The organism is Paracoccus sanguinis (assembly GCF_900106665.1).
GTDB lineage: Bacteria > Pseudomonadota > Alphaproteobacteria > Rhodobacterales > Rhodobacteraceae > Paracoccus > Paracoccus panacisoli.
Genome location: NZ_FNNA01000001.1, coordinates 388,982 through 1,279,717 on the forward strand (window position 1 = coordinate 388,982; position 890,736 = coordinate 1,279,717).

An 890,736-nucleotide genomic window follows, 5' to 3' on the forward strand; every position below is an offset into this window, starting at 1 on the left:
CGCCCAGGACAAGGGCTTTTTCGCCGACGCCGGGCTCGAGGTCGAGATCGTGGCCCCCGCCGACCCCGCCGACCCGCCCAAGCTGGTCGCCGCCGGCCGCGCCGATCTGGCGGTGAGCTATCAGCCGCAGCTGCATCTGCAGGTCCACGAGGGCCTGCCGCTGGTGCGCGTCGGCACGCTGGTCGGCACGCCGCTCAACTGCCTGATGGTGCGCGAGGACGGCCCGGTGAAGACGCTCGCCGACCTCAAGGGGCGCAAGATCGGCTATTCGGTCTCGGGGGTCGAGCAGGCGGTGGTGGCGGCGCTGCTCAAGACCGCGGGGCTGACGATGGACGACGTCGAGATGGTCAACGTCAACTGGTCGCTCACCCCGGCGCTGATGTCGGGGCAGGTGGACGCCACCATCGGCGCCTATCGCAACTTCGAGCTGACGCAGATGCGGATCGCGGGCGGCACCGGCAAGTGCTTCTTCGTCGAGGAGAACGGCCTGCCCGCCTATGACGAGCTGATCTTCGTCGCCAACCGCGACAAGCTGGACCGCGCGCGGGTGAACCGCTTCCTCGGCGCGGTCGAGCGGGCGACGCAGTTCATGCTGAACCACCCCGACGAGGCGCGCGAGGTGTTTGCCGCCCACGCCCCCGACCTCAAGGACGAGCTGAACACCAAAGCCTGGGACGACACCTTCGGGCGCTTCGCCATCTCGCCCGCGGCGCTCGACCACGGCCGCTACGCGCGGTTCGAGGCGTTCCTGCACGACGCGGGCCTCGTCCCCGATGTGCTGCCGGTCGACCGGCTCGCCGTCGACCCGGGGGCCGCGGAATGAGCGCCCTGCCCGAGGCCCCCGCCTATGGCCGCGCCTTCGCGGCCTGGCGCGGGGCCTGCGCCGCGGACTGGCACGCCTATACCCACCACCCCTTCGTCGAGGGGATGCGCGACGGCACCCTGCCCCGGGCGGCGTTCCTGACCTATCTCGCGCAGGACTACCGCTTCCTGATCCACTTCAGCCGCGCCTGGGCGCTGGGGGTGGTCAAGGCCGGCACGCTGGACGAGATGCGCGCCTGCTCGGCCACCGTGCACGCGCTGGTCGATGGCGAGATGGCGCTGCACGTCGGCATCTGCGCCGCAGCAGGGATCGACGCCGCCGCGCTCGAGGCGACGGTCGAGGCGCCCGAAAACCTCGCCTACACGCGCTATGTGCTCGAGGCGGGGTATTCGGGCGACTTCCTCGACCTGCTGGCAGCGCTTGCGCCCTGCGTGCTGGGCTATGGCGAGATCGGGCTGCGGCTCGCCGCGACGGCCGCGCCCGACACGCCCTATCGGGACTGGATCGAGACCTACGCCGGCGCCGACTATCAGCAGACCTGCCGCGAGGTGGGGGCGCTGCTCGACGCCGCGCTGGCGCGACGGCTGGGCGCCGCGCCCGAGGCGCTGCCGCGCTGGGGCGAACTCGCCGACCGTTTCGCCACCGCCACACGGCTTGAAGTCGCGTTCTGGGGCCTGGGCCGCGCATGACGGCGGCGGCCGGCACCCCCGGCGAAGATGCGCGCGCCCGGCCGATCCGGGTCGCGGGCGAGGTGCCGGGGTTGTTCGCGCCGCTGACGCTCGACCTCGTGCCGGGGCGGGTCACCTGCCTGCTCGGCGCCTCGGGGGTGGGCAAGTCCACGCTCTTGCGGCTGCTGGCCGGGCTGCCCACCGGCGTCGATTTCCGGGGCACGGTCGAGACGGCGCCGGCGGCGCTGATGGGGCAGGATGCGGGGCTGTTCCCGTGGCTGACCCTGCGCGAGAACGTGGGCCTCGGGGCGCGGCTCAGGGGCGAGCGGGCGGACCCGGCCCGGATCGCGGCGCTGATCGCGGCCGTGGGGCTGGAAGGGTTCGAGGCGCGGCTGCCCGCCAACCTCTCGGGCGGGCAGCGCCAGCGCGTGGCGCTCGCGCGGACGCTGGCCGAGGACCGGCCGCTGGTGCTGCTGGACGAGCCGTTCTCGGCGCTCGACGCGCGGCTGCGGCTCGACATCGGGGCGATGGCGGTGCGGCTGCTCGCGGGCCGCACCGTGCTGATCGTGACCCATGACCCGGCCGAGGCGGCCCGGCTGGGCGACCGCATCCTCGTGCTGACGCCCGCGGGCCTGACCGCCCACCCGGCTCCCGCGGGGCCGGTGCCGCGGCCCCATGACGCGCCCGGCGTGCTCGCCGCGCAGGCGGCGCTGACCGACCGGCTGATCGCATGAGGGCGCTGGCGGGCATCGGGGTGGCGCTGCTGCTCTGGCAGGCGGCGGTCTGGCTGACCGGGCTGCCGCCCTACCTGCTGCCCGGCCCCGCGCGGGTCGCCGAGGCGCTGTGGGCCGGGCGCGCCGAGTTGTGGACCGCCGCCGGCTATACCGCCCGCGCGACGCTGGCGGGGCTCGCGCTCGGGACCGCGATCGGGGTCGCGGTGGCGCTGGCGATGGCCGCATGGCGGCCGGTGGGGCGGGCGCTCTCGCCGGTGCTGATCGTGAGCCAGGTCATCCCGGTCTTCGCGCTGGCCCCGATCCTGACCCTGTGGCTCGGCTTCGGACTGGCCCCCAAGGTCGCCATGGTGGTGCTGATCGTGTTCGTGCCGGTGGCGCAGGCGCTCTATGACGGGCTGATGGCGCCGCCGGCCGCGCAGATGGACGTGGCTCGCGTGATGGGCGCCGGTCGCTTCGCCATGCTGCGGCACCTGCGGCTGCCGGCGGCGCTGCCGCGGCTCGCCTCGGGGCTGCGGCTGGGGGCGATCTATGCGCCGGTCGGCGCGGTGATCGGCGAGTGGGTGGGCGGCGCCCGCGGCCTCGGGGCGCTGATGATCCAGGCCAACGGGCGGATGAAGACCGACCTGATGTTCGCCGCGCTGATCGTGGTCGTGGCGCTGTCGCTGGTGCTTTACACCGTGATCGACCGCGGGCTGGCGCGGGCTCTGGCGCGGCGCGGGTTCTAGGCCCGTCCCAGCGCCGCGGCGATCAGCGAGGGGATCGCGTCGGTGGTGCCGATGGCGGCGGTCAGGGGCCCGCGGTCGCCCCAGTCGGCGGGGATGTCGTCGGTGGTGTGGCTGCCATTGGTGGCAAAGAACGGCAGGCAGACCGCCGGGCCGTCCGGCGCCACGTCGGCGAGATGCGGCGGCTCTTCCAGAAACACCGTCAGCACCTGCGCGAAGCCGGGCGGCAGCGCGGCGGCAAAGGCGCGGGTGGCGTCGGCGGAGGCGCTCGACTTCGACGAGCCGTGGCCGACCACGACCAGCGTGGTCTCGGCCGGGTCCAGCCCGGCCGCCGCGGCGGCCGCGCGCGCGAGGTCGGCGCCCAGCGCCGGCAGCGCCGGGTCGAAGCCGAGCGGGGGCAGGACGGCGTAGCCCTCGACCCCCGCCGCGGTCAGGCGGCGCGGCATCTCGGAGTTGACGAACCAGCCGCCGGCCATGAACAGCGGATAGATCGCCCGCACCCCCCTGAGCGCCGCGAGGCTGCGCGGGCAGGCGAGCGTCGCGCCCGCGACCGGGGCGCCGAGCCGCGCCGTCACCCGCGCGGCCAGCGCCTCGAGCTCGGGTTGGAGGACGCCGGGGTTGCCGGGCTGGCCGTGCGCCACCACCGCGAACTGCGGGTCGGTCACCGCGGGCGCCTCGCAGGTGCAGCCGGCGCAGCGGGGCGGCAGCGCGGTCATGCCGCGTCCTCGCGGAAGGCCGCGGCGAAGGCCTCGGGCATCGGGAACTCGGCCAGCGCACGTTCGCGGGCCGCGGGGGACATCTTGCGGGCGGTCTTCTGGACGATCCGCAACAACTGGTCGGGGTCCTGCGTGGTGGCAAAATCGCCGAGGTAGTGGCGGATGAAGGTGAAGCAGGCCACGTCCTCGAGCGCCTGCACCTCGGCGTCGCGCTTGATCCCCTCTTTCCGCAGCATCCGCCCGGCGGCCTCGACCTCGGGCTCGGGGTAGCCCGCGTCGCGCATCAGGCCCATGACCCGCTCGGCGTGGCGGCGGCCCTGCTCGCGCCGCCAGGTCAGATAGCCCTCGCGCCCCTCGGGGTAATCCTGCCGCGGCAGCGTCCAGCGCTCGATGTGCTGGCCGCGGCAGGCGATGGCGAGCGGGTCGGACGCCTCGGGGTAGAGCAGCGCCTGCTCGGCGGTCATCCGCTGGCCGTAGAGCAGCTCGACCGGGGCGCCGTCCTCACGCCGCGGATCGGCGGCGTTGGCGGCGTCGATGGCGGCGAAGACCGCGGCGCGGCGGGGGGAGGGCGAGGTCATGGGCAGGTCCGGGTTGGGGTCGTCAGGCCCAAGGGATGCCACGGGCCCGGCCCGGGGTCCACCGCCCTGCCGCGCCCTGCCCTTGCCAACGCGCGTGCTGGCGCACATACCCTGCGCCATGCTCGGTTTCGTCGCCCCCCGCCTCGTCCTGCTGTCGGTCCCCAAGACCGGCACCACGGCGCTCGAGGAGGCGCTGGCCCCCCATGCCCAGCTCGCGCTGCGCGGGCGGGCCGAGATCAAGCACCTGACGCTGGCGCAGTATCACGCCCGGATCGCGCCGATCCTGCGGGCCATCCCGGGTCCTCCGTTCCGCACCGTCGCGGTGATCCGCGAGCCGCAGTCGTGGCTCGACAGCTGGTATCGCTACCGGACCCGGCCGCAGATTGCGGGGCGGCCGCGCTCGACCGCCGGGATCGGGTTCGACCAGTTCGTCGAGGAATACCTCGCCCCCGACCCGCGCCCGGCCCGCGCGGCGCTGGGACGGCAGTCGGGGTTTCTCGACCCCGGCAAGGGCGCGGGAGTGGACCTGCTCTTCCGCTACGAAGCGCTCGACGCGCTGGTGGCGTTCCTCGAGGGGGCGCTGAAGACCCGGCTTGCCCTGCCGCGGCGCAATGTCTCGCCCCCCGGGGACACGGCACTGCCGCCGGCGCTGGCCGCCCGGCTGCGGGCGGAGCTGGCCGAGGATTACGCGCTGTGGGACGGCGCGCTGGTCGCGCCGCCAGCCCCGTCAGCCCCGTAAAGCGCACGCGCCCGGTCCTCGAAGGCGCGGACGATGCGCGACATCGCCTCGCCGAAGACGACGCCGATCACCCGGCGCAGGATGGCGTTGCGGAACTCGAAATCGACGAAGAAGCGCACCTCGCAGCCGCCCTCGGGGCGGTCGGTGAACTGCCAGCCCGAATGCAGGTGGCTGAACGGGCCGTCGAGATAGCGCGTGTCGATGCGCTTTTCGGCCGGAAACAGCGTGACGCGGCTGCCGAAGCGTTCGCGGAAGACCTTGAAGCTGATGACGAGGTCGGCCTCGATGACCTCGGACCCGTCCGGCCCGGGGCTGCGCAAGCGGATGCGGGCGGCGCTGTTCCACGGCAGGAACTGCGGATAGCTTTCCACATCGGCCACGAGGTCATACATCTGCTGCGCCGACCACGGCAGGATTCGGGTTTCGGCGTGTTGCGGCACGGGCAGTCCTTCGCAGTCCGTCACGGGCGACGACGGGGGCTGTCTAGCAGACCAGAAAGGCGGACGACAACATGATGTGGCTGCTCAGGGCGGTTCAGTGGGTCCGCAACCCGCCTTCGGGCGCGCAGGTGCGGGTGGTGGTGGCGATCGTGGCGGCGGTGATCCTGCTCGGCACGGTCGAGTGGATGGGCTGGTGGCCCGAGTGGGCGACGCTCGACGCCCGCAGCCACCGGATGCTGCGCCCCTGAGGCCGGTCAGCCGCCCAGCGGCACGCGGCAGATCAGGTGAAAGCGGCCCTCGGCGTCCTCGCCCATCAGCGCCAGCGCGGTCAGCGGATGCGGGTCGGGCAGCAGCGGGGCGAGGCGGGGGCCGAGGGTGTCAATGACCCCGGCGGCGGCCTCGGGCGAAAGCGGACCGGTGAGCGTCATGTGATGGCGGAAGCGGTCGAGCACCTGCGGATAGCCCCAGCGGTCGAGATAGGCGCGCCCGGTCGCGTCCAAGCTGGCCGGGTCGCGGCGGGCGATCTCGGCCGGCGAGAGGGGCGCGCGGAAGCGGTCGAGGTCGGTCACGACACGGGCCGCGAGTGCGGTCAGCGCGGGGGGCTGCGGGTCGGGGATCAGCGCCACGAAGCGTGTGTCCCCCTCGCCCAGCGCCGCCAGCGTCAGGCGCGGCAGCGCGACCGAACCGAGGGTGGCGCAGAGGGCGGCGAAGGCTTCGGCGAGCGCGGCGGGGGTGGAGCCGTCGGCGAGCCGGAACGGCGCCTTGATCGTGGCGTGGAACCCGTAGCGGCGGGGGACCGCGGTAACCGCTTCACCGCCGGCGGGGGGCAGCGGGGCGCCCGCGATGGCGTCCCAGCCGAGCCACGCCGCGCCGAACCGCGCCAACGGATCAGGGCCGAGGTCGTAGATGGCGTAGCGTCGAAACTCCTGCATCATCCCCTCGCCGGCAGCCGATGGTCACTCCGTGTCAGCGCATCCATCGTCAGCATACGAAAAGGGGCGCCCCGCCGGACGCCCCCTCATGTCGATCGCCTGGCGATCAGCCGTGGCGACGGAAGAAGTCGTTCATCTTCTCGTCAACCTCGGTCTTGGTCCAGCCATACTTCTCCTGAAGCTTGCCGGCCATCTTGTCGCGGTTGCCCTCGATCTGGGTGATCTCGTCGTCGGTGAGGTCGCCCCACTGCTCTTTCACCGAGCCTTTGAGCTGGTCCCACTTGCCCTGGATGATGTCCCAGTTCATGTCGCACACTCCATGTTGATGCGTCTGGGCTAACAACGTCGCGGGAGGGGGTTGGTTCCCGCCTCACGCCACCCGGTCGCGCGGATCGGCGCCGTCCCGCACGGCTGTCAGATTGGCCAGCGCCCGCAGCGCCATGTCGGTGCGGACGGCCTCGGCGGCGGTGCCGAGATGGGGCAGCAGCACCACGTCCTCGCGCCGGATGAGCGCCTCGGGCACCTCGGGCTCGCGTTCGTAGACGTCGAGCCCGGCGCCACCGATCCGCCCCGCCTCGAGCGCCGCGATCAGCGCCGCCTCGTCCACCACGTCGCCGCGGGCGATGTTGACCAGGATCGCGCCGGGGCGCATCGCGGCCAGCTCGGGCGCGCCGATCAGGTGGTGGGTGGCCGCCCCGCCCGGCACGGCCAGCACCACGATGTCGGCGGCGCCCAGCAGCTCGGCCAGCGGCACCTGCCGCGCGGGGAACGGCAGGCCCTCGACGGTCGAGCGGTTGTGAAACAGCACCTCCATCCCGAAACCCGCGTGGCAGCGCTGGGCGATGGCCTGGCCGATGCGGCCCATGCCGACGATGCCGACGGTGCGGCCGGTGACGTGCATCCCCAGCATCTGCGTCGGGTGCCAGCCGGTCCAGCGTCCGGCGCGGACCAGCCGCTCGCCCTCGCCCGCGCGGCGCGCGGTCATCAGGATCAGCGTGAGGGCGAGGTCGGCGGTCGCCTCGGTCACCACGCCGGGGGTGTTGGTGACGATCACGCCGGCGGCGCGGGCGGCGTCCACGTCGATGTGGTTGTAGCCGGCACCAAAGTTCGCCAGCACCCGGGCCCGCGGCGGGGCGGCGGCCAAGGCCGCGGCGGTGAAGCGGTCGCCCAGCGTCGGCATGATCGCGTCATGGGCCGAGAGCGCCGCGGCGGCCTCGGCCTCGGTCAGCGGCACGGTCGAGTCGCGGAAGGCGGCGTCGAAGGCCGCGGCGATGGCGGCCTCGGCCGCGGCGGTCATGCGGCGGGTGACGAGCAGGCGCATCAGAACATCCGCCCGCCGTTCGGGACCGGCTGACCGGGGCCGATCAGCACCACCTCGCCCTCGGCGTCGGGCAGGCCGAGGACCAGCACCTCGGACAGGAACTTGCCGATCTGCCGGGGCGGGAAGTTGACCACCCCCAGCACCTGCCGCCCGACCAGCGCGGCGGGGTCGTAGTGGCGTGTGATCTGGGCCGAGCTGCGCCGCTCGCCCACGCCGGGGCCGAAATCGACCCACAGCTTGATCGCGGGCTTGCGGGCCTCGGGGAAGGGCTCGGCGCGCAGGATGGTCCCGGCGCGGATGTCGACCCGGGCGAAATCTTCCCACGCGATCGGGGCGGCGGGGCCGGAGCCGGGCGCGCCGCTCATGCGCCGAGCTCGCGGCCGCGGGCGGCGGCGGCGGCGACGGTGCGCCGCATCAGCGGCGGCAGGCCGTCGGCTTCGTCCATCAGATGCGCGAGGCCCGCGGCGGTGGTGCCGCCGGGCGAGGTCACCGCCTCGCGCAGCCGCGCCGGGTCCTCGTCCTCGGCCACGGCCAGCGCCCCGGCCCCGGCGACGGTCGCGCGGGCGAGTTCCAGCGCCAGCGCGGGCGGCAGCCCCTCGGCCGCACCGGCGGCGGCGAGCGCCTCGATCAGGTGGAAGACATAGGCGGGACCGGAGCCTGAAACGGCGGTGACGGCATCCATCTGCGCCTCGTCGTCCAGCCGCACGACCCGGCCCACGGCCGCCATCAGCGTCTCGGCCAGCGCCATCTCGGCCGCCCCGGCGCGGGCGTTCCCGACGATGGCGCTGATCCCCTGGCCGATGGCGGCGGGGGTGTTCGGCATGGCCCGCACGATGGCGGCGTCGGGGAAGGCCCGCTCATAGGCCGCAAGCGTCACGCCCGCGGCGACCGAGAGCACCAGCGTGTCCCCCTCCCCCGCCGCCGCGCGCTCGCTCAGCACCCCGCTCATCATCTGCGGCTTGACGGCCAGCACCAGCACCGCGGGGTCGTCGGGCAGCGGCCCCTCGGTCGCCACCCCGCGCTCGGCCAGCCACGCGGGCGCGTTCGGGTCGATCACCCGCACCGCCCCGGGCGCCAGCCCGCGCGCGAGCCAGCCCTTGAGCAGCGCCCCGCCCATCCGGCCGCAACCGACGAGCACCAGCCCCCTGTCGTTGAGTTCCGCCAGTTCCATCCGCGCCCCCATCCTGTTGTGCGGGCAGGGAAGCGGATCGCGCCTTGGGTGTCCAGAGGCCGGGGTTGGCTCATCTTGCCGGGGGAACCGCCTGGACCCCAAGCGCCCGGCGTTCACTTGCCCCCACGGCCCCGCGCTTACGCCCGGCCGTAGGCCTCGGCCAGCGCCACCTCCATCGCCGCCTGCGGGGTGGCGTCGCCCCAGCAGGCGAGCTGGAAGGCCGGGTAGAACCGCTCGCAGCCATCCAGCGCGCTGCGGATCATGTGGTCGATCTGCTCGGGCGAGGCGACCATCTCGCCCGCCAGCACCAGCCCGTAGCGCCAGACCATCAGCCGCTGCGGCGCCCAGAAGGTGAAGCCGCCGTCCCACACCGCGTCGTTGGCCAGGTTCAGCACCTCGTAGAGCGCGCCGAGCCGCGCCTCGGGCGGGTCCATGTCGAAGCTGCAGACGAGGCGCAGCACCTCCTCGCGCGGGGACCAGGCGAGCGTCAGCGAATAGCTGCGCCACTGGCCCTCGACCGTCAGGGCGATCTGGTCGTCGGCCATGCGGTCGAAGTCCCACGCATGATGGGTGGCGACCGTCTCGGCGATGTCGATCGGGTGGATCTCCTCGCTGTGGATATACGTCTCCAGCTGCGCCATCTGCCTGTCCCTTGCCTCAGGTGGCGGGGTTTATCCCCAGCCCTTGGTTGCTGGCACCATACCGGGCGGTCTGGGGCCGGACTGCTACAAGATGTTGGTCAGGCCGAATCGCAGGATTTGTAAAGTGAATTCTGCATGACGGGCGCCCGCGCGGCCCCCGCTTTCGCCCGGCGGCGGTTGCATCGGCGGCCCGCGCTTGCCACATCCTTGGGCACGAGCAGTCAGGATGGCCAATGCAGCGCGTGACACTTCCCGAACGGCCCGGCTGGCGCGACCGCGCGGCCGAGCTGGGCTTCACCTTCGCGGACATGGGCGGCGAGCCCTACTGGGACGAGACGTCGGCCTATCGCCTGACCCTGCGCCAGGTCGAGGATGACATCGAGGACCCCGCCACCGCGCTCCACGCCATGTGCCGCGAGGCGGTGGCCCATGCGGTCACCTCGGAGGAGTGGCTCACCCGGCTCGCCATCCCCCGCCCGCACTGGGATTTCGTCGAGCGATCCTGGGCGAATGGCGAGCCCGAGCTCTACGGCCGCTTCGACCTTGCCTATGACGGCCGGGGTCCGGCGAAGCTGCTGGAATACAACGCCGACACGCCGACCTCGCTTTACGAGAGCGCGTCGTTCCAGTGGCTCTGGTTTGAGGAGAGCCGCGACGCCGGCGTGCTGCCCCCGCAGAGCGACCAGTTCAACCGCATCCACGAGGCGCTGGTCGAACGCTGGGCCGAGATCTGCGCCCCGGGCGAGGACGTGCATTTCGCCGCCGACCGCGACAACCCCGAGGATTATGCCACCGTCGAGGCGCTGGCCTGGGCCGCGCGCGAGGCGGGGCTGGGGGCGCACTTCACCGCGCTGACCGGCATCGGCATCACCGACGAGGGGCAGCTGGCCGACGAGGACGACCGGGTGATCGGCACGCTCTTCAAGCTCTACCCGTGGGAGGACATGCTGCGCGACGACTTCGCCGCGCATCTGCAACCCTCGCAGACCCGCTTCATCGAGCCGCCGTGGAAGGCGGTGCTGTCGAACAAGGCGCTGCTGCCGCTGCTGTGGCACCTGTTCCCGGGCCACCCGAACCTGCTGCCCGCGTTCATGGCCGAGGATGTCGAGGCCGCACGGCGCGGCGCGCCCACCCCCTTCGCCGCCGCCATCGCCGAGGCCGAGCCGCAACTGGCGCGAGGCTTCGTCACCAAGCCGATCTTCTCGCGCGAGGGGTCCGGGGTTGTCATCACCGAGGCCGGGCGCGAGACCGGCCGCGCCCCCGACGACGCCTATTCGCACCACCCGCAGGTCGTGCAGGCGCTCGCGCCGCTGCCGGTCTTCGACGGGTTCCACCCGGTGCTCGGCGCGTGGATCGTGGGCGAGAGCTGCGCCGGGCTCGGCATCCGCGAGGACCGCGACCGGATCACCCACAACCTCTCGCGCTTCAAGCCGCATTTCATTCAAGGATGACGCCCATGCAAGTTCCGCCGTCCGCCCGCCCCGTGCCTGCCCCTGCCCCCGCGCCCGCCCCCGAAGCCACGCCGCGCCGGTCCAAGCGCTCGCGCCACGTGGCGCTGGTGCTCGCCGGCACGGCGGTGATGGCGCTGGCCGCCTGCGAGGATGACAAGGTGGACGCGCAGGCCTTCCCCGACGTGGAAAGCTGCATCGCCGCGGCCGAGCGGGACGGGCTTTGGTTCACCGCCGACGACTGCCGCACCCAGTTCGCCGCCGCCCAGAAGGAGCTGATCGAGACCGCGCCGCGCTACGAGTCGCGCGAGCTCTGCGAGCAGGAGCACGGCGCCGGCGCCTGCGGCCCTGACCCTGCGGCCGGCGGCCAGGCCGCGGGGGGCGAGGCGGCGGCCCAGCAGCAGCAGGGCGGCGGGTTCAGCTTCATGCCGCTGCTGGTGGGCTACATGATGGGCTCGATGCTCAGCCGCGGCGGCGGGGTGTTCAGCCAGCCGATGGTGCGCACGCCGGGCGGGTTCTCGACGCCCTCGGGCAACCAGACCTTCGCCAGCAACAGCGGCGCGGGCAAGGTGCCGGCGACGACGTTCAACCGCGCGCCCTCGACCATCGGCAAGGCGCCGATGACCCGCGCCCAGGTCGCCCAGCGCGGCGGCTTCGGCGCCGCCGCCACGGCCCGGACCCCGACCGGCGGCACGAGCACCCGCAGCGTCGGGGGTTAAGCGAGGGGCTCGGGGGGATCGCCCAGCGCGGCGGCTTCGGCGCCACCGTCATGGCGCTCACCCCGACCGGCGGCACCGGCACCGGCACCGGCAGCGTCAGCGGCTGAGCATGGGCCTCACGCGCCTATCGGCGGGACCTCGGGCCGCTGACCCCGTTGGGCTTGGCGCCTCATGCCCCACGCTGGCATCGAGCCCCTCACCCCGGCGGGCTTGGGACGTCATATTCGGGGCTATGAGCCTGATCCCCAATGACTCGCTCGGCGCGCCCACGGGAGGCGTTAGGCCGTGCCCCCGGCAAGCTTCTGGCTCGGCAGCACGGCGGGCCGTCGCCCCACCTCGGGGCACACACCCCAGTAGCCGTCGAGCTCGATGTCCGGCGGACCTCCGACCGCCCAGCCGGCGATCTCAAGAGCACGCACCCCTTCGGTCCTCGGGCCGCGCACCCATCTGTCGTCGTGTCGCGCACCCCGACGCGGGATCCCCCGCCCCGACCCCGCCCAAACCCTCACCGCCCCCCACACCCGTCCCGCGCCCGCACCCCCCTCCCTGCCCGGGTCTTGCACCCGCCGCGCCCGCGGCGCAGGGTCGCGGCGGCCCCTTGAGCGGGCCGCCTGTCGGAGAGCTGACCCATGACCCCGGACCGCCAGTCCGCCCGGATGCGCGAGATCTGCGCGCTCGCCCCCGTCGTCCCGGTCATCGTGATCCACGATGCCGCCCATGCCGCCCCGCTGGCGCGGGCGCTGGTCGCGGGCGGGCTGCCGGTGCTCGAGGTGACGCTGCGCACGCCGGCGGCGCTCGACGCGATCCGGGCCATGGCGCAGGTCGAGGGGGCGGTGGTCGGCGCGGGCACGGTGCTCAGCCCCGATGACATCCACCGCGCGCGCAGCGCCGGGGCGACCTTCGCCGTCTCGCCGGGGCTGACCGACACGCTGATCGCGCCCTGCGAAAGCTGCGCCCTGCCGCTGCTGCCGGGCGCGGCCACCGCCTCGGAAGCGATGCAGGCGCTTGAGGCGGGCTACCACATGCTCAAGTTCTTTCCCGCCGGTCCGGCGGGCGGGCCGGCCTATCTCAAGGCACTGGGCGGGCCGCTGCCCGGCATCGCCTTCTGCCCGACCGGCGGGGTCTCGGCCGAGAACGGACGGGACTATCTGTCGCTGCCGAACGTGGCCTGCGTCGGCGGCAGCTGGGTCGCGCCCGAGGCGATGATGCGGGCCGGCGACTGGGCCGGGATCGAGGCGCTGGCGCGGGCCGCGGCGGGGCTCGCGCGGTGACGGCCGAGGTCGCGGACACGCCCGCCAACCGCAGCCGCGCCTGGCGCAACGTCTGGGTGCTGATGGGCGCGCAGGCGCTGGTCGGGGCGCAGATGTCGATGGTGTTCATCACCGCCGGGCTGGCGGGCGCCATGATCGCGCCGAACCGCTGCCTCGCCACCCTGCCGGTCTCGATGGTGATGCTGGGCTCGGCGCTGTCGGCGCGGCCGCTGTCGGGCTTCATGGCCCGGCACGGGCGGCGCGCGGGCTTCACCGTCGCCTGCACGATCGCCGCCGTGGGCGCGGCCATCGCCTTTGCCGGGCTCGAGACGGGCAGCTTCGTCGTCTTCACCCTCGGCTGCACGCTGATCGGCGTCTACATGTCAGCTCAGGGCTTCTATCGCTTCGCCGCCGCCGACGTGGCGCCTGCGGCGCTGCAACCGCGGATGATCTCGCTGGTGCAGGCCGGCGGCCTCGCCTCGGCACTGATCGGGCCGCAGCTCGCCAAGGCCACGGCCGAGATGGGCGGCATCCCCTTTGCCATGACCTTCGCGGCCATCGTGGCGCTGAACATGGTCGGGCCGCTGATCTTCGCGCTGCTGCGCATCCCGTTACTGCCCCGCCACGCGGCGCAGGCCGCGGGCGGGCGGAGCCTCGGTGAGATGCTGCGCACGCCCGAGATCGCCGTGGCGATGATCTGCGCGATGGTCTCCTATGCGCTGATGAACCTGGTGATGACCTCGACGCCGCTGGCGATGGTCGGCTGCGGCTATCAGACGGCGGATGCGGCCAACGTCGTCTCGGTCCACATCGTCGCCATGTTCGCGCCGGCGTTCTTCACCGGGCACCTGATCACCCGCTTCGGGGCGCGGACCATCGTCGCGGTCGGGCTGCTGATCCTCGCCGCCGCCGGTGCGGTGGCGCTCACGGGGGTCGAGATCGACCGCTTCTACCTCGCGCTGGCGCTGCTGGGGCTCGGCTGGAACTTCGGCTTCATCGGCGCGACGGCGATGCTGACCGCGGCCCATACGCCGGCCGAGCGGGGCCGCATCCAGGGGGTCAACGACGCGGTGGTGTTCGGGGGCGTGTTCCTTGCCTCGCTGTCGTCGGGCGGGCTGATGGGCTGCGCCGGCGGGACCGCGCAGGCCGGCTGGTCGGCGGTCAACATGGCGATGCTGCCGTTCCTGATCCTCGCCGGCGGGGCGCTGATCTGGCTGACCCTGCGCCCGCGCGAGACGCGGTGACGCCGGCGGGGCGCTGCCCCGGACCACGGGTTAAGTGCGAGACGCCGGGCGGCGCCGCTCAGCCCGTCGCGGCGTCGATGATGGCGCCCGCGGCCTCGATGGTGGCGTCAAGCCGGGCGGCGAGCGCCTCGAGGCTGTCGGTGCCGGTCTCGCGCAGCAGGAACTCCTGCCCGCCGCGGCCGATCTGGTCCATGTCGAGCGGCCGGTCGGTGAGCAGTCGCCCCCCGGACTGAAGCGCCCAGAGGAACCGCCGCGCGTCGCCGAGCGTCCGCGCGTCCGCGGCCGAGACGAGCCCCGCACGCTGGCCCGCGCGCAGCTGCCCCACCGCGCCGCGGGCCGGGGCGGCGGTCCTGAGCGCGAGCGACTGGGCGAAGAGCTCGATGTCCTGCAGCCGGCCGCGGCCGACCTTCGCCTCCCACCGGCCGTCGGGCTGCTTGGCGGCAAAGACGCGCCGGCGCATGTCCGCGAGGTCCGGCACCACCGCATCGCGGGTGCCGCGCGCGGCCAGCACCTCGACCCGCAGCGCCTCGAGCCGGGCGGCGAGCGCGGGGGCCGTGCCGGGCGGCAGCGCGCCGGGGATCACCCCCACCACGCGGGCGCGGGTGAGGGCTAGATGCTCCCACGTCCAGGCCTCGTCCATCTGGTAGGCGCGGAACGACTCGATCGAGGTCGCGACCGGCCCCTGCCGCCCCGAGGGGCGCAGCCGCATGTCGACCTCGTACAGCCGCCCCGCCGCGGTCGGCGCCGACAGCGCGGTCAGCAGCGCCTGGGTCAGGCGGGCGTAATAGGGCCGGGTGGCGAGCGGGCGCGGCCCCTCGCTGCCCTCGGCCCCGGCGGGGTCGTAGATCACGATCAGGTCGAGGTCCGAGGCCGCGTTGAGCTGGCGCGCCCCGAGCGAGCCCATGCCCAGCACCGCCGCCCCGTGCCCCGGCGCCGGGCCGTGGCGGCGGGCGAACTCGGCCGCGACGATTGGGGCGAGGGACGCCACCGCCGCATCGGCAATGTCGGCGTAGTGCTGGCCCGCCTCCTCGGCCTCGATCAGCCCGCGCAGGTGGTGGACGCCGACCCGGAACTGCCACTCATGCGCCCAGCGGCGGGCGGCGTCGAGCGCCCGTTCATAGCCCCCCTGCGGCGCGGCGAGCGTCTGGTCGAGCAGCACGGCCAGCGCCTCGCGCAGCGCCTCGGCCCCCGGCCAGGGGGCGAAGAAGCTGCCGGCGAGGACCGCGTCCAGCACCTCGGGGTGGCGGGCGAGATGCGCGGCCAGCGCCGGCGAGGTGGCGCAGATGTCGCCCAGCAGGTCGATCAGCGAGGGGTTTGAATCGAACATCGAGAAGATCTGAACACCGGCCGGCAACCCCTTGAGGAAGCGGTCGAACCGGTCGAGCGCCTCGCCCGGGTGCCCGGCCCGGAACAGCGCGGTCAGGATGCGCGGCTCGATGCGCGAGAAGATCTGCTGGGCGCGGGCCGAGCGGAGCGCGGGATAGGATCGCCACCCCTCGACCACCTCGGCCTGCGGGCCGGTCAGCTCGGGGCGCGGCTCGGACGCGGTGCCGCTGCCGGGGGTGAAGAAATCACCGGTGAGGGTCTCAACCCGCGCCAGCCGCGCCTCGAGCCGGTCGGACCAGGCGTCGAGGTCGGTCTCGGCGTCGAGGTGGACGACCGGGGCCAGCCCCTCGCGGGTCGCGGGCAGGATGTGGGTCTGGGCGTCGTTCACCATCTGGATGCGATGCTCGATGCGCCGGTGCTGGGCGTAGTGGTCGGTCAGCTCGGCGGCGACCTCGGCCGGGATCCAGCCCTTGGCGGCCAGCGCCGCCAGCGCGTCCACGGTGCGGCGCGGGCGCAGGTCGGGGTAGCGGCCGCCGGCGATGAGCTGGCGGGTCTGGGCAAAGAACTCGATCTCGCGGATGCCGCCGCGGCCCAGCTTCATGTTCTGGCCCAAGGCCCGGATCTCGCCGTGCAGGCCCTTGTGGTCGCGGATCCGGCGGCGCATCTCGTGGGTGTCCTCGACGGTGGCGAAGTCGAGGTGGCGGCGCCAGACGAAGGGCCTGAGCGCGGTCAGGAAGCGCTCGCCCGCGCCGAGGTCGCCGGCGCAGGGGCGAGCCTTGATGTAGGCCGCGCGTTCCCAGCTTCGCCCCTCGGCCTCGTAATAGCTGAGCGCCGCCGAGGCCGAGATGCAGACCGGGGTCACCGAGGCATCGGGGCGCAGCCGCAGGTCGGTGCGAAAGACATAGCCATGCGCGGTCGGGTCCGAGAGCGTCGCCGCCGCCTTGCGGGTGGCGCGGATGAGGCTGGCGCGGACCTCGTGCTGGTCCTCGGGCGCATAGGCCGCGTCGTCGTAGAGCACGATCAGGTCGATGTCGGACGAATAGTTCAGCTCGCGCGCGCCCATCTTGCCCATCGCCAGCGCGAAGATGCCGCCCGCAACCGGCGCTGCGCCGTCGCGGGGCTTCGGCAGCTTGCCGCGCCGGGCCTCGTCGGCGACATGGGCGGCGAGCGCGAGGTCGGTGGCGCGGTCGGCGAGGTCGGTCAGCGCCCCGGTCACCGCGTCGAGATCCCAGACCCCGCCGAGATCGGCGAGCGCCGCAAACAGCGCGACACGCCGCTTCGCCTGCCTGAGCGCCGGGCCGAGGTCGGCGGCGGCCAGCGCCTCCATCCCCGCCGTCTCGGCCTGCACCAGCGCCGCCGGGGCGGGGTCGGTGCCGAGCGTCGTGGCGAGCCACGCGGCCTCGCGCTCGATCAGCCCCGAGAGATAGGGCGAGGCCCCCGCCGCGCCGGTCACGAGGGCGCCGAGCGGCGGGGCGAGGCCGGGCAGCAGCGCCGCGGCCCTTGCGCCGCGGGCGGGATCGGTCGGATGGGGCGTGCGGGTGATGCGGGCGGCGAAATCCATGCGCGCGACCCTAAGCGCCCGCGGCCTGCCGTCAACGGGATGCAAGGGCGCAGGCGGGCGCCCGAGGGGGCATTCCAGCGCAGCGTCCGGGCGCGCGTCCGCGGTGCCTTCGCAATTCCCCGCTTGGCCTGCGATATTTCTGTTGCTAGGGTTCGCCAAGACGCCGATCGCAGGGCCCAGTATTGCCTCGCGCCCTACCCGCTCCGACAGCCCGAACCCGACGCCGCATGAACTGCCAGAACGTCGCCCCGCATGGTCCGTCGCCGGTTCCGGCCACCTGTCAGCCGGTGCGCTGATGCGTCACAGCCTGCCCTCGGCGCCGCAGTTTTACGTCACCGCCCCGCAGCCCTGCCCCTATCTGCATGGCCGGGCCGAGCGGAAGCTGTTCACCGCCCTGACCGGAGACCGGGCGCGCGAGCTGAACAACGCGCTGTCGCGGCAGGGCTTCCGCCGCTCGCAGAACGTGGTCTACCGGCCGAGCTGCGAAAGCTGCGTGGCCTGCATGTCGGCGCGCATCCGGGTGCGCGACTTCACCCCCTCGCGCAGCCAGCGCCGGGTGCTGCGGCGCAATGCCACGCTGCGCCGGGCCGCCACCAGCGCCTGGGCCACCGACGAGCAGTTCGAGCTGTTCCGCCGCTATCTCGACCACCGCCATGCCGACGGCGGCATGGCCGACATGGACATCTTCGAATTCGCGGCGATGATCGAGGAAACCCCGGTCCGCACCCGCGTCTTCGAGTATCGCGCCCCGCCCCCGCCGGGTGCGGCGCCGCGCGACGGCGACCTCGCGGCGGTGTGCCTGACCGACGTTCTCGATGACGGGCTGAGCCTCGTCTACAGCTTCTACGACCCGGCGCGCTCGTCCGACAGCCTCGGCGCGTGGATGATCCTCGACCACGTGGCGATGGCGCGCGAGGCCGGGCTTCCCTACGTCTACCTCGGCTACTGGGTGCCGGGCAGCCGCAAGATGGCCTACAAGGCCGGGTTCGACGCGCTCGAGATCTACAAGGGCGGGGTCTGGCAGGACATCGGCCACCCCGGCGACCACGAGGGCGAGACACACCCGCTGGCCATCGACCCGATCGTCGAGCAGGTCGCGCGCATCCACCTGCCGAGCGACTGAGGCGGCCCCCCTCTTCTTTCTTGCCGAAATATCCTCCGGGGGTCCGGGGGTGGAAAACCCCCGGTCCGGCCGTGCCACCCGCGCGCTGCGGAAAAATCGCCCCGTTGCGAAATAATGTTGCGCGGCGACGGGGTGCGCGCGTCATTTTCCGCGCCGAGTCGCATTGACCCTCCCTGCCGGCGCCTCTAGTTTGCGGCGGCGCAGCAGGGGCCTTGCCGCTCTGCCGCAAATCCCTTGGTTGGAGTGCAGGATATGTCCCGAAGCATGACGGGTGCGAGAATGGTGGTCGAGGCGCTGAGGGATCAGGGCGTCGATACCGTATTCGGCTATCCCGGCGGCGCGGTCCTGCCGATCTACGACGAGATCTTCCAGCAGAACGACATCCAGCACATCCTCGTGCGCCACGAACAGGGCGCCGTGCACATGGCCGAGGGCTATGCCCGCTCGACCGGCAAGCCGGGGGTGGTGCTGGTGACCTCGGGGCCCGGCGCGACAAACGCCGTCACCGGACTGACCGACGCGCTGCTCGATTCCATCCCGCTGGTGGTGCTGTCGGGCCAGGTGCCGACCTTCATGATCGGCACCGACGGCTTCCAGGAGGCCGACACCGTCGGCATCACCCGCCCCTGCACCAAGCACAACTGGCTGGTGAAAGAGACCGACGCGCTGGCCGAGACGATCCACAAGGCCTTCCACGTCGCCACCTCGGGCCGCCCCGGCCCGGTGCTCGTCGACATCCCCAAGGACGTGCAGTTCGCCGAAGGCCGCTACGTCGGGCCGAAGCAGGTCGAGGTGCCGCGCTACGCCCCGCCGCGCAAGGGCGACACCGCCGCGATCACCCGGCTGGTCGAGCTGATCGAGCGCGCCGAGCGCCCGGTCTTCTACACCGGCGGCGGCGTCATCAACTCGGGCGCTGCGGCGAGCCAGCTTCTGACCGAGCTGGTGGACGCGACCGGCTTCCCCTGCACCTCGACGCTGATGGGGCTGGGCGCCTATCCGGCCTCGGGCAAGTCGTGGCTCGGGATGCTCGGGATGCACGGGCTTTACGAGGCCAACATGGCCATGCACGACTGCGACCTGATGATCTGCGTCGGCGCCCGCTTCGACGACCGCATCACCGGCCGGGTGGCGGATTTCAGCCCCGGCTCGGTCAAGGCGCAGATCGACATCGACCCCTCGTCGATCAACAAGGTGATCCGCGTGGACGTGCCGATCGTCGGCGACGTGGGCCACGTGCTCGAGGATCTGTTGAAGATCTGGAAGTCGCGCGGCCGCAAGACCAACCCCGCCGTCCAGCAGTGGTGGGCGCAGATCGAGCAGTGGCGGGCGAAGAACTGCCTCGGCTACCGGCCCTCGGACAGCGTCATCAAGCCGCAGCACGCGATGGAGCGGCTGGAGGCGCTGACCGCCGGACACGACCGCTACATCACCACCGAGGTCGGCCAGCACCAGATGTGGGCCGCGCAATACCTGCATTTCGAGGGGCCGAACCGCTGGATGACCTCGGGCGGACTGGGGACGATGGGCTACGGCCTGCCGGCCTCGATCGGGGTGCAGGTCGCGCACCCCGAGGCGCTGGTCATCAACGTGGCGGGCGACGCCTCGTGGCTGATGAACATGCAGGAGATGGGGACCGCGGTGCAATTCCGCGCCCCCGTCAAGCAGTTCATCCTGAACAACGAGCGGCTGGGCATGGTGCGCCAGTGGCAGCAGCTTCTGCATGGCGAGCGCTACAGCCAGTCGTGGTCGGAAAGCCTGCCCGATTTCGTCAAGCTGGCCGAGGCCTTCGGCTGCAAGGGCCGGCAGGTCAGCGACCCCGCGGAACTCGACGACGCGATCCGCGAGATGATCGCCTATGACGGGCCGTTCATCCTCGACGTGCTGGTCGAAAAGCACGAGAACTGCTTCCCGATGATCCCGTCGGGCAAGCCGCACAACGAGATGCTGCTGGGCGACATGGAGGCGGCCGAGGACATCGGCACCGCCATCCAGTCCGACGGCGCGGTTCTGGTCTGAGGGGGCGGTCATGTCGGCATTGAAGATCGAGCGCGGCGCATCCAGCCATTCGGCCTATGACCTGCGCGACTATCACGCGGCGGGCGAGGAGCGGCACACGCTCGCGGTGGTGGTGGACAACGAAAGCGGTGTCCTCGCCCGGGTCATCGGGCTCTTCTCGGGGCGCGGCTACAACATCGACAGCCTGACCGTGGCCGAGGTGGACCACACCGGCCACCGCTCGCGGATCACGCTGGTCACCCGCGGCACCCCCGCGGTGATCGAGCAGATCAAGGCACAGCTCGGCCGGATCATCCCGGTTCACGAGGTCCACGACCTGACCGTCGAGGGCGCCTCGGTCGAGCGCGAGCTGGGGCTCTTCAAGGTCGCGGGCACCGGCGAGAAGCGGGTCGAGGCACTCAGGATCGGCGACATCTTCCGCGCCAACGTGGTCGATTCGACGCTCGAGAGCTTCGTCTTCGAGATCACCGGCACGTCGGAGAAGCTCGACGCCTTTGCCGAGCTGATGCGCCCGCTCGGACTGGCCGAGGTCGCCCGCACCGGCATCGCGGCGCTGGCGCGCGGGCGCTAAGTCACACCGACAGGCTGCTTTCCGGCCCTCCGGGCCGGTCGAGCAGTGCGGTCAGCCGACCGCGGCGAGCATGGGACGCCCCCTCGCGGGACGGGTCCGGGCCGTGAGACGTTCGGCGAGCCGCGTTTCTCCGCCCAGCATCCGCAGCGTCAGGATGCGGCGCAATTCGCCGTCGCAGGCCGTCGTGACCTCGACCGTTGCGCCCTGGTGGGGCCAGGGACCCGCGAGATCAAGCGCCGCCGGACCGGCCAGGTAGGCCAGCGCCCCGTGGTCCTCGCACCACACTACGGCCTGTCGACGACACGCCGAGCTCCACAGCACGATACCGAACAAAGCCTTATCCTTTCGCTGACGCGAGAAAATCTCTGAAATCCAATCTGGACGTGAAAACCGACAAACCGGCCGCAGAAAAAGCTGACGTCCCGGGACAGGGTGACCTTACGTCAACCCGTCACGACTAGAGGAACGGTTCCATCACGGTTCTGTCAAGAATGATCTGCGCGACTTACCGCCACGCGGTAGAAATTGTCGCCAGAATGTGGTCCCGCGAACGTCAGCGCGGCGACTTTGACCGCCGCGAGGGCCGCGCGGTTGCACAAAAATGAAGCGCCATGGGCCGCCGAAGGGCGAGCCCAGCGCAGCCCTCCGCGGTTACCCGCTCAGCGCGCCGCGCCCGAGGCCACGTCCGCCACCGCCTGCGCGACCCGCGCCTGGCGCTGCGCCCGCGAGGGGTGCGAGCCGAGGATCTTGTCGCCGGGATCGGGGATCCGGGCGAAGAACTGCGCCCCGCGGACCGGGTCATAGCCCGCGTTCAAGGCCACGATGGCGCCGAGGTAGTCGGCCTCGAGCTCCCACTCCTTCGAGTAGTAGCGCGCGCCGAACTGCGCCCCCATCTGCTGGGCCGCGCGGATCGAGGCCGGGTCGGCGCCCGAGGCGGCGGCGATGCCCGACAGGATCACCGCGCCCGCCGTGGCCGCCCCGCTTTTCTGGTCGATGTGGTTGAGGATGTGGTGCGACGCCTCGTGGCCAACCACGAACGCCAGCTCGTCGGTGTTCCGTGTCGCGGCGATCAGCGACAGGGTGAAGCCGATCACCGGGCGGCCGTTGCGGTCGAGGGTCTGGAAGGCGTTCGGCTCCATCCCCGGGCGGTCGTCCACGACGAACTGGAAGTCGCAGTTGATGGGCGCCCGGCGGCGCTGGACGCATTCGCGCTCGACCGCAGGCTCCATCGCGCGGATGACGCTGACAAAGGCCATCGCCGCGCCGCGCGCGGTGGGCGGCGTGTCGGTCCGGGTCGGCGCGGGCGCGGTGACGGGGGTGGGCGCCGGGGTGGGGGCCGGGCCGGGCGGCAGCGGCGCCCCCGCCGGGGTCACGGCGCAGCCCGCGAGCAGCGCCACGCCGGCCAGCGCCGGGACGAGACCCCGCCAGCCGCGGGACAGGGCCCCGGCAGCGGCCGTCGCCCGCCGATTCGTCTCGCCCCGCGGGGTCATCGCTGCCGTCATCGCCTGCACCTGTCCGTTCATGCGTCCGCACCGGCCCCGCCGCCTGACGGGCCGGCAGCCCCGACCCGCAGGCCGCCTGCCTGCCGTTCGCGCCAAGCTACAGCCCCGGCGAGGGGCCGCAAGTCCGCGGCTCTTGCCCCGGCCGCCGCCTCACGCGATTGTTGCCGGGGCGCATCGCTCCGGTCGTCCGCGTCCGGCGTTCGGCCCCTGCCCCGACCCCCAAGCCCGACCCTGAAGCCCGACCCTGAAGACCCGACCCGAAAGGACCCGTTCCCATGTTCACCATCGAGCACGAGTTCGACGCGACCGTCATCACCCTCGTCGATGAGGCCGACCCGGGCACGCGGCCGCTGAACGAGGACGTGGTGATCCTGACCTTCGACGACCGCGTGGTGGTCGAGCAGATGGAGCCGGGCGGCGACGGCGTGGCGCGCGTGGTCCTGACGCTGCGCCAACTTGACGAGTTGCGCGCGGCGCTGGACCTGCCCGAGGGGAACTATCGCCTGCAGCGCCAGCGCTGAGGGCGCCTCGGGTCAGTCGAGCCGGAACAGCTTGTCCCGTGACCCCGCCCCGCCCGCCAGCACCAGCCGGGTGGGCGCGACCCCCAGCGCCCCGGCCAGCAGGCGGCGCACGGCGTCGTTGGCCTTGCCGTCCGCGGGCGGCGCGGTGGTCCGCACCTGCACCCGCCCGCCCTCGTCCAGCGCCACCGCGTCGCGGCCGGCGCGCGGCGTCACCCGCACGGCGATGCGGGCGCCGCTGACGGCGAGATGCGAGAGATCGGGCAGGTCGCGGGCCATCGGCGCTCCGGTCTGATCCGACAGGCGATGCGGGGGCGGGGCCGGTCGTCAAGCCCCGCGCGCCCGCTTTCCCCCGCCCCGCTGTTTCGCTAGGACAGGCGCGACGCCCGCGCGACGCCCGCGCCGGGCCCCGATTGCGGAGAGCGCCCATGCAGCACATCGACCCCCAGACGCTGTATTTCATGCGCCACCGCCGGTCGCACCCGCCGCGCACGCTGCTGGCCCCCGGCCCCGACCGGCACGAGTTGATGAACCTGCTGACGCTCGCGGCGCGCGTCCCGGACCACGGCAAGCTCGGCCCGTGGCGCTTCGTCGTGCTCGAGCGCGCGGCGCTCGACCGGCTCGCGCCCGCGCTGGCCGACCATGTCGCGGCGGCGGGCGGCGACGCGGCGGCGGTCGAAAAGGCGCGCTCGGCCTTCGATTCGCCGCTGATCGTCGCGGTCGTCTCGTCCCCCGTCGATCACCCCAAGGTGCCGGAGTGGGAGCAGTTCCTCTCCGCCGGCGCGGTCTGCCTGTCGCTGCTGAACGCGGCGCTCGCCGCGGGCTATGGGGCGGCGTGGCTCAGCGGCCCGGCGACCGACCCGGCCTTCGCCACCGCCCACCTCGGCCTTTCGCCGCGCGAGCGGGTGGCGGGCCTCGTCCACATCGGCCGCCGCGGCCCGGCCGACGTCCCCGAGCGGCCCCGCCCGGACGTGGACGAGCGGACCAGCTTCCTGTGACCGCCGCGATCCAGGCCCTCGTCCTCGGCTGGCTGGACCTGCTCAGGCCGCGGGTCTTCGGCGTGCTGGCGGCGGGCGTCGCCCTGACGCTGGCGCTGTTCGTGGCGCTGCAGGCGGCGGCGTTCTGGGGGCTGCGCGTCTGGGGCCCCGAGGCGATCACCCTGCCCTGGATCGGCCGCGTCCCGATCGGCGAGGCGCTGTCCTGGGGCTCGCTCGCGCTCTTCCCGGTGATGAGCCTGTTTCTGGCTGCGCCGGTGGCTGCGGGCTTCGCGGGGCTCTTTTCCGAGCGGGTGTCGAGCACCGTCGAGGCCGCACATGGCTATCCCGCCGGGCGCGAGCTCGACTTTCTCGACGGGCTGATGGACAGCCTCGTGGTGCTGGGCGCGGTGGTCTTGGTCAGCGTCGGGCTGCTGCTGCTGACCCCGCTGGTCGGGCCGCTGGCGCCGGTGCTCTTCTACGGCGCCAACGGCTGGCTGCTGGGGCGCGAGTTCTTCCGCATGGCCGCCCGCCGCCACCTCGACGCCGACAGCGCCGAGACCCTGCGCCGCCGCCGGGCGGGCGCGGTGACGGCGCTTGGCATGGGGGTGGCGCTGCTGCTGACGATCCCGGTGCTGAACATCGTCATTCCGGTGCTGGCGGCAGCGGCGTTCACCCACCTTTTCCATTTGCTCGCGCGGGCCGAGATCGCCCGCCCGCGCTGACGGCCCCCGCCCGACCGCTCGCAATCAGCGGCGGTTGAAGTCCATCATCGCGGCGCGGGTGATCCAGCCCTGCTGGATGACCCACCAGACCAGCGCCACCAGCAGCGCCGCGATGAGCGCAGCGATCAGCCCTTTCTTGCGCAGCATCGGCCGGTCCGGCGCGCCCGCGGGCGTGCCGGGGACCACGGCGCCGGCCTCCTCCTGGCTGCGGTGGCCCCAGGGGAGGAGCAGGAATAGCACCAGAAAGAACAGCGTCGCGAACAGGACCAGCGCGCCGGTGATGGACATCAGACCTGCTCCAGCTCGATCAGCGTGCCGTTGAAGTCCTTGGGATGCAGGAACAGCACCGGCTTGCCATGCGCGCCGATCTTCGGCTCGCCGGTGCCGAGCACGCGGGCGCCCTGCGCTTTCAGCGTGTCGCGGGCGGCGAGGATGTCCTCGACCTCGAAGCACATGTGATGGATGCCGCCCGAGGGGTTCTTGTCGAGGAAGCCCTTGATCGGGCTGTCCTCGCCCAGCGGGTAGAGCAGCTCGATCTTGGTGTTCGGCAACTCGATGAAGACGACCGTGACGCCGTGATCGGGCTCGTCCTGCGGCGCGCCGACCTTGGCACCCAACGTGTCGCGGTATTGCGCGCTGGCCGCCGCGAGGTCGGGGACGGCGATGGCGACATGGTTCAGGCGTCCGATCATGGGGTTCCTCCGGGGCGCGTGGCGGTGTGGGGCCTCATTAGAACGGGGCGGGGGCGGGGAAAAGCCCGTTAACCGACCGTTCACCCCGGCAGGGTAGCGTCGAGGGAGACAGCGATTCGAGGGGACCGCGCCATGACCGGAACAACGACTGCGACGGACGACGACGCCATCCCGCTGTGGCGGGCCGCCCTGCCCGGCCGCCCCCTGACCGGGCTGACGGTGCTGGTGGTCGAGGATTCGCGCTTCGCCTCCGAGGCGGTGCGGATGCTCTGCCTGCGCTCGGGGGCGCGGATCCGGCGGGCGGACTGCCTGCGGACCGCGGGGCGGCACCTGCAGACCTACCGCCCGACGGTGATGATCGTGGACATGGGGCTGCCCGACGGGAACGGGGCCGAGCTGATCGCCCGCATGGCGCGGCAGAGCCCGCGGGTGCCGGTGCTGCTCGGCATGTCGGGCGATCCCGACGCCGAGGTGATGGCGCGGGCGGCGGGTGCGGACGGGTTCCTCGCCAAGCCGGTCGAGAGCCTCGGGCAGTTCCAGCAGCTCATCCTGGCGGCGCTGCCCCGCGACGCGCAGCCGCAGGGGCTGCGGGTGGTGAGCGGCGAGATCGTCCACCCCGACCGCGGCGCGCTGCGCGACGACCTTGCCCACGTGGCCGAGGTGCTCGCGGCGGCGGCGGACACGACGGCGATCGACTACATCGCCCGGTTCCTGGCCGGCGTGGCCCGCTCGGCCCGCGACGAGCCGCTCGAGAAGGCCGCCTCGGCGCTGGCCCGCGACCACTCGGCGGGGCGGGCGCTGGCGGCCGACCTCGCACGGATCAGCGGGCTGGTGCAGGACCGGCTGGCCGCGGCGGGTTAGCAGTCGGGTCGCGCGGGCGGAACCGACTGAGGCGGGTCCATGTGATTGAGTGGGCGGCGGCCTCGGGGTGCGGGCTCGGGTGTCTGAGTGCGGGTGCGTGCGTCGTGCGGCGCCGGACAGGAGCTTTGAGCGTTCGGCTGTGGCCGCTGGCCCTCTTGCCAAAGGACGACGAATGGGCAGGCTGGATGCGTAGTGCGGCTGGCGGGTCCACGCGAGGGCGATGCGCACCGTACCTTCGCGACCCGCTCACTCGCTCGGCCACGGCCGACCCGCCCGCTCACGGGCCCGATCCCGCCACGTGAAAGGAGACGCCTTGCCGAACCCGCTTGGAGCCCCCGTCCCCGGCTTCACCCCGCCCCCGGCCCCGCCCGCTGTGCCGATCGAGGGCCGCTGGGTCACCCTCGAGCCGCTCGACGCGGACCGCCATGCGGCCGAGTTGTTTGAGGCCAACGCGGGGGCGGACGCGGTCTGGGACTATCTCGGCTACGGGCCCTTCCCCGACCTCGCCGCCTACACCGACTGGCAACGCCGCATGGCCGGCGGGGCGGACCCGGTGTTCTACGCCCTGCGCGACCACGCCTCGGGCCGGATCGGCGGGGTCGCCGCGTACCTGCGGATCGACCGCACGCATGGCGTGATCGAGATCGGCCACATCCAGATCTCTCCCGCCCTGCAGCGGCAGACAGCCACCTCCGAGGCGATCCTCCTGATGATCCGCTGGGCCTTCGGCGCCGGCTATCGGCGGGTCGAGTGGAAATGCGATGCGTTGAACGCCCCCTCGATGCGCGCCGCCGCCCGCTACGGGTTCCGCTACGAGGGGACCTTCCGCCAGCACATGATCGTCAAGGGCCGAAACCGCGACACCGCGTGGTGGGCGATCACCGATGCCGAATTCCCCGCGCTCGACCGCGCCTACGCAGCATGGCTGACGCCCGGGAACATGGACGCGGCGGGTCGCCAGCGGACCGCGCTCGGGGATCTCATTGCGCGCGAGCGCGATGCGGGCGGGTCGCCTGACTAAGGGGAGCGGGCGATTGGACGTCGAGACGAGCGCGAGCAGCCCGCTATGCGCGCGAAGGGGGGGTAATATCTGGGGGGGTGCGGCTTATGCCCCGAGCCGTTACAGCGGCACGGGAAGAGTCCGGCGAATATTGCCATGGCGTAAGTCTTTAGCCGTGACGCCGGCCTATCAATCAGGCTTTTACTTTTGTGGCGTGCTCGTGGTGCAGTTCGAGAAAGGACGCCCGTGAGTAGTACCGTCCGCCCCACCTCGCTGCCCTTTACGCCTCTTCGCCTGCTTCACGCCTCTTTGCCTGACTGCCCGTCCTTCGTCGGCTGACTGTCCGTCGAGCCAGTCCGGTTCATGCCGCGGCGGGCGAAAGGAGAGATCGGACTCGGTCAGACAGCCGATGTGGCGTCGCGCCGCGTACGTCAGCTCGGCAGGCTATCGATCAAGCCACGCCGGCCGATCCCGGCGGTGGATTGGCAAACTCGGTCGGCTCTGGGTTGCCAGCTGAAAAGCAACGTCGAGCGGGGAACGTTGCTTCATCGCGTTGTCCATCAAACCAAGCCGGATTGGACCTGGCGGAAAGGCTGAAGGCCCGGTCGGGCTCGGTCTGACAGCCGACCCAATGCGTCACGCCCGGGCATGCTACCTCCACTGGCTGTATTTAAAGCCACGCCTGTTGACGCCTGCGGTGGGCCGTAGGGCACGGGCAGACTCGACTGAGAGTCCATGCAAAGCGCCACGCCGGACTCCCTTCGTCACCCCCTACGTAAACTGACTGTTCCTAGCCTCGCCGGTTGATGCGAGGGTTGGAGCGGAACGCAACATACGCCCCGCTCTGACAGCTCACCCAAAGTATCATACCAGGCGCGCTACTTAAGCTGACTATCCTTCGAACCGCGGCGGTTGATCCCCGCCGTGGGGCGGAAGGCGCGGTCCGCCTCGGTCTGGCAGCCGATGCAAAGCGTCACGCCCGGCACGGCGCGGCGCCGGGCTTCGGGGATGGGCTCGCCGCAGTCGGCGCACTCGGTCAGGCTCTCGCCGCCGCCGCGCTGGCGCAGGCGCATCCGGGCGAGCGCCTCGGCGGTGCTCACCTCGATCTGCTCGTTCACTGCCCCGTCGGTCGCCCAGCCCCCGGCCATCGCGCGCTCCTGCTGCCATCTTACGCCTCCAATCTGGGAACCCGGGACGGCCGCTGCAAGCGTCGGACGCGCTCGTCCGACCGCTTCGGCCCTGTTTTCGCGGCCTTAACCGGAACCGGGGCGGCGCGGTGCGGTTGACTTCGGTGCTGGCCCGCCGCACTCTTCTCTGCAAGGAAAGGCCCCTCATGAGCGAAAAGACCCTGACCCGGATGGACCTCGCCGAGGCCGTGTTCCGCGAAGTCGGACTCTCGCGCCACGAAAGCGCGCAGCTCGTCGAGAGCGTGCTCGGCCATGTCTCGGACGCCCTCGTGCGCGGCGAACAGGTCAAGCTGTCGTCGTTCGGCACCTTCTCGGTCCGCGACAAGAGCGAGCGTGTCGGCCGCAATCCCAAGACCGGCGAGGAGGTGCCCATCACCCCGCGCCGGGTGCTGTCGTTCCGCCCCTCGCACCTGATGAAGGAGCGGGTGGCGGCGGGCAACCGCTAGCCGGCCGCGGAGATGGCCGCCGCCGCGACCAAGGCAGCTGATGCTTAGATCGGTTGATATACCGCTGGCGGGCGTCGGCTGGCTGGGTCTAGGCCGCGGCCCCACCCCGCCCGGCCCGTGGCGCCGGTCATGACCAAGTCGCCCCAGGCCTTTCGCAGCATCGGCGAGGTCGCACGGCTGGTCGAGGTCGCCCCCCACGTCCTGCGCTATTGGGAGACGCAGTTTCCGGCCCTCTCGCCGGTGAAGCGGGCGGATGGGCGGCGATATTACCGGCTCGATGACGTGCTGCTGGCGGCGGGGATCTGCGAGGCGCTGCGCGAGGATGGTCTGACGATCCGAGGCGCGCGTCGGCTCATCTCGCAGGACCGGGGGGCGGGACTGCGGGCGCGCGGGCGGGTGCGGTTGGCCGATCGGTTGGGTCTGGAGGCTGACGCCGACGCAGCAGTCGCTCCAACCTCTGTCACGTCAGACCCTCCGGTGGAGCAAATCCCGGCGGGTCCGGCACCTCAGCCGTCCTCCGCAGTCGGCGGACAAGGCGCGGGGCCAGTCGCCGCGCCACCCGTCCCCCGTCGCAAGACATCACAGCCCCCCGCGCCCGATGCGCTCCCGCTGTTCCCCGACCTGCCGGACGCAGAGGCCGCCGCTCACGAAGGGTGTGCCGATGCCGCAGGCCGCTGGCTCGCACGGCTGACGGCGACGGCCGCGGCGCTGCGCCGGCACCCCTCCCCCTTGCCACCCGCTGCACGGCCCCTGGCCGACGCCCTGCGGGCCGCCGCACGCAAACTGACCGACGCGGAAACCTGAGCGGGAAAGCCGCGAGGCCTCGACCACGCGCCCCACACATCCGGCGCGGCGAAAACCTCGCCGTCCGCCACCACCGCCCCTTGTGCTGCCCGACGGCTTCGCTCTATATGGCCGGCGTCGGGCCGTGGCGCAGTCTGGTTAGCGCGTCCGTCTGGGGGGCGGAAGGCCGCGAGTTCGAATCTCGCCGGCCCGACCATCACGAACCGCCCACCCTTCGGGGTGGGCGTTCGCATATCCGGGGGGCCGGAAAAATCTCGGGAGGACTCAAGATGAACGGCGTGCTTCCCGACACCGCCCTGCGCCGGATGATCGCCGAGGGCGCAATCGCTGCCGAGACCCCCATCGGCGAGGGCCAGATCCAGCCCGCGAGTCTCGATCTGCGGCTGGGCGGCCACGCCTGGCGCCTCAGGGCCTCGTTCCTCGCCGGCCGCGGGCAGAGCGTCGCCGGGCGGCTCGCCGATTTCGAGATGCACCGGATGGACCTCTCGCAGGGTGCGGTGCTTGAGAAGGGCTGCGTCTACCTCGTCCCGCTGATGGAGCGGGTGGCGCTGCCGCCCGGCGTCGAGGCGGTGGCGAACGCCAAGTCCTCGACCGGGCGGCTCGACCTGCTGACGCGGCTGGTGACCGACGACGGGACCGAGTTCGACCGCCTGCCCGAGGGCTATGACGGCCCGCTTTACGCCGAGATCTGCCCGCGCAGCTTCTCGGTGCTGGTCCGGCCGGGGATGCGGCTCAGCCAGATGCGGTTGCGGCAGGGTCAGGCGGTGCTGGACGATGCGGGTCTCACGGCGCTGCACGCGACCGACCCGCTGGTCGATGGCACGCCGCTGATCGACGCGGGGCTGGGGTTCTCGGTCGATCTGCGCCCGGCCGAGGGCGACCTCGTCGGCTATCGCGCCCGGCCGCACAGCGGGGTGATCGACCTCGACCGGATCGGCGCCTATGACGCGCGGGATTTCTGGGACGAGCTGCGCACGACCGAGGGGCGGTTGATCCTCGACCCCGGCGCCTTCTATATCCTCGTCAGCCGCGAGGCGGTGGCTATCCCCCCCGACTACGCCGCCGAGATGTCGCCCTATCTGGCGATGGTGGGCGAGTTCCGGGTGCATTACGCCGGGTTCTTCGACCCCGGCTTCGGGCATGGCGCGGCGGGGCGCGGGGCGCGCGGGGTGCTCGAGGTGCGCTGCCACGAGGCGCCGTTCGCGCTCGAGCACGGGCAGGTGGTGGGGCGGCTGGTCTATGAGCGGATGGCGGCGCGGCCCGCGCGGCTCTATGGCGCGGGCATCGCCTCGAACTATCAGGGCCAGGGGCTGAAGCTCGCCAAGCAGTTCCGCTGACCCGGCGCCGCGCAGGCTGCGCCGCCGGGCCGTGTTTGTTGGGGCCAGTAAAAAGCCGGTCGCGCCGAGGCTCAGCGGCTCATGCGGCGGGCGATCTGGGCCGCCTTGCGGGCGCGCTTGACCGCCTCGCGCGTGGCATGGGCCTGCTGGCGGCCCTTGGCGGTCAGCTTGCCCTTGGCGTCCTCGCCGCCGTTGCGGCGCGCCATCACGTCCACGCCCTTCTTGATCCCCCAACCCATCAGCGCGCCGGTCAGGACGCGGCCGAAGCGGCCTACGATGCCGTTCATGTTCATGGTGCAGTCCTCAATCGCCGAAGAGGTCGTCGTCCGGTCCGCCCGCGGCCGGCCCGTCATCGGCGTGACTATCCTCCTCGTCCCGCGCCGCCGCAAGGGGGCCCGAGGGCGGGGTCGCATCCAGCAGCCCCGCGGCGCGCAGCTCGGCCAGCCCCGGCAGGTCGCGGGTCGAGGCGAGGCCGAAGTGGTCGAGAAACGCCTCGGTCACGACGAAGGTCACCGGGCGGCCCGGCGACTGGCGGCGGCGCCCGAGGCGGACCCAACCGATCTCGATCAGCTGGTCGAGCGTGCCGCGGCTGACGGCGACGCCGCGGATCTCCTCGATCTCGGCGCGGGTGACGGGCTGGTGATAGGCGACGATGGCCAGCGTCTCGGTCGCCGCGCGCGACAGGCGCCGGGTCTCGGTCACCTCATCCTGCATCAGGAACCCGAGGTCGGCAGCGGTGCGGAAGGCCCAGCCTTCGCCAAGCCGGGCCAGCTCCACCCCCCGGCCGGCGTAGCGCGCCCGCAGGCGGCGCAGCGCCTCGGCCGGGTCGGCGCCGGCGGGCATCCGCGCGGCCATCTCGGCCAGCGTCAAGGGCGTCGGGCTGGCGAAGAGCAGCGCCTCGACCATCCGCTCCTGCGCGTCGAGCGGGGGCGGCGGGAAGGGGATCGGGTCAGTCATGAGTGGGCCGGGCGCGCAGCGTGATCGGGCCGAAGACGCCGCTCTGGCGCAGCTCGACCCGACCCTGGCGGGCGAGCTCGAGCGAGGCGGCAAAGGTCGCGGCGGTGGCCGAGCGGCGGCGCGCCGGGTTGCCCGCCCAGCCGTCGGGCAGGAACTGCATGAGATCGGTCCACTCGCCCGCGTAGCCGATCATCCGCCGCATCCGGTCGAGCGCCTGTTCGAGCGTCCATGTGTCGCGGCGGTCGAAGGCGAAGGGGCGGAACTCGTCGCGGGTCCTGAGCCGCGCGTAGGCCTGCATCAGGTCGATCAGCCCCGCCTGCCAGCGCACATGGCGGGTGCGCTGCACCGTCTCGGGCGCGCCGCGGGCAAAGCGATCCTGCCCCAGCCGGGGCCGCCCCATCAGCCGCGCCGCCGCCTCGCGCATGGCGTTGAGCCGTTCGAGCTGGAAGGCGAGATGGGCCGCCATCTCGTCGGTCGAGGGCCCCTCGGCGTCGGGATCGGGCGGCAGCAGCAGCCGCGACTTGAGATAGGCGAGCCACGCGGCCATCACGAGGTAGTCGGCGGCAAGCTCGATCCTGAGGCTGCGGGCCTCGTCGACGAAGGCGAGATACTGCTCGGCCAGCGCCAGCACGCTGATCTGCATCAGGTCGACCTTCTGCGTCCGCGCCAGCGTCAGCAGCAGGTCGAGCGGCCCGTCATAGCCCGGCACGTCGACGACCAGCGCCTCGTCAGGGCGCGGGTGGGCGGGCTGTGGCGCGGGATCGAAGGGCAGCGGCTCGGTCATCGTCCCAAGCCATGCGAAGCGGGCGGGCGGCTGTCAACCGTGGGGTGAGGGACGGGTGGCCGCGCACGAAAAAGGCCGCCCCTCGCGGGACGGCCCATCCGACGATCCGGGATAAGGATCAGTTCTTGGCGTAGTATTCGACGACCAGGTTCGGCTCCATCTGCACGGCGTAGGGCACGTCGCCCAGCGCCGGGGTGCGCACGAAGGTGGCGGTCAGCTTGCCCATGTCCACGTCGAGGTAGTCGGGCACGTCACGCTCGGCCAGGCCCACGGACTCGAGCACGATGGCGAGCTGCTTGGACTTGTCGCGGACCGCGATCACGTCGCCTTCCTTGACGCGGTAGGACGCGATGTTCACGCGCTGGCCGTTCACGGTCACATGGCCGTGGTTCACGAACTGGCGGGCGGCGAAGATGGTCGGGACGAACTTGGCGCGATAGACCACGGCGTCCAGGCGACGCTCGAGCAGGCCGATCAGCATCTCGCCGGTGTCGCCGCGCAGGCGCTCAGCCTCGGCATAGATGCGGCGGAACTGCTTTTCGGTCAGGTCGCCGTAGTAGCCCTTGAGCTTCTGCTTGGCGCGCAGCTGGGTGCCGAAGTCCGACAGCTTGTTCTTGCGGCGCTGGCCGTGCTGGCCGGGGCCGTATTCGCGCTTGTTGACCGGCGACTTGGCGCGGCCCCAGATGTTCTCGCCCATGCGGCGGTCGATCTTGTACTTGGCAGACGTGCGTTTGGTCACGGCTGATCTCCTTTTGTGCGTTTCAAAAGGGCGTTGTCCTTTGGGCTTGCGCCCCGACAGGCTTCCCCTTGCGGGGTCCACCAACACCAATGGAAGCGGCGCTTATAGGCGGCCCGCGGGCAGAGTCAACCCGCCGACGCGGGCGCCCGCGGCGCCGGCGGCGCGCCCGAGAGCCAGTGCATGATGACCCAGGCCAGCGCCGAGCAGACCAGCGTCGCCACCGCGACTGGCTCGGCCGTGCCATCATAGGCGAGGCCCACCGGCGCCGCGATCAGCACCGCCGCCAGCGTCGAGACCGAGGCCGTGACCGACGCCGTCATCCCGGCCAGGTGGCCCATCCACTGCATCGCGAGCGCGTTGAGGTTGCCGAAGGTCAGCCCGGCCATGGTGAAGACGCTGACCGCCCAGAGGAAGAACGCCGGAAACCGCAGCGCCTCGGGCAGAACCCCGGTCCAGAGCGTCAGCAGGAACAATCCCGACATCCCGACCTGCATCGCATAGGCGCCGCGCGCGATGCGCCGCATCCCCAGCCGCATCACCAGCCTCGCGTTGAACACCGTCCCCGAGGCGGCGAGCAGCGCCAGTGCCGCGAACCACAGCGGGAACTGTGCGCCCTTGCCGTAGGTCTCTCCGAAGAGCTGCTGGGCGGAGCTGAGCAGCGCGAACATCTGCCCGAAGCCCAGCGACATGACGAGGGTGCAGAGCAGCACCTGCCGGTCCGACAGCACCTCGCGCGCGCCCTGGGCGAGCGCCCGCGGGCGCAGCGGGCGGCGCGCCTCGGGCGGCAGCGTCTCGGGCTGGCGCAGCGAGAACCACAGCCAGCCGATCAGGGCGAAGAGCACGAAGCCGCCGAAGACGGCGTGCCAGCCGCCAAGCCAGATGAACCCCTGCCCGATCGAGGGCGCGAGCGCGGGCACGATCATGAACACCGTCATGATGAAGCTGGTGATCCGCGCCATCTCGCGCCCCTGATAGAGGTCGCGGACAAGCGCCGTGCCGACGATCCGCGGCCCGGCCGCACCGAGCCCCTGGACGAAGCGCGCGACGAGCAGCGGGGTGAGCGAGTTGACGAACAGCGCCGCGATCGCGCCGACGAGGTAGACCGAGAAGCCGATCCCCATCGCCCGCTTGCGCCCCAGCGCGTCCGAGATCGGACCGGCGAAGAGCGTGCCCACCCCCATCCCGGCGACGAAGCTGGTGAGGATGAGCTGCGCCCGGTTCACGTCGTCGGGCGTCAGCTCGGTGGCGATTTGCGGCAGGGCCGGCAGCATGGCGTCGATGGAAAACGCCACCGTAGCGAAGAGAAAGGCGAGCATGGCGATGAGCTCGCCCTGCGGCAGCCGGCGCGCCGCCTGAGTGGAGTGGGGCATGATCGTGATCCTCGCGCCCGCAGGCTGACGCGGCGTTATGGGCGACGCGCGGGGCGGGTGCAATGCGGTCGGACGGGACCGCGTCAGCAAAGCTTCAAGGGGGGGGATGGTGCCCGGAGGCGGATTCGAACCACCGACACGCGGATTTTCAATCCGCTGCTCTACCAACTGAGCTATCCGGGCGCCCTGCGGGGCGTTGCCGCCCGTGGGTGGAGCGTTCCTAGACAGTCGCGGCGGGGCTGTCCAGAGGCAAAACGCGGCTCAATCGTCGTCGCGGCGGTCGCGCGTGTCGCCCTCGGGCGGGACGGACGCCGGGTCCACCGGCTCGCCCGGGATGGCATAGTCGCCGCGCAGCCAGCGGGCGAGGTCCACGTCGGCGCAGCGCCGTGAGCAGAACGGGCGATAGGCCGGGTCGGCGGGGCGCTGGCAGATCGGGCAGCTCACTCCGGCTCTCCGGCGGTGGCGGCGACGGCGGCCAGCGGCACGCGGTCGCGCTTGCGGTTCAGCTCGTAAAGCCCCATCGCCGTCCAGCCGATCAGCACCGTCTCGGTCCCGTCGGCCTTGAAGGCGGCGCGCAGCACCTGCTCGATCGTGCCGCGGTCGCGCTTGGGGCTGGGGGCGAAGTCGATCACCACCTGCCCGCCCAGGCCCCGCAGCCGAAGCTGGCGCGGCAGGTCGCGGGCCAGCGCGATGTTGGCCTTGAGCGCGGCCGCGGGCGTGGTGTCGCGGCCGGTGTTCACATCCACGGCGACCAGCGCGCGGGTCGCCTCGATGACGGCGAAGCCCCCGCCGGGCAGGTCGAGCTCGTCATCGAGCAGCGCGTCGATGGCGGCGGCGACGCCATGGGTGTCGAAGCTGTCGTCGCCCTCGTCCACCGCGTCGGGGGCGGGGTCGGCCCAGTCGGTCCAGGCCGCGCGCCACGGCAGGTCGGCATCGACCAGAAGCTCGGGCCGGCCCGAGACGTCGCCCATCACCTCGACCGCGAGGCCGGCGAGGCTGCCCGCCTCCTCCGCCACCTCGGCATCCTGCGCGGCGGCGGCGGCGCTGCGAATCACCAGGCCGAGCGTTTCGGGCGCGCCGGCGGCGGCCAGCGCCGCCTCGCCCAGGGCGGTCAGGCGGGCGCGCACGCCCTCGTCGCGGATGCGGCGTGAGACGTTGACGCCGGGCGCGCCGGGGGTGGCGAGCGCCGTCTGGCCGCGGAAGATCACCCGCTGGGTGCAGGGGATGGCCTTGCCGTCATCGGCCACGCCCGAGACCTGGACGATCAGCGTCTGCCCCTCGCTCAGCCCCTTGGCGTCGCGCAGGAAGCCGCGCTCGCCCTCGGGCAGGCGCAGGAAGACGCCGCCCTGCCCCTTCACCAGCCGGTCGACCACCGCCCGGCAGACGCTGCCCGGCGGCAGCGGGGTCAGGCCCGACAGGTCGAACAGCAGGTCCTGCAACTGCCCGTCCACCATCAGCGCGGCGGCCTCGCCCCCGAAATGGCGGCCCAGAACGACCTGACGACCCTTCATCCGAATTCTCCTGTCACGGGCGCGGCGAGGGGCTCAGCGCCCGGCGCAGCGGTGATCCCGGCGGCGGCCAGCAGCACCGCGGTCTCGGCCAGCGGCAGGCCGACCACGGCGGTGAACGACCCCTGCAGCCACGGCACGAAGGCCGCGGCGGGCCCCTGGATGGCGTAGCCCCCGGCCTTGCCGCGCCAGTCGCCCGAGGCGACGTAGGCGGCGATCTCGGCGGGGGTGAGCGGGCGGAAGCGGACGGTCGTCTCGACCAGCCGGTGCCGCGCGCGACCCTCGGCGGCGACCGTCACGGCGGTCAGCACCCGGTGGCGGCGACCCGAGAGCAGGCGCAGGAACGCGGTCGCCTCGGCCGCGTCGGCGGGCTTGCCGAGGATGCGGCGGCCGGCGACCACGGTGGTGTCGGCGGCCAGCACGACGCCCGGTTCGACCGCCGCCACCGCGGCGGCCTTTTCGGCGGCCATGCGCGCGACATAGGCGCGCGGCGGCTCGGCCTTGCCGGGGGTCTCGTCGATGTCGGCGGGGATGATCGCGTCGGGCACGATCCCGATCTGGGCCAGCAGTTCCAGCCGTCGCGGGCTGGCCGAGGCGAGCACCAGGCGCGGCCGCGCGCCCTGCGCGGGCCCCGCTGGCGCCTTACTTGAAGCGGTAATTGATCCGACCCTTGCTGAGGTCGTAGGTGTTCATCTCGACCTGCACCTTGTCGCCGGCCAGAACCCGGATGCGGTTCTTGCGCATCTTGCCCGCCATATGCGCGATGATCTCATGGCCGTTCTCGAGCTCGACCCTGAATGTCGCGTTGGGCAGAAGTTCCTTCACGACGCCGGGGAATTCGAGCATCTCTTCCTTGGCCATGATCTCTCCTGTAGGGAATCCGCCTGTCGCGGACCTGCGCCATATGCGGCGAAACCCCGGCTTTTTCAAGAGGGGCGTGCGGTGGGCCGTGCGCGCCCGCCGCCGGCGTGACGAATTGCCGCCCGAAGCGGGTGTTCACGGCCCGGTCACGGGTCTTTGCCGGCCGTTCACGACAATTTCGGGGAACGTCCTCGCGGGAATGAGGTTTGATGCGCACATCGCCCGCGTTGCGGGCACGAGCACGCAGCCTTGCGCCCGACGCGGCGCCCGAGACAAGGAAACGCCATGCGCCGGATCTTTCGTGACACGACCGCCATCGCCCTGGGGCTGGGGCTGACCCTGCCCGCGCTCGCCTCGGCGCAGACGCTCAGCGCCGCAGATGCGGCGCGGGTGGGCGCCGAGCGCGCGGCCAACATGCCCGAGCTGGCCCGGATGCTGGACGAGGAGATCGGCGACGGGCTGACCGCCGACAAGCTGGTCTGCGTGATGAATGCGCCCAAGCCCTGCCCCGAGGCAGCGCCGCAGTTCACGCCCGAGGGGATCGCGGTGCAGCTGGTCGAGGACGGCAGCTTCATCCTCGCCCCCGCCCCGCAGCAGACGATGCGGGTGAAGGATGGCGAGCTGGTCCCGGTCGAGGGCAGCAAGATCTACGGCAAGCCGCTGGCAGCCGCACCGGCCGCCGAGCCGGTGGTGACCGCGGCTGCGGCCCCGGTCGAGGCGCCGGTGGTGGTGCCGGCCGAACCCGTGGCAGAGGCGCCGGCCGCCGAGGCCCCGGCCGCCGAACCGGCGGCCGAGCCTGACGCCGTGGGCGAGGCCGCGCGCGCCGCCGCCAAGGAGGCGGCCGACGCGGCGAAGGACGCCGCCAAGGACGCCAAGGAGGCTGCGAAGGACGAGATCAAGGCCGCGAAGGACGAGGCCAAGGACGTCGCCAAGGCGGCGAAGGATGAGGCCAAGGCGGCGAAGGACGCCGCGAAGGATGCAGCCGCCGAGGCGCGCGACGCAGCCAAGGCCGAGGCGGCGCCCTCGGACGACGAACTGGCCCGGGCGCTGGCCGAGCGTGCCGCCTCGGCCGAAGCGGCGGCCACGCCGCCCGCCCCGGCGACCCCGGCCGAGGCGGCGACGGCCGCGCCCGTCGTGACCCCGGCCGCGCCGCCCGCGACCCCGGCCGAGACCGTCTCGGCCGCCCCGGCCCCCGCGGCCCCGAGCGCAGCCCCGGTCGTCACCCCGGCCCCGCAGGCCGCCGCCACGCCGGCCACCCCGCCCAGCGCCGGCGCCGCCCCGGTCGTGACCCCGGCGGTCCCCGAGGCGCAGGCGTCGGCCACCCCGGCCGCCCCGGCGCCGTCGGCCGCCGAGCAGGATGCGCTGGCCGAGGCGCTCGCCGCCGCCAAGGCGATCCCCGAGGCGACCGCCAAGGAAACCGACGCGGCGCGCGAGGCCGCTGCCGCCGCCGAGGCGCCCGCCGTCGCGGCGCTGGCCGAGAGCGCGGCCCCGGTCGTGACCACCGACAAGACCACGGTGACCGAAGCCACGAGCCGTGCCGCCACCGAGGATTTCTCGACCGACCTGCGCGGCGCCGCACGTGACGCGGTCGCCGCGGCGGCCGCTGCCGCCGCCGCGGGCGGCCAGCCGGTGGTGACGCCTGCGCCCGAAGGCGCGACCACGACCCCCGCCCCCGCGCAGACCGCGTCGGGCGACCGCGACAGCGACCTCGAGAGCGCGCTCAAGAACATCGTCCTGCCGGCGCTGGCGGGGATGGCGGTCGGCTCGGTCCTCTCGAACAACCGCGAGGTGGCGCTCAACACCGGCGACCGCGTGGTCGTGACCCGCGCCGACGGCAGCCAGGAGGTGATCAAGGACGACAACGCCCTGATGCTGCGCCCCGGCTCGACCGTGCAGACCGAGGAGTTCGCGGACGGCTCGTCGCGCACCATCGTCACGCGCGAGGATGGCAGCCAGGTCGTCACCATCCGCGACGCCGACCTGCGGGTGCTGCGCCGCACCGTGGTCCACCCCGACGGCACCACCACCGCGCTGATCGACGAGACGCAGGCGGTGCAGCCGGTGGACATCGCGAGCCTCCCCCGCCCGGCCGAGCCGATCATCGTGATGCCCGGCCAGACCGTCTCGGACGAGGCGCTGCGCGAGGCGCTGCGGCGCGAGACGACGGTGGACCGCAGCTTCACCCTGGGCCAGATCCGCAACATCCCCGAGGTACGGGCGCTGGTCGCGCCGGTGGACATCCAGGCGATCACCTTCGACACCGGCTCAGCGGCGATCAAACCTGACCAGGCGCAGGCGCTGGCGAGCCTTGGCCGCGTCATCGCCGAGCAGATCCGCCAGAACCCCGGCGAGATGTTCCTGATCGAAGGCCACACCGACACGGTGGGCGCCGACGCCATGAACCTCGCGCTGTCGGACCGGCGGGCGGAGTCGGTGGCGCTGGCGCTGACCGAGTTCTTCCGCGTCCCGCCGGAGAACATGGTGGTACAGGGCTACGGCGAGCAGTTCCTCAAGGTCGCGCGCGAGGGCGACGTGCGGGCCAACCGCCGCGCCGCGGTGCGCCGGATCACCGACCTGCTGGCCCGGAACTGACCGGCCGAGATGAAATGGGGGGCCGCGGGATGACCGCGGCCCCTTTTGCGTGCGCGGGCCTCAGCGCCGCCGCCAGACCGTGGTAACCGTCTCGCGTCCCGCCAGCGCCGCCGCAGCCGCGCCAAGGTCGAAGCCCGGCAACGTCTCGAAGGCATCGGCCAGCGCCGCCGCCCCGGCCGCCTCGACCGGGATCAGCAGCGCCTCGCCGTCGCGGGTCCTGAGCCGCCAGTGCGGGTGGCCGTTCAGCCTGAGCAGCCGGATCTCGGCCAGCTCGCGCAGCGGCACCTCGCCGCCGAGCAGCCTTGCGCCGAAATAGCGCACCGCGCCCTCCTCGACCTCGACGAGGCCGGGGGCGGCGATCTCGGCCCGAAAGCGCATCCGCCGGCACGCGCCGACGCCCCAGACCGCGGCCACGGCGAGGATGGCGAGGCCAAGCGGCTGGAAGAACAGCCCGCCCCACGACGCGATCCACGCCCCGCCGAGGCCCACCGCGACGGCGGCCAGCACCTCGCGCCAGGGCCGCAGCCGGGCGGCGAGTTCGGGGCGGATCAGCCCCCCGCTCACAGCCTGAGCGTCATGTCGCGGTGCGGGATGCCGGCGTCGTCATACTCCGGCCCCTCGGCGGCAAACCCGAACTTTTCGTAGAAGGCGATCGCGTGGGTCTGCGACCCGAGCCGCGCCTCGGCCACCCCGCGGTGGCGCAGCTCGGCGAGCGCCGCCCGCATCAGCGCCAGCCCCGCACCCGTGCCGCGCGCCTCGGCCAGCACCGCGACCCGGCCGATCTTGGCGGCCGCCCCGTCGATCAGCAGCCGCGCGGTGCCGACCGCGCGCCCCTCGGCATCGCGGGCCAGCAGATGCACGGCGGTCGCGTCGTACTCGTCGTGCTCCAGCTCGGGCGGGACGTTCTGTTCCTCGACGAAGACCCGCTGGCGGATGGCCATGCAGGTGTCGAAATCCTCGGTCACCGCGACGATCATGCGAAATACCGCGCGAGGATCGCCTGATAGATGTCCTTGAGCTGGCGCACCTGCGCGGCCGGGACGCGCTCGTCCACCTGGTGCATGAAACTGCCGACCAGCCCGAACTCGAGCACCGGGCAGTGGTCCTTGATGAACCGCGCGTCCGAGGTGCCGCCGGTGGTGGACAGCACCGGGGTCACCCCCGTCGCCTCGGCCACGACCTCGCGCACGAGGCTCACGAAGGGGCCCGGCTCGGTCAGGAAGCTCTCGCCCGAGACCGCCACGTCGACCCCGAAGCGCACCCCCGTCTCGGCCTCGACGGCGGCGGCGCGCTCGCGCAGCATCGCGGTCAGGCTGTCGCCCGAGTGGCGGTCGTTGAAGCGGATGTTGACCACCGCCGTAGCCTTTTCCGGGATCACGTTCGAGGCCGGGTTGCCGCAGTCGATGGTGGTGACCTGCAACCCCGAGGGGTCGAAATGCGCCGTCCCCTCGTCCAGCGGCGCGGCCGTCAGCCCCGCGAGCAGCCGCACCAGCGCGTGCAGCGGGTTCAGGGCGCGGTGCGGATAGGCGGCGTGGCCCTGCTTGCCGGTCGCGGTGAAGGTCGCGGTCAGGCTGCCGCGGCGGCCGATCTTGATCATCTCGCCCATGACCTCGGGGTTCGACGGCTCGCCGACGATGCAGGCGTCCATGCGCTCGCCCTCGGCCTCCATCCAGTCCACGAGCGCGATGGTGCCGTCGCGCGACACCCCCTCTTCGTCGCCGGTGATGGTCAGGATCACCGCGCCGTCGGCGGGCGGGGTCTCGCGGACGAAATCCATCGCCGCGGCGACGAAGGCCGCGACCCCGGACTTCATGTCGGTCGCGCCGCGGCCCCAGATCACGCCGTCGACCTCGACCCCCGAGAAGGGCGGATGGGTCCAGCTCGCCGGGTCGCCGGGCGGCACCACGTCCGTGTGGCCGTTGAACCCGAAGCTGCGCGCCGCCCCCCTGGCGCCCCAGCGGGCGAAGAGGTTCGGGGTGCCGTTGCGGTCCACCCGGCGGGTCTCGAACCCCGCGTCGGTCAGAAGCCCCTCGAGCAGGACCAGCGCGCCCCCCTCTTCGGGCGTGACCGAGGGGCAGCGGATCAGGCGGGCGGTCAACTCGGCGGCGTCGGTGCTCATGGGGGGCGGCCTTTCAGTCCATCGTGAGGGCGCGGCGCACGAGGTTCAGGCCCGTCAGCACCAGCAGGATCAGTGTCCAGCGCCGAAACTGCACCACGTCCATGCGGTCCTGCAAGGCAAAGCCCAGCCGCATCCCCACGAAGGCCGGCACCGCCATCAGCGCCGAGAGCGGCAGGGTCTGGGCGTTGAGCACGCCCGAACCGAGATGCGCGACCGTCAGCGCCACCGCGCCGATCAGGAACACCACCCCCTGCACGCGGATCTGTTCCAGCTTCGGCGCCCCGATGGAGAGCAGATAGACGATCAGCGGCGGCCCCCAGATGCCCGAGATCCCGCCGTAGAGCCCGCCGATGATGCCGCTGACGATCTCGGCCCGTCGCCGGCGGTGGATCGGCAGCGCCAGCGGGCGGCCCGAAAGCTGCCAGAGCGCGAAACCCGTGATCGGCGCCCCGAGGGCCAGATACATGGCCCAGGCCGGCAGGACCCGGGCGAAAGGCGCCGAGACGAAGATGAACAGCACCACCATGGCGATGTGCCAGCGCACGTGGCCCGCGCTCTCCCACGCCGCGCGCAGGCCCTGGCGCGTCGCCTGCTGGATGTTGGTCATCAGCGTCGGCACGATCAGCAGCGCGAGCGCGGTGGGCGCCGGCAGGAACGAGCCGAAGGCCGACATCATGATCATCGGCATGGCAAAGCCGATGGCGCCCTTGACGAAGCCCGCGACGAAGGTGACGGCCACCGCGAGCAGCAGCAGGTGAGGGTCGAGCCCGAACATGGGCGCGACCTTAGCCTGCGCCGGGGCGGCGGCAAGGGGCCAGCGTTCGTGCGGGCGACGCAACAATGCTGCGCGCCGCTACGTTGCAGCGCAGCATCGTTGCGCTGCGCCTGCGAAGGTTCTAGAGGTCGGGCAATCTCACAGCCCGCCTGCCCGAAGGGAATCGCCCATGCTCGACACCGCGTCCGTCCCCGCCCTGACCCAGGCCAGCGCCGCCGCCCTGCTGCCCGAGATCGAGGCCCTGCAGGCCCGTGCCACCGCCGCGCTGCGCGAACGCGTCGGCGGCGGCAAGATCGACTCCGAGGCGCTCGAGGTCGAACAGCACGCGGCCCACGCGCTGTCGTGGCTCGCGACCTATGTCGAGGCGCTGCGCCAGATGTCGGCCTGGGCCGAGCGGCTGGGCGACGGCTTCGGCGAGATCGAGGGGCTGATCCTGACCATCGCGTTCGGCGAATACCTGACCCAGATCGCCGGCGGCATCCCGATGAGCCAGACCGAGTTCGCCCGGCTCTCGGACCTCGGCGTGGACTGGCAGCCCTCGGACGCGGCCCGCGCCGCGATGGCGGGCAACACCCCCGCCGCCCGCGCCCGCCTCGTCGCGTTGATGCAGGAGAACCACGGCCGCGCGACCTTCGGTGCTACCGGGCTCGACGAAGACCTCGAGATGATCCGCGACCAGTTCCGCCGCTACGCCGACGAGCGGGTGATCCCCGAGGCCCACGGCTGGCACCTCAGGGACGAGCTGATCCCGATGGAGATCATCGCCGAGCTGGCCGAGCTGGGCGTGTTCGGCCTGACCATCCCCGAGGAGTTCGGCGGGCTCGGCCTTTCCAAGGCCAGCATGGTGGTGGTCAGCGAAGAGCTGTCGCGCGGCTATATCGGGGTCGGCTCGCTCGGCACCCGGTCCGAGATCGCGGCCGAGCTGATTCTCGTCGGTGGCACCGAAGAGCAGAAGGCGAAATGGCTGCCGGCGCTCGCCTCGGGCGAGATCCTGCCCACGGCGGTGTTCACCGAGCCCAACACCGGCTCGGACCTCGGCAGCCTGCGCACCCGCGCGGTGCGCACCGAGGACGGGTGGCAGGTCACCGGCAACAAGACCTGGATCACCCACGCCGCCCGCACCCACGTCATGACGCTGCTCGCCCGCACCGACCCCGAGACGACCGACTGGCGCGGGCTGTCGATGTTCCTCGCCGAAAAGACCCCCGGCACGGACGAGGCCCCCTTCCCCACCCCCGGCATGACCGGCGGCGAGATCGAGGTGCTCGGCTACCGCGGCATGAAGGAATACGAGCTCGGCTTCGACGGCTTCAAGGTCGCGGCCGACAACCTGCTGGGCGGACAGCCGGGCCAGGGGTTCAAGCAGCTCATGCAGACGTTTGAATCGGCCCGCATCCAGACCGCGGCGCGCGCGATCGGCGTGGCGCAGTCGGCGCTTGAGCTGGGGATGCAGTATGCGCTGGACCGCAAGCAGTTCGGCAAGGCGCTGATTGCCTTCCCGCGGGTGGCCGACAAGCTGGCGCTGACCGCGGTCGAGATCATGATCGCGCGGCAGCTGACCTACCACTCGGCGTGGCAGAAGGACCACGACAAGCGCTGCGACCTCGAGGCGGGGATGGCCAAGCTCTTGGGCGCCCGCGTCGCCTGGGCGGCGGCGGACAACGCGCTGCAGATCCACGGCGGCAACGGCTTCGCGCTGGAATACGCGATCAGCCGGGTGCTCTGCGACGCGCGCATCCTCAACATTTTCGAGGGCGCGGCCGAGATCCAGGCGCAGGTGATCGCGCGGCGGCTGCTGGGCTGAACTGACGGCGGCCCGCCCGGCAGGCCCGCCCGGTATCTGAGCCAGAAAGATGTCGGCCCCGCGACCCGGTTGGCCGCTTCTTTCTGGCCCAAATACCCCCCGGCGCCGGTCGCCCGCGGCGCGCCGGGCAGCCGGCGCGATCCGGCGTTGCGCGAATGGCACGGCACTGTGGCACGACGGCCGATCTGACGCGGCTGTGCATGGACTTTCGGGCCTGCGGGTGGCAGGGCGTCACGATCCACCTCATCACGCTGCCCCTGAGGAATTTATCACGATGAAACGTCTTGTCTGCCTCTCGGCCTCTGCGCTCGCCCTCGCCGCGCTGGCCGCCTGCGGCCCCGCCGCCCCTGCCCCGGGCACCGAGGGCATGGGCTTCGAGGGGGGCATCCCCTTCGGCACCTACACCGTCGTCGGCTTCGGCAAAGAGGCCGTGCCGACCCGCAGCGCCACCATCCGCCTGACCAAGAACGCGTTCTCCGGCAACGGCCCGTGCAACACCTTCACCGGGGTGAACGCCGCGACGCTGCCCGCGATCCAGGTCGCGACGATGAACTGGACCGACAACCCCTGCGGCCACAAGGGCTTCGAGGGGCGGTTCATCAACGCCATCACCCAAGCCAACGAGGCCGTGTGGGAAGGCGGCGTGCTGAAGATCAAGAGCCCGCTGGGCTGGATCACCGCCGAGCGCTCGGGGAACTGAGGCCGGTTTCACGGCAAGGGGGAAGGCCGTCCCGGCGCGGGGGCGGCCTTTTCGCGTTCAGGGGCTGGTGAGGCGCTGCACCAGCCGCCCCCGCGCGGCGGGCAGCGGGCGGCCAACATGGGCCTCGGCCATGCGGGCGAGGAAATGCCCGCTGAGCGCCAGCCCCGCGGCCAGCCCCTCGCGCCCCGCAGGGCCCGTGCCGCCCAGCAGCGCCGGCAGCGGCATCAGCCGGTCGGCCCACGCCCCCGCGCCGTCCGCCGTCACCGCGTGCCCGGTCCGCGGCGAGACATAGGCGAGCCCGTCGCGCGCCCCCGTCACCGCGCAGCGGTCGAGCGCGAGGCCGAAGCCCAGCTCGTCGAGCAGCGACAGCTCCCACCCCAGATACTGTGCGGCCCAGTCGCCGCCCACGTCCATAAGGTCCAGCAGCGCCTCGGTCGCGTCCGTCAGCCGCGGGTGGGGGTCGCGCTCGGGCAGGGCCCAGCCGACCAGCGCCGCCACCGCGTTGAGCCCGGCGAGCGCACCCGCGTCGGCCATCAGCCCGGACCGGGCGCGCGCCGGTTCGGCGATCAGGCTGCCCAGCTGGTCGTCGAGCCGCGCCCGCCAGCGCAGCGCGACCCGGTTGCCGGGCTGCAGCATCGCCGCCCGCTTGACCGACCCGCCCCCCGGCACGAGGCCGCGCAGCAACCCCGCCTCGCGCGTCAGCATGGTGACGATGGCCGCGTGCTCGCCGTGCCGTCGCCGCGCGATGACGGTCGCCTCGCCTGCCCATTCCATCGCGCCTTCCTTTCGCCGCCACGCTGCCGCAATCTCGGGGCGGCGAACAGGGGGACGTGATGCTCAAGACGTGGATCGAGGCGCAGCCGCGGCTGGTCGAGGTGGCCGCCGGCCGCGCCCCCGCCGACATGGTGATCCGCGGCGGCATCTGGGTCGCGGTCCACTCGGGCGAGGCGCTGCCGGGGCACGACATCGCCATCGCGGACGGGCGGATCGCCTGCGTGGTGACGGATGCCTCGGCCAACATCGGCCCCGCGACGCAGGTGATCGAGGCGGCCGGCCGCTACATGATCCCCGGGCTGATCGACGCGCACATGCACATCGAATCGGGGATGCTGACGCCCGCGCGCTTCGCCGAGGCGGTGATCCCGCACGGCACCACGGCGCTGTTTCACGACCCGCACGAGATCGCCAACGTCATGGGCCTCGACGGCGTGCGGCTGATGCGGGACGAGAGCCTGATTCAGCCGATCACCATGCTGACGCAGATGCCCTCCTGCGCGCCCTCGGCGCCGGGGCTCGAGACGACGGGGCACCCCATCTCGGCCGGCGAGGTCGCCCAGGCGATGGGGTGGGAGGGGATCGTGGGCCTGGGAGAGATGATGAACTTTCCCGCCGTGGCGGCGGGCGATCCCGCGATGCTCGAGGAGATCGCGGCCACCCGCGCCGCGGGCAAGACGGTCGGCGGGCACTATGCCTCGCCCGACCTCGGCCGGCCCTTCGCCGCCTACGCCGCGGGCGGGGCCGAGGACGACCACGAGACGACCGCCGAGGCGCAGGCCATCGCCCGCGTCCGGCAGGGGATGGGGGCGATGCTGCGCTACGGCTCGGCCTGGCATGACGTGGCGGCCCAGATCACCGCGATCACCGTGCGCGGGATGGACCCCGCGGGCTTCATGCTCTGCACCGACGATTGCCACGCGGGCACGCTGGTCCACGACGGGCACATGGACCGGGTGGTGCGCCACGCCATCGCCTGCGGCTGCGACCCGCTGGTGGCGATCCGCCTCGCCACGCTCAACACCGCGCGGCACTTCGGCATGGCGCGCGAACTGGGCAGCCTGACGCCGGGGCGGCGGGCGGATGTGATCCTGACCTCGGACTTGACCGCGCTGCCGATCGAGCTGGTGGTGGCGCAGGGCCGCGTGGTGGCCGAAGCGGGGCGGCTGACGGTCGACTGCCCGCGCATCGACTGGCCCGCCGCGGCGCGCGGGTCGGTGCATCTCGGCCGGCGGCTCGCGGCCGAGGATTTCACCGTCCCGGCCACCGGCACTCGCGCCACGGTGCGGGTGATCGGGGTGGTCGAGAACCAGGCGCCGACCCGGGCACTGACCGCTGATCTGCCGGTGGAGGACGGCTTCGTGGTGCCCGAGGGCGAGGCGGCCCGCATCGCGCTGGTCGAGCGGCACAGGGGCACCGGCGGGGTGGTCAACGGGTTCGTCTCGGGCTTCGGCTATCAGGGCCGGGTCGCCGTCGCCTCGACCATCGCGCATGACAGCCACCACATGATCGTGGTCGGCACCTGCGCCGAGAACATGGCCGCCGCGGTGGCACGGCTGGGCGCGTTGCAGGGCGGCATCACCGTCTTCCGCGACGGGGCCGAGCTCGCCCATGTCGCGCTACCCATCGCCGGCCTCATCTCGGACGCCCCCGCCGCCGAGGTCGCCGCCGCCGCCGAGGCGGTCAACGCCGCCATCCGCGCCTGCGGCTGCACGATGAACAACGCCATCATGCAGCACGTCCTGCTGGCGCTGGTGGTGATCCCCGAGCTCAGGATCTCGGACCTCGGGCTGGTGGACGTGACCCGCTTCGCCCTGACCGAGGTGGTCGCGGGCTGAGCCCGCGGGCGGGATGTCAGTCCAGTTCGCTGGCCGTCGAGCCATCCCCGTCGCGGGCCACCGCGAGGCGGCGCGCGCGGGGGCCGAAGGCGTCGAAGAGCTCGTGCCCGGTGCCGGTCAGCACCGCCTGCGCCGGCAGCGCCGCGATCTCGTCATAAAGCGCCGCGCGGCGGTCGGCGTCGAGATGCGCCGCGACCTCGTCGAGCAGCAGCACCGGGCGCTCGGCGACGAGCGCGCGGGCGTTGGCGAGGATCAGCGAAAGCAGCAGCGCCTTCTGCTCGCCCGTGGAACTTAGGCCCGCGGGTTGGTCGGACGGTCCCCACCACGCACCGAGATCGGCGCGGTGCGGGCCGCTGAGCGTGCGCCCCGCGGCGGCCTCGCGCGGACGCTGGTGGGCGAGGCGCTCGGCGATGCGGGCCGGGTCGGTGTCGTCGGCGAAGCCCTCGCCCGGCAGCAGCGCGAGGCGGGCGGCCGGAAAACTCGTCGCCGCCCCCGCCTGCGCCGCGGCGATCCGGTCGAGCGCGGCGAGGCGGTTCAGGGTCAGCGCCGCGCCCGCCTCGGCCATCTGCGCCTCGAGCGCGCGGAACCAGCCGGGGTCGCGGATCTCGTCCCGAAACAGCCGGTTGCGGTCGCGCATCGCCTTCTCATAGGCCAGCGCCACGCCCGCATGACCGGGCAGAAAGCTCAGCGTCAGCCGGTCGAGAAACCGCCGCCGCCCCTCGGGCGTGTCGGTCCACAGCCGGTCCATCGCCGGCGTCAGCCAGATCATCCGGGTCAGCGCGCCGAGCGCGAGCTGCGGCTCGGCCTTGTCGTCGATGCGGGTGCTGCGCGGCTCACCCGGGGCGGCGCCCGTCTCGACCGGGCGGCCGTCGATCACCGCGCGGATGCGCCAGCCCGCGCCGACGCCCTGCCGCGCCTGCTCGGCGGGTGCCGCGCCGCGCAACCCGCGGCCCGGCGACAGCATCGACAGCGCCTCGAGGATGTTGGTCTTGCCGGCCCCGTTCGGGCCGAAGATCGCCAGCGGCCGGTCGTCGAAGCCGAGGTCGAGCCGCGGCCAGGACCGGAACTGCGCCAGCGAAAGCTGCGTCAGCGTCACACGCGCATCGGCATGACGACATAGACGGCCGAATCGTCGCCGCCCTCGCGGATCAGCGCCGCATCGCCCGAGCCGTTGAACAGGAACACCGCGTTCTCGCGGTCGATCTGCGCGGCGATTTCCTGCAGATACTTGGCGTTGAAGCCGATCTCGAGCGGCTCGTCGGCATAGGCGACCGCCAGCTCCTCGTCGGCCGCGCCCGCGTCGGGGGCGTTCACCGACAGAACCAGCCGGTCCTCGTCAAGCGCCAGCTTGACGGCGCGCGAGCGTTCGCTGCTGACGGTGGCCACCCGGTCCACGGCGCGGGCGAAATCGGCGGCGTCGACCTCGAGCCGGCGGGCGTTGGCGCGCGGGATGACGCGGGTGTAGTCGGGGAACGTGCCGTCGATGACCTTCGAGGTGAGCGTGATGGTGGGCGTGGCGAAGCGCACCTTGGTCTCGCCCACCGACACGGCGATCTCGGTCTCGTCGTCGTCGAGCAGCTTCTTCAGCTCGGCCACGGTCTTGCGCGGGACGATCACGCCCGGCATCTCGGCCGCGCCCTCGGGCAGCGGCGCATCGACGCGCGCCAGCCGGTGCCCGTCGGTCGCCACGCAGCGCAGGCTGGGGCCGCCCTCGCCCTCGGCCACGTGCATATAGACGCCGTTGAGGTAATAGCGTGTCTCTTCGGTCGAGATTGCAAAGCGCGACTTGTCGAAGAGCCGGCGCAGCACCGCCGCGGGGGCGGCGAAATTGGCGGCGTATTCGGTTGAGGCCATCGCCGGGAAATCCTCGCGCGGCAGCGTGGCGAGCGAAAAGTTCGAGCGCCCGGCCTGCACGGTCAGCCGGTTCGTGGCGGCATCCGCGGCGATCTGGACCAGCGCCCCGTCGGGCAGCTTGCGGGCGATCTCGTTCAGCAGCGCGGCGCTGACGGTGGTGGCGCCGGGACGCTCGACCATCGCCGGGGCGCGGTCCACCACCTCGGTGTCGAGGTCGGTGGCGCGGAAGCTCACGCCGTCGGCCGTCGTCTCGATCAGCACGTTGGCGAGGATCGGGATGGTGTTGCGGCGTTCCACGACCGACTGGGCCTGCGCGACAGCCTTGCCCAGCGCCGCCTTTTCGATCGAGAACTTCATGGCTTTGGCCCTTTGGCTGTCAGGTGCGCGGCCCGCCGCCGCGCGCACAGTTTCGTCATCGTTCGGGTGGGGTCAAGCCGCCGCTTACGCCTCGAGCGCGCGGCGCAGCAGGTCGATGTCCTCGCTGAGGCTGCGGTCCTCGCCGCGCAATTCCTCGATCTTGCGCACGCCGTGCATGATCGTGGTGTGGTCGCGGCCGCCGAAGCGCCGCCCGATCTCGGGCAGCGAACGCGAGGTCATCTGCTTGGCCAGATACATGGCGATCTGCCGCGGCCGGGCCAGCGTGCGGACCCGCTTGGGCCCCACGAGGTCCGACAGGCGGATGTTGTAGTGCTCGGCCACCTTGCGCTGGATCTCCTCGACCGAGACCTTGCGGTCCGAGGCGCGCAGGATGTCGGCGAGACACTCCTGCGTCATGTCGAGGTCGATCTCGCGCCCCATCAGGCTGGCGAAGGCGAAGAGCCGCTGCAGCGCGCCCTCGAGCACCCGCACGTTCGAGGTGATGCGGTGGGCGAGGAACTCGAGCACGCCGTTCCCGAGCACGAGGCCGGGGTAGGTCTGGCGGAACTGCTCGGTCTTGGATTGCAGGATCGACAGCCGCAGCTCGTAGTCGGTGGGGTGCAGATCGACGATCAGCCCGCAGGAGAGGCGCGACTTGATCCGCTCCTCAAGATCCTTGATCTCGCCCGGCGCGCGGTCGGCCGAGATGACGATCTGCTTGCCCTGATCGACCAGCGCGTTGAACGTGTGGAAGAATTCTTCCTGCGTCGAGTCCTTGCCGGCGATGAACTGGACGTCATCGACCATCAGCACGTCGACGGTGCGGAACAGTTCCTTGAAGTCCATGACGGTGCGCTCGCGCAGCGCCTGGACGAAGCGGTACATGAATTGCTCGGCCGAGAGATAGAGGATGCGCGCGCCCTCGTCGCGGACCCGGCGCTCGGCGGCGATGGCGTGCATGAGGTGGGTCTTGCCGAGCCCGACGCCGCCATAGAGGAACAGCGGGTTGAAGGTCACGGGGCCGCCCTCGGCCACCCGGCGGGCGGCGGCGTGGGCGAGCTCGTTCGGCTTGCCGACGACGAAGTTGTCGAAGGTGAAACGGGTGTCGAGCGGCGCCGACATCTCGTCCTCGCGCAGCGGGCCGCGGGCGCGGACGGGCGCGGCAGCGGGGGCCGTTGCAGCGGCGGGCGCGGCGTTGGCCGCCGGCGCGGCGCGGCGCGCGGGGGCGGGGGCGGCGGCGACGGTGAAGGTCACGCGTTCGACCGGGGCACCCTGCCGGACAAGCGCCTCGACGATCGGGCGAGCATAGTGGCGCGACACCCAGTCCGAGAGGAACCGGGTCGGGCAGACGATGTCGGCTGCACCGGAATCGATGGCCCGCAGGCTCAGCGGGGCCAGCCAGGTCATGTAGTTGTTGGCCCCGACCTGCGCCTCGAGTTCGGGCCGCGCCCCCGCCCACAGCTTGTCCATTCGTCCGTCCCTCGTGTCCCCATCCCCGCCGGGAACGCCGGCGGGCCAGTGCAACAGCGCCATGACAGGAAACGGCAACAGATCGGACGTCCGCCGCAATCAAGCGGCGACAGAGGCCCGGGGGCCCCGACCGATCTGTCCCGGGTCGTCCGCGGCCGGTGGCAGCCGGCGCGGACAGCCGCGGCGCCGCGAAACCCTGCGTTGGGCAGGCTTCGGGCCGCGCGCTGCGTCCGGGCGGGGCGGCGGCAGCTGGCCTCTCCCGGACGGTTCTTCCCTGTCACGACGTGAATCGCTTCCGAGACGCTAGCGCCAAGCGCGACGGCCCCGCAACCGAACTATGAACTTGACAGCACCTTTGTGGGGCGAATCTGCCACTATGCCGCAGTAGGCATAATACACATAAAATACAGCAGCTTGCCCGAACGGGCGATGCTGCGGATGCGAAAGGGCGCGGCCGCCGGATGCGGTCCGCGCCCCTGTGCGGCGGGCGATGCCGGGCGGCCCGAGGGGCGCCGCGGCGGCGCCGGATCAGGCCTGCGAAAGGGCTTTCACCCGCGACGCCAGGCGCGAGATCTTGCGCGAGGCGGTGTTCTTGTGGATCACGCCCTTGGTCACGCCGCGCATCAGCTCGGGCTGGGCCGCGGTCAGCGCCTCGGCCGCGACCTTCGCGTCGCCGCCGGCGATCGCTTCCTCGACCTTGCGGATGAAGGTGCGGATGCGCGAGCGGCGCGCCTTGTTCACGGCGGTGCGGCGTTCGGTCTGGCGGGCGCGTTTCTTGGACTGGGGCGTGTTGGCCATGAGGATCAGCTTTCGGGTCTGTTGCGTTCAAATCTCGTCGTCATCGCGCAAACCGCGACCTGCCGCCCGGTCCCCGAAGGGACAGGCGGTCATGGTTCATGCCTTAAGCGGGCCCACGCGCATGTCAGGGGGCGCCTATAGACGAGACGCCCCGCCAAGGGAAGCCCGAATCGCCCCCCGCCCTGCCCGGCCCGGCCCCGGCCTCAGCGGTCGCGGAACTGCGCCTCGCGCTTTTCGGCGAAGGCGCTCATCCCCTCGGCCTGGTCCTCGGTGGCGAAGAGCGCGTGGAAGGCCCGGCGCTCGAACAGAAGCCCCTCGCGCAGGGTCGTCTCGAAGGCGCGGTTCACCGTCTCCTTGGCGACCTGGGTGGCGATGGCGGACTTGGCGGCAATCTTGCGGGCCGCGCCCATCGCCTCGTCCATCAGCTTGTCGGCGGGCACCACGCGGCTGACCAGTCCCGAGCGCTCGGCCTCGGCCGCGTCCATGAAGCGGCCGGTCAGGTTCATGTCCATCGCCTTCGACTTGCCGACGAAGCGGGTCAGGCGCTGGGTGCCGCCGATCCCGGCGATGACGCCGAGGTTGATCTCGGGCTGGCCAAACTTGGCGGTCTCGGAGGCGATGATGAAGTCGCACATCATGGCGAGCTCGCATCCCCCGCCCAGCGCATAGCCCGAGACGGCGGCGATGATCGGCTTGCGGATGCGGTTGATCTGGTCGATCTCGCCCCCGAAGAGGTCGCCCATCAGCACGTCCACATAGGACTTGTCGGCCATCTCCTTGATGTCGGCGCCGGCGGCAAAGGCCTTTTCGCTGCCGGTCAGCACGATGCAGCGCACGGCCGGATCGGCGTCCGCGGCCGTCAGCGCCGCCGCCAGCTCACCGATGAGCGGGGCGTTGAGCGCGTTGAGCGCCTCGGGACGGTTCAGCCGGACCAGCGCGACACGGTCGGCGATCTCGACGAGGATGGTCTGGTAGGCCATGCGGGTTCCCCCCTTGCTGTGCTTGAGCCGGTGCTAGCAAAGCCCGGGCAAGGGGGGAAGTGGGCGGCGCGGGGCGCGGCGATGGCGGGGGTCAGTGCTGGCAGGTGGGGCAGTACCAGGTCGAGCGCCCGGACTGGACGATCCGCCGCACCGTGCCCGCGCAGCCCGGCCGCGCGCACGGCTGCCCCTCGCGGTCATAGACGCGGAAGCTGTGCTGGAAATACCCCAGCTCACCCGACGCCTGCCGGTGGTCGCGCAGGCTCGACCCGCCGGCGGCGATCGCCTCGACCAGCACCGCGCGGATGGCCGCGTGCAGGGCCACAAGCCGCGCCGGGCCGATCCGGCCCGCGGCCCTGAGCGGGTGGATGCCGGCCCGGAACAGCGCCTCGCACACATAGATGTTGCCCAGCCCCGCGACGATCCGCTGGTCGAGAAGCGCCGCCTTGACCGGCATCCGCCGGCCCCGGAACGCCGCCGCGAGCACCGCCGGGGTGAAATCGTCGGAGAGCGGCTCGGGGCCGAGGCTGGCCAGCAGCGGATGTGCCTCGCCCGGCCTCACGAGATCGACCGCGCCGAACCGCCGGGCGTCGTTCAGCGTGACGGTCACCCCGGCTTCGGTCGTCAGGATCAGGTGGTCGTGCTGGGGCAGGATCGCCGGGTCGTAGTGAAAGCTGCCGAGCGCCGCGCCCTCGACCCGCACCCGCCCCGACATCCCGAGGTGGACGAGCAGGCTCGGCCCCCGGTCGAGATCGGCCAGCAGGTACTTCGAGCGCCGGCGCAGATCGGTCACCCGCGCCCCGGTCAGCACCTGCACCAGATCCTCGGGCATCTTCCAGCGCAGGTCGGGGCGGCGCTGCTCGACCCGCGCGATGCGCTGGCCGGTCAGATGCGGCGCGAGGCCGCGCCGGACGGTTTCCACCTCTGGCAGTTCTGGCATTTCCCCCCCATCCGCTGCATGGTGCCGCCCGACCCGCAGGGCCGCGCCCTTCGCGCCCCGCCGCATGGACCGAGAGCTATGACCGACGACCGCCCGACACAATCCGCCGCGCCCGCGACGCCTCCCTCCGGCGACGGGGCGGACGACGCGCGCGCGCGGCAGACCCATTTCGGCTTCCGCGACGTCCCCGAGGGCGACAAGGCGGGGCTCGTTCACGGGGTGTTCTCGCGCGTCGCCTCGAAATACGACGTGATGAACGACCTGATGAGCGTCGGCGTCCACCGGCTGTGGAAGCAGGCGATGATGGACTGGCTCGCGCCCCGCGACGGGCAGGCGCTGCTCGACGTGGCCGGCGGGACCGGCGACATCGCGTTCCGGTTTCTCGACCGCGCGCCGGGGGCACGGGTAACCGTCTGCGACATGACCGAATCGATGCTGGTCGAGGGGCGCAAGCGCGCCGAGGCGGGCCGCCTGGCCGACCGGCTGGCCTGGGTCACGGGCGACGCGATGGCGCTGCCCTTCGCGGATGCGGGCTTCGACCGCTACACGATCAGCTTCGGCATCCGCAACGTCACCCGGATCGAGGCGGCGCTGGCCGAGGCCTACCGGGTGCTGCGGCCCGGCGGGCGGCTGATGGTGCTCGAGTTCAGCCAGCTGCCGGTGCCGGCGCTGCAATGGGCCTATGACCGCTACTCCTTCAACGTGATCCCGCCGCTGGGGCAGCTGGTGGCGAGCGACCGCGACTCCTATCAGTATCTCGTCGAGTCGATCCGCCGGTTCCCGGATCAGGAGCGCTTTGCCCAGATGATCCGCGACGCAGGCTTCGGGCAGGTCGCCTATCGCAACCTCTCGATGGGGATCGCGGCGCTGCATTCGGGGTGGAAGCTGTGAGCGCCGTGCCGGCCGGGGGCGCCCCGGACCACGGCCGAGCGGGGGTTTTCCACCCCCGCACCCCCGGAGGATATTTGCGTCCAGCCCGAGGCGGCTGCCGGGCGCGGGGCCTGCGGGCACGGGGCCGCGGCTGATGCGCGGGCCCCACAACATCTGGCGGCTGATCCGCACCGGCGCCACCTTCCAGCGCACCGGCGCGATGGGCGCGGCGCTCGACGCGCTCAGCGCGCCGCCGCGGGTGCGGGCCGCCGCGCGGATCATGGGCTGGCCCTTCGCCTGGCTCGGCTATGCGGGCGACCCCGCCCTGCCCCCGGTGACCCGCGCGATCACGGCGCTGGGGCCGGCCTACATCAAGTTTGGGCAGATCCTCTCGACCCGCCCCGACGTGGTCGGGACCGGCATGGCCGAGCAGCTCAGGATGCTGCAGGACCGTCTGCCGCCCTTCCCGACCGCCGAGGCCCGCGCGCTGGTCCAGTCCGAGCTGGGCGCGCCGGTCGAGACGCTGTTCAGCGCGTTTTCCGAACCGGTCGCGGCGGCCTCGATCGCCCAGGTCCACGAGGCGCGGCGCGCCGACGACGGGGCGCGGGTCGCGGTCAAGGTGCTGCGCCCGGGGATCGAGGCGGCCTTCCGGCGCGACATCGACGCCTTCCACCTCGCCGCGGGGATGATCGAGCGGCTGTCGCCCGGCAGCCGCCGGCTGAGGCCCCGCGACGTGGTGGCGCATTTCGAATCGGTGGTGTTGGGCGAGCTGGACCTGCGGCTCGAGGCCGCTTCGGCCTCGGAGTTCGCCGAGAACACGCGCGGCGACGCGGGGCTGTCGGTGCCGCTGCCGCACTGGACGCTGAGCGCGCGGCGGGTGATGACCAGCGACTGGGCCGACGGCATCCCGATGGCCGAGGTCGACGCCATCGCCGCCGCCGGCCACGACCGCCATGCCCTGGCCGAGCGGCTGATCCAACTGTTCCTGAACCACGCGCTGCGCGACGGGTTCTTTCACGCCGACATGCATCAGGGGAACCTGCGGGTGGCGCCGAACGGCGACATCGTGGCCTTCGATTTCGGGATCATGGGCGAGATCGACGAATACACCCGCCGGGTCTATGCCGAGATCATCTACGGCTTCATCCAGCGTGATTATCACCGCGTCGCGCGGGTGCATTTCGAGGCCGGCTACGTCCCCCCCGACCGCGACATGGCCCAGTTCGCGCGCGCACTGCGCTCGGTCGGCGAGCCAATCTTCGGCGCGGACGCTTCGCGCATCTCGATGGCGAACCTGCTCGCGTATCTCTTCGAGGTCACCGAGCGGTTCGGGATGGCGACGCGCACCGAGCTGATCCTGCTGCAGCGCACGATGGTGGTGGTGGAGGGCGTCGCTCGAAGCCTCGATCCGCAGATCAACATGTGGGCGGCGGCTCGCCCGGTGGTCGAGCGCTACATCCGCGACAACCTCGGCCCCCGCGCGGCGGCCCGCGACGGCCTGCGGGCGCTGCAGGCGCTGGGGCGGCACGGGCCGCTGCTGCCGGAACTCGTGGACCGCCAGATCGACCGCCTGTCTCGCCCCGCCCCCCCCGCGGTGGTTGTCGAGCGCTCCCGCCCGGGCGAGGCGGTCTGGGCAGTCGTATTGCTTGGGCTGGGTGTGCTGGTCGGGCTGGCGCTGGGGTAGCGCCGGGACTGGCGCGCGCGTTCTCTTAGGCCGGCCCGGTTCGCCAGGGGGTCAACGGATGTCGAGCCCCCCAAAGACGACGACAGCTAAACCCAGACATAAACTGGCGAGCGTTGCCCGACTGCAGCTCGCCGATCGCGTTTCTCAGTCATTGCGCTAGCTCTCTCACCAGCGCAGTGCGCGGCTCCGCCCGCGTCTATTCGGCCGTCTTTTACTTGAGCTGCGTAAGCTTACGCCCCCATGAAAGCGCCCGCGACCTCACCCAAGCAACGCCAGCGCGGCGTTATATGACGACTGGGTTCCTGTCGCACCACCCGCGCGGACCAAGAATCGCGTCAGCAGTTTCTCCACGCTGGCCGAATCTGAGAAAGCGCTGACCGACGAACTGCCGGTCACCCGCTGAGTTCGCTCGGCGAGTTCGTCCGCCTGCCGGTCGATCGGCAGCTTGCCGAACTCCTTGCCCAGCCCCAACGCGCCTTCGAACACCTTGCGCAGTGGCATCGAACCCAGAATGCTGAACCACTTCCCGCGGTCCGTCGCTCCAGACGCCGCAAGCAACGGCAACTCCCGCTGAGCATTCATAGCCAGCCGCAGATTGCCGTCGGCAGTGCCGACCCGCCGCTCCAACTCAGCCGCCACGTGGCGCTCGGTGACCGTCGCAACCAGCCCGGTCGCCCGCTTGCCGCCGGCGCCGAAGCCAAACGCCTCCGCCATCGTCCGATATCGTTTGTCGCCGAGCCGGTTCGCCAAGCTCCGCGGATCGGACAGATCCGATTCGAGCACCTTGCGGATAAAGAACCGCTTGCTCGCGTCCGCCTCGAGGCCGTAGGCGCTCAGCGCGGTGCGCAACAGCCGAGTGTCGCCGACCAGCTGCTCCGCCGACGTCACGCTGGCCATCCGCTTGCGGAAATGCTCGTTGTCGCGTGCGATCGCCGGGTCGCGGGCGATGATCCCGCGCTGGAGCGTTGCGGTCCGGGACAGGATCTTCCACCCCGCGTAACCGCCTGCACCGACGACCGGCTGATAGCTCATGAGAGCTGCGCGAACAGTCGCGCCTCTCGGCCGAGAAGACCACGCAGTCGGCGCAGCGCCTGGTAGACGTTCCCGGCAGCCACATCCGCCGTCGCACCGTCAAGCGCGGCCCGGCTGTCCCGGTCGTCGAAGACCTGCGAGAGCTGCTCGATCCCCCGCATGAGGTCGCGCCGGCCGGGTTCGGCCTCCGCGTCCCCCGACAGGATCATCTGGGCCGCAAAGCAGACCCGGGCCACCGGGGTGGCAACGTCGTCGGGGTGAATCGCCTCCTTCAGTCGCAGGATGTTGGCGTTAGGGGTACGGATCGCGATCCGTGCCCGCCGATCACCGTTCTCGATCACGGCGCCGTTGATCAGGACCCGCTCACCCGGAGCGAGCTTGAGGATGAGGCCGCTCATGCCGCAACCTCTCCGCGCAGACCCTTCATGATCGCCAGGTTGACGTCGATCATCGCGGCGGGCTCGGCGTGGCCGGCAATGGCCCGGTGCGACTGGCGGATGGAAAAGATGGCGAGCGACAGGAGCCGCGCCTTCAGGTCATCGGGCAGATCGTTGCCGTCGTCCGCCAGATCCGCGGCGAGGGTCGACCACAGGTCGGCATTCACGGCGGCGGCGCGGGCGAGCGACATCTCGCCCCGGCTGGCGCGCTGAAGATCGCGCGTCACTCTTGAGAAGGCGTCGTATTCCACGTCTCGGTGCGAACGTACGGTGTTGAAACCGGCGCCGCGGGCAAAGTTGCCTGGGGCTTGCATGGTCAAGGGGGCGCTCCCTTCAAGCTGCGTGGGGGAAGGCCGGGGCGACTATGCCGCCCCGGCCGGTGTCATCAGCCGCGGAACAGCGCGAGGATGTTCTGCGGCGCCTTGTTGGCGATCGACAGCGACTGGATCCCCAGCTGCTGCTGGGTCTGCAGCGCCTGCAGGCGGGCAGAGGTTTCTTCCATGTCGGCATCGACCAGCGCACCGATGCCGGTCTTCAGCGAGTCCCCGAGCTTCGACAGGAACTCGGTCTGCATCTCGATCCTGCGGCCCACCGAGCCAAAGGAGGCCGCGGAGGTCGCCGCGGTCGAGATCATCGCGTCGATCGCGCCGAGCGCCGCCCGGGCGTTGACCTCGGTGCTCACCGACAGCGTCGCCAGTCCACCGAGGGCACCGGCCCCCGCGTTGGAGAACTGTGCTGTCACCCGCAGGTCAGTGGTGCCCGTGTTGGTGATGTTCAGCTCACCCGGGGCGCCCTGGTCGTAATCCACGCCGACCCCGGCGATCCCAAGCTTCTCGATCGCCGACTTCAGACCGACGGCGACGATGTCGGCGGGCGAGGAGGCGGCGGCATCCTCGGTCGTCAGCGTATAGCTGGCGACCTTGTCACCGATCGTCACCGAGATCCGGTCACCCGCGGCGAGCGTCGCGGCACCGTCGATCGTGATGGCCTTGCCCGCGGTGTCGCCCGCATTGAGGAAGAACGCCGCGGTATCGCCAGCGCCCGATGCCCCTTCGGACCCCGCCAGCGCTGCCTTGCTGACATAGCCGCCGGTCGAAAGGTTCGACCCCGCGACGGTGATGCTGGACGAGGTCGACCCACTGGCCGAGCGGTCGATCGCCGAGAGGAAGTCGACCGTGGCGGTCGACCCATCGAGCAGGTTCATGCCGTTGACCTGCGACGATTTCACGACGCCGTCGATCTGCTTCTTCAGGTTGGTGACGTCGTCCTGCAGCTTGCCGCGATCGGCCGAGGTCTGCGCGGTGATGATCGTGTCGCGCATCTTCTTGAGCAGGGCGGTAACCTGCTCGGCGCCCTCGCGGGCAGTGCCGACGGCCGCGCCCCCCATCGACAGGCTCGACGAGATGGCCTTGAAGCCGCTGACATCGGCCTCCATGACCTGCGAGATCGCCCAGACGGCCGCGTTGTCCTTCGCCGTCGCGACCGACTTGCCGGTCGAGATCTCGTCCTGGGTCTTCGCCATGGCCGAGTTGATGCCCTTGAGGGTCTGCAGCGCGACCATTGCGCCGTTGTTGGTCAGAATGCTGGACATTGTGTCCTCCTGCAATTCGGGCGTCGTTCCGGCGCCCGGGTTTCACGAAAGGCGGCCATTCTGACCAGCGGGTTTTCCCCGGCATCGTCTGATGCAGTTCCCGGTTTAACCGGCAACAGCTAACGAATACTGAATCGCGCCATTGAAACCAGAGCTGCAATAGACCGGATTTTCATCAAAACTTCTGGCTCGCTTCGACGAGTGAGGTGGAGACGCGCTGGCGCCCCCCGCGATCATAGACGTCGAGACCCCCGTGGCCCTGCGCCAGCTCCTCAAGCCAGCCGCGCGCCGCGTCGATGCCGCTCAAGGCTGCCTGGGCCAGCCGGGACAGGCGCTCGAGTGCGCGCGTGCACTCCCCTTGCTCGGCCGGCTCCAACGGTCGCCGCTCGACCGACCGATGAAATCTGGTCAGCAGAGCCTCGGCCTCGGACGGATCACCCTCTATCATGGCCATGCAGGCCGCCTCGATCAGTCCTACCCGGTCAACCATCCGTGCGTGCCCCCCTTGCGCCCAGCCCGAGTTCCAGCCGTTCCGCCATGGCATCGGCATATTGATCGATCAGGAAGGACGCGAATTGCGATTCGCCGACTCCGCCTGAGAAGGCACCGCGGCGTTCGGCCGGCATTGCAATCTTGAGCATCTCGGACAGGAAAGCCGCCTCGAGCTTGTCAGCGAATTTCGTCGGCGCTGGCCGCACTGTCGGACTATTCATCGGAAATTCGATCATCGACACGCTCCGTTAAGAATGGATATTTTTACATCCTAAACGGTGGCGGTAAATATTTGGTAACCCGAAGCCGGTAATGATCGAGACATCGATTCGTTCGGGGTGGTTGCCGTGACACCGATTGCGTTAATGACGACGCTGCCCTCTGCTCCTGCAGCCGCCCCATTCCGCGCTGCGCCGAAAGCAGCCGAGGCTGGCTTTTCAGCGGTGCTTGCCGCGCTCGAGGGCGTCTTTGCCGCGAGCGTGGGTGATCAGCGTTCCGGCGATCAGCAGGTGGAGCGGGAAGCTGAGGACGCAAACGCTGGAGAACCATCCGCGGTGCTGGGCGAGGATGATGTCCCCGCGGAGTTTCAGAACGACGCGGACGTCGAAGATTGCCTCGGGCTTCAGGCCGACGCGGTGCCTGCGGGTTGTGTCACGTTGCTGGCCGCAGTTGGTCCGCTAGGCCCAGCCCTGCCTGTGCTTCGACCGCCGTTGGGCGGCGTCCCCACTCCGGAGGAGGCAAGTTTTGCCCGGACGTCCGAGATGCAAGAAAGGGACGCCAAGACGTTACCCCCCTTCTCGGGAGCGACCGGAAACTCCAAAGTTCGTGTCGGAGACATCGACGAAAAAGTAGCGATGTCGTCTGCGCGTCACGGCGTTGCCCGGGCGGATTCTCCCCCTCAACCCGACACTATCTCGTCTGCCGCCGATGCTCTTCCGCCCCGCGGGGGAGCATCGCGTCCCGGAAAACAGGCATTATCGCCTCCAAGCGATGTCACGAAGCCGCATGCGGCGGAGGGTCAAATTTCACCCGACCAATTGGAATGCCCGAGTCCTAGGCATTTGATACTTCCAGTCGTCGCCTCCCACGACAGCGGTCCGACGCACCGCGTACGATCGGAAAGTGCTATCGGAGCGATCGCCCAATGTCCCCCCGGGGCGCTCAAGCCTCTCTTTGCGGAGGCCGCTCCCATAGAACGCCCGACTGAGCAAGTCCTACCTCGGTCGTCGGACGACGCAGTCTCGGTATCCGCGCAGCAGGCACCGGTGTCCGACCGGTCGTCGCCACCGGGAGTGCAGACTGTCTCGGTACCCCATCTAAAAGGGTCCGCCACCCCCTCCCTTGAGGTATCATCGGCGGCCAACAGGATCGCCCCATTGGCAAAGGGGGCGCGGTCGCCCTTGGCCGACTCACCCGTTCGCGCTGGGGAGTCGCGCACGCTTGAGCCTGTCCCCCTCACACACCTGAACTCTCCCGCTGCAGCGTCGACTCCCACCTCAACGCCACTTGCAGTGTCTGCGCCTCCCACGCGGCTCGCGACGGAGACCGAGAGGGCGCCGATCAAAGCGGCTATGTCACAGGTGTATGACGCTCCTGCTCCCATACGCTCGCATACAGTGACGACCGCTAACCAGCCGCCGCCCGTCCAACGCTCGGACGGCGAACATTCGGTTTCGACCGCTAGCGACCGCGACGAGCCGTCTGGCGGCAGCGAGCTTGCAATGCAGGACCGGAGCAGTGTTGCCGCTCTGCTGAGGGGGCTGCCAGCCACGACGCCCACGGTTGCGGCGATCCCCGTTACTGGCGATTTCGCCGGGCCGAAAAGCGTTCCGCTGGCCGAGCCGATTCGCCAGATTGCCGATGCCATTGTTCGGACCCGCGAAGGAGTCGTTGAGATCACGCTCGATCCGATCGAACTGGGCCGCGTAACAGTAACCCTCGCGATGGACCGCCATCAGTCATTGGGGATCGTTGCCGAGCGCCCTGCAACGCTCGAGCTGATCCGCGGCCACACCGACCAACTCCTGCGCGACCTGCGCGATCACGGGATGCCGGACGCGCGTCTCGACTTCCTCCGCGGTCCCGATGGCCCCTCCGCGGAGCGCCACCTCCCCCCGCCCGCGCGGGCGGGCATCGACGACGGGCGGACGGGATCGAACCTCGCGGGCGGGCAGGGCTCCGGCAATCAGCCCTCGGGCGGGTCGAGCGACCATAACCAGTCGCAGCGACCGCCGGTCTACGACCGATCTCGGACGGAATCACTGGACACCGTAGCGCAAACCGGGCCCGCGAGCGCCGACACCACCCCGGCGCTGCGTGCCCGGGGCAGCGGGCGCCTCGACCTGCGATTATGATCGGATCGAAGAAGCTCGTCAGCGAAAGCTGAAACTTCCGCCGGCACCGGACCCACTTGCCGGTCTTCCCCCATCCACGCAACCCGCCGGACACCGCATGACCCAACTGCTCTCAGGCCTGCCGACCGTCTCCACCACAACCGCGGCGCGGCCGCTTCTTCCCGGCCCCGCCACGGGCTACCCCGCGGCGTCTGAATTTGCGGCCGCTCTTGACCAAAGCCCCCTCGCCGCCAATGCCACTTCGACGTTCGACCCTTACGGGAGCGGGGACATCATGCCTAAAGCCACCCCCGCCCGGCGTCTGATGAGCGCGAATGCGCCGAGTTCAGCCACAGGCACAGCGGCCGCTGCGCCCGACATCGCCGAGCCGGCGCCGGACGCCGGGGTCACGGGGTCGGGGTTCGCTGGCGGGGATTTCCAGACCTTTCTCAAGATGCTGACCACGCAGATCAAGAACCAGGACCCTCTCAACCCGATGGAGGGCTCGGATTTCGCCGTCCAGCTGGCGACCTTCTCGGGGGTTGAGCAGCAAGCGCGCACCAACCAGTTGCTCGAACAGATGACGGCGGCGCGGGCGGAGGGGCTGGGCAGCGTCGCAGGCTGGATCGGTAAGGAGGTCCGCACGACGGCCCCCGTCTGGCACGGCGGCGATCCGCTGCGGCTGGACGTCCGCCCGGCAGAGGACGCCACCTCGGTCCAAATCGTGGCGCTCGACCGATATGGACGCGAGGCCGCGCGCGAGACGCTTCCCGCCCAGCCGGGCGAGATCACCTGGTCCGGCCGCGCGGCGGATGGAACGGCACTGCCCCCCGGACCCTACAGCTTCAAGCTGGTCAGCCTGCGCGGGGCTGACATCGTGAAGACGGCGCCAGTCGGGGCCTACGCGCGGGTCACGGGCGCCGAGCTGACCTCGCAGGGGCTGCGGCTGACGCTGCCCGGTGGCGCGAGCGCGCTCGAAAGCGAGGTGACGGCGCTGCGTGATCCAGCGTGACGCGCGAGTACGTTGCGGGAGAAGGCGTAAAGCAGCGAAGCTGGAAACGCGCCCGGCGGTGATGTGGGTGCGACTTCTACAGGGCGGCGAGAGAGTGTCGAGGCTGTTAAGCCGTCGTCTCGGTGCAGCGAGACCACGACGTCGGCGGAATCACTGCGCTGCAATGGGATCGCTGGGCAGGTCGCTGATCGGGCCATGCATTAAGTCGCCACGTATGCCGCGCTGCTACTCGACGCATGGAAGCTTCGCTCGCCCCCGCAGCGAGCGAGTTGGCTGCTTTTGAAGCGGCCGAGCGCCGCGCTTGCATCGCTCCGATCCAAGGCCCCTTGTTGGCGCTAGCCAAGCAGCAGTCCATCGGGTCAACTGCTCGCTTGCGACCGAAAAGGCTGTACGCTTGATTGGATTAATATCGGTGTCCCAACCAGCGATCTCTTCCTGCCAGCGCCAACCAATTCGCCACGCTATGGGTGCTGCTGGTCCGATCAGGATGAGCCGATATGCCGGCGTCCTACGAAAGTTGTGGGCCGTCTTCGATCAGTGCGCCACGTGCCTCTCGCAATGTGTGCTGGGTGTCCGGACAAGGGTATTCCTCAAAGTTCACCGCGGATTGCAGCCGCTCTCAGGCTACCCAAGCCCGCGCGGGGAGCCGGTCTAGGAGACTAGACTGCCGTGTCGCTGGCGGAGGCAAGGCGCAAGGCGGGAGCGATCCGGGCTGACGAAAAACGCGCAGTCTGCACAGTGACCCGTGCGTCGTGACCGTGACCAATCGGTCGTCCGCGTCATCCTGGAGTTCAGGCGCGACACGCGCTCCTCCACCAAACACCCGCTCGCGACACCACGCCACGGCACCCCTCGCCCGGCCGCGCCGCCCAGACTCACGAAAGATCCCCTGCCCACCCCGCCCCGCCCACCCCACCCTTGCGCCCGAACCCGCGCCGACTATAACCCCGGACGATTTGCACACCGACGATCCGAGGGGCCGCCATGCCGAAACGTACAGACATCTCCTCGATCCTGATCATCGGCGCAGGGCCCATTGTCATCGGCCAGGCCTGCGAGTTCGACTACTCCGGCGCCCAGGCCTGCAAGGCGCTGCGCGAAGAGGGGTACCGCGTCATCCTCGTCAACTCGAACCCGGCCACCATCATGACCGACCCCGAGATGGCCGACGCGACCTACATCGAGCCGATCACCCCCGAGATCGTCGAAAAGATCATCGCCGCCGAGCGGCCGGATGCGCTGCTGCCCACGATGGGCGGGCAGACCGCGCTCAACACCGCGCTGGCGCTGGCCGATGCGGGGGTGCTGCACAAGTATGATGTCGAGCTGATCGGCGCCCAGCGGGCCGCCATCGAGATGGCCGAGGACCGCAAGCTCTTCCGCGAGGCGATGGACCGGATCGGGCTGGAAAACCCGCGCGCCACCATCGTCAGCGCGCCGAAGCGGCCCGACGGTAAATACGACATCGCCGCCGGCGTGGCCGAGGCGATGACGGCGCTGGACGAGATCGGCCTGCCCGCGATCATTCGCCCCGCCTTCACGCTCGGCGGCACCGGCGGCGGGGTCGCCTACAACCGCGACGACTATGAGGCGATCGTCCGCTCGGGTCTCGACGCGAGCCCCGTCGCGCAGGTGCTCGTCGACGAAAGCCTGCTCGGCTGGAAGGAATACGAGTTCGAGGTCGTGCGCGACCGTGCCGACAATGCCATCATCGTCTGCTCGATCGAGAACGTCGACCCGATGGGCGTCCACACCGGCGATTCGATCACCGTGGCCCCGGCCCTGACGCTGACCGACCGCGAGTATCAGCGGATGCGGAACGGCTCGATCGCGGTCCTGCGCGAGATCGGGGTCGAGACCGGCGGATCGAACGTGCAGTGGGCGGTGAACCCCGCCGACGGTCGCATGGTGGTGATCGAGATGAACCCGCGGGTCAGCCGCTCTTCGGCGCTCGCCTCCAAGGCCACCGGCTTCCCGATCGCCAAGATCGCCGCCAAGCTCGCCGTCGGCTACACGCTCGACGAACTCGACAACGACATCACCCGCGTGACGCCGGCCAGCTTCGAGCCGTCCATCGACTACGTCGTGACCAAGATCCCCCGCTTCGCCTTCGAGAAGTTTCCCGGCTCGAAGCCCGAGCTGACCACCGCGATGAAGTCGGTGGGCGAGGTCATGGCCATCGGCCGCACCTTCCACGAATCTCTGCAAAAGGCGCTCGCGTCGATGGAGAACGGGCTGACCGGCCTCGACGAGATCGCGATCCCCGGCGCCACCGAAGAGGGCAAGCCCGCCTTCATCCGCGCCCTGAGCCAGGCCACCCCCGACCGCATCCGCGTCATCGCCGAGGCGATGCGCGCCGACCTCACCGACGACGAGATCGCCCGCGTCACCCGCTTCGACCCGTGGTTCCTCGCCCGCATCCGCGAGATCGTGGACGCCGAGCACGAGGTCCGCCACCGGGGCCTGCCCGACGCCGACGGCCTGCGCCGCCTCAAGATGATGGGCTTCACCGACGCCCGCCTCGCCCATCTTGCGGGGCAGGACGAAACCCAGATCCGCCGCGCCCGCCGCGGCGCCGGCGTGACCCCGGTTTTCAAGCGCATCGACACCTGCGCCGCCGAGTTCGAGGCCCAGACCCCCTATATGTATTCCACCTACGAAGCCCCGGCGATGGGCGACGTGGAATGCGAGGCCCGCCCCTCGGACCGCAAGAAGGTCGTCATCCTCGGCGGCGGCCCGAACCGCATCGGCCAGGGGATCGAGTTCGACTATTGCTGCTGCCACGCCTGCTTTGCCCTGACCGCGGCGGGGTATGAGACGATCATGGTCAACTGCAACCCCGAGACCGTCTCGACCGACTATGACACCTCGGACCGCCTCTATTTCGAGCCGCTGACCCTCGAGCACGTGCTCGAGATCCTGCGCGTCGAGCAGGAGAACGGCACGCTGCACGGCGTCATCGTCCAGTTCGGCGGCCAGACCCCCCTCAAGCTCGCCAACGCGCTCGAGGCCGAGGGCATCCCGATCCTCGGCACCACCCCCGACGCCATCGACCTCGCCGAGGACCGCGAGCGCTTCCAGCGCCTCCTCAACGACCTCGGCCTCAAGCAGCCCGTCAACGGCATCGCCCACTCCCCCGACGAGGCGCGCGAGATCGCCGCCCGCGTCGGCTTCCCCCTCGTGATCCGCCCGAGCTACGTCCTCGGCGGCCGCGCGATGGAGATTGTGCGCGACATGGACCACCTCGACCGCTACATCACCCACGCGGTCCAGGTCTCGGGCAAGAACCCCGTGCTGCTCGACAGTTACCTCTCGGGCGCGATCGAGGTCGACGTCGACGCCCTCTCGGACGGCGAAACCGTCCACGTCTGCGGGATCATGGAACATATCGAGGAAGCCGGCGTCCACTCGGGCGACAGCGCCTGCTCGCTGCCGCCGCACACGCTTGACGCCGCCACCATCGCCGAGCTGAAGCGCCAGACCGAGGCGATGGCCCGCGCGCTCAACGTCGTCGGGCTGATGAACGTGCAGTTCGCGATCAAGGACGGCGCGATCTACGTGCTCGAGGTCAACCCGCGCGCCTCGCGCACGGTGCCCTTCGTCGCCAAGGCCACCGATTCGGCCATCGCCTCGATCGCCGCCCGGCTGATGGCGGGTGAGCCGCTGTCGGCCTTCCCCCACCGCGCCCCCTACCCCGCGGGCGTCGGCCCCGACACGCCGCTGCCCTACGCCGACCCGCTGACGCTGGCCGACCCGATCACGCCGTGGTTCTCGGTCAAGGAGGTCGTGCTGCCCTTCGCCCGCTTCCCCGGCGTCGACACGCTGCTGGGCCCCGAGATGCGCTCGACCGGCGAGGTGATGGGCTGGGACCGCAACTTCCCGCGCGCCTTCCTCAAGGCCCAGATGGGGGCGGGGACGCATCTGCCCGAGGGCGGCCGCGTCTTCGTCTCGGTCCGCGACACCGACAAGACGTCCGAGATGGCCGCCGCGATGCGCGACCTCGCCGCGATGGGATTCGCGCTGGTGGCGACCGCCGGGACGGCGGATTTCCTGTCCGCGCAAGGGGTTGCGGCCGAGCGCGTGAACAAGGTCTACGAGGGCCGCCCGAACATCGTCGACCGGCTGAAGAACGGCGACGTTGCGATGGTGCTGAACACCACCGAAGGCACCCAGGCCATCGCCGATTCCCGCGACATCCGCTCGGTGGCGCTGTACGACAAGATTCCCTACTTCACCACGGCCGCCGGAGCGATCGCCGCCGTGGCCGCGATCCGCTCACGCGAGGAGGGGGACGTGGGGGTCAGGACGTTGCAGGGGTGAGGGGGTTCTAAATGGGAGCCAGAGCCTCAGAAGGCTCTACCATCGCCGCGAAAGTGTCATCCATTGCCCTAATAAAATGCACCATCACCATCGAGTGGACTTTTGCAACCTTCACTCTCACACGCAAAAGTTGGCCCGGTGAAATTTCAAAAGCCCGCTCAGTGCCAAACAGGTCTCTTTGTACAGCACTAAAGTGGTTTGTTGCTTCAATCGACTTATGAGCAATCCTATTCCTGATCTTCTCCGCATTGGTTAGCATTTGCTCTCGAGACGCAAGCATCGGGGCTAGCGGCCAACCGTCACGAAGATAATTTGTCGACGTCGTCCGAACCTCCGACGGCTTCGCCCAGCTTAAAAATTTGTAGCCTGCCTTGGTCAGCAGCCTCGCTTTCCCTTCGTCGGTCAAATTTAAATAAGAGTGAGCCCCGTGACCATTTAGTGATAATCCACCAGTCACGTAATGCAAAAAACATTTTTCAATGGCGGATTCGTACTCAGTAAATATTCGCAGAAATTGCGCTTCCGCAATCGTATCGCTAAGGCAATCATCGGAAGATACGTCCTCCCGTGCCGCTGGCAATCCTTCCGCCGCCTCTTTAGCGGCAGCAAAGGTCATGCGCACGCTCTCCGAAAAACTTATAAAGTTATCGCCCTGCATCGTTAATGCTCGCCAGCACGTACTTTGCTCTTTCAATTCTGGCTTCCGTATCGGTCGTTCTTCTTTGAGCGTAATTGATAAACTTGGCTACTGAGGCGGGCACGTCCTCCTGCGGGTCTTCTGTGTACTTATCATACAGAGCACTGATTTCTCCGAGCGCTTCACGCCATGCGATAATTCCCGCATTATTCAATGGCGGCTCAGGAGACGGCGCTGGCTCATCAGGCTCAACCATACCGACGAGACCGTATTTAGAATGGGCAAGAGCGGTAAAGAGAGTATAGAACCAGTGAGGGCGAGACCAGTTCGTCGACGCCAGCGTCTTAGCAGGGTAGATGGCCCCCACCTGAGCCATCACTTCGTGAAACCGCTCTTTCGCCTCCTCTATTTCAGGAACCGGCTGATCAAAAACCTCATATTTCCGGTATATTTTTTCGACATTCTTGTTGGTCTGCACGCCATCAACCAAAGAAACAAGCAAATCTGACGCCAACTGCGCCTCTCCCATTCGCGAAACAGCTTTTTCGGTCAATACCTTCCCATCGAGCCAGTACTTAGCATATGCATGACCTAGTTCGTAGGCGCACGTCTTGAACTGCCCCAGAAATTTTGCGTTCAGCTTTTCTTGCGCATTGAGAGTGACCGAATAGGTGTTAATCCGAGCGAATATATCCAATATGTCCGCGAGCGAAAGATTAAACAGGAGATCAACGCCAACTTCATATTGCAAAAAGGCAGTCTGAGCATCCTCGGAAAGTTCGGAAAACTTCATGCCCCCGAACTCCTTGTTGTGCGTCGGAAGAACTGAGAACGAATCGCTCAAGAACTCCAGAATAGTTCGTATGCGCTGCTGGCCGTCAACAACCGTTCTAACGTTTTTCTTATCCACCAAGTCCTGCATTAATATTACTTTCGGCATAGGCTTGCCGCGCAGGATTGTATCCACCAAGAAGGACTTGGCCTTTCGCGTCCAGACACTACGCCTTTGAAATTTTGGCGACAAATCAAGGAGCGAATTCGCATGCCACTCCGCGAAATCTGCTATGCTGTAAGCTCGCGCGTCAAACTGCTTCATCGTGGGCCCCATTTATCCTTTGGTATTCTATGCAGTTCCTCACCACGTGCAACAGCGATAAGTTGGTCAGCATCGGCGTCATCTCGCCCTGCGCGAAACCAAATTTAGCTTAGCACCTCACTCCCTCGCCCTCAACCAAGCCATCCGATCCGCCCGCTTCCCCGCCTTCTCCTCCCCCATCGGCACCCCCGGATCGTCGCTCATCCACTCCGCCATCTGGGGGTCGATCTCGTCCATCGGCTTCTGGGTGTCGCCCCAGCCGGGTTTCGGGCCGTTCAGCCCCTCGCTGTCGCGGCGGCGCAGATAGTCCATCGTCTCGCCCCCTTCGAGCACGCCGGCCAGCCGCGCGTGCATGAACCCCGCCAGCACCCGGTTCATCCGCGGCCCGTAGCCCTCGCCCAGGCTGCGGAAGAACCGCAGCACATCCTCCTCGATCATCAGCGTCACCCGCACCTTCTTGCCCGAGCCCCGCTCGCGCGCCAGCTCGTGCCAGGCGTCGGGCACCCGCCCCTCGGTCAGGATCTTCTGGTGCAGGTCCCATTCCAGCCGCCGCATCACGTCGGCCATGTAGTGATAGTTGACCCGCCGCGCCGCCTCGGCCTTGCTCTGCGCCATCGCCCGCCCTCCCCGGTTGAGGCGCCCATCCTCGCCCCCGCGGGTTAACCGGGCATTAACCACCCGGGCGGTGGCGTTCGCATGAACTGTGCATGAACGCTGCATGAACGTTGCACGAACGGCAGACGGGATGTGCATCCCCCTTTCGGGACCGGAGTCCCAAATGCGCGCCCCGCCTTCCCCTTCCCGCGCGCCTTGCGTATGTCCCCTGAAAACGGGGGTCTCATGAGCGTCAACAGCTTCGGCCGCATCTTCGTCGTCACCACCTGGGGCGAGAGCCACGGCCCCGCCCTCGGCGCCACCGTGGACGGCTGCCCGCCCGGAATTTCCCTTGCGGAATCAATGATCCAGCCGTGGCTCGACCGTCGCGCGCCGGGCCGCTCGAAGCTCACCACCCAGCGGCAGGAGGCCGACCAGGTCCGCATCCTCTCCGGCGTATTCGAGGGCAGGACGACCGGCACACCGATCCAGCTGATGATTGAAAACACCGACCAGCGCTCGCGCGACTACGGCGACATCGCCGAGCGATTCCGCCCCGGTCACGCCGACATAACCTATTGGCAGAAATACGGAATCCGCGACTACCGCGGCGGCGGCCGCTCGTCGGCGCGCGAGACCGCCGCCCGCGTCGCCGCCGGCGGCGTGGCCCGCGCGGTCCTCGCCCAGCTCGCGCAACCCCTCCGCATCACCGGTTATATGGTGCAGATGGGCGAAAAGATCGCCGACCGCAGCCGCTTCGACCTGGCCGAGATCGACCGCAACGACTTCTTCCTGCCCGACGCCGCCGCGGTCCCCGAATGGACCGACTACCTGACCGGCATCCGCAAGGACCAGGACAGCGTCGGCGCGATGGTCGAGGTGCTGATCGAGGGCGCGCCCGTCGGGCTCGGCGCCCCGGTCTATGCCAAGCTCGACACCGACCTCGCCGCGGCGATGATGTCGATCAACGCCGTGAAGGGCGTCGAGATCGGCGAGGGCATGGCCGCCGCCGGCCTCAAGGGCACTGAAAACGCGGATGAAATTCGCATGGGCCCGGACGGGCCGGTGTATCTGTCGAACCACGCCGGCGGCATCCTCGGCGGCATCTCGACCGGGCAGGACATCACCCTGCGCCTCGCCGTCAAGCCGACCTCGTCGATCCTCACCCCCCGCCGCTCGATCACCACGCGCGGCGAGGAGGTCGATGTGATCACGAAAGGCCGCCACGACCCCTGCGTCGGAATCCGCGCGGTGCCGGTCGCCGAGGCCATGGCGGCCTGCGTCATGCTCGACCACCTGCTGCTGGACCGCGCCCAGACCGGCGGGGTCCGCGGTCGGATCGGTTAGGCGGCGGCCGCCAGCTCGTCCCAGATCGCGAGCGCCTTCGAGCCGTACATCAGCGACGGCCCGCCGCCCATGGTCACCGCCATGGCGCAGATGTCGCCCAGCTCTTCGCGCGTGCCGCCATGCTTCATCAGCGCCTGCAGGTGGAACGCAATGCACGGCTCGCAGCGGGTGGCGATGGCGATACCGAGGGCGATGAACTCCTTCTCCTTCGCGCCCAGCACGCCGTTCTTCGTCGCGCCATGCTCGAGCGCCATGAACCCCTTGAGCGTCTCGGGGACGAGCTTGCTCAGCTCCTTGTTCATGGCGCGCTGCTCGGCCATCTTCTCGGTCGCAGACATTCGATTGCTCCTATATGAGACGCCCCGGCTTACCGCCCGGCACGGCGGCTCGGCAAGTCCCCGCACACTAAAGGCTCAGGCGGCTGAGCGCTCCACCTCGATCCGGAACGGCGTGACCGTCACGCGCTCGCCTTCGAAGACGCAGAACGAGCCCTGCGGGATCTCGAGCCAGCCGGTCTCGTCGCTCTCGAGCGGTTCGGACACGACAGCCCGCCCGCCCCGCGTCTCGGACCAGCGGTGAAACAGCGTCGGCGCCTGGTCGTCGGACGCATAGCGCACCGCATAGAGACGTTCGCCGTCCGACAGCGCGCAGGTGAGCCGCACATGCGGCGCCGTCCCCCGGGCGCGGGCCAGCCCCTCGAACCGCGCGGTGGCGCGGGCGAGCGCGCCGCAGGGGTCGCTGTCCAGCCCCTCGCCCAGGGCGCAAAGGAACAGCGCCTCGCTGTCGGTCGCGCCCTTGCGGTGCGCGTAGAGGTCGTCGGGGATCAGCACCTCGGCCGACCGGCGCCACAGGTCATAGCCGCCGAACTGGCCGTTGTGCATGAAGCTCCATCGGCCGACGGTGAAGGGGTGGCAGTTGTTGCGGCTGGTCGCGGTGCCAGTCGAGGCGCGAACATGGGCCATGAAGAGATGCGAGCGCACCGTCGCCGTCAGGCTGCGCAGGTTCGGGTCCGACCAGGCCGGCATGACGTCGCGGTAGAGGCCGGGTTCGGGCCGGTCGCCATACCAGGCGATGCCGAAGCCGTCGGCATTGACCGGGGTGTGGCAGCGCGTGGCCCCGTGGCTCTGGCGGACCAGCGAGTGGCCCGGCCGGCTCACGATGTCTTCCAGATAGATCGGCTCGCCCAGATAGGCCGCCCAGCGGCACATGCCCGTCCCCTCGCGGTTTCTCGTGATTTGCCCGCAACGTAACAGGCAAATCTCAAGAAATCACTACGTTTCAGCCGGCGCCGTTTTCCTCGACGATCACAAGGTCGCGCTCGGACGCGCCGCGGGCATTGTCCAGCGCCGCCTGATATTCCGGCGAGCGATAGCAGGCCTCGGCCGCCGCGAGGCTCGGGAAGCGGGCCACCACGTTGCGGGCCCGATCGTTCCCCTCGAGCTGCACGTAAGCGCCCGAGCGCGAGAGGAACACGCCGCCATGCGCGGCAATCGCCGGACCCGCGGCCTTGGCGTAGCGGCCGTAGGCCTCGGGATCGGTCACCTTGACGTGGGCGATCCACAACGCGGTGCGGGTCTCGGTCATGCGCGCTCTCCGATCAGGGTTTCGACGGCGGCGATGGCGGCGTCAGCCTCGGCCAGCGAGGGCGCGCCGCCCTGGGCGCGGTCGGGCCGCCCGCCGCCGCCCTTGCCCCCGAGTGCCGCCACGGCGGTCTGGACGATCTCGACGGCGCTGAGCCGGTCGGCGAGATCCGGGGTCACGGTTGCCGCGACCGTCGCCTTGCCAGCGTCCTCGCCCATCACCAGCACCGCGCCGGTCCCCAGCGCGCCCCGCATCTGGTCGGCCAGCGCGCCGAGCTCCTTGCCCGAAACACCCTCGACCCGCCGGGCGATCAGCTTGATTCCGTTGATCTCTTTCGGCGCCGCCTCGCCCTGCGCGCCGCCCATGGCGAGCTGCCGCTTGAGCTGGGCGATCTCGTTCTGCATTGCCTTGCGGTCGTCGGCCATCGCCTTGACCCGCGCCACGACGTCGCCCGCCTGGGCCTTGAGGAGGCCGGCGATGTCCGACAGCTGCCGTTCGGCGTCGCGCAGATGCGCGAGCGCGGCCTGCCCGGTCAGCGCCTCGATCCGGCGGACCCCGGCGCTCGAGGCACTGTCGCCCAGCAGCACAAAGGCGCCGATGTCACCGGTGCGCGAGACGTGGGTGCCGCCGCAGAGCTCGATCGAGTAGGTGTCGCGGTTCGCTCCCTTGGCCGACCCCTCGCGGCGGCCCATCGAGACGACGCGCACCTCGTCGCCGTATTTCTCGCCGAAGAGCGCCTGCGCCCCCATCTCGCGGGCGTCGTCGGGCGCCATCAGCCGGGTCTCGACCGGGGTGTTCTGGCGGATGATCGCGTTCACCTCGGCCTCGATGCGGGCCAGCTCGTCCGTGGTCAGCGCCTTCCCGTGCGAGAAATCGAAGCGCAGCCGGTCGTCGGAGTTGAGCGAGCCCTTCTGCGCGACGTGATCGCCCAGCGCCTCGCGCAGCGCCTCGTTCAGCAGGTGGGTGGCCGAGTGGTTCGCCCGGATCGCGCCGCGCCGGTCGTGGTCGACCGACAGCGCCGCGCCCTGCCCGCGGGTGATCTGGCCCTGGGTCACCTCGGCCTGGTGGATCACGAGGCTGCCGGACTTGCGGGTGTCGGTCACGCGGGCGGCGCCGGTGTCCGTCTTGATCAGCCCGGTGTCGCCGACCTGCCCGCCGCTCTCGGCATAGAACGGCGACTGGTTGACGACGATGGCGACCTGCGCGCCCTCGCCCGCCGTCTCGGTCTCGGTGCCGCCCTCGACCAGCGCGAGGATCTGGCCCTCGGCCTCTTCGGTGTCGTAGCCGAGGAACTCGGTCGCCCCGAAGCGGTCGGCGAGCTCGAACCAGATCGCCGCGTCCTTCGCCTCACCCGAGCCGGACCAGGCGGCCCGCGCCTTGGCCTTCTGCTCGGCCATCGCGGCGTCGAACCCCGCGACCTCGACCGCGCGCCCCTGCTCGCGAAGCGCGTCCTGCGTCAGGTCGAGCGGGAAGCCGTAGGTGTCGTAGAGCTTGAACGCCGTCTCACCGGGCAGATCCGCCCCTTCGGGCAACCGCGCGAGCTCGTCGCCGAGCAGCCGCAGGCCGCGATCGAGGGTCTGGCGGAAGCGCGTCTCCTCGCCCTTCAGCGTCTCTTCGATCATCGCCTGGCCGCGGGCGAGCTCGGGGTAGGCGGCGCCCATCTGCCGGACCAGTGCCGGGACGAGCTTGTGCATCACCGGGTCCTGCGCGCCCAGCATATGCGCGTGGCGCATGGCGCGGCGCATGATCCTGCGCAGCACATAGCCGCGGCCCTCGTTCGACGGCATCACCCCGTCCGCGATCAGGAAGCTGGTCGAGCGGAGGTGGTCGGCGATGACGCGGTGGTGGACCTTGCCCGGCCCGTCCGGGTCGCTGCTGGTGGCGTGGGCCGAGGCCTCGATCAACGCCCGCATCAGGTCGGTGTCGTAGTTGTCGTGCTTGCCCTGCAGCAGCGCGCCGATCCGCTCGAGCCCCATGCCGGTGTCGATCGAGGGGTTCGGCAGCGGCTTCATCGAGCCGTCCTCGAACTGCTCGAACTGCATGAAGACGAGGTTCCAGATCTCGATGAAACGGTCGCCGTCCTCTTCGGCCGAGCCGGGCGGGCCGCCCCAGACCTGCGGGCCGTGATCGTAGAAGATCTCGGTGCAGGGGCCGCAGGGGCCGGTCGGGCCCATGCGCCAGAAGTTGTCGTCGGTCGGGATGCGGATGATCCGGTCGTCGCCGAGCCCCGCGACCTTCTTCCAGATCGTCGCGGCCTCGTCGTCGGTGTGGTAGACGGTGACCAGCAGCTTGTCGCCGGGGATGCCGAAGTCGCGGGTCAGAAGCTCCCACGCGTAGGGGATCGCCTCTTCCTTGAAATAGTCGCCGAAGCTGAAATTACCCAGCATTTCGAAGAAGGTGTGGTGCCGCGCGGTGTAGCCCACGTTGTCGAGGTCGTTGTGCTTGCCCCCGGCGCGGACGCATTTCTGCGCCGTGGTGGCGCGGGTGTAGTCGCGGTGCTCGAGGCCGGTGAACAGGTTCTTGAACTGCACCATGCCCGAGTTGGCGAACATCAGCGTCGGGTCGTTGCGCGGCACGAGCGGCGAGCTGTCGACGCGGCGGTGGCCGTTCCGTTCGAAGAAGTCGAGATAGGTCGAGCGGATGTCGTTCAGACTGGCCATGAGCGGATTCCTGCGGCGGGATGCGGCGGCCACATCTAATCCCGCGCCCGCGCGCTGTCCAGAACGGGTGGGCGGTGGTCAGGGGCGGGAGGTGGCGGTGGGGTGGAGTGATCCAAGCCCTGACTTCCCCGGTAAGGTCCAAACGTTGGCGTCGACCGGACCAAGCATTGCACCGATCCACGCTGGCCATCTGCCTGCCTCGGCGCCACTCCTGCGCGAGTTGATCGCGAGGCTGACACCCGTGTTCGGGCCCCGGCACCAACGCAATCACTTCGTCCGGAACTTCAGCACCTTACCCAAAAGCCGCCAACCCCACGCCGCACCAGCCGCGCGGGGCTGCTGACGCCCTACTCCTCGGTCAGCGCCTCGTCATCCCCTTCGGGTCCGGCGCCGAAATCGAGTCCGTGGCTCGCCCGAATACGGTCCTCGATGGCAAAGGCCACGTCGGGATTGTCGCGCAGGAACTGCTTGGCGTTCTCGCGCCCCTGCCCGATCCGCTCGTCGCCATAGGAATACCAGGCGCCGGATTTCTCGACCACGCCGGCCTTGACGCCCAGGTCGATCAGCTCACCGACCTTCGAGATCCCCTCGCCGTACATGATGTCGAACTCGACCTGCCTAAACGGCGGCGCCACCTTGTTCTTGACCACCTTCACCTTGGTGGCGTTGCCCACCACCTCGTCGCGGTCCTTGATCGCGCCGGTGCGACGGATGTCCAGCCGCACCGAAGCATAGAACTTGAGTGCGTTGCCGCCGGTCGTCGTCTCGGGGTTGCCGAACATCACCCCGATCTTCATGCGGATCTGGTTGATGAAGATCACCATGCAGTTCGACCGTCCGATCGAGGCGGTCAGCTTGCGCATCGCCTGGCTCATCAGGCGGGCCTGGCTGCCCATCTGCATGTCGCCCATGTCGCCCTCGATCTCGGACTTGGGGGTCAGCGCTGCCACCGAATCGACTACGACCAGGCTCACCGCGCCCGACCGCACGAGCGTATCGACGATCTCGAGCGCCTGCTCACCGGTGTCGGGCTGCGAAATCAGCAGCTCGTCGAGGTTCACGCCCAGCTTGCGCGCATACTGCGGATCGAGCGCGTGCTCGGCGTCCACGAAGGCGCAGACCCCGCCCTTCTTCTGCTCTTCGGCCACCACATGCAGTGTCAGCGTCGTCTTGCCCGAGCTTTCCGGCCCGAAGATCTCGATGATCCGCCCCTTCGGCAGACCGCCGATCCCCAGCGCGATGTCGAGCCCGAGCGAGCCGGTCGAGGTCGCCTCGATCTCGGCCACCGGGTTGTCGGCGCCGAGCCGCATGATCGAGCCCTTGCCGAATTGCCGCTCGATCTGCGCCAGCGCGCTGTCGAGCGCCTTCTGCCGGTCCGCACTACGCTTGTCGTCCATCTTCAGGATGCTCGCCCCAGACATTCTTGCCCACCCTCTAATCCAATGCCCGGTTGCGCACAACGCGCCCGGTTTGTTCACTTCCTGTTCTTGTTCCCTGTTTGCCCCAATATCCGTGCCGACGCAACGCCTTTGGTCCCGCTGATTCGAGAGCTTCGGTGAAAGAAGTTAAGAAACGATTGACCGGCTTTCGGCTTGCCGCGGGCGCCTGGGCGTCCCAATTAGGTCCGATGCGTTGTCCTGCCCCACGCCGCCCATGACCCCCGCCGCCCGCGCCAGCGCCGCGATCGAGATTCTCGACGACATCCTCGCCGGGTCGCCTGCCGAGCCGCGGCTGATCCGCTGGGCGCGATCCAGCCGATATGCCGGATCGGGTGACCGGGCCGCGGTGCGGGACCTCGTCTTCGACGCGCTGCGCCGGCGCCGCTCGCATGCGGCGCTCGGCGGCGCCGATACGGGCCGCGGACTGATCCTCGGCGCGCTGCGCGAGGCGGGCCACGACCCGGACACGATCTTCGCCGCCGCGCCCTACGCCTCACCGCCCCTCACCCCGGCGGAGCGCGACGCCGGGCGCCCACCCTCGCGCGCCGAGGCCACCGACCTTCCCGACTGGATCGCGGACCGGCTGGCGGCCGATCTCGGCAACAACTTTCCCGCGGTGGCAAGCGCCCTGCGCGAGCGGGCGCCGGTGTGGCTGCGCGTCAACCTCGCGCGCGGCACGCGCGAAAACGCGCGCGCGGAACTGACGGCCGCGGGTGTCGAGACCTCCGCCGATCCGCGCTGTGACACCGCGCTTCTGGTGACTAGCGGCGCCCGGAGCGTGCAGGGCTCGGCGGCTTATCGTGAGGGGCTGGTCGAGTTGCAGGACCTCTCGCCGCAGATGGCCTGCGCCGCTCTTAACGTCGGGCCCAAGGTGCGTGTCCTCGACCTCTGCGCCGGCGGAGGCGGAAAGTCCCTCGCGCTCGCCGCCCGGGGCGCCAAGGTGACCGCCTGGGACGCCACGCCGGCCCGGATGCGCGACCTGCCGGCCCGCGCCGCGCGGGCGGGGGCGGCGATCGACATCGCGCCGGCGCTTCCGTCAGGGCCGTTCGATCTGGTCGTGGCCGACGTGCCCTGCTCGGGTTCGGGCACCTGGCGACGGACGCCGGATGCGAAGTGGCGGCTGACCACGGCCGATCTGGAGCAGTTCGTCGCCGTCCAGGCCGGGATTCTCGACACCGCGGCCGCGCGGGTCGCGCCGGGGGGGCGGCTCGCCTACATGACCTGCTCGCTGTTTGCGGCCGAAAATGCCGGGCAGATCGATGCCTTCCTGCGGCGGAATCCAAGCTTTGCGCTGAATGGCCAGCGCACCCTGACACCGCTCGACGCGAGCGACGGTTTTTTCGTCGCCGAACTCAGTTCATTAATGCCTGCTTAACTTGCCGCCCCTATCGTCAGAGCGATCCTGATGACGAGGGTGGCATGAAGCTAATTGCCAGCGCGCGCGCGGCCACGATCCTTCCCCTGCTGATGCTGCCGCTCGCGGTCGCCTCGCTGTGGCTGCTGGTTGCACCGCACGTGGTCGAGCCGCGGGTGCTCGTCATCGTCGGCGCGGTGGTGGTGGCGTGGTATCTGCTCGGCGGCTGGATTGCCGTGCAGCGCCTGTCGCAGGGGGTGACCCTCGCGCGCCAGGCACGGGCGGCGCGCGGGGCGCTTGCGGCCGATCCGGGCTGCGCCTGGCTTGTGGATCCTGACGGGTTGGTGCGCGGGCAGTCGCCGCAGGCCGAGCGGTCCCGCGACCTTCTGGGCGCGCCGATCGCGGCGTTGCTGCAGCGGGGGCGCGCCGATCCGGGGGCGGTTGCGGCGCGGCTGCTCTCACGGGCCGCCGAGGGGCGAGGGGCCGAGGTCGCGCTGCCAGACGGGCAGAGGGTGACGGCGGCACGCCTGCCCGGATCGCGGCTGCAGGTCTGGCGGATCGCCGTGCCCGAGCCGGCCGACGACGCCCCTGAACCCGGCTCCGAGGCCGCGCAGGTCATGCCACTGGATCTGGCAGGAATGCCCGTGGCGATGCTCGACATGGACGCGATGGGACAGGTCAGGGCCGTGAACCCTGCTGCCGAGGCGTTGCTGGGACGGGTGCCGCCCGGGGCGTCGATGGGCGACCTCCTCGACGGGCTGGGCCGGCCGCTCTCCGACTGGATCGCCGAGGTCCGCGAGGGTCGCAGCCTCGGGCGCGGCGAGGTGATGCGCACCCGTTGCGAGGGGCAGGAGCGCGACGTGCAGGTGACGCTCGCCGCAGCGCCCGGGGTGGACCGCATCGTCGCCGTTCTGACCGACGCCAGCGCATTGCGCACGCTCGAGGACCAGTTTGTCCAGAGCCAGAAGATGCAGGCGATCGGCCAACTTGCAGGCGGAATCGCGCATGATTTCAATAACCTGCTCACGGCCATCAGCGGCCATTGCGACCTGCTGATGGTTCGGCGCGACACCGCCGACCCGGACTACGACGACCTCCACCAGATTTCGCAGAACGCCAACCGCGCCGCGGCGCTGGTGCGCCAATTGCTGGCGTTCTCGCGCAAGCAGACCCTGAAGTCCGAGATCGTCGACCTGCGCGACACGCTGTCGGACCTGACCCACCTGCTCAACCGCCTGGTGGGCGAGCGGATCGTGCTGACGATCACCCACGACCCCGCGCTGCGCCCGATCCGCGGCGACGCGCGGCAGCTCGAGCAGGTGCTGATGAACCTGGTGGTGAATGCCCGCGATGCGATGCCGTCGGGCGGCGAGATCGCCATCCACACAGAGAACCTGCGCCTCGGGACGGGCCGCACGATGGAGGGGGCCAACCTGCCCCGCGGCGACTACGTGCGCATCACCGTGACCGATCAGGGCTGCGGGATGCCGCCGGAGGTGGTCGAGAAGATTTTCGAGCCGTTCTTCACCACCAAACGCGTCGGTGAGGGCACCGGCCTCGGGCTTTCGACGGCCTACGGGATCGTGAAGCAGACCGGCGGCTACATCTTCTGCCGCAGCACACCGGGTGAGGGGACGGTGTTCTCGCTCTATTTCCCCGCCCGAAAAGCCGGCAAGCCACCGCCCCCGCCTGTTGAAGCGTCCGCGCCGGCAACGCTGCCCGGCGGCGCGGCCGAGCGGCGCCGCGTCGTGCTGCTGGTCGAAGACGAGGCGCCGGTCCGCTCGTTCGCGCGGCGGGCGCTGAACCTGCGCGGCTTCGACGTCATCGAGGCCGACAGCGGCGAGGCGGCGCTGACCATCCTGCGCGACGAGGCGCTGACGGTCGATCTTCTGGTGAGCGACGTCGTGATGCCCGGGCTTGACGGCCCGAGCTGGGTCCGCGAGGCTTTGGTCAAGCGGTCCGGCACGCCGGTGATCTTCATGTCCGGCTACACCGACGTGCCGCTGACCGAAGGGCAGGACCCGGTGCCCAACGCGTTGTTCCTGGCCAAGCCGTTCTCGCTCAGCGAGCTTGCCGCCAGCGTCGAGCGGCACCTCAGCGACAGCGGCGGTATCGGGCCGGATGCGGGCCAGGCCGCCTCGTCGCCGCCTCGCCCGGCCGGGGCTGCCGCTCCGGCTGTGCGTAACTGAACGATGCGCCGCGCGACCGCTGGACCCGACCCGATTGGCGCTTTACGAGGGCGCATGGTCCAGACCCGCCCGAGCGCCGCATGACCCCCTCCGAGCCCCAGGTCCTGTCCAGGGCTGCGGACAGCTTGTCGGCAGCAAGGACGGCTGGCTCGGCGCACTCCTCCTCCGATGCTCCTGTCGCGCCTTCGTCCGCGCGCGTGTCGGGCTGGCCCATGATCGCATCGCTGGCCGCGACGCTGCTGCTCGGCGCGGCCCTGACCTTCGCCACGTCCCGGCTTGAGGACCGGGCGGCGGCCGCGCGCTTCGACCGGCTCGCCGATCTCGTCATCGGCAGCTTCCAGCAGCGCATGGCGCAGCATATTGCCCTTCTGCGGGCCACCCGCAGCTACCTCGAGGCCGAGCATGGCGCCGTCGAGGCGGAGGAGTTCGCGAGCTACGTCGCCGACCTGCGGCTGGCCGAGAACTCGCCCGGCATCCAGGGAATCGGCTACGCGCCGCTGGTCGATGCCGCGAGCCGTACGGCCGTCGGCGCGCAGCTCTCGGCGCGCGCCGGGCGGCAGGTCGCCGTCGCGCCCCCGACTTCGGAGCAACCGGTCCTCGCCCCCATCGCCGCGCTCGAGCCGCAGGATGATCGCAACCGGCGGGCGCTCGGGTTCGACATGTATTCCGAACCGGTCCGACGCGCCGCGATCACGGACGCGCTGCGGCAAGGCGAGGCGCGCGCGACGGGCCCCGTCCAGCTGGTTCAGGAAATCACCGCAGACAAGCAGACCGGGTTCCTGATCTATCTGCCGACCCGGCAGACGCTGGCCGGCCTGCCCTCGGCGCGACCGGAGGCGGTGGTCTATGCCCCCTTCCGCGCGGGCGACCTGACCCGAGCCGTGCTCGCCGGCCTGCCCGACCTGCCGCTCACGCTGCGCGTCGTCGACCTTGGCGCGCCTGAGCCTGCGCTTTTCGACGATACCCCGGGGTCCGTGCCGCGGCAGCTGGCCGCGCGGACCGCGATCCGTGAGATCGATGTTTCGGGCCGACGCTGGCAGTTCACCCTGACGCCCACGGCCGAGTTCCGCACCGTCCGCGATCGCTCGGCCAGCATCACCGTCGGGGCCCTGTCAATTCTGCTGCTGGGCGCGGTGGGCGTCGCCATGCTGAGCCTGCGGCGCGCGCTGGATGCAGCGCGGCGCACCGCGGAACTGGCCGAGCGGCAAGCGGCTGACCGCGCGCTGCTGCTGCGCGAGATGCAGCACCGGATCAAGAACCACATTGCCCGGATCCAGGCGATCGCACGGCAAAGCGCACGGGGCGCTCGCGATCTCGCCGATTTCGAACGCATCTTCGGCGGGCGCCTTGCGGCGATGGCCAAGGCGCAGGACGCGCTAGGGCGGGACGGCGCCGGCCGGGCCGACCTGCGGACGCTCTTGAGGGACGAGTTGGCCCAGGTGCTCGACCCTGCCGTCGTCGAGGCGACGCTCGACGGCCCCGCTGTGACCCTGGGGGCCCGCGAGGGCCAGGCGGTCGGGCTGGTGGCGCATGAGCTGGTCACCAACGCCATGAAATACAGCCGCCATGGGCAGAGAGGCGGCGACGCGGGCGACGGCCTCTCCATCTCCTGGACGGAGGAGATGGTTGAGGGCGCGAGGTGGCTTGAAATCACTTGGCGAGAGCGTCCCGTCGTCGGGACGACAGCTTCTGGCAACGACGCGCCGACAGCGACGGGTGCTGCAATCGCGAGCGGGACAGCCGGCGCTGACGGCTTGGGTAAAGCTAACGCCGCAGCCTCGGCCTTCTTCGAACGCTCTGGAGTCGAGAGCAAAATTCGGTCGGGGGGTCGCGAGCGGGTCGGAACGGAAGACCGCGACAGCCACGGAGCCGTTCGACCAACTCAACCCAGCGCGGATGTTCCGCCGCAGCTGCCGGAACGGCGGTCGGCCGTGCCCCCGGCGTCCGATCGCGCGGGGAGTCTGCCAGCCGACGGCGGGTTCGGAACGCAATTGATTGAAGCTCTCATTGAAGGCGACCTTGGTGGACGCTTTAACCGCAGCTTCGAGGCGACGGGCATGATTGTGAAAATCAGTTTCCCGCTCAAGGGCGAGTAAGCCTCACAAAGGTTTAAGTGCCGCACAACCGAGATCGATCCGAAATAAATCAGGTCTCCGGTCTGAAGGACACGACCGGGGGTCAATACCAGCAACGGCGTCTGCGGCTGATCGGGGAGCGTGTCGGCCGAAGCGACTCGATAGCGGTCGTCCCATGAAGGTTGTTTCCTTTGAGCAGACACGTCCTGCCATCACGGCGAAGCGAACCGACAAAAACCGCCGGGCCGCGACAATTGCGCGTTGTCTGCGCATGCGAATCCGATCGCGACGCTGCGTGGGCTGGCTGAGCCCAGTGACCCGGCTTGAGAACGCGGCTTGGATATACCGGCCAAGATACTTGGCAGGACCAAGAACACGTTGCACTCAACGTGTCGAAAGTCTCCTGCCCCTTTAGAGCGAGGTCGGGAGATGGCAAGCCGCGCTCTGCAGGTGGCGGGTCAGGGGTTGGCACCACACCGGCTGCCAAGCTGTACCTGCTAGGTTGCGTGGTAGGACGACCCCGGAGTGGTATAGGATCGTCAGGCCGCGAGGGTCGGCCTTTAAAACCGGGTCAACCACCGAACCAACTCCGGCGCCAGTAGAGATCGCCGTCCGCCGGTTCGCAATTGCGGGATTTGTGCTTGAGCACGCGAGCATAACCGCCCTGACTGACACGGCAAATCCTGATCCAGCTGCTGCACGGAAAACCGGCGGCCGTAGCGGGTCGTTGGTTAGCCACAATGTTTTGTGGCATGGGTTTGAGTCCCTCGATTTCGGAGGAACCTAAGCCAGCATTCCTTATTCTCACGACCGCTCTTGAAGCGAGCCTCGTCCATGACCGCCGCGACCACCTCATCAAAAAGTTAAACAACTAGAGCCACTTGCCTCGCTCACTAACCGCCCGCACAAACCCGTTGTCGGGGGCCGCACCCAACGCCCCCTAAAGCGCATCCCCCTCCCCCTCACCTGGCGGCGTCTCGACCAGCCCCGGGACCGGCGCCCCCTCCTCGACCCGCGCCGCGCGGTTCCGGGCAGCGAACAGCGCCCCGCGCGTCGCCCCGATCAGCGCCCCGCGGCTGGCCGCCACCACCGCCAGCGACCCCGGTGTCCCGGTCCGCGGCGCACCGAGCGGGGCGCCGAGCAGCGTCAGGCGCTCGCGGGCGCGGGCGACCTTGCCGGGGTCCACGGGACCGGCGAGGGCAAAGCGGTTGTAGGTCTCGGCCGTCCCCACCATGCCGTCGAACCCGCGCTGCAGGAACGCCGCCCGCAGCTCGTCGAACCGCGCGAGATACTTCGTGGCGTTCACCGCCGTGCGCGAGTGGAACGCACCCGCCGCGCGGCGCCAGTCGCCCGTCTCGGCGTAGAGGTCGCGCACGAAGCGCGCGGCATAGCGGGCGTTCTCGAGCGGGTCGAACATCTCGACCACCGAGGGGAAGTTCTCGCCGTGCCAGCGGTAGTTGAGCTGGAAACACCCGATGTCGAGGTTCAGGCGGCCCTGGTCGATGCGGTCCTGGGCGAAGGCCAGCGCCTCGGCCGGGTCGTCGAACCAGCTGCCGGCGCCCTCGGCATTGACGCTCCACGCCCAGGGGCGGACGATGCCGGCGCGGCGGCGGCCGGTCTCGGTCAGGGTCAGGGTGGCCAGGATGTCCGGGGGCACCCCGACCTCGGCGGCCGCGGTCAGTGCCGCCCATTCGCAGACGGCCGCCGGCTGGTCGGCCGGATCGACCGCCGCCCGCGCCGCCCACGGCGCCAGCACCAGCATCAGGATCACCATCACCCGCGCCATGCTGCCCCCTGCGTCACGCCCGTTACGAGAGGCCTAGCACCGAAGGCTTAAGACGAGGTTGACGTCAGCCGAAAAGCTCGCGGCAGAAGCTCAGCCCCTCGACCAGCGCGTCGACCTCGGCGCGGGTGTTGTAGAGCGCAAAGCTCGCCCGCGCCGAGGCGGGGATGCCGTAGAACTGCATCAGCGGCATCGCGCAATGCGTCCCCGCCCGCACCGCGATCCCGCGCTTGTCGAGGATCGTGGCGATGTCGTGGGCGTGCGCGCCCTCCATCGTCATCGAGAAGATCGCGCCCTTCTGAGCCGCATTTCCCTGCACTGACAACCAGTTGAGCGCCCCGAGCCGCTCGCGCGCATAAGCCCCGATCTCGGCCTCGTGCGCGGCGATCCGCGCCATCCCGAGCCCCATGAGATACTCGAGCGCGACGCCGAGGCCGATCTGGTTCACGATCCCCGGGGTCCCCGCCTCGAACCGCAGCGGGGGGTCGGCGTAGCTGACCGCCTCGCGCGTGACCTCGCGGATCATGTCGCCGCCGCCGAGGAAGGGGCGCATCTCGGCCTGCCGCTCGCGGCGGATCCAGATCGCGCCCGAGCCCGAGGGGCCGTAGAGCTTGTGGCCGGTGATGCAGTAGAAGTCGCAGCCGAGCGCGGCCACGTCGACCGGCATGTGCACCGCCGCCTGGCTGCCGTCGACGAGCACCGGCACGTCGGTCCCCCGCGCGATCGCGCCCACGTCCACGATGGTGCCGGTGACGTTCGACATATGGGTGACGGCGATCAGCCGGGTGCGCGGGCCGACGGCGGCCAGCACCTTGTCGGCGGGCAGGCTGCCGTCCGGCTCGGGTTCGACCCAGCGCAGCACGACGCCCTGCCGCTCGCGCAGGAAATGCCACGGCACGATGTTGGCGTGATGCTCGAGCACCGAGAGCAGGATCTCGTCCCCCGGCTGCAGCCGCGGCGCGGCCCAGGCGTAGCTGACGAGGTTGATCGCCTCGGTCGAGCCCGAGGTGAAGATCACCTCGTCCTCGTGCGGCGCGCCGAGGAAGCGGGCGATGATCCCGCGCACCCGCTCGTAATTCTCGGTGGCGAGGTTCGACAGGTGATGCAGCCCGCGGTGGACGTTGGCGTATTCACCCGCATAGGCGCGGCTGATCGCGTCGATCACGACCTGCGGCTTCTGCGCGCTCGCGCCGTTGTCGAGATAGACCAGCGGCCGCCCGTTCACCTGCGTCGAGAGGATCGGGAAATCGGCGCGGATGGCGTCGAGGTCGAGGCTCATGTGGGCACCCCCGGGATCAGGCCGAGCGTCGCGGCGAGCATCGACATCAGCAGGCTGGTGAGCATCACGGTCCCGAAGATCCCCAGCACCACGAAGAACGGGTTGCGGAAGCCGTGCACCGCCATCGTCATCGCAACGATCAGATAGGCCGCGATCAGCAGCGTGGCGAGGCCGACGAGCGCGCCGAGCGGCGGCAGCACCACGGTCAGCACCAGCTGCAGCGCCTGCAGCGTGATCAGCACCGCTTCGACCCAGCCGATCGCCAGCAGCGCGTCGCCGAACTTGCCGGTGCCGCCGAAGATGCGCCCGACCTCGGCCAGCAGGAACGCGGCCAGCGTCGCCGAGGCGACCTGCACGCCGGCCATCGCCATCGGCTCGCGGGCGAGCGCGGCCAGAACGCCAGCCCCCTCGGCCGAGCCGGGCAGCAGCTGCGCGCCGAGCCAGCTCAGCACCGCCGAGAGCGCCGCGGTGGCGAGCACCAGCGACCAGGCGTCGCCGGTCGTCAGCGGCAGGCGGCGCAGCTGTTGCCAGGCGATCAGCGGGTTGCGCAAGGTCAGTTTGATCAGCGGGATCATGCCGGCTCTCTTTGCAGGGTCAGGGCGCGCAGCCCGGCGATCCAGAACAGCAGGAAGGCGGCGCCGGCCACGGCGTGAACCAGCGTGAGCCCCGGCCCCGGCCCGACCAGCCCGGCCACCAGCCCGCCCAGCAGCATCACCGGCGCGGTCGCCGCCAGCGCCCAGGTCAGCGCCAGCCGCGCGAGCCGCCCCTCGATCCGCCCCCCGGCCGCGCGGATCAGCGCGCCTGACAGGGTTCCCACGGCCATCACGATCAGCGGCATCAGGAACAGCGTCGCCAGCAGTGCCCCGCCCAGATGCGCCTGCAACGGCACCGAGGGGTCGAGCATTGCGGCGCGCGCATGGCCGGGCCACTGGGCGACGAAATAGACGGCCATCGTGCCGAACAGCAGCGCCAGCATCGCCGGCTCAGGCATCGCGGCCATCCCCCGGACCGCCCGGCCCGGCGCCCGCCAGGTCGAGAGGATACGCGGGATCAGGCCCATGCCGCGCGGCGGACGGCGTGTCATGGCGTGCTCAGGCCCCCGCCCCGCCCGGTCCCGGCAGCGCCGTGGCCCGCGCGGTCAGCCAGTCCTCGAGCCGTTCGCCGATCTGGGTCCGCAGCGCCTCGTCCTCGACCTCGTCCAACGCGTCGGCGAGGAAGGACAGCACCAGCAGCACGATCGCCCGCTCACGCGGCACCCCGCGCGAACGCAGGTAGAAGAGGGCGGTCTCGTCCAGCGCCCCGGTGGTCGAGCCGTGGCTGCACTTCACGTCGTCGGCGTAGATTTCCAGCTCGGGCTTGGCCAGGAACTGGCTCGCCTCGTCCAGCAGCAGCGCCTGGCTGATCTGGTAGCCGTCGGTCTTCTGCGCCCCGGGCTTGACGAGGATCTTGCCCTGGAACACCCCGGTGGCGCCGTTCTTCAGCACCTTCTTGAACACCTGCCGGCTTTCACCGCGCAGGCCGCCGTGGGTGACGAACACCGTGTCGTCCTGGTGGAAGCCGTCGCCGTCGCCCAGCACCGCCGCCGCGACATGGGCGAGCGCGTCGTCGCCCGCGATGTCGATCCAGCTTTCCTGACGCATATGCGCGCCGTCCACCGACAGCGCAAAGCTCTTCAGCGCGGCGCCCTCGGCCAGCCGGGCGAAGAGATGCGAGACCGAGACCCGCGGCTGCCCGGCCCGATGCGCGGCGACATGGTTCAGCCGTGCGCCGGCGCCGAGATCGGCCTCGATCACCACGTTGCCGCGGGCGCCCACGATGCCGTTCTCGAGCAGCGTGAGCGCCGCCCCGGGCTCGAGCCGCAGGACGTGGTGGCAGAGCACGTCGGCCGCGTCGTCGCTGCGGCGGTAGAGGATCTGGACCGGCCGCGCGACCGAGCCGGTCACCCGGATCACCGCCCCGTCCCGGGCGGCGGCGGTGTTCAGCGCCGCGAAGGGGCGGCGCACCGGCACCTGCCCGGCGGCCTCGAGCACGCCGTAGGCGGCCCCGACCCAGTGGCCCGGCTCGGCGTCGGCGCGGCTGAGCGGGGCGATCTCGATCCCTTCGGCCTCCAGCGGGTCCGAGGCCGCGGCGTCGAAGGCCCCGTCCACGAACACCAGGCGCAGCCGGTCGATGTCGGCAAAGAGCGGCGGATCGCCGAGCGCCGGGTCCACGGCCACCGGCCGCGGCGCCTCGGCGTTGAACGGCGCGGGGTCGGTGTAGCGCCAGTATTCATCGCGCGGACGCGGCAGGCCCATGGCCCGCAGGCGCGCGGCCGCCTCGGACCGCGCGGGGGCCAGCGTGCCGTCGCGCGCGATCCCCACGGTCAGCCCGTCGAGCCGCGCGGCCAGCGCGTCGCGCGGCGCGGGCGTGCCGCCCTCGACGGTCGGGGTCTGCTGGGTGAGGGTCGCGGCGTCAGCCATCGACGGCCTCGCTCAGGATGTCGGCATAGCCGTTCTGCTCGACCTCGAGCGCCAGCTCGGGCCCGCCGGTCTTCACGATCCGGCCGTCGTGCATGATGTGCACCACGTCCGGGCGGATATGGTCCAGCAGGCGCTGGTAGTGGGTGATGACGAGGAACGCCCGCTCGGGCGAGCGCAGCGCGTTCACCCCTTCCGCCACCAGCCGCATCGCGTCCACGTCGAGGCCCGAGTCGGTCTCGTCCAGGATGCACATCCGCGGCTCGAGCATCGCCATCTGCAGGATCTCGTTGCGCTTCTTCTCGCCGCCCGAGAAGCCCACGTTGACCGGGCGCTTCAGCATCTCGGCGTCGATGTCGAGGCCCTTGGCCTTCTCGCGCACCACCTTGAGGAACTCGCCGGCGGTCAGCTCGGCCTCGCCCCGCGCCTTGCGCTGCGCGTTCACCGCCGTCCGCAGGAAGGTCATGTTGCCCACGCCCGGGATCTCGACCGGATACTGGAACGCCAGGAACAGCCCCGCCGCGGCGCGTTCCTCGGGCTCCATCTCCAGCAGGTCGGCGCCCTCGAGCGTCGCGGTCCCCTGCGTGACCTCATAGCCGTCGCGGCCCGACAGCACATAGGAGAGCGTCGACTTGCCCGACCCGTTCGGCCCCATGATCGCGTGGACCTCGCCCGCCGGGACGGTCAGGTCGACCCCCTTGAGGATCTGCCGCGAGCCGTCCTCGAGCTCGGCGTGGAGATTGGTGATGTTCAGCATTCCTGACCCCTCGGGCGCCGGCTCAGCCGACGCTTCCTTCCAGTGAGATGGCCACGAGGCTCTGGGCCTCCATGGCGAATTCCATCGGCAGCGCCTGCAGCACCTCGCGGCAGAAGCCGTTGACGACCAGCGCCACCGCCTCTTCCTCGCCCACGCCGCGGGCGCGGCAGTAGAAGAGCTGGTCGTCATCGACCTTCGAGGTGGTGGCCTCGTGCTCGACCCGGCTCGAGGTGTTCTTGACCTCGATGTAGGGCACGGTGTGCGCCCCGCACTGGTCGCCGATCAGCAGGCTGTCGCATTGGGTATAGTTGCGGCTGTTCGTCGCCCGCGGGTGCATCGACACGAGCCCGCGATAGGTGTTCTGCGCCCGTCCCGCGGAAATCCCTTTAGAAACAATGCGCGAGCGGGTGTTCTTGCCAAGATGGATCATCTTGGTCCCGGTGTCGGCCTGCTGGGCATTGTTGGCGATGGCGATCGAGTAGAACTCGCCCTGGCTCGCCTCGCCGCGCAGGATGCACGAGGGGTATTTCCAGGTGATCGCGCTGCCGGTCTCGACCTGGGTCCACATGACCTTGGCGCGCGCCTCGCGGCAGTCGGCCCGCTTGGTGACGAAGTTGTAGATGCCGCCCTTGCCCTCTTCGTCGCCCGGAAACCAGTTCTGGACGGTCGAGTACTTCACCTCGGCATCCTCGAGCACCACGATCTCGACCACCGCGGCGTGCAGTTGGGCGGTGTCGCGCTTGGGCGCCGTGCAGCCTTCAAGGTAGCTGACGTGGCTGCCCTTGTCGGCGATGATCAGGGTGCGCTCGAACTGGCCGGTGTTCTCGGCATTGATGCGGAAATAGGTCGACAGCTCCATCGGGCAGCGGACGCCCGGCGGGATGTAGACGAACGAGCCGTCCGAAAAGACCGCGCTGTTCAGCGTGGCGAAGAAATTGTCGGACTGCGGCACGACCGAGCCAAGGTACTTGCGCACCAGCTCGGGGTGGTTGCGGATCGCCTCGGAGATCGAGCAGAAGATCACCCCCGCCTTGGCCAGCTCGTCCTTGAAGGTCGTGCCCACCGAGACGCTGTCGAAGACCGCGTCGACCGCCACCCGCCGCGCCTCGGCCGGGGCGCCCTCGGCACCCTCGATCCCGGCGAGGATCGCCTGCTCCTTGAGCGGAATCCCCAGCTTTTCATAGGTGGCGAGCAGCTTCGGATCGACCTCGTCCAGCGACTTCGGCTTGACCGCCATGCTCTTCGGGCGGGCGTAGTAATACTGGTCCTGATAGTCGATCTCGGGATAGTTGAGCATCGCCCAGCGCGGCTCCTCCATCCCCTGCCAGCGGCGGAACGCGGCCAGCCGCCACTCGGTCATCCACTCGGGTTCATCGTTGCGCTGCGAGATCAGCCGGACGATGTCCTCGCTCAGCCCCTTGGGGGCGTATTCCATCTCGATGTCGGTGTCCCAGCCGTATTTGTAGGACCCCATGCTGGCCACGGTCTCGACCGTCTCGCGGTCCACGCCCTCGCGGACGTCCAGTTCCTGCGGGCCCGTCTCCGCCATCATGGTTTCAGCCATCGGCCTCACCTTCCCTGCTTGCTCTGCCAGCGGGCGCGGGCGGAAAGCCACGCGGCGGCAAAGCGGTCCAATTCCTCTGGCGTCGTCGTCGCCCCGAACGACACCCTGAGCGCGCACCCGGCATCCGCCTCAGGCACGCCCATCGCCCGCAACACCCCGCTGGATCGGACCTTGCCCGACGAGCAGGCCGACCCCGCCGAGACGGCGAAACCGGCGAGGTCCATCTGCATCACCTGCGTCTCTCCGCGCCAGCCGGGCGTCAGGATCGACAGCGTCTGCGGCAGCCGGGGGGAATCGCGTCCCGGCAACATAGTGTTTCCGTCATGATCTTCCAGCCTCATCGCCAGCCGGTCGCGCATTTCGGCCAGTTTTTCCGCCATTCCCGCCGCGAGGTCGCGCTGCGCCGCCACCGCCGCGGCCGCGAAACCGGCGATTCCGGCAAGGTTTTCGGTGCCGGCGCGGCGCCCGCTCTCTTGCCCGCCGCCGCGCAGCCGGGCCGGACGGTCGGCGCCCGCGCGCAGGATCAGCGCGCCCACGCCGCGCGGGCCGCCGAGCTTGTGGGCGCTGACGAACCCCGCCTCGACGCCGAGCCAGTCGAAGGCAAAGGGGATCTTGCCGAACGCCTGGGTCAGGTCGCTGACCGCGAGCCCATGCGGCAGGTCCTGGATCACCCCGGTCTCGCTGTTGGCGAGCTGCAGCGCGGCGCCCGCCGGGTCCGCGACCGTCACCCGCCCGCTCGCCTCGACCAGCAGCGTCTCGGCGCACCAGGCGCGGACCGCGTCATGCTCGATCCCGGCGCAGGTGAGCCCCTGCCCCTCGAGCGCCAGCGCCGCCGCCTCGGTCGCGCACGAGGTAAAGACGATGTCGGCCTGCGCCGCGCCGAGCGCCTCGGCCAGCGTCTCGCGCGACCGCTCGAGCAGCATCTTGGCCGCCCTCCCCTCGGCATGGACGCTCGAGGGGTTGCCGGTCACGTCCAGCGCCTCAGCCATCGCCGCCCGCGCCTCGGGCCGCAGGGGCGCGGTGGCGTTCCAGTCGAGATAGACGCGGCTCACGGCGCCTCGTCCGGCGCGGCCGCCCCCTCGCCCAGCGCCGCGGCGATGCGCCCGGCGAGGCGGCGCGCGACCTCGGTCTTGGGCAGCCGCGGCCACGGCTCGGCGCCGTCCGCGGTGACGAGCACCACGGCGTTCTCGGCGCCGCCCATGATCCCGGTGACGGGGCGGACGTCGTTGGCGACGATCCAGTCGCAGCCCTTCCGCGCCCGCTTGGCGGTGGCGTTGGCCACCACATCGTCGGTCTCGGCCGCAAACCCCACCACCAGCGCGGGGCGCCGGTCCGAGCGGCTGATCCAGGCGAGGATGTCCGGGTTTTCCGCCATCTCGAGCGCCGGGGGCCGACCCGAGCCGTCCTTCTTCAGCTTGCGGTCGGCGGCGTTCACCACGCGCCAGTCGGCCACCGCGGCGGCCATGACCGCGGCGTCGGCCGGCAGCGCGCCTTCCACCGCGTCGCGCATCTCGCGCGCCGTCTCGACCGCGATCACCTCGACGCCCGCGGGCGGCGGCACTTCGGCCGGGCCGGTGACGAAGCTGACCCGCGCGCCCAGATCGCGCAGCGCCGCGGCGATCGCGGTCCCCTGCGCGCCCGACGAGCGGTTGGCAATGTAGCGCACCGGGTCGATCGGCTCATGCGTCGGGCCAGAGGTGACGATGACGTGGCGACCTGCGAGCGGACCGGGCGCGGTGGGACACGCGGCGCCGGGGTTGGGGCGGTTTGCGCTGGTCGGACCGGCGGATTCCGGTTGGGCCTGCACCGGGCCAGCGGCGCCTGTCGCCGTATGGTCCTCTGCGGCAAGACCCGATCCATCAGTCGTGTTGCTCGGCTCCACATTGGTCCCGCCGGCATCAAGCGGCGCATCCTCGCCCATCCCCGCGAGCGGCGCCACCGTCTCGCCACGCCCAGTTGCCCCCGCCGCCGCGCGGACGGCAGAATCCGGCGTGAGCCGCAGGATGGCGTCGGTCAGCCGCAGCGGCGCCTCTGCCCCGCGGCCCGTCTCTTCGGCCAAGCCGCCACCCGAACCTGGGCCAGCCGCACCGCCACCCAAGGCCTCGCGGATCGCCGCGACGATTGCCGCAGGCTCGGCCATCCGCCCCTCGCCCCACTCGCCGCAGGCCATCGCCCCGACATCGGGTCCGACCGTCAGGATCCCGTCGCCGCGCAGGGTCTCCAGATTGCGGCGCGTGGCCGGATGCTCCCACATCCGCACATTCATCGCCGGGGCGATCAGCACCGGCTTGTCGGTCGCCATGAGCAGGGTCGAGGCGAGGTCGCCCGCCAGCCCCGCCGCCATCTTCGCCATGAGGTCCGCCGTCGCCGGCGCAACCACGACCAGATCGGCCGCGCGTGACAGCTGGATATGCCCCATCTCGGCCTCGCGCGTGAGGTCCCAGAGCGCGGTGTGGCACGCCTCGCCCGACAGCGAGGCGAGGGTCAGCGGGGTGACGAACTGCGCGCCCCCCTCGGTCAGGACGGTGGTGATCCTGACGCCCGCCCCGGAGAGCAGCCGGATCAGCTCGGGCGTCTTGTAGGCCGCGATCCCGCCCCCGACGATCAGCAGAACCCGCCGCCCCTGCATCCCAGCCTCCGCCTCTCGCCCATGCGCCCTTCGGCGCCTCGACGGGCGCCGGTCACGCCAGTCCTAGGCGACCCGTGGCGGCGGGGCAAGGAATGGGCGGGGCGGCGCGGGAACCTAGCGGCCAGCGGCCAGCGGCCAGCGGCCAGCGGCCAGCGGCCAGCGGCCAGCGGCCAGCGGCCAGCGGCCAGCGGCCAGCGGCCAGCGGCCAGCGGCCAGCGGCCAGCGGCCAGCGGCCAGCGGCCAGCGAGGGGGTGGCTTTCCGAGCCAACGTGCAAGCGGAAATCCGCCTCGCCCGCAAAAATGTTTCGTCAGCTTCTCGTTGTTCCCCCCTCCTTCACGCCGCCGCGGCAAACGGCAACCGGTAGCTGATCGCCTCGGCCAGATGAGGCGCGCGCACCCGTTCGCTGCCGTCGAGGTCGGCGATGGTCCGGGCCGTCCGCAGCACCCGGTGATACCCGCGCGCGCTCAACCCCAGCCGCTCGGCCGCGCGCAGGATCAGGCTGCGGCCCTCGGCATCCGGGGCCGCGATCTCCTCGAGCACCCCGCCCGAGGCATCCGCGTTCACCCGCAGCGTCGGGTGCGCGGCAAAGCGGTCGGCCTGCACCGCCCGCGCCGCGGCGATCCGGGCGGCGATCCCGGCGCTGGCCTCGCCCGCCGCGGGCTGCTCGAGATCGCCGATCGCCACCGGCGGCACCTCGATCCTCAGGTCGAAGCGGTCCATCAGCGGCCCCGACAGCTTGCCGAGATAATCCGCCCCGCACTGCGGCGCGCGGGCACAGGCGCGCGCGGCATCGGCGAGATGCCCGCAGCGGCACGGGTTCGCCGCCGCCACCAGCAGGAAGCGGCAGGGATAGCGCACGTGTGCGTTGGCCCGCGCCACCACCACCTCACCGATCTCGAGCGGCTGGCGCAGCGTTTCGAGCACCTGGCGCGGGAACTCGGGCAGTTCGTCCATGAACAGCACGCCATTGTGGGCAAGACTGATCTCTCCCGGCCGCGCCCCCCGCCCGCCCCCGACCATGGCCGCCATCGAGGCGGTGTGATGCGGGTCGCGATAGGGCGCCGCCCGTGAGATCGCGCCCTCGCTCAGCATCCCCGCGAGCGACTGGATCATCGACGTCTCGAGCGCCTCGGCCGGCGTCAGCTCGGGCATCAACCCCGGCAGGCGGGCGGCGAGCATCGACTTGCCCGACCCCGGCGGCCCCACCATCAGCAGGTGATGGCGGCCCGCCGCGGCGATCTCGATGGCGCGCTTGGCGCGCTCCTGCCCGCGGACGTCGGCCATGTCGGGTCCCGGCGCGGGGGGCCGCACATCCCCGGCCCGCGCCTGCGCCACCGGCGCGCGGCCGGTCAGGTGGTCGACCACCTGCCGCAGGCCCTGCGGCGCCACGACGGGCACCGCCCCGACCCATGCCGCCTCGGCCCCGCAGGCGGGAGGGCAGATCAGCGTGCGCTGCTCGTCGGCCGCCGCCACCGCGGCCGGCAGCGCCCCGGCCACCGGCACCAGCCGCCCGTCAAGCGCCAGTTCGCCGAGCGAAACCACCGTCGCCAGCTCGTCGGCGGGCACGAGATCGAGCGCGGCGAGGATGGCGAGCGCGATGGGAAGGTCGAAATGCGAGCCCTCCTTCGGCAGGTCGGCGGGCGAGAGGTTCACCGTGACCCGCTTCGACGGCATGGCAATGGCCATCGCGGCGAACGCCGCCCGGACCCGCTCGCGCGCCTCGCTCACCGCCTTGTCGGGCAGGCCTACGACGGTGAAGGACGGCAGCCCGGGCGACACCGCCGCCTGAACCTCGACCAGCCGCGCCTCGATCCCGTCAAAGGCGACGCTGTAGGCGATTGCGACCATCCGGTGCTCCCTCGTTTCGAGGGGACGTTAGCTGCGAGCGGTTGAGAAAGAGTTAACAGCGACCGCGCGAAGGGGAATGCTGTGTGCTGGCGCGTTCCCGACGCATACTTTTAAGGGTGTAGCCAGATACATCGCCGCGAACGCTTCCGTCAGCGACCTTACGCCGCCCGCCGGCGCTCGATCGCCTCCCAGATCAGCGCGGCAGCGTTGACCCCATCGAACCGCTCGAGCTCCTGGATGCCGGTCGGCGAGGTCACGTTGATCTCGGTCAGCCAACCGTCGATCACGTCGATCCCGACGAAGATCTGCCCCTTCTCGCGCAGGACCGGCCCGATGCGGGCACAGATCTCGCGCTCACGATCGGTCAGGCCGACCTTCTCGGGCCGTCCGCCAACGTGCATGTTGGACCGGGCCTCGCCCTGCGCCGGGACGCGGTTGATCGCGCCCACGGGTTCACCGTCCACGAGGATGATGCGCTTGTCGCCCTTGACCACGGCGGGCAGGTATTTCTGCACGATCACCGGCTCGCGGTTCATGCCGCCGAATAACTCGAGCAACGCCGACAGATTGGCGTCGGCCTGCGGCAAGTGAAAGACGCCCGCGCCGCCATTGCCATAGAGCGGCTTGAGGATGATTTCGCCGTGACGCTGGCGGAAGCCGCGGATGGCCCGCACGTCGCGGGCGATCATGGTCGGCGGGGTGAGGTCGGGGAAATCGAGAACCATCAGTTTCTCGGGCGAATTCCGCACCCAGAACGGGTCGTTCACGACCAGCGTGGCCGGATGGATGCGGTCGAGCAGGTGGGTCGAGGTGACGTAGGCCATGTCGAACGGGGGGTCCTGCCGCAGCCAGACGACATCGAATCCGGACAGGTCGACGGTCTGCCACTCACCGAAATCGACGTGGTTTCCCGCCTCGCGGCGCAAGGTGACGTCGCGCCCGTGCGCGAGCAGCCGCCCCTCGTCGAAGATCAGCCGATCGGCCGTGTACTGGAACAGGCTGTGGCCCCGGGTCTGGGCCTCGAGCCCCAGTCGAAAGGTCGAATCCCCGTCGATCGAGACCGCCTCGATCGGGTCCATCTGCAACGCGACCTTGAGGCTCATCCCGGCTCTCCGCTCACCATCAATCGGTGCCGGTTGTCGCGCGACCGGCTCGGCGATGCAAGGCGCGGTCAGTTCAGGCCGAACGCGTTCTCGATGACCTCGACCCGGCCGGTCGCGTCCACCAGCGCGGCGTCGAAGCGGATGTCGGTCAGCGCGCCACCCGGAAGCTTGTCGGCATAGATGAGCGCTGCCGTGCAGATGCGGTCCATCTGCCGACGCGACAGCCGGGCGGCGGCCGCGTCATGGGTATCGGCCTTTTTCACCTCGACGAAAACCACGGCCTCGCCGTCGCGGACGATCAGGTCCACCTCGCCGGCTGGGCTGCGCCAGCACCGCTCGAGAACCTCGGCCCCGCGGTCCCGGTAGTGATCGGCCACGCGGGCTTCGGCCGAATGGCCGCTGGCGTGGGCAGCCAGTCCCCGGGCGGCGCGCACCCCGGCGGGGGCGGTTCGGGGGCGGGTCTGGGTGACCCAGGGCATTGCGGTCTGCATCACTCACCCTCCTGCATGGCCAGAGCCATGCGATACACATCCTTGCGCGCCCGGCCCGTCTCGGCCGCCACGGCCGCGGCGGCGTCGCGCACCGTCATCGTCGCCAGCCGCCCGGCGAGGGCGGCCCGGACACCATCATCGTCCGCCAGTTCCGCCGGGCGTGGACCCAGCACCACCACGACCTCGCCGCGAAGCCCCTCGTCGGGGATGCCCGCCGCGATTTCGGCGACCGTGCCTTGCCGGACTTCCTCGAACTTCTTCGTCAGTTCCCTGCACACACAGATAGCGCGATTCGGGTCAAGTTCGCACAACTCTTCCAACATTTCCTTAACGCGCCTCGGACTCTCGAAGATTACCGCCGTCGTGCCGACCCCGGCGACCTCGGCGAGCCACCGGCGGCGGGCGCCCTGCGCCGAGGGGGCGAAGCCCGCGAAGAGGAACCGGTCGGTGGGCTGACCCGCGACGCTCAGGGCCGCGAGCAGCGCCGAGGCGCCGGGCACGGCGTGGACGCGGCCGCCGGCGGCGGTGACCTCGCGCGCCAGGGTGAAGCCGGGGTCGGCCACCAGCGGCGTTCCCGCGTCCGAGGCATAGGCGACCGCCTCGCCGCGGCCGATGGCGGAGAGGATTGCCGGGGTCGAGCGGGCGGCGTTGTGATCGTGGTGGGCCACGATGCGGCGCCCGCGCAGCGGGATGCCGTGGATGGCGAGCAGGTGGCGGAGGGTGCGGGTGTCCTCGGCCGCCAGAAGATCGGCGGCGTTGAGCACGTCGAGCGCCCGCAGGGTGATGTCGCGCGCCGTGCCGATCGGGGTCGCGACGAGGTGCAGCCCCGGCTCGAGCCGTGCGGCCAGCACGCCCGCCGGTACCGGCTGCGGGGCCGCGTGTGCGGCGCCGCCGCTGCCGTCGTCGTCTGATCCCGCCATGTTAAACCTCCGCTGCGAGCGCCCCGTCCGCGGGGCCGTGTCGCGCCGCCCCGGCGCGCCCTCGGGGCCCCGCGCGCACCGGCCGGTGCGCCCCTGACCTGCCGGGTCGGTCAGGTTGCCACGCGGCACGGAACAAGACTACCCTGCCCCGCATCCGGCACCCCAGAAAGAGGGAATCACCCGCATGTCCGCCACTCTCACGGCCCGCCCGGCTGCGCTCTGGCGCCGCCCCCTGCTGCGGGTCGCGGCCCTCGTCTCGGCGGCGGCGCTCGCCGCCTGCGCGCCCACCGAACCCACCGCAACCGGCGCGCAGACCGGCCCGATGATCGATCCGTCCCAGCCGGTCCAGGTGGCGCTGCTCGTGCCCGGCGGCTCGGGCGATCCGAACTACGACTACATGTCCCGCTCGATGGCCAACGCCGCGCGGATGGCAGTGGCCGACGCGCAGGGCGCGCGGATCGACCTGCGGGTCTACGAATTGGGCGACGACGCGGGCCAGGCCGTCGCCATGGCCAACAAGGCCGTGGCCGAGGGCGCCAAGGTCATCGTCGGCCCGCTGCATGGCGAATCGGCCAACGCGGTCGGCAACGCCGTCCGCGGCCGGGTCAACGTGCTGTCCTTCTCGAACAACGCCGACATCGCCGGCGGCAACCTCTTCGTGCTCGGCAACACCTTCGGCAACACCGCCGACCGGCTCGTCTCCTACGGCGTCAAGCAAGGCCTGCGCCGCTTCCTGATCGTCCACGAGAACGACGTCGCCGGTCAGCTCGGCGGCGCCGCGATCGAGGGCGCCATCGCCCGCAACCGCGGCACGATGGTCGGCAAGACCGGCCACGGCCTCAGCCGGGCCGAGATGGACGCCATCGCCCCGACCATCGCCCGCGCGGCGGCCCAGAACCAGGCCCAGGCGCTGTTCGTGACCGGCAATCACGCCGAGGCCCTGCCCGAGATCACCGCGGCGCTCGCCAGCGCCGGCGTGTCCTCGCGCTCGATCCAGCTCATGGGCCTGACCCGCTGGGACGTCCCGGCAAGCCGCGCCGGCCTGCCGCAGCTGCAGAACGGCTGGTTCGCGGTCCCGGACCTCGGCCGCATGGCCGCGTTCAACGCCCGCTACCGCGCCGCCTACGGCGAGAACCCCCACGACTTCGCCACGCTTGCCTATGACGGCGTCTCGGCGATCGCCGCCAACGTCCGTGCCGGGCGCGCCAACGCCGTCACCACAGCGGGCCTGACCCGGGGGGCGGGCTTCGCGGGCATCCAGGGGCCGTTCCGGCTGCGGCCCGACGGGTCGAACCAGCGCCAGCTGTCCGTCGCCACGCTACAAGGGGGCAAGCTGGTCGTGATCGACCCGGCGCGGTCCAGCTTCGGCGGTTTCGGGTTCTGAACTTGGCCCACCCCGATCCGGGCGCCGCGCCCGGCCGCGACGCGGTGACCGCCATCCAGAGCGCCCCGGCCCTGCCCGGGGCGCACCCGCTCTTCGACCCGGCCACCGCCCAGGTGGCCATCGATGCGGCGCTCGTCGGCGCGACCGACGCCCGCGACATCCGCGCCCGCACCGTCGCCCTGCTGACCACCGCCCGGGCCGAGGCGATGGCCGACATCGTCGCCGGCCTCGCCACGCACCCCCGCAAGGGGCGCGAGACGGTCCGCGCCATCGCCGCGCTGACCGACGCCACGGTGCAGGCGATCCACCACGTCGCCACCGTGCACCTGCACCCCAACCTCGCGCCGACCGAGGCCGAGCGCCTCGCCGTCATGGCCGTCGGCGGCTACGGCCGCGGCGAGATGGCGCCCCATTCGGACGTGGACCTGCTGTTCGTCCACCCGTGGAAACCCGCCGGCTGGATCGAGAGCGTCGTCGAGTCGATGCTCTACATGCTCTGGGACCTCAAGCTGAAGGTCGGCCAGGCCACCCGCTCGGTCGACGAATGCCTGCGGCTGGCCGAGGGCGACATGACCATCCGCACCAGCCTGCTCGAGCACCGGCTGATCTGCGGCGACGCCGTGATCGCGCAGGAGCTGCGCGACCGGCTGTGGCCCGAGCTCTTCAGCCGCACCGTCCCCGAGTTCATCGAGGCCAAGCTCGCCGAGCGCAGCGCCCGCCACCAGCGCCAGGGCGGGCAGCGCTACGTGCTCGAGCCGAACGTCAAGGAGGGCAAGGGGGGCTTGCGCGACCTCCAGACCCTCTACTGGATCGGCAAGTACATCCACCAGGTCGACCGGGCGATCGAGCTGGTCGATCTGGGCCTCTTCACCCGCGAGGAGCACACGACCTTCTGGGCGGCCGAGGACTTCCTCTGGGCGGTGCGCTGCCAGCTGCATCTCGCCGCCGGTCGGGCGGCCGACAAGCTCAGCTTTGACATGCAGCTCGAGGTGGCCGAGCGCATGGGCTACCGCGATGCGGGCGGCCGGCGGGGCGTGGAAATCTTCATGCAGGAGTATTTCCGCCACGCCACACGAGTGGGTGAGCTGACCCGCGTGTTCCTGACCGCGCTCGAGCAACGCCACCTCTACCGCGCGCCCCTGCTCGAGCGGTTCCGCCGCCGCCGCGTCCGGCCGGGCTTTCAGGTCGAGACCGGCCGCCTGACCGTCGCCGACCCCGAGCATTTCTTCGACGACCCGCTGAACATCCTGCGCCTGTTCGAGGAGGCGCTGCGCACCGAGATCCTGCTGCACCCCGACGCCATGCGCCGGGTGGCGCGCAACCTGCGCCGCTTCGACGACAGCGTGCGCACCGACCCCGAGGCGGCGCGCATCTTCCTTGACCTGCTGCTGCGCCACGGCAACCCCGAACGCGCGCTCCGGCGGATGAACGAGCTGGGCGTGCTCGGCGCCTATATCCCCGAGTTCGAGCGCATCGTCGCCATGATGCAGTTCAACGTCTATCACCACTTCACCGTGGACGAGCACCTGATCCAGTGCGTGGCCGAGCTGGCCCGGATCGAGCGCGGCGAGGTGGTCGAGGACCTGCCGATCGTCAGCCGGATCATGGGAGGCCCGATCGACCGGACGGTAATCTATCTCGCCACGCTGTTGCACGACATTGGCAAGGGCCGCCCCGAGGATCACTCGATCATCGGCGCCCAGCTCGCCCGCCGCATCTGCCAGCGGCTGGGGCTCTCGGCCGAGCGGACCGAGCTGGTCGAATGGCTGGTCCGCAACCACCTGCTCATGTCCGACGTGGCGCAGAAGCGCGACATCGCCGACCCGCGCACGCTGCGCGACTTTGCCAAGGCGGTGCGCTCGCGCCGCCGGCTCGACCTGCTGCTGGTGCTGACGGTCTGCGACATCCGCGGCGTGGGGCCAGGGACGTGGAACAACTGGAAGGCCGAGCTGCTGCGCAAGCTGCACCGGCTGACGGCGGACGCGCTGGAAAACGGCCTCGAGGACGTGAACCGCGAGCAGCGGGTGGACGAGGCGCGCCGCTCGCTCAGGCATCTGCTGACCGCGCAGGGCTGGGCGCCGGCCGACATCCGGGCCGAGACGGGGCGGCATTACGACAGCTACTGGCAGGGCCTGCCGACCGACAGCCAGCAGGTGTTCGCGCGGCTGCTCAAGGGCATCTCGGCCGAAGAGATCCGCATGGACCTCGACCCCGACCTGCGCCGCGACGCGACCCGGGCGGCGTTCGTCATGGCCGACCACCCAGGCCTCTTCTCGCGCCTCGCCGGGGCGCTGGCGCTGGTGGGCGCGAACGTGGTGGACGCGCGCACCTATACGACCCGCGACGGCTATGCGACCGCGGTCTTCTGGGTGCAGGACGCAGAGGGGCGGCCCTATTCCTCGGAACGGCTGCCGCAGCTGCGCCGGATGATCGAGCGCACGCTGGCGGGCGAGGTCGTCCCGCGCGAGGCCTTCGCCGACCGCGACAAGGTCAAGCGGCGCGAGCGCGCGTTCCGCTTTCCGACCCACGTCACCTTCGACAACGAAGGGTCCGAGATCCACACGATCATCCAGGTCGATACCCGCGACCGGCCGGGGCTGCTTTATGACCTGACCCGGACGCTGGCCGCCAACCACATCCAGATCGTGAGCGCCGTGATCGCCACCTATGGGGCGCAGGTGGTCGACAGCTTCTACGTCAAGGACATGTTCGGGCTGAAGATGCACCAGCAGTCCCGCCGCGACGCGCTGGAGCGCAAGCTGCGGCAGGCGATCCGCGAGGGGGCCGAACGGGCGGCGGGGTAGGCAGGGGTTGCCGCTGGTCCCGGGCGACGGCGGCCGATGGGTGTTTGCGCCAGAAAGAAGCGGAGCGCGCGGCGCAAGGGCTGGTGGCGTCGCGCGGCCCCTTGCGGCGGGCGGGTCCGCGGGGCTAGGGCGGCGCGCGAAGGGCAGGACCGGAAGGGACGAGAATGCGCGGCGGCTTGGTGCGGGGCTTTGTCTCGGTCGGATTGTGGACGTTCCTGTCGCGCCTCTCGGGCTTCGTGCGCGACATCCTGATGGCCGCCTGGCTCGGGACAGGGCCGGTGGCCGAGGCGTTCCTCGTCGCGCTGTCGCTGCCCAACATGTTCCGGCGCTTCTTCGCCGAGGGCGCCTTCAACACCGCCTTCGTGCCGCTGTTCTCCAAGAAGCTCGAGGGGGGCGACGACCCCCAGCGCTTTGCCCAGGACGCGTTCTCGGGGCTGGCCTTCGTGGTCGCGGTATTCTCGGCGGTGGCGATGATCGCCATGCCGGGGCTCGTGTGGCTGATGGCGGCGGGGTTCGCGGGCGACGCGCGCTTCGACCTCGCGGTCGAATACGGGCGGATCACTTTCCCCTATATCCTGCTGATCTCGCTCGCCTCGATGGTGTCGGGGGTGCTGAACGCCAACGGCCGCTTCACCGCGGCGGCGGCGGCGCCGGTGCTCTTGAACCTGCTCTTCATCGTCGGGATGCTGCTCGGGCGCGCGCTCGGCTGGGATCTCGGGCTGACGCTCGCCTGGGCGACGCCGCTGACCGGGGTGGCGCAGCTCGCGCTGGTCTGGTGGGACGCGAGCCGCACCGGCTGGCGCTTCACCCCGCGCCGGCCGCGGCTGACGCCGGACATGAAGCGGCTCTTGACCATCGCCCTGCCCGCGATCTTTGCCGGCGGCGTGGTGCAGGTGAACCTGCTCGTCGGCCGCCAGGTCGGCTCGTTCTTCGAGGGCGCGATCGGCTGGCTCAGCTACTCGGACCGGCTCTACCAGCTGCCGCTCGGGGTGGTGGGGGCCGCGGTCGCGGTGGTGCTGCTGCCCGAGCTGGCGCGCCGGCTCAGGGCGGGCGACGAGGCGGGCGGACAGTCGGCCTATTCGCGGGCGACCGAGTTCGGGATGTTCCTCACTCTGCCCGCCGCCTGCGCCATCGCGGTGATCGCCGTGCCGATGGTGGCGACGCTGTTCGAGCGCGGCGCCTTCGACGCCAACGACACCCAGCAGACGGCCCGCGCGCTGATCGTCTACGCCCTCGGACTGCCCGCCTTCGTCATGCAGAAGATCCTGCAGCCGCTCTATTTCGCGCGCGAGGATACCCGCACGCCCTTTCGCTTCGCGCTGGTGTCGATGGTGGTCAACGCGGCGGTGGCGTTCGGGCTGATGGGCACGGTCGGGTTCCTCGCCGCGGCGCTCGGAACGACGATGGCCGCGTGGTTCATGGTCGCCCAGCTCTGGTGGGGAACGCGCGGGATGGGCACGGCCGCCCGGGCCGATGCGCGGCTCATCCGCAGCCTGCCGCGCATCCTGATCTCGTCGCTGCTGATGGCGGCGGGGCTCTGGGTCCTGCGCCGCTGGCTCGCCGCCGACGGCGAGGGCGACCCGCTGGGCCTCGCCATCCTCGTCTTCGGCGGCGCCGCGCTCTATTTCGCGCTGAGCTTCGCCACCGGCGCGATCCGCCCCGCCGACCTCAAGGCTGCGGTGCGCCGCAAGCGCTGACCGCGCGTCTTTCTTCCCTGCGCAAATATCCTCCGGGGGTCCGGGGGTGGAAAACCCCCGGTCCGGTGGGGCCGCTCAGCGGTGCCGGATGCGCCCCCGCAGCCGCGCCAGGCCGCCCGGGACCAGCACGAAGGACATCAGGAACCCGATCACGAACCCCGCCACCTCGGCGATCCAGTTCTTCCCCGCGCCGCCGAACAGCACCCCGAAGATCAGCTGGAACGCGAGCAGGAAGCCGATCAGCGTGAAGGCGCGGAACTGGTTGGCGTGCTCCTCGCCCAACCGCGCCCAGAGCAGAAAGGTGAACGCGCCCAGCAGCCCGTAGACCGCCGGATACCCGCCCACCAGCGGATCGAACCGCATCTGCGGCAGCGCCGCCGCGATCGCGGCATAGACCGCCGCCCCGCCGACCGCGGCGCCGGCAAAGACCACCGCCACCGCCCAGGGCCGCATCGCCCGCGCCACCATGTTGCCGAGCGCCAGCAGGAACACGAGCACGAAGAGCGCGTGGGTCATCGAGTAATGCACGAAGGGATAGGTCAGCATCCGCCACAGCTGGCCGCCGGCGACGCTGTGGCGGTCCCAGGCGCGGATCAGGAACTCGGGCGCGAAGGCCGTCCGCTCGACCATGATCTGCCGCGCCGCCTGCCCCGCGCCGCTGCCGCCCGACAGGAACCCCAGCCGCCCGAGGCCGAAGTAGAGTTCGGACGCGAGGATCGGCAGCGCCAGCAGCCAGATGACCGCGGGCACGGGGTTCACGGGGCTTTCGTCGTATCCGGCTCGCATCTGTCGTCCTCTCGCGTGGCGCAGCAAGCGCCCGTCCGGGGGCAGGGAGTTGCGCCCGTTCGGACCAAGGGGTAATCCGGCGCCGATCCTTTTTCCAGCAGGCAGGCCGATGGCGCGCGTTCACTCTCCCCGCATCTTTTCCGGCATCCAGCCGTCCGGGGGGCTGACGCTCGGCAACTACCTCGGCGCGCTCAAGCGCTTCGCCGAAGGCCAGGGCAAGGTCGAGACGGTGTTCTGCCTCGTCGACCTGCACGCCATCACCGTGTGGCAGGACCCCGAGGCGCTGCGCCGCCAGACGCGCGAGCTGGCGGCGGGCTTCATCGCCGCGGGCGTCGATCCCGCGCAGTCGATCCTCTTTGCGCAGAGCCACGTCCCGGCCCATGCCGAGCTCGGCTGGATGCTGAGCTGCGTGGCGCGGATGGGCTGGATGAACCGCATGACCCAGTGGAAGGACAAGGCCGGCAAGAACGCCGAGGCGCAGTCGCTGGGCCTCTTCGCCTATCCGGCGCTGATGGCGGCCGACATCCTCGCCTATCAGGCGACCCACGTCCCGGTGGGCGAGGACCAGAAGCAGCACGTCGAACTGACCCGCGACATCGCCGCCAAGTTCAACCACGACTACGACACCGACTTCTTCCCCCTGCCCGAGCCGGTGATCGAGGGCGCCGCGACCCGCGTGATGTCCCTGCGTGATGGCACCAAGAAGATGTCCAAGTCCGACCCCTCGGACGCCAGCCGCATCAACCTGACCGACGACGCCGACACCATCGCCCAGAAGATCCGCAAGGCCCGCACCGACGCCGACCCCCTGCCCGGCAGCATGGAGGGGTTGAAGGACCGCCCCGAGGCCCGCAACCTCGTCAACATCTACGCCGCACTGTCGGGCGAGGCGCAGGACGCGGTGCTGGCGCGGTTCGAGGGGCAGGGCTTCGGCGCCTTCAAGCCGGCGCTCGCCGATGTGGCGGTGGCGGCGCTCTCGCCCATCACCGCGCGGATGAGCGAGCTGGTGGCCGACCCCGACGCCATCGACCGCATCCTGCAGGACGGCGCGGCCCGGGCTGACGCCATCGCGGCGCCGATCGTGGCCGAGGCGCGCGAGATCATGGGGATGATCCCCGCCCGCCGCTGAGGCAGGCGCACGGCGAGCCTGACCGGGTTACGGGCGCGGCGTCACGCCCGCGCTCCGCGCACGGATCAGGGCCCGGCCCTTCGGGTCCATCCCGCCGCGGCACAACCCGCCGCCACGCTGCCCAATCCTCGGGCAAACTGCGCGCCGGGCGACCGGGGACGTAACGGCGCCCGCCCCGGCCCCTTCCGACGGCGGCCCCCGCCGCGCAGCCTCGGGCCATGCTCGATGCCCAGGTCCTGACCCCTCTGCCGACCGCCCCCCGCCCCGTGCGCCACCAGCGCAGCCACGGGCGCGCGCGCGTGGCGCTGGAGGGCGGGCGCATTGCGGCGCTCGCGCAGTCCGGGTCGGCCAAGGCGATGCTGCACCTGCCGCCCGCGACCGAGACGCCGCAGGTCGTGTTCCTCAACACCTCGGGCGGGCTGACGGCGGGGGACCGCCTCGCCTTTGCGCTCGACCTCGCCGACGGCCGCGCCACCGCCACCACCCAGACCGCCGAGCGCGCCTATCGCGCCGAGGGCGGCCGCGCCGCGGTCGAGGTGACGCTCAGCGCCGGTCCCGGCGCCCGCCTCGACTGGCTGCCGCAAGAGACGATCCTGTTCGACGGCGCGGCGCTCGACCGGCACACGCGCGTCGACCTCGCCCGCGACGCGCGTTTCCTCGGGATCGAGACCATCGTCCTCGGCCGGGCGGCGATGGGCGAGACGGTCGCCACCCTCTCGCTGACCGACCGGCGCGAGATCCGCCGCGGCGGCGCGCCGCTGCTCATCGACCCGCTGCGGCTCGACAGCGCCGCGCTGGCGCGGGGCGGCCAGCCGGCGCTGCTGGCCGGCGCACGGGCCTTCGCCACGCTGATCCTCGCCGCGCCGGGGGCCGAGGACGCGCTCGCCCCCGTCCGCGCGGCGCTGACCGAACCCGGCGTCACCGCCGCCGCGACCGGCTGGGACGGGCGGCTGATCCTGCGCGCCCACGCCCCCGACGCCTGGCCGCTGCGCCACCAGCTCGCCCGGATCGTCGCGCTGCTGCGCCCCGAACCCCTGCCCCGCTGCTGGCAATTCACCCCCGAGAGGGCCGCATGAACCTGACCCCCCGCGAAAAGGACAAGCTGCTCGTCGCCATGGCGGCGATGGTGGCGCGCAACCGCCTTGCCCGCGGCGTCCGGCTGAACCACCCCGAGGCCATCGCGCTGATCGCCGATTTCGTCGTCGAGGGCGCCCGCGACGGCCGCAGCGTCGCCGAGCTGATGGAGGCCGGCGCCCAGGTCGTCCGCGCCGAGGACTGCATGGAGGGCATCCCCGCGATGATCGAGACCGTGCAGGTCGAGGCCACATTCCCCGACGGCACCAAGCTCGTCACCGTCCACCACCCGATCCGCTAGGAGCCGCCGATGCGCCTGCCCCCTCTCGCCGCCCTCTCGCTCGCTGCGCTGACCCTGCCCGGCGCCGCGCTCGCCCATCCCGGCCACCCGCTCGGCGGGCTGGCCGGGGGGGTCGCGCATCCGATTGGCGGGGCCGACCACGTGCTCGCCATGGTCGCGCTGGGTGCGCTGGCGGCGCAGACCGGCGGGCGGGCGGTCTGGGCGCTGCCTGCCGGGTTCGTCGCGGCGATGCTGGCGGGCGGGGCGGCGGGGGCGGCGGGGCTGCCGTTTCCGGCGGTCGAGCCGCTGATCCTCGCCTCGGTCATCGTGCTGGCCGCGCTGGTCGCGCTTGCGGTGCGGCTGCCGCGCGCCGCGCTCATCGCCATGAGCGCGGTCTTCGGCGCCGCCCACGGCTGGGCGCACGGGGCCGAGGGGCCGGCGACCGGCCTCGCCGCCTATGCCGCCGGGTTCGCGGCGGCGACGGCGGCGCTGCACCTCGCGGGCATCCTCGCCGCGCGGCTGCTGCCGCGGCTCTCGACCCGGATCGTGGGCGGGGCGACCGCGCTCGCCGGCGTCGCGCTGGCGGTGGCCTGACATGATCCCCGGCGAGATCCTCCCCGCGCCCGGCACGCTGACGCTGAACGCCGACCGCCCGGCGCTGACGCTGATGGTCGCCAACACCGGCGACCGCCCGGTGCAGGTCGGCAGCCACTACCACTTCGCCGAGACGAACCCCGGCCTCGACTTCGACCGCGCCGCAGCGCGGGGGATGCGCCTCGACATCCCCGCCGGCACCGCCATCCGGTTCGAGCCGGGGCAGCGCCGCGAGGTGCAGCTCGTGCCGTTCGGCGGCGCGCGGCAGGTCTGGGGCTTCAACGGCCAGATCATGGGGGCGCTCTAGATGTCGGTCGAGATCGCCCGCCGCGACTATGCCGCGATGTTCGGCCCGACCACCGGCGACCGGGTGCGGCTGGGCGACACCGCGCTGGTGATCGAGGTCGAGCGCGACCTGACCCTCTACGGCGAAGAGGTGAAGTTCGGCGGCGGCAAGGTCATCCGCGACGGCATGGGCCAGTCGCAGGCGACGCGCGCCGAGGGCGCGGTCGACACGGTCATCACCAACGCGCTGATCCTCGACTGGACCGGCGTCACCAAGGCCGACATCGGCCTGCGCGACGGCCGCATCGCCGCCATCGGCAAGGCCGGCAACCCCGACACCCAGCCGGGCGTCACCATCGTCATCGGCCCCGGCACCGAGGTCATCGCCGCCGAGGGCCGCATCGTCACCGCCGGCGGCATCGACTGCCACATCCATTTCATCTGCCCCCAGCAGGTGGACGAGGCGCTGGCCTCGGGCGTCACCACGCTGATCGGCGGCGGCACGGGCCCCGCGCACGGCACGCTCGCCACCACCTGCACGCCGGGGCCGTGGCACATCCGCCGGATGCTCGAGGCCGCCGACAGCCTGCCCGTCAACATCGGCCTCGCCGGCAAGGGCAACGCCAGCCGCCCCGCGGCGCTGGTCGAGATGGTCCGGGCCGGGGTCTGCGCGCTCAAGCTGCACGAGGACTGGGGCACCACCCCCGCCGCCATCGACTGCTGCCTGACGGTGGCCGAGCGTCACGACGTGCAGGTGATGATCCACACCGACACGCTGAACGAAAGCGGCTTCGTCGAAAACACCCTCGCCGCCATCGCCGGGCGCACCATCCACGCCTATCACACCGAGGGCGCGGGCGGCGGCCATGCCCCCGACATCATCCGCGTGGTCGGCGCGCAGAACGTCATCCCGTCCTCGACCAACCCGACCCGGCCCTACACCGTCAACACCATCGAGGAACACCTCGACATGCTGATGGTCTGCCACCACCTCGACCGCCGCATCCCCGAGGACGTGGCCTTCGCCGAAAGCCGCATCCGGCGCGAGACGATCGCCGCCGAGGACATTTTGCACGACCTCGGTGCCTTCTCGATCATCTCGTCGGACAGCCAGGCGATGGGCCGGGTGGGCGAGGTGGTGACCCGGACCTGGCAGACGGCGCACAAGATGCGCGTTCAGCGCGGCCGGCTCGACGGCGAGACGGGCGAGAACGACAACCTGCGCGCCCGCCGCTACGTGGCGAAATACACCATCAACCCGGCGGTCGCGCACGGGATCAGCGCCCACGCCGGCAGCGTCGAGCCGGGCAAGCGCGCCGACCTGGTGATCTGGCACCCCGCCTTCTTCGGCGCCAAGCCCGAGATGGTGCTGGTCGGCGGCCAGATCGCCGCGGCGCAGATGGGGGATGCCAACGCCTCGATCCCGACCCCGCAGCCGATGGCGATGCGGCCGATGTTCGGGGCGCTCGGCCGGGCCCGCCACGCCGCCGCGGTCAGCTTTGTCAGCCGCGCCGGGCTCGAGGCCGGCGCCTGCGACGGGCTGGGCAAGGCCGCGGTCGCGGTCGAGGGCACCCGCGGCATCGGCAAGCGCGACATGCGCCTGAACGACGCGACGCCAGTGATCGAGGTGGACCCCGAGACCTACGAGGTCCGCGCAGACGGCGTCCTGCTGACCTGCGAGCCGGCGGCCGAACTGCCGCTCGCGCAACGCTATTTCCTGTTCTGACCGAGAAGGAGAGACCCATGCTCATGGCCGATGGAGACACGCTCGGCACCGCCTGCGCCACCACCGCCGAGACCGCCGGCCGGCGCGTCGTCGGGCGGGTCGTCATGGACTACGAGGCCCGCTGCCTGCGCCGCCGCCGCCTGATGACCGAGGGCGGGGCGGCGTTCATGGTCGATCTGCCGCGCACCGTCAGCCTCGACGCGGGCGCGGCCTTCGTGCTCGAGGACGGCTCGGCCGTCGAGGTGGTCCCGGCGCGCGAGCCGGTGCTGCGGGTCGAGGGCGACCTCACGCGGCTCGCCTGGCACATCGGCAACCGCCATTGCCCGTGCGAGATCCACGCGGACCACCTGGTGATCCGCGCCGACCCGGTGCTGGAGCAGATGCTGGCGCAGCTTGGGGCGCGGGTGACGCGTACCCTCGCCCCCTTCCGCCCCGAGGGGGGCGCCTACGGGCATGGCCGGACCTTTGGCCACAGCCACTGAGGGTGCCGCGGCCGACGCCTTCGCCGACGCCTTGGCCAACGACGACGCCGCGGCCCGGCTGGTCGCGGTGCAGCTGCTCTCGCCCGCCTTCCCCACCGGGGGCTTCGCCTATGCGCAGGGGCTCGAATGGGCGATGGACGCGGGGATCGTCACCGACGCCGCAACGCTCGGGGACTGGATCGGGGCGGTGCTCGCGCATGGGGCGCTCTGGTCCGACGCCGTGCTGCTGGCGCTGGCGCTGCGGCCGGGCGCGGACCCCGCGCGGCTCGACGCGCTGGCCCGCGCGCTCTGCCTCTCGCCCGAGCGGCTGACCGAAACGCTGGAACAGGGCGCGGCCTTTGCCCGCACCGCCGCCGCGCTGGGGCTGGGCGCCCCCAGCCCCGCCGCCCTACCCGTCGCCGTGGGGCGGGCGCTGGCGCCGCTGGGCCTGCCCGCGCCCGAGGTGCTGGCGCTCTACCTGCACGGTCAAGCGCTCAACCTGACGCTGGCGGCGGTGCGCTTCCTGCCGCTCGGGCAGACCGAGGGGCAGCGCCTGCTCGCCGCGCTCGGCCCCGCGATCCGCGCCACCGCGGCCCGCGCGGCGGCCGCCGACGAGGCCGCGCTCGGCACCTGCGCGCTTGGCGCCGAGATCGCCCAGATGCGCCACGAAACCATGCCCACGAGGATCTTCCGCTCATGACCGAGTTCTCCGATGCCCATCATCCGCCCGCCCACGGTCCCCTGCGAGTCGGCATTGGCGGCCCGGTCGGCGCGGGCAAGACGACGCTCACCATCGAGCTCGCCCGCGCCCTCGCCCCGCGCCTGTCGATGGCGGTGATCACCAACGACATCTACACCCGCGAGGACGCCGAGGCGCTGATGCGCGCGCAGGTGCTGCCGTCCGAGCGCATCCGCGGGGTCGAGACGGGCGGTTGCCCGCACACCGCGATCCGCGAGGACGCCTCGATCAACCTCGCCGCCGTCGCGGACCTCTCGGCGGCCTTCCCGGACCTCGAGCTGGTGCTGATCGAGTCGGGCGGCGACAACCTCGCCGCGACCTTCTCGCCGGAGCTGGCGGACCTGACGATCTATGTGATCGACACGGCGGCCGGGCAGGACATCCCGCGCAAGAAGGGGCCGGGGCTGGCGCGCTCGGACCTGCTGGTGGTCAACAAGACCGACCTCGCGCCCCATGTGGGGGTGGATGCGGGGCGGCTGGAAACCGACGCCCGCGCCGCGCGCGGCACCCGTCCGGTGGTGATGGCGGCGCTGCGGCACGGCACGGGCGTCGATCAGGTGGTGCGCTTCATCGTCGAGGCGGGGGGCCTCGCCCCGCGCTGACCCCGGCGCGACCCTCGGGGCACGCAGATCGGCGCGCGGGTGGGCACCTCTGGGGGCTGGCGGCGATAACGGGCCGGAAGGTGCGGAACAGCGCGCCTTGGGCGCCTCGGGTCGCGGGCAACCGCCACGGCCCGACGCTCGCCCGGAGGCGGTCATGCCCGGCTCAGAACAGCGCCAGCTGATCTCCCGCCCGCGGCGGCGGGCCGAAGCGCGCGGCGTCAAGCGGCGGGCTGTCGGTGTCATACCCCAGCCGTTTGCGGGCAAGGCGGAAGCGCTGGTGCAAAAGCTCGGCCTCGACCCCCTCGCCCCGCATCCGGCTGCCGAACCGCGGGTCGTTGTCGCGCCCGCCGCGCACCGCCTGGATCCGGGACATCACATGGGCCGCCTTGCCGGGGTGGTGCCGGTCCAGCCAGTCGCGGAACAGCGGCGCCACCTCGAGCGGCAGGCGGATCGGGATCATGCTCGCCGTCGCCGCCCCCGCCTCGCGCGCCGCGGCCAGCAGCGCCTCGATCTCGTGGTCGGTCAGGCCCGGGATCATCGGCGCGCACATCACCCGCACCCGCACCCCCGCCCCGGCCAGCGCCCGGATCATCCCGAGCCGCGTGGCAGGCGCCGGGGCCCGCGGCTCCATTTGCCGGGCGAGCGTCGCATCGAGCGTCGTCAGCGAGACGCCGACGAACACCTGCCCCCGTTCCGCCATCGCCCCGATCAGGTCGAGGTCGCGCAGGATCGTCCGGCCGCGGGTCACGATGCTGACCGGATGGTTCCAGGCCGCCAGCACCTCGAGGCAGCCGCGCATGATCCCCAGCCGCGCCTCGACCGGCTGATAGGGGTCGGTGTTGGTGCCGAAGGCGAGCGGGGCGACCGCATAGCCGGGCCGGGCGATCTCCTCGGCCAGGCGGGCCGGCGCCTCGGGCTTGGCGGTGATCCTTGTCTCGAAATCCAGCCCCGGCGAGAGGCCGAGATAGGCGTGGGTCGGGCGCGCGAAGCAGTAGATGCAGCCGTGCTCGCAGCCCCGATAGGGGTTCACCGAGCGGTCGAAGGGCACGTCGGGCGACTGGTTGCGGGTGATGATCCGGCGCGGCCGCTCGGTCGTGATCTCGGTCCTGAGCAGCCGCTCGTCGGGCGGGGTGTCCCAGCCGTCGTCCTCGGGCACGGACTGATAGGGCTCGAACCGCGCCGCCGGGCGGTGGGCGGCGCCGCGGGCCTTCAGCGTCTCGTCGGGGTTGCGGGGCGGCAGCATTCCTCGAGATTAGAACATTGCGCGAACATCGGCAATCCCGCCGGTCCCTCGCCCCGCCTGAGCGCGCAAGCCCGCCGCGCCTGCCTCCAATCGGCGGGAAACCCCGCGGGCGCCTTTTCAATCCCCGCCCGCTTCCCCATATTCACAAGGAATCGGAGGTCCGAATGCCCCTGCCCCACTTCCTCGCCCTCGTCGCGGCCGTCACCGTGGCCGCCGCGCTGTCGGTCGTTGCCGCGCTCATGGTGGGGGTGCCGCTCACGGTGCTGGCGCTTGGCGCGGCGCTCGCGGCGCTGGTCGCGCATCTGGCGGTGCGGCTCGGGCATGGCTTCGACGGCGGCCCGCCGCATTCGCCGCAGGCCTGAGGCGTTAGGGGCGCCTCAGCACTCTAGCTCGGCGTCCCAGTACAGGTAATCCATCCAGCTGACATGCAGGTGGTTCGGCGGGAAGCGCCGGCCGGCGGCGAGCATCTCTTCCGACGAGGGCCGGCGCGGCGCCCGCCGCAGCTTGAGGCCCGAGGACCGCAGGCTCTTGTTCGCCTTCTTCAGGTTGCAGGGCGAGCAGGCGGCGACCACGTTCTCCCAACTCGTGAGCCCGCCCTTCGAGCGCGGCACGACGTGGTCGAAGGTCAGGTCGCCGCGCGAGCCGCAGTACTGGCAGCAGAACTCGTCCCGCAGAAAAAGATTGAAGCGCGTGAAGGCCACGCGCTTCCTGGGTTTCACATAGTCCTTGAGCACCACGACCGAGGGGATGCGTATCGCCTCGCGCTGGCTTCGCACGACCTCGTCGTACTCGGCGAGGATCGCCACGCGGTCGAGGAACACCGCCTTGATCGTCTCTTGCCAGGGCCAGAGCGACAGCGGGTAGTAGCTGAGCGGACGGTGATCGGCGTTGAGCACCAGCGCCGGATTGCGCCTGAGTGCGGCCGGGTCGCGCACGAACTGGGTGCGGAAATCCGTATCCAACCGTCGATCGTCCAGCATCCGCGCGCGCCCCTTTCCGACCGCCTGCCCCTTGGACTTCTGACGCCGACTATATCCTGCGTCAGACGGCTGGCAAGCCTCTGCATATGGCCGTGTTGACGCAGCAATGCCCCGCCCACGCGACAGGCGCATGACGGTGTCGCGACAGGGCCGTGACAGGTAACTGCCGCCCCTGCCGCGTCTTTCCGGCGCAGATACCCTCGCCTCAGGCGAACCGCGCCGCGGACGGCGCGCGCGGGGTCAGCGCGGCGGGGCCTCGCCCAGCACGCGGGTGATGAACCCGAGCGCCGCGCCTAAGCCATCGGGCGAGATGCCGTGCCCGGTGCCCGGCATGGTGTGGGTGGCGACCTCGAACCCCGCGCCCTTCAGCGCCCGCTCGGCCAGCCCGAGGTCGGCATAGGGCACCATCGGGTCCTGGTCGCCGTGGATCAGCATGACCGGCGGGCGGACCCTGACCTCGCCCAGCATCTCGGGCGCAAGCAGCCGGCCCGAGAACCCGACGATCCCCGCCACCGGCGTCTCGCGCCGCGGCAGGACGTGCAGGGCCATCATCGTCCCCTGCGAGAACCCGACCACCACCAGCCGGGCCGGCGTCAGCCCCTCGGCCGCCAGCACCGTGTCGAGGAAGGCGTCGATGTCAGCCACCGACTTCGCCATCGAGGCCTTCGCGTCGGCCTCGCTCGACCCGTCGAGCCAGGGGATCGGAAACCACTGGTAGCCCATCGGATTGTTGACGCAGCGCTCGGGCGCGTCGGGGGCGTAGAAGGCGGTGCGCGGCAGGTAGCGCCCCAGCGGCTCGGCCAGCCCCAGCAGGTCGGCCCCGTCGGCGCCATAGCCGTGCAGGAACACCACGACCGACGAGGGTTTCTCCGGGCCCCGGCGTCCCGATTGCAGCGTGCGCGTCATGTCGTCCCCTCGCGTCCCTTGGCGAGCCGGTAATAGGCCCAGAGCCCCCGCGCCGCAACCGACCGCCACGGCCGCCACGGCTCGGCCAGCGCCGCCAACGCCCGGCCCCGCGGGCGCTCGGGCAGGCCATAGAGCAGCCGCGCGGCCTCTTGCAGGGCGAGGTCGTCGGGGGCGAAGGCGTCGGCCCGGCCGAGCGCGAACATCAGGTAGATCTCGGCCGTCCAGCGCCCGATGCCGGGCAGCGCCACCAGCGTCTCGATCACCGCCTCGTCGGGGGCGCGGGCCAGCGCCGCATAGTCGATCCCCGCAGCGGCGATCCCGCGCAGGTAGCGGATCTTCTGCGCCGAGAGCCCGCAGGCCCGCAGCACGTCATCCCCCGCCGCGAGGATCGGCGCCGGTGCGTCCAGCCCCGCCGCCGCAAGCCGCCCCGAGATCGCCCGCGCCGAGGCCACCGACAGCTGCTGCGAGACGACCGCATCGAGCAGCGCGCCAAACCCGTCCGCGCGGCGCCGCAAGGGCAGCGGCCCGAGGTCGGGCAGTACCCGCGCCCAGACCGGGCAGACTGCCGCCAGATGCGCCGCCCCCTCGGCCAGGTCGGCGTCGGCGGCGATCTGCCTCACCGCCGGTCCTGCTCGATGGTGTTGGCCCAGGCGCGGGCGGATTCCTTGAGGCGGGTCTCGAAGGCGGTCGAGATATGGGTGCGCAGCGCCGCCTCGGCAGCCTCGGCATCGCCGGCGGCGATGGCATCGACGATGGTCTGGTGCTCGGCCAGCGATTTCTCGCCCCGGCCCTCGGCGGCCAGCGAGGTGCGCGCCATCAGCGCCATGGTGCGGTGCACGATGTCGAGCTGCTGGACGAGATAGCGGTTGTGCGACGCGAGGTGGATCTGGTGGTGGAAGCGCCGGTTGGCGCGGCTCAGTGCCTGCGGATCGTCGATGATCCGGCGGTCCTCGATCACCATCTGGCCCAGCACCCGCGCCTCCTCCCGCGTCGCGTGGCGGGCGGCGAGGCGGGCGGCGAGCGCCTCGAGCTCGGTGCGCACGGTGTAGAGTTCGGCGAGCTGGTTGTGGTCGAGCGTCGCCACGATCAGGCTGCGCCCGTCGCGGGTCAGCATCGACTGGGTTTCGAGCCGCTGCAGCGCCTCGCGCACCGGCGTGCGGCTGACGCCGAAGCGCTCGGCCAGCTCGGATTCGACCAGCCGGTCGCCGGGGCGATAAGTGCCGTTGTCGATCGCCGACAGGATCAGGGAATAGGCGTCCTTCATGGGCGGGCAGGTTCGGCGCGGCGCGGCCGAAATGCAAGGCGGCAGACGATGGCCGGCCCGGTGGTGCCGTCGCGCGGCAACCTGCCACGCGATGACGGCTGTCACATCAGGCCCGGCCACCCCGGCGGCGAGCGGGGCGCAGCAGATGGCGAGCACATCCGAACCGGACCTGCGCCGGCAGGTGACGATCGCGGGGCAGCCGCACGCGGTGCTGTGGGCCACGGAAAGGCTGGGACCGGCCAACCCGGATGCCTTCCCCCCCGGTCCGTCGGATCAACTGCTCCGGGCGGTGCTTGACTATGGCTCGGCCGACGCGGTGGCCGCGCTGGTCGGCGGCGGTCCCACCGAGGCGCTTCGGATCGACGCGCCGGCGTGGTTTCCGGCCGCGCTCTCGCCCGGCCAGCCCCTCGATGTCATCCGCCACCACGGCACGCAGGTGTTCATGGATGCGGACGTCATGAGCGTGCCCGCGGCGCCCGGCCTCATCCTGCCCGAGCGCCGGTCGTCCTGACCGCCGCCCGCGTCCCGTGCCTTGCCGGCGCGGCGGGGCTGCGTTAGCCGGCCGTCGAGGACGCGGCGCGGAGGGGGTGAGCGATGACAGCCGAACACCGAGCGAACGGCGGCGCGGCCGCCACAAGCGCCGCGCTGGCTGCGGATTTCGCCCACGTCGATGTCTGGATCTTCGATCTCGACAACACGCTCTACCCGCCCGAGGCGCGGCTCTTCGACCAGATCGAGCGGAGGATGACGGCGTATGTCGAGCGCCTGCTGGGCGTCGCGCCGGCCGAGGCCGACCGGCTCAGGGCCCATTACTGGCGCGAGCACGGCACGACGCTGGCCGGGCTGATGGCCGAGCACGGCATCGACCCGGTGGCCTACCTCGACGAGGTGCACGCCATCGACATGGCCGCGCTGACCCCCGACCCCGACCTTGCCGCGGCGATCCGGGCGCTGCCGGGGCAGAAGATCGTCCACACCAACGCCGACGCCGCCTATGCGGGCCGCGTCCTCGCCCATCGCGGGCTCGGCGTCTTCGACGCGATCTACGGCATCGGCGAGGTCGGCTATCACCCCAAGCCCGACCCGCGCGCATTTGCCGCGGTGCTCGAGGCGCACGGCATCGACCCGGCCCACGCGGCCATGTTCGAGGATGACCCGAGGAACCTCGAAGTGCCGTTTTCGCTGGGAATGCGTACGGTTCTGGTCGGCCCCGGCCGGCACGGACCGGACCCGCTGGCTGCCGACCACCGGCACGGCGACCATGTGCTGTGGCGGACAGCGGCCCTCGGCGACTTCGTCGCGGCGCTTGCCGCAGCCCTGCCCGGCGTGGCAATGTCGCGCTGATCCGATCACACGACCCGACCACGAGGCTTATCATGGCGCACCCCAACACCTCCTCGGCCACCACCGCCGAAGCGATGACCCATGCCGTCAGCGGCGACGAGGCGATGCAAACCAAGCGCGAGCGCCAGATCGCCGGCCGGCTGCTGATCGGCGTGGTGCTGGCTGCGGTGCTGGTGGCGGTGCTGGTGGTGCTGTTCGGCCTGCCGGCGCTGACCATGGTCGGGCTGGTCGCCACCGTGCTCGTCTTCGTGGTGCTGATCGCCTACGCCACAGGGTACTGACCGTGGCCGCGCCGGGGGCCACCGCCCCCGCGGGGACGGCCGGCAGCACCGACACGGTCGACGTGCTCGTCTCGGGCGGCGGCGTCGCGGGACTGGCCGCGGCCGCGGCCTTCGGCGCGCAGGGTCTGTCGGTCGTCTGCGTCGACCCCGCCCCGCCGGTGACCGAGGAATCCGCCGCCGGTGCAGATCTGCGCACCACCGCCTTCCTGCAACCCTCGGTCGCGCTGCTCAGGCGCATCGGGCTGTGGGACCGTCTGGCCCCGCACGCTGCCCCCCTGCAGGTCATGCGGATCGTCGATGCCGGCGGGGCCGAACCCGTCGCCCGTCTGACGCGCGAGTTCGACGCGTCCGAGATCTCGGGCGAGCCGTTCGGCTACAACCTGCCCAACTGGCTGCTCAGGCGCGAGATGACCGCGCGGCTGGCCGAGCTGCCGGGCGTCAGCTTCCGCCCCGGCACCGGGACCGCGGGGCTGGCGGTGCGCGAGGATGCGGCGCTGGTCGATCTGTCGGACGGCGCCCGCGTCCGGGCGCGGCTGGTGGTCGCCGCCGACGGGCGCAACTCGGCCGTGCGGCAGGCGCTGGGAATCGGCGTGCGCACCCTGCGCTACGGGCAGAAGGCGCTGGCCTTTGCCGTCACCCATGAGCGCCCGCACGACAATATCTCGACCGAGATCCACCGCTCGGGCGGCCCCTTCACGCTGGTCCCGCTGCCCGACCGCGAGGGGCGCCCCTCGTCGGCGGTGGTCTGGATGGAACGTGGCCCCGAGGTCGCGCGGCTGCGCGCCCTGCCGCGCGCGGCCTTCGAGGCGGCGCTGAACGACCGCTCGGCGGGGGTACTGGGGCGGCTCACGCTCGCCACCGGGCTGACCGAGTGGCCGATCATCAGCCAGATCGCGGATGCCTACACCGGCCCCCGCACCGCGCTGATCGCCGAGGCCGCCCATGTCGTCCCGCCGATCGGGGCGCAGGGGCTGAACATGAGCCTCGCCGACCTGACGGCGCTTCTGGACCTGATGGGGCCGGATCCCGGCGATGCCGCGGCGCTGGACGCCTATGCCCGCGCGCGGCGCCCCGAGGCGCTGGCGCGGCTGATCGGCATCGACGCGCTGAACCGGGCCAGCATGATGCGGCTGCGCCCGCTGCGCGACCTGCGGGCGGCGGCGCTGGGGGGGCTTTACGCGCTCGCCCCGGTGCGGCGGACGATGATGCGGGCGGGGCTGGGGCTGCGCTGAACCGGCGACGGAGGTCCCCGCCGGGGCCGTCGCCGGGTATTTGGGCCAGACAGACGCCTAGAGGTCGCGCAGCAGCGCGTCGAGCTGGCGCCGCCGGGCGCCGTCGACCTGCGGCAAGGGCGCATCGCCGCGCAGCATCGCCAGCCGGCCGATCACCGTGTCGTCCGAGGTCAGGCGCTGGACGATCTCGGCCACGAAGGGGGTGACGGCCAGCGCTGCGGCCTCGGGGTCGTCCAGCAGGTCGCCGATCCGGCCCAGCAGGTTGTCCACCATGTCGCCGCGCCCGGGCCAGAAGGCCTTGAGCCCGTCGAACATCTCGTGCCCGGTGGCAAAGCGCTGGCGCGGCGGCCAGGGGCGCGGCGGGTGATAGATGCGGCGCTCCGTCTCGGCCAGCTTGACGAGGTTGGCGAGCCCCGACCCCATCATGGCGAGCGTGCGCTCGGCCAGCGCCCGGCCCGGCAGGTCGGCCACCGTGTCGCAGACCGAGATCAGCCAGCGCAGGCTGAGATCGGCGGCGAGGGGGGCGCCGAGTTCGGCCGTCACCCGCCCAAACAGCGTGGCCGCATGGGCGTCGCCCGGGTCGCGGCGCAGGATCACGATGGTGCGGGCCAGCAGATACGCCGCCTCGGAGCGGTCGCCGAACTCGGGCCGCAGCCGGTCGAGATGGACGGAAAGGTCCCGCTCGCGCCCCGGCCAGCCCTTGGCCCGCGGCCCCGGCAGCCGGCGGGCAATGAGCGCCGCAAGGTCGCAGTCGGGGGGCGGCAGATGGGGATGGGTCATCGGCGGATCGGGCTCTCAACGGCGGCGCGGGCGCGGCGCGGGGGCCGTGAAACCCGGCATTTTGCATCCATTGCCGGGCCGGGCGTTCTGGACACCGAAAGTTGCGCGGTGTAGGCGCTCTGCCGACACATCCGAAACCGAAGGGGCGAGATAAGACCATGCGCGTGTATTATGACCGGGATTGCGACGTCAACCTCATCAAGGACAAGAAGATCGCGATCCTCGGCTATGGCTCGCAGGGCCACGCCCATGCGCTGAACCTGCGCGACTCGGGCGCCAAGAACGTCGTGGTGGCGCTGCGCGAGGGCTCGCCCTCGAAGGCCAAGGCCGAGGGCGAGGGCCTGCAGGTCATGGACATCGCCGAGGCGGCGAAATGGGCCGACCTGATCATGTTCACCATGCCCGACGAGCTGCAGGCCGAGACCTACAAGAAATACGTCCATGACAACCTGCGCGAGGGCGCGGCGATCGCCTTCGCCCACGGGCTGAACGTGCACTTCGGCCTGATCGAGCCGAAGAAGGGCGTGGACGTCATCATGATGGCGCCGAAGGGCCCGGGCCACACGGTGCGCGGCGAATACGTCAAGGGCGGCGGCGTGCCCTGCCTCGTCGCGGTCCACAACGACGCCTCGGGCAAGGCCATGGACCTCGCGCTCAGCTACTGCTCGGCGATCGGCGGCGGCCGCTCGGGGATCATCGAGACGAACTTCCGCGAAGAGTGCGAGACCGACCTCTTCGGCGAGCAGGCGGTGCTCTGCGGCGGCCTGGTCGAGCTGATCCGCATGGGCTTCGAAACGCTGGTCGAGGCGGGCTATGAGCCCGAGATGGCCTATTTCGAGTGCCTGCACGAGGTGAAGCTGATCGTGGACCTGATCTACGAGGGCGGCATCGCCAACATGAACTACTCGATCTCGAACACCGCCGAATACGGCGAGTATGTCTCGGGCCCGCGCATCCTGCCCTACGACGAGACGAAGGCGCGGATGAAAGAGGTGCTGCGCGACATCCAGACCGGCAAGTTCGTCCGCGACTTCATGCAGGAGAACGCGGTCGGCCAGCCGTCCTTCAAGGCGACCCGCCGGATCAACGACGAACACCAGATCGAGCAGGTCGGCGCCAAGCTGCGCGAGATGATGCCGTGGATCTCGAAGGGCAAGATGGTGGACCGCGCCCGGAACTGATCCGGCGGGACCAAGGGGGCCTCGCGCCCCCGGCCGGTCACGCCCGGCCGCGAACGAGAGGGGCGCCCGCCGTGGCGCCCCTTTGCCTTGCCGGGCGGGCGAAGGGGCGGCAAGCTGACCGGGCGAGCGCAGCCGAGGACCGCCATGACCCTGACCCAGCCCCCTCACCCCGGCATCTTCGACGAACCGCCGGTCGCGGCCGACACCCTGTCCCACCTCGGCCCGCTGCGCGGTCTGGCGGGGCGGTGGCAGGCGGCGAAGGGGGTGGACACCAGCCCCAAGGCCGACGGGCCCGAGACGAAGCCCTATGTCGAGCACGCCAGCTTCGAGGTGATCGACGGGCAGACGAACGGCCCGCAGCTCTTCTACGGGCTGCGCTACCATATGCACATCAACACGCCCGACGAGAAGATCACCTTCCACGACCAGATCGGCTACTGGCTGTGGGAGCCGGCGACCGGGCTGCTGCTGCAAAGCGTGACCATCCCCCGAGGGCAGGCGCTGCTGGCGCAGGGGCACGCCGGCGCAGACGACCGCAGCTTTACGGTCGAGGCGGTGCGCGGCGCCACGACCAACGGCATCGCGTCGAATCCGTTTCTGGACCAGAACTTCCGCACCGACCGCAATCGCTGCGCGATCACGCTGCACGACGACGACAGCTGGTCCTATCGGCTGGACACGACGCTGATGGTCGAGGGCAAGGCGTTCGACCACTACGACACCAACCGCCTGCGCCGGGTCGGGCCGCCGCAGCCGAACCCGCTCGCCGCGGGGTGAGGCGTCACAGGTCGTTGTGGCTGTTGAGCAGCTCGGCGGCCGATACAGTGCGCCCGTCGCTCATCCGGCACAGATCGGCGCGGCGGCCGCCCGAGGTGCGGTGGATGACCGTCCCGCCCGTCCCCTGACAATAGAGCGCCGCCGGATCGACGATGGCCGACGAGGTCACGCTGCGCTGGGTCGTGGTGGGGGCCGGTGCGCCGCAGGCGGCGAGCGTCAGGACCGCAAGCGCGGTGACGAGGGAAGCGGGGGCGCGCATCGGGTTCCTCCTCCAAGATATCCCTGTCCCAACCGCGCGAGAGGGGAAAGGTTCATTCCTCGGTGACGTCGATCACACCCTCGACCGCGCGCAGCGTCTGGCGCATCCGCGGCGTCACCGGCACGTCGTCGCCCACGGCGATGTCGTAGACCCGGTGCCCCTCGCGCACCCGCAGCAGCAGCGGCCCGCGGCCCTTGGCCGAGACGGCGATCTCGGCCGAGGCCGCGCGCAGCCGGTCGAGCACCGCGACGGCGGTGGGCGCGTCCGCAACCTCGACGGCCAGCTTGCCCGAGCCCGCATCCGCCACCGCATCCTCGAGACGCTGCACCCCGCGGGCCAGCATCTTGACCTGATCGCCCGAGGGCTCGGCATTGACCGTCAGCAGCACGTTCTGCCCCGGCTCCAGCAGATCGCGGTGGGCGTCGAGCGTGTCCGAGAACACCGTCGCCTCGTAAAGCCCGGTCGGGTCCGAGAGCGTGACGAAGGCATAGCGCGTGCCCTTGGCGGATTTCTTCTCGGCCCGCGCCGCCACCGTCCCGGCGATCTGGGCCGCCAGCGGCCCGTCGAGCGACGCCGCCTGCACCTCGGCCAGCGTCATCGCCCCCTTGCGCCTGAGCGCCGGCAGATAGTCGTCAAGCGGGTGGCCCGAGAGGTAGAACCCGACCGCCAGCCGCTCTTCGGCCAGCTTCTCGGCCGGCATCCAGACCTTGGCGAGCGCCGGGCGGGGGGGCGGCAGGTCCTCGCCCCCGCCGAAGAGCGAGGACTGGTTCGAGACCTCGGCCGCCTGCACCGCCGCCGACCACGCCATCAGCCCGTCGAGCGAGGCGAGCACCCGCGCCCGGTTCGCGTCGAGCGCATCGAAGGCGCCGGCGCGGGCCAGCATCTCGAGCGCGCGCTTGCCGATCTGCTTCATCGGCACGCGGCGGGCGAAATCGTTGAGGTCGCGGAAGGGCGTGTCGCCGCGCGCCGCGACGAGGACGCGCATCGCCTCGACCCCCACGTTCTTCAGCGCGCCGAGCGCATAGACGATCCGCCCCTCGCTGACCGAGAACGTCGGCTGCGAGACGTTGACCGAGGGGGCCACGATCTCGATCCCCATCCGGTCCACCTCGCGGCGATAAACGGCGAGCTTGTCGGTCAGGTGGATGTCGCAGTTCATCACCGCGGCCATGAACTCGACCGGGTGGTTGGCCTTGAGCCAGGCGGTCTGGTAGCTGACCACCGCATAGGCGGCGGCGTGCGACTTGTTGAAGCCGTAGTTGGCGAACTTTTCCAGCAGGTCGAAGACCTCGCCGGCCTTCTTCGCATCCACCCCCTGCGCCACGCAGCCGTCGACGAACTTCGGCCGTTCCTTGGCCATCTCTTCGGCGATCTTCTTGCCCATCGCGCGACGCAAGAGGTCCGCGCCGCCGAGCGAATAGCCCGCCATGACCTGCGCGATCTGCATCACCTGTTCCTGATAGACGATGATTCCCTGCGTCTCGGCCAGGATGTGGTCGATGGTCGGATGGATCGATTCGAGCGGCCGGACCCCGTTCTTGACGTCGCAATAGGTGGGGATGTTCTCCATCGGGCCGGGACGGTAGAGGGCCACCAGCGCGACGATATCCTCGATGCAGGTGGGCTTCATGCGCCGCAGCGCATCCATCATCCCCGAGGATTCCACCTGGAACACCGCCACGGTGCGGGCGCTGGCGAACAGGCGATAGGAGGCCTCGTCGTCCAGCGGGATCAGGTTGATCTCGTCCACCGCCCCCTCGGGCGGGTCGTAGAGCCGGCGCCCGTCCGCCGCGATGTGCAGGTGCCGCCCGCCCGCGCGGATCAGGTCGACGGCGTTCTGGATCACCGTCAGGGTCTTGAGGCCGAGGAAGTCGAACTTGACCAGCCCAGCCTGCTCGACCCACTTCATGTTGAACTGCGTGGCCGGCATGTCCGACCCGGGGTCGCGGTAGAGCGGCACGAGCTGGTCGAGCGGCCGGTCCCCGATCACCACCCCCGCGGCGTGGGTCGAGGCGTTCCGCAAGAGCCCCTCGACCTGGCCTGCATAATCGAGCATCCGGCGGACGTTCTCCTCGGCGGCCGCGGCCTCGCGCAGGCGCGGCTCGTCGGCCAGCGCCTTGGCGATCGAGACGGGCTTGACGCCCTCGACCGGGATCATCTTCGACAGCTTGTCGCGCTGCGGGAACCCCATCCCCAGCACGCGGCCCACGTCGTGCACGGCCGCCTTGGACAGCAGCGCGCCGAAGGTGATGATCTGCCCCACCTTCTCGCGGCCGTATTTCTGGCAGACGTAGTCGATCACCTCTTCCCGGCGGTCCATGCAGAAGTCGATGTCGAAGTCCGGCATCGACACCCGCTCGGGGTTCAGGAAGCGCTCGAACAGCAGCGAATAGCGCAGCGGGTCGAGGTCGGTGATGGTCAGCGCATAGGCGACCAGCGACCCGGCCCCCGAGCCGCGGCCCGGACCCACGGGGATGCCCTGCGCCTTGGCCCACTTGATGAAGTCGGCGACGATCAGGAAATAGCCGGGGAAGCCCATCTGCTCGATGATCCCCAGCTCGAAGTCGAGCCGCGCCTCGTACTCGGCCACGCTGACCGAATGCTCGATCACGGCCAGCCGGGCAGCGAGCCCCTCGCGCGCCTGCCTGCGCAGCTCGTCCACCTCGTCCTCGGCGAAGCGCGGCAGGATCGGCTTGTGCTTGGCGACCGCAAAGGCGCAGCGGCGGGCGATCTCGACGGTATTCTCCAGCGCCTCGGGCAGGTCGGCGAACAGCGCGGCCATCTCGGATTCGGACTTGAAGTCGTGGTTGGCGGTCAGCCGCCGCCGGGGCGCGGCCTGATCGACCAGCGCCCGCTCGCGGATGCAGATCAGCGCGTCATGGGCGCCGAACATCGCCGGATCGGGGAAATGCACGTCGTTGGTGGCGACCAGCGGCAGCCCCAGCGCATAGGCCAGCTCGATCATCCCCGCCTCGGATGCGACCTCGGCCGGCATCATCTGGCCGTTGTCCATCATGTGCCGCTGCAACTCGACGTAAAGCCGGTCGCCGAAGGCGGCGGTCAGGTCGCGCAGATGCGCCTCGGCGTCCGCGCGGTGGCCGGCCGCCACCATCTGGCCCAGGGGGCCGCCCGCACCGCCGGTCAGGCAGATCAGCCCGCCCGCGTGGGCCGCAAGCTCGGCCATCGTCACATGGGGAAAGTCGCGCGGCGGGGTGACGTAGAGGCAGGTCGACAGCGCCATCAGGTTCGCCCAGCCCGCCGCATCCTGCGCCAGCAGCACCACCGGCCCGCAGGCGGGGCCTGCGTCGAGCGTCATCTGGCAGCCGACGATCGGCTGTACCCCCTCGTCCATCGCCTTGACCGAGAACTCGAGCGCGGCGAACAGCGCGTTGGTGTCGGTCAGCGCGACCGCGGGCATCCCCTTCTTGGCGGCCAGCCCGGCCAGCTTCTTGACCGGGATCGCCCCCTCGAGCAGCGAGTGTTCCGAGTGGCAGCGCAGGTGGATGAATCGGGGGGTGTCGGTCGGCATGGGGGATGACTAGCACCCCGGCCCCCGGGGCAGAAGGGGCGGGCGCGCGGCGCCTGACCCGCCCGCGCCACGTAAACTCTTTACGCCGCGGCAGAGGCTTGGCAGGACCGCGAGGATGATTGTGCCGCAACGTTTTCGGGCTAACGTGGGCGGGTTCGACGGCGGGGCTCTCGTGACGACAGACGTGCTTTTCCGGGCCGAGGGCCTGACCAAGACCTATCCGGGCGTGCGCGCCAACGACGCCGTGTCGTTCGACGCGCGCCCGGGCGAGATCCACGCGCTTCTGGGCGAGAACGGCGCGGGCAAGTCCACGCTGGTCAAGATGATCTACGGCCTCGTGCGACCCGACGCGGGCACCATGACGCTCGGTGGCCAGCCCTATTCCCCGGCCGATCCGCGGGCCGCGCGGGCGGCGGGCGTGGGGATGGTGTTCCAGCATTTCAGCCTGTTCGACGCGCTGACCGTGGCCGAGAACGTGGCCCTCGGCATGGACGCCCCGCCGCCGCGCGCGGCGCTGGCGCGGCGGATCGCGGATGTCTCGGCCGCCTACGGCCTGCCGCTGAACCCCGCGCGGCGCATCGCCTCGCTCTCGGCCGGGGAACGCCAGCGGGTCGAGATCGTGCGCTGCCTCCTGGGCGGGCCGCGGCTGTTGATCATGGACGAGCCGACCAGCGTGCTGACCCCGCAGGAGGCCGAGATCCTGTTCGCCACGCTGCGCCAGTTGGCCGCGCAGGGGACCGCGATCCTCTATATCTCGCACAAGCTCGAGGAAATCCGCGCCCATTGCGACCGCGCCACGATCCTGCGGCACGGGCGCGTCGTGGGCACCGTCGATCCGCGCGCCCATTCGGCCCGCGACCTCGCGGCGATGATGGTCGGGGCCGAGATGCGGATCGTGGACCGCTCGGGGCGGCAGGCGGGGGCTGAGCTGCTGGCGGTCAGGGGCCTGACCTCGGCGGCGGGGATCGACGGGACGCCCTTGCGCGACGTGGGGTTCGCGGTCCGCGCGGGCGAGATCCTCGGGATCGGCGGCGTCGCCGGCAACGGGCAGGAGGAGCTGATCGCCGCCCTTTCGGGCGAGACGACCGGCCGGCCCGGCACGGTGACGCTGGCGGGCGCGGATGTGTCGGCGCTCGGCCCCGAGGCGCGCCGGCGGGCGGGGCTTCTGGCGGCGCCCGAGGACCGGCTGGGCCACGCCGCGGTCCCCGAGATGAGCCTGACCGAGAATGCCATCCTGACCGCCGCGACGCGGCAGGGGCTGGCGAAGGGCGGGATGATCGACCATGCCGCCGCGCGCCGCTTTGCCGAAGGCGTCATCGCGGGCTTCGACGTGCGGACCCCGGGGGCGTCAACCGCCGCGGGGGCGCTCTCGGGCGGCAATCTGCAGAAATTCGTCATCGGCCGCGAGATCATGCAGGAACCCCGCGCGCTGATCGTGAACCAGCCGACCTGGGGCGTGGACGCTAGCGCCGCCGCGGCGATCCGGCAGGCGCTCCTGGACCTCGCCGCGCGCGGGGCGGCGGTGGTGGTGATCAGCCAGGACCTCGACGAGCTTCTGGAACTCAGCGACCGCTTCGCGGCACTGAACGAGGGGCGGCTGTCGGCCCCCGTGCCGACCGAGGGGCTGACGCTGGAACAGGTGGGCCTGATGCTCGGCGGCGCGCATGGGATGGAGGTCGCCCATGTTGCGGCTTGAGCCTCGGACCAACGCGCCCTGGTGGCTGGGCATCGCCACGCCGGTCATGGCGGTGCTGGCGACGATGATCGCGGGCGGCCTGCTGTTCGCGCTGATGGGCTTCGACCCGGTGGCGGCGATCCGCACGATCTTCTGGGACCCGCTGTTCGGGCAGGCGGCGGCCTATTCGCGGCCGCAACTGCTGGTCAAGGCCGGGCCGCTGATCCTGATCGCCTGCGGCCTCGCCATCGGCTTTCGCGCCGGGATCTGGAACATCGGCGCCGAGGGCCAGTACATCGTCGGCGGCATCTGCGGGGCGGCCGTGGCGCTGGCCGCCTATCCCGCCGAGGGGGCCTGGATCTTCCCGGCGATGGTGATGGCCGGCGCGGCCGGCGGCTGGGCCTGGGGGATGATCCCGGCGGTGCTCAGGAACTGGTTCGGCGCCTCCGAGATCCTCGTGTCGCTGATGCTGGTCTATGTCGCGCAGCGGCTGGCGGCGTGGATGGCCTTCGGCCCGATGCGCAACCCCGAAGGGTTCGGGATGCCCGGCTCGCGCAACCTTCAGCAATACCCGCCCGCCGCCAACCCCGAGCTGATCGCCGGGACCGGCATCCACTGGGGCGTGATCGCGGCCGCGGTGGCGGTCGTCGTGACCTGGGTGCTGATGACCCGCCACATCCGCGGCTTTCACATCCGCGTCGCGGGCTTCGCCCCCCGCGCCGCCCGCTTCGCGGGCGTGCGGCCCGAGGCGCTGGTCGCCTTCTGCCTCGGGCTGTCGGGCGCGCTCGCCGGGATGGCGGGGCTGTTCGAGGCCGCCGGGCCGGGCGGGCAGATCACCGACAGCTTCGGCTCGGGCTACGGCTTCACCGCGATCATCGTGGCCTTCCTCGGGCGGCTGCACCCCTTGGGCATCCTGCTCGCCGGGCTGCTGCTCGCGCTGACCTACATCGGCGGCGAACTCGCGCAGCTCATGCTGTCGCTGCCCGCTGCGACCGTGCAGGTGTTCCAGGGGATGCTGCTCTTCTTCCTCCTGGCCTTCGACACGCTGGGCCGGTTCCGCATCCGCTGGGGACGACCGGGGGAGGCACGGGCATGATCCTCGACTGGACCACATTGCTGCTGCTGATGTCGGCGGCGACCCCGATCCTGCTCGCCGCCCTGGGCGAGGCGGTGGTCGAGCGCGCGGGCGTCCTCAACCTCGGGGTCGAGGGGATGATGATCACCGGCGCGCTGGCCGGGTTCGCGCTGGCGCACGCCACCGGCTCGCCCGCGCTGGGGTTTCTGGGCGGGGCGCTGGCCGGGGCGGCGCTGTCGATGATCTTCGCGGTGCTGACCCAGTATCTGCTGACCAACCAGGTGGCGACGGGGCTGGCACTGACGCTCTTCGGCCTCGGCCTCACGGCGATGTTCGGCAAGCCCTACGAGGGGGTCAAGGCGCCCACCATGCCGGGCGGCCCGCTGGGGATCAACTGGGTGATCTGGGCGGGGCTCGCCCTCGTGCCGCTGATCTGGCTGGCGCTGAACCGCACCCGACCCGGCCTGATCCTGCGCGCGGTGGGCGAGAACCACGACGCCGCCCACGCGCTCGGCTACAAGGTCCGCGCGGTGCGCGTGGCGGCGATTGCCCTGGGCGGGGCGCTGGCGGGGCTCGGCGGGGCCTATGTCTCGATCGCCACGGTGCTGCAATGGACCGAGGGGATGACCGCGGGCGCGGGCTGGATCGCGCTTGCCATCGTCGTCTTCGCGGGGTGGAGCCCGTGGGGCGTTCTCGCCGGTGCCTGGCTTTTCGGCGGCGTGACCGTGATGCAGCTTCGCCTGCAGGCCGCGGGCGTCGCGGTGCCGGTGCAGCTGCTCTCGATGGCGCCTTATCTTGCCACGATCCTCGTCCTCGTGGTCATATCGGCGCGGCAGAAATACGCGCGCTCGGCCAGCGGCGCGGCCCCGGGATCGCTGGGCCGCAGCTTCCACGCGACGCGATAAGCACCCGACAGAGGAGATCACGATGACCCGCAGACAACTTCTGGCCTCGGCCGCCGCGCTGGCTGTGGTGGCCATGCTGCCCGCCCTGCCCCACGGCGCCGCCGCCGCGACCCCGATCCCCGAGGGCGAGAAGCTCAAGGTCGGCTTCATCTACGTGGGCCCGGTGGGCGACGGCGGCTGGTCCTTCCAGCACGACCAGGGCCGGCAGGCGATCGAGAAGGAATACGGCGACCGGGTCGAGACGACCTTCATCGAAAGCGTGCCCGAGGGCGCCGACGCCGAGCGCGCGCTGACCCAGCTCGCGCTTGCCGGCAACAAGCTGATCTTCGCCACCTCGTTCGGGTTCATGGACGCGGTCATCAACGTGGCCAAGAAGTTCCCGGACGTGAAGTTCGAGCACGCGACCGGCTACAAGCGGGCCGACAACGTGGCGACCTATGACGCGCGCTTCTACGAAGGCCGCGCGGTGATGGGCACCATCGCGGGTCGGATGACCAAGTCGAACAAGATCGGCTACATCGGCTCGTTCCCGATCCCCGAGGTGGTGCAGGGCATCAACTCGTCCTTCATCCACGCCCGGAAGGTGAACCCGGCGGTCGAGATGAAGGTGGTCTGGGCCTACACCTGGTTCGACCCCGCGAAAGAGGCCGACGCCGCATCGGCCCTGATCGCCGAGGGGGTGGACGTGATCCTGCAGCACACCGACTCGACCGCGCCGATGGGCAAGCTGCAAGAGGCGGGCGGGATCGGCTTCGGCCAGGCGTCCGACATGGCGGCGTTCAAGCCGACGCCGCGGGTCAGCGCCATCATCGACAACTGGGCGCCCTACTACGTCAAGCGCGTGGGCGAGGTGCTGGACGGGACCTGGACCAGCTCGGCCACCTGGGCCGGCATCGGCGAGGGCGAGGTCGAGATCGGCGAGATCACCGACGCGGTCCCCGCCGAGGTCAAGGCCGAGGCCGAGGCGCTGCGCGACAGGATCGGCAAGAAGGAATATCACCCCTTCACCGGCCCGCTGAAGAAGGCGGACGGCAGCGACTGGCTGGCCGAGGGGAAGGTGGCGACCGACGAAGAGCTGTCGCAGATGAACTTCTTCGTCGAGGGCATCACCGCCCAGATGCCGAAGTAGGCGCGGGCGGCGCCGTCGGACCGGGGCTCTGCCCCGGACCCCGGGATATTTAGGGCAAAAGAGAAAGGGGGGTCGGCGAACCGGCCCCCCTTTTGCTGCGCCCGGTAGCGGGCGCATGACGCAGTCTCGGCGTTATTCGAGGTGGCTCTCAATGAACCACAGGTCCTTGTCGGCCTGCTGCGAAGCGGCGGTCAGGATGTCGGCGGTGTCGGCGTCGCCCGCCTCGTCGGTGGTATCGATCGCCTCGCGCACCCGCGCGCCGTACTCGCGCAGCCGGGCCGAGATCTCGCGAATATGGTCGGCCGACTTGGTGAGGTCGGTCGGATAGGGCTTGAGCTTGGTCGCCTTGGCGACCTCCTCCACGGTGCCGACGGCCACGCCGTCGAGCTGCTGGACGCGCTCGGCCATCGCGTCGATCTGCGGGTCGAGCCGCGCCTTCACGGCGTCGAACAGCTCGTGAATGGCGATGAAGTTCGGACCCTTGACGTTCCAGTGCGCCTGCTTGAGCGCCATCGACAGCGACGCCGCATCGTTCATGCAGCTCTGCAGTTCGGTGATCGCGGTCTTGCGGGCGTTGTCCTTGAGACCCTGAAGATTGACGGCCATGTCATGCCTCCTTGAATTGGGACTGTCCCCCAATCAACGGCCCCCCGGCGCAGGGGTTCCGGGCGCATGGCGGCCATGCAGGGCCGGCCCGGCGTGCCCCACCCCCGCAACGCGAACGGCGCCCCCCTTGAGGGAGGCGCCGTCGAAAGCATCGCCGAGGCCGAGGATCAGGCCGTGGCGGTCTGGATGAACTTCACCGCGTCGCCGAAGGTCTGGATGGTCTCGGCGGCGTCGTCGGGGATCTCGATCCCGAACTCTTCCTCGAAGGCCATGACCAGCTCGACCGTGTCGAGCGAGTCGGCGCCCAGATCGTCGATGAAGGAAGCGGTCTCGGTGACCTTCTCTTCCTCGACGCCCAGGTGCTCGACGACGATCTTCTTCACGCGATCAGCGATATCGCTCATGTCTCGTTCCTCAGTTGCGGGCGCTCCGCCCGGATGTTGCCGATCCCTGAACCGGCGACAGCCGCGGGCGGTTCCGCGCGGCCTTGGCCTCGGGATATAGCACCGCTCGTCCCCTCTGCAACTGGTTTCACGACGGCGCGATGCGGGCGGCCGGACGGCCGATCAGAGCATCGCCATGCCGCCGTTCACGTGCAGCGTGGCACCGGTGACATAGCCCGCCGCGGGGCTGGCGAGATAGACGACGGCGGCCGCGATGTCGTCGGCCGACCCCATCCGCCCGGCGGGAATCTGGGTCAGGATGCGGGCCTTCTGCTCGCCGTTCAGCTTGTCGGTCATCGCCGTCTCGATGAAGCCGGGGGCCACGCAGTTGACGGTGATCCCGCGGCTGGCGACCTCATAGGCCAGCGACTTCGACATCCCCACAAGCCCGGCCTTGGCGGCGGCATAGTTGCCCTGCCCCGGGTTTCCGGTGGCGCCCACGACCGAGGTGATCGAGACGATCCGCCCCCAGCGCGCCTTCATCATCCCGCGCAGCACGCCACGCGCCAGACGGAAGGACGAGGTGAGGTTCACGTCCAGCACCTCGGCCCATTCCGCGTCCGACATCCGCATGAACAGGTTGTCGCGGGTGACGCCGGCGTTGTTGACCAGGATGTCGACCGCGCCCATCGCCTCGGCTGCCTTCTTCGGCAGCGCCTCGACCTCGGCCGTGTCGCCCAGATTGGCGGTGACGACATGGGCGCGATCGCCCAGCCGCTCGGCCAGTTCGCGCAGCGGCGCCTCGCGGGTGCCCGAGAGCGTCACCTGCGCCCCCGCCTTGTGCAGCGCGGCCGCGACGGCGCCGCCGATGCCGCCCGAGGCGCCGGTGATCAGCGCCGATTTTCCGGTCAGGTCGAACATCGCGGGTCCCTTTCTTCCTTGTTCAAATATCCCGGGGTCCGGGGCAGAGCCCCGGTCCGGCCTCAGCCCCTGAGGGCTGCCAGATCCGCGGGCGTGCCGAAGTTGCGCGTCACCGCGCCCGGCACGATGCGCTTGATCATCCCCGACAGCGCCTTGCCGGCCCCGATCTCCCAGAACTCGGTCACGCCCTGCTCGGCCATGAACGCGACCGACTCGCGCCAGCGCACGGCGCCCGTCACCTGCTCGACCAGCAGCTGCCGGATCGCGCCGGGTTGCAGCACCGCCTCGGCCCGCACGTTGGCGACCAGCGGCACGGCGGGTTCGTGAATGTCCACGCCGGCCAGCGCATCGGCCATCACCGTCGCCGCCGGCTGCATCAGTGCCGAGTGGAAGGGCGCCGACACCGGCAGCATCAGTGCCCGCTTGGCGCCGCGCTCCTTCGCCAGCGCGGCGGCGCGTTCCACGGCGGCCTTGTGGCCCGAGATCACCACCTGCGCGGGATCGTTGTCGTTCGCGGCCTGGCAGACCTCGTCCCCGGCGGCCTCGCGGGCGATCTCGTCCACGGTGGCGAAGTCGAGCCCCAAGATCGCGGCCATCGCCCCCTGCCCCACCGGCACCGCCTCCTGCATGGCCGTCCCGCGGATCTGCAGCAGCCGCGCCGTGTCGCTGAGGCTGATCGCGCCGGCCGCGCAGAGCGCCGAGTATTCGCCGAGCGAGTGGCCCGCGACGAAGGCCGCATCGGTGATCGCAAATCCCTCGGCCTCGAGCACGCGCATCGCCGCGACCGAGGTCGCCATCAGCGCCGGCTGGGCGTTGCGGGTGAGCGTCAGGGTCTCGATGTCGCCCTCCCAGATCAGCGCCGAGAGGTTTTCGCCCAGCGCCTCGTCCACCTCGTCGAAGACCGTGCGGGCGGCGGGATAGGCCTCGGCCAGCTCGCGGCCCATGCCGATGGTCTGGGCCCCCTGGCCCGGAAAGACGTATGCGCGCATCTGTGGCTCCATTGGATTTGCCCCGGGCATAGCTTTTGCGCGCCCGGCAGGCAACGTCCGCGCGCGGCAGCCAGGGTCGCAGGGGGGCGTCGCCCCCGTCCCTGCGGGACGCCCCGCAAGGGTATTTCGGCCACGAAAAAGGCCGCCCTCGGAAAAGGGCGGCCGCAGCGTCTCACGGTTTGGGCGGGGTCAGCCGACCAGTTCGAGGCCCGAGAAGAAGAAGGCGATTTCCTCTTTCGCGGTCTCGGCGGCGTCCGAGCCGTGGACCGAGTTCTCGCCGACCGAAAGCGCGTATTCCTTGCGGATGGTGCCCGCGTCGGCGTTGGCCGGGTTGGTCGCGCCCATCACTTCGCGGTTCTTGGCGATGGCGTTCTCGCCCTCGAGCACCTGCACGACGACCGGCTCCGAGGCCATGAACTCGACCAGCTCGCCGTAGAAGGGGCGATCCTTGTGGACCTCGTAGAACTTGCCGGCCTGGGCGGGCGACAGGTGGATGCGCTTCTGCGCGACGATGCGCAGGCCGGCATCCTCGAATTTCTGGTTGATCTTGCCGGTCAGGTTGCGACGCGTCGCGTCGGGCTTGATGATCGAGAGGGTGCGTTCGACAGCCATGATGTCCTCCGGAAAATGTCGGGGTTGCGATTGCGCGGCGCGGTATCACGCGCGCCGGGGGATGGAAACCCCGCGGGGAGGCGCCACGCCGCCGCCCGCGGGGCGCGCCTTTGTCGCCACAACCGCGCGGTGAAAGCCGCCGCGACGTTACGGTGCAGGTTGAACCGGAGCGGTGACGGACCGTTACTCTCGAAGGACCGACCGTTCACAACCGGAACTGGAGTGACCTCATGAGAAACTGGGGACTTTGGCTGGCCGCGGGCATCATTTCGTTGCTCGGCGGCATCTTTGCCTTGGCCAACCCGCTGGCGGCGACACTGACCGCCACGCTGCTGGCCGCCTGGGCGTTCATCGTCGTGGGCATCCTGACCATCGCCTCGGCCTTCGCGGATCAGGGCTGGGGCGGGCGCATCGCCGCCATCCTGCTGGGCATCCTCATGGTGCTGCTGGGCGTCAACCTTGCCGGCGACCCGCTGGCCGGGACGCTGTCGCTGACCATGGCCACCGCCATCCTGCTGGTGGTGCTGGGGATCGTGCGGATCTCGCTGGGCTTCAGCTTCCGCACGCCGGGCGTGCGGTTTCTGCTGATCATGTCGGGGGCGCTGTCGCTGCTGCTCGCCTTCATGATCTACAGCAACTGGCCGCAGTCGGCGGCGCTGGTGCTGGGCCTGTTCCTCGCCATCGAGCTGATCTCGAACGGCATCTCGCTGATCGTGCTGGCGATGGACCGCAAGGGCCACATCGCCTGACCTGCACCATTCGGGGCCGAGGCGTGCGTCGCCCGGCCCCGAACCCTCCGGCCCCGCGCCGGGGGCCGCCCGTCAGGAAGCCGTCACAGCAATGACGTCGATCCGTCATGCTGGCCCGTTAGTGCCTCGAACATCCCAACATGACGAGGCGACTTCCAATGATCTCTCCCCTCTTCCGCTCGGCCGCGCTGGCGGCGTTGATCCCGGCCGCGGGCCTGGCCCAGACGGCGCCGGCCCCGGCCACGCCCGCGGCGACTGACGCCCCGGCCGCGACCGCCACGCCCGCCTATGACTTCGCGGCGGCCAAGCGGGACGCGCTGACCTATGGGCCGCGCCCGTTCTATCTGATCGACCGGCTGCCGGCGGGGGCGCTCAAGGACAAGCTCAACGCCTGCCGCGGGCAAGCGCCAAAAGTCTCGTCCTTCTCGATCGGCCACCGCGGCGCGCCGATGATGTTCCCCGAGCACACCGTGGAATCGAACCTCGCCGCCGCGGCGATGGGGGCGGGCGTGCTGGAATGCGACGTGACCTTCACCAAGGACAAGACGCTCGTCTGCCGCCATGCGCAGAACGACCTGCACACGACGACGAACATCCTGGCCACGCCGCTCGCGGCGAAATGCGTGACCCCCTTCGCCCCGGCGGCCGAGGTCACCGACGCCAAGGCCGAGTGCCGCACCGCCGAGCTGACGCTGGACGAGTTCCGCAGCCTTTCCCCCAAGATGGACAGCGCCGACAAGACCGCCACCACGGTCGAGGCCTACATGAAGGGCAACCCGGGCTGGCGCACCGACCTCTATTCGGACGGCGCGCATCTGATGACCCACGCCGAGTCGATCCAGCTCTTCAAGGCCCTGGGCGCCAAGTTCACGCCCGAGCTGAAAGAGGCGATCGTCGAAATGCCGTTCGACGGCTGGACGAACGAGGATTACGCCCAGGCCATCGTGGACGAGTACAAGGCCGCCGGCATCCCGCCCGCGGACGTGCACCTGCAGACCTTCGAGATGGTCCACATGGACCACTGGCTGAAGGCCGAGCCCGAGTTCGCCAAGACCGCCGTCTATCTGGTCGATCCCGACCGCGTGGACGGGTTCGATCCCGAAAAGCCCGAAAGCTGGGGCGAGTACGCGCCGCAGCCGCTGGCCGACAAGGGCATCCGCACGCTGGCCCCGCCGCTCTTCGCGCTGGTCGCGCCGGGCGAGGGGCACGACATGGTGCCCTCGGCCTATGCCAAGGCGATCAAGGCGGCGGGGATGGACATCATCACCTGGTCGCTCGAGCGGTCGGGCCCCATCGCGCGCGGCAACGGCGGCTGGTATTACGGCAGCGTCAAGAGCGTGGCGACGGACGACGGCGCGATCTACGAGATGGTCGACACGCTGGCGCAGGAAGTCGGCGTCAAGGGCATCTTCTCGGACTGGCCGGCGACCGTGACCTATTACGCCAACTGCATGGGCATCGAGTGATCCGATAGGGGACAGGGCAGCCTCCGGGCTGCCCGACCTCAAACGAAAACGGGCAGCCCCGCAGGGCTGCCCGTCGATCGTTCCACCGAGCCCTCAGGCTCGCAGCGGCTCAGGCTCAGACGAACGCGAGGTTGATCGCCGATTCGCGGCCGTCGCGGCCACGCTCGAGGTCATAGGTGACCTTCTGGCCGTCGGCCGGGGCCGAGAGGCCCGCGCGCTCGAGTGCCGAGACGTGCAGGAACACGTCGCGGTTGCCGTCCTGCGGCTGGATGAAGCCGAAGCCTTTGGTGGGGTTGAACCATTTCACGGTGCCGTTGGCCATCGTGAGATCTCCTGTCGTGATGCCGCCCGCGGAATGCGGCGGCCCGGCGCAGTCAGGTCGTAAAAGCAGCCTGCAGCCGGGTAACGGAGACAGAAGGCAGATAGTCGGTAACGTTGCCCGACCCACATGGACCCGTTCGGGTCGGATTACAAGGGGCGTCGCGTTCGCCGACCCCTCCCCCCCCCCCGGCCCGTTGACGCGGCCCCGCGCGTGCGGCAAGGCGCAGCCATGCTGCGGATCGACGACATCTCCTATTCCATCGCCGGCCGGCCGCTGTTCGAGCAGGCGAGCGCGGTCATCCCGGACGGCCACAAGGTCGGCCTCGTCGGCCCCAACGGCGCCGGCAAGACGACGCTGTTCCGGCTGATCCGGGGCGAGTTGGGGCTGGACGGCGGTGCGATCACCCTGCCCGCCCGCGCCCGCATCGGCGGGGTGGCGCAGGAAAGCCCGGCCACCGACGTCACCGTGCTGGACACAGTGCTGGCCGCCGACACCGAGCGTCACGCGCTGATGGCCGAGGCCGAGACCGCCACCGACCCCCACCGGATCGCCGAGATCCAGACCCGGCTGGCCGACATCGACGCCTGGTCGGCCGAGGGGCGGGCGGCGGCGATCCTGCAGGGGCTCGGCTTCTCGACCGAGGATCAGGCCCGGCCGACCGGCGACTTCTCGGGCGGCTGGCGAATGCGGATGGCGCTGGCGGGGGTGCTGTTCGCGCAGCCCGACCTGCTGCTGCTGGACGAGCCGACCAACTACCTTGACCTCGAAGGGGCGCTGTGGCTGGAAGGCTATCTGGCGAAATACCCCCACACGGTCATCGTCATCAGCCACGACCGCGGGCTTCTGAATCGCGCCGTAGGGTCGATCCTGCATCTCGAGGATCGCAAGCTCACGCTCTATTCCGGCGGCTATGACAGCTTTGCCCGCATCCGGGCCGAGCGCCGCGCGCTGCAAGCCGCCGAGGCCAAGAAGCAGGAGGCCCGCCGCGCCCATCTGCAAAGCTTCGTCAACCGTTTCCGCGCCAAGGCGACCAAGGCCGCGCAGGCGCAGTCGCGCCTCAAGGCGCTGGCGAAGATGGAGCCGATCGCCTCGCCCGAAGAGGCGAAGTTCCACCGCTTCACCTTCCCGCAGCCCGACCAGCTCTCGCCGCCGATCCTGTCGCTCGACGGCGTGTCGGTCGGCTACGGCGACCGCGCGGTGCTGAAGCGCCTGAACCTGCGGCTGGATCAGGACGACCGCATCGCGCTGCTGGGCCGCAACGGGCAGGGGAAATCGACGCTGGCCAAGCTGCTCGCCGGGCGGCTCGAGCCGATGGAGGGGCGGCTGGTCCGCTCCGGCAAGCTCAGGGTCGGGTATTTCGCCCAGCATCAGGTCGACGAGCTGCGTCTGGACGAAACCCCGCTCGACCACGTGCGCAGCCTGCGCCCGGACGAGGCGCCGGCACGGCTGCGCGCCCGGCTCGCGGGCTTCGGGCTGATGGAGGCGCAGGCCGAGACGCGCGTCGCCTCACTCTCGGGCGGGCAGAAGGCGCGGCTGTCGCTGCTGCTCGCCACCATCGACGCACCGCACCTCTTGATCCTCGACGAGCCGACCAACCACCTCGACATCGAAAGCCGCGAGGCGCTGACCGAGGCGCTGAACGACTATACCGGCGCGGTTGTGCTGGTCAGCCACGACATGCATCTGCTGGAGCTGGTGGCGGACCGGCTGTGGCTCGTCTCGGGCGGGGCGGTGACGCCCTATGCCGAGGATCTGGAAACCTATCGCCGCAGCCTGCTGACCGCCGACGAGCCCGAGCGCCCGCGCGAGGCGGCGAAGCCCGCCCCGCGCCGCCCAAGCCGCGACACCGTGCTGGAATTGCGCGCCGAGGCGCGGCGCTGCGAAGAGCGGGTCGAAAAGCTGACCGACATGCTCGACCGGATCGCCGCGAAGATGGCCGACCCGGCGCTTTACGACGACCCGGCCGAGGCCGAGAAATGGGGCCGCAAGCACGCCGAGGCGACCGAGGCGCTGCCGCGCGCCGAGGCGCTGTGGATGGACGCGCTGGAACGGCTCGAGGCGGCCGAGCGGGGCTGAGGCGGGGCGGGGGCTCGGCTGGAATGAGCCGATGCCGTCGCCCCACCCCGCACCATCGCTGGACAGGCGGCCCGGCAGCCGTCAGATTCCGCGCCAAAACCTGACCGAGGGACAGCCCATGCCAAACCATCTCGCCGCGCTCGCGGCTCTCGCCGTGCTCGCGGCCTCGCCCGCCCTCGCGCAGGAAGGTTGGGGCGTCGCGGCCGACATCGGCCTTGGCGCCGAGGTCGAGCCGGACTGGCTCGGCGCCAAGGACATGAGCACCGGGCCGTGGGTGATCTTCCGCAACTTCGACGTGACCGCACCGGGCGAGACGGCGGGGGACGAGGGGACCGCGGACGGGTTCCGGGTCGGCCCGACGCTCAACTGGCGCGGCGGCCGCAAGGCGGACGATTCGGACGCGCTCGCCGGCCTCGATGACATCGACGGCACGGTCGAGGCCGGGCTGCGCTTCCGCTATACGCAAGGGCCGGCCAGCGCCTATGTCGTCGTCCGCAAGGGCTTCGGCGGGCACGAGGGGATCGCCGGGGCGGTCGGGGCCAAGCTGCGGATGACGCCGCGCGAGCGGCTGACCCTCTGGCCGGGGATCGAGGCCAAGTTCGGCAACGACCAGTTCGCCCGGACCTGGTTCGGCGTCACCGCCGACGAGGCGCAGCGCAGCGGCTATGCCGAGTACTCGCCCCAGGGCGGCATCTATGCGGCCGGCGTCAAGCTTGAGGCGCGCTATACGCTGACCGACAGCCTCGCGCTGGTGGGTGAGGCCGAATACGCCCGCCTCGTCGGCGATGCCGCCGACGCGCCCTTCATCGAGGAAAAGTCCCAGCCCTCGCTGCGACTGGGCGTCGTCCACCGCTTCGACCTGCGGTTCTGACCGCGCCTGCCATGCAGCGGCCGGGGGTTTCCCCGGCCCGGCCGGTCCCCTATATAATCCCTCAGCTATTCGAGGGGAGCCGTCCCGCATGACCCAGCAGGCCCAGAAACAGGTCGAACCGATGATCGAAGGCGCGCCGCTGATCGCGCCCTCGACGACCGACCATCCGCTTTACGACAGCGTGGTCGAGGCCTGCCGGTCCGTCTACGACCCGGAGATCCCGGTCAACATCTTCGATCTCGGGCTGGTCTACACGATCACCATCGACGACACCGACGCGGTGCGGGTCATCATGACGCTGACCGCGCCCGGCTGCCCGGTCGCGGGCGAGATGCCGGGCTGGGTCGCCGATGCGGTCAACGCCTTGCCCGGCGTGCGGCAGGTGGATGTCGAGATGACCTTCCAGCCGCCCTGGGGGATGGAGATGATGTCCGACGAGGCCCGCCTGGAACTGGGGTTCATGTGACCCCTGCCCCGCCCGGCCCCGCCCGCCGGGCGATGCTCGCGGGCGATCCCTATGACGCCGCCGACCCCGAACTCGTCGCGCTGCGCCAGCGCGCCCAGCGCCTGACCGCCGCGCGAAAGGGGGTCGAGAGCGACCCCGACGATGCGGCAATCCTGTCCGAGCTGCTCGGGACGTGGAACGGGGCGGTGATCCGCGCGCCCTTCGCGGTCGATTATGGGCTGCACATCCACTTCGGCCCCGGCTGCTTCGTCAACTACAACTGCGTGTTCCTCGACGTGGCCGAGATCCGGCTCGGCGCGCGGGTGCAGGTCGGGCCGGGGGTGCAGCTTCTGACCGCCGTCCACCCCCGCGACGCGGCGCGCCGCGCGACGGGGGAAGAGAGCGGCCGTCCGATCCGCATCGGCGATGACGTCTGGATCGGCGCCGGGGTGCTGGTCCTGCCGGGGGTAACGGTGGGGGACGGCGCGATCCTTGGCGCGGGCGCCGTCGTCACCCGCGACGTGGCGCCGGGCGCGACGGTCGCGGGGAACCCGGCCCGCCCGGTCGGGACGCCTTAACGGCTGCGCGGCCCGCGCCAGCTGTCCACCCAGTTCCGCATCCGGCCAGCGGCCTTGCGGGTGTTCGCCACCACCTCGGCCTGCGCGGCATCGGCGCGGGCGTCGATATGCTCGATCACCCGGCCCGCGCGGCGGGTCCGCGGCTCGATGCTGCGCTCGTGGAACTGGTTCCACATCCGCCACAGCAGCAGCAGCAGCGCCCCCATCACCCCCAGGATCACCAGCGCCGGCCAGTTCAGCGGCCGGTCACCCGGCCCTGCCACCTGCCGCATCGAGATCGCGTTCGGATAGATCGTGGCCCACGACACCCGCCACCCGTACGAGGTGACGTTCATCCACCGCGGCGCGTCGGCGGTCGAGACGCTGTCGGCGGCGATCGCGTGCAGGTTCGAGCTGTCGTATTTGAAATACGGCGGCCAGATCCAGCCGGTGTCCTCGTTGCGATAGACATAGGGCCGCCCGTTCGGCTGCACCGTGGCGATGTAGCGGATGTCGCGCCGCCCGTCGGCCGTCTGCACCGTCCCGGTATCGGGCGAGGCATAGAAGATCCCGTTCCAGCCCAGGTCGGTGATCTGGTTGTAGACGTTCGTCACCCGCACCGTGTGGCGCGAGGGCAGCGCGTAGTCGAGGAACAGGAACACCAGAACCCCGAAGATGACGCCGAGGGCGACCTGAAGATTGCGCACCAGAGGGGCTCCTTACCGATGGTAGTTCACGAAATAGATGATGACCATCAACGCCACGGTGGGCAACACGAACACCAGCGCAACGAGGCGGGCACGCAGCGTCCGCTCGAATCCCACCATCGAACGCCGCACGAAGACCCGGCGTTCCGGGCTGTCGCCGGCGCGGTCGGGGTGGCGGGCGTCCCACGTCTCCTCGAGCCGCTCGCGCTGCAGCGAGCGCAGGTAGAGCGAGATCAGCACGTAGAACAGCGCCTCGATGGCGATGAGGATGGCGGCAAGCCGGATGATGGCCATCAGCGTGCCGCCCCCCACGGCCCGGGCGCGGCGGCCCGCTCGGTCAGGTTCACGCGCGCGGGGCCTGCCGCACGGCCCCACGGGCCGGCTGGGGGCACCGCCGGGGCGCGGCGGTCGGGCGCGCCCGGCTCACCCATCCCCGGCTCGGGGCCGAACAGGGCCTCGCGCGTGCCCTCCTTGTCGATCTGGTATTCGCGGGCCAGCTGGTCGGCGACATAGCGCTGCTTGGCGGCGTCCCACGACTGGTAGCGGCGGTAGAACACCGGCTTGTTGAGGATGAAGAGCGCCCGCACGTCATGGGGCGCGAGTTCCGCGAGCAGCTGGTTCACCGCATCCCGCCACGGCCCGGCGGTGGCGCGCAGCGCGTAGAAATAGGCGGCGTTGCCCGAGTCGATCACCGGCCAGTCGCCCCCCGCCTCAACATAGCGCAGGATCGCCGAGAGGCCGCGCAGCTCGGCCGGCATCTCGGCCGGGTCGAGCCGCGCCGCCGCGCGCCGCAGCGCCGCCCGGCTGCCGTCGCCGGGGTCGATCCCCGCCCGCGTCGCGGCATCGACGAGGATGAAGTCGATCTTCTGGCGCAGCACCGCCGCGGTGTCTGCCCCCGGCGCCGAGGCGATCGGCTCGGCGAGGCTCGCGCGGGCGAGCCAGGCCGCGATCTCGTTGCGGTCGTCGAGCGTCATGCTGCGCACGCCCGGCAGCGCGACCCGCTGCGCGGGATCGGTGAACACCACCCCCGGCTCGCGCCCCGAGCGGATCACGTAGACGCCGCCGAACGCCGGGGTCCAGAAATCCGGCACGTCGAAGCTGGTGTGCGCCAGCCGCACCGGGTTGCGGGTCACGTCGCCGGATTTCTTCGCCTGCTCGATCATCTCGGCGATCAGCACGTCGTCCCACCAGGCGTCGGGCTGGCTGCGGAACCGCTCGATCATCGCAGTCAGGCGGTCGGCCTCGGCGACGTGGTTGCCGGTCGTGTCGGCGCTGATCCGCACCTTGCGGATGTCGAGAAGATCGGCCGGCGCCGCAACCTGCCAGACCTCGTCGTCGATCTCGCCCACCACGGCGTCGCGGGCGGTGAGGCTGAAGAGCTGGCTTTCGTTGTCGGCGATGAAGCGGCGCAGGATCGCGCGATAGACCGAGAGGTCCGCCGACAGCATCGGCGCGGTCTTCTGCTCGGTCGTGAGCAGGATGAACTGCCGGTTGCCGCCCTTGGGGTTGAGGTAGTCCAGATCGTCCAGCTCGTCCCCGATTTCGGGAGAGAGGCCGGTGAGGTCGATGTGGAATTCGGTCAGCTCGGTGGTCTTGCCGGTCAGCTTCTCCAGCGCGCGGTTGTAGAGCGCGACCCAGGCGGGGGAGTCTACCCGCAGGAGGTTTCCGAACATCAGGCCGCGTTCGATGAGGAGGTTCATGTCCGTGTCCTCGACAGGATCACGGCATTCCCGAGCGCACACGCCATGAGGATGCCTACCATGACAAATCCGCCCGCGAAGCTGGCGGCAGCCACGTCGTTCCCAAGGCAATGGCCCGGAGTGAAGGGCTCCTGCCAATACGCGCCGTGGCGCTCAAGGCTCGTGGCATACATCGTGAGCAACCCGGCGAACGCGATCGAGCCGGAGATAACCACGGACCAGCCGGCGCCGCGCGGCCGCACGAGGGTGGAGCCGGCGACGACCGCGAAGAGGATGGCAATCAAAATGGCGCGGCCCATCAGTGCCCCGCCCCCTCATACCGTCTCTTCGCCTCGGCCATCCGCTCCATCCCGCGCACCGTCTCGGCGATGGCGCTTTCGTCGGCCGTCTCGGCATAGCGCCATTCGCTGTCGGCGTAGCGGTTGATTTCCTGCACCACCATGGACGGGGTGATCGGCTGGCGCAGGGCGGCGATCATGTCGAGCTTCCGGTCATAGGGCTGGTGCAGAAACGGCTCGGGCGAGGTGAACCACTCGTCCGGCATCTCGAAATCCATCGCGCGGGTCTTGATCGCGTCGGTGATGTTCTTGACGGCGCGGCCGGTGAAGCGCGGCTCGGCCTCGGCGATGGCGTGCAGGTAGGTGCCGATCTCGGCCAGCGTGTCCACCGGGCCCAGCCGCGCCGACACCTTATCCCAGATCGCGGCCAGCGAGGCCTCGGCCGGGCGGACGTGGCCGGCATAGCCCTCGCGCACCGCGGTGCGGATTTCCTGCGCCTTCATCAGGTCGTGCTCGCCCACCGGGATGTTGTGGCGCTTGCCCAGCAGCAGGGCGAAAATGTCGATGTAGTCCTCGCGCGTCTTCGGGCCGTCGATCAGGAAGCGGGCGCCGGCGCGCTGGCGCAGGGCGTCGTCGATCGACTCGGCGTGGTTCGAGAACATCCCGAAGGTCGCGTTGCCGCGCACCACCGTCCCCGCGCCGGCGAAGGCATCCATGAGCACGGCGGTGATCTCCTGCTGGCCCGAGGAGGACTGCCGGTCTCCCCGCCGCCCCGCCACCTGGTCGATGTCGTCGATGGTGCCGAAGCCGATCACCGCGGGGTCGATCACGCTGTCGATGAACGCCCGCGCGTTCTGCCCCGACTTGCCCTGATAGCTGTCCACGTTGTCGATGCCGAGATTGGCATAGCGGAACGGGTAGCCCGCGACGGTGCAGTAGTTGTTGATCAGACCCGCCATCATCTGGATCAGCGTGGTCTTGCCGGTCCCCGGCCGCCCGTCGCCGAGGAAGGTGAAGATGAAGCCGCCGAGTTCCACGAACGGATTGAGCCGCCGCTCGAAATCGTAAGCGACCAGCATCCGGGACAGCCGCATCGCCTGATGCTTGGCGATGGCGTTGCCGACGACCTCTTCGGGACGCTTGAAGGCCATCTGCACGGGCTTGCCGCGGGCGCGGGTGGCCGGCGCGAAGCCCGCGATGGGCAGGTCGTCGGCCGCCACCCGCCAGCGGGCACCGGTGAAGGCCTGGGTGCGCGGCGCGGTCTCGGCGCGGGCGCGGACGGCGGCGGCGAGCGCCTCGGCGAAGGCGAGCGTGATCGCGGCCACCGCCTTGTCGTCGGGGGCAGCGGCCAGCTTCTGGTCCAGCTCCCACAGCGCGCCCTGCAGGGCGAGGTGGGGGGCGTCGGTCAGGATTTCCGAAACGCCGCCGATGTCGGGGCTCTCGGCGCCCGCGTGCTCGGCCAGCAGGAAGCCGGTGGCGTTCGCCAGCACCGACAGCACCGCGAGCGACTCGGCGGCCAGCATCTCCTTGAAGGCGCCGGCCTGCTCGGGCGGCAGGCGGTTTTCGAGGTTGGCGCGTTTCAACTCGGCCGCGCCCGAGCGGGCCGACACCTCGTCCCCCACGGCAAGCGCGATGGCGAGCGCCCGGCGCAGGGCACGCAGCACCGTTGCCGACAGCGCCGAGGGCAGGTCGTCGCCCCCCGCCCGCTCGATCCGCTCGACCAGCCGCACCGCGCCCGGGCGCTGCGTGGACAGCCCCGCCAGCCCCGGCGTGGTGGACCGGAAGCGCGAGGTCCGCGGGATGCCGGGCGAGCGTTCCGCCTCGGCCACCGGCACGGCCGTGGCGAGCCGGGGGGCATGGTCAAAGCCGGTCAGCAGGGAAAGTGCCTGCGGGTAGTGGGCGCGGACCTTCGCCTCGGGCAGCTCCATCTCGTCGCGGGTTTCCATCAGTTCACCCCCATCACCCGCCCGTCGGGCATCGGCACGTATTTGCGGATGCCCCGAAAGCCCGGCGGGTCGAGCCGCGCCAGCGCCTGATAGGGCCGCTGCGGGATGACCAGCAGCCGCTGCGCCGCGGTCAGCCCCTGCCCCATGCCATGCGTCTCGGCCGTGTCGATCCTGTAGACCTGCTTTTCGACGACGCTGAACAGCCCCGCGTTCTGCATTTCGACGCGGGCCGATTGCAGATCCTCGACCGCCATCGCCAGCGCCCAGTCCTCGCCGGCGCTCGCATGGGCATCCTCGAGCACCGACTTGATCGGCCCTTCCTGCACGGTGAACTCGCGCGAGTGGATCGGCCCCAGCGTCACCCGGCGCAGCCGCCACGGGTGCAGCGTGTCGAAATCCGCGTCGAACCCCTGCGCGATGGTCAGAAGCTGCAATGCCCCGACCGACTGCGCCAGCAGATGCGCCTGCGCCTCGGGCCAGCGCTTGGCGTCGTCGGGCAGCGGCCGGCGGCCGGTGTCGTCGCAGTCCATCAGATAGACGACCGGCAAGTTCTGGCGGCTGTCATAGACGCCCCAGTGGATCAGCCAGCGCCGCCGGTGCCCCTCTTGCCCCAGCCCCAGCGCCATCGGGTGCATCTGCGGCCAGAAGAGGCCCCCCGCCGCCAGCGCCTCGTAATACATCCGCTGCGAGAGCGCATATTGCAGCTTGTTCGGGTGCCGCAGGTCCGAGACGATCTCGCGGATCATGTCGTCCTTGATCGCCTCGGCGGTGGGGGTGCGGGCCAGTTGCTCGCCCGCCTGCGCGGCATCGGCGGCGGTCTGGGCGACCTCCTGCCAAATGGGGAAGCCCGAGTCGTGGATGTCGATCACCAGCCGGCGCGACAGCGGCCCCTCGACGCGCGAGGCGACGAGATACTTCATCGACAGCGCATCGACGCTAGCGAGCAGCGCCCGCAGGTAGCCCTGGATCACCTGCGTGTCGGTCGGGCCGAACACCCGGTCGCGCACCATCTCGGCCAGCGCCGGGGGCAGCGCCGCCGCCACCCGCCGCAGCTGCAGGAAATAGCCGCGCGCGATCAGGTCGTCCGCGATCTCGCGGTGGTCGGCAGAGAGGCCGGCGGCGGGATTGCTCACTTACGAGCCCGAATACAGGTTCTTGTCGTGCTTCTCGACGATCTCGCTGAACCGGCGGGCGAAGCGCTCGTCGGCCTTGGCCTTTTCCTCGAGCACCTTGCGGGCGAACACCATGTGCTCGCCGTGGGCTTCCAGCATGTCGGCCATCTTCTCGTTCGTCGCCGCCCCGATGCCGGCCATCGCGGTGGCGGCCTCCTGATCCGTCCTGACGCCGATCTCGTTGATGCGGTGGGCGATGTCCTGCTGCTGGGCGGTCTTCAGCGACTTGGTGAGCGCGTCATAAAGGACCACCCGCTGCTTGGTGTCGGTCTGCAGCTTGTTGATCAGCACCATCTGGGTCGCGGCCTGGTTCTGGAGGCTGTCCACCCAGGTCTTGCCCGACTCGATGTAGCGTTCGAGCGTCTGGCTGCGGGCGAGCGCCACCTGCTCGGCCTGAACCAGCTCGTTGTGGTCCTTGTTGGCGTTCGCCAGCTCGGTTTCCAGCTTGGTGCGGTCGCTCGGATCGACCGTGCTCGCCACCTTGTTCTCCAACTCGATCAGGCGCGGGTCCATCGCCTTGATCCGCTCGCGCAGGCTTTCGAGTTCCGCCACCGCCGCCTCGCGGTCGGCGAGCGTCTGGGTCAGGTTGCCCTCGACCTTCACCTGCTGGTCCTTGAGCAGCGCCAGCTGGTCCTGCAGCAGCCGGGTGATGACGTCGGACTTGGAAATGAGGTCCTGCAGCTTGTCGTCGATCGAGGCGTGGCGCAGCCGCTCCTGCCGCATCGACTCGGACTTGCCGCGGGCGAAGATGCCGACGAAGCTCTCCCACCCGGTCTTCGAGCGCATCTGCTCGAAATCCTTGGAAAACCCCGCCGTCACGTCGTCCAGACCCATGATCAGTTCGGCGATGTTGGCGTTCATCGCCTCGGTGTGCTTGTGCACGTCGGCCAGCGTCGCATTGGCGATGTCGAGCGAGGGGGCGTTCACCGCAGTATCCGTGCGCACCATCCGATCCAGCGTGGTGCCGATCTCGGTGATCTTCGATTGGGTGGCAGCCACCTCGCGCTGGCTGTCGATGATCTGCTGGTCGAGGCTGGCCATGCGGGAAGACTCCGTTCACTGGGGCGGCGCAAGTAACGCGCGGAAAACACGCGCATGGCAAGGGTGGTTCCGGGGACGGGCGCGGTCATTGCGCGCGCCCCGCCCCGCGCCTAGGGTCGGCGCATGGACCCGCTGCACCACGCCATCGCCGCCCGCCGCGACGCGCTGATCGCGCTGACGCAACAGCTCATCCGCATCCCCACGCTGAACCCGCCGGGGCGCCACTACCGCGACATCTGCGAGGCGATCGCCGCGCGGATGGAACCGCAGGGCTGGCGGTGCGAGATGATCCGCGCCCACGGCTCGCCCGGCGACAGCGAGGCCTATCCGCGCTGGAACGTGGTCTGCACCCATGACGCCGGGCGGCCCGGCGACACGGTGCATTTCAACAGCCATCACGACGTGGTCGAGGTCGGCCACGGCTGGACCCGGGACCCGTTCGGCGCCGAGTTCGTCGAAGACGAGGACCGCATCTACGGCCGCGGCGCCTGCGACATGAAGGGCGGCCTCGCCGCCAGCATCATCGCCGCCGAGGCCTACGTGGCGCTCAATCCCGACCACGCCGGGCGCATCCAGATCAGCGCCACCGCGGACGAGGAATCGGGCGGCTACGGGGGCGTCGCCTATCTGGCCGAGCACGGGCATTTCGCCGACGTCCAGCACGTCATCATCCCCGAGCCGCTGCACAAGGACCGCATCTGCCTCGGCCACCGCGGCGTCTGGTGGGCCGAGATCGAGACCCGCGGCCGCATCGCCCACGGCTCGATGCCGTTCCTCGGCGACTGCGCGGTGCGCCACATGGGCGCGGTGATCGACGAGATGGAGCGCACACTCTACCCCCTCCTCGCCGGCAAGCACACGGCGATGCCGGTGATCCCCGAGGGGGCGCGGTCCTCGACGCTGAACATCAACTCGATCCACGGCGGCGCGCGCGAGCCCGAGGACGGCTACACCGGCCTGCCGGCGCCTTGCGTCCCCGACCGGTGCCGGATCGTCATCGACCGCCGCTTCCTGATCGAGGAACAGCTGACCGAGGTGAAGGCCGAGGTCCGCCGCCTGCTGGAAAAGGTCAGGGCCGAGCGACCGAGCTTCTCCTACGAGATCCGCGACCTCTTCGAGGTGATCCCGTCGATGACCGACAAGGATGCGCCCGTGGTCCGCACCACCGCCGCGGCGATCGAGCGGGTGCTGGGCATCGAGGCGGGCTATGTCGTCAGCCCCGGCACCTACGACCAGAAGCACATCGACCGGATCGGCAAGCTGAAGAACTGCATCGCCTATGGACCGGGCGTGCTCGACCTCGCCCACCAGCCCGACGAGTGGATCGGGGTCGGCGACATGATGGACAGCGCCCGGGTGATGGCGCTGGTGCTGTCGGACCTGCTGGGGACGGATTCCCATTCCCCCGCGCCCGTGGCATGATCGCGGCGCAACCACCCCGAGGCGCCCCGATGGCCCGTCCGACGCAGAACCTGACCCAGTCCGCCGCGCGCCCTGCCGCGCGGGCCGGGCTGCCGGTCGGGTCGGTGGTGTTCTTCCTGCTCGCGCTGCTGCTCGGGCTCTACTTCGCCTTTGCCGCTGTGCAGGGGCCGTCCGGCATCCTGCGCCGGGTGCAGCTCGAAGCCGAGACCGCCGACCTCGTGGCCGAACGCGACCGGCTGACCGCGCAGGTGGCCGAGATGCGCAACCTGACCCGCCGGCTGTCGGACGACTACCTCGACCTCGACCTGCTGGACGAGCGCGCCCGCGACGTGCTGGGGCTGGTCCGGGCCGACGAGCTGATCGTCCGCTAGGCAGACGCGGGCCCGTGCGGACCCCGCGCCTGACCCCGCGTCACAAAACACCTTGCACCTGCCACGGGCCCGCGTCAGGAATGGTTCAACGTTGAACCACCTTGCCCGCACGGTCCTTTCCAGTTCCCCGGAGGAAACGCATGGCCCGAAAACCGCACCCGACCCCCGCCGCTGACACCCCCGCCCCGGACAGCGACAAGGCCCCCGCCGAGGCGCGGACCGACACCCCGGCCAACGTCTCACGCGACGATCTGCTCAAGTACTACCGCGAGATGCTGCTGATCCGCCGGTTCGAGGAAAAGGCCGGCCAGCTTTACGGCATGGGCCACATCGGCGGCTTCTGCCACCTCTACATCGGACAGGAAGCGGTGGTCGTCGGCCTCGAGGCGGCGGCGAAAGAGGGCGACAAGCGCATCACCTCGTACCGCGACCACGGCCACATGCTCGCCGCGGGCATGAGCGCGCGGGGGGTCATGGCCGAGCTGACGGGCCGCGAGGGGGGCTACTCGAAGGGCAAGGGCGGCTCGATGCACATGTTCTCGAAAGAGAAGCATTTCTACGGCGGCCACGGGATCGTCGGCGCGCAGGTGCCGCTGGGCGCGGGGCTTGCCTTCTCGGACAAGTACAAGGGCAACGACAACGTCACCTTCGTCTACTTCGGCGACGGCGCCTCGAACCAGGGGCAGGTCTACGAGACCTACAACATGGCCGAGCTGTGGGACCTGCCGGTCGTCTTCGTGATCGAGAACAACCAGTACGCCATGGGGACCAGCATGAAGCGGTCCACCAAGTCCACCACGCTCTATGGCCGCGGCGAGGCGTTCGGCATCCCGGGCGAGCAGGTGGACGGGATGGACGTGCTGGCCGTCAAGGCGGCGGGCGAAAAGGCGGTGGCGCACTGCCGGGCCGGCAAGGGACCCTATATCCTCGAGGTGATGACCTACCGCTACCGCGGCCACTCGATGTCGGACCCGGCGAAATACCGCACCCGCGAAGAGGTGCAGAAGATGCGCGACGAGCGCGACGCCATCGAGCACGTCCGCCAGCTTCTCTTGCAGGGCAAGCACGCGACTGAGGACGACCTCAAGGCGATCGACAAGGAAATCAAGGACATCGTGAACGACTCGGCCGAATTCGCCAAGGAGTCGCCCGAGCCGGCCGAGGCCGAGCTCTGGACCGACATCTACGCCGACGCCGACGTGTGAGGGGGAGAGACATGGCAACCGAGATCCTGATGCCCGCACTGTCCCCGACCATGGAGGAGGGGACGCTGGCCAAGTGGCTGGTGAAAGAGGGCGACACGGTGAAATCCGGCGACATCCTCGCCGAGATCGAGACCGACAAGGCCACGATGGAGTTCGAGGCCGTCGACGAGGGCACCATCGGCAAGCTGATGGTGGCCGAGGGCACCCAAGGGGTGAAGGTCAACACCCCCATCGCCCTGCTTCTGGACGAGGGCGAGGACGCCAGCACCGCCGCGGCGTCCGGCGGTTCTTCGGATAAGGCCTCCGCCAAGGCCTCCGACGCCGAACCGCCCGCCCGCGCGGGCGAGGGTGAGAACAGCCGCGACGAGGCGGGCGAGGCCCCCGACACCGCCCCCGCCGCGGCGAAATCCGCCGTCGAGGCGGTGGACACCCCCGAACCCGACGCCGAGCCCGACTGGCCCGAGGGCACCGAGGTCCGCCAGATGACCGTGCGCGAGGCGCTGCGCGAGGCGATGGCCGAAGAGATGGAGCGCGACGAGACCGTGTTCCTGATGGGCGAGGAGGTCGGCGAGTATCAGGGCGCCTACAAGATCAGCCAGGGCCTGCTCGAGCGGTTCGGCCCGCGCCGGATCGTGGACACCCCGATCAGCGAGATGGGCTTCGCCGGCATCGGCGTCGGCGCGGCCTTCGGCGGGCTGCGCCCCATCGTCGAGTTCATGACCTTCAACTTCGCCATGCAGGCGATCGACCACATCATCAACTCGGCGGCCAAGACGCTCTACATGTCCGGCGGCCAGATGGGCGCGCCGATGGTGTTCCGCGGCCCAAACGGCGCCGCCGCCCGCGTCGCGGCCCAGCACAGCCAGGACTTCGCCGCCTGGTATGCGGCCATCCCCGGCCTCAAGGTCGTCCAGCCCTACTCGGCCTCGGACGCCAAGGGCCTGCTCAAGACCGCGATCCGCGACCCGAACCCGGTGATCTTCCTCGAGAACGAGATCCTCTACGGCCGCAGCTTCGACGTGCCGGTGATGGACGACTTCACCATCCCCTTCGGCAAGGCCCGGATCGCCCGCAAGGGATCGGACGTGACCATCGTCAGCTTCGGCATCGGCATGGCCCACGCGCTCGAGGCCGCCGAGACGCTGGCCCAGGACGGGATCGAGGCCGAGGTGATCGACCTGCGCACGCTGCGCCCGCTCGACTACCCCACGGTCCTCAAGTCGGTGCAGAAGACCAACCGCTGCGTGACCGTCGAAGAGGGTTTCCCGGTCGGCTCGATCGGCAACCACCTGTCGGCCTGGCTGATGGAGAACGCCTTCGACTGGCTCGACGCGCCGGTGATCAACTGCACCGGCAAGGACGTGCCGATGCCCTACGCCGCGAACCTCGAACGCCTCGCCCTCGTGACCGCCGCCGAGGTGGTCGAGGCGGTGCGCAAAGTCACCCACCGGTAAGGAGCGCGCGACATGGCCACCGAGATCCTGATGCCCGCGCTGTCCCCGACGATGGAGGAGGGGACGCTCGCCAAATGGCTGGTGAAAGAGGGCGACACGGTCAAGTCCGGCGACATCCTCGCCGAGATCGAGACCGACAAGGCCACGATGGAGTTCGAGGCCGTGGACGAGGGCACCATCGGCAAGCTGATGGTGGCAGAGGGCACGCAAGGGGTGAAGGTCAACACCCCCATCGCGCTGCTGCTGGAGGAAGGCGAGGACGCCAGCGCCGCCGAGGCCGCCCCGTCGAAGCCCGCGGCCGCCAAGGCGGAGGCGCCGAAGGACGAGGCCAAGCCTGAGACGAAATCCGAGACCGCGAAACCCGACGCCGGCGCGGCGAAGCCCGCCGAGGCCCCGGCCCGCGGCAAGGGCGAGCGCATCTTCGCCTCGCCCCTCGCCCGCCGGATCGCCGCCGAGAAGGGCATCGACCTCGCCGGGCTGACCGGCTCGGGCCCCAAGGGCCGGATCGTCAAGGCCGACGTCGAGGGGGCCAAGCCCGGCGCGGCCCAGCCGGCCGCCCAGCCAGCCGCCGCGAGCCAACCCGCCGCAGCCAACGAGGCGCCGAAACCCGCCGCCGCACCGCAGGCCGCCCCCGCGGCCGCCCCGCAGGGGATGTCCTACGCCACCGTCGCCAAGATGCTCGAGGGCCGCGAGACCGAAGAGGTCGCGCTCGACGGGATGCGCCGCACCATCGCCGCGCGCCTGTCCGAGGCCAAGCAGACCATCCCGCATTTCTACCTGCGGCGGTCCGCCAAGCTCGACGCGCTGATGGAATTCCGCGGCACGCTCAACACCCAGCTCGAGGCGCGCAAGGTCAAGCTGTCGGTCAACGACTTCATCATCAAGGCCTGCGCGCTGGCCCTCCAGCAGGTGCCGGACGCCAACGCCGTCTGGGCCGGCGACCGGATCATCAAGCTGAAACCCTCGGACGTGGCGGTGGCCGTGGCGGTCGAGGGCGGGCTCTTCACCCCGGTCCTCAAGGACGCCGACAAGAAGACCCTCTCGGCCCTCTCGACCGAGATGAAGGACCTTGCCGCCCGCGCCAAGACCAAGAAGCTGGCCCCGCACGAGTATCAGGGCGGCAGCTTCGCCATCTCGAACCTCGGGATGTTCGGGATCGAGAACTTCGACGCGGTCATCAACCCGCCGCATGGCGCGATCCTCGCGGTCGGCGCCGGCATCCCGACCCCGGTGGTCGAGGACGGGCAGGTGGTCATCCGCAACATGATGTCGATGACGCTTTCGGTCGATCACCGCGTCATCGACGGCGCGCTCGGCGCGCAACTGCTCGAGGCGATCGTAACCCATCTCGAGAACCCGGTCGGGATGCTGGCCTGACCTCCCCCCACCGCAAACCCGAAGGGCTGCCCGCACCGGCAGCCCTTCTTTCTTGCCCAAATATCCTGGGGTGAGCGCCGCAGGCGCGAGGGGCGAAGCCCCTACTCGGCCGCCTCGCCCTTCGGCGCCCGGTTCAGCCCCACCATCCGCTGCGCGAAGCGCCCGAGCCGCCCCTGCCCGCCGTGCAGCAGCGAGAACAGCGACGGCACGAAGAGCAGCGACAGCAGCGTCGAGAGCAGCAGCCCGCCGATCACAGCAATCGCCATCGGGGCCCGGAACTCGGACCCCTCGGCGGTCGAGATGGCCGAGGGCACCATCCCCGCCGCCATGGCGATGGTCGTCATCACGATCGGCCGCGCCCGCTTGTGCACCGCGTCGAGGATCGCGTCGCGCTTGGCCGCGCCCGCGTCCATCGCGGCCAGCGCGAACTCGACCAGCATGATCGCGTTCTTGGTCACGATCCCCATCAGCATCAGGAAGCCGATCACCACCGGCATCCCGATCGCATAGCCGGTCAGGTACAGCGCGAACATCGCCCCGCCGATGGCCAGCGGCAGCGACAGCAGGATGGCGATCGGGGTGACGAAATTGTGGAAGAGCAGCACCAGCACGACATAGACGAGCAGGATCCCCGACCCCATCGCCGCCGCAAAGGCCGAGAACACCTCGCCCATGATCTCGGCGTCGCCGGCGGTCTGGAACTCGGTCCCCGGCGGCAGGGCAATCTTCCCCTGCAACGCCTTCACCTCGGCCGCCACCGGCCCGAGGATCGCCCCGTCCACCAGGTTCGCATCCACCGTCGTCCGGTAGCGGCGGTCATAGCGCGAGATCTCCGTCGCCCCGGCCGAGAAGCTGACGTCCGCCACCGCCGCCAGCGGCACCTGCCCCGCCTGCGAGGGCACGCGCAGGTTCCGCAGCTCCATCAGGTCGTTCCTCGCCTCGGCGTTCAGCCGCACGAGGATCGGGATCTGCTCGTCGCCGGCGTTGAACTTGGCAAGGTTCGCCTCGCTGTCGCCCAGCGTCGCCACCAGCAGCGTCTGCGCCATCGCGCTGGCCGAGACGCCGAGCTGGGCGGCCAGCTGGGTCTTGGGCGCGATCTGGATTTCCGGGCGCTGCAGGTTCGCCGACGAGGTCACGCTTTCCAGCGACGCCATCTTGCGCATCTCGGCCACCAGCAGGTTGGCGGCCTCGGCCGCGCCGTCCTCGGTGTCGCCCAGCACGCTGATGGTCAGGTCGTTGCCGCCCTGCTCGTTCTGGAAGTTCAGCCGCACGTCCGGGGTGCCGGCCAGCTCGTCCTTGAGCTGCGCCTCGATCTCGAACTGGCTGCGGTCGCGGTCCTCCTTGCGGCCGTAGTTGATCATCAGCCGCGACTTGGTCACCGAGTCGGTGCCGCCCATGACGAAGACCGACTGCACCTCGGGGATCTCGGCCACCCGCGCCGAGAGGCTGCGCGAGATCGCCTCGTTCGCGTCGATGGTGGCGCCGGGCGGCAGCTCGACCTGCACCTGGCTGCGGCCAACGTCACCCGCGGCGATGAACTCGGTCGGCAGCAGCGTGGCCGAGTAGATCGAGCCCGCGAACACCCCGAAGCCCATCAGCATGGTCAGGAAGCGGTGCCGCATGGTCCAGCGCAGCGTGCCCATCAGCCCGCGCATCACCCGCCCGTCCTCGGGCTCGTGCGCGCCGCCCGCGCCCCGCATGAAATACGCGGCGAGCATCGGGGTGATGATCCGCGCCACCAGCAGCGAGAACAGCACCGCCACCGCGACCGTCAGGCCGAACTGCTTGAAATACTGCCCGGCGATCCCGCCCATGAAGCTGACCGGCGCGAAGACGGCGACGATCGACATCGAGATGGCGATGACCGTGGTGCCGATCTCGGTCGCGGCATCCTCGGCGGCCTGATAGGGGTCGACGCCCATGTGGATGTGGCGGACCACGTTCTCGATCTCGACGATGGCATCGTCGACGAGGATGCCAGTGACCAGCGTGATCCCCAGCAGGCTGATGCCGTTGAGCGTGAACCCCAGCATGTCCATCACGAAGAACGTGGGGATCACCGACAGCGGCAGAGAGATCGCGGCGATCAGCGTCGCGCGCCAGTTGCGCAGGAACAGCATGACGACGATCACCGCGAGCGCCGCGCCCTCGTAGAGCGTCTCCATCGCGTTGTGATAGGACTGCGAGGTGTAGGTCGTGGCGTCGTCGATGAGCGTGATGCGCAGGTTCGGATGCTGGGCGCCGATCTCGGCGAGCCGCGCCTTGGCGCCGTCGCCCGCCACCAGGTCGGACTTGCCGGTGGCGCGATAGACCCCGAAGGCCACCACCGGCCGCCCGTCCAAGAGCGCGAAGCTGCGCTCTTCGCTCGGCCCGTCGATCACCGTGCCGAGCTGGTCCAGCCGCACCGTCCGCCCGCCCGCGCCCAGCGAGATCGGGGTTGCCGAAAGCTGCGCCACCGTGTCGGCCGAACCCAGCGTGCGGATCGAGTATTCCGTCCCGGCAAGGTCGCCGCGCCCGCCGCCCATGTTGATGTTCTTGGCCCGCAGCTCCTGGCTGACACCGGCGGCGGTCAGGCCCAGGGCCAGCAGCCGGTCGGGGTCCAGCGCCACCTCGATCTGCCGGTCGGCGCCGCCGATGCGGCTGACCTGCCCCACCCCGTCCACGGTCGAAAGCTGGCGGCCGATCACGTCCTCGACGAACTTCGACAGCTCCTCGATCGAGCGAGTCGGGTCGCTGACCGCATAGGTCAGGATCGGCATCCCGGTCACGTCGAGCCGCCGCACCAGCGGCTCGGTGATCCCCTCGGGCAGGTCCGAGCGGACGCTCGCCACCGCGTCCTTGATGTCGTTCAGCGCCCGGTCGCTGTCGGTCTCGAGCGTGAACTCGACGGTCACGCTGGCTGCCGAATCGCCGGCGGTCGAAGTCATGTGCCGCACGCCGGTGACGTTGGCGATGGCGTCCTCGATCGGCTTGACGACCTGGCTCGTCAGCTCGGACGGCGCGGCGCCGGGCTGGCCGACGCTGACCGAGATGATCGGCAGGTCGATGTTCGGCATCGCCGTGACCGGCAGGTTCAGGAAGCTGTAGATGCCGACGATGATGAGGACGAGGAAGATCGCGATCGGCGGGACGGGATGGCGGATGGACCAGGTCGAGAGGTTCATGGCCGCGCCTCGCCCGAGGTCGGGGGCGTGCCCGCGGCGACCGCCGGGGTGACCGCCTGCGCTGCTGCGGCGGGTGCCGGGGCCGCGGGGTCGGCCGGCGCGGGGGTTGGGGCCGCCGGGGCCGCGGGCGCCGCCTCGGCCGGCGTCTCGACCAGGGACACCGCGTCGCCGGTGGCGAAGAACGCCCCGGCCCGCGCGATCACCGTCTCGCCCACAGAGAGCCCCTCGAGCACCTCGCGCCGCCCCTGCCACAAGAGCCCGGCGTTCACGGGGCGGGATTCCACCACGCCGCCCGCGACCACCTGCACCCGGTCGCCGCGGTCGTCCGACAGCACCGCCGTTGCGGGCACGGTCAGTGAGCGGCGGCGCAGCGTCACGATGTCGCCGCTGGCAAAGAGCCCGGTCAGCAGCCGGTCGTCGTCGGGCAGCGCCACCCGGACGAGGCCGAGGCGCGTGACCGGATCGACGGCGGCAGGCAGCTGCCGCACCTCGCCACCGACCGGGCCGACGCCCGCCACGTTCAACTGCGTCTCCTGCCCGATCTTCAGCTCGGGCAGCGCGGCCTCGATCACCTCGCCCTCGAACTCGACACTGCCATCGGCGATCAGCGTGAACATCGGCTCGCCCGCCGGGCTAGCGATGCCGCCGAGCTGCGCGGCCCGCGCCGTCACCCGCCCGTCCACCGGGGCCACGATCCGCGTCCGGTCGAGGTTCAACTGCGCGAGGTCCAGCGCCGCCTGCGCCTGCGCGCGGCTCGCCTCGGCCACCGCCAGCCCGTCGCGGGCCGAGGCCGCCGCCGCCTGCGCCGCCGCCTCGGCGGCCTCGGCCTGGTCGAGCGCCGCCTGCGTGCCCGAGCCCGAGCGGCGCAGCGACCGGGCGCGGTCGCCCGCGGCCACGGCCTGGCGCTGCGCGGCCTCGGTGCTGGCGATCTGGCTTTGGGCCTGGCTGACGCCCGCCACGGCGCGCTGCAGCTCGGCCTGCGCCTGCGCGAGCTGCGCCGACAGCGTGGCATCGGCCAGCCGCGCGAGTTCCTGCCCCTTCTCGACCCGGTCGCCGGCCTCCGCCCCGAGCGCCACGATCTCGAACCCCGAGACCTGCGGATAGACCTGCACGATCTGCCGCGCGACGAGCGTCCCGCTGAGCGGCACCCGCGCCTCGACGTCGGCCATCTCGGCCACCGCGGCGGTCACCGTGGGGGCAGTGGCGGCGCCCTGCGGGGCGGCGGGGGCGTCGGCGGCCCGCGCGGGAACGGCCCCCGTCATCGCGGCGGCGGCCACCATCAGCGCGGTCAGGATCGGCGGCAGGCGCATCGGACGGCATCCCCGGTCTTCTGCCCGGATGGCCCATGCCCCCGGGGTCGGACCGTCACGACGGCCCTGCCGGCCCCGCGGCGGGGCCGGATCAGGCTTCTCACATAGCTTTCCTTGGCCTCGACAACAATGCACCAGCCCGTGCGCGGCCCGCTTACAGCCGGATGCTCGTCACCCCCGGCAGCCGCAGCTCACCCAGCAGGTCGCGCAGCTCTTGCCGGGCCGCGACGTTCGAGAGCGACAGCGCCTGCGTGCCCACGTCGCGCAGGTCCAGCAGCGTCAGCCCGCGCGGGAAGAGCTCGCGGAACACCACCCGCTCGGCAAACCCCGCGGCGACCCGGAAGCCGATCCGCCGCGACAGCCGGTCCAGCGCCTCGCCGACCTTGCGCTTGTTGTGCATCTCGGTCGTGCCGAGCCGGTTCCTGAGCACGATCCAGTCGATCGGCCCCGCGCCCGCCTGGCCGCGCAACTGCCGCGCTGACCAGACCATCTCGGCATAGATCGAGGGGCCCAGCACCTCGCCCTCGGGCGACATCCGCGCCAGCAGGTCGAAGTCGATGAAGCTGTCATTGAGCGGCGTCACCAGCGTGTCGGCCAGCGTGTGGGCCATCTGGCTCAGCTTGGTGTGCGAGCCGGGGCAGTCGATGACGATGAAATCCTGCCGCGCGTCCATCTCGCCCAGCACGTCGGACAGGGGATCGGCGCTGTCGCGGGGCAGCTCGGCCAGCGCCGGCGTCGGCAGCGCCAGCCCCTCGCGCGCCATGAACGCGGCGCGGTTCTCGAGGTACCGCCCGAAGCTGCGCTGCCGCACGTCGAGATCGAGCGCGCCGACCCGGTGCCCCATCCGCGCCAGCGCGGTGGCGACGTGCATCGAGGTCGTGGACTTGCCCGAGCCGCCCTTTTCGTTGCCCACGACGATGATATGCGTCACGAATCGCCCCTGATGCCTCTCGGCCGCAGGCTAACCGCCCCGTCCGGCGGTGTCAGGCCGCGGCCGGCAATCAGTTGTGGACAAAGAGCCCGTTGACCAACCTCGCGGCCCGACACATATTCCCCGCGAAGAATATGAACAGGAGGCACCCATGCCCCCCTCTGCCCCCCGCACGCCCATCGTCAAGCCGTTCTTCGACCGCCCGACCGGCAGTCTGCAGTACGTCTTCCACGATCCCGAGACGATGCACGGTGCGATCGTCGATCCGGTCTGGAACTTCTGCCCCCGCGCGGCCCGGACCTGGACCGCGGACGCCGACCGCATCCTCGCCTATGTCCGCGAGATGGGGATCACGGTGGACTGGGTGCTCGACACCCACCCCCATGCGGATCACCTGTCGGCGGCCGTCTATCTCTCCGAGCAGCTCGGCGGGGTGCCGCGCGGCATCGGCGCCAAGGTGACCGAGATCCAGGCGCTGTGGCGCGAGATCTACAACGACGACACGCTGCCGCAAGACACGAGCCCCTGGGACCGGGTGTTCGAGGACGGCGACGAGTTCATGGTCGGGTCGATCCCGGTGCGGGTGATGCTGTCGCCCGGCCACACGCTCGCCTCGGTCACCTATGTCGCGGGCGACGCGGCCTTCGTGCACGACACGCTGATGATGCCCCCCTCGGGCAGCAGCCGCGCCGATTTCCCGGGCGGCAGCGCCGAGGTGCTGTGGCGCTCGATCCGCGCGATCCTCGACCTGCCGGCCGAGACGCGGCTCTTCATCGGCCACGACTACCCCGAGGGCGGCGACGCGCCGCGCTACATGGCGACGGTGGCCGAGCACCGGCTGACCAACCAGCACGTCAAGGACGGGGTGCAGGCGGCCGAGTTCATCGCCCTGCGCGAGGCCCGCGACCGGACCCTGTCGCTGCCCGTCCAGATCCTGCACGCGCTGCAGGTGAACCTGCGCGGCGGCCGCCTGCCCCCGGCCGAGGACGACGGGCGGTCGTATTTCAAGATCCCCGCGAACTACTTCGACCGCCCCAAGGGCTGAGGCCGGAAACGCAGAACGCCGCCCCGAGGGGCGGCGTTCGCAATCGGTGCGAGGGGGAAAGGGCTCAGAAGCCCAGGCCCGCGTATTTGTTCTTGAAGCGCGAGACGCGCCCCCCGGTGTCCATCAGCTTCGCCGAGCCGCCGGTCCAGGCCGGGTGCGACGTGGGGTCGATGTCGAGCGACATGGTGTCGCCCTCTTTGCCCCAGGTCGAGCGGGTCTGATAGGTGGTGCCATCCGTCATCTTGACGGTGATCATGTGGTATTCGGGATGGGTTTCGGCTTTCATCGCGGCACCTCAGGCGTTCGGGTTGGCGTCGGCCTTGGGGGCCTTCGGCTTGTAGTTCTGCACTTCGGCGATCCGGGCCGATTTGCCGCGGCGATCACGCAGGTAGTACAGCTTGGCACGGCGCACGCGGCCGCGGCGGACGACCTCGATCGACTCGATGTTGGTCGAGTAGAGCGGGAAGACGCGCTCGACGCCCTCGCCGAACGAGATCTTGCGCACGGTGAACGAGGCGCCCAGCGTCTCGCCGCCCTTGCGGCTGATGCACACGCCCTCATAGTTCTGGACGCGGCTCCGGGTGCCCTCGGTCACCTTGAAGCCGACGCGCACGGTGTCGCCGGCCTTGAAATCCGGGATGGTCTTGCCGAGGGCCGCGATCTGTTCGGCCTCGATTTCAGCGATCAGGTTCATCGCCCTGGTCCTTTCGTTGCTCGCGGCGGTCCCGCGATTGGTGTGATGCGCCCGAGAGCTGCCGGTCCTTAGCCGAGTCCCCACCGTCGAGATGGGCCCGCCACAGATCGGGGCGACGTTCCTTGGTCAGCCTTGCGGCCTCGTCCGCCCGCCATTGCGAAATGGCCGCGTGATGGCCGGAGAGCAGAATCTCCGGTATCCTGCGGCCTTCCCATTCGGCGGGCTTCGTGTACTGCGGATGTTCAAGCAGGCCGGAGGAAAAGGATTCCTCGGCCAGGGACGCCTGATTCCCCAGCACGCGCGGTATAAGGCGGACGGTCGCATCGATCAAGACCTGCGCGGCCAGCTCTCCGCCGGTCAGGACATAGTCGCCGATGCTGATCTCCTCGATCCCGCGGGCGTCGAGGATGCGCTGGTCCACCCCCTCGAAGCGCCCGCAGATCAGCGTGACGCCGGGGCCTTCGGCCAGCGCCCGGGCCCGCGCCTGCGTCAGCGGCGCCCCGCGCGGCGAGAGATAGACCACCGGCAGCCCCGGCGGGGTCCGGTCGAGCGCCGCGGCCAGCACGTCGGCGCGGATCACCATGCCCGCCCCGCCGCCCGCGGGGGTGTCGTCCACGTTGCGGTGCCGGCCGATGCCGTGCTCGCGCAGGGCGACGGTCTCGAGCCGCCACAGCCCCTCGGACAGCGCCTTGCCGGTCAGCGAGAGGCCGAGGACGCCGGGGAACGCCTCGGGGAACAGCGTCACGACATGGGCGGTCCAGGCGCCGGCGACCTCGGGCGGTTCCATCAGGTCGCGCGGGCGGACGCTGGCGCGGATGGCCACGCGGCCGTGCGAGCGGGGGGTGGCGGGCGCCTCGGCGGTCACGGCCGCGGCCCCTCGTCATCGTCGCGGGTCAGGCGGCCCGCGTCGTCCAGCATCCCGTTCACCGCCGCGTCGCGGCGCGCGGACCAGAGCTGCACCGAGAGCCCCGTCCCCGCCAGCGCCAGCAGCACCGGCGGCAGCGCCCCCCAGCGCGGGGTCCAGCCGGTCGCGCGGGACACCCAGAGGCCGAGGCCCCAGAGCGCGCCCGCGACGACCGCGTTGACCGCGACGCCCAGCGCCGGGATCGCCGGGTGGGACCAGCGCGCGGGGTCGGTGGTCAGCATATAGCGGGCGGCAAAGATCGCCGCGAAGAGGCCCACGCTGTAGCCCCCGGCCCCGCCCAGCCCGGCAAGGAAAGGCGTCGCCAGCACCACGAAGCCGGCCAGCATCAGCAGCCGCAGGCGGGTGGCGAGGGGGGCGAGCGGGTCGCTCATTCGTCGCTCTCGGGCGGGTCGGCGACGATGCGGCGGGCGCTCAGGTCCACGGTCGGCACCGCCGCGCGGGTGAAGGGCACCAGCAGCGTGCCGGATTGTCCATGAATCTCAAGGATGTCACCCGCGCCGTGGTCGTGGATCGCCCGCACCCGGCCGAGGCTCGCGCCGCCGGTATCGACCACCTCGAGCCCGATCAGGTCGGCGTGGTAGAACTCGTCATCGCCCAACGCCGGCAGGGCCGCGCGGTCGGCCCAGAGGGTCACGCCCCGCAGCGCATCGGCCTGTTCCTTGGTCTCGACGCCCGAGAGCCGCGCCCCGAGCCCGCCGTTCACCGGCCGGGTCAGGGTCACGGCAAAGCGCCGGGCGCCGTCCTCGGTGGTCAGCGTCCCGTAGGTGGCGATGTCCTCGGCGGTCGTGCAGAAGCTCTTGAGCCGCACCTCGCCGCGGACGCCGAAGGCCCCGGCGATGGCGCCCACGCAGGTCTTGTCGGTCATGGCGAACGCCCCTCGTGCTCAGGGAAAGCTCTGGAAAAGCAAATCGTTGCGGCCCCTTGGACCGCAGCGGCGCAGGGCGGGCGGCAGGCCTGTGCGCGCCCCGCGCCGTTGCTGTGCGGCCCGCGCTCGGGGGTGGTCCCCCGGCGCGGGCCGGACGGATCACTCGTCGGCCTTGGCGGCGTCGGCGGCAGCCTCGTCGGCAACCTCGACCGAGGTTTCCTCGGCGGCGGCGGCGGGGGCGTTCTTCGCCTCTTCCGCGGCGGCGCGGGCGGCTTCCTCGCGGTCGGCGCGCTTCTTCGCGCGCTCTTGCGCGGCCTTGCCGGGCTCACCCTTCTTGGGGTTGGCGCGGTCGGATTTCTCTTTCACGCCAGCGGCTTCGAGGAAGCGGGCCACGCGGTCGGTGGGCTGGGCGCCCTGCGACAGCCAGTGCTGCACACGCTCCATGTCCATCTTGATGCGGTCCTCGCTGTCCTTGGGCAGCAGCGGGTTGTAGGTGCCCAGCTTCTCGAGGAAGCGGCCGTCGCGCGGCATCCGGCTGTCCGAGGCGACGATCGAGTAGTGGGGGCGTTTCTTGGACCCGCCGCGGGCGAGCCGGATCTTCATAGCCATGAGGTATCTCCTTGGTATGGCTTGGTTATTTTTGCAGTTGCTCGTGATGCCGGATCACTTCCGAGATCACGAAGTTCAGGAACTTGCGCGCGAAGGCCGGGTCGAGGTCGGCCTCACGCGCGAGCCGTTCGAGCCGCTCGATCTGGGCCGCCTCGCGCGCCGGGTCCGAGGGCGGCAGCGCGTGTTCGGCCTTGAGCCGGCCCACGCCCTGGGTGTGCTTGAACCGCTCGGCGAGGGTGAAGACGAGCACCGCGTCGAGCCGGTCGATCGAGGCGCGGTGCTCGGCGAGGATCGCCGCCGCCCGCACCGCCGGATCGGCCGAGGTGGCGTCTGCATCGGGGGCGATGTTCGTCTGAGGTTCATGCATCGTTCGTGCACCGTTCATGCGAATGCCGTTCATACGAGTCCGCCGTGGACGCCGCCGCAGCGACCGCGCCCATCGGATGCCGCCAGACCCCCAGCGCGCCACCGTCGGGGTGGGCGGGGGGCACCGCGGCGTCCGGGTCGCGGACCGCGCCCAGCCGCTCGGCCAGCGCGATCGAGCGGGCGTTCTCGAGGTCGATGTAACTGACCGAGGTCGCCCAGCCGAGATGGGTGCGGGCGTGGTCGCGGACCGCCGCCGCGGCCTCGGCCGCGAGCCCCTGCCCCTCATGGGCGTCGTCCCACAGCATCCAGCCGATCTCGTGCTCGGGCCAGGTGTCGGGGAACCACGGGCCGGCCATGCCGATGGCGCGCTCGGCGCCGGTGCGGCTGTCGCCCCGGACGATGGTGAAGGGGCCGAAGCCGCGCAGCACCCAGTGCCCGAGGATCGTGCCGAAGGCCCGCCACGCGCGCCCCGGCTCGGTCGTGCCGCCGACGAAGCGGGCCCGGTCCGAGCCGAGGAAGGCGCAGAACGGCGCCGCGTCCCACGGCTCGGGCGCGCGCAGGATCAGGCGCCTGGTGTGGATCACGGGGGTGCCGGTCAGGGTGACGGTCATGCCGTGCCCTCCGCGGGGTGGCGCCAGATGGTGCAGGGGGCGCCGCGCAGGGTGATCTCGCGCTCAGGCACCGCGCCCAGCCGCTCGGCCAGGCGGATCGAGCGGGTGTTGCCGGGGTCGATCAGCGAGATCGGCGCCGGGTGCCCCTGCCCGCGCCACCAGCGGCGGACGGCGAGCGCGGCCTCATGCGCCAGCCCGCGGCCCTCGAACCCGTCGAAGATGTGCCAGCCGAGTTCCGGCTCGGGCCAGTCGATGTGGTGGCCGATGCCGAGCCGCCCGGCGGTCGCGCCGGTCGCGCGGTCCTCGGCCGTCCACCAGCCGAAGCCGCGCAGCAGCCAGTGGCCGAGCATCCCGCGCAAGCCGTCCCACGCCGCGTAGGGCGCCGGGTTCGCCCCGCCGACGAAGCGCGCCCGGTCCGAGGCCGCGAAGGCGGCAAAGGCCGGCAGGTCGGCCATGCGCGGCTCGCGCAGGACCAGCCGCTCGGTCTCGATCACCGGAATCTCGACGGACAGCACCGGCATCACTTCTTCCCGAACAGCCCCGAAAGCCCGCCGGGCAGGTTCAGCCCGCCGAGCTGGCCGCCCAGACCCTTCTGGTCCTGCAGCATCTTCGTCGCCTCGGCCATCTTGGCCGGATCGACATCGGCCAGATCCGGCAGCCCGCCGCCCTTGCCGGACATGGCGCGCATCGCCTGCTTCAGCATCGCGCCCTTGCCCATCTTGGACACTTTCTTCATCGTGTCCGCCATCTGGCGCTGCATCTTCAGCAGCTTGTTCAGCTCGGCCACGTCCATCCCGGCACCCGCGGCGATCCGCTTCTTGCGCGACGCCTGCAGCAGGTCGGGGTTGGCACGCTCCTTCTTGGTCATCGAGTTGATGAGCGCGATCTGGCGGCGGATCATGGTGTCGTCGATGCCGGCGGCCTCGGCCTGCTTGGCCATCTTGCCCATGCCGGGCATCATGCCCATGATCGACTGCATCCCGCCCATCTTCTGCATCTGCTCAAGCTGCCCGCGCAGGTCGTTCATGTTGAACAGACCCTTGGCGAAGCGCTTCATCATCCGCTCGGCCTGCTCGATCTCGAGCGTCGCCTGGGCCTTTTCGACCAGCGCCACGATGTCGCCCATGCCGAGGATGCGGCCGGCCACGCGCTCGGCGTCGAACGCCTCGAGCGCGTCCATCTTCTCGCCCAGACCCACGAAGCGGATCGGCTTGCCGGTCACCGCGCGCATCGAGAGCGCCGCCCCGCCCCGCCCGTCGCCGTCCATCCGGGTCAGCACGACGCCCGAGACGCCGACCTTGGCGTCGAACTCGGTCGCCACGTTGACGGCGTCCTGGCCGGTCAGGCCGTCCACGACCAGCAGCGTCTCGCGCGGGGAGGTCACGTCGCGGACCTGCTGGACCTCGTCCATCAGCGCCTGGTCGATGTGCAGCCGGCCGGCTGTGTCGAGCATGTAGACGTCATAGCCGCCGAGCGAGGCCTGCTGCTTCGCGCGCCGGGCGATCTGGACCGCGCTCTCACCCTTGACGATGGGCAGGGTGTCGACGCCGATCTGGGTGCCGAGGATCGCGAGCTGCTCCATCGCCGCCGGGCGGTTGGTGTCGAGGCTGGCCATCAGCACGCGCTTCTTCTCACGCTCCTTCAGGCGGCGAGCGAGTTTCGCGGTGGTGGTGGTCTTGCCCGAGCCCTGCAGGCCGACCATCAGGATCGGCGCCGGGGGGTTGTCGATCCTGAGCGCGTCGGCCTCGCCCTCGCCCGAGAGCATGGCGATCAGCTCGTCGTGGACGATCTTGACGACCTGCTGGCCGGGGGTGATCGACTTGGTGACGGCCGAGCCGGTGGCCTTGGCGGTGACGGCGCGCACGAAGCTGCGCACCACGGGCAGCGAGACGTCGGCGTCGAGCAGCGCCTGGCGCACCTCGCGCATGGCGGCGGTGACGTCATCCTCGGTCAGCGCGCCCTGCTTGGTCAGGCGGTCGAAGACCCCGCCAAGGCGGTCGGACAGGTTCTCGAACATCGCGGGCCTCCGCAGCAAAACGACAGGACCCCCGTGGGCGCAACCGCGCTGACGGGGGGCGATCCCCGACCGGCGGGGACCGGAAGGACGTCCTTCCGGGAATCCGGGTGGACATTCCATCCCGGGCGGCGAGAGTCAAGCGCGCAAAGGAGACCGCCCCATGAGCCAGAACCCCGGCCTGAACCCCGCCCCGCCCGTCAGCCGCTTCACCGTCCCGAACCTGCGCGCCCTGCCCCCCGACATTCAGGAGATGATCCGCGCGGTGCAGGAAAAGTCGGGGTTCGTCCCCAACATCTTCCTGGCCCTCGCCCATCGCCCGGCCGAGTTCCGCGCCTTCTTCGCCTATCACGACGCGCTGATGGAGAAGGACGAGGGGCTCACGAAGGCCGAGCGCGAGATGATCGTGGTCGCCACGAGCGGGCTGAACCGCTGCCAGTATTGCGTCGTGGCGCACGGGGCGATCCTGCGGATCCGGGCCAAGGATCCGCTGATCGCCGACCAGCTGGCGATCAACTGGCGCAAGGCGAACCTGTCGGACCGGCACTGGGCGATGCTGCAATTCGCCGAGCTGGTGGCGATGGACGCCGATTCGATCACCGAGGACGACCATCTGGACATGGCCGAGGCGGGGTTCTCGGCCGACGAAATCTGGGACATCGGCGCGATCGCGGCGTTCTTCGGGATGTCGAACCGGCTGGTGAACATGGCCGAGATCCCGCCGAACGAAGAGTTCTACCTGATGGGCCGGGTGCCGAAGGGCGTTTGAGCCGCGGGCCGGGTGGGTTAACATTTCCGTGTTCAGGCTTTGGAGGAAGGAGCCGCGGAGATGAACGGGTGGAAACCTCTGGCCGTCGCGCTGGTGCTGGCCGTTGCCGCCGGCACCGGGGCGCCGGGCCCGGCGGCGGCGCAGGACAGGTCGGTGTTCGACGTGCTGCTGTCCTCGCCGCGCTACCGCAATTTCGTCAAGCTGGCGCAGGTGTCGGGCATGGACGTCACGCTGATGTCCAGGGACGACATCACCGTGCTGGTGCCCGCCGACCGGGCGCTGGCCGCGATGGGCGAAGGCAACCTGCGGGCGCTGATGCAGAGCCCGACGGCCGCGCGGCGGCTCGTCGGGTGCCACGTGATCGGGCAGGAGCTGCGGGCCGGCGACCTCTACAACCGCGCGGTCAAGAAGCGCGCCCCGGTGCAGGTGCGGACGCTCGGCGGCTGCCGGCTGAGCGTCACCGGCAAGGACGGCAAGCTGTTCGTGAACGGCCGGTCGGTCGTCAAGACGAACATCCCGGCCAGCAACGGGCTGGTGCAGGAACTGAACGGCGTCCTGCGCTGATCAGCCGCCGCGGGCGGTGTCGCGCAGCGCCCGCGCCTGCGCCGCCGCGCCCCGGATGGCGCTGGCGTAGGTCAGCACATCGATGGCGGTGGCGACGAAGCGCGCGCCCTCGGCGATGGCGCGGGCCGCGACGGCGGGCTCGGTCCAGATGATCCCCGGCGCCTTTCCCGCCGCGGCGATGCGGCCCAGCGCGTCGCGGATCGCCGCCCGCACCTCGGGGTGGTCCATCTCGCCCGGGTGGCCCATGTCGGCCGAGAGGTCCGCCGGGCCGATGAACACCCCGTCCACGCCCGGGGTCGCGGCGATCTCGTCCAGCGCCGCCAGCCCGGCGCGCGTCTCGACCTGCACCCCGAGCCAGATCTGGGCGTCCGCGGTCGCCATGTAGTCGGGGATCGCCGAAAACCCCGAGGCCCGGGCCAGCGCCGCCCCCACCCCGCGGTGGCCGTGCGGGGCGTAGCGGGTGGCGCGCACGAGGCGGGCGGCCTCGGCCGCGCTCTCGACGAAGGGGATCAGCAGCGACTGCACCCCGATGTCGAGCGCCTGCTTGATCGCCCAGTCCTCGCCCATCGGCAGTCGGACCACGGCGGGGGTGCCGGAGGCCTCGATCACCCTAAGTTGGGCCATGATCGAGCGGAGGTCGTTCGGCCCGTGCTCGCCATCGATGAGCAGCCAGTCGAACCCGGCGCTCGCGGTGATCTCGGCCGCGTAAGCGTCGGCAAAGGCGACCCACGCCCCGACCAGCACCTCGCCCGCGGCGAGGCGCGACTTGAAGCGGTTCTCGGGTGCGGGCATCGGCCTCTCCTCTCGCGGCGCGCCCCTTGGTGCCAAGGGCCGGGACGGGGCACAAGCGCCCGCCTCGGGCTGGACCCAAATATCCCCGCCGGAGGCTCCGGCAGCGCCCACAGGCACCGCCGGCTGGGTATCCGGGCCAGAAAGAAGCCGGGGGCGCGCGCCTCAGGCGGCGCGGTCGGCCGGATCGACGAGGGCCACGAGGTCCATCATGATCCGGTTCAGCTCGAAATCCTTGGGGGTATAGACGCGCGCGACGCCCATCGCGGTCAGGCGCTTGGCGTCTTCGTCGGGGATGATCCCGCCGACGGTCACCGGGATGTGCCCCAGCCCCGCCGCCCGCATCCGCGCCAGCACGTCCTCGACCAACGGCAGGTGGCTGCCCGAGAGGATCGAGAGGCCGACGACATGGGCCTCCTGCTCCTGCGCGGCGGCGACGATCTCGGCCGGGGTCAGGCGGATGCCGTCATAGGTGATGTCGATGCCGCAGTCCCGCGCGCGGAAGGCGATCTGCTCGGCGCCGTTGGAATGCCCGTCGAGCCCCGGCTTGCCGACCACGAACTTGAGCCGCCGCCCCAGCCGGGCACTGACCGCATCGACGGCCTCGCGGATCGGCTCGAGCCCCTCGGTGCGGTTGCTGGGCGAGGGCGAGACGCCCGTCGGCCCGCGGTATTCCCCGTGCACCTGCCGCATCACCCCCGCCCATTCGCCGGTGGTGGCCCCGGCGCGGGCCGCGGCGATCGAGGCCGGCATCACGTTGCGCCCGGCCGCGGCGTCGGCGCGCAGTTGCGCCAGCGCCGCCTCGACCGCGGCGGTGTCGCGGGAGGCGCGCCAGTCGTTCAGCCGGGCGATCTGGTCGGCCTCGACCGCCGGATCGACGACCATGATCCCGCCGTCGCCCGCGGTCAGCGGCGAGGGCTCGCCCTGCTGCCAGCGGTTGACGCCGACGACGACCGTCTCGCCGGCCTCGACCCGGTTCAGCCGGGCGGCGTTCGATTCGACCAGCCGCGCCTTCATGTAGTCGATGGCCGCGATCGCGCCGCCCATCTCATCCAGCAGCTTCAGCTCGGCCCGCGCGCCGTCCTTGAGCGCCTCGACCTTCTCGGCCACCGCCGGGTTGCCGTCGAAGAGGTCGCCGAACTCCAAGAGGTCGGTCTCGTAGGCCATGATCTGCTGCATCCGAAGCGACCACTGCTGGTCCCAGGGCCGCGGCAGCCCAAGCGCCTCGTTCCACGCCGGCAACTGCACGGCGCGGGCGCGGGCGTTCTTGCTGAGCGTCACCGCCAGCATCTCGATCAGGATGCGGTAGACGTTGTTTTCCGGCTGCTGCTCGGTCAGGCCGAGGCTGTTGACCTGCACCCCGTAGCGGAAGCGGCGGTATTTCTCGTCCTCGATGCCGTAGCGGTCGCGGGTGATCTCGTCCCAGAGCTCGGTGAAGGCGCGCATCTTGCAGAGCTCGGTGACGAAGCGGATGCCGGCGTTCACGAAGAAGCTGATCCGCCCGACCATCGCCGGGAAGTCCTCGGGCGCGACCTTGCCCTTGAGGTCGTCGAGCACCGCGATGCCGGTGGCAAGCGCGTAAGCGAGCTCCTGCTCGGGCGTCGCGCCGGCCTCCTGCAGGTGATAGGAACACACGTTCATCGGGTTCCATTTCGGCAGATGCGCCTGGGTGTAGGCGGCCACATCCGTGATCATGGCGAGGCTGGGCTTCGGCGGGCAGATATAGGTGCCGCGGCTCAGGTATTCCTTGACCAGGTCGTTCTGCACCGTGCCCTGCAGCGCCGCGATCTCGGCCCCCTGCTCTTCGGCCACCGCGATGTAGAGCGCAAGCAGCCACGGCGCGGTGGCGTTGATCGTCATCGAGGTGTTCATCTGCTCGAGCGGGATGGCGTCGAACAGCGCCCGCATGTCGCCCAAGTGACAGATCGGCACGCCGACCTTGCCGACCTCGCCGCGGGCCAGCACGTGGTCGCTGTCATAGCCGGTCTGGGTCGGCAGGTCGAAGGCGACCGAAAGGCCCGTCTGCCCCTTGGCGAGGTTCGTGCGGTAGAGGGCGTTCGACTTTTCCGCCGTCGAGTGGCCGGCATAGGTGCGGAACAGCCAGGGTTTGTCCTTGGTGGCCATGACGGGCGCCCTTCGCAAGATTCTTTCGGTTGGAGCCAGATAACGGTCAGATTGCTGCGCCGTCAATTCGCCGCAGCGCGGCGAAACGCAGCGGCGTCAACCTGACCTTAACCTGTGCTGGGCTAGAGAGGCATAGGCAGGCGAATCGGCGCGGTGACGGCACGGCGGATCGGACATATTGTTGCGTGACCCTACGGCGGTCCTATTGCAATGTTGCGCGGCGGCGAATACCGCTGGGCGCCAAGACCGCGGCGATTCTGCACTGCGGCACGACATGAGGAGATGCCCATGGCCCTGGACGCCCCCAGCCCGATCGCGCCCTATGATGCGCCGCAAAAGGATCTCTACGAGATCGGCGAGATGCCGCCGCTCGGCCATGTTCCGAAGCAGATGTACGCCTGGGCCATCCGCCGCGAGCGTCACGGCGAGCCCGACAAGTCCTTCCAGGTCGAGGTCGTGGACACGCCCGCGATCGACAGCCACGAGGTGCTCGTCCTCGTGATGGCGGCGGGCGTCAACTACAACGGCATCTGGGCCGGTCTCGGCCAGCCGATCAGCCCCTTCGACGGCCACAAGCAGCCCTATCACATCGCCGGCTCGGACGCCTCGGGGGTGATCTGGGCGGTGGGCGACAAGGTCCGCAACTGGAAGGTGGGCGACGAGGTCGTGATCCACTGCAACCAGGACGACGGCGACGACGAGGAGTGCAACGGCGGCGACCCGATGTATTCGCCGACCCAGCGGATCTGGGGCTACGAGACGCCCGACGGCTCGTTCGCGCAGTTCACCCGGGTGCAGGCCCAGCAGCTCATGCCGCGCCCGCGCCACCTGACGTGGGAGGAGAGCGCCTGCTACACGCTGACGCTCGCCACCGCCTACCGGATGCTCTTCGGGCACGAGCCGCATGAGCTGAAGCCGGGCATGAACGTGCTGGTGTGGGGCGCCTCGGGCGGGCTTGGGTCGTTCGCGATCCAGCTGATCAACGCGGCCGGCGCCAACGCCATCGGCGTGATCTCGGAAGAGGACAAGCGCGAGTTCGTCATGGGCCTTGGCGCCAAGGGCGTCATCAACCGCAAGGACTTCAACTGCTGGGGCGCGCTGCCCAAGGTCGGCAGCGAAGAGTACAAGCAGTGGTTCAACGAGGTCCGCAAGTTCGGCAAGGCGATCTGGGACATCACCGGCAAGGGCAACAACGTCGACATCGTGTTCGAGCACCCGGGCGAGGCGACCTTCCCGGTCTCGACCTTCGTCTGCAAGAAGGGCGGCATGGTGGTGATCTGCGCCGGCACCACCGGCTTCAACTGCACCTTCGACGTGCGCTACATGTGGATGCACCAGAAGCGCCTGCAGGGCTCGCACTTCGCGCATCTCAAGCAGGCGAGCGCGGCCAACAAGCTGATGCTCGAGCGCCGGATCGACCCCTGCATGAGCGAGGTCTTCCCCTGGGCCGAGATCCCCGACGCGCACACCAAGATGCTGCGCAACCAGCACAAGCCCGGCAACATGGCGGTGCTGGTGCAGGCGCCGGTGACCGGGCTCAGGACCGTCGAGGACGTGCTCGAGGCCGGGCCGACGAAGGGCTGAGCGGCGGTTTTCGGTGAAATGGGGAGAGGCCGGCGGTTCGCCGGCCTTTTCCATTTGGTAACGGTGGGCCTGGGTAACGCCGGTCAGGCGCGCCCTGCACGGCAAGCCGTTGGGGTAGCCGCCGCGCGGAGTCGGCTGAGCGCGCGGCGCGGCGCGTGCCTGCGCGAAGGACGGGCGGCGGGCGGCAGGGCTGAGCCTCGCGTGCGCCGTAATTCCCGGCAAGGGTTGGCGCGGCGCCAGCCTCCCTCCCGCCGCACCGCCTCGCGCGCGGCCCGGGGCTGCAGCTCAGAGGGTCTCGCCTGAGGGGGTCTCGCCCGAGGGGGCCTCGCCGGGGGGCTCACCGGCGGAAAGCCGATCGGGGTGACTAGCGGCGTGAACTGCTGGTCTGGGCGGCGCAGCTCGCCCCCCGGGCACGGCGTACACGGCGTGATGAGAGCCATTCCTCCGGCGTGGCGCCGGCGCGGCGCCAGTCTGCCGGCGAGGGAGGGACGCAGGCCGGGCGACGGCCGTATGAACCGCGCGGGCGCCGGGCCTCCCACCCGCCGCAAGCCATGGCGCCCCCAAGCCCCTGGCAGCTCCGCCGGACAGGCGCGGGGGCAGGGAAACGGTCGTCCTCTGCCCCCTCATAAGCCTGGCCGCGCCGTGCGTGGGCCGAACACAGGTAACGGGGTGGCAGAATCTTTGTGCGGGCTGCACAGGACCGAGCGGTACGACCGACAGACGGCGGGCACGCCGGGACGGGGGGCACATCTCGTGGCAGCAATCTGCGGCAGTCCCCGGGCAACACTAGACCCGTGAACCCGCGCGAACCACGAGGCGCAGGCCTAGGTCCGCCTCCCGGCCAGCCCCTCCGGCTCACACCACACGCGCACCCCCCGACCCGCTCACTCCCCCACTTTGTAGCTCTGCGGCGGCTGCGCGGTGTCCTTGAGCTGGCTCACATCCACCCCCGCCGTCTCCAGTGCCTTGACCGCCTCGGCGCGGGTCGCGGCATCAAGCTCTGGCGTGCGGGCCAGGATCCAGCCGATGTTCTCCTCGGGCGAGCGGACCGCCGCCCACTGGTACTTCCCGTCCACCACGTCACTCGCCGCGGCGACGGTGTAGTTCACCCCCTGGCTCATGTCCCCGACCGGGAACTGAACGTCGAGGGTGTTGAAGTTGCCGCCCACGACCGTGGCGGTGCCCTCGATCGTCGCCACCGCGCCGCCGGGGCCGTCGCAGCGGTTCGTCACCGTCACCTTCTCTCCCGCGAGCGCATAGGTGGCGGTCACACCGCCTGTGCACATCTCCTGGAACTTGGCCGGGGTGCGGGCGATCTCGTACCACGTGCCGACATAGGCCTCGGGGTCGATCTCGGTCTTCGCCACGGTGCCGGCATCCTGCGCAAACGCAGGCGTCAGGGTCAGCAGCGACACGGCGAGGGCTTGGGCGATCTTCATGACGGTCTCCTGTTCCGGGTTCGTGGCCCAACGCCCCCCTGCCCCCGACGTTCCCCTCTCGCCGCCCTAGCCGGGTTGCCGCGGCGGCCGGGCGGGCTAGAAGGGGACATGACCCCGCCCCCCGACCCGGACCCCGCCCCGGCCGCCACGCTGCCGGTTGCGCCCACCCTCTCACCCGATCAGGCGGACGCCTGGGACGCGCTGGCCGAGACGCTGGCCGCGGCGGGCGTGGACCTCGTGATCGAAGAGGTCAGGCCCGCGACCGAGGGCAAGGGCCGGGTGATGGCGGTGCTGGGCAAGGCCGGCTCGGGCAAGACGCTGCTGCTGGCCGAGCTGACGCGGGCGCTGGCGGCGGCGGGTGTGCAGGTGGTCAGCGGCGACTATGAGGGGCGCCGGCGCAAGGACGCGCGGACCGTCGCCGTGCTGGCCCCGACCAACAAGGCGGCCTTCGTGCTGCGCACCCGCGGCGTCCCCGCGACCACCATCCACCGCATCCTCTATACCCCCGTCTACGACCCGCAATACGAACGCCTCGCCGACTGGCTGGCCGGGACCGGTGAGCGCCCGGTGATCGAGGGGCTGAGCGAGCCGGCGCTCGACCGGGCGCTGGCGTTCTACCAGCAGCACGGCTCGATCCCCGGGGCGCTGGCGGCGGCGGGGCTGCGGGGGTCGGACTTCATCCAGGGGTGGAAGCGGCGCGAGGATGCGCTCGACATCGGGCTGATCGACGAATCCTCGATGCTCGACGAGCGCCAGTTCGACGACCTGCGCGAGATCTTTCCGGTGCTGGTGCTGTTCGGCGACCCCGCGCAGCTCGCCCCCGTCGGGCAGTCGGGCGAGATGGTCTTCGACCGCCTCGCCGCGCCGCAGAAGCTGATCCTGCACCGCATCCACCGGCAGGCCGACGACAGCCCGATCCTCGACCTCGCCCATGCGCTCGGCGACCCCGAGGTGGATTTTCCCGCCTTCGAGCGGCTGGTGCGCGAGGCCGCCGCCGGCGACCCGAGGGTGATCTGGGCCGAGCGGGTGGAAAGCGACCTGATGGCGCGCAGCCCGGTGCTGGTCTGGCGCAACGCCACGCGGGTGCGGCTGATCTCGGCCTTCCGCGCCGCCCACGGGGCGCCGGGGGACGCGCTGTTGCCGGGTGAGCCCTTGATCTGCGACGGGATCGAGCTGCCGCTGAAGCACCGCAAGAAGCGCATCGACCTCGAGGCGCGGGGGCTCATCAAGGGCGCGCAGGTGGTCTATCTCGGCCCCGGCCGCAAGCCCGGCTTCTCGCGGCTGCACGTGATCGGTGCGCCCGAGCCGCGGCTGTCGGCGGCCAGCATCGTCAAGATCGAGACGCCGGACGTCGAGGAACCCTTCATCCCCTTCGCCGCCCGGATGGGGGCGGCGTTCCTGCACGGGGCGGCGGTGACGATCCACAAGGCGCAGGGCTCGCAATGGCCCGATGTGCAGGTCTTCGCCCCCGATATCTCGGCTGCCGCCTGGTCGAACCGGACCGAGGCCGGGCTGCCCTTGTGGAAGCGCCTCGCCTATGTGGCGATCACCCGCGCGCAGGAGCGGCTCTACTGGGTGACGCGGGCGCGGCTCGCACGGCCGCAGACGGGGCTGTCGGTGGACGATCTCGCCGCCGAAACCGCGCCGCTGTCGCTCGAGGCCGAGGCCGAGGCGGACTGAGTTCTTCCTTGCCCAAATATCCCGGGGGACGCGCCAACGGCGCGGGGGGCAGCGCCCCCAGCCTCACTGCCCCCAGCGTCAGCGCCCCGAGGCGCGGCGGGCGTGCCGGACGATGTCGGCGTCCTGCAACTGCTCGATCCGCAGCCGCAGCGCCTCGGTCAGCGCTTCGCGCGGTAGCCGCGTCTCACGCGCCAGCCGCAGCACGCCGAAATGGACCCGCGCGATCTCCTGATAATAGCGCGTGAAGGTATAGTTGATCGACGCCCCGGCGAGCGCCCCGAAGACCGGCGTCGCCTGCGCCGCGAGCTTCTGACCCAGCACCGCGGCAAAGCGGGGCGCGATGCGGGCGATCAGCGTCTGCACCGTCTGGCCGGTGACCGACAGCCGCGCGGCCAGCAGCCCGAGGTCGGTGCCGTCGTCGTCCGACATCGGCCCCGCGGCGGCAAAGACCCGCAGCGCCTCGGACCGGACCTCTTCGCTGGAGGTGTCGAAGCCGTGCTCTTCGGCGATGTCGAGGATGGCGCGCAGCAGCATCGTCACCGTCACCGGCAGCTCGACCATCGCCCCCGGCAGCCCCGCGACCCCGCCCGCTGCGCCCGAGACGGTCGAGGCGAGGCGGTTGAACCAGTCGCCGCGGTCGCGGACGTAGTTGCGCGACCGGCTGGCCGCCCCGAAGGCTCCGTTCAGCGCCCCCAGCGCGATGTCGTCCAGCCGCCCGCGCACGAAGCCCGGCAGCCGCTCGATCAGCCCCTGGGCGCTACCGCCGATGCGGGCGAGGATGTCCATGCCCATCCCGCCGGCATCGACGTAGCGCCGCGCCAGCTTGTCGATCTGGACGTGGACCGACGGGTCGTCGATCGGCGGCAGGACGGCCTGGCGGCGGGATACGGAGCTTGCGGGCATTGTGTCTCTCTCCTCGGGCGGTCGGTCTGGCGGTGGTGTCAGGCTGAGCGGGCAGAGCGCGCGGCCCCCGCCGGGGTGGCGTGGGAGGCCTCGGGGGCCTCGACCTCGACGCAGGACGAACGCATCTCGGGTGTGTCCTCGATCTCGGCCAGCCCGGCCAGCACGTCGGGCCGGGTTTCGCGCGTCACCGCGCCCGCGACCCCAACCCAGGCGCCGGGGCGAAGTTCCAGACCCAGCACCCGGTCGGGGTTGGTGGGCGGCGGCATCTCCACCCCGGTGAGCTTGGCAAAGCCGAAGCGCTGGTAATAGGGCGCGTCGCCCACGAGCATCACCCGCCCCCAGCCCATCGCGCGGGCGCGGGCGAGGCTCTCGCGCATCAGAAGCCCGCCCAGCCCCTCGCCCTGCGCGGTCGGGTGCACCGCCACCGGGCCGAGCAGCAGGACCGAGCGCCCGCCGACCCGCACCGGCCAATAGCGGATCGCCGCCACCAGCGTGTCGTCGCTGCGCAGGGTGAGGCAGAGTTCGGGCACCGGCGGCACCCCGTCGCGCAGGCGATAGGAGGAGAGCGCCGTGCGCCCCGGCGCGAAACACAGGTCGAGCAGCGCTTCGACCTCGGGCGCGTCGGCATCGGTTTCGGGGCAGAGGTCATACATCGGCAACGGCCCTCGGCAGGGAGGAGGGGACGGCAGGCGCCGCACCGCCGCGGGTTAACATCCACAGCCGCGGCTTTGAACGGCAAAACTGCGTGTGCGGGATGAGGGGGCGCGGTGCGGCGGGTTGGGGGCGCGCGGTGCGGCGCTGTCGGCTGGAGCGCTCGGCGGGTTGCCATGCGATGAGGGCGAGAGTGCCCTGGGGGTTGGGCGCAGGGGCGGGGTCAGGCGGATGGCGAGCTGACGCGCGGCGGTTGGGGGCGGTGCGAACGGCGGCGCGGGGCGGGTTGCGACAGCGTGGCCGCGGGTTCCAACGCACTCCGGCTTGCGGCGCGGGGGCGGGCCGGGCAGGATGCCGCCGGCCGGGCTGACCCAAGGGCCGGGCTGGACGCGGGCGGCCGGTGCACGGCCCCCTGCCCCCACGCACCGCCCTGCCGCCGACCCCGCCCCACCACCCGAACCGAGGAGGCCCTGCCGATGTTCGACCGCCCCGAGGCCGGCCACGGCCTGCCCCACAACCCGTGGAACGCCATCGTCGCCCCGCGCCCGATCGGCTGGATTTCGTCCCGCGGGCGGCTGGGCGACAACCTCGCGCCCTATTCCTTCTTCAACGCCACCGCCTATGTGCCGCCGCAGGTGATGTTCGCCTCGACCGGGGCGAAGCCCGACCGGCCGGGGACCAAGGACACCGTGGCGCAGGTCGCGGAATCGCGGGTCTTCTGCATCAACATCGCCGATGGGGCGCTGGCGCAGGCGATGAACGCCTCGACCTCGGCGCAGCCGGCGGGGGTCAGCGAGTTCGACCTCGCCGGGGTCACGGCGCTGCCGTGCGAGACGATCGACTGCGCGCGGGTGGCCGAGGCGGCGGCCTCGATCGAGTGCCGCGCGACGCGGATCATCCGCCAGGCCGGCGAGGCCAACCACGTCGTGCTGGGGGTGGTGACCGGGGTCCACATCCGCCCCGATTGCCTGAGGAACGGGATCTTCCGTCCGGCGACAGGGTGGCTCGCGCGGCTGGGCCACAACGATTATTGCGTGGTCACCGACACCTTCTCGATGGACCGCCCCGCATGACCTCTCTGCGCCCGCAAAAGACCGTCAAGGACTACATCCGCAGCATCGTCGATTTCCCGGTCGAGGGGATCGTGTTCCGCGACGTGACCACGCTGTTCGCCGACGCGCGCGGGTTCCGCATGGCGGTGGACCAGCTGCTCTCGCCCTATGCGGGGGTGCCGATCGACAAGGTCGTGGGGCTCGAGGCGCGGGGCTTCATCCTCGGCGGCGCGGTGGCGCATCAGCTCACCACCGGCTTCGTGCCGATCCGCAAGAAGGGCAAGCTGCCCGGCACGGTGATCAGCCAGGCCTATCAGCTCGAATACGGCGAGGCGGTGATGGAGATCCACGACGACGCGCTCAAGCCCGGCGAGCGGGTGCTGATCGTCGACGACCTGCTGGCGACCGGCGGCACGGCGCAGGCCGCGATCGACCTCTGCCGCCGGCTCGGGGCCGAGGTGGTGGGCGCGGCCTTCGTGATCGACCTGCCCGAGCTCGGCGGTCGCGCGGTGGTCGAGGCGGCGGGGGTCGAGGTCCACGCCCTGACCGAGTTCGACGGCCACTAGCCCGCGGCGGCGTGGCCGGGCATCCCGGGCAGCGGGAAGATGCGGTCGTAGGCCCAGTTGAACAGGTAGCCGTAGACCACGTAGAAGCCCGCCACCCCGAGGTCGAAGAGGAAGGCGTGCCACAGGCTGATGCCGAGCACCCAGGCCACGAAGGGCAGCAGGATCACCAGAAGCCCCGCCTCGAACAGCACCGCGTGCAGCGCGCGGACCGGGTGCGTCTTGACCACGCTGCCGCGCAGGCGCCGCAGCGCGTGGTCGAAGCCGAGGTTGTAGAGATAGTTCCAGATCGTCGCCACGACCGACGAAACGACCCCCACCACGCCGAGCGCGCCGAGGTCGAACCCGGTGATCAGCCAGCCGCCGCCGATCAGGAACACCAGCCCGACGATCTCGAACAGCACCGCGTGGCGGATGCGGTCGGGGGTGGTGCGCATGACGGGCGCGGGGGCGGTGGCGGGGGACACGGGGGAATCGAGGCTGGGCACGGCAGGCGCTCCGTCTGTCAGGCGGGTCGTCCCGGCAATCGCGGCCCGGTTCGGGCAACAGGTCGTCCTGTCGCGGCCCGGATACCGGCCCCTGCGCCCCGGTTCAACCCAGCACCGCGCCGGGGTTCATGATCCCCGGCGGGTCGAGCGCCGCCTTGATCGCCCGCATCGCGGCCAGCCGCGCCGGATCGCCCCAGCGCGCCAGATCGGCGGTCTTGAGGCGGCCCACCCCGTGCTCGGCCGAGAACGAGCCCTCGCGCGCGACGACCATCGCGTGCACGGCCTCCTGAATGCGGGGGCGCAGCGCGTCGTAGTCGTCGCGCCGGCGGCCGGGGGCGGGAAAGACGTTGTAATGCAGGTTGCCGTCGCCGAGATGGCCGAAGGCGTTGATCCGCATGTCGCCCATCGCGGCCAGCATGGCGCCGGCATCGTCGAGGAACCGCGGGATCTCGGACAGCGGCAGGCTGATGTCGTGCGACGAGATCGAACCGATCCGCCGGTTGGCCTCGGGCAGATGCTCGCGCAGGGACCAGAACTCGGCCGCCTGCGCGCCGGTCTGGGCGAGCGCGCCGTCGGTGACGAGCCCGGCCTCCATCGCGTCCGCGAGCAGCCCCTCGAGCGCCGCGTCGGGGTCGAGGCCCTGCGGCAGCGACAGTTCCAGCAGCACCGACCACGGGGCGCCGGGCAGCGGCTGGCGGATGGCGGGCAGCACCTCGGCCAAGAAGGCGAGCCCCTGCCCCGCGATCAGCTCGAACGCGGTGACGCAGCCGCTGAGCCGGCCCTGCGCCAGCGCGAGCAACTGCAGCGCCTCGGCCGGGCCGGGCACGGCGAGCATCGCCGTCGCCACGCCGGCGGGCACCGGCGCCAGCCGCAGGCTCGCGGCGGTGATGATGCCCAGCGTGCCCTCGGCCCCGATCAAAAGGTCGCGCAGGGCGTAGCCGGTGTTGTCCTTCCTGAGCCGCTTGAGGTCGTGCAGGATCGACCCGTCCGGCAGCACCGCCTCGATCCCGAGGCAGAGCGCGCGGGCGTTGCCCCAGCGCAAGACGGCCGTGCCGCCGGCGTTGGCGGCCAGCACGCCGCCCAGTTGCGCCGTCCCCTGGCTCGCCAGCGCCAGCGGGAACATCCGCCCGGCGGCGCGGGCGGCCTCCTGCACCGCGGCGAGGGTCAGGCCGGCCTCGGCCACCAGCACATCCTCGGCGGGCCAGACGGCGCGGACGGCGGCCATGCGCTCGAGCGACAGGATCAGGGGCGCGGGGCCGTCCGGCATGACCGAGCCGCCCACGAGCCCGGTCCCGCCGCCGCGCGGCACGATGCCGACGCGGGCGGCGGCGCAGGCGCGCACCACGGCCGCGACCTCCTCGACCGTGCGGGGGGCGGCGACCAGCCCGCCGCGGCCGAGATAGCGCCCGCGCGGGTCGTCGAGATAGCGGTCCTCGACCGGGCGCAGCACCCCGGGGGGCAGGGTCGCGGCCAGGCGGTCGTCGGCGGGCTCTCGCGTCATGTCATCCTGCCCAAATCTCCCGGCAACCGTCCGGGGCAGCGCCCACGGCCCCCTACCGGACCTCGGTCCGGCCGCGCCGGTCGCCGCGCAGGTTGGCGTAGAGGACGTGATTCCGCCAGCGCCCGTTGATCTGCAGATAGGACTGCGCGACGCCCTCGTACTTGAAGCCCGAGTGCTCGAGCAGCCCGCGGCTCGCGGCGTTCTCGGGCAGGCAGGCGGCCTCGATCCGGCTCAGGTCCAGCGTGCCGAAGGCGTGGCCCACGACCGCCGCCAGCGCCTCGCGCATGTAGCCCTGGCGCGCGAACGGGGCGCCGACCCAGTAGCCGAGCGTCCCCATCTGCGCCGGGCCGCGGCGGATGTTGTCGAGCGTCACGGCGCCCACCAGCACCCCGTCGTGGCGGACGAGGAACAGCGGCAGCGCGGTGCCGCCGCGGCTCGCGCGCGCGGCCCAGTAGACGCGGTTGACGAAGGCGCGGCGCGACAGGTGGCCCTCGTGCCACGCCGGCTCCCACGGGGTCAGGAAGCTGCGGCTTTCGGCCCGCAGCCGCGACCACGCCGGGAAATCGCCATGCGCGGGCAGGCGCAGCACCAGCCGTTCGGTCTCGAGCCGCGGCGCGGGGCTGCGGCGCAGGAACATCAGGCGGCGAGCCGCTCGGCCAGCGCCTCGCGCGAGGGGCCGCGGCGCACGGGGCCATAGAGCGCCAGCGCCGGGCGGGCCGCGGCGATCAGCCCGGCCGCGTGGTCGCGGACCTCGGCGGCGGTCACCGCGTCAATGCGCTGCGCCACCTCTTCGGCATCCGGCACCCGGCCCCAGATCGCCAGCGCCCGGGCGATGCGCTCGGCCTGCCCCGAGGGGCTTTCCAGCCCCATCAGCAGCCCGGCCTTGAGCTGGGCCTTGGCGCGCGCGACCTCGGCCTCGGTCATCTCATCAGCCGAGCGGCGGATCTCGTCGATGGTCAGATGCGCGAGGTCGGCCAACTGCTCACCCGAGGTGCCGGCGTAGACGGTCACCATGCCGGTGTCGTCGTGGAAGCCGGACTGGGCGAAGATCGTGTAGCAGAGCCCGCGTTCCTCGCGGATGCGCTGGAAGAGGCGCGAGGACATCCCGCCCCCGAGCGCCGAGGTCCAGATCTGCGCCGCGTAGAAATCGGGGGCAAGGTAGCCCGGCCCCTCGAACGCCAGCGCGAAATGCGCCTGCTCAAGCCGCTTGACGCGCCGCGCCTCGGTGCCCTGCCAGCGGGCCGGCTCGCGCCCCGGATCGGTGACGGGGGCGAGGTGGCCGAAGATCACCTCGGCCTGCCGGGCCAGCGTGTCGTGATCGACGGCGCCCGCGGCGGCCACGATCATCTGGCCGGGACCGTAATGCTCGCGCACGAAGCCCGCGAGGTCGTCGCGCGAGAAGCCCGAGACCCGCTCGGCCGGGCCGAGGATGGTCCGGCCCATCGCCTGCCCGGGATAGGCGGCCTCTTGCAGCCAGTCGAAGATCACGTCGTCGGGCGTGTCGAGGCTCTGGCCGATCTCTTGCAGGATCACCCCGCGCTCGACCTCGATCTCGCGCCCGTCGAAGGCGGGGTTCAGCACGATGTCGCCCAGCACGTCGAGCGCCAGCGGCACGTCGCCCGCCAGCACGCGGGCGTAATAGGCGGTGGTGTCGCGCGAGGTATAGGCGTTGATGTAGCCGCCCACGTCCTCGATCGCCTCGGCGATCTGCAGGGCCGAGCGCCGGGCCGTGCCCTTGAAGGCCATGTGCTCGAGGAAATGGGCGATGCCGTTCTGCTCGGCGCGCTCGTCGCGCCCGCCGGCGGTGACCCAGACGCCGACCGAGGCCGAGTGCAGCCCCTCCATCCGGCGGGTGGCGATGCGAAGACCGTTGGTCAGGGTGGTGATGCGAATGTCGCTCAAGCCGTTCTCCGTTCAAGGATCAGCGACTTAAGCGCGGCGTTGTCGTTTTCAACCCGGGTGACCCGCTCGGGCAGGTCCATCAGCCGCGCCATGTGCGGCGGCAGCGGGGGCCTGAGGCCGATCGCCTGCTCGACGGCGTCGGGGAACTTGGCCGGGTGGGCGGTGGCGAGCGTGATCATGGGCGTGCCGGCCACGCGGTGATCGTCGGCGACCTTGATGCCCACGGCCGTGTGGGGGCAGACGATCTCGCCCGTCTCGGCCCGGACGCGGGCGATGGTGGCGAGCGTCTCGGGCTCGGACACCCGGCCCGAGTCGTAGATCTCGGCCAGATGCTCGCGCGCGCCCTGGCTGATGGCGAAGCCGCCCTGCCCGGACAGCTCGGCCATGAGCTGCGCCACCGCCGCCCCGTCGCCGTCATAGGCGCCGAAGAGCGCGCGCTCGAAGTTGGAACTGACCTGGATGTCCATCGAGGGCGAGATCGACGGCTCGACCCGGCCCACGCGATAGTCGCCCGAGGTCAGCGCGCGGTTGAGGATGTCGTTCTGGTTCGTGGCCACCACCAGCCGCTCGACCGGCAGCCCCATCGCGCGGGCGATCGAGCCCGCGTAGATGTCGCCGAAATTGCCGGTCGGCACGGTGAAGCTGACCTTGCGGTGCGGCGCGCCGAGGCTGACTGCGGCGGTGAAGTAATAGACGACCTGCGCCAGCACCCGCGCCCAGTTGATCGAGTTGACGCCGGCGAGCCCCACGCCGTCGCGGAAATCATGGTCGTTGAACAGGTCCTTTAGCCGCGCCTGCGCGTCGTCGAAGGTGCCGTCGATGGCGAGCGCATGGACGTTGGCATCGTCGGGCGTGGTCATCTGCCGGCGCTGCACCGCGCTGACGCGACCGTGCGGGTAGAGGATGAACACGTCCACGTTGGGCAGGCCGCGGAACGCCTCGATCGCGGCCGAGCCGGTGTCTCCGCTCGTCGCGCCGACGATGGTGATCCGCCGCCCCTCGCGCGCCAGCGCGATCTGGAACAGCTGCCCGATCAGCTGCATGGCGAAGTCCTTGAAGGCCAGCGTCGGCCCGTGGAACAGCTCGAGCAGGTGATGGCCGGGGGCGAGTTGCACCAAGGGCGCGCGGGCGGCGTGGCCGAAGCCCTGATAGGCGCGGCGGATCGCCTCGCGCAGTTCGGTTTCGGAAAAGCTTTCCGCGACGAAGGGCTGGACGATGCGGAAGGCGGCCTCCTCGTAGCTGACCCCCTCGAGCGCGGCGATGGCGGCGGCGTCCATCTGGGGCACCGTCTCGGGGACATACAGGCCGCCGTCGCGGGCGAGCCCGGTCAGCATCGTCTCGGCAAAGGGCAAGGCGGGGGCCTGCCCGCGGGTGGAGATATAGCGCATCAGTCCCCTCGGGTTATCGGGCGCCGGATACGCCAGACCAGCGCGATTGTCATCCCGAGACAGATCGCCGCAAAGGAAAACCACTGGATCGCGTAGCTCAGGTGGTTGTTCGGAATCTCGGTGATGTCGAGCGGCATGGGCATCACCCCCTGCGCGTCGCCGCGCACGGCTGCGGCCACGATCAGCACCGGCTCGGTCCCCAGATGCGCGGCCATGCGCGGCACCTCGCGCGCGAACCAGATCCCGGCCTTGAGGTCCGGCTCGGGCGTGGCCGAGCCCTTTTCGTCCGGCCAGTGCAGGTTGCCCGCCACCGTCAGCGCCACCGGCGGGCGGGGCTTTCGGCGGTCGTCCTGCGGGATGAAGCCGCGGTCCACCATGATCCGCCGCCCGTCCGCGGTCTGGAACGCCGAGACGACGTTGTAGCCGCCGCCGAGGTCGCGGGTGCCCGAGAGCACGAGGATTTCATCGCCCGTAGTGGTGCCGTCCACATAGACGGGGCGGTATTTCATCGACGGGTCCACGGCGGCCGGCAGCGGCACCGGCGTCTGCTCGATCCCCCGCTGGATGGTGGCGAGCTGGTCGTTCTTCCACGCCATGCGCTGCATCTGCCAGACCCCGAGGCTGGCGAGCACGCCGGTCACGATCAGACCGAGGATCAGGGGCAGCAGCCAGCGGCGCATGGGCTCAGGGTCCGGGTGGCGGCAAAGGCAACGGCGCGCGAGGTTGGGGCCCGCGCGCCGTGGGGTCTTGCGGATGCGGGCTCAGCGGCCCCAGACGTAGATCGAGGCGAACAGGAACAGCCAGACCACGTCAACGAAGTGCCAGTACCAGGCGGCGGCCTCGAACCCGATGTGGTTTTCCGAGTCCATCTCGCCGCGGGCAAAGCGGATCGCGCAGACGGCGAGGAAGATCGTCCCGATGATGACGTGGAAGCCGTGGAAGCCGGTCGCCATGAAGAACACGCCGCCATAGACGTTGTCGGCGAGGCCGAACTGCGCGTGGCTGTACTCATAGGCCTGCAGCAGGGTGAAGCAGATCCCCAGGATCACCGCGACGACGGTGCCGCGCAGCGCGGTCTTGCGGTCGTTCTCGTGCACGAGGGCATGGTGCGCCCAGGTCACGGCGACGCCCGAGAGCAGCAGGATCAGGGTGTTGATCAGCGGCAGGTGCCACGGGTCGAAGGTCACGACGCCCTCGGGCGGCCAGACGCCGTCCTTGATCGGGCTCATCTCGCCCATCGGGTAGAGCGCGTTCTTGAAGAACGCCCAGAACCAGGCGGCGAAGAACATCACCTCGGAGATGATGAACAGGATCACGCCGTAGCGCAGGCCGATCTGGACCACCGGGGTGTGGTCGCCGGTGTTGCCCTCGTGCGCCACGTCCGCCCACCAGCCGTACATGGTGTAGAGCACCATGAGCAGGCCGATGGCGAACTGCGTCCAGGCGGGCAGGCCCAGGTGGGTCATGCCCTTCATCCAGAACACCGCCCCCGACAGCATGACGAAGGCACCGATGGCGCCGAAGAACGGCCAGACCGAGGGCGGCAGGATGTGGTAGTCGTGGTTCTTGGCGTGGGCCATGTCGTCGGCTCTCCCCGGGGTGTCGTTCAGATCAGGCGTGGTTCAGGCGAAGGCGGGTCAGTTCTGGGCAGGTCAGTTCTGGGCGGTTCAGTTCTGGGCGGTGGCCGGAGGCGCGGCGACGTCGGCCCTGGCCGATTTCTGCGCGTCCGAGCGGAAGAAAGTGTAGCTGAGCGTGATGTCGCGGATGCGGCCCGCGTCGCGGTCGTCGACCATGTCGGGGCTGACGAAGAAGGTCAGCGGCATCTCGATCCGCTCGCCGGGCGCCAGCGTCTGCTCGGTGAAGCAGAAGCAGGCGATCTTTTCGAAGAAATAGCCGGCGGCGTCGGGGCTGACGTTGTAGCTCGCCGTGCCGGTGACGGTCTCGTCCGAGGTGTTCACGGCCTCGTAGAAGGCCATCGAGGTTTCGCCGATGCGGACCTTCATCTCGGTCTGCATGGGCCGGAAGGTCCAGCCGAGGTTCGGCATCACGTTGGCATCGAAGCGGACGGTCACCATGTCGTCGAGCACCCGGTCGGCGCCCTTGGTGGCGACCTGGGTGGTGCCGGCGAAGCCCGTCACCTGGCAGAACCAGGAGTAGAACGGCACCGCCGCCCAGGACAGCGCGCCCATCACCACGACGACCGCCACCAGCCGGCGGACCAGCCGGGCGTTGTCGGGCTTGCGGGGGGATTCGGGCGCGGTCACGGCTTCACCTCGGGCGTTGCGGCGGGGGCGGCGGGCACGCGGGCGTTCGACAGCGCGGCGGCCGGGGTGCCCGGCGCGGCCACGGGATTGGCGGCCGGGCCGCCGCCGGTGAACCCCGGCTCGGCCGGCAGTGCGGTGGCACGCGGGCGGTGGTCGAAGGCCTGCATCAGGTCGCCCTGCTTGATCTTGGCGATCGACAGCCCGAACACCAGCGCCACGAACGCCACCAGCACGAGGGCGAGCCCGACGTTCCGGCCGCTGCGGCGGCGGTGCAGCTCGTGTTCGGGATGCAGCGCCATCACCATGTCCCCACGATCGCCTGCACGGCGAGCGCCGCGAAATGCGCGAACAGGTAGATGAGCGACAGGCGGAAGAACGACTTCTCGGCGCGATAGTGGTCCGCGGTCGCCTGCGCTTCGCTGCGGCGCAGGATGACCCAGCCGCCCCGGATGAAGAGCGCGTTCAGCACCAGCGCGGTGGCGAGGTAGATCGGCCCGCCGATCGAGGTCAGCCCCAGCGCCAACGCAAACCCGGCCAGCACCAGCGTATAGCCGAAGATGTGGCGCCGGGTCGCCTGCCGGCCGTGGGTCACGGTCAGCATCGGCACGCCCGCGGCGTGATAATCTTCCTTCATGAACAGCGCGAGCGCCCAGAAATGCGGCGGGGTCCAGAAGAACACCAGCGCGAACATCAGCAGCGATTCGATCCCGATGCCGCCGGTCGCACAGGCCCAGCCGATCATCGGCGGGAACGCCCCCGCGGCACCGCCGATGACGATGTTCTGCGGCGTGGAGCGCTTGAGCCACATCGTGTAGAGGACGGCATAGAAGAAGATGGTGAAGGCGAGGAACGCCGCCGCGAACCAGTTCGCGGCCAGCCCGAGCATCACCACGGCGAGGCCCGACAGGAACAGCCCGACGCCCAGCGCCTCGTCGCGCCCGACCCGCCCGGCCGGGATCGGCCGCTTGCGGGTGCGGTGCATCACCGCGTCGATGTCGGCGTCATACCACATGTTGAGCGCACCCGACGCCCCGCCGCCCAGCGCGATGAACAGCACCGCGCAGAAACCGATGAACGGATCGACGTGGACGGGGGCCACGAACAGCCCCACGAAGGCGGTGAACACCACCAGCGACATGACCCGCGGCTTGAGCAGGGCGACATAGTCGCCGAACTCGGCCTCGGGCGCGCCGGAGGCGGCCGTGGCGGGCGCCGCGGCGCCCTCGTATGCCCGAACGTCGGTCACCGGCTCAGTCGGCCTGCGCCACGCGGACCGGCTGCGGGGGCAGCACGGCGCCGGCGTCGGCGGCCATGGTGGTCTTGGCCTCGGCCATCCAGGCGTCATACTTCTCCTGGCTGACGGCCTTCACCACGATCGGCATGTAGGCGTGGTTGATGCCGCAGAGCTCCGAGCACTGGCCGAAGTAGATGCCTTCCTTGTCGGCCGAGAACCACAGCTGGGCGATCCGGCCCGGCACGGCGTCCTGCTTGACCGCGAAGGCGGGGACCGTCCACGAGTGGATCACGTCGGTCGCCGTCACCTGCATCAGCACCGTCTTGCCGACCGGCACCACCACCGCGTTGTCGGTGGCGAGCAGGTATTCGTCCTCGGCGTAGCCGTGGTCGGCGAGTTCCTCGCGCGCCAGCATCAGCGCGTCGAAGGCGATGGCGTCGTTGGGGTATTCATAGGACCAGTACCACTGGTGCCCGATCGCCTTGATGACGAGATCGGGGTTGGCCGGCATCTCTTGCGAGCGGAACAGCGCGGGCAGCGAGAAGATGCCGATGGTCAGCAGGATCAGCACGGGGACGAGCGTCCACAGCACCTCGACCGGGGTGTTGTGGGTGAAGCGCGCGGGCACCGGGTTGGCGCGGCGGTTGAACCGCACGATGCACCAGACGAGCAGGGCGCAGACGAAGATCGTGATCACGGTGATGATCATCAGCACGAAGTGGTCCAGCCACTGCTGGTCGTGCGCAAGCGGGCTCGACGCCGGCTGGAAGTTCATCCCGCCCGCCAGCGGCTTGCCGATCACCGGCAGGTCCCCCAGCACGTCCTGCGCCGCCGCCGTGCCGGCCATCGCGAGTTGCGCAGCGACTGCACCCGCGGCCGTCAGCGCCGCCGTGATCCGGCCCGTTGCCCAGTTTGCCATTCTTCGTTTCCCGTTCACTGTCCCTCGCCGCCCGCGCGGCCGCGTCCCCCGCCGCGTCTGCGGCCTCTGGTCGCAGCGCATCGGCAGTCCTGTCACAACCATATCTGCTTGCACCCGGCAAGCCTAGCTATCGACTCGGGACGAGAAAACCCTTACCTCCGTCGCCCGATGACCGCGCCCTTCGCCCCCTTCGAGGACCTGCTCGATCCCGACCGCGCACTTGCCATCCTGCGCGAGGCGGTGGCGGGGGCCGACGACGGCGAGTTGTTCCTCGAACGCGTCCGCGGCGAGGCGCTGGTCTACGACGACGGGCGGCTGCGCAACGCGGGCTACGACGCGAGCCAGGGGTTCGGCCTGCGCGCCGTGCGGGGCGAGGTCACGGGCTTCGCCCACTCCACCGAGATTTCGCTGGCCGCGCTGCAGGATGCCGCGGCGACCGCGCGCCTGGCCGTGGGCGCGGGCGGCCATGTGCTGAGCCCGGCGCCCGCCGGCCCCGGCCCCGCGCTCTACGCCGGGATCGACCCGGTCGAGGGAATCGCCTTCGCCGACCGCGTGGCGCTGCTGCGCGAGATCGACGCCTTCGCCCGCGACCTCGACCCGCGGGTGGTGCAGGTGTCGGCCTCGATGGCGTCCTCGCTGCAAGAGGTGGCGATCCTGCGCCCCGAGGGCGGGATCGTGACCGACATCCGGCCGATGGCGCGGCTGAACGTCTCGGTGATCCTCGAATCGAACACCCGGCGCGAGACCGGCACCGCCGGCGGCGGCGGGCGGCACGCGCTCGGGCTGCTGCTTGCGCCCGCGCATTGGCAGGGGCTGGTGCGCGAGGCGCTGCGGATTGCCGAGGTCAACCTGCGCTCGGTCCCCGCCCCGGCCGGGGTGATGGACGTGGTGCTGGGGCCGGGCTGGCCGGGCATCCTGCTGCACGAGGCGGTGGGCCACGGGCTTGAGGGGGATTTCAACCGCAAGGGCGCCTCGGCCTTTGCCGGGCTGATGGGCCAGCGGGTGGCGGCACCTGGCGTGACCGTGGTGGACGACGGCACCCTGCCCGACCGCCGCGGCTCGATCACCGTCGATGACGAGGGCACGCCGCCCCAGCGCAACGTGCTGATTGAGGACGGAATCCTCGTCGGCTACCTGCAGGACCGGCAGAACGCCCGGCTGATGGGGGTCGCGCCCACCGGCAACGGCCGGCGCGAAAGCCACGCCCACGCGCCGATGCCGCGGATGACCAACACCATGATGGAGCCGGGGACCGACGACCCGGCGGCGATCCTGTCGGGCCTCGCGGACGGCATCTACGCCGTGGGCTTCGGCGGCGGGCAGGTGGACATCACCAACGGCAAGTTCGTGTTCTCCTGCACCGAGGCCTACCGCGTCCGCGGCGGCGAGGTGCAGGAACCGATTCGCGGCGCCACGCTGATCGGCGACGGGGCCACCGCGCTCAAGCACGTCCGCGCGATCGGCAACGACCTGGCGCTCGACCCCGGGGTCGGCAACTGCGGCAAGCAGGGCCAGTGGGTGCCGGTCGGCGTGGGCCAGCCGACGCTGCTGATCGGCGGGCTGACCGTGGGCGGCTCGGCGGCCTGACGCGGCGCGCGGGCGGATTTTTCGCGCCGGGCCGTGTGCCGCTAACCATCCGTTAACCCTTCCGTGCGATGAGTCCTCGCAGGATGAGGCGAGGCTCGGGATGGTTGTGCGATCGGTTTCCTTCGCTCCCCCCCACACCCCACCCACCACGAGGGAAGACGATCTCTCCGTGCTTCGCCTCATCCGCTCGCGCCGGGTCGGACCGGCAACCTTTCACCGGCTGATCGCCGACCACGGCAGCGCGGCCGCCGCGCTTGCCGCGCTGCCCGACATCGCCGCCGCCGCGGGGATTGAGGGCTACGCCCCCTGCCCAGAGGGCGTCGCCGCTGCCGAGATCACCGCCGGCCGCCGCCTCGGGGCCGAGCTGATCACCCTCGCTGACCCCCGCTACCCCCCGCTTTTGCGCGAGATTCCCGACGCCCCTCCCGCGCTCTGGGTGCAGGGCGAGGTCAGCGCGCTCGCCCGCCCGCTGATCGCGGTGGTGGGGGCGCGCAACGCCTCGTCGCTGGGGCTGCGGATGGCGCGCGGGCTGGCGCTGGCGCTCTCCGAGGCCGGGATCGGCGTCACCGCCGGCCTGGCGCGCGGCGTCGACACCGCCGCGCACGAGGCGAGCTGCGCTGCCGGCACCATCGCCGTGCTGGCCGGCGGCATCGACCGCATCTACCCGGCCGAGAACCGCGCCCTGGCCGAGCGCATCCGCGCGGCGGGGTGCCTTGTCACCGAACAGCCCCCGGGGCTCGAGCCGGTGGCGCGGCATTTCCCGACCCGGAACCGGATCGTCTCGGGCCTCTGCACCGGCGTGGTGGTGGTCGAGGCCGCGCACCGTTCCGGCACCCTAATCACCGCGCGCTGCGCGGCCGAGCAGGGGCGCGAGGTGATGGCCGTCCCCGGCCACCCCCTCGACGCCCGCGCCGGCGGCTGCAACGCCCTGATCCGCGACGGCGCGACGCTGGTGCGCAGCGCGGCGGATGTGCTGGCGGCGGTGGGGATCGAGGCGGGGGCGGTGGGGGGCGGGGTTGGCGATGGTGCGGGGGTGGAGGTTGGGGCCGGCGAGGGTCGGGATGCGGAGGCACGGTCCCGTAAGGGCGGCGTTGGGGAAGGACTGTCCCGCGAGGGCGGCGCTGGGGCGGCACGGTCCCGCTCGTCCCGTCCGTCGTTCCGAGCCGTCGAGTCGGCCGAAGCGACGCCGCCATCGGCCGTGCTTCCACCCACCGCACGAGGTGCGAGAGTAAAGGACGACACGACGAAGCGCGACCGTCCCGCATCGGGGGGTACGTATGGGAAGCCGAGCGCTGTGGATAGAGACGCGACAGCACCCGGCGCGACGGCGGATGGGCCCCAGTCACATCGGCGTAGCGCCCCGCCGTCGTTCAACACCGCCTACCCCTCCGCTGCCCGCGGCGGTCCCCGCGAGATCGGCGAGGACTCAGAAACAACGCTGAAAGAGCGCCTCATCAACCTCCTCGGCCCATCGCCCACCGACGAAGACAGCCTCATCCGCCTGCTCTCCGTCCCGGCCGCCCGGCTGGCCCCCCTGCTGCTCGAACTCGAGCTGGACGGTCGGCTGGTGCGGATGCCCGGCAGCCGGGTGGCCCTGCTGGACTGAGTCGCGTTTAAGGGTCTCGCGGTATTGGGTTTGCTAAGCGGTGGCAGCGCAGCGCGATCTGTGCGCTGCACCGACGTCGGAACGGCGACCGGGTCGAGCCGGAAACAGGCAGCCGGTGCGGAAAGCCGGGTTGCGGGGCGGTGGGAGATAGCCGGTGGACGCGGGCGATAGTCGGGTGACGGTGTGGGGCTATGGAGGCGTTGGTAGTTGTGCCCCTGCCACGAGCAAAGGCAGGGCATCGATGATGTCGAAGCTGGCGGATAAAGCCGAAGCTGGCCGCCCGCACCATGGCGAAAGCGTTGGAAGCCATGCACTTGGCCAAAAACCTCGAGAGCGAGCGAACCGCACGCCAAGCGTCACCTTGGTCAGGATGGCGCGTGGGATGTCCCGCGCGCCCCCCGCACCAGCAGCGTGCCGAACAGCACGGCCGCCAGCAGCGACATGACCACGGTCTCGACCAGAAACCTGGCGGCATCCGGCAGTCCGCAGAGCCCGCGACGGCAAGCGCCGCGACCAGCCGTTGCTGAAGCTCCGCGTGGAGCGCGTCGAAGTGATCTCTGTCAGACCACACCACAGCCTAATGCCGAAATCTCGTCGGCCTCACCTATCCAGTTCCCCGCGGGTCCCTTTCAGCGCGCGAATCCGCTCTGGGCCCTCGTCTAAGCCGTGGCGCCGGGGGATCCAGCCCGCGATCGCCGCGGGCAGATTCGGCGTGCCGTCGGTCGGGGTATTTTGCCCCGCTCACTCACCGTCTCCGCCAGCCGCGGCGCGATGAAGTCGTGGACACCAACGAAACGCTCGGTTCTAGGTCAGCTGGGCGCCGTCACCCGACCCGAGCTGGACCAGGTAAGGCACGGCGCCCCGCCCCTACCTCGCAATACCCTCAACCAATCGACACCGACGGCGGCGCGGCGCTCGGCCACGTTCCGTCGGTCGTGTCACTGTCGCCCATCTCGTCCTGAGCGCTCCAACTCAAGCCGTCCGAGGCACCGACGCCGGGACGAAACGGGTCGGGCGCGTCGAGGTCCGGTATCGGCAACTCGGCCGCGAGTACGGTGAACCTGCTGTCCGCCCCGTCAGGACCGCCGCTTCTTCCGGCCCACCCCGCCTCCGCCGGTTGACCAAGCGTCGCGCTGTAAGCGTCCCCAGTCCCGCCACCCCCGCTATCGGCCGCGCCGCAGCCCACCGCGGACCACCCCACCCCGCCCTCGTTCTCCGCCCCAAAGGCAGCCGCCGGGCCGCCCGACGAGCCAGCACCCGCCCGGGTGGCCTCGCCTCGCTCGCCACCTCCGGCCCCGACCCCCGCGCCACCCCCACCCGCTCCCGGCCGCACGTCGCCGTGGCGCAGGCGCAGCGCGTGGTGGCCGCCGAGGGCGCCGAGGCGGCCGCGGAAGACCACCTGACCGGCGGCGGTCTCGAGCGTGGCCTGCTCGAGCACCCCCGGCGGCAGCGCGATGCGGTCGCCGGGGCCGAGCGCGCGTAACTCGCCGAGCGTGATCTGGCGGCGGCAGAGCACGCCGGTCAGCTCGATCGGAGCCTGCCGCACGGCCTCGGCCAGGGGGCCGCGGGCGGGGGCCGCCGGCGCGCTCGCCGCCGGCGCGTCCGTGGCGGGCGCGGGTGCAGAGGCGCGCGGCGGGGCGTGGGGCAGGATGAGCAGCAGCGTCCCGTCGCGCTCGCCAGCGTCGCCCGCGCGCAGCGTGACCGTGACGAGGCGGTAGGACGTTTCCTCCAGCATCAGCGCGAGGGGGCGGGGGTCGTCGAGGAAACTCGCGTAGCGGAACCCCGCGACGCCCTCGAACCCCGGCTGGCCGGCCAGTTCGGCCTCGAGCTCGGCAAGGCAGGCGCTGACGAAATCGGCGCAGATCGCCCCGTCGGTGCGGGTCGGGCGGCGGGCGACGGCGGGGCGGGCCGAGACGCGCCCCAGCGCCTGCATCTCGATCAGCGAGGTCAGGAGCCCGCTGTCCATGGCCACCGCGCCGAGCCGGTCGCCCGGCCCCTCGACCACCGAGATCAGCGGCTGCTCGGGCAGCAGCTCAGGGATCTCGGCCAGTTCGGCGTGGCCGGTCGTCACCTTGTCGAAGAACACCGCCAGCCCGTGGATGCGGTCGGCGGCGCGGGCGATGGCGGCGGCCACGGCGCGGTCCGGCGGGCGCGGCCCCGCGACGATCCGGGGCGGGTCGGCCTCGGGCGCGCTCGCCCCCTTGCCCCGCACGGCCCGGCGCGCGGCGAGGGCGCGCCGCAGCACCGATCCGCCGGGGGGCTGTCCCGCCGTCAAACTCTGCCCTGCCGCTGCCATGCCCTGCCCGAATCGCTGAGGTTCCGCGGTCAGACTGACAGGGAAACCTTGCCAAGCGGTTACCGCGGCCCGGACCCGAGGGCAGAGGCTAGATCGCCAGCCCGTGCCGCCCGGCGAGGTCGGTGAAGAACTGCCACGCCACCCGGCCCGAGCGGGCGCCGCGCGTCGCCTGCCACTCGATCGCCTCGGCGCGCAGCACCTCGGGGTCCACGGCCAGCCCGTAGGCGGCGCAATAGCCGTCGATCATCGCCAAGAACTCGTCCTGCCCGCAGGGGTGGAACCCGAGCCACAGCCCAAAACGATCCGAGAGCGACACCTTCTCCTCGACGGCCTCGCCGGGATGGATGGCGCTCGCGCGCTCGTTGTCGATCATCTCGCGCGGCATCAGGTGGCGGCGGTTCGAGGTCGCATACAGCACCACGTTCGGCGGCCGCCCGGCGAGGCCCCCGTCCAGCACCGCCTTGAGCGACTTGTACTGCGCGTCGTCGTGCGAGAACGACAGATCGTCGGCAAAGAGCAGGAAGCGGCGGTCGGACGCCCCCAGCATCCCGAGCAGCCGGCTGACCGAATCGAGGTCGTCGCGGGCGATCTCGACCAGCACCAAGGGCAAGCCCTGCGCCACGGCTTCGGCGTGCACCGCCTTGACGAGGCTAGATTTTCCCATCCCCCGCGCGCCCCACAGCAGGGCGTTGTTCGCGGCGTGGCCGCGGGCAAACTGCAGGGTGTTGGCGAGCAGCGTGTCCCGCGCCCGGTCGATCGCCACGAGCTGGTCGAGCGGCACCCGGTTCACCCGCGCGACCGGCTCGAGCCGGTCGGGGGCGGTGTGCCAGACATAGGCGTCGGCCTCGGCGAAGCTCGGCGGCGGGGCGGGCGGCGGGGCGAGGCGGTCGAGCGCGTCGGCGATCCGCTCGAGTGCCGCGGGATCAGTCTTCATCCTCAACCCACAACCCTTCGGCGCGCAGCTCGGCCTCGCGCTTCTTCTCGATCCGCTTCACGAGCTGGATGGCGACCTCGTAAAGCCCGTAGATCACCGTGAAGAGCACGATCTGGCTGACCACGTCGGGCGGCGTCACCATCGCGGCAAGGACGAGGATCGTCACCACCGCATAGCGCCGCATCGCGCCCAGACCGGCCGCGGAGACCAGCCCCGCCTTGCCCATCAGCGTCAGTGCCACGGGCAACTGGAACGACAGACCGAAGGCGAGGATGAACTTGGTGGTCAGCGACAGGTATTCGCTGATCGAGCCCTGGAACACGATCCCGGCCATCTTGGGGTCGGCCGGCACCGGCACCTTGGGGTCGTCGGGCAGGCGCAGCGGCCCGCTCTGGAACCCGAGGAAGAAGTCGAAGGCCCAGGGCAGGATGATGAAATAGGCAAACGACGCGCCCAGCACGAACATGATCGGCGAGGCGATAAGGAACGGCAGGAACGCCTGCTTTTCGGACCGATAGAGCCCCGGCGCGATGAACCGCCACAGCTGGTAGGCGATCACCGGGAAGGCGAGGATGAAGCCGCCGAACATGGCGATCTGCATGGCGAGGAAGAAGCCTTCCTGCACCTTGAGCATGATCAGCCCGCACTCCTGCCCGCGCTTGGCCAGCGCGCCGCAGATCGGCTGGGTGAGGAAATTGAAGACCGGCTGCCAGATGAAATAGCACAAAATCGCGGCCACGACGAACGCGAGGACCGACCAGATCAGGCGGGTGCGCAGTTCGGCCAGGTGCTCGATCAGCGGGGCCGAGCTGTCGTCGATCTCGTCGGGGCGTTGGGCCAAAGGTCAGCTCCGGTCGCTGCGGCGCACGGCGTGAAGCCGGCGCGCGCCGGGCTGGTGTGCGGGTCCGGGGGCACCCGAGGCGGCCGAGGCGGTCGCCACGGCAGACGGCGCCGGACGGGCATCGGGAGCGGGATCGGGCAGGCCGAGGCCCAGGCCCGAGACGGTGCTGCCGGGCGCGGCGCTGGCCGGGCGGACGGAGCCGGCTGCGGGGGTCGCGGACGTCGCCGGGCTGACCGAGGCCGCGGCAGATGCAGAGGCAGCCGAGGTCGAAGTCGTCGCAGCCGGAGCGGCAGGCGGAGGCGCGGCCGGGTCAGGGACCGCCGAGGTGGCGTCGCGCACCGGCTCGAGCGGGTCCCATTTCTCGAACTTGTCGGCGGCGCGGGTCAGCGCGTCCAGTCCCAGACCGCGCGGCGAGGCCATCTTCTTGAGGTCGGAAATCTCGCGTGTCGCCTCGTGGATGCCCGAGGCCTTGGCCGCGTCCTCAATCGCCGACGAGAACTCGCGCGCCATGCCACGGGCGCGGGCCGTGATGCGCCCGAGCGAGTGGAACATCACCGGCAGGTCCTTGGGACCGATCACGATCAGCGCCACGACGCCGATCAGCAGCAGTTCGGTCCAGCCAACGTCCAACATGATGCGAACCCAGCCCCGGTCGGCGCGGCCGACCCGCTTTTGCGTGCAGTTACAGGCGGTCGGCGTCGCGCGGCGTCACGTCGCGCAGCTCGGCTGCGCGGCGGGCGCGGGCGGCATCGGCCTCGGCCTGGATGCGGTCGGCTTCGGCGCGGGCCTTGGCGGCAGCGGCCTCGAGATCGTCGGCGCTGCGGTCGGCGCGGATCGCGGCGCGGTCGGTGGCGGTGTCCACGGTGCGCTCGACCTCGTCGGCGCCGTCACGGACCCCGCGTTTGAAGGCGGTGATGCCCTTGCCGACCTCGCCCATCAGCGAGGAAACCTTGCCCCGGCCGAACAGGACCAGGACGACGATGGCGATCAGCAGAAGCGCCATGGGGGAAGGTGCGTGCATCGTCTCTCTCCGGTTTAGTCGGGCGTGGGCCCGCTGCGGCGCGCGCGGCCGCTCTTGCGGATATAAGCGGACGGGACGGCGTCCGAAAGGTCTGAATCGCCCCGCAGGCCTCAACGCTGGGTGAGCGGAGGGGGTCGGGCGCCACCGGTCGGGCCCCAGCAAGCGGCGCGGAACGCTGGCAAAACCGGGGCGCACACCCCAGATTGGCAGCACCGCGCCCCGCGCCCCGTCCCGCCCCTTTCCGCCCCGTGTCCTGCCGCGAGTTGCCCGATGAGCCCCGACCTCGCCCGCTTCGCCCATCTCGCGCTGCTGCTCGTCGCGGTCGGCGGTTTCCTGTTCGTCGAGTTCCGCCGCGATGCGGGCAGCACCTCGCGCGGGATCCTCGCCTGGGGGCTGATCTTCGTCGGACTGATCGCCGCCGCAGGGCTCTGGGACGACATCCGCCGCGACGTGATGCCGCGGCAGGAGGTGCTGGATGGCGGGAGGATCGAGGTGCCGCTCGGCAGCGACGGCCATTTCCACCTGACCGCCGAGATCAACGGCGCCCCGGTGCGCTTCGTCGTGGACACCGGCGCCTCGTCGCTGGCGCTGAGCCTGCGCGACGCGGGGCGCGCCGGGATCGACGCCGACCGCCTGGCCTTCGCCGGGCAGGCGCAGACGGCGAACGGCATCGTGCCCACGGCGACGGTGCGGTTGGAGAGCGTGCGGATCGGCGAGATCGAGGATCACGGCGTGACCGCCATGGTGATCGGCGGCGAGATCGACCGCTCGCTGATGGGCATGGACTATCTGCGCCGCTTCGCCCGGGTCGGGTTCGAGGGCGACAGGCTGGTGCTCGAGCGCTGAGCGGGCGTCGGCGCCCGCGGGGCGGACCGGCGGGGTTGGACCGCGAGCTGGCCGTGGGACCGGCTCACGGCGGGGTCGGCGGGGATCTGGATGAGCATCCGGCGTTCGCAGGCGTCGAGGCGCGCGAGGATCACCGGCTCCGCCTCACCCCGCGCCTTGGCCTTGCGCCAGATGCGCAGGCACGAGCCGGGCGACCACGGCAGCACCGCCTGCGCCAGCCAGCGCCGCAGCGCCTCGGGCAGCGCATCATAGTGGCGCATCGCATCGGCGGCGCGGTGGCGGCCGCGGAACGGGGTCTGGCCGAGGTTGGATCGGGGCAGCGGCATGGAATCTGTCGTTTAGTGATAGTATAACATATCACACAGCGATCAGACCGGGTCCAGCCTCCCCTGCAAGTCGCCGATCGCTTCGACGCTGGGCCATCCCTCGCCCGGCCCGCCTGCACAAACGTCGCCCCGCCTCAGCGCTTGCGCGCCCAGCGGCCGTCCTCCTCGGACCAGTATTCCGCCGCGACCCCGGCCCCGGTCAGCGCCCGCCACTGGCTGCGCGCCTGCTCGAGCGCGGCCGGATCATTGCCGTCGAAGACGATGCACACCCGCTCGGCCGGGCCGCATTCCGCCGCCTCGAGCGCCGCCCCGTCGAGCGCGATCAGGCAGGCCGCCCCCGCGGACGCCCCGCCCGCCACCGTCAGCAGCACCGGCTGCAGCGCGTCATGGGGCCCACCGGCGAGCCCGTGCGGCAGGAACCCCTCGCCCTGCCACAGCGCCTCGTCCAGCCGCGCCATGCGGCCCGCGTCGGTGCCGCGCAGCTCGACCCGCCAGCCCGCCGCCCGCGACTTGCCGATCAGCACCGGCAGAAGCTGCTCGGCGGCCGAGCGGGTCAGGTGATAGAAGAGCGCGCTGCCCACCCGGTCACTTCGCCTCGAAGCGGTCCCGCACCAGCCGGTCGAGCGTCATCACCCCCCACCCCGTCGCGCCCTTGGGCGCTAGCGCAGTCTCACCCGGCGGCAGCGCCACCCCGGCGATGTCGAGATGCGCCCACGGCATCCCCTTGCGGATGAACCGCTGCAGGAACTGCGCCGCGGTGATCGACCCCGCCGGGCGGCCGCCGGTGTTCTTGATGTCGGCCAGCCGCGACTTGATCAGCTCGTCATAGGCCGGCGACAGCGGCAGCCGCCACAGCCCCTCGCCCTCGGCCCCGGCGGCGGACAGCAGGTCCGCGGCCAGCCCGTCGTCGTTGGAGAAGAGCCCGGCGTTCTCGTGCCCCAGCGCGATGATGACCGCGCCGGTCAGGGTGGCGAGGTTCACGACCGCCGCGGGGGCGAACCGCTCCTGCGCGTACCAGAGGACGTCGGCGAGCACGAGCCGGCCCTCGGCGTCGGTGTTGATGACCTCGATCGTGTCGCCCTTCATCGAGCGCACGATGTCGCCCGGCCGCTGGGCGCGGCCATCGGGCATGTTCTCGACCAGCCCGACGAGGCCCACGACATTGGCCTTGGCCCGGCGCAGCGCGAGGGTGCGCATCACCCCCGCGACGACGCCCGCGCCGCCCATGTCCATCGTCATCTCCTCCATCCCCTGAGCGGGTTTGATCGAGATGCCGCCGGTGTCGAAGACGACGCCCTTGCCGACCAGCGCCAGCGGCGCGGCCTCGCCGCCGCCCTGCCAGCGCATCACCACGACCTTCGAGGGGCTTTCGGACCCCTGCCCCACCCCGAGCAGCGCCCGCATCCCGAGTTCGGCGAGCTGGTCCTCGTCGAGCACCTCGACCTCGAGCCCGAGTTCGCGCATGGCGAGCAGGCGGTCGGCGAAGTCGCTGGTGGTCAGGACGTTGGCCGGTTCGTTGACGAGGTCGCGGGTGAAGAACACCCCTTCCGCCAGCGCCGCGCCATCGGCGGCGGCGCGGGCCGCGGCCTCGGGGTCATCGCAGAGCAGGGTGACGCGGGCCTTGTCCGGCTCGGGCGCCGGGGCCGCATCGGCGGGGGCCGCAGGCGCGGGCGCATCGGCGCCGCCGTCGGCCAGGCGCGCGTCGTCCGCGGCGCCGTGGGTCACCGACTGCGGGATCTCGGCCGGGGCATCGGCCGCCGGCGCGCCCTTGCGCCCGGCCTTTGCGCCGGGTTTCGGCGCGTCGGTCGCCGAGTCGTCCTCACGCGCGGGACGCGACTTGTAGACCGAGAAATCATAGCCCCTGAGCGCGATCCCGAGCGCGAGGTCGGCGATCCGGTCCTGCCCGGAGGCGAGGCCCGTGGCGAGCACCGTGACCTCACCCTTGCCCATCCGCGCGCCGATCGCGGCGCCCGCCTTGCGCGCCGTCGCCGCATCGGCCTTGCGCGGCATGTGCACGAGCTGCACCGCCTCGGCCTCCATCCCGGCCGGGAAGGCGAGGTCCATCGCCGCGCCCGGCTTGACCTCGGCCCAGGCCTTCGACCCGAGCGCCCGGGCGATCCCGCGCCGCAGCGCCGGGGCGAGGCCCTTGGGCGGCTGGCCGCGCTCGTCCACGAGCAGGACGACCCGTCCGCCGCGGGTGGAGAGATCGGCCCCGGCGGCCGGCATGAAGCGGATTTCGACGGGATGGGTCATCACGGACAGGCCTTCGATTGGGGAGCGGGGGCGAGCCTAGCCCCGCGCCGGGCGGTTTGCCAGAGCCGCCGGGTGCCCTCCCCCCGGCCGCCATCCGCCCATCCCGCACCAACGGCTTTCCCGGCCCGGCGCGCGGCTGTATCACCCAACCGAGCCCTCGCCCCCACGGAGCCCGGATGCCCCGGATCGACCGCTATATCCTCACGCAATACCTGACGCAGTTCGGGTTCTTCGCGCTGGTGCTGGTGTCGGTCTACTGGATCAACCGGGCCGTGCAGCTCTTCGAGCAGCTGATCCAGGACGGCCAGACCGCGCTGGTGGTGCTCGAGTTCACCGCCCTCACCCTGCCGCTCGCCATCGCGCTGGTGCTGCCGGTCGCGGCCTTCGCGGCGACGGCCTACGGGACCAACCGGCTCGCCTCGGAATCCGAGCTGACGGCGATGCAGGCGGCGGGGCTCTCGCCCTGGCGGCTGGCGCGGCCGGTGCTGGTCTTCGGGCTGCTTGTCGGGATGATGGTCGCCGTGCTCGCCCACGCGCTGGTGCCGCTGGCGCGGGCGCGGCTGGCCGAGCGGCAGGCCGAGGTGGCCGAGAACGTCTCGGCGCGGTTCCTCAAGCCCGGGGCCTTCCAGTATCCGGCCGACGGGGTCACGCTCTTCATCGGCGACATCGCCGAGGACGGGCGGCTGATCGACCTGTTCCTCGAGGATGCGAGCGATCCGTCCCAGCATTCGATATATACCGCCGAAGAGGCGCTGGTGGTCCGCACCGAGGCCGGGCCGCGGCTGGTGATGTCGCGGGGCATGGTCCAGACGCTCCGGCAGGCGGACGGGGGCGCGCCGCGGCTTTCCGCCACGCGGTTCGCCGACCTGACCTATGACGTCGGCAGCTTCTTCGCCGCCGATGCCCGCAAGGCCCGCGACCTGCGGACCTATTCCACCCTGCGGCTGCTCATGCCCGACGCCGCCCTGCTTGAGGCGACGGGCGCCACCGCCCCCCGCGCCCGCGCCGAGGGGCATGAGCGGCTGGCACAGCCGCTGATGGCGCCGGTGGCGGCGATGCTCGGGTTCTCGATGCTGCTCATCGGCGGGTATTCGCGCTTCGGGGTCTGGCGGCAGGTGCTCTGGGCGGTGCTGGCGCTGCTGGCCGTGCAGGCGCTGGCGACCGCGGCCGCCAGCCGCACCGCCGAGGCGCCGGGCAACTGGCCGCTGCTCTATCTCGCGCCGCTCGCCGGGGCGCTCGTCGCAGCCGGCGCGTTGTGGAGCGCGGGGCGCCCGCGGCGGATCAAGGCGCCCGCCCTGCCCCCGGCCCCGCCGCCCCTCGCCCAGCCGGGGGCCGCGCCATGATCCTGCAGCGCTACCTCGCCCGCCGCTTTTTGCGCCAGTTCCTCGTCGTGGCGGGGGCCTTCGTCGCCATCCTGTTCCTCATCGACCTGATCGAGGAGATCCGCCGCTTCAGCCCCGCCGGCGCCGGGCTGCGCCGGGTCGCGGGGCTGGCCGGGCTGAACATCGTGGCGAGCGTCTATGCGATCCTGCCGCTCATCACCCTGCTGGCGGCCATCGCGCTGTTTCTCGGCCTCTCGCGCAGTTCCGAGCTGGTGGCGATCCGCGCCGCCGGGCGCTCGGGGCTCAGGATCGTCGCCGCGCCGGTGGTGACGGCGCTGCTCGTGGGCGCGCTGCTCGTCGCGGTGCTGAACCCGATCGTGGCGGGCACGACCAAGCGCTATGATCAGGCCGCGGCCCGGGTCGCGGGGGCGGCCACCCAGACCGTGTCGCTGGGCAAGGGGGCGGTCTGGCTGCGTCAGGGGGTGCCGGCGCGGACCGCCGGCGCGGGTGAGCGCGGGGGCCAGATCGTCATTCGCGCCGGGCGCGCGAGCCCGGACGCCACGACGCTTTATGACGCGACCTTCCTCGTCTTCGACGCCGAGACCGGGCCGGTGCGCCGCATCGCCGCCCAGTCGGCGCGGCTCTCGCAGGGGGCGTGGGTGCTGGCGGGGGTCAAGGAATGGCCGCTCGGCGCGGCCAACCCCGAGGCCGGGGCGCAGGTGCTGCCCGGGCTGACGCTGCCCACCGACCTGACCGCGGCACGCATCCGCGACGGCTTCGGCGCGCCCGACTCGGTGCCGGTCTGGCAGCTGCCGGCCTTCATCGCCGGGCTCGAGCGGGCGGGGTTTTCGGCCCTGCGCCACCGGGTCTGGTTCACGACCGAGCTGGCCCGGCCGTTCCTGATGGCGGCGATGGTGATGCTGGCCGCCGTCTTCACCATGCGGCCCATGCGCGGGCGCCGCGCCGGGGTGCTGGTGCTCGGCGCGTTTGCCGCGGGCGTCGGGCTGTTCTTCCTGCGCAATCTCGCGCAGGTTCTGGGCGAGGCCGGCAACGCCCCCCCGGTGTTCGCCGCCTTCGCCCCGCCGCTGATCGCGGCGCTTCTGGCGCTGGCCGCGCTGCTGAGGCTCGAGGACGGATGACCCATCGCAGCGCACCCTCTCGGCCCCTTTCCGTCAGCGCCGCCCTCGTTGCGCTGGCGCTGCCGCTGGCCCTGCCGCCCGTCCCGGCCGCGGCGCAGGTGGCCGCCACCCAACCCGCGGCCACCCAACCCGCCGCCGGGCAGCCCTGGTGGAGGCCCTGGGGCTTCACCGACGGCCAGCGCGCCCGCCCGGCGCTCGCCCCCGGCGCGGGCACGGCCGAGACCCGCGCCGACGGGACCACCACGACCGACGTGCCCCGCGTCGTGCTGACGCCGTCCCGCCCGCCCGCCCGCGACCCCGCCGGGGTGATCGCGCCCGAACCGGACGGCGCGGCCACCCTGCTCGCCGATCACGTCGAGCTGTCGGGCGACCGCATCCTCACCGCCTCGGGCGGGGTGGTGGTGTGGTTCGAGGGCGCGCGCCTGGTGGCCGAGCGGGTGATCTATGACGGCCGCGCCGGCACGATGACCATCGAGGGGCCGATCCACCTGACCGAGCCGGGCAACGCCGGCACCCCGGACGAGGCGGTGCTGGTCGCGGATTCGGCGCAGCTCGACGAGGGGCTGCGCGACGGCCTTTTGCGCGGCGCGCGGCTGGTGTTGGCGCGCGAACTGCAACTCGCCGCCGCCGAGGTGCAGCGCACCGGCAACGGCCGGATGACGACGCTGACCCACGTCGTCGCCTCGTCCTGTCAGGTCTGCGCCTCGGACCCGACGCCCTTGTGGGAAATCCGCGCCCGCCGCATCACCCATGACGCCGAAACCCGGATGCTGCACTTCGAGCGGCCGCAGTTCCGCGCCTTCGGCCTGCCAGTGGGCACGCTGCCCGCCATGTCCGCCCCCGATCCGACCGTCGAGCGGATGACCGGCTTCCTGCAGCCGCGGTTCCGCACCACCTCGGGGCTCGGGTTCGGGGTGATGCTGCCCTATTTCATCACCCTCGGCGACAGCGCCGACCTGACCGTGACGCCCTATGTCTCGGCCAGCCGCACCACCACGCTGGGGCTGCGCTACCGCCAGGCCTTTTCCAACGGCGCGACCGAGTGGACCGGCGCGATCAGCCGCGACGACATCGAGGACGGCACTCGCGGCTATCTGTTCGGCGCGGCCCAGTTCGCGCTGCCGCGCGGCTACCGGCTGGGGGTGCAGGTGCAGACGGCCTCGGACCGCGGCTATCTGCTCGACTACGGGGTCAGCGACGCCGACCGGCTGTGGAGCGGGGTGACGCTTGACCGCATCGCCCGCGACCGGATGGTGACCGGCCGGGTCGGGCACTACCAGACCCTGCGCGAGGGCGAGCGCGCCTCGACCTCACCCAGCCTCGTCGCGGACGCGCTGTGGGAACGGCGCTACGCGGCCTTCGGCGGCGAGGCGGGGCTGCAGTTCTCGGTCCATGCCCACCGGCGCAGCTCGGACGACAACATCCTTGGCCGCGACATCGCCCGCGGCTCGGCGCGGCTCGACTGGCAGCGCAACTGGCTGCTGCCGGGGGGCGTGGTGGCGGCGGCGCAGACCCGGCTGGACGCGGACGTCTATCGGATCGGCGACGACGACCGCTTCGACCGCACCGCAGCCCGCGCCATCCCCGCGGCCGCGGTCGAGCTGCGCTGGCCGCTGGTCGCCCGCCAGGGTGCCGCCACCCACCTGCTCGAGCCGGTGGCCCAGATCGCCTGGTCGCCGCGGCTCGAGGACGAGGACGTGGTGCCGAACGAGGATTCGCGGCTGATCGAGTTCGACGAGGGCAACCTCTACATGCTCGACCGCCTGCCCGGCCGCGATTCGGTCGAGGGCGGGCTGCGCGCCAACCTCGGCCTGCGCTGGACCCGGATCGACCCCACCGGCTGGTCGCTCGGGGTGACGGCCGGGCGGGTGCTGCGCGACCGCCCGGACCCGGCCTTCGCCCGCGGCGGCGGGGTGCTGGCGGGCAAGCGCTCGGAATGGCTGCTGGCCGCGACCTACAGCGACGCGGGCGGGCTCGCCATCGCCAACCGGGCGCTGTTCGACGACGATTTCGACATCAACCGCAACGAGTTGCGGCTGGGCTGGCTGCGCCCCGGCATTCAGCTTTCGGCGGGCTATCTGTGGATCGATTCGCAGACCATCGAGGGGCTTTCGGCGGACGTCTCGGAACTGTCGGCCACGACCGGCTGGCAGCTCGCCCCCGGCTGGTGGGCCAGCGCCGAGACGCGCTACGACTTTGCCGCCGACCGGGCGCAGCGCGCCGACCTGGGGCTGACCTACCGCAACGAATGCGTGAGCGTCGATCTTTCCGTCTCGCGCCGCTTCACCGCATCGGACAGTCTGCGCCCCGACACCGATCTGGGGCTGTCGGTGCGGCTGGGCGGCTTCGGCCGGCGGCCGGACGAGCTGCCGGGAACGGTGGCGCGGCGCGCCTGCGTAAGGTAGCGTGGCGCCCATGACGCAGATGAGGACGACGATGCGGCGGATCTTTCACGCGACCCTGACGGCCGGTTTCCTCGGCAGCGCCGTGCTGGGGGCGGCGGCGGTCACCGCCACGCTCGGCCTGGGCAGCGCCCTGCTGCTGCCCAGAGGCGCCGAGGCCGGACCCTTCGCGCCGGTCGTCTATGTCAACAACGCCGCGGTCACGCAGTACGAGCTCGACCAGCGCATCCGCTTCATGCAGGTGCTGCGCGCGCCCGGCGCGGACCGCGAGAGCGCGCTCAAGGCGCTGATCGAGGACCGCCTCAAGCTCGACGCCGCGCGCCAGATCGGGATCGCGGTCAGCGACCAGGGGCTCGAACAGGGGCTCGCCGATTTCGCCGGCCGCGCCAACATGGACGTGGGCCAGTTCACCGAGGCGCTGGCCCGCGACGGGGTGGACCGGCAGGCCTACCGCGACTTCGTCAAGGCCGGCGTCGCCTGGCGCGAGGTGGTGCGCCAGCGGGTCGTGCCGCGGGTGCAGGTGACCGACCGCGAGGTCGAGCAGGCGATGAAGCGCGACATCGAGACCCCGATCACCACCGCCGTGCTGCTGTCCGAGCTGGTCATGCCCGCCCCCCCGGGGCAGGAGGCCGCGGTGCTGGCCCGCGGGCGCCAGCTCTCCGAGACGATCACCACCGAGGGCGCCTTTGCCGCCGCCGCGCGGCGCTATTCGGCGGTGCCGACCGCGCCCCGTGGGGGGCGGCTCGAGTGGACGCCGCTCGCCGACCTTGCGCCGGGGCTGCGGCAGATCATCGAGGGGATGCGCCCGAACTCGATCAGCCAGCCGCTGACCGTGCCGGGGGCGGTGGTGCTGTTCTACCTGCGCGACACCCGCGGGCGGCTGCGGGCGGGCGCGACCGACCAGACGGTGGAATATGTGACGCTCGCCGTGCCCTCGGCGGCGGACGGGGCGCAGGTGCTGGCCCGCGCCGACAGCTGCGGCAAGGTCTTCGTCGAGGCGAACCGCTATGCCGGCGACGTGATCTCGCAGCAGACCATGCCGCTGTCGGCGGTGCCGCTGGACATCGCCCAACGCCTCGCCTCGCTCGACCCCAACGAGGGGACGGTCATCGACTATGGCGCCGGCGCGCGGGTGGTGATGCTGTGCCGGCGCACGCCGACGCTGGCCGATGAGCCGGTGGGGGCGTTCGAGAGCCTGCCCGGCCTGCCGCAGCCGGCGCGCCGGCCGGACCCGGTGCCGGGGGCCGCGGGCCAGCCCGGCGCCGCGGGGGCGACCGCTGCGGGCGGCAGCGCCGAGGCCGCGGCCAACGCCGACCGCGCCGCGACGCCTGCGGCGGCCGAGGCGCCCAACGCCGCCAATGCCGCGACCGACGCCGCCGCCGCGGCGGGCCTCGCCAGCGCAGATCCGCCGCTGCAGAGCCGGGCGCAGGTCCGCGAGGCGATCTTCAACCGCAAGATCAACGCCGCCGCCGACGCCTATCTGGCCGAGCTGCGCGCCGACGCCGTGATCCGCAAGCCGTGACGGCCGGCGACACGGGGCGCCCGGCGCCGCTGATCCTGACCTGTGGCGAGCCCGCCGGGATCGGCCCCGAGTTGGCCCCGCGGGCGCTGGCGGCCGGGGTGCCCTTCGTCTGGATGGGCGACCCGCGCCACCTGCCCCCGGGCACCGAGTTCGCCGAGGTCGCGGACCCGACCGACCCCGTGCCCCCCGGCACCCTGCCGGTGCTGCGCCACGATTTTGCCGCGCCCGCGACGCCGGGCACGCCCGACCCCGCCAACGCGCAAGGGGTGATCGACGTGATCGCCCGCGCCGTCGCGCTGGCGATGGAGGGGCGGGCCGGGGGCGTGGTGACACTGCCGATCTCGAAGGCGGCGCTCAGAACCGGCGCGGGCTTCGCCTTTCCGGGCCACACCGAGTTCCTCGCCCATCTCGCGGGCGGGGCCGAGGTGGTGATGATGCTCGCCTCGACCACCGTCGAGCCGCCCTGCCGGGTGGTGCCGGCGACGATCCACATCGCGCTGGGGGAGGTGCCGGCAGCGCTGACGCCCGCCCTGCTCGAGCGGACGATCCGCATCACCCGCGCCGGGCTGATCCGGGATTTCGGCATCCCCGCGCCGCGGATCGCGGTGGCGGGGCTGAACCCGCACGCGGGCGAGGGCGGCGCGATGGGCGCCGAGGAGCGCGACTGGATCGCCCCGCTCTGCGCGCGGCTGCGGGCCGAAGGGCTCGCCGTGTCGGGCCCTCACCCCGCCGACACGATGTTCCACGCCCCGGCGCGGGCGCGCTATGACGCGGCGGTGACGGCCTATCACGACCAGGGTCTGATCCCGATCAAGACGCTCGATTTCGCCGGCGGGGTGAACGTCACGCTGGGGCTGCCGTTCGTGCGGACCTCGCCCGACCACGGCACCGCCTTCGACATCGCCGGGCGGGGGCTCGCGGACCCGGCCTCGACCATCGCGGCGCTGCGGATGGCGTGGGACATGGCCGAGGCGCGCCGATGAGCCGCGGCGCGGGGCGCGGGCGCCGGACCGGGGGTTTCACACCCCCGGACCCCCGTGGGATATTTGCGCAAGGAAGAACGGGGCTGCGGGGCCGTCCGGCATGAGCGCGATCGACGGCCTGCCGCCCCTGCGCGAGGTCATCGCGCGCCATGATTTGCGGGCGAAGAAGCAGCTCGGGCAGAACTTCCTGCTGGACCTCAACCTGACGGCGCGGATCGCGCGGGCGGCGGGGGACCTGACGCAGTGCGACGTGCTCGAGGTCGGGCCGGGGCCGGGCGGGCTGACCCGCGGGCTCTTGGCCGAGGGGGCGCGCCACGTGCTCGCCATCGAGAAGGACGCCCGCGCCATCCCCGCGCTCGAGGAGATCGCCGCCGCCTATCCGGGCCGGCTGACGATCATCCAGGGCGACGCGCTCGAGGTCGATCCGCTGGCGCATCTCAACCCGCCGATCCGCATCGCCGCGAACCTGCCCTATAACATCGGGACCGAGCTGCTGGTCGGCTGGCTGACCCCGCCCGAGTGGCCGCCGTTCTGGCAGTCGCTGACGCTGATGTTCCAGAAGGAGGTCGCCCAGCGCATCGTCGCCAGGCCGGGCAGCAAGGACTATGGCCGGCTGGCGCTGCTGGCCCAGTGGCGCTGCGACGCGCGGATCGTGCTGAGCCTGCCGCCGCAGGCCTTCGTGCCGGCGCCCAAGGTCGAATCGTCGGTGGTGCAGCTGACGGCATTGCCCGAGCCGCGCTATCCGGCCGACGCGCGGGTCCTGTCCGAGGTGAGCTTTGCGGCCTTCAACCAGCGCCGCAAGATGCTGCGCGCGGCGCTGCGGGGGCTGCATCCCGACATCGAGGCGCTGCTCGAACAGGCGGGGATCGCGCCGACCGCGCGGGCCGAAGAGATCGACCTCGCGCGGTTCTGCGCCCTGGCGCGGGCGCTCACGGCGGCGCGGGCGGGCTGAGGGCCCGAGGCCCCCGCCCCCGTCACGCTTTGCTGCTTACTCCTCGGCGGGGGCCGGGGTTTCGCTGGCCGCCTCGCCGCGCTTGCGGGCCGTGGTGCGGCGCGGGGCCGCGGTGGTCGTGCGGCGGCGCGGGCGCGGGGCGTCGGCAGGCGCCTCGCCCGCGGGGGCCGCGTCGGCTGCGTCGTCGGCAGCCAGCGGGGCGTCGGCGGGCGCCGGGGCCGGGAGGTCGGCCGGGGGCGCGGTGTCGGTCGCCGCCCGCTGCTCGGGGGTTTCGACCGGACCGGCGGCGTCATCGACGCTCACGGCCTCGGGGATCCCGGCGCGGCCGAAGTCGGGCAGCCCGTCATCGCCCTCGGCCCCGAACCCCGGTGCGGTGTCCGTCTGCGGCTCGCGCGGGGCGCGTTCGCGGCGGTTGTCGTCGCGGCGATCCTCGCGGCGCGGCTCGTCACGGCGGTTGTCGTCGCGGCGGTTCTCGTCACGGCGATTGTCCTGACGGTCGTCGCGGCGGTTGTCCTCGCGCCGGTTGTCCTGACGGTTGTCGGCGCGGTTGTCCTGCCGGTTGTCGCGGTTGTCCTGACGGTTCTCGCCCCGCCACTCGTTGCCGTTGGTGCGCTCGTCGCGGTCCTCGCCGGACGGGCCGCCCTGCTGGCCGCCGCCGAACTGGGCCTGGCGCTCGGCCTGCTCGCGCTGCGCCTCGCCCAGCATCCGCGTGTAGTGCTCGGCGTGCTGGAAGAAGCTCTGCTCGGCGACGCGGTCGCCGGACAGCTGCGCGTCACGGGCCAGCGCGAGGTATTTCTCGATGATCTGCTGGGGGGTGCCGCGCACCTTGCCCTCGGGGCCGGAGCTGTCGAACACGCGGTTCACGACATTGCCCAGCGAGCGCTGGTTGCGGGACTTGTTGCGCGAACGGGACTTGGAAGATCTCATCGTGCCAATTTTGACTGGTCCGGCGCGGGCAGCGCCTGGATGCGGTTGGGGTCTGATCCTGCGGATCGGCCGGGACCACCTGCCCGGCGCTTCGCGGAAATCTCCGGCAACGGAACGTGTGCGGGATGACCCGTGCGGGGCGTCATGCCCTCGTCACCGGGCCGCTAAACCACGCCGCCCGCGTCATGGCAAGCGGGAATCGCGCGGCGGCGCGATCAATTCCCCGCGGGCGGGGCAAGCCGCCCCAGCACCACGCGGTCGCGCCCGTCGAGGTCGGGGCGCACCGCGACCTCGGTCAGCCCCGCCCCGGTGAAGAGCGCCGCGACCGCGGCCCCCTGGGTCGGGCCGATCTCGACGGCGAGCCAGCCGCCCGGCGCGAGATGCGAAGGCGCCCCGGCGGCGATGGCGCGATAGGCCGAAAGGCCGTCGCCCTCGTCGGTCAGCGCCATGCGCGGCTCGTGGTCGCGCACTTCGGGGGAGAGGCCCTCCATCTCGGCGGCGGCGATATAGGGCGGGTTCGAGACGATCAGGTCGAAGCACCCGGTGACGGCGGCGAACCAGTCCGAGCCGGCGAACTCGGCCGCGATCCCCAGCCGTCCGGCATTGCCCCGCGCCACCGCGAGCGCCGCGGGCGACAGGTCCACGCCCAGCCCGCGCGTCCCCGGCCGTTCCGCCAGCAGCGACAGCAGGATCGCCCCGGTCCCGGTCCCGAGGTCGAGTACGGTGCGCCACGGCAGGGTGAGCGCCGCGGCGACCAGCGTCTCGGTCTCGGGGCGTGGGTCGAGCGTGTCGGGGGTGACGGTGAAGCTGTGGCGCCAGAACTGCCTTTGGCCGGTGATCTGGGCGACGGGCTGGCGGGCGGCGCGGGCGGTGATCGCGGCCTCGAAGCGGGCGGCGACCTCGGGGGGCAGCGGGCGCGTCAGCTCGGCATGAAGCGCATGGCGCGGCACGCTGCCGTAGGCGTGGGCGATGAGCGCCAGCGCGTCGCCGGGAGCGCCGGGGACGCCCACCGCCTCGAGCCGGCGCACCGCCTCGGCCATCGCCGCACGTCCGGTGGGCGGGCTGGCGGGGGCGCTCATCCCCCTGCCCCGTCCTCGGCCGCCGCCAGCCGCGCGGCCTGGTCGTGGGCGGTCAGCGCGTCGATGATCTCGGTCAGATCGCCCGCCATCACCCGGTCGAGCGCATAGAGCGTCAGGTTGATCCGGTGGTCGGTCAGCCGGCCTTGCGGGAAATTGTAGGTGCGGATGCGCTCGGACCGGTCGCCGGTCCCGACCTGGCTGCGGCGGTCGGCGGCACGCTCGGCATCGGCGCGGCTGCGCTCGGCGTCATAGAGCCGGGCGCGCAGCACTGCCATCGCGTTGGCGCGGTTCTGGTGCTGCGACTTCTCGGACGAGGTGACCACGATCCCGGTCGGCAGGTGGGTGATCCGCACCGCCGAATCGGTGGTGTTGACGTGCTGGCCGCCGGCGCCGCTGGCGCGCATCGTGTCGATGCGGATGTCGGCGGCGGGGATGTCGATGTCGACCTCGGCGGCCTCGGGCAGCACCGCGACGGTCGCGGCCGAGGTGTGGATGCGGCCGCCCGATTCGGTTTCCGGCACGCGCTGGACGCGGTGGACGCCGGATTCGTACTTGAGCCGCGCGAACACCCCCTCGCCCGCGATCCGCGCCACCGCCTCGCGCACGCCGCCGAGTTCGGACTGGCTGAGCTCGAGGAGCTGGAACTCCCACCCCTGGGCCTCGGCGTGGCGCTGGTACATCCTGAGCAGGTCGGCGGCAAAGAGCGCGGCCTCCTCGCCCCCCGTGCCGGGGCGGATCTCGAGGATGGCGGGGCGGGCATCGGCAGCGTCGCGCGGCAGCAGCGCCAGCCGCAGGGCCTGTTCCAGCTCGGGCAGGCGGGCGCGCAGGCGGGCGATCTCATCCTCGGCCAGCTCGCGCAGCTCGGGGTCGGCCAGCATCGCCTGCGCCTCGGTCAGCGCCGCCTGCGCCCCGCGCCACTCGGCGATGCCCGCGACCACCGGCGTCAGCTCGGCATATTCGCGGCTGATCGCGGCGATCTCGTCCGCCGGCGGGCCGGCGTTCAGCCGCGCCTCGAGGAACTCGAAGCGGCGGGTGATCTGGTCAAGGCGGTCCTGCGGCAGCATGGGCGGGGCTTAGCGGTCCGGCGGGCGGCGGGCAAGCGAGCGGCGGGCGGGCCCTCGCGCGCGGGACGGACGATTTTCCCGCCGAAGTTGATCCGTGTCAGAGTGGTGTCAGGATTTCCTGCGATAATCGCCGCAGACACCGGACCAGCCAAGGGAGAGTCGGATGACCCCGCGCACCCTGCTTTATCTCACCAGCGCCCTGCTCGTGATCGGCCCCGCGGCGATGGCGCAGACCGCCGACCCGGCCGCCGCGCAGGCCGACCAGGCGGCGGCGGCGCAGGCCCAGGACACGGGTGCGGCGCCTGCCACCGATCCGGCCACCGACCCCGCCGCCGCGGCGACCGCCGAGACACCCGCGACCGCAACCGCGCCCGCGGACGTGGCCGGGACCAAGGTCGCGCCCGCCGCCGACCCGCAGTCCGAGGCGATGGCCGCGGCACTCGCCGCCTCGCCCGATGCCGAGCTGCGGACGGCGGCGAGCGAGCTCTTCAAGCCGATCCCGCGGGCAGCGGAACTCCCGCATGGCGCCGCGATGACGCGGGCCAAGATCGACCTCGGCGCGATGCTGTTCTTCGATCCGCGGATGTCGCGCTCGGGCGTGTTCTCGTGCCAGTCCTGCCACAACATCGGCATGGGCGGCGTGGACGGGCTCGAGACCTCGATCGGGCACGGCTGGCAGCAGGGGCCGCGCAACGCCCCCACGATGCTCAACGCGGTCTTCAACGTCGCCCAGTTCTGGGACGGCCGGGCCGAGGATCTGGCCGCGCAGGCCAAGGGTCCGGTGCAGGCGGGCGTCGAGATGAACAACACCCCCGAGCACCTGATCTCGACCCTGAAGTCGATGCCGGGCTATGCGGACGCCTTCAAGGCGTCGTTCCCGGGTGAGGACGACCCCGTCACCTTCGACAACTTCGCCCACGCCATCGAGGCGTTCGAGGCGACGCTGCTCACCCCCAACAGCCCCTTCGACCAGTGGCTGCAGGGCACCGACGGCGCCATGACCGAGCAGGAGAAGCGCGGCCTCAAGGCGTTCATCGACACCGGCTGCTCGACCTGCCACGCGGGCGTGAACTTCGGCGGCGAGGGCTACTATCCCTTCGGTCTGGTCGAGGCGCCCGACGCCAGCATCCGCCCCGAGGGCGACATGGGCCGGTTCAAGGTCACCAACACGCAGGACGACGAGTATGTGTTCCGCGCCGCACCCCTGCGGAACGTGGCGATCACCGCGCCCTATTTCCACTCGGGCAAGGTCTGGAACCTCGAAGAGGCGGTGAAGGTCATGTCGAACGCCCAGCTCGGGACCGAGCTGGCCGAGGATCAGGCGAGGGACATCGTGGCCTTCCTCGGGACGCTGACCGGCGAGCAGCCGCAGATCGTCCACCCGACGCTGCCGGTGCGCGCGGTCGAGACGCCGCACCCCGAGCCGATCGACCTGCCCGCCCAGACCGGCGCGGTCGCCCCGCAGGGCGCCGACGCGGCGGCCCCGGCGAGCAACTGACGCCCGTCACGACGGCATGAACGAAGGGGCTGCCCGCTGGGGCAGCCCCTTTTGTCTGGTGCTGGGTGAGGGTTCAGCCCTTGCCGGCTTCGACGGCGATGTCGAAGGAGATCTCGTCCGACACGGCCGGCACGAAGGCGCCGAGGCCGAACTCCGAGCGGTTGATCTTGCCCTCGATGTCGAACCCGGCGACGGGCTTGCCGGTCATCGGGTGGGCGCCGGCCTCGGTGATCTCGACCTCGAGCGTGACCGGGCGGGTGACGCCGTTCAGCGTCAGGTCTCCGGTGACCTTGGCCTCGTCGTCGTCGCCGCGCACGACCTCGGTCGAGACGAAGGTCACGCGGGTGTCCGGGGTCTGGCCCTTGAAGAAGTCGTCCGACAGCAGATGCGCGTCGAGCGCCGGGGCGACGGTGCGGATGGCACTCAGCGGAAAGCTCGCCTCGACATTGGATTTGGTCGGATCGGCCTCATCGAGCGTCACGGTCCCGGTGACGCCGTTGATCACCCCGCGGCTCGTGGACAGGCCGAGGTGGTTATACGAGAATACGATCTGGCTGTGCTCGGGGTCGAAGGTGTAGGTGCCGCTGATGCTGGCGGGGGTGGCCGACGCATCGGCGGCGGCCGCTGCCGGGGCAGGCGCGGCGGGCGTGTTCGCGGCGGGCGCCTCGGTCGGGGCGGGGGCCGCGGGCGCGGCCGGGGCGGCCTGCGCGAGCGCGGCGCCCGAGAGGGTGCAGCCGAGCAGGGCGGCCAGCGCGGTGGACCGCAGGGCTCGGGCGGCGGGGGAAAGGGCGTGAAGGGCGGTCATGGGCCGGTCTCCTCAAGCAAATCGGGCCACAGGGGGCGCGGGAATGGGCCGGCGCGTCGCGCACCGGGCGGGGCGTCTTCGGCCCGAACCCCCGGCAGCCGATCGGGTTCCCCCCCGGGCCGGTCGCTCCCCTGCCCCGCCTCACGCGCGCCACGACGGCGGTTGCATCCGCGCGGCGCCTCTGTATAAGGCCCCATCCTTCCGCAATTTGCGAAACCGGTGCAGCCTCTCGTGGCGGGGCGCGGAAGGCATCACCCGCCTATGAAGCGCGCCCGAGACGAAAAGGGATTGCCATGCCGCTTTACGAGCATGTGCTGATCGCCCGCCAGGACCTGTCGAACGCGCAGGCCGAAGGGCTGGTCGAACATTTCTCGACGGTGCTCGCCGACAACGGCGGGACGGTCAAGGACAGCGAATACTGGGGTGTCCGCACCCTCGCCTACAAGATCAACAAGAACCGCAAGGGCCACTACGCCTTCCTGCGCACCGACGCCCCCTCGGCCGCGGTGCAGGAGATGGAGCGTCTGGCCCGCCTGCATGACGACGTGATGCGCGTCCTCACCGTCCGCGTGGACGAGCACAAGGACGGCCCGTCGGTGCAGATGCAGCGCCGTGACGAGCGCGAAGGCCGCGACCGCCGCGACGACCGCGGCCCGCGCCGCGACGACCGGGGCGACCGCGGGGACCGGGGCGACCGCGGGGATCGCGGCGACCGGGGTGATCGCGGCGACCGTGGCGACCGGGGTGGCGAGCGCACCGAGCGCGCGCCCCGCGACGACCGCAACTGAGGCTTGAGGAGCGACCACAATGGCGACCAAACCGTTTTTCCGCCGCCGGAAAGTCTGCCCCTTCTCGGGCGAGAACGCGCCGGCCATCGACTACAAGGACACCCGTCTGCTGCAGCGCTACATCAGCGAACGCGGCAAGATCGTGCCCTCGCGCATCACCGCCGTCTCGGCCAAGAAGCAGCGTGAGCTGGCCCGCGCCATCAAGCGCGCCCGCTTCCTCGCCCTGCTTCCCTATGCCGTGAAGTGAGGATCTGACCCATGCAAGTCATTCTTCTGGAACGCGTGGCCAAGCTCGGCCAGATGGGCGAGGTGGTGAAGGTCAAGGAGGGCTTCGCCCGCAACTTCCTTCTGCCGCAGGGCAAGGCGATGCGTGCGTCCGAGGCCAACATCGCCGCCTTCGAGGCGAAGAAGGCCGACCTCGCCCAGCGCAACGACGAGACGCGCGCCGAGGCGCAGCAGATCGCCGAATCGCTGGACGGCAAGTCCTTCGTCATCATCCGCTCGGCGTCCGACGCCGGCGCGCTGTATGGCTCGGTGACCCCGCGCGACGTGGCTGATGCCGCCGCCGCCGAAGGCTTCCGGGTCGAGCGTCGCCAGGTCGTGCTGACCGGTCCGATCAAGGATCTGGGCCTGCACACCGTCCGCGTGCACCTGCACCCCGAGGTCGATGCCGAGGTGACCGTCAACGTCGCCCGCTCGCCCGAAGAGGCCGAGCTGCAGGCGTCCGGCAAGTCGATCCAGGATCGCGCCGCCGAAGAGGACGCCGCCGCCGAGTTCGAGATCGCCGAGCTGTTCGACGATCTGGGCGCTGCCGGCCGCGACGAGGACGAGGCGCCGCGCGCCGACCAGGCCTGATCCGGCCTCGCCGCCCCCGCGTGGGGACCGGCGATACCTGATGCGAAAGACCGCGCCCCGGCGCGGTCTTTTTCGTTACGGCATGGGGGATTGCGGGGCACGGGCTGGAACGATCCGCGGCTCGGCCGTGTTAGACAGGCAAAACAACGCCGCCCGCCGCGCGCGCCTCGCGCGGCCCCCAGCAAGGAAGAACCGATGGCCAAGCACCCCGGCGCCGGGCAGATGCCCCAGAACAGCTTCATCCCCGAGGACCGCGGCCTTGGCCGGCGGGTGGACCGGCGGCAGGAAAGCTACGCCCCCTCGCCCTATGCCGCGCAGCGGGTGCTGCCGCATGGCGACGTCTCGCCCGAGGGCGACCGCGCCTGGCCCGAGCCCTCGCTGACCTCGCGCGTGCTGGTCTATGGCGGCGCGGCCGTTGCCGCGGCCGCAGTCACCGCCGGCGCGGTGCTGGCCGTGCGGAAGGTCGCCGACATCGTGTCGGGCAACGACGAGGTGGACCGCGATGCCGACCGCGCCGCCGAGCGTGCTGCCGAGCGCGCCCGCAAGCAGGTCTACGACAGCAGCCGCGGCCGCAGCTCGGCCCCCGCCTTCGCCGCCATGCCCGAGCGTGAGCGCGAGGCGATGCGCGCCCGGGCCCGCAGCCAGGCCGCCGCGGACGACGCCCGCCGCCAGGGGATGCGCGATGAGGCGAAGCGCTCCGAGCGCCCGGCCCGCGCCCCCGAACCCGGCCGGCGTCCCCCCCGCCCCGCGCAGGCGCCGCAGCGCAACCTGCTGGGCGAGATCGAGCACACCGCCCAGACCCTGACCCGCAACATCAACGGTATCGTGGGCGCGGTGACGATGGCGATGGCGGCCTTCCGCTCGGTCGCCAACCAGGCCGAGGGCGTCGTGCGCGAGTTCCACGGCACCGCCGACCAGATCCGCGGCTTCCTCGGCACCGCCGGCGCGGCCCGCCCGGAGGGCCCGCGGGCCGGCCGTCCCAGCGACCCGTTCCGCGCCACCCCGCGGCGGGACGTGGTGGACCTGCGCGACCCGAGCGACGCGCGGCCGTCCACCCCGGCTGCAGCCCAGGGCGACGCGCCGCGGATGCACCGGCTCTGACCGCCGCCTGACGTCCCTTCCTCCCCGGCCGCGCCGCACTGGCGCGGCCCTCGTTTCAGCCCGCGAGACCCGTATGACGCGACCGACCCCTTCCCGTGCCGTGCCTCAGGCGCCGCGCGCCCCGCTGCCGGGTGCCACCCCCGCGTCCGAACCGGATGTCTACGCGGCCCTCTTCGGCCCGCTGCCCGACGGGTGGCGCGAACGCAAGGGGCTCCCGCCCGAGCCCGGCGGGGCGCCCGAGCAGGCCGGTGCCAGCAAGAGCGGCCAGTCGGGCGCCGCGTCGGGGGATGCCCCCGCGCCCGAACGCCTGCCCGGCCCCGATTCCCCGTGGGAGCTGAGCCGCGACAGCTGGATCGCGGTCCTCAAGCGCACGGCCACCGAGTTCAGCAAAGACCGCGTCACCTCGGTCTCGGGCGGGGTCACCTTCTTCGCGCTGCTCGCCCTCTTCCCCGCGATCACCGCGCTGGTGTCGATCTACGGCCGGATCGCCGACCCCGCGACCATCGCCGACAACCTGTCGCTGCTTGACCGCGTCCTGCCGCCCAGCGCCATCGAGCTGATCGCCGGGCAGGTCACGGCCATCGCCTCGGCCCCGAACACGGCGCTGTCGATCGCCGGGATCGTCTCGATCCTCGCCGCGCTCTGGTCCGCGAACGGCGGGATGAAGGCGCTGATCGACGCGCTGAACGTCGCCTGGTTCGAAACCGAGACGCGCGGCTTCATCCGCCTCAACCTCGTCTCGCTGGGGCTGACGCTCGGGGCCATCGTCGGGATCATGCTGATGCTCGCCGCCATCGCGATCCTGCCCGCGGTGCTCAACGTGATATTCGCCGGCTCGGCGGCCGAGTCTATCCTGTCCTTCCTGCGCTGGCCGCTCATGGCGGTGCTGCTGATGTTCGGCCTCGCGGTCATCTACCGCTTCGGGCCGAGCAAGGAGGACCCGGAGTGGCAGTGGATCTCGCCCGGCGCGGTCTTCGCGACGCTGGGACTGATCGTCGCGTCGGTGCTGTTCTCGTGGTACGCCTCGAACTTCGCCAACTACAACGAGACCTACGGCTCGCTGGGCGCCGCCATCGCCATGATGATGTGGCTGTGGATCGCCGCCATCGTGGTGATGACCGGGGCCGAGCTGAACTCGGAAGTCGAGCGGCAGCTCAAGATCGAGAACGGGCTGATCGACCCGGCCGAGGACAAGGCGGCCAAGGATCAGGCCAAGGTCCAGCAGGACAAGGCCAAGGCCGACACCTGATCGCTCGCCGCCACGATGCAAAAGGCCGCCTCGTCCATGCGAGGCGGCCTTCTTCTTTCCTGCCCAAATATTCCGGGGTGCGGGGCAGAGCCCCGCGGTCCCCGAGCCAGGCTCACGCCTCGTCGAGCGACTCGAGCGCCTTTTCCAACTCTTCCTTGGTCACGCTCTTCTCGGTCACCTTGGCGCCCGAGATGATGTGATCCACGACCTTGTCCTCGAAGATCGGCGCGCGCAGCTGCTGCTGGGCGGCCTCGTTCTGCTGGATGAACTCGAAGAACTGCCGCTCCTGCCCGGGGAAGTTGCGGGCCTGGCGCATGACGGCCTGGGTCATCTCCTGGTCGGTCACGCCGATCTCGGCCTTCTGGCCCACGTCGGCGAGCAGCAGCCCGAGGCGCACCCGGCGCTCGGCCAGCTTCTTGTGCTCGTCGGTCGGCTCGATCGAGCCGTGGTTGTGGCCGTGCTCTTCGGGATGCTCTTCGTGCCAGAGCTGGTGGGCGATCTGCGCCGCCTCGGCCTCGACGAGGCTTTCCGGCAGGTCGAAGCTCACCAGCTCGTCCAGCCGGTCGAGCAGCGCGCGCTTCATCAGCGCCCGGCTCGCGCCCTGGTACTCGGCGCCGAGGCGCTCGGTGATCTGGGTCTTGAGGTCGTCGAGGCTGTCGGCGCCGAACTTCTTGGCCATCTCGTCGTCGATCTCGGCCGCCTTGGGCGACTTGACGGCGTGGACCTTGGTCTCGAACACCGCGTCCTTGCCCTTGAGCGTCGGGTGGCCGTAGTCGTCGGGGAACTTGACGTTCACCTTGACGTCGTCACCGGCCTTGGCGCCGACGAGCTGGTCCTCGAAGCCCGGGATGAACGAGTTCGAGCCGAGCACCAGCGGGTAGCCCTCGGCGGTGCCGCCCTCGAACGCCTCGCCGTCGACCATGCCCTTGAAGTCGATGGTGACCTGGTCGCCCGACTGGGCGGCCTCGCCCTCGGCGCGGTCATCGAAGGACTGGGCGTTCTTCGCCAGGTTCTCGAGCGCCTCGGTCACGGCGGATTCGTCGGGGGTGACGGTCAGCCGCTCGAGCTCGACCGACGAGAGGTCGGCCTCGGGGATCTCGGGCAGCAGCTCGTAGGAGACGTTGACCACGACGTCATCGCCCTCGGACCAGCCGGCGCCGTTCTCCATTTCGACCTGCGGCTGCATCGCCGGGCGGGCCTTGGTCTCTTCCATGTGGGCGCGCAGCGCGTCGTCGATCGACTTCTGCATCGCGTCGCCCATGACGCGGGGGCCATAGGTCTTCTTCAGCAGCGCCATCGGCACCTTGCCCTTGCGGAACCCCTTCATCTCGATCTGGGGCTGGGCCTCGGCCAACTGCCGGTCCACCTCGGCGGCCAGATCGGCCGCGGGAAGGGTGAAGCGGTAGCCGCGCTTGAGACCTTGGTTCAGGGTTTCGGTGACCTGCATGGTGCGTCCTTTGTTACCTCGTGGTGCGGGTGAAGGGACTTGAACCCCCACGCCTTGCGGCGCCAGAACCTAAATCTGGTGCGTCTGCCAGTTCCGCCACACCCGCAATGTCCGACCGGGGCACTGGCAGCACCCCGGAAATCCGGGGCGTTCTAGCAGGGGTGCGGCAGGGGTGCGAGGGGATTCTTGCGCCGCCGGGTGAAGTCGGCTGACCCGGGGCGCTGCCCCCTGACCCCCGGGATACTTGGGCAGGAAAGAAGCTGGAACGGCCGGGTCAGAGGCCGAGGTCGCGGAAGACCCCCGGCAGCTGGTCGGGCAGGTCGTCGGCAATGAGGCCGGGGCCGGAGCGGCGCGCGGCCTGTGCGTGGAGGAAGGCGGCGGGCGCGGCGGCATGGAACGGCGGCAGGCCGCGCGCCAGCAGGCCGGTGATGATGCCCGCCAGCACGTCGCCCGCCCCGGCGGTGGCGAGCCAGGGGACGTCGTAGGCCGAATGGATGCGCGCCTGCCCGTCCGGGGCGGCGATGACGGTGTCGGGGCCTTTCAGCAGGACCACGGCACCGCAGCGCGCCGCGGCCTCGCGGGCGGCGTCGAGCTTCGAGTAGAGCGGGCCGCGCTGGTCTGCGAGGGCGCGGTGATCATCGCCCAAGGCCTGCCGCTCAGCGGCCATGGCGTCGACCAGCGGGCCTTCTGCACCGCGCCGCTCGTCGTCGGCAACGGTCATGATCCGGGGCGGGCGCGGTGCGGCCAGCCGCTCGGCCAGGTCGGGGAACAGGCGCGCGAACTCGCCCGCGTGCGGGGTCAGGACGCATCCCTCATGAAGTCCCTCGAGCCCTCGGGCCGCGAGCGCCGTCAGGGCATCGGCGTCCAGCACGCAGGGGCGTTTGGCAGCAAGCAGGGGGTCGAGCAGCGCGCCCGCGCGATCCACGCCGCAGCCGGGGCCGAGTGCCACCGCCGTGATACGGCTGTCCGCGAGCAGCGCGGCCAGCCCGTCCGCGTCGTCGAGCCTACGCCGCATCAGGGCGTCGGGCGGGCCGGCATGTTCGATCAGCGCCGATCCGGGCGGCACCAGCGTCACCAGCCCGGCGCCCACGCGCAGGGCGGCGCGCGCGGTCAGGCGGGCGGCGCCGCCGTGGCCGAAGCCTCCGGCGACGATCAGGGCATGGCCGTGGGTAAACTTGTGGCCGGCATGTTTCGCGAGCCAGGCCGCAGGGAAGCGCATCCGGTCCGCCCGCTCGTCCGCGACATCGAGGGCAGGCCAGACGGCGACGGTGCGGGCGGGTCGCGCTGCCCGGCCAGTCCCACATCGCTCTCGCCACTGGCGCAGCCCGATATCCGCCACCACCAGTTCGCCGCAGACGTCGGGCCCCCGTTCCAGCAGGTGGCCGGGCTTGGGGCTGTCGAAGGCCACCGTCATCCGCGCATGCGGCCCGACCCCGCCGGGCTGGCGCGGTGCGCCGAGGAAGGCGCCGCTGTCGAGGCACAGCCCCGAGGGGCAATCGACGGCGACCACCCGTTCGCGGAAAAAATGCCCGTCCCCGCCCGATCCGCCCATGTAAGCCAGCATGTCCGCTATCTCGCCCTCGGGCGCGCGGGTCAGCCCCGTCCCGAAGATCGCATCCACATAGACGTCACAGTTGGGCCCGGCGCGGAAAACGGCGCAGGTCAGCGGCGCGATCTCGCCCATCCCGGCCCACCGCCGCTTCATCTCGGCCGCATCGGGGCCGGGGGTGTTGTCCATCCCCAGCACCCGCACCCGCCAACCCGTCTGCGCCAGCTGCCGCGCCACCACGTACCCGTCGCCGCCATTGTTGCCTGGGCCGCACAGCACCGTGACGCAGCCCGGTTTCGGCCAGCGCAGACGGATGTGGCCAGCCACCGCAGCCCCAGCCCGCTCCATCAGCTCAAGCCCGGTCACCGCCCCGCTGGCCATCGCGGCGGATTCGAGCGCGCGCATCTCGGCGGTGGTCAGGACTTCGGTGCCGCCGATCCATTGCCTGCTCAAATCTTGTGCACCCTGCCCGTTCACGCGGCGCCCCGTCCCGATTGGCGGCGGCGCTGCCGGAACTGTCCGGCCGCCGCATTGCCCGCGCCGATCAAACCCGCCACCTCATCCCCAACGCAACCCTCACCAAGGACGCCCGCGATGAAAAAGGTCGAAGCGATCATCAAGCCGTTCAAGCTGGACGACGTGAAGGAGGCGCTGCAGGACGCCGGGGTGCAGGGCATGACCGTCACCGAGATCAAGGGCTTCGGCCGCCAGAAGGGCCACACCGAGCTTTACCGCGGGGCCGAATACGTCGTCGACTTCCTGCCCAAGGTGAAGATCGAGATGGTGCTCGCCGACGACCTCGTCGACGCCGCGATCGAAGCCATCATCGGCGCCGCCCGCACCGACAAGATCGGCGACGGCAAGATCTTCGTCTCGCCCATCGAGCAGGCGATCCGCATCCGCACCGGCGAGACGGGCGAAGACGCGGTCTGAGCCGCCCCTTCCCTCCGCCTCGCCCCCACCACGACACTCACGAAACGCCAGGAGACATCATGGCCAAGACGGTCGCCGAGGTCCTTGACCTCATCCAGTCCGAGGAGGTCGCCTACGTCGACGTCCGCTTCACCGACCCCAAGGGCAAGCTGCAGCACGTCACGCTGGACGTGGACCTGATCGACGAGGACTTCTTCGAGGAAGGCTTCATGTTCGACGGCTCGTCCATCGCCGGGTGGAAGTCGATCGACCAGTCCGACATGAAGCTGATGCCCGATCCGGCGTCGGCCTATCTGGACCCCTTCTACGCCGAAAAGACGCTCTGCGTGCATTGCAACGTGGTCGAGCCCGACACCGGCGAGGCCTATGACCGCGACCCCCGCGGCACCGCCGTCAAAGCCGAGGCCTACCTCAAGGCCTCGGGCGTGGGTGACGCGTTCTACTGCGGGCCTGAGGCCGAGTTCTTCATCTTCGACGACGTGCGCTACGCCGTGACGCCGCAGAAGGTCAGCTACCAGATCGACGCCGATGCGGCGGCCTGGAACACCGACACCGAGTACGAGATGGGCAACCAGGCCCACCGCGCCGGTCACAAGGGCGGGTATTTCCCGGTCAACCCGATCGACGAGGCGCAGGACATGCGCGGCGAGATGCTCTCCACCATGAAGCGGATGGGCATCAAGGTCGACAAGCACCACCACGAGGTCGCCACCTGTCAGCACGAGCTGGGGATGATCTTCGGCGGGCTGGTCGAGCAGGCCGACAACATCCAGAAGTACAAGTACGTGATCCACAACGTGGCGCACGCCTACGGCAAGACCGTGACCTTCATGCCGAAGCCGATGAAGGGCGACAACGGCTCGGGGATGCACGTCAACATGTCGATCTGGAAGGACGGCAAGCCGCTGTTCGCCGGCGACAAATATGCCGACCTCAGCCAGGAGGCGCTGTATTTCATCGGCGGCATCCTCAAGCACGCCAAGGCGCTGAACGCGCTCACGAACCCCTCGACCAACAGCTACAAGCGGCTGATCCCGGGCTTCGAGGCGCCGGTGCTGCGGGCCTATTCGGCGCGCAACCGCTCGGGCTGCGTCCGTATCCCGTGGACCGAATCGCCCAAGGCCAAGCGCGTCGAGGCCCGCTTCCCCGATCCCTCGGCCAACCCCTACCTGTGCTTCGCGGCGCTGCTGATGGCGGGCCTGGACGGGATCCGGAACAAGATCGACCCCGGCCCGGCCTCGGACAAGGACCTCTATGACCTGCCCCCCGAGGAACTGGCCGAGATCCCGACCGTCTGCGGGTCGCTGCGCGAGGCGCTGGACGAGCTCGAGAAGGACATGGACTTCCTGCTCGCCGGCGACGTGTTCACCCGCGACCAGCTGGAAAGCTACATCCGGCTGAAGTGGGAAGAGGTCTATGCCTTCGAGCACACCCCGCACCCGATCGAATACGCGATGTACTACAGCTGTTGAGCAGCGGCTGACCGGACCGGACAGGGCGCCCCGCGGGGCGCCCTTTTTCATGGCGCGGCGTCAGGCCGCAGGACGCGGACGGGGCGGCTCACGCGGCGTGGCGGATCGGGAACTCGGCCAGCACAGCGGCCTGTTCGGGCGTCAGGCTCTCCTCGCGGATCACCGCGGTGTGGATCGAGAACACCACCGCCCCCGTCTCGGGCAGGCGAAACAGGCATTGCCGCTCGACCCGGATGAAGGGCAGCGCCGCGTCGGTTGCCCGCCCCTGCGCCTCGGTCCGCGGATTGTGCAGCGGCGCGTTCGAGTGATGCGCCGTGCCGCGCAAGAGCCCGATCCCCGGCCGCACCCCTTCGAGCAACCGCTGCACCCTTCGCCCCACGTCCTCGGTATAGATCGCCACGGGGCGGTGAATCCCCATCATCGGCCGCCCGAACTTCTCGGCCAGCGTCCAGCCGGCCGGAAAACACAGGATCGCGCCGCCGAGGATGTGCTCGCCCGCCGGGCCGGGCAGCATCAGGCAGAAATCCTCGGCGCAGAGCCGCCCCAGCGTCAGCAGCGGCTGGTCCATGTCGGGCGTGACCTCGACCCCGTCGGGGCGGCGGATGGTCGCGCCGACCGCGTGGCCCCGACCGGGCAGCAGCCGCAGCACCCAGCGCAGCAGCTCGTCGGCCGCGGGCCGTGCGGCGTCAGAGAGGGCGTGGACCGCCTCGGGCCGGGTCTCGATCAGCCGCGCCCGCTCGGCCATCTGGGCGGCGTAGGCGTCATCGACGACCAGCCAGTCGTCCTCGGACACCGGGATCGTCCCCGGCAGGCGGCGGGTGCGGGGGTCGGTCCAGGGCGCGAAGCCCAAGCGATTCTGCAGGATCGTGCTCATGGCGCCAGTCAGCGCCGAAGCGCGGGCCGGCGCAATGCGTCCCCGCCGCCCTTCCGGCAGGCGCAAACCGCGGCGCGCCCTGCCCCAGACCGTTGCCCCGCGCGGGGGGTTTGCCTAAACGGCCCCCATCCCCAAGACGAGGCCCGCCATGATCCCCCGCTATGCCCGCCCCGAGATGACCGCGATCTGGTCGCCCGAGACCCGCTTCCGCATCTGGTTCGAGATCGAGGCCCATGCCTCGGACGCCCAGGCCGAGCTGGGTGTCATCCCGCGCGCCAACGCCGAAGCCGTCTGGCGGGCGAAGGACGTCGAGTTCGACGTCGCCCGCATCGACGAGATCGAGGCGGTGACCAAGCATGACGTGATCGCCTTCCTGACCCATCTGGCCGAGCACATCGGCGCGGAAGAGGCGCGCTTCGTCCACCAGGGCATGACCTCGTCGGACGTGCTCGACACCACGCTGAACGTCCAGCTGGTGCGCGCCGCCGACATCCTGCTCGCCGACATGGACAAGGTGCTCGCCGCGCTCAAGCGCCGGGCGTTCGAGCACAAGGACACGCTCAGGATCGGCCGCAGCCACGGCATCCACGCCGAGCCGACGACCATGGGCCTGACCTTCGCGCGGTTCTACGCCGAGATGTCGCGCGGCCGCGAGCGGCTGGAACGCGCGCGCGCCGAGGTCGCCACCGGCGCCATCTCGGGCGCGGTCGGCACCTTCGCCAACATCGACCCGGCGGTCGAGGAACACGTCTGCGCGCAGATGGGCCTGACGCCCGAGCCGATCTCGACGCAGGTCATCCCCCGCGACCGCCACGCGATGTTCTTCGCCACGCTCGGCGTCATCGCCAGCTCGATCGAGAACATCGCCATCGAAATCCGGCACATGCAGCGCACCGAGGTGCTCGAGGCCGAGGAATATTTCTCGCCCGGGCAGAAGGGCTCGTCGGCGATGCCCCACAAGCGCAACCCGGTGCTGACCGAGAACCTGACCGGGCTCGCGCGGCTCGTGCGCATGGCCGTGGTCCCGGCGATGGAGAACGTGGCGCTCTGGCACGAGCGCGACATCAGCCATTCCTCGGTCGAGCGCGGGATCGCGCCGGATGCGACGATCACGCTGGACTTCGCGCTCAACCGGCTGGCCGGGGTGATCGACAAGCTGGTGATCTACCCCGAGAACATGCTGAAGAACCTCAACAAGTTCAAAGGCCTGGTGATGAGCCAGCGGGTGCTGCTGGCGCTGACCCAGGCCGGTGTCTCGCGCGAGGACGCCTATCGTCTGGTCCAGCGCAACGCCATGAAAGTGTGGGAAAAAGGCGCCGACTTCCGGGAGGAGCTGCTGGCCGACCCCGAAGTGACGGCGGCGCTCTCGCCCGCCGAGATCGAGGAGAAGTTCGACCTCGGCTATCACACCAAGCACGTCGACACGATCTTCCGTCGGGTTTTCGGCGAAAGCTGAGCGGTGTTCACCGGCTGTTAAGCCGGGCCTGCCATGGTCGGCCGAGAGGGAATCGGGCGGCGTGGCATGGGGACTGCAATGTATCTGACGGCGCCGGGGCTGACGCCCCGGCAAAAGGCGGCTGTCGTGGTGCGGATGATGCTGGCCGACGGCGCCGACATGGACCTGTCGCAGCTGCCGCCCGAGTTGCAGGCGCTACTGGCGCAGGAAATGGCCGGCATGGACCTCGTGGACCGGGACACCTGCCACGCGGTGCTGACCGAGTTCTGTGACCGGCTGGAAGAGGTCGGGGTCAGCTTCCCCGGCTCGATCGACGGCACGCTCGACTTTCTCGGCGGGCATCTGTCGGCCGACACCGCCAACCGCCTGCGCCGGTTCGCGGCGCTGAACGGCACCGCCGATCCATGGGAACGGGTGGCCGCCCTGCCCGCCCCGCAGCTCGCCATCCTCGCCCGCACCGAGGCGGTCGAGGTCGCGGCGGTGATGTTCTCGCGACTGCCGGTCGCCCGCGCCTCGGAGGTGTTCGGGCTGCTCGACCCCGCCCACGCGCGCCAGGTCGCCTATGCGATGTCGCTGACCGGCGGGATCGAGGCGCCCGCGCTCCGCCGGATCGGGCTGGCGCTGATGCGCGCGATCGACGCGCTGCCGCAACCGGCGATCGAGACCCAGCCGGTCGAGACGGTGGGGGCGATCCTCAACCTGTCCCCGGCGGTCACCCGCGACACGGTGCTGGCGGGCCTCGACGACGACGACGCCGAGTTCGCCGGCCGGGTCCGCAAGGCGATCTTCACCTGGGCCAACATCCCCCGCCGCATCGACCCCCGCGACATCCCCCGCATCCTGCGCGAGGTCGAGGCGGCGACGGTCACCAAGGCGATGGCCGGGGCCACCGGCGACGACGCGGCGACGGTCGAGTTCCTGCTCGCCGGCCTCAGCTCGCGCCTGGCCGAGTCGATGCGCGAGGAGATCGAGGCCGCCGGCAAGGTCAGCGCCCGCGACGCCGAAGAGGCGATGACCGAGGTCGTCGCCGCGATCCGCCGGATGGAACAGGCGGGCGAGCTGTTCCTGATCGTCGAGACCGAGGAGGAGGGGGTGACGATCCGCACGGCGGATGGGTGACGGAGGGGGAGTGCTTGGAGGGCGTGGGTTTTGCGCCGGAGAACGTTCCGGCGCGTGGTTGGGGCTTTCAGCGACAAGTGCGGGCCAGATCGTCGGAAGCGCCGATGAGCCGCGTCACGTCTGCTCCCGACCGCAGCCGTGACTTGCGGGGTGACGTTGGGAATGGGTAATGAGCCAACCGCAGCCCGCGAGGAACGCCGCCATGACCAACAGCATCGCGATCGTGCTCGCGGCCCTGATCGTGGGGATGTTCGTCCTCGACGCGACGGTGCTGCACCTCGGGCTGCCGGTGATGCTTGGCCGGCTGGTCGCCCAGTTCATCGAATGGGTCAGCTTCTGGCGCTGACGACTGCCGGGATTTAAGCGCGACGTGGGTTTGTGCGCGGCGCGCGCCGCGGCAACCGTCCACGCGATTGGGAACGGCGCGGCGAGCGAGCGGCCCGCGCTACGACTACACTCAACGCGACGCCGCCGGCGTACTTCCTGTTGAAGGCGCGCTGTTAAAGGGCTCGCCGCACGGTGGGTCTCAGGTCGTGCGGGGTCCAGTTTCATGTCCTCCCCCCATCCCGAACCCCCGGGTGATCTGCCCGCATTGGCTCTCGTGCCTCGGCGGTCCAGCTCCACGTCGCCTGTCCTGCCGCCTCGGGTCCGGGTGATCTGCCCGCAATTGCTCTGGCGCCTCAGCGGGTCCAGCCCCACATCCGCCGCACTGCCGCCCCGGGGCGATCTGCCCAATGACGCACCCACCGGACTGCCCGTCCGTCGCCCGCCCCGTCCGGGTGGAGCACACGCAATCGCCGCCTTACCGCGCATTGCATTTTCCCCGCGCTTTCGGCAGGACAGCCGCGGGCATTGCACAGGTAGGAGCGAGTCATGGCTGTGAAGGTAGCGATCAACGGGTTCGGCCGGATCGGGCGCAACGTGCTGCGGGCGATCATCGAATCGGGGCGCACCGACATTGAGGTGGTGGCGATCAACGACCTCGGCCCGGTCGAGACGAACGCCCATCTGCTGCGCTACGACTCGGTGCACGGCCGCTTCCCCGCGACCGTGACCGTCAAGGGCGACACCATCGACGTGGGCCGCGGCCCGATCAAGGTCTCGGCCGAGCGCAACCCCGCCGACCTGCCGTGGTCGGACGTGGACGTGGTGATGGAGTGCACCGGCATCTTCACCAGCAAGGAAAAGAGCCAGGCGCACCTCGAGAACGGCTCGAAACGGGTGCTGATCTCGGCGCCGGGCGACAACGCCGACAAGACCATCGTCTACGGCGTCAACCATGACACGCTGACCTCGGACGACATCGTCGTGTCGAACGCGAGCTGCACCACGAACTGCCTGTCGCCGGTGGCGAAGGTGCTGAACGACACCGTTGGCATCACCCGCGGCTTCATGACCACGATCCACAGCTACACCGGCGACCAGCCGACGCTCGACACGATGCACAAGGATCTCTACCGCGCGCGCGCCGCGGCGCTGTCGATGATCCCGACTTCGACCGGCGCGGCGAAGGCCGTGGGCCTGGTGCTGCCGGAACTCAAGGGCAAGCTCGACGGAGTGGCGATCCGGGTGCCGACGCCTAACGTCTCGGTCGTGGACCTCGTGTTCGAAGCCGCCCGCGACACCTCGGTGGAAGAGATCAACGCGGCGATCAAGGCCGCCGCCGACGGCCCGATGAAGGGCATCCTCGGCTATACCGAGGAAAAGCTGGTCAGCTCGGACTTCAACCACGACCCGCATTCGTCGGTGTTCCACATGGACCAGACCAAGGTGATGGAGGGCCGGATGGTCCGCATCCTGACCTGGTACGACAACGAATGGGGCTTCTCGAACCGGATGAGCGACACCGCCGTGGCGATGGGCAAGCTGATCTGAGGCGGCTGGAACGCTGAAATCGGAGGGGCGGTCCTGACGGGCCGCCCCTTTTCCGTTGGTCCAGCTTTCGGAAACATTGGTGTTGCAGCCTGCGACGGAGTCGGTTGCGAAACGCCTTGTCTTGGTGGCGTGTCCCTCTCGCAATGGATCAGCGTGCAGCACCGGCAGCGTGTGGCAAAAGGCGGCTCCGGGTTTCCCCTCCGACGCAGGGCGCTGCTTAGCCATGACGCAAACGACCCATCGTCCCTCGCTCTAGGACTGAGCCGCGCAACTGCCTTAGCCAAACGCACAACCAAGCCCCGCGGTTGCAGAAGGGGCCCCGTCGCCGCTGCCCAACGAAGCGCCCGGCCAAGACACCCTATCCCGCCGCTCGCCTATTCTTTCTTGCCGAAAATATCCCCGCCGGAGGCAGCCGACCTCACCCCAAGGCACCCACGGCGGGTCCGGCTCAGCGCCGGCTCAGCCGCCGTGCATTGGCGCGGGTCCGGCGGCCATAGGGCTTGAGCGCCGCGGCGAGGATCTCGTCCGCGCGGGCGCCCGTGGCGGCGGATCGCAGCGCGGCGCCCACCGACTCGCGCGCCGCGTCGCCCTTTTCGGCGACCATGCGGAAGTTCTCGCCCCGGCGCTGGGGCATCATCCCGCACAGCCCGGCCATGCGCACGGCCATGACGTACTGGGCCTCGAACCCCATCCGGCAGAAATCCGACCACAGCCTCATCGACATGACCGGATCGACCATCATCGTCTTCATTCAAACATTCCTTTCGGCGAATGCTGCACCGCAGAAAGACACGGTGCACCCTTCCGTTCCCGATTCCAAGACCAACTTTCGGACAGGTGAACCGGCCCGACGACCCCGCGGGCGCTGGATAACGCCGCCGGCTTCGTTATAGACCCGTCCCATGAACACATCGTTGACGATCACCCGCCCGGACGACTGGCACCTGCATCTGCGCGACGGGCCAATGCTGGCTGCGGTTGCGCCGCATTCGGCGCGGCTGGGCCGGGCGATCATCATGCCGAATCTCGTCCCGCCGGTGGTCACCGGTGCCGAGGCCGCGGCCTATCGGCAGCGGATTCTGACCGCCCTGCCGCCCGGCGCGACGTTGCGTCCGCTGATGACGCTCTACCTGACCGAGACGACCGATCCGGCCGACGTCCTCGCCGCCCATGCCGCGGGGCTGATCGCCGCGGTCAAGCTCTACCCCGCCGGGGCGACCACCAACTCGGCCAGCGGGGTGCGGGACTTCGACCGGGTGCGCGGCGTGCTCGAGGCGATGGCCGGGGCGGGCATTCCCCTTTGCGTGCATGGCGAGGTCACCGACCCGGCCGTGGACATCTTCGACCGCGAGGCGGTGTTCCTCGACCGGGTGCTCGAGCCGATCCGCCGCCGCACCCCCGGCCTGCGCGTGGTGATGGAACACATCACCACCCGCGACGGCATCGACTATGTCCGCGCGGGCGGCGAAGACATCGGCGGGACGATCACCACCCATCACTTGGTGATCAACCGCAACCACATCCTCGCCGGCGGCATCCGCCCGCATTACTACTGCCTGCCCGTCGCCAAGCGCGAGGCGCACCGGCTCGCGCTGCTCGAGGCCGCGACCTCGGGCGAGGGGCGGTTCTTCGCCGGCACCGACAGCGCCCCGCACCCCGACCGTGCCAAGGAAAGCGCCTGCGGCTGCGCCGGCTGCTTCACCGCGCCGAATTGGCTGTCGATCCTCGCCGAGGTGTTCGAGGCCGCGGGCGCGCTCGACCGGCTCGAGGCGTTCACCTCGCTTAACGGCCCGGCCTTCTACCGGATGGACCCGAACCCCGACCGCGTGACCCTGACCCGGGGCGAGGCGGTGCGGTTCCCGGCGTCCATCACCGCGGGCGACGAGACGGTGACCGTCTTCGACCCCGGCTTCCCGATCCACTGGCACCTGGACGACTGATGACCCTGCCCTTTCCCCCCGCCGACGAGATCGCCCGGCTGACCGCGCGGATGCTGCTTGAGATCAAGGCGGTGCATTTCAACGCCGCCGAGCCCTACACCTATGCCTCGGGGCTCAAGGGGCCGACCTACATCGACTGCCGCAAGCTGATCTCGTACCCGCGCATCCGCGGGACGCTGATGGATTTCCTCGCCGCCACGGTCTGCCGCAACGCGGGCTTCGAGGCCTTCGACAACGTCGCCGGTGGTGAGACCGCGGGCATCCCCTTCGCCGCCTTCATGGCCGAGCGGCTCGGCCTGCCGATGACCTATGTGCGCAAGAAGCCCAAGGGCTACGGCCGCAACGCGCGGATCGAGGGCGCCATGTCCGAGGGCCAGCGGGTGCTGCTGGTCGAGGACCTGACCACCGACGGCGGCTCGAAGCTGTCGTTCGTCGATGCGATCCGCGAGACGGGGGCGAGCTGCGCCCACACGGCGGTGGTGTTCTACTACGGCATCTTCCCCGAGACGACCGACCGGCTGGGCGCGCATGGGGTCACGCTGCACCACCTCTGCACCTGGTGGGACGTGCTGGCCGAGGCGCGCGCGCAGGGCAGCTTCGACGCCGACACGCTGGCCGAGGTCGAGGCCTTCCTGAGCGACCCGCGGGGCTGGCAGGCCGCGCATCCGTAGGCGCCGGGCAACCCTGCACACGCTGCGCAACGGCATCCCGTCCGCGCGCCCGTCAGGGGCGCGCAGGCACGCCAGACCCGCCTCCGCCGCCCACCGCCGAAAACTTGTCCACAGCTTATCCCCCCAATCGCCCCCGGCTAATTGATCCCGTCCCGCGGGGGGATCGTGGACCGGGCGGTGGTTTCGTGACATAACCGCCCCCACCCCACCGCCTGCATCCCACGCCGACCGTCCCGAGGATTCCCACGATGTCCGAACTGCGCGCGCTCGATCCGCGCCGCCCTGCCGAGACGGCCGACGAGGCCCCGGCGGTGCCGTTTTCCATCGAGGCCGAGCAGCAGCTGCTGGGCACGCTGCTGACCAACAACGACGTGTTCGACCAGGTCACGCGGCTGGTGCGGGGCGAGCATTTCTATGATCCCGTCCACCGGCGCATCTTCGACCTCTGCGCCGAGCGGATCACCCGCAATGCGCTGGCAAGCCCGGTGACGCTCAAGGCGTTCATGGAACATGACGCCGGGCTGAAGGAACTGGGCGGGCCGGCCTATCTCGCCCGCCTCGCCGGCTCGGCGGTGTCCTCCTACGGGGCGCGCGAATATGCCCGGATGATCCGCGAATTCGCGCTCAGGCGCGAGCTGATCGCGCTCGGCCACGACATCTCGGCCCGCGCCGCGACGGTGGCCATCGACGACGACGCCGAAGAGCAGATCAAGACCGCCGAGCAGACGCTCTACAAGCTGGGCGAGCAGGGCGTGGCCGAGCGCGGCTTCCAGTCCTTCCTGCAGGCCGTCACCGGGGCGGTGCAGGCCGCAAACGCCGCCTATCAGCGCGACGGGGGGCTGTCGGGCGTTTCGACCGGGCTCGACGATCTCGACAAGAAGATGGGCGGGCTGAACAAGTCCGACCTCATCATCCTCGCCGGGCGGCCGTCGATGGGGAAGACGTCGCTCGCCACCAACATCGCCTTCAACGTCGCCAAGGCGCACCGGATGGGCGAGTTGCCGGACGGCACCCGCGGCACCGTCGACGGGGGCGTCGTCGGGTTCTTCTCGCTCGAGATGTCGGCCGAGCAGCTGGCTGCGCGGATCCTCTCGGAAGCAGCCGAGGTGCCCAGCGAACAGATCCGCCGCGGCGACATGAGCGAAGAGGAGTTCCGCCGCTTCGTCGATGCCGCCCACGCGCTGCAGAACTGCCCGCTCTACATCGACGACACCCCGGCGCTGCCGATCAACCAGCTCGCCGCGCGGGCCCGCAAGCTCAAGCGGACGCTGGGGCTCGACGTGCTGATCGTGGACTACCTGCAGCTCCTGCGGGCCGCCTCGGCCAAGGACAGCCGGGTGAACGAGGTCTCCGAGATCACCCAGGGCCTCAAGGCCGTCGCGAAGGAACTGAACATCCCGGTCATCGCGCTGTCGCAGCTCTCGCGGCAGGTCGAGAACCGCGAGGACAAGCGCCCGCAGCTGTCGGACCTGCGCGAGTCCGGCTCGATCGAGCAGGACGCCGACATCGTGATGTTCGTGTTCCGCGAGGAATACTACAAGGAACGCGAGAAGCCCGCCGACCACGAGCTGGACAAGATGGCCGCCTGGCAGCAGGTGATGGAGCAGGTGCACGGCAAGGCCGAGGTCATCATCGGCAAGCAGCGCCACGGGCCGATCGGGACGGTCGAGCTGAGCTTCGAGGGGCGGTTCACCCGCTTCGGCAACCTCGCCCGGCACCAGATCCAGCAATGGGGCTGAGCCTGCCCGTCCCCGCCCTGACCATCGGCCTGCTGATCGCCTCGAACGTCTTCATGACGGTGGCGTGGTACGGGCATCTGAAGTTCAAGACCGCGCCCCTCGCGTTGGTGATCGTCGCGAGCTGGGGGATCGCCTTCTTCGAGTATGTGCTGCAGGTGCCCGCCAACCGCATCGGCCACGGGCATTTCTCCGCCGCCCAGCTCAAGACGATCCAGGAGGTCATCAGCCTGACGGTCTTCGCCGGCTTCTCGTGGCTCTACCTGGGCGAGCGGCTGGGCTGGCAGCACGCGGTCGGGTTCGGGCTGATCTGCGCCGGCGCGTGGTTCGTGTTCCATGACTGGGGCTGAGGCCGCGCGGCCCCGCCGCACCCCGCCGCATATCCTGACGCTGGTGCTGCTGTCGGGGCTGGGGGCGCTCAGCATGAACGTGTTCCTGCCCTCGCTGCCGGGCATGGCGCGGGATTTCGGCGTCGATTACGCGGTGATGCAGCTTTCGGTGACCGTCTATCTGGCCGGCTCGGCGCTGGTGCAGATGATCGCCGGGCCGCTGTCGGACCGCTACGGGCGGCGGCCGGTGATGCTGGTGGGGCTGGCCACCTTCCTCGTGGCGACGGCGGGGACGCTGCTGGCGCCCTCGGCCGGCTGGTTTCTGGCCTTCCGCACGTTGCAGGCCGCGGTCGGGACCGGGATGGTGCTGTCGCGCGCCATCGTCCACGACATGGTCGAGGGCGACGCGGCCGCCAGCCGGATCGGCTATGTCACCATGGGGATGTCGGTGATCCCGATGATGGCGCCGATCCTCGGCGGGCTTCTGGACGAGGCCTTCGGCTGGCGCGCCAACTTCGCCATGCTGCTGGCCGCCGGGGCGGCGGCGCTGGCGCTCGCCTGGGTGGACCTGGGCGAGACGGCGCGCGGCGGGCTGTCGATGCGGGCGCAGATGCGGGGCTATCCGCAGCTCGCCCGGTCGGGCGTGTTCTGGGGCTATGCGCTGGCCGCGACCTTCGCCTCGGGCGCCTTCTTCGCCTATCTGGGCGGCGCGCCCTTCGTGGGCGAGACGGTGTTCCACCTGCGCCCGGCCGAGGTCGGCTATTGGTTCGCGGCGCCCTCGATCGGCTATCTGCTGGGCAATTTCATCTCGGGGCGCTTTGCCGCGCGGGTCGGGATCGACCGGATGATCCTGCTCGGCGCCTGGGTCACGGCGCTGGCGCTGGGCGCGGCGCTGGCGGTGACGATGGCCGGCGCGCTGGTGCCGGCGGTGTTCTTCGGCGCCATCGCGCTGATGGGGCTGGGCAACGGCATGGTCCTGCCCAGTGCCACGGCGGGGATGATGGGGGTGCGACCCGAACTCGCCGGAACGGCGAGCGGGCTGGGCGGGGCGATGGCGGTCGCGGGCGGCGCGGGCCTCGCGGCGCTGGCGGGGCGGTTCCTCGTCCCGGGCGCGGGCGCCACGCCGCTTCTGTGCATCATGGCGCTGTCGGCGGCGGCCTCGCTGGGCGCGATCATGGTCGTCCGGCGGCTGCGGCGGCCGGTCTGACGCCGGCCCCGCGCCACGCGCCCTGCGCAGGGCAGCCCTGCGCCACGCGGGATTGCTCGCGCAATTTTGCAAATGCTAACGGCGCACTGCAAAGCGTATGTCAGCGAGGGGTCGATTTATGGCCAGCCACAAGATCTATGCCGGCGCCTCGCTGCGCGAGACCCGCAACCGGCACGGCCTGACCCAGCGCGTCTTCGCCGACCGGCTCGGCGTCTCCCTGCCCTATCTCAGCCAGATGGAGAACAACCACCGGCCCGTCTCGGCCGGGGTGCTGCTGCGGCTCGCCTCCGAGTTCCAGGTCGATGTCGGCGCGCTGGCCGCGGGTGACGCCGACCGGATGGTGGTGGACATGGCCGAGGCGCTGGCCGACCCGCTGTTCGATGCGCCGCCGAACCTGACCGACCTGCGGCTGGCGGCGTCGAACACGCCGGGGCTGGTGCGCGCCTTCCTCGACCTCTACCGCGCCCACCGCGAGGGGCAGGACCGGCTCGCCGCGCTCGACGAGGCGATCGGCGCGACCGGGCCCAGCTCGCTCTCCTCACCGTGGGAGGAGGTGCGCGACTTCTTCCACTACTGCGACAACTATATCGACGCCGTGGACCGCGCGGCCGAGCGCTTCGCCTGCCCCGACGGCACCCGCGCGCCGCCGATGGCCCGTGCGGTCGCGGCGCTGACCCAGCGCGGCTTCTCGATCCACGAGGCCGAGCTGCCGCCCGGATCGGTCTTCCGGCGCGAGGGCGACGTCATCACGCTGAACGCCGCCGCCGAGCCGTCCACGCAGGTCTTTCAGCTTCTCAACCTGATCGCCCGCGAGACAAGGGGCGACCTTCTGGACGCGACGCTCGACCTTGGCCGGTTCCGCAGCCCGGCGGCGCGCGACATCGCCCGGCTGGGGCTGGCCAACTACTTCGCCGGGGCGGCGCTGATGCCCTATCGCCAGTTCCTCGCCAGCGCCCGGGCCGAGCGCCACGACCTCGAGCGGCTCGCCCATCTCTACGGCGCCTCGCTCGAGCAGGTGGCGCACCGGCTCTCGACCCTGCAGCGCTCGGGGGACCGGGGGGTGCCGTTCTTCTTCGTCCGCGTCGATCAGGCCGGGACGATCACCAAGCGCCACTCGGCGACGCTCTTGCAGTTCGCCCGCTTCGGCGGGGCCTGCCCGCTCTGGAACGTCCACCGCGCGTTCGAGACGCCGGGCCAGTTCCTGCGCCAGCTGGCCCAGACCCCGGACGGGGTGCGCTATCTGTGCCTGTCGCGCGACGTGCAGAAGCCGGGCGGCAGCTTCCGTGCCCCGGTGCGGCGCTTCGCCATCTGCCTGGGGTGCGAGATCACCCACGCCCGCGATCTGGTCTATGCCGACGACCTCGACCTGGCCAACCCGGCCGGCTACGAGCGGATCGGGATCAGCTGCCGGATCTGCCCGCGCCCGGACTGCCACCAGCGCTCGGTCCCCCCCATCGACCGCGAGCTGGTGATTCCCGGCGACCGCAGTGGCCCCCTGCCCTACGCGATCCCCTGACGCACCCCGACGGATCACCTGCGCTGCGGCCTGTCGCCGCACAATCCGTCCTGGGCCGGCGCGCGTAATGCGCGAGCGGCGGAAAGGTTCCCGCCCTTGGGCGAGACTCCGCCGATCGCCGGCACGCCGCGCCGTGATGCGTTGCGCGAATGTCACGGCCCCGTTAACTCAACCGCATCTGACGAGGCCAGCCTCGACTTTCCACAGATGGGATGACCTGATGTTGCGCTCCACCCCCTCGATGCCTGCCGCGACCACCGCTGCCGATCCCGCTGCCGCCCGTTCGGGCCGGGGCGTGCGGATCGCCCGCCGGGCCGGGTTCGTGGCGGTTGTCGGCTGGGCTGCGGTCAGCACCTCGATCCTCGCCTTCGACCGCATGGGTCCGGGCGCCCAGGCTACCGCGCAACCCGACATGGCGCTGTTCGAGCGCCAGATGACCGAGCTGTCTGCCGAGCGCGACGCCCGCGCCGCCGAGGCCGCCGCCGCCCAGACCCGCTTCACCGCCGCGCTTTCGCAGGTCTCGCAGATGCAGTCGCAGCTGCTCGCCTCGGAAGAGAAGCGGCGCGAGCTGGAAAGCGGCATCGGCGCGATGCAGGCCTCGCTGCACGACGCCCGGGCCGACACGCAGGAGGCGCTGCGCCAGCTCGCCGACGCGACCTCGGCCGCCGACGCCGCTGCCCCGCGGGCCGAGCGCGCCGACGAGATGAAGGTCGCCCTCGACATCCTGTCGGGCGAGCTCGAGACCGCGGCCAGCGACCGCGCCGCCGCCACCAAGCGCGCCGACGAGGCGACCCGCACCGCCCAGGCCCTGACCGTCGAGCGCGACGAGATCATGCGCCGTAACGAGGAAATCTTCGCCCAGCTCGAGGAAGCGGTTGAGCTGTCGGTCAAGCCGCTGGACGACATGTTCGCCAAGGTCGGCGTGAACACCGACAAGCTGCTGGAAACCGTGCGCCAGGGCTATGAGGGCACCGGCGGCCCGCTGACCCCGATGGGCTATTCGTCGCGCGGTAACGCCGCGATCTCGGAATCCGAGGCGCGGGCGAACGAGGTGGTGATCTCGCTCGGCAAGGTGAACAACTACCGCATCGCCGTCAGCAAGCTGCCGCTGGCCATGCCGGTCAAGTCGGCGTTCCGCTTCACCTCGCCCTTCGGCAAGCGCTGGGGCCGCGCGCATGAGGGCATCGACCTCGCCGGCCCGGTCGGCACCCCGATCTATGCGACCGGCGACGGCGTGGTGATCTTTGCCGGCTGGCAGCGCGGTTATGGCAACGTGATCAAGATCAAGCACGCCATCGGGACCGAGACCCGCTATGGCCATCTGTCGAAAATCCGCGTCAAGGCCGGGCAACAGGTCTCGCGCAACAGCCTGATCGGTGATATGGGCAACACCGGCCGCTCGACCGGTCCGCATCTGCACTACGAGGTGCGTGTGGACGGGAAGGCCGTGAACCCCATGAGCTTCATCAAGGCCGCACAGAATGTTTTCTAAGACCCGAGTCACCGAACCCGGACCGCGCACCCACTCTCCCGATCCTGAACCGACACGGGCCCCGATCATGGACAGCTACGACCACGCGCCCCAGCAGGGGATGCGGACCCGCACCGGACCGTCGGTCCTGTCGTCCGACCTGACGGTCAAGGGCAACATCACCACCCAGGGCGATGTGCAGATCGAGGGTACGGTGGACGGCGACATCCGCGCCCACCAGCTGACGGTCGGCGAAAGCGCCACCATCCACGGCGAGATCGTCGCCGAAGAGGTGATCGTGAACGGCCGCGTCGTTGGCCGTGTCCGCGGCCTCAAGGTGCGCCTGTCGGCCACCGCGCGGGTCGAGGGCGACATCGTCCACAAGACCATCGCCATCGAATCGGGCGCCCATTTCGAGGGCTCGGTCCAGCGTCAGGAAGACCCGCTGGGCAACGGCATCACGCCGAAGCTCGCGCCCCCCGCGGCCGCGATGAGCCGCGACGAGGACGACCTCGACGGCTGAGGCGAGGCCCGGCCGACATGAACAGGCGCGCCCCCGGGGCGCGCCTTTTTTCTTGCGCTGTCGCTGGCAGCTTTCAGTCGTCGGGAAACAGCCGGCGGTACATGTGCCAGCTCGCATGGCCCAGCACCGGCAGCGCCACGAACAGCCCGAGGAACAGCGGCGCGATCCCCAAGAACAGGATCACCGCGATCACCACCGCCCAGGCGAGCATCACGCCCGGATTGCCGAGCACCGCCTGGAAGCTGGCGATGATCGCCGAGATGAAGTCCACCTCGCGGTCGAGGATCAGCGGCAGGCCGGCGGCGGTCATCGCAAAGAGAACCGCGGCGAAGCCCGCGCCCACGACGGTCCCGACCCCCAGCATGACGAGCCCGCGGCCCTGGAACAGGATCTCGGGCGAGGTGGTGATGTTGGTCAGCGCCTGCAGCCCCATGAACAGCGCGAAGGTCGTGTGGGCCACGAACACCCAGAACATGAACATCAGCAGGATGACCATCGCCATCGACGGCACCTGCCGGTCCTTCTGCGCGAACACCACCCCCAGCACGCTGCGCCAGTCGAGCGGCAGCCCGGCCTCGATCCGCCGGCTGACCTCGTAAAGCCCGACGGCTGCGAAGGGCGCGATCAGCGGGAAGCCCACGACGAAGGGGATCAGCCACCACTCCTGCCCCGCGGCGGCGGCGACGGCGGCGAGCATCAGCCCGCCCGCGACATAGAAGGCCGAAAAGAACAGCCCGAACCCCGGCGCGCGCAGGAAATCGGTCCAGCCGGCGCGCAGCGACTCGCCGATCGCGGACATGTCGATGATGGCCGGGGCGGGGATGGTGTCGGGCTGGCCGCGGTCGTCGCCGAGGACCGGCGCCACCGTGCCGTCCGGCGCGACGCGCCCCGAGGGCGAGCGGACCTCGCCCCCCCAGGCCGCCGCCGGGGTGGCCGTGCGGCGGCTCGCGGCGCCCAGCGGCTCGACGAGGCCGCGGTCGGGCGCCGGGTCGGGGGCCGGGTTGGGCATCGGCGGCCGGGTCGGGTCCGGGATCGGTCCCCCCGGCCGGGGTGGCGTGTCGGCTGGCGTGGCGCTTTGGGTCATCCGGTCTCTCCTCCCGTGGTCCCCCTCGGCCGCAAGGCTAGGGCAGCGGGACGGGCCGGATCAAGCGGGGCGGATCAAGCGGGGTGGACCGAAGGCTCCTCAGCCTGCGGCAAATCGCGCCCTGAGCGCGCTGTTGACCGGCGGGGTGACGAACTTGCTCACGTCGCCGCCGAGGCGGGCGATTTCCTTGACCAGCTTCGAGGCGATGGCCTGCCGCCGCGCGTCGGCCATCAGGAACACCGTCTCGACGCTCGAATCGAGGGCGCGGTTCATGCCGACCATCTGGAACTCGTATTCGAAGTCCGCGACCGCGCGCAGGCCGCGGACGATGACGCTGGCGCCGACGTCGCGCGCGCAGTCGATCAGCAGGTTGTCGAAGGGATGGACGACGATCTCGACCCCGCTGCGGCGGGCGATGTCGGTGCACTCGGCCTCGACCATCTCGACCCGCTCTTCCAGCGAGAACAGCGGCCCCTTGTCGCGGTTGATCGCCACGCCGATCACCAGCCGGTCCACCAGCGGCGCGGCGCGCTGGATGATGTCGATGTGGCCCAGCGTGACCGGGTCGAAGGTTCCGGGGTAAAGACCGATCCGCATCTGTTGATCCTTCGGGCGCAGGGGCTGTTGCGGCCCCCCAGGGGGCCGATCAGGGGTTCGTCAGACGCAAGCGGAAATCCGGCGCGGATGCAAGCGCCGCGCCGCGGCATCGCCGCGCGACGCGCCGCCCCGCGCGGCCCTGGCGCCGGGTCAGTTCCCCATGATCATCCCGGTCAGCGCCTCTTTCTCGGCCGCGAGCTCCTTCAGCCGGGCCGAGACGGCGTCTCCGATCGAGACGACGCCGAGCATGTGCCCCGCCTCGTCCACCACCGGCAGGTGGCGGAACCGGCCGTCGGTCATCCGCTGCAGCACCGTCAGCGCATCCTCGCCGCAGACGCAGGTGCTGACCTTGCTGGTCATCAGGTCCGCGACCTTGCGCTGCAGCACGTCGGCGCCCGACCGGCCCAGCTCGCGCACGATGTCACGCTCGGACAGGATCCCCGCCGGGCGCTGGCCGTCCTCGGAGACGACCACCGCGCCGATCCGCTTTTCCGACAACAGCCGGGCGGCGTCGGCCACGCTCATGTCCGGGCGCACCGTGACGATGCTCTCCGGCCCCGTCTTCATGGCGAGAATCTGCTTGACGATCATCGGCGTCCCCCTGGCATCGGCATCCCCCCGGCAGCGGCATTCCCGGCCCGCGCGGCCGCTCACCACCCCGTGACCTCAGCGTTGCCGCGCCGCGCCCGAGCGTCAAGCCCCCCGTGAGTCGGGGCGCGCCGCCTCGGTGGCCGCGACCAGCGCCTCGAGCCGCGCGACCTCACGCCGCAGCGCGTGGGTGACTGCCTCGGCCAGCCGGTTCAGCCGGTCCGAGCGGCGGTCGTCGGCCGGGCGCAGCAGCCAGAAGGCGCGGGTCAGGGCGATGTCGCGGGCCAGCACGCGGCGCACGCCCGGCGCGAAGGGGATGGCGAAGTCGTGCACGATCCCCAGCCCCGCCCCGGCCCGGATCGCCTGCATCTGCACGCTGACCGAGTTCGAGCTGAGCGTGGCGTGCGCCGACCCCGTCTCGGCCAGATAGTCGAGTTCGCGGTCGAAGATCATGTCCTGGATATAGCCGATCATCCGGTGCCCGCGCAGGTCAGCGCGGCTGGCGATGGGGGGATGGGCGGCCAGGTAATCCGCGTGGCCGGCAAGGTGCAGCTGATAGTCGGTGATCTTCTGGATCGCCGCGCGGCCGCGGTCGGGGGGGCTGACCGCGATCGCCATGTCGGCCTCGCGCCGGCTCAGGTTGAACACCCGCGGCAGGGCGACGATCTGGATCTCGAGCCCCGGATGGTCGGCGCAGAGCCGCGCCGCGATCTGCGGCAGCAGGTAGTTGGCGCACCCGTCCGGCGCCCCGATCCTGAGCTGCCCGGCAAGCTGCCCCTGTCCCGGCGATTCGGCGGCCGCGGCGGCAGCGGCCTCGGCCGCCTCGGCGTGGGCCACGAGCACCGCGCCCTCGGCGGTGACCGCGTAGCCCTGCGGCGTCTTGGCGAAGAGCACCCGGCCCAGCGCCGTTTCCAGCCGCGCCACCCGCCGCCCCACGGTCGAGGCGTCCATCCCCAGCCGCCGCCCCGCCGCCGAGAGCGACTCGGCCCGCGCCACGGCGAGAAACACCCGCAGGTCATCCCAATCCATCGTCTCCCCCCCGCCCGCCCTTTGCGATTTCGCAAAACGGTTTGACCTCATCGTCGCTTTACGCGGGCATTACCGCAAGACTATCCTCGCCCCCAACCACGGACAGCATCGGCAACGGAGGAAGGCTCATGCGCGCGATTCACCACTGGCTCGACGGCAAGGAAACCGCAGGGACGTCCGGCCGCACCGCCGATGTCTACAACCCCGCCACCGGCGAGGTGCAGGGCAAGGTGGACCTCTCCTCGAAGGCCGAGATGGACGCGGCCATCGCCGCCGCCGCCAAGGCGCAGGTCGCCTGGGGCGCCACCAACCCGCAGCGCCGCGCGCGGGTGATGATGAAGATGGTCGACCTGCTGAACCGCGACATGGACAAGATGGCCGAGGTGCTGTCGTCCGAGCACGGCAAGACCTTCCCCGACGCCAAGGGCGACATCCAGCGCGGGCTCGAGGTGATCGAATACGCCATCGGCGCGCCGCAGCTTCTGAAGGGTGAGTTCATCGACGGCGCCGGCCCCGGCATCGACATGTATTCCATGCGCCAGCCGCTGGGCGTGGTGGCGGCGATCACGCCGTTCAACTTCCCCGCCATGATCCCGCTGTGGAAGCTCGGGCCCGCGCTCGCCTCGGGCAACGCGGTGATCCTCAAGCCGTCCGAGCGCGACCCGTCGGTGCCGAACATGATCGCCGCGCTGTTCAAGGAGGCCGGGCTGCCCGACGGCGTGCTGCAGGTCGTGCACGGCGACAAGGAGGCGGTGGACGCGATCCTCGACAGCGAGGTGATCCAGGCGGTGGGCTTCGTCGGCTCGACCCCGATCGCGCAGTACATCTATGAGCGCGCGGCCGCGACCGGCAAGCGCGCCCAGTGCTTCGGCGGCGCCAAGAACCACATGATCATCATGCCCGACGCCGATCTGGACCAGGCCGCCGACGCGCTGGTCGGCGCAGGCTACGGCGCCGCGGGCGAGCGCTGCATGGCGATCTCGGTCGCCGTGCCGGTCGGGAAGGAGACCGCCGACAAGCTGATCGAGAAGCTGGTGCCGCGGGTCGAGAAGCTGAAGGTCGGCCCCTACACCGCCGGCGACGACGTGGACTATGGCCCGGTCGTCACCGCGGCCGCCAAGAAGAACATCGAGCGGCTGGTGCAGTCGGGCGTGGACCAGGGCGCCGACCTCGTGGTGGACGGGCGCAACTTCAGCCTGCAGGGCTACGAGAACGGGTTCTTCGTCGGCCCGTCGCTCTTCGACAACGTCACCCCCGACATGGAGATCTACAAGACCGAGATCTTCGGCCCCGTGCTCTCGACCGTCCGCGCCGAGAGCTACGAGGAGGCGCTGAAGCTGGCCATGGACCACGAATACGGCAACGGCACCGCGATCTTCACCCGCGACGGAGACACCGCCCGCGACTTCGCCAGCCGCTGCAACATCGGCATGGTCGGGATCAACGTGCCGATCCCGGTGCCGCTGGCATATTTCACCTTCGGCGGCTGGAAGAAGTCGGGCTTCGGCGACCTGAACCAGCACGGGCCCGACGCCTTCCGCTTCTACACCCGCACCAAGACGGTCACGAGCCGCTGGCCCTCGGGGATCAAGGAAGGGGCGGCCTTCAACTTCAAGGCGATGGACTGACGCTCGACCGGGTCCGGGGGCTTCGTGCCCCCGGACTTGTGCGTGGATATATCCGCGCGTCAGACGGGTGACAGGGGCCGCTGGCCGGACTGCGGCCATCCTGCGGCCCGACTGCAATAGTTGTGAAACACTGCGCCGTTAGCCCGACGCAACCGGCGGCCAGACGAAGGGGGAACGGATGGATTTCGCATTGTCCGAAGAGCAGCAGGCGATCTTCGACATGGCGCGGGACTTCGGCCAGGCCGAGATCGCGCCCCATGCCCGCGAATGGGAACGCCAGGGCACCATCCCCAAGGACCTCTGGCCCAAGGTGGCGGCGCTCGGGTTCGGCGGGCTCTACGTCTCGGAAGAGTATGGCGGCTCGGGGCTGACCCGACTCGACGCGACGCTGGTGTTCGAGGCGCTGGCGATGGCCTGCCCGGCGGTCGGCTCGTTCCTGTCGATCCACAACATGTGCGGCGGCATGATCGACAAGTTCGGCAAGCCCGAGGACAAGGCGAAGTGGCTGCCCGACCTCTGCAGCATGGAGAAGATCTTCTCCTACTGCCTGACCGAGCCGGGGTCCGGGTCGGACGCGGCGGCGCTGCGGACGCGGGCCGAGCGGACGAACGACGGCTACAAGCTGAACGGCACCAAGGCGTTCATCTCGGGCGGCAGCTATTCGGACGTCTACGTGACCATGGTGCGGACCGGCGAGGACGGGCCCAAGGGCATCTCGACCGTGGTGGTCGAGGATGGCACGCCCGGGCTCTCGTTCGGGGCGCTCGAGCACAAGATGGGCTGGCTCGCGCAGCCGACCAGCCAGGTGCAGTTCGACGACTGCGTGATCCCGGCCGAGAACCTGCTGGGCGAGGAAGGGCGCGGCTTCGCCTATGCGATGGCCGGGCTCGACGGCGGGCGGCTGAACATCGCGGCGGGGGCGCTCGGGGGCGCGCAGGCGGCGCTGGACCAGACGATCCGCTACATGGGCGAGCGCAAGGCCTTCGGAAAGACCATCGACCAGTTCCAGGCGCTGCAGTTCCGCCTGGCCGAGATGGAGGTCGCGCTGCAATCGGCCCGCACCTTCCTGCGCCAGGCGGCGTGGAAGTTGGACAACAAGGCCCCCGACGCCACCAAGTTCTGCGCCATGGCCAAGCTCTACGTCACCGACCGCGCGTTCGAGGTCGCCAACCAGTGCCTGCAACTCCACGGCGGCTACGGCTATCTCGCCGACTACGGGATCGAGAAGATCGTCCGCGACCTGCGAGTGCACCAGATCCTCGAGGGCACCAACGAGATCATGCGCCTGATCGTGGGCCGCGCGATGCTGGCCGAGAGGGGCTGATGGACGACCTCAAGATCCGCAAGGACCGCGCCGCGGGGCGCATCACCCTGACCCGGCCGCAGGCGCTGAACGCGCTGAGCCACGAGATGGCGAACGCGGTGCGCGCCGCGCTCGACGCGTGGCGCGACGACGACGCGGTGAAGCTGGTGATCCTCGACGCCGAGGGGGACAAGGCGTTCTGCGCCGGGGGCGACATTGCCGCGATCTATCACGCCGCGAAGGCGGGGGATCACACGGTGGGCCAGCGCTTCTTCGCCGACGAATACCAGATGAACGCCGCGATCCGCGACTATCCCAAGCCGATCGTCGCCTTCATGCAGGGCTTCGTGATGGGCGGCGGCGTGGGGCTGGGCGGGCACGCCAGCCACCGGGTCGTGGGCGACACGACGCAGGTGGCGATGCCCGAGGCGGGGATCGGGATGATCCCCGACGTCGGCGGGACGTGGCTTCTGGCCCGCGCGCCGGGGCGGGTCGGCGAATACCTCGGGCTGACCGGGGCGCGGATGGGCGCGGCCGACGCGATCCACGCGGGCTTTGCCGACCTCTACCTGCCCGAGGCGGAGTGGGACGCCGCCAAGGACCGTCTGGCCGAGACCGGCGACGCCGCAACGCTGGCCGGGCAGCCCCTGCCCGCCCCCTCGGCGCTGGCCGAGCGCGACCTCGCGGCGTTCCGCGGCCGCAGCGTGGCCGAGATCGCCGCGGCGCTCGAGCAAGCGGGGGACGAGGCCTCGCTCAAGACCATCCGGCGCAATTCGCCGCTGTCGATGGCGGCGACGCTGGCGATGGTCAAGGCGGCGCGGGGCGACCAGCGGATGCAGGATTCGCTCAGCCGCGAATACCGCTTCACCAATCGCGCCACCGCCGAGGGCGATTTCATCGAGGGCGTGCGCGCCCAGATCATCGACAAGGACCGCAACCCCGCCTGGGGGGCGGCCGCGGACGCGGCCAAGGTGGACGCGATGCTGGCAAACCTCGGCGAGGCCGAACTGACGTGGGAGGACTGAGGATGCGGATCGGTTTCATCGGACTGGGCAACATGGGCGGGCCGATGGCGAAGAACCTCGCCGCCGCGGGCCACGCGGTGCAGGGCTTCGACCTTGCCGCGCCGATGCCCGAGGGCGTGACCGCCGCTGCCACCGCGGCCGAGGCCGCGGCCGGCGCCGAGGTGGTCATCACCATGCTGCCGAACGGCCAGATCCTGCGCGCCGTCGCAGCCGAGGTGATCCCGGCGATGGCCCCCGGCGCGGTCCTCTGCGACTGCTCGACCGTGGACGTGGACAGCGCCCGCGCGGTCGCCGATCAGGCGGCGGCGGCGGGCAAGGGTGCGCTCGACGCGCCGGTCTCGGGCGGGATTGGCGGGGCGGCGGCGGGCACGCTGACCTTCATGGTCGGCGGCACGCCCGCGGCGTTCGAGACGGTGCGCCCGCTCTTCGACATCATGGGGCAGAAGGCCGTGCATTGCGGCGAGTCAGGCGCGGGTCAGGCCGCCAAGATCTGCAACAACATGATCCTCGGCGTGACGATGATCGCCACCTGCGAGGCGTTCGCGCTGGCCGACAAGCTGGGGCTCGACCGGCAGAAGATGTTCGACGTGGTGTCCACCTCGTCGGGCTATTCCTGGTCGATGAACGCCTATTGCCCGGCGCCGGGCGTGGGACCGGCCTCGCCGGCCGACAATGGCTACAAGCCGGGCTTCGCGGCCGAGCTGATGCTCAAGGACCTGCGGCTGAGCCAGCAGGCCGCCGACAGCGCCGACGCGGACACGCCGATGGGGGCGCTGGCGACCTCGCTCTACGGTCAGTTCGTCGAGGCCGAGGACGGCCGCGGCCGGGACTTCTCGGCCATGCTGCCGCGGTTGGCGGCCCGCGGGCGGGGCGCGGCCTGAGCCGCGCGGCGGCCCGTGAAACCGGCCAAGGGCGGGCTGGCGGGAAACCGCGGCACGCCGGCGGGCGTTTTCTCCCGACACGCAACAGGATCAGGTGAACCCATGCGCCTTTTCTCGACTCTCGCCGCGGGCTGCGTCGCGCTTGCCCTGCCGCTGGCGGCGCTGGCCGACAAGCCCGCCCACGCCGGTCAGGGCAACGGCAAGGGCCACGTCACGCGCGCCGACAAGGCCGAGCGCGCCGCCCCCAACCGGGCCCAGCCCGCCCGCGGCATCACCGCCCGCGCCTGCCCGCCGGGGCTGGCGAAGAAGGACCCGGCCTGCCTGCCCCCCGGTCAGGCCCGCAAGGTCGGCGACATCATCGACCTGCGTCGGGTGCACGTCGTCACGCGCCCCGGCCTCTACGGCGTGCGCGACGCCCCGTCCGGGCAGCGCTATGCGATCGTCAACGGCCGCCTGATGCGCGTCGACAGCGAGACCGGCCGCATCCTGTCGATCCTGCGGGTGGTCGAGGCGATCCTCGACTGATCCGCCGCGACCCCGGCCCCACCTGCGACGATCTGTGCGCCGCAGATGGGCCAGGGGCCGATGACAGACCGGCCGCCTCCTGTTATATTCCACTCACAGAATATGAAAGGAGGCCCGCATGGCCAACATCGGCACCACCGAGCGCATCGTCCGCATCATCGTCGGGGTGGTCCTCATCGCGCTCTACTTCGTCTATCCCGCGGCGCCGATGCGCTGGCTGTTCCTGCTCGGGATCATCCCGCTGGCGACCGGCCTGCTCGGCTGGTGCGGGCTCTACACGCTTCTGGGCATCAACACCTGCCGCCGCAGCTGAGGCGGCTCAGGCCAGCAGGGCCTCGGCCGCGGCGCGGGCGGCCGGGGTGACCTCTTCGCCCGCGAGCATCCGCGCCAGCTCCTCGACCCGCGCGCCGGCCGACAGCGGCTCGACGCGCGAGGTCGTGGCGCCGTCCTCGACCGACTTGGCGACGCGGAAATGCCGCTCGCCCCGCGCCGCCACCTGCGGCGAATGGGTGACGACCAGCACCTGCGCCCCCTCGGCCAGCCGCGCCAGCCGCCGGCCCACGGCATCCGCCGTGGCCCCGCCCACGCCGCGGTCGATCTCGTCGAAGATCATCACCAGCGGGTCGGCGCCCTGCGCCAGCACCACCTTGAGCGCCAAGAGGAACCGCGATAGCTCGCCGCCCGAAGCAATGCGGTCGAGCGGTCCCGCCGGCGCGCCGGGGTTGGTGGCGACGGTGAAGGCCACCGTGTCCTGCCCCTCGGGGCCGGGTTCGCCGGGCGACAGCCGGGTCTCGAACACCGCCCGCTCCATCTTCAGCGGCGCCAGCTCGGCCGCCATCGCGGCATCGAGCCGCCCCGCCGCCTCGGCCCGCGCCGCCGACACCTCGGCCGCCGCCGCCTCATAGGCCGCCCCCGCCGCGGCCAGCGCCCGGGTCAGCTCACCCATCCGCGCCTCGCCCGCGTCGAGCGCAGCCAGCCGCGCCGACAGCTCGCCCGCCAGCGTGGCCAGGTCGTCGGGCAGCACGTCGTGCTTGCGCGCGAGCGCCCGCACCGCGAACAGCCGCTCTTCCGTCGCCTCGAGCGTGCCGGGGTCGAACTCCATCGCCTCGAGCGCGGCCTCGATCCCGCCGGTCGCCTCGCCCAGCTCGATCAGCGCCCGGCCGAGCGCCGCCAGCGGCGCCTCGAGCGGGTCGGGCGTGCCCTCCTCGGCGCCGGTCTTGCCGGACGCACCCTCGAGCCAGCGCACCGCCTCGACCATCGCGCCCTCGGCCCCCGGCTCACCGCCGCCGCCCGCGAGCAGCGCGAGCGCGCGGGCCACGTCGCCGCGGATGCGTTCGGCCGCCTGCATCTGCCGGCGGGCCACGTCGAGCGTCGCCTCCTCGCCCGGCTGCGGGTCGAGCTTTTCCAGCTCGGCCACCGCGTGGCGCAGGAAATCCTCTTCGCGCCGGGCGGCCTCGAGCTGTTCCTCGGCCGCGTCGAGCGCCGCGCGGGCCTGCCGCCGCGCGCCCCAGGCCGCGCGCAGGGGCGCAAGGTCGATCCCGGCGAAGGCGTCGAGAAGCTGGCGGTGGCCGCGCGGGTTCAGAAGCCCGCGGTCGTCGTGCTGCCCGTGCAGCTCGACCAGCACGTCCGAAAGATTGCGCAGCACCTCGCCCGACACCCGCCGGTCGTTGACCCAGCCGGACTTGCGCCCGTCGGCGGCGTTGACCCGGCGCAGGATCAGCTCATCCCCCGCCTCGATCCCCGCCTCGGCCAGCAGCGCGCGGGCCGGATGCGCGGCCGGCAGGTCAAAGACCGCCGTCACCTCGCCCTGCGACGCCCCCTGCCGCACCAGTTCCGCCCGGCCCCGCCAGCCCAGCACGAAGCCCAGGCAGTCGAGCAGGATCGACTTGCCCGCCCCCGTCTCGCCGGTGAGCACGTTCAGCCCCGGCGCGAAGTCGAGCGCCAGCCGGTCGATCAGCAGCATGTCGCGGATGTCGAGGCTTCGCAGCATCGCCGGCCCTCCCGGGCGTCAGAGCCACTTGCCCTGGATCACCTGGCGGTAAACCTTGGTCAGCCACGAATTGCCCTGCGGCGTCGCGGTCAGGCCACGGCCGCGCAGCTGGGCATAGGCGTCCTGGTAATAGGGCGAGGACTGGAAGTTGTGGCCGAGGATGGCCCCCGCCGTCTGCGCCTCGTTGGTCAGGCCGAGCGCGAGGTAGGATTCGACCAGCCGCATCAGCGCCTCGGGCGTGTGGGTCGTGGTCTGGTAATCCTCGACCACCACGCGGAAGCGGTTGATCGCCGCGGTGTAGTGGCCGCGCTTGAGGTAGTAGCGGCCGATCTCCATCTCCTTGCCGGCGAGATGGTCGAAGGACAGGTCGAACTTGAGCACCGCCGAGCGCGCGTATTCGCTGTCGGGATACTGCTCGATCACCTCGCGCAGCGCCTGCAGCGCCTGGAAGGTCAGGCCCTGATCGCGGCCGACCTCGTCGATCTGGTCGTAATAGCTGAGCGCGAGCAGATACTTGGCGTAGGCCGCATCCTCGTCGCCGGGATAGTTGTCGATGAACCGCTGCGCCGCGCCGCGGGCTTCGTCATACTGGCGCGCCTTGTGATAGGCGAAGGCCTGCATGATGAGCGCGCGCTTGGCCCAGTCGGAATAGGGGTAGAGCCGCTCGACCTCGGCGAAGTAATGCACCGCGTCCTTGGGGCGCTTGCCGTTTTCCAGCTCGTATTCGCCGCGCTTGTAGATCTGCTCGGCGGTGAAATTGTCCAGCGGCTGCTTGTTCGCGCCCGGATCGCCGCCGCCGCAGGCCGCGAGCGTCGCCACCACCACCGCCGACATGACAACGCGCCGCAAGTTCCTGACTGTCATCTGCGTCCTGTCCGTCCGTCGTCTGCGGTGGTCGTCTGCGGGCTCGTACCGTCTGTCGGGCAGCCGAGGCGACTCCGCCCGGCCGCGCGGCTTCGCCGTCCTAGCACACAACATCGGAGCGCGCAAAAGGGCAAGATGGCGGTGCCAGAGGCGTTATCGGTGGGGTGATCGGCGCGTTGGCGTCGCTGGGCAGCGGGCGCTGACTGCACCCGCTGGCCGAGGCTCAGGCCACCATCACCGCGCGCGCAGCGTCGCGCTTGGCCGGGGCGACGCGCGGCCGCACTACGCCCGCGCCGGGCAGGCGCTGCACGCAGTCGGTGCTGCAGGTCACCCATTCCCACGCGTCGGGCGTGGCGAACAGCGTCCTGAGCAGCCGGTTGGTCATCGCGTGCCCGGCCCGGTTGCCGGTGTAGCGCGCGAGCAGCGGGGCCCCGGCGAGCGCGAGGTCGCCCACCGCGTCCAGCATCTTGTGGCGCACCGGCTCGTCGCGGTGGCGCATCCCGCCGGGCGAGAGCACCCGGTCGCCGTCCACCACCACGGCGTTGAAATAGGTCCCGCCCAGCGCAAGGCCGCGGGCCTTCATCGACTCGACGTCCGACTGCCGGCAGAAGGTGCGGCTGTCCATCAGCTCGCGCTGGAACGCGCCGTTGGCGAGGTCGAGGGTCTTTTCCTGACGCCCGATGGCCGCATCGGCGAAGTCGATCGCGAACTCCATCTGCAGGTGATCGGCGGGCGACAGCCGGGCGAAGCCCGCGCCGTCATGGACCTCGACCGGCTTCAGCACCCGGATGGCGCGCAGCGGCGCGTCCGACTGGACGAGGCCCGCCGCCACGATCCCGGCCACGAAGGGCGCGGCCGAACCGTCGAGGATCGGCGCCTCGGGGCCGTCGATGTCGATCAGCACGTTGTGGATGCCGGTCCCGGCCAGCGCCGCCATGACATGCTCGACGGTGGAGACGGTGGCGCCGTTCTCGCCCGCGAGCAGGGTGCAGAGCTGCGAGGGCACGACCGCGTCCCAGCACGCCGGAACCAGCGCGCCGCCGAGGTCGGTGCGGCGGAACACCACGCCATGCCCGGCCGGCGCGGGATGCATGGTCATCCGCACGGGCGCGCCGGTGTGAAGGCCGACGCCCGCAAATCGGGCTGGGGTGGCGAGGGTGGCCTGCATGGTCTCGGGTCCGTCTGTTCTACGTTTCTTGCGGGGAAGGTCCCCGATGCAACCGAGGTAGGTCGGCCCTGACCCTGGCTCAATTAACGAATTATGACCGTCTGTAACATCGCCCCGCCCGCGGCGGGCGCGGCGCGGTCTCCAAGACGCAAGTCCTTGGCAAACATGAGAAAGGGGCCGCCGCAGCGGCCCCCGTAAGGCTGGTCCGGTCGCCCCGACGTGATCGGGGCGCGAGGCGGCCGTCAGTTCGCCTGGCGACGCAGGAAGGCCGGGATCTCGACGTTCTCCTTGGCCGAGTCGGGCGCGGCGAGGTCGTCGAAGTCGGTTTCGGCCTGACGGGCGCGGGCCATACGGTCGCTGACGCGCTCGGCGATGGTCTCGGGGCGCGGACGCTCCTGCTCGCCGTGGTGGCCGGCCAGACGCTCCATCATCCGGCCGAGGCCGGCCATGCGGGCCGGGCCACGCGGCGCCTCGGGGGCGGGCGGCGGCGCGGCGGGGCGGCGCGGCGACTCGTCGGCGCGGGCGCGGATGCGCTCGATCCGGGCGGCGGCTTCGGCCGAAGGCTGGCCGCGGCCACCCTGCGGGCGCACCGGCGCAGTGTAGCCGCTCGGGTCGTCGCTCAGGCGGCGGTCGTAGCTGCGCGGGTCGATGCGCGGCTCGGGCCGGGTCTCGGCGCGGCTCTCGGCGCGCTCCTCCTCGCGCAGCGCGTCGTAACGCGGCTCGGGGCGGGGCTCGGCGGGGCGATAGGCCGGCTCGGGCAGCGCCTCGTCCAGCGGGGCGCGGGCGACCGGCGCCTCGATGACCGGGGTGCGGCGGGCGGGCACCGCGTCATCCTCGTCGGCGCTCGCGGCGGGCTTCTGCGCCACCGCCGGGTGCTGGGTCAGCGGCTCGCGCAGGCCGCGGCGCGGGGCCGGCGGCTCGGCGGCGGCTGCCGCGGCGAGGTCGATGCCGGTCGCCACGACCGACACCCGCACCGTGCCCTCGAGCTCGGGGTCGAGCGTCGAGCCGACGATGATGTTGGCCTCGGGGTCGACCTTCTCGCGGATCTTCTCGGCCGCCTCGTCCATCTCGAACAGCGTGAGGTCGTGGCCGCCGGTGATGTTGATGAGCACGCCCTTGGCGCCGTTGAGGCTGATCTCGTCCAGCAGCGGGTTGGCAATGGCCTTTTCGGCCGCCTCGACGGCGCGGTTGTCGCCGGTCGCCTCGCCGGTGCCCATCATCGCCTTGCCCATCTCGTCCATCACCGCGCGCACGTCGGCGAAGTCGAGGTTGATCAGGCCCGGCCGCACCATCAGGTCGGTCACGCCCTTGACGCCCTGGTAGAGGACGTCGTCGGCCATGGCGAAGGCCTCGGTGAAGGTGGTCTTTTCGTTGGCGATCCGGAACAGGTTCTGGTTCGGGATGATGATGAGCGTGTCCACGACCTTCTGCAGCGCCTCGACGCCCTCGTCGGCCTGCCGCATCCGCTTCGAGCCCTCGAACTGGAAGGGCTTGGTCACCACGCCGACGGTCAGGATGCCCATCTCGCGCGCGGCCTGGGCGATGATCGGGGCGGCGCCGGTGCCGGTGCCGCCGCCCATGCCGGCGGTGATGAAGCACATGTGCGCGCCCATCAGGTGGTCGACGATATCCTCGATGGTCTCTTCGGCGGCCTTGGCGCCGATCGACGGCTTGGCGCCGGCGCCCAGCCCCTCGGTCACCTTGGGCCCAAGCTGGACGCGGCTTTCGGCGCGGCTTTGCGCCAGCGCCTGCGCGTCGGTGTTGGCCACCACGAACTCGACCCCGTCGAGCCGCTTCTCGATCATGTTGTTGACCGCGTTGCCGCCCGCGCCGCCGACACCGAAGACGGTGATGCGCGGACGCAGCTCCTGGTCGTCGGTCATCATCAGGTTCAGATTCATCGCCGCCTGCCCTTCCGTTTCTGGTTGCCGGGTCGTTGGGCGCCCGGTCGAATCCCCTGTATCCCCGTGCAGCCTAGCCAGATTCGCGCCAAGCGTCATGGGGAAATCCGCAGATATCCACAAAATATGCCGTGCCCGGCGGGGCCAATCAGCGGTATGTTGCCGATACCCCTAACCGTGGTGGTTCGGGGCCGCCGCGCGGTCACCGGTTGCGGTCACCAGTTGTTGCGGAACCAGCGATAGGCCCGCTTGAGCCCCGTCACCCCGCCCCGTTCCACCGGCATCTCGAAGTCCCACCATTCGTCCTGCGGGTTGGCCGCGTGCAGCGCGAGGCCGACCGTCGCCGCGTGGCAGGGCGCGGTGTGCTGCTGCGCGAGCCCGTGGATGCGCAGCGGCCGCCCCACCCGGACGTTCTGCCCGAGGATGCGCGCGGCCAGCGTGTCGAGCCCGGGGATCTGGCTTGCGCCCCCGGTCAGCACCACCTGCCGCGAGGGCATCTGGTCGAAGCCCGCGGCATCCAGCACGCCCCGCACCTCGTCGAGGATCTCTTCGACCCGCGGGCGCATGATCCCGATCAGGTCGGCGCGGCTGACGGACCGGCGCTCGCCGTTCCAGTCCTCGGCCATGCCCGCCCCCGGCACGTTGGTCACGTCGATCATCTCGCGGTCGTCGCGGCCCGTGGCCTCGAGCCCGCCGTGCCGGGTCTTGAGCCATTCCGCCGTCGCCATCGGCACCCGCAGCCCCTGGCTGATGTCGCGGGTCACCAGATCGCCGCCCATCCGCACCGCATCGGCAAAGATCATGTGCTTCTTGAGAAACAGCGACACACCGGTGACGCCGCCGCCCATGTCGATGCAGGCGGCGCCGAGTTCCTGCTCGTCCTCGACCAGCGCCGCGCGGCCGGCGGCATAGGCGGCCGAGCCCACGCCCGCGAGCTCGAGGTCGCAGCGGCGGATGCAGTGGACGAGGTTCGAGGCCGTCGAGCCGTCCAGCGTCAGTACGTGCATGTCGACCGCCAGCCGGTTGCCCACGATGTCGCGCGGGTCCGGCAGGCCCGAGCGCGCGTCCACGGCGAAGTTCACCGGCTGGGCGTGCAGCACCTCGCGGTTGCGGCCGAAATCGGGGGCGTCGCAGGCGGCGATGGCGGCGCCCACGTCCGGCTCGGTCACCTTGCCGGACTTGAGCGCGATCTCGCCCGCCAGCCCGTAGGAGGAGGGGCGCCCGCCCGACAGCGTGGCGATGACGTGATCGACCCGCACGCCCGCCTGTTTCTGCGCCGCCGAGACGGCGTGGCGGACGCAGCGCTCGGTCTCGGCCATCGTCTCGATCTCGCCGTAGCGGACGCCGCGCGACTGGGTGGTGAACTGGCCGATGACGCGGAACGAGGACTGCCCCGCCATCGGGCCGACGCCGTCGGTCTCGCGGAACTGGCCGGGGCCGTCGAACTGCAGGATGATGCAGGTGATCTTCGAGGTGCCGATGTCGAGCACGGCCAAGACGCCGCGCGCCATCGCCTGCCGCCGCATCTGCCGCATCGCCCGCTGGGCTTCGTAAAGATCGCGCATCCCTGTTCCTCCCTGCCCCTCGGTTCTCTCTCTGCCGTCGGCGAGGCCCCTTGTGCCGGGGCCGCCGCCTCTCCTCAGCCGCGCCCCTTCGGCGCCGGCGCGGCGGCCGCCTTGCCGCTCTTGCCGCCCGAGGCCTTCGCCTTGCTCGTGGCCTTGCCCTTGGCCGGCGCCTTGGCCGTCGTGGCCTTGCCCTTGCTGGTCCCCGCCGGAGTCGCGGCGCCGACGCGGGCGCCCTCCTCGGGCTCGATCTCGACCCCGTCGGGGCCGAGCGGGTTCATCCCCAGCGCCTTACGGACCGTGTTCTGCGCCGTCAGCCCCATTCGCAGCACCGGGCGGGCCGGGTCGCGCAGGTCGACCGCCACCACGTCGCGGGACAGAAGCCCGTCGGCCTTCTCCATCGCCAGCGCCGCCTCGAGCGCGGGCAGCGGGTTCTCGGTCGGCAGCATGATCCGCTGCCCGCGGTCGAGCACGACGTCCCAGCGCCGCTCGCCCATCCGCTCGAGCCCGCGCAGCCGCGGCAGGATCGGCCCGGCGGCGTCGATCAGCGCCAGGGCCTCGGGCGCCCGCGCCCCCGCCCCCTCACCGGCGATCACCGGCAGGTCGCGGCGCAGGTCGCGCGAGGTGACCGAGGCGACGCGGTGCCCGGTCTTGTCCAGAAGCTCGATCCCGCGCGCGTGGCGCCAGAGGACCACGGGCGTCCGCTCGGTCACCACCGCCGACAGGATGCCGCCCGGCTGGATGCGCAGGTCGACGTGCTCGACCGCGTCGAGCATCTGGATCTGCATCCTGAGCTTCGGCAGGTCGATGTCGAAGCTCGACGCCGGCAGCGTCACCGGCAGCATGGCGCGCAGCCCCTTGTCGACCGCGGGCGAGGCGCCCTCGATCTCCATCCGGTGGACCATGAAGGCCTCGCGCGACTGGATCTTCTCGACCATCGCGGTGAGCCCGCCTGAGAGATTCGCCCGGCGGGTGTCGTCGGCGAGATAGAGCCCGCCGATCATGCAGATCAGGAACGCCGGCAGCCCGACCCGCAGCAGCCGGCGGTAGAGCGGTGTGAGCCACATCCGGTTGAGCCGATAGGCCAGCCGCGACGGCCCCGGCTCACGCCGCGGGGCGCGGGCGGGCTGGGGGCGGGCGCCGGCGCGCCGGGCGGGGGCCGGGCGGGCCGCAGTCTCGCCCATCGGTCCTGGGCGGGTCAGTCCCTGCACAGCGCGTCCTCCACCATCCAGCGGCACAGATCGGGGAAGGCGATGCCCGCATGGGCGGCCTGCTCGGGGGCGAGCGAGGTCGGCGTCATCCCCGGCTGGGTGTTCGTCTCGAGCAGCACCAGCCCGTCCACGCCGCGCGACTCGTCCCAGCGGAAGTCGGTGCGCGACAGCCCGCGGCAGCCGAGCGCCCGGTGCGCGCGCAGCGCGTAGTCGAGGCAGGCCGCGGTGATCTCGGCCGGGATCGCCGCCGGGATGACGTGGCGCGAGCCGCCCTCGGCGTATTTCGCGTCGTAGTCGTACCAGCCGTCGGTGACGATCTCGGTCACCGCCAGCGCCCGGTCGCCCATGACCGTGGTGGTCAGCTCGCGCCCCGGGGCATAGGCCTCGACCATCACCCGCGCGGGCATGGCGTCCGAGAGGGCCGGGGCCGGGTCGCCCTCGTGCACGATATAGACGCCGACCGACGAGCCTTCGTCGTTCGGCTTGACCACGTAGGGGGGCGGCATGACGTGGCCGGCGCGCACGTCCTCGCGGTCGGCGATGACGCTGGCCACGATCGGCAGCCCGGCCTCGCGGAAGGCGTGCTTGGCGCGGGTCTTGTCCATCGCCAGGGCCGAGGCGAGCACGCCGGAATGGGTGTAGGGCAGCCCGAACCATTCGAGCAGCCCCTGCACGCAGCCATCCTCGCCGTAGCGGCCGTGGAGCGCGTTGAAGACGACGTCCGGGCGCTGCTCGGAGAGCCGCCGGGCCAATTCGGCCCCGCCCCGGTCGCCCATCCCGGCGACCGACGCGCCAGCCGCATCGCCGCGGCCGAGCGTGACCTCGACCACCTCAAATCCCGCCACCCGCAGCGCCTTGGCGCATTCGCGCCCCGTGGACAGCGACACCTCGTGCTCTGCCGAGGGGCCGCCCATCAGGACCGCTACGGTGTGGGCTGTCCTGCTCGACCTGCCCGCCACATCTGCCTTTCGCCCGGTTGTCCGGGACTGGTTTTCCGGGGACGTTGCCCCGACCGCGCCCCCTTCGCGGAGGTGTCGGCCTTGCCCGGCATGATACTCACAAGCCCGTGCGCGGGAAAAGGGTCTTTCCGTCGCAACGCGCGGGTGAGAGGCAGATTGTCGCCCCTCGCCCGGGGACTGCGGGGCGGGGTGGGGCTTGCGTTGGCTTCAGGGCCGGGGGTCGTCGGTGACGCTCTCACGAGCCTGCGCCCCCCGCCCCGCCAGCGCGCGGCGCCTCAGGCGGCAGGCGCGTCCGAGTAGGCCGGCTCGCCCACGCGGATCACCTCCCACGTGAGGTCGAGCCCGGCCATCGCGCGGACCCGCGCCCGCACCAGTTCGCCCAGCGCCTCAAGCTCCGCCGCCGAGGCGTCGCCGGTGTTGATCAGGAAATTGGGGTGCTTCTCGCTCATCTGCGCGCCGCCGAGTCGGTGGCCGCGCAGCCCCGCCTCTTCGATCAGCTTCCACGCCTTGAGGTCGTGGACGTCATCGGCCCGCCCCGTCGAGCTGAACCCGGCCGGGTTGCGGAAGGTCGAGCCGGCGCTGCGGTCGCGCGTGGGCTGGGTCGCGTCGCGACGGGCCAGCTGGTCCTGCATCCGCGCGACCAGCGCCGCGGGGTCGCCTGCTTCCGCGCGGAAGCTGGCGCGGGTCAGCACCCAGCCCTCGGGCAGGTGGCTGTGGCGATAGTCGAACTGCAGCTCGTCGGGGGTGAGGGTCAGCACCGCACCGTCGCGGGCCACGACCTCGGCCTCGATCAGGTGGTCGGCGATGTAGCTGCCATAGCAGCCCGCGTTCATGCGGATCGCCCCGCCGATGCTGCCGGGGATGGTCCTGAGGAAGGTCAGGTCGCGCCCCGCCTCGGCCGCGCGGCGCGCCACATGGGCGTCGAGGGCGGCGGCGCCGGCGATCACGCGGTCGCCCTCGATGGTGACGTCGTTGAAGCCGCGGCCGAGGCGGATCACCACGCCGCGGATGCCGCCGTCGCGGACGATGAGGTTCGAGCCGACGCCCATCGGGAAGACCGGCACCTCGGCGGGCAGCGCGGCGAGGAATGCGGCGAGGTCGTCGCGGTCGGCAGGCTGGAACAGCCAGTCGGCCGGGCCACCGACGCGCAGCCAGGTCAGGTCGGCGAGCGGGCGGTCGGCGGTCAGCGTGCCGCGCGGGGTGGGGAGGAGGGTCATGGTGGGGGACCTCGCGGGGACTGGCTCTCGGTCCGGGGGTAGGCGAGGCGGCGCGCGGTGACAAGCGCCTCGCGGGCGGGCGGGGTCGGCACGGGGGGCTGTCTGCCCCCCGGGGCGCCCGTGCGGGCGCCCTCCCCCCGAGGATATTTGGTCAGGAAAGAAAGGGTTTGGGGAAAGCTGGCGCCTCAGCCGATCCGGCGGCGGTGGGCGGTCCAGAACCCGGCGACGGCGCCGAGGATCAGCGACACGACGCCCGGCACCGCGACGAGGAAGATCAGCGCCGCCTGCCGGGTCTGGGCGTCGCCGCTGCGGACCTCGCGCGTCAGCGGCCAGCCGACCAGCGCCACCACGGCGCAGAGCGCCAGCGCACCCAGCACCCCGGCGAGGCCCCAGCGCCGGGCGGCAAGCCACGCCGCCAGCCCCGGCAGCGTCCCCGCGAGCGCCGCGGCCAGCGCGTAGTCGGCGAACATCGGCGCCCCCCTCCGCTCAGGCGGCCCGCGCCGTCAGCCGGTCGGGCAGCGCGTTGGCCCAGGCCGAGATGGTGCCGGCGCCGAGGCACACGACCATGTCGCCGGGCCGCGCCTGCTCGCGCACCAGGCGGGCGAGGTCGTCCTCGTCCATCACCGCGCGGGCGTGGCGGTGGCCGTGGGCGATCAGCCCGGCCACCAGATCATCGCGGCTCGCGCCCGGGATCGGGTCTTCGCCCGCCGAATAGACCTCGGCGATGGCGACCACGTCGGCCTCGTTGAAGCAGGTGCAGAAGTCGTCGAAGAGATTCGAGAGCCGCGAATAGCGGTGCGGCTGGTGGACCGCGATCACCCGGCCCTGCGTCGCCTGCCGGGCGGCCTTGAGCACGGCCGCGATCTCGACCGGGTGGTGGCCGTAGTCGTCGATGATGGTAACGCCGCCGACCTGGCCCACCTTGGTGAAGCGCCGCCCGACGCCGCCGAACTTGGCCAGCGCCTCGCGGATCTCGGCCCGCTTCATCCCCAGGTGGCGGGCAACGGCCACCGCCGACAGCGCGTTCGAGACGTTGTGATCGCCCGGCATCGGCAGGGTGCAGCCCTCGATCACCGGCACCTCGCCGTCGTTCAGCACCGCCTCGCCCTGCAGCGCCACGTCGAAATGCGCGACGCCGTTCTCGTAGCGCAGGTTCAGCGCCCGCACGTCGGCCTGGGCATTGAAGCCGAAGGTCACGACACGCCGGTCGGTGACACGGCCGACGAGGCTCTGCACCTCGGGGTGATCGGTGCAGCAGACCGCGAGCCCGTAGAACGGGATGTTCGACACGAAGTCGGTGAAGCCTTTGCGCAGCGCGTCGAAGCTGCCCCAGTGCTCCATGTGCTCGGGGTCGATGTTGGTCACGATGGCGATCGTCGCGGGCAGGCGGTTGAAGCTGCCGTCGCTTTCGTCGGCCTCGACCACCATCCACTCGCCGGCGCCGGCGCGCGCGTTCGAGCCGTAGGCGTGGATCACCCCGCCGTTGATGACCGTGGGGTCGAACCCGCCCGCGTCGAGCAGCGTCGCCACCATCGTCGTGGTGGTCGTCTTGCCGTGGGTGCCGGCGATGGCGATGTTGGACTTGAGCCGCATCAGCTCGGCCAGCATCTCGGCCCGGCGGACGACCGGCAGGCCGCGGCGGCGCGCCTCTTCCAGCTCGGGGTTGCCCTTCTTGATGGCGGTCGAGATGACGACCACCCCGGCCTCGCCCAGGTTCTCGGCCCGCTGGCCCTCGAACACGGTGGCGCCGAGCTTTTCCAGCCGGTCGGTGATCTTCGACCGCTTCGCGTCCGACCCCTGCACGGCATAGCCCAGCGTCATCAGCACCTCGGCGATGCCGGACATGCCGATGCCGCCGATGCCGACGAAATGGATGGGGCCGAGTTCGCCCGGCAGTTTGGTGGCAGCGTTCATGCGGCAAGGTCCTCCACGAGGTCATGCAGTCGGGCGGCGGCGTCGGGCCGGCCCAGCGAAAGGGCGGTGTCGGCCATCTGCGCGGCGCGCGCCGGGTCCGACAGGATCTCGCGCAGATCGCGCGTCAGGCTGTCCGCGTCCAGCACGGATTCGGGCAGAAGGATCGCGGCGCCGGTTTCGGCAAGAGCCCGCGCATTGGCGGTCTGGTGATCGCCGGTCGCGGCAGCATAGGGGATCAGGATCGCCGGCCGGCCGATCACCGTGATGTCGGCGATGGACGAGGCGCCCGCGCGGCTGACCACCGCCTGCGCGGCAGCGAGCCGTTCGGGGACGTCGGTGAAGAACGGCTGCACCTCGGCCGCGATCCCCGCGGCGGCGTAGGCGGCGACGACCGCCTCGGCATCCTCGGCGCGCGCCTGGTGGCTGACCCGCAGGCGGGCGCGCAGCCCCTCGGGCAGGCCTGCCACGGCGGCAGGCACGGTGGCCGAGAGCACCCGCGCCCCCTGGCTGCCGCCGATGACGACGAGGTTCAGCGCCCCCTCGCCATTCGGGGGGCGGTAGGCGGTTCCGGCGCGGTCCAGCACCGCGCGGCGGACCGGGTTGCCGGTGTGGATGCCGGTGACGCCCCGGGGCAGGTCGGTGGGCCAGGTGCCGCAGGCGACGCGCTGGACGCGGGAGGCGAACAGCCGGTTCACGCGCCCCATCACCCCGTTCTGTTCGTGGATCATGCGCGGGATGCCCAGCGCGACCGCGGCGCCCAGCGCCGGGATGGTCGGGTAGCCGCCGAAGCCCACCACCACCGCCGGCCGGTCGCGCCGCATCTGGAGGAGGGCCGCACCCACCCCCTGCCCCACCACCGCCGGCGCGGTGAGCTTGCCGAGTGCCCCGCCCCGCGCGGTGGTGGCCGAGCGGACGATCCGCCGCTCGACCGCCGCCGGGAACCCGCCCGCGTAGCGCGCGCCGCGGTCGTCGGTGGACAGGACCACGCGCCAGCCCGCCTCGAGCAGCCGCTCGGCCAGCGCCTGGGCGGGGAACATGTGCCCGCCGGTGCCGCCGGCCGCGATCAGCGCCAGCCTGCCCCTGCCGTTTGCCGCCTCGCTCATCGCCCGGCGCGCCCCAGCACGTCGGCGATCAGGTTCTGCGGCCGCCTGCGGGTCAGCGCGAGCAGCATCCCCAGCGTGATCCCCGAGGCGATCACCGACGAGCCGCCGTAGCTGACGAAGGGCAGCGTCATGCCCTTGGCCGGCAAGAGCCGCACCGCCACCCCCATGTTGATCAGCGCCTGCACCCCGAAGGCGCAGGCCAGCCCGGTCCCGGCAATACGGGCGAAGGGGTCGCGCTCGGCCAAGAGCCGCCAGAGCGAGCGGACCACGATCGCGCAGTAGAGCGCGATGATCAGCATCACCATGACGAAGCCGTATTCCTCGGCCGCGACCGCGATGATGAAGTCGGTGTGGGCGTCGGGCAGCGACCACTTGACCGAGCCCTCGCCGACGCCGACGCCGAAGAACCCGCCCTCCTGGATGGCGTTGGTGGCGTAGCCGATCTGGGTCCGCGGATCGACCTCGGCCGACAGGAAGCCGTTGATGCGGCGGGCGAAATGTTCGCTGTTGGCATAGGCGAACGAGCCTGCGCCGGCGGCCAGCGCGATGATCCCCGCGATCAGCGTGACCGGCGCGCCCGAGACGAAATACATCACCAGCCAGGCGAAGAGGATCAGCGAGGCCTGGCCGAAGTCGGGCTGCAGCGCGAGCAGCAGGACCACGGTGGCGAGGATGAAGAAGGAATAGAGCCGCCCCGGCGGCCCGCCCACCGTCTGTGCCGAGGCCATGAACCAGGCGCAGAGGGCGATGAAGCCGGGCTTGAGGAACTCGGACGGCTGGACCGAGGCGAAGCCGAGGCTGAGCCAGCGCGTGGCCCCTTTGCCGAAGTCGGTGCCGATGAAGGGCAGCGCGACAACGGTCAGGAACGCGCCCGCGAACAGCACTACCCCGAAGCGGCGGACCTGCACCGGCGACATCATCGAGATCACCAGCATCACCGCGATGCCGATGCCGCCGAAGACCGCCTGCCTTGTGACATAGTAGAACTGCGGCAGCCCGTTACGCTCGGCCAGCGGCACCGACGCGGCGAGGCCGAGCAAGAGCCCGACCCCGAACAGCGCCAGCACGAAGCCGAGCGACCATCGGTCCACCGTGCGCCACCAGCGGGGAAGAATCGGATCGCCCACCCGCGCGGGTGTGGCGCCAAAGACCATCTCGGTCATGGGACTACCGCCGTCACTGCCTCTGCCCTCGCCCGGATGTGCCCCCGGGTCTGCGAGGCAGGATAGCGCGGTTGGCCCGTCCGCGCTACAGCCGATTGGCGCGCGGGGACGATCGGCGCCGGACCGGGGGCCAGCCCCCGGACCCCCGGGATATTTTCATCCAGCCCGAGGCCAACCCCGAGGACGGCGGACTCAGGCGGTTCAGATTATCCTCGGGGGGAGTCGCGCACGCGCCCGGGGGCAGACAGCCCCCCTGCGACGCGGCCCCTCAGCGCGGCAGCGCGTTCACCAGCGCAGTGAAATGCTCGCCGCGTTTCTCGAAATTCGGGTACTGGTCGAAGCTCGCCGAGGCGGGGGCGAGCAGCACCGTGTCGCCCGGCTCGGCCTCGGCGTGGGCGCGGGCGACGGCGGCCTCCATCGTCTCGACGACCTCGTGCGGGGTCGCGCCGAGCTGCAGCGCGAAGTCGCGCGCCGAATGGCCGATGAGATAGGCCTTGCGCACCCGTCCGAACAGCGGCGCGAGGCTGGCGATGCCGCCCTCTTTCCCCAGCCCGCCGACGATCCAGCGGATGTTCTCGAACGCCAGCAGCGCCTTTTCGGCGCTGTCGACGTTGGTCGCCTTGGAATCGTTGACCCAGCGCACCCCGCCCAGCGTCGCCACCGTCTGGCTGCGGTGCAGCAGGCCGGCGAAGTCGTGGAACGCCGCCTCGATCTCGCGCGGGGCGAGGCCCACGGCGCGGCAGGCGGCATAGGCCGCGCAGGCGTTCTGGTGGTTGTGGGCGCCCGGCAGCCCGGTCACGGCCCGCAGGTCGATCGAGGCCACCTGCCGGCCCTTGCGCCACTCGGACAGGAACCCCTTGCGGGCTGTCACCGCCCAGCCGAAACCCTCGAGCTTGCCCTCGACCGAGACGCGGATCACCCGGTCGTCCTGCGGCCCCTGCCCCATCTGGCCGGCCAGATAGCGGCCCTCGGGCTCGTCCACGCCAATCACGCAGCGGTCCGGCCCGCCCTCGGCAAAGAGCCGCCGCTTGGCGGCGAAATACCCGCCCATGCCGCCGTGGCGGTCCATGTGATCGGGCGAGAGATTGGTGAACACCGCCACGTCCGGGGTCAGCGCCCGCGCGAGGTCGGTTTGGTAGGACGACAGCTCGAGCACCACGACCTCGCCATCCACCGGCGGGTCGAGCGACAGCACGCCGGTGCCGATGTTGCCGCCCATCTGGGTCGGCCGGCCGGCGCGGTCGAGGATGTGGTGGATCAGCGCCGTCGTGGTCGACTTGCCGTTCGAGCCGGTGACGCAGATCACCCGCGGGGGGGTGTCGAACGCCTCCCACCCCGTGCTGGCGAAACTGCGGAAGAACAGGCCGATGTCATTGTCCACCGGCACCCCGCGGGCCAGCGCCTGCGCGATGGCCGGGTGCGGCGCGGGGTAGAGATGCGGGATCCCGGGCGAGGTGATGAGCGCGTTGATCCGCCCCTCGGCCCAGCCCGCGTCGCGGGTCAGGTCCACGAGCGCCAGCCCCTCGGCCTCGGCGCTGGCGCGGGTCTCGGCGCTGTCGTCCCAGGCGACGACGCGCGCACCCCCGGCAGCGAGCGCCGCGGCCGTGGCGCGGCCCGAACGGCCGAGCCCCAGCACGGCGATGGTCTGGTTCTCAACACCAAGCACAGGGATCATAGCGGCCACACGATCGGCAGAAGGAGGAGGGAGACGGCCGCCACCACCACCTCGATCACCAGCCCCGGTTTCCAGTAGTCGCCGAAGCGGAAGCCGCCGGGACCGAGGATCAGGGTGTTGTTCTGGTGCCCGATGGGGGTGAGGAAGGCGCAGGAGGCGCCGATGGCGACGGCCATGAGGAAGCTGTCAGGGCTCGCGCCCAGCACGTCGGCGATGCCGAGCGCGATGGGCGTCATCACCGCCGCGGTGGCGGCGTTGTTCATCACGTCCGACAGCACCATCGTGACCACCAGCACCAGCGCCAGCGCCAGCAGCGGGCGTCCATCGGCAAGGCTGCCGACGAGGGTGCGGGCGATCAGCTCGGCCCCGCCCGTGGCCTCGAGCGCCGCGGCGACCGGCATCAGCGCCCCCAGCAGCACGATCACCGGCCAGTCGATCGAATCGTACATCATCCGCAGCGGCAGCGCCCCGGTGATGATGACCCCCAGCACCGCGATCAGGAACGCGACCGCCGTCGGCAGCACCCCGAACCCGGCGAGCCCCACGCCCAGCGCCATGAACCCGGCCGCCGCCAGCGCCCGCCGCCGGTCGGGCAGCGTCAGCCCGCGCTCGGCCAGCGGGACGATGCCGTGCTCGGCCCCGAAATGCGTCAGCGCCTCGGTCGGTCCCTGCACCAGCAGCAGGTCGCCCGAGGCCAGCGGCGTGTCGCGCAGGCGCGAGGTCTGGCGGCGCCCCTCGCGGCCGAGGGCGAGCAGGTTCACCCCCAGCCGCGTGCGCAGCGCCAGCCCCATGGCCGAGCGGCCCACGATGTCCGAGCCGGGCAGCACCACGAATTCGCGGATCTGGATGTCCGAGGCCGGCGCGGCCAGCGCCGCGACGGGCCGGGCGGTTTCCTCGACCGCGGCCTCGGTGGCCTCGTCTCCGGCTGCCTCGGCCGCCTCAGCCGCCTCGGCCGCCTCGCGCGCCGCGGCGTCGCGCGGCTCGAGGGCGAGGCCGAGGCGGGCGAGCACGTCGCCCAGCGCGGTGACGTCGCCCTCGACGATCAGGATGTCGCCGGCGTGGATGTTGCGCGAGCCGCGCGGCGCGGTCAGGTGGACCTCCCCGCGGACGAGGCCGGTGATCTGCGCGCCCTCCTTGGCGAACTGGCTTTCCGCCTCGTGCAGGGTCATGCGGGCGGCGGCAGAACCTTCCGATACGCGCAGCTCGGTCAGGTAGCTGCCGACGGCGAAGGCGTCGCCCGCCGCGGGGCGCGCCGGCACCAGCCGCCAGATGAAGAGCGCGAGCGCCACCACCCCGGTCACGGCCACGGCGACCCCCACGGGGGCAAAGTCGAACATCCGGTAGGGGCCGAGCCCCGCCTCGGCCCGCAGGCCCGAGACGATGAGGTTCGGCGGCGTGCCGATCAGCGTCGTCATCCCGCCGAGCATGGTGGCAAAGGCCAGCGGCATGAGCACCTGCCCCGGCGCCCGGTCGTGGCGGTGCGCCAGCCGCACCGCGACCGGCATCAGCAGCGCCATGGCGCCCACGTTGTTCATGAAGGCCGAGAGCAGCGCGCCCAGCGACAGCAGCGCCAGCAGCGAGACGGTCACGCCCCCCTGCTGCGGCAGCACCCGCCGCGCCAGCACGTCGACCGCGCCGGTGGTCTGCAGCGCGCGGCTGAGGATCAGCACGCAGGCCACGGTGATCACCGCGGGCTGGCTGAACCCGGCAAACGCCTCGCGCCCCGGGACGAGCCCGGCCAGCACCACCGCCACCAGCGCGATCAGCGCCACCAGGTCGTGACGCAGCCGGCCCCACAGGAACAGCCCGATCGTCCCGGCGAGAATGGCGAAGATCAGCGTCTGGTCCTGGGTCATCTGAGTTTGAGCGTGGCCAGACCGATCAGAGCAAGGATCACCGCGATGATCCAGAAGCGGATCACGATCTGCGGCTCGGCCCAGCCCTTTTTCTCGAAGTGATGGTGGATCGGCGCCATCAGGAACACCCGACGCCCGGTGCGCTTGAAGTAGAGCACCTGGATGATGACCGACAGCGCCTCGACCACGAACAGACCGCCGACGATGGCCAGCACGATCTCATGCTTGATGCAGACCGCGATGGCGCCCAGCGCGCCGCCGAGCGCGAGGCTGCCGGTGTCGCCCATGAACACCGCCGCGGGCGGGGCGTTGTACCACAGGAACCCAAGCCCGCCGCCGATCAGCGCCGCGACGAAGACGGCGATCTCGCCGGTGCCGGGGACGAAGTGGACGCCGAGGTAGTTGGCGAAGACGGCGTTGCCGACGAGATACGAGATGATGCCGAAGGTCGCGGCGGCGATCATCACCGGGCCGATGGCCAGCCCGTCCAGCCCGTCGGTGAGGTTCACCGCGTTCGCGGCCCCGACGATCACCAGCATGGCGAAGGGGACGAAGAACACCCCGAGGTTGATCAGCGCGTTCTTGAAGAACGGCAGCGCCAGTTGCCCCGAGAGCGCGTCCGGGTGCAGCGCCGCCGCCGCGAGGCCCGCGAGCGCGCCGACCGCCAGCCCGATCCCCATGCGGACCCGGCCCGAGACCCCGGCGTGGTGCTGCTTGGTCACCTTGGCGTAGTCGTCGGCAAAGCCGATCGCGGCGAAGGCCGCGGTGACCAGCAGCACGATCCAGATGTAGCCGTTGTCGAGCCGCGCCCAGAGCAGGGTCGAGACGAACAGCGCCGACAGGATCAGGATGCCGCCCATCGTGGGCGTCCCCGCCTTGGCGAAGTGGTCAGGTCCGATCTCGCGCAGCGGCTGGCCCTTCTTCTGCTTCACGCGCAGAAAGTCGATCAGCGGCCGGCCGAAGATGAACCCGAAGATGAGCGCGGTGAAGAACGCCGCCCCGGCCCGGAAGGTGATGTAGCGGAACAGGTTGAACACCCCTCCGGCGCCGTCCGGGGACAGGGTGGCAAGCCAGTAGAGCATCGGGATTCCTTCGGTCAGGTCGGGCGGGTCGGATCAGTTCAGCGTCGGGTCGGGATCGCGGCCGGGTCGGGCGGCGCGGCGTCGGGCGCGCCGTCGCCCGGGCGGTCCGGGGGCGCGCTCTGCCGGGATTTGCGCAGCGCGTCAACCACGCTTGCTACCCGCGACCCCTTGGAGCCCTTGACGAACACCACGTCGCCCGGCCGGGTCAGCTCGTCCACGCGGGCGCTCAGCCCGGCGGCGTCCTCGGACCAGAGCCCGCGCCGGTCGGCGGGCAGCGCATCCATCAGCGCCCGCATCCGCGGGCCGCAGGCGTGGACCAGCGCAACCTCTTGCAATTGCCGGTAATCCGCGATGGCCGCGTGCAGCGCCAGCTCGTCGGCCCCGAGTTCCAGCATGTCGCCGAGGATCGCCACCCGGCGGCCCGGCGGCATCCCCGCGAGGGTGGCAAGACCCGCGGCGAGGCTTGCCGGGTTGGCGTTGTAGCTGTCGTCGATCAGCGTGATTTCGCCGATCCGCTCGACCCCGCCGCGACCTTTGTAGGGGCGCCAGTCGGCCAGCCCCTCGGCCGCGCGGCGCGGATCAGCGCCGAGCGCGGTGACGGCGGCCAGGACGCCGACCGCGTTCATCACGAAATGCGCGCCCGCGGTGGCGAGGGTGAAGTCGAGCGTCTCGCCCAGCACCCGCGCCCGCACCTGCGTCACGCCGTCCGCGGCGGTGGCGCTGAGCGGCTTGGCCATGCCGTCACGGCCGAAGCCCACGATGATGGCGCCCGCCCGGTCGGCGGCGTCGCGCAGGATCTGGGTCACGCCCAGATCCTCGGGCAGGATGGCGTGGCCCGCGGGCTCGAGCCCCTCGAAAATGGACGCCTTTTCCACGGCGATCCCGTCAAGGCTGCCGAATGCCTCCATATGCGCGGGCGCGACGGTGGTGATCATCGCCACGTGCGGGCGGGCCATGCGGGCGAGGGGCGCGATCTCGCCGGGGTGGTTCATCCCCAGTTCGAGAATGGCGAAATCGGTGTCGGCCGGCATCCGCGCCAGCGTCAGCGGCACGCCCCAGTGGTTGTTGAGGCTCGCCTCGGCGGCGTGGACGCGGCCCTGCGGGGCCAGCGCCGCGGCGGCCATGTCCTTGGTCGAGGTCTTGCCGACCGAGCCGGTGATGGCGAGCACCCGTCCCTGCGTCCGCGCCCGCGCCGCCCGGCCCAGCGCCTCGAGCGCCGGGACCACGTCCGCCACGACCAGCAGCGGCGCGTCCGCGGCCACCCCCTCGGGGATGCGGCTGACCAGCGCCGCGGCCGCGCCCTTCTCGAGCGCCTGGGCCACGAAATCATGCCCGTCGCGGGCGTCCTTCAGGGCCACGAACAGATCGCCCGGGCGGATCGTGCGGGTGTCGATCGAGAGCCCCTCGGCCACCCAGTCGGTCGTCGCCCGGCCGCCGGTGGCGGCGGCGGCCTCGGCTGCGGCCCAGAGGCTCACAGCTTGCCATCCAGCGCCGCGACGGCGACCGAGGCCTGCTCGGCGTCGTCGAAGGGGAACACGTCGCTGCCGACGATCTGGCCCGTCTCGTGGCCCTTGCCGCAGATCAGCGCGGCGTCGCCGGGCTCGAGCCCGTCCACGGCGCGCAGGATCGCCTCGGCCCGGTCGCCGACCTCGGTCGCCTCGGGGCCGGCGCCGGCCATGACCTCGGCGCGGATCGCGGCCGGGTCCTCGGTCCGGGGGTTGTCGTCGGTGACATAGACCACGTCCGCGAACTGCCGCGCGGCCTCGCCCATCAGCGGGCGCTTGCCGCGGTCGCGGTCGCCGCCGGCGCCGATCACCGCGACGATGCGACCCATGACGTGCGGGCGCAGCGATTGCAGCGCCGCGATCACCGCGCCGGGCTTGTGGGCGTAGTCGACGAACACCGCCGCCCCGTTGTCGCGCTGCGCCGCGAGCTGCATCCGCCCCCGCACCGTGGTCAGCCCCGGCAGCGCCGCCAGCACCTGCGCCGGGTCCGCCCCGGTGGCAAGGCACAGGCCCGCCGCGCAGAGCACGTTCTCGGCCTGGAATCCGCCGATCAGCTCGAGCCGGACCATGTGGACCTGCCCGGCCAGCGAGAACCGCAGCTCCTGCCCGGTGGCGTCGTAGCGCTGGCCGAGGATGCGCAGGTCGCAGTCCTCGCCGCGGCCATAGGTGGTGACGCGCAGCCCGCGGGCGCGGGCGATGGCCTCGGCCTCGCGCCCGCGCGGCTCGTCGGTGCAGATCACCGCCGCCGCCCCGGGTTCGAGGATGTGGCTGAACAGCAGCGCCTTGGCGGCGAAGTAGCTGTCGAAATCCTTGTGATAGTCGAGGTGGTCCTGGCTGAAGTTGGTGAACGCCCCCGCCGCGACCCGCACCCCGTCCAGCCGGCGCTGGTCGAGCCCGTGGGACGAGGCCTCCATCGCCGCATGGGTGACGCCGGCGGCCGCGGCCTCGGCCAGCACCCGGTGGAGGGTCACCGGCTCGGGCGTGGTGTGGGCGAGGCGGGCAGAATAGTCGCCCTCGACCCCCATCGTGCCAAGGCTGATCGCCTTGTGGCCCAGCGCCTGCCAGATCTGCCGGGTGAAGTTGGTGACCGAGGTCTTGCCCGAGGTGCCGGTGACGGCGACGACCGTCTCGGGCTGGGCCGCGAACCACAGCGCCGCCGCACCGGCCAGCGCGGCGCGGGCATCCTCGGCCACGACCAGTGCTGCGTCCGATCCCGCCAGCGCCTCGGCGGCCAGCGCCACGCCCTCGCGGTCGGTCAGGATCGCCGCCGCGCCCTGGCGCAGCGCGAAGGGGATGAACTCGCCCCCGTGGGTGGCCGATCCGGGCAGCGCGGCGAACAGGTGCCCGTCGCGGACCTGGCGCGAATCGACCGAAATCCCCGTGATCGCGGGGTCGCGCCCGTCCGCCGCCCGCAGCCCCAGCCCTGTCAGTTTCTTCTCGCTCTGCACCCGCAGCCCCTTGAGGTTATCTCGACGAGACCCTTACGGCATCGCTGGCGCGAGGTCCAATCTCGGGCAGCGCCGCGCCCTCGGGCTTCAGCCCCAGCATCGGTGTCAGCCGCTGGATCAGCGCCGCCGCGACCGGGGCGGCGGTGGCGCCGGCGGTGCGCAACTCGCCCCCGCCCGCCGCCGAGACCGAGGGCTCGTCGAGCGAGACGACCAGCACGTACTCGGGCTTGTCGGTCGGATAGATCGCCGCGAAGGTCGAGACGACGCGGCTCTTGAAATACCCGCCGCCGGGCTTGGGCTTGTCGGCGGTGCCGGTCTTGCCGCCCACAGAATAGCCGGTGACCTCGGCGGCCTTGGCCGTCCCGCGGGTCACGACCCCGCGCAGCAGGTCGCGCGACGCCGCCGCCGCCTGCGGCGACAGCACCTGCTCACCCTGCACGGGCTGCTTGCGGTGGACCAGCGTGGGCCGCACCCGGCGCCCGTCGTTGGCCAGCGTCGCATAGGCCGAGGCGAGGTGCAGCGGGCTGGCCGCCAGCCCGTGCCCGAACGCCACCGTCGCCGCCGTCACTGCCGGCCAGCGGCGCGGCACCAGCGGCTTGCCGGTCGGCGCCTCGGTCATCTCGACCGGGGTCGGCTCGAAGAACCCGAGGTTCTTGAGGAACCGCTGCTGCCGCTCGGCCCCCAGCATCTGCGCCACCCGCACCGTCCCCACGTTCGAGGACTTGGCGATGATGTCGCGCACCGACAGCTGGCCGCCGTAGTTGTGGAAGTCGTGGATCAGGTACTTGCCGATCTTCATCGGCGAGTTGGCGTTGATCATGGTGTTGGCGTTGACGAGCTTTTCGTCGATCGCCTGCGCCACCGGGAAGATCTTGAAGGTCGAGCCGAGCTCGTACTGGCCCTGCACCGCCCGGTTGAAGAGCGGGCTATCCGAGGGATCGCCCTTGAGCAGCGGCCGCGGCCGGTCGTTGGGGTCGAAGTCGGGAAGGCTCGCCATGGCGATGATCTCGCCCGACTTCACCTCCATCAGGATGCCGGTCGCGCCCTTGGCGGACATGACCTTCATGCCGTTGGCCAGCACCTCCTCCATCGCCGCCTGCGCGGTCAGGTCGATGGAAAGCTGCAGCGGCGCGCCGCCGTTCGCGGGGTCGCGCAGCCAGCCGTCGAAGGCCTTTTCCACCCCCGCCATGCCCAGCACCTCGGCCGAGCTCACGCCCTCGTTGCCGAACTGCGAACCGCCGAGGATGTGGCTGGCGAGCCGCCCGTTGGGGTAAAGCCGCATCTCGCGCGGGCCGAAGACCAGCCCCGGCTCGCCGATGTCGTGGACGGCCTGCATCTGCTCGGGGCTGATCTTCTTCTTGATCCAGACGAACTTGCGCTCGCCCGTCAGGTCGGCCCTGAGGCGCTTGGCGTCTAGGTCGGGGAAGATCTTGGCCAGCTTCGCCGCCGCCGTCTCGGGGTCCACGAGGTCACGCGGGTGGGCATAGAGCGCGTGGGTCGAGAGGTTCGTGGCCAGCACCCGGCCGCGGCGGTCCACGATGTCGGCGCGCTGCGACATGATCTGCGCGCCCGAGGTCTGGGCGCGCGGCTCGACCGGCTGGCTCGAGGCGAGGGTGCCCATCTTGACCCCCACGGTCCCGAAGGCGAGCACGAAGCCCAGCACCATCCAGCGCAGCCGCCCCTCGGCCCGGCGCCGCGCGCGGTCCTGGATCTCGGCGTGGCGACGGGCGCGCAGCTCGGCTTCGATCTCGTCGGGGTCCTGGCCCTTCTGGCGGGCCGAGAGGATGCGGGCGAGCGGGCGAAGGGGGGTGCGGATCATCGGCGTCACTCCTCGGTCTCGGCGGGGTCGGCGGCAGGGTCGGTGGCGGGGTCTTCGGCGGTCGTCACGGCGGCGTCGGCCGGCGGCTCGGCCTCGTCCATCGGCTCGGCGTCCAGGGATTCGGGTTCGGCGGCCTCGGGCGCGGCGTCCGTGGTCGGCGCGGCCGCGGCCCCGTCCGCCGCCGGGCGGCGCGGGCGGGGCGGCGGGGCGCCGCGGTTCTGCGAGGGCACCGGATCGAGCAGATCCTCGCCCGCCGCCGCGTCGGCCGCGCCCGCCGCCACGGCGTTCGGGTCGGGATAGTCCACGTTGCGGGCATTGCCGAACTGCGTCGCCTGCACCGGGCCGAGCCGCAGCCGGTCGAAGTTCATGTCCACCAGCGCCCGCAGCCGGTCGGGGCGGTTGAGATAGGCCCACTCGGCCCGCAGCACCCCCAGATCGTCGCGCAGCCGGGCGATCTCGTTCTGGACCGCCTGCATCTCGTCGATCTGGGCCTGGGTACGGTAGTTCTCGCGGTAGGCCCAGAACGCCAGCCCCATCACCGCCAGCACCGTCATCAGATAGACCAGCGCCCGCATCAGCCCGCCCCCGGCAGGGTCGGCAGCCCCAGCGCGGCCGGATCCGCGCTGCCCGCGGGCGCGTCGGTGCGCACGGCCACACGCAGGAAGGCCGAGCGGGCGCGGGGGTTTTCGGCCAGCTCGGCGTCGTCGGCGCCGATGGCGCGGCGGAACGGCAGGGTGAAGGCGGCGGCGCCGTGGACCACCTCGGGCGCGTAGCGGCTGCCGCCGCCGGCGGCATTGGCGCGGGACTGCATGAAGCGCTTGACGATCCGGTCCTCGAGCGAGTGGAAGCTGACCACCGCCAGCCGCCCGCCGGGGGCCAGGGCACGCTCGGCGGCGGCGAGGCCGGCGACGAGCTGGCCGAACTCGTCGTTCACCCAGATGCGGATCGCCTGGAAGCTGCGGGTGGCGGGGTGGCTCTGGCCGGGCTTCGGGCGCGGCAGGCAGGACTGCACCACCTCGGCCAGCTGGCCGGTGGTGGACAGCGGCCGCGCGGCGACGATGGCGCGGGCGATGCGGCGGGCGGCGCGCTCTTCCCCGTAATGATAGAGGACGTCGGCGATCAGCGCCTCGTCGGCGGAATTGAGCAGGTCGGCGGCGCTGTCGCCGTCCTGCGCCATCCGCATATCGAGCGGCCCGTCGCGCAGGAACGAGAACCCGCGCTGGGGCTGGTCGAGCTGCATCGAGCTGACGCCGAGGTCCAGCACCACCCCGTCCACCGGCCCGCCGGCGAGGGCGTCGAGGTCCGAGAACGTCCCCTGCACCAGCCGCAGCCGGTCGCCATAGTCGCCCGCCCAAGGCCGCGCCATGTCGAACACCGCCGGGTCGCGGTCGATGCCGATCACCTGCGCCGCGCCCGCGTCAAGGAGGCCGCGCGCATAGCCGCCGGCGCCGAAGGTGCCGTCCACCCAGACGCCCGACACGGGCGCGACCGCGGCCAGCAACGGGCGCAGCAGCACCGGGACGTGCGGCCCCTCGGCCGGCCCCGCCATCAGACGGCCGCCTCGGCGCCCTGGGGCGGGGGCAGCAGCGACAGGGGATCGGCCCCGGGCTCCAGCGCCGGCATCGCCGCGGCGATGGCGGCGAGGTCGGCCTCGTGGGTCTCGGGCGTCGAGAGTTTCAGATAGTCGCCCTGGGCGAGGAAGAAGCAGCGGTCGTCGAGCCCGATCTTCTCGCGCAGCCGCTGCGGCAGGACGAGGCGGCCGTCGGCGTCGATCTCGGCCTCTTCCGAGAGGCCGTTCATCAGCGTCTCGAGAAAGCTGCGCTCGGCCGAGCCGCGGGCCATGCGGCTGATCGCGGCGTCGATCTCGTCGATCGCCTCGACGGTGTACAGCCGCAGGCTGGTCCAGTCGGTGAAGCCATAGACGACGATGAGCTGGGCGCGCTTGCGGGCCTCGAAATCGGGGTCGGCGGATTCGAAGACGCGGCGAAACCGGGCGGGGATCGAGATGCGCCCCTTGGCGTCGACCTTGACCTCCTCCGAGCCTCTGAACCTGCGTGCCACGGCCCGCGTCCTTCCACTGTCCCTGCCCCAGATTGAGAAAGGGCGGATCGGGCCGCTGCCACTGCCCGATCCGCCGCCCTCGTCCCATCTCTGGGCCCCGAAGTTTCGGGGATCGCCCGGCTTTTTCGCGCCACCTGGGGGAGGTGCTGCTCGCGCGCGGCCAGGTCGGTTCACGGATGGCGGGGTGCCTGTATGAAGCCTGCCTTGGCTGGGGTCTTGCTGCCCCTTGTCAGCCCGTCGTCCGTAGGCAGAGGGATGGCATGGGAAAGCATGGGAAGCAACGGTTTTGTTCGCCCCCGTCGCGGGCGATCACGCGCGCGTCAGCCGGAACGGGCCGGGAACATCGGGGTGGTCGGGGGTTGGATGCGACAGATATTGAAGCCGCAAGGGCAGCATTCAACTAGATGTTGTGGCGGTTTTGGTGTGGCAGAATAGTGGCAGGTTTTCCCAGACCGACAGAAATCGGCCCACCCGCGGCGCCCTGCCCGCCAACTCGCGACCAAGGCCACGCGCGGATCACGGCCCCTCACGCGGCCGCGATTCGCTGTCCGGGCGGCGCGGTGGCCGCGCCGTCCCAGGCTTTCCCAGCGGTCTTTCCCGTGTTTTCCCGGCCTCAGGCCATCCCGCCCTGCACCAGCCGATCGGCCAGCCGCGCATAGGCGTCGGCCACCGGCCCGGCCGCCAGCGCCGCGGGCTGGCCCGAATCGCCGCCCAGCCGCACCGACAGGTCGAGTGGGATCTCGCCAAGGAACGGCAGCCCGCGGGCCTGCGCCTCGGCCGCGACGCCGCCGTGGCCGAACAGATGCGCCTCATGCCCGCAGTTGGGGCAGACATAGGCGCTCATGTTCTCGACGAGCCCCAGCACCGGGGTCTTGAGCTTGGCGAACATGTCGATGGCCCGCCGGGCGTCGATCAGCGCCACGTCCTGCGGAGTCGAGACGATGATCGCGCCCGTCACCGGCGCCTTCTGGCACAGGCTCAGCTGCACGTCGCCCGTCCCCGGCGGCAGGTCCACCAGCAGCACGTCGAGATCGCCCCACTCGACCTGGTTCAGCATCTGCTGCAGCGCGCCCATCAGCATCGGGCCGCGCCAGACGACCGCCTCGCCGTCCTTCATCATCAGCCCCAGCGACATCATGGTGACGCCGTGGGCGTGGACGGGAATGATCCGGTCCCCCTCGCTGCGCGGCCGCTCCGAGACGCCGAGCATCCGCGGCTGGCTGGGGCCGTAGATGTCGGCGTCGAGCACCCCGACCCGCCGTCCGGCGCGGGCCAATGCCACGGCGAGGTTGGTGGTCAGCGTGGACTTGCCGACCCCGCCCTTGCCCGAGCCGATGGCGACGATCCGGGCGACGCCGGGGATCGCCTGCGGCCCGGCCTGCGGGGTCGGGTGGCGGCCGATGGTCAGGCTGGGCGGAGCGCCCGCCCCTGCTGCCCCCGGTTGGCCCGAGCGCGCCGCGACCTGCGGCCGCGCCCCGGCCGGGGCGGTGGTGACGATGCTCACCCGCGGCACCCCGAGCGCGGTCAGCCGGCGTTCGGCCTCGGCGCGGGCGGGGTCGAGGGCGCGGGCGAACTCGGCGTCAGGCGCCTCGATCACGAAGCGGACCTCGTCGTCCGAGATCGTCAGCGCCCGGATCATGTCGGCCTCGGCCAGGGTCCGGCCGCCGGGAATCGGCACCTGCGCCAGTTCCCGCATCACCTCGTCGCGCGTCGCCATGTCCGGTTTCCTCTGTCGCTTGTCAGACCCGATATAGGCGGGCACCGATTCGACGACCAGTGCCGAGCGCCGGGGCGGCGCGAGAGCGGGCGTGCACCCTGTCCAATGCCGCTGCGCAGCATTTGATGCCCCGCGCGGCCCCGGACGTTGCGTCAAACACATGATATTCGGATGAGAAATCCAGTTTATTAACCTTTAGGCGCGGTTTTTGAGCCGAATATGAGCGTTTCTTCGCCGGTTCCGTTCGCAGCCATGCACTAATTGCATATCTGTTAGCGCCAAATGGCCATTGTGCGTTCGCAGCATACAGGCCAGATTGCCTGCAAGGAACACGAGCCGATCTCCTCCCCGGCAGATGTTCCGAATGCAGCCGGACCCCTCCTCCTCCCTGGGTTCGCGTTGTCGGCGGCGGCCCCTCTCCTCCTCCCCGGGGTCGCCGCTTCCCTTCCCGCCGGGTCAGCGCGGGAACGAGATACGACGGCCCTTCCTCCTCCCCGGGCCGGACGTGGCGATGGCGACCGACCTCCTCCCCGGTTCCATCGCAACGGATACGCGGCCCTCCTCCTCCCCGGGCCAGCGTTGTGCGGCGGCGCCCCTCCTCCTCCCTGGGCGCCGCCGCTTTTCATTCCGACCCTTTCCTTCGACGGCCGTGCGGATTACCCCCGATCCCATGTTGTCCTATCAGCACGCATATCACGCCGGAAACCTGGCCGACGTGCACAAGCACGCGCTGCTGGCCGTGGCGCTGGCGCGGATGGTCGAGAAGCCCAAGCCGCTCACCTACCTCGAGACCCACGCCGGGCGCGGCCTCTATGACCTCGGCGCCCCCGAGGCGCGGCGCACGGGCGAGGCCGCCGCCGGGATCACCCGCGCGCTGGCCGAGGGCTGGCTGCCCGAGGGCCACCCGTTGCGCACGGCGCTCGAAGCGGTCCGGGCGGCGCACGGGCCGGACGCCTATCCCGGTTCGCCGCTGGTGGCTGGGGCGCTGCTGCGGCCGGGCGACCGCGCGCATCTCGCCGAGCTGCACCCGGCCGAGTTCGCAGCGCTTCAGGCGGTGGCGGGGTTCGCCGACCTGCGCCACGAGGACGGGTTCGCCATGGCCAACGCGCTGCTGCCGCCGACCCCGCGGCGGGGGCTGCTGCTCATCGACCCGAGCTATGAGGTCAAGGCCGACTATGACCGGCTGCCGGGCTGGATCGGGCGCATGGCGGGCAAGTGGAACGTCGGCGTGATCGCGCTCTGGTATCCGATCCTGAGCGACGCCCGCCACCGGCCGATGGCCCAGGCGCTGGCCGCCGCCCACCCGGAGGCGCTGCGCTCCGAGGTGCGGTTTCCGCCGGCGCGGCCGGGGCACGGGATGGTCGGGTCCGGGATGGTGGTGCTGAACCCGCCGTTCGGGCTCGAGGTCGAGGCGGCGCGGCTCGCGGCGATTTACGCCGGGCTGTAGCGCAGCCGCCCGGCCTCGCGCGACACGCCGCTGTCGGCCGGGTGCGCCTCGCCGTCCATCACCGGCAGGTCGAAGAAATCGAAGGGCGACACCCCGTCGAGGCAGGCCGCGTTCACCGCCAACTGACCGGGGACCGAGCGGCGCGCGTGGTGGGTCGGGATGCCGCAGATCCCGCAGAACCAGTGCTGCGCAGTGCCGGTGTTGAAGCGGTAGTCGCGCAGGCTCTCGCCCGAGATGAGCGTGAAGCCGCCGTCGGCGACGGTGACCGCGACCGTCCCCTTCATCCGGCAGAAGGAGCAGGTACAGCGCCGCGCCGTCCGAAGCCCGTCGGCGAGCCGCACCCGGAACCGCACCGCGCCGCAGTGGCATCCGCCCTCGGCCTCGGCCATCGCCGGGTCGGGGCCGCCGTCGCGCAGCGTGACGCTCATCCTGCGGCGCTCAGCGTTCGATCACGACCACGCGGGCGATCACCTCGCGCAGGCGGGCCCGGGTCTCGGGTGGCTCTTCGGCGAGCGCCCCCAGCACCGCGCGCATGTCGCCGCGCATCCCGTTCAGCTGGTCGATCAGCGACAGCACCAGCCGCAGCGCCTCGTCATGCAGCTCGAACGCCTCGTCGAGGTCGAGCGCCAGCCGCAGCCGCGCCGCGTCGATGTCGGCAAAGCGCGGCTCGGCGTCGGCCTTGAGCGGGCGCACCACGCCGGCCTCGGTCAGCGCCGCGAGGCGGTCGGCGGAGAGTTCGGGAATCAGCGCGAGCAGTTCCTCGCGCGACATCGAGCGGCTCATCGTCCCCTCCCCTTGTCGGCGCGCGGGTCATAGGGATGGCCCTCGTGCCAGCGCCGGATGAAGCTCTCGAGCTCGTCGTCGATCACCGGCGGCAGCATGATCCGCAGCTCGACATACTGGTCGCCGCGCTTTCCGCCCTCGCCCTTCAGCCCGCGGCCGCGCAGCCTGAGCTTGCGCCCGGACGAGGCGCCCGCGGGCACCGTCAGCTTCACCGGCCCGTCGAGCGTCTCGGCCTCGACCTTGGCGCCCAGCACCGCCTCGTCGAGCGAGATCGGCAGGATGGTGATCACGTCGTCGCCGTCGCGCCGCCAGTCCGGGTGGTCGGCCACCGTGACCTGCAGCAGCGCGTCGCCGGCGGCGCCGTCGCCCATCCCCGCGCCGCCCTTGCCGCGCAGCCGGATGGTCTGGCCATCGCGCGTCCCGGCCGGGATCGCCACGTCAAGCATGTTGCCGTCGGGCAGCGTGATCCGCGTCGTGCCGCCCCGCGCGGCGGTCAGGAAATCGACCTCGAGCGTATAGCGGTGGTCCTGCCCGCGCATGTCGAAGCTGCGCGCGCCCCCGCCGCCCCGGCGCCCGGCCCGCGCGCCGCCGACGCCATCGCCGAAGAGGTCGGCGAACACGTCCGAGAAGTCGCCGTAATGCGCCTGCTCGCGGTAGGGGTTGCCCTGCGCCTCGGCGAAGTCGCGATAGTAGCGGCGCTGCGGCCGCTCCTGCCCCTGCGCGTCGATCTCGCCCCGGTCGAAGCGGGCGCGCTGCTCGGGGTCCTTGAGCAGGTCATATGCGGCCGAGGCGGCCTTGAAGCGCTCCTGCGCCGCCGGGTCGTCGTTCAGGTCCGGGTGGTCGGACTTGGCGATCTTGCGATAGGCCTTCTTAAGCTCGGCCTCGGTCGCCGTCCGCGAAACGCCCAGCGCGGCATAGGGGTCGTCGGCCATCCGTTATCCTCTTTCCCGTCACGGCCCGAACGCAGCCGGGCCCCTGCCGTTTCCCTGCCCCGTGACGCGCCGCAAGGCAAGCGCGGGGTGCAGCGCGGCGTCGCGCCGGGGCGCTTGACTGATGTCATGGCAGCGACGGGTGCGGGGCGTATCACCCGGACCATGTTCCGGGCCGTCCTGACATTTCTTGCCGTCTGCGCGCTGGGCCTCGCCCCCGTGGCGACGCTCGCCCAGCCGATGCGCGGCGAGGGCGTCGCGGTCGTGCTGTGCGCCGAGGCCGGCGCGGTCACGGTGGTGATCGGGCCGGACGGCCATCCCGAGCCCGCCCGCGCCCCCGCCTGCCGGCATTGCCCCGACTGCCTGCCGCAGCCGCAACCGGTTGCGGGTCACTTTCCCCCGCCCGCGCCCGAGCGCGGCGCGGAGTTCGTCCGGCTTGGCCGGTCCCTGCCGCGTGCCCAGCCCGTGCCGGGCCGCGAAGCACAACCCTTCCCCGCGCGAGGCCCCCCGAGGGTGACCTGAATGATGCGTCTTGTCCGTACCCTTTCGCTTCTCTGCCTCGCGCTGGTCCTGCTGATGCCGCAGCCGGGCCGCGCCCAGACGACCCCGGGCGCGCCGGCCCCGGCGGCCGCGGCGGCCAACACCGCCGCCTCGCATCTGGCGCAGCTTCTGCCCGACCTCGCCCCCGGCGACATCGTGCCGGGCGCCGACGGCTTCGGGCCGATCCGCCCCGACCTGGCGGTGGCGCCGGTGATGCGCGGCGCGGATCAGCTCGGCTGGGTCTACATCACCTCGGATTTCGTCGGCACCACCGGCTATTCCGGCAAGCCGATCCACACCGCCGTGGCGGTGGACGCGGACGCCAAGGTGCTGGGCGTGCGTCTGGTGAAGCATTCCGAGCCCATCGTCCTGATCGGCATCCCGAACGAGAAGATCCAGGAGATGGCGGCGGGCTACGTCGGCCTCGACCTGCGGGCCGAGGCGCAGGCCGGGGGCTCGGCCCACAAGCTCAACATCATCTCGGGCGCGACCGTCACGGTCATGGTGATCGACGATTCGATCGTCCGCTCGGGCCTGCACGTCGCCCGCGCGCTGGGGCTGGGCGGTCTGGGCGCCGCGCCCGCGCAAGCCGCCGCTGCCGCGGGCCCGGTGATGGAGCTGAACCCCGACGCGAAGGCCGCCACCGACTGGGCGACGCTCGAGGGGGACGGCACCGTGCGCCGGCTGGCCATCGACGTGGCGACGGTCAACCAGACCTTCGCCAACCACGCCGACCCCCGCGCCCGCGAGCGCCCGCTGACCGAGCCGCCCGAGACCAGCTTCATCGACCTGCGGCTCGCGCTGGTCAGCGAGCCCTCCATCGCCCGCGCGCTTCTGGGCGAACAGGGGGCCAAGAACCTCGCGGAATGGCTCAAGCCCGGCGAGCACGCGATCATGGTGCTCGGCAACGGGCTCTATTCCTTCAAGGGCTCGGGCTATGTCCGCGGCGGCATCTTCGACCGCATCCAGCTCATGCAGGGCGACAGCTCGGTGCGGTTCCGCGACCGCCAGCACCGGCGGATGAACGCGCTCGCCGCCGAGGGCGCGCCGAAGTTCACCGAGATGGACCTGTTCAAGATCCCCGCCGACGCGGGCTTCGACCCGGCCAAGCCGTTCCGGCTGCAACTGCTGGTGTTCCGGCAGGTGGCGGCCATCGACAAGGCCTTCACCACCTTCGAGATGGACTACCAGCTGCCCGCCGCCTATCTGCGCGCGGCCCCGCAGCCCGCCGCCGCGGCCCCTGCCCCGGCCCCTGCCCCGACGGCAGCCGCCGCCGCCCCCGCGCCCGCAGCGCAGGGCCAGGCCACCACGCCGCTCGCCGCCGCGCCGCCGGCCGAGGTCATGGCCCAGGCGGCGAATGCCGAGGCCGACGCCCAGGCCCAGCTCTGGAAGCGCATCTGGGAGGCGAAGACCCCGCAGATCGCCGCGCTGCTGGTGATGCTGGGGGTGCTGACGCTCGCCTTCTTCTTCCAGGACTACCTGTCGCGCTCGGCCCGCGCGGTGGCGGTGTTCCGCTACGCCTTCCTGACCGTCACGCTGGTGTGGCTCGGCTGGATGATGAACGCGCAGCTTTCCGTGGTGAACATCCTCGCGCTGTTCAACTCGCTCACCACCGGCTTCTCGTGGCAGGCGTTCCTGCTCGATCCGCTGACCTTCATCCTGTGGTTCGCGGTGGCGGCGGCGCTGATCTTCTGGGGCCGCGGCGCCTATTGCGGCTGGCTCTGCCCCTTCGGCGCGCTGCAGGAGCTGACGAACCACATCGCCCGCCGCCTGGGTGTGCCGCAGTGGCGCCTGCCGTGGGGGCTGCACGAGCGGCTGTGGCCGGTCAAGTACATGATCTTCCTCGGTCTCTTCGCGGTCTCGCTGATGAGCCTCGACCGCGCCGAACATCTGGCCGAGGTCGAGCCGTTCAAGACCGCGATCATCCTCAAGTTCGTGCGCGAGTGGCCCTTCGTCCTTTACGCCGCTTGGCTGCTGGTCATGGGGCTGTTCGTCGAACGCTTCTACTGCCGCTATCTCTGCCCGCTGGGGGCGGGGCTGGCGATCCCGGCGCGGATCCGCATGTTCGACTGGCTGAAACGCTATCGGGAATGCGGCAACCCCTGCCAGACCTGCGGGGTCGAATGCATGGTCCAGGCCATCCATCCGACCGGGCAGATCAACCCGAACGAGTGCCTGAACTGCATGCATTGCCAGGTGCTCTACCACTCGAAAGAGAAATGCCCGGTCGTCCAGCGCACGCTGAAACGCCGGGAAACCGCTTCGGCCAGCGCGGCATCGCTGGACCGGATCCTGAACCATCCCAACATCAAGGCAAAAGGGGAACTGACATGAGCGAGACCAACGGCATCAGCCGCCGCGGCCTTCTGGGCGCCACGGCCGGCGTGGGGGGGCTGGCGGCCCTCGGCGGGGCCGGCGCGGCGCGGCTGGGACTGATGGGCGGCGCGGGCGCCGCGGCGCTGGCCACCGCCTCGGCGACCCCGGCCGCGGCGCAGGCCCCGGCCGAGGGCGCGACGCCGTGGATCCTGCATCCGGGCGAGCTGGACAGCTATTACGGGTTCTGGTCGTCCGGGCAGACCGGCGAGGTGCGCATCCTCGGCATCCCCTCGATGCGCGAGCTGATGCGGATCCCGGTGTTCAACCGCTGCTCGGCCACCGGCTGGGGGCAGACCAACGAATCGCTCAAGGTGCTGACCGAGACGATGACCGACAAGACCCGCGCCTACCTGGCCGCGCAGGGCAAGAAGGTCCACGACAACGGCGACCTGCACCACGTCCACATGAGCTATACGGACGGCACCTACGACGGCAAATACCTGTTCATGAACGACAAGGCGAACACCCGCGTGGCGCGGGTCCGCTGCGACGTGATGAAGTGCGACAAGATCCTTGAAATCCCGAACGCCAAGGGGATCCACGGGATGCGTCCGCAGAAGGTCCCCTCGTCCAAATACCTCTTCTGCAACGGCGAGGACGAGGCGCCGATGGTCAACGACGGCTCGGTGCTGGACGATCCGTCGAAATACATCAACTTCTTCAGCGCCGTGGACACCGAAACGATGACGGTGGCCTGGCAGGTGATCGTGTCGGGCAACCTCGACAACTGCGACGCCGACTATGAGGGCAAGTACGCCTTCTCGACCTCGTACAACTCGGAAATGGGCGTGAACTCGGCCGAGATGATGGAGAGCGAGCTGGACCACGTCGTGGTCTTCAACCTTGAGGCCATCGAGGCCGCCATCGCCGCCGGCGACTATGAAGAGGTGCAGGGCGTCAAGGTTCTGGACGGACGCAAGGAAAACGCGGCCAAGAAGCTGACCCGCTACATCCCGATCCCGTCGAACCCGCATGGCTGCAACATGGCGCCCGACAAGAAGCACCTGTGCATCGGCGGCAAGCTGTCGCCCACGGTCAGCGTGATCGACGTGACGAAACTGGCCGACGTGTTCGAGGACAAGGCCGAGCCCGCGTCGGTCATCGTCGCCCAGCCCGAGGTCGGGCTTGGTCCGCTGCACACCGCCTTTGACGGCAAGGGCAACGCCTTCACGACGCTGTTCCTCGACAGCCAGGTGGTCAAGTGGAACATCGAGGACGCCATCAAGGCCCACAACGGCGAACAGGTGGACCCGATCCGGCAGAAGCTGGACGTGCACTACCAGCCGGGCCACCTGAAGACCTCGATGGGCGAGACGCTGGACGCGGACGGCCGCTGGATGGTCTGTCTGTCCAAGTTTTCCAAGGACCGCTTCATCAACGTCGGCCCGCTGAAGCCGGAAAACGACCAGCTGATCGACATCTCGGGCGACGAGATGAAGCTGGTCCATGACGGCCCGAACTTTGCCGAGCCCCATGACGCGATCGCTGTCCGCGCCGACATCATGTCGAACATCAAGTCGGTGTGGGACCGCAACGACCCGTTCTGGGCCGACACCCGCAAGCAGGCCGAGGCAGACGGCATCAACCTCGACGAATGGACCGACCAGGTGATCCGCGACAAGGACGACCCCAAGAAGGTCCGGGTTTACATGTCCAGCCAGGCGCCGAACTTCAGCCTCGAGAAGTTCACCGTCAAGGAAGGCGACGAGGTCACGGTCATCGTCACCAACCTCGACGATCTGGACGACCTGACCCACGGCTTCACCTTGGGCAACCACGGCGTGGCGATGGAGATCGCGCCGCAGGCCACCGCGTCGGTCACCTTCACGGCGGCGATGCCGGGGGTCTACTGGTACTATTGCCAGTGGTTCTGCCACGCCCTGCACATGGAGATGCGCGGCCGGATGCTGGTCGAGCCGAAGACCGCCTGACCATGCGCCACGCCCTCGCCCCCCTGCTCGCGCTCGCCCTCGCGCTCGTGCTGCCCGGCCCCGGCCGCGCGGCCGAGCGTGCGGTGGCGCCGGGCGCGGGGGCGCTCGCGGCGGCCATCGCGGCCGCCGCCCCGGGCGACGTGCTGACCCTGTCGCCGGGCCGCCATGACGGCCCGGTGACGCTCGACAAGCCGCTGACGCTGCAGGGCCCCGGCACCGCGCCGGTGACCGGCCCCGCCGGCGCCGCGCCGCTTGAGACGCGCGCCCCCGACCCCGCCACCGAGGCGGTGATCGACGCGCACGGCACCGGCTCTGTCATCACCATCACCGCGCCCGACGCGGTGGTGCGCGGCCTGACCCTCACCGGGTCGGGGTCGTCGCACCAGGACATCGACAGCGGCGTGCAGGTCAAGAAGGGCGGCGACCGGGCGGTGGTTGAGGGCAACCGCATCGTCGGCAACCTCTACGGCGTCGACGTCCACGGCGGGCAGGACGTCACCGTGCGCGGCAACCTGATCGAGGGCCGCCGCGACCGGCGCATGAACGACCGCGGCAACGGCGTCTATGTGTGGACCTCGCCGGGGCTGGTCGTGGACGGCAACGTGATCGACTCGGGCCGCGACGGCATCTACGTCACCATCGGCCGCAAGCTGACCTTCACCCGCAACCGCTTCACCAACCTGCGCTTCGCCGTCCACTACATGTACGCCCACGACAGCACCATCGCGGGCAACGTGTCGCTCTCGAACCACCTCGGCTATGCGCTGATGTATTCCGAGCGGCTCAAGGTGCGTGACAACGTCAGCCTGAACGACCGCGCGCAGGGGCTGATGTTCAACTACACCAACAACTCGGACGTGACCGGCAACCTGATCCGCGGGGCGGAAAAGGGCGTCTTCGTCTACAACTCGCACCGCAACATCATCGCCGGCAACCGCTTCGAGGGCTGTGACATCGGCATCCACTTCACCGCCGGGTCCGAGAAGAACGCCATCACCGGCAACGGCTTCCTGGGCAACCGGACGCAGGTGAAATACGTCGGCACCCGGGATGTGGAGTGGAGCCTCGAGGGTCGCGGCAACTATTGGTCGGACCATGCGAACTTCGACCTGAACGGCGACGGGATCGCCGACAGCCGGTTCCGGCCCAACGACCTGATGGACCACGTGCTGTGGTCCCAGCCCGCGGCCGCGCTGCTGACCGGCTCGCCGGTGGTGCAGCTCGTGCGCTACAGCCAGTCGAGCTTTCCCGCGACCCTGCCCGGCGGGGTGGTGGACAGCTTCCCCCTGATGGCGCCGCCCGCAGTCGCGCTTTCGCCCGAGATCGAGACCGCCGCCGCCGCGGCCAAGGCCGCCCGCGCGGCCCAAGGACAAGATGATGAGCAGCTTGACCCTCTCACGGCTCACTAGGCGCTTCGGCGCGGTGACCGCACTCAATGACGTGACGCTCGAGGTCGCCCCCGGCGAGCGGGTGGCGCTTCTGGGCCACAACGGCGCGGGCAAGTCCACGCTGATGAAGATCGTGCTGGGGCTGATCCCCGCGACCTCGGGCGAGGTGCGGGTGCTGGGCGCCGCCCCGGGCAGTGCCGCGGCCCGCGAGGGCACGGCCTACCTGCCCGAGAACGTGGCCTTCCACCCGGCGCTGACCGGGCGCGAGCAGATCCGCGCCTATCTGGCGCTGCGGCGCGAGCCCGCGCGGCTGGCGGGCGACCTGCTCGCGCGGGTGGGGCTGGCGGATGCCGCCGACCGCCGGATCGGCACCTATTCCAAGGGGATGCGGCAGCGCGTAGGCCTGGCACAGGCGCTGATCGGGCACCCGCGGCTGCTGGTGCTGGACGAGCCGACCTCGGGCCTCGACCCCGTCTCGCGGCGCGAGTTCTACGCCCTGCTCGACGAGCTGGCGGCGGGGGGCACGGCCGTGCTGCTCTCGTCCCACGCGCTGACCGAGGTCGAGGCGCGCACCGACCGCATGGCGATCCTCGCGCACGGGCGCCTGGTGGCGCTGGGCGCGATGGAGGCGCTGCGGGCCGAGGCCGACCTGCCGGTGGTCTTCCTGCTCACCCCCGCGCCCGGGCACGAGGACGCGCTGGCCCAGGCCTTCCCCGAGGCCGAGCGCAGCCCCGGCGCGCTGCGGCTGGCGGTGCCGCGGGCCGGCAAGCTCGCCGCGCTGGCCCGGGTGGGCGCGGCGCAGGCGTGGCTCGCCGACGTGGACATCCAGCCGCCGAGCCTCGAGGACATCTACGCCCGTATCAGCCGCCGCGATCTGCCCGCGCAGGAGGTCGCCGCATGACCCGCATCCTCGCCCTCGCCCGCGCCGAGCTGCGCATCGCCGCCCGCAATCGCTGGGTGCTGATCGCCGTGGCGCTCATGGGCCTGTTCTCGCTGGCGCTCGCGGCCGCGGGCTCGGCCCCCTCGGGCGCGCTCGGCGCCGACCGGCTGTCGGTGGTGGTGGCGTCGCTCACCAGCCTCGCCGTCTATCTCGTGCCGCTGGTCGCGCTGCTGATGTCCTTCGACGCCGTCGCGGGCGAGGTCGAGCGCGGCACCCTGCCGCTTTTGCTGACCTATCCGGTCACCCGCGCGCAGGTGCTGGCGGGCAAGTTCCTCGCCCATCTGGCGATCCTGACGCTGGCGATCGCCGTGGGCTACGGCCTCGCCGCCGCGGCCGCGCGGCTGGGCGACGCCGGCGCCGCGCGGGGGGTGCCGGCGCTGATCCGGCTCGGCTGGACCTCGGTGCTGCTCGGGGCCTCGTTCCTCGGCGCGGGCTACCTCGCCTCGGCGCTGTCGCGCCGGCCGTCGGGCGCGGCGGGGATGGCGATCGGGATCTGGCTGGTCGCGGTGGTGCTCTACGACCTCGCGCTGCTGGGCCTCATCGTGTCGCAGGGCGGCGAAGCGCTGGGGCGCGCGCTGCCGGCGCTGCTTCTGGCCAACCCCGCCGACGCCTTCCGCCTCTACAACCTCGGCGCCAGCGAGGCGACCGCCGCCGCCGCGGGCCTCGGCGGGGCGGCGGCGACCATCCCGCTGTGGCAGGCGCTGGTCTCGCTGGTGCTCTGGCCGCTGGTGACGCTGGGCCTCGCCACCGCCGCCTTCCGCCCGGTGACGCCGTGAGGGCCGCGCGCACCCTCGCGCTGCTCCTCGCGCTCGCCGCCTGCCGCGAGGAGGCCGTGGCCCGCCCCGATCCGGTCCCGATGACCGCCGAGGCGGTGGGGCATTTCTGCCAGATGAACCTGCTCGAGCATCCCGGCCCCAAGGCGCAGGTGCATCTCAAGGGCATGACCCATCCGCTGTTCTTCAGCCAGGTCCGCGACGCCGCCGCCTTCCGCCTGCTGCCCGAGCAGGAGGGTGAGATCACCGCGATCTACGTCAGCGACATGGCCGCCGCCCCGTGGGAGGCGCCGGGCGCGATGAACTGGATCGACGCGGAGGCGGCCTTCTACGTCACGGGCTCGGACCAGGCGGGGGGCATGGGCACGCCCGAACTGATCCCCTTCGGGACCGAGGGCGCCGCGCGCCACTTTGCCGGCCGCCACGGCGGAAGCGTCGCGCGGCTCGACGCGATCCCGGCCGAGGTGGTGCTGGCCCCCGACGGCCCCGCCGGGACCAGCGAGACCCAGGACGACAGCGATTTCGCCGCGCGCCTCAAGGCGCTGTCGGCCGAGCAGGAGAAACAGCCATGACCCTCAGCCGCCGCCGCTTCATCACCATCGCCGCGCTGGGCGCGCTCGCCCCCGCCGCGGTGCAGGCTTTGGGTGCGGGGGGTGCGGGCGTGGCGCTGCCGGTCACCGACTGGCGCGGCATCGCGCTGGGCGCCGAGGCGCGGCTGATCCTCGCCCATCCCGACGCCGACCGACTGGTGGCGGCGGCGCTGGACGAGTTGGCGCGGCTCGAGCGCATCTTCAGTCTCTACCGGACGGATTCCGAACTCGCGCGGCTCAACCGCGAGGGGGTGCTGCCGGCGCCCTCGACCGAGATGGTCGAGCTGCTGACGCTGGCCGGGGTGGTCCACGGGGCGACGGAGGGGGCCTTCGATCCGACCGTGCAGCCGGTCTGGGCGGCCCACGCGACCGCCGCCGCCGCCGGCCGCGGCGTCACCGACGCCGAGCGCCGCGCGGCGCTGGCCCTGACCGGGTGGGAGGGGGTGGAGGTCACCCCCGCCCGCGTGGCGCTGGCCCGCCCCGGCATGGCCCTGACCCTCAACGGCATCGCGCAGGGGTTCATCACCGACCGGGTGGCGGCGCGGCTGGGGGCGCTGGGGCTGACCGACGTGCTTTGCGAGATGGGCGAGATCACCGCCCGCGGCGCGGCGCCCGAAGGCGGGCCGTGGCCGGTGCAGCTCAGCAACGGCCGCGCTCTGCCCCTCAGCGGCCGCGCGGTGGCCAGCTCTGCCCCGCGCGCCACGGTCTTCGACCCCGAGGGGCGGCTGGGCCACATCATCGATCCGCGGAGCGGCCTGCCCTCGGGCCAAGCCCTGTCGCTGGTCTCGGTCTCGGCGCCTTCCGCCGCGCTGGCCGACTCGCTCTCGACCGCGGGCTGCCTGCTCGGGCCGGAGGGGCTGGCGCGGGCTGTGGCCGGCTTTGACGGGGTGCGGATCGAGGCGTGCGACCCGCTGCCGGCGTGACTCTTTTGACGCCGCACGGGTGACCGCGCGTCGCGGGGAGAGAAGGCTTTTTCTGGCCGAAATACCCCGGCCCGGAGGCGCTCACGGGTGCCGCGCCGGGGCAACGGCGGCGCGTCCCGACCGCCTTGCCCGCCGCCCCATCAACGGCCATTCACCCCCGCGATTTGCGCTTGACGACCCGCGCCCCCTCGCCTAAATCCCCGGCACCCGAACGGGCACGTTGGGGCGGAGTAGCTCAGCTGGTTAGAGCAGAGGAATCATAATCCTTGTGTCGGGGGTTCAAATCCCTCCTCCGCTACCATCCCTTCCAGGACGCCTGAGATCGCGCGCCACGTGTGGGGGGGTGAACCGAACGGGACAGCGCCTGAATGCGGGTGGACGTCAGAAAGCCCAGCAATCCTTGGGGATCACCGGGCTTCGTGGCCGAAAGCGATTTTGGACGGTCTGAGCGTCAGGCGCTCATTTTACGCAGGCCGAATGGGACGGATCGAGCAGAAATGAGAACGGCCCCGGGCATCGCTGCCGGGGCCGTGTTCGTCTGCTGCGGAAAGGTCAGAGAACCCGGCCGACCCAGACGACGCGGCCGATGAGGTGGAAGCCGTCGCTTTCGGCGCGGTCGATCATGAAGGGCGCGTAGGCCGGGTTGTCGGACGCGACCTGGACGGCACCGGCCTGCATGGGCTGCAGGCGCTTGACCAGGACACTGTCATCGAGCGTGAAGGCCCAGATCGCCGGTGCGAGCTGTGTGTCGGTGGTGTCGATCATCACCAGATCGCGGTCCGAGATGGTCGGTTCCATGCTGTCGCCGCGGGCGTCCACGATGGCGAGGCCCTTGGGGCCGCGGCCCAGGCGGCGCGCGAAGAACTCGGCGGTGAAGGGGATGCTGTCGAGTTGCTCGGCGCGCTCGATGAACGCGCCGTGGCCGGCCGACAGGGCGACGTCGTACCGCGGCACGGATGGGAAATCCTCGCGGGCCTTGGCCGGCACAGCTGCCGGAGGGGCAGAGCCGGTTGCCAGCCACGCGGGATCGACGCCGGAAGCCGCGGCGATCGCCAGCACGTTGGAGAGGCTCGGATCAGCCCCACCCTTTCGCCACTTCTCGATAGCAGACTTCGAAACGCTGGCCTTTCCGGCCAGCGCCACCACTCCACCGGCGCGCCGGATGGCCTCCTCGATGCGCCCTGCGAAAGCGTCCTGTCGGTCAGTGTTCACGATAGTAAACTCTGACCAAGAGGGTCAGTGTTCGGCGCGCGGTCAGTCTTCGCAGAAATACCACGAAAAGACATAGGTTTAGCCGAAGCCGACGCCTGGGCTACACGATAGTCGAACTCTGACCGCACTTTAGTGCTTGCGCAGTTTACAAAAGTGTTCATTATCGCCCTTAGAGCAGACGTTACCCAACAGCCGGGTGCCACCGGCGCGGGAGAGAGCAGATGACCAAAGATGCCATTTCATGGCACCCGGCCGACGTACGTGCGGCGGTGTCCAAGGCAGGCAGCACGCTGGCGAAGATCGCCGAGGACGCGGGCCTGCACGTCAGCACGGCCCAGCAGGCGCTGAAGCGCCCCTGCTATGCCGGCGAACAGGCGATCGCCCAGTTCCTCGGTGTCCCGGCCCACCACATCTGGCCGGGCCGTTACGACAGCGCGGGCCTGCCCAAACATCCCCGCATCCGAAAGCAACTTAACGCCGATAACTCGGCGGTGGAATGTCAAAAGGAGATGGCGGCATGAACCGCCTCACGCTCCGCCGCGCGGCCCGCATGTTCGGGCGCATCACCGCCGATGACATCACCGACGCCGTGGGCGCGATGCTGATCTTCGCGACCCTGGCCGCCGGGATCTGGGTGCTCGCCGGGCTCGGCCTCGTCGAGAGCGGCCACGAGCTGGCGGGCGTGGCGCGATGACACCCGACACCCGTCCGTCCGCCCCCGCCGAGGCCCGCGCCGCCCTCGCTGAGGCGAAGCTGGCCCGCGTAGTGGGAGGCATCCAGGCGCTGATCGACGTGCTCGAGACGGTGGAGGCAGTGGCCGGCCTTTCTTTGGACGACGAGTGCACGATGGGCGACTTGCGCGAGATCGTCGCGGAGGCGCGGGCATGAGGACGTCGCCGTTCCCGCCCGAGGTCCGCGAGAGCGTGATCACCCTGGCCGAAACCGGGGTGAGCCAGCGCGACATCGCCGGCAGGTTCGGCCTGTCGAAGACGACGGTCAGCAAGTGGATCATCGCCGCCCGTCGCAAGGGCCGGGCCGTCCCGGTGCCCACCGACAGGACCGGCGTGACGGTCCTGTCCGGCGACAGCAAGAGCCTGATCCGCCTGCGGGCCGAGGCCGAGCGGCGCCATGTGAGCCCGGAAATGCTCGCCAGCGTGCTGCTGGCCACGATCTGCGCCGACGACCTGTTCAACGCCGTGCTGGAGGATGCATGGTGACCCACGAACGCGATGAACATCCCGGCGTCACGCCGCGCCAGTTCCGCGACCTGCGGACAGGAGCCGTCCGCTGCTGCGCTACCCGCGCCGCGGTCGAGCGGTTCTTCGACAACCGCTCGCCGCTGCACTTCGAGGAGCGCCAGCCGGACGAATTCCCCGGTCAGGCTGACGTGGTCGAGCAGCACTGGGGCCAGGCATGACCGGGGTGCTGATCTGGCTTGTGGCCCTTCTGTACGTCGCGGGAGCGGTCGTCACGCGCGAACTGCTCCACATCGGCATCATGGTGATGGATGGCCGGGTGCCGGCGGCCTGGTCGCGCGTGTTCGTCGTGATGATCTGGCCGGTCATCGCGGTCGCCATATCCGTGACGCGCATTGCGGGTGACGACAGATGAACCCGTACCAGCCGTCGATGATCGCCGAGTGGGTCACGCCCGAGCACAAGCGGGCGGTCTGGGAAGCGCTGGCGCCGCCTGCGCGGCTCGATCTGGCCGGCATCGCGGCGGCGACCGGTCTGCACGGCAGCATCGTCAACGAAATCTGGGCCGAGGGCAGCGCCAAGGGGCGGCTGCGGCTGGTCGATCAGGGGCCGGGTTTCCGGTGGATAGAGCGCGTGGAGGACGCAGCATGACGAAGGGGCAAGGCTACATGCTCATCGGGGTCGCCATGTTCATCTTGGCCTCAATCGACCAGCCCCACCACTGGGGGGCGGTCGGCTGGTCGGTGGCCGGACTGCTCTGCATCATCAGGGGAGCGGTCGCGAAATGATCCGCTACTCAGAGTGCGAACGGGCTGCCGCCGCGCGATCTGGCGGCAACCATGCCGTAGTTCTTCCCGTCGCTCTTCGGAACCCTTGTCTTGCAGAGCGGGCACTCGAGCGTGTTGGGTTGAACGAACTGCATTATCGAACGCTTCTCCTGCTCAAAGCAGGCTGCGCACAGATCGTGCGGGGGCTCTCCTTTAGCATCGTCCGGGTTCAGGCTATATACGAGGCCGCCCCGATCGGTCGTCGTAAGCGTATAGCGGCTCGCCTGCTGTTCAAACTTGCTCCGGCGCTGCTCTTCTTCCTTGAGCTTCAGCAGCAACTTTTTCGTCTCCAGGTTGGCTTCCTGTGCCGCCAGAAGCTGGGTGGTGATCTCGACGATCTGCGCCCGGTACTGGGCATCCTGGGGCGTCTCCTTGGCGAAGAGACCCTTCAGTCGTGCCAGCCCGTTGGCGGCGGTATCGAATGCGGTTGCGGCGGCGCCCGCAAACCCGATGGCGGTGGTGATGTTCTCGATCATTCGGATCGTCCTTCTGTTGATCTTGAACAGGGGGATGTAGCTGGCGGGCGGGGTGGCAGCCCTGTCCGTCAGTGCCAGATTATCCCGTTCCGCCGGTCCGACAATGGCCAAGCGTGACCGCCTGACCCCCGACCTGTTCCGCGACTGGCAACCGCCGGAGGTCGCCGCGCGGCTTGAGGGGCCGTTGCCCCAGGGCGGCACGCTGCGCTCGCGGATCAGCCGGGCGGTGTCGCAGGCGCTGGCCGCCTCGGCGATGCCGCGCGACCGGATCGCGGCCGAGATGTCCGACTACCTCGGCGAGGACATCAGCAAGCACATGCTCGACGCCTATGCCAGCCAGGCGCGCGAGGGCCACACGATCACGCTCGAGCGGTTCATCGCCCTCGTGGAGGTGACCGGGCAGACCGGGCTGCTGGGGTTCGTGGCCGACGCCTTCGGGCTGGTCGTGGTGCCGGCGAAATACGCCGAGCTGATCGAGCTGCATTTCATTGACGAACAGCAGGCCGAACTGGAGCGCCGCCGGCAGGCACTGGCGCTGCGCTGGAAGGGCAAGAGATGAGCGACTGGAAGACAGCGGCCGAATGGGCGGCGGAAGGGCTGGACGGGGTGCCGGCCACCGAGAGCGGCGTCATTCGGACAGCTAAGCGCGAGGACTGGAACGCCCTCGGCTCGACCCATGCCCGCAAGCGCAAGGGGCGCGGCGGCGGCTGGGAATATCACGTCAGCTGCCTGCCCGAGGCCGCGCGGGCCGACTGGGCCCGGCGCCAGCGCGCCGCGCTGGCCAGCGCTACCGCTACCCGCGAAGCCGCAGTGGTCAAGGAGCGCGCGTCCGAGACCGCCGAAAAGGTCGCCGCCCATCGCCGCCGCGTGATGGAGGCGCGGGGCGCAGTCATGGTCGAGCTGCGCCGCCGCGAGATCCTCGACGGCTCGGCGCGACAGGCGATCCTCAACCTGCTGGCCGAGGCGCAGGCCGGGCTGCTGCCCACATCGCTCATGGAGATGCTGGCGCTGTCGGTCGAGAAGGGCCGGGGCGAGCTGCGCCTGCCGAGCCGGGCCCGGCTCTATGCATGGAGGCAGGCCTATCAAGAAGGCGGGGTGCGCGCCCTGCTGCCAGAGGCGCGGCCGCAAGAGTGCAAGTCCGGGATGCCGGACTGGTTGCCGATGCTGCTGCGCCACTACTGCAAGCCGGCCAAACCGACGCTCGCACAGGCGCTCGATGACCTGCGCAAACACCTAGCCGATCCGTCGGCAGCGCCCAGCTACGATCAGGCGCGCCGTGCGATCGCGAGCCTCAAGGGCACCGACAATTACCTCGCGCCGTTCAAGCGCCGCGAAGGCCCGATTGCGCTGAAGGCGCGGATGGCCTTCACCCGCCGAACGCTCGACGGGATCGAACCGACCGAGATCTACACCTCGGACGGCAAGCTCTTCGAGGCCGAGGTCGCACATCCGATCCACGGCCGGCCTTTCCGTCCCGAGATCACCCCCATCCTCGACGTGGCCACGCGCAAATGTGTTGGCTGGTCGGTCGGGCTCGTGGAGAACAGCCGCGGGGTCGCGGATGCGCTTCGGCACGCTTGCGAGACTCATGGCATCCCCGCGCTGCTCTACACCGACCGCGGGCCCGGTTTCCGCAACGATGCCCTCGACAATGCCACCAGCGGCATTTGCGGCCGGCTAGGGATCACGCCGGTCCACTCGCTGCCCTATGTGTCGCAGTCGCGCGGGGTGATCGAGCGGTCGCACCAGTCGATCTGGACCAACCTTGCCAAAGCGCTGCCGAGCTACTGCGGCGACGACATGGACCGCGAGGCGGGAAAGGCTCGGCAGAAAGCGCTCGTCCGCGACATCCGCGAGGTGGGCGCGAGCCGGCTGCTGCCGACCTGGGATCAGTTCCTGGCCGCGGTGGAGGCGACGGTCGCGGCCTACAACGACCGGCCACATCGGACGTTGAAGGTGCGCGACGCGGAGAGCGGGCGGCTTCGGGCGGCGTCGCCGAACGAGAAATGGGCGGAGTTCGTGGCCAGCGGCTTTGAGGCGATCGCGGTCACCGCGGACGAGGTTGACGATCTGTTCCGGCCCTACGTGCGGCGCAAGTCGGCGCGCGGTGAAGTGCAGTGGAACAACAACCAGTACTTCCATCAGGCGCTGCAGCCCTTCGACGGGATGGAGGTCCTCGTCGGGATCGACATTCACGATGCCAGCCGGGTTTGGGTGCGGGAGCTGGTGCATCACGAGGGCAAGCCCGCTCAAGGCGCCTTGATCTGCGTGGCGGATTATTTCGCAAACAAGCAGCGCTATTTCCCGCACTCGCTCACCGACAAGGCCAAGGAAACCCGTGCGAGGGGCCGGATGCGGCGGCTCGATCTCAAGCGGGAGGAGGTCGAGGCTGAGGCGCGCGGCGTCTACTTCATCGAGGCGCAGGCCCTAGCGCCGGTGGCCGAGTTCATAGAGCCCGCGCGTGCGCCCGAGGCCGTCGCCGTCATCGCGCCACAGCCCGAGGCTGTCTCGTCCGGCGCGCCTGAGCCAGCCCACGCTTTCGCCGATGACGAGGAGGTGTGCATGGCCGTGGCGATCATGGCCGACCACGGCACGCTGAACACCATGAACCCCGGCTGGCGCATCACGCTGGAGGAAAAAATCCATCGCCCTGCCGGGCGGCGGAAGCTGGAGATGGCAGGCGTCGATCCCTGGGCTTTGCTGGACCTTCTGAGATCGGCCGCCTGACCACCAGCACTGAACGAACAACGAGCAGTACGGAGAAAAGGCTACATGAGACCCGTCTTTGTGGAAACCCGAAACTATCGCGCGTTCTTCGACGCAATCGAGGGGCTGCAGTCCCGCGGCGCCGAGGAGTGCCGCCTGATCGTGGTCGATGGCGCGCCGGGCCTTGGCAAGACCACTATTCTGCATCGCTGGGCGGCGATGGAGAGCTGTTTCTATCTTCGCGCCAAGGAGGACTGGACCTCTTACTGGCTGATGAAGGAGCTGCTCGAATGCGGCCGCGCGGCCGTGCCGCATGGGCATGAGGCGCGGTTCAGCGCCTGCCTGCAGATGCTGGCCGAACGCCAGCGGGTCGCGGAGATGACCGGGCAGAGCTTTGCCATCGTGCTCGACGAGGCCGACTACATCTCGTCGAAGTCCAAGCTGATGAACCTCGTCCGCGACCTGGCCGACATCGCGGCAGTGCCGATCGTTCTGGTCGGGATGGGCAAGATCCGCGATCAGCTGGTCCGCTATCCCCAGACCGCGCGCCGCATCAGCCGCTATGTGCGGTTCGAGCCGGCTGACCTCGCGGATGTCCAGAAGTTCCTGGACGCCAAGTGCGAGGTGAAGGTGGCGCCGGATCTCGCGCAGTTCGTGCACAGCGCTTCCAGCGGCTACAACAGCGAGGTGCTCGAGGCGATCCGCAACATCGAGCGGTTCGGGCGGAACAAGACCACCGGCCCCGACGGCCTCACGCTGCGCGACATGGCTGGCCATCTGCTGATGAACGATCGCCGCAGCGGCAACCCGGTGATGGTCCCCGGGGGTGCAAAATGACGACGCTGGCGGACATGCAGCTGATCGCCACCGAGGCGGTCGACAGCCTGCGGGAGCTGACAGGCAGGCTTGAGAAGCGCTTGGGCCGCGAGCCCACGCTGACCGAGGTCGCGCAGGCACTGGCGCTCGCCTATGGCGCTGCCCGAGGCGCGCTGCAGATGGCCACGCCCACGGAAGACCTTGCCGCTCTGGGCCAGTTCGTCGAGGTCGCGGCCGACGACGCCCGCTTCTGCCTGATGGGACTGAGGGAGGCGGGGCTGTGACAAACCAGACAAGAATTCTCCATGCGCTGGGGACTTCGTGCCTGACCATTCACCAGCTCGCAGACCTTGTGGGGCTGACGGCGGTCCAGGTGAGCAAGGCGGCGTCGGGGCTGATCGCCCGGGATCTGGTCGAGCGCACCGAGCCCGGATGCTTTCGGGCGACGGATGGTGGCCTGGCTGCACAGAAGGGAGGGGTCGTGATCACAAGCGGTCCGGCAAACGTCGTCTGGCGCCAGCCGCGGCGCGCCGCCGGGTCCGGGCTGCGCCAGCGCGCCTGGAACGTGATGGGTCTGACCAAGACTTCGTTCACGGTGCCTGACCTCATCGTCGCTTCGGCCCGTGGTGACGAACTCGACGCCGAGGACAACCTGAGGCGTTACTGCGCCGTCCTTGTAAAGGCCGGATATCTGCGCCGGTTGCCGGGCCGGGATCAAGGGAGCCGTCACGGCTCCAACGGCTTCGTGCGCTTCCGCGTCGTGAAGCACAGTGGTCCGTTGGCGCCAACGCATCGGTCTCGAGCAGGGAAGGTGCGCGACCACAACACCGGCGAGGAGGTGGCGCTGTGAGCGACGACTATCTCGACCTGCTCAGGGCAGAGAAGGCGCGCGGCCGCACCACGGCCGACATCGCCCGCCAGCTGGGGTTCGCCCGAACGTCGATCTCGCTGCTGCTGTCGGGGAACTACCCCGCCGCCCGCGCCCCGAAGATCGAGGCGAAGGTGCTCGAGGTGTTCGGTCGAGCGATCGTTTGCCCGCATCTCGGCGCCGAGATCGAGCGCGACGCGTGCGACGCGCACCGGACGAGCCCGATGCCCACCAGCTCCGCCGACCGGCTGCGCCACTGGACGGCCTGCCGAACCTGCACCCAGAACCCGGCCGCGCCCGCGGCCATGAAGAGGAAATGACCATGGCTCCGAAGGTGAAAACCAAGACGAAGGCAGGGCCGGCCCTGCCGATCCCGGCCGACGATACCGAGGCGCGCGAGGCGATCCGCGAGATCGGCGATCGGCAGCGTGAGGCGCTGCGGTTGCAGGCCGAGATGAACGACCAGATCGCGGCCCTGCAGGAGCGCTACGGCGCCCTGGTCGCCCCGATCAACGCCAGGGTGACCGCGCTGACCGAGGGCCTGCAGCTCTTCTGCGAGGTGAACCGGACGCGGCTGACTGGCGGCAAGGTCAAGTACGCCGAGTTCTCCACCGGCAAGGTGAGCTGGCGGCTGCGGCCGGCCAAGGTGACGCTCAAGAAGATCGAGGACGTGATCGAGGCGATCCGCAGGGCCGGCCTCGGCGATCGCTTCCTGCGGACCAAGACCGAGGTCAACAAGGACGCGATGCTCGAGGACCGGACGACAGCCTCGGCGATCAAGGGCGTGAGCATCGGCTCGGACGGCGAGGACTTCGTGGTCGAGCCCTACGAGACCGACCTGCGCGGCGCGGTCTGATGGAGCGGACGTCGTCCGCGAAGTGGTTCTGGCACGAGCTCGACCGCGTGTTGCGGCCGGCGCTGCAGGGCGGATGCAGCTGGGACGAGGCGATCTCGGCCCTACGCGACAAGGCCGACCAGCTCGAGCGGAACCGCGACGCCGGGCTCGAGGCGGCCAGCTACCGAAAGTTCGAGCGGCTGTGATGGCCGGTCACCGAAAACACGAACGAGAGGAGAAGTGGATGCCTGTTTCCTACGACACCGTGCAGATCGCGGAGCAGATGCGCGAGAAAAGCGCCGCGCTGCGAGTTGCCGCCCTGGCCGACGCCGGGGATGACATCGGCCATCGCAAGTTCATCGAGGCTCAAGCGGCGCTGACCGAGGCGACGATCATGCAGAGCCAAATCCTCGCCGAGCTGGTTGGCGCGGGGATGCCAATAGCGGAGATCATCAAGGTGTTCGCTGCCCATTCGTCGAACATCCTCGCTTCGCTGCTGAGCTTCGCGCCCCCGGGGGATAGCGAGGCCCGCGAAGCCATCCTGGCGCTGTTCATGGTGACCCAGAGGCAGTCCGCTACCGCCGATGTGGGTCATCGCGCCTCGATCGTAATCCGCGGCACCCCGGGAGGACGGGCATGACCCCCATCCTCTATCGCACCGCGCACGGCCTTCTCGACCTCAACCGGCTGGCGCCGACCGCCTTCTCGGCCGGCGTGGTCTCGGAGTGCCTGGCGAAGATCAACCGCTACAATGGCCGGACGCCCGAGCCTTGGTCGGTGGCCTCGCACTCGGTGCTCGTGGCCATGCTCTGTCGCCCGCAGCACCGGGCCCAGGCTCTTCTGCATGATGCCCACGAGGCGATCCTCGGCGACCTCGTGACGCCGGCCGTCAGGCTGATCTGCAGCAAGAGCCAGCCGGTCGCGGGCGGCATCGTCGCCAACGCCATCACCCAGACCAAGCTGGACCTCGATCGCCAGATCTTCGCAGCCTGGGACGTCACCTGGTCGCCCGACGGCGCCCGCGAGGTCGCGGCCGCTGATCACATCGCGCTCCTGGCCGAGGGTGCCGTGTTCTTCGGCGCAGAGGCCGGGGGCGAGATCAGCCCGGAAACCGCTGCCGAGGTGGACCGGGCGGTCGGGCTGATCCGCGAACTGCCCTACGGCCAGAACTGGCGCGCCGCGCGCGAGCGGTGGCTGAGCTTCGCCCACGACCTTGCCTCGGTCGGACAGCTGCGGCTGCCGCCCGAGCCCTCCCATCCGACCCGCACGGCGCGGGCGGTTTAACCCCGAGCAGAGGACTACCCCATGAACATCGGCAAGACCGAACTGGTGAAGCAGATCGCGGACGCCCACGGCACGAGCCAGACGCAGGTCCGGGCGACGCTCGACGCGGTGCTCGAAGCGATCATCGGCAACCTCAACACCGGCCACGCCGTCCGCCTCCAGGGCTTCGGCAGCTTCACCGTGAAAGAGCGCCCGGCCCGCAAAGTGCGCAACCCGCGGACGGGCGAGCAGGTGGATGCCCCGGCCAGCCGCAAGCTGAGCTTCAAGCCGGCCCCGACGGCGCTGAACTGACCGCGAAACCGGCCCCCCCCCGGGGCCGGTCGGCGGGGCGTGGTGGCCCCGTCCTGATGAGCAGCCGAGGATGCGATGACGACGAGCTACAGCCTCAGGACGAGGGACGACGGGCAGACCGAAGTGCTCGAGCATTCGGCAGTCGTCCTCGGCGCGTTCGTGCGCCCAGAACACGCGCGCCAGTTCTACGACTGGATGGCGGGTTCGCATTTGACCGTGCGCAGGGCGCCGGAGCCCGAGGTCGCGTCCGCGGCCCCTGCCGCCGATACGCCCGCGGCCAGCGCCTTCGTGCCTGAACCGATGACCATCCGGCGGCTTTCCGTGCCGGCGCTGGTCGCCGAACAGCAGGAGGTGCCCGCCCAGCCGACGCAGCGGCGGCAGGCCGGACGGGACAAGGCCGTCCCGCCGGCGGTGGAGGACGGTGAGGGCGCACCGGAAAACCTGCCTGCTGCCCCTGGGCGCGCTGTCGTCGAGCGGCCGCGCCAGGCGGTCACCATGTGCGCGCACCTGCCGGAGGAGGTCATGGCGCCCGCGTTCGAGCGGCTCGAGCGGGGTGAGAAGCTCCAGGTGGTGGCATCCGAGCTGGGTGTTCCATGGCCGTCGCTGCGCGGCGCCTATGCCGGATACAAGGGCCGCCGCCAGCGCGAGATCGCACGTGGCGGCATGTCCTCGTGCTGCCTGTGCAGCAGGGAGTTCATGCCGTCGGTGACGAGCCCCGACACATGCGCGCGCTGCGCCAAGGCGATGGGGCGGTGATGGCTCGCGATCCGCTCCTCGCGCAGATCCACATCGCCCGGCAGCAACTGGGGCTGGAGGAGGACGACTACCGCTCGATCCTCGAGCGGGTCACCGGCAAGCGCAGCTCGGCCGAGCTTTCGGACACCCAGCGGCGCGCGGTGATCGCCGAGCTGAAGCGGCGCGGCTTCAAGTCCCGCGGCGCGAACCGTCCGAAGAGCAGCAAGCCCTATGTCCGCAAGGTCTTTGCGCTCTGGGGCGAGCTGAAGAGGACCGGGGTGTGGCGGGAACCGGGCATCGCTTCCCTGCGCGCCTTCGTCAAGAAGATGGCGGGTGTCGATGACCCGGAGTTCATGGACCATGACGAGGCCCGCAAGGTGATCGAGGCGATGAAGAAGATGCAGGAGCGCGCCGAATGACTGCCCCAGCCCTCAGCTGCGCCGAGATCGAGATTGGCGGCAGCATCGACCTCGATCCCGTCACGATCTGCGCGTGTGTGACTTGGCTAGCGATGCACTGGGGCCACTGGAAGCCTGAATGCCTGGCCGGCGAGATGGCCCGTGAATTGTTAGCGGCAGCCGGCATAGCTGCTGTCGGACCGCTGGCCGGCCTGTCCACCGATGACCCGCTCGGGGACCATCAATGACCCGCCGCGGCCCCCACAACCCGCCAGTCTCAGACCACGCCGTCCTGCGGTGGCTGGAACGGCACGGCCATGTGAATGTCGAGGCCGTCCGCCGCCAGATCTACGAGGAGACCCGTGAGGCGTTGCGCGCGGGGGCCTCGCGCCTGACGATCAATGGCACCGAATATCGCATTGAAGGCGGCGTGGTCGTCACGATCGTCGACGTCCGTCAGACCTGCGGCAAGTTGGACTGGCCGAAACCATGACCCGCAACCTCCCCGTGCCGGTCGACGATCTGCCGCTGTCCCTGGTGGACATCGCGGAGACGCTGGGCATGGGGGTGGCGATCAAGCTGATGCAGCACTTCGGCGGGCTGGAGGTCAGGTTCCCGATCGTTCCGCCGCCCGATCACCCCGTCATCCGCGCCCTCGGGGAGAAGGATGGCTATGCCCTGTGCGATTTCCTGTCCAACGAGCGCATCTACGTCCCGCACGGAAGGCCGGCCCGGTCGGTGAGGGGCGCGGTGCAGAGGCTCGAGGCGCAGGGGCTTGACCGGGCCGCGATCGCGCGTGAACTGGGTGTATCGCAGCGTCACGTGCGCCGGGTCGCAAACCAGAGTGATCTGCACCCCCACCAGCGAAGCCTGTTCGACGACTGACCCCGGACCTGATGTCCTGCCCCGCGACCGGGCGGCAGCAGGCATGACGGGATCAGCATTCGTCCCGTCAGGATCGCCCCATGAAGGTCATTCGCCACAAGGTTCAGGACGTCCCGTTCCAGCGCGCGCGCTGGGTGGGCGGCGTGATCGTCCCCGAGATCGTCATCCTGCATGATACCGCAGGCCGGCTCGAGACGGGCAATTCGGCCGCATACCTCGCGAAGAACACGGCTGGGGTGTCGGTCCATTTCGTGGTCGAGCGTGACGGCAGCATCACCCAGCTGGTCGAGACCAACCGGCGCGCCAACCACGCCGGAAAGTCGAGCTTCAATGGCCGGACGGACTGCAACGGCTTCTCGATCGGGATCGAGATCGTCAACCCGGGCGGGATGAGCCGCGCATCGGGCACCGGAAGCGCGCTGGTCGGCCGGTCCTGGTGGGGCGAAATGTTCTTCGACCCCAGCGACGATGTCGACCTGGTGGAGATGAAGACGCCCGAGCACGGTGCAGGCGTCTGGATGTCCTACCCGCAAGCCCAGATCGACGGGTTGTGCCGGCTGCTCGAGTGCCTGTTCCGGGACATCCCCAGCCTGAGCGACATCACCACGCACTGGTACGTGAGCCCGGGCCGCAAGGTCGATACCAACCCTCTGTTCCCGCTCGACCACGTGAAGGCGAAGATCCTCGGCCGCGACGATCCTGCCGACACCGCCGCGGACGAGGGCGCGTCCGCCGTCCAGCCGGGCAGCTTTGTCCAGGTTCACTCCCCGGCCTCGCCGCTGAACCTGCGGCGCTGGCCCAGCTTCAACCCGAACGTCATCGCCGCCATCCCGCACGGTGCCACGCTGCCCGTGTTCGCTCAGCGCGAAATCGACGGCACGCAGTGGCTGAAGGTCCTGTTCGACGGCCGCGAAGGATGGGTCGTGGGCCGCTACACCGCCAAGATGCCCTGAGGAGGCACAATGTCGTCCTATCTGAAAACCGTCCCTGCAGCGCTGGCCATTGCCGCGGCTGCGATCCCCGTCACCGCATTTGCCGCCGGCTTCATCGAAACCACCCTGGCCGAGGGCACGCAGCAGCTCGTGATGATGGCCGTCGGCATGCTGCTTGCCGCGACATTCACCTGGGCCGCCGCCACCTCCGAGCGCTTCGCTGCCCCGGCCCGGGCCAAGTCCCCGCAGGACCGGACGTTGGCCGACCGCGCGATCATCGAGGCGGACAAGCGCATCGACGCGCTGAACATCGCCCAGCTGGAGACGTTCATCAGCCGGTTCGTCCTGTCGCGGATCGACAAGGTGTTGGCGGGGCCGCTGCTCGATCCCATGCGCCAGGCCGACGAGCTGCTGGTCGAAGGGATCGATGCGTTCAAGCGCCGCAACCCCGAACTGGCCGCCCAGATGAAGATCGACCCGACGAGCATGCGCGAGCTGATCGCGGCCGGGATCGGCCAGGTCCGCAAGGATGCACTGGGTCAGGCCTTGGCCGACGCCGGTGTCCGCGCCGAAAATCTGCCGGTTGCGGTCGAGCTGTTCGGTTCTGCCGCCGCTAGCCAGATCACCGGACTGCACAACCTCCCGCCGCTTTCCGTTTCCTCCCCGGCAGCGCCGGCCGACCCGCCGACCACGATCGTCAACACTGTTGTCCTGGATGGCGCCGATCCTGCGGCGCCTGTGACTGCCGGCCGCGAGGACGTCAAATGAGCACCGATCTGCTGCTGCGCGAACTCGGTGCCATCACCGCCAAACTGGAGGGGCTCGAGGAGGGTCAGGCCCGGGTGGAAGGCCGGATCGAGAAGATGGACGACCGCCTGCGGACCGTCGAGAAGGGCGCGGCGCTGTCGGGCGCCGTCTCGGGCGGGGTGATCGCCATCGCCGTCGGGCTGATCAAGGGTGCCCTGACCGGCGGCGGCACCAGCTGAGATCATGGCCCACTCGAAGGACACCAAGCACCGCGCACGGCAGATGTATGTGCAGACCCGGCAGTCCCTGCCGGTCATCGCCATTTCCCTGGACGTTCCCGAGGGCACCCTGCGGCGGTGGAAGGCGGACGCTGCGGCGACCGGCGACGACTGGGACACCGCGCGGGCCGCGCAGATGGTCAAGGGCGAGGGCTTCGAGGCCGTCGTCACCTCGGCCGTCGAGGACTTCACCGTCATGTTCCAGGCGACGATGGAGGGGCTGCGCGACGACGACAAGCTGCCCCATGCCGATCGTGCCAAGCTCATGGCGTCGCTGTCGGACGCGTTCAACAAGATGATCGGTGCCGCCGGGCGCGCGAACCCGCGGCTCTCGCGCCTCGCGATCGCCACCGACGTGCTGAAGCGCTTCGCCGAGTTCGTTCATGCCGAGTTCCCGCATCACTCGGCCGTGTTCCTCGACGTGCTGGAGCCCTTCGGCCAGGAGCTGTCGAGGGCCTACAATGAAGCCCCGTGAGTTCCTCGACGAGATCGCCGATCTCGCCGCCGGGTTTCGTCAGAAGATCGAGCTCGAGGTCGAGGCGTTCCCCGTCTCGGTCGCCGAAAGCCGGGCGCGCGTCGAGCGGGTGATGGCGGCCGACGGGTATCGCTATTTCGTCGAGACCTACCTGCCGCATTACCTGGGAAAGCCGCCCTCGAAGCTGCACCTCGACCTCTACCAGGCGCTGCCGGCGATGGTCGCAGCGCCTGAGGGTCAGCACCGGCTGGTGATCGCGCCGCGGGGCTCGGCCAAGTCCACCCACATCAGCCTGGGGTTTCCGCTGTGGTGCATCGTCACCGGGCGCAAGCACTACATCGGCCTCATCATGGACGCCTTCGAGCAGGCGGCGATCATGGTCGAGGCGATCAAGGCGGAGCTCGAGGTCAACCCGCGCCTGCGGGCCGATTTCCCGAAGATCGTGGGCGGCGGGCGCACCTGGCGCGAGGGCGTGATCGTCACGCGCAACAACATCAAGGTCGAGGGCTTCGGCACCGGGAAGAAGATCCGTGGCCGGCGGCACGGGCCATGGCGCCCTGACCTGGTCATCCTCGACGACGTTGAGAACGACGAGAACGTCGAAAGCCCGCGCCAGCGCGACAAGCTGGAGAGCTGGATCTCCAAGGCGGTCATGAAGTTGGGTCCGACCGACGGCACGATGGATGTCCTGTATGCCGGGACCGTCCTGCACTTCGACGCGGTGATCGAGCGCTTCGCCAAGAAGCCGGGCTGGCAGGTGTCCCGTTATCAGGCTGTTCTGCAGTGGCCCGACCGCATGGACCTGTGGGATCGCTGGGAAGAGCTGTACCTGAACGACGAGCCCGCCAGCGAGGCGTACTGGGACAAGAACCAGGCGGAGATGAGCCGCGGCACGCTGCTGAACTGGCCCGAGATGCACAGCCTGATCTTCCTGATGCAGGAGCGCGCCGGCGATCACGAGGCCTTCGAGAGCGAGTACCAGAACCGCCCGATCAGCGCATCGAACGCGTTCACCGACCTGCAGTACTGGGTCATGAAGAAGACGGATTGGGTGCTGTTCGGCGCGATCGACCCCTCGCTGGGCAAGGCCGCTGCCGGGCGCGATCCCTCGGCGATCCTGATCGGCGGCATGGACCGCCTGTCGGGCGTGTTCGACGTGGTCGAAGCGTCGATCCGCAAGCGCCTGCCCGACGTCATCATCGACGATGCCATCGCCCTGCAGCGCGAGTACCAGTGCCAGCTCTGGTTCGTGGAGAGCGTCCAGTTCCAGGAGATGCTGCGGACCGAGCTGATGAAGCAGGCAGCGCGCCAGGGCATCGCCATGCCCTGCGTGCCGATCCAGCCGATCGCCGACAAGGTGCTGCGCATCGAGCGCCTGCAGCCGCCCGTCGCCTCGGGGATGATCCGCTTCCACAGCAGCCAGCGCACGCTCATCGACCAGCTTCAGCAGTGGCCCTCGGCCGCCCATGACGACGGGCCGGACTGCCTCGAGATGCTGTGGTCGAATGCCGTGCGCTACGCCGGCGGCGCGGCTGGCGGCGGCGGACAGATCCTCACGGCCCCGGGTGGCGGGCCGAGCGGCCTTGGGGCCGGGCTGGGCAGTGGCCTGGGCGGCTTCCGTCTCGGGGGAGGTTGGTGATGGCGAAATCCCGTCGATCGAAAGGCCGTGGCGTGCCGCTCGCCCCTGTCCCCTCGCGGCAGAACCTGCCGGCCGAGGCGCGGGCGCTGATCGCAGGCGCCCACAACGACATCACGATCCCGCTGTTCTCCAACCGCATGCGGCCCCAGGACGAGGTGCTGATCCAGCGCGGCGGGAGCCGTGGGCTCAAGATCTACGACGACGTCGAGCGCGACCCGCGGGCCTTCGCCGCGCTGCAGAAGCGCAAGAAGACCCTGATCGCGCGCGACTGGGCCGTCGAGCCCGCCGGCGAGGACGCCCGCGACATCGAAGCGGCCGAGCTGGTGACCGACCTGCTGGGTCAGCTACCCTTCGACAGGATCTGCGAGGACCTCCTCGACGCCACGCTGAAGGGCTATGCCGTCTCCGAGATCGTCTGGGGGCGGGATGGCAGCAGGATCGTCCCCGTGGACGTGGTGAGCCACGATCCGCGGCGCTTCACCTTCGGGACGGACTGGCGCCCGCGTCTTCTGACGATGGCTGCCCCGCTGGACGGGATCGACCTGCCCGACCGCAAGTTCATCGTCCACCGGCACGGCGTGAAGGGCAACAACCCCTTCGGCCTGGGGCTGGGATCGCGGCTGTTCTGGCCGGTGCTGTTCAAGCGCGAGGGGATCACCTTCTGGCTGCATTTCCTCGAGAAGTTTGCAGCCCCGACCGCCATCGCGCAGTCGCCCTACGGCCAGCTGAGCGAGGAGCAGAACCGGCTGCTGAACACGCTGCTCGACATCCGCGGCTCGTCGGCGGTGGTGGTGCCGGTCGGGACGGACGTGAAGTTCCTCGAGGCGGCACGGTCGGGCGCCGTGACCTACGCCGATTTCCTGGCCTACTGGGACAAGGAGATCGCGATCTGCGTCACTGGCGAGACGCTGACCACGGACATCGGCTCGAACGGATCGCGCGCAGCGTCCGAGACCCATGCGGAAATCCTCGAGCTGCTGGTGGACAGCGATGCCGACCTTCTGTCTTCCACCCTGCGCCAGTCGCTGGTCGCATGGATCGTCGACTACAATCTGCCCGGCGCACGGGTGCCCCATGTCTGGCGCGCCCGCCCCGAGAACGAGCTCGAGACCGCCAAGGTCGGCCAGGCGAAGGCTGACACCGCCAAGGCACGCGCCGCCGCGATGCGCGACGCGCTGTCCTTCCTGGTCAACGTCGCAGACGACACGATCGCGCTGGAGCTGCTGCCGCACCTCGCACCCGTCGAGGGGATGTCCGAGGCGGCGCTGCGCAAGCTGGTCGAGGGGCGCGCAGCGTTCAAGAGCGTGCCGGTGGCGGCGCCGATGCCTGAACCCGGGCCGCGGACCGAGCCGGACTCGCCCCCCGGCGAGGGGCAGCCATGAAGCACGTCTGCTTTGCGGAGCCGGACGACCCGATCAGCCGGTTGACCGACCAGCTGATGGCCAGGCTTCACCCGATCTTTCGCAGACGGTTCGACCAGCTGGCGGCCGCGGTGGACCAGGACACCGCGAGCGGGGCGGGGGATCGTCTTCTGGATCTGGCCGCCAGCTGGTCGCCGAAAGCATCTGCCCATCTGCTGGGCGATGCGATGGAGCTGGCGGCTCTCCTGGGCGCTGACAGCGTGAGCGACGACGAGCCCGCCGCTCGCTTCGGGGTCGAGGCCACAGGTCAGACCTTCCGCGAGCAGGCGGAGTTCATCCGTCAGAAGCGCCCTGCGCTCACCAAGGCCTGGACGGACGCTCTGTATGGGCGCCATGACCGTGACTTCGTCGTTGCCGGGATAGCCGAGCTTGCCCCGCTCGAGGAGGTGTACAGCGCGGTCAAGAGCGCGGCCGAGACGTGGGACCGCCGGACCTTCAACCTCGAGATGGCCGAGATCATCAGAAAATACGGGCTTTCCGACCGCGAGCCTCAAAAGTGGGGCGCGTGGCGGATGCGCACCATCTTCGAGACGAACCTGCGGACCTCCTATGCGGCCGGCCGGCTGAAGCAGATGCGCGACCCGGCGGTGCTGAAGATGCGGCCCTACTGGCAGTATCGCCACGCTGAAAACCGCCTGCCGAAGCGCCCGCGCGAGCAGCACGTCCAGTGGGATGGGCTGGTGCTGATGCACGACGATCCGTGGTGGACCGCCCATTACCCGCCCAACGACTGGCTGTGCAGCTGCGGGGTCCGAAACCTGTCCCAGCGCAACCTCGAGGCTCTGGGCAAATCCGGGCCCGACGCCGCCCCGCCGTCCCGGACGGTCCTCAAGCCTGACCCGCGAGGCGGGTTTGCCGCAGTGCCCGAAGGGATCGGTTTCGGCTGGGACTACATGCCTGGCGAGCTCTGGCAACGAGGACTGGTTCCCTCGGCCGCGCCGCCGCCGGGGGTGATCGCGTATGACGAAGACACCGGTCCGCCGCTGCCGCTGGACGATCTGCTGGCCGCCGGACGTGACTTCAAGGGGAAGCCCGCTGCCCCTGGTGCAGAGGAAGAGGCGATCGCGGCCTTCCTCAAGCGGTTCGGCATCGGTCCGGGCGGTGTCGCCTGGCATCAGGACCAGGCCGGCAACGTCATCCCGATCTCCGAAGACCTCTTTCGCCAGCGCGACGGGACGGGGAAGGAGGCCAAGCGCGCCCGGGGACCGTTCACCGAGATGGTCGCGGAAACGATCAGGGAGCCGGATGAGATCTGGCTCGGCGTGTCCTACAAGGCTTCGCCCAGCGACGCCCGGGACGTGTCGAGGAAGAACAAGCACGGCGAATGGTTTCTCGACCTGCGATATATCCGGGTGGGGCGGGTCACGGACCTGACCGGAGATGTGACCCAGATCGCGCAGACGGCGATCTTCCAGATGGGAAACCGGACTTGGGAAGCGGCCACCGCCTTCGTTCCCGACCGGAACAAGGTACCCTCACCGAGGGGCATCAAGACGAAGCGCTACGGCAGGCTGCTGTGGAAAAGAAAATGATGGTCAGGGTGCTCTGACCATCGTGCCAGGTCCTGTCCGGCTGGAGGCACCCCGCTCAGACCTCGGCTTTCCTTGAAAGCTGGACGATCCTGCAGGAGATTTCAAGATGTCAGGTGCACGCGTTGTCTTCGATGCCAGGCTGGATGACGCCGCCGCGCGGCAGCGCCTGGCGGACCTGATCGAGCGCCTCGAGGACAAGACAGGGTTCTTGAATGACGTGGGCGACGAGCTGCTGCACTCGACCCGCGACCGCTTCGTCAGCCAGCAGGACCCCGACGGTAAGCCGTGGAAGCCGCTCTCGAGAGCGACGATCCGGGAGCGGGAGCGCGCAGGGAAGACGCCGATCCAGATCCTGACGCGGAACTCTTATATGCGGAGCTCGCTCAACAAGCGGGTGGACGGCGATACACTGTCGATCGGGACGCCCGTTCCCTACGGTGCGATCCACCAGCTGGGCGGCACGATCAGCCGCCCGGCTCGCGAGGGCGTCGTCTATCGGCACGTCAGCTGGAAATCCCAGAAGATGGACAACCGCTTCGCGCCGAAGAAGGGCGGCAAGGGCCAGCCGAAGGCCAACTTCGTGCAGAAGGTCGAGCGGAAGGCCTACGAGATTTCGATGCCGGCGCGTCCTTTTCTCGGGCTGTCCAAGGCCGACCAGGCCGCCATCATCAACATTGCCTCGGACTGGCTGGGGGTGTGAACGAAACCAGATCGCCGGGCTTGACGTCAGCAAGACCTCGAAATCCTTGCGCCACATGGGGAAATCGATATGCCAATCCCAGCAGCAGTCGCGAGGATGGTACAGAAAATGGCGGGTGCCGTACTACCGCAGGCCCACAAGATGCGCGATGACGTGGCTCATATTGAGGTCATCATCCGAAACTCCGAGCCGATCGAACTCCTCGACTTCACGGCCTCTCTCACTGGCATTGCCCGTGAGCACGAACTGCGGCTCAAGGAAAGGTCCCCCCGGATCGAAGTCGACCAGACACGGCTGCTGATCGTCGATATCCGAAAGGGCTCGATTGTCCTCGAGCTTCTGCCCATCTTGGCGCCGATCATCTCGACGGCTGAAATGACCAACACCGCCGTCGACTTCGTGAGCCATATGAAGAGGGTCTTTGGACAGCTGAGGCAACCTGGCGGCCGAGCTGAAGGCGCGACCACCGCTCAACTGAAAAACCTCAACGATACTGTCCAGACGGTGGCGAACGACAGTAACGGAGAGCTGTTCATTGCCGCACGATATCAGAACGGCGAGGTCATCCAGGAGCTCGTCATTAACAAGAACGAAGCGGCAATCATCAGTGAGAACGCGACATCGCAGCGCAAAGAGATCGAGGCCACGGGAAGCGCCAAGCTGAGCCGTGTCCTCATGCGTCTTCACCAATCGAGCGTCGACGACCTGAAGGTGGGCAGAAAGACGTCCGAGAAGGGGATTGTGGAGCGGGTCGATCTGAAGCCCAGGGCTTTGATTTATGCCTCCGACTTGGCCGGACAGCGGATCAAGGACGAGATACTCAAAGACGACGGCAATCCGTTTCAGAAGGGCTTCGTGGTCGATCTCGATGTGGAGACGGTCGGCGGCAAGCCCCGCGCTTACAGGATACTTGCCGTCCATGAGGTGATCGACCTTGATGAGGATGACTAGTGTCGGCGAAAATCGCGCAGGAGGCCTCGGGTGCGTCTGGATGGTGCCACCGGACCAGAAAACCCGACACCCCCCGTTAATAGGCCGTTAAATCCGCGCTGCGGCGCTTCTGCCGGCAGGGTCGAGGAGTAGGCGCGCGATCCGGGCTTGATCCGACGAGCGGCAGCGGGCAGCATGTGCTCATCTGGGGCCGAGGGGGCGCCCCAGCGCGGACCTGATGTCCGGCGTCATGGCCGCTCCGGGTCCCGTACAGCGTGATGGACAGTTCTTGCACTGGACCATCGCATGACCACCGCCCGTATCGAGGTTTTCCGCACCGGCCGCTTCACGCCCATGCAGGGCGCGCCGCTGTCGTTCACCGCGGCCGACCTCCGCGCCATCGCCGACAGCTACGACCCCGAGACGGCGCCCGCGCCGATCGTCGTCGGCCACCCCGCCACCGATGCTCCGGCATTCGGCTGGGTGCGGGCGTTCGAGTTCGACGCCACGGCCGACCGGCTCTACGCCGACGTGGCCGAGATGGAGCCCGCCTTCTCCGAGGCCGTGAAGGCGGGACGCTACAAGAAGGTGAGCCTCAGCTTCTTCCGCCCCGAGCACAGCGCCAACCCGATCCCCGGCACCTGGTACCCCAAGCACGTCGGGTTCCTGGGCGCCGCGGCCCCGGCGGTGTCGGGGCTGCGCAATGTGCACTTCGCCGACGACGAGGACGCCGCGGTGACCTTCACCGCCGAGTTCGGCGTCGGCGAGAGCACCTCGCGCCTTCTGCGCGGGCTGCGCGAGTTCCTGATCGAGAAGTTCGGCCTCGCGGACGCCGACCGCGCCCTGCCGGCCATGAGCATCGAGTGGCTGGCCGACGAGGACGAGCCCCGCCGCGGCCCGGCATTCGCCGCGCCCCCCAACGTCCCCACACAACCTGTCGAGGAAGACGACATGACGCCCCCGAACGACACCCCGACCGCTGCGCCGGTGACGCCTCCGGCCTCCGACACCCCCGCCTTCGCCGACCGCGAGGCGGCCATCGCCGCGCGCGAAGCCGCGATGGCCGAGCGTGAGCAGGCGGTTCGCCACGCCGACCACGTCTCCTTCGCCGACGGCCTGGTGGACGGCGGCCGTCTCTTGCCCGCCAGCCGCGACCAGGTGGTGCAGCTGCTTGACGATCTGGCAGCCGTGGATGCGGCCTCCTTCTCGGCCGACGACGCCAATCCCGCCCAGCGGCTGCGCGACATTCTCGCGGCGCAGCCCAAGGTGGTGCATTTCGGCGCGGCCGAGATCGAGGACGACGCCACGCCCGCCGCGGCCTTCTCGGCCGACGGGCGCGAGGTGGCGAACGCCGACCTCCACGCCCGCGCCCTGGCCTGGCAGGCCAAGCACCCCGACACCCCGTATCTCGACGCCGTGAAAGCGGTCCAGGCTTGAGGAGCCATCCATGAACCATTTCCACGACACGCTGTCGCTCACGGCCGTGGCGACCGCCCCGATCGCCGAGGGCGACCTCGTCGGGTTCAACGACGCCCCCGTGACCGCGGTCGATGCCGCTGTGAAGGGCTGGGCCCGCAACCCCGCCGCGATCGGCGAAGCGACCTCGGTCATCGCGATCGGCGCTTTCCGCTGCAGGGCCGCGGCTGCGATCACCGCCGGCCAGGTCGTCGTCTCGGGCGCCGCCGCCGGCACCGTGCAGGCGGCCGGCGCGACGCCCGCCAACCCGCTCGGCCGCGCCCTGAACACGGCCGCTGCCGGCGCCTTCGTCCTCGTCCTCGTCCGCTGAAGGAACCCGGCAGATGTCTCTGAACAACCGCACCGCTGGCGTCGTCGACGCCGTCCTGTCCACCCACGCCCGTGGCTACCGCAACCTCGAGTTCGTCTCGCCCGCCCTGTTCCCGCGGGTGCCCGTTCCGAGCCGCAACATGCGGGTGATCCGTTTCGGCAAGGAAGGGTTCCGCATGATCTCGACCCGGCGCGCGCCGGGCTCGAACGTGAAGCGTGTCCAGTACGGCTACGCCTCGGACCCGATCAGCCTGGTCCAGGACGCCCTGGAGGGCGTGGTGCCGGTCGAACACCAGCAGGAAGCGGAGGGTGCGCCCGGCGTCGACCTCGGGGCCGGTGCCATCGACATGGTGATGGGGATGGTCGACCTCGGTCTCGAGTATGAGGCCGCGCGCCTCGCCCGGGACACCGCGACCTATGGCGTCAACAACCGCGTGGCGCTCGCCGGCGGCTCGCGCTGGACGTCGCCGACGTCGAAGCCGCTGTCGGACATCCGCGGCGCCCGCGAGGTGATCCGCCGCAGCATCGGCCGGTACCCCAACGTGCTGCAGCTCGGCCCGAGTGCGGCGAACGCGCTGACGGATCATCCGTCCGTGCGCGAGCAGTTCAAGTACACGACGAAGGAGAGCATCACCGTCGACATGCTCGCCGCCTACTTCGACGTGGAAAAGGTCGTGGTGGGCAAGGGCGTCTACCTGCCCGAGACCGCCGCGGACACCGACGCCGCGACCGACATCTGGGGCGACGACGCGATCCTCGCCTATGTCCCCCAGCAGGGCCAGGCGTATGGCGCGCCCTCGTTCGGCTACACCTACGAGCTCGAGGGCTACCCGCAGGTCGAGCAGCCCTACTACGACCGCCCCACCAAGTCGTGGATCTACCCGACCACGGTCGAGCGCCGTCCCTACGTCGTCGGCGCCGATGCCGGGTTCCTGTTCCAGGCCGCCGGCGGCCCGGCGGCTTGATCGGAGGGACGATGATGCCGCACCGCAAGACCACCGTGACGCTGACCGGGCCGGCCCGGATCGACGGCCAGGACATGAAGAAGGGCGACCAGGTCGAGGTCACGATCGGCGTGGCGCTCCAGCTCGTCGAGCTGGGCGCGCTCGCCGCCCTCCCCGAGGTGGAGCTGCCCGGCCCCGCCTCGGACGAGGACCAGGCGCTTCATGAGAAGGCGCTGGCGATGGCCGAGACGATGGTCGGGCAGAAGGTCGCCGAAGCGCTCGCCGAGACCGCCGCCGAGCTGGCTAACGAACGGCGCCGCGCTGACGATCTCGGGCTCAAGCTGGCTGAAGCGCAGGCCGAACGGGACAGCCTGCGCGCGCAACTGGCCGTCGCGACCGCTCCGAAGGCCGACAAGGACACCGCCGAGCACGCTGGCGGTGAGGTCAGCGACACCGCGCCGAAGAAGCGTGGCAAGTGACCGACCCGGCCGGGCGGTGGCACCCGCCCGGCCAATCCCTCCCAACTGCCACAGAATGGAGCGCATCATGGCACCGATCCCTGGATATCGCCCCCTCAGCGAAGATGCGCAGGAGCGCATGGCTGCAAACAAGCGGATGGAGGAAGACGTCCTGCGCCAGCTGGACCTGCTTGCCCAAAGCGGCGTCGTCGATCAGCGCTGGCTCGCGATCGGCCGCACGCAGATCGAGCAGGGCTTCATGGCGGTGAACCGCGCCGTCGCGCGCCCTCAGCGCTTGAGCGACGCCGAGCTGGGCGGCTGATCCGTGCCTTACGCCACCCTCGAGGATCTGATCGAACGCGCCGGCATGGACGAGATCGTCCAGGTCGCCGACCGTGATGGCGACCTGATCCCCGACCCCGAGGTCATCGGGGCGGCGCTGACGCACGCCGACAACCTCGCGAACGGCTATCTGGCCGGCCGGTACACGCTGCCCTTCTCGACGGTGCCGGACCTGCTGCGCACCTGGGCCACGGCGATCGCGCGCTATCACCTCCACCGCGACGGTCCCCCCGAGTACGTCACCGCAGACTACAAGGACGCTCTCGCCGGGCTGCGGGACGTCCAGCGCGGCGCGATCAGCCTTCCGCTGCCCTCGGGTGGCGAACCAGCCGCCACCTCGGCCGGGGATCATCTCTCGGCCTCGCCCCGACAGGTGTTCACCGACGATTTCCTGCGGGGCTGGCGATGATCGGGGTGATCGGTGCCTGGCTGGCCGAGGTCTGCCCGTCCGTCACCGACGTGAAGACGGCCGAGGACCTCGATCTGCTGGAAAAGGCGACTGCCGCCTTGCATGGCACCGTCTTCGTCATCCCCTACCGCGAGCGTGCGGCCGAGGCGCAGCTGATCACGGGCATGCATCGCCAGCTGGTGGTGGTGCAGTTCCTGACCGCGTTCATCGTCCGCCGCCACGGCGACGCTCTGGGCGCGCAGCGCGCCGCCGAGTTCGACGGCATCAAGGCCGAGATCGAAGCCGCGCTGGCCGGCTGGGAGCCTGCCCCCGGCTTCGGCCCCTGCGAGCTCGTCGGGGGCGAGGGCTCGCCGCTGGGCAACGGCGTCAGCGTCTACGTCCAGACCTGGGAAACGACCCGCTATCTGCAAGGAGTGCAGCGATGAACGACCTCCCCACCACCGGCGGCCGCTGGCTGATGACCAAGTCGGGACAGCTGCGGCGCTATCCCGACACCGACAGTGACGATGCCGGCGAAAGCGAGCCGCCGGCCGATGACGAGACCGCGCCCGAGGCGCCGGCACCGGAAACCCCCGCTGGGGCTGATGTCCCCGCGAAGAGCAAAGGGAAACCCTGATGGGCATCCGTCTGAAGAACAAGCTGGCGATCCTCGTCAAGCGCGAGACCACCTATGGCACCAGCGCGGCGCCGGCGGCCGCTGACGCGGTGCTGGTCACGAACCCCCAGCTGAACATCCTCGAAGCCGAGGAGGTCAGCCGCGACCTGATCCTGCCCTACCTCGGCAACCAGGGCGTCGTCCTCACCGGGAAGCATGCCACCATCGAGTTCGAGGTGGAGGTGGCCGGGGCGGGCGCCGCCGGCACCGTCCCGAAGTACGGCACGCTGCTGCGCGTCTGCGGGATGGCCGAGACCGTGTCGGCCGGCGTGAGCGTGTCCTACACGATCGTCGAGACCGGGGTCGAAAGCGCGACGCTCCACTTCAACAACGACGGCGTCCAGCATGTGATGCTCGGCTGCCGGGGCACCTTCACGGTGAACTTCGCACCCAAGGCTCTGCCGCGGTTCCGCTTCAAGCTGACCGGCCTCTTCGGGACCGTCACCGATGCTGCCATGCCGACCGTGTCGCAGGCGGGCTGGACGGCGCCGCTCGAGGCATCGTCGGCCAACACGACCTTCACGCTCCACGGCATCCCCGGCGTGGCCGAAAGCCTCTCGATCGACCTCGGCAACACCGTGGTGCCCCGCTTCCTGATCGGCTCCGAGAGCGTTCTGATCAGCGATCGCAAGACCGTCGGCCAGGCCGTGCTCGAGGCGCGGCTGATCGCCGAGGCCAACTGGATCGGCAAGGCCGTGAGCCGCGAGCGCGGTGCGATGGCGCTGATCCACGGCGGGGCCGCGGGGAACATCGTGGCGTTCAACGCCCCCGCCGTCGAGATCGGGCGGCCGACCCAGGGGGATACGGACGGGATCGCCAACTATTCGCTGCCGCTCAGCTTCGTCCCGGTCACGGGCCGCGACGAGCTGTCGATCGTGGTGCGGTGAGGGGGACGGCCATGCGTTTCAAGCTCGCCGCGTCGTACCGCTACTGGTGGCCGGTCATCGTCCGCCTCCCCGACCCCGAGAACCCGGGTCAGTTCGTCGAGCAGGAGTTCAAGCTGGAGCTGGAACCCTTGTCGCGCGACGAGGCCCTCGCGTCCCAGGAGGCTCTGGTCAGGCTTCGGACCGACCGGGAGGTCATCGATCACGAGATCGACCAGACCCTCCGGGTGGTGCGGAACTGGGACGGGGTGGTCGACGAGCAGGGCACGGTGCCCTTCTCCGAAGACGCCATGCGGCAGGCGCTGCAGCACAGCTGGTTCCGCAACGCCGTCGCCCGGGCCATCGCCGACAGCCTCAACGGCGAGGCGGCGCGCTTGGGAAACTGAGAGCCGCCGCGCGGGCCTGGGCGCTCGCGCGGCTCGGCCAGACCGACCGGGCGCGGCCAGCAACGGTCGATGACGACGTGGCCGCCCAGTTCGCGGCCCTCGGGGTGACGGTGGCGGCCGAGGCGCCGCGGGAAGACGAGGCGTTCGAGATCATGCAGGCCAATGCGGACACCATGCGGGCCTGGCTCGCCTGCGCCACCCAGTGGCGGTGCGCGGCCGGCATGGCCGGGCTGGTATGGCTGGGGCTCGACTACGCGGGGGTGAACGTCGTTCTCGCCCGCGGGAGGGTCGCCGAACCCGATGCCGTCTTCGCCGACCTTCAGCTCATGGAGGATGAGGCACTGGCCACGTTCGCGGAGGGCCGGGCATGACGCAGTCGCTCAACATCGCGATGGTGCTGCGGGCCGACGCCGGCCAGGCCAAGGGCACGCTGCAGGACTTCCAGACGTCGCTGCAGAAGACGACGGCCGAGGCTGCGAAAGTCCGGTCGGCGCTCGATGCCGAGGCCGCGGCGATGCAGAAGGTGATCGACGGCGCGCTGCGGGCCACGGCGGCCAAGAAGGGGCTCGCCGTCGTCGACAGCGGCGCAGCGAGCGCTGCCCTGACGCGGGCTTTCCAGCAAACCGCCAGCACGGCGCGGATCTCGATCGGCGAAACGGCCACGGCCGTGCAGGCGGCCCGGGCCTCGCTCGACGGCTACGCCAAGTCCTTCGCGGGCGCGGGCGCCGCGATCGCCCAGACCGCGCAGGCGTCGGTCGCCTGGCGCGCGGCGATGGACGACATCCGGGCCAGCTTCAACCCGCTGTTCGGGGTGTCGCGCCAGTACGAGCAGCAGCTCGAGCGCATCGCGGATGCCGAGCGGATGGGTGCGATCAGCGCCCGCGAGGCTGCCGCGGCGAGGCAGCACGCCGCGGCCCAGCTGGCTCCCGCCGCGCCTCTCGGCAGCGCGGCCGCTGGACAGATGCAGCGTGGCACCGGTGCGTGGGTCACCGGCAACCTCGCCGCTCAGGGCAACGACATCATGATGATGGCGATGGCCGGCCAGAGCCCGCTGATGCTGGCGCTGCAGCAGGGGACGCAGGTCAGCCAGGTGCTGAACGGGCTCGAGAAGGGCACCAGCATCACCCGCACGCTCGCCGCCGGGTTCATGTCGATGATCAACCCGGTCTCGCTGGTGACCATGGGCCTGATTGCACTGGGGGCGGTCGGGGTGCAGGCGCTGGCAGCGCTGATCCCCAAGTCGAAGTCGTTCGACGATGCGATGGGCGACCTGTCCGGCGCCGTCAGCGACTATGGCAAGCAGAGCAAGATCGCTCGAGCCTCCACTGAAGAACTCGCGGCGGAATTCGGGAGTGCGGCAGGTGCAGCCCAAGGTCTTGCGCGCGCGATGGCTGATATCGACCGCCGCCGCGCAATGCGGGGGGCGGGTGATGCGGTCAACGCTCTGCAGAAGGAACAGGGCCTCTGGTTAGTCGATCCGACGTGGCGGAACGACGACCCCAACGCGAGCACGAACGCACAGCTGTACGACGCGCGCCGCGCGCGCGACCGCAAGAAGCTGCGGGGGGTGTTCGGGCTCGATGGGTCTTCGGGGTCGACCGCGCTGATCGACCCCGTCCTGGACGCGATGACCGGTCTCGACCGGGCCAAGACGATCGAGGCGCAGGTTGCAGCCGTCGAGCGGCTCAAGGCAGCGTGGGAGGCGGCTGCTGAAGCGCGAGGCGGGAGCAGCAAGGAAGAGGACGAGTTCCTTGCGAAGATCGTCGCTGCTGGACAGGAGCTGGCGAGGCTTAAGGGCCTGCAGGAAAACGCGGCGGGCAAGGTCGCTGCCGCCGCGATGGCGCGCGACCTCGAGCGACAGTCTGTTTTGCAGCTCACCATCCTGCAGTACGGCCAGGACAGCGCCCAGGTCCGGGCCGAGGAACTGCATCAGCAGCAGGAGCTGACGGCCGAGAAGCTGCGTGGCTGGGGGATCGACCAGAACAGCGCCACCTGGCAGAAGATCATGGCCGGGATGCGAGACGACGCTGCGGCGCGCGAGCGCAGTATCGTGGACGATCGCGCCCGCGCCTATGACAACCAGATGGCGGCACTGGCGCTGGAGGCCCGGCTGATCGGCGCGACCACGGCTGAGCGGCTGCAAGCCAAAGCTGTGGCCGAGGCGCAACGTGACGCCGACGAAAAGTCCCTGTCGCCGCTCGAGCGCGCGCTGGAGGTCTGGCGCGCCATCACCCGCGCCACGGCCGAGGCGGCGAACGAGCGCGCCAAGGCCATCCACGATCTGCAGACCACGATCCTGACCGACGCGCTGGACGCCCAGATCGGCATGGCGCGCGATCCGCTGACGAAAGCTGACCTGGAGGGTGAACGCGAACGCGTGCGCGTGATGCGTGAAACCAAGGATGCCACGCTTGCCGACGCCACCGCCAACGCCGCACGCGCGCGCAGCCTGACCGAGGCGATCAGCGCCGCGCGCGGCCAGATCGCCACCATCTCGGACGAGGTTGCCGTCCGCCAGCAGGTCGCGGCTCAGGTCGCCGCCGGCACCCTTGCCGCGGGCGAGGCAAACGCGGCCATCCAGCGCGAGCTGCAGCTGCGGCCTCTGATCGCTGCCGCGGCCCGCGCCGAGGGCGACGAGAAGCGCCGCTTGACCGAGATCGTGACCGGCCTTCGCGTCGCCCACCAGCTTCAGGCGGCCGAGGAGCGGCGGCAGGCCCAGAACGACTATCTGCGCGGCGCAGCCGAGCGCGTGCAGCAGGCCCGCCTGGAACTGGCCCTGGTCGGCCAGACCGCCGCCGTCCGGGCCCGCGTCCTGGCGCTCGTGCAGGCCGAGCGGGACATCCGGGCGCAAGGGCTCACCGGCGCGGCGGCGGAAGAGGTGCGGACGAGCGCCCTCGAGCTCGTCGACCTGAACCGCCAGATCGATGCGCAGGCCGATGCCTGGGAGCGTGTGCAGGGCGCCGGCGAGGCGGCGATCGACGCGGTGCTCGACAAGCTCAAGGGCGGCGACGTGAAGGGCGCGGTCGCGGGCCTGCTGGATGAGCTGAACAAGGGCTTCTTCGACCTCGCCGTGCGCAACCCGCTTAAGAACATGCTGCTCGGGACCAACCTCGGCACCCTCGACGACGTCGGCGGCCTGGCCGGGATCTGGGGACGGCTGACGGGGCGGACGCCGCTCGACCAGGACGCGGTGATCGGTGCGGCGACGCAGCCGGTGCAGGCGATGCAGATTGCAGCCGCGCAGGTGACCATCAACGCCGCGTCGCTGGGGCTCGGGGACGGCGCCGCGGGGCTGCTCGCCGGGTTGCCGGGCGCGACCGGTCTGCCCGGCGTGGCCAACGTGAACGCGGCGCCGCTGACAACGGGGCGCGGCGTCGCCGGCGAAATCTGGAACTTCTTCGCGGCGAAGGGTCTGGCCCCGCACCAGATCGCCGCCATCGTCGGCCATGCCGGAGCCGAAAGCGGTTTCAATCCCGCAATCGCTGGAGACAACGGCAACGCGATCGGTCTGTGGCAGCACAATGGCCCGCGGATGCGAGGTCTGCTCGATGCGATTGGCGGCCGCGGAAACCTCGGGAACGTCACGGCTCAGGCAGAGTACGTGTGGCGCGAATTCATGGGCGCAGAGAATGGGGCATATCGTCGGCTGATGGCTGCGCCCGACCTGCGGGCCGCCACCTGGGCGATGCAGGGGTTCGAGCGCCCCTCGGGCTACAACCAGAACGTCATGGGCTCGGGGATGCACTGGGAGAAGCGCCTCGCTGGGGCCGAGCAGGCGCTGGCGACCTTTGGCAGCGCGGCCCAGGCGGCGGCCACGCCGGTGGGCCAGATGGGACAGTCCGCGCAGAACGCCACTGGCCAGATGGGCGATCTCGCCTCGGGCATGGGCCAGTTCGGCGGCGCCCTTCAGCAGATCCTCGGCGCGGCCCTCTCGGGCAACAAGGGCGGCGCGTTGGGAGGCCTGGTCAATCTCGGACTGGGGCTGCTGACGCAGGGCATGAACGCGGCCGCGCCCGGCTTCGCCCGGGGCGGCCCCACGGGCGGCACCGACCCGTCGCGCGTCGCCGGCGTCGTGCACGAGCAGGAGTACGTCTTCTCCGCTGCATCGGTCCGCCGCATCGGCGCGCGGAACCTCGACGCCCTGCACCGGGGCAGCTTGCGCGGCTTCGCGTCGGGCGGCTTTGTCGGCCCCGGGCCGATGACCGGCTCCGCGGCGGGCGGGCCGGCCGCTGGCGGCAACGTCACCTTCGCGCCCAGCTTCGATCTGCGCGGCGCCAACGATCCCGCCGAGGTGGAGCGCGCGGCGCGCCGCGGCATGGCGGCGGCGCTCGAGGACTATGACCGGTTCCGAATGCCGGGCCGCGTCACGGAACTCCTGGCCGATCGGAGGGTGCGCTGATGGCGCTCACCTTTCCGCTCAGCCGCGCCCAGTTCTTCGACCTGCTGCCGCTGTCGAGCGGCCACCTCGTGCTGCCGGACACGACCCGCACGTCGCGGACCCAGGGCGGCGAAATCCTGCGGGCGGAATACGCCGCGCGCCTCTGGGAGGCAGAGCTGCGGCTCGGGCCGATGACTGCGGACGAGGCCGCGGCCGTGCTGCCTCTGGTTCACTTGCTCGGCGGCGCGGGCGCCAGCTTCATGCTGGCCGACGCGACGCGCCTCTTCCCGCGCCGCGATCCGACCGGGGGGCTGCTCGGGTCGGCGGCCCCGGCCCTCAACTCGATCGGCGCGAACCGGCGCGACATCACGCTCAAGGGCTTGCCCGCCGGCTACATCCTGTCGCGCCGCGATCTGCTGGCATTCCCTTATGGCGCTACGCCGACCCGCTACGCGCTGCATGAGATCGTCAACGCCCAGGTGACTGCCAACCCGGACGGGACGACGCCCGCGATCGAGGTGGTTCCCCCCGTGCGCGAAGGGGCGGCGGTTGATGCACCGGTCACGCTCAAGCGGCCCGCCTGCAAGGCGATCATCGTCCCGCGCTCGTTCCAGTCCGGGTCGATGCGCAGCGGCACGATCACGGAAGGCGTCAGCTTTCGCGTGCAGCAGACGCTGAGGTAGGCCGATGCAGTCACGCCCGACCGTCCTCTCCCAGCACCTGATCGCCCGCAAGCCGATCCTCGTCGCCTGGCTCGTGTGGATCACTGGCCGCAACCGCGGCACCGGGGCGGTGGAGAGCCTGGGCCTCTGGACCGGGGATGACCATCAGGAGATCGCCGTCGGCGGTCAGCTGCGGACGTACTACGGCGCCGGCGGGCTGGTCAGCCTCGACCCGATCCGGGCCGGTGTCGGGACCGACATCCGGGAAACCCGGCTGCGGCTCGCCCCCATGGCTCCCGAAGTCGAGCAGGAGGTGAAGGGCTATGAGGTCCGGCAGGCGCCGATCGAGGTGCATCGCCTGGTCATCGACCCGACCACCATGCGGGGCGTGGGCGGGCCGGTCCTGCGCCTGCGCGGCTGGATCAACAAGCTCAACGACATCACCGCGGGCGAGGGAGGCGAGGGGCGGCTGGACGTGACGGTCGTCTCATCGGCACGCGCGGGGACCAAGACGCTCGCGCTGAAGAAGTCCGACGCCACCGGGCAGCTTCGCACCCTGCCCGGAGGGGGCCCGGATCGGTTCTTTCAGTACAGCGACGTGTCCGGCGCCGTGCCGGTGAAGTGGGGCCAGAAATGAGGCTCTACAACTGGGAAGCGCGGCTCAGCTCCTACCTCGTCCGGGTCGCCCGCGAAGGCTTCGGCTGGGGTCGGCACGACTGTGCGCTCTTCGCCGCTGGCGGGGTGGAGGCCGTCACCGGCCGCGATCCGGCCGCGCCGTGGCGGGGCCGTTATGCCACCCGCCGTGAGGGCATGCGGCTGATCCGGGCCGCCGGACATGCTGACCACGTCGCGGCGGCCGCAGCGCTGCTACCCGAGGTGCCCGCCGCGATGGTCCTCCCCGGCGACCTTGCCGTCCTGCCCGGGGTCGATGGCCAGCCGGCGCTCGGGATCGTCCAGGGCGCGCTGGTGTATGTCCTGCGCGCGGAAGGGCCCGGACTTGGCCTCGTCCCGATCGGCCGGGCCGACCGCATCCTGGGGGTCCGCTGATGCCGCAGGTCGGTCTGGCGATTGGTGCTGCCGCGAGCTGGCTGCTCTCCCCCGGGGTCGGGGCGCTGGTCGGCAGGCTGCTGCTCTCCACGGCCGTCAGCGCCATCTCCTCGGCGATCCAGAAGCAGCTGACCAAGCCGCAGCAGCGGGGCATCAGGACCGAGATCACGACCGACGGCGGCGACAAGCCGATGCGCTTCGTGCTCGGCTGGTACGCGACCGACGGGCACATGGTCTGCCCGCCGATGTCGCATGGCAAGTTCGACGACTGGTCGAACGCCTATCTGACCTACGTGATCGACCTCGGCAACGTGCCGGGTGCACAGCTCGACAAGGTCATCATCGACGACACTGAGGTGGCGTTCGCCGACGCCGAGCAGTCGATGGTGCAGGGCGGGCCGGTGCCTGCGGCGAAGCCGGCGTGGTGGTACGAGCAGCAGGGGATCGATCCCGCCAACCCCAATGCTGCGACGCCGACCCGACCCGTCATCACCCCGGGCCGGCCCGTGCTGGGCGACAAGTACAAGGACAAGATCTGGCTGCGCTATCACGACGGCACCGAGACCACGCCGGACCCCTATCTGGTGCAGGTCTACGGTCCCGGCACGAAATGGGCGGAGAAATCGGGCCGGCCCTGGACAGCTGACATGGTCGGGATCGGGACCTGCTATGCCGTCCTGACCTTCCGCTACAGCACCAAGAGCTTCAACGGCCTGCCCCGCTGCCGGTTCGTGATGAGGGGGACACCCCTCTATGATCCGCGCCGGGACAGTTCGACGGGTGGAAGCGGGGCCCAGCGATGGGACCAGCCGGCGACCTGGGCGACGACGACGAACGGCATCGTGATCGCCTACAACATCCTGCGGGGCATCCCGATCCAGGGCGGTCCGATGTGGGGCTATGGCGTCTCGGCCGACGCTCTCCCGCGGGCCGAATGGGTTGCAGCGATGACGGCGGCGGACCAGGTGGTCGACGGCGCGCCGCGCTGGCAGGCGGCGTGGGAGGTGGCGACGGCTGACGAGCCGGCGTCCGTCCTCGACGAGGTGCTGAAGGTGTGCTGCGCCAAGGTCGCCGAGAGCGGCGGGGCGTGGCGCGTCCGGGTGGGGCCGCCGGCGGCCCCGGTGATGGTGGTGTCGAGCGACGACATCATCATCGACGAGGACATCGCCAGCACGCCGTTCCCCGGGCTCGAGGCGACCTACAACGGCATCCACGCGTCTTATCCTGAACCGGCTCAGCTCTGGCGCCCGAAGGATGCCCCGCCCCGCTACAACGCCGCGTGGGAGGCCAGCGACCAAGGGCGTCGACTGGTCGCCGAACTGCAGATGCCGGCCTGCCCGTGGGGTCTCCAGGTTCAGCGCGTGATGCGCGCCTACATCGAAGAAGAGCGCCGGTTCCGGCGCCACAGCTTCACGCTGCCGCCCGAGGCCGAGGCACTCGAACCGCTGGACACGATCGCGGTCACCTGGCCGGAAATGGGGTATGAGGCCAAGCTCTTCGAGATCGATGAGATCGGGGAGGACACCCAGACCCTCCGCGTGACCGCCTCGGTGATCGAGGTCGACCCCGCCGACTACGACTGGCAGCCCGGGTTTGTCATCCCGTCGCCCCTGGCGCCGATTGCACGGCCGGACCCGGCGCCGGTGGTGCCACAGTATTTCACCGCCGAAGGCATCACGCTGCCGGGCGCGAACGGCCGCGCCGGGCGGCCGGCTGCCCGGTTGCGCTGGGGCGGGTGGGCACTCGACGGGATCACCGGGGTGCGCTGGGAGCTGCGGCGCACCGGCCAGACCGATACCGCCCGCGGTCTGATGGCAGACCCCGAGGCTGGCGAGACAGTGGTCACGGCGAGCTTGCTGCCAGCCACCGCCTATGAGGCACGCATCAGCTTTCTCGCGGAGGGCGATCGGGCCGTCGAGTGGACGCTCTGGACCGCCTTCACCACGCCGGACGTCCGGGTGACACCGGGCGACCTCGACACGACTGCGCCGGGAAGGCCCGCGGCCGTGAGCCTGACCTCGACGCCCGGCGAGCTGGTGGCAACCTGGACGGCCGACGCCGCCGGCGTGGCCTATTCCGAGTTGGAGGTCACCGAGGCCGGTGCCAATCCAGTGCTCTTCCAGACCTCGGGCACGCGGTATCGGTGGGCGCCGGTCCTCTCGGGGGTCAGCTATTCGGTCCGCCGCCGCGCCGTCGACGGGGTCGGCAACAAGAGCACCTGGGGACCGAGCGCGAGCCACACCGTCGCCAGCGACACCGTGCCGCCGGCCGCCGTGACGGGCCTGGTCCTGACCCCCGGGCTGCGGTCGATCTGGCTGCGCTGGAACCCCAGTGGCGAGCAGGACCTCTCGCATTACGAGATCCGCGAATACACCAGCGCCCAGACGCCCGGCGCCTCGACCGTGCCCACCTATACGACGCAGGCCAACAACTATCTGGTGCCGGACCTCGGCTATGACGCGCGGCGCTGGTACGCGGTGCGTGCGGTCGATACGTCGGGGAACAAGGGGGCATGGTCTGCGGTCGCCAACGCGACGACCGGGCCGAAGGACGCGATCACGGCCACTGACCTTCAGGGGGTGATCGACGCCACCACCTTTGCCTCGGGCATCGAGCCCGTGTCGATCGTGGCCAGCCTGCCGACCAGCAAGCTGACCACGGTCGTGATGATGGCCGGGAAGCTCTATCGCTGGAACGGCAGCGCCTATGCGGCGGACGTGCTCGGGCAGGATGCGGTCACGGCGGGGACCGTCGCCGCGGGCGCCATCAACACGCGGGAGCTGGCTGCCGGCGCGGTCACCGCATCGATCATCGGGGTCGGTGACTTCACGAACCTGGTGCCGGACGATCAGCTGCAGGACCCGGCAGCGTGGTCGGGCTCGGGCGCGGTGCAGCCGTCCAGCGGCGTGTCCTGGTCCAACAGCCTCGGCCGGATACTCTTCAACCCGGACGCCACCGCCAACCAGACGATGGTCTCCAAGCCCTTCGCCGTGACCGTCGGGGATGAGTTCTGGACGACGTTCCAGGCAACGTTCGGGGCCGCGGCTTCGGTCATGGATCTGCGGGCCTATCTGTACTTCTACAACCGGCTGGGTGCACAGCTCGCCGACCCGAACGGTGGGGTCTACGTGGCCAGCGCCACGACGCGCAGCACCCAGATCTATGAGAACAGCGCCCCCATTATCGTTCCCTCCGGGGCGTTCACCGCGCGGTGGGTGTTCTGGTACGCCAAGGAGAACACGGTCTCGGGCTTGGCCTACGCGCCGGCCGTCCGCCGCAAGAACACCGGCAAGCTGATCGTCGATGGCTCGGTAAAGGCCAACCACATCACGGCCAACGAGGCGGTGATCACCGGTCCCGCGCAGATCGCTCAAGCGACGATCGAGAGCGGCCATGTCGTCGACCTCGTCGCCGAGAAGATCCGGGGCGGCACGGCGCTTCTGGCGACGGTCACAGTCAACGGCAACGCCCTGGGGACCACCACCGCCCGCGCTGCCGACCCCGCGGCGCGGGTGAACGCCCACACCACCCTCATCGACCCGGGCAAGATCACCATCTCGGGAAGCCGGACCCTCGCTGACTGGCGGTTCGGCGGAGACCTGACGCAGATCGATGGCGGGAACATCGCCGCCAATACCGTGCGCGCAAACGCCATGGAGATCGGCAGCCGCAACGTCGCCATCGAGAACATAACGTTCGAGTACAACTCCCCGGGCCCCAACCAGGTGTCGTGGACCGCCGGCGTCATCCGCTACCCGACCGACAACGGGCAGCAGGCTGGCTTCGCCGTCCCGGCCGGGAGCGCGACCTGGACGAGCGGCATCCTCTACATCGTGTTCACCAAGGATGGATCGCAGCTTTGGGCGACGACGTCGGCCGCGATCGCGTTCCAGCCCATGGTGCTGATCCTTGCGACTTACCAGGGCGCGCACCGCCTGAACGCCAACTACGGGCGGACCCTCATCGACGGCAACGGGGTCAAGACCGACGCGCTTCTGGTCACCGGCAAGGCGCAGATGGGCACTGCCGTCGTGGACACGCTGCAGATCGCCGGCAATGCGGTGACCGTGCCTCTCGTCGCCAGCTCGGCCGCCATCACCGTTCTGACCACCAGCTGGACGGACCTCGCGACGATCGGAATGCCGCGGCAGGGCGCGCCGACGCTGCTGATGGCCACGTTCCAGGTGGATGCGACAGGTACCGCCGGCCTTGCGAACCTGAGGGTCACCCGCGATGGCGTGGACATCTCGGGCCCTTATCCGACCGTGACAGGGGCATCGGGAACCCAGACCAGCGGCGGGCTGTCGATCCTTGACAACGATCTCGGGAGCGGCCCCACGACCTACAAGCTGCAGGGACAGCTGTTGTCGAGCGGCGCCTATACCGGCACCCCCCGCATCGTCCGCCGGACGATGGTCGCCACTCACGTCAAGAGGTAGGGCCACATGGCTGAAACTGTCCTCCTGCGCACCGCCCTCACCTCGGCCCGCATCGACGTGGTCGAGGCCTTGGAGCAGTGCCTCGGCGAGGCGCGGGCGCATTCTCAGACAGCTGTCGCGGTCGTCATGGTCGGCGAAGACGGCGACATCAGGACGGCGACCACCTTCTCTTCCCGGCTGATGCTTAAGGGCGCACTGCTTCACGCGCTTTCACGCATCGACAGCGAGTGAGGCAGGCCGATGATCCGATACGCTCTCGTCAACGCCCAGGGGCTCATCATCCAGATCGGCGCCGTGCCTGACCAGGAGTGCCTCGCCCTCCAGGCCGAGGTCACCGGGCTGACCGCGGTTCCAGTCGACGACGACGTGGCCGAGGACAGCCACTACTGGAACGGAAGCGCGTTCGAGCCGTTCCCGCAGCCTCGGCCGGGTCCTTGGGCCGAATGGAATGGACAGGCCTGGATCGATCCCCGCACCCCTGCCGCCCATGCCGCGGAGCTTGCGGCCGCCCGGGGCAGCGCGAGCCTCTCGAAGCTCGCCTTCCTGATGGGGTGCATGGAGTATGGCCTTCTGTCCCCACCCGAGGTGATCGCGGCCGCTCGCGGCGAGATCCCCGAGAGCTTCGCCGGGGTCGTGGCCGCGCTGTCGCCGATGGAGCGCGATTACGCCTCCGTCTACTGGGCCGCCGCCCGCCAGATTGATCGCACCCACCCGCTGATCCTGATGGTCGCCGCCGGCGCTGGCATCAGTGAGAGCACGCTCGACGCGCTGTTCGGGCTCTCGCCGATCGACTTTTGAGGTGCACCTTGACCAGCATTCCGACGCTTACCCTGACGATCATCGCGCGCAGCCCTCTGGAAGCTGGAGATCTCGTCGGATTTGACGACCAACGGACCCTGGCCCCGGATCACCCAGTGAAGGGCATGGCATTGCACCCGGCCGACGCCGGCGATCCTGTTTCTGTCGTCGTCATCGGGGCGATCAGGTGTCGCGCGAGGGGCTCGATCCGGGCTGGCCAGTGGGTGGTGTCTGCCACGGGTGGCAGCGTGGCAGAGGCGCCGTCAGGCGCTGCCAACCCGATCGGGCGGGCGCTGCATGCGGCCGCGGACCTGGCCACGGTCATGGTTGTGCTGGGTGCTGCGCCTGGTGGCAGCAGCGATGTTGTCGGGGCGCCTACTGCGCTGCGGTCGGCCCTGTCTCCCTCGGCACAAGTCATCCACAGCGGACACAGTCTGACGGACGCCTATAACCGGCTGCGGCGCGTTCATGCTGCGGTATTCGCGCGCCCGTGGGAGGACCAGACGTTTGCCACCATCCCGGGCTCGGCGACGCGGTGGCGGTGGGACAACTATGATCCCGCATTCCCGAACCCCCGAGACGACATGGCCGATTTCGACAGCCTCGTCATCACCGAGCGAGGGCTCGACGTGGTCGGCGTGGCTCCGATCGACCACCCGACGTTCCTTGAAGACATCTTCTACGAGCTCCGCTTCGCCGACCGCGCCGTTTCCGCTGGGGCAGAGGTCATCCTCTGGTCGATCTGGCCGTCTCACCAGTGGAGCGACTGGCAGGGCATTCTCGCAGATTACCACAACCGGTTCCGGGTCCGTGCCGACTATCTCACCTGGAAACTCCGCCAGCTCTATCCGGGCTGGACAGGGCGCGTGTGGATCGCGCCAGGACACCGGCTGATCGAGCACCTGACGACCCAGCTGCCGCCCGGCGTGCCGACCTTCCAAAGCCTCTTCGTGGACGACATCCACCCCGGCGAGGCGCTGAACCACGGCCTGTCCATCCTCGTCGAGGCAATGCTCTACCGCACCGCGCCGGCCGGATGGCCCGCGAGCGATCGACCCGCTGCGATGACGGCCGAGCAGGAAGACTGGTTCCGCGCTGCCGCGTGGGCGATCCTCCAGGATTATGAGCCGGCGGGCTTCGGCGGCGCGGCCGGATCAGCGGCGGTCTGGGACGGCCACGACTGGTATCCGGGTGTGACGACGCCGGCGCAGCTTGAGGCTGCCCGGTTCGAGGACGGTGTTGCGCACACGGGGGGAGGCAGTGCGGCCCCATGGCCGGTGGGTGTCCCGGCTCTGCTGCGCTGGACTGCCGCAGAGCAGGCCGGGCCGGCGATGTCGGGCACGATGCCGACCGTCGAAGGCGGGGTGCTTGCCTTCGCTGCAGGGGCCAGCGCGCTGGAAGGCGCTGTCGACGGCAGCTTCGCTGATTGCGAAATCTTCGCAGCGATCCGCGTCCCCGCCGGTGCCAACGCCAACGAGCCGTTCGTCGCGCTCGCTGCAACCGCGGGCGCCATGTGGTGGAACGGTGCTTATCAAGGGCTGCTCTACAACGGCTGGGTCAATGGGTGGCAGTGCCGGACGTCCAGCGGAGGCGTCGTCGCAGAGGCCTACCTCTCCAACTCGACCGCGAGCTGGGAGGTCACCTCGGTCAGGTTCGAGGCGCATTCGCCTTCGATCCACGTGGGGACGAGGATGGCGTCGGCCGCCTTCGCTGGCCCCGGGTTCACCCCGGCTGTGCTGCGCATCGGACATGAGGGGCTGCCGCGTGTCGAAGTCGCAGCTCTTGCGGTTGTCCAGGGCCCGATCACGGGTGAGCAGCGCGCCGCCATCCTCAGCTGGGCCCGCGGGCTCATACCGGTGTGAGGCCCCCGGGGACTGGCCGACATCTACCGCCTTCGCAGCCGGGTATGTTCATGTTATGTTCTCACGAAATGGAGCGTACCATGACAGCGAAAGCAGACCTCGGATCGGTTGATCCCGTCCGACCCGTGGCACCTTGGCTTGGTGGCAAGCGGAACCTCGCGCGGCAAATCTGCGCGATCCTCGACGCCTCCTCCTGCATCACCTACGCCGAGCCGTTCGTCGGCATGGGGGGCATCTTCCTGCGCCGCTCCGCCCGGCCGCGGGCCGAGGTCATCAACGACCGCGCGCGCGACATCGCCAACCTGTTCCGCATCCTCCAGCGCCACTACCCCCAGTTTCTCGAAACCCTGCGCTTCCAGCTGACCACCCGAGCCGAGTTCGAGCGCCTGGTGGCGGTGGATCCCGACACCCTCACCGACCTCGAGCGGGCCGGGAGGTTCCTGTACCTTCAGCGGACCGCCTTCGGCGGAAGGGTCAGCGGCCGGAATTTTGGGGTGACCCGCGAAAGGCCTGGCCGCTTCAACCTGACCACCCTCGAGCCGATGCTCGAGGATCTGCACAGCCGCCTGGCCGGCGTGGTGATCGAGTGCCTCGACTGGTCAGCGTTCATCCCACGCTACGACAGCCCCGACACCCTTTTCTACCTCGACCCGCCCTACTGGGGCTGCGAGGCGGATTACGGGCGTCAGCTGTTCTGCCGCGATGACTTCCAGCAGCTCGCCACCGTTCTCGCGGGGGTCCGTGGCCGGTTTCTGCTCTCGCTCAACGACGTGCCGGAGGTCCGCGAGCTGTTCGGGGCCTTTGCCCTCGAAGAGGTCCGTACGACCTATACGATTGGCGGCGCCCGCAAGGAGCCGGCAGGGTCGCGCGCCGAGCTGCTGATCAGCAATTTCCGCTGATGCCCCTGCAACCACGACGGCGCCTCATAATGTCTCGTCCGGCTCGCGCACTTGTCCCGTTCGGCGTGCCGCGCCACACACGCCGCGCCCCTGCAGTCCTGACGCACCGACCAATCCTTGCATCACGTCCTGAGCGATTGCCGGACGGACCGCGCGGCGCGCGTCGTTCTTCATATCTTATTGGCCCAGGCACGGCCCTCTGCACCGTGCCATCATCGCTGTTCGGGCCGAGGGATAACGTCTCGCGCACTCATCCTGCCGTTCGAATCCCAGCTTCTGAACCGCCGTGGCCCAAGATGCCGCGCGCACGTCAGGCAAGTTGATCCTGAACACGTAAGCCCCTGACCCTCGCAGACACCCGCGCGCCCACCCCATGCCCCCGCGTCGCCGATTGCGTTCCCCGGCGCGGATGCTAAACCGGACGGGCTGACGAGCCGATGCGCCGTGCGCGCTCCCTCAGATGGCCCTTCGGGGCACTCGTGTGCCATCGGCACGCGGGGGGACGCCACGGCGTCCCGGACCTGTCGTCGGCCCTGCATCTTCGGTCCATCCTCACGCCAAGGGTCATGTCCATGAACCTCATGCGCCGCCTCACGGCCGCCGTCTTCGTCCTGCTGGCCGGGCTGCTGCCCGCCGCCGCCACCGACACGCTGTATTTCTCGGCCATCCCCGACGAGGACGAGACTGCGCTCGTTACCCGCTTCACCAAGGTCGCGGAATATCTCGAGGCCCAGCTCGGGGTGCCGGTCCGCTTCGTCCCGGTGAAATCCTACCCCGCCGCCGTCACCGCCTTCCGCAACGATCAGGTGCAGCTGGCGTGGTTCGGCGGGCTGTCCGGCGTGCAGGCGCGCCTCGCCGTGCCGGGCGCCCGCGCCATCGCGCAGGGCACCGAGGACCGCGCCTTCGTCACCTATTTCATCGCCCACGAATCGACCGGCCTGACCGAAAGCGACGCCTTCCCGCAGGCCGCGCGGGGGATGAGCTTCACCTTCGGCGCCAAGACCTCGACCTCGGGCCGGCTCATGCCCGAGTATCACATCCGCGAGGCGACGGGCGACGCCCCCGAGGCCTTCTTCAGCCGCGTGGGCTTTTCGGGCGACCACAGCCAGACGCTGCGGCAGGTCGCCTCGGGCGCGTGGCAGGTGGGGGCGCTGAACTTCGCCGTCTATGACAAGGCCGTGGCCGAGAACGCCCCCGAGATCGCCACCACCCGGATCATCTGGCGCACGCCCTCCTATCCCGACTACAACTGGACCATCCGCGGCGACGTGGATGCGCGCTGGGGCGCGGGCTTCGCCGACAAGGTCCAGGCCGCGCTGGTGGGCATGACCGATCCCGATCTGCTGGCCAGCTTCCCGCGCGAGGGCTTCATCCCCGCCGCGAACGCCGACTATGCCCCGATCGAGACCATCGCCCGGCAGCTCGACCTGATCGAGTGACCCCGGCGATGGCCGCCACCACCGCCCCGGGCCACGCCGCCCTGCGCACCGCCCCGCCGCTGATCGCGGCGGCCGACCTCGGCTATGGCGGCGCGCCGGTGCTGCGCGAGGTCACGCTCGACCTCGCGCCGGGCGAGCGGGTGGCGCTGCTCGGGCGCAGCGGGGCGGGGAAATCGACGCTGCTCGATGCGGTCTGGGCGGCGCTGGTCGCGCAGGGGCAGCGGGTGGCGCTGGTGCCGCAGGATCACGGGCTGGTGCCGCAGCTTTCGGTGCTGCGGAACGCGCTCATGGGGCGGCTCGACGATCACGGCGCGCTGCACAACCTCGCCACCTTCGTCCACCCGCGCCGGGCCGAGCGCGCGGCGGTCGCCGCGATCCTGACCGAGGTCGGGCTGGCGCCCGAGATCGACCGGCCCGTCGGACGGCTTTCGGGCGGGCAGCGGCAGCGCACGGCGCTGGCCCGCGCGCTCTACCGCGGCGGCGACGTGCTGGTGGCGGACGAGCCGCTGTCGGCCGTCGATCCGCGGCAGGCCGGGGCGCTGGCCGACCTGCTGCGCGACCGCTTCCCCACCGCCATCGTTGCGCTGCACGACGTGGGCCTCGCCCGCCGCTGGGCCACCCGGCTGGTCGGCCTGCGGCAGGGGCGGATCCTCTTCGACCGCCCCGTCGAGGCCGTCGACGACGCCCATGTACAGGCGCTCTATGCCCCCTGACCGGACGCTTTCGCGGCTGCACCTCGCGCTCGGCTTCGTGGTGCTGGCGGCGCTGTGCCTGCCGATGGCCGACCTGACGCTGGCCGGTCACGACCCGTGGGACACGCTGGGGCGCATGGCGCTGGGGTTCCTGCGCCCCGATTTCACCGGCATCGAGGCGATCGGCCGCGCCCTCGCCCTGACCGTCGCCTTCGCTGTCGCCGGCGTCGCGCTGGGGGGCCTCGCCGGGCTGCTCATGGCGCCCTTCTATCACCGGCGCGCGGTGCGCACGCTCGCCATCGCGCTGCGCTCGGTGCACGAGCTGTTCTGGGCGCTGATCCTGATCCAGGTGCTGGGCATCAGCCCGGCCGCCGGGGTGCTGGCGCTGGCCCTGCCCTACGCCGGGATCTTCGCCAAGGTGCTGTCCGAGATGCTGGACGAGGCCGACCCGCGTCCGGCCCGGGTGCTCGGCCCCGGCACCGACGCGCTGAGCCGCTTCGTCTGGGCGCGGGCGCCGCTGGTGGCCCGCGACATGGCGGGCTACGCGCTCTACCGCGTCGAGTGCGGGCTGCGGTCCTCGGCGGTGCTGGGCTTCGTCGGGCTGCCGACGCTGGGCTTCCAGCTCGACACCGTGTTCCGGCAGGGCGACTATGGCGCGGCGAGCGCCATCATGATCCTGTATGTCGCGCTGATCGCCAGCGTCCGGGTCTGGATGCGGGCGCGGCTCGCGCCGCTGTGGCTTGCGGCCGCGCTGGTGGTGCTGGCGCAGGTCGCGCACCCGCCGATGGGTGAGGGCGCGCTGCTGCGGTTCCTGACCGAGGACATCGTGCCGGCCCCGATCCGGCAGGGCGACTGGGCCGGGCTCGTGCCGTGGCTCGGGATGCTCATGCGCACGATGGTGCTGCCCGGCCTCGCCAACACGATCCTGGTGGGGCAGATCGCGCTGGTCGTCGCGGGGCTGGTCGCGCTCGCCGGCATGGCGCTGCCCGCGCCGCGCGTGACCGGGCGAGTGGGCGCGCTCGTCGGGCATCTGGTGCTGGTGGTGCTGCGGTCGTTCCCCGAATACATGCTCGCCTATCTGCTGATGCAGGCCTTCGGCCCGTCGATGCTGCCCGCGATCCTCGCGCTCGGGCTGCACAACGGGGCGATCATCGGCCACCTGCTCGCCCGGCAGGCCGTCGGCCGCCCGCTGCGGCCCGACGCGCCGCGGGGGGCGACACTCTGGGCGTGGGAGTATCTGCCGCGCCTCTTCGGCCCCTTCCTCGCCCTGCTGCTCTATCGGTGGGAGATCATCCTGCGCGAGACGGCGATCATGGGGGTGCTGGGGATCGCCACGCTCGGCTTCTACCTCGACGACGCGATCGGCGAGCTGCGGATGGACCGGGCGATGGTGATCCTCGTGGCGACCGGGCTGATGAGCGGCACGGTCGAGGCCCTCTCGCGCCGCCTGCGGGCGCGGACGGCGACGGCCTCGGTGCGGATGGGGTAGGCTACGCCGGCTGCACGCGGACCCGGTGGTCGGGGGCGACACCCGACCACCCCACCGGGCCGGCGGCCCTGCCGTATGTTGAGGCGCTGGGTCTCTCTTCAGCCGTCCTGCAGCCCGGTCAGAAACGCATCCAGGCAGTCGCCGATGACCTCGACGGCGTAGCCCCCCTCCTGCACGATCAGCGTGGGCCGCCCGAGGGCACGGACGGCCGCGCCGACGCGGCGGAAGTCCGCAGATGTCAGCTTGAGGATGCCGATCGGGTCGGCCTCATGCGCGTCATACCCCAGCGCCACCACCAGCGCGTCGGCGCCGAAGTTGCGGATCGCGGCGGTTGCGGTGGTTAGCGCAGCCTCGAACTGCGGCCATGCCGCGCCGGGCGGCAGGGGCAGGTTGAGGTTGGCCCCCTCGCCCGCGCCGTGCCCACGCTCATCGGCGAAGCCGGTGTAGAAGGGATAGAAATCCGCGGGGTCGCCGTGGATCGAAACCGTCAGCACGTCGTCGCGGTCATAGAACACTTGCTGCGTGCCATCGCCGTGGTGGACATCGACATCCAGCACTGCGACCCGCGCAAAGCGCTCGCGCAGCCGCTGCGCGGCGATGGCCGCGTTGTTCAGGTAGCAGAACCCCGAGGCGCGGTCGGTGCGGGCGTGATGCCCCGAGGGGCGACAGAGGGCGAAGACCGCCGCCTCTCCCCCACAAAGCGCGTCGGCGCCGGCGACGGCGGTCTCGGCTGAGCGCAGGACCGAGCGCCACGCATCGGGCCCCATCGGCACCGACATGTCGCCGAGATACCACCCCAGCCGCCCCAGGATGCCCGTCGCCCGGCTGGGCGGCCGGGTGCCCGCGTCGGGGCGGCCGCTCCAATAGGGGAAGGTCGCGGGCCAGACCTCGGGCCCTCGCTCGGGCGGCAGGGTCTGCCATTCGTCCCAGGCGGTTCGAAGGAAATCGACGAAACCCTCGGCGTGGACCGCCAGCACCGGGTCGAGCCCGCATTCGACCGGGTGTTCGGGGCGGATGCCGTGGCGATCCAAGGCGTCGAGCAGGCGGGTCGTGCGCTCGGGCAGGTCCTTGGCGGCGACCACGCGGCCGAAGCGCAGATACTGCTGCGGATCATGCAGCGCCTGGTCGGGGTGATAGAACGCGCGCATCCTGAGGCTCCCTCGCTGATGTGCCGCATCCGACGGTCGGGCCGCCCCCGCGCCGCACGCGGTGCAGAAGACAGGCGGGCGCCCCGGGGGTCAACAGCCGACGGGCGATGGGTCCAGCGGCGGCGGGGTGTGCGCGCGAGCCTCGGCGCCCGGGGGCGGTCGTGCGCTCCGCGGCAGATCGACCGGGGCGCAACCGCGCCCCGGTCGGCCCGTGTGCTTATTTGACCAGAGGACAGCCCGACTCGGCCGCCGGCAGATAGGCCTGCGCGCCTGGGATCGTGGCGATGATCTTGTAATAGTCCCAGTCGCCCTTGCTCTCTTCCGGCGTCTTGACCTGCATCAGGTAGACGTCGTTGATCAGCTGCCCGTTCGCCGCCACCCGAGCGCCGGGGGCGAAGAAATCGTCCAGCGGCTGTTCGTGCAGCTTGGCCGCCACCGCGTCGCTTTCATCCGTCCCCGCGGCCGCGACCGCCTTGAGATAGGCCAGCACCGCCGAATAGGTGCCCGCCTGGATCATCGTCGGCATCGCCCCGGTCCGCGCCTTGTAGCGCTCGCTGAACGCCCGCGAGGCGTCGTCGCGGTCCCAATAGAACGCCTCGGTCATATAGAGGCCCTGCGCCGCCTCGAGCCCCAGCCCGTGCACGTCGGTGATCATCATCAAGAGCCCGGCGAGCTTCTGCCCCCCCTTGGTCAGGCCGAACTCGGCTGCCTGCTTGATGGCGTTCTGCGAATCCATGCCGGCCGAAGCAAGGCCGATCACCTTGGCCCCCGAGGACTGCGCCTGCAGCAGGAACGCCGAGTAATCCGACGTGTTCAGCGGGTGGCGCGCCGAGCCGAGCACCTTGCCGCCCTTGGCCTCGATCACCTTAGTCGCGGTCGCCTCGAGCGAGTGGCCGAAGGCGTAGTCGGCGGTGAGGAAGTACCAGCTGTCCCCGCCCGCATCGACGACCGCGTTGGCGGTGCCCACCGACATCGAGCGGTTGTCGAAGGTCCAGTGAAAACCGTAGGGCGTGCAGGCCTTGCCCGACAGGTCGGTGGAGCCCACGCCGGTGGCGATGGTGATCTTCTTCGCATCCGCCGACAGCGCCTGCACGGCCAGCGCCACGGACGAAGTCGTCAGGTCCATGATGCTGTCCACCTGCTCGGTGTCGTACCAGCGCCGGGCGATGGTCGAGCCGACGTCGGCCTTGTTCTGGTGGTCGGCCGAGACGATCTCGATCGGCGCGTCGAGCACAGTGCCGCCGAAATCCTCGACCGCCATGCGCGCGGCCTCGACCGAGCCGAGACCGGCCAGCGCCGAGTAGGGCCCCGACTGGTCGTTCATGATCCCGATCTTGACGCGGCCATCCGAGATCTCGGCCGAGGCCGTCCCGGCAGCGAGCACCGCAAGCGCGGCGGTGATGCAGATGTTCTTCATCGTTCCTTCCCAGGTTGGCGCCGGGGCCTCCCACCCCTTGTGGCGCTGTGTCGTCGGCAGGGAGGCTAGCCGGGGAAGATTTTATTGCAATCTATTTCTACATTATCCGCGCAAGACGCACCGATCTGCGCGCTTTAACGACATCCTGATGCCACTTTACCGTCATTCCTCGGGGTCGCCCTGCTCGGCCTGGATGCGGACGAAGTTCCGCCGCAGGCTCTCGAGGTAATGCAGCATCGCGATCAGGTCGCTGTTCGAGAACCCGGTGACCGAGTCCCCGTAATAGGCGCCGATCTCGGGCTGGATGGCGATCCAGAGGGCGCTTCCCTCTTCGGTCAGGTGGATGAAGCGCGAGCGCTTGTCGCGCGCGTCCACCACCCGCTCGGTCAGGCCCCGCGCCTCGAGCCGGGACAGCACGCCATTGAGGTTCTGCCGGCTGACCATCAGCAGCGCGGCCAGGTCGCCGACGGCGATCCCGCCCTGGCTGCGCGGATCGGCCAGCGCGCCCAGCACCGCCCATTGCTGGGTGGTCACGCCATGCGCCTCGAGCGCGCGGGTGCCGGTTTTGTGCAGCAGATTCGCGGCCTGGTAGAGGCGGAAGAACAGCCGGTTGCGCAGCCCGGCGGTCAGTTCGTCCACCGGCGCGGCCGCGGCCTCGACGCCGCGCGCCTCGGAGCCCCTGCTCATGGCCGGCCCTGCAGCCGCCGGCCGACGCGACACGCCGGTTTATCCGTAAACATGTTGACACAACTTTCCTGATTTGCCATCACCGTCCCTACGGGCCGGATGCAGGCGCTGTCCAGAATTTCTTGGCAACGCCGAATGTCAGCGGCCGCTCGCGGCCGGGTTGCCGCAGGGGAGGATGAGATGCGCGGACTGGGTGGGAAACTGGTTGTCGTAACCGGCGGCGGCGGCGGGATCGGCGCCGCGACCGCGGCGCGCTTTGCCGAGGAAGGCGCCCGGGTGCTGGTCGCCGACATCAACGAAGGCGCTGCACAGGCGGCGGTGGACCGGATCGCGGCCGCCGGCGGCACGGCGATGCCGATGATCGTCGATCTGACCGACTACGCCGCCGTCAAGGCTGCGGTCGCCGCCGCCGAGACCGCGCACGGGCCGATCGACATCCTCGTGAACAACGCGGGCTGGGACCTGTTCGTGCCCTTCCTCAAGTCCGAACCCGATTACTGGGCGAAGCTGATCGACATCAACCTGCGCTCGGTCCTCAACATCACCCACGCGGTCCTCTCCGGCATGGCCGAGCGCAAGTCGGGCCGCGTGGTCAGCGTCGCCTCGGACGCGGCGCGGGTCGGCTCGTCGGGGGAATCGGTCTATGCCGCCTGCAAGGCCGGCGTCATCGCCTTTTCCAAGACGCTCGCGCGCGAACATGCGCGCCAGGGGATCACCTTCAACTGCGTCTGCCCCGGCGTGACCGACACGCCGATGCTCGACAGCTTCATGGAGGCCGCCGGCAACAAGGAGAAGCTGCGCGACGCCTTCACCCGCGCCGTCCCGCTGGGCCGACTGGGCCAACCCGACGACCTGCCGGGCGCGATCCTGTTCCTGGCCTCGGACGACGCCGCCTTCATCACCGGACAGGTGATCTCGGTGTCCGGCGGCCTGACCATGCACGGCTGAGGAGGGCCGCGAGCCATGACCGACATGACCTATGAGGACATCCTGTTCGAGACCCGGGACGGCGTCGCCACCATCACGCTGAACCGTCCCGACAAGATGAACGCCTTTCGCGGCCAGACCGTCGAAGAGCTGATCCACGCCTTCAACCGCGCCGGCTGGGACCGCGACATCGGCGTGATCGTCCTGACCGGCGCAGGCGACCGGGCCTTCTGCACCGGCGGCGACCAGTCGGCCCACGACGGGCAGTACGACGGCCGCGGCACCATCGGCCTGCCGATGGAGGAACTGCACTCGGTCATCCGCGACGTGCCGAAGCCGGTCATCGCCAAGGTCCGCGGCTATGCGATCGGCGGCGGCAACGTGCTCTGCACCATCTGCGACCTGACGGTGGCGGCCGAAAGCGCCCAGTTCGGTCAGGTCGGCCCCAAGGTCGGCTCGGTCGATCCGGGCTTCGGCACCGCCTTCCTCGCCCGCGTCGTGGGCGAGAAGAAGGCGCGCGAGATCTGGTATCTCAACCGCCGCTACAAGGCGCGCGAGGCGCTCGACATGGGGCTGGTGAACGCGGTGGTGCCCGACGACCAGCTCGATGCCGAGGTGGACCGATGGTGCGCCGAGATCATGGAGAAATCGCCCACCGCCATCGCCATCGCCAAGCGCTCGTTCAACATGGACACCGAGCATCAGCGCGGCATCGCGGGCATGGGGATGTATGCGCTGTCGCTCTATTACGACACCGACGAATCCAAGGAGGGCGGGATTGCCTTCAAGGAAAAGCGCAAGCCCGATTTCCGCAGATACGCGCGCAAGCGCTGACCGCCGGATCGGGCCACCGGGAGGGGTGGCCCGGGTCCACGGCGGCAAGGGGCACGGCACGTCGGAGGAGGACGCGCAGCGATGGCACGAACGGTTTTCGACACCGAGGAACTCGACCAGATCCGCGACCTTGCGCGACGCTTCGCGCAGGACCGCGTGGCGCCGGGCTATCTCGCGCGCGAGAAGGCGGGGCGGATGGACATGGCGCTGGTGCGCGAGATGGGCCAGCTCGGCCTGATCGCGCCCGAGCTGCCCGAGGCGTTCGGCGGCATGGGCGCCGGCACGCTATACGCCGGCGCCATCGTCGAGGAGATCGCCCGCGCCGATTTCACCTTTGCCTATGTGCCGCTGCTCGCCTCGCTGAACGGGCAGATCCTCGCGGCCTTCGCGCGCCCCGAGATCGCCCGCGACTGGCTGACCCGCCTGACCGCGGGCAAGATCATGCTGGCGATCGCCCTGACGGAGCCCAAGGGCGGATCGGACGCGGCGAACCTCGGCCTGCGGATGGAGCGTGACGGCGCCCATTACATCCTGAACGGCGAAAAGACCTCGATCTCGGCCAACCAGATCGCCGCCGGCACCGTGGTCTTTGCGCGCACCGGGCGGCCCGAGGACGGCGCGCGCGGCGTCTCGGCCATCCTCGTGCCGATGGACCTGCCGGGGATCACCACCTCGAAGTTCGACAACATGGGCCAGAACCAGGTCGGCCACGGCTCGATCTGGTTCGACAACGTGCGCGTCCCGGCCGAGAACCTTTTGGGCGACGAGGGGCGCGGCTTTGCCCAGGTGATGCAGGGCTTCGACTTCTCGCGCTCGCTGATCGGCCTGCAATGCCTTGGGACGGCGCAGCAGTCGCTGGACGAGACCTGGGCCTACATCGGCGAGCGGCGGGCCTTCGGCAAGCCGCTCGGCGCCTTTCAGGGGGTCAGCCACCAGCTGGCCGATTTCGAGACGCGGCTGGCGGCGGCGCGGCTCTTGTCGATGAACGCGCTGTGGCTCAAGGACAACGGCCTGCCCCACACCGCCGACGCGGCGATGACGAAATGGTGGCCGCCGCTGCTGGCCTATGAGGCGATCCACGCCTGCATCCTGATCCACGGCCACGCCGGCTATGCGGGCGACCTGCCCTTCGCGCAGCGGCTCAAGGACGTGCTGGGCCTGCAGATCGGGGACGGGACCGCGCACATCATGAAGAACATCATCGCCCGCGAGCGTGCCGGGCGGGACGCGGTCACGGGCTGAGGACCCGCGGCCCAACCTTGGGGGAGGAGAGAGACTGATGGACTTCGACGCGATCCTGATCGAGCCGCGGCGCGAGGCGATGACCCGCGCCGGTTTCTGGCCCGACAAGACGGTGAACGACTATTTCGCCGCGGCGCTCGCGGCGGGGCCGGACCGGCTGGCGGTCAGCTCGATCACCGGGGCCGAGGGACTGCGCCACGACCTGACCTGGGCCGAGCTGGACCGCGCCGCCAACCGCGCCGCGGTCGGGCTGACCCGGCTGGGGATCGGCCGGAACGACGTGGTGACCTGCCAGCTTCCCAACAGCTGGCAGTTCGTGGCCACCTATCTCGGCTGCGCGCGGATCGGGGCGGTCTTCAATCCGGTCATGCCGATCTTCCGCGAGCACGAGCTGCTGTTCATGCTGCGTCACGGCGAATCCCGCGTCTTCATCGTCCCTTCGGTCTTCCGCGGCTTCGATCACGCGGCCATGGCCGAAGGGATGCGCGGACAGCTGCCGCAGCTCGAGCATGTCGTCGTGAACGGTGCGGCGGGCGACAACGGCTTCGATGCGCTGCTGGCCAACCCCGCCTTCGACTCCGATCCCGATCTGGACCGGATCGTGACGGCCAACCGCCCCGGTCCCAACGACGTGAACCAGCTGATCTACACCAGCGGCACCACGGGCGAGCCCAAGGGGGTGATGCACACCTCGAACACGATGTATTCCAACATCATCGCCTATGCCGACCGGCTGGGGCTCGGGTCCGATGACGTGATCGCCATGGCCTCGCCGATGGCCCACCAGACCGGCTTCATGTACGGGCTTCTGATGCCGATCTACCTCAAGGCGCGGTCGATCCTGTTCGACACCTGGGACCGGCGGCTCAAGGCGCAGATGGTCGAGGGCGACCGGATCACCTTCACCATGGCCTCGACGCCGTTCCTCATGGACCTCACGCAGGCGGTCGAGGATCACCGCTTCGACAGCTCGTCGCTGCGCACCTTCCTCTGCGCGGGCGCCGCGATCCCCGGCCCGGTGGTCGAGCGGGCGCGCAATATCATGACCGGCACCAAGGTCATCTCGGCCTGGGGGATGACCGAGAACGGCGCGGTCACGCTGGTCGATCCGGCCGACGACGACGAGCGCTCGGTCAACACCGACGGCCGCCCGCTGCCCGGCGTCGAGCTGCAGATCCGCGACGACGCGGGCAACGTCTGCCTGACGGGCACGGCGGGAGAACTGTTCGTGCGCGCCTGTTCGAACTTCGGCGGCTATCTGAAGCGGCCCGAGTGGAACGGCACCGACGCCGACGGGTGGTTCGACACCGGCGACGTCGCGCGGATGGACGAGCGCGGCTACATCCGCATCGCCGGGCGGTCCAAGGACATCATCATCCGCGGGGCCGAGAACATCCCGGTGTTCGAGGTCGAATCGATCCTCTTCAAGCACCCGGCCGTCCATCAGGTCGCCATCGTCGCCTATCCCGACGAGCGGCTGGGCGAACGCGCCTGCGCCTTCGTCACCCTGAAGCCCGGCGCCAGCTTCGACATGGAAGAGATGAAACGCCACCTCGGCGCGCACAAGCTTGCGGTGCAGTACTGGCCCGAACGGCTCGAGATCCGCGAGGCGTTGCCGGCCACGGCCTCGGGCAAGATCCAGAAGTTCGCGCTCAGGAAGATGTTGCGGGACGAGATGGGGCTGGCGTGACCGCGCCGCTGTCCGGGCGGATCGCGGCGGTCACCGGGGCCGGCGGCCCGATGGGCCGGGCGGTGGTCGCGCGGCTGGTCGAGGACGGGGTGGCGGGGCTGGCCCTCACCGACATCTCGGGCGGCCGGCTGGCCGAGGCGCAGGCGTGGCTGGCCGGCGCCGCCCCTGCCCTGCCCGTCGCCTGCCTGCGCGCCGACGTGACCCGCACCGACGAGGCCGCGGCCTTTGCCGAAGCAGCGCTCGCGGAACTGGGGCGGGTCGACATCCTCGTGAACCTTGTCGGCGGGCTGCGCTCGGACCGGCTTTACACGCCCTTCCTCGAGATGACCGAGGACCAGTTCCGCGCCACCTTCGAGCTGAACCTGATGGGCGGGTTCCACCTCGTCCGCGCCTTTGCTCCGGGGATGCTCGCCCGCGGCTGGGGGCGGATCGTCAACGTCGCCAGCATCGTGCTGGGGGGCGAAGCCGGGCAGGCCGACTACGCCGCCGCCAAGGCGGCCGTCGCCTCGCTCACCCGCAGCCTTGCGGCCGAGTTCGCGCCCGCCGTCACGGTGAACTGCGTGGCGCCGGGGCTGACCCGCACCTCGGTCACGCGCAACATCCCCGCGGCCGACGCCGCGCGCCTGGTCGCCGCGGCGATGAACCCGCGCATGGCCGAGCCGTCCGAGACCGCGGCCGCGATCGCCTCGTTCCTGCGCGAGGACGCTGGGTTCCTGACCGGCGAGATGCTGGCGGTGTCGGGCGGAATCCGCCCGCACCTCTAGCGCCGCAGCTCAGCGGTTCTGGAAGCGCGGCGGCCGCTTCTCGGCAAAGGCCGTCATCCCCTCGCGCCGATCCTCGAGCGCGAAGGTCGAATAGAGCAGCCGCCGCTCCAGGTGGATGCCCTCGGCCAGATGCGTCTCATGGGCCTTGTTCACGGCCTCCTTGGCGATCATCAGCACCGGCCGAGAGGCCTCGCCCATCCCGGCGGCGAGCGCGATGGCGGTGGCCAGATGCTCGCCGTCCGGCACCACGCGGCTGACCAGCCCCGCGGCCAGCGCCTTGGCCGCGGTGAGCCGCCGGCCGGTCAGGATCATGTCCATCGCCAGCGCCTTGCCGCCCGCGCGGGTCAGCCGCTGCGTCCCGCCCGCGCCGGGAATGATACCGATCCGCGCCTCGGGCAGGGAAAAACGGGCGCACTCGGCCGCGATGATGATGTCGCACATCAGCGCCAGCTCGAACCCGCCGCCGACGGCATGGCCCGACACCGCCGCGAGGGTCGGCTTGCGGCAGCGGGCCACATTCTCCCACGTCGCGGTGATGAACTCTTCGTCGAAGACCTCGGCGAAGCTCTTGTCCGCGATTTCCTTGATGTCCGCGCCGGCGGCGAAGGCGCGGTCCGAGCCGGTCAGCACGATCGCGTCGATCCCCCCGTCGCGTTCGAACGCGGCGAGCGCGTCAGCGAGTTCGGTCGTCATCTCGAGGTTCAACGCGTTCAGCGCCTCCGGGCGGTTCAGCGTGACGATGCCGACCCCGCCCTCGCGGCGCACGAGGATGCTGCGGTAGCTCATGGTGCGGTGGCCTCCGGTTCGGCGCCCCTCGGTTCAGCAATGGCAATGACGATCTTGCCCAGCCGCTCGGCCGCCTCGAGCCGGGCGAAGGCCGCAGGCACCTCGGCCAGCGGAAACGCGCTGTCGATGGGCGGACGGAAGGCGCCACTTTCGAAGGCGGCGAGCAGGCGGCGGAACTCCTCGAGGCTGCCCATGGTCGAGCCGTGCACCGACAGCTGGCGCACGAACAGCCGCTGGATGTCGGCCGAGGGATGCGCCCCGGTGGTCGCGCCGCAAGTCATCAGCCGCCCGCCACGGGCCAGCACTCGCAGCGACTGCGCCCAGCTTGCCGCGCCGACGTTGTCGATGACCATGTCGGCGCCTGCGCCGCCGGTCAGCGCCAGCACCTGCGCGACCATCTCGGGGTCACGATAGTCCACCGCGGCGACGCCCTCGGCCTCGAAATGCGCGAGCTTCCCGGCCCCGTTGGTCGAGACGATCACCCGCGCCCCGGCCATCCGCGCAAGCTGAAGCGCCGCGTGGGCGACACCGCCCCCGGCGCCCTGGATGAACACCACCTGCCCCGGCCCGGCCGGCACGCGGCCCAGCACCATCCGCCACGCGGTGAGATAGGCGACCCCCAGCGTCGCCGCCGCGTGCAGGTCGGCAGCGGGCGACAGCGGCAGCAGCGCCCGTTCCGGCACCGCCATCACCTCGGTGAAGGTGCCGTCGATATGCTCGCCGAAGATCCGCGCCCGAAGGCAGAGCGGCTGGTCGCCGGCCAGACAATGCCGGCAGCGACCGCAGAAGTCGTACGGGTAGAGGATCACCCGGTCGCCCGCCCGAAAGGCCGAGCCGGGACCAGTCTCGAGCACCTCTCCCACCCCGTCGACGCCCATCACCAGCGGCAGGTCGTGGGTGATCCCCTGGCCCGAGTCGCGCATGTACAGGTCGACACGGTTCACCGAGGCGGCGAGCATCCGCACCAGCACGCCGTCGGCGGGACGTTCTGGCACGGCCCGCTCGGTCAGGCGCGGCCCATGGGTTCCCCGTTCATGCAGGACAATGGCGCGCATGGGCTGTTCCGTCCGCTGAAAACTGCCGGTCCGTGCCGGTCTTCGTCGCGCAAAGGATGCCGCCGCACCGGAAACTATGTCAACCTGTTTACTGAAATCTCGCCCTCGCTCATGCGGCCCTTAGCCCCAGGATCGCGCGGGCCTGCTGCCAGCTTGCCACCGGGCGCTCGTAGCGCTCGCACAACTCCGCCGCCCGCCGCACCAGCGCCGCGTTCGACGGCGCGAGGCGCTCGCGGTCCAGCCGCACGTTGTCCTCGAGCCCCGTCCGCGCGTGCCCGCCCGAGGAGATCGCCCACTCGTTCAGCACGATCTGCGCCGGCCCGATCCCCGCCGCGCACCATGGCGCATCGGCCCCGAACAGCCGTTGCACGGTGCGGATGTAATAGTCGAACACGTCCCGGTCGGCGGGCATCGCGTTCTTCACACCCATCACGAACTGGACGTAGGGCGTGCCCTCAAGCCGCCCGTCATCCGCCATCTTCTTCGCTTGAAGGATGTGCGAGAGGTCGAACGCCTCGATCTCGGGCTTGACGCCGTAGGTCCGCATCTCGGCCGCGAGCCAGTCCACGAGGTCGGGCGGGTTCTCATAGACCCGGGTCGGAAAGTTGTTCGACCCGACCGAGAGGCTCGCCATGTCCGGCGAAAGCGGCAGCATCCCGCCCCGCGCCTGTCCCGCGCCCGAGCGGCCACCGGTCGAAAGCTGGACGATCATGCCGGGGCAATGCGTCTCGATCCCCTCCTTGAGGCGGGCGAAGCGCTCGGGGTCGCTCGTCGGTTTCCCCTCGTCGTCACGGACGTGGCAATGGGCGATGGTGGCGCCGGCCTCGAAGGCTTCCTGCGTCGATTCCACCTGCTCGGCGATGGTGATCGGCACCGCCGGGTTATTTTCCTTCGTCGGCAGCGAGCCGGTGATCGCCACGCACAGGATGCAGGGCTTGCCGGCGTGGGGGTTCGCGGCGGCGGGTGCGGGGTTGGGCATGGGCGGTCTCCGGGCCGGGGTTGGGGCGGACGGGACGAGGGGCCGGGACGGACCCGGCCCCTCGCGCGGCAGATCGGGGCGGGCGCCGGGCCGGGCCGGCGCCGCGCCTCAGGCGGCGGCCAGCATCGGGCGCCGGTCACGGGCGTTGGCGAGGGCGAACACCACCATCGCCAGCGCCGAGATCGCCGCGGGCACCGCGAAGATCAGGAAGTTCTCGCGCAGCGGCAGTTGCTGGGCGAGCAGCACCCCGCCCAGCGTCGGCCCGACGATGGCGCCGACCCGGCCCACACCCGACGCCCAGCCGAGGCCCGAGCCCCGCACCGACAGGTCGTAAAGCTGCGCCACGCTCGCATAGAGCAGGATCTGCGTCCCGATGGTCGTGGCACCAGCCACGAAGATCAGCACGAAGAGCAGCGTGGCCGAGGGGGCAAAGCCGATCAGCCCGATCGACACCGCGGCCAGCGCGAAGAACGCCACCACCACCCGCGGCAGTCCGAAGCGGTCGCCCAGCCGGCCGCCGGCAATCGCGCCGATCATGCCGCCAAAGTTGAGCGAGAAGAGGCTCAAGAGGCTCGCCTTCTCGGCGTAACCGACCTCTTGCAGCAGCTTCGGCAGCCACGACGAGAGCAGATAGACGAGCAGCAGGCAGCAGAAGAACGACACCCACAGCATCACCGTGCGCAACGCCCGGTCATGGCGGAAGAGCTCGGCCACCGAGGCGGACTTACCCTTGCTTTCGGTATAGACGAGCTGCGCGTCGGCCGGCACGGTCGGGTCGATCCGCGCCAGGATGCGGCGTGCCTCGTCCTGCCGGCCCTGACGGATCATGAAGCCGAGCGACTCGGGCAGCCGCCACAGGATCAGCGGCAGCAGCGCGAGCGGCAGGGCGGCGACGAAGAACATCGGCTGCCAGCCGAAGCTGGGGATTAGCCCGATGCCGAGCGCGGCGGCCACCATGCCGCCCACCGAGTAGCCCGAGAACATGATCGCCACCATCGTGCCGCGCAGGCGCTTGGGGGCGTATTCGTTCATCAGCGCGACGGCGTTGGGCATCAACCCGCCGCAGCCGAGGCCGGCGATGAAGCGGAACACCTTGAACTGCTCGGGCGTCTGGGCAAAGCCGGTCAGCACCGTCGCCGTGGTGAACAGGGCGAAGCTGATCGCCACGCCCTTCTTGCGGCCGATCCGGTCGGCGAGCGAGCCGAGCACCAGCGCGCCGAACATCATCCCGAACAGCGCCCAGGCCTGCAGCGCGCCGGCCTGCGGCTTGGTCAGGCCCCATTCCTTGATCAGCGTCGGCAGCACCGTGCCGGCCACGAACACGTCATAGCCGTCCACGATCAGCAGGATGCCGCAGAGCGCCACCACCATCCATTGAAGCGGCCGAACGGGCTTCGGTCGATCGCCGCATTGACGTCCAGGGTTCTCATCTTCGGGGTTTCCTCCTCCCAGTTGGTCGTTGGGGGACTGGGCCGTTTCAGCCCAGATCGCCCCCGGCCACCGGCAGGATGCTGCCGGTGATGTATCCCGCCTCGTCCGAGGCGAGGAACAGGATGGGCGCCACCTGTTCGTCGATGGTGCCGTAGCGGTGCAGAAAGGCCGACTGCGTCACCTGCGCCACGACCTCGGCCATCCACGCGCGCTCGGCGTCGCTGTCGCCCTCGGCGTTGCGGGGGACGCGGCGGGGCGGGGCCTCGGTGCCGCCGGGGGCGGTGGCCACCACGCGGATGTTCTGGTCGGCCAGCTCCATCGCCAGCGACTGGGTGATGGCGTTGATCCCGCCCTTGGCCGCCAAATAGGGCACGCGGTGGATGCCGCGGGTGGCGTTCGACGAGACGTTGACGATGGTGCCGCCGCCCCGCGCGGAGAGATGCGGCAGCACCGCCCGGCAGCAGTAGAGCGTCGGCATCAGCGAGCGGCGGATCTCGGCGTCGATCTGCTCGGGCTCGAAGGCCGAAAACGGGCGCATGCGGATCGCGCCGCCGACGTTGTTGATCAGGATGTCGAGGCCGCCGAAGCGCTCGACCGCGTGGGCCATGGCCGCCTCGGCCCCGGCGTAGGTCTCGAGATCGGCGGTGAAGGCTGAGGCCTCGCCGGCGCTGCCGGCCGCCTCGGCCGCGACCTCGGCCACGAAATCGGCGCGGTCGACCAGCAGCACGTGCCCGCCCTCGGCAGCGACGCGCAGCGCAACGGAACGGCCGATGCCCTGGGCCGCGCCGGTGACGACCAGCACCTTGCCCGCGAACCGGCCCGCAAACACGGCGCCGCTCATGCGGCGTCCGCGGTATCGGTGGCGGGGGTCGCGCCGGCGGGGGCGTTCGGGGTGAACTTCTCGTAGTGGAAGTTCGCGGGCGCGATGCCGGTCGTGTCGAGATGCCGGCGCACCGCATCCACCATCGCGGGCGGCCCGCAGAGATAGAGGTCGAAGCCGCCATCGGTCAGGTCGTCGGGCATATGCTGGGTCACCCAGCCCTTGCGCGGATGCGCCGACGCCTCGTCGGCCACCACGGTGCTGTAGGTGAAGTTCGGCAGCCGTGCCGCATAGGCCGCGATCTCGTCCTCGAGCACCAGATCGAGATCGCGGGTCACGCCATAGATCAGGTGGATCTTCTGGGTCGAGCCCGCCCGCGCCAGCACCTCGAGCATCGACAGGAACGGCGCCAGCCCGGTCCCGCCTGCGAGGAACAGAAGCGGCCGCACCGGCTCACGCAGGTAGAAGCTGCCCAGGGGGCCGGTCAGCTCGATCCGGTCGCCCACCGCGGCGCGCGACAGCCAGCCGCTCATCAGCCCGCCGGGGATGGTCTTGATGACGAAGCCCACCCGCCCCTCGGCCGGCGCGGTGCTGAAGGAATAGCTGCGGTGATCGCCGCTGCCCGGCACGTCGATGTTGACGTACTGGCCGGGCAGGAACACCGGGGCCGCGCCGTCCACGTCGAGCTCCAGCACGATCGCCGCGTCCTTGTGCGGCGCGACCCGCGCGACGGTGGCGGCGAACTTCTGCTGGCCGGTCTTGCAGACGGTGGACGGCACCGGCACCGCCAGCACGCAGTCGCTGCTGACGGTCATCTGGCAGGTGAGGACCAGCCCCTCGGCGGCCTCGTCCTCGGTCAGGGCGTCCTCGATGTAGTCGTCGCCCAGGTCATAGCTGCCGCGCTCGGCCCGGCACTTGCAGGTGCCGCAGACGCCGTCCGAGCAATCCATCGGCAGGTTGATCTTGGCGCGGTAGGCGGCGTCGAGCACCTTTTCCCCCGCCCCGCAGTCTATGAAGCGGGTCACCCCGTCCTCGAAGTTCAGCGCGATCGTATAGCTGGACATGGAACCCCTCCTCGGTCCGGTGCCCGGCGGTCAGACGTGATAGACGTCGATGACCTGCCGGATGTAGTCGTTCTTGAGGACGATCTTCTTGGCCGCGATCACCATCCCGTCGCCCTGACGGCGCAGGGTGACGAAGGTCGTGCCGAAGAACCGATCGGTGGTGTTGTAGCGCTGGCTGAGCGTGTGGAAGTTGTAGCGCACGTCCACCTCGTCGCCGCGATCGGCCAGCACCTCGACGTTCGTCACCGAATGGCTGGTGCGCGGCTCGGGGGTCGAGGCGCCCGAGCGTTCCGTCTCGATGCGGAACACCCGGTCCTCGAGCCCGTCGCGGTCGGGGTAGTACATCAGCGAGATCTGCGACTGCGGATCCTCGGTGATGCGGTCGTCGTCGTCCCAGGCCGGCATCCAGTAGCTCGCGTCAGGCGCGTAGCAGTCGAGCCACGCCTTTCACTCGCGATCGTCGAGATGGCGCGCCTCGCGGTAGAGGAAGGCGCAGATGGCGGCGTGGGAAAAGCCGGGCTGGACGCTCTGGCTGGCGGCGGGGGTCATGGTGTCGATCCGGGTCATTCCGCGGCCTCCAGCATCTGGCCGGCGCTGCGGCGCTCGGTCTCGAGCGCGGACTGCATCGCCTCGCGCCAATAGGCGTGCTGACGCACGAACAGCCCCTCGTCCTCGGAGCGTTCGCCCGACAGCTGCGGGTTCAGCCCCATGCGGCGGGCGTTCTCGTCCGGCCCCTCGACCCACAGCGGCGCGCCGCGCGACATGTCGTTCCAGAGCGCGGCGGTGCCGGCATAGGCGGTCTGGCAGGCGCGGAACTCCTCGAGATCGTCCGAGGTGCCCATGCCCGAGACGTTGAAGAAATCCTCGTACTGACGGATGCGGGTGGCGCGGTCCTGGGCGCTTTCGCCCTTGGGGGCGAAGCAGAAGATGCTGACCTCGGTCCGGTCCACCGCCAGCGGCCGCACGACCCGGATCTGGGTCGAGAACTGGTCCATCAGGAACACGTTCGGGTAGAGGCCGAGGTTGCCGGTCTGGCCGACGATGAACTTCGCCCGTTCCTCGCCCACGCGGGCGGCGATCTCGTCGCGGTGGGCCCAGACCGGGCGCACCTCGGGGTTCATGGTGTTGGTCCACAGCAGGATGTGGCCGTTCTCGAACCCGTAGACGCCGGCGACCGATTTCGACCAGCCCGAGGCGTCCACGGCCTTGGTCCCCTCTTCCTTCCGGCGGCCCATGGTGGCCTGGTAATTCCAGTGAACGGAGCTGACGTGATAGCCGTCGCAGCCGTTCTCCATCTGCAGCTTCCAGTTGCCGTCGTAGATGTAGGACGAGTTGCCGCGCAGCACCTCGAGCCCGTCGGGCGCCTGATCGACGATCTGGTCGATGATCACGCGGGCCTCGCCCAGGTAGTCCTCGAGCGAAGGCGACTCCGGGTTCAGGCTGCCGAACAGGAAGCCCCGGTAATTCTCGAACTTCGCCACCTTCGTCAGGTCGTGCGAGCCGTTCTTGTTGAACTGTTCGGGATACTGGGTGGTCTTTTCGTCCTTCACCTTCAGCAGCTTGCCGGTGTTGGAGAAGGTCCAGCCGTGGAACGGGCAGGTGAAGCTGCCCTTGTTGCCGTGCTTGCGCCGGCAGAGCATCGCCCCCTTGTGGGCGCAGGCGTTGATGACCGCGTTCAGCGCGCCGGTCTTGTCGCGGGTGATGACGATCGGCTGCCGGCCGATCCAGGTGGTGTAGTAGTCGTTCACCTCGGGGATCTGGCTTTCGTGCGCCAGATAGACCCAGTTCGCCTCGAAGAGATGCCGCATCTCGAGCTCGAACAGGTCGGGGTTGGTGAAGATGTCGCGGCGGCAGCGGAACACGCCGGTCTCGGGATTGTCTTCGACGGCGGTCGCCAGCAGCTGGTCGAGATCGCGCGCCTTGTCGATGATCGCGGACATGAGGTCTCCTCCCGGGGGCCGCGCCGGTTCGGGCGCGGGCCCCCGCTCAAATGTCGGGGATGTTCGGGGCGGGGTGCGGGTCGCGGGCCGTCAGGCGGCCGCGCGGCGCCGCTGTTCGTTGATCTGGTTGTCCACGCCGTCCACCAGCGCGGTCAGGTAGATGTCGAACTCGATCTCGGCGAACGGGCCGTTCAGGCCGTTGGCGTTGATGCTTTCGTCGTCGGTGCGCTCGTTGATCTTCGGCACCAGCCCCTCGCGGGTGGCATAGGCGAAGTCGTCGTCGATCAGCGGATCACCCTCGATGTTGATCTGGGTGGTCAGCTTGCGGTGGCCGTCGGCGCTGATGAAGAAGTGGATGTGCGCCGGACGCTGCCCGTGCCGGCCCAGCGCCGACAGAAGCTTCTCGGTCGGGCTGCCGGGCGGCACGCCGTAGCCCGAGGGCAGGATCGACTGGAACTTGTAGCGGCCGTTCTCGTCGGCATAGATCGTGCGCCGCATGTTGAAGGGCGCCTGCTGGCCGGTGGGATCGAAGTGCGAGTAGAACCCGCGGGTGTCGCAGTGCCACACCTCGACCTTGGCGCCGGGCAGCGGGCGGCCCTGGGCGTCGTGCACGACCCCGTGCATCACCAGCGTCTGGCCCTCGGCGGTGCCATCGTCGAGCCGCGCGAAGCCGGTCGATTCCGGGGCGCCCGCGACATAGAGCGGACCCTCGATGGTGCGGGGCGTCGGGTTCTCGATCCCCATCGCCGCGTCGATGGCGTCCAGCCGCTCGTCGATGAAGTGATCGACGCCGAGACCGGGCGAGATCAGCCCCGCCTGCCCCGCCGCGCCGAGATCGTTCAGCCAGGCGACGCCGGTCCAGTATTCGTCGGGGGTGATGTCCAGATCGCCGATGGCACGGAACAGGTCCGACATCAGCCGGTGGGTGATCTGCTTCATCCGGTCGTTGCCGGTGTCGCTGTTCAGGCCGCTGAGTTCGCGCAGGAACGCCTGCACATCGGGGCGGTCGTAGATCTTCACGCTCATGGGTTCTCCTCCGGTATGACGTGATCTTCTGGGGACGCGGGGGGCGGTTCCTCGGCCGGCCCCGCGCGGGATGTCAGCTGTCGTCCGCGCGGATGGCGGACGGGTGCCGCAGCAGCGGCATCACGGTGATCTTCATGAAGGGAAAGAGCGGCAGACCCGACAGGATCTCGTGCAGCTCATCGTTGTCGGCGACGTCGAGGATGCTGACGTTCGCGTACTCACCCGCGATCCGCCAGATGTGGCGCCACTTCCCCGACGACTGCAGCGCCTGCGAATAGGCCTTCTCGCGGGCGAGCAGGTCGGCGCGCGCATCGGCCGGCAGGTCGCGGGGGATCGAGACATCCATGCGGACGTGAAACAGCATCGGCCTATCCTCTCTTGCGGTCGAACCCGTCGCGGGCGAACGCCGCGACGCGGTCCTCGTCCAGCGCGATCCCAAGGCCCGGCCCGGTCGGGACGGTCAGGTGGAAGTCGCTGTAGTCCAGCGGCTCGCGCAGGATCTCTTCGGTCAGCAGCAGCGGGCCGAAGAGCTCGGTCCCCCACTGGAGCTGCGCGAAGGTGGCGAAGGCGTGCGCCGAGACGATGGTGCCGACTGCCCCCTCGAGCATCGTGCCGCCGTAAAGCCCGATCCCCGCCGCATCCGCGATCGCCGCCACCCGCAGCGCGGCAAAGGCGCCGCCCGACTGCTCGAGCTTGACGGCGAAGACATCGGCGCCGTGGACGCGGGCGATCTCGAAGGCCGAGTCCGGGCCGGTGAGCGATTCGTCGGCCATGAGCGCCAGGGGGAAGCGGCGCACCAGCCGGCCCAGCGCCGACGCCTGCGCGACCGGCTGCTCGACCAGCTCGCAGCCCGCATCAGCCAAGGCCGCCATGCCGCGCGCGGCGTCCGCCTCGCTCCACGCCATGTTCACGTCGACGCGGACCGCGCCCCGCTCGCCCAGGGCCCGCTTGATCGCGGCCACGTGGGCGATGTCGTCGCTGAGCGGCCGCGCGCCGATCTTTAGCTTGAAGATGCGGTGCCGGCGCAGGTCGAGCATCCGCTCGGCCTCGTCGATGTCGCGGCCCGTGTCGCCCGAGGCGAGGGTCCACGCCACCGGCAGCCGGTCGCGGCGGCGCCCGCCCAGCAGCTCGCTGACCGGCAGTCCCAGCCGCTTGCCGTGGGCATCGAGCAGCGCCGTCTCGACCGCCGACTTCGAGAAGCGGTTCTCCTTCACCATCGACCCGACTCGGGCCATCAGCGCCTGCACCCGCGTGGCGTCCTGCCCGATCAGCAGCGGCGCCACATAGCGGTCGATCGCCAGCCTCATGCTTTCCGGGCTTTCGCCGCCATAGGCGAGCCCGCCGATGGTGGTGCCCTCGCCGACGCCGGTGACGCCGTCGCTGCAGGTGATCCGGACCAGCATCAGCGTCTGGCCGTTCATGGTGGCGACCGACAGCTTGTGCGGCCGGATGGTCGGCAGATCGACCAGCACCGTCTCGACCCGTTCGACGACGGGGGCGGCCAGTGCGGTGTCGGAGGGGGCGATGAGCTTGTTCATGTCGCCCATGTGACAGGCCGGCCACGAGTCGGTCCAACATCATTTGAATCTGCCGCGATACCCTCAGGGTATGGTATGGTGATCCGACACTTGCTGCGCTGCGCCGCGGCGAGGCTGCATACCCGTCGCAACAGGGATGACCGCATGGACCTGCGCCAGCTTCGCTACTTCGTCGCGGTCGCCCGCGAGCGCAATTTCACCCGCGCGGCCGAGCAGTTGCACATCGCCCATCCCCCGCTGAGCCGGCAGATTCAGCTGCTGGAGGAGGAGTTGGGGGTGGAGCTGTTGTCGCGCAGCGCCCGTCCCGTGCGGATGACCGAGGCCGGGCGGCTCTTCTACGAACAGGCGCTGCAGATCCTCGGCCGGGTCGAGCAGATGGCCGAATCGACCCGGCGCGTCGGCCGCAACCAGAACCGGGTGCTCTCGATCGGCTTCGTGCCCTCGACGCTCTACGGCGGTCTGCCGGGGCTGGTCCGCAAGCTGCGCAGTCGGGCGCCGACGCTCGACATCCAGTTGCTCGAGATGCTCTCGACCCAGCAGATCGCCGCGTTGAAGGAGGGGCGGATCGACATCGGCTTCGGCCGGTTGCGCCACGCCGACCCCGGGGTGGCCAGCACGACCCTGCGCGAGGAACGGCTGACCGTCGCCCTGCCCCGCGCCTGGCCCCTGTCGGAAACCTCGGCGCCCATCCCGCTCAAGGCCCTGGGGGGACGGAAGCTGATCATCTACCCGAGCGAGCCGCGGCCGAGCTATGCGGACTTCGTGCTGACGCTGCTGCGCGAGGCCGAGGTCGGGCCGATCGAGGTGCAGGAGGTGCGCGATATCCAGACCGCCCTCGGCCTCGTCGCCGCAGAGGCCGGGGTCTGCATCATCCCGATGTCGGCCCGGCAGATGCGGTCGGACGTAGTGTTCCGCCCGGTGGCCGACCCGCAGGCGACCTCGCCGGTGATCCTCAGCCACCGGGCCGGCGACGAATCCGCGACGCTCGACATGGTGCGCGAGATCATCGACGAGATCTACGCCGAAGCCCCCCCGTGGCTTGACCCTTCGCCCGTGTGAGTGCGGGCCAAGGGTTGACCGCGGTGCACGGGGCGGCGATGCCTGCGCCGCCTGCACCGCAGGCGTTAGCACCGCGGGCGAAGGGGCCGGCATGATCGTCATCTTCGACCTCGACGGCACGCTGATCGACAGCGCCGCCGACATTCACGCCACCGCCAACGCCGTGCTTGCGTCCGAGGGGCTGGCGCCGCTCGACCTGCAGACCGTCCGCGGCTTCGTCGGGCGCGGCGTGCCGCATCTCGTCGGCTGCCTGCTTGCAGCGCATAACATCACCGACCGCGCGCGGCAGGCGCGGATGGAGGCGCGGTTCGCGTCGCTCTACGACGACGCGGTGGGCCTGACCCGCCCCTACCCCGGCGTCCCCGAGGCGCTCGAGACGCTGCGGGCTGCCGGTCATGTGCTCGGCATCTGCACCAACAAGCCCGTCTCGCCAGCGCGGGCGGTGCTGCGCCATCTCGGGCTCCTCGACCACTTCACGGCGGTGATCGGCGGCGATTCCTGCCCCCGCCGCAAGCCCGACCCCCTGCCGCTGTGGCAGGCCCGGGCCGACTGCGGCGGCGGGTCCTCGCTGATGGTGGGCGACAGCGAGATCGACGCCGAATGCGCGGCCGCCGCCGGAATACCGCTGCTTCTGTTCACGCGCGGCTACCGCCGCACGCCCGTCGAAGACCTTCCCCACGCGCGCGCCTTCGACGATTTCGCCACGCTTCCCGACGCGGTGAAGGCGATCGCAGCGACAGCCTGATCGCCGACGGACCCGCCGGCCCAACGGCTTCGATACAGCGGGTGTGGCGATTCTGCGTCACCCCGCGGGATCGTCATTTGGCATCAGGCAACAAAAGTTTATAGTCCGCCGCATTCCCTTTCCTGTCCCTCTTGCCGTCCCCGAGACCGATGCGCCTCGCCACCCCTGACCTGTATCCCGCGCGGCGCGCCCCATGAGACCGCGCGGCAGCCGCAACGCCAGCTATGACAAGCGCCGGGCCGAGCTGCTCGAGCGCCTGACGCTGCGGCTGTGCAACCGTGAAACCGGGTGGCCGACCATGCGCGAGCTGGCGGCGGCGGCGAATTGCAGCGTCTCGACGCTGAGCCATTATTTCGGCCGGCGCGAGGACGTGGTGCGGGCGGTGCTGCACCACATCGCCGTTGGGACCGAGGACCAGCTTGCCGCGACCCGGATGCCCGAGGGGCCGTTCGAGGCCTCGGTCCACGCCGCCGCCGGGCGCGCGGCGGCCGCGTTGCACGATCCGGCCATCGCCCGGATGCTGGCGATGGGGCTGATCGAGGCGCTGAGCGCCTCGGTGCTGGGGCCGAGCTTCCTCGGCACCATGCTCGATCCCTTCGTCGCGGCGCTGGCCGAGCGGCTGGATGTCCACGTCGCGGCCGGCGAGATGCGCCCGGTGGACACGCGGATGGCGGCGATGGACATCATCTCGCCGATCCTTCTGGCCGCGCTGCACCAGCGCGAGCTGGGCGGGGCGGGGTGCAACCCGCTCGACGCCGCGGCCCACGCGACCCACGTCGCCGACGGGTTCGTGGCCGCCTACGCGAAGCGCTGACACCGTTCGCGCGGGGCGGGCCGGATGCCGCGCCCCTGCGACAGAACGCTTGCTTTTCCGCCGGGACCCGTCACTGTTCCCCTCACGTCCGGTCGAGTCGCGCGGTGCCGCATCGCCGCCCGACGCCCGGCCCCGAGCTTCGGCGAACCTCCGCCCTGCCCGGGCGCTCGGGGCTTGTGGCGCTTCCGACATTATCCTATGCCGACTGTTACAAGAAGTCTGGTTGGCGGGATCGTGTGCGAGATGGGGAAAGGCCCGAACAGGATCGTCTGCATCTCGGATTTCTGCGACGATCCGCACCCCGGCGCGCCCTCGGCCGATATCGGCCGCGACTGGTCCGCCGCCGCCTCTCCCCTCATCGCTGACGACCGCAGGCCGCCGCGCGTGACCGGCGGGTACCTCGAGCGCCTGCCCCTGGCCGCGGTGGCCGCCGGCCTCGTCGACCAGGCCGAGATCTGGAGCTGGACCGCCCACGACGAGCGCGCCGACAGCGCCGCCGGGCGGCTGACCGGCGCCCCCGATCCCGACCGCCCGCGGCTGACCCGGCGGGTATTCCGCGCCGACGGCCACCCCGCGCCCTACGGCTCGGCCGATGCGCGGGCGCATCTGGCCGCCGCGGGCGCGCCGGACATTCTCTGCGTCTGGGGCCTGGGGGTGGAGGCCGCGCTGCTCGACGCGTGCGGGGGGGCGGTGCGGATCTACAACTCGATCGACGCGCCGGCGCTGCGCATCCCCGACGACGTCGCCGCCCGCTTCGACCTGTTCCTGACCGGCGCCGAATGGCAGTCCGAGGCGATCCGCGCCCGCGTCCCCGGCGCCCGCACCCTGGTGCTGCCGATCGGGCCCGAGTTCGCCTCGGGCGAGACGTTCCACCCGACCGGGGCGCCCAAGGACCGCGACGTGGTCTATGTGGCCTGCACCCAGCCCTACAAGCGCCACCATGTCCTGTTCGACGCGCTCGCGGCGAACCCCGGCACCACGGCGCTGCTGGTCGTGGGCTACGGCCACCTGACCGACGAGCTGCGCGCCGACGCCGCCCGGCGCGGGCTCGACGTCGAGATCGTCGGGCCGATGCCGCATGACGAGGTCAACCGCCAGATCAACCGCGCCCGCGTCGGCGTGGTCTGCGGCCGCGACGACGGGGCGCCCGCGATCCTGACCGAATACATGCTCGCCGGGCTGCCGGTGCTGGCCAACGCGGACCTCAGCTGCGGGCTGCAGTACATCACGCCCGAGACTGGCCTTGCCGCCGCGGAAGGCCCCGCCTTCGCCGCCGCGCTGCGCCGGCTGATCGACACCGCCGACCGTTATGACCCGCGCCCCGTTGCGCTCGACCGCTGGGGCTGGCCTGCCTCGATCGCCCGGCTCGGCGCCGAGATCGAGGCCATCCGCCGCGCGCGGGAAGGAAAGGATGCCGCATGAACGACGCCCGCCCCCTCGAGGAGCGCGAGACGCTCGACACCGCGCGGCCCGTGGCGCTGGCCTCTGACCCGGCACGGAATGGGGGCGAGCCGCCGATCATCTGCTTTTCCCACCTTCGCTGGGATTTCGTCCACCAGCGCCCGCAGCACCTGATCGGCCGCTTCGCCGCCCACCGCCGGGTACTGTTCTGGGAAGAGGCGATCCCCACCAGCCACCACCTGCCCTATCTCGAGTTCCACGCCTTCGAGGGCACCACCGTCCAGTCGATCCGCCCCCGCGTCCCCGACCGCTGGACGCCCGCCGAGCAGGAAAAGGCGCTGTCGCGGCTGCTCGACCAGATGCTCGGGCTGACCGGCATCCGCCGGCCGGTGCTGTGGTTCTACACCCCGATGCTGTGGCCCGTCGCCGCCCATGTCGAGGCCGCGGCGGTCGTCTATGACTGCATGGACGAGCTGTCGGCGTTCCGCTTTGCCCCGCCCGAGCTGGTCGCGCGCGAGACCGCGTTGCTGGCCGCGGCCGACGTCGTCTTCACCGGCGGCTGGTCGATCTGGGAGGCGAAGCGCACCCGCCACGACAACATCCACGCCTTCCCCTCGTCGGTCGACACCGCCCATTTCGCCCGCGCCCGCGGGCCGCTGGCCGAGCCCGCCGACCAGGCCCGCCTGCCGCGCCCGCGGCTCGGCTATTACGGCGTCATCGACGAGCGGCTGGACCTCGGGCTGATCGCGGGCCTCGCCGCGGCGCGCCCGGCGTGGCAGATCGTGATGGTCGGCCCGGTCGCCAAGATCGCGCCCGAGGACCTGCCGAAGGCGCCGAACCTGCACTGGCTGGGGCAGAAGTCCTATGACGAGCTGCCTGCCTATCTGTCGGGCTGGGACGTGGCGCTGATGCCCTTTGCGCTGAACGAGGCCACGCGCTTCATCTCGCCCACCAAGACGCCCGAGTATCTCGCGGCCGGGCGGCCGGTCGTCTCGACCCCGGTGCGGGATGTGGAGCGTCACTACGGCACGCTCGACGCGGTGCATATCGCCGGGCCGGGGCCGGACTTCCTCGCCGCCTGCGACGCGGCGATGGCGCAGGCGCAGGGGGGTGAGACCGGCTGGCGCGATCAGGCCGACGCGGCGCTTGCCTCGCTCAGCTGGGACACGACCTTCGCGGGCATGGCCGCGCATCTCGACCGCGCGGTGCGGCGCCGGGCTGCGCCATGCCCGCCGGCGGACCGCTTTCCCGCCCCCGGCCTGCGCCGCGGCGCGCGCAAGTACGACGTGACAATCTGCGGCGCGGGCTTTGCCGGCGCGGTGCTGGCCGAGCGGCTGGCCGAGGCCTCGGGGCAGCGGGTGCTGGTCGTGGACAAGCGCGACCACATCGCCGGCAACGCCTATGACCACCGCGACGCGGCGGGCATCCTCGTCCACCGCTACGGGCCGCATATCTTCCACACCAACAGCGACGAGGTGGTGGCCTATCTCTCGCGCTTCACCGCCTGGCACCCGTATGAGCACCGGGTGCTGGCGCAGGTGGGCGACGCGCGGGTGCCGATGCCGATCAACCGGACCACGCTCAACGCGCTTTACGGCGCGGGGCTCAGGACCGATGCCGACGCCAAGGCCTTCCTCGCCGCGCTGGCCGAGCCGGTGGCCGACATCCGCACCTCGCGCGACGTGGTAGTGAGCGCGGTGGGCACGGCGCTCTACGAGACGTTCTTTCAGGGCTACACCCGCAAGCAATGGGGGCTGGACCCGAGCCAGCTCGACCGCTCGGTGACGGCGCGGGTGCCGACGCGGACCTCGGACGACGACCGCTATTTCACCGACAGCTTCCAGGCCATGCCGCGCGATGGCTACACGCGGATGTTCGAGCGGATGCTCGACCATCCCCGCATCGACCTCGCGCTCGGGCAGGATTTCCACGAGCTGCCCGCCGCCGACCGCGGACCGCTGACGGTCTATACCGGGCCGATCGACGCCTTCTTCGGCCACCGCTTCGGGCATCTGCCCTACCGCAGCCTCAGCTTCCGCCACGAGACCCACGACCGCCGCCGCTTCCAGGAGGTGGGGGTGGTGAACTACCCGGCCGAGGACGTGCCGTGGACGCGGATCACCGAGTACAAGCACCTGACCGGGCAGGTGCATCCGAAGACCTCGATCACCTATGAGATCCCGTCGGACACGGGCGATCCCTACTACCCGATCCCGCGGCCCGAGAACCAGGCGCTGTTCAAGCGGTATGAGGCGCTGGCCGATGCCGAGCCGGGGGTGATCTTCGCCGGGCGGCTGGGCAGCTACCGCTACTACAACATGGACCAGGTGGTCGGTCAGGCGCTGGCGATCCATCGCCGCCTCGCGCCCCGGCTGGCCGCCGCGGTCCCCCATGCCCAGGCGGCGGCCGGGGGCTGAACGATGCCGGCCCAGCCTGAGGTCGAGGTGCTGCTCGCCACCGACAGCCCCGAGCCTTCGGGCGTGGGGCGCCACATGCTGCTGCTCGCCGCCGCCGCCAAGGCGCGGGGGGTCGGCGTGGCGCTGGCCTTCCCCGATCATGCGGCGGGTCAGAGGCTGGCCGACGAGGCGCGGGCGCAGGGTCTGTCCGCGCAGGTCGTGGCCGAGGACGGCTGGCCCGCGGCCTTGGCCGGCGCGCGGCTCGTCCACGTCCACGCCGGCATCGGGTGGGAAGGCCACGGCCTGACCCACGCCGCCGCCGAGGCCGGGGCGGCGGTGGTGCGCACCGAGCATCTGCCGTGGCTGCTGACAGACGCGGGCCAGATCGCCGACTATGCCGAGGCGGTGCGCCGCGTCGATGCCGTCATCGCCGTCTCGCGCGCCGCGGCCGCAGGCTGGCGCCGGGCGCTCTCCGGGATGAGCGGCCCCGCCCTGCCCGTCGCGGCGATCCCGAACGGGATCGCGGTCGAGGCTGCGCCGCAGCCTGCGGCTCAGCCCGAGGACCAGGCCGAGGGCTCCGCCCCCCGCCTCCTCTGCGTCGGCCGGCTGACCGCGCAGAAGCGCCCGACCACCCTGCTGCTCGCGCTGGCCCGGCTGCGCCGCGCGGGGGTGGACGCAACGCTCGACATGGTGGGCGACGGACCGCTTGCGCCCCGCCTCAAGCGCCTCGCCGACCGGCTGGGGCTCGGCCCCGCGGTGCGGTTTCACGGCCGGTGCGAGGACGTGCCGGCGCGGATGGCGCAGGCCACGCTGCTGGTCCTGCCCTCGGCGTTCGAGGGGCTGCCGCTCGTCGTGCTCGAGGCGATGGCGGCCGGGCTGCCGGTCGTCGCCACCCGCATCGGCGGCACGACCGAGGCGCTGGGACCGGATCACCCCTGGCTCACCCCGCCCGGCGACAGCCGCGCGCTCGCCGCGGCGCTGGCCGCCGCACTGGCCGACGCCCCCGCCCGCGCCGCCGTCGCGCAGGCGCAGCGCGCGCGGCTCGACCGTCATTTCACCGCCGACCGCATGGCGGCCGACACCATCACCATCTGGCGCGCCGCGGCGCGTCGCAGGCACGAGGGACTTATGGACCGGATACGACTGGGCTTCATCGGCGCGGGCGGCATCGCCCACCGCCATTTCGGCGTTCTCGAGACGATGCCGGACGTTTCGGTCGTGGCGGTCACCGACCCCGACCAGGGCCGCGCCGACGAGGCCGCGCGCCGCATGGGCGCCACCACCTATCCCGACCACGCCACGATGCTGGCCGAGGCCGAACTCGACGCCGTCTACATCTGCATCCCGCCCTTCGCCCATGGCGACGCCGAGCGCGCCTGCATCGCCAGGGGCCTGCCGTTCTTCGTCGAAAAGCCGCTGTCGCTGGACCTCGAACTCGCCGAGGAGATCGCGGCCGAGGTCGAGCGCGCGGGCCTGATCACCGCCGTCGGCTATCACTGGCGCTATCTCGACACGATGGACGAGGCGCGCGCGCATCTGGCGCAGAACCCCGCTCATCTGATGCAGGGCTTCTGGATCGACCAGACGCCGCCCCCGGAATGGTGGTGGCGCGCCGACAAGTCCGGCGGGCAGGTGGTCGAGCAGGCCACCCACATCATCGACGCCGCCCGCTTCCTCGCCGGTGACGTGACCGAGGTCTACGGCCTCAATGCGCAGCGCGAGCGCGGCGACTTCCCCGGCCTGACTGTCCCGACCGCGACGGCGGCGACGCTGCGCTTTGCCTCGGGCGCGGTGGCGAACCTCGCCTCGACCTGCCTGCTGCGCTGGAATCACCGGGTCGGGCTGCACGTCTTCTCGGACGCGCTGGCGATGGAGATCACCGACCACGACATCATGATCGACACCGGCCGCGGCCGCCCGGTCCGGCACGCCGACGGCGACCCCGTCTGGCGTGAGGACCGCGATTTCGTCGAGGCCGTGATGGGCCGCGACAACCGCATCCGCTGCCCCTATGCCGAGGCGCTGGAAACCCATCGCGTGGCGCTGGCGATCAGCCGGTCCGCCGAAACCGGGGCTCTTGTGAAGATGGAGGGGCTGCGGGCTGACCCGCAGCCCATCTTTCGTCAAGCCTCTGCGTAAGGCCCCGACATTGCCCCACCAGCACCGGCGCATCCGCTCGCTCGGGTTCGAGCGCGCGCTTGAGCCGTATTTCTTTGCCTATGACGAGGGCCCGGCCGGCGACGGTCAGGTGCGGCTGGACCTGATGTTCACCGGCCTCTCGGCGGGAACCGAGCTGACCTTCATGAAGGGCACGAACCCCTACCTTCATTCCCGCTGGGACGAGGGGCTGGGCCGGTTCTTCCCGGGCGAGGCGTCGGCGCATTTCCCGGTCAACTTCCTCGGCTACATGGAGAGCGCCCGCGTCATCGACGCCCGCGCGCCGGGGTTCCGGGTGGGCGACGTGGTGGGCACGACCTTCGGCCACAAGACCGGCCACACCGCGCACCCCGCCCATGACCTGCTGCTGAAGCTGCCCGAGGGGATGGACCCCCTTCTCGGCATCTTCGTCGCGCAGATGGGGCCGATCGCGGCCAACGGCATCCTGCACGCCGATGCCGACCAGTTCGGCGCCGCGGTCCCGTTCCTCGGCGCGGGCGTCGAGGGGCGGCGCGTGCTCGTCTGGGGCGGCGGCACGGTCGGGCTCTTCTGCGCGCTCTTCGCCCGCATGGGGGCCGCGTCCGAGATCGTCGTCGTCGACCCCTCGCCCTTCCGGCAGGACATCGCCCGCGCCATGGGGTTCGAGGCGATGGACGAGGACCAGGCCGTGCACCACGCCAAGTCCTGGGGCCACAAGGTCGGGGGCCGGGGGGCCGAGTTCGTGTTCCAGACCCGTGCACGCTCGGACAGCCTCAACCGCTGCCTGCAGGCGCTGCGCCCGCAGGGGACGGTGATCGACCTCGCCTTCTATCAGGGCGGCATGGACGGCCTGCGGCTGGGCGAAGAGTTCCACCACAACGGGCTGAACCTGCGCTGCGCGCAGATCAACCGGATGCCCCGCGCGGTGGCCCACGCCTGGGACCAGCGCCGGCTCGCGCAGGAAACCATCCGCCTGCTTCAGGCCGAGGGCGACGCGATCCGCCGCCACGTGGTCACCCACGTCGTCCCCTATGACGACGCCCCGGGCTTCCTGCGTCACCTCGTCGCCGACCGGCCCGAGTTCCTGCAGGTCGTGTTCGCCCATGAATGAGCATCGTCCCCTGACCGAGGCCGAGGCGGCCCAACTGACCCCGGCCCCCGCCTCGGCCGACACCCAGCCGGCCCACCACGGGGCCGGCGCACCCAGCCAGCGCGAGCTGGACGACCGCGCGGCGGCGGCGGCGCTGGCCGACGGCCGCATCCCCGAGCCGCACCCCGACGCCGGCAAGATCCGCATCCTGTGGGTCTTCGCCTGGCTGGTCGTGGGCGGCGAAGAGACCGAGGTGCGGCTGCTCGCCCGCACGCTCGACCGCACGCGCTACCGCATCGACGTGATCCCCTGCTTCCGCAAGGAGGGGATGCCCGACCTGAGCCACGAGCAGCTCCGCGCGCTCGGCGTCCACGTGGACACCACCGCCTACGGCCTCAGCTTCGAGGACACGATCGACTATCTGCGCCGCAAGATCGCCGGGGCGGACATCGTCGTATCCTCGCAGAACGTGGCCGACATTTATCCCGCGCTCGACCGGCTGGCGCTGCGCCCGCCGCTGATCGAGCACGGCGGGCTGGTCAGCGAGGCGCTGGCCGGGCCGAAGCACCACACCGCCCGCTATGTCGGCGTCTGCGACAGCATCCGCGCGGCAGCGGCGGGGCGGATGGCGGACCGGCCGCAGCACGCGCTGGAAATCCCCTCGATGGTGGACCTGGCCGAGTTCGACCCCGCCGCCCGCGCCCCGATGCGCGCCGCGCTGGGGGTGGCCGAGGGCGAGCTGCTCATAGGCTGGGTCGGCCGGCTCGACCGCAAGAAGCGGGTCGAGGATTTCATCGCCGCGGCCCTCAGCCTGTCCGACCTGCCGCAGGCGCGGTTCGTGGTCGTGGGCGGCCCGGACGCCTTCATGCCCGAATATGCCGACGAGCTGCGCCGGCTGGCCGCGCCGCTGGGCGACCGGATCATCTTCACCGGCGACCGCAAGGACGTGCCCGAACTGCTGGCCGCGATGGACGTCTTCTGCTGGCTCTCGCGCGGCGAGGGGATGCCCCACGTCATCGCCGAGGCGGGGGCCGCAGGCCTGCCCGTCATCGCCACCCCCGACAACGGCGCGCTGCAGCAGATCACCGACGGGCAGACCGGCCTCTTCGTCCCCCACGAGGACCCCGCCGCCGTCGCCGCCGCGATCCGCCGGCTGGCGGGCGACGCGGCCCTGCGCGCGCGTCTGGGCGCGGGGCTCAGGGCCCATGTCGTCGCCAGCTATTCCGCCGAGGTCGTGGTCCCGCAGTGGGAGCGGCTCTTCACCGAGGTTCTGGCCGAGCAGCCCCCTGCCCCGCCGCCCGCGACGTTCGACAGCTTCGTGCTGGGCGGCTGGGAAAGCTCGACCCACCGCCGCCGCGACGGGCGGCGGCTCGACGTGCTCGCCGCGACCGGCCACGACACCCACGCCGCGCAGGACTATGCGCAGCTCGAGGGGCTGGGCATCCGCGCCTGCCGCGACGCGGCGCGCTGGCACCTGATCGAGACGGCGCCGGGCCGCTACGACTTTGCCAGCCTCACCCCGATGGTCGAGGCCGCCCGCGACGGCGGGAGCCAGATCGTCTGGGACCTGCTGCACTACGGCTGGCCCGACGATCTCGACATCTGGTCGCCCGCCTTCGTCACCCGCTTCGCGGCCTTCGCCCGCGCGGTCGGCCAGCACGTCCGCGGCCTGACCGACGCCGTGCCCTTCTGGTGCCCGGTGAACGAGGTCAGCTTCTTCTCATGGGCCGGGGGGGACGCGCGCTACCTCAACCCCTTCGCCGCCGGGCGGGGGTTCGAGCTCAAGGTGCAGCTCGCCCGCGCGTGGCTGGCCGCGGCGGCCGAGCTGCGTGGCATCGACCCGCGGGCGCGGTTCCTGATGGCCGAACCGCTGATCGCCATCCACCACGCCGGCTGGACCGGCCGCCCCCTGTGGGAGGCGCACGGCTGGCACGACGCGCAGTTCCAGGCCTTCGACCTGATCTCGGGCCGCATCTGGCCGCAGATCGGCGGCGGCGAGGAATGGCTCGATCTGGTCGGGGTCAACTACTATTTCAACAACCAGTGGATCCACGGCGGCCTGCCGATCGACGTGGACGACCCGATCTATCGTCCGCTCTCGGACCTGCTGGTCGAGGTCGCGGCGCGCTATGACCGGCCGCTGGTGATCGCCGAGACGGGGACCGAGGGGCATCGCCGCGGCGCATGGCTGGACTACGTCATGGCCGAGACGGCGCGCGCCCGCCGCCGCGGGGCGCGGGTCGAGGGGCTGTGCCTCTACCCCGTCGCCAACCACCCGGGCTGGGACGACGACCGGCTGTGCCCCAACGGGCTGATGGGCCACAACCCCGCGGGCGGGGCGCGCACGCTCGACCCCGGCCTCGCCGCGGCCCTCGCGCGCTGGCAGGCCGGCCCCGCCTGAGCGGTCCCCTCTGCGCCCCCGGCGCGGCCACCTAGTCGGTCGCGGCGGGGACGAGCCGCAGCTCGATCTCGCGGAAGAGGTTGCTGATCAGCACGGCGAGGACGCCGACCACCACGCCCCCCTGCACCACATAGGCGGTGTTGGAGGACAGGAGCCCCGCGATGATCACCTCGCCCAGCGTCCGCGCCGCCACCGTCGAGCCGATGGTCGCGGTCGAGAGCGCGATGATCGCCGAGACCCGCACCCCGGCGAGGATGGTCGGCAGCGCCAGCGGCAGCTCGACCTGCCACAGCATCTGCGCCGGCGTCATCCCCGCCCCGCGGGCGCTTTCGCGGACCGGGGCTGGCAGGCCGGTCAGCCCCGCGATGGCATTCTCGAAGATCGGCAGCAGCCCATAGAGGAAAAGCGCCAGCAGCGTCGGCCCGCTGCCGAAGCCGAAGGCCGGCACCGCCAGCGCCAGCACCGCGACGGGGGGAAAGGTCTGCCCCACCGCGGCGATGGTGCGGGCCAGCGGCAGAAGCTCGGCGCCGGCCGGACGGGTGACGAGGATCGCCAGCCCCAGCGCCACGGCGACCGAGGCGCTGACCGCCGCCGCGACCAGCCCCAGATGCGAGAGCGTCAGCCCCAGCAGGCTGCTTTGCGTATAGATCGCCGGCGCGTTGTTGGCGGCGAGCGGCGCGAGCAGCGGCGCAAAGGCCTGCGGCGCAGCGAGAAACCCCGCCAGCAGCAGCGCCAGCACCGCGAGGACCAGCCGACGGGTCATCGCGGCGCGCGCCGGTCAGGGGCGCCGGCCCCGCCCGCGGCGCCGGGCGCCTCCCCCGGCGACGCCGCATCGCAGGCCGCCTCCGCCCCGCCCCTCACCTCGCCCCCCGCCGCCGCCCGGCGCAGGGCGTCGAGCGTCACGACCCCGCCGCCCGCCACCGGCAGGGCGGCGCGGCCGGTCCAGAGACAGGCCGACAGCGCGTCCCGCAGGCTCGTGCCGGGCGCGAGCGGGGGGCCGTCGGCGGTCCCCGGCTCGACGATCCCCGCGACCTGGTCGAGCGAGAGGAGGTGGAACGGCCGCTCGCCGGTGCCCAGAAGCTCGCGGACGAAGCCGGTGGCGGGGGCGGTCACGACCTCGTGCGGGGTGGCGTATTGCAGCAGCCGCCCCTCATCCATCACGGCGATGCGGTCGCCCAGCTCGACCGCCTCGGCCATGTCGTGGGTGACGATCACCAGCGTCGTCCCCAGCTCGCGCTGCACCCGCCGCAGGTCGTCGCGCGCCTTGGCCCGGATCACCGGGTCGAGCGCGCCGAAGGGCTCGTCCATCAACAGCACCTCGGGCCGCGCGGCCAGCGCCCGCGCCACGCCGACGCGCTGCTGCTGCCCGCCCGACAGCGCGTGCGGCAGGCGGTCGCGGAACTCGGCCGGCGACATCTGGAACATCTCGAGCAGCTCGTCCACCCGCGCGCGGGTCCGCGCCGCGTCCCAGCCGAGCAGGCGCGGCACCGTGGCGATGTTCTGCGCCACGGTGCGGTGCGGGAAGAGCCCGTGGCCCTGGATCGCATAGCCGATCCGCCGCCGCAGCAGCGGCCCGGGGATCGTCGCGGTGTCCTGGCCGGCGATGCGGACCCGGCCGGCGGTCGGCTCGACCAGCCGGTTGATCATCCGCAGAAGCGTGGTCTTGCCCGAGCCCGAGGTGCCGACGAGGGCGCAGATGCGGCCCCGTTCCACGGTCATCGACACGTCGTCGACGACCGTGCGCGGGCCGTAGCGGCGGGTGAGGTGCTCGATCTCGATCATCCGCGCTCCGATCCCGTCCCAGCCCCGTCCCCGCCGCCGTCCCCTGCCCGCGCGGGGTCGAGCTGCGCCACCGCGATGTCGAGCGCGATCCCCGCCACCAGCGCCAGCGCGATGGTCGGCAGCGCGCCGAGCAGGATCAGGTCCATGGCCGTCTGGTTCAGCCCCTGAAAGACGAAGGTGCCGAACCCGCCGCCGCCGATCAGCCCGGCGATCACCGCCAGGCCGATGTTCTGCACCAGCACGATCCGCACCGCCGCCAGCACCACCGGCAGGGTCAGCGGCAGGTGCACCTGCCACAGCGCCTGCGCGCGGGTCATCCCGAGGCCGGCGGCGGCCTCGCGCACCCCCGGGGCCACGCCGTCGAGGCCCACGACCATGTTCGCCACCACCGGCAGCAGCGAATAGAGAAACAGCGCGACGAGCGCCGGAAAGACGCCGATCCCGGCGATGCCCGCCGCGGCCGCGCCGGGGACGTTGGCCGCGACCCAGCCGAACAGCGGGATCATCAGCCCGAAGAGCGCCAGCGACGGGATCGTCTGCACCACGTCGAGCACGCCCAGCACCCCGGCCCTGAGCCGCGGCACCGCGTGGGCGAGGATGCCGAGCGGCAGCCCCACCACCAGCGCCGCCCCCAGCGAGGCGAAGGCGAGCAGAAGGTGGCGCAGCGCCTCGCGCTGGAACTGCGCGGCGCGGACGGCGTATTCGCGCATCACCGACACCTGGTCGAGCGCGCCCGACCCGACCAGCACCCCCACCGCCGCCACGGCAAGGACCAGCAGCGCCCAGCGCCCGCGCGGCCCCGGCCCCAGCCGGTGGACCCCGTCCGCCATGATCAGCCCCAGCGCCAGCAGCAGCATCCAGAACCCCGCGCCGGGTCCGACGCGGGACAGCGCCCCCGCCTCGGCGGTCAGCGTGGCGGCGACCCGGCCCAGCGCTAGCGCCGCCAGGATCACGCCGCCCCCGCCGAGGCCCGCGCGCCACCCCCCGGGCAGGCGGCGGCTGGCGGCGGCGAGCAGCACGACGGCGAAGCCCGCGAGCGCGACGCCCCCGGCCGGACCGAGCGCACCGGCAAGGCCGACCGCCTCTCCGGCGGCGATCCGGTTGGGGCGGACCTGCGCGAAGGGCAGCGCCAGCCCGACGAGGCCGATCACCGCGGCGACCGTGCCCGGCAGGCTCAACGCGCGGGCTGGCCCGCGCGCGCCCTCGGCGGCAATCGTCGTCACCCGGTCAGGCCCCGGCGCGGGGCGGCCGGCGCGCCGCGGTTCACTTGATCAGGCCCTTGCCCTGCAGATAGTCGCGGGCGACGGCATCGGCCGGCTCTCCGTTGACCTGGATGCGGGCGTTGAGCTGCTGCAGGGTCGCAAGGTCGAAGCCCGCGAAGATCGGGTTCAGCACCTCGGCAATCGCCGGATACTCCGCCAGCACCGCTGCGCGCACCACCGGGGCGGGCTGATAGACCGGCTGCACGCCCTTGTCGTCCTCCATCACCACGAGGCCCGCGGGCTCGATCCCGCCGTCGGTGCCATAGACCATCGCGGCGTTGACGCCCGAGGTCTGCCGCGCCGCGGCGGCGATGGTGGCCGCGGTGTCGCCGCCCGACAGCTGCACGAGCTGCTGCGGGGAAAGGCTGAAGCCATAGGTCGTCTGGAACGCCGGCAGCGCAGCAGGCGAGGTCACGAACTCGGTCGAGCCGGCCAGCTTGACCTCACCCCCGCCCGCGACCCAGGCGCCGAACTCGGACATGGTGCCAAGGTGGTTGGCCTCGGCCACGTCGCGGCGCACGGCGATGGCCCAGGTGTTGTTGGCCGGCGCGGCGTCGAGCCAGACCAGCTCCTTCGGCTTGTCCAGCTCGGCCCCGCGGGCATAGGCCTTGGCCGCGTCCTTCCAGACCGGGCTCTCGCCCTCGTTGTGGAAGAAGGCGGCGTTGCCGGTGTATTCCGGGTAGATGTCGATCTGCGCCGACAGCAGCGCGTCGCGCACGATGGGCGTGCCGCCCAGTTGCAGTCGGTTCTGCACCGGCAGCCCGGCATTCTCGAGCGCCAGCAGGATGACGTTGCCCAGCAGCCCGCCCTCGGTATCGATCTTCGAGGACACGACGATGTCGCGCGCGGCCGCCGGCAGGGCGGCGCTCAGGGCCAGCGTGGCGGTCAGCGCGGTGGCGAGCGCGGTGCGGAGGGTCTTGCTCATCGGGGCATCCTCTTGCTGTCGAAGGGGCTGCGGCCCGGCGGGGGCATGAGCCCGGCGGGATGGCGGCCCTTGAGGCGGATCAGGGGCCTGACCAGCGCTTCATCGTGCCGGTGCCCCGCGCCGCGCGCAACCCGCACGTCGCCCGGATAGAGTGGACACGCTTGCCAAAAAACTGCAACCCTCGGGGTCAAGGGACGCACGGTCGTGCGGAACCCCGTCCCGGCGCGGGCGGTTCGCCGCAGACCCCCTGAAGCCTCCCCCCCGAAAAGGACTGCCGCCATGAAACCGGCCCTGCGCTACTCGCCCGACCTCGAAACCCTGCGCGATGACGAGGCCGAAGGGCTGACCGCAGTCGAGGAAGGGCTGGCCACGATCCTTGCCACCACGCTGCGCGACGAGGGCCGCGGCCTGCGCGCGGTCCACGCCAAGGCCCACGCCTATCTGACCGGCACGCTGTCGGTGCTGCCCGACCTGCCGCCCGAACTGGCGCAGGGGATGTTCGCCACGCCCGGCGACCACCCGGCGATCCTGCGCGTCTCGACCAACCCCGGCGACGTGCTGGACGACAGCATCTCGCTGCCCCGGGGCATCGCGCTCAAGGTGCTGGGGGTCGAGGGGCCGCGCCTGCCGGGGGCCGAGGGCGACGCGCAGGATTTCCTGATGGTCAACGCCCCGGTATTCGCCTCGCCCGATCCGGCCGACTTCGCCCGCTCGCTCAAGCTGCTCGCGCTGACCACCGACCGGCTGGAGTGGGCGAAGAAGGCGCTCTCGCTCACGCTGCGGACGGTTGAGCGGGGGATCGAGGCCGTGGGGCTGGAAAGCCGGGCGCTCAAGAGCTTCGGCGGGGCGCTGAACGTCCACCCGCTGGGCGAGCGCTATTTCTCGACCGTGCCCTTCCGGCACGGGGACTACGTGGCGAAATACGCGCTGGTGCCGGTGTCGGACACGCTGACCCGCCACAGCGGCGAGGAGATCGCCACCATTGGCCACCCCGACGCCATCCGCGCCGCGATGGACCGCGACACCCGCGCCGGCGCCATGACGTGGGAGCTGTGCGCCCAGCTCATGCGCGACCCCGAGACGATGCCGGTCGAGGACCCGCGCGTCGAGTGGCCCGAGGACGAAAGCCCGCTTCTGCCCGTGGCGCGGCTGCGGGTCGAGGCGCAGCCCTCGTTCGACGCGGCCGCGGCGCGCGCGGCCGACGACCGGCTGCGGTTCTCGGTCTGGACCGGGCTGGCCGCGCACCGGCCCTTGGGCGCGATCAACCGCGCCCGGCGCGACGCCTATCTCTTCTCGACCGGGTTCCGCGAGCGCGCCAACCGCTGCCCTATCCACGAACCGACCGACACCGCAATCGGAGACATGAGCCATGGCTGACACCCCCGCCGACCAGCGCGACGACACCGCCCATTTCGACGGACCCGCCGGCGGCTGGGGCTCGCTCGAAGGAATGGGCCATGTCGCGGGCGCCGAGGGGCTGACCCTCGACATGCTGGCCACGCTGCGCCGCCAGAACAAGAACGACGGGCACATGTGCACGTCCTGCGCCTGGGCCAAGCCCGCCAATCCGCATATCGTCGAGTTCTGCGAGAACGGGGCCAAGGCCACGATCTGGGATCTGGTCAAGGCCCGCTGCGGCCCGGACTTCATGGCCGAGCACACGGTGAGCGAGCTGCGCGGCTGGTCCGACCTCGAGCTTGAGCGCGCCGGCCGACTGACCCATCCGATGCGCTATGACGCGGCCACCGACCGCTATGTCGAGATCGATTGGGCCACCGCCTTTGCCGAGATCGGCGCCGCGCTGAAGCCGATGAACCCCAAGGACACGGTGTTCTACGCCTCGGGGCGCGCCAGCCTCGAGACGTCCTATCTGTGGCAGCTCTTCGCGCGGCTCTACGGGCACAACAACCTGCCCGACAGCTCGAACATGTGCCACGAGACGACCAGCGTGGCGCTGGCCGAGTTCATCGGCTCGCCCGTCGGCACCTGCACGCTCGAGGATTTCGAGCATTGCGACCTGATGCTGTTTTTGGGCCAGAACACCGGGTCGAACAGTCCGCGGTTCCTGCACAACCTGCAGAAGGCGAAAGAGCGCGGCTGCCGCATCATCGTACTGAACCCGCTGCGCGAGACGGGGCTGCTGCGGTTCCGCAACCCGCAGCGGCTGACGCAGATGCTGGGCGGCGTGACCGAGATCGCCGACCATTACCTGCAGATCCGGCCGGGTGGCGACATGGCGCTGCTGACCGGGATGACGAAGCGGGTGCTGGAGCTCGACGAGGCCGAGGGCGGGATCATCGACCGCGACTTCATCGCCGAGCACACCACCGGGTTCGAGGATGTCGCGGCCCACGCCCGCGCCGCCGACTGGGCCGAGATCGAGGCGCACACCGGCCTTTCGCGCGCGGTGATCGAGGATCTGGGCACCCTCTACGCCCGCGCCCCGGCCACCATCGCGGTCTACGGCATGGGGCTGACCCAGCACGTCCACGGCGGCAAGACGCTGGGGGCGCTCGTCAACCTGCTGCTGATGCGCGGCAACATCGGCCGTCCGGGGGCGGGTATCTCGCCCGTGCGCGGCCATTCCAACGTGCAGGGCCAGCGCACCGTGGGGATCGCTGAGCGGCCCGAGCTGGTGCCGCTCGACAAGCTCGCCCGGATGTTCGACTTCGCCCCCCCGCGCGAGACCGGCCGCACTACCGTCGAGGTGGCCGAAGGGGTCATCGACGGCTCGGTGCGGGCGGTGCTGTCGCTGGGCGGCAACCTCGTGCGCGCGATGCCCGACATCGCCCGGGTCGAGGCCGCGTGGGGCGGGCTCGACCTCGTGGTGAACATCGCCACCAAGCTGAACCGCACCCATCTCGTGCCCGGCCGCGCCACCTATCTGCTGCCCTGCCTCGTGCGGGCGGAAGAGGACGAGCAGACCTCGGGTCCGCAATATGTCTCGGTCGAGGATTCGCTCTCGCACATCCACGCCTCGCTCGGGACGATCACCCCCGCGGCGCCGTCGATCCTGTCCGAGCCGACGATCGTGGCTGGGATCGCCAAGGCGACGCTGGCCCCCAATCCCAAGGTGCGGTGGGACGACTGGATCGCGGACTATGCCCGCATCCGGGCGCTGATCGAAGAAACGTGGCCCGAGATGTTCCGCGATTACGAGACGCGGATGCACGCGCCCGGCGGCTTCTACAAGGGCAACAAGGCGCGCGAGCGGGTGTGGAAGACCGACAGCGGCAAGGCCCAGTTCACCGTGCCGCCGCAGCTTTCGGGGCTCGGGCGCGAACTGGCCGACGACGAGTACACGCTGATCACCCTGCGCTCGAACGACCAGTTCAACACCACCGTCTACGGGCTCGAGGACCGGCTGCGCGGCCTTTCGGGGGACCGGATGATCGTGCTGATGAACCCCGAAGAGATCGCCCGCGCTGGCCTCGCCGAGGGGCAGAAGGCGCGGCTGGTCTGCGCCGCCGACGAGGACGGCCACGCCCGCGTGGTCGAGGGGCTGACGGTCACCGCCTATGATCTGCCCGACCGCTGCGTCGGGGCCTATTACCCCGAGACGAACCCGCTGGTCCCGCTGGCGCTGCACGACGAGATGTCGAAAACCCCGGCCTACAAGGGCACGCCGGTGCGGATCGAGGCGGTGGCGGGCTGATCCCCCACCCCTGTGCCACGAAAAAAGCCGGCCTCGCGGCCGGCTTTTCCATCTCAGGCAGAGGGGCGCCTCAGTCGAGTTCGGCCAGCACCTTGTCCAGCGTCACCGGGAACTCGCGGAAGCGCTTTCCGGTGGCGTTGGTGATGGCATTGACGATCGCCCCGGCGGTGCCGCAGCACGCCAGCTCGCCGATCCCCTTGGCGCCCATCGGGTTGGCATAGGGGTCGCGGTCATCGAGGAACTCGACGTCGATATGCGGCACGTCGAGGTTGGCCGGGATGTGGTATTCGGCCAGGTCGCGGTTCACGAAATGCCCGTCGCGCGGGTCGCGGGCGGATTCCTCGTGCAGCGCCGAGCCGATGCCGAAGATCATCCCGCCGATGCACTGCGAGCGCGCAGTCTTCTCGTTCAGGATGCGGCCGGTGGCGAACACCCCCGACAGGCGGCGCAGCCGCACCTCGCCGGTGACGCGGCTGACCGCGACCTCGGCGAACTGCGCCCCCCAGCTCGCCTGCCGCGTGGTCAGCAGCGTGGCGCCCGGGTCGATCTCGCCCTCGGCCCGCAGCGTGTCGCCGGCGAGGATGTCGGCGAGCGCGCGGGTGCGGTTGAGGGCGATGGCCAGCCCGTCCTTGAGCGTCAGCTCGTCCGGCTCGCACCCCATCCGCTCGGCAATCTGCGCGCGGACCGCCTGCGCGGCAAGCAGGACCGAGCTGCCGGCCGAGGCCGCGCCGAACGACCCGCCGGAGCCGGCCGAGGGCGGCAGCGCGCTGTCGCCCAGCACCGTGGTCACGCGGTCGAGCGGCAGGCCCAGCGCCTCGGCGGCGATCTGGGTCAGGATGGCGTAGCTGCCGGTGCCGATGTCGGTCATGTCCGTCTCGACCCGCGCGGTGCCGTCGGGCAGCAGCACCACCGCCGCCGTCGAGTTCACCAGCAGGTTCACCCGCACGGCCGAGGCCATGCCCATGCCGATCAGCCACTCGCCCTCGCGCCGGGTACCCGGCTCGGGCCGGTCGGCCCAGCCGAAGGTCTCGGCCCCGCGGCGCAGGCAGTCGGCCAGCCGGTTCGAGCTGAACGGCCGCCCCGACGACGGGTCCTTGTCGGGGATGTTGCGCAGCCGCAGCTCGACCGGGCAGAGGCCGGCCTTTTCGGCCAGCTCGTCCATGGCGATCTCGACCATCGGCACGCCGATCGCCTCGCCCGGGGCCCGCATCGAGCCGGGGGGCGTGATGTTGACCGAGGCGATGTGGTGGCCGATGCGACGGTTCTCACCGGCATAGGTGAAGGGCGTGGCCTGCGTCACCGGCTCCGAGAAGCTGGCCCCGGCCATGGTCGTCACCCAGGCGTCGTGGCCGATGCCGGTCAGACGCCCGTCCTGGCCCGCGGCCAGCCGGATGCGCTGGCGGCTTTCGGACCGGCGGTGCGTCGCCTCGAACACGTTGCGGCGATGCAGCGCGATGGCGACCGGGCGGCCGAGCTTCTGCGCCGCGATGGCGGCGCCCACGGCCTCGTGCCCGATGCCCAGCTTGCCGCCGAACCCGCCGCCCACATAGGGCGACAGGATCCGCACCTTGTCGGCGCTGACCCCCAGCGCGTCGGCCAGTTCCGCCGCGTTCGAGCGCAGCATCTGATAGCTGCCGCGCACGGTCAGCTTGTCGCCGTCCCACCAGGCGGTGGCGGCGTGCGGTTCCATCGCCGCGTGGCTCATCGAGGGGGTGAGGTAGTGGTCATCGACCGTGAACGCCGCCTCCTGCATCGCCGCGGCGAGGTCGCCCTGCACCGACTGCTTGAAGAAGGGCGAGCTGTAGTCCCTGGGCCCGACCTTGAGCGTCGCGCGGTCGGACTGGTCGAGCAGCACCGGCCGGGCGGCAAAGGCCGCGTCGCGCGCCTGTTCCAGCGTCTCGGCCACCACCAGCGCGATGGGCTGGCCGACGAAGGCGATCTCGGACGGGCCCTGTGCGGGCGACGACCCCTGCCCGCCCTGCGCCGGATAGCGGATCATCCGGTCATCGCGGATCACCGCGAGGACGCCCGGCATGGCCCGCAGCTCGGCGGTGTTGAGGCCCGTCACCCAGCCCTTGGCGATGGGGGCGCGGACGAACCAGCCATGCGCGGTGCCCGGCGGGTGATCCTCATCGGCATAGGTCGCCGTGCCCGTGACCTTGAGCGGCCCCTCGGGGCGGTCGGCGGGCGTGGTCAGCACCCCCTGCGGGGTGTGGTCGAAGAAATTGTCCTCGTCCTTGCTGTTCATCCGCAGGTGGTTGCGGGGCAGTTCGATGGGGTCGCTCATGCTGCGCGCGCTCCGCTGGTGGCCTCGGTCAGCACGGCGACAAGGGTGCGTCGCGCCAGGGGAATCTTGAAGTCGTTCTCGCCCTGCCCCTCGGCGCCGGCGAGCAGGCGGTCAGCAAAGCGGCCGAAGAGCGCCTCGGACGGGGCCTCGCCCTCGAGCAGCGCCTCGGCCTCGGGCAGGCGCCACGGTCGTGCCGCGACCCCGCCCAGGGCCACGCGCGCCCGGGTGATGCGGCCGGCATCGGTGACGACATCCACGGCGACCGAGACCAGCGCGAAGGCATACGAGCGGCGGTCCCGGACCTTGCGGTAAAGCTGCGCCCCGCCGGTGGGCGCGGGCAGGGTCACGGCGGTGATCAGCTCGCCCGGGGCGAGGTTGGTGTCGCGCTCGGGCGTGTCGCCGGGCAGGCGGTGGAACTCGGCCAGCGGCAGGGTGCGGGGGCCCTGCGGCCCGTCGATCTCGACCACCGCTTCGAGCGCGGCGAGCGCCACGGCCATGTCGCCGGGATAGGTGGCGATGCAGGCGGGCGAGGTGCCGAGGATGGCGAGGTTGCGGTTGAACCCGCCGCGGGCGGCACAGCCAGTGCCCGGCTCGCGCTTGTTGCAGGGGGTGTCGAGGTCGTAGAAATACGGGCAGCGGGTGCGCTGCAACAGATTGCCGCCGGTGGTGGCGCGGTTGCGGATCTGCCCGCTCGCCCCCGCGAGGATGGCCCGCGACAAGAGCGGCCAGTCCGCCCGCACCCGATCATCTGCCGCCAGCGCCGCGTTGCGCACCAGCGCGCCGACCCGCAGCCCCTCGCCGTCGGCGGCGATCTCGTCCAACCCGATGTGGTTGATGTCGACCAGCGCCTTTGGCGTCTCGATCTGCAGCTTCATCAGGTCCAGAAGGTTGGTGCCCCCGGCGATGAAGCGGCCCTGCGCGGCCAGCGCCTCGGCCGGGGCGGTGGCGCGCTGATAGGAAAACGGCCTCATGCGGATGCCTCCGCGGTGTCGCGGATCGCGTCCACGATGTTGGGATAGCACGAGCAGCGGCAGAGGTTGCCCGACATCCGCTCGCGGATCTCCTCGTCCGAGAGCGACGGCGCGCCGAGGTCGTCCGAGACGGCGCTCGGCCAGCCCTCGCGCAGCTCCTCGAGCATGGCGGTGGCCGAGACGATCTGGCCGGGGGTGCAGTAGCCGCACTGGAACCCGTCGCGGCGGATGAAGGCCTGCTGCATCGGCGCCAGCGCGCCGGGCTGGCCGATCCCCTCGATCGTGGTGATCTCGTCGCCGTCGTGCATGACCGCGAGCGTCAGGCACGAGTTGATGCGGCGGCCGTTGAGCATGACCGTGCAGGCGCCGCACTGGCCGTGGTCGCAGCCCTTCTTGGTGCCGGTCAGGTCGAGATGCTGGCGCAGCGCGTCGAGGAGGGTCACCCGCGGGTCGTCGAGCGTCAGCCGCCGCGCCTCTCCATTGATGGTCAGGGTCACGTCCATGGCTGGCACCTCGGCTGGTTGGGGCGATACCTCACCGAACCGGCGGGGCCGGGTGCGGTTCCGGTAATAAAGATGAAGCGCGGCGATGTCCCAGCGTCACGGGCGACGTTCCGCAGCGGCGCTCAGGGTGTGGGTAGGTCTCAGGGGGTCGGCAGGTCTCAGGGGGTCGGCACGTCCACGTCGGCCAGCTCGGCCGCCGGGACGGCGACGCACCGGGCGCCGGCCCGGGCCAGCAGCCCGCCCGCGCCCTGATCGCCCGACAGCCCCGCGACGGCCGGAAAGAGCCCCGCGGGCAGGCAGGCGGGCGGCCCCGGCCGCGCCTCGGGGCCATGGGCCGCGGCGGCAGCCGCGTCGCCCGCGGCCGACAGGATGCGGTGCAGGGTGGCGGGCGTGACCTCGGGCATGTCGCCCAGAGTGACAAGCAGCCGCGTGACCCCCAGCGCCGCAGCCGCGGCCACGCCCGCGCGCAGGCTGTCGGACATCTCGGCGCCCGTCACCGTCACGATCCGGCAACCCGGCATCCGCGCGGCGATCACCGCCGCGACCTCGGCCGAGCGCACCACGGCCAGCCGATGCGCCAGCGGCACCGCCGCCAGCGCCGCCGCCGCGTGGGCCACAAGCGGCGTCCCGCGCCAGTCGGCTAGGAGCTTGTCCCCCTCCCCCCAGCGGCGCGAGTGCCCGGCGGCCAGCAGCAGACCCGCGTCGCAGGCCCCCGCCGCGGTCATGCGGGGGCCGCCGACAGCGCCTCGCCCAGCACCTCGGCCAGCACCGACACCGCCAGCACCCGCGGGTCACGGGCCGAGGGGATCAGCCCGATCGGCCCGCGCAGCCGCGCCGTCTCGGCCGGGGTCAGGCCCAGCTCGGCCAGCGCCGCAAGCCGTCGCTGATGGGTCCGCAGGCTGCCCTGCGCGCCGATGTAGAAGGCCTCGCTGCGCAGCGCCTCGGCCAGCAGCGCGGGCTCGACCTCGTGGTCGTGGAAGAACAGCGTGACCGCGGTGCGCGCGTCCGCGACGAGCGGCCCGGGCGGGGCGAGCGGCGTGCCCGCGCGCCGCGCCGCCGTCCGGGTCGCGGCGTCGGGGGAGGACAGGGTGACGGGATAGCCCGCGGCGTGGGCGAGCGCCGCGAAGGTCAGCGCCTCGACACCCACCCCCAGCACCGCGAAGGCGGGCGGCGGGCGGACGGCGAGCGCAAAGCGGCCGGGGGCGGGCGCGGGCCGGGCCTCGCCCACGGCGATCCCCCCGCTGCCGCCGTTGCCGAGGTCGAGGTCCAGCCACGCCGTCCGCCGCGCCGCCCGCAGGTCCAGCGCCACCCTGAGCGGCGCGGGGTCGCGGACCGCGATCAGCGCCACGTCCAGCCCCCCGCCGCAGGGCAGCCGCAGGTCCACGAAGGGCGAGCCGAGCCCATAGCGCAGCTGCCGCCCTGCCCCGTCGCGCCACACCTCGGCGGCGTGCAGCGCCAGGTCCGCCTCGATGCAGCCCGAGCTGAGCTGCCCCACTGCGCCGAGGCCTCCGTCCCCGAGCGCCGGGAAACCCATGACCGCGCCGGGGTTGCGGTAATGCGGGCCCTCGACCCCGGTGATGACGGCCAGCACCCCGCCCGCCCGGGCCAGCGCCTCGAGCGGGTCGCCCACGGGATCGGCGGGTGACGATGTGTCGGGCGCAGGGATGTGCGGCAGGTCGTGGCTCATCGGACCGAGATGGGGGTGCCCCCGACCCGGCGCGAGGGGAGGCGCGGCGCGCCGCAGCGTCTCATCCCAGATGCCCGCGCCAGACCAGCACCCACAGCACCACGGCGGCAAGGATCATCAGCCCGAACATCACCGCCGCGGCGATGTTCGTGGCACTGTTGGTCCAGCGCCGCCCGGCGCCCAGCGGGCGCAGGTATTTCACCAGCTCGGCGTGGTCGCGCACCGCCGGCGTCGTGTCGATCTGCCGCGCCACCCGCGGCACCACCGCCTTCTGCTGCAACGCCGCCAGCCGCTGCGCCGCCTTGCGCTTGCGCCGCGGCAGCGCGCCGCCGCGCCGGCGCAGCATGGTGGCGAGGTCCGGCCGCGTGCCCCGCCTCGCCCCGCCGAAGCGCTGCGCCATGAGCTGCGCGACCTCGTCGGCCAGCGCCTGCACATCCGGTTCGGCCATCGTTTCCCCCACGGCGCTGCTGGCACTGGAACGCGCCGAGATTAGGGGTAATGATCGGCGCTGGCCAGACGCGCAAAGGTTGATCGATGACGCTCTCCACCACCATCACCGGCCCCGACACCCCCGGCATCCCGCCGGTCCTGATCGCCCACGGGCTGTTCGGGCAGGGCCGCAACCTCGGCGTCATCGCCCGCCAACTGGCCGAGACGCGGCGCGTCGTCTCGGTCGACATGCGCAACCACGGCGACTCGTTCTGGGACGACGACCACTCGTACGACGCGCTGGCCTCTGACCTCGCCGCGGTGATCGAGGCCGAGGGGGGAGAGGCGGATGTCGTCGGCCATTCGATGGGCGGCAAGGCCGCGATGTGGCTGGCGCTGACCCGGCCCGAGCTGGTGCGCCGGCTCGTCGTCCTCGACATCGCGCCGGTGGAATACGGCCACACGCAGAGCAAGCTGATCGACGCGATGGAGGAGACCGATTTCTCGTCCGCCCGCACCCGCAGCCAGGCCGACGCGGCGCTCTCGGCCCGGATCGAGGATCACGGCGTGCGGGCGTTCCTGCTGCAGTCGCTCGACCTCAAGTCCGATCCGCCGCGCTGGCGGATGAACCTCGGCGCGCTGCGCGACCAGATGGCGTCGCTGACCAGCTTTCCCGACCACGACGGGCCGCATTTCGACGGCGAGACGCTGGTGCTGGCCGGCGGCGACAGCGACTACGTCGATCACGCGGGCGAGGCGGCGTTCCGCGCCCTCTTTCCCCGCGCCACGATCGAGGTCGTGGCCGACACCGGCCACTGGCTGCACGCCGAAAAGCCGGCCGAGGTCACCGCACGGGTGGCGGCGTTCCTCGGCTGACGCGGGTGCCTCAGTCGAGGCTGTCGGCCGGGTCGGTCGCCTGGATGCGCTTGGCCACCACCCAGGTCACCGGCACCGCGATCACCGCGCCGATGGCGGCGGCCAGCAGGATCGCCTGCCAGGTGTAGTACCCCATGACCAGCGCCGCGATGACCCCGATCCCGGCCAGCGTGCCGACCGAGATCGACAGAAGAAGCATGAAGAGACGCGGCATCGAGGGTCCTTTCGTGTTGGCCCGGCCCGGTTAGCGCGGCCCGGCGGTCTGCGCCTTGATCCAGATCAGAGCTGACCAGACCCGGCCCGCCCCGGCAAGAGGCGCCCCCGCCGCCCCGCGGCTTTTCCTTTGGGCGGCCGCGGCTGTCATGCTACCGTCACATCGCAGGGCATCAGCGAGGGGGAGGGCGCGGCGATGATCAACCCGGACGACATCCTGGACATGACCAGCCTCAGCCGCGACGAGATCGCGGCCGTGGCCGAGCACGAGCATCTGGGCCAGGTCGACGCGGCCCGGCTGTCCGAATGGCTGATGACGCACCGCGGCGGCGGCCACCGAGTCGAGCAGATGATCTCGGACGACATCCGCGCGGCGCTGCACGCCGACAACCTGCCCCACGCGCGTGACCTCTACGCGACGCTCAAGGCGTTCCTGGCCGAGCATCCCGACGCCGTGCGCGGCGGCTGAGCGCGGCGCCGCTCAGGGCGCGCAGTTGGCGCAGAAGGGCGTGTCGGGCAGCAGCTCGAGCCGCTTGTCGGCGATGTCCTTGCCGCACTGGACGCACTCGCCGTATTCGCCGGCCTCGATCCGCGCCAGCGCCGCGTCGATGCGCCGCAGCTCGGCCTCCTCCGCGTGGCCGAGGGCGGTCAGCACCTCGTCCCCCTGCCGCTCGGAGGCCGCATCCTCCCAGTCCTTCGGCACCGGATCGTCGAGCTGATCCTCGATCTCGGTCAGCGAGGCGAGCAGCTCGTCACGGCGGGCGGTGAGGGTTTTCTTCGCGGCGTCGGGGGTCATGGGGGTCTCCGGGGATCGGGTTGGCGGGGAGAGTGGCCCGCGGGGTTAAGGGGGTCAAGTGGCGCGGGCAGCACCCGTCAACGCATCCTTAACCCGTCCGCGGCCATGCTCGGGCCATGTCGAATTACCGCCGCCCGCCCCGGTCCGATGCGCCGGTGTTCTTTACCGTCGCGCTGGCCGACCGCCGCAGCGATGTGCTGGTGGCCGAAATCGAGCGCCTGCGCGCGGCGGTGCGGGTCACGCGGGCGGAACGGCCGTTCGGGATCGAGGCGTGGGTGGTCCTGCCCAACCACTTGCACTGCATCTGGCGCGTGCCGGACGGTGACTATGCGCTGCGCTGGCGGCTGATCAAGGCGCGGTTCTCGCGAGGCTTGCCGATGGGGGCACGGCGGCAAAGCCACATCGCGCGCGGCGAACGCGGGGTCTGGCAGCGCCGGTATTGGGAGCATCATATCCGCGACGAAACCGACCTCGCGGCGCATCTGCGCTATTGCTGGTTCAACCCGGTGAAGCATGGCCTGGTCATGCGCCCCGAGGACTGGCCGTATTCGTCCGTCCTTCGCGAAATCAGCGGGCCGAGATGGGAGTGGTAAGGTGCGTGTTCACAAGCACCTTTGCGGCGTTCGGGGAAATGGTGCGTGCTAGCACGCACCCTACGGGTGTCCTTCCGTCCACCGCGAGATCGGCAGACCGAGGTGGCAGCGGTAGGGTGCGTGTTCACACGCACCTTTGCGGTGAGAAGGGAATTGGCGAGTGCGAGCACGCACTCTGCACTCCCTACTATTCTAGCAATTGACGATGCACCTGTACGGAGCGGAACCCCTCCAAAGACTGCCTTAAGTCAAGCGAGGTTTTCTTCTTCTCCTTAAGATTGTTAATTACAATCCTGTCCAGAGTACCCCGCTGGAGATATTCTTTGAGCACATTGACCAAACTACCTTCGACGATGCGCCGCTGATAAATCTCGTACCCTCGGACGCTATCGTTTAGCAGAGTGTAATAGATAGCAACCCTCGCAAACTCTGTTTGGGTTTGCCCAATACGTCTAGCCTCTAAAGATATTCTCTCCTTCAGCGATTCCTCGACATGATAGCTAACGGTCTTTCTATCAAATATCGGCGGCGGCTCAGAGAACCGAAAATTATCTAGCATTTTAGCCAATAGTTCATTTTCTAGGCGACGAGAGTTCAGCTTCTTGTGACTCATCAGCATCGGGAAATGATCGTCTAAAAAAGTCCTAAGCAGGACATTGATGTGAGCACTTAGCGCGCCGACATTGCCGTTTTTGATTACCAGGTGAACAAGCGGGTTAATTTTGATAAGAAGCCGAGTCGTTTTAGCCCCACCTATGTCCCAATGCTCCAGCTCGGGAAGCTTGACTCCTCGCGCATCCAATTTGCCAATGTCAACGGAGGTAAAATCGGCAGTGCGATAGAAGCTTTTGGGATCGCCTCCCGCAAGCAATGCGAGTTCTTTGAGGCTGTTTGTATCAGCAAGCAAAATCTTCAGAAGTCGGTCTTGCCAGTCCACTTCTAAGCCCTATTCGACCGTTAGAATAACGTCGGCTACAACGACGTCTCCGTACGGATGGCTAATATTTGGAAGCGGAAGGCCTTCCTTCTCGATTAAACTTTTAAGGTACTGTTCCGCCGCAATACGATTCGCATCAGGGCTCTATTTTTTCTCCATCTCAACTGCTGTGTCTCATCCTTGATTTTAATAGACTTTAATATAAGATCCTCTGACCTGCACTTAACAACGACCTTAAGATGAGGATAGGGTTCGTTGCGGTCAACGGAGAAATTGAACCTGAACCGTGGCTCGTGGACAGGGTCCCAGGGCGCGCCGGTCAGCTCGCCCCCATCAACAGACCGAATATCCCATGTTGGATGGAGGTTTTCTGTCAATAGGTGCCGAACGGCGATAGTAGCAGCAGACTGAATTCGTTCTACCGTTGAAACCGTAGTTTTGGAAACCTTCCCGGATACTGCCAGCTCAACCTTGGGAATCGCCACCTCGTTGATAGACAGCCCGCCCGATGCGCCGCTCTCGGCTCTTGTTTCCTGAATTATTTTCGCCGTTGCCGAATCCAAACTTAACGTTCTTGCGATAGAACTTTTGATTGGTTCGACACGATCCCCACAAAAGACAATTACTTCAACCCGCTTAAAATCGAGTTCGAACTGCACTTTGTCATCTGAAGAGCCGCCGAATTTTCCTGTATCGAAATTTAAATCAACATGAACTGAAAATTCACCGTTTTCAATTTTCGTATACCACCCGAAAACTGAAAGACCGGACTGAAGCCGACGTGCGAGATTTTCGTTTGCCACCCCTCACCCATCCATCTTCAACGCCGAAATAAACGCGCTCTGCGGGATCTCCACCTTCCCGAACTGCCGCATCTTCTTCTTCCCCGCCTTCTGCTTCTCCAGCAGCTTCTTCTTCCGCGTCGCGTCCCCGCCATAGCACTTCGCCGTCACGTCCTTGCGCAGCGCGGCCAGCGTCTCGCGGGCGATCACCCGGCCGCCGATGGCCGCCTGGATCGGGATCTTGAACATGTGGCGGGGGATCAGCTCCTTCAGCTTTTCGACCATCACCCGGCCGCGTGCCTCGGCGCGGTCGCGGTGGACCATGATCGACAGCGCGTCCACCGGCTCGTCGTTCACCAGGATCGACATCTTGACCAGGTGATCCTCGCGGTATTCCGAGATCTGGTAGTCGAAGGACGCATAGCCCTTGGTCACCGATTTCAGCCGGTCGTAGAAATCGAACACCACCTCGGCCAGCGGCAGGTCATAGACGACCATCGCCCGGTTGCCGGCATAGGTCAGGTCCAGCTGGATGCCGCGGCGGTCCTGGCACAGCTTCAGCACGTCGCCCAGATACTCGTCGGGGACCATGATCGTGGCCTTGATCCGCGGCTCCTCGATATGGTCCACGAGCGTCAGGTCGGGCATGTCGGCGGGGTTGTGCAGGTCGCGCACCTCGCCGTCGCGCATGTAGAGCTTGAACACGACCGAGGGCGCCGTGGTGATCAGGTCCAGGTCGTATTCCCGTTCCAGCCGGTCGCGCACCACCTCGAGATGCAGGAGCCCCAGGAACCCGCAGCGGAAGCCGAAGCCGAGCGCGGCCGAGGTCTCCATCTCATAGCTGAAGCTCGCGTCGTTCAGCGCCAGCTTCTCGATGGCGTCGCGCAGGGCGTCGAAGTCGTTGGCGTCGACCGGGAAGAGGCCGCAGAACACCACCGGCTGGGCGGGCTTGAAGCCGGGCAGCGGCTGGTCGGTGCCCTTGCGCTCGTGGGTGATGGTGTCGCCAACGCGGGTGTCGCGCACCTGCTTGATCGAGGCGGTGAAGACGCCGATCTCGCCCGGCCCCAGCTCGGCGATGTCCTTCATCGCCGGGGTCAGCACGGCCAGCTTGTCGATGCCGTAGACCGCGCCGGTCTGCATCATCTTGACCCGGTCGCCCTTGCGGATCACCCCGTCCATGACCCGGATCATCACGACGACGCCCAGATAGGCGTCATACCAGCTGTCGACCAGCATCGCCTTGAGGGGCGCGTCGCGCTCGCCCTTCGGCGCCGGCAGCCGCGTCACGATGGCTTCCAGCACGTCGGGGATGCCGAGGCCCGTCTTGGCCGAGATCATCACCGCGTCCGAGGCGTCGATGCCGATCACGTCCTCGATGTTTTCCTTGACCCGCTCGGGCTCGGCCGCGGGCAGGTCGATCTTGTTCAGCACCGGCACGATCTCGTGCCCCGCGTCGATCGCCTGATAGACGTTGGCGAGGGTCTGCGCCTCGACCCCCTGACTCGCGTCCACGACCAGGAGCGAGCCCTCGACCGCGCGCATCGAGCGGCTGACCTCATAGGCGAAGTCGACGTGGCCGGGGGTGTCGATCAGGTTCAGCGTATAGGTCTGGCCGTCCTTGGCGGGATACGAGATCCGCACCGTGTTGGCCTTGATGGTGATGCCGCGTTCCCGCTCGATGTCCATGCTGTCGAGCAGCTGCTCCTTCATGTCGCGCTCGGCGACGGTGCCGGTCATCTGGATCAGACGATCGGCCAGCGTGGATTTGCCGTGGTCGATATGGGCCACGATCGAGAAATTGCGGATGAGGGAAAGCTCGGTCATGGCCGGGCTATACAGGGGCCACGGCCACGCGGGAAGGGGTCAGACGCGCGGGCCCGGCGGCGGCCCCGCGGCGCGGGCGCGGCGGAACTCGCGCCACATGGCAAAGCTGCCCGCCCCGACGATCACCGCTGCCCCGGCGAGGGTCGCGGCATCGGGGCGTTCGCCGAAGAACGCCACGGCGAGCACGAGGGTGAAGACCAGCCGGGTATAGCGGAACGGGGCCACGGCCGAGGCCTCTCCCACCCGCGTGGCGCGGACCATCATCGCGTAGCCGAGCGTGCCGACCAGCACCGCGACGACGAGGGCCAGCGCCTCGGCGCGGTCGGGGACCAGCATCGCGCGCCCCTCGGCCGCCGCCAGCGCCAGCCCGCCGGGGATCAGCGCCGCATAGGCCGAGGCCGAGAGCTGGTGCGAGGGCACGTGGCGCGGCATCCGCCGGGTCGAGAGGTCGCGCAGCGCCAGTCCCGCCACCGCCACCAGCGCCAGCAGCGAGGCGGGCTGGAACGCCGCCGTGCCCGGCCGCACGATCATCAGCACCCCCGCGAACCCCGCGAGGATCGCCGCCCAGCGCCGCCAGCCCACCCGCTCGCCCAGAAACAGCGCCCCGCCCATCACCAGCGCCAGCGGCAGCGCCTGCAGGATCGCCGAGGCCGAGGCGAGGTCGCTCAGCGCCAGCGCCGAGACGAAGCAGAGCGTCCCGAGCAGCTCGCCCGCGTTGCGCAGCACCACCGCCGGGCGCAGCAGGTCGCGGGTCCAGAGCCGACCGCCGTCGCGCGCCAGCAGCGCCCAGAACACGGCAAGCCCGGCCGCCCCCAGCGCCGCCACGATCTGCCCCGCGCCCAGCCGCACGCCCAGCACCTTGATCGCGGCATCCTCGACCGCGAACATCGCCATCGCGCCGGTCATCCAGCCGGCGGCGCGCAGGTTGCCGAGGTCGGGTGCCGTGGGGGTGGGGCGGGTGCTGGCGGTCATGGTCCGGGCGATGCTAGAGTCCCTCCGCAGCGTCAAGCCGGGAAAGGATGCGCGATGAGGTTCCACGTCGAGGACATGACCTGCGGCCATTGCACCGCCGCCATCGAAAAGGCCGTCGCCGCGGCCGGCGGCCGCGCCACCGCCGATCTCGCCAGCAAGATCGTCACCGTCGAGGAGCTGGGCACCGCCCGCGCCGCCGAGGTGATCTCGGCCGAGGGCTACACCCCCGTTCCGCTGGACTGACCGCCCCGCTCGCCGTCAGCCGCCCGCCTCGATCCGCGCGATCAGCGCGGGCAGCGCGGCGATCCGGTCCAGCCGGTGGAAGCGCGGGTGATCGGGGTCCGCGGCATCCTCGTGCGCCCACCCGAGCGCCGCGGGGATCAGCACCCCGTGGCCGCCGATCTCGATCACCGGCAGCACGTCCGAGCGCATCGAGTTTCCCGCCATCAGGAACCCCTCGGCCGCGATCCCGGCCCGGCGCAGCACGGACAGGTAGGCCGCGGGCGTCTTGTGCTGGACGATCTCGACCTTGTCGAAGGCCTCGGCCAGCCCCGAGGTGGCGAGCTTGCGCTCCTGATCCAGCACGTCGCCCTTGGTGATCAGGATGAGCCGGTGTCCGGCGAGCCCCGCCAGCGCCTCCTCGACGCCCGCGAGCAGGCGGACCGGGTGGCGCAGCATCTCCTGCCCCAGCGCCAGGAGCCGGGCCGTGACCGGGCCGGGCAATTCGCCCCCGGTCAGTTCCAGCGCGGTCTGGATCATCGACAGCGTGAAGCCCTTGATCCCGTAGCCGTAGATCTCGAGGTTGCGGATCTCGGTGTCGTAGAGCCGCGCGCGGATGGTGGCGGGGTCGGCATGGTCCGACAGCAGGGCGACGAAATCGTCCTGGGTCAGATGGAAGAACGCCTCGTTCTCCCACAGCGTGTCGTCCGCATCGAGGCCGATGGTCAGCATGGTCCCGCGCCTAGACCGCCCCCGGCCGCGGCGCAAGCCGGCCTCACGCCCGGGTGATTCGCGCGTGAGGCGAGCGGGAACGCGCGGGATGCCACAATATCTGGTGGGCGGGCGGCGGAGACCCTACCGCTTGTGTCCTGCGACATCGGGACGATTGTCGCAACGCCCCGGATTTGGTATCGGAAGCCCATGACCAACGACTGCCGCCAAGGCAGCTTTCCCGGGGACAGGAGCCTGACGCCATGCTGAAATCATCGGTGCTGAAGCCTGCCGTGGCCGTGGCCGCGATCCTGATGACCGCGCCCTTCGCCGTCGCGGGTCCGGTGGACAACGCCTGCGTGCGGTCCGAACGCGGCGCCCGCAACCCGGCGCTCTGCGGCTGCATCCAGCAGGTCGCGGACATGACGCTGTCGCGCGCCGACCAGCGCCGCGCCGCGGGCTTCTTCCGCGACGCCCAGCAGGCGCAGGACGTGCGGATGTCGAAGAGCGCCTCGGACAACCAGTTCTGGGACCGCTACAAGAACTTCGCCGCCGCGGCCGAGGCCTATTGCGCGCGCTGACGCCCCTGCCCTGTGATCGTCCCTGACGCTCGCCGCTGAAAGACCGCGCCGATGGCCCGCCGCCCTGACCGCATCGTGGTGCTGACCGGCGCCGGGCTTTCGGCCGAAAGCGGCATCGCCACCTTCCGCGACGCGGGCGGGCTGTGGGAACAGCACCGGGTCGAGGACGTGGCCACGCCCGAGGCCTTTGCCCGCGACCCCGACCTCGTGCTGCGGTTCTACGACCTGCGCCGGGCCGCAGCCGCCGCGGTGGCGCCGAACCCCGCCCATCATGCGCTGGCCCGGCTGAGCCATGCGGCCGGCGTCACGCTCATCACCCAGAACGTCGATGCGCTGCTCGACCGGGCCGGGGCGCGGGACGTGATCCACATGCACGGCCGGCTCGACAGCGCGCTCTGCGCCGCCTGCGGGCACCGCTGGCCCGCGCCCGAGACGATGCCGCGCGGCACCCGCTGCCCGGCCTGTGGCGCCCCCGCCGCCCGGCCCGACATCGTCTGGTTCGGCGAGATGCCCTATCACATGGACCGGATCGAGGCCGCGCTGGCCGAGGCCGACCTGTTCGCCGCCATCGGCACCTCGGGCCAGGTCTATCCGGCCGCGGGCTTCGTCGATCTGGCCGCCGCCATGGGGGCCGAGACGGTCGAGCTGAACCTCGACCCCACCGCGCCGGGCCGGTTCGAGCGCACCATCGCGGGGCCGGCGGGGACCACCGTCCCCGCGTGGGTCGACAGCCTGATCGGCCCGCAGGCTTAGGCAAACCGCCTGAGCCGCAGCGCGTTCGTCACCACGAAGACCGACGACATCGCCATGGCGCCTGCGGCGAGCACCGGCGAGAGCTGCGGCCCCCCGAAGGGCACCAGCGCCCCCATCGCCACCGGGATCAGCGCGGCGTTGTAGGCAAAGGCCCAGAACAGGTTCTGGCGGATGTTGCGCATCACCGCGCGGCTCAGCCGGATCGCCCGCGCGACGCCCGCCGGATCGCCCGAGGCGAGCACAACCTCGGCCGCCTCGATCGCCACATCGGTGCCCGAGCCGAGCGCGATGCCGGTCTCGGCCGCGGCCAGCGCCGGGGCGTCGTTGATCCCGTCGCCGACGAAGACGCTGCCCCGGCCCATCGCCCGGATCGCCTCGAGCTTGCCCTCGGGCAGCACGCCCCCGGTCACGTCGTCGATCCCGAGCCGCCGCCCGACCGCCTCGGCCGCCGCCGGCACGTCGCCCGAGATCATCGCCACCTTGAGCCCCAGCCGGTGCAGCGCCGCGACGGCCTCGGCCGAGCTGGCGCGGACCGGATCGGCCATGCCGAGCACCGCGACATGGGCGCCGTCCACTGCCAGGTGCACCGGCGTCGCGGCCTCGGCCGCCAGCGCCTCGGCCCGCGCGGCGAGCCGCGGGGTCAGCGCCACGCCCGCCCCGGTCAGGGCGCCGGCGTTGCCGATCAGCACCGCGCGCCCCTCGACCGAGGCCGAGAGCCCCTGCCCCACCGCCGCCCGGACGCCTGTGGCCTGCGGCAGCGCCAGCCCCCGGTCCCGCGCCGCGGCCAGCACCGCGGCGGCGAGGGGGTGCTCGCTCATCGCCTCGGCGGCGGCGGCCAGACGCAGCGCCTCGGCCGCATCCATCCCCTCGGTCTCCAGCGCCACCAGCGCCGGGCGCCCCTCGGTCAGCGTGCCGGTCTTGTCGAACCCCACCACGCGCGCCTCGGCCAGCCGCTGCAGCGCGTCGCCGCGGCGGAAGAGGATGCCCAGCTCGGCCCCCCGCCCGGTCCCGACCATGATCGAGACCGGCACGGCCAGCCCCATCGCACAGGGGCAGGCGATGATCAGCACCGCCACCCCGGCGACCAGCGCCGGGGCGAGGCCGGGGCCGAAGACCAGCCACAGGCCAAAGGCCAACGCGGCCAGCGCCATGACCACCGGCACGAACACCCGCGTCACCCGGTCCACCATCGCCTGCACCGGCAGCTTGGTGGCCTGCGCGTCCTCGACCAGCCGCACGATCCGGGCGAGCGCGGTGTCGGCGCCGGTGGCGGTCACGCGATAGGTCAGCGCCGCGGGGCCGTTGACCGTGCCGCCGGTCACCGGGTCGCCGGGCCGCTTGACCGCGGGCACCGGCTCGCCGGTCAGCATCGCCTCGTCGATGGCGCCCTCGCCCTCGGTGATCTCGCCGTCCGCCGCCACCCGCGCGCCGGGCTTGAGCCGCACTAGGTCGCCCGGCACCAGTTCGGCCACCGGCAGCTCGACCTCGGCCCCGCCGCGCAGCACGGTGGCGGTGGCGGGGGCCAGCTCCACCAGCCGCCGGATCGCCTGCCCCGCCTGCCCGCGGGCGCGGGCCTCGAGCCAGCGGCCCATGAGGATCAGGGTGACGATGACCGCTGCGGCCTCGAAATAGACGTGCCGCGCCTCGGGCGGCACCAGGCCGGGCGCCAGCGTCACCACGCTGGAATAGAGGAACGCCGCGCCGGCGCCGAGCGCCACGAGGCTGTTCATCTCGGGCGCGCCGCGCAGCAGCGCGGGGATGCCGTGGGCGAAGAACCCGCGCCCCGGCCCGACCAGCACCGCAAGCGTCAGCAGCATCTGCCCGAGCCACAGCACCTGTTCATCGACGCGGTGCATGAGCCAGTGGTGGAAGCCGGGGATCATGTGCCCGCCCATCTCGGCCACGAACACCGGCAGGGTCAGGACCGCGGCGAGGATCAGCCGGCGGCGCAGCGCGGCGGCCTCGTCGGGGACCGCCGGGGCCGGCGCGCCGTCCGAGGGCGCCGTCGCCGGATAGCCCGCCCGCGTCACCGCCCCGGCGAGCGCCTCGGGCGAGACGCCGGGGGCGTGGGTGACGCTGACCGAGCGGGTGGCAAGGTTCGCCGCCGCCCCGGTCACGCCGGGCAGCGCGGTCAGCGCCCGCTCGACCCGGCCGGTGCAGCTTGCGCAGGTCATCCCCTCGACGCTCAGCCGGGTGGAGGCCAGCGCCGCCGGATAGCCCGCCCGCTCGAGCGCGGCGAGCGCTGGCGTCACCGCGGCCGGGTCATCCAGCCGCACCCGGGCGCGGCGGGTGGCGAGGTTCACGCTCGCCCCCGCCACACCCGGCACGGCGGCCAGGGCGCGCTCGGCCCGGCCGACGCAGGCCGCGCAGCTCAGGCCCTCGACGGGAAACTCGATCTCTCTGGTGTGGGTCGTGCGGGGTTGGTCCATGTCATCCTCTCTGGTCCGGTCGCGGGGGCGGGTCCAGAGGGGACGGGCGGCGCCTGCGGACAGGGCGGCGGATGGGAGAGGTCCAGGAGCAGCACCGGCGGCACGACGCGCAGCGGCCGGCGCGAGGGGCGCGCCGCGCGGCGGCGCCCCGCGGCATGGCACCGGCAGGCCCGGTCGCCCTGCCCGCGGCACAGCGCGGCCGGACGCCGCGCAGCCCGGCGCGGACGCGCGGCACTGGGCGCAGGCGCGGGCAGATCGACGGTGCGGGGGGTGCAGCAGGGCATGGCGGGCTCCTCGACCCCGCCGAGATGGGCATCTGCGCCGCGCTTTGCAACCGCCGTGGCCCCGTCACGCGGCTGTGGGTTGATCCCGGACGGCGGTCGCGCTAGCCGGGACGGCAAACGTTTCCGACAGGAACGGCCATGAGAAGGAACGGGGCATGAACCGCCGCCAGATGCTGATGCTGACCCTGCCGCTGATGGCCGCCCCCGGCCTGCTCGCGGCCGCGCCCGCCGCGAAATCCTCTGCCAAGACCCCGCCCGCCAAGGGCAAAGGCTATGATCCGCAGCCGACCGAGGTGCCGATCCGCGACGGGTTCGAGGTCGGATCGATCGTCGTCGTCTCGGGCGACTACTACCTCTACCACGTCGTCGCCCCCGGCCGGGCCATCCGCTACGGCGTCGCCGTCGGCAAGGACGAGCTGGTGTGGAAGGGCCGCGCGCTGATCGGCCGCAAGGTCGAGTGGCCGTCGTGGAAGCCCACCCCCGCGATGATCGAGCGCAAGCCCGAGCAGTACGGCAAGTGGAAGGACGGGATGCCCGGCGGGCCGAAGAACCCGCTCGGCGCGCGCGCGCTCTATCTCTACACCGCCGGCGGCAACGACACCTCGATCCGCATCCACGGCACCACCGAGCCGGGCTCGATCGGGCGCTCGGTCTCGAACGGCTGCATCCGCATGCGCAACGAGGCGGTGATGGCGCTGTTCGACCAGGTCCCCGTCGGCACCCCGGTCTACGTCTACTGATCCGCCCACGGAGTGACACCCCGTGCCGCTGAGCACGTTCCGCCCTGCCGCGCTCGGGGATCTCGCCGCGGCGGGGTTCGACACCATCATCGACGCCCGCTCGCCCGGCGAATACGCCGAGGATCACCTGCCCGGCGCCATCAACCTGCCGGTGCTGGACGACGCCCAGCGGGCCGAGGTCGGCACGATCTACAAGCAGGTGGCGCCGTTCCAGGCCCGCAAGATCGGCGGCGCGCTGGCGGCGGCCAACATCGCCGCCCATGTCGCCGGCCCGCTGGCCGACCGCGACGGGGCGTGGCGCCCGCTCGTCTATTGCTGGCGCGGCGGCCAGCGGTCCGGCGCCTTCGCCACCATCCTCGACCAGATCGGCTGGCGCACGGCGCGGCTCGACGGTGGGTGGAAGGCGTGGCGCGCCCTCGTCAGCGCGCAGGTCGAAGAGGCGGGCTCGCCCGCCCCGGTCGCCGTCCTCGACGGCAACACCGGCTCGGCCAAGACCGAGATCCTCGCCCGGCTCGCGGCCCGCGGGGTGCAGGTGATCGACCTCGAGGGGCTGGCCAACCACCGCGGCAGCCTGTTCGGGGCGATGCCCGGCGGGCAGCCCGCGCAGAAGCTGTTCGAAAGCCGGTTGGCGATGGCGCTGTCGGCGCTGGACCCCGCCCGGCCCGTGGTGGTCGAGGCGGAAAGCTCGCGCATCGGCGACCTGATCCTGCCCCGCGCGGTGTGGAAGGCGCTGTGCGCCGCGCCGCGGCTGCGGATCGAGGCGCCGCTCGCCGCCCGCGCCGCCTATACCGCGCAGGCCTATGCCGACGCGGTGGCCGAGCCGGGGCGGGTCGAGGCGACCATCGCCCGCCTCGCCCGGCTGCAACCGGCCGAGCGGATCGCCGACTGGCAGCGCCTCGCCCAGGCCGGCGCCTACGAGGCACTCGCGGCCGGGCTCATGGCCGACCACTACGACCCGCGCTACGGCCGCCAGCGCGCCCGCCACGAGGCCCACGAGCGGGCGGTGATCCCGGTCGCGGCGCTGACGCCCTCGGGAATCGAGGCTGCCGCCGCCGCCGTCGAGGCCGCGCTGCCCGGTCTGTTTGCCGCCGACACCCCTCAGGCGGACTGACCGGCGCAACGCGAAACGCGGGCCTGTCGCCAGACCCGCGCCCGTGGTTCGGCCGAGACGGCCTCAGTTGCTGGGGGCCATGCCGCCGTGCATCATGTGGTCGTGGTGCATCTGGCCCATGCCGCCCATGCCGCCCATCCCCATCGCCGGCCCCTTCGGCCCGGCGTTGTTGTCGATGGTGACGCTCAGCGGCACCGTGCCGCAGGCGCCGAAGTCGAGCGTCATCGCCACGACCTGCCCCTGCGCCACCGGCGCCTTGGGCTTCATCAGCATGATGTGGTCGCCGCCGCGCTGAAGCGCGTGGGTGCCGCCGGCCGGGATGGTCATGGCGTCGACCTTGACCATCTTCATCACGCCGCCCTCCTCGAGGTGGGTGTGCAGCTCGGGGGCGTCGAAGCCCTCGGCGGTCAGGCCGGTCAGCTGGCAGTCGGTGGTGCCGGCGTTGGCGATGGTCATGAACGCCGCGCCCACGTCGGGGTTGGTCGAGCGGGCATAGGCGTCGGTGATCGTGAGCACCGACGGGTCGGCGGGGGCGGCGGCGGGCGTCTGGGCGGTGGCGGCCGAGGTCAGCGCGGCGAAGGGCAGGATCGCGGCCAGCGCCGCGGCGGTCAGGAAGGTCCGGGTCATCGGAGGTCCCTTTGAAGTCGAAAATGAGGTGAGGGTTCGGTCAGGCGCGCGCCGCGACCGGGGGGCCGCGCGCCTGCGGCCCCGGCATCGACCGCGCCACCGCCGCAGGGCCGGGCGCGGCAACGGGGCGCTCGACCCGCGCGACGCGCTGCGGCAGGGCCGGGGGCGGCGCGGCGAAGCCCGCGAGGAACAGCGGCGCCATGTCGGGACAGACCGAGCTGTGCCGCACCGGGGCGCCGTCCGGGCCGGTCTGGACCACCAGCACCGCGCCGCCGGCGCACAGCACCACCTCTCCGCCCAGCCGCAACTGCCCGCGCGCCGCCCCGAGCCCGAGGCTCGTGACGACCAGAACGCAGATCAGCAGAAGGCGGGTCAGCAACGGCATCGCCCTCTGACTACCCCGCCGCCGGGGCTGCGCCAAGAGCGCCGCCGCTCGCCGCGGCACAGCGCCGCGGACACCCCGGACCGGCCGGCGGACTTCCGGGCCAGAAAACGCGAAAAACCCCGCCCCCGGTCAGGGACAGGGCCGCGCGAGCACCTCGCGCCGGGGCCAGCCGGCCCCCGGCGCAGCGGCGTCGGGATCAGGCCTTGGCGAGGTCGCGCTTGATCTTCAGCGCGCGGGCCGACAGCTCGTCGTCCTTGGCCTTCGCCAGGAACGCGTCGAGCCCGCCGCGGTGATCGACCGAGCGCAGCGCCGCGGCCGAGATCCGCAGCGAATAGCTCTGCCCCAGCTTGTCCGACATCAGGGTGACGTCGTTCAGGTTGGGCAGAAAGCGGCGGCGGGTCTTGTTGTTGGCGTGGCTGACGTTGTTGCCAGTCATCGGCCCCTTGCCGGTCAGTTCGCAAACGCGCGACATGATCGTTTTCCTTCGTTGCAGCACCCGGCCCCGATGCGGCATGGACGCCGAAGCGGGGGCCGGAAAATGAAAGGGCGCCGCGACGCAGCGCCCGGAAATCCGTTGCGGGGGAATAGGCAAGCGCCGCCCCCCCGTCAAGCCCGAATCGCGCGGTTCCGGCCCCATTCCGGCCCCCGGCCCGAGGCGGCAAACCCTTGGCAAGCCGCCCCCCGCCGCCTACCACTTGCCCCGCCTCTTTCTGCGCCAAAGGTCCGCGATGCCCGACACCTCAGCCGAGACGATCGCCCCGCCCGCACCCGAGCCCGCACCCGTGTCCGCGCCCGACACCGCGGCCGCGGCGCTCGCCCGGCGCGTGGCCGCGGGCGACCGCCGGGCGCTGGCGCGGGCGATCACCCTGGTCGAGAGCACCCGCCCCGACCATCGGGCCGAGGCAGTGGCGCTGCTTGCCGCGCTGCCCGACCGGCAGGCGCTGCGAATCGGGCTCTCGGGCACCCCCGGGGTCGGCAAGTCCACCTTCATCGAGGCCTTCGGGCTGATGCTCACCGGCCAGGGGCTGCGGGTGGCGGTGCTGGCGGTGGACCCCTCGTCGGCGCGCTCGGGCGGCTCGATCCTCGGCGACAAGACCCGGATGGAGCGGTTGAGCCGCGACCCCGCCGCCTTCATCCGCCCCTCGCCCAGCCGGGCCGAACTCGGCGGCGTCGCACGCCGCACGCGCGAGACGGTGCGACTGGCCGAGGCGGCGGGCTATGACGTGGTGCTGATCGAGACGGTGGGCGTCGGCCAGTCCGAGACGCTGGTGGCCGAGATGTCCGACCTCTTCGTGCTGCTGCTCGCGCCCGCGGGCGGCGACGAGCTGCAGGGCGTCAAGCGCGGCATCATGGAGATCGCCGACCTGATCCTCGTCAACAAGGCCGACGGCGAGCTGCGCCCGACCGCGCTTCGGACCGTGGCCGACTATGCCGGCGCGCTGCGGCTGATGCGCAAGCGCGCGGGCGACCCCGAGGGGTTCCCCAAGGCGCTGCCGGTCTCGGCGGTGGCGGGCGACGGGCTGACGGCGGCCTGGGCCGAGATGCAGGCGCTGACCGACTGGCGCCGCGCCCAGGGCGTCTTCGCCGCCCGCCGGGCCGAGCAGGCCGAAGGCTGGTTCCTGGCCGAGGTCCGCGCCGGCCTCCTCGCCCGCCTGGCCGAGGAGCCCGCCGCCGCCACCCTGCGCCGCCTGGGGGCCGAGGTCGCCGCCGGCCGCACCGACCCCGTGGCCGCCGCCGCCGAGATGCTGGCGACACTCGGGTGACCGCGCCCGTCCAGGCCGCCCCTTTCTTTCTTGCCCAAATATCCTGGGGTCCGGGGCAAAGCCCCGGTCCGGCGGCCGGGCCCGGCGCCGCGCCGGATGCCGCGCCCGATCCGCGGCCCCGCGGCCGCGCGAATCGGCTAGAGTGAGGCGCATGGACAGCCTCTTCCCCCTCCCCGATCCCGCCACGCTGCACGCGGCCCTGCTGCGCCGCGATCCGGCCTATGAGGGCCGCGCCTGGGTGGGCGTGACGACCACCGGCATCTTCTGCCGCCTGACCTGCCCGGCGCGCAAACCGCGGCCCGAGAACTGCCGCTGGTTCGACAGCCCGGCGGGCGCGATGGCCGCGGGCTTCCGCCCCTGCCGGCGCTGCCACCCGACCGGCCCCGAGACCGCCGCCGATCCCGCCGTGCAGCAGCTCACCGCGGCGCTCGCCGCCGATCCGGGGCGGCGCTGGACGGAGGCCGACGTGGCGGCGCTGGGCCTCGACCCCTCGACGGTGCGGCGCGCCTTTCGCCGCCACGCCGGGATGACCTTCCTCGAACTCGCCCGCCAGACCCGACTGCGCGAGGGGATGCGCGGGCTCTCGGCCGGCGCCCCGGTGATCGCGGCGCAGCTCGACGCGGGCTTCGACAGCGCCAGCGGCTTCCGCGACGCCTTCGCCCGGCTCTTCGGTCACCCGCCCGCGGCGATGCGGGGGGGTGAGCCGGGGCTGCTGGCCGACTGGATCGACACGCCGCTGGGCGGGATGATCGCCGTCACCGACCCGCAGCACCTCCACCTGCTCGAGTTCACCGACCGCAAGGGCCTCGCCGCCGAACTGCGCCGGCTGTCGGCGGGCGCGGGCGGGCGGATCGGTCTGGGCCGGACCCCCGTCACCGACGCGACCGAGGCGCAGCTCGGCCGCTATTTCGCCGCCGAGAGCGGGGCCTTCGACCTGCCGCTGAAACTGCACGGCACCCCCTTTCTGCGCGAGGTCTGGCGCGCGCTCCAGACCATCCCGCCGGGCGAGACGGTCAGCTATGGCGCGCTTGCCGCCCGGATCGGCCGCCCGACCGCGGCGCGGGCGGTGGCACGGGCCAATGGCGCCAACCAGATCGCCATCGTCATCCCCTGCCACCGGGTCATCGGCGCGGACGGAACGCTGACCGGCTATGCCGGCGGGCTGTGGCGCAAGCAGGCGCTGATCGAGATCGAGCGCCAGCTCGCGGGGCGCTGAGCCGCCCGGCGCGGCCGCACGGACGCGCCACGGGGCCACCGGGCCGCGGGCGTCCTGACGCCACGCCAGCCCCTGCCCCGCCGCCTTGCGCGAAAACCGCCCCGGCCCTAGATTTGGCGGATCATCCGGCAAGGACACCGCCTCGTGCAGCGCCGCAACTTCATCGGGACGCTCGGCCTTTCGGTCGCAGCCGCCTTGGGCGGGGCGGCCTCCGCGGCGACCCGCGCGGCGCCCCCCGACCTGCCGCGCCACGGCCGGGCGCTGGTGATGGTCGATCGCGCCGGCTGCCCCTACTGCACCGCGTGGAAGCGCGAGATCCTGCCCGGCTACGCCGCCCACCCGACCGGGCGCAGCCTGCCGCTGGCGCTCGTGCCGGTGGACGGGCCGTGGCCCGACGGGCTGGCGCTCGCCCGCGCCCCGGCGATCACGCCCACCTTCCTGATCCTGCAGGACCGCATCGAGGTCGCCCGGATCGAGGGCTACCCCGGCGCCCGCCACTTCTGGCCCGAGGTCGAGGCGCTGCTGGCCCGCCCCGCCGCAACGGTGGCGCCATGACCCTGACCACCAGCCCCCGCACCGCCGCGCGAGCCGCCCCCCGCGACGGGGCCGAGCCGGTCGCGGACCCCGATCCCCGCGACGGGGCCGCCCCCGCCGGCCTTGACCCGAACGGCCTCGACCCGAGCGCCCCGAACGGCGCCGCGCCCGACGCCGACAAGGGCGACCTGACCGGCCGCGTGGGCGAGGCGACGGCGCTGCTCAAGGCGCTCGCCCATGACGGGCGGCTGATGATCCTCTGCCACCTCGCCGCGGGCGAGCGCAGCGTGGGCGAGCTCGAGGCGCTGCTCGACCAGCGCCAGGCGACGGTCAGCCAGCAGCTCGCCCGGCTGCGCGAGGATGGGCTCGTCCAGTGCCGCGCGCACGGCAAGTCGCGGCTCTACAGCATCGCCGATCCGCGCGCGGCCCGGGTGGTGAAGCTGCTCTACGGGATGTTCTGCCGCACCTGACCGCGGGTGCCGCGGCGCCCCCGGCGGCGATGCCGCCACCCTTCCGCTGCCCCTACGGCTGGGCTATGGGGGCGCACCCCTGCCTTGCCGAAAGGACCAGCCCATGCACGACATCCGCGTGATCCGCGACGACCCGACCGGCTTCGACGCCGCGCTGGCGCGCCGGGGGCTGGCGCCCGTCTCGCCGCAGATCCTCGCCCTCGACGCCGAGCGCCGCGCCCGCATCAACGCCGCCGAAACCGCGCAGGCTGCCCAGAACCGCGCCAGCAAGGAGGTGGGGGCCGCCAAGGCCAAGGGCGACGAGGCCGCGTTCGAGCGTCTGCGCGCCGAGGTCGCCGAGACCAAGGCCGAGGTCGCCGCCAGCCGCGCCGCCGCCGAGGCGCTCGACCGCGAGCTGCGCGACCTCTTGATGACCATCCCCAACCTGCCGCTGCCCTCGGTCCCCGAAGGCGCCGACGAGAGCGACAACGTCGAGCTGCGCCGCTGGGGCACGCCGCGCGACTTCGACTTCACTCCCGTCGAGCATTTCGAGATCGCGGGCGTCCGCTGCGGCATGGATTTCGCCACCGCCGCCAAGCTGTCGGGGGCGCGCTTCGTGTTGCTGTCGGGCGCCGTCGCCCGCATCCACCGGGCGCTCGCGCAGTTCATGCTGGACCTGCACGTCGACCGCCACGGGCTGACCGAAACCTGGACCCCGGTGCTCGTCCTGCCCGAGATGATGGAGGGCACCGGCCAACTGCCGAAGTTCGGCGAGGACAGCTATCAGACCCGCGAGGGCTTGTGGCTGATCCCCACCGCCGAGGTGACGCTGACCAACACCGTCAACGGCGAGCTGGTCGAGGCCGCCACCCTGCCCCGCCGCATGGTCGCCCATTCCCAGTGCTTCCGCTCGGAAGCCGGCAGCGCCGGGCGCGACACGGCCGGGATGCTGCGCCAGCACCAGTTCGAGAAGGTCGAGATGGTGTCGATCACCGACGCCGCCTCGGGCCTCGACGAGCACGCGCGGATGACGGGGTGCGCCGAGGCGGTGCTCGAGGCCCTCGGCATCCCCTACCGCACCATCGTGCTCTGCACCGGCGACATGGGCTTCGGGGCGCGCATCACCCATGACATCGAGGCGTGGCTGCCGGGTCAGGACCGCTTCCGCGAGATCTCCTCGGTCAGCTACTGCGGCGATTTCCAGGCCCGGCGGATGAACGCCCGCTACCGCCCCGAGGGCGGCGGCAAGCCCGAGTTCGTCCACACGCTGAACGGCTCGGGCCTCGCCGTCGGGCGGACGCTGATCGCGGTCCTCGAGAACGGCCAGCAGGCGGACGGCTCGGTCGAGCTGCCCGCGGCGTTGCACCCGTGGCTGGGCGGCGCCACGCGGCTCTCGCCCGAGGGGCGGCTGGTCTGAGCCGGCTGGGGGCGGGGCGTCGGTCCTGCCCCCCGCCTCAGGTCGTGACCCGGACCAGCACCACGGCCAGCGCCGAGATGCCCAGCACGCAGGCGGTGGCGATGACGATGCTGGCGCCCGCGGTGGCGGCGGCAAAGCCGATCATCGCCCAGATCAGCGCCAGCGCGAAGCTGACCGGCCGGTTCATTGCGAGCTGCCCCCACGCCCCCAGCAGCGCCGCGGGCAGAAGACCCAGCAGCACCGACCGCTCGACCCCCAGCCCGAACTGGTGGTGGACGTACATCCCCACCGCCGAGGTCGCCGCCATCAGCACCCACCCCGCGATGAACCCCATCGGCAGGTCGCCCACCCCGGGCGGCCGGGCGGGGGGCGCGGCGGCGTCCTCCTCCCACCCGCGCCAGCCGTCGCGGGTCGGCTGGCCGTTGGCGATCAGCCCCGCGACCAGCAATCCGCAGGACAGCGCCGCGAGCGCGAGCCCGGCGAGCGGGGCGGGGTTCAGCACCCAGGGCCAGGCCGCGGCGAGCAGCAGGCCGCCGATCTGCATCGCGGGCAGCCGCGCCGGCTCAGGCCCCCGCCGGGGGCGTGCGGCGTGCAGCACCGCGGCAAGGATCACCGCCGCGAGCAGCGCCCAGAGCACCGGGTTCGAGGGCTGAGTCACCGGCCCGAGCAGGTTCGCGCGCGCGGCGGGCTCGACATCCGCCAGCGTCTGGAACGCCACACCGGCCCGGTCGAGCACCGCCCGCTCGGTATGCAGCTCTCCCCTCAGGGTCGAGGTCCGCAGCGCCGTCAGCAGCGCCGAGATCGCGAAGGATCCGGCGGCAAAACTCTCGGCAGTGGCGAGCGCGGTGCGAGTCATGCTGGGCCAACGACGCGCCCCGCGAGTCGGGTCCGCGGGACGGGTGAAAATTACCCGTGAGGAGTCGGGAACTCTCCCGGCCGCGGTGTTGGCGCGGGGGCTGCGTGGCGCTGGTGCGGGCGCGGGGCGGGCAGATGGTGCGGGCGGATGGGTGACGTGTGACGATGCGTCACCGGAGCGCGAGTCGGTTTGGTCGTTGGGATGCCGTGCCGGGTCGGGGCAGCGGCACGAAGGGAAGAGAGGCGTGAGACGTGAGGGGACGGAACGTCATCGGATAATCGGACGATCCGATGATCAGGTGATCAGGGCGGGTGATCAGGCACAGGTCGCCTCGAGCGGGAAATCCGCTCACGTGCGTCTCCCATCGCCGGCTGAGCCGACCGGTCATGTGCTCAGTCTGAAACCGGCAGCGAACCCGGCGGCACGATCGTGCCCTCGGACACTCCCCAAGACCTCCGACACTCCTAATAGATGAGTTCCTCCGCGAGACGTCAGCCGCCCGCTGCGCTCCGCACCCGCCCGTTTCCGCCTCCCCCATCCGTTGGTGGCTTTGAGCCGACACCCGCCACGGCGACCCCCGCCTCGAAAGCTGACGACCCACCGCACCGCATCGCCCCGCGCCCGCGCACCACTCGCCCCCTTCCCCCGCACTGCCCGCATCCGCCCCACACTCGTCCCCTTCCCCCACTCCGGCCCCCACCCCTCCGGCGCTCGCTCCCCACCCCCTCCCCCCTTCCCCCCGCGCAGCCTTTGCGCCATGACACCGCGTCCGCCCCGCCCCAACCGACGCACCCATGCTCACCATCCTCTTCGACGGACTCGCCTACGGGATGCTGCTCTTCGTCCTCGCCGTCGGCCTCTCGGTGACGATGGGGCTGATGAACGTGGTCAACCTCGCGCACGGGGCCTTTGCCATGTTCGGCGGCTACGTCACCGCGCTGCTCGTCGGGCGGGCGGGGGTGCCGTTTCTCGCCACGCTGCCGCTCGCTTTCGTGGCCGCGGCGGTGGCGGGCGGGGTGGCCGAGCGGCTGGTCTTCCGCCCGCTCTACCAGAGGCCGCATCTCGACCAGGTGCTGGCCTCGATCGGGCTGGTCTACGTCGCCATGGCCGCGACGAGCTGGCTCGTCGGGCCGCAGCCGCAGCTCATCGCCCTGCCCCAGTGGCTGCAGGGCCGGATGATGCTGGGCGAGGTCGGCATCGGCCGCTACCGCCTGTTCGTGATTGTCGTCTGCCTCGGCCTCGCGGCGCTGCTGCACCTCGGGCTGGTCCGCTCGCGCTTCGGGCACAGGCTGCGGGCGGCGGTGGACGATCCCCGGGCCGCGCGGGGGCTGGGGATCGACCCGGGGCCGATCCTTGCCGCCACCTTCGCGGTCGGCTCGGGGCTGGCGGGGCTCGGCGGCGCGCTGGGGCTCGAGCTGATGGGCGTCGATCCGGCCTATCCGCTGCGGCTCATGGCGCTGTTCCTGATGGTCGTCGCGGTGGGCGGGACCGAGGGGCTGGCCGGACCGCTGATGGCCGCGCTGCTGATCGGGGTCGCGGACACGGCGGGCAAATACTACCTGCCGGCGCTGGGAGGGGTGACGATCTACCTCGTCATGATCGCCGCGCTGGTGCTGCGCCCGCAGGGACTTGCGGGGCGGCGGGCATGACCGGAACGGGTATGAGAAGGATCGGCACCCCCACGCCGGGCCCACGCCGGACGGGCATGACCGGCGGGCGCCTGATCCGCGCCGCGCTGTGGCTCGTCGCGGGGGCGAGCCTCGCGCTGCCCGGCCACCACCTGATCGCCACCGAGATCGCCATCCTCGCCCTCTTCGCGCTGTCGCTGGACCTGATCCTCGGGTTCGCGGGCATCCTGTCGCTCGGCCACGGCGCCTTCTTCGGGGTCGGCGCCTACACGGCGGGCCTCGTCTCGACCCGCTGGACGGCCGAGCCGCTGACCGGGCTCGCGCTCGCGGCGGGGGCCGCGGGGCTGCTGGGGCTGGTCACCGGGCCGCTGCTGGTGCGGCGGGCCACGGACCTCTCGCGGCTGATGGTCACGCTGGCGGTGGCGATGCTGGTCCATGAGGCGGCGAACCGCGCGGGCGGGCTGACCGGCGGCGCGGACGGGTTGCAGGGCATCCTGACCGCCCCGCTGCTGGGCCGGTTCGAGTTCGACCTCGCCGGGCGCACCGGTCACGCCTATGCGCTGGCGGTGCTGGCGGCGGGGGTGCTGGTCGCCACCCGCGTCACCGGCTCGGGCTTCGGGCTGGCGCTCAGCGCGATCCGCGACAACCCGGTGCGGGCGGCGGCGGTGGGGGTGCCGGTCGGGCGGCACCTCGTCGCGGTCTATGCGCTGTCGGCGGCGATGGCCGGGGTGGCGGGGGCGCTGATGGCGCAGACGACGATGTTCGTCTCGCTCGACGCGGTGGCGCTGCACCGCTCGGCCGAGGTGCTGATCGTGCTCGTGCTCGGCGGCACCGGCTGGGTCTATGGCGGGCTGCTGGGCGCGCTGGTCTACCGGCTGGCGCAGGACGGGCTGGCGACGCTCTCGCCGGCCTACTGGCAGTTCTGGATGGGGTTGCTGCTCATCGCCGCGGTGCTGATCGGGCGCGAGCGGATCGCGGCCGTGCTGCGCGGGAGGCGCGCATGACCGCGGCGCTTGAGACGCAGGGGCTGGGGCTCGACTTCGGCGGCGTGCGGGCGGCGGACGGGGTGAGCCTCAGCCTCGCTCCCGGCGCGCGGGCGGCGCTGATCGGGCCGAACGGGGCCGGCAAGACGACGCTCGTCAACCTGCTCTCGGGCGCGCTGCGGCCGGCGCGGGGGCGCATCCTGATGGACGGGCGCGACGTGACCCGCGCGGGCCCGGCGGCGCGGGCGCAGGCGGGGCTGTCGCGCAGCTTCCAGGTGGCGCAGCTCTTCCCCACCCTCACCCCGGCCGAGTCGGTCGCGCTCGCCATCCGCGCCCGGCGCGGGCGGCAGGACGCCGCCGCGTGCGCCGCCGAGACCGCGGCGCTGCTCGGCCAGTTCGCGCTGACCGAGGTCGCCGATCGCCCCGCGGGCCAGCTCGGCTACGGCCAGCAGCGGCTGGTCGAGCTTGCCATCGCGCTCGCCGGCGGCCCGTCGGTGCTGCTGCTCGACGAACCTGCCGCCGGGCTGGCCGAGGCCGAGCGGCAGGCGCTGCGCGCCACCCTCGCGGCGCTGCCGCGCAGCGTCTCGGTGCTGCTCGTCGAGCACGACATGGACCTGGTCTTCGCCTTTGCCGAGCGGATCGCAGTCATGGCCGCCGGCCGCATCATCGCCGACGGCCCGCCCGAGGCCATCGCCGCCGATCCCGCCGTCCGCGCCGTCTATCTGGGCGAGGCCGCCGATGCCTGACCTGCTCACCGTCGAGGGGCTCGGCGCCGGCTACGGCGCGGTGCAGGTGCTGCGCGAGGTCTCGCTGACCCTCGGGCCGGGCGAGGGGCTGGCGGTGCTGGGCCGCAACGGCGCCGGCAAGACGACGCTGATCGAAACCCTCATGGGCCTGACCACCCGCTTCGCCGGGCGCATCACCCTCGGCGGGCGCGACCTGACGGCGCTGCCGCCCGAGGCACGGGCGGCGGCGGGGCTGGGCTGGGTGCCGCAGGGGCGGCGGGTGTTCCGTTCGCTCAGCGTGGCCGAGAACCTGACCGCCACCGCCCGCCCCGGCCCCTGGACACAGGCGCGGGTCGAGGCGCTGTTTCCGCGTCTGGCCGAGCGGCGGGCGCAGCCGGCGGGGACGCTGTCGGGGGGCGAGCAGCAGATGCTCGCCATCGGCCGGGCGCTGATGCTGAACCCGTCGGTGCTGCTGCTCGACGAGCCGACCGAGGGGCTCGCGCCGGTCGTCGTGCAGGGGCTGGCCGGGGTGCTGGCCGCTCTGCGGGCCGAGGGCATGGCGATGGTGATCGTGGAACAGCACGCCCGGCAGGCGCTGGCGCTGACCGACCGGGCGCTGATCCTCGCCCGCGGGCAGGTGGCGCTGACCGCCGACAGCGCCGCGCTGGCCGCCGATCCGGCGATCCTCGCGGCGCATCTGGGCGCCGTGGGGTCCGGCCGGGCCGCGGCGGGTTGAAGCATAAGGGGCCCGCGCCGTAACGTGGCGCGGGGCGGACGGCACGAGGGGCAGCGTGGCAGACGAGCGACTGACGATGACTTCCGGCGCGGCCCCCGGCCCGCAGCGCCCCCGCGCGGCGGCGTCGGCATGAGCGGCCGGCGCATCGCGGTGATCGGGTCGAACAACCACGACCTCGTCACCTATGTCACACGGATGCCCGTCCCGGGCGAGACGGTCGAGGCGCCCGGCTTCGAGATGGGCTTCGGCGGCAAGGGCGCCAACCAGGCCATGGCCGCCGCCCGGCTGGGCGCGCGCGTCACGATGGTCACCTGCGTCGGCGACGACATGTTCGGCACCGCGACGCTGGCCAATTTCGCGCAGAACGGCATCGACGCCACCCATTGCCGGGTGGTCCCCGGCACCCCCTCGGGCGTGGCCCCGATCTTCGTCGAGCCGTCGGGCGAGAACGCGATCCTCATCGTCAAGGGCGCGAACGCGGCGCTCTCGCCCGCCGACATCGACGCGGCGGCGGACGACCTCGCCGGCTGCGGGCTGATGCTGCTGCAGCTCGAGGTGCCGCTCGAGACGGTCCATCACGCCGTGGCCTTTGCTGCGCGGCACAAGATTACCTGCATTCTGAACCCTGCCCCGGCGATGCCGCTGGACTTCGCGCGGCTCAAGGGCCTCGACTACCTCGTGCCGAACGAGACGGAGCTGGCGCTGCTCACCGCGATGCCGGTCGAGACCGAGGACCAGATCGCCGCCGCCGCCCGCGCGCTGATCGCCCGCGGGGTGCGGCAGGTCATCGTCACGCTCGGCGGCCGCGGGGCGCGGCTGGTCACGGCGGACGCCGTGCAGGTGATCCCGCCGGTCGCCGTCACGCCGGTCGATACCACCGGCGCGGGCGACGCCTTCATCGGCAGCTTCGCCGCCTTCCTCGCCCAAGGCGCGGCGCCCGAGGCCGCGCTGACCCGCGCCGCGCGCTATGCCGCCGACAGCATCACCCGGCGGGGCGCCCAGAAATCCTATGCCAGCGCCGCGGACTTCGCGCGGTTCGAGGCCGAGCACGAGGCCAGACCATGACCGACAGCCCCTCTCGCAACTCCGGCATGGCGCTGGACGAAAGCTGGTTCGACGCCGTCCGCGTCAACCGCCCCGCGGCCGAGCGGCGCGCGGCCCAGATCGGCACCCGCCGCGGGGTGAAGAAGGCGCATCAGGCAGCCTGGCTCGTCCACGCCATCCGCTGCATCGACCTGACCACGCTGGCGGGCGACGACACGGCGGGCCGGGTCCGCCGGCTCTGCGCCAAGGCCCGCGCGCCCCTGCGCCCCGACCTGGTCGAGGCGCTGGGGATCGGCGACCTCGGGCTGACCACCGGGGCGGTCTGCGTCTATCCGACGATGGTCCCGCACGCCGTCGCGGCGCTGGAGGGGTCGGGCATCCCCGTCGCCTCGGTCGCCACCGGCTTTCCGGCCGGGCTCATGCCGCTCAAGCTACGGCTGGCCGAGATCGAGTGGGCCGTGGCCAAGGGCGCGGCCGAGATCGACATCGTGATCACCCGCGAATACGCGCTGACCGGCCAGTGGGACCGCCTGCATGACGAGATCGCCGCCATGCGTGCGGCCTGCGGGCCGGCGCACATGAAGGCGATCCTCGCCACGGGCGAACTCGGCACGCTGACCAACGTCTATGCCGCCTCGATGGTGGCGATGCAGGCGGGGGCGGACTTCATCAAGACCTCGACCGGGAAAGAGGCCGTCAACGCCACCCTGCCCGTGGCCCTGACCATGATCCGCGCGATCCGCGACTATCAGGACCGCACCGGCACGCTGATCGGCTACAAGCCCGCGGGCGGCCTCAGGACTGCGAAAGAGGCGACCGTGTGGCTGTCGCTCATGCGCGAGGAGCTGGGGCTGCGGCACATGCAGCCCGACCTGTTCCGCATCGGCGCCAGCTCGCTCTTGGCCGACATCGAGCGGCAGATCGAACACGCCGTGACCGGCCGCTATGCCGCGCTCAGCCACCATGCGACGGCCTGAGGGGGACGCCATGAACATCACCGAACTGCTCACCACGATGGATTACGGGCCGAACCCCGAGGCCGCGGACGAGGCGCAGGCGTGGCTTGACGCGCGCGCCGACTGGCCGGGGCATTTCATCGGCGGCGCCTTCCGCCCCGACCCCGGCGCGCCCCTGATCGCGGTCGAGAACCCCGCCACACGCGCCGTGCTGGCGCGGATGCCGCAGGCCTCGGCCCAGACGGTGGACGCCGCCGTGGCCGCCGCCCGCGACGCGCTGCCCCGCTGGCAGGCGCTGGGGCCGCAGGGCCGGGCGCGGGTGCTCTATGCGCTGGCGCGGCATTTGCAGCAGCGGGCGCGGTTCCTCGCCGTGCTTGAGACGATGGACAACGGCAAGCCGATCCGGGAAAGCCGCGACATCGATCTGCCGCTGGCGGCGCGGCATTTCTATCACCACGCCGGCTGGGCCGCGGCGCTCGAGGCCGAGTTTCCCGGCGCCGCCCCCTGGGGGGTCTGCGCGCAGGTGATCCCGTGGAACTTCCCGCTCTTGATGCTGGCGTGGAAGATCGCCCCGGCGCTGGCCGCGGGCAACACCGTGGTGCTGAAACCGGCCGAGCAGACGCCGCTGACCGCGCTCGCCTTTGCCGAGCTCTGCACCGAGGCGGGGGTGCCCGCGGGGGTGGTCAACATCGTCTTCGGCGCGGGCGAGACCGGGGCGGTGCTGGTCGCCCACGAGGGCGTCGACAAGGTCGCCTTCACCGGCTCGACCGAGGTCGGCCGGGCGATCCGCCGCGCCACGGCGGGCTCGGGCAAGGGGCTGACGCTGGAACTGGGCGGCAAGTCGCCCTTCGTGATCTGCGCCGACGCCGACCTCGAGGCCGCGGTCGAGGGGGTCGTGGACGGCATCTGGTTCAACGGCGGGCAGGTCTGCTGCGCCGGCTCGCGGCTTCTGGTGCAGGAGGGCATCGCCGAGCGCTTCCACGCCCGTCTGCGCGACCGGCTGGCGCGGCTGCGGGTCGGCGATCCGCTGGACAAGTCGACCGACATCGGCGCCATCGTCTCGGCCGAGCAACTCGACCGCATCGCCGGGCTGGTGGCCTCGGGTGAGGCCGAAGGCGGCACGCTGCACCGCGCCGACGCCGCCCTGCCCGAGACGGGGCATTTCCATGCGCCCGGGTTCTTCACCGGCGCCGAGGCCGCGTCCCGCGTGGCGCGTGAGGAGATCTTCGGTCCCATCGCGGTCTCGATGACCTTCCGCACCCCCGACGAGGCGGTGGAACTGGCCAACAACACCGCCTACGGCCTCGCCGCGTCGATCTGGTCCGAGAGCCTGACGACCGCGCTCGACCTTGCGGCGCGCATCCGGGCGGGGGTGGTGTGGGTGAACGGCACCAACCTGCTCGACGCCGCCGCCCCGTTCGGCGGGATGAAGGAAAGCGGCTTCGGCCGCGAGGGTGGCCGCGCGGGGCTGGCGGGGTATCTGCGCCCGGCCGGGGACGCGGATGCGGCGGCCCCCGACCCCGGCACGGCGGTGGATTTCGCCACCCCGACCGCGGGCACGCCGGCGGCGGACGAGGGGATCGACCGGACCCTCAAGCTCTATGTCGGCGGCAAGCAGGTGCGCCCCGACGGCGGCGGCAGCTACGCGGTGACCGACGCCCAGGGGCGGCTCGTGACGCTGGCCGCGCGGGCCAACCGCAAGGATGTGCGAAACGCCGTCGAGGCGGCGGTCAAGGCCGGGGCCTGGGCGCGGATGACCGGGCACGGGCGGGCGCAGGTTCTATATTTCTGGGCCGAGAACATGGACCAGCGCCGGGCGGGGCTGGCCGACAGCCTGACCCGCGCCGGGCTGTCGGCCGAGGCCGCGGCGGCCGAGGTGTCCGCGTCCATCGACGCGCTGATCCTCGCCGCGGGGCTCGCCGACAAGATCGGCGGCGAGGTCGCGCAGGTGGCGCAGGACCGCATGGTGGCGCTGGCGATGCGCGAGCCGTGGGGCACGGTGGGGCTGGTCTGCGGGGAGGCCGCACCGCTCTCGGGGCTGGTCGCGGCGGCCGGGGCGCTCATGGCGGCGGGCAACCGCGTGGTGGCCATCCCGGCACCGCGGCACGCGCGGGCGGCGGGCGATCTGGCGCAGATCCTCGCCACCTCGGACGTGCCGGGCGGGGCGCTGAACCTGCTCAGCGGCGATCCCGCCGAACTCGCCCCGGCGCTGGCGTCGCATGACGAGGTCGACGCCCTCTGGCTCGCCGACCCGCGGCTGCGCAAGCCCGCCGAGACCGCCGCCGCCGGCAACCTCAAGCCGGTGGTCGTGGCCACCCCCACCCCCGACGCAGCCGGGGTGCGGCGGATGCTCGACGCGGCCACGCAGCGCAAGACGGTGTGGATTCCCTACGGCGCCTGAGCCCGCCCCTGCCATTCTTCCTTGCGCAAATATCCTGCGGGGGGAATGAACGCGCGCGTTCATGGGGGGGGCGCGCAGCCCCCCTGCGACGCACGGCACACGCGCCCCCGGCGACCCCTTGCGCGACTCAGCCGACAGGCGTAGAGCCGCAGGCGGGACACCCCTCCCCACCGAGGGGCTTTTTAGCTGGAAGGCTAACCATGCTCGACACGACGACCCCGGCAACGCGGCCGGCTGATCCGCGTTTCTCCTCTGGCCCCTGCGCCAAGATCCCCCAATTTTCGCTCGACATGCTCGCGGACGCGCCGCTCGGCCGCTCGCATCGGGCTGCGGTCGGCAAGGCCAAGCTCGCGCAGGCGATCGACCTGACGCGCGAGGTGCTGGGCGTGCCCGCCGACTACCGTATCGGCATCGTCCCCGGGTCCGACACCGGCGCGGTCGAAATGGCGATGTGGTCGCTGCTGGGCGCCCGCCCGGTCGAGATGCTGGCCTGGGAAAGCTTCGGCGAGGGCTGGGTGACCGACGCGGTCAAGCAGCTCAAGCTGGATGCCACCGTGAAGAAGGCCGACTACGGCCGGATCGTGGACCTGGCGACCGTCGATTTCGATCGTGACGTGGTCTTCACCTGGAACGGCACGACCTCGGGCGTGCGGGTGCCGAACGGCGACGCGATCCCCGCGGACCGCGCCGGCCTGACCATCTGCGACGCAACCAGCGCGGCCTTTGCGATGGACCTGCCCTGGGACAAGCTCGATGTGGTGACCTTTTCCTGGCAGAAGGTGCTGGGCGGCGAGGGCGCGCATGGCGTCCTGATCCTCGGCCCGCGCGCGGTCGAGCGGCTGGAAAGCCACACCCCCGCCTGGCCGATGCCGAAGATCTTCCGCATGACCAAGGGTGGCAAGCTGATCGAGGGCATCTTCAAGGGCGAGACGATCAACACCCCCTCGATGCTCTGTGTCGAGGACTACATCGTCGCCCTCAACTGGGCGAAGTCCGTGGGCGGGCTCAAGGGCCTGATCGCGCGGTCGGATGCCAACGCCCGGACCGTCTGGGACTTCTGCGACGCCCGCGACTGGATCGCCAACCTCGCCGAGGACAAGGCGACGGCCTCGACCACCTCGGTCTGCCTGCGCTTTACCGACGACCGGATCAAGGACGGCGAGGCCTTCGCCAAGGCGGTCGCCAAGCGGCTTGAGAAGGAAGGCGTCGCCTATGACATCGGCGCCTACCGCGATGCGCCGGCAGGCCTGCGGATCTGGTGCGGCGCGACGGTCGAACAGGCCGACGTGGCGGCGCTGATGCCGTGGATCGAGTGGGCCTATCAGGCCGAGATCGCCGCGCAGGGCTGATGCGGCCGATGCGGGGGCGCTGCCCCCGCACCCCCGGGATATTTCAACAAGAAAGAAGGGGTTGCGAGCGCCACGCGCCCGGCCCCTTACAGGAGCACATGACATGGCACCCAAGGTTCTGGTTTCCGACGCGCTGAGCGAAACCGCCGTCCAGATCTTCCGCGATCGCGGGGTCGAGGTCGACTACATGCCCGACCTCGGCAAGGACAAGGAGAAGCTGGCCGAGATCATCGGCAACTACGACGGCCTCGCCATCCGCTCGGCCACCAAGGTCACCGAGAAGCTGCTGGAGAAGGCCACCCGCCTCAAGGTGATCGGCCGGGCCGGGATCGGCGTCGACAACGTCGACATCCCCGCCGCCTCGAAGAAGGGCGTGATCGTGATGAACACGCCGTTCGGCAACAGCGTCACCACCGCCGAGCACGCCATCGCGCTGATGTTCGCCGTCGCCCGGCAACTGCCCGAGGCGTCGGTCTCGACCCACGCCGGGAAGTGGGAGAAGAACCGCTTCATGGGGGTCGAACTCTTCAACAAGACGCTCGGCGTGATCGGGGCCGGCAACATCGGCGGGATCGTGATCGACCGCGCCCGCGGGCTGCACATGAAGGTGCTGGCCTATGACCCCTTCCTCTCGGACGAGCGCGCCCGCGAGATCAGCGCCACCAAGGTCGAGCTGGACGAGCTGCTGGCCAAGGCCGACTTCATCACCCTGCACGTGCCGCTGACCGACAAGACCCGCAACATCCTTTCGGCCGAGAACCTCGCCAAGACCAAGAAGGGCGTGCGCATCGTCAACGCCGCCCGCGGCGGGCTGATCGACGAGGCGGCGCTGGCCGAGCTGCTCAAGTCCGGCCATGTCGCCGGCGCCGCGCTCGACGTGTTCGCGACCGAGCCCGCGACCGACAGCCCGCTCTTCAACCTGCCCAACGTCGTGGTGACGCCGCACCTCGGCGCCTCGACCACCGAGGCGCAGGAGAACGTGGCCCTGCAGGTGGCCGAGCAGATGGCCGACTACCTGCTGACCGGGGCGGTCGCCAACGCGCTCAACATGCCCAGCGTCACGGCCGAGGAAGCCGCCGTCATGGGCCCGTGGATCAAGCTGGCCGGGCACCTGGGCACCTTCGTCGGCCAGATGACGGACGAGCCGATCAAGGCGATCAACATCCTCTATGACGGGGTCGCGGCGGGAATGAACCTCAACGCGCTCAACGCCGCGGTGATCGCGGGCGTCATGCGGGCGGTGAACCCCGACGCCAACATGGTGTCGGCCCCGGTCGTCGCGCGCGAGCGCGGCATCCAGATCGCCACCACGACGCAGGACAAGTCGGGCGTCTATGACGGCTATATCAAGGTCACGATGGTCTCGGACCGCGAGCGTGCCATCGCCGGGACGGTGTTCTCGGACGGCAAGCCGCGCTTCATCCAGATCCGCGGGATCAACGTCGATGCCGAGATCGGCGAGCACATGATGTACACCCGCAACCGCGACGTGCCCGGCGTGATCGGCACGCTCGGCACCACGCTGGGCGAGATGGGGGTGAACATGGCGAACTTTACCCTCGGCCGGGTGGCCGGCGGCGGCGACGCCATCGCCATCACCTATCTCGACGCGCCGCTGCGCGAGGACGTGCGCGAGGCCTTGCTGGCCACCGGCAAGTTCGAGATGGTGCGCCCGCTGCGCTTCGAGCTGTAAGGACCGGACGCGCAGCCCCCCGGCCGGCCCCTCGGCCGGGGATGGGCCACGGGGAGGCAAGCCCATGCGCGTCTATGCGATCGGTGATGTGCACGGCCACCTCGGCCTGCTCGAGGCGGCCCATGCCCGGATCCGCGACGACGGCGGGGCGGGGGCGCAGGTGGTCCACGTGGGCGACCTGCTCGACCGGGGCCCCGACTCGCGCGGGGTGGTCGAGTTCCTCATGGCCGGGCAGGCCGCGGGCCGGGACTGGGTGGTGGTCAAGGGCAACCACGACCGCCAGTTGCCGCAGTTCCTGCGTGACCCGCGCTGGATCGACCCCTGCGCCAGCCTGCGCGAACCCTGGCTGGCCCGCGACACCGGCGCGGCCGAGACGCTGGCCTCCTACGGCATCGCCGACGCCGAGCGCCGCGACCTCGACACCGTCCACGCCGAGGCGCTGCGCAAGGTGCCCGTGGCGCACGCACGCTGGCTGGACGCCCTGCCCGGCTGGCACCTGACGCCGCTTGCGCTCTTCGTCCACGCCGGCATCCGACCCGGGATCGACCTGCGCGAGCAGACCGAGGACGACCTGACCTGGCTGCGCCGCCCGTTCCACGACGACCCGCGCGATCACGGAGTGCTGGTGGTGCACGGCCACACCCCCGTCCGCCGCGCGACCCATTACGGCAACCGCGTCAACATCGACACGGGCGCCGCCTATGGCGGGGCGCTGACCGCGATCCGCATCGACGCGGATGGCGTGTGGGTGCTGGACGACGCCGGGCCGCGCCGTCTCACCCCCGGCGCCACGGACCGGGAATGACGCCGCGCCGGACGGCGCTGGCGCTGGCGGTGATCCTCGCCGGGACGGCTGTCACGCTCACCCTGATGGGGCGGCCGCTGATCTGCACCTGCGGCTGGGTCGAGCTCTGGCACGGCGCCACCGACGACTCGGGCAACTCGCAGCACCTGATCGACTGGTACACGCCCAGCCATGTGCTGCACGGGTTGATCTTCTACGCCGTCCTCGCGCGGCTCGCGCCGCGCTGGACGCTCGGTGCCCGCCTGACCGCCGCCACGCTCATCGAGGCCGCGTGGGAGCTGGCCGAGAACTCGCCCGCGATCATCGACCGCTACCGCGCCGCCACCATCGCGCTGGGGTACGAGGGCGACGCGGTGGTGAACTCGCTGGCCGACATCGGCGCGATGTGGCTGGGCTTTGCCCTCGCCCGGGTGCTGCCGGTGTGGGCGAGCGTGGCGCTGTTCCTGACCGCCGAGGCGGTGACGGTCGCGCTGATCCGCGACGGGCTGATCCTCAACGTGCTGATGCTGCTCTGGCCGCTCGAGGCGGTGCGGGCCTGGCAGGCCGGCGGCTGAGTCGCGGCCTTCGGGCGCGGTCGCGGCTGGTCACGGCGACCTCACGCGACGGTCACAGAATGACGGATTTGAGACATCTGGCTGCCCGACAATGCGGCAGGGCGATTTACTCGCGCGGGGCATGGCGTTACAAGAAGGGGCACCAAACAAGGGCGGGGAGCAGTAATGCGGACCGCAAAATACAACATCGGCCAGGTCGTCCGGCACCGCGAACACCCGTTCCGGGGCGTCGTGTTCGACGTGGACCCGCAATTCTCGAACACCGAGGAATGCTACCAGTCCATTCCCGAGGACTGCCGGCCGACCAAGGACCAGCCCTATTACCACCTCTATGCCGAGACCGAGGCGACCTATTATGTCGCTTACGTGTCCGAGCAGAACCTCGTCCCCGATCCCTCGGGCGAGCCGCTCGAACACCCCGAGCTGACCGCCCGCTTCGGCGAGTTCTCGGACGGCCGCTATCCGCTGCAGCACGGGCTGAACTGAGACCCGGATGCTCGACCCCGAACTGCTCATCGCGCTGGTCGCGGCGGCGGTCGGCGCCGGGTTCGTGGATTCCATCGCCGGGGGCGGCGGGCTGATCACCGTGCCGGTGCTGATGCTGGCCGGGCTGTCGCCCGAGCAGGCGCTGGCCACCAACAAGGTGCAGGGCAGCTTCGGGGCGGCGACGGCGGCGGTCAGCTATGCGCGCTCGGGCCTCGTCGATCTGCGGGCGCAACTGCCGGCGGCGGCGCTGGCCTTTGCCGCCGGGGTGGCGGGTGCGCTGCTCGTTTCTGCGCTGCCGACGCAGGCGCTGCGGGTGGTGCTGCCGGTGGTGCTGATCGGCATCGCGCTGTTCTTTGCGCTGAAGCCGGGCCTTGGCGATCTCGACCGTGCGGCGCGGCTGACGCCGGCGGTCTTCGGGCTGACGGTGGTGCCGGCGGTGGGGTTCTACGACGGGCTGATCGGGCCCGGCGCGGGCGCGTTCTACATGATGGGGTTCGTGACGCTCGCGGGCTACGGCATCCTCAAGGCCACGGCGCACACGAAGCTGTTGAACTTCGCCTCGAACATCGGCGGGCTGACGGCCTTTGCGCTGACCGGGCATCCGCTCTGGATCGTCGGGCTGGCGATGGGCGCGGGGCAGATGCTGGGCGCGCTGATCGGCGCCCGGCTGGCGCTGCGCGTGGGCGCGCGCGTGATCAAGCCGCTGCTGGTCGTCACCTCGACGGCGCTGGCCCTGCGGCTTCTGTGGCAGATGCTCTAGGCGTCAGTTCAGCGGCCCCGCGAACCCCTCGGCCAGCCGCCGCTCGGCCACCTCGAGCCCGCGCCAGTTGGTCAGCGGATCGCTGAGCAGCTTGCCCACCACCGGATGGCCGGCGTCGAGCAGCCCGTGCCGCACCAGCAGCGCGGTGATCGCGGCCTCGGACGCGCGGGTGGCGCCGTCCGCGATCTTGAGCGCAATGCCCATGCCCCGCTCGGGCGCGATGGCCACGAACACCGCCTCGGCGCCGGTCTTGACCGCCACCCGGCCGCCCATCGCCCGCATGAGCAGCGTGCAGGCCCGCCCCTCGCCCGCCACCAGCTCGGGGTGGGCGGTCATCGCCGCGGTCAGGCGCGCCATCGCCTGTCCCCGTGCATCCGCGCCGGGATCGGCAAACGCCGCCATCGCCCGGGCCAGCCCCGCGACCGAGGTGGCGAAGTTCGGGGCCGAGCAGCCGTCGATGCCGTAGCCGGGCGAGGGCTCGCCAGTCACCTCCTCGAACGCCGCGCGCACCGCCTGCTGCAGCGGGTGGTCGGGCTCGTGATACTCGGGCCCCGCCTTGGCGTGGCGGGTCCAGGTCAGGAAGCCCGCGTGCTTGCCCGAGCAGTTGTTGTGAAGTTGGCACGGCGCCTCGTCGGCGCAGGTCAGGCGGCGGTTCTCGGCCGGGTCGTTCGGCATATGCGCGCCGCAGCGCAGGTCGCGCTCGGCCAGGCCCAGCCCGCCCAGCCACGCGCCCACCCGGCTGGTGTGGATCGCCGCGCCCTGGTGGCTGGCGCAGGCGAGCGCCAGCTGCTCGGGGCCAAGCCCTGCCGCGTCGGCGGCGCCGCTTTCGATCAGCGGCAGCGCCTGGATCATCTTGCACGACGAGCGCGGAAAGATCACCGCCGCCGGGTCGCCCCAGCTTTCGACCAGCCCGCCGCGGTCCCAGACGACGGCGTGCCCGCGGTGGACGCTTTCGGGCATCCCGCCGCGCCAGATTTCCACCAGATCGACCGGACCCATCGCTCCGCCCCCTTTGACAAATGCGCGATTTCCAACCGGGGGGGTTTTGCCGCCGGCGGCTTTCCGGTTAATTGACGCCATATCCGGTCGCAAGACCATCCGACCCGTGATAACCCGGCCCCGAGACCGGGACAGCAGGAGGCCACGAGCATGACGACATCCCTTACCCGCATCGGACTTGTCGCTGCCTTTGCGACGGCGCTGGTGTCGCCGGCGCTGGCGGCCGAACCCAAGGTGCTGGGCAGCGAGGGCGCCTGGACCGCGTTCGGCGGCGACCAGCCCAAGGAGTGCTGGGCCGTCTCGCCGCCCAAGTCCACCGTGAACACCGACGCCGAGGGCAAGCCGCGCGAGGTGACGCGCAGCGACATTCGCCTGTACGTCGCCTATCGCCCCGGCCAGAACGGCGAGGTGTCGTTCCAGGGCGGCTATCCCTTCGCCCCGGATTCGACCGTCGACGTCGAGATCGGCTCGAACAAGTTCAAGCTGTTCACCGATGGCGAGAACGCCTGGACCGGCTCGCCCGACGAGGACGCCAAGCTGATCTCGGCGCTCCGCGCGGGGTCCGAGGCGGTGGTCAAGGGCCGCTCGTCGCGGGGCACCCGGACGACCGACACCTTCTCGCTCGCCGGCATCACCGCGATGACCAACAAGGCGCGCGACACCTGCAAGTAATCGCCGCTGCCGCCTGACCGGTGGTTGTGCTACGCTCGGGGCCGCCCCATCTCGGGGCGGCCCCGATGTTTTGACCCGCCCTTGCCGATACGGACCCGCCGATGACCCCCGCCCCCACCCTTTCCGCCGCGCCGATCACCCAGGACGTGCTGACGATCCCGCGCAAGCTGCCCGAGGGCGGCCGCGTGAACCTGGTCGGGCTGACGCGCGAGCAGCTGCGCGAGGCGCTGATCGAGGCCGGCACGCCCGAGCGGCAGGCGCGGATGCGCGTGGGCCAGATCTGGCAGTGGGTCTATCACTGGGGGGTGCGCGACTTCGCGCAGATGACGAACCTCGCCAAGGACTATCGCGCCTTCCTCGCCGAGCGGTTCGAAATCGCCCTGCCCGAGGTCGTCACCCGGCAGGTCTCGGGCGACGGCACGCGCAAGTACCTGCTGCGGATCGCCGGCGGGCACGAAGTCGAGACGGTCTACATCCCCGAGGAAGGCCGCGGCACGCTGTGCGTGAGCTCGCAGGTCGGCTGCACGCTGACCTGTTCCTTCTGCCACACCGGCACGCAGAAGCTGGTGCGCAACCTGACCGCGGGCGAGATCGTGGGCCAGCTCATGGTCGCCCGCGACGACCTGGGCGAGTGGCCCGAGCCGGGCGCGCCCAAGGACGAGACGCGGCTGGTCTCGAACCTCGTGCTGATGGGGATGGGCGAGCCGCTCTACAACTTCGACAACGTGCGGGACGCGATGAAGGTGGTGATGGACGGCGAGGGGCTGTCGCTCTCGCGCCGGCGGATCACGCTCTCGACCTCGGGCGTGGTGCCCGAGATCGCGCGCACGGCCGAAGAGATCGGCTGCCAGCTCGCCGTCAGCTTCCACGCCACCACCGACGCGGTGCGCGACCGGCTGGTGCCGATCAACAAGCGCTGGAACATCGACGAGCTGCTGGGCGCGCTGCGCGACTATCCGCGGCTCTCGAACAGCGAGCGGATCACCTTTGAGTATGTGATGCTCGACGGGGTCAACGACAGCGACGACGATGCCCGCCGCCTGATCCGGCTGATCCGCGGCATCCCGGCGAAGATCAACCTGATCCCCTTCAACGAATGGCCCGGCGCGCCCTATCGGCGCTCGTCGTGGGATCGGATCGAGGCCTTCGCCGACATCATCTACAAGGCCGGCTACGCCTCGCCGATCCGCACCCCGCGGGGCGAGGACATCATGGCGGCCTGCGGGCAGCTCAAATCCGCGACCGAGCGGGGGCGGAAGTCGGCGGCGCAGGTGGCGGCTGAGGCCGGGCTCTAGGGCGCGAGAGGGCGTCGGGCGCCGAATGACCAGACCCGCCGGACCGGGGGCTTCGCGCCCCCCAGCCCTCGGCCAAGGGCCGAGGGCGTTCGGCGGGAAAACGGTCCACCGGACCGTTTTCTCACCCGCCTCATCCCCCGCGGGATATTTAGGTCCAGCCCGAGGAAGAAAGCGCGTCAGCCGGACTTCGGCCGCTGGCGGTCCTTGTGCTTGGCGAGCGCGCCGGTCGGGCGCTTGTTCGACTTGTCCTTGTAGGGGTTCTTCTCGCCCTGGTCGCGGAAGGTCAGCCGGATCGGCGTGCCGGGCAGGTCGAAATCCTGCCGCAGCCCGTTCACGAGATAGCGCCGGTAGCTTTCCGGGATCTGGTCGGTGTGCGTCGCCATCACCACGAAGCCCGGCGGCCGGGTCTTGACCTGCGTCATGTAGCGCAGCCGGATGCGGCGCCCGCCGGGCGCGGGCGGCGGGTGCGCCTCGGTCATCGCGGTCAGCCACTGGTTCAGCCGCGCCGTGCCCACGCGCCGGTTCCAGACCTCATGCGCCTTGACCACCGCATTGTGCAGCCGGTCGAGCCCCTTGCCGGTCCGCGCCGAGACGGTCACCAGCGGCGCGCCCTTGAGCTGCGGCAGAAGCCGCTCGAACGCCTCGCGCAGCTCGTTGAGCTTGTGCGGCTTGTCCTCCTCGAGGTCCCACTTGTTGGCCGCCACGACCACGGCGCGGCCCTCGGTCTCGGCGAAATCCGCGATGCGCAGGTCCTGCTGTTCGAACGGGATCGCCACGTCCAGCAGCACCACCACGACCTCGGCAAAGCGCACGGCGCGCAGCCCGTCGGCCACGGAAAGCTTTTCCACCTTGTCCGAGATCCGGGCCTTCTTGCGCATCCCGGCGGTGTCGAAAATCCGCACCGGGGTGCCCATGAAGTCGGCCCGGACCGAGATCGAATCGCGGGTGATGCCCGCCTCGGGGCCGGTCAGCAGCCGGTCCTCGCCGATGATCTTGTTGATCAGCGTCGACTTGCCCGCGTTGGGGCGGCCGATCACCGCGATCTGCAGGGGCCGCGCCTCGGACGGGTGCCAGTCCTCGGCGCCCTCGCCCGATTCCGCCTGCGCTTCGGTCAGGGTCACGTCTGTGACGGGCGCGATCGGGGCCGGGCGCTCGGCCTCGACCTGATCGGCCAGCGGTTGCAGCGCCCGGTAGAGGTCCTCGAGCCCCTCGCCGTGCTCGGCCGAGATGCGGATCGGCTCGCCGAGGCCAAGGCTCCAGCCCTCGGCGGCGCCAGATTCGCCGGCCCGTCCCTCGGCCTTGTTGGCGGCGAGCAGGACGTGCTTGGCGCGCCGGCGCAGGATGTCGGCGAAATATTCGTCGGCGGCGGTGACGCCGGCGCGGGCGTCAATGACGAACAGGCAGATGTCGGCCTCGTCCACCGCCCGCTCGGTCAGGCGGCGCATCCGGCCCTGCAGGCTGTCGTCCTCGACCATCTCGAGCCCGGCCGAATCGATCACCACGAAGCGCAGGTCGCCCAGCCGGGCGTCGCCCTCGCGCAGGTCGCGGGTGACGCCGGGCTGGTCATCGACCAGCGCCAGCCGCTTGCCGACGAGGCGGTTGAACAGCGTGGACTTGCCCACGTTCGGGCGCCCGACGATGGCGAGGGTGAAGCTCATCGGTAGGCGTGCAGGTTGCCGTCGCGGCCCGCGACGTAGAGCGTTCCGCCCGAGACGACCGGCGCGGTCGCGGCCCCGCCGGGGATCGCCGCCTGCCCGACCTCGGCCCCCGAGGCGGGGTCGAAGACCCTGAGCACCCCGTCCGACGAGGCGACGAACAGCCGCCCGCCCGCCAGCACCGGCCCGTAATGGGCCACGATGTCGTCCTGCTTGCGGACCCTGAGCGTGGTGTAGAGCGGCAGCTTGGTGGCGTAGATGCGCCCGCCGGTCGCGGCGTCGAGGCCGACGAGCTGGGCCTGGTCGTTGACCGCGAAGACCGAACCGCCGGCCAGCAGGACCGGGCTGTTGGCGCCTTCCTTCTCGCTCCACAGCTCGACGCCGGTGGTGCGGTCGAAGGCGTTGATGCGGCCCGAGGACGAGCCGGCGATCACGACGTTGCCGGCGATCACCGGGTCGCCGGTCAGGTCGCGGATGAAGGCGATGGCGCGGCCGCGGCGGGTGCCGGCGACCTGCCCGCTCCACCTCTCGAGGCCGGTGGCGGTATCCACGGCCAGAAGCTGGCCCGAGGCGAAGGGGAAGACGACCAGATCGCCGTCCACCGCCGGGGCCGAGACGCCGGTCACGCCGGACGGCCCGGCGATCCCCGAGACGGTCCAGAGCACCTTGCCGTCGGCGGCGCGGACCGCCCAGCCGGTGGCGTTGCGGGCGACGACATAGACGGTGCCGTTCTGCACCGTGGGGGCGCCGCCGACCGGCGCCTCGACCCGCTGGCGCCAGATCACCGCGCCCGAGGTCGCGTCGAGCGCGACGAGTTCGCCGAAGCCGGTGGTGACATAGACCCGCCCGCCCTCATAGGCGATGCCGCCGCCCGAGGCGCTGTCAGGGTTCTCGCCCGGCGGCGTCACGTCGGCGGTCCAGGCGGTCCCGCCCGAGAGCGCAGTGGCGGTCACCCGCGCGCGGCTGTCCATGGTGAAGATGCGGCCGCCCGCCACCACCGGGTCGGCGGTGATCCGGTGGCGCTTGCCGGCCGGCTGGCCGATGGGCGCCGAGAACACCCGCGTGGTGCCGGCGCCAAGGGTCGCGTGCGGGATCAGATGCGCGGGGTTCGCGCCACGCGTGGTCCATTCGACAGAGCGCGGGGTGGGAAGGCGCAGCGCGGTGGTCGTGACCGCGCCCCCCTCGACGACCGCCGGGCCTTCGGGCGAGACGACCGCCCGCGGGTCGAGCCGCGTGCCGGTCAGCACCACCTCACGCTCGGCGCAGGCCCCGAGCGCGGTCACGGCCGCGGTCAGGGCGATCAGGGGCAGCTTCGCGATCGGTCGTCTGGACATCGGGCGCTCCGGCGTGGGACGGGCTGAGGGGGTCAGTTGGCGGGGGCGCCCGGGGTCACGACCTCGGCGGCGCGGGTCGGATCGGGGGCGGTCTGGGTGGCAGGCTCGGGTTCGGGATCGACGCCGAGGGTGATGAGCAGCTCGGCCAGCCGCCGGCGCTGGCCCTGCCCCAGCCCGTCGCGCTGCTGGATCTGGCGCACCAGCGTCACCGCGTCCTGGTCGCGCCCGGCGCTGACCAGCGCCAGCGCCTTGAGCTCGAGCGCGATCAGCTCGAACGGGGCGCCGGGGGTCGAGAGCTTGCCGAGCACCGTGTCGCGGGCGGAAGCCTCCATCGCCGGGCCCTGCGCGAGGACCGAGCGCAGCGCGGCCAGGTCGGCCATCACCTTGTCGCCGGCGTTGCCCGCGGCGGTGGCGGCGGCGTCGTAGCGCTGGGTCGCCTCGGCGAGCTGCCCGGCCTCGGCCAGCAGGTTGGCGGCCATCAGGTCGCGCAGCGCCGCCTGGCTCGGCTGCGGGGCGGGGACGGCGGCGACGGCCGCGGCGCGGGCGGCGGCGTCGCCCTGGGTCGCCTCGGCCGCGAGCAGCGCGTCGCCGAACGCCTGCGCGGTGCGGGCGGCACGGGCCGTGGACCACTCGCGCCAGGCGGCGGCCCCGACCAGCACCAGGATGGCGAGGACGGCGATCCAGCCGTAGCGCCGCATCGCCAGGAACAGGCGGTCGCGGCGCAGATCCTCGGTCACCTCGTCGATGAAGCTGTCGTTCTGGTTGGCCATGTCGTCCCGCCGGTCCCTCGTTTCCCGCTCTTCTATACGCGCGCGGGGCGGATTGCCAACGGCTGCGCGGGAACCCGCCCCACGCCCGCCGCGTTGCCCACGCAAGCCCGGCGCCACCTTGTGCGCGCCGACGCCGAGACCACCGAAATCCTTGGAAAGGAACGCAATATGGCCTTCACCCTGCCCGACCTCCCCTATGCCCACGACGCGCTGGCCGCCGGCGGGATGTCCAAGGAGACGCTCGAGTATCACCACGACAAGCACCACAAGGCCTACGTCGACAAGCTCAACGAGCTGATCGCCGGCACCGAGTGGGAGGGCAAGACGCTCGAAGAGATCGTCAAGGGCACCTATCAGGAGGGTGCGGTCGCCCAGAACGGCATCTTCAACAACGCCAGCCAGCACTGGAACCACACCCAGTTCTGGGAGATGATGGCGCCGAAGGTTCCGGCGATGCCGTCCGAGCTGGAAGCCGCGATCAAGGACAGCTTCGGCTCGGTCGACGACTTCAAGAAGAAGTTCACCGAGGCCGGCGTCGGCCAGTTCGGCTCGGGCTGGGCGTGGCTGGTCAAGAAGGCCGATGGCGGGCTCGAGATCACCAAGACCGAGAACGGCGTGAACCCGCTCGCCAAGGGCCAGACCGCGCTGCTCGGCTGTGACGTGTGGGAACATTCCTACTACATCGACTTCCGCAACGCGCGGCCGAAGTACCTCGAGAACTTCCTCGCCAATCTGGTGAACTGGGAAAACGTCGCCTCGCGGATGTGATCTGCGGAGTTTGAACGCGAGAGGGCCCGCAGCGATGCGGGCCCTTTTCGTTGTGGGGGTTGTGACGCCGAACCGGGGTATTTCGCCAGACAGACGCGCTCAGCGGGGCGCGAGGCCGGTGCCAGGGGCGGCGGCGCGCGCCAGCACCTCGGCGAGGTAGTCGCGGATCGACCGGAAGGCGATGACCCGCCAGCCGTCGCCGTGGCGCCACAGCGCGCAGGCGACCTGGGCCGCGCGGGTGCGGCGCACCCCGTCCGCGGGCAGCGCGGACAAGTCGGCGGGGGTCAGCTTCATCAGCACCTCGGCGGCCCGGGGGCCGGACAGGTCAAAGACGCAGCGCATGGCGCTGACATCCTCGATCAGCGCGGGCTCGGTCGAGAGCGCGTCGCGCAGCGCGGCGAGGGTCTCGGCCGTCTCGGCGGCGGGCAGGATCAGCAGCAGCTCGTCCGGCGCCATCCAGCCGAGCCAGCGCGCCCCGTCGGTGGTGAAGCGCGTGGTGGCGGGCACCGCGAGCCCCGCCGCCTCGGCCAGCGCATCGCCCGCCCGGGCCAGGTCGGCGCGGATCAGGATCATCCCCAGCCCGCGGATCTCGGTGATCGCCGCCAGCGGCCCCGTGCCCGTCACAACGCTGCTCGTATCTCTGCCCCTCTCAGCCATTCGCCCGCGTCCCTTCCTTGTCGTAGAACACCGGATCGACGATCCGCGCCCGATAGGTCGCGCCCGGCACCTCGAAGGCCAGCTCCTCGCCCATCCGCTCGGGCCCGCGCTGCACCAGCCCCATCGCGATCGGCCGGCCGAGCGTCGGCGAGGCGTAGCTCGAGGTCACCCGGCCTTGCGTGTTGCGCTGGCCGTTGGCGTTCACGCCGTCGGCCACCGCATAGGCGCCGTCCGGCAGCACCCGCCCGTCGAGGCTTTCTAGCCCGACCAGCTTCCAGCGCTCGGGCGAGGCCATGAACGACCGCTCCTGCGCGCGCTTGCCGATGAAGTCGGGCTTCTTCTTCGAGATCGCCCAGCCGAGGTTCAGGTCCTGCGGGATCACAGTGCCGTCGGTCTCGTCCCCGATCATGATGAAGCCCTTTTCGGCCCGCATGACGTGCATCGCCTCGGTGCCGTAGGGCGTGATGCCGTATGGCGCACCGGCGGCGTGGATCGCCTCCCACAAGGCCAGGCCGCGGTCGGCGGGGGTGGCGATCTCGAAGGACAGCTCGCCCGAGAAGCTGATGCGGTAGATGCGGACCGGATGCCCGGCCAGCGTGCCCTCGGCCCAGCCCATGAAGGGCAGCGCCGCCTCGGACACGTCCATGCCGCCCAGCGCCTCAAGCACCGCGCGGGCCTTGGGGCCGACCACGGCGATCTGCGCCGACTGCTCGGTGAGGTTGGCGGTGTGCACCTGCCAGTCCCACCATTCACACTGCAGCCAGTCCTCCATATGCGCGTGGATGCGTTCGGCCCCGCCGGTGGTGGTGTGGCAGAGCCAGGCGTCCTCGGAGAGCCGCGCCGCCACCCCGTCGTCGATCAGGAAGCCGTTTTCCGAACAGATCAGCCCGTAGCGGCATTTGCCGACCGGCAGGGACGACATCATGCCGGTATAGATCATGTCGAGGAAGCGCCCGGCATCCGGCCCCTTGACGAGGATCTTGCCCAGCGTCGAGGCGTCGAGCGTGCCCACCCCGCCCCGCACCGCCCCGATCTCGCGCGCGACGGCGGTTTCGCGGGTCTCGCCCGCGCGCGGGTAGCAATAGGGCCGGCGCCAGAGACCGACCGGCTCGAAATCCGCGCCGTGCGCCTCGTGCCAGCCGTGCATCGGCGTCTTGCGCAGCGGCTGGAAGGCCGCGCCGCGGGCCTCGGCGGCGATGGTGCCGAGGGTGAGTGGCGTATAGGGCGGGCGGAAGGTCGTCGTGCCGGTCGCCGCGATGGGCTGGCCCAGCGTGTCCGACAGCACGGCGAGGCCGTTGATGTTGCTGACCTTCCCCTGGTCCGTCGCCATCCCCAGCGTGGTGTAGCGCTTGGCGTGCTCGACGCTCGCATAGCCCTCGCGGCCAGCGAGTTCCACGTCCGAGACCTTCACGTCGTTCTGGAAATCGAGCCACATCTTGAAGCGCGCCTTGGGCGGCGCACCCGCGGGCATGACCCAGACCGGCAGGATCGGCGCCTCGTCCGGCGCCCCGGTCAGCTCGGCCAGCCGCAGGTCGCCCGCCGCCGCGCCCACGGCCAGCACGTCGCCGCGCCCGTCGGCGCCCGTGGGCGGCTGCGCGGGGTCAGGGGCGAACATCGCGCGGGCCTCGTCCCAGACCAGCTTGCCGCCACAATGGCTCCACAGATGGACCACCGGCGACCAACCGCCGGACATGGCGATCACGTCGCAATCGACGGTGCCGAGCGGGTCGCCCGCGCCGTCCTGCGCGCACCAGCGCAGCCCGTCGACACCCATCCGACCGAGCACCTTGGCCACCGCCGCCCCCGTCTCGACCCGCACCCCGCGGGCGCGGACGGCCTGCGGCAGCGCGCCCTCGGCCTGCGCCCGCGCGTCGAGCACCACCGGCACCTCGAGCCCGGCGTCCAGCGCCGCGAGCGCAGTGCGATAGGCGTCGTCGTTGTTGGTGACGACCGCGATCCGCCGCCCCGGCGCCACCGCGTAGTCGGTGATGTAGTCGCGCACCGCGCTGGCCAGCATCACCCCAGGCACGTCGTTGCCGGCAAAGCTCAGCGGCCGTTCGAGCGCCCCGGTGGCGGTGATGATGCGCCCGGCGCGGATGCGCCACAGCCGCTGGCGCGGCAGGCCGCTGTCGGGTGCGTGGTCGGCCAGCGCCTCACGGGCGAGCAGATAGCCGTGATCGTAAAGCCCCGTGGCCATGGTGTTGCGCCGCAGGGTGACGTTCGGCATCGCCCGCAGCGCGGCCAGCGCCGCCTCGACGTGGGCCTGCCCGTCGGGGTGATCGACCGGCGTGCGCCCGCCCCAGTGCGGGGACTGTTCCAGCACGAGGACCCGGCCGCCCCCCGCCGCGACGCGCTGCGCGGCAGCCAGCCCGGCGATACCGCCGCCCACCACGACGACCTCGGCATGGGCATAGGCCTGTTCGTAGCGGTCGGGGTCGGGATGCTCGGGCGCCCGCCCGAGGCCGGCGGCGCGGCGGATCACCGGCTCGAACAGCCGCTTCCACGCCGCCCGGGGGTGGATGAAGGTCTTGTAGTAGAACCCGGCCGGGAAGAACCGCCACAGCCGGTCGTTGATCGCGCCGATGTCGCGGTCAAGGCTCGGCCAGGCGTTCTGGCTGACCGCCACCATCCCCGGCTCGAGCGGGGTGGTGGTGGCGCGCTGGTTCGGCTCGAACCGCGGGCCGGTGCCGAGGCCGAAGAGCGCGTTCGGCTCTTCCGCGCCCGAGGCGAGCGGGCCGCGCGGGCGGTGATACTTGAAGCTGCGCCCCATGATCAGCTGGCCGCTGCCGAGCAGCGCCGAGGCGAGCGTGTCGCCGGCAAAGCCCGCGCGGTCGCGGCCCTCGAAGCGGAACGGACGCGGCGCGCTGCGGTCGATCAGGCGGCCGCCCTGCGGCAGGCGGAAGGGGGGATGGCGGCGGGTCATGGCGCTTGGGTCCGGCTGGATCGGGTCTGCTGGGATCGGGTGGGTCCGGCCGTGCCGCAGCCCTTGGGCGGCAGCGTGCCGACATGGGACAGCGCCATCGCCAGCAGCGTGGCGCGGGTGTCGTCGGACGCGGCCGCGGTGTCGAGGAACACATAGCCGCGCATCCGCCGCCCGCCGTGGATCATCGGCGTCACGGCGGGAAGGGTCAGGGCGTCCGCCTCGGCCTCGGGGCCGACGCGCAGCATCAGCCGCCCTTCGCGCACCCCGGCGAGCATGTGGCCGTGCTGCATGAGGCAGAGCCCGCCGAACATCGGCCGCTCGCTCAGCCCGTCGGCGCCGGTCAGCCCGGCACCGGCCAGCTCGGCCCGCAGCCGGTCCTCGGCCTGGGGATCGCGGGTCATGGCAGGGCGTCCCGGGCGGGGGTGGGGTTCGCGGCGTAGTCGTCGCCGACCCGGCCGGCCGGCGCCGCCTCGACCCGGTCGGGCGGGGTCCAGCCGGGGCGGGCGGCGCGGATCGCGGCCACGAGATCGTCGGGCGGGGCCTTCGACTGCGCCGGGTAGGTGCCGAACACCTGCAAGGTCACGCTGTCGCGGGCGGCGAGGAACCACTTGCCGCAGCCATAGGCGTGGCGCCAGCGCTCGAACAGCACCCCGCGGGGGTTCTGGCGGGCGAAGAGGTAGCCCTCGAACTCGGCGTCGGTCGAGCCGGGGCCGTGCCGCGTCAGATGCGCCTCGCCGCCGGGGGCGAGCTCGGTCTCTTCGGCGGCGACGCCGCAGTAGGGGCAGGTCAGGGTCAGCATCGGACGCCTCCACGGCAGGCACCCCACGCGCCGGCGGGCGCGCAGGGGGAACGGGACGGACGGAACGGGGCGGGCGGGATCAGCCCGGCGTGGGCCGGTGCAGCGATCCCACGCGCGGCGCGGGCCGGCGCGGGCCGCCGCTTGGCGCGGGCGGTGCCGGCCTCAGGGCCGGACGGGCACCGTGGCCGAGCCGGCAGGCGCCTGGGCGCCGACCGGGGCGCCGGGCTGCGGGCCAGAGCCGGTGACGCCGGAGGGTTCGCCCGGCGCGCCGGTAGCGGCGGGGCTGGACGGCGTCGGCGGGGGCGGCTCGATGTCGGCGCCCGAGGTGAAGAACCACACGGCGGCGAGGATGACGACGGCCGCGCCGATGACCAGCGGCCAGACGGCGGCACCGCGGCGCGGGGCGGGAGGGGTGGAGCGGGGATCGGCCATGACGCTACCTCGAGGCTGGACGCGCGGCGGCCCGAAGCGGGGCGCCCGTCACGAGAGTGCCGCGCGACCGGGGCGGCAGCCTTGACTTCGGTCAGCCGCGGCCAACCGCCGGCGCAGGCCGCTGGGCGCGGCGTCCGGCCCCCGCGCCGCAGCGCGAGGGCCGGGGGAGGCTCAGTTGGTCGCCGGAGCGGTCGTGGTGGTCGTGGTGGTCGATCTGGTGGTCTCGGCGGTGCCGCCAGCCGGGGCGGCCGGGGCAGCCGGGGCCGCAGGCGCGGTGGCTGCGGGGGCCTCGACGGTGACGTTGGTGCCGCCGGCCGGGGCGCCGCCGGCGTTGAGGTACCACACGATCGCCGCGACCGCGACGATGACGGCGCCGATGAGGAACCACAGGCCCGAGTTCGATTCGTTGTTGGTGGCCATGTCAGGCCCTCCGTGCTGGTGAATATGCCAGCCGGATGCCGCCAGTCCGTGGATTTTGCAAGCGGCATCAATGCGCCACCCCCGCCGCCACGCTCTCGTCGATGAACCGCCCCTCGGCGAAGCGTTCCAGCCCGAAGGGCGCGGCCAGCGGCCCCGGCGTCCCCTTCGCCACCAGCTCGGCCATCGCCCAGCCCGAGCCGGGGATCGCCTTGAACCCGCCGGTGCCCCAGCCGCAGTTGACGTAGATTCCCTCGACCGGGGTGCGCGACAGGATCGGCGAGCGGTCGCCGGTCATGTCCACGATCCCGCCCCACTGCCGCAGCATCTTGAGGCGGGAGAGCATCGGGAAGGTCTCGATCAGCGCCCGCACGGTCTCCTCGACATGGTGCCACGAGCCGCGCTGGGTGTAGTTCACGAACCCGTCCGTGCCGCCGCCGATCACCATCTCGCCCTTGTCGGACTGCGACAGATAGCCGTGGACCGTGTTGGCCATCACCACCACGTCGAGGCAGGGCTTGATCGGCTCGCTGACCAGCGCCTGCAGCGCGATCGATTCGATCGGCAGGCGGAACCCGGCCATGCCAGCCAGCACCGAGGAATGGCCCGCGACCACCATGGCGAGGCTGTCGCACTCGATCCGCCCCTTGGCCGTCTCGACCGCGCGGACCCGGCCGCCGGCGGTGTCCACGCCGGTCACGGCGCAGTTCTGGATGATGTGCATCCCCATGTCGCTGCAGGCCCGGGCATAGCCCCAGGCGACCGCGTCGTGGCGCGCGGTGCCGCCGCGTTCCTGGTAGAGCCCGCCCAGCACCGGGTAGCGCGGGCCGCCGATCTCGATGATCGGCACCAGCCGCTTGAGCTCGGCCGGGTCGATCCAGCGCGTCGCCACGCCCTGCAGGTGGTTGGCGTTCACCGTCCGGCGGTAGCCGCGCACCTCGTGCTCGGTCTGCGCCAGCATGATCAGCCCGCGCGGGCTGAACATGACGTTGTAGTTCAGGTCCTGGCTCAGCGTCTCGTAGAGCTTCAGCGCCTTGTCATAGATCGCCGCCGACGGGTCCTGCAGGTAGTTCGAGCGGATGATCGTGGTGTTGCGGCCGGTGTTGCCGCCGCCGAGCCAGCCCTTCTCGATCACCGCGACATCGGTGATGCCGTGGTTCTTGCCGAGGTAATAGGCGGTGGCGAGCCCGTGCCCGCCGGCGCCGACGATGACCACCTTGTAGCGCTTGCGCGGCGCAGGCGAGGCCCAGGCCCGGCCCCACCCCTGGTGCAGCCCCATCGCCTGCCGGGCGATGGCAAAGACCGAATAGCGCCCCGAACGTGCGGGGGCGGCGGGCGAAAGCGGGGGGCGGGCGTCGGCCATCGGCAAAGCCTGTGCTGCAAATCGGGACTTGGCGCCCAGACTGGGGCCGGGCGGGGCCGGGCGGCAAGGCGCTTTGCGACGGGGCAATGGAACCGTTGCGACATTGCGCCCGCGCCGCGCAGGGGGCATCAGCTTGCGGGGCGGCCGCCATCTGTGGTCCGCTCAGCCCCGAGGCTCAGAAAGGATTCGCCATGACCGCCCCCGTCCTCGTCGCGCTCGACCCCTCGGACATCGAGGCGCAGGCCCATATCCTCGCCGCAGCCCAGGCCGAGGCCGCCGCCCGCGGCGCGGGTCTGGCGCTGATCCTCGTGGTCGAGGGGATGCGCCACGCCGCCCACGGCCCCGCCTACGCCGAGCTGCGCCAGAGCCTGATGCAAGAGGCCGCCAACCGCGCCGACGCCTGGGCCCAGGGCGTCGTCGGCGGCCCGGTCGAGACGCACGTGGCCTATGGCGACGCCGACGAACAGATCCTCGCCGCGGCGGAGCGGCTGGGCGCGTCGGCCATCGTCATGGGTGAGCGCCGCGAACGCGCCATCGACCGGGTGCTCGGCTCTGTCGCGCAGGCGGTGAGCGCCCGGGCCGGCGTGCCGGTGGTGCTGGTGCCGCCGGTGGCGTGAGCCCGGGCGTCTGGCTTGGCGGAGTTTGGAATACGGCGCGCCGAGGCGCTGGTGGCCCCGGCCGTGTGAGGTTGGCGCCCGGCGGCGGCCGTGGGCTGCGGTGCTCGTCGGGCCGGCAGCGTTTGGGCGCGGCGCCCTGCCCCAGGGCATCGCGGGTGGCACTGTGGGATGCCTCCGGCGGGGATATTTGTGTCCAGCCCGAGGTGGGCGGCGTCGCGTGGGGGCCGGCACGGCGTCCGTCGGCGGAGGCTGCGCCGGCTCGGAACCGTGGGGGCGGGTCCGGGCACGCTGTCGCCCGCGGCGTCAGGCCCTCGTGCGTAAGGCGGTGGTGCGCCCGGATCGCCATAGGGTGTGCGCGGGGGCCGGCTGAACCGACGCCCGAGCGCCTTGCATCGCGGGGCGCGCGGGGGCGCGAACAGCGGCTGCGGGCGACCGCTGGGTGGCTCGCCACCCCGCCCGCGCGCGCGGCAGCGCACTGGGGCGCCCGCCCCGGGCCCCTGCGCCCGGCCGCAGGGGCGCGCCCATCGCCCCCGCACGTCGGCGTGAGCCGCGCGCCCCTGCGGCATGGCTGCGCTTTCGGTTGGCGGCGAAACCGCCTATCACCCTTGCGACCAAAGGGATGAGGCGGCGATGTTCTGGGTGATGGCGGCGGCGATGGTGGTGCTGGTGGCGGTGGCGATGCTGCGCCCCTTCCTGGGCCGCGGCGCCACCACGGTCGAGCCGCCTGCCGCCTATGACCTCCGCGTCTACCGCGACCAGCTGCGCGAGGTGGACCGCGACGTGGCCCGCAAGGTGCTGTCCGAGGCCGACGCCGAGCGCCTGCGGGTCGAGATCGGGCGCAAGGTGCTCGAGGCCGACAGGGCGCTGGCGCGGCAGACCGCGCCCCGGGGGGTCGCCCCGCGGCCGCTGGCGGCGGCGCTCGTGCTGGTCGCGCTGATCGCGGCCAGCGGCGCGGTCTACTGGACGTTCGGCAGCCCGACGATGCCCGACCTGCCGCTCAAGGCCCGGATCGCCGCCGCCGACGCGCGCATCGCCGCCCGCCCGACGCAGGCCGAGGCCGAAACCGCCGCCGCCGCGGCCCGCCCCGCCACCCCGACGCCGCCGACCCAGGCCGATGCCGACTACGTCAAGCTGGTCGAGCAGCTGCGCACCGCCGTGGCAAGCCGCCCGGGCGACCCGCAGGGCCTCGCCCTGCTGGCCGAGCACGAGGCACGGCTGGGCAATTTCACCGCCGCGCGCGAGGCGCAGGCGGGGCTCATCAAAGCCAAGGGCAGCGACGCCGACGCGCTCGACTACGCCCGCCTCGCCGGGCTGATGATCGAGGCCGCCGGCGGCGCCGTCTCGCGCGAGGCGGAAACGGCGCTTGACGAGGCACTGAAGCGCGACCCGCAGAACGGGCAGGCGCTCTATCTGCGCGGGCTGATGCTGGCACAGGTGGACCGGCCCGACCTCGCCTTCCCGATCTGGCGCGACCTGCTCGAAAGCGGGCGCGAGGACGGGCCGTGGATGGCGCCGATCCGCCAGCTCATGCCGGATCTGGCGTGGCTCGCCGGGCATCCCGACTACCGGATGCCGGGCGACGCGCCGGCGGGGGCGCCGATGATGCCCGGGCCTGATGCCGCCGCCGTGGCCGCGGCGGGGGACATGACGCCCGAAGAACAGCAGCAGATGATCGCCGGCATGGTCCAGCGGCTCGAGACGCGGCTCTCGGAAGAAGGCGGCACGCCCGAGGAATGGAGCCGCCTGATCACCTCGCTCGTGCGGCTCGGCAACACCGACCACGCGCGCGAGATCCTGGCCGAGGCCAAGGCCCGCTTCGCGGCCCAGCCCGAGGCGCTCGCCACCGTCACCGCCGCGGCCGACAGCGTCGGGCTGAAATGATCTGCCCCGACATGACCGCCTTTGCCGCGGCATTGCCGCGGGCCGGGGCGCTCGCCGGGCTCGACCTCGGGACGAAGACCATCGGGGTGGCGGTGTCGGACGGGCTGCGGCAGGTCGCCTCGCCGCTGACGGTGATCCGGCGGGTGAAGTTCACCCAGGATGCCGCCGCCGTGCTGGCGCTGGCGGCCGAGCGCGGCCTGGCCGGGCTGGTGCTGGGGCTGCCGCTGAACATGGACGGCAGCGAGGGGCCGCGCGCCCAGTCCACCCGCGCCTTCGCCCGCAACCTCGAGCGGCTGACGCCGCTGCCGATCGGCTTCTGGGACGAGCGGCTGTCCACCGTCGCGGCCGAGCGCGCGCTGATCGAGGGCGACACCTCGCGCAGGCGCCGCGCCGAGGTGATCGACCAGGTGGCGGCGGGGTATATCCTGCAGGGGGCGCTCGACCGGCTGCGGTATCTCGGATGAGCGTCGCCAGCCCCTGCCGCAACATCTGCACGCTGGAACGCGACCGTCGCCTGTGCCTCGGCTGCGGACGGACACTGGACGAGATCGGCCGCTGGTCGCGGATGACCGAGGCCGAGAAGCAGGCCGTGCTCGACCGCCTCGCCCGCCGGGCGGCGGACTGACGGGGCCGAAGGGCGCGCACGGGAGGTGAGTCGGGGCCATGCCCGGACCCTGCCACGGCGCCGGTTAACATCCCCTGAACGCCACCGGTCCCTCCCCCACGAACCTCCCCATTCTTCCTTGCAAAAATATCCCGCGGGGGTGCGGGGGCGCGAAGCCCCCGCCTGCGGCAGCGCACGTCCCGCGCCGCCCCTTGCCCCGCGGGCGCGGATTTGGCACCTCCGACGCATGGCCGATCCCGTGTCCCACCCCGTCACCGCCGCCTACGAGGCCCGCGTCGCCGCCGGCGCGCTCAGCGGCGACCCGGCGCAGCGCGCCGTCCTGCCGGTGCTCGACCGGCTGGTGGCCGCGCTCGCCCGCCAGCCGGCGCCGGGCAAGCCGGGCGGGCTGCTCGGCCGGCTGTTCGGGGCGGCCGCCTCGGCCCCGCCGCAGGGGCCGGCGCCGCGCGGGCTCTATCTCTGGGGCGGCGTCGGGCGCGGCAAGTCCATGCTGATGGACCTGGTGATGGAGACCGCCCCCACCGAGGCCAAGCGCCGGGTGCATTTCCACGCCTTCATGCAAGAGGTCCACGCGGGCCTCAACGCTGCCCGCGCGCGGGGCGACGCCGATGCGGTGCGCCCCGTCGCGGACGCCATCGCCGACAAGACGAGGCTCTTCTGCTTCGACGAGATGCAGATCACCGACATCGCCGATGCGATGATCGTCGGGCGGCTGTTCCAGGTGCTGTTCGACCGCGGCGTGGTCGTCGTCACGACCTCGAACCGGGTGCCCGAGGACCTCTACAAGCACGGGCTGAACCGGGCGCTGTTCCTGCCCTTCATCGCGCTCATCCGCGAGCGGATGCAGGTGGTGCGGCTCGACAGCGACACCGACCACCGGCAGGACCGGACGCAGGGCGGGCAGGTGTGGTTCTCGCCCGCCGAAAGCGTGGCGCGTGAGGCGCTGGACGCGGCATGGGACGCGCTGACCGACGGCGCGGCGCCCCTGCCCTATGACCTGCCCGTGGGCGGCCGCACGGTGCCGATCCCGGCCGCCGCGGGCAAGGTCGCGCGGGCGGGGTTCTGGGATCTCTGCGGCAAGGCGCTCGGCCCGGCCGACTACCTCGCCCTCGCCGAGCGGTTCGAGGTGCTGATCCTCGACGCCATCCCCCGGCTCGGCTCGCAGAACTACGACGCGGCCAAGCGCTTCGTCACGCTGGTCGATGCGCTCTACGAGGCGCGGGTGCGGCTGATCGCCAGCGCCGCCGACGAGCCCGAACGGCTCTACATCGAGGGCACCGGCAGCTTCGAGTTCGAGCGCACGGCCTCGCGCCTGCGCGAGATGCGCGACGCCGCCTGGGGCCGGAACCGCGCCGCGGGCTGAGCCGCGGCAAGGCCCCTGCCCCGCTCAGGCGTCGTCGCCCGAGGGCTCGCGCTCGCGTTCGCGCAGCGGAAAGACGATCGCCACCCGCGTCCCGCGATCCGAGCTCTCGACGCCCAGCCGGCCGTCGATCTGCTGGACGAAGGCCTCGATCAGCCCGGTGCCGATCCCCGGCTCGCGCGCGGGGTCATGGGTCGCGGCGGTGCCGATGCCGTCATCGGTGACCGACAGCTCGACCCGCTCGGGGTCCACCCGCCGCAGCACCACCCGGATGGTGCCACGCCGCCCGGCCGGAAAGGCGTATTTCAGCGCGTTGGTCATCACCTCGTTGAGCAGCAGCCCCAGCGGCGCGGCGCGCGCGGTGGGCAGGCACTCGGCGGCGATGTCGCAGCGCACCTCGATCTGCGTCGCGTCCGCGACCAAATGGGCGACCGAGTTGACGACCTCGGGCAGGTAGCGCTCGGCGGCGACCTCGGACACGTCCGCGGCGCGGTTGAGCGCCCGGTAGAGCGCCGTCACCGCCGCCAGCCGCGTCACGATCCCCGCCAGCGCGCGCTGGCCCGCGGGCTCGTCCAGCCGCCGCGCCTCCATCCGCACGATCGAGGTGATCATGGCCAGCGTGTTCATCACCCGGTGGTTCAGCTCGGCGAGCAGGTTCTCGGCCTTCTGCCGCGCCTCCTCGCGCTCCCGCTCGATCCTCAGCCGCTCGGTGACGTCGCGGAAGACAAGGGCGAAGCAGCCGTCGGGCTTCACCGGCGTGGCAAAGACGTCGAAGTCGCGGCCCATCACCTCTGACCGGCTCTGGAACCGGATCGAGGTGCCGCGGGCGACTTGGTCGTAGCGCTCGAACCACTCCTGCTCGAGCCCGGGGACCATCTCGCGCGCCGTGCGGCCCTCGGCGCCGACCAGCCCGGTCATCGTCTCGAACAGCGGATTGGTCTCGAGGAAGCGATAGTCGAGCGGCGCGCCGTCCGGCCCGCGCAGCATCTCGCACAGGCAATAACCGTCGTCGATCACCTCGAAGAGCTGGTCGAGATAGGGGCGGGCGAGGGTCACGCGAATCGCTTTTCGAAATGGCTGACGGGGGTATGCAGGCGCCCGATATAACACGGAAATCCGCGCCGCAACGGACCGATCAGCCGTTCTCGCGCAGCACCCGTCCGGCGAGGTACAGCGAGCCGCAGATCAGCAGCCGCGCGCCGGGGTGGGCGGCGGCGAGCGCACCCACCGCCGCGCCCGCATCCGCGGCGGTGCCGGCCGGCAGCCCGGCGGCGCGGGCGGCGGCGGCGGTCGTCTCGGCCGGCAGCGTGTTGGCCTCGCCCGGAATGGCCACCGCGGTCAGGCTTTCGGCCACGGCGGCCAGCGGCGCCATGTAGCCCGCCACGTCCTTGGTGTTCAGCATCCCGCAGATCAGATGCGTGGGCCGCGGTGGCATCGCCGCCAGCGTCGCGGCCACCGCCGCCCCGCCCGCCGGGTTGTGGCCGCCGTCGAGCCACAGCTCGCAGCCGCCCGCCTGCGCGGCCTCGACCAGCGGGCCGCGGGTCAGGCGCTGCATCCGGGCGGGCCATTCGACCCGCGTCATCGCCGCCGCCGCCTCGGCCTGCCCGTAGCCCAGTTCGCGCAGGGCGGCGATGGCGGTGCCGGCGTTGTCGATCTGGAACGGCCCCGGCAGGGCCGGCAGCGGCAGGTCCAAGAGCCCGCGCTCATCCTGATAGACCAGCGCGTCGCCTTCGCGCGCGGCGGTCCAGTGCTGCCCTGCGACCGCCAGCGGACAGCCGAGCCGCGCAGCGCGCGCCTCGATCACTGCCAGCGCCTCGTCCTGCTGGCGGGCCACGACACAGGGCACGCCGCGCTTGAGGATGCCGGCCTTTTCGCCGGCAATCTCGGCCAGCGTCTCGCCCAGATACTGGGTGTGGTCGATCGAGACGGGGGTGATGACCGTCAGCCGCGGCGCGCCGACCACGTTCGTCGCGTCCAGACGCCCGCCGAGGCCCACCTCGAGCAGCGTCACGTCGGCCGGCGTCCGGGCGAAGGCGAGGAACGCCGCCGCGGTGGTGATCTCGAAGAAGGTGATGGGGCGGCCGGCGTTCACCGCCTCGACCTCGGCCAGCACTGCGGCCAGCGCCGCGTCGCCGATCAGGTCGCCGGCCAGCCGGATGCGCTCGTTGAAATACGCCAGATGCGGCGAGGTATAGGCGTGGACGCGCAGCCCCGCCGCCTCGAGCCCCGCGCGCAGATAGGCCTGCGTCGAGCCCTTGCCGTTGGTCCCGGCGATGTGGATCACCGGCGGGATCGCGTCCTGCGGGTTCCCGAGGTCCGCGAGCAGCGCCGTCAGCCGGTCGAGCGACAGGTCGATGACCTTGGGATGCAGCGCCGTCAGCCGGGCGAGGATGGCGTCCGTCGCGTCGCTCACGCCTTGGCGTTCTTTCGCGCGGCGGCCGGGACCGGGCCGGGCGCCTCGGCCGCCACCGGGGCGGCGTCGGCGGGCTGGAACGCGGCCGAGGGCTCCGCCGGCGCGTCGGGCAGTGCCACCGGGATGGCGCCGGGCGCCGGCAGGTCGGCCACGATCGGCGCCGATTGCCGGGTCAGCATCCGCAGGATCGTCACCAGCTCGGCCCGCAGGTGCTTGCGGTGCGTCACCCGGTCCAGCATCCCGTGCTCGAGCAGATACTCGGCGCGCTGGAACCCCTCGGGCAGCTTCTCGCGGATGGTCTGCTCGATCACCCGCGGCCCGGCAAAGCAGATCAGCGCGTTCGGCTCGGCGATCTGGACGTCACCCAGCATGGCGTAGCTGGCCGTCACCCCGCCGGTGGTGGGATGGGTCAGGACGACGACATAGGGCAGCCGCGCCTCTTTCAGCATCTGCACCGCGACGGTGGTGCGGGGCATCTGCATCAGCGACAGGATGCCCTCCTGCATCCGCGCGCCGCCGGCGGCCGAGAACAGCACCAGCGGCCGCTTGAGCGCCACCGCGCGCTCGGCCGCGGCGAGGATGGCATTGCCGACATACATCCCCATCGACCCGCCCATGAAGCTGAAGTCCTGCGCCGCCGCGACGATGGCGGTGCGCCCGACCTCGCCCTCGGCGACCAGCATCGCCTCGCGCTCGCCGGTCTGCTTCTGCGCGGCCTTGAGGCGCTCGGGGTATTTCTTCTGGTCCTTGAAGCCCAGCGGGTCGGCCAGCGGCTCGGGCACCTTGACCTCGACGAAGGCGCCGCCGTCGAAGAGCGCGGTGAACCGCGCCCGCGGCGTGATCGCCAGGTGATGGTCGCACGAGGTGCAGACGTTCAGGTTGTCGGCGAGTTCCCGGTGAAACAGCATCGTCCCGCATTCCGGGCACTTGGTCCACAGGTTCTCGGGCACCTCGCGGCGCGAGAACAGGCTGTTGATGCGCGGGCGGACATAATTGGTGATCCAGTTCATCGCTGTTCCCTTGCGGTCGGCCTCGGGTCGGCCTTCGGGCGGCCTTGCGCGCCCCGGCCGGAACCGCGGCCGGACAGCGCCCTGCGTCAGGGGCGTGAGATAGGCCGCACCGTCCGCGATTGCAATCGGCGCGCGGGGGCGGCCCTATGGCGGCCATGTGGGGACAGATCATCCTCTGGGCGCATATCCTGGCCGCGGTGGCGGTCAGCCTGCGGGTGCTGACGCGCCCGCAGATGGAGCCGCCGGTCCGCCTCGCCTGGATCCTCGTGGTCGAGGCGCTGCCGCTGATCGGCATCGCGGGCTACCTGCTCTTCGGCGAGATCCGCATGAACGGCCGCGACCGGCAGCGGCGCGAGGACATCCGCGAGCGGCTGACCGGCCTCTGGACCCCGAGCCCGCAGGCGGTCGAGGCGCCCCCCGACTCGGCCCGCGCGGTCTTGGACATGAACCGTGCGGCGGGCGGGTTCGAGCCGGTGTCGGGCAACGACATCCACCTGCTGCCCGAGGACGATTCGGCCATCGACGCGGTGGTCGAGGCGATCGACGCGGCCGCCGACCACGTCCACATGCTGTTCTACATCTGGCTGGACGACGTGTCGGGCCGCAAGGTCGCCGCCGCCGCCTGCCGCGCCGCGCGCCGGGGCGTGGCGGTGCGGGTGATGGTGGACGGGCTCGGCTCGCGCGCGCTCACCCGCTCGGCCACGTGGGAGGAGATGCGCGCCGCGGGCGTCGACTGCCGCCGCGTCGACCCGGTGCGGTTGTCGCTGGTGCGCGCGATGCTCAGCCGCGTGGACCTGCGCAACCACCGCAAGATCGTGGTGATCGACCACACGCTCGGCTTCACCGGCAGCCGCAACTGCGCCGACATGGCCTTTGCGGTGAAGCCGCGGTTCGCGCCGTGGGTCGACATCCTCGCCCGCATCCGCGGCCCGGTGGTGCGGCAGATGCAGGCGGTGTTCCTGCAGGACTGGATGACCGCGACCGGCGCCGACCTCGGCGCGATGCTGACCCATGTGCTGCCCCCCGGCGGCCCGGACCAGATCGCCCAGGTGCTGCCCACCGGGCCCGACCGGCACGTCGCGGGGCTGTCGGACGCGATGATGACGCTGATCCTGAGCGCCCGGCGCAGCATCACCATCTCGAACCCCTACTACGTCCCCGACCAGGCGGTGGACGCGGCGCTGCGGGCCGCGGCGCTGCGCGGGGTCGAGGTCACGATGATCCTGCCCCGGCGCAACGATTCGCTCTTCGTCGGCGCGACCAGCGAGGGGTTCTTCGGCGGGCTGGCCGAGGCCGGGGTGCGGCTGTGGCAGTTCGTGCCGGGGCTGCTGCACGCCAAGATCATGACCGTGGACGGGCAGCTGGCGATGATCGGCTCGGCCAATCTCGACCGCCGCAGCTTCGAGCTGAACTACGAGATGAACCTGACCGTCGTGGACCCGGTGCTGACGGCCGAGCTGGACGCGCGGCAGGCCAGCTACCTCGCCCGCGCCGTGCCGCTGACGGCCGAGGACATCGCCGCCTGGCCGATGTGGCGGCGGGTGCGCAACAACGCGCTGGCGCTGGCGACACCGCTGCTGTGATCACACCGGCAGCGCGGTGGTGTATTTCGTCTGCCGCAGGACGAAGTTCGTCACCGTCGCCCGGATGATCCCGGTCGCCAGCAGCCGCCGCATCAGGAACCGCTCGAGCCCCTCGGCATCCTCGGCCACGATCTTGAGCAGATAGTCCGACGCCCCGGTGATGGTCGCGCATTCCACCACCTGATCCTCGGCCTGCACGAAGCGGTCGAAGGCGGCGATGGTCTCCTCTCGGTGGTCGAGCAGCGAGACCTGCACATAGGCGAGCGCCGAGAGCCCCAGCGCCCGGGGCGGCACCAGCACCACCTGCGCGGCGATGACGCCGTCCTCGGTCATCCGCCGCACCCGCCGCCACGCGGGCGAGGCCGAGAGCCCGGCGCGCTCGGCCAGCTCCTGCGTCGAGAGCGTGGCATCGCGCTGAAGCACCCGCAGCAGCCGGCGGTCGGTGTCGTCGAGGTCAGGCATGGGATACCTCTTAACGGCCCGCATGGGGCATGACGTTTCCCTACCCTGCACCACATCCCCGCCTGCGGCAAGATCTTGTGCCGCGTTCGGGTAAACTGGACCACGGGAGGACTTACCATGCCGAAATCGACCGAATACGAGGCCAAACAGCCCGACGCGGACGGATTCATCGCCTACACGCCCGAGGAGGACGCGGTCTGGGCCGATCTGGTCGCCCGCCAGATGCCCGCGGTGCGCCGTGACATGGCGCTGCCCTATCTCGACGGGCTGGCCAAGCTCGACCTGCCCACGGCGCGGGTTCCGCAATGCCCCGAGGTCAGCGAACGGCTGCGCGATCTGACCGGCTGGCGGGTCGAGCCGGTGCCGGCGCTGATCGGCTTCGGCCGCTTCTTCGGGATGCTTGCCGACCGGACCTTTCCGGCCGCCAGCTTCATCCGCAAGCGCAAGCACTTCGACTACATCGAGGAACCCGACATCTTCCACGAGATCTTCGGGCACACGCCGCTGCTGACCGACCCGGCCTTCGCGGCCTTCTCGCAGGCGATCGGGCAGGCCGGGACGCGGGCCGAGAAGCCGGATTACGCCTGGCTGATCCGGCTCTACTGGTTCTCGATCGAGTTCGGGCTGACGCGCGAGGACGGGCGGCTCAAGGCGCTTGGCTCGGGGCTGGCGTCGTCGGTGACCGAGTTGCCGTGGTCGATCTCGGACGCGCCCCAGCACCGGCCCTTCGGCGTGATCGACATCCTGCGGACGCCCTATCGCATCGACATCCACCAGCCGCTTTACTTCGTGATCGACCGGCTGGACGATCTTTTTGCCGCCGCCGACCGCGACCTGCTGGCCGACGTGCGGCAGGCCCGCGCGCTGGGGTTGCACCCGCCCGCATACCCCCCGAAGGAGGAGGTGGCATGACTGACCCGACCTGCGATCTCGCCGCCCGCGACTGCGTGCCCTGCCAGGGGGGCGTGGCGCCCATGGACGCCGCCGCCGCCCGGGCGGCGCTCGGGGGGATCGAGGGCTGGACGCTCTCGGACGACGCCCGCGCGATCCACCGCCGCTTCGCCTTCAAGGGCTTTGCCAAGGCGGTCGAGATGGCGAACCTCGCCGCGTGGCTGGGTAATAGCCAGGGCCACCACCCCGACATCGCCTTCGGCTGGGGCTATTGCGAGGTGACCTTCACCACCCACGAGGCCGGGGGGCTGACCGAGAACGACCTGATCTGCGCGGCCAAGCTGAACGCAGTGCTGGCGGTCTGAGCGCGCGGGCGGGCACTCCGCCCCGCGCTGCCCCCTCCCGCGCCCTTGCCCCCCGCCCGGCCCGGCACTATTCCGGACCCCAGCCAAGGGGGACGCCATGAAGAACACGCGCTTCGACAAGTCGAAACTGCCCAGCCGTCACGTGACCGAAGGGCCGGCGCGTGCCGCGCATCGCAGCTATCTCTACGCGATGGGCGTGACCGAAGAGGAAATCCACCAGCCGCTGGTCGGCGTGGCGACCTGCTGGAACGAGGCCGCGCCGTGCAACATCGCGCTGAACCGTCAGGCGCAGGTCGTGAAGATGGGCGTCAAGCGCGGCGGCGGCACGCCGCGCGAGTTCACCACCATCACCGTGACCGACGGCATTGCCATGGGACACGAGGGGATGCGCTCGTCGCTCGCCTCGCGCGACGCCATCGCCGACACGGTGGAACTGACCATGCGCGGGCACTGCTACGACGCGCTTGTGGGCCTTGCCGGCTGCGACAAGTCGCTGCCCGGGATGATGATGGCGATGGTGCGGCTGAACGTGCCGTCGGTCTTCATCTACGGCGGGTCGATCCTGCCCGGCCGCTATCAGGGCCGCGACATCACCGTGCAGGACATGTTCGAGGCCGCGGGCAAGCACGCCGCGGGCCTGATCTCGGACGCCGAGCTCGACATCATGGAGCGCGTGGCCTGCCCGTCCTCGGGCGCCTGCGGGGCGCAGTACACCGCCAACACCATGGCCTGCGTCTCCGAGGCGATCGGGCTCGCGCTCATCAACTCGTCCGGCGCGCCCGCGCCCTACGAGAGCCGCGATCAGTTCTGCGACGCCTCGGGCTTCGCGGTCATGAACCTGATCGAGAAGAACATCCGCGCCCGCGACATCGTGACCCGCAAGAGCCTCGAGAACGCGGCCCGCGTCGTGGCCTGCACGGGCGGGTCCACCAACGGCGGTCTGCACCTGCCGGCGCTCGCGCATGAGGCGGGGATCGACTTCGACCTCTTCGACGTATGCGACATCTTCAAGGACACCCCCTATTTCGTGAACCTGCGGCCGGGCGGCGAATACGTCGCCAAGGACCTGTTCGAGGTCGGCGGCATCCCGGTGGTGATGAAGGAGCTGGCCAAGGCGGGGCTTCTGCACCTCGACTGCCTGACCGCCTCGGGCCGGACGCTGGGCGAGGAGCTGGACGAGATCCGCGGCGAGCCGGACGGAAAGGTCATCCACCCCGTCGAGACGCCGATCACCAGGACCGGCGGCGTCGTCGGGCTGAAGGGCAACCTCGCGCCCGAGGGCGCCATCGTGAAGGTCGCGGGGATGAGCGAGGCCGAGCAGGTCTTCACCGGCCCCGCCCGCGTCTTCGAGTGCGAGGAAGAGGCGTTCGCGGCCGTGCAGGCCCGCACCTACAAGGAAGGCGAGGTCATCGTGATCCGCAACGAGGGCCCCGCCGGCGGGCCGGGGATGCGCGAGATGCTGGCGACCACCGCGGCGCTCTCGGGTCAGGGGATGGGCAAGAAGGTGGCGCTGATCACCGACGGCCGCTTCTCGGGCGCCACCCGCGGGTTCTGCGTCGGCCACGTCGGCCCCGAGGCCGCGCATGGCGGGCCGATCGCGCTGGTGCGCGACGGCGACATCATTACGCTCAACGCCATCGAGGGCACCATCTCGGTCGACCTGACCGACGAGGAACTCGCCTCCCGCAAGGCCGCCTGGGCGGGGCCGCGCAAGACCGACTATGCCTCGGGCGCGCTGTGGAAATACGCCCAGCTCGTCGGCGTGGCGCGGCTGGGCGCCGTCACCCACCCCGGCGCCAAGGCCGAGACCCACGTCTACATGGACCAGTGACCGGCACCGCCGGTCCGACGGGGGCGCCGCAACGATGGCCATCCAACCGCGCCGCTGGGTCAGGAACAGGCTGCGCCTGCGCGCGATGGGCGAGTGGCAGCGGCTGGCCGAAGCCACCGGCGGCATGACCCTGCGCCGGCTGCGCGAGTTGCAGGACGACGCGCGCGGCCTCAGGCGCAGCGCCGACCGCTTCATCGCCAGCGCGCAGAGCCGGCTTGACAGCGTCCAGCGGCCGGTCGATCTGGCCGACCTGCCGCGCGGCACCGACTGGCGCTGGCGGCCGCCGTTCCTGTCGACCCGGATCGCGCCGTCGGGCATCGCCGCCCCCGCCTCGGGGACGTGGCTGGGCGAGCAGGCGGCGGTCTGGCACGACTGCCCGGCCGGCGCGCTGATCCTGCGGCAGATGCCGAACCGCGGCGCCGCCGATCTGGCGCCCTTCGGCCTGCTGCTCGAGACGCTGGGGTTCTCGGGCAGCTACCTGTCGGTCTCGGTCACCCTGCCCGACGCCGCCCGCGACGGGCTGACCCGCGCCCATATCATCCGGCTCGACGTGACGCTGACCGTCGAGCGCCCGATGAGCATCTATGCCCGGCTGAACATCGGCCACGGGCCGAACACCGACACGCTGCTGCGCCATCTCGGCGACATCGCCCCCGGCCCCGAGCCGGTCGCGCGCGAGATCGAGTTCGACCTGCACTACGTCGAGATGAACGAGAAGCGGCTCGAGAAGCTGTGGCTCGACCTGATCTTCGAGGCGCCGCAGATGAATGCGGTGCGCATCCGCGACCTGTTCCTGTCGCGGCATCTGCGCGCCGATGTGTAACGCCCGATGGCTGACCCAAGGGGGCCCGACATGACCCGTCCGTTCGTCTCGCTCGGCCTCAAGTCCGGGGTGTGGGAGGGGCGGCTGCCCGACGGCCCCGCCCCCGGCCGGGTGGCGCTGACGCTGAACGGCCGCACCGTGGGCCAGGCCGAGGTCACACCCGGCGCCGAGAGCGGCTGGAACATTCGCGCCGCCCTGCCGGTCGAGACGCTGTCCGAGGGGGTGCAGACCTATACGCTCATCGCCGATGATGGCGCCGGCGTGGACGCCCCGCGGCCCGGCGCGATGCGGCTCGGGCACCTGCCGCTGCTCGCGGGCGAGGCGCTCGACGCCGACCTGCGGGCCGAGATCGACCTGCTCAGGGCCGAAGTGGACCTGCTCAAGCGCGAGTTCCGGCGGCTGGCGACCGAGTGACGGCTCAGCCGCCGCGCTGCCAATAGGCGTAGCGGCCGACCGGCGCGAAGCCGAGCCCGGCATAGAGCGCGCGCGCCGCGGCGTTCGCCTCGGTCACCGCGAGCGCCAGTTCGGTGGCGCCGTGCCGGGCGGCGAAATCGGCCGCGCGGCGGACCATCCACGCGCCGAGACCCTTGCCCCGCCAGCGCGGCAGCACCGCCAGCGCGTGCAGCGTGCCGATGCCGCCGTGCACCGCGGCAAAGGCGGCGCCGGCGGCGCGATCCTCGACCCGGCCGAGGATCGCCGTGTGCGGCCCCGCCACCCGCGCCATCACCGCCTGCCGCGCGTCCCCGACCCCAAGCTGGCGCCACAGGTCGCGCTGGATCGCCAGCGGCGGCCAGGATTCGAGCGCCGTCACCGGCGGGATCGCCCGGTCGGTCAGCGGCCCGAGCGGTGCCGACAGGATCAGCGTGGGGTTGGCGGCGCGATACCCCCGCGCCGCAAGCGCCGCGGCCAGCGCGTCGTCGCCGTCCTCGACCGAGAACAGCGCCGGCTGGCCCCAGCCGGCATGGGTCGCCTCGGCCGCGGCAATGTCGGCCTCATCCCAGTCGCCCACCACCCGGGCGGCGCTGACCCGGCCGCCGCCGCCCATGCCCCGGCCGACCCGCAGCCCGCCGTGGTCGGCATAGTCGGCCGCGGGCCAGGTCGCCTGCCAGGCGGCGTCGAACGCCGGTGAGATCACAGCCCGAGCCGGGTGCCGAGCGCTGCGAGCGCGGCCTCGACGCGGGCGGAGTCGAGCCCGCGGATCACGAGGTTGGTGCCGAAGCGCCCCTCCTCGCGGAAGGGATAGCTGCCGAGCGACAGGTCCGGGAACGCGGCCGCGACCTCGCGCAGCCCCTCGGCCACGTCGGACTCGGGGCGCTCGACCCGGACGGTGCGGCTGACCGGCGGGCGGCCGGGGTTGAGCCGCGGGACCAGCGCCTCGACCATGCTGCGGAACACCGAGGGGACCCCGGCCATGACGTGCGCGCCGCCGATGGAAAAGCCCGGCGCGGCGGACTCGGCATTCTCGATCAGCGTCGCGCCGACCGGGATGCGGGCCATCCTGAGGCGGGCGGGCGTGATCTCCATCCCCAGCCGGGTCCAGCGCTCCTCCATCATGCGGCGGGCGTCGGCGTTGACCTCGATCCCCACGCCATAGGCGTCGGCCACGGCGTCGGCGGTGATGTCGTCGTGGGTCGGGCCGATGCCGCCCGAGGTGAACACCATGTCCCAGTCCCCACCGAGGTGGCGGTCGAGCGCCCGAAGCGCCCCCACGATCGCGGCATGGTCGTCGGGCACCACGCGAATCTCGCGCAGGTCGATGCCGATGCCGTTCAGGATGCCGGCGAGGTGGTGGGCGTTCAGGTCGCGGGTGCGGCCGGACAGGATCTCGTCCCCGATCAGCAGGATCGCGGCGGTCGGATTGTCGGATTGCATCAGGCGTCCCCCGGGTGTCTAGCCGGGCGAGGCCCGGTGCGGGCGCATAATGCCCGGCCTGAGGGCTGGAACAAGGCCCCGCCGGGGTCTATCTGGCACCTCAAGCGAAAGGATCAGCCCGATGAACGACCCGCGCCTCACCCGCGAAGGCATCCGCATCCATGCCCCCGAGGATTTCGCCGGAATGCGCGCCGCCGGCGCCGCCGCCGCGCTGATCCTGGACGAGGTGGGCCCGCGCGTGGCCCCCGGCGTGACCACGGCCGAGCTGGACGACTTCATCAACGCCCGGGTGGCCGAGCTGGGGCTGACCAGCGCCACCGTCGGCTATCGCGGCTACCAGCACGCGAGCTGCATCAGCGTGAACCACGTCGTCTGCCACGGCATCCCCGGCCAGCCGATCCCCAAGGGCCGCGACGAGACGATCTCGCGCGATCTCGAGAAGCGGCGCGACAGCGATGCGCTGCTCGAGGGCGACATCCTCAACATCGACGTGACGGTGATCAAGGACGGCTGGTACGGCGACAGCTCGCGCATGTACGTCGCCGGGCCGGTGTCCGAGCGCGCGGCGCGGCTGATCCGGGTGACCCACGACTGCCTGATGAAGGGGATCGAGGCGGTGCGCCCCGGCGCCACCTTCGGCGACATCGGCGCGGCGATCCAGACCTACGCCGAGGGCCAGCGGATGTCGGTGGTGCGCGACTTCTGCGGCCACGGGCTGGGCCGGGTGTTCCACGCGCCGCCGAACGTCCTGCACTTCGGCCGGCCCGGAAAGGGCCCGATGCTGGAAGAGGGGATGTTCTTCACCATCGAGCCGATGATAAACCTCGGCCGGGCCGAGACGCGCATCCTCGCCGACGACTGGACCGCGGTCACGCGCGACAAGTCGCTGTCGGCGCAGTTCGAGCATTCCGTCGGCGTGACCGCGGACGGGTGCGAGATCTTCACCCTCTCGCCCGGTGGGGTGTTCTTCCCCGACCTTTGAGGCCGTGCCACCGAGTCTTCGGGCCAGACGGACGCAGCTGAGGGCGGCGCTCAGGCCGCCCCGTCCGTGAACTGCAGCCGGGCGAGCCGGGCGTAGAGGCCGCCCTGCGCCACCAGCTCGTCATGCGTGCCCTGCTGGACGATGCGGCCCTTGTCCATGACCACGATCCGGTCGGCCTTCTTCACCGTCGCCAGCCGGTGCGCGACGATGATCGTCGTGCGGTCGCGGGCCAGCGCGTCCACCGCGTCCTGAACCAGCCGCTCGGACTGGGCGTCGAGCGCGCTCGTCGCCTCGTCCAGAAGCAGGATCGAGGCATCGCGCAGGATCGCGCGGGCGATGGCGATGCGCTGCTTCTGGCCGCCCGACAGCATCACCCCGCGCTCGCCCACCTGCGCCTCATAGCCGTCGGGCAGCGCGGTCAGGAAGTCGTGGGCGTTGGCGGCACGGGCGGCGGCCTCGACCTCGGCGTCCGAGGCCTCGGGGCGGCCGAAGCGGATGTTCTCGCGCGCGGTGGTGGCGAAGATCACCGGGTCCTGCGGCACCAGCGCGATGGCGCGGCGGAAATCGGCCCGCGCCATGTCGCGCAGGTCGATCCCGTCCAGCGTGACGCGGCCCGTCTCGGGGTCCCAGAAGCGCAGGATGAGCTGCACGACGGTGGTCTTGCCCGCCCCCGAGGGGCCGACCAGCGCCACCGTCTCGCCCGGCCGGATCGAGAGCGACACGTCCTCGAGCGCCGAGACATCGGGCCGGGTCGGATAGTGGAACGAAACGCCCTCGAGCTCGATCTGCCCGCGCACCGGGCGCGGCAGCGCCACCGGGCGGGCGGGGTCCGTCAGCGCGTCCTGCGTCGCCAGCAGCTCGCCCAGCCGCTCGGTGGCGCCGGCGGCGCGCTGCAACTCGCCCCAGATCTCGGACAGCGCGCCGACCGAGCCCGCGACCATCACCGCGTAGATGACGAACTGCACCAGCTCGCCCACCGTCATGGCGCCCAGCCGCACGTCGCGGGCGCCGATCCACAGGACGCCGGTGACGCCCGCGAAGATCAGGAAGATCACCAGCGCCGTCATCGCCGCCCGCACCCGGATGCGGCGCGCGGCCGAGGCGAACGAGCGTTCGGTCACGTCGGCAAAGCCCGCCCGCGTCGCGTCCTCGGCGGTGAAGGCCTGCACCGTCTGCGCCGCGAGCAGCGTTTCCGACGCGCTGCCCGACGAGGCGGCGATCCAGTCCTGGTTCTCGCGCGAGAGGCCGCGCAGCCGGCGGCCGAGCACGATGATCGGCACCAGCACGACGGGCACGACCAGCATCAGCAGCCCGGTCAGCTTGGCCGAGGTCAGCAGCAGCATCACCAAGCCGCCGACCGCCACCATCGCCTGGCGCAGCGCGAGGCTTACCGACGAGCCGATCACCGACAGGATCAGCGTCGTGTCGGTGGTGATGCGGCTGATGATCTCGCCGGTCATCACCCGCTCGAAGAAGGCGGGCGAGAGGCCGATCACCCGGTCGAAGACCGCGCGGCGGATGTCGGCCACGACCCGCTCGCCCAGCCGGGTGACAAGCGCATAGCGCAGCGCCGTGCCCACGGCGAGGAGCGCCGCGATGCCGATGGCGGCGAGGAAATACTGGTCGAGCAGCCGCGCGCCCTCGTCGAACCCGTCCACGATCCGGCGCACCGCGACCGGCAGGACGAGGCTCACCCCCGCCGTCACCATCAGCGCGAGCAGCGCGCCGGCCAGCAGCAGCCGGTAGGGCCGGACGAACGGCCACAGCGCCGCCAGCGCGCCGATGCGTTTCGTCGCGGGCCGATCGGCGATCGGCTTGGGGCTGCGGGCCATGGGCGGACCTCTCAGGCTGGGACGTCGGGCGGCGAGGGGGCGCGGCAGGGCCGCGCGGCGGACCGGGCGGGTTTAGGCACTCGGCCCGGCCGGGGCAAGCGCAGCCCCCCGGCCCCGCCTGCGGCAAGGCGGCACGGGGGCGGGCCGGTCCGTCCCCCGGGGGCGTGGCGCAAGCGCGCGGCCGGGGCTGGCCTGCGGGGTCAGATGCCGCCCATCACCGCGCCGATCACCGCGCAGGCGGTGATGGCATAGCCCATGTCCACCAGCGTCATGATCATCGGCCGCGGCGAATAGGTGTTCTCGATCACGAACCACGGCGCGACGATGGCCGCGCCGATGCCGAAGCCCCAGCCCATCCCGGCCAGCACCCCGTCGATGCCGGCGCGCACGAACAGCACCCGCAGCATCGCCGCCACCGCCACCAGCGCCACCCCGGCCAGCAGATAGGGCACCACCGAGCGCGCCTTGGGATGACCGATGTTCTGGACCTGCAACGCCGAGGCGTGGGCATAGACCCGGTCGGTCAGGCGGTACCAGATCGCCCCCACGACCCAGGCGAGGATCGCCGCGGCGATCACGATCATCAGCTCCATCGGGTCAGTCCCTCCGTTTGGCCGCGCGTCTGGCGGGCTTGGCTTTGGCCGGGCGGTCGGCGGGCGCATCCTCAGGCGCCTCTTCAGGCGCTTCGGCCAGGGCCAGCACCGCCTCCCACTCCGCGTCGGTCACCGGCTGCACCGACAGGCGCGAGTTGCGCACCAGCACCATATCGGCGAACTGCGGGTCCGCCTTGATCTGGGCCAAGGTCACCGGCCGGGCCAGCGGCTCGACCGCGCGCAGGTCCACGCAGTCCCATTTGGGGTCGTCGGCGGTCGAATCGGGGTGGCTTTCGGCGATCACCTCGACGATGCCCACCACCTCTTTCCCGATGTTCGAGTGGTAGAAGAACCCGCGGTCGCCGACCTTCATCTCGCGCATGACGTTGCGGGCCTGCACGCTGCGCACCCCGTTCCACTCTTCCCCGTCGCGGCCGCGGGCCACGAGGTCGTCCCACGAGAAGGCGTCGGGCTCGGACTTGAACAGCCAGTGCGCCATCAGATCACCTTGCGCCACTCGATGACCTCGACCGACTGGAACAGCCCGGCCGCGGCATAGGGGTCGCCCGCGGTCCAGGCGCGCACCCGCTCGGCGTCGTCGGCCTCGACCACGACCAGCGAGCCGCGCATCTCGCCGTCCTCGACCAGGGGCCCGGCCATGCGGACCATGTCGGCGGCGTTGAGCCAGTCCAGATGCGCCGAGCGCGTCTCGAGCCGGGTCGAGAGATGGCCGGGCTTGTCCCGGCAGATCACGGCGAAAAGCGGCATCATTCCTCCTTGAGCGGGCGGGCGAGCAGCAGCTCCATCGCCTGTTTAACGTCGATCCGGCCCCCGGCAAGCCCGGCGACCAGCGCCGAGATCGGCATCTCGATCCCCTGCGCCGCGGCCAGCCGGGTGACGGCGCGGGCGGTGGCCGCGCCCTCGACCGTCACGGCGGCGCCGAAGGCCGCCCCCTGCCCCAGCGCCTGGCCATAGCGGAAGTTGCGCGACTGGGCCGAGGTCGCGGTCAGGATCAGGTCGCCCAAGCCCGAAAGCCCGGCGAGCGTCTCGGGCTCGGCGCCCTGCGCTGCGGCAAAGCGGGCCATCTCGGCAAAGCCGCGGGTGACGATGGCGGCCCGCGCGCTGTCCCCCAGCCCCGCGCCGATGGCCGCGCCCGCGGCGATGGCGATGACGTTCTTGAGCGCCCCGCCCAGTTCCGCGCCCACCACGTCGGTCGTGCGGTAAAGCCGCAGCGCCGGGGTCGAGAGCTGGTGCTGCAGCGCGTGCCCCGCCTCGGCATCGGCACAGGCGAGCGTCAGCGCGGTCGGCAGGCCGCGGGCGATGTCGGCGGCGAAGCTCGGCCCGGTCAGCACCGCGACCGTCGCCGCGGGGCAGGCCGCGGCCAGCATCCCGGCCGGCGAGCGCCCGGTGGCGAGGTCGATGCCCTTGGCGCAGGCGACCAGCGCCCGCCCCTCCAGCGCCCCCGCGTGGGTCTCGAGGAACCCGCCGAGCGCCTGCGCGGGAATGGCGATCAGCAGCACCTCGGCCCGCGCCTCCGCGAGCCGTTCGGTCACGGTGACGGCGGTGGGCAGGGTCACGCCGGGCAACAGCGGGTTCTCGCCCGTCCAGCCGATCCGTCGCCCCCACAGCACCACCGGCCCCTTGGCCGCCAGCGCGACGGCGAGCGCGGTGCCGAAGGCGCCGGCGCCGAGGACCGCGACGCTCATGCCTTGGCCCCCCGCTTGCCCGCGCCCAGCATCGGCGCGGCGCGCCCGTCGAGCGGCCAGCGCGGGCGCGCCGAAAGCTCCATCCCGTCGCGGTGGCCGAGGCGGAAGCGTTCGATCCCCGCCCAGGCGATCATCGCCGCGTTGTCGGTGCAGAGCGCCAGCGGCGGGGCGAGGAACCGCACCCCGGCGCTGTCCGCCACCGCCTCGAGCGCCGCGCGGATGGTGCGGTTGGCAGCAACGCCCCCGGCCACGGCGAGGACCGGCACCGGGGAGGTGGCGAGCGCCCGGCGGGTCTTTTCCGCCAGCACCTCGGCCACCGCGGCCTGAAACCCCGCGCAGATGTCGGCCCGCACCCCGGCGCGCAGCCCGCCGTCGCGGGCCACCGCCTCGTCCCGGGCGCGCAGCACGGCGGTCTTGAGGCCCGAAAAGCTCATGTCGCAGCCCGGTCGGTCGAGCAGCGGGCGGGGCAGCGGAATGGCGCGGGGGTCGCCCGCGGCGGCCTCGGCCTCGACCGCCGGGCCGCCGGGCTGCGGCAGGCCGAGGAGCTTGGCCACCTTGTCAAAGGCCTCGCCCGGCGCATCGTCGATGGTGCCGCCAAGGCGGGTGAAGTCCTCGGGCCCCTCGACCCGCAGGAACTGGCAATGCCCGCCCGAGACGAGCAGCATGAGGTAGGGAAACCCGATCCCGTCGGTCAGCCGCGGGGTCAGCGCGTGCCCGGCGAGGTGGTTGACCCCCACCAGCGGCAGCCCGGTCCCGGCCGAGATCCCCTTCGCGAGCATCACCCCCGCCATGACCCCGCCGATCAGCCCCGGCCCGGCGGTGACGGCGATGGCGTCGAGATCGCCAAGGCCCACCCTCGCCTCGGCCAGCGCCTGCTCGACGGCGAGGTCGAGCCGTTCGGCATGGGCGCGGGCGGCGATCTCGGGGACGACTCCGCCAAAGGCCGCGTGCAGCGTCTCTTGCCCCGCCACGACCGAGGACAGGATGCGCGGCGCGGCGCCCCCGTCGTCCCGGCCTGCGGCATCGTCCAGCCGCACCACGGCGGCGGCGGTGTCGTCGCAACTGCTCTCGATCCCCAGCACGGTCAGCGTCATGGTTGAAATCACGGGTTGGGACGGCCTATCCCCGCCTAGCACCGGTCCCCGGGAAACGCCATGCAGCCGCCCTTGCCCCCCGTCGTCCTCATCACCCGCCCCGCCCCCGCGGCGCGGCGCTTCGCGGACCAGATCGCCGACCTCGGCCTGGCCACGGTGATCGCCCCGCTGATGCGGATCGTCCCCGTCCCCCACGACAGCGCCGCGGTCGCGGCGGCCGAGGGGCTGGTCCTGACCTCCGAGAACGCCGTCCCCCACGCCGGGCCGGGCCGCGGGCGCCCGGCGATCTGCGTCGGCCCGCGCACGGCCGAGCTGGCCCGCGCGGCGGGCTTTGCGGTGACGCAGGGGCCGGGCGATGCGGCGGGGATGATGCCGCTGCTCACCGGGCTCGGCCCCGGCTGGGTGCACCTGCGCGGGGTGCGCGTCGCGGCCGAGCTGCCGGTGCCGGGGATCGTCGTCTATGACCAGCAGGCGCTGCCCTTGCCGGAGGAGGCCGCCGCCCTGCTCAAGCGTCCGGCGCCGGTGATCCTGCCGCTCTTCTCGCCCCGCGCGGCGGCGCTCGCGGCTGCGGCCGTGGCCGCCGTCGGGCCGGCCGCGCCGCTGTGGCTCGCCCCGATCAGCGCCGCCGCCGACGCGGCCTGGGATCGGGCGTGGACGGGCCCCGCCCCCGCGACGCTGCGTCGCGCCGTGGCGCCCTCGCCCGACGCGCCCGGCATCCGCTGCGTCATCCGCGCGCTCACCCGCGGAACAGAGCCGCCCGGCGCGGGTTGAGCCGCACGGCGCTGCTCTCTACTGTGACGCCACCCGCGCGGTTCGTGCGCGGGCCGAACCGCCAAATCACGACGCCGGGGACGACGCCCCGCCCGTCCGCCGCAAGGGATCGCCGCGCCATGACCGACCGCAAGGATACCGCGAAACCCGGCAAGACGCCCGCCGGCCAGCCCGCCGCCGGCACCAAGGCCGCCGCGCCGGGCAGCGTGGTGGACCTGCGCGAGGCGCCGCCGGTCGAGCGGGCCGGGCCGGGCATGGCGAAATCGGGCGAGCCGGCCCCGTCGGTCGAGTCGTCGCTGGTCGGCACCGGCGGCGTGGCGGGTATGGCCCCGCGCGATGCGGCGGCCTCGGGTCGTGCCGACGCTGAGGCGCCCGTGGGCAAGATGGGGGTCGGGGCTGCGGGCGCGGCCGACAAGCCGTTGAAGGCAGGGGCCGATGCGTCGCCGGCCTCGGTGCGCGCCGAAAGCCCCACGATCACCCGCGACACCACGCCCGGCAAACCTGCCGAGTCCACGCCGAAAACCTCCGCGGACCGCCCGGCGCCCGACGCTCCCAAGTCCGACGCCGCCATTCCCCCGCGCGCCAGCACCGAAGGCACCACCCGCTCCTCGGTCCCGCCCACCTTCAACGAGTCGCGCAGCCCGGCCCCGGCGCCGGCCCACACTCCGGCCCCGGCCAAACCCGCCCCCGCCCCCCGGCGCGGCGGCTTCGCGCCGCTGTTCCTCGGCGGCGTCGTCGCCGCGGGGCTCGGCGCCGGGGCCGCGTGGTGGGCGATCCCGCGCCTGCCCGCCGCGTGGCAGCCTGCGCCCGCGCCCGCCGCGGCACCCGAGATCGACACCGCGGCGCTCGCCGAACAGGCCGCCGCCGCCGCCCGCGCCGAGATCGACAGCCGCGCCGCGGCGATCGAGACCCGCGCCGCCGAAGCCGCCCAGCAGGCCGCCACAAGCGCCGCCGAGGCCGCCAGCCGCGCGGCCGGTGCCAGCCTCGTCCCGGACCGCGAGGCGCTGCTGACCGAGGCGCGGCAGGCCGGCTCGGACGCCGCCGCCAAGCTGATTGCCGAGGCCCCCGCCACGCCCCAGCCCGACGGCGCGATCCAGTCCACGCTGGCCGCGCAGGCCCAGGAGCTCGCCGCGCTCGACACGCGGCTGCGCGAGCTGGCATCCGCCCAGCCCGGCGACCTCGACGCGCTGCGCCAGCAGGTCGAGACGCTGGCCGCGCGCGAGCCCGTCGATCTCGCCCCGCTGCGCCAGCAGGTCGAGGACCTCGCCGCCCGCCCGCCGGTGGATCTGGAGCCCCTGCGACAGGAGGTGCAGGCGCTCGCCGCCCGCCCGACCGTGGATCAGGCGACCGCCGACCGGCTCGAACAGCTCGCCGCTGACGCCGAGGCCGCGACGGCGCGCATCAACCAGGCCGCCGACGAAGCCGAGGCGCGGCTGGCCGAGGCCGAGGCCCGTGCCGCCGACCTGCGCGCCGCCGCCGACGAGGCCGCCCGCCGCGCCCGCACCGCCGCCGCGGCAAGCGCGCTCGGCACCGCGATCCAGACCGGCGCCCCGCGCGAGGCGGCGCTGGCCCAGTTGCAGGAGGCCGGCGTGACCCCGCCCCCCGCGCTGACCGTCGAGGTGCCGACGCTCGAGGCGCTCGCCGCCGAGTTCCCGCCCGCCGCCCGCGCCGCGCTGCGCGCCGAATTGCGCAGCGATGCGGCCTCGGGCCGCGGCAGCGCCATCGGCAACTTCCTGCGCGCCCAGACCGGGGCGCGCTCGGTCACCCCGCACGAGGGGTCGGACGCCGACGCGGTGCTGTCGCGCGCCGGCGCGGCCGTCGACCGCGGCGACATTGCCGCGGCGCTCAAGGAACTTGAGGCGCTGCCCGCCCCGGCCCGCCCGGCGATGGAGCCGTGGATCGCCCGCGCCCGCGCCCACGCCGACGCCACCGCGGCGATCGGTGCGCTGACCTCCCCCTCGACGCCTGAGCCGGCGGGGGATGCTGCGGCGCCTGTCGCGCCTGCGCCGACACAGGCCGCGCCGGCGGCGGAGCCGGCACCTGCCGCTCCGGCGACCGAACCCACCAATCCCGCGCCCGCGGCCGAGCCTGCTTCTGCCACCGCCCCGGTGGACGCCATCTCGGTCGGCCGCCCGGCGGCGGTCGAGGCCGCGGCGCCGTCTGCGGTCGCGCCGCCGGCCGACGTGCCGCCGCCGGTCGCTACCCCCTCCCCTGCCGCAACCCCGTCGAATTGAGGTCCGCCCGATGCTGCTCACGCTTCTGAAGGTCACGTTCTTCTTCGGCGTCGTCCTCGCGGCGGCGCTGGGGGCGATGCACCTTGCGCAGACCGGGCACCCGCTGGTGCTGCAGTTCAACGGTGTCGAATACACCTTCGGCCCGGTGCAGGCCGCGGTGGCGGCGATCCTGTTCATCCTCGCCAGCTGGGTGATCGTCCAGCTTCTGCGGCTGGCGCTCGCGTTCATCCGCTTCCTCGCCGGCGACCGCACCGCCATCGACCGCTATTTTGACCGCTCGCGCGAGCGGAAGGGGTATCAGGCGCTGGCCGAGGGGATGCTCGCCGTCGCCTCGGGCGAGGGGCGGCTGGCGCAGGACCAGGCGTCGAAGGCCGCGAAATACCTCGACCAGCCGCATCTGACCAACCTGCTCGCCGCGCAGGCGGCCGAGACCGCGGGCGATGCCCGCCGCGCCGAAGAGGTCTACCGCGAGATGCTGGCCGACGCCCGGACCCGCTTCGTCGGCATCCGCGGGCTCATGCAGCAGAAGCTGGCCATGGGCGAGACCGACACCGCCCTGCGGTTGGCGGAAAAGGCCTATGCGCTGAAGCCCGCGCACACCGACCTGCAGAACACCCTGCTGACGCTCCAGACCCGCGAGCACGACTGGAAGGGCGCCCGCCAGACGCTGCGCGACAAGCGCAAGCAGGGCACCCTGCCGCAGGACGTCCACCTGCGCCGCGACGCCGTGCTGGCGCTGCAGGAGGCGTCCGAGGTGCTGGCGCACGGCAACTCGATCAGCGCCCGCGAGGCGGCGATCAGCGCCAACCGCGCCTCGCCCGACCTCGTGCCGGCGGCGGTGCTGGCGGCGCGCAGCTACCTCGCGCAGAAGGACACCCGCAACGCGAGCCGCCTGCTGCAGAAGGCGTGGGAGGCGCAGCCGCACCCGGCGCTCGCCGCGGTCTATGCCGAGATCGTGCCGGACGAGACCCCGGCCCAGCGGCTGCGGCGGTTCGACGACCTGCTGCGCCACAAGCCCGACCACCCCGAGACGCGGATGCTGCGCGCCGAGCTGGCGCTCGCGGCCGAGGATTTCCCCGCCGCCCGCCGGGCGCTCGGCGATCTGGCCGAGACGCAGCCGACGACGCGCTCGCTGGCGATCCGCGCGGCGGTCGAGCGGGGCGAGGGCTCTGACGACAGCGTCGTGCGCGGCTGGCTGGCGCGGGCCATGAACGCGAGCCGCGGGCCGCAGTGGGTCTGCGACAACTGCCACAACGTGATGGCCGACTGGGCGCCGGTCTGCGACAGCTGCCACGGGTTCGACACGCTGAGCTGGCGCGAGCCGCCGGTGGCGGCGCGGATGGCGGGGGCGAGCAATGGCGTCGAGATGCTGCCACTGATCGTCGGCCGCCCGGCCGGGTCCGAGGCGCACGTCGACCAGAGCTTCACCGAGGCCGACGCCTACGCCGAGGGCACCGACGCGCCTCGCCACTTGCCCGGACCGCGTCCCGCCGCCTCGGCGGCGCAACCGGTGAGCAACCCGGCACCCGCCAAGCGCCGCACGACGCGGACCGAGGTGCCGAGCGTCGCGCCGGGGATTGTCCCGCGCGAGTCGGACTATGCCCCCTCCTCGACCGTCACCGACCCCGAGCCGCTGCGCCTTGACCCCGCCGCGCGCCGGGGCGGCGAGACTGCGACCGTGGTCACCGTGACCGAGGTTTCGCCGCCGCCGGCCGTCGAGATCACCCCTCCGCCCGCCTCGGGAGGCGACCGGCTTATGGCGACCGATGCCGGCAAGACGCCTGTGGCGCCTCGCGCGGCCGCGCCGGCGCCGGTCGCGGATGACAGCGGCAACCCGCCCGTGCGCCCGGACGTCGAGCCGCCGCTCGCCGAGGCGACGGATTCGCGCTGACCCCCTTTTCCCCCGCGCGGGAAGGTGCTAACCCGCGCGGCACGCCGCAGTAGCTCAGCTGGTAGAGCACGTCATTCGTAATGATGGGGTCGGGGGTTCGAGTCCCTTCTGCGGCACCAAAATATTCTCATTTTATACACTTGATCCGATGCTTTCTTGGATCGATCCGGTTTGTTACCTTATCAAACCTATCGTTTGCTGTCGTTTGCAGAACCTTGAGCGGTGTGGGCTTGGCACGATCAGTGCGCTCTACGTTAACCGGTTGCTCGGACGAACAGGAATCGAAGCGCTACAGCTTCCATGGCGAGGCCAATAACCTTGATCTGATGCGCCGTCTCCGTACGATCGCCGGCGTCGGGACGATCACGACAATGGCTGTAAAGGCATTCGCGCCGGCCTAGACGCGTTCCCTCACGGAGGCACTTATCTGCTTGGCTGGGCCTCGCTTCGCGGCAGCATCTATCCGGCAGCGAACAGCCCCTCGGCGAACGTCGAAGGTAGCCCAGCGCTGCACCCAATGAAAATTCTCTGCGCCGGGCGAACGCGCAACTGTCGCAGATAGGCATAGATCAGCTACCGGCCCCGGTCGCGGCTAGATCAACGACTAGTGTCACGTCAGTCACACTCAGGACAAAGTAGAAGAGCGTGAGGCCGCGCCCGCGGCTGAACTTCTGGTAAACTCTCAGTATAGGATCGGAGCGGTGGACGTGCTAAAGACGCTCTCCTATCAGCAGGTAAGGAATCAAGCGCAACCCCCTAGCAGTATGTCCTAGCAATCTGTGTCATAGTCTCGCACCCTCCCCTTCATCAAGTCCGAGAAGAAGCTGTCCGATAACGGGCCCGATTCTCACGTTCCCAAAGGTTGCCATTTTGTTGAAGGTCACACAAAATACCGCCTACTCGACGGCTCACACCGGTCGGATCCCAGCGTTCAAGATTCGGGGTCAAGCGCGTTTCAAGAGCGATGCTATTGATCGATTGATCGACCAACAGAAGGCAGGGGTCGAGTGGAATGCCTTAGAGGACTTCTGCGATGTCTGAGCAGTTCTTCGAAAAGCCGATCCTAAATTCCCCCTACGAATATCCGGGCCGCCATTGGGAACTGGATGCAGACGGCCAGCCAACGAATCGCATTATCGATACCAGGCGCCATTCCGACCTGATCACACCGGTCCCCAAGACGAAGAAGCAGCGGAAAAGCCAGAAGCAGGGCGCTCTTCTTCTGGGTGCTGATGACGATCTTTCGACGGCTGAGCTGGAATACAACCCTACCCCGATCATCAACGAGGTTCGGGGACATGTCGAAACGTGGCGCAATCTTCCCAACCCAGACCAGTGGCTCGTGACCCCGGAAACAGCCCGACTGTTGCAACATTGGCGACACCACAAATTCGAGGGGGTCCAGCCCTTCTTTTGCCAGATCGAAGCCGTCGAAACCTCGATCTGGTTGACCGAGGTCGCGCCGAAAATGGGGCCGCGCGTGGCCAAGTTCTGGGCGCACATCAAGGGGGCCAACGAGCAGGCCAATCCCGAACTGATGCGCCTTGCGTTGAAGCTTGCGACCGGGGCTGGCAAGACCACCGTCATGGCGATGCTGATCGCGTGGCAGACGGTTAACGCCGTGCGTCACCCAAACAGCAAGCAGTTCTCTAGCCGGTTCTTGATCGTTTCCCCTGGCATTACCATCCGCGACCGCTTGCGTGTCCTGTTGCCGAACGATCCCGAAAGCTACTACCGCTCGCGCGAAATCACGCCGCCCGACATGCTACGAGATATCCAGGCTGCGAAGATCGTCATTACCAACTATCACGCCTTCAAACTGCGTGAGAAACTGGTGATCGCAAAGGGAACCCGACAGGCTTTATAGGGCTGGCGGGGTGACAAGGTCCCGACGCTGGAGACCGAAGGAGAGATGATCCAGAGGGTTATGGGCGACCTGATGGGCCAGAAAAACATCGTCGTCCTGAACGACGAGGCGCATCATTGTTATCGCGAGCGGGTGAAGGACGCCGTTGGCGAGACAGAGGAAGATCTGAAGGGCGACGAGAAAAGCGAGGCCAAGGAGAACAACGAGGCCGCCCGCATGTGGATTTCTGGTCTCGAAGCGGTCAAGCGGAAGCTCGGCATCAGCATCGTCTATGACCTGTCGGCAACGCCATTCTTCCTTCGCGGCTCAGGATACATCGAGGGCACCCTGTTTCCTTGGACGATGTCCGACTTCTCCCTGATGGACGCCATCGAATGCGGCATTGTGAAACTGCCGCGGGTGCCTATCGCCGACAATGTGCCAGGCGGCGATACGCCTAAGTTCCGCAACCTCTGGAATCATATCGGCAAGAAGCTCCCCAAGAAGGGACGTGCGGCAGGCAAGGCGCTCGATCCGTTCAGCCTACCGGTCGAACTGTTGACCGCCTTGGAAGCCTTGTACGGTCACTACGAAAAGACATTCGAGCTCTGGCAAGACAAGAGGATCGGCGTTCCGCCGGTTTTTATAGTCGTCTGCAACAACACGGCGACGTCGGAACTGATCTACAAGTACATCTCAGGTTTTGACCGGGTCAGTGACGATGGCACCGAGACTACGCTTGAAAATGGGCGCCTTGCGCTTTTCCGGAACTATGATGACTTCGGCAACCGCATGCCGCGGCCGAACACTATCCTGATCGACAGCGCGCAGCTGGAAGCGGGCGAGGCACTCGACAAGGATTTCCGCGAGATGGCGGCTGTCGAGATCGAGCAATTCAAACGCGAGATGGTCGAGCGAACGGGCGACATAACGGCAGGCCAGAAGATCGACGAACCAACCCTCCTGCGCGAGGTCATGAACACCGTCGGCAAGAAGGGCCGCCTCGGTGAACAGATCCGCTGCGTGGTCTCGGTCTCCATGCTGACCGAAGGGTGGGACGCGAATACCGTCACCCACGTTCTTGGCGTCCGCGCCTTCGGCACGCAACTGCTGTGCGAACAGGTGATCGGAAGGGCTCTTCGGCGCCAGTCATACGAACTGAACGACGAGGGGCTCTTCAACGTCGAATACGCCGATGTTTTAGGCATCCCCTTCGACTTCACGGCGAAACCGGTGATCTCCCCCCCGGCGGCGCCGCGCGAAACAGTCCGCGTCCACGCTGTAAAACCAGAGCGCGACGCACTGGAAATCACCTTCCCTCGCGTCGAGGGCTACCGTGTCGAACTGCCGGATGAACGGCTCGAGGCCAACTTCGGTCCCGACCACGTTCTGGAACTGACCCCGCAGCTGCTTGGCCCTTCGACCACCACCAACCAAGGAATCATTGGTGAAGGTGTGGACCTTACGCTTGAGCATCTGGACGACATGCGCTCGTCCACCATCCTGTTTCACCTGGCGCGGCACCTTCTCTACACCAAAGACCGCGACCCCGGAGAGGTACCGAAGCTGCACCTCTTTGGCCAGTTGAAGCGCATCACCCGCCAGTGGCTCGACGGCGGCTACCTGAAATGCTCGGGGGGCACCTATCCCGCGCAGCTGATCTACAAGGAAATTGCCGATATGGCGGCCGAGCGGATCAAGGCGGCCATCACCGAAACGCTGAAGGGAGAGAACCAGATCAAGGCTATCCTCGACGCCTACAATCCCACCGGCACGACCGCCTTCGTCAACTTCACCACGTCCAAGGCACTTCGCTGGCGGACCCGCCTGGACAAGTCCCATGTCAATTGGGTCGTTTGCGACAGCGAGTGGGAAGCGGAATTTGCTCGGGTGGCGGAAGGTCATCCCCGAGTACTGTCCTACGTCAAGAACCAGGGGCTCGGCCTCGAGGTGCCCTACCTCTCCGGCTCTACCCCGCGCAAATACCTGCCCGACTTCATCGTCAAGGTCGATGACGGCCGCCGCACCGAGGACGGCAAGCCTGACCCGCTGAACATCATCGTCGAAATCAAGGGCTACCGCGGCGAGGATGCCAAAGACAAGGCGAACACCATGCGCGCCTACTGGGTGCCGGGCGTGAACAACCTCGGTAAGTTCGGGCGCTGGGAGTTTGCCGAGTTCACCGCCGTTTATGATGTGGAAGCGGGATTCGCAAAGCTGATTGAAAATCTAGTGAGCTCGGAGACCCGGTGAGATGACTAGGATCCCCATCAAGCCAACGAACGAAAACTTTGACAAGTATGCCGAACCAGTATTGGCCAGATGGCTCATCGAGGCGGCAATGAACAGAACGGATATTACGTACGGAGAGGCAATGCTTCGCCTCGAACAACAGGTAGGATTCTCGAGCATCGGTCGTGCAACCCGCTTAGGGTACTGCGCGGGTCAGATAATTCATAACATCCAAGCCAACTTTCCTGATCCGCCACTCTTGAATGCGCTGCTGGTACTGCAAGAAGATCATATGCCAAGCACCGGTGCGGGCAGTTTCCTGGCCGCCCACTTCAACCAACCAAGGCTTGCATCACAGGGCTTTCGAGATAGCAAGCCCGCAATCTGGCGTGAATACTTCGAGAGTGCAGCAGAGGAAGTCTACGCCTTCCCAGATTGGCCGAGAGTCTATCGAAAGGTCTATGGTACGCCGTATAAGCCTGACACCAGCAAAATGTCACCATCGAGTCCGACCGGTGGCGCTGAAAAGGATGGCATTGCCAGGGGGCGAGGCGGAGAAGGCCCTAATCACAAGGCGCTTCGCCTGTGGGTGAAGGCAAATCCAGCCGCAGTTTTCCCAAGGCTGCAAGTCACTCGCACGGATACGGAGATTGATTTGCTCTCCGGGGACCGTGTTGACGTCGTCTACTACGCACCAGAACGCACGATCGCCTTGGAAGTGAAGTCGAAGGACTCGAACGAGGCAGACCTGACCCGTGGCATCTACCAGTGCGTCAAGTATCGAGCGGTAATGCAGGCTATGGATCCGCGCGATGACGCTGACATCTGGGCCGTATTGGTCACGGAGCAAAAGTTGCCCGGCTATTTGAAGGAACTGGCAAAACGGCTTGAGGTCCCGCACAAGCTGGTCTCGCCCAAGAAAGCTACCTGACCCATGGCCAAGAAACCCATCGAGGTCGAGACCCTCACCCACGTCGCCACGCGCAAGAACATCCCGACGGCCGAGTTCGAAAGCCTGATGCGGGATCAGGACAAGACACCGATCCAGCTTGCGTACGAACGTCGCAACCGTGACCTTGACCCGCAGCTCGTCTGGCGCGGCAAGGATGAGCAGGACTGGTCCGACCTGATCGTCCAGGCCCCGCCGCTGTACATTCAGGAAAAGGTCCATCCCAAGGTCATCATCGACGACCTGAAGCGCGAAAGCGCCGACCGCGCGAAAGCGGCCAAGGGCGCCCCGCAGGTCGACATGTTCGCCGATTTCAACGGCCTGCCCGATGCCGAGGCCGCGACCGAGTTCTACCAGCACGACCAGCACTGGTCGAACCGGATGATCAGCGGCGACAGCCTGTCGGTGATGGCATCCTTGGCCGAGCGCGAGGGGCTGCGCGGTCAGGTGCAGTGCATCTATTTCGACCCGCCCTATGGCATCAAGTTCAACTCCAACTTCCAGTGGTCCACCACCAGCCGCGACGTCAAGGATGGCGACAAGACCCATGTGACGCGCGAACCCGAGCAGGTCCGCGCCTTTCGCGACACCTGGAAGGACGGAATCCACTCCTACCTGACCTACCTGCGCGACCGGCTGACCGTGGCGCGCGATCTGTTGGCCGAGAGCGGCAGCATCTTCGTGCAGATCGGCGACGAGAACGTTCACCGCGTGCGGGGGCTGATGGATGAGGTGTTTGGGGACGAGAATTTCTGCGGCCAGATCATGGTGCAGAAGACTTCCGGCGCCGGGAGCCCCGCTATCGGCACAGACGTTCTTGCAGCCGTCACAGACTACGTCGTCTGGTTCGCCAAGAAGAAAGAAGTTGTGAAGTATCGCCAACTCTACCGGGAGAAACTACTCGGGGAGGAAGGAACCACGCAGTATGTAAACTGCCGCATCCGTGATGCCATGAAAGATGTTCGCCTTTCCCAGGTCGAAGGAATTCCCGACAATAACGATGTCTTTGCTTCTGACAACTTGACCAGCCCTACTGGGGCCGTAACAACTACCTTCCGCACGTTTGTTGAGGGAAACGGGTTTCAGCCAAAGAAAGGCGGTTGGAAGACGAATGCGGCAGGGATGAAGAATCTGACCCTCGCATCTCGCCTTAAGCCCATCGGAAATACGCTTATGTATCGTCGATACCTCAATGACTTTGGGGTATCGCCAATCAATAACCTCTGGCGAGACGTCCTCTTCACTGGCTTTGCAGAGGACAAAATCTACGTTGTGCAATCCGCTCAGCGACTTGTCCAACGCTGCATCCTGATGACCACCGACCCCGGCGATCTGGTGCTCGATCCCACCTGTGGCTCGGGCACCACGGCCTATGTCGCCGAACAATGGGGGCGGCGCTGGATCACCATCGACACCAGCCGTGTCGCCATCGCCCTCGCCCGGTCCCGCCTGATGGGCGCGCGCTATCCCTATTACCTGCTGGCCGACAGCCCCGAAGGCCAGCAGAAAGAGGCCGAGGTCACGCGCTCCGTCCCCCGATCTACCCCCACCCACGGCAGCATCCGCCAAGGCTTCGTCTATGACCGCGTGCCGCACATCACGCTGAAATCCATCGCCAACAACGCCGAAATCGACGTGATCTGGGACAGGCTCCAACCTGCCGTCGAAGACGCCATCACCGCCCTCAACACCGCGCTGCGCGGCCACCGCCCCCCCTTCAAGGTGGAAACCGGGGGGCGCGCGGGCGCGAAGATCGACTTCACCGCGGGGGGTGAGGTCAAGCTCCCCTCCGGCGAAATGGCCCCGGCAAACGGCCTGATGGAATGGGAAATCCCGCGCGAGGCCCCCGCCGACTGGCCCACCCCCGCCAAGGCGGCGCTGGCCACGTTCTGGGAGGCCCGCATCGCCCGGCAAAAGGAGATCGACGCCTCCATCGCCGCCAAGGCCGATTTCGAATACCTCTACGACAAGCCCTTCGCCGACAAGGACAAGTTCCGTGTCGCCGGGCCCTTCACGGTCGAGAGCCTCTCGCCACACCGAACACTTGCCGTGGACTGGGACGACGAGCTGATCGACCTGCACGATGCCGCCGAGGGCAAGCGCAGGGCCGCCGAGGCCCCGCGCGACGTCACCGACTTCGCCCACATGATCCTGGAAAACCTCAAAGCCGCAGGCGTGCAGCAGGCGCACAAGGAGGACCGGATCACCTTCACCAGCCTCAAGGGCTGGCCCGGCAAGTGGGTGGCGGCCGAGGGCGCCTTCATGGAAGGCGACACCCAGCGTCGCGCGGGCGTGTTCATCGGGCCCGAGTTCGGCACCGTCTCTCGTCCCGATCTGGTCGCCGCAGCCCGCGAGGCAGGCGACGCCGGTTTCGACGTTCTGATCTGCTGCGCCTTCAACTATGACGCCCACAGTTCCGAATTCGACAAGCTCGGCCGCATCCGCGTGCTGAAGGCTCGGATGAACCCGGACCTCCATATGGGCGGCGACCTGAAATCCACCGGCGCAGGCAACCTGTTCGTGATCTTCGGCGAGCCTGACATACGCATCACGGATGACGGGGAGGGCATGGTGCGGGTTCAGGTCTTCGGCGTGGACGTGTTCAAGCCGCAGACTGGTGAGGTGCAAAGCGAAGGCACCGACGGAATCGCGCTGTGGATGCTGGACACCGACTATAACGAGGAGTCGTTCTTCGTCCGCCACGCCTATTTCCTCGGCGCTAACGACCCCTACAAGGCGCTGAAGACCACGCTGAAGGCAGAGATCGACGAGGAGGCGTGGGAGAGCCTGTATTCGGACACCTCGCGCCCCTTCCCAAAGCCGAAGTCGGGGCGGATCGCGGTGAAGGTGATCAATCACCTCGGAGATGAGGTGATGAAGGTGTTTGCGGTAGAGTGATGATCAAGAACTATGGGTTATTCTGGAAGCGCGAGGCGGTTCACTGGAATCCTGGCGGTCGGCGAGGAAGCCCACGAGGACACCTAATCGGCAGCCACTTAGTCGAAAGGCGACAGCAACAGGTCAACTTTCGTGATCAAGTCGGTATCTACTGCCTGTATGACGATAACTTCAGGCTGCTTTATACCGGACAAGCTGGGTTCGGAAACGCAACTCTATTCGGAAGGCTTCGAAGCCACACGAACGACCCTCTCTCTGAGAGGTGGACCAAGTTCTCATGGTTTGGTCTAAAAGGACTTCTGCACGAGGGCGACAGGTATGTCTTGCAGAATCAAGTCGACGCCAATGGACTTGAACTTAATGAAGTACTCAACTCACTAGAAGGAATAATAATAGTTAGTGCGGAGCCGCCACTCAATCGGAGAGGTCCAAACTTTGGGGCGGCGCAGAAATTCTCACAGTATCGAGACCTCAAGAATGTCTATCCCTCTCAGATTGATATGATCAAGGACATATGGGACAGTGTGCCCGCGGAGGAGGACGACGCTGAGGCAGGAGATCAGTGATGGAGTTCCGGATCGCCGACACCTTCACCGACAGTCTCGGTCGCCTGACGGCGCAAGAGCAAAAGGCGGCTAAAACCGCTGCTTTCGACTTGCAACTGGACCCGACCTCGAATGGACTGTCCTTCCATAAACTGGACCGCGCAAAGGATCCGAACTTCTGGTCGGTTCGGGCAAACGCCGACATCCGTATCATCGTCCATCGCACGGCAGCAAGCATCCTACTGGTCTACGTCGACCACCACGACAACGCTTACAAATGGGCCGAACGCCGCAAGATCGAACGACATCCGACGACCGGCGCCATGCAGTTGGTGGAGGTACGCGAGCGGGTTGAAGAGGTAGAAATATTCAAGCCCAAAGAGGTGGCCGCTACACCAGCGCCACTCACAAAGCCCGCGGCCCTCCTGTTCGACAATCTGCGCAAGTTCGAACTGATGGCCTTCGGTGTGCCCGAGGAATGGGTAAGCGACGTTCGGGCCGCCACCGAGGACACGCTGTTCGACCTGATCGAGCACTTGCCGCAAGAGGCGCAGGAGGCGCTCCTGAAACTGGCAGTTGGCGAGGAGCCGGAACCGCCCGAACTTGCGCCGGTCGAAGCCGATCCCTTTGCCCACCCCGACGCGCAGCGCCGCTTCCGCGTTTTGACCAATGCAGAAGAACTGAAGCAGGCGCTCGACTATCCTTGGGACAAGTGGGCGGTGTTCTTACACCCGGCCCAAGCCGACCTTGTCGAGCGATCCTTTTCGGGCCCAACGCGGGTTTCGGGATCGGCCGGTACGGGCAAAACCATCGTTGCCCTTCATCGTGCGGTTCATCTTGCCCGTGCCCATCCTTCCGCAAGAGTCCTGTAACAACGTTTTCAAAGCCGCTTGCGAACGCCCTGCGGCGCAAAATGGACAGCCTGGTGGGCAATGAGCCAGCTGTTGCAGCGCGAATCGTGGTGAAGCCGGTTTCGGCAGTCGGTTACGACATCCACACCAAACTTTTCGGGCAGCCTCAGATCGCTCCGTCCGCCTTGATCAGATCTCTTATCGTCAAGGCTGCGGCCGAAGTCGACGGGCACAGCTTCTCGACCCAATTCCTGATCGGAGAGTGGAATGATGTTGTCGACGCCTGGCAGCTTCGATCATGGACGGACTACCGCGATGTTTCGCGGCTTGGCAGGAAGACCCGGATCGGCGGCAAGCAGCGTGAAACCCTCTGGGCCATCTTCGATCGGGTCCGTGCGAGGCTGCGAGACCGTAGCTTGATGACATGGTCGGATGTGTTCGGCCGCGTGACAGACGCTCTCAGCCAAGGCGATTCGCGCCCCTACGACTTCGCTGTAATCGACGAGGCGCAAGACTTGGGTGTGACAGAGGCTAGGTTCTTCGCCGCCCTCGCAGCCGCACGCAGCGACGGCCTTTTCTTCGCAGGCGATCTCGGCCAGCGCATATTTCAGCAACCCTTTTCGTGGAAAGCACTTGGCCTCGATGTTCGCGGACGATCCTTTACGCTGCGAATCAACTATCGCACCTCTCACCAGATCCGAACACATGCCGATCGGCTCCTGCCGTCAACGGTCTCGGATGTTGACGGAAACACAGAGGGGAGGCGTGGTACGGTATCAATGTTCGATGGGCCTCCACCATCAGTCATGGCTTGTAGCGATGAGGATCACGAATGCGGCACAGTTGCGGAATGGATCACGGCCCGACTGGCGGAAGGGTGCGCGCCGCATGAGATTGGTGTCTTTGTCAGGTCCGACGCGGAATTGAAACGTGCGCGTGCTGCCGCGAAAGCGGCGGGTGTTCGCTCGGTTGAACTTAGCGAAAAGATCGAAGTGGGGGACGGGGCGATCGCCCTGAGTACGATGCACTTCGCCAAGGGATTGGAATTCCGGTCGGTGGTGGTGATGGCATGCGACGACGAGGTGATCCCACAAGCGGAGCGGATTGAGTCGGTCGCCGACCACGCGGACCTGGAAGAGGTCTACAACACGGAACGTCATCTCCTTTACGTTGCATGTACTAGAGCGAGGGATGAGCTGCTAGTCACCGGTGTCACTCCACTATCCGAGTTTGTCGATGACTTCCTCAAGACAAGCTAGCCTCGCCAATGTCTTTAGCGGATGGCTATGGCGGTACGATACCTTCGCTGGCGTCGGTGAGATTGCGGCACGATTCACCCCTCCTGCGCTGCATCAGGATATTGGGCATCGAGAGCGGCGTCCCTCTTGAGCTTCCCAGCCAAGCGGCGCATAGCAACATCACAGATGGGTAACGCTCGTGCTGAGCATTGTGACACATCTAGCGATCGGCCTCGTCCCCTGCACGGCGCTCCTTGTGCTTGCGGGGTTGTGGCGGGGGTGGAACCCACCCGGCGACTGCGAACTCTCGTTGCCCGTTATTCTCCTCGCCGGGCTTTTCATCGCGCACATACGCTCTCACCTGCCCGCGGCCCGGCGCAGGGCGCAGGTCGTGGCACTGCCGGGCTCACTGCTAGGAAGCGTGCTGACGGGCCGAACCCGCGTCGTTCTGTGTGCCGGGACCTACGCCGTGGGGGCGACGGTGACGCTTGCCCTGTGGTCCCTGACCGCGCCGCCCCGCGCGCTGGTGCTCGCCCCCTCTGCAGCAGCTGTTGCGGCCGCGCTACACCACCCTCTCGCGGATTGGTTCGGGAGCCGGCACCTGCAAGCGCCGTTCAACGGTCTCTGGGCCGTGGGCATGCTCAGCTGGACCTGCGGCCTCGCGGCCAGCGTTCTGATCCTGTGGCTGATCGTGCCCGACATCGTCGTCACGATTCCCCCTACCTTCACCGCTGCACTGGCCCTCGGCCAAGAGACGGCCGCGGCGCGAGGCAACGATCTGACAGGCACCGCACTCGGCTGGCTGGCCGTGCTTGACGGATTGCGGGCAATGGCGCTCGATTCCCTACGCAGCGTGGTTAGAGTAGGCTGGCTCTACCACCTCGAGGACATCTTGATGGCAGTTGTCGCCGTGCGCGCCATCCTGACGGTCGTCCACGCCTTCACCATCAGCATTGCGAGGCCCAGATGAGCCAGAGCCCGCCGCCGGAAGCTTCCGTCCCCCGGAACCCCTTGCGCGCCGAGGCGCTCGGCCTCATCGTTGGGCTTGGACTAGCGGCGTTGGCCGCTATGGGCATCGCCAATTGGCGAGTACCGCCGGTAGCCCTGGCGGTACCCGAAATCATTCTCGGCGACATCGCCGCCAAGGCCGACAGTTTAATCGTGAGCGCCAACGCTGGCGCTTACACCGACACACTAGCGTGGACGAATGCCGAGATTGACCGCGCCTTCGAGGTGGTCGAGGAGGCCATCGCCCCCTTTGCGGATCGCCACTACTCCATGACCGGCCAGTGGGTGGAACTGGCAGCGGCCTTCTCGACCAAGCGCGCCCGAGCCTTGCTCGCACCCTTGACCGACCCAGTGGACAGCTCCATCAGGCTCATGGCGCATCGCCTACCGGAGCATTTTTCGGAGGCGTTCCGTACGCGCCTAGAGGCGCTTGCGCAGGCCGAGGGGCTTGACCTAGCGGTAGATTTGTCCGGTGAGCTATCGCAGACCGTGGCCGCCGATCGGTCAGCTCGGTTGCGGGTGTCCGTGCCTGTCGGTAGTGCGCTAGGCGTCGCCGCCGGCACGATGCTGGCCCGATCGGTCACGCAGCAGGTAGGCCGCTCCCTTGCCGCGCGGCTTACAAGCGGGCTGGCGGTCCGGTTTGGCCTCGGCCAGACAGGGGCATTCGGCACCGGCGCGTCTATAGGAGCCGCGGCCTGCGGGTTCACCGGGTTAGGGGCAGTACCCTGTGGCGTCGCCGGCGGCATATTGACGTACCTCGCGGCCGACAAGATCAGCGTCGAGTTGGCCGAATGGTGGGGCCGCGATGCCTTTGAGGCTGACCTTCGCGCCAGCCTCCCCCGGACGCGCAATGCGCTGAAGGCTGATCTGGCCGCTCAGACGCACGCCATGATGGCTGAGTTGGATAGGCGCCGCCCCTGCATGGTGTCCATGACCACCGCCGAGTGGGACGCGGGGGCCACGCCCGCCTGCCCGGTCACGACCGACGCCCCGGCTAACGGGTTGGCAGCAGCGGCTGGGCAGGCGGCGGCACCCGTGCAGGGGACTGCGTCTGCCAGTCGATAACAGCCTGCGCCGCCGTCCGTGCGCGCAGATCTAGATCCTCAATCCGCTCAAGCGCTGCGGCGGCGGGCCAGTCCCGTCTGGCCCGGACCTGTGCGAGAACCACCTCGCTCCATTCGAGGTCGGTCATAACAGGCCCCTCCGCCATGTTCTCACTCCACTCCTCTGCAGTTGCCGCCATGAGCTCAGCCGCGGCCGCGCGCGTCGCCACATCACCGCGGCCAAGAATAACCTTGTAGGCCGCGAACTGCTTATCCGCTGGAAGGCGGGCGATGGCTTCGGGGATCAGCGGGGCATCGTCCACGGGCCACGCGGTCGGCGCCGGGTCGTCTTCGTCAAACAGTCGCCCCGCAGTGGCCAGCCCGTCGCCTGCCGTCCGCTTGATCAACCCTCCGAGCTTGCTCGCCTGACGGAGCGGCGCTCCCAGAGCGCTCCTATCGGTCTTTGCCTCGATTCGCGCAGCGACCTCGGCGGCTTCAGACTCATGGTCGTGGTGGCGCAGATCACGCCGGAACCGCTCCATCTCCTTCACCCAGTCCTCGTTGGCCTCCGCTGTGCCAATGACTTCAAGGCCAGCATCAGTTACCGCATAACGCGCCAGCAAGTTGAGCAGATCCCCACGCCCCGCCCCCGTCGCTGCCGCCCCCCCGGCGAGTTCAGTCAGCAGATGCCGCACCTCCGCCGCCCGGCCGCGCGCAGCAAGGTGCTCACTCGCCACACCGGCTTGGGTCACCCGCGCCTTGGTGTCGGCAATATCCTCAAGCACATCCGTCATCGCCGTGACTGGCCGCGCCACCGCCATGCCGGCCAGCACTCCACCTAAGCAGCGCTCGGGGTCGTTTTCGAGCGCGCCCTGCCCCAGCGTTCGCTGGAACTCGGCTACCGCCTCGGTGGGCGCGGCCAGCCCGACAGCGTAGGCTTGCAGCCTGCACCCGTCTGCATCGGCCGCCACCGTGCGCGCCGCTGCGAGTGCAAGGCACGCACGGACGTCCGCGCGACACCTGTCCATGTCAGCCAGCGCCTTAGGCGCGATGGCGGCCCACAACGGGCCATCCAGATGAGGCAGCAGGTAGTTGTCGATGTCTACATTGCTCGGCGCCGCCGCTCGCACCACCTGCACGGCTGCCGCGAGCGCGTGCGTGGCCTCGGGGTGCCCGGGATGGAGGCGGTCGCGAACGGCGGGCACCGCAGCAGCCGCGATGACCGCCTCAAGCCCAGAGGGCTGATACACCGGCACAGCGACAACAGGGGTCACAATTGGCGGGGGTGCAGCTCGACCGCCACCCCCAGGCCCGACTAGCCGCCACGCCACCCCGCCCACTACGCCGATGACCACCACCGCCACTGCCACCACAAGCCCAGACTTCAGGTCTTCCGCCACGGCCGACTCCCTATTCATCTCGCCGCACTCTGGCCGACAGCCTCAGCCGCAGGCAATGGTCACGCTCTGAAACCGGTTCCGCTGAGCCCGTTCTTTGTCGAGGTGCCCGCGTTCAATGATCGCACTCGTTAACGAAGAACCCAGTGCTCGCGAGGACGAGGTCGATCCTCAGCACCCCTTGTCATCCGGAAGCTCGGCTGCGCGCTTGAGGACGCCTGTGAAACTGGTGATGCTTATTTTCATAACGTCAGAGATATACCGCCCGAATGCGTCCTCAAAGTCCGAGCGGCGATAGAACCTTTGGCTCGAGACACGCCGCCGCTCAATGCCGTAAGGCTTCAGCAGTTTTGCGATGCCACATGTTGAGAGAGAAGGCCCACCACGCCATTCGGCTCAAGGGCTTTCCTGCGGTGCGCACAGTGCGTTCAGCAGCTCCGTGCTGCAGATCCGCCCGGAACGCTTTGACGCGAACACCTCCGCCAGGTCGCGCACAATAGCGGGACGCTTGCGGATTGCGGTTCATCGTCCTGGACATCTTGGTGTATTCTGGCGAATGAGGCGGAGTGTCATCGACTACCGGCTACCAACATCATCGGCAAGCGCGCAGATGTGGCGGGCGTGGTCCTCGGCCCGGTCATTCAAGGTCGTCGAGGACCTGAGGATAAGTGTTCCCGAAGGTCAGGGCATTGCCTTTGGACCATCAGGCGGCCCGTTGTCGCAGCGGCAAGGAGTCCTTGATCCGGCCGGCCCGGAAGCGCTGGACCGTTTCCCCGTCGCGCTTGCGGCGCAGGCGCACGACAAGGCCGCAGTCCTCCAGGGTACCGGGCAGGTTGCCGATCATCGCCACAACCTTCGGTCCCCAGACCTTGAAGCGGCGTGGCTCGTGGTCGTCGCCGACCGAACGCCGGACTTAGGCGCTCATCCGATTGGGCCCGCCATTGAGCATCCCACGCATGTCGCAGTTTTCGTCTTCGACAAGGAAGTTGTCGACCCCGTCGATTCGCGCGGTCGGACTGTACCTCTCGATCACGCGGAACAGGACCGACGCCAAGATAACCGACAGGGCCGTGGCCTTGCGCAGCGTTTTCAGGCGAGACGATCCATAAAACCGGGCTGACGTCGAAAGAGACATGCGCCCACGCGTGCAGCACCCATGGGGCCGTGAGCGGAGCGCTATGATCGGGCAGGATGGCGAACCGCAGGATGGTCGACTCCAGCTCGTCCAGCAGCGTCCTACTGTCCACCGAATGGTTCGCCGGCTCCACGTACTCGAAAAGGTCCTCGCGCTCGTTACTTAACGCGGCGCCGGACTTCCCTTTCTGCTCGTTTAGCAACTTGTCGAGTGCCGAGACCCGGACCTTTGGCGAGGTCTTCGCGAAACTGCTCGCACAACAAGCGCTACATCCTGGTGATTTCGGCAGTTCAAGGCTTAGACGGCGAGATCCCGAACTCCTCTTCAGACAGTTGCAGCCTGCCGTCCAGCGTGTTCATGCCGCACCCCTTTCGGCGTCCAATACATCGGACCCTTCACAGAAGGCCGGCATTCCTCGCGGCGATAGGGCAAGTGTGTTCTCGTGCTTGTGGCGTGACTTGCCGAGCAATGCTTGGGAATTTTCGGTCGCCTGCACATCCATCTCGACGCCGAGCGTTGCAGCATGCTCCAAACAGATGGGCAGCCGGTTGAGTGCCTTCAGCGCGATAGCTGCCTTTCGTGCCAGATCGGCCGCAGCGTATCGCGGATAACAATCTGCGGTAGATCGGACGCTGGAGTAGGAGCGCGACGCCTCCACTCACGTTCGCGGATCGGGTGCTGGCCGGCCAGCGTAAGCGATCGGGCATCTGTTGCGGTACGCCGCGCCTCAGCTAGCGTGACCGGAGGATAAGGCACCGATACACCTCTCTGATGACGGCCTTGAACAGTAAGCCGCAGAACTCGATGGGCGCCGCCAGCCTATCGCGTGTGCACTTACAGCGGTCCACCATTGCGGTACCTGCCGGGCTAGGGAGGCTGGTCCCCTCGCGCTTAGCCGGTTCGTTGCGCGCATCGCATCCACCTTCTCGGGTCCGCTTGCCGATCCACCTTTCAATCCACCTCTAGAAATTATCTTCTTTCGATACAGTGTAGTAGACGCGGCGCTATTCGCTAAAGTTCCAGCGCATCACTTGTCCCTTTCGGACGGGCATACACACGGCTGCCCGTGCGCCGGACGTGATGCGAAAAGGGGGCTGTCCGCCCCCCATCGCCCTCCGGAGATCCCCCCCGAAGATCCTTCGACCAGGAGAGAACGGATTACCGCGGGGCGGCGTAGACCGCGGCCCAGAACACCGTCTTGCCGTCGGCGGCGACGGCGTGGCCGATGCCCATCTCGCGCACCTGCGGCAGCAGGATGTTGGCCCGGTGGCCCGGGGACTGCGCCCAGATCGAGAGCACCTGGCCGCCCGCGAAGGGGCCCGCGGCGATGTTCTCGGCGGTGATCTGCGGGCGGTAGCCCAGCGCCTTGACCCGCTGCGACGGGCCGCGCGTGGTGCTGCCCTGATGCGCCATCAGCCCGCGCCGCGCCATGTCGCAGGCGTGCGCCGCCGCCGCGGCCGCCAGACGCGGGTCGGCCTTGAGCGGACCGAGCCCGTAACCCTTCCGCTGGGCCGAAGTCGCCTTTGCGGCGGTGGCATTGTTGCTCGGGGTCGTGGTGGCGCAGCGCGCGGCGCCCGGGCGGGTGGCCTGCACCGTCGTGAGGTCCAGCCTGACCTTCACCCCCTGCGCCGCCACCGGCGCGGCGGATGCGCCAACCAGCGCTAACGCCGCGACCACGCCGAGCACCCTGGCCCGTGCGCCCGCAAAACCCGTCCCCGACCCCGTCCCGTCTGTCATCATGTGCGCCTTGCTCTGCCCTGCCCGACCCTGCGAGCTTCGGCGCGAATTCACGGCACGCACCTGCGCCGATGCAACCGCTGATTGCGCGGGATTTGAGCGGTTGCCGCCTGACGCCGCGTTCCGGGCGTACGAAAGAGACAAGAACTTGCCCCGCTGCCGCAATTTGTCTCATGCTGCGTGGACCTTGGGGGATAGTGAGGAGGGAGGAGCCGGATGTCGCGCTTTGCAAGCATGGCCGATCGGGACCGCATCGAAGCCGAATCGGCCTATGCCGACCGCGACCTGCCGAAGACGATGTACCGGTTCCTGACCGCGACGCGGGACCGCTTCCCCACCCGTCCGGCGCTGTCCTTCCAGCTTCTGTCCGACCCCCGGGCCGCCGCCCGCACGCTCAACTGGACCGAGGTGCACGAGCGCGTCACCGAGACCGCCAACCTCTTCCGCAAGCTCGGCGTCGGGCCGACCGACACGGTCGCCTATCTGCTGCCGAACAGCCTCGAGACCCCCATCATGCTGATCGCCGGGGCCACCGCGGGCGTGGTCAACCCGATCAACCCCCTGCTCGAGCCCGAGCACATCGCCGGCATCCTGCGCGAGACGAACGCCAAGGTGCTCGTGACCCTCAAGGCCATGCCCAAGACCGACGTGGCGCAGAAGGCCGCGGCGGCGCTGGCGCTGGCCCCGAACGTCGAGACGGTGCTTGAGATCGACCTTGCCCGCTACCTGACCGGGGTCAAGAAGCTGCTGGTCCCGCTGATCCGGCCGCGGGTCAAGGCGACCCACAAGGCCCGCGTGATGGACTTCGAGGCCGCGGTCTCGGCCCAGCCGCACGACCGCCTGACCTTCGAGGATCCGGCCAAGGACCGCGTCGCCGCCTATTTCCACACCGGCGGCACCACCGGGATGCCGAAGGTCGCGCAGCACCGCTATTCGGGGATGATCTACAACGGCTTCCTCGGCGGCGAGCTGCTGTTTGACGAGACCGACGTGCTGATGTGCCCGCTGCCGATGTTCCACGTCTTTGCGGCCTATCCGATCCTCATGTCCTGCATCCATTCGGGCGCGCACATGGTGATGCCGACCCCGGCGGGCTATCGCGGCGACGGCGTCTTCGACAATTTCTGGAAGCTGATCGAGCGCTGGCACGCGACCTTCCTCATCACCGTGCCGACCGCCATCGCGGCGCTGATGCAGCGCAAGGTGGATGCGGACGTCTCGTCGCTCAGGACCGCCATCTCGGGCTCGGCGGCGCTGCCGGTCGAGCTTTACAACCGCTTCAAGGCCGCGACCGGGGTCGAGATCGCCGAAGGCTACGGGCTGACCGAGGCGACCTGCCTCGTGTCCTGCAACCCGGTCGACGGGCTGAAGAAGGTCGGATCGGTCGGGATTCCCCTGCCCTACACCCACGTCCGCATCCTGCGCAGCACGCAGGCGGGCTATGAGGACTGCGGCACCGACGAGATCGGCGAGATCTGCGTGGCCAACCCCGGCGTCATCGAGGGCTCGACCTACACCGAGACCGACAAGAATCGCGACCTGTTCGCCGAGGGGCGGTTCCTGCGGACGGGCGACCTCGGGCGGCTCGATTCGGACGGCTATCTGTGGATCACCGGCCGCGCCAAGGACCTGATCATCCGCGGCGGCCACAACATCGACCCGGCCGAGATCGAGGACGGGCTGATGTCGCACCCCGATGTGGTCGGCGCCGCCGCCATCGGCCAGCCCGACAGCTTCGCGGGCGAGCTGCCCTGCGTCTATGTCCTGCTGCGCGAGGGCGCGACCGCCACCGAAGAGGATCTGGCCGCCCATGCCCGCGCCCATATCCACGAGCGCGCGGCGGTGCCCAAGCACATCGACATCGTGCCCGAGCTGCCGCTGACCGCGGTCGGCAAGGTCTTCAAGCCCGAGCTGCGCCGCCGCGCCATCGCCCGGGTGCTGGACGCGACGCTCGCCGATCTGGGCGGCTCGGTCAGCGAGGTCGTGGACGACCGCAAGCGCGGCCTGACCGCGCGCATCGCCCGCGCCCCCGGCGCCGACGAGGCGGCGATCCGCAAGAAACTGGGCGAGTTCACCGTCGCCTGGGAATGGGCCTGAGCCAAACGGGCGGCGCCTGAGCCGCCCCCCTGCCCTGCCGGCCGTTCGCCGCGCGCTCAGGTGACCTTGGCGGCCTCGCCTCTAGCTCTCAGCCCCCCGTGTCCCCCCCGCACCGCCCGCGGCGTCATTCGCCGCCGGGGCGGTGCTCTGCATTGACGCCACCGGCCCCGGCGCGATAGCAGGCCGCGACCGAGTTCCGGCCTCGCCGGATTGAAAGGGAACACGGGGGACGGGCGCCTGCCCGCAGCCGTGGCTGCCCCCGCAACTGTGCGCGGATGGCGGCGCCGACACGCCACTGGGGACCGCACCCCCGGGAAGGCCGGCCGCCGCGATGATCCGCAAGCCAGGAGACCTGCTCGGTCGCCACCCTTTTGCCGGCGCGGGGCGTGCGGGCAAAGCGGCCTGCCGCAGCGGTGATCTTTGCTGTCTGCGGGGTCGCACCGATTCCCGGACCACCACCAACCGCGGGCCGACCGCCCGCCCCGTCCACGGGAACCGCCTGATGCCCTACGTCCACCCTGCCCCCCGCCTGCGCGCCGCCACTGCGCTGCCGCTGATCGCGGCACTCGCCATGCCCGCCGCAGGGCACGCCCAGGTCGCCAGCGAGCCCACCCCCGCCGGGATCACCGCCGTCACCCTCGACCCGGTGGTGATCTCGGGCGGCTTCTCGCCGGTCGAGGCCGACGCCTACGGCCGCGCCGCCACCGTCATCACCGCCGAAGAGCTTGAGCAGCGCGGCACCGCCACCGTCCAGGACGCGCTGCGCGGCCTGCCCGGCGTCTCGATCACCGCGACCGGCGTCTCGGCCGGCAGCATCCGTATCCGCGGCGGCAATCCGAACCACACGCTGGTGCTGATCGACGGCGTGAACGCCGCGGGCGGCGACCAGCCCTATACGTTCAGCGGCCTCGACCTCGCCGATGTCGAGCGCATCGAGGTGCTGCGCGGCCCGCAGTCAATCTATTACGGCTCGGCCGCCGCCTCGGGCGTGGTCAACATCATCACCCGCAAGGCCGACCGCACCGGCGGGCGGGCGATGATCGAGGGCGGCAACGGCGCCGCCGGCGCGCTGAGCTACGCCACCGTCACCGACCGGCTGCGGATGCAGGTGGACGCCGGCTACCGCGAGGACCGCAGCTCCGACGTCTCGAAGGGCGATCCCGGCGACCGCGACGGGCTGCGCCGGGCGACGCTGGCGTTCTCGGGCGACTGGCAGGCGACCGACGACCTGAAGCTGGGGTTCGCCACCCGCCATGCCGAGGAGCGCTATTGGTACGACGCCACCAACTTTGCCGCGACCTCGGCCAGGGACTACCTGCGCGACGCCGACTACTGGGCCGACCGGCGCGAGCGGATCAACACCGTCTGGGGCGAGCTTGCGACGCTGGACGGGCGGCTGACCCACCGGCTCTCGTGGCAGGAGACGCGCAACGAGGTCGACAGCCACGACGATTTCCCGGTGGACAGCGAGGGGCGGCGCGAGGCGCTGAAATACCGCGCGACCTATGGGCTCGACGCCCCGGTGGCGGACGCGCGCCAGACCGTGGCGATGGCCTATGACCACATCAAGGACCGCGCTTCGGGCGGGTCCGACTGGAACCTCGAGACCGATTCGGTGGCGCTCGAGTATCGCGGCGCCTTCGACAACGGGCTGGACGTGCAGCTCGGCCTGCGCCGCGACGACAATTCGACCGTGGCCGACCAGACGACCTGGGCGGCCGGCCTGTCGTGGCAGATCGCGGGCACGCCCTACCGGCTGCACGCCTCGGCCGGGACCGGGGTGGTCAACCCGCAGTATTACCAGCTGCTCGGCGGCTACGGCACGGTCGGCAACCCGAATCTGGTTCCCGAGGAAAACAGGAGCGTGGACCTCGGGCTGGAATACCGCCTGCCCGACGGGCGCGGTCTGATCGACGTGACCTGGTTCCGCGACCGGCTTGAGAACGCCATCGAATATTCCGGCGCGCCGCTGCCCGACGGCTCGAACTACCGCAACATCGACGGCACCAGCCGCCGCGAGGGGGTCGAGGTCGCCGCCCAGTACGAGGTCACGGACGCGCTGTCGCTGCGCGGCGCCTATACCTATCTCGACGCCCGCAACCCCGACGACAGCCCCGCCACCCGTCGCCCCCGGCATGAGCTGGGGCTGACCGCGACGCTCAAGACCTTCGGCGGGCGCGGCTGGGTGTCGGCGGACCTGCGCCACGTCGCGGACATGACGAGCGAACAGTACTGGGGCACCTACGCCAACGCGCGGATGCCCGACTTCACCGTGGTGAACATGGCGGCGAGCTATGACCTGACCGACAGCGCGCGGCTGACCGGGCGGATCACCAACTTCTTCGACGCCGAGTATCAGGAGGCGTGGGGCTACACCGCCCCCGGCCGCGCCGCCTGGATCGGCATCGAGCAGCGGTTTTGACCGAGCCCCGGCCCGCGCCCGTACCCGACCTTGCCGCGCCGCGCGCGGCGAGGCGCCGGGTGCCCGCGGGCCGACTGCGGCAGGTCCGGCGCCCCCTGCGGGCGCCGCGGCCTCTCGCGTTGCTCGCCGCGCTGCTCGTCCCGGCGCTGGCCGGGGCGGCCCCGGCGGCCCCTCCGCCGCCCGCCACCCCGCCCGCGCGGGTGGTGTCGATGAACCTCTGCACCGATCAGCTCGCCATGCTGCTGGCCGCGCCGGGACAGCTCGTCTCGGTCAGCCACCTCGCCCGCGATCCGCAGATGTCGGCGATGGTCGCCGAGGCCGCGGCCTATCCGCCGAACCGCGGCCGCGCCGAAGAGGTCTATCTGATGCGCCCCGACCTCGTGCTCGCGGGCACCTATGACGGCCCGCCGGTGGCGATGCTGGCGCGGCTGGGCGTGCCCGTGGTGACCCTCGCCCCGCCGACCTCGCTGGCCGAGACGCGGGCGGCGATCCGCACCATCGGGCAGGCGCTCGGGCGCGCGCCGGCGGCCGAGGCGATGCTGGCGCAGTTCGACGCCCGCCTTGCCCGCCTGGCCCACCCCGCGGGCGACGGCGCGCCGCTGGCCGCGACCTGGGGGCCGAACGGCTATTCCGCCGGGGCCGAAAGCCTCGCCGGCGACGTGCTCAAGACCGCGGGCTTCGCGCTCTTGTCCGAGCGGTTGGGGATGGCCGGGTCGGGCACCGTCCCGCTCGAGACGCTGGTGCTGGCCGACCCGGCGCTGATCGTGACCGGCCGCCGCTTCCCCGGCGCCTCGCGCGCCGAGGAGACGCTGACCCACCCCGCGCTCACCCACCTGCACGCAAGGCGGATCGAGATCCCCGACGCCGACTGGGCCTGCGGCATCCCGCAGGTGCTCGACGCGCTGGCCACCCTCGCCGAGGCGCGCGAGGCGCTGCCCGCGACGGCAGGGCAGCCATGACCCCGCGCCCCGCCCTGCTGCTCGGCGCGCTCGCGCTTCTGGTCGCGGTGCTGGCGCTCGCCTCGCTGCTGGTCGGGCCGGCGGGGACGCCGCCGGGCGAGAGCCTCGCCGCGCTCGTCTCGGGCGAGGGGCCGCTGGGCCTCGTCCTGCGCGAGATCCGGGCGCCGCGGGCGGTGCTGGGGATCATGGTCGGCGTCAGCCTTGGCCTGTCGGGGGCGGCGTTGCAGGGGTATCTGCGGAACCCGCTGGCCGAGCCGGGGCTGATCGGCGTCTCGGCCTCGGCGGCGCTGGGGGCGGTTATCGCCATCCAGCTCGGCGCCTCGGCGCTGGGGATGACGGTGCCCCTCGCCGCACTCGGCGGGGCACTGGGGGGCGTCGCGCTGATCCTGATGCTGGCCGGGCGCGGCGGCGGCAGCTTTGCGCTGATCCTCGGCGGGATCGCGGTCTCGGCGCTGGCAGGGGCGCTGACGGCGCTGGTGCTGAACCTCTCGCCGAACCCGTTTGCGGCCTATGACATCATGTTCTGGACGATGGGCTCGCTGGCCGACCGAAGCTGGGCCCATGTCGCGGCGGCGGCGCCGGTGATGGCGCTCGGCTGGGGGGCGCTGGCGCTGACCGGGCGCGGGCTCGACGCGCTGACCCTGGGCGAGGAGGCCGCCGCCTCGCTGGGCGTGGACCTGGCCCGGCTGCGGCTGACAGTGGTGCTGGGCACCGCCGCCGCAGTCGGGGCGGCGACGGCGGTGGCGGGCGCGATCGGCTTCGTCGGGCTGGTGGTGCCGCATCTCTTGCGCGGGCTCAGCGGCGGGCTGCCCTCGCGGCTGCTGCCGGCGGCGGCGCTGGGGGGCGCGGCGCTGGTGCTCGCCGCCGACGTGGCGGTGCGGGTGATCCTGCCCGACCAGGACCTGAAGCTCGGGGTGATGATGGCGCTGGTCGGCGCGCCGGTGTTCCTGCACCTCATCCGCCGCACCGAGGCCGGAAAATGAGCCTGACGCTCAGCGCCCTGACCGTCCGCCGGGACGGCTGTCCGGTGGTGGACCGGGTGTCGCTGGCGGTCCCGCCGGGGCAGTTCGTGGGCCTGATCGGCCCGAACGGCGCCGGCAAGTCCACGCTGATGCGCGCCGCGCTGGGGCTGATCGCGGCCGAGGGGATAAGCGACCTCGCCGCCCTGCCCCCCGCCCGCCGCGCCCGCCGCGCCGCCTGGCTGCCGCAGACGCGCGAGGTCGCCTGGCCGATCCCGGTCGCGGCGCTGGTGCGGCTGGGCCGCCGCGCCGACCCGGACCGGCGGGCCGACGCCCCGGCCGTGGCCGAGGCGCTCGCCGCGCTCGACGCCACCCACCTGCGCGACCGCCGCGCCACGGAACTCTCGGGCGGCGAGCTGGCGCGGGTGCTCATCGCCCGGCTTCTGGCCCAGCGCACGCCGCTGATCCTCGCCGACGAGCCGGTGGCGGGGCTCGATCCGGCGCATCAGCTCGCGGTGATGGCGCTCTTCCGCGACCTCGCGCGGCAGGGCCGCACGGTGATCGCCTCGGTCCACGAACTCGGCCTTGCGGCGCGGTTCTGCGACCGGCTGGTGCTGATGGACCGCGGCCGGCTCGTGGCCGACGGCGCCCCGGCCGAGGTGCTGACCGCCCCCCATCTGCGCGACAGCTTCGGCGTCGGGGGCGCGTTCGTCGCCACCCCCGCCGGCCCGGCCTTCGTGACCCTGCCGCTCTAGACCCCCAGCGTCTTGCGGCCGCGCGCCACCAGCGCCTTGAGATCGTCGAGGCTCTGGTGCCCGAACACCGCCTCGTCCCCGGCGATCAGCGTCGGCGTGCCGACAAGCCCCATGTGGTCGGCGAGTTCGAACGAGGCGTTGATGTGCCGGCTGACCCGGTCCGACTGCATCTCGGCCCTGAGCTTGCCCTCGTCCAGCCCGACCCGGCGCACCACCCGCATCACCGAGGCCTCGGTGGCGCGCCCCTTGATGCCCATCAGCCCCGCGTGCATCTGCCAGTATTTCCCCTGCGGCAGCGCCGCGAGCGCCGCGCGGGCCGCGAACTCGGAGTCCTCGCCGAACACCGGCCATTCGCGGAACACCACCCGCAGCCCGGGGTCCGCCGCGATCAGCCGCTGCATCATCGGCATGATGGTTTTGCAGTGCGGGCAGTTGTAGTCGAAGAACTCGGACAGGGTGATGTCGCCCTTGGGGTTGCCCAGCACCGGCGCCGTCGGGTCGCGCTCGAGCGCGGTGCGCAGCGCCGCGGGCATCGGGTTGGGCCGGGCGGCGGTGGCGCTTTGCGCGGCGGCCGGGCCGGTGGCGAGCGCCACGCCGGCGGCGAGCGGCAGGGTCAGGGCGAGGGTCTGGCGGCGGGTCGGCATGGCGGTTCCTTTCATCGCGGGGCCTGCCGGGTGCAGGCCCCATTCTGCGCGGTGCCCCTTGGCGGGGCCGGCGCGGTCACGGGCGGTCAGGGCGCCGCGGCCACGGACCCGAGGGCCGGCCGGGGCCCTGACGCGGGCGGTCCCCCCCGGGCTTACGGGCATCGGCGCCGGGGGGAAAGTCACGATGGCTCCATCGGCCGCCCGCCCGGCGCGGCGGCGTGCGCCGGGGCCGCCGAGGGAACCCCACCGCGCGGTTGCGCGCTGACCCCCCAGTACGAAAGAGGGAGGAGACCCGCATGACCACGACCCTGATCCGCTCGGCCGCCGTCCTGCTGCTGACCGCCGCCACCGCGCCGATGGCCCTGGCGCAGGCCACGCCGGCCCCCGCCGCCCCGGCCGAAGCGCCGGCTGCAACTCCAGAGGCCGCCCCGGCGCCCCCGCAGGGCGCGCCCCGCGTCGGCATCACCCGCGACATGGCCGAGGCGGTGTTCAAGACCCCCGACGGTGAGTTCACCATCCGCCGCGACCAGACCCCCGGCGCCCGTCTCGAGGGGGACTGGGCGCTGACCAGCATGGATTGTCCGCCCTTCTGCATCCAGCCGATGAGCCCCGCCCCCGGCGTGACCACCGTGGGCGAGCTTGAGCTGATCGAGGCAATGAAGGCCGGCGACACGATCCTCGTCGATGGCCGCACGCCGGACTGGTTCACCGGCGGCACCATCCCCGGCGCCATCAACATCCCCTACACCCAGGCGGTCGAGCGGCTGAGCGAGCTCGGCTGCGAGCCCGATTTCGACGGCAAGTTCGACTGCGCCGAGGCGAAGAAGGCGATCCTGTTCTGCAACGGCATCTGGTGCGGCCAGTCGCCGACCGCGATCCGGGCGATGATCGACGCGGGCTACCCGGCGGAGAAGATCAGCTATTACCGCGGGGGGATGCTGACCTGGCGGCTGCTGGGGCTGACCGTGGCCGGGGGCGCCAACGCGGCCGACACCGACCCGGTGGCGGCGCAGGAGGTGACGCCCGAGGAGGCCGCGACGCCCGGTGCCGGGGCGGCTTCTGGCGCGAAGGATGGGGTGGCGCAGAATGCGGGGCAAAAGGTCAACGATGGCGTAATGACTCCGGCGGAAAACCCGCTGACCAACGGCACCGCCGCCGAAGCCGCCAAGTCCGGCGAGACCTCCGTCACCGGCGACGCCACCGCCGCCAAACCGGGCGACGCGGCGGCCCAGGGGGGCGACGCGACGACCGGCAACCCGAGCGACACGGCCGCCCCGAAGGCTGCCGACTCCGCGGCGCCCAAGCCCGCGAATTGAGCCGAAGGTCATGCGGCGGCGCGGCGGGCGGGGGTGGCTGCGCCCCCGTCTGCCTTTTGTGCCTGCACCCGATCCCTCCGGGCGCGCGGCATCATCTGGTGCCGCGGGTAAAGGGCGGCGTCCAGGGCGAGACGGTGTTGATCCACGCCGTCTGCCACAAGGTCATCCACCGCACGTTGACCGAGGCGGAACTGGCGCGACGCTACGCCTCGGTCGAGGCATTGCGCGGGCACGAGGGGCTCCGGCGGTTCTGGGACTGGGTGGGGAAGCGGCCGCCGGGGTGGACTGGGCGGGTGCGGTGAGGCGAGGTAACGCGATGTAGGTTACGGTGACGATGAACCTTATTAGTCCAATGCCGAGAACGAAGGCTTCGGAGCAATAACAGTTGCGGCCTTTTGCTTTATATGCAGCCACTCGGGGGCATTAACCCCGACAAGTTCATGCGATTGCTTGACGAGGTTCTGCTGTGCAGCCTCGTTCAAAGCTTCCTCAATCTCTAAAATCCGCGCGTCAGGATATTTCTCTAACTGTTCTTGCAGCCTTTGACCCTTAGCGCTCGGCTTCGCGTAATATGGAGGCTGAGCCTGCTTGCCCAAGCTACACATCGCTCGACCCACGGCCATATCGGCGTCGTTGTACAACCCCATGAAACCGTTGGGATCAGCGAGGCTTACGATCCACATCTTTTTCGAATTATCGTACCAAACTCCCTCTTTGTTTCCAAAGTGGGTCGACTCTGGAACTATTCCTACTCTCAACCCCCGGCCAGACTCAAGAAGCTTGTAATTTGACTTAACTGTTGCAGCGACGTAACAGGCGTCGTCCTCAGTCGAAAGAAAAAGGTCTGTTTTCCATATTTGCTTAATCCTGTCCGGCAGTGATGGTTCAGACTGAAGACCTCTTGCTGCCGTTGCTACCCACGGCCCGAAACTAAATGGCCGACCACTACCCTCTGGCAAAAGATATGCTCCATCGCCTGCGTTCTCGACAACAGCGTCGATAAAGCCTAGAAACTTTGCCCGCTCGTAGCCGTAAAGCAGAGACTGTGGACTGCGATCTCGCAAACGAGTGGGCGAACACTTGCGTAGTACATTAGAAATGTGATCGGTGACGTTAGGCTCGTGTCCAAGGATCGCCTCATGGACAGCCCACTCAAAACCGTCGCCCCTCATCCCCTTGTCACGTTCTAGCCGAACAACCTTCGCGAATTGCCGCGCTCGAACATCTTTAAGCTCAGTGTTCAAGTCTGCCAAATCTTCATCGGAAATCGAGTCGATGAAGGCTCTCAAGATCGAGCGAGCCACCGCATAAAGGGCGCGACCGTATTCGTCGATTGGTTCTGCCTGCGTGATGAAGGTGACCTTTGGCGTGTTGGCGCTCGTTTGCTTTGCCATGCCACTACCTCGTGAACTTCTTATACTTCACCCGCTTCGGCTCGACCGCGTCCGGCCCCAGCCGGCGCACCTTGTCCTCCTCGTACTGCTCGAAGTTGCCTTCGAACCACTCGACATGGGCATCGCCCTCGAAGGCGAGGATGTGGGTGCAGAGCCGGTCGAGGAAGAAGCGGTCGTGCGAGATGATGACCGCGCAGCCGGCGAAGTCCTCCAGCGCCGCTTCCAGCGCCTGCAGGGTTTCCACGTCCAGGTCGTTGGTCGGCTCGTCGAGCAGCAGCACGTTGCCGCCGGATTTCAGCAGCTTGGCCATGTGGACGCGGTTGCGCTCACCGCCCGAGAGCAGCCCGACCTTCTTCTGCTGGTCGCCGCCCTTGAAGTTGAAGGCCGAGGCATAGGCGCGCGAGTTCATCTGCGCGTCGCCGAGGTCGATCTGCTCGGCGCCGCCCGAAATCTCCTCCCACACCGTCTTGTTGGCGTCGAGCGCGTCGCGGGACTGGTCCACGAACGAAAGCTGCACGGTGTCGCCGAAGGTGATCTCGCCCGCGTCGGGCTTTTCGGCGCCGGTCAGCATCTTGAACAGCGTCGACTTGCCGGCGCCGTTCGGGCCGATCACGCCGACGATGCCGCCCGGCGGCAGGCTGAAGTCCAGCCCCTCGATCAGCAGCTTGTCGCCGAAGGCCTTGGTCAGGCCGGAGACCTCGATCACCTTGCCGCCCAGCCGCGGGCCGTTCGGGACGATGATCTGGGCGTTGGCGATCTTCTCGCGCTCGGACTTCGCCGCCATCTCGTTATAGGCGTTGATCCGCGCCTTCTGCTTGGCCTGCCGCGCCTTGGCGCCGGCGCGGATCCAGTCCAGCTCGCGCTCGAGCGACTTCTGCCGCGCCTTGTCCTCGCGGGCTTCCTGTTCCAGCCGCTTGGCCTTCTGCTCCAGCCACGCCGAATAGTTGCCCTCGTAGGGGATCCCCCGGCCGCGATCCAGTTCGAGAATCCAGCCGGTGATGTCGTCGAGGAAATAGCGGTCGTGGGTCACGATCAGGATCGTGCCCGGATATTCGATCAGGTGCTTCTGCAGCCACGCGATGGTTTCCGCGTCGAGGTGGTTGGTCGGCTCGTCCAGCAGCAGCATGTCCGGCTGTTCCAGCAGCAGCTTGCACAGCGCGACCCGGCGCCGCTCACCCCCGGAAAGGGTTTCCACGTCGGCGTCGTCGGGCGGGCAGCGCAGCGCCTCCATCGCGACGTCGACCTGGCTGTCGAGGTCCCACAGGTTCTCGGCGTCGATCTCGTCCTGCAGCTTCGCCATCTCGTCGGCGGTCTCGTCCGAGTAGTTCATGGCGAGTTCGTTGTAGCGGTCGAGCTTGGCCTGCTTGGCCTTCACCCCCTCCATCACGTTGCCGCGGACGTTGAGCTGCGGGTCAAGCTGCGGCTCCTGCGGCAGATAGCCGACGGTCGCGCCCTTGGCGGCCCAGGCCTCGCCCGAGAAGTCCTTGTCGAGCCCGGCCATGATCCGCAGCAGGGTGGATTTCCCCGCGCCGTTGACGCCGACGACCCCGATCTTGACCCCGGGCAGGAAGTTCAGGCGGATGTTCTCGAACGTCTTCTTGCCGCCCGGATAGGTCTTGGACACGCCGTCCATGTGATAGACATACTGATACGAGGCCATGATCCGCTCCTGTAAGGTTGGCGGTTATCTAGGCCATCGGGGGGGCGAATTGAAGGCGCGTCGAATCAGCCGCCCGAGGGTCAAGACCGCCACGGCGACAGCCACCCAGGCGGCCAGCCCTGCGATCAGATAGAACCATCCCACGCCATGAGCCGATCGGATATGCGCCACCCCGGCAAAAGGGAAAAGCAGGGCGAATAAAGGTTGTAGACCGGCTCGCGCAGCCAGCCCAGAGGCGCGCGCGGGCTGCACTGGACGAACACGAACAATGCATCCGTCCAGTAGCAGCCCGTTTCAGAATTGGCGGCAGCCCGTGGCGGCAGCCAGCGCGAGGTGAGTAGGCCGATGACGAGCAGGCCGACAAAGCCCAGGCTGGCCGCCTGGACAGCCCGCCACAGCATCGGCCTGAACTCCCGCATTTTCAGCGGTCCAGGAAGCCGCGGATCGCCTCGCCGGCCTGGCCGATGTTCACCACCCCGTCCAGATGCCCGCGGGTGCCGTTGATCTCGACCACCTCGACGGGGGTGCCGTCGGACTTGATGATCGCCGCCGTCTCGCGCACCGCGTCGCCGGGGAACACCAGATCCTCGTCGGTGTGGACCAGCATCACCGGCACGTCGATGGCCTTGAGACCCTCGTAAAGGCTCGTGCCCCCCGCAGCCCCTGCCGCCGCGGCCCCGGTGGCGCCGGCGACGAAGAGCTGGTTGGCCTTGATGAGATAGAGCAGGTGGTTCGCGTCCGAGGTCGCGGCCCGCGCGGCGCCCCCGTCGCGCAGCGTCTGGACGACCTTGAACTCGTTGTCGAACGACGCCGCCGGGTCCGCCCCCTCGGCCGCCCACTGCCGCCCGAAGGTCGGGTTGGTCCAGTCGGGCGAACTCGCCTGCAGGGTGATGATCTTCATCGCCGCGGCCAGCCCCGCGTCGGGCGGCGTGCCCTCGTAGTAATCCCCGCCGTTCCAGTTGGGGTCGAGCCGCACCGGCGCGCCCCAGACGTCGAGCCACGCGATCAGGTCGGCGTCGGCCCACCCCGACGAGATCACCGGGATCACCCGGCTCAGCTTGTCGGGGTGCCGCGCCGCCCAGTCATAGGCCTGCAGCCCCCCCATCGAGGCGCCCATGACCGCGTGCCACTTGCCGATCCCGAGCTGGTCCATCAGCCCCTTCTGCGTCTCGACGAAATCGCCGATGGTCAGGATAGGGAAGTCCATCCCCCACGGCTTGCCGGTCGCCGGGTTCACCGTCGCGGGGCCGGTGGTGATGACCTTGGGGTTCTTCGTCCCGAGGTTCACCGGCGTGTCGGCCGAGACGACGAAATACTTGTCGGTGTCGATGGGCTTGCCCGGCCCGATGATCGCGTCCCAATAGCCCGGCGCGGCATCGTCGGCCGCATATTTCCCCGCCGCGTGCGAGTTGCCCGAGAAGAAATGGGTGATGAGGATGGCGTTGTCCTTGGCCTCGTTCAGCGTGCCGTAGGTCTCGTACCCCAGCGTCATCTCGGGGATGACCGCGCCGCCCTGGGTGGCGAAGTTGGTCAGGGTGAAGGACTGCTTCTCCACCAGCGCGTCGAGCGCGGCGGCGGGGCCGGCGAGCGCCACCCAGCCGATGAGTGCCGCGGCGCGCAGGGCCTGTCGTTGCGTGGGTCGTGTCATGCGGGGCTCCTCTCCCTCTCTCCTCGCCGGAAAGTAGAGCCGCCGCCGCCGCCCCTGTCCACCGCTCAGGTGGCGGCGAGGCGGTCGAGCACCTTGTCGGTCCAGCCCGGCGCCGTGTCGTCCACGAACACGTCGCGGAAGAGCCACGTCGCATGGCGGCGCATCAGGTCCGGGTCGGGCGGCGCGGCGGTGTCGAGCGCCGCTTCCAGTTCGGCGGGGGTCCGCGCCCGCCGGGTCAGCGCGCCGTAGTCCGAGGCCCCGCAGGTGATGACCGCGCCGCCGCGCAGCTGCGCCTCGATCCCCACGCCCGAGTTGATGCAGACCGTCACCCGCGCCGCCGCGATCAGCGCGTCGATCGGCTCGTCGAGCACATGGACGTGGCCCGCGGGGTCATGCAGCGCCCGCACCTGCGCCTCGAACTGCGGGTCGCGCGAGCGCGGGTGCAGCTTGATCACCACCGGCTCGCGCGGGGCACGGGAAAGGCAGCCTGCGAGCATCGCGTGGGTGTCGAGGTCGGCCAGCGTCAGCACCTTGTCGCGCGGCACCTGCAGGGCGACGAAGATGCAGCCCGCGGGGATCTCGGCCTGCGGCGCCGGCTGCGCGTATTTGCTGACCCCCGGGATCAGGAACCGCTGCGCGAGGCCGTCGAAATACCGCCCCGCCTCGTCCGCCGAGATCGCCGCCGGGTCGAAGCGCAGCCCGGCATTGGCTGACCAGCCGGAGTAGCCGGCCGGGTCGAAGCTGTAGAAGCCGGGCAGATAGGCTTCCTTGTAGAACAGGTTGCGCGGCCCGCGCCCGGTGCCGTGAAAGTTCAGCGTCCACACCCGCTCGGGCGCGAAGGCCCCCGGCCGGACTGCCACCGTCGAGCCGGTCGAGCGGATGTCCTCGCGCGCCAGCAGCGCCGCCTCGAGCGCGCCGAACATCCCGCGCCGCGGGTCGTCGCGCTCAGGGCGGGTGCGCGCCCACCACGGATAATGCAGGTTGACCCGCCAGCCCGCCACGCCGTCTAGCGGATGTGGCGGGCGAACTCGGGCCCGAAGGTCGCCTCGATGAAGGCGAACTGCGGCTCGACCCGGCGGCGGATCTCGGCCCGGACCTCGCCGGGGCAGGACAGCGCGGCGTTGGCGGCAAAGACCTTGGCCGAGAGGTTGCGATAGGCGTGGGGCGCGAGGCCGCAATGCGCCTCGACCCGCGCCATCACCCCCGCGGGGTCCGCGGCGATGGCGCCGAAGGGCAGGATCAGCAGCCGCTCGGGGCCGAAGCGCGCGGTCCAGCGCGGCACGTAGGTCGCGTAATCGCCGCGGTCGTAGAGCACCGGGTCGTCGATCTCGGCCATCCAGCCCGCAACCCCCTTGGGCGCGCGCCCCTTGCGGGTGAGGTTCATCTTGAGCTGGCTGATCGCCCGGTCCACCGGGTGGCGGATGATATAGATGAACTTCGCCTGCGGCAGGAACGTCTCGACGAAGGCCACGCCCTCGTCGGGCAGGGTCGAATACTCGGGCGTGATGTCGCAGGGCTGGGTGCCGGCGGGCGCGGGGGCGAAGACCTGCTTGTACCAGTGGTTGGTGAACATCTCGCCGCGGGTGATCCGGTCGAGCCACTCGGCCATCTCGGGCGGCAGCGCCTCGCCCTTCGCGGCGTAGCGCTTTTCGAGGTTCTGGCGGGCGCGGCGGAAATGCCAGGGCAGCCACTGGCGATGCTCGGGCACGAAGCGGTGGTTGAAGAACTGCGCCTCCTTGAAGGGCGGCAGCCACACCTGCGGGTGCTGGGCCAGCATCTGGCTGAGCCAGGTGGTCCCGGCCTTCTGCGCCCCGATCCCGACGATCGAGGGCTTCTTCGGCGCCCCCTCGCGGTCCCACTTCGGCAGCGTCATGGCGCGCCCCCGACGCCCGGCGCATTGATGCCGCCCTTGGGGTCCTCCCGGACCCGCAGCATCGCATCCCCATAGGGGATGTCGGGCTCGGTCACAGCGTACCCCACAGGTCGTAGTCCGACGCCTCGTCCACCGTCACCTCGACCATGTCGCCGGGCGAAAGCGCCGCGAAGCCCTCGTCGATGAACAGGTTGCCGTCGATCTCGGGCGCGTCGGCCATGGTCCGGCAGGTGGCCCCGCCCTCGTCCACCGCGTCCACGATCACCCGCTGCCGCGTGCCGACCTTGGCCGAAAGCTTCGCCGCGCTGATCGCCTGGGCCTTGGCCATGAAGCGGTCCCAGCGGTCCTGCTTGACCGCATCCGGCACGTGGTCGGGCAGCGCATTGGCCCGCGCGCCGCGCACGTTCTCGTACTGGAAGCACCCCACCCGGTCGAGCTGCGCCTCGTCGAGCCAGTCGAGCAGATACTGGAACTCGGCCTCGGTCTCGCCCGGATAACCCACGATGAAGGTCGAGCGCAGGGTGATCCCCGGCACCGCGGCGCGCCAGGCGGCGATCTCGTCCAGGGTCCGGGCGCTGGCCGCGGGGCGGGCCATGCGCCGCAGAACGTCCGGGTGGGCGTGCTGAAAGGGAATGTCGAGATAGGGCAGCACCCCGGTCCCGGTCGCGGCGGTCGCCTCCATCAGTGGGACGAGCTGGCGGACGTGGGGATAGGGATAGACGTAATGCAGCCGCACCCACGCCCCGAGCCCGCCGAGGTCGCGGGCGAGGTCGGTGATGTGCGCCCGGTGCCCGCGGTCCTCGGCGTGGCGCAGGTCCACCCCGTAGGCGCTGGTGTCCTGCGAGATCACGAGCAGCTCGCGCACGCCCGAGGCGACCAGCCGCTCGGCCTCGCGCACCACCGCATGGGCCGGGCGGCTGACCAGCCTGCCGCGCAGGTCCGGGATGATGCAGAACTTGCAGGCGTGATTGCAGCCCTCGGAAATCTTCAGATAGGCGTAGTGCCGGGGCGTCAGCCGCACCTCGGACGCGGGCAGCAGGTCGATGAACGGATCGGGCGCCGGCGGCACTGCGGCGTGGACCGCGTCCAGCACCTGCTCATACTGGTGCGGCCCGGTCACCGCGAGCACCCTAGGATGGGCGCCGGTGATGTAGTCCGGCTCGGCCCCGAGGCAGCCGGTGACGATCACCCGGCCGTTCTCGGCCAGCGCCTCGCCGATCGCCTCGAGGCTTTCGGCCTTGGCGCTGTCGAGGAACCCGCAGGTGTTCACGATCACCGCATCGGCGCCCTGATAGGCGGGGCTGATCGCGTAGCCCTCGGCCCGCAGGCGGGTCAGGATGCGCTCGCTGTCCACCAGCGCCTTGGGGCAGCCGAGGCTGACCATGCCGATGGTCGGCTGCCCGCCGCGGCCCAGAGCCTCGCGGTCCGGCCCGTGCAGGCGTGAGTCGTCGCCCAGCCGCGGGACGGGGGCGAGGTCGGGACGCAGGTTCGGCGGATTGAGGCTCATGGCCCGCCTATAGCGCGCCGCGGCCGGAACGCAAAGTTGCGCGCGACGTTCCGCGCCTGTCGGGCTTCTCGCCGCGTGACCGGCGCGCCCGGCCTCCCCAGCCGAGAGGATGTCGACCATGGCCACCCCCAGGAACACCATCTGCCTCTGGTACGACGGCGACGCCGAGGCCGCCGCCCGCTTCTACGCCGCCACCTTCTCCGACAGCGCCGTGACCGCCGTCCACCGCGCCCCCGCGGACTTCCCCGGCGGGCATGAGGGCGACGTGCTGACCGTCACCTTCACCGTCTGCGGCATCCCCTGCCTCGGGCTGAACGGCGGCCCGACGTTTCCCCAGACCGAGGCGTTCTCGTTCCAGATCGCCACCGACGACCAGGCCGAGACGGACCGGCTGTGGCACGCGATCGTCGACAACGGCGGGACCGAGAGCGCCTGCGGCTGGTGCAAGGACCGCTGGGGCGTCTCGTGGCAGATCACCCCGCGGGTGCTGACCGACGCGCTCGCCCAGGGCGGCGCGCCGGCGCGGCGGGCGTTCGAGGCGATGATGACGATGCGCAAGATCGACGTCGCCGCGATTGAGGCGGCCGTGGCGGGGGACGGTGTGTGACGGCGGGGGGTGGGTTGGGACTGCGGGGCGGTGTGACCCGCCGTAGGGATGGGGTTGAGCCTGCGCGGCGCGCGGGTTGGCTCGGTGGTGAGCGGGGCGGGGGCGCCTTGGCCCGCGAGGCGGCGCAACTTGCGTCGGGGCTCGAGTGAACCCGACACGGCTCCGCTTGGCTTCATCGCGGTGCGCGCTGCTGCCCGGGCACTCCACCTCTGCGCGTCTTTGCCCTGCCCGGCCGAGCCAACTGGTTCTACCGCTTCCGCCAATCTCTGCCCGGCCAGCCCTCCGGCTCGGACCAACCGTCCCCAAGCGACCGCCCGGCTGGCCCCGCCCGAATCCCCTCCCCGACTCCCCGCGACGCAGCGCCGCGGCTTTTCCTCGGGCGCGCGGCGGGGCATGATCGCGGCATGACCAAACGCCTCCGCCCTGCCGCACTCGCGGTCCTGACGCTGTTCGCCGTCCTCGCCGGTTGTGCCGCCCCCGCCGGGGTGACCGGCGCGGCCCCCGGACAACCCGCCGCCCAGCCCGGACAACCGGCCGCCCCGACGGCCGCCATGCGCCTGCCGACCGTGACGCTGCCGAGCGTCAGCCTGCCCGCGGTCACCCGGCCCGGCGCGCGTCCGGCCGCACCCGCGCCCGCGGCCGCGCCTGCGGCGCCGCAGGGCCCGATCGTCATCCGCGACAACCGCGGCGGCAACGTCGTGCAGATGATGGCCTATCGCCAGCAACTGGCCGCCTCGGGCCGCCCCGTCGAGATCCGGGGGCTCTGCAACTCGGCCTGCACGATGCTCGTGACCCTGCCGAACGCCTGCCTCGCGCCGGATGCGACGGTCGGGTTCCACGCCCCGCGGCTGCCCAACACCCAGGTGATCCCGCCGATCGTCGACCAGCTCATGGCCACGACCTACCGCAACGGCATCCGCGCCCGCTGGTTCAACGAATGGCGCCACTCGCTCAGCATCCAGTCGATCACCGCGCGCGAGTACGTAGCGCTCGACCCCATGACCCGGCTCTGCCCGCGCTAGGCGGGTAGCGGCTCGGGCATTCGCACGGTCAGCGTAGCCAGCGGCAGCGGCGCCACCAGCGGCTTGCGGTTCTTCACCTGCCGCTCGACCAGCCTGCGGCTCTGCGCGCCGCGCAGAATGGGCCGCGCCGGGACGGGGGTCGCCGCGCCCTCGTCGAGCAGCCCCGGAAAGATCGCCGCGATCTCGGCCAGCGCCTCGGGCGGCAGCGCCTGCCGGGCCATCGGCCCGAGATAGAGCGACTCGGCTTCGGCGCCGTTGGCGAAGACGATCTCGTGGGCGTCGAACATCAGGTGCCAGTAGCCGACGCCCCCCGGCGCCGCGATCCGCTCGACCCCCGGCAGGCCCACCAGGTGGACCGCCGCCACCAGTACCTCGGCCTGCCCCGCCATCCGCCCGGCGATGGGTGAGCGGACCAGCACCCGGTGCTGGGGTGAGAGCGTCAGCTCGCGCGCCGGCTGCCCCGGCCCCAGCGCCCCCACAGCGATGCGGACCGGCGCCAGCCGCGGCGCCTGCGCCAGCTCGGCCCCCGACAGCCGCCGCCCGCCCAGCCAGCGCAGCGGCTGGAACCCGTGGTCGCGCGTCAGCACGCGCTCGCCCACCCGCAGCGCCTCGACCGGGCGCGGGCCGTCGGCCGTCTCGATCAGCGTGCCGGTGGCAAAACACATCGCCGGCGCGACCTTCAGCCGGTTCTCGTTGTCGCCCGAAAAATACGCGATGGTGAGGTAGGTGCTCTGGTCCATCGTGCCGATCGACAGCCGTTCGATCGTCCCACCGGGGTAATATTTCTCGTTCTCCTTGGCGAACTGATCGTATTCGATGGCGAGATAGCGTCGCGTCCTCCCGTCGCTGACCGTCAGCACCTGGTGCGAGCTGTAGAGGTACATGGTCGAGCCGTCCGGCATCACCGTGGCAACCGTCGCGGTGATCTCGTGCATCCGGCTGATCGTCCAGGCGGTCCCGTCGAGCATCACCTGGTCGCCCACGAGGACGGTGCCCGCCCGCGCCGTCTCGACCGTCACCGGCTCGAGGATCGGGCCGAAGCTCAGCGGGGCCGGGTTCGGGCTTCCGGCGTAGCTGTATTCGGCCGCGGGGGCGGGCGGCCCGGACAACTCGAAGAAATCATAAAGTGTTGCCGTCGCCACCTGCCCTCGCCCCTGTCCCCAGCCGCCGCTTGTCGCACGGCGTTGCGAATCGGGTAGCCGGGGATTGGTTAACGAAGGGTTAAGATGGTGGGGGCGTGGTTAACTTTTTGCGCGAAACGCCTTGGGCCGTCACAACTTTGCCGCGATGGCGCGTCCGCCCCGACGCGAACGTCCTTGCCGGCGATCCGCGTAGCCCCCCGACCGCCTCACTCCCGCAGCCGCCAGCCGGTGAGAAAGATCCACCGCACCGCCACCAGCAGCACCGCGATCATCACCACCACCGCGGCGAGCGACAGTCCGACCGGCACATCGGCCATGCCGAAGAACGACCAGCGGAACCCCGAGATGAGGTGCAGCACCGGGTTGAAGGTGGCGATCCGGTCCCACGGCGACGGCAGCATCGAGGCCGAGTAGAACGCCCCCCCGAGGAACACCAGCGGCGTGATCACCATCATCGGCACCAGCTGCAACTGCTCGAAGTTCTTGGCCCAGAGCCCGATGATGAAGCCCAGAAGCGAGAACGCCACCGCGGTCAGCACCAGAAACACCAGCATCCACACGGGATGGGCGATGTGGACGCCGACAAAGGCGAAGCTGGTGACCAGGATGATCAGCGCGATCAGCACCGCCTTGGTCGCCGCTGCCCCGACGAAGCCCAGCGCCACCTCGGCCCAGCCGGTGGGCGCCACGAGATATTCGTAGATCGTCCCCGAGAACTTCGGGAAATAGATGCCGAAACTCGCGTTCGAGACCGACTGCTGCAGCACCGTCAGCATCATCAGCCCCGGCACGATGAAGGCGCCATAGGCGATCCCCTCGACCGCCTGGATGCGCCCGCCGATGGCCGCGCCGAAGACCACGAAATACAGCACCGTCGAAAGCACCGGCGAGGCCAGCGACTGCCAGATGGTGCGGAAGAACCGCGCCATCTCGTGCCGATACATCGCCCGGACGGATTGCCAGTTCATGCCGTGCCCCGCCCTGCATCCCGCGCCACGGCCGCATCCCCGGCCTCTGCGCCCGCAGCCTCGCCCAGCGCGTCCGTCACCGGCGGCGCGGCCGGCGCCGGACCCTCGTCCGCCGCCCCGGACCCGAGGCGCCCCGCGGTACCCCCCGCGGCGCCGCCATGCTCGAGCAGCGCCATGAAAACCTCCTCCAGCGAGGATTGCGTCGTCGCCACGTCCCGCACCGCGATCCCGCGCTCGTTCAGCGCCGCGAGCAGCGCCCCGATCCCGGTCCGCGCCGCCCGCGCGTCATAGTCATAGTCGAGCCGCAGCCCGCCCGGCGCCAGCGTCAGCCCCGCCGCGATCTCGGGCGGCAGGCCCTCGGGCAGCGCCGCGAGCGGCCGGTCCAGCTCGACCGTCAGGCGCTTCCGCCCGAACTCGCCCATCAGCTCGGCCTTGGGACGCACCAGCAAGAGCCGCCCCTTGTCGATCACCCCGATGCGGTCGGCCATGTCCTCGGCCTCTTCGAGGTAATGCGTGGTCAGGATGATCGTCACGCCCTGCGCGCGCAGGTCGCGCACCACCTGCCACATCTCGCGGCGCAGATGCACGTCCACCCCGGCGGTGGGTTCGTCGAGAAACAGCACCCGCGGCCGGTGCGACAGGGCCTTGGCGATCAGCACCCGCCGCTTCATCCCGCCCGAGAGCTCGCGGGTCTTCGCGCCCCGCTTCTCCCACAGCGCGAGGCTGCGCAGGAGCTGTTCCAGATAGGCCTCGTCCGGCCCCTCGCCGTAAAGCCCGCGGGTGAAGCGCACGCTGTCGATCACCGTCTCGAAGGGCTCGAGCGCGATTTCCTGCGGGACCAGCCCGATCAGCCGCCGCGCCGCGCGCCAGTCGGTGCGGATGTCGTGGCCCCCGACCCGGACGGTGCCGCCGGTCGGCACCACCAGCCCGCAGATGATCGAGATCAGCGTCGTCTTGCCGGCCCCGTTCGGCCCCAGCAGCGCCAGGATCTCGCCCGGCTCGATTGCCAGCGACACCTCGTCCAGCGCCACCGTGCCGCTGCCATACCGCTTGGAGAGGCGGTCCACCTCGATGATCGGGGGCATGGAGGCTCCTTGTCTGGATCGGGCCAGAGCTAGGGGTGGTGGGGCGGGTTGTCCAGACCCGGCCCGGACTGCGCCGGGTTGTGGCCGAACCGGGCCCGATAGGCGCGCGCAAAATGCCCGCGCGAGCGCAGCCCCGCAGCAGCGGCGGCGGCGCCGGAGCGGCCGGTCTCGGACAGGACGCGATGCGCGCGCTCCAGCCGGGCGCTGCGCAGAAGCGCCCGGAACGAGGTCTTTTCGGCGGCCAGCCGGCGCCGCAGGGTGGCGTTGCCAAGGCCCAGCGCCGCGGCTGCCTGATCCACGGTCCAGTCCCGCGCCGGATCGGCCGCCAGCAGCCGGGCGAGCCGCTGGCCCGCCCGCGCCCGCAGCAGCCACCCCCCGACCGGGTCGTCGAGCACCAGCGCGGCCAGCTCGTCCAGCCGCGCCTGCCGGACCGTGGGGCGCGAGGGCGCGTCGGCGATCGCCTGTGCGGCGTGCCACAGCGCCGCCTCGAGCGCGCCGGTCATCGTCAGCGCCAGCCCGGGTCCCGCGCGGCGCGCCGAGACGGGCAGCGCCGCGGCCCCCAGCTCGATGATGAGCGCCCGATACCAGCCGCGCTGCGGATCGGGGATGTTGACGGCGGTCAGTGGCGTGTCGGCCGGCACGATGAAGGCGTCGCCGGGCCGGCAGACCGCCGCCTCGTCCGCGCCCAGCCACAGCTCCTTGCGGCCCTCGAGCACAATCCCGACCGCGGGCTGCTCGGCCAGGACATCCGCGATCCGCTCGCGGCTGAGCGCGCAATAGGTGAAGAGACCCGGCCCCGCACCGACCTTGCCGGTGCCGGGCACGGGTCCGGCCGCAGGCGGCGGGACCATCGCCCGCAGGCGGTTGATGAGCGTGAGCTGGGGATCGGCAATCGTCATGCGGCCCAGAGTGCCACCCCGCGCGCCCGCGCGCAGCACCCGATCGAGCGTTTCGGGACCAGAGTCGCGCTGGCCGGGACCACGCGCCGCTGCCCGGCCCGCTAGACCCGGACCCAGAGCCGGATCATCCGGAAAGGACATCCGATGCGCTTCACCCTCGCCGCCGCCGCGCCCGTGACCGCGCTCGTGGCTGCGCTCGTGGCCGCAGGCCCCGCCGCGGCCGACGCCCCCGCCCTCGCCCATCCCGAAAGCGTCTTGATGGCGGGCGAGCAGGGCTTTGTCTCGAACCTCGGGCAGGCTCTCGACACCTCGACCCGGGACAGGGACGGCTTCATCGCCCGGATCGGTCCGCAGGGCGAGGTGCTGGACGGCCCCGCCATCCCGCAGCCCGGCACCCCGCTCGATTCGCCCAAGGGTCTGGCGCTGCTGGGCGGGCGGCTCTACGTCGCCGACATCGACCGCATCGTGGCCTTCGATCCCACGACCGGCCGTCAGCTGGCCGAATACCGCCCCGAGGGCGCGCGGTCGCTCAACGACCTCGCCCCGGCCGGCGAGCGTCTGCTGGTCACGGACTTCGAGGCCGGGCGCGTGCTCTCGCTCGACCCCGGGAGCGGCCGGTTCGACGTGATCGCCAGCGGGATCGGCGGCGCGAACGGCGTCGTGGCTGACGGCGACCGCGCCTATGTCGTGGCCACCGGCGCGCAGCTGGAAGGCGGCGGCATCACCCGCATCGACCTGACCAGCGGCGCCACGGCGCCGGTGGGCGACATCCACGGGCGGTTCGACGGCGTGGTGCTGGCCGCGGACGGGGCGCTGATCGTCAGCGACTGGGTGGCGATGGGGACCCCGACGCCCGGCCGCATCCTGCGGGTCGATCCCGCAACCGGCGCGGCTGAGCCGGTCGCCGCCCCGGCGATGCAAGGCCCGGCCGATCTCGCCCGCAGCGGAGACAGCCTGCTGGTCCCGGTGATGCCGGAACACCGCGTGGAGGTGCTGCCCGCGCCCTAGGCCCGGGGCGCGTCCGCGCCCGGCAGCGCCAGCCCGGCCATCGCCATCAGCGCGTCCGACCGGCCCTCGATCAGCGCCTCGAGCCGGGCCACGGTCTCGGGCGGGTCGGCCTCGGGCGGGACCGGCGGCAGGAACTCGATCACCGACCGGCCGGGGCGGATGCGCAGCCCCTCGCGCGGCCAGAACATTCCGCAGTTCACCGCCACCGGGTGCACGTTCAGCCCGGTCGCGGCCTGGACCGTCCCGACCCCGTGCTTGTAGCGCCGCCGCTCGCCCGGCCGGGTCCGGGTGCCCTCGGGATAGATGATGAGCTGGCCGAGGCCCTCGGGCCCGGCCATGCGCTCGGCGATCTCGCCGGTGATCTGGCGCATCGCCTCGCCGCCGCGGGCGCGGTCGATGGGGATGCAGCCGGCGCGGCGGGCGTAGTAGCCCATGACCGGCACCCGCATCACCTCGCGCTTCATGATGAAGCCGCACTGCGGCACGGCGTGCGAGATCGCGAGGATGTCGAGGAAGCTCTGGTGCTTGGCCGCGATGATGGCGTCGGTGGTGGGGGGCGTGCCGCGGAGTTCCACCGAGACGCCGAGGATGGTGCGCGCCGCGGCCAGCAGCCGCCCGGTCCAGACCACGGGCAGCACATGGGCGTTGCGCGGGTCGCGCATCACCTTGGGCAGCCACCACAGCCCCATGACCAGCGTGACCCCGGCGATCCAGAGGTAATAGACCGTCGTCCGCACCCGCCACAGCGCCGGCAGCGGGCCGGGGCGATAGGCGGCGGGATCGGCCGCCGGGCCGTGGTCCAGCGCCCAGCCGGGGATCTCGACCCGCCGGGCCATCAGCGCACCGCCCGCAGCATCCGCAGCGCCGCGGCACGGGTGGCGACGAAGCCCACCAGCACCCCCACCACGGGGATCAGCAGCGGCGCAAGCCAGCCCCAGCCGGTGAAGCCGAGCCCGGTCAGGAACCCGCCCGCCGCGTTCATGTCGGGCAGCGCCCAGACCGCGAGCATCCCGATCAGCGTGCCGCCCGCCGAGCCCAGCGCCACCCGGCGGGTGAGCCGGCGCACGAAGGCCTGCGCGATGGTCAGGTCGCGCGCCCCGATCAGCCGCATGACCCGGATCACCTGCCCGTTCGCCGCCAGCGACGCCTGCGCGGCGAGCGTCACGATCGCCGCCCCTGCGGCCCCGATCAGCGCCAGCGACAGCCAGCCGAGCGTCCTGAGCCGCGAGGCCGCCGCCACCAGCGGCCGCCGCCACTGGGTGTGGTCGTCCAGCACCGCGCCCGGCGCCTCGCCCTCGAGCCTCAGGCGCAGGGCGGCCGCGTCGAAATCGTCGTCGGTGTGGACCTCGATCAGCCGCGGCACCGGCAGGGCGTCCACCGGCACGTCGGGGCCGAACCACGGCTCGAGCAGAGCCTCGACCTCGTCGGGCGGCAAGAGCCGGCGCTCGGCCACGCCCGGCGTGGTCTCGAGCGCGGCCATCACCGCCGCGGTCTCGGCCTCGATCGCCTCGGGCGGGGCCGAGACGCGCACCGTCACGGTCTGCGCCAGCCCCTCGGCCCAGCGGTCGGCGAGCCGCCCGGTGGCCAGCGCCAGCGCCAGCGCGAACACCGCGAGGAACGCCATCACGCCCGCCGCGAACACCGTCAGCCGGGCGTTCATGCCGGTCGGCGGCACGATCCGGTCAGCGAGCCCCGCCTGCCGTCCGATCAGCCCCCGCCACAGCGTCGCCATGTCCAGCGCCTTGAGGTCGGCCCGCGCCGCCGTGCCGCCGCGCCGCGCGAGGTCGCGCATCCGCGCACCCGCGTCGCGCAGCTTCGCGCGGTTGTCGCCACGGCTGTCCCCCGGGCCGCTCACAGCTCGGCCCCCGCGGTCTGCAACCGCCCGCCCGCGATCCTGAGCACCCGCGCCGAGACCATCTGCTTGGCCGCGCGGATCAGGTTCAGGTCGTGGGTGGCGATCAGCACCGTCTTGCCCGAGCGGTTCAGCTCGACCAGCAACTGCAGCAGGCGCAAGGACATCTCCCAGTCGAGGTTTCCGGTCGGCTCGTCGGCCAGGATCACGTCCGGCGACAGGATCACCGCGCGCGCCAGCGCCGCCCGCTGCCGCTCGCCCCCCGACAGCGACGGCGGCATGGCCCGCGCCTGCCCGGTCATCTGCACCCAGGCGAGGAGGTCGCGGATCGCCTGCATGTCGATGGGCTGGCCCGCGACCATCATCGGCAGGGCGATGTTCTCGGCCACCGGCAGGTGGTCGAGGAACTGGGTGTCCTGATGCACCACCCCGATCCGCCGCCGCACCCCGGCGATGGCGTCGCGGCCCAAGGTCGCGGCATCCTCGCCGAACAGCGTCATCTGCCCGGCCGAGGGCAGCAGGTCGGCGATGCAGAGCCGCAGGAAGGTGGTCTTGCCCGCCCCCGACGGCCCGGTGAGGAAGTGGAACGAGCCGCGCGGCAGGCTGAGGGTGAGGCCCTTGAAGAGCGCCCCACCCCGTGGGTAGGCGAAGGCCACATCCCGCATCTCGATCACGACAACCCTCCTTGTCCCCGCCCCCGGTCCCGCCCCTCGGGTGCCCTGCGGGCGCGCTTGGCGGTCGGACGGGGTCTTGATAGACGGGAGCGTGATAGAACGTCCGGGCGGCGATGGAAACACGGTGCCGCACGGCACCGGGCCGCGACCGGGCCGGGTAGAGGAACGGAGGGCTTCCATGCGGCTGGTCTGCCCGCGCTGCGGCGCGCAGTACGAGATCGACGCCGAGGCGATCCCCGCCCGCGGCCGCGACGTCGAGTGTTCCGCCTGCGAGCACGTCTGGCGCGCCTATCCGGCCGGGTTCGACCCCGCCGCCCGCCCGGCGCTCAGCCGGCCGCTGGACGAATCGGTGATCGAGATCCTGCGCGGCGAGGCCGCCCGCGAGCTCGAGGCCCGCGCCGCCGAGCGCGAGGCCGAACGCGCCACCGCCCGCACCGCCGCGGCTCTCGCCCGCCGCGCGACCTCCGACACGACCCTGCCGGGCGACGCGCCGGAGACGCCGGCGGAAGATCTGGTGGTCGGGCCGTCGCGCGACGCCGATCCGGCGGGCGCGAGCGCTGCGCCGGAGGGGAGCGAACCCGCGCCGCTCTCTGCTGCGCCGTCCACGCTGCCCTCTGCACCGCCGCCGGCCGCGCGCTCGTCTGCGCCGCCTGCCGCACCGTCTCTCGATGCGCCGCCCGCCGCCGCCGCCACGGACGCCGACCTGACCCTCAGCCCTGACCCCCGCAGCCCCGACTCGCGCGGGGCGGCCCCCTCGGACCCGCCCCCCCGCGCTGCCGACGCACTCGCCTCGCACACCGCCCGCACGTCCGCCCCGCCGCCCGCCCCGGCCCCCCGGCCCCTCCCGGCCACGCCGCCGGCGACCCGGCGCCCGGCCCCCGCCGTTACCCGCGCAGCCCGGGCCCGGCGGCGGCACGACGCGGGCTATCACCTCGCGGTGATGGTGGCGCTGGTGGCGGTGACGCTCTACGCGCTGGCGCCGCGGATGGCGGATCAGGGGGCACTCGGAACCACGCTGATGAGCTGGCGGGCGCAGGTCGACGAGGGCCGCATCTGGCTCGACACCCAAGCCGACGCACTGGTGGCGCGGGTGCGCGGGGCGCTCTGAGGCCAGCGGCTTAGGTGTGCCATCAGGTCGGGTATGGGCCCCGGACGTCCAGCACAACCGAGGGCGCACGGCACGACCTGAGGCCCGCACATCCCGGGCCGTTCACCGCAGGGCGCCCGCGCCTCGGTCCTCCCTGCGCACCCATCGGCGCTCCCGCGCCCGGGGCCAGTCATCCGTGCCCCCGGCGCCTCGGCGGGTAGCGAGTTCTGCGGTAGTCAAGGACGGACACGATGCGCTCAGCTCGCTCGGCGCACAGCGATCATCCCGGCGTCCCTCTGCTGCACCCAACCGCACCAGACCACCGGTCCTCGGCGGCAAACCCGCCCCCTTCACCTCGGCCCGAGCAACCGCCAGAGAATCCCGCTCAACCCGCAGCCGGACCGGCTCGCCCGCGCGGTGAATGATCTCGGCCTGCAACTCGCGCACCCGGCTCGCCCGCTGCTCCGCCTCGCCGGTGGCCAGGTCGATTCGAGAGAGTCGCCGCCCAGCGGATCGCGGCCGGGCCGACCCCTCAGCGTCGCTCGCCCTTTCACTCCCCGAGCAACCGCCCCAGATAATCCCGCTCGGCCCGCGGCCGGGCCGGCTCGCCGGCGCGGCGGCGGATCTCGTCCTGCAGCTCGCGCGCCCGGCCCGCCTGCCGCTCGCCCTCGGCCAGCGCCTCGCCCGAGGCGATGTTGCCGCCCTGGCCGCTGCGGTCGCGGCCCAGCGGGTCGCGGCCGGGGCGGTCCGCGCGGCCCTCGCCCTCACCCTGCGCGCGGCCCGTCATCCCGGCCTGACCGTCCTCGCCGGTGCCCTGGTCGCCCGGCTGGCCGCGCTCGCCGCCCTGCCGCGCGGCGAGGTCGCCAAGCGCCCGCATCCCCTCGCGCAGCGCCTCGATCGCCTCGGCCTGGCGGTCCATCGCGCCCGCCGGGTCGCCCTCGCGCAGCGCCTGCTCGGCGTCCTCCATCGCCCGGCCGGCGCGGTCGATCTCGCGCCCCGCGGCCTCGCCCTCGGGGGTGCCGCGGCCCGGCATCAGCCCGCGCTGCCGCCCCAGCTCCTCGCGCAGGCCGCGCTGGCGGTCGGCGAGGCTGCCGCCCTCGGCCTCCCCCTCCCCCTCGGCTTCACCCGCACCCGGCTCGCCCGGCTGCGCCCCCTCGGGTCCGGCCCCGTCCGCCTCCTCGCCCGGCGCGCCGCCGCTTTCGGGGTCCATCCCCTGCCGCCCCAGGCCGAACGGGTCGCGCTGCGCCTCGCGCAGCGCCTCGTCGGCCAGATCCTGCTGCTCGCGCAGCGTCTCGGAGAGCCGCCGCTGCGCCCGGCTGCCCGGCGCGCCCTCGCCGCCCGCGCCGCCCTCGCGCATCTCGAGGTTCTCCATCATCCGGTTGAACTGCTCGAGCAGCTCGGCCGCCTCGGACATCCGCCCCTCGTTCATCAGCCGCTGGATCTCGTCCATCATCTGCTGGATCTGGTCGCCGGTGATCTCCTGCACCGGGCGTTCCGAGCGGTCGAAGCGCGCCGCCGGGTCCTCGCCCTGCTGCGCGAGCATCTCGGTATAGGCGTCGGTCGCGGCCTTCAGCTCGTCCATCAGCCGGGCGATCTCGTCGGGGCTGGCGCCCTGGCGGATGGCCTGGGACAGCCGCTCCTGCGCCTGCCGCATCCGCGCCAGCGCGTCCGACAGCCCCCCGTCCTCGATCGCCACCGCGGCCGTCCACAGCCCCTCGGCCACCGCGTCGCGGGCCTCGGGCGTCAGCGGCCCGGCCTCGAGCGCCTGCACCGCGGCGACGATGGCGCGGGCGGCGTCGTCGGGCACCGCGCGGTCGGGGCGCCAGACCATCGCCCGGATCAGCCGGGCGCTGCGGGCGGCGTTGTCGCGCGACCACATCAGGTCGCGGCGCACCTCGGCCAGCCCCGCGGCCAGCGGGTCGAAGAACCGCCGCCCCGGCAGCACCATCGCCACCGGCGGGGTGGCCCCGGTCTGGCCGATCCCGTCCTGCACCTCGAGCGTGATCCGCACCGGCAGGTTGGCCCATGGGTGCCGCGCCAGATCGGCGCCGAGCGTCCCCTGCACCTGCCGCCGCGCCCCCGCCGCGGGCAGCGGCAGCGGCAGGCTCAGCGCCTCGCGCGGCTCGGGGTCGGGCCTCAGGCCGAAGCGCCGGTCCACCGCCTGAAGGTCGAGCGCGATCCGCGCCGTGCCGGCCGCCACGCCGTTGTCGTCGCGGGCGCTGAACCCCTGCGCGAGCCGCCCGTCCGCGCGCCGTGTGGCGAGCGCCGCGAGGCTCACCTCGGGCGCCGCATCCGGCGTCACCGTCAGGGCGAAGCGCCGGTCGCCGACGCTCACCGTCCCGTCGCGCCGCGCGGTGACGCGCTCAAGCCGCACCGCCTCGGGCGCGCCCGCCGCGCCCGCCGGCTCGGCCAGCGGCTCACCCACGTCCTGCGCCACGGCGAGCCCGTCGCCATAGAGGCGGAAGCTCAGCACCGTGCCCTCGGGCACCACCAGCCCGTCCGCCTCGAGCGCGTTGAGATAGATCGTCGGCCGCCGCGTATAGGCCGGCGGCTCGGCCCAGCCCTCCCACGCCGGCCCGGCGGAGGCGCCCGGATCGGGCGCGTCCCGCAGCGGCCGCCAGCCCGAGGCCATCGCCGAGAGCCCCTGCCCCGCCGGGGCAAGGCCGCCGAAGACCAGCGCCATGACCAGCGCGGTCAGCGCCATCAGCCGCAGCCCGTAGGGATCGCGCCGCACCAGCCCCGCGTCGGGGACGACCGGGCGCGCCGCGGCGGCGGCGGCCCAGGCGCGGTCGAGATGCGCCTCCCACAGCGCCGCGGCCTCGGGGCCGCCCAGCGCCATGCGGTCGCCCAGCGCGCTGAGCGGCCGCCCGGCCAGCCGCCGGTCCACCCGCGCCAGCGCCTCGGCGCGGCGCGGGGCGCGGAACCGCAGCCACCCGGCCAGCGCCGTCGCCGCGAAGATCAGCGCCCAGAACCCGCCCAGCGCCGCCAGCGCCCAGCCCGGCACGCCCGCCGCATCGAGCCCCGCCACGACCCCCAGCGCCAGCGCCGCGACCAGCCCGGCCGCCAGCGCCGCGGGCGCCCAGAAGCTCGCCGCCAGCGCCTCCCACCACAGGCCCGCGCGGGTCAGCGCCACCGCCCGCCGCGCCGCCCGCGGCAGCGCCGGCTCAACGCCCGTCCCGCCGCCCGCCGGCGGCGCGTCCCGCCCGGCCTCGGACGGGAGGGCGCTCACAGCCAGTCCGGGATGCGGTCGCGGCCCAGCATCTCCTCGATCGTCGGGCGCGCCCGGATCACCGCGTAGCGGTCGCCCGAGACCAGCACCTCGGGCACCAGCGGGCGCGAGTTGTACTCGGACGCCATCACCGCCCCGTAGGCCCCGGCCGAGCGGAACGCGACCAGCTCTCCGGCCTCCAGCCCCGGCAGCTCGACCCCGCGGGCGAAGGTGTCGCCGCTCTCGCAGACCGGCCCGACCACGTCGACCGGCGCCACCGCCGCCCCCGGCGGCCGCTCGGCCACCGGCACGATGTCGTGGTGGGCGTCATACATCGCCGGCCGGATCAGGTCGTTCATCGCCGCGTCGAGGATCAGGAAATCCCGCCCCTCGCCGCGCTTGAGAAAGATCACCGAGGCCAGCAGCACGCCCGCGTTGCCGACGATGTTGCGCCCCGGCTCGATCTCGATCTCGCAGTCCAGATCGCCCACCGTCTCGCGGATCACCTGCCCGTATTCCAGCGGCAGCGGCGGCGCCTCGTTGCCACGCCGGTAGGGGATGCCCAAGCCGCCCCCCATGTCGAGGCGCGAGATCGCATGCCCGTCCGCCCGCAGCACGCGGCAGAGGTCGGCCATCTTGCCATAGGCCTGCCGGTAGGGCGCGAGGTCGGTCAGCTGGCTGCCGATGTGCATGTCGATGCCGACCACCCGCAGCCCCGGCAGGCGGGCGGCCTGGGCATAGACCTCGCGCGCCCGGGCAATCGGGATGCCGAACTTGTTCTCGGACTTGCCGGTGGCGATCTTGGCGTGGGTCCTGGCGTCCACGTCGGGGTTCACCCGCACCGCGATCGGCACCTCGGCGCCCATTGCGGCGGCGACCTCGGACAGCACCGCAAGCTCGGGCTCGCTCTCGACATTGAACTGGCGGATGCCGCCGGCGATGGCGCGGGCCATCTCGTCGCGGGTCTTGCCGACGCCCGAGAACACGATCCGCTCGCCCGGCACGCCCGCCGCCACGGCGCGCGCATATTCGCCGCCCGACACCACGTCCATGCCCGCGCCGAGGCCGCCCAGCAGCCGCAGCACCGCGAGGTTCGAGTTCGCCTTGACCGCGTAGCAGACGAGATGCGGCGTCCAGGCCAGCGCCTCGCGGAAGAGGTTGAAATGCCGGGTCAGCGTGGCGGCGGAATAGACATAGACCGGGGTGCCGACCTCGGCCGCGATCCGCGCCAGCGGCACCTCTTCGGCGTTCAGCGCCCCGTCCCGGTAGGTGAAGTGATCCATGCCGCCCCTGATCGCCCGTGCCCGACCGCGGCCCCGCGCGCCCCGAGGGACGCCAGCACCGCGAGCATCCGGTATAGCGCGCCCCGCGGGGGCGTTGAAGGCCGCGCGCGTTGGTGCGGGGGTCCAGCGAAGGGCCGGCGCCGGGAGGGTGCGTCCGGTTGCACGACCGTCCCGCAACGGTGCGTGTGAACACGCACCCTACGACCCTCGCCCCTTCCCACGGTCGCCCGACCGTACGTCAATGGTGCGTGTGAACACGCACCCTACGCGACGCCTCCCGGCGTAGGGTGCGTGCTCCGCACGCACCAACCCCACGTCCCCCTCGGCGTACCGTGCGTGCTCCGCACGCACCAATCCCGCCCTCGCCGTAGGGTGCGTGCTCCGCACGCACCAACCCACAACGCCAATGCGCAAGACCCCACCGCCCCCCCGACGCCGGCGCCCGGCCCCAACCACTCAGCGGATCGCAATCCCCTCGAGGTCCGAGCGCGACAGCGACACCGGCGGGTGCGGGCGGTTCGGGTTGTAGACGTAGGTGCCCTTCTGGATCATCACGGCCGTCTCGGGCCCGTCCACCGTCGTGCGCCGGGTCTCGCCGCCGCAGGCGGCCAGCGCCAGCACCGCGACCAGTCCCATGCCGATGCCGGTGCCCCGGCCGCCCCATGCGTTCAAGCTGCTCAATTCCTGTCCCCTTGTCCTGCCTGTTCGCCCTGCCTCGCCGGGCTCTCATCCGGCCGGGTCGTGGCCCGGCCTGCCCTGCCCGCGGTTCGCCGCGGTGCCGGGATCAGTTGTAGCGCATCCCCACATAGGCGTCGCCGGTCACGCGGACGCCCGGCTGCACCGTCACCTGCGTCGCGGTGGTCGCCGCCGGCGCCACCGGCGCCCCGTCCACCCCGCACCCCGCCAGCGCGGCCAGCGCCGCCAGCCCGAACCATGCGCGAATCATTCCCACCCCTCCATCACGCCCTTCCACCGGGCGATCTGCGCCCGCACCTGATCCGGCGCGGTTCCGCCATATGATTGCCGCGAGGCGACCGAGTTGTGAACGCCCAAAACCTCATACACCTGCTGCGTTATCGCAGAATTGACCGCCTGCATCTCGACCAGCGTCAGGTCGGGCAGATCGAGGCCCCGCTTCTCGGCCGCGGCGACCAGCGCCCCCGTCGCGTGATGGGCGTCGCGGAACGGCAGCCCCGCCTCGCGCACCAGCCAGTCGGCAAGGTCGGTGGCGGTGGAAAACCCGCTCGAGGCCGCCGCCTCCAGCCGGTCGCGGTTCACCGTCAGGTCGGACATCATCCCGGTCGTCGCGGCCAGCGCCAGCATCAGCGTGTCGGCGGCGTCGAAGACCTGTTCCTTGTCCTCCTGCATGTCCTTGGAATAGGCGAGCGGCAGGCCCTTCATCACCGTGAAGAGCGCGACCGCCGCGCCGAGGATGCGGCCGATCTTGGCCCGGATCAGCTCGGCCGCGTCGGGATTGCGCTTCTGCGGCATGATGCTCGACCCGGTGGACCAGCGGTCGGACATGGCGACGAAGCGGAACTGGGCCGAGGACCAGATCACCAGCTCTTCGGCCAGCCGGCTCAGATGGGTGGCACAGATCGCCGCCGCACTCAGGAACTCGAGCGCGAAGTCGCGGTCGCTCACCGCGTCGAGGCTGTTGGCGCTCGGCCGGTCGAACCCCAGCGCTTGCGCCGTCGCGTGGCGGTCGATCGGGAACCCCGTACCCGCCAGCGCCGCCGCGCCCAGCGGGCACTCGTTCATCCGCGCCCGGGCGTCGGTGAAGCGGCCGATGTCGCGGCCCAGCATCTCGACATAGGCCATCATGTGGTGGCCCCATGTCACCGGCTGCGCGGTCTGCAGATGGGTGAAGCCCGGCATCACCCAGTCGGCCCCCGCCTCGGCCTGCGCCACCAGCGCGCGGATCAGCGCCCTGAGCCCGCCCACCGCGGCGTCGCACTGGTCGCGCACCCACAGCCGGAAATCCGTCGCCACCTGGTCGTTGCGGCTGCGCGCCGTGTGCAGCCGCCCCGCCGGCTCGCCGATCAGCGCCTTCAGCCGCGCCTCGACGTTCATGTGAATGTCCTCGAGCGCGGTGGAAAAGACGAAGTCCCCGCCCTCGATCTCTGACAAGACGGTGAGCAGCCCTTCCCGGATCGCCTCGGCATCGCTAGGGCTGATGATGCCCTGCGCGGCGAGCATCGCCGCGTGGGCCCGGCTGCCCCGGATGTCCTGGGCGCTCATCCGCCGGTCGTACCCGATCGAGGCGTTGATCGCCTCCATGATCGCGTCCGGCCCGGCGGCGAAGCGCCCGCCCCACATGGTGTTGGCGGAGCGTTCCGCGTCACGGTCGGGGGTCTGGGGGTCGGTCATCACGCGGTCCTGTCTGTCGGGGGAAAGCTCATGCTGCGGTCACTCGCCCTTTATACGTCGCTGCTTTTGGCTGCAAACGCCGCCGCCGGAGGGGCGGTGGACTGGCAGGCCGCCCGCGACGCGGGCCTGCCGAAGCTGGTCGAATCGACCCCGGCGCCGGCGCCCGAGACCACCTTCACCGATCTGACCGGCGGGACGCACACGCTCGCCGACTGGAAGGGCAAGGTGGTGCTGCTCAACTTCTGGGCCACCTGGTGCGCCCCCTGCCGCGAGGAGATGCCGGCCCTCGACGCGCTGCAGAAGGCCCGCGGCGGCGACCGCTTCGCCGTGCTGACCGTCGCCTCGGGCCGCAACACCGAGGCCGCGATCACCCGCTTCTTCGCCGAGGCCGGGGTGAGCGCGCTGCCGACGCTGACCGACCCGCAGATGGCGCTGGCGCGCAGCATGGGGGTGCTGGCGATGCCGGTCACGGTGCTGATCGACGCCGAGGGGCGCGAGGTGGCGCGGATGACCGGCGACGCCGACTGGTCCTCGCCCGCCGCGCTGGCGCTGATCGACGCGATGCTGGCCGAGTAGCCTTGGACGGAGGTCCGAGATGGGGGGCTGGGCCAAGCCCTGCGCCGGCTACATGGCGTTCGCATGAACTGTGCATGAACATCGCATGAACGGTGCAGGAACGCTGCATCACCTGTGCATGGCGGTTTTCCCAAGCGCGGCCACCTGTTGATGCCGGTGGCAGGTCACGAGGTGGTCGTTGACCATCCCCGTCGCCTGCATGAACGCATATGAGATGACCGGCCCGCAGAACCGGAATCCCTCGGCCTTCAGCGCCTTCGCCATCGCCCGCGATTCCGCCGTCTCGGTCGGCACCTCGGCCGGGCTGCGCCAGGTATTCCGGATCGGCTGCCCGTCCACGAATCCCCACAGAAACCCCGCGAACCCGCCGGATCTTTCCTCCAATTCGAGGTATTTTCGCGCCCCCGCGACGGTCGCCTCGATCTTGCCGCGGTGCCGCACGATGCCCGGATCGGCCAGCGCCCGCGCCACCTCGGCCTCGCCCCAGCTTGCCACCCGCGCGGGGTCGAAGCCGTCGAAGGCCGCGCGGAAATTGTCGCGCTTTTTCAGGATGGTGATCCAGCTCAGCCCGGCCTGGAACCCGTCCAGCACCAGCTTCTCCCACAGCGCCCGCGGGTCGGTCTCGGGCACCCCCCACTCGTCGTCGTGATAGGCCTGATACAGCGGATCGGTCCCGCACCAGGGGCAGCGTTCGGGTGTCACCGCGTTAACCCTCCGGCGAAAAGGCGGGCGAAGTTCACGGACTGTTAGCGCATCCTGTGTCTATTGACGACCAAGGCGATTCCAAGAGGCTGACATGACCCCCGACCCTGATCAGATCGTGCTGGACGGCACGTCCTCTCCGCTGGATTTCGCCGCCGACCGGCAGTCGCGCCTGACGATGTCCACGGTCCGCGGCGCGGTCGAACGCGGCGATGCGGTGCTGGCCTTCCAGCCCATCGTGCCCTCGGACCGGCCGACCCGCCCGGCCTTCTACGAGGGGCTGATCCGCATCATCGACGAGACCGGGCGCTTCGTCCCGCTGCGCGATTTCATGCCGCTGGCCGAGCTGAGCGAGCTGGGTCGCCGCATCGACTGCCTGTCGCTCTCGATCGGCCTGCGGTCACTCGCCGAACAGCCGGCGCTGCGGCTTTCGGTCAACATGTCAGCGCGATCCGTGGGTTACCCGGACTGGATGCGCACGCTCGAGCAAGGGCTGGCGCAGGATCACAGCGTCGCCGAGCGGCTGATCCTCGAGATCACCGAAAGCTCGGCCATGGGGCTCGCCGACGAGGTGCGGCCGTTCATGCAGGACCTGCAGTCCCGCGGCATCAGCTTTGCGCTGGACGATTTCGGCGCCGGCTACACCTCGTTCCGCTACCTGCGCGAGTTCGCCTTTGACCTGATCAAGATCGACGGCCAGTTCATCCGCCAGATCTCCGCCCAACGCGACAACCAGGTGCTGACCGAGGCGCTCATGTCCATCGCCCGGCATTTCGACATGTTCACCGTCGCCGAACAGGTCGAGACCGCCGACGACGCGGCCTTCCTCATCGACCTCGGGATCGACTGCCTGCAGGGGTTCTATTTCGGCGCGCCGACCATCTCGCCGCCGTGGCGCACCCCGCAGGCTGCCACCGCGCGGGGATAGGAGTGGGGTGCCGGCGCGCTCAGCGCTGCCGCTGGGCGTGAGGCGCCACGGCGCGCGTAGCGCCATTGTCGCGGCGCAACGGGCGCACCGCCGCCTCGGCGCGCCCAGCTGGGCGCTGCCTCGATGCGCTTGGTACCACCGTCCGGGTACGACGAGCGCACCGCTCACTCGGCGCGCCCGGCACCACCGTTCGGCACGACCCGCGCACCGCGGCTGCGGCGCGACTAGCTGGGCGCTGCCTCGGGGGCCTGGCGCCACCGTTGCGGCGCAATGCGCACGCCGCCGCCTCGGAGAGACTAGCGGGCAGTTGCCTCGACGCGCCTCGCACGGCGGATCGGCACGACCAGCGCACGGCCGTTCGGCGCGTCTTACGGGCCTTTTCCTCGGCACTTTGGCACCGCCGTCTCGCTGCGACGAGCGCACCGCTCGCTTGGCGCGCCCGGCACCACCGTTCAGCACGAGCAGCGCACCGCGGCTGCGCGACTAACGGGCCGCTTCCGCGATGCGCTTGGCACAACCGACTTGGCGCGACGCGTTCACCGCTCCCCGGCGCGCCCGGCATCACCGCCTCTTCGCGACGAGTTCACCGCTCCCCGGAGCGACCGGCACCACCGTCTCGGCGCGCGCGGCACCCCGTTTCGGCGCGCCCGGCACCCCGTTTCGGTGCGACTAGCGCACCGCGGCCTCGGCCGCCTCGCGGATGGCGCGGATAGCGCGGCCGTAGACCTCGGGCGTGGCGACCGAGCCGCCCTTGAACACCGCCGACCCCGCGACCAGCACATCCGCCCCCGCCGCCGCCACCAGCGGGGCCGTCACCGGGTCGATCCCGCCGTCCACCTGGATGTGGATCGGCCGTTCGCCGATCATCTCGCGCAGGCGAGCGATCTTCTCGACTGACGAGGGGATGAACTTCTGCCCCCCGAAGCCCGGGTTGACGCTCATCACCAGCACCATGTCGCACAGGTCGAGAACATAGCCCACCGCTTCGGGCGACGTGCCGGGGTTGAGCGCGACCCCCGCCCTGGCCCCGGTGGCGCGGATCGCCTGCAGGGTGCGGTGGATATGCGGGCCGGCCTCGACATGGGCCACGATCATCTCGGCGCCGGCCTCGGCATAGGCCTCGATGTAGGGATCGACCGGGGCGATCATCAGGTGCACGTCCATGAAGGTCGTGACGTGCTTGCGGAATGCCCGCACCGCGGGCGGCCCGAAGGTCAGGTTGGGGACGAAATGCCCGTCCATCACGTCGACGTGGACCCAATCGGCCCCCTGCGCCTCGATGGCCGCGATCTCGCGGCCGAAATCGGCAAAATCGGCGCTGAGGATCGACGGGGCGATCCTGATGCGGCGGTCGAACTCCATCGGCCTTCTCCCGGCTGGGCCCATGCGCGGGCGAGTCTGCCGCCCCCGCTAAGGCGATTGGGCGGATCGCGTCAACCGGGCCGCTGCGACCGCATCAAGCCCCGGCAAGCGCGCCCGCGCCTCACCCCGCGCGCACAACCTGCAACAGCGGCATTAGCGCGGCCATCTCGGGGCCGTGGTCCATGCCCGTCAGCGCCTTGCGCAGCGGCATGAACAGGCCCTTGCCCTTGCGCCCGGTCGCGGTCTTGACCGCCCCGGTCCACTCGCCCCAGGTCTCCGCCGTCCACGGGCGCGGCGGCAGCAGGGCCAGCGCTTGGGCCACGAACTCCGCGTCCTCGGGGTCGATCACCGGATCGGCACCGTCGCGCATCAGCGCCCACCAGCCCTCGACCTCGTCAAGGCGGGTGATGTTGTGACGCGCGACCTCCCACACCGCGGGGGCCAACTCGTCCGGCACGCCCAGCGCCGCCAGGCGGTCGGCCACCGCGGACAGCGGCAGGTTCTGGTTGCGCTCGCGGGTCAGGGGCCACAGGTCCTCGGCGTCGAACTTGGTCGGGCTCGCCCCGAACTGCCCGAGGTCGAAGCCCTCGGCCAGCTCGTCCAGCGACAGCCGCAGCTCGACCGGCTGGTTCGAGCCGAGGCGCGCCATGAGGCTCAGCAACGCCTCCGGCGCCACCCCCCGCTCGCGCAGGTCACGCAGGCTCAGCGTGCCGAGGCGCTTCGACAGCTCTTCGCCCTGCGGGCCGGTCAAGAGGCTGTGGTGGGCGAATCGGGGCGGGGTGCCGCCCAGCGCCTCGATGATCTGGATCTGGGTCGCGGTGTTGGTGACGTGGTCGGCGCCGCGCACGATGTCGGTCACGCCCATGTCCACGTCATCGACGGACGAGGCGAAGGTATAGAGCACCTGCCCGTCGGCGCGGATCAGCACCGGGTCGCTGACCGAGGCCGCGTCGATCGACACGTCGCCGATGATCCCGTCGGGCCACTCGATCCGCTGCTGGTCGAGGCGGAAGCGCCAGTAGCCCTCGCGCCCCTCGGCCCTCAGCGCCTCCTTCTGCGCCTCGGTCAGGCCCAGCCCGGCGCGGTCATAGACCGGCGGGCGGCCCATGTTCAGCAGCTTCTTGCGCTTGAGGTCCAGCTCGGTCGGGGTCTCGAACACCTCGTAGAGGCGCCCTGCCGCGCGCAGCCCCTCGGCCGCCTCGGCATAGCGGTCCAGCCGGTCGGACTGCCGCTCGATCCGGTCCCAGGTCAGCCCCAGCCATTCCAGGTCGCGCTGGATGCCGTCGGCGTATTCCTGCTTCGACCGCTCGCGGTCGGTGTCATCGAGCCGCAGGATGAAGGTGCCGCCCGCCTTGCGCGCGATCAGCCAGTTCATCAGCGCGGTCCGCAGGTTGCCGACGTGGATATGGCCGGTCGGCGAGGGCGCGAAACGGGTGGTGGTCATCGGCGTCTCCTTGATCTGCCCGCTCTTTCACAGCGCGCGATTTATGTCCATATCGGCCCCGGCAAGGGTTTGGAGAGTGAGATGACCGACTGGACCGACCGCGCCGCGCCGACCACGGCCGAGATCGAATCGCTGGCCCGCGAGGTGCTGGCCGGGTTGCCGGTCGAGTTTGCCGGCCACGCCCAGGACGTGATCCTGCGGGTCGAGGAGTTCGCGGGCGAAGAGGTGCTCGACGAGCTCGAGATCGACGACCCGCTCGAGCTGACCGGGCTTTACGACGGGGTGCCGCTGACCGAGAAATCCCCCTCCGAGCCGCAGCATTTTCCGGACACCGTGTATCTCTACCGCCGGGCGATCCTCGATGAGTGGGCCGACCGGGGCGACGTGACGCTGGGGGCGCTGGTGGGTCACGTGGTGGTGCACGAGTTCGCGCATCACTTCGGCTGGTCGGACGACGACATCGCCCGGATCGACCGATGGTGGGAATGATCCCCGCGGGCGCCGGGGGGCAGGCGCCGATCCTGACGGTGACGCTGAACCCGGCGCTGGACGTGGCCACCTCGGCCGAGGCGGTGGTGCCCGAGCTGAAGCTGCGCTGCGATGCGCCGCAGGTCGATCCGGGCGGCGGGGGCATCAACGTCAGCCGCGCCATCGCCCGGATGGGCGGGCGCTCGACGGCGCTGGTGGCGCTGGGGGGCGGCACGGGGGCGCGGCTCTGCGACCTGATGCGGGCCGAGGGGCTGGCGATGCTGCGCCTCGACGCGCCGGGCGAGACGCGACAGTCGCTGTCGGTGACCGATCGCGGCAGCGGCGCGCAGTTCCGCTTCGTGCTGCCCGGCCCGGACTGGGGCGCGCCCGAGGTCGGGCTGGCGCTCGACAGCATCGCGGCGGCGGCCTCGCCGGGCGGGATCGTGGTGCTGTCGGGGTCGAACCCGCCCGGCGTGCCGGCTGAATTCGCAGCCCGGCTGGGCGCGCGGCTGGCGCGGCAGGGCGACGGGACCGGGGCGGGCGCCGTGCGGCTGTTCGTGGATACCTCGGGGGCGGCGCTGGCGGCGGTGGCGGCAGGGACCGGCGGGCCGGTCGCGGTGCTCAGGATGGACGGGCCCGAGGCCGAGGGGCTGGCGGGCCGCCCGCTCGCCACCCGCGCCGAGACCGCCGATTTCGCCGCAGCGCTCGCCGCCTCGGGCGCGGCGCGGACGGTGATCGTGGCGCGGGGCGCGGACGGCAACATCCTCGCCGGCCCCGAGGGGCGCTGGCACGCCGAGGCGCACCGGGTCGAGATCGTGAGCAAGGTCGGGGCCGGCGACAGCTTCGTGGCGGGCTATACCCTCGCGGTGGCGCGCGGGATGGCGGCGCCCGAGGCGCTGGGGCTGGCCGCGGCCTGCGCCTCGGCCGCCTGCATGACGCCCGCGACCGAGCTTTGCCGGCCCGAGGATGTGGCGAGGCTCTATGACACGCGGGTGGTCACGCCGATCTGAGCCGAGTTGCCCTCTGACCGCGTCGGCCAGGTCACTTGAGCGGCAGCCCAGCCACGCCGCCGCTGCCCCTTGGGCCGGATGACCTCGGGGGCCACCCCGATCCGGGCGCACCGCAGGGGCGGCGTGCCCGCCCCGTCCGCCGAACCTTGCCCCCGACAAACCACCACCGGCCCCTGACGCAGCACCCACCCCTGCAGCCGGCCCGCGCCGCCCGTGGCCGGCACACCCCCCTTCCCACACATCGCACGCCGCTCCCGCCCCAGCGGCTGCGGCCCGCGGCCCGCGGCCCGCGCCCGGCCACGCGGGGGCAGCCCGTATCGCGCCCGCCTCGGGCTGGACCCAAATATCCCGGGGGTCCGGGGGCTGGCCCCCGGTCCGGCGGGTCCGCTCCACGCAATCCGCTTGACCTTTGCAGGGGGGTCCGGTCAAAGCACCGCGTATTTGCCAGAACGAACCGGGGTCCCGTCGGATGGACGACAACAACCGCAACCTGATCCTCGCCATGGTGCTGTCGGCCCTGGTGATGCTCGGATGGTATGCCTTCTTCGCCCCGCCGGTGCCCGAGGCCCCGCCCGCCGCGACCACCACCGCCGCCGCCCCCGGAACCCCCGACGCAACCCACGCCGCGGTGCCGCCCGGCGCCCCGGCCGCGACGACCGCCGCCAGCCCGACGCTGATCGGCTCGGCCGATGACCCGGTGCTGACCGCCCCGCGCGTCGCCATCGAATCGCCCGCGCTCAAGGGCTCGATCTCGCTCGCCGGCGGGCGGATCGACGACCTGCTGCTGACCGGCTATCGCGAGACGCTGGACCCTGCCTCGCCCTTCGTGCGGCTGCTCTCGCCCACCGCCCAGCCCCGCGTCGTGACCGAGGGCACGCCCGCCGCCCCCGGCGCGGACCCGACGGTCGTGGTGCAGAAGCCCTATTACGCCGTTTACGGCTGGATGCCCGGCCCCGGCGTCGATCCGGCGCTGGTGCCGAGCCCGGCCACCACCTGGGCCGTCGAAAGCGGCGCCACGCTCGCCCCCGGCCAGCCGGTGACGCTGGTCTGGGACAACGGCGCGGGCCAGATCTTCCGCCGCGTGTTCGAGCTGGACGACAAGTTCCTGTTCACCGTCACCCAGACGGTCGAGAACACCGCCGCCACCCCCTTCGCCGCCGCCCCCTACGGGATCCTCGCCCGGCACGGCAAGCCCGACACCCAGAACTTCTTCGTCCTGCACGAGGGCGCGGTCGGGATGATCGACGGCAAGCTGGTCGAGGTGAAGTACAAGGACATGGTCAAGTTCGACCCGGTCGCGGGCGAGGGCCCGGCCCAGGTCGCGCAGGTCACGAACAACGGCTGGATCGGCTTCACCGACAAGTACTGGATGACCACGCTGATCCCGGCCCCCGGCCAGGCCTTCACCTCGGTGGTGAAATACGCCCCCGGCGCCGACATCTTCCAGACCGAGACCCGCCTGCCGGTACAGACCGTGGCGCCCGGCACCGTCCTGTCCTCGGCCAGCTACCTGTTCGCCGGCGCCAAGGAATGGGAAACCATCAACCACTACCAGCAGACCAAGAACATCGACCGCTTCGTCGATTCGATCGACTGGGGCTGGTTCTATTTCCTGACCAAGCCGATCTTCCGCGTCCTGCACTGGCTGAACGGGATGATCGGCAACATGGGCTGGTCGATCATTGCCCTGACCTTCGTGCTGAAGCTGCTGGTGTTCCCGCTGGCGCGGAAATCCTATGTCTCGATGGCCCGGATGCGCGAACTGCAGCCGGAAATGGAGGCGATCAAGGCCCGTACCGGCGACGACCGCGCCAAGTACCAGCAAGAGGTGATGGCGCTCTACAAGAGCCAGAAGGTCAACCCGGCCGCCGGCTGCCTGCCGATGCTGCTGCAGATCCCGATCTTCTTCTCGCTCTACAAGGTGATCTTCGTCACGCTGGAGCTGCGCCACGCGCCGTGGGTGGGCTGGATCCGCGACCTGTCGGCGCCCGACCCCTCGTCGCTGCTGAACCTGTTCGGCCTGTTGCCGTTCATGCCGCCGGCGCAGGGCACGATGCTGCACTCGATCAGCCTGCCGCTGCTGGCGATCGTGCTCGGCATCACCATGTGGCTGCAGCAGAAGCTGAACCCCGCCCCCACCGACCCGGCGCAGAAGATGATCTTCGCCTGGATGCCGTGGGTGTTCATGTTCATGCTCGGCGGCTTCGCCTCGGGTCTGGTGCTCTACTGGATCACCAACAACCTGATCACCATCGTCCAGCAGTACACCATCATGTCGATGCACGGGCACCCGCCGCAGCTGTTCGGGAACGTGCGCGACAGCCTGCGGCTCAAGCGGAAATGACCGCGCGGCTGGCCAGCATCCACCGCTTCCCGGTCAAGTCGATCGGGGGCGAGACGCTGGCCGAGGCCGCCCTGACCCCGCGCGCGGCGCTGCCCGGCGACCGCCGCTTCGCGCTGCTGCATCAGGCGGCGCTGCACCATCTCGACGGCGGCAGGCTGCGGAAGTGGCTGCCCAAGTCGGCCTTCGTCCGCGGCGCGGCGGCGGCGCCGTTGCAGGCGGTGAAGGGCGGCTGGGACGGCGCGGCGCTTCACCTGACCCACCCGGACCTTCCCGACCTGCGCTTCGATCCGATGGCCGAGCCCGAGGCGCTGGCCGCCTGGGTCGCGCCGCTCTGGGCCGACAGCGGCAAGGCCCCGCCCGCCCGGCTGGTCGAGGTCGAACCGGACGCAACCGAGGAGCGCAGCACGCAGGCGCTGACCGACGTCAAGCAGCCGTGGGTGTCGATCCTGTCGCTCAGCTCGCTCGCCGCGCTCGAAGGGCAGCTTGGCCGCCCGCTCGGGCGCGACCGCTGGCGCGGCAACCTGTGGATCGATGGTTGGGCGCCCTATGCCGAGCGTGACCTGCGGCTAAACCGCATGCGCATCGGCGAGGTCGAGCTGAAGCTGACCGAGCGCATCGGCCGCTGCGCCGCCACCAGCGCCGACACCGAAACGGGCCGTCTGGACGGCGACATGCCCGCCGATCTGGAACGGCTGTTCGATCACAGCGACTTTGGCATCTATGCCGAGGTGCGGCAGGGCGGCACGATCCGCCCCGGCGATCTGGTGGAGGTCCTGTGAAGGTCGCGTTCCCCCCTGCCCCCGAGCCGTCCGAGGCCGCCGCCGAGGCCGGCCGGCTGCTGTTCGCGGGCCCGGTCGAGTTCGTCAAGGGCGTCGTCGCCATGGACGGCCTGCCCCCCGCCGACCGCCCCGAGGTCTGCTTCGCGGGCCGTTCGAACGTCGGAAAGTCGAGCCTCATCAACGCGCTGACCGGGCGCAAGGGGATTGCGCGGGCCTCCAACACCCCGGGCCGGACGCAAGAGATCAACTTCTTCGCCCTCGGCGATCACAGCTATCTCGTCGACCTGCCGGGTTATGGCTACGCCCAGGCGCCGCTGCCGGTGGTCGCCAAGTGGCAGGCGCTGCTCAAGGCCTATCTCGCCGGGCGCCCGAACCTGCGCCGGGCCTTTGCGCTCATCGACGCGCGGCACGGGGTGAAGCCCGTCGATCACGAGATCATGACGCTGCTCGACCGCTCGGCGGTGCCGTTCCAGGTCGTCGTCACCAAGGCCGACAAGATCGGCAGCGGTACGCTGACCCAGACCCTCGCCCAGATCGAGGCCGAGCTGCAGAAGCACCCGGCCGCCTATCCCGAGCTGGTGGTGACCTCGTCCGAGAAGGGCCGCGGCATCGCGACGCTGCGCGCCATCATCGACGGTCTGGGGCGCGACTGACCGCGCCTCAGACCATCTCGAGCAGGTCGCGGTAACGCCGCCAGATCAGCAGCAGCCCGCTGGCGAGCAGGATCAGCGACACGGTAACGACGTAGCGTTCGCTGACGTAGTCGGCCGGGTAGACGACGTAGATCCCCCGCCGCATCAGCCCGATCAGGTGCAGCACCGGGTTCCACCACAGCACGTCGCGCACGATGTTGGGCATGAGTTCGTAGGTGTAGAACACCCCCGACATCAGGAAGAGCGGCCGGCTGAGGATCGACCAGGCGCGCTCCCACACCGGAAAGCGCATCATCAGGAAGCAGTTGAGCGTCCCGAGGCCGGCGGCGAACAGCGCCGTCAGCCCCAGCGCGTGCAGCACCGTGCCCACGTCCATCACCAGCGGCAGGTCGTAGATCAGCGCGATGCCGCCGATCACCACGACAACCACCACGAGGTGAGTCGCGACGTTCAGGATCAGGCGGGCGAGCAGTGCATCGACGAAGGTCACGGCCGGGTAGGCCAGCAGCGGGCGCGAAAAGCGCAGGCTGGTCGCCACCTTGTTCGCGATGTCGTGATACATCTGAAAGACGAGGTAGCCGCTGGCGTAGAACAGCGGGAAGTTCGTCCCGATCAGCGGTCGCGTGTGGCCCATGGCGCCCTGGAACACGATCGTGAGCAGGGTGATCCCGAGGATCGGGTCGGCCAGCGCCCAGACATAGCCGCCGGGCGAGCGCCCGTAGGTCGTTGAAATCTCTCGCAGCATCAGCGCGACGACGGTGCGCGCCATGCGAAACAGCCCGTTGCCCGCTGGCCGCGCTCGCCCGACGGGGCGATTGGCGGCGGTGTCGGGGCGGGCGGACGGGGCCGCGACGGCGGCCGCGGGCGGCGGAACCGCCGGGCGCGCCGCGGGAAGGGTGGGCTGGTGTGTCATCCTACCGGCAAGGCTGGTCTTGTGACGCAGGGCTATGTAACAATTGCGCCGAAATTGGAACCAGCGAAAGCCCGGATGGCCAACGACTCGTCACAAGCCCGCGCGGCCGTTCCGCCGCAAGCGGGCGGCCCCGCGGCCCCGGCCCAACCCGCCGCATCAGGCAATCCTGGTGCCGCGGCGCCGGCGGCGCCTGCCCCCGCGACATCTGCCCCCGCGACGCCCGCCGAGACGCCCTCGCCCGGTCGCGGCGAGACGGTGTTCTCGGCGGCGGCCCCGCGCCCGACCGGGCCGGCCCAGCCTGCGCCGGCAACGCCTGCCGCCCCCCAGCCCACCCCGGCCCAGCCTTCCGCTGCCCAGCCGGCGGCAGCGCCCAAGCCTGCGCCGGGTCAGCCCGAGGCCGCGCCCAAGCCTTCCACCGCGCAGCCTGCGGCACCCAAGCCCGCCTCGCCCGGCCCCGCACCGGCCGCCGCCGCGGCTGGCGCTCAGGCAGCGCCGCGCCCGGCACCTCAGCCCGCACCGCAGCCCACGCCGGGCAAGCTGACCCCGGCCGACGCCGCCACCGCGGCGGCCGCGGCGCGCGCTCAGGGCCTCGCGCCCGCGGCACAGCCCGCCGCCCAGCCGCCCGCCGTAGCCCGGCCGGCCGCGCCGCCGCCGGCCCCGCGCCCGGCGGCCCCGCCGCCCGCGCTGCCGCCCGGCGCCCCGCCGGCTGCCGCCTTGCGCCCCCCGGCGGCCGCAGCCGCCCCGCGCCGGCGGCACTGGATGCTGGTCGTCAGCTTCATCATGTTCGTGATCATCCCCAGCGCGCTCTGGGGCTGGTACCTCTGGACGCGGGCCGTGGACCAGTACACCTCGACCGTCGGCTTCTCGGTCCGCCGCGAAGAGGGCGGCTCGCCGATGGACATGTTCGGCGGCATCTTCGGCGCCAAGGCGTCGAGCACCGCGTCCGACACCGACATCCTCTACGAGTTCATCCGCTCGCCCGACCTCGTGAGCCGCGCCGACAAGGCGCTGGACATCCGCGGGATGTTCTCGCGCCCGTGGCCGCAGGATTTCCTGTTCGCCTTCGATCCCTCGGGCACGATCGAGGACCTGACCGACTACTGGCACCGCCAGGTCAAGCTCTACTACGACGACAATTCGGGCATCATCACGGTCCGCACCGCGGCCTTCTCGCCCGAGGACGCCAAGGCGCTGGCCGACGAGATCTTCGTCGAGAGCGAGAAGGTGGTGAACGCGCTCTCGGACCAGGCGCGGATCGACGCCACCAAGCAGTCCGAGGTCGAGCTGGAAAAGGCCCGCGGCGTCCTGACCGAGGCGCGCCAGGCGATGACCGCCTTCCGCGTCCGCACCCGCATCGTCGATCCGACCATCGACCTCGGCGCGCAAATGTCGGTGATGACCGCGCTGCAGGGCCAGTTGGCCGAGGCGCGCGTCGCCTATGACACCCTGAAGCAGAACGCCCGCGCCGGCGACCAGCGGCTGATCCAGGCCGAGCGGCGGATCGCCTCGCTCGAAGGTCAGATCGAGGCGGAGCGGTCCAAGTTCGGCGGCGACGAGTCGGCCGAGGGGCAGAATTACGCGCAGCTCATGGCCGATTACGAGCGGCTCAAGGTGGACCTCGAGTTCGCCGAGGGCGCCCACCAGACCGCGCGGGTCGCGCATGAGGCGGCGCTCGCCTCGGCCCAGCGGCAGACGCGCTACCTCGCCGCTCACATCTCGCCCACCGCGGCCGAGCGCTCGGTCGAGCCGAACCGGCCGTGGCTGATGGGCATGGGGGCGGCGCTGGCGCTGGTGCTGTGGTCGATCATGATCCTCGTCTATTACAGCGTCAGGGACCGCCGCTGAGGCGGTCCTGACCCGGGGGCGCGCGGTGATCCGGCTCGAGAACCTGACCAAGATCTATTACACCGACGGCCGCCGTAACCTCGTCGCCGACCGGCTGAACGCGGTGTTCCCGACCGGCGCGTCGGTGGCGCTGCTGGGCCGGAACGGGGCGGGGAAATCGACCCTTCTGCGGATGATCGCGGGGACCGCGATGCCGACCTCGGGGCGTATCGTCTCGGACGGGACGATCTCGTGGCCGGTGGGGTTCGCCGGCAGCTTCCATACCGACCTGACCGGGGCGCAGAACGTGCGCTTCGTCGCCCGCATCTACGGCGTCGATACCGACGAGCTGGTGGATTACGTCGACGACTTCGCCGGGCTCGGGCCGAGCTACCACCTGCCGTTCGGCAGCTATTCCTCGGGGATGCGCTCGCGGCTGGCGATGGGATGCAGCATGGGCATCGACTTCGACACCTATCTGGTGGACGAGGTCACGAGCGTCGGCGACTCGGACTTCCGCGAGAAATCCCAGCGGGTGTTCATGGACCGGGTGCAGAACGCCTCGGCCGTGGTGGTCAGCCACTCGATGCCGATGGTCCGGCGGCTCTGCACGATGGGGGCGGTGCTCGACCGCGGGCAGATCAGCGTCTTCGACAGGATCGACGACGCGATCAGCTATCACGAATATATCATGGGCGTGCCCGACACGGTCGGGGACTAGACGCGGACCCGGCCGTCATTCGACGGCCGATTCCCAACGTGCGGCCGCCCTCAGGCCTCGGGCGGGCCTGCCTCCGCCGTCGTCCGGTCGGCCTCAGCCGCGGGGCGGACGCGGATGGCGCGCCACGGCGGCTCGTCGCGGTCGTTGCGCACGAGGATCGCCTCGAGCTCGTCGAACTCCTCGATTTCCAGTGCTTCGGCAATGCGTTGGGGAATGTAGAGCGATTCGTCGTTGTCGACGCGGATCGCATAGGCGCCGCGACCTTCCTCGCTGTTGGTCACGATGCACTTCGCCTTGACGGCCATGAGAGCTGATCCTTCACAGACTGACAGCCCGCTCCGCGTTCGGGTGACGGGGGCCGACAACATAAGGGCTTCGCGGCTGCCGCCGCAAGCAGCCCCCGCGCGCGCCCGGCTGGCCAGCCCGGCGCGGGCGCGCTAGCCTCGCCCCGGTCAACCCATCCGCCAGCGAGGCCCCATGAGCCGCCCCAACACCCACTGCATCCTCATCGGCGCCCCGGTGGACAGCGGCCAGACCCGCCCCGGCTGTCTCATGGGACCGGCCGCCTATCGCGTCGCGGGGCTCGCGGCGACGCTTGAGGCGCTGGGGCACACGGTCGAGGATCAGGGCGACGTCACGCTGAGCGACGTGGGCCGCGAGACGACCGCCAACCCCGCCGTCCATCACCTGCCCGAGACGCTCGCCTGGACCCGCGTTCTGGCGCAATGGGCCGAGGCGGCGATGGCGGGGGGGCTGCCGATCTTCCTCGGCGGCGACCATTCGCTGTCGCTGGGGACGGTGGCGGGGGTCGCCGCCCATGCCGCGGCCGCGGGGCGGCCGCTCTTCGTGCTGTGGCTCGACGCCCATTCCGACATTCACAGCGTCGACACGACCGAGAGCGGCAACCTGCACGGGACGCCGCTGGGCTACCTCGCCGGGCGGCCGGGGTTCGACGCCTTCCCGCCCTTCCCGGCGCCGGTGCCCGAAGAGAACATCTGCCTCTTCGGCATCCGCTCGGTCGATCCGGCCGAGCACACGGCGCTCGCGCAAACCGACATCGTGGTGAACGATATGCGGGTGCTGGACGAATACGGCTTCGCGGTGCCCATGCGGGCCTTCCTCGACCGGGTAGCGGCGGCGAACGGGATGCTGCACGTCAGCCTCGACGTGGATTTCCTTGACCCCTCGGTGGCGCCGGCGGTCGGGACCACGGTGCCCGGCGGCGCCACCTTCCGCGAGGCGCATCTCGTCTGCGAGCTGATCCATGAGAGCGGGCTGATGACCTCGCTGGATCTGGTCGAGCTGAACCCGTTCCTGGACGAACGCGGGCGGACGGCGCGGATGATGGTCGACCTGGTCGGCAGTCTGATGGGCCGCAAGGTGTTCGACCGGCCGACCCGCGGCGGCTGAGGGCAGCCGCCACCGGGTGTTCAGGCCAGACAGACGCCGCGCGCCGTCTAGTCGATGAACCGGACCTCGCCCGACGCAATCTCATAGACCGCCGCCCGGACCGCGAGCCGCCCGGTCTCGACCGCCTCGGCGAGCGTGGCCGAGCGCGAGGTGATCCGTTGTGCCGACAGCCGCGCGTTCTCGGCGATCACCGCGTCGAGCAGCGCCCCGGCGTCGCCATGCCCGGCGCGCTGCGCGCGGGTGACGGCGGGCAGGATCGAGACTGCCATCTGGTCCAGATTGCCGGGCAGCACCTCGGCGGTTTCGGCTACCCTGATCGCCGCATCGACCGCGCCGCAGCCGGAATGGCCGAGCACCACGATCAGCGAGGCGCCGAGGAACGTTACCGCATATTCGAGGCTCGCCAGCACGTCGGCGTTGACGAGGTTTCCCGCCAGCCGGCAGACGAACAGCGCCCCCGGCGGCTCGTCGAAGGCGAGTTCCGGCGCCACGCGGCTGTCGGCGCAGCTGACCAGCGCGGCGAAGGGGGCCTGTCCCCTGGCGCGCTCGACCCGGCCGGCGGCGTGGTCGGCCCCGCGCGAGGCGCCGGCGACGTAGCGGGCGTTGCCCTCGGTCAGCCGCGCCAGCGCCGCCTCGGGCGAGACCGCCGCGCGCGGGTCGTCGAGCACGCTGCCCGCCGCATCACATTCGTCGCGCAGCCGTTGCCCCGCATCCACCGCCTTGTCGAAAATCTCGTGCGCCACCGTGCCTCCGTCATCCGGTCGTGAAGTTGTCGGGGATCGAACGGGCGGGGCCGGGGACGGTTCCCCCGCTCCTGGCAGGCTTTCCACGCTCATCGGCCCGGGCCGGGGGGTTGACCCTGCCCGCGCGGGACGATGAAGTGCCGCGATCATGTCGCCGCCGTTGCCGCCCTTGACCCGCTCTTGCCCCGCCGCTGGCCGGACCTGCGTCCTGCCCGGCCGGCCGGGCGCGGGGTCCGAGCGGGCCGAGCGCGCCCACCGACGAGAGGCCGCCGCTTCGCCGCCCCTCGTTCCCGCCGTTTCAGGATCATGACATGACCAGTTTCCTCGACATCCACACCACCCCCAAGGCCGATTTGCGGGCCATCATCGACAGCGCCCGCGCCATGAAGGACGCGCGCAACGGTGCCCCCAAGGGCACGCCCGACGCCGAGCAGCCGCTCAAGAACCGCATGGTGGCGCTGATCTTCGAGAAGCCCTCGACCCGCACCCGCGTCAGCTTCGACCTGGGCGTGCGGCAGATGGGCGGCCAGACCATGGTGCTCTCGGGGCAGGAGATGCAGCTTGGCCACGGCGAGACGATCGCCGACACCGCCCGGGTGCTGTCGCGCTACGTCGACATGATCATGATCCGCACGTTCGAAGAGGCGACGCTGCACGAGATGGCCGAATACGCCGACGTGCCGGTGATCAACGGGCTCACGAACCGCACCCACCCCTGCCAGATCATGGCCGACGTGATGACCTTCGAGGAGCATCGCGGCCCCATCGCCGGGCGCAAGGTGGTGTGGTCGGGCGACGGCAACAACGTCTGCGCCTCGATGATCCAGGCGGCGGGGCAATTCGGCTTCGACTTCACCTTCACCGGGCCGCCGCCGCTCGACCCCGAGGCGGAGTGGCTCGACTTCGCCCGCGCCCAGGGGGTCCGGGCCGAGATCGAGCGCGACCCGGCCCGCGCGGTCGAGGGTGCCGACCTCGTGGTGACCGACACCTGGGTGTCGATGCACGACCCCCAGTCCGCCAAGGAGCGGCGCCACAACCAGCTGCGCGGCTATCAGGTCAACGCGGGCCTGATGGCGCGGGCCAAGCCGGACGCGCTCTTCATGCATTGCCTGCCCGCGCACCGCGAGGACGAGGTGACGTCCGAGGTGATGGACGGCCCGGCGAGCGTCATCTGGGACGAGGCCGAGAACCGGCTGCACGCGCAGAAGGCGGTGATGCGCTGGTGCCTCGGGGCCTGAGCGGCGCGATCAGCCGCCGGGGGCGGCGCGGCGGCGGCGTGACCACGCCACCACCGCCCGCCACCCGGCCAGCGCCCCCAACTTGATCGCCTTCCCCAACCCGAACAGCACGGCGGCGAGGACCAGCCAAGCCACGGTCCGGGGTGAGAAGAGCCACTCGACCGGCGCAGCGGCGAGGTGCGGGAGCCCTAACGCAACCGGCATCACGGCAGTTGCGAACAGAATCGCGGGGATGATCCACGTACGCGGCCGCCGCGGGCTGACGTCGGCCAGAGCCGATGGGATAGAGCTGAGTACTGGCGCGGTGGCGGTCACGACGAGAGTGATGAGGGCGATCTGGATGACCGCCTGATAAAACGGCGTCGCCGATGCCTGCTGGGCGGCGAGTTGCAGCACGGCAATCGCGCCGAGCCGTGTGGCCCAGCTGTCAATGGCAGCCCGGTCGATGGCAGAGGCCGAAGCCGGTTCAGCATCTGGCATGTGCAACTCCCTTTCCGTGGCGTGTTACCGGCGTGCGGCAACATTGCAGCCACCGCACGGCCGCAGGGCCTTCAGGCGTCCCCGCCCTCGGGCGCAGCCAGCGCCCACACCTTGCGCATCAGCCCCGTCAGCGCCCCGGGGTCGAACCCGTCCCGCGGCACGATCTCGCCCCGCGCCGGGTTGCCGGCGAGCGGCGCGGTCAACACCCGCAGCCGCAGCTCGAAATGGGTGAAGACGTGGCGCACCTCGCCCCGCTCGTCCCAGTCCGCCGCGAGGGGCGGCGGGTGATCCGAGCCGTCCCAGCCGCTCGAGGGAAAGGCGAGCGTCCCGCCCAGCAGCCCGCGCTGGGGCCGCCGCTCGAGCAGCACCGCCTCGGGCGAAAGCGCCACCCACGCCACGCCTTCGCGCCGCGGGCGGGCGGTCTTGGGGGCGCGGCGGGGCAGCTCGGCCGCGATCCCGGCGGCGCGGGCGGCGCAGGCGTGGATCAGCGGGCAGATGCCGCAGGCGGGGCTGCGCGGGGTGCAGATCGTGGCGCCGAGGTCCATCATTGCCTGGGCGAAATCGCCCGGCCGGTGCGTCGGCGTCAGGGTCGCGGCGAGCGCCGTCAGCTCGCGCTTCGCGCCCGGCAGCGGCGTCTGGACCGCGAAGAGGCGGGCCACGACGCGCTCGACATTCCCGTCCACCACCGTCTCGGGCCGGTCAAAGGCGATCGCGGCGATGGCGGCCGAGGTGTAGGGGCCGACGCCTGGCAGAACGGCCAGCCCCTCGCGTGTCGTCGGAAACCCGCCCGCCGCGGCCACCGCGCGAGCGCAGGCGATCAGGTTGCGGGCGCGGGCGTAATAGCCGAGGCCCGCCCACGCGGCCATCACCTCGGCCTCGTCGGCGGCGGCGAGCGCCTGCACGGTGGGCCAGCGCGCGGTGAAGCGCTCGAAATAGCCGCGCACCGCGGCCACCGTGGTCTGCTGCAGCATCACCTCGGACAGCCAGACGCGATAGGGGTCCATCGCCGGCGTCCCCGGCGGCGCCCGCCACGGCAGGTCGCGGGCGTGACGGTCGTACCAGTCCAGCAGCGCCGCCGCGATGGCGCCGCCCGTCCCATCGTCACGCAAGTTTGCGTCCCCCGTCATCCGCCGTGGTCTGGCATCCCGCGGCGTCCGGGTCCAGATTGGACCGGCACGACCCAACCGCGAGCCCCCATGGCCAAGCGCCGCCCCTCGAGTGATCCCGACGCCCCGCCCCGGCGGCGGATGCGCGGATTCGAGCCGGCGGCGAGCCTCGTCGCGCCGCAGCTGCGGCAGGGCGCCGAGGCGCGCGGCTTCGCGGTCGCGCGGCTTCTGACCCATTGGCCCGAGATCGTCGGACCCGAGCTCGCCGCCGCCACCCGGCCGGTCAAGGTCAGCCACGGCCGCGCCTTCGGGGCGACGCTGACCCTGCTGACCGACGGGCCGCAGGCGCCCCTGGTGCAGATGCAGCTGCCGCAGATCCGCGACCGGGTGAACGCGGTCTACGGCTTCAACGCCATCGCCCGGATCACGGTCACGCAGACCGCCGCGCAGGGTTTCGCCGAGGCGCAGGCCGCGTTTCATCCCGCCCCGCCCGAACCCGCCCCCTCGCCCGAGGCGACCGCCGCGGCGGTGCGCGTGGCCGGGCGCTTCGACGATCCCGTACTGGCGCAGGCCATGCAGGCGCTGGCGCTGAACCGCGCCGGGCGCAGGGCGCGGACCAAAGATCACCGTTTCTCCTGACCGAAAGGCCATTCCATGACGACCACCCTCCGCCGCCTCGCCACTGCCGCCGCGCTCGCCACCGTTGCGGGGCTGGCCCTGCCGGCCGTGGCCCAGCAGGCGGCCCCGGCCGCGACCCCTGCCCCGGCCGCCGCCCCGGCGGCGCCGGCCGCCCCGGCGATCCTGCCCGACCTCTACCTCGGGTCCGAGACCGCGCCGGTCACGATCTATGAATACGCGAGCTTCACCTGCAGCCATTGCGCGGCCTTCCACCGCGACGTGTTCCCCAAACTCAAAGCCGAGTACATCGACACCGGCAAGGTCCGCTTCGCCCAGCGCGACGTGTATTTCGACGAGGTGGGCCTGTGGGCCGGCATCCTCGCCCGCTGCGGCGGGGACGAGAAATACTACCCGATCGGCGCGATGCTGATGGACGAGCAGAAGGACTGGCTGTCGGCCAAGACCGGCGACGAGATGACCGCGAACCTCAAGAAGATCGGGGCCAAGGCGGGCATGACGGGCGAGCAGATCGACGCCTGCTGGGCCGATCAGGCCGAGGTCGAGAGCCTTGTGGCGACCTACCAGCAGAACGCCGTGGCCGACAAGATCGAGGGCACCCCGACCTTCATCATCGGCGGCGAGAAGGTGCAGAACGGCCCGTGGGAAGAGCTGAAGGCGAAGATCGACGAGAAGCTGGCGGCGGCTCCGGCGGCTGCGACGGCGCCGGCTGCGGCTCCTGCGGCTGCGGCGGCTCCGGCCACGACGACCGCTCCGGCCACGGGTGCTTCGACCCCGGCCCCGGCGTCGAACTGAGTGTTCCTCAGTCCCTCGTGCGGCCGTGCGGCTGTGCGAGGGGCTGAACTTGAAGGGGCTGGCTCGCCTCCAGCGACGCGACGGGTCTAGTCTATGTCAGCGGCATGACAGACCGCCTCACCGTCAGCGGTGTGACGGCTCTAGTCCACGTCAGCGGCATGGCAGGCCTGCTCCGCGTCAGCGGCACGAGGGGCCAACCTACGTCAACAATCGGACGGGCATACTCAACGGCAGGGGCATTACGGAAGTGTCCCACCTCAGCGGCACGACAGGCGTGCTCCGCGTCAGCAGCACGACAGGCCAAATCTACCTGAGCAACAGGACGGCCCTACTCTACGTCAGCACCACAACGGGCCTTATTATACTTCAGCGGCATGACGGGCGTATTCTTGCAGGCCCCAAGCTCGTGCCGCGACAGTGACATCGACCCATGCCCCGCGACCGGCGCCCTCGCCCGCTACCGGGGGACACCACCGACCAAGCACCCCGGACAGCCTCCGCCCGCTGCCCCCTCACCCAAGAACAAAGCGAGGGGTTCCGGCCCCCCACGGACCGGAACCCCTCTTTCTCGCGTGCTCCATGCACCACACGCGAAACCGGAATGCGCCGGGCCGTCCTGGCCGTGCACCATGGATGCCACATCCGCCCTTCCCGATCAAACGCGGAACATCTTGCATTTGAGCGATCCGGCCGCCGCGCTCGCCCCTTGGTCTCGGCGCGCGGCGGATGTATCCCGCCCCTCGCCACGGCTTCCAGAAAAGGTGACCCGATGACTCAGCGCCTGCACCTCGTCTATGGCGGAGAGCTGACCGCCTCGCACTCGACCGAGTTCCGCGACCCGTCGGCGATCCATGTCGTCGGCATCTACCCGAACTACGCCGCCGCCTATGACGCCTGGAAGGCGCAGGCGCAGGCCACCGTGGACCAGGCGCAGACGCGCTATTTCATCGCCCACCTGCACCGGCTGCACGACCCCGAGGACGCGGCCGCCCCGCCGCCCGCGGGCTGAGACGGCGGCGATGGCGGCGTTCGGCGACCTCGCGCAGTGGCTCTCGCTCAGGGGGGCGCGGGGGGGCCAGCCTGACCGGCACGCGCAGTTGCCCAAGGGCGACGGGCCGCTGATCCTGATGGTGGGCGAGGCGCCGGGGCTGGCGCAGGCGCTGCGCCGGCGGCGGCGCGGGGTGCGGCTGGCGCAGGTCGGCCCGCCGGGCGCCGGGGGCGAGGGCCGGGGCGCGCCGGTGCTGGCGCCGCTGCCCACCGACGCAGGCCCGGCGCGGGCGCTGATCGAGCGGACCCTTCCCGCCGCGCTGGTGCTCGCCGACGGGACCATCCCGGCGGCGCTGATCGCGGCCTGCGACGACGCGGGCGTGCCGGTCACGCTGATCGCCGACCGCCACCAGATCGCCGCCGCCGCCGCCCGCACCGCCTGGCGCGGGCTGCGCCGCGGCCCGCTCGTCCGCCTCGCGCGGGTGCTGGTCCCCGACCGCGCGGCCGAGGATGCCGCGATGCGCGCCGGCATCGCCCCGCCGCGGATCGAGATCGTGGGCCTCGCCGCGCCGGTCGCCACGCCCCTGCGCTGCAACCTGCGGGAATATGCGGCGCTTCGGCCGATGCTCGCCAACCGCCACGTCTGGCTGGCCGCCGCCCTGCCGGCGGTCGAGGCGCCGGCGGTCATGGCCGCGCAGCGCGCCGTGCTCTCCTCGCACCACCGGGCGCTGCTGATCGCCGCGCCGGTCCGCCCCGAGGATGCCGCCCCCATCGCCGCCGCCGCCGAGGCCGCCGGGCTGACCGTCGCCCGCCGCGACCAGGACGAAGAGCCCGATGCCGAGGTCAACGTGCTGGTGGCCGAGGACAGCGCCGAGCTGGGACTGTGGTATCGCCTCGCCCCCGTGGCCTTCATGGGCGGCACGCTGATCGCGGGTGAGGCGACGCCGCGCCACCCGCACGAGCCGGCGGGCCTCGGCGCCGCGATCCTGCACGGCCCGCATCTGGCCACCCATGCCGAGCTGTGGCGGGCGCTCGACGACGCCGGCGGCGCGCGGGTGGTCCGCAACGCCGTCCAGCTTGGCACCGCGATCGAGGAGCTAGGTGCGCCCGACCTCGCCGCGAGGCTCGCGCTGGCCGCGTGGCAACAGGCGACCGCGGGGGCCGAGGTCTCGCGCCGGATCGCCGAGGCGGTGCTGTCCGATCTGCCCGACACCGCGCCGGGGCTACTGCCATGACGCTCAGGGCGCCGGGTTTCTGGGACCGTTCGCCGGGGATGCTGGCGCGGCTGCTGTCGCCGCTGGGTGCGCTCTATGCCGCGGGGACCGCGCGGCGGCTCGCGCGGGGGACCGCGGCGCGGGGTGGGCGGGCCCGCGTCGGGGTGCCGGTGATCTGCGTCGGCAACCTCGACGCGGGCGGCACCGGCAAGACGCCCACGGTGATCGCGCTGATCGAGCGGCTGGCGGCGCGCGGCGCGGCCGTCCATGTCGTCAGCCGAGGCCACGGCGGGACCGAGACCGGCCCGCTGCGGGTCGAGGAACGCCGCCACACCGCCGCCCAAGTCGGCGACGAGCCTCTGCTGCTGTCGGCCTTCGCCCCTGTCTGGGTGGCGCGCGACCGCGTGGCCGGGGCGCGGGCGGCGGTGGCCGCGGGGGCGCAGGCGATCCTGCTCGACGACGGGTTCCAGGACCCGGCGCTGGCCCATGACCTCGCGCTGGTAGTGGTCGATGCGGGCCGCGGCTGGGGCAACGGGCTGTGCCTGCCCGCCGGGCCGCTGCGCGAGCCGGTGGCGGCGGGGCTGGCTCGCGCCGACCTGGTGCTGTCGATCGGCGAGCCGCCTGCGCAGGCGGCATTCGGCGCGCGCTACGGCACCCTGCCGGTGCCGCGGCTGACCGGGGCGCTGGCGCCGCTGCCGACGGGGATGGACTGGCAGGGGCTGCGGGCGCTCGCCTTTGCCGGGATCGGGCGGCCGGAGAAGTTCTTCACCACCCTCCGCGGCCTCGGCGCCGAGGTGGTGCGGGCCGAGCCGCTGGCCGACCACCAGCCGTTCTCGACCCAGCTTCTCACCCGGCTCGAGGCCGAGGCGCGGCTCATCGGCGCGCAGCTCGTGACGACCGAGAAGGACGCGGCGCGGCTGCCGGCGCGGTTCCGGCCCAAGGTGCTGACTTTGCCGGTGCGGCTGCGGCTCAACGACCCCGCCCCGCTCGACGCGGCGCTCGACCGGGTGCTGGGGGCGCGCGGGGGCGCGTAGTCCGGCCCGCGGCGCGGGGTGGGAGACGCCGGAGCCTCCGGCGGGGATATTTCCGTCAAGGGAGAGGGGGCGGCCTGCGCGCCCGGGGGCCCGGGCGGCGGCGCAGCCGGGCCGGGGCTACGCGACGACGCCGTTGCACCGGGGCGCGGGCCATGCACAGGTCGGCGGGATGGGTATCGAGGCGGGGCCGGGCGTGGGCGCAGAGCGGGATCGGGGACCGGAGGCGCTGGAGATGCGCCGCGCGGGCGACCGTCTGGCGCTGGCCGGGCCGCTTGACCTGCGCCACCTGCCCGGCGCCGACGCGATGGAGGGGGTGGCGACGCTCGACCTTGGCGGGCTCACCCGGCTCGACACCGCCGGGGCTTGGTTCCTGCATGACGCGCAGTTGCGGGGCGTGACGCTCGAGGCGCTGCCGGCGGCGCGCCAGCCGCTGCTCGACGCGGTGATCGCCGCCTGGCCCGCGCCTGACCCGCCTGCGCCGAAGGCCGCGGGCGGCTGGCGGCAGCCGGTCGAGGCGGTGGGCCGCGCGGTCGCGGCGGCGGCGGGCTATCTCGGCGCGCTGGCGGAATATCTCGGCCGCTTCCTCGCCCGGCTCGCGTACGGCCTGACCCATCCGGGCAGCCTGCGGGTGACGGCGCTCGTCCACCATTCCCAGCAGGTCGGGCTGGCGGCGGTGCCCATCGTCGTCACCATCTCGTTCCTGATCGGGGTCGTCATCGCCTATCAGGGCGCGTGGCAGCTGCGCAGCTTCGGGGCCGAGATCTTCACCGTCGATCTGGTCGCCATTTCGGTGCTGCGGGAACTCGCGGTGCTGCTGACCGCCATCGTCGTCGCCGGCCGCTCGGGCGCCGCCATCACCGCCGCCATCGGCGCGATGAAGATGCGCGAAGAGGTCGACGCCATGCGGGTGCTCGACATCAGCCCCGACGACGCGCTGATCGTGCCGCGGGTGCTGGCGCTGGTGCTGATGATGCCGATCCTCGCGCTGATCGCCGACATCGCGGGGCTGGCGGGCGGGGCGGTCATGGCGTGGCTGACGCTCGACATCACGCCGATGATGTTCGTCCAGCGGGTCGCGGCCAATACTGGCGTGAACCACGCAGCGACCGGGCTGGCCAAGGCGCCGATCTTCGGGCTGCTGATCGGGGTCATCGCCTGCCACGCCGGGATGCAGGTCGGCGGCGACACCGAATCGCTCGGCCGGCGCACCTCGCAATCCGTGGTGTCGGCGATCTTCGCGGTGATCCTCGCCGATGCGCTGTTCTCGATCTTCTTCGCGAGGGTCGGATGGTAGACGCGCCGATCATCAAGGTTCGCGGGCTGGTGACGCGCTTCGGGACCAACACCATCCATGACGGGCTCGACCTCGACGTGCGGCGGGGCGAGATCCTCGGCATCGTCGGCGGCTCGGGCACCGGCAAGTCGGTGCTGCTCAGGACCATCGTCGGGCTACTGACCCCGGCCGCGGGCACGGTCGAGGTGGCGGGCATCGACGTGCACCGCGCGACCGGGCCCGAGCGCGCGGCGCTCGAGGGGATCTGGGGGGTGATGTTCCAGGACGGGGCGCTGTTCTCGACCCTGACCGTGCGCGAGAACGTCGAGGTGCCGATGCGCGGCCACCCGCTGTCGCCCGAGGCCCGGCAGGGGATCGCCGACCTCAAGATCGCCATGGCCGGGCTGCCCTTCTCGGCGGGCGGCAAGTATCCCTCGCAGCTGTCGGGCGGGATGCGGAAGCGGGCGGGGCTGGCGCGGGCGCTGGCGCTCGACCCGCAGATCCTGTTTCTGGACGAGCCGACGGCGGGCCTCGACCCGATCGGCGCGTCCGAGTTCGACCGGCTGATCGTCGGCCTGCGCGATGCGCTGGGGCTGACGGTGTTTCTGGTCACCCACGACCTCGACACGCTGCACGCCTGCGCCGACCGGATCGCGGTGCTGGCCGAGAAGCGGGTGCTCGCCACCGGCACGATGGCCGAGATGGGGCGTGTCGATCACCCCTGGGTGCGCGAATATTTCCACGGCCCGCGGGCGCGCGCGGCCGAGGCGGATGCCGCGGGCGGCGCGGACCGGACAGACGCCGCGGACGGCGCGGCAGGATCGCAGGCAGGACGGGACTGACGATGGAAACGAAAGCCAACTACCTGCTGATCGGCAGCTTCACCATCGCCGGGTTCCTGGGGCTGCTGGCATTCCTGATGTGGTTCATGGGCCGCGACGGGCAGAACGCCTTTGACGATTACGTCGTGGTCTTCCCCGAGATCGGCGGCATCTCGGCCGGCACGCAGGTGCAGTTCTCGGGCGTGCCGGTGGGCCAGGTCACCGACATCCGGCTTGACCCCGACGGGCGGGTGCGGGTGCAGCTCAGGCTGCGCGCCGACACCCCGATCCGCACCGACAGCGAGGCGGTGATGGTCCCGCAGGGCATCACCGGCCTGTCCACGGTCTCGGTCTCGGCCGGCACCGGCACCGCGCCGCTGCTCGAAGAGCCCGAAGAGGGGCTGCCGCAGATCCGCGCCGGGCGCTCGACGCTCGATTCGATCACCGAGGCCGCGCCCGAGCTGGTGGACGAGCTGCGCAACTCGGCCGCCCAGCTTTCGCGGCTGTTGAGCGACGAGAACCTCGCCCACGCCGATGCGGTGCTGCGCAACGTGGACCAGGCGTCGGGCAAGCTGGACCAGGCGATCGGCGACATCTCCGAGGCGGTGTCGGGCATCGCCGGGGTGGGGGCGACGCTCAAGGATTTCTCGACCCAGTTCGACGGGCTGGGGGCGCGGATCGACGGCGCGCTGGCGAGCGTCGATTCGGCCGCGAGCGGGGTCGGCAAGGCCGCCGAGGCGGTCGCGGCGACGGATTTCGCTGCGCTCTCGACCGAGGCCAAGGGGGTGCTGGCCGACGCGCGGGCGCTGATCGGCTCGGATGCCGCGGCGGCGCTGCCGGGCAAGCTGGGCGGGACGCTCGACCAGGCCTCGGCGATGCTGACGGAGCTGCGCGAGGGCGGGACGGCCGGGCGGCTCAACGAGGCGCTGACCGGCGTCTCGACCGCCGCCGCGCAGGTGACCGAGGCCGCGCGCGGGCTCGACGGCAAGATCGACGGCGCGCTGACCGGGATTGAGTCCGCGGCCGGCGAGGTCGGGACCGCCGCCAAATCGGTCGCGGCGGTGGATTTCGCGGCGCTCTCGGCCGAGGCGCAGGGGATCCTCGCGGATCTGCGGGCGATGATCGGCTCGGACGACGCCGCGGCGCTGCCGCGGAACCTGTCGGACACGCTGGCGGCGGCCTCGGCGGTGCTGAAGGACCTGCACGAGGGCGGCACGGCGCAGCGCCTCAACCAGTCGCTGACCGCGATCAGCGAGGCGGCGGCGCGGGTCGGGCGCGCGGCGGACGGCATCGCGCCCTTGTCGGCGCGGCTGCAACAGCTCGCCGCGCGGACCGATCAGGTGGTGTCGAGCTTCGGCGGCAACGGCGCGCTGCAGGCCGAGTTCACCCGCGCGCTGCGCGAGGTGGCGCGGGCGGCGGCCTCGGTCGGCTCGACTGCCCGCGCGATCGAGCGCAACCCGCAGTCGATCATCCGCGGGCGCTGAACCGGGTCCGAGAGGCGATGGTGCGGGCGGCGGGACTTGAACCCGCACGGCCGTTGGGCCCAGGGAGTTTAAGTCCCATGCGTCTACCATTCCGCCACGCCCGCACGCGGATCGGGGTAAGCGCGGACGGGCGTTGCTGCAAGGGGGTCTGCCCGCGGCTCGCACGCGCCCACGTTACGAGCGGCCGCACCGGCCGCCGCGCCCGGAACATGCGCCGCGCGACGGGCAGCCGCCCCAATCCAGCGTCTTTCCGGCCCAAATACCCCATCCCGCAGCGGTCCCCCGTTCCGCCCGCGCCCCCGGCGCGCTAGAACCCTCGGCATGAGCCCGCTCCGCTCCGCCCTGCCGTTCTGGATGTCGCTGGCGCTGGTGCCGCTCGCCGGGCTGGCGATGGCGCGGGGCGGGTGGTGGTGGGCGCTGATCCCGGCCTACGCGTGGTATCTCGTCACCGGGCTCGACGCGCTTCTGGGGCTCAACACCGAGAACCCGGACCCCGAGACCCCGACGGCGCGGCTCGTCTGGCACCGCGCGATCACGGTGATCTGGCCGCCGGTGCAGGCGGTGGTGCTGTTCACCGCGATCTGGGTCGCCACCCACGGCACCCATCTCGGCACCGCTGAGAAGCTGGGCCTGTTCTTCGGCCTCGGCGTGATGACCGGCACCATCGGCATGGTCTACGCCCACGAGCTTCTGCACCAGAAACCCGCGTGGGAGCGGGCGTTGGGCGACCTGCTGCTCGCCATGACGCTGTATTCCCATTTCCGCAGCGAGCATCTGCTCGTCCATCACGCCTGGGTCGCCACCCCGCGCGACGCCGTCTCGGCGCGCTACAACGAGGGGTTCTATCGCTTCTTCGCCCGCGTGCTCAGCGACTGCCCGCGCTCGGCCTGGCGCGCCGAGCGGCGGCTTCTGGCCCGCGCCGGGCGGCCCTGGTGGGACCGGCGCAACCCCTTCTGGCGCTACGCCGCGCTGCAGGCCGCGATGCTGGGCCTCGCCGCCGCGCTCGGCGGGTGGGAGGGGCTGGCCCTCTTCCTCTGGCAGGCCTTCGTCGCCGTCTGGCAGCTCGAGCTGACGAACTACGTCGAGCACTACGGCCTCACCCGCCGCCACATGGGCGAGGGGCGGTACGAGCCGGTGCGCCCGCGCCACAGCTGGAATGCGGCGCACACGGCGTCGAACTGGCTGCTCATCAACCTCCAGCGCCACTCGGACCACCACTACAAGCCCGATCGGCGCTTTCCGCTGTTGAAGACCTACACCCCCGACGAGGCCCCGCAGCTGCCCTACGGCTACCCGGCGATGACCTTCGTGGCGATGGTCCCGCCGTGGTGGCGGCGGCGGATGAACCCGCGGGTGCGGGCCTGGCGGCGGCAGTTCTACCCCGACATCGCGGACTGGAAACCCTACGCGCAGGGCGCGCTGCCGATGCCGAGGGGGGCGCTGTAGGGCAGAAAAAAACCCCGCCAGGTCACCCTGGCGGGGCAAGTTCGTCCCGCGGCGCGCGGGGGGAAACCCCGGTCGCCCGAGACACCGGCGAACCTGCGTCAGCCGTCAGCGGCCAGCTCCGACCGAATCTGCTGGCGCAGGATGTCGATCGGTATCATCTGTCCGTCGCGGCGAAAATGCCAATATGTCCAGCCATTGCATGACGGTGCGCCCTCGAGCGCGGCGCCGACCTGGTGGATCGAGCCGCGCACGTCGCGCCCGATCAGCGACCCGTCCGCCCGCACCCGCGCCGTGTGCCGGCCGTTGATCGACACCAGCTCCTCGCCCGGGCGCAGCATCGCCCGCTCGACCACCTGGCCGAAGGGCACCCGCGGCTCGGCCCGCTTGGCGGTCGTCGTGGCCAGCGCCGAGGCATCCAGCCGGCGCACGCGCGAGAGGCGGCGCGTGGCGACCTCGCGATACGCCTCCTCGCGCTCGATCCCGATCCAGTCGCGGCCCAGCATCTTCGCCACCGCCCCCGTGGTCCCGGTGCCGAAGAACGGGTCCAGCACCACGTCGCCGGGGTTGGTGGTCCCGACCAGCACCCGGTGCAGCAGGCTTTCGGGCTTCTGCGTCGGGTGAGCCTTGGCGCCGTCCTCGCCCTTCAGGCGCTCACCGCCGGTGCAGATCGGCAGCGTCCAGTCCGAGCGCATCTGGATGCCGTCGTTGAGCGACTTCAGCGCCTCGTAGTTGAAGGTGTATTTCGCCCCCTCGGATTTCGAGGCCCAGATCAGCGTCTCATGCGCATTGGTCAGCCGCTTGCCGCGGAAGTTCGGCATCGGGTTCGACTTGCGCCACACCACATCGTTCAGCAGCCAGAACCCCTGGTTCTGCAGCTCGGCGCCGACGCGGAAGATGTTGTGATAGCTGCCGATCACCCAGATCGCCCCGTCCGGCTTCAACAGCCGCCGCGCCGCCGCCAGCCAGTCGCGGGTGAAGCGGTCGTAGTGGGCGAAGCTGCCGAACTGGTCCCAGTGGTCGTCCACCGCGTCCACGCGGCTGTTGTCGGGCCGGTGCAGCTCGCCCCGCAGCTGCAGGTTATAGGGCGGGTCGGCGAAGATCAGGTCCACCGAGCCCGCGGGCAGGGCGTTCATCACCTCGATGCAGTCTCCGGCGAGGATCTGGTTCAGCGGCAGCGTGGCGGGGCTGTCGTCCGGCACGCCGGGGGCGGCGCGCGAAACGCGCGGGTGTGTGGTGGTGCGGGTCATCTCTGCTCTCTGGTCCGGGTCGGCTGCATGGGCCGCCCGTTTCTTGCCCCCAAGATGAGTCAGAGGTGATTCGGCGTCAAATAGTATTTTGAATCAGTCTGTTAGCGATAGTTCTGGACACAATATCTTGTGAACCGCGGGAAAGCCGCGCCTATGGAATGGGGTGGGGCCAAGGTCGCGCAGCGCGGTCCGGTGCTCGGCCGTGGGGTAGCCCATGTTCCGCTCCCACCCATAGCCGGGGTGCTGTTGCGCCAAATCCACCATGATCCGGTCGCGCGCCACCTTGGCGAGGATCGAGGCCGCGGCGATCGACAGGCTCAGCGCGTCGCCGCCGACGATGGCGCGGGCGGGGCGGTCGAGGTCGCGGGGGATGCGGTTGCCGTCCACCAGCACCACGCAAGGCGTCTGCGCCAGCGCCGCCACCGCCCGGCACATGGCGAGGTGGCTGGCGTGATAGATGTTGAGCGCGGCGATCTCCTCGACGCTCGCGTGGGCGACGGCCCAGATGGCGCAGGCCTCGATCCGCGCGGCGAGGCGCGCGCGCTCGGGGGCCTCGAGCTTCTTGGAATCGTCCAGCCCCCGCGGGATGCCGCGCGCCGGCAGGATCACAGCCGCCGCCGTCACCGGCCCGGCGAGCGGCCCGCGCCCGGCCTCGTCCACGCCGCAGACAAGCGTGGCGCCCTCGGCGAAGCAGGCGCGCTCGTGCCGCAGGGTGGGGCGCTGGCGGCGCGGGCGGGGTGCGGGAGAGACGGGCATCGGCATGGCCTTGGACGGTGGGGCGCCCGGTAGAGGACGGGGCGGGAGGGCTTGCCACTTTCCCACACCCCGCCGCAGGGTGGAAGGCGCGCACTGGGGGGCGGAACGGCCTGCCCGGTGGCGCGCGTTGTGGGACGAAACGCAAGGGGGGACGGCATGGCGGACTGGATCGGCAAGGCGGCAGAGATGGTGGGCGGCGTCATGGTGGCGCTGCGCCGCGGCGCCACCCCGGCCGAGCAGGCGGTGGGCACCCGCCCCGCGATCCCCGAGGCGCGTCCGCAGCGGGTGATGACGCTCAAGATGCCGACCGCGGTGGGCTGGTCCGGCGGCCGCACCCCGCGCGCGGCCGAGGGGCTGGCGGTCAACGCCTTCGCCGAGGGGCTCGAACATCCGCGCTGGCTCGAGGTGCTGCCGAACGGCGACGTGCTGGTGGCCGAATCGCGCGAGCAGGCGGGCGAGCCCGAGTCGCTCTTCGACCGCGCCAAGCACGCCACCATGCGCCGGGCGAGCGCGCTCGGCCCCAGCGCCAACCGCATCTCGCTGTGGCGTGACGCGGACGGCGACGGGCGGGCCGAGGACCGCCACGTCTTCCGCGACGGGCTGAACCAGCCCTTCGGCATGGCTCTGGTGGACGGGCGCTTCTACGTCGGCAACACCGACGGGGTGGTGGCCTTCGACTACCGCGAGGGCGCCACGCGGCTTGAGGGACCGGGCGAGCGGCTGGCCCGCTTCAAGCCGGGCGGCCACTGGACGCGCAGCCTGCTCGCCTCCCCGGACGGGCGGCGGCTCTACGCCGGGGTCGGCTCGCTCACCAACATCGCCGACGAGGGGCTGGAGGCCGAGGCGGGCCGCGCCTCGATCTGGGAGCTGGACCTGACCACCGGCGCCGCGCGCGAATACGCGACGGGGCTGCGGAACGCCGTGGGCCTCGCGTTCGAGCCCGAGACCGGCGCGCTCTGGACCGTGGTGAACGAGCGCGACGGGCTGGGCGACGAGACCCCGCCCGACTACCTGACCTCGGTGCGCGAGGGCGGGTTCTACGGCTGGCCGTGGTGCTACTGGGACCGCGTCGTGGACGACCGCGTGCCCCCGAACCCCGAGGCTGTCGCCCGGGCGATCACCCCCGACTATGCGCTCGGCGGCCACACCGCCTCGCTGGGGCTCTGCTGGCTGCCCGAGGGGGTGCTGCCCGGCTACGGCGCCGGCATGGTGATCGGCCAGCACGGGTCGTGGAACCGCGCCAAGCTGTCAGGCTACCGGGTGATCCACGTCCCCTTCGCGGGCGGCCGCCCCGCCGGCCCGCCGCGCGACATCCTCGACGGGTTCCTGTCGCCCGACGAACGCGAGGCCTGGGGCCGCCCGGTCGGCGTGGCGGTGGGTCCCGACGGGCGGTCGCTGCTGGTGGCCGACGACGTGGGCAACGCGGTGTGGCGGGTGAGCGGCGCCTGACGCGCCGCCTACCGCCCCGAGCCGTGGGTGCCGAACCACAGCGGCGCGTGCCGGTTCACGTCCTTGTAGAGCAGATAGCGGAACCGCCCCGGCCCGCCGGCATAGCAGGCCTGCGGGCAGAAGGCGCGCAGCCACATGAAGTCCCCCGGCCCCACCTCGACCCAGTCGCGGTTGAGCCGATAGACCGCCTTGCCCTCGAGGACGAAGAGCCCGTGCTCCATCACGTGCGTCTCGGCGAACGGGATCGAGCCGCCGGGCTGGAAGGTCACCAGCGTGACGTGCATGTCGTGGCGCAGATCGGCCGGGTCGACGAAGCGGGTGGTGGCCCAGGCGCCCTCGGTGTCCGGCATCGGGCTGGGGGCAACCTCGGATTCGTTGGTGACGATGGGGTCGGGGCGCTCGACCCCCGCGGCGGGCTGCCAGCGCTTGCGGATCCAGTGGAAGCCGCAGTTCCCGGGCGAGGCGTTGCGGACCGCCCACGCCACCCCCGGCGGGACATAGGCGAAGCCCCCGGGCGTCAGCCGGTGGGTGGTGCCGTCGATGGTCACGTCCATCTCGCCGCCGGTGACGAACAGCGCCGACTGGATCTCGGGGTCGTCCTCGGGCGCGTCGCAGCCGCCGCCCTCGGCGAGTTCGACGATGTACTGGCTGAACGTCTCGGCGAAGCCCGAGAGCGGCCGGGCGATGATCCACATCCGCATCCCGGTCCAGCCGGGCAGGAAGCTCGTCACGATGTCGCGCATGACGCTGCGGGGGATGACGGCGTAGGCCTCGGTGAAGACGGCGGTGTCGGTGGTCAGCCCGGTCTGCGGCGGCAGCCCGGCGACCGGGCCGGCGTATTGCGGTCCGCGCGTGGCGGGCGGCGCGGGGGGGTGCGGCGCCGCGTCCTCGCCGGGGATCGGGGCGATGTTGCCGGTCGGGGTGGTGTCGTCGATCATCTGCGCCTCACTCTGTCTCGTTGGTCGAAGGGCCCGCCTGCCCCGGCTCACCCTGCCGGACGGTTGCCCCCGGGAATGGCTGCGGCCCCAGCACCCATTCTCTTTTGCCCAAATATCCCGGGGGGGGCCGCGTCAGCGGCGGGGGGCAGCGCCCCCCTCCCCCAGCGCCGCCTCGAGCCGCAGGGCCGCGATGCGCGCCACCTGACGCTCGGCCTCGGCCCGCTCGGTGGCGCTGTCGTTGGCGACCCGCCGCGCCATCGCCGCCATGATCCCCGCCTTGTCGTGGTCGCGCACCGCGATGATGAACGGGAAGCCGTGGCGGGCGGTATAGGCCTCGTTCAGCCGGGTGAACTCGGCCCGCTCGGCGTCGGTCAGCGCGTCGAGCCCGGCGCTCGCCTGCTCGGCGGTCGACTCGGCGGTCAGCCGCTTGGCCGCCGCCAGCTTGCCGGCAAGGTCCGGGTGGGCGTTCAGCACCGCCAGGCGCTCGGCGTCGGTGCCCTGCCGGAACATCTGCGCCATGCGCGCCGCAAGCCCCGCGGCGCTGTCGTGGACCGCGCCCATCTCGGCGTCCCAGACCCGCTCGGCCACCCAGGGCGAGTGCTCGTAGACCCCTCCGAACCGCGCCACGAAGGCCGCGCGGTCCATCGCCGAGGGGCGTTCCACATCACGGAACGGATGCTCGGCCGCCCAGTGCCGCGCGATGTCAAGCCGGGTGGCGAACCACACGCCCTCGTGCGCGCGGGCATGGTCGAGAAAGCGCTGCAGCGCCGCCGCCCGCCCCGGCCGCCCGGCGAGGCGGCAGTGCAGCCCGATCGACATCATCTTCGGCGCCCCCGCCGCCCCCTCGGCATAGAGCACGTCGAAGCTGTCGCGCAGGTAGTCGAAGAAATCCGTGCCCGTCCCGAACCCCTGCCCGGACGAGAACCGCATGTCGTTGGCGTCCATCGTATAGGGCACCATCAGCTGCGGCCGCCCCTCGTGGACGTGCCAATAGGGCAGGTCGTCGGCGATGCTGTCGGCAAGATAGGCAAATCCCCCCTCCTCGCACCCCAGCGCCACCGTGTTCATTGAGGTCCGGCCCTGGTAGAAGCCCAGCGGCCGCGCGCCGGTCACCGCGGTGTGCAGGCGGATCGCCTCGGCGATGTGGGCGGCCTCGGTCTCGCGGTCGATGTTGCGATAGTCGATCCACTTCAGCCCGTGGGTGGCGATCTCCCACCCCGCCGCCTGCATCGCGGCGACCTGTTCGGGCGACCGCTCGAGCGCGGTGGCGACGCCGTAGACGGTCACCGGCACGTCCCTGAGCATCCGGTAGAGCCGCCAGAACCCGGCCCGGGCGCCGTAATCGTAGATCGATTCCATGTTCCAGTGCCGCTGGCCGGGCCAGGGCTGGGCGCCGATGATCTCCGAAAGGAACGCCTCGGACGCGGCATCGCCGTGCTCGATCGAGTTCTCGCCGCCCTCTTCGTAGTTCACGACGATCTGCACGGCGATCCGTGCGCCCCCCGGCCAGCGCGGGTCGGGCGGAGTCTCTCCGTAGCCTCGCAGGTCGCGGCTGTAGCGCATCGTCGGTCCTTTCGCGTCGAACGACCGGCAGGGTCACGCGCCGGGCGGGCGATGTCCAGCCGCCCCGCCCGCGCTTTCCGGCAGGCGGCAACGCCCGGGGCGGGGTCGGGTCAGCCCGCGGGCACCATGTCCCGCGGCCGCGGCAGGAAGGCGGTGAAGAGCCCCAGAAGCGGCAGGAACGAGCAGATGAGGAACACGAAGCGGATGCCGCGCGCGTCGGCCACCTGCCCCAGCACCGCCGCCGCGATCCCGCCCATGCCGAAGGCAAAGCCGAAGAACAGCCCCGCGATCAGCCCGGTGCGGCCCGGCACCAGCTCTTGCGCATAGACGACGATGGCGGGTGCCGCCGAGGCGATGATGAGCCCGATCAGCACCGTCAGTGCGCCGGTGGCGGCGAGGCCCACATGCGGCAGCAGCAGGGTGAAGGGCAGCACGCCGAGTATCGAGAACCAGATCACCTTGAGCGTCCCCACCCGGTCCCCCACGATCCCGCCCAGCATCACCCCGGCGGCCGAGCCGAAGAGCAGCAGGAACAGCATGATCTGCGAGGTCTGGTTCGAGACCCCGAACTTGTCGATCAGGAAGAAGGTGTAATAGCTCGTCAGGCTTGCCATGTAGAACGCCTTGGTCATCGACAGCAGCGCCAGCACGCCGATGGCCATGAGGATCCGGCGCCGGGGCAGGTTCGGCGCCGGCGGGACGCGCAGCGCGCCGGCCTTGCGCCGCCCCTCGGCCCAGGCGCCGACGCGCCACAGCACCGCGACCCCGCCCAGCGCGATCAGCGCGAGCCAGCCCAGCACCGGCCGCCCGAACGGCACGACGAGGAACGCCGCCAGCAGCGGGCCCAGCGCCTGCCCGCCGTTGCCGCCCAGCTGGAACAGCGACTGCGCGGTGCCGAACCGCCCGCCCGAGGCGGTGCGCGCCACCCGGCTGCTCTCGGGGTGGAAGATCGACGAGCCGAGCCCGATCAGCATCGCCCCGGCCAGCAGCATCGGATAGCTGTCGGCCTGCGCCAGCGTCAGCACGCCGGCGAAGCTCGACAGCATCCCCAGCGCCAGCGACTTGGGCATCGGGTGGCGGTCGGTGACGATGCCCACCACCGGCTGCAACAGCGACGCCGTGACCTGGAAGGCGAAGGTCATCCAGCCGATCTGGGCGTAGCTCAGCGTGAACTCGTCCCTGAGGAGCGGGTAGATCGCCGACAACAGCGACTGCAGCACGTCGTTGATCATGTGGCAGGCGCTGATGGCGATCAGCACCGGCCAGACCGGGCCGGTGCGGACCGCCGCCGTGGGTGTCGTCGTGGCGCTGGGAATCATGCTCGTCGCCCCCTCGCAGGTCCGGGTGCCGCTGGTCCGGCCAGACCGTCACGGCGGCGGCGAAAGTGCAAGGGGCCGGGGTGCCGGGCGCACCGCCTCTGGCGCGCGGATGGGGCGTCTGGCCGAGCGGCGGGGCGCCGCCGGGGAACATGGCGCTGCATATTCCGCATTGCCAGCACGGCGGTCGGGGTGGCACAAACCCGGCATCCAGCGAGGGTCAAGACCATGACGGCGTCCGCCGGCGACAGCACCGATGCCCGTCCGCGCCTGCGCCGGTCGCAGCGCGAACGGACCAGCTGGCTGCAGGTCCGCGGCGTGATCATGAGCCGGATCGCCGAGGGTATCTATCCGCCTGGCGAGCTGATCCCGACCGAAATCGAGCTCGCGTCCGAGTTCGGCTGCGCCCGCGCCACGGTGAACCGGGCGCTCGCCGCGCTGGCCGACCGCGGGGTGCTGGACCGGCGGCGGCGGATCGGCACCCGGGTCGCGCCCGACCTCATCCACCCCGGCGCCTGCCAGCGCGTCCCGCGGATGCGCGACATGGTCGAGGCCGAGGGCCGCCGCTTCCGCTTCCAGTTCCTCGGAGTCTCGGGTCGGGCCGCGCCCCCGGACGTGTGCGAGCGGATGTTCTGCAGCGACCCCGCCGCGCTGGTCGAGACCTGCACGCTGTTCTATTCGGACGAGCGGCTGATCTGCGCCGAACGGCGCTGGCACGACAGCCGGGCGCTGCCCGAACTGCTGCCGGCACTGGGCGAAGAGACGACGGCCAACGACTGGGTGTCGGGCAATGCGCCGGTCACCCGGATCGAGCAGCGGATCTCGGCCCATCTCGCCGGGGCGATCGACGCCCACGAGATGCTCGGCTGCCCGCCCGAGGCCGCGGTGCTGCAATATGAGACCTGCCTCTGGACGGCCGGCGCCCCGGTCAGCCTGTCCCGCCACGCCATGCAGCCGGGCGAAGTCATGGCGACCCGCATCCGCTGAGCGCGGGCCGGGCCGCCTTGGGCGTTCAGCCGCGACGGCGCAGGGCGGCGAAGTCGGGGGCGCGCTTGCCGAGGAAGGCCGCGATCCCCTCGGCCGCCTCGGCCGAGGCGAGGGCGGTCGCCATCGGCGCGACCTCGGCCTCGAGCTGGCGGTCGAGCAGCTGCCGACGCCCGCCTGCGATCAGCCGCTTGATCGACGCCTGCGAGTCGGCTGGCCCGCGGGCCAGCTGCGCCGCGGCAGCCTCGGCCGCGGCGAGCGCGCCACCGGCGGGCACCACCGCGTTGATCGCCCCGATCTGGTGCAGCCGCGTGGCGGCGACGGGCTGGCCGCCGAGGCACAGCTCGGCCGCGAGCGCCGGGGGAACGGCGCCGAGCAGGCTGCCCGTCAGCCCCCCGTCCGGCACCAGCCCCGCGTTGACGTAGGACGCCGAGAAGCGCGCATCCTCGGCCGCGATGATCAGGTCGCAGGCCAGCGCGAGCGAGAAGCCCGCCCCGGCGGCGCCGCCCTCGACCGCGGCGATCACCGGGCGCGGGCAGTCGAGGATGGCGCGGATCAGGTCGGCCAGATCCTCGATCCGGGCGCGGCGCTCGTCCTCGGACATGGTCTGCGCGGTCATCAGCAGGTTCAGGTCGCCGCCGGCGCAGAAGAACCCTTCGGCCCCGGTCAGCACCACCGCGCCGATCCGCGGCTCGGCCGCCGCCTGGGCCAGCGCCGCGCGCAGCCCGGCGTACAGCCCGGCGCTCAGCGCGTTGCGGCGCGTCGGGTTGTCGTTGACGACCACCAGATAGGTGTCGCGGTCGATGATCTGGCAGTTTTCCATCGGTGCCTCCCCCGAAGCTGTTCGTGCGGCGTCGTCGCTATGGGTCCATCTGCGGGGTGGCGGCGCGGGGTGCAAGCGGCCTTGCGGCGGAAGGGCCGCGGGTCACGCAAGGTCACGCGCGCGCGGCCGCCTTGGGGGCGCGAGGCGTGGGCCGGAATCGCCGCTGGTCAAACTTTGTTGTGCGGCGGGGGCTTGGCAGGAACCGCGGCGGATGCCATCGGATTGCCCTTCAACGCCCCTTCGACCGTCGCCCGACCCGAACTTCGCCTCAACCGTACCTCGCTGACCCGATCCTTGCCTGAACTGGAGCCTGCCCCGATGTCCCGCACCCCTCGTTCCGCCGCCGCCCGCCCCTCTGCCCCCGGTCGCGGCCACGGGGGCGCGGTCCGACTGCGGGCGCACCCGCTGGCGCTGGCACTGGCGCTCGCACCGCTCGTGGCGCTCGCGTCGCCCGCCGCGGCACAGGACAAGCGGGTGGCGATGACGCCCGCCGACATCGAGGCCGCGACCTTCTCGGGGACTGGCGAGCTGCCGCCCGGCCAGTCGGCGCTGACCGCCAAGCTGCAGGTGCTGCTCGACCGCTCAGGCGTCTCGCCCGGGGTGGTGGACGGGTTCCGCGGGGGCATGAGCGAAAGCGCCATCATGGCCTTCGAGCGGATGCACGGCCTGCCGCAGGACGGCCACCTCGACCCCAAGGTGTGGGCGCTGCTCGAGCGCTTCGCGGGCGAGCCGCTGACCTCGACCTATACCGTCACCGAGGAGGACGCGAAGGGCCTCGTCGACAAGATCCCCACCGACTACGCCGAAAAGGCGCAGATGGAGACGCTCGGCTATACCTCGGTCGCCGAGAAGCTGGCCGAGCGCTTCCACATGGACGAGAAGTTCCTGGTCCAGCTGAACCCCGGCAAGAAGATCGCGCCGGGCGAGACGATCGCCATCACCGTCCCCGCCAAGCCGATCACCGGCAAGGTGGCGCGGATCGTGGTGGACAAGGCGACGGGGCGGGTCGCGGCCTATGACGGCGCGGGCAAGATGCTGGCCGATTACCCGGCCACGGTCGGGTCGTCCGACACCCCCTCGCCGCATGGCAGCCACCTGGTCGAGGCGGTCGCGCTGGACCCGACCTATACCTACAACCCCAACGTCAACTTCAAGCAGGGCAAGAACGACAAGGTTCTGACCATCCCGCCGGGGCCGAACGGGCCGGTGGGCAACGTCTGGATCGACCTGTCGCAGCCGACCTACGGCATCCACGGCACGCCGACGCCGTCGCGGCTGTTCGTGAACGAAAGCCACGGCTGCGTGCGGCTGACGAATTGGGATGCCCGCGAGCTGGCCAAGATGGTGCAGCCGGGGGTGACGATCGTCGACTTCCTCGCGCCCGGGGTGGCGATTGCGGATGTGACGAAGCCGGTCGAACCGCCGGTGATCCCCGAGGCTGACGCGGCCGGCACGGCCGAGGGCGCGGCAGCGACCCCGGGGGTGACGGTGTCCGGCCGCCCGGTGCCGCGGTCGGCAGCGGTCGCGGGTGCAGCGGGGGCTACGGCTTCCGGCGCAGCCGCCCCGGCCACGGGTACCACCGCTACGCCGGTCCCCGGCACCACTCCGGCGGCCACGCCGGGCGCGGTGCCCGCCGCAACGAGCGGCGCGGGGTCCGATCCGCTGGGTCAGGCGCTCGACCAGGCGACCGGCGCCACCCCCGGCGCGCAGCCCTATGTGCTCCCCACCCCCGGCGCCGCGGCGCCCGCCGCCACGAACTGATGCGCCGCCTGACCGCCGCGGCGGCGCTCGCCGGGCTCGCCGCACTCGGCGGGGCGGCGAGCGTGGTAATGGGCGTCGCGCCGGTCGTGGCGCAGGCCGACGATGCCAAGGCCCCCGCCCCCGCCCCGAAGTCCCGCCCGGCGCAGGCCGACGCCGGGGCGGCGGACACCGCCCCCCCGCCGCGGCGTCCGGCCGAGTCCCCGCGCCCCGCCGCGCAAGGCCACCTGATCCCGCCCGAGGAGATGCCGCCCCCTGCGGCCCCGGCGGCCAAAGCCGACGCAAAATCCACGGCCGCAGAGCCGACCGTCCCGCCAGCGTCCTCCGGCACGCTGATCCCGCCCGAGCCGATCGTCCCCGCAGGCCCTCCGGTCCCCGAAACCCTGCGCGAAACCGACTTTGCCCACGCCGCCTGCCGGCTCGAACTGCGCCGCCTGGGGGTGGAGTACCGCGAAATCCCCGCCCTCTCGGACCCCGGGCAGCGCGACTGCGGCATCGCCCGACCGGTCGAGGTCACCGCGATCCTGCCCGGCGTGACGCTGGACCAGCCCGCGCCGATGCGCTGCGAGACCGCGCGGGCGCTGGCCCACTGGATGGCGGAGGTCGTGGTCCCCGCCGCGGGCCGCCTGCCCGGTGCGCCGCGGGTGACGGGCCTCTCGCTCGGGACTACCTACCAGTGCCGGGGCGTGGTCGGGAACGGCACGCCGCAGAACCTCTCCGAGCACGCGACCGGGAACGCCATCGACATCGCCGGCTTCCGCTTCGACACCGCGCCGCCGATGCCGATCACGCCGCCCGGCGACCGGGGCGACCTCGCGGTGGCGTTCCAGAATGCGGTGCAGGGGGCGGCCTGCCTCTACTTCACCACCGTGCTCGGCCCGGGCAGCAATGCCGCGCACGAGGATCACCTGCACCTCGACGTCAAGGCCCGGCGCGGCGGGTTCCGGCTCTGCCAGTAGGGCTCAGCGGCGGCGGCGCTCGAGGTCGAGATACTCGGGGTCGAACCGCGCAAGCCGCGCAAGCCCCAGCCAGTCGAGGATCTGGATGTCGGTTCCCGCCCAGCGCACCAGCCCGCGGTCGCGCAGGTCGCGGACCGCGCGGTTGATGTGGATCGACGAGTAGCCGAGGATGTTCGCCAGCTCGCGCTGCAGCAGCGGCAGCGTCAGCCGGTGGTCGCGGGCCGCACCCACGGCGGCGAGCCGCGTGTAAATCTCGCAGATCAGATGGGCGAGATGCGCGCTCGACCGCAGCGCGTTCGCCGCCACCAACCACTGCCGGTGGATTGCCGCATCGATGGCCGTGGACATCCACAGCAGGCGCGTCAGATGCGGGTAGTTCTCGGTGATTTCGGTCAGCACCGCGTGGTCGATGAACTCGGCCTCGGCCGGGCCCACGGCGATGACGCTGTGTTCGATCCCGCTCAGGACGAAGGCGTGCAGGTCCACGAAGTCACCCGGGACGTGCAGCGCCGTGATGACCGTCTGGGTCGAGTTTCCGCGCAGGATGTGCAGGCGGCCCGCCATCCCGCGCAGCATCAGGCAGCTGCGGTCGATGTCGTTGCCCGCGGACACCATCGTCTCGCCGGGGGCAAAGCTGCGCGTCTCGGTGGAAATCGACCGCAGCTTCTCGAGGTCCGCAGCGCTCAGGGAATCGCGGCGCTGGAGATAGCGGACGAAATATTCAGTCAGTGCCATGATGGTCTTTCAGGGACGCAGCGGGCGAATAAATGTCAGGCGGACCAACATGATGCAATGCGCAGCGCCCGGCGGCTAACAAAGTTACACCGGACCCGGACGGCGAACGGGGGGCAGCGCAGCCGCCGCCCCCCGCCTCACATCTTGCGATTAGCCTCAGCGGCGATCGAGGTCGCGGTCGGTGGCCAGGCCCGGGGCGCGCTCGTCCTCGATCTCGACCTCGGTCTTGCGGACGCTGTCGCGCACCGTCTCGACGTGGCTCTCGACGTCCTTGTTGAGGTGGATCTCCTCGACGACGCGGGCCTCTTTCTGGACCACGGGCGCCTCGACATACTCGCGCGCCTCGATGGTGCGGTCCTCGAAGGTCGCGCCGTCAGCCGGGCGGTCCACCGGGCGGCGCTCGATGCTGACGCGCTCGCTGCGCAGTTCGACATCCTGCTCGACCGGGGTTTCGCGGACGTAGGACCGCACGCGGACGCGGCCGCCCTCGGCCTCGCGCTTCGAGACCATCAGCCGCTCTTCCACCACGTCGATCTTGCCGTCGGCGTCGAGGTCACCTTCGAGCGGGGCGCGGGTGGCGTGACGCTCGGTCTCGACCCGGCCCTCGGCGTAGCCGGTGGTCGCGGTGCCGAGCACGGGGTCATAGCCGGTCCAGCCCTCTTCGCGCCATTCGGCCTCGCGGGCGTCCAGGTCGACCGCACCCTCGTCGTCGAGGATGTCGAGCGCGGTGTCGTACTGCCCGGCCGCGAGGTTCGAGACGGTCACGAGGTAACCGCCGCGGTTCAGGCCCTCGGCATACGCGTAGCGGTCTTCCTCAGGGAAGAAGAAGTCGCCGATCGACTCGAAGAAGCCCTTGTCGTGGGTGCGGGTATCGACGGCCGCGTCACGCTGGACGCTGCCGTAGCCTTCGTTTTCGCCGCCCGTCAGGACGACATCAGCGATGCCGGCGGCTTCGAGCCGCGACACGGCGCGATCGGCCTCGGCACGGGTGTCGAACATCGCCGAAAGCGAGCGGGTGGAGCCGGTATTTTCGATGGCCATTGTGATTGGTCCTTGTTTCAGGGGGTCGGGGCGGGCGCGGTGGGTCTGGGCGACGTTCGGTCGGTCAGCCGTCGCGCCCGTTGTAGCCGGACGGAGGCTGTCCGGGGTCGGGGTCGCCCGGGTCGGCCGGGCCAGGCTCCAGCGGCTCGACCACCGCGCGCTGGCGTCGCAGGCTCACCGGAACGTCGACCGTCTCGGTCGCGTGCACCCGGCGAACATGGATCTCTTCGGTGAGGACGAGGACGGTGCGGACCACCGCGCGTTCCTCGACCACGGGGATGATCAGCAGGTCGCCCTCTTCGCGGGGGGCGGGGATCGCGTCGACCTCGCGCTCGACGGGGTGGCGCGAGACCTCGACACGCTGCGAGCCGAGTTGCGCCTGCAGGATTTCCTCGACCGCCTCAGTCATCAGGCGGACGCGGACACCGCCCGTCTCGCGGCGCTGGATGCCGATGCGGGCGGTCTCTTCGACCACCTCGATGGTGTCGGTCTGCCGGTCGCGGTCGCGCGCCAAGTCGTTGAATTGTGAGGCATTATGGCCGAGGAGCGACGGGTCGCGCGGTGTCGAAGAGGTCATGCGGCTCGCCCTGGGCTGACACGGGCCGACGCCGCGGCCCGATTTCGTTGGCAGTCGGCACGAGAACCCCCCGCAGTGCTCTCCGGTTCAGGCGGTTAACAAATGTGAGCCGGTTTCCGCTGGGTTGATCCGCCAGGCGGGCGTTCGCGCCAAGGCAGGCGTGACGCGGATAAACGAAGTTCCGGCGCACGGCTTGCCGACTTCCCCGTGCCGTCGCACAGCTCGCCGCTCGGAACACGCACCCGCCGACCACATTCCCCGCCTTCCGCGCCTCACCGCCCCGGCCCACCCCCGCGCGCGGCCAGCGCCTCTCGCAACAGCCGGAAACTCTCCCCTGCATTCGCCGCCTTCTGCGCCGCCAGCGCGTCGAGCGCGGGCCACAGCCGCACCGCCTCGTCCAGCCGCGGGTCGGTGCCGGGGGCATAGAGCCCGGCCTTGATCATCAGTTCGGACTCGGCATAGAGGCCCATCGCCGCCCGGGCGCGCGCGATCAGCGCATTCTCGGCCTCGCTCGCCGCATGGGGCAGCGAGCGCGAGACAGACCGCAGCACGTCCACCGCCGGAAACCGCCCCCGCTCGGCAATGGCCCGGTCGAGGACCACGTGCCCGTCAAGCACGCCGCGCAGGATGTCGGCGACCGGCTCCTCCATGTCCGACCCGGCGACAAGGACGGAGAAGATCGCGGTGATGTCGCCCGACCCCTCGTGACCCGGCCCGTCCGGGCCCGGTCCCGAGCGCTCGGCCAGCGCCATGATCATCTGCGCGGTCGAGGGCGGAAAGCCGCGGTGGCTCGGCGCCTCGCCCGAGGCGAGCGCGATCTCGCGGTGCGCCTCGGCAAAGCGGGTGATCGAATCGGCCAGGAACAGCACGTGCCGCCCGGCGTCGCGGAAATGCTCGGCCACCGCCATCGCCGCCCAGGCGCAGCGCCGCCGCATCAGCGGCGACTGGTCCGAGGTCGCGGCGACGACCACCGCCCGCGCCATCCCCTCGGGTCCGAGCGTCTGCTCGACGAACTCGCGCAGCTCGCGGCCCCGCTCGCCCACCATGGCGATTACCACGACATCGGCGGTGACGCCACGGGCGAGCAGCGACAGCAGCGTGGACTTGCCCACCCCCGAACCCGCGAAGAGCCCGATCCGCTGGCCCCGGACGATTGGCAGCAACGTGTCGAAGACCGCAAGCCCGGTGTCGAGCCGCCCCCCCAGCCGCCGCCGCGAGGCCGCCGGGGGCGGCGGGGCGCGATAGCGCCGGTCGGCGTGACCCGAGGGCAGCGGCCGCCCGTCGAGCGGCCGGCCGAGCGGGTCGACGATGCGCCCGATCCAGCCGTCGCAGGGCGCCAGCACCGGCCGGAACAAGAGCTCGACCACCGCGCCGATCGACAGCCCGTCGGCCGCCCCCTCGGGCAGAACCAGCGCATGATCCTGCGTGAGGCCGATGATCTCGCCGAAAAGCGCGCCGTGCAGGAAGCCGACGCGGTCCCCGACCGAGGCCGAATGGCTCAGCCCGTCGACCTCGACCACGCCCGCACGAATCGCCGAGACGCGGCCGAAGTGACGCCCAAGCCGCAGGCCGCGGATGCGTGCGGCGGCCGATTCGATCCTGTCCAGCATGGCTCTGTTCGCTCCGCTTCGCTGTGGGCGGTCAGAAAATCTGCGCCGCGAAACGGTTTATAAACCTCTCGGGGTTAAGACCGGGTTTATCGCCAGGCACGAGGAGAATCCCTTGTTCGGACAAATCGACACGATGCGCATGGCGCGCGAACTCGGCGCCCATGCGGCCGCCCGCCAGCGGGTGATCGCCACCAACGTCGCCAACGCCGACACCCCCGGCTACCGCGCGGCGGACCTCGCGGCCTTCGCGCCCGAACCGCCCGGCGCGCTCAGCGTCGGCTTGCGCACAACCCGCCCCGGCCATGTCGGCGCGGGCGACTGGGGCAGCGGCGGCAGCGGGGTCAGGGCGGCGCGGATCGACGCGGGCGGCGAGGCCTCGCCCGACGGCAACACCGTCTCGCTCGAGGATGAGATGATGCGCGCGGCCGAGGCCAAGCGGCAGTTCGACCTGTCGCTCGCGGTGGTGCAGTCGGGGATGACGCTCCTGCGCACCGCCGCCGGGCGCCGCGGCTGAGGGGGGCGGGGATGACCGATCTTTCCGCCACCGCGATCTCGGCCTCGGCCCTGCGCGCCCAGGGGGTGCGGCTGCGCCACATCTCCGAGAACATCGCCAACGCCGACACCCCCGGCTATCGCCGCAAGCTGGTCCGGTTCGAGCCCGAGCGCGACTTCGGCCGCGCCACCGGCGCCGTCGCGGCCAGCCGGACGCTGCACGACACGCGTGCCCTGCCCGAGGTCTATGACCCCGGCAACCCGATGGCCGGACCGGACGGGTATTACCTCGGCTCGAACGTCGATCTCGTGGTCGAGGTCGCCGACGCCCGCGAGGCGAGCCGCAGCTACGAAGCCAATCTCAAGATGTTCGAGCAGTCGCGGGCGATGTCGGCCTCGCTGCTCGACCTGATCCGCCGCTGAAAGGAGCCGCCATGTTCTCGCTCGCCACCGCCGCGATCCAGTCGGGCAGCCGCGCTGCCTCGGCCTATGCCGAGGCACGCACCGCCGCCGCCCCCGCCCCTGCCACCGCCGGCCCCGCCGCCGGGATCGGCAGCGCCGCCGCCGAGTTCGCCCGCGTCATCGAGGGCGCCGACCGCGCCGCCATCGGCGCGATGGGCGGCACCAGCGACACCCAGGCGCTCGTCCAGTCCATCGCCGAGGCGCAGATGGCGATGGAGACCGCCGTCGCGATCCGCGACCGGGTGGTCGAGGCCTACCAGGAAATCCTGCGGATGCCGGTCTGATGGACGAGAACCTGATCTTCGACCTGACCCGGCAGGCACTCTGGGTCGCCGTCACCATGTCGGCGCCGCTGCTGATCGTGGCGCTGGTGACGGGCGTGGCGATCGGGCTCTTCCAGGCCCTGACCTCGGTGCAGGAGATGACGCTGACCTTCGTGCCCAAGGTCGGGCTGATGCTCGTGGTGTTCTGGGTCACGATGAGCTTCATGACCCAGACGCTCGCCGGGTTCTTCTCGGACCGGGTGCTGCCGCTGGTCGCTGGGGGCTGAGATGGACAACGCCATCTACGCCGCCCTCACCCGCCAGTCCGGCCTGATGCGCGAGATGCGCACCGTGGCCAACAACATGGCCAACAGCTCGACCACCGGCTTCCGGCGCGAGGGGGTGGTGTTTTCGGAGTACATGTCCCCCCTGGCCACGCGCGGTCCCGGGCGCGAGACCCTTTCGATGGCCAACGCCCGCGGCCGCGAGGTCGACCTCACCCCCGGCAGCCTGACGATGACCGGCGGCTCGCTCGACCTCGCGCTCGAGCAGGGCGGGTTCTTCATGGTCGAGACGCCGCAGGGCAACCGACTCACCCGCGCCGGCGCCTTCCTGCTCTCGCCCGAGGGCGAGATCACCAATGCCGACGGCTACCGCGTGCTCGACGAGGGCGGGGCGCCGATCGCGGTGCCGCCCGGCACGCGCAGCCTCGGCGTGGGGCCGGACGGCACGCTGTCCGCCGACGGCCAGCCGGTCGGGCGGATCGGGGTCTTCGACCAGCCCGACCGCGCGAAGCTCACGCATGAGGGCGGCACGCTGTTCTCGGCCGAGGGCGCCGAGCCGATGCCCGACGCCGTGGTGCGCCAGGGGTTCCTCGAGGATTCGAACGTCAACCCGGTGCTCGAGATCGCCCGGATGATCGAGGTCCAGCGCGCCTACGAACTCGGCCAGTCCTTCCTTGAGGGCGAGGACCAGCGCATCCGCGCGGCCATCGCCGCCACCACCCGCTAGAAGGCGACCTGCCCATGAGAGCACTCCAGATCGCGGCCACCGGCATGGCGGCTCAGCAGACCAGGGTCGAGGTGATTTCCCAGAACCTCGCCAACATGTCCACGACCGGCTACAACGCCCGCCGGGCCGAGTTCGCCGATCTTGCCTATCAGCAGGTCACGCGCCCGGGCACCATCTCGGCCGCCGACGGCACCATGGTCCCGGCCGGGGTGCAGATGGGCCTGGGCGTGCGGCCCACGGCGGTGACGATCACGCTCGCGCAGGGCTCGCTCAGCGCCACCGGCGGCGACCTCGACCTCGCCATCGACGGGTTCGGCTATCTCGAGGTGACGCTGCCCTCGGGCGCCTCGGGCTATACCCGCGACGGCGGGCTCAAGCGGTCCGCGGACGGGCAGATCGTGACCTCGGACGGCTATCCCGTCGCCCCCGGCATCACCATCCCGCCCGAGGCGCGCAGCGTCTCGATCAGCGCCACGGGCGAGGTCAACGCCTATTTCGCCGACCAGAGCGAGCCGCAGAACCTCGGCCAGATCACCCTCGCGGGGTTCGTGAACGAAAAGGGGCTCGAGGCGACGGGCTCGAACCTGTTCCTCGAGACCCCGGCCTCGGGCGCGCCGATGATCGCCACGCCGGGAGAACAGGGGCTCGGGACACTGCGGCAGGGCTATCTCGAGGAGAGCGCCGTCGATCCGGTGCGCGAGATCTCGGAACTGATCAAGGCCCAGCGCGGCTACGAGCTGAACTCCAAGGTCATCACCGCCGCCGACCAGATGCTCGGCGCCACCGTGCAGTTGCGCTGATGGGCTGGCTCATCCTTCTGCTCGCGCTGCTGCCGCTGTCGGTCGCGGCGGACGAGATCACCGCGGCGCGCACCCTGCCGGCCGGGACCGTGCTCGCCCCCGAGGACCTGGCGGTCGCCGTGACGGCGCGGGTCGGGCTGACCCCGCCCGACGCGATCGGCAAGCAGCTGCGCGTCGCCGTCTACGAGGGCCGGCCGATCACCGCGGGGCAGCTCACCGCCCCCACCCTCGTCGCCCGCAACCAGCTGGTGACGCTCGCCTACGAAAGCGCCGCGCTCAGGATCGAGACCGAGGGCCGGGCTCTCGGCGCGGGCGGCGAAGGCGACGTGATCCGGGTCATGAACATCTCCTCGCGCGCCACGCTGATGGCCCGCGTCAACGCCGACGGCTCTGTCACCGTCGCCCAGCGCTGAAGGACACGCGCGCATGAAATCCTCCCTCATCCTCACCGGCCTCGGCCTCTGCGCGGTGCTCACGGCTACCGCCTGCGGCCGCGTCGCCGACGTCGGCCGCACGCCGGCCCTGACCGACACCCACGCCACGCCCGAGTTCCAGGCGATGGCCGAGCCGGTGCTGCCTCTGCCGCCCGGGCCGGTGCGTCCCGACAGCGCAGCCTCGCTCTGGGCAGGGCAGCAGATGTCGCTGGTGGGCGACCGCCGCGCCACGGCCCGCGGCGACATCCTGACCGTGGTGATCGAGATCGACGACAAGGCCGAGATCCAGAACAGCTCGGGCCGCTCGCGCGCCGCCGCCGACAGCGTCGGCATCCCGCAGATGATCGGCATCCCGCAGCGGATCAACGAGATCCTGCCCGAGGGCGCGAGCCTGGACACGCTCGCCTCGGCCAAGGGCTCGTCGACCTTCAAGGGCACCGGCAGCATCTCGCGGCGCGACAAGCTGACGCTCAGGGTCGCGGCCACGGTGATCGAGCGCCTGCCGAACGGGGTGCTGCACATCCAGGGCAGCCAGGAGGTGCGGGTGAACTACGAGGTGCGCGAGCTGACGGTCAGCGGCTTCGTCCGCCCCTCGGACATCAGCCGCGAGAACGAGGTCGCCTATGACCGCATTGCCGGCGCCCGCATCAGCTACGGCGGCCACGGCCAGATCAGCGACGTCCAGCAGCCGCGCTACGGCCAGCAACTGGCCGACATCGTGCTGCCGTACTGAGGGGATGCGATGATCCGCAAGCTGTTGCCGATCCTGCTGATCCTCGTCGCGTTCCTCGGCGGCGCCGCCGGGGGGGACCTCCTGCACGGCCGAGGCGAAGCGGCCGCCGCCGACCCCGGCGCTGAGGGGGCCGATGTGGCGGCCGAAGCGCCGGCAGACGGGGCTGACGGCCACCCGGACACTGCCGCTGCCGAGGCAGGCGGGCACGCTGCGGCGCCTGCGCCGGCGGCGGGCGGGCACGGGGCGGCGGCGGCCCCCTCCGGTGGCCATGAGGCAGCGGCGGCCCCCGCCAAGGCGGGCGGGCACGGCTCCGAAGCGGGCGGGCATGGGGGCGCCGGCAGCGGCACTGGGCCGGCCTGGTTCAAGTTTCCCCAGCAGTTCTTCGTGCCGGTGCTGCATGACGGGCGGCTCGACAGCACCATGGTGCTCTCGCTCTCGGTCGAGATGCCGGGGAGCGCGACCGAAACGGTCTACGCCCACGAGCTGAAGCTGCGCGACGCGCTGCTGCGGCAGATGCTGATCCACGCCAACACCGGCGGGTTCGACGGCAACTTCACCGCCGAGCCGCAGCTGCGCGTCCTCCGCCGGAGCCTGCTCGGCACCGCGCAGGGTGTCGTGCCCGAGATCACCGATATCCTCATTGGCGACATTGCCCGGCAGGAGCGGTAGGGGGCGCGGAGGTTCAGGGAGTGGCGGAAGCACGGGCCTTCTGGTTCAGCAGAATGTCGCACGCCTCAAGCGCGGGCCGTTGGTAGCCCGTGCCTCAGGCGCAGGCCGTTGGTAGCTAGCTAGTCCCCTTGGGCACCGCCGCCCTCCCCTTCCCGCCCTGCCGCAACCGCCCGGTTGAGGCGGCGGCGAGGAGGGCGGCGGTTCCGGTGCGGGTCTGGCGGTAGAGGCCAAGGCGCAGGAGCTCCGCCGCCGCCTGCGGACCGGGCATCGCCAGCGCTGCGGCGAAGCGGTCGAGGACCGCGCGGGCCTCGGGGGTCAGCAGGGTGGCGCTTGGCTGCAGCGCCCTCGCGTTGGCGGCGAGCCAGCCACCATAGGCGCCCCCGCCGAGCCCGCGCAGCCGCGCCAGACGCGCGGCCAGCGTGTCGTTGCGGCCCATCACGTTGCCCGGGTGCTGGCGATAGAGGACCGTCTGCGCCGGATCGCGGATCACCGTCCCGCCGGCGCCCGAGGTGAGCTGGTAGCTCCACCAGTCATGCGAGATCACCTTCGCCTCCGCCGCCGCCCGCGCGCCCGCGCGCATGAGCGCCGCGCCGGCAGGGTTCACCAGCATCGTGTTACCGGGCGTGCAGGCTTGCACCAGTGCATTCCGGAACGACGGCGGGCGGCGGTAGAGCGGCGCGGGCGCGAGCGGGCGCAGGTTCTCATCGCAGATCGTGGTGCGAGTGACGTGCAGCAGCGGCGCGCCCGCGGGGTGCGCGGTCAGCGCCGCCATGCCGCGCGAGAGGCGGTCGGGCAGCCAGACATCGTCCTGATCGCAGAAGGCGAGCGCCTCGCCGGGGGCCACCGCCTCGATCAGCGACAGGAAGTTTGCCGTCGCGCCCTGCCGCGGCCCTTCGATCAGGCGGATATCGCGGGTCGGGTGGGCGTCGGCGAACCGCGCGACCACCTCGCGCGTGGCATCCCGCGAGCCGTCGTCCGAGACGACCAGCCGCCAGTCGGTATGGCGCTGCGCGGCAAGGCTCTCGAGCTGCGCGCCGAGATACCGGGCGCCGTCGAACGTCGCGAGCAGGATGGCAACGCGCGGAAGGGTGGTGCTCATGGGCTCTCGCATAGCTCGGCCGCGGGTGGGGCGGAAGGGTCTTGGGGTGATCAGGCAGGGGGATAGCTGCGAGCCGAAAGACCCGGGTAGGACCGGACAGGTTGGCGGATGCGCGGGGCGGGTTGGGATGGCGCGGATCGGACGTAGACCGTGAGCACGTACGTCGGCGGTCACCTTCCGCCGTGGCAGGTCATGAAGCGCTTGTCCGAGCCGCACGCGCAGCGACCGTTGCCGGCCGGGTCGGCCAACGGTGCCGGGTCGTGCGCTTTGAAGCCGGGAAGGTCGCCAGTCGGGTCGCCGCCCCTGGCCGCTTCGCCATCGGGGCCCATTCGTGAAAAACGGTCCCGCACGCTGCGCCGGACATAGACGTCTCGGCCCGCTCGGCTTCGGCCAGCGGCGGGATGCTGGCGAGGGTCTGCTGCACCTCGCCTCGCAGAACGCCCTGACCGACCTCTGCCGTCAGAACGGCCGCGCGAGGCGGGTTTGAACCGTTTGCCTGAACCGCATGGCAGGGTCCGTTGCAGGCCGAATCGCCCGATGTGATGCGGTAGGCCCAGTCGAAGCCCGCGCGGGCGGCCGAGGACGGCCCGCCGTAGGCCGCTTCGTCCTCGGGGTTCATCGTGGGCAACGGTCCCGCAGGCTGACCCGGGGATGGGCACCTCCTCTCGGCCTGCTCGGCTTCGGCCGGCGTCGGGATGCTGGTGAGGGTCTGCTCTTCCTCGCCTCTCAGCCGCCCAGACCTCCCCTCTGTCGTCAGGATGGCCGCGCGTGGTGGATGGGAAAGGCTTGTATGAACCGCTGGGCAGGGTCCCGTTGAGCCGCATCGGCCGATTTGGTGGGGTAGTCCCCGTCAAAGCCCGGCGCAGGGGGCCCGAGGATGGGGCGCCGCTGGCCGCTTCGTTCTCGGGGTGCATCGTGGCAACCTGTCCCGCAGGCTGCGCCGGAAATCGAAGCCGCCTCTTAACCCGTTCGGCGTCGGGCAGCAGCTGGCGGGCGAGGTTCTGGCGACACGCCGCGCGGCCCGCCCAAACCCACCCCTCTGCCGGCAGCGCAGCCGGCCGTGCAGATGTTGAACTGGTTGCCCGAGCAGGAGGGGCACGGTGCGTTGTGGGACGGGTCGCCCCGTGTGGTGGCTCTCATCAAGGACGGGAGCGGGAACGAGGACTCAAGCCGCCCCCGCCCCCCCCCGTTCTTGGGTCCGTCAACAACTTTTGCGGGCCGAACTTCGCGTCAGCCTGGCTCGTCATCCCGGCTCTCGGTGTCGAGAGCGTCGGATGCGGGCGAGGGTCTGCGCCGCCTAGTAGCGCAATCGGTGAAGCCGCCCCCGCTATCAGACCACCCGCCCGTGTCAGGACTTGAGCCGCGCGCCTGAGCCGCTATGTCAAGCGGCGTTGCGGGCCGGATTGTCGCGTGTGGGCCCGCTCTCGCACCGGCCCGGCGCGCGATCCGAGGACACGCCGCCCCCGGCCACTTCTCCCTTCGAGCGTATCGACGCCGATCACGGGGCCGACTGCGCAGGATCCCCCCGCATCATCCCGGTGAGCGCGTCGGTCGGACGCCGGATGCGGCAAGCCTCGCCCCACAGCCCCCACATCGCACCGCGGTCGAGCAGCAGGCGGCGCGCCGCCTAACCTCTCGGCACCCTGATCAGACCAGCCGGCCGTGGCAGTTCTTGAACCGCTCGCCCGAGCCGCAGGGGCACGGGTCGTTGCGGGCCGGGTCGCCCCACGTCGTCGGGTCGTTCTCGTCGAAGCCGGGGACGTGGGCCGACGGCTCGCCGCCCTCGGCTTCTTCGTGCTCGGGATGCATCGCCGCCGACTGCGCCGCGAGCTGCGCCTGGTACTGGCGCATCATCTCGGCGCGCTCGGCGTCGGTCAGCGGGCGGATGCGGGCGAGGTTCTGCGTCACCTCGCCGCGCAGCCCGTCCAGAAGCCCCTCGAACAGCTGGAAGCTCTCGGTCTTGTACTCCGACAGCGGGTCGCGCTGGGCGTAGCCGCGGAAGCCCACGACCGAGCGCAGATGCTCGAGCGTCACCAGGTGCTCGCGCCACTTGCCGTCGATCTGCTGCAGGATCACCTGCTTTTCGATCTGCGCCATCTGCTCGGGGCCGAACTGCTCGGCCTTCTGGGCCATGTAGGCGTCGGTCGCCTCGCGGATGCGCTCGGCCACGACGTTGCGGTCCACCCCGTCCTCGGCGGCCCATTCGGCCACCGGCAGGTCCATGTTCAGCCGCTCGATCACCGCGGCCTTGAGCCCGTCGGTGTCCCACTGCTCGGCATAGGCCTTTTCCGGCATGAACTGGTCGATCAGGTCGTCGATCACCTGATGGCGCATGTCCATCGCGATGTCGCCGGCGTCGTCCGATTCCATGATCTCGCGGCGCTGCGAGAAGATCGCCTTGCGCTGGTCGTTCATCACGTCGTCGAACTTGAGCAGTTGCTTGCGGATGTCGAAGTTGCGCCCCTCGACCTTGGCCTGGGCGCGCTCGAGCGACTTGTTCACCCACGGGTGGATGATCGCCTCGCCCTCTTTCATCCCCAGCGTGGACAGCACCTTGTCCAGCCGCTCGGACCCGAAGATCCGCATCAGGTCGTCCTCGAGCGACAGGAAGAACAGCGACTTGCCCGGGTCACCCTGGCGGCCCGAGCGGCCGCGCAGCTGGTTGTCGATCCGCCGGCTCTCGTGCCGCTCGGTGGCGAGCACGAAGAGCCCGCCCGCCCCCAGCACCGCCTGCTTGTCGGCGGCGTGCTCGGCCTCGATCCGGGCGCGCAGCTCGTCGGGGTGGGCCTCGGGGTTCGCGGCCAGCGCCTGCATCACCTTCATCTCGACGTTGCCGCCCAGCTGGATGTCGGTCCCGCGGCCGGCCATGTTGGTGGCGATGGTCACCGCGCCGGGCTTGCCGGCCTCGGCAACGATATACGCCTCCTGCTCGTGCTGGCGGGCGTTGAGCACATTGTGCGGGATGCCCTCGGCCTTCAGCATCTCGGACAGCATCTCGGATTTCTCGATGCTCGTCGTGCCGACCAGCAGCGGCTGGCCGCGGTCGTGGGCCTCGCGGATCGCGTCGATCACGGCGGCGTATTTCTCGGCCGCGGTGCGATAGACGCGGTCGTGGTCGTCGATCCGCTGGATCGGGCGGTTGGTCGGCACCTCGACCACGCCGAGCTTGTAGATCTCGGCGAACTCCTCGGCCTCGGTCGCGGCGGTGCCGGTCATGCCCGACAGCTTGGCGTAGAGGCGGAAGTAGTTCTGGAACGTCACGCTGGCGAGCGTCACGTTCTCGGGCTGGATCTCGACGCCCTCCTTGGCCTCGATCGCCTGATGCAGGCCGTCCGACAGGCGGCGGCCGGCCATCATCCGGCCGGTGAACTCGTCGATCAGCACCACCTCGCCGTCCTTCACGACATAGTTCTGGTCGCGCTTGAACAGCTTGTGGGCCCGCAGCGCCTGGTTGGCGTGGTGGACGATGGTGGTCGATTCGGGGTCGTAGAGCGTCTGGTCGGCCGGCAGGATGCCCGCCGCCTGCAGGCGCTTTTCCATGAACTCGTTGCCGTCCTCGGTGAAGGTGGCGTTGCGGGTCTTTTCGTCCAGCTTGTAATGCGCCTCGGTCAGCTCGGGCACGATCACGTCCAAGAGCTTGTAAAGCTCGCTGCGGTCCTGGCTCGGCCCCGAGATGATGAGGGGCGTGCGCGCCTCGTCGATGAGGATCGAGTCGACCTCGTCCACGATGGCGAAGAAATGCCCGCGCTGGGTCATCTCTTCGATCGACCCTTTCATGTTGTCGCGCAGATAGTCGAAGCCCAGCTCGTTGTTCGTGGCATAGGTCACGTCGGCGCGATAGGCGTCGCGCTTTTCCTGGTCGCCCTGGAAGGGATAGACGACCCCGGTCGTCATGCCGAGCTGGGCAAAGACCTTGCCCATCCACTCGGCGTCGCGCTTGGCGAGGTAGTCGTTGACCGTGACGACATGGACGCCCTTGCCGGCCAGCGCGTTCAGATAGGCCGGGAAGGTGGCGACCAGCGTCTTGCCCTCGCCCGTCTTCATCTCGGCGATGTTGCCCTGGTGCAGGAAGATCCCGCCCATCAGCTGGGTGTCGAAGGCCCGCAGGCCCAGCGCCCGGCGCGCGCCCTCGCGGCAGTTGGCGAAGGCCTCGGGCAGAAGCCGGTCGAGGGGCTCGCCGGACTGGGCGCGGCCCTGCAGCTCGCGGGTCTTGCCGATCAGGTCGGCGTCCGACATCTGCTGGAAGCGCGGCTCGAGCGCGTTGATCTGGGCGACCAGCGGGCGGACGGATTTCACCTTGCGATCGTTGGGAGTGCCAAAGATCGACTTTGCCAGATTACCGATGCCGAGCATAACGTCCTGTCTGATTGAGCGCAGAGGGCCCGCTGCCCACTTGCCCCGACCGACGGCCTTGCCCTATCAACGGGCCGGAAAATCGGCGGCGGGCGCGCCTATTTCGGTTGCGCCGGATGTAGGCCCGACCTGCCGGACTGTCAACGCTCGCCCCTGCCCGGCCGCGGCCGGGCCCCACCCGAGGAAACCTTCCGTCATGCTGAAATCGACGACTGCGCTGGCTGCCGCGCTGCTGCTGGCCGGGACCGCCCTGGCCGAAACCCCGGCCGCCCCCGCCGCCGAGGCAGCCCCGGCCGCCGATGCCGCCCCGGCCGCAGCCGCCCCGGCCGCAGCTACGCCGGCCGCCCCGGCCACCTCGCCCGCACCGGCCGCAGGCGCCGCCCCCACCGTGACGACCGCCGCCCCCGCCACCGGCACCCCGACCGCGACCACCGTCGTCGCCACCGTGAACGGAGAGGCGATCACGCTGGGTCAGATGATCGCGATGAAAGAGGGGATGCAGCACGGCGCGGCCGACTTGCCCGACACCGCGCTCTGGGACATGATGCTGGACCAGATGATCAGCCAGACGGCCGTTTCGCAGGTCGCGGCGCAGTCGATGACCCCCCGCGACACCGCCATCATCGAGCTGGACCGCCGGGCGTACCTCTCGGGCGCGGCGCTCGAGCGGATCGCCGGGGCCGAGCCGACCGAGGCCGAGCTGCGCGCCGCCTATGACGCGGCCTTCGGCGCCGACAAGACCCCGAAAGAGGAATACAGCGCCTCGCACATCCTCGTGAAGACCGAGGAAGAGGCCAAGGCCATCGCCGACGAGCTCGCCAAGGGGGCCGACTTCGGCAAGCTGGCGGAAGAGAAGTCGACCGACAACAGCGGCGCCAACAAGGGCGACCTCGGCTGGTTCACGCCGGACATGATGGTCAAGCCCTTCGCCGACGCCGTGGTGGCGCTGAAGAAGGGCGAGGTTTCGGCCCCGGTCCAGTCGCAGTTCGGCTGGCACGTCATCAAGCTGAACGACACCCGCACCCAGGCCGCGCCCGAGTTCGACGCGATCCGCGACCAGCTGGCCATGCAGGTGCGCCGCCAGAAGGTCGAGGCCGAGATCCAGAAGCAGGTGACCGCCGCCAAGATCGAGAAGGTGCCGGGGCTCGACGCCGGGCTGCTGAACAAGACCGATCTGCTGGACAAGTGACGATGGCCAAGTCGGACAAGACGGCGAAGGCCGGCAAGAAGGCGGACGGCAAGAAAGCCGGCAAGGCGGACAAGGCCGACAAGGCGGCGCGCAAGGCGGCCGCCGCGGCCCCCGCCCCGGCGAAGGCGAAAGAGACGCTCGTCTCGCCGCTCGCCCCGGCCCGCTTCCCCGACCTGCCGGTGATCGAGGGGGTCGAGTTCGCGGCCGCCTCGGCCGGGATCAAGTACCAGGGCCGGACCGACGTCATGCTGGTCCGGCTGGCGCCCGGCACCGCCATCGCCGGGGCCTTCACCCGCTCGTCCACGCGGGCGGCCTGCGTCCTCGACTGCCAGGACAAGCTCAAGGGCGCGCAGGACAGCGCCGGCGGGGCGGCGATCATCGTCAACTCGGGCAACGCCAACGCCTTCACCGGGGCCGAGGGCCAGCGCAGCGTGGACCGGGTGACCGGCGCGATCGCCAAGGCGCTCGGCGTGCCGGCGCGGCGGGTGTTCTCGTCCTCGACCGGCGTGATCGGAGAGCCGCTGCCGGCGCAGCGGATCGTGGACGTGACCGAGGCGCTGGCCGCGAGCCTCAGGCCGGACGGCATCGCCGACGCGGCCCGCGCGATCATGACCACCGACACCTTCCCCAAGGGCGCCTCGGCCGAGATCGCCGGCGACGGCGGGCCGATCCGCATCGCCGGGATCGCCAAGGGCTCGGGGATGATCGCCCCCGACATGGCGACGATGCTGGTCTATCTCTTCACCGACGCGGCCATCGCGCCGCCGCTGTTGCAGCGGATGCTGTCGGGGCAGATGGACGAGACGTTCAACGCCATCACCGTGGACAGCGACACCTCGACCTCGGACGCGCTGATCCTGGCCGCGACCGGGCGTTCGCCGGCGGCGCCGATCGCCGACCTGCGCTCGAAGGTGGCGCGGGATTTCGTGGCGGCGCTCAAGGGCGTGATGCTCGACCTCGCGCAGCAGGTGGTGCGCGACGGCGAGGGGGCGACGAAGTTCGTCGAGGTGCAGGTGACCGGGGCGACCTCGGTCGCGGACGCGCACAAGGTTGCGATGGCGATCGCCAACAGTCCGCTGGTCAAGACCGCCATCGCCGGCGAGGACGCCAACTGGGGCCGGGTCGTGGCCGCGGTGGGCAAGTCGGGCGCTGCGGCCGACCGCGACCGCCTGTCGATCCGCTTCGGCGACATGGTGCTGGCCGAAAACGGCTGGCGGGCGCCGACCTATGACGAGGCGGCGGCGAGCGCCTACATGAAGGGCGACAGCCTCGTGATCGGCGTCGATCTGGGGCTGGGGCGCGGGGCTCGGACGGTCTGGACCTGCGACCTGACGCACCGCTACATCGACATCAACGCCGACTATCGGTCCTGACGGAACGCGGCGCGGCGGCCTAGACGCCGCGCCCGCCCCCCGCCTCGGGTTATTTGAACCAGAAAGAAGCCGATGAAACTGCTGCTGGTGTCGGCCGTGGCGCTGATCGACCCCGAGGGCCGGGTGCTTCTGGCCCAGCGACCCGAGGGCAAGTCGCTCGCGGGCCTGTGGGAGTTCCCGGGCGGCAAGGTGGACCCCGGCGAGACGCCCGAGGCCGCGCTCATCCGCGAGTTGCACGAAGAGCTGGGGATCGAGACGTGGCACTCGTGCCTCTCCCCCCTCACCTTCGCCAGCCACAGCTACCCCGACTTCCACCTGCTCATGCCGCTCTTCGCCTGCCGGCGCTGGCAGGGTGTGCCGCACCCGCGCGAGGGGCAGCAGCTCGCCTGGGTCCGGGCGGGCGACCTGACACGCTACCCGATGCCGCCCGCCGACCTGCCGCTGATTCCCGTTCTGCGCGAGTGGCTGTGACGGCCTCGCCGGGTCGCCGTCCCGCCGGGCAGTCTGCCGAGTTTTTATGCAAATGAGCGGTTTAGGCGTCGCCGACTGTGACAAATCGGTGTCACCGGCGAACCAAGCGCGCCATCCTGCGCCGCCCGGTTACCTTTCATTAACCCTGCTTGCGTAACGTGGGGTTGTGACGCGGCCGAGGCCGCAGATTCCTGGGGAGGAATGATCCATGATCCGCACCATCACCGTGGGCAGCTGCATATCCGTGCAGGGGATGTTCGAACGCGATCTCGGCAATGGCCGGATCGCCGTGCGGGTGGGCACCGAGACCTACGTCGGCAAGGCCGTCACCGGCTGAGCTGACACGGGCACGGGCTGCGGGCCCAACGCCCCGGCCCCGCGAACGCAGGCGGCGCGCCCCCGGCCGGGGACGCGCCGCCTTTTTTCTGCCGATCAGGCCGGGGGTCAGAGCTTCCGCTCGACCTCCTCGCGCTCGAAGATCTCGATGACGTCGCCCTTGCGGATGTCGTCGTAGTTCTCGAACGCCATGCCGCATTCCTGGCCCGACTGCACTTCCTTGACCTCGTCCTTGAAGCGCTTGAGCGTCTTGAGCGTACCCTCGTGGATGACCACGTTGTCGCGCAGCAGGCGCACACCCGCCGAACGGCGCGCCACGCCCTCGGTGACGAGGCACCCCGCGACGTTGCCGACGCCGGTGACACGGAACACCTCGCGGATTTCCGCGTAGCCGATGAAGTTCTCGCGCACCTCGGCCGACAGCAGACCCGACGCGGCGGCTTTGATGTCGTCCACGAGGTCGTAGATGATCGAGTAGTAGCGGATCTCGACGCCCTTCTGGCTGGCCGAGTTCCGCGCCGGCGCGTTGGCACGGACGTTGAAGCCGATCACCGGGGCGCCCGACGCTTCGGCCAGGCCGATGTCGGATTCGGTGATCGCGCCCACGCCCGAGTGCAGCACGCGCACGCGGACCTCGTCGTTGCCGACCTTCTCGAGCGCCTGCACGATGGCCTCGGCCGAACCCTGCACGTCGGCCTTGACCACCACCGGCAGCTCGGCCACCGACTCGTCGGCCTTGGCCTTGGCCATCAGCTCCTGCAGCGTGGTCGCGGCGCCGGCGGCGGCGCGCTTGTCCTTGGCGGCCTGGATCCGGTAGTCGGCGATCTCGCGCGCCTGCGCTTCGGTCTCGACCACGTTCAGCACGTCGCCCGCCTCGGGCGTGCCGTTCAGGCCCAGCACCTCGACCGGGACCGACGGGCCGGCCTCGGCCACCCGCTCACCCTTGTCGTCGATGAGCGCGCGGACCTTGCCCCACTGCTCGCCGACGACGAAGATGTCGCCTTGCTTCAGCGTGCCGTGCTGGACGAGCACCGTGGCCACCGGCCCGCGGCCGACGTCCAGCTTGGCCTCGATCACGGCGCCCTGCGCGGCGCGACCGGGGTTGGCCTTGAGTTCGAGGATCTCGGCCTGCAGCGCGATCGCCTCGAGCAGTTCATCGAGCCCCTGCCCGGTGTGGGCCGAAACCTCGACGTCCTGCACCTCGCCCGACATCGCCTCGACGACGACCTCGTGCTGCAGCAGGTCGGTGCGGACCTTCTGCGGGTTGGCGGTCGGCTTGTCGATCTTGTTGATCGCCACGATCATCGGCACGTTCGCGGCCTTGGCGTGGTTGATGGCCTCGACCGTCTGCGGCATCACCGCGTCGTCGGCCGCCACCACCAGCACCACGATGTCCGTGACGTTGGCGCCCCGCGCCCGCATCGAGGTGAACGCGGCGTGGCCGGGGGTGTCGAGGAAGGTCAGCACCGCCCCGCTGTCGGTCGTCACCTGATAGGCGCCGATGTGCTGGGTGATGCCGCCGGCCTCGCCCGAGACGACGTTGGCGTGGCGGATCTTGTCCAGCAGCGAGGTCTTGCCGTGGTCCACGTGGCCCATGATCGTGATGATCGGCGGGCGCGAGACCAGATCCTCTTCCTTGTCCTCGACGGTGTCGATGGCCTGTTCCACGTCCGCATCGGTGACGCGGACGGCGCGGTGGCCGAACTCCTCGATCACCAGCTCGGCGGTGTCGGCGTCGAGCGGCTGGTTGGCCGTGACCATCATGCCCATCTTCATGAGCGCCTTGACCACGTCGGCCGAGCGTTCCGCCATGCGGTTCGCGAGCTCGCTGACCAGGATCGTCTCGGGCAGCTGCACGTCGCGGACCTGCTTTTCGGCCCGCATCGACTGGCCCATCGCCTTGGCGCGGGCCTTTTCCTGCTTGCGCTTCATCTGCGCGAGGCTGCGCTGGCGGCCGCCCTCGCCCGAAAGCGCCTGGGTCAGCGACAGCTTGCCCTCGCGGCGGGTGTCGCCACCCTTGCCCTTGTTGCGGTCGCGGTCGGCCTCGGCGCGCTCACGCTCGGTCGGGCGGCGCATCGGCGCCCCCTTGTCGGCGCGGGCGGCAGCAGCCTCGGCGGCGGCGCGGTCGGGGGCGGTGCTGCGCTCGGCAGGCTTCGCGGTGACCTCGGCCTTCTTCTGCGCGCGCAGCTCCGCCTCGCGCAGCTTGCGGGCGTCCTCTTCGGCCTTGGCCTTCAGCGCCTCTTCGCGCTCGCGCTCCTCGCGCTCCTTGGCCTCGATCTCGGCGCGACGGCGCTCGCGCTCTTCCTCGCGGGCCTTCTCGTCGGCCTCACGGGCGGCCTTCTCGTCGGCCTCGCGCGCCTTGGCGGCGGCGAGGGCCTTGAGGCGGCGCTCCATTTCGGCTTCCGAGATCCCGGCCGGACGCTTCGAGGGGTCGGAGGCGACGGCGGCAGGCGAGTTCGGACGCGGCGCCGGTGCCCCGGCCGCCGCGCCGGCGGCGCCGGGCTTGGGCACCACGACGCGCTTGCGCTTGGTCTCGACCACCACGTTGTGCGTGCGCCCGTGGCTGAAGCTCTGCTTCACCTGCCCCGGCCGACCCGCGCCGCCGCCCAGACCCAGGGGTTTCTTTCCGTCTCTATCGCTCATCCGCTTCCGCATCCTTCTGGGCAGTCGAACTGCCGCCTTGCCCGCGCAGACCATTCAGTCTGCTGGCGTCCCTGATTACCTTGTCGGTCAGGCCCCCCGGCGCGAGCGCGCTGTGTATGACATGATCGCGCCCGAAAGCCAAACCGATTTCCGATGCCGTGAGGCATCCGAACCAGCGGCCGCCGGGCGGCGTCCACAACTTGCCCTTGCCACGGTCCGACCCGTCGCTGGCCTGCAAAAGCACCTTGGCCTTGCCGTCGGCGAGCCAGCCCTTGACCTTCTCGAATCCCGCCACCGCGTCGCCGGCCTTGCGGGCCAGCGACACGAGGTCCACGACCCGCCGGGCGAGCCCGGCCTCGATCCCGTCCACGAGGTCGTCGTCCGCCTTCACATGGGCCTTGGCCCCGCGTGAGAAAACCCCCTTGGCGACGGCTTTTTCCAGCACCGCCCGATCGGCGGTGACCCAGAAGCCGCGACCGGGCAGCTTCTCGGACAGGTCCGGCACCACCATGCCGTCCGGCCCGGCGACGAACCGGATCAGCCCCGACTTGGGCTGCACCTCGCCCGTGACGAGGCAGCGCCGTTCCGACGCCGCCTCTCTGTCCTTTGCACGACCCCCGCGCGTCAAGGGCGGTCCGGGGCGTTACACCCCGGCCTCCTCGGTGTCGCCCTCGGCCTCGGCCGCGGGGTGAAGCTCGTCGGGATCGACCCAGCCCAGCATCACGCGGGCGGTCATCACCATGTCCTGCGCCTGCTCGAGGCTGATCCCGAACGGCTCGAGGATGCCGTCGTCCTTCACCCGCTGGCCGTTGTTGGTGGTCCAGCCGCCGGCCAGTTCCCAGTCGGCGCAGGTGGCGAAATCCTCGAGCGTCTTGACGCCATCCTTGGCCAGCGCCTCGACCATCTGCGCGGTCAGCCCGTCGAATTCGATCAGGCTGTCCTCGGCCCCCAGTTCGCGCGCGTTCTCAAGCGCCTTGCGGGCCGCGGCCTCGATGTGGTCGCGGGCGCGGGCCTGCAGCTCTTCCGCCGTGCCCTCGTCCACGCCCTCGATCGACAGCAGCTCGTCGAGATCGACATAGGCGACCTCTTCGAGGTTGGTGAAGCCCTCGGCGACCAGCAGCTGGGCGAAGAACTCGTCCAGGTCCAGCGTGTCCATGAACAGCTGGGTGCGGGCGTTGAACTCGGCCTGACGGCGCTTCGATTCTTCCTCTTCGGTGAGGATGTCGATGTCCATGCCGGTCAGCTGGCTCGCCAGCCGCACGTTCTGGCCGCGCCGGCCGATGGCAAGCGACAGCTGCTCTTCGGGGACCACGACCTCGATCCGGGTCGCGTCCTCGTCGATCACCACCTTGGCGACCTCGGCCGGCTGCAGCGCGTTCACGAGGAACGTCGCCTGGTCCTCGGACCACGGGATGATGTCGATCTTCTCGCCCTGCAGCTCGCCCACGACGGCCTGCACGCGGCTGCCGCGCATCCCCACGCAGGCGCCGACCGGGTCGATCGAGTTGTCGTACGAGATCACCGCGATCTTGGCGCGGCTGCCCGGGTCGCGGGCCACAGCCTTGATCTCGATGACGCCGTCATAGATCTCCGGCACTTCCATCTTGAACAGCTCGGCCATGAACTGCGGGTCGGTGCGCGACAGGAAGATCTGCGGGCCGCGGGCCTCGCGGCGCACGTCCTTGACATAGGCGCGGATGCGGTCGTTCAGGCGATAGCTCTCGCGGCCGATCTTCTCGTTGCGGCGCAGGATCGCCTCGCCGCGGCCCACGTCCACGATGATGTTGCCGTATTCCTCGCGCTTGACGATGCCGTTGATGATCGTCCCGGTGCGGTCCTTGAACTCTTCGTACTGGCGGTCGCGCTCGGCCTCGCGGACCTTCTGCAGGATCACCTGCTTGGCCGACTGGGCGGCGATCCGGCCCAGCTCGACCGGGGGCACGGTCTCCTGGAAGACGTCGCCGGGCTGCGGGCCGCCGTCGAACTCGGTCAGCCGCGCATCCTCGCGGGTCCAGAAGTTGCCGGGGTTCTTCTGCGCCTCGAAATACGGGCGCGCCTGCTCGGCGGTGAACTGGGCCTGGTAGTTTTCCAGCTCTTCCTCGGGGACCACGGTGCGGACGCGGGTGAAGGTCGCGTTGCCGGTCTTGCGGTCGATGACCACCCGGATGTCCATCTCGGCCCCGTAGCGCGACTTGGCGGCGCGGGCGAGGCTGTCCTCCATCGCCTCGATCACCAGATCGGGGTCGATCATCTTCTCGCGCGCGACCGCCTCGGCGGTCTGCAAGAGCTCAAGCTGGTTGGCAGAGGTGATCGCCATCACTCACTCCTTGTCGGTGTCGTCGTCGGCATCCGCGTCGTCGGGATCGCCGGTGTAGGTTACGATTTCGTCAAATCCGTCGGTGTCGTCCGCATCGACGCCGGCCCCGCGGCCGTCGCCGATCCCCGCCCCGGCCTCGGCGCCGGGCGGCAGGGTGCCGGCCTCCTTGCGCTCTTTCAGCATCAGGGCGATCAGCTCGTCGGTCAGCAGCAGCTTGGCGTCCGACAGCAGGTCGAAGTTCAGCCCGACCGTCACCGTCTCGCCATGCTCGACGATGTTGAGCAGCACCTCGTCGCCGTCCACGCCCGCCAGCACGCCCTTGAAGCGCTTGCGCCCGTCGATGGGCTGGTTCGTCTCGAGCCGGGCGTCATAACCCTCGAACGTGGCGAAGTCCTTGAGCCGGGTCAGTGGCCGGTCGATCCCGGGCGACGACACCTCAAGGTGATAGGCGTCCTCGAGCGGGTCTTCCACGTCCAGCGTGGCGCTGACGGCGGTCGAGATCTCGGCGCAGTCATCGACGTTGATCCCGCCCTCGGGCCGGTCGGCCATGATCTGCAGCGTGGCGGTCTTGCCGCCCTGCAGGCGCAGGCGCACCAGCTCGAACCCCATGCCCTCGATCACCGGCTGGATGATCTCGGCGAGGCGCCGGTCGATGGCGGTCTTGGCGATGAGGTCGGTCATGTCCGATCCTGAAAATGAAAAACGGGCCGTCTGGGCGGCCCGTGCAAACTCCCGGTGGGCAGGGTGTGGACGCCTGCGCCGCTGTGAGGGTCATATAGCGCCCCGACCCCGTCTGTGCAAGGGGCCGCAGCGGCGCCCCCAAGGGGTGGGGACCGGGAGGCATCACGCCCCCCGGTCAGCGTCTCACGCAGGCCGCGCCGGCGTGGTCCCGGCGGGCGGCGGGGCGGCGGTGTCGCCGGCGCCGTTCGCGGCCTCGGCTTTCGACGCCGCGACCTCGGCCAGCGCGGCATCGGCCTTGGCCTTGGCCTCGGCCTCGGCGGCGCGCTCGGCCGCCTTTTCCTCTTCGCTCAGCGGCGGCAGGTCGTCGCCGGCAAGGAAGTTGCCGAACTTCTCGAGCCCCGGGATGTGGTCGGCCAGCACCCGCATCACCACGAGCATCGGCACCGCGACGACCATGCCGAGCACCGACCAGAGCCAGGCCCAGAGCGCCACGGTCAGGAACACCACGACGGTGTTGAGCTGCAACCGGCGCGAGACGAAATAGGGCGTGACGAACTGGCCCTCGATCGCGGTGAGGCCGAAGTAGGTGCCGCCGATCAGCAGCGCCGTCCAGATGTCGTCGAACACCACCAGCGCCACGACGAAGGCACCGATATAGCCGAGCGCCGCGCCGATGTAGGGGATGTAGTTCAGCACCGCGGCGGCGATCCCCCACAGCAGCGGCGAGGGCATCCCCCAGGCCCACATGGCGAGGCCCGAGACGACCCCCAGGCCGACGTTGATGATGGTGATCGCGCCGAGGTAGTTGCCGAGGCTCGATTCGATCTCGCGCAGCGCGTTATAGGCGGCGCGCTTTTCCTTGATCGTGTCGAAGCTCTGCACGATCCGCAGATACAGCAGGTCGCCCGACGCCAGCAGGAAGAACAGGAAGATCAGCGTGAAGAACAGTTGGCTGACGATGGCCGGCCCCATGCTCACCAGCGTCGAGGTGAGCGAGGTCGTCTGCGAGGGCGCCGCGACCTCGACCCGCAGCTGGTTGGTGGCGGCGGGGGCATCGCCCGCGCCGGGCTGGGTGACGGTGGACGAGGCGGTGACCGACCCGGCCTCGGTGGTCGTCTGCGGCTCGAGCCCAGCGGGCAGGGTCGTGGCGGGCGGCTGACCCACCGTCCGGCCCACCGGCGCGGTGTCGGGCGCGACCGGCGCCGCGCCCGGCTGGGCGGCGGGCGAGCCGGGCATCGGCATCGTCGCGGGCACCTCGGTCGTGGCGGTGGTGGTGGTCGTCGCCACCGCGCCCCCGTTCGGGTCAGCCTCGACGCTGGTCACGGTCGCGGTCGGCGCACCGCCGCCGGCGATGTCGCCCAGGCCCTCGGCCGCGCGCTCGATGCCGCGGAAGTTCTCGCGGAAGTCGGTGTATTTCTGCTTGAGCTGGCGGCTGATCGACGGCGCGTCATCGATGAGCTGCCCGGCGGGGCCCGAGACGAAGAACCCGAGCACCCCGATCGAGGCGACGATCCCCAGCACGATCAGGCCCGCGGTCGCCCCCGGCGGCACCCCGCGGCGGTCCATCCAGCGCCGGATCGGCACGAAGACGAAGAAGAGCAGCACCCCCAGTGCCACCGGCATGAGGAAGGCCCGCGCCGTCGCCAGCATCTGGAAGGCGAGGATGATGAAGATGCCGATGATCGCCCAGCGCGGCACCAGCGGCTTCGGCTTGTCGCCGCTGCCGTATGCGCTTGGGAACATCTGCCTGTTGTCGCCGCCGTATTTGTTCATTCCCTGTCCCCATGCCCCTCGTCGTCGAGGATGTCCGTCACGCCCCAACCGCCCGCGCCGCACGGACCCGCGGCACAAGCGACTGGCAACAGCCGGTGGCATAATTGGTTCCCTGACGCACGACCCGTCAAGGCAACAAAGAGTCGTGTGCCGCGCTGTCCTTCTCGCGTCGGCGTGAACGGCAGAAGGCCCCGCCGCGGGGCAGGGCCTTCAAGGGGTCTGACGGAGAGGCGGCAGCCGCCGCCCACCCGGATCAGATCGGGCGGTCGCCGTTGGCGTCGATGACCCGCGTGGGCAGGCCCATCTCGCCCAGAAGCTCGAGGAAGGGGCGGGCGGGCAGGTCCTCGACGTTGACCATCCGCTTCACGTCCCAGACGCCGCGGGCGATCAGGATCGCTGCGGCCACCGGCGGCACGCCGGCGGTGTAGCTGATGCCCTGGCTGCCGACCTCGGTATAGGCCTCCTTGTGGTCGGCGACGTTGTAGATGAAGACCTCGCCCTCGACGCCGTCGCGGGTGCCCTTGACCAGATCGCCGATGCAGGTCTTGCCGGTGTAGTCGGCGGCAAGACTTGCCGGGTCGGGCAGCACCGCCTTGACCACCTTGAGCGGCACCACCTCGAGCCCCTCGGCGGTCTTGACCGGCTGCTCGCTCAGCAGGCCGAGGTTCTTCAGCACCGTGAAGACGTTGATGTAATGCGCCCCGAAGCCCATCCAGAACCGCACGTCGGACTGCGGATAGCGGGCCGAGAGGCTGTGCACCTCGTCATGCCCCGCCAGATAGGCGGTCTGCTTGCCGACCACCGGCAGGTCCCACTCGCGCCCGATCTCGAACATCTCGTTCTCGCGCCACGCGCCGCCCTGCCAGGAATAGACGGTGCCGGTGAACTCGCGGAAGTTGATCTCGGGGTCGAAGTTGGTGGCGAACCAGCGGCCGTGATTGCCGGCGTTGATGTCGACGATGTCGATCGAGGTGATCTCGTCGAAATATTCGTCCTCGGCCAGCCGCGCATAGGCGTTGACCACGCCGGGGTCGAACCCCGCGCCGAGGATCGCGGTGATCCCGGCGGCCTCGACGTCGCCGCGCATCGGCCATTCGTGGTTGCCGTACCACGGCGGCGTCTCGCAGATCTTGTCGGGGTCTTCGTGGATGGCGGTGTCGATATAGGCCGCACCCGCCGCGATGCAGCCCTTGAGGACGGTCTTGTTGATGAAGGCCGTGCCGACGTTGATGACGATCTTCGCGCCCGTCTCGCGGATCAGCGCCGCGACTTTGTCCGCGTCCATCGCGTCGAGCGCATGGGTGGTGATCGTCAGGCCGGCGGCGGTGCCCTTGTCCCGGATGCTGTCCACGATGGCGTCGGCCTTGGCCTGCGTCCGGTTCGCCATGTGGATCGCGCCGAACTCGGCCGCGTGCTGCGCGACCTTGTGGGCGGTGACCTGAGCCACGCCGCCGGCGCCGATGATGAGGACGTTGGGTTTCTCCACCGCAGCAGTCTCCTTTCGAATCAAGGCCTCAGGACAGCGAGTCCCGGTAGTCGTCATAGCCGAAGCGCCGGACGGTGGTGATCGTTCCGTCGCGCTCGCGGATGCAGATCGCGGGCATGGCCACGCCGTTGAACCAGTTCTTCTTGACCATCGTGTAACCGGCGGCGTCCTCGACGCTGATCCGGTCGCCCACCTTGAGCGGCTGGGCAAAGCGCGCCTCGCCGAAGATGTCGCCCGCGAGGCAGGACTTGCCGGCGATCTGGTAGGGGTGGTCGCCCGCCTGCGGCAACTTGGCGTTCTCGCGGTAGATCAGCAGGTCGAGCATATGCGCCTCGATGCTGCTGTCGACGACCGCGACCTGCTTGCCGTTGTCGAGGATGTCGAGGACAGACACCTCAAGCGTCGTGGTGCCGGTGATGCTCGCCTCGCCCGGTTCCAGGTAGACCTGCACCCCGAAGCGCTCGGCGAACGCCTTGAGCCGGTCGGCGAGCGCATCCAGCGGATAGCCCTCGCCGGTGAAATGGATGCCGCCGCCGAGGCTGACCCACTCGAGCTTTTCCAGGAAGCTGCCGAACTCGGCCTCGATCCGGTCAAGCTGGCCCGCGAACAGGTCGAAGTCGCGGTTCTCGCAGTTGTAGTGGATCATCACCCCCGAGATGCGGCCCAGCGCCGCCTCGAGCCGCGCCATGTCCCACTCGCCCAGCCGCGAGAACGGCCGCGCCGGGTCGGCGAGGTCGAAGCCGCTGGTCGAGAACCGCGGGTTCAGCCGCAGCCCGCAGGCGATGCCCTGGGTGCGGTCGTGGAACCGGTCGAGCTGGCCGAGGCTGTTGAAGATGATCTTGTCGGCATAGCCCACCGCCTCGTCGATCTCGTGATCGGCCCAGGCGACGGAGTAGGCGTGTGTCTCGCCCCCGAACTTCTCGCGCCCGAGCCGCAGCTCGTAGAGCGAGGACGAGGTGGTGCCGTCCATCGACTGCGCCATCTGGTCGAACACCCCCCAAGTGGCGAAGCACTTGAGCGCCAGCAGCGTCTTGGCGCCCGAGCGTTCGCGCAGGCGCACCATCTTCTCCATGTTCGCCGCGAGGCGGGCGCGGTCGATCAGGTAGAACGGGGTCTGCGGCTCGGTCATGGGCGGGGCCTCGGACGGCTGGGGAAGGGGCGTGGCGCGGGGGTTGGCGGGGCGCGCGGGGGAAAGGCGCGATATAGGGGGCGGGCGGCAGGCTGGCAAGGAACTGCAACGGTTGGGTGACGGCCGCTGGTGGCCCTCGGAACGGTCGGGGGGGACGCGCGTTCCGCTGTGCGCCGGGCCAACCCGGCCAGAAACAGGGGAGACGAACCGATGGCCGACAGGCTGACCCGCGAGGACGTGGCCAAGGCCATGCGCGACATGGATCTGTGCTTCATGGCCACCCACGGCGAGGGCGGCGCGATCTCGAGCCGGGCCATGTCCAACAACGCCCAGGTGGACTGGGACGGGGACAACTGGTTCTTCTCGAACGGCGACACCCGCAAGGTGCGCGAGCTTGAGGCCGATCCGAACGTGACGCTGGACTTCCAGTCGAAGGACACGTGGATCTCGGTTCGCGGCCAGGCGCGGCTGCACCGCGACGACCGGGCGCTGTTCGAGGCGCACTGGACCAAGGACCTCGACCGCTGGTTCGAGCAGGGGATCGACACCCCCGGCCTCACGCTGATCGAGGTCGTGGCCGAGGTGGCCGAGGTCAACGGTCGCCCCGGCGAGGGCACGGTGGACCTGCGCAGCTAGTCCGGCCCCGGCGCGGACCGGCGCGGCGGGCGCCTTACGGGGTGGAAGTCGCGCGGTTCCGCCGCCATCTTGCACCCCAGACATCTTCGGAGACCGCCATGACCGCCCGCGTCGAAATCTACGCCACCCAGTCCTGCCCCTACTGCCACATGGCCCGCGGCCTTCTGGGCCGGAAGGGCGTCTCGTACGAGCTGATCGACGTCGGCCGCACCCCCGACCTGCGGGCCGAGATGACCCAGCGCGCCGGCGGGCGGCGCACGGTGCCGCAGATCTTCATCGACGGGGTCCACGTCGGCGGGTCGGACGACCTGCACGCGCTCGACCGGCAGGGTAAGCTCGATTCGATGCTGGGGCTGTGAGGCACCTGCGCGCCGGGCTGGTGCAGCTCTCGGTCGGGGACGACCCGGCCGCGAACCTGCCCGTGACGCTGGATTTCATCCGTCAGGCCGCCTCGGGCGGGGCGCAGTTCGTGCTGACGCCCGAGGTGACCAACCTGCTGACCCCCGACCGGGCAAGGCAGGCGCGCCTCTTGCACCGCGAGGCCGACGACCCGACGCTCGCCGCCCTGTCGGCCGAGGCCGAACGGCTAGGGGTGTGGCTGCTGATCGGCTCGCTGTCGCTCCTGAGCGACGCCGCCGACGAGCCGCGCTTCGCCAACCGCAGCCTGCTGATCGCCCCGAACGGGGGCATCGTCGCGCGCTACGACAAGATCCACATGTTCGACGTCACCGTCTCGGCGACCGAGAGCTACTGCGAGAGCGCCGCCTTCCGCCCCGGCGACCGGGCGGTGCTGGCGTCCGGCCCGGTCGTCGGCGGCGCGCCGGTCGGGGTCGGGATGACGGTCTGCTATGACCTGCGCTTCCCGCATCTCTACCGGCGGCTCGCCCGCGCCGGGGCGCAGATCCTGACCGTGCCCGCCGCCTTCAACGACACCACCGGCGCCGCCCATTGGGAAGTGCTGCTGCGCGCCCGCGCCATCGAGACCGGCTGTTTCGTCCTCGCCCCCGCGCAATGCGGCACCCACCCCGCGCCCCATTCCCCCGACCGCCCCCCGCGGCGCAGCCACGGCCATTCGCTCGCCGTCGCGCCCTGGGGCGAGGTGCTGGCCGACGGCGGCACCGCGCCGGGGGTGACGCTGGTCGACCTCGACCTCGCGCGGGTCGAGGACGCCCGCCGCCGGGTGCCGGCGTGGCGGCACGATCCGGTGATCTGGGGGCCATGAGCGACGACGCCGCCAATGCGCTGGCCGCGAGCCTGTTCGCCGAGCTGATGATCGGTGAGCAGCTGGCCAACCGGCTGGTGACCCGCAGCTTGCCGGGCGGGATGCAACTGTCGCATTTCTCGGTGCTGAACCTGCTCGCCCATCTCGGCTGCGAGCGCAGCCCGGCCGAGCTGGCCGAGGCGTTCCACGTCCAGCGCAGCGCCATGACCAACACGCTGGCGCGGCTGGAGTGGGCCGGTCACGTCCACATCCGCCCCGACTGGGACGACGCGCGCCGCAAGCTCGTCTCGATCAGCCCGGCCGGGCGGGCGGCACGCGACGCGGCGCTGGCCGCGTTCCTGCCGCGGCTGGCCGAGGTCGTGCGCGACATCGGCCCGGCCGAGGTCCGCGCGGCGCTGCCGGTGCTGCGGCGGCTGCGCGAGCGGCTCGAGGACGAGGCGTGAGGCGCGGCCTGACGGGTCTTTGGGCCAGAAAGAAGCTGCGGGCGGCGCGTCAGTCGCGCACCCCGGCCATGAGATAGTTCACCGACAGATCGCGCGGCGACAGCGACCAGCCGAAGGTCACCGGGTTGAACACCATGCCCGCGCGGTCCACGACCCGCACCCCAGCGGCCGCGAACATCCCCGCCAGATCGTCCGGCCGGATGAACCGCCGCCAGTCGTGGGTGCCGCGCGGCAGCCAGCGCATCACCCACTCGGCGCCGACGATGGCGGCGGCGAAGCTCTGCGGCGTGCGGTTCAGCGTCGAGGCGACGAGCAGCCCGCCCGGCCGCAGCAGCCGCGCGCAGGTGGTGACGAAGGCCTGCGGGTCGGCGACGTGCTCGACGATCTCGAGCGCCAGCACCACGTCGAAGCGCTCGCCCGCCTCGAGCAGCGCCTCGGCGGTCGTGGCGCGGTAGTCGATCTTGAGCCCCGACTGCTCGGCGTGCAGCCGCGCGATGCGGATGTTGCCCTCGGCCGCGTCGGCGCCGGTGACGGTGGCCCCCAGCCGCGCCATCGGCTCGGACACCAGCCCGCCGCCGCAACCGATGTCAAGCAGCCGCAGCCCCTCGAACGGGCGCAGGCTGCGGGGGTCGCGGGCGAACTCGGCCGCGATCTGGCCGGCGATATAGTCGAGCCGCACCGGGTTCAGCATGTGCAGCGGCTTGAACTTGCCCTTCGGATCCCACCACTCGGCGGCCATCGCCTCGAACTTGGCGACCTCGGCCGCGTCGATGCTGGACTGGGGCGCGGATGTGGTCATGGCGGTCTCCTTGGTGGCCGTGGGGCGTGGCGACGGGGCGCCGGGCGGTGTATAGCTGGGACATGGACCGCTTGGCAGCGCAAAACACTGCGGCATCGCCGCACGGCCGGCTGTATCCGCCGATCGAGCCGTTCGACCGGCGGCGGCTGGATCGCGGCGACGGCCACGTGATCTATGTCGAGCAATGCGGCAACCCCGCGGGCATCCCGGTGATCGTGCTGCACGGCGGGCCGGGGGGCGGCTGCAGCCCGGTCATGCGCCGCTTCTTCGACCCCGCGCGCTGGCGGGTCGTGCTCTTCGACCAGCGCGGCTGCGGCCTTTCCACCCCGCAGGCCGAGGTCGCCGCCAACACCACCGCGCATCTCTTGGGCGACATCGACGCCATCGTGGCGGCGCTGGGGCTGGGACCGGCGGTGCTGTTCGGCGGCAGCTGGGGCGCGACGCTGGCGCTCGCCTACGCGCAGGCGCGGCCCGCGGCGGTGCGGGCGCTGGTGCTGCGGGGCGTGTTCCTCGGCCGGCAGTCCGAGCTCGACTGGTTCTACCAGGGCGGGGCCGGGCGGTTCTGGCCCGAACTCTGGGCGCGCTTCGCCGCCCCGATCCCCGCCGCCGAGCGGGGCGACATGATCGCCGCCTATCACCGGCGCCTGTTCTCGGGCGACCGCGAGGTCGAGACCCGCGCCGCCCTCGGCTGGACCGCGTGGGAGAATGCGCTCGCCGCGATGGACAACCCCTGCCCCGGCGTGCCGCCCCCGGCCTACGCCCGCGCCTTCGCCCGGCTCGAGTGCCATTACTTCGCCAACCGCTGCTTCCTCGACGAGGGCCAGTTGCTGCGCGACCGCCACCGCATCGCGCATCTGCCCGCGGTGATCGTGCAGGGCCGCTATGACATGGTCTGCCCCCCGCATAGCGCGTGGGAACTCGCCTGCGGGTGGGACGCGGCCGAGCTGCGGCTGGTCCCGGCCTCGGGCCATGCGCTGACCGAGCCGCGGATCGCGGCCGAGCTGGTGCGCGCGACGGACGAACTCGCCGCCCTCTAGTCGAGCAGCGCCGCCACGTGGTCGCCGATGGCGAGCGAGGCGGTGAGGCCGGGGCTTTCGATCCCGTAGAGGTTGACGAGCCCCGCGATCCCGTGCGCGGCCGGGCCGTCGATGCGGAAATCGGCGGCAGGCTCGCCCTCGCCGGACAGCTTGGGGCGGATGCCGCAATAGGTCGGCGCAAGTGCGCCCGCGGGCAGGCCCGGCCAGTAGCGGCGGATCTCGGCCTCGAAGTGCGCGCGGCGGGTGGGGTTCACGCGGTAATCCACGGTGTCGATCCACTCGACGTCCGGGCCGAAGCGCATCGCCCCGCCGAGATCGAGCGTCAGGTGCACCCCCAGCCCGCCCGGCTCGGGCACCGGGTAGATCAGCCGCCGGAACGCCGCGCGGCCGGGCACGGCGTAATAGCTGCCGCGGGCGAAGCGCGTCTCGGGCACGTCCGTCAGCCCGTCGATGCGGGCGGCGACGTCCGAGGCCCAGAGCCCGGCGGCGTTCACCACCCGGTCGGCGGCCAGCGCAAAGGGCCCGTCGGCGGTGTCGGTGTGGACGACGAAGCCCGCCGGCCCCGTCTCGACCCGCGTGACCCGCGTGCCCAGCGCCAGCAGCGCGCCCGCCGCCTCTGCGTCATGCCGCAGCGCCGTCATCAGCGCGTGGCTGTCCACGATCCCCGTCTCGGGCGAGAGCAGCGCGCCGGTGCAGGCGAGCGCCGGCTCCATCCCCTGCGCCTCGGCGGCGGTGAGCGGCGTCAGCGCGACGCCATTGGCTGCCGCCCGCGCGCGGATCGCCGCGAGCACCTCGGCCTGCGTGGCGTCGGTCGCCACGATCAGCTTGCCGCAGCGGTCGTGGGGGATGCCGCGCGCGGCGGCGTAGTCGTAGAGCGCCGCCCGCCCCGCGACGCAGAGCCGCGCCTTGAGGCTGCCCTCGGGGTAGTAGATCCCGGCGTGGATGACCTCGGAGTTGCGCGAGCTGGTGTGGGTGCCGATCGCGTCCTCGGCCTCGAGCAGCGCGACCTCGACCCCGCGCAGCGCCAGCGCCCGGGCAATGGCAAGGCCCACGACGCCCGCGCCGATCACGATGCAGCCGACCCGGTCCATGTCGTCCCCCCGACAGAGAAACGGCCCGCCCGAAGGGCAGGCCGCTCAGCGTTTCGCGCGATCCGCGGCTCAGCGCGGTGCGATCATCATCACCATCTGCCGGCCCTCGAGCTTCGGCATCGATTCGACCTTGCCCGCCTCGCCCACGTCGTCGCGGACGCGGTTCAGAAGCTCGATCCCGAGCTGCTGGTGGGCCATCTCGCGGCCGCGGAAGCGGAGCGTGATCTTGACCTTGTCGCCCTCTTCCAGAAACTTCATCACCGAGCGCATCTTGACGTCGTAATCATGGGTATCGGTCCCGGGACGGAACTTGATCTCCTTGATCTCGATGATCTTCTGCTTCTTGCGGGCCTCGGCCTCACGCTTCTGCTGTTCGTACTTGAACTTGCCCAAGTCCATGATCTTGCAGACCGGCGGCACGGCGTTGGGCGAGATCTCGACGAGGTCGAGCCCGGCTTCCTCGGCCATGGCGATCCCGCGGGCGGGCGTCACCACGCCCACATTCTCGCCATCGGCGCCGATCAGGCGGATCTCGGGGACGCGGATGCGGTCGTTGGTGCGGGGGCCGGTGTCGCGGGTGGGCGGTGCGTTGTGCGGGCGGCGAGCTATGGGCGTAGTCCTTCGATCGTTGGAAATCCTGGGGCGGAGATAATCAACCGCAGGCCGGGTTTCAACAGCGATCATGGGCGCCGCGGGGGTCGTGGGGCGGCTTTTCGCGGCGCGCCGGCTGTGCGAGAAGCGGCCAGTCGCTAGCCGCGCCCGCCGGGGGCCGCGGACCGGCCTGACGAATGAGGGTGAGATGGCGCGTCTGGGGACCGTGATTCTGGTGATCGTGCTGCTCTTGGGCGGCGTGTGGCTGTGGCAATCGCGCGAGACGCTGATGCCCGGCACTGCGCCCATGACCTCGGCGCCCGACCCCGCGCCCGTGACCCCGGCGCCGACCCCCACCCCCTCTGCCCCTGCCGCCCCGGCCGAGCCGGCCCCCGCGGCCGCCGCCGACGCGGCGGGCGATGCGGCCGACGCCGCCGCGGATGCCGCCGCCCTCGCCGCCGATGCCGCCGCCGAGGCGACCCGCACGGTGGACGGCGCGGCCCCTGCCCCCGCCTCGGACGCGGCAGCCGAGGCGCAGGCCGCGGCCGAAGCCGCGATACGCGCCGCCGACAGCGCGGCCGATGCCGCCGCCCATGCCGCGGCCGGCGCCGCCTCGGGCGACGGCGCGACGGCGGCCACCGCCGCCACCGCCGCGGGCGAGGCCGCCCGCGATGCCGCCCAGGCCGGGCGCGAGGCGGCCAGCGGCGCCCGCTCGGCGGCCGAGATCGACCGGCTGCTGACCGTCGAGGGCTTCGACCTCGACGCCGTGCTGGGGCTGATCGAGACGAGCAATCTGGACGCGGCGCAGAAGGCTTCGCTGTCCACGGTGGTGCGCTCGGCCGCGCGCAGCCCCTCGATGCTGGGCGGCGTGCTCGAGCAGGTCCGGGCGGTCCTGCGGTGAGCGATCCGGCGCGCCCCCCCGGGGCGCAGGCCGCCTCTGTGCCCGCGGCGCCGCGCAGCCACCCGCCGCTCGAGGCGTTCCTTTCCTCGCCGGGCACGCACCTTGCCCGCGGGCCCATCGCCATCCTGCTGGTCGAGGACGAGGCCGAGGTCGCCGCCACCCTCGCCCACCACCTGCGGCTCGGGTTCCGCAAGATCCTCGCGCTGTCGCCCGAGCCGCTGGCGGCGGGGCAGTTGCCGCCCGACGACAAGGGCCGGATCGTCAACCTGCGCTTCGACGCGCGCCGGCCCGGCGCCCATGTGCGGGGCGTCAACGCCGTGATCGAGCGCGCCCCGGCGGGGACGTGGATCTATTACGGCTACAACGCCGAGTTCCTGTTCTTTCCCTTCTGCGAGACCCGCACCATCGGCGAGATGCTGACCTTCCACGCCGAGGAACGGCGGCGGGCGATGCTGACCTATGTGGTTGATCTCTACGCCCCCGACCTGAGCCGCAGCCCGGACGCGGTCAGCATGGCCGAGGCGATGTTCGACCGCTCGGGCTACTACGCGCTCGGCCGCCCCGACCGGCAGGGCGGCTGGAAAGAGCGGCAGCTGGACTTCTTCGGTGGCCTGCGCTGGCGCTTCGAGGAACATCTGCCCGCCGACCGCCGCCGCATCGACCGGATCGCGCTGTTCAGGACCGAGCCGGGGCTGCGGCTTCTGCCCGACCACCGGCTGTCGGTCGAAGAGATGAACACCTTCGCCTGCCCGTGGCACAACAACCTGACCGCGGCGGTCGCCTCGTTCCGGGTCGCCAAGGCGCTGGCCCGCAACCCCGGCTCGCGCGACGAGATCACGAGCTTCGCCTGGCGGGGCTCGCACCCGTTCCGCTGGAACTCGCAGCAGCTGATGGAGCTGGGGCTGATGGAGCCGGGCCAGTGGTTCTAGGCCCGGCCCGGCGCTGGCCCCCTACTCGGTCGACGCCCCGCCACCCTTGGCATCGCGCGCCTTGATCTCGGCGGCAAGATAGTCGGCGATCGGCTTGAACGGGCCGAACTTGTGCTGTTCGGCCGGGAAATCGCCGGCGAAGGGCGGGAATGGCATGTCGGGCGACTTGCGCAGCAGGTCGGGGAAGTCCTTGTCCATCCCCTCCTTGTGGCCGCGGTCCATCGACGAGAGATAGGCCGCTACGTCGTAGGCCTGATCTTCGGTCAGCTGCCGCGCGGTGTGGTCGGCACCCTGCGGCATGTTGTTGAGGATGAAGCGGTACGCCGTCAGCACCCGGTACATCCCGGCCCCGTCGTTGTAGCTGTCCGTGCCCGCGACCGGCGGGAAGACGTAGCCCTGGGCATCCCCTGCCTCGCCCATCCGCTGGCCGGTGCCGTCCTCGGCGTGGCAGACGACGCAATGCTCGGCAAAGACGGCCTTGCCCGCGGCCGGATCGGCGGCGCGGTTCGGCGCGGCCACCCGCTCGACCCCGGCGCCCTTCAGCGTGGCGCCGACCGGGATGCCGCGGGACAGGAAGTGGATGTAGGCCGCAAAGCCCCGCATCTCGGCGCTGTCGAGCGGCAGCGCCTTGCCGGCCATCGACCGCTCCATGCAGCCGTTCACCCGATCCTCGACCGTCTGCAGCGCGTTCTCGCGGGCGCGGTACTGCGGGAACACCGCCGTCACACCGGTCCACGGCATGGCATAGGGCTTGGTCGCGTTCTCCTGATGGCAGCTCGTGCAGGCGAGGTTGTTGCCCGAGTAGCGCATGGCGGGATCGGCGACCTCGGGGCCGATCACGGCCGGGGTCTCGGTCGCCAGCCTGAAGCCGTAGCGGACCATCTGCCCGTAGTCGTCGTCGGGCAGCGCGTCGATGTCGCCCACCTCCCACGTGGTCAGGTCGATCTCGGCGGGGGCGGCCGCGGGGGGCGCGGCAGGCGCCGGGGCGACCTGCGCCGAGGCGAGCATCGTCGTCATCAGCAGGATGGCGGGGGCGGAGAGCAGGCCAAGCCGATCGAGGCGCATGGTCCGGGGTCCTTTCCGTTGCTGTTCGCCGGGCGCGCAGGCCCCTTACAACAGCTACGCCCGACCCAAGGATGGGGTTCCGGGCGCCGGCGGCGGAAAGGCGCGGCGGGTGGCCTGCGGGCCACGCCCCCGTCGGGGTGCTGCCGGGCCGGTGGGTGAGACCGGCCCGACTGATGCTCAGATGACGCCCAGCGCCCGCATCGCCTCGGCCACCTTGACGAAGCCCGCGATGTTGGCGCCCAGCACATAGTCGCCCGGCGCGCCGTATTCCTCGGCGGTCTCGGCGCAGACATCGTGGATGTTGGTCATGATGTCCTCGAGCCGGTCCACCGTCTGCTCGAACGTCCAGCTGTCGCGCGAGGCGTTCTGCTGCATCTCGAGCGCCGAGGTGGCGACCCCGCCTGCGTTCGCGGCCTTGCCGGGGGCATAGAGGATGCCCGCCCGCTGCAGCGCCGAAATCGCCTCGGGCGTGCAGGGCATGTTGGCGCCCTCGGCCACGACCTTGACGCCGTTCTTGATCAGCGTCGCGGCCTGCTTGCCGTTCAGCTCGTTCTGCGTCGCGCAGGGCAGCGCGATCTGGCACGGCACGTCCCAGATGGCGCCCTTGCCGGCCTCTACGAAATACGTCCCGGTGCCCTTGATGCGGTGATACTCGGAGATCCGGCCGCGCCGCTTTTCCTTGATCTCGCGCACCAGATCGAGGTCGAGCCCGCCCTCGTCGACCACATAGCCGCCCGAATCCGAGCAGGCGACGACCTTGGCGCCGAACTCCTGCAGCTTCTCGATGGCGAAGGTGGCGACGTTGCCCGAGCCCGAGACGACCGCGGTGCGCCCCTCAAGCCCCTCGCCCTGCGCCTCGAGCATCGAGCGGACGAAGAACACCGTGCCGTAGCCCGTGGCCTCGGGGCGGGCGCGGCTGCCGCCGTAGCTGAGGCCCTTGCCGGTCAGCACGCCGGCCTCATAGCGGTTGGTCAGGCGCTTGTACTGGCCGAACATGTAGCCGATCTCGCGCCCGCCCACGCCGATGTCGCCCGCCGGGACGTCGGTGTATTCGCCCAAGTGGCGGTAGAGCTCGGTCATGAACGACTGGCAGAACCGCATGACCTCGCCGTCCGAGCGGCCCTTGGGGTCGAAGTCCGACCCGCCCTTGCCGCCGCCGATCGGCATCGTGGTGAGCGCGTTCTTGAACGTCTGCTCGAACCCCAGGAACTTGATGATCCCCACGTTGACCGAGGGGTGGAAGCGGATGCCGCCCTTGTAGGGGCCGAGCGCCGAGTTGAACTGGACGCGGAAGCCGCGGTTGATCCGCACGCGGTTCTGGTCGTCCACCCACGGCACCCGGAAGATGATCTGCCGCTCGGGCTCGCAGATGCGCTCGATCAGCCCTTCCTCGAGGAACTGGGGGTGCTTGGCGACGACGCGGCCCAGGCTCTCCATCACCTCGATGACCGCCTGGTGGAACTCGGGCTCGCCCGCGTTGCGCTGCTTCACCGTCTCGAGGATGGTTTCGAGTTTCTCGTCGATCCGTGCCATCTGCCTGATTCCTCATCACCGTGCCGTTGTCCGGTTCATTCAGGAAACTGCCGGCCGTGGCAATGCGATGCCTTGGCGCGGGGCGGCGGGCCCGGCGCGCCCGGCCGCATCCCGGCCGCGCGGGGCGGGCCGGACCTCGTGCCCTTGCGGCATTTGGCACCGGGATGCTAGAGCGAGAGCCAGCCTTTCCCGCCCTGGCCGGGCTTGGCGAGGCCAACGGACGCGGTGGGGGACCAAGATGGCGATGGAACGGACCAGCTTCGACAAGGACGCCCTTCTGGCCTGCGCCCGGGGCGAGCTGTTCGGGCCGGGCAACGCGCAGCTGCCCGAACCGCCGATGCTGATGATGGACCGCATCACCGACATTTCCGAGGACGGCGGGCTGCACGGCAAGGGTCATGTCGTGGCCGAGTTCGACATCACCCCCGACCTGTGGTTCTTCGAATGCCACTTTCCGGGCAACCCGATCATGCCGGGGTGCCTCGGGCTCGACGGGCTCTGGCAACTCACCGGCTTCAACCTCGGCTGGCGCGGCTGGCCGGGGCGCGGCTATGCGCTGGGGGTGGGTGAGGTCAAGCTGACCGGGATGGTCCGCCCTGACCGCAAGCTGCTGACCTACAAGGTCGATTTCACCAAGGCCGTGCAGACCCGCCGGCTCACGATGGGCGTCGCCGACGGCATCGTCGAGGCCGATGGCGAGGTCATCTATCAGGTCAAGGACATGAAGGTCGCTCTCTCCGAGAGCTGACCCCGCACAAGGAAAGGGTGCCCATGCGCCGCGTCGTCATCACCGGGCTGGGGATCGTCTCGCCCATCGGGAACTCGGCCGCCGAGGTCGCGCAGTCGCTGAAGGACGGCCGCTCGGGCATCGTGGCGGCCCCCGAATACACCGAGCACGGGTTCCGCAGCCAGATCCACGGCAAGCCGCAGATCGTGCTCGAGGATCACATCGACAAGCGCGACCTGCGCTTCATGGGGCCGGGCGCGGCCTACAACTTCATCGCCATGGAACAGGCGATCAAGGACAGCGGGCTCGAGCCGGGCGACGTCTCGAACCCGCGCACCGGGCTGATCATGGGCTCGGGCGGGCCGTCCACCTCGAACTTCTTCCAGGCCCACCAGATCGTCATCGAGAAGGGCGCGCCGAAGCGCATGGGGCCGTTCATGGTCACCCGCTGCATGAGCAGCACGAACTCGGCCTGCCTTGCCACGCCGTTCGCCATCAAGGGCGTGAACTACTCGATCACCTCGGCCTGCTCGACCAGCGCGCATTGCATCGGCAACGGCGTCGAGCAGATCCAGATGGGCAAGCAGGACATCGTCTTCGCCGGTGGCGGCGAGGAACTGGACTGGACGCTCTCGTGCCTCTTCGACGCGATGGGGGCGATGTCGTCGAAGTACAACGACACGCCCGCGACCGCCTCGCGCCCCTTCGACGCGACCCGCGACGGGTTCGTGATCGCCGGGGGCGGCGGGGTCGTGGTGCTCGAGGAGCTTGAGCACGCCCGCGCCCGGGGCGCCAAGATCTATGCCGAAGTCACCGGCTACGGCGCGACCTCGGACGGCTACGACATGGTCGCACCCTCGGGCGAGGGCGGCGAGCGGTCGATGCGCACGGCGCTGGCCACCCTGCCCGAGGGGCGGCGCATCACCTATGTGAACGCCCACGGCACCTCGACCCCCGCCGGCGACGTCACCGAAATCAAGGCCCTGCGCCGCGTCTTCGGTGAGGGGAACGTGCCCAAGACCTCGTCCACCAAGTCGCTGACCGGCCACAGCCTGGGCGCCACCGGGGTGCACGAGGCGATCTATTCGCTGCTGATGATGGAGGGCGGCTTCATTGCTGCCAGCGCCAACATCACCCAACTCGACCCCGAGATCCACGCGGACGAGGTCGCGCTCGAGCGCATCGACGGGGTCGCCTTCGACTCGGTCCTCTCGAACAGCTTCGGCTTTGGCGGCACCAACGCCACGCTGGTCCTTTCGAAACTGCAGGACTGACAGGCATGACGGATTTACTGAGCGGCAAGCGGGCGCTGGTGATGGGGGTCGCCAACGACCGCTCGATCGCCTGGGGGATCGCGCGGGCGCTGGCCGCCGAGGGGGCTGAACTCGCCTTTACCTATCAGGGCGAGGCGTTCGGCAAGCGGGTCGAGCCGCTCGCGGCCAGCGTCGGGTCGGACCTGCTGGTGGACGTGGACGTGACCGACGATGCCTCGCTTGACGCGGCCTTTGCCACGCTGGCCGAGCGCTGGGGGCGGATCGACATCCTCGTCCACGCCATCGCGTTCTCGAACAAGGACGAGCTGACCGGGCGCTTCGTCAACACCAGCCGCGCCAACTTCAAGCAGTCGCTCGACATCTCGTGCTATTCGCTGATCGAGGTGGCGCGCCGGGCGCTGCCGCTGATGGGTCCGGGCAGCACCATCCTGACCCTGACCTACGGCGGCTCGAACCGGGTGACGCCGTTCTACAATGTCATGGGCGTGGCCAAGGCGGCGCTGGAATCGACCGTGCGCTACCTCGCCAACGACCTTGGCCCCGACGGCATCCGCGTCAACGCGATCTCGCCCGGGCCGATGAAGACCCTCGCCGGGGCGGCCATCGGCGGCGCCCGCAAGACCTATCGCCACACCGAGGCGAACGCGCCCTTGCGCGCCAACGCCACGCTCGAGGCGATCGGCGGGACGGCGGTGTGGCTCGCCTCGGACTGGGGCGCCTGCACGACGGGCGAGGTGGTGACGGTGGACGGCGGCTACCACGTGCTGGGGATGCCGCAGCCCGATAACATCTGACCCGCCCTGCCGATTGCACGGCAGCCGGAACCGCCCGATAGTCGGGTGAACCGGCGCGCCGGACGGGGGGGCACATCATGGCGATCCGAAGCATCCTGACCAGCTACACCGGCAACGGCGGGGGCGCGGCGGCGCTGCACATGGCGCTGCTGATGGTGGCCAAGTACGACGCCCGGCTGACCGCGGCCGTCTGGCAGGCGCCGAACCCGCTGCGCCGACGCGCAGGCGCCTTCATGACGCGCGAGATCGACCGCGTTCTCGACGAGGCCGAGGCCGCCTATGTCGCCGAACGGCGCGCCGGCTTCGACGCCGCCGTGGCGGCGGCCGGGGTGGCGGACCGGGTCGAGTTCACCGTCCTCGACGCCCGCGGCGGCGGGCTGGCACAGGCCGCCCGCGGGCACGACATCGTGGTGATGGGCGCCCCGGTCGAGGGCGAGCCCGCCGCCGACTTCGCCGTGCGCCCCGACGTGGTGGCGCTGCGCTCGGGGCGGCCGGTGCTGATCGTCCCGCCGGGCTACGCCGAGCCCGCCATCCGCGAAACCGCCGTCGTCGCCTGGGACGGCAAGCGCGCCTCGGCCCGCGCGATGGGCGACGCCATGCACATCCTCGGCACCAAGGAGCGGGTGACCATCCTCGGCATCGGCCCCGACCTGCCGGCCGAGTTCGGGCAGGACGCGCTGCGGCTGCTGTCGCTGCACGGGATCGAGGCGGAGCTTGCCCTGCGTCCCGCCGGTGCGGGCGGGATCGGCGCGACCATCCTGCAAGCCTGCGACGACCTCGGGGCCGGGCTGCTGATCATGGGCGCCTATGAGCACAGCAAGTTCAGCGAGGACCTGCTGGGCGGGACGACGAAGGACATCCTCGCGCGCGCGCCGCTGCCGGTGCTGATGGCGCACTGAGAGGCGCCGGACGGGGGCTCAGTCCTCGTCGGCCCGGAACCGCGCCAGCCCGCGGAACAGGAACGGCGCGACCAGCGCGATCGTCGCCAGCGCGATCATCACCACCGAACCGGGGTGCTGGAAGAACACCATCGGGTCGCCCTGGCTCATCTGCAGCGCGCGGCGGAACTGGCTGTCGGCCATCGGCCCGAGGATCAGGCCGACGATCACCGGCGCCACCGGATAGTCGTAGCGCCGCATCAGGAACCCCAGCACCCCGAACCCGCCGAGCAGCAGCAGCTCGACCACCGAGGGGTTGGCGGCGATCGTGCCCATCGTGGCGAACACCGCGATCCCGGCATAGAGCCACGGCATCGGGATCTTGAGCAGCTGCACCCACAGCCCGACCAGCGGCAGGTTCAGGACCAGCAGCATCACGTTGGCGATAAAGAGCGAGGCGATCAGCGTCCAGACCAGCTGCGCGTGGGTGGCGAAGAGCAGCGGCCCGGGCTGGATGTTGTACTGCTGGAACCCCGCCAGCATCACCGCCGCCGTGGCCGAGGTCGGCAGCCCCAGCGTCAGCAGCGGCACGAGCGAGCCGGCGGCGCTGGCGTTGTTGGCGGCCTCGGGCCCGGCGACGCCCTCGATCGCGCCATGGCCGAACTCTTCGGGGTGCTTCGAGAGCTTGCGCTCGGTGGTGTAGCTGAGGAACGTGGGGATCTCGGCGCCCCCCGCCGGCAGCGCGCCGATGGGGAAGCCGAAGGCCGCGCCGCGCAGCCACGGCCGCCACGAGCGCGCCCAGTCGGCCCGCGTCATCCAGATCGACCCCTTGATCGGGATCGGCCGTTCCGGCGCGCGGGCGTGACGCGAGGCGACGAACAGCGCCTCGCCGATGGCAAACAGGCCGACCGCCAGCGTGGTGACCTCGATCCCGTCGAAGAGGTTCGGCACCCCGAAGGCGAGCCGCGTCTGCCCGGTCAGCTGGTCGATCCCGATCAGCCCCAGCCACAGCCCGATGGCGAGGCTCGTCAGCCCCCGCAGCGGCGAGTTGCCGAAGGTCGCCGAGACGGTGACGAAGGCGATCAGCATCAGCCCGAAATAGTCCCACGGCCCGAACTTGACCGCGACCTTGACGAGGATCGGGGCAAGGAACGCCAGCCCCAGCGTGGCGATCAGCGCCGCCACGAACGACCCGATGGCCGCGGTCGCCAGCGCCGGCCCGCCTCGCCCGCGCCGGGCCATCTGGTTCCCCTCGAGCGCGGTGACGACCGAGGCAGCCTCGCCCGGGGTGTTGAGCAGGATGGCGGTGGTCGAGCCGCCGTACATCCCGCCGTAATAGATCCCCGCGAACATGATCAGCGAACCGCCGGGGTCGAGCTTGAACGTCACCGGCAACAAGAGCGCGACCGTCAGCGCCGGCCCGATCCCTGGCAGGACGCCGACCGCGGTCCCCAGCAGCACGCCGATGGCCGCAAAGGCGAGGTTCATCGGCGCGATGGCCGACGCGAACCCGTTCATCAGCTGGATCAGCGCGTCCATGGCGTCCCTTTCTCAGAACAGCCGTTCGAGCGGCCCGGCCGGCAGCGCCAGCCGCAGCAGCTTGTTGAAGAGCAGGAAGATCAGCGTGGCGAGCACTGCGCCGATCAGCAGGTCGGCGATCAGCGCCCGCCGGCCAAAGGCCCGCGCGGTCAGCGCAAAGAGCAGCGTCGAGCCGAGGATGAAGCCGAGCCCGGCCCAGATCGAGCCGATCAGCCCCGTGAGCGCCAGCAGGATCCAGGCGACGGCGCCCCAGTCGGCCTCCTCCGCCTCGATCCCCGGGCGCATCGCCGCGAGCAGGTGCCCGGCGCCGAGGACGAGCAGCACCAGCGCGACGAAATAGGACGCCGCATCGGCGCCGACCCCGTAGTTCGCGGCCATCGTCATCCCGCGCGCGTCGAACCACGTCAGCGTGGCCAGCGCGATCAGCCCGACCCCGATCAGCGCCGTCGGACGGTGCAGCCCGGTCTGCTGGCCAAATCCCATCCCGCGATCCTTTCCCCGCCGCGCTTCAACCCTTGGCGCCCTGCCGTGGCGGCGGGCGGGTCGGCCCCGCCCGCGCCGTGCTGTCGCGCCGCCCTACTGGGCGAGGCCGATGGCCTTGAGCACCTCGGTGATGCGGGTGTTCTCGGCCTCGACGAAGGCCTTGAACTCGTCCGGCCCCTGATAGGCGTCGGTCCAGCCGCGGGCCTTGAGCACCTCGGCCCATTCGGGCGACTTGACGGTCTTTTCGACCGCCGCCGACAGCGCCTGCCGGTCGGCGTCGGCGAGGTCGGGGCCGGCGAAGACGCCGCGCCAGTTCTCCATCTCGACATCGACCCCCTGCGCCTTGAGGGGCTGGGCCGCGATGCCCTCGACCGGCTCGGGGTACGAGATGGCGAGCGCGCGCAGGTCGCCCGACTCGATCTGGCCCTGGAACTCGCCGTAGCCCGAGATCCCCGCCGTGACCTGCCCGCCGAGCAGCGCGGCCAGCGCCTCGCCGCCGCCCGAATAGGCGACATAGTTGACCTTGGCCGGGTCGCCGCCCGCCGCCTGGGTGATCAGCCCGGCGAGGATGTGGTCCGCCCCGCCCGCCGAGCCGCCGGCCCAGACCGTGCCGCCGACGTCCGACTTGATCTTGGCGGTCAGGTCGGCGAGCGACTGGATCGGGCTGTCCTTCGGCACCACGACCACCATCGGGTCCGAGGTCAGCCGCGCGATCGGCGTCACGTTGGTCAGGTTCACCGGCGACTTGTTGGTGATGATCGCCCCCACCATCACCAGCCCGCCGACGAGCAGCTGGTCGGCCGCGCCCTTGGCGGACTGGCTGAACTGCGCCAGCCCGACGGTGCCGCCGGCGCCGGGGACGTTCACGACCTGCACGTTCTTCGCGGTGCCGGTCTTCATCATCGTCTCTTGCAGGTTGCGGGCCAGCGAATCCCAGCCGCCGCCCGCGCCCGCCGGCGCGGTGATGGTCAGGTCGCCCAGCTCTTGCGCGGTCGCCGGCAGCGACGCGCCCAGCGCGGCGGCGGCGACCACGCAGGCGGCGATGAGCCTGCGGTTGATGAACGACATGGGTTCCTCCCTCCCCTGAGTCTGCGGTTCGGGTCAGCTTGTTGGACGCGCGGCGGAACTGCAACAAATGCTTTGCCGGCCCTTTCCGGCGGCGCTTGCGGCCGCGGCGCGGATTGCCGAGAGTTGCCGCGCGGGCCGCGGGCCGCGACCTGGGGGCTTCGCGCCCCCGGACCCCCGCGGGGTATCGGGACCAGACAGAGGGGCGGGGCGATGGGTGTCGAGTTCATGACGGCGAAGGACGGAGCGCGGCTCGCCTATCGGGACGAGGGCGAGGGGCTGCCGGTGCTGTGCCTCGCCGGGCTGACCCGCGGCATGGACGATTTCGACTACCTGGCCCCGGCGCTCGCCGACTGCCGGATGATCCGCATGGACTACCGCGGCCGCGGCGCCTCGGACTGGACCGGCGCCGCCACCTACACCGTCCCGCAAGAGGGGGCCGACGCGCTCGCCCTGCTCGACCACCTCGGGATTGCGCGGGCGGCGGTGTTCGGCACCTCGCGCGGCGGGCTGATCGCCATGTATCTCGCGGCGGTGGCCAAGGACCGGCTGCTCGGCGTGTGCCTGAACGACGTCGGCCCGCAGCTCAGGGTCGAGGGGCTCGAGGCGATCACGGCCTATGTCGGCCGCCGCCCCAACGCCCGCACGCTGGCCGAGGTGGCCGCGCGGCTGCCCGAGACGCTCAAAGGCTTTGGCCCGGTGCCCGAGGGCCGCTGGGCCGAGGAGGCCGCGCGGCTCTATCGCCAGACCGACGACGGGGTGGCGCTGACCTATGACCCGGCGCTGCGCGAGAGCTTCCTCGCGGCGATGAAGGACCCTACAGCGACCGCCTGGCCCCTCTTCGACGCGATGGACGGCCTGCCGCTGGCGCTGATCCACGGCGCGGGATCGGACCTTCTGGGCGAGGACGCGGTGACCGAGATGCGCCGCCGCCGGCCGGACATGATCTACGGGAAGGTGCCGAGGCGGGGGCATATCCCGTGGCTGGACGAGCCGGAGGCGGTGGCGGTGGTCAGGGCTTGGGTGGAGGGGGTGGGGGGGCGGCGAGTACGCTAGAGAATGGCAACTACCTGACTCGAAGGTCGTCCTTATCCCACTCGCAAATTAGTTTCTCCGAAGTCGGAATTTTTGAACTCGCGCGTCTTCAAGTTGCCGGCCCAAAACAATAGCGATTGCGCCGCTTGCAGCCTTATAACCCTCGCCGACTTGGCTATCGTGAAAGCCAACAGCGACGTAACCCTCGGCAGATGGAGCGACTATCGCGAACTGTGCGCCCTCGATTTTGACTGTAACATAATCGCTCTGATTGAAGGCACGCCATCCGCCCAACATACCCGAAATAGCATAACAAAAGTATAAGAACAGCAAAATAAGACTAATTTCACGCCCGGCGAACCTTGACGACAGAGCGTCATGCAACACTGAGGCGTCGAATGCTGCCTGCTCTCTTCTCTTTCTTAAGGACCGAGCCACCCACCCTTCTTGGGTTACGACGCCCTGATACACCTCAAACAGTTCATGAAGAACAATGCCAATTCCAACAGCTAAAAAGAAATAAGAAAACCAGAAGCCCCACCCACCGTTAGCAAAATACAACCCCACTAGAATCGAGGCAGCGGCTGGAAAAAATCTCCATAATATAAATGCGATCCCTTGCGCCATCCAAGTCGGGAGCATCCATAATCCAGCCCATAACCCAGCGATAACAGAAACAACATATGCGTTTGCGGTGAGGACTCGCCCGAGCGTAAGATTGATGAATGCCTCAGAAATCCCAAAGCTTCGCAGATAACCCCGCTCCCACCAGTACGCGATGAGGTAAGCAAAAGCAGTTAGAGATACTCCAACTATCGCCTGGAGAAGACCCCAGTGCTGACTAGAAGGTGGCCTCTCTTCGCTCACCCCCACACCCCCTCAAACTCCCGCCACTCGCCCTTGCTCATGCCGGAGCTCTCCTGCGTCACCGCCTCCCCCGCCAGACGCCGCTTCAAGACCTCCACCCCCTTCGCCGAGAGCACCGCGCCGCCCAGGCGGTAGTCCTCGAAGGCGGCGTAGGCGAGCGGGACCCAGTCGCGGACGATCTGGCACATCGCCTCGGCGTAGACGCGGATCTCGTATTGCGCGTGCGGGTCGGCGCGCAGGCGCAGGAAGTGGAACAGATTGTGCAGGTCGGTCTTCCAGTACCACTGGGTGTAGACGTTGGCCGGCAGGTTCATCCGCGCCAGTTCCCGCGCCAGCCCCTGCTGCGGGGTGCCGTCGGCCTGCGTGGGCGCCATCATCGCCTCGTAATGGTCATAGGCGCGGGTCGAATCGGCGCGCAGGATGTCGAGCACGCGCTGCGCCTCCTCACCCTCGAGCGCGGCGCCGCGGCCCTGGTTGTTCACCGTGGACTGCGCGGCGAGCTGTTCGGGGGCGGGGATGTAGAACTCGCGGTCAAGGATCGAGTAGCGGGCCGAGTATTCGTTCACGTTGGCGGTGCGGTGGCGGATCCACTGGCGGGCGACGAAGACCGGCAATTTGACGTGCAGCTTGACCTCGCACATCTCGAACGGGGTCGAGTGCCAGTGCCGCATCAGGTAGCGGATCAGCCCCTCGTCGTTCGAGACCGCCTTGGTGCCGCGGCCGTAGCTGACGCGGGCCGCCTGCACGATGGCCGCATCGTCGCCCATGTAGTCGATGACCCGGATCAGCCCGTGGTCGAGCACCGGGATGGCGTGGTGCAGCCGCGCCTCCATCCCTTCGCTCACGGCGCGCAGGGTGGGGCGCGGGGTGGCGCGGGCCTCGTTGATCTCGGCTTGCTGTTCGGGGGTCAGGGGCATCGGGCGACTCGGGCTGGAAAACTCCCACACATTGTGGGGCAACGGGCGGGGTGCCACAAGCGATTGCGTCGGGTGGCGGCGCGGGCCACGGGGGGCGCGGTGGTCTGGCCTGCGGGCGGCGGGCGTGGCAGCATGGGGCGAGGGCCCCGCGGGGCGTCAGCCGAGAGGACGGGCATGAAGGTCAAGTATCTGCACACCATGGTCCGGGTCCGGGACCTGGATGCCACGCGGCGATTCTTCGCGCTGCTGGGCCTGCGCGAGATCCGGCGGATCGACAACGAGCAGGGGCGATTCTCGCTGGTGTTCATGGCCGCCGAGGGCGACGAGGCGGCCCCGGTCGAGCTGACCTACAACTGGGACGGCGACGAGGGGCTGCCCTCGGACAGCCGCCACTTCGGGCACCTCGCCTATGAGGTCGAGGACATCTACGCGATGTGCCAGCACCTGATAGACAACGGCGTGACCATCAACCGGCCGCCGCGGGACGGGCACATGGCGTTCGTGCGCAGCCCCGACAACATCTCGGTCGAGCTGCTGCAGGCCGGCGAGCGCCTGCCCCCGCAAGAGCCGTGGGCGAGCATGGGCAACACCGGCCACTGGTGATCGCGCGCCTGATCCTGGCCGCCGCGGCGCTGGGTGCCGCGGTGGCGCTGGCCGACCCCCTGCCCCGCCCCGGCCTCGCGCCGGCGGTCGAAAGCAGCGCCGCCGCCCTGGTCGGCGCCGCGCGCCGCCAGATCGGCGTGACCACCCGCTACGATCCTGCCTATGCGGCGCTGGCGTTTCCGGGCGGTGACGTGGCCCGCGACCGGGGGGTCTGCACCGACGTGCTGATCCGCGCCCTGCGGGACGCCGCGGCGCTGGACCTGCAACGGGCCGTGCACCGGGACATGACGGCGCGGTTCGCCGACTATCCGCAGACCTGGGGCCTGCGCCGCCCCGACCGCAACATCGACCATCGCCGGGTGCCGAACCTGATCGCCCTCTTCGATCACCTCGGCGCCCGCGTCTCGGACGCGCCGCAGCCCGGCGACATCGTCACCGTCCTGCTGCCCGGCAACCTGCCGCACGTGATGCTCGTCAGCGACCGCACCCGCCCCAACGGCCAGCCGCTGGTGATCCACAACATCGGCCGCGGCACGCGTGAGGAGGATGCGCTCGACCGTTACCCGCGAACCGGGCATTTCCGCCTGACCGGGCCGGTGCTCGACCGGCTCCGCGGGCTGGACCGGTAAAGCCCGCTCAGAAAAAGCCCGCTCAGTAGATGTACCGGATCTGCTCGGACCAGAACCGCTCGACCCGGCGCAACTGCGGGTTCACCTGCTCGAGCGGCGGGTCGTCCAGCACCCCCGAGGCGGCCAGCCCCGCCGCGTGGCGGGCGAACATCCGGTAGATCATGCCGCGCACCGCCTCGCCCTGCGGAGTCAGCCGCACCCGGACCGAGCGGCGGTCCATATCGCTGCGCTGGTGGTGGACATAGCCCATCTGCACCAGCTTCTTGAGGTTATAGCTGACGTTCGACCCCTGATACATCCCGCGCGAGCGCAGCTCGCCCGCCGAGACCTCGGCGTCGCCCAGGTTGTAGATGAGCAGCGCCTGCACCGGGGTCAGGTCGGTCTGGCCCAGCCGCTCGAACTCGTCCTTGACCAGGTCGAGCATCAGCCGATGCAGCCGGTCGAGGATCTGCAGCGTCTCGAGATAGACGCCGAGCCGGTCGGGGGCCGCCGCCTCGGGCGCGGCAAGGCGGGGGCCGAGCGCGGCGAACGGCGCGGCGGTGTCGGTCTGTCGCAGCGTGGCAAATCGGGTCATCTTGGCATCCGCTCCAGCGTCCTCTGGGCCGAAGCTGGACCAAAACTTCCAAGATTCGGTTAAGCGCCGCGCATTTCCCGCAGCCGCCCCGCCGCGTGGGCCGCGATCTCGTCCAGCAGCGGGCCGAGCGCCGCGGGCCCCGCCGCCTCGCCGCGCATCCGCGCCGTGACCCAGGGGTAGAGGTCCTGGTCGTTTTCCTCGAGCAGCGCCTCGAGCCGGTCGAGCGTCGCTGCGTCCATCCCCTGCAGCCGCGCATCCGCGAAGGGCCCGAGGATCAGGTCCATCTCGCGGGTGCCGCGCCGCCAGCTGCGCATCCTGAGCCGCCGCAGCCGCGCCTCGTGATCGTCCATCGCCGGTCCCCCTGGCTTGCCGGGGCGCCCGCGTCCTTGCGGCGCCCCGGGGGCGCGCCTATCACGGGGCCATCCCCTCCCGAAAGGCGTGAAGATGAGCTTTCTGTCCCGGACGCTGGCCCGCGTCAAACCGTCGCCCACGATCGCCATGACCAACCTCGCCCGCGAGCTGGCGGCCGAAGGGCGCGACATCATCAGCCTGTCCGCCGGAGAGCCGGACTTCGACACCCCCGCCCATATCCGCGAGGCCGCCAAGGCCGCCATCGACGCCGGCCGCACCCGTTATACCGCCGTGGACGGCATCCCCGAGCTCAAGCGCGCCATCGCCGACAAGTTCGCCCGCGACAACGGGCTGGACTATGCGCCGGCCGAGATCACCGTCGGCACCGGCGGCAAGCAGGTGCTCTACAACGCGCTGATGGCGACGCTGAACCCGGGCGACGAGGTGATCGTCCCGGCGCCCTACTGGGTCAGCTACCCCGACATGGTGGAGCTCGCCGGCGGCACGCCGGTCGTCATCACCGCGGGGCTCGAGGCGGGTTACCGCATCACCGCGGCGCAGCTTGAGGCGGCGATCACGCCGCGGACCAAGTGGGTGATCCTCAACTCGCCCTCGAACCCGACCGGGGCGGGCTATGCCGAGGCGCACCTGCGCGAGTTGACCGACGTGCTGATGCGCCACCCCCATGTCTGGGTGCTGGCCGACGACATCTACGAGCACCTCGTCTTCGACGACTTCCGCTTCGTGACCCCGGCCCAGGTCGAGCCGCGGCTCAAGGCGCGGACGCTGACCGTGAACGGAGTCAGCAAGGCCTATGCGATGACCGGCTGGCGGATCGGCTATGCCGGCGGCCCGGCCGAGCTGATCCGGGCGATGGGCACGATCCAGTCGCAATCGACCTCGAACCCCTGCTCGGTCAGCCAGTATGCGGCGCTCGCCGCGCTGACCGGGCCGCAGGACTACATCGCCGAAAGCCGGGCGGTGTTCCAGCGCCGCCGCGACCTCGTGGTGTCGGGGCTGAACCAGTGCGCGGGGATCGACTGCCCGACCCCCGAGGGGGCGTTCTACGTCTACCCCTCGATCGCCGGGCTGATCGGCCGGCGCACCCCCACGGGCGCCGAGATCACCGACGACGAACGCTTCGCGATGGAGCTGCTGCACGCCACCGGGGTCGCGGTGGTGTTCGGCGCAGCCTTCGGCCTGAGTCCGCATTTCCGCATCAGCTATGCCGCCGCCGATGCGCAACTCACCGAGGCGATCGCCCGCATCCGCGGCTTCTGCGGCAGCCTGACCTGAGACGCGACCTGAGGCGGGCGCGCCGCGGGCCCCCGGGGTGCCGCGGCCCCTCCCCCGGCGGACAGGAACCCGCGGCCAGAGCCGGCGTTGCGGTGACGTCATCCGTCTGAAAGGCCACGCTCATGCTTCCCCACAACACCCTCGTCGTTGTCGCCGATGGCCATCAGGCCGTGCTGTTCCGCAACACCGCCAAGCAGGGCGTCGAGCTGACCGAGCAGGAGCGCATCACCCCCAAGCACCTGCAGGACGAGAGCCAGGGGAACCGCCCCCCCGAGACCACCCCGCGCGAAGAGGACGAGGCGACCTTTGCCAAGCAGCTCACCGAGCGGCTGAACACGATGGTGCTTCAGAACAAGGTCGAGGCGCTGGCCGTCGTCGCGGACCCCTCGACGCTGGGGCAGATGCGCCGCCACTACCACAAGACGCTCGAGCAGAAGCTGGTGCGCGAGGTCGCGAAGACCCTGACCAGCGCCTCGGGCGCCGAGATCGCCAAGGCGCTTGGCTGAGCGTACGCGGAGGCCGCCGCCCGACGGGCGCGGCGCCGCTGACCGGGGACCGCGATGACGCTGCTGCTGGCCGTCCTGCTGCTGATCCCGGCCGCGCTTCTGCTGCTGCGCCTGATCTATCGGCCGCCGTCGCTGGCCGGGCGCAGCATCTCGGCGGCGATCCCCCTGTCGGACCGCACCACGATGGGCCGCGCGACGCTCGCGCAGGCCGAGGGGCGTGACCACGCCAGCGGCGTCGTGGCGCTGAACGACGGCGTGGACGCCTTCGGCGCCCGGATCGCGCTGATCCGGGGCGCGGAAGAGACGCTCGACCTGCAATACTACATCTGGCAGCGCGACCTGACCGGGCTGATCCTGCTGGAAGAGATCTGGAAGGCCGCGGCGCGCGGGGTGCGGGTGCGGCTGCTGCTCGACGACAACGGCATCAGCGGCCTCGACCCCGACCTCGCGGCGCTGAACGCGCTGCCGACCGTCGAGGTGCGGCTCTTCAACCCTTTCATCCTGCGGCGGCCGAAGGCGCTCGGCTACGCCTTCGACTTCGTGCGGCTGAACCGGCGGATGCACAACAAGGCGCTGATCGCGGACGGGGCGGTGACCATCCTGGGCGGGCGCAATATCGGCGACATCTACTTCGCCTACGGCGCCGGGCCGCATTACCTCGACACCGACGTGATCGCGGTCGGCCGGGTGGCCGCCGACGCGGGGGAGGAGTTCGACCGCTACTGGGCCAGCCACTCGTCCTATCCGGCCGAGATGATCCTTCCCGCCCCGCCGCCCGAGGCACCGACCGCCGCGGCCCTCGACGCGGCGCTCGCCGACGAATCGGCCGCCGCCTATAGGCAGTCGGTGGTGACGCGGTCGCTGGTCACGCAGATGATCGACGGGTCGCTGCCGCTCGAATGGGTGCCGGTGCAGCTCATCAGCGACGACCCGGCCAAGGGGCTGGGGCGGGTGCGCAACCGCGACCTGATGTTCGCGCGTCTCATGCGGCTGATCGCCGAGCCGGACCGCACCGTGGACATCGTCTCGGCCTATTTCGTCCCCGGCCGCTGGTTCACCGAACGGCTGATCCGGCTGGCGGGAGAGGGGCGGCGGGTCCGCATCCTGACCAACTCGCAAGAGGCGACGGATGTGGTCGTGGTCCACTCGGCCTATGTGAAATACCGCCCCGCGTTGCTTGACGGCGGGATCGAGCTCTACGAGCTGCGCGCCACCCCCGCCGCCCCGCGCGAGCCGCGGGTCCGCGGCATCTCGACCCGCGCCAGCCTTCATTCCAAGACCGTATCCATCGACGACGAGCGGGTGTTCATCGGCTCGTTCAACTTCGACCCGCGCTCGGTGATGCTGAACACCGAGATGGGGGTGCTGATCGAAAGCCCGCGCCTCGCGGCCGAGGTGAGCCGCGGCATGGACGAGGTGCTGCCGTGGCTCTCCTACGGCCCCCGCCGCGACGCGAGCGGGCGGATCGTCTGGCACGAGCCGGCGGTCGAGGACGCCGAGACGATCCACCGGACCGAGCCCGGCACCAACGCGATCCAGCGCGGGACGCTGTGGCTGCTGGGGCGGCTGCCGATCGAGTGGTTGCTCTGAGGCGGGCGCGGCGGCGCGGCGGTTAAAAGGGGTGTTGGGGCCAGAAAGAAGCGGCCTCGGCCTTGTTAATGGCTCATGACCCCGCCGGCCACGCGCGAGTAACGCGGGCTGCCCCTTACCCCGCCTTCGCGGCGCGGCGGGCGGCGTGCAGCAGCGGCTCGGTATAGCCCGAGGGCTGCGCGGCCCCCTGCAGCACAAGGTCGCGCGCGGCGTTGAAGGCCGGGCCGTCCAACGCCGGCGCCATCGGCCGATAGGCCGGGTCGCCCGTGTTCTGGGCGTCCACCTTGACCGCCATCCGGGCCATCGCATCCTCGACCTGCGCCTCGGTGATGATCCCGTGCTTCAGCCAGTTCGCCAGATGCTGGGACGAGATCCGCAGCGTCGCCCGATCCTCCATCAGCGCCACGTCGTTGATGTCGGGCACCTTCGAACAGCCGACGCCCTGATAGACCCAGCGCACCACATAGCCGAGGATCGACTGGCACGAGTTGTCGATCTCATGCGCGATCTCGGCCTCGGAGAGGTTGCGCCCGGCCAGCAGCGGCGGGGTCAGCAGCGCAGACAGGCTCGCCGGTTCGCGGTCGCGCAGCTGCGCCTGCACCGCCGGGACCGAGGTCCGGTGGTAATGCGTCGCGTGCAGCGTCGCGGCGGTGGGCGAGGGCACCCAGGCGGTGTTCGCGCCCGCCTTGGGATGGGCGCCCTTGGCCTCGAGCATCGCCGCCATGTCGTCGGGCCGCGCCCACATCCCCTTGCCGATCTGGCCCGTGCCCGCCAGTCCGACCGCAAGCCCGGTATCGACGTTCCCCGCCTCATAGGCCGAAAGCCACGCCGCGTCCTTCATCTGCTCCTTCGGGACGACGGGCCCGGCCTCCATGCTGGTGTGGATCTCGTCGCCGGTGCGGTCGAGGAAGCCGGTGTTGATGAACACCACCCGGTCCTTCACCGCCGCCAGACAGGCCGCGAGGTTGGCCGAGGTCCGGCGCTCCTCGTCCATCACCCCCAGCTTGACGGTGTTGCGGGGCAGGCCCAGCACATCCTCGACCCGGGCATAGAGGCGGTCGGCGAAGCCCACCTCCTCCGGCCCGTGCATCTTCGGCTTGACCACATAGACCGAGCCGGTACGCGAGTTGCGCCCGCCGCCCTCGCCCAGGTCGTGCATCGCGGCGGCGACCGTCACCATCGCGTCCATGATCCCCTCGGGCGTTTCCTGCCCGTCGAGGAGCACCGCGTCGGTGGTCATCAGGTGGCCCACGTTGCGCACCAGCAGGACCGCGCGGCCGGGGTGGGTGACCTCGCGCCCGGCGGGGTCGGTGTAGGTCACGTCGGGGTTCAGCCGCCGGGTCATCTCACGGCCGTTCTTGGAGAAGCTCTCTTCGAGCGTCCCCGTCATCAGCCCCAGCCAGTTGCGATAGACGGCGACCTTGTCCTCGGGATCGACGGCGGCGACGCTGTCCTCGCAGTCCTGGATGGCGGTCAGCGCGCTTTCCAGCATCACGTCGGCGATCCCCGCCGGATCGTCCCGGCCGATGGGCGAGCCGCGGTCCACCCGGATCCGCAGCAGCAGGCCGTTGACGCGCAGCAGCACATCCTCGCCCGCGGTCCCGGCGAACTGGGCGGGATCGGCCAGTCCCGTCTCGCGCCCCCCGGCGGTGACGCGCAGCGCCCCGTCCGCGGGCGAAAGCGCGGTCACGTCCGCCCAGGACGCCCCGTCGAGCGGCGCCACCGCGTCCAGATGGCCGCGTGCCCAGGCGATCACCTGCGCCCCGCGGGCGGCGTCATAGCCGCCCGGCGCCGCCTGCCCCGGAATGGCGTCGGTGCCGTAGAGCGCATCATAGAGCGACCCCCAGCGCGCATTGGCCGCGTTGAGCGCAAAGCGCGCGTTCGACACCGGCACCACGAGCTGCGGCCCGGCGACCTGCGCCAGCTCGGGGTCCACGTTCGCGGTGCCCACGGTGAAGGGTGCGGGCGGCGGGACCAGATAGCCGATCTCGCGCAGGAACGCCTCATAGGCGGCCGCGTCGTGCGGCTGGCCGCGCCGGGCGCGGTGCCAGTCGTCGATCTGGCCCTGCAACGCCTCGCGCCGGTCCAACAGCGCCCGGTTCTCGGGCCCGAGGTCGCGCAGGATCGCGGCATAGCCGTCCCAGAACGCCGCGGGCGAGACGCCGCCGGTCAGGACCTCGTCCTCGACCAGCGCGGCCAGCGGGGCGGCCACCTGCAATCCGGCGCGTGCGACATACTCGGTCATCTGGTCCTCCGATCGGTTCGCGCCGTCATAATCCGGGCCACGGGGCATCGTGACAGGGCGCGGATTTTTTTCCATGATCCGGCAAAGCGAGCGAGGGGGATCATGGCCGAGAAGGACGGGGTGCAGTCGGTGGTGCGGGCGCTGTCGCTGATGCGGCTGATGGCGCAGGGCGAGGGCGGCGCCCGGCTTTCGGACCTCGCGCGGGCGGCGGGGCTGCCCGTCTCGACCGCGCACCGGCTGCTGACCACGCTGGAACAGCAGGGCTTCGCGCAGTTCGAGCCGACGGGCTCGGCCTGGCACGTCGGCCGCGACGCCTTTTCCACCGGCATGGCCTATGGCCGCCGCCTCAGCTTCGTCGCCCCGGCCCTGCCGCTTCTGCGCCGCCTGCGCGACGCCACGCGCGAGACGGCGAACCTCGGCATCCTCGACGACGACCAGCTCGTCACCGTCAGCCAGGTGGAAAGCCGCGAGATCCGCCGCGCCCTTTCGCCCCCCGGGCGCCGGGTGCCGGTGTTTTCCTCGGCGATGGGCAAGGCGATCCTCGCCACCTGGCGGGACGAGGACGTGCTGGCGCTCGCCTCGCGCGCCGGGCTGCCGCCGCTCACCTCGAAAAGCCTGCGCTCGCCCGAGGCGGCGATGGAGGACATCGCCCGCACCCGCGCCCGCGGCTGGGCGCTGGACGATGAAGAGTTCAACATGGGGATGCGCTGCCTTGCCGCCGTGGTCTGGTCGCCCCAGGGCGAGGCCGCCTGCGCGATCTCGATCTCGGGCGCGGCCGGACGACTGACGCCCGACCGGCTCGAGGCGCTGGGGGCGCGGGTGGCGCAGGCGGCGGGCGAGCTGACCGCGATGCTGGGCGGGACCGCGCCCGAGGGCTAGTCGCCCGCCCCCCCCGCACCCGCCTCACCGTCGGCGGCGATCTCGGCTGCGAAGGCGGCGCCGAAGCGGTCCATCCGGGCCGCGTCGAGATAGCGCCCGAGGTCCGCGGGCCGGTCGAGCGCGATCCGCCGCAGCACGCCCGCGCTGAGCGAGAGCGGCTTTTCCGTCCCGTCCACACCCCGCGCCAGATCCCGCGCCGCCGCCTCGAGCCGGTCGTAGAGCGCCCCCGCCCCGCGCCCGGCCAGCGCCCGGCGCGCCGGGTGCATGGGCTCGGGCGCCTCGCCCGCGATGACCTCAAGGAAAGCCGCGCCGTAGCTTTCCAGCTTCTTCGCCCCGACGCCCCCCACGCGCGCCATCTCGTCCAGCGTCGCGGGCCGCCGCTCGGCCATCTCGATCAGCGTGCGGTCGGGGAAGATCACATAGGCCGGCACCCGCTGCGCCTCGGCCAGCGCCCGCCGCTTGGCCTTGAGCGCCGAGAGCAGCGGCGCGTCCTCTTCGCTGACCTGGGCGCGCACCTCGGGGTTCTGCCGGGCGCGGGTCACGAGGTCGCGGCGCAAGGTGACGGTCTCCTCGCCGCGCAGCACCGGGTGGGCGGCGGCGGTGATCCGCAACCCGCCATGCCGCTCGGGGTCGGGGCGGATCAGGTCGCGGCCGAGCATCTGGCGCAGGATCGCCTGCCACTGGGGCTTGGCGATCTCGCGCCCGACGCCGAAGGTCGGCAGATGGTCGTGGCCGCGCGCGGTCACCTTGTCTGTGGCGGTCCCGGTCAGCACATCGATGATGTGGCCCTGGCCGAAGCTCTCACCGGTCCGAAGCACCGCGGACAGCGCCATCCGCACCGGCTGGGTGGCGTCCCAGACCTCAGGCGGGCTGTCGCAGATGTCGCAGTTGCCGCAGGGGCCCGCGTCCTCGCCGAAATACCCCAGCAGAACCTGCCGCCGGCAGCGGCTCGCCTCGGCTAGCCCGAGGAGGGCGTTCAGCCGCGCGTGGTCGGCCTCTTTCCGGTCGGCGGGGGCCAGCCCCTCGTCGATCTGGCTGCGGCGCAGGCGGATGTCCTCGGGGCCGAACAGCGTCAGGGCCTCGGCCGGGACCCCGTCGCGGCCGGCGCGGCCGATTTCCTGGTAATAGGCCTCGATCGACTTGGGCAGGTCGGCGTGCGCGACCCAGCGGATGTCGGGTTTGTCGATCCCCATGCCAAAGGCGACCGTGGCCGCGACCACCAGCCCGTCCTCGCGCTGGAACCGCGTTTCGGCGGCGCGGCGGGCGTCGGCCTCCATCCCGCCGTGATAGGCGATGGCGGGGATGCCGGCGGCATTCAGCGCCGCCTCGAGCGTCTCGGTCTTGGCGCGGGTGGCGCAGTAGACGATGCCCGACTGCCCGCGGCGGGCGGCGGCGAAGTCCATGATCTGCCGGCGCGGGCCGTCCTTGGGCTGGAAGGCGAGGTGGATGTTCGGCCGGTCGAAGCCGCGCAGGAACACCTGCGGCACAGCACCCCCGAACAGCCGGGCGACGATCTCGCCCTGGGTCTCGGCATCCGCGGTGGCGGTGAACGCGGCGAGCGGCACCCCCAGCGCCTGCCGCAACTCGCCCACGCGCAGGTAATCGGGGCGGAAGTCGTGGCCCCACTGGCTGACGCAATGCGCCTCGTCCACGGCGATGGCGGTGACGCCGGCGCGGCGCAGCATCGGCACCGTCGCCCCCGATGCGAGCCGCTCGGGCGCCATGTAGAGGATCTTCAGCGCCCCCTCGCGCAGGCCGGCGAATACGGCGTCCGTCTCGGCCTCGGTGTTGCCCGAGGTCAGCGCGCCGGCCGCCACCCCCGCCTCGCGCAGGCTGCGCACCTGGTCGCGCATCAGCGCGATGAGGGGCGAGATGACCACGGTCACGCCCTCGCGCATCAGCGCCGGAAGCTGGTAGCAGAGCGACTTTCCACCGCCCGTGGGCATGATCGCCAAGACGTCGCGTCCTGCGGCCACCGCCTCGACGATCTCCTGCTGGCCGGGGCGGAATCCGTCGAAGCCCCAGACCTCGCGCAGCAGGTCGGCGGGCATCAGTAGCCGAGGAAGAACCCGGCGTTGTTCACCAGCGCCCGTTGCAGGATGATGATGCCGATGAACACCACCAGTGGCGCGAGGTCGAGCCCGCCGAGGTCGGGGATGACGCTGCGGATCGGGCGATAGATCGGCTCGAGCAGCCGGTTCAGCCCGTCCCAGACCTGCGCGACGAGCGGCTGGCGCAGGTTCAGGACCTGGAAGTTGATCAGCCACGACATGATGATGTGGGCGATCATGATGAACCACATCACGTCGAGGATCAGCATCAGCGCCTGGAACAGCGTGGTCATCGCGGGGGCCTCATCGGTGGGGCGGGTCAGCTTGGGGGCGGGCGTGGCCCATCAGCTAGGCCATGCCGCCCCCGCACGCAACCCGCGCGGCGCCCGTGCCCGCGCCCGTGACCGCGCCCGCGCCCCTGCCGCGCGCGCGTCCACCCCGCCCGTGCCCGCGCCAGCACCCCCGCCCCCGTCCACCCCGCCCGCGCCCTGCCGCGGCGTCCGGGTTGACGCCCCCTGCCCCCGCCGCTAGCCCCAGGGTCAACCGAGGGGTGCCGCCCAGGGAGCCGCCATGTATCCGCTGATCCGTTTCGCCCGCGAAGTCATGGCCGCCCGCCGTGCCCCCCGCCTGCCGCCGATGGGCGCCCATGTCTCGACCCACCGGGTCTGGCCCTGGGACCTCGACCCGTGGTGGGAGCTGAACAACGGCCGGACGCTGACGCTCTATGACCTCGGGCGCATCCCGATGGCGATCCGGCTGGGGATCGTCCAGGCGATGCGCGAGAACGGCTGGGGCTTCACCGTCGCCGGCAACAGCGTCCGCTATCGCAAGCGGATCAAGCTGTTCCACCGCTTCACCCAGGTCAGCCGCACGCTGGGCTGGGACGGGCGCTTCCTCTACATGGACCAGTCGATGTGGATCGAGGGCGAGTGCGCCAACCACATGCTGTTGCGCGTGGCCATCGTCGGCAGCGGCCGCAAGGGCATCGTGACGCCCGCCGAGTTCATGGCCGCGCTCGGCTATCACGGCGAAAGCCCGGCCCTGCCCGATTGGGTCCACGCCTGGATCGCCGCCGACGCCCAGCGCCCCTGGCCCCCGGTCCTGCCCGAGACGCTCGAGCGCCGCACCGACGACCTGCCCGCCTGAACCGCGCTGCCCCCGCGCGCCGCCTGACCCTGCCGCGGCGACGGGGCATTTGAGCCGGAAAGACGCCCGGCCCCGGACTTCTGTCTGGCCTGAACACCCATGACCCCGCCGCCCGCCCGCGCCCCCGCCGGGGGGTTCGGGCAGCGCTTGCCAGCCCCGCGGGTTTCGGTCTTGATGCGCCCGACTGGCCAGCAGGGAGCCGCCATGAACCGCAAGCGCATCTGGGGATGGTGGTTCTTCGACTGGGCGAGCCAGCCCTATGCGACGCTGCTTCTGACCTTCATCTTCTCGATCTACTTCGCCGAGGTCGCCCAGCACCGGCTGGTCGCCGAGGGGGTCGCCCCGGCCGCCGCCGGCGCGCAGGCGCAGGCGATGTGGGGCTGGGCGCTGTCGCTGGCCGGGGTGGTGATCGCGGTGCTGGCGCCGATCCTCGGCGCGGTCGCCGACACAACCGGGCGTCGGATGCCGTGGATCTGGCTCTTCTCCGGCTTCTACGTCGTGGGCGCGGCCGGGCTGTGGGTGCTCGCCCCGGATGGCGGGATGCTGGTCCCGGCGCTGATGTTCTTCGGCATCGGCCTGATCGGGATGGAGTTCACGACCATCTTCACCAACGCCCTGATGCCCACGCTGACCAGCCGCGAGGACATGGGGCGCGTCTCGGGCTCGGGCTTCGCCTTCGGCTATGCCGGGGGCGTGGTGTCGCTGATCGTGATGCTGGCGCTCTTTGCCGAAAGCGCCACGACCGGGCTGACGCTGATCGGCGAGCCGCCGGCGCTGGGGCTCGACCCCGCGCTGCGCGAGGGCACGCGCTTCGTCGGGCCGTTCACCGCGATCTGGTATGCGGTGTTCATGGTCCCCTTCTTCCTCTGGGTGCGCGAGCCCGCCGGCGCGGGTCGCCCGCTGCGGCTCGGCGTGGCGATGCGCGACCTCGGGCGGCTGATCGCCAGCCTGCGGCAGCGCCGGTCGCTGGCCGCGTGGCTGCTGTCCTCGATGTTCTCGCGCGACGCCTTGAACGCGCTCTACGGCTTCGGCGGGGTCTATGCCGGGACGGTGCTCGGCTGGCCGGTGATCTGGTCGGGGATCTTCGGCGTGGTCAGCGCGGTGTCGGCGGCGGTGATCTCGTGGATCGGCGGGCGGGCCGACCGACGCTGGGGGCCGAAGCCGGTCATCATCGGCTGCATCCTCGCGCTGATCCTCGTCTGCGCGATCGTCGTCGGCATGAGCCGCGCGCAGCTCATGGGCCTTGCCCTCGCCCCCGACTCGCGCCTGCCCGACGCGGTGTTCTTTGCCTGCGGCGTGGCGATCGGCGGCGCCGGCGGGATGATGCAGGCCGCGAGTCGCACCATGATGGTGCGCCACACCACCCCCGACCGCGCCACCGAGGCCTTCGGGCTCTACGCGCTGTCGGGCAAGGCCACCTCGTTTCTCGCCCCGTTCCTGATCGCGACCGTGACCACCGCGACCGGCAGCCAGCGGATCGGCATATCGCCGCTGATCGTGATGTTCCTTCTGGCGCTCGTCCTGCTAGTCTGGGTCGAACCAGAGGGAGACCCCGGTCCGTGATGGGCAAGATCAGACATCTCGCCGCCGCCGCGCTGCTGGCGCTGGCCACCCTGCCGGCCAGCCCGGCGGCCGCCGCCGACCCGCTCGCCAAGGACGTGTTCGGGGCCTTCCGCACCTCGAACGGCGGGGCGCCCGCGGCCATCGGCGGCTATTCGCGCGGCTGCGCCTCGGGCAACATCCAGCTGCCCGAGACCGGCCCGACGTGGCAGGCCATGCGCCTGTCGCGCAACCGCAACTGGGGCAACCCGCAGCTCGTCCAGTTCCTGATGGACCTGTCGCGGCAGGCCACCCGCTTCGGCTGGGCCGGCCTCTACATCGGCGACATGAGCCAGCCGCTGGGCGGGCCGATGGTCTCGGGCCACGCGAGCCACCAGATCGGGCTTGACGCCGACATCTGGATGCTGCCGCCGCGCTCGCTGCGGCTCAGCCCGGCCGAGCGCGAGTCGATCTCGTCGCAGTCGGTGGTGGCCAAGGGCGGGATCAGGCCGAGCCCGCTGTGGTCGGCGAGCCACCATGCGCTGCTGCGCGCGGCCGCCTCTGACCGCCGGGTGGCACGGATCTTCGTCGATCCGGTCGCCAAGGTGGCGATGTGCCAGGCCGAGCGCGGCAACCGCGCCTATCTGCGCAAGATCCGGCCCATCAACAATCACGACTACCACTTCCACGTCCGGCTGGCCTGCACCAATGCCGGCTGCCAGGACCAGGACCCGCCGCCGCCCGGGGACGGCTGCGCAGAGGCGCAGCAGTGGATCGCCAACCGCATCAACCCGCCGCCCGCCCCGCCGCCTGACCCCGAATACCGCCATCCGCGCAGTTTCAGGCTGAGCGAGATGCCGCCCGGATGCCGCGCCCTCGTCGCACGCTGATCGCGGCGGCGGCGGGACTGGCGTGGCTGGCGGGCGGGCCGGCGCTGCCGCCCGCCGGTGCCGGGATCGCCGCGGCGGCCGCGCCCGCGGCCGAAGCCCCCATCGTCGAACCGCTGGGCGCCTTCGTCTGGCGCAACGGTGACGAGGATTTCGGCGGCTTCTCGGGCCTCGAGCTCAGCGACGACGGCAGCCGCTACTGGGCGCTGTCGGATCGCGGCACGCTGCGCTGGGGCAGCATCGACCGCGACGGCCAGGGCCGCATCGTCCGGCTGACCACCGCCGGCAGCGCCCGGCTGCAGGACAGCCGCGGCCGCAAGCTCAAGCCCGGCTATCTCGGCGACGCCGAGGGGCTGGCCATCGACGCCGAGGGCCGCATCTTCGTCAGCTTCGAGGGGCTGGACCGCATCGCCCGCTTCGACGACCCCGACCAGCCGGCGGTGGTCGTGCCCCGTGCCCCGGCCTTCCGCGCGCTCAAGCGCAACGCCGGGCTCGAGGCGCTGGCCGTGACGCCCTCGGGCGACCTGCTGACCATGCCCGAAGACTGGCGCGAGGAGGATCAGGGCGACGGGTCGAGCTTCCCCGTCTGGCGGTTCCGCAACGGCGCGTGGTCCACCCCCTACCGCCTGCCCCGCGACCCCCGCTGGGCGCCGGTCGGGGCCGACGTCGGCCCGGACGGCAAGCTCTACGTCCTCGAACGCGACTTCCGCGGCGTGCTGGGGTTTTCCAGCCGCGTCCGGCGTTTCGCGCTGTCCGAGGACCGGCTGGGCCCGCCCGAGCTGCTGCTCGAATCGATCCCGCTGCAATATGACAACCTCGAAGGGATCGCGGTCTGGGCCGACGGCCAGGGCATCCGCGTCACCATGATCTCGGACGACAACTTCCTGTTCGTGCAGCAGACCCAGCTGGTCGAGTTCCGGGTCCGCGAGCGTCCCGGCGCCCCCGCCGCGGACACCCCCGCGACGGCGACCGCCCCGGCACCGCCGCTGTCCTTCGCGGCCCCCGCGGACTAGCCCTGCCCCGTGCAGGGCGGCCGGCCCCGCCTTGACGCACCCGGCCCGCGCCGCTAAGCGCGGCCCGTCCCGCCGTGCGGGGCCGAGTTCTTCCGCTACCTTGTAAAACGGATAAATCCCATGCCGCGTCTCATGCCCGCCATTCTGGCGATGGCGGCCACCGTGCTGGCCTCGAACATCCTCGTGCAGTTCATGCTGGGCGACTGGCTGACATGGGGGGCGCTGACCTATCCCAGCGCCTTCCTCGTCACCGACCTGACCAACCGCATCCACGGCGTGCGCGACGCCCGCCGGGTCGTGCTGGCCGGCTTCGCCGTGGGCGTGGCGAGTTCGCTAATCGCGGCGGGGTTCGACAAGACCACGCTTCGGATCGCCATCGGCTCGGGGACGGCGTTCCTCGTCGCGCAGCTCGTGGACGTGTCGGTGTTCGACCGGCTGCGCTTCCGCAGCTGGTGGCAGGCGCCGTTCCTGTCCTCGCTCATCGGCTCGGCCATCGACACGGCGCTGTTCTTCTCGATCGCCTTCGCGGCCGCCCTGCCCGCCGACGCCAACACCGGCTGGGCCAACGAGCTGGTGCCGCTGCTGGGCCACGGCCCGGCGCTGCCGCTGTGGCAGTCGCTGGCGGCGGCCGACTGGGGGGTGAAGATGGCGCTCGCCGTGCTGGCGCTTGTGCCCTACAACGGGCTGGTCCGCAAAATCTTGTCCCGGCCGGTCGAAAACTGATTGACTTGCTTCGGCGCTATGGCACCCTCTGCCTTACTATCAACCCATTGAAAGGAGGTGGTCCAGTGTCGAGAGTGATGTTGGAGAACGGAGTCGGGACAGTCAGGGGGGGCATCGCCTGAGGGCAGCCCCAAGGGTCGATGCACCCTGCCTGGGACCGGATGATTTCCATCCCTAACCGGACCATCTCCTTTGATCTCGCGGGCCGTTCCCAGGGGGCGGCCCGTTCGAGTTTCCGGGGCTCGGCGCGATGCCGTCGCCGGCCATCAGTTGGCCGGCTGCCAGCCGACCCCGTTCCCGCCGCGCGTGGCCCCCGTGCCGCCCTCACCGCCCCCCGTTCCGCTCGGGCCTTGCCGCGCCTGTCAGCTTCCCGTCATCTGGCGGGTCTAGAGGGCCAGCCATGACCGCCCCACTCTCCCCGTCGCCTGCGTCGGCCGCCCCGCCGCGGGTCTCCGTCGTCATTCCCTGCCGCAACGAGGCAGGCAACATCGGCCCGCTGATCGACGAGATCGAGGCGGCCCTCACCCCCCTGTGCCCGTTCGAGGTCATCGTCGTGGACGACGGCTCGACCGATGAGACCGCCGCGCGGGTGCTCGGCATGGCTGCGGACCGGCCGTGGCTGCGGCTGCTCGGCCATCCGCGCTCGGGCGGGCAGTCGGCGGCAGTGCACAACGGCGTCCTTGCCGCCCGCGCCGGGATCATCGCCACGCTCGACGGCGACGGGCAGAACCCGCCGGCCGAGCTGCCGAAGCTGCTCGCGCCGCTCATCGACGGCCCCGAGACGCTGGCGCTGGTCGCGGGGCAGCGGGTCGGGCGGCAGGATACGGCCTCGAAGCGGCTGGCGTCCAAGGCGGCGAACCGGCTGCGCGCCCGGGTGCTGGCCGACGCGACCCGCGACACCGGCTGCGGGCTCAAGGCGTTCCGGCGCGAGGCCTATCTGGCGCTGCCGTTCTTCGACCACCAGCACCGCTACCTGCCGGCGCTGTTCGCCCGCGACGGCTGGCAGATCGCCCATGTCGATGTCGCCCACCGCGCCCGCGGCACGGGGCGGTCGAACTATTCCAACCTCCAGCGCGGGCTGGTCGGCATCTCGGACCTCGCCGGGGTGGCGTGGCTGCTGCGCCGCCGCAAGACCGTCCGCGCCACCGAACGCCGCCCCGAGGAGACGCCATGACCCTCTCGCTCATGCATTTCTTCAAGGTCACGACCCAGGCCGAGCTGCTGTGGGTGATCTTCGGCTTTCTCGCGCAGTCGATGTTCATGATGCGCTTCCTGATCCAGTGGATCGCGTCGGAGCGCGCCCGCCGCTCGGTCGTGCCGGTGGCGTTCTGGTATTTCTCGCTGGCGGGCGGGCTGACGCTGCTCGCCTACGCCATCCACCGCCGCGACCCGGTGTTCATCTTCGGCCAGGCGCTCGGGACGGTGATCTATGTCCGCAACCTCTGGCTCATCCATGCCGCCCGCCGCCTTCCGGTCGAGTGAGGCGGCGGCCCTCCTGCTGATCCTCGGGCTCACGGCGTGGCGGCTGGCGTGGCTGCCGGCGTCCGACCTCGAGCTTTACGTGGACGAGGCGCAGTACTGGCTCTGGGGGCAGGAGATGGCCGCCGGGGCCTGGTCCAAGCCGCCGCTGGTCGGCTGGCTGATCCGCGCTGCGAACGAGGCGGTGGGGTCCGACGCCCCGTGGGTGGCGCGGCTGCCGTGGCCGCTGGTGCATGGCGCGGCGGCGCTGGCGGTGATGGCGCTGGGGCGCAGGCTGGCCGGGCCGGCGGTGGGGGCGCTGGCGGGGGCGGTCTATGCGACGCTGCCGGCGGTGTCGGTGGGCAGCATCCTGATCTCGACCGACAGCCCGCAACTGCTGGCGCTGGCGCTCTTCCTGCTGGCCTGGGTGGCGCTCCCCGGCCGCCGGGGCGCGGTGCTGGCCGGGGCGGCGCTGGCGATGGGGATGTGGTCGAAATACGCCATGCTGTTCCCGCTGCCGGGGCTGGCGCTCGCCGCCTGGATCGACCCGCGCTGGCGCCGCCCGTGGCCCGAGGTCGCCGTGGTCGCGGGCGTTGCGCTGGCGCTGTTCGCGCCGAACATCGCCTGGCAGCTCAGCCACGACCTCGCCACCGTCCGCCACACCGCCGAGAACGCCGACTGGCAGGGGGCGCTGAACCTGCGCCACGCGGCGGTGTTCTGGGCCGAGCAGTTTGCCGTCGCCGGTCCCCTGACCTTCGCCGCAATGCTGGCCGCGCTGGTCGGGCGCTGGCCCGCGGGGCTGCGCGGGCTGGTGCCGATCGCGGCGGCACCGCTCGCCATCGTCACCGCGCAGGCGATCCAGTCAGAGGCGAACGCCAACTGGGCCGTGGGCGCCTATGTCGCGGGCGCGGTGCTGGCGGCGGCGTGGCTCGCCCCCCGCCCGCGGCTCACGGTCGCGGCGCTGGCGCTGAACGGGATCGTGGCGACCGGCCTGCCGGTGATCGGGACGCTGGCGCAGGAGTTTCGCCGGGACGGCGACCCGGTGCTCGCGCGCTATGTCGGCTACACGGCGCTGTCCGACCGGGTGCTGGCCCGCGCGGACGGGGCGCCGCTCGTCCTCAGCGCCGACCGGGCGCTGCTGGCCGAGCTGACCTGGCGCGCCAAGGGGGCAGGCATCGCGGTCCGCGCCGTGCCCGGCCCGGACGGGCCCACCCCCAGCCACTACGACATGATCCATCCGCTGAAGGCCGAACCCGGCCCGGCGCTCTGGGTCGGCCCGCCCGAGGCGGCCCCGGCCTGCGCCGGCGCCGCGAGCCCTCTGCCCCCGGGCGAGGGCGACCTGGGCCGACGCGCGCTGGCCACCGCGCCGGTGTCGGGCGCCTGCCTCGACAGCCTGCGCCGGTAAACGAGAACCCCGGCCACCTCGCGGCGGCCGGGGCGTCTGTCAGGCTCGAATACCTGCGGACGGCGGGGATCAGATCCGCTCGATGGCCAGCGCGATGCCCTGACCGCCGCCGATGCACATGGTGACCAGCGCCTTGTCGGTGTTGGTGCGCTCGAGCTCGTACATCGCCTTGACCGTCAGGATCGCGCCGGTGGCGCCGACCGGATGGCCCAGCGCGATGGCGCCGCCGTTCGGGTTCACCTTGGCCGGGTCGAGCCCGAGGCCCTTGTTCACCGCCAGCGCCTGCGCGGCGAAGGCCTCGTTCGATTCGATGACGTCGAAATCCTCGATCTTGAGGCCGGTCTTTTCCATCAGCTTCTTGACCGCGGGGATCGGGCCGACGCCCATGATGTCGGGGCGCACCCCGGCATGGGCCCAGCCGACGAGGCGGAACTTGGGCTCGAGCCCGGCCTCGCGCGCGGCCTTCTCGGTCGCCAGCACGATGGCCGCGGCGCCGTCGTTGATGCCGCTGGCGTTGCCCGCGGTGACCGAGCCGCCGTCCTTCTTGAACGCGGGCTTCAGCCCCGCCAGCGCCTCGGCCGAGGTCGACTTCGGGTGCTCGTCCTTGTCGAAGACCACGGTGCCCTTGCGGGTCTTGATCTCGACCGGGGCGATCTGGTCCTTGAACCGGCCCTCTTCGATGGCGGCGGCCGCGCGCTTCTGGCTCTCCAGCGCGAACTCGTCCTGCGCCTCGCGGCTGATCTGGTTTTCGGCGGCGACGTTCTCGGCGGTGACGCCCATGTGGCCGGTGCCCATCGGGTCGGTCAGCGCGCCGGTCATCATGTCCATGATCTGCTGGTCGCCCATCTTGGTCCCCGCCCGCAGGCCGGGGATCAGGTAGCCGCCGCGGCTCATGCTCTCGGCCCCGCCGGCGAGCGCGAAGTCGGCGTCCCCGGACTGCAGCGCCTGCGCGGCCGACACGATGGCCTGCGCGCCCGACCCGCACAGCCGGTTGACGTTCATCGCCACCGCCGTCTCGGGCACGCCCGCGTTCAGCATCGCCACGCGCGAGAGATACTGGTCCTTGGGCTCGGTGTTGATCACGTGGCCGAACATCACGGTGCCGATCTTGTCGGCCGCGACGCCCGAGCGCTCGATCGCCGCCTTGGCGGCGGTGGTGGCCAGCTCGATCGGCGGGATATTCGCCAGGCTGCCGCCAAAGCCGCCGATGGCGGTGCGGGCGCCGGACAGGATCACGATGTCGTTGTCTGCCATGGTTGAGAACTCCCCCAAACGAATGATGAACTGGCTCGGCGGAGAACCTTAATCATGGCCAAGCCCGGCACAAGGCCCCCCTCGCATCGCGGGGAGGCACGGCGGGAAGCCTCCGGCGGGGATATTTGGGTCCAGCCCGAGTCCGGCGGGGGCGCGCCGCGGCATAATTGGCGATTTCCTCGCCGCGGGATTGCGCTTAGGATCGCGGCAAAACGGCAAAGACCGAACCGGGCAGACAGGCACATGAACACCTATCTCAAGCTGGCGATCGTCATGCTGGTCGCCTCGTGCGGCGGCGGCGGGGGCAGTTTCAAGGCGCCGCGCGACCTCGACAACGCCTGCGCCATCGTGGCGGAACGGCCCGCCTACCTGCGCGCCATGCGCGACACCCAGTCGCGGTGGGGGGTGCCGGTGGCGGTGCAGATGGCGGCGATCCACCAGGAATCCAAGTTCATCGGCGACGCGCGGACGCCGCACCAGTACGCCCTCGGGATCATCCCGATCGGGCGGCAGAGCTCGGCCTTCGGCTATTCCCAGGCCCTCGACGGCACGTGGGAGGAGTATCTGAAGGAAACCGGCAAGCGCCGCGCGCGGCGCGACGACATCCGCGACGCGACCGACTTCATGGGCTGGTACATGAACGGGACGGCGCGGCGGCTGGGGATCTCGACCGCCGACGCGGGGGCGCAGTACCTGGCCTATCACGAGGGGCGGTCGGGCTATGCCTCAGGCAGCCACCTGTCCAAGCCCTGGCTGCTCGGCGTCGCAGGCAAGGTGCAGAGCCGGGCCGTCATGTATCAGGCCCAGCTGCAATCCTGCGGCCGGGCCTGAGGGTCGTCGCGGGTGGCGGGCGGCGTCACTTGCGCCGCGCGGCCTCGTTGTTGATCGAGAACTTCGAGGGCTGGATCGCCACGCCCTTCTGCATCTGACCCAGGATCACCGTCGTCCGCTTGCCCTTGTCGTCGGTGACGATCCACTGGCGCAGCTCGGTCGGGTTGGCGGTGAACACCATCTGGATGTTGCCGTATTCGGGATGCGCCGGGTCCTGCGCCCGCACGATCGTGGTGTTCTTCTTCTCGCTGTGCGCCGTCACCATCCCCGACCGGCCGAGGTTCACGTTGTCGGCCAGGATGATCGAGAGCGGCGTCTTGGACAGCGGATACTGCTGGGCGCCGGTGTTCGACTTCTTGTCGAACACCGCGACCTGCCCGCCCGAGGCGAGGACGAGCGTGTTGTCGCCCTTGTACTCGAACCGCACCCGGCCGGGGCGCTGGATATAGACCTTGCCCGGCGTCACCGAGCCGTCGGCGTTCACTTGGCTGAAATCGGCGACCACGGTCTTGAGGCTGTTGAGGTAGCGGCTGACCTCGTTGAGGGGGATCTTCTCGGCCGCCGCCGGCAGGGCGAAGGCGAGGGCGAAGGCGGGCGCAAGTGCGAGAGAGCGAAGGTTCATGATGGGATCATACCGCCTTTCCAAAGGGTTGCACGTCACGAATAAGGGACGGAGGCGGCCCCGAACGCTCGCGTGCAAGTGAGGGTTCCGGGGCCTTGCGCCGCGCCCGTGCCCGACAGGGGGCGAGGGCCGCCGGCCTAGAGCGGCTGCCCGGCCAGCAGCCGCGGCATCGGGTCGAGCGTCAGCCCCGCCGCCTGCCGCATGAAGGCGCGGCGCAGCGGCGGGATCGCGGTGACCGCCCCCATGCCCAGGCCCCGCGCCGCCCGCAGCACCGGGTTGGCGTTGGAAAACAGCCGGTTGACCGTATCCATCCCGAGCCCCAGCGCGGTCGCATCGAACCGCCGCCAGCGCTGGTAGCGGTCGAGCACGTCGGGGGCGCCGATGTCCTCGCCGCGGCGGGCGGCCTCGACGACGACCTCGGCCAGCGCCGCCACGTCGCGCAGGCCGAGGTTCAGCCCCTGCCCGGCGATGGGATGGACGCCGTGCGCCGCATCGCCCACCAGCGCCACCCGCGCCGCGACATAGTGATCGGCGAGACTGAGGCTCAGCGGATACGAGAAGCGCGGCCCGGCGAGGCGGATCTCGCCCAGGAAGTCGCCGAATCGGGGCCGCAGCACGTCGAGGAACCGGGCATCGTCCAGCGCCGCGATGGCTGCCGCCTGCGCGTCGGGCGCCGACCAGACGATCGAGCTGCGGTTGCCGGGCAGCGGCAGGATCGCCAGCGGCCCCTCGGGCATGAAGAACTGCCACGCGGTGCCATTGTGGGGGCGGTCGTGGTCCACCGCGCAGACCAGCGCCGTCTGGCCGTAGCCCCAGCCGCGCCGGGTGATCCCGGCCCGCGCCGCCACGCCCGAGCCGCGCCCGTCGGCGCCGACGAGCAGCCGCCCGGTCAGCACCGTGCCATCGTCCAGCGTCACCGCGACTTGGCCGGGCCGGACCTCCTGCCCGGTCACCTGCCGGCCGGGCAGATGGGTCACGCCGCCCGCCATCGCCTCCATCAGCGCGGCGTAGAGGAAGCGGTCCTCGAGCATGTGCCCGACCGGCCCCTCTTCGATCTCGGCGGAATCGAAGACGAGGTGGAAGGGACCCGCCCCGTCGCCCGCCTCGCCCTGCGCGGCCTCGACCTTGAGGATCGGCTGCGACTTCGCCGCGAGCCCGCCCCACAGGCCGAGCGCGGTCAGAAGCCGTCGCGAGGCGAGCGCCAGCGCATAGGCGCGCCCGTCGAAGTCGTCGGCCGCCCGCGCCTGCGCGGGCCGCGCGTCGATCACCGCGACCGAGAGCCCGGCCCCCGCCAGCGCCAGCGCCAGCGCCGGGCCGTTCAGCCCGCCGCCTGCGATCAGGATATCGTGGTCCACTTTCATGGCGGGCACCCTATCCGGCCCGCGCGGCGCGGTCCATGCGGCAGGGTGGCCGCTTAGACTCCGAGGGGGCGCGCGGGTGGCACGGCCGGATGCCTCCGGCGGGGATATTTGGGTCCAGCCCGAGGAGAGGCGGCTGGGGCTGCGGCGCCCCATTGCCCCGCCCGGCGCGGGGCTCTACCGTCCGCGCGTCTCAGGGCGTGCAGCAGGACGGGGGCGGGGATGGATTGGCTCAAGGCGAGCGCCACGGAACAGGGGCGGGCGATCATGGCGGGGCTGGTCAGCCCGCTCGACCTCGTCGAGGGCTATCTCGACGCCATCGCCCGTGCGCCGCTCGCGCCCCGCATCTATGCCCGTCTGACGCCCGAGCGCGCGCGGGCCGGCGCCATCGCCGCCCACGACCGGGCGCGGGCGGAACTGCGGCGCGGGCTGCTCGACGGCGTGGCGCTGAGCTGGAAGGACAACGTGGACAGCGCCGGCGTCGCCACCGAGGCGGGCTCGCTGCTGCTCGAGGGGCGGGTGCCGGACAGCGATGCGGCGGTGCTGGCCACCGCCTCGGCGCAGGGGGCGCTGTGCCTCGGCAAGACCCACATGACCGAGCTGGCGTTTTCGGGGTTGGGCCTGAACCCGCCGGTGGCGACCGTTCCGAATGCCTTTGACCCGCAACTCGTGGCCGGAGGCTCGTCGGGGGGCGCGGCGGTCTCGGTGGCGATGGGGCTGGCGGCGGCGGCGATCGGCACCGACACCGGCGGCTCGATCCGCCTGCCCGCGGCGTGGAACGGGCTGGTGGGGTTCAAGCCGACCCCCGGGGCGGTGGACATGACCGGGATCGTGCCGCTCTGCCGCCGTTTCGACGTGGCCGGACCGCTGGCCCGCACCGTCGAGGATTGCGCCGCGCTCTACGCCCTCATCACCGGCGACAGCGCCCCCGACCTGCGCGAGGCCGGGGCCGCGGGGCTGCGGCTCATGGTGCTCGACGGCGTGCCCTTCGACGACGCCCGCGAGGCGCCCGTCGCCGCGTTCGAGGAGGCCTGCGCCACCCTCGCCCGCGCCGGGGTGCGGATCGCCCACGCCGCGCCCCCCTGCGTCGCCGAGGCGATGGCGCTGTCGCCCACCCTCTTCGCCCCCGAGGCCTACGGGCTCTGGCGCGACCAGATCGAGGCGGCGCCGGAGTTGATGTTCCCGCCGATCCTCGAGCGCTTCCGCGGCGGCAAGTCCGTCACCGCCGCCGACTACGTCGCCGGGTGGGAGACACTCGACCGGCTGCGCCGCGACTGGGCGCAGGCCGTGGCCGGCTTCGACGCGGTGATCCTGCCTACCGCCCCGATCCTGCCGCCCGAGATCGCCCGGCTCGAATCCGACGCGGCGTTCTTCGCGTCCGAGAACCTGCTCGCGCTCAGGAACACGCGGATCGGCAACCTCATGGGCCTGCCGGCCATCACCCTGCCCACCGGGCGGCCCGCCTGCGGGCTGATGGCGATGGGGCGCCCGGGCGACGACCGCCGCCTGCTCAGGACCGCCGCCGCGCTCGAGGCGGCGCTGCACGGCTGACGCGCCTTCTCCCTGATGCAAATATCCTGGGGGAGGCGCCGCAGGCGACGGGGGCAAAGCCCCCTCTGCGCCTGATTCGCCTTTAACTGGACGCACCCCGGCAATACCGATACTCTGCAGCCCAACGGGGCGGCACGATCCCGTGACTGTGAGGCAGCGATGAATTCACCCGAGCGGTTCGCGAACCTGCCGGATTACGCCTTTCCGCGCCTGCGGAAGCTGTTGGCCGGGCTGACCCCCGCCGCCGACCCCATCGTCATGACGATTGGAGAGCCGCGCCACGGCATCCCCGACTTCGTCGCCCCGCGGCTGGCCGAGACGGTCGCCGAGCTGGGCAAATACCCCCCGAACGACGGCACGCCGGAGCTGCTCGCCGCGATCTCGGGCTGGATCCGCCGCCGCCACGGCATCGAGGTGGGGCCCGAGCGGATCACCGCGCTGAACGGCACCCGCGAGGGGCTGTTCAACGCGGCCCTCGCGCTGTGCCCCGAGGCGAAGGGCGGCGAGACCCCGGCGATCCTGATCCCCAACCCGTTCTATCAGGTCTATGCCGTCGCCGCCGCCGCGGTCGGCGCCCGCGCGGTCTTCGTCAACGCCACCGCCGAGACCGGCCACCTGCCCGATTTTGCCGCGCTCGACGCAGCCACGCTCGACGCCGCCGCGATCTGCTATCTCTGCTCGCCCGCCAACCCGCAGGGCGCGGTCGCGGGGCGCGACTACCTCGAGCGGCTGATCGAACTGGCCGAGCGGCATGATTTCCTGATCTTCGCCGACGAGTGCTACTCCGAGATCTGGCGCGACACCCCCCCGCCCGGCGCGCTCGCCGTGGCCGAGGCGATGGGGCTGGCGCACCGGGTAATGATGTTCAACTCGCTCAGCAAGCGCTCGAACCTGCCCGGGCTGCGCTCGGGCTTTGCCGCGGGCGCGGCCGACGCCATCGCCCGGTTCCGGGTGCTGCGCAGCTACGCCGGCGCGCCGATCCCCCTGCCCCACCAGCGGGTCAGCGAGACCGCCTGGGCCGACGAGGATCACGTCACCGCCAACCGCGCGCTCTACCAGCAGAAATACGCCATCGCCGACCGCATCCTCGGCAACGTGCCGGGCTACCTGCCCCCCGAGGGCGGGTTCTTCCTGTGGCTGCCGGTCGAGGATGGCGAGGCCGCCGCCCGCCGGCTCTGGGCCGAGGCCGGGGTGCAGGTGCTGCCCGGCGCCTATCTCTCGCGCGAGACCGACGCGGGGAACCCCGGCGCGGGCTACATCCGCGTGGCGCTCGTCGGACCGGCGGCCGAGACCGAGGATGCGCTGACCCGCATCCGCGACACGCTTTACGCAAGGGGGTGAGATCATGGCCAGCTGGCAGGCAAAGCACCGCGATCCGCTGTTCGACCAGACCACCCAGGCGGCGCTGGAACGGCGCGGCAAGGAAGTCGTCGGCGCGGGGCTGGTGGTGCTGGCGGTGGTGTTGGGCATGATCCTGATCTCGTGGTCGCAGAACGACCCCGGCATCGGCACCGCGACCGACCAGGTGGCGCAGAACCTCTTGGGCCGGTTCGGGGCCTATGTCGCCTCGGCGCTGGTGATGATCGTGGGCTTCGGGGCGTGGGTGCTGCCGCTGGTGGCGCTCGGCTGGGGGCTGCGGCTGATGCTGCACCGGGGCGAGGACCGGCTGATGCGCGGCCTCTTCACCCCCTTCGCGGTGGTGCTGGCCTCGGTCCACGCGACCGCGATGGTGCCGCCCGGCGACTGGACGCAGGCGCATGGCCTGGGCGGGCACCTGGGCGACATGGTGATGGGCGGGCTGATCGGGCTGATGCCGATGGCGCCCGCCGTGGCGCTGAAAGTGATGGCGCTGCTGACCGCCATCGCGGGGGTGGCGGTGACGGCCTTCGTGCTCGGCTTCGACCGGCGCGAGATGATGGGGATCGGGCGGTTCCTCGCCACCGGGCTTGCGACCGCCTATGACCTCGGGATGACGGCGCTCGGCCGCGGCGCCTCGGCCTCGGTGGCCGGTGCGCGCGAGCTGCGCCGCCGGGCCGAGGAACGCCGCCGGAAACTCGCCGCGGGCGCGGACGCCGAGGCCGTGACGGCCGACGTGCCCGTCGCCCCCGAGGCCAAGGCGGGCCTGCCCGCCGGCCTGCTCGGCCGCCTGCGCCGCAGCAGCGCGCCCGACGAGATCCCGCCCTCGGAACTGGTCGAGACCGCCCCCGACTACGACGACAGCGACGGCCCCGACGCCGCCGAGGTCAGCGCCCGGATCAGCGACGCCATCCGCCACCGGGCCGAGGCCGACGCTGCCCGCGAGGACGGCCATGACGCGGCGCAGGACGCAGGACACGGCGACGCCCCCTCCCGCTCGGTCCTTTCGGCGGTGACCGCGCGGCTCACGGGGCGCGCCCAGTCGGTGCCGCCCGCCGCCCCGACCGACACCAGCCGCGTCGTCATGCCGCCGATGCGCAAGCCCAACCCCTCGCGGCAGGCGGTGGCCGAGGCACAACCGAGCCTCGCCTTCGACAGCGCCGCCAACGGCTATGAAAAGCCGCCGCTCGCGCTTCTCGCCGCCCCCGGCACCGTCGAGCGCCACACCCTGAGCCAGGAGGCGCTGGCCGAGAACGCCCGGATGCTCGAGGCGGTGCTCGACGACTATGGCGTCAAGGGCCAGATCACCGCGGTCCACCCCGGCCCGGTGGTCACGCTCTACGAGCTGGAACCCGCGCCGGGGCTGAAGGCGAGCCGTGTCATCGGCCTGTCGGACGACATCGCGCGGTCCATGTCGGCCCTGTCGGCGCGCGTCTCGACCGTGCCGGGGCGCACCGTGATCGGGATCGAGCTGCCCAACCAGCGCCGCGAAAAGGTGGTGCTGCGCGAGATCCTGTCGGCCCGCGCCTTCGGCGACACCTCGATGCCGCTGCCGCTGGCGCTCGGCAAGGACATCGGCGGCGAGCCGGTGGTGGCGAACCTCGCCAAGATGCCGCACCTGCTGATCGCCGGGACCACCGGCTCGGGCAAGTCGGTGGCGATCAACACCATGATCCTGTCGCTGCTCTACAAGCTGACGCCCGAGGAATGCCGCCTCATCATGATCGACCCCAAGATGCTGGAACTCAGCGTCTATGACGGCATCCCGCATCTGCTCTCCCCCGTGGTGACCGACCCCAAGAAGGCCGTGGTGGCGCTGAAATGGGTCGTCTCCGAGATGGAAGAGCGCTACCGCAAGATGTCCAAGATGGGCGTGCGCAACATTGAGGGCTACAACGGCCGCGTCGCCGAGGCGCTCGCCAAGGGCGAGATGTTCCGCCGCACCATGCAGACCGGGTTTGACGAGGACACCGGCGAGCCGGTCTTCGAGACCGAGGAGTTCCAGCCCGAGAAGTTCCCCTACATCGTCGTCATCGTGGACGAGATGGCCGACCTGATGATGGTCGCGGGCAAAGAGATCGAGGCCTGCATCCAGCGCCTCGCGCAGATGGCGCGGGCCTCGGGCATCCACATCGTGATGGCCACCCAGCGCCCCTCGGTCGACGTCATCACCGGCACGATCAAGGCCAACTTCCCGACCCGGATCAGCTTCCAGGTCACCTCGAAGATCGACAGCCGCACGATCCTGGGCGAGCAGGGGGCCGAGCAGCTGCTGGGCATGGGCGACATGCTCTACATGGCCGGCGGCTCGCGCATCACCCGTGTGCACGGGCCGTTCGTCTCGGACGAAGAGGTCGAGGAGGTCGTGAACCACCTCAAGTCCTTCGGCCCGCCGCAGTACATGACCAGCGTCGTCGAGGGCGGCGAGGACGAGCGCGAGGCCGAGATCGACGCGATCCTCGCCACCGACGGCTCGGACGACGTGCTCTACGACCAGGCGGTGGCGATCGTGGCCAAGGACCGCAAATGCTCGACCAGCTACATCCAGCGCAAGTTGGCGATCGGCTACAACAAGGCCGCGCGTCTGGTCGAGCAGATGGAAGAGCAGGGCGTCGTCAGCCCCGCCAACCACGTCGGCAAGCGCGAGGTTCTGGTGCCCGAGGTGTGAGGCGTCAGTTCTCGCAGGTGATGAAGCGCGTGTAGGCCGCCCCCTGCCGGGCCAGTTCCTCGGGCGGGGGCGGGTCGCCCGCAGCGCCGGTGCGCGGGGTGACCCCCTGCTCGGACAGGAACAGCTTGGCGATCTCGCCCCGGATCGCGAAGTTGACGTTCTGAGGGATGTCGCCCGTCTCGCTCGCCGTCACGATGGCGTCGAGCTTCGAGACCACCACCCCCACCACCTGCCCCAGCCCGTTGACCACCGGCCCACCCGAGTTGCCGGGCTGCACGGGGGCCGAGATCTGCATCACCCGGCTGTCGCCGCCCAGGCCCCGCTGCGAGGTGACCGAGCCCCGCGTGACGTTCAGCCCGCTCAGGATGCCGGCGAGTGGGTAGCCCAGCACCAGCACGTCCGAGTTGAGCGGCGCAGGATTGGGGGCAAAGCTCGCCACCGTCTCGACCGGGGCATCGGTACGGACCAGCGCGAGATCGAGATCGCGGTCGGCGGCCAGCAGCGTGGCCGGCTTGCCCTCGACCGCCAGTCGGGCGCAGTCAGCGGCGACATGGGCGTTGGTCAGCACATGGCCGTCGGGCGAGACGACGAAGCCGGTGCCCGAGCCCGAGGTCCGGACGGCCGCGGGTGCGGCGTCCGGCGCGGCGGCGGCCGCCTGCGCCGGGGTTGAGTCGGGCCCCGGGGCCGGCGCGGGACTGCCGGCGGCGGCCCCGGCGTCGGCGGTGACGGGGGCGGCGCCTTGAGACCCGTCAGGCGCCGGCAGGGCGGGCGGCTGGGCGGGCGGCTGCGTCATCGCCTTGCGCACGTCATCCTCGATCCGGCTCTGGGCCTGCCGCTTGTCGGGGTCGGCGGCCAGGACGGCGGCAAGGCTGACGAAGCCCGTGCCGATCTCACCCTCGGGCGGAAAGGCGAGCGGATCCGAGCGGCCCTTGGCGATGCTGGCCGAAACCGCGCGCAGGATGCCCTCGTCGGGTCCCTCGGCCGACCATCCGCCGTCGCGCGCGTCCGAGCGGGTGTAGAGATGCAGCCCGGACCGGGTGGTGACCGCGGTGATGGCCACGTTGTCGCGGCGCAGCAGGTAAGGCTCGTCCGGCCCCGCCTCGCGCAGCGTATAGTCGTGCAGCCGCTGCGCCTGCGCCACGTCGCCGAAGGTCAGGGAATAGCCGAGCGAGCTGGCCGAATGGTTGAAGTTGATGAAGTTGTCAGAGGGCGCGCCGTCGCGCAGCCGCCCGGCCGGAACCATGATCGTCATGTCGAGCGAGGGCATGTAGCGCATCTCCCACCCGTCGCGCTCCATCTGCTCGGACGCCGAGGCGGCATAGACCAGCGTGGCCCAGACGGGGATCGGCGTCGTGACGCCGAAGGTCGCCAAAGTCGCCTCGAGCGCCAGTTGGCTCCCGCTGCCCCAGGCCCCGTCGAGCAGCCCGGTGTAGGTGCCGGTGAACGCCATCGCGGCCTGCAGCGTCCGCTTTTCCTGCCGGGTGAGCTGGCGGGCGTCGAACTCCTCGACCAGTTCGTCGGCGGTGTAGGCGTGCAGCGGGCCGGCCACGCCGAGACACGCCGCACAGATCAACGCGAACCTCATCGCCCCCTCCGCCGCATGAACCGCCCGCAGGATGTGGCAGGGCCGTTCCGCTGGTCAACCGGTCCGGTCCGTCAAAGTTGAGGGGTCGTGTTCGGTTCGACGCGGGGCGCGCGGCCCGGAGGCGGCGACGCATTGGGAGGCCGATCCGGGCCACACGTCGCGGCGCCCCCTCCGGGCGGATCGCCGCCCGCCCGGGCCGCCGCCTGCCGCGCACCCGTTGGCAACCCCGCGCCCCTCGCCGATAAGGCGGCATGACCTACTACCAGCTTCACCCCCTCAACGCGCGCCACGGGCTGACCGCGGTGCTGCCCGGCCTCAGGGCCACGGTCGCCGAGGCGGTCCGCCTGACGCAGGCCCATGCGGCGCTGCCGGACTTCGACGTGACCGTGCGGGTGGACCCGGATCGCTGCATCCCGGGCTGGGGCGTCGGCGGCCTCGCGCCTGCGCCGGGGGTGATCGAGATCGCGGTCATCCCCGACCTCTGCACGCCCGAGCGGCTGATCCGAACGCTGGTGCACGAGTTCCACCACCTGATCCGCTGGGACGGGCCGGGCTACGGCCGCACCCTCGGCGAGGCGCTGGTGAGCGAGGGGCTGGCCGGGCAGTTCGTGCGCGAGGTGCTGGGCGGCCCGCCCGACCCGTGGGACCAGACGCCGGTGGCGGAGGGACTCGCGAAGCGGGCCATCGCCGAGTGGTCGCGGCCGGGCTATGACCACGGCGCCTGGTTCTTCGGGCAGGGTGAGCTGCGGCGCTGGGTGGGCTATGGGCTCGGCGCCCGGATCGTGGCCGCGGCGCTGGATGCGGCGCCCGACGCGACCGCCGTCACTCTCGCCACCGCCCCGGCCGAGCAGTTCCGCCCGGTGCTGCGCCGCCTCGCCTCGCGTGCGGCCGGGGGCGAGACGAGGGCCGAGGGCGAGGCGCCCGATGGGGACGGCGCGGCATCCCCCTCTGAGCAAACAAATATCTCCTCTCACGCCGACGCAGCGGGTGAAACGGAACGGCCCGCGCCGCGTTGAGGGTTGAAGGCCCGGTGCGCGGCGCGCGCCGGAGACCCGAGGATTCACGCCAACGAGGATGCACGCGCATGGCCAGCCACGACGACGCCCGCCCCCCGAAAACCGCAGCCGATACCCCGAACCCCGCTCAGGTCCCTGTCCACGAGGACACCAACTCGACCCCGCTGACGGCGCAGTACTCCGCCGAGACCGGCAACGGCGGTGAGCCGCAGCAGCTGACCTCGGACCGCGCCACCCGGCTGACCACTAACCAGGGCATCCCGGTTTCGGACAACCAGAACAGCCTGCGGATGGGCTCGCGGGGGCCGACGCTGCTCGAGGATTTCGTGCTGCGTGAGAAGATCTTCCACTTCGACCACGAGCGCATCCCGGAGCGGATCGTCCACGCCCGCGGCTCGGCCGCGCACGGCACGTTCGAGGTGACCAAGGCCATCCCCGAGCTGACCCGCGCGGCGCTCTTCCAGAAGGCCGGCAACCGCTGCGACGTCTTCGCCCGCTTCTCGACCGTCGCCGGCGGGGCCGGCTCGGTGGACACGCCGCGCGACATCCGCGGCTTCGCCGTCAAATTCTACACCGAAGAGGGCAACTGGGACCTCGTCGGCAACAACACCCCGGTGTTCTTCATCCAGGACGCGATGAAGTTCCCCGACCTCGTTCACTCGGTGAAGATGGAGGCCGACCGCGGCTATCCGCAGGCGGCGTCGGCGCACGACACCTTCTGGGATTTCGTCTCGCTGATGCCCGAGACGCTGCACAACGTCATGTGGGCCATGTCGGACCGCGCCATCCCGCGCAGCCTGCGGTTCATGGAAGGCTTCGGCATCCACACCTTCCGCATGGTCAACGCCGAGGGCAAATCGACCTTCGTGCGCTTCCACTGGAAGCCGCGGCTGGGCGTGCAGTCGCTGATCTGGGACGAATCGGCCAAGCTGCAGGGCGCCGACAACGACTTCCACCGCCGCGACCTCTATGAGGCGATCGAGGCGGGCGGCTATCCCGAGTGGGACTTCGGCATCCAGGTCATCGACCCCGAGTGGGCGGCCCGTCAGCCCTATGACGTGCTCGACCCGACCAAGCTCGTCCCCGAGGAAGAGTGCCCGGTCCAGCTGATCGGCACGATGACGCTGAACCGCAACCCCGACAACCACTTCGCCGAGAACGAGCAGGTCGCCTTCTGCCCGTCCAACGTGCCGCCGGGGATCGACTTCTCAGACGACCCGCTGCTGCAGGGGCGGTTGTTCTCGTATCTCGACACGCAGAAGTCGCGGCTCGGGACGGCGAACTTCCACCAGCTGCCGATCAACGCGCCGCGCTGCCCGATGCACAATTTCCAGCGCGACGGGATGATGCAGATGCAGCTGCCCAAGGGCCGCGCCAACTACGAGCCGAACTCGCTCGACAAGGCGGGCGAAGTCGGCGGGCCGCGGGCCGACGCGCGGGGCGGCTTCCGCACCGTGCAGACCGCGACCGACCTCGGCAACGACCCGTCCGAGGGCAAGCTGCGGATCCGGGCCGAGACCTTCGCGGACCACTACAGCCAGCCGCGGATGTTCCTGCGCTCGCTCTCCCAGCCCGAGCAGAACCACGTCGGCGCGGCGATCACCTTCGAACTTTCCAAGGTGACCCTGCCCCACGTGCGTGAGGCGGTTCTGGCCCAGCTGCGCAACGTCGACGAGGATCTGGCTGCGACCGTGGCGCGCGGGCTCGGCGTCGATCTGCCGGCCGCCGCGCCGACTGACCGACCCGCGGTGGACCTGCCGCCGTCGGACAAGCTGTCGATCCTCAAGCAGGGCGTGCCGGCCCCCAAGGGCCGCAAGCTCGGCATCCTCGTCGGCGACGGCGCCGATGCGGCGGTCGTCAAGTCGCTGAAGGCCGAGGCCGAGGCCGCGGGCGCCACGGTGATGGTCGTCTGCCAGAAGGTCGGCGGCGCCAAGCTCTCGGACGGCTCGGTGCAGGAGGCTGACGGCCAACTCGCCGGCACGCCCTCGCTGGTCTTCGACGCGGTGGTTATCACGACCGGCAAGGAAGGCTTCGACAAGCTGATCGACGACCCCGCCGCGCTCGAGTTCGCCGGCATGGCGTGGAGCCATCTGAAAGCGCTCGGCCTCTGCCCCGGCGGGCGCAAGATCCTTGCCAAGGCGAACGGGGGCGAGGATGCGTTCACGCTCGACCACGCCGACGCCAAGGGCGTGGTCGCCAAGCTGGCCGACCGGGCCTGGGACCGCGAGCCCGCGCTGCGCCCGAAGCCCTGATCCGGCCCACATCTCAAACGACGAGGGGCGCCCCGACCGGGCGCCCCTTTCCTCATTCTCCCTTGCGGAAATATCCCGGGGTGAGCCGCGCGCCCCGCGCGGCGAGGGGCAGCGCCCCTCCCCTTTTGCGGCCTCAGGCCCGCAGCGGGTCCAGCACTGTGGACCACAGCTCGGTGTTGCCCACGTCCATCAGCCGCACCTTCATCTGCTCGGTCGCCGCATCGATGTCGACGAGGCCGAAGAACTGCATCCCCTCGCTCGGCGGCAGGTTCGGCCGCTCGGCACCGGGCGCCTTCACGAACTTCACCTCCGGGCCAAAGGTGCGGTCCATCTCGCCCGGGCCGAAGCTGCCGGCGTGCAGCGGGCCGGACACGAATTCCCAGAACGGGGCGAACTCCTGGAACTCGGCGCGCTCGGGGCTGTATTCATGCGCCGCGGTATAGTGCACGTCGGCGGTCAGCCAGACGGTGTTCGTCACCTTCTGGTCGCGGATGAAGCGCAGCAGGTCGGCGATCTCGAGCTCGCGGCCCTTCGGCCCCCCGTGGTCGCCGTTCGCCACCGCCTCGACGCCGCGCTTTTCCTTGGCGTTGTCCCAGACGATGATCCCGATCGGCATATCCGAGGCGATCACCTTCCACGTCGCGGTCGAGGCCTTGAGCGCGCCCTTGAGCCATTCGATCTGCGCCGCCCCCAGAAGGGTGGTGCCGTCGCCGGCCTCGGTCTGCATCCCGGCGTCGTTGGCGTCGCGGTAGGACCGCAGGTCCAGCATGAAGATGTCGAGCAGCGGGCCATAGGCGATCTTGCGGTAGACCCGCCCCGGCTCGGCCGGGGTATAGCTGATCGGTGTCATCTCGTGGAACGCCTGCCCCGCCCGCGCCGCCAGCAGCGGGATCGACTTCTCGGTGTAGCGGTCGTCGGCCGACAGGTCCTTGCCCGGCGACCAGTTGTTGGTCACCTCGTGGTCGTCCCACTGGTAGAGGAACGGCACGCTGGCGCAGAACGCCTGCACGTGCTCGTCCATCTGGTTGTACTTGTAGCGGCCGCGGAACTCGTCGAGCGTCTCGGCCACCTTCTCGACCTCGGGGATCAGGACGGTGTTCTTCCAGACGCCGTTCGCGTGCTCCTGCTCGGGCTTCATCGGGCCGTCGGCATAGATCGTGTCGCCCGAGTGGATGAAGAAATCCAGCTCGTGCTGGCCCATCGTGGCATAGGTCTTCATCCCCTCGGGGCCGATCCCCCAGCCCTGCCCCGCGGTGTCGCCCGACCAGCCGAAGCGGATGTTGCGCTTTTCGGTGGGCGCGGTGCGGAACCGGCCGGTGATCGGCTGGCTCACGGCGTTGAGGTCGCTGAGGTCGGCGGCGGTGAAGCGGTAGAACACCTGCTGGTCCGGGGCCACGCCGTCTACGGCGCATTTCACCGTCAGGTCGCTCGCCGGCAGCGCGTTCAGCACCGCCACCCGGCGCGCGTCGGCGAAGCTTTCGGTGGTCGAGACCTCGAGCAGCACCCGCGACGGGCGGTCCACGCGGGTCCAGACCATGCCGCCCGCGGCGTGGGCGTCGCCCGACTGGACGCCATGACTAAAGACGGGCGCGGTGCCCGCGCGCAGGATCGCCGGCAGGGCGAGGACGCCCGCAGCGGCGGTCCCGGTGGCCAACAGCCCGCGCCGGGTCAGGCGCGGCAGGATGAGAGAGGACATGGGCGGAGGCTCCCGGTCAGTGAAGGGGTTGAGGCCCCCGGGTGCCAAGCCAAGGTGACAGGCGCGTGGCGCGGGCGTGTCAATCGCGTGTCAGCGCCCCCCTCAATCCCCGCCGAAGAGATCGCGGGTGAAGACCTTGTCCGCGACATCCTCGAGGTCGGCCGACATCCGGTTGGCGATGATCAGGTCGGCGCGGGACTTGAAGTCCGAAAGGTCGTTGACCACCGGCGAGTTGAAGAAATGCGGCTCGTCCAGCGCCGGCTCATAGACGATGCAGGGGATGCCCTTGGCCTTGACCCGCTTCATGATCCCCTGGATCGAGCTGTCGCGGAAATTGTCCGACCCCGCCTTCATCACCAGCCGGTGCACGCCGACGCAGGCCGGGCGGCGGGCGATGATCAGGTCCGCGATCACGTCCTTGCGGGTGCGGTTCGATTCGACCACCGCCGCGATCAGGTTCTGCGGCACCGTCTCGTAGTTCGCCAGCAGCTGCCGGGTGTCCTTGGGCAGGCAGTAGCCGCCATAGCCGAAGCTCGGGTTGTTGTAGTGCGACCCGATGCGCGGATCGAGGCACACGCCCTCGACGATCTGGCGCGCCTCGAGGCCCTTGGTCAGCGCATAGCTGTCCAACTCGTTGAAGAACGCCACCCGCATGGCGAGGTAGGTGTTGGCAAAGAGCTTGATCGCCTCGGCCTCGGTCGAGCCGGTGAACATCACCGGCCCGCAGGTCTCGGCGCCTGCGGTCAGCAGGTCGGCGAAGCCGTGCGCCGCGGGCGTGGTGTCGCCGACGATGATGCGCGAGGGGTGCAGGTTGTCCCAGAGCGCGCGCCCCTCGCGCAGGAACTCGGGCGAGAACAGGATCGCGTCGCTGCCATGCTCGGCCCGCATCCGCGCGGTGAAGCCGACCGGGACGGTGGACTTGACCACGACCGTCGCCGCGGGGGCGAAGCGACGCGCGAGCGCGATGACCTGCTCGACGCTCGCGGTGTCGAAGCGGTTGGTGCGGGCGTCATAGTTGGTCGGCGTGGCGACGATGACGTAGTCGGCGTCGCGCAGCGCCTCGGCCGGGTCGAGCGTCGCGGTCAGGTCCAGCGTCTCGCGGGCGAAGAAGGCGCTGATTTCGGCATCCTCGATGGGCGAGCGGCGGGCGTTCACGGCGTCCACGCGGGCCGGGTTCACGTCCAGCGCCACGACCCGGTTCGCCCGCGCCAGCAGCACGGCCAGCGACAGCCCCACATACCCAAGACCGGCAACCGCAATCTTCATCGCATCAATCCCCACGTTTTGCCCGGCCCTGTTGCACCTCAAGGGCCCTGCAGGCAAGGGCCCGACGCCCCCGCAGCGACGTCACCGCACCCCGCCCCGACCCGGTTGCACAACTGTCAGCCCCCCGGCCTCGCCCTCGGGCTGGACCTAAATATCCCCGCCGGAGGCTCCTGCCCCCGACACCCGCGGCAACCGCCCGGCCAGCGCGGGCGGCACCTCCAGCCGCGTCCCCGGCCCCGCGCGTTCTGCGAGCCAGCGCAAGTCGGCGCGCCCCATCGCGATGCAACCCGCGGTCGGATACCCCGGCCGCCGCCACTGGTGCAGGAAGATCGCCGACCCCGCGCCGGGCAGCGCGTCGGGCCAGTTCCAGTCGGTGACGAGGATCAGGTCATAGAGCGGATCGGCCCGCCGCAGCACCTCGTGGCTGGCCGCGAAGGGGGCGCGGACGGCGTGGTTGTAGTCGGGATGCGCGGGGTCGTCGCACCACAGGTCGCCCGGCCCGATCGGCTCGGCCCAGGGCGCGGGCGCGGCCATCCGGTCGGGGCGGTAGAGCAGGCCCACGATCCGGTGCGTGCCCGCCGGCGTCGCGCCGTCGCCCTCGCGCTTGGCGGTCGTGACCCCGCCGCGCCCGACCGAACAGGGCAGCACCCGGCCGAAGGCCCACAGCCCCGCGGGCGTCAGCCGCATCACAGCAGATGCCCCGACTTGTCGCGCTTGACCGCCAGATAGGTATCGTTCCAGCGGTTGCGGCCGACGATCAGCGGCACGCGCTCGACCACCTCGATCCCGTGGCTCTGCATCATCTCGACCTTGCGCGGGTTGTTGGTCATCAGCCGCACCGCCGAGAACCCCAGCCGCCGCAGCATCGCGGCGCCAAGGCGGAAGTCGCGCTCGTCATCCTCGAACCCCAGCCGGTGGTTCGCCTCGACGGTGTCGAACCCTTGGGATTGCAGGTCATAGGCGCGCATCTTGTTGGCCAGCCCGATGCCCCGCCCCTCCTGGTTGAGATAGAGCAGCACCCCCTCGCCCGCGCCGCCCATCGTGGTCAGCGCCGCGTGCAGCTGCGGGCCGCAGTCGCATTTGAGGCTGCCCAGCACGTCGCCGGTGAAGCAGGCCGAGTGCAGCCGCGCCAGCACCGGCAGGTCGCGGCGCGGGGCGCCGATCTCGACCGCGTAATGCTCGATCCCGCCGTCGTCGGGGCGCAGAACGTGCAGCCGCGACCGCTCGGCCGCGGCCAGCGGCAGCCGGGCCGAGGCGACCGGCGCCAGCCCCGTCTCGGCCGCAAGCTGCGCCAGCGTCGGGCCGGGCGGCAGCCGGGTCAGGCCCTCGGGCGCGGCGGCCTCGACCATCACCATCGCCGGCAGCAGCTCGGCCGACTTGGCGAGCGCCAGTGCAGCGCGATGCGGCGTGGTGTCGCCGTCCCGGTCGGTGAACAGCGGCCCCTTCATCGGCATCCGCAGGTCGTCGGCCGGGTCGGCCACCGCGCGCAGCCAGGCCACGTCGGCCTCGGCCGGCACCCGCACCCGGGCGAGGTCGCCGTCATAGGCCCGCGCCTTCAGCGTCTCGGCCCGCCGCCCGGTCACCGCCAGCACCACCGGCCCGAGCGCCCGCAGGTCGGCCAGCCGCGCCGGCGACAGCGTCTCGACCGAGGCGCCAAGCCAGCCGCCGAACCCCACCGGCAGGCCCACCCGCAGATCGGCGCGGGCGCGGCTGATGGTCTCGGCAAGGGTGGGGATCAGGCTCATGGCGCCTTGGCCGCAGGGCAAATCATGAAACATTCCGTAACATAACCCCGCCCGGCGACAACAGGATGTGAGAAACATTGCAACCCGCTGGACCCCGCGCCGCCCGCCCCCATGTTGCACCCGAGACGCTCATCAAACGGAGGGCCCCATGGCTGGTCTGAAGAAGATCCTGCTGGTCGACGACGAGGACGACCTGCGCGAGGCGCTGGCCGAACAGCTGGTCGCAACCGAGGATTTCGACGTGTTCGAGGCCGCCTCGGGCGCCGAGGCGGTGGACAAGACCAAGGGCGCGATCTTCGATCTGGTCGTGCTGGACGTGGGCCTGCCCGACACCGACGGGCGCGAGCTCTGCAAGCGGCTGCGCAAGCAGGGGGTGAAGTGCCCGATCGTCATGCTGACCGGCCACGACACCGATGCCGACACGATCCTGGGGCTCGATTCGGGGGCCAACGACTACATCACCAAGCCGTTCAAGTTCCCGGTGCTGCTGGCCCGGCTGCGCGCGCAGCTTCGCACGCACGAACAGTCCGAGGACGCGATCTTCCAGCTTGGCCCCTATACCTTCAAGCCGGCGATGAAGATGCTGATCGACGCCAAGGACCGCAAGATCCGGCTGACCGAGAAGGAAACCAACATCCTCAAGTTCCTGTATCGCGCGCAGGACGGGGTGGTGGCGCGCGACGTGCTCTTGCACGAGGTCTGGGGCTACAACGCCGGGGTGACCACGCACACGCTGGAAACCCACATCTACCGGCTGCGCCAGAAGATCGAGCCCGAGCCCTCGAACGCCCGGCTGCTGGTGACGGAATCGGGCGGCTACCGGCTGGTGGCCTGACCGTCGCGCGGGCGCCCCGTCAACGGGCGCCCGGCCCTACCGCTGGCGCAGGTGCGCGGGGCCGAGGCCCTTGGGCGCGACGACACCCTCGAGCGCCAGGAACCGGTCCCCCGTGCCTGCGAGCGGCGCACCCTCCCCCTCATCCGCGCCGACGACGCTGAACGACCCGTCCGTCTCGAGCACGACGGCCCGCACGCCCTCGAGCGAGGTCCGCCCGGCGGCCCGCAGCACGCTGCGCAGCTCCTCGACCGCCACCCGCTCGCGTTTGAGCGCGTCGGGCAGGACCCGCCCCTCCCACGCGAGCAACGCCGGCTCTGACGCGACGAGGGCGCGCACGCGCTCGGACCGGACCGCCGCCCAGGCGATCACGAACTGCAACCCGCACAGCACGACGAAGGCGGCGATCGCTTCGGCCAAGGACACGTTCTCGTCCAGCACCGCCGCCGCGAGGACCGAGCCGAGCGAGACCGTCACCACCAGGTCAAAGGCGTTCATCTTGGCCAGCGTCCGCTTGCCGGTGATCCGCAGGATCACGATCAGCCCCGCGTAGCCGAGCACGCCCATGACGAGGACGCGCCCCAGCTCGTCCCACCCGTCAAAGAGCATCATCGCCCCTGCCGCCAATGGCGTCCCGCCCATGCGGCGCGTCCCAGTCGATCACCGGGTTGATCGGGATGATGCCGTATTTGTTCAGGTCCGGGTGGCTGCGGTAGTAGTGGTTCACGATGTGATCGTGCCGCACCGTCCCGGCCACGCCGGGGATCTGGTACAGCTCGCGCGTCCACCCCCACAGGTTCGGATAATCCCGCAGCCACGCCCGGTTGCAGCGGAAATGCGTGTGATAGACGTTGTCGAACCGCACCGCGCTGGTGAACATCCGCCAGTCCGCCTCGGTCAGCCGGTCCCCGGCGAGGTAACGCTGCCGCGACAGCACCTCGTCGGCCCAGGCCATCGTCTCGAACACCGGACCCACGGCCGCGTCATACGCCTCTTGCGTCGAGGCGAAGCCGGCCTTGTACACCCCGTTGTTGAAGTTGTCGTAGACCCGCGCGTTGACCTCGGCCACGCGGTCCGAAAGCGCCTCGGGGCAGAAGGTCAGGGTGCTGCCGGTCAGCCCGTCGAAGGCGCTGTCGAACATGCGGATGATCTCGCTCGATTCGTTCGAGACGATCGTTCCGCGGGCCTTGTCCCACAGGATCGGCACCGTGGCCTTGCCGGTCATGTCCGGCCGCGCCCGCAGGTAGATGTCGCGGACATGCGCCGCACCCAGCAGCGGGTCGCCCGTCGCGCCGGGGAAATCCGTCGCAAAGCTCCACCCGTCGCGGCCCATCAGCGGGTGGACGACCGACAGGCCGATGAGGTCCTCGAGCCCCTTGAGCGCGCGGAAGATCAGCGTCCGGTGCGCCCAGGGGCAGGCGTAGGAGACATAGAGGTGATAGCGCCCGGCCTCGGCCGCGAACCCGCCCTCGCCCGTGGGGCCGGGGCGGCCGTCCGGGGTGATCCAGTTGCGGAACCCCGCGTCCTGGCGGCGATAGGCGCCCTCGCCCTCGGCGGCGCCCACGCTGCCATAGACCCATTTCCCGTCGACGAGCTGGTTCATCGGCTTTCCCTTTCCCTGCCCGCGGGCTATCCCGCCCCCCATGTTCACCATCGCGACCTGGAACATCAACTCGGTCCGGCTCAGGGCGGGGCTCGTCACCCGGCTGCTGTCCGAGGAAGCGCCCGACATCCTCTGCCTGCAGGAATGCAAGTCGCCGGTCGAGAAGATCCCGGCGCAGCTCTTCCACGACGCCGGCTACCGCTGGATGGTGGCGCGCGGACAGCGCGGCTACAACGGCGTGGCGATCCTGTCGCGGCTGCCGATCTCGGATGCGGGCGACCGCGACTATGCGCGGCTCGGCCACGCCCGCCACGTCGCGGCCCGGCTTGAGAACGGGGTGACGATCCACAACCTCTACGTCCCGGCCGGGGGCGACATTCCCGACCGCGAGGTGAACCTCAAGTTCGGCCAGAAGCTTGATTTCCTGACCGAGATGCGCGACGCCTTCCACGCCGACCGCCCGTCGCGCTCGATCCTCGTCGGCGACCTGAACATCGCCCCGCGCGAGGATGACGTCTGGTCCCACAAGGCGCTGCTCAAGGTGGTGAGCCACACTCCGGTCGAGGTCGAGCACCTGCTTGCGGCACAGGACGCGGGGCACTGGGTGGACATCACCCGGCAGGACATCCCCGAGGGGCCGCTGTTTTCGTGGTGGAGCTATCGCAACCGCGACTGGGACGCCTCGGACCGTGGCCGGCGGCTGGACCACATCTGGGCCTCGGCCGACATCGCCGCCGCGGGCCACGCGAGCCGGGTGCTGCGCCCGGTCCGGGGGTGGGAGCAGCCGAGCGACCACGTGCCGGTGGTCGCGGCGTTCGATCTGGACGTCTGAGCCGGTCCTTTCGTCAGCCCGGAACGCGAAAGGGGGGCGCAGGACGCCCCCCCCCTTGTTGGCACCACGATGGCGCGGTCAGTGCTGCTGCGTGGGGTCGTGCGTCACCCGCTCGATCTCGGCATCGGCCGCATCGCTGTCGGCCAGCGCGTGATCGCCGAGGTCCATGACCGTCTCGCCCGTCTCCTCCCACGTCGCACGCTCGGCGTCGGACGCGCGGGGCGAGAAGAACCCGGTGATGGCATAGAAGATGCCGATCAGCGGCGAGATCCAGCAGGCGAAGGACAGCGGGATGTACATCAGGTCGCCGAGGTTGCCGTCCATCACCCCGAGCCCAAGGGCCGAGATCACGAACGCCCCGCCCGCGTTCCACGGGATCAGCGGCGACATCATCGTGCCGCCCTCTTCCACCGCGCGGCTCAGGTTCAGCGTCGAATACCCCATCCCGCGATAGAGCGGCGAGAACATCCGCCCCGGCAGTGCGATCGAGATGTAGGGGTCGCCCGCGACCATGTTGGTGGCGAACGCCGTGCCGATGGCCGAGGTCTGGACGCCGGCAAACGACTTCACCCGCGCGATGATCGCCTGGATGATCGCCTCGAGGCAGCCGGTGCGCTCGAGCGCGCCCCCGAAGCCCAGCGCGATGAGCATCAGCGAGATGGTCCACATCATCGACTGGATGCCGCCCTTGTTCAGCAGCGTGTCGATCTCGGCGATGCCGGTTTCGGTGCGGAACCCGTCGTTGGCGTAGCTGAAGACGTCGTGCAGCCCCGCGCCCTGGTAGAACATCGCCACCAGCGCCCCGAGCAGCACCCCGGCAAAGAGCGACGGCAGCGGCGGCTTCTTCATCAGCGCGAGGATCAGCACCGCGAGCGCCGGCAGCAGCGGGATCAGCCCGAGCTGGAAGTCCTGGTCAAGCCGGGTGGTGATGCGCTCGATGCTGGCGAACGAGGTGTCGGCGGGCTCGATCAGCGCGTAGCCGGCGACGACATAGATGGTCAGCGCGATCAGCATCGCCGGCACGGTGGTCGGCATCATGTTCTTGATGTGGTCGAAGACGTTCTGCCCGGTCACCGCCGGGGCGAGGTTGGTGGTGTCCGAGAGCGGCGACACCTTGTCCCCGAAGAACGCGCCCGAGACGACCGCGCCCGCGGTCCAGACCGGCGGAATGCCGAAGCCCGCGCCGATCCCCATGAGCGCAAGGCCGATGGTCCCGACCGTGCCCCAGCTCGTCCCGAGCGAGACCGAGACGACCGCGCACAGCACCATCGCCGCGGCGAGGAAGATCTGCGGCGTCAGCACCGTCAGGCCGTAATAGATCAGCGTCGGCACCGTGCCAGAGGCGATCCAGACCCCGATCAGCATCCCGACGACGATCAGGACCGACAGCGACGGCATCGAGACGTGAATGACGTGGAAGACCCCCTCGCGGATATCCATCCAGCGCTGCCCGCGCAGCACGCCCAGCAGGCCGGTGAAGGCGAGGCCGAGGATCAGCGGGATATGGGGGGTGAAGTCGTTGTAATAGAAGAGTTGCAGGGCCAGCAGGCCCAAGGTGACGATGATCGGCAGTATCGCCAATCCGAGCGACGGCAGGGTGCGCGGCCCGGTGTCCTGAACGGTTGCATCCGTCAAGCGGTGGCTCCTCTCGTTAGGTCATTGAGGTTGACCCTATAGCGGAAAGATCACGTTCTGGCTACCTTGCAGGGAAACCGCAGGTCGGGCCCGCCGGTTCCGGGCCGGGATTCGGCAACGCCGATTGGGCGGATCGTGCGGCCTTGGTGGGGGATGGCGGCCCGCACCGGCACCCGCCGAGGGCGCCGTTGGTGCGCCGCGCCTCCCGGTCCCTGAAACGGAGGCGGCGGACCCGCAGGTCCGCCGCCCCGTTGCGGTTCAGGTCAGGCTCAGGCCCCGATCACGCCGCCGTCGTCGCGGGTGATGACCAGCGTGACCGAGCGCGGGATCGCGCCGTTCCCGTCCGGGTAGCTCGAGCTGAACTTGCCGGCGGCATAGTCTTCGGGCGACGTGGTGGCGCCGGGGTGCTGCAGGCCCACGAACATCGTCTTCTGGTCGGGGGTGGTGATGACGCCCGTCACCTCCTGCCCGATCGGGCCGGTCAGGAAGCGGCGGATCTCGCCCGAGCGCGGGTCAGCGCAGAGCATCTGGTTGTTGCCCATCTGCTCCATGTCGCCCTTGTACATGTTGTCCTCGCCGATGTCGGTCTGGATCCACAGCCGCGAGTCGGCGTCGAACCACAGCCCGTCCGGGCAGGCGAAGATGTTGTCCTCGCCCAGCGCCTCGCCGGTGAAGACCCGGCTGGTGTCGGCGTCGCCGGCGATCACGAACAGGTCCCAGGTGAAGGCGGTCTGCGCGTGGTCGGCATCGCGGTAGCGCCAGCGGACGATCTGGCCGAACTGGTTCTTGGCCCGCGGGTTGACCGGATCGACCTTCGCCTCGGTGCGCTTGGTGTTGTTGGTGAGGGTGAAGTAGACCTCGCCGGTGTTCGGATCGACCGCGCCCCACTCGGGGCGGTCCATCTTGGTCGCGCCAGCGAGGTCGGCCGCCGCGCGGGTGTTGACCAGGATCTCGCCCAGGTCGGCAAAGCCCGCCTCGGGCGTCAGGCCGTTCTCGCCCGGCGCCAGCGCCAGCCACTCGCCCGACCCGTCGGGGTTGAAGCGCGCGACGTAGAGCGTGCCCTCGTCGAGGATCGAGCCGTCGGTCACGCCCTTCTGGAACGGCGCCTTCGACACGAACTTGTAGATGTACTCGAACCGCGAGTCGTCGCCCGAGTAGCAGACCACCGGCTTGCCCTCGACGGCCGGGGCGAAGACCACGCCCTCATGGCCGAAGCGGCCCAGGTGGGTGCGCTTGACGGGCTTCGCGTCGGGCTTGAACGGGTCGATCTCGACCATCCAGCCGAACTGGTTCGGCTCGTTGCGATAGTCCTCGGCGGCCGAGGCGCCCTTGGTCGAGGCGTCGAAGCGGATGTATTCGTCCGCGCCGCCCGCGGCCTTCTCCCACCCGTAGCGGCCGTTCTTGCCGGCGACCACGCCATAGCGCTTGAGTTCGCGCGGCAGCTTCGGCTCGCCGTTCTCGGCGTCGTGGCTGGTGAAGTAGCCCGCCCAGTTCTCTTCGGCGGCCATGTAGGTGTTCCACGGCGTCACGCCATAGGCGCAGTTGTTGATCGTGCCGCGGGTCCTGTCGCCGTTCGGGGCGTATTTCGTGACCAGCAGCTTCGAGCCCTTGGCGGGGCCGGCGATGTCGATCTCGGTCAGCGCGGTGATGCGGCGGTTGTGGGCGTCGGCCACCGGCGCAAAGGCGCCGTCCGCGCCCTTGGTGATGCGGTAGACCGAGACGCCGTGGGCGTTCATTTCCTTGAGCACGTGGTCGTCGGGGCGGGTCTCGCCGTCATAGACCACCTCGTCCGAGTCGAGCGCCTGACCCTTGTAGGCCTCGGCGTGCAGGAAGCGCGGCTCGATGTATTCGTGGTTCACGACCAGCAGCCCGTCATCAGACGAGCCGTCGATCGGGAAGAAGTGCATCCCGTCGTGATGCATCCCGGTCTGCATCGCCTGCTCGGCCCCGGTGTTGGCGCCGGGGCGGAAGGCCGGCATGTCGCCGAGGATCGGGGTGCCCCAGGCGCCCAGCGTGCGGACGGTATAGCCCTCGGGGACCACGACCGTGTCGCCCATCCCGACCGAGACCGCCTTGAAGCCCAGCAGGCCCGGGGTCGGCGCGGCGGTGGCGGTTGCGCCGGCGACGGGGTTGCCGCCCGCGGTGGTGGTCTGGGCCAGCGCCCCGCGGGTGCTCAGCCCGGTGCCGAAGACGCCGGTGACGGCCGCGGCGAGCCCGCCGAACAGCACGCTGCGGCGCGAGGCGCGGGCGGTTTCCACCACGTCGTAGAAGGTCGGGTTGGCCGAGGTGTTCGACAGCCCCTCGTCACCCGGCTCGAAGTCCGGCGATTGGGTGGGGTCGGCGTAATCCGCCTCAAAGTTCATGTCGTCGCGCATCGGTGGCTCCGTTCGAATGGCGTGGACTGGCGTTGCGGGGCGGTCATGCCCCCGCCGCATGACGCGGGGATGGCAATCGCGCGACGGTTTCGTGACAGGCCGCGCCCCCCTGCCGCACCCCGGGCGTCGTGGCCGCCCGCCGTGGCGGTCTTTCCCTTTCGCCGCCGAGACCCCATATTGCCGCCGAGTTCGCGCAATGAGGTTCCCCATGCTGTTCGGCGACACCCCGGCCGCCCCCGCGCCGTCGGATTTCATCAAGGACGTGTCCGAGGCCGATTTCATGGCCGAGGTCATCGACGCCTCGATGCAGGTGCCGGTGATCGTCGATTTCTGGGCGCCGTGGTGCGGCCCCTGCAAGACGCTCGGCCCCCTGCTCGAGGCCGAGGTGGCGCGCCACAAGGGCCGGGTGCGGATGGCCAAGGTGGACGTGGACAAGAACCAGATGATCGCCGCGCAGCTGCGCGTGCAGTCGATCCCCACGGTCTTCGCCTTCTTCCAGGGCCAGCCGGTCGACGCCTTCCAGGGCGCGCTGCCGGCCAGCGAGATCAAGAAGTTCGTCGAGAAGCTCGTGGCGCTCGGCGGCGACGACGGGGGCCTCGGCGCCGCGCTCGAGGCGGCCGAGGCGATGCTGGCCGAGGGCGCCGCCGCCGACGCGGCCGAGACGTTCGACGCGATCCTCGGCGAAGAGCCCGAGAACGCGCAGGCCTGGGGCGGGCTGGTCCGTGCCCGGCTGGCCGCCGGCGACGCCGACGCGGCCGACGCGGCGCTGGCCGCCGTGCCCGCCGCGGTGGCCCGCACCGCCCCGGTCGAGGCCGCCCGCGCGCAGCTCGCGCTCGCCCGGCAGGCCGCCAACGCCGGCCCCCTCGCCGATCTCGAGGCCCGCGTGGCGGCCGATCCGGCCGACCATCAGGCCCGCCTCGACCTCGCCACCGCGCTGCACGCCGCCGGGCGCGTCGAGGAGGCCATCGACCAGCTGCTCGAGTCGTTCCGCCGCGACCGCGACTGGAACGACGGCGCCGCCAAGGCGCAGCTTCTGACCATCTTCGACGCGCTGCCGCCCACCGATCCGCTGGTGCAGAAGGGCCGCCGCCGGCTCAGTTCGCTGATCTTCGCCTGAGCCGCGGCGCCCGACGATGGCCCCCGGCACCCCGCCCCTGCCCGACACGCTGCCGCTGTTCCCGCTGCCCGGCGCGGTGCTGCTGCCGCGCACCCGCCTGCCGCTGCACATCTTCGAGCCGCGCTACCTGCAGATGATGGAGGACGTGCTGCGCTCGGGCGACCGGCTGATCGGGATGATCCAGCCGATCGGCGACGGCCTTGCCGCGGTGGGCACCGCCGGCCGGGTGGCGATGTTTTCCGAGGATGACGACGGGCGGATGATGATCTCGCTGCGCGCCGTCTCGCGCTTCCGGCTGGTCGAGGCGCTGGACGGCTTCACCCCCTACCTGCGCGGCAAGGTGGACTGGGCGGGCTACGGCGCCGACCGGCGCGGCGCGGTGCCCGACGACCCCGAGTTCGACCGCCCGGCCTTCATGGAGCGTCTGGGCCGCTACATGGCCGCGCGCGACCTCTCGACCGACTGGAACGCGGCGGAAGAGGCGGGGGACGAGCTGCTGGTCAACTCGCTGTCGATGCTGCTGCCGCTGGGGGTCGAGGAAAAGCAGGCGCTGCTCGAGGCCGCGACCCTGCCCGAGCGGCGGGCGATCCTTGACGGGCTGATGGAATACGCGCTGCACGGCGGCGATGACGAGGAGAGGCTGCATTGACCGACACCCACCCCGACGTGGCCCCCCGCCCCGCCTTCGACCGCCATATGCTCGAGGCGCTGGTCTGCCCGGTGACGCACGGGCGGCTCGACTACGACGCCGCCCGGCAAGAGCTGGTGTCGCGCACCGCCGGGCTCGCCTTCCCGATCCGCGACGGGATTCCGATCATGCTGGTCGGCGAGGCGCGGCAGATCAAGGCAGGCTGAGGGGCGACCTTCGCCCCACAGCTTTCAAAGCCCCGCCGCCTCGTCCGCGCCGATCATCAGGTTGAGGTTCTGCACCGCCGCGCCCGACGCCCCCTTGCCGAGGTTGTCGAGCACCGCGACCACCACCGCGCAGCCGTTCGCATCGTCGCCGTGGACCGACAGTTCGAGCTGGTTCGTCCCGTTCAGCGCCGTCGGCACCACCCGTGGCGCGGGGTCCACCACCTGCACGAAGCGGCTGCCCGCGTAATGCGCCTCGAGCGCGGCGCGCAGATCGGCGATCCGCCGCCCGCCGAGTTGCAGCGGCAGTTGCACCATCATCCCCTGCGCGTAGCGCCCCACCGCCGGGGCAAAGACCGGCCGCCGGGTCAGCCCGGTGCGGGCCATGATCTCGGGCAGGTGCTTGTGGCCCTGACCCAGCGCATAGGCGAAATGGGCGGGCGCGCCCTCGGCCTCCATCTCGGCGATCATCTCCTTGCCGCCGCCGGTGTAGCCCGAGACGGCGTTGAGGCTCAGCGGCTCGTCCGCCGCGACCAGCCCGGCCGCGACCAGCGGCGCGAGGATGGCGATGGCGCCGGTCGCATAGCAGCCGGGGTTCGCCACGAAGCGGGCGCCGGGGATCGCGGCGCGGGTCTCGGCCGAGAGCTCCGGGAAGCCGTAGGTCCAGCCGTCGGCCACCCGATGCGCCGTCGAGGCGTCGATGAACCGCACCGGCAGTCCCTCGGCCAGCGCCACCGAATCGCGGGCGGCGGCATCGGGCAGGCAAAGAATCGCCACCTCGGCCTCGGCCATGGCCGCGCGGCGGGCGTCGGCGTCCTTGCGGCGCGCGGGATCGACCTGCACCAGCGCGATATCCTCGCGCCCCGCCAGCCGCTCGCGGATCTGCAGGCCGGTCGTGCCGGCCTCGCCGTCGATGAACACCTTCGTCGCCATGTGTGGCCCCCTTTCGTGCCGTCCCGATGTGGCCCAGCCGGTCAGCCCGCGCAAGTGGGCGCGACAAGGACGAAATGCCGGTCGAGCGTGTTGTCGAGGCTGAAGCCCGCCCCGCGCCCGGGCACCGCGTCGAGCGTCAGCGGCACGTCGGCCCACGCCGCCGCCTGCGCCCCGCCGGTCCAGAACCCGGTGCCCCCGACCGTCCCCAGCCGCACGTCATGCGCGCCCAGCCGGAACGCGCCCTCGGGATAGACCATCGGCGCGGTCCCGTCGCAGCAGCCGCCGGACAAATGGAACATCACCGGCCCGTGCTCGGCCTCGATCTCGGCCAGCAGCGCCAGCGCCGCGGGGGTCGCCGTGACCCCGCTCATGACGCCAGCCGCGCTTCGAGGAAGTCGAGCACCCGCACCTCCTCGGGGCGCAGCCCGCCCTCGTCCAGCTCCTCCGCGATCTCCTCGCGGATCTCGAGCTTCAGGTCGGCGTCGAGGTAGCTGTCGATCACCGTCGGGTGGACATAGCACTTGCGGCAGATGGTGGGGGTGTTGCCCAGCCGGGCGGCCACCTGCTCGATCGCCTCGCGGACATTGCGCTTGGCGGCGGCGGCGCTGTCGGCGGCCTCGTACTCGGCCAGCGCCAGCGCGGCGAGCACCGTCCCGGTCCAGGTGCGGAAATCCTTGGCGGTGATCCCCTCGCCGGTGATCTCGCGCAAGTAGGCGTTGACGTCGCCCGAGGTCACCTCGCGCTGCGCGCCCGTGTCGTCGAGATACTGGAACAGGTGCTGGCCCGGCAGCTCCTGGCTCTGCCGCACGATCCGCGCCACACGCCGGTCGCGCAGGCCGAGGTCCCAGGTCTTGCCCGACTTGCCCTTGAAGCGGAACCGCACCTCGGTCCCCTCGACCTTCACGTGGCGGTCGCGCAGCGTGGTCAGCCCGTGCGACTTGTTCTGCTTCACATAGTCGGCGTTGCCCACCCGGATCATCGTCGCCTCGAGCAGATGGACGACGGTCGCCAGCACCTTCTCGCGCCCCATTCCGCGACGGGCCATGTCGGCGTCGACCCGCGCCCTGAGCCCCGGCAGCACGCGGGCAAAGGCCAGCATCCGGTCATACTTGGCGCTGTCGCGGACCTCGCGGAAGCGGGGGTGATAGCGGTATTGCTTGCGCCCCTTGGCATCGCGCCCGGTGGCCTGGATGTGCCCCTCGGGGTCCGCGCAGATCCAGACATCGGCATAGGCGGGCGGAATGGCCAGCGACCTGATCCGCGCCAGCTCGGCCTTGTCGCGGATCGGCCGGCCGTCGAGGCCGCGGTAGCTGAACCCCTTGCCCGCCTTGCGCCGGGTTATCCCCGGATCGCCGTCCGAGACGTAGCGCAGCCCGACGCTTTCGGCCGCGTCCTGCGGATCGACGATGGTGCCGCTGTCGTCCAAGGCGATCCCTCCCCGCGGTGCTCTGCCGTTTCCCCGAACGTCCTGACAGTCGCGCGAGTTGCGGAACCCCGCCCGCGCCGGGCCGGTTTTCCTCGGGCAACAGGAAAGGACACGCTCATGGCCGACCAGAAGCCCAACTCGACGCCCGACCAGAAGCCGAACCAGAAGCCCGACCAGCAGCCGGAGCTGACCCGCGACACCGACGCCTATCTGCACGACCACGACACCCCCTCGCACGGCGGCCGCGCCGGCGGGACGATGGCGCAGGCGATCGGGTCCGAGGACGAACACAAGCGCGCCGATGAACCCGACGCCGGCACCACCCGCGTCCGCAAGGCCGACGAACACCGCATCGGCACCAGCAACCTCGGCACCGAGAACCGCTGAACAAAGGGGGCGCCCGCGACAGGCGCCCCCTTCTTTCTTGCCCAAATATCCTGCGGGGGTCCGGGGGCGCAAAGCCCCCGGTCGCAACGGCTCAGAAGAACCCGAGCTTGGACGGCGAGTAGCTGACCAGCATGTTCTTGGTCTGCTGGTAGTGGTCGAGCATCATCTTGTGCGTCTCGCGCCCGATGCCCGACTGCTTGTAGCCGCCGAAGGCCGCGTGCGCGGGATAGGCGTGGTAGTTGTTGACCCACACCCGGCCCGCCTTGATCCCGCGGCCCATGCGGTAGCAGGTGTTCATGTCACGGCTCCACACCCCCGCGCCGAGGCCGTAGAGCGTGTCGTTGGCGATCGACAGCGCCTCGGCCTCGTCCTTGAAGGTCGTGACCGAAACCACGGGGCCGAAGATCTCCTCCTGGAAGATCCGCATCTTGTTGTTGCCCCTGAAGATCGTCGGCTTGATGTAATAGCCGCTCGACAGCTCGCCCCCGAGGTCCGCGGCCTCGCCGCCGGTCAGCACCTCGGCGCCTTCGCCCCGGCCGATGTCGAGGTAGGACTTGATCTTGTCGTGCTGCTCCTTGCTGGCCTGGGCGCCGATCATCGTGTCGGATTCGCGCGGGTCGCCCTGCTTGATCGCCTGGGTGCGGGCGACGGCCTTCTCCATGAACTTCTCGTAGATCGACTCCTGCACCAGCACGCGCGAGGGGCAGGTGCAGATCTCGCCCTGGTTCAGCGCGAACATGGTGAAGCCTTCCAGCGCCTTGTCGAGGAAGTCGTCGTCCTCGCGCGCGACGTCGGCGAAGAACACGTTGGGCGACTTTCCGCCCAGCTCGAGCGTCACCGGGATCAGGTTCTCGGCCGCGTACTGCATGATCAGCCGACCCGTCGAGGTCTCGCCGGTAAAGGCGATCTTGGCGATCCGCTTCGACGAGGCGAGCGGCTTGCCGGCCTCGAGCCCGAAGCCGTTGACGATGTTCAGCACACCCGGCGGCAGCAGGTCACCGATCAGGTCCGCCCAGACCATGATCGAGGCCGGCGTCTGCTCGGCCGGCTTCAGCACCACGCAGTTCCCGGCCGCGAGCGCGGGGGCGAGCTTCCAGCACGCCATCAGCAGCGGGAAGTTCCACGGGATGATCTGCCCCACGACGCCCAGCGGCTCGTGGAAGTGATAGGCCACGGTGTTGTCGTCGATCTGGCTGAGCGAGCCCTCCTGCGCGCGCAGCACGCCGGCGAAATAGCGGAAATGGTCGATCGCCAGCGGCACGTCGGCGGCCATCGTCTCGCGGATCGGCTTGCCGTTGTCCCAGGTCTCGGCGGTGGCCAGCAGCTCGAGGTTCTGCTCCATCCGGTCGGCGATCCTGAGCAGGATGGTCGAGCGTTCCTGCGCGCTGGTCCGGCCCCACTGGTCGGCCGCGGCATGGGCCGCGTCGAGCGCGAGGTTCACGTCCCCCTCGTCCGAGCGGGCGATCTCGCCCATGTCCATCCCGGTGATCGGGGTCGAATTCTGGAAGTAGCGCCCGGCCTGCGGCGCCACCCACTTGCCGCCGATGAAGTTGTCGTAGCGCTTGGCAAACGGCATGTTGCCAACCCCCTTGAAGGGGTGCGTCTGGTCGTTCGGCATGGTTCTTGTCCTCCCTTCGGCCCGGTCCTCCACCGGGCCTATGAGGGTCATCGTGCGAGAGCGCGGCCCCGCCGGTCAACAGGGCGGCCGCGGATCGCCGGGGCCGACTGTCTCACCCGTGAGACGCCGCCGGGGCACCGGGCGCGCCGGCTGCACGTGGCGCTCCGGGGGCCTCGCGCCCCGCGCCGACCAGCCCCAGCCGGGCCATCTTGCGATAGAGCGTCGCCCGCCCCACCCCCAGCGCCCGCGCCGCCGCGGTGACGTTGCCGCCCGAGCGCGCCAGCGCCCGCGCCAGCGCCGCCCGCTCGGCGCGCTCGAGCCCCGTCAGGTCGTCCTCGCGCCCGATCAGGTCGGCGAGCGGCCGCGGGGTCAGCGCCCCGCTGCGCGGCAGGCCCAGCGCCCGGCGCGCGTCGCGGGTGGCGCCGATGGCCAGCTCGTCGCGGTCCACGGCGACCAGCGCCTCGGTCCCCTCGCCCGCCATCACGATGCGCGCGCCGGGAAAGGCGGCGCGGAACCACGCCGTCTCGATGGCGCGCGCGGTCTGGGCCACCATCGCGGCGATCAGCGCGTTGATCTGCTCGGTCTGGTCGGCGCGCGCGGAACTGACGTCCAGCGCCGCGATCACCGCCCCGTCGGGGCCGTGGATCGGCGCGTCGATGCAGCTCATCGCGGTGTTGCGGGACAGGAAATGCTCGTCGCGGTGGATGATCACCTGCCGCCCCTCGGCAAGGCAGGTGCCGACCCCGTTGGTGCCCTGCGCGGCCTCGGACCAGTCGGCCCCGCAGGCAAGGTCCCAGCCGTCGAACACCGCCGCATCCCCGGCCGAGACCCGGCGGTCGAGGATGATCCCCGCCGCATCGGTCAGCACGACTGAGCATCCCGAGGCGCGCACCAGCCCGTAAAGCTGTTCGACCCGCGGCGCGGCGACCGACAGGAAGCCGCCCATCGCCTCGCGCCGCCGGGCGATCCCGGCCGCATCCAGCCGCTCGGGCCGCAGCGGTGCCGAGGGGTCGAGCCCATGGCGCAGCGCCGAGCGCCGCCAGCTCGCGGTGAGCGGGGTGAGGTCGTCGTTGGCGCGGGTGCGCTCGATCACCCGGTCGGCGTGGGGGCGCGGGGTGACGGGGCCACGCGGCCGCGCGCCGCCCCGAACCGGCGGCTCGCCCGTGACCGAGACGGTCAGCGGGTCGGTCAGCGGCACGGGCGTCCCGGCGTCAAGCCGCGGCGGCGGCAGGCGTGTGGCCATGATTCGCTCTCCCCCTCCCGTCCGATCATAGCGGCGGTCAGTCCCATTCCATCTCGGCATAGGCCGCGGCGGCGTTGCGCGCGGTCGTCGCCTCGAACCCCGCCCAGCCGGGCGCCTGCGGGGCCATTGCGGCCCCGATCGCCGGCAGCGCCTCGGACAGGCCCTGCCCGGCATCCAGCGCCGCCCGCACCGCGTCGCGCAGCGCGCGCAGATAGGCCGTCTCGGCCGCCGCCGCCTCGGCCAGCGTCGGCGCCACCGGCCCGTGCCCCGGCACCACGAGCCCCCCCTCGGGCGGCGGCGCATCGAGCCACGCGAGCCAGCCTTTCAGCGAGCCGTCCACCACCGGGGTCAGCCCGCGAAACACCAGATCGCCGGTGAACAGCACGCCCGAGCGGCTGTCGCGCACCGTCATGTCGCTGTCGGTGTGGGCGGTCGCCACCGGCGTCAGGGTCAGCGTCGTCCCGCCGAGGTCCAGCGTCTCCGCCCCCGCCACCAGCCGCGTCGGCGCCACCAGATCGGTCCCCGCCCAGGCGAGCGCCCCGATCTGCGCCGGGATCGTCTCGCGCCAGGTCTCGGCCCGCGCGGCGAGCGCGGCGGGCAGGCGGGCGTCGCCGGTGACCTCACCCCCCGCTTCGGCCATCAGCCCGGCCCCGGCGATGTGGTCGGGGTGCATGTGGGTCAGGATCACCGGCCCGATCGGCAGGGCGGTCCGGGCGCGGATCGCGGCGTAAAGCGCCTCGGCCTCCTCGCGCGAGCCGCCGGGGTCGATCACCGCCACCCGCGCCTCGCCGATGACCACGCCCAGATTGGCGATCCGGCCGCGGTTCTCGGGTGACAGCTCGGCATCCGCGCCGCGGTGGATCAGGACGCCCGGCGCGAGTTCGGTCAGCTCGAGCGCCGGGGCCTCGGCCAGCGGCGCGCAGGTCCAGCCTCGCCCGGTCAGGTCGGGGTGCGCGGCCAGCCACGCCGCCGCGACTGCCTCGGCGCCCTGCTGGCACGCCGCGGCCTCGGCGGCGCTGCCCTGCGGCAAGAGCCGCGGGGCGCAGGCCGCGGGGTCCGCGGCCAGACAGGCGGTCAGCATCAGGACGAACATCGCCACCCCCTTCCCCAAGGTCCGGCGCCCCACTCTGCGCCGTCGCGGCCGCAGAGGGACAGGGCGCGGGCGAACCTCAGACTTTGGTCGGGCAAAGCGGCCCCCGCGCGGGCTTGTGCATGGATTTCAGCGCCGCGGGCTGTCACGCTTTCCGCCACCGCCATGAAGCGCGAGGCACGCCGATGCCCCTATCGCAGATCGCCCGCTGGATCGCCGTGGCCGCGCTCGGCGCCGGGCCGGCCCTCGCCGCCGACAACCCGCTGCAACCCTCGCCCGCCTGGGACGAGATGCGGCTGGCGGTGATCGGCACCGAGACCGAGCCGCCGGTCGATCCCGCCGTGCTCGACCTCGACGCGCCGATGCGCGCCGACAATCCGGCGCTGGTGCCGATTCGGATCACCCAGCCGCCGGGGGCGCCCGCAATCACCCGCCTGGCGCTGGTCATCGACGAGAACCCGGCCCCGGTCGCGGCCGAGTTCACCCTCGGCCCCGCGACCGCGCCCCTCGACCTCGAGGTGCGGGTGAGGGTCAACGCCTATTCCGACGTGCGCGCCATCGCCACGCTCGCGGACGGGCGGCAGGTCATGGCCGGGCGCTTCGTCAAGGCCTCGGGCGGCTGCGCGGCCCCCGCAGGCCGGTCGGGCGAGGACGCGCGCAAGGACATCGGCGCGATGCGCTGGACCTCTGAACCCGCCGGGGACCGCGCCATGGGGCAACTGATGATCCGCCACCCGAACTTCTCGGGACTGCAACGCGACCAGCTCACCCTGCTCGACATCCCGGCCGAGTTCGTCCGCAGCGTCACCCTGCGGCAGGGCGACGCGCTGCTGATGGAGATGGAGGGCGGCATCTCGATCTCGGAAAACCCCGTGTTCCGCCTCGGCTACACTCCCGACGGCGCACCCGTCACCGTCCACGCCGAGGACACCGAGGACCGCCAGTTCGACGCGAGCTTCCCCGGCTCGGGCGGCTGAGGCGCGCTTGCGCCCGGCCCGGCCGGCTGGCAGGGTCGCCACCTTGAGCGAAACGGGGGTCTTGGATGGACAGGCGGAAACTGGGCACGATCGAGGTGAGCGACGTCTGCCTCGGCACGATGACATTCGGGCGCGACACGGGCCGGGACGACGCCTTCGCCCAGATGGACCGGGCGCTCGACGCCGGCATCAGCTTCTTCGACACCGCCGAGATGTATCCCGTCCCCCCGCAGGCCGCCTTCTACGGCCGGACAGAAGAGGTGATCGGCGCCTGGCTCGCCGCCCGCCCCGGCGCCCGCGACCGGGTGCAGATCGCCAGCAAGATCAGCGGCCCGAACGGCGGCCATTCCCGCGGCGGCAAGGGGTTCGAGCCGGACAACATCGCCGGCGCGGTGGACGGCTCGCTCAAGCGGCTGGGGACCGACCGCATCGACCTCTACCAGCTGCACTGGCCCAAGCGCGGCGGCTATGCCTTCCGGCAGAACTGGACCTTCGATCCGCGCGGCAGTTCCAAGGCGCGGGTCGAGGATCACATGGACGCCATCCTGACCGAACTCGCCAAGGTCGTGGCGGCGGGCAAGGTGCGGGCCTTCGGCCTGTCGAACGAATCCGCCTGGGGCACGATGGCGTGGCTGGGCGCGGCCCAGCGTACCGGCGGGCCGCGGGTGGTGTCGGTGCAGAACGAATACGGGCCGCTCTACCGGATGTATGACACCGACATGGCCGAGGTCGGGCAGAAAGAGGACGTGACGCTGCTGGCCTATTCGCCGCTCGCCGCGGGGCTTTTGACCGGGAAATACGCGGGCGGGACGATCCCCGAGCGCTCGCGCGCCGCCACCGACAAGCGCGAGGGCGGGCCGGGCAACCTCGGCGGGCGGATGACCGAACGCGGGCTCACCGCCGCCGACGCCTGGGTCGAGATGGCGCGCGGGCTCGGGCTCGACCCGATCCACGCCGCGGTGGCGTTCGTCCGCCAGCGGCCGTTCCCGGCGATCCCGATCATCGGGGCGACCACCCCGGCGCAGCTCGACCACCTGATCGACGGGCTGGGGGTGACGCTCGACGACGACGCGCTGGCCGCCATCGACCGCTTCCACCGCGCCCACCCCCTGCCCTACTGAGCGGGGGCGCGAGGGGTGACGCAGCGGCGGGCTTGCACCGCCGCGCGGCCCCCGCAACATCGCGCCACATTCGTGGAGGAACCCCATGCTGCCGCCGATCCTGTCGAACCTGCGCGTCCCCGCCATCGCCTCGCCGATGTTCATTGTCTCGGGGCCGGACCTCGTCATCGCCCAGTGCAAGGCCGGGATCGTCGGCAGCTTCCCGGCGCTGAACGCGCGCGAGAAGGACGGCGAGCCGCCGCTGCTCGACGCCTGGCTGACCCGGATCGAGGAGGAACTCGACCGCCACAACCAGGCCAACCCCGACCGCCCGGCGGCGCCCTTCGCGGTCAACCAGATCGTCCACCGCTCGAACGCCCGGCTCGAGCGCGACATCGAGATCTGCCACCGCCACAAGGTGCCGATCTGGATCACCTCGCTCGGCGCCCGCCCCGAGGTGAACGCCGCCGCCCATGACTGCGGCGGGATCACCCTGCACGACGTCATCACCCCCACCTTCGCCCGCAAGGCGCTGGAGAAGGGCGCCGACGGCCTGATCGCGGTGGCAGCGGGCGCAGGCGGGCACGCCGGCGGCCTGTCGCCCTTCGCCCTGATCCAGGAGATCCGGTCCTTCTTCGACGGGCCGCTGCTGCTGTCGGGCGCCATCGCCACCGGCCGCGCGATCCTCGCGGCGCAGGCGATGGGGGCGGACCTCGCCTATATCGGCAGCCCCTTCATCGCCACGGCCGAGGCCAACGCCGACGCCGCCTACAAGCAGATGATCGTCGATTCGGGGGCCGAGGACATCGTCTATTCCTCGCTCTTCACGGGGATTCACGGCAACTACCTGAAGCCCTCGATCCGGGCCGCGGGGATGGACCCCGACGCGCTCGGCTCGGCCGACGCCTCGGCGATGGACTTCGGCAAGGGCGCGGCGAAGGCCAAGGCGTGGAGCCAGATCTGGGGCTCGGGCCAGGGCATCGGCGCGATCCACGAGGTGACCCCGGCCGGCGCGCTGGTGGACCGGCTGGCGGCGGAATACGCCGAAGCGCGGCAGGCGCTCTGCGCCGGGTGAGGCGCGGGGGGCTGGGGGGCGGCGAGGGGGCCGCCCAAGGCCGCCCGTCCGGCGCGCCGGTGGACGTCGGACCCGCTGCACGATGCGCGGCCGGGCGGCGCGGGGTGTCCGTGGCAGGAGCCTCCGGCGGGGATATTTGGGTCCAGCCCGAGGCGGGCGCGCGGCGCGGCGGGTTGGCTGCGCCGGGAACGGGGTGAGAGACATTGCGCCTGCGCCGGTCGTGGGCCACGGTGAGCGCGGAAAAGGGGATCAGACCCGCTGTCCGCCGGAGCCGCCTGATGACTGCACCGCCCCGCTTTTCGCCCCCGCCCGCCCCTCCGCCTGCCCCCGCCCCGCCGCACCCCACCCTCGCCGAGGCAACCCGGGTCTGGGCGCGGATCGCCGCGCTCTCGTTCGGCGGGCCGGCGGGGCAGATCGCGGTCATGCACCGCATCCTCGTCGATGAGCGGCGCTGGCTCGGGGACGGGCGGTTCCTGCACGCGCTGAACTTCTGCATGATGCTGCCCGGCCCCGAGGCGATGCAGCTTGCGACCTATGTCGGCTGGCTGATGCACGGGGTGCGCGGCGCGCTGGTGGCGGGGGGGCTGTTCATCCTGCCCGGCGCGGTCTCGATCATGGCGCTGTCGGTCGTCTATGTGCTGTGGGGGGGGACCGGGCTCGTCGCGGGGCTGTTCTTCGGCCTCAAGGCGGCGGTGCTGGCCATCGTCGTGCAGGCGGTGGTGCGCATCGGGACCAAGGCGCTGACCTCGCCCGCGCGGCTGGTCGTCGCGGGCGCGGCCTTTGCCGCCATCGCCGGGCTGGGGGCGCCCTTCCCGCTCATCATCCTCGGCGCGGCGCTGGCCGGCTGGGCGGGCAGCCGGATGGGCCTCGCGGGGCTCGCCGGGCCCGGGCACGGGGCCGCGGGGACCATCGCCGACGCCGGCACCGTGCTGGGCGAGGCCGCGCCGCCCGCCGGGGCGGGGGCGACCCGCGCGGGGATGGTGGCGCTGGTGCTGTGGCTTGTCCCGGTCGCGGCGCTTTGGCTCGCGCTGCCGGGCAGCGTCTGGGCCGAGATCGCGGCGTTCTTCGCCAAGCTCGCGCTGCTGACCTTCGGCGGCGCCTACGCGGTCCTCGCCTGGGTCGCGCAGGAGGCCTCGTCCCGCTACGGCTGGGTCACGCCGGGCGAGATGCTCGACGGGCTCGGGCTCGCCGAGACGACGCCCGGGCCGCTCATCATGGTGACGCAGTTCGTGGGCTTCCTCGCCGCCTGGCGCGAGACCGGGGGCAGCGTCGCCGCCGGGGTGCTGGGCGGGCTGCTGACGACCTGGGTGACGTTCGCGCCCTGCTTTGCCTTCATCTTCCTCGGCGTCCCGCACATCGAGCGGCTGCGCCACAACCCCGGCCTCGCTGCGGCGCTCGGCGCCATCACGGCGGCGGTGGTGGGGGTGATCCTCAATCTCGCGCTGTGGTTCGGCTGGCACTTCGTCATGCCGGGCGGTCGGCTCGACCCGTGGGCCGCGGCGCTGTCGGGGGTGGCGCTGGTGCTGGTCTTCGGGCTGCGCTGGGGGGTGGTGCCGGTGCTGGCCCTGTGCGCGGCGGCCGGGATGGCGCTGCGGCTGGCGGGGGTGGCCTGAGGGGCCGCCGCGGCGGGCGGCCCCCCGGTCGGTTCAGTGGCTGTCGGCGGCGGCGCCGGCGCGGCGCAGCTCATCCTCGTCCACCGGCTTTGCGCCGTTGAAGAACCAGTTGAGCAGCACGGCCGACACGGCGGCGAGCAGGATGCCCGAGTGGGTCAGCACCCGGGTCCCGCGCGGCAGCCACTGGTCGAAGTCGCCGGCGATCATCGGGATCATCCCCATGCCGATGGCGATGGCGACGATGAACAGGTTGTGCCGGTTGGCGGTGAAATCGACGCGGCTGAGGATGCGCACGCCGGTCGCGGCGACCATCCCGAACATCACCAGCCCGGCCCCGCCCAGCACGACCGTCGGCAGCGCCTCGACCAGCGCGCCCATCTTGGGGATCAGCCCCAGCACGATCATGATCGCCCCGCCCGCCACGCAGACGAAGCGCGAGCGCACGCCGGTCACGCCCACCAGCCCCACGTTCTGCGAGAACGAGGTGTAGGGGAAGGTGTTGAACACCCCGCCGAGGATCGTGCCGACGCCGTCCGCCCGCAGCCCCGCCGCCAGCCGCGGCTGGCTGATCCGGTGGCCCACCATGTCGCCGAGCGCGAGGAACATCCCGGTCGATTCGATCATCACCACGATCATCACCAGCGTCATGGTCAGGATCATCACCGGGTCAAAGGTCGGCATCCCGAAGTGGAAGGGCCGGATCGGCGCGAACCAGGCGGCCGCCGCGACCTTCTCGAAATGCATCATCCCCATCGACGCGGCGAGGAGCCCGCCCACCACGATCCCGATCAGCACCGCGATGTTGGACAGGAAGCCGCGCCCGAAGCGGGCGATCAGCAGGATCGTGGCCAGCACCACCCCGGCGATCAGGAAGTTGCGCGGCGCGGCGTAAAGCGGGTTCGGCACGCTGGCCGCGATCTTCGTCCCCAGCGGCACGCCGCCCGCGGCGACCTGCGCATCCAGCCACGCCTGCATCGCCGGATCGACCAGCTTCGGCGCCGTCGGCCCCTGCTGCAGGCCGAAGATCCAGTTGATCCCGATCGGCATCAGGCTGATCCCGATGGTCAGGATCACCGTGCCGGTGACGACCGGCGGGAAGAACCGCAGCATCCGGCTGACCAAGGGCGCCAGCAGCACCGCCACGATCCCCGCCCCGATCACCGCGCCGAAAAGCGCCCGCGCGCCGATCTCGCCCGGGGTCTCGTTGGCGATGGCGACCATCGGCCCGACCGCGGCGAAGGTCACGCCCATCATCACCGGCAGCCGCACGCCGAGCCACGCGCCCGCGCCCATCGACTGGATGATCGAGGCGATGCCGCAGACGAACAGGTCGGCCGAGATCAGGAACGCCACGTCCTCGGGCGAAAGCTTCAGCGCCCGGCCGACGATCAGCGGCACGGCGATGGCGCCCGCATACATCACCAGCACGTGCTGAAGCCCCAGCGCAAAGAGCCGCGGGGCGGGCGGCACGGCCTCGACAGGGTCGAGCGTGCCACGGGAATGGGTCAGGTCGGTCATCGGTCTCCCTCGGTTCACGGCTCTGCGGCCGCTCGGGCCGAGGCTGCGCTGGCGGATCGGCTGCGCCAAGCCAAATCGCGCGGCTTTCCACCATGCGGATTGCGCCCTGCCCGGGATTGCGCCAGCCTGCCCGCGCCATGACCGACCCCCGCCGCCCCGTGCCCCCGCCGTCCCACGACACCCCCTCGACCCCTGCGGCCAAGCCGCCGGCCCGCACCGGCCGCCCGCGCAAGACGCCGGCCGAGGAGCCCGCGGGCGGCTCGGCCGTGGTGGACCGGGCGCTGGCGATCCTCGATGCGCTGGCGGCCCGCGACGGGCTGCCGCTTTCGGACATCGCCCGCCAGCTCGGGCTCGCGCCCTCGACCACGCACCGGCTGCTGGGCGCGCTGGCCGCGCGGCGGCTGGTCGAGGCCGACCCGGCGACGCAGGGCTGGTCGATCGGGCCCGGCGCGGTGCGGCTGGGCGCGGCCTTCCTGCGCCGCGGCGGGCTGGCCGAGCGCGCCCGCCCGGCGCTGGACCGGCTGGCGGCCGAAAGCGGCGAGACCGCGGCGCTCGCCGTTCCCGACGCCGACGCGGCGCTGGTCGTGGCCGAGGCCGCCGGCCCCGCCACGCTGCGGGTGGTGCTGGCCCCCGGCACCCGCCTGCCCCTGCACGCGAGCGCCGCGGGCAAGGCGCTGATCGCGCATCTGCCGCTCGCCCGGGTCGAGGCGTTGCTCGGCGCCGGCCCCCTGCCCGCGCTGACCCCGCAGAGCCTGACCGATCAGGGCGCGCTCACCGCCGACCTCGCCACCCTGCGCCACGCCGGCTGGCTGTCCGAGCGCGACGAATCCGTGCCGGGCCAGTCGGCGGTCGCGTCGCCGGTCTTCGCGGGGCTGGGCGACCCGGTCGCGGCGCTGACGCTCGCCGGCCCGTCCCTGCGGCTGGACGCGCGGCGCATCGAGGCCCTCGGCCCCTCCATCGCCGCCGCCGCGGCCGCGCTGGGGGCGGCGCTCGGGGGGCGGTGAGGGGGGCCGTCCCGCCGTGGAAATGATGGGGTTTGGACGGCCTCACGCGCGAGAGATCGCGCCAGTCAGCCTGGCCCAGCACGGCGCTCGGTCGCGAAGGGGAGACGTTCCTGCTGTGTCGGTCAGCCGTCCGTGGCCGCCGCGCCATCTGCTGCGGGCGCGTGCCTCGCAACACCGGGAGGCTCCACGCCCCCCGAGCCGCCACCCCGCCCCCGTCCGCCCCGCCCTTCCACCGGCCGCGCCGTGCCGCTAGGGTCGCGGCGATGACCAGCCCTCCCGCCCCTCTCGCCACGATCGAGGCCGCCGACGCGGCCCTGACCGCCGGCCTCGCGCGGATGCTCGCGCCGCGGCTGGCGCCGGGCGACACGCTGCTGCTCGACGGGCCGGTGGGGGCCGGCAAGACCCATTTCGCCCGCGCCCTGATCCGTGCCCGACAAGGCGACGCGGCCGAGGATGTGCCGAGCCCGACCTTCACCCTCGTCCAGACTTACCTCGACGCGGGCGGGATCGAGCTCTGGCACGCCGACCTCTACCGCCTGACCGATCCCGCCGAGTTGTTCGAGCTGGGGCTCGAGGATGCGATGCCCGAGGCGATCACGCTGATCGAGTGGCCCGGGCGGATGGGCGCCCCGCCCTCCGGCGCGCTGCGGGTCGCGCTGTGCGCCACCGACCCCGACCTGCGCCGCATCACGCTGAGCGGCGATCCCGCGCGCTGGGGTTGGGTGGCGCGCCTTGCGGCGGCGGCGCGGTTCGTCCACGCCCCAGGCTGGGCCGAGGCGCGGGTGGCGCCGCTGGCCGGGGACGCCTCGGCCCGCAGCTATGCGCGGCTCACGGCGCCCGAGGGCACCGCGGTCCTGATGGACGACCCCGGCGGGCAGCTGCCGCGCTATCTTCAGATGACCGACTGGCTGCGCGACCGGGGCTTTGCCGCCCCCGCGGTGCTGGCCGCCGACCCGGCGCACGGCTTCGCGCTGCTCGAGGATCTGGGCGACGACCTGCTCGCCCGGGTGCTCGACCGCGACCCCAAGGCGGCCGAGGCGCTTTATGACCGCGTCACCGACCTGATCGTCGACCTGCACCGCCACGCCCCGCCCGACTTCGTGGCCCCGCTGGACGGCGCGGCGCTGGCCGGGCAGGTCGGGCTTCTGGCCGAGTGGTACGCCCCCGCCGCCGGCGCCCCCGGCGCGGGGGCCGAGGCGGGTGCCGCCATCGCCGCGCTCTGGGACCGGCTGGCCGCCGACACCCCGGCGGTCGTCTCGCTGCGGGATTTCCATGCCGAGAACCTCGTCTGGCGGGGTGACGGGCCGCTGGGGCTGCTCGACTTTCAGGACGCGGTGGCGACGCACCCGGCCTATGAGCTCGCCTCGGCCCTGCAGGACGCGCGCCGCGACATCCCGCCCGCGACCGAGGCGCGGCAGATCGACCGCTACCTCGCCGCGACCGGGCATGACCCGGACCGCTTCCGCGCCGCCTATGCGCTGATGGGTGCGGCGCGGGGGCTGCGGATCATGGGGATCTTCGCCCGGCTGGCGCTGCGGGACGGCAAGCCGCGCTACCTCGACCTGATGCCGCGGGTCTGGGCGGCGGTGGCGCACGACCTCGCCCACCCGGCGCTGGCGCCGCTGGCCGAGGCGGTGGCCGGCGTGCCCGCGCCGACGCCCGAGGTCATCGCCGCGCTGCGCGCCCGGACCGGTCGCGCGGCCGAGGCGCCGACCACGCTGATGCTGTTCGCCGCCGGCAAGGGCACGCGGATGGCGCCGCTGACCGACCACACGCCGAAGCCGCTGATCCCGGTCGCCGGGCGGGCGCTGCTCGACCACGCGCTGGACCTCGCCACCGCGGCGGGGGTGGCGCGGGTGGTGGTCAACACCCATCACCTGGGCGACCAGATCGCCCGCCACCTCGCCGGGCGGCCGGGCATCGTGATCTCGGACGAGGCCGACCTTCTGCGCGAGACCGGCGGCGGGCTGCGCCATGCGCTGCCGCGGCTCGGGCCGGGGCCGGTGCTGACCATGAACCCCGACGTGATCTGGCGCGGCCCGAACCCGCTGGCCGCGCTGCGCGCCGGCTGGGACGGGGACCGGATGGAGGCGCTGCTGATGCTCGTCCCCGCCGCGCGCACCCGCGGGCGGGTCGGCGCGGGCGACTTCTCGCTCGATGCGCAGGGCCGCCTCCGCCGCGGCGGGCCGCTCGTCTATGGCGGGGCGCAGATCATCGCCACCGACCGGCTGGCGGGGGTGGCGGCCGAGGTGTTCTCGCTCAACCTCCTCTGGGACGCGATGATCGCGGCGGGCGGCGCCTACGGCCTCATCCACCCCGGCGACTGGTGCGACGTGGGGCGGCCGGACTGCATCCCGCTGGCCGAGGCGATGCTGGCCGAGGCGATGCGTGAGGGGCGCACCTGATGCGCGGCCTTTACGCCCTGCCCCCCGGCGTGGATTTCGCAGGCGAGGTCGTGCGCGGCCTGCGCGAGCGCATGGCGGACCGCCCGCCCGAGGCGATGGCCTCGGTCACGATCCACTGCAACTCGGGCCAGACGCTGCGCGCCATCGAGGCGGCGTTCCACCGTGGCGGGGCGGCCCTTCTGCCGCGGCTGCGGCTGATCGCGGAACTCGGGACCGGCGCCGGGTTGCCTTCGCCCGAGGCGCCGCTCGCCCGCCGGCTCGAGCTGTCGCGGCTGGTCGCGGCGGCGCTGGCCGCGGGCGGCACGGCGGCGCAGGACTGGGGCCAGTCGGTGCCGGCGCTGACCCGCTCGCTCGCCGGGCTGATGGCCGAGATGCAGGCCGAGGGGCTGGGGCCCGAGGCGCTCGAGACGATCGACGCGGGCGCCCATGCGGCGCATTGGCAGCGGGCGCTGGCCTTCCTGCGGATCGCCGCGGGGTTCCATCTGGGCGACGACGCCCCCGACCGCGAGGCGCTGCAGTACCGGGCCGCGCGGGCGCTGGCCGACGACTGGGCCGCGGGCCGGAACCTGCCCGCGGGGCCGGTGATCGTCGCAGGCTCGACCGGCTCGCACGGGGCCACGCGGCTGTTCATGGAGGCGGTGGCGCATCTGCCCGAGGGCGCCGTGATCCTGCCCGGCCACGACGCCCACACGCCGCCCGAGCTGCTGGCGCGCCTCGCCGCGGGGGACGAGGACCACCCGCAGGCCCGGCTGGCCGCGCTGACCGAGGCGCTGGGGCCGCCGCAGCCCTGGACCGATGCCGCGCCGCCGGCCCCGGCGCGCAACCGCCTCGTCAGCCTAGCGCTGCGCCCGGCGCCGGTGACCGACCGCTGGATCGCCGAGGGGCCCTCGCTCGGGCCGCTGCTGGCGGCGACCGAAGGGCTGGGGCTGATTGAGGCCGACCAGCCCGCCGCCGAGGCCGCGGCCATCGCCGCGCTGATCCGCGCCACGATCGAGGACGCCCGCCCGGTCACGCTGATCGCCGCCGACCGCAACCTGACCCGGCGGGTGACGGCGCAACTGGACCGCTGGGGCATCCGCCCCGACGACAGCGCCGGGGCGCCGCTGCCGCTGACCGCGGCGGGGCTGTTCCTGCGCCACATCGCCGAACTGCCGCTCGCGCCCTTCGAGATCGCGCCGCTGCTGGTGCTGCTCAAGCATCCGCTGACCGCGACCGGACAGGGCGACAGCGCCACCGCGCGGCGGCGGGCGCGGCGGGCGCATCTGCTGCACACCCGGGAACTCGAGCTGTTCCTGCGCCGCAACGGCCCCCCCTTCCCCGACGCCGCGGCGCTGCGCCGGTTCGGCGCGGCCTCGCGCCGGGGCCGCCCCGCCCCCGGGCGCGCGGCCTGGGCCGAGGGGGTCGCGGCGCTGATCGACGCGACCCTGCCGCTGATCGCCGACCCCGGCCCGCTGCCGCTGGCCGATCGCGCCGCCCGCCACCGCCGGCTGGCCGAGCTGTGGGCCGCAGGCGCCGGGGGCGAGGCGGAAGCCTCGGCGCTCTATGCCGAGCGGGCGGGCGACAAGGCGCGCGCCGTCCTCGACCACATCGCCGCCCACGCCCCGCGCGGCCCCGAAAGCTCGGCCCGCGACTTTGCCGAGCTGCTGGTGCAGGAGCTGCAGGCGCAGGCGGTGCGCGCCGACGCCGACTCGCACCCGCTGGTCCGCATCCGCGGCCCGCGCGAGGCCCGGACCGAGGTCGGCGCCCAGCCGGGCGGGCTGGTGATTCTCGGCGGGCTGAACGAGGGCGGCTGGCCGCAGGCGCTCGACCCCGATCCGTGGCTCAGCCGGCCGATGCGGCGGCAGGCGGGGCTGCCGCTGCCCGAGCGGCGGATCGGTCTGTCGGCGCATGATTTCCAGATCGCGGTGGCGGGGCCCGAGGTGATGCTGACCCGCGCCCGGCGCAGCGACGAGGCCGAGACGATCCCGGCCCGCTGGCTGAACCGGCTTGTGAACCTCGTGGCCGGGCTGCCCGCGCAGGACGGCAAGGCGGCGCTCAAGGCGATGCGGGCGCGGGGCGACGTGTGGCTGGCCCACGCCGCGGCGCTGGCGGCGCCCGGGCCTGCGGATCAGGCCCCCGCCGCCCCCCGCCCCGCGCCGCGCCCGCCCGCCCCGGCGCTGAGCGAACTCTCGGTCACCGCCGTCTCGCGGCTGATCCGCGACCCGTATGCGATCTACGCGGCCCGGGTGCTGCGGCTGCGCGCGCTCGACCCGCTCAGGCCGCTGCCCGACGCGGCCGAGCGCGGCAACGTGCTGCACGACATCATCCGCCGCTTCCTGACCCCGGCCCCGGCCGCGGGCGACAGCCCCGAGTTCCTGGCCGCGCGGCTGCTCGCCGCGGCCGACGAGGTGCTGGCGGCCCAGGTGCCCTGGCCCGCGGTGCGGATGTTCTGGCGCGCCCGCATCGCCGGGATCGCCCCGGCGCTGGCGCGGGCCGAGGCCGAACGGCTGGCCGAAGGCGCGCCGATGGTGGTCGAGACCGGGCACCGGCTGCCGCTGGCGGGGACCGGCTTCACGCTGACTGCCCGGCCCGACCGCATCGACCGGCTGAACGACGGGCGGGTGGTGATCTACGACTACAAGTCCGGCACACCGCCGACCGCGAGACAGGTCAAGGCGTTCGACAAGCAGCTGCCGCTCGAGGCGGCGATGGCCGAGCGCGGCGCGATCGGGGGCGAGCCGCTCGAGGTGGCGGACCTGCGCTACATCCGGCTGGGCGGCAAGGGCGAGACGACCTCGCTTGGCTGGGGCGACGACCTCACGGGGACGTGGGACGACTTCGTGACGCTGATCGGCGCCTATCTGTCCGGCGCGCACGGCTTCGCGGCCCGGCGGGCGATGGAGCGGACGACCGATGGCTCGGATTACGACCACCTGAGCCGCTATGGCGAGTGGTCCGACGCCGACCCCGCAACGGTGATCGAGGTGGGCCGTGACTGATCCGACACCCCCGGAGGACCCGACCGAACCGGGCAAGGGCAAGCGCGAGGAACGTGGCCCGAGGCCGGATCAGGGCGGCACGCCGGATTCTGAAACCCCGTCCGACCCCCCCAAAGCCCCCGACGACGCCACCCGCAACCAGCACCGGGCCGCGGACCCCGAGCGGTCCACGTGGCTGACCGCCAACGCCGGCTCGGGCAAGACCAGCGTGCTGACCGACAGGGTGGCGCGGCTGCTGCTGGACGGCACCCCGCCCGAGCGCATCCTGTGCCTGACCTACACCAAGGCCGCCGCGACCGAGATGCAGAACCGCCTGCTCGGCCGGCTGGGCGAGTGGGCGATGCTGGACGACGCGACCCTCACCAAGCAGCTCGCGGCGATGGGGGTGGGCCCTGCGGCCGACCTCGCCGCCGCGCGGCGGCTGTTTGCGCAGGCGATCGAGGCGCCGGGCGGCCTCAAGGTCCAGACCATCCACAGCTTCTGCGCCGGCGTCCTGCGGCGCTTTCCGCTCGAGGCCGGGGTGCCGCACGGCTTCGCCGAGCTGGACGAACGCACCGCGGCCAACCTGCGCGCCGAGGTTATCGAGGCGATGGCCCGCGAGGGCGCGCCCGAGATGGCGGACCTGATGTTGCTGCTGACCGAGGACCGGCTGGACGGGTTCCTCGCCACGCTGCGCGACCATGACGCCGCGCCCTGCGCCGACACGCTCTGGGCCGGCTGCGGCCTGCCGCCGGGGTTCGACGAGGTGGCGCTGCTGTCGGGCTGCCTCGACGGGCGCGAGGCGACGCTGATCCCGGCGCTGATCCCGCTGCTCGAGGCGAGCAGCCCGAACGACCAGAAATCCGCCGCCCACCTGCGCGGCGCCGACTGGGCGCAGCCCGATCTCGGCGCGCTCGAGGTGCTGGAGCGGGTGCTGCTCAACGGCGAGAGCGCCAAGGCGCCGTTTTCCGCCAAGCTCGGCGGCTGGCCCACCAAGGCGCTGCGCAGCGGCCCCTGCGCCCCGTTCGTGGACCAGATCGAGGAGTTCATGTCGCGGGTCGAGGCGACCCGGCCCCGGCGTCTGGCGCTCGCCCACGCCACCCGCACGCTGGCGTTGCAGCGCTTCGGCCACGCCTTCTGCGCCCGCTATGCGGCGGCGCGGCGGGCCGGCGGGTGGCTCGACTTCGACGACCTGATCCTGCGCACCGCGCGCCTCCTCGAGGATGCGGCGATGGCGCAGTGGGTGCTGTTCCGGCTGGACGGCGGGATCGACCACATCCTCGTGGACGAGGCACAGGACACCTCGCCCGCGCAATGGCGGGTGATCGAGCGGCTGACGACCGAGTTCACCGCCGGCGAGGGCGCCCACGACCGGCCGCGCACGCTGTTCGTGGTGGGCGACCCGAAGCAGTCGATCTTCTCGTTCCAGGGCGCCGACATCGCGGTGTTCGAGGACCGCCGCCGCCAGTTCAAGGCCGCCTTCGACGCCGCCGGCCAGCCGATGCAGGACGCGGCGCTGCTGCACTCGTTCCGCTCATCCCCGGCGATCCTCGCGCTGACCGACGCGGTGTTCGAGGGGCCGGCGGGCGAGGGGCTGGGTGAGCTGCCGCCGCACCACATCGCCTTCCGCGACCGGATGCCGGGGCGGGTGGACCTGTGGGCGCCGGTGCTCGAGCCGCAGAAGCCCGAGCCCGGCCCGTGGCACGAGCCGGTGGACCAGCCGGCGCCCAACGCCGCGGCGACCGTGCTGGCCGAGCGGGTGGCGGCGGCCGCCAAGGCGATGATCGGCACGCCCATCCTGCCGCGCGGCAAGGACGAGCCGCGGCCGATCAGGCCGGGCGACATCCTGATCCTCGTGCAGCGCCGCAAGGGGCTGTTCCACCACCTGATCCGGGCGCTGAAGAAGGCCGAGCTGCCGGTGGCCGGGGCCGACCGGCTGCGGCTCGGGGCCGAGCTGGCGGTGCGCGACATCCGGGCGGTGCTCTCGGTCCTCGCGCTGCCCGAGGACGACCTGTCGCTGGCCGCCGCGCTGCGCTCGCCCCTCTTCGGGCTCAGCGAGGACGCGCTCTACCGCCTTGCCGCGCCGCGCAAGGGGCTGCTGATCGCGGCGCTCAGGGCCTCGCCGCACCGCGAGGCGATGGCGATCCTCGAGGATCTGCAGCGCCACGCCGACTTCATGCGCCCCCATGACCTGATCTCGCGGCTGCTGATCCGGCACCGCGGGCGGGCGCGGCTGATCGGCCGGCTCGGCCCCGAGGCCGAGGACGGGATCGACGCGCTGATGGCGCAGGCCCTGACCTACGAGACGACCGAGGCGCCCTCGCTGACCGGGTTCCTCGCCTGGCTTGCCGATGACGAGGCCGAGCTGCGCCGCCAGCCCGACAGCGCGTCCGAGGGCGAGGGGGTGATCCGGGTGATGACGGTGCACGGCGCCAAGGGGTTGGAAAGCCCGGTGGTGATCCTGCCCGAGACCGCCAGGCGCGGTGGCCCCGGCCAGACCCCGCCGACGATCCTGCCCGACAGCGGCCCGCCCGCGCACTGGCGGGCGGCAAAGGCCATGCAGACCGAGCACGTGCGCGGGTGGATCGACCGCGACGCGCGCCGGTCCGAGGAAGAGCGGCGGCGGCTGCTCTATGTCGCGCTGACGCGGGCGGAAAGCTGGCTGGTCGTGGCTGCCGCGGGCGACACGGGCGTGGGGACCGAAAGCTGGTATGCGATGGTCTCGGACGGGTTCGACCGCGCGCGTCACCCCGGCCTGAACGCCCAGACGCTGGACGACGGGCACGGCGGCACCACCCGGCGGCTGGCCTTCGGCGACTGGCCGGTGGCGGCCGCGGCGGCCGACACGGCCGATGCGCCCCCGCCCCCGCCCCTGCCCGACTGCCTGCGGCGCGAGGCCCCAGCTGTGGCCCGCCCGCCGCGCCCGGTCGCGGCGACGAGCCTCGGCGGCGACAAGATCGCCGCGGGGGCCGTGGGGCCGGGCGACCGGGCCGCGGCGCTGCTGGCGGGGACGCGGCTGCACCTGCTGCTCGAACACCTGCCCGACCTCGACCCCGCTGAATGGCCGGACCGCGCGAGGACGCTGCTGGCCGGGACCGAGGACGGGCTGCCGACCGCGCCCGAGCTCGACGCGCTGCTGGCCGAGCTGGCCGAGATCCGCGGCGCCGAGGCGCTGGCCGGGCTCTTCGCCCCGCCGCCCGGCGCCACGGTGCTGCGCGAGGTGGCGCTGTCGGCGCCGCTGGCGGGCGGGCTGCGGCTTTCGGGCGCCATCGACCGGCTGATCGTCGCGCCCGAGGGGATCACCGCCATCGACTACAAGTCGAACGCCGCGGTGCCCGCCGACGCTGGCTCGACGCCCGAGGGCTACCTGCGCCAGATGGCCGCCTATCGCCACGCGCTGCGGGCGATCTGGCCCGACCGGCGGGTCGAGACGGCGATCCTGTGGACCCGGACCCGGACCCTGATGCCGCTGCCCGATGCGACGCTCGACGCCGCCTGGGCGCGGGCGCTCGCCGAGCTGGCCCCCGACGCCGCGCCTTGACCCCGGGGGGCTGGCTTCATAGCTCTGGAACAACCGAACCCGCGCCATGAAGGAGACCCCGATGGCCACGATGAAAGCCTCCGACGCCGATTTCGACAGCGTCGTCCGTCAGTCCGATGTCCCCGTGATGGTGGACTTCTGGGCCGAATGGTGCGGCCCCTGCCGCCAGATCGGCCCCTCGCTGGAAGAGCTCTCCGAGGAATATGCCGGCAAGATCAAGATCGTGAAGGTGAACGTGGACGAGAACCCGGACACGCCCGCGACGCTCGGCGTCCGCGGCATCCCGGCGCTCTTCATGTTCAAGGACGGCAAGGTCGTCTCGAACCGCATGGGCGCGGCGCCCAAGGCGGCGCTCAAGTCGTGGATCGACGAGAGCCTCTGACCGTCCCCGCGACGTGACAGGACGGCGCTGCCCCCGGGCGGCGCCGTTTGTCGTTGCGCCCCCCCTCAGGCCGGGATGCGCAGCGCCCCCGGCAGCTCGTCCACGCGGCGCGGGCGGTCGAAGTGATAGCCCTGCATCAGCCGCACGCCGAGGCTGCGCAGGCAGTCGCGTTCCGCCTCGGTCTCGATCCCCTCGGCCACCACCGCCATGCCGAGGTCGCGGCACAGGTTCACGACATGGCGCAGCACGATGCGCGGCCGCGCGTCGCCGCAGGTCTCGATGAAGCCGCGCGACAGCTTGATGCCGTCGAAGTGGCCCGACCCGATGTGCGAGAGCACCGCGTATTCCGTGCCGAAATCGTCCAGCACCGTGCCGAACCCGTGCCGGCGCAGCCCGGCAAAGGCGTCGCTGCCGGCGAGCTCGGCCATGTTCACGCTTTCCGTCAGCTCGAGCGTCAGCCGCTGCGGGGCGACGCCGTGGGCGCGGGCGATGGCCAGCGCCTCGTCGGCGAAGCCCGGCACGGCGAGCTGGCGGGCCGAGACGTTGAGGTTCACCCGCACCGACGGATCGAGCCGCGCCATCTCGGCGCAGGCGCGGGTCAGCACCCAACGCCCCAGCTCGGTGATCATGCCGTTCTCTTCGGCCAGCCGGACGAACAGCGACGGCTCGATGCGGCCGAACTGGGGGTGCTGCCAGCGGATCAGCGCCTCGTGCGAGACGGCGCGGCCGCTGTCGACATCGACGATGGGCTGGTATTCGAGGAAGAACTCGTCGTTGCGGCAGGCCGCGCCCATGGCGCTGAGCAGCCGGTCGCGCAGGTCGGATTCGGCCTGCATCTGCGGGTCGTGGACCACCAGCGGCAGGCCCGCGGCCTTGGCCCGGCGCAGCGCGAGGTCGGCCTTGTGCAGCACCCGCGACACCGGGTCCGGCTCGTCCCAGTCGGCATCGGCGAGGCCGGCGCTGACGGTCAGCGGGATGACCAGCTCGCCCACCCCCACCCCGGCCGACGCCGCCGCCTCGAGCGCCGCGCAGACGGCGCGCGCCTCGGCGCGGTCGGCGACCACGACGCAGAACTCGTCGCCCCCCATCCGGGCGCAGACGGAATGGGCGGGCGCGGCGGCGCCCAGCATCTGGGCCAGCCGCACGAGGAAGCGGTCGCCCTGCTGGTGGCCGTAAAGGTCGTTCACCGCCTTGAAGCGGTCGACGTCCAGCATCACCACCGTGGCGCTCGCCTGCTTGTCGCGCAGCCGCACGAGGTTCGCGGCGAGCGTGCGGCGATTGCCGAGGCCGGTCAGCGCGTCGTGTTCTGCGAGGTAGCGCGCCCGGTCGAGCGCGCGCCGCTGGTCGTGGATGTCCTCGAGCGTGCCGACCCACTCGGCCTCGAACCCGTCGGCGGCGGGCAGCAGCACGCCGCGGGCGCGGACCCAGCGCCAACGGCCCTCGCGGTCATGGACGCGGCAGTCGGTCTCGAGCCCGTCGGTCGGCTCGCGGCCGCGGAAGTCCAGCAGGCCGCGGTCCTCGGGGTGGACGCGGTCCAGAAAGCCGCGGTCGAGCGCGGATTCGTCGGGGCAGCCGGTCAGCTCGTGCCAGCCCGCGGCGGCGAGGACCCGCCCGGCGGGGTCGGACCGCCACATAACCAGCGCCCCCGCCCGTAACAGCGCGCCGTAACGCTCGCGGCTGCGGCGCAGCGCGCCCTCGGCCGAGACGTCGCCGGGCGCGCCCTCGGCGATGGCCACGCGGTCGAAGCGGTCGGCGGGCTCGGGCCAGAATGTCGTCATCGCGCTCACGCCTGAAAAAGCAATTCGATCGAAACAGGGGCCGCGCAAACATCCGGCCGGACCGTGAAACCACAAGCGACATCAGGCCGCAGCGCGTGCCGAAAAATGCTCGGGCACCTTGGCCGCTGCGACCATGACCCCGAGCGTAGGCGGCCGCGCGATTTGGTTCCAGTTCGCCGGCACGGGACCGAGATTTTTCTTGCGCAGCGTGGGACGCCCGCCACAGGGTCGGGGCGGAGGACGCGGGAGGGAGAGGACAGCCGATGGACCACCTGCCGATGATCGCCGCGCTGTCCGAGCGCTTCGGCGACGGCCTGACGGCGGCGCTGATCGGGCTTGTCACCGGCGTGCTGTTCGGCGCCGCGGCGCAGCGCTCGGCGTTCTGCCTGCGCGCCGCGACGGTCGAGTTCGCCCGCCGGCAGATGGGGCCGCGGATGGCGGTGTGGCTCTTGTCGTTCTCGTCGGCGGCGGTCTGGGTGCAGGCGGCGGCGCTGAGCGGGCTCTTCGCGCCCAACGAGGCGCGGATGCTGGCCGTCACCGGCTCGATCAGCGGGGCGGTGCTGGGCGGGCTGATCTTCGGCGCCGGCATGGTGCTGTCGCGGGGTTGCCCCGGGCGGCTGCTGGTGCTGGCGGCGACGGGGAACCTGCGCTCGATCCTCTCGGGGCTCCTGTTCGCGGTGACGGCGCAGATGGCGCTGCACGGCTGGCTGGCCGGCGCGCGGGGCGAGATGGCCGCGTGGTGGGTGACGCCGGACGGGCGCAACGTGAACCTGCTCACCGCGCTGGGGCTGCCGCGCGGATCGGGGCTGGCGCTGGGGCTCATGGTCGCGCTGCTGGCGCTATACATCGCGCGGCGGAACCGGATCGGGCCGCGGCCGCTGATCTTCGGCGCGGGCGTGGGGGTGGTCGTGGCGCTGGGGTATTTCATGACCTACAGCCTGGCGCAGGTGGCGTTCGACCCGGTGTCGGTGAGCTCGGTCACCTTCACCGGCCCCTCGGCCAACACGCTGATGGCGATGCTGGCCCCGTTCGAAGGCTGGGGCTTCGACATCGGACTGATCCCCGGCGTCTTCATTGGCTCGTTCGTGGCCGCCGCGATCGCGGGCGAGCTGCACGTCCAGACCTTCGAGAACGCCGGGCAGACGCGCCGCGCCATGCTGGGGGCGGTGATGATGGGGTTCGGCGGGATGCTGGCAGGCGGCTGCTCGATCGGCAACGGGATCAGCGGCAGCTCGATCTTTGCGCTGACCGCCTGGGTGGCGCTGCCGTCAATGTTCATCGGCGGGGCGCTGACCGACCTGCTGATCGACCAGCCGCGCGAGGGGGTGCGACGCCCCGCGCGCCCGTAGCGTGGACCGGCCTCAGCCGGGGACGAAGCGGTAGGCGTCGCCGTCGCGCTCGACCCGGCCGAGGCCACCGTCGGGCAGGTGATAGCCGAGGATGCGCCAGCCCTCGTCGGCCAGCCGCGCGAGCGTCGCCTTGCGCGTCTCGGCGGCCTGCGCCGGGTCGTGGTCGGTCGCGGTGCCGATCTCGGGGCGGGCGAAGCTCAGCGGCATGGTGATGAAGTCGCCGGTGACGAACACCCCCTCGGCCGGGGTGCCGATGGCGAACGACGTGTGGCCCGGCGTATGTCCCGGGGTCGCCACCGCGACGACGCCGGGCAGCACCTCCGCTCCGGCCTCGAAGGTGGTGACCGCCTCGCCCAGCGCCTCGAGCCGGCGCGCGGCACCGGCGGCGAAGCTCTGCTGGGCTTCGGGCAGCGCGGCGGGGGTGGCGGGGTCGGTCCAGAACCCGTGCTCCTGCGCGCCCATCTGCATCCGCGCGGCGGGGAACAGCGGCTCGTCGAAGTCATCGAGTACCCCCCAGAGATGGTCGGGATGGGCGTGAGTGAAGACCACGTCGGTGATGTCGTCCGGGGTCAGGTCGAGCGCCGCAAGCGCCTCGGCCAGCTTGCCCGCGGTCGGCATGAAGTCCGGCCCCGAGCCCACGTCGAAGAGCACCACCCGCCCGTCGTGCCTGAGCAGCGTCACGTTGAGCGGGCTCTGCACCACGCCGCCGGGTGTCAGCCCGAACTGCGCGCCCAGCGCCGCGCGCTCGGCCTCGGGCAGCACCGCCAGCGTCATGTCGGCTGGCAGCTCAAGCCAGCCGTCCGACAGGCTGTCGATGCGCATCCCCCCGAACTCGGCCGTGGTCACCGCCCAGGCGCGGCGCAGCGGCAGGGCGGTCGTGCCCAGCGCCAGGGCGGCGCCGGTCAGAAGCAGTCGGCGGGTGATGCGCATCGGTCAGGCCTTTCTCGGTCGGGTCAGTCCATCTTGGGGGCGTCGGGGTTGTCGGCATCCTCCGACCCGCCCGGCGTCACGTCGAGGTTCGCCGCGCGTTTGGTGATCTCGACGCTCTCCTTGCAATTCTCCATGCAGGGCTGGCCGGTGAACTTGGGCAGCTCGGTCGTCTCGCGGTCGTCGACGACGAAGCCGTCGGCGTTCGGCATCACCACGCTGTCGAAGTTGTCGCGGTTGAGGACGAAATCCTGATCCACGATGCCGTTCGAGTAGAGGATGTAGGCGACGATCGCATAGGTCTGGTCCGCGTCGAGCGTCTGCGCCGAGCCGAACGGCATCGAGCGGTGCACATAGTCCCAGACCGTCGAGAGATGGGGCCAGTACGAGCCCACGGTCTTGACCGGGCGGTCGTGGGTCAGCGTGCCCTCGCCGCCCGCAAGCGCCGGCCAGTTGTCCACGCCCTCGGCGAACTCGCCGTGGCACGAGGCGCAGTGGTCCGAGAAGATCATCTCGCCATCGGCGGCCGAGCCCTCGCCCTCGGGCAGGCCCTGACCGTCGGGACGCACCGCGACCGACCAGGCCGCGATCTCCTCTGGCAGGGCGAGGCGGCCGATGCGCGGCGCCTCGCCCGCAGCAGCGGCCGGGGTTGCGGCATCAGGTGCTGCGGCGGCAGGGGCAGCGGCCGCCGGAGCCGCCTCACTCGGCGCGGGCGCGGCTGCCGGAGCGGCGGGGGCCGCCTCAGCAGCAGCAGCGGCAGGGGCCGCGTCGCTTGGCGTGGCCGCGGCGGCGGGGGTCTGGGCGAAGGACGGGGCGATCAGCCCGGCGGCGAGTGCGGCGCCCAGAAGAACCTCAGGAAATCTCGACATTTTCCACCTTCCCATCCGCGGCGACGTGCCAGGTCTGGATGCCGTTGTTGTGATAGACCGAGCGCAGCCCGCGGATCTCGCGCAGCGCGTCCTTGGTCGGCTGGACGTAGCCGGTCGCGTCGATGCAGCGCGACTGGATCAGCATCTCGGACCCGTCCCACTCGTGGTCGAGGTAGAAGCGGTGCAGCGACAGCGGGTTGGCGTTCGGGACCAGCCGCGCCTCGCGCCAGCTCTTGCCGCCGTCGAGCGTCACGTCCACCCGCGTGATCGCGCCGCGGCCGGACCAGGCCAGCCCGGTGATGACCAGCGGCCCCTTGCCGTGGGTGATCGGCGCCTGCGGGCTGGGCGAGGTCACGACCGACTTGGCGTCCATCACCCAGGTCCACTTGCGCGAGGTGCCGTCGGTCAGGGTGTCGGTGTATTTCGACGTCTCCTCGCGGCTTTCCCACGGCTGGTCGCCAAGCTCGATGCGGCGCAGCCACTTGATCCACATATTGCCTTCCCACCCCGGCACGACGAGCCGGACGGGATAGCCATGTTGCTTGCGCAGCGCCTCGCCATTGGCCTTGAAGGCCACGAGCACGTCGTCGAGCATCTTTTCCAAGGGGAAGCTGCGGGCGTTCGAGGACGCATCCGCGCCCTCGGCCAGCACCCACTTGGCCTCGGGCTTCACCCCCGCCTCTTCGAGCAGCAGGCGCAGGGGGACGCCCGTGTATTCCATGTTGTGGATCATGCCGTGGGTGTATTGCGCGCCGTTGAGCTGCGCGCCGCCCCACTCCATCCCGCTGTTGGCGGCGCATTCGAGGAAGCAGGTGACGTTCTGGCGCGGGAAGCGCTCGAGGTCGTCGTAGGTGAAGACCAGCGGACGCTCGACCAGGCCGTTGATCATCAGCCGGTAGTCGGGCTTCGACAGCTCGATGGCGCCCGAGTGGTGACGCTCGAAGGCGCAGCCGGCCGGAGTGATGGTGCCGTCGAGGGCGTGGATCGGGGTGAAGTTGATCGACGAGATCACGTCCGCCGTCAGCCACGAGACGGTGCGGCGGATGACGTCATCCTCGAAATGGATCGGCATCCCGTAGGGATGCGCGTCCACCCCGTCGCCGAACCCCGAGGCCCAGGGCTGCACCTCGGTGATGAGCGGGTCGGGCCCGCCTTGCGCCCGCGCCGCGGCGGGGACGAACGAGGTCGCGGCCAGCCCCGCGCCCGAGGCGAGGGTGGTGGTCAGGAAGCGCCGCCGGGAGGCAGAGGTCGCGGTGGTGTCGTGGGTCATTCGGATCACCCTCCTGTCACGGTGACGGTGGTGCGCGGGTCCACCCGCACGCTGCCGGTCTTGCGGATATGGGCCTCGATCACGTCCCAGATCTGCGGACCCTCGGTGCCTTCGTTGACGCTCGCCCAGCCGCCGACCGTGTAGGTCTTGCCGGGGTCGATCGCCTCGCCCGTGTCGGTCAGGGTCAGGGCCGAGATCCGCTCACCCATCGGCTTGGCGATGTCGATGGCGTAGCTGAGGCCCCCCACGCGCACCATGTCGCCGCCCTGCTGGTAGTAGGGATCGGGGTTGAAGATGTTGTCGGCCACGTCCTCGAGCACGGTCTTGAGCATCTCGCCCGACATCTCGTTGCGGTAGACCTGGCCGTAGGTCATCGAGCAGGCGTTGTGGATGTCCTCGCGGGTGATGTCGTCGCCGGGGATCAGCGACGGCCCCCAGCGCACGCCGGGCGACAGCGCGATCTGGGCGTCGCGCTCGGACCGGATCGCGTCGCAGATCAGGTCGTCCCAGGTGCCGTTGAAGTTGCCGCGGCGGTAGAGCAGGCTTTCGGTCTTGCCTACCACCTCTTCCAGCTCGGCCTTGAAGGGCGCGCGCTCGGTCTCGATCAGGCTCGCCATCTCGGCGTCGGGGGTGATGACGTCCGAGAAGATCGGGATCAGCTTGTGGCGGAAGCCCATCATCCGCCCGTCGCGGACGTCCAGATCGACGCGGCTCACGAACTTGCCGTTCGAGCCCGAGGCGATCAGGATCGTCTCGCCCACCAGCACCGGCTCGGGCACCGCGTCGTGGGTGTGGCCGGTCAGGATCACGTCGATGCCCTTCACCCGGCCGGCCATCTTGTGATCGACGTGAAAGCCGTTGTGCGACAGGCATACGACCAGATCGACCTTTTCGGTCCCGCGCAGCTCGTCCACGACGGCCTGCATCCGCTCTTCGCGGATGCCGAAGCTGTAGTCGGGGAACATCCACTTGGGGTTGGCGATCGGCATGTAGGGGAAGGCCTGGCCGATCACGCCGACCCGGACGCCGGCCTTCTCGATGATCGTGTAGGGGTCGAAGGCGGGCTCGTCCCATTCCACGTCGAAGATGTTGGCGCCGAGGAAGGGGAAGGGCAGCGCGTCCACGATCTCCTTCACCCGGTCCTGGCCGAAGGTCCATTCCCAGTGGCTCGTCATCCCCTCGACGCCGAGCGCGTTCATGACGTTGACCATGTCCTGGCCCTTGGTCCTGAGCGAGGTCATCGACCCGTGCCAGGTGTCGCCGCCGTCGAGCAGGATCGAGTCCGGCCGCGCGGCCCGGATCGCCTTGACCACCGTGGCGACCCGGTCCATGCCGCCCATCCGGCCGTAAGTGCGGGCCAGCGCGGCGAAATCCTCGTACGTCAGGGCATAGGCGTCGGGCGAGCCGGGGGCGATGCCGAACATCTCGAGAAACGCCTTGCCGGTGACATGCGGCGGGCGGCCGGCGGCCTCGCCCACGCCGATGTTCACCTCGGGCTCGCGGAACCAGATCGGCTTGAGCTGGGCGTGGATGTCGGTGACGTGGATCAGGGTCAGGTTGCCGAAATCCTCGAACTCCAGCAACTTGTCCTGCGTCAGCGCCTGCTGCGCGGCGAGCCGGCCCCAGTTGCCGTGGCCGCTGAGGCCCCAGAGCGCCGAGGTGGCGAGCGCGGCCTGCAGGAACTCTCGCTTGGTGATCATGGGTCATGCTCCGTCATGGCCGCGCGCAGTTGCGTGCGACCGTGGGGTTGAGGGCCGCGGGGGGCAGGGCCACCCCGCCGCGCGCGTCCGAAATGGGCTGGGTCCTCAGTGACGGACCGACACGCCCTCGACCGGCAGGCCTGCGCCGCGCGAGGCGACATAGAGCTCGAGCGCCCGGAACTCGGGCGAGCCGGCGGCAAAGGTCTCGGCCCGCGTGTCGCGCACGCAGCCGACGAAGCGCTGGTGGATCGAGACCATGCCGGCGTCCTTGAGCCGGTAGGTCGGGAAGCCGTTGATCTGGCCCTGCGACAGGTGGTCGGCGCGGATCATGTCGCCGGCGTGCTGCTCATGGCAGTTGGCGCAGGCGAGCTCGAGCTGGCCGTAGCGGGTGTAGTAGATCTCCTTGCCCTTCTCCCAGTAGCTCTGGGCCGGGCCGTCGGTCTTGACCGCCACCGGCATCCCGCGCGACTGCATCGAGATCGCCGCGGTCATGTTCTTCATCTCCTGGCTGTTCCACTTCCACTCGTCGGCGCCGATCCGGGTGGTGCGGCAGTTGTTGACGAAGTTCTCGAGCGACCACAGGTCGTCGCCCTTTTCGTTCATCTTCGGCATCGCGGCGCGCACGCCCTTCATCGATTCGATGCCGTTGTGGCAGTTCGCGCAGGACTTGCCCTCGGTGCCCTCGACCGCGTCCCAGGCCGCAAGGCCGCTGTCCACGAACACCATGCCGGGGTTCGAGAAGTCGTCGGACTGCATCGCCCGCGTGTCGGGGTCGCGGTAGGCATGGCCCGAGATCACCTCGGGGAAGGTGTCCTTGAGAAACTCGGGCGCCGGCGCCCTGAGCGGCAGCACGACCTCGCCGCCGTTGATCGACAGCTCCTTGTCCTCGATCGGGTCGGCGTGCGCCGCCGCCGTCGAGAGAATCACCGCGGCGAGCGCGGCAGCGGCGAATTTCCTGGTCATGACGTTCCCCCCGTCGATGGTCTGGCTGCTGCCGGTGTCCGGCGCTTGGCTTTGTGGGCGGGGCCGCGGGTGGCCGCGGCCCGCGCAGGTCAGGCGACCTCGATCGACTGCTTCTCCTCGTAGACCGAGCCGTCGTCGTCGTGCCAGGTGAAGGTGAACTCGCCCGATTTCTCGACCTTCACGTCGAACTCGAAATACGGGTTGGTCGAGATCGCCGGCTCCATCTTCACGTCGATGACGTTCTCGCCGGCGAAATCCACCACGAAGCGGTTGATGATCTCGCGCGGGATCAGCTTGCCGTCGGCATCCTTGCGCTGCCCGGATTCCATCGGGTGACTGATGAGGGTCTTGAGGTTGATGACCTCGCCGGGCTTCGCGGTCTTGGGCACGCGCACCCGCGGTCTAATGTCCTTGGCCATGTTCTTCTCCTGTATTTCCGGGATCGGGGCCGGCGGTCAGCCGCCGCAGCCGCCGATCGTGACCTTCACGTTCGACTTGGCCTGGGCGAAGTTGCCGTCGGCCAGCTTGGCGATGGCCACCACGTCCTGGGTCTTGGCCAGCCGGATGCGGGTGGCGAGGGCGTGCTTGCCGGCGGCGGGGCCGAAGCTGGCCACCATGACGCCCGGCGTCGGGTTGCCGGTGGCCAGCATCAGGATCTCGGTCGCGCCCTCGGCCTCGACCGAGACGGGGACGGTGTTGCCGTTCTCGGCGATCTCGGGGGCGGTCAGGCGGATGCCCTCGGTCCCCGGCTCTTTGCCGCCGGTGAACTCGGCGATCCATTCATCGACGGTCTTGACCGCGGCCGGCTCGGCCGGGGCGGCGGCGGCGGCGTCGGCGGCGGGCGCGGGGGCGGCGGCCTGGGCGAGGGCCTGTCCGGCCCCGGCGAGGCCGAAGCCCGCGGCGCCGAGGATCAGCGCCTTGCGTCGGTTCAATTCCATGCGTCAGTCTCCTTCAGGTCGGGCGCGGGGGCGGCGTGCACAGCCGCCCGGCGCCTGGCGATCACTTGAGCGTCATCAGATAGGCCACCACATCCTCGATCTGCTGGGCGTCGAGGATCGGCGGCAGCGGCCCCTCGGGCGCCTTGCCGGTGTAGGCGGCGCCGGGGCGGACATAGCCTTCGGTCTTGTAGAAAGAGGGCATCATCGAGTCCGGGAAGGTCTGCTTGGCGTCCATGACGATGCCGCGCAGATGCGCCTCGTCATAGCGCTCGGCCGCGCCGCCGAGCGAGGGGCCGATGTTGCCCTGGAAATCGACCTCGGGCATCGAGGGGATCTCGTGGCAGGCCACGCAGTTGCCCAGCGAATTCGTGGACATGATCTTGTAGCCCGACTCGACGTTGCCGGGCGTCCCGGTCAGCGACTGCGCCACCGAGCCGTGGTCGTACTGGACCGACGAGGGGCGGGTGCCTCGGCCGCGAGGGACGGGCCTGCGGCAAGCATCCCGGCCACCGCGAGGGTGAGCGCAGACCCCACGCGCGACACCGGATCGCCGGCCGGACCAGAGCCGATTCGGCAGACGTTTCCTGTGACAAATCGTAGCATGCGGCTCCTCCCCTAGGCGCTGGCTAGAGGAATCATATGCAAGTTTCGCGACGTGACGCAAACGAAACTATGATCGGCGCGAGAATTCTTGCGACGATTTGTCCAAGCCGTCAGGGGTGGAGCGGAATTTTTCCTGCCCTCGCAGGGTTTTCCGGAAATCGAGGCGAGGCAGAGGCCAGCGCGGCCCCTGCCCTGCCCCTCGTCACCAGACGAAATCGGTATGGTCGAGCGTATTGGCGCGCGTCCACTCGATGACCAGCGAATGCCCGTTCATCTGGAACAACGTGTGGTTCCCCGATTGCGTCAGCCGCGCCGAAACATCGGCCCAGCGATCGAGCCCGGCGAACCCGCTGAGGTCGATCACGTCGGCCGACCGGTCGAAATTGCGGATGCGGTCGTGGCCGGCCGCGAACACGAAGCGATCCGCGCCGATCCCGCCGCGCAGCAGGTCGTCACCGGCCCCGCCGTCGAGCAGGTCGCGCCCGCCTTCGGCCGCCAGATCGTCGTTGCCGGCGTCGCCATACAGCCGGTCGTCGTCCGCCCCGCCGATCAGGATGTCGTGCCCGACGCCGCCGCGCATCACGTCACCGCCCTCGCCGCCGAACAGCCGGTCGCCCCCGTCGCCGCCGGACAGGTTGTCGTTGCCGCCCGCGCCGACGAGCGTGTCCGACCCCGCCCCGCCGATCGCCGTGTCGGCACCGCTGCCCCCGGTGATCGCGTCGTTGCCGCCCTCGCCGTCCAGCAGGTTGGTGCCCGACACGTCGGTCAACCGGTCATTCCCTGCCCCGCCACGCAGTTGATCGTTGCCCGACCCGCCGCTCATCCGGTCGTCGCCGTTGCCGCCGGACAACCGGTCGTCGCCGCCCTGCCCGTCCAGCGCGTCGGCCCCCGCCCGCCCTTCGAGCAGGTCGTTGCCGTCACCGCCCGCAAGCCGGTTCCCGACGTGATTGCCAAGGATCACGTCGGCCCCGCCGCCGCCGGTCGCATTCTCGACCACCGACCCCGGCGCGATGTGCATGTTGCCGATGCCGCCCAACACGTTCGAGAAGGCGCCCGGGCCGAGGTCGATCCTCTGCGCGGCGCTGGTGTTCGAGAAATTGACGTGGTCGATCCCGCCATCGTCGACCAGCAGGAACGCCGCGCGCGCGCCGAGCGATGCCAGTTGGTCCAGCGACCCGCCCGCGGTCGAGCCGACCCCATAGGTCGTGGCGCCCACATGCATCGTCGTCACGCCGTACATCGCCGACAGCGCCAGGTAATCGGCGAGCATCGGGGTGAGGTTATAGGCCTTGGTCGCGTCGATCGCGGTGTTCTCGTCCTGGTCGAAATAGGACAGGATGCTCATCTGCCAGCTGTCGTTGGCGATGGCGGATTGCGAGAAATCGCGCACCCGCCCGTAATCCTGCGGGTGCCCCAGCCCGAGCGCGTGCAGCGTCTCGTGCATGTAGGTCCGAAAGGCGAAGCTGCCATAGCCGTCGCCCGCCCCCACACGCTCTGACGCGATCCGGATCGTGGAGGAGGAGATCGTCGAGCCGCTGGCCGACGACTGGGTGTGCGCCCGGTCCCCGTCGTTGAGATAGGTGATCGAGGCGCGCGCCGTCGTCTCGACGAACCGCAGGCCGGTCATCCGCGCGATCTCGGCCAGCGCATTGCGCGCCAGCCCCTGCTCTTGCGCGGTCAGATCGACGATGTTGACCGAGATCGTCCCGTCGCCGCCCGGCCGGACCACCCGGGTGACCCCGTCAGAAAAAAGGCTGGTTTGGAGAAGCCGGGCAAACTGCTCGGGCGAAAGATGCTGCATGGTGGAACTCGTCCTGGGAAAATGCCGCCAGATCGTGGGGGAGGCGGCGTCACCCCATGGCCTTAGCACAGTCCCGCCGATCGCCCAAAGGTTGAATGCCCTGCATTTGATGGATCGGGAACCGCGCGGGTGGATGACACAGTTCCCGCCCCCGCGCGGGGCGTCTATAACCGCAGTCATATGAAGAATCGGAGATATGATGCCCGATCGCCGACTGCCCGCCGCGCCCGACTGGATGCGCAGCTACGACCGCGCGACGCTCGCCGATGACGCACTCGCGGCGCTGATCGTCACGCTGATGCTGATCCCGCAGTCGCTGGCCTATGCGATCCTGGCCGGGCTGCCGCCGCAGGCGGGGATCTACGCCTCGATCATGCCGATCCTGCTTTACGCGCTGCTGGGCAGCTCGCGGGTGCTCGCGGTCGGGCCGGTCGCGGTGATCTCGCTCATGACCGCGTCGGCGGTGGGAGGGGTGGCGGCGCAGGGGACGGCCGACTATGCGGCGGCGGCGCTGACGCTCGCGCTGCTTTCTGGGGTGATCCTGCTGGCGCTCGGGGTCCTGCGGCTCGGGATGCTGGCCAACTTCCTCAGCCATCCGGTGATCTCGGGGTTCATCACCGCCTCGGGGATCCTGATCGCGGTGAGCCAGCTCAAGGACCTGCTCGGCGTGCCGTCAGGCGGCCACACCCTGCCCGAGATGCTCGCCGCGCTGGTGCGCGGACTAGGTGCCGCGAACCCGTGGACGGCGGTCATCGGGCTCACGGCGGTCGGTTTCCTGGTCTGGGTGCGGCGGTCCATGAAGCGGACGCTGATCGCCCGCGGGGTGCGGCCGCGGCTGGCCGACATGGCCACCAAGGCGGGGCCGGTGGCAGCGGTCGTCGTCTCGACGCTTGCCGTGACGCTCTTCGGGCTGGACGCGCGCGGGGTCGCGGTGGTGGGCGACGTGCCGCGTGGCCTGCCGCCGCTGACGACCCCGCCGCTGACGCCCGAGCTGATCCGTGCGCTGTTCCTGCCGGCGGTGCTGATCTCGATCATCGGCTTCGTCGAATCGATCTCGGTGGCCGAGACCCTCGCCGCCCGCCGCCGCCAGCGCATCGCCCCGAACCGCGAGCTGATCGCGCTGGGCGCCGCCAACATCGGCGCGGCGTTCAGCGGCGGCTATCCGGTCACCGGCGGTTTTGCCCGCTCGGTGGTCAACGCCGACGCGGGGGCCCGGACGCAGGCGGCGGGGGCGATGACGGCGGCGGCGCTGGCGCTGTCGGCGCTGCTGCTGACGCCGCTCGTCCACGACCTGCCGCGCGCGACGCTGGCCGCGACGATCATCGTCGCGGTGCTGAGCCTCGTGGACCTTTCGATCCTGCGCAAGACGTGGCGCTATGCCCGCAGCGACTTCGTCGCCGTGGCCGCGACCATCGTGCTGACGCTGCTGTTGGGGGTCGAGACGGGGGTGGCCTCGGGGGTGGTGCTCTCGATCCTCCTGCACCTCTACAAGACCTCGCGCCCGCACGTGGCCGAGGTCGGGCTGATGCCGGGGACCGAGCATTTCCGCAACATCGACCGCCACGCCGTCGCCACCCAGCCGCACATCCTTAGCCTGCGGATCGACGAGAGCCTCTATTTCGTCAACGCCCGCTTCCTCGAAGAGATGATCCTGCACCGCCTCGACCGCCGGCCCGAGGTGACCGACGTGGTGCTGATCTGCTCGGCGGTGAACGCCATCGACTTCTCGGCGCTCGAGACGCTCGAGGAGGTGAACCGGCAGCTGACCGAGCGGGGGGTGCGGCTGCATCTCTCCGAGATCAAGGGGCCGGTGATGGACCGACTGGCGCGCACCCGGCTGCTGCGCGAGTTGAGCGGCAAGGTCTATCTGTCGCAGCATCAGGCGTGGACGGACCTCACCCACGGCCGGAAGTGACTGGCGGATCAACGCACTAGCTCTGCTAACCGAATCTCAAGGGTTAGCGCCTAGCCTTCAGGGCAGCGCGATTCGTTTGAGGTTCCCATGTCCACCCAGGCCTTCACCCACCCCGACCTTACCCAGGCCATGACGGCCATCGAAGCGGTGCAGTCGGTGATCTGCTTCACCGCCGAGGGCATCATCACGGCGGTCAACGACAACTACCTGCGGCTTTCGGGCTATGAGCGAGCCGAGCTGATCGGCCAGCCACTGTCCCGGATGATCGACCCCCGCGACATGCAGAGCGCCATGCAGGCCGATTTCTGGTCCCAGATCCGCGCCGGCATCCCGCAGAAGGGAGAGTACCGCCGCATCACCAAGTCCGGCGAACCCTTCTGGATCGCGGCGGTCTGCACGCCGATCAAGGACGAGCGCGGCATCGTCACGCACGTGGCGGCCTTCGGCACCGACATCACCGCCGCCAAGCGCGAGGCGGATCTCTCGACCGCCAAGTTCCAGGCCCTCAGCCGCACCCAGGCGGTGATCGAGTTCACCCCAAGTGGCGACATCCTCGACGCGAACGAGAACTTCCTCGCCGCGCTCGGCTATAGGCTCAGCGACATCAAGGGCCGCCACCACCGGATGTTCATGCCGCCGGCGGACGCCAACCGGCCCGAATACCGCGACTTCTGGGACAAGCTGGCCAGCGGGGGGTCGCACAGCGGCGAGTTCCGGCGGGTGCGCAGCGACGGCACCGACATCTGGATCCTTGGCAGCTACGTCGCGGTGATGGACACCAACGGCAAGGTCGCCTCGGTCATCAAGATGGCCCTCGACGTGACCGAGCGGAAGATCTTCATGAACGAGCTCATCGCCGGGATGGGCCATGTGAAGGAGGGCAACCTGACCCACAGGGTCAGCGTCGCGGCGGGCAGCACCTTCCGGCCGGTCGCCGACATGTTCAACGAGACCACGACCGAGCTCGAGGACATGATCTCCGAGGTGCGCAACCGGGCCGGGGTGATGAACGACGAGGCGGTGCAGATCGCCCGCGGCGCCGGCGACCTCGCCCGGCGGGGTGAGACCCAGGCCGCCTCGCTCGAGCAGACGGCGGCGGCGGTCGAGGAGATCTCGGGCAACATCACCATGACCAGCCAGTCCGCGCAGCAGGCCGACGCCGCCGCCCGCGAGGCGCTGGCGGTGGTGCTCAAGGGGGCGGCCGTGGTGTCCGACGCCATCGCCGCGATCGAGCGGATCGACGAGCACACCAAGCAGATGGGCGAGTTCACCCGCGTCATCGAGGGCTTCGCCTTCCAGACCAACCTACTGTCGATCAACGCGGCGGTCGAGGCGGCGCGCGCGGGTGAGGTCGGGCGCGGCTTTGCGGTCGTCGCCAACGAGGTCCGCAACCTCGCGCAGCAGTCGGCCAAGGCCTCGCAGAACATCGCCGACCTGATCGGCAAGAGCGAGACCGAGGTGAAGGCCGGGGTGCGGCTCGCGCGTGACGCGGGCGTATCGCTGAACCAGATCCAGACCGCGGTCGGCGGGGTGGTCGAGAACATCACCGGCATCGCCCACGCGACCTCCGAGCAGTCGACCGGGGTGCGCGAGGTCTCGTCGGCGCTCGCCCAGCTCGACAGCGTGAACCAGGCGAACCTCTCGATGTCCGAGCAGTACGCGGCCGCGGCCGCGGCGCTCTCGTCGCAGGTCGAAGAGCTGGGGCGGATGATGGACCGCTTCCACACCGCGGTGGACGTCCCGGCCAAGGGCGCGGTCCGGCGCGTGGCCTGATGTGACGCGGCCGGGGCCTCTCGAGGAGGCCCCGGCCTTTCACTTGACGACAGCGCCGCTCAACCCTCGCGCGGCCCTAAGGAGCGCGCGGGGGTCGTCACCCGCGCAGGGTTCCGCCGGTGGCCTTGGCGACCTTCTCGACGATGCGGGCCGAGACGGCTTCGAGGTCGGCCTCGGTCAGCGTCCGGTCCCGCGGCTGCAGCCGGGCGGTGATCGCCACCGATTTCTTGCCCGGCCCCATCTGCGCCTCGGCGCGCTCGCCGCGGAACTCGTCGAAGACCGCGACCCGGGCGATCAGTGCCTTGTCGGCCCCCTGCGCCGCATTGACGATCGCCGCCGCCTCGACCCGCTCGTCCACCACGAAGGCGAAGTCGCGGTCCACCGGCTGCAGGTCGCTCGTCCCGAGGGCCGGGCGGGTGGGGGTGCGGGTCTTCGGCAGCGGCACGTTCGCGAGCTGCACGGTGAACGCGACCGCCGGTCCCTTGACGTCGAACTGGCGCAGGACCCGCGGATGCAGCTCGCCGAAGGTCGCCAGCCGGTTGGGGCCAAGCTGGATGTTGCCCGCCCGGCCGGGGTGCCACCAGCCGTCGAGCTTGCGGTCGATCTGCGCCCGCGCCGGGGCGCCGACGGCGGCCAGGATCGCCTCGGCGTCGGCCTTGGCATCGAAGGCATCGACCAGGCGGCGGCTGCCGAAGGGATCGCGCGGGGCGCTCGCCCCGACCAGAAGGCCGGAGAGCTGCACCGCCTGCTCGCCCGGCTCGCCGCCCGAGAACACCGGGCCGATCTCGAAGAGCGCGAGGTCCAGGAACCCGCGCGCCTGGTTGCGCGCCGCGGCGGCCAGCAGACCGGGCAGCAGGTCGGGACGCAGATGCGTCATTTCCGAGCTGATCGGGTTCTCGATCCGCACCGCCGCCCCGCCGCCGCCGAACAGCCGCGCGGCGCCCTCGTCGATGAAGCTGTAGGTCACGCACTCGTTGTAGCCGAGCGCCGCCGCGGTCCGCCGCGCCGCACCTTCCCGGCGCTGGAGCGGCGTCAGCACCGGCTGCGGCACACCGGCGCGCGGACGCGGCAGCGGCTGGCCCTCGAGCCGGCTGAGCGAGGCGATGCGGGCGATCTCTTCGACCAGGTCGGCCTCGCCCTGGACGTCCGGGCGCCACGAGGGCACCGACGCCATGTCGCCGTCGAGCACGAACCCGAGCGATTCCAGCGTCCTGCGCTGCTCGTCCTCGGGGATGTCCATCCCCACCAGCCGCTGCGTCCGCGCCGGGTCCAGCCGGTAGGCGCGGGCGGTGTCGGGGGCGGCGCCGGCCTCGACCACATGGCCCGGCTCGCCGCCACAGAGGTCGAGGATCAGCTGCGTCGCCAGTTCCAGCCCGTCGCGGGTGAAGGCCGGGTCCACCCCGCGCTCGAAGCGGTAGCGGGCGTCCGAGTTGATGCGCAGCGCCCGCCCGGTCGCCGCGATCCCGATCGGCTGCCAGTAGGCGCTTTCAAGGAACACGTCCGTGGTCGCCTCGGTCACGCCCGAGGCCTCGCCGCCCATGATCCCGGCGAGGCTTTCGGGGCCGTTGTCGTCGGCGATGACCAGATCGCCCGGCCGCAGCGCATAGGTCTTGCCGTCGAGCGCGAGCAGGCTCTCGCCCTCGGCCGCGCCGCGCACCACCAGATCGCCCGCGACCTTGCCCGCGTCGAAGACGTGCAGCGGCCGGTTGAGGTCGAACGTGAACAGGTTGGTGATGTCCACCAGCGCCGAAATCGGCCGCAGCCCAATGGCGCGCAGCCGCTGCTGCAGCCAGGCGGGCGAGGGGCCGTTGGTCACGCCGCGGATCAGCCGACCGGTGAAATGCGGCGCCCGCTCGGCGACGTCCGCGGCGATGCGGACCCGCGGGGTGCTGTCGAAGCGGCCCTCGACCGGCGTCACCGCCAGCGGCTTGAGCGTCCCGAGCCCGCGCGCCGCCAGGTCGCGGGCGACGCCGCGGATGCCCAGCGCGTCGGGGCGGTTGGGGGTGATCTTGATCTCGATCACCGGGTCGATCCTGTCGGGCGCGTTGGCGGCCAGCCAGTCGGTGAAGCGGTCCCCGACCTCGCCGGACGGCAGCTCAATGATGCCGTCGTGTTCGTCGCTGAGTTCCAGCTCGCGTTCCGAGGCCATCATCCCGTGGCTCTCAACGCCGCGGATCTTGCCGACGCCCAGCGTGGTGTCGATGCCGGGCACGTAGTCGCCGGGCTTGGCGAGCACGACGGTGATCCCCGCCCGCGCATTCGGCGCGCCGCAGACGATCTGCTTCTCGCCCTCGTCGGTCATCACCCGGCAGACCCGCAGCCGGTCGGCGTCGGGGTGCTGTTCGGCGTGGATCACCCTGGCGAGGGTGAAGGGCGCGAGCCGGGCGGCGGGATCGTGGATGTCCTCGACCTCGAGCCCGAGGTCGGTCAGGGCGTCGGCGATCTCGGCGACGGAGGCCGTGGTGTCGAGGTGGTCACGGAGCCAGGAGAGGGTGAGTTTCATGAGTTTTCTACCGTTACCGATTTGCGATCCAAGTTAATAGCCCACCGCCACCTAGAAGCAGGATAACCGTAGTTGACTCATAAGCAAATCTGAACCTCAACTCTTTCGTCGCCAGTTGCCCCAGCAACTTGGCTTGCAATTCAAGTTCGAGGCTCTGCCCGCCCTCGATGTCCATACTGTCAGCCTGCTCGAAGCACCGAAAGACAGCCATTATCGGCATGAAGTGAAGGCAAATTACGGTATACAAGATAACCTTTGTCACTAAATTAACCGAACTCGGCAACGCTGCGATGGTTGCTGTCAAAGTAAGTGTCAGCGAGAGAACCACTAACAACGCGGCAGCTTTTGTTTCAACTTTTTTTAAAGTACCCAAAAGAACTTCGTGAGCACCAGGACTCAACGCGCCAGCGACGGCCCTAGTCACATTTCCTTTAAGATGCGCGTATGATTGAAGCCGCTCTGGCAATAAATATATCCGTCTATCGCTGTCCCGTTTCAAGATTTCCATATAAACCCATTGCAGCAATACCGCAGATATCCCGCAGTAGCCAGACAGATTTCCAGTGACAGCTAGCGAAAATAATATAGCAATCAGCGCAAGGCTCTGGATGACATCATCTGCCGTCACCTACTCAACCCCCCGCTCACCGACGGCACATCCCCAGCCGCAAACCCATAATGCCGCAGCCACCGCAAGTCGCTCTCGAAGAACGCCCGCAGGTCGGGAATCCCGTATTTCAGCATCGCGATCCGGTCGATCCCCATGCCGAACGCAAACCCCTGCCATTCCGCAGGGTCCACGCCCGCCGCGGCCAGCACCTTGGGATGCACCATCCCCGACCCGAGGATCTCGAGCCACGAGTCCCCCTCGCCGATCTTCAGCACCCCGCCGGACCAGTCGCAGCGGATGTCGACCTCGGCCGAGGGCTCGGTGAAGGGGAAATGCGAGGCGCGGAAGCGCAGCTCGACCGAGGGCACCTCGAAGAACGCGCGGCAGAACTCTTCCAGCGTCCATTTCAGGTTCGCCATCGAGATGTCGCGCCCGATCGCCAGCCCCTCGACCTGATGGAACATCGGCGTGTGGGTCTGGTCCATGTCCATGCGATAGACGCGGCCCGGCGCGATCACGCGGATCGGCGCGCCCTGGGCCTGCATCGCCCGGATCTGCACCGGCGAGGTGTGCGTGCGCAGCACGTGCGGCGGGCGGGTGTCGCCCTCGGCGCGCGCCATGAAGAAGGTGTCGTGCTCCTGCCGGGCGGGATGCTCGGGCGGGATGTTCAGCGCGTCGAAGTTGAACCAGTCGCTTTCCACCTGCGGCCCCTCGGCCACGGCAAAGCCCATGTCGGCGAAGATTGCGGTCACCTCGTCCATCACCTGGCTGACGGGGTGGATCGTCCCTGCGGGCCGGGGGCGGCCGGGCAGGGTCACGTCCAGCCACTCACCCGCCAGCCGCGCGTCCAGCGCCGCATCCTCGAGCGCCGTCTTGCGGGCGCGCAGTGCGGCGTCGATCTCGTCCTTGACGCGGTTCAGCGCGGCGCCGCGGGTCTGCCGCTCCTCCGGGGTCATCCGGCCCAGCTCGCGCATCATCAGCGCGACCTCGCCCTTCTTGCCCAGCGCGGCGAGCCGCACCTCCTCGAGCGCCGGGGCGTCCGGGGCCTCGGCCACGCGGGAAAGCCAGCTTGCGCGCAGGGCGTCGGGATCGAGGGTCATGGCGGTCTCCGTGAATGCGGGCGCGGTCTAGCACGGTGGCGCGGGCCGGGAAAGCCGGGGCCGCACCGGCTCAGGGGGCAAAGATCAGCGCGATATAGGCGGCGAAGATGACCAGATGCACCGCGCCGTGCAGGACGTTGGTGCGGCGCGCGCCGAAGGTCTGGATCGCGGCCAGCAGCGAGAGCGCCAGCACCACCTGCTGCGCGGGCGGCAGGCCCAGCACCACCGCCTGCCCGGTGAAGACCCCGATGGCGAGCACCGCCGGCACCGTCATGCCGATGGTCGAGAGCGCCGCACCCAAGAGCAGGTTCACCGCGCGCTGCAGGCGGTTCCGCAGCGCCGCGCGGACCGCGCTCAACCCCTCGGCGGCCAGCACGATGGTCGCGATCACCACGCCGCCCAGCGCCGAGGGCAGGCCGACCGCGCCGATGCCGTGATCGACGAGCTTCGCCAGCGGCTTCGACAGCAGCACGATGGGGATCAGCGTCGCCAGCAGCAGCCCGACATGGACGAGGGTGGGGTACTCGGCATGGCGCTCGTCGCCGATGTCCGGCTCTTCCGGCTCGACGAAGAAGCCACGGTGGCGGACGGTCTGGATCGACAGGAACACGCCGTAGAGCGCCAGCGTCACGATCAGGAAGAACAGCGACTGGAACTCGGAAAAGCTCGGGGCGAAGGTCGAGGTGGTGTAGGCCGGCAGCACCAGCGAGAGCACCGCGAAGGGCACGATCACGATCAGGAACGACCCCGCGCCGGCGAAATTGTAGTTCTGCTCGCCGAACCGCAGCGCCCCGAGCAACAGCGACAGGCCGACGAGGCCGTTGAGCACGATCATCAGCACCGCGAACATCGTGTCGCGCGCCAGCGTCGGCGAGCCCTCTCCCGACAGCATGACCGAGGCGATCAGCGCCACCTCGATCGAGACTACGGCGAGGGTCAGGATCAGCGTGCCGAAGGGCTCGCCCAGGCGCTCGGCCACCGCCTCGGCGTGGCGGACGACCCCGGCGGCGCCCCAGATCATGGCGCCGAAGAGGATGATGAAGCTGAGCACCATCCCCGCCCCGCCCGGCATCATCGCGCCGAGGGGCGACCGTTCCAGCAGCAGCGCGACCAGCACGGCGATCAGCGGGCGTTCCTGCCAGACCTTGTTCATCATGTCGTGCCCTGCCCCCATCGCCGCCGTCCTTCAGCAGATAGGCGCTGCACCGGGTCGGCCGCAACCGTCAGCGCGGCGTGGCGCGCAACCAGACCCCGCCGTGCGGGCGCAGGGTGAGGATCATCCGCGGCACCGGCGCAAGGCCGGGGACGAGGTCGAACCGGAACCGCGCGAACAGCGTGGCGAGGATGATCGCCGCCTCCTGCAGCGCGAAATTGGCGCCGATGCAGATGCGCGGGCCGCCGCCGAAGGGCAGGAAGGCGAAGCGGTCACGCTCGACCCCCGGCGCGAAGCGGTCGGGGTCGAAGGCGTCGGGGTCGTCCCAGAGCAGCCGGTGGCGGTGCAGCGCATAGATCGGCAGCATCACCGTGTCGCCCGGCCGCACCTCGCGCCCGCCCAGCGTGTCGGCCACCCGCGCGGTGCGCGACAGGAACGCCGCCGGCGGATAGAGGCGCAGGGATTCCTGCACGATCTGCTGGACATAGGGTAGCCGCGGCAGGTCGGCGGCCGTCACCCGGTCCAGCTCCGAGACCTCTTCGGCCGCGCGCGCCTGCACGTCGGGGTCAAAGGCGCAGAGATAGAGCGCCCACGCCAGCGTCAGGGCGGTCGTCTCGTGCCCGGCGACGATGAAGGTCAGCAGGTTGTCGCGCAGCTCGGAGGGGTTCATCCGCCGCCCCGTCTCGGGGTCCACCCCCGCACGCAGCAGGTCGAGCAGGTCCGGCGGCAGCCGCGGCCCGCGCCGGGCGCGCTCGGCAATCGCCCGGTCGGCGAGCTTCTTGGTCCGCCGCAGCGCGCCGCCGGCAAACAGCCGCCCCGGCCGCGGCACCCAGGGCGCCGCGCCCATCACGTCGAGCAGAGACACCCGCGCGGTCGAGGCGATATAGCGCTCGATGGCGTGGTGCACGGCGTCGCGGTCGAAGCCCTCGTCACCGGAAAAGGTCACGTCGCTGATGACGTCGAAGGTGGCGGCGACCATCTCGGCAAAGGCGTCGAAGGGCTGGGAGGCCGCGGCGATGCGCGCCGCCGAGGCCTCGGCCGCGGCGGTCATCACCGGCCCCAGCGCCTCGACATGGCGGGCGGCAAAGGCGGGGGCGGCCGCCAGCCGCTGCCAGCGCCACTGGGCGCCCTCGGCGATGAACAGGCTGTCGCCGATGGCGGGCTCAAGGATCAGCCGCGTCACGGTGGACTTGGGATAGTCCTCGACCCGGTCCTTCAGCACCCGGCGCAGGGCATCCGGGTCCATGACCATATGCCAGCGGATGCCGAGCGTGCCCGACACCATCGGCTGCCGGACCGCCAGCTCGGGGATCAGCTCGAGCACGTTGCGCCGCGCAGTCATCGCCGACCCGAGGATGCCGAGCGGTCGGCGCGCCAAGGGCACGCGCGCCGGATAGCGGTCGGTCGTGGAGGGGGATGCGCCGGTCATGGTCCCCGAACGCGACGGAGGCCGCCGCGGTTCGGCCGCCGCGGCCCCTCCCTCACCCCGCGTCTTTCTTGCAGAAATATCCTGGGGTGAGCCGCGCCCCGCGCGGCGAGGGGCAAAGCCCCTTTCGCCCCGGGCCCCGTTGCATCCCCCGGCGCCATGTCACAGGTTGGTCATCATGCCGTGAGGACCCCCGATGATCGACTCCGCCATCAATTTCATGAACGACATTTTCTGGGGTTACGTCCTCATCTACGGTCTGCTCGCGGTGGGCGTGTATTTCACCCTCCGCCTGCGCTTCATCCAGTTCGTGCACTTCCCCGAGATGTTCCGCTGCCTCCTCGGTCGCACCAACCGCGACCCGGACGGCATCTCGCCGTTCCAGGCGCTGTCGGTCAGCCTCGCCAGCCGCGTCGGCACCGGCAACATCGCCGGGGTCGCGGTGGCGATCACGCTGGGCGGGCCGGGGGCGATCTTCTGGATGTGGATGGTGGCGCTGGTCGGCATGGCCACGGCCTATGCGGAATCGACGCTGGCGCAGCTTTACAAGGTCCACGGCCCGCACGGGATGTATCGCGGCGGCCCGGCCTTCTACATCGCCCGCGGGCTCAGGCTGCGCTGGCTGGCGGCGCTCTTCTCGGTGGCACTGATCCTGTCCTTCGGGCTGGTGTTCGAGGCGGTGCAGGCCAACTCGATCGCCGAGGCGTGGGTGACCTTCGGCGTGCCGCGCTGGGTCACCGGGGTGGCGCTCGCCGCGGTGACGGCGGCGATCATCTTCGGCGGCATCCCGCAGATCGCCCGGGCGGCCGAGCTGATCGTGCCGTTCATGGCCGGCGCCTATCTGCTGGCCGCGATCTGGGTCTTCGCCACCCATCTGCCGCTGGTGCCGGGCGTGCTGGCCCATATCGTCAAGCAGGCGCTGGGGCTCGAGCCGGTGGTCGGCGGCGTCGCCGGCAGCCTGGCCGCGGCGATGCTGAACGGCGTCAAGCGCGGGCTCTTCTCGAACGAGGCCGGCATGGGCTCGGCCCCGAACATCGCCGCGGTGGCGCGGCCCGACCCGCACCACCCCTCGGCGCAGGGCTTCGTGCAGGCGCTGGGCGTCTTTATCGACACCATCCTCGTCTGCACGGCGACGGCGGTAATGATCCTGCTCTCGGGCGCGATCCCCTCGGCCGAGCTGACCGGCGTCGCCCTGACGCAGGCCGCGCTGGGCGAGCATTTCGGCCAGTGGGGGCTCTATTTCGTCGCCGTGGCGATCCTGTTCTTCGCCTTCACCTCGATCATCGGCAACTACGCCTATGCCGAGAACGCGGTGGTGTTCCTCGGCGGCGGCGACCTCGGGATCCTGATGCTGCGCGTCGCGGTGCTGGGGATGGTGATCTGGGGCGCGTTGCAGGCGGTGGGCACCGTGTTCAACTTTGCCGATGCCTCGATGGGGCTGATGGCGACGATCAACCTCGTCGCCATCGTCGCGCTGTCGGGCGTGGTGGTGAAGTTGACCCGCGACTACGCCGCCCAGCGGCGGATGGGACGCGAGCCGCGGTTCCACATCGCCGCCCACCCCGACCTCGCCGGCCGCGGCGTGGACGAGACGATCTGGCGCTGAGCGCCAGACGTCCGCGTCCGACGAGGCGAACCCCGGCGAGGCCCAACCCCGACAAAGCAAAAGGCCCGCCGATCCGGCGGGCCTTCTTTTCTGTCTCGGTGATCGCTGCGGCTCAGGCCGCGGCTTTGGCCTGGGCGACGATCGCCTCGAACGCCTCGGGCTCGTGGACGGCCAGATCGGCCAGCACCTTGCGGTCCACCTCGATCCCCGCCTTCGCCAGCGCGGCGATGAAGCGCGAATAGGTGAACTCGGCGTCGATGGCGCGGACGCCGGCGTTGATGCGCTGGATCCACAGGGCGCGGAAGTTGCGCTTGCGGACCTTGCGGTCGCGGGTGGCGTACTGGTTGGCCTTGTCGACGGCCTGCGTCGCGGTGCGGAAGTTGCGCGAGCGGTTGCCATAGTAGCCCTTGGCGGCGTCAAGGACCTTCTTGTGGCGGGCGTGGGTGACCTTGCCGGATTTGACTCGGGACATCTGTTGTTACCTCGATCAGCGGTCGTAGGGCATGTATTTCTTGACGATCTTCGCGTCCGCGTCGGACAGGATCATCGTCCCCGTCGCTTCGCGGATGAATTTCGTCGAGCGCTTGATCATCCCGTGGCGCTTGCCCGCGGGGCCGGCCTTGACCTTGCCCGAGGCCGTCATCGAGAACCGCTTCTTGGCGGCCGATTTGGTCTTCATCTTCGGCATTTTCGTCTCCTTGTCAGAGTGAACGTGCGACTCGGCAATGCCAATCGGCCGGCCGCACGGGACGTGTCGAAGCGCGCCTGATACAGAGGCAGGGGGGCGATGGCAACCCCAAACGGCCACCCGCAAACGGGTCGCCGCAGGCCTCGGGGCGCTCAGCCCCGGCGCGGGGTCAGAGCCGGATCTGCCCGCCCAGCAGCCGCTGCCAGGCAAGGCCGAGGTCCTGCACCCGGAACGGGGTCGGGTCGATCCACGCCCCGGCAAACAGCGCCGCCACCCCGAAGACGAAGGCGATGGCCGCGCCGCGCGGCGGCTCGGTCCGCGCCAGCGCGGCAAGGGCAAGGACAAGCGAAACCGCCATCAGCGCGGTGCCGGTGAGGATCAGGATATCGGACATTCAGGCCACCGCGCTGCGTTTCTTCGCCCGCGCTTTAGTCCGGGTCGGTGCGGGAAATCAACAGCTCGTCGCACGACGCGACCCGCAGAATGTTGGTCGATCCCGCAGTGTTGAACGGAACCCCCGCCATGACGATGATCCGCTGGGTGGCGTCGGCGAAGCCGAAGCTGCGCGCCGCGCCGACGGCGTTCACCACCGCCTGCTTGAACCGCTCGAGCACCGGCGTCAGCACGCAATGCGCCCCCCAGATCAGGCACATCCGCCTGAGCACCGGCAGCTCGGACGACATGGCGATGATCGGCACCCGCGGCCGCTCGCGCGCGGCCAGCCGCACCGTGGTCGAGGACTGGGTATAGGCGCAGATCGCGGCGATGTCGGTCGTCTCGGCGATCTCGCGCGCGGCGACCGCGATGGCGTCGGCCACCGTCTCGCGGTTCGCGGTCGAGCGCGAGCTGTCGATGACGGTGCGATAGGTCGGGTCGTCCTCGACCGAGCGCGCGACGTTGTCCATCGTCGAGACCGCCTCGACCGGATAGCGCCCGGCGGCGCTTTCGGCCGACAGCATCACCGCGTCCGCGCCCTCATAGATCGCCGTCGCCACGTCCGAGACCTCGGCCCGCGTCGGCATCGGGCTTTCGATCATCGACTCGAGCATCTGGGTGGCCACGATCACCGGCTTGGCTGCCTGCCGGCAGGTCCGCACCAGCCGCTTCTGGATCGGCGGGACCGAGTGGACCGGCAGCTCCACCCCCAGGTCGCCACGCGCGACCATGATCCCGTCCGAGACCTTGAGGATCTCGGCGAAGCAGTCGACCGCCGCGGGCTTCTCGATCTTGGACAGGATCGCCGCCCGTCCGCGGGCCAGCGCCCGCGCCTCGATCACGTCCTCGGGCCGCTGCACGAACGAGAGCGCCAGCCAGTCCGCCCCCAGCTCGCACGCGAACTCGAGATCGGCGCGGTCCTTCTCGGACAGCGCCGCCAGCGGCAGCACCACGTCCGGCACGTTGACCCCCTTGCGGTTCGAGATCGTGCCCCCGACCGTCACCACGCAGTCGGCGAAGTCGGGGCCGCAGTCCTGCACCCGCAGCCGGATCTTGCCGTCGTTCACCAGCAGCCGCGCGCCGGGTTGCAGCGCGGCGAAGATCTCGGGGTGGGGCAACTGCACCCGGCGCCCGTCGCCCTCGGTCGGGTCGAGGTCGAAGCGGAAGCTGTCCCCCTCTTCAAGCTCATGCGCCCCGGCGGCGAACACCCCGACCCTGAGCTTCGGCCCCTGCAGGTCGGCGAGCACCCCGATCGGGCGCCCCGTCTCGGCCTCGACGGCGCGGATCACGTCGTAGCGCGCCTTCTGCTCGGCGTGCGTCCCGTGGCTCATGTTGAGGCGGAAGACGTCGGCCCCGGCGGCGAACAGCGCCCGAATCACCTCGATGTCCGAGGAGGACGGGCCAAGCGTCGCCACGATCTTCACGTTCCGGTGCCGTCTCATCCTGCCCTCATCGTCTTCGCCGTCCATCGGCAAAATGTTTGCGCTATCGTTAACCCGGAACCGGCTTTGCGATCAACCGGCGCGGCGGCTATATCCCGTCGCCATGCCCACTCCCGCGTCGACCGACCCCGACCCCCATCCCCCCGTCCATGTCGAAGGCGCGGACCGCCCGTCGCGCTGGCTCGTCACCTGCGACCACGCGACCAACCGGGTGCCCGACTGGGTGAACGGCGGCGACCTGGGGATCGCGGCCGAGGACATGGCCCGCCACATCGCCTGGGACGTGGGCGCGCTGGGGGTGGCGCGGGCGCTCGGGCAACGGCTCGACGCGCCGGTGGTCTGGTCGGACTTCTCGCGCCTCGTCATCGACCCGAACCGCGGCGAGGACGACCCGACGCTGCTCATGCGCCTCTATGACGGCACGGTGATCCCCGCCAACCGCGGGGCGGACGCGGCCGAGCGGGACCGTCGGCTGGCCCGGCTCTACCGCCCCTACCACGACGCGCTGGCGGGGCTGGCCGCGGCGCACCCGGCGCGGGCGATCTGCGCGGTGCACAGCTTCACCCCCCAGCTCGCCGGCCGGCCGCCGCGGCCCTGGGCGGTCGGCATCCTCTATTCCCACCGCGACGAGCGGCTGGGGCCGGCGATGGTGCGGGCCTGCCGGGCGCAGGGGTGGGTGACGGGCGACAATCAGCCCTACAGCGGCCACCTCGACGGCGATTCCATCGACCGGCACGCGCTGGCGCAGGGGCGGCCGAACGTGCTGATCGAGGTGCGCAACGACCTGATCCGCGACGCGGCGGGCCAGCAGCTCTGGTCCGACCGCCTCGCCCCGGTGCTCGAGCAGGTGCTGGCCGACGCCGGGCTCTAGGCCCCGGTTCACCGGACCCCGCCGCCGCCCGACCGCGCCGGATCACACCCCGCGCATCAGCGCCGGGATCTCGCCCGGCAGCTCGCGGGCCAGAAACCCCATCGGCCCCATCCGCTCGGCCAGCCGACGCCCGGCCTCGCCATGCAGCCAGACGCCCCAGCAGGCGGCCTCCCACGCGGGCAGGCCGCGGGCGGTCAGCCCGGCGATGATCCCCGTCAGCACGTCGCCCGAGCCGCCGGTCGCGAGCCCCACGCCGCCGCCGCCATAGATGGCGAGCTCGCCGCCGGGGCTGGCGATCAGCGTCGTCGATCCCTTGACCAGCAGCACCGCATCCAGCCGCCCGGCATACTCGACCGCCACCGCCTCGCGCCGCGCCTCGATCTCGTCGCAGTCGAGCCCGGTGAGCTGCGCCATCTCGCCCGCGTGCGGGGTCAGGATCGCCCCGCCCGGCAGCGCCGCCATCATGTCGTGGCGGTCCCGTGCCGCGGCGACCGCGGCGGCGTCGAGGATCACCGGCCCCTCGGCCTTCGGCAGCAGCCCGTCCAGCACCGCCTCGGCCGCCTCGGTCCCGCCCATCGCCGGCCCGATGGCGAGGCAGCCGCAGGCGACCGCCCGCTCGGCCAGATCGCCCAGCCCGGCGATCTCGCCCGCCTCGGACACCGGCAGCGGGAACATCCCGCTTTCCGGCATCGCCATGCCGGTCGGGATCGCCAGCGGTTCCGGCAGCGCGATCTGCACCTTGCCCGCGCCGGCCCGGAAGGCCGCGGTCGCGGTCAGCACCAGCCCACCCGGCACCGTCAGCGACCCGCCGACCAGCATCACCCGCCCGCGCGAGTTCTTGTCGGTGCCCTCGGGATGAACCGGCAGGGGGTGCCGCCGCAGCCACGCCGAATCGAGCACCGCCGCGGTCATCCCCGAGACCCCACGATCGGGTCCGGCTCGCGCGTGACCGGCGTGTCCTCGGCCTCCATCGGAGCGGTGACGTTGTAGCGCACCAGCTCCATCCCGCCGTCGCTGCCCTCGGCGCCCGCCAGCCAGCGATATTCGGTGATCGAGCAGTTGGCGACGTCGTTCTCGCGGTCGATGGCGAGGATCTCCTCCTCGGTCAGCCCCTCGATGATGTAGCGCAGGCACAGCACGACGACCTGATGGGCCACGATCATCACCCGGCAGCCGCCGTGGTGCAGGCCGACCGTGTCCATCAGCGCCCGCAGGCGGAAGATCACGTCGCACCAGCTCTCGCCCCCCGGCGGGCGGTGGTAGAACTTGCCGAGGCTGGCGCGCAGCTCGGCCTGGCGGGGATACTCGGCGCGGATGCCCTTGCCGGTCAGCCCGTCGAGGATCCCGAACTCCTTTTCCCGCAGCCGCTCGTCAAGGTGGATGCGGGTATCCGCCGGGCACCCGCCCGCCTCGCGGAACAGCCGCGCGGTCGCCTGCGCGCGCTGGTAGGGCGACGACAGGACGACGTTCGGCCGCCCCTCCTCGCGCCCCTCGGCGAACCAGTGGCCGAGGGCCCGCGCCTGCTGCTCGCCCAGCGCCGACAGCGGTACGTCCACGTCGCGGCCGGTCAGGTCGATCCGCGCCAGCCCCTGCTGATAGGCGAGGTCGCAGGCGACGTTGCCGGCGCTTTCGCCGTGGCGGACGATCCACAGCCGCTCGGGCCATCTGGGGGTCATGGGGCGCTCCTCGCCTGTCTCGGCAAGCCAATGCCCCAGCGCGTCCGGCGGTTTCAGAGAAAGCTCTGCGGATCGATGTCCACCGCCAGCCGCAGGTTCGAGGGCGCCTTCGGCGCCGCCGCCAGCCACCCGGCGATGGCCGCCTGGATCGGCGACTGCCGGGGCGCGCGGATCAGCATCCGCACGCGGTAGCGCGCCCGCACCCGCGCGATGGGCGCGGGCGCCGGGCCGAAGAGCTCGGCCCCGATCTCGCGCAGCGGCGCGGCGCGGCGGGCGAGTTCGGCGGCATAGGCCTCGACCACCGGCTGGTCGGGGTGGGACAGGATGATCCCGGCCAGCCGACTGAAGGGCGGCATCTGGGCGGCGCGACGGGCGGCGGCCTCGGCGTCCCAGAAGGCCTCGTCCTCGCCCGACAGGATGGCGCGGATCACCGGATGCTCGGGCTGGTGGGTCTGCAGCAAGGCCAGCCCCGGCCGCTCGCCGCCGCCGCCGAAGCGCCCCGCCCGCCCCGCCACCTGCCGCATGAGCTGGAACGAACGCTCCGCCGCCCGCAGGTCCGCCCCCTGCAGCCCGAGGTCGGCGTCGATCACGCCCACCAGCGTCAGCAGCGGGAAGTTGTGGCCCTTGGCGACGATCTGGGTGCCGATGATGATGTCGGCGCCGCCGCCGCTGATCCGGGCGATGCTCTCCTTCACCGCGCGGGCCGAGGTGAAGAGGTCCGAGGACAGCACCTCGGCCCGGGCGCCCGGAAAGCGCGCCGCGACCTCCTCGGCCAGGCGCTCGACGCCGGGACCGACGGCGGCCATCCGCCCCTCGACCCCGCAGGCCGGGCAGGCGGTGGGCACCGGCTTCGTCGCCCCGCACTGGTGGCAGACGAGGCGCTTCTGGAAGCGGTGCTCGACCATCCGCGCGTCGCAGTCGTCGCAGCCGACCTGATGGCCGCAGGCCCTGCAGGTGGTGATCGGGGCATAGCCGCGGCGGTTGAGGAACATCAGCGCCTGCTCGCCCCGCCCGATCCGCTGGTCCACCGCGGCGGCCAGCGTGGGCGAGATCCAGCTGCCCGAAGGCATCTCTTCGGCGCGCAGGTCGATCGCGGCCATCTGCGGCAGCTCCGCCTCGCCATAGCGCGCGCGCAGGTCGAGCCGGGCGTATTTTCCCGAGGCCGCGTTGACCCAGCTTTCGACCGAGGGCGTGGCCGAGGCCAGCACCACCTGCGCCTGCTCGATGCTGGCGCGCAGCACCGCCATGTCGCGGGCGTTGTAATAGACCGTCTCGTCCTGCTTGTAGGAACTGTCGTGTTCCTCATCGACCACGATCAGCCCGAGGTCGCGGAACGGCAGGAACAGCGCCGAGCGGGCGCCGACCACCAGCCCGACCTCGCCGCGCCCGGCCATGTGCCAGAGCCGGCGGCGCTCGGTGCGGGTGATGCCCGAGTGCCACTCGCCCGGCCGGGCGCCGAAGCGCGCCTCGACCCGGTCGAGGAACTCGGCCGAGAGCGCGATTTCCGGCAGCAGCACCAGCGCCTGCCGCCCGGCCCGCAGCGTCTCGGCCACCGCCTCGAGATAGACCTCGGTCTTGCCCGAGCCGGTCACGCCCCTGAGCAACGTCGCGCCGTAGGCCCCGCCGCGCACCCCCGCGCGCAGCGCCTCGGCCGCCGCCGTCTGCGCGGGGTCGAGCGCCTTGCCCGGCAGCCCCGGGTCGAGCCGCGGATAGGGCAGGTCCACCGGCGCCGCCGTCGCGACCAGCGTGCCCGCGGCGACGAGGCCGCGCACCACCGTCGTCCCCACCCCCGCAAGCTGCGCCAGCTCGGCCGGCGCGAACCCCGCGCCCCCGTGATCGTCGAGCACCCGCAGCACGGCGGCGCGCGCGTCGGTCATCCGCGCGGGCGGCGGCCCGGCCCGGTGGATCACCCGCCGCTCGGCAGGCGGCCGGTCCAGATCGGGCGCCCGCAGCGCCATCCGCAGCATCACCGGCGGGGGCGTCAGCGTATAGTCGGCGGCGCGGTCGAGGAACTCGAGCATCCCCGCCCCCAGCGGGGCCGCGTCGATGCGGCGCTGGACGGGCCGCAGGCGCGCGGCGTCGAAATCGCCCGCCCCCGGCCCGCGGACCACGCCCATCACCCGCCGCGGCCCCAGCGGCACCACCACCAGCTCGCCCACGCTGACGCCGCCCTCGGGGGCGAGATAGTCGAGCAGCCCGACCGGCTCGGTCGTCTGCACCCCGATGCGGGCGCCCATGGGAAAGCGGTCGGTCATGGCGGCGATGTGGCGCGCAGGCGACGGGGCGTCAACCGGCGGGTGGGTCGGGGCGCGCGGCGCAGGCGGGTCTCTGGCGCCCTTGCGCCACGCCCAGCATAGCCTCCGGCCCTACCGCCCTCACCCCGCACGGCCACCCCACCCTTGCCGCGCCCGCGCCCCGCGCGCTATCCCCGGACGAGTTGCAGGAGCCCGGATGCCAGCCACCCCCGCCACCGGCGTCCCCCCGGGGCCGACCCGCCCGCCGCGCCCGCCGCGGACGCCCGGCCTGTTCGGCCGGCTGTGGCGGGACTACCTGCGCCCCTACTGGCCGCGCATGACGCTGGCCACGCTGCTGATGGTCATTGAGGGCTCGACGCTCGCGGTGCTCAGCTGGATGCTCAAGCCGCTGTTCGACCGGGTGTTCGTGGGGCGCGAGACGGCGGCGATCTGGTGGGTCGGCGGGATCATCTTCGCTCTCTTCCTGATCCGCGCCATCACCTATGTCTCGACCCGCGCCATCCTGACTTCGGTCCAGCAGGGCGTGGCCAGCCGGATGCAGACCGACCTGCTCAGCCACATCCTCACCCTCGACGGCAGCTTCTTCCAGTCGAACCCGCCCGGCGCGCTGATCGAGCGCATCCAGGGCGACACGCTCGCCATCCGCTCGATCTGGACCACCTTCATCACCGGCGCGGGGCGCGACGCCGTCTCGCTGATCGCGCTGTTCGCGGTGGCGGTGGCGACCGACCCGTGGTGGACGCTGGCGGCGCTGGTCGGCGCGCCGCTGCTGATCCTGCCCACGGCCTGGGTGCAGCGCTACATCCGCCGCAAGATGCGCGCCAACCGGGTCGCGGCCTCGGCCCGCGCCACGCGCCTCGACGAGGTGCTGCACGGCATCGGCGCGGTGCGGCTGAACCGGATGGAGCGTTATCAGACCGAGCGCTTCGCCGGCATCGTGGCCGACATCCAGCGCTCGGAAACCAAGATGAGCGCCGTCAGCGCCACCATCCCGGCGCTGATCGACGTGGTGACGGGCCTCGGCTTCGTCGGCGTCCTCGCCCTTGGCGGCGCGCAGGTCACGAGCGGCGAGCGCACGGTGGGCGAGTTCATGTCGTTCTTCACCGCGCTCTCGCTCGCCTTCCAGCCCCTGCGGCGGCTGGGCGGGCTGGCGGGCGGCTGGCAGACGGCGGCGACCTCGCTCGAGCGGATCTACGCGATCTTCGACACCCGGCCCACGATCTTCTCGGGCCCCCGCACGGCCCCGCCCGAGGACACCACCATCCGGCTTGCGGACGTGCAGCTCGCCTATTCCGGCCATCCGGTGCTGCGCGGCCTCAGCTTCACCGCCGAGGCCGGGCAGACCACGGCGCTGGTCGGGCCGTCGGGGGCGGGCAAGTCCACCGTGTTCAACCTGCTCACCCGGATGGTCGACCCCTCGGCGGGCAGCGTCACACTGGGCGGCGTGCCGGTGGCCGAGTTCGACCTCAGCACGCTGCGCGACCAGTTCTCGACCGTCAGCCAGGACGCGGCGCTCTTTGACGAGACGCTGCGCGAGAACATCGTGCTCGGCCACGACGTCCCCGCGGCGCGGCTGCGCGCCGCCGTCACCGCCGCCCATGTCGCGGATTTCGCCGACGACCTGCCGCTCGGGCTCGACACCCCCGCCGGGCCGCGCGGCTCGGCCCTGTCGGGTGGCCAGCGCCAGCGCATCGCCATCGCCCGGGCGCTCCTGCGCGACGCCCCGGTGCTGCTGCTGGACGAGGCGACAAGCGCCCTCGATGCCGCGTCCGAGCGGCTGGTGCAGCAGGCGCTCGACCAGCTGTCGGCGGGGCGCACGACGCTGGTGATCGCGCACCGGCTCTCGACCATCCGGGCGGCCGACAAGATCGTGGTGCTCGACGCCGGGCGGGTTGTCGAACAGGGCACGCATGACCAGCTTATGGCGGCGAACGGCGCCTATGCGGCGCTGGTGCGGCTGCAATTCGGGGGCGACTGAATGCGAACCATCCTGCGCGTGACCGGCCCGGATCGCGAGCATTTCCTGCAGGGCCTCGTCACCAACGACGTGCGTCGCGCGCCGGTGTGGGCGGCGCTGCTGACCCCGCAGGGCAAGTATCTGGCGGATTTCTTCATCGTCCCGGACGGCGCGTCGCTGCTGATCGACGTGGATGCGCGGCTGGCCGACGACCTGCTGCGGCGGCTCTCGATGTACAAGCTGCGCAGCCAGGTCGAGATCGCCACGACCCCGCTCACCGTCACCCGCGGCACCGGCCCGGCACCCGAGGGCGCCATCGCCGACCCACGCCACCCCGCGCTCGGCTGGCGGCTCTATGCCGACGCCCCCGGCGACGAGGATGCGACCGACTGGGACGCCCTGCGCGTCGCCCATCTCGTCCCCGAGTCGCTGGTCGAGTTGGTCCCGAACGAGAACTACCCGCTCGAGGCGGGGTTCGAGCGTCTGCAGGGCGTCGATTTCCGCAAGGGCTGCTATGTCGGGCAGGAGGTCACGGCGCGGATGAAGCACAAGACCGAGCTGCGAAAGGGCCTCGCCCGCGTGCGGATCGAGGGCGAGGCCGCCCCCGGCACCCCGATCTTGACCGAGGACGGGCGCGAGGCCGGTACGCTCGGCACCGTCGCGGGCACCCACGCGCTGGCCCACCTGCGCTTCGACCGCGCCCCGGCGGGCAGCACGCTCACCGCCGGGACCGCCCGCCTCACCCCCGACGATGCCACCCCCTGACCCCACGGACACCCCGCCCCCCTCGGGCGGGTCCGACTGTCCCGCGGGGGACCGGCGAGCCGACCCCTCGGGTGCGACCGCCACGCCGGGCGACCCGGCCCCGGTCCGCCGCATCCTCCACATCGACATGGACGCCTTCTACGCCTCGGTTGAGCAGCGCGACGACCCGGCGCTGCGCGGCCGCCCGGTAGCGGTGGGCGGCTCGTCCCTGCGCGGCGTGGTGGCGGCGGCGAGCTATGAGGCGCGGCCCTACGGGGTGCGCTCGGCCATGCCCTCGGTCCGCGCCGCCCGGCTCTGCCCCGACCTCGTCTTCGTCAAGCCGCGGTTCGAGGTCTACAAGGCCGTCTCGGCCCAGATCCGCGACATCTTCGCCCGCTTCACCCCGCTGATCGAGCCGCTCTCGCTCGACGAGGCCTATCTCGACGTCACCGACCATCTCGACGGCCGCACCGCCACCGCCATCGCCCGCGAGATCCGCGCGCTGATCCGGGCCGAGACCGGGCTGACCGCCTCGGCCGGGGTCAGCTACAACAAGTTCCTGGCCAAGCTCGCCTCGGACCAGCGCAAGCCCGACGGGCTGTTCGTGATCCCGCCCGAGGCCGGCCCGGCCTATGTCCGCACCCTGCCCGTCGCCCGTTTCTACGGCGTCGGCCCCGCCACCGCCGCGCGGATGGAACGCCACGGCATCCGTACCGGCGACGACCTGTTCCGCCAGAGCCGCGAGTTCCTCGCCGCGGCCTTCGGCAAGGCCGGTCCGTATTACTTCGACATCGCCCGCGGCATCGACCACCGCCCGGTGCGCCCGGACCGCGTGCGCAAGTCCATCGGGGCGGAGAACACCTTTTCGGCCGACATCTTCGACCTTCAGGCCGCCGCCGCGGCGCTCGCCCCGCTCGCCGCCAAGGTGTGGGGCCACGCGGCGGCGCGGGGGATCAGCGGGCGGACGGTGACGCTCAAGGCGAAATACACCGACTTCCGCATCGTCACCCGCGCCCAGGGCCTGCCCCGCCCCGTCGCGGCCGAGGCCGAGCTTCTGGCCCACGCCACGGCTCTTCTCCCGCAGGTTCTGCCCGATCCGCGCGGGGTGCGGCTTCTGGGAATCACCCTCTCAGCGCTGGGGCCAGCGGGGACTGACGAGGCTGTGGGCGACGCGGCGCAACTCGATCTCTTCGGCTGACTGTCGCCGACGACCCACCGGCTCGGGGGTTGAAGCGCCGCGACGCAGCAACCAAATGCCAGTTGCCGAGTTGTCAACCGCAATGCCGGTTTGCAGCGGCGTCATGGAACTGACTGATTCGTGGCTTTTCATGGGAATTGAACGGGCTTGCAGGTGCTGCATGGCGGACTTGCGGCCAAGGGGATAACGAATCGGTGCCTGTGAGCGCTAAAGCTCTGCGACACCCATTCAGGGCAAAGACAAGGGTCCGGCGACCCGGCCGCGGTTTCGCTGCGGCTCAGGACGGGAAGACTTCATGCGTGATTTCGTTGACGGTTCGGCATTCAATTTTGAACAGGGCCAGCGCGCCCGCAAGCTGTTCGCGGCCGTGGTGCTCGCGGCGCTGGACGACGCCATCGCGGATGACAAGAAATACGGCAACGGCGCCGAGCAGATCGCCCGCTGGGCGCGCTCGCGCGACGGGCGCGAGGTGCTGAGCTGCGCCGGGATCGACCCCAACGAGCGGGTGGTCAAGGGCCTCGTCGAGTTCGTCAGCAAGGGCGTGCGCACCTCGGTCGCGCTGTCGCGCGAGGAAAGCGAGCGCCGCATGGCCGCCGAGGCCGAAGAGGCCGAGGCCGCCTGAGCCGATCCGAAGACCTGACAGTTGCCAAGGGCCGCCCGTCCGGGCGGTCCTTTTCATTTCAGCCGGAGGCTGGCCCCGAACCCGTGCCAACGCCCCGACCTGTCGGCCCGTCTCACTGGAAGAGATGCAGCACCAGCGGCGCGAGGATCGCGGTCAGCACCGCGTTCAGCCCCATGCCGATCCCGGCGAATGCCCCGGCCGTCGCGTTGACCTGAAACGCCCGCGCCGTGCCGATCCCGTGCGCGGCGGTGCCGACGGCCAGCCCCCGCGCCCGCCAGTCCCGCACCCCGATCAGGTTCAGGAACGGCGTCACCACCATCGCCCCGAAGATGCCGGTGCACAGCACCAGCACCGCGGCCAGCGTCGGCTGCCCGCCCAGCCGCTCGGCGATGCCGATGGCGACCGGCGCGGTCGTGGACTTGGGCGCGAGCGAGGCGAGCACGTCCGGCGTCGTCCCCAGCGCGTGCGCGATCACCAGCGCCGAGACGACCGCCACCCCCGACCCCGCCAGCAGCCCCGCCGCGATCGGCAGCACCGCGCGGCGCATCCGCGGCAGGTTGTCATACATCGGCAGCGCCAGCGCCACGGTCGCCGGCCCGAGCATGAAATGGACGAACTGCGCGCCCTCGAAATAGGTGCCGTAGTCTGTGCCGGTCAGGGTCAGCAGCGCCCCGAGCAGGATCACCGCGATCAGCACCGGATTGGCCCAGCTGGCCCGCCCGGCGCGGCGGAAACAGGCGTCGCCCACCGCATAGGCGGCCAGCGTCGCGGTCAGCCACAGCAGCGGCTCGCGCGTCAGATAGACCCAGATCAGCGCCGGATCAGCCGTCATCGGTCTCTCCGGTCAGCCGCGCGACGAGGACGAAGGCCCAGGCCCCCGCCGCCAGCGCCAGCAGCGTCGAGCCGACGATCGCCGCCCCGAGCGCCAGCCCCTGCTCGCGCAGGATCGGCAGATGGGCGATCACGCCCACCCCGGCGGGGACGAAGAACAGCGACAGGTGGCCCAGAAGCCCGGTGATCACCGCCCGCAGCCGCTCGGCCAGCCCCGGGACCAGCCGGAACGCAACGACCAGCCCGACCAGCCCGACGACCGGGCCGGGCAGCGGCAACCCCAGCCCGCGCGAGATCACCTCGCCCACAAGCTGGAACCCGAGAACGATGGCAAGCGCGGGAACCATGCGTCCCAGCATCTGCCCCTTGGCCCGGAAAGAAAAGCCGCGCCGCGAGCGCGTTTCGCATTCCGGAAAGCCGCGACGGGTTGTGGATAACCCCTCCACCAACCCCTACATCTTGCGCCCGCCGTTGACTCATCGCCCCGCCCGCCCGACACTGGCCGGGACGAATCCCGCCCCGCGCCCAGGACCCCCGATGCGCTTCGACCGCCTGCGCCTCACCGGCTTCAAGAGCTTCGTGGACCCGACCGAGCTGGTCATCCGCGAGGGGCTGACCGGCATCGTCGGGCCGAACGGCTGCGGCAAGTCCAACCTGCTCGAGGCGCTGCGCTGGGTGATGGGCGAGAACCGACCCACCGCCATGCGCGGCACGGGGATGGAGGATGTGATCTTCGCCGGCACCACCCGCCGCCCGGCCCGCGGCCAGGCCGAGGTGGCGCTGAGCATCGACAACCGCCAGCGCCTCGCCCCCGCCGGGTTCAACGACAGCGACGGGCTGGACATCTCGCGCCGCATCACCCGCGAGGCGGGGTCCGCCTACCGCATCAACGGCCGCGAGGTGCGGGCGCGCGACGTGCAGATGCTGTTCGCGGACGCCTCGACCGGGTCGCACTCGCCGGCGCTGGTGCGGCAGGGGCAGATTTCCGAGCTGATCAACGCCCGCCCCACCGCGCGGCGGCGGATTCTGGAAGAGGCGGCGGGCATCGGCGGGCTCTACCAGCGCCGCCATGAGGCCGAGCTGAAGCTGAACGGGGCGGCGCAGAACCTTTCCCGGGTGGACGACACGCTGGACCAGCTCGCCACCCAGGCGGCGGCGCTCGCCCGGCAGGCGCGCACCGCCGCGCGCTACCGCGAGATCGGCGCCAGCCTGCGCACGGCCGAGGGCGCGGCGCTGTGGCGGCGCTGGTCCGAGGCCGCCGCCGCGCACGCCGCCGCCGCCGCCGCGTTGGCTGCCGCCCGCAGCGCGGCCTCGGCCGCCGAGGCCGCCGCCCGCGCCGCCGCCGACGCCCGCACGCGCGCCGAGGCCGCGCTGCCGCCGCTGCGCGAGGAGGACTCGGTCGCCGCCGCCATCGCCGCCCGCGCCAGCGCCGAGGCCGAGGCGCTGGACGAGGCCGAGACCCGCGCCCGCACGGCCATCGAGACGCTGACCGCCCGCATCGCCCAGCTCGACCGCGACATCGACCGCGAGGCGGCGCTGAACCGCGACGCGGGCGAGGTGGTGGCGCGACTCGGGTGGGAAAAGGCCGAACTCGACCGCGCCCACGCCGGCCACGACGACCGGCTGGCCGCGGCCGCGGCGGCGGCGGCCGAGGCGGCGGCGGCGCTGGCCGAGGTTGAGGCCCGGCTCGGCGCGCTGACCGACGAATCGGCGCGGCTCGCCGCCCGCCACCAGTCGGCCGAGCGGCTGGCCGCCGACCTGACCGCCATGCGCGACCGCGCCGCCCGCGCCGAGGAGGGGGCCGCGACGACCCTCGCCAGCGCCGAGGCGACCTGTGCCGCAGCCGAGTCCGCGCTCGACACCGCCCGCCGCGCGCAGGAGGGGGCGACCGCCGCCGCCGCCGCCGCCGAGGCGCGGCTGACCGAGGCCGAGGCGGCCCGCGTCACCGCCGAGGCGACCGAGGCCACCGCCCGCACGGTCCGCGCCAGCGCCGAGGGCGAGGCCGGCGCGCTCGAGGCCGAACGCGCGGCCCTCGCCCGGCTGGTCGAACGCGGGCGCGGCGGCGGCGCGGCGCTCATCGACCAGATCGCTGTCGCGCCGGGCTATGAGCGGGCGCTCGGCGCCGCGCTCGGCGACGACCTGCGCCTGCCCGTGGCCGACCGCGGCGCGGGCTGGCGCGCCCTGCCCCCCGACGCGGCCCCCGACGCCCCGCCCGGCACCCAGCCCTTGGCCCCGCACGTCACCGCCCCGCCGGCGCTGGCACGGCGGCTCACCCGCATCTTCCTCGCCCCCGACGCCGCCACCGCCGCCGCGCTGCAACCGGCGCTGGCGCCGGGCGACCGGCTGGTGACGCCGGCCGGCGACCTGATCCGCTGGGACGGGCTGGCGCTGCCGGCGGGCGAAGCCGCCTCGGCCGCGGCGCTGCATCTCGAGCAGGTGAACCGCCTCTCGGCGCTCAGCGCGCAGGCCGAGGCCGCCCGCGCCCGCGCCGCCACCGCCATCGCCGCGCACGAGGACGCCCGCAGCGCCGCCCGCAGCGGCGCCGCGGCCGAGAGCGCCGCCCGCGACGCCGCCCGTGCGGCCGAGCGGGCGCTGGCCGAGGCCGCCCGCGCCGCCACCCGCGCCGAATCCGAGCTGTCGCTTGGCCTCGGCCGGGCCGAGGGCGCGCGGGCCGAGCTGGCGCGCCATCGCGCCGACGCCGCCGACGCCGGCCAGCGGCTGGCCGAGGCCACCCGCGCGCTGGCCGCCCTGCCCGCCCGCGCCGCGGCGGCCGCGGCGGTCGAGCACGCCCGCACCGGGGTCGAGGCCGCCCGCATCGCCACCCTGTCGCGCCGGGGCGCGCAGGACGAGCTGAAGCGCGAGGGCGCGGCCCGGGTGAAGCGCCTGCAGGAGATCGCCAAGGAGGACTCGGATTGGCGCCTGCGGCTCGAGCAGGCCGGCACCCGCGCCGCCGAACTGGCCGCCCGCCGCACCGCCTCGGCCGCCGAGCTGGCCGAGGCCGAGGCCCAGCCCGCCCGTCTGACCGCGCGCCGCGCCGAGCTGGCCGAGCGCGTGGCGCTGGCCACCGCCCGCGTCACCCGCGCCCGCGCGGCGCTTGCCGCCGCCGACGCCGCGCTGATCGCCGCCACCACCGCCGAGCGCGACGCCGAGCGCGCCGCCTCGGACGCGCGCGAGACCCGCGCCGTGGCCGAGGCCCGCGTCGAGGCCGCACGCGAGACCGCCGCCCAGGCGACCGCGCGCATCACCGAAGAGACCGGCGACACGCCCGAGGCGCTGGCCGAGCGCTTGGGCGACACCGCCGCCCTGCCCCCGGCCGCGGCGCTCGAGGCCGAGATCGCCCGGCTGCGCGCCGCCCGCGACGGGCTCGGCCCCGTCAACCTGCGCGCCGACGAGGACAAACGCGCGCTCGAGGACGAGCGGGCGGCGCTGGCGGCGGAGAAGGACGATTTGACCGCCGCGATCCACAAGCTGCGCGCCGCCATCGGCGGGCTGAACCGCGAGGGCCGGGCGCGGCTGCTGGCGGCCTTCGACACCGTCAACGCCAACTTCGCCACGCTCTTCACCCATCTCTTCGGCGGCGGCGAGGCGCGGCTGGTGCTGGTCGAATCCGACGACCCGCTCGAGGCCGGGCTCGAGATCCTCGCCCAGCCGCCGGGCAAGAAGCTGTCCACCCTCAGCCTTCTGTCGGGGGGCGAGCAGACGCTGACCGCGCTGGCGCTGATCTTCGCGGTGTTCCTGGCCACCCCTGCCCCGATCTGCGTCCTGGACGAGGTGGACGCACCGCTCGACGACGCCAACGTGGGCCGGTTCTGCGACCTTCTGGACGAGATGACCCGGCGCACCGACACCCGCTTTCTGATCATCACCCACCACGCCGTCACCATGAGCCGGATGGACCGGCTGTTCGGGGTGACGATGGTGGAACAGGGGGTGAGCCAGCTCGTCAGCGTGGATTTGCGCCGGGCCGAGGCGCTGGTCGCCTGACCCGGCCCTGCGCGCGTGTGGCACGGTGGGGAGCCTCCGGCGGGGATATTTGGGTCCAGCCCGAGGGGGCGCGAGGGATAAACGCGCGGCAATGGCATCCCGGGCGGCGGCTTGCTAGGCTCGCGCCGACCCCAACCGGAGGAGCCCGCGATGTCCATCGACGCCCGCCTGACCGAACTCGGCCTGACCCTGCCCGACGCGCCCGCGCCGGCGGCGAACTATGTGCCCCATGTCCAGTCGGGCAACCTGCTGTTCGCCTCGGGGCAGATCTCCGCGGGCCCGGACGGGCTGATCCGCGGCCGGCTGGGCGAGGACATGGACGTGGCCGCCGGCGCGGCGGCCGCGCGGGCCTGCGGGCTGGCGCTGCTGGCGCAGGCGCGGGCGGCGGCGGGCTCGCTCGACCGGATCGCGCGGGTGGTGAAGCTGACCGGCTTCGTCGCCTCGACGCCCGAGTTCACCGACCAGCCCGAGGTCATCAACGGCTGCTCGGACCTGATGGTCGAGGTCTTCGGCGACCGCGGCCGCCACGCCCGCGCCGCCGTCTCGGCCGCGGCGCTGCCGCGCGGGGTCGCCGTCGAGATCGAGGCGATCTTCGAGCTCGGCTGATGCTGCACCCCGACTTCCTCTCCCGCCCGCTCGCCCATCGCGGGCTGCACGGGCCGGGCGTGCCCGAGAACTCGCTGGCCGCCTTTCGCGCCGCCATCGCCGGCGGCTGGGGGATCGAGCTGGACGTCCAGCCCGCCGAGGACGGCACGCCGCTGGTGTTCCACGACAACGAGCTGACCCGGCTGACGGGCGACGGCGGCGTGGTCGCGGCGCTCTCGGTCGCCGAGGCGGCGGGGCGGCGGCTTCTGGGCACGGCCGAGGGCATCCCGACGCTCGAGGCGGTCCTGGCGCTGGTCGCGGGCCGCGTGCCGGTGCTCATCGAGATCAAGGACCAGTCCGGCGATCTCGGCCCCGACATGGGCGAGCTGCCGCTGGCCGTGGCGGCGCTGGCGACGGACTATGCGGGGCCGCTGGCGGTCATGTCCTTCAACCCCCACGCTGCCGAGATGGTCCACCGCGCCGCCCCCGGCGTGGCCGTCGGGCTGACGAGCTGCGCCTTTCCCGCCGACGACTGGCCGGGTGTGCCGGCTGGACGGCGGGCGGCGCTGGCGCGGCTCGAGGATTTCGACCGGGCGGGTGCGTGTTTCGTCTCGCACGACCGCACGGACCTTGCGAACCCGGCCGTGACCGCGCTGTCGGCGCGCGGGGTGCCGGTGCTCTGCTGGACGGTCCGCTCGGCCGAGCAGGAACAGGCGGCGCGCCGCGTCGCCGGCAACATCACATTCGAGGGCTATACCCCATGCGCACCCTGATTACCGGCGGCACCCGTGGCATCGGTCGGGCCACGGCGCTTGACTGCGCCGCCCGCGGCTGGCCGGTCGCGCTCGGCTATCGCGGCAACGCGGCGGCGGCAGAGGCGGCGCTGGACGCGGTCCGGGCCGCCGGCGGCACCGGCGCAGCGTTCGCCGCCGACGTGGCGGATGCGGGCGAGGTCGCGCGGCTCTTCGATCAGGCCACGGCCGCGATGGGCGGGCTCGACGCGGTGGTGGTCAACGCGGGCATCGTCTTCCCGGTGATGCCGCTGGCCGAGATGGACCCCGACCGGATCGCCCGCATGGTGCAGGTGAACCTGACCGGCGCGCTCTACCAGGCGCGCGAGGTGGCGCGGCGGCTGCCCGAGGGCGGCAGGATCGTCTTCGTCTCGTCGGTGGCGGCCCGGCTCGGCTCGGCCGGGAAATACTTGGACTATGCCGCGACCAAGGGCGGCGTGGACACGCTGACCATCGGGCTTTCGCAGGAACTCGCCCCGCGCCGCATCCGCGTGAACGGCGTCCGCCCCGGCATCATCGACACCGAGATCCACGCCGACGGGGGAGAGCCCGACCGCGTGGCCCAGGTCGGCGCCCGCCTGCCCTTCGGCCGCGCCGGCCAGGCCGAGGAAGTCGCCGCCGCGATCACCTGGCTGATTTCGGACGCGGCGAGCTATGTCTCGGGGGCGATCCTCGACGTGGCCGGGGCGCGCTGAGCCTCAGCCGGCGGCGGTGTCGAGCCCCGCGGCCAGCACCGCGTGCAGCGCCACGGGGTCGTCGTTGGCCCGCAGCTTGGCCCGCAGCTCGGGGTCGCGCAGCGTGCGGCTGACGAGCGCCAGCGCCTTGAGATGCTCGACCCCCGGGCTTTCGGGCGCGAGCAGCGCAAACACCAGATCGACCGGCTGCCGGTCCACCGCGTCGAAGTCGAGCGGCTTTTCCAGCCGCAGGAACAGCCCCGCCACCCGCTCGAGCCCGGCAATCCGCGCGTGCGGCAGCGCCACACCCTGCCCGACGCCGGTCGCGCCCAGGCTCTCGCGTTCCTGCAGCGCGTCGAGCGTCTGCGGCGCGCTGACCCCATAGGCCTGCGCGGCCATGTCGGCGAGGTCGTGGAACAGCCGCTTCTTCGAGGTCGCCTGCGCCTGCGACCGAACCGCCGCGGTGGAAAGAATGTCAGCGATCCGCATCGGTCAACGCCTGCCTCGTGTCGTCCGGCCCATCCGCCGGACCGTCATCCGCGGCGGTCTAGCATCGCAGCGCCCTGCTGCGCCAGCCGCCCCTGCGCCGCGGGCGGCGCGGCGGGGGACGGTGTAGCCCCCGCCGCGCCCCCTGACGCGCCGTCAGGCGAGGTTGCGCGGGTCGATCCAGCCCACGTTGCCGTCGTCGCGGCGGTGGACCACGTTCACCCCGCCGTGCTTCTCGTTGCGGAAGACCAGCATCGGCGCGCCCGCCAGCTCCATCTGCATGACGGCGTCACCGACCGAGAGGGTCGGCACCCTGAGCTCGGTCTCGGCCACGATCAGCGGCTGCAACCCGTCCTCGGCCTGATCCTCCCACGCGTCCTCGTCGGCAGAGAGGACGTAGCTCGGGGCGGCGGCGAAGACGACCGGCTCGGTCCGGTCCTTGTGGTGGTCCTTGAGCCGGCGCTTGTAGCGGCGCAGCTGCTTGTCCATCTTCTCGCGGCACTTCTCGAAGGCCGCGTAGATGTTGTCCGGGTCGGCGGCGCGGGCCTGCACCGTCAACCCCGTCGAGAGATGCACGACCCCGTCGCAGGCGAGGTTGTGGGCGTCACGCGAAAAGATGACCGTGGCGTCGGTGGGCCGCTGCTGGTATTTCTCGAACACCTCCTCCAGCTCGGCCTTGACGTGGGTCATGAGCGCTTCGCCCACGTCGATCTGCTTGCCACTGATCTGATAACGCATGAGTTTTTCCTTTCGGGTTCCCGAATGGCGACCGGCGGCGGCCGGCCGTCGGAGGCGCGGGGAAATACCCGCCCCCTTCCTTCATTTGGGGACAGCCCCGGGATCAAGTCAACGCCCGGCAGGAAACCGCCGGCGCGGGGGCTGTTCGGAACACCGCCGCGCGGCGGGCGGTTTTTCCCCTGATGCGACGGGGTCCGCCCGTCCGGGCGCCGACCCCTTTGGGGCGCGCGCCACGCTGCCACGCCGCGGGGACGCACGTCGCCCCCCCCCGCCATGACAGGAGTCCCACGGATGATCCCCTTCGCGCCGAACCGCCGCCCGCTCACGCCCCGCCAGCCCGCCCGGCTGGCGTTTCCTTTGCTGCTGTCGGGCCTGCTGTTGCCCGGCCTCGCCGGCGCGCAGACCGCCGCGCCGGGCGCTACGACGGGTGACACCGCGCCGCCCGCCGTGACCCTTCCGGCCCCGGCGCAGGGAGGCAGCGCGGGCTCCGGTCCGGCCGCAACCCCTGCACCCGAGGCATCCGCCGCGACGACCGACACCCCCGCGACCGAGGCGCCCGCGGCCGACGCGACAACCCCGGCCACCTCGACCGAGGCGGCCACGGACGGCACCCCGCCCGCCCCGGCAGACGCGACCGCGCCAGAGGCTGCCGCCGACACCGCCTCCGCGACGCCGACCACCGAGCCCACCGCCGCGACCTGCCCCGCCCTCGGCGTCATCGACGCCCAGCAGGCGCAGATCGACAAGGTGCTCGGCCTCGCCAAGGACGGGCTGGTCCCCGACCAGGCGGTGACCACGCTCTACGCCAACCTCGCCCGCGACGCCGATGCGGCGATGAAGGACACGCCCTTCGATGCCGCCTGCTACCGTGCCATCGGCAGCCGCGCCGACCAGCTCGACGAGGCCGACGGCCCGGACCGCAACGAGGCCCGGCTGCTGCACGACCGGGTGACCGCGGCGGTGCGCCGCGAGTGCGAGGCGGTAACCGACGCCGCAGGCCTGACCGCCTGCGTCACCGACGTGACCGAGGGGCTTGGCCACGGCTTCACCGCGCAGACCGTGACCGCGATGATGTCGGCCCTGCCGCTGCGCGAGGTCACGCTGACGGACGAGGAAAGCCGCGCGTTCCTGACGCTGCTGAAGGAGAAGGCCGAGGCCGGGGCGATCCCGGACGGGCAGCGCGCCGACGCCACGCGCAAGCTGCTGGGCCTCTGATCGGGCCTCCGCCCGCCGGGGCGTCACGGGCGCGGGAGGCACGGCGCCCGTGTCACCCCCGCGTCAGCCCATCGAGAAGCCTTCGCCCAGATAGACCTCGCGCACCCGCGGATCGGCCACGATTTCGGAGGTGGTGCCCGACATCAGCACCGCGCCGTCGTGCAGGATATAGGCCCGGTCCACGATCCCCAGCGTCTCGCGGACGTTGTGATCGGTGATCAGCACCCCGATCCCGCGGGTCTTGAGGTCGTGCACCAGCCCCCGGATCTCGCCCACGGCGATCGGATCGACCCCGGCGAACGGCTCGTCCAGCAACAGGAAGGCCGGGTCCGCGGCGAGGCAGCGGGCGATCTCGACCCGCCGCCGCTCACCGCCCGAGAGCGCCAGCGCCGGGGCCTGCCGCAGATGGCCGATCGAGAAATCGCCGAGCAGCTCCTCAAGCCGGTCACGGCGGCGGTGCCGGTCCGGCATCGCCACCTCGAGCACGGCGAGGATGTTCTGCTCGACCGTCAGGCCGCGAAAGATCGACATCTCCTGCGGCAGATAGCCGATCCCGAGCTGCGCGCGCCGGAACATCGGCAGCGCCGAGGCGTCGCGCCCGTCGATCAGAACCCGCCCGGCGTCGGGCATCACCAGCCCGGCGATGCAGTAAAAGCAGGTCGTCTTGCCCGAGCCGTTCGGCCCGAGCAGCGCCACCACCTCGCCCCGCGCCAGCCGCAGCGACACGTCGCGGATCACCGGCTTGTTGCGATAGGACTTGCGCAGCCCCTCGACGTCGAGCCCGTCCTGCCGCCCGTCGCGGGGCGTCATCCGCGCGCCCGACTGCGCGTCCCGCGGCGCCAGCGTCGCGCCCTGCATCAGTTACCGCCGGGTTGCAGGACCGAGCGGACGCGGCCCGCCACATTCGCGGTGCCGTCGGTCAGGTTGACCTCGATCCGGTCGCCGGCGAGCACGCTCTGGCCCTGGGTGACGATGGCGTTGCCGGTCAGCACGATGTTGCCCGAGGGGACGTCATAGACCGCCTCGGCGGCCTCGGCAGCGTCCGGGCCGTTGACGAGCGTGACCTTGCCCTTGGCGTTCAGCGACTGGATCTTCTGCTGCCCGCCGGCCGCATAGGTCACCGTGACCGTCTCGGCCGAAAGCCGCATCTCGCCCTGCCCGATCAGCACGTTGCCGGCGAACGTGGCCTGTCCGGTGGACTGGTCCACGCGCAGGCTGTCGGCGGTAACCTCGACCGGGGCCGAGGTGTCGGCCTTGATGCCGCCGAAGGCCACCGTCTGGGCGGCCGCGGGCAGCGCGCCGAAGGCGGCGGCCAGCACGACGCCGAGCCGCGAGGCACGACGGAAAACGAGGGCGCGGCGGGGCAGGACTGGCAACATTCGTGTCTCCCGAAGCCCCGGGGTGCGGCGGCCTGCGCGGGCGGGACGCTCGCACGGGCGCGCGCAGGCGGGGTCAGGGGCGGTATAGCAGACGCACGCCCCGGTTCAATTCAAGAACCTGTCGGCCCTGCGGGTCGGCGGCATAGACCATGCCGCCCGCGGTCAGCTCGCCGAAGGGCGCGGTCACGGCCACGCCCTCGTCGGCCACCACCCGGCTGGTGCCGGTGTCGGCGGCGATCCGCGGCGCGGTCAGCCGCCAGCCCGAGGACAGCGCCATGTCCACGTCGCCCGACAGCGTGATCGCCGGCCCCGCCTGCGCGGCCTCGGCGGCGGTCACCCGCGCCTCGACCCCGTCCCGCGCCCGCCAGTCGAGCGCCACCTGCTGCGCCCGCCCGTCCGAACCGGAGGGGTCGGCGCGCGCGGCCGTCACCGTGACCGTCGCCCCGTCCGGGGTGACGGTGGAATACTCGGGCGCGGTGATGCCGGGGCTGCGGGCCAGATCCTCGATCCGGCCCTCGGCATAGGGGATGCGCGCCTCGGGGTCGGGCGAGCGGCCGAGCAGAAACAGCACCGACAGGATCGCCAGCGCCACCAGCGGCAGGATCACCCGCAGCCAGCGGACGATCCGGGTGCGGCGGCCCAGCGCGCCGGGCATCTCAGACCATCCCGGCGCGCAGGCAGTCGTGGATGTGCAGGATGCCGGCCGGGCGGCCGTCCTCCTCGACCGCGAAGAGGCAGGTGATCTTGCGCGCCTGCATCTCGGCCAGCGCCGCCTCGGCCAGCGCGCCGGGGGCGATGGTGCGCGGCGCGCGGGTCATCACCTCGGCGGCCGAGTGGGTCAGCAGCCCGTCCATGTGCCGCCGCAGGTCGCCGTCGGTGATGATCCCGACCAACCGCCCGTCCGGGCCGGTCACGCCGGTCACGCCGAAGCCCCGCGCGCTGATCGTCAGCAGCGCCTCGGCCATCGGCGCCGCTTCGGGGACCAGCGGCATGTCGTCGTGCATCAGGTCGCCCACCCGCGCCAACCGCGCCCCCAGCTTGCCGCCGGGGTGGAAGTTGCGGAAATGCTCGGGCGTGAACTTGCGGTGCGCCATCAGCGCCACGGCGAGCGCGTCGCCCAGCGCCAGCGTCATGGTGGTCGAGGTGGTGGGCACGATGCCGGTGCCGCACGCCTCCTCGGCCGCGGGCAGCAGCAGCGCCACGTCCGACTGTCGCAGCAGGGTCGAGCCGTCGCGCCCGGCCACCCCGATCAGCGGGATCTGGAAGCGGCGGGTGTGGGCCACGATGTCGGCGATCTCGGGCGTCTCGCCCGAGTTCGACAGCACCAGCACCACGTCGCCGCGCGTCACCATCCCCAGGTCGCCGTGGCTCGCCTCGGCGGGGTGGACGAACTGCGCCGGCGTCCCGGTCGAGGCGAGCGTCGCCGCGATCTTGCGCCCGACATGGCCCGACTTGCCCATGCCCGAGACGACCACCCGGCCGGTGGCGTCGAGGATCAGCCGCAGCGCCGCGTCGAAGGGCGCGGCCAGCGGGCCGGTCAGCGCCGACTCAAGGGCGGCGAGCCCGGCGGCCTCGGTGCGGATCACCCGGCGGGCGGTATCGAGATGCGTTTCCATCGGCCCGATCTAGTGATGGAAGATGTCGCGTTCATCCCCCCAGCCCAGCAGGTCCAGCCGCGCCCGGGTGGGAAGGAAGTCGAAACAGGCCTGTGCCAGCTCGCTGCGCCCCTCGCGCGCCAGCCGCGCCTCGAGCGCGGCCTTGAGCGGGTGCAGGTGCAGCACGTCCGACGCGGCATAGTCGAGCTGCGCCTGCGTCAGCACCTCGGCGCCCCAGTCGCTCGTCTGCTGCTGCTTGCTGACATCGACGCCCACGAGGTCGTTGAGCAGGTATTTCAGCCCGTGCCGGTCGGTGAAGGTCCGCACCAGCTTGGACGCGACCTTGGTGCACCACACCGGCGCGGTCGAGACGCCGAACGCACGCTCGAGCGCCGCGATATCGAAGCGGGCGAAGTGAAAGAGCTTGAGCACCGCCGGATCGGCCAGCATCCGGGTCAGGTTCGGGGCGTCAGACTGCCCCTGCGCGATCTGCACCAGATGCGCGTCCCCGTCGCCGCCGCTCATCTGCACGAGGCACAGCCGGTCGCGCCGCGGGTCGAGGCCCATCGTCTCGGTGTCGATGGCCACCACCGGCCCGAGGTCGAGCCCGTCCGGCAGGTCGCGGTGATAGAGATGGATGGTCATGGGGGCGTCCCTTGCAGCGCTCAAGCCCCGCCTTTGCCCCCGCGAGGGCCCCGCGTCAACTCGGGCCCGCCCCCCGGACGCCGTCATGGGCAGGGCACCGCCGGGCCGGGGTATCCGGGCCAGAAGGGAGCGGGGACGTCCCTGCGGCCAAGCCACCCGGCGGAGAGCCCCCCTCAGCCCCCGGTACCGCTGCCGCCGGTGGCGGCGTAGCACTCACCGGTGATGTAGCTGGCCTCGTCCGAGGCGAGCAGCACGTAGATCGGCGCGATCTCGACCGGCTGGCCGGGGCGGCCGAGCGGGCTGTCGGCGCCGAACTCGGGCAGCTTCTCCTTGAACTGCCCGCCCGAGACCTGCAGCGCGGTCCAGAACGGCCCCGGCGCCACGGCGTTCACCCGGATGCCCCTGGGGGCGAGCTGCTTGGCCAGCGCCTGCGCAAAGGCGCGGTTGGCGGCCTTGGTCTGGGCATAGTCGAAGAGATGCGCCGAGGGCGAGAACGCCTGCACCGACGAGGTGATGATGATCGAGGCCCCGCGCTTCAGCGACGGCAGCGCCTGCTGGGCCATCCAGAACGGCGCGTAGATGTTGGTCTTGATCGTGGCGTCGAACGCGTCCGAGGTGATGTCGGCGATCGACTCCTCGGCCTGCTGGCGGCCGGCGTTCAGGACCAGCACCTCGAGCCCGCCGAGCCCCTTCACCGCATCATCGACCACCTGGCGGGCGGCGGATTCGTCGCGGAGGTCCGCGGGCAGGGAGAGCGCCTTGCGCCCCTCGGCCTCGATCAGGGCGATGACGGACTGCGCGTCGGACTCCTCGTCCGGGTGATAGCTGATCGCCACGTCCGCGCCCTCGCGCGCGAAGGCGATCGCCGCCGCCCGGCCGATGCCGCTGTCGGCGCCGGTGATCAGCGCGCGCTTGCCGGTCAGGCGGCCGTGGCCCTGGTAGCTCGTCTCGCCGTGGTCGGGCAGCGGGTCCATCTTCTCGGCCAGCCCCGGCCAGGGCTGCTGGTCGTCGGAATAGGGGTTGAGCGGCAGCCGCGGGTCGCGGATCGCGCCCGAGCGATGCGGCGGCAGGACGGGCTTTGCGTCGTCAGAGGACATGGCGGCGATCCTTTCGCGGTGGGTCGGTTGCGCCGGGCCAACGCCCCCGCCCCGGCCCCGTTCCGCAGGCCAACCTTTGTCAGGCGCGCCTCAGTCCACCCGCGGCGGCGGCGGGGTGGCGGGGGTGCGGCGGCGGCGGATCGCGGCGCGGTACTCGGCGTCGAAGTAGCGCACCACCACCCCCAGCGCCGCCGCCAGCGGCACCGCGAGCAGCAGCCCGGCAAAGCCGAAGAGCGCGCCGCCCACCGCGAGCGCCAGCAGCAGCCCCACCGGGTGCAGCTTGACGCTGTCGCCGACGATCCGGGGGGTGACGATGTTGCCCTCGATCAGCTGGCCGAGGACGAACACCACCGCGACCCCGGCGACCCGCCACCAGTCGCCCCAGAACTGCACCACCGCCACCCCGGTGGCCAGCAGGAACCCCGAGAACGAGCCGAGATAGGGGATGAAGTTCAGCACCCCCGAGGTGATGCCGATCAGAAGCCCGTAGTTCAGCCCCATCGCCATAAGCACCGTGGAATAGAACGTGGCCAGCAGCGCCCCCACGATCATCTGCCCGCGCACGAAGCCGGTCAGCACGTCGTCGATGTCGCGGGCAATGCGGCGGATGGTCGGCGCCCGCTCGGGCGGCAGGCGGCGGTTGACCCCGGCCACCAGCCGGTCCCAGTCATAGAGCAGATAGATCGCCACCGCCGGCGTCGCGATGAAGACGAAGATCGTCCCCACCGCGCTGATGACAGTGGACAGCGTCCCGCCCAGCATCCCCAGCGCTGTCTGGCGCAGCCGCTCGAACGCGTCGGTGATGATGATCCTGAGGAAGCTGCCGTCCTCCATCAGCTCGGGGAAGCGCTCGTTCAGCAGATCGAAGCCCATCCGCACCGTGTGCGGCAGCGCCTCGACCGCCTGGCGGAGCTGGATGAGCAGCGCGGGCAAGAGCCACAGTGCGGCCGCTCCCAGCGCCGCGAAGATGGTCAGCGCGATCACGCCCACCGCCCAGCGCCGCCCGAAGCCCAGCCGCTCGAGCCGGTCGGCCACGGGGTCGAGGAAATAGGCGATGGCGGTGCCCAGCACGAAGGGGGTCAGCACGCCGCTGACCCGGCTGACCAGCCAGACGAGAAGGGCGATCCCGAGGATCGCCCAGATCGTGCGCGGCCTGACCATCACCAGCATCTGACGCCCCCTCGGATCGGCGGAACGCTAGCCCAGCGCCTCGGGCCGGGCAACGGGGGACCGGGGGGGCCGGGGCCGTCCGGGGTCACCCGACCGGCCCGCCCGGGGTCTCTCTGGCCCCAGGACCCATCGGCCCGGCCACGCCGCCGCCCCGTTGCCGGGGCGGCGCGCCGCCTCACTCGGCCGGCACCGCCGCGAGGTCGCCCGTCTCGGCCAGCGGGTGCTTGAGATGCGGCAGCATCTCGCGCGGGCAGAGCTGGACGAAATGCGCCCGCTCGCGGTCCCAGTCGGCCAGAATGTCGGCCGCCCGGCGCGAGCCGGTCTCGGCGGCGTGCCGCTCGATCAGGCCCTTGAGCTGCGATTCCCAGTGCGGCGTCGTGACCGGGCAGGACACCAGCGTCTCGGCGTTCACATAGTCGAGCGCCACGCCCTCGGGGTCATAGAGATACGCCATCCCCCCGGTCATCCCGGCGCCGAAGTTGGCCCCGATCCGCCCGAGGATCACCGCGACCCCGCCGGTCATGTACTCGCAGCCGTTGGTGCCGCAGCCCTCGATCACCACGGTCGCGCCCGAGTTGCGGACCGCGAAGCGCTCGCCCGCGCGGCCGGCGGCGAACAGATGCCCCGCCGTCGCGCCGTAGAGAACCGTGTTGCCGATGATCGTGTTGTCGGCCGCGACCAGCGGGCTGTCCATCGGCGGCTTGACGACGATCACGCCGCCCGACAGCCCCTTGCCCACATAGTCGTTGGCGTCGCCCGAGACCTCGATCTTCAGCCCCGGCGCGGCGAAGGCGCCCAGCGACTGCCCGGCCGAGCCGGTCAGCCGGATCGTCAGGTGATCGGGCTGCAGGCTGTTCCGCATCCCGAACTTCTGCACGATCAGCGACGAGGTGCGCGTGCCGATGGTGCGATGCGTGTTCCGCACCGCATAGGACAGTTGCATCTTCTCGCCGTCCTCGAAGAACCGCGCCGCATCGCGGGCGATCTCGGCATCGAGCGTATCCAGCACCGCGTTCCGGGGCTTCGAGCGGTCGTAGACGATCTTGTCCGACCCATCGACGGTGATCAGCAGCGGGTTGAGGTCCAGATCGTCGAGGAACGCCGACCCGCGGCTCACCTGCGTCAAGAGGTCCGCCCGCCCGATCACCTCATCCAGCGACCGCGCGCCGATCGAGGCGAGGATCTCGCGCACCTCCTGCGCATAGAAGGTGATCAGGTTCACCACCTTGTCGGCCGAGCCGGTGAACATCGCGCGCAGGCGCTCGTCCTGCGTGCAGACGCCGACCGGGCAGGTGTTCGACTGGCACTGGCGCACCATGATGCAGCCCATGGCGATCAGCGCGGCGGTGCCGATGCCGTATTCCTCGGCCCCCATCATCGCCGCCATGACGATGTCGCGGCCGGTCCGCAGGCCGCCGTCGGTGCGCAGCGTCACCCGGTCGCGCAGGCGGTTCATCGCCAACACCTGATGGGCCTCGGTCAGCCCCATCTCCCACGGCAGGCCCGCGAACTTGATCGACGTCGCGGGCGAGGCGCCGGTGCCGCCGTTGTGGCCCGAGATCAGGATGATGTCGGCCTTGGCCTTGGCCACGCCGGCCGCGATGGTGCCGACGCCCGAGCCGGCCACCAGCTTCACCGTGATCTTGGCGCGCGGGTTGATCTGCTTGAGGTCATAGATGAGCTGCGCGAGGTCCTCGATCGAGTAGATGTCGTGGTGCGGCGGCGGCGAGATCAGCGTCACGCCGGGGGTCGAGTGCCGCAGCCGCGCGATCAGGCTCGTGACCTTCATCCCCGGCAACTGCCCTCCCTCGCCGGGCTTGGCGCCCTGCGCGACCTTGATCTCCAGCTCTTCGCAGGCGTTCAGATACTCGGCCGTCACCCCGAACCGGCCCGAGGCGACCTGCTTAATCTTCGCGCACGGGTTGTCGCCGTTCGGCAGCGGGTGGCTGTGGGCCGGGTCCTCGCCCCCCTCGCCCGAATCGGACTTCGCGCCGATCCGGTTCATGGCGATGTTCAGCGTCATGTGCGCCTCGGGCGAGAGCGCCCCCAGCGACATCCCCGGGGTCACGAAGCGCTTGCGGATCGCGGTGATGCTTTCCACCTCTTCGATGGGCACGGGCTTGCCCAGCGGCTTGATGTCCAGCAGGTCGCGGATGTGGATCGGCGGGTTCGCCCGCATCGCGGCCGAGAACTGCTTCCACACCTCATAGCTCGCCTTCTCGCAGGCAAGTTGCAGCAGCCGCATGGTCGAAGCTTCCCACGCGTGCTTCTCGCCCGAGCGGCGGGCCTTGTAGAACCCGCCCACCGGCAGCAGCTCGGCGGCGTCGGTGTGCCAGCCCTTGTGGTGGATCTCTTCCAGCTTCGCCTGCAGCCCGTGCAGGCCGATCCCCGAGATGCGGCTCTGCATCCCCGGGAAGTACTCGGCGACCATCGCCCGGCTCAGGCCCACCGCCTCGAAGTTCAGACCGCCGCGATAGGACGACAGGACCGAGATCCCCATCTTGGCCATGATCTTGAGAAGCCCCTGGTCGATGGCGTCGCGGTAGCGCCGCATCGCCTCGACCAGATTGCCCGACAGCAGACCGCGCTCGATCCGGTCGGCGATGGTGTCCTGGGCCAGATACGGGTTCACCGTGGTCGCCCCGCAGCCGATCAGCACCGCGAAGTAGTGCGGGTCGATGCACTCGGCCGACCGCACGTTGAGCGAGCAGAAGGTCCGCAGCCCCTTGCGCGTCAGCCACGAATGCACTGCGCTGGTGGCAAGGATCATCGGCAGCCCGATCCGCCCCTCGTCCTGATGCTCGTCGGTCAGCACGAGCTGGCCGGCGCCCGAGCGCACGGCGTCCTCGGCCTCGGCGCGGATGCGGGCCAGCGCCTCGCCCATCGCCTCGGGGCCCGCGCCGTCCGCGAAGGTGCAGTCGATCCGCGTCACCGCATCGCCGAACATCCGCTCGACCTCGGCCAGCTCGCCGGTGGCGAGAAACGGCGTCTCGAGCAGCGTGATGTCGGTGTGCTTCGAGCTTTCGTCGAGCACGTTCTTGAGGTTCCCGAACCGCGTCTTGAGGCTCATCACCCGCGTCTCGCGCAGAGAGTCGATGGGCGGGTTGGTCACCTGACTGAAGTTCTGCCGGAAGAAATGGCTCAGCGGCCGGTACTGGGCCGAGAGCACCGCGGGCGGCGTGTCGTCGCCCATCGAGGCCAGCGCCTCCTTCCCGTCCTCGGCCATCGGCGCGAGGACGTTCTCGATCTCTTCGACGGTGAAGCCCGCCGCGATCTGCCGGCGGCGCAGCGCCGCGCCGGTGAACATCACCGGCTCGGGCAGGTTCTCCAGCATCTTGCCGGGGGCGACGACCTTCTCAACCCAGTCCTCGAAGGGCTGGCTGGCGGCCAGGCGGTCCTTCATCTCGCGGTCGTGGTAGAGCCGCCCCTCGCGCATGTCGACGGCGATCATCTGCCCCGGCCCCAGCGCGCCCTTTTCGCGCACCGTCGATTCGGCCACCGGCACCATGCCGACCTCGGACCCCGCGATCAGCAGCCCGTCGCCGGTCACGACATAGCGCATCGGCCGCAGCCCGTTGCGGTCCAGCCCGCCGCAGACCCAGCGCCCGTCGGTCATGGCGAGCGCGGCGGGACCGTCCCACGGCTCCATGATCGAGTTGCAATAGGCGTACATGTCCGCCCAGGGCTTCGGCATGTCGGTCGTGGCCTTGGACCAGGCCTCGGGCACCATGATCGTCTTGACCATCGGCGCCGAGCGGCCCGAGCGCACCATCACCTCGAACACCGCATCGAGCGCGGCGGAATCCGACGACCCGCCCGGCACGATCGGCTTGATGTCCTCGGCCATGTCGCCGAACGTCGCCGACGCCATGCGGATCTCGTGGCTCTTCAGCCAGTTGAGGTTGCCCTTCAGCGTGTTGATCTCGCCGTTGTGGGCGAGCATCCGGAACGGCTGGGCCAGCCACCACTGCGGGAAGGTGTTGGTGGAATAGCGCTGGTGATAGATCGCGAAGGCGCTTTCGAACCGCGCGTCCTTGAGGTCGGGGTAGAACTCGGCCACCTGCTCGGCCAGCATCATCCCCTTGTAGATGATCGACCGGCAGGACAGCGTGCAGAGATACATCCCGGCGATCTGCGCGGCGATGGCGGCGCGCTCGATCCGGCGGCGGATGATGTAGAGCTCGCGCTCGAACGCCTCGTCGTCGATGTCCTTCTCGCAGCGGATCAGTATCTGCTCGATCTCGGGGCGGGTGGCGTTGGCCTTGTCGCCCAGCACGGCGGTGTTCACCGGGACGTGCCGCCAGCCGTAGATATAGTGCCCCATCCGCAGCACTTCGGTCTCGACGATGGTGCGGCAGCGTTCCTGCGCGGCAAAGTCCGTGCGCGGCAGGAACACCTGACCCACGGCGATCAGCTTGTCCATGTCGGGCTCGTGCCCGGTGCGGCGCACCTGGTCATAGAAGAACGGCACCGGGATCTGGACGTGGATGCCCGCCCCGTCGCCGGTCTTGCCGTCGGCATCGACCGCGCCGCGGTGCCAGACGGCCTTCAGCGCCTCGATCCCGTGCTCGACCACCTTGCGCGAGGGCTTGCCTTCAATCGAGACGACCAGCCCCACCCCGCAGGACGAATGCTCGTCCTCGGCGCGATACAGGCTGTGGGCGTCCATCCAGGCGCGGCGGGTTTCCTCGGCCGCGACCCATTCGCTGGCCGGGACGTCGATCTGGTCACGCTGGGTCATGCCTGGGGTTCCTTGCTGACGGTCCCGCGGGCGTCGCCCGACGGGGAGTGTTCCGGGGCGGCGCGCACCATCTGCGCATCGCAGTCATATTGCGGCTCGACCGAGCCGAAGCCGGGCTGGCCGGGGCGGATGAAGCGCACGGGGGAATCGTTGCTCTCGCCGCGCTCGCCCTGCCAGTCCACGGTCGTCTCGGCCCCGCCGTAGAAGCGGCGGTTCTCGCGGTCCACGAACTGCCCCCCGGTCCGGGTCGAGATCAGGTCGCCCGATTCCGCGAACAGCCGCAGTTCGAACCGCGTCGTGGCCAGCGTCACGCCGTCGATGACGGCGGTGCCGTCCAGCACGTCGTGGCCCACGAACCGCACCCGCTCGCCGCGGTCGGTGACGGTCCAGAAGTCATAGTCGTCGCGCCCGGTGTCGATGAGCGCGATCAGACTCGCCGGGTCCGCCTCGCTGTCCAGCGCCTCAGAGACGCCGGCCACGAGGTCGGTCGATTCCATCCACCGCGTCTCGGCGTCGATGCGCGAGCGGTAGACCTCGCCCTCACGGGTGAAATAGGTCACCCACTGGTCGCCCGGCGCGTCCGCGGCGCAGGTGTAGTGCTGCGCCACGGTGCAGGACCGCTGCTGGACGGTCATCGTCAGCGTGCAGCCCTGCGGCGGGGTGAACACCCCGGCCGCGGCAAGCCCCGGCAGGCCGAGGATCAGGCAGCCTGCCTGACCCATCCGCCGCAGCGCGGCGGGGGCGCGTTCGGCCGGTCGTTCGCATGAACTGTGCATGAACATCGCATGGACCTTGCACGAACGCCGCATGGGTTTCAGACGCCTCACTCGGCGGCCAACCGGCTGGCCCCGGCCAGCTCGGCGGCGATGGCGTCGGCGGCCTCGCGCCCGTCGCGGATCGCCCAGACGACGAGGCTCGCGCCCCGCACGATGTCGCCCACGGCCCAGACGCCGGGCAGGCTGGTGCGGTGGGTGCGGAAGTCGGCCTTGATCGTGCCCCAGCGCGTCACCTCGAGCCCCTCGACCCCCCAGAGCCGCGGGATGTCCTCGGGCTCAAACCCCAGCGCCTTGATGACGAGATCGGCGGGCTCGTCGTAATCGGCGCCCTCGATCGGCTCGGGCGACTGCCGGCCCGAGACGTCCGGCGCGCCGAGCCGCATCCGCGTGACCCGCAAGCCATTGACGCGGCTCGGGGTTTCGACCGGGACATGCGCGGGGGCGAGGGTCGGGTTGTCGCCCACCCCGTCGCCCGAGAGGTCGCCGCCGGCATTGGCCACCGCGCCCTCGTCGGCCTTGCGGGCGACGCCCGGCGCGTGGCCGGCGAAGGCGTTCGGGGCCGAGAGCCAGACGAACTCCACCCCCTCTTCCTCGGCATTCTGCACCTCGCGCTGGCTGCCCGGCATGTTGGCCCGGTCGCGGCGGTAGAGGCACTTGACGCTGGTCGCGCCCTGCCGGATCGCCGTGCGCACGCAGTCCATCGCCGTGTCGCCGCCGCCGATGACCACCACGCGCTTGCCCGCGGCGTTCAGCTCTCCATCCTCAAAATCGGGCACCTCGTCGCCCAGGTCCACGCGGTTCGAGGCGGTGAGATAGTCCAGCGCCCGCACCACCCCGCGCTCGGGCGCGTTGTCGATGTCGAGGTCGCGGGTCTGATAGACGCCGGTCGCGATCAGCACCGCGTCATGCTTGCCGCGGATCGCGTCGAAGCTGATCGTCTGGCCCACGTCGGCGCCCAGCACGAACTCGACGCCCCCCTCTTCCAGCAGGCGGTTGCGGCGCTCGACCACCGGCTTTTCCAGCTTGAAGCCGGGAATGCCGTAGATCAGCAGCCCGCCCGCGCGGTCGTGGCGGTCGTAGACCGTGACCTGGAACCCCATCCGCCGCAGCCGGTCGGCGGCCGCGAGCCCGCCCGGCCCCGCGCCGATGATCCCGACGCTCTCGGCCCGCTCGGCCGCGGGGCGGATCGGCTGGACCCAGCCCTCGTCCCAGGCGGTGTCAGTGATGTATTTCTCGATCGCGCCGATGGTGACGGTGCCGTGGCCGGACTGCTCGATGACGCAGTTGCCCTCGCACAGCCGGTCCTGCGGGCAGATGCGGCCGCAGATCTCGGGGAAGGTGTTGGTCTCCTGCGCGCGCAGATAGGCCTCCTGCGTGCGGCCCTCGGCGGTCAGGCGCAACCAGTCGGGAATGTTGTTATGAAGCGGACAGTGGCTCTGGCAGTAGGGAACCCCGCATTGGCTGCACCGGCTCGCCTGCTCTTTCGCCTTGGCGTCGGCGAACTCGCGGTAGATCTCGTGAAAGTCCTCGGCGCGCTCGGCAGCCGTGCGCTTGTCGGGCATCTGCCGCGGCACGGTGACGAACTTGAGCATCGTTTGCGTGGCCATCGGCTGCGCCCCCTCGAATCATCCGAAGCCCCCTGTAAAGCAGGGATGAGGGGATAAAAAGTCAGCTCTGTTGACGTATTATGGAGTTTTCCCGACGGGCCGTTGCGTCGCGGCGTTGGTTGGCGAGAATATTAGGACCGATTCGATACCTAATGCCCTCCAACCTATTGGCACTGTTGGCCTATGAAACGACCCCGTACCAACCAAGCGCCAAGAGCAACCCGCCGAAGATGATCCGGTACACGGCGAAGATCGTGAAGCGATTGGTCTGGATGTAGCCCAGCAGCCACTTGACCGAGACGAACGCGGTCACGGTCGAGACGACGAATGCGATCCCCAGCGCCGTCCAGTCCTCGGGCGCCGCAGCGCCTCCCCCGCGCAGGCGGTCCAGCAGCTCATAGGCGCTGGCGGCATACATCGTCGGAATGCCGACCAGAAAGGCGAACTCGGTCGCCGCCGCGCGGTTCGAGGTGCCGAGCAGCATCGCCGCAAAGATCGTCGCTGCCGAGCGCGAGGTGCCCGGAAACACCCCGGCCACCACCTGCGCCACCCCGACCGCGACCGCCACCCGCCAGGTGATCGCGGCGCTATCGGGCAGCCGCGCGGCGAAGCGCTCGGCCAGGATCATCCAGACGCCGCCGATCACCAGCGCCCAGGCGATGGGGGTCACGGTCTCGGGCAACTGGAAGCCGGCCTTCTTGACCACCACCCCCAGCACCGCCGTGATCACGAATGCGGTCAGCAGCTTGGCGAGGTAGTCGCGGCTGCCCGGATCACGCCAGCCGGTCGCCAGATCAGCCAGCCGCCGGCGATAGATCAGCGTCACCGCGAGGATCGCGCCGGCCTGAATGACGATGTTGTAGGTGTCCGACCGTGCCCCCAGCCAGTGCTGGGCCAGAAGCAGGTGCCCGGTGCTGGAAATCGGCAGGAACTCGGTGATCCCCTCGATCACCCCGAGGATCACGTCGTTGAGATAGCTCACGTATTTCCCTTTGCCGGCTCAGCTTTCGCGCAGGTTCCGGGCCGATCCCTTGATCGACTCGTACTGCCCCGAGGGGCGGAAGCGCCACAGATACTCGGGCACCACCGCCGCCGCCGAGGACGGCTCGATCCCCAGCTCGGCGAATCCCATGACGCCGGTGCCGACGCGGTTCGGGCGGCGCATCTGCCGCACCTGGTCGCGGGTCAGCACACGGTTGGTGACCAGCCCGCCGCTGGCCCACTGGACCGCGTCGAAGCCCCAGCCCATCAGGACGGCGAGGAACGACGGCACGCCCACGATGGCGCGGCGGCGGTCGGTGACCACCGCGACCATGCGGGCAATCTCGCGCATGGTCATCACGTCCGGGCCGCCGAGTTCGTAGATGCCCGGCGCGGCGGTGCCCTCGGCCCCCATCATCGCGGCGCGGGCCACGTCCTCGACATAGACCGGCTGCAGCTCGGTCGCGGCGCCGGGCAGCGGCAGGATCGGGCCCAGCCGCATCATCCCGCCGATCTTGTTGAAGAACTTGTCGTCCGGCCCGAAGATCACCGAGGGCCGCAGGATCACCGCATCGGGCCGGTGCGCGAGCACCGCAGCCTCGCCCCGCCCCTTCGAGGCGGCATAGCGGCTGTCCGACGCCGGGTCCGCGCCGATCGCGGACAGTTGCACGAAATGCGTGACGCCACGCTCGGCCGAGATGCGGGCGATGCGTCCCGCGGCCTCGTCGTGGATGGCGTCGAAATTGTTGCGCCCCTCGCGCACGAGGATGCCGACGCAGTTGATCACCGCATCCGCGTCCATCATCGCCGCGGTCACCGACAAATCGTCGCGGACGTTGCAGGGGACCGGCTCGACCTGGCCCACGGCGCCATAGGTGCGCACCACCCCGGCCTGGTTCGGACGCCGCACGGCGACACGAACGCGCCATCCCGCGGCCGCCATCTGCCGCGCGATCTGGCGCCCAACGAAGCCAGAACCCCCATAGATCGTGACCAGCCGTGCCATGCGCGCCCTCCGGGCCAACTCTCGAGCGGGGCGGTTTCCCCGTCCGTTCCGGGTGATAGCGAACCCTCAACGGCGCAGCAAGCGGAACGGGCGCGTCGGACGCACGGGCCGCAGCCGTTTCCGCGCGGCGTTGGCGGCCATGCCCGCGGCCCCTGCCCCGGCCCGTCGAGATTTTCGCAGCCGGTCCCCGAAAAGCCCGTTGACACCCCCCGCGACCGCCTCTAAATCCCCCCCTCACGCGACCTGCCCAGGTGGCGGAATTGGTAGACGCGCACGGTTCAGGTCCGTGTGCCGCAAGGCGTGGAAGTTCGAGTCTTCTCCTGGGCACCACCGCATGAACAAACCCCGAGGATCACTCCTCGGGGTTTTTCCTTGTCCGGCCTCCGGCCTCCCCTCGACCCGGCTCACCCCGGCCCGGCGCGGCGCAGGGCGAGGTCCAGCGCCTCGAGGAAGCGCGAGCGGTCGGCCTTGGCGAAGGCGCGCGCCCGCCCCTGCAGGAACGGATCGGCCGCGCGCAGGTCGGCCATCAGGTCGCGCGCGGCGAGGATCGGGCCGATGTTCGCCGCATCCAGCCGCTGCCCGTCGTGCTTGAGCACCTGCGCGCCCCCTTCGATGCAGCGGGCGGCGAGCGGGATGTCGCCGGTGATCACGATGTCGCCTGGACCGGCGCGGGCGGCGATCCACTTGTCAGCCTCGTCCGGTCCCTCGGGGACGATCACCGTCTCGACGAGGGGGTTGGCCGAGGGGCGGATGCCGCCGTTCGACACGATCACCAGCCTGTGCCGGTGGCGGGTCGCGGTCCGCTCGGCCTCGGCCTTCACCGGGCAGGCGTCGGCATCGACATAGATCGTCATTCCCGGGGCCTCCTTTGCTCGCCCGGCCCCGGTCTGCCTGCGGCGCGGGGGTCGCGCAAGCGCTGCCTCGCCGTCCGGCCGCCTCGCGGCCCCACCCGGGCCGACGCGGCGTCGGTTGAACCGCAGCGGCGGGGCGGGCGTTTCCCGCGCAGTTCACCCGGTCAACCAGATGGAGAACACCATGTCCCAACTCATCGTCATCGGCTTCGATTCCGAGGCGGACGCCTTTGCCCTGCGCGACGAGCTTGCCAAGGCGCAGAAGGAATACCTGCTCAAGCTCGAGGATGCGGTCGTGGTGACCCGCCCGACCGAGGGCGAGTACCAGCTGCACCAGGCGCTGAACCTGACCTCGGCCGGGGCGCTCGGCGGCGGGTTCTGGGGCGGGTTGATCGGGCTTCTGTTCCTCAATCCGCTGGCCGGGGCGGCGATCGGGGCCGGGGCCGGGGCGCTGGCCGGGTCGGCGACCGACTATGGCATCCCCGACGACTTCATCCGCCAGATCGGCAAGACGGTGCCGCTGGGCAGCGGCGCGGTGTTCATCCTCGCGCAGGACTTCAACCTCGACAAGCTGCTGCCGCGGCTCGAGAAATACGGCAGCCGGGCGCGCGTCATCCAGACCTCGATGAGCAACGCCGACGAAGAGCGGCTGCGCCACACGCTCGGCGCCGCGGGCTGGCCGGCGGCGAGCGCCGCGGCGCACGGGGCCGGGGCTACGGGGGGCGCGCCGGTCGGCGGGGCGGCGACGGTGGCGGCCGAGGCCGGGCCGATGCCCGACGTCGGCGTGGCGAGCGCCGGCCATCACCCGGTCCCGCCCGAAAAGCTCTGACGTTCCGAACAAGGCCCGCGCGGCAGCGATGCCACGCCCGGTCGGGCGCAGGCCGCGCGCCGCGCGGGCTTTCTTGACCGCGCGGCCCGCCGCGTGAGACGAGGGCGCCCATGTTCCGGGCGCCCGCCTCCCCCTCGCTGGACGATGCCGACGGCCGCCCGCGGCGCAGTCCGCTGGCTTGGGCCGTGCGCTACGCCGGGCGGCTGGGGGGGCGGGTGGGGCTCGCGATGCTGGGGCTCGTCCTGCTCTACGGCTGGGTGGTGAACCCACCGACGACGCTGACGATCCTGACCGAAGGCACGCGCATCGACCGCCGCTGGACCCCGGCCGACGACATCGCGCCGGTCATGCTGCGCGCCGTGGTGGCGGCCGAGGACGCCAATTTCTGCCAGCACTGGGGCTTCGACATGACCGAGATCCGGCGTGTCATCGCCCGGGGCGAGACGCGTGGCGCCTCGACCCTCAGCCAGCAGACGGCGAAGAACGTGTTTCTCTGGCAGGGGCGAAGCTGGGTCAGGAAGGCGCTCGAGACGCTCTATACCCCGATGATCGAGGCGGTGTGGACCAAGCGGCGCATCCTCGAGGTCTATCTCAACGTGGCCGAATTCGGGCCGGGCGTGTTCGGCGTCCACGCCGCCGCCGCGCACCACTTCCGCACCACGCCCGACCGGCTGAGCCCGGCGCAGGCGGCGGCGCTGGCCGCGGTGCTGCCGGCGCCGAAGTCCCGCACCGCGCGCCCCGGATCGAGCCGCGCCCGCGCCATCGCCGACGGGGCCGAGACGATCCGCCGAGACGGCCGCGCCGCCTGTTTCGAGCGGTAGGCGGGCTCAACCGCGCCCCCTCTGGCGGTTGTGCCGGACGGGCGGGCCGCGTATCACCGACCGACCTCACCCGCCCGTTCCAGACTGCCCCGAAAGGCCCGTTCGATGACGACCCCCTCGACCCCGCGGCTCTATCACACCGCGCTTTCGCCCTATTGCCGCAAGGTGCGGCTGGTGCTGGGCGAGAAGCGTGTCGAGGTCGAGCTGGTCGAGGAACGCTGGTGGGAGCCGGGGTCCGAGATCCTGCGCCGCAACCCGGCCGGGAAGATCCCGGTGCTGCGGATCGACGGCCGGCTGCTCGCCGAAAGCCAGGCGATCTGCGAGTATCTGGACGAGACGATCCCCTCGCCCCCGCTGATGCCCACCACGCCGATCGAGCGGCACGAGGTGCGCCGCCTCTGCGCGTGGTTCGACGACAAGTTCAACGACGAGGTGACGCGCCCGATCCTGTCCGAGCGGGTGTGGAAGAAGGTGATGAAGGCGGGCTACCCCGACTCGCGGCTGGTCAAGTCGGGGCTGCGGGCGGTCAAGGACCACATCGACTATCTGGGCTCGCTGCTCGAGCAGCGCAAATGGCTGGCGGGGAACACGCTGAGCCTCGCCGATTTCACCGCCGCCGCGCATCTGTCGTGCCTCGACTACATCTCGGACGTGGACTGGGACCGCTCGTCGGTGCTGCGGGAGTGGTATGCGACCGTGAAGTCGCGCCCGGCGTTCCGCAGCGTGCTGGCCGACCAGGTGTCCGGGCTGGCCCCGGCGCCGCATTATGCGCAGCTCGACTTCTGAGCCGCCCTCGCGCGGGGGCCCGGGGGGCGCTGCCCCCCGCCCGCCTGCGGCGGACTCCCCCCGGGATATTTTCGCAAGGAAGACGCTGATCCTTGACCGCGCGCGGGACGAGGGGTTTTCGGCGGTGGGCGTGACCACACCCGACGCGATCCCGCAGGCGGCGGGGCGGCTTGCGGCATTTCTCGACGCCGGGCGGCACGGGCAGATGGGCTGGCTGGAGGAGCGCGCCCTCTGGCGCGGCGATCCGGCGGCGCTGTGGCCCGAGGCGCGTTCGGTGGTGATGCTGGCCGAGAGCTATGCGCCGGGCCATGATCCGCTGGACGACCTCGGCCGGCGCGACCGCGGCGCGATCAGCGTCTATGCGCAGGGCAAGGATTACCACGACATCGTCAAGCCGCGCCTGAAGCGGCTGGGGCGCTGGATGATCGAGCGCTTCGGGGGCGAGATCAAGGTGTTCGTCGACACCGCCCCGGTGATGGAAAAGCCGCTGGCGCAGGCCGCGGGGCTCGGCTGGCAGGGCAAGCACACCAACCTGCTGAGCCGGGATCTTGGCAACTGGTTCTTCCTCGGCGCGATCTTCACCACGCTTGAGCTGCCCGCCGATGCGCCCGAGGGCGAGCATTGCGGGTCCTGCCGGGCGTGTCTCGACATCTGCCCGACGGGGGCGTTTCCGGCGCCGTTCCAGCTCGATGCGCGGCGGTGCATCTCGTATCTGACCATCGAGCATCGCGGGCCGGTGGACCCTGAGCTGCGGGCGCGGATGGGCAACCGGGTGTTCGGCTGCGACGACTGCCTGGCCATCTGCCCGTGGAACAAGTTCGCGGTTGCGGCCGCCGACCTGCGCTATCACGGGCCGCACCGGGCGCCGGCACTGGCCGAGCTGGCGGGGCTGGACGACGCCGGGTTCCGGGCGCGGTTCGCGGGCACGCCGGTCAAGCGGATCGGCCGGGACCGGCTGGTGCGGAACGCGCTCTATGCCATCGGCAACAGCGGCATCCCGGCGCTCAGGCCGGTGGCGCAGGGGCTGTGCGAGGACGCCGACCCGGCCGTGGCCGACGCCGCCCGCTGGGCCGTGGGGCGGCTGTCGTGAGCCCGCTCACGGGCATCGCGCTCAAGCTGGGCAGCGTGATGATCTTCACCGTCATGGGCGCGGTGCTCAAGGCCACCGCCGCGACCGTGCCCGCGGGCGAGCAGGTGTTCTTCCGCTCGCTCTTCGCCATTCCGGTGATCCTCGCCTGGCTGGCGTGGCGGGGCGAGCTCGCGACCGGCCTCAAGACCCGCGACCCGATGGCGCACGCCTATCGCGGCATCGTGGGCTCGATCGCCATGGGGACGAGCTTCGCGGGGCTGGGGCTCCTGCCCTTCCCCGAGGCGACGGCGCTCGGATACGCCATGCCGCTGCTCACGGTGATCTTTGCCGGGATGTTTCTGGCCGAGCCGGTGCGCGGCTTCCGGCTGTCGATGGTGGCGATGGGGCTCGTGGGCGTGCTGATCGTGCTGTCGCCGCGGCTGTCGGTCGGCGCCGGGTCGGTCACGATGGCCGAGTCGCTCGGTGCGATGCTGACCCTGACCGGGGCGGCGTTCGGGGCGCTGGCGCAGATCTTCATCTCGAAGATGGTGGCGACCGAGCGGACCGCGGCGGTGGTGTTCTGGTTCTCGGTCACCGCCACGGTGCTGTCGCTCGTCACCCTGCCCTTCGGCTGGGTGGTGCCGGACGCGCGGACCGCGGCGCTGCTGGTCGGTTGCGGGATCATGGGCGGGGCGGCGCAGATCATGCTGACCTCGGCTTATCGCTATGCGGATGCCTCGCTGGTGGCGCCCTTCGACTATGCCTCGATGCTGATGGCGCTGGCGATCGGGTGGTTCGTGTTCGGCGAGGGCGCCTCGGCCCGGATGCTGCTGGGGGCTGCGGTGATCATCGCCGCCGGCGTGGCGATCATCTGGCGCGAGCGGCAGCTGGGCATCAGCCGGGCGCGGCGGGCGGGCACCCCGCGCTAGATCGGCACCAGCGCGCCGCGGTGGGCGATGACCCTGAGGGCGAGGGCGTGGCCGGCGCGGATCGCGGCCTCCGGCGGCTGACCCTGCAGCGCCGCGGCGAGGTAGCCCGCGTTGAAGCTGTCGCCCGCGGCGGTGCTGTCCACCGGCGTGGCGCGCGGCAGGTCCGCCACCACGCCCGCGCCGTCGGCCCCGCCGTAATGGACCGGCGCGCCGGCGGCCTTGACCACCACCGCGCCTGCGCCCGCGTCGAGGTAGCGGGCGATGGTGGCCGGGGGGCCCTCGTCCCCGAACTGCGCCGCCTCGTCGTCGAAGCTGGGCAGGATCAGGTCCGAAAGCCCGGCGAAGCGGGTGATCTGGGCGCGCATCGTCGCCGCATCCTCCCACAGCCGGGGCCGCAGGTTGGGGTCGAAGACGACCCGCGCGCCGCCCTCGGACGCGCGGGCCAGCGCCACCGCCAGCCGGTCGCGGCCCGCGGGCGGCAAGATCGCCACGGTGATGCCCGAGAGGTAGAGCGTGGCGGCCTCGGCAAATGCCCGGTCCAGCGCGCCCGCGTCGTCGGCCAGCCCGCGCGCGGCCGAGGCGCTGCGCCAATAGGTGAAGCTGCGCTCGCCGTCGGTGAGGTCGATGGCGTAAAGCCCGACCTCGCGCGCGGGATCGGTGGCGATGTGGTCGGTCACGATCCCCGCCGCGGCGATGAAATCCCGCAGCCGGGTCGAGAACCCGCCCGTGCCCACGCGGGTCAGATAGCCCACCGCCTGCCCTTCGGGCAGCAGCCGCCGCAGGTACCAGGCGGTGTTCAGCGTGTCGCCGGCAAAGCCGAGGTGCCAGAGCGCGGGGTCGGGGCTCGCGGACAGCTCGACCATCGCCTCGCCCAGCGCCAGGACCGTGAGCCGCCTCACTCCTTCACGGCCCCGGTCATGGACGAGACGTAGTAGTCCACGAAGAACGAATAGAGGATCACCACCGGAAGCGAGCCGAGTAACGCCCCCGACATCAGCGCCCCCCATTCGTAGATGTCGCCGCGCACGAGTTCGGTCAGCACCCCCACCGGCACGGTCTTGTTCTCGGACGACGAGATGAAGGTAAGCGCATAGATGAACTCGTTCCAGCTCAGCGTGAAGGCGAAGATGCCGGCCGAGATCAGCCCCGGCACAGCCAGCGGCAGCACCACCTTGGTCAGGATCTGCCAGCGGCTCGCCCCGTCGACCAGCGCGGATTCCTCGAGCTCATAGGGGATCGAGCGGAAATACCCCATCAGCAGCCAGGTGCAGAACGGGATCAGGAAGGTCGGATAGGTGAGGATCAGCGCAAGGCGCGAATCGAAGATGCCGACCTGAAAGACGATGAACGCCAGCGGGATGAACAGGATCGACGGCGGCACGAGATAGGCGAGGAAGATCATCAGCCCGGTGACGCGCGAGCCGCGGAACCGCAGCCGCTCGATCGCATAGGCGGCCAGCACCGACGCCACGAGCGAGATCGCCGTCGAGGCCACCGACACGATCACCGTGTTCCACATCCAGCGCGGATAGGTCGTCTCGAACAGCAGGTAGCGCATGTGGTCGAGCGTCGGGCCCACCACCCAGAACGGGCTGTAGTTCCGGTAGTCGGTGAGCTGGTTGTCCGGCTTCACCGCCGTGATCGCCATCCAGTAGAACGGGAACAGCAGCACGAACACGAACACCGCCAGCGGCAGCCACACCACGAGGATGCGGCGGGCGGGGGATTCGTACTGCTCGAGCCCGGTGGCGTTGTCCTCTTGCGCCATCTCAGTCGTTCCCTTGCTGCCATTTGCGGCGCTGGAGGCCGAAGAAGCTGAACAGGATCGCGGCCAGAAGGAAGGGGATCATCGCCACCGCGATGGCCGCGCCCTCGCCCAATTGCCCGCCGGGGATGGCGCGCTGGAAGCTGAGCGTGGCCATGAGGTGCGTGGCGTTCACCGGCCCGCCGCGGGTCAGCACGTAGATGAGCTGGAAGTCGGTGAAGGTGAACAGCACCGAGAAGGTCATCACCACGGCGATGATCGGCGTCAGCAGCGGCAGCGTGACGTGCCGGAACCGCTGCCAGGGCGTCGCGCCGTCGATGGCGGCGGCCTCGTTCAGCGACTGCGGGATGGTCTGCAGACCCGCCAGCAGCGAGATCGCCACGAACGGGATGCCGCGCCAGATGTTGGCGGCGATGACCGACCAGCGGGCGTTCCACGGATCGCCGAGGAAGTTGATCGGCCGGTCGATCAGCCCGAGCTGCATCCCGATCCACGACAGGATCGAGAACTGCGAATCGAAGATCCACCAGAAGGCCATCGCCGACAGCACCGTCGGCACCACCCAGGGCAGCAGGATGATCGCCCGGAAGAAGTTCTTGAACGGCAGGTGCCGGTTCAACAGCAGCGCGAGCCACAGGCCCAGCGCGAACTTCGCCACCGAGGCGAAGACGGTGTAGAACAGCGTGTTGAACACCGCGAGCCAGAACACCGGGTCATCGAAGAGCCACTGATAGTTCTCGAGCCCGACGAAGCTGCCCGGCCGCCCGATCTTGGTGTCGGTGAAGCCCAGCCAGACGCCCAGTCCCAGTGGATAGGTCAGGAAGAAGATCAGGAACGCCGCCGCCGGCAGCATGAAGAGGAAGCCCAGCCAGTTCCGGCTTTCGGCGATGCGGCCGAACAGGCCCTTGCGGGGCGGGGCGTCTGCGGGGTGGGTCGGCATGGCGCGGCCTCTCGCGGCAAGGGGTGCGGGCGGTGGCGGGCGTGACGGCGGGCGTCAGAGGGGGCCGGCGGTCACCCGCCAGCCCCCGTCGATTGGTCAGCGGTAGTAGCGGGCCAGCCGACGCTCGGCGTTGGCGATCGCCTCTTCGGGCGAGCGCTGGCCGGTGACCGCCTCGGCGAACATGTCCACCAGCACGTAATCCGCCATCGCCCCCGCCGACGCCGGCCCCAGCGGCCCGGCGTAGCCGTTCACCCGCAGCGACTCGGAGGCCTTGGAATAGGGCGTGTGGATCGGATTCGAGGTCCAGACCGGGTTCGACGCGAACTCCTTGAGCGGCTGGCAGCAATAGGCCGAGGCGCCCTCGAGCCAGCGGTTGAAGTTGTCCGAGCGGAACATGAACTCGAGATAGGCCTTGGCCGCGTTCGGATACTTGCAGTGGTTGAAGATCGAGACGGTCGAGGTCTGGGCCAGCTCGACCGACTTCCCGACCGGGCCGATCGGCATGTTGGTGGTGCGGATGTCGTCCGCGATCGGCTTCAGCGCCGGGTCCTTCATCGCCGCGTAGTAGAGCGACACCCCGTTCGCCGTCAGCGACACCTCGTCCGCGAGGAACGCGCGGTTGTTGTTGATGTCGAGCCAGCTTTCCGTGCCGGGGATGAAGGTCGCGTACATCTTGCGGGCATAGTCGATGGCGGCCAGCGTCTCGGGCGAGTTGATGGTGACCTCGCCCGCCTCGTTGACGGCCTGCCCGCCGTGCGACCAGAGCAGCCAGTGGGCATAGTTGTTGCCGTCGCCCACCGCCTTGCCGTGCGGGAAGCCCGCAGGCGTCCCCTTGACCTTCAGCGCCTCGCAGAGCTTGAGGAACCCCTCGGTGTCCTTGGGGAATTCGTCGAAGCCCGCGGCCTTCACGTGGCTATCGCGGTAGCAGATGGCGTTGCCGATGGCGCAGAGCGGGGTCGAGATCCACTTGCCGTCCTGCTGGCCATAGGCGGCGAGCCCGTCGTACCAGCCGCCGTGCCGCTCACCCAGCATGGTGCAGAGGTCGGTCACGTCGACCAGCTTGTCGGGATACTGGAAGGGGTCGTCGAACCAGCTCATCACCATGTCGGGGCCCGAGCCGACGTTGGCGGCGACGGCGGCCTTGGGGCGCACGTCCTCCCAGCTTTCCTGGTCGATGGTGACCTGCACGCCGGTCGCGTCGGTGAAGGCCTTGGTGTTGGCGTTCCAAGCCTCTTCCTCGCCCTTGACGAAGGGCACCCAGCGCAGCAGGCGCAGGCTCGCGCCGGCCTCGGGGGTGAAGGTCGCGGCGGGGGCTGCGCCCGCGGCCGGGGCGGCGCCGCCCGCGGGGGCTGCGGCCTGGGCCGCGGCGCTGCGGGCGCCGAACGGCCCGATCAGCGCCCCGGCCGCCGCCATCGCGGCCGAGCCGCGCAGCAGGGTTCTGCGGTCGATGGTCATGGTGGTGGTTCCTCCCCTACAGTCGGCGGTCGCTGCCGCCTGGTGCTTGGTCCGTCCCGCGCCCTCCCCGGCGCGGGCGGCCGGTCGTCTATGCCGTCAGGCGCTGGCCGGTCCCCTCGTCGAACAGATGCACCGCGCCCGGGTCGATGCCGATGTCGAGGACGCCGCCCGGCGGCACCGCCACGCGGTCGCGGAAGACGCCGGTGATCTCGGTCCCGCCCAGGGTGCCGACGACATAGGTTTCCGCCCCGGTCGGCTCGGTCACCTCGACGGCCAGCGGGATCGTCCCGCCCAGCCGCATCGCCTCGGGGCGGACGCCATAGACGAGCGGCTGCCCGGTCCGCGCCCGGCCGGTGTCGCCGACCGGCAGCCGGGTGCCGTCGGCGGCCAGGAACTGGCCGTCCTCGGCCAGCCGCCCCTTGACCATGCTCATCGCCGGAGAGCCGATGAACCCCGCCACGAACAGGTTCGCCGGCCGGTCGTACAGTTCGAGCGGCGCGCCGACCTGTTCCACCCGGCCGTCGTGCATGACCACGATCTTGTCGGCCATGGTCATGGCCTCGATCTGGTCGTGGGTGACATAGACGGTCGTGGTCCTGAGCCGCTGGTGCAGGTTCTTGATCTCGGTCCGCATCGTCACCCGCAGCTTGGCGTCGAGGTTCGACAGCGGCTCGTCGAACAGGAACACCTGCGGGTTGCGGACGATGGCGCGCCCCATCGCCACGCGCTGGCGCTGCCCGCCCGAGAGCATCCGCGGATAGCGGTCGAGCAGATGCGCAAGCCCGAGGATCTCGGCCGCCGGCCGTACCTGCTCGGCGATGCGCGCCCGGCTCTGTCCCGCGAGCTTGAGCGAGAAGCCCATGTTCTCGGCCACGGTCAGGTGCGGGTAGAGCGCGTAGTTCTGGAACACCATCGCGATGTCGCGATCCTTGGGCGGCAGGTCGTTCACAACCCGGTCACCGATCAGGATCCGCCCCGAGGTGATGTGCTCGAGCCCGGCGAGCATCCTGAGCAGCGTGGACTTGCCGCAACCCGACGGGCCGACGAGGACGACGAACTGCCCCTCTTCAATGTCCACATTGACCCCGTGCAGGACTTCGACCGCGCCATAGGACTTGCGGACATCGTCGATGGTCACGGACGCCATGCACACCCCTCCCAAGGTATCCAGTGCGGCCATGCTAGGCACGGGGCCGGGCTTGGCGCAAGCGGTTTCAGTGTCGGGGATTGGGGGTCGGAGGCGCGATTGCGCCGGGGAACAATGTATACGTCCCTCTCATGCGGAGAGGCTACCGAGCCTCCGCGCCGGGCATGGGTTAGCCAGCCGGACGCGAACGCATCCCGCGCGGCGCAGCGTTCGCGTGCCCACGCCGATGCCGCGCCTGTCCGGGCGCGGCGTTCAATTGTGAGGTTGGGCTTGCGACCCGAGCGGCAACCCCTCAGCGCGGGTCACTCTCGCGCGAACCGCGAGCCCGCCCGCGCGCAGCCTCGCGCGCAGGCAGGCGAGACGGCCGGTCAGGCGACGACGCGCTGGGTCTGGGTGCCCAGCCCCTCGATCCCCAGCCGCATCACCTCGCCGCCCTTCAGGAACACCTTGGGGTTCTGCCCCATGCCGACGCCGGGGGGCGTGCCGGTGGTGATCACGTCGCCGGACATCAGCGTCATGAAGGTCGAGCAATAGGCGACCAGCTCGGCCACCCCGAACACCATCGTCCGGGTCGAGCCGTCCTGGTAGCGCTTGCCGTCCACCTCGAGCCACATCGACAGCGCCTGCGGGTCCGGCACCTCGTCGGCGGTCACCAGCCACGGGCCGATGGGGCCGAAGGTGTCGAAGCCCTTGCCCTTGTCCCAGGTCGCGGTGCGCTCAAGCTGCCATTCCCGCTCGCTCACGTCGTTGACGACGCAATAGCCGGCCACGTGGTCGAGGGCGGCCTCGCGCGTGACACAGGCGGCGGGCTTGCCGATGACGACGCCCAGCTCGACCTCCCAGTCGGTCTTGGTCGAGCCGTGGGGGATGCGGATGTCGTCGTCGGGGCCGACGATGCAGCTCGTCCACTTGTTGAACACCACCGGCTCGGACGGGACCGGCATCCCCGACTCGGCGGCGTGGTCGGCGTAGTTGAGGCCGATGGCGATGAACTTGCGGACCTCGCCCACGCAGGGGCCGAGGCGCAGCCCGTCCTGCGGGGCGCCCTCGACCAGCGGCAGGCTGGCGGGGTCGAGCGCGGCAAGGCGCGCCAGCCCCTCGGGCAGCAGCGCGTCGTTGGCGATGTCGGCGACGTGGCCGCTGAGGTCGCGGACCCGGCCCTCGGCGTCCAGCAGTCCGGGTTTCTCGGACCCCGCGGGGCCATAGCGCAACAGTTTCATCGGGACTCCTCGCCAGCATCTCGTCGCCCGCGACGATAGGCCAGCGCGGGGCGGGGTGCAATCTGGCATACCAGAAATCCCCGCGGCGCGGGCGCGCCGGCCAGCCTGCCCCGCTGCGCCTTGATGCCGCAACGTCATGGCCCTTGCGGCCCCGCCGGCGGCGCGCAAGATGGCCCACCACACGGATGAGGGAGGGACGGCGCCATGCTTCTGGGCCGCATGATGCACCAATCGCTGTCGATCGGGTCGCTGATCGACCATGCCGCGCGCTATCACGCCGGGACCGAGATCGTGTCCGCCCTGACCGAGGGCGGGTTCGAGCACACCACCTGGGGCGAGGTCGGCGCCAACGCCCATCGCATCGGCTCGGCGCTGATCGCGCGGGGGATGGAGAAGGGCGACCGCATCGGGACGCTCGCCTGGAACAACCGCCGGCACCTCGAGCTCTACTTCGGCGTCCCCGGCATGGGGATGGTCTGCCACACGGTGAACCCGCGCCTCTCGCCCGAGCAGATGGCCTATATCGTGAACCACGCCGGCGACCGGATGCTGTTCATCGAAAAGACCTTCGTGCCGCTGATCGCCAAGCTCAGGGACCAGCTCACCACGCTGCGCGGCATCGTGCTGCTCGGCGGCCGGGACGAGGAGGCCGCGGCCGCGATCCCCGGGCTTCTGTTCCACGACGAGCTGCTGGCCGAGGGCGACCCGAACGCGCCCTGGCCCGATCTGGACGAGACCACGCCCTCGTCGCTCTGCTATACCTCGGGGACGACGGGCAACCCCAAGGGCGTGCTCTACACCCACCGCTCGACGCTGCTGCACGGGCTCGCCGTGAACAACACCGACGGGCTGGCGATCGGCGCGGCGGATTCGGTGATGCCGGTGGTGCCGATGTTCCACGTCAACGCCTGGGGCATCCCCTATGCCGCCGCGGCGGTGGGGGCGCGGCTGGTGCTGCCGGGGCCGCGGCTCGACGGCGACAGCCTTGCGCATCTGATCGTCGACGAGGGCGTGACGATGGCCGCCGGGGTGCCGACGATCTGGCTGGGGCTGCTGAACGCGCTCGACACCTCGGGGCTGAAGCCGGTGACGCTCAAGCGCACCGTGGTGGGCGGCTCGGCGCTGCCACCGTCGATGCGGGCGGCATTCCGCGACCGCTACGGGGTCGAGCTGATCCACGCCTGGGGGATGAGCGAGACGAGCCCGCTCGGCACGCTCAACGCGCCGCTGGCCAAGCACGGCGCCCTGCCCGAGGCCGAGCAGGACCGGATCGGCAACGGCCAGGGGCGGCCGCCCTACGGCGTCGAGCTGAGGATCGTCGGCGCCGACGGCCTCGTCCTGCCGTCCGACGGCCAGACCGAGGGCGAGCTGCAGATCCGCGGCCACTGGATCATCGACAGCTACTTCGGGCACGAGAAGCCCGCGCTGACCTGGGACGGCTGGTTCGACACCGGCGACATCGCCACCATCGACCCGGATGGCTACATGGTGATCCGCGACCGGTCCAAGGACATCATCAAGTCGGGGGGCGAGTGGATCTCGACCGTCGATCTGGAGAACATCGCCGTCTCGCACCCCAAGGTCGCCAACGCCGCCGCCATCGCCGCGCGGCACCCGAAATGGGACGAGCGCCCGGTGATCTGCTGCCAGAAGCGCCCGCAGTCGGACCTGACCGAGGCCGAGCTGCTGGCCTGGTATGACGGCAAGGTGCCGCGCTGGCAAAAGCCCGACCGGGTGGTGTTCGTCGAGACGCTGCCGCTGGGCGCGACCGGCAAGGTGGTCAAGGCCACGCTGCGCGAGGCGCATGGCGACGTGCTGTGGGACGAGGCGATGGCCGAGTTGCAGGCCGAGCAGGCGGCGCTGGCCGCCGAGGGCGCGGCGAACGCGGCCGCCGGGCAGACGGTCGCCGGGCCGACGGACGCCGATGGGCGCTGATCCCGCGGCGCTCTGGAAGGCGGCGGCGATCCTCGTCGCCACCGTCGCGGCGCTGGCCAACCTGCGCCGCGCCGGGGCGACCGCGAACCCGACGGTGTTCCGGCTGCTGACCGTGGGGATGCTCGCCGTGGCCGTGGTGGCGGTGCTGGTGATCTAGCCCGTCGCGCGGGCGCGGCGCCGGGCGAGCGCCTCGGCCCGCATGGCGGTGAAGTTGGCGGCGAAGATCACCACCGCCCCGAAGAGCACGGCGGCGCTGATCGGCTCGGCATAGGCGAGCCAGCCGATCACCGCGATCAGCGGCACCCGCAGGAAGTCGATGGGGATGGCGATCGAGGCGTCCATCACCCGCAACGCCTGTGCCATGGTGTAATGCGCGCTGAGGGCGGTCAGCCCGACAACCGCGATCCACGGCAGGTCTGCAGGCCGCGGCGCCACCCAGCCGCCGGTCAGGGCGAGCAGCGCCAGTCCCATCGGCAGTTGCAGCAGCACCATCCACACCACGATCACTGCGGGCGACGCGCTGCGCGTCAACCGCTTGACGAACACCGCCGAGGCGCCATAGCCCGCCGCCGAGGCGAGCACGAGCAGCGCCGCCGGGTTGATCATCGCCGCGCCGGGCCTGAGCACGATCAGCACCCCCAGAAAGCTGACCGCGATGGCGGCGATGCGGATGCGGGTCACCCGCTCCCCCAGCGCGGCCCAGGCGAAGAGCGCGACCCAGATCGGCATGGTGAACTCGAGCGCGAAGACCTGCGCCAGCGGCAGAAGCGCTACGCCCAGCGTCCAGGCGTACTGGGCCGCGAAATGGACGATGTTGCGGGCGAGGTGCAGGGGAAAGTCGCGGTGCCGGCGCAGCTCGGGCCAGAGCCGCGGGGCGAGCAGCGCCGCCACCGCCAGCCCGACGAGCGAGCGCAGCACGAGGATCTGGACGATCGGCATCGCCGTGGAGAGCTGCCGCGAGGCGACCGCCATGCCGATGAACGAGGTGAGGCTGCCGAGCATCCACAGCACGCCCGCCGTGCTGATGGCGGGCGGCGGCAGGACCGGGGCGGCCTGCGCCGGACCCGCGGGGACGGGCGCAGGCATGGGGTCAGCCGCCCCGTCGGGGGCGGCTGGTCCGTCTGGCAGGGGTGACTGCGCTCAGGCTCACGCGTCCTTGTCCCAGCCCGAGATCTGCTTGGAGTCCATGAACTCCTCGAGCCCCCAGACGCCGCCCTCGCGGGCCCGGCCCGAGGCCTTGACCCCGCCGAAGGCCGAGCCGCGGCCGCGGCTGACGCCGTTCATCTCGACCATGCCCGAGCGCAGCTGCCGGGCGAGCCGGTTGCGGCGCGCGCCGTCCTGGGTCTGGACGTAGTTGGTCAGCCCGTAGATCGTGTCGTTGGCGATCCTGACGGCCTCTTCCTCGGACTCGAAAGGGATCAGGGCCACGACCGGGCCGAAGATCTCTTGCCGGGCGATGGTCATGTCGTTGGTCACGTCGGCGAAGACCGTGGGGCGGACGTAGTAGCCGCGGTTCACGCCCTCGGGCAGGCCGGTGCCGCCGGCCACGAGGCGCGCGCCCTCGTCGATGCCCTTCTGGATCAGGTCCTGGATCTTGTCCCACTGCTGCTTGCTGACGACCGGGCCGATGTGCTTGCCGCCGTCGTGGGCGCTCCCGACCGTGGTTTCCTCGGCCACCTTCTTCGCCGTCTCGACCGCCTTCTCATAGGCGCCACGCTCGACCAGCATCCGGGTCGGGGCGTTGCAGGACTGGCCCGAGTTGTAGAACACGTGCCGGATGCCGCGCACCACCGCCTTGTCGTCGGCGTCGGCAAAGACGAGGTTCGCGCCCTTCCCGCCCAGTTCCAGCGCGACCTTCTTCACCGTGTCGGCGGCGGCCTTGGTGATGGCGATGCCGGCGCGGGTCGAGCCGGTGAACGAGATCATCTCGACATCCGGGTGGGTGGACAGCTGTGTGCCGACCCCTGCCCCGTCGCCGTTCACGAGGTTGAACACGCCCTTGGGCAGGCCGGCCTCGTCGATCACCTCGGCGAACACCATCGACGAGAGCGGCGCGATCTCGGACGGCTTCAGCACGACCGTGTTGCCCGCAAGGATCGCCGGGATCACCTTGAGCGTGACCTGGTTCATCGGCCAGTTCCACGGGGTGATCAGGCCGACGACGCCGATCGGCTCCCACGCGACCATGCTGGTGGGGGCGTGGTCGCCCAGCGGGCGGATGAACTCGAAGTCCCTGAAGCTGTCGATGAAGGTCTCGATGTGGAACGAGCCGGACCCGGCCTGGTCCTCTTTCGACATGTCGGTCGGGGCGCCCATCTCGGTCGTCATCGCGGCGGCGATGTCGTCGTTGCGGCGCTTGTAGATCTCGAGGATCTTCTCGACGTATTTCAGCCGCTCGGCGGGCGGGGTCGCGGACCAGCCCGGAAAGGCCGCCTTGGCGGCGGCCACGGCGCGGTCGGTGTCGGCCTGCGCGCCGACCGAGATCACCGCCACCGGCTCTTCGGTCGTCGGGTCGATCACCTCGAGGTCGTTCGGCGTGGCGGGCGCCACCCAGGCGCCGTCGATGTAGAATTTCCGCTTGTCCGCGAGATCGGCCATCAGCGCGCTCCCCCTCATGTCGTTGGTCGGTGTGAACTGTCGGGGGCAGGGTCGCACCGGCGGCAAGGCTCTGCAAGGCCGGCACGGCCGACGATCCGACCGGGCCGGCGGGCGGATCGCCGGCGCGGCACAGGGCGGCCATGCCGCGGCCGGGGGTGGCATTCCGCGCCGGCACCTCTATGTTTTCGCCTGACCGGCAGCCAAAGGAGCATGTCATGGCCCTGCGCATCAACGATACCGCCCCGGACTTCACCGCCGATACCTCGGACGGCGAGATCAGCTTCCACGAGTGGATGGGCGACAACTACGCCATCATCTTCAGCCACCCGAAGGACTTCACCCCCGTCTGCACGACCGAGTTCGGTGCCGTGGCGCAACTCGCCCCCGAGTGGGAGAAGCGCGGCGTGAAGGTGCTGGGCGTGTCGGTCGACAGCGCCGACGAGCACCGCAAGTGGAAGCGCGACATCGAGGCGTTCGCCGGCACCCCGGCCAACTTTGCCATCGTGGACGACACCAGCCTCAAGGTCGCCAAGCTCTATGACATGCTGCCGGCGGACGCCTACATGCCCGACGGGCGCACGGCCGCGGACAGCGCGACGGTGCGGACCGTCTATATCATCGGGCCGGACAAGAAGGTGCGGCTGATGATGACCTATCCGATGTCGGTGGGCCGCAACTTCGCCGAGATCCTGCGCGCGCTGGACGCGGTGCAGGCGACCGACGGCGTGCCGATCGCCACCCCCGCCAACTGGGTGCCGGGGCAGGACGTCATCGCCGCGCTGTCGCTGTCGGACGAGCAGGCCGAGGCGAAGTTCGGCAAGGTGGACCGCAAGCTGCCCTACCTGCGCTACGTCAAGCAGCCCGAGCGCGCCTGAGCGACAGGCCCCCGCGCAATGCTAAACGCCCCGGAGCGATCCGGGGCGTTTCTCGTTTCCGAGGGGGGGGGTGTCAGCCGCAGGTGACCTTCACCAGCTTGCCGGTGCGGTCGTATTCGAAGTTCAGCCGCGACGGGTTCAGGTCCATCGTGACGGGGTCGCCGGTGCGGTAGTGGCGCACGACGGTGCCAGCGGGCACGGTGATGGCGGGCGACTTCTGGCCCACGAACTGCTGGAAGCGGTCGGCGATGCACTCGTTCGCGGGCGGGGTGACGACGACGGTGGTCGAGGGCGGCATCGGCTGGCAGGCGGCGAGCAGCGTCGTGCCACCGACAGCGGCGAGGATCAGGGGAAGGCGCATGGCAGGCTCCTAGGTTGCAGGCTTCATGCCCCGGCAACCACGATCGCCGGCCCCCGGTTCCGCCTTTCCCCTTGCCGGACAGACACATGGCCGCGAGCGGCGGGTGTGGACGGGTGATCTGCAAGGCAGGATGGCCGATGCAGGCGCCCTGCCCCGGTGCCCCCGGCGCGCGGACATGAAAAAAGGGCCGGGTTGCCCCGGCCCTTCGTTCGTCGATCCCGAGGGGATCAGTTCTTCTCTTCGACGATCTGCACCAGGTGCGGGATCGCGTTGACCATGCCGCGGACCGAGGGGGTGTCCTCGAGTTCGCGGGTGCGGTGCATCTTGTTCAGACCGAGCCCCTTCAGCGTCGCGCGCTGTTCCTTGGGCCGGCGGATCGGCGAGCCGATCTGCTTGACGACGATGGTTGCCATGGGATCAGGCCTCCTGCATCTGCGCCGAGGTCACGGTCGCGTCCGTGCCCTTCTGCGATTCCGGCTTGTGGTCGTGGGCCGGCAGGATCTCGGCGACCTTCTTGCCGCGGCGCGAGGCGACCGAACGCGGCGAAGCCTCGGCCTTGAGGCCGTCGATGGTCGCGCGGATCATGTTGTAGGGGTTCTGCGACCCCAGCGACTTGGCCACGACGTCCTGCACGCCCAGCATCTCGAAGACGGCGCGCATCGGGCCACCGGCGATGATCCCGGTCCCCGGAACGGCGGTCCGCATCACGACCTTGCCGGCGCCGTGGCGGCCCTCGATGTCGTGGTGCAGGGTGCGGCCGTCGCGCAGCGGGACGCGGATCAGGCCGCGCTTGGCCTGCTCGGTCGCCTTGCGGATCGCCTCGGGCACTTCCTTGGCCTTGCCCTTGCCGAAGCCGACGCGGCCGCGCTGGTCACCGACCACCACGAGCGCGGCAAAGCCGAAGCGCTTGCCGCCCTTCACGGTCTTGGACACGCGGTTGATCGCCACCAGGCGGTCGGCGAATTCCGGGGTTTCCTCGCGCTCGTCGCGGCGACGGTCGTCGCGGCGGTCACGGCGCTGTTCACGTTCTGCCATGCGGCATTCCTTTTCATCCGGCGCGTGTCCGCGCCCGTTGGATCCGATCCAGGTGGGCGGCCCGCTCAGGGGCAGCCCCCGGATCATCGGGGCGGCAGAGAACCCGCCGCCCGCATCATCAGAACTTCAGCCCGCCTTCGCGCGCCGCGTCGGCCAGAGCCTTGATCTTGCCGTGGAACAGGAAACCGCCGCGGTCGAACACGACCTCTTCGACACCCTTGGCCTTGGCGCGCTCGGCAATCGCCGAACCGATCTTGGCAGCCGCCTCGACGTTGTTCTTGCCGACGACGCCCAGATCCTTCTCGAGGGTCGAGGCCGAGGCCAGCGTCACCCCGTTCGCATCGTCGATCAGCTGGACGCTGATGTTCTTGGACGAACGATGGACGGACAGGCGCGGACGGCCATTCGCCATCTCGCGCAGTTTGTTCCGGACGCGCAGACGGCGCTTCTGGAACAGCTCTCGTTTGTTCAGTGCCATGTGCGTGATCCTTACTTCTTCTTGCCTTCCTTGCGGAAGACCTGCTCACCCTTGTAGCGGATGCCCTTGCCCTTGTAGGGCTCGGGTTTCTTCCACTCGCGGATGTTCGCGGCGGTCTGGCCGACGGCTTGCTGGTCGATGCCCTCGACGACGATCTCGGTCTGCTTGGGAGCGTTGACCGTCACGCCCTCGGGCGCCTCGAAGTTCACGTCGTGCGAGTAGCCGAGCGCGAGCTTCAGCGTCTTGCCCTGCATCGAGGCGCGGTAGCCGACGCCCTGGATTTCCAGCTCGCGCTTGAAACCCTCGGTGACGCCGGTGACGAGGTTCGCGACCATCGACCGCGACATCCCCCACTGCTGGCGGGCGCGCTTCGACATGCCGCGCGGCTTGACGGTGACGGCGCCGTTGTCCAGCACCAGATCCACGTCGTCGGTCGCGGTGAATGACCGGGTGCCCTTCGGACCCTTGACCGAGATGGTCTGGCCCTTGATCTCGGCCGTGACGCCCGAGGGCAGTTCGACCGGCTTCTTGCCAATACGAGACATCATGCCCTCCTTAGAACACGGTGCAGAGGACTTCGCCGCCGACATTGGCGTTGCGAGCCGCTGCGTCCGACATCACGCCTTTCGGCGTCGAGACGATGGAGACGCCCAGGCCGTTGCGGACCGAGGGCAGCTCACGGGCGCCGGCATAGACGCGGCGGCCGGGCTTCGAGACCCGGGCCAGCTCGCGGATCACCGGAGCGCCTTCGAAGTACTTGAGCGAGATTTCCAGTTCGGCGTGACCGGCGTCGGTCGTCACCGCCTCGTAGCCGCGGATGTAGCCCTCGGCCTTGAGGACGTCCAGAACCCAGGCGCGCAGCTTGCTCGACGGGGTGCGGACGGTGGATTTGCCGCGCATTTGCGCGTTGCGGATGCGGGTCAGCATATCGCCGAGCGGATCGTTCATCGACATGAGTGCCCCCTTACCAGCTCGATTTCACCATGCCGGGGATCTGGCCGAACGAGCCCAGCTCGCGCAGCATGATCCGCGACAGTTTCAGCTTGCGGTAATAGGCGCGCGGACGCCCGGTCAGCTCGCAGCGGTTGTTCAGCCGGGTGGCCGACGAGTTGCGCGGCAGTTCGGCAAGCTTCAGCGTCGCCTTGAACCGCTCTTCCATCGGCTTGGACTGGTCGTTGATGACGTCGTTCAGAGCCGCGCGCTTGGCGGCGTATTTCGCCACCATCCGCTCGCGCTTCTTCTGACGTTCGATCATGGATTTCTTGGCCATATCAGGTTCCTCGCGCGATCAGCTGTTGAAGGGCATGTTGAAGTGCTTCAACAGCGCCTTCGCCTCGGCGTCGGTGTTCGCCGTGGTCGCGATGATGATGTCCATCCCCAGAACCTCATCGACCTTGTCGAAGTTGATTTCCGGGAAAACGATGTGCTCTTTCAGGCCCATGGCATAGTTGCCGCGGCCGTCGAACGCCGTGCCCTTGACGCCGCGGAAGTCGCGGACGCGCGGCAGCGCGATGTTGATGAGCCGGTCGAGGAATTCGTACATCCGGTCGCCACGCAGCGTGACCTTGGCACCCAGCGGCATCTCTTCACGGACCCGGAAGCCGGCGATCGACTTCTTGGCCTTGGTGATGACGGCCTTCTGCCCGGCGATCAGCGACAGTTCGTCGGCGCCCTGCTTGACCTTCTTGGTGTCCTTGACGGCCTCGCCGATGCCCATGTTCAGGACGATCTTGTCCAGACGCGGGATCTGCATGTCGTTCTTGTAGCCGAACTCTTCCTTGAGCGCGGCCCGGATCTGGTCCTGATAGACCGCCTTGAGGCGGGGCGTGTATTTCGCGTCGTCCAGCATCAGATCACGTCCCCCGTGGTCTTGGCAAAACGGACCTTCTTGCCGTCTTCCATGCGGAAGCCGACCCGGGTCGCCTTGCCGTTCTTGTCGGTCAGGGCCAGGTTCGAGAGATCGATCGGCATGTTTTTCGGCACGCGGCCGCCCTGGCTGGTCTGCGACTGCCGGGTGTGGCGCAGCGCGATGTTCACGCCGTCGACGGTGGCCTTGTTCTCTTTCGGGAACACGGCGGTGATCTCGCCCGTCTTGCCCTTGTCCTTGCCGGTCAGGACGACGACGGTATCACCCTTCTTGAGCTTGGCGGCCATCACAGCACCTCCGGCGCAAGCGAGATGATCTTCATGAAGTTCTTCGCACGCAGCTCGCGCACGACCGGGCCGAAGATCCGGGTGCCCACGGGCTCGCCCTGGTTGTTCAGGATGACGGCGGCGTTCTGGTCGAAGCGGATGGACGTGCCATCCTCGCGCTTCACTTCCTTGGCGGTGCGCACGACGACGGCCTTGCGGACGTCGCCCTTCTTCACGCGGCCGCGCGGAATGGCTTCCTTGACGGAGACGACGATGATGTCGCCGACCGACGCATAGCGCCGGTGCGATCCGCCCAGAACCTTGATGCACTGCACCCGGCGTGCGCCGGAGTTGTCAGCGACATCCAGATTGGTCTGCATCTGGATCATGATATGCTCCCGACCTTTGGGGACCGGTTGCAGTCCCGGCCCCAGGGTTTCGATATGTCAGCGGGCCGCCCGATCGGATCGGGGCGGCCCGCCGGGATGGCGTCAGGCCCGCGCGGCTTCGGCGCCGGCGGTATCGTCCACGAGGACAGTCCAGCGCTTGGTCTTCGAGATCGGCGCGCATTCGATGATGCGGACGGTGTCCCCGACCTTGAACTGGTTGTTCTCGTCGTGCGCCCGGTACTTCTTGGACGAACGCACGGTCTTGTGCAGCAGCGGGTGCTTGAAGCGGCGCTCGACCAGAACCGTGACGGTCTGTTCGTTCTTGTCGCTGGTGACTTTGCCCTGAAGGATGCGCTTCGGCATGATCCCGGCCCCCTTAGTTCGCGGCGGCCGCGGCAGCGGCCTTCTGGTTCATGACGGTCTTGATGCGGGCGACGTCACGGCGGACGGCGCGCATCCGCGCGGTCGATTCCATCTGGCCGGTGGCCTGCTGGAAGCGCAGGTTGAAGGCTTCCTTCTTGAGCGCGACCAGCTGCTCACGCAGCTGCTCGGGCGTCTTGTCTTTCAGTTCCGCGGCTTTCATGCCGTTGTCCTTTCAACATCACCGGAGGGCCCCTGTCGCGCAGGGAGACCCTGATTCCCGGTGGAGTTCGAGATGAAGGCCGTCCCATACGCGCAAACGCTGGTTGGCGCAACCCTGTTGTGGGCGGTGGGACTTGGGGTGCGGGTTGAGGCAAGCCGGTCTGGCGGGCGAATTATCAAATGACGGCGCCAGGGTTTCCTTTTGCACCCGGTTGCGGTATGACTGTCTCAGTTTCGCGCATCGACCATCGAGTCGCGCGGACCTTTCGATTTGGGGCATCCCCGAGTCTGTCACCGAGGTCACGACGCTGCGTCTTGCGCCAACCCTTTGACATTCTCCTGATCCCCTCTCTCGTTGCCGCGGCCCAGCGGCAGCGTTCCGGACGCCGCTCAAGCGGCATCCCTGTCTGTAACGGCCGCCTGGGGGCGGCGCGATAGGAGAAGAGAAATGGCGACGACTTATCCGCCCGAGACGTTAAACTGGGATAGCGTTACGAACACGAACGGCCGGATTGCGAGCGGCACCTCGGTGGATTCCGGCGAGACCAGGATCGTCATCACGACGACTCCGACGAGTGGCACCAGCTATATCGGGTCGACCACTGGTGGTGCGACGGACACCGGCCTGACCGGACGGACCTTCTTGTCGCACGCTACAGGCAGTACGCCCACCAGAACGACTTTCACATTTAACGACGACCCGGCCAATGCCGGGACGGTAAACACCGCTGAGTCGCTGCGGTTTACGCTGTACGGGATCGACAAGTCGATCAAACAGAACGGCTATACTGATGTCGTGACCATCAGCGCGGTGGATGCGGACGGAAATCCGGTGAGGGTCAACGTGACGGAGTCGAGCCCGAAGACGTACTCTGTTACATACAACGCCGACCACACGGTTGCCACCATCACTGGCACCAGTGCATTTTCCAACGTTTCCGCGTCGTCGGCCATCGTCTCCTTCGCGGGGCCTGTAGATAGCCTGACGCTGACGCATAGCGGCAGCGGCGGAATCGCAATATCTACATGGGTCCGATGACGTTCATCCCCTCATCGTCCATCTGCTTCGTCGCCGGTACCCTCATCCGCACCCCCATGGGTAATGTGACTGTCGAGACCCTCGAGGTCGGCGACCTGGTCATGACCCGCGACAATGGCGCCCAGCCGGTGCGCTGGATCAACTCGACCCGGCGCGCGCTGCGGGCGGGCAGCCGCCTCGCGCCGGTCCGCATCCGCGCCGGCGCTCTGGGGGACAACCTGCCGGAAGCCGATCTGCTGGTCAGCCCGCAGCACCGGATGCTCGTCCGCTCGGCCATCGCGCAGCGGATGTTCGGCACCGACGAGGTGCTCGTGGCAGCCAAGCAGCTCCTGCAGATCGACGGCATCGACATTGCCGATGATCTGGACGAGGTGGTCTATGTCCACTTCATCTTCGACCGGCACGAGATCGTCTATACCAACGGCGCCGAAAGCGAGAGCCTCTATACCGGCCCCGAGGCGCTGAAGACGTTGAGCCCGCAGGCGCGCGAGGAAATCCTCGCGCTGTTCCCCGAGCTGGCCGAGGACGCGCTGCCCGAGCCGGCGCGGGTGCTGGCCTCGGGGCGGCTGGGCCGCAAGTTGGCCGTGCGCCACGCGCAGAACGACAAGCCGCTGGTCGGCTGACCGGCTGTCTGGCGACGGGGACAAGGGCGGGCCGCAAGGGCCGCCCTTTTTTCGTCGCTGCCCTGCATCGGCATCTGCGCCGCGGGATCGTCAGCGGCGCCTTTTGCACGGCCGCGCTAGGCCAACGCAAGTCGGCAGCTCCGCCGGGCGCCGAACGCTGCCCCCTCACTGTCGAACGTCAGCCGCCGCGAGGGCCTCCAACCGGTCCCCCCCGCCTGAGATCCTCAGCAACGTCCGCTCCCTCCCACCCTAAGCGTCCTCCGGCTCCGCCCATGGCACCCACCGTTGCTCACCCGCTCGCGCCGATGGTATCGAGATCCCAGCCGCAGCGGAGACTCCCGCGATGACCGACCTCCCACTGTCGCAACTGGCGCTCCTGCTCTTCATGTCGATGGGGCCGTTCGGCGTCATCGTCAGCTTCGATGCGCAGACGCGGGACCGGCCGCCCGCCGCGCGCCGCCGCATCGCGGTCCAGGCATTCGCGGTGGCGCTGATCGCGCTGGCACTGGCGGTGTTCCTCGGCCGGTCGTCGATGGCGCGGGTCGGCACTTCCCAGGGGGCGCTGGTGATCTCGGCGGGGGTGATCCTCGTCGTCACCGCGATGCGGAGTGTCCTGTTCTCGGGCAGCGCGCCGGCCCCTGCCCCGGCACCGTCGCCCGAGGCGCTGCCCGGCTGGATGCCGGCGGTGATGCCGATCGCCGTGCCGGGGATGGTGCGGCCCGTGGCGGTGGCCATACTCATTCTCTACACGCTCGGCTATCCGGCGACCGAGCAGCGGCTGGCGATCTTCGCCGTCGCAGCGTCGATCCTGGCCATGAACCTCATCGCGATGCTGGCCGCGCGGTCCTTCATGGCGCGCATCGGCTTGGCGCCGCTGCTGGTGCTCGGGGCCGTGTTCGGCGTCTTGCAGGTCGCGCTGGGGGTCGAGATGCTGCTGGACGGGCTGCGGATTGCCGGGGTGATCGGGTAAGCCCGCGCATCGGTCGGACACCACAGGGTCCATCCGCCACTCACTCCCCGCCGCCAACGAAAAACCCCGCCGTCTCCGGCGGGGTTCTCGTCGTCTCTGCTTGGACCGGGATTACCAGTCTTCGCGGTGCACGATGCGGGTCAGGACCGGCAACTTCTGCGCGCCGAGGCGCAGGGCCTCGCGGGCGATGTCGTCCTCGACGCCGTCGATCTCGAACATGATCCGGCCGGGGTGGACGCGGGCCGCCCAGTAGTCGACCGAGCCCTTGCCCTTACCCATCCGCACTTCGGTCGGCTTGGACGAGACCGGAACGTCCGGGAAGATCCGGATCCAGACCCGGCCCTGACGCTTCATGTGGCGGGTGATCGCGCGGCGGGCCGCCTCGATCTGGCGCGCGGTGACGCGCTCGGGTTCCGTCGCCTTGAGTGCATAGGAGCCGAAGTTCAGGTTGAAGCCGCCCTTGGCCTCGCCATGAATCCGCCCCTTGAACTGCTTGCGGAACTTGGTCCGTTTCGGTTGCAGCATTTCCCTGTCTCCTTAGCGCGCGTGGCGATCGTCGCGATCGCGGCGCGGGCCGCGCGGCGACGGACCGTCCTGGGCCTCGGCGGCCTTGCGGTCCCGCGCCTGCGGGTCGTGTTCCATGATCTCGCCCTTGAAGATCCAGACCTTCACGCCGATGATCCCGTAGGGGGTCGAGGCCTCCGACAGCGCATAGTCGATGTCGGCGCGCAGCGTGTGCAGCGGCACCCGGCCTTCGCGGTACCACTCGGTCCGGGCGATCTCGGCGCCACCCAGACGGCCGGCGACGTTCACGCGGATCCCCAGCGCACCCATCCGCATCGCGTTCTGCACCGCGCGCTTCATGGCGCGGCGGAACGAGACCCGGCGCTCGAGCTGCTGGGCGATCGACTCGGCCACCAGCTGGGCGTCAAGCTCGGGCTTGCGGACCTCGACGATGTTGAGGTGCAGTTCCGAGTCGGTGAAGTTCGCCAGCTTCTTCTTGAGCGTCTCGATGTCGGCGCCCTTGCGGCCGATGATGACGCCCGGGCGGGCGGCATGGATCGTCACGCGGCACTTCTTGTGCGGACGCTCGATGATGACGCGGCTCACGCCGGCTTGCTTGGCTTCCTCGTGGATGAACTCGCGGATCTTCAGATCCTCGAGCAGCAGGTTACCATAGTCCTTGCTGTCCGCGAACCAGCGGCTGTCCCAGGTGCGGTTGACCTGCAGACGCATCCCGATGGGGTTGACCTTCTGACCCATTACGCGAGCTCCTCGGCGGCGGCTTCAGGGGTGGTGGTGGCTTCGGCCTGACGGTTCGAGGCCGTGCGCTTCTGCGTCTTGGCGGCCTTCTTCGCCGCTTCGGCCGCAGCCACGTCGATCTCGCGCACCGTGATGGTGATTTCCGAGAACGGCTTCATGATCTTGCCGAACCGGCCACGCGCCCGCGGACGGCCGCGCTTCATCACCATGTTCTTGCCGACCCAGGCCTCGGCCACGATCAGGCTGTCCACGTCGAGATTGTGGTTGTTCTCGGCGTTGGCGATCGCCGACTGCAGGCACTTCTTGACGTCGCCGGCGATGCGGCGCTTCGAGAAGGTCAGGTCGGCCAGAGCCTTGTCCACCTTCTTGCCGCGGATCATCGCGGCCACCAGGTTCAGTTTCTGCGGCGAGGTGCGAAGCATCTTGGTCTTCGCCATCGCTTCGTTCTCCGCCACGCGGCGCGGATTTTGTTCCTTACCCATGACGATTACTTCCTTTTCGCTTTCTTGTCGGCGGCGTGACCATAATAGGTCCGCGTCGGCGAGTACTCACCGAACTTCTGGCCGATCATCTCCTCGGACACGTTGACCGGGATGTGCTTGTGGCCGTTGTAGACGCCGAAGGTCAGGCCGACGAACTGCGGCAGGATGGTCGAGCGGCGCGACCAGATCTTGATGACGTCCGAGCGACCCGAGTCGCGCGCCTTTTCCGCCTTCTTCAGGACGTAGGCGTCGACGAAGGGGCCCTTCCAGATAGAACGTGCCATGGATTAACGCCCCTTCTTCTTGGCGTGGCGCGACCGCAGGATGTACTTGTCGGTCGACTTGTTGGAACGGGTGCGCTTGCCCTTGGTCGGCTTGCCCCACGGCGTCACCGGATGACGGCCGCCCGAGGTCCGGCCCTCACCACCGCCGTGCGGGTGGTCGATCGGGTTCATCGCGACGCCGCGGACGGTCGGGCGAACGCCCATGTGCCGCTTGCGCCCGGCCTTGCCGAGGTTCTGGTTCGAGTGGTCGGGGTTCGACACGGCGCCGATGGTCGCCATGCATTCCTGACGCACCAGACGCAGCTCGCCCGAGGAAAGGCGGATCTGCGCGTAGCCGCCGTCGCGGCCCACGAACTGCGCGTAGGTGCCGGCCGAACGGGCCAGCTGGCCGCCCTTGCCGGGCTTCAGCTCGACGTTGTGGACGATCGTGCCGATCGGCATCCCCGAGAACGGCATCGCGTTGCCCGGCTTGATGTCGGCCTTCTGCGAGGCGACCACGCGGTCACCGATCGCCAGCCGCTGCGGCGCGAGGATGTAGGCCTGCTCGCCGTCCTCGTACTTCACCAGCGCGATGAAGGCGGTGCGGTTCGGATCGTATTCGATCCGCTCGACGGTCGCCGGGACGTCGAACTTGGTGCGGCGGAAATCGACGATGCGGTAGAGCCGCTTGGCCCCGCCGCCCTTGTGCCACATGGTGACGCGCCCGGTGTTGTTCCGGCCACCCGTCTTGGTCAGACCCTCGGTCAGGGTCTTGACGGGGCGGCCTTTCCAAAGCTCCGAACGGTCGATCAGTACCAGCCCGCGCTGGCCAGGCGTCGTCGGTTTATACGACTTGAGTGCCATGGTTTCTGTCTTCCGTTTGCCTTGGACCAAAGGTCCGTTTCAGTCGAATTGCCGAAGGGCGGGCCCGTCGCCGGGACCGCCCCCCTTGGGATCAGAGGCCGGTGTTGACGTCGATGCTGTTGCCAGCCTCGAGCATCACATAGGCCTTCTTCACGTCCGAGCGGACGCCGGGGCGGCCGCGGAAGCGCTTGACCTTGCCCTTGGTGATCGTCGTGTTGACAGCCTTCACCTTGACGCCGAACAGCGCCTCGACGGCCGACTTGATCTCGGGCTTGCTGGCCGACTTCGCCACCTCGAAGGTCACGGCGTTGGACAGTTCGCCCGCCATCGTGGCCTTTTCGGTGATGATCGGCTTGCGGATCACGTCATAGTGCTCCGGCTTGGCGCTGGTTTCACTCTTGCTCATTTCAGGCGAGCCTCCAGAGCTTCGACACCCGCGCGCGTGATCACCAGCGTGTCGCGCTTGAGGATGTCATAGACGTTGGCGCCCATCGAGGGCAGCACATCGATGCCGTCCAGGTTGCGGGCGGCGCGGGCGAAGTTCTCGTTCACCTCGGCCCCGTCGATCACCAGGACGCGCTTCCAGCCGTTCTCGGCCAGCGCCTTGGCGACGGCAGAGGTCTTGGCTTCGGCGAGATCCAGGTTCTCGAGGATCACCAGCTTCCCGCGCGAGGCTTTCGCCGACAGCGCGTGCTTGAGCCCGAGGGCACGGACCTTCTTGGGCAGGTCGAACGCATGGCTGCGCGGAACCGGGCCCTTGTAGACGCCACCCTTGCGGAAGATCGGCGCCTTGCGCGAGCCGTGGCGAGCGCCGCCCGTGCCCTTCTGGCGATAGATCTTCTTGGTCGAGTAGCTGACGTCGGACTTGCCCAGCGTCGCGTGGGTGCCCTGCTGCGCCTTGGCGCGCTGCCAGCGGACCACGCGGTGCAGGATGTCCGCCCGCGGCTCGAGGCCGAAGATGTCGTCGGCCAGCTCGATGTCCCCGGCCTTGCCGGAGGCGAGCGAGATCACGTCGAGTTTCATTTGCTCTCGTCTCCTTCGGGGGCTTCGGGGGCGGCGTCGGCGTTCGGATCGGCCGCGGCCTTGTCGGCCTCGATCGACGCGGCGGCCTCGGCCAGCGCAGCTTCCTGCGCGGCGGCTTCGGCTTCGGCCGCGGCGAGACGCGCGGCTTCTTCCTCGGCGGCGGCCGCGGCGGCGGCTTCCTCGGCCAGGCGCTTGGCTTCACGCTCGGCCGAGCGCAGCGCGGCCGGATAGATGGTCGCGTCGGACATCGGCTTCTTCACCGCGTCCTTGATCGTGACCCAGCCGCCCTTCGAGCCCGGCACCGAACCCTTGACCATGATCAGGCCACGGTCGGCGTCGGTCTTGACGACCTGCAGGTTCTGGGTGGTGACGCGCACCGCACCCATGTGGCCGGCCATCTTCTTGCCCTTGAACACCTTGCCGGGGTCTTGGCACTGGCCGGTCGAGCCGTGCGAGCGGTGGCTGATCGACACGCCGTGCGAGGCGCGCAGACCGCCGAAGTTGTGCCGCTTCATCGCACCCGCGAAGCCCTTACCGATCGAGGTGCCCGCGATGTCCACGAACTGACCGGCAAAGTAATGGGCGGCGATGATCTCCTCGCCGACCGGGATGAGGTTTTCCTCGGCGACGCGGAACTCGACGATCTTCTTCTTCGGGGCCACGTTCGCCTTGGCGAAGTGGCCGCGCATCGGCGCCGACACGCGCTTGGCCTTGGCCTCGCCCGCGCCCAGCTGGACGGCGACGTAGCCGTCGGTCTCATTGGTGCGCTGCGCGACGACCTGGAGGTTGTCGAGTTGCAGCACGGTCACCGGCACCTGCCGCCCGTCCTCGAGGAACAGACGGGTCATGCCCAGTTTCTTGGCGATAACACCAGTACGCAGCATGGTCGCCCCCTCAGACCTTGATCTCGACGTCCACGCCGGCGGCGAGGTCGAGCTTCATCAGGGCGTCCACGGTCTGCGGGGTCGGATCGACGATGTCCAGCAGGCGCTTGTGGGTGCGGATCTCCCACTGGTCGCGGGATTTCTTGTCGATGTGCGGGCCGCGCAGAACGGTGAATTTCTCGATCTTGTTCGGCAGCGGGATCGGGCCGCGCACCTGCGCGCCGGTCCGCTTGGCGGTATTGACGATCTCGAGCGTGCTGGCGTCCAGCACACGATAGTCAAACGCCTTGAGCCGGATACGGATGGTCTGGCTTTGCATCAAAGCATCCCTCGTGACGGGGATTTCAGTCGAGAGGCTGACCGCGCACCACGCGGGGCCAGCGTCGGACCGTGGCAGTATAAAAACCGCAAGGCCGCCCCCTTGGCGGGCGGCCTGCGCGGGTGCCTCCGATTCGATGTGACCGGAGGCGATGGGGGCTTATGGCGGCTGGGGGGCTGGGTGTCAAGGCACAGGACTCCGTCCCCGGCTTGACTGGCGGAGCGGCCTTGCGAGAATTGGTTAGTCCCATCTGTCCAGGAGACGCAAGTGAACCTGCCCGACGCTCTTTGCAGGGACGGGACCAATCCGTCCCAGCCCGGAATCTACGTGTGGTATGTGGACGGAACGCCGTTTTACGTGGGTCAGTGCAATTCGATCGGCAAGCGGCGGCGGCAGTACGTGAGAAACATCACCAATCTTCACGCCGGCGCGCCTTATCGGAAGAGCAAACCGGGGGGCTACCGCCACATTCACAAGGCGTTGGCAGCGGCACTCACGTGCGGCGCAACGATTGAACTGCATTTCGTTCATAACGAGCCTGTCAAGGCTGAACGCAATAAAGCCGAACGCTGGTGGCAGCACGAGCTGAGTCTGCGAGGGAAGCCATGAAACCTGACTTGGACGCAATGTCCGCGCAGATGCAGCAACTGCACGAGCAGATGACCCGTCTTGCGCGGGAATGCGACACATCTGGCACCCCGGTGACGCACGCGCAACTGGCCGAGCTGAATGCGGCGATCGGTCATACGATGCTGCTGTGCATGATGGTTGCGGCCCGGCCGCACACGGGGTTTTTCGGCCGGATTGCGCTCGGCAAGCGGGCCGAGGGTACGGTCAGGACGATCATGGCCCGTCTTCTCGCCGCGGCAGGGCCGTAGTCGGCCGGCCGGCCGGCGGTGGCAAAGACCGCCGCAAGACGAAACGACAGGGGCCGCCCCATCCGGGACGGCCCCTTTGACTTCACCTGCGGGGTGCGCGGCTGGCGCGCCCCCCGGCGTCAGCTCAGGCGAGGATCTTCGAGACCACGCCCGCACCCACGGTGCGGCCGCCTTCGCGGATGGCGAAGCGCAGCTTCTCTTCCATCGCGATCGGGGCGATCAGCTCGACCTCGAACTTCAGGTTGTCGCCCGGCATCACCATCTCGGTACCTTCCGGCAGCTTGACGGTCCCGGTCACGTCCGTGGTCCGGAAGTAGAACTGCGGCCGGTAGTTCGCGAAGAACGGCGTGTGGCGGCCGCCCTCTTCCTTGGTCAGGATGTAGGCCTCGGCCTCGAACTTCGTGTGCGGCTTCACCGAGCCGGGCTTGCAGAGCACCTGGCCCCGCTCGACGCCGTCACGGTCCACGCCGCGCAGCAGCGCGCCGATGTTGTCGCCCGCCTCGCCGCGATCCAGCAGCTTGCGGAACATCTCGACGCCCGTGCAGGTCGTCTTCTTGGTCGGGCGGATGCCGACGATCTCAAGTTCGTCGCCCACGTTCACCGCGCCACGCTCGACCCGGCCGGTCACCACCGTGCCGCGGCCCGAGATCGAGAACACGTCCTCGATCGGCATCAGGAACGGCTGGTCCACGGCGCGCTCGGGCGTCGGGATGTACTCGTCCACCGCCTTGATCAGCGCCCGGATCGAGTTCTCGCCGATCTCGGGATCACGGCCTTCCAGGGCGGCCAGCGCCGAGCCCTTGATGATCGGAATGTCGTCGCCAGGATAGTCGTACGACGACAGCAGCTCGCGCACTTCCATCTCGACCAGCTCGAGCAGCTCCTCGTCGTCCACCTGGTCGACCTTGTTCAGGTACACGACCATGTAGGGGATGCCGACCTGACGGCCGAGCAGGATGTGCTCGCGGGTCTGCGGCATCGGGCCGTCGGCGGCGTTCACGACCAGGATCGCGCCGTCCATCTGCGCCGCGCCGGTGATCATGTTCTTCACGTAGTCGGCGTGGCCGGGGCAGTCGACGTGCGCATAGTGGCGCGCGTCCGATTCGTATTCCACGTGCGCGGTCGAGATCGTGATCCCGCGGGCCCGCTCTTCCGGCGCGCCGTCGATCTGGTCGTAGGCCTTGAACTCGCCGAAATACTTGGTGATCGCCGCCGTCAGCGTCGTCTTGCCGTGGTCAACGTGGCCGATCGTCCCGATGTTGACGTGCGGTTTCGTCCGTTCGAATTTTGCCTTTGCCATCATGGCCTCCTGGGTCGTCGGGCGGCCGGCTGGGACGCGCCTCGCGGAATGATCGCCGCGATCTATAAGCGCGGGCGGGGAAAATCAAGGCGCGGCGATGCCGATCCGCCCCGCGGAACGCGCGCGTTGCGGCGGGTGAAGGCGCTTGCGGCCACACCCGCCAAGGTAGCGCAACCGACTGGCACGGCTGCGCTTTCCCGCCGAGCGACCCGCGCCCGCCGGAACTGCCTGCGGCAGGGGTGCGTTCTTGCCTTCGAAACAGGCAGGCACGGTGCCCGCCCCAAGGTTTCTTCGGAGGAATCGATGTCTCTCATGAAATCCCTCGCCCGCGTGGCCGCCGGCGTGATGCTGGCCAAGGGTGTCGGCAGCATGGTCCGGCAGAGCCAGGCCCGCGCCGGCCAGTCCGCCCCGCAGACCCGTGGCCGCCAGACGGGCGGCGGCATCCTGGGCGACCTGCTCAACACCGGGCTCGGCGGCGCGCTGGGTGGCGGGATAGGCGGCGGCATGGGCGGCGGCATGGGCGGCAGCGCCCAGCGCGGCACGACCGCCTCGGGCGGCGGGCTCGGCGACATCCTCGGGCAGGTGCTGGGCGGCGGTCAGCCGGGCACGACGAGCGGGCGCGGCCGGCCCTATGGCGGGCCGAACTCGCCGGGGGCGCAGGGCGGTCTCGGCGGTCTCCTCGACCAGCTGACCCGCCAGACCGGCGCCTCGACCCGCGGCACGGCGACCCGCACCGGGACCAGCGGCGGCGGCGGGCTGGGCGACATCCTCGGCGGCCTCGTCGGCGGGGCTGGCGCGGGAGCCGCGGCGGGCTCGCTCGGCGGGCTGCTGGGTGGGCTCCTCAACGGTCCGGCCCAGCGCGGCGCGCAGCAGCAGAACGACGCGAGCTTCGGTGAGCTGTTCAACGACGCCCTCGCCCGTCAGGACGAGCCCGAGGTCACCCCGACGGCCGAGCAGAACGCCATCGCCGGGCTGATGCTGCGGGCGATGATCCAGGCTGCCAAGGCCGACGGCAAGATCGACGAGGCCGAGCGTGAGCGGCTGCTGGGGCAGATGGGCGACCTCGACGACGAGGACCGGGCCTTCATCCGCGAGCAGATGGCGGCGCCGGTCGACGCGCAGGCGCTGGCGCGCGAGGTGCCCAAGGGCCTTGAGCCGCAGGTCTACATGATGTCGCTGATGGCGATCGACTTCGACAATCGGACCGAGGCCGAGTACCTGAACAGCCTTGCCCAGGCGATGGGGATCGACCGGCAGGTGATCAACCAGATCCACCAGCACGTGGGCGTCCAGGACCTGTATTCCTGAGCCGGGCGGCCGGCAGGCAGAGCTGCCTGACGGGGCCGTGAACGCGGGGCGGGATTGCGGGGTTGATCGCCCCGCGCCCGCCCCGCTACGCTTCAGCAACCACCGACCACCCAACAGCAAGGACTAGCCATGCGCCTGATGTTCGTCGCCGCGGCGTTCACCGCCGCCCTGCCCGTCGCCGCCGCCTTCGCCGACGACACCCCCGAAGAGGTCGCGCTCGAGGCGCGCAAGGGCTTCTACCAGATGCTCGGCTACAACATGAACCGCCTGGCGGGCATGGCCAAGGGCGACATCCCTTATGACGAGGCCGCCGCCGTCGCCGCCGCGACCAACATCAACGCGCTGAGCCGCTACGACGTCACCGAGCACTTCATCCCCGGCACCTCGACCGCTGAACTGGGCACCGAGACCGAGGCGAAGCCCGAGGCGATCACCGACAAGGCCGGGCTGTCGGCCAAGTACGCCGACCTGCAGAAGGCCGCGGACGGCATCCCCGAGGCGGTGAAGGGCGGCCAGGCCAACGTGGGCCCGGTGGTCCAGGCGCTCGGCGCGGCCTGCAAGGGCTGCCACGACAGCTACCGCGCCAAGTAAGGCCCGCGTGATGCCCGCCGCCCCCCAGCCGCCCGGCCGAGACGCGCCCGGCGCCCTGCCGCCCGTGCGGACCCGGATCTGGGACCCGCTCTTGCGCAGCTTTCACTGGCTGCTGGCGGCGGCGGTCATCACCACCTGGCTGCTTGCCAAGGTCGGCCCGGCCAAGATGACGCTGCATTTCTGGCTGGGCTACTTCATCCTCGGGCTGCTGGCGTTCCGACTGGTCTGGGGCTTCGTCGGCCCGCCCGAGGCGCGGTTCGCGCATTTCCTGCGCGGGCCGGGCGCCGTCACCCGCTACGCCCGGCACATGTTCTCGCGCGAGCCGAGCTACTGGCCCGGCCACAACCCGCTGGGCGCGCTGTCGGTGATCGCCATGCTGGGCCTTCTGGCCGCGCAGGCGACGAGCGGGCTCTTCATCGACGCCGACGACTACATCAACGTCGGCCCGCTCGCGAGTTCGGTGAGCTCGGCCACCCGCAAGGCGATGCTGAGCTGGCACCACCTCGGCGGGACGCTGATCCTCCTCCTCGTGCTGCTGCACGTGGGGATCATCCTCTTCTACCGCTTCTGGAAGGGCGAGGACCTCATCCGGCCGATGGTGAACGGGTGGAAAGAGGTGCGCCGCCGCGACTGAGCGGCCACCCGTCTCACGGACTGTCAGCCGAAGCGGTTGTCGCGCGGAAAGCCGCGCGGCGCCATCCGCCCCGCGGTGGCGCGCTTGCCCAGCCACTCGGTCAGGTCCGGCTCGCTGCGCGTCCGGCCCGCCGGGTCGAGCCACGACAGCCCCACCGACAGCGTCACGCATTTCGCATCCGCCAGCCCGCCGTCCTTGAACTTCTGCAGCCGCACCCCCTTGCCGCGCGCCATCTCGGGCAACTCGGACAGCGGGAAGACCAAGAGCTTGCGGTTGTCCCCGACGGTGGCGAGGTGGTCGCCCTCGACCCGCCGGACCAGCAGCGCCTCGCCATTCAGCACCTGCTTGCCGGCCCGCGTCTGGGCCAGGATGTCGGACGCGCCGACGATGAACCCGTCCCCGGCCCTCGAGGCCACCACGAACTGCTGGTCCTCGCGCCACGGGAACAGGTCCAGCACCGCCGCGTCGTTCGGCAGGTCGATCATCAGCCTGAGCGGTTCCCCCAGGCCCCGCCCGCCGGGCAGGGTGTTGGCGGGCACGGTGTAGAAGCGGCCGTTGGCGCCGAAGACCATCAGTTTGTCGGTCGTCTCGGCGTGGAGCGCGAGGAACGGGCCGTCGCCGTCGCGGAACTTCACCTCGGCGTCGAGCGGCTGGTGCCCCTTCACGGCCCGGATCCAGCCCATGCGGGACAGGATCACCGTGACCGGCTCGCGCTCGATCATCGCGTCCATGTCGAGCGGCTGAACCTCTTCGCTGGCGGTGATCTCGGTCCGCCGGACGCCGGCGGGGGTGGACTTGCCGAAGAGCCCGCGCACCTCGCGCAACTGCTCGGCGATGCGCGCCCACTGCCGGCCCTCGTCGGCGGTCAGCGCCAGCAGGCCTGCGCGTTCCTCGGCCAGCCGGTCGCGCTCGGCCCGCAGCTCGATTTCCTCCAGCCGCCGCAGGGCCCGCAGGCGCATGTTCAGGATCGCCTCGACCTGCGCCTCGGACAGCGCGAACTCGGCCATCATCACGGCCTTGGGGTCGTCCTCGTAGCGGATGATCTCGATCACCCGGTCGAGGTTCAGGTACGCCACGATATAGCCGTCCAGCACCTCGAGCCGCTGGGCGATCTTCTCCAGCCGGAACGCGGTGCGGCGCAGCAGCACCTCGCGCCGGTGGTCGAGGAAGGCGCGCAGCACCTCGGTCAGCGAGCAGACGCGGGGCACCCGCCCGTCGATCAGCACGTTCATGTTCAGCCCGAACCGCACCTCGAGGTCCGAGACGCGGAACAGCGCCGCCATCAGCTGCGCGGGGTCCACCGAGCGCGCCCGGGGTTCGAGGACGATGCGGATGTCCTCGGCCGATTCGTCGCGGATGTCGGCGAGGATCGGGATCTTCTTGGTCGTGACCAGCTCGGCCAGCCGCTCGATCAGCTTCGACTTCTGCACCTGATAGGGGATCTCGGTCACGATGATCTGCCAGGTGCCGCGGCCCAGGTCCTCGACCTGCCAGCGGGCCCGCAGGCGCAGGCTGCCGCGGCCGGTGCGATAGGCCTCGGCCAAGGTCGCCGCGTCCTCGACCAGCACCCCGCCGGTCGGGAAATCGGGGCCGGGCATGATCGCCATCAGCGTCTCGTGCCGCGCCTCGGGCGACTTGATGAGATGCAGGCAGGCGTCCACGACCTCGTGCAGGTTGTGGGGCGGGATGTTGGTCGCCATCCCCACCGCGATGCCCGAGGCGCCGTTGCAGAGCAGGTTCGGGAACGCCGCCGGCAGCACCACCGGCTCGGTCAGCGTGCCGTCGTAGTTGGGGCGGAAGTCGACGGCGTCCTCGGCCAGCCCCTCCATCAGCGTCTCGGCGGCGAGCGTCAGCCGCGCCTCGGTATAGCGGCTCGCGGCCGGGGCATCGCCGTCGATCGAGCCGAAGTTCCCCTGCCCGTCCACCAGCGGGTAGCGCATGGCGAAGGGCTGGGCGAGGCGCGCCATCGCGTCATAGATCGCGCTGTCGCCGTGCGGGTGATAGTTCCCCATCACGTCGCCCGAGATCTTCGCCGACTTGCGGAACGCCCCAGTGGGCGAGAGCCTGAGTTCGCGCATCGCATAGAGGATGCGGCGGTGGACCGGCTTCAGCCCGTCGCGGGCGTCGGGCAGGGCCCGGTGCATGATCGTGGACAGCGCATAGGTCAGGTAGCGCTCGCCGATCGCCCGGCTCAGCGGCTCGGACACCTCGGCCGCCGTACGCGCGGCGGCCTCGGGGCGCGCGGGGGCGGGGCCGCGGCGGCGGGGGCCGCGCGGGGCCCCTCGGCCCTCGGGCGCGGCGCGGTCGGGGTCGAGGTCGGGGCGGTCGGGATCGTCGGGGTCGGTCGTCATCCGGCCTGACTACTGGCCCCGCCCCGCCCGGTCCAGCCCCGCCCGGCCGGGCTTCGCCGCGCGTCGCCCGCGGCCGCGCGCACCCCGCCGGACCACCATCTGGCAAAAACATCACATCACACGGCTGCAATATGACGTGACGACGAAAATGGGGAACGACTCGCGCCGCGCAGGGGTTGGGGCCGCATCATCGACGCCCTGCACCTGACTGTTACCCCAATGTTACGCGTGATTTCTGCCTCTCTCGTCGCCGGTTTCGCCCTTCTGGGGGTGATGGGAACCGATGCGACCCCCGCCTACCGACAGGCCGGCATCATGCTGCTGCCGCAGGCGGCCGAGAGGGGGCTGACGCCAGGCGGCCGCTATGCGCTCAAGATCGACGCCGCGCTGATCGCCGACCCGCTGCCCGATTCGCACCCGCTCTCCGAACTGCCCGCCGGCACGCAAGTGATCCTGCTCGCCGCCGCCGCGCCCGACTTTGCGCTGGTGCGTGACTCGGACGGGCGCACCGGCTACGTCGCCCGCACCGCGCTCGCCGCGCGCCAGCCCTGAGCGCGGGTGCCCACGGTCCTCATCACCGGCTGCTCGTCGGGCATCGGCCTTGACGCCGCCCGCCACCTGCAATCCCGCGGCTGGACCGTCTTCGCCACCTGCCGCACCGAGGCCGACCTCGCCGCCCGCCGCGCCGAGGGCATGACCGCCCTGCCCCTCGACCTCGCCGACGAGGCCAGCGTCGCCGCCTGCGCGGCCGAGGCCATCGCCCGCGGCCCGATCGACGCGCTCGTCAACAACGCCGCCTTCGCCCTGCCCGGCGCGGTCGAGGACCTGCCCCGCGGCGGGCTGCGCGCGATCTTCGAGACGAACCTCTTCGGCACCCACGACCTCACCCGCCGCCTGATCCCGCATTTCCGCGACCAGGGCGCGGGCCGGATCGTCAACGTCAGCTCGGTCCTCGGCCTCGTCGGTATCCCCTGGCGCGGCGCCTATGTGGCCAGCAAGTTCGCGCTCGAGGGGCTGACCGACGTGCTGCGGCTCGAGATGCAGGGCACGGGGATCAAGGTCGTGCTGGTCGAGCCGGGGCCGATCACCAGCCGCATCCGCGCGAACTCCATCCCCCATTTCGAGCGCTGGATCGACTGGCAGGCGAGCCCGCGCGTCGCGCAGTATCAGGCCAGCCTGCTCAAGCGCCTCTATGAGCCCTCGGGGCCGGACCGCTTCGAGCTGCCGCCTGCCGCGACCAGCCGCGCCATCGCCCGCGCGCTCGAGGACCGGAGCCCCCGCGCCCGCTACCGCGTCACCCGCCCGACGACGCTGGCCGCCTATGGGCGCCGGCTGCTGCCCACCGCGGCGCTGGACTGGTTCGCCCGGCGCAGCTAAGCTCGCCCATCTCGCGTGCGGCGGAGCCGGTGATGCAAGACAAACCCCTGTTCCTGATCGTCGCAGTCTCGGCGCTGGTCGTCACGGCGATCCTCGCCACCGGCATCGGCGGCTTTGCCCGCGGCGGAGAGTTCAACCGCCGCAACGGCAACCGGCTGATGCGCTGGCGGATCATCGCCCAGGCCATCGCCATCATCATCATCATGGCCGTTGTGGCGATAAGGGGACACTGATGGTCGTTCTGAACAGGATCTACACCCGCACCGGCGATGCGGGCGACACGGCGCTGTCGGACGGCACCCGCGTGCCGAAGCACGACCCGCGGGTCGAGGCCTATGGCACCGTGGACGAGCTGAACGCCACCCTCGGCCTCGCGCGGCTTCACGCCGAGGGGCCGATGGCGGCGCAGATCGGGGTGATCCAGAACGAGCTCTTCGACCTCGGCGCCGACCTCTCGCGCCCGCGGATGGCGGCGGACGGCGAGGCCCCCTATGAGGTCCTGCGGATGATCCAGACCCAGGTGGACCGGCTCGAGGCCGAGATCGACGCGATGAACGCCGCACTCTCGCCGCTGCGCAGCTTCATCCTGCCCGGCGGCACGCCGCTCGCCACGCATCTGCACCTGAGCCGCACCGTGGCCCGGCGAGCCGAGCGGCGGGCGGTGGAGCTCGCCGCCGGGGGGGACGCCAACCCGGTGGCGGTGCGCTACCTCAACCGGCTGTCGGACTGGCTGTTCGTCGCGGGCCGGGTGGCCAACGCGAACGGGGCCGACGACGTGCTCTGGGTGCCGGGCGCCTCGCGCTAGCGCTAGCAGCCGCCGCGGCGCCCCGAGGGGCGCGCCAAGACGCGGCGTTCCGCGCCGGAATGTCGCATTTTCCCCTGTCCCTGCCGGGCGGGGGCCGTTATCCCGTCCTGCGAACGGACGTAACTGTGTGGGAGTGAGCCGATGAAGGTTCTCGTGCCGGTCAAGCGCGTGATCGACTATAACGTCAAGCCGCGTGTGAAGGCAGACGGGTCCGGGGTGGACCTGTCGAACGTCAAGATGTCGATGAACCCCTTTGACGAGATCGCCGTCGAAGAGGCGATCCGGCTGAAGGAAAAGGGCGCCGCGACCGAGATCGTGGTGGTCTCGATCGGGGTCAAGCAGGCCGCCGAGACGATCCGCACCGCGCTGGCGATGGGGGCCGACCGCGGCATCCTGATCGTCGCCGCCGACGACGTGCACCAGGACATCGAGCCGCTGGCCGTCGCCAAGCTGCTCAAGGCCGTCGTGGACGAGGAAAAGCCCGAGCTGGTCATCGCCGGCAAGCAGGCCATCGACAACGACATGAACGCCACCGGCCAGATGCTCGCCGCGCTGCTCGGCTGGGGCCAGGCGACCTTCGCCAACTCGGTCGAGATCGACGGCGGCGCCGCCAAGGTCTCGCGTGAGGTCGATGGCGGTCTGCAGACGATCAGCGTCAAGCTGCCGGCGGTGGTCACCGCCGACCTGCGCCTGAACGAGCCGCGCTACGCCTCGCTGCCCAACATCATGAAGGCGAAGAAGAAAGAGCTGACCGAAAAGACCGCCGCCAATTATGGCGTCGACACGACCCCGCGCCTGAGCGTCGTCAAGACCTCGGAGCCCGAGGGCCGCAAGGCCGGGATCAAGGTCGGCTCGGTCGATGAGCTGGTGGCGAAACTGAAAGAAGCGGGGGTGGTGTGATGGCCGTTCTTCTGGTTGCCGAACTCAACAACGGGCGTGAACTCGCGGTGGACGCCACCGCCAAGGCCCTGACCGCCGGCAAGAAGCTGGGCGACGTGACGGTGCTGGTCGCCGGCCACGACTGCCACGGCGCCGCCGACGAGGCCGCCAAGCTCGACGGCGTGTCCAAGGTGATCTGCGTCAGCTCGCCCGCCTTCGCGCATGGGCTGGCCGAGCCGGTGTCGGACCTGATCGTGAAGATGGCGGGCGATTTCAGCCACATCGTCATGCCCTCGACCGCGAGCGCGAAGAACATCGCCCCGCGGGTCGCGGCGCTGCTGGACGTGATGGTGATCTCGGACGTGATGGAGGTCGTGGACGGCGACACCTTCGCCCGCCCGATCTACGCCGGCAACGCCATCCAGACGGTGAAGTCCTCGGACAAGGTCAAGGTGCTGACCGTCCGCACCGCGTCGTTCGACGCGGCCGGTCAGGGCGGCTCGGCGACGGTCGACCACAACGAGGAAGCGGGCGAAAGCGCGCTGTCGTCGTGGGTCGAGGACAAGGTCGCCGCCTCGGACCGCCCGGAACTGACCTCGGCTAAGCGGATCGTCTCGGGCGGCCGCGCGGTCGGCTCGAAGGACGGGTTCCAGATCGTCGAGAAGCTGGCCGACAAGCTGGGCGCCGCCGTCGGCGCGTCCCGCGCGGCGGTCGATTCGGGCTATGCCCCGAACGACTGGCAGGTGGGCCAGACCGGCAAGGTCGTGGCGCCTGACCTCTACATCGCGGCCGGCATCTCGGGGGCGATCCAGCACCTCGCCGGGATGAAGGATTCCAAGGTGATCGTGGCAATCAACAAGGACGAAGAGGCGCCGATCTTCCAGGTAGCCGACTACGGCCTCGTGGGCGACATCTTCACCATCCTGCCCGAGCTGACCGAAAAGCTCTGAGGCGCCGACCCGCGCGAGTGACAGACCGCCCGGACGCCCCCCGCGCCCGGGCGGTTTTGTCATTGAGGCCCGCCGCGCTTTCCGCCTATCGTCCCGCAGGATAAGGGGGAAGGGTCGGGACATGGCAATCCAATCGGTCGGAATCGTCGGCGCCGGGCAGATGGGCAACGGGATCGCGCATGTGTTTGCGCTGGCCGGGTATGACGTGCTCTTGAACGACGTCAGCGCCGAGGCGCTCGACAAGGCGATGGCGACCATCGACCGCAACCTCGAACGCCAAGTCAGCCGCGGCAAGGTCTCGGCCGAGGACAAGGCCGCCACCATGGCCCGCATCCGCACCACCTCGAACGTCGAGGACATCGCCGGCACCGACCTGGTGATCGAGGCCGCGACCGAGCGCGAGGACATCAAGAACAAGATCTTCGAGGCGATCGTCCCGCATCTGGGGCCGGACACCATCCTGACCTCGAACACCTCGTCGATCTCGATCACCCGGCTGGCGAGCCGCACCGACCGGCCCGAGAAGTTCATGGGCTTCCACTTCATGAACCCCGTGCCGGTGATGCAGCTGGTCGAGCTGATCCGCGGCATCGCCACCGACGAGGCGACCTACAAGACGCTGGTCGAGGTGGTCGAGAAGCTGGGCAAGACCAGCGCCAGCGCCGAGGATTTCCCGGCCTTCATCGTCAACCGCATCCTGATGCCGATGATCAACGAGGCGGTCTATACGCTCTACGAAGGGGTCGGCTCGGTCAAATCCATCGACGAGTCGATGAAGCTTGGCGCCAACCACCCGATGGGGCCGCTGGAGCTTGCTGATTTCATCGGGCTCGACACCTGCCTGGCCATCATGAACGTGCTGCACGATGGACTGGCCGACACCAAGTATCGCCCCTGCCCGCTTCTGACGAAATACGTCGAGGCCGGGTGGCTGGGCCGCAAGTCGGGTCGCGGCTTCTACGACTACCGCGGCGAGACCCCGGTGCCCACGCGCTGAGTTGCGCTGCCGGACCGGGGGCTGTCTGCCCCCGGGCCGCTGCCGCGGCCTTCCTCACTGAAAACAGTCCACCGGACTGTTTTCCGGGCGTTCGGAAGCCCGAGGATACTTGCATCCAGCCCGAGGAAGCGGGGGCGCTAACCCTTGCTGCCGATCCGCGGTTCGGTGCCTGCGAGGATGCGGGCGATGTTGGCGCGGTGGCGGATGACGATCAGCACCGCCATGAACGCGGTCGCCGCCGCGAGCCCCCGCAGCCCGAAGATCAGCGCAAAGACCGGCGCCCCGGCCGCGGCGACCAGCGCCGAGAGGGACGAGATGCGGGTGATCGCCGCCGTGGCGAGCCACAGCCCGCAGGCGATCAGCCCGACCGGCAGGAACAGCGCCAGCGTGGTGCCGAGGAACGTGGCCACCCCCTTGCCGCCCCGGAACCCCAGCCAGACCGGGAACAAGTGGCCGAGGAACGCCGCCGATCCCGCGACCAGCGCGGCCCACTCGCCCGCCAGCTCGCGCGCCACCAGCACCGCGATGGCGCCCTTGCCGCTGTCGAGCAGCAGCGTCGCCAGCGCCGCTCCCTTGTGGCCGGTCCTGAGCACGTTGGTGGCGCCGATGTTGCCCGAGCCGATGACGCGCAGGTCGCCCAGGCCCAGCGCCCGGGTGATGACCAGCCCGAACGGCACCGACCCGAGCAGATAGCCGCCCAGCGCGGCCAGCAGCAGCGTGACCGCGGCGGCCGCGGGCAGGGTGGCGATCAGCACCTCATTCATCGCGGCCCCCGGCCTCGTTGGCGTCGAACACGCGGCGTCCGCTGACCCAGGTACCGATCACCCGCCCCTCCATACGCGCGCCGTCGAAGGGGGTGTTCTTCGACTTCGAGCGCAGCGCGAAGCGGTCGAGCACGAAGGGCGCGTCTGGGTCGAACAGCACCAGATCGGCCGGCGCGCCGACCGACAGCCGCCCGCCCGGCAGACCCAACCGGTCGGCGGCGTTGAGGCTGAGCGCCCGCCACAGCTGCGGCAGCGTCACCCCGCCCTGATGATAAAGCCGCATCGCCGCCGGCAGCAGCGTCTCGAGCCCCACGGCGCCCGGCGCGGCGACTTCGAACGGCAAGCGCTTGGCCTCTTCGTCCTGCGGGGTGTGGAAGCTGCCGATCACCTCGATCCGCCCCTCGGCCACCGCCTCGACCAGCGCCATCCGGTCGTCCTCGGACCTGAGCGGCGGGGTGAGGCGGAAGAAGGTGCGATAGTCGCCGACGTCGAACTCGTTCAGCGTCAGGTGGTGGATCGAGGTTCCCGCGGTCACATCCAGCCCCGCCGCCCGCGCCCGGTCCAGCACCGGCAGCGCCGCGGCGGTGGTGATCTGGTCGGCGTGCCAGCGCACCCCCGTCGCCTCGACCAGCGCGAGGTCACGCTCAACCCCCATGCGCTCGGCGAGCGGGCTGACCGCCGGGATGCCGTAGAGCGAGGCGAACTTGCCGCTCGTCGCCGCCGCCCCGCGCGACAGGCCCGCGTCCTGCGGATGGCCGACGATCAGCGCCCCCAGCCCCTTGGCGTAGCTCATGCAGCGCGACAGCAGCTTGGTGTTCTCGACCACCCGCACCCCGTCGGTGAAGGCCAGCGCGCCGGCATCGAGCAGGAACCCCATCTCGACCATCTCGCGCCCCTCGCGGGCGCGGGTCAGCGACGCCTGGTGGCGGATGCGGACCGGCTGGTCGGCGGCGCGGCGGGTCACGAACTCCAGCGCCTCGGGCGCGTCGATGGGTGGCAGCGTGTCGGGCCGGGCGATGATCGTGGTCACGCCGCCCGCGGCGGCGGCCAGCGCCGCCGAGCGCATCGATTCGCGGTGCCGCTCACCCGGCTCGCCAATCTTGACGCCCCAGTCGACGATGCCGGGGGCGAGGCACTTGCCGCCGCCGTCGATGACGGTCGCCCCCTCGGGGGCGTCGCCGTCGAGCGCGACGATGCGCCCATCCTCGACGGTGAGGCTGCCCGGCTCGGCCGACAGGGCCTGCGGGTCGATCAGCCGGGCGTTCTGGAAATGCAGGATCATGCGGAAAGGCCGCCTCCCAGCGGGGGCACGGGGCTGAAATGAAGGGCCGGCTCGGCACCAGCAAGGCGGCTGAGCAGGTCAAAGGGCGCCTCGGACGGTTCCAGCGCGCGGAATGCGATGAGCGGAGCGTGCTTGTCCGGACCGCTGAACACCCGCGCCAGGCGCTTGTCGCTGGCCCACCCGGCCGCGGCGGCATTGCCGATCACGCCCTTGCCGAGCTCGATGGTGGTGCCGCAGCGCGTCTCGTGTCGTTGCGGACGGCTGGCGGCGTGCTTGATCGACAGGATGGTGCTGCCGGCCACCACGATCGCCCGGCGGTCGGTGACGAGATAGCGGGCCCGACGCAACTGGCGGCCCAACCGGGCAAGCTTGAAGATCGCGGTCGCCGCGCCAACGGTCACCGCCATCCCCAGAATCTCACGATGATCGGGAAGCGCAACGGCCAGCAGCGCGAGCGTTGGCACGGTCCCGGCGGCTGCAAGGATCATGTCACGGTCGCGCAGAAGACAGCGCCAGCCCGCGCCCCGCCGCGGCGCGCCCTCCCAGAGCTGGATCTCGCCCGGCAACAGCACCTGGGCCGCGGTCTGGGCCCCCGCGCGGGCGCGCTGGTCTTCGGCGGCCCCGGCAGCGGCCCCAGCAGCGGAAACGGGGGCGGGGGCGTTGACCACCATCCCCCATTCGTCCTCACGCATAGACCCCCTCCCCCGCCGCCCTCGCCCCACGCGCGGCGCGCAGGTTCCGCGCCAGCAGGTCCATCGCGGCCATGCGGACGGCGACGCCCATCTCGACCTGATCCTGGATCACGCTGCGGTTGATGTCGTCGGCGAGCGTGCCGTCGATCTCCACCCCCCGGTTCATCGGCCCGGGGTGCATGACGATCGCATCCGGCGCGGCCAGCGCCAGCTTCTCGGCATCCAGCCCCCAGCGGTGGTAATACTCGCGCTCGGAGGGGATGAAGCCGCCGTCCATGCGTTCCTTCTGCAGCCGCAGCATCATCACCACGTCGGCGCCCTTGAGGCCCTCAGCCATGTCCTCGGTGATCTCGCAGCCCCAGTCGGCGGCGCCCGAGGGCATCAGCGTGGCCGGCCCGACCAGCCGGACCCGGCTCTCCATCTTGCCGAGCAGGATGAGGTTCGAGCGGGCGACGCGGGAATGGGCGATGTCGCCGCAGATCGCCACCGTCAGCCGGTGCAGCCGCCCCTTGGCCCGGCGGATCGTCAGCGCGTCGAGCAGCGCCTGCGTCGGGTGCTCGTGCCGCCCGTCGCCGGCGTTGATGACGGCGCAGTTCACTTTTTCCGCCAGCAGGTTGACGGCGCCGGAGTGGGGGTGGCGCACGACCAGCAGGTCGGGCTGCATGGCGTTCAGCGTCAGCGCCGTGTCGATCAGCGTCTCGCCCTTCTTCACGCTCGACTGCGCCACGGCCATGTTCATCACGTCGGCGCCCAGACGCTTACCCGCGAGCTCGAAGCTCGACTGCGTCCGGGTCGAGTTCTCGAAGAACAGGTTGATCTGGGTGAGACCCTCGAGCGCGTCGCCGTGCTTCACCGTGCGGCGGTTCAGCGCCACGTAGCTTTCGGCAAGGTCGAGAAGGGTGGTGATCTCGGCCGGGGCCAGCGGCTCGACGCCAAGCAGGTGGCGGGCGCGGAACGTCATGGCGGGCCTCCGGATGGGCGGGTGCGGCCTCTATCGCAAACCGGGGCCGAGGGGGCAAGCGCGCCCGCACCGCGTCGCGGGGGCGCGCGGCGCGCCGGGGCCGCCGCCGTCCGGCGGCACCCGCGTCAGGCGTGCCCGGCGGCCGCCGACAGCATCAGCGGGTCGACGCCCAGCGAGCGCAGCGCATCCTGCCACTTGCGGGCGTTGTCGGGGCCGAACACCAGCTCGTCCCCCGCCTCGGCGGTCAGCCAGCCATTGGCCAACATCTCACGCTCGAGCTGGCCCGCGTCCCACCCCGCATAGCCGAGCGACAGCACCGCGCGGTCGGGTCCGCGTCCCTGGGCAATGTCCTCGAGGATGTTGCGCGTGGTGGTCATGGCGAGGCCCGCCTCGCCGATCCGCATCATGCCCTCGTCGTCGTCCTCGGCCGCCGCGCCCTCGGGCAGGCGGTGCAGCACGAAGCCGCGCCCCGGCTCGACCGGGCCGCCGAAATGCACCGGCACGGCGGGCGGGGTGCGGTCGGGGGCGATCCCGAGCTGGTCGAGAAGCTCGGCGAACGCCACCCCGGGCAGCGGCTTGTTCAAGACGATCCCCATCGCGCCCTCGTCGCCGTGGGCGCAGATCAGCACCACCGACTGGGCAAAGCGCGGATCGGCCATGCCGGGCATGGCGATCAGCACCTTGCCGGTGAGGTTGTCCGGGGCGGTGGCGAAGGCGTCGTTCATGGGCGGTGTCCTTTCCGCCCCTACATCGGCATCCGCCCCGCCGATGACAAGGTTGCCGCCTCACGGGGGGCCGACGTGGACACGGCGCGCGCCGTGGCGGGGTTGTGACTTCCCCCCGACCGGCGGGGCGACTAACTCAAGGGGCATGACACCTGCGCTTCGCCCGCTCGCCCTCGCCCTCGCGGTCCTTGCCGCGCCCGTGCCGCTCATGGCCGGCGATCTGCCGCCCGGACTCGTCGCGGCCGAGCTGCTGCCCGCGGCGCCCTCGGCCGACGGCAAGGTGATGACCGCGCTGCGCCTCGAGCTGGCGCCGGGGTGGAAGACCTACTGGCGCAGCCCCGGCGAATCCGGCGTGGCGCCGCAGTTCGACTGGTCGGGCGCGCCCGGCGTCGCTGCCGCGCGCGAGATCTGGCCCGAGCCCGAGGTGATCGACTCTGACGGCACCCGCACGCTCGGCTATCACGACGCGCTGGTGCTGCCGATCGAGCTGACGCTGGCCACCCCCGGCGCACCGCTGTCCGGCCAACTCGCGGTTGATCTGGGCCTCTGCCTCAACATCTGCGTCCCGGCGCATCTGGTGCTGCCCGCCCCCGCGCAGGCGGCCTCGGCCGATCCGCGCATCACCGCCGCGCTGGCCACCGCCCCGCGCGCGGGCACCGCCCCCGTGACCTGCACCGTGGGCGAGATCGCCGACGGGCTGCGGGTCACGGCAAGCGTGGACGAGACCGCCCCCGAGGCCGCCGCGATGGAGCTGGCGCTGCCCGGCATGTGGTCCTCCGAGGCCGAGATCGCCGTCGAGGGCGCCCGCGTGACCACCACGGCCGAGTTCGTGGGCCCGACCGGCAAGCCCTTCGCGCTCGACCCCGCGGCGCTGCGGCTGACGCTGATCGGCGCGGACGGGGCGGTCGAATATCAGGGCTGCACGCTCTCCTGACCCCGGGCCAGCAGCCGGGCCTTGAGCGACAGCAGGTCCGCCCAGGCCTCGCGCTTGGCGACCGGGGTGCGCAGCAGATAGGCCGGGTGGGTCATCGGCAGCGCGGGACGGCCGAAGGCTTCGGTCCATTGCCCGCGCAGCCGCAGGATGCCCTGCCGCCCCAGCGCCGCCTGACAGGGCGTGTTGCCCATCAGCACGACGAACTCGGGCGCCGCCAGCGCGACGTGGCGGGCGACGAAGGGCAGCATCGCGGCGATTTCCTCGGGTTCGGGGCGGCGGTTGCCGGGCGGCCGCCACGGCAGGATGTTGGTGATGTACAGCGCCGCGGCGGCATCCCCGGCCGTGCGCGACAGCCCGATGGCGGCGAACATCTGGTCGAGCAGCTGCCCGGCGCGGCCGACGAAGGGCCGCCCCTCGCGGTCCTCGTCCTCGCCCGGCGCCTCGCCGATGACCATCACCCGCGCGGCCGGGTTGCCGTCGGCAAAGACGAAGTTCCGCGCCCCGCGGCGGATCTCGAGCCCCTCGAACCCCGCCTGCGCCTCGGCCAGCGCCGCGAGCGTCCCGGCGCGCGCCGCCAGCGCCTCGGCCTGCCCGGCCAGCCCGCCGGCCGCGGGCGGCAGCGTCGGTGCCGCGACCGGCGCCGGGTCGGCAGCGGCCGCCGACGGCCGGATCGATTCGGCGAAGCGGTCGAGCGGCGCGTCGAGGATCGCCTCATCCACGCCCATCTCGCGCTGCCACTCAAGCAGCGCCAGCGCGGTCGCGGCGTCGAGCGCGACATCCCTCCAGGTCGGATCGGCGGTCATGCGCGCGAGGCTATTGGGGGCGAGGGAACCGTGCAAGCCGCGGGTTGCGCGGCCGGGCCGTGGGGATTCGGCCCAGAACGACGCCCTCAGCCCTCGCGCGGGGCGGCGGCGCGGGCGAGGCGGTCGTTGATGGCAAGGCCGAGGCCATGCCGGGGGATCGGCGCGACTGCAATGGGGCGGCCGAGTCGGTCGGCCGCGCGCAGAAGATCGAAGAGCCGCGCCGCCGCCTCGGTCAGGTCGCCCGCGGGCGAGAGGTTCAGCGCGGCCGGGCCGGGGCCGAAGCCGATCAGCGTCTCGTCTGCGGCCGCGTGGGTCGCGTCCAGCCGAAGCCGGGCGGCGGGGGCGTAGTGGCTGGCAAGCTGGCCGGGCGAATCGGGCGAGGCGGTCGCCCCGGCGTGATCCAGAGGGGCGCCGAGCGCCGCCTCGATCGCCTCGGCCGGAATGCCGCCGGGGCGCAAGAGCGTGGCCCGCCCGTCGCGCCAGCCGACGATGGTGGATTCGACCCCGACCGGGCAGGCCCCGCCGTCCAGCACCGCCGCGATGCGCCCGTCGAGCCCGCCGCCCGCGTCGAGCACATGACCCGCCGTGGTCGGGCTGACCCGCCCCGAGGCGTTGGCCGAGGGCATGGCCAGCGCCAGCCCGGACTGCCGCAGCACCGCCTGCGCGACGGGATGGGCGGGCACCCGCAGCCCCACGGTGGGCAGCCCCGCGGTCACGATCCCGGCGATCCCCGCCTCGGGACGCAGCGGCACCACCAGCGTCAGCGCGCCGGGCCAGAAGGCGGCGGCAAGGCGCTCGGCCTCGCCCGCGATCACGCCCACGCGGGCGGCGCCCTCGGCGTCGGGCAGGTGCACGATCAGCGGGTTGAAACTCGGGCGCCCCTTGGCCGCATAGACCCGCGCCACCGCCGCGCCGTTCCGGGCATCCGCGGCGAGGCCGTAGACCGTCTCGGTCGGCAGCGCCACGGTCTCGCCGTCGCGCAGCAGCCGGGCGGCATGGGCGATCCCCTTGGCATCGGGACGCAAGGTCAGTGTCGCGCTGGGGGCCATCTTCACGGTTCCGGGTTGCGGTCGGGCGGACGCTCAGACAGTTTGTCCGCCACGGGTTTGGGACATACGCGCGGGCGCCCGATTTGCAACCGCCCGGATTGCAGACGACATCCGCGCGATGCCAATTTGGGGGATACCGATCATGGCCTATCGCGCGCCGGTGGACGACATCGCATTCATCCTCGACGCGGTGGTGCCGCTGGCCCCCGTCGCCGCGACCGACCGCTTTGCCGAAGCGAGCGAGGACACCGTCACCGCGATCCTGACCGAGGCCGGGCGGCTGTCGACCGAAGTGCTGGCGCCCCTGAACCGCGGCAGCGACCTGACCCCCTCGCGGCTGGAAAACGGCGCCGTGCGCTCGTCGCCCGGGTTCGACGCAGGCTTCCGCGCCATCGCCGAGGGCGGCTGGGTGGGGCTCTCGGCCAACCCCGAGCATGGCGGCGCGGGCCTGCCGCAGACGCTGAACGTCGCCGTGGGTGAGATGCTGGCCGGCGCCTGCCTGTCGCTGCAGCTGAACCCGCTGCTGACCCAGGGCCAGATCGAGGCGCTCGAGCATCACGCCTCGGACGAGCTGAAGGCCACCTACCTGCCCAAGCTGATCTCGGGCGACTGGAACGGGACGATGAACCTGACCGAGCCGGGCGCCGGGTCGGACGTGGGCGCGCTGACCACCCGCGCCGAACGGGCCGAGGACGGCACCTACCGCGTCACCGGGCAGAAGATCTTCATCACCTGGGGCGACAGCGACGTGACCGAGAACACCTGTCACCTCGTCCTCGCCCGCCTGCCCGACGGCGGCGCCGGCACCCGCGGCATCAGCCTGTTCATGGTGCCGAAATACATCCCTGACGAGTCCGGCAAGCCGGGCGTCGGCAACAGCCTCAAGGTCGTCTCGCTCGAGCACAAGCTGGGCATCCACGGCTCGCCCACCTGCGTGATGAGCTTCGAGGGCGCGACCGGCTGGCTCGTCGGGCAGGAGCACAAGGGCATGGCGGCGATGTTCACGATGATGAACAACGCCCGCCTCGCCGTCGGGATGCAGGGCGTGGCGGTGGCCGAGGCGGCGCTGCAGCACGCCGCCGCCTATGCCGCCGAGCGGGTGCAGATGGGCCCGATCATCCGCCACGCCGACGTGCGCCGGATGCTCGCCACCGGCCGGGCCGAGGTGTTCGCCGCCCGCGCCATCTGCCTTGCCTGCGCGCAGGCGCTGGACATGGCGACCGCCACCGGCGACGCCGACTGGCAGGCCCGCGCGGCCTTCCTGACCCCGATCGCCAAGGCCTGGGGCACCGACGTCGGCTGCCGCGTCGCCGACATGGGCGTGCAGGTCCACGGCGGCATGGGCTTCGTCGAGGAGACCGGCGCCGCCCAGTATCTGCGCGACGTGCGGATCACGCCGATCTACGAGGGCACCAACGGCATCCAGGCGATGGACCTCGTCGGCCGCAAGATGATGGACGGGGGCGAGATGGCCACCCGGATGATCGAGGAGGTGCTGGACGGCGCCAAGGCCGCGCAGGCCGCGATGCCCGACCTTGCCCGCGCCGTCTGGGATGCCGCCGAGACCCTGCGCGAGGCGACCTCGGCCATGCTCGAGGCCGAGGCGCAGGACCGCTTTGCCGGCGCCGTGCCCTATCTCGCGGCCTTTGCCCGGGTGCTGGGCGCGCATTACCACCTGATCGCGGCGCAAAAGGGCGACGATGCGCGCAAGACGCTGGCGAGGGTGTTCATCACCCGCGTGCTGCCCCGCAACGCCGGTGATCTCGCCGAGGCGCGGGCGGGTGCGGGCGATCTCGACGCGCTGCCCGACACGGCCTTTGCCGGGGCGGCGTGACCGCCCCCTCCCCGCGCCCCGCGGCGGCCGAGCCCGCCGCCGAGCCGACGCTCGACGCTGCGCTTGATTCGGCGCAGGTCCCGGGCCCGACGCGGCCCGAGCCGGCCGAGACCGGCATCGCCCACCCCTGGGCCGCGCCGCCCGCCGAAGGGCAGGCGATCGAGGTCGCCGAGGGCGTGCTGTGGATGCGCCTGCCGCTGCCGATGCGGCTCGACCACGTCAACGTCTATGCGCTGCGCGATGCGGACGGCTGGACGGTCGTGGACACCGGCTTCGACAGCACCCGCAGCCGCGCGGTCTGGGCGGCGCTGAAGGACGGCCCGCTCGCGGGCGCCCCCATCCGCCGGGTGCTCGCCACCCACCAGCACCCCGACCACATCGGCCTTGCCGGCTGGTTCATGGAAGAGGGCGCCGAGCTGCTGACCAGCCGCACCGCCTGGCTGATGGCGCGGATGCTCGCGCTCGACGTGCAGGAGCGTCCGACGCCCGCGCAGGTCGCCTATTGGCGCCGCGCCGGGATGCCGGCCGAGATGCTGGACCGCAAGGCGGCCGAGCGGCCGTGGAACACCGCCGACGTCGTCCACCCCCTGCCCCTGGGCTACACCCGGCTGCGCGACGGCGACCGGCTGCGGCTGGGCGGGCGCGACTGGCGGGTGTGGACCGGCAACGGCCACGCGGCCGAGCACCTGACGCTGTGGTCCGAGGACGACGACCTGGTGATCGCGGGCGACCAGCTTCTGCCGGGAATCTCGCCCAACCTCGGGGTCTATGCGACCGAGCCGGGGGCGAACCCGGTGGCCGAATGGCTCGAAAGCTGCGACCGTTTCGCGGCGCTGGCCGAGGACCGGCACCTCGTCCTGCCCGGCCACAAGCTGCCCTACACCGGCCTGCCCGCACGGCTGGTCCAGCTGGCCGAGAACCACCGCACCGCGCTCGACCGGCTGGCGGCCTCGCTGGCCGAGCGGCCGCGCACGGCGGCGGATTGTTTCGACCTGCTCTACCGCCGGCGGATCGGCGAGGGCGAATACGGCCTCGCCCTGGCCGAGGCGATCGCCCATGTGAACGCGCTCGCCGCCGCGGGCCGCATCCGCGTCGTGGGCGAGACCGGGACTGGCGGGCTGATCTGGGGCGCCCCCGCGGACAGGTGACCGCAGAGGGGCGTGACAGGTCGCCGCATTTCTGATAGCACCGGTCGAGGCTGCGCCTGCCGACCGGAGAGAATGTCCGGCGGCGCGGGTGGCAGCGCGCCAGCAGATAGCTCAGGACAGGACAGGCGAGAGATGGCCACGACCCGCACCACCACCACCCATGCCCCCGCTCACGCCCGCGCGCACGCCGTGCATGACGCCCCCCACCACGAGCACGGCACGATGGACATCGTCGAGCACGAGCGCACCTTCGACGGCTTCGTCCGCTTCATGACGTGGTCGGCGGTGCTGACGATCCTGGTGCTGATCTTCCTGGCGCTGACCAACGCCTGATTGCGGAACCGCCCGGCAGACGGCGGACGAGGGACAAGACAGATGCAAAGGCGAAGCTTTCTCGCGCTGGCGGTTCCCGCAGCGCTTGCAGGGTGTGGCGCGGTCTCGGTGTGGGACGACGATGCGACGGTGCGGGCCGCGCGGTTCACCTCGAACGAGCCGCCGTCGATCACGCTGTTCACGGTGATCGGCATCCCGCGCGGCGAGGGCGGGCATTCGGCGCTGATGGTGAACGGCAGCCAGCGGGTGATCTACGACCCGGCCGGCAGCTGGGAACACCCCCGCATCCCGGAACGCAACGACGTGCTTTACGGGATCACCGACAACTTCAAGCACTTCTACATCGACTACCACGCCCGCTCGACCTACTGGGTGGCCGAGGACACGATCCAGGTCAGCCCCGCGGTGGCCGAGGCCGCGATCCGCGCGGTCGAGGCGCAGGGCGCCTCGCCCAAGAGCTTTTGCGCGGTGAACACCGGGCAGGCGCTGCGCCACGTGCCGGGGTTCGAGGGTGCGCCGACCGGGTTCAGCCCGCTCAAGCTGCGCGAGTGGTTCCTGACCCTGCCGGGCGTGACGTCGAAGCGGCATCAGGACGGCGATCCGGCCAACAACCACGACGTGCTGCTGCGCCAGAAGGACGGCTCGATCGAGGGCTACCAGAACGGCCACCTGACCCGCCGCCCGGGGGCCTGACGGCCGCCGCGCGGCTAGAGCCCGAGCACGAACCCCAGCGCCAGTGTCACCCCGCCGCCGACGATCGCGGCGAGGGTGTTGCGGGTCAACAGCCCCATCCCCAGCGTCACCGCGGCCGCGGCCAGCCGCGCCGGGTCCGGCGTCCCGCCGGTGGCGGGGGGCCAGATCACCTGCGGCGCGACCAGCGCCGGCAGCACCGCCACGGCGGTGTAGCGCAACACGCGCTGCGCCCACTCGGGCACCGGGCGGTTGCCGACCGCGCCGAGGAACGACCAGCGGATCAGGAACGTCCCCACGCCCAGCGTGAGGATCACCCCCCAGATCGCCGCATCCGACCAGCCCGGCATCATCGCCTCGCCTGCGGACGCGTCGGGTTGCCGGGCGGCAACGCGGCCCGCGCCCGGCGGCGGACGAGCCACGTCTCGGACAGCGCGCCCGCGGCCATGCCGAGCGGCCCGGCGACCAGCACGCCCGTGCCCGGCGGCAACCCCGTCAGCGCCAGCGCGCTGAGGATCGCCACGCCCGCGGCGATGACATGGGGCAGCGTCCGCAGCATTGGCGCGATCATGGCGAGGAACGTGATCGGCACGGCGAAATCCAGCGGCCAGTCGGCCGGGATCAGCTGGCCGGCCGTCGCGCCGACATAGGTGAACCCCACCCACGGCAGGCACAGCACCGGCGTCGCCCCGGCCAGATACGCCATCCGCTGCGCCACGCTGAGGCGCGGGTAACGCTCGAACCGCTGGATGGCGAGGCCGTAGGTCTGGTCGATGAGCACATAGGCCAGCAGCGCCCGCTGCCACGCCGGGGCCGCGCCCACGTAGGGCACCAGCGAGGCGGAATACATCGCCATCCGCAGGTTGATCGCCAGCGCCGAGGCGAGCACGACCAGCACCGCCGCGTGGTCGGTCATCAGCTGCACCGCCGAGAACTGCGAGGCCCCGGCCAGCACGAGGATCGAGAACCCCATGACCTGCGCGATGTCCAAGCCGGCGGCGGTCGCCACGACCCCGAACAGCAGCGCGAACGGCACCAGCACCAGCAGGAACGGCAGCGCCTGCATGAAGCCGTCACGGGCCGAGCGGCCGAGGCTCTGCTCATGCAGCACCGGCGCAGGCGAACGGGCGAAGGGGCGAGGCATGGGGAATCCTGGGCTGCGAAAAGCTGCCGCGGCACCATTGCCAACCCGGCCTGCCGCCGCAACCCGAGGGCGGCGCCGGATGCCTCCGGCGGGGATATTTTTGTCCAGCCCGAGGCGGGCGCGCCGCGCTCAAGGCGTCGTTCTTGCCCAGATCCCCCGGCCCGGCCGAGGCTCAGGGGCGCCTCGCTCACCCAAGGCGCGGGGTTGTCAGTCGGCGAAATCCGCGACCGCCTCGTCGTCACTCAGCTCCAGCTCGATCACCCAGAGGTCAGGGTCGGCGGCGCGGCGGCGGGCGATGGCGGCGTCGATCTCGCGCGGGGTGCCGGTGGCCTGCGCGACCCATCCGCGCTGGTCGGTGCCAAAGTCATACTCCTGTGCCCAGAGCTCCGCCTGCCCCCCCGGACGCACCACCGACACGGCAACCGCCCCGGCCGTCTCGTCCCCGCGGTGGACCACATAGGCCCCCCGCCCGGCCAGGTCGGCGCGCCTGAGCAGCGCCGCGACCCTCAGGCCGGCGGTCAGCCGCGGCTCCACCCGTCAGTCCCCGTCGCGGAAGTCGAGGCCCATCTCGCGGTAGCGCTCGGCCTCGTCGAGCCAGTTCTCGCGCAGCGCCACGCGCAGGAACAGATGCACCGGCCGGCCCATGAACTCGGCAAGCTCCTCGCGCGCGGCCCGGCTCACGGCCTTGATCGTCTCGCCGCCCTTGCCGACGACGATGCCCTTGTGGCCCTCGCGGCTCACATAGATCACCTGGTCGATGCGGGCCGAGCCGTCCTCGCGCTCCTGCCAGCTCTCGGTCTCGACGGTGAGCTGATAGGGGATTTCCTCGTGCAGGCGCAGGGTCAGCTTCTCGCGCGTCATCTCGGCGGCGATCTGGCGCATCGGCAGGTCGGCGATCTGGTCCTCGGGGTAGAGCCACGGCCCCTCGGGCAGCTCGGCGGCAAGCCAGTCCATCAGGTCGGCGGTGCCGTGGCCGCGCTCGGCCGAGATCATGAAGGTCCGCGCGAACGGATAGGCCGCGTTCAGCGCCTGCGAGAGTTCCAGCAGCTCCGGCGCCTTGACCCGGTCGATCTTGTTGATCGCCAGCGCCACCGGGGCCTGGCCCTGACGGGCCTTCAGCGCGTCGAGGATCGCCTGCACCCCGTCGGTCATGCCGCGATGCGCCTCGACCAGCAGCACGACGATGTCGGCATCCGCCGCCCCGCCCCAAGCGGCGGCGACCATCGAGCGGTCGAGCCTGCGGCGCGGACGGAAGATGCCGGGTGTGTCGACGAAGACGATCTGCGCCGGGCCGTGCAGCGCGATGCCGCGGATGCGGGCGCGGGTGGTCTGGACCTTGTGGGTGACGATCGAGACCTTGGCCCCCACCAGCCGGTTGAGCAGCGTGGACTTGCCGGCGTTCGGCTCGCCGATCAGGGCGACGAAGCCGGCGCGGGTCGGGGCGTCCGGCGTGTCTTGGGTGGTCTCGGTCGGGTCGGTCATCGGCCTCTCACGGCTGGTGTGGTGTTCATGCAGCGTTCATGCAGGGTTCATGCACAGTTCATGCGAACGGCGGGCGGATGGTTCCATCGGCCGCCCGCATGGCCGTGCCCGCCCTACGCGCCCCCGTCCAGCGCGTCGAGCATCGCCTGCGCGGCCAGCTGCTCGATGCTGCGCTTGGTGCCGGTGCCCGCGGCCTCGGCGCTGCGACCGTCGTCGAGCGTCACCGTGATGCGGAACTGCGGCGCGTGGTCGGGGCCGCTGCGGTCGGTGATCTCATAGCGCGGCGGCGTCATTCCCTTGGCCTGCGCCCATTCCTGCAGGACGGTCTTGGGGTTGTGCGAGGCCGCCTCGGCCCCCTCGATCCGGTCGCCCCAGAGGCGCAGGATCAGCGCCCGCGCGGCGTCGAACCCGGCATCGACGTAGACCGCGGCCAGCACCGCCTCCATCGCGTCGCCCAGCACCGCCTCTTTCCGGCGCCCGCCAGTCAGCATCTCGGACCGGCCGAGCTTCATCACCTCGCCCAGCCCGATCTCGCGGGCGATCTCGGCGCAGGTCTCGCCGCGCACCAGCGCGTTGAGGCGCGGGGCGAGTTGCCCCTCGGTCGCGCCGCGGTCGTGGTGGAACAGCGCCTCGGCGATGGTGAGGCCGAGCACCCGGTCGCCCAGGAACTCGAGCCGCTGGTTGTCGGGGCGGGTCGGCGACGAGAGGCTCGAGTGGGTCAGCGCGCGGATCAGCAGCGCCGGGTCGGCGAACTGGTGGCCCAGCCGCCGCTGGAAGGCGACCAGCTCGGCCGAGGGCCGCGGCCCGGCCATGTCAGTGGATGGCGCGGAAGAAGCGGTCCGCGCGCCAGGTCCAGAAATAGAGCAGCGACGACCCCGCCGACGAGAACATCACCCGGTCGGCGCGGCCGATGAGATACTCGGCCGGCACGAAGCCCAGCCCCCCGGCGATGGCCGGCACGCGGCTGTCCTCGGAGTTGTCGCGGTTGTCACCCATGAAGAAATAGTTGCCGGCCGGCACCGTGAACACCGGCGTGTCGTCGAGCGGCCAGCCGTCGAGGATGTTCAGCACGTCATGGGCCACGCCATTGGGCAGCGTCTCGGTGAAGCGCTGCTTCTCGCAGGCCCCGCCCTCGGGCACCGGCTCGTTCCAGCAGCGCGGCAGCGTGCGCCCCGGCCCCTGCGGCAGCTTCGGTTCGCTGAACACGCCGTTCGGGGTCTGCGGCAGCGGCTGGCCGTTCAGGATCACCTGCCCGCCCGCAAGCTGCACCGTGTCGCCCGGCAGGCCGATCACCCGCTTGACGAAATCCACCCCGCGGGTCGGGTGGCGGAACACCACCACGTCACCGCGCTCGGGCGCGCGCTCGAGGATGCGGCCCGTGATCGGGCAGAGCGAGAACGGGCAGGAGTGGCGCGAATAGCCGTAGGCCATCTTGTTGACGAACAGGAAGTCGCCGATCAGCAGCGTGTCCTTCATCGAGCCCGAGGGGATCCAGAAGGGCTGGAAGAACAGCGTCCGGAAGACCCCGGCGATCACCAGCGCCCAGAATACGGTCTTGACCGTTTCCCAGATGCCGCCCTGTTCCTTGGCCGTGCTGCGCGCCATGTGTGCCCCGTGTCGCTGTCATGGATGCCCGCGACAGGCGCGGGATTGTGGTGCGGGTTCTTGGGCAGGCAAGGCGGCGGAAGTCAAGCGGTGCGGGGCCTGAGCGCCCCGTCTGGCCCCGCGCGCCGCCCCTCGGGCTGGACCCAAATATCCCCGCCGGAGGCAGCCGGCCGCACCACCCGCGCCAACGTCAGCCGCGGGGCGCTGCGCGCTCAGCCCGCGGACGTCGCGGCTGGCAGCGCCTCGATCACCACGAAGGCCTGCGCCCAGGGGTGATCGTCGGTCAGCGTCACATGAACCACCGCGCGATGCCCCGGCGGGGTCATCGCCGCGAGCCGCTCGGCCGCCCAACCGGTCAGCGTCATCGTCGGCTGGCCCGAGCGCAGGTTCGTTACCGCCATGTCGCGCCAGGCGATGCCCATGGCGAGCCCGGTGCCGAGCGCCTTCGAGCACGCCTCCTTCGCCGCCCAGCGCTTGGCCAGCGTCGCGGCCTCATGCGGGCGGCGGGCGGCGCGGGCGAGTTCGGTCTCGGTGAACACCCGCTGGCGGAAGCGGTCGCCATGCCGGTCGAGCACCGCGGCGATGCGGTCGATGTTGCAGAGGTCGGTGCCGATTCCGAGGATCATGGTGCTGCGCCCGTGGCCGAAGGGGTGTCCGGGCCAGAAAGAAGCCCCTCGGGGGGCAATGGCGGCGCGGCGGCGGCATCCTCGCCGAAGGCCTGGTCCCAGAGCCCGCCGAGCCAGCCGGCGCCGCGCCCATAGGCGGCCGCCGACAGGTCCGGCAGATCGTCGTAAAGCCCCTGCGCCCCGGCCCAGACCGCGCCGGGGCTGGCGCGGACCTTCTCCCACAGCTCGGCGCGGGTCGGCACCTCCATCCCGCAGACCTCGTCCTCGCGCACCGGGTCGTCGGGGTTGAAGGCCGCGTCGAGCGCCCGCATCTCGCCCATCATCGCGCAGGCGTCGGCGAGCTCCCACGCGGTCGCCGCGGCGATCACGCCGATGCCGATCACCGGCGGCGCCTCGCCCGCCATGCTGGCCACGTTGCGGGTGGTGGCGATGGCGGTGCGGCGCGAGACGCGGGTGGCGGTGTCCTTGACCGCCTCGCGCGCGGCCATGCGGCTGCCGCGATAGGTGACGGGCGCGTCGGCGAGTTCGCGCGCTAGGCGCGCGTTGGCGGCGCGGCTGTCGGCCAGCTCGCGGGCGAGGTTGTCCGCGCGCCCCGTCGCCGCCCGCCGCTCGGCCGCCTCGGTGGCGGCGCGGGCCTGGACCCGCGCCAGGTCGTCGGACTGCCGCGTGGCGAGGGATCGCAGGCCGGTCACCCCCTCGACCACCCCCGCGACGGCGGAAAACACCGCCGGCACCATCGTCATGGCGACGCTGAGCGCCAGCGAGCCGGCCATGACCAGCATCATCAGCACCGACCAGATTCCGCCCAGCGCGGCGACGGTCAGGCGCAGGGCGTGACCGATCCGGCGCAACAGGCTCATGGCGCGGGCACCGCGAGGGTCATCCCCGCGCGGCGTCCATCCGCCGGCGCATCTCCTCGATGGCGGGGCCGAGGCCGGTGAAGATCGACTCGGCGATCAGGAAATGGCCGATGTTCAGCTCGGCAAGTTCCGGGATCGCGGCGATGGGGCCGACGGTGTCGAAGGTCAGGCCGTGGCCCGCGTGGACCTCGAGCCCCAGCGACGCGGCGAGGCGCGCGCCCTCGGCCAGCCCGGCCAGCTCGGCGTCGCGCAGGTCGTGGCGGCCCTCGGTGTCGTAGTCGCAATAGGCGCCGGTGTGTAGCTCGACCACGGCGGCGCCGATGCGGGCGGCGGCCTCGATCTGGCGCGGGTCGTGGCCGATGAAGAGCGAGACGCGCGCCCCCGCCGCGCGCAGGGGCGCGATGTAGTCGGCCAGCCGCGCGGCGTCGGCGGCCACGTCCAGCCCGCCCTCGGTGGTCCGCTCTTCGCGCTTTTCGGGGACGAGGCAGACGGCGTGGGGGCGGTGGCGCAGCGCGATGGCCTGCATTTCGGGCGTGGCCGCCATCTCGAGGTTCAGCGGCACGCTGAGCGCATCGGCCAGCCGGGCGATGTCGTCGTCCGAGATGTGGCGCCGATCCTCGCGCAGGTGGGCGGTGATGCCGTCGGCGCCGGCGGCCTCGGCCAGCAGCGCGGCGCGCAGCGGGTCGGGCCAGGGGGTGCCGCGGGCGTTCCTGACGGTGGCCACATGGTCGATATTGACGCCCAGTCGCAGCATGGCGGTCCCCCCGGCTTGGTCGTGCGGGGCAGGTTAGCCGCGGGGCGCGGCGGGGGGTAGCCCCGCGATGCTGCGCGTGGCCTCGACCCACCAGCCGGGGCGGGCGGCGGCGATGGCCGTGGCGGCGGCGCGGGCGGCGGGGGCGTCGGGAAAGAGGCCAAAGCAGGTCGCGCCGGACCCCGACATCCGGGCGATCTGCGCGCCTTGGGCGGCGAGCGCCGCGAGGGTGTCGCCGATCACCGGCGCTAGGCGCAGGGCCGGCGACTCGAGGTCGTTGCGGGTCGCCGTGAGCCAGCGCGGCCAGTCACCGTCGGCGGGGAACGGGGGCAGGCCGGGGTTCTCGCGGCGGGTGAGGGCGGCGAAGACCGCGGGCGTGGGCACCTCGACCCGCGGGTTGACCAGCACGAGGTGCAGCGTCGGCAGGGTGACGGGGGTCAGGATCTCGCCCACCCCCTGCATCCGCAGGCTGCGGCTCATCAGGCAGGCGGGCAGGTCGGCACCCAGCGCCTCGGGGCGGTCGGGCGTACGGCCGAGCGCGCGCAGCACGGCGGCGGCGTCGGCGGTGCCGCCGCCGATCCCCGATGCCGGCGGCAGGCGCTTGTCGAGGGTGATCGCCGCCTCGGCCCCCACGGCGCGGGCGGCGCGCAGGCACAGGTTGTCGTCGCCGGGCGGAACGGCGTCGGCGAAAGGCCCGGTGAGGGTCAGCGACAGCGGCCCGGGGGAAAGGCTCACGCGATCGCCCAGCTCGGTGAAGACGACCAGCGAATCGAGCAGGTGATAGCCGTCCGTGCGCCGCCCGGTGACGTGCAGCGCGAGGTTGATCTTGGCCGGCGCGGCTTCGCGCACGACCGCGGCCCGGTCGGCAGAGGTCACGGGCGCGGCGGCACCGGCTCGCCGTCGTCGGCGCCGGGCGGGGCCGGGGTGTCGGGCTCGGGCGCGGTGTCCACGGGCGCCACATCCGCCGGCGCGGCGGCGGGCTCGGGCGCCGCTTCAGGCGCCGGCTCGGGCTGGCCCCAGCCCTCGGGCAGCTTGCCGCCGTTGGCCTTTTCCGCCGCCAGCACCTCGTCCAGCCCGCGCTCGAGCTTGGCGCGGACGCGGTTCAGGTCGGTGTCGGTGTCGGCGGGCTTCCACAGGCTCAGCGCCCGCTTCCACTGGATCTCGGCCTCGCGCTTGCGGCCGACCATCCAGTAAATGTCGCCCATGTGGTCGTTCACGAGGCTGTCGTCGGACATCGCCGAAACCGCCTTCTCCATCGGCTCGACCGCATCCTGATAGCGGCCCAGCCGGTAATAGGCCCAGGCCAGCGAATCGAGGATGTAGCCGTCGTCCGGGCGCAGCGCGACGGCCTTCTTGATGAGGTCCAGCCCCTCGTCCAGCCGCACGTTCCGGTCCACCCAGCTGTAGCCGAGATAGTTGAGGATCGGCGCCTGCTCGGGCTGCAGCTTCAGCGCCGCCTGGAAATCCGCGTCGGCGCGGTCGAACTGGCCCGAGCGTTCCAGCGCGATGCCGCGGGCGTAGAGCGCGAACCAGCTTGCCTGCGGGTCGGTCTCTTTCGCCAGCAGCTCGAGCGCCCGGTCGTAGACCGGCACCGCCTCGGCGAACTTGTCCTGCTGGCGCAGCAGGTCGCCCAGCGCCACCCAGGCCGAGGGCAGCTCGGGCCAGGTCTCGGTCAGGGCGCGGGCGGCGGCCTCGGCATCCGCGCGGCGGTCTGCGCGGGCGAGCGCGTCGATCCGCGCCAGCTCGGCCGCGGGGCGCAGGTCGCCCTTGGCGCGCAGGCCCTCGAACTCGGTCTCGGCCAGGTCGAACTGCCCGGCGCTCTGCAGCAGCTGGGCGACCAGCAGCTGCGCCTCAGCCATGTCTGGGGCGAGGTACTGGCCGATCCGGGCGTAGATCAGCGCCAGCGGGTCGGTGTCCTCGCCGCCCATGAGCGCGCCGCCGAAGGTGACGAAGACCTGCGCGAGGCCCTCGGCCGGGCTCTTGATCACGTCGAAGGGCAGCTTCTCGCCCGCCGCCAGCCGGTCGCGCAGCAGCTTGAGCGCCGGCTCGGACTCGAGCGCGTCGAGATCGTCGAGCAGCTTGACCGCGTCGGCATTGCGCTCGAGCTGCGAGAGCACCTGCACGCGGGCGACGATGCCCATCAGGTGCCCGGCGCTCTCGGGATCGGCGAGCGCGGCCTCGGCGCCCTCGTAATCGCCGACGCTGGCCTTGGCGAGCGCGAGCTGGAAGCGCGCGATGCCCGCCGCGCCACGCTGACGCTCGAGCTTCTGGAAGGTGGCGAACGCGTCCGAGGCGCGGCCGTCGCCCATTTCGGCCCAGGCGCGGGTCATGCCGTCCATCAGCGGCCCGGCCCCGCCGGGGGTCGAGGGCATCTTGTCGAGCATCGCCAGCACGCCCGCCCAGTCGCCCTTGCGGGCCAGCGCGGCGCGGGTGACGAGCCCGGCCAGCTCGGTCGTGCGGCCGCCGTCGACGAGGCCCTGCGCCATGGTCGCGGCGTCGTCCATCTGCCCGGCCGAGACCATCGAGACGAGCGCCCCGTCCTGCAGGAAGAGGTCGGTGCGGTCATGGGCGACGGCGGCGCGGAAGTAATCGGCGGCGACGGCGAAATCGTTGCGCGAGGCGGCGAGGCGGGCGGCGAGATAGGGGCCGGCGCGGCCGGGGATCGGCTGGATGCGGGTGGTATGGCCCGAGGGCGGCACCGGCGCGTCGCTGATGAGCTGCGCCTGCCGGGGGGTGGCGTCAGAGGCGGGGGTGGCGTCAGAGGCCGGGGCGGCGGGGTCCGCGGTCTGGCCGGGGACGGCGACGGGGGCGGCCTGCGCCACGCGCACGGCGGCGGGCTGCGCCGGGCCGGCGGGGGTCGAGAGGTCCAGCGTCAGCGCGGCGACGGCGGTGGCCGAAACTCCGGCGGCGGCGGCGAGGATCAGGATCGGCTTCATCGCAGGCTTCATCGCAGCGGGGGCCCCGGTTGTCGGTGTCATGCCGCCGGACCCTAGCCGCTGGCGCAGGCGGCGGCAACGCCGCCGGGCGCCCCGGTCCCCGGCGGGCGGTCACGGTCCGGGGAGGTCGCCGGGTACTTGGGCCAGAGAGACACGGTAGAGGTGGGGCGCAGGATCCCGCGCGGCGTTGGGGGGTACCCGCAGGGTGAGGCAAGCTGTGGGGATTGGAGCGGCCGCGACAGGCGCTTGGCCCGACGCAACCGCAGCGGTGAACAAGGCGCGGCCCGACGCCCATCGCGCGCCTCACGCGCCGCCCTCACGACCCGCAAACGGGACGGGGCGGCCCGCAGACCGCCCCTCCTCATTCTTTCTTGCTGAAATATCCCGGGGTCCGGGGCAGAGCCCCGGTCCGGCGGCGCCGTCACGCGCCGCCCCCGAAATCACATGTTCGGATAGTTCGGGCCGTCGCCGCCCTGCGGGGTCGTCCAGACGATGTTCTGGCTCGGGTCCTTGATGTCGCAGGTCTTGCAGTGGACGCAGTTCTGGAAGTTGATGACGAAGCGCGCGCCCTCGGGGACGCTCGCGTCCTCGACCACCTCATACACCCCGGCCGGGCAGTAGCGCTGCGCGGGTTCGGCGTATTCGGGCAGGTTGACCCGGATCGGCACCGAGGGGTCCTTGAGCTTCAGGTGCGAGGGCTGGCTTTCCTCGTGGTTGGTGAAGCTGAAGGCGACGTTGGTCAGCCGGTCGAAGCTCAGCTTGCCGTCCGGGCGGGGGTAGTCGATGGGCTTGTACTTCGCGGCCTTGCCGGTGGCGGCGGCGTCGGACTTGCCGTGCTTCCACGTCCCCAGGATGTTGCGGTTGAAGAGGTTGGCGAACCACATGTCCGCCCCGCCCAGCATCAGCGAGCCGATCATGCCGGTGCGCGACCAGCTCGGCTTGACGTTGCGGACCCGCTTGAGGTCGCGGGCGATCGGGCCCGAGCGCAGGTCGCTCTCGTACTCGGTCATCTCGTCGCCCTCGCGGCCGGCGGCGATGGCCGCAGCCGCCGCCTCGGCCGCCGCGATCCCCGACAGCATCGCGTTGTGGTTGCCCTTGATCCGCGGCACGTTCACCAGCCCCGCCGAGCAGCCGAGCAGGATCGCCCCCGGCACCGTCAGCTTCGGGATCGACTGCCAGCCGCCCTCGCTGATCGCCCGGGCGCCGTAGGCCACGCGCTTGCCGCCCTCGAGCAGCTCGGCCACCATCGGGTGGTGCTTGAAGCGCTGGAACTCGGCGTAGGGGTAGAGATAGGGGTTGGCGTAGTTCAGGTGCACCACGAAGCCGATGAACACCTGGTTGTTCTCGGCGTGATAGATGAAGGACCCGCCGCCGGCGGCCTTGCCCAAGGGCCAGCCCATGGTGTGGACGACCGTCCCCTCCTTGTGCTTGGCGGGGTCGATCTCCCAGATTTCCTTCATGCCGATGCCGAACTTCTGCGGCTCGTGGCCCTCGGACAGGCCGTAGTTCTCGATCAGCTGCTTGGCGAGGCTGCCGCGCACGCCCTCGGCGATGAAGACGTACTTGCCGCGCAGCTCCATCCCCGGCTCGTAGGAGGGGCCGGGCGAGCCGTCCGGCTCCTTGCCCATCTCGCCCGCGACCACGCCGGCGACGCGGTTGCCGTCCATGACCAACTCGGACGCCGCCATGCCGGGGAAGATCTCGACCCCCAGCGCCTCGGCCTGCTCGGCCAGCCAGCGGCAGACGTTACCCATCGAGACGATGTAGTTGCCGTGGTTCGACATCAGCCGCGGCATCGGCCAGTTGGGGATGCGGAACTGCCCGCCCTCGCCCAGCACCACGAACTTGTCGGTGTGGACCTCGGTCTTGACCGGGGCGCCCTTTTCCTTCCAGTCGGGGATCAGCGCGGTCAGCCCCGAGGGGTCCAGCACCGCGCCCGAGAGGATGTGGGCGCCGACCTCCGAGCCCTTTTCCAGCACCACCACGTTCAGCTCGGGCTCGATCTGCTTGAGCCGGATCGCGGCCGACAGACCCGCGGGTCCGGCCCCGACGATCACCACGTCGTATTCCATCGATTCGCGTTCGATTGCGGACATGGCGTCTCCCCTTCGGCCTGGCTGCTTGCGCGGTCGCCCTGTGACATATGCGGTAACCGGCCGCGAAACAATCGTGACGCGGTGTGCGGGTCGCACGCAATTCCCTGTCGCGCGGCTGTGTCGCAGGGCGGGGGCGCGGGCGGGGGGAAGAACGGCGGCGCGCACGGGTGCACCGGGACGGCGGCGGGGGGCCGCGCACGGCGGCGGGGCCGCTTGCGTCACGCGCCCGGCTGCGCCACGATGCGCGCGAACCAGACGCCCCCTGCGTGACCGCCGGGGGCGTTTTGACACGGCTGGCGCCCGTCGGGCGCATGGGGACGAGATGGAAAAGATACCGATGACGCGGGCGGGCCACGCCCAGCTGGACGAGGAACTGCGCGAGCTGAAGGCCGTCGAGCGCCCGGCGGTGATCCGGGCCATCGCCGAGGCGCGCGAGCATGGCGATCTGAGCGAGAACGCCGAATACCACGCCGCGCGCGAGAAGCAGTCGTTCATCGAGGGCCGCATCAAGGAGCTTGAGATGATCATCTCGCGGGCCGAGGTGATCGACACCTCGAAGCTCTCGGGCAGTGTCAAGTTCGGTGCCCGCGTGACCGTGGTGGACGAGGACACCGACGAGGAGAAGAGCTTCCAGCTGGTGGGCGAGCAGGAGGCCGACCTCGAGCGCGGGCTGTTGAACGTGCGTTCGCCGCTGGCGCGTGCGCTGATCGGCAAGGACGAGGGCGACAGCGTCGAGGTCACGACCCCCGGCGGGCAGAAATCCTACGAGATCCTGTCGATCCGCTATGAATGAGCTGATCGGCCGGCTGCAGGCCGAGCTGCGCGGGTGGCGGACCGGGACCGGGCACGACGCGGGCGACCGCGCGGTGCTGGTCGGGGCGGTCGTCTCGGCGCTGTGGCTGGTGCTGGTGCTGCTGTTCTGGGCGCTGGGGCCGTCGGATGCGCCGCAGCCGGGCGGGCTGGCGCGGCTCGCCGCAGCGGTGGCGGTGATCCTGCCGCTGGTGCTGGTGTGGATCGCCGTGGGCCTCGCCCGCGCCATCGCCGAGCTGCGGGCCGAGGCGGTGCTGCTGCGCACCCGGATGGAGGCCCTGCGCCCCGCCGAGCGCGCCGCGGCCGAGCGTGACGCCCGCCTGCCCGAGGCCCCCGGCCGGGCCGCGACCGCGGCGCTGCGCCCTGCCCCGGCGCGGGCGGCCGCCGCCCGCCCGGCCGAGCCGCGCACGAACGAGCGCCAGCCCGACCTGCCGCTCGACCAGCCGCCGCCGGTGAGGCTTGCGCCCGCCGACCTCGTCGCGGCGCTGAACTTTCCCGACGGGCCCGACGACCACGCCGCCATCGCCGCGCTGCGCACCGCGCTCGGCGACCCCGACACCGCGCGCGGCATCCGGGCCGCGCAGGACGTGGTGACGCTGCTGGCCAAGCACGGGCTCTACATGGACGACCTCGCCCCCATCGACGCGGACGCGCCGGGCTGGGGGGCGGGGTGGCGGCGGTTCCTCGACGGGCAGCGCGCCGGCACGCAGGGGCTGGCGGGGATCGAGGACGCCGACGCGCTTGCCATCGCCACGGCGCTGATGCGCAGCGACGAGGTGTTCCGCGACGCGGCCCACCACTTCCTGCGCCAGTTCGACCGCATCCTGACCCGCGCCGCGCCGGGGATGGACGACCGCACGCTCGGGGCGGCGGCCGACACCCGCTCGGGGCGGGCGTTCCGGCTGCTCGCGCAGGTCACGGGGATGTTCGGCTGACGCGCCGCGCGCCGCGACGCCCTCAGCCGTCGGCGACGGTCCGGGGCGGCACGGTTGGCGCGAGCATGTGCCGGGCGGCGAGCGTCAGCGCCCCGTAGACCCCGGCCAGCACCCACAGGTGCCGCACGGCCGGGGCAATGTCGGCCCAGCTGCCACCCATCGCGGCCAGCCGGGTGTAGCCCTCGATCATCGGCACCGCGGGGATCGCGCCGGCGGCCATCTGCAACGGCGCCGGGATCGCCTCGATCGGCCACGAAAAGCCGGACAGAAAGAACAGCGGCAGGCCCATCGCCAGCAGCACCGGCTGAACCAGTTCCGCCCGCCTGAGCACCGCGGCGACCATCTGCGCCAGCATCCCGGTGGCCAGCACGAACGGCAGCCCCAGCGCCGCGAGCAACCGCAGGTCGCCGAGCCACGGCAGGCCGTAGACCTGCGGCAGCGCCACGAGGAACAGCGGCAGGAGCCCCGCGTAAAGGAGCAGCCAGACCGCCGCCTGCCCGAGCAGATCCTCGGCCGGCAGGCGCGGCGAGCGCGGGCGCCGCACCGCCACAAGCGCCAGCCCCATGACCTGCGTCTGGTGCAGGATCAGCACCAGCGCCGCGGGCAGGATGTAGGTAGCATAGCCGCCCGAGGGGTTGAACAGCGGCACCTCGACCAGCTGCGTCGGGTTGGCCATCGCCAGCGCCTGCTCGGCCCCGAGCTGCTGGCCGGCCATCAGCCGCCCGGCGGCGATGCGGGCGCCGATCTGGCGGACCGGGACGGCGATGCCGGTCAGCACCTTCTGGTAGACGAGGAAATAGCTCGCGTCGCCATAGACGGCGATGGGGCTGGGTCGGCCAGCGAGCAGCGCGCGCTCGAAATCCTGCGGGATCACGACGATGCCGTAGGCCTCGCGCCGGTGGACGAGCGCGGTGGCGGCGGCCATGTCGGGGACGTGGGCGGCGATGCGCACCGATTCGGCGGCATCGACGGCGCGCATAAGCTCGCGCGCCGTCTCGCCCCCGTCGAGGTCCACGGCCACCACCGGCACGTCGCGCAGCAGCTCGGTCTTGTAGGGGGCCGGGTAGATCACCCCGTAGATCGCCAGCGCGAGGATCAGGATCATGGCGATCTGCGGGTCGCGGAAGATCCCCGCGAGTTCCGCCCGGAAGCCGCCTGCGATGCCCCTCATGCCCGGCCCTCCGGCGTCGCGGCGGCGGCGGGCACCGGGGCGGGGCCGGGCGGCGCCGCCGCGGCGGCCGCGGCCCGGCGGCCGAGCACGCCCATCCGCGCGACGAGCCCTGCGGCCAGCACCGCCACGATGGCGAGCAGCGCCAGAAGCGGCGTCAGCGCCAGCTCGACCGGGGTGGCGCGCAGGGTCTGGTCGATGCGCAGTTCCAGATACCAGGTGCCGGGCAGCACGCTGCTCCAGACCTGGGCGAAGGGGGGCATGGCGTCACGCGGAAAGCCGATGCCCATGTAGCCGAAGGCCGGGGCCATCACCATCGCCACGAAGCTGATCGCCGAGCCGAAGTCGCGGGCGAGCGAAAAGGCCACCGCCCCGAAGAGCAGCGCCGACAGGATGAAGAGCGCCGTCCCCGCCGCAAGGATCGCCACCGATCCGCGCAGCGGCACCCCGAGGATGCCGAAGAGCACGAGGTCGGCCAGCGCGATGACGGTGCCGAAGATCAGCGCATAGGGGATCAGCTTGCCCAGCATCACCGGCACCACCCCGCCCCCGGCGGCCAGCAGCGCCGGAAAGGGCGAGGGCGCGTCGGGCGACGGCCGGGCGAAGTCGAGCGCAAGGGCGAAGGTCACGGCGGCGGCGGCCATGATCTGCACCAGCGCCGGGACCAGCGCCGAGAGCAGGAAGTCGATGTAGCTGAAGGCGGGGTTGAAGAGCGGGTGGATCTGGATCGGGATCGGCTGGACCAGCGCCGCCACGGCGTGCGGCGCGGCGCCCTGCGCCCTGAGCATCCCCATCTGCGCCCCGGCGGTGAAGCCGTTGATCGCGCTGCGCGCCCCGCGCGCGGCGACGGCGCCCGCGGTCATGTGCTGGTTGTCGTAGAACAGCACCACCTCGGGGCGGCGGCGGTCGAGCAGGTCACGCTCGAACTCGGCCGGGATGAGGACCGTGGCCCGCGCCTCGCCGCGCCGGATCGCGTCGCTCGCCTCGGCCAGCCCCAGCGCCGGGCGGGTGACCAGCTCGGGCGTCGCGTCGAGCAGCCGCGAGAGGCTGCGGCTCGTCTCGGTCCGGTCGAGGTCCACGACGGCGACCGGCAGCCCGGTGGGCGTGCCCTGCAGGAACACTGCGGCCAGCAGCGCCAGCAGCACCAGCGGCAGGATCGTGGTCAGCAGCGCCAGCGCCGGGTGCCGGGCGATGAGCGTCAGCTCGCGCCGGGCCACGAAGGCGATGCCGCGCAGCATCGCCTTACAGCCCGTGCGCGAGCAGCGCCGACATCCCCGGTCTCAGCCCCGGCACCGGCTGCACCGGCGTGGCCCGCAGCTCGAAGCTGCGCAGGTCGAAGTCGCCGGTCGCCCGCGTCGCCCGCCAGCTGGCAAAGTCGCCCTGCACGTTGATCAGCGTGACCTTGGCCTCGACCGTCGTGTCGAGCGCAGGGATGGTGACGTTGAGCGTGTCGCCGACCGCGACCCCGTGCAGCTGATCCTCGCGGATGTTGAAGGTGAACCAGGCGTTGGCGGGCTGGACGAGGGTGAAGAGCGGCGCGCCGGGGCCGATGTTCTCGCCGATCTCGATCATCCGGCCGGTGATCTCGCCGTCCATCGGCGCGATCACCTCGAGGTCGTTGAGGTTGGCCTGCTGCTGGGCGAGCGCCGCCTCGGCCTGCGCGGCCTGCGCTTCGGCTGCGGCGCGCTGTTCGGGGGTGGCGCCGGCGCGCACGAGGTCGAGCTGCGCCTCGGCGGCGTCCAACTGCCGCTCGGCCGCCTCGAGGTTGCGGGTGCTCTGCTCGACCACCGCCTGCGAGCGCACGCCGCGGCTTTCGAGCGCGGTGTTGCGGGCGTAGGCCTCGCGCGCGAGCGCCACGTCGGCCTTGGCGGCGGCGACCTGCGCCTCGGCGGCGCGGACGTTCTCAGGGCGGACGACGGCGACGGCGGCGGCGTTGTTCTTGGCCGCCTGCAGCGCCGCCTCGGCCTGGCCATAGGCGGTGAGAAGCTGCGGGTTCTCGAGCCGGACGAGGCGCAGGCCCTTGGTCACCCGGTCGCCGGTGTCGGCGCCGATCTCGACCACCCGGCCCGAGGTGCGGGCGCTGACATCGACGCGCGGCGCCGCGACCTCGCCCTGGATCACCACCGGGCCGGGGCGGGTCAGTGACCAGACGCCATAGCCCGCCGCGGCGACGAGCAGGACGAGCACGAGGTAGAAGAGCCGCGACCGGCGCCGGTCGGCGGCGGGGGTGTAGGCTTCGGGGGTCTGGGTGGTGTCGCTCATCAATCTGCCCGCCTCGGTGCTGCGCCGCCGCCGCGCCGCAGGGCGTCGGGGGTCCGGGTGCAGACTATCACGCTTTGCCGGGCCGCCAACCGGCCGCTGGCGTCCGGGTTTTACATATCACTCGATATGTGTTGTTCAAGGCGGTTGCTCGCCCGGCCCCGGCTGGTGTCATGTGCATCTCGAGGGGGGCGAAGGATGCGCGAGATCACGCTGCGTCAGCTCGAGGTCATCCGCGCGGTGATGCTGCGCGGCACGATCGCCGGCGCGGCTGAGCATCTGGGCATCTCGGCCCCCGGGATCAGCCGGCTGATCAAGCACACCGAAGCGACGCTGGGGATCCGTCTGTTCGAGCGACGCGCGGGCAGCTTCGTCCCGGCGGTCGAGGCGAGCGCCGTGTTCGACCAGATCCGCGCCGTCTACCGGGGGGTCGAGAACCTTCAGCTCGCGCTGTCGGCGCTGCGCAAGGGCGAGCAGGTCGAGCTGGGATTCGCCTGCGCGCCCTCGATCGCGCAATTCATCGCCGCCCGCGCCATCCGCGGCGTCCGGGCCCGCTATCCCGACCTCTACATCGACCTCAACATCCTCAAGATCGAGGAGACGATCGACTATCTGCTGCTCGAGCGCGGCGAGTTCGTCATCATGTCGTCCCCGGTCGACAACCCCGGGATCGACAACGGCTATCTGATCGCCGCGCCGTTGGTCGCCATCGTGCCGGCGGGGCACCGGCTGGCGGCGCAAGCTGCGATCTCGATCCATGACCTGATGGCCGAGCGGGTGATTGGGGTCGATCCGGCCGATCCCTACGGCGCGCAGCTTGCGCGGCCGTTCCTCGACGCCGGGCTGGCGCTGCGCCACGACATCCGGGGCCGCTTTGCCCAGACGGTGGTCAGCCTGGTGCGGCACGGGCTCGGGGTCGCGGTCATCGACGCGTTTTCGGTCGCCGAGGTCTACATGCCCGGCCTCGAGCGCCGTCCGCTGGTCGAACGCGCCGAGTTGCACGCCTATGTCGTGCGCAAGAAGGGCCGGGTGCTGTCGGCCTTTGCCGAACACGCCATTGGCCAGTTCCGCAAGGAGCTGCGGGCGGCCGCCAACCTCATCCCCGCAGCTTCGGCTTCCCGGGGCTAGGCGCCGAGCGGCGGCGTAGAGCACCCGCCCTGTGCGGGCATAACATCATGTTAAGAGAACCGCTCAGACGGTATTTGACGTTACGTTACCGGATGCGGTTTTCTGTCTTCACTCGGCGCCCGACTCGCGCCCGACAATCTCTGGGAGGGGAACCCGCATGAAGCACTTCGTCTTTTCCGTCGCCGCTGCGCTGACGCTCGGCCTTGGCGCCGCGTCGGCGCAGGACTATCCGAACAAGGACATCCAGGGGGTGATCCAGTGGGGCGCCGGCGGCTCGACCGACACGATCATGCGCTCGGTCACACCGCACGCCGAAAAGGAGCTGGGCGCCAAGGTCGTGCTGCAGAACGTCACCGGCGGGGTCGGCGCCATCGCGCTGAACCAGGTGGCGAACGCGCCGGCCGATGGCTACACCCTGCTGATGGGCGCCGAGAACCCGCTGATCTACAAGGTCATGGGTCTCGGGAAGAAGGACTATGACGACTTCGTGCCCGTCTCGATCCTGGCCCGCGGCACCGCCATCCTCGTGGCCGGCAAGGACGCCCCCTTCGACGACTATGCCGAGCTGATCGAGCACATCAAGGCGAACCCGGGCAAGGTCAAGTTCGGCTCGACCGGACCGGGGGGCCTCGCGTCGGTCGTCACGGCCATGCTCGAGGCGGTCGAGGGCGATCAGGACATCATCGCCGTGCCGTTCGACGGCGACGGCCCGGCGCTGACGGCGCTGCAGGGCGGGGCCATCGACGTGATGCCGGCCGTGCTCGGCGCCTCGGTCGAGCAGATCCGCGCGGGCAATCTCAAGCCGCTGGCGCTGATCGACACCGCCGCCAACCCGCTGCTGCCGGAAGCCAAGCCGATCACCGAGTTCAACCCGGCCTATGCGAAGTTCCTGCCCTGGGGCCCGTTCTTCGGGGTGTTCGTCGCCAAGGACGCCCCGGCTGACGCCGTCGCCAAGCTGCAGGCGGCCTATGCCGCTGGGGCCAAGAACGCCGACTTCCTCAAGCTGATGGCGGACCGCGGCTATACCCCGATGGGGATCAGCGGGGCCGAGGCCGAGACCTTCCTCAAGAGCTGGCAGTCCACCACGGCCTGGCTGCTGCAGGACGCGGGCCTCACCAAGGCGTCGCCCGAAGAGTTCGGCATCGCCCGTCCCGCCCAGTGATCCGCTGATCCTGTCCCAGTGACCCGGCCCGCGCCGCACGCTGTCTGGCACGCGGCGCGGCCACTGTCCCGAACTCGGCCCCGCGGGAGGAGCTGTCATGAGCGACGACGACCACCACGTCCATTTCGACCCCGCCTACGAACACGAGGGGACATCTGACGCCACCCCGGGCGGCTACGACCGCGAGCGCCGCCCGGGCGAGGTCGCCTTTGCCGCGTTCCTCGTGCTGTTCAGCCTCGCGCTGCTGTGGAATGCCTACGGCATCTCGGGGTTCGAGGCGCTGTCGGGCGCCGGCACCATTCCGATGGTGACCGCCGCGATCATGCTCGTGACGGCCGCGCTGTCGCTGCGCCGGACGATGGCCCGGCCGCTGGTGGCGGGCGAGGCGCTGAGCCGCGATATCCTGCCCCGCAATGTCGTGGTGTTCGTCGGGTTGCTGATCGTTTACGCGCTGCTGCTGCACCCGCTCGGCTTCATTCCCACCTCGGCGCTGTTCCTGCTCGCCTCGGTCAAGCTGCTCGGCCGTTACGGCTGGGGGTTCGCGCTCGCCGTCTCGATGGGGACGCTGGCGCTGATCTGGATCGTCTTCCGGCTGATCTTCTCGGTCCTGATGCCCGAAGGGATCGTCCCCGAGGGCGAGTTCATCCAGCTTTTCCGCAACCTGTTCTGAAAGGACCCGCGCGATGCACGAGATCATGGCCGCCCTGACGGTCCTGACGGACCTCAAGCTGTTTCTTCTGGTCGGGCTCGGTACCTTTGCCGGCGTCTACATCGGGGCGATCCCCGGGCTGTCGGTGACGATGGCGGTGTCGATCCTGATCTCGTTCACCTTCTCGTGGGAGGTGTACCCCGCCCTCGCGCTGATGATCGGGATCTTCATGGGCGGCGTCTACGGTGGCTCGCGGACGGCGATCCTGCTGAACATCCCCGGCGCGCCCTCGGCCATCGCCACCGCCATGGACGGCTATCCGATGGCGCTGAAGGGCGAGGCCGGGACGGCGATCGGCGCGACCACCGTCATGTCGTTCTTCGGCGGGCTGATCGGGATCATCGTCCTGGGTGTGGGCGCACCGTTTGTGGCGGATTTCGCCATCCGCTTCCAGCCGCGCGACTACATGCTGCTCGCGGTGCTGGGCATCCTTCTCGTCGGCTCGCTGAGCGAGGGCAGCCTGACCAAGGGGATCTTTGCCGGCGCGCTCGGCATCGCCATCGGCGCGGTGGGGATGGACCCGCTGACCTTCACCGAGCGCTTCACGTTCGGCATCCCGCTGCTGACCGGGGGCATCTCGTTCGTGGCGGTGATGATCGGGATGTTCGGCGTGTCCGAGGCGCTCTTGCAGCTGCACCACGTCGACAAGACTTCGGTGCGCCAGAAGATCGACCGCATCATCCCGACGTGGTCCACGGTCCGCAAGCACCTGCCGCTGGCGTTGCAGACCTCGTCGATCGGGGTGGTGATCGGCGCCCTGCCCGGTACCGGCGGCGACATCGCCGCGCTGATGGCCTATGACCACGCCAAGCGGGTGACCCGCAACCCCGAGGTGCCCTTCGGCAAGGGCGCGATGGAGGGGCTGGTCGCCCCCGAGACTGCCAACAACGCAGCCGTCGGCGGGGCCTTCATCCCGATGCTGACGCTGGGCATCCCCGGCGATGCCGTCACCGCGATCATGATCGGGGCGCTGTTCATCCACGGGCTGAACCCGGGCCCGATGCTGATGATCGAGCAGCCGGACATGTTCTGGTTCATCCTCGGCGCGCTGTTCGTGGCCAACATCTTCATGCTGATCTTCGGCCTCACCGGCATCCGGCTGTTCACCAAGATCGTCGAGATGCCGCTCGCGGTGCTGATCCCGCTGATCCTGCTCTTGTCCATCGTCGGCGCCTTCGCGGTCAACAATGCGATCACCGACGTCTACTGGATGCTGCTGTTCGGTGTGCTGGGGTATTTCATGCGGCTCTATGGCTATCCGCTGGGGCCGGTCATCCTTGGGGTGATCCTGTCGCGGCTTCTGGACGACAACTGGCGCCGGGCGATCATCTCGGAAGGCGAGAGCCTGGGCGGGTTCTTCCGCGGCATCCTGACCAGCCCGCTGTCGGCCGCGCTGTTCCTTGCCGTGGTGCTGATCTTCGTCAGCCAGACGCCGGTCTGGGCGCGGATGAAGCGCGCCCTGTCGCGCCGTGAGGGCGGGGCATGAGCGGCGGGGCGGACGGGCGGACGGCGCGGGACATGGCAGACCTCGCGGTGGACCTGCAGCTGGGGCTGATCGGCGACAACATCGCCGCCTCGCAGTCGCCGCGGCTGCACCGGCTGGCGGGGGCCTCGAACGGGATGCGGGTGAACTATGCCTCGCTGATCCCGGCCCGCGAAGGCGCGCCCTTCCCGGCGCTCTTCGCGCGGGCCGCGGCCCAGGGCTATCGGGGCCTGAACATCACCTACCCCTACAAGGAGCAGGTCGTGCCGATGGTCTTGGTCTCGCCCGAGCTGGCGCGGCTGGGGGCGGTCAACACGGTGATCTTTGCGCCCGAGGGCCCGCAGGGGCACAACACCGACTATACCGGCTTCATGACGGCCTATCGCGGGGTGCGGGGCAGCACCCCGCCCGGCGTGGTGGCCCTCATCGGCACCGGCGGGGTCGGGCGGGCGGTGGCCTTTGGCCTCGGCACGCTGGGCGCGTCCGGGCTGCGGCTGGTGGATCGCGACGCCGACAAGGCGCGGGCGATGGCCGCCGACCTCGCACGCGCCTTTCCCGACATGGAGGTGCACGTCGCCGCCACCGCCGAGGACGCCGCGGCGGGCGCGCAGGGACTCGTCAACTGCACACCGGTGGGCATGGTCGGTTATCCGGGAACCCCGCTGCCGGGCCACGCCATGCGCGGGGCGGAATGGGCCTTCGATGCCGTCTACACCCCGGTCGAGACCGAGTTCCTGATCGACGCCGCCGCCGCCGGCGCTGCGATCATCTCGGGGTGGGAACTCTTCTATTGGCAGGGGGTGCACGCCTGGCGGCTGTTCACCGGGCGCGACGTGGACGAGGCGTGGCTGCGCGCGGCCCTGATCGCGGGCGAGGACGTCACCCCCAGCGGACCGGAGGCCGCGGCATGAAGACCGGCATTGCCACCGTCTCTGTTCCCGGCGTGCTAAGCCAGAAGCTTGCCGCCATCGCCGCCGCCGGGTTCGACGGCATCGAGATCTTCGAGCAGGATTTCATCGCCGATGCCCACAGCCCGGCCGAGATCGGCCGCATGGTCCGCGACCACGGGCTCGAGATCCTCCTCTTCCAGCCGTTCCGCGACTTCGAGGGCCTGCCCGAGCCCCTGCGCAGCAAGGCGATGGACCGCGCCGAGCGCAAGTTCGACGCGATGCAGGCGCTGGGCGTCGACCTGATGCTGGTCTGCTCGTCAGTCCATCCCCAGGCGCTGGGCGGCATCGACCGAGCCGCCGCAGACCTCGCCGAGCTTGGCCGCCGCGCCGCCGCGCGGGGCCTGCGGGTCGGGTATGAGGCGCTCGCCTGGGGACGCTACGTGGACGACCACCGCGACGCGTGGGAAATCGTCCGCCGTGCCGACCACCCGGCGGTCGGGCTGATCCTGGACAGTTTCCACACCCTCGGGCGCGGCATCGACCCCGACAGCATCCGCCGCATCCCGGGCGACCGCATCTTCTTCGTGCAACTCGCCGATGCGCCGCGCATCGACATGGACCTGCTCTACTGGTCGCGCCACTTCCGCAACATGCCCGGCGAGGGCGACCTGCCGGTGGGGGACTTCCTGTCGGCGGTGCTCGAGACGGGCTACACCGGGCCGCTGAGCCTCGAGATCTTCAACGACCAGTTCCGGGGCGGCCAGCCGCGCGGCATCGCCCGCGACGGCCACCGGGCGCTGCTGGCGCTGATGGATGACGTGGCCCGCCGCCGCGCCGCGTCGGTTGGCGGACTGGCTGCGGCGGCCGGTACTGCGACGTCTGGCGCAGCCGCTCCGATGCCCGCCGCACCTCTGCCGGCGGTGCAGCCGGTGCGGGGGACAGCGTATCTCGAGGTCGCCGCCCGCGACGAGGATGCCACGGCGGTCGAGCGGGCGCTGGGCACGCTGGGCTTCACCCGCGCCGGCCGCCATCCCGCCAAAGCCGCCGAGCTGTGGAGCCAGGGCGACATCCGGATCATCGTGAACGCCGAGTTCGAGGACCAGGCGGGCGCGGCCTACAACGTCCACGGCCCCTGCATCTACGAGGTCGGGCTGATGGTGGACGACCCCACGGCGCTGCGCGACCGGGCACTGGGGCTGGGGGCAGAGCCGTTTTCGCAGCCCGGTGCGGACGGGACCGAGCTTTTCGCCGGAATCCGCGGGCCGGGCGGGCTGATCTTCCGCTTCCTCGCGCCGGGCCAGCTGCCGGGCGTGTTCCGCGACGAGTTCGGTCACGATCCCCGCGACCGCAACGTCGGGGCCGGGCTGGCGCGGGTCGATCACGTTGCCGCCACCATGTCCTACGACGAGATGCTGAGCAGCGTCCTGTTCTACCGCACTGTCTTCGGAATGGAAAAGGCGCCGCTGGTGGACGTAGCCGATCCCGACGGGCTGGTCCGCAGCCAGGCGATGCGCGCCGCCGGCGGGGCGTTTCGCACCACGCTGAACGGCGCCGAGCAGCACCGCACCCTTGCCGGCAGCTTCCTGTCGGACAGCTTCGGCGCCTCGATCCAGCATCTGGCGCTGGCGACGGACGACATCATGGACACGGCGCGCCGTTTGGCCAAGCTCGGGTTCGAAGCGCTGCCGATCTCGGACAACTACTACGCCGACCTTGCGGCGCGGTTCGACCTTGGCGCGGCAGAGATCGCGGCCCTGCAGGCTGGCAACATCCTCTATGACGAGGACGCGCAGGGCCGGTTCTGGCAGCTTTACAGCCGCCCCCTGTTCGGCGGGCTGTTCGCCGAGATCGTCCAGCGCGACCGGGGCTATGACGGCTACGGGGCGCCGAACGCGCCGTTCCGCACCGCAGCCATGAAGCGGCTGATGCGCCCGTCCGGGATGCCGCTGCGCTAAGGGCGCCGGGTCTGTGTTACGGCCAGAAAGAAGCCCTCGCGGGCTATCTGACCGGCAGCCGCCCCGAGGCCTTGACGGTGTTGAGCACGATCGAGGTGCAGACCCGCGTCACCGTGGCGTGGCCGAGCAGCGTGCGGTTCACCAGATCCTGCACCCCGGCGAGGTCGGGGACGATGGCCTTGAGCAGATAGTCCTTTTCGCCGCTGAGGGCATAGGCCTCCTGGATATAGTCGGTGCGGCGCAGGATGTCGTGGAAATCGGCGGCGGTGGCCTGGCTGTGGGCGACGAGATTGACCTCGACGAAGACGGTGATGTTGAGGCCCAGCGCCTCGGGCGACAGATCGGCGCGGTAGCCGCGGATCAGCCCGTCGCGCTCCAGCGCCATGCGCCGGCGCGAGCATTGCGAGGCGGAAAGCCCGACGCGCTCGCCCAGCTCGGCGTTGGTCAGGCGGGCGTCGTCCTGCAGGGCGGCGAGGAGGCGGCGGTCGAAGTCGTCGAGGTCGGGCATGGGCGCTCTCTGTGCGCGAAGCTGTGCTGCAATGCAGCGTGAGGCGCGGTGAAACGCGCCCGGCCAAAGCTATCATGCACCGCGGGAGCATTCCATGCACAACTCATGCGCCCTGCCTCTCCCCGAGCCCCGTTTCGCACACACCGCGCATGGCCGCGCTTGTATGATCGTTGCAACCGCAACCATGGGAGGGAATCATGGGCCCGTTTCCGCATGACGCGCCGCGCGCGACGATCACCGCCGCCAACCCGGCCGGCACCGACGGCTTCGAGTTCGTCGAGTTCGCCCACCGCGACCCGAAAGAGCTCGAGACCCTGTTCCGGCGCATGGGCTTCACCGAGGTCGCGCGGCACAAGACCAAGGACATCTCGCTCTACCGTCAGGGGCGGGTGAACTACATCCTCAACCGCGAGCCGGGCGGCCATGCCGCGCGGTTCGTGGCCGAGCACGGGCCCTGCGCGCCGGCGATGGCGTGGCGGGTGGTGGATGCGCAGGTGGCGCTGAAGCGCTGCCTCGACTACGGGGCCGAGGAATACACCGGCGCCGACAAGACGCTGGACGTGCCGGCGGTGATCGGGATCGGCGGCTCGCTGCTCTACCTCGTCGAGACCTACGGCGAGAAGGGCTCGCCCTACGCGGCCGAGTTCGACTGGCTGGGCGAGGCCGACCCGCAGCCGAAGGGGGTGGGGTTCTACTACCTCGACCACCTGACCCACAACGTCATGCGCGGCAACATGGACACCTGGTACAGGTTCTACGCCACGGTGTTCAATTTCCGCGAGATCCGCTATTTCGACATCGCCGGCAAGCAGACCGGGCTGACCAGCCGGGCGCTGACCTCGCCCGACGGCAAGATCCGCATCCCGATCAACGAAAGCGCCGACGCGCACAGCCAGATCGAGGAATACCTGCGCGAGTACAAGGGCGAGGGCATCCAGCACATCGCCTGCGGCACCGACGACATCTATGCCGCCACCGACGCGCTGGCGGCCAACGGGCTCGAGTTCATGCCCGGCCCGCCGTCGATCTACTACGACAAGTCGTTCGAGCGGGTGACCGGCCACGAGGAACCGATCGAGCGTCTGGAAAAGCACGGCATCCTGATTGACGGCGAGGGCGTGGTGGACGGCGGCGAGACGCGGATCCTGCTGCAGATCTTCTCGAAGACCGTGATCGGGCCGATCTTCTTCGAGTTCATCCAGCGCAAGGGCGATGACGGCTTCGGCGAGGGCAACTTCAAGGCGCTGTTCGAGTCGATCGAAGAGGACCAGATCCGCCGGGGCGTGCTGACCGCATGAGCGAGGGCAAGGGGCCGGCGTGGCGCGGCTATCGCGGCGCGCCGGCCGTGGGCGCGGTGATCTGCCGGCTGGACGAGGTGCCCGATCCGGGCACCCGTTGCCTGCGGATGGGCGGGTTTCCGGTCGTGCTGGCGAGGAGCGGCGCGGTGCTGCGCGCCTATGTCAACGCCTGCCCGCACCAGTTCCTGCCGCTCGACCAGCGCGGGCCGCAGGTGATGAGCGCCGACGGCACGAAGCTGCGCTGCACCAACCACGAGGCGGCGTTCCGGCTGACCGACGGCGTGGGGGTCGAGGGGCCGGCCTCGGGCGAGACGCTGGACCCGATCCAGGTGCGCGTGACCGACGCGGGCGAGGTGGTGATCGCGGAGTAGATGGGGCGGAGAGAGTTCGCGGGCGGCTTGCACCGCCCGCCGGAGCGCGGGCGGCTTGCACCGCCCGCCGGAGCGCGCCCGCCTGCCCCTTCGCGCCGCCCGCCTCGCTATTTCTCGCCCGGCGTCCCGTCGAACTTCTTCTCGAGGCTTGCCCAGCAGTCGGCATAATCCTGCTGCAGCGGCATCTCGGTCGCGGCCCATTCGGTCAGGTGCTGCGGGAAGCGGGTCTCGAACATGAACTGCATCGTCTCGGTCTGCCGCACCGGGACCATCGGCTCGGTCGAGCCATGCTCGAACGCCGCCCGGTCCGGCCCGTGCGGCAGCATCATGTTGTGGAGGCTGACGCCGCCCGGCACGAATCCTTGCGGTTTTGCGTCGTAGACGCCGTGGATGTTGCCCATCAGCTCGGACATGATGTTCTTGTGATACCAGGGCGGGCGGAAGCTGTGCTCGGCCACCATCCAGCGGTCGCGGAACAGCACGAAGTCGATGTTGGCCGTCCCCTCCTGCCCCGAGGGCGCGGTCAGGACGGTGAAGATCGACGGGTCCGGGTGGTCGAAGAGGATCGCCCCGACCGGCGAATAGGTCCGCAGGTCGTATTTGTAGGCGCAGTAGTTGCCGTGCCACGCCACCACGTCGAGCGGGCTGTGGTCGATGAAGCTTTCGTGGAACTGGCCGCACCACTTGATGACCACGCGGCTTCGCACCTCGCGGTCCTCGAACGCCGCCACCGGGCATTTGAAGTCGCGCGGGTTAGCGAGGCAGTTGGCGCCGATCGGGCCGCGGCCGGGCAGGTCGAACTTCTGTCCGTAGTTCTCGCAGACGAAGCCGCGGGCGGGGCCGTCCAGCAGCTCGACCCGATAGACGAGGCCGCGCGGCAGGATGGCGATCTCTTGCGGGGCGAGGTCGATGACGCCGAGCTCGGTGGCAAAGCGCAGCCGCCCCTCTTGCGGGACGACCAGCAGCTCGCTGTCGGCGGAATAGAAATACTCGTCCTCCATCGAGCGGGTGACGAGGTAGATGTGGCTCGCCATGCCGACCTGGGTGTTGACGTCGCCGGCAGTGGTGACGGTGCGCATCCCGGTGAGCCAGGTCAGCGGCTCGTCGCCGTGCGGGACCGGGTCCCAGCGGTACTGGCCAAGGCTGATGACGCCCGGCAGGACGTTCGGCGCCGATTTCCAGTGCGGCACGTCGATGGGGGCGAAGCGCCCGACGTGCTGGACCGAGGGGCGGATGCGGTAGCACCAGGTCCGCTCGTTCTGGCCGCGCGGGGCGGTGAAGGCGGTGCCCGAGAGCTGTTCGGCGTAGAGCCCGTAGTTCACCTTCTGCGGGCTGTTCTGGCCCTGTGGCAGGGCGCCGGGCAGGGCCTCGGTCTCGAAGTCGTTGCCGAAGCCGGGCATATAGCCCTCATGCGCGGCGGTGCCGTTGCGGGTCTCGGCGCGCACCCGCGCCCCGGTCATCGGTCCGGTTCCCTGGTCCGTCATGTCGCGGCCTCCCTCGCCCCCATCGCGCGCCCCCCTACCCCGGCGCCGATCCCTCACCAGATTATCGTTTCATATGCAACGATGTCAATCCGCGGCCGGGTCGTCCGTCGCGGCCCCGCCCCCCTCGCGCCGGGCCGCGACCCGCGCCACGGCGCCGTCCAGCGCCGCGATCCCGGCGGTGAGCGTCGCCCGCTCGGCCTCGGTCATCTCGGACAGGATCTCGTCGGCGCGGGCGCGGACCTCGGCGAAGGCCTCGGCAAAGAGCGCCTGCCCCGCGGGGGTGATGGCATAGTGCCTGAGCCGCCGGTCCGAGCCGAGCACCGCGCGGGTGATCAGCCCTTTTCCCTCCAGCCGCGCCGCCGCCCGGCTGACCTGCACCTTGTCGAGCGAGGTGCGCTGCGAGAGGCTGAGCGAGTCGATCTCGCCCGCGTCGTCGAGCAGGAACAACAGCCGCCATTCCTCGCGCGTCAGGCCGTAGGCGCGCAGGTAGACGGCGACGAGCTGGCGCGAGAACGCCTCGGCCGTGACCGCGAGGCGGTAGGGAAAGAAACCCTCGATCTCCATCGTCGTCCCCCGGCTGGGCCTGCGCGACGGGCAGGCGGCTGACGGCGGGCAGCTAAGACGCGGCCCGCCGGCCGGGTCAATCATGCCGCACCTGACCCGCTGGGCCGAGGGACAAAAAAAGACGCCCGCACGAAGCGGGCGCCAAGTCATGAGGCAGGTTTCATACAGGCAAGAAACCTATCGAGCAGTGCTCTTGATATACGCTTGAAACCCCTTGCCGCCAAGCCCCCCGGTTTGCCAGCCGCCCGGGGGGCCGATAGATTGGCGCCAAGACCGGGCGACACGATCCCGGCGCGGGGGCGGGGCAGCGATGCGAATCTTCAAATTCTCTAACGATTCCGCGATCACTCGCCTTGCGCGTGTGGCGGTGTTGGCGCTGACACCTGTTGCAGCGATGCCGCTGGCAAGTGCCGCCGCAGCGTCGGACGGCCCCGCCCATGCCCTTGCAATGTATGGAAAACCGGCGCTTGCGGCCGACCTGACCGGCTTCCCTTACGTCAATCCCGACGCGCCCCGCGGGGGGACGATTCGCTTTGCCGAGCCGGGGGGCTTCGACTCGCTCAAACCGTGGGTGCTCAAGGGCAATGCGGCGTGGGGCGTGGGCGTCCACGTCACCGAATCGCTGATGCTGCGGTCGATCGACGAGCCCTTCACCCTCTACTGCCTGCTCTGCGAGACGGTCGAGACCGACCCCGAGCGCAGCTGGGTCGAGTTCACCCTGCGCCCCGAGGCGAAGTTCTCGGACGGCAGCCCGGTGACGGTCGAGGACGTGATCTGGTCGCTCGAGACGCTGGGCACCAAGGGACACCCCCGCTACGCCGGCGCCTGGGCCAAGGTCGCCTCGGTCACGCCGGTCGGCGAGCGGGGGCTGCGCATCACCTTTGCCGAGAAGGACCGCGAGCTGCCGCTGCTGATGGGGCTGCGCCCGATCCTCAAGAAGGCGCAGTGGGAGGGGACGGATTTCGCCGCCTCGTCGCTGACCCCGCCGATCGGCAGCGGCGCCTATGTGGTGGACCGGGTCGATCCGGGCCGCGCGATCAGCTTTCGCCGCAACCCCGACTACTGGGGCAAGGACCTGCCGCTGACCCGCGGGCTCTGGAACTTCGACACCATCCGCTACGACTATTTCGCCGACAGCAACGCCATGTTCCAGGCCTTCAAGGCCGGCGAGGTCGATGTCTGGCGCGAGCTGAACGGGGTGAAATGGGCGACGGAGTACAACTTCCCCGCCATCACCTCGGGCGCGGTCGTCAAGGAAGAGATCCCGCACCAGCGCCCCTCGGGCATCATCGGGCTGGTGATGAACACCCGCTCGCCGCTGTTCGCCGACTGGCGGGTGCGGCAGGCGATGATCCTCGCCTTCAACTACCGCTTCATCGACATGACGCTGTCGGGCGGCACCGATCCGCGGATCGCCAGCTATTTCTCGAACTCGCCGCTGGCGATGGCGGCGGGGCCTGCGACGGGGCGCGAGGCCGAGTTGCTCGCCCCCTTCGCCGCCGACCTGCCCCCCGGCACGATCGAGGGCTATGCCCTGCCCGAGGGGTCCGAGAAGCTGCTCGACCGCAAGGCGCTGCGCGAGGCGGTGGGGCTGCTGGGCGAGGCGGGGTGGACCGTCGCGCCGGACGGGGTGCTGCGCAACGCGGCCGGCGACGCCTTCGCGCCCGAGATCCTGCTCAACCAGTCGGGCAGCGCCATGCGCTCGGGCGCCGAGGTGCAGCAGATCGTGGATATCTACGTCGAGGCGCTGAAGCCGCTGGGGATCATGCCGCGGGTGACGGTGCTCGACAGCGCCCAATACGTCGAGCGGACCAACCGCTTCGCCTTCGACATGAGCTGGTACGAGCGCGGGCTGTCGCTGTCGCCGGGCAACGAGCAGTCGCTCTACTGGGGCAGCGCCAGCGCCGGGCAGGAGGGGTCGAAGAACTGGATGGGGGTCCGCTCGCCCGCCGTGGACGCGATGATCGACGAGGCGGTGAATGCCGCCTCGGCCGAGGATCACGTCGCCGCGGTCAAGGCGCTGGACCGGCTGCTGACGGCGGGACGCTATGTGATCCCGGTGAGCTATCCGCAGGTCAGCCGGATCGCCCACGCCCGCCGCCTGCGCCACCCCGAGCGCCTGCCGATCTACGGCGACTGGCCGGGGTTCCTGCCGGATGTGTGGTGGTCGGCCGAATAGCCCGCAGTCCGGCGGCGTGAGTTTTCGCCGGCCCGGGGCGGCAGGCCCCCGGTCAGGCTCCGGTCAGCGGTCGCCGTCGTCGGGATAATCGTCGTCATCCCCGAAGCGCGAGTCGTCGGCGTATTCGTCCTCGCCCTCGCCCACGTATTTCCCCGACAGCGCGATCGAGTGATTGTCGTGGGTCGGGTCCATGACGACGTCCGAGGGGATCTCGCCCGCCAGCCACTCCTTGATGTCGGCGCGGGCTTCCTCGGGGTCCATCTCGGTGATTTCGGCGATGTAGCGGATGAAGGCGCGCTGGTCGCCGTCGATCTCGTCCAGCATCGCCTCGTCGGCGTCTTCCCATTTCTCCTGGATCGCCTCGTAGAAAGCGGTCCAGTTTTCCTGCACATGCGACCAGCGCATCGACGTCTCCTTGTTCGATCACCCAGCCAACGACGCAACCCGGACCCGGTTCCCGCGTGCCGCGGCGTCGGCGCCCCGCGCAAGACCGGGCGGGTCAGACCGGGCGGATCAGCTTGCGCTCGAGCACCCGCAGCACGGTGGGCAGGTCATGGCCGCGCTTGAGCACCTGCCCGTCCATGCCGACGACCGCATACATCCCCTGCGCCGCCCTGAGCCGCGGCCGCTTCTCGATCCGGTAGAGCGGGTTCTCGGCCGCCCGGCGAAAGACCGAGAACACCGCCATCTCGCGCAGGAACGACATCCCGTAGTCGCGCCACTCGCCCGCCGCGACCATGCGGCCGTAGAGCGACAGGATCACCCCCAGCTCGGCCCGGTCGAAGGCCACGACCTCGGCGGCGGGGTGCGGGAAGATCGGCTGGATCGGCTGGATCGTCATGGCGTCAGGTTGGCACCGCGCCGCCCAGCGATCAACGGCTATTCCGCGATCCCTTGGGTCACTCGCCCGCCGGCGCCGGAACCTCGACGTTGTCGATCAGCCGCACCGGCCCCAGCCAGGCGGCGGCGAGCAGCCGTGCCAACCCCTCGGCGCGGGTGAGCGGCGCCAGCGTCTCGGGGTGGCGCAGGTCGAGATACTCTACCCGCGAGAAGCCACAGTTGCGCATCGCGGCACGGGCGTCGTCGAGCACCCGCCCGACCTCCGCCCCCGCGGCCAGTTGCGCCGCCGCGCGCGAGAGCGCCGCGTAAAGCACCGGCGCGGTGGCGCGGTCGGCCACCGACAGCCGCGCGTTGCGTGACGAGAGCGCCAGCCCGTCCGCCTCGCGCAGCGTCGGGCAGGCGGCGATGGCGATGGGGATGTTCAGGTCCGCGACCAGCCGGCGCACGATCTGAAGTTGCTGCCAGTCCTTCTCGCCGAAGAACGCCCGGTCGGCGCCGGTCATCAGGAACAGCTTGGTCACGATGGTCGCCATGCCGTCGAAATGCCCGGGGCGGAAGTCGCCGCACATCCCCTCGCTCAGCCCGGCAACGTGGATCGAGGTCGCGAAGCCCGGCGGATAGACCTCGTCAACCCCCGGCGCGAAGAGCAGGTCCACTCCGGCCGGGCCCAGCACGGCGCGGTCGCGGTCCTCGGTGCGGGGGTAGTTCAGCAGGTCCTCGGCGCGGTCGAACTGGCGCGGGTTCACGAACAGCGTGACGATCACCCGGTCGCAGGCCGCGCGGGCGGCGGCGACGAGAGACAGGTGGCCGTCATGCAGCGCGCCCATCGTGGGGACCACGGCGACGGTCTCGTCGGCCGCGCGCCAGTGGGCCACGGCGGCGCGCAGATCGGTGAGGGAGCGGGCGACCTGCATCAGCGGACCTCATCGGCAAAGACGTGCTCGGGACCCGGGAAGCGGCGGTCCCGCACGTCGGCGGCATAGGCGGCGATCGCCTCGGCGGCGGCGGTGCCCAGCTCGGCATAGCGGCGCACGAAGCGGGGGCGGAAGTCGGTGAAGAGGCCCAGCATGTCGTCGATGACGAGGATCTGCCCGTCGCACGCGGCCGAGGCGCCGATGCCGATGGTGGGCACCGCGATCTCGGCGGTGATCCGGCGGGCGAGGCTGTCGGGCAGCTTCTCCAGCACCACGGCAAAGGCCCCCGCCGCGGCCACTGCCGCCGCGTCGGCGGCGATGCGGGCGGCGTCGGCGCCGCGGCCCTGCACCTTGTAGCCGCCGAGCGCGTTGACCGCCTGCGGCGTCAGTCCGACATGGCCCATGACCGGGATGCCGCGGGCGGTGAGGAAGCGGATGGTCTCGGCCATGTGCGCCCCGCCCTCGAGCTTGACCGCCCCGGCGCCGGTCTCGGCCAGCACCCGCGCGGCGGTGGCGAAGGCCTGGGCGGGGCTTTCCTCGTAGCTGCCGAAGGGCAGGTCCACGACGACCAGCGCGCGGGCGGCGCCGCGCATCACCGCCTGCCCGTGGGCGATCATCATCTCGGTCGTGACGCCGAGCGTCGAGGGCAGGCCGTAGACCACCATCCCGAGGCTGTCGCCGACGAGTATCACGTCGCAGGCCGCATCCGCGAGCCGCGCCACCGGGGTGGTATAGGCGGTGAGGCAGACGAGGGGCTGGCCGCCCTTGGCGGCCGAGATGTCGGGCGGGGTGATCCGCCGGACCGCTGCGCTGACGCTCATGGCAAACCCCCTCCTCGCCGGACCGTTGCGGGGTTCTAGCGGGATCGCGGCAAAAAGACAGGATGTCGTTGCGGCGGGATGGCGTCTGCGCCGCAGCGGGGGTTCGCCCGGTGGACGGAGGCGTTCGCCCCTTCAGGATATTTGTGCAGGACAGAACGGGGCGCGGTCAGGCGGCCAAGCGGGCGCCGTCGTGGGCGCGGATTGTGACCTCGATCAGCGCGCCCTCGGGCTGGTCGCGGTCAAAGGCGACCTCGGTGAACTGTTCGGTGCGGCCGAGGCGCGGGCCTTCGGTCAGGACGCTGTGGCGCTGGCCGACCTGGGCGGAGAGGTGGGCGGCCAGCGCCGCCGCGCCCGCCGCCCGCAGCCGCGCGGCGCGGTCGCGGATCGCCGGGCCGAGGACGGCGGGCATCCGCGCCGCCGGGGTGCCCTTGCGGGGGCTGTAGGGGAAGACGTGCAGGAAGCTCAGCCCGCAGTCGTCCACCAGTCGCAGCGAGTTCTCGAAATGCGCCTCGGTCTCGGTCGGGAAGCCGGCGATGATGTCGGCCCCGAAGACGATGTCGGGGCGCAGGCGGCGCGCCTCCTCGCAGAAGCGGATGGCGTCGTCGCGCAGGTGGCGGCGCTTCATCCGCTTGAGGATCAGGTCGTCGCCGTGCTGCAAGGACAGGTGCAGGTGCGGCATGAGGCGCGGCTCGGTGGCGATCGCCTCCATCAGCTCGGGGTCGGCCTCGATCGAATCGATCGAACTGATCCGCAGCCGCGGCAGGTCCGGGACCATCCGCAGGATGCGCCGCACGAGGTTGCCCAGCCGCGGCGTCCCCGGCAGGTCGGCGCCCCATGAGGTCAGGTCGACGCCGGTCAGCACCACCTCGTTGAAGCCGCGGTCGCGCAGGCGGCGGATCTGGTCCACCACCACCCCGGCCGGGACCGAGCGTGAGTTGCCGCGGCCGAAGGGGATGATGCAGAAGGTGCAGCGGTGGTCGCAGCCGTTCTGGACCTGCACATAGGCGCGGTGGCGGCCGAAGCCGTCGATCAGGTGGCCGGCGGTTTCCCGCACCGACATGATGTCGTCGACCATCACCCGCTCGGTGCCATAGTCGGGCGCGGCGAGGCCCGCCCAGGTCGCGGGCTGCATCTTCTCGTGGTTGCCGATGACGCGGGCGACCTCGGGCATGGCGGCGAAGGTCTCGGGCTCGGTCTGGGCCGCGCAGCCGGTGACGATGATCGGCGCGCCGGGGTTCTCGCGCGCCAGGCGGCGGATTTCCTGGCGGGCCTTGCGCACCGCTTCGGCGGTGACGGCGCAGGTGTTGACGATCACCGCACCGGTGAGCCCGGCGCTTTCGGCCATCTCGCGCATCGCCTCGGATTCATAGGCGTTGAGGCGGCAGCCGAGGGTGGCGAGGATCGGGGCGCCGCTCATCGGGCGGCCTCGGCCAGCCAGTCGGCGTCGAGCGTGCCCTCGAACACCGTGGCCACCGGGCCGGTCAGCCACACCCCGTCGTCGCGCCAGTCCACCCCCAGCGTGCCGCCGTCGAGGTCGAGCGTCACCCGCCGCCCCGTCAGCCCGCGCCGATGCGCCGCCACCGCAGTCGCGCAAGCGCCCGAGCCGCAGGCAAGCGTGACGCCGGTGCCGCGTTCCCACACCCGCATCCTGAGCCGGTCGGGGCCGGTGAGGCTGGCGAACTCGACATTCGTGCGCTGGGGGAACAGCGGGTCGTGCTCGACCTGCGGCCCGAGGGTGGTCAAGGGCGCGGTCTCGGCATCGGGGACGAAGAACACCGCGTGGGGGTTGCCCATGCCGACCGCCGCCGGGTCGCCGTCAAGCGGCAGGCGGGCGGTGTCCATCGCGCGCGCCAGCGGCACCGCGTCCCAGTCGAGCTGCGGGGCGCCCATGTTGACCCAGACGGCGTCACCCTCGCGCACCGTCGTCAGCATCCCGCGGCGGGTGGCAAAGCGCAGGCTGTCGCGGCCCAGCGCGCCCATCATCCGCGCCGCCACGCAGCGCGAGGCGTTGCCGCAGGCCCCCGCCTCGGACCCGTCGGCATTCCAGAACACCAGCCGATAGTCGGCGTCGGGGTCGGGCAGGATCTCGGCCAGCTGGTCGAACCCCACGCCGCGGTGGCGGTCGCCGATGGCCCGCGCCAGCGCCGGAGTCACCCGACCGGCGCCCGGCGCGCGGGCATCGATGACGACGAAATCATTGCCCGCTCCGTGCATCTTGACGAAGGGCAGGCCGGGGGTGGGGCGGTGGTTCATCGCGGCGATATACGGTCGCGCTCGTGATTCCGCCAGTGGGGCGCGATTTTCCCCTTGACCCCCCCGTGCACCATCCCTAATCAGGCGCCCTGTGTTGGGCCCATAGCTCAGTTGGTAGAGCAACTGACTTTTAATCAGTGGGTCACAGGTTCGAATCCTGTTGGGCTCACCACTGTTCCTCCTGCCATCCGCAGGTGCACACGCACCGCCCGTTCGGGCCGCCGGTCACACTGCGCGGTCGAACTTGGTGGACAGGTGCACGAGGCTCTCGGACGAGCGCACGCCTGTCAGGTGGCCAATCTGGTCCAGCACCTCGTCCAGTTCGACCGTCGAGGCGCAGGCGAGCTGCAGCAGCAGGTCCACCCGCCCGCTGGTCGAATGCACCCGCTCGACCGACGGGATCGCCTTGAGCCGGCCGAGGATCGCCGGCTGGGCGCGCGGCTCGATGGTCAGCAGGCAGGTGGCGCGGATGCGGGTGACGCGGGCGGCCTCGCCCAGCTTCAGCGTATAGCCGGCGATCACGCCCGAGGTCTCGAGCCGCTCGAGCCGGGCCTGCACGGTCGAGCGCGCCAGCTTGAGCCGCCGGGCCAGCACCGCCACCGACATCCGGGCGTCCTGTCCCAGATGCGAAAGGATCGCGCGGTCGGTGTCGTCCACGGCTGGCCTCATCCCTGCCGGTTTCGCCGACGATCCGCCGGTCATGCCGGTCAGATTAACGCCGCCAGCGCGACATTCCACCCTTTTCATCGCTGAAATTGCGCCGCATAGCGCCGATCCTGCGTTGGCTGGCAACGCACCGCGACCGAAAGGATCACGCATGGGACTGACCGAGGGCCATCAGGCCAAGACCGTCTGGGAAAATCCGGCCGAGATCGTCCGCAGTCTCAGGCCCGAGAACCCGGTGCTGGTCTTTGCCCCGACCGTCCTGCAGGACCGTGCGCGCCAGTTCCTCGCCGGTTTTCCGGGGCTCGTCACCTATGCGGTCAAGTCGAACCCGGACGAGGCAGTGATCACCAACCTCGTCGCCGCCGGCATCCGCGGCTTCGACGTGGCCTCGCCCTATGAGATCGACCTGATCACCCGCCTCGCCCCGCAGGCGGCGCGGCACTATCACAACCCGGTCCGCTCGACCGCCGAGATCGCCCATGCCGTCGCCGCGGGGATCAAGGCGTGGTCGGTGGACAGCCGCTCCGAGCTCGACAAGCTGTTCGCGCAGGTGCCGACCAAGGGCTGCGAGATCTCGCCGCGGTTCAAACTGCCGGTGGTGGGTGCGGCCTATGACTTCGGCTCGAAGTTCGGCGGCACGCCCGAGTTGACCGCCGAGCTGCTGCGCGAGGTCGCGGCGCGCGGCTACATCGCCTCGCTGACCTTCCACCCCGGCACGCAATGCGTCGATCCCGGCGCGTGGGAGCATTACATCCGCACCGCCCGCGACATCGCCGACCTTGCCGGGGTCATGCCGAAGCGGCTGAACGTTGGCGGCGGCTTCCCCTCGTGGCGCGTCCACGGGGTCGAGCCCGACCTGCCGGCGATCTTCGAGCGGATCGGCGCCACCACCGCCGAGGTCTTCGGCGCCGACGCGCCCGAGCTGGTGTGCGAGCCCGGCCGCGGCATCTGCGCCGACGCCTTCGCCATCATCGCGCGCGTCAAGGCGGTGCGCGACGGCGGCGCGGTGTTCCTGAACGACGGGGTCTATGGCGGGCTGAACGAGCTGCCGGTGATCGGCAACCTCGACCGGCTCGAGGTGCTGACCCCCGAGGGCCGCCGCCGCACCGGCCCGGATGCGGGCCGCGTGGTCTTCGGCCCGACATGCGATTCGGTCGACCGTCTGCCGGGCGAGCTGATGCTGCCGGGCGACATCGCCGAGGGCGACTATCTCGTCATCAACGGCGCGGGCGCCTATTCGGTCGTCACCAACACCCGGTTCAACGGCTTCGGCGAGATGCGGCAGTTGACGGTGATGGGGTTCGCCTGACCTTTCGGTCAGGTTCGGGGCGGCCGGCGCGGAAACGTTAGCCGATCCGCAACCTATCGGGTGCATCATGGGCCTATGAGCACCCGCGCCCCGATTCCCCACGTCATCCTGATGGATGGCACGCTCGCCACGCTGGGCGGGCCGCGGTCGAGCCATATCGCCACGATCCGCCGGCTGGTCCGCAAGGCCGGCCCGGTGCGGGTGCATTACGCCAGCGGCCTGCACTGGGACAGCTGGCGCAGCGCGCGGGCGGTGTTCACCGGGCAGGGGATCGAAGACCGCATCGCCGCCGCCTACGGCTGGCTCGCCAGCAGCTGGCGGCCGGGCGACCCGATCTTCATCTTCGGCTACTCGCGCGGTGCCTTCACCGCGCGCTCGCTCGCCGGGATGATCGGGCGGGTCGGGCTGCTCACCCCGCGCCACGCGACCGAGCGCAACACGCGGCTCGCCTGGCGGCTCTACCAGCGCGGCGGGCAGGAGCGGACGCTCGCCGGCTTTCGCCGCCGCTGCCATGCGGAGGTGACGATCGAGATGGTCGGGGTCTTCGACACGGTGGCCGCGCTCGGCGTGCGCCTGCCGCTGGTGTGGATGCTGACCGAGGGACAGCACCGGTTCCACGACCACCGGCTGGGCGGGCACGTCCGCTTCGGCGCGCAGGCGCTGGGGCTGGACGAGACCCGGGCGGTGTTCCAGCCGATCCTGTGGGACGCGGCCGAGGCCGACCGCGTCGAGCAGCGCTGGTTCCGGGGCTGCCACGCCGACATCGGCGGGCAGCTGAACGGGCACGAGGCGGGGCGGCCGCTCGCCAACATCCCGCTGGTCTGGATGCTCGACCACGCCGCGGCGCGCGGGCTGCCCCTGCCTGAGGGCTGGCGGGCGCAGTTCCCCCGCTACGTGACCGCGCCCTCGGTCGGCTCATGGGCGGGCTGGGGGATGGCGTTCCTGCTGCGGGTCCCGCGCACGGTGGGGACCGCGGGCGACCTGCTGCACCCCTCGGTCCCGCTGCCCTACCACGGCCCGGCGCTGCTCGTGGACGAGACCCGCCGCCGCCCCCTCCGCCGGCTGCGCCGCCCCCGCGCCGAGCCCCTCCGCCGCGCCGCCCGACGCTGGTCGCGGGCGCAGGGGGAGTGAGGGGGGGGGGTGGAGGGGAGGGGCGATGGCGCGAGGAGTGGCGACCGCGGAAGCTCGGCCGATGTCGTCGCCAGAGCGGCGATTTCACTCGCACAGCAAGGCCGCGCCGGACCGAACCGGCGCTGCATCAAAGCCGGTCGCAGCACTGCACGCTCGGGCGGCGCAACCCCAGAGGCCTCAGCCCGCCCCCACCCCAGCCCGCCCTCACTCCAGCCCGCCTCAGGCGGCAGCCTCGGTCGCCTCGATCCCCAGCGCGGCGCAGACCTCGGCGGTCAGCTCGGGGCGGTTCAGCGTGTAGAAATGCAGCCGGTCCACCCCGCCCTCGATCAGCCGCGTACAGAGCTCCACGGCAATGTCGCGGGCCAGCGCGGCCTCGCCCGGCTTGCCGGCGCGGGCAAAGGCGTCCTCGGCCCAGGCCGGCACGCTGGTCCCGCAGCGGGCGGCGAAGCGCTTGGCGCCGGCCCAGCTCTGGATCGGCAGGATGCCGGGGATCACCGGCGCCGCGATCCCGGCCGCCGCGCAGGCGTCGCGGAAGCGGAAGAACGTGTCGGGGTCGAAGAAGAACTGGGTGATCGCGCTCGTCGCGCCCGCGTCCACCTTGCGCTTGAGGAACGCCACGTCGGCAGCACTGTCGGCGCTGTCGGGGTGCGGCTCGGGGTAGGCGCCGCAACGAATGGTGAAGCCGCCACGGGCGGCGATCGCCTCGATCAGTTCGACCGAGCTCGCGAACCCCTCGGGGTGCGGGGTCCACGCGGCCGCGCCCTGCGGGGCGTCGCCGCGCAGCGCCACGATCTCGCGCACCCCGGCGGCGGCATAGTCGTCGACGATCTGCATCGTCTCGGCGCGGGTCGCCTCGACGCAGGTCAGGTGCGCCGCGACGTTCAGCCCGTAGTGGGTGGCGAGCGCCGTCACCGCCTCGTGCGTCAGCTGCCGCGTGGTGCCGCCGGCGCCATAGGTGACCGAGACGAAATCCGGGCCCAGCGGAGCCAGGGCGCGCGCCGTCTCCCACAGCCGGAACGACTGGTCGAGCGTCTTCGGCGGGAAGAACTCGAAGCTGACGGCGGGGACGGTGCGGCGAACGGACATGGCGATTCCTCTTTGTCCGCGCTTGTGCCACGCGTTCCGGCGTGAAACAAATTCATATCATGCAAGGTCAGGATGAGCCGCGCTCATGCATCTGGAACTGCGCCACCTGCGGACGATCCGCGCGGTCCATGACCACGGCGGGCTGGCCCGTGCGGCCGAGGTGCTGAACATCACCCAGTCCGCCCTCTCGCATCAGGTCCGCGCGATGGAGGAGCAGGCCGGCACGCCGCTGTTCCTGCGCCAGACCCGGCCGATGCGGCTGTCGCCCGCCGGGATGCGGCTGCTGGCGCTGGCCCGGCAGGTGCTGCCGCTGGTCGAGGCGGCCGAGGCCGAGATGCGCGGTGTCACCCGCGGCCAGGTCGGGCGGATGCACATCGCGATGGAGTGCCACGCCTGTTTCAACTGGCTGCTGCCGGCGCTCGACCGGTTCCGCCACGCCTGGCCGCAGGTCGACATCGACGTGCGCGCCGGGCTCGCCTTCACCGCCCTGCCGGCGCTGCTGCGGGGCGAGGCCGACATGGTGATCTCGTCGGACCCCGAGGACCTGCCGGGCGTCACCTTCGAGCCGCTGTTCGACTATCATCCGCTGCTGGCGGTGCCGGCCACGCACCGGCTCGCCGGCCGGGCCCATGCCGAGCCGGGCGACCTCGCGCCCGAGACGCTGATCGCCTATCCGATGGACCGGGCGCGGCTCGACGTGTTCTCGCATTTCCTCGACCCGGCGGGGGTGGTGCCCGCCGCCGTGCGCGAGGTCGAGCTGACGGACGTCATCCTGATGCTCGTCGCCTCGGGCCGCGGGGTGGCGGTGCTGCCCGACTGGGTGCTGGCGCGCGAGGCCGCCAACCCCGACATCGCCACGCTGCGGCTGGGACGGCCGGGGGTGACGCGGCGCCTTTATGCCGCCGTGCGGGCCGAGGACCGCCCGCTGCCCTTCGTGCAGGAGATGCTGCGCCTGGCCCGCGCCGCGTGGACGCCCGCCGAGGCCTCGGCGGGCTGAGCCTCAGGGGCCCGTGCGGCGCGGGCTGATCGCTTTCCTTTTCCGGCGCGTTCGCTTAAGCCCACGGGTCAGCCCGAAAAGGATTCCCCGCCATGGCCTCCGCCAATCTCAACGTCATGATCAAGGCCGCGCGCAAGGCTGGCCGCAGCCTCGTCAAGGACTTCCGCGAGGTCGAGAACCTGCAGGTGTCCTCGAAGGGGCCGGGCGACTTCGTCACCCGCGCCGACCGCGAGGCCGAGCGGATCATCAAGGAGGAGCTGCGCGTCGCCCGCCCGAACTATGGCTGGTGCGGCGAGGAGACCGGCACCGAGGACGGCGAGGACCCGACCCGGCGCTGGATCGTCGATCCGCTGGACGGGACCACGAACTTCCTGCACGGCCTGCCGCACTGGGCGGTGTCGATCGCGCTCGAACACAAGGGCGAGGTCGTCGCGGCGGTCGTCTTCGACCCGGCCAAGGACGAGCTGTTCACTGCCGAGAAGGGCGACGGGGCCTTCGTCAACGACAAGCGCCTGCGGGTGTCGGGGAGGCGCGACATGAACAGCGCGATCTTCGCCACCGGCGTGCCCTTCGGCGGGCGCGGGACGCTGCCCGCGACGCTGCGCGACCTCGCGCGGCTGATGCCGGTCTGCGCCGGGGTGCGGCGGTGGGGGTCGGCGTCGCTCGATCTCGCCTATGTCGCCGCCGGCCGCTACGACGGCTATTGGGAGCGTGGGATCAACGCCTGGGACGTGGCCGCCGGCTGGCTGCTGGTGCGCGAGGCGGGCGGCTTCGTCGAGCCGCTGCGCGCCCATGAGGGCGCGGGTGTGGACGCCGGCGACATCGTCGCCGCCAACGCGCAGCTCTTCGCGGGCTTTGCCGAGATTGTCCGCAGCCGCGACTGATCCTCATGCTTGGGGCGCCATGCAGCCCCGGCATGGCTGCCCTGAAATCATCCCCTCCGGGCCTGCGGCGGTCTGACGCGGCTTGACAGGCGCGGCGGGCGTCGTGACGGGTTGGTATACCATCCAACGCTCGGCCCTGCCCATGACCGCCCCCTGTCCCGCCCCCTCGCCGGGCCACGCCGCGCCCGTCGCAGCGCCGCTCCCGCCGCCCGTCGCAATCCCCCCGGTCGTGCCGGTCGCCGTCCCCGAGGCGGCGGCGGTGCGCGACGGCCAGCGCGCGGGCGTGCTGATGATCTGCGCCGCGAGCCTGATCTTTGCCGTGCAGGACGCGGTGTCGCGCCATCTGGGCGCGATCTACCCGCCCGTCTACGTCACCATGCTGCGCTACTGGTTCTTCGCCGTCTTCGCGGTGGTGCTGGTCGCGCGCAGCCCCGGCGGCGTCCGGGCCGCGCTACGCTCGCCCCACCCGGTGGCGCAGACGCTGCGCGGGCTGATCCTCGTGGCCGAGGTGGTGCTGATGCTGACCGCCTTCGTCAAGCTCGGCATCGTCGAGACGCACGCCGTCTTCACCGTCGCGCCGCTGATGGTGGTGGCGCTGTCCGGCCCGATCCTCGGCGAGAAGATCGGCTGGCGGCGCTGGCTCGCCGTCGGGGTGGGGTTCGCCGGCATCCTCATCATCCTGCAGCCGGGGCTGCGGGTGTTCTCGCCCTGGGCGGCGCTGCCGCTGATCTCGGCGCTGATGTTCGCGGTCTACGCGCTGCTGACCCGCAAGGTCTCGGCCGACGACAGCGCGATGGTCAGCTTCTTCTGGACCGGGGTGGCGGGGGCGGTCGGCATCACCCTGGCCGGGATCTGGTTCGCGGTGCCGATCGCGCGGGCCGACTGGCCGTGGATGGCGGCGCTGTGTCTGACCGGCGCGGCGGGGCACTACCTGCTGATCCGCGCCTATGCGCTGGCCGAGGCGTCGAGCCTGCAACCCTTCGCCTACACCCAGCTCGTCTGGGTCAGCCTGATCGGGGTGTTCTGGCTGGGCGAGACCCTGCGCCTCAACGTGCTGATCGGCATGGTCATCATCGTCGGCGCGGGGCTGTTCACCTGGTGGCGGACGCTGCGCCGGGCCCGGACGGGCTGATCGGATCGGCCTGCGAGAGCGCCTCGGGCCGCGCTGCCGGGACCGGGCGGCGGGGGCCGGGTGCGGGTGCAAGTGCCGTTGGAGTCTGCGGCGTGGCGGCCGGCTGCCCGGGAGTGGGCCGCGGCAGGCTGGCGGCGACCTCGGCGATCTGCGCCTCGGGCTGGGGCGGCTGGGCGACCTCGGGTCCGTCCGCCGGGGCAGCCGCGGGGGCAGCCGCGGGGGCTGACGGCGGGGCCGCCTCAGGGGGCGCGCCGCTGGCCGGGATCGCCGGTGCGGCCGCCCCGGGCAGGGCGGCATCCACCGGCACAGCGGCCATCCGGCGGGCCGCACCCGCGGCCTCGCGCACCCACGGTGCGGTTCCGCGCGGGCGGTCCGACAGCGCCAGCACCAGCGGCGAGATCACGGGCGGCGGCAGCGAGACGCCGCCGCGCAGGTCCCAGGTCGGGACCAGCGGCACCGGATGCCCGGCGATCCGCGCCCGGTACATCGGCAGAGATTCCGCCACCCGCATCACATAGGTCCGCGTCTCGTCGAAAGGGATCATCTCGACCCAGTCCACCGGGTCGGCCCCGGCGCGCCCGACGATGCGCAGGTCGCCGAAGTCCCTGAGCCAGCGGGCCGAGCGCCCCGGCCCGGCGTTATAGCCCGCTGCGACCAGCGCGATGGACGGCCCGAAGCGGTCGCGCAGCCCGTGCAGATAGGCCGCCCCCAGCCGGGCGTTGTATTCGGCGTCCTGCGTCATCCGCGGCTGGTCGAACGGCTCTCCGATCACGCGGGCCATCTGGCGGCCGGTGTCGGGCATGACCTGCATCAGCCCCAGCGCCCCGGCGGGCGAGCGGACGGTGTGGTTGAACTCGGACTCGCGCCGCGCGATCGACAGCACCAGCTCGGGCGGCAGGCCCAGTTCGGCCCCCTCGAGCCCCGTGAGCGGATAGTAGATCGCGGGCCAGACCCCGCCCTTGCCCGCCGCCGCCTTGCCCAGCCGCAGCGCGTCCCAGGGCCGGTGCAGCTCGAGCATCAGCCGCGCCATGCGGGCGATGTCCTCGGCCGGGGCCGTCTCGGCAAGGTGCAGCAGGAACCGCTGCGCCTGCGCCGGGTCGCCCGCCGCGATGAGCCACAGCGCGGCCTGGAACATCCGCGCTTCGCCCACGCTGGCGCCGCGCCAGTCGGGCAGGCTGTCGATCGCCGGCCCCGGCAGCGCCAGCTCGGGCCGCATCGGGGCGCCGATCTTCTCGGCGGCGAGCTGGCCGTACCAGGCGGTCTGGTGGCGCGCGGCCTCGGCGTATTCGGTGCGGGCGGTGGCGGCGTCGCCCAGCGCCTCGGCGGCGCGGCCGCGCCAGTAGTGGGTGCGTGACAGCGTGATCGGCCCGCTGTCGATGTCGGGCAGCAGCGCGAACAGCGCCCGGGCGCGGTCCGCCGCCCCAGCCCGCAAGGCCGCATAGCCCGCGATCCAGTCGAGCTCATAGGCATCGACCCCCGCGGGCAGGAAATGGTTGGCGGCCAGCCGCTCGGCCAGCGCCCAGTCCCCGGCCCTGAGCGCCGCGCGGGCATAATCCTTGCGCCGCGCCGCCCAGCCTGCGGGATCGCGCAATGCCTCGGCCGAAGTCGAGCGTTCGAGCATCAGCGCCCGCGCCAGATCGCCCTGCTTCGCCGCCACCCGCCAGCGGAACCGGTCGAGCGCCAGCCCGGCGTCGTCGCGCTGAGCCTGCGGCAGGGCGAGGATCAGCGCATCGACCCCGGTGCGGCGCGCCTGCACGGCGATCCGGGCGCGGGCGAGGTCGGCCTCGGGCCCCGCCGGGACCAGCGGCAGCAGCCGCTCGGCCGCCTGCCACTCGCCCGCGTCGAGCAGCATCCTCAGCCGCGCCGGGTGATGGGGCGCCAGCGCCGGGCCGTAGGCGGCGATCAGCGCCGCCTCGCCCGCCGCGTCGAGCGCGGTGATCCCGGTCCACAGCCGTTCCAACGCCGCCGGGCGGTCGGCCTCGGGCTGGGCCACGATCCACGCCTGCGCACCGGGCAGCGACTGCGGCAGGCGGTCGCCGAACCATTCCAGCACCTCGGGCGCGGGCAGGTCGGGGCGCAGCACCGCCTCGCCCCGGCGCCAGAACAGCTCCATCCCCGGCCAGTCGGGGTTGCGGCGGGCGAAGTCGCGGTACTCCGGCCAGCTGCCCTGCCCCGCCCGCAGCCGCTGCCACAGCACCAGATCGACGGCCAGCGGCCCCGAGCGTTCCGCCGCCGCATCCGCCCCCGCCCAGTCGCGCGCCCCCGCCGCCGCCAACGCGCGGGCGATCAGCGTCGCATCCTCGCCCCGCGCCGGGGTCAGCGTCAGGGCAAGGCCGAGGGGCAGCACCGCCATCAGCGCGGCGAGGGAAAGGCGGGCATGGGTCATTGGGGCAATCTGGGGGCTCGACCGGCGCGGGGCAATTCACATCGGCGGCAGGCCGCCGCTCGTCCGGGTTGGCATCGCCCCGCGCCGGTCGTATAGCCGGCCAAACCGCCCCCGCAGATGGACCCGCGCGTCATGTTCAAAGGCTCGATGCCCGCCCTCGTCACCCCCCTTCGCGCGGATGGCGAAATCGACTGGCCGGCGCTCGAGCGGCTTGTCGAATGGCAGATCGAGGAGGGGAGCAGCGCCCTCGTCCCCGTCGGCACCACCGGCGAAAGCCCGACGCTGAGCCATGCCGAGCACGAGGCGGTGGTCGAGGCCGTGGTGCGGCTGGCCGCGGGCCGGGTGCCGGTGATCGCGGGCGCGGGGTCGAACAACACCCGCGAGGCGATCGGGCTCGCGCAGCACGCCTGCCGGGTCGGGGCCGACGGGCTCTTGGTCGTCACGCCCTATTACAACAAGCCCACGCAAGAGGGGATGATCGCGCACTTCACCGCCGTCCACGACGCGACCGACAAGCCGATCATCATCTACAACATCCCCGGCCGCTCGGTCGTGGACATGACGCCCGAGACGATGGGCGAGCTGGCGAAGCTGCCCCGCATCGTGGGCGTCAAGGACGCAACCGGCAAGCTCGAGCGGGTGTGCTGCCAGCGGATCACCTGCGGCCCGGACTTCCTGCAGATCTCGGGCGAGGACGCGACCGCCCACGGCTTCAACGCCCAGGGCGGGGTCGGCTGCATCTCGGTGACCGCGAACGTGGCCCCGGGGCTCTGCGCGCAGATGCAGGCGGCGTGCGCGGCGGGCGACTATGCCGAGGCGCTGCGCCTGCAGGACCGGCTGATGCCGCTGCACATCGCGATCTTCATCGAGCCGGGGCTGGTCGGGGCGAAATACGCGCTCTCCCGCCTCGGCCGCTGCACCGAGGCGGTTCGGCTGCCGCTGGTGCCACTGACCGCCCCCACCCGGGCGCGGATCGACGCGGCGATGGCCCACGCCGGGCTGCTCTGACCGACAGGCCGCGCCGTTGAGAGCGCCCGAGGGTCTCAGCCGCGTGCGGCGGCAAGGGCCTCGGGCAGCGCGGCGGCAAAGGCGTCGAGTTCGGCCTCGGGTCCGCAGCTGACGCGGATGCAGCGGTTCTGCGGCGCCACCCACGGCATCCGCACGAACACCCCGCGCGCGCCCAGCGCCTCGAGCACCCGCCGCGCCAGCGCCCCGTCGCCGCCGCAGTCGAGGCTGACGAAGTTGGTGGCCGAGGGCAGCGGGGTTAGCCCGTTCTCGCGCGCAATCGCGGCGATCCGGTCGCGGGCGGCGGCGACCTGGCCCACCACCTGCGCCAGATGCGCCTCGTCGGCGAGCGCCGCGAGCGCCCCGGCCTGCGCGATCCGGTTCACGCCGAAATGGTTGCGCACCCGGTCGAAGGCCCGCACCACCTCGGGCGCGCCCAGAGCCCAGCCGATCCGCGCCCCGGCCATCCCGTAGGCCTTGGAAAAGGTCCGCATCCGCAGCACCCGCGGGTCCGCGGGGTCGATCCGCGGCAGGGCGGGGGCAAACTCGGCATAGGCCTCGTCGAGGATCAGCAGGATGTCGTCGGGCAGCGCTGCGACGGCGGCCTCGATGACCTCGGGCGGGTGCCAGCCGCCCATCGGGTTGTCGGGATTGCAGAGATAGACCATCCGCGCCCCCGTCTCGGCCGCCCGCGCCACCAGCGCCGCCGGGTCCTGCCGGTCGGCCGCGTAGGGCACGCGGTCCAGCGTCCCGCCGAAGCCGGTGACGTGAAAGTCGAAGGTCGGATAGCCGCCGGCCGAGGTCACCACGCGGTCGCCCTCGGCCACCATCAGCCGCACGGCGAGGCCGAGCAGCGCGTCGATCCCCTCGCCCACCACGACATTCTCGGGGCCGACCCCGCAATGAGTGGCGAGCGCGGCCTTGAGGTCGTGGTTGGTCGGATCGCCGTATTTCCAGACCTCGGCGGCCGCGTCCCGCATCGCCGCGACGGCGCGGGGCGAGGGGCCGAAGCCGTTCTCGTTGGCGCCCAGCCGCGCGTCGAAGGGCGCGCCGCGCTGGCGTTCGAGCGTCTCGGGGCCGACGAAGGGGACCGAGTCGGGCAGGCCGGCGGGCAGCGGGGCGAGATGCGGAGCGGGGCGGGCAGAGGGGCGGTGTTCCATGCCCGCAGATGAGCCAGAACCCTGCGCCGCCGCAAGAATTTTTGCCGTTGCGCGGGCCGGGCGGCCGGGCTGGCAACGCTTCGTCAAGGATTTGCTGCGAACGTTGCGGGAACGGACCAGAAGGGACTCGCCATGATACTTGACCGCTTCCCCGCCTGCCGCCTGTCGCCGCTGGACCAGCTGCGCGCCGTGGCGAACCTGATGCTGGTGCTGGGCGACTGCATCGCCGAAGAGCAGGTGCTGCGCCGCAACGGCGTCCGCATCACCCCGCAGCTGAGCCTCAGCGTGCTGGCCGAGCTCGAGGTGGTGGCCGGGATGCTGGACCGCGACCTCGGGCGCGAGCTGCTGGCGGTGCGCGACCGGTTTGCCGACACGCCGACGACGACCGGCGCCCGGCGGGCGCCGAACCCCGCGGTGGGGCAGAGCCTCGCCCTCGCCCGCGCCATCGCTGGGCAACTGGTCGAGGCGCTGTCAGTCAGCGTGATGACGCGCCAGCCGGAGCGGCTGGAGAAGGCCCGGCGGATCGTGGCGGCGTTGCGGGCGGGGTGAGGGGGCAGGGTGTGACGGGGGGTGGGGAAGTGCCGCGTGCGGCGGGTGGGGGTTTGGGGCAGCGTTGGGACGGGCCCTGGCGGCCGCCGCCTGGGCGGGCGGTGAGGTGGTGACGCCCTAAGGGTTGCGGGTTGCCGCCTGTCGAAGGGGGGAGCGGGTTATGCCGCTCGTCCCTGTCTCGGGTGGAGGTCTGACTCGATCCGCGCCAGCCTGCCCGCCTGGTCGTTTGGTGCCTCGTTCCTCAGCTCACTTCTTTAGCCGTCACGGCGACCGTGCATGGACCGCTCAGCGTCTCGCCAGTCGTCAGGGGTTCGGGATGAGGCAGCTTGAGCGGCATCCGCGCCAACCCGGCCCGCTTTGACGCTTTGCCGGCTTGGCCCTCGCCCGAATTTTGCCCGGTGCTACGCCGCTAGTCCCTCTCTCGGGTGGAGGTCTCACTCGATCCGCGCCAGCCTGCCCGCCTAACTCTTTGTCGCCTCGGCCCGAGCTCACCTCTAGCCGTCACAGCGACCGCGCCTGGACCGCTCAGCGTCTCGCCGTTCGTCAGGGTTCGGCTTGAGGCGTAGCGACACCGCGCCAACCCGGCCCCCTTGACACCTTGCCGCCTCAGCCCTCGGCGTCCTCGGCCTTGTCGCCCGCGGCGGCCACCGGGTCGGCGACGGTCGTGGTGGTGATGGTGGCCGGGGCAGGCACCGGGGCGGCGGTCTGCCTCGCCCGGATTTTGGCCGGTGCACCGCCGGGTGTTGAAGCCCCGGGGTCGAGGCACAGCTTGATCAGCGGCAGCTTGCTTGAGCGCGGCAGCGCTAGCCCCCCGGTCTCCAGCGCCGCCTGAGCGAACGTACGTGTCCCGCTCTGCATCTTGCCGGTCGACAGCAACCCCTTAGCCCAAGCCTCAGCGCCCCCCCAGCCAGCCCTCACCTACCCCTTCGCCGCCTCCGCCGCGGCACGGGTTTCGCTCAGCGTTGCGCCGGTGGTCAGGGCCTCGGAGTCGAGGCGCAGCTCGATCAGCGAAAGCCTCGCGCTGTCGCGCGCCCGGGCGAAGGCGGCGGCGAACTCCCCGCCCTCGGTCACCAGCTCGCCATGGCCGCCGTAGGCGCGCACCAGCGCCGGGAAGTCGGGGTTGAAGAGGTCGGTGCCCGATACCCGGCCGGGGTAGTGCTTCTCCTGGTGCATGCGGATCGTGCCGTAGCGACCGTTGTTGGCGACGATCACGATCACCGCCGCCCCCTCCTGCGCGGCGGTGCTCAGCTCGTTCACGGTCATCTGCAGGCAGCCGTCGCCGGCCATGCAGACCACGGTGCGGCCGGGGTGGGCGATCTTCGCCGCGATGGCGGCCGGCAGGCCGTAGCCCATCGACCCCGAGGTCGGCGCGATCTGCGACCGCGCCCGCTTGAAGCGGAAGTAGCGGTGCAGGAAGGCGGCATAGTTGCCCGCGCCGTTGGTGACGATGGCATCCTCGGGCAGGTTGGCTGAGAGCCAGCAGACCACCTCCTCCATCCGCACCGCGCCGGGGGTGGGCTTCGGGGTCTGCCAGATCTCGTAATGGGCGCGCAGCCGGGCGGTCCAGTCGTCCCAGCGGCGCGGCGCGGGCGTCGCGGCCAGCGCGGCGAGCGCCGCCTTGGGGCAGGCGGCGATGCCGGGATCGGCGCGCCACAGGTGCCCGATCTCGTCGGGGTCGGGATAGACGTGGATGATCCGGCGCCCCTGCTCGCGCGGGTTCATCAGCTCATAGCCGGCGGTCAGCGAATCGCCCAGCCGCGCGCCGAGCGACAGGATGCAGTCGGCCTCGCGCAGCGCCTCGCCCAGCCGCAGGTTCATCCCCACGCCCAGGTCGCCCGCATAGTTCGGGTGCCGGTTGTCCATGTAGTCCTGCCGGCGGAAGGGCACCGCAACCGGCAACCCCCAGCCCTCGGCCAGCCGGGTCAGCGCGTCCGCGTCGTCCTGCGACCAGAGCGAGCCGCCGGGCACCACCAGCGGCCGCTCGGCGGCGCCCAGCGCGTCGCGGATCGCCGCCACCTGCGCCTCGGACACGCCCGGCACCGGGCGGGGGGCGGGCGCGAGGTCGGGGACGTCGGCCTTGGCCGACAGCATGTCCTCGGGCAGCGCCAGCACCACCGGGCCGGGGCGCCCGGCGCGGGCAAGGTCGAAGGCACGCGCGACGTATTCGGGGATGCGCTCGGTCTGGTCGATCTCGGCCACCCACTTGGCCAGCCCACCGAACATCTGGCGGTAGTCGACCTCCTGAAACGCCTCACGGTCGCGGTCGGACCGGGCGATCTGGCCGACGAACAGGATCATCGGGGTCGAGTCCTGCTTGGCGACGTGGATGCCGGCGCTGGCGTTGGTGGCGCCGGGGCCGCGGGTGACGAAGCAGACGCCGGGCCGGCCGGTGGTCTTGGCCCAGGCCTCGGCCATCATCGCGGCCCCGCCCTCCTGCCGGCAGACGGTGTTGGGGATGCCCACGTCGTAAAGCCCGTCGAGCGCCGCGAGGAAGCTTTCGCCGGGGACCGAGAACACCCGCTCGACCCCGTGCAGCGCCAGCGCATCCGCAAGAATCCGTCCGCCATGCCGCATCGCCCTATCCCCCTTGCCCTGATTGCCGGGGGCAGACTGCGGCAACGGCGGAGGGGCTTCAACCCGTCAGCGACGGGCGCGGCGCCCCTCGTGCCGGGCATCCTGCCGGGTCTGATGGCGCATCTGGGCCACGCGCACGTCGCGCACCGTCTCGACCAGGATCGCGGTGATGAGGCCGAAGTTCAGCAGCCCGCTCGCCGCCGTCAGCCCGCCCATGATCCGCCATTCCTGCGGCAGCAGCAGGTCGCCGTAGCCGAGCGTGGTGAAGCTGACGAGCGAGAAATAGACCGCGTGCTCGAGGTCCGGAAAGGCGCCGAGCCGCCAATAGGCCATCGCCCAGATCCAGACGCCGAGCGTCAGGTCCACCAGCGCCCAGACGCTGACCATCATGATGACCGCAACCAGCTTGGCCCAGACGCGGCCGCCCAGCACCCAGGGGCGGGCGGCCTGCAGCATCACCTCGATCACGTAGAGCGAGGCGCCGCTGCTGGCGAGCGTCAGCAGCATCAGCAGGGTTCCGACGGTGATCTGGACCAGCATGGGGCACCGCGTTGGCGGGGGGACACCCGCCCCATAGCCCGCCGCCCGCCGGCGCGAAAGCCGCCGGCTTTACTTGCGCCGCCGCGGACCCTATCTCGACCCGATCATGTCGCAGGCAAAATCCGATCCGAACTACAAGGTGATCGCCGAGAACCGGCGGGCGCGTTTCGACTACTTCATCGAGAGCGACCTCGAGGTCGGGATCATCCTCACCGGGTCCGAGGTCAAGGCGCTGCGCACCGGCCAGTCGAACATCGCCGAATCCTACGCCAGCGTCGAGAACGGCGAGCTGTGGCTGATCAACGGCTACATCTCGTCCTACAAGCAGGCCGGCGTCTTCGGGCACGAGGAACGGCGCCACCGCAAGCTGCTGGTCAGCCGCAAGGAACTCGCGCGGCTGTGGCAGGCGATCGGGCGCGAGGGCATGACGCTCATTCCGCTGGTGATGTATTTCAACCACCGCGGCATCGTGAAGCTGAAGATCGGCATCGCCAAGGGCAAGAAGAACCACGACAAGCGCGCGACCGAGGCCAAGCGCGACTGGGGCCGCGAAAAGCAGCGCCTGCTCAAGCAGGGCTGAGGTGCCGCGCCCACGGGTTCGGCCGGGATCGCCCGTCCCGCGCGCGGGGCAGCGATTGCAGGCCCTGCGGGGGTCCGGTAAAGCCGTCAGGACCGCATCCGTTTGGGGGGAAGGCCATGCGCGACGATCCGAAGACACTGGTGTCCACCGAGTGGCTGGCCGCGCATCTGAACGATCCCGACCTGCGCATCCTCGACGCCAGCCTGCACATGGCGGCCACCGGGCGCGATGCACGCGCCGAATACGAGGCCGCGCATATCCCCGGCGCCCGGTTCTTCGACATCGACGCGATCTCGGACAGCCGCAGCGAGCTGCCGCACATGGCGCCGCCGCCCGAGCTTTTCGTCAGCCGCCTGCGGGCGATGGGGATCGGCGACGGGCATCAGGTCGTGGTCTACGACAACGCCGACATCCACTCGGCGGCGCGGGTCTGGTGGCTCTTCCGGCTGATGGGCAAGACCGACGTGGCGGTGCTGGACGGCGGGTTCGCCAAGTGGCAGGCCGAGGGGCGCGAGGTCGAGGACATGGCCCCGATCACCCGCGACCGGCACATGACGGTGCAGCGGCAGGCGGGCCTCGTGCGCGACGTGACCCAGGTGGCGGCGGCCTCGAAGCTCGGCGATCACCAGATCATCGACGCCCGCAGCCCCTCGCGCTTCCGCGGCGACGAGCCTGAGCCGCGGCCCGGGCTGCGCGCTGGCCACATCCCCGGCGCCCGCAACGTCCCCTTCGCCACCCTCTACAACCCCGACGGCACGATGAAAGAGCCGGACGCGCTGCGCGCCGCCTTCGAGGCCGCGGGCGTGGACCTCGACCGACCCGCCATCACCACCTGCGGCTCGGGGATCACCGCGGCCACGCTCGCCCTCGCGCTCGAGCGGATCGGCAAGCGGGACTGGTCGCTCTACGACGGCAGCTGGACCGAATGGGGCAGCTACCCCGACCTCAAGATCGCAACCGGAGACGCCTGATGTTCGGCCAGCTCAAAGCCCAAGCCCCCGACAAGATCCTTGCCCTGATGGGCGAATTCCGTGCCGACACCCGGCAGGGCAAGATCGACCTCGGGGTCGGGGTGTACAAGGACCCGACCGGGCTGACCCCGGTGATGCGTGCCGTCAAGGCCGCCGAGCAGCGCATCTGGGAGGCCGAGACGACCAAAAGCTACACCGCGCTCGCCGGTGAGCCCGCCTATCTCGCGGCGATGAGCCGGATGGTGCTGGCCGACACGCTGGACGAAGGGCGCACCGCGGCGCTGTCCACCGTGGGCGGGACCGGCGCGATCCGGCAGGCGCTCGAGCTGGCGCGGATCGGCAACCCCGATCTGACCGTCCACGTCTCGAACCCGACCTGGCCGAACCACGTCTCGATCCTGCAGTTCATGGGCCTGCCCCATGTCGAATACCGCTATTTCGACGACGCCACCCGCGGGGTGGATTTCGAGGGGATGAAGGCCGACCTCGCCCGGGCAAAGAAGGGCGACCTCGTGCTGCTGCACGGCTGCTGCCACAACCCGACCGGCGCCAACCTGACGCTGGACCAGTGGCGCGAGGTGTCCGCGATCCTCGACAAGACCGGCGCCGTGCCGTTCGTGGACCTCGCCTATCAGGGCTTCGGCGACGGTCTGGACGAGGATGCGGCCGGCACCCGGCTCATCGTCGGCGCGGCGCCCGAGGCGCTGGTGGCGGCCTCGTGCTCGAAGAACTTCGGCATCTACCGTGAGCGGACCGGCGTGCTGCTGGCCAAGGTCGAGACGCCCGCCGCGCGCGATCTGGCTCAGGGGACGATGGCCTACCTCAACCGGCAGACCTATTCCTTCCCGCCCGACCACGGGGCGCGGATCGTGCAGACGATCCTCGACGATGCGGAACTCGCAGCCGACTGGAAGGCCGAGCTGGAGGAGGTGCGGCTGGGGATGCTCGCCCTGCGCGAACAGCTTGCGGGTGAGCTGCGCAGCCTGACCGGCACCGACCGCTTCGACTTCATCGCGGCGCACCGCGGGATGTTCTCGCGGCTGGGGGCGAGCCCTGAGCAGGTGAAGAAGATCAAGGACGACAACGCGATCTACATGGTCGGCGATTCGCGGCTGAACATCGCTGGGCTGAACCGGGACTCGGTGCCGATCCTCGCCCGCGCCATCGTCGAGGCGGGGGTCTGATCCCCCGCTGACCGCCGACAGGGACGCCGACAGGGCAGCAAAAAGGGCCGGGGGAAACCCCGGCCCGAAGTCGTTATGGCGGTTGTCGGGCGCCGCCGTCTGCGGCGCTGCGACCGTGCGTGCGGGGCCTCAGAGGCCGCGGGCGACGTGCTCGATGTCGGCGCGCGACAGGCCGATGTCGGTCAGCTCGCGGTCGGTCAGGCGGTTCAGCTGGCTGCGGGTCTCGCGGACTTCGGCCCAGTGGGCGAAGGCGGCGCCAAGACGCGACAGCAGGCCGGGACGCGACGCGGCGGGAAGGCGGAGGGTTTCGACTGCGGACATGATATCACCTTTGTTCTTGCGGCCCTGTCCGGCGGGGACAGGAGGGGGATCAATTCGATGCCCAATTACATAGTCGATTGCCGGTTTTTCAGCCACGGACGGAACCGAATTGCCGCCATGCTTGCGGCGCAGACGTCAGGCCGGCCATCACCTGACGTCATGGCTGACGTTTCCGTGGGACGGCTAATATTCCGGTGGATAAGACCGATTTGGTCGAAGTTCCGTGCGTTCTTCCCGAACGTCCGCGCAGATTTCTTCACTGAGCCGCGTCAAGCCGCAAGATCGTGAAAATTGCCTCAATCCTGTGACAGTCCGCCCAGCAGGCAGCCTGCCACCCGAATCACCAGTCGCCGAGCGCCGCCTGCCACAGCGCCAGTGCCGCCACCGCCGCCGTGTCGGCGCGCAGGATTCGCGGCCCGAGGCTGACCCGCGTCACCCCCTCGAGCGCCCCGAGACGGGCCCGTTCCGCGGCGCTCCACCCGCCTTCGGGGCCGATGAGGATCGCCCACGGCCCGCGCGGCAGCGTGGCCAGCGTCGCCGCCGGTCCCGCCAGCGCCTCGTCCGCCCAGAGGATGCGCCGACCCGTGTCCCAGCGGTCGAGCAGCCCCGACAGCGGCGCGAGCGCCGCCACCTCGGGGACGAAGGTGCCGCCGCATTGCTCGGCCGCCTCGACCGCGTGGGCCTGCAGCCGGTCGCGGGCGATGCGCTCGGCGTTGGTGTGGTCGGTCTGGACCGGCAGGATGCGCGCCGCGCCCAGCTCGGTCGCCTTTTCGACGATGAAATCGGTGCGCGCCTTCTTGATCGGCGCGAACATCAGCCAGACGTCGGGCGGATCGCGCTGCGGCGCGGCCTGCGCGACCAGCGCCAGCGAGCCGCCGCGCTTGCCCACCGCCTCGATCTCGGCCGTCCAGGCGCCGTCGCGGCCGTTGAAGACCTCGATCCGCGCCCCCGGCCCCAGCCGCATCACCGCGCCGAGGTAATGCGCCTGCGCCGGCCCCAGCGGCACGGGTTGTCCGGGGGCGAGCGGGTGCTCTATGTAAAGCCTGACCTGTCCCATATCGGCGCGACCCTATGCAGTCCCGGCCCCTAGCGCCATCGGTTTCCGACGCCCCCCGGGGCAACTGGGTGGACCGGCTGGCCCCGCCCGCGTGGCGCCCGCTTCTGCGGCTGAGCCGGGCCGACCGGCCGATCGGGACGTGGCTTCTGCTGTTGCCCTGCTACTGGGGGACCGGGCTCGCGATGCTGGTGGACCGGCCGCGCTGGGTGGACCTGTGGGTGGTGGTGGTCTGTACGCTGGGCGCCGTGCTGATGCGCGGGGCGGGCTGCACCTGGAACGACCTGACGGACCGCGAGTTCGACGCGATGGTGGCGCGCACCCGCTCGCGCCCGCTGCCCTCGGGGCAGGTCACGGTGCGGGGGGCGTGGATCTGGATGGCCGCGCAGGCCGGGCTGGCGGCGGTGCTGCTGTTCACGCTGAACGGCACCGCCATCGCGCTGGGGATCGCGTCGCTGGCGCTGGTCGCGGTCTATCCCTTCGCCAAGCGCTTCACCTGGTGGCCGCAGGTGTTCCTGGGCCTCGCCTTCAACTGGGGGGTGCTGGTGGCCTTTGCCGCGCATGGCGGCACGCTGCACCCGGCGGCCATGCTCGCCTATGCGGCGGGGATCTCGTGGACGCTGTTCTACGACACGATCTACGCCCATCAGGACACCGAGGATGACGCCCTGATCGGGGTCAAGTCCACCGCCCGGCTGTTCGGCGCCGACACGCCGCGCTGGCTGCTCGGGTTTGCCGCCGGCGCGGTGCTGCTGCTGGCGATGGCGGTGGCGGCGACGCGGCCCGGTACCGGGGCGGCGCTGGTGGCGATGCTCGGGGTGGCGGGCTTTGCCGCGCATCTGTGGTGGCAGCTGCGCGGGCTCGACACCGCGAGCCCCGCCGTCTGCCTGCGGCTCTTCCGCAGCAACCGTGACGCCGGGCTGATCGTTGCGCTGTTTCTCGCCGTTGCCGCGCTGGTGTGATTGGACCCTCGGCGCGGGGTGACTACATCTCCGCCAGCCGTTGCCATCCGAGAGCCCCCGCATGACCCCGCCCCGCGACCCGAGCCACCCCCGCCCCCGCCGCCTGCGCGCCGGTCTCAGCGCGCTGGCGCTGCTGGCCGCCGGGGGGGTCGGGGCGTGGGTCGCGGCCGGCTGGGGCATCGGGCAACTGGAACAGCGGACCGAGGCCGCCGTGGCCGGGGCGCTGGCCGAGGGCGGATTCGGCTGGGCGCGGGCCTCGGCCGACGGGCTGATGCTGCGGCTGACGGGCGAGGCGCCCGACGAGCTGACCCATTTCCGGGCGCTGAACGCCGCGGCGGCGGTGGTCGGGCCCGACCGCATCGCCGACGCGATCGTGGTCCCGCCCCCGCCCGAGGCCGTGCCGCCGTCCTTCCGGCTCGAGATCCTGCGCAATGACGAGGGCAGCTCTGTCATCGGCCTCGCCCCCGTGACGCTCGACCGGGCGGCGCTGGTGGCCCGGCTGGCGCGGCTGGGGGGCACGGCCGCCGGGCAACCCACCGACCTGATCGAGACCGCCGACTACCCCGCCCCCGCCGCGTGGGTTGCGGCCGTGGCCGTCGCCCTGCGCGCCGCCGAGCTGGCGCCGCGCGCCCGCATCTCGGCCGCGCCGGGGCGGGTCGAGGTCACCGCGCTGGCCGATGGCGCCGCCGACAAGGCGCGGCTCGAGCAGGCGCTGCGCGACATCACCCCGCCCGGGATCACGCTTGCCGCCAATGTCTCGGCCCCGCGCCCGGTCATCTCGCCCTTCGCCCTGCGCCTCAGCCGCGCGCCCGGCCAGCCGGCCCGGATCGAGACCTGCGCCGCCGACAGCGCCGCCGCGCGCGAGCGCATCCTCGCCGCCGCCGCAGCCGCCGGCGCCCCGGTCGGGGACGAGGTTTGCCCCGTCGGCCTCGGCGCGCCCACCCCGCAATGGGGCGATGCCGCGGTCGCGGCGATCACCGCGCTCGCGGCCCTGCCGGCGGGCAGCGTGGCGATCACCGACACCAGCGTGACGCTTGACGCGCCCGCCGAGGTGCCGCCCCCGGCCTTCGACGCCGCCGCCGCGACCCTGACCCGGGCGCTGCCGCGGGTCTTCACCCTCACCGCCACGCAGGCGCCGCCCGACACCCCCGCCCCTGCCGGGCCGGTCAGCTTCGTGGCGAGCGCGGTGGGCGACGGCATCCGCCTGCGCGGCGCGGTCAGCGACGAGCGGATGCGCGCCGCGGTCGAGAGCTTTGCCCGCGCCCGCTTCGGCACCGTGGACAGCGTGCTGAGCGTCGATCCGGCCGCGCCCTCGGGCTGGACGCCGCGGGTGCTCGCCACGCTCGAGGCGATGGCCGGGCTGCGCCGCGGCTCGGCCACGGTGACGCCCGAGGGGCTGCGCATCGCCGGGGCCTCGGGCGACAAGGCGGTGGGCGCGGCGCTGGCCGCGCAGCTCGGGCGCAGGCTCGGTGCGGGCGTGCCTTACGAGCTGGCGCTGACCTATGACCCGCGGCTCGACCCGGCGCTCGACCTGCCCACGGGCGAGACCTGCGTGGCGCGGCTGAACGACGTGATGGCGCAGTCCGAGATCGGGTTCGAGACCGCCCGCGCCGCCATCGCCGGCGACCCGGGCCCGACGCTCGCGAAGCTGGCCGAGGTGATGGGCGACTGCGGCGACTTCCGGATCGAGCTGGGGGCGCACACCGACTCGCAGGGCTCGGACGCCTTCAACATGGAGCTGTCGCAGGACCGGGCCGACACCGTCCGCACGGCGATGGCGGGGGCGGGGATCGACACGGCGCTGCTGGCGGCGCGCGGCTATGGCGAGACCCGCCCGGTCGCCGACAACGCCACCGACGCCGGGCGCGAGGCCAACCGCCGGATCGAGTTCCGGCTGCTCTCCCCCTTCCCCGTCGCCGGCGAGGCCGCCGCCGCGGAGGTGACGCGGGGGGTGACAGAGGCGCAGCCGCCTGAGGTGGCGGGTGGTGATGGGGAAGGGGCTGTCAGCGCGGCTTCGGGGGTGAGTGGCGCGCCTGCGGCGGGCGAGACGTCTGCGCCGGCGGGGGCGGTTGCCTCATCCGAGACGCAGGGGGTGGGGGCGGGAGACGCTGCTGCAGCACCTGCCGCCAATGGGATTGAGACGGGAGCAGCCGTGGGCAGCGCCGACCCGGCGTCGGATGCGGCCAGTCTGGGCTCCACCGCAACGGACGGGGCCGGGACCGGCGGACCCAATGCAGCGCCCGCCGACGCCGGCACGACCGATGCCGCGCAGCCGGATGGCGACGATAGCGCGGCGACCGTGGGTCAGGGGACTGAACCGAACGCGGCACCACCCGTCGCCAACGAGAGCGCTTCAGGAACAGACACCGCGGGCACCGACGCCATCGAGCCGGAGGGGAGAGACGCCTCGGAGACAGGTGCTTCGGAGACAGCCGCTCCGGGCACGGGCGAGCCCGGCCCTGACGCCAGCGCCACGCGCTCAACGGACGTCGACTCAGCCGACTCGGAGGCGAAAGCCTCAACGACCACCGCGGCAGGGACCGACGCGATTGCCTCCGACGCTGCACCCACAGCCCCCGATGCCACCGCCGTCGTCACCACCGACGCCGCACCCGCAGCCCCCGGATCGGCCCAGCCCGGCCAAGCGCGAGACGCAGCCCCCGCACTCCCGCTGACCGGCCGCTTGACCGGGCCGCCTCCGGCGCTCAGCGGCGGCGACCTGACGCTGCCGCCGCTGCCGGCGCTGACCTCGGATGCCGAGACGGCCGACGAGCTGCTCGCCGAAGAGGGGATCGCGCTGCGGCCCGACCGCATCACCGTGCAGGGATCGCGGATCTCCACGCCCGTGCCGCCGCCGCTGCCGCAGGGCGCCCCGACCGCCCCGCCGCCCCCCGACGGTAGCGCCCGGCCGACGCCTCGACCGGAGCGTTGAGCGGCGCCTGCCGCCGGAACGGCGCTGCGCCGTCGGTGAAGCTGACCAGCGCATGGCCTCTCGCCTGATGCCGCCGGGCAGATTATCCTGCGCGGCATGACCCACGACACGCTCATCCTCGTGGCGGCCGGCGCCCTGTTCGTGGCCTTCCTGCTCGGCGGCCTCGCCGGCTGGCTGGTGCTGCGCGCCGCGGCCCCCGCGCCCGAGGCCGCCGGGCCGACCCCCAGCGACACCGCCGAGGCCGCGCAGGCCCGCGCGCACGCCGCGGCGCTCGAGGCCGAGTTGCACGAGGCCCGGATCGAGATCGAGGAGCTGCGCGACTACATCGAGCGCCGCCGCGCCCGCGAGGGTTAGGCGCGCTGCACGACCAGCGTAGTCCAGTCGCCCAGATCGTCGCGCGCCGAGAGCGGCATCCCGGCCTCGGCATAGGCGGCGGCGACCTCGTCGGCCTGGGTGGTCAGGATGCCCGACAGGATCGCACGCCCGCCCGGCGCCAGCTGGCGCGCCATGTCGGGGGCGAGGTCGATCAGCGGCTGCTTGAGGATGTTGGCGAACACCAGGTCATAGGGTCCCGCGTCGTGCAGCAGCGGGTGGCCGAACCCCTCGGCCATCACGCACTCGACCCGCCCGGCCAGGCCGTTGGCGAGGACGTTCGCCTCGGCCGTCTCGACCGCCACCGGGTCGATGTCGGAGGCGAGCACCACGCCCGGCAGCACCCGCGCCGCCGCCATTGCCAGCACCGCGGTGCCGCAGCCGATGTCGGCAATCCGGCCCGGCGTCTCGCCCGCCGTGAGCAGCCGGTCGAAGGCCAGCAAGCAGCCGCGCGTGGTGTTGTGGTGGCCGGTGCCAAAGGCCATCGCGGCCTCGATGCACAGCGCCTCCGCGCCCTCGGGCACCTTGTCGGCGTCGTGGCTGCCGTGGACGAAGAAGCGCCCGGCCTCGACCGGGGCGAGTTCGCGGCGGACATGGGCCACCCAGTCGGTCTCGGGCACTTCCGAGACGACGAAGGGCTGCGCGCCCGCGGCGGCAGCGAGCAGCGCCAGCGCGATCTCGTCGGGGGCCTCGGTGAACCAGGCGCCCACCTCCCAGCGGTCGCTGCCGTCCTCGATCTCGAAGACGCCGGTGCCGACGGGTTCGGGGTCGAGGTCCTCGCAGGCCTCGGCCAGCGCCTCGGCGGCGGCGCGGCCCTGGGTCTGGGTCAGCGCGGCCCAGGTCGCGGCGTCGTCGTCGCGCGCGTCGTCGGCGCTGGCCTCGGCCTCGGCCATCACGCCGCCCCGCCGGCGCCGGCAACGACCGAGCTGCCACCCGACGAGGATGGCGACGGCTCAGGGTTGCCGTCGCCCTCGCCCGTCACGGCCTCGTGGACGGCGGCGGCGCTTGACGCCTGCACCCCGGTGCCGCGCAGGCCGCAATAGCCATTCGGCACCTTGTGGAGGTACTGCTGGTGATCCTCCTCAGGCGCCCGATAGAACCGGGTGAGCGGGGCGATCTCGGTGGTGATGCCGCCGAACCCCTCGACGGCGAGGCGGTTGTCGTAGTCGGTGCGGCTCGTCTCGGCCGCGATGCGCTGGCTGTCGGTGGTGGTGAAGATCACCGAGCGGTACTGGTCGCCGACGTCGTTGCCCTGGCGGTTGCCCTGGGTGGGGTCGTGGTTTTCCCAGAAGATCTTGAGGATCTGCTCGATGCTGAGCCGGCTCGGGTCATAGACCACGCGCACGACCTCGGCATGGCCGGTGCCGCCGGCGCAGACCTGCTTGTAGGTCGGGTCGGGGGCGGTGCCGCCGGCAAAGCCGACCTCGGTCAGCCAGACGCCGTCCTGCTGCCAGAACAGGCGTTCGACGCCCCAGTAGCAGCCCATGCCGAGCACGATTTCCTCGTACCCCCGCGGCACGGGCGCCCCGAGCGGGCGGCCGAAGATGGCGTGGACGGGCTCGGTCATGGCGAAACTCCTTGGCGTGGGGGCGCGGTGCGAGGGATGTAGGCGCGGCGGGGGTGCAGCGCAACGCCCCGCACCCGCAGGGGGTTGCGCGGCGGGCGCGCTGCGGGCTGACTGGCGCGGGGCGGCGGGTGCCGGACCGGGGCGCTGCCCGGACCCCGGGATATTGGGACAGGACAGAACGACGATGCGGCCGGGACCACGCAATCTCATCACCGATGTCGCCGGGCTGAGGGTCGGCAACGCCGCCGACGCGGCCTTGAAGTCCGGGGTCACGGTTCTGACCGCGGACGCGCCCTTCGCCTGCGGGGTGCACGTCATGGGCGGCGCGCCCGGCACGCGCGAGACCGACCTGCTGGCCCCCGACCGGCTGGTCGAGCAGGTGGATGCGCTGGTGCTGGCGGGCGGGTCGGCCTTCGGGCTCGGGGCCTGCGACGGGGTGATGGCGGGGTTGCGCGCCGCAGGTCGCGGCTTTGCGGTGGGGCCGGTGCGGGTGCCGATCGTGCCGGGGGCGATCCTCTTCGATCTGCTGAACGGCGGCGACAAGGACTGGGACGAGAGCCCGTACCCTGCGCTCGGGCGGCGCGCGTACGAGGCCGCGGGGCCCGAGTTCGCGCTCGGCTCGCACGGGGCGGGGACCGGGGCGCTCACGGCGCAGTGGAAAGGCGGGCTCGGCTCGGCCTCGGCGGTGCTCTCGGACGGGACGACGGTGGGGGCGCTGGTGGCGGTCAATGCGCTGGGGTCGGTGACGGCGCCCTCGGGGCAGTTCTGGGCGGCGCCCTATGAGATCGAGACCGAGTTCGGCGGCCTCGGCCTCGGCGGGCCGTTCGCACCCGAGGACGAGCCGGGGCCCGAGAAGCGGCTGGGCGAGGCGACGACCATCGCCATCGTCGCCACGGATGCGGCGCTGACCAAGCCGGGGCTGACCCGGATGGCGGTCGCGGCGCATGACGGGCTGGCCCGCGCGATCGTGCCGTCGCACACGCCCTATGACGGCGACCTGGTGTTCGCCGTCTCGACCGGCGCTCGCCCGGCGCCCGACCCGTTCCGGCTGGGCTATGCCGCGGCCGCCGTGCTCGCCCGGGCCGTGGCGCGGGCGGTCCATGCGGCGGCCCCGGCGCCGGGTGACCTGCAGCCCTGCTGGTCGGCGCGCCGGCCATGAAGAAGGGGCGAGGCCCTGCGGCCCCGCCCCCGATGTCGCGGCTGGCGGTGAGGGAATCCGCCGGGCCGCGACCCTTACCCGTCAACAGAAGTCATTGTTACCGATAGACGTAGACGATCCGGCGGTCGGCCGGGTTCACGAGCACCGGCTGGCCGTTCACGATCACGTACTTGAAATCCTTCTGGTCGGGGATCTCGTACAGCGTCACGCTGTCCGGGATGCCGGCGCCGACGACCACTTCGCCGTCCAACACGACGGCGTCATGGGGGTTGGCGTCGATGTAGGTGCGGACCTCGGGGGCAGGCGTGAGGCTGGCCGCCGCGCCGGCCGAGCCGCCGATGGCCGCGCCGACCAGCGCGCCGACCGGGCCGCCGACAACCGCGCCGACCGCAGCGCCGGTGGTGCCGCCCACGGCGGTGTCCATCGCCTGCTTCTGCTCATCGACCTTGGGCGCCTCGATCACGGTCACGCCCACCGCCTGGCGGTTGGGGTAGAGCGCCTCGACCTTGTCGCCGACCTTGGTGGTCAGGTAGTCGCCGTAGGCCCAGCCTTTCTGGTCCTTGTAGGTGACCTCGCACCAGTTGGCGCTCTCGATGCAGCCGGCGACCGAAACCTCGTCGCCGTTGGCGATGACGGTCACGACCGACGCGGTCGATTGCGGGGCCGACCGCAGGTTCAGATCGGTGGCCGCGGTGGCCATGGTTTCGGCCGAGGCGGCGCCGGCAAAGGCGAGCGCGGCGACGGTGGTCGTGGCAAGCAGCTTCTTCATGTCGGTCAGTCCTCTGGTTTTGGTCGGGCCCGGTTCGGGTCCGTCGCGGCATGAACGGCGGGATCGCCCCGCGTGTTTCAACACGGCGGATCACAACTAGTTTTGTCAGGCGAGCGCCCGCGCCGTGCTGCCGCCGCTTTGACAAGCGCCGGGTGGCGTGGTGAGCATTGGCCGAAACCGGCGCCCGCAGCCCGTGCGACGCCGCAGCCCCCCGCAGCCGAGAAGGAGCCCCGCCATGACCGCCCGCCCCACCGACCTCAAGATGCTGCTGCGCGACCCGTCGCTGATGGAAACCCGCGCCTTCGTGGCCGGGGAATGGGTGGATGCGGACGACGGCAAGACCTTCCCTGTGCGCAACCCCGCCCGCGGCGACGTCATCGCCGAGGTGGCCGACCTGTCGCGCGCCGAGGTCAAGCGCGCCATCGAGGCCGCCCACGCCGCGATGACGGGCTGGCAGGCCAAGACCGCCAAGGAGCGCGCGCAGGTCATGCGCAAGTGGTTCGACCTGATGATGGAAAACCAGGAGGATCTGGGCAAGATCCTGACCGCCGAGCAGGGCAAGCCGCTGGCCGAGGCCAAGGGCGAGATCGCCTATGGCGCGTCCTTCATCGAGTGGTTCGGCGAAGAGGCCAAGCGCGTCTATGGCGAGACGATCCCCGGCCACCAGCCCGACAAGCGCCTGACCGTGCTGCGCCAGCCGATCGGCGTGGTGGGCTCGATCACGCCCTGGAACTTCCCCAACGCGATGATCACCCGCAAATGCGGCCCGGCGCTGGCGGTCGGCTGCGGCTTCGTCGCCCGCCCGGCGGCCGAGACGCCGCTCTCGGCGCTGGCGCTGGCCGTGCTGGGTGAGCGGGCGGGGCTGCCCAAGGGCATCCTGTCGGTCGTGACCTCCAGCCGGTCCTCAGACATCGGCAAGGAGTTCTGCGAGAACCCGCTGGTCCGCAAGCTGACCTTCACCGGCTCGACCGAGGTCGGCCGCATCCTGCTGCGGCAGGCCGCCGACCAGGTGCTGAAATGCTCGATGGAGCTGGGCGGCAACGCCCCCTTCATCGTCTTCGACGACGCCGATCTGGATGCCGCGGTCGAGGGCGCGATGGCGTCCAAGTTCCGCAACAACGGCCAGACCTGCGTCTGCGCCAACCGCATCTATGTGCAGGCCGGCGTCTATGACGCCTTCGCCGACAAGCTCGCCGCCGCGGTCGAGAAGCTGCGCGTGGGCGACGGGCTCGAGGAGGGCGTGACGACCGGTCCGCTGATCAACGAGGGCGCTATCGAGAAGGTCGAGGAGCATATCGCCGACGTGCTCGACCACGGCGGCGCGGTGGTGACGGGCGGAAAGCGCAAGGACGGGCTGTTCTTCGAGCCGACGGTGATGACCGGCGTGCGCGACGACGCCAAGGTGGCGACCGAAGAGACCTTCGGCCCCCTCGCCCCGCTCTTTCGCTTCGAGACCGAAGAGGAGGCGATCGACAAGGCCAACGCCACGATCTTCGGCCTCGCGTCTTATTTCTACGCCCGCGACATCGGGCGCATCACCCGCGTGCAGGAGGGGCTCGACTACGGCATCGTCGGCGTGAACACCGGGATCATCTCGACCGAGGTGGCGCCGTTCGGCGGGGTCAAGCAGTCGGGCCTGGGCCGCGAGGGCTCGCGGCACGGGATCGACGATTATCTCGAGCTGAAATACGTCTGCCTGTCGGTCTAAGATGCCAAAGGCCCGGGGGATGCCCCGGGCCTTTGCTTTTCAGGGGGCGGGCCGCCCCCTCAAGCCAGGATCAGGTCGTCGCGCAGGTCGGCGACCGAGATCCCCTCGATGCGGATCGCGGCACCCGCGATGGTCAGGTCCACGCCGCCGGCGCTGTCGCGGGCGGTGGTGAGGATGCCTTCGGCGCTCAGCCGCGCATGGACGCCGGCGTTGATGGTCAGCACGTCGACGTCGTTCTGGAAGTCCTCGATCCGCCCCGCCTGCCCGGCCGAGAACACGAACACATCCTCGCCGCCGCCGCCGGTCATCACGTCCGCCCCGCCGCCGCCGATCAGGACGTTGGCGGCATCGTTGCCGACCAGCTCGTTGGCCAGCCCGTTGCCGGTCACCTTGACCGCATTGCCGCCGGTGACGACCACCCGCTCGAGGTTCGCGCCCAGCACCAGGTCCGTCGCGGTCAGGACGGTGTCGATGCCAGCGTTGGCGGCCTCGACGATCGTGTCGAGGCTGTCGCGCTGGTAGGTGTCGTTGCCTAGGCCCCCGACGAGCCGGTCGGCGCCGGCGTTCCCGGCCAGCGTGTCGTCGCCGGCCATGCCGAAGATCGTGTCGTTCCCGGCCCCGCCCGACAGGTAGTTGACCTGGCTGTTGCCCACGACCGTGTTGGCGACGGCATTGCCGGTCCCGAACTTGGCGAAGGACTGGATCAGCAGCAGCGCCTCGAAGTTGGTGCCGAGCGTATAGTCGAAGGTGGCGCGCACGCGGTCGATCCCCTGCCCGGCCAGCTCGACCAGCGTGTCCAACCGGTCGATGATGTAGAGGTCGTCCCCGACCCCGCCCGCCAGCCGGTCCGCACCCGCCCCGCCCTCGAGCGTGTCGTTCCCGCTCCACCCGCTGAGCGTGTCGTTGCCGGCCATCCCGGCAAGCCAGTTGCCCGCCGTGTTGCCGTTGACCCGGTCGTTGCCGTGACCGGCCAGCACGTTCTCGATCACCGTGCCCTCGGCGATCGAGAGGTTGCCGGTCTTGCCATAGACGCTCGACACCGATCCGCCGGCGAGGTTGATCACCTGCGCGGCGCGGTCGCTGCCCACCCGCAGCCAGTCGGTCCCGCCCTGGTCGAAGATCGTGCAGGTCACCATCTGCCCCGTGGTGAGCATCCGGTTGGCCAGCCCGAAGGCGCCGCCAACATTGCAGCCCTCGCCCCAGGTCGAGTTGGTGCCGTTGATGTTCTGCGGCAGCCCGTAAAGCTGCTGCATCGCCAGGATGTCGGCGATCATCGGGGTGACGACGAAGCCGTAGCTCGCGTTGACCGTGGTGTTGTCGGTCTGGCTGAAATACGACATCACCGTCGCCTGCCAGCTGTCGTTGACATAGGCGTTGTCGCGCCCGTAGGTCGCCGAGCCGTTGTAGGGGCCGCCGTGGCCGAGCCCCAGCGCGTGGCCGATCTCGTGGATGTAGGTCTGGTAGTAGTAGCTGGCGAAGCCCTCGCCCGGCTGGTCGCGCCAGTAGAGCGGGATGTTGACGGTCGACCGCGTGACCGTGCCCCCCGACATGGCGTCGGCCGTGCAATAGGCGCCCGCCTGATCGTCGTTGGTAAAGCGGATATGCGCACCCGACCCGGCGGTCGAGTTGGTGTTGAAGCGGATCCCCGTGACCTCTGACCAGGCGTTCAGCGCCATCACCGCGACCGAGCGCTCCGCCGCGCTGAGGTCGGTCAGGTCGCAGTTCAGCACCCCGCCCTGCGCCACGTCATAGGCGCGCGGTCTCTCGCCCATGTCGCGCCAGAAGCCGTCGCTGAGATAGGTAGCGATCTCGTCGTTGGTCCAGGGCCGGGGCTGGTCGTAGCTGACCGTATAGCTTCCGGTCTGGGACGAATAGGCGCGCGCGGCGATGTAATAGGTGCCGCCCTGCGTGGCGGTATAGCTGAACTGCGAATGGTTGATGCGGCCCGAATCGTCGTTGAAGGCGACGACGGTGCCGCTGGCGTTGCGCAGTTCGAGGTAGCTGTCGCTCAAGGACACCCCATCCATGGTGAAGTTGTAGGTCTGACCGGCCGTCAGGCTGACCCGAATCCAGTCGGTGTCGTAGCTGGACCCGATGCTGCCGCTGAAGCTGTTGCCCGGCGTCAGCACATAGGGGGTCGTGGCCCCCGAGGGGGCGTCCCGGCCCTCGACGACGGGGGCGGCAAGCGGCAGGGCGCTGTCGAAACGGGCATGAGCGGTCATGGCAAAACCCTGAGGCTGCGGGTGGAGGTTAACGATCCCTTAATGCAGCCGGGCCCGCCCGGGCAATCGCCGATTGTAATGCGCTGCGGACGGGCGCGCGGTGTTGCGCCCGTCAGCCGCCGCTCACACCGTCTCGACCGCGATCGCCGTGCCCTCGCCGCCGCCGATGCAGATCGCGGCCACGCCCCGCTTGAGGCCGCGACGGCGCAGCTCGTGGATCAGCGTCACCACGATCCGCGCCCCCGAGGCGCCGATCGGGTGGCCCAGCGCGCAGGCGCCGCCGTTCACGTTCACCCGCTCGGGCGACAGGCCCATCTTCTGCATGAAGGCCATGGGGACGACCGCAAAGGCCTCGTTCACCTCCCACAGATCGACGTCGTCCTTGTCCCAGCCGATCCGCGCCAGCAGCTTCTCGGCCGCAGGCACGGGCGCTGTCGGAAACTCGGCCGGGGCCTGCGCGTGGCCGGCGTAACCCACGATCCGGGCGATGGCGCCCTCGGCCGCGTCCGACAGCACCAGCGCCGCCGCCCCGTCCGAGATCGACGACGAGTTCGCCGCCGTCACCGTCCCGTCCTTGCGGAAGGCGGGCTTGAGCGTCGGGATCTTGTCGGGCCGGGCGTTGCCGGGCTGCTCGTCGGTGCCGACCTCGGTGTCGCCGCCGCGGCCCTTGACCGTCACCGCCACCACCTCGTCGGCGAAGCGCCCGGTCTCGATCGCCTCACGCGCGCGGGTGAGCGAGCGCAGCGCGTATTCGTCCTGCGCCGCCCGGGTGAACTGGAACGCGCTGGCGCAATCCTCGGCGAAGGTGCCCATCAGCCGGCCCTTGTCGTAGGCGTCCTCGAGCCCGTCGAGGAACATCGAGTCCTTGACCTCGGCATGGCCGAGCCGCGCCCCCCCGCGCATCTTCGGCAGCAGGTAGGGGGCGTTGGTCATGCTCTCCATCCCGCCCGCGACGATGGTGCGGGCCGACCCGGCGCGGATCGAATCCGAGGCCGACATCAGCGCCTGCATCCCCGAGCCGCACATCTTGTTCAGCGTGACCGCCGGCACCGACTCGGGCAGCCCGGCCCCCAGCGCCGCCTGCCGCGCGGGCGCCTGGCCCTGGCCCGCGGGCAGCACGCAGCCCATCAGCACCTCGTCGACCGCCTCGGTCCCGGCGCCGGCCCGGTCGAGCGCCGCGGCGATGGCCGCCGCCCCCAGCTCGGGCGCGCTGAGCGGCGAAAGCGCCCCCTGCATCCCCCCCATCGGCGTGCGGACGGCAGAGCGGACATAGACTTCGGTCATCGGAACTCTCCGGTTTTTCTGAACGGCGCTTACGGTTTGGCAAGGTTTGGCAGGTAAGGATCAAGGCACGGATTCGGCACGGGGGGCAAGTATGGGTTTCACGATCGAGGATTTGGCCGACGGCGTGCTGGTCCGGGTGCTCGACGCCCGGCTCGACGCCGCGCAGGCGATCCGGTTCAAGGATCGGCTGCGCGAGGTCGTGGCGCGCGACGGGCCGCGGATCGTGCTGGACCTGAGCCGTGTCGAGTTCATGGACAGCTCGGGGCTCGGCGCGATCCTGGCGATCCGGCGCGGCCTGCCCGAGACCCACCGGCTCGAGGTGGCGGCGCTGGGGCCGAACGTGGACCGTGTGTTCCAGCTCACGCGGATGGACACGGTGTTCACCATCCACAAGGCGGCCCCGCCCGCGACCCCGCGCCCGGCCCCGTCGCGGCCCGCGCCGGCCGAGGCAGGCGCCGCCGCGGCAGCGCAAGGGGGTGCGGCATGAGCCGGCAGCGGACGCCCCAGGGCGCCCCGGGCGCCGGCAACCCCGGCGCGCCGATGTTCCACCGGGTGATGGAGGCGACGCTCGCCAATGTCCGCGAGGCGCTGATCGACCTGCGCCGGCGGTTCGACGGCCGCACCGACCCCGACGCGCTGTCGCGGCTGGAATTGGTGCTGGCCGAGGTGCTGAACAACATCACCCTGCATGGCCCCGAGGGGTCGGGCGGCCACGGTCCAAAGGAGGCGTCGAGCGCCGAGGGTTCCGGCGTGACGGAGCTGCCGTGGGGCGCCAAGCTGCGCCGGGCGGCCCACGGCGCCGCGCCGGCTGGCGAGGGGCGGGGCGAGGCTGGTTCGGTCCACGTGATGGGCGAGACGGGCAGGGATGGGGCGGAGGTCGTCAGAGCCGGTCGTCTTGAAACGCCGGAGACGCCCTCGGGCATGGCGCAAGCGACGGTGACGGAGCCGGGTGTTCCGGGGCCGGACGCAAGCGGTCAGGACGACAGCACACGCGTCCTGAGCGCATCGGGCACCACCGACGCAGGAGTGTCCGAGCGCGAGGCCAGCGACGCGACCGCCACCCAACCGGTGCTTGTCCACCTGACGGTGACCCAGCACACCGGCGGGCTCGCCTGCGCGGTGATCGACGACGGCCCGCCGCTGCCCGACTCGTGCCTCGTCTTCCCCGAGGCGCGCCCGGCGCCCGAGTTGTCGGCGCTCAGGGCGGGCGGCTTCGGCTGGTTCATCATCCGCGACCTGACGCGCTCGCTGTTCTATTTCCGCGAGGAATCCCGCAACGTGCTCTGCTTCAACATCCCCCGCCGCGGCGCCCGGCGCGCGCGCGACCGAGAGCCCCCGCGCGCTACCCGCCCCCCCGGCCCCCCCGCCGCCGGCGCCGCCTGACGGGCGGGCCGGTACGCGGGCGGGAGATGGTCGCCGTATCGCGTGGGGATGGCCAAACGGTGTGAGCCGCCTTGTGGCGCGGGGATGCCTACGCGGGGCGAGTTCGCGGCCGAGGCCACGTGGCGCGGGTCGCCTCATTGCGCGGTGGCCACGTGGAGCGGGCCGCCTTCTCGCGCAGGGATAACCATGCGGTACAGATTGCCTCGTTGTCGGCGGTCAGAAACGCGGTGCGCGGGCTTGTTCACTCGGCGCGGGCCTTCTGCCTCACGCACGACTCCTCTTGTCGAACGGCGGAACCGCCTGATTACTCTGTTTCCGCGTAACGGGGGGACGACTTACCCGAAGCTCTGGGCGCCGCTCAGGCACACACTGTGGCGGAGCGCGGCGCAGGACCATGCCCGGCACACCAAACCGGTCAGGCCCCATGACCTAGCGCTGACCGACCACACCCGTCACCCCGGCGTCTCTTGGCGAGTGGGCCGACGTCCGTAGGTTTGCCGTCAACTGGCGCGACCCAGCTCAGCCGCCCGCCGGCGCCTAGGGTTGGGTCACTTGGCGGCCCGGCCAGCGCCGGTAGCTTCGCCTTCAGTCGCAGCGCCCCACCTCAGCCGACCGCCGAGCCGCCGGGTGCGCCCACAACAGGGCGCAAGCCCCGCACCACCCGCGCCCCCGCACCGCCGCGGACGCGCCGTCCTCACCCACCCTCTGGATGAAAGTGATCATGGATGCTCTTCGCCATCGTGGCCGAGATCCCCGGCGCCGCCGTCAGGTCGGCGAGCCCGGCCCGCGCCACCGCCTTGGCGCTGCCGAAATGGGCCAGCAGCGCCCGCTTGCGGGCCGCGCCCACGCCGGCGATCTCGTCTAGCGGATTGGCCAGCGCCTGCTTGGTCCGGCGGGCCCGGTGGGTGCCGATCGCCCAGCGGTGGGCCTCGTCGCGCAGGCGCTGGACGAAATACAGCACCGGATCGTTCATCGCCAGGGCAAAGGGGCGGCGGCCGGGGCGGTGGAACTCCTCCTTGCCGTGGTCGCGGTCCTGGCCCTTGGCGACGCCTACCAGCGGGATGTCCTCGACCCCCATCTCGGCCAGGATCCCCGCCACCGCCGAGACCTGCCCCGCGCCCCCGTCGATCAGCAGCAGGTCCGGCCACGCCTCGGTCTGCCGGTCCGGATCGTCCTTGAGCAGCCGCGCAAAGCGCCGGGTCAGCATCTCGCGCATCATCCCGAAGTCGTCGCCGGGGGTGATCTCGGTGCCCTTGATGTTGAACTTGCGGTACTGATTCTTCACCCAGCCGTCCGGCCCGCTGACCACCATCCCGCCGACCGCCGCCGTGCCCTGGATGTGGCTGTTGTCGTAGATCTCGATCCGCCGCGGCGGGGCGGGCAGCTCGAACGCCTCGGCCAGCCCCTCGAGCAGCCGCCGCTGGGTCGCGCTCTCGGCCAGCCGGCGGGCGAGGCTTTCGCGGGCGTTGCGCAGCGCGTTCTCGACCAACTCGGCCTTTTCGCCGCGCTGCGGGACGCCCATCGCGACCCGCCGGCCTGCCCGCTCGGACAGCAGCCCGGCCAGCAGGTCCATGTCCTCGACCGGATGGCTCAACAGCACCAGCCGGGGCGGCACCTTGTCGTCGTAGAACTGGGCGACGAAGGCCTGCATGATCTCGGCCGGCGACTCGGACCCGCCGGTGCGGGGGTAGAAGTCGCGGTTCCCCCAGCTCTGGTTGCCGCGGATGAAGAAGACCTGCACGCAGGCCTGCCCGCCGTCCAGATACAGCGCGATCACGTCGGCCTCGGCCACCCGCTTGGGGTTGATCGCCTGCACCGACTGCACGGCGGTCAGCGCCTTGATCCGGTCGCGCAGCGCGGCCGCGCGCTCATACTCCATGTCAGCCGCCGCCTGCGCCATCTCGCCGGCCAGCCGCGCCTGCACGGCGGTCGAGCGGCCCTGCAGGAAGCGCTCGGCATCGGCGACGAGGCCCGCATACTCGACCTCGCCGATCCGCCCGACGCAGGGCGCGCTGCAGCGCTTGATCTGGTAGAGCAGGCAGGGCCGGGTCCGGGCCGAGAACGTCGCATCCGTGCAGGACCTGAGCAGGAACACCCGCTGCAACTGGTTCAGCGTCCGGTTCACCGCTCCGGCGCTGGCGAAGGGGCCGTAGTAGTCGCCCTTTTCCGACCGCGCGCCGCGGTGCTTCTTGATCTGCGGAAAGGGGTGGTCCTTGGCGACGAGGATGTTCGGGAACGACTTGTCGTCGCGCAACAGCACGTTGTAGCGCGGCTTGAGCTGCTTGATGAGGTTCTGCTCGAGCAGCAGCGCCTCGGTCTCGGTCCGCGTGGTCAGGAACATCATCGACGCGGTGTCGCGGATCATCCGGGCGATGCGTCCCGAGTGGCCGGACGGCCGGGCATAGTTCGACACCCGCGCCTTGAGGTTGCGCGCCTTGCCGACATAGAGCACCGCGCCCTGCGCATCGAGCATCCGGTAGACGCCGGGGCTCGAGTCGAGCCGGCGGCAGTAGTCCTGGATCAGCCGATGGCCGGTGAGCGCCGGCCGTGCCGGGGCCGGATCGGCGCCGGGGGCCGGGATCTCGGCCGGGCTGTCAGGGGCGGGGGACGGAGCGCCAACCTCACCCGCGCCGTCGCCCGGCAGGGGCGTCGGATCGGCCTCGGCGGGCCCGATTTCGGGGTGTTGGGCGGGCGGTTTGGCGGTCATGGCGGCGGCTCGAGTGATTCCCTGATCCCCCGGCAATCGGAGGGTAATTGCAACCCCGGAGTGTTCCACGGTTTCTGTGGATAACCCTGTGGAGCGGCTGCGGAGCGATGATGCCCCGGCCAGCGAATCCAAGGCGGCAAACGGTTTGATTAATATTTAGGCACGTTTGCAGGTCTTTGTTTTGGTTGATTATTTTATCAGCCTGCGACAAACCCCTGATTCCGCGACAAGATTCATGACGGCCCGGTGACGACCCCGTGAGGGGTGGACAAAACGTCGCGCTGCGACTCGGCGGCGGCCCTCAAGGCACCGGCTCGCCGAGGATATCGGGCGTCTGCCAGCCCAGATGCTGGCCGCCGTCGACGCAGATCAGCTGCCCCGTGACCGCCCGCGCATCGAGCAGATAGAGCAGCGCGGCGACGATGTCGCCCGCATCCGCCCCGCGCTCGAGGATGGTCGCGGCGCGCTGGCGGGCGAAGTGCGACGCGCTTTGCCGCGCACCCTGCATCGTCGGCCCCGGACCGATGGCGTTGACCCGGATGTGCGGCGCCAGCGCCTGCGCCGCGGTCCGGGTCAGCGCCCAGAGCCCGGCCTTGGCCAGCGAATAGGTCATGAACTCGGGCGTGGGCTTCAGCACCCGCTGGTCGACCATGTTGACCACTAGCCCGTGCGCCTCGGGTTCGCCGGTCACCGGCGGCGGCTCGGGCAGCTGGGCGGCGAAGGCCTGGGTCAGCACGAAGGGCGCCCGCAGGTTCGAGCCGATGTGACGGTCCCAGCTTTCGCGGGTGGCGGTTGCCAGCGTGTCGTATTCGAAGATCGAGGCATTGTTGACCAGCACCCCCAGCGGGCCAAGCTCAGCCGTCACCCGGGGCACCAGCGCGGCGGTCGCCGCCTCGTCCAGCAGGTCGGCCTGAAAGACCGCGGCCCGGACGCCGAGCGCGCGAGCCTCGGCGGCGGTGGCCTCGGCCTCGCCGGCCGAGCGGTCGTAGTGGATCGCCACGTCGTGCCCGCGCCCGGCCAGCGCGAGCACCATCGCCCGGCCAAGCCGCCGGGCGCCGCCGGTGACCAGCGCCGCGCCCTCAACGGCCACGGGGCAACCCCAGCAGACGCGCCATCAGCCGGCGGAAGCCCGGCCCGAAGGCCAGCGCCATCGCCGCCATGATCAGCAGGAACAGGATCACCGCCTTGAGCATCGCCTCATCCCCCCGGCGTCAGCCGCGCATAGGACGCGCGCGCGGCGGCGGCGTCGATGAAATCCTCGGCCGAGATGCCGAAGCGGCGCAGGAACGGCACCCGCTGGCTGTAGTTGCGGAACCGCACCCGGTCGCCGAAGAGCCCGCGCATGGTGGGTTCGAGATGCCCGATCCCGTCGGCCAGCCCCAGCGCGACGGCCTCGGACCCGACCCAGACCTCGCCGTTGAAGAGGTCGCGGTCGGCGGCCAGCCGGTCGCCGCGGCGGGCGCGGACCTGGGCCTTGAAGCTCTCGTGGATCGGCTCGAGCAGGCGGTTCAGCCGCGCCACGTCCTCGGGCGTCTCGGGGCGGAACGGGTCGAGCCACGATTTCGAGCGCCCGGCGGTGTGGACCCGGCGCTCGATCCCATGGCGCTGGATCAGGTCGGCGAAGCCGAACCCGGCCGAGATCACCCCGATCGAGCCCAACACCGACGAGTCGTCCGCCCAGATCGTGTCGGCCGCGGTGGCGAGCCAGTAGCCGCCCGAGGCCGCAACGTCCTCGACGAAGGCATGGACGGGGACGTTCGTCTCTTCGGCCAGACGCCGGATGCGGGCGGCGATCAGCGCCGACTGCACCGGTGAGCCGCCGGGAGAGTTGAGCGCGATGGATACCGCGACCGGCTTGCCGCGCCGGAACGCGCGCTCAAGCAGCAGCGCGAGGCCGGCATCCGACAGCCCGGCCGCGCCGTGGCGCGCGGGAATGCCGATCGCGCCCTGCAGGCGGATCACCGAAACCACGGGACGGGACGGCCAGAGCCGCGAGAGAAGGGGGACGCGCATGGCTCGCAGATAGGCGCGGGCAGGCCGCGCGGCAACCCGCCCGCGCGCAGATCGCGAGGCCGCCCCCAAACGCAAACACGCCCCGCGAGGGGGCGTGTCCGCACATCGTGTCGGCCGTCGGCGAAGGTGCCGCCCGCTCAGCGCCCGTCGCCGGGCACGTCGTCGCGGTGCTTGATCGGCCACCAGATCCGCTTGTTGGTCAGGTACAGCAGCGCCGACAGCACGATCAGGAACAGCACCGAGACCAGACCCGCCTGCTTGCGCGCCATCATCTTCGGTTCGGCCGTCCACATCAGGAACGCCGAGATGTCCTTGGCGGCGCTGTGCAGGTCGGCGGGCGAGCCGTCCTCGAACGTCACCTGGTCGTCGGCCAGCGGCGGGGGCATCGAGATCCAGCCGCCCGGGAAGGCGTGGTTCTCGTAGAAGGTGGTGCCCGCCTGCTCTTTCGTCTCGCCGGTGTAGCCGGTCAGGATCGAGTAGATGTACTCGGGCCCGCCGATGCCGCGGACGAACTGGCTGATGCCGGTGCCGTAGGGGCCGTGGAAGCCCGCGCGCGCCTTGGCCATCAGCGACAGGTCCGGCCCCATCCCGTCGCCCGAGACGGTCGGGAAGAAGTCGGTGGGCAGGCGCGGACGCTCTTCGCCGGTCTCAGGATCCATGACGCTCATCGCGGCGGCATAGGCGCGGACCTGATCCTCGGGCAGGCCGGGGCCGCCCGCGTCATGCAGGGTGCGCAGCGGCACCTGCTTCATGCCGTGACAGCCGGCGCAGACCTCGGTGTAGACCTGCAGGCCGCGCTGAAGCTGGAACTGGTCGTACTTCCCGAACGGCCCCTCGAAGCTGAAGGCGACGTCGTGGATGACCTGGTGGGGCGCATGGGCCGCGGCGGCGTCCTCGGCCGGGGCGGCGTGGCCGTCGGCGGGGGCGGCAGCCTCGGTCGCGGCGCCGGTGTCGGTCGCGGCGGGCTCGACCTGCGCGGTCTCGCCCGACTGGATCGCGGCCGGCGCCTCTTCGGCGGGAACCACGGCCGTTTCGGTCGCGGGGGCCGCCGGCGCGTCCGCGGCGGGGGCTGCGGCCGCGGGTTCGGCCGGGGTGGCCGTGGCCGGGGCGGCGTCGCCCGTGACCGGCGGGGTGACCGGAACCGGCGCATCGACCTGCGCGGCCGTGGCGTCCGAGGGCAGGCCCTCGCCCGGCGCGGCCGGGGGCTCACCCGCGGTGGGGGTGGCGGTGGGGGTCGCCGGCGACATCTCGGTCGCGGCGGTGCCGGTCTCGGTGGTCGCCGCAGCCTCGGCCGGGTCGGCGGCCTTGGCGGGCACCTCGGCCGTCGCGCTGGTGGCGGCGTCGGCGGTGGCGCCCGGGCTGGCCGGGGTCACGCCGCCGGCCGGGACCGGCTCGGCGGTTGTCGGCGCGACCGGGGTGACGGGCGCCGAGGCGCCGCGTTCGACCACCACGCCGGGCGGGGTCGCCGCAGGGGCGGCGTCGGCCACCGGAGCGGTGGTGGTGACGGCCGGCGGGGTCGCCGGCTCAACCGCAGCCGGCGCGGGCGCCGACGGTGTGGTGGTGACGGTCTGGGCGCCGTCGGTCACCGTGACCGTGGTGCCGGGGCCCGCGGGCGCCGGCGCCGCGGCGCCGGGCTCGGTCAGGGGGACCGTGATCGTGGTCGTCTGGGCGTGCGCCGCCATCCCGAAGGACAGGGCCGCGACCGCCGTGAGCGTAACGTTTCTCAGGGACATCTCGCGCCTTCTCCTTATTCGGCGGGGTGAGCGGCAGGCCCGTAATGGGCGTCGAAGTCTTCCTCGATCGAGGCCGGCATCGGCTCGGGCCGCTCGACCACGCCGAGGATCGGCAGGATCACAAGGAAGTAGGCGAACCAGTAGGCCGCCCCGGCCAGCGCGATGTAGGGATAGATCCCCTCGGCCGGCTGCGCCCCCACCCAGGTCAGGATGACGAAGTCGATCGCCAGCAGCCAGAACCACCACTTGAACTGCGGGCGGTAGCGGCCCGAGCGGACCCGGCTGGTGTCGAGCCACGGCACCAGCGCCAGCACGATGATCGCGCCGAACATCGCCAGCACACCGAAGAACTTGGCGTCGATGATCCCGAACGAGAGGAAGTTGACCGCCTGCACCACCCACACGTCGGCGGTGAAGGCGCGCAGGATCGCGTAGAACGGCAGGAAGTACCATTCCGGCACGATGTGCGCGGGCGTCGCCAGCGGGTTCGCCTCGACGTAGTTGTCGGGGTGGCCGAGGTAGTTCGGCATGAAGCCCACGACGGCGAAGAACACCACGAGGATCACGACCAGCGCCAGCAGGTCCTTGATCACGAAGTAGGGCCAGAACGGGACGGTGTCGCGGTCGGCCTCTTCACGCGAAGTGCGGCGCACCTCAACCCCGGTGGGGTTGTTGTTGCCGGTGGTGTGGAAGGCCCAGAAGTGGACGACGACCAGCGCCGCGATCACGAAGGGCAGCAGGTAGTGCAGCGAGAAGAAGCGGTTGAGCGTGGCGTTGTCCACCGCCGGCCCGCCGAGCAGCCATTCCTGGATCGACGGCCCGATGCCCGGGATGGCGCCGAAGAGGCCGGTGATCACCGTGGCGCCCCAGAACGACATCTGCCCCCAGGGCAGCACGTAGCCCATGAACGCCGTCGCCATCATGGCGAGGTAGATCAGCATCCCCACGATCCACGTCACCTCGCGCGGCGCCTTGTAGCTGCCGTAGTAGAGGTTGCGGAAGATGTGGATGTAGACGGCGAGGAAGAACAGCGAGGCGCCGTTCGCGTGCAGGTAGCGCAGCATGTGGCCGCCGTTCACGTCGCGCATGATGTGCTCGACCGAGCGGAAGGCGAGGCTGACGTGCGGGGTGTAGTGCATCGCCAGGACGATGCCGGTGACGATCTGCAGCACGAGGCAGAAGGTCAGCACGATCCCCCAGATCCACCACCAGTTGAGGTTCTTGGGGGTGGGGAGGGTGACGAAATCGACGACCAGGCCGACGACGGGCAGGCGGCGGTGCAGCCAGCGCTCGAACCCGGACTTGGGCTCGTAGTGATCGGAGGGAATACCGGCGGACATTGTCGCTCCTCAGCCCAGCTTGATGGTGGTGTCGTTCACGAAGGACGCGACGGGGATATGCAGGTTCTGGGGCGCCGGACCGCGGCGGATGCGGCCCGAGGCGTCATAGTGCGACCCGTGGCAGGGGCAGAACCAGCCGCCGAAGTCGCCGGCCCCGTCCCCGATCGGCACGCAGCCGAGGTGGGTGCAGACGCCGATCATGACCAGCCACTTGCCTTCCTCGTCGAGTGCGCGGTTGGCGTCGGTGGCGGGCTCGCCCGGCTTGTTGGCGTTCTCGGCCAGGGGGTCGATCAGCGCGGCGCCGTCGTCGGCGCGGGCGCGCTCGATCTCGTCGGCGGTGCGGTGGCGGATGAAGACCGGCTTGCCCAGCCATTTCACGGTCAGCTGCGTGCCCTCGGCGACGGCGCTGATGTCCACCTGGATCGAGGACAGCGCCTGCACGTCGGCCGAGGGGTTCATCTGGTTGATCAGGGTCCAGCCGGCCGCGCCCGCCGCAACCACGCCAGCGCCGGCGGTCGCGTAATAGAGGAAGTCCCTCCGGGTGGCGCCGTGGTCTCCTGCGGGATGGTCTGCGTGGGACACGGTCATTCTCCAATTCGGGGCCGGGGCGGTGGGCCCTGCCTCAATCGACAGTCGGGCCGCCCACAGGCAGCCTTCGCAGCCGCGGTTCTAGCGATCAAGATTGTGTCAGTCCAGCGGCCTGCGGGCTGTTTGCTGACGCATTTGGCCGCAGGTGTGGGATTTGGGACGCTGTGTCATGCGCGGGTGGCCGGGCGGGCGTGGCGGGGTCAGGGCGGGGCGGTTGGGGCGCGGTTGGAGCGGGCTTCTGTGGTGGCCGCGGAAGGATTGCATCGCCGCTTGGCCGATTCTGCGCCGCAGGAAGAGGTCGGGCCGAGGGATCGGCGTTGGCCTCGTTTGCCCCGAGGGCGCCCGCGCGGCCGGCAGCTCTGCGGATCAAGGGGCGGCCAGGTGGGACTCGCGGGCCGCGCCGGTACGGCCCCGCAGCGCGGTCCTCGGCATCACGGTCGCGGTCCACGATGGGCATGGATGGAGGCGTCCGGCTCGATCTGCCGATGAAGCGTTGGCGCGGCTTGAACGGCTGGCCGTTGGCCGCATGAATGGTGAGCATCGCCGTGTCAGGGCCGCGATGGTTGGGCTCCGCTCCTGCGCGCGCCTGTGCAGCGCAGCGCACCCGCTGGCCCGCACCCCACGCCGCTAAGGAAAAAGGAGCTGGACCGGCGCCGACTTTCGCCCGGCGGTAGCCCTTGCCACCCCCAGCCGGTCACACACTCCCGCGGCCAGCGGCGCGCACCCACCATCGGCCTCGCAATCACCCCCGCGGGTCGGCGTTCGGATCGACGGGTTCGGTCCCGGCCGGTCCCGCGTCGCTGCCGGGCGGGGCGGGCGCCGGGGCCGGGGCGGCCGCCCCCTCGCCGCTCTCCTCCGTCGCGGCCGCGCCCGCGGCGGGCGCGCTGCCCTCGGGGGGCGTCAGCTTGTCGTCCTGCCAGGCGCCCTCGGCCACCCGGCCCGAGGCGTAGCGCATCGTTCCCTGGCCCTGCCGCTTTCCGCCCACGAAATGCCCGGTGTAGACGTCGCCGTTGGTGTAGGTCGCGGTGCCCTCGCCATCGATCTCGCCGTCCTTCCAGCCGCCCTCGTAGCGGAACCCGTCCTTGGTGATCAGCACGCCCTGCCCCTCGCGCTGGCCGTCGACGAAGCTGCCGGTGTAGGCGGTCCCGTCCACATAGCTCGCCTGCCCCTCGCCGTGGCGTTTCCCGTCCTTCCAGGCGCCGTTGTAGAGATAGCCGTCCGGGTTGCTCATCCGGCCCTGGCCCTCGTTGCGACCGGCGCGGAAGCCGCCCTCGTAGACCAGCCCGTTGGCGTAAAGCGCCTTGCCCTGCCCCTCGATCGCGCCGGCGACCCAGTCGCCCTCGTAGCTGGCGCCGTCGGGATAGGTGATCTTGCCCTTGCCGTCCGGCTGGTCGGCCTTGAGTGTCCCCTCGTAGACCGAGCCGTCGGGGTACTGGATGCGGCCCTGCCCCTCCATCCGGCCGTCGACCCAGCCGCCCTGGTAGACATAGCCGTCGCGGCCGCTGAACACCCCCTCGCCGTGCCGCTTGTCGGCGCGGAAGCCGCCCTCGTAGAGGTCGCCGTCGGCGTATTCCGCCCGGCCCTGCCCCTCGCGCCGGTTGGCGACCATGGTGCCGTCGTAGATGTCGCCGTTGGCCTGCACCAGCCGGCCGCGGCCCGACATCTGCCCGGCCGCCCAGCCGCCCTCGTAGACCAGCCCGTCGGGCATGGTCAGCTTGCCCTGCCCGGCGCGCAGGTCGCCCAGCATCCCGCCCTCGTAGACCGAGCCGTCGGGATAGGTGATCTTGCCCGTCCCCTCCTTGGCGCCGTCCACCCAGTCGCCGTCGTAGCGATAGCCGGTGGACTGCACGAGCAGCCCCTTGCCGTGGTGCAGCGCCTTGCGGAACCCGCCCTCGTAGGTCGAGCCGTTGGCATAGACCGCCTTGCCCTGCCCGGTGATCTCGCCGTCGAGCCAGTCGCCCTCATAGGTGCCGCCGTCGGCATAGGTGATCTTGCCGCGCCCGTTCGGCTTGCCCTTGGCAAAGGCGCCCTCGTAGACCGAGCCGTTGGGATAGACCGCGCGGCCCTGGCCCAGGATCTCGCCGTCCACCCAGTCGCCCTCGTAGCGGTAGCCCGAGGGCAGCGTGTAGCTGCCGCGCCCGTGCTGGCGGCCGTTGCGGAAGGTGCCCTCGTACACGCCGCCGTCGTCGTAGGTCTTGGTGACGACCGCGGCGTCCTGCGCGGTGGCGGGGGCCGGGGCCTGGCCCAGCGACAGCCCGGCGGCCAGCGCCGCGGCGATCAGTGCAGGTTTCATCGCCCTTTGCCCTTGCTGCTCGCGGGTCTGGCGCCCGCCGTTCCTGCGGGATGTAACCGAAAGGGCGGCTGGACGCAAAGCCCGGGCGCGGTGCGGACGGCGCGGCCGGATGCCTCCCGCGGGGGTGTCCGGGCCGGAAAGATGCAGCGGGCGTAAGGGCGCGGCGGGACGCGCCGGGCGGGCTTTCGCTCGGCCGGCGCCCGACCTAGTCTCGCGCCGAGAATTGAGGAACCCGCCGATGACCGACCGTTTCCGCCTGACCATGGGCCAGCTCAACGCCACCGTGGGCGACCTGGCGGGCAACGCCGCCAAGGCGCGCGCGGCCTTTGCCGCCGCGCGCGCGGCGGGCGCCGACATGCTGGCGCTGCCCGAGATGTTCATCACCGGCTACCAGACCCAGGACCTGGTGCTGAAGCCCGCCTTTCTGCGCGACGCCATGGCGGCGGTCGAGCGCCTCGCCGCCGACTGCGCCGACGGACCCGCGCTCGGCATCGGCGGCCCGTGGGTCGAGGGCGAGAAGCTCTACAACTGCTACCTGATCCTGCAGGGCGGCCGGATCACCGCCCGGATCACCAAGCACGAACTGCCCCACAAGCAGCTCTTCGACGAGCTGCGGCTCTTCGATCCCGGCCCGATCAGCGGGCCTTACGTGGTGAACGGGGTCCGCATCGGCTCGCCCATCTGCGAGGATGCGTGGTGGCAGCCGGTGACCGAGACGCTGGCCGAGACCGGGGCCGAGATCCTGATCGTGCCGAACGGCAGCCCCTATCACCGCGACAAGCTGGACCTGCGGATGGGCCACATGGTCGCGCGGGTGCACGAAAGCGGGCTGCCCTTGGCCTATGTCAACATGGTCGGCGGGCAAGACGATCAAGTTTATGACGGCGCGTCCTTCGTGCTGAACCCCGGCGGGCACAAGGTCGTGCAGATGGCCCCCTTCGACGAGGGGCTTGTCCATGTCGATTTCACCCGCACCGCCGAGGGCTGGCGGGCCGAACGCGGCGAGATGATCCCGCAGCCCGATGCATGGGAACAGGACTACCGCGCGATCTGCGTGGGCCTCGGGGATTACCTGCGGAAGTCGGGCTTCTCGAAGGTGCTGCTGGGCTTGTCGGGCGGGATCGATTCGGCGCTGGTCGCCACCATCGCCGCCGACACGCTGGGGCCCGAGAACGTGCGCGGGGTGCGGATGCCCTCGGAATACTCGAGCCAGCATTCGCTGGACGACGCCGAGGATCTGGCCCGCCGGCTCGGCATCCGCATGGACACGATCCCCATCGACGGACCGCGCGCCGCCGTCTCGGACGCGCTGGCCGGGGTGATGGCCGGCACCCGCCCCGACGTGACCGAGGAGAACGTCCAGTCCCGGCTGCGCGGGCTGCTGCTCATGGCGATCTCGAACAAGTTCGGCGAGCTTCTTCTGACCACCGGCAACAAGTCCGAGGTCGCGGTCGGCTATGCGACCATCTACGGCGACATGGCGGGGGGCTATAACCCCTTGAAAGACCTCTACAAGACCCGCGTGTTCGAGACCTGCCGCTGGCGCAACGCCAACCACCGCCCGTGGATGGCGGCCCCCGCGGGCGAGGTCATCCCGCCCGGCGTCATCACCAAGCCGCCCTCGGCCGAGCTGCGCCCCGACCAGAAGGACGAGGATTCGCTGCCCCCCTATCCGGTGCTCGATTCGATCCTGACCGGGCTGATCGAGCGTGACCGCTCGGTGGCCGACCTCGTGGCCGAGGGCCACGACCGCGACACGGTGAAGAAGGTCGAGCGGCTGATCTACATCAGCGAGTGGAAACGCTATCAGGCCGCGCCCGGGCCGCGGGTCTCGCCGCGGGCCTTCTGGCTCGACCGGCGCTATCCGCTGGTCAACCGCTGGCGGGACGAAAGCTAGCGCGCCGCGTCGAAGATCATCCGGCGGGCGGGGCCCGCAAGCTCCAGCCCGCCCTTGACCGGATCGGCGCGGGTGACCTGCGCCAGCGCGGCCAGGAACGCCGCCTCGCCCCCCTCGATCAGGCAGGCGCGGCGGGTGGGGGCGATGGGGGCCAGGTCGACTGCAGGCCACTCGGCGCGGTTGGTGGTGTGATAGAGGTTGCACGGCCCCTGCCCCGACACCGCCTGCCCGGCGATGGTCAGATCGGCGGTGCCCTGGATCGGCACCCCCACGATTTCCCTCAGCGTATAGGTGCCGTCGAACCCGGCGCCCGCCCCGCCGCCTCCCGCGACCCCGCCGCCCGCGCAGGCGGCGAGCACGGCGAGGGCCAGGGGCGCCAGCACGACCGGGTGGGAGACGAGTTGTTGGGTGAGACGCATGGGGCAGGCTCCGCTGACTGCCGCCACGGTGCCCCGGCCGGGCCGCGCTGTCACGACGCAACTGCGTGATTTCGCGTGATGAAAGACCCCCGCGGCGGGGCCACGGGGGTCTTTCTGATCCTTCGGCTTTCGCTGTCGCCGGACCGGCGTGTCCCCGAATGGTCGGGAGACCTCGCGGCCCGCCGGACGCGCCCTTACAGCGCGCCTTCGCGCTGGGCCTTTTTACGGGCCAGCTTGCGGGCACGGCGCACGGCCTCGGCCTTTTCACGGGCCTTCTTGACCGACGGCTTCTCGAAATGCTGCTTCAGCTTCATTTCGCGGAAGACCCCTTCGCGCTGAAGTTTCTTCTTCAGGGCACGAAGCGCCTGTTCGACGTTGTTGTCGCGAACGCTCACCTGCATGTGGTTGTCACCACCTTCCTAGGTTAGAGTTGATCGAATTGCAGGACCGGGGCGCCTTAGCGCAGCCGGTCGCCCTTGTCCACCCTGAGGAGCCTTGCCCATGCAAGACGACCGCGACCGGCTGCTCGACGCGGCGCTGACCCATGTCCCGTTCGAGGGGATGAACGACCGCGCGCTGATCGCCGGCGCCCGCGACATCGGCATGGCGCCGGAACTCGCCCGCGTGCATTTCCCCGGCGGCGGGGCGGCGCTGGCCGCGGCCTATCACCGCCGCGCGGACGCGGCACTGGCCGCAGCGCTGGCCGCGCACCCGCCGCAGGGGCGCATCCGCGACCGGATCACGGCGGCGATGCGCCAGCGCCTCGAGCTTGCCGACCCCGAGCTGGTGCGCGCCGGGGCCGCGGTCCTGTCGCTGCCGCCGAACGCGCCGCTCGGCGCCCGGCTGGTGTGGGAGACGGCGGACACGATCTGGACCGGGCTCGGCGATCCGTCCGAGGACGTGAACTGGTGGACCAAGCGCGCCACGCTCGCCTCGGTCTGGGGGGCGGTGGTGCTCTACTGGCTGGGCGACAGCTCGGAAGGCAACCTCGACACCGCAGCCTTCATCGACCGCCGCATCGACGGGGTGATGCGGTTCGAGAAGCTCAAGGCCGGGGTCCGCAAGCTGCCGGGGGTGGGGGCGATGACCGACCTCGCCACCGGCTGGATCAGGAAACCCGCGCCGCAACCCGCGCCCGGCTACCGCGCCGAGAGCCCGCGGGGTGACGCATGAGCCTCCCGCACGAGATGGACGTGGTGGCCATCGCCCAGCCGGGCGGGCCGGGCGTGCTGGACCTGCGCCGCCGGCCGGTGCCGGCGCCGGGCCAGGGCCAGATCCTGATCCGCGTGGCCTATGCCGGGGTGAACCGGCCCGACGTGCTGCAGCGCATGGGCGCCTATGCCCCGCCGCCCGGCGCCTCGGACCTGCCGGGGCTCGAATGTTCGGGCCATGTCGCGGCGATCGGTCCCGGCGTGACCCGCTGGGCGGTGGGGGATGCCGTCTGCGCGCTGCTGCCGGGCGGCGGCTACGCCGAATACGCGCTGACCGCCGCCGACCACGCCCTGCCGGTCCCCGAGGGACTGGGCCTGGCCGAGGCCGCCTGCCTGCCCGAGACCTGCTTCGCCGTCTGGTCCAACGTCGTCATGCGCGGCGGGCTGCGGGCGGGCGAGCGGTTCCTCGTCCACGGCGGCTCGTCGGGGATCGGCACCACCGCGATCCAGATCGCCCGCGCACTCGGCGCCCGCGTCTGGGCCACCGCCGGATCGGCCGAGAAATGCGCCGCCTGCGCCGCGCTCGGCGCCACGGCCATCAACTACCGCGAGGCGGATTTCGTCCAGGTCCTCGCGGCCGAGGGCGGCGCCGACCTGATCCTCGACATGGTGGGCGGCGACTACATCGCCCGCGACCTCAAGGCGCTGGCCGACGACGGGCGGCTGGTGTTCATCGCCTTCCTCGGCGGCCCCAAGGCCGAGATCAACTTCGCCCCGCTGATGACCCGGCGGCTGACCATCACCGGCTCGACGCTCAGGCCCCAGTCCGACCTCGCCAAGGCGGGGATCGCGGCCGAGCTGGCCCGCCACGTCTGGCCGATGGTCGCCGCAGGGCAGCTGCGCCCGGTGATGGACCGCGAGTTCCCGCTCGCCGATGCCGAAGCCGCCCACCGCCGGATGGAAGGCGGCGACCACATCGGCAAGATCGTGCTCAAGGTGGCGGGATAAGCTGACAGCACGGCGGCCGTCCTCAGGCGCCGCCGTGCCGCCTCGGGCTGGACCCAAATATCCCCGCCGGAGGCTCCCGCCCGCTCAGCCGGGCGCCTCCATCAGCATCGGCGCGCGGCAGTCGCGGCGCGAATCGGGGGCGCAGGCGCGGGGCTGAAGGTCGCGGGTCAGGCAGATACGGACCTCGTCCACCCGCCCGCCGTCGCAGGTCACGGTGATCCCGTCGCGCACCATCGCCGGATTCACGGCGATGAACGCATCCTCGACCACCGGCGCGGGCAGGCGCACGTCGCGGGGCAGCATCCGGAACACCGGCGGGATCGTCACCGCCGCCGCCGCATCCCGCACCGCCTGGTAATAGCCCTGCGCCGACAGGCCCGAGCAGCGCCCGTGCTTCTGCCACTGGTACCACGCGAGCCCGCCCGACCCCATCACGTCCGCCATCGCCTGGCTCTCCCGGCGCGAGGGGTCGCGCTCGGGCGTGGCGCAATTGGCGGGCCAGCCGCGCTCGTACTGCGGCCACAGCCCGTGGACGACGAAGCCGGTCCGGCGGCGCGGGTCGCATTGCGGCTCGTTCCGGCCCTGGCCGTCGGTCGCGCACCAAGAGGGCGACCAGCTGAGTGCGAGGACGTAATAGTCGAACCGCCCCGCTACATCGCCCGCGTGCGCGGCGGGCGCGGTCAGGATGGGCGCGGTCAGGGCGGCAACAGCGGCCAAGGCTGCCGCGGCGAGGGGGAAACGGGTGTTCATCCCGTCAGCCTAGGCGGGGCGGGGGCGTTGAAAAAGGGGGTTCAATCCGCCGCCGCGAAATCCTATATGGGACGGCAATTCCCCCGAGATTGAGGAATGGCCGCGACCCCGGCACCCGGGCGGGCCGCCCCGGTTTCCCGGTCGATGGTTATTGCGAAGGAGCAACCGATGAACAAGCCGCTGATGGCCAAGGCCACCGCCGTCTGGCTGGTCGACAACACCACCCTCAGCTTCAAGCAGATCGCGGATTTCTGCGGGATGCACGAGCTCGAGGTCCAGGGCATCGCCGACGGCGACGTGGCGGCGGGCGTCAAGGGCTTCGACCCGGTCGCCTCGAACCAGCTTGACGAGGGCGAGATCGAGAAGGGCCAGAAGGACCCGGCCTACAAGCTCAAGCTGAAGCACAACCCCGCCGCCGAAGGCGAGGAAAAGCGCCGCGGCCCGCGCTATACGCCGCTCTCGAAGCGTCAGGACCGCCCGGCCGCGATCCTGTGGCTGGTCAAGTTCCACCCGGAACTGACCGACGCCCAGATCAGCCGCCTCGTCGGCACCACCAAGCCGACCATCGCCGCGATCCGCGACCGCAGCCACTGGAACATCCAGAACATCCAGCCGATCGACCCGGTCGCGCTCGGCCTCTGCCGCCAGTCGGAACTCGACGCGGCGGTGCAGAAGGCCGCGAAGTCCAAGCCCGAGGTCATGTCCGACGACGAGCGGCGCAAGCTCGTCTCGACCGAATCGAGCCTCGGGATGACCGAAGAGCCGCGCCTGCCCTCGTCCATCGCCGGGCTCGAGAACTTCACCCTCACCCGCGACGACAAGCCCGAGCCGTCGGTCGATGCCGACAGCTTCTTCAACCTGCCCGAGGGGGATGACGCGGGCGAGGACGACGAGGACGAGGACGGCCGCCGCTGAGGTCGCGGCCGCGCGGGGCTCACCCCTCCGGCGGCAACTCGGCCACCAGCGCATAGACCAGGTCCAGCGCCTCGCGCGGCGAGAGCGCATCGGGGCTGACCTCGCGCAGCCGCGCCTCGACCACCGAGGGCGCCGCCCGCACCGGCGCGGCGGCCGGCGGCGGGGCCGCGGCAAACAGCGGCAGGTCGTCGATCAGCGCGGCGGGGCGTCCCTTCCCCTCGCGAGCGCCTGATTCGAGCGCCGCGAGGATCGCCCGCGCCCGCTCCACCACCGAGGCGGGCAGCCCGGCCAGCCGCGCCACCTGCACCCCGTAGCTGCGGTCGGCGGCGCCACGCACGACCTCGTGCAGGAACACCACCTCGCCGTCCCACTCGCGCACCGCCACGGTGGCGTTCTCGACGCCGGGCAGCCGCGCCGCCGCCTGCGTCAGCTCGTGGTAATGGGTGGCGAACAGCGCCCGGCAGCGGTTCTGGGCGTGCAGATGCTCGAGCACCGCCCAGGCGATCGACAACCCGTCCCAGGTCGCCGTGCCGCGGCCGATCTCGTCCAGGATCACCAGCGCGCCGGCGTCGGCCTGATTGAGGATCGCCGCCGTCTCGACCATCTCGACCATGAAGGTCGAACGTCCACGCGCGAGGTCATCCGCCGCCCCCACGCGCGAGAAGAGCTGCGTCACCATCCCGATCCGCGCCCGCGCCGCGGGGACGAAGGCGCCCGCCTGCGCCAGCACCGCGATCAGCGCGTTCTGCCGCAGGAAGGTCGATTTCCCCGCCATGTTCGGCCCGGTCAGCAGCCAGATCGCCGGGGTCTCGCCCGCGGTCAGGGCGCAGTCGTTGGCCACGAAGGGCTCGCCCTTGCGGCGCAGGGCGCGCTCGACCACCGGATGCCGCCCCGCCTCGACCTCGAAGGCGCGGCTGTCCTCGACCACCGGCCGGGTCCAGCCCTCACCGGTCGCCAGATCCGCCCAGGCGGCGGTCACGTCGATCTCGGCCAGCGCCCGCGCCGTCACCCCGATCCGCCCCGCCTCGGCCAGCACCGCGCCGACCAGCCGGGCGAAGATGCCGCGCTCGATCTCGAGCGCCCGGTCGCGGGCGTTGAGGATGCGGGTCTCCAGCTCCGACAGTTCGACCGTGGTGAAGCGGATCTGGTTCGCGGTGGTCTGGCGGTGGATGAAGCGGGCGTTGAGCGGCGGGGCCAGCATCCGCTCGGCATGGGTGGTGGTGGTCTCGATGAAATAGCCCAGCACGTTGTTGTGCTTGATCTTCAGGCTGGCGATGCCGGTCTCGGCGGCATAGTCGGCCTGCATCCGGCCGATCACGCCCCGGCCCTCGTCGCGCAGGGCGCGGGTCTCGTCCAGATCGGCGTCGAACCCCGGGGCCACGAAGCCGCCGTCGCGGGCGAGCAGCGGCGGCTCGGCCACCAGCGCCGCGTCAAGCAGCGCCACCAGCGCCTCGTGCCCGCCGAGATCGCCCGCCGCCGCGTCGAGCGCGGGGTCCGCCGCGCCCGGAATGTCGGCGATCCGCGCCGCCGCCGCCAGCCCGGCCCGGATCGCGCCCAGATCGCGCGGCCCGCCGCGGTCGAGTGCCAGCCGCGAGAGCGCCCGGTCGAGGTCGGGCACTGCCGACAGCGCCGCCCGCAACGCCTCGGTGCGGGCGGGATCGTCGGCCAGCGTCGCCACCGCGGCGTGGCGGCGCCGGATCTCGGCCAGATCGCGCGAGGGCGCGGACAACCGCCGCTCCAACAGCCGCGCGCCGGCGGCCGTCACCGTCCGGTCCACCGCGGCCAGAAGCGAGCCCTCGCGCCCGCCCGACAGCGCCTGCGTCAGTTCGAGGTTGCGGCGGGTGGCGGCGTCGATGGCCATCGTCCCGGCGCCGCTTTCGCGCACCGGCGGCGCGAGCCGCGGCATCCGCCCGCGCTGGGTGAGGTCGAGGTAATCCGCGATCGCCCCCAGCGCCGCCAGCTCGGCCCGGGTGAACTGGCCGAAGCCGTCCAGCGTCTCGACCCCGTACAGCGCCGTCAGCCGACGCACGGCAGCGGTCGAATCGAAGCTGCCGGGGGAAAGCTCGGTCAGCGCCGCCCCGGCCTCGCGGGCGATCTCGTCCAGCCCCGAGCCCTCGACCGCCAGCAGCTCGCGCGGGGCGTGGCGGGCAAGCTCCGGCCCCAGCCGCGCGGGCGCGCAGGGCGCGACCCGCAGCGCGCCGGTCGAGATGTCGGCCCAGGCCAGCGCCGCCTCGTCACGGACCACCGCAAAGGCGGCGAGGAAATTGTGCCGCCGCGCCTCGAGCAGTGAATCCTCGGTCAGCGTGCCGGGCGTGACCAGCCGCACCACGTCGCGCGCCACGACCGACTTCGAGCCGCGCTTCTTCGCCTCGGCCGGGTCCTCCATCTGCTCGGCGATGGCGACGCGGAAGCCCTTGCGGATCAGCGTCAGCAGATAGCTTTCGGCGGCGTGGACCGGCACCCCGCACATCGGGATCGGCTTGCCCTCATGCGTGCCCCGCGCGGTCAGCGCGATGTCCAACGCCGCCGCCGCCGCCACGGCGTCGTCGAAGAACATCTCGTAGAAATCGCCCATGCGATAGAACAAGAGCGCGCCCGGATGCTGGGCGCGGATCGCCAGATACTGCGCCATCATCGGGGTCGGCTGGTCGGTCATCGGGGCGTCCGGGGCGGCTGGGAGGGGCTTTCACCGCTTCTAGTGCCGCGCCGGGGCAAGGGAAACCGAGTGGCGTCGTTCCGGCCCAAATACCCGGCAGCACCCGCCCGCCGCGCGGCGCTGTAGACAGAGGCGCCCCGCCCTGCCACCACTCACCCACCATCCGCGAAGTGAGGAGGCTTCCCGATGACCCCGACGAAACTCGCCCTGACGCTGGCGGCGGCGCTCGCCGCCGGCCCCGCCCTCGCCGTCTGCCCGCCGCCGCCGGTGGTGGCGGATGCGGCGCACGGCTGGCTGAACGGCCAGCGGGTGGGCGACCTGCATCTGAACAGCATGGCCGACGCCGCCTGCGCCTATGCCACCTACCGCGCCACGCTCGCGGGCGCGATGGGCAAGCCGGTCGGCTGGAAGGTCGGCTTCACCTCGAAACCCGCGCAAGAGAAGTTCGGCGTCACCGCCCCGGTTGCGGGCCAGCTGTTCGCCGACATGATCAAGACGGACGGCGCCTCCGTCTCGATGAAGGGCTCGCGCGCGCCGTTCTTCGAGGCCGACCTGATCGTGACCGTCAAGGACGCCGCCATCAACAGCGCCAAGACGCGCGAGGAGGCCGCGGCCGCGCTGGACGAGGTGGTGCCGTTCATCGAGATCCCCGACATGGCGCTGACCAGGGGGCTCGCGCCCACCGGCCTGCTGATGGCGGCCTATGGGGTGATGCCGTGGCGCGGGGTCGAGGGGACGGGCGTGAAGATCGCCGATCTCGCGGACCCGGTCGCCGACCTCGCGGCGCTGACCGTCGACCTCAAGGAGGGTGGCAAGACCGTAGCCGAGGGCAAGGGCGAGATGCTGCTCGGCCACCCGCTCGACGTGGTGCTGTGGCTGGTCGGCCAGGGGGTGACGCTGGCGCCCGGGGACGCGATCTCGCTCGGGTCGCTCTCGGCGCTGACGCCGGCGAAGCCAGGGCAGTCACTCAGCGCCGATTACAGCGTCGGCGGCAAGACCATGCACGTCGCGGCGACGCTGACGGAGTGACGGTGGCGGACTACAGCACCCGCTGCAGGAACGCCTGCGTGCGCGGATCGCGCGGCGCGGAGAAGATCAGTTCCGGCGGCCCTTCCTCGACGATGCGGCCGCCGTCCATGAACACCACCCGGTCGGCGATCTCGCGCGCGAACTGCATCTCGTGGGTGACGACCACCATCGTCTGCCCGCCCTCGGCCACACGCCGCATCAGGGCCAGCACCTCGCCCACCCACTCGGGGTCGAGCGCCGAGGTCGGCTCGTCCAAGAGCATCAGATCGGCCTGAAGCGCCATGGCGCGGGCAATGCCCACGCGCTGCTGCTGGCCGCCCGACAGCGCCGAGGGATAGGCGTCGCCGCGGTCGCCCAGGCCGATGTCGCGCAGGATCGCGTCGGCGCGCGCCTCGGCCTCGTCGCGCGGGACGCCGCGGACCACGACCAGCCCCTCGGCGATGTTCTGGCGCGCGGTGCGGTTGGCAAACAGCGCATAGCTCTGGAATACGAACGAGGTGCGGCGACGCAGGGCGAGGATCTCGGGGCGGCGCGCGGTGGCGGCATCGAGGGTCAGCCCGCCGACCGACACCTGCCCCGCGGTCGCGCGCTCGAGAAAGTTCCAGCAGCGCAAGAGCGTGGACTTGCCGGTGCCCGACGGCCCGATCACCGCCACGCATTCGCCCGGCGCCACGCTCAGCGTGATGCCGTTGAGCACCGGGCCGGCGCCGAAGTGCTTGACCAGCCCGGTGACGGCGGCGGCGGTCTGCGGCGCGCCGCTCATGCCCGGACCCCCCGGCCCAGCCGGACCTCGAGCGCCTTCTGCACCCGGCTCAGCGCCTCGACGATGACCCAATAGATCACCGCGACGGTCAGGAACGCCTCGAGATAGCGAAAGCTGCCCGCGGCCTCTTTCTGCGCCGCGCCCATCATCTCGGTCACGCCGAGGGTGAAGGCGAGCGAGGTCGATTTCAGGATGTCCACGAAATAGTTGATCAGCGTCGGCGCCGCGACCCGGGCCGCCTGCGGCAGGATGATTCGGCGCATGGTCTGCACCTCGGTCATGCCGACCGAGCGCGCGGCCTCCCACTGGTCGCGGGCGACGCCGAGGATCGCGCCGCGCAGGCTCTCGGCCATGTAGGCCGAGAAATGCAGCGTCAGGCCCAGCATCGCCGCGGTGATGCCGTCGATGCGGGTGAAGAACGCCACCGCCTGCGGCAGACCGTAGTAGAAGAGGAACAGCTGCACGAGCAGCGGGGTGCCGCGGAAGAAGCTGATGAACACCCCCGCGAGCTGATGCGCCACCGGGACGCGCAGCACCCGGATCACCGCGAGGATCGACGACAGGACCAGCGCCCCCGCCATCGATCCCGCCGCCATCGCCACGGTCAGCGGCACATAGCCGAGGATGACCGGGAACAGCCCTGCCATGTAGCCGAGGTCGATCACCCGGTCCGGTCCGTCAGTTGGTCGCCGCCGGGGCCATCCCCGCCGCCGGGGCCGGGGCCGGGGTGGCAGCGGGCGCGGTAGCCGGGGCCGCCTCGGCGGCCGGCGCCACCGCGTCGCCCTCGGCCGGGGCCACGGCGTTGTCGGCGCCGGTCGCGGGGCGGGTGATGTCGGTGCCGAACCATTTTTCGCTGATTTCGGTCAGCGTCCCGTCCGCCGCCAGCGCCTCGAGCGCGCCGTCCACCTTGTCGCGCATGGCCCGCCCGGCCTCGTCGCTGCGGAACGGCAGGGCGTTGCGGATCTCGCTGAAGGGGGCGCCGGCGAGCTGCAGCGGCAGCCCGCTTTCGCGGATCAGCTGGACCGAGCTCACCCGGTCCATCACGAACGCATCGACCCGGCCCAGCGCGGTTTCCTGCGCGATGTTGCCCTCGTAGGTCTTGATCTCGATGTCGGCGGCGTCGGGCCGCTCGCGCATCAGCTGCTCGTAGTTCGAGCCGAGGTCCACCGCGACGGTCTTGCCGGCCAGGCTCTCGACCCCGGTCACCGCGTCGTTGCCCTTGCGGGTCACGACCTGCGCGCCGTCATAGACATAGGGTCGGGTGAAGGTGAAGCGCGCCTCGCGCTCGGGGGTGATGGTGATCTGGTTGGCGATCGTGTCGATCCGCCCCGAATCGAGCGCCCCGACCAGCCCCGAGAACCCCATCGTCACGAACTCGACCGTGTCGCCGGTGCGGGCGCCGACGGCGTTCAGCACGTCCACCTCGAACCCCTGCAGCTGGTTGTTGCGGGTGAAGGTGAAGGGGAAATACTGGCCCGACATCCCCACGCGGATCGTCTCGGCCGAGGCCGTGCCAGCCAGCAGCACCAGGATCGCCGTGGCCGCTTTCAGGGATTTGATCATGCTGTGGTCCTCTGTCTCGCGCGGCGTGCCGCGCAGTCTCTTGCGTTGCCTGTCTGTTACCGCAAACTGTCAGGCAGCGATAGGCCTTCCGCGCCGTCGGCGTTCGAGAGGACCGGATAGCATTTGCCGACGCCCCCGCCGCCGCAGTAAGCGGAAGCCAGCATCAGGGGGGGACCACCATGACCGAAAGCCACGGCAGCACGCGCGCCCGCATCACGCCCGAGGAGGCGCTCGCCTATCACCTCGAGCCGCGGCCCGGAAAGTTCGACGTGGTGCCCTCGACGCCCATGGCGACCCAGCGCGACCTGTCGCTGGCCTATTCCCCCGGCGTCGCCGTCCCGGTCGAGGCGATCGCGGCCCGCCCCGAGACCGCCTATGACTACACCACCAAGGGCAACCTCGTGGCCGTCGTGTCGAACGGCACGGCGATCCTCGGCCTCGGCAACCTCGGCGCGCTCGCCTCGAAGCCGGTGATGGAGGGCAAGGCGGTGCTCTTCAAGCGCTTCGCCGACGTCAACGCCATCGACATCGAGCTCGACACCGAAGACCCCGACGAGATCATCCAGGCCGTGCGGCTGATGGGCCCCACCTTCGGCGGCATCAACCTCGAGGACATCAAGGCGCCCGAGTGCTTCATCATCGAAAGCCGCCTCAAGGAGCTGATGGACATCCCCGTCTTCCATGACGACCAGCACGGCACCGCGGTGATCTGTGCGGCGGGGCTGATCAACGCGCTGGAAATCTCGGGCAAGCGGATCGAGGACTGCAAGATCGTGCTCAACGGCGCGGGCGCGGCGGGGATCGCCTGTCTCGAGCTGCTCAAGGCGATGGGCGCGCGGCCCGAGAACTGCATCATGGCCGACACCAAGGGCGTCGTCTATCAGGGCCGCACCGAGGGCATGAACCAGTGGAAATCCGCCCACGCCGCGGTGACCGAGGCGCGGACGCTGGCCGATGCGATGGTCGGCTGCGACGTGTTCCTGGGCGTCTCGGCCAAGGGGGCGGTGACGCCCGAGATGGTGCGCTCGATGGCCCCGAACCCGGTCATCTTCGCCATGGCCAACCCCGACCCCGAGATCACCCCGGAAGAGGCGCACGCCGTCCGCCAGGACGCCATCGTGGCCACGGGTCGGTCGGATTACCCCAACCAGGTCAACAACGTGCTGGGGTTCCCCTATCTCTTCCGCGGGGCGCTGGACATCCACGCCCGCGCGATCAACGACGAGATGAAGATCGCCTGCGCCGAGGCGCTGGCGCGGCTCGCGCGCGAGGACGTGCCCGACGAGGTGGCGATGGCCTATGGTCGCAAGCTGACCTTCGGGCGCGACTACATCATCCCGACGCCCTTCGACCCGCGGCTGATCCACGTCATTCCGCCCGCCGTCGCCAAGGCCGGCATGGACACCGGCGTCGCCCGCCGCCCGATCATCGACATGGAGGCCTATGAGCAGACGCTGCGCCAGCGCATGGACCCCACGGCGGCGATGGTGCAGTCGATCCACGCCCGCGCCCGGCGCAGCCAGTCGCGGATGATCTTCGCCGAGGGCGACGACCCGCGCGTCCTGCGCGCCGCCGTGGCCTGGCAGCGCGGCGGCTTCGGCCGGGCGCTGGTCGTGGGCCGCGACGGCGACGTGGCCGAAAAGCTGACCGCCGCCGGCCTCGCCGACGCGGTGGCCGAGATCGAGGTGGTGAGCGCCGCCAAGACCCCGCATCTGCGCGCCTATCACGAGACGCTCTATGCCCGCCTGCAGCGCAAGGGGGTGGACCGCGAGGACGCCTTCAAGCTCGCCAACCGCGACCGGCACATCTTCGCCGCGCTGATGCTGGCGCACGGGCACGGCGACGGGCTGGTGACCGGGGCCACGCGCAAGAACGCCCATGTGCTGGCTCAGATCGGCCATGTCTTCGACGTCCGCCCGCAGGACGGGGCGGTGGGCATCACCGCGGTGCTGCACAAGGGCCGGATCGTGCTGATCGGGGACACGCTGGTCCACGAATGGCCCGAGGCCGAGGATCTCGCGCTCATCGCCACCCGCGGCGCGCAGGTCGCCCGCGGCCTGGGGATGGAGCCGCGGGTCGCGTTCCTCTCGTTCTCGAACTTCGGCTATCCGCTGTCCGAACGCGCCATCAAGATGGCCGAGGCGCCCAAGGTGCTCGACCGCATGGGCGTGGACTTCGAGTATGAGGGCGAGATGACGGTCGACGTCGCGCTGAACCCCGAGCAGGCGGCGAAATACCCGTTCTCGCGGCTGACCGGCCCGGCCAACGTGCTGGTGGTGCCCGCGCGGCACTCAGCGTCGATCTCGGTCAAGCTCTTGCAGGAGATGGCGGGCGCGATGGTGATCGGGCCGATCCTGACGGGCGTGCCGAAGCCGATCCAGATCCTGTCCACCAGCTCGACCGTCAACGACATCCTGCACATGGCGGCCATCGCCGCGGGCGGGCTGTCGGTGCGCTGAGCCTCAGAGGTGCAGGGGCCGGGGACCTAGCGCAGCCACGGCTTCGCCGGGTCCTCGGCCGCCAGTTCGCGCAACGCCTCGATGTCGTCGATATGGGCGACGGCTGCCTCGATCCTCACGCCGTGCTGGCGCAGCCGGGCAAAGGCGCGCGACAAGCTTTCGGGCTTCATCCCCAGGCGCCCGGCGATCAGCGTCTTGTTGTAGGGCAGCGCCACGGTGCAGGCGCCGTCGCCGGCGGCGAGGTCCAGCAGGAACTCGGCCACCCGCTGCACGCCCGAGCGCGCCTTCAGGTGCTCGACCTGCTCGACGAGCTGCTGCAGGTGGACATAGGTCGCCGCAAGCATCGAGGTTGCCAGCGTCGCATCGCTCTCGAGCAGGTGGCGCAGCCGTACCCCGTCCAGCCGCAAGAGCCGCGCCGGGGTGATCGCCTCGGCCGAGACCGGGTAGATGCCGCCCTTGAGCGCCACCGCCTCGCCGAAGCTGCGGCCGCGGGTCATCACGCTCACCACCGCCTCGGCCCCCGAGGGCGCCACGCGGTAAAGCTTCACCCAGCCGTCGAGCAGGATGAACACCGCCGCCGCCGGATCGTCCTGCAGGAACAGCGTCTGCCCCGTCTCGGCGGTCAGCACCACCGCGCCGTCCAGAAGCTTGTCCTGCACCGGCGGCCCGAGCCGGGCGAGCAGGGGGGACTGGCGGGCGGTCTGCTGGTCGGCGGGGGTCATGCAATGCTCCTGACGCAGGCGGGACGTGCGGGCCAGTGCATCTGCTACGCAAGCCCGGCCGGGGTTGCAACCGCCCGGGCGGGCGGTGGGGCGGCGGTGGGGCGGGCGGTTGGCGGGCGTGGTATACCAGCCCTTGCGCCCGGTCGCCGCTCTGGCCAATCTGGCCGCGACCCGCCGTTTCCCCCGAGAGGCCCGTGCCATGACCGCCCCGACCCCGACCCTGCCCCGGCCGCTGAACCTCATCGCGGGCGACTGGGTTCCGGCGCGGTCGGGGGCGCGCATGGCGGTCGTCTCACCCCGCGACGGGCAGGGCTTCGCCGAGATCGCGGATTCGGACGCGTCCGACATCGACGCCGCCGTGGCCGCGGCCCGCACGGCGCTCGAGACCGGCGACTGGGGCCGCCTCAGCGCGGCCGAGCGGGGCCGTCTGCTGATGCGCTACGCCGCCGCGATCCTGGCCGACGCCGACGCGCTCGCCGCGCTTGAGACCCGTGACAACGGCAAGCCGCTGGCGCAGGCGCGCGCCGACATGGTGCTGACGGCGCGGTATTTCGAATATTACGGCGGCGCCGCCGACAAGGTGCATGGCGAGGTGATCCCCTTCCAGCCCGGCACCACGGTCGCCGTCACACGCGGCCCGCATGGCGTCACCGGCCATATCGTGCCCTGGAACTACCCCGCGCAGATCTACGGCCGCTCGGTCGGGGCGGCGCTGGCGATGGGCAACGCCTGCGTCTTGAAACCGGCCGAGGATGCCTGCCTCTCGATCCTGCGACTGGCCGAGATCGCGAGCGGCATCCTGCCCCCCGGCGCGCTCAACGTCGTCACCGGGCGCGGCGAGGTGGCGGGCCGCGCGCTGTCCGAACACCCGGGCGTCGACTTCCTCAGCTTCACCGGCTCGCCCGAGGTGGGCCAGATGATCCAAATCGCCGCGGCCAGGAACTTCATCGGCTGCACGCTGGAACTGGGCGGCAAGTCGCCGCAGATCGTCTTTGCCGACGCCGATCTGGACGCCGCCCTGCCGGTGCTCGCCAACGCCATCATCCAGAACGGCGGGCAGACCTGCTCGGCCGGCTCGCGGGTGCTGATCGAGCGCCCGATCTGGGACGACCTCACCGCCCGCCTCGCCGAGCGGTTCCGCGGCGTCGAGGCGTCCGACGCCCCCGACGCCATCCTCGGCCCGCTGATCTCGGCGAGGCAAAAGGCACGGGTGGAACGCTACATCGCCGAGGCCGGCGCGCTGGAACTCGCCCGCGGCCGGGTCGCCGGCAACGCGCCGTCCGAGGGGTTCTACGTCCCGCCCGTCCTCTTCGGCCCGGTCGATCCCCAAAGCCCCCTCGCCCAAGAGGAGATCTTCGGCCCCGTCCTCTGCGCCATCCCCTTCGACACCGAGGCCGAGGCCATCGCCATCGCCAACGGCACCGACTACGGCCTCGTCGCCGGGATCTGGACCCGCGACGGCGCCCGCCAGGCGCGCGTCGCCAACGCCATGCGCTGTGGGCAGGTGTTCATCAACGGCTACGGCGCCGGCGGCGGGGTGGAACTGCCCTTCGGCGGCATCCGCAAGTCCGGCCACGGCCGCGAAAAGGGGTTCGAGGCGCTCTACGAGTTTTCCACGATCAAGACGATCGTGAACCATCACGGCTGAAGGGGAGACGCCATGAGACTGCAGGGCAAGACGGCGCTGGTGACCGGCGCGGCATCCGGCTTCGGCCGTGGCATCGCCGAGACCTTCGCGCGCGAGGGCGCCCGCGTCGCCATCGTGGACCTGAACGCCGAGGGCGCGCGCGAGGTCGCGGCCGCCATCGGCGGCGCCGCCATCGCGCTGACCTGCGACGTCTCGAAGGCCGAGGACGTGAACCGCGCGGTCGAGGACACCCGCGCGGCCTTCGGCGGGCTCGACATCGTGGTGAACAACGCCGGCTGGACCAACCCCAACCGCCCGCTGATGGAGACGGACGAGGCCACCTTCCGCAAGATCTACGACATCAACGTGCTGTCGATCTTCCACATGGTGAAGGCGATGGTGCCGCACTGGCGGGCCGAGGGTGGGGGCGTGATGATCAACATCGGCTCGACCGCCGGCATCCGGCCGCGGCCGGGGCTGACGTGGTACAACTCGTCGAAGGGCGCGGTGAACCTGATGAGCCGCAGCCTCGCGGCCGAGCTTGCGCCCGACAACATCCGGGTCAACTGCATCGCCCCGGTGATGGGGGCGACGGCGCTGCTCGAACAGTTCATGGGGGTGCCGGACACGCCCGAGAACCGGGCGAAGTTCGTGGCCACGATCCCGCTGGGGCGGATGTCCACGCCCCGCGACATCGCCAACGCGGCCCTCTATCTCGCGTCCGACGAGGCGGATTTCATCACCGGCGTCGTGCTCGAGGTGGACGGCGGGCGGACCATCTGAGGGCCGCCCCGCGCAGGCGTCACGACAGGAAGAACCGCACCATCTCGGCGCTGGCGTCCGGCCCCCTGGGGTCGGCATAGCTGCCGCGCGGATCGCCGCCCGACCAGGCGTGGCCGAGTCCATCGACGACCCAGTGCTCGGCCATCACCCGGTCTTCGGCATCGCCGAGCCGCGTGACCCGCCAGGGCCGCCCGGTCAGCCCGTGCGCGGCGGTCTCGGTCGCGCCGCGCAGCCCGGCGCGGGCGGCGGAGAGCACCGCCTCGCCGTTCGCCGGCGCCACGGTCGCGTCGGCGCTGCCGTGAAAGGCGATGGTCCGCGCCCGGATCGGCCGGGCCGCGCCGCGCGCCCCCTTCATCGCGGCAAAGGCCCCGGCCATGTCCTGCGCCGCGCCCGCGGGCAGGCCCGAGTGGACGCCGACCGCCGCAAAGACCTCGGGATGCGCCGCCCCCAGGATCGCCGCCATCGCGCCCCCGGCCGAGAGCCCCGCGGCGAACACCCGCCCCTCGGGCACGCCATGCTCACGCGCCACGCGGGACGCCAGCGCCGCGAGCAGCGCGGCCTCGCCCCCCTGCTGGTCGCCGGGGCGGAACCAGTTCCAGCAGAGCTGCGGGTTGTCGCCGCGCCCCTGCTCGGGGACGAGAAGGATCAGCCCGGCGCGCTCGGCCTCGGCGATCATCCGGGTGCCGGTGACGAAATCCTCGGGGTTCTGGGTGCAGCCGTGCAGCAGCAGGACCAGCCCGGAAGGCGGGGCGGGGTTCGCCGGCAGGTACAGCCGATAATCCCGCGCCCCCTCGGCCGAGGCCCAGTGTAGCCGCTGCCAGCGCCCGCCCTCGGGGTGCTCGGGATCGGCGGCAGCGCCCCCGGGCAGCCCGCCCGGCAGCGGCAGCCGCCCCACCCCCTCGCGCAGCCGCGCCACCACGTCGCCCAACCGCCCGCGCAGCCCGAACGGCCGCGGCCCGCCGGGTGCCGCGCCCCCCTCGGGCTGGACGGAAATATCCCCGCCGGAGGCATCCGGCGCCGCCACCCGCGCGCCCCGGTCGGCCTTGGGCGCCGCCCCGGGCGAGACCCGGCGCGCCGTCCCCTCGATCACCGCGCCCCCCGGCGTGGGCGCCGCGTCGCCGCCGGGCGCCGGGGTCAGGCCCAGCACGCCCTGGATGGTCCGGGTCGCTCCGGCCGGATCGCCCTTGCGGGTCTGTTCCAGCGCGCGGCGCATGGCATCGGCAAAACTCTGGTCCATGAAAGCGGTCCTTTCGGGAAAATCTCAGCGGGTGCGGTCGCGCAGCGCGGCCTTGACGGCGGCGGGGGCCTGCAACGCCCCCAGCACGGTGATCGAGCCGATCGCCGCCCGCGCCAGCTCGGGCGACACGTCGGCCGCGATGCGGGCAAGACCCACGACGCGGATATGCAGCGGCCCCGAGGCCTCGGCGGCCTCGAGCTCGGCGCGGGTGATCTCGCGCAGCCCCAGGTCGAGGCTGTGGCGCGCGATGGACCGCGCCACGGCGTCGTCCTGCGCGGTCAGCTGGTTGCGGATCGCGGTGCGGATGAAGTCGCTGCGGTTGGCATAGAACCCCTCCTGCACCAGCAGGTCGATGCGGCCCAGATCGACGTGGCCGAGGTTCAGCGTGATCTTCTCGTTGTCCCGTTCCATGCCGATTCCATCCAAGCACCATCCGTATGGATGGAACATGGATGCTGCGCTGCAGCATGACAAGGGCCGCGGCCGCGGCTCAACAAAGATCAGCCGATGCGGGGCACGCGACGGTGCGCCTCACGCCGCCGGCGCGGCGCCCACCAGCATCCCGCGCTGCACCGCCGGGCGGGCAAGGAACCGCTCGACCCACGCGCCCACACGGGCGAACTCGTCCAGCCGCAGCAGCTCGCCCGCCTTGTAGCCCGTTGCGAGGGTGTTCACCCACGGCGCGATGGCGATGTCGGCGATGGAGTATTCGCCGGTGATCCACTCCCGCCCGTCGAGCTGCCGGTCGAGCACGCCCAGCAGCCGCCGGCTTTCGGCCACGTAGCGGTCGCGCGGGCGCTTGTCCTCGATCTCGCGGCCCTTGTAGGCGTGGAAGAACCCGAGCTGCCCGAACATCGGCCCGACGCCGCCCATCTGGAACATCAGCCATTGCAGCGTCTGATAGCGCGCCGCCCCCGCCGCGGGCAGGAAGCGCCCGGTCTTGTCGGCCAGCCAGATCAGGATGGCGCCCGACTCCCACAGCCCCATCGGGGCGCCGTCCGGCCCGTCCGGGTCGATCATCGCCGGGATCTTGTTGTTGGGGTTCAGCGACAGGAACTCGGGCGTCATCTGGTCGGCGGCCTCGCCGATGTCGATCCGGTGCGCGTCATAGTCGAGCCCGCATTCCTCGAGCATGATCGACGCCTTGACGCCGTTCGGGGTGTTCAGCGTGTAAAGCTGGATCACGCCCGCGCGCTTCGGCGGCCAGCGCCGTGTGACGGGAAATCCCCCGAGGTCGTCAAACATCAGTCAATCCTCTTGCCTTAATTGCCGCTGAGGGCTGTTTGTGCTAGCGGCGGGGCCATGCGCTGGCGGCGAGCCGGCATCCAGCATCAAGGGATGGCCCCCCATGCTTAAAGAGTTTCGCGACTTCATCGCCAAAGGCAATGTCATGGACATGGCCGTCGGCATCATCATCGGCGCGGCCTTCACCGCCATCGTGACCTCGCTCGTCGGCGACATCATCAACCCGCTGCTCAGCATCATCACCGGCAACACCGACTTCTCGGCCAACTACATCGTGCTGCGCGGCACCGCCCCCGAGGGCGCCTCGCTCGAGGCCGCGAAAGAGGTCGGGGCGACGGTCTGGGCCTATGGCTCGTTCATCACCGCGGTCATCAACTTCCTGATCATCGCCTTCGTCGTGTTCCTGCTCGTCAAGGGCGTGAACAAGATCAAGGAAACCGCGATGCGCAAGGAAGAGGCGCAGGCGTCCGCCGCCGGCCCCTCGCAAGAGGCGCTGCTGGCCGAGATCCGCGACCTGCTGGCCGCCCAGCGCGGCGGGGTGGCGGTCGATCCGACGCTCGGCGCACCGCGCCAGTACTGAGCGCATTTCGCCTGACCTGACCCGACACGGCCCCCGCTCGGGGGCCGTTTTCGTTGCGGGGCTTCAGAGGCCCAGCAGCGCCTCTGGCGTCACCGCCTCGAGCCCGAGCGCCTCGCCCACCGGCGGCGAGGCGAGCCGCCCCTCGTGGGTTGCCAGCCCCGCCCGCAGATGCGCGTCGTCCGTGGCCGCCTGCCGCCAGCCCTTGTCGGCCAGCGCCACGACGAACGGCAGCGTGGCATTGCCCAGCGCCTGCGTCGCGGTGCGCGCCACCGCGCCGGGCATATTGGCCACGCAGTAGTGCATGACACCGTCGACCTCGTAGATCGGGTCCTGGTGGGTGGTCGGGCGCGAGGTCTCGAAGCAGCCGCCCTGGTCGATCGCCACGTCCACCAGCGCCGCACCGGGCAGCATGGTGGCCAACTGCTCGCGCCGCACCAGCTTGGGCGCCGCGGCCCCCGGGATCAGCACCGCGCCGATCACCATGTCGGCGGTGGTCAGCAGGCCGGCGATGGCGGCCTCGCTGGAATACTGGGTCGTCAGCTTGCCCATGAAGATGTCGTCGAGATAGCTGAGCCGCGGCACCGAGCGGTCGAGGACGGTGACGTTCGCCCCCATCCCCACCGCCACCCGCGCCGCCGCGGTGCCCACCACGCCGCCGCCGATGATGACCACGCGCGCCGGCCGCACGCCGGGCACCCCGCCCAGCAGCACGCCGCGCCCGCCGTTGGCCTTTTGCAGCGTCCAGGCGCCGACCTGCGGGGCAAGCCGCCCGGCGACCTCGGACATCGGCGCCAGCAGCGGCAGCCCGCCGTGGCGGTCGGTCACCGTCTCATAGGCGATCGCGGTCACGCCCGAGCCGAGCAGGTCGCGGGTCTGGTCGGGGTCCGGCGCGAGGTGAAGATAGGTGAAGAGCACCTGCCCCGCGCGCAGCATCGCCCGCTCGGCGGCCTGCGGTTCCTTGACCTTCACGATCATGTCGGCGTCCGCGAACACCGCCGCGGCGTCGGGGGCGATTTTGGCACCGGCGGCGCGATAGGCCTCGTCGGTGAAGCCCGCGCCGGTGCCCGCGCCCTCCTGCACCAGCACGGCGTGACCGTGCGCGACCAGCTCGCGCGCGGCGTCGGGGGTCAGGCCGACGCGGTATTCCTGCGGCTTGACCTCGGTGGGGCATCCGATCTTCATCGCGTCCTCCGTGCGAGTCGTGTGGAGGCAATGCTGACACCCTTCCCGCGCAAGATACCGTCTTTTCTGCGGCCCGCGAAGGGGGTAGCGTGATGCAATCTTGCGTGGATCGCTTTCTACAGGAAGGTTTCTTTCATGGCCGAGGCTCTCGACGCAACCGATCGGCGCATCCTTGCGGTGCTGCAAAAGGAAGGCCGGATCTCCAACGCCGACCTCGCGCAGCGGGTGAACCTCTCGGCCAGCGCCTGCCACCGGCGCGTCCAGCGGCTCGAGGAAAGCGGCTTCATTGCCGGCTACGTGGCCCTGCTGGACCCCCGCAGCCTCGGCCGCACCACCACGGTCTTCGTCGAGATTACCCTGTCCGGTCAGGGGGATGCGACGCTCGAGGCGTTCGAGCGCGCGGTCCGCACCATCCCCGACGTGCTCGAGTGCCACCTGATGGCGGGCTCGGCGGACTACCTGCTCAAGGTGCTGGCCGAGGACACCGACGACTTCGCCCGCATCCACCGCCAGCACCTCGCCCGCCTGCCGGGGGTGGCGCAGATGCAGTCGTCCTTCGCGCTGCGGATCGTCCAGCAGACCACGGCGCTGCCGTTGTGAAATCCGTGCAGCGTTCGTCTGATGTTCGTGCGATGTTCATGCACAGTTCATGCGAACGCCTTGACTAACAGCGGGGTCCGACCCAACGTATCTCAAACGAGATACATGCGTGCGAAAGGTGCCGCGATGCCCCGTCAGTCGACCATGCTGCACGTTCGCGTCGACGAGCGGCTCAAGGCCGAGGCCAGCGCGACGCTTGCGGCGGTCGGGCTGAGTGTCTCGGATGCCGTACGGATCATGCTGACCCGCGTGGTCAGCGAGGGCGGGCTGCCCGCGGGGCTGGCCACCGATCCGGCCGCCTATGACGCCTGGTTCCGCACCAAGGTGCAGGAGGCGCTGGACGATCCGCGACCCGCGCTGCCCCACGATGGGGTGATGGCCGAGACCGACGACCTCATCGCACGCAAGCGTCGTGCCGCCGGTTGAGTGGTCGCTGGCCGCCCGGGCTGACCTGATCGGGATCGTGGATTACGTCTCGGACCACAGCCTGCCGGCGGCCGAGGCCCTGCGCGATGCGCTGCGCGCCAAGATCGACCGCCTGCCCGAGCGGCCCCGGGCCTAGCGCAAGGGTTGCGTGGCAGGCACCCGCGAGATGGTGGTGGGCCGTCACTATGTCGTCGTCTACCGCGAGACGCCGCAGGCGATCCGCATCCTGCGCGTGCTGCACACCTCACGGCGATGGCCGTAAGTGCCCACCCCGCCCCTACTTCCCTGCCCAGATATCCCGGCCCGGCGGGTCAGACCCGGACCGCCTGCGCCTCTTGTGCGCCGACGCCGAAGACGCGCTTGTAGTGCTCGATGAGCTCCGCCGGGCCGGTCGCCTTGGCGGGGTTGTCCGACAGCTTCACGGTCGGCTCGCCGTTCGCGGACACCGCCTTGCAGACGAGGCTGAAGGGCGCCAGCCCGTCGCCGGGGACCAGCCCGCGGAAGTCGTTGGTGAGCAGCGTGCCCCAGCCGAAGCTGACCTTCACCCGGCCGCGGAAGCGTTCGTAGAGCGAGGTGATCTCGGGCACGTCGAGCCCGTCGGAAAAGATCACCAGCTTCTGCGAGGGATCCTCGCCGCGCTGGCGCCACCACTCGATGGCGTATTCCGCCGTCGCCACCGGGTCGCCGGAATCGACCCTGAGCCCGGTCCAGCCGGCCAGCCAGTCCGGCGCGTGGTCCAGGAAGCCGCGGGTGCCGTAGGTGTCGGGCAGCATGATCCGCAGGTTACCGTCATGCTCTTCGTGCCAGTCGGCCAGCACCTTGTAGGGCGCCTGCCGCAGCTCTGCGTCGGTCTCGGCCAGCGCGGCATAGACCATCGGCAGCTCGTGGGCGTTGGTGCCGATGGCCTCGATGTCGCGGCGCATGGCGATCAGGCAGTTCGAGGTGCCGGTGAAGGCGCCGCCCTGGTCGGCGATGCCCAGACCCTCGATCATCGCCTGCACGCACCAGTCCTGCCACAGGAAGCTGTGCCGCCGCCGCGTGCCGAAATCGGCGATCCGCAGTCCGGGGCCGAGCGTGCGCAGCGCCTCGATCTTTTCCCACAGCCGGGCCATGGCGCGGGCGTAGAGCACCTGAAGCTCGAACCGGCCCATGTCCTTGAGGACCGCGCGCGAGCGCAGCTCCATGATGATCGCCAGCGCCGGGATCTCCCACAGCATGACCTCGGGCCAGCGGCCGTGGAAGGTCAGCTCGTACTGGCCGTCGCGGCGGGTCAGCTCGTACTCGGGCAGCTGCAGGGCCTCGAGGAACTCCATGAAGTCGGGGCGGAACATCTGCCGCTTGCCGTAGAAGGTGTTGCCGCGCATCCAGGTGGATTCGCCGCGGGTCAGCCGCAGGCTGCGCACGTGGTCGAGCTGTTCGCGCAGCTCGCCCTCGTCGATCAGGTCGGCGAGGCGGATGGACCTGGTGCGGTTGATCAGGCTGAACTCGACGTCCACGTCGGGGCGGTTGCGGAACACCGACTGGCACATCAGGAGCTTGTAGAAGTCGGTGTCGATCAGCGACCGGACGATGGGGTCGATCTTCCACTTGTGGTTATAGACGCGGGTGGCGATGTCGACGGTCGGGATCATCATGCGAGGGTCACCCCCGCGTCGCGCATCGCCGCCTGCGCCGCGGCGCGCGAGCCGTCGAGGTCGATGGCGCGGGTCGCGGCCTCGATCACCGTCGCCGCGAACCCGAGCCGCGCGGCGTCCATCGCCGACCACGCCACGCAGAAGTCATGGGCGAGGCCGACGAAGGTCAGCGCGTCGATCCCCCGGTCGCGCAGGTAGCCGGCGAGCCCCGTGGGGGTCGCGTGGTCGTTCTCGAAGAACGCCGAGTAGCTGTCGATGCCGGGGCGGAAGCCCTTGCGGATCACCAGGTCGGCCACGTCGGTCGCCAGCCCCGGGTGGAACCCGGCGCCGGGCGTGCCCATCACGCAATGCGCGGGCCACAGCACCTGCGGGCCATAGGGCATCTGCACCTGCGAGAACGGCGCCGCGCCCGGGTGGTTGGCGGCGAAGCTGGTGTGGTCGTGCGGGTGCCAGTCCTGGGTCAGCACCACGGCGTCGAAATCGGGCATCAGGTCGTTGATCGGGCCGACGATCTCGTCCCCCCCCGCGACCGCCAGCGCCCCGCCGGGGCAGAAGTCGAGCTGCATATCCACGACGATCAGGGCGTTGGCCATCGGCGCCTCGCGTTCACGGTCCTGCGACCAGCAGATACGGAGCGCGGCGGGCGAGGTCAACGCGACCCCCTGTCCGTCGCCGCCCGCCACGCCAAGCGGGACGCCCGCGGGGCCGCGGAACGCAGGGCGGCGTGACCTCGGGGCGCATCCGCGCTGAGCCTGTCCCATTCATCCACGGAGGAGATTTCATGCAGCCACCGCAGGAGCAGCCGCCCCGAGAGATGCCGCGTCATCAGGGCCAGTATCACGAATCCGGCCAGGTGCCGACCAATCCGGGCCTCGTCTGGGGCTTTCGCGCCGCCGGCCTGATCGCCGCGGCGCTGGTCTATGTCCTGCTCGGCGGGTCCGAGGGCCTGACCCCCGACGCCCGCTGGGTCGCCTCCATCGGGACGCTGATGGCGGTCTGGTGGATGACCGAGGCGATCCCGCTGTCGGCCACCGCGTTGCTGCCCATCGTGCTGATCCCCATCGCCACCGACCGCACCATGGGCAGGCGGCGGCGCCCTATGCCAGCTCGATCGTGTTCCTGTTCCTCGGTGGCTTCCTGATCGCCATCGCGATGGAGAAATGGAACCTGCACCGGCGCATCGCGCTGGCGACGCTGGCGCGCGTGGGCGTGCAGCCGCGGCGCATCGTGCTGGGGCTGATGCTGGCCACCGGCTTCCTGTCGATGTGGGTGTCGAACACCGCCACCACGCTGATGATGCTGCCCATCGGCCTGTCGGTCCTCACGCTGGTGGTTGAGCGCAGCTCGCGCCGTCAGGGCGTCGCCGACATCGAGGAGGCGCTGGCCGGCGGCGCGACCATCGCCGAGGCGGTGAAGAACCCCGACATCCGCGCCTTCGGCGTCTGCCTTGTCCTTGCCATCGCGTGGTCGGCCAGCATGGGCGGGCTCGGCACGCTGCTGGGCAGCCCGCCCAACGCCATCGTGGCGGGCTATGCGCGCGACGAGCTGGGGATCGAGATCGGGTTTTTGCAGTGGATGATGATCGGCCTGCCGCTGGCGCTGACCTTCATCCTGATCGGCTGGGTGCTCATGACGCGGGTGCTCTATCCCTTCAACCTCGCCGAGATCCCGGGCGGGCGGCAGATGATCGACGAGCAGATCGCCGGCCTCGGGCCGGTCGGCCAGGGCGAGCGGATGGTGATGATCGTGTTCGGGTCGGCCGCGTTCCTGTGGGTGGTGCCGGGGCTGTTGAAGAGCCTCGTGGGGCTGGACCTCGGGCCGCTCGGGTCGCTCGACGACACCGCCATCGCCATTGCCGCGGGGATCGCGCTGTTCCTGCTGCCCGGCGAGGGTCGCGGGCGCATGGTGCTTGAGTGGAAGGACGCCGAGGATGGGCTGCCGTGGGGCGTGCTGCTGCTGTTCGGGGGCGGGCTGTCGCTCGCCTCGGCGGTGGCGGCCTCGGGGCTCGACCAGTGGTTCGGGGCGCAGGTCTCGGGACTCGGGACGCTGCCGGTGCTGCTGCTGATCGCGGCGGTGGTGACGCTGATCCTGTTCCTGACCGAGGTCACGTCGAACACCGCGACGGCCGCGACCTTCATCCCGGTGCTCGGGGGTGTGGCGATGGGGATCGGGGCGGACCCGATGTCGCTCTTGATCCCGGCGGCGTTCGCCGCGACCTGCGCCTTCATGCTGCCGGTGGGGACGCCGCCGAACGCCATCGTGTTCGGGACGGGCTATGTCACCATCGGGCAGATGGCGCGGGGCGGGTTCGTGCTGAACCTGCTGGGCATCGCGCTGATCACCGGGTTCATCTACCTGCTCGGCGGGCTGGCGCTGGGGATCACCTTCGGCCCCGAGGCGGTGCCGGCGGTGCCGGTGACGGCGCCCGTGACTGCCCCCGTCTCGGGCTGAGGGGCTTGACGCCAGCGGGCGCGGCGGCGAGGGGAGCGGGATGCTCACCGTCGCCGCGCTCTATCACTTCGCCCCCCTGCCCGACCCCGCCGCACTGCGGGCGCCGCTGCTGGCGCTGTGCGAGGCCGAGGGGGTGCGGGGCACCATCATCCTGGCCCCCGAGGGGGTGAACGGGACCATCGCCGGTCCCCGCGCGGGGGTGGACGCGGTGCTCGCGCATCTGCGCGGCTGGCCGGGCTGCGCGGGGCTGGCGTGGAAGGAAAGCGCCGCCGCGGCGATGCCCTTCGGGCGGATGAAGGTGCGGGTCAAGCGCGAGATCGTCACCATGGGCGAGCCGCAGGTGGACCCCACCGCCCATGTCGGCCGCCATGTCCCGCCCGCCGAGTGGAACGCGCTGATCGCCGACCCCGAGGTGGTCGTGATCGACACCCGCAACGCCTATGAAATCGCCATCGGCAGCTTCCGCGGCGCCATCGATCCCGGCACCCGCTCGTTCCGTGAGTTTCCCGCCTGGTGGCGCGCCAACGCCGACCGCTTCGCGGGCAAGCGCGTGGCGATGTTCTGCACCGGCGGCATCCGCTGCGAGAAATCCACCAGCTTCCTGATCGGCGAGGGCGTCCCCGAGGTCTTTCACCTGCAGGGCGGGGTGCTGAAATACCTCGAAGAGGTGGCCGAGGGCGACAGCCTCTGGGACGGCGCCTGCTTCGTCTTCGACCAGCGGGTCAGCCTGACGCATGGCCTCGCGCCCGGCGGGCATATCCTCTGCCACGCCTGCCGCCGACCGCTCGACCCCGCCGACCGCGACCGGCCGGAGTATGAGGAGGGGGTCTGCTGCCACCTCTGCGCCGGCGAATACAACGACGCCGACCGCGCCCGCTTCCGCGAGCGGCAGCGACAGGTGGCGCGGGGCGAGCTTTTCGCGGATCAGCCGGCGGCGAGGTAAAGCCCCAGCGCCGCCACCCCCCAGGCGACCAGGATGCCGGTGAACACCCGCCGCGCGTCCGGGTAGTCGTCGAGGTCGAGGTAGCGCCCGAGGATCACCCGCGCCTTCACCAGCGCGAGGATCAGGATCGCCACCCCGAGCCCGAGCCGCGGCGACGGCGCGGGCGCCAGCGCCACCGCGGTGGACAGCGCCGTCAGCGCGATCAGCGCCACCCAGGCGCGGGCGAGGGGTCCGAACCGCGTCATCTGAGCAGGTAGATCACGGGAAACAGCAGCACCCAGACGAGGTCGACCATGTGCCAGAACTGCGCCCCGGCCTCGACCGCCTCGGCGCCGGCGCGGATCGCCACCAGCCCGAGGATCACCATCCCCGCGACCACGTGGGCGGCGTGAAACAGGGTGAGCAGCCAGTAAAAGGTGAAGAAGACATGGGTCTCGAGCCCGAGCCCCTGCCGGGCGGCGTCGGCGTACTCGACGCCCTTCAAGAGCAGGAACACCGCGCCGAGCAGCGCCGCCCCGCCCAGCCAGCGCCGCACCGCCGCCCGGTCGCCGCGCCGCGCCGCCCCCACCGCGCAGGCGGCGCCGTAGCCCGAGGTGACCAGCACCACCGTGTTCAGCCCCGCCGAGAGGCGGTGGAGCTGCCCCTGCGCGGCGGCGAAGCCCTCGAGGTCGCCCAGCCGCAGCACGAGGAAGATCAGCAGCGCCGCCCCGAACACCGCAAGTTCGCTGGCGATCAGCACCCACATCACCAGCTCGCCCGGCAGCCGCGCGCGGGCGGCGTCGCTGGCGGCCGCGTCCGTCATGCCCCGACCAGCTGACGGTAGATCTGCGGCAGCGCCTCGGGCAGGCGGTCGGGATGCGGGACGAGCGCGTGGCCCCCTTGCCCGAAGATGCGCGGGAACCACGACTTGCCGTCGCGGTCCACGGTGATGCCGAAGACCGCGTGCCCGGCGCGCCGGGCCTCGCGCACGGCCATGGCGCTGTCCTCGATCCCGTGCCGGCCCTCGTAGTGGTCGAGGTCGTTGGGCTTGCCGTCGGTGATGACGAGGAGCAGCCGTCGCCGCCGCCCCTGCGCCGCAAGCCCGGCCGAGGCGTGGCGGATGCCGGCGCCGAGGCGGGTGTAGAAGCGCGGGGTCAGCGCGGCGATGCGGGCCTCGACCGCCGCGCTCATCGGCTCGTCGAAGCGCTTGGCGGTGGTCACGTAGACCCGGTCGCGCTTGAGCGAGCAGAACGCCTGCACCGCGACCTGATCGCCGCAGGCGTCGAGCCCCCAGGCGAGCGCGGCCAGCGCCTCGCGCTCGATGTCGATCACCGCGCGGCCCGTCACCGCGCTTTCGGTCGAGCGCGAGATGTCGAGCAGGATCGACACCGCAAGGTCGCGGTTCACCGGCCGCGACTGCCGCCAGATCCGGTCCGAGCCCTCGCCCGAGACGGCGATGCCGACGCGGCTTCGCACCGTGGCGTCAAGGTCCACCTCGTCCCCGTCGCGGTGGCCGGTGGTGACGACGCGACCCGGGCGCATCGCCTCGAACTGGCGGCGCACGGCGCGGATGCGGCGGCTGGCGGCCTCGTCGAATGGCGCGGCGCCGGGGGCGGGGTCGGGCTCGCTGTCCAGCACGCGGGCGTGGGCGGGCAGATAGCGGCCCGACCGCGCGTCCCATTCGGGATAGGTGAAGACGCCCGACAGCGCCTCGCGGTCCACGTCCTCGGGGGCGAGGTCGAGATGCAGTTTCAGCCGCGTGGCCGGGGCCTTGCTGATCTGGCCGAGCCCCAGCTCGTCCTGATCGTCCAGCGCCTTGCGGGCGCTGTCGTCGTCGTCATCCTCGACCCGGCGGTTGAGGTTCAGGAACTCGGCCCAGCTCAGGATCGCCTCGAACTTGTGCAGGATCAGGCTGTCCTTGCGCTCGGCGGCGTCGGCCTGACGGCGGCGGGCGCGGACGGTCTTGTCGGCCGCCTCGCCGGGGTCTTCGGCCGCGCCGTCCGCCTCGCGGGTCTCGACCCGGTCCGACGCCGAGGCGGCGCCCGCCTCGACCGTGACCCAGAGGGGCACGGGGCGCATGGGCTGGTAGCCGCGGGGGGCGGTCAGGTCTGCGGGGTCGCCCGCGTCGAGCGCGGCCATCAGCGCGGCCGCGCGGGGGGGAAGCGGCGCGGGGTCGCCGAGGAGGCGGCGAATCACCGCCTCGACGGCGGCCTCGTCCGGGGGCAGCGCGGTCTGCGGGCGGGCGGCGCGGATCAGCGCGCGCAGCTCGTCATAGAGCGGCATCAGCCCCGGCGCGGCCTCGGCCACCCGCGCCACCGTGGCCCGCGCGGCCGCGAGCGCGGCGAGGTCGCGGCGCAGCGGGTCGTCGTGGGTCGCGGGCGCCCCCGCATGGGCCGCGAACGCCGCCATCCAGAGGTAGAGCGCCCCGTTCGCCTCGGCCGTCGGCAGCACCGCGAGGCTCGACGGCAGGCGCAGGATGCCGGCCGCAAGGCTCGCCTGCGGCAGCGCCTCGGCCTCGGTCCCCAGCCGCCGCCGCCAGCTCAGCCGGTGGCGGCTGACCCGGTCGGCGCTGGGGCGGAACTCGACCGAGTGATCCCCGCCGAGGCCCCGGAACAGCACCGCGAGGCGGCCCGCGACGTCGGTCAGGGCGACCCGCGCCGCCTCGTGCGCGGGCACCGCGTCAAAGCCCGAGGCCCAGCCGTGCCACAGCTTGCCGACGGTCTCCTCCGGCTCCCACGGCTCGATCTCGCGCCAGTTCAGGGGTGCAGTCATTGTGTCCTGCCCAAATATCCCGGGCTTCTGAACGCCCGGAAAACAGTCCGGTGGACTGTTTTCAGTGAAGAAGGCCGCGGCAGCGGCCGGGGCAGAGCCCCGGTCCGGCGGTTCAGCCGAACACCGCGACGACCAGATCGGCCAGCCCGCGTTTCACGTCGGCGTCGTCGGTCAGCGGCTCGATCATCGCCGCCGACACGGCGCGGTTGAGGTCCATGCCGCCGGCGATCAGCGTCGCGGCATAGACGACGAGGCGGGTCGAGACCCCCTCTTCCAGGTCCTGCCCCTTGAGCGCCCTGAGCTTGCCCGCCAGCCGCACCAGCCCGGCCGCGCGGCGCGCATCGAGCCCGCTTTCCGCGACCACGATCTCGGTTTCGAGCGCGGGGGCGGGAAAGTCGAACTCCATCGCCACGAAGCGCTGCCGCGTCGAGGGTTTCAGCGTCTTGAGGATGTTCTGGTAACCGGGGTTGTAGGACGCGACGAGCATGAAGCCGGGGGCGGCCTCAAGCTCTTCGCCGGTGCGGTCGATGGGCAGGATGCGGCGGTCGTCGGTCAGCGGGTGCAGGACAACGGTCACGTCCTTGCGGGCCTCGACCACCTCGTCGAGGTAGCAGATCGCGCCCTCGCGCACGGCGCGGGTCAGCGGGCCGTCGACCCACACCGTCTCGCCGCCTTTCAGCAGGTAGCGCCCGATCAGGTCGGCCGCCGACAGGTCGTCATGGCAGGCGACGGTATAGAGCGGGCGGCCCAGCCGGGCGGCCATGTGCGACACGAAGCGGGTCTTGCCGCAGCCGGTCGGGCCCTTGAGCAGCACCGGCAGGTCGTGGGCGGCGGCGGCCTCGAACACGGCCACCTCGTCCTTCTGGGGCAGGTAGAAGGGGGCTTGCGCCCCCTCCGTCGTGCGGTGGTCCAGCGGGGTGTGGGCGTTCATCTCGGTCACTCCGCGGGGGTCCGGTGGGCGATCTCGTCACGCTGCCGCTGCACCGGGCCGGGGGTCACCACCTCGCGGCGCACGGCGAGCACCGACCAGATGAACAGCAGCGCCCCGACCACGACCGCCAGACCCGAGCCGAAGCGCATCCAGTAGAACAGCGCCAGCTGGTCCTGCACGTCCATGTAGAACTCTCCGTTCACGCGCTGCAGGTGGGTCTGCAACGTGCCGGCGAAGGTCAGGGTGAAGGTCATGAACAGCATCCCCCCCGACATCAGCCAGAACGACGCCATGTTCAGCACCTGGTTGTAGGGGTCGCGGTTGCGCATGATCGGCATGGCGTAGGTCACGATCGCCAGCACCAGGCAGACATAGGCCCCGTAGAAGGCGAGGTGCCCGTGAGCCGCGGTGATCTGGGTGCCGTGGGTGTAGTAGTTCACCCCGTGCAGCGTGTGCAGGAAGCCCCAGACGCCCGCCCCGAAGAACGCCAGCACCGAGCAGCCGAGCGACCACAGGAGCGCCGCCTTGTTCGGGTGATCGCGGCGGCCCTTCCAGACCATCACGAAGGCAAAGCTCATCATGGCGAAGAACGGCACGATCTCGAAGCTCGAGAAGATCGACCCGACCCACTGCCAGTAGGCCGGCAGCCCGATCCAGTAGTAGTGGTGCCCGGTCCCGAGGATGCCCGAGAAGAGCGCGGTGGCGACGATGACGTAGAGCCACTTCTCCACCACCTCGCGGTCGACGCCGGTCAGCTTGAGCATCAGGAAGGCGAGGATCGAGGCCATGATCAGCTCCCACACGCCCTCGACCCACAGGTGGATCACGTACCACCAGTACTGCTTGTCCAGCACCAGGTTCGAGGGGTTGTAGAAGGCGAACAGGAACAGCAGCGCCAACCCCCAGAGGCCCAGCAGCAGCACGTTCGAGATGGCGGTCTTGCGGCCCTTCAGCACCGTCATGGTGACGTTGTAGAGGAAGATCAGCGCGGCCACGACGATGCCCGCCTTGACCCACTTGGGCTGCTCGAGGAACTCGCGCCCCTCCTTGCCCAGCAGCCAGTTGCCGTGGAAGAGGTCGAAGACATAGGTCACGACCACGCCGGCGGTCCCGAGCACGAGGATCGCCAGTTGCAGCCAGGCGAGCGTGGGCGAGTGGATGTCGCGCTCGGCCTCTTCGGGGATCAGGTAGTAGGCCGAGCCGAAGAACCCGAGCAGCAGCCAGACGATCAGGCTGTTCGAGTGCAGCATCCGCACGATGTTGAACGGCAGAAGCTCGGACAGGAAGTTCGGGTTGACGTAGATGTAGCCCATGAGAAGGCCCATCGACACCTGAACCGCGAACAGCGCCATGGCGACCACGAAGTAGCCGTAGGCGATGCGTTGGGTGTGGTATTTCATCGCTTTGTCCCCCTCAGCCGGCGTCGTTCGGCGGCCAGTTCTGGGTGTTGATCCTGCCGGTCCACAGCAGGAAGTCGCTCAGCTCGCGGAACTCGGCGTCGGTGAGCGGGAAGTTCGGCATCTGCCGGCGCCCCTCGATGCCGGTGGGCATCGCCTGCATCCAGGTCTTGAGCGCCTCGGCGGCGGCGACGGGGTCGTCCGCGACGCCCCAGCGCTTCATCACGTTGCCCAGTTCGGGGGCGAAATAGGCCCCCTCGCCCAGCAGCGTGTGGCAGTTGATGCAGGCGTTCTTTTCCCAGATGTGCTTGCCGGCAGCCACGCTTTCGGTCAGCCCCGCCTTGTCCGTCGAAACATTGACGGCATAGAGATGGCTGTGCACCGACATGGCGCCGAAGATCGCGATGAAGAACAGTGACCCGCCGTAAAAGACGTTCCGGGCCATGCTCTTGGTCATGACGTCGCTCATGGCGGCGGTCCCTTCGAGCGGTTTTCGATGAGTTCAGCGATAAACTCCGCGTGTGCGGCCACCTTGAGGAAAGTCAAAGGCTGAGCGTCGCGCTAGGTTTTTTGGCGGCCCGCCCCGTGCGCCCCCGGATGCCGTTGCGCACGGGTCACAGCGCGGCCTGCGCGGCGGGGGCGGTGCGGCGGCATTGCGCGGTCGGAGCGGCGTCCGGGGAGGCCGCCGCTAGAGCGCCAGCCGCGCCTCGATCCGGGCGCCGGGAAACGCCGCCAGCGCGCGCGCCTGCGCCTCCTCGTCCATCAGCACCGCGGCGGTCGAGAGCGCGTCGGCCAGCGCCGCGCGGTCGGCGCTGACCGAGACCAGCCGCCAGCGCACCGCGCGCCCGTCGGCGGCGAGGATATGCGCCCCGTCCCCCGCCGGCCCGATCCGCGTGCCGAAGGGCGCCGAGGTCGCCAGCGCCCGGTCCCGCAGCGCCAGCCGCCGCACCGGCGCGCCGTCAAGCTGCACCTCGGCCGGCCAGCCGGTCGGGCCGAGCGCGCGGGCCTCGCCGGTGTCGATCAGCACGTCGGTCAGCCCGTGGCGGGCGGCGACCTCGGCCAGCCGGTCGGCGGCGAATCCCTGCGCGAGGCCGTTCAGCGTCAGCGCCATGCCGGGGCGGGCAAGGCGGATCTCGTCCTCGGCCAGACGCACGTCGTCCCAGCCGGCGAGGGCTGCGGCGGGACCCTCGGGGGTGCCCAGCCGGCGGGCCTGCCAGAGCGGCTGCACCGTCGGGTCGAACGCCCCGCCGGTGGCGGCGTGGACCGCGCCCGCCAGCCGCAGCATCTCCACCAGATCGGCGCCGGGATGCGCCAGCCGCCCGAGCGCGTTCAGCCGCACGAGGTCCGAACCGCGATAGAGCGAGGCCCGCGCCTCGACAGCGCGCAGCGCGCGGGCGGCCTCGGCGAAGAAGGCGCGGGCGGCGGGCGCGGTCCCGCCGCGCACCATCAGCGCCACGTCGGCGCCGAGCGCCACCCCCTCCCACCGGTGCAGGGGCGCGGCGGCGGCGGGGAGGCCGAGCGCGGCCAGCCCGCAGGCTGCGGCAGCGAGGGCGAGGATGCGGCGGCGGGTGGGCCGGGTCATGCCGCGGCCTCACGCGCGGGGCGGGGGCGGGTAAAGACCGGCCACAGCGCAGCGAGATAGAGGGTGAAGGCCAGCATCCAGATCAGCCCGGCGCAGAGCGTCGCGTGCCACCAGAGCGCCGGCCACGTCGCCGCCGCCCAGCGCAGGGCTGCGGCCAGCGGCAGCAGCCCATAGCCCGCCGCCACCGCCGCGGGCGCTACCAGCGGCCGGCCGGAATGGCCGAGGCTCGCCCGGCTCATCACCGCCAGCGTCATGCCGCCCACCGCGCCGATGCCCAAAAGATGCAGCGCCCCGACCTCGGACCCGACCCCGAGCAGCGCCAGCCCCCAGGCCACCAGCCCCAGGGCCAGCAGCCCATAGCCCGCGTGCAGCGCCCAGACGATCGGATCGCCCAGCGTGGCGGCCGTCCGCCACCCCGCGAGCCGCGCCGCCGCCGCAAGCCCCGCGCCCAGCGCCACCGCGCCGGTCAGCCCCTCGGGCGCCCCGGCCAGTACCAGCACCGCCGTGGCGATGGCGAGCGCGATCCCCGCCACGTCCAGCGGCTTGCGCGACACCGGCACCACCGCCCCCGGATCGACCCTGAGCAGCGCGTTGCGGGTGAAGGACGGCGTGACCCGCCCGCCCAGCACCGCGATCATCGCGCAGATCGCGGCGAGCCCCCCGCGCAGCCCCTGCGCGGCCGTCCCGGCCAGCCCCAGCCACTCGAGATGCACCATCAGGTTCGCCACCCACACCAGCGTCAGCAGGACGAGGAACATCAGGTTCTGCGGCTTCGGGCGCTTGACGAGCTGGGTCAGCAGCTTCGCCGCCAGCACCGGCACGAAGCTGAGATCGACCGCCGCCACCAGCCCGGCCGGCAGCGCGCCCGAGAACCAGACCGCGACGCGCCCGGCGAGCCACAGCCCGGCGACCAGCGCCACGAACCGCTCGGGCGCGGCCTTGGCGCCGGTCCAGTTCGGCACCGCGGTCAGGAAGAACCCGCCCAGCGCCGCGGTGGCGTAGCCGAAGATCATCTCGTGCGCGTGCCAGGCGTTGGGCGGGGGCGCAAAGGGGGCCTCGGCCCAGCCGCCGAGCCAAGCGAGCCACAGCGCCATCGCGGCGACCCCGTAGAGCCCGGCGGCGAGGAAGAACACCCGCCAGCCGTCGCGGAAGATGATCGGGCCGCGGGACGGGCGCGGGGTGGCAGCATCGGTCATGGCGTGACCCTCTGGTTGCGGAAGGCGGGGGGCTGGGCGCCGCCCGCGGCGTGTTTCTGATCCGAATCCCCCTCGGCCCGGGCCACCGGGGCGGCGGCGCCGTCATGGGCGCCCGAGGGCACCTGCGTCGGCCGCACGGGTGGAGGCGCGGGCGGGATCGGCGGGGCCTTGAAGCCGCCGCCGCCGCCACCCTCGGGCGCCCCGCCGCGGCTGCGGCGCTTGAGGACCGGGCAGGTCGTCTCGTCGTTCATGATGACCTGGCAGCGCAGGC

At 71.3% G+C, this 890,736-nt stretch carries 862 protein-coding genes, 8 tRNA genes, 1 other RNA gene, 12 pseudogenes and 1 riboswitch (2 of these 884 only partly in view); of the genes and pseudogenes, 429 read left to right on the forward strand and 454 right to left on the reverse strand.

Annotation, left to right across the window (positions count from 1 at the left end; all coding sequences use genetic code 11):
• The 4 genes in view from BLW17_RS01905 to BLW17_RS01920 are tightly spaced (each overlapping or abutting the next) and all read left to right on the forward strand, a layout consistent with a single transcriptional unit that may run on beyond the window.
• Positions 1-823 carry the 3' portion of an ABC transporter substrate-binding protein gene (locus BLW17_RS01905; protein WP_036735411.1) on the forward strand. It extends 125 nt beyond the left edge of the window, so 823 of the gene's 948 nt are visible here — the last part of the coding sequence; the start codon falls outside the window, past its left edge; it ends in the stop codon at positions 821-823.
• Positions 820-1,512: a thiaminase II gene (tenA, locus tag BLW17_RS01910; protein ID WP_036735415.1), complete on the forward strand. Its 693-nt coding sequence runs from the start codon at positions 820-822 to the stop codon at positions 1,510-1,512. The genes BLW17_RS01905 and tenA overlap by 4 nt, the downstream gene beginning before the upstream one ends.
• Positions 1,509-2,225, forward strand: a complete 717-nt coding sequence (locus BLW17_RS01915; RefSeq protein ID WP_052176545.1) for an ABC transporter ATP-binding protein — start codon at positions 1,509-1,511, stop codon at positions 2,223-2,225. The genes tenA and BLW17_RS01915 overlap by 4 nt, the downstream gene beginning before the upstream one ends.
• Positions 2,222-2,950 (forward strand): ABC transporter permease, encoded by a 729-nt coding sequence (locus BLW17_RS01920; protein WP_036735417.1) that lies wholly within the window; start codon positions 2,222-2,224, stop codon positions 2,948-2,950. The genes BLW17_RS01915 and BLW17_RS01920 overlap by 4 nt, the downstream gene beginning before the upstream one ends.
• Here the strand turns inward: BLW17_RS01920 and BLW17_RS01925 are convergent.
• Positions 2,947-3,663, reverse strand: coding sequence for a hypothetical protein (locus BLW17_RS01925; RefSeq protein ID WP_081969212.1), 717 nt, complete (start codon positions 3,661-3,663; stop codon positions 2,947-2,949). The genes BLW17_RS01920 and BLW17_RS01925 overlap by 4 nt on opposite strands.
• On the reverse strand, positions 3,660-4,241 hold the full coding sequence (locus BLW17_RS01930) for a DUF4202 domain-containing protein (RefSeq protein ID WP_036735420.1): 582 nt from the start codon (positions 4,239-4,241) through the stop codon (positions 3,660-3,662). The genes BLW17_RS01925 and BLW17_RS01930 overlap by 4 nt, the downstream gene beginning before the upstream one ends.
• A 118-nt stretch (positions 4,242-4,359) precedes the next feature.
• Here BLW17_RS01930 and BLW17_RS01935 point away from each other — a divergent pair, with 118 nt between their 5' ends.
• Positions 4,360-4,980, forward strand: a complete 621-nt coding sequence (locus BLW17_RS01935) for a hypothetical protein (protein WP_036735422.1) — start codon at positions 4,360-4,362, stop codon at positions 4,978-4,980.
• On the opposite strand, the gene BLW17_RS01940 is transcribed toward BLW17_RS01935, so the two are convergent.
• Positions 4,926-5,420 carry a type II toxin-antitoxin system RatA family toxin gene (locus BLW17_RS01940; RefSeq protein ID WP_052176546.1) on the reverse strand — a complete coding sequence of 165 codons (495 nt, stop codon included), beginning with the start codon at positions 5,418-5,420 and terminating at the stop codon, positions 4,926-4,928. The two genes, BLW17_RS01935 and BLW17_RS01940, sit on opposite strands and share 55 nt — an antisense overlap.
• A gap of 71 nt (positions 5,421-5,491) precedes the next feature.
• On the opposite strand from BLW17_RS01940, the gene BLW17_RS18000 reads away from it, so the two are divergent.
• Positions 5,492-5,668, forward strand: a complete 177-nt coding sequence (locus tag BLW17_RS18000) for a hypothetical protein (RefSeq protein ID WP_036735425.1) — start codon at positions 5,492-5,494, stop codon at positions 5,666-5,668.
• Positions 5,669-5,674: 6 nt separating this feature from the next.
• On the opposite strand, the gene BLW17_RS01945 is transcribed toward BLW17_RS18000, so the two are convergent.
• The 6 genes from BLW17_RS01945 to BLW17_RS01970 all read right to left on the reverse strand — a co-directional run bounded on the left by BLW17_RS01945 (position 5,675) and on the right by BLW17_RS01970 (position 9,485).
• Positions 5,675-6,352 carry a DUF1045 domain-containing protein gene (locus BLW17_RS01945; RefSeq protein WP_036735447.1) on the reverse strand — a complete coding sequence of 226 codons (678 nt, stop codon included), beginning with the start codon at positions 6,350-6,352 and terminating at the stop codon, positions 5,675-5,677.
• 106 nt (positions 6,353-6,458) lie between these two features.
• On the reverse strand, positions 6,459-6,659 hold the full coding sequence (locus tag BLW17_RS01950) for a CsbD family protein (protein ID WP_036702322.1): 201 nt from the start codon (positions 6,657-6,659) through the stop codon (positions 6,459-6,461).
• Positions 6,660-6,722: 63 nt separating this feature from the next.
• On the reverse strand, positions 6,723-7,673 hold the full coding sequence (locus tag BLW17_RS01955; protein WP_074826003.1) for a 2-hydroxyacid dehydrogenase: 951 nt from the start codon (positions 7,671-7,673) through the stop codon (positions 6,723-6,725).
• Positions 7,673-8,038: a tRNA-binding protein gene (locus tag BLW17_RS01960; protein WP_036702327.1), complete on the reverse strand. Its 366-nt coding sequence runs from the start codon at positions 8,036-8,038 to the stop codon at positions 7,673-7,675. The genes BLW17_RS01955 and BLW17_RS01960 overlap by 1 nt, the downstream gene beginning before the upstream one ends.
• Entirely contained in the window at positions 8,035-8,844 is an 810-nt protein-coding gene (proC, locus tag BLW17_RS01965; RefSeq protein ID WP_036735431.1) for a pyrroline-5-carboxylate reductase, read from the reverse strand. The genes BLW17_RS01960 and proC overlap by 4 nt, the downstream gene beginning before the upstream one ends.
• A gap of 137 nt (positions 8,845-8,981) precedes the next feature.
• A complete protein-coding gene (locus BLW17_RS01970) occupies positions 8,982-9,485 on the reverse strand; it encodes a type III secretion system chaperone family protein (RefSeq protein WP_036735434.1) in 504 nt (167 codons plus the stop codon).
• A gap of 233 nt (positions 9,486-9,718) precedes the next feature.
• Here BLW17_RS01970 and BLW17_RS01975 point away from each other — a divergent pair, with 233 nt between their 5' ends.
• Together BLW17_RS01975 and BLW17_RS01980 are read left to right on the forward strand one after the other, a co-directional pair.
• Positions 9,719-10,936, forward strand: a complete 1,218-nt coding sequence (locus BLW17_RS01975) for a glutathionylspermidine synthase family protein (RefSeq protein ID WP_036735437.1) — start codon at positions 9,719-9,721, stop codon at positions 10,934-10,936.
• Positions 10,937-10,941: 5 nt separating this feature from the next.
• On the forward strand, positions 10,942-11,652 hold the full coding sequence (locus BLW17_RS01980) for a DUF1190 domain-containing protein (RefSeq protein WP_083388318.1): 711 nt from the start codon (positions 10,942-10,944) through the stop codon (positions 11,650-11,652).
• A gap of 278 nt (positions 11,653-11,930) precedes the next feature.
• Here BLW17_RS01980 and BLW17_RS18005 read toward each other — a convergent pair whose 3' ends face one another.
• Positions 11,931-12,071, reverse strand: coding sequence for a hypothetical protein (locus tag BLW17_RS18005; protein WP_156116154.1), 141 nt, complete (start codon positions 12,069-12,071; stop codon positions 11,931-11,933).
• A 210-nt stretch (positions 12,072-12,281) separates the two neighbouring features.
• Here BLW17_RS18005 and eda point away from each other — a divergent pair, with 210 nt between their 5' ends.
• Both eda and BLW17_RS01990 read left to right on the forward strand, forming a co-directional pair.
• Positions 12,282-12,923, forward strand: coding sequence for a bifunctional 4-hydroxy-2-oxoglutarate aldolase/2-dehydro-3-deoxy-phosphogluconate aldolase (gene eda, locus BLW17_RS01985; RefSeq protein ID WP_036735831.1), 642 nt, complete (start codon positions 12,282-12,284; stop codon positions 12,921-12,923).
• Complete coding sequence (locus BLW17_RS01990; protein ID WP_036735829.1) at positions 12,920-14,146, forward strand: MFS transporter; 1,227 nt, start codon at positions 12,920-12,922, stop codon at positions 14,144-14,146. The genes eda and BLW17_RS01990 overlap by 4 nt, the downstream gene beginning before the upstream one ends.
• A gap of 58 nt (positions 14,147-14,204) precedes the next feature.
• Here BLW17_RS01990 and BLW17_RS01995 read toward each other — a convergent pair whose 3' ends face one another.
• Complete coding sequence (locus BLW17_RS01995; RefSeq protein WP_036735826.1) at positions 14,205-17,033, reverse strand: [protein-PII] uridylyltransferase family protein; 2,829 nt, start codon at positions 17,031-17,033, stop codon at positions 14,205-14,207.
• A gap of 295 nt (positions 17,034-17,328) precedes the next feature.
• Here BLW17_RS01995 and BLW17_RS02000 point away from each other — a divergent pair, with 295 nt between their 5' ends.
• The 3 genes from BLW17_RS02000 to ilvN all read left to right on the forward strand — a co-directional run bounded on the left by BLW17_RS02000 (position 17,329) and on the right by ilvN (position 20,743).
• Positions 17,329-18,156, forward strand: coding sequence for an arginyltransferase (locus BLW17_RS02000; protein ID WP_036704543.1), 828 nt, complete (start codon positions 17,329-17,331; stop codon positions 18,154-18,156).
• Positions 18,157-18,408: 252 nt separating this feature from the next.
• Positions 18,409-20,172: an acetolactate synthase 3 large subunit gene (locus BLW17_RS02005; protein WP_036704544.1), complete on the forward strand. Its 1,764-nt coding sequence runs from the start codon at positions 18,409-18,411 to the stop codon at positions 20,170-20,172.
• Positions 20,173-20,182: 10 nt separating this feature from the next.
• Entirely contained in the window at positions 20,183-20,743 is a 561-nt protein-coding gene (ilvN, locus tag BLW17_RS02010; protein WP_036704545.1) for an acetolactate synthase small subunit, read from the forward strand.
• A gap of 51 nt (positions 20,744-20,794) precedes the next feature.
• Here the strand turns inward: ilvN and BLW17_RS02015 are convergent, their stop codons facing one another.
• Together BLW17_RS02015 and BLW17_RS02020 are read right to left on the reverse strand one after the other, a co-directional pair.
• Entirely contained in the window at positions 20,795-21,076 is a 282-nt protein-coding gene (locus BLW17_RS02015) for a hypothetical protein (RefSeq protein WP_036704546.1), read from the reverse strand.
• Positions 21,077-21,402: 326 nt separating this feature from the next.
• Positions 21,403-22,245, reverse strand: a complete 843-nt coding sequence (locus tag BLW17_RS02020; RefSeq protein ID WP_244507306.1) for a M48 family metalloprotease — start codon at positions 22,243-22,245, stop codon at positions 21,403-21,405.
• Between the two features lie 275 nt (positions 22,246-22,520).
• Between BLW17_RS02020 and BLW17_RS02025 the strand changes: the two genes are divergently transcribed.
• Complete coding sequence (locus BLW17_RS02025; RefSeq protein WP_036705640.1) at positions 22,521-22,766, forward strand: hypothetical protein; 246 nt, start codon at positions 22,521-22,523, stop codon at positions 22,764-22,766.
• A 12-nt stretch (positions 22,767-22,778) separates the two neighbouring features.
• Here the strand turns inward: BLW17_RS02025 and BLW17_RS02030 are convergent, their stop codons facing one another.
• Complete coding sequence (locus BLW17_RS02030; protein ID WP_036705638.1) at positions 22,779-23,042, reverse strand: DUF167 domain-containing protein; 264 nt, start codon at positions 23,040-23,042, stop codon at positions 22,779-22,781.
• 149 nt (positions 23,043-23,191) lie between these two features.
• Here BLW17_RS02030 and BLW17_RS02035 point away from each other — a divergent pair, with 149 nt between their 5' ends.
• Together BLW17_RS02035 and BLW17_RS02040 are read left to right on the forward strand one after the other, a co-directional pair.
• Positions 23,192-23,761 (forward strand): nitroreductase family protein, encoded by a 570-nt coding sequence (locus tag BLW17_RS02035; RefSeq protein ID WP_036731237.1) that lies wholly within the window; start codon positions 23,192-23,194, stop codon positions 23,759-23,761.
• Entirely contained in the window at positions 23,758-24,462 is a 705-nt protein-coding gene (locus BLW17_RS02040; RefSeq protein ID WP_231572714.1) for an EI24 domain-containing protein, read from the forward strand. Before BLW17_RS02035 ends, BLW17_RS02040 begins: the two co-directional genes overlap by 4 nt.
• 24 nt (positions 24,463-24,486) lie before the next feature.
• Here the strand turns inward: BLW17_RS02040 and BLW17_RS02045 are convergent, their stop codons facing one another.
• Together BLW17_RS02045 and mce are read right to left on the reverse strand one after the other, a co-directional pair.
• Positions 24,487-24,750, reverse strand: a complete 264-nt coding sequence (locus BLW17_RS02045) for a DUF1467 family protein (RefSeq protein WP_036705635.1) — start codon at positions 24,748-24,750, stop codon at positions 24,487-24,489.
• On the reverse strand, positions 24,750-25,154 hold the full coding sequence (gene mce / locus BLW17_RS02050) for a methylmalonyl-CoA epimerase (protein WP_036705632.1): 405 nt from the start codon (positions 25,152-25,154) through the stop codon (positions 24,750-24,752). Before mce ends, BLW17_RS02045 begins: the two co-directional genes overlap by 1 nt.
• A gap of 132 nt (positions 25,155-25,286) precedes the next feature.
• On the opposite strand from mce, the gene BLW17_RS02055 reads away from it, so the two are divergent.
• Together BLW17_RS02055 and BLW17_RS02060 are read left to right on the forward strand one after the other, a co-directional pair.
• Positions 25,287-26,015, forward strand: coding sequence for a response regulator (locus BLW17_RS02055; protein ID WP_036706211.1), 729 nt, complete (start codon positions 25,287-25,289; stop codon positions 26,013-26,015).
• Between the two features lie 313 nt (positions 26,016-26,328).
• Positions 26,329-27,036 (forward strand): GNAT family N-acetyltransferase, encoded by a 708-nt coding sequence (locus BLW17_RS02060; RefSeq protein WP_036731235.1) that lies wholly within the window; start codon positions 26,329-26,331, stop codon positions 27,034-27,036.
• Between the two features lie 857 nt (positions 27,037-27,893).
• On the opposite strand, the gene BLW17_RS02065 is transcribed toward BLW17_RS02060, so the two are convergent.
• Complete coding sequence (locus BLW17_RS02065) at positions 27,894-28,163, reverse strand: DksA/TraR family C4-type zinc finger protein (RefSeq protein ID WP_036700906.1); 270 nt, start codon at positions 28,161-28,163, stop codon at positions 27,894-27,896.
• Between the two features lie 185 nt (positions 28,164-28,348).
• Here BLW17_RS02065 and ihfA point away from each other — a divergent pair, with 185 nt between their 5' ends.
• The 4 genes from ihfA (at position 28,349) to BLW17_RS02085 (ending at position 30,789) form a co-directional block, all read left to right on the forward strand.
• Positions 28,349-28,648 carry an integration host factor subunit alpha gene (ihfA, locus tag BLW17_RS02070; protein WP_036700904.1) on the forward strand — a complete coding sequence of 100 codons (300 nt, stop codon included), beginning with the start codon at positions 28,349-28,351 and terminating at the stop codon, positions 28,646-28,648.
• Between the two features lie 129 nt (positions 28,649-28,777).
• The gene (locus tag BLW17_RS02075) at positions 28,778-29,452 is read left to right on the forward strand and encodes a MerR family transcriptional regulator (protein ID WP_074826006.1); all 675 of its coding nucleotides are present in this window, start codon (positions 28,778-28,780) and stop codon (positions 29,450-29,452) included.
• 118 nt (positions 29,453-29,570) lie between these two features.
• A tRNA-Pro gene (locus BLW17_RS02080) sits at positions 29,571-29,648 on the forward strand.
• Between the two features lie 73 nt (positions 29,649-29,721).
• Entirely contained in the window at positions 29,722-30,789 is a 1,068-nt protein-coding gene (locus BLW17_RS02085; protein ID WP_036731233.1) for a 2'-deoxycytidine 5'-triphosphate deaminase, read from the forward strand.
• A gap of 71 nt (positions 30,790-30,860) precedes the next feature.
• Here the strand turns inward: BLW17_RS02085 and BLW17_RS02090 are convergent, their stop codons facing one another.
• From BLW17_RS02090 to infA, 10 genes are all read right to left on the reverse strand, one after another.
• On the reverse strand, positions 30,861-31,082 hold the full coding sequence (locus tag BLW17_RS02090) for a hypothetical protein (RefSeq protein ID WP_036700897.1): 222 nt from the start codon (positions 31,080-31,082) through the stop codon (positions 30,861-30,863).
• A gap of 10 nt (positions 31,083-31,092) precedes the next feature.
• A complete protein-coding gene (gene scpB / locus BLW17_RS02095; RefSeq protein WP_036731231.1) occupies positions 31,093-31,746 on the reverse strand; it encodes an SMC-Scp complex subunit ScpB in 654 nt (217 codons plus the stop codon).
• Complete coding sequence (locus tag BLW17_RS02100; RefSeq protein WP_036731229.1) at positions 31,739-32,530, reverse strand: segregation and condensation protein A; 792 nt, start codon at positions 32,528-32,530, stop codon at positions 31,739-31,741. Before BLW17_RS02100 ends, scpB begins: the two co-directional genes overlap by 8 nt.
• A 118-nt stretch (positions 32,531-32,648) precedes the next feature.
• Entirely contained in the window at positions 32,649-33,269 is a 621-nt protein-coding gene (gene rpsD / locus BLW17_RS02105) for a 30S ribosomal protein S4 (RefSeq protein ID WP_036700891.1), read from the reverse strand.
• A gap of 125 nt (positions 33,270-33,394) precedes the next feature.
• The gene (locus BLW17_RS02110; protein WP_074826010.1) at positions 33,395-34,639 is read right to left on the reverse strand and encodes a multidrug effflux MFS transporter; all 1,245 of its coding nucleotides are present in this window, start codon (positions 34,637-34,639) and stop codon (positions 33,395-33,397) included.
• A gap of 107 nt (positions 34,640-34,746) precedes the next feature.
• Positions 34,747-34,822 (reverse strand) — tRNA-Phe (locus tag BLW17_RS02115).
• A gap of 78 nt (positions 34,823-34,900) precedes the next feature.
• The gene (locus tag BLW17_RS02120) at positions 34,901-35,083 is read right to left on the reverse strand and encodes a DNA gyrase inhibitor YacG (protein ID WP_036731227.1); all 183 of its coding nucleotides are present in this window, start codon (positions 35,081-35,083) and stop codon (positions 34,901-34,903) included.
• Entirely contained in the window at positions 35,080-36,150 is a 1,071-nt protein-coding gene (locus tag BLW17_RS02125) for a ribonuclease E/G (protein WP_036700886.1), read from the reverse strand. Before BLW17_RS02125 ends, BLW17_RS02120 begins: the two co-directional genes overlap by 4 nt.
• Complete coding sequence (locus tag BLW17_RS02130) at positions 36,147-36,749, reverse strand: Maf family protein (RefSeq protein WP_231572713.1); 603 nt, start codon at positions 36,747-36,749, stop codon at positions 36,147-36,149. Before BLW17_RS02130 ends, BLW17_RS02125 begins: the two co-directional genes overlap by 4 nt.
• A gap of 40 nt (positions 36,750-36,789) precedes the next feature.
• Positions 36,790-37,008 (reverse strand): translation initiation factor IF-1, encoded by a 219-nt coding sequence (gene infA, locus BLW17_RS02135; protein ID WP_036636451.1) that lies wholly within the window; start codon positions 37,006-37,008, stop codon positions 36,790-36,792.
• A gap of 285 nt (positions 37,009-37,293) precedes the next feature.
• Between infA and BLW17_RS18010 the strand changes: the two genes are divergently transcribed.
• Positions 37,294-39,600 (forward strand): OmpA family protein, encoded by a 2,307-nt coding sequence (locus tag BLW17_RS18010; RefSeq protein WP_036731223.1) that lies wholly within the window; start codon positions 37,294-37,296, stop codon positions 39,598-39,600.
• A gap of 60 nt (positions 39,601-39,660) precedes the next feature.
• Here BLW17_RS18010 and BLW17_RS18015 read toward each other — a convergent pair whose 3' ends face one another.
• The 4 genes from BLW17_RS18015 to BLW17_RS02160 are packed head-to-tail and all read right to left on the reverse strand — an operon-like array spanning position 39,661 to position 42,494.
• Positions 39,661-40,164, reverse strand: coding sequence for a hypothetical protein (locus BLW17_RS18015; protein WP_156116105.1), 504 nt, complete (start codon positions 40,162-40,164; stop codon positions 39,661-39,663).
• A complete protein-coding gene (locus tag BLW17_RS02150; RefSeq protein WP_036731221.1) occupies positions 40,161-40,577 on the reverse strand; it encodes a GNAT family N-acetyltransferase in 417 nt (138 codons plus the stop codon). Before BLW17_RS02150 ends, BLW17_RS18015 begins: the two co-directional genes overlap by 4 nt.
• Positions 40,574-41,719 carry a succinyl-diaminopimelate desuccinylase gene (gene dapE, locus BLW17_RS02155; RefSeq protein ID WP_036731218.1) on the reverse strand — a complete coding sequence of 382 codons (1,146 nt, stop codon included), beginning with the start codon at positions 41,717-41,719 and terminating at the stop codon, positions 40,574-40,576. Before dapE ends, BLW17_RS02150 begins: the two co-directional genes overlap by 4 nt.
• A 13-nt stretch (positions 41,720-41,732) precedes the next feature.
• Complete coding sequence (locus BLW17_RS02160) at positions 41,733-42,494, reverse strand: sulfite exporter TauE/SafE family protein (RefSeq protein WP_036700870.1); 762 nt, start codon at positions 42,492-42,494, stop codon at positions 41,733-41,735.
• A 169-nt stretch (positions 42,495-42,663) separates the two neighbouring features.
• On the opposite strand from BLW17_RS02160, the gene BLW17_RS02165 reads away from it, so the two are divergent.
• Both BLW17_RS02165 and BLW17_RS02170 read left to right on the forward strand, forming a co-directional pair.
• Entirely contained in the window at positions 42,664-44,298 is a 1,635-nt protein-coding gene (locus tag BLW17_RS02165; RefSeq protein WP_036731216.1) for an acyl-CoA dehydrogenase family protein, read from the forward strand.
• Positions 44,299-44,572: 274 nt separating this feature from the next.
• A complete protein-coding gene (locus BLW17_RS02170; RefSeq protein WP_036731214.1) occupies positions 44,573-44,998 on the forward strand; it encodes an META domain-containing protein in 426 nt (141 codons plus the stop codon).
• A 57-nt stretch (positions 44,999-45,055) separates the two neighbouring features.
• Here BLW17_RS02170 and recO read toward each other — a convergent pair whose 3' ends face one another.
• Entirely contained in the window at positions 45,056-45,772 is a 717-nt protein-coding gene (recO, locus tag BLW17_RS02175) for a DNA repair protein RecO (protein ID WP_036731211.1), read from the reverse strand.
• Between the two features lie 59 nt (positions 45,773-45,831).
• Between recO and BLW17_RS02180 the strand changes: the two genes are divergently transcribed.
• Positions 45,832-47,610 (forward strand): adenine deaminase, encoded by a 1,779-nt coding sequence (locus BLW17_RS02180; protein WP_036731209.1) that lies wholly within the window; start codon positions 45,832-45,834, stop codon positions 47,608-47,610.
• A gap of 16 nt (positions 47,611-47,626) precedes the next feature.
• Here the strand turns inward: BLW17_RS02180 and recF are convergent, their stop codons facing one another.
• From recF to mutM, 6 genes are all read right to left on the reverse strand, one after another.
• The gene (gene recF / locus BLW17_RS02185; RefSeq protein WP_036731206.1) at positions 47,627-48,706 is read right to left on the reverse strand and encodes a DNA replication/repair protein RecF; all 1,080 of its coding nucleotides are present in this window, start codon (positions 48,704-48,706) and stop codon (positions 47,627-47,629) included.
• Complete coding sequence (dnaN, locus tag BLW17_RS02190; protein ID WP_036700858.1) at positions 48,703-49,821, reverse strand: DNA polymerase III subunit beta; 1,119 nt, start codon at positions 49,819-49,821, stop codon at positions 48,703-48,705. The genes recF and dnaN overlap by 4 nt, the downstream gene beginning before the upstream one ends.
• 84 nt (positions 49,822-49,905) lie before the next feature.
• Positions 49,906-51,291 carry a chromosomal replication initiator protein DnaA gene (gene dnaA / locus BLW17_RS02195; RefSeq protein WP_052176177.1) on the reverse strand — a complete coding sequence of 462 codons (1,386 nt, stop codon included), beginning with the start codon at positions 51,289-51,291 and terminating at the stop codon, positions 49,906-49,908.
• A 528-nt stretch (positions 51,292-51,819) separates the two neighbouring features.
• Positions 51,820-52,089: a 30S ribosomal protein S20 gene (gene rpsT / locus BLW17_RS02200; RefSeq protein ID WP_036705905.1), complete on the reverse strand. Its 270-nt coding sequence runs from the start codon at positions 52,087-52,089 to the stop codon at positions 51,820-51,822.
• 203 nt (positions 52,090-52,292) lie between these two features.
• Positions 52,293-53,069, reverse strand: a complete 777-nt coding sequence (locus BLW17_RS02205) for an enoyl-CoA hydratase (protein ID WP_036731204.1) — start codon at positions 53,067-53,069, stop codon at positions 52,293-52,295.
• A gap of 91 nt (positions 53,070-53,160) precedes the next feature.
• A complete protein-coding gene (gene mutM, locus BLW17_RS02210) occupies positions 53,161-54,006 on the reverse strand; it encodes a bifunctional DNA-formamidopyrimidine glycosylase/DNA-(apurinic or apyrimidinic site) lyase (RefSeq protein WP_036731202.1) in 846 nt (281 codons plus the stop codon).
• A 78-nt stretch (positions 54,007-54,084) separates the two neighbouring features.
• On the opposite strand from mutM, the gene ubiE reads away from it, so the two are divergent.
• Positions 54,085-54,897 carry a bifunctional demethylmenaquinone methyltransferase/2-methoxy-6-polyprenyl-1,4-benzoquinol methylase UbiE gene (ubiE, locus tag BLW17_RS02215; protein WP_052176176.1) on the forward strand — a complete coding sequence of 271 codons (813 nt, stop codon included), beginning with the start codon at positions 54,085-54,087 and terminating at the stop codon, positions 54,895-54,897.
• A gap of 133 nt (positions 54,898-55,030) precedes the next feature.
• The gene (gene ubiB / locus BLW17_RS02220; RefSeq protein ID WP_036731200.1) at positions 55,031-56,560 is read left to right on the forward strand and encodes a 2-polyprenylphenol 6-hydroxylase; all 1,530 of its coding nucleotides are present in this window, start codon (positions 55,031-55,033) and stop codon (positions 56,558-56,560) included.
• 258 nt (positions 56,561-56,818) lie between these two features.
• On the opposite strand, the gene BLW17_RS02225 is transcribed toward ubiB, so the two are convergent.
• From BLW17_RS02225 to BLW17_RS02250, 6 genes are all read right to left on the reverse strand, one after another.
• A complete protein-coding gene (locus BLW17_RS02225; RefSeq protein ID WP_036731197.1) occupies positions 56,819-57,592 on the reverse strand; it encodes a DUF1217 domain-containing protein in 774 nt (257 codons plus the stop codon).
• Positions 57,589-57,990, reverse strand: coding sequence for a flagellar biosynthesis repressor FlbT (flbT, locus tag BLW17_RS02230; protein WP_036731196.1), 402 nt, complete (start codon positions 57,988-57,990; stop codon positions 57,589-57,591). The genes BLW17_RS02225 and flbT overlap by 4 nt, the downstream gene beginning before the upstream one ends.
• Complete coding sequence (locus BLW17_RS02235; RefSeq protein WP_074826014.1) at positions 57,987-58,343, reverse strand: flagellar biosynthesis regulator FlaF; 357 nt, start codon at positions 58,341-58,343, stop codon at positions 57,987-57,989. Before BLW17_RS02235 ends, flbT begins: the two co-directional genes overlap by 4 nt.
• 71 nt (positions 58,344-58,414) lie before the next feature.
• A complete protein-coding gene (locus tag BLW17_RS02240; RefSeq protein WP_036731195.1) occupies positions 58,415-59,620 on the reverse strand; it encodes a flagellin in 1,206 nt (401 codons plus the stop codon).
• Between the two features lie 175 nt (positions 59,621-59,795).
• Positions 59,796-60,074, reverse strand: a complete 279-nt coding sequence (locus tag BLW17_RS02245) for a hypothetical protein (RefSeq protein ID WP_139305888.1) — start codon at positions 60,072-60,074, stop codon at positions 59,796-59,798.
• Positions 60,075-60,102: 28 nt separating this feature from the next.
• Positions 60,103-60,348 (reverse strand): rod-binding protein, encoded by a 246-nt coding sequence (locus BLW17_RS02250; RefSeq protein ID WP_036731191.1) that lies wholly within the window; start codon positions 60,346-60,348, stop codon positions 60,103-60,105.
• A 1,380-nt stretch (positions 60,349-61,728) separates the two neighbouring features.
• Here BLW17_RS02250 and BLW17_RS18020 point away from each other — a divergent pair.
• The 3 genes from BLW17_RS18020 (at position 61,729) to carB (ending at position 67,777) form a co-directional block, all read left to right on the forward strand.
• Positions 61,729-62,466 (forward strand): flagellar hook-length control protein FliK, encoded by a 738-nt coding sequence (locus BLW17_RS18020; RefSeq protein WP_211656921.1) that lies wholly within the window; start codon positions 61,729-61,731, stop codon positions 62,464-62,466.
• 97 nt (positions 62,467-62,563) lie between these two features.
• Positions 62,564-63,457 (forward strand): flagellar hook capping FlgD N-terminal domain-containing protein, encoded by an 894-nt coding sequence (locus BLW17_RS02260; protein ID WP_231572712.1) that lies wholly within the window; start codon positions 62,564-62,566, stop codon positions 63,455-63,457.
• A 984-nt stretch (positions 63,458-64,441) separates the two neighbouring features.
• Positions 64,442-67,777, forward strand: coding sequence for a carbamoyl-phosphate synthase large subunit (carB, locus tag BLW17_RS02265; RefSeq protein ID WP_074826024.1), 3,336 nt, complete (start codon positions 64,442-64,444; stop codon positions 67,775-67,777).
• Positions 67,778-67,784: 7 nt separating this feature from the next.
• On the opposite strand, the gene BLW17_RS17590 is transcribed toward carB, so the two are convergent.
• From BLW17_RS17590 to BLW17_RS02275, 3 genes are all read right to left on the reverse strand, one after another.
• Complete coding sequence (locus BLW17_RS17590) at positions 67,785-68,435, reverse strand: hypothetical protein (protein WP_139305889.1); 651 nt, start codon at positions 68,433-68,435, stop codon at positions 67,785-67,787.
• Positions 68,422-69,510, reverse strand: coding sequence for a DUF262 domain-containing protein (locus BLW17_RS02270; protein ID WP_074826246.1), 1,089 nt, complete (start codon positions 69,508-69,510; stop codon positions 68,422-68,424). Before BLW17_RS02270 ends, BLW17_RS17590 begins: the two co-directional genes overlap by 14 nt.
• A gap of 117 nt (positions 69,511-69,627) precedes the next feature.
• The gene (locus BLW17_RS02275) at positions 69,628-70,125 is read right to left on the reverse strand and encodes a BrnA antitoxin family protein (RefSeq protein ID WP_036731185.1); all 498 of its coding nucleotides are present in this window, start codon (positions 70,123-70,125) and stop codon (positions 69,628-69,630) included.
• Positions 70,126-70,350: 225 nt separating this feature from the next.
• Here BLW17_RS02275 and aroC point away from each other — a divergent pair, with 225 nt between their 5' ends.
• Positions 70,351-71,451, forward strand: coding sequence for a chorismate synthase (aroC, locus tag BLW17_RS02280; protein ID WP_036731183.1), 1,101 nt, complete (start codon positions 70,351-70,353; stop codon positions 71,449-71,451).
• On the opposite strand, the gene BLW17_RS02285 is transcribed toward aroC, so the two are convergent.
• From BLW17_RS02285 to recA, 5 genes are all read right to left on the reverse strand, one after another.
• Complete coding sequence (locus tag BLW17_RS02285; protein ID WP_036731180.1) at positions 71,448-71,789, reverse strand: carboxymuconolactone decarboxylase family protein; 342 nt, start codon at positions 71,787-71,789, stop codon at positions 71,448-71,450. The two genes, aroC and BLW17_RS02285, sit on opposite strands and share 4 nt — an antisense overlap.
• A gap of 75 nt (positions 71,790-71,864) precedes the next feature.
• On the reverse strand, positions 71,865-72,659 hold the full coding sequence (locus tag BLW17_RS02290) for a class II glutamine amidotransferase (RefSeq protein ID WP_036731178.1): 795 nt from the start codon (positions 72,657-72,659) through the stop codon (positions 71,865-71,867).
• A gap of 70 nt (positions 72,660-72,729) precedes the next feature.
• A complete protein-coding gene (locus tag BLW17_RS02295) occupies positions 72,730-73,035 on the reverse strand; it encodes a DUF1330 domain-containing protein (RefSeq protein ID WP_036700055.1) in 306 nt (101 codons plus the stop codon).
• Positions 73,032-75,692: an alanine--tRNA ligase gene (gene alaS, locus BLW17_RS02300; RefSeq protein ID WP_036731175.1), complete on the reverse strand. Its 2,661-nt coding sequence runs from the start codon at positions 75,690-75,692 to the stop codon at positions 73,032-73,034. Before alaS ends, BLW17_RS02295 begins: the two co-directional genes overlap by 4 nt.
• Before the next feature lie 347 nt (positions 75,693-76,039).
• Positions 76,040-77,113 carry a recombinase RecA gene (recA, locus tag BLW17_RS02305; RefSeq protein ID WP_036711437.1) on the reverse strand — a complete coding sequence of 358 codons (1,074 nt, stop codon included), beginning with the start codon at positions 77,111-77,113 and terminating at the stop codon, positions 76,040-76,042.
• A 232-nt stretch (positions 77,114-77,345) separates the two neighbouring features.
• Between recA and BLW17_RS02310 the strand changes: the two genes are divergently transcribed.
• The 3 genes from BLW17_RS02310 (at position 77,346) to BLW17_RS02320 (ending at position 82,770) form a co-directional block, all read left to right on the forward strand.
• Positions 77,346-78,506, forward strand: a complete 1,161-nt coding sequence (locus tag BLW17_RS02310) for an RsmB/NOP family class I SAM-dependent RNA methyltransferase (RefSeq protein WP_036731173.1) — start codon at positions 77,346-77,348, stop codon at positions 78,504-78,506.
• A 44-nt stretch (positions 78,507-78,550) separates the two neighbouring features.
• The gene (locus BLW17_RS02315) at positions 78,551-80,674 is read left to right on the forward strand and encodes an ATP-binding protein (protein WP_074826027.1); all 2,124 of its coding nucleotides are present in this window, start codon (positions 78,551-78,553) and stop codon (positions 80,672-80,674) included.
• A gap of 212 nt (positions 80,675-80,886) precedes the next feature.
• Positions 80,887-82,770 (forward strand): CHASE domain-containing protein, encoded by a 1,884-nt coding sequence (locus BLW17_RS02320; RefSeq protein ID WP_170835570.1) that lies wholly within the window; start codon positions 80,887-80,889, stop codon positions 82,768-82,770.
• Between the two features lie 919 nt (positions 82,771-83,689).
• Here BLW17_RS02320 and BLW17_RS02325 read toward each other — a convergent pair.
• The 13 genes from BLW17_RS02325 to rsmI all read right to left on the reverse strand — a co-directional run bounded on the left by BLW17_RS02325 (position 83,690) and on the right by rsmI (position 97,580).
• Positions 83,690-84,535, reverse strand: a complete 846-nt coding sequence (locus BLW17_RS02325) for a lysozyme family protein (protein WP_074826030.1) — start codon at positions 84,533-84,535, stop codon at positions 83,690-83,692.
• 64 nt (positions 84,536-84,599) lie between these two features.
• Entirely contained in the window at positions 84,600-85,811 is a 1,212-nt protein-coding gene (locus BLW17_RS02330; RefSeq protein WP_036735844.1) for a cysteine desulfurase, read from the reverse strand.
• A complete protein-coding gene (locus tag BLW17_RS02335) occupies positions 85,808-86,386 on the reverse strand; it encodes a YIP1 family protein (RefSeq protein WP_036706425.1) in 579 nt (192 codons plus the stop codon). Before BLW17_RS02335 ends, BLW17_RS02330 begins: the two co-directional genes overlap by 4 nt.
• Complete coding sequence (locus tag BLW17_RS02340) at positions 86,383-86,895, reverse strand: hypothetical protein (protein ID WP_052176578.1); 513 nt, start codon at positions 86,893-86,895, stop codon at positions 86,383-86,385. Before BLW17_RS02340 ends, BLW17_RS02335 begins: the two co-directional genes overlap by 4 nt.
• Positions 86,896-86,902: 7 nt before the next feature.
• Entirely contained in the window at positions 86,903-88,270 is a 1,368-nt protein-coding gene (locus BLW17_RS02345) for a SufB/SufD family protein (protein WP_052176577.1), read from the reverse strand.
• On the reverse strand, positions 88,263-89,024 hold the full coding sequence (sufC, locus tag BLW17_RS02350; protein WP_036700075.1) for a Fe-S cluster assembly ATPase SufC: 762 nt from the start codon (positions 89,022-89,024) through the stop codon (positions 88,263-88,265). The genes BLW17_RS02345 and sufC overlap by 8 nt, the downstream gene beginning before the upstream one ends.
• 22 nt (positions 89,025-89,046) lie before the next feature.
• Positions 89,047-90,576 (reverse strand): Fe-S cluster assembly protein SufB, encoded by a 1,530-nt coding sequence (sufB, locus tag BLW17_RS02355; RefSeq protein ID WP_139305932.1) that lies wholly within the window; start codon positions 90,574-90,576, stop codon positions 89,047-89,049.
• A gap of 17 nt (positions 90,577-90,593) precedes the next feature.
• Complete coding sequence (locus tag BLW17_RS02360) at positions 90,594-91,640, reverse strand: cysteine desulfurase family protein (protein ID WP_036735840.1); 1,047 nt, start codon at positions 91,638-91,640, stop codon at positions 90,594-90,596.
• Positions 91,637-93,217: a bifunctional phosphopantothenoylcysteine decarboxylase/phosphopantothenate synthase gene (locus BLW17_RS18425; RefSeq protein ID WP_036735838.1), complete on the reverse strand. Its 1,581-nt coding sequence runs from the start codon at positions 93,215-93,217 to the stop codon at positions 91,637-91,639. The genes BLW17_RS02360 and BLW17_RS18425 overlap by 4 nt, the downstream gene beginning before the upstream one ends.
• 334 nt (positions 93,218-93,551) lie before the next feature.
• On the reverse strand, positions 93,552-95,066 hold the full coding sequence (locus BLW17_RS02375) for a YifB family Mg chelatase-like AAA ATPase (protein WP_036736847.1): 1,515 nt from the start codon (positions 95,064-95,066) through the stop codon (positions 93,552-93,554).
• 158 nt (positions 95,067-95,224) lie between these two features.
• Entirely contained in the window at positions 95,225-96,169 is a 945-nt protein-coding gene (gshB, locus tag BLW17_RS02380) for a glutathione synthase (protein ID WP_036736848.1), read from the reverse strand.
• 68 nt (positions 96,170-96,237) lie between these two features.
• Positions 96,238-96,660 carry a YraN family protein gene (locus BLW17_RS02385; RefSeq protein WP_244507307.1) on the reverse strand — a complete coding sequence of 141 codons (423 nt, stop codon included), beginning with the start codon at positions 96,658-96,660 and terminating at the stop codon, positions 96,238-96,240.
• The gene (gene rsmI / locus BLW17_RS02390; RefSeq protein ID WP_052176562.1) at positions 96,660-97,580 is read right to left on the reverse strand and encodes a 16S rRNA (cytidine(1402)-2'-O)-methyltransferase; all 921 of its coding nucleotides are present in this window, start codon (positions 97,578-97,580) and stop codon (positions 96,660-96,662) included. Before rsmI ends, BLW17_RS02385 begins: the two co-directional genes overlap by 1 nt.
• A 184-nt stretch (positions 97,581-97,764) precedes the next feature.
• On the opposite strand from rsmI, the gene BLW17_RS02395 reads away from it, so the two are divergent.
• From BLW17_RS02395 to murJ, 3 genes are all read left to right on the forward strand, one after another.
• On the forward strand, positions 97,765-98,964 hold the full coding sequence (locus BLW17_RS02395) for a penicillin-binding protein activator (protein WP_036735642.1): 1,200 nt from the start codon (positions 97,765-97,767) through the stop codon (positions 98,962-98,964).
• Between the two features lie 2 nt (positions 98,965-98,966).
• Positions 98,967-101,768 carry a [protein-PII] uridylyltransferase gene (locus BLW17_RS02400; protein ID WP_036700088.1) on the forward strand — a complete coding sequence of 934 codons (2,802 nt, stop codon included), beginning with the start codon at positions 98,967-98,969 and terminating at the stop codon, positions 101,766-101,768.
• A 164-nt stretch (positions 101,769-101,932) separates the two neighbouring features.
• Positions 101,933-103,465 carry a murein biosynthesis integral membrane protein MurJ gene (murJ, locus tag BLW17_RS02405; RefSeq protein WP_036735645.1) on the forward strand — a complete coding sequence of 511 codons (1,533 nt, stop codon included), beginning with the start codon at positions 101,933-101,935 and terminating at the stop codon, positions 103,463-103,465.
• Between the two features lie 75 nt (positions 103,466-103,540).
• Here the strand turns inward: murJ and BLW17_RS02410 are convergent, their stop codons facing one another.
• Positions 103,541-104,251, reverse strand: coding sequence for a rhomboid family intramembrane serine protease (locus tag BLW17_RS02410; RefSeq protein ID WP_036735648.1), 711 nt, complete (start codon positions 104,249-104,251; stop codon positions 103,541-103,543).
• Between the two features lie 109 nt (positions 104,252-104,360).
• Here BLW17_RS02410 and trpS point away from each other — a divergent pair, with 109 nt between their 5' ends.
• From trpS to ureG, 9 genes are all read left to right on the forward strand, one after another.
• Entirely contained in the window at positions 104,361-105,380 is a 1,020-nt protein-coding gene (trpS, locus tag BLW17_RS02415; protein WP_036706453.1) for a tryptophan--tRNA ligase, read from the forward strand.
• Positions 105,381-105,598: 218 nt separating this feature from the next.
• Entirely contained in the window at positions 105,599-106,456 is an 858-nt protein-coding gene (locus tag BLW17_RS02420) for an urease accessory protein UreD (protein ID WP_052176563.1), read from the forward strand.
• Positions 106,453-106,755 carry an urease subunit gamma gene (locus BLW17_RS02425; RefSeq protein WP_036700100.1) on the forward strand — a complete coding sequence of 101 codons (303 nt, stop codon included), beginning with the start codon at positions 106,453-106,455 and terminating at the stop codon, positions 106,753-106,755. The genes BLW17_RS02420 and BLW17_RS02425 overlap by 4 nt, the downstream gene beginning before the upstream one ends.
• A 9-nt stretch (positions 106,756-106,764) precedes the next feature.
• Entirely contained in the window at positions 106,765-107,328 is a 564-nt protein-coding gene (locus tag BLW17_RS02430) for a HupE/UreJ family protein (RefSeq protein WP_074826035.1), read from the forward strand.
• 1 nt (position 107,329) lies between these two features.
• Complete coding sequence (locus BLW17_RS02435; RefSeq protein ID WP_036700105.1) at positions 107,330-107,635, forward strand: urease subunit beta; 306 nt, start codon at positions 107,330-107,332, stop codon at positions 107,633-107,635.
• Positions 107,636-109,339 carry an urease subunit alpha gene (gene ureC, locus BLW17_RS02440; protein ID WP_036731722.1) on the forward strand — a complete coding sequence of 568 codons (1,704 nt, stop codon included), beginning with the start codon at positions 107,636-107,638 and terminating at the stop codon, positions 109,337-109,339.
• 17 nt (positions 109,340-109,356) lie between these two features.
• On the forward strand, positions 109,357-109,821 hold the full coding sequence (locus BLW17_RS02445; RefSeq protein ID WP_231565608.1) for an urease accessory protein UreE: 465 nt from the start codon (positions 109,357-109,359) through the stop codon (positions 109,819-109,821).
• Positions 109,793-110,500 carry an urease accessory protein UreF gene (locus BLW17_RS02450; RefSeq protein ID WP_081969074.1) on the forward strand — a complete coding sequence of 236 codons (708 nt, stop codon included), beginning with the start codon at positions 109,793-109,795 and terminating at the stop codon, positions 110,498-110,500. The genes BLW17_RS02445 and BLW17_RS02450 overlap by 29 nt, the downstream gene beginning before the upstream one ends.
• Positions 110,497-111,141 (forward strand): urease accessory protein UreG, encoded by a 645-nt coding sequence (ureG, locus tag BLW17_RS02455; protein WP_036731720.1) that lies wholly within the window; start codon positions 110,497-110,499, stop codon positions 111,139-111,141. Before BLW17_RS02450 ends, ureG begins: the two co-directional genes overlap by 4 nt.
• Positions 111,142-111,304: 163 nt before the next feature.
• On the opposite strand, the gene BLW17_RS02460 is transcribed toward ureG, so the two are convergent.
• The gene (locus BLW17_RS02460) at positions 111,305-112,384 is read right to left on the reverse strand and encodes a PA0069 family radical SAM protein (protein ID WP_036731718.1); all 1,080 of its coding nucleotides are present in this window, start codon (positions 112,382-112,384) and stop codon (positions 111,305-111,307) included.
• A gap of 164 nt (positions 112,385-112,548) precedes the next feature.
• On the opposite strand from BLW17_RS02460, the gene BLW17_RS02465 reads away from it, so the two are divergent.
• Positions 112,549-112,746, forward strand: coding sequence for a hypothetical protein (locus BLW17_RS02465; protein ID WP_036700115.1), 198 nt, complete (start codon positions 112,549-112,551; stop codon positions 112,744-112,746).
• 15 nt (positions 112,747-112,761) lie between these two features.
• Here BLW17_RS02465 and BLW17_RS02470 read toward each other — a convergent pair whose 3' ends face one another.
• The 4 genes from BLW17_RS02470 to BLW17_RS02485 all read right to left on the reverse strand — a co-directional run bounded on the left by BLW17_RS02470 (position 112,762) and on the right by BLW17_RS02485 (position 115,534).
• Positions 112,762-113,346, reverse strand: a complete 585-nt coding sequence (locus BLW17_RS02470; RefSeq protein ID WP_036731746.1) for an HNH endonuclease — start codon at positions 113,344-113,346, stop codon at positions 112,762-112,764.
• 258 nt (positions 113,347-113,604) lie between these two features.
• Positions 113,605-114,270 carry an alpha/beta hydrolase gene (locus BLW17_RS02475; RefSeq protein WP_036731716.1) on the reverse strand — a complete coding sequence of 222 codons (666 nt, stop codon included), beginning with the start codon at positions 114,268-114,270 and terminating at the stop codon, positions 113,605-113,607.
• On the reverse strand, positions 114,267-114,890 hold the full coding sequence (locus BLW17_RS02480; protein ID WP_036706465.1) for a DNA-3-methyladenine glycosylase family protein: 624 nt from the start codon (positions 114,888-114,890) through the stop codon (positions 114,267-114,269). Before BLW17_RS02480 ends, BLW17_RS02475 begins: the two co-directional genes overlap by 4 nt.
• A complete protein-coding gene (locus BLW17_RS02485) occupies positions 114,887-115,534 on the reverse strand; it encodes a GntR family transcriptional regulator (RefSeq protein WP_036700121.1) in 648 nt (215 codons plus the stop codon). The genes BLW17_RS02480 and BLW17_RS02485 overlap by 4 nt, the downstream gene beginning before the upstream one ends.
• A gap of 91 nt (positions 115,535-115,625) precedes the next feature.
• Between BLW17_RS02485 and BLW17_RS02490 the strand changes: the two genes are divergently transcribed.
• The 4 genes from BLW17_RS02490 (at position 115,626) to BLW17_RS02505 (ending at position 118,391) form a co-directional block, all read left to right on the forward strand.
• Positions 115,626-116,045, forward strand: a complete 420-nt coding sequence (locus BLW17_RS02490; protein ID WP_211656922.1) for a hypothetical protein — start codon at positions 115,626-115,628, stop codon at positions 116,043-116,045.
• 83 nt (positions 116,046-116,128) lie between these two features.
• The gene (locus tag BLW17_RS02495) at positions 116,129-116,878 is read left to right on the forward strand and encodes a pyrimidine 5'-nucleotidase (RefSeq protein WP_052176234.1); all 750 of its coding nucleotides are present in this window, start codon (positions 116,129-116,131) and stop codon (positions 116,876-116,878) included.
• A gap of 32 nt (positions 116,879-116,910) precedes the next feature.
• Positions 116,911-117,159, forward strand: a complete 249-nt coding sequence (locus tag BLW17_RS18430; RefSeq protein ID WP_036731711.1) for a hypothetical protein — start codon at positions 116,911-116,913, stop codon at positions 117,157-117,159.
• A 2-nt stretch (positions 117,160-117,161) separates the two neighbouring features.
• A complete protein-coding gene (locus tag BLW17_RS02505; protein ID WP_052176231.1) occupies positions 117,162-118,391 on the forward strand; it encodes a UbiH/UbiF family hydroxylase in 1,230 nt (409 codons plus the stop codon).
• 57 nt (positions 118,392-118,448) lie between these two features.
• Here BLW17_RS02505 and BLW17_RS02510 read toward each other — a convergent pair whose 3' ends face one another.
• Positions 118,449-119,171 carry a hypothetical protein gene (locus BLW17_RS02510; RefSeq protein WP_052176229.1) on the reverse strand — a complete coding sequence of 241 codons (723 nt, stop codon included), beginning with the start codon at positions 119,169-119,171 and terminating at the stop codon, positions 118,449-118,451.
• 158 nt (positions 119,172-119,329) lie between these two features.
• Between BLW17_RS02510 and ilvC the strand changes: the two genes are divergently transcribed.
• Positions 119,330-120,352, forward strand: a complete 1,023-nt coding sequence (ilvC, locus tag BLW17_RS02515) for a ketol-acid reductoisomerase (protein WP_036700125.1) — start codon at positions 119,330-119,332, stop codon at positions 120,350-120,352.
• A 144-nt stretch (positions 120,353-120,496) separates the two neighbouring features.
• The gene (locus tag BLW17_RS02520) at positions 120,497-121,129 is read left to right on the forward strand and encodes a heme-binding beta-barrel domain-containing protein (RefSeq protein WP_036731710.1); all 633 of its coding nucleotides are present in this window, start codon (positions 120,497-120,499) and stop codon (positions 121,127-121,129) included.
• 4 nt (positions 121,130-121,133) lie between these two features.
• Here BLW17_RS02520 and BLW17_RS02525 read toward each other — a convergent pair whose 3' ends face one another.
• On the reverse strand, positions 121,134-121,388 hold the full coding sequence (locus BLW17_RS02525) for a DUF333 domain-containing protein (protein WP_036731708.1): 255 nt from the start codon (positions 121,386-121,388) through the stop codon (positions 121,134-121,136).
• A 52-nt stretch (positions 121,389-121,440) separates the two neighbouring features.
• Positions 121,441-124,917 (reverse strand): DNA polymerase III subunit alpha, encoded by a 3,477-nt coding sequence (gene dnaE / locus BLW17_RS02530; protein ID WP_036731706.1) that lies wholly within the window; start codon positions 124,915-124,917, stop codon positions 121,441-121,443.
• Positions 124,918-125,089: 172 nt separating this feature from the next.
• Here dnaE and BLW17_RS02535 point away from each other — a divergent pair, with 172 nt between their 5' ends.
• From BLW17_RS02535 to BLW17_RS02550, 4 genes are read left to right on the forward strand one after another with little or no spacing between them, the layout of a single operon-like run.
• Complete coding sequence (locus BLW17_RS02535) at positions 125,090-126,613, forward strand: ABC transporter ATP-binding protein (RefSeq protein ID WP_231572726.1); 1,524 nt, start codon at positions 125,090-125,092, stop codon at positions 126,611-126,613.
• A complete protein-coding gene (locus BLW17_RS02540; RefSeq protein WP_036731703.1) occupies positions 126,600-127,688 on the forward strand; it encodes an ABC transporter permease in 1,089 nt (362 codons plus the stop codon). Before BLW17_RS02535 ends, BLW17_RS02540 begins: the two co-directional genes overlap by 14 nt.
• Positions 127,685-128,572 (forward strand): ABC transporter permease, encoded by an 888-nt coding sequence (locus BLW17_RS02545; RefSeq protein ID WP_036700139.1) that lies wholly within the window; start codon positions 127,685-127,687, stop codon positions 128,570-128,572. The genes BLW17_RS02540 and BLW17_RS02545 overlap by 4 nt, the downstream gene beginning before the upstream one ends.
• Before the next feature lie 22 nt (positions 128,573-128,594).
• The gene (locus BLW17_RS02550; RefSeq protein ID WP_036700141.1) at positions 128,595-129,701 is read left to right on the forward strand and encodes a BMP family ABC transporter substrate-binding protein; all 1,107 of its coding nucleotides are present in this window, start codon (positions 128,595-128,597) and stop codon (positions 129,699-129,701) included.
• 132 nt (positions 129,702-129,833) lie between these two features.
• Here BLW17_RS02550 and dps read toward each other — a convergent pair whose 3' ends face one another.
• From dps to ndk, 5 genes are all read right to left on the reverse strand, one after another.
• A complete protein-coding gene (dps, locus tag BLW17_RS02555) occupies positions 129,834-130,307 on the reverse strand; it encodes a DNA starvation/stationary phase protection protein Dps (protein ID WP_036731701.1) in 474 nt (157 codons plus the stop codon).
• Positions 130,308-130,474: 167 nt separating this feature from the next.
• Positions 130,475-130,711: an acyl carrier protein gene (locus tag BLW17_RS02560; protein ID WP_036700146.1), complete on the reverse strand. Its 237-nt coding sequence runs from the start codon at positions 130,709-130,711 to the stop codon at positions 130,475-130,477.
• Between the two features lie 162 nt (positions 130,712-130,873).
• Positions 130,874-131,611, reverse strand: coding sequence for a 3-oxoacyl-[acyl-carrier-protein] reductase (fabG, locus tag BLW17_RS02565; RefSeq protein ID WP_036731699.1), 738 nt, complete (start codon positions 131,609-131,611; stop codon positions 130,874-130,876).
• A gap of 62 nt (positions 131,612-131,673) precedes the next feature.
• The gene (fabD, locus tag BLW17_RS02570; protein ID WP_036731697.1) at positions 131,674-132,600 is read right to left on the reverse strand and encodes an ACP S-malonyltransferase; all 927 of its coding nucleotides are present in this window, start codon (positions 132,598-132,600) and stop codon (positions 131,674-131,676) included.
• Positions 132,601-132,789: 189 nt separating this feature from the next.
• Positions 132,790-133,212, reverse strand: a complete 423-nt coding sequence (gene ndk / locus BLW17_RS02575; RefSeq protein WP_036700154.1) for a nucleoside-diphosphate kinase — start codon at positions 133,210-133,212, stop codon at positions 132,790-132,792.
• Between the two features lie 230 nt (positions 133,213-133,442).
• Between ndk and BLW17_RS02580 the strand changes: the two genes are divergently transcribed.
• Both BLW17_RS02580 and BLW17_RS02585 read left to right on the forward strand, forming a co-directional pair.
• A complete protein-coding gene (locus BLW17_RS02580) occupies positions 133,443-133,961 on the forward strand; it encodes an HdeD family acid-resistance protein (RefSeq protein ID WP_036706484.1) in 519 nt (172 codons plus the stop codon).
• 158 nt (positions 133,962-134,119) lie between these two features.
• Complete coding sequence (locus BLW17_RS02585) at positions 134,120-135,427, forward strand: glycerophosphodiester phosphodiesterase family protein (protein ID WP_081969071.1); 1,308 nt, start codon at positions 134,120-134,122, stop codon at positions 135,425-135,427.
• A gap of 115 nt (positions 135,428-135,542) precedes the next feature.
• Here the strand turns inward: BLW17_RS02585 and BLW17_RS02590 are convergent, their stop codons facing one another.
• Positions 135,543-135,749, reverse strand: a complete 207-nt coding sequence (locus BLW17_RS02590) for a cold-shock protein (protein WP_036700160.1) — start codon at positions 135,747-135,749, stop codon at positions 135,543-135,545.
• 228 nt (positions 135,750-135,977) lie between these two features.
• Here BLW17_RS02590 and BLW17_RS02595 point away from each other — a divergent pair, with 228 nt between their 5' ends.
• From BLW17_RS02595 to BLW17_RS02610, 4 genes are all read left to right on the forward strand, one after another.
• On the forward strand, positions 135,978-137,825 hold the full coding sequence (locus BLW17_RS02595) for an ABC-F family ATP-binding cassette domain-containing protein (RefSeq protein ID WP_036731694.1): 1,848 nt from the start codon (positions 135,978-135,980) through the stop codon (positions 137,823-137,825).
• Between the two features lie 118 nt (positions 137,826-137,943).
• On the forward strand, positions 137,944-138,696 hold the full coding sequence (locus tag BLW17_RS02600; RefSeq protein WP_036706487.1) for a MipA/OmpV family protein: 753 nt from the start codon (positions 137,944-137,946) through the stop codon (positions 138,694-138,696).
• A gap of 88 nt (positions 138,697-138,784) precedes the next feature.
• On the forward strand, positions 138,785-139,162 hold the full coding sequence (locus BLW17_RS02605; RefSeq protein WP_231555372.1) for an SUF system Fe-S cluster assembly protein: 378 nt from the start codon (positions 138,785-138,787) through the stop codon (positions 139,160-139,162).
• A gap of 32 nt (positions 139,163-139,194) precedes the next feature.
• Positions 139,195-139,719, forward strand: a complete 525-nt coding sequence (locus BLW17_RS02610; RefSeq protein WP_036731731.1) for a sugar O-acetyltransferase — start codon at positions 139,195-139,197, stop codon at positions 139,717-139,719.
• Here the strand turns inward: BLW17_RS02610 and BLW17_RS02615 are convergent.
• From BLW17_RS02615 to BLW17_RS02645, 7 genes are read right to left on the reverse strand one after another with little or no spacing between them, the layout of a single operon-like run.
• Complete coding sequence (locus BLW17_RS02615) at positions 139,716-140,405, reverse strand: DUF1523 family protein (protein ID WP_036731691.1); 690 nt, start codon at positions 140,403-140,405, stop codon at positions 139,716-139,718. The two genes, BLW17_RS02610 and BLW17_RS02615, sit on opposite strands and share 4 nt — an antisense overlap.
• Before the next feature lie 12 nt (positions 140,406-140,417).
• The gene (locus tag BLW17_RS02620; RefSeq protein WP_231572725.1) at positions 140,418-140,699 is read right to left on the reverse strand and encodes a hypothetical protein; all 282 of its coding nucleotides are present in this window, start codon (positions 140,697-140,699) and stop codon (positions 140,418-140,420) included.
• Positions 140,699-142,105 carry a DUF6638 family protein gene (locus BLW17_RS02625; protein WP_036731688.1) on the reverse strand — a complete coding sequence of 469 codons (1,407 nt, stop codon included), beginning with the start codon at positions 142,103-142,105 and terminating at the stop codon, positions 140,699-140,701. The genes BLW17_RS02620 and BLW17_RS02625 overlap by 1 nt, the downstream gene beginning before the upstream one ends.
• Positions 142,102-142,404, reverse strand: a complete 303-nt coding sequence (locus tag BLW17_RS02630) for a hypothetical protein (protein ID WP_036731686.1) — start codon at positions 142,402-142,404, stop codon at positions 142,102-142,104. Before BLW17_RS02630 ends, BLW17_RS02625 begins: the two co-directional genes overlap by 4 nt.
• Positions 142,404-144,329 carry an AAA family ATPase gene (locus BLW17_RS02635; RefSeq protein WP_036731684.1) on the reverse strand — a complete coding sequence of 642 codons (1,926 nt, stop codon included), beginning with the start codon at positions 144,327-144,329 and terminating at the stop codon, positions 142,404-142,406. The genes BLW17_RS02630 and BLW17_RS02635 overlap by 1 nt, the downstream gene beginning before the upstream one ends.
• Positions 144,329-145,462, reverse strand: a complete 1,134-nt coding sequence (locus BLW17_RS02640) for a hypothetical protein (RefSeq protein WP_036731683.1) — start codon at positions 145,460-145,462, stop codon at positions 144,329-144,331. Before BLW17_RS02640 ends, BLW17_RS02635 begins: the two co-directional genes overlap by 1 nt.
• A complete protein-coding gene (locus tag BLW17_RS02645) occupies positions 145,463-146,542 on the reverse strand; it encodes a hypothetical protein (protein WP_036731681.1) in 1,080 nt (359 codons plus the stop codon).
• Between the two features lie 123 nt (positions 146,543-146,665).
• On the opposite strand from BLW17_RS02645, the gene BLW17_RS02650 reads away from it, so the two are divergent.
• The 5 genes from BLW17_RS02650 (at position 146,666) to BLW17_RS02670 (ending at position 152,371) form a co-directional block, all read left to right on the forward strand.
• Positions 146,666-147,964, forward strand: a complete 1,299-nt coding sequence (locus BLW17_RS02650; protein WP_036731678.1) for an acetylornithine deacetylase/succinyl-diaminopimelate desuccinylase family protein — start codon at positions 146,666-146,668, stop codon at positions 147,962-147,964.
• A 29-nt stretch (positions 147,965-147,993) separates the two neighbouring features.
• Positions 147,994-148,335, forward strand: coding sequence for an FtsB family cell division protein (locus tag BLW17_RS02655; RefSeq protein ID WP_052171963.1), 342 nt, complete (start codon positions 147,994-147,996; stop codon positions 148,333-148,335).
• A 140-nt stretch (positions 148,336-148,475) separates the two neighbouring features.
• Complete coding sequence (gene pdhA / locus BLW17_RS02660; RefSeq protein WP_170835571.1) at positions 148,476-149,540, forward strand: pyruvate dehydrogenase (acetyl-transferring) E1 component subunit alpha; 1,065 nt, start codon at positions 148,476-148,478, stop codon at positions 149,538-149,540.
• An 11-nt stretch (positions 149,541-149,551) separates the two neighbouring features.
• Positions 149,552-150,994: a pyruvate dehydrogenase complex E1 component subunit beta gene (locus tag BLW17_RS02665; RefSeq protein WP_036731676.1), complete on the forward strand. Its 1,443-nt coding sequence runs from the start codon at positions 149,552-149,554 to the stop codon at positions 150,992-150,994.
• A gap of 12 nt (positions 150,995-151,006) precedes the next feature.
• Positions 151,007-152,371 carry a pyruvate dehydrogenase complex dihydrolipoamide acetyltransferase gene (locus BLW17_RS02670; RefSeq protein ID WP_036731674.1) on the forward strand — a complete coding sequence of 455 codons (1,365 nt, stop codon included), beginning with the start codon at positions 151,007-151,009 and terminating at the stop codon, positions 152,369-152,371.
• Positions 152,372-152,472: 101 nt separating this feature from the next.
• Here the strand turns inward: BLW17_RS02670 and BLW17_RS02675 are convergent, their stop codons facing one another.
• The 3 genes from BLW17_RS02675 to BLW17_RS02685 all read right to left on the reverse strand — a co-directional run bounded on the left by BLW17_RS02675 (position 152,473) and on the right by BLW17_RS02685 (position 157,776).
• Positions 152,473-155,535 carry an efflux RND transporter permease subunit gene (locus tag BLW17_RS02675; RefSeq protein WP_036731672.1) on the reverse strand — a complete coding sequence of 1,021 codons (3,063 nt, stop codon included), beginning with the start codon at positions 155,533-155,535 and terminating at the stop codon, positions 152,473-152,475.
• The gene (locus BLW17_RS02680; protein ID WP_074826038.1) at positions 155,532-156,845 is read right to left on the reverse strand and encodes an efflux RND transporter periplasmic adaptor subunit; all 1,314 of its coding nucleotides are present in this window, start codon (positions 156,843-156,845) and stop codon (positions 155,532-155,534) included. The genes BLW17_RS02675 and BLW17_RS02680 overlap by 4 nt, the downstream gene beginning before the upstream one ends.
• Before the next feature lie 154 nt (positions 156,846-156,999).
• The gene (locus BLW17_RS02685) at positions 157,000-157,776 is read right to left on the reverse strand and encodes a division plane positioning ATPase MipZ (protein ID WP_036734685.1); all 777 of its coding nucleotides are present in this window, start codon (positions 157,774-157,776) and stop codon (positions 157,000-157,002) included.
• A gap of 151 nt (positions 157,777-157,927) precedes the next feature.
• On the opposite strand from BLW17_RS02685, the gene BLW17_RS02690 reads away from it, so the two are divergent.
• Positions 157,928-158,821 carry an MBL fold metallo-hydrolase gene (locus BLW17_RS02690; RefSeq protein ID WP_036734682.1) on the forward strand — a complete coding sequence of 298 codons (894 nt, stop codon included), beginning with the start codon at positions 157,928-157,930 and terminating at the stop codon, positions 158,819-158,821.
• Positions 158,822-158,885: 64 nt separating this feature from the next.
• Here the strand turns inward: BLW17_RS02690 and rpmE are convergent, their stop codons facing one another.
• The 10 genes from rpmE to ffh all read right to left on the reverse strand — a co-directional run bounded on the left by rpmE (position 158,886) and on the right by ffh (position 164,908).
• Positions 158,886-159,107 carry a 50S ribosomal protein L31 gene (gene rpmE / locus BLW17_RS02695; RefSeq protein WP_036702784.1) on the reverse strand — a complete coding sequence of 74 codons (222 nt, stop codon included), beginning with the start codon at positions 159,105-159,107 and terminating at the stop codon, positions 158,886-158,888.
• Between the two features lie 9 nt (positions 159,108-159,116).
• Positions 159,117-159,515 (reverse strand): 50S ribosomal protein L19, encoded by a 399-nt coding sequence (rplS, locus tag BLW17_RS02700; RefSeq protein ID WP_036702785.1) that lies wholly within the window; start codon positions 159,513-159,515, stop codon positions 159,117-159,119.
• A complete protein-coding gene (gene trmD, locus BLW17_RS02705; RefSeq protein WP_081969174.1) occupies positions 159,499-160,302 on the reverse strand; it encodes a tRNA (guanosine(37)-N1)-methyltransferase TrmD in 804 nt (267 codons plus the stop codon). The genes rplS and trmD overlap by 17 nt, the downstream gene beginning before the upstream one ends.
• Positions 160,303-160,376: 74 nt before the next feature.
• Positions 160,377-160,811 (reverse strand): hypothetical protein, encoded by a 435-nt coding sequence (locus BLW17_RS02710; RefSeq protein WP_036734676.1) that lies wholly within the window; start codon positions 160,809-160,811, stop codon positions 160,377-160,379.
• The gene (gene rimM, locus BLW17_RS02715) at positions 160,808-161,305 is read right to left on the reverse strand and encodes a ribosome maturation factor RimM (RefSeq protein ID WP_036702789.1); all 498 of its coding nucleotides are present in this window, start codon (positions 161,303-161,305) and stop codon (positions 160,808-160,810) included. Before rimM ends, BLW17_RS02710 begins: the two co-directional genes overlap by 4 nt.
• Positions 161,306-161,464: 159 nt before the next feature.
• Positions 161,465-161,914 (reverse strand): 30S ribosomal protein S16, encoded by a 450-nt coding sequence (gene rpsP / locus BLW17_RS02720; protein ID WP_036734673.1) that lies wholly within the window; start codon positions 161,912-161,914, stop codon positions 161,465-161,467.
• A gap of 25 nt (positions 161,915-161,939) precedes the next feature.
• Positions 161,940-162,281: a chorismate mutase gene (locus BLW17_RS02725; RefSeq protein ID WP_052171833.1), complete on the reverse strand. Its 342-nt coding sequence runs from the start codon at positions 162,279-162,281 to the stop codon at positions 161,940-161,942.
• Positions 162,274-162,891 carry a GNAT family N-acetyltransferase gene (locus tag BLW17_RS02730; protein WP_052174745.1) on the reverse strand — a complete coding sequence of 206 codons (618 nt, stop codon included), beginning with the start codon at positions 162,889-162,891 and terminating at the stop codon, positions 162,274-162,276. Before BLW17_RS02730 ends, BLW17_RS02725 begins: the two co-directional genes overlap by 8 nt.
• Complete coding sequence (locus BLW17_RS02735; protein WP_036734668.1) at positions 162,888-163,412, reverse strand: GNAT family N-acetyltransferase; 525 nt, start codon at positions 163,410-163,412, stop codon at positions 162,888-162,890. The genes BLW17_RS02730 and BLW17_RS02735 overlap by 4 nt, the downstream gene beginning before the upstream one ends.
• On the reverse strand, positions 163,412-164,908 hold the full coding sequence (ffh, locus tag BLW17_RS02740; protein ID WP_036702793.1) for a signal recognition particle protein: 1,497 nt from the start codon (positions 164,906-164,908) through the stop codon (positions 163,412-163,414). Before ffh ends, BLW17_RS02735 begins: the two co-directional genes overlap by 1 nt.
• 160 nt (positions 164,909-165,068) lie before the next feature.
• Between ffh and BLW17_RS02745 the strand changes: the two genes are divergently transcribed.
• Both BLW17_RS02745 and BLW17_RS02750 read left to right on the forward strand, forming a co-directional pair.
• Positions 165,069-165,674: a peroxidase-related enzyme gene (locus BLW17_RS02745; protein ID WP_036734666.1), complete on the forward strand. Its 606-nt coding sequence runs from the start codon at positions 165,069-165,071 to the stop codon at positions 165,672-165,674.
• Positions 165,675-165,734: 60 nt separating this feature from the next.
• Positions 165,735-166,238 carry a fasciclin domain-containing protein gene (locus BLW17_RS02750; RefSeq protein WP_036734664.1) on the forward strand — a complete coding sequence of 168 codons (504 nt, stop codon included), beginning with the start codon at positions 165,735-165,737 and terminating at the stop codon, positions 166,236-166,238.
• On the opposite strand, the gene BLW17_RS02755 is transcribed toward BLW17_RS02750, so the two are convergent.
• Positions 166,239-167,030, reverse strand: coding sequence for an HpcH/HpaI aldolase family protein (locus BLW17_RS02755; protein ID WP_036734662.1), 792 nt, complete (start codon positions 167,028-167,030; stop codon positions 166,239-166,241).
• Between the two features lie 162 nt (positions 167,031-167,192).
• Positions 167,193-169,151: a protein meaA gene (locus tag BLW17_RS02760; RefSeq protein ID WP_036734659.1), complete on the reverse strand. Its 1,959-nt coding sequence runs from the start codon at positions 169,149-169,151 to the stop codon at positions 167,193-167,195.
• A 288-nt stretch (positions 169,152-169,439) separates the two neighbouring features.
• Here BLW17_RS02760 and ccrA point away from each other — a divergent pair, with 288 nt between their 5' ends.
• The gene (gene ccrA, locus BLW17_RS02765) at positions 169,440-170,735 is read left to right on the forward strand and encodes a crotonyl-CoA carboxylase/reductase (RefSeq protein WP_036702800.1); all 1,296 of its coding nucleotides are present in this window, start codon (positions 169,440-169,442) and stop codon (positions 170,733-170,735) included.
• A gap of 884 nt (positions 170,736-171,619) precedes the next feature.
• Here the strand turns inward: ccrA and BLW17_RS02770 are convergent.
• Positions 171,620-172,174 (reverse strand): lipocalin family protein, encoded by a 555-nt coding sequence (locus tag BLW17_RS02770; RefSeq protein WP_052176489.1) that lies wholly within the window; start codon positions 172,172-172,174, stop codon positions 171,620-171,622.
• Positions 172,175-172,282: 108 nt separating this feature from the next.
• Here BLW17_RS02770 and BLW17_RS02775 point away from each other — a divergent pair, with 108 nt between their 5' ends.
• Complete coding sequence (locus BLW17_RS02775) at positions 172,283-173,854, forward strand: ATP-dependent DNA helicase (RefSeq protein ID WP_074826041.1); 1,572 nt, start codon at positions 172,283-172,285, stop codon at positions 173,852-173,854.
• A gap of 78 nt (positions 173,855-173,932) precedes the next feature.
• On the opposite strand, the gene BLW17_RS02780 is transcribed toward BLW17_RS02775, so the two are convergent.
• Positions 173,933-174,757 carry an EcsC family protein gene (locus BLW17_RS02780; RefSeq protein ID WP_081969278.1) on the reverse strand — a complete coding sequence of 275 codons (825 nt, stop codon included), beginning with the start codon at positions 174,755-174,757 and terminating at the stop codon, positions 173,933-173,935.
• 179 nt (positions 174,758-174,936) lie between these two features.
• Positions 174,937-175,410 (reverse strand): annotated as a pseudogene (locus tag BLW17_RS02785) (GNAT family N-acetyltransferase); the annotation flags it as partial.
• A 474-nt stretch (positions 175,411-175,884) separates the two neighbouring features.
• On the opposite strand from BLW17_RS02785, the gene BLW17_RS02790 reads away from it, so the two are divergent.
• Entirely contained in the window at positions 175,885-176,481 is a 597-nt protein-coding gene (locus BLW17_RS02790; RefSeq protein WP_036737059.1) for a flavin reductase family protein, read from the forward strand.
• A complete protein-coding gene (locus BLW17_RS02795) occupies positions 176,478-177,026 on the forward strand; it encodes an adenine phosphoribosyltransferase (RefSeq protein WP_036703864.1) in 549 nt (182 codons plus the stop codon). Before BLW17_RS02790 ends, BLW17_RS02795 begins: the two co-directional genes overlap by 4 nt.
• Here the strand turns inward: BLW17_RS02795 and BLW17_RS02800 are convergent.
• The 11 genes from BLW17_RS02800 to coxB all read right to left on the reverse strand — a co-directional run bounded on the left by BLW17_RS02800 (position 177,023) and on the right by coxB (position 186,719).
• Positions 177,023-177,490: a PACE efflux transporter gene (locus BLW17_RS02800; protein WP_342027519.1), complete on the reverse strand. Its 468-nt coding sequence runs from the start codon at positions 177,488-177,490 to the stop codon at positions 177,023-177,025. The genes BLW17_RS02795 and BLW17_RS02800 overlap by 4 nt on opposite strands.
• Before the next feature lie 124 nt (positions 177,491-177,614).
• On the reverse strand, positions 177,615-179,012 hold the full coding sequence (locus tag BLW17_RS02805) for an FAD-binding oxidoreductase (protein ID WP_036735473.1): 1,398 nt from the start codon (positions 179,010-179,012) through the stop codon (positions 177,615-177,617).
• 52 nt (positions 179,013-179,064) lie between these two features.
• Positions 179,065-179,649 carry a GNAT family N-acetyltransferase gene (locus BLW17_RS02810; RefSeq protein ID WP_036703866.1) on the reverse strand — a complete coding sequence of 195 codons (585 nt, stop codon included), beginning with the start codon at positions 179,647-179,649 and terminating at the stop codon, positions 179,065-179,067.
• On the reverse strand, positions 179,649-180,914 hold the full coding sequence (locus tag BLW17_RS02815) for a M16 family metallopeptidase (RefSeq protein WP_036735475.1): 1,266 nt from the start codon (positions 180,912-180,914) through the stop codon (positions 179,649-179,651). Before BLW17_RS02815 ends, BLW17_RS02810 begins: the two co-directional genes overlap by 1 nt.
• Positions 180,911-182,302 (reverse strand): threonine synthase, encoded by a 1,392-nt coding sequence (gene thrC, locus BLW17_RS02820; protein ID WP_036735478.1) that lies wholly within the window; start codon positions 182,300-182,302, stop codon positions 180,911-180,913. Before thrC ends, BLW17_RS02815 begins: the two co-directional genes overlap by 4 nt.
• Complete coding sequence (locus tag BLW17_RS02825) at positions 182,302-182,982, reverse strand: SURF1 family protein (protein WP_036735480.1); 681 nt, start codon at positions 182,980-182,982, stop codon at positions 182,302-182,304. The genes thrC and BLW17_RS02825 overlap by 1 nt, the downstream gene beginning before the upstream one ends.
• Positions 182,983-183,063: 81 nt before the next feature.
• The gene (locus tag BLW17_RS02830; protein ID WP_036712090.1) at positions 183,064-183,882 is read right to left on the reverse strand and encodes a cytochrome c oxidase subunit 3; all 819 of its coding nucleotides are present in this window, start codon (positions 183,880-183,882) and stop codon (positions 183,064-183,066) included.
• 87 nt (positions 183,883-183,969) lie between these two features.
• Positions 183,970-184,566, reverse strand: coding sequence for a cytochrome c oxidase assembly protein (locus tag BLW17_RS02835; protein WP_052176550.1), 597 nt, complete (start codon positions 184,564-184,566; stop codon positions 183,970-183,972).
• Positions 184,563-184,865 carry a hypothetical protein gene (locus BLW17_RS02840; RefSeq protein ID WP_052176552.1) on the reverse strand — a complete coding sequence of 101 codons (303 nt, stop codon included), beginning with the start codon at positions 184,863-184,865 and terminating at the stop codon, positions 184,563-184,565. Before BLW17_RS02840 ends, BLW17_RS02835 begins: the two co-directional genes overlap by 4 nt.
• Positions 184,865-185,812: a heme o synthase gene (gene cyoE, locus BLW17_RS02845; RefSeq protein ID WP_036735487.1), complete on the reverse strand. Its 948-nt coding sequence runs from the start codon at positions 185,810-185,812 to the stop codon at positions 184,865-184,867. Before cyoE ends, BLW17_RS02840 begins: the two co-directional genes overlap by 1 nt.
• 4 nt (positions 185,813-185,816) lie before the next feature.
• The gene (gene coxB / locus BLW17_RS02850) at positions 185,817-186,719 is read right to left on the reverse strand and encodes a cytochrome c oxidase subunit II (RefSeq protein ID WP_036735489.1); all 903 of its coding nucleotides are present in this window, start codon (positions 186,717-186,719) and stop codon (positions 185,817-185,819) included.
• 168 nt (positions 186,720-186,887) lie between these two features.
• Between coxB and tldD the strand changes: the two genes are divergently transcribed.
• The 3 genes and pseudogenes from tldD to BLW17_RS18910 all read left to right on the forward strand — a co-directional run.
• Positions 186,888-188,306: a metalloprotease TldD gene (gene tldD, locus BLW17_RS02855; protein ID WP_036735491.1), complete on the forward strand. Its 1,419-nt coding sequence runs from the start codon at positions 186,888-186,890 to the stop codon at positions 188,304-188,306.
• Between the two features lie 100 nt (positions 188,307-188,406).
• Positions 188,407-189,294, forward strand: a pseudogene (gene dprA, locus BLW17_RS17600) (DNA-processing protein DprA); the annotation flags it as partial.
• A gap of 447 nt (positions 189,295-189,741) precedes the next feature.
• A pseudogene (locus tag BLW17_RS18910) lies at positions 189,742-189,912 on the forward strand (DprA-like winged helix domain-containing protein); the annotation flags it as partial.
• 883 nt (positions 189,913-190,795) lie between these two features.
• Here BLW17_RS18910 and BLW17_RS02865 read toward each other — a convergent pair.
• The 5 genes and pseudogenes from BLW17_RS02865 to BLW17_RS18440 all read right to left on the reverse strand — a co-directional run.
• Complete coding sequence (locus tag BLW17_RS02865) at positions 190,796-192,157, reverse strand: FliM/FliN family flagellar motor switch protein (RefSeq protein WP_074826044.1); 1,362 nt, start codon at positions 192,155-192,157, stop codon at positions 190,796-190,798.
• A 139-nt stretch (positions 192,158-192,296) separates the two neighbouring features.
• Positions 192,297-193,142 carry an ATP-binding protein gene (locus tag BLW17_RS02870; protein ID WP_036734847.1) on the reverse strand — a complete coding sequence of 282 codons (846 nt, stop codon included), beginning with the start codon at positions 193,140-193,142 and terminating at the stop codon, positions 192,297-192,299.
• Positions 193,132-193,983 (reverse strand): twin-arginine translocase subunit TatC, encoded by an 852-nt coding sequence (tatC, locus tag BLW17_RS02875; RefSeq protein ID WP_036734849.1) that lies wholly within the window; start codon positions 193,981-193,983, stop codon positions 193,132-193,134. The genes BLW17_RS02870 and tatC overlap by 11 nt, the downstream gene beginning before the upstream one ends.
• A gap of 3 nt (positions 193,984-193,986) precedes the next feature.
• Positions 193,987-194,616, reverse strand: a complete 630-nt coding sequence (gene tatB, locus BLW17_RS02880) for a Sec-independent protein translocase protein TatB (protein WP_074826046.1) — start codon at positions 194,614-194,616, stop codon at positions 193,987-193,989.
• 226 nt (positions 194,617-194,842) lie between these two features.
• Positions 194,843-195,004, reverse strand: a pseudogene (locus BLW17_RS18440) (twin-arginine translocase TatA/TatE family subunit); the annotation flags it as partial.
• A gap of 270 nt (positions 195,005-195,274) precedes the next feature.
• On the opposite strand from BLW17_RS18440, the gene BLW17_RS02890 reads away from it, so the two are divergent.
• Positions 195,275-195,850, forward strand: coding sequence for a retropepsin-like aspartic protease family protein (locus BLW17_RS02890; RefSeq protein ID WP_036734851.1), 576 nt, complete (start codon positions 195,275-195,277; stop codon positions 195,848-195,850).
• On the opposite strand, the gene BLW17_RS18245 is transcribed toward BLW17_RS02890, so the two are convergent.
• From BLW17_RS18245 to BLW17_RS02905, 3 genes are all read right to left on the reverse strand, one after another.
• Positions 195,790-196,176: a DUF6525 family protein gene (locus BLW17_RS18245; RefSeq protein WP_074826050.1), complete on the reverse strand. Its 387-nt coding sequence runs from the start codon at positions 196,174-196,176 to the stop codon at positions 195,790-195,792. The two genes, BLW17_RS02890 and BLW17_RS18245, sit on opposite strands and share 61 nt — an antisense overlap.
• A 134-nt stretch (positions 196,177-196,310) precedes the next feature.
• Positions 196,311-196,757, reverse strand: a complete 447-nt coding sequence (locus BLW17_RS02900) for a DNA polymerase III subunit chi (RefSeq protein WP_036710201.1) — start codon at positions 196,755-196,757, stop codon at positions 196,311-196,313.
• A gap of 4 nt (positions 196,758-196,761) precedes the next feature.
• Positions 196,762-198,429, reverse strand: a complete 1,668-nt coding sequence (locus tag BLW17_RS02905) for a leucyl aminopeptidase (protein WP_036734860.1) — start codon at positions 198,427-198,429, stop codon at positions 196,762-196,764.
• Positions 198,430-198,605: 176 nt separating this feature from the next.
• Between BLW17_RS02905 and lptF the strand changes: the two genes are divergently transcribed.
• The 6 genes from lptF to rsmA all read left to right on the forward strand — a co-directional run bounded on the left by lptF (position 198,606) and on the right by rsmA (position 206,749).
• Positions 198,606-199,772, forward strand: coding sequence for an LPS export ABC transporter permease LptF (lptF, locus tag BLW17_RS02910; protein WP_036734869.1), 1,167 nt, complete (start codon positions 198,606-198,608; stop codon positions 199,770-199,772).
• Complete coding sequence (gene lptG, locus BLW17_RS02915) at positions 199,769-200,890, forward strand: LPS export ABC transporter permease LptG (RefSeq protein WP_036734878.1); 1,122 nt, start codon at positions 199,769-199,771, stop codon at positions 200,888-200,890. Before lptF ends, lptG begins: the two co-directional genes overlap by 4 nt.
• Positions 200,887-203,295 carry an LPS-assembly protein LptD gene (locus BLW17_RS02920; protein ID WP_052176495.1) on the forward strand — a complete coding sequence of 803 codons (2,409 nt, stop codon included), beginning with the start codon at positions 200,887-200,889 and terminating at the stop codon, positions 203,293-203,295. The genes lptG and BLW17_RS02920 overlap by 4 nt, the downstream gene beginning before the upstream one ends.
• Positions 203,296-203,314: 19 nt before the next feature.
• Positions 203,315-204,814 (forward strand): peptidylprolyl isomerase, encoded by a 1,500-nt coding sequence (locus BLW17_RS02925; RefSeq protein WP_170835572.1) that lies wholly within the window; start codon positions 203,315-203,317, stop codon positions 204,812-204,814.
• The gene (pdxA, locus tag BLW17_RS02930; RefSeq protein WP_036734870.1) at positions 204,811-205,797 is read left to right on the forward strand and encodes a 4-hydroxythreonine-4-phosphate dehydrogenase PdxA; all 987 of its coding nucleotides are present in this window, start codon (positions 204,811-204,813) and stop codon (positions 205,795-205,797) included. Before BLW17_RS02925 ends, pdxA begins: the two co-directional genes overlap by 4 nt.
• 100 nt (positions 205,798-205,897) lie before the next feature.
• Entirely contained in the window at positions 205,898-206,749 is an 852-nt protein-coding gene (gene rsmA, locus BLW17_RS02935; protein WP_036734871.1) for a 16S rRNA (adenine(1518)-N(6)/adenine(1519)-N(6))-dimethyltransferase RsmA, read from the forward strand.
• Positions 206,750-206,785: 36 nt separating this feature from the next.
• Here rsmA and BLW17_RS02940 read toward each other — a convergent pair whose 3' ends face one another.
• The 3 genes from BLW17_RS02940 to prfA all read right to left on the reverse strand — a co-directional run bounded on the left by BLW17_RS02940 (position 206,786) and on the right by prfA (position 209,819).
• Positions 206,786-207,676, reverse strand: a complete 891-nt coding sequence (locus BLW17_RS02940; RefSeq protein ID WP_074826052.1) for a DUF4167 domain-containing protein — start codon at positions 207,674-207,676, stop codon at positions 206,786-206,788.
• Between the two features lie 215 nt (positions 207,677-207,891).
• Positions 207,892-208,755 carry a peptide chain release factor N(5)-glutamine methyltransferase gene (gene prmC / locus BLW17_RS02945; protein WP_052176608.1) on the reverse strand — a complete coding sequence of 288 codons (864 nt, stop codon included), beginning with the start codon at positions 208,753-208,755 and terminating at the stop codon, positions 207,892-207,894.
• On the reverse strand, positions 208,752-209,819 hold the full coding sequence (prfA, locus tag BLW17_RS02950) for a peptide chain release factor 1 (RefSeq protein WP_036736130.1): 1,068 nt from the start codon (positions 209,817-209,819) through the stop codon (positions 208,752-208,754). Before prfA ends, prmC begins: the two co-directional genes overlap by 4 nt.
• A 427-nt stretch (positions 209,820-210,246) precedes the next feature.
• Here prfA and BLW17_RS02955 point away from each other — a divergent pair, with 427 nt between their 5' ends.
• Positions 210,247-211,317, forward strand: a complete 1,071-nt coding sequence (locus tag BLW17_RS02955) for a cytochrome-c peroxidase (protein ID WP_052176609.1) — start codon at positions 210,247-210,249, stop codon at positions 211,315-211,317.
• A 73-nt stretch (positions 211,318-211,390) separates the two neighbouring features.
• On the opposite strand, the gene BLW17_RS02960 is transcribed toward BLW17_RS02955, so the two are convergent.
• On the reverse strand, positions 211,391-212,122 hold the full coding sequence (locus BLW17_RS02960) for a YceI family protein (protein WP_081969245.1): 732 nt from the start codon (positions 212,120-212,122) through the stop codon (positions 211,391-211,393).
• A 293-nt stretch (positions 212,123-212,415) separates the two neighbouring features.
• Here BLW17_RS02960 and rpsF point away from each other — a divergent pair, with 293 nt between their 5' ends.
• The 5 genes from rpsF to BLW17_RS02985 all read left to right on the forward strand — a co-directional run bounded on the left by rpsF (position 212,416) and on the right by BLW17_RS02985 (position 216,115).
• A complete protein-coding gene (gene rpsF, locus BLW17_RS02965; protein ID WP_036736128.1) occupies positions 212,416-212,910 on the forward strand; it encodes a 30S ribosomal protein S6 in 495 nt (164 codons plus the stop codon).
• A gap of 19 nt (positions 212,911-212,929) precedes the next feature.
• Positions 212,930-213,157, forward strand: a complete 228-nt coding sequence (gene rpsR / locus BLW17_RS02970; protein ID WP_036700444.1) for a 30S ribosomal protein S18 — start codon at positions 212,930-212,932, stop codon at positions 213,155-213,157.
• Between the two features lie 11 nt (positions 213,158-213,168).
• Positions 213,169-213,765: a 50S ribosomal protein L9 gene (gene rplI, locus BLW17_RS02975; protein ID WP_036700447.1), complete on the forward strand. Its 597-nt coding sequence runs from the start codon at positions 213,169-213,171 to the stop codon at positions 213,763-213,765.
• Between the two features lie 195 nt (positions 213,766-213,960).
• Complete coding sequence (locus BLW17_RS18030) at positions 213,961-214,866, forward strand: hypothetical protein (RefSeq protein WP_074826054.1); 906 nt, start codon at positions 213,961-213,963, stop codon at positions 214,864-214,866.
• A 100-nt stretch (positions 214,867-214,966) separates the two neighbouring features.
• Positions 214,967-216,115 carry a YihY/virulence factor BrkB family protein gene (locus tag BLW17_RS02985; RefSeq protein ID WP_052176283.1) on the forward strand — a complete coding sequence of 383 codons (1,149 nt, stop codon included), beginning with the start codon at positions 214,967-214,969 and terminating at the stop codon, positions 216,113-216,115.
• A 112-nt stretch (positions 216,116-216,227) separates the two neighbouring features.
• On the opposite strand, the gene tig is transcribed toward BLW17_RS02985, so the two are convergent.
• The 3 genes from tig to BLW17_RS03000 form a co-directional block, all read right to left on the reverse strand.
• On the reverse strand, positions 216,228-217,562 hold the full coding sequence (tig, locus tag BLW17_RS02990; protein WP_036700451.1) for a trigger factor: 1,335 nt from the start codon (positions 217,560-217,562) through the stop codon (positions 216,228-216,230).
• Between the two features lie 21 nt (positions 217,563-217,583).
• Positions 217,584-217,668: transfer RNA gene (locus BLW17_RS02995), tRNA-Leu, on the reverse strand.
• 168 nt (positions 217,669-217,836) lie between these two features.
• Positions 217,837-219,564, reverse strand: a complete 1,728-nt coding sequence (locus BLW17_RS03000; protein ID WP_269429067.1) for an NAD(P)H-hydrate epimerase — start codon at positions 219,562-219,564, stop codon at positions 217,837-217,839.
• Positions 219,565-219,705: 141 nt separating this feature from the next.
• Between BLW17_RS03000 and BLW17_RS03005 the strand changes: the two genes are divergently transcribed.
• The gene (locus tag BLW17_RS03005) at positions 219,706-220,044 is read left to right on the forward strand and encodes a P-II family nitrogen regulator (protein ID WP_036700453.1); all 339 of its coding nucleotides are present in this window, start codon (positions 219,706-219,708) and stop codon (positions 220,042-220,044) included.
• Positions 220,045-220,103: 59 nt separating this feature from the next.
• Positions 220,104-221,516: a type I glutamate--ammonia ligase gene (gene glnA / locus BLW17_RS03010; protein WP_036707979.1), complete on the forward strand. Its 1,413-nt coding sequence runs from the start codon at positions 220,104-220,106 to the stop codon at positions 221,514-221,516.
• An 88-nt stretch (positions 221,517-221,604) separates the two neighbouring features.
• On the opposite strand, the gene BLW17_RS03015 is transcribed toward glnA, so the two are convergent.
• On the reverse strand, positions 221,605-222,390 hold the full coding sequence (locus tag BLW17_RS03015; protein ID WP_074826057.1) for a heme-dependent oxidative N-demethylase family protein: 786 nt from the start codon (positions 222,388-222,390) through the stop codon (positions 221,605-221,607).
• Between the two features lie 148 nt (positions 222,391-222,538).
• Between BLW17_RS03015 and purB the strand changes: the two genes are divergently transcribed.
• The 4 genes from purB (at position 222,539) to gap (ending at position 226,840) form a co-directional block, all read left to right on the forward strand.
• Positions 222,539-223,846, forward strand: coding sequence for an adenylosuccinate lyase (purB, locus tag BLW17_RS03020; RefSeq protein WP_036732188.1), 1,308 nt, complete (start codon positions 222,539-222,541; stop codon positions 223,844-223,846).
• A gap of 78 nt (positions 223,847-223,924) precedes the next feature.
• Positions 223,925-224,965 (forward strand): flagellar motor switch protein FliG, encoded by a 1,041-nt coding sequence (locus BLW17_RS03025; RefSeq protein ID WP_231572739.1) that lies wholly within the window; start codon positions 223,925-223,927, stop codon positions 224,963-224,965.
• 202 nt (positions 224,966-225,167) lie between these two features.
• On the forward strand, positions 225,168-225,311 hold the full coding sequence (locus tag BLW17_RS18035; protein ID WP_036707984.1) for a hypothetical protein: 144 nt from the start codon (positions 225,168-225,170) through the stop codon (positions 225,309-225,311).
• 527 nt (positions 225,312-225,838) lie between these two features.
• A complete protein-coding gene (gap, locus tag BLW17_RS03030) occupies positions 225,839-226,840 on the forward strand; it encodes a type I glyceraldehyde-3-phosphate dehydrogenase (RefSeq protein ID WP_036732187.1) in 1,002 nt (333 codons plus the stop codon).
• A 448-nt stretch (positions 226,841-227,288) separates the two neighbouring features.
• Here the strand turns inward: gap and BLW17_RS03035 are convergent, their stop codons facing one another.
• Positions 227,289-227,591, reverse strand: a complete 303-nt coding sequence (locus BLW17_RS03035; protein WP_036700470.1) for a hypothetical protein — start codon at positions 227,589-227,591, stop codon at positions 227,289-227,291.
• Positions 227,592-227,742: 151 nt separating this feature from the next.
• Between BLW17_RS03035 and pyrC (BLW17_RS03040) the strand changes: the two genes are divergently transcribed.
• The 8 genes from pyrC (BLW17_RS03040) to BLW17_RS03075 all read left to right on the forward strand — a co-directional run bounded on the left by pyrC (BLW17_RS03040) (position 227,743) and on the right by BLW17_RS03075 (position 236,233).
• Entirely contained in the window at positions 227,743-228,780 is a 1,038-nt protein-coding gene (gene pyrC, locus BLW17_RS03040) for a dihydroorotase (protein ID WP_036732186.1), read from the forward strand.
• The gene (locus BLW17_RS03045; RefSeq protein ID WP_036732185.1) at positions 228,780-229,451 is read left to right on the forward strand and encodes an orotate phosphoribosyltransferase; all 672 of its coding nucleotides are present in this window, start codon (positions 228,780-228,782) and stop codon (positions 229,449-229,451) included. Before pyrC (BLW17_RS03040) ends, BLW17_RS03045 begins: the two co-directional genes overlap by 1 nt.
• Positions 229,452-229,699: 248 nt before the next feature.
• Positions 229,700-231,190 carry a replicative DNA helicase gene (locus tag BLW17_RS03050; RefSeq protein ID WP_036700476.1) on the forward strand — a complete coding sequence of 497 codons (1,491 nt, stop codon included), beginning with the start codon at positions 229,700-229,702 and terminating at the stop codon, positions 231,188-231,190.
• Positions 231,181-231,537 carry a DMT family protein gene (locus BLW17_RS03055; RefSeq protein WP_036732184.1) on the forward strand — a complete coding sequence of 119 codons (357 nt, stop codon included), beginning with the start codon at positions 231,181-231,183 and terminating at the stop codon, positions 231,535-231,537. Before BLW17_RS03050 ends, BLW17_RS03055 begins: the two co-directional genes overlap by 10 nt.
• Entirely contained in the window at positions 231,524-232,723 is a 1,200-nt protein-coding gene (locus BLW17_RS03060; protein WP_036732183.1) for a multidrug effflux MFS transporter, read from the forward strand. Before BLW17_RS03055 ends, BLW17_RS03060 begins: the two co-directional genes overlap by 14 nt.
• 118 nt (positions 232,724-232,841) lie before the next feature.
• Positions 232,842-234,239, forward strand: a complete 1,398-nt coding sequence (locus BLW17_RS03065) for a helix-turn-helix domain-containing protein (RefSeq protein ID WP_036700483.1) — start codon at positions 232,842-232,844, stop codon at positions 234,237-234,239.
• Positions 234,240-234,459: 220 nt separating this feature from the next.
• Positions 234,460-235,731, forward strand: coding sequence for a DUF5930 domain-containing protein (locus tag BLW17_RS03070; protein ID WP_081969086.1), 1,272 nt, complete (start codon positions 234,460-234,462; stop codon positions 235,729-235,731).
• Positions 235,721-236,233 (forward strand): bactofilin family protein, encoded by a 513-nt coding sequence (locus tag BLW17_RS03075; RefSeq protein ID WP_036700485.1) that lies wholly within the window; start codon positions 235,721-235,723, stop codon positions 236,231-236,233. The genes BLW17_RS03070 and BLW17_RS03075 overlap by 11 nt, the downstream gene beginning before the upstream one ends.
• Positions 236,234-236,306: 73 nt before the next feature.
• On the opposite strand, the gene BLW17_RS03080 is transcribed toward BLW17_RS03075, so the two are convergent.
• The 4 genes from BLW17_RS03080 to BLW17_RS03095 all read right to left on the reverse strand — a co-directional run bounded on the left by BLW17_RS03080 (position 236,307) and on the right by BLW17_RS03095 (position 239,531).
• Positions 236,307-237,317, reverse strand: a complete 1,011-nt coding sequence (locus BLW17_RS03080) for a DUF2189 domain-containing protein (RefSeq protein ID WP_231572738.1) — start codon at positions 237,315-237,317, stop codon at positions 236,307-236,309.
• Positions 237,318-237,416: 99 nt separating this feature from the next.
• Entirely contained in the window at positions 237,417-237,914 is a 498-nt protein-coding gene (gene coaD, locus BLW17_RS03085) for a pantetheine-phosphate adenylyltransferase (protein WP_036707993.1), read from the reverse strand.
• 150 nt (positions 237,915-238,064) lie between these two features.
• Positions 238,065-238,505: a CBS domain-containing protein gene (locus BLW17_RS03090; RefSeq protein WP_036700489.1), complete on the reverse strand. Its 441-nt coding sequence runs from the start codon at positions 238,503-238,505 to the stop codon at positions 238,065-238,067.
• 102 nt (positions 238,506-238,607) lie between these two features.
• On the reverse strand, positions 238,608-239,531 hold the full coding sequence (locus tag BLW17_RS03095) for a LysR family transcriptional regulator (protein WP_052176282.1): 924 nt from the start codon (positions 239,529-239,531) through the stop codon (positions 238,608-238,610).
• A 128-nt stretch (positions 239,532-239,659) separates the two neighbouring features.
• Here BLW17_RS03095 and BLW17_RS03100 point away from each other — a divergent pair, with 128 nt between their 5' ends.
• The 6 genes from BLW17_RS03100 (at position 239,660) to BLW17_RS03125 (ending at position 245,206) form a co-directional block, all read left to right on the forward strand.
• Entirely contained in the window at positions 239,660-241,159 is a 1,500-nt protein-coding gene (locus tag BLW17_RS03100; RefSeq protein ID WP_036732182.1) for a CoA-acylating methylmalonate-semialdehyde dehydrogenase, read from the forward strand.
• 178 nt (positions 241,160-241,337) lie between these two features.
• On the forward strand, positions 241,338-242,483 hold the full coding sequence (locus tag BLW17_RS03105) for an acyl-CoA dehydrogenase family protein (RefSeq protein ID WP_036732181.1): 1,146 nt from the start codon (positions 241,338-241,340) through the stop codon (positions 242,481-242,483).
• Entirely contained in the window at positions 242,483-243,487 is a 1,005-nt protein-coding gene (locus BLW17_RS03110) for an enoyl-CoA hydratase/isomerase family protein (RefSeq protein WP_036732180.1), read from the forward strand. The genes BLW17_RS03105 and BLW17_RS03110 overlap by 1 nt, the downstream gene beginning before the upstream one ends.
• A 2-nt stretch (positions 243,488-243,489) precedes the next feature.
• Complete coding sequence (mmsB, locus tag BLW17_RS03115) at positions 243,490-244,368, forward strand: 3-hydroxyisobutyrate dehydrogenase (RefSeq protein WP_036732178.1); 879 nt, start codon at positions 243,490-243,492, stop codon at positions 244,366-244,368.
• 102 nt (positions 244,369-244,470) lie between these two features.
• Positions 244,471-244,893 (forward strand): hypothetical protein, encoded by a 423-nt coding sequence (locus tag BLW17_RS17275; protein WP_052176279.1) that lies wholly within the window; start codon positions 244,471-244,473, stop codon positions 244,891-244,893.
• A 118-nt stretch (positions 244,894-245,011) separates the two neighbouring features.
• Positions 245,012-245,206: a YgaP family membrane protein gene (locus BLW17_RS03125; RefSeq protein ID WP_036732175.1), complete on the forward strand. Its 195-nt coding sequence runs from the start codon at positions 245,012-245,014 to the stop codon at positions 245,204-245,206.
• Positions 245,207-245,212: 6 nt separating this feature from the next.
• Here BLW17_RS03125 and recN read toward each other — a convergent pair whose 3' ends face one another.
• The 22 genes from recN to BLW17_RS03235 all read right to left on the reverse strand — a co-directional run bounded on the left by recN (position 245,213) and on the right by BLW17_RS03235 (position 273,108).
• Positions 245,213-246,883 (reverse strand): DNA repair protein RecN, encoded by a 1,671-nt coding sequence (gene recN, locus BLW17_RS03130; RefSeq protein WP_036732172.1) that lies wholly within the window; start codon positions 246,881-246,883, stop codon positions 245,213-245,215.
• A gap of 18 nt (positions 246,884-246,901) precedes the next feature.
• Positions 246,902-247,747 (reverse strand): outer membrane protein assembly factor BamD, encoded by an 846-nt coding sequence (locus BLW17_RS03135; RefSeq protein ID WP_036700503.1) that lies wholly within the window; start codon positions 247,745-247,747, stop codon positions 246,902-246,904.
• A 223-nt stretch (positions 247,748-247,970) separates the two neighbouring features.
• On the reverse strand, positions 247,971-248,915 hold the full coding sequence (gene lpxC / locus BLW17_RS03140; protein ID WP_036732169.1) for a UDP-3-O-acyl-N-acetylglucosamine deacetylase: 945 nt from the start codon (positions 248,913-248,915) through the stop codon (positions 247,971-247,973).
• Between the two features lie 242 nt (positions 248,916-249,157).
• Positions 249,158-250,816 carry a cell division protein FtsZ gene (gene ftsZ, locus BLW17_RS03145; RefSeq protein ID WP_036732166.1) on the reverse strand — a complete coding sequence of 553 codons (1,659 nt, stop codon included), beginning with the start codon at positions 250,814-250,816 and terminating at the stop codon, positions 249,158-249,160.
• A 215-nt stretch (positions 250,817-251,031) separates the two neighbouring features.
• Positions 251,032-252,381 (reverse strand): cell division protein FtsA, encoded by a 1,350-nt coding sequence (ftsA, locus tag BLW17_RS03150; RefSeq protein WP_036732164.1) that lies wholly within the window; start codon positions 252,379-252,381, stop codon positions 251,032-251,034.
• A 74-nt stretch (positions 252,382-252,455) separates the two neighbouring features.
• Entirely contained in the window at positions 252,456-253,562 is a 1,107-nt protein-coding gene (locus BLW17_RS03155; protein WP_211656923.1) for a cell division protein FtsQ/DivIB, read from the reverse strand.
• Positions 253,563-253,576: 14 nt separating this feature from the next.
• Positions 253,577-254,503 (reverse strand): D-alanine--D-alanine ligase, encoded by a 927-nt coding sequence (locus BLW17_RS03160; RefSeq protein WP_036736665.1) that lies wholly within the window; start codon positions 254,501-254,503, stop codon positions 253,577-253,579.
• 320 nt (positions 254,504-254,823) lie between these two features.
• Positions 254,824-255,765: a UDP-N-acetylmuramate dehydrogenase gene (murB, locus tag BLW17_RS03165; protein ID WP_036736661.1), complete on the reverse strand. Its 942-nt coding sequence runs from the start codon at positions 255,763-255,765 to the stop codon at positions 254,824-254,826.
• Positions 255,766-255,950: 185 nt separating this feature from the next.
• On the reverse strand, positions 255,951-256,235 hold the full coding sequence (locus tag BLW17_RS03170) for a hypothetical protein (RefSeq protein WP_036701897.1): 285 nt from the start codon (positions 256,233-256,235) through the stop codon (positions 255,951-255,953).
• A gap of 16 nt (positions 256,236-256,251) precedes the next feature.
• On the reverse strand, positions 256,252-257,679 hold the full coding sequence (gene murC, locus BLW17_RS03175) for a UDP-N-acetylmuramate--L-alanine ligase (RefSeq protein WP_074826063.1): 1,428 nt from the start codon (positions 257,677-257,679) through the stop codon (positions 256,252-256,254).
• Complete coding sequence (locus BLW17_RS03180; RefSeq protein ID WP_074826065.1) at positions 257,676-258,782, reverse strand: UDP-N-acetylglucosamine--N-acetylmuramyl-(pentapeptide) pyrophosphoryl-undecaprenol N-acetylglucosamine transferase; 1,107 nt, start codon at positions 258,780-258,782, stop codon at positions 257,676-257,678. The genes murC and BLW17_RS03180 overlap by 4 nt, the downstream gene beginning before the upstream one ends.
• Positions 258,779-259,945, reverse strand: a complete 1,167-nt coding sequence (locus BLW17_RS03185) for a peptidoglycan glycosyltransferase FtsW (protein WP_036710066.1) — start codon at positions 259,943-259,945, stop codon at positions 258,779-258,781. Before BLW17_RS03185 ends, BLW17_RS03180 begins: the two co-directional genes overlap by 4 nt.
• 268 nt (positions 259,946-260,213) lie before the next feature.
• Positions 260,214-261,620 carry a UDP-N-acetylmuramoyl-L-alanine--D-glutamate ligase gene (murD, locus tag BLW17_RS03190; RefSeq protein ID WP_036730731.1) on the reverse strand — a complete coding sequence of 469 codons (1,407 nt, stop codon included), beginning with the start codon at positions 261,618-261,620 and terminating at the stop codon, positions 260,214-260,216.
• Positions 261,617-263,476, reverse strand: coding sequence for an SLC13 family permease (locus tag BLW17_RS03195; protein ID WP_036730728.1), 1,860 nt, complete (start codon positions 263,474-263,476; stop codon positions 261,617-261,619). Before BLW17_RS03195 ends, murD begins: the two co-directional genes overlap by 4 nt.
• Complete coding sequence (mraY, locus tag BLW17_RS03200) at positions 263,473-264,558, reverse strand: phospho-N-acetylmuramoyl-pentapeptide-transferase (RefSeq protein WP_036710060.1); 1,086 nt, start codon at positions 264,556-264,558, stop codon at positions 263,473-263,475. The genes BLW17_RS03195 and mraY overlap by 4 nt, the downstream gene beginning before the upstream one ends.
• A 38-nt stretch (positions 264,559-264,596) precedes the next feature.
• Positions 264,597-266,033 (reverse strand): UDP-N-acetylmuramoyl-tripeptide--D-alanyl-D-alanine ligase, encoded by a 1,437-nt coding sequence (locus BLW17_RS03205; RefSeq protein ID WP_081969026.1) that lies wholly within the window; start codon positions 266,031-266,033, stop codon positions 264,597-264,599.
• The gene (locus tag BLW17_RS03210; protein ID WP_414811493.1) at positions 266,030-267,517 is read right to left on the reverse strand and encodes a UDP-N-acetylmuramoyl-L-alanyl-D-glutamate--2,6-diaminopimelate ligase; all 1,488 of its coding nucleotides are present in this window, start codon (positions 267,515-267,517) and stop codon (positions 266,030-266,032) included. Before BLW17_RS03210 ends, BLW17_RS03205 begins: the two co-directional genes overlap by 4 nt.
• A 10-nt stretch (positions 267,518-267,527) precedes the next feature.
• The gene (locus BLW17_RS03215; protein ID WP_036730722.1) at positions 267,528-269,330 is read right to left on the reverse strand and encodes a peptidoglycan D,D-transpeptidase FtsI family protein; all 1,803 of its coding nucleotides are present in this window, start codon (positions 269,328-269,330) and stop codon (positions 267,528-267,530) included.
• Positions 269,331-269,335: 5 nt separating this feature from the next.
• Entirely contained in the window at positions 269,336-269,905 is a 570-nt protein-coding gene (gene ftsL / locus BLW17_RS18915; RefSeq protein ID WP_074826068.1) for a cell division protein FtsL, read from the reverse strand.
• Complete coding sequence (gene rsmH, locus BLW17_RS03225; protein WP_036710052.1) at positions 269,905-270,879, reverse strand: 16S rRNA (cytosine(1402)-N(4))-methyltransferase RsmH; 975 nt, start codon at positions 270,877-270,879, stop codon at positions 269,905-269,907. The genes ftsL and rsmH overlap by 1 nt, the downstream gene beginning before the upstream one ends.
• A complete protein-coding gene (gene mraZ / locus BLW17_RS03230) occupies positions 270,879-271,391 on the reverse strand; it encodes a division/cell wall cluster transcriptional repressor MraZ (RefSeq protein ID WP_036730708.1) in 513 nt (170 codons plus the stop codon). Before mraZ ends, rsmH begins: the two co-directional genes overlap by 1 nt.
• A gap of 613 nt (positions 271,392-272,004) precedes the next feature.
• Complete coding sequence (locus BLW17_RS03235; RefSeq protein WP_036730705.1) at positions 272,005-273,108, reverse strand: Mrp/NBP35 family ATP-binding protein; 1,104 nt, start codon at positions 273,106-273,108, stop codon at positions 272,005-272,007.
• 670 nt (positions 273,109-273,778) lie between these two features.
• Between BLW17_RS03235 and BLW17_RS03240 the strand changes: the two genes are divergently transcribed.
• Complete coding sequence (locus tag BLW17_RS03240; RefSeq protein WP_036730703.1) at positions 273,779-274,555, forward strand: 23S rRNA (adenine(2030)-N(6))-methyltransferase RlmJ; 777 nt, start codon at positions 273,779-273,781, stop codon at positions 274,553-274,555.
• Here the strand turns inward: BLW17_RS03240 and BLW17_RS03245 are convergent.
• Genes BLW17_RS03245 through BLW17_RS03255 form a run of 3 tightly spaced genes read right to left on the reverse strand, consistent with a single transcriptional unit; the run spans position 274,540 to position 276,270 of the window.
• Complete coding sequence (locus BLW17_RS03245; protein WP_170835573.1) at positions 274,540-274,983, reverse strand: GFA family protein; 444 nt, start codon at positions 274,981-274,983, stop codon at positions 274,540-274,542. The two genes, BLW17_RS03240 and BLW17_RS03245, sit on opposite strands and share 16 nt — an antisense overlap.
• Before the next feature lie 10 nt (positions 274,984-274,993).
• Positions 274,994-275,338: a hypothetical protein gene (locus tag BLW17_RS03250; protein ID WP_052171758.1), complete on the reverse strand. Its 345-nt coding sequence runs from the start codon at positions 275,336-275,338 to the stop codon at positions 274,994-274,996.
• Entirely contained in the window at positions 275,335-276,270 is a 936-nt protein-coding gene (locus BLW17_RS03255; RefSeq protein WP_052176104.1) for a DnaJ C-terminal domain-containing protein, read from the reverse strand. The genes BLW17_RS03250 and BLW17_RS03255 overlap by 4 nt, the downstream gene beginning before the upstream one ends.
• 126 nt (positions 276,271-276,396) lie before the next feature.
• Between BLW17_RS03255 and BLW17_RS03260 the strand changes: the two genes are divergently transcribed.
• From BLW17_RS03260 to BLW17_RS03300, 9 genes are all read left to right on the forward strand, one after another.
• Positions 276,397-276,789: a hypothetical protein gene (locus BLW17_RS03260; RefSeq protein ID WP_139305892.1), complete on the forward strand. Its 393-nt coding sequence runs from the start codon at positions 276,397-276,399 to the stop codon at positions 276,787-276,789.
• Between the two features lie 54 nt (positions 276,790-276,843).
• Entirely contained in the window at positions 276,844-279,141 is a 2,298-nt protein-coding gene (locus BLW17_RS03265) for a 4Fe-4S binding protein (protein WP_074826261.1), read from the forward strand.
• A complete protein-coding gene (nosZ, locus tag BLW17_RS03270) occupies positions 279,138-281,114 on the forward strand; it encodes a TAT-dependent nitrous-oxide reductase (RefSeq protein ID WP_036730695.1) in 1,977 nt (658 codons plus the stop codon). Before BLW17_RS03265 ends, nosZ begins: the two co-directional genes overlap by 4 nt.
• A 2-nt stretch (positions 281,115-281,116) precedes the next feature.
• Positions 281,117-282,523 (forward strand): nitrous oxide reductase family maturation protein NosD, encoded by a 1,407-nt coding sequence (locus BLW17_RS03275; protein WP_036730693.1) that lies wholly within the window; start codon positions 281,117-281,119, stop codon positions 282,521-282,523.
• The gene (locus tag BLW17_RS03280) at positions 282,489-283,403 is read left to right on the forward strand and encodes an ABC transporter ATP-binding protein (RefSeq protein ID WP_036730690.1); all 915 of its coding nucleotides are present in this window, start codon (positions 282,489-282,491) and stop codon (positions 283,401-283,403) included. Before BLW17_RS03275 ends, BLW17_RS03280 begins: the two co-directional genes overlap by 35 nt.
• Positions 283,400-284,218, forward strand: coding sequence for an ABC transporter permease (locus tag BLW17_RS03285; protein ID WP_036730687.1), 819 nt, complete (start codon positions 283,400-283,402; stop codon positions 284,216-284,218). The genes BLW17_RS03280 and BLW17_RS03285 overlap by 4 nt, the downstream gene beginning before the upstream one ends.
• Positions 284,215-284,787 (forward strand): nitrous oxide reductase accessory protein NosL, encoded by a 573-nt coding sequence (locus BLW17_RS03290; protein ID WP_036730684.1) that lies wholly within the window; start codon positions 284,215-284,217, stop codon positions 284,785-284,787. The genes BLW17_RS03285 and BLW17_RS03290 overlap by 4 nt, the downstream gene beginning before the upstream one ends.
• Complete coding sequence (locus BLW17_RS03295) at positions 284,784-285,728, forward strand: FAD:protein FMN transferase (protein ID WP_036730681.1); 945 nt, start codon at positions 284,784-284,786, stop codon at positions 285,726-285,728. The genes BLW17_RS03290 and BLW17_RS03295 overlap by 4 nt, the downstream gene beginning before the upstream one ends.
• A 224-nt stretch (positions 285,729-285,952) precedes the next feature.
• Positions 285,953-286,029, forward strand: a tRNA-Met gene (locus BLW17_RS03300).
• A gap of 251 nt (positions 286,030-286,280) precedes the next feature.
• Here the strand turns inward: BLW17_RS03300 and BLW17_RS17615 are convergent.
• Positions 286,281-286,940 (reverse strand): XRE family transcriptional regulator, encoded by a 660-nt coding sequence (locus BLW17_RS17615; protein ID WP_139305893.1) that lies wholly within the window; start codon positions 286,938-286,940, stop codon positions 286,281-286,283.
• A 221-nt stretch (positions 286,941-287,161) separates the two neighbouring features.
• On the opposite strand from BLW17_RS17615, the gene BLW17_RS03310 reads away from it, so the two are divergent.
• From BLW17_RS03310 to BLW17_RS03335, 7 genes are read left to right on the forward strand one after another with little or no spacing between them, the layout of a single operon-like run.
• Positions 287,162-287,461, forward strand: coding sequence for a helix-turn-helix domain-containing protein (locus BLW17_RS03310; RefSeq protein ID WP_036730680.1), 300 nt, complete (start codon positions 287,162-287,164; stop codon positions 287,459-287,461).
• Entirely contained in the window at positions 287,458-287,634 is a 177-nt protein-coding gene (locus BLW17_RS18040; RefSeq protein WP_156116103.1) for a hypothetical protein, read from the forward strand. The genes BLW17_RS03310 and BLW17_RS18040 overlap by 4 nt, the downstream gene beginning before the upstream one ends.
• On the forward strand, positions 287,631-287,828 hold the full coding sequence (locus BLW17_RS03315) for a hypothetical protein (RefSeq protein ID WP_036730679.1): 198 nt from the start codon (positions 287,631-287,633) through the stop codon (positions 287,826-287,828). Before BLW17_RS18040 ends, BLW17_RS03315 begins: the two co-directional genes overlap by 4 nt.
• Entirely contained in the window at positions 287,825-288,157 is a 333-nt protein-coding gene (locus BLW17_RS03320) for a transposase (RefSeq protein ID WP_036730678.1), read from the forward strand. Before BLW17_RS03315 ends, BLW17_RS03320 begins: the two co-directional genes overlap by 4 nt.
• Positions 288,154-288,357 carry a hypothetical protein gene (locus BLW17_RS03325; RefSeq protein WP_156116102.1) on the forward strand — a complete coding sequence of 68 codons (204 nt, stop codon included), beginning with the start codon at positions 288,154-288,156 and terminating at the stop codon, positions 288,355-288,357. Before BLW17_RS03320 ends, BLW17_RS03325 begins: the two co-directional genes overlap by 4 nt.
• Positions 288,354-288,551, forward strand: coding sequence for a hypothetical protein (locus BLW17_RS03330; RefSeq protein ID WP_036730675.1), 198 nt, complete (start codon positions 288,354-288,356; stop codon positions 288,549-288,551). Before BLW17_RS03325 ends, BLW17_RS03330 begins: the two co-directional genes overlap by 4 nt.
• Positions 288,548-288,787, forward strand: a complete 240-nt coding sequence (locus BLW17_RS03335; RefSeq protein WP_139305894.1) for a hypothetical protein — start codon at positions 288,548-288,550, stop codon at positions 288,785-288,787. The genes BLW17_RS03330 and BLW17_RS03335 overlap by 4 nt, the downstream gene beginning before the upstream one ends.
• A gap of 145 nt (positions 288,788-288,932) precedes the next feature.
• Here BLW17_RS03335 and BLW17_RS03340 read toward each other — a convergent pair whose 3' ends face one another.
• Positions 288,933-289,439, reverse strand: a complete 507-nt coding sequence (locus tag BLW17_RS03340; RefSeq protein WP_036730670.1) for an RING finger protein — start codon at positions 289,437-289,439, stop codon at positions 288,933-288,935.
• 103 nt (positions 289,440-289,542) lie between these two features.
• Here BLW17_RS03340 and BLW17_RS03345 point away from each other — a divergent pair, with 103 nt between their 5' ends.
• From BLW17_RS03345 to BLW17_RS03585, 49 genes are all read left to right on the forward strand, one after another.
• Positions 289,543-289,998, forward strand: coding sequence for a hypothetical protein (locus BLW17_RS03345; RefSeq protein WP_036730668.1), 456 nt, complete (start codon positions 289,543-289,545; stop codon positions 289,996-289,998).
• Complete coding sequence (locus BLW17_RS03350) at positions 289,995-292,166, forward strand: Mu transposase C-terminal domain-containing protein (RefSeq protein WP_052176099.1); 2,172 nt, start codon at positions 289,995-289,997, stop codon at positions 292,164-292,166. Before BLW17_RS03345 ends, BLW17_RS03350 begins: the two co-directional genes overlap by 4 nt.
• 45 nt (positions 292,167-292,211) lie before the next feature.
• The gene (locus BLW17_RS03355) at positions 292,212-292,982 is read left to right on the forward strand and encodes an AAA family ATPase (protein WP_036730666.1); all 771 of its coding nucleotides are present in this window, start codon (positions 292,212-292,214) and stop codon (positions 292,980-292,982) included.
• Positions 292,979-293,245 carry a sigma-70 family RNA polymerase sigma factor gene (locus BLW17_RS03360; RefSeq protein ID WP_036730658.1) on the forward strand — a complete coding sequence of 89 codons (267 nt, stop codon included), beginning with the start codon at positions 292,979-292,981 and terminating at the stop codon, positions 293,243-293,245. The genes BLW17_RS03355 and BLW17_RS03360 overlap by 4 nt, the downstream gene beginning before the upstream one ends.
• Positions 293,242-293,811, forward strand: coding sequence for a MarR family transcriptional regulator (locus tag BLW17_RS03365; RefSeq protein ID WP_036730656.1), 570 nt, complete (start codon positions 293,242-293,244; stop codon positions 293,809-293,811). Before BLW17_RS03360 ends, BLW17_RS03365 begins: the two co-directional genes overlap by 4 nt.
• Positions 293,808-294,149, forward strand: coding sequence for a hypothetical protein (locus tag BLW17_RS03370; protein WP_036730654.1), 342 nt, complete (start codon positions 293,808-293,810; stop codon positions 294,147-294,149). Before BLW17_RS03365 ends, BLW17_RS03370 begins: the two co-directional genes overlap by 4 nt.
• A 2-nt stretch (positions 294,150-294,151) precedes the next feature.
• Positions 294,152-294,685 carry a host-nuclease inhibitor Gam family protein gene (locus BLW17_RS03375; RefSeq protein WP_231572701.1) on the forward strand — a complete coding sequence of 178 codons (534 nt, stop codon included), beginning with the start codon at positions 294,152-294,154 and terminating at the stop codon, positions 294,683-294,685.
• Positions 294,685-294,870 carry a hypothetical protein gene (locus BLW17_RS03380; protein ID WP_036730649.1) on the forward strand — a complete coding sequence of 62 codons (186 nt, stop codon included), beginning with the start codon at positions 294,685-294,687 and terminating at the stop codon, positions 294,868-294,870. Before BLW17_RS03375 ends, BLW17_RS03380 begins: the two co-directional genes overlap by 1 nt.
• Before the next feature lie 38 nt (positions 294,871-294,908).
• On the forward strand, positions 294,909-295,304 hold the full coding sequence (locus BLW17_RS03385) for a hypothetical protein (protein WP_036730646.1): 396 nt from the start codon (positions 294,909-294,911) through the stop codon (positions 295,302-295,304).
• On the forward strand, positions 295,301-295,948 hold the full coding sequence (locus BLW17_RS03390) for an HD domain-containing protein (protein WP_052176095.1): 648 nt from the start codon (positions 295,301-295,303) through the stop codon (positions 295,946-295,948). The genes BLW17_RS03385 and BLW17_RS03390 overlap by 4 nt, the downstream gene beginning before the upstream one ends.
• A 21-nt stretch (positions 295,949-295,969) precedes the next feature.
• Complete coding sequence (locus tag BLW17_RS03395; protein ID WP_052176094.1) at positions 295,970-296,239, forward strand: HU family DNA-binding protein; 270 nt, start codon at positions 295,970-295,972, stop codon at positions 296,237-296,239.
• An RNA gene (locus tag BLW17_RS03400) (hammerhead ribozyme type II) lies at positions 296,240-296,309 on the forward strand.
• 5 nt (positions 296,310-296,314) lie between these two features.
• The gene (locus BLW17_RS18045; protein WP_036730644.1) at positions 296,315-296,995 is read left to right on the forward strand and encodes a hypothetical protein; all 681 of its coding nucleotides are present in this window, start codon (positions 296,315-296,317) and stop codon (positions 296,993-296,995) included.
• Complete coding sequence (locus BLW17_RS03410) at positions 296,995-297,393, forward strand: gp16 family protein (protein WP_036730762.1); 399 nt, start codon at positions 296,995-296,997, stop codon at positions 297,391-297,393. The genes BLW17_RS18045 and BLW17_RS03410 overlap by 1 nt, the downstream gene beginning before the upstream one ends.
• Positions 297,390-297,620 (forward strand): hypothetical protein, encoded by a 231-nt coding sequence (locus BLW17_RS03415; RefSeq protein ID WP_036730642.1) that lies wholly within the window; start codon positions 297,390-297,392, stop codon positions 297,618-297,620. The genes BLW17_RS03410 and BLW17_RS03415 overlap by 4 nt, the downstream gene beginning before the upstream one ends.
• The gene (locus BLW17_RS03420; RefSeq protein WP_036730635.1) at positions 297,617-297,865 is read left to right on the forward strand and encodes a hypothetical protein; all 249 of its coding nucleotides are present in this window, start codon (positions 297,617-297,619) and stop codon (positions 297,863-297,865) included. Before BLW17_RS03415 ends, BLW17_RS03420 begins: the two co-directional genes overlap by 4 nt.
• Positions 297,862-298,257, forward strand: coding sequence for a hypothetical protein (locus BLW17_RS03425; RefSeq protein WP_036730633.1), 396 nt, complete (start codon positions 297,862-297,864; stop codon positions 298,255-298,257). The genes BLW17_RS03420 and BLW17_RS03425 overlap by 4 nt, the downstream gene beginning before the upstream one ends.
• Before the next feature lie 80 nt (positions 298,258-298,337).
• A complete protein-coding gene (locus BLW17_RS03430) occupies positions 298,338-299,210 on the forward strand; it encodes an N-acetylmuramoyl-L-alanine amidase (RefSeq protein WP_036730626.1) in 873 nt (290 codons plus the stop codon).
• Between the two features lie 9 nt (positions 299,211-299,219).
• Complete coding sequence (locus BLW17_RS03435; RefSeq protein WP_036730623.1) at positions 299,220-299,957, forward strand: hypothetical protein; 738 nt, start codon at positions 299,220-299,222, stop codon at positions 299,955-299,957.
• Complete coding sequence (locus BLW17_RS03440; protein ID WP_036730620.1) at positions 299,954-300,175, forward strand: hypothetical protein; 222 nt, start codon at positions 299,954-299,956, stop codon at positions 300,173-300,175. The genes BLW17_RS03435 and BLW17_RS03440 overlap by 4 nt, the downstream gene beginning before the upstream one ends.
• Before the next feature lie 4 nt (positions 300,176-300,179).
• Positions 300,180-300,689 (forward strand): DUF1804 family protein, encoded by a 510-nt coding sequence (locus BLW17_RS03445; RefSeq protein WP_036730617.1) that lies wholly within the window; start codon positions 300,180-300,182, stop codon positions 300,687-300,689.
• On the forward strand, positions 300,676-302,328 hold the full coding sequence (gene terL / locus BLW17_RS03450) for a phage terminase large subunit (protein WP_052176090.1): 1,653 nt from the start codon (positions 300,676-300,678) through the stop codon (positions 302,326-302,328). Before BLW17_RS03445 ends, terL begins: the two co-directional genes overlap by 14 nt.
• A 32-nt stretch (positions 302,329-302,360) precedes the next feature.
• A complete protein-coding gene (locus tag BLW17_RS03455) occupies positions 302,361-303,710 on the forward strand; it encodes a DUF935 domain-containing protein (protein ID WP_170835574.1) in 1,350 nt (449 codons plus the stop codon).
• Entirely contained in the window at positions 303,707-305,281 is a 1,575-nt protein-coding gene (locus BLW17_RS03460; RefSeq protein WP_052176086.1) for a PBECR2 nuclease fold domain-containing protein, read from the forward strand. The genes BLW17_RS03455 and BLW17_RS03460 overlap by 4 nt, the downstream gene beginning before the upstream one ends.
• 106 nt (positions 305,282-305,387) lie before the next feature.
• On the forward strand, positions 305,388-305,981 hold the full coding sequence (locus tag BLW17_RS03465; RefSeq protein ID WP_036730607.1) for a phage virion morphogenesis protein: 594 nt from the start codon (positions 305,388-305,390) through the stop codon (positions 305,979-305,981).
• 141 nt (positions 305,982-306,122) lie between these two features.
• Positions 306,123-306,932 carry a hypothetical protein gene (locus BLW17_RS03470; protein ID WP_139305895.1) on the forward strand — a complete coding sequence of 270 codons (810 nt, stop codon included), beginning with the start codon at positions 306,123-306,125 and terminating at the stop codon, positions 306,930-306,932.
• Between the two features lie 285 nt (positions 306,933-307,217).
• Complete coding sequence (locus BLW17_RS03475; RefSeq protein ID WP_036730605.1) at positions 307,218-308,348, forward strand: hypothetical protein; 1,131 nt, start codon at positions 307,218-307,220, stop codon at positions 308,346-308,348.
• A gap of 10 nt (positions 308,349-308,358) precedes the next feature.
• Positions 308,359-308,697, forward strand: a complete 339-nt coding sequence (locus BLW17_RS03480; RefSeq protein WP_036730603.1) for a capsid cement protein — start codon at positions 308,359-308,361, stop codon at positions 308,695-308,697.
• A gap of 13 nt (positions 308,698-308,710) precedes the next feature.
• Entirely contained in the window at positions 308,711-309,661 is a 951-nt protein-coding gene (locus tag BLW17_RS03485; protein ID WP_036730601.1) for a major capsid protein, read from the forward strand.
• A gap of 14 nt (positions 309,662-309,675) precedes the next feature.
• A complete protein-coding gene (locus tag BLW17_RS17620; RefSeq protein ID WP_156116101.1) occupies positions 309,676-310,119 on the forward strand; it encodes a DUF7210 family protein in 444 nt (147 codons plus the stop codon).
• Positions 310,120-310,174: 55 nt separating this feature from the next.
• The gene (locus BLW17_RS03495) at positions 310,175-310,420 is read left to right on the forward strand and encodes an Acb2/Tad1 domain-containing protein (protein WP_052176083.1); all 246 of its coding nucleotides are present in this window, start codon (positions 310,175-310,177) and stop codon (positions 310,418-310,420) included.
• Positions 310,421-310,423: 3 nt separating this feature from the next.
• Complete coding sequence (locus BLW17_RS03500) at positions 310,424-310,849, forward strand: gp436 family protein (protein WP_036730596.1); 426 nt, start codon at positions 310,424-310,426, stop codon at positions 310,847-310,849.
• Positions 310,846-311,274, forward strand: coding sequence for a phage tail terminator protein (locus BLW17_RS03505; protein WP_036730594.1), 429 nt, complete (start codon positions 310,846-310,848; stop codon positions 311,272-311,274). The genes BLW17_RS03500 and BLW17_RS03505 overlap by 4 nt, the downstream gene beginning before the upstream one ends.
• Complete coding sequence (locus BLW17_RS03510) at positions 311,271-311,465, forward strand: hypothetical protein (RefSeq protein WP_036730592.1); 195 nt, start codon at positions 311,271-311,273, stop codon at positions 311,463-311,465. Before BLW17_RS03505 ends, BLW17_RS03510 begins: the two co-directional genes overlap by 4 nt.
• Entirely contained in the window at positions 311,465-312,391 is a 927-nt protein-coding gene (locus BLW17_RS03515) for a phage tail tube protein (protein ID WP_036730590.1), read from the forward strand. Before BLW17_RS03510 ends, BLW17_RS03515 begins: the two co-directional genes overlap by 1 nt.
• Before the next feature lie 11 nt (positions 312,392-312,402).
• The gene (locus BLW17_RS03520) at positions 312,403-312,774 is read left to right on the forward strand and encodes a hypothetical protein (RefSeq protein WP_036730587.1); all 372 of its coding nucleotides are present in this window, start codon (positions 312,403-312,405) and stop codon (positions 312,772-312,774) included.
• Positions 312,775-312,851: 77 nt separating this feature from the next.
• On the forward strand, positions 312,852-313,145 hold the full coding sequence (locus BLW17_RS03525) for a DUF1799 domain-containing protein (protein ID WP_036730584.1): 294 nt from the start codon (positions 312,852-312,854) through the stop codon (positions 313,143-313,145).
• A complete protein-coding gene (locus BLW17_RS03530; protein ID WP_036730582.1) occupies positions 313,142-317,173 on the forward strand; it encodes a phage tail tip lysozyme in 4,032 nt (1,343 codons plus the stop codon). The genes BLW17_RS03525 and BLW17_RS03530 overlap by 4 nt, the downstream gene beginning before the upstream one ends.
• On the forward strand, positions 317,173-317,835 hold the full coding sequence (locus tag BLW17_RS03535) for a hypothetical protein (RefSeq protein ID WP_052176082.1): 663 nt from the start codon (positions 317,173-317,175) through the stop codon (positions 317,833-317,835). Before BLW17_RS03530 ends, BLW17_RS03535 begins: the two co-directional genes overlap by 1 nt.
• Before the next feature lie 4 nt (positions 317,836-317,839).
• On the forward strand, positions 317,840-318,451 hold the full coding sequence (locus BLW17_RS03540) for a hypothetical protein (protein WP_036730580.1): 612 nt from the start codon (positions 317,840-317,842) through the stop codon (positions 318,449-318,451).
• Complete coding sequence (locus BLW17_RS03545) at positions 318,448-318,861, forward strand: DUF6950 family protein (protein WP_036730577.1); 414 nt, start codon at positions 318,448-318,450, stop codon at positions 318,859-318,861. The genes BLW17_RS03540 and BLW17_RS03545 overlap by 4 nt, the downstream gene beginning before the upstream one ends.
• Positions 318,861-323,300: a phage tail protein gene (locus BLW17_RS03550; protein ID WP_036730574.1), complete on the forward strand. Its 4,440-nt coding sequence runs from the start codon at positions 318,861-318,863 to the stop codon at positions 323,298-323,300. Before BLW17_RS03545 ends, BLW17_RS03550 begins: the two co-directional genes overlap by 1 nt.
• Before the next feature lie 6 nt (positions 323,301-323,306).
• Entirely contained in the window at positions 323,307-323,531 is a 225-nt protein-coding gene (locus BLW17_RS03555; protein WP_036730570.1) for a hypothetical protein, read from the forward strand.
• A gap of 9 nt (positions 323,532-323,540) precedes the next feature.
• Positions 323,541-324,098, forward strand: coding sequence for a hypothetical protein (locus BLW17_RS03560; RefSeq protein ID WP_036730568.1), 558 nt, complete (start codon positions 323,541-323,543; stop codon positions 324,096-324,098).
• 8 nt (positions 324,099-324,106) lie between these two features.
• A complete protein-coding gene (locus BLW17_RS03565) occupies positions 324,107-325,960 on the forward strand; it encodes a DUF2190 family protein (protein WP_170835575.1) in 1,854 nt (617 codons plus the stop codon).
• 80 nt (positions 325,961-326,040) lie between these two features.
• Positions 326,041-326,859: a DNA adenine methylase gene (locus BLW17_RS03570; protein ID WP_036730566.1), complete on the forward strand. Its 819-nt coding sequence runs from the start codon at positions 326,041-326,043 to the stop codon at positions 326,857-326,859.
• Between the two features lie 566 nt (positions 326,860-327,425).
• The gene (locus BLW17_RS03575) at positions 327,426-328,298 is read left to right on the forward strand and encodes a putative selenate ABC transporter substrate-binding protein (protein WP_036730564.1); all 873 of its coding nucleotides are present in this window, start codon (positions 327,426-327,428) and stop codon (positions 328,296-328,298) included.
• 8 nt (positions 328,299-328,306) lie between these two features.
• Positions 328,307-329,011 (forward strand): ATP-binding cassette domain-containing protein, encoded by a 705-nt coding sequence (locus BLW17_RS03580; RefSeq protein ID WP_052176077.1) that lies wholly within the window; start codon positions 328,307-328,309, stop codon positions 329,009-329,011.
• Positions 329,001-330,479: a PhnE/PtxC family ABC transporter permease gene (locus tag BLW17_RS03585; RefSeq protein WP_052176075.1), complete on the forward strand. Its 1,479-nt coding sequence runs from the start codon at positions 329,001-329,003 to the stop codon at positions 330,477-330,479. Before BLW17_RS03580 ends, BLW17_RS03585 begins: the two co-directional genes overlap by 11 nt.
• Positions 330,480-330,577: 98 nt before the next feature.
• On the opposite strand, the gene BLW17_RS03590 is transcribed toward BLW17_RS03585, so the two are convergent.
• The 3 genes from BLW17_RS03590 to BLW17_RS03600 all read right to left on the reverse strand — a co-directional run bounded on the left by BLW17_RS03590 (position 330,578) and on the right by BLW17_RS03600 (position 333,731).
• Complete coding sequence (locus tag BLW17_RS03590; protein WP_036730562.1) at positions 330,578-331,627, reverse strand: histone deacetylase family protein; 1,050 nt, start codon at positions 331,625-331,627, stop codon at positions 330,578-330,580.
• Between the two features lie 217 nt (positions 331,628-331,844).
• Positions 331,845-333,044: an ABC transporter substrate-binding protein gene (locus tag BLW17_RS03595; protein ID WP_036708365.1), complete on the reverse strand. Its 1,200-nt coding sequence runs from the start codon at positions 333,042-333,044 to the stop codon at positions 331,845-331,847.
• A gap of 162 nt (positions 333,045-333,206) precedes the next feature.
• Complete coding sequence (locus tag BLW17_RS03600; RefSeq protein ID WP_052174877.1) at positions 333,207-333,731, reverse strand: MarR family winged helix-turn-helix transcriptional regulator; 525 nt, start codon at positions 333,729-333,731, stop codon at positions 333,207-333,209.
• Positions 333,732-333,911: 180 nt separating this feature from the next.
• On the opposite strand from BLW17_RS03600, the gene BLW17_RS03605 reads away from it, so the two are divergent.
• The 5 genes from BLW17_RS03605 to BLW17_RS03625 all read left to right on the forward strand — a co-directional run bounded on the left by BLW17_RS03605 (position 333,912) and on the right by BLW17_RS03625 (position 339,188).
• On the forward strand, positions 333,912-334,679 hold the full coding sequence (locus tag BLW17_RS03605) for an SDR family NAD(P)-dependent oxidoreductase (RefSeq protein ID WP_170835576.1): 768 nt from the start codon (positions 333,912-333,914) through the stop codon (positions 334,677-334,679).
• 15 nt (positions 334,680-334,694) lie between these two features.
• Entirely contained in the window at positions 334,695-335,492 is a 798-nt protein-coding gene (gene badI / locus BLW17_RS03610; protein WP_197055240.1) for a 2-ketocyclohexanecarboxyl-CoA hydrolase, read from the forward strand.
• Positions 335,493-335,573: 81 nt separating this feature from the next.
• Positions 335,574-336,734: a cyclohexanecarboxyl-CoA dehydrogenase gene (gene aliB, locus BLW17_RS03615; RefSeq protein ID WP_036730559.1), complete on the forward strand. Its 1,161-nt coding sequence runs from the start codon at positions 335,574-335,576 to the stop codon at positions 336,732-336,734.
• A gap of 37 nt (positions 336,735-336,771) precedes the next feature.
• On the forward strand, positions 336,772-338,424 hold the full coding sequence (aliA, locus tag BLW17_RS03620) for a cyclohexanecarboxylate-CoA ligase (protein ID WP_036730556.1): 1,653 nt from the start codon (positions 336,772-336,774) through the stop codon (positions 338,422-338,424).
• The gene (locus BLW17_RS03625) at positions 338,421-339,188 is read left to right on the forward strand and encodes an SDR family NAD(P)-dependent oxidoreductase (RefSeq protein WP_036730553.1); all 768 of its coding nucleotides are present in this window, start codon (positions 338,421-338,423) and stop codon (positions 339,186-339,188) included. The genes aliA and BLW17_RS03625 overlap by 4 nt, the downstream gene beginning before the upstream one ends.
• Before the next feature lie 9 nt (positions 339,189-339,197).
• Here the strand turns inward: BLW17_RS03625 and BLW17_RS03630 are convergent, their stop codons facing one another.
• From BLW17_RS03630 to BLW17_RS03680, 11 genes and pseudogenes are all read right to left on the reverse strand, one after another.
• Entirely contained in the window at positions 339,198-339,974 is a 777-nt protein-coding gene (locus BLW17_RS03630; protein ID WP_036730550.1) for an enoyl-CoA hydratase-related protein, read from the reverse strand.
• A complete protein-coding gene (locus BLW17_RS03635) occupies positions 339,971-341,029 on the reverse strand; it encodes a zinc-binding dehydrogenase (protein WP_052176074.1) in 1,059 nt (352 codons plus the stop codon). Before BLW17_RS03635 ends, BLW17_RS03630 begins: the two co-directional genes overlap by 4 nt.
• Before the next feature lie 109 nt (positions 341,030-341,138).
• Positions 341,139-342,008 (reverse strand): 3-oxoadipate:acetyl-CoA acetyltransferase, encoded by an 870-nt coding sequence (locus BLW17_RS03640; protein ID WP_052176106.1) that lies wholly within the window; start codon positions 342,006-342,008, stop codon positions 341,139-341,141.
• A 108-nt stretch (positions 342,009-342,116) separates the two neighbouring features.
• Complete coding sequence (locus BLW17_RS03645) at positions 342,117-343,379, reverse strand: MFS transporter (protein ID WP_052176435.1); 1,263 nt, start codon at positions 343,377-343,379, stop codon at positions 342,117-342,119.
• A 106-nt stretch (positions 343,380-343,485) separates the two neighbouring features.
• Positions 343,486-344,280, reverse strand: coding sequence for a benzoate diol dehydrogenase BenD (gene benD, locus BLW17_RS03650; RefSeq protein WP_036734122.1), 795 nt, complete (start codon positions 344,278-344,280; stop codon positions 343,486-343,488).
• Positions 344,277-345,323 (reverse strand): benzoate 1,2-dioxygenase electron transfer component BenC, encoded by a 1,047-nt coding sequence (gene benC / locus BLW17_RS03655; protein WP_036734120.1) that lies wholly within the window; start codon positions 345,321-345,323, stop codon positions 344,277-344,279. The genes benD and benC overlap by 4 nt, the downstream gene beginning before the upstream one ends.
• Before the next feature lie 30 nt (positions 345,324-345,353).
• Positions 345,354-345,758, reverse strand: a pseudogene (locus BLW17_RS03660) (aromatic-ring-hydroxylating dioxygenase subunit beta); the annotation flags it as partial.
• Between the two features lie 128 nt (positions 345,759-345,886).
• Positions 345,887-347,263, reverse strand: coding sequence for an SRPBCC family protein (locus BLW17_RS03665; protein WP_036734118.1), 1,377 nt, complete (start codon positions 347,261-347,263; stop codon positions 345,887-345,889).
• A gap of 90 nt (positions 347,264-347,353) precedes the next feature.
• Positions 347,354-348,289, reverse strand: coding sequence for a catechol 1,2-dioxygenase (gene catA, locus BLW17_RS03670; protein ID WP_036734116.1), 936 nt, complete (start codon positions 348,287-348,289; stop codon positions 347,354-347,356).
• Between the two features lie 73 nt (positions 348,290-348,362).
• Positions 348,363-348,653: a muconolactone Delta-isomerase gene (gene catC, locus BLW17_RS03675; protein WP_036700720.1), complete on the reverse strand. Its 291-nt coding sequence runs from the start codon at positions 348,651-348,653 to the stop codon at positions 348,363-348,365.
• 4 nt (positions 348,654-348,657) lie between these two features.
• Positions 348,658-349,836 (reverse strand): muconate/chloromuconate family cycloisomerase, encoded by a 1,179-nt coding sequence (locus tag BLW17_RS03680; protein ID WP_280141319.1) that lies wholly within the window; start codon positions 349,834-349,836, stop codon positions 348,658-348,660.
• 135 nt (positions 349,837-349,971) lie between these two features.
• Here BLW17_RS03680 and BLW17_RS03685 point away from each other — a divergent pair, with 135 nt between their 5' ends.
• From BLW17_RS03685 to BLW17_RS03715, 8 genes are all read left to right on the forward strand, one after another.
• On the forward strand, positions 349,972-350,886 hold the full coding sequence (locus BLW17_RS03685) for a LysR family transcriptional regulator (protein WP_036734115.1): 915 nt from the start codon (positions 349,972-349,974) through the stop codon (positions 350,884-350,886).
• A gap of 91 nt (positions 350,887-350,977) precedes the next feature.
• A complete protein-coding gene (gene gph, locus BLW17_RS03690) occupies positions 350,978-351,631 on the forward strand; it encodes a phosphoglycolate phosphatase (RefSeq protein ID WP_036734113.1) in 654 nt (217 codons plus the stop codon).
• Positions 351,632-351,824: 193 nt separating this feature from the next.
• Positions 351,825-352,445 carry a TetR/AcrR family transcriptional regulator gene (locus BLW17_RS03695; protein WP_052176434.1) on the forward strand — a complete coding sequence of 207 codons (621 nt, stop codon included), beginning with the start codon at positions 351,825-351,827 and terminating at the stop codon, positions 352,443-352,445.
• Between the two features lie 243 nt (positions 352,446-352,688).
• Positions 352,689-353,867, forward strand: coding sequence for a glycosyltransferase (locus BLW17_RS03700; protein WP_036734106.1), 1,179 nt, complete (start codon positions 352,689-352,691; stop codon positions 353,865-353,867).
• Positions 353,864-356,263 carry a UDP-galactopyranose mutase gene (gene glf, locus BLW17_RS03705; RefSeq protein WP_081969155.1) on the forward strand — a complete coding sequence of 800 codons (2,400 nt, stop codon included), beginning with the start codon at positions 353,864-353,866 and terminating at the stop codon, positions 356,261-356,263. The genes BLW17_RS03700 and glf overlap by 4 nt, the downstream gene beginning before the upstream one ends.
• A gap of 3 nt (positions 356,264-356,266) precedes the next feature.
• Positions 356,267-358,381, forward strand: coding sequence for a glycosyltransferase (locus BLW17_RS03710; protein WP_197055284.1), 2,115 nt, complete (start codon positions 356,267-356,269; stop codon positions 358,379-358,381).
• Between the two features lie 10 nt (positions 358,382-358,391).
• Positions 358,392-359,489: a zinc-dependent alcohol dehydrogenase gene (locus BLW17_RS18250; protein WP_197055283.1), complete on the forward strand. Its 1,098-nt coding sequence runs from the start codon at positions 358,392-358,394 to the stop codon at positions 359,487-359,489.
• On the forward strand, positions 359,482-361,869 hold the full coding sequence (locus BLW17_RS03715) for a glycosyltransferase family 4 protein (protein WP_081969154.1): 2,388 nt from the start codon (positions 359,482-359,484) through the stop codon (positions 361,867-361,869). Before BLW17_RS18250 ends, BLW17_RS03715 begins: the two co-directional genes overlap by 8 nt.
• 31 nt (positions 361,870-361,900) lie before the next feature.
• Here BLW17_RS03715 and BLW17_RS03720 read toward each other — a convergent pair whose 3' ends face one another.
• Genes BLW17_RS03720 through osmF form a run of 4 tightly spaced genes read right to left on the reverse strand, consistent with a single transcriptional unit; the run spans position 361,901 to position 365,838 of the window.
• Positions 361,901-362,632 (reverse strand): ABC transporter permease, encoded by a 732-nt coding sequence (locus tag BLW17_RS03720; protein WP_036710421.1) that lies wholly within the window; start codon positions 362,630-362,632, stop codon positions 361,901-361,903.
• The gene (locus BLW17_RS03725; RefSeq protein WP_074826075.1) at positions 362,629-363,651 is read right to left on the reverse strand and encodes an ABC transporter ATP-binding protein; all 1,023 of its coding nucleotides are present in this window, start codon (positions 363,649-363,651) and stop codon (positions 362,629-362,631) included. Before BLW17_RS03725 ends, BLW17_RS03720 begins: the two co-directional genes overlap by 4 nt.
• Positions 363,648-364,874 carry an ABC transporter permease gene (locus BLW17_RS03730; RefSeq protein ID WP_231572770.1) on the reverse strand — a complete coding sequence of 409 codons (1,227 nt, stop codon included), beginning with the start codon at positions 364,872-364,874 and terminating at the stop codon, positions 363,648-363,650. The genes BLW17_RS03725 and BLW17_RS03730 overlap by 4 nt, the downstream gene beginning before the upstream one ends.
• Before the next feature lie 40 nt (positions 364,875-364,914).
• Positions 364,915-365,838, reverse strand: a complete 924-nt coding sequence (osmF, locus tag BLW17_RS03735) for a glycine betaine ABC transporter substrate-binding protein OsmF (protein ID WP_036733115.1) — start codon at positions 365,836-365,838, stop codon at positions 364,915-364,917.
• Positions 365,839-366,117: 279 nt separating this feature from the next.
• On the opposite strand from osmF, the gene BLW17_RS03740 reads away from it, so the two are divergent.
• Positions 366,118-367,215, forward strand: a complete 1,098-nt coding sequence (locus tag BLW17_RS03740) for a catalase family protein (RefSeq protein ID WP_036733112.1) — start codon at positions 366,118-366,120, stop codon at positions 367,213-367,215.
• Entirely contained in the window at positions 367,208-369,493 is a 2,286-nt protein-coding gene (locus BLW17_RS03745; RefSeq protein ID WP_036733109.1) for an FdhF/YdeP family oxidoreductase, read from the forward strand. The genes BLW17_RS03740 and BLW17_RS03745 overlap by 8 nt, the downstream gene beginning before the upstream one ends.
• A 70-nt stretch (positions 369,494-369,563) precedes the next feature.
• On the opposite strand, the gene BLW17_RS03750 is transcribed toward BLW17_RS03745, so the two are convergent.
• The 6 genes from BLW17_RS03750 to BLW17_RS03775 form a co-directional block, all read right to left on the reverse strand.
• Positions 369,564-371,780, reverse strand: coding sequence for a xanthine dehydrogenase family protein molybdopterin-binding subunit (locus BLW17_RS03750; RefSeq protein WP_036733106.1), 2,217 nt, complete (start codon positions 371,778-371,780; stop codon positions 369,564-369,566).
• A complete protein-coding gene (locus BLW17_RS03755; RefSeq protein WP_036733103.1) occupies positions 371,777-372,751 on the reverse strand; it encodes an FAD binding domain-containing protein in 975 nt (324 codons plus the stop codon). The genes BLW17_RS03750 and BLW17_RS03755 overlap by 4 nt, the downstream gene beginning before the upstream one ends.
• Positions 372,748-373,254: a 2Fe-2S iron-sulfur cluster-binding protein gene (locus BLW17_RS03760; RefSeq protein WP_074826078.1), complete on the reverse strand. Its 507-nt coding sequence runs from the start codon at positions 373,252-373,254 to the stop codon at positions 372,748-372,750. Before BLW17_RS03760 ends, BLW17_RS03755 begins: the two co-directional genes overlap by 4 nt.
• A 158-nt stretch (positions 373,255-373,412) precedes the next feature.
• Complete coding sequence (locus BLW17_RS03765) at positions 373,413-373,979, reverse strand: nucleotidyltransferase family protein (RefSeq protein ID WP_052176344.1); 567 nt, start codon at positions 373,977-373,979, stop codon at positions 373,413-373,415.
• Positions 373,976-374,941: an XdhC family protein gene (locus tag BLW17_RS03770; protein ID WP_074826080.1), complete on the reverse strand. Its 966-nt coding sequence runs from the start codon at positions 374,939-374,941 to the stop codon at positions 373,976-373,978. Before BLW17_RS03770 ends, BLW17_RS03765 begins: the two co-directional genes overlap by 4 nt.
• 61 nt (positions 374,942-375,002) lie before the next feature.
• Positions 375,003-375,389: a hypothetical protein gene (locus tag BLW17_RS03775; RefSeq protein WP_036701550.1), complete on the reverse strand. Its 387-nt coding sequence runs from the start codon at positions 375,387-375,389 to the stop codon at positions 375,003-375,005.
• 86 nt (positions 375,390-375,475) lie between these two features.
• Here BLW17_RS03775 and BLW17_RS03780 point away from each other — a divergent pair, with 86 nt between their 5' ends.
• Entirely contained in the window at positions 375,476-376,246 is a 771-nt protein-coding gene (locus tag BLW17_RS03780; RefSeq protein WP_036733097.1) for an alpha/beta fold hydrolase, read from the forward strand.
• A 10-nt stretch (positions 376,247-376,256) separates the two neighbouring features.
• Here the strand turns inward: BLW17_RS03780 and BLW17_RS03785 are convergent, their stop codons facing one another.
• Positions 376,257-376,460: a hypothetical protein gene (locus BLW17_RS03785; RefSeq protein WP_036701545.1), complete on the reverse strand. Its 204-nt coding sequence runs from the start codon at positions 376,458-376,460 to the stop codon at positions 376,257-376,259.
• Between the two features lie 195 nt (positions 376,461-376,655).
• Between BLW17_RS03785 and BLW17_RS03790 the strand changes: the two genes are divergently transcribed.
• Complete coding sequence (locus BLW17_RS03790; protein WP_036733096.1) at positions 376,656-376,928, forward strand: hypothetical protein; 273 nt, start codon at positions 376,656-376,658, stop codon at positions 376,926-376,928.
• Positions 376,929-376,940: 12 nt separating this feature from the next.
• Here the strand turns inward: BLW17_RS03790 and BLW17_RS03795 are convergent, their stop codons facing one another.
• Positions 376,941-377,255, reverse strand: a complete 315-nt coding sequence (locus BLW17_RS03795) for a TraR/DksA family transcriptional regulator (protein ID WP_036733094.1) — start codon at positions 377,253-377,255, stop codon at positions 376,941-376,943.
• A gap of 116 nt (positions 377,256-377,371) precedes the next feature.
• On the opposite strand from BLW17_RS03795, the gene BLW17_RS03800 reads away from it, so the two are divergent.
• The gene (locus BLW17_RS03800; protein ID WP_036733092.1) at positions 377,372-377,848 is read left to right on the forward strand and encodes an REP-associated tyrosine transposase; all 477 of its coding nucleotides are present in this window, start codon (positions 377,372-377,374) and stop codon (positions 377,846-377,848) included.
• A 187-nt stretch (positions 377,849-378,035) separates the two neighbouring features.
• Here BLW17_RS03800 and BLW17_RS17625 read toward each other — a convergent pair whose 3' ends face one another.
• From BLW17_RS17625 to BLW17_RS03810, 4 genes are all read right to left on the reverse strand, one after another.
• Positions 378,036-378,785, reverse strand: a complete 750-nt coding sequence (locus tag BLW17_RS17625; RefSeq protein WP_139305896.1) for a hypothetical protein — start codon at positions 378,783-378,785, stop codon at positions 378,036-378,038.
• 95 nt (positions 378,786-378,880) lie between these two features.
• Positions 378,881-379,588 (reverse strand): hypothetical protein, encoded by a 708-nt coding sequence (locus BLW17_RS17630; RefSeq protein ID WP_139305897.1) that lies wholly within the window; start codon positions 379,586-379,588, stop codon positions 378,881-378,883.
• Positions 379,589-379,591: 3 nt separating this feature from the next.
• Positions 379,592-381,391 carry a translation elongation factor 4 gene (gene lepA / locus BLW17_RS03805; protein ID WP_036733090.1) on the reverse strand — a complete coding sequence of 600 codons (1,800 nt, stop codon included), beginning with the start codon at positions 381,389-381,391 and terminating at the stop codon, positions 379,592-379,594.
• A 39-nt stretch (positions 381,392-381,430) separates the two neighbouring features.
• On the reverse strand, positions 381,431-382,363 hold the full coding sequence (locus BLW17_RS03810; RefSeq protein WP_081969119.1) for a DMT family transporter: 933 nt from the start codon (positions 382,361-382,363) through the stop codon (positions 381,431-381,433).
• Positions 382,364-382,417: 54 nt separating this feature from the next.
• On the opposite strand from BLW17_RS03810, the gene BLW17_RS03815 reads away from it, so the two are divergent.
• Entirely contained in the window at positions 382,418-382,606 is a 189-nt protein-coding gene (locus tag BLW17_RS03815; protein WP_036710783.1) for a cation transporter, read from the forward strand.
• 15 nt (positions 382,607-382,621) lie between these two features.
• On the opposite strand, the gene BLW17_RS03820 is transcribed toward BLW17_RS03815, so the two are convergent.
• The gene (locus BLW17_RS03820; RefSeq protein ID WP_036733088.1) at positions 382,622-383,314 is read right to left on the reverse strand and encodes an HAD family hydrolase; all 693 of its coding nucleotides are present in this window, start codon (positions 383,312-383,314) and stop codon (positions 382,622-382,624) included.
• A 242-nt stretch (positions 383,315-383,556) separates the two neighbouring features.
• Here BLW17_RS03820 and BLW17_RS03825 point away from each other — a divergent pair, with 242 nt between their 5' ends.
• Both BLW17_RS03825 and BLW17_RS03830 read left to right on the forward strand, forming a co-directional pair.
• Positions 383,557-383,874 (forward strand): hypothetical protein, encoded by a 318-nt coding sequence (locus tag BLW17_RS03825; RefSeq protein ID WP_139305898.1) that lies wholly within the window; start codon positions 383,557-383,559, stop codon positions 383,872-383,874.
• Positions 383,875-383,925: 51 nt separating this feature from the next.
• A complete protein-coding gene (locus tag BLW17_RS03830; RefSeq protein ID WP_036701528.1) occupies positions 383,926-384,627 on the forward strand; it encodes an NAD-dependent deacylase in 702 nt (233 codons plus the stop codon).
• Here BLW17_RS03830 and BLW17_RS03835 read toward each other — a convergent pair.
• The gene (locus BLW17_RS03835; RefSeq protein ID WP_074826083.1) at positions 384,624-387,056 is read right to left on the reverse strand and encodes a heavy metal translocating P-type ATPase; all 2,433 of its coding nucleotides are present in this window, start codon (positions 387,054-387,056) and stop codon (positions 384,624-384,626) included. The genes BLW17_RS03830 and BLW17_RS03835 overlap by 4 nt on opposite strands.
• 439 nt (positions 387,057-387,495) lie before the next feature.
• On the opposite strand from BLW17_RS03835, the gene BLW17_RS03840 reads away from it, so the two are divergent.
• Complete coding sequence (locus tag BLW17_RS03840; RefSeq protein WP_036701524.1) at positions 387,496-388,080, forward strand: L,D-transpeptidase; 585 nt, start codon at positions 387,496-387,498, stop codon at positions 388,078-388,080.
• A 22-nt stretch (positions 388,081-388,102) separates the two neighbouring features.
• Entirely contained in the window at positions 388,103-389,191 is a 1,089-nt protein-coding gene (gene mnmH, locus BLW17_RS03845) for a tRNA 2-selenouridine(34) synthase MnmH (protein WP_231572769.1), read from the forward strand.
• A 63-nt stretch (positions 389,192-389,254) separates the two neighbouring features.
• Here mnmH and BLW17_RS03850 read toward each other — a convergent pair whose 3' ends face one another.
• The 3 genes from BLW17_RS03850 to rpmB all read right to left on the reverse strand — a co-directional run bounded on the left by BLW17_RS03850 (position 389,255) and on the right by rpmB (position 390,675).
• Positions 389,255-389,818 (reverse strand): copper chaperone PCu(A)C, encoded by a 564-nt coding sequence (locus BLW17_RS03850; RefSeq protein WP_052176343.1) that lies wholly within the window; start codon positions 389,816-389,818, stop codon positions 389,255-389,257.
• Positions 389,819-389,858: 40 nt separating this feature from the next.
• Entirely contained in the window at positions 389,859-390,197 is a 339-nt protein-coding gene (locus BLW17_RS03855; protein WP_139305899.1) for a hypothetical protein, read from the reverse strand.
• 202 nt (positions 390,198-390,399) lie between these two features.
• On the reverse strand, positions 390,400-390,675 hold the full coding sequence (rpmB, locus tag BLW17_RS03860) for a 50S ribosomal protein L28 (RefSeq protein ID WP_036701520.1): 276 nt from the start codon (positions 390,673-390,675) through the stop codon (positions 390,400-390,402).
• 256 nt (positions 390,676-390,931) lie between these two features.
• Here rpmB and meaB point away from each other — a divergent pair, with 256 nt between their 5' ends.
• The 5 genes from meaB to serS all read left to right on the forward strand — a co-directional run bounded on the left by meaB (position 390,932) and on the right by serS (position 395,582).
• Entirely contained in the window at positions 390,932-391,966 is a 1,035-nt protein-coding gene (gene meaB, locus BLW17_RS03865; RefSeq protein ID WP_081969263.1) for a methylmalonyl Co-A mutase-associated GTPase MeaB, read from the forward strand.
• A 151-nt stretch (positions 391,967-392,117) separates the two neighbouring features.
• Positions 392,118-393,182 (forward strand): bifunctional transcriptional activator/DNA repair enzyme AdaA, encoded by a 1,065-nt coding sequence (locus tag BLW17_RS03870; RefSeq protein ID WP_036736402.1) that lies wholly within the window; start codon positions 392,118-392,120, stop codon positions 393,180-393,182.
• Between the two features lie 144 nt (positions 393,183-393,326).
• Positions 393,327-393,737, forward strand: a complete 411-nt coding sequence (locus tag BLW17_RS03875; protein ID WP_231572845.1) for a thioredoxin domain-containing protein — start codon at positions 393,327-393,329, stop codon at positions 393,735-393,737.
• 167 nt (positions 393,738-393,904) lie between these two features.
• Positions 393,905-394,186: an ArsR/SmtB family transcription factor gene (locus BLW17_RS18445; protein WP_036736404.1), complete on the forward strand. Its 282-nt coding sequence runs from the start codon at positions 393,905-393,907 to the stop codon at positions 394,184-394,186.
• Positions 394,187-394,289: 103 nt separating this feature from the next.
• Positions 394,290-395,582 carry a serine--tRNA ligase gene (serS, locus tag BLW17_RS03885; protein ID WP_036736399.1) on the forward strand — a complete coding sequence of 431 codons (1,293 nt, stop codon included), beginning with the start codon at positions 394,290-394,292 and terminating at the stop codon, positions 395,580-395,582.
• A 37-nt stretch (positions 395,583-395,619) separates the two neighbouring features.
• Here serS and BLW17_RS03890 read toward each other — a convergent pair whose 3' ends face one another.
• Positions 395,620-396,438 (reverse strand): hypothetical protein, encoded by an 819-nt coding sequence (locus tag BLW17_RS03890; RefSeq protein WP_036736396.1) that lies wholly within the window; start codon positions 396,436-396,438, stop codon positions 395,620-395,622.
• A 794-nt stretch (positions 396,439-397,232) separates the two neighbouring features.
• On the opposite strand from BLW17_RS03890, the gene BLW17_RS03895 reads away from it, so the two are divergent.
• From BLW17_RS03895 to BLW17_RS03955, 13 genes are all read left to right on the forward strand, one after another.
• Positions 397,233-398,087 carry a branched-chain amino acid ABC transporter permease gene (locus BLW17_RS03895; protein WP_036732707.1) on the forward strand — a complete coding sequence of 285 codons (855 nt, stop codon included), beginning with the start codon at positions 397,233-397,235 and terminating at the stop codon, positions 398,085-398,087.
• Between the two features lie 56 nt (positions 398,088-398,143).
• Positions 398,144-399,070 (forward strand): branched-chain amino acid ABC transporter permease, encoded by a 927-nt coding sequence (locus BLW17_RS03900; RefSeq protein ID WP_036732705.1) that lies wholly within the window; start codon positions 398,144-398,146, stop codon positions 399,068-399,070.
• The gene (locus BLW17_RS03905) at positions 399,067-399,795 is read left to right on the forward strand and encodes an ABC transporter ATP-binding protein (RefSeq protein WP_036732703.1); all 729 of its coding nucleotides are present in this window, start codon (positions 399,067-399,069) and stop codon (positions 399,793-399,795) included. The genes BLW17_RS03900 and BLW17_RS03905 overlap by 4 nt, the downstream gene beginning before the upstream one ends.
• The gene (locus tag BLW17_RS03910; protein WP_036732701.1) at positions 399,788-400,510 is read left to right on the forward strand and encodes an ABC transporter ATP-binding protein; all 723 of its coding nucleotides are present in this window, start codon (positions 399,788-399,790) and stop codon (positions 400,508-400,510) included. The genes BLW17_RS03905 and BLW17_RS03910 overlap by 8 nt, the downstream gene beginning before the upstream one ends.
• Positions 400,511-400,639: 129 nt before the next feature.
• On the forward strand, positions 400,640-401,575 hold the full coding sequence (rbsK, locus tag BLW17_RS03915; RefSeq protein WP_036732699.1) for a ribokinase: 936 nt from the start codon (positions 400,640-400,642) through the stop codon (positions 401,573-401,575).
• Positions 401,572-402,531, forward strand: coding sequence for a deoxyribose-phosphate aldolase (gene deoC, locus BLW17_RS03920; protein ID WP_036732689.1), 960 nt, complete (start codon positions 401,572-401,574; stop codon positions 402,529-402,531). The genes rbsK and deoC overlap by 4 nt, the downstream gene beginning before the upstream one ends.
• Before the next feature lie 10 nt (positions 402,532-402,541).
• Positions 402,542-404,911 (forward strand): aldehyde dehydrogenase family protein, encoded by a 2,370-nt coding sequence (locus tag BLW17_RS03925; RefSeq protein WP_036732686.1) that lies wholly within the window; start codon positions 402,542-402,544, stop codon positions 404,909-404,911.
• Between the two features lie 200 nt (positions 404,912-405,111).
• Complete coding sequence (locus tag BLW17_RS03930) at positions 405,112-406,260, forward strand: phosphoserine transaminase (RefSeq protein WP_036732684.1); 1,149 nt, start codon at positions 405,112-405,114, stop codon at positions 406,258-406,260.
• A 103-nt stretch (positions 406,261-406,363) separates the two neighbouring features.
• The gene (gene serA / locus BLW17_RS03935) at positions 406,364-407,953 is read left to right on the forward strand and encodes a phosphoglycerate dehydrogenase (protein WP_036732682.1); all 1,590 of its coding nucleotides are present in this window, start codon (positions 406,364-406,366) and stop codon (positions 407,951-407,953) included.
• Positions 407,954-408,017: 64 nt separating this feature from the next.
• Positions 408,018-408,758, forward strand: a complete 741-nt coding sequence (locus BLW17_RS03940; protein ID WP_036732680.1) for a metallophosphoesterase — start codon at positions 408,018-408,020, stop codon at positions 408,756-408,758.
• Entirely contained in the window at positions 408,755-409,312 is a 558-nt protein-coding gene (locus BLW17_RS03945) for a DUF2585 family protein (RefSeq protein ID WP_036732677.1), read from the forward strand. Before BLW17_RS03940 ends, BLW17_RS03945 begins: the two co-directional genes overlap by 4 nt.
• A gap of 165 nt (positions 409,313-409,477) precedes the next feature.
• Positions 409,478-409,798, forward strand: a complete 321-nt coding sequence (hspQ, locus tag BLW17_RS03950; RefSeq protein ID WP_036732674.1) for a heat shock protein HspQ — start codon at positions 409,478-409,480, stop codon at positions 409,796-409,798.
• 7 nt (positions 409,799-409,805) lie between these two features.
• Positions 409,806-410,558: a TSUP family transporter gene (locus BLW17_RS03955; protein WP_036732671.1), complete on the forward strand. Its 753-nt coding sequence runs from the start codon at positions 409,806-409,808 to the stop codon at positions 410,556-410,558.
• 3 nt (positions 410,559-410,561) lie between these two features.
• Here BLW17_RS03955 and BLW17_RS03960 read toward each other — a convergent pair whose 3' ends face one another.
• Complete coding sequence (locus BLW17_RS03960; protein WP_036732669.1) at positions 410,562-411,557, reverse strand: asparaginase; 996 nt, start codon at positions 411,555-411,557, stop codon at positions 410,562-410,564.
• Positions 411,558-411,707: 150 nt separating this feature from the next.
• Here BLW17_RS03960 and BLW17_RS03965 point away from each other — a divergent pair, with 150 nt between their 5' ends.
• A complete protein-coding gene (locus tag BLW17_RS03965) occupies positions 411,708-412,229 on the forward strand; it encodes an invasion associated locus B family protein (RefSeq protein ID WP_036703676.1) in 522 nt (173 codons plus the stop codon).
• Positions 412,230-412,330: 101 nt separating this feature from the next.
• Entirely contained in the window at positions 412,331-413,524 is a 1,194-nt protein-coding gene (rlmN, locus tag BLW17_RS03970; RefSeq protein ID WP_036732666.1) for a dual-specificity RNA methyltransferase RlmN, read from the forward strand.
• Between the two features lie 176 nt (positions 413,525-413,700).
• Here rlmN and der read toward each other — a convergent pair whose 3' ends face one another.
• The 3 genes from der to BLW17_RS03985 are packed head-to-tail and all read right to left on the reverse strand — an operon-like array spanning position 413,701 to position 417,283.
• Positions 413,701-415,182 carry a ribosome biogenesis GTPase Der gene (gene der / locus BLW17_RS03975; protein WP_036703961.1) on the reverse strand — a complete coding sequence of 494 codons (1,482 nt, stop codon included), beginning with the start codon at positions 415,180-415,182 and terminating at the stop codon, positions 413,701-413,703.
• Positions 415,179-416,513: a PQQ-like beta-propeller repeat protein gene (locus tag BLW17_RS03980; RefSeq protein ID WP_074826086.1), complete on the reverse strand. Its 1,335-nt coding sequence runs from the start codon at positions 416,511-416,513 to the stop codon at positions 415,179-415,181. Before BLW17_RS03980 ends, der begins: the two co-directional genes overlap by 4 nt.
• Before the next feature lie 32 nt (positions 416,514-416,545).
• Entirely contained in the window at positions 416,546-417,283 is a 738-nt protein-coding gene (locus tag BLW17_RS03985; RefSeq protein ID WP_052176327.1) for a tetratricopeptide repeat protein, read from the reverse strand.
• A 168-nt stretch (positions 417,284-417,451) separates the two neighbouring features.
• Between BLW17_RS03985 and BLW17_RS03990 the strand changes: the two genes are divergently transcribed.
• Positions 417,452-418,051, forward strand: coding sequence for a superoxide dismutase (locus tag BLW17_RS03990; RefSeq protein ID WP_036703962.1), 600 nt, complete (start codon positions 417,452-417,454; stop codon positions 418,049-418,051).
• 99 nt (positions 418,052-418,150) lie between these two features.
• On the opposite strand, the gene BLW17_RS03995 is transcribed toward BLW17_RS03990, so the two are convergent.
• The 7 genes from BLW17_RS03995 to BLW17_RS04025 all read right to left on the reverse strand — a co-directional run bounded on the left by BLW17_RS03995 (position 418,151) and on the right by BLW17_RS04025 (position 424,642).
• Positions 418,151-418,708, reverse strand: a complete 558-nt coding sequence (locus tag BLW17_RS03995) for a sarcosine oxidase subunit gamma (protein WP_052176326.1) — start codon at positions 418,706-418,708, stop codon at positions 418,151-418,153.
• A complete protein-coding gene (locus BLW17_RS04000; RefSeq protein ID WP_036732661.1) occupies positions 418,701-421,631 on the reverse strand; it encodes a sarcosine oxidase subunit alpha family protein in 2,931 nt (976 codons plus the stop codon). Before BLW17_RS04000 ends, BLW17_RS03995 begins: the two co-directional genes overlap by 8 nt.
• Positions 421,628-422,032: a TfoX/Sxy family protein gene (locus tag BLW17_RS04005; protein WP_052176325.1), complete on the reverse strand. Its 405-nt coding sequence runs from the start codon at positions 422,030-422,032 to the stop codon at positions 421,628-421,630. Before BLW17_RS04005 ends, BLW17_RS04000 begins: the two co-directional genes overlap by 4 nt.
• Positions 422,029-422,430 carry a sarcosine oxidase subunit delta gene (locus tag BLW17_RS04010; protein ID WP_081962760.1) on the reverse strand — a complete coding sequence of 134 codons (402 nt, stop codon included), beginning with the start codon at positions 422,428-422,430 and terminating at the stop codon, positions 422,029-422,031. Before BLW17_RS04010 ends, BLW17_RS04005 begins: the two co-directional genes overlap by 4 nt.
• A 162-nt stretch (positions 422,431-422,592) precedes the next feature.
• Positions 422,593-422,862, reverse strand: coding sequence for a hypothetical protein (locus BLW17_RS18050; RefSeq protein ID WP_036703965.1), 270 nt, complete (start codon positions 422,860-422,862; stop codon positions 422,593-422,595).
• Between the two features lie 171 nt (positions 422,863-423,033).
• On the reverse strand, positions 423,034-423,282 hold the full coding sequence (locus BLW17_RS04020) for a hypothetical protein (RefSeq protein ID WP_036732658.1): 249 nt from the start codon (positions 423,280-423,282) through the stop codon (positions 423,034-423,036).
• Between the two features lie 67 nt (positions 423,283-423,349).
• A complete protein-coding gene (locus tag BLW17_RS04025; RefSeq protein WP_074826088.1) occupies positions 423,350-424,642 on the reverse strand; it encodes a sarcosine oxidase subunit beta family protein in 1,293 nt (430 codons plus the stop codon).
• Between the two features lie 191 nt (positions 424,643-424,833).
• Here BLW17_RS04025 and BLW17_RS04030 point away from each other — a divergent pair, with 191 nt between their 5' ends.
• From BLW17_RS04030 to zapE, 5 genes are all read left to right on the forward strand, one after another.
• Complete coding sequence (locus BLW17_RS04030) at positions 424,834-425,259, forward strand: universal stress protein (protein ID WP_036735523.1); 426 nt, start codon at positions 424,834-424,836, stop codon at positions 425,257-425,259.
• 630 nt (positions 425,260-425,889) lie between these two features.
• The gene (gene ccmI, locus BLW17_RS04035; RefSeq protein WP_036735525.1) at positions 425,890-427,140 is read left to right on the forward strand and encodes a c-type cytochrome biogenesis protein CcmI; all 1,251 of its coding nucleotides are present in this window, start codon (positions 425,890-425,892) and stop codon (positions 427,138-427,140) included.
• The gene (gene ruvX, locus BLW17_RS04040) at positions 427,137-427,604 is read left to right on the forward strand and encodes a Holliday junction resolvase RuvX (protein WP_036704438.1); all 468 of its coding nucleotides are present in this window, start codon (positions 427,137-427,139) and stop codon (positions 427,602-427,604) included. Before ccmI ends, ruvX begins: the two co-directional genes overlap by 4 nt.
• On the forward strand, positions 427,601-427,765 hold the full coding sequence (locus BLW17_RS04045) for a DUF1289 domain-containing protein (RefSeq protein ID WP_074826091.1): 165 nt from the start codon (positions 427,601-427,603) through the stop codon (positions 427,763-427,765). Before ruvX ends, BLW17_RS04045 begins: the two co-directional genes overlap by 4 nt.
• A gap of 226 nt (positions 427,766-427,991) precedes the next feature.
• Entirely contained in the window at positions 427,992-429,125 is a 1,134-nt protein-coding gene (gene zapE, locus BLW17_RS04050; protein WP_036735527.1) for a cell division protein ZapE, read from the forward strand.
• 24 nt (positions 429,126-429,149) lie between these two features.
• Here the strand turns inward: zapE and BLW17_RS04055 are convergent, their stop codons facing one another.
• From BLW17_RS04055 to accD, 3 genes are all read right to left on the reverse strand, one after another.
• A complete protein-coding gene (locus BLW17_RS04055) occupies positions 429,150-430,178 on the reverse strand; it encodes a sensor histidine kinase (protein WP_052176554.1) in 1,029 nt (342 codons plus the stop codon).
• A 79-nt stretch (positions 430,179-430,257) separates the two neighbouring features.
• Positions 430,258-431,535, reverse strand: a complete 1,278-nt coding sequence (locus BLW17_RS04060; RefSeq protein WP_036735528.1) for a bifunctional folylpolyglutamate synthase/dihydrofolate synthase — start codon at positions 431,533-431,535, stop codon at positions 430,258-430,260.
• Positions 431,532-432,545 (reverse strand): acetyl-CoA carboxylase, carboxyltransferase subunit beta, encoded by a 1,014-nt coding sequence (gene accD / locus BLW17_RS04065; RefSeq protein WP_036735532.1) that lies wholly within the window; start codon positions 432,543-432,545, stop codon positions 431,532-431,534. Before accD ends, BLW17_RS04060 begins: the two co-directional genes overlap by 4 nt.
• A 155-nt stretch (positions 432,546-432,700) precedes the next feature.
• Here accD and cls point away from each other — a divergent pair, with 155 nt between their 5' ends.
• Positions 432,701-434,128, forward strand: coding sequence for a cardiolipin synthase (gene cls / locus BLW17_RS04070; protein WP_036735545.1), 1,428 nt, complete (start codon positions 432,701-432,703; stop codon positions 434,126-434,128).
• On the opposite strand, the gene BLW17_RS04075 is transcribed toward cls, so the two are convergent.
• The gene (locus BLW17_RS04075; protein WP_036735534.1) at positions 434,129-434,590 is read right to left on the reverse strand and encodes an Lrp/AsnC family transcriptional regulator; all 462 of its coding nucleotides are present in this window, start codon (positions 434,588-434,590) and stop codon (positions 434,129-434,131) included.
• Positions 434,591-434,707: 117 nt separating this feature from the next.
• On the opposite strand from BLW17_RS04075, the gene phhA reads away from it, so the two are divergent.
• The 5 genes from phhA (at position 434,708) to BLW17_RS04100 (ending at position 438,914) form a co-directional block, all read left to right on the forward strand.
• Positions 434,708-435,502, forward strand: coding sequence for a phenylalanine 4-monooxygenase (gene phhA, locus BLW17_RS04080; RefSeq protein WP_036735536.1), 795 nt, complete (start codon positions 434,708-434,710; stop codon positions 435,500-435,502).
• Positions 435,499-435,846 carry a 4a-hydroxytetrahydrobiopterin dehydratase gene (locus BLW17_RS04085; protein ID WP_036735539.1) on the forward strand — a complete coding sequence of 116 codons (348 nt, stop codon included), beginning with the start codon at positions 435,499-435,501 and terminating at the stop codon, positions 435,844-435,846. The genes phhA and BLW17_RS04085 overlap by 4 nt, the downstream gene beginning before the upstream one ends.
• Before the next feature lie 97 nt (positions 435,847-435,943).
• Entirely contained in the window at positions 435,944-437,677 is a 1,734-nt protein-coding gene (ilvD, locus tag BLW17_RS04090) for a dihydroxy-acid dehydratase (RefSeq protein ID WP_036735567.1), read from the forward strand.
• A gap of 34 nt (positions 437,678-437,711) precedes the next feature.
• Entirely contained in the window at positions 437,712-438,500 is a 789-nt protein-coding gene (locus BLW17_RS04095; protein ID WP_052175122.1) for a DUF6478 family protein, read from the forward strand.
• 30 nt (positions 438,501-438,530) lie between these two features.
• Entirely contained in the window at positions 438,531-438,914 is a 384-nt protein-coding gene (locus tag BLW17_RS04100) for a hypothetical protein (RefSeq protein WP_036735569.1), read from the forward strand.
• Between the two features lie 4 nt (positions 438,915-438,918).
• Here the strand turns inward: BLW17_RS04100 and BLW17_RS04105 are convergent, their stop codons facing one another.
• Together BLW17_RS04105 and BLW17_RS04110 are read right to left on the reverse strand one after the other, a co-directional pair.
• Entirely contained in the window at positions 438,919-439,635 is a 717-nt protein-coding gene (locus tag BLW17_RS04105) for a GNAT family N-acetyltransferase (RefSeq protein ID WP_036735571.1), read from the reverse strand.
• Entirely contained in the window at positions 439,632-440,372 is a 741-nt protein-coding gene (locus tag BLW17_RS04110) for a competence/damage-inducible protein A (RefSeq protein ID WP_036735573.1), read from the reverse strand. The genes BLW17_RS04105 and BLW17_RS04110 overlap by 4 nt, the downstream gene beginning before the upstream one ends.
• A gap of 121 nt (positions 440,373-440,493) precedes the next feature.
• On the opposite strand from BLW17_RS04110, the gene map reads away from it, so the two are divergent.
• A complete protein-coding gene (map, locus tag BLW17_RS04115; RefSeq protein ID WP_036735576.1) occupies positions 440,494-441,354 on the forward strand; it encodes a type I methionyl aminopeptidase in 861 nt (286 codons plus the stop codon).
• Positions 441,355-441,404: 50 nt separating this feature from the next.
• On the opposite strand, the gene BLW17_RS04120 is transcribed toward map, so the two are convergent.
• From BLW17_RS04120 to tsaD, 6 genes and pseudogenes are all read right to left on the reverse strand, one after another.
• Complete coding sequence (locus tag BLW17_RS04120; RefSeq protein ID WP_036735578.1) at positions 441,405-443,186, reverse strand: ABC transporter transmembrane domain-containing protein; 1,782 nt, start codon at positions 443,184-443,186, stop codon at positions 441,405-441,407.
• A gap of 200 nt (positions 443,187-443,386) precedes the next feature.
• Positions 443,387-443,779 carry a DUF1761 domain-containing protein gene (locus BLW17_RS04125; RefSeq protein WP_036704301.1) on the reverse strand — a complete coding sequence of 131 codons (393 nt, stop codon included), beginning with the start codon at positions 443,777-443,779 and terminating at the stop codon, positions 443,387-443,389.
• Positions 443,780-443,873: 94 nt separating this feature from the next.
• Positions 443,874-444,278: pseudogene (locus BLW17_RS04130) on the reverse strand (EVE domain-containing protein); the annotation flags it as partial.
• Positions 444,278-444,550 carry a YciI family protein gene (locus BLW17_RS04135; RefSeq protein WP_170835578.1) on the reverse strand — a complete coding sequence of 91 codons (273 nt, stop codon included), beginning with the start codon at positions 444,548-444,550 and terminating at the stop codon, positions 444,278-444,280. The pseudogene BLW17_RS04130 and the gene BLW17_RS04135, both read right to left, overlap by 1 nt.
• Complete coding sequence (locus BLW17_RS04140; protein WP_036735580.1) at positions 444,547-445,485, reverse strand: NAD(P)H-dependent glycerol-3-phosphate dehydrogenase; 939 nt, start codon at positions 445,483-445,485, stop codon at positions 444,547-444,549. The genes BLW17_RS04135 and BLW17_RS04140 overlap by 4 nt, the downstream gene beginning before the upstream one ends.
• Positions 445,482-446,579 (reverse strand): tRNA (adenosine(37)-N6)-threonylcarbamoyltransferase complex transferase subunit TsaD, encoded by a 1,098-nt coding sequence (gene tsaD, locus BLW17_RS04145; protein ID WP_036735582.1) that lies wholly within the window; start codon positions 446,577-446,579, stop codon positions 445,482-445,484. The genes BLW17_RS04140 and tsaD overlap by 4 nt, the downstream gene beginning before the upstream one ends.
• A 60-nt stretch (positions 446,580-446,639) precedes the next feature.
• Here tsaD and BLW17_RS04150 point away from each other — a divergent pair, with 60 nt between their 5' ends.
• The 13 genes and pseudogenes from BLW17_RS04150 to BLW17_RS04200 all read left to right on the forward strand — a co-directional run bounded on the left by BLW17_RS04150 (position 446,640) and on the right by BLW17_RS04200 (position 464,107).
• Complete coding sequence (locus BLW17_RS04150; protein ID WP_074826093.1) at positions 446,640-447,350, forward strand: uroporphyrinogen-III synthase; 711 nt, start codon at positions 446,640-446,642, stop codon at positions 447,348-447,350.
• 119 nt (positions 447,351-447,469) lie between these two features.
• Complete coding sequence (locus BLW17_RS04155) at positions 447,470-449,584, forward strand: hypothetical protein (protein WP_074826096.1); 2,115 nt, start codon at positions 447,470-447,472, stop codon at positions 449,582-449,584.
• A gap of 10 nt (positions 449,585-449,594) precedes the next feature.
• Positions 449,595-451,475 carry a heme biosynthesis protein HemY gene (locus BLW17_RS04160; RefSeq protein WP_074826099.1) on the forward strand — a complete coding sequence of 627 codons (1,881 nt, stop codon included), beginning with the start codon at positions 449,595-449,597 and terminating at the stop codon, positions 451,473-451,475.
• A 43-nt stretch (positions 451,476-451,518) separates the two neighbouring features.
• Positions 451,519-451,594, forward strand: a tRNA-Thr gene (locus tag BLW17_RS04165).
• Between the two features lie 286 nt (positions 451,595-451,880).
• Positions 451,881-451,976: pseudogene (locus BLW17_RS18920) on the forward strand (hypothetical protein); the annotation flags it as partial.
• 342 nt (positions 451,977-452,318) lie between these two features.
• On the forward strand, positions 452,319-452,516 hold the full coding sequence (locus BLW17_RS04170; protein ID WP_269429089.1) for a helix-turn-helix domain-containing protein: 198 nt from the start codon (positions 452,319-452,321) through the stop codon (positions 452,514-452,516).
• Positions 452,509-455,574 (forward strand): annotated as a pseudogene (locus BLW17_RS04175) (BPTD_3080 family restriction endonuclease). Before BLW17_RS04170 ends, BLW17_RS04175 begins: the two are co-directional and overlap by 8 nt.
• A 1-nt stretch (position 455,575) precedes the next feature.
• The gene (locus tag BLW17_RS17645; protein ID WP_139305900.1) at positions 455,576-456,484 is read left to right on the forward strand and encodes a hypothetical protein; all 909 of its coding nucleotides are present in this window, start codon (positions 455,576-455,578) and stop codon (positions 456,482-456,484) included.
• A gap of 3 nt (positions 456,485-456,487) precedes the next feature.
• A complete protein-coding gene (locus BLW17_RS04185) occupies positions 456,488-459,400 on the forward strand; it encodes a site-specific DNA-methyltransferase (protein ID WP_036734651.1) in 2,913 nt (970 codons plus the stop codon).
• A gap of 565 nt (positions 459,401-459,965) precedes the next feature.
• Entirely contained in the window at positions 459,966-460,817 is an 852-nt protein-coding gene (locus BLW17_RS18455) for a type II toxin-antitoxin system RelE family toxin (protein ID WP_231572808.1), read from the forward strand.
• Between the two features lie 41 nt (positions 460,818-460,858).
• A complete protein-coding gene (locus BLW17_RS18460; RefSeq protein WP_231572807.1) occupies positions 460,859-462,055 on the forward strand; it encodes a 3'-5' exonuclease in 1,197 nt (398 codons plus the stop codon).
• Between the two features lie 370 nt (positions 462,056-462,425).
• Positions 462,426-463,004: a hypothetical protein gene (locus tag BLW17_RS04195; RefSeq protein ID WP_139305901.1), complete on the forward strand. Its 579-nt coding sequence runs from the start codon at positions 462,426-462,428 to the stop codon at positions 463,002-463,004.
• Positions 463,001-464,107: a hypothetical protein gene (locus BLW17_RS04200; RefSeq protein ID WP_036734646.1), complete on the forward strand. Its 1,107-nt coding sequence runs from the start codon at positions 463,001-463,003 to the stop codon at positions 464,105-464,107. Before BLW17_RS04195 ends, BLW17_RS04200 begins: the two co-directional genes overlap by 4 nt.
• On the opposite strand, the gene BLW17_RS04205 is transcribed toward BLW17_RS04200, so the two are convergent.
• From BLW17_RS04205 to BLW17_RS04215, 3 genes are all read right to left on the reverse strand, one after another.
• Positions 464,037-465,341, reverse strand: a complete 1,305-nt coding sequence (locus BLW17_RS04205; RefSeq protein WP_074826105.1) for a hypothetical protein — start codon at positions 465,339-465,341, stop codon at positions 464,037-464,039. The two genes, BLW17_RS04200 and BLW17_RS04205, sit on opposite strands and share 71 nt — an antisense overlap.
• 844 nt (positions 465,342-466,185) lie before the next feature.
• Positions 466,186-466,326 (reverse strand): hypothetical protein, encoded by a 141-nt coding sequence (locus tag BLW17_RS18055; RefSeq protein ID WP_156116117.1) that lies wholly within the window; start codon positions 466,324-466,326, stop codon positions 466,186-466,188.
• A gap of 1,449 nt (positions 466,327-467,775) precedes the next feature.
• Positions 467,776-468,354: a CAP domain-containing protein gene (locus BLW17_RS04215; protein ID WP_081969118.1), complete on the reverse strand. Its 579-nt coding sequence runs from the start codon at positions 468,352-468,354 to the stop codon at positions 467,776-467,778.
• A gap of 216 nt (positions 468,355-468,570) precedes the next feature.
• On the opposite strand from BLW17_RS04215, the gene BLW17_RS04220 reads away from it, so the two are divergent.
• From BLW17_RS04220 to BLW17_RS04240, 5 genes are all read left to right on the forward strand, one after another.
• Positions 468,571-470,451: an acyl-CoA synthetase gene (locus BLW17_RS04220; RefSeq protein ID WP_036733005.1), complete on the forward strand. Its 1,881-nt coding sequence runs from the start codon at positions 468,571-468,573 to the stop codon at positions 470,449-470,451.
• Between the two features lie 174 nt (positions 470,452-470,625).
• Positions 470,626-470,825: riboswitch (cobalamin riboswitch) on the forward strand.
• 128 nt (positions 470,826-470,953) lie between these two features.
• Positions 470,954-472,873, forward strand: a complete 1,920-nt coding sequence (locus BLW17_RS04225; RefSeq protein WP_052176337.1) for a TonB-dependent receptor plug domain-containing protein — start codon at positions 470,954-470,956, stop codon at positions 472,871-472,873.
• Positions 472,874-472,968: 95 nt separating this feature from the next.
• On the forward strand, positions 472,969-473,832 hold the full coding sequence (locus BLW17_RS04230; protein ID WP_036733054.1) for an ABC transporter substrate-binding protein: 864 nt from the start codon (positions 472,969-472,971) through the stop codon (positions 473,830-473,832).
• Positions 473,829-474,815 carry a FecCD family ABC transporter permease gene (locus tag BLW17_RS04235; protein ID WP_036733008.1) on the forward strand — a complete coding sequence of 329 codons (987 nt, stop codon included), beginning with the start codon at positions 473,829-473,831 and terminating at the stop codon, positions 474,813-474,815. Before BLW17_RS04230 ends, BLW17_RS04235 begins: the two co-directional genes overlap by 4 nt.
• The gene (locus BLW17_RS04240) at positions 474,812-475,546 is read left to right on the forward strand and encodes an ABC transporter ATP-binding protein (RefSeq protein ID WP_074826107.1); all 735 of its coding nucleotides are present in this window, start codon (positions 474,812-474,814) and stop codon (positions 475,544-475,546) included. Before BLW17_RS04235 ends, BLW17_RS04240 begins: the two co-directional genes overlap by 4 nt.
• Here BLW17_RS04240 and BLW17_RS04245 read toward each other — a convergent pair.
• On the reverse strand, positions 475,543-476,190 hold the full coding sequence (locus BLW17_RS04245; protein WP_036733014.1) for a DsbA family protein: 648 nt from the start codon (positions 476,188-476,190) through the stop codon (positions 475,543-475,545). The two genes, BLW17_RS04240 and BLW17_RS04245, sit on opposite strands and share 4 nt — an antisense overlap.
• Positions 476,191-476,486: 296 nt before the next feature.
• Between BLW17_RS04245 and BLW17_RS18865 the strand changes: the two genes are divergently transcribed.
• Together BLW17_RS18865 and BLW17_RS04255 are read left to right on the forward strand one after the other, a co-directional pair.
• On the forward strand, positions 476,487-477,506 hold the full coding sequence (locus BLW17_RS18865) for a rhodanese-like domain-containing protein (RefSeq protein WP_074826108.1): 1,020 nt from the start codon (positions 476,487-476,489) through the stop codon (positions 477,504-477,506).
• A gap of 98 nt (positions 477,507-477,604) precedes the next feature.
• Positions 477,605-477,808: an HNH endonuclease gene (locus tag BLW17_RS04255; RefSeq protein WP_331429082.1), complete on the forward strand. Its 204-nt coding sequence runs from the start codon at positions 477,605-477,607 to the stop codon at positions 477,806-477,808.
• Between the two features lie 42 nt (positions 477,809-477,850).
• On the opposite strand, the gene BLW17_RS17655 is transcribed toward BLW17_RS04255, so the two are convergent.
• From BLW17_RS17655 to rimO, 7 genes are all read right to left on the reverse strand, one after another.
• A complete protein-coding gene (locus BLW17_RS17655; protein WP_139305903.1) occupies positions 477,851-478,900 on the reverse strand; it encodes a hypothetical protein in 1,050 nt (349 codons plus the stop codon).
• 4 nt (positions 478,901-478,904) lie between these two features.
• Complete coding sequence (gene ettA, locus BLW17_RS04260; RefSeq protein WP_036733021.1) at positions 478,905-480,560, reverse strand: energy-dependent translational throttle protein EttA; 1,656 nt, start codon at positions 480,558-480,560, stop codon at positions 478,905-478,907.
• Positions 480,561-480,685: 125 nt separating this feature from the next.
• A complete protein-coding gene (locus BLW17_RS04265; protein ID WP_036733024.1) occupies positions 480,686-480,979 on the reverse strand; it encodes a hypothetical protein in 294 nt (97 codons plus the stop codon).
• Positions 480,980-480,981: 2 nt separating this feature from the next.
• Complete coding sequence (locus BLW17_RS04270) at positions 480,982-482,208, reverse strand: E22 family MetX-like putative esterase (RefSeq protein WP_052176339.1); 1,227 nt, start codon at positions 482,206-482,208, stop codon at positions 480,982-480,984.
• Positions 482,209-482,273: 65 nt separating this feature from the next.
• Positions 482,274-483,209 (reverse strand): capsular polysaccharide export protein, LipB/KpsS family, encoded by a 936-nt coding sequence (locus BLW17_RS04275; protein WP_036733026.1) that lies wholly within the window; start codon positions 483,207-483,209, stop codon positions 482,274-482,276.
• Positions 483,210-483,214: 5 nt separating this feature from the next.
• Positions 483,215-484,081 carry a sulfotransferase family protein gene (locus BLW17_RS04280; RefSeq protein ID WP_036733029.1) on the reverse strand — a complete coding sequence of 289 codons (867 nt, stop codon included), beginning with the start codon at positions 484,079-484,081 and terminating at the stop codon, positions 483,215-483,217.
• Positions 484,082-484,172: 91 nt separating this feature from the next.
• On the reverse strand, positions 484,173-485,588 hold the full coding sequence (rimO, locus tag BLW17_RS04285) for a 30S ribosomal protein S12 methylthiotransferase RimO (RefSeq protein ID WP_036733032.1): 1,416 nt from the start codon (positions 485,586-485,588) through the stop codon (positions 484,173-484,175).
• A 118-nt stretch (positions 485,589-485,706) separates the two neighbouring features.
• Between rimO and BLW17_RS04290 the strand changes: the two genes are divergently transcribed.
• Positions 485,707-486,195, forward strand: coding sequence for a VOC family protein (locus BLW17_RS04290; protein ID WP_074826110.1), 489 nt, complete (start codon positions 485,707-485,709; stop codon positions 486,193-486,195).
• A gap of 404 nt (positions 486,196-486,599) precedes the next feature.
• Positions 486,600-487,217: a hypothetical protein gene (locus BLW17_RS04295; protein WP_231572768.1), complete on the forward strand. Its 618-nt coding sequence runs from the start codon at positions 486,600-486,602 to the stop codon at positions 487,215-487,217.
• Here the strand turns inward: BLW17_RS04295 and BLW17_RS04300 are convergent.
• The 4 genes and pseudogenes from BLW17_RS04300 to BLW17_RS04315 form a co-directional block, all read right to left on the reverse strand.
• A complete protein-coding gene (locus BLW17_RS04300) occupies positions 487,214-488,359 on the reverse strand; it encodes a Hint domain-containing protein (RefSeq protein ID WP_052176340.1) in 1,146 nt (381 codons plus the stop codon). The two genes, BLW17_RS04295 and BLW17_RS04300, sit on opposite strands and share 4 nt — an antisense overlap.
• Positions 488,360-488,565: 206 nt before the next feature.
• Entirely contained in the window at positions 488,566-489,327 is a 762-nt protein-coding gene (locus BLW17_RS04305; RefSeq protein WP_036733035.1) for an ABC transporter permease, read from the reverse strand.
• A gap of 155 nt (positions 489,328-489,482) precedes the next feature.
• Positions 489,483-490,412 (reverse strand): annotated as a pseudogene (locus BLW17_RS04310) (ABC transporter ATP-binding protein); the annotation flags it as partial.
• Positions 490,413-490,441: 29 nt separating this feature from the next.
• On the reverse strand, positions 490,442-491,311 hold the full coding sequence (locus tag BLW17_RS04315) for a helix-turn-helix domain-containing protein (RefSeq protein WP_170835579.1): 870 nt from the start codon (positions 491,309-491,311) through the stop codon (positions 490,442-490,444).
• Positions 491,312-491,455: 144 nt separating this feature from the next.
• Between BLW17_RS04315 and BLW17_RS04320 the strand changes: the two genes are divergently transcribed.
• A complete protein-coding gene (locus BLW17_RS04320) occupies positions 491,456-492,319 on the forward strand; it encodes an SMP-30/gluconolactonase/LRE family protein (protein WP_036733041.1) in 864 nt (287 codons plus the stop codon).
• Here the strand turns inward: BLW17_RS04320 and BLW17_RS04325 are convergent.
• From BLW17_RS04325 to BLW17_RS04335, 3 genes are all read right to left on the reverse strand, one after another.
• Complete coding sequence (locus BLW17_RS04325) at positions 492,316-493,155, reverse strand: lysophospholipid acyltransferase family protein (protein WP_081969117.1); 840 nt, start codon at positions 493,153-493,155, stop codon at positions 492,316-492,318. The genes BLW17_RS04320 and BLW17_RS04325 overlap by 4 nt on opposite strands.
• On the reverse strand, positions 493,155-494,051 hold the full coding sequence (locus BLW17_RS04330) for a cell division protein FtsX (RefSeq protein WP_036733074.1): 897 nt from the start codon (positions 494,049-494,051) through the stop codon (positions 493,155-493,157). The genes BLW17_RS04325 and BLW17_RS04330 overlap by 1 nt, the downstream gene beginning before the upstream one ends.
• 119 nt (positions 494,052-494,170) lie before the next feature.
• On the reverse strand, positions 494,171-494,845 hold the full coding sequence (locus BLW17_RS04335; RefSeq protein WP_036733044.1) for a cell division ATP-binding protein FtsE: 675 nt from the start codon (positions 494,843-494,845) through the stop codon (positions 494,171-494,173).
• 178 nt (positions 494,846-495,023) lie between these two features.
• Here BLW17_RS04335 and BLW17_RS04340 point away from each other — a divergent pair, with 178 nt between their 5' ends.
• Positions 495,024-495,953 (forward strand): zinc-ribbon domain-containing protein, encoded by a 930-nt coding sequence (locus BLW17_RS04340; protein WP_074826113.1) that lies wholly within the window; start codon positions 495,024-495,026, stop codon positions 495,951-495,953.
• Positions 495,954-496,482: 529 nt separating this feature from the next.
• On the opposite strand, the gene BLW17_RS04345 is transcribed toward BLW17_RS04340, so the two are convergent.
• From BLW17_RS04345 to argH, 5 genes are all read right to left on the reverse strand, one after another.
• On the reverse strand, positions 496,483-499,161 hold the full coding sequence (locus tag BLW17_RS04345) for a DUF4175 domain-containing protein (RefSeq protein WP_231572821.1): 2,679 nt from the start codon (positions 499,159-499,161) through the stop codon (positions 496,483-496,485).
• Positions 499,158-500,423, reverse strand: coding sequence for a diaminopimelate decarboxylase (gene lysA / locus BLW17_RS04350; protein WP_036735212.1), 1,266 nt, complete (start codon positions 500,421-500,423; stop codon positions 499,158-499,160). The genes BLW17_RS04345 and lysA overlap by 4 nt, the downstream gene beginning before the upstream one ends.
• Before the next feature lie 456 nt (positions 500,424-500,879).
• Entirely contained in the window at positions 500,880-501,104 is a 225-nt protein-coding gene (locus BLW17_RS04355) for a hypothetical protein (RefSeq protein ID WP_139305904.1), read from the reverse strand.
• Between the two features lie 103 nt (positions 501,105-501,207).
• Positions 501,208-501,369: an argininosuccinate lyase gene (locus tag BLW17_RS17660; protein ID WP_139305905.1), complete on the reverse strand. Its 162-nt coding sequence runs from the start codon at positions 501,367-501,369 to the stop codon at positions 501,208-501,210.
• Positions 501,366-502,793 carry an argininosuccinate lyase gene (gene argH / locus BLW17_RS04360; RefSeq protein WP_036735210.1) on the reverse strand — a complete coding sequence of 476 codons (1,428 nt, stop codon included), beginning with the start codon at positions 502,791-502,793 and terminating at the stop codon, positions 501,366-501,368. The genes BLW17_RS17660 and argH overlap by 4 nt, the downstream gene beginning before the upstream one ends.
• A gap of 30 nt (positions 502,794-502,823) precedes the next feature.
• On the opposite strand from argH, the gene BLW17_RS04365 reads away from it, so the two are divergent.
• Positions 502,824-503,369, forward strand: a complete 546-nt coding sequence (locus tag BLW17_RS04365) for a TlpA disulfide reductase family protein (RefSeq protein ID WP_036735208.1) — start codon at positions 502,824-502,826, stop codon at positions 503,367-503,369.
• 108 nt (positions 503,370-503,477) lie between these two features.
• On the opposite strand, the gene BLW17_RS04370 is transcribed toward BLW17_RS04365, so the two are convergent.
• Positions 503,478-504,071: a DNA-3-methyladenine glycosylase I gene (locus BLW17_RS04370; protein WP_036735205.1), complete on the reverse strand. Its 594-nt coding sequence runs from the start codon at positions 504,069-504,071 to the stop codon at positions 503,478-503,480.
• 94 nt (positions 504,072-504,165) lie between these two features.
• Here BLW17_RS04370 and BLW17_RS04375 point away from each other — a divergent pair, with 94 nt between their 5' ends.
• On the forward strand, positions 504,166-504,999 hold the full coding sequence (locus BLW17_RS04375) for an EAL domain-containing protein (protein ID WP_036704859.1): 834 nt from the start codon (positions 504,166-504,168) through the stop codon (positions 504,997-504,999).
• Between the two features lie 669 nt (positions 505,000-505,668).
• Here BLW17_RS04375 and rpe read toward each other — a convergent pair.
• Entirely contained in the window at positions 505,669-506,361 is a 693-nt protein-coding gene (gene rpe, locus BLW17_RS04380; protein ID WP_036735203.1) for a ribulose-phosphate 3-epimerase, read from the reverse strand.
• 121 nt (positions 506,362-506,482) lie between these two features.
• Positions 506,483-507,805, reverse strand: a complete 1,323-nt coding sequence (gltX, locus tag BLW17_RS04385; protein WP_036735201.1) for a glutamate--tRNA ligase — start codon at positions 507,803-507,805, stop codon at positions 506,483-506,485.
• Between the two features lie 81 nt (positions 507,806-507,886).
• On the opposite strand from gltX, the gene BLW17_RS04390 reads away from it, so the two are divergent.
• The 5 genes from BLW17_RS04390 (at position 507,887) to yihA (ending at position 513,059) form a co-directional block, all read left to right on the forward strand.
• A complete protein-coding gene (locus BLW17_RS04390) occupies positions 507,887-508,294 on the forward strand; it encodes a metallopeptidase family protein (protein ID WP_036735199.1) in 408 nt (135 codons plus the stop codon).
• Positions 508,291-509,283, forward strand: a complete 993-nt coding sequence (locus tag BLW17_RS04395) for a 1-phosphofructokinase family hexose kinase (protein WP_036735196.1) — start codon at positions 508,291-508,293, stop codon at positions 509,281-509,283. Before BLW17_RS04390 ends, BLW17_RS04395 begins: the two co-directional genes overlap by 4 nt.
• 469 nt (positions 509,284-509,752) lie before the next feature.
• Positions 509,753-511,627 carry a membrane protein insertase YidC gene (gene yidC / locus BLW17_RS04400; protein ID WP_074826116.1) on the forward strand — a complete coding sequence of 625 codons (1,875 nt, stop codon included), beginning with the start codon at positions 509,753-509,755 and terminating at the stop codon, positions 511,625-511,627.
• On the forward strand, positions 511,624-512,406 hold the full coding sequence (locus BLW17_RS04405; protein ID WP_036736691.1) for an MOSC domain-containing protein: 783 nt from the start codon (positions 511,624-511,626) through the stop codon (positions 512,404-512,406). The genes yidC and BLW17_RS04405 overlap by 4 nt, the downstream gene beginning before the upstream one ends.
• Positions 512,403-513,059 carry a ribosome biogenesis GTP-binding protein YihA/YsxC gene (gene yihA, locus BLW17_RS04410; protein WP_036736694.1) on the forward strand — a complete coding sequence of 219 codons (657 nt, stop codon included), beginning with the start codon at positions 512,403-512,405 and terminating at the stop codon, positions 513,057-513,059. The genes BLW17_RS04405 and yihA overlap by 4 nt, the downstream gene beginning before the upstream one ends.
• Before the next feature lie 7 nt (positions 513,060-513,066).
• Here yihA and BLW17_RS04415 read toward each other — a convergent pair whose 3' ends face one another.
• A complete protein-coding gene (locus BLW17_RS04415) occupies positions 513,067-513,828 on the reverse strand; it encodes an ABC transporter permease (protein WP_052172127.1) in 762 nt (253 codons plus the stop codon).
• A 903-nt stretch (positions 513,829-514,731) separates the two neighbouring features.
• Here BLW17_RS04415 and BLW17_RS18475 point away from each other — a divergent pair.
• Positions 514,732-515,817 carry a KpsE/RkpR family capsule polysaccharide export protein gene (locus BLW17_RS18475; protein ID WP_083388325.1) on the forward strand — a complete coding sequence of 362 codons (1,086 nt, stop codon included), beginning with the start codon at positions 514,732-514,734 and terminating at the stop codon, positions 515,815-515,817.
• A 25-nt stretch (positions 515,818-515,842) separates the two neighbouring features.
• A complete protein-coding gene (locus BLW17_RS04425) occupies positions 515,843-516,517 on the forward strand; it encodes an ABC transporter ATP-binding protein (RefSeq protein WP_036733183.1) in 675 nt (224 codons plus the stop codon).
• A 50-nt stretch (positions 516,518-516,567) separates the two neighbouring features.
• Here the strand turns inward: BLW17_RS04425 and BLW17_RS04430 are convergent, their stop codons facing one another.
• Entirely contained in the window at positions 516,568-516,822 is a 255-nt protein-coding gene (locus BLW17_RS04430; RefSeq protein WP_036733187.1) for a hypothetical protein, read from the reverse strand.
• Between the two features lie 172 nt (positions 516,823-516,994).
• Between BLW17_RS04430 and rocF the strand changes: the two genes are divergently transcribed.
• Entirely contained in the window at positions 516,995-517,927 is a 933-nt protein-coding gene (rocF, locus tag BLW17_RS04435; RefSeq protein ID WP_036733190.1) for an arginase, read from the forward strand.
• 47 nt (positions 517,928-517,974) lie between these two features.
• On the opposite strand, the gene BLW17_RS04440 is transcribed toward rocF, so the two are convergent.
• Positions 517,975-518,670, reverse strand: a complete 696-nt coding sequence (locus BLW17_RS04440) for a carbonic anhydrase (protein WP_052176352.1) — start codon at positions 518,668-518,670, stop codon at positions 517,975-517,977.
• A 311-nt stretch (positions 518,671-518,981) separates the two neighbouring features.
• Between BLW17_RS04440 and argF the strand changes: the two genes are divergently transcribed.
• The gene (gene argF, locus BLW17_RS04445) at positions 518,982-519,908 is read left to right on the forward strand and encodes an ornithine carbamoyltransferase (protein WP_036704815.1); all 927 of its coding nucleotides are present in this window, start codon (positions 518,982-518,984) and stop codon (positions 519,906-519,908) included.
• A gap of 9 nt (positions 519,909-519,917) precedes the next feature.
• Here argF and BLW17_RS04450 read toward each other — a convergent pair whose 3' ends face one another.
• Positions 519,918-520,388: a hypothetical protein gene (locus tag BLW17_RS04450; RefSeq protein WP_052176353.1), complete on the reverse strand. Its 471-nt coding sequence runs from the start codon at positions 520,386-520,388 to the stop codon at positions 519,918-519,920.
• 71 nt (positions 520,389-520,459) lie between these two features.
• Entirely contained in the window at positions 520,460-521,515 is a 1,056-nt protein-coding gene (gene mutY, locus BLW17_RS04455; protein ID WP_052176354.1) for an A/G-specific adenine glycosylase, read from the reverse strand.
• Between the two features lie 120 nt (positions 521,516-521,635).
• Between mutY and BLW17_RS04460 the strand changes: the two genes are divergently transcribed.
• The 8 genes from BLW17_RS04460 to BLW17_RS04495 all read left to right on the forward strand — a co-directional run bounded on the left by BLW17_RS04460 (position 521,636) and on the right by BLW17_RS04495 (position 529,738).
• Complete coding sequence (locus BLW17_RS04460) at positions 521,636-522,133, forward strand: DUF721 domain-containing protein (protein WP_074826123.1); 498 nt, start codon at positions 521,636-521,638, stop codon at positions 522,131-522,133.
• A 15-nt stretch (positions 522,134-522,148) separates the two neighbouring features.
• The gene (locus BLW17_RS04465) at positions 522,149-522,925 is read left to right on the forward strand and encodes a DsbA family protein (RefSeq protein WP_074826126.1); all 777 of its coding nucleotides are present in this window, start codon (positions 522,149-522,151) and stop codon (positions 522,923-522,925) included.
• A gap of 769 nt (positions 522,926-523,694) precedes the next feature.
• Entirely contained in the window at positions 523,695-523,934 is a 240-nt protein-coding gene (locus BLW17_RS04470; RefSeq protein ID WP_036705661.1) for a DUF4170 domain-containing protein, read from the forward strand.
• Positions 523,935-523,944: 10 nt separating this feature from the next.
• Positions 523,945-525,147 carry a 3-deoxy-D-manno-octulosonic acid transferase gene (locus tag BLW17_RS04475; RefSeq protein WP_052176356.1) on the forward strand — a complete coding sequence of 401 codons (1,203 nt, stop codon included), beginning with the start codon at positions 523,945-523,947 and terminating at the stop codon, positions 525,145-525,147.
• Positions 525,144-526,160 carry a tetraacyldisaccharide 4'-kinase gene (gene lpxK / locus BLW17_RS04480; RefSeq protein WP_036733199.1) on the forward strand — a complete coding sequence of 339 codons (1,017 nt, stop codon included), beginning with the start codon at positions 525,144-525,146 and terminating at the stop codon, positions 526,158-526,160. The genes BLW17_RS04475 and lpxK overlap by 4 nt, the downstream gene beginning before the upstream one ends.
• Before the next feature lie 169 nt (positions 526,161-526,329).
• On the forward strand, positions 526,330-527,454 hold the full coding sequence (locus BLW17_RS04485) for an ABC transporter permease (RefSeq protein ID WP_231572772.1): 1,125 nt from the start codon (positions 526,330-526,332) through the stop codon (positions 527,452-527,454).
• On the forward strand, positions 527,448-528,275 hold the full coding sequence (locus tag BLW17_RS04490; protein WP_052176357.1) for an ABC transporter ATP-binding protein: 828 nt from the start codon (positions 527,448-527,450) through the stop codon (positions 528,273-528,275). Before BLW17_RS04485 ends, BLW17_RS04490 begins: the two co-directional genes overlap by 7 nt.
• Positions 528,276-528,277: 2 nt before the next feature.
• On the forward strand, positions 528,278-529,738 hold the full coding sequence (locus tag BLW17_RS04495) for an MlaD family protein (RefSeq protein ID WP_052176358.1): 1,461 nt from the start codon (positions 528,278-528,280) through the stop codon (positions 529,736-529,738).
• Positions 529,739-529,756: 18 nt separating this feature from the next.
• Here the strand turns inward: BLW17_RS04495 and BLW17_RS04500 are convergent.
• Positions 529,757-529,842: transfer RNA gene (locus tag BLW17_RS04500), tRNA-Leu, on the reverse strand.
• Between the two features lie 217 nt (positions 529,843-530,059).
• Between BLW17_RS04500 and BLW17_RS04505 the strand changes: the two genes are divergently transcribed.
• Positions 530,060-531,184: an alkane 1-monooxygenase gene (locus BLW17_RS04505; protein ID WP_036733202.1), complete on the forward strand. Its 1,125-nt coding sequence runs from the start codon at positions 530,060-530,062 to the stop codon at positions 531,182-531,184.
• A gap of 98 nt (positions 531,185-531,282) precedes the next feature.
• On the opposite strand, the gene BLW17_RS04510 is transcribed toward BLW17_RS04505, so the two are convergent.
• The gene (locus BLW17_RS04510; protein ID WP_081969121.1) at positions 531,283-532,431 is read right to left on the reverse strand and encodes a site-specific DNA-methyltransferase; all 1,149 of its coding nucleotides are present in this window, start codon (positions 532,429-532,431) and stop codon (positions 531,283-531,285) included.
• A gap of 93 nt (positions 532,432-532,524) precedes the next feature.
• A complete protein-coding gene (locus tag BLW17_RS04515; RefSeq protein ID WP_052176359.1) occupies positions 532,525-533,187 on the reverse strand; it encodes a ribonuclease HII in 663 nt (220 codons plus the stop codon).
• A 156-nt stretch (positions 533,188-533,343) separates the two neighbouring features.
• Here BLW17_RS04515 and BLW17_RS04520 point away from each other — a divergent pair, with 156 nt between their 5' ends.
• Positions 533,344-534,636: a PQQ-dependent sugar dehydrogenase gene (locus tag BLW17_RS04520; protein WP_036733205.1), complete on the forward strand. Its 1,293-nt coding sequence runs from the start codon at positions 533,344-533,346 to the stop codon at positions 534,634-534,636.
• Positions 534,637-534,644: 8 nt separating this feature from the next.
• Here BLW17_RS04520 and BLW17_RS04525 read toward each other — a convergent pair whose 3' ends face one another.
• The 3 genes from BLW17_RS04525 to BLW17_RS04535 all read right to left on the reverse strand — a co-directional run bounded on the left by BLW17_RS04525 (position 534,645) and on the right by BLW17_RS04535 (position 538,456).
• Positions 534,645-535,574 (reverse strand): bifunctional allantoicase/(S)-ureidoglycine aminohydrolase, encoded by a 930-nt coding sequence (locus tag BLW17_RS04525; RefSeq protein ID WP_081962593.1) that lies wholly within the window; start codon positions 535,572-535,574, stop codon positions 534,645-534,647.
• A 132-nt stretch (positions 535,575-535,706) separates the two neighbouring features.
• Positions 535,707-537,137, reverse strand: a complete 1,431-nt coding sequence (gene puuE / locus BLW17_RS04530; protein ID WP_036733208.1) for an allantoinase PuuE — start codon at positions 537,135-537,137, stop codon at positions 535,707-535,709.
• Positions 537,138-537,247: 110 nt separating this feature from the next.
• Entirely contained in the window at positions 537,248-538,456 is a 1,209-nt protein-coding gene (locus BLW17_RS04535; protein ID WP_036733211.1) for an MFS transporter, read from the reverse strand.
• Positions 538,457-538,681: 225 nt separating this feature from the next.
• Between BLW17_RS04535 and BLW17_RS04540 the strand changes: the two genes are divergently transcribed.
• Positions 538,682-539,440 carry a GntR family transcriptional regulator gene (locus BLW17_RS04540; RefSeq protein ID WP_052174884.1) on the forward strand — a complete coding sequence of 253 codons (759 nt, stop codon included), beginning with the start codon at positions 538,682-538,684 and terminating at the stop codon, positions 539,438-539,440.
• Between the two features lie 25 nt (positions 539,441-539,465).
• Here BLW17_RS04540 and BLW17_RS04545 read toward each other — a convergent pair whose 3' ends face one another.
• On the reverse strand, positions 539,466-540,260 hold the full coding sequence (locus BLW17_RS04545; protein ID WP_036703578.1) for an oxepin-CoA hydrolase, alternative type: 795 nt from the start codon (positions 540,258-540,260) through the stop codon (positions 539,466-539,468).
• A gap of 318 nt (positions 540,261-540,578) precedes the next feature.
• On the opposite strand from BLW17_RS04545, the gene BLW17_RS04550 reads away from it, so the two are divergent.
• Both BLW17_RS04550 and BLW17_RS04555 read left to right on the forward strand, forming a co-directional pair.
• Positions 540,579-542,021 carry a L,D-transpeptidase family protein gene (locus tag BLW17_RS04550; RefSeq protein ID WP_081969122.1) on the forward strand — a complete coding sequence of 481 codons (1,443 nt, stop codon included), beginning with the start codon at positions 540,579-540,581 and terminating at the stop codon, positions 542,019-542,021.
• Positions 542,021-542,977, forward strand: coding sequence for an extensin-like domain-containing protein (locus tag BLW17_RS04555; RefSeq protein WP_244507309.1), 957 nt, complete (start codon positions 542,021-542,023; stop codon positions 542,975-542,977). Before BLW17_RS04550 ends, BLW17_RS04555 begins: the two co-directional genes overlap by 1 nt.
• A 3-nt stretch (positions 542,978-542,980) precedes the next feature.
• On the opposite strand, the gene BLW17_RS04560 is transcribed toward BLW17_RS04555, so the two are convergent.
• The 4 genes from BLW17_RS04560 to BLW17_RS04575 form a co-directional block, all read right to left on the reverse strand.
• Complete coding sequence (locus BLW17_RS04560) at positions 542,981-543,712, reverse strand: Crp/Fnr family transcriptional regulator (protein WP_052176509.1); 732 nt, start codon at positions 543,710-543,712, stop codon at positions 542,981-542,983.
• 156 nt (positions 543,713-543,868) lie between these two features.
• Complete coding sequence (locus BLW17_RS04565) at positions 543,869-544,753, reverse strand: YsnF/AvaK domain-containing protein (RefSeq protein WP_052176508.1); 885 nt, start codon at positions 544,751-544,753, stop codon at positions 543,869-543,871.
• 64 nt (positions 544,754-544,817) lie between these two features.
• The gene (locus tag BLW17_RS04570) at positions 544,818-545,330 is read right to left on the reverse strand and encodes a YsnF/AvaK domain-containing protein (RefSeq protein ID WP_074826129.1); all 513 of its coding nucleotides are present in this window, start codon (positions 545,328-545,330) and stop codon (positions 544,818-544,820) included.
• Positions 545,331-545,602: 272 nt separating this feature from the next.
• Positions 545,603-546,940 (reverse strand): FliI/YscN family ATPase, encoded by a 1,338-nt coding sequence (locus BLW17_RS04575; RefSeq protein ID WP_036708433.1) that lies wholly within the window; start codon positions 546,938-546,940, stop codon positions 545,603-545,605.
• 112 nt (positions 546,941-547,052) lie between these two features.
• On the opposite strand from BLW17_RS04575, the gene BLW17_RS04580 reads away from it, so the two are divergent.
• The 9 genes from BLW17_RS04580 to BLW17_RS04620 are packed head-to-tail and all read left to right on the forward strand — an operon-like array spanning position 547,053 to position 551,804.
• Complete coding sequence (locus BLW17_RS04580) at positions 547,053-547,454, forward strand: FlgB family protein (protein WP_036708430.1); 402 nt, start codon at positions 547,053-547,055, stop codon at positions 547,452-547,454.
• An 11-nt stretch (positions 547,455-547,465) separates the two neighbouring features.
• Positions 547,466-547,855 (forward strand): flagellar basal body rod protein FlgC, encoded by a 390-nt coding sequence (gene flgC / locus BLW17_RS04585; RefSeq protein WP_036735000.1) that lies wholly within the window; start codon positions 547,466-547,468, stop codon positions 547,853-547,855.
• Between the two features lie 11 nt (positions 547,856-547,866).
• Complete coding sequence (gene fliE / locus BLW17_RS04590; RefSeq protein WP_036702626.1) at positions 547,867-548,178, forward strand: flagellar hook-basal body complex protein FliE; 312 nt, start codon at positions 547,867-547,869, stop codon at positions 548,176-548,178.
• Positions 548,178-548,444, forward strand: coding sequence for a flagellar biosynthetic protein FliQ (locus BLW17_RS04595; RefSeq protein WP_036734994.1), 267 nt, complete (start codon positions 548,178-548,180; stop codon positions 548,442-548,444). Before fliE ends, BLW17_RS04595 begins: the two co-directional genes overlap by 1 nt.
• Before the next feature lies 1 nt (position 548,445).
• Positions 548,446-549,168, forward strand: a complete 723-nt coding sequence (locus tag BLW17_RS04600; RefSeq protein WP_036734991.1) for a flagellar hook-basal body complex protein — start codon at positions 548,446-548,448, stop codon at positions 549,166-549,168.
• Positions 549,169-549,182: 14 nt separating this feature from the next.
• Positions 549,183-549,968 (forward strand): flagellar basal-body rod protein FlgG, encoded by a 786-nt coding sequence (flgG, locus tag BLW17_RS04605; protein WP_036734988.1) that lies wholly within the window; start codon positions 549,183-549,185, stop codon positions 549,966-549,968.
• Complete coding sequence (gene flgA / locus BLW17_RS04610; protein WP_036734985.1) at positions 549,968-550,381, forward strand: flagellar basal body P-ring formation chaperone FlgA; 414 nt, start codon at positions 549,968-549,970, stop codon at positions 550,379-550,381. The genes flgG and flgA overlap by 1 nt, the downstream gene beginning before the upstream one ends.
• 13 nt (positions 550,382-550,394) lie before the next feature.
• Entirely contained in the window at positions 550,395-551,135 is a 741-nt protein-coding gene (gene flgH, locus BLW17_RS04615) for a flagellar basal body L-ring protein FlgH (protein WP_036734983.1), read from the forward strand.
• Positions 551,136-551,144: 9 nt separating this feature from the next.
• A complete protein-coding gene (locus tag BLW17_RS04620) occupies positions 551,145-551,804 on the forward strand; it encodes a hypothetical protein (RefSeq protein WP_052176506.1) in 660 nt (219 codons plus the stop codon).
• Between the two features lie 115 nt (positions 551,805-551,919).
• Here BLW17_RS04620 and BLW17_RS04625 read toward each other — a convergent pair whose 3' ends face one another.
• From BLW17_RS04625 to secA, 3 genes are all read right to left on the reverse strand, one after another.
• The gene (locus BLW17_RS04625) at positions 551,920-552,903 is read right to left on the reverse strand and encodes a glycosyltransferase (protein WP_052176505.1); all 984 of its coding nucleotides are present in this window, start codon (positions 552,901-552,903) and stop codon (positions 551,920-551,922) included.
• A gap of 190 nt (positions 552,904-553,093) precedes the next feature.
• Positions 553,094-553,522 carry a hypothetical protein gene (locus tag BLW17_RS18255; RefSeq protein ID WP_211656924.1) on the reverse strand — a complete coding sequence of 143 codons (429 nt, stop codon included), beginning with the start codon at positions 553,520-553,522 and terminating at the stop codon, positions 553,094-553,096.
• A 1,028-nt stretch (positions 553,523-554,550) separates the two neighbouring features.
• On the reverse strand, positions 554,551-557,256 hold the full coding sequence (gene secA / locus BLW17_RS04630) for a preprotein translocase subunit SecA (RefSeq protein WP_036734982.1): 2,706 nt from the start codon (positions 557,254-557,256) through the stop codon (positions 554,551-554,553).
• A 196-nt stretch (positions 557,257-557,452) separates the two neighbouring features.
• On the opposite strand from secA, the gene BLW17_RS04640 reads away from it, so the two are divergent.
• The 4 genes from BLW17_RS04640 to BLW17_RS18765 all read left to right on the forward strand — a co-directional run bounded on the left by BLW17_RS04640 (position 557,453) and on the right by BLW17_RS18765 (position 560,626).
• The gene (locus tag BLW17_RS04640) at positions 557,453-558,445 is read left to right on the forward strand and encodes a peptidylprolyl isomerase (RefSeq protein ID WP_244507310.1); all 993 of its coding nucleotides are present in this window, start codon (positions 557,453-557,455) and stop codon (positions 558,443-558,445) included.
• A 2-nt stretch (positions 558,446-558,447) separates the two neighbouring features.
• Complete coding sequence (argJ, locus tag BLW17_RS04645; RefSeq protein ID WP_036735318.1) at positions 558,448-559,818, forward strand: bifunctional glutamate N-acetyltransferase/amino-acid acetyltransferase ArgJ; 1,371 nt, start codon at positions 558,448-558,450, stop codon at positions 559,816-559,818.
• A gap of 72 nt (positions 559,819-559,890) precedes the next feature.
• Complete coding sequence (gene mutT, locus BLW17_RS04650) at positions 559,891-560,289, forward strand: 8-oxo-dGTP diphosphatase MutT (RefSeq protein WP_036735321.1); 399 nt, start codon at positions 559,891-559,893, stop codon at positions 560,287-560,289.
• A gap of 208 nt (positions 560,290-560,497) precedes the next feature.
• A complete protein-coding gene (locus BLW17_RS18765) occupies positions 560,498-560,626 on the forward strand; it encodes a hypothetical protein (RefSeq protein ID WP_036703932.1) in 129 nt (42 codons plus the stop codon).
• Between the two features lie 107 nt (positions 560,627-560,733).
• Here the strand turns inward: BLW17_RS18765 and infB are convergent, their stop codons facing one another.
• The 7 genes from infB to BLW17_RS04685 all read right to left on the reverse strand — a co-directional run bounded on the left by infB (position 560,734) and on the right by BLW17_RS04685 (position 570,654).
• Entirely contained in the window at positions 560,734-563,268 is a 2,535-nt protein-coding gene (gene infB, locus BLW17_RS04655) for a translation initiation factor IF-2 (protein WP_036703934.1), read from the reverse strand.
• Positions 563,258-563,896, reverse strand: a complete 639-nt coding sequence (locus BLW17_RS04660; protein WP_036735324.1) for an RNA-binding protein — start codon at positions 563,894-563,896, stop codon at positions 563,258-563,260. The genes infB and BLW17_RS04660 overlap by 11 nt, the downstream gene beginning before the upstream one ends.
• A gap of 15 nt (positions 563,897-563,911) precedes the next feature.
• Entirely contained in the window at positions 563,912-565,585 is a 1,674-nt protein-coding gene (nusA, locus tag BLW17_RS04665) for a transcription termination factor NusA (RefSeq protein WP_036735326.1), read from the reverse strand.
• Between the two features lie 3 nt (positions 565,586-565,588).
• Positions 565,589-566,266, reverse strand: coding sequence for a ribosome maturation factor RimP (rimP, locus tag BLW17_RS04670; protein ID WP_081969203.1), 678 nt, complete (start codon positions 566,264-566,266; stop codon positions 565,589-565,591).
• A gap of 183 nt (positions 566,267-566,449) precedes the next feature.
• On the reverse strand, positions 566,450-568,009 hold the full coding sequence (locus BLW17_RS04675; protein ID WP_197055300.1) for an AI-2E family transporter: 1,560 nt from the start codon (positions 568,007-568,009) through the stop codon (positions 566,450-566,452).
• A gap of 283 nt (positions 568,010-568,292) precedes the next feature.
• Positions 568,293-569,582, reverse strand: a complete 1,290-nt coding sequence (locus BLW17_RS04680; RefSeq protein ID WP_081969205.1) for a saccharopine dehydrogenase family protein — start codon at positions 569,580-569,582, stop codon at positions 568,293-568,295.
• Complete coding sequence (locus BLW17_RS04685) at positions 569,554-570,654, reverse strand: carboxynorspermidine decarboxylase (protein ID WP_036735330.1); 1,101 nt, start codon at positions 570,652-570,654, stop codon at positions 569,554-569,556. Before BLW17_RS04685 ends, BLW17_RS04680 begins: the two co-directional genes overlap by 29 nt.
• 210 nt (positions 570,655-570,864) lie before the next feature.
• Here BLW17_RS04685 and BLW17_RS04690 point away from each other — a divergent pair, with 210 nt between their 5' ends.
• The 4 genes from BLW17_RS04690 (at position 570,865) to BLW17_RS04705 (ending at position 572,955) form a co-directional block, all read left to right on the forward strand.
• Positions 570,865-571,290, forward strand: a complete 426-nt coding sequence (locus tag BLW17_RS04690) for a pyridoxamine 5'-phosphate oxidase family protein (protein WP_052176647.1) — start codon at positions 570,865-570,867, stop codon at positions 571,288-571,290.
• Between the two features lie 98 nt (positions 571,291-571,388).
• The gene (grxC, locus tag BLW17_RS04695; protein ID WP_036736528.1) at positions 571,389-571,649 is read left to right on the forward strand and encodes a glutaredoxin 3; all 261 of its coding nucleotides are present in this window, start codon (positions 571,389-571,391) and stop codon (positions 571,647-571,649) included.
• Positions 571,650-571,654: 5 nt separating this feature from the next.
• Complete coding sequence (locus tag BLW17_RS04700) at positions 571,655-572,512, forward strand: carbon-nitrogen hydrolase family protein (protein ID WP_074826283.1); 858 nt, start codon at positions 571,655-571,657, stop codon at positions 572,510-572,512.
• A complete protein-coding gene (locus BLW17_RS04705) occupies positions 572,509-572,955 on the forward strand; it encodes a MarR family winged helix-turn-helix transcriptional regulator (protein ID WP_036705032.1) in 447 nt (148 codons plus the stop codon). The genes BLW17_RS04700 and BLW17_RS04705 overlap by 4 nt, the downstream gene beginning before the upstream one ends.
• A 49-nt stretch (positions 572,956-573,004) precedes the next feature.
• On the opposite strand, the gene ubiG is transcribed toward BLW17_RS04705, so the two are convergent.
• Positions 573,005-573,754: a bifunctional 2-polyprenyl-6-hydroxyphenol methylase/3-demethylubiquinol 3-O-methyltransferase UbiG gene (gene ubiG, locus BLW17_RS04710; protein ID WP_036712672.1), complete on the reverse strand. Its 750-nt coding sequence runs from the start codon at positions 573,752-573,754 to the stop codon at positions 573,005-573,007.
• A 62-nt stretch (positions 573,755-573,816) separates the two neighbouring features.
• Here ubiG and pip point away from each other — a divergent pair, with 62 nt between their 5' ends.
• The gene (gene pip, locus BLW17_RS04715) at positions 573,817-574,791 is read left to right on the forward strand and encodes a prolyl aminopeptidase (RefSeq protein ID WP_036736526.1); all 975 of its coding nucleotides are present in this window, start codon (positions 573,817-573,819) and stop codon (positions 574,789-574,791) included.
• On the opposite strand, the gene BLW17_RS04720 is transcribed toward pip, so the two are convergent.
• On the reverse strand, positions 574,788-575,882 hold the full coding sequence (locus BLW17_RS04720) for an NAD(P)/FAD-dependent oxidoreductase (RefSeq protein WP_036736524.1): 1,095 nt from the start codon (positions 575,880-575,882) through the stop codon (positions 574,788-574,790). The two genes, pip and BLW17_RS04720, sit on opposite strands and share 4 nt — an antisense overlap.
• A 69-nt stretch (positions 575,883-575,951) precedes the next feature.
• Positions 575,952-576,566, reverse strand: coding sequence for a translation initiation factor IF-3 (gene infC, locus BLW17_RS04725; RefSeq protein ID WP_074826137.1), 615 nt, complete (start codon positions 576,564-576,566; stop codon positions 575,952-575,954).
• A 115-nt stretch (positions 576,567-576,681) separates the two neighbouring features.
• Here infC and BLW17_RS04730 point away from each other — a divergent pair, with 115 nt between their 5' ends.
• Entirely contained in the window at positions 576,682-577,374 is a 693-nt protein-coding gene (locus tag BLW17_RS04730) for a hypothetical protein (RefSeq protein ID WP_074826142.1), read from the forward strand.
• Positions 577,371-578,303 carry a glycosyltransferase family 2 protein gene (locus BLW17_RS04735; protein WP_244507311.1) on the forward strand — a complete coding sequence of 311 codons (933 nt, stop codon included), beginning with the start codon at positions 577,371-577,373 and terminating at the stop codon, positions 578,301-578,303. The genes BLW17_RS04730 and BLW17_RS04735 overlap by 4 nt, the downstream gene beginning before the upstream one ends.
• 21 nt (positions 578,304-578,324) lie before the next feature.
• On the opposite strand, the gene BLW17_RS04740 is transcribed toward BLW17_RS04735, so the two are convergent.
• Complete coding sequence (locus BLW17_RS04740) at positions 578,325-579,368, reverse strand: c-type cytochrome (protein WP_052176547.1); 1,044 nt, start codon at positions 579,366-579,368, stop codon at positions 578,325-578,327.
• 177 nt (positions 579,369-579,545) lie between these two features.
• Positions 579,546-580,901, reverse strand: a complete 1,356-nt coding sequence (gene gdhA, locus BLW17_RS04745; RefSeq protein WP_036711305.1) for an NADP-specific glutamate dehydrogenase — start codon at positions 580,899-580,901, stop codon at positions 579,546-579,548.
• 238 nt (positions 580,902-581,139) lie between these two features.
• Between gdhA and fabA the strand changes: the two genes are divergently transcribed.
• The 4 genes from fabA (at position 581,140) to BLW17_RS04765 (ending at position 584,595) form a co-directional block, all read left to right on the forward strand.
• Complete coding sequence (gene fabA, locus BLW17_RS04750) at positions 581,140-581,649, forward strand: bifunctional 3-hydroxydecanoyl-ACP dehydratase/trans-2-decenoyl-ACP isomerase (RefSeq protein WP_036704577.1); 510 nt, start codon at positions 581,140-581,142, stop codon at positions 581,647-581,649.
• Positions 581,650-581,672: 23 nt separating this feature from the next.
• On the forward strand, positions 581,673-582,902 hold the full coding sequence (fabB, locus tag BLW17_RS04755; protein ID WP_036735452.1) for a beta-ketoacyl-ACP synthase I: 1,230 nt from the start codon (positions 581,673-581,675) through the stop codon (positions 582,900-582,902).
• A 5-nt stretch (positions 582,903-582,907) separates the two neighbouring features.
• The gene (locus BLW17_RS04760; protein WP_036735455.1) at positions 582,908-583,696 is read left to right on the forward strand and encodes an enoyl-ACP reductase FabI; all 789 of its coding nucleotides are present in this window, start codon (positions 582,908-582,910) and stop codon (positions 583,694-583,696) included.
• 77 nt (positions 583,697-583,773) lie between these two features.
• The gene (locus BLW17_RS04765) at positions 583,774-584,595 is read left to right on the forward strand and encodes a universal stress protein (RefSeq protein ID WP_052176548.1); all 822 of its coding nucleotides are present in this window, start codon (positions 583,774-583,776) and stop codon (positions 584,593-584,595) included.
• 18 nt (positions 584,596-584,613) lie between these two features.
• Here BLW17_RS04765 and BLW17_RS04770 read toward each other — a convergent pair whose 3' ends face one another.
• The 3 genes from BLW17_RS04770 to BLW17_RS04780 all read right to left on the reverse strand — a co-directional run bounded on the left by BLW17_RS04770 (position 584,614) and on the right by BLW17_RS04780 (position 587,664).
• Positions 584,614-586,113: a tripartite tricarboxylate transporter permease gene (locus BLW17_RS04770; RefSeq protein ID WP_036711297.1), complete on the reverse strand. Its 1,500-nt coding sequence runs from the start codon at positions 586,111-586,113 to the stop codon at positions 584,614-584,616.
• A gap of 12 nt (positions 586,114-586,125) precedes the next feature.
• A complete protein-coding gene (locus BLW17_RS04775; RefSeq protein ID WP_036735458.1) occupies positions 586,126-586,596 on the reverse strand; it encodes a tripartite tricarboxylate transporter TctB family protein in 471 nt (156 codons plus the stop codon).
• A gap of 93 nt (positions 586,597-586,689) precedes the next feature.
• Complete coding sequence (locus tag BLW17_RS04780) at positions 586,690-587,664, reverse strand: Bug family tripartite tricarboxylate transporter substrate binding protein (RefSeq protein WP_036704588.1); 975 nt, start codon at positions 587,662-587,664, stop codon at positions 586,690-586,692.
• A 210-nt stretch (positions 587,665-587,874) separates the two neighbouring features.
• On the opposite strand from BLW17_RS04780, the gene BLW17_RS04785 reads away from it, so the two are divergent.
• A complete protein-coding gene (locus BLW17_RS04785; RefSeq protein ID WP_074826145.1) occupies positions 587,875-588,717 on the forward strand; it encodes an alpha/beta fold hydrolase in 843 nt (280 codons plus the stop codon).
• Between the two features lie 48 nt (positions 588,718-588,765).
• On the opposite strand, the gene BLW17_RS17675 is transcribed toward BLW17_RS04785, so the two are convergent.
• Together BLW17_RS17675 and thyX are read right to left on the reverse strand one after the other, a co-directional pair.
• Positions 588,766-589,563, reverse strand: a complete 798-nt coding sequence (locus BLW17_RS17675; RefSeq protein WP_139305908.1) for a hypothetical protein — start codon at positions 589,561-589,563, stop codon at positions 588,766-588,768.
• Positions 589,560-590,480 (reverse strand): FAD-dependent thymidylate synthase, encoded by a 921-nt coding sequence (thyX, locus tag BLW17_RS04790; RefSeq protein ID WP_036735304.1) that lies wholly within the window; start codon positions 590,478-590,480, stop codon positions 589,560-589,562. The genes BLW17_RS17675 and thyX overlap by 4 nt, the downstream gene beginning before the upstream one ends.
• A gap of 174 nt (positions 590,481-590,654) precedes the next feature.
• Between thyX and BLW17_RS04795 the strand changes: the two genes are divergently transcribed.
• A complete protein-coding gene (locus BLW17_RS04795) occupies positions 590,655-591,083 on the forward strand; it encodes a VOC family protein (protein ID WP_036711771.1) in 429 nt (142 codons plus the stop codon).
• Positions 591,080-591,712, forward strand: a complete 633-nt coding sequence (locus tag BLW17_RS04800; RefSeq protein WP_074826149.1) for a DUF1287 domain-containing protein — start codon at positions 591,080-591,082, stop codon at positions 591,710-591,712. Before BLW17_RS04795 ends, BLW17_RS04800 begins: the two co-directional genes overlap by 4 nt.
• 22 nt (positions 591,713-591,734) lie before the next feature.
• On the opposite strand, the gene BLW17_RS04805 is transcribed toward BLW17_RS04800, so the two are convergent.
• Entirely contained in the window at positions 591,735-592,286 is a 552-nt protein-coding gene (locus BLW17_RS04805) for a MarR family winged helix-turn-helix transcriptional regulator (RefSeq protein WP_052171982.1), read from the reverse strand.
• A gap of 59 nt (positions 592,287-592,345) precedes the next feature.
• Positions 592,346-592,636 (reverse strand): FAD assembly factor SdhE, encoded by a 291-nt coding sequence (locus tag BLW17_RS04810; RefSeq protein ID WP_036711770.1) that lies wholly within the window; start codon positions 592,634-592,636, stop codon positions 592,346-592,348.
• Between the two features lie 94 nt (positions 592,637-592,730).
• Between BLW17_RS04810 and BLW17_RS04815 the strand changes: the two genes are divergently transcribed.
• From BLW17_RS04815 to BLW17_RS04825, 3 genes are all read left to right on the forward strand, one after another.
• Positions 592,731-593,933 (forward strand): pyridoxal phosphate-dependent aminotransferase, encoded by a 1,203-nt coding sequence (locus BLW17_RS04815; RefSeq protein WP_036735306.1) that lies wholly within the window; start codon positions 592,731-592,733, stop codon positions 593,931-593,933.
• Positions 593,934-594,055: 122 nt separating this feature from the next.
• A complete protein-coding gene (locus tag BLW17_RS04820; protein WP_036711766.1) occupies positions 594,056-594,439 on the forward strand; it encodes a host attachment family protein in 384 nt (127 codons plus the stop codon).
• Between the two features lie 54 nt (positions 594,440-594,493).
• Positions 594,494-596,029 (forward strand): phospholipase D-like domain-containing protein, encoded by a 1,536-nt coding sequence (locus BLW17_RS04825; RefSeq protein WP_036735309.1) that lies wholly within the window; start codon positions 594,494-594,496, stop codon positions 596,027-596,029.
• Between the two features lie 115 nt (positions 596,030-596,144).
• On the opposite strand, the gene BLW17_RS04830 is transcribed toward BLW17_RS04825, so the two are convergent.
• Positions 596,145-598,274, reverse strand: a complete 2,130-nt coding sequence (locus BLW17_RS04830) for a malate synthase G (RefSeq protein ID WP_036735312.1) — start codon at positions 598,272-598,274, stop codon at positions 596,145-596,147.
• 102 nt (positions 598,275-598,376) lie between these two features.
• Here BLW17_RS04830 and BLW17_RS04835 point away from each other — a divergent pair, with 102 nt between their 5' ends.
• A complete protein-coding gene (locus BLW17_RS04835) occupies positions 598,377-599,153 on the forward strand; it encodes an IclR family transcriptional regulator (RefSeq protein ID WP_036711761.1) in 777 nt (258 codons plus the stop codon).
• Here the strand turns inward: BLW17_RS04835 and recQ are convergent.
• Both recQ and BLW17_RS04845 read right to left on the reverse strand, forming a co-directional pair.
• On the reverse strand, positions 599,150-601,204 hold the full coding sequence (gene recQ / locus BLW17_RS04840; RefSeq protein ID WP_036735315.1) for a DNA helicase RecQ: 2,055 nt from the start codon (positions 601,202-601,204) through the stop codon (positions 599,150-599,152). The two genes, BLW17_RS04835 and recQ, sit on opposite strands and share 4 nt — an antisense overlap.
• Positions 601,204-601,497 carry a YggT family protein gene (locus BLW17_RS04845; RefSeq protein ID WP_036704211.1) on the reverse strand — a complete coding sequence of 98 codons (294 nt, stop codon included), beginning with the start codon at positions 601,495-601,497 and terminating at the stop codon, positions 601,204-601,206. The genes recQ and BLW17_RS04845 overlap by 1 nt, the downstream gene beginning before the upstream one ends.
• Before the next feature lie 277 nt (positions 601,498-601,774).
• On the opposite strand from BLW17_RS04845, the gene BLW17_RS04850 reads away from it, so the two are divergent.
• The 8 genes from BLW17_RS04850 to BLW17_RS04885 all read left to right on the forward strand — a co-directional run bounded on the left by BLW17_RS04850 (position 601,775) and on the right by BLW17_RS04885 (position 609,375).
• Positions 601,775-602,350, forward strand: a complete 576-nt coding sequence (locus BLW17_RS04850; protein ID WP_036712721.1) for an acyl-CoA thioesterase — start codon at positions 601,775-601,777, stop codon at positions 602,348-602,350.
• Between the two features lie 204 nt (positions 602,351-602,554).
• The gene (locus tag BLW17_RS04855; protein WP_036732278.1) at positions 602,555-603,913 is read left to right on the forward strand and encodes an MFS transporter; all 1,359 of its coding nucleotides are present in this window, start codon (positions 602,555-602,557) and stop codon (positions 603,911-603,913) included.
• Complete coding sequence (mepA, locus tag BLW17_RS04860) at positions 603,913-604,779, forward strand: penicillin-insensitive murein endopeptidase (protein WP_036732276.1); 867 nt, start codon at positions 603,913-603,915, stop codon at positions 604,777-604,779. The genes BLW17_RS04855 and mepA overlap by 1 nt, the downstream gene beginning before the upstream one ends.
• The gene (locus tag BLW17_RS04865; protein ID WP_081969090.1) at positions 604,755-605,789 is read left to right on the forward strand and encodes an esterase-like activity of phytase family protein; all 1,035 of its coding nucleotides are present in this window, start codon (positions 604,755-604,757) and stop codon (positions 605,787-605,789) included. The genes mepA and BLW17_RS04865 overlap by 25 nt, the downstream gene beginning before the upstream one ends.
• Positions 605,790-605,909: 120 nt before the next feature.
• Positions 605,910-606,512 carry a VUT family protein gene (locus tag BLW17_RS04870; RefSeq protein ID WP_036732275.1) on the forward strand — a complete coding sequence of 201 codons (603 nt, stop codon included), beginning with the start codon at positions 605,910-605,912 and terminating at the stop codon, positions 606,510-606,512.
• A gap of 400 nt (positions 606,513-606,912) precedes the next feature.
• Positions 606,913-607,686: a glycosyltransferase family 2 protein gene (locus BLW17_RS04875; RefSeq protein ID WP_074826151.1), complete on the forward strand. Its 774-nt coding sequence runs from the start codon at positions 606,913-606,915 to the stop codon at positions 607,684-607,686.
• Complete coding sequence (locus BLW17_RS04880) at positions 607,683-607,994, forward strand: lipid-A-disaccharide synthase N-terminal domain-containing protein (RefSeq protein WP_036700532.1); 312 nt, start codon at positions 607,683-607,685, stop codon at positions 607,992-607,994. The genes BLW17_RS04875 and BLW17_RS04880 overlap by 4 nt, the downstream gene beginning before the upstream one ends.
• The gene (locus BLW17_RS04885; RefSeq protein WP_052174911.1) at positions 607,966-609,375 is read left to right on the forward strand and encodes an ArnT family glycosyltransferase; all 1,410 of its coding nucleotides are present in this window, start codon (positions 607,966-607,968) and stop codon (positions 609,373-609,375) included. The genes BLW17_RS04880 and BLW17_RS04885 overlap by 29 nt, the downstream gene beginning before the upstream one ends.
• A gap of 69 nt (positions 609,376-609,444) precedes the next feature.
• Here the strand turns inward: BLW17_RS04885 and BLW17_RS04890 are convergent, their stop codons facing one another.
• Positions 609,445-610,629 carry an acetyl-CoA C-acyltransferase family protein gene (locus BLW17_RS04890; RefSeq protein ID WP_036700535.1) on the reverse strand — a complete coding sequence of 395 codons (1,185 nt, stop codon included), beginning with the start codon at positions 610,627-610,629 and terminating at the stop codon, positions 609,445-609,447.
• Between the two features lie 243 nt (positions 610,630-610,872).
• Between BLW17_RS04890 and BLW17_RS04895 the strand changes: the two genes are divergently transcribed.
• A complete protein-coding gene (locus BLW17_RS04895; RefSeq protein ID WP_036700537.1) occupies positions 610,873-611,460 on the forward strand; it encodes a transglycosylase SLT domain-containing protein in 588 nt (195 codons plus the stop codon).
• 25 nt (positions 611,461-611,485) lie between these two features.
• Here the strand turns inward: BLW17_RS04895 and BLW17_RS04900 are convergent, their stop codons facing one another.
• The gene (locus BLW17_RS04900; RefSeq protein WP_036708859.1) at positions 611,486-612,082 is read right to left on the reverse strand and encodes a LolA family protein; all 597 of its coding nucleotides are present in this window, start codon (positions 612,080-612,082) and stop codon (positions 611,486-611,488) included.
• A 137-nt stretch (positions 612,083-612,219) separates the two neighbouring features.
• Entirely contained in the window at positions 612,220-613,443 is a 1,224-nt protein-coding gene (locus BLW17_RS04905; protein ID WP_036732273.1) for an FAD-dependent monooxygenase, read from the reverse strand.
• Positions 613,444-613,662: 219 nt separating this feature from the next.
• Between BLW17_RS04905 and BLW17_RS04910 the strand changes: the two genes are divergently transcribed.
• The 3 genes from BLW17_RS04910 (at position 613,663) to BLW17_RS04920 (ending at position 619,015) form a co-directional block, all read left to right on the forward strand.
• Positions 613,663-614,991, forward strand: coding sequence for an amidase (locus BLW17_RS04910; RefSeq protein ID WP_036732271.1), 1,329 nt, complete (start codon positions 613,663-613,665; stop codon positions 614,989-614,991).
• 159 nt (positions 614,992-615,150) lie between these two features.
• On the forward strand, positions 615,151-616,332 hold the full coding sequence (locus BLW17_RS04915) for an aminotransferase class I/II-fold pyridoxal phosphate-dependent enzyme (RefSeq protein ID WP_036732269.1): 1,182 nt from the start codon (positions 615,151-615,153) through the stop codon (positions 616,330-616,332).
• 4 nt (positions 616,333-616,336) lie between these two features.
• On the forward strand, positions 616,337-619,015 hold the full coding sequence (locus tag BLW17_RS04920) for a DNA translocase FtsK (protein ID WP_036732266.1): 2,679 nt from the start codon (positions 616,337-616,339) through the stop codon (positions 619,013-619,015).
• Positions 619,016-619,019: 4 nt separating this feature from the next.
• Here BLW17_RS04920 and BLW17_RS04925 read toward each other — a convergent pair whose 3' ends face one another.
• Positions 619,020-620,600: a S1 family peptidase gene (locus BLW17_RS04925; protein WP_036732264.1), complete on the reverse strand. Its 1,581-nt coding sequence runs from the start codon at positions 620,598-620,600 to the stop codon at positions 619,020-619,022.
• Positions 620,601-620,851: 251 nt separating this feature from the next.
• Here BLW17_RS04925 and BLW17_RS04930 point away from each other — a divergent pair, with 251 nt between their 5' ends.
• Both BLW17_RS04930 and BLW17_RS04935 read left to right on the forward strand, forming a co-directional pair.
• Positions 620,852-621,616 (forward strand): DUF2268 domain-containing putative Zn-dependent protease, encoded by a 765-nt coding sequence (locus BLW17_RS04930; RefSeq protein WP_052176291.1) that lies wholly within the window; start codon positions 620,852-620,854, stop codon positions 621,614-621,616.
• Between the two features lie 68 nt (positions 621,617-621,684).
• A complete protein-coding gene (locus tag BLW17_RS04935; protein WP_081969089.1) occupies positions 621,685-623,868 on the forward strand; it encodes a catalase in 2,184 nt (727 codons plus the stop codon).
• Between the two features lie 133 nt (positions 623,869-624,001).
• On the opposite strand, the gene BLW17_RS04940 is transcribed toward BLW17_RS04935, so the two are convergent.
• From BLW17_RS04940 to ribA, 4 genes are all read right to left on the reverse strand, one after another.
• Complete coding sequence (locus BLW17_RS04940; protein WP_036732262.1) at positions 624,002-625,564, reverse strand: alkaline phosphatase D family protein; 1,563 nt, start codon at positions 625,562-625,564, stop codon at positions 624,002-624,004.
• A 102-nt stretch (positions 625,565-625,666) separates the two neighbouring features.
• Complete coding sequence (locus tag BLW17_RS04945) at positions 625,667-626,830, reverse strand: nucleotide sugar dehydrogenase (protein ID WP_036732260.1); 1,164 nt, start codon at positions 626,828-626,830, stop codon at positions 625,667-625,669.
• 147 nt (positions 626,831-626,977) lie between these two features.
• A complete protein-coding gene (locus BLW17_RS04950; RefSeq protein WP_052176290.1) occupies positions 626,978-627,517 on the reverse strand; it encodes a L,D-transpeptidase family protein in 540 nt (179 codons plus the stop codon).
• Positions 627,517-628,575 (reverse strand): GTP cyclohydrolase II, encoded by a 1,059-nt coding sequence (ribA, locus tag BLW17_RS04955; RefSeq protein ID WP_036732258.1) that lies wholly within the window; start codon positions 628,573-628,575, stop codon positions 627,517-627,519. The genes BLW17_RS04950 and ribA overlap by 1 nt, the downstream gene beginning before the upstream one ends.
• 148 nt (positions 628,576-628,723) lie before the next feature.
• On the opposite strand from ribA, the gene BLW17_RS04960 reads away from it, so the two are divergent.
• Positions 628,724-629,410: a response regulator transcription factor gene (locus tag BLW17_RS04960; protein WP_036708835.1), complete on the forward strand. Its 687-nt coding sequence runs from the start codon at positions 628,724-628,726 to the stop codon at positions 629,408-629,410.
• Positions 629,411-629,446: 36 nt separating this feature from the next.
• On the opposite strand, the gene BLW17_RS04965 is transcribed toward BLW17_RS04960, so the two are convergent.
• Both BLW17_RS04965 and BLW17_RS04970 read right to left on the reverse strand, forming a co-directional pair.
• Entirely contained in the window at positions 629,447-630,019 is a 573-nt protein-coding gene (locus tag BLW17_RS04965) for a DUF421 domain-containing protein (RefSeq protein ID WP_197055260.1), read from the reverse strand.
• The gene (locus BLW17_RS04970; protein ID WP_036732254.1) at positions 630,006-631,010 is read right to left on the reverse strand and encodes a glutathione S-transferase family protein; all 1,005 of its coding nucleotides are present in this window, start codon (positions 631,008-631,010) and stop codon (positions 630,006-630,008) included. The genes BLW17_RS04965 and BLW17_RS04970 overlap by 14 nt, the downstream gene beginning before the upstream one ends.
• Before the next feature lie 40 nt (positions 631,011-631,050).
• Here BLW17_RS04970 and BLW17_RS04975 point away from each other — a divergent pair, with 40 nt between their 5' ends.
• The gene (locus tag BLW17_RS04975) at positions 631,051-631,842 is read left to right on the forward strand and encodes an exodeoxyribonuclease III (RefSeq protein ID WP_036732252.1); all 792 of its coding nucleotides are present in this window, start codon (positions 631,051-631,053) and stop codon (positions 631,840-631,842) included.
• Between the two features lie 78 nt (positions 631,843-631,920).
• Here BLW17_RS04975 and nhaC read toward each other — a convergent pair whose 3' ends face one another.
• On the reverse strand, positions 631,921-633,477 hold the full coding sequence (nhaC, locus tag BLW17_RS04980) for a Na+/H+ antiporter NhaC (protein WP_052176288.1): 1,557 nt from the start codon (positions 633,475-633,477) through the stop codon (positions 631,921-631,923).
• 269 nt (positions 633,478-633,746) lie between these two features.
• Positions 633,747-635,852 carry a PhoX family protein gene (locus BLW17_RS04985; RefSeq protein WP_036732250.1) on the reverse strand — a complete coding sequence of 702 codons (2,106 nt, stop codon included), beginning with the start codon at positions 635,850-635,852 and terminating at the stop codon, positions 633,747-633,749.
• A 208-nt stretch (positions 635,853-636,060) separates the two neighbouring features.
• On the opposite strand from BLW17_RS04985, the gene trxA (BLW17_RS04990) reads away from it, so the two are divergent.
• Genes trxA (BLW17_RS04990) through BLW17_RS05000 form a run of 3 tightly spaced genes read left to right on the forward strand, consistent with a single transcriptional unit; the run spans position 636,061 to position 637,824 of the window.
• Positions 636,061-636,969 carry a thioredoxin gene (trxA, locus tag BLW17_RS04990; protein ID WP_036732247.1) on the forward strand — a complete coding sequence of 303 codons (909 nt, stop codon included), beginning with the start codon at positions 636,061-636,063 and terminating at the stop codon, positions 636,967-636,969.
• 16 nt (positions 636,970-636,985) lie between these two features.
• The gene (locus BLW17_RS04995; protein WP_036700572.1) at positions 636,986-637,618 is read left to right on the forward strand and encodes an LON peptidase substrate-binding domain-containing protein; all 633 of its coding nucleotides are present in this window, start codon (positions 636,986-636,988) and stop codon (positions 637,616-637,618) included.
• A 47-nt stretch (positions 637,619-637,665) separates the two neighbouring features.
• Positions 637,666-637,824 (forward strand): Trm112 family protein, encoded by a 159-nt coding sequence (locus BLW17_RS05000; RefSeq protein WP_074826286.1) that lies wholly within the window; start codon positions 637,666-637,668, stop codon positions 637,822-637,824.
• 24 nt (positions 637,825-637,848) lie between these two features.
• On the opposite strand, the gene argC is transcribed toward BLW17_RS05000, so the two are convergent.
• The 3 genes from argC to BLW17_RS05015 are packed head-to-tail and all read right to left on the reverse strand — an operon-like array spanning position 637,849 to position 640,180.
• A complete protein-coding gene (gene argC / locus BLW17_RS05005) occupies positions 637,849-638,754 on the reverse strand; it encodes an N-acetyl-gamma-glutamyl-phosphate reductase (RefSeq protein ID WP_036735753.1) in 906 nt (301 codons plus the stop codon).
• Between the two features lie 41 nt (positions 638,755-638,795).
• A complete protein-coding gene (locus BLW17_RS05010; RefSeq protein WP_036735752.1) occupies positions 638,796-639,125 on the reverse strand; it encodes a DUF779 domain-containing protein in 330 nt (109 codons plus the stop codon).
• Complete coding sequence (locus BLW17_RS05015) at positions 639,122-640,180, reverse strand: DNA topoisomerase IB (RefSeq protein ID WP_197055304.1); 1,059 nt, start codon at positions 640,178-640,180, stop codon at positions 639,122-639,124. Before BLW17_RS05015 ends, BLW17_RS05010 begins: the two co-directional genes overlap by 4 nt.
• 117 nt (positions 640,181-640,297) lie before the next feature.
• Between BLW17_RS05015 and BLW17_RS18065 the strand changes: the two genes are divergently transcribed.
• Positions 640,298-640,567 carry a hypothetical protein gene (locus BLW17_RS18065; RefSeq protein ID WP_170835563.1) on the forward strand — a complete coding sequence of 90 codons (270 nt, stop codon included), beginning with the start codon at positions 640,298-640,300 and terminating at the stop codon, positions 640,565-640,567.
• 91 nt (positions 640,568-640,658) lie between these two features.
• Here the strand turns inward: BLW17_RS18065 and adh are convergent, their stop codons facing one another.
• The 3 genes from adh to BLW17_RS05035 all read right to left on the reverse strand — a co-directional run bounded on the left by adh (position 640,659) and on the right by BLW17_RS05035 (position 644,521).
• Positions 640,659-642,185, reverse strand: a complete 1,527-nt coding sequence (gene adh, locus BLW17_RS05025) for an aldehyde dehydrogenase (RefSeq protein ID WP_052176571.1) — start codon at positions 642,183-642,185, stop codon at positions 640,659-640,661.
• Positions 642,186-642,297: 112 nt separating this feature from the next.
• Positions 642,298-643,428, reverse strand: a complete 1,131-nt coding sequence (locus tag BLW17_RS05030; RefSeq protein WP_074826156.1) for a GAF domain-containing protein — start codon at positions 643,426-643,428, stop codon at positions 642,298-642,300.
• 37 nt (positions 643,429-643,465) lie between these two features.
• Entirely contained in the window at positions 643,466-644,521 is a 1,056-nt protein-coding gene (locus tag BLW17_RS05035; RefSeq protein ID WP_036735749.1) for a quinoprotein relay system zinc metallohydrolase 2, read from the reverse strand.
• A gap of 182 nt (positions 644,522-644,703) precedes the next feature.
• On the opposite strand from BLW17_RS05035, the gene BLW17_RS05040 reads away from it, so the two are divergent.
• From BLW17_RS05040 to chrA, 4 genes are all read left to right on the forward strand, one after another.
• Positions 644,704-645,495, forward strand: coding sequence for a quinoprotein dehydrogenase-associated SoxYZ-like carrier (locus BLW17_RS05040; RefSeq protein ID WP_081969224.1), 792 nt, complete (start codon positions 644,704-644,706; stop codon positions 645,493-645,495).
• Between the two features lie 65 nt (positions 645,496-645,560).
• A complete protein-coding gene (locus tag BLW17_RS05045) occupies positions 645,561-646,616 on the forward strand; it encodes an aldo/keto reductase (RefSeq protein WP_036735747.1) in 1,056 nt (351 codons plus the stop codon).
• Positions 646,617-646,701: 85 nt separating this feature from the next.
• Positions 646,702-647,670 carry an NAD(P)H-dependent flavin oxidoreductase gene (locus tag BLW17_RS05050; protein ID WP_036711834.1) on the forward strand — a complete coding sequence of 323 codons (969 nt, stop codon included), beginning with the start codon at positions 646,702-646,704 and terminating at the stop codon, positions 647,668-647,670.
• 278 nt (positions 647,671-647,948) lie between these two features.
• Entirely contained in the window at positions 647,949-649,283 is a 1,335-nt protein-coding gene (chrA, locus tag BLW17_RS05055; protein WP_083388326.1) for a chromate efflux transporter, read from the forward strand.
• A 33-nt stretch (positions 649,284-649,316) separates the two neighbouring features.
• Here chrA and BLW17_RS05060 read toward each other — a convergent pair whose 3' ends face one another.
• Entirely contained in the window at positions 649,317-650,801 is a 1,485-nt protein-coding gene (locus tag BLW17_RS05060) for a nucleobase:cation symporter-2 family protein (protein ID WP_036705713.1), read from the reverse strand.
• A gap of 137 nt (positions 650,802-650,938) precedes the next feature.
• Here BLW17_RS05060 and BLW17_RS05065 point away from each other — a divergent pair, with 137 nt between their 5' ends.
• The 5 genes from BLW17_RS05065 to trxA (BLW17_RS05095) all read left to right on the forward strand — a co-directional run bounded on the left by BLW17_RS05065 (position 650,939) and on the right by trxA (BLW17_RS05095) (position 661,090).
• Positions 650,939-651,805, forward strand: a complete 867-nt coding sequence (locus BLW17_RS05065) for an IclR family transcriptional regulator (protein WP_170835580.1) — start codon at positions 650,939-650,941, stop codon at positions 651,803-651,805.
• A 263-nt stretch (positions 651,806-652,068) separates the two neighbouring features.
• Positions 652,069-654,210 carry a tRNA (adenosine(37)-N6)-threonylcarbamoyltransferase complex ATPase subunit type 1 TsaE gene (gene tsaE / locus BLW17_RS18870; RefSeq protein ID WP_170835581.1) on the forward strand — a complete coding sequence of 714 codons (2,142 nt, stop codon included), beginning with the start codon at positions 652,069-652,071 and terminating at the stop codon, positions 654,208-654,210.
• Positions 654,210-657,188 (forward strand): double-strand break repair protein AddB, encoded by a 2,979-nt coding sequence (gene addB, locus BLW17_RS05085; RefSeq protein ID WP_074826160.1) that lies wholly within the window; start codon positions 654,210-654,212, stop codon positions 657,186-657,188. Before tsaE ends, addB begins: the two co-directional genes overlap by 1 nt.
• Complete coding sequence (gene addA / locus BLW17_RS05090) at positions 657,181-660,708, forward strand: double-strand break repair helicase AddA (protein WP_139305910.1); 3,528 nt, start codon at positions 657,181-657,183, stop codon at positions 660,706-660,708. Before addB ends, addA begins: the two co-directional genes overlap by 8 nt.
• A 61-nt stretch (positions 660,709-660,769) precedes the next feature.
• Complete coding sequence (trxA, locus tag BLW17_RS05095; protein WP_036703072.1) at positions 660,770-661,090, forward strand: thioredoxin; 321 nt, start codon at positions 660,770-660,772, stop codon at positions 661,088-661,090.
• A gap of 65 nt (positions 661,091-661,155) precedes the next feature.
• Here the strand turns inward: trxA (BLW17_RS05095) and BLW17_RS05100 are convergent, their stop codons facing one another.
• On the reverse strand, positions 661,156-662,868 hold the full coding sequence (locus BLW17_RS05100) for a putative bifunctional diguanylate cyclase/phosphodiesterase (protein ID WP_036732586.1): 1,713 nt from the start codon (positions 662,866-662,868) through the stop codon (positions 661,156-661,158).
• 263 nt (positions 662,869-663,131) lie between these two features.
• Between BLW17_RS05100 and BLW17_RS05105 the strand changes: the two genes are divergently transcribed.
• Positions 663,132-664,217 carry a YeeE/YedE family protein gene (locus BLW17_RS05105; RefSeq protein ID WP_036732587.1) on the forward strand — a complete coding sequence of 362 codons (1,086 nt, stop codon included), beginning with the start codon at positions 663,132-663,134 and terminating at the stop codon, positions 664,215-664,217.
• A gap of 12 nt (positions 664,218-664,229) precedes the next feature.
• On the opposite strand, the gene BLW17_RS05110 is transcribed toward BLW17_RS05105, so the two are convergent.
• From BLW17_RS05110 to BLW17_RS05150, 9 genes are all read right to left on the reverse strand, one after another.
• Positions 664,230-665,147, reverse strand: a complete 918-nt coding sequence (locus tag BLW17_RS05110) for an MBL fold metallo-hydrolase (protein WP_036732589.1) — start codon at positions 665,145-665,147, stop codon at positions 664,230-664,232.
• Positions 665,148-665,170: 23 nt separating this feature from the next.
• On the reverse strand, positions 665,171-666,013 hold the full coding sequence (locus BLW17_RS18925) for a c-type cytochrome (protein ID WP_081969105.1): 843 nt from the start codon (positions 666,011-666,013) through the stop codon (positions 665,171-665,173).
• Entirely contained in the window at positions 665,997-667,283 is a 1,287-nt protein-coding gene (gene soxC / locus BLW17_RS05120; RefSeq protein WP_036732590.1) for a sulfite dehydrogenase, read from the reverse strand. Before soxC ends, BLW17_RS18925 begins: the two co-directional genes overlap by 17 nt.
• A gap of 5 nt (positions 667,284-667,288) precedes the next feature.
• A complete protein-coding gene (gene soxB / locus BLW17_RS05125) occupies positions 667,289-668,983 on the reverse strand; it encodes a thiosulfohydrolase SoxB (protein WP_036732593.1) in 1,695 nt (564 codons plus the stop codon).
• Between the two features lie 105 nt (positions 668,984-669,088).
• Complete coding sequence (gene soxA, locus BLW17_RS05130) at positions 669,089-669,946, reverse strand: sulfur oxidation c-type cytochrome SoxA (RefSeq protein WP_036732599.1); 858 nt, start codon at positions 669,944-669,946, stop codon at positions 669,089-669,091.
• 89 nt (positions 669,947-670,035) lie between these two features.
• Positions 670,036-670,365: a thiosulfate oxidation carrier complex protein SoxZ gene (soxZ, locus tag BLW17_RS05135; RefSeq protein WP_036732603.1), complete on the reverse strand. Its 330-nt coding sequence runs from the start codon at positions 670,363-670,365 to the stop codon at positions 670,036-670,038.
• Between the two features lie 36 nt (positions 670,366-670,401).
• Positions 670,402-670,884, reverse strand: coding sequence for a thiosulfate oxidation carrier protein SoxY (gene soxY / locus BLW17_RS05140; RefSeq protein ID WP_074826163.1), 483 nt, complete (start codon positions 670,882-670,884; stop codon positions 670,402-670,404).
• A 61-nt stretch (positions 670,885-670,945) separates the two neighbouring features.
• Entirely contained in the window at positions 670,946-671,314 is a 369-nt protein-coding gene (gene soxX, locus BLW17_RS05145) for a sulfur oxidation c-type cytochrome SoxX (protein WP_331429079.1), read from the reverse strand.
• A gap of 375 nt (positions 671,315-671,689) precedes the next feature.
• The gene (locus BLW17_RS05150) at positions 671,690-673,288 is read right to left on the reverse strand and encodes a M10 family metallopeptidase C-terminal domain-containing protein (protein WP_052176324.1); all 1,599 of its coding nucleotides are present in this window, start codon (positions 673,286-673,288) and stop codon (positions 671,690-671,692) included.
• 199 nt (positions 673,289-673,487) lie between these two features.
• Between BLW17_RS05150 and BLW17_RS05155 the strand changes: the two genes are divergently transcribed.
• Both BLW17_RS05155 and BLW17_RS05160 read left to right on the forward strand, forming a co-directional pair.
• Positions 673,488-675,203, forward strand: coding sequence for a SulP family inorganic anion transporter (locus BLW17_RS05155; RefSeq protein WP_231572755.1), 1,716 nt, complete (start codon positions 673,488-673,490; stop codon positions 675,201-675,203).
• Between the two features lie 87 nt (positions 675,204-675,290).
• Positions 675,291-676,976, forward strand: a complete 1,686-nt coding sequence (locus BLW17_RS05160) for a methyl-accepting chemotaxis protein (protein ID WP_036732607.1) — start codon at positions 675,291-675,293, stop codon at positions 676,974-676,976.
• A gap of 97 nt (positions 676,977-677,073) precedes the next feature.
• Here BLW17_RS05160 and pheT read toward each other — a convergent pair whose 3' ends face one another.
• The 5 genes from pheT to BLW17_RS05185 all read right to left on the reverse strand — a co-directional run bounded on the left by pheT (position 677,074) and on the right by BLW17_RS05185 (position 683,771).
• A complete protein-coding gene (gene pheT / locus BLW17_RS05165) occupies positions 677,074-679,479 on the reverse strand; it encodes a phenylalanine--tRNA ligase subunit beta (protein WP_036732609.1) in 2,406 nt (801 codons plus the stop codon).
• Positions 679,480-679,492: 13 nt separating this feature from the next.
• Positions 679,493-680,107 carry a hypothetical protein gene (locus BLW17_RS17680; RefSeq protein WP_139305911.1) on the reverse strand — a complete coding sequence of 205 codons (615 nt, stop codon included), beginning with the start codon at positions 680,105-680,107 and terminating at the stop codon, positions 679,493-679,495.
• Entirely contained in the window at positions 680,104-681,189 is a 1,086-nt protein-coding gene (gene pheS / locus BLW17_RS05175; RefSeq protein ID WP_036709871.1) for a phenylalanine--tRNA ligase subunit alpha, read from the reverse strand. The genes BLW17_RS17680 and pheS overlap by 4 nt, the downstream gene beginning before the upstream one ends.
• Before the next feature lie 70 nt (positions 681,190-681,259).
• Positions 681,260-682,363, reverse strand: a complete 1,104-nt coding sequence (locus BLW17_RS05180; RefSeq protein ID WP_139305912.1) for a calcium:cation antiporter — start codon at positions 682,361-682,363, stop codon at positions 681,260-681,262.
• A gap of 49 nt (positions 682,364-682,412) precedes the next feature.
• On the reverse strand, positions 682,413-683,771 hold the full coding sequence (locus BLW17_RS05185; protein ID WP_036732614.1) for a cytochrome P450: 1,359 nt from the start codon (positions 683,769-683,771) through the stop codon (positions 682,413-682,415).
• A 193-nt stretch (positions 683,772-683,964) separates the two neighbouring features.
• On the opposite strand from BLW17_RS05185, the gene BLW17_RS05190 reads away from it, so the two are divergent.
• Positions 683,965-685,374 (forward strand): alanine/glycine:cation symporter family protein, encoded by a 1,410-nt coding sequence (locus BLW17_RS05190; RefSeq protein ID WP_197055268.1) that lies wholly within the window; start codon positions 683,965-683,967, stop codon positions 685,372-685,374.
• A gap of 112 nt (positions 685,375-685,486) precedes the next feature.
• On the opposite strand, the gene rplT is transcribed toward BLW17_RS05190, so the two are convergent.
• The 4 genes from rplT to pyk all read right to left on the reverse strand — a co-directional run bounded on the left by rplT (position 685,487) and on the right by pyk (position 687,939).
• Positions 685,487-685,846: a 50S ribosomal protein L20 gene (gene rplT / locus BLW17_RS05195; protein ID WP_036711548.1), complete on the reverse strand. Its 360-nt coding sequence runs from the start codon at positions 685,844-685,846 to the stop codon at positions 685,487-685,489.
• Positions 685,847-685,861: 15 nt separating this feature from the next.
• Positions 685,862-686,062, reverse strand: coding sequence for a 50S ribosomal protein L35 (rpmI, locus tag BLW17_RS05200; RefSeq protein ID WP_036711551.1), 201 nt, complete (start codon positions 686,060-686,062; stop codon positions 685,862-685,864).
• A 169-nt stretch (positions 686,063-686,231) separates the two neighbouring features.
• On the reverse strand, positions 686,232-686,456 hold the full coding sequence (locus tag BLW17_RS05205; protein ID WP_036711554.1) for a hypothetical protein: 225 nt from the start codon (positions 686,454-686,456) through the stop codon (positions 686,232-686,234).
• A 34-nt stretch (positions 686,457-686,490) separates the two neighbouring features.
• Positions 686,491-687,939, reverse strand: coding sequence for a pyruvate kinase (gene pyk / locus BLW17_RS05210; RefSeq protein WP_036711556.1), 1,449 nt, complete (start codon positions 687,937-687,939; stop codon positions 686,491-686,493).
• Positions 687,940-688,042: 103 nt separating this feature from the next.
• On the opposite strand from pyk, the gene BLW17_RS05215 reads away from it, so the two are divergent.
• Complete coding sequence (locus BLW17_RS05215; protein ID WP_036732617.1) at positions 688,043-688,810, forward strand: N-formylglutamate amidohydrolase; 768 nt, start codon at positions 688,043-688,045, stop codon at positions 688,808-688,810.
• A 42-nt stretch (positions 688,811-688,852) separates the two neighbouring features.
• On the opposite strand, the gene BLW17_RS05220 is transcribed toward BLW17_RS05215, so the two are convergent.
• From BLW17_RS05220 to BLW17_RS05230, 3 genes are read right to left on the reverse strand one after another with little or no spacing between them, the layout of a single operon-like run.
• Positions 688,853-689,722: an NAD(P)H-hydrate dehydratase gene (locus BLW17_RS05220; RefSeq protein ID WP_036732618.1), complete on the reverse strand. Its 870-nt coding sequence runs from the start codon at positions 689,720-689,722 to the stop codon at positions 688,853-688,855.
• A complete protein-coding gene (locus BLW17_RS05225) occupies positions 689,719-690,486 on the reverse strand; it encodes a histidine phosphatase family protein (RefSeq protein WP_036732620.1) in 768 nt (255 codons plus the stop codon). The genes BLW17_RS05220 and BLW17_RS05225 overlap by 4 nt, the downstream gene beginning before the upstream one ends.
• A 53-nt stretch (positions 690,487-690,539) precedes the next feature.
• Entirely contained in the window at positions 690,540-692,741 is a 2,202-nt protein-coding gene (locus tag BLW17_RS05230; RefSeq protein ID WP_074826167.1) for a primosomal protein N', read from the reverse strand.
• Between the two features lie 196 nt (positions 692,742-692,937).
• Between BLW17_RS05230 and BLW17_RS05235 the strand changes: the two genes are divergently transcribed.
• The 4 genes from BLW17_RS05235 to BLW17_RS05250 all read left to right on the forward strand — a co-directional run bounded on the left by BLW17_RS05235 (position 692,938) and on the right by BLW17_RS05250 (position 697,262).
• A complete protein-coding gene (locus tag BLW17_RS05235; RefSeq protein ID WP_083388328.1) occupies positions 692,938-694,719 on the forward strand; it encodes an ABC transporter ATP-binding protein in 1,782 nt (593 codons plus the stop codon).
• Entirely contained in the window at positions 694,720-695,463 is a 744-nt protein-coding gene (gene ygfZ, locus BLW17_RS05240) for a CAF17-like 4Fe-4S cluster assembly/insertion protein YgfZ (protein WP_074826168.1), read from the forward strand. It abuts the gene before it with no gap.
• The gene (gene dinB, locus BLW17_RS05245; protein WP_083388329.1) at positions 695,450-696,640 is read left to right on the forward strand and encodes a DNA polymerase IV; all 1,191 of its coding nucleotides are present in this window, start codon (positions 695,450-695,452) and stop codon (positions 696,638-696,640) included. The genes ygfZ and dinB overlap by 14 nt, the downstream gene beginning before the upstream one ends.
• Positions 696,641-696,935: 295 nt before the next feature.
• Positions 696,936-697,262 carry a DUF6280 family protein gene (locus tag BLW17_RS05250; RefSeq protein WP_036704285.1) on the forward strand — a complete coding sequence of 109 codons (327 nt, stop codon included), beginning with the start codon at positions 696,936-696,938 and terminating at the stop codon, positions 697,260-697,262.
• Positions 697,263-697,374: 112 nt separating this feature from the next.
• On the opposite strand, the gene BLW17_RS05255 is transcribed toward BLW17_RS05250, so the two are convergent.
• A complete protein-coding gene (locus BLW17_RS05255) occupies positions 697,375-698,094 on the reverse strand; it encodes an LrgB family protein (RefSeq protein WP_036712591.1) in 720 nt (239 codons plus the stop codon).
• On the reverse strand, positions 698,084-698,452 hold the full coding sequence (locus tag BLW17_RS05260; protein ID WP_342027521.1) for a CidA/LrgA family protein: 369 nt from the start codon (positions 698,450-698,452) through the stop codon (positions 698,084-698,086). Before BLW17_RS05260 ends, BLW17_RS05255 begins: the two co-directional genes overlap by 11 nt.
• Before the next feature lie 178 nt (positions 698,453-698,630).
• Here BLW17_RS05260 and BLW17_RS05265 point away from each other — a divergent pair, with 178 nt between their 5' ends.
• The 4 genes from BLW17_RS05265 (at position 698,631) to BLW17_RS05280 (ending at position 704,148) form a co-directional block, all read left to right on the forward strand.
• A complete protein-coding gene (locus tag BLW17_RS05265) occupies positions 698,631-702,077 on the forward strand; it encodes a chromosome segregation SMC family protein (RefSeq protein WP_074826171.1) in 3,447 nt (1,148 codons plus the stop codon).
• Positions 702,078-702,227: 150 nt separating this feature from the next.
• The gene (locus BLW17_RS05270; RefSeq protein ID WP_036733533.1) at positions 702,228-702,683 is read left to right on the forward strand and encodes a RidA family protein; all 456 of its coding nucleotides are present in this window, start codon (positions 702,228-702,230) and stop codon (positions 702,681-702,683) included.
• Positions 702,683-703,435, forward strand: a complete 753-nt coding sequence (locus tag BLW17_RS05275) for a glycerophosphodiester phosphodiesterase family protein (protein ID WP_036733530.1) — start codon at positions 702,683-702,685, stop codon at positions 703,433-703,435. The genes BLW17_RS05270 and BLW17_RS05275 overlap by 1 nt, the downstream gene beginning before the upstream one ends.
• Positions 703,423-704,148 (forward strand): SDR family oxidoreductase, encoded by a 726-nt coding sequence (locus BLW17_RS05280; RefSeq protein WP_036733527.1) that lies wholly within the window; start codon positions 703,423-703,425, stop codon positions 704,146-704,148. The genes BLW17_RS05275 and BLW17_RS05280 overlap by 13 nt, the downstream gene beginning before the upstream one ends.
• 3 nt (positions 704,149-704,151) lie before the next feature.
• On the opposite strand, the gene BLW17_RS05285 is transcribed toward BLW17_RS05280, so the two are convergent.
• Entirely contained in the window at positions 704,152-704,616 is a 465-nt protein-coding gene (locus tag BLW17_RS05285) for a PTS sugar transporter subunit IIA (protein WP_036709739.1), read from the reverse strand.
• 153 nt (positions 704,617-704,769) lie between these two features.
• A complete protein-coding gene (hpf, locus tag BLW17_RS05290; protein ID WP_036704273.1) occupies positions 704,770-705,351 on the reverse strand; it encodes a ribosome hibernation-promoting factor, HPF/YfiA family in 582 nt (193 codons plus the stop codon).
• A 291-nt stretch (positions 705,352-705,642) separates the two neighbouring features.
• Between hpf and BLW17_RS05295 the strand changes: the two genes are divergently transcribed.
• Entirely contained in the window at positions 705,643-706,566 is a 924-nt protein-coding gene (locus BLW17_RS05295) for a hypothetical protein (RefSeq protein WP_036733525.1), read from the forward strand.
• Positions 706,567-706,629: 63 nt separating this feature from the next.
• Here the strand turns inward: BLW17_RS05295 and lptB are convergent, their stop codons facing one another.
• From lptB to BLW17_RS05355, 12 genes are all read right to left on the reverse strand, one after another.
• A complete protein-coding gene (lptB, locus tag BLW17_RS05300) occupies positions 706,630-707,376 on the reverse strand; it encodes an LPS export ABC transporter ATP-binding protein (RefSeq protein ID WP_036733552.1) in 747 nt (248 codons plus the stop codon).
• A gap of 47 nt (positions 707,377-707,423) precedes the next feature.
• Positions 707,424-707,945: a lipopolysaccharide transport periplasmic protein LptA gene (gene lptA / locus BLW17_RS05305; RefSeq protein WP_052176378.1), complete on the reverse strand. Its 522-nt coding sequence runs from the start codon at positions 707,943-707,945 to the stop codon at positions 707,424-707,426.
• Between the two features lie 73 nt (positions 707,946-708,018).
• Positions 708,019-708,600 carry a hypothetical protein gene (locus BLW17_RS05310; RefSeq protein ID WP_052176377.1) on the reverse strand — a complete coding sequence of 194 codons (582 nt, stop codon included), beginning with the start codon at positions 708,598-708,600 and terminating at the stop codon, positions 708,019-708,021.
• Between the two features lies 1 nt (position 708,601).
• The gene (locus BLW17_RS05315) at positions 708,602-709,561 is read right to left on the reverse strand and encodes a KpsF/GutQ family sugar-phosphate isomerase (protein ID WP_036733519.1); all 960 of its coding nucleotides are present in this window, start codon (positions 709,559-709,561) and stop codon (positions 708,602-708,604) included.
• A 9-nt stretch (positions 709,562-709,570) separates the two neighbouring features.
• Complete coding sequence (locus tag BLW17_RS05320; RefSeq protein ID WP_036733516.1) at positions 709,571-710,185, reverse strand: ribonuclease D; 615 nt, start codon at positions 710,183-710,185, stop codon at positions 709,571-709,573.
• 173 nt (positions 710,186-710,358) lie between these two features.
• On the reverse strand, positions 710,359-711,282 hold the full coding sequence (locus tag BLW17_RS05325; protein ID WP_052176376.1) for an SDR family oxidoreductase: 924 nt from the start codon (positions 711,280-711,282) through the stop codon (positions 710,359-710,361).
• A 90-nt stretch (positions 711,283-711,372) separates the two neighbouring features.
• Positions 711,373-712,452: an AI-2E family transporter gene (locus tag BLW17_RS05330; RefSeq protein WP_052176375.1), complete on the reverse strand. Its 1,080-nt coding sequence runs from the start codon at positions 712,450-712,452 to the stop codon at positions 711,373-711,375.
• A 175-nt stretch (positions 712,453-712,627) separates the two neighbouring features.
• Positions 712,628-717,193, reverse strand: coding sequence for a glutamate synthase large subunit (gene gltB, locus BLW17_RS05335; RefSeq protein WP_036733513.1), 4,566 nt, complete (start codon positions 717,191-717,193; stop codon positions 712,628-712,630).
• Complete coding sequence (locus tag BLW17_RS05340; protein ID WP_197055273.1) at positions 717,190-718,002, reverse strand: hypothetical protein; 813 nt, start codon at positions 718,000-718,002, stop codon at positions 717,190-717,192. The genes gltB and BLW17_RS05340 overlap by 4 nt, the downstream gene beginning before the upstream one ends.
• A 14-nt stretch (positions 718,003-718,016) precedes the next feature.
• Complete coding sequence (locus BLW17_RS05345) at positions 718,017-719,576, reverse strand: NAD(P)-dependent oxidoreductase (protein ID WP_036733510.1); 1,560 nt, start codon at positions 719,574-719,576, stop codon at positions 718,017-718,019.
• A gap of 181 nt (positions 719,577-719,757) precedes the next feature.
• Positions 719,758-720,558: an undecaprenyl-diphosphate phosphatase gene (locus BLW17_RS05350; RefSeq protein WP_036704380.1), complete on the reverse strand. Its 801-nt coding sequence runs from the start codon at positions 720,556-720,558 to the stop codon at positions 719,758-719,760.
• An 18-nt stretch (positions 720,559-720,576) separates the two neighbouring features.
• Complete coding sequence (locus BLW17_RS05355) at positions 720,577-721,563, reverse strand: complex I NDUFA9 subunit family protein (protein WP_036733508.1); 987 nt, start codon at positions 721,561-721,563, stop codon at positions 720,577-720,579.
• A 245-nt stretch (positions 721,564-721,808) separates the two neighbouring features.
• Here BLW17_RS05355 and BLW17_RS05360 point away from each other — a divergent pair.
• Positions 721,809-721,893: transfer RNA gene (locus BLW17_RS05360), tRNA-Leu, on the forward strand.
• Between the two features lie 74 nt (positions 721,894-721,967).
• Here the strand turns inward: BLW17_RS05360 and BLW17_RS05365 are convergent.
• Positions 721,968-722,417, reverse strand: a complete 450-nt coding sequence (locus tag BLW17_RS05365; RefSeq protein ID WP_036733506.1) for a YaiI/YqxD family protein — start codon at positions 722,415-722,417, stop codon at positions 721,968-721,970.
• 181 nt (positions 722,418-722,598) lie between these two features.
• On the opposite strand from BLW17_RS05365, the gene BLW17_RS05370 reads away from it, so the two are divergent.
• From BLW17_RS05370 to BLW17_RS05390, 5 genes are all read left to right on the forward strand, one after another.
• Positions 722,599-723,243, forward strand: coding sequence for a DUF1269 domain-containing protein (locus BLW17_RS05370; protein WP_081969129.1), 645 nt, complete (start codon positions 722,599-722,601; stop codon positions 723,241-723,243).
• A 110-nt stretch (positions 723,244-723,353) separates the two neighbouring features.
• Positions 723,354-724,064, forward strand: a complete 711-nt coding sequence (mtgA, locus tag BLW17_RS05375) for a monofunctional biosynthetic peptidoglycan transglycosylase (RefSeq protein WP_139305913.1) — start codon at positions 723,354-723,356, stop codon at positions 724,062-724,064.
• A 105-nt stretch (positions 724,065-724,169) separates the two neighbouring features.
• Positions 724,170-724,850 (forward strand): FtsZ-binding protein FzlA, encoded by a 681-nt coding sequence (gene fzlA, locus BLW17_RS05380; RefSeq protein WP_036705823.1) that lies wholly within the window; start codon positions 724,170-724,172, stop codon positions 724,848-724,850.
• A gap of 85 nt (positions 724,851-724,935) precedes the next feature.
• Complete coding sequence (gene queG, locus BLW17_RS05385) at positions 724,936-725,940, forward strand: tRNA epoxyqueuosine(34) reductase QueG (RefSeq protein WP_231572852.1); 1,005 nt, start codon at positions 724,936-724,938, stop codon at positions 725,938-725,940.
• Entirely contained in the window at positions 725,937-726,848 is a 912-nt protein-coding gene (locus tag BLW17_RS05390) for a DMT family transporter (protein WP_052176653.1), read from the forward strand. The genes queG and BLW17_RS05390 overlap by 4 nt, the downstream gene beginning before the upstream one ends.
• Here the strand turns inward: BLW17_RS05390 and BLW17_RS05395 are convergent.
• From BLW17_RS05395 to BLW17_RS05420, 6 genes are all read right to left on the reverse strand, one after another.
• Positions 726,845-727,747, reverse strand: a complete 903-nt coding sequence (locus BLW17_RS05395) for a sugar kinase (RefSeq protein ID WP_231572850.1) — start codon at positions 727,745-727,747, stop codon at positions 726,845-726,847. The two genes, BLW17_RS05390 and BLW17_RS05395, sit on opposite strands and share 4 nt — an antisense overlap.
• A complete protein-coding gene (locus BLW17_RS05400) occupies positions 727,744-728,616 on the reverse strand; it encodes a carbohydrate ABC transporter permease (RefSeq protein ID WP_036712577.1) in 873 nt (290 codons plus the stop codon). The genes BLW17_RS05395 and BLW17_RS05400 overlap by 4 nt, the downstream gene beginning before the upstream one ends.
• A gap of 1 nt (position 728,617) precedes the next feature.
• Positions 728,618-729,553, reverse strand: a complete 936-nt coding sequence (locus BLW17_RS05405; RefSeq protein WP_074826178.1) for a carbohydrate ABC transporter permease — start codon at positions 729,551-729,553, stop codon at positions 728,618-728,620.
• 96 nt (positions 729,554-729,649) lie between these two features.
• On the reverse strand, positions 729,650-731,008 hold the full coding sequence (locus tag BLW17_RS05410) for an ABC transporter substrate-binding protein (protein ID WP_036732043.1): 1,359 nt from the start codon (positions 731,006-731,008) through the stop codon (positions 729,650-729,652).
• 88 nt (positions 731,009-731,096) lie between these two features.
• Complete coding sequence (locus BLW17_RS05415) at positions 731,097-732,155, reverse strand: ABC transporter ATP-binding protein (RefSeq protein WP_036732045.1); 1,059 nt, start codon at positions 732,153-732,155, stop codon at positions 731,097-731,099.
• Positions 732,156-732,523: 368 nt separating this feature from the next.
• A complete protein-coding gene (locus BLW17_RS05420) occupies positions 732,524-733,375 on the reverse strand; it encodes an ureidoglycolate lyase (RefSeq protein WP_036732046.1) in 852 nt (283 codons plus the stop codon).
• Between the two features lie 204 nt (positions 733,376-733,579).
• Here BLW17_RS05420 and BLW17_RS05425 point away from each other — a divergent pair, with 204 nt between their 5' ends.
• On the forward strand, positions 733,580-735,310 hold the full coding sequence (locus BLW17_RS05425) for a long-chain fatty acid--CoA ligase (protein WP_074826182.1): 1,731 nt from the start codon (positions 733,580-733,582) through the stop codon (positions 735,308-735,310).
• Positions 735,300-735,467, forward strand: a complete 168-nt coding sequence (locus tag BLW17_RS18070; protein ID WP_156113502.1) for a hypothetical protein — start codon at positions 735,300-735,302, stop codon at positions 735,465-735,467. Before BLW17_RS05425 ends, BLW17_RS18070 begins: the two co-directional genes overlap by 11 nt.
• Here BLW17_RS18070 and BLW17_RS05430 read toward each other — a convergent pair.
• The gene (locus BLW17_RS05430; RefSeq protein ID WP_197055257.1) at positions 735,464-736,396 is read right to left on the reverse strand and encodes a DMT family transporter; all 933 of its coding nucleotides are present in this window, start codon (positions 736,394-736,396) and stop codon (positions 735,464-735,466) included. The two genes, BLW17_RS18070 and BLW17_RS05430, sit on opposite strands and share 4 nt — an antisense overlap.
• A gap of 60 nt (positions 736,397-736,456) precedes the next feature.
• On the reverse strand, positions 736,457-737,908 hold the full coding sequence (locus BLW17_RS05435) for an aldehyde dehydrogenase family protein (RefSeq protein ID WP_036732048.1): 1,452 nt from the start codon (positions 737,906-737,908) through the stop codon (positions 736,457-736,459).
• A 215-nt stretch (positions 737,909-738,123) separates the two neighbouring features.
• Between BLW17_RS05435 and BLW17_RS05440 the strand changes: the two genes are divergently transcribed.
• Positions 738,124-738,783, forward strand: coding sequence for a peroxiredoxin (locus tag BLW17_RS05440; RefSeq protein ID WP_036707519.1), 660 nt, complete (start codon positions 738,124-738,126; stop codon positions 738,781-738,783).
• Positions 738,784-738,856: 73 nt separating this feature from the next.
• On the opposite strand, the gene BLW17_RS05445 is transcribed toward BLW17_RS05440, so the two are convergent.
• From BLW17_RS05445 to rpmC, 12 genes are all read right to left on the reverse strand, one after another.
• Positions 738,857-739,144, reverse strand: coding sequence for an I78 family peptidase inhibitor (locus tag BLW17_RS05445; RefSeq protein WP_036707521.1), 288 nt, complete (start codon positions 739,142-739,144; stop codon positions 738,857-738,859).
• A gap of 227 nt (positions 739,145-739,371) precedes the next feature.
• Positions 739,372-739,557: a 50S ribosomal protein L30 gene (gene rpmD, locus BLW17_RS05450; protein ID WP_036707523.1), complete on the reverse strand. Its 186-nt coding sequence runs from the start codon at positions 739,555-739,557 to the stop codon at positions 739,372-739,374.
• A gap of 4 nt (positions 739,558-739,561) precedes the next feature.
• Complete coding sequence (rpsE, locus tag BLW17_RS05455; protein ID WP_036707525.1) at positions 739,562-740,179, reverse strand: 30S ribosomal protein S5; 618 nt, start codon at positions 740,177-740,179, stop codon at positions 739,562-739,564.
• Positions 740,180-740,297: 118 nt separating this feature from the next.
• Positions 740,298-740,657 carry a 50S ribosomal protein L18 gene (gene rplR, locus BLW17_RS05460; RefSeq protein ID WP_036707527.1) on the reverse strand — a complete coding sequence of 120 codons (360 nt, stop codon included), beginning with the start codon at positions 740,655-740,657 and terminating at the stop codon, positions 740,298-740,300.
• Positions 740,658-740,668: 11 nt separating this feature from the next.
• On the reverse strand, positions 740,669-741,202 hold the full coding sequence (gene rplF, locus BLW17_RS05465) for a 50S ribosomal protein L6 (RefSeq protein ID WP_036703718.1): 534 nt from the start codon (positions 741,200-741,202) through the stop codon (positions 740,669-740,671).
• Positions 741,203-741,212: 10 nt separating this feature from the next.
• Positions 741,213-741,611: a 30S ribosomal protein S8 gene (rpsH, locus tag BLW17_RS05470; RefSeq protein WP_036703719.1), complete on the reverse strand. Its 399-nt coding sequence runs from the start codon at positions 741,609-741,611 to the stop codon at positions 741,213-741,215.
• Between the two features lie 10 nt (positions 741,612-741,621).
• Positions 741,622-741,927, reverse strand: coding sequence for a 30S ribosomal protein S14 (gene rpsN / locus BLW17_RS05475; RefSeq protein ID WP_036703720.1), 306 nt, complete (start codon positions 741,925-741,927; stop codon positions 741,622-741,624).
• 18 nt (positions 741,928-741,945) lie between these two features.
• Positions 741,946-742,506 carry a 50S ribosomal protein L5 gene (gene rplE / locus BLW17_RS05480; RefSeq protein ID WP_036703721.1) on the reverse strand — a complete coding sequence of 187 codons (561 nt, stop codon included), beginning with the start codon at positions 742,504-742,506 and terminating at the stop codon, positions 741,946-741,948.
• Positions 742,506-742,811 carry a 50S ribosomal protein L24 gene (rplX, locus tag BLW17_RS05485; RefSeq protein WP_036703722.1) on the reverse strand — a complete coding sequence of 102 codons (306 nt, stop codon included), beginning with the start codon at positions 742,809-742,811 and terminating at the stop codon, positions 742,506-742,508. Before rplX ends, rplE begins: the two co-directional genes overlap by 1 nt.
• Complete coding sequence (gene rplN, locus BLW17_RS05490) at positions 742,811-743,179, reverse strand: 50S ribosomal protein L14 (protein ID WP_036703723.1); 369 nt, start codon at positions 743,177-743,179, stop codon at positions 742,811-742,813. The genes rplX and rplN overlap by 1 nt, the downstream gene beginning before the upstream one ends.
• 102 nt (positions 743,180-743,281) lie before the next feature.
• Complete coding sequence (gene rpsQ / locus BLW17_RS05495; RefSeq protein ID WP_036732051.1) at positions 743,282-743,542, reverse strand: 30S ribosomal protein S17; 261 nt, start codon at positions 743,540-743,542, stop codon at positions 743,282-743,284.
• Between the two features lie 13 nt (positions 743,543-743,555).
• Positions 743,556-743,762 (reverse strand): 50S ribosomal protein L29, encoded by a 207-nt coding sequence (rpmC, locus tag BLW17_RS05500; RefSeq protein ID WP_036703728.1) that lies wholly within the window; start codon positions 743,760-743,762, stop codon positions 743,556-743,558.
• Positions 743,763-744,209: 447 nt separating this feature from the next.
• Between rpmC and BLW17_RS17685 the strand changes: the two genes are divergently transcribed.
• The 3 genes from BLW17_RS17685 (at position 744,210) to BLW17_RS05510 (ending at position 746,393) form a co-directional block, all read left to right on the forward strand.
• Complete coding sequence (locus tag BLW17_RS17685; protein ID WP_139305915.1) at positions 744,210-744,800, forward strand: hypothetical protein; 591 nt, start codon at positions 744,210-744,212, stop codon at positions 744,798-744,800.
• On the forward strand, positions 744,797-745,423 hold the full coding sequence (locus BLW17_RS05505; RefSeq protein ID WP_036732053.1) for a Hint domain-containing protein: 627 nt from the start codon (positions 744,797-744,799) through the stop codon (positions 745,421-745,423). Before BLW17_RS17685 ends, BLW17_RS05505 begins: the two co-directional genes overlap by 4 nt.
• Positions 745,424-745,766: 343 nt before the next feature.
• Positions 745,767-746,393 carry a MarC family protein gene (locus BLW17_RS05510; RefSeq protein ID WP_036732056.1) on the forward strand — a complete coding sequence of 209 codons (627 nt, stop codon included), beginning with the start codon at positions 745,767-745,769 and terminating at the stop codon, positions 746,391-746,393.
• 111 nt (positions 746,394-746,504) lie between these two features.
• Here the strand turns inward: BLW17_RS05510 and rplP are convergent, their stop codons facing one another.
• The 9 genes and pseudogenes from rplP to rpsJ form a co-directional block, all read right to left on the reverse strand.
• The gene (rplP, locus tag BLW17_RS05515; RefSeq protein ID WP_036704908.1) at positions 746,505-746,918 is read right to left on the reverse strand and encodes a 50S ribosomal protein L16; all 414 of its coding nucleotides are present in this window, start codon (positions 746,916-746,918) and stop codon (positions 746,505-746,507) included.
• A gap of 12 nt (positions 746,919-746,930) precedes the next feature.
• Complete coding sequence (gene rpsC, locus BLW17_RS05520; protein ID WP_036704909.1) at positions 746,931-747,656, reverse strand: 30S ribosomal protein S3; 726 nt, start codon at positions 747,654-747,656, stop codon at positions 746,931-746,933.
• Positions 747,657-747,760: 104 nt separating this feature from the next.
• Positions 747,761-748,138: pseudogene (rplV, locus tag BLW17_RS05525) on the reverse strand (50S ribosomal protein L22); the annotation flags it as partial.
• A 5-nt stretch (positions 748,139-748,143) separates the two neighbouring features.
• A complete protein-coding gene (gene rpsS / locus BLW17_RS05530) occupies positions 748,144-748,422 on the reverse strand; it encodes a 30S ribosomal protein S19 (protein WP_036704913.1) in 279 nt (92 codons plus the stop codon).
• A gap of 3 nt (positions 748,423-748,425) precedes the next feature.
• On the reverse strand, positions 748,426-749,265 hold the full coding sequence (rplB, locus tag BLW17_RS05535) for a 50S ribosomal protein L2 (RefSeq protein WP_036704916.1): 840 nt from the start codon (positions 749,263-749,265) through the stop codon (positions 748,426-748,428).
• A 91-nt stretch (positions 749,266-749,356) separates the two neighbouring features.
• Entirely contained in the window at positions 749,357-749,671 is a 315-nt protein-coding gene (locus tag BLW17_RS05540; RefSeq protein ID WP_036704918.1) for a 50S ribosomal protein L23, read from the reverse strand.
• Positions 749,668-750,288, reverse strand: coding sequence for a 50S ribosomal protein L4 (rplD, locus tag BLW17_RS05545; protein WP_036704919.1), 621 nt, complete (start codon positions 750,286-750,288; stop codon positions 749,668-749,670). The genes BLW17_RS05540 and rplD overlap by 4 nt, the downstream gene beginning before the upstream one ends.
• Positions 750,285-751,172, reverse strand: coding sequence for a 50S ribosomal protein L3 (gene rplC, locus BLW17_RS05550; RefSeq protein WP_036704921.1), 888 nt, complete (start codon positions 751,170-751,172; stop codon positions 750,285-750,287). Before rplC ends, rplD begins: the two co-directional genes overlap by 4 nt.
• Positions 751,173-751,182: 10 nt before the next feature.
• The gene (gene rpsJ / locus BLW17_RS05555) at positions 751,183-751,491 is read right to left on the reverse strand and encodes a 30S ribosomal protein S10 (protein ID WP_036704922.1); all 309 of its coding nucleotides are present in this window, start codon (positions 751,489-751,491) and stop codon (positions 751,183-751,185) included.
• A 267-nt stretch (positions 751,492-751,758) separates the two neighbouring features.
• On the opposite strand from rpsJ, the gene BLW17_RS17690 reads away from it, so the two are divergent.
• Positions 751,759-752,100, forward strand: coding sequence for a GIY-YIG nuclease family protein (locus tag BLW17_RS17690; protein ID WP_139305916.1), 342 nt, complete (start codon positions 751,759-751,761; stop codon positions 752,098-752,100).
• Positions 752,101-752,117: 17 nt separating this feature from the next.
• Positions 752,118-752,369 carry a hypothetical protein gene (locus tag BLW17_RS05565; protein WP_211656925.1) on the forward strand — a complete coding sequence of 84 codons (252 nt, stop codon included), beginning with the start codon at positions 752,118-752,120 and terminating at the stop codon, positions 752,367-752,369.
• Between the two features lie 124 nt (positions 752,370-752,493).
• Here the strand turns inward: BLW17_RS05565 and tuf are convergent, their stop codons facing one another.
• Entirely contained in the window at positions 752,494-753,669 is a 1,176-nt protein-coding gene (tuf, locus tag BLW17_RS05570) for an elongation factor Tu (protein ID WP_036703025.1), read from the reverse strand.
• A 312-nt stretch (positions 753,670-753,981) separates the two neighbouring features.
• Here tuf and BLW17_RS05575 point away from each other — a divergent pair, with 312 nt between their 5' ends.
• The 3 genes from BLW17_RS05575 to BLW17_RS05585 all read left to right on the forward strand — a co-directional run bounded on the left by BLW17_RS05575 (position 753,982) and on the right by BLW17_RS05585 (position 756,202).
• On the forward strand, positions 753,982-754,977 hold the full coding sequence (locus BLW17_RS05575; RefSeq protein WP_231565638.1) for a tellurite resistance TerB family protein: 996 nt from the start codon (positions 753,982-753,984) through the stop codon (positions 754,975-754,977).
• Between the two features lie 129 nt (positions 754,978-755,106).
• Positions 755,107-755,568, forward strand: a complete 462-nt coding sequence (locus BLW17_RS05580) for a c-type cytochrome (protein ID WP_036705484.1) — start codon at positions 755,107-755,109, stop codon at positions 755,566-755,568.
• A gap of 10 nt (positions 755,569-755,578) precedes the next feature.
• Positions 755,579-756,202, forward strand: coding sequence for a cytochrome b/b6 domain-containing protein (locus BLW17_RS05585; protein WP_052174811.1), 624 nt, complete (start codon positions 755,579-755,581; stop codon positions 756,200-756,202).
• A 23-nt stretch (positions 756,203-756,225) separates the two neighbouring features.
• On the opposite strand, the gene parC is transcribed toward BLW17_RS05585, so the two are convergent.
• On the reverse strand, positions 756,226-758,553 hold the full coding sequence (parC, locus tag BLW17_RS05590; protein ID WP_083388330.1) for a DNA topoisomerase IV subunit A: 2,328 nt from the start codon (positions 758,551-758,553) through the stop codon (positions 756,226-756,228).
• Positions 758,554-758,781: 228 nt separating this feature from the next.
• On the opposite strand from parC, the gene BLW17_RS05595 reads away from it, so the two are divergent.
• From BLW17_RS05595 to BLW17_RS05625, 7 genes are all read left to right on the forward strand, one after another.
• The gene (locus BLW17_RS05595) at positions 758,782-759,105 is read left to right on the forward strand and encodes an SH3 domain-containing protein (RefSeq protein ID WP_139305918.1); all 324 of its coding nucleotides are present in this window, start codon (positions 758,782-758,784) and stop codon (positions 759,103-759,105) included.
• Between the two features lie 6 nt (positions 759,106-759,111).
• The gene (locus BLW17_RS05600) at positions 759,112-759,930 is read left to right on the forward strand and encodes an SDR family NAD(P)-dependent oxidoreductase (protein ID WP_036733840.1); all 819 of its coding nucleotides are present in this window, start codon (positions 759,112-759,114) and stop codon (positions 759,928-759,930) included.
• 32 nt (positions 759,931-759,962) lie between these two features.
• On the forward strand, positions 759,963-760,163 hold the full coding sequence (locus BLW17_RS05605; protein ID WP_036702471.1) for a twin transmembrane helix small protein: 201 nt from the start codon (positions 759,963-759,965) through the stop codon (positions 760,161-760,163).
• Positions 760,163-760,735, forward strand: a complete 573-nt coding sequence (locus BLW17_RS05610; RefSeq protein WP_036733839.1) for a cob(I)yrinic acid a,c-diamide adenosyltransferase — start codon at positions 760,163-760,165, stop codon at positions 760,733-760,735. Before BLW17_RS05605 ends, BLW17_RS05610 begins: the two co-directional genes overlap by 1 nt.
• A 141-nt stretch (positions 760,736-760,876) precedes the next feature.
• Positions 760,877-761,635 (forward strand): electron transfer flavoprotein subunit beta/FixA family protein, encoded by a 759-nt coding sequence (locus BLW17_RS05615; protein WP_036733837.1) that lies wholly within the window; start codon positions 760,877-760,879, stop codon positions 761,633-761,635.
• Positions 761,635-762,564: an electron transfer flavoprotein subunit alpha/FixB family protein gene (locus tag BLW17_RS05620; protein ID WP_036733835.1), complete on the forward strand. Its 930-nt coding sequence runs from the start codon at positions 761,635-761,637 to the stop codon at positions 762,562-762,564. Before BLW17_RS05615 ends, BLW17_RS05620 begins: the two co-directional genes overlap by 1 nt.
• Positions 762,565-762,685: 121 nt before the next feature.
• On the forward strand, positions 762,686-763,561 hold the full coding sequence (locus tag BLW17_RS05625; RefSeq protein ID WP_036702479.1) for a 3-hydroxybutyryl-CoA dehydrogenase: 876 nt from the start codon (positions 762,686-762,688) through the stop codon (positions 763,559-763,561).
• Between the two features lie 137 nt (positions 763,562-763,698).
• Here the strand turns inward: BLW17_RS05625 and plsY are convergent, their stop codons facing one another.
• The 5 genes from plsY to BLW17_RS05650 form a co-directional block, all read right to left on the reverse strand.
• On the reverse strand, positions 763,699-764,325 hold the full coding sequence (plsY, locus tag BLW17_RS05630) for a glycerol-3-phosphate 1-O-acyltransferase PlsY (RefSeq protein ID WP_139305919.1): 627 nt from the start codon (positions 764,323-764,325) through the stop codon (positions 763,699-763,701).
• Positions 764,318-765,607, reverse strand: coding sequence for a dihydroorotase (gene pyrC / locus BLW17_RS05635; RefSeq protein ID WP_036733833.1), 1,290 nt, complete (start codon positions 765,605-765,607; stop codon positions 764,318-764,320). The genes plsY and pyrC (BLW17_RS05635) overlap by 8 nt, the downstream gene beginning before the upstream one ends.
• Positions 765,604-766,299 carry a hypothetical protein gene (locus BLW17_RS05640; protein ID WP_074826184.1) on the reverse strand — a complete coding sequence of 232 codons (696 nt, stop codon included), beginning with the start codon at positions 766,297-766,299 and terminating at the stop codon, positions 765,604-765,606. The genes pyrC (BLW17_RS05635) and BLW17_RS05640 overlap by 4 nt, the downstream gene beginning before the upstream one ends.
• Positions 766,292-767,260 (reverse strand): aspartate carbamoyltransferase catalytic subunit, encoded by a 969-nt coding sequence (locus BLW17_RS05645; RefSeq protein WP_036733829.1) that lies wholly within the window; start codon positions 767,258-767,260, stop codon positions 766,292-766,294. Before BLW17_RS05645 ends, BLW17_RS05640 begins: the two co-directional genes overlap by 8 nt.
• A gap of 125 nt (positions 767,261-767,385) precedes the next feature.
• Positions 767,386-767,985 carry a YqgE/AlgH family protein gene (locus BLW17_RS05650; RefSeq protein ID WP_036709795.1) on the reverse strand — a complete coding sequence of 200 codons (600 nt, stop codon included), beginning with the start codon at positions 767,983-767,985 and terminating at the stop codon, positions 767,386-767,388.
• Positions 767,986-768,130: 145 nt separating this feature from the next.
• On the opposite strand from BLW17_RS05650, the gene BLW17_RS05655 reads away from it, so the two are divergent.
• Entirely contained in the window at positions 768,131-768,919 is a 789-nt protein-coding gene (locus BLW17_RS05655; protein WP_036733827.1) for a protein-disulfide reductase DsbD domain-containing protein, read from the forward strand.
• Here BLW17_RS05655 and BLW17_RS05660 read toward each other — a convergent pair.
• Both BLW17_RS05660 and BLW17_RS05665 read right to left on the reverse strand, forming a co-directional pair.
• Positions 768,898-769,722 carry a uracil-DNA glycosylase gene (locus BLW17_RS05660; protein ID WP_036733825.1) on the reverse strand — a complete coding sequence of 275 codons (825 nt, stop codon included), beginning with the start codon at positions 769,720-769,722 and terminating at the stop codon, positions 768,898-768,900. The genes BLW17_RS05655 and BLW17_RS05660 overlap by 22 nt on opposite strands.
• 86 nt (positions 769,723-769,808) lie before the next feature.
• Entirely contained in the window at positions 769,809-770,771 is a 963-nt protein-coding gene (locus BLW17_RS05665) for an L-threonylcarbamoyladenylate synthase (protein ID WP_036733823.1), read from the reverse strand.
• 142 nt (positions 770,772-770,913) lie between these two features.
• Here BLW17_RS05665 and BLW17_RS05670 point away from each other — a divergent pair, with 142 nt between their 5' ends.
• From BLW17_RS05670 to BLW17_RS05685, 4 genes are all read left to right on the forward strand, one after another.
• Complete coding sequence (locus BLW17_RS05670) at positions 770,914-772,605, forward strand: acyl-CoA dehydrogenase (RefSeq protein WP_036733821.1); 1,692 nt, start codon at positions 770,914-770,916, stop codon at positions 772,603-772,605.
• Positions 772,606-772,721: 116 nt separating this feature from the next.
• Complete coding sequence (locus tag BLW17_RS05675) at positions 772,722-773,753, forward strand: MBL fold metallo-hydrolase (protein ID WP_036709814.1); 1,032 nt, start codon at positions 772,722-772,724, stop codon at positions 773,751-773,753.
• 132 nt (positions 773,754-773,885) lie between these two features.
• On the forward strand, positions 773,886-774,086 hold the full coding sequence (locus tag BLW17_RS18485; RefSeq protein WP_036702505.1) for an aa3-type cytochrome c oxidase subunit IV: 201 nt from the start codon (positions 773,886-773,888) through the stop codon (positions 774,084-774,086).
• 42 nt (positions 774,087-774,128) lie between these two features.
• On the forward strand, positions 774,129-774,779 hold the full coding sequence (locus tag BLW17_RS05685) for a type 1 periplasmic-binding domain-containing protein (protein ID WP_052176400.1): 651 nt from the start codon (positions 774,129-774,131) through the stop codon (positions 774,777-774,779).
• Positions 774,780-774,793: 14 nt separating this feature from the next.
• Here BLW17_RS05685 and BLW17_RS05690 read toward each other — a convergent pair whose 3' ends face one another.
• The 12 genes from BLW17_RS05690 to BLW17_RS05745 all read right to left on the reverse strand — a co-directional run bounded on the left by BLW17_RS05690 (position 774,794) and on the right by BLW17_RS05745 (position 786,276).
• Positions 774,794-775,126, reverse strand: a complete 333-nt coding sequence (locus BLW17_RS05690) for an AzlD domain-containing protein (RefSeq protein WP_139305941.1) — start codon at positions 775,124-775,126, stop codon at positions 774,794-774,796.
• On the reverse strand, positions 775,126-775,842 hold the full coding sequence (locus tag BLW17_RS05695) for an AzlC family ABC transporter permease (protein WP_052176401.1): 717 nt from the start codon (positions 775,840-775,842) through the stop codon (positions 775,126-775,128). The genes BLW17_RS05690 and BLW17_RS05695 overlap by 1 nt, the downstream gene beginning before the upstream one ends.
• A gap of 285 nt (positions 775,843-776,127) precedes the next feature.
• On the reverse strand, positions 776,128-776,454 hold the full coding sequence (locus BLW17_RS05700) for a DUF1491 family protein (RefSeq protein ID WP_036733817.1): 327 nt from the start codon (positions 776,452-776,454) through the stop codon (positions 776,128-776,130).
• Between the two features lie 3 nt (positions 776,455-776,457).
• Positions 776,458-777,402 (reverse strand): GTPase Era, encoded by a 945-nt coding sequence (era, locus tag BLW17_RS05705; protein ID WP_052176399.1) that lies wholly within the window; start codon positions 777,400-777,402, stop codon positions 776,458-776,460.
• Between the two features lie 113 nt (positions 777,403-777,515).
• Positions 777,516-778,214 carry a ribonuclease III gene (gene rnc, locus BLW17_RS05710; protein ID WP_036702510.1) on the reverse strand — a complete coding sequence of 233 codons (699 nt, stop codon included), beginning with the start codon at positions 778,212-778,214 and terminating at the stop codon, positions 777,516-777,518.
• A 1-nt stretch (position 778,215) separates the two neighbouring features.
• Positions 778,216-779,007, reverse strand: coding sequence for a signal peptidase I (lepB, locus tag BLW17_RS05715; protein WP_036733815.1), 792 nt, complete (start codon positions 779,005-779,007; stop codon positions 778,216-778,218).
• Positions 779,008-779,219: 212 nt separating this feature from the next.
• The gene (acpS, locus tag BLW17_RS05720) at positions 779,220-779,633 is read right to left on the reverse strand and encodes a holo-ACP synthase (RefSeq protein WP_036733813.1); all 414 of its coding nucleotides are present in this window, start codon (positions 779,631-779,633) and stop codon (positions 779,220-779,222) included.
• Entirely contained in the window at positions 779,630-780,493 is an 864-nt protein-coding gene (locus BLW17_RS05725; RefSeq protein WP_036733811.1) for a hypothetical protein, read from the reverse strand. The genes acpS and BLW17_RS05725 overlap by 4 nt, the downstream gene beginning before the upstream one ends.
• A gap of 19 nt (positions 780,494-780,512) precedes the next feature.
• Positions 780,513-781,247 (reverse strand): pyridoxine 5'-phosphate synthase, encoded by a 735-nt coding sequence (locus tag BLW17_RS05730; RefSeq protein WP_036709772.1) that lies wholly within the window; start codon positions 781,245-781,247, stop codon positions 780,513-780,515.
• Between the two features lie 33 nt (positions 781,248-781,280).
• Positions 781,281-782,120 carry a 4-(cytidine 5'-diphospho)-2-C-methyl-D-erythritol kinase gene (locus BLW17_RS05735; protein ID WP_244507313.1) on the reverse strand — a complete coding sequence of 280 codons (840 nt, stop codon included), beginning with the start codon at positions 782,118-782,120 and terminating at the stop codon, positions 781,281-781,283.
• Positions 782,117-784,192, reverse strand: coding sequence for a tetratricopeptide repeat protein (locus tag BLW17_RS05740; protein WP_244507314.1), 2,076 nt, complete (start codon positions 784,190-784,192; stop codon positions 782,117-782,119). Before BLW17_RS05740 ends, BLW17_RS05735 begins: the two co-directional genes overlap by 4 nt.
• Positions 784,193-784,620: 428 nt before the next feature.
• Positions 784,621-786,276, reverse strand: coding sequence for an electron transfer flavoprotein-ubiquinone oxidoreductase (locus tag BLW17_RS05745; RefSeq protein WP_036736996.1), 1,656 nt, complete (start codon positions 786,274-786,276; stop codon positions 784,621-784,623).
• Between the two features lie 322 nt (positions 786,277-786,598).
• Here BLW17_RS05745 and greA point away from each other — a divergent pair, with 322 nt between their 5' ends.
• A complete protein-coding gene (gene greA / locus BLW17_RS05750; protein ID WP_036702885.1) occupies positions 786,599-787,069 on the forward strand; it encodes a transcription elongation factor GreA in 471 nt (156 codons plus the stop codon).
• Positions 787,062-788,021, forward strand: a complete 960-nt coding sequence (locus BLW17_RS05755) for a hypothetical protein (protein WP_081969123.1) — start codon at positions 787,062-787,064, stop codon at positions 788,019-788,021. Before greA ends, BLW17_RS05755 begins: the two co-directional genes overlap by 8 nt.
• Before the next feature lie 22 nt (positions 788,022-788,043).
• Here the strand turns inward: BLW17_RS05755 and BLW17_RS05760 are convergent, their stop codons facing one another.
• The 3 genes from BLW17_RS05760 to BLW17_RS05770 are packed head-to-tail and all read right to left on the reverse strand — an operon-like array spanning position 788,044 to position 791,451.
• Positions 788,044-789,192, reverse strand: a complete 1,149-nt coding sequence (locus BLW17_RS05760) for an ABC transporter permease (RefSeq protein ID WP_052176365.1) — start codon at positions 789,190-789,192, stop codon at positions 788,044-788,046.
• The gene (locus BLW17_RS05765) at positions 789,189-790,427 is read right to left on the reverse strand and encodes an ABC transporter permease (protein ID WP_052176364.1); all 1,239 of its coding nucleotides are present in this window, start codon (positions 790,425-790,427) and stop codon (positions 789,189-789,191) included. The genes BLW17_RS05760 and BLW17_RS05765 overlap by 4 nt, the downstream gene beginning before the upstream one ends.
• A gap of 4 nt (positions 790,428-790,431) precedes the next feature.
• Positions 790,432-791,451 carry an HlyD family secretion protein gene (locus tag BLW17_RS05770; protein WP_052176363.1) on the reverse strand — a complete coding sequence of 340 codons (1,020 nt, stop codon included), beginning with the start codon at positions 791,449-791,451 and terminating at the stop codon, positions 790,432-790,434.
• Between the two features lie 195 nt (positions 791,452-791,646).
• Here BLW17_RS05770 and BLW17_RS05775 point away from each other — a divergent pair, with 195 nt between their 5' ends.
• The 6 genes from BLW17_RS05775 to BLW17_RS05800 all read left to right on the forward strand — a co-directional run bounded on the left by BLW17_RS05775 (position 791,647) and on the right by BLW17_RS05800 (position 798,775).
• On the forward strand, positions 791,647-792,576 hold the full coding sequence (locus BLW17_RS05775; protein ID WP_036733290.1) for a LysR family transcriptional regulator: 930 nt from the start codon (positions 791,647-791,649) through the stop codon (positions 792,574-792,576).
• Between the two features lie 157 nt (positions 792,577-792,733).
• Positions 792,734-793,738: a Bug family tripartite tricarboxylate transporter substrate binding protein gene (locus tag BLW17_RS05780; protein WP_036733287.1), complete on the forward strand. Its 1,005-nt coding sequence runs from the start codon at positions 792,734-792,736 to the stop codon at positions 793,736-793,738.
• Positions 793,739-793,835: 97 nt separating this feature from the next.
• Positions 793,836-794,408 (forward strand): tripartite tricarboxylate transporter TctB family protein, encoded by a 573-nt coding sequence (locus tag BLW17_RS05785; RefSeq protein ID WP_052176362.1) that lies wholly within the window; start codon positions 793,836-793,838, stop codon positions 794,406-794,408.
• A gap of 13 nt (positions 794,409-794,421) precedes the next feature.
• Positions 794,422-795,933 carry a tripartite tricarboxylate transporter permease gene (locus tag BLW17_RS05790; RefSeq protein WP_036733284.1) on the forward strand — a complete coding sequence of 504 codons (1,512 nt, stop codon included), beginning with the start codon at positions 794,422-794,424 and terminating at the stop codon, positions 795,931-795,933.
• Positions 795,930-796,841, forward strand: coding sequence for a shikimate dehydrogenase family protein (locus BLW17_RS05795; RefSeq protein WP_231572776.1), 912 nt, complete (start codon positions 795,930-795,932; stop codon positions 796,839-796,841). Before BLW17_RS05790 ends, BLW17_RS05795 begins: the two co-directional genes overlap by 4 nt.
• Positions 796,838-798,775: a bifunctional sugar phosphate isomerase/epimerase/4-hydroxyphenylpyruvate dioxygenase family protein gene (locus BLW17_RS05800; RefSeq protein WP_036733281.1), complete on the forward strand. Its 1,938-nt coding sequence runs from the start codon at positions 796,838-796,840 to the stop codon at positions 798,773-798,775. Before BLW17_RS05795 ends, BLW17_RS05800 begins: the two co-directional genes overlap by 4 nt.
• Positions 798,776-798,818: 43 nt before the next feature.
• Here the strand turns inward: BLW17_RS05800 and BLW17_RS05805 are convergent, their stop codons facing one another.
• Complete coding sequence (locus BLW17_RS05805; protein ID WP_036733278.1) at positions 798,819-799,283, reverse strand: Lrp/AsnC family transcriptional regulator; 465 nt, start codon at positions 799,281-799,283, stop codon at positions 798,819-798,821.
• A 197-nt stretch (positions 799,284-799,480) separates the two neighbouring features.
• Here BLW17_RS05805 and hppD point away from each other — a divergent pair, with 197 nt between their 5' ends.
• Both hppD and BLW17_RS05815 read left to right on the forward strand, forming a co-directional pair.
• Positions 799,481-800,581: a 4-hydroxyphenylpyruvate dioxygenase gene (hppD, locus tag BLW17_RS05810; RefSeq protein WP_036733275.1), complete on the forward strand. Its 1,101-nt coding sequence runs from the start codon at positions 799,481-799,483 to the stop codon at positions 800,579-800,581.
• On the forward strand, positions 800,578-800,952 hold the full coding sequence (locus BLW17_RS05815; RefSeq protein ID WP_036733272.1) for a Rieske (2Fe-2S) protein: 375 nt from the start codon (positions 800,578-800,580) through the stop codon (positions 800,950-800,952). Before hppD ends, BLW17_RS05815 begins: the two co-directional genes overlap by 4 nt.
• A gap of 107 nt (positions 800,953-801,059) precedes the next feature.
• On the opposite strand, the gene hmgA is transcribed toward BLW17_RS05815, so the two are convergent.
• Together hmgA and BLW17_RS05825 are read right to left on the reverse strand one after the other, a co-directional pair.
• Complete coding sequence (hmgA, locus tag BLW17_RS05820; protein WP_052176361.1) at positions 801,060-802,412, reverse strand: homogentisate 1,2-dioxygenase; 1,353 nt, start codon at positions 802,410-802,412, stop codon at positions 801,060-801,062.
• Between the two features lie 108 nt (positions 802,413-802,520).
• Positions 802,521-803,000 carry a MarR family winged helix-turn-helix transcriptional regulator gene (locus BLW17_RS05825; RefSeq protein WP_052174959.1) on the reverse strand — a complete coding sequence of 160 codons (480 nt, stop codon included), beginning with the start codon at positions 802,998-803,000 and terminating at the stop codon, positions 802,521-802,523.
• A gap of 310 nt (positions 803,001-803,310) precedes the next feature.
• Here BLW17_RS05825 and BLW17_RS05830 point away from each other — a divergent pair, with 310 nt between their 5' ends.
• Positions 803,311-805,179, forward strand: coding sequence for an extracellular solute-binding protein (locus BLW17_RS05830; RefSeq protein WP_036733269.1), 1,869 nt, complete (start codon positions 803,311-803,313; stop codon positions 805,177-805,179).
• A 63-nt stretch (positions 805,180-805,242) separates the two neighbouring features.
• Here the strand turns inward: BLW17_RS05830 and BLW17_RS05835 are convergent, their stop codons facing one another.
• From BLW17_RS05835 to dapF, 6 genes are all read right to left on the reverse strand, one after another.
• Positions 805,243-805,584, reverse strand: a complete 342-nt coding sequence (locus BLW17_RS05835) for a hypothetical protein (protein WP_036702892.1) — start codon at positions 805,582-805,584, stop codon at positions 805,243-805,245.
• A 94-nt stretch (positions 805,585-805,678) separates the two neighbouring features.
• Positions 805,679-806,020, reverse strand: a complete 342-nt coding sequence (locus tag BLW17_RS05840) for a DUF2794 domain-containing protein (RefSeq protein WP_036733266.1) — start codon at positions 806,018-806,020, stop codon at positions 805,679-805,681.
• Between the two features lie 58 nt (positions 806,021-806,078).
• The gene (panC, locus tag BLW17_RS05845) at positions 806,079-806,936 is read right to left on the reverse strand and encodes a pantoate--beta-alanine ligase (RefSeq protein ID WP_197055270.1); all 858 of its coding nucleotides are present in this window, start codon (positions 806,934-806,936) and stop codon (positions 806,079-806,081) included.
• A complete protein-coding gene (panB, locus tag BLW17_RS05850; protein ID WP_036733260.1) occupies positions 806,933-807,754 on the reverse strand; it encodes a 3-methyl-2-oxobutanoate hydroxymethyltransferase in 822 nt (273 codons plus the stop codon). The genes panC and panB overlap by 4 nt, the downstream gene beginning before the upstream one ends.
• Positions 807,755-807,920: 166 nt before the next feature.
• Positions 807,921-809,171 (reverse strand): tRNA (N(6)-L-threonylcarbamoyladenosine(37)-C(2))-methylthiotransferase MtaB, encoded by a 1,251-nt coding sequence (gene mtaB / locus BLW17_RS05855; RefSeq protein WP_036733257.1) that lies wholly within the window; start codon positions 809,169-809,171, stop codon positions 807,921-807,923.
• Positions 809,168-810,007 carry a diaminopimelate epimerase gene (gene dapF / locus BLW17_RS05860; RefSeq protein ID WP_036733254.1) on the reverse strand — a complete coding sequence of 280 codons (840 nt, stop codon included), beginning with the start codon at positions 810,005-810,007 and terminating at the stop codon, positions 809,168-809,170. The genes mtaB and dapF overlap by 4 nt, the downstream gene beginning before the upstream one ends.
• A gap of 96 nt (positions 810,008-810,103) precedes the next feature.
• On the opposite strand from dapF, the gene BLW17_RS05865 reads away from it, so the two are divergent.
• Positions 810,104-810,179, forward strand: a tRNA-Lys gene (locus tag BLW17_RS05865).
• A gap of 53 nt (positions 810,180-810,232) precedes the next feature.
• On the opposite strand, the gene BLW17_RS05870 is transcribed toward BLW17_RS05865, so the two are convergent.
• Positions 810,233-810,664, reverse strand: coding sequence for an Lrp/AsnC family transcriptional regulator (locus BLW17_RS05870; protein ID WP_036733251.1), 432 nt, complete (start codon positions 810,662-810,664; stop codon positions 810,233-810,235).
• A gap of 160 nt (positions 810,665-810,824) precedes the next feature.
• On the opposite strand from BLW17_RS05870, the gene BLW17_RS05875 reads away from it, so the two are divergent.
• Both BLW17_RS05875 and BLW17_RS05880 read left to right on the forward strand, forming a co-directional pair.
• Positions 810,825-811,982, forward strand: coding sequence for a type III PLP-dependent enzyme (locus BLW17_RS05875; protein ID WP_036733248.1), 1,158 nt, complete (start codon positions 810,825-810,827; stop codon positions 811,980-811,982).
• Positions 811,983-812,057: 75 nt separating this feature from the next.
• The gene (locus BLW17_RS05880) at positions 812,058-813,113 is read left to right on the forward strand and encodes a DUF2235 domain-containing protein (RefSeq protein WP_074826189.1); all 1,056 of its coding nucleotides are present in this window, start codon (positions 812,058-812,060) and stop codon (positions 813,111-813,113) included.
• 219 nt (positions 813,114-813,332) lie between these two features.
• On the opposite strand, the gene metF is transcribed toward BLW17_RS05880, so the two are convergent.
• Positions 813,333-814,199, reverse strand: a complete 867-nt coding sequence (gene metF, locus BLW17_RS05885; RefSeq protein ID WP_036736419.1) for a methylenetetrahydrofolate reductase [NAD(P)H] — start codon at positions 814,197-814,199, stop codon at positions 813,333-813,335.
• A gap of 85 nt (positions 814,200-814,284) precedes the next feature.
• On the opposite strand from metF, the gene BLW17_RS05890 reads away from it, so the two are divergent.
• From BLW17_RS05890 to BLW17_RS05900, 3 genes are all read left to right on the forward strand, one after another.
• Positions 814,285-815,196: a LysR family transcriptional regulator gene (locus tag BLW17_RS05890; RefSeq protein WP_036736422.1), complete on the forward strand. Its 912-nt coding sequence runs from the start codon at positions 814,285-814,287 to the stop codon at positions 815,194-815,196.
• 92 nt (positions 815,197-815,288) lie between these two features.
• Positions 815,289-816,080 carry an inositol monophosphatase family protein gene (locus BLW17_RS05895; RefSeq protein ID WP_036736425.1) on the forward strand — a complete coding sequence of 264 codons (792 nt, stop codon included), beginning with the start codon at positions 815,289-815,291 and terminating at the stop codon, positions 816,078-816,080.
• Positions 816,081-816,309: 229 nt separating this feature from the next.
• On the forward strand, positions 816,310-817,212 hold the full coding sequence (locus tag BLW17_RS05900; protein WP_231572846.1) for a DMT family transporter: 903 nt from the start codon (positions 816,310-816,312) through the stop codon (positions 817,210-817,212).
• Here the strand turns inward: BLW17_RS05900 and BLW17_RS05905 are convergent.
• On the reverse strand, positions 817,172-819,598 hold the full coding sequence (locus BLW17_RS05905; RefSeq protein WP_083388331.1) for a lytic transglycosylase domain-containing protein: 2,427 nt from the start codon (positions 819,596-819,598) through the stop codon (positions 817,172-817,174). The genes BLW17_RS05900 and BLW17_RS05905 overlap by 41 nt on opposite strands.
• Before the next feature lie 132 nt (positions 819,599-819,730).
• On the opposite strand from BLW17_RS05905, the gene dapA reads away from it, so the two are divergent.
• On the forward strand, positions 819,731-820,606 hold the full coding sequence (gene dapA, locus BLW17_RS05910; RefSeq protein ID WP_036736994.1) for a 4-hydroxy-tetrahydrodipicolinate synthase: 876 nt from the start codon (positions 819,731-819,733) through the stop codon (positions 820,604-820,606).
• A 35-nt stretch (positions 820,607-820,641) separates the two neighbouring features.
• Here the strand turns inward: dapA and BLW17_RS05915 are convergent, their stop codons facing one another.
• A complete protein-coding gene (locus tag BLW17_RS05915) occupies positions 820,642-821,763 on the reverse strand; it encodes a pyridoxal phosphate-dependent aminotransferase (protein ID WP_074826195.1) in 1,122 nt (373 codons plus the stop codon).
• A gap of 132 nt (positions 821,764-821,895) precedes the next feature.
• Between BLW17_RS05915 and BLW17_RS05920 the strand changes: the two genes are divergently transcribed.
• Entirely contained in the window at positions 821,896-822,312 is a 417-nt protein-coding gene (locus tag BLW17_RS05920) for a hypothetical protein (protein ID WP_074826197.1), read from the forward strand.
• Between the two features lie 606 nt (positions 822,313-822,918).
• Here BLW17_RS05920 and BLW17_RS05925 read toward each other — a convergent pair.
• The 3 genes from BLW17_RS05925 to BLW17_RS05935 form a co-directional block, all read right to left on the reverse strand.
• The gene (locus BLW17_RS05925) at positions 822,919-823,170 is read right to left on the reverse strand and encodes a hypothetical protein (protein ID WP_211656926.1); all 252 of its coding nucleotides are present in this window, start codon (positions 823,168-823,170) and stop codon (positions 822,919-822,921) included.
• A gap of 60 nt (positions 823,171-823,230) precedes the next feature.
• The gene (locus BLW17_RS05930; protein WP_036736093.1) at positions 823,231-824,886 is read right to left on the reverse strand and encodes a thiamine pyrophosphate-binding protein; all 1,656 of its coding nucleotides are present in this window, start codon (positions 824,884-824,886) and stop codon (positions 823,231-823,233) included.
• A 66-nt stretch (positions 824,887-824,952) separates the two neighbouring features.
• The gene (locus tag BLW17_RS05935; protein WP_052171907.1) at positions 824,953-825,426 is read right to left on the reverse strand and encodes a potassium channel family protein; all 474 of its coding nucleotides are present in this window, start codon (positions 825,424-825,426) and stop codon (positions 824,953-824,955) included.
• A gap of 106 nt (positions 825,427-825,532) precedes the next feature.
• Between BLW17_RS05935 and smpB the strand changes: the two genes are divergently transcribed.
• The 3 genes from smpB to BLW17_RS05950 all read left to right on the forward strand — a co-directional run bounded on the left by smpB (position 825,533) and on the right by BLW17_RS05950 (position 828,161).
• Positions 825,533-826,006: an SsrA-binding protein SmpB gene (gene smpB / locus BLW17_RS05940; protein ID WP_036736105.1), complete on the forward strand. Its 474-nt coding sequence runs from the start codon at positions 825,533-825,535 to the stop codon at positions 826,004-826,006.
• A gap of 116 nt (positions 826,007-826,122) precedes the next feature.
• A complete protein-coding gene (gene sseA, locus BLW17_RS05945) occupies positions 826,123-826,977 on the forward strand; it encodes a 3-mercaptopyruvate sulfurtransferase (RefSeq protein ID WP_036736096.1) in 855 nt (284 codons plus the stop codon).
• A complete protein-coding gene (locus tag BLW17_RS05950) occupies positions 826,977-828,161 on the forward strand; it encodes an amino acid aminotransferase (protein ID WP_036736098.1) in 1,185 nt (394 codons plus the stop codon). The genes sseA and BLW17_RS05950 overlap by 1 nt, the downstream gene beginning before the upstream one ends.
• 129 nt (positions 828,162-828,290) lie before the next feature.
• On the opposite strand, the gene BLW17_RS05955 is transcribed toward BLW17_RS05950, so the two are convergent.
• On the reverse strand, positions 828,291-828,482 hold the full coding sequence (locus BLW17_RS05955; RefSeq protein ID WP_036703447.1) for a DUF1127 domain-containing protein: 192 nt from the start codon (positions 828,480-828,482) through the stop codon (positions 828,291-828,293).
• Between the two features lie 340 nt (positions 828,483-828,822).
• The gene (locus BLW17_RS05960) at positions 828,823-829,539 is read right to left on the reverse strand and encodes a 16S rRNA (uracil(1498)-N(3))-methyltransferase (protein WP_036736100.1); all 717 of its coding nucleotides are present in this window, start codon (positions 829,537-829,539) and stop codon (positions 828,823-828,825) included.
• A gap of 14 nt (positions 829,540-829,553) precedes the next feature.
• Here BLW17_RS05960 and ubiA point away from each other — a divergent pair, with 14 nt between their 5' ends.
• The 3 genes from ubiA (at position 829,554) to BLW17_RS05975 (ending at position 833,784) form a co-directional block, all read left to right on the forward strand.
• Complete coding sequence (ubiA, locus tag BLW17_RS05965; RefSeq protein WP_036736103.1) at positions 829,554-830,498, forward strand: 4-hydroxybenzoate octaprenyltransferase; 945 nt, start codon at positions 829,554-829,556, stop codon at positions 830,496-830,498.
• Between the two features lie 61 nt (positions 830,499-830,559).
• Positions 830,560-833,430 (forward strand): OmpA family protein, encoded by a 2,871-nt coding sequence (locus BLW17_RS18770; RefSeq protein ID WP_074826204.1) that lies wholly within the window; start codon positions 830,560-830,562, stop codon positions 833,428-833,430.
• 96 nt (positions 833,431-833,526) lie between these two features.
• A complete protein-coding gene (locus BLW17_RS05975) occupies positions 833,527-833,784 on the forward strand; it encodes a hypothetical protein (protein ID WP_036736205.1) in 258 nt (85 codons plus the stop codon).
• On the opposite strand, the gene BLW17_RS05980 is transcribed toward BLW17_RS05975, so the two are convergent.
• Entirely contained in the window at positions 833,781-834,695 is a 915-nt protein-coding gene (locus BLW17_RS05980) for a 50S ribosomal protein L11 methyltransferase (protein WP_052176615.1), read from the reverse strand. The two genes, BLW17_RS05975 and BLW17_RS05980, sit on opposite strands and share 4 nt — an antisense overlap.
• Entirely contained in the window at positions 834,695-835,369 is a 675-nt protein-coding gene (msrA, locus tag BLW17_RS05985; RefSeq protein ID WP_081962809.1) for a peptide-methionine (S)-S-oxide reductase MsrA, read from the reverse strand. Before msrA ends, BLW17_RS05980 begins: the two co-directional genes overlap by 1 nt.
• A 184-nt stretch (positions 835,370-835,553) precedes the next feature.
• Here msrA and BLW17_RS05990 point away from each other — a divergent pair, with 184 nt between their 5' ends.
• The gene (locus tag BLW17_RS05990) at positions 835,554-836,528 is read left to right on the forward strand and encodes a P1 family peptidase (RefSeq protein WP_036736207.1); all 975 of its coding nucleotides are present in this window, start codon (positions 835,554-835,556) and stop codon (positions 836,526-836,528) included.
• 97 nt (positions 836,529-836,625) lie between these two features.
• On the opposite strand, the gene BLW17_RS05995 is transcribed toward BLW17_RS05990, so the two are convergent.
• Positions 836,626-837,297 carry a DUF1236 domain-containing protein gene (locus BLW17_RS05995; protein ID WP_036705561.1) on the reverse strand — a complete coding sequence of 224 codons (672 nt, stop codon included), beginning with the start codon at positions 837,295-837,297 and terminating at the stop codon, positions 836,626-836,628.
• A 235-nt stretch (positions 837,298-837,532) separates the two neighbouring features.
• Between BLW17_RS05995 and BLW17_RS06000 the strand changes: the two genes are divergently transcribed.
• Entirely contained in the window at positions 837,533-839,005 is a 1,473-nt protein-coding gene (locus tag BLW17_RS06000) for an NAD-dependent succinate-semialdehyde dehydrogenase (protein ID WP_036736210.1), read from the forward strand.
• A gap of 59 nt (positions 839,006-839,064) precedes the next feature.
• Here BLW17_RS06000 and BLW17_RS06005 read toward each other — a convergent pair whose 3' ends face one another.
• Together BLW17_RS06005 and BLW17_RS06010 are read right to left on the reverse strand one after the other, a co-directional pair.
• Positions 839,065-841,227 (reverse strand): M10 family metallopeptidase C-terminal domain-containing protein, encoded by a 2,163-nt coding sequence (locus BLW17_RS06005; protein ID WP_074826206.1) that lies wholly within the window; start codon positions 841,225-841,227, stop codon positions 839,065-839,067.
• Between the two features lie 123 nt (positions 841,228-841,350).
• Positions 841,351-842,511 (reverse strand): thiolase family protein, encoded by a 1,161-nt coding sequence (locus tag BLW17_RS06010; RefSeq protein WP_036711996.1) that lies wholly within the window; start codon positions 842,509-842,511, stop codon positions 841,351-841,353.
• A gap of 91 nt (positions 842,512-842,602) precedes the next feature.
• Between BLW17_RS06010 and BLW17_RS06015 the strand changes: the two genes are divergently transcribed.
• A complete protein-coding gene (locus BLW17_RS06015; protein ID WP_074826209.1) occupies positions 842,603-842,998 on the forward strand; it encodes an STAS domain-containing protein in 396 nt (131 codons plus the stop codon).
• A complete protein-coding gene (locus BLW17_RS17695) occupies positions 842,995-843,894 on the forward strand; it encodes an ATP-binding protein (RefSeq protein WP_074826211.1) in 900 nt (299 codons plus the stop codon). Before BLW17_RS06015 ends, BLW17_RS17695 begins: the two co-directional genes overlap by 4 nt.
• 694 nt (positions 843,895-844,588) lie before the next feature.
• Here BLW17_RS17695 and uvrC read toward each other — a convergent pair.
• From uvrC to BLW17_RS06055, 7 genes are all read right to left on the reverse strand, one after another.
• A complete protein-coding gene (uvrC, locus tag BLW17_RS06025) occupies positions 844,589-846,601 on the reverse strand; it encodes an excinuclease ABC subunit UvrC (RefSeq protein ID WP_081969266.1) in 2,013 nt (670 codons plus the stop codon).
• A gap of 301 nt (positions 846,602-846,902) precedes the next feature.
• The gene (locus tag BLW17_RS06030; RefSeq protein ID WP_036736433.1) at positions 846,903-847,691 is read right to left on the reverse strand and encodes an SDR family oxidoreductase; all 789 of its coding nucleotides are present in this window, start codon (positions 847,689-847,691) and stop codon (positions 846,903-846,905) included.
• Between the two features lie 107 nt (positions 847,692-847,798).
• Complete coding sequence (locus BLW17_RS06035; RefSeq protein WP_036736431.1) at positions 847,799-848,614, reverse strand: S49 family peptidase; 816 nt, start codon at positions 848,612-848,614, stop codon at positions 847,799-847,801.
• A gap of 137 nt (positions 848,615-848,751) precedes the next feature.
• Complete coding sequence (locus BLW17_RS18495) at positions 848,752-849,609, reverse strand: cytochrome c1 (protein WP_269429107.1); 858 nt, start codon at positions 849,607-849,609, stop codon at positions 848,752-848,754.
• Positions 849,610-850,361: 752 nt separating this feature from the next.
• On the reverse strand, positions 850,362-851,687 hold the full coding sequence (gene petB / locus BLW17_RS06045) for a cytochrome b (RefSeq protein WP_036712647.1): 1,326 nt from the start codon (positions 851,685-851,687) through the stop codon (positions 850,362-850,364).
• A gap of 9 nt (positions 851,688-851,696) precedes the next feature.
• Positions 851,697-852,269, reverse strand: a complete 573-nt coding sequence (gene petA, locus BLW17_RS06050) for a ubiquinol-cytochrome c reductase iron-sulfur subunit (RefSeq protein WP_036705789.1) — start codon at positions 852,267-852,269, stop codon at positions 851,697-851,699.
• A 748-nt stretch (positions 852,270-853,017) separates the two neighbouring features.
• Positions 853,018-854,568, reverse strand: a complete 1,551-nt coding sequence (locus BLW17_RS06055) for an MORN repeat-containing protein (protein WP_052176475.1) — start codon at positions 854,566-854,568, stop codon at positions 853,018-853,020.
• Positions 854,569-854,806: 238 nt separating this feature from the next.
• Between BLW17_RS06055 and BLW17_RS06060 the strand changes: the two genes are divergently transcribed.
• Positions 854,807-856,465, forward strand: coding sequence for an NAD+ synthase (locus tag BLW17_RS06060; protein ID WP_036734514.1), 1,659 nt, complete (start codon positions 854,807-854,809; stop codon positions 856,463-856,465).
• Here the strand turns inward: BLW17_RS06060 and BLW17_RS06065 are convergent.
• The gene (locus tag BLW17_RS06065) at positions 856,462-856,884 is read right to left on the reverse strand and encodes an META domain-containing protein (protein ID WP_052176474.1); all 423 of its coding nucleotides are present in this window, start codon (positions 856,882-856,884) and stop codon (positions 856,462-856,464) included. The genes BLW17_RS06060 and BLW17_RS06065 overlap by 4 nt on opposite strands.
• Positions 856,885-857,078: 194 nt before the next feature.
• The gene (gene rpsU / locus BLW17_RS06070; protein WP_011748553.1) at positions 857,079-857,285 is read right to left on the reverse strand and encodes a 30S ribosomal protein S21; all 207 of its coding nucleotides are present in this window, start codon (positions 857,283-857,285) and stop codon (positions 857,079-857,081) included.
• A 100-nt stretch (positions 857,286-857,385) separates the two neighbouring features.
• On the opposite strand from rpsU, the gene BLW17_RS06075 reads away from it, so the two are divergent.
• On the forward strand, positions 857,386-858,057 hold the full coding sequence (locus tag BLW17_RS06075) for a COQ9 family protein (RefSeq protein WP_036710367.1): 672 nt from the start codon (positions 857,386-857,388) through the stop codon (positions 858,055-858,057).
• Complete coding sequence (locus BLW17_RS06080; RefSeq protein ID WP_036734512.1) at positions 858,054-859,043, forward strand: NAD(P)H-quinone oxidoreductase; 990 nt, start codon at positions 858,054-858,056, stop codon at positions 859,041-859,043. The genes BLW17_RS06075 and BLW17_RS06080 overlap by 4 nt, the downstream gene beginning before the upstream one ends.
• An 84-nt stretch (positions 859,044-859,127) precedes the next feature.
• Here the strand turns inward: BLW17_RS06080 and BLW17_RS06085 are convergent, their stop codons facing one another.
• Positions 859,128-859,793 carry a ribonuclease T2 family protein gene (locus BLW17_RS06085; protein ID WP_052176473.1) on the reverse strand — a complete coding sequence of 222 codons (666 nt, stop codon included), beginning with the start codon at positions 859,791-859,793 and terminating at the stop codon, positions 859,128-859,130.
• A 168-nt stretch (positions 859,794-859,961) separates the two neighbouring features.
• Between BLW17_RS06085 and BLW17_RS06090 the strand changes: the two genes are divergently transcribed.
• On the forward strand, positions 859,962-860,708 hold the full coding sequence (locus BLW17_RS06090) for a DUF1013 domain-containing protein (protein ID WP_036703010.1): 747 nt from the start codon (positions 859,962-859,964) through the stop codon (positions 860,706-860,708).
• Between the two features lie 19 nt (positions 860,709-860,727).
• Here the strand turns inward: BLW17_RS06090 and mutS are convergent, their stop codons facing one another.
• Complete coding sequence (mutS, locus tag BLW17_RS06095) at positions 860,728-863,364, reverse strand: DNA mismatch repair protein MutS (protein WP_036734510.1); 2,637 nt, start codon at positions 863,362-863,364, stop codon at positions 860,728-860,730.
• Between the two features lie 186 nt (positions 863,365-863,550).
• On the opposite strand from mutS, the gene BLW17_RS06100 reads away from it, so the two are divergent.
• Positions 863,551-864,393, forward strand: a complete 843-nt coding sequence (locus BLW17_RS06100; RefSeq protein WP_036734507.1) for a 2-keto-4-pentenoate hydratase — start codon at positions 863,551-863,553, stop codon at positions 864,391-864,393.
• A gap of 10 nt (positions 864,394-864,403) precedes the next feature.
• Here the strand turns inward: BLW17_RS06100 and BLW17_RS06105 are convergent, their stop codons facing one another.
• From BLW17_RS06105 to BLW17_RS06115, 3 genes and pseudogenes are all read right to left on the reverse strand, one after another.
• Positions 864,404-865,156, reverse strand: a complete 753-nt coding sequence (locus BLW17_RS06105; protein WP_036734505.1) for an amino acid ABC transporter ATP-binding protein — start codon at positions 865,154-865,156, stop codon at positions 864,404-864,406.
• Complete coding sequence (locus tag BLW17_RS06110; protein WP_036703018.1) at positions 865,153-865,803, reverse strand: amino acid ABC transporter permease; 651 nt, start codon at positions 865,801-865,803, stop codon at positions 865,153-865,155. Before BLW17_RS06110 ends, BLW17_RS06105 begins: the two co-directional genes overlap by 4 nt.
• A 178-nt stretch (positions 865,804-865,981) precedes the next feature.
• A pseudogene (locus BLW17_RS06115) lies at positions 865,982-866,719 on the reverse strand (amino acid ABC transporter substrate-binding protein); the annotation flags it as partial.
• Between the two features lie 179 nt (positions 866,720-866,898).
• On the opposite strand from BLW17_RS06115, the gene BLW17_RS06120 reads away from it, so the two are divergent.
• Positions 866,899-869,178 carry an NADP-dependent malic enzyme gene (locus tag BLW17_RS06120; RefSeq protein ID WP_036734503.1) on the forward strand — a complete coding sequence of 760 codons (2,280 nt, stop codon included), beginning with the start codon at positions 866,899-866,901 and terminating at the stop codon, positions 869,176-869,178.
• Positions 869,179-869,204: 26 nt separating this feature from the next.
• On the opposite strand, the gene BLW17_RS06125 is transcribed toward BLW17_RS06120, so the two are convergent.
• Positions 869,205-869,900 carry a Crp/Fnr family transcriptional regulator gene (locus BLW17_RS06125; protein ID WP_036734501.1) on the reverse strand — a complete coding sequence of 232 codons (696 nt, stop codon included), beginning with the start codon at positions 869,898-869,900 and terminating at the stop codon, positions 869,205-869,207.
• Between the two features lie 199 nt (positions 869,901-870,099).
• Between BLW17_RS06125 and BLW17_RS06130 the strand changes: the two genes are divergently transcribed.
• Both BLW17_RS06130 and BLW17_RS06135 read left to right on the forward strand, forming a co-directional pair.
• Entirely contained in the window at positions 870,100-871,548 is a 1,449-nt protein-coding gene (locus tag BLW17_RS06130; protein WP_036736870.1) for an aldehyde dehydrogenase family protein, read from the forward strand.
• Between the two features lie 12 nt (positions 871,549-871,560).
• A complete protein-coding gene (locus BLW17_RS06135; RefSeq protein WP_036736872.1) occupies positions 871,561-872,310 on the forward strand; it encodes an SDR family oxidoreductase in 750 nt (249 codons plus the stop codon).
• A gap of 19 nt (positions 872,311-872,329) precedes the next feature.
• Here the strand turns inward: BLW17_RS06135 and BLW17_RS06140 are convergent, their stop codons facing one another.
• From BLW17_RS06140 to BLW17_RS06150, 3 genes are all read right to left on the reverse strand, one after another.
• Positions 872,330-873,547 carry an extracellular catalytic domain type 1 short-chain-length polyhydroxyalkanoate depolymerase gene (locus tag BLW17_RS06140; protein WP_074826214.1) on the reverse strand — a complete coding sequence of 406 codons (1,218 nt, stop codon included), beginning with the start codon at positions 873,545-873,547 and terminating at the stop codon, positions 872,330-872,332.
• A gap of 24 nt (positions 873,548-873,571) precedes the next feature.
• Positions 873,572-873,958, reverse strand: coding sequence for a CopG family transcriptional regulator (locus BLW17_RS06145; RefSeq protein ID WP_036734754.1), 387 nt, complete (start codon positions 873,956-873,958; stop codon positions 873,572-873,574).
• Between the two features lie 120 nt (positions 873,959-874,078).
• Positions 874,079-874,792: a glutathione S-transferase C-terminal domain-containing protein gene (locus BLW17_RS06150; RefSeq protein ID WP_036734751.1), complete on the reverse strand. Its 714-nt coding sequence runs from the start codon at positions 874,790-874,792 to the stop codon at positions 874,079-874,081.
• A 103-nt stretch (positions 874,793-874,895) separates the two neighbouring features.
• Between BLW17_RS06150 and mscL the strand changes: the two genes are divergently transcribed.
• Positions 874,896-875,372, forward strand: a complete 477-nt coding sequence (gene mscL, locus BLW17_RS06155; RefSeq protein ID WP_052176491.1) for a large conductance mechanosensitive channel protein MscL — start codon at positions 874,896-874,898, stop codon at positions 875,370-875,372.
• Between the two features lie 63 nt (positions 875,373-875,435).
• Here mscL and ald read toward each other — a convergent pair whose 3' ends face one another.
• On the reverse strand, positions 875,436-876,554 hold the full coding sequence (gene ald, locus BLW17_RS06160; RefSeq protein ID WP_036734749.1) for an alanine dehydrogenase: 1,119 nt from the start codon (positions 876,552-876,554) through the stop codon (positions 875,436-875,438).
• A 135-nt stretch (positions 876,555-876,689) separates the two neighbouring features.
• On the opposite strand from ald, the gene BLW17_RS06165 reads away from it, so the two are divergent.
• The 3 genes and pseudogenes from BLW17_RS06165 (at position 876,690) to BLW17_RS06175 (ending at position 877,842) form a co-directional block, all read left to right on the forward strand.
• A complete protein-coding gene (locus tag BLW17_RS06165) occupies positions 876,690-877,154 on the forward strand; it encodes an Lrp/AsnC family transcriptional regulator (RefSeq protein WP_036703609.1) in 465 nt (154 codons plus the stop codon).
• A gap of 126 nt (positions 877,155-877,280) precedes the next feature.
• A complete protein-coding gene (gene relB / locus BLW17_RS06170; protein ID WP_036734747.1) occupies positions 877,281-877,580 on the forward strand; it encodes a type II toxin-antitoxin system RelB family antitoxin in 300 nt (99 codons plus the stop codon).
• Between the two features lie 37 nt (positions 877,581-877,617).
• Positions 877,618-877,842: pseudogene (locus tag BLW17_RS06175) on the forward strand (type II toxin-antitoxin system RelE/ParE family toxin).
• 49 nt (positions 877,843-877,891) lie between these two features.
• Here the strand turns inward: BLW17_RS06175 and pncB are convergent.
• Together pncB and pncA are read right to left on the reverse strand one after the other, a co-directional pair.
• Complete coding sequence (gene pncB, locus BLW17_RS06180) at positions 877,892-879,214, reverse strand: nicotinate phosphoribosyltransferase (protein ID WP_081962786.1); 1,323 nt, start codon at positions 879,212-879,214, stop codon at positions 877,892-877,894.
• Positions 879,211-879,807 (reverse strand): bifunctional nicotinamidase/pyrazinamidase, encoded by a 597-nt coding sequence (gene pncA / locus BLW17_RS06185; protein WP_036734761.1) that lies wholly within the window; start codon positions 879,805-879,807, stop codon positions 879,211-879,213. The genes pncB and pncA overlap by 4 nt, the downstream gene beginning before the upstream one ends.
• A 188-nt stretch (positions 879,808-879,995) precedes the next feature.
• Here pncA and BLW17_RS18775 point away from each other — a divergent pair, with 188 nt between their 5' ends.
• The 3 genes from BLW17_RS18775 to trhO are packed head-to-tail and all read left to right on the forward strand — an operon-like array spanning position 879,996 to position 882,608.
• Positions 879,996-880,355 (forward strand): anion permease, encoded by a 360-nt coding sequence (locus tag BLW17_RS18775; protein ID WP_074826217.1) that lies wholly within the window; start codon positions 879,996-879,998, stop codon positions 880,353-880,355.
• On the forward strand, positions 880,328-881,665 hold the full coding sequence (locus BLW17_RS06195) for an SLC13 family permease (protein ID WP_197055293.1): 1,338 nt from the start codon (positions 880,328-880,330) through the stop codon (positions 881,663-881,665). The genes BLW17_RS18775 and BLW17_RS06195 overlap by 28 nt, the downstream gene beginning before the upstream one ends.
• A gap of 40 nt (positions 881,666-881,705) precedes the next feature.
• A complete protein-coding gene (trhO, locus tag BLW17_RS06200) occupies positions 881,706-882,608 on the forward strand; it encodes an oxygen-dependent tRNA uridine(34) hydroxylase TrhO (RefSeq protein ID WP_036734746.1) in 903 nt (300 codons plus the stop codon).
• Here trhO and BLW17_RS06205 read toward each other — a convergent pair.
• The 9 genes from BLW17_RS06205 to BLW17_RS06245 all read right to left on the reverse strand — a co-directional run.
• Positions 882,590-882,853, reverse strand: a complete 264-nt coding sequence (locus BLW17_RS06205) for a cytochrome C oxidase subunit IV family protein (RefSeq protein WP_052176490.1) — start codon at positions 882,851-882,853, stop codon at positions 882,590-882,592. The two genes, trhO and BLW17_RS06205, sit on opposite strands and share 19 nt — an antisense overlap.
• On the reverse strand, positions 882,850-883,410 hold the full coding sequence (locus BLW17_RS06210) for a cytochrome c oxidase subunit 3 (protein ID WP_036734745.1): 561 nt from the start codon (positions 883,408-883,410) through the stop codon (positions 882,850-882,852). Before BLW17_RS06210 ends, BLW17_RS06205 begins: the two co-directional genes overlap by 4 nt.
• Positions 883,407-885,359 (reverse strand): nitric oxide reductase activation protein NorD, encoded by a 1,953-nt coding sequence (locus tag BLW17_RS06215; protein ID WP_036734744.1) that lies wholly within the window; start codon positions 885,357-885,359, stop codon positions 883,407-883,409. The genes BLW17_RS06210 and BLW17_RS06215 overlap by 4 nt, the downstream gene beginning before the upstream one ends.
• Before the next feature lie 112 nt (positions 885,360-885,471).
• A complete protein-coding gene (locus BLW17_RS06220; protein ID WP_036703632.1) occupies positions 885,472-886,290 on the reverse strand; it encodes a CbbQ/NirQ/NorQ/GpvN family protein in 819 nt (272 codons plus the stop codon).
• A 5-nt stretch (positions 886,291-886,295) separates the two neighbouring features.
• Complete coding sequence (locus BLW17_RS06225) at positions 886,296-887,690, reverse strand: cbb3-type cytochrome c oxidase subunit I (RefSeq protein WP_036703620.1); 1,395 nt, start codon at positions 887,688-887,690, stop codon at positions 886,296-886,298.
• 13 nt (positions 887,691-887,703) lie between these two features.
• Positions 887,704-888,156, reverse strand: a complete 453-nt coding sequence (locus BLW17_RS06230) for a c-type cytochrome (RefSeq protein ID WP_036734732.1) — start codon at positions 888,154-888,156, stop codon at positions 887,704-887,706.
• A 219-nt stretch (positions 888,157-888,375) separates the two neighbouring features.
• The gene (locus BLW17_RS06235) at positions 888,376-889,269 is read right to left on the reverse strand and encodes an FAD:protein FMN transferase (RefSeq protein WP_036734730.1); all 894 of its coding nucleotides are present in this window, start codon (positions 889,267-889,269) and stop codon (positions 888,376-888,378) included.
• Positions 889,266-890,465, reverse strand: a complete 1,200-nt coding sequence (locus BLW17_RS06240) for an NnrS family protein (RefSeq protein ID WP_074826224.1) — start codon at positions 890,463-890,465, stop codon at positions 889,266-889,268. Before BLW17_RS06240 ends, BLW17_RS06235 begins: the two co-directional genes overlap by 4 nt.
• Positions 890,462-890,736: the end of a NosR/NirI family protein gene (locus tag BLW17_RS06245; RefSeq protein ID WP_231572839.1), read on the reverse strand. 2,125 nt of this gene lie beyond the right edge of the window; the window shows 275 of its 2,400 coding nt (coding positions 2,126-2,400); the start codon falls outside the window, past its right edge; the stop codon is at positions 890,462-890,464. The genes BLW17_RS06240 and BLW17_RS06245 overlap by 4 nt, the downstream gene beginning before the upstream one ends.

Bases quoted from the DNA above. Each gene is read 5' to 3' on its own strand.
- BLW17_RS05815 (WP_036733272.1), top strand. From the start codon at position 800,578: ATGAGCGAGGGCAAGGGGCCGGCGTGGCGCGGCTATCGCGGCGCGCCG.
- BLW17_RS04390 (WP_036735199.1), top strand. From the start codon at position 507,887: ATGACCGACTGGACCGACCGCGCCGCGCCGACCACGGCCGAGATCGAA.
- catA (WP_036734116.1), bottom strand. From the start codon at position 348,289: ATGAGCGTGAAGATCTACGACCGCCCCGATGTGCAGGCGTTCCTGCGC.
- BLW17_RS04330 (WP_036733074.1), bottom strand. From the start codon at position 494,051: ATGGCGACGCTGTGGCGGGGGCTGATCGGACGGCAGGCGGGGCTCGCT.
- BLW17_RS04770 (WP_036711297.1), bottom strand. From the start codon at position 586,113: ATGGACGCGCTGATCCAGCTGATGAACGGGTTCGCGTCGGCCATCGCG.
- BLW17_RS02085 (WP_036731233.1), top strand. From the start codon at position 29,722: ATGAACGGCGTGCTTCCCGACACCGCCCTGCGCCGGATGATCGCCGAG.
- BLW17_RS05435 (WP_036732048.1), bottom strand. From the start codon at position 737,908: ATGGCCGATCTCGCGGACAAGCGGAAATTCTACATCGACGGCGCCTGG.
- BLW17_RS02525 (WP_036731708.1), bottom strand. From the start codon at position 121,388: ATGCGCGCCCCCGCTTCCCTCGTCACCGCGCTTGCGGTCCTGACGCTC.
- BLW17_RS02000 (WP_036704543.1), top strand. From the start codon at position 17,329: ATGCGTCACAGCCTGCCCTCGGCGCCGCAGTTTTACGTCACCGCCCCG.
- BLW17_RS02055 (WP_036706211.1), top strand. From the start codon at position 25,287: ATGACCGGAACAACGACTGCGACGGACGACGACGCCATCCCGCTGTGG.
- BLW17_RS04470 (WP_036705661.1), top strand. From the start codon at position 523,695: ATGACTCAGCGCCTGCACCTCGTCTATGGCGGAGAGCTGACCGCCTCG.
- BLW17_RS05805 (WP_036733278.1), bottom strand. From the start codon at position 799,283: ATGCCCGACCTCGACGACTTCGACCGCCGCCTCCTCGCCGCCCTGCAG.
- BLW17_RS02690 (WP_036734682.1), top strand. From the start codon at position 157,928: ATGCCCCCCTCTGCCCCCCGCACGCCCATCGTCAAGCCGTTCTTCGAC.
- BLW17_RS03435 (WP_036730623.1), top strand. From the start codon at position 299,220: ATGTCGTCCTATCTGAAAACCGTCCCTGCAGCGCTGGCCATTGCCGCG.
- dnaN (WP_036700858.1), bottom strand. From the start codon at position 49,821: ATGAAGTTCTCGATCGAAAAGGCGGCGCTGGGCAAGGCTGTCGCGCAG.
- BLW17_RS03025 (WP_231572739.1), top strand. From the start codon at position 223,925: ATGTATCTGACGGCGCCGGGGCTGACGCCCCGGCAAAAGGCGGCTGTC.
- BLW17_RS06105 (WP_036734505.1), bottom strand. From the start codon at position 865,156: ATGAGCGGCGCGCCGCAGACCGCCGCCGCCGTCACCGGGCTGGTCAAG.
- BLW17_RS01950 (WP_036702322.1), bottom strand. From the start codon at position 6,659: ATGAACTGGGACATCATCCAGGGCAAGTGGGACCAGCTCAAAGGCTCG.
- rimM (WP_036702789.1), bottom strand. From the start codon at position 161,305: ATGACCGACAAGACCTGCGTGGGCGCCATCGCCGGGGCCTTCGGCGTC.
- cls (WP_036735545.1), top strand. From the start codon at position 432,701: ATGTGGGGACAGATCATCCTCTGGGCGCATATCCTGGCCGCGGTGGCG.
- BLW17_RS04845 (WP_036704211.1), bottom strand. From the start codon at position 601,497: ATGACCACGCTGTTCCAGGCGCTGATGCTGATCCTCGACGTGATGTGG.
- BLW17_RS18865 (WP_074826108.1), top strand. From the start codon at position 476,487: ATGACCACGACCCTGATCCGCTCGGCCGCCGTCCTGCTGCTGACCGCC.
- flgG (WP_036734988.1), top strand. From the start codon at position 549,183: ATGAGAGCACTCCAGATCGCGGCCACCGGCATGGCGGCTCAGCAGACC.
- mutM (WP_036731202.1), bottom strand. From the start codon at position 54,006: ATGCCAGAACTGCCAGAGGTGGAAACCGTCCGGCGCGGCCTCGCGCCG.
- BLW17_RS05610 (WP_036733839.1), top strand. From the start codon at position 760,163: ATGGTCGTTCTGAACAGGATCTACACCCGCACCGGCGATGCGGGCGAC.
- BLW17_RS03680 (WP_280141319.1), bottom strand. From the start codon at position 349,836: ATGGGCGACATGAACAAGCTCATCGCCCCCTCCGACACCGCACTGGCC.
- glf (WP_081969155.1), top strand. From the start codon at position 353,864: ATGAACGACGCCCGCCCCCTCGAGGAGCGCGAGACGCTCGACACCGCG.
- BLW17_RS06075 (WP_036710367.1), top strand. From the start codon at position 857,386: ATGCAAGACGACCGCGACCGGCTGCTCGACGCGGCGCTGACCCATGTC.
- BLW17_RS04245 (WP_036733014.1), bottom strand. From the start codon at position 476,190: ATGCCGACCCGCCGCCAGACCCTCGCCCTGACCCTGCCGCTCGCCGCC.
- BLW17_RS01920 (WP_036735417.1), top strand. From the start codon at position 2,222: ATGAGGGCGCTGGCGGGCATCGGGGTGGCGCTGCTGCTCTGGCAGGCG.
- BLW17_RS03955 (WP_036732671.1), top strand. From the start codon at position 409,806: ATGCTCGACCCCGAACTGCTCATCGCGCTGGTCGCGGCGGCGGTCGGC.
- BLW17_RS06085 (WP_052176473.1), bottom strand. From the start codon at position 859,793: ATGAACACCCGTTTCCCCCTCGCCGCGGCAGCCTTGGCCGCTGTTGCC.
- pheS (WP_036709871.1), bottom strand. From the start codon at position 681,189: ATGACCCTCGATCCCGACGCCCTGCGCGCAAGCTGGCTTTCCCGCGTG.
- BLW17_RS05050 (WP_036711834.1), top strand. From the start codon at position 646,702: ATGCTGCCGCCGATCCTGTCGAACCTGCGCGTCCCCGCCATCGCCTCG.
- BLW17_RS05270 (WP_036733533.1), top strand. From the start codon at position 702,228: ATGTCCATCGACGCCCGCCTGACCGAACTCGGCCTGACCCTGCCCGAC.
- puuE (WP_036733208.1), bottom strand. From the start codon at position 537,137: ATGCGCTACAGCCGCGACCTGCGAGGCTACGGAGAGACTCCGCCCGAC.
- dinB (WP_083388329.1), top strand. From the start codon at position 695,450: ATGCCACCCCCTGACCCCACGGACACCCCGCCCCCCTCGGGCGGGTCC.
- BLW17_RS03985 (WP_052176327.1), bottom strand. From the start codon at position 417,283: ATGGCCAACCAGAACGACAGCTTCATCGACGAGGTGACCGAGGATCTG.
- rplE (WP_036703721.1), bottom strand. From the start codon at position 742,506: ATGCTGGACGACGCGAAATACACGCCCCGCCTCAAGGCGGTCTATCAG.
- BLW17_RS04905 (WP_036732273.1), bottom strand. From the start codon at position 613,443: ATGAAAGTGGACCACGATATCCTGATCGCAGGCGGCGGGCTGAACGGC.
- BLW17_RS02395 (WP_036735642.1), top strand. From the start codon at position 97,765: ATGTCCGCCACTCTCACGGCCCGCCCGGCTGCGCTCTGGCGCCGCCCC.
- rpmI (WP_036711551.1), bottom strand. From the start codon at position 686,062: ATGCCGAAGATGAAGACCAAATCGGCCGCCAAGAAGCGGTTCTCGATG.
- catC (WP_036700720.1), bottom strand. From the start codon at position 348,653: ATGCTGTTTCACGTCCGCATGGATGTCTCGATCCCCCGCGACCTGCCG.
- BLW17_RS04805 (WP_052171982.1), bottom strand. From the start codon at position 592,286: ATGACCCGATTTGCCACGCTGCGACAGACCGACACCGCCGCGCCGTTC.
- hpf (WP_036704273.1), bottom strand. From the start codon at position 705,351: ATGCGTTATCAGATCAGTGGCAAGCAGATCGACGTGGGCGAAGCGCTC.
- uvrC (WP_081969266.1), bottom strand. From the start codon at position 846,601: ATGACCGCCAAACCGCCCGCCCAACACCCCGAAATCGGGCCCGCCGAG.
- BLW17_RS01980 (WP_083388318.1), top strand. From the start codon at position 10,942: ATGCAAGTTCCGCCGTCCGCCCGCCCCGTGCCTGCCCCTGCCCCCGCG.
- BLW17_RS03820 (WP_036733088.1), bottom strand. From the start codon at position 383,314: ATGCTGACCATCGGCCTCGATGCGGACGACACGCTGTGGGAGAACGAG.
- BLW17_RS03550 (WP_036730574.1), top strand. From the start codon at position 318,861: ATGCCGCAGGTCGGTCTGGCGATTGGTGCTGCCGCGAGCTGGCTGCTC.
- BLW17_RS03335 (WP_139305894.1), top strand. From the start codon at position 288,548: ATGAACCCGTACCAGCCGTCGATGATCGCCGAGTGGGTCACGCCCGAG.
- BLW17_RS18455 (WP_231572808.1), top strand. From the start codon at position 459,966: ATGGAGTTCCGGATCGCCGACACCTTCACCGACAGTCTCGGTCGCCTG.
- mscL (WP_052176491.1), top strand. From the start codon at position 874,896: ATGCTTAAAGAGTTTCGCGACTTCATCGCCAAAGGCAATGTCATGGAC.
- fabG (WP_036731699.1), bottom strand. From the start codon at position 131,611: ATGTTCGACCTGACCGGAAAATCGGCGCTGATCACCGGCGCCTCGGGC.
- BLW17_RS03605 (WP_170835576.1), top strand. From the start codon at position 333,912: ATGCGCGGACTGGGTGGGAAACTGGTTGTCGTAACCGGCGGCGGCGGC.
- BLW17_RS04935 (WP_081969089.1), top strand. From the start codon at position 621,685: ATGGCCAGCCACGACGACGCCCGCCCCCCGAAAACCGCAGCCGATACC.
- BLW17_RS03695 (WP_052176434.1), top strand. From the start codon at position 351,825: ATGAGACCGCGCGGCAGCCGCAACGCCAGCTATGACAAGCGCCGGGCC.
- soxZ (WP_036732603.1), bottom strand. From the start codon at position 670,365: ATGGCCAAGGACATTAGACCGCGGGTGCGCGTGCCCAAGACCGCGAAG.
- BLW17_RS02385 (WP_244507307.1), bottom strand. From the start codon at position 96,660: ATGCAGACCGCAATGCCCTGGGTCACCCAGACCCGCCCCCGAACCGCC.
- BLW17_RS02665 (WP_036731676.1), top strand. From the start codon at position 149,552: ATGGCAACCGAGATCCTGATGCCCGCACTGTCCCCGACCATGGAGGAG.
- BLW17_RS04395 (WP_036735196.1), top strand. From the start codon at position 508,291: ATGATCCCCGCGGGCGCCGGGGGGCAGGCGCCGATCCTGACGGTGACG.
- BLW17_RS03340 (WP_036730670.1), bottom strand. From the start codon at position 289,439: ATGATCGAGAACATCACCACCGCCATCGGGTTTGCGGGCGCCGCCGCA.
- BLW17_RS02270 (WP_074826246.1), bottom strand. From the start codon at position 69,510: ATGAAGCAGTTTGACGCGCGAGCTTACAGCATAGCAGATTTCGCGGAG.
- BLW17_RS04305 (WP_036733035.1), bottom strand. From the start codon at position 489,327: ATGAACTGGCAATCCGTCCGGGCGATGTATCGGCACGAGATGGCGCGG.
- BLW17_RS03810 (WP_081969119.1), bottom strand. From the start codon at position 382,363: ATGACCGCCAGCACCCGCCCCACCCCCACGGCACCCGACCTCGGCAAC.
- rbsK (WP_036732699.1), top strand. From the start codon at position 400,640: ATGAGCGGCCGGCGCATCGCGGTGATCGGGTCGAACAACCACGACCTC.
- BLW17_RS02630 (WP_036731686.1), bottom strand. From the start codon at position 142,404: ATGGGCCGCGCCATTTTGATTGCCATCCTCTTCGCGGTCGTCGCCGGC.
- secA (WP_036734982.1), bottom strand. From the start codon at position 557,256: ATGCTCGGCATCGGTAATCTGGCAAAGTCGATCTTTGGCACTCCCAAC.
- BLW17_RS05785 (WP_052176362.1), top strand. From the start codon at position 793,836: ATGAGCGACGACGACCACCACGTCCATTTCGACCCCGCCTACGAACAC.
- mutS (WP_036734510.1), bottom strand. From the start codon at position 863,364: ATGACCGACCAGCCGACCCCGATGATGGCGCAGTATCTGGCGATCCGC.
- BLW17_RS05150 (WP_052176324.1), bottom strand. From the start codon at position 673,288: ATGCAGCATCTTTCGCCCGAGCAGTTTGCCCGGCTTCTCCAAACCAGC.
- rplS (WP_036702785.1), bottom strand. From the start codon at position 159,515: ATGAACCTGATCGCTGAAATCGAGGCCGAACAGATCGCGGCCCTCGGC.
- BLW17_RS02170 (WP_036731214.1), top strand. From the start codon at position 44,573: ATGAAACGTCTTGTCTGCCTCTCGGCCTCTGCGCTCGCCCTCGCCGCG.
- BLW17_RS02585 (WP_081969071.1), top strand. From the start codon at position 134,120: ATGATCTCTCCCCTCTTCCGCTCGGCCGCGCTGGCGGCGTTGATCCCG.
- BLW17_RS05400 (WP_036712577.1), bottom strand. From the start codon at position 728,616: ATGGCGCAAGAGGACAACGCCACCGGGCTCGAGCAGTACGAATCCCCC.
- adh (WP_052176571.1), bottom strand. From the start codon at position 642,185: ATGCCGAACGACCAGACGCACCCCTTCAAGGGGGTTGGCAACATGCCG.
- murC (WP_074826063.1), bottom strand. From the start codon at position 257,679: ATGAACGCTGCCACCAAACTGCCGGGCGAACTCGGCCCCATCCATTTC.
- BLW17_RS05410 (WP_036732043.1), bottom strand. From the start codon at position 731,008: ATGACCATCGACCGCAGAACCCTGCTGCGCGGCTCGGCCGCGATGGCG.
- BLW17_RS03835 (WP_074826083.1), bottom strand. From the start codon at position 387,056: ATGGACCAACCCCGCACGACCCACACCAGAGAGATCGAGTTTCCCGTC.
- BLW17_RS06230 (WP_036734732.1), bottom strand. From the start codon at position 888,156: ATGAGCGACGTCATGACCAAGAGCATGGCCCGGAACGTCTTTTACGGC.
- badI (WP_197055240.1), top strand. From the start codon at position 334,695: ATGACCGACATGACCTATGAGGACATCCTGTTCGAGACCCGGGACGGC.
- BLW17_RS04690 (WP_052176647.1), top strand. From the start codon at position 570,865: ATGGCCGACAGGCTGACCCGCGAGGACGTGGCCAAGGCCATGCGCGAC.
- BLW17_RS02830 (WP_036712090.1), bottom strand. From the start codon at position 183,882: ATGGCCCACGCCAAGAACCACGACTACCACATCCTGCCGCCCTCGGTC.
- BLW17_RS02375 (WP_036736847.1), bottom strand. From the start codon at position 95,066: ATGGTCGCAATCGCCTACAGCGTCGCCTTTGACGGGATCGAGGCGCGG.
- BLW17_RS03485 (WP_036730601.1), top strand. From the start codon at position 308,711: ATGTCTCTGAACAACCGCACCGCTGGCGTCGTCGACGCCGTCCTGTCC.
- BLW17_RS17590 (WP_139305889.1), bottom strand. From the start codon at position 68,435: ATGCAGGGCGATAACTTTATAAGTTTTTCGGAGAGCGTGCGCATGACC.
- argF (WP_036704815.1), top strand. From the start codon at position 518,982: ATGACCAGTTTCCTCGACATCCACACCACCCCCAAGGCCGATTTGCGG.
- BLW17_RS02150 (WP_036731221.1), bottom strand. From the start codon at position 40,577: ATGATCGTCGCGGTGACCGAGGATTTCGACACCTGCATGGCCATCCGC.
- BLW17_RS05035 (WP_036735749.1), bottom strand. From the start codon at position 644,521: ATGTTCGTCCTGATGCTGACCGCCTGTCTGGCCGCGGACCCCGCGGCC.
- BLW17_RS03780 (WP_036733097.1), top strand. From the start codon at position 375,476: ATGACGCTCTCCACCACCATCACCGGCCCCGACACCCCCGGCATCCCG.
- BLW17_RS02020 (WP_244507306.1), bottom strand. From the start codon at position 22,245: ATGACGGCAGCGATGACCCCGCGGGGCGAGACGAATCGGCGGGCGACG.
- BLW17_RS03635 (WP_052176074.1), bottom strand. From the start codon at position 341,029: ATGCGCGCCATTGTCCTGCATGAACGGGGAACCCATGGGCCGCGCCTG.
- BLW17_RS04895 (WP_036700537.1), top strand. From the start codon at position 610,873: ATGAACACCTATCTCAAGCTGGCGATCGTCATGCTGGTCGCCTCGTGC.
- BLW17_RS05365 (WP_036733506.1), bottom strand. From the start codon at position 722,417: ATGACGATCTATGTCGATGCCGACGCCTGCCCGGTGAAGGCCGAGGCC.
- BLW17_RS04450 (WP_052176353.1), bottom strand. From the start codon at position 520,388: ATGCCAGATGCTGAACCGGCTTCGGCCTCTGCCATCGACCGGGCTGCC.
- BLW17_RS04865 (WP_081969090.1), top strand. From the start codon at position 604,755: ATGCCGCGCCCTCGTCGCACGCTGATCGCGGCGGCGGCGGGACTGGCG.
- BLW17_RS05800 (WP_036733281.1), top strand. From the start codon at position 796,838: ATGAAGACCGGCATTGCCACCGTCTCTGTTCCCGGCGTGCTAAGCCAG.
- BLW17_RS04010 (WP_081962760.1), bottom strand. From the start codon at position 422,430: ATGCTGACCCTGACCTGCCCCTACTGCGGCGTCGCCGCCGAAGAGACC.
- BLW17_RS06210 (WP_036734745.1), bottom strand. From the start codon at position 883,410: ATGACGGACGCGGCCGCCAGCGACGCCGCCCGCGCGCGGCTGCCGGGC.
- BLW17_RS03795 (WP_036733094.1), bottom strand. From the start codon at position 377,255: ATGACCCCCGACGCCGCGAAGAAAACCCTCACCGCCCGCCGTGACGAG.
- BLW17_RS06240 (WP_074826224.1), bottom strand. From the start codon at position 890,465: ATGACCGATGCTGCCACCCCGCGCCCGTCCCGCGGCCCGATCATCTTC.
- BLW17_RS06145 (WP_036734754.1), bottom strand. From the start codon at position 873,958: ATGGAACGGGACAACGAGAAGATCACGCTGAACCTCGGCCACGTCGAT.
- BLW17_RS03460 (WP_052176086.1), top strand. From the start codon at position 303,707: ATGAAGCACGTCTGCTTTGCGGAGCCGGACGACCCGATCAGCCGGTTG.
- BLW17_RS02290 (WP_036731178.1), bottom strand. From the start codon at position 72,659: ATGTGCCGCTGGGCGGCCTATCTGGGCGAGCCGATCTATCTGGAAGAC.
- BLW17_RS05580 (WP_036705484.1), top strand. From the start codon at position 755,107: ATGCGCCTGATGTTCGTCGCCGCGGCGTTCACCGCCGCCCTGCCCGTC.
- recO (WP_036731211.1), bottom strand. From the start codon at position 45,772: ATGGAATGGGCAGGCGAGGCGACCGTCATCGCGCGGCGACGGCACGGC.
- BLW17_RS04110 (WP_036735573.1), bottom strand. From the start codon at position 440,372: ATGCAATCCGACAATCCGACCGCCGCGATCCTGCTGATCGGGGACGAG.
- BLW17_RS05920 (WP_074826197.1), top strand. From the start codon at position 821,896: ATGATACTTGACCGCTTCCCCGCCTGCCGCCTGTCGCCGCTGGACCAG.
- infC (WP_074826137.1), bottom strand. From the start codon at position 576,566: ATGATCGCTGTTGAAACCCGGCCTGCGGTTGATTATCTCCGCCCCAGG.
- BLW17_RS03790 (WP_036733096.1), top strand. From the start codon at position 376,656: ATGATCAACCCGGACGACATCCTGGACATGACCAGCCTCAGCCGCGAC.
- BLW17_RS01930 (WP_036735420.1), bottom strand. From the start codon at position 4,241: ATGACCTCGCCCTCCCCCCGCCGCGCCGCGGTCTTCGCCGCCATCGAC.
- BLW17_RS03245 (WP_170835573.1), bottom strand. From the start codon at position 274,983: ATGAGCGTCACGCTGCGCGACGGCGGCCCCGACCCGGCGATGGCCGAG.
- BLW17_RS02045 (WP_036705635.1), bottom strand. From the start codon at position 24,750: ATGTCCATCACCGGCGCGCTGGTCCTGTTCGCGACGCTGTTCTTTCTG.
- BLW17_RS05295 (WP_036733525.1), top strand. From the start codon at position 705,643: ATGATCCCCTTCGCGCCGAACCGCCGCCCGCTCACGCCCCGCCAGCCC.
- BLW17_RS04215 (WP_081969118.1), bottom strand. From the start codon at position 468,354: ATGACAGACGGGACGGGGTCGGGGACGGGTTTTGCGGGCGCACGGGCC.
- BLW17_RS04085 (WP_036735539.1), top strand. From the start codon at position 435,499: ATGACTGACCCGACCTGCGATCTCGCCGCCCGCGACTGCGTGCCCTGC.
- BLW17_RS04875 (WP_074826151.1), top strand. From the start codon at position 606,913: ATGACCGCCCCACTCTCCCCGTCGCCTGCGTCGGCCGCCCCGCCGCGG.
- BLW17_RS03055 (WP_036732184.1), top strand. From the start codon at position 231,181: ATGGGGCTGAGCCTGCCCGTCCCCGCCCTGACCATCGGCCTGCTGATC.
- BLW17_RS03320 (WP_036730678.1), top strand. From the start codon at position 287,825: ATGAGGACGTCGCCGTTCCCGCCCGAGGTCCGCGAGAGCGTGATCACC.
- BLW17_RS05325 (WP_052176376.1), bottom strand. From the start codon at position 711,282: ATGTCCTCTGACGACGCAAAGCCCGTCCTGCCGCCGCATCGCTCGGGC.
- BLW17_RS01925 (WP_081969212.1), bottom strand. From the start codon at position 3,663: ATGACCGCGCTGCCGCCCCGCTGCGCCGGCTGCACCTGCGAGGCGCCC.
- BLW17_RS02905 (WP_036734860.1), bottom strand. From the start codon at position 198,429: ATGACCCATCCCGTCGAAATCCGCTTCATGCCGGCCGCCGGGGCCGAT.
- BLW17_RS01955 (WP_074826003.1), bottom strand. From the start codon at position 7,673: ATGCGCCTGCTCGTCACCCGCCGCATGACCGCCGCGGCCGAGGCCGCC.
- BLW17_RS03505 (WP_036730594.1), top strand. From the start codon at position 310,846: ATGATCGGGGTGATCGGTGCCTGGCTGGCCGAGGTCTGCCCGTCCGTC.
- BLW17_RS01915 (WP_052176545.1), top strand. From the start codon at position 1,509: ATGACGGCGGCGGCCGGCACCCCCGGCGAAGATGCGCGCGCCCGGCCG.
- BLW17_RS04265 (WP_036733024.1), bottom strand. From the start codon at position 480,979: ATGCGGGAGTTCAGGCCGATGCTGTGGCGGGCTGTCCAGGCGGCCAGC.
- fabB (WP_036735452.1), top strand. From the start codon at position 581,673: ATGCGCCGCGTCGTCATCACCGGGCTGGGGATCGTCTCGCCCATCGGG.
- gltB (WP_036733513.1), bottom strand. From the start codon at position 717,193: ATGACCCAGCGTGACCAGATCGACGTCCCGGCCAGCGAATGGGTCGCG.
- rplI (WP_036700447.1), top strand. From the start codon at position 213,169: ATGCAAGTCATTCTTCTGGAACGCGTGGCCAAGCTCGGCCAGATGGGC.
- BLW17_RS03075 (WP_036700485.1), top strand. From the start codon at position 235,721: ATGTTTTCTAAGACCCGAGTCACCGAACCCGGACCGCGCACCCACTCT.
- lepB (WP_036733815.1), bottom strand. From the start codon at position 779,007: ATGGCGCGCAGCACGGCCAAGGAACAGGGCGGCATCTGGGAAACGGTC.
- BLW17_RS02810 (WP_036703866.1), bottom strand. From the start codon at position 179,649: ATGTTCCTGCGCCGCAGCCCCGCGCCGCGGCTCGAGACCGAACGGCTG.
- BLW17_RS02165 (WP_036731216.1), top strand. From the start codon at position 42,664: ATGCTCGACACCGCGTCCGTCCCCGCCCTGACCCAGGCCAGCGCCGCC.
- BLW17_RS03925 (WP_036732686.1), top strand. From the start codon at position 402,542: ATGAACATCACCGAACTGCTCACCACGATGGATTACGGGCCGAACCCC.
- BLW17_RS02345 (WP_052176577.1), bottom strand. From the start codon at position 88,270: ATGGCTGACGCCGCGACCCTCACCCAGCAGACCCCGACCGTCGAGGGC.
- BLW17_RS02435 (WP_036700105.1), top strand. From the start codon at position 107,330: ATGATCCCCGGCGAGATCCTCCCCGCGCCCGGCACGCTGACGCTGAAC.
- BLW17_RS04945 (WP_036732260.1), bottom strand. From the start codon at position 626,830: ATGAAGATTGCGGTTGCCGGTCTTGGGTATGTGGGGCTGTCGCTGGCC.
- tig (WP_036700451.1), bottom strand. From the start codon at position 217,562: ATGCAGGTCACCGAAACCCTGAACCAAGGTCTCAAGCGCGGCTACCGC.
- BLW17_RS05405 (WP_074826178.1), bottom strand. From the start codon at position 729,553: ATGCCGACCCACCCCGCAGACGCCCCGCCCCGCAAGGGCCTGTTCGGC.
- BLW17_RS05320 (WP_036733516.1), bottom strand. From the start codon at position 710,185: ATGACCATCCATCTCTATCACCGCGACCTGCCGGACGGGCTCGACCTC.
- BLW17_RS02960 (WP_081969245.1), bottom strand. From the start codon at position 212,122: ATGACCGCCCTTCACGCCCTTTCCCCCGCCGCCCGAGCCCTGCGGTCC.
- BLW17_RS05640 (WP_074826184.1), bottom strand. From the start codon at position 766,299: ATGCGTGAGGACGAATGGGGGATGGTGGTCAACGCCCCCGCCCCCGTT.
- BLW17_RS01975 (WP_036735437.1), top strand. From the start codon at position 9,719: ATGCAGCGCGTGACACTTCCCGAACGGCCCGGCTGGCGCGACCGCGCG.
- soxC (WP_036732590.1), bottom strand. From the start codon at position 667,283: ATGACCCACGACACCACCGCGACCTCTGCCTCCCGGCGGCGCTTCCTG.
- mutY (WP_052176354.1), bottom strand. From the start codon at position 521,515: ATGACGGGGGACGCAAACTTGCGTGACGATGGGACGGGCGGCGCCATC.
- BLW17_RS03585 (WP_052176075.1), top strand. From the start codon at position 329,001: ATGCCCCCTGACCGGACGCTTTCGCGGCTGCACCTCGCGCTCGGCTTC.
- scpB (WP_036731231.1), bottom strand. From the start codon at position 31,746: ATGACTGACCCGATCCCCTTCCCGCCGCCCCCGCTCGACGCGCAGGAG.
- BLW17_RS05620 (WP_036733835.1), top strand. From the start codon at position 761,635: ATGGCCGTTCTTCTGGTTGCCGAACTCAACAACGGGCGTGAACTCGCG.
- ribA (WP_036732258.1), bottom strand. From the start codon at position 628,575: ATGAGCCTGATCCCCACCCTTGCCGAGACCATCAGCCGCGCCCGCGCC.
- BLW17_RS02510 (WP_052176229.1), bottom strand. From the start codon at position 119,171: ATGACCCATCCCCATCTGCCGCCCCCCGACTGCGACCTTGCGGCGCTC.
- BLW17_RS03295 (WP_036730681.1), top strand. From the start codon at position 284,784: ATGACCCTCAGCCGCCGCCGCTTCATCACCATCGCCGCGCTGGGCGCG.
- BLW17_RS01945 (WP_036735447.1), bottom strand. From the start codon at position 6,352: ATGCAGGAGTTTCGACGCTACGCCATCTACGACCTCGGCCCTGATCCG.
- BLW17_RS06120 (WP_036734503.1), top strand. From the start codon at position 866,899: ATGACCGAAAGCCACGGCAGCACGCGCGCCCGCATCACGCCCGAGGAG.
- rpsR (WP_036700444.1), top strand. From the start codon at position 212,930: ATGGCGACCAAACCGTTTTTCCGCCGCCGGAAAGTCTGCCCCTTCTCG.
- BLW17_RS17685 (WP_139305915.1), top strand. From the start codon at position 744,210: ATGGCGACGACTTATCCGCCCGAGACGTTAAACTGGGATAGCGTTACG.
- BLW17_RS05190 (WP_197055268.1), top strand. From the start codon at position 683,965: ATGATCGACTCCGCCATCAATTTCATGAACGACATTTTCTGGGGTTAC.
- BLW17_RS05765 (WP_052176364.1), bottom strand. From the start codon at position 790,427: ATGCTGCGCGGCATCGCCTTCGTGGCCCGGCGCGAGCTGACGCTCATC.
- BLW17_RS05235 (WP_083388328.1), top strand. From the start codon at position 692,938: ATGCCAGCCACCCCCGCCACCGGCGTCCCCCCGGGGCCGACCCGCCCG.
- BLW17_RS03995 (WP_052176326.1), bottom strand. From the start codon at position 418,708: ATGGCTGAGAGGGGCAGAGATACGAGCAGCGTTGTGACGGGCACGGGG.
- BLW17_RS06055 (WP_052176475.1), bottom strand. From the start codon at position 854,568: ATGAAACCTGCACTGATCGCCGCGGCGCTGGCCGCCGGGCTGTCGCTG.
- BLW17_RS04925 (WP_036732264.1), bottom strand. From the start codon at position 620,600: ATGAGGTTCGCGTTGATCTGTGCGGCGTGTCTCGGCGTGGCCGGCCCG.
- hmgA (WP_052176361.1), bottom strand. From the start codon at position 802,412: ATGACCGGGGCGCGGGTGCGCGCCGAGACCCGCAACGGCACCGCCGCG.
- BLW17_RS05655 (WP_036733827.1), top strand. From the start codon at position 768,131: ATGACACCTGCGCTTCGCCCGCTCGCCCTCGCCCTCGCGGTCCTTGCC.
- dnaE (WP_036731706.1), bottom strand. From the start codon at position 124,917: ATGCCGACCGACACCCCCCGATTCATCCACCTGCGCTGCCACTCGGAA.
- BLW17_RS03545 (WP_036730577.1), top strand. From the start codon at position 318,448: ATGAGGCTCTACAACTGGGAAGCGCGGCTCAGCTCCTACCTCGTCCGG.
- mtgA (WP_139305913.1), top strand. From the start codon at position 723,354: ATGTTCCGGGCGCCCGCCTCCCCCTCGCTGGACGATGCCGACGGCCGC.
- BLW17_RS05045 (WP_036735747.1), top strand. From the start codon at position 645,561: ATGGACAGGCGGAAACTGGGCACGATCGAGGTGAGCGACGTCTGCCTC.
- BLW17_RS03380 (WP_036730649.1), top strand. From the start codon at position 294,685: ATGGAGCGGACGTCGTCCGCGAAGTGGTTCTGGCACGAGCTCGACCGC.
- BLW17_RS02580 (WP_036706484.1), top strand. From the start codon at position 133,443: ATGAGAAACTGGGGACTTTGGCTGGCCGCGGGCATCATTTCGTTGCTC.
- BLW17_RS03510 (WP_036730592.1), top strand. From the start codon at position 311,271: ATGAACGACCTCCCCACCACCGGCGGCCGCTGGCTGATGACCAAGTCG.
- BLW17_RS18040 (WP_156116103.1), top strand. From the start codon at position 287,458: ATGAACCGCCTCACGCTCCGCCGCGCGGCCCGCATGTTCGGGCGCATC.
- BLW17_RS06125 (WP_036734501.1), bottom strand. From the start codon at position 869,900: ATGACCCCCGCCGACCAGCAGACCGCCCGCCAGTCCCCCCTGCTCGCC.
- BLW17_RS03530 (WP_036730582.1), top strand. From the start codon at position 313,142: ATGACGCAGTCGCTCAACATCGCGATGGTGCTGCGGGCCGACGCCGGC.
- fliE (WP_036702626.1), top strand. From the start codon at position 547,867: ATGTTCTCGCTCGCCACCGCCGCGATCCAGTCGGGCAGCCGCGCTGCC.
- argH (WP_036735210.1), bottom strand. From the start codon at position 502,793: ATGACCGACCCCCAGACCCCCGACCGTGACGCGGAACGCTCCGCCAAC.
- ubiG (WP_036712672.1), bottom strand. From the start codon at position 573,754: ATGACCACATCCGCGCCCCAGTCCAGCATCGACGCGGCCGAGGTCGCC.
- rplF (WP_036703718.1), bottom strand. From the start codon at position 741,202: ATGTCTCGTATTGGCAAGAAGCCGGTCGAACTGCCCTCGGGCGTCACG.
- BLW17_RS05345 (WP_036733510.1), bottom strand. From the start codon at position 719,576: ATGGCCACGCAAACGATGCTCAAGTTCGTCACCGTGCCGCGGCAGATG.
- BLW17_RS18460 (WP_231572807.1), top strand. From the start codon at position 460,859: ATGGACAGCCTGGTGGGCAATGAGCCAGCTGTTGCAGCGCGAATCGTG.
- BLW17_RS04680 (WP_081969205.1), bottom strand. From the start codon at position 569,582: ATGACGACTACCGGGACTCGCTGTCCTGAGGCCTTGATTCGAAAGGAG.
- rocF (WP_036733190.1), top strand. From the start codon at position 516,995: ATGAGCCGCCCCAACACCCACTGCATCCTCATCGGCGCCCCGGTGGAC.
- BLW17_RS04915 (WP_036732269.1), top strand. From the start codon at position 615,151: ATGAATTCACCCGAGCGGTTCGCGAACCTGCCGGATTACGCCTTTCCG.
- BLW17_RS03445 (WP_036730617.1), top strand. From the start codon at position 300,180: ATGGCCCACTCGAAGGACACCAAGCACCGCGCACGGCAGATGTATGTG.
- BLW17_RS03275 (WP_036730693.1), top strand. From the start codon at position 281,117: ATGCGCCACGCCCTCGCCCCCCTGCTCGCGCTCGCCCTCGCGCTCGTG.
- BLW17_RS04325 (WP_081969117.1), bottom strand. From the start codon at position 493,155: ATGGCCCGGCGGGTCGAGATCCCCGGCTGGGCGCTGGACCACGGCCCG.
- BLW17_RS04855 (WP_036732278.1), top strand. From the start codon at position 602,555: ATGAACCGCAAGCGCATCTGGGGATGGTGGTTCTTCGACTGGGCGAGC.
- benC (WP_036734120.1), bottom strand. From the start codon at position 345,323: ATGTCCAGCTATACGATCGCGCTGAACTTCGAGGACGGGGTGACCCGC.
- BLW17_RS05745 (WP_036736996.1), bottom strand. From the start codon at position 786,276: ATGTCCGCAATCGAACGCGAATCGATGGAATACGACGTGGTGATCGTC.
- BLW17_RS03215 (WP_036730722.1), bottom strand. From the start codon at position 269,330: ATGATCCGCACCCCCCTTCGCCCGCTCGCCCGCATCCTCTCGGCCCGC.
- BLW17_RS03125 (WP_036732175.1), top strand. From the start codon at position 245,012: ATGGCCAACATCGGCACCACCGAGCGCATCGTCCGCATCATCGTCGGG.
- BLW17_RS03540 (WP_036730580.1), top strand. From the start codon at position 317,840: ATGCAGTCACGCCCGACCGTCCTCTCCCAGCACCTGATCGCCCGCAAG.
- BLW17_RS04720 (WP_036736524.1), bottom strand. From the start codon at position 575,882: ATGGACCGGGTCGGCTGCATCGTGATCGGCGCGGGCGTCGTGGGCCTT.
- ubiA (WP_036736103.1), top strand. From the start codon at position 829,554: ATGCAGTCCCGGCCCCTAGCGCCATCGGTTTCCGACGCCCCCCGGGGC.
- BLW17_RS03285 (WP_036730687.1), top strand. From the start codon at position 283,400: ATGACCCGCATCCTCGCCCTCGCCCGCGCCGAGCTGCGCATCGCCGCC.
- BLW17_RS04120 (WP_036735578.1), bottom strand. From the start codon at position 443,186: ATGGCCCGCAGCCCCAAGCCGATCGCCGATCGGCCCGCGACGAAACGC.
- pheT (WP_036732609.1), bottom strand. From the start codon at position 679,479: ATGAAACTCACCCTCTCCTGGCTCCGTGACCACCTCGACACCACGGCC.
- BLW17_RS05340 (WP_197055273.1), bottom strand. From the start codon at position 718,002: ATGCGGCGTTCGTGCAAGGTCCATGCGATGTTCATGCACAGTTCATGC.
- BLW17_RS03840 (WP_036701524.1), top strand. From the start codon at position 387,496: ATGAACCGCCGCCAGATGCTGATGCTGACCCTGCCGCTGATGGCCGCC.
- BLW17_RS05875 (WP_036733248.1), top strand. From the start codon at position 810,825: ATGGGACTGACCGAGGGCCATCAGGCCAAGACCGTCTGGGAAAATCCG.
- eda (WP_036735831.1), top strand. From the start codon at position 12,282: ATGACCCCGGACCGCCAGTCCGCCCGGATGCGCGAGATCTGCGCGCTC.
- BLW17_RS04125 (WP_036704301.1), bottom strand. From the start codon at position 443,779: ATGGAGCTGATGATCGTGATCGCCGCGGCGATCCTCGCCTGGGTCGTG.
- BLW17_RS02465 (WP_036700115.1), top strand. From the start codon at position 112,549: ATGCCCCTGCCCCACTTCCTCGCCCTCGTCGCGGCCGTCACCGTGGCC.
- BLW17_RS04685 (WP_036735330.1), bottom strand. From the start codon at position 570,654: ATGACCGAGCCGCAGACCCCGTTCTACCTGATCGACCGCGCCCGCCTC.
- BLW17_RS06220 (WP_036703632.1), bottom strand. From the start codon at position 886,290: ATGAACGCCCACACCCCGCTGGACCACCGCACGACGGAGGGGGCGCAA.
- BLW17_RS05615 (WP_036733837.1), top strand. From the start codon at position 760,877: ATGAAGGTTCTCGTGCCGGTCAAGCGCGTGATCGACTATAACGTCAAG.
- BLW17_RS03600 (WP_052174877.1), bottom strand. From the start codon at position 333,731: ATGAGCAGGGGCTCCGAGGCGCGCGGCGTCGAGGCCGCGGCCGCGCCG.
- BLW17_RS06080 (WP_036734512.1), top strand. From the start codon at position 858,054: ATGAGCCTCCCGCACGAGATGGACGTGGTGGCCATCGCCCAGCCGGGC.
- BLW17_RS04940 (WP_036732262.1), bottom strand. From the start codon at position 625,564: ATGTCCTCTCTCATCCTGCCGCGCCTGACCCGGCGCGGGCTGTTGGCC.
- aliB (WP_036730559.1), top strand. From the start codon at position 335,574: ATGGCACGAACGGTTTTCGACACCGAGGAACTCGACCAGATCCGCGAC.
- BLW17_RS18070 (WP_156113502.1), top strand. From the start codon at position 735,300: ATGGGCGCTGATCCCGCGGCGCTCTGGAAGGCGGCGGCGATCCTCGTC.
- BLW17_RS03015 (WP_074826057.1), bottom strand. From the start codon at position 222,390: ATGAGCACGATCCTGCAGAATCGCTTGGGCTTCGCGCCCTGGACCGAC.
- BLW17_RS06225 (WP_036703620.1), bottom strand. From the start codon at position 887,690: ATGAAATACCACACCCAACGCATCGCCTACGGCTACTTCGTGGTCGCC.
- BLW17_RS02955 (WP_052176609.1), top strand. From the start codon at position 210,247: ATGGCCGCGGCACTCGCCGCCTCGCCCGATGCCGAGCTGCGGACGGCG.
- BLW17_RS02315 (WP_074826027.1), top strand. From the start codon at position 78,551: ATGAAGCTAATTGCCAGCGCGCGCGCGGCCACGATCCTTCCCCTGCTG.
- pyk (WP_036711556.1), bottom strand. From the start codon at position 687,939: ATGAGACGGCACCGGAACGTGAAGATCGTGGCGACGCTTGGCCCGTCC.
- BLW17_RS17660 (WP_139305905.1), bottom strand. From the start codon at position 501,369: ATGATTCGCGCATGGTTCGGGCTGGCGGCGCTGGCCGCGCTGGCGGGG.
- rplC (WP_036704921.1), bottom strand. From the start codon at position 751,172: ATGCTGCGTACTGGTGTTATCGCCAAGAAACTGGGCATGACCCGTCTG.
- BLW17_RS02205 (WP_036731204.1), bottom strand. From the start codon at position 53,069: ATGGCCTACCAGACCATCCTCGTCGAGATCGCCGACCGTGTCGCGCTG.
- BLW17_RS02940 (WP_074826052.1), bottom strand. From the start codon at position 207,676: ATGAGATCTTCCAAGTCCCGTTCGCGCAACAAGTCCCGCAACCAGCGC.
- rpsQ (WP_036732051.1), bottom strand. From the start codon at position 743,542: ATGCCGAAGCGCATCCTTCAGGGCAAAGTCACCAGCGACAAGAACGAA.
- BLW17_RS03945 (WP_036732677.1), top strand. From the start codon at position 408,755: ATGACGCCGCGCCGGACGGCGCTGGCGCTGGCGGTGATCCTCGCCGGG.
- BLW17_RS04965 (WP_197055260.1), bottom strand. From the start codon at position 630,019: ATGATGCTCTTTGACGGGTGGGACGAGCTGGGGCGCGTCCTCGTCATG.
- BLW17_RS03570 (WP_036730566.1), top strand. From the start codon at position 326,041: ATGACAGCGAAAGCAGACCTCGGATCGGTTGATCCCGTCCGACCCGTG.
- BLW17_RS05740 (WP_244507314.1), bottom strand. From the start codon at position 784,192: ATGAAGCCTGCGATGAAGCCGATCCTGATCCTCGCCGCCGCCGCCGGA.
- BLW17_RS02595 (WP_036731694.1), top strand. From the start codon at position 135,978: ATGCTGCGGATCGACGACATCTCCTATTCCATCGCCGGCCGGCCGCTG.
- gph (WP_036734113.1), top strand. From the start codon at position 350,978: ATGATCGTCATCTTCGACCTCGACGGCACGCTGATCGACAGCGCCGCC.
- lpxC (WP_036732169.1), bottom strand. From the start codon at position 248,915: ATGCAGGCCACCCTCGCCACCCCAGCCCGATTTGCGGGCGTCGGCCTT.
- BLW17_RS05250 (WP_036704285.1), top strand. From the start codon at position 696,936: ATGCGTGATTTCGTTGACGGTTCGGCATTCAATTTTGAACAGGGCCAG.
- BLW17_RS02235 (WP_074826014.1), bottom strand. From the start codon at position 58,343: ATGCAAGCCCCAGGCAACTTTGCCCGCGGCGCCGGTTTCAACACCGTA.
- BLW17_RS04160 (WP_074826099.1), top strand. From the start codon at position 449,595: ATGCTGCTCACGCTTCTGAAGGTCACGTTCTTCTTCGGCGTCGTCCTC.
- addB (WP_074826160.1), top strand. From the start codon at position 654,210: ATGCGCGGCCTTTACGCCCTGCCCCCCGGCGTGGATTTCGCAGGCGAG.
- BLW17_RS02485 (WP_036700121.1), bottom strand. From the start codon at position 115,534: ATGAAGGACGCCTATTCCCTGATCCTGTCGGCGATCGACAACGGCACT.
- BLW17_RS02285 (WP_036731180.1), bottom strand. From the start codon at position 71,789: ATGTCTGCGACCGAGAAGATGGCCGAGCAGCGCGCCATGAACAAGGAG.
- prfA (WP_036736130.1), bottom strand. From the start codon at position 209,819: ATGCTGCCGCAGGACCGCCTTGACCAGATCACCCGCCGCTTCGAGTTC.
- BLW17_RS04320 (WP_036733041.1), top strand. From the start codon at position 491,456: ATGCGCTTCACCCTCGCCGCCGCCGCGCCCGTGACCGCGCTCGTGGCT.
- BLW17_RS01995 (WP_036735826.1), bottom strand. From the start codon at position 17,033: ATGGATTTCGCCGCCCGCATCACCCGCACGCCCCATCCGACCGATCCC.
- BLW17_RS05760 (WP_052176365.1), bottom strand. From the start codon at position 789,192: ATGAGGGGCATCGCAGGCGGCTTCCGGGCGGAACTCGCGGGGATCTTC.
- BLW17_RS03415 (WP_036730642.1), top strand. From the start codon at position 297,390: ATGACTGCCCCAGCCCTCAGCTGCGCCGAGATCGAGATTGGCGGCAGC.
- BLW17_RS03905 (WP_036732703.1), top strand. From the start codon at position 399,067: ATGACCGCGGCGCTTGAGACGCAGGGGCTGGGGCTCGACTTCGGCGGC.
- trmD (WP_081969174.1), bottom strand. From the start codon at position 160,302: ATGGAACCGCCCGAGGTCGCCGGCGCCTGGACCGCCCATGTCGTGACG.
- BLW17_RS03480 (WP_036730603.1), top strand. From the start codon at position 308,359: ATGAACCATTTCCACGACACGCTGTCGCTCACGGCCGTGGCGACCGCC.
- BLW17_RS04985 (WP_036732250.1), bottom strand. From the start codon at position 635,852: ATGCGCGACGACATGAACTTTGAGGCGGATTACGCCGACCCCACCCAA.
- BLW17_RS03310 (WP_036730680.1), top strand. From the start codon at position 287,162: ATGACCAAAGATGCCATTTCATGGCACCCGGCCGACGTACGTGCGGCG.
- BLW17_RS03170 (WP_036701897.1), bottom strand. From the start codon at position 256,235: ATGTTCGCCGACTACGCGCTGGCCGCGGCGCTCGCGGGGACGCTGCCG.
- BLW17_RS04490 (WP_052176357.1), top strand. From the start codon at position 527,448: ATGGTAGACGCGCCGATCATCAAGGTTCGCGGGCTGGTGACGCGCTTC.
- BLW17_RS03555 (WP_036730570.1), top strand. From the start codon at position 323,307: ATGGCTGAAACTGTCCTCCTGCGCACCGCCCTCACCTCGGCCCGCATC.
- BLW17_RS04100 (WP_036735569.1), top strand. From the start codon at position 438,531: ATGACCCGTCCGTTCGTCTCGCTCGGCCTCAAGTCCGGGGTGTGGGAG.
- BLW17_RS05730 (WP_036709772.1), bottom strand. From the start codon at position 781,247: ATGCTGCGACTGGGCGTCAATATCGACCATGTGGCCACCGTCAGGAAC.
- BLW17_RS03785 (WP_036701545.1), bottom strand. From the start codon at position 376,460: ATGCCGCGTCTCTTCATGCTTCTTCTGTCGATCTCGGTCGGCACGCTG.
- BLW17_RS05425 (WP_074826182.1), top strand. From the start codon at position 733,580: ATGCTTCTGGGCCGCATGATGCACCAATCGCTGTCGATCGGGTCGCTG.
- BLW17_RS03965 (WP_036703676.1), top strand. From the start codon at position 411,708: ATGACGACATCCCTTACCCGCATCGGACTTGTCGCTGCCTTTGCGACG.
- coxB (WP_036735489.1), bottom strand. From the start codon at position 186,719: ATGGCAAACTGGGCAACGGGCCGGATCACGGCGGCGCTGACGGCCGCG.
- BLW17_RS02325 (WP_074826030.1), bottom strand. From the start codon at position 84,535: ATGGCGCGGGTGATGGTGATCCTGATGCTGGTGCTGGCGCCGTGGGCG.
- BLW17_RS04270 (WP_052176339.1), bottom strand. From the start codon at position 482,208: ATGACACGACCCACGCAACGACAGGCCCTGCGCGCCGCGGCACTCATC.
- rpmE (WP_036702784.1), bottom strand. From the start codon at position 159,107: ATGAAAGCCGAAACCCATCCCGAATACCACATGATCACCGTCAAGATG.
- ihfA (WP_036700904.1), top strand. From the start codon at position 28,349: ATGAGCGAAAAGACCCTGACCCGGATGGACCTCGCCGAGGCCGTGTTC.
- BLW17_RS03715 (WP_081969154.1), top strand. From the start codon at position 359,482: ATGAATGAGCATCGTCCCCTGACCGAGGCCGAGGCGGCCCAACTGACC.
- BLW17_RS02275 (WP_036731185.1), bottom strand. From the start codon at position 70,125: ATGGCGCAGAGCAAGGCCGAGGCGGCGCGGCGGGTCAACTATCACTAC.
- BLW17_RS18030 (WP_074826054.1), top strand. From the start codon at position 213,961: ATGGCCAAGCACCCCGGCGCCGGGCAGATGCCCCAGAACAGCTTCATC.
- BLW17_RS04465 (WP_074826126.1), top strand. From the start codon at position 522,149: ATGACGACCACCCTCCGCCGCCTCGCCACTGCCGCCGCGCTCGCCACC.
- BLW17_RS05930 (WP_036736093.1), bottom strand. From the start codon at position 824,886: ATGCGGCATGGCGGACGGATTCTTGCGGATGCGCTGGCGCTGCACGGG.
- BLW17_RS03160 (WP_036736665.1), bottom strand. From the start codon at position 254,503: ATGGGCGGCCCCTCGGCAGAGCACGAGGTGTCGCTGTCCACGGGGCGC.
- BLW17_RS03350 (WP_052176099.1), top strand. From the start codon at position 289,995: ATGAGCGACTGGAAGACAGCGGCCGAATGGGCGGCGGAAGGGCTGGAC.
- BLW17_RS03110 (WP_036732180.1), top strand. From the start codon at position 242,483: ATGGACGACCTCAAGATCCGCAAGGACCGCGCCGCGGGGCGCATCACC.
- soxY (WP_074826163.1), bottom strand. From the start codon at position 670,884: ATGGAATTGAACCGACGCAAGGCGCTGATCCTCGGCGCCGCGGGCTTC.
- BLW17_RS04430 (WP_036733187.1), bottom strand. From the start codon at position 516,822: ATGGCCGTCAAGGCGAAGTGCATCGTGACCAACAGCGAGGAAGGTCGC.
- murD (WP_036730731.1), bottom strand. From the start codon at position 261,620: ATGATCCCTGTGCTTGGTGTTGAGAACCAGACCATCGCCGTGCTGGGG.
- BLW17_RS03045 (WP_036732185.1), top strand. From the start codon at position 228,780: ATGACCCTGCCCTTTCCCCCCGCCGACGAGATCGCCCGGCTGACCGCG.
- BLW17_RS05605 (WP_036702471.1), top strand. From the start codon at position 759,963: ATGCAAGACAAACCCCTGTTCCTGATCGTCGCAGTCTCGGCGCTGGTC.
- terL (WP_052176090.1), top strand. From the start codon at position 300,676: ATGAAGCCCCGTGAGTTCCTCGACGAGATCGCCGATCTCGCCGCCGGG.
- tuf (WP_036703025.1), bottom strand. From the start codon at position 753,669: ATGGCAAAGGCAAAATTCGAACGGACGAAACCGCACGTCAACATCGGG.
- BLW17_RS05650 (WP_036709795.1), bottom strand. From the start codon at position 767,985: ATGAACGACGCCTTCGCCACCGCCCCGGACAACCTCACCGGCAAGGTG.
- BLW17_RS04775 (WP_036735458.1), bottom strand. From the start codon at position 586,596: ATGGGATTTGGCCAGCAGACCGGGCTGCACCGTCCGACGGCGCTGATC.
- ftsZ (WP_036732166.1), bottom strand. From the start codon at position 250,816: ATGAATCTGAACCTGATGATGACCGACGACCAGGAGCTGCGTCCGCGC.
- BLW17_RS02755 (WP_036734662.1), bottom strand. From the start codon at position 167,030: ATGCCCGCACCCGAGAACCGCTTCAAGTCGCGCCTCGCCGCGGGCGAG.
- gshB (WP_036736848.1), bottom strand. From the start codon at position 96,169: ATGAGCCTCAAGGTCGCGTTGCAGATGGACCCGATCGAGGCGGTCTCG.
- BLW17_RS18245 (WP_074826050.1), bottom strand. From the start codon at position 196,176: ATGCCGCTGCCCCGATCCAACCTCGGCCAGACCCCGTTCCGCGGCCGC.
- parC (WP_083388330.1), bottom strand. From the start codon at position 758,553: ATGACGACCGACCCCGACGATCCCGACCGCCCCGACCTCGACCCCGAC.
- BLW17_RS04870 (WP_036732275.1), top strand. From the start codon at position 605,910: ATGCCGCGTCTCATGCCCGCCATTCTGGCGATGGCGGCCACCGTGCTG.
- BLW17_RS03560 (WP_036730568.1), top strand. From the start codon at position 323,541: ATGATCCGATACGCTCTCGTCAACGCCCAGGGGCTCATCATCCAGATC.
- BLW17_RS04535 (WP_036733211.1), bottom strand. From the start codon at position 538,456: ATGATTCCCAGCGCCACGACGACACCCACGGCGGCGGTCCGCACCGGC.
- carB (WP_074826024.1), top strand. From the start codon at position 64,442: ATGCCGAAACGTACAGACATCTCCTCGATCCTGATCATCGGCGCAGGG.
- BLW17_RS04225 (WP_052176337.1), top strand. From the start codon at position 470,954: ATGCCCTACGTCCACCCTGCCCCCCGCCTGCGCGCCGCCACTGCGCTG.
- BLW17_RS06150 (WP_036734751.1), bottom strand. From the start codon at position 874,792: ATGTTTGACGACCTCGGGGGATTTCCCGTCACACGGCGCTGGCCGCCG.
- gdhA (WP_036711305.1), bottom strand. From the start codon at position 580,901: ATGGCACGGATCGACGAGAAACTCGAAACCATCCTCGAGACGGTGAAG.
- BLW17_RS05950 (WP_036736098.1), top strand. From the start codon at position 826,977: ATGTTCGGCCAGCTCAAAGCCCAAGCCCCCGACAAGATCCTTGCCCTG.
- BLW17_RS05215 (WP_036732617.1), top strand. From the start codon at position 688,043: ATGCCCACTCCCGCGTCGACCGACCCCGACCCCCATCCCCCCGTCCAT.
- era (WP_052176399.1), bottom strand. From the start codon at position 777,402: ATGACCGACCCGACCGAGACCACCCAAGACACGCCGGACGCCCCGACC.
- BLW17_RS04135 (WP_170835578.1), bottom strand. From the start codon at position 444,550: ATGATGCCGCTTTTCGCCGTGATCTGCCGGGACAAGCCCGGCCATCTC.
- BLW17_RS02625 (WP_036731688.1), bottom strand. From the start codon at position 142,105: ATGAACCTCCTCATCGAACGCGGCCTGATGTTCGGAAACCTCCTGCGG.
- BLW17_RS05915 (WP_074826195.1), bottom strand. From the start codon at position 821,763: ATGGAACACCGCCCCTCTGCCCGCCCCGCTCCGCATCTCGCCCCGCTG.
- BLW17_RS03870 (WP_036736402.1), top strand. From the start codon at position 392,118: ATGGACAGCCTCTTCCCCCTCCCCGATCCCGCCACGCTGCACGCGGCC.
- ureG (WP_036731720.1), top strand. From the start codon at position 110,497: ATGACCGAGTTCTCCGATGCCCATCATCCGCCCGCCCACGGTCCCCTG.
- rimP (WP_081969203.1), bottom strand. From the start codon at position 566,266: ATGACCGACCTCATCGCCAAGACCGCCATCGACCGGCGCCTCGCCGAG.
- ureC (WP_036731722.1), top strand. From the start codon at position 107,636: ATGTCGGTCGAGATCGCCCGCCGCGACTATGCCGCGATGTTCGGCCCG.
- BLW17_RS04960 (WP_036708835.1), top strand. From the start codon at position 628,724: ATGGCTGGTCTGAAGAAGATCCTGCTGGTCGACGACGAGGACGACCTG.
- BLW17_RS04460 (WP_074826123.1), top strand. From the start codon at position 521,636: ATGCGCGGATTCGAGCCGGCGGCGAGCCTCGTCGCGCCGCAGCTGCGG.
- greA (WP_036702885.1), top strand. From the start codon at position 786,599: ATGGAAAAGATACCGATGACGCGGGCGGGCCACGCCCAGCTGGACGAG.
- mtaB (WP_036733257.1), bottom strand. From the start codon at position 809,171: ATGAGCGGCGCCCCGATCCTCGCCACCCTCGGCTGCCGCCTCAACGCC.
- aliA (WP_036730556.1), top strand. From the start codon at position 336,772: ATGGACTTCGACGCGATCCTGATCGAGCCGCGGCGCGAGGCGATGACC.
- pncA (WP_036734761.1), bottom strand. From the start codon at position 879,807: ATGGCCAACGCCCTGATCGTCGTGGATATGCAGCTCGACTTCTGCCCC.
- dps (WP_036731701.1), bottom strand. From the start codon at position 130,307: ATGGCCGTCAATCTTCAGGGTCTCAAGGACAACGCCCGCAAGACCGCG.
- BLW17_RS05725 (WP_036733811.1), bottom strand. From the start codon at position 780,493: ATGAGCCTGTTGCGCCGGATCGGTCACGCCCTGCGCCTGACCGTCGCC.
- BLW17_RS05975 (WP_036736205.1), top strand. From the start codon at position 833,527: ATGACCCACGACACGCTCATCCTCGTGGCGGCCGGCGCCCTGTTCGTG.
- BLW17_RS03070 (WP_081969086.1), top strand. From the start codon at position 234,460: ATGTTGCGCTCCACCCCCTCGATGCCTGCCGCGACCACCGCTGCCGAT.
- BLW17_RS02745 (WP_036734666.1), top strand. From the start codon at position 165,069: ATGAGCCAGAACCCCGGCCTGAACCCCGCCCCGCCCGTCAGCCGCTTC.
- BLW17_RS05685 (WP_052176400.1), top strand. From the start codon at position 774,129: ATGCAAAGGCGAAGCTTTCTCGCGCTGGCGGTTCCCGCAGCGCTTGCA.
- BLW17_RS04545 (WP_036703578.1), bottom strand. From the start codon at position 540,260: ATGGAAAACTGCCAGATCATCGACCGCGACACCTATCTGGTGGTCGTC.
- accD (WP_036735532.1), bottom strand. From the start codon at position 432,545: ATGAACTGGATCACCAATTATGTCCGCCCGCGCATCAACAGCCTGTTC.
- BLW17_RS03390 (WP_052176095.1), top strand. From the start codon at position 295,301: ATGACCCCCATCCTCTATCGCACCGCGCACGGCCTTCTCGACCTCAAC.
- BLW17_RS06100 (WP_036734507.1), top strand. From the start codon at position 863,551: ATGACCCCGACGAAACTCGCCCTGACGCTGGCGGCGGCGCTCGCCGCC.
- BLW17_RS04760 (WP_036735455.1), top strand. From the start codon at position 582,908: ATGACGGATTTACTGAGCGGCAAGCGGGCGCTGGTGATGGGGGTCGCC.
- ettA (WP_036733021.1), bottom strand. From the start codon at position 480,560: ATGGCCTCGTATCAGTATGTCTATCACATGGACGGCGTGTCCAAGACC.
- BLW17_RS04825 (WP_036735309.1), top strand. From the start codon at position 594,494: ATGACGCTGCTGCTGGCCGTCCTGCTGCTGATCCCGGCCGCGCTTCTG.
- chrA (WP_083388326.1), top strand. From the start codon at position 647,949: ATGACTGCACCGCCCCGCTTTTCGCCCCCGCCCGCCCCTCCGCCTGCC.
- BLW17_RS03720 (WP_036710421.1), bottom strand. From the start codon at position 362,632: ATGACCCGTCGGCTGGTCCTCGCGGTGCTGGCGCTGCTGCTGGCGGGG.
- BLW17_RS03430 (WP_036730626.1), top strand. From the start codon at position 298,338: ATGAAGGTCATTCGCCACAAGGTTCAGGACGTCCCGTTCCAGCGCGCG.
- glnA (WP_036707979.1), top strand. From the start codon at position 220,104: ATGGCCAAGACGGTCGCCGAGGTCCTTGACCTCATCCAGTCCGAGGAG.
- ffh (WP_036702793.1), bottom strand. From the start codon at position 164,908: ATGTTCGAGAACCTGTCCGACCGCCTTGGCGGGGTCTTCGACCGCCTG.
- BLW17_RS04575 (WP_036708433.1), bottom strand. From the start codon at position 546,940: ATGCTGGACAGGATCGAATCGGCCGCCGCACGCATCCGCGGCCTGCGG.
- BLW17_RS05665 (WP_036733823.1), bottom strand. From the start codon at position 770,771: ATGGCCCCCAGCGCGACACTGACCTTGCGTCCCGATGCCAAGGGGATC.
- BLW17_RS05510 (WP_036732056.1), top strand. From the start codon at position 745,767: ATGACCGACCTCCCACTGTCGCAACTGGCGCTCCTGCTCTTCATGTCG.
- BLW17_RS02795 (WP_036703864.1), top strand. From the start codon at position 176,478: ATGACCTCTCTGCGCCCGCAAAAGACCGTCAAGGACTACATCCGCAGC.
- BLW17_RS05540 (WP_036704918.1), bottom strand. From the start codon at position 749,671: ATGAGCAAGAGTGAAACCAGCGCCAAGCCGGAGCACTATGACGTGATC.
- BLW17_RS04995 (WP_036700572.1), top strand. From the start codon at position 636,986: ATGGCCCCCGGCACCCCGCCCCTGCCCGACACGCTGCCGCTGTTCCCG.
- BLW17_RS05755 (WP_081969123.1), top strand. From the start codon at position 787,062: ATGAATGAGCTGATCGGCCGGCTGCAGGCCGAGCTGCGCGGGTGGCGG.
- lptB (WP_036733552.1), bottom strand. From the start codon at position 707,376: ATGACGCCCCGCGACGGGCGGCAGGACGGGCTCGACGTCGAGGGGCTG.
- BLW17_RS02340 (WP_052176578.1), bottom strand. From the start codon at position 86,895: ATGACACGCCGTCCGCCGCGCGGCATGGGCCTGATCCCGCGTATCCTC.
- BLW17_RS04540 (WP_052174884.1), top strand. From the start codon at position 538,682: ATGACGGCGTCCGCCGGCGACAGCACCGATGCCCGTCCGCGCCTGCGC.
- BLW17_RS03345 (WP_036730668.1), top strand. From the start codon at position 289,543: ATGGCCAAGCGTGACCGCCTGACCCCCGACCTGTTCCGCGACTGGCAA.
- thrC (WP_036735478.1), bottom strand. From the start codon at position 182,302: ATGCGCTATATCTCCACCCGCGGGCAGGCCCCCGCCTTGCCCTTTGCC.
- nosZ (WP_036730695.1), top strand. From the start codon at position 279,138: ATGAGCGAGACCAACGGCATCAGCCGCCGCGGCCTTCTGGGCGCCACG.
- BLW17_RS05505 (WP_036732053.1), top strand. From the start codon at position 744,797: ATGACGTTCATCCCCTCATCGTCCATCTGCTTCGTCGCCGGTACCCTC.
- BLW17_RS03895 (WP_036732707.1), top strand. From the start codon at position 397,233: ATGCTCACCATCCTCTTCGACGGACTCGCCTACGGGATGCTGCTCTTC.
- BLW17_RS03770 (WP_074826080.1), bottom strand. From the start codon at position 374,941: ATGAGCCACGACCTGCCGCACATCCCTGCGCCCGACACATCGTCACCC.
- rpsJ (WP_036704922.1), bottom strand. From the start codon at position 751,491: ATGCAAAGCCAGACCATCCGTATCCGGCTCAAGGCGTTTGACTATCGT.
- BLW17_RS05315 (WP_036733519.1), bottom strand. From the start codon at position 709,561: ATGGAAACGCATCTCGATACCGCCCGCCGGGTGATCCGCACCGAGGCC.
- BLW17_RS06010 (WP_036711996.1), bottom strand. From the start codon at position 842,511: ATGACCGAAGTCTATGTCCGCTCTGCCGTCCGCACGCCGATGGGGGGG.
- BLW17_RS05780 (WP_036733287.1), top strand. From the start codon at position 792,734: ATGAAGCACTTCGTCTTTTCCGTCGCCGCTGCGCTGACGCTCGGCCTT.
- rpsU (WP_011748553.1), bottom strand. From the start codon at position 857,285: ATGCAGGTGAGCGTTCGCGACAACAACGTCGAACAGGCGCTTCGTGCC.
- BLW17_RS05565 (WP_211656925.1), top strand. From the start codon at position 752,118: ATGTCCGCGCAGATGCAGCAACTGCACGAGCAGATGACCCGTCTTGCG.
- BLW17_RS04765 (WP_052176548.1), top strand. From the start codon at position 583,774: ATGGCGATCCGAAGCATCCTGACCAGCTACACCGGCAACGGCGGGGGC.
- argJ (WP_036735318.1), top strand. From the start codon at position 558,448: ATGGCCAAGTCGGACAAGACGGCGAAGGCCGGCAAGAAGGCGGACGGC.
- BLW17_RS02250 (WP_036731191.1), bottom strand. From the start codon at position 60,348: ATGATCGAATTTCCGATGAATAGTCCGACAGTGCGGCCAGCGCCGACG.
- aroC (WP_036731183.1), top strand. From the start codon at position 70,351: ATGAGCGTCAACAGCTTCGGCCGCATCTTCGTCGTCACCACCTGGGGC.
- BLW17_RS02610 (WP_036731731.1), top strand. From the start codon at position 139,195: ATGCTCGCGGGCGATCCCTATGACGCCGCCGACCCCGAACTCGTCGCG.
- BLW17_RS02790 (WP_036737059.1), top strand. From the start codon at position 175,885: ATGTTCGACCGCCCCGAGGCCGGCCACGGCCTGCCCCACAACCCGTGG.
- BLW17_RS02065 (WP_036700906.1), bottom strand. From the start codon at position 28,163: ATGGCCGGGGGCTGGGCGACCGACGGGGCAGTGAACGAGCAGATCGAG.
- BLW17_RS06015 (WP_074826209.1), top strand. From the start codon at position 842,603: ATGGGTTTCACGATCGAGGATTTGGCCGACGGCGTGCTGGTCCGGGTG.
- BLW17_RS03385 (WP_036730646.1), top strand. From the start codon at position 294,909: ATGCCTGTTTCCTACGACACCGTGCAGATCGCGGAGCAGATGCGCGAG.
- BLW17_RS04600 (WP_036734991.1), top strand. From the start codon at position 548,446: ATGGACAACGCCATCTACGCCGCCCTCACCCGCCAGTCCGGCCTGATG.
- BLW17_RS05575 (WP_231565638.1), top strand. From the start codon at position 753,982: ATGAAATCCCTCGCCCGCGTGGCCGCCGGCGTGATGCTGGCCAAGGGT.
- BLW17_RS02030 (WP_036705638.1), bottom strand. From the start codon at position 23,042: ATGGCCCGCGACCTGCCCGATCTCTCGCATCTCGCCGTCAGCGGCGCC.
- thyX (WP_036735304.1), bottom strand. From the start codon at position 590,480: ATGCCCCTGACCCCCGAACAGCAAGCCGAGATCAACGAGGCCCGCGCC.
- rpsE (WP_036707525.1), bottom strand. From the start codon at position 740,179: ATGGCAGAACGTGAACAGCGCCGTGACCGCCGCGACGACCGTCGCCGC.
- BLW17_RS04835 (WP_036711761.1), top strand. From the start codon at position 598,377: ATGGCCGAGAAGGACGGGGTGCAGTCGGTGGTGCGGGCGCTGTCGCTG.
- ccrA (WP_036702800.1), top strand. From the start codon at position 169,440: ATGGCCCTGGACGCCCCCAGCCCGATCGCGCCCTATGATGCGCCGCAA.
- BLW17_RS05690 (WP_139305941.1), bottom strand. From the start codon at position 775,126: ATGCCGGGCTGGTCGGATGCGGCGATCTGGGGGGTGATCCTCACGCTG.
- BLW17_RS05645 (WP_036733829.1), bottom strand. From the start codon at position 767,260: ATGACGTTCCGCGCCCGCCACCTGCTTGGCGTCGAGCCGCTGGCCCCG.
- BLW17_RS04880 (WP_036700532.1), top strand. From the start codon at position 607,683: ATGACCCTCTCGCTCATGCATTTCTTCAAGGTCACGACCCAGGCCGAG.
- phhA (WP_036735536.1), top strand. From the start codon at position 434,708: ATGCCGAAATCGACCGAATACGAGGCCAAACAGCCCGACGCGGACGGA.
- BLW17_RS04510 (WP_081969121.1), bottom strand. From the start codon at position 532,431: ATGACCCGCACCACCACACACCCGCGCGTTTCGCGCGCCGCCCCCGGC.
- BLW17_RS04970 (WP_036732254.1), bottom strand. From the start codon at position 631,010: ATGAACCAGCTCGTCGACGGGAAATGGGTCTATGGCAGCGTGGGCGCC.
- pip (WP_036736526.1), top strand. From the start codon at position 573,817: ATGGACCGCTTGGCAGCGCAAAACACTGCGGCATCGCCGCACGGCCGG.
- BLW17_RS04975 (WP_036732252.1), top strand. From the start codon at position 631,051: ATGTTCACCATCGCGACCTGGAACATCAACTCGGTCCGGCTCAGGGCG.
- BLW17_RS02645 (WP_036731681.1), bottom strand. From the start codon at position 146,542: ATGGCCAGCCTCGACCAGCAGATCATCGACAGCCAGCGCGAGGTGGCT.
- rpsT (WP_036705905.1), bottom strand. From the start codon at position 52,089: ATGGCCAACACGCCCCAGTCCAAGAAACGCGCCCGCCAGACCGAACGC.
- relB (WP_036734747.1), top strand. From the start codon at position 877,281: ATGCCCCGTCAGTCGACCATGCTGCACGTTCGCGTCGACGAGCGGCTC.
- BLW17_RS03685 (WP_036734115.1), top strand. From the start codon at position 349,972: ATGGACCTGCGCCAGCTTCGCTACTTCGTCGCGGTCGCCCGCGAGCGC.
- sufB (WP_139305932.1), bottom strand. From the start codon at position 90,576: ATGATGGCGGAGACGGGCCCGCAGGAACTGGACGTCCGCGAGGGCGTG.
- BLW17_RS05185 (WP_036732614.1), bottom strand. From the start codon at position 683,771: ATGACCGGCGCATCCCCCTCCACGACCGACCGCTATCCGGCGCGCGTG.
- BLW17_RS17645 (WP_139305900.1), top strand. From the start codon at position 455,576: ATGACTAGGATCCCCATCAAGCCAACGAACGAAAACTTTGACAAGTAT.
- argC (WP_036735753.1), bottom strand. From the start codon at position 638,754: ATGGCGACGAAGGTGTTCATCGACGGCGAGGCCGGCACGACCGGCCTG.
- BLW17_RS04910 (WP_036732271.1), top strand. From the start codon at position 613,663: ATGGATTGGCTCAAGGCGAGCGCCACGGAACAGGGGCGGGCGATCATG.
- purB (WP_036732188.1), top strand. From the start codon at position 222,539: ATGATCCCCCGCTATGCCCGCCCCGAGATGACCGCGATCTGGTCGCCC.
- BLW17_RS03240 (WP_036730703.1), top strand. From the start codon at position 273,779: ATGTTGTCCTATCAGCACGCATATCACGCCGGAAACCTGGCCGACGTG.
- BLW17_RS02655 (WP_052171963.1), top strand. From the start codon at position 147,994: ATGGCCCGTCCGACGCAGAACCTGACCCAGTCCGCCGCGCGCCCTGCC.
- BLW17_RS04220 (WP_036733005.1), top strand. From the start codon at position 468,571: ATGTCGCGCTTTGCAAGCATGGCCGATCGGGACCGCATCGAAGCCGAA.
- BLW17_RS05205 (WP_036711554.1), bottom strand. From the start codon at position 686,456: ATGTCCGATATCCTGATCCTCACCGGCACCGCGCTGATGGCGGTTTCG.
- alaS (WP_036731175.1), bottom strand. From the start codon at position 75,692: ATGGCCAGTCTGAACGACATCCGCTCGACCTATCTCGACTTCTTCGAA.
- recA (WP_036711437.1), bottom strand. From the start codon at position 77,113: ATGTCTGGGGCGAGCATCCTGAAGATGGACGACAAGCGTAGTGCGGAC.
- tenA (WP_036735415.1), top strand. From the start codon at position 820: ATGAGCGCCCTGCCCGAGGCCCCCGCCTATGGCCGCGCCTTCGCGGCC.
- BLW17_RS05990 (WP_036736207.1), top strand. From the start codon at position 835,554: ATGCGGCCGGGACCACGCAATCTCATCACCGATGTCGCCGGGCTGAGG.
- lepA (WP_036733090.1), bottom strand. From the start codon at position 381,391: ATGACCGAGCTTTCCCTCATCCGCAATTTCTCGATCGTGGCCCATATC.
- BLW17_RS04550 (WP_081969122.1), top strand. From the start codon at position 540,579: ATGTCCCGCACCCCTCGTTCCGCCGCCGCCCGCCCCTCTGCCCCCGGT.
- rpsH (WP_036703719.1), bottom strand. From the start codon at position 741,611: ATGTCGATGAACGATCCGCTCGGCGATATGCTGACCCGCATCCGCAAC.
- BLW17_RS05625 (WP_036702479.1), top strand. From the start codon at position 762,686: ATGGCAATCCAATCGGTCGGAATCGTCGGCGCCGGGCAGATGGGCAAC.
- BLW17_RS18475 (WP_083388325.1), top strand. From the start codon at position 514,732: ATGCTGGTCGTCAGCTTCATCATGTTCGTGATCATCCCCAGCGCGCTC.
- BLW17_RS03255 (WP_052176104.1), bottom strand. From the start codon at position 276,270: ATGGCCGACGACCCCTATGCCGCGCTGGGCGTTTCGCGGACGGCGACC.
- BLW17_RS18770 (WP_074826204.1), top strand. From the start codon at position 830,560: ATGACCCCGCCCCGCGACCCGAGCCACCCCCGCCCCCGCCGCCTGCGC.
- BLW17_RS03440 (WP_036730620.1), top strand. From the start codon at position 299,954: ATGAGCACCGATCTGCTGCTGCGCGAACTCGGTGCCATCACCGCCAAA.
- BLW17_RS03890 (WP_036736396.1), bottom strand. From the start codon at position 396,438: ATGACTCGCACCGCGCTCGCCACTGCCGAGAGTTTTGCCGCCGGATCC.
- BLW17_RS02710 (WP_036734676.1), bottom strand. From the start codon at position 160,811: ATGAGCGACCCGCTCGCCCCCCTCGCCACCCGCCTGCGGCTGCTGATG.
- ilvD (WP_036735567.1), top strand. From the start codon at position 435,944: ATGAAGAACACGCGCTTCGACAAGTCGAAACTGCCCAGCCGTCACGTG.
- BLW17_RS04290 (WP_074826110.1), top strand. From the start codon at position 485,707: ATGGCCACCCCCAGGAACACCATCTGCCTCTGGTACGACGGCGACGCC.
- BLW17_RS18775 (WP_074826217.1), top strand. From the start codon at position 879,996: ATGCAGCCACCGCAGGAGCAGCCGCCCCGAGAGATGCCGCGTCATCAG.
- rplT (WP_036711548.1), bottom strand. From the start codon at position 685,846: ATGTCCCGAGTCAAATCCGGCAAGGTCACCCACGCCCGCCACAAGAAG.
- BLW17_RS05260 (WP_342027521.1), bottom strand. From the start codon at position 698,452: ATGCTGGGACGCATGGTTCCCGCGCTTGCCATCGTTCTCGGGTTCCAG.
- BLW17_RS04405 (WP_036736691.1), top strand. From the start codon at position 511,624: ATGACCGCGCGGCTGGCCAGCATCCACCGCTTCCCGGTCAAGTCGATC.
- BLW17_RS03375 (WP_231572701.1), top strand. From the start codon at position 294,152: ATGGCTCCGAAGGTGAAAACCAAGACGAAGGCAGGGCCGGCCCTGCCG.
- BLW17_RS03265 (WP_074826261.1), top strand. From the start codon at position 276,844: ATGCCGCAGCCGGGCCGCGCCCAGACGACCCCGGGCGCGCCGGCCCCG.
- BLW17_RS02550 (WP_036700141.1), top strand. From the start codon at position 128,595: ATGACCCGCAGACAACTTCTGGCCTCGGCCGCCGCGCTGGCTGTGGTG.
- pdhA (WP_170835571.1), top strand. From the start codon at position 148,476: ATGGCCCGAAAACCGCACCCGACCCCCGCCGCTGACACCCCCGCCCCG.
- BLW17_RS03050 (WP_036700476.1), top strand. From the start codon at position 229,700: ATGTCCGAACTGCGCGCGCTCGATCCGCGCCGCCCTGCCGAGACGGCC.
- lptA (WP_052176378.1), bottom strand. From the start codon at position 707,945: ATGTTGCCAGTCCTGCCCCGCCGCGCCCTCGTTTTCCGTCGTGCCTCG.
- BLW17_RS02295 (WP_036700055.1), bottom strand. From the start codon at position 73,035: ATGACCGAGACCCGCACCGCGTTGTGGATCGCCCACGTCAAGGTGACC.
- msrA (WP_081962809.1), bottom strand. From the start codon at position 835,369: ATGACCGAGCCCGTCCACGCCATCTTCGGCCGCCCGCTCGGGGCGCCC.
- BLW17_RS04495 (WP_052176358.1), top strand. From the start codon at position 528,278: ATGGAAACGAAAGCCAACTACCTGCTGATCGGCAGCTTCACCATCGCC.
- BLW17_RS06130 (WP_036736870.1), top strand. From the start codon at position 870,100: ATGACCGCCCCGACCCCGACCCTGCCCCGGCCGCTGAACCTCATCGCG.
- BLW17_RS05060 (WP_036705713.1), bottom strand. From the start codon at position 650,801: ATGACCGACCTGACCCATTCCCGTGGCACGCTCGACCCTGTCGAGGCC.
- nusA (WP_036735326.1), bottom strand. From the start codon at position 565,585: ATGGCGATCACCTCTGCCAACCAGCTTGAGCTCTTGCAGACCGCCGAG.
- BLW17_RS02520 (WP_036731710.1), top strand. From the start codon at position 120,497: ATGACCCTGACCCAGCCCCCTCACCCCGGCATCTTCGACGAACCGCCG.
- BLW17_RS05285 (WP_036709739.1), bottom strand. From the start codon at position 704,616: ATGCGGATCGCTGACATTCTTTCCACCGCGGCGGTTCGGTCGCAGGCG.
- BLW17_RS04570 (WP_074826129.1), bottom strand. From the start codon at position 545,330: ATGACCTCTTCGACACCGCGCGACCCGTCGCTCCTCGGCCATAATGCC.
- BLW17_RS03420 (WP_036730635.1), top strand. From the start codon at position 297,617: ATGACCCGCCGCGGCCCCCACAACCCGCCAGTCTCAGACCACGCCGTC.
- pyrC (WP_036732186.1), top strand. From the start codon at position 227,743: ATGAACACATCGTTGACGATCACCCGCCCGGACGACTGGCACCTGCAT.
- BLW17_RS04280 (WP_036733029.1), bottom strand. From the start codon at position 484,081: ATGACGCTGCCGAAGTGGGACCGCGAGGGGGCGCCGAAGAAGCCCTCG.
- hppD (WP_036733275.1), top strand. From the start codon at position 799,481: ATGGGCCCGTTTCCGCATGACGCGCCGCGCGCGACGATCACCGCCGCC.
- BLW17_RS04020 (WP_036732658.1), bottom strand. From the start codon at position 423,282: ATGGCCACCAACAACGAATCGAACTCGGGCCTGTGGTTCCTCATCGGC.
- BLW17_RS04515 (WP_052176359.1), bottom strand. From the start codon at position 533,187: ATGCCCGTCTCTCCCGCACCCCGCCCGCGCCGCCAGCGCCCCACCCTG.
- BLW17_RS05960 (WP_036736100.1), bottom strand. From the start codon at position 829,539: ATGGGACAGGTCAGGCTTTACATAGAGCACCCGCTCGCCCCCGGACAA.
- rpsS (WP_036704913.1), bottom strand. From the start codon at position 748,422: ATGGCACGTTCTATCTGGAAGGGCCCCTTCGTCGACGCCTACGTCCTG.
- proC (WP_036735431.1), bottom strand. From the start codon at position 8,844: ATGGAACTGGCGGAACTCAACGACAGGGGGCTGGTGCTCGTCGGTTGC.
- BLW17_RS02870 (WP_036734847.1), bottom strand. From the start codon at position 193,142: ATGAAGACTGATCCCGCGGCACTCGAGCGGATCGCCGACGCGCTCGAC.
- BLW17_RS06110 (WP_036703018.1), bottom strand. From the start codon at position 865,803: ATGGCAGGGCTGTTCCCGGTCATCCTCGGCTATGTGCCGCTGACCGTG.
- BLW17_RS05795 (WP_231572776.1), top strand. From the start codon at position 795,930: ATGAGCGGCGGGGCGGACGGGCGGACGGCGCGGGACATGGCAGACCTC.
- BLW17_RS04295 (WP_231572768.1), top strand. From the start codon at position 486,600: ATGACCAAACGCCTCCGCCCTGCCGCACTCGCGGTCCTGACGCTGTTC.
- BLW17_RS05275 (WP_036733530.1), top strand. From the start codon at position 702,683: ATGCTGCACCCCGACTTCCTCTCCCGCCCGCTCGCCCATCGCGGGCTG.
- ccmI (WP_036735525.1), top strand. From the start codon at position 425,890: ATGTTCTGGGTGATGGCGGCGGCGATGGTGGTGCTGGTGGCGGTGGCG.
- BLW17_RS03725 (WP_074826075.1), bottom strand. From the start codon at position 363,651: ATGATCGAGATCGAGCACCTCACCCGCCGCTACGGCCCGCGCACGGTC.
- BLW17_RS04045 (WP_074826091.1), top strand. From the start codon at position 427,601: ATGAGCGTCGCCAGCCCCTGCCGCAACATCTGCACGCTGGAACGCGAC.
- gap (WP_036732187.1), top strand. From the start codon at position 225,839: ATGGCTGTGAAGGTAGCGATCAACGGGTTCGGCCGGATCGGGCGCAAC.
- BLW17_RS04625 (WP_052176505.1), bottom strand. From the start codon at position 552,903: ATGAGCACCACCCTTCCGCGCGTTGCCATCCTGCTCGCGACGTTCGAC.
- BLW17_RS03750 (WP_036733106.1), bottom strand. From the start codon at position 371,780: ATGAGCGACCCCATCGAACTGCCCCGCAACCACCTGCGGATGAACAGC.
- benD (WP_036734122.1), bottom strand. From the start codon at position 344,280: ATGAGCGGCGCCGTGTTTGCGGGCCGGTTCGCGGGCAAGGTGCTGGTC.
- BLW17_RS05225 (WP_036732620.1), bottom strand. From the start codon at position 690,486: ATGACCCCCAGATGGCCCGAGCGGCTGTGGATCGTCCGCCACGGCGAA.
- flbT (WP_036731196.1), bottom strand. From the start codon at position 57,990: ATGAGCGGCCTCATCCTCAAGCTCGCTCCGGGTGAGCGGGTCCTGATC.
- BLW17_RS02750 (WP_036734664.1), top strand. From the start codon at position 165,735: ATGAACGGGTGGAAACCTCTGGCCGTCGCGCTGGTGCTGGCCGTTGCC.
- hspQ (WP_036732674.1), top strand. From the start codon at position 409,478: ATGCGGACCGCAAAATACAACATCGGCCAGGTCGTCCGGCACCGCGAA.
- BLW17_RS02735 (WP_036734668.1), bottom strand. From the start codon at position 163,412: ATGCCGGTGCTGTCCGTCGAGATTCCGGTGATCGAGACCGAGCGGCTG.
- BLW17_RS03760 (WP_074826078.1), bottom strand. From the start codon at position 373,254: ATGGACGTGACCCTGACCATCAATGGAGAGGCGCGGCGGCTGACGCTC.
- BLW17_RS05830 (WP_036733269.1), top strand. From the start codon at position 803,311: ATGCGAATCTTCAAATTCTCTAACGATTCCGCGATCACTCGCCTTGCG.
- BLW17_RS03755 (WP_036733103.1), bottom strand. From the start codon at position 372,751: ATGAGGCCGTTTTCCTATCAGCGCGCCACCGCCCCGGCCGAGGCGCTG.
- ruvX (WP_036704438.1), top strand. From the start codon at position 427,137: ATGATCTGCCCCGACATGACCGCCTTTGCCGCGGCATTGCCGCGGGCC.
- BLW17_RS18010 (WP_036731223.1), top strand. From the start codon at position 37,294: ATGCGCCGGATCTTTCGTGACACGACCGCCATCGCCCTGGGGCTGGGG.
- BLW17_RS02490 (WP_211656922.1), top strand. From the start codon at position 115,626: ATGACGGCTGTCACATCAGGCCCGGCCACCCCGGCGGCGAGCGGGGCG.
- BLW17_RS03060 (WP_036732183.1), top strand. From the start codon at position 231,524: ATGACTGGGGCTGAGGCCGCGCGGCCCCGCCGCACCCCGCCGCATATC.
- BLW17_RS05355 (WP_036733508.1), bottom strand. From the start codon at position 721,563: ATGGCACGGCTGGTCACGATCTATGGGGGTTCTGGCTTCGTTGGGCGC.
- BLW17_RS06235 (WP_036734730.1), bottom strand. From the start codon at position 889,269: ATGACCCGGCCCACCCGCCGCCGCATCCTCGCCCTCGCTGCCGCAGCC.
- BLW17_RS03315 (WP_036730679.1), top strand. From the start codon at position 287,631: ATGACACCCGACACCCGTCCGTCCGCCCCCGCCGAGGCCCGCGCCGCC.
- yidC (WP_074826116.1), top strand. From the start codon at position 509,753: ATGGACGACAACAACCGCAACCTGATCCTCGCCATGGTGCTGTCGGCC.
- BLW17_RS05695 (WP_052176401.1), bottom strand. From the start codon at position 775,842: ATGCAGGCGCTGCCGTTCCTGCTGGTGCTGGTGCCGTTCGCGCTGCTG.
- BLW17_RS03960 (WP_036732669.1), bottom strand. From the start codon at position 411,557: ATGGGTCCGGTCGATCTGGTGGAAATCTGGCGCGGCGGGATGCCCGAA.
- rsmH (WP_036710052.1), bottom strand. From the start codon at position 270,879: ATGGCGGGGCCGGCCGAGGGGCCGCACGTCCCGGTGCTGCTGCGCCCG.
- BLW17_RS04475 (WP_052176356.1), top strand. From the start codon at position 523,945: ATGGCGGCGTTCGGCGACCTCGCGCAGTGGCTCTCGCTCAGGGGGGCG.
- BLW17_RS06140 (WP_074826214.1), bottom strand. From the start codon at position 873,547: ATGGACCAGAGTTTTGCCGATGCCATGCGCCGCGCGCTGGAACAGACC.
- BLW17_RS03645 (WP_052176435.1), bottom strand. From the start codon at position 343,379: ATGGTGGTGGCGCTCTGCGGCATCCTGCTGATCGTGGACGGCTATGAC.
- BLW17_RS05840 (WP_036733266.1), bottom strand. From the start codon at position 806,020: ATGACGATCCAGCCGATCCAGCCGATCTTCCCGCACCCCGCCGCCGAG.
- BLW17_RS04810 (WP_036711770.1), bottom strand. From the start codon at position 592,636: ATGGACGATCACGAGGCGCGGCTGCGGCGGCTCAGGATGCGCAGCTGG.
- BLW17_RS03815 (WP_036710783.1), top strand. From the start codon at position 382,418: ATGAGGTTCCACGTCGAGGACATGACCTGCGGCCATTGCACCGCCGCC.
- recQ (WP_036735315.1), bottom strand. From the start codon at position 601,204: ATGCCCGCCGACCTGCTGCGCGAGGTCTGGGGCTTCGACGGATTCCGC.
- BLW17_RS18045 (WP_036730644.1), top strand. From the start codon at position 296,315: ATGACGACGAGCTACAGCCTCAGGACGAGGGACGACGGGCAGACCGAA.
- rimO (WP_036733032.1), bottom strand. From the start codon at position 485,588: ATGAGCCTCAATCCGCCGAACCTGCGTCCCGACCTCGCCCCCGTCCCG.
- BLW17_RS05925 (WP_211656926.1), bottom strand. From the start codon at position 823,170: ATGCAGAGCGGGACACGTACGTTCGCTCAGGCGGCGCTGGAGACCGGG.
- lpxK (WP_036733199.1), top strand. From the start codon at position 525,144: ATGACGCTCAGGGCGCCGGGTTTCTGGGACCGTTCGCCGGGGATGCTG.
- ilvN (WP_036704545.1), top strand. From the start codon at position 20,183: ATGTCGGCATTGAAGATCGAGCGCGGCGCATCCAGCCATTCGGCCTAT.
- BLW17_RS05230 (WP_074826167.1), bottom strand. From the start codon at position 692,741: ATGACCGACCGCTTTCCCATGGGCGCCCGCATCGGGGTGCAGACGACC.
- dapF (WP_036733254.1), bottom strand. From the start codon at position 810,007: ATGAACCACCGCCCCACCCCCGGCCTGCCCTTCGTCAAGATGCACGGA.
- BLW17_RS03595 (WP_036708365.1), bottom strand. From the start codon at position 333,044: ATGAAGAACATCTGCATCACCGCCGCGCTTGCGGTGCTCGCTGCCGGG.
- flgH (WP_036734983.1), top strand. From the start codon at position 550,395: ATGAAATCCTCCCTCATCCTCACCGGCCTCGGCCTCTGCGCGGTGCTC.
- BLW17_RS04730 (WP_074826142.1), top strand. From the start codon at position 576,682: ATGGCGCGTCTGGGGACCGTGATTCTGGTGATCGTGCTGCTCTTGGGC.
- BLW17_RS04365 (WP_036735208.1), top strand. From the start codon at position 502,824: ATGCTGCGGTCACTCGCCCTTTATACGTCGCTGCTTTTGGCTGCAAAC.
- BLW17_RS02725 (WP_052171833.1), bottom strand. From the start codon at position 162,281: ATGCATGAACCTCAGACGAACATCGCCCCCGATGCAGACGCCACCTCG.
- infA (WP_036636451.1), bottom strand. From the start codon at position 37,008: ATGGCCAAGGAAGAGATGCTCGAATTCCCCGGCGTCGTGAAGGAACTT.
- BLW17_RS04890 (WP_036700535.1), bottom strand. From the start codon at position 610,629: ATGGCAGACAACGACATCGTGATCCTGTCCGGCGCCCGCACCGCCATC.
- meaB (WP_081969263.1), top strand. From the start codon at position 390,932: ATGCCCGACACCTCAGCCGAGACGATCGCCCCGCCCGCACCCGAGCCC.
- BLW17_RS02180 (WP_036731209.1), top strand. From the start codon at position 45,832: ATGCTCAAGACGTGGATCGAGGCGCAGCCGCGGCTGGTCGAGGTGGCC.
- BLW17_RS04705 (WP_036705032.1), top strand. From the start codon at position 572,509: ATGAGCGACGACGCCGCCAATGCGCTGGCCGCGAGCCTGTTCGCCGAG.
- BLW17_RS01960 (WP_036702327.1), bottom strand. From the start codon at position 8,038: ATGAGCGGCGCGCCCGGCTCCGGCCCCGCCGCCCCGATCGCGTGGGAA.
- BLW17_RS05040 (WP_081969224.1), top strand. From the start codon at position 644,704: ATGCCCCTATCGCAGATCGCCCGCTGGATCGCCGTGGCCGCGCTCGGC.
- BLW17_RS06065 (WP_052176474.1), bottom strand. From the start codon at position 856,884: ATGCGTCTCACCCAACAACTCGTCTCCCACCCGGTCGTGCTGGCGCCC.
- rplN (WP_036703723.1), bottom strand. From the start codon at position 743,179: ATGATCCAGATGCAGACCAATCTGGATGTCGCTGACAACTCCGGCGCA.
- BLW17_RS02320 (WP_170835570.1), top strand. From the start codon at position 80,887: ATGATCGCATCGCTGGCCGCGACGCTGCTGCTCGGCGCGGCCCTGACC.
- BLW17_RS03410 (WP_036730762.1), top strand. From the start codon at position 296,995: ATGGCTCGCGATCCGCTCCTCGCGCAGATCCACATCGCCCGGCAGCAA.
- BLW17_RS03135 (WP_036700503.1), bottom strand. From the start codon at position 247,747: ATGACAGTCAGGAACTTGCGGCGCGTTGTCATGTCGGCGGTGGTGGTG.
- BLW17_RS02920 (WP_052176495.1), top strand. From the start codon at position 200,887: ATGACCCATCGCAGCGCACCCTCTCGGCCCCTTTCCGTCAGCGCCGCC.
- mmsB (WP_036732178.1), top strand. From the start codon at position 243,490: ATGCGGATCGGTTTCATCGGACTGGGCAACATGGGCGGGCCGATGGCG.
- BLW17_RS03355 (WP_036730666.1), top strand. From the start codon at position 292,212: ATGAGACCCGTCTTTGTGGAAACCCGAAACTATCGCGCGTTCTTCGAC.
- BLW17_RS02125 (WP_036700886.1), bottom strand. From the start codon at position 36,150: ATGAAGGGTCGTCAGGTCGTTCTGGGCCGCCATTTCGGGGGCGAGGCC.
- rpsN (WP_036703720.1), bottom strand. From the start codon at position 741,927: ATGGCCAAGAAATCCATGATCGAACGTCAGAAGAAGCGCGAGCGGATG.
- BLW17_RS04095 (WP_052175122.1), top strand. From the start codon at position 437,712: ATGGCCATCCAACCGCGCCGCTGGGTCAGGAACAGGCTGCGCCTGCGC.
- BLW17_RS03515 (WP_036730590.1), top strand. From the start codon at position 311,465: ATGGGCATCCGTCTGAAGAACAAGCTGGCGATCCTCGTCAAGCGCGAG.
- BLW17_RS04030 (WP_036735523.1), top strand. From the start codon at position 424,834: ATGACCGCCCCCGTCCTCGTCGCGCTCGACCCCTCGGACATCGAGGCG.
- BLW17_RS02260 (WP_231572712.1), top strand. From the start codon at position 62,564: ATGACCCAACTGCTCTCAGGCCTGCCGACCGTCTCCACCACAACCGCG.
- BLW17_RS05105 (WP_036732587.1), top strand. From the start codon at position 663,132: ATGGACCACCTGCCGATGATCGCCGCGCTGTCCGAGCGCTTCGGCGAC.
- BLW17_RS18765 (WP_036703932.1), top strand. From the start codon at position 560,498: ATGATCCGCACCATCACCGTGGGCAGCTGCATATCCGTGCAGGGGATG.
- BLW17_RS06090 (WP_036703010.1), top strand. From the start codon at position 859,962: ATGAACAAGCCGCTGATGGCCAAGGCCACCGCCGTCTGGCTGGTCGAC.
- rplD (WP_036704919.1), bottom strand. From the start codon at position 750,288: ATGAAACTCGACGTGATCTCGCTCGCCTCCGGCAAGGCCGGGGACATC.
- BLW17_RS05370 (WP_081969129.1), top strand. From the start codon at position 722,599: ATGTCCCAACTCATCGTCATCGGCTTCGATTCCGAGGCGGACGCCTTT.
- BLW17_RS04950 (WP_052176290.1), bottom strand. From the start codon at position 627,517: ATGCGGCTGACGCCCGCGGGGCTGTGGGCCTTCGGCCGGGTGCTGCCC.
- trhO (WP_036734746.1), top strand. From the start codon at position 881,706: ATGCTCACCGTCGCCGCGCTCTATCACTTCGCCCCCCTGCCCGACCCC.
- sufC (WP_036700075.1), bottom strand. From the start codon at position 89,024: ATGCTGAACATCACCAATCTCCACGCCGAGCTCGAGGACGGCTCGCGG.
- lptF (WP_036734869.1), top strand. From the start codon at position 198,606: ATGCCCCGGATCGACCGCTATATCCTCACGCAATACCTGACGCAGTTC.
- BLW17_RS02310 (WP_036731173.1), top strand. From the start codon at position 77,346: ATGACCCCCGCCGCCCGCGCCAGCGCCGCGATCGAGATTCTCGACGAC.
- BLW17_RS05835 (WP_036702892.1), bottom strand. From the start codon at position 805,584: ATGCGCTGGTCGCATGTGCAGGAAAACTGGACCGCTTTCTACGAGGCG.
- BLW17_RS02780 (WP_081969278.1), bottom strand. From the start codon at position 174,757: ATGCCCGCAAGCTCCGTATCCCGCCGCCAGGCCGTCCTGCCGCCGATC.
- ftsL (WP_074826068.1), bottom strand. From the start codon at position 269,905: ATGCGGGCGCTGGTCTATCTGATGACGGTGCTGGCGGTGATGGGGCTG.
- BLW17_RS04820 (WP_036711766.1), top strand. From the start codon at position 594,056: ATGCTTCCCCACAACACCCTCGTCGTTGTCGCCGATGGCCATCAGGCC.
- pncB (WP_081962786.1), bottom strand. From the start codon at position 879,214: ATGATGATCCCGACCGTCGACATCGCCACCCGCGTCTATAACCACAAG.
- BLW17_RS04140 (WP_036735580.1), bottom strand. From the start codon at position 445,485: ATGAGCGTCGCGGTCCTCGGCGCCGGCGCCTTCGGCACCGCGCTCGCC.
- BLW17_RS01970 (WP_036735434.1), bottom strand. From the start codon at position 9,485: ATGGCGCAGCTGGAGACGTATATCCACAGCGAGGAGATCCACCCGATC.
- soxB (WP_036732593.1), bottom strand. From the start codon at position 668,983: ATGATCACCAAGCGAGAGTTCCTGCAGGCCGCGCTCGCCACCTCGGCG.
- rplB (WP_036704916.1), bottom strand. From the start codon at position 749,265: ATGGCACTCAAGTCGTATAAACCGACGACGCCTGGCCAGCGCGGGCTG.
- BLW17_RS04315 (WP_170835579.1), bottom strand. From the start codon at position 491,311: ATGACGATTGCCGATCCCCAGCTCACGCTCATCAACCGCCTGCGGGCG.
- BLW17_RS02100 (WP_036731229.1), bottom strand. From the start codon at position 32,530: ATGACCGAGCCGCTGCCCTTCGATCCCGCGCCACAGCCCGCCCACCCG.
- map (WP_036735576.1), top strand. From the start codon at position 440,494: ATGAACGACCCGCGCCTCACCCGCGAAGGCATCCGCATCCATGCCCCC.
- BLW17_RS04815 (WP_036735306.1), top strand. From the start codon at position 592,731: ATGAGCTTTCTGTCCCGGACGCTGGCCCGCGTCAAACCGTCGCCCACG.
- BLW17_RS03105 (WP_036732181.1), top strand. From the start codon at position 241,338: ATGGATTTCGCATTGTCCGAAGAGCAGCAGGCGATCTTCGACATGGCG.
- BLW17_RS02025 (WP_036705640.1), top strand. From the start codon at position 22,521: ATGTTCACCATCGAGCACGAGTTCGACGCGACCGTCATCACCCTCGTC.
- BLW17_RS18065 (WP_170835563.1), top strand. From the start codon at position 640,298: ATGGCCGACCAGAAGCCCAACTCGACGCCCGACCAGAAGCCGAACCAG.
- BLW17_RS03700 (WP_036734106.1), top strand. From the start codon at position 352,689: ATGGGGAAAGGCCCGAACAGGATCGTCTGCATCTCGGATTTCTGCGAC.
- BLW17_RS05065 (WP_170835580.1), top strand. From the start codon at position 650,939: ATGACCGACCCCCGCCGCCCCGTGCCCCCGCCGTCCCACGACACCCCC.
- BLW17_RS18485 (WP_036702505.1), top strand. From the start codon at position 773,886: ATGGCCACGACCCGCACCACCACCACCCATGCCCCCGCTCACGCCCGC.
- BLW17_RS03990 (WP_036703962.1), top strand. From the start codon at position 417,452: ATGGCCTTCACCCTGCCCGACCTCCCCTATGCCCACGACGCGCTGGCC.
- rpsP (WP_036734673.1), bottom strand. From the start codon at position 161,914: ATGGCTATGAAGATCCGGCTCGCCCGCGGCGGGTCCAAGAAACGCCCC.
- BLW17_RS04200 (WP_036734646.1), top strand. From the start codon at position 463,001: ATGAGCCAGAGCCCGCCGCCGGAAGCTTCCGTCCCCCGGAACCCCTTG.
- BLW17_RS04675 (WP_197055300.1), bottom strand. From the start codon at position 568,009: ATGTTCCCAAGCGCATACGGCAGCGGCGACAAGCCGAAGCCGCTGGTG.
- BLW17_RS06060 (WP_036734514.1), top strand. From the start codon at position 854,807: ATGACCGACCGTTTCCGCCTGACCATGGGCCAGCTCAACGCCACCGTG.
- BLW17_RS04505 (WP_036733202.1), top strand. From the start codon at position 530,060: ATGAGCCCGCTCCGCTCCGCCCTGCCGTTCTGGATGTCGCTGGCGCTG.
- coaD (WP_036707993.1), bottom strand. From the start codon at position 237,914: ATGCGGATCGGTCTTTACCCCGGAACCTTCGACCCGGTCACGCTGGGC.
- BLW17_RS05220 (WP_036732618.1), bottom strand. From the start codon at position 689,722: ATGACCGCGGCGGTGCTCGATTCGGCGTGGCTGCGGCGGCACCCCCTG.
- BLW17_RS04075 (WP_036735534.1), bottom strand. From the start codon at position 434,590: ATGCCTGACCTCGACGACACCGACCGCCGGCTGCTGCGGGTGCTTCAG.
- lysA (WP_036735212.1), bottom strand. From the start codon at position 500,423: ATGGATCACTTCACCTACCGGGACGGGGCGCTGAACGCCGAAGAGGTG.
- BLW17_RS03900 (WP_036732705.1), top strand. From the start codon at position 398,144: ATGACCGGCGGGCGCCTGATCCGCGCCGCGCTGTGGCTCGTCGCGGGG.
- BLW17_RS03830 (WP_036701528.1), top strand. From the start codon at position 383,926: ATGGCCCGCCGCCCTGACCGCATCGTGGTGCTGACCGGCGCCGGGCTT.
- BLW17_RS03940 (WP_036732680.1), top strand. From the start codon at position 408,018: ATGCGCGTCTATGCGATCGGTGATGTGCACGGCCACCTCGGCCTGCTC.
- plsY (WP_139305919.1), bottom strand. From the start codon at position 764,325: ATGAATGAGGTGCTGATCGCCACCCTGCCCGCGGCCGCCGCGGTCACG.
- BLW17_RS03710 (WP_197055284.1), top strand. From the start codon at position 356,267: ATGCCGGCCCAGCCTGAGGTCGAGGTGCTGCTCGCCACCGACAGCCCC.
- BLW17_RS04415 (WP_052172127.1), bottom strand. From the start codon at position 513,828: ATGGCGCGCACCGTCGTCGCGCTGATGCTGCGAGAGATTTCAACGACC.
- BLW17_RS04795 (WP_036711771.1), top strand. From the start codon at position 590,655: ATGAAGGTCAAGTATCTGCACACCATGGTCCGGGTCCGGGACCTGGAT.
- zapE (WP_036735527.1), top strand. From the start codon at position 427,992: ATGGCCGATCCCGTGTCCCACCCCGTCACCGCCGCCTACGAGGCCCGC.
- recN (WP_036732172.1), bottom strand. From the start codon at position 246,883: ATGCTGCGAAGCCTCGACATCCGCGACATGCTGCTGATCGACCGGCTG.
- BLW17_RS05440 (WP_036707519.1), top strand. From the start codon at position 738,124: ATGGCCCTGCGCATCAACGATACCGCCCCGGACTTCACCGCCGATACC.
- BLW17_RS02110 (WP_074826010.1), bottom strand. From the start codon at position 34,639: ATGCCCCACTCCACTCAGGCGGCGCGCCGGCTGCCGCAGGGCGAGCTC.
- BLW17_RS04235 (WP_036733008.1), top strand. From the start codon at position 473,829: ATGACCCCGCGCCCCGCCCTGCTGCTCGGCGCGCTCGCGCTTCTGGTC.
- BLW17_RS06000 (WP_036736210.1), top strand. From the start codon at position 837,533: ATGACCGCCCGCCCCACCGACCTCAAGATGCTGCTGCGCGACCCGTCG.
- rpe (WP_036735203.1), bottom strand. From the start codon at position 506,361: ATGGAGTTCGACCGCCGCATCAGGATCGCCCCGTCGATCCTCAGCGCC.
- rpmC (WP_036703728.1), bottom strand. From the start codon at position 743,762: ATGAAAGCCGCGGAACTGAAAGACAAGACGCCCGAGCAGCTGCGTGAG.
- BLW17_RS03470 (WP_139305895.1), top strand. From the start codon at position 306,123: ATGCGCGATGACGTGGCTCATATTGAGGTCATCATCCGAAACTCCGAG.
- BLW17_RS02560 (WP_036700146.1), bottom strand. From the start codon at position 130,711: ATGAGCGATATCGCTGATCGCGTGAAGAAGATCGTCGTCGAGCACCTG.
- BLW17_RS02075 (WP_074826006.1), top strand. From the start codon at position 28,778: ATGACCAAGTCGCCCCAGGCCTTTCGCAGCATCGGCGAGGTCGCACGG.
- BLW17_RS05310 (WP_052176377.1), bottom strand. From the start codon at position 708,600: ATGCCCGGCGCGCTGGGCCGCCGCACCCGGATCGTCCGCTGGCTGCGG.
- BLW17_RS03395 (WP_052176094.1), top strand. From the start codon at position 295,970: ATGAACATCGGCAAGACCGAACTGGTGAAGCAGATCGCGGACGCCCAC.
- BLW17_RS05905 (WP_083388331.1), bottom strand. From the start codon at position 819,598: ATGACCCATGCCCGCCTTTCCCTCGCCGCGCTGATGGCGGTGCTGCCC.
- BLW17_RS05995 (WP_036705561.1), bottom strand. From the start codon at position 837,297: ATGAAGAAGCTGCTTGCCACGACCACCGTCGCCGCGCTCGCCTTTGCC.
- BLW17_RS06165 (WP_036703609.1), top strand. From the start codon at position 876,690: ATGGCCGAGGCTCTCGACGCAACCGATCGGCGCATCCTTGCGGTGCTG.
- acpS (WP_036733813.1), bottom strand. From the start codon at position 779,633: ATGATCCTCGGAATCGGCACCGACCTCTGCAACATCGACCGCATCGCC.
- BLW17_RS17620 (WP_156116101.1), top strand. From the start codon at position 309,676: ATGCCGCACCGCAAGACCACCGTGACGCTGACCGGGCCGGCCCGGATC.
- metF (WP_036736419.1), bottom strand. From the start codon at position 814,199: ATGTCCGTTCGCCGCACCGTCCCCGCCGTCAGCTTCGAGTTCTTCCCG.
- BLW17_RS03065 (WP_036700483.1), top strand. From the start codon at position 232,842: ATGGCCAGCCACAAGATCTATGCCGGCGCCTCGCTGCGCGAGACCCGC.
- soxA (WP_036732599.1), bottom strand. From the start codon at position 669,946: ATGACCAGGAAATTCGCCGCTGCCGCGCTCGCCGCGGTGATTCTCTCG.
- BLW17_RS03185 (WP_036710066.1), bottom strand. From the start codon at position 259,945: ATGACCGAGATGGTCTTTGGCGCCACACCCGCGCGGGTGGGCGATCCG.
- BLW17_RS18430 (WP_036731711.1), top strand. From the start codon at position 116,911: ATGGCGCACCCCAACACCTCCTCGGCCACCACCGCCGAAGCGATGACC.
- BLW17_RS02495 (WP_052176234.1), top strand. From the start codon at position 116,129: ATGACAGCCGAACACCGAGCGAACGGCGGCGCGGCCGCCACAAGCGCC.
- BLW17_RS04520 (WP_036733205.1), top strand. From the start codon at position 533,344: ATGGCGGACTGGATCGGCAAGGCGGCAGAGATGGTGGGCGGCGTCATG.
- BLW17_RS05415 (WP_036732045.1), bottom strand. From the start codon at position 732,155: ATGGCGTCCGTGACCATCGACGATGTCCGCAAGTCCTATGGCGCGGTC.
- BLW17_RS05980 (WP_052176615.1), bottom strand. From the start codon at position 834,695: ATGGCCGAGGCCGAGGCCAGCGCCGACGACGCGCGCGACGACGACGCC.
- BLW17_RS06215 (WP_036734744.1), bottom strand. From the start codon at position 885,359: ATGACTGCACCCCTGAACTGGCGCGAGATCGAGCCGTGGGAGCCGGAG.
- sseA (WP_036736096.1), top strand. From the start codon at position 826,123: ATGCGCGACGATCCGAAGACACTGGTGTCCACCGAGTGGCTGGCCGCG.
- BLW17_RS02605 (WP_231555372.1), top strand. From the start codon at position 138,785: ATGACCCAGCAGGCCCAGAAACAGGTCGAACCGATGATCGAAGGCGCG.
- BLW17_RS05255 (WP_036712591.1), bottom strand. From the start codon at position 698,094: ATGACGGCTGATCCGGCGCTGATCTGGGTCTATCTGACGCGCGAGCCG.
- BLW17_RS02005 (WP_036704544.1), top strand. From the start codon at position 18,409: ATGTCCCGAAGCATGACGGGTGCGAGAATGGTGGTCGAGGCGCTGAGG.
- BLW17_RS04005 (WP_052176325.1), bottom strand. From the start codon at position 422,032: ATGACCCGCGATCCCCAGGCCGAGGACCGGCTGCGGGCCGAGCTGGCC.
- smpB (WP_036736105.1), top strand. From the start codon at position 825,533: ATGTCGCAGGCAAAATCCGATCCGAACTACAAGGTGATCGCCGAGAAC.
- grxC (WP_036736528.1), top strand. From the start codon at position 571,389: ATGACCGCCCGCGTCGAAATCTACGCCACCCAGTCCTGCCCCTACTGC.
- rpmD (WP_036707523.1), bottom strand. From the start codon at position 739,557: ATGGCAACCATCGTCGTCAAGCAGATCGGCTCGCCGATCCGCCGGCCC.
- BLW17_RS02225 (WP_036731197.1), bottom strand. From the start codon at position 57,592: ATGAGCTATCAGCCGGTCGTCGGTGCAGGCGGTTACGCGGGGTGGAAG.
- BLW17_RS03765 (WP_052176344.1), bottom strand. From the start codon at position 373,979: ATGACCGCGGCGGGGGCCTGCGACGCGGGTCTGCTGCTGGCCGCCGGG.
- BLW17_RS03640 (WP_052176106.1), bottom strand. From the start codon at position 342,008: ATGCCCAACCCCGCACCCGCCGCCGCGAACCCCCACGCCGGCAAGCCC.
- rsmI (WP_052176562.1), bottom strand. From the start codon at position 97,580: ATGGCGGGATCAGACGACGACGGCAGCGGCGGCGCCGCACACGCGGCC.
- rpmB (WP_036701520.1), bottom strand. From the start codon at position 390,675: ATGTCGCGCGTTTGCGAACTGACCGGCAAGGGGCCGATGACTGGCAAC.
- BLW17_RS03250 (WP_052171758.1), bottom strand. From the start codon at position 275,338: ATGAGCCGCTCGATGTCGCGCGAGGAACTGCTCGCGCTGATTCCCGAA.
- BLW17_RS03330 (WP_036730675.1), top strand. From the start codon at position 288,354: ATGACCGGGGTGCTGATCTGGCTTGTGGCCCTTCTGTACGTCGCGGGA.
- tatB (WP_074826046.1), bottom strand. From the start codon at position 194,616: ATGTTGGACGTTGGCTGGACCGAACTGCTGCTGATCGGCGTCGTGGCG.
- petB (WP_036712647.1), bottom strand. From the start codon at position 851,687: ATGTCCGCCGGTATTCCCTCCGATCACTACGAGCCCAAGTCCGGGTTC.
- BLW17_RS06005 (WP_074826206.1), bottom strand. From the start codon at position 841,227: ATGACCGCTCATGCCCGTTTCGACAGCGCCCTGCCGCTTGCCGCCCCC.
- BLW17_RS04620 (WP_052176506.1), top strand. From the start codon at position 551,145: ATGATCCGCAAGCTGTTGCCGATCCTGCTGATCCTCGTCGCGTTCCTC.
- BLW17_RS05155 (WP_231572755.1), top strand. From the start codon at position 673,488: ATGCCCGATCGCCGACTGCCCGCCGCGCCCGACTGGATGCGCAGCTAC.
- ilvC (WP_036700125.1), top strand. From the start codon at position 119,330: ATGCGCGTGTATTATGACCGGGATTGCGACGTCAACCTCATCAAGGAC.
- BLW17_RS03495 (WP_052176083.1), top strand. From the start codon at position 310,175: ATGGAGCGCATCATGGCACCGATCCCTGGATATCGCCCCCTCAGCGAA.
- BLW17_RS05330 (WP_052176375.1), bottom strand. From the start codon at position 712,452: ATGCTGGTGATGGTCAGGCCGCGCACGATCTGGGCGATCCTCGGGATC.
- der (WP_036703961.1), bottom strand. From the start codon at position 415,182: ATGAGCTTCACCCTCGCCATCGTCGGGCGCCCGAACGTGGGCAAGTCC.
- BLW17_RS04850 (WP_036712721.1), top strand. From the start codon at position 601,775: ATGTATCCGCTGATCCGTTTCGCCCGCGAAGTCATGGCCGCCCGCCGT.
- pyrC (WP_036733833.1), bottom strand. From the start codon at position 765,607: ATGATCCTGCATTTCCAGAACGCCCGGCTGATCGACCCGCAGGCCCTG.
- BLW17_RS04885 (WP_052174911.1), top strand. From the start codon at position 607,966: ATGCCGCCCGCCGCCTTCCGGTCGAGTGAGGCGGCGGCCCTCCTGCTG.
- dapA (WP_036736994.1), top strand. From the start codon at position 819,731: ATGTTCAAAGGCTCGATGCCCGCCCTCGTCACCCCCCTTCGCGCGGAT.
- gltX (WP_036735201.1), bottom strand. From the start codon at position 507,805: ATGACCACCACCCGTTTCGCGCCCTCGCCGACCGGCCATATCCACGTC.
- BLW17_RS02445 (WP_231565608.1), top strand. From the start codon at position 109,357: ATGCTCATGGCCGATGGAGACACGCTCGGCACCGCCTGCGCCACCACC.
- BLW17_RS03095 (WP_052176282.1), bottom strand. From the start codon at position 239,531: ATGGATTGGGATGACCTGCGGGTGTTTCTCGCCGTGGCGCGGGCCGAG.
- trpS (WP_036706453.1), top strand. From the start codon at position 104,361: ATGGCGCGCGTTCACTCTCCCCGCATCTTTTCCGGCATCCAGCCGTCC.
- BLW17_RS05670 (WP_036733821.1), top strand. From the start codon at position 770,914: ATGGCCTATCGCGCGCCGGTGGACGACATCGCATTCATCCTCGACGCG.
- BLW17_RS03080 (WP_231572738.1), bottom strand. From the start codon at position 237,317: ATGACCCAAAGCGCCACGCCAGCCGACACGCCACCCCGGCCGGGGGGA.
- tldD (WP_036735491.1), top strand. From the start codon at position 186,888: ATGACCGCGCCCTTCGCCCCCTTCGAGGACCTGCTCGATCCCGACCGC.
- BLW17_RS02680 (WP_074826038.1), bottom strand. From the start codon at position 156,845: ATGCGCCTGCCGCCGATCCTGACCGCGCTGATGGTGGCCGCCGCCGCG.
- murB (WP_036736661.1), bottom strand. From the start codon at position 255,765: ATGACCCTCCTCCCCACCCCGCGCGGCACGCTGACCGCCGACCGCCCG.
- BLW17_RS18925 (WP_081969105.1), bottom strand. From the start codon at position 666,013: ATGTCGAGATTTCCTGAGGTTCTTCTGGGCGCCGCACTCGCCGCCGGG.
- BLW17_RS18035 (WP_036707984.1), top strand. From the start codon at position 225,168: ATGACCAACAGCATCGCGATCGTGCTCGCGGCCCTGATCGTGGGGATG.
- BLW17_RS03850 (WP_052176343.1), bottom strand. From the start codon at position 389,818: ATGACCCGGACCTTCCTGACCGCCGCGGCGCTGGCCGCGATCCTGCCC.
- BLW17_RS05000 (WP_074826286.1), top strand. From the start codon at position 637,666: ATGCTCGAGGCGCTGGTCTGCCCGGTGACGCACGGGCGGCTCGACTAC.
- BLW17_RS02650 (WP_036731678.1), top strand. From the start codon at position 146,666: ATGGACCCGCTGCACCACGCCATCGCCGCCCGCCGCGACGCGCTGATC.
- fabA (WP_036704577.1), top strand. From the start codon at position 581,140: ATGGCGATGGAACGGACCAGCTTCGACAAGGACGCCCTTCTGGCCTGC.
- ubiB (WP_036731200.1), top strand. From the start codon at position 55,031: ATGCGCGGGCCCCACAACATCTGGCGGCTGATCCGCACCGGCGCCACC.
- BLW17_RS03775 (WP_036701550.1), bottom strand. From the start codon at position 375,389: ATGGCCGAACCGGATGTGCAGGCGCTGGCCGACGAGGTCGCGCAGCTC.
- BLW17_RS17655 (WP_139305903.1), bottom strand. From the start codon at position 478,900: ATGGCAAAGCAAACGAGCGCCAACACGCCAAAGGTCACCTTCATCACG.
- BLW17_RS03590 (WP_036730562.1), bottom strand. From the start codon at position 331,627: ATGCGCGCGTTCTATCACCCCGACCAGGCGCTGCATGATCCGCAGCAG.
- BLW17_RS18055 (WP_156116117.1), bottom strand. From the start codon at position 466,326: ATGATCGGCAACCTGCCCGGTACCCTGGAGGACTGCGGCCTTGTCGTG.
- BLW17_RS05030 (WP_074826156.1), bottom strand. From the start codon at position 643,428: ATGGCCACACGCCTGCCGCCGCCGCGGCTTGACGCCGGGACGCCCGTG.
- rplP (WP_036704908.1), bottom strand. From the start codon at position 746,918: ATGCTGCAACCGAAACGGACCAAGTTCCGCAAGCAGTTCAAGGGGCGG.
- serS (WP_036736399.1), top strand. From the start codon at position 394,290: ATGCACGACATCCGCGTGATCCGCGACGACCCGACCGGCTTCGACGCC.
- BLW17_RS04555 (WP_244507309.1), top strand. From the start codon at position 542,021: ATGCGCCGCCTGACCGCCGCGGCGGCGCTCGCCGGGCTCGCCGCACTC.
- ald (WP_036734749.1), bottom strand. From the start codon at position 876,554: ATGAAGATCGGATGCCCCACCGAGGTCAAGCCGCAGGAATACCGCGTC.
- BLW17_RS02670 (WP_036731674.1), top strand. From the start codon at position 151,007: ATGGCCACCGAGATCCTGATGCCCGCGCTGTCCCCGACGATGGAGGAG.
- BLW17_RS02840 (WP_052176552.1), bottom strand. From the start codon at position 184,865: ATGGCGCTGCATCCCGAACACGAGCTGCACCGCCGCCGCAGCGGCCGG.
- BLW17_RS03980 (WP_074826086.1), bottom strand. From the start codon at position 416,513: ATGTCCAGACGACCGATCGCGAAGCTGCCCCTGATCGCCCTGACCGCG.
- BLW17_RS17275 (WP_052176279.1), top strand. From the start codon at position 244,471: ATGCGCCTTTTCTCGACTCTCGCCGCGGGCTGCGTCGCGCTTGCCCTG.
- BLW17_RS05430 (WP_197055257.1), bottom strand. From the start codon at position 736,396: ATGCCTGCGCCCGTCCCCGCGGGTCCGGCGCAGGCCGCCCCGGTCCTG.
- BLW17_RS05585 (WP_052174811.1), top strand. From the start codon at position 755,579: ATGCCCGCCGCCCCCCAGCCGCCCGGCCGAGACGCGCCCGGCGCCCTG.
- BLW17_RS02730 (WP_052174745.1), bottom strand. From the start codon at position 162,891: ATGACCGTCACCCTGACCGGCACCCCCGTGATCCACACCAGGCGCCTG.
- BLW17_RS02035 (WP_036731237.1), top strand. From the start codon at position 23,192: ATGCAGCACATCGACCCCCAGACGCTGTATTTCATGCGCCACCGCCGG.
- ndk (WP_036700154.1), bottom strand. From the start codon at position 133,212: ATGGCTGTCGAACGCACCCTCTCGATCATCAAGCCCGACGCGACGCGT.
- BLW17_RS05935 (WP_052171907.1), bottom strand. From the start codon at position 825,426: ATGCTGGTCCAGATCACCGTCGGAACCCTGCTGATGCTGCTGACGCTC.
- BLW17_RS05890 (WP_036736422.1), top strand. From the start codon at position 814,285: ATGCATCTGGAACTGCGCCACCTGCGGACGATCCGCGCGGTCCATGAC.
- trxA (WP_036703072.1), top strand. From the start codon at position 660,770: ATGGCCACGATGAAAGCCTCCGACGCCGATTTCGACAGCGTCGTCCGT.
- BLW17_RS02410 (WP_036735648.1), bottom strand. From the start codon at position 104,251: ATGCGAGCCGGATACGACGAAAGCCCCGTGAACCCCGTGCCCGCGGTC.
- BLW17_RS04920 (WP_036732266.1), top strand. From the start codon at position 616,337: ATGGCCAGCTGGCAGGCAAAGCACCGCGATCCGCTGTTCGACCAGACC.
- infB (WP_036703934.1), bottom strand. From the start codon at position 563,268: ATGAGCGATAGAGACGGAAAGAAACCCCTGGGTCTGGGCGGCGGCGCG.
- BLW17_RS04155 (WP_074826096.1), top strand. From the start codon at position 447,470: ATGACCGACCGCAAGGATACCGCGAAACCCGGCAAGACGCCCGCCGGC.
- BLW17_RS03090 (WP_036700489.1), bottom strand. From the start codon at position 238,505: ATGATCGTCAAGCAGATTCTCGCCATGAAGACGGGGCCGGAGAGCATC.
- BLW17_RS05265 (WP_074826171.1), top strand. From the start codon at position 698,631: ATGCGCTTCGACCGCCTGCGCCTCACCGGCTTCAAGAGCTTCGTGGAC.
- BLW17_RS04525 (WP_081962593.1), bottom strand. From the start codon at position 535,574: ATGATCGACGACACCACCCCGACCGGCAACATCGCCCCGATCCCCGGC.
- ubiE (WP_052176176.1), top strand. From the start codon at position 54,085: ATGACCGACGACCGCCCGACACAATCCGCCGCGCCCGCGACGCCTCCC.
- BLW17_RS04785 (WP_074826145.1), top strand. From the start codon at position 587,875: ATGGGTGTCGAGTTCATGACGGCGAAGGACGGAGCGCGGCTCGCCTAT.
- deoC (WP_036732689.1), top strand. From the start codon at position 401,572: ATGACCGACAGCCCCTCTCGCAACTCCGGCATGGCGCTGGACGAAAGC.
- BLW17_RS04000 (WP_036732661.1), bottom strand. From the start codon at position 421,631: ATGACCCGCCGCCATCCCCCCTTCCGCCTGCCGCAGGGCGGCCGCCTG.
- BLW17_RS02090 (WP_036700897.1), bottom strand. From the start codon at position 31,082: ATGAACATGAACGGCATCGTAGGCCGCTTCGGCCGCGTCCTGACCGGC.
- rplX (WP_036703722.1), bottom strand. From the start codon at position 742,811: ATGGCCGCCAAGCTCAAGAAGGGTGATACCGTCGTCGTCCTGACCGGC.
- BLW17_RS04185 (WP_036734651.1), top strand. From the start codon at position 456,488: ATGGCCAAGAAACCCATCGAGGTCGAGACCCTCACCCACGTCGCCACG.
- BLW17_RS03100 (WP_036732182.1), top strand. From the start codon at position 239,660: ATGCGCGCGATTCACCACTGGCTCGACGGCAAGGAAACCGCAGGGACG.
- BLW17_RS18050 (WP_036703965.1), bottom strand. From the start codon at position 422,862: ATGGCCGATCCCCGCTCCACCCCTCCCGCCCCGCGCCGCGGTGCCGCC.
- dapE (WP_036731218.1), bottom strand. From the start codon at position 41,719: ATGAGCACCGACGCCGCCGAGTTGACCGCCCGCCTGATCCGCTGCCCC.
- BLW17_RS03465 (WP_036730607.1), top strand. From the start codon at position 305,388: ATGTCAGGTGCACGCGTTGTCTTCGATGCCAGGCTGGATGACGCCGCC.
- rnc (WP_036702510.1), bottom strand. From the start codon at position 778,214: ATGGCCGGGCCGCGGCCCTCGGCCGAGCTGGTCGCCTTCCAGCGGCGG.
- BLW17_RS02805 (WP_036735473.1), bottom strand. From the start codon at position 179,012: ATGACGCGAGAGCCCGCCGACGACCGCCTGGCCGCGACCCTGCCCCCC.
- BLW17_RS05825 (WP_052174959.1), bottom strand. From the start codon at position 803,000: ATGGAGATCGAGGGTTTCTTTCCCTACCGCCTCGCGGTCACGGCCGAG.
- BLW17_RS02775 (WP_074826041.1), top strand. From the start codon at position 172,283: ATGACCCCGCCCCCCGACCCGGACCCCGCCCCGGCCGCCACGCTGCCG.
- rpsC (WP_036704909.1), bottom strand. From the start codon at position 747,656: ATGGGTCAGAAGGTCAACCCCATCGGGATGCGTCTGCAGGTCAACCGC.
- BLW17_RS04560 (WP_052176509.1), bottom strand. From the start codon at position 543,712: ATGGCACTGACTGAATATTTCGTCCGCTATCTCCAGCGCCGCGATTCC.
- BLW17_RS02450 (WP_081969074.1), top strand. From the start codon at position 109,793: ATGGCCGGACCTTTGGCCACAGCCACTGAGGGTGCCGCGGCCGACGCC.
- BLW17_RS05790 (WP_036733284.1), top strand. From the start codon at position 794,422: ATGCACGAGATCATGGCCGCCCTGACGGTCCTGACGGACCTCAAGCTG.
- BLW17_RS03280 (WP_036730690.1), top strand. From the start codon at position 282,489: ATGATGAGCAGCTTGACCCTCTCACGGCTCACTAGGCGCTTCGGCGCG.
- BLW17_RS17695 (WP_074826211.1), top strand. From the start codon at position 842,995: ATGAGCCGGCAGCGGACGCCCCAGGGCGCCCCGGGCGCCGGCAACCCC.
- BLW17_RS03360 (WP_036730658.1), top strand. From the start codon at position 292,979: ATGACGACGCTGGCGGACATGCAGCTGATCGCCACCGAGGCGGTCGAC.
- BLW17_RS02420 (WP_052176563.1), top strand. From the start codon at position 105,599: ATGCTCGATGCCCAGGTCCTGACCCCTCTGCCGACCGCCCCCCGCCCC.
- BLW17_RS04930 (WP_052176291.1), top strand. From the start codon at position 620,852: ATGACCTACTACCAGCTTCACCCCCTCAACGCGCGCCACGGGCTGACC.
- ftsA (WP_036732164.1), bottom strand. From the start codon at position 252,381: ATGCGCGATCTTTACGAAGCCCAGCGGGCGATGCGGCAGATGCGGCGG.
- fzlA (WP_036705823.1), top strand. From the start codon at position 724,170: ATGACGACCCCCTCGACCCCGCGGCTCTATCACACCGCGCTTTCGCCC.
- BLW17_RS04740 (WP_052176547.1), bottom strand. From the start codon at position 579,368: ATGCGCCTCGATCGGCTTGGCCTGCTCTCCGCCCCCGCCATCCTGCTG.
- BLW17_RS05880 (WP_074826189.1), top strand. From the start codon at position 812,058: ATGAGCACCCGCGCCCCGATTCCCCACGTCATCCTGATGGATGGCACG.
- BLW17_RS05420 (WP_036732046.1), bottom strand. From the start codon at position 733,375: ATGAAACTGTTGCGCTATGGCCCCGCGGGGTCCGAGAAACCCGGACTG.
- BLW17_RS01935 (WP_036735422.1), top strand. From the start codon at position 4,360: ATGCTCGGTTTCGTCGCCCCCCGCCTCGTCCTGCTGTCGGTCCCCAAG.
- BLW17_RS05770 (WP_052176363.1), bottom strand. From the start codon at position 791,451: ATGAGCGACACCACCCAGACCCCCGAAGCCTACACCCCCGCCGCCGAC.
- BLW17_RS04485 (WP_231572772.1), top strand. From the start codon at position 526,330: ATGGGTATCGAGGCGGGGCCGGGCGTGGGCGCAGAGCGGGATCGGGGA.
- BLW17_RS02430 (WP_074826035.1), top strand. From the start codon at position 106,765: ATGCGCCTGCCCCCTCTCGCCGCCCTCTCGCTCGCTGCGCTGACCCTG.
- BLW17_RS02890 (WP_036734851.1), top strand. From the start codon at position 195,275: ATGAGCCCCGACCTCGCCCGCTTCGCCCATCTCGCGCTGCTGCTCGTC.
- panB (WP_036733260.1), bottom strand. From the start codon at position 807,754: ATGAGCGTCAGCGCAGCGGTCCGGCGGATCACCCCGCCCGACATCTCG.
- BLW17_RS02335 (WP_036706425.1), bottom strand. From the start codon at position 86,386: ATGATCCCGCTGATCAAACTGACCTTGCGCAACCCGCTGATCGCCTGG.
- BLW17_RS04900 (WP_036708859.1), bottom strand. From the start codon at position 612,082: ATGAACCTTCGCTCTCTCGCACTTGCGCCCGCCTTCGCCCTCGCCTTC.
- BLW17_RS03535 (WP_052176082.1), top strand. From the start codon at position 317,173: ATGGCGCTCACCTTTCCGCTCAGCCGCGCCCAGTTCTTCGACCTGCTG.
- BLW17_RS02425 (WP_036700100.1), top strand. From the start codon at position 106,453: ATGAACCTGACCCCCCGCGAAAAGGACAAGCTGCTCGTCGCCATGGCG.
- BLW17_RS03745 (WP_036733109.1), top strand. From the start codon at position 367,208: ATGGCTGACACCCCCGCCGACCAGCGCGACGACACCGCCCATTTCGAC.
- rplR (WP_036707527.1), bottom strand. From the start codon at position 740,657: ATGGCACTGAACAAACGAGAGCTGTTCCAGAAGCGCCGTCTGCGCGTC.
- BLW17_RS04240 (WP_074826107.1), top strand. From the start codon at position 474,812: ATGAGCCTGACGCTCAGCGCCCTGACCGTCCGCCGGGACGGCTGTCCG.
- BLW17_RS03630 (WP_036730550.1), bottom strand. From the start codon at position 339,974: ATGAGCTACCGCAGCATCCTCGTGCGCCGCGAGGGCGGGGTCGGCATC.
- BLW17_RS03800 (WP_036733092.1), top strand. From the start codon at position 377,372: ATGTCGAATTACCGCCGCCCGCCCCGGTCCGATGCGCCGGTGTTCTTT.
- BLW17_RS02540 (WP_036731703.1), top strand. From the start codon at position 126,600: ATGTTGCGGCTTGAGCCTCGGACCAACGCGCCCTGGTGGCTGGGCATC.
- BLW17_RS05110 (WP_036732589.1), bottom strand. From the start codon at position 665,147: ATGCGCATCACCCGCCGACTGCTTCTGACCGGCGCCGCCCTGGCGCTG.
- BLW17_RS03235 (WP_036730705.1), bottom strand. From the start codon at position 273,108: ATGGCGACGCGCGACGAGGTGATGCGGGAACTGGCGCAGGTGCCGATT.
- BLW17_RS03575 (WP_036730564.1), top strand. From the start codon at position 327,426: ATGTCCATGAACCTCATGCGCCGCCTCACGGCCGCCGTCTTCGTCCTG.
- BLW17_RS05180 (WP_139305912.1), bottom strand. From the start codon at position 682,363: ATGGGGGCAGGGCACGACATGATGAACAAGGTCTGGCAGGAACGCCCG.
- dnaA (WP_052176177.1), bottom strand. From the start codon at position 51,291: ATGGACAAGCTGTGGGCGGGGGCGCGGCCCGAACTCGAGGCGCAGGTC.
- BLW17_RS04595 (WP_036734994.1), top strand. From the start codon at position 548,178: ATGGACGAGAACCTGATCTTCGACCTGACCCGGCAGGCACTCTGGGTC.
- BLW17_RS04780 (WP_036704588.1), bottom strand. From the start codon at position 587,664: ATGTCGTTCATCAACCGCAGGCTCATCGCCGCCTGCGTGGTCGCCGCC.
- BLW17_RS05160 (WP_036732607.1), top strand. From the start codon at position 675,291: ATGTCCACCCAGGCCTTCACCCACCCCGACCTTACCCAGGCCATGACG.
- ygfZ (WP_074826168.1), top strand. From the start codon at position 694,720: ATGCGAACCATCCTGCGCGTGACCGGCCCGGATCGCGAGCATTTCCTG.
- BLW17_RS05955 (WP_036703447.1), bottom strand. From the start codon at position 828,482: ATGTCCGCAGTCGAAACCCTCCGCCTTCCCGCCGCGTCGCGTCCCGGC.
- prmC (WP_052176608.1), bottom strand. From the start codon at position 208,755: ATGAGCGCCCCCGCCAGCCCGCCCACCGGACGTGCGGCGATGGCCGAG.
- rsmA (WP_036734871.1), top strand. From the start codon at position 205,898: ATGAGCGCGATCGACGGCCTGCCGCCCCTGCGCGAGGTCATCGCGCGC.
- rpsF (WP_036736128.1), top strand. From the start codon at position 212,416: ATGCCGCTTTACGAGCATGTGCTGATCGCCCGCCAGGACCTGTCGAAC.
- BLW17_RS02675 (WP_036731672.1), bottom strand. From the start codon at position 155,535: ATGAACCTCTCGACCTGGTCCATCCGCCATCCCGTCCCGCCGATCGCG.
- BLW17_RS03155 (WP_211656923.1), bottom strand. From the start codon at position 253,562: ATGGGCGAGACTGCGGCCCGCCCGGCCCCCGCCCGGCGCGCCGGCGCC.
- BLW17_RS05660 (WP_036733825.1), bottom strand. From the start codon at position 769,722: ATGACCGCCGATCCGACCTGGAGGGATGTCGCGCTCGACGCCGCGACC.
- BLW17_RS06035 (WP_036736431.1), bottom strand. From the start codon at position 848,614: ATGCGCGTCCCCCTTCTCTCGCGGCTCTGGCCGTCCCGTCCCGTGGTT.
- BLW17_RS03740 (WP_036733112.1), top strand. From the start codon at position 366,118: ATGAAACCGGCCCTGCGCTACTCGCCCGACCTCGAAACCCTGCGCGAT.
- BLW17_RS03910 (WP_036732701.1), top strand. From the start codon at position 399,788: ATGCCTGACCTGCTCACCGTCGAGGGGCTCGGCGCCGGCTACGGCGCG.
- BLW17_RS02760 (WP_036734659.1), bottom strand. From the start codon at position 169,151: ATGGCCACCAAGGACAAACCCTGGCTGTTCCGCACCTATGCCGGCCAC.
- BLW17_RS03180 (WP_074826065.1), bottom strand. From the start codon at position 258,782: ATGAGCGAGGCGGCAAACGGCAGGGGCAGGCTGGCGCTGATCGCGGCC.
- BLW17_RS18255 (WP_211656924.1), bottom strand. From the start codon at position 553,522: ATGAACCCCGAGGACGAAGCGGCCTACGGCGGGCCGTCCTCGGCCGCC.
- BLW17_RS18000 (WP_036735425.1), top strand. From the start codon at position 5,492: ATGATGTGGCTGCTCAGGGCGGTTCAGTGGGTCCGCAACCCGCCTTCG.
- BLW17_RS02635 (WP_036731684.1), bottom strand. From the start codon at position 144,329: ATGGAAACCCGCGACGAGATGGAGCTGCCCGAGGCGAAGGTCCGCGCC.
- BLW17_RS06135 (WP_036736872.1), top strand. From the start codon at position 871,561: ATGAGACTGCAGGGCAAGACGGCGCTGGTGACCGGCGCGGCATCCGGC.
- lptG (WP_036734878.1), top strand. From the start codon at position 199,769: ATGATCCTGCAGCGCTACCTCGCCCGCCGCTTTTTGCGCCAGTTCCTC.
- BLW17_RS05010 (WP_036735752.1), bottom strand. From the start codon at position 639,125: ATGAGCGGGGTCACGGCGACCCCCGCGGCGCTGGCGCTGCTGGCCGAG.
- rlmN (WP_036732666.1), top strand. From the start codon at position 412,331: ATGACCCCCGCCCCCACCCTTTCCGCCGCGCCGATCACCCAGGACGTG.
- BLW17_RS04340 (WP_074826113.1), top strand. From the start codon at position 495,024: ATGCGGCTGGTCTGCCCGCGCTGCGGCGCGCAGTACGAGATCGACGCC.
- BLW17_RS05775 (WP_036733290.1), top strand. From the start codon at position 791,647: ATGCGCGAGATCACGCTGCGTCAGCTCGAGGTCATCCGCGCGGTGATG.
- BLW17_RS05445 (WP_036707521.1), bottom strand. From the start codon at position 739,144: ATGCGCCTTCCCCTGATCCTCGCCGCTGTCGGTGGCACGACGCTGCTC.
- BLW17_RS06205 (WP_052176490.1), bottom strand. From the start codon at position 882,853: ATGACGCGGTTCGGACCCCTCGCCCGCGCCTGGGTGGCGCTGATCGCG.
- BLW17_RS02825 (WP_036735480.1), bottom strand. From the start codon at position 182,982: ATGCGCCGCTGGCTGCTGCCCCTGATCCTCGGTCTGATCGTGACCGGC.
- BLW17_RS03665 (WP_036734118.1), bottom strand. From the start codon at position 347,263: ATGTCCGCGATCATCGACAAGGCGCGCGATCTCGACCAGCTGCTGGCG.
- mce (WP_036705632.1), bottom strand. From the start codon at position 25,154: ATGATCGGACGCCTGAACCATGTCGCCATCGCCGTCCCCGACCTCGCG.
- BLW17_RS03475 (WP_036730605.1), top strand. From the start codon at position 307,218: ATGACCACCGCCCGTATCGAGGTTTTCCGCACCGGCCGCTTCACGCCC.
- BLW17_RS03035 (WP_036700470.1), bottom strand. From the start codon at position 227,591: ATGAAGACGATGATGGTCGATCCGGTCATGTCGATGAGGCTGTGGTCG.
- BLW17_RS02245 (WP_139305888.1), bottom strand. From the start codon at position 60,074: ATGGCCATGATAGAGGGTGATCCGTCCGAGGCCGAGGCTCTGCTGACC.
- BLW17_RS03580 (WP_052176077.1), top strand. From the start codon at position 328,307: ATGGCCGCCACCACCGCCCCGGGCCACGCCGCCCTGCGCACCGCCCCG.
- BLW17_RS02330 (WP_036735844.1), bottom strand. From the start codon at position 85,811: ATGAGCCTCGACCTCGACGCCATCCGCGCCGATTTCCCGATCCTCTCG.
- serA (WP_036732682.1), top strand. From the start codon at position 406,364: ATGGCACCCAAGGTTCTGGTTTCCGACGCGCTGAGCGAAACCGCCGTC.
- BLW17_RS02600 (WP_036706487.1), top strand. From the start codon at position 137,944: ATGCCAAACCATCTCGCCGCGCTCGCGGCTCTCGCCGTGCTCGCGGCC.
- flgC (WP_036735000.1), top strand. From the start codon at position 547,466: ATGACCGATCTTTCCGCCACCGCGATCTCGGCCTCGGCCCTGCGCGCC.
- BLW17_RS03195 (WP_036730728.1), bottom strand. From the start codon at position 263,476: ATGACCCAGGACCAGACGCTGATCTTCGCCATTCTCGCCGGGACGATC.
- BLW17_RS05280 (WP_036733527.1), top strand. From the start codon at position 703,423: ATGCGCACCCTGATTACCGGCGGCACCCGTGGCATCGGTCGGGCCACG.
- trxA (WP_036732247.1), top strand. From the start codon at position 636,061: ATGCTGTTCGGCGACACCCCGGCCGCCCCCGCGCCGTCGGATTTCATC.
- osmF (WP_036733115.1), bottom strand. From the start codon at position 365,838: ATGAGCAAGACCCTCCGCACCGCGCTCGCCACCGCGCTGACCGCCACG.
- BLW17_RS02475 (WP_036731716.1), bottom strand. From the start codon at position 114,270: ATGACGCGCACGCTGCAATCGGGACGCCGGGGCCCGGAGAAACCCTCG.
- BLW17_RS02460 (WP_036731718.1), bottom strand. From the start codon at position 112,384: ATGCTGCCGCCCCGCAACCCCGACGAGACGCTGAAGGCCCGCGGCGCC.
- BLW17_RS03005 (WP_036700453.1), top strand. From the start codon at position 219,706: ATGAAAAAGGTCGAAGCGATCATCAAGCCGTTCAAGCTGGACGACGTG.
- murJ (WP_036735645.1), top strand. From the start codon at position 101,933: ATGCGCGGCGGCTTGGTGCGGGGCTTTGTCTCGGTCGGATTGTGGACG.
- BLW17_RS18425 (WP_036735838.1), bottom strand. From the start codon at position 93,217: ATGCAGGGGCGGCGGGTTCTGCTGATCGTCGGGGGCGGGATCGCGGCC.
- BLW17_RS02620 (WP_231572725.1), bottom strand. From the start codon at position 140,699: ATGGCCATCATCCGGCTTGCCGCCATCCTCATCGCCATCGAGGCGCTG.
- mraY (WP_036710060.1), bottom strand. From the start codon at position 264,558: ATGCTCTACTGGCTTGCCACCCTGTCCCCGGACGGCGCCGGAGGGGTG.
- BLW17_RS04640 (WP_244507310.1), top strand. From the start codon at position 557,453: ATGCTGAAATCGACGACTGCGCTGGCTGCCGCGCTGCTGCTGGCCGGG.
- tsaD (WP_036735582.1), bottom strand. From the start codon at position 446,579: ATGACGCTGACCGTGCTGGGGATCGAGAGCAGTTGCGACGACACCGCC.
- BLW17_RS02925 (WP_170835572.1), top strand. From the start codon at position 203,315: ATGAGGACGACGATGCGGCGGATCTTTCACGCGACCCTGACGGCCGGT.
- BLW17_RS02770 (WP_052176489.1), bottom strand. From the start codon at position 172,174: ATGAAGATCGCCCAAGCCCTCGCCGTGTCGCTGCTGACCCTGACGCCT.
- mutT (WP_036735321.1), top strand. From the start codon at position 559,891: ATGAAACTGCTGCTGGTGTCGGCCGTGGCGCTGATCGACCCCGAGGGC.
- BLW17_RS03930 (WP_036732684.1), top strand. From the start codon at position 405,112: ATGCTCGACACGACGACCCCGGCAACGCGGCCGGCTGATCCGCGTTTC.
- flgA (WP_036734985.1), top strand. From the start codon at position 549,968: ATGGGCTGGCTCATCCTTCTGCTCGCGCTGCTGCCGCTGTCGGTCGCG.
- BLW17_RS02545 (WP_036700139.1), top strand. From the start codon at position 127,685: ATGATCCTCGACTGGACCACATTGCTGCTGCTGATGTCGGCGGCGACC.
- BLW17_RS02240 (WP_036731195.1), bottom strand. From the start codon at position 59,620: ATGTCCAGCATTCTGACCAACAACGGCGCAATGGTCGCGCTGCAGACC.
- fabD (WP_036731697.1), bottom strand. From the start codon at position 132,600: ATGCGCGCATACGTCTTTCCGGGCCAGGGGGCCCAGACCATCGGCATG.
- BLW17_RS03425 (WP_036730633.1), top strand. From the start codon at position 297,862: ATGACCCGCAACCTCCCCGTGCCGGTCGACGATCTGCCGCTGTCCCTG.
- BLW17_RS03260 (WP_139305892.1), top strand. From the start codon at position 276,397: ATGGCAGCGACGGGTGCGGGGCGTATCACCCGGACCATGTTCCGGGCC.
- BLW17_RS04830 (WP_036735312.1), bottom strand. From the start codon at position 598,274: ATGACCGAGTATGTCGCACGCGCCGGATTGCAGGTGGCCGCCCCGCTG.
- BLW17_RS04565 (WP_052176508.1), bottom strand. From the start codon at position 544,753: ATGGCCATCGAAAATACCGGCTCCACCCGCTCGCTTTCGGCGATGTTC.
- BLW17_RS04150 (WP_074826093.1), top strand. From the start codon at position 446,640: ATGCAGCCGCCCTTGCCCCCCGTCGTCCTCATCACCCGCCCCGCCCCC.
- mepA (WP_036732276.1), top strand. From the start codon at position 603,913: ATGGGCAAGATCAGACATCTCGCCGCCGCCGCGCTGCTGGCGCTGGCC.
- BLW17_RS04375 (WP_036704859.1), top strand. From the start codon at position 504,166: ATGACCCCCGACCCTGATCAGATCGTGCTGGACGGCACGTCCTCTCCG.
- BLW17_RS04025 (WP_074826088.1), bottom strand. From the start codon at position 424,642: ATGGCCGACGCCCGCCCCCCGCTTTCGCCCGCCGCCCCCGCACGTTCG.
- BLW17_RS02160 (WP_036700870.1), bottom strand. From the start codon at position 42,494: ATGTTCGGGCTCGACCCTCACCTGCTGCTGCTCGCGGTGGCCGTCACC.
- BLW17_RS03520 (WP_036730587.1), top strand. From the start codon at position 312,403: ATGCGTTTCAAGCTCGCCGCGTCGTACCGCTACTGGTGGCCGGTCATC.
- BLW17_RS02590 (WP_036700160.1), bottom strand. From the start codon at position 135,749: ATGGCCAACGGCACCGTGAAATGGTTCAACCCCACCAAAGGCTTCGGC.
- BLW17_RS05895 (WP_036736425.1), top strand. From the start codon at position 815,289: ATGGCCTCCGCCAATCTCAACGTCATGATCAAGGCCGCGCGCAAGGCT.
- tsaE (WP_170835581.1), top strand. From the start codon at position 652,069: ATGACCAGCCCTCCCGCCCCTCTCGCCACGATCGAGGCCGCCGACGCG.
- BLW17_RS03825 (WP_139305898.1), top strand. From the start codon at position 383,557: ATGCTGAAATCATCGGTGCTGAAGCCTGCCGTGGCCGTGGCCGCGATC.
- BLW17_RS05100 (WP_036732586.1), bottom strand. From the start codon at position 662,868: ATGACGACATTCTGGCCCGAGCCCGCCGACCGCTTCGACCGCGTGGCC.